Raw genomic sequence first — 922,746 nt, 5'->3', positions numbered from 1 at the left:
AACACCAGAGGAAGAAGGCTTTACTGCATCAGGAGCCTTACGTATTGGGGTTTCTGAGATGGTGAGATTTGGTTTTGATAAAAAAGAGTTTGAGCAGTTAGCTGAAATTATAGCGGATATTGTTTTGAGAAATAAAGATGCTAAGGAAGATGTAAAAAAATTAAGAAGTGGTTTTACCAGTATGAAGTATTGCTTTACAGATGAGGAGATCGGTACCAGCTTGAACAAGCTAGTTAAAGGTATTCATCTGTAAGATAATTTACTACAAACCTGCTTTTGCAGCCCCTTTGTTTTAGGGGGTTAGCGATTGAATACAGCAGTAGTGTGGATTTCCAGAGATATATAAAGGGTGTAATTTTGATCTCTATAGGGATGATAAGTAATGAACATGTGTGCTGGTTGCGGCAAAAGCATATAAGTCTGACAGATTGATACTATTTGTTTTATAGGTCCACAAAGACTAGTGAAATAGAAGTCTTTGTGGGCTTTTGTTTTCTATAAACTTGTAGCTTTTTACGGTTCTTGTTTTTTAACAGCTTTTAATAATGTTGCCCTGTTAATCTTAGACATGCCATACCTATTTCTCAGATTATCCATAGTTTTTTCAAGATTCTCTTCTTTATTAGAAAAACTATTTATATCAAGTGAATCAAACAGTGAAATTTGATTTGATCTACAATCTTTATCAAAACCACTAAGACTAATACCAAGCAATCGTACAGGAGCGGAAGGCTTCCAGTTCTGTTTAAGAAGTTGAATACCAATAGATGTAATTTCTTTCGTTAAATAAGTAGGTGGTATAGTCATTTGACGTGTTATGGTTTGAAAGTCTGAATACTTAATAGTAATTTGTACAGTACATCCCTTTTTATTATACTGACGAGCAGTCATTCCTACCTCCTCAGCAAGCTGCATCAATACCACTTTGGCAGTTTCTATATCATAGAGATCCTCTGAAAGTGTCGTAGACTTACCGATGGATTTTACTTCATCTTTAGCATGAGATATTACAGATGAAGGATCTATTCCATTAGCTTTTTTATGAAGCTCACCACCTAGTTTCCCAAATTTTTTCACAAGAAACCCTGGATTTAAAAGAGCTAAATCCCCTATCGTTTCAATACCTATATTTGAAAGTTTTTCAGCAGTTTGCTTTCCAATACCATGCATAGACTTAGCAGGAAGAGGCCACAGTTTATCTTTAATATCTTTTTGCCAAAGCTCTGTAATACCTAAAGGTTTTTTCATATCAGAAGCCATTTTGGCAAGAAACTTATTTTCTGATATCCCTATAGAGCACCATAACCCTAGTGCACTATGTATATGATCCATAATTTTTTGTGCCGATACTATAGGTTCTCCAAAAAGTCTCTCGCAGCCTGTCATATCCAGCCATGCTTCATCGATGCTGTTCTGTTCAATAAGAGGGGTGTAAGAAGATAGAAGATCCATAACTTCCCTTGATTTTTCAGCATAGAAATGATGGTCAGGTGGAACCAGTTTTATATCAGGGCAAAGCTTTAAAGCCTCGTGAAGTACCATAGCGGTTTTCACCCCGAAACTTCTTGCCTCATAGTTGGCAGCCAAAATAATCCCTGTGCGTTTTTGAGGATCTCCTGCTACTGCTGCAGGGATACCAATAAGCTCAGGGTTTCTAGTCATCTCACAGGATATAAAAAATGCGTTCATATCAACAAGAAATATTACTTTCTTCATAGCGATGAGTCCTTTCGTAGAAGTTTGTTACTTTATTGAAAAACTACTATACTTTTACAATGAAATTATATCATTTCATAGAGTTTGTTTACAAATAGGTTTGTTAATAAGTCTAGCATAGTATGCACAAGGAGGTGTGTAGCAAATTATAAAGATTTGTTAAAATTTAATGAAGGAGGATAGAAGTTAGGCTGTAATAGTATAAACAAGAGTCGGTTGAGATGATAAGCATCATCTTGACAGGCTCTTTTAAGTTGAAAAAGAAATTTAAAAAGTATGGTAAAAAAAAGAAAAATATGATAATATTATAACAAATTAATGATTATGATAATCATTAACAAAAAAGAAGTTAAATCAATAAAAAGGTTCGCTAGAATGAATGTGTGCAAATATCTGTGTATGGGGGAAGGTTTTTATGGGAAATCACAAAAAACAATTTGTTTGGCTTAATCCAGTAGTAGAAAGCATAGTGGGTAGTGACTACTATAAGTTACTAAAACACATTGAAGATCAAGGATATACTGTTGTTACCTGCAGCAATCAAGCAGATAGGATAAGAAATGCATACAAAGCATATATACAAGGTACAAAACATAAGCCAGTAATAGATGCTAGATGTCCTGCTATTATTCAATATATTAAAGAAAAATATCCTGAAGCACTGGATAAAATAGCACCCATTGATCCAATTCTTATTGCCTGTGCTCATGAATTGTATGAAAAACATATAAAAAAAGACTCAAAAACCGCAACTTTGACCATCGTAACGCCATGCACTCAGTTGGTAGATTTTGGAGAAGCTGTTTTTTGTGAGGGGATGGAATTTCTAACTTGGAAACAATTTAAAAAGAATATTGATTACAAAATGATAGATGAAAAATTATCTGCTTCTCCTATTCCCCTTGGTTTTTTTGACAGTTTAGCAATGAAGGTGGAAAAAGCTAGTGGGGAAGAGGAGATAGAGCATGTGATTAAAAATATTATCTCTAATGATATTTGTAGAGAGATTGAGTTGTGCGAGTTATTATTATGTCAAGATGGCTGTCATAATGGAGATGGTCTTTAAAAAATAATGGGGTGAGACTATTGAAAAAAATCAAAGGATGGTTTATTCCAATCATGATCATACTTATATGGACGATAGGGTCAGCATTAGAGCTATGGAATGCATACATTATTCCATCACCTATGCGAACTTTACAGTCAACAATAAGACTTTTGGAGAATGGAACACTATTTAAGCATATAGTTGCAAGTTTGAATAGAGTACTTATAGGTTTTATAGTGGCTTTCTTTTTAGCCTTTCCATTGGGAATTATGCTAGGAATGAAAACTAAGCTGATTCATTACTTTAACCCTATACTAGAATTTGTTCGGCATGTTCCTCCTCTAGCCACTGTACCGATGCTGATACTGTGGTTTGGTATTGGAGAGATGTCTAAAATAGTAATTATTATACTGGCCTCGTTTTTTCCTATTTTTTTAAATACTTTAAATGGGGTTCTTCATTGTGATAAAAAGTTGTTGGAGGTAGGAGAATCCTTTGGACTAAGTAGTTATGAAAAATTCTATAAAATTATCCTACCAGCTACACTACCATACATCTTCGTTGGAATGAGATTAGGGCTTGGTTACAGTTGGAGGGCTCTTATCGGAGCAGAGTTGGTGGCAGCCTCTTCTGGTATAGGATACATGATATTAGATGCTCAACAACTTTCTCGTACCGATGTAGTTATAGTTGGTATTTTAACCATTGGAATATTAGGCTCAGCTATTGATTATTTGTTTTTTAAGTTAACACAATACTTTACAATCTTAAAGGAAGGTGATCAACAACATGGCTGGAGTTAGGATATCCAACTTAAGAAAACAGTACAAAATAGGTGCACAAACGATTCATGCATTAAAAGACACCAATTTACTTATTCCTGAGGGTAGTTTTACTACAATTGTTGGAAAAAGTGGTTGTGGAAAAACAACTCTTTTAAGATTGTTATGTGGATTAGAAGAACCGTCGGGAGGGGAAATAGAGTTTACTTTTATGAATACTGGTAATAGGATAGGGAAAAAGCCAGTTGGTATAGTTTTTCAAGAATCGCGATTAATGCCTTGGTTAACGGTCAAGGAGAATATGGCATTTCCACTATTTAAAATGAAAAACAAAAGAGAAATAGATGAGATTGTAGAAAAGTATTTACATATCATGGGATTGGAAAAATTTAAAAATGCATATCCTTCACAAATTTCTGGAGGAATGGCTCAAAGGACTGCTGTTGGTCGTACTTTATGCTATAATCCAGAAATCATATTAATGGATGAACCATTTGCGGCATTAGATTATTTTACTAGAAAAAACCTCCAAGAGGAAATGGTCAAATTATTTCTTTCGCAAGGAAAGACAATTATTTTTGTTACACATAATGTGGAAGAGGCTGTTTATCTGGGGGAAAAAATTATTGTATTTAGTGAAGGGCAGGTGATCATGGAACATTGTGTACCTTTATCTTATCCAAGGCAGAGTAACAATTTAGATTTTGTAAACATCAAGGAAGAAATACTTGATGTCATTACAGGAAGTCAAACAAAAAAATTACACACATAATTACTGGGGGGCGAACAAATGAAAGTTTTAAGAAAAAATCAGCGAGTAATCAGTATTATTATGATGAGTTTCATGGCATTATTTTTCTTAAGCGGATGCAGCAGTAAAGAACCAGCAGGGGTCAATACAGAAGTAGAAGTAGTGGATAAAATTAATATTACTTATGTAAAAGCACCTCTTAATGTACCATCTATTGTACAAAAACACCAAGGATTGTTTGAGGAGGAATTTGGTGAAGATAATATTGAAGTAAATCTATTGGAAATTACATCTGGGCCTGAACAAACTCAAGCATTGGCAGCAGGAGAATTAGATTTCTTAAATGCTGTTGGAGGAACTTCGGCTATCTTAGCAGCAGCCAATGGTGTAGATCTTAAGATTATAAGTGTTTATAGTCGGGCTCCGAAAGCCTTTATGATTTTAACAAACTCTGATGAAATAAAAACTGCCGCAGATTTGGAAGGTAAAAAGGTAGGGGGGCCAAAGGGAACTGTATTGCATCAATTACTAATAACTGCCTTAGATACCAATGATTTAAGTGAAGATGACATTGAATATATTGCTATGGATATTCCTAGTGCCTTATCTGCATTAACGAATGGTAGTATAGATGCTGCCCTTTTAGCAGGTCCAGCTGCTTTACAAGCTATCAAAAGCGGTGCTGAAATTGTTACTACAGGTGAGGGTTTAGTAGAAGGAACGATTGTTGTAGCTGTAAGAGGAGAATTCTTACGTAAGTATCCTGACTTAGTAAAGAGATTTGCTAAGGTTCATCAAGAAAGTTTAGCGTTTATACAAAACAATATAGAAGAAGCCTATAGAATAACAGCAGAAGAAACAGGACTTACTATAGAGGATGCAAAGATGATGTATGAATGGTATGACTTTGATCCTGCTATCAAAGCTTCAGATATTGAGGAGCTAAAAGTTACACAAGAGTTTTTAAAGGAAAATGGTATGTTGGACAAAACTATTAGTATTGAAGGCTTAATCACAGTGATAGAATAGTTGCTATAAAAAAATAATAAACATCAAATAACTAAGACCCCAAAGGCTGCTATAGCAGTATTTGGGGTCTTTTAGTTTGGTTAATAGGGAAATTCATTCCGCCCATTAAGCACTAAAATACCATTCTTGCTTTTTAACAGCTTTTAATAAAGTGTAAGGAAAGTATCATTAGCATTAACTTAAGCCATAATTTGTCATCCTGAGGGGAACAAAGCGGAGCAGAAGGATATTTGTATTAGCAAAAATCTTCGTTATTCCACGATCCTTCCCTAACCCTCAGGATGACAATCCCAGAGGATTTTGAAAATAGTTGTGTCAAATTAACGCTATGGAATATAAATAAAATTCATAAAAAGTATTGATATATTATTTATATCTGTTATATTATATATATATCAGATATAAATAATATTATAAAATACTATCGAAACTAAATTGATACAGTAGAATTGATATTAAAAACTTTAGTATGAAAAAAATGAATGAAAGAGGTGAGAAGCATGTTGATTTTAAAAAATGTATCAAAAACCTACGACAAAAAAAAGAAGGCAGTAGATGATATTTCGTTGGAAATTAAAAAAGGGGAAATCATAGGCTTTATTGGGCCTAATGGTGCAGGAAAAACAACTACGATAAAAATGATTACAGGAATGATTGCACCAACAGAGGGTAGTATAGAGATTAATGGCTTGGACATTTCAAAGACCCCTGTTGAGGCGAAGAAGAACTTTACTTTTGTACCAGACCATCCAACAATATTTGATGCAATAAAGGGGATTGACTATTTGAACTTTATGGCAGACATTTATGAAGTTTCCATCAAGGATAGAAAAGATAGAATTGAGAAGTTTACTAAAGCATTTCAGATCTATGATGCACTTACTCAAACTGTTAATTCTTATTCCCATGGTATGAGACAAAAGCTATTAATATCTGGTGCTTTGTTGCCAAACCCGAACTTATTTATTTTAGATGAACCTTTAGTAGGTTTAGATCCCTATTCTGCTAGAATTTTAAAGGATTTAATGAAGGAACACTGCAAAAAGGGAGGTACAATATTTTTTTCTTCCCATGGTTTGGAAGTGGTGGAAAATTTATGCCATAGAGTGGTAATGATTCATAAGGGAAAACTTATAGCTTGTGATGTGCTGGAGAATATTAAAAAGAGCAAGGATGCTACACTGGAAGAAGTGTTCTTGGAGATGACGAAGGATGAATAAATTTATAGCACTAACCAAAATTCAAGTAAAGGATTTTCTAAGTAAATATGTCCAGCACTTAAATGTAAAAAATAAGTGGTTTAAAATAATTATTTTAATATTACCAGCCCTTTTGATTTTTCCAGCACTACAACTAGTAAATAGAATGTATGATATCTTTTATAGTATTGGTTTTTCGGAACTCACCATTACTTATATGTATATAGGTAATGTGATGATGATGTTCTTTGCAGGTATTCCCTTAATTATTTCAACATTTTTTTATGCAAAGGATTTAAGGTTTTTAGCTACTTTACCTGTAAGGAGCGATATTATTGTATTTTCCAAACTTACAACTGTTTACCTCTACCTTTTAGCAATTGGATGTTTTTTCTTTGGAACCTCAGTAATCGTTTATAGTACAAAAGGGGGACTTCAGTTAGTCAGCTTGGTGACAGGGTTGATAGCCTTACTTCTATCACCACTGCTGCCGATGATATTATCTGCATTAATCGTTATTCCTTTGATGTCCCTCATAGGAGGTGGTAACAAAAGAAATATGATGGTTATGGTTGGAAATCTTTTGTTGCTGGCAGCCATCATATATCTACAAATGGCCTTAACAAGAATTGAAATGGATCCTGAAGCTTTGTCTAGTCTTTTGCTTCAAGAAGATGGTCTACTGCGATTGTTAGGACGAAGTTTTCCTCCAAGTATTTGGTTAACAAAAATGGTTCAAGGTTCATTAGCCAATGGAGGATTTTTCATTCTTGTTAATTTGGTTTTCATCTTTATTCTTAAACTAGTTTCTAGCTTATTGTATACTAAAGGCTTAATGGCCTTTAATCAAGAGGGAGGGGGATTAGTAGAAAAGGGCAAAATTTATTATAAAGTTAGAAGTAAGAGAGTACAAATGATTAAGCGGCATATAGGGGTTATATTCAGCAACCCTGTCTTTTTTCTAAATACAGTACTGACCATGTTTATACCCGTTTTAATGTTTGTGATTATGTCCTTTACTGGAGAAGTCACATCAGAGTTATTTAACTCTCCTATGTTGGCCCCTTATCTAATCTACATTTATACAGCAGTAATAACGGCTCCAGCTATTGTTGGAAGTCTCTCAGCCACGGTAATTAGTCGGGAGGGAAAAGCCTTTTGGGAAACGAAGGTTTTACCGATTAGTACGGGAGATAATATAAAATATAGGATTTATGCAATGCTAATATTATCGTTGGTAGGTTCAATAACCCTTGCTATAATAGGGGCTATTTATTTACCAGTAACATATACTATGCTACTTATAGCGGCAGCATTTTGTATTTCTGCAACCTTATTTTTTTCCACTATTGATATCATAATAAATATACAGAGACCTATGCTGAATTGGACCAGCCCAACTGCAGCAGTGAAGAATAATTTTAATGTAATATTTTCCCTTTTAATAAAGATTGTGGTAGGAGGAGTACTGTATCTTCTGTATCTAATCATACCTGACTTAGGAGCAAGTGTAATGATATTAGGCAGCAGCGTATTATTTCTTATTCTTTATGTTGTTGCAAGCTACTTTTTGTTTGGAAGATATAAAGAAAGGTTTGATAGCATAGAATTATAACGATAGAAAATTAAATCACTGGAAAAGTTTCATACTTTAAGGACGTTGAGTTAGGATATGCTCATCGTCCTTTCTTTATTTTTTCTCAGCGAATAAAAAGATAAATAGATTCTAGTTTTCTTAGGAGATATATTATGTCATGTTTATTTCTTTCCGTAAGAAATATAGTTAAATTTTTAAATCATTAGTGTTAACTTAAGCCAATGACTTTTAAATAGGGATTGTAATTTTTATAGTGAGAGAATATACTATTAGTATCCCCCTATGGGGGATATTAATAGTATAGGGGGATTCATAAGTATGGGAGGAAAAATTGCTTCTTTAAAGGTGCTCAAAACAGATAAAAGCATTAAAATGATAATGGCACTGGCTATTCCAGCGATGCTGGAAAATACTTTGCAGGTGTTCATTGGCGTAGTAGACACCTATTTTATTGGGAAGATTGGCACAGAAGCTATAGCTGGTGCTGGAATCACGAATCTAACAATGAATATGTATATCGCTTTTTTTCTTGCATTAGGGGTAGGAACAACTGCTATTGTATCCAGAAACATAGGGGCTGCTAATTATGAAGAGGCAAATAATGCAGTGAAGCAATCATTAATTATGGGGGTATTCATCAGCTTAATTTTTGGAACGCTTAACCTCGTATTTTCAAAAAATATATTGATGCTTTTAGGGGCTGAAGAAAAAGTAATTCAATATGCATTGCCATATTTTTTATCTGTAGCTGTGCCTTCTGTGTTTTTGTGCATCATGATGATTTTATCTAGTGCTTTAAGAGGAACTGGAGATACCAAAACACCAATGAAAGTCGTTCTTATAGCCAATATTGTCAATGCAGTACTTGACTATGTATTGATCTTTGGATTTGGATTTGGGATTTTAGGGGCAGGGTTAGCTACTACTCTTGCTAGAATCGTAGGAGTCGTTCTATTACTGAAAAAAATTAAAAGCAAAGAAACAAAAATATATCTTTCTCTTTCAAATCCATGGAAAATCAACAAAAATATGTTAAAATCAATTATAAAGATTAGTTTACCGGCAGCAGTAGAAAGGTTAATCATGAGGTCTGGACAGCTTATATATGGGGGAATGATTATTAAGATTAGTACAGAAGCCTATGTGGCCCACAATATAGCTGGTACGATAGAAGCCTTCTCCTACTTGCCGGGAATGGGGTTTGGTGTAGCAGCAGCTACTTTAGTTGGTCAAAGCCTAGGTGCAAGAAAAGATGATGAAGCTAAAAAGTTTGGGTGGATGGCTTATTTTTTAGCTACAGGGTTTATGATGGTGGTAGGGATGATTTTCTACATATTTGCTCCTTTTCTTGCACAGTTATTTACCAAAGATGATACAGTGATTCATCTAGTGGTTAAGGTCCTAAGAATTATTGCACTGTTTCAACCTTTACTATGTGCAACACTTGTTATAACCTCATCCCTACAGGGAGCGGGCGATACAAAGTTTCCTATGTACGTAACGCTTATAGGTATATGGGGAGTAAGGATTTTAGGGGTATATATTTTAGGCATGAAGTTAGAATTGGGGCTAGTGGGTGTCTGGCTTGCCTATGCTATCGATGTAACTATTAGAGGCGTTATCTTGATGATACGATTTTTAAAGGGTAATTGGAGAAAAATCAGCATAGGATAATCTTTTTATGAAAGGAGATTACAGATATGAAAGAACATCATCATCCTCAGCAAAAAAAAATTATCAATAGAATGTCAAGGGTAATTGGTCATGCAGAAGCCATAAAGAGAATGTATGCAGAGGGAAAAGAGTGTAGTGAAATATTAATACAAATCGCAGCGGTTAAATCAGCACTCAATAATATAGGTAAGTTAATATTGGAAGACCATATCAACCATTGTATTATAGAAGCTGTAGAAAACAAAGATCATCAAGTGCTAGAGAAATTAAACGATGCAATAGACAAGTTTATAAAATAAGGTAGATACTAGGACTATTGTTGGATTATCATTATAATGTTATTAAAAAGCATGCTGTATTGGTGGAAATACCAGGTATAGTGTGCTTTTTTATTTACCTTTTTAAAAAATAATTATTGACATATGTCATAAACTGGATATAATAAAGATATAAATGACATATGTCATAAACTCCAAGGAGGTGATCCTATATTAAGGAAAGTCGGAGCTAGTCAAAGGAAAAAGGCAGCGGCTAAAAAAACACTGGAAACATTAAACAATATCAATATGAAGGAGTTAGTAAAATGAGTGAAATTTGTGAACAAAGTTGTAACACCTGTAGTAGTGACTGTAGCGAAGATAAGGAAGAGATAGTTGACTTTTCTGCTAATCCCCATGAGTTGAGCAGCATTAAAAAAGTCATTGGCATTGTTAGTGGTAAAGGAGGTGTAGGCAAGTCTTTGGTTACTTCCTTGCTTGCAGTAATGATGAAACGGAGGGGTTATAAAACTGCTATTCTTGATGCTGATGTAACAGGACCATCTATACCTAAAGCGTTTGGCATTACGGAAAAAGCAATAACAACTGAAATAGGGTTATTGCCTGCCAAAAGTAAGACAGGTATTGATATTATGTCAATTAATTTGCTTTTAGAAAATGATACAGACCCTGTAGTTTGGAGGGGGCCTATTATTGCTGGAGCAGTTAAGCAATTTTGGACAGATGTAATATGGCACGATGTTGACTTTATGTTTATTGATATGCCCCCTGGAACAGGTGATGTGCCTTTAACTGTGTTTCAATCGTTAGCTGTAGATGGTATCGTCATTGTAACTTCACCACAAGAACTGGTTTCAATGATCGTGTCCAAGGCAGTTAAGATGGCAAAGATGATGAACATACCTATTATAGGATTAGTAGAAAATATGGCATACTTCAAATGCCCAGACTGTGATAAGGAGTACCAAATATTTGGAGAGAGCCATATTGAAGAAATTGCAGAAAAGCATGATATTGCTATGCTTGCTAAGCTGCCAATTGATCCTAAAATATCAGCAGCTTGTGATAAAGGCATGATAGAGCTTTTCGATGGAAGTTGGTTGGATCAAATTATAGAATTCTTAGGAAAAGAAATGGAGGAAAGAAAATGAAAATTGCAGTAGCCAGTGAGAATGGAATGGTCACAGAGCATTTTGGCCATTGTGAAAGTTTCTATATTTTTGATGTGGAAAATAATCAAATCGTCAATAGTAAGTCTATACCTAATCCTGGGCATAGACCTGGGTTTCTGCCTAATTACTTAAATGATATGGGGGTTAATGTAATTATCTCAGGTGGTATGGGAAGTGGTGCAATTGATATTTTTAATGAAAAAGGCATAGAAGTAATCTTAGGAGCCAGTGGAAATGCAAAGGCTGTAGTAGAAAAATATTTACAAGGCAATCTTAAGTCTGTAGGTTCTGCGTGTCATCAGCATCAGCACCAACATGAATGTGGTCATTAAAAGAATTTTGTTTTTAAAACTCCCTTTTGTGTTATTTATTGGATAATGTGGGAATATATAAAGTAATAGTGCGGAAGCAATAAAAACAAAGGGGGATATGTAATGGGAAAGAAAGCTGTAGAAATTGCTAAGTTAGATGTGGAAAAGTTAATCCAAATGTTAAATGAAGCACTTGCTGAAGAGTGGTTGGCTTACTACCAATACTGGATTGGTGCAAGAGTTATGGAGGGACCAATGAGAAGTGAAGTAGAACCTGAATTAATACTACATGCTACACAAGAGTTAGCGCATGCTGAACTGGTAGTAAATCGTATTATTCAGCTAGGTGGCACACCAATCCTTAATCCAAATGACTGGAAAAAGTTTGCAAAATGCGATTATGAAGAACCTACAGACCCATATATTGAAGCGATTTTAGAGCAAAATCTTAGGGGCGAAAGATGTGCTATCAAGAGATATGAGGAAATTGCTGCATATACAGATGGAAAAGATTATTCTACATATCAAATGGCAGTTACAATATTAGATGAAGAATTAGAGCATGAACATGATATTGAAGATTGGTTAACAGATATAGCAAGATTAAAAGATGATATAAGAAAGATAAGATTGTAGTCGATTTCTCTACAACATAACAAACTAATCTTTTAAAAAGGGTAAGGCTTGAAATATAAAAAATTCAAGTCTTACCCTTTTATTATGTTCCTTAAGGGCAACCTGATTTTTACTTAACACAAACATAACATCCAATTAATATGGCATTAACGTCTACCCTGTAGAATGTGGTTAAGTAAACAATCAATAATCTGCAGAAGAAGAAGAGATGCAAAAATATTGAGGATTGCCTATCAATGCAAGGAGGTAGTATAAGTTGGCAAATATTACGCTAGAAAATATTACTAAGAAATATGAAAGCACTACCGTGATTGAAGGATTGAACTTACAAATAAAAGACGGATCATTTACTGTATTGGTTGGACCATCTGGGTGCGGTAAGTCAACAACCTTAAGAATGATAGCAGGACTTGAGGAGGTAAATGAGGGAAAAATTATGATCGGTGATGAGGACATAACAGATGTAGCTCCAGGGGAGAGGGGGATTGCTATGGTCTTCCAAAATTATGCACTGTATCCAACCATGACGGTAAGAGAAAATATAGAATTTGGTCTCATCAACAACAAAGTAGAAAAAAAGGAAAGAACAAAGATAATTGGTGAGATTTGCGATATTGTAGGACTTACAGGGTATTTGGAGCGTAAACCGTCTAAGCTTTCTGGTGGACAGAGGCAAAGAGTAGCATTAGCAAGGGCAATGGTAAAAAGACCTAGGGTATTCTTAATGGATGAACCGCTCTCTAACTTAGATGCCAAGTTAAGAAATCAAATGAGGACAGAACTGATTCAGCTTCACAAGAAACTAGGGACGACGTTTGTATATGTAACCCATGATCAAGTAGAGGCGATGTCTATGGGAGATAAAATCGTAGTCATGGATGGTGGTGTTATTCAACAGGCTGAATCTCCAGCTACCCTATATAATGAGCCTGATAACATCTTTACAGCACAGTTTATAGGGGCACCCCCTATGAATATTCTTTCAGGACAAAAACTATTTGAGCATGTTCCTTATATAGGTTTTAGACCTGAGAAAGTGAAACTATCCTCTGCTAGTGGGAGCAACTGTATATCAATACCAGGAAAAATTCTGACAAGAGAAATTCTAGGTTCTGAGACAATTTATCTTGCCGCTACGGAATTAGGAGAGGTAAAAATAAAGGCCTATGAGCCTAAGTTCCAAGAGGATGAAAACTTAATGCTAAATATAGAGCATAACAATCTATATTTTTTCAATACTGATGGCAAGAGAGTCAAAAATAAATTTTAATAATGGAGGACTTTACGAATGGTTTTATGGGATAAACTAAAACCTTATTTCATGGTAGGGCCAGCAATAGGATTGTTTTTGACATTTTTTATGTATCCTATAGGATACTTGTTTTTTCTAAGCTTTACATCATGGAATCTTATCAGTCCTAAAAAGGAATTTGTGGGGTTTGAAAACTACTATGAATTATTACAGGCTCAGCAGTTTCATACAATCTTAAGAAATACAACAGTATATACCTTTTTAATGGTGACAATATCCATAAGCTTAGCGCTAGTATTGGCATTATGGTTAAATAAAAAGGGTTTTTTCTACAACTTTGCTCAAGGAGCTATTTTTACACCTCATATCATATCTTTAGTGTCAGTATCTTTAGTTTGGCTTTGGATTATGGACCCTGATTACGGTTTGCTTAACTGGGTACTGGGGTTGGTTGGCTTACCACCATCTAAATGGATTGCGTCTCCTGATACCGCTCTAAGCTCCTTAGTACTGGTGGGGGTATGGAAAACCTTGGGATATAATACTTTGGTTCTACTGGCAGGATTGCAAAGTATTCCTAAAGATATCTATGAAGCAGCGACACTAGACCGTGCCAGCAGGTGGGCAACACTTTGTAAAATAACACTGCCTATGCTATCTCCAACTTTATTCTTTCTGTTAGTAATAACAACGATAGCCTCCTTCAAAGTATTTGACACCATAAACATTATGACACAAGGAGGACCTATTGACGCTACCAATATGATTGTATTTTTTATCTATCAAAATGCTTTTGACTTTTTCAGGATAGGTTATGCTTCAGCAGCTGGGATGCTATTGGTAATTTTAATAGGGACATTAACCTTCTTGCACTTTAGGTTATTGGCTAGACGTGTACATTATAAATAAAAGGGGGAGTAATTAATGGAAATCAGACAGAAAGCATTAGGAACAGCAAAAACCAGAAAAACCACAAGAAATCCAACAAAAACACAGCTTCAAAAAATCTTTCGGTTTACGTTGAGGGTACTGGAAAGAAGCATTTTAGCAATAATGATTTTGGCTTTTATTTTTCCTTTTTTATGGATGGCTTCCACCTCCATAAAGGCATTTTCAGAAACCTTAATTTTTCCACCTAAGTGGATTCCAGAAAGAATTATACTAGAGAACTATGCAAGAGTATTATCCTCAGGACCATTTCTTCGATACTTCTTCAATAGTGTTTTCGTAACAGTTTCTATACTGATGTTACAGCTGTTGATTATGATTCCTGCTGCCTATGCTTTTGCTAGATATGAGTTCAAATTCAAAAAAATATTATTTGGAATTACCTTATTATCTCTTATGGTCCCAGAACAAATAACCTTTATACCTATTTATTTACAAATGAGCTCTTGGAATCTACTAAAAACCCATGCACCATTAATCCTGCCCTTTGCTGCCAGTGCCTTTGGTATATTCCTATTAAGACAAGCTTTTATGCAAATCCCGGATGAAATTATTGAAGCAGCTAAATTAGACAACGCTTCGGAGTGGCGAATCATGTGGAAGATTATGGTGCCTATGACTAAGACAGTGTTAGTTACTTTTTCGCTTTTTAGCATTATTTATCACTGGAATGCATACTTTTGGCCTCTTGTTATGACAAACACACCGGATTTTAGAACATTACCTATTGCTATAGCAATGTTAAAGAATTCTGAAGGACTAACCCAATGGAATGTTGTAATGGCAGGAAACATGATTTTAGTTATGCCCATATTAGCCATATATTTCTTTGCACAAAAGCAGATTGTTAAGGCTTTTGTTTACTCTGGAATTAAGTAGTAACTTTGATTCTAGAAAACTCATTATCAAAACATCAGCTTAAAAATTTAAGGAGGAAGAAAAAATGTTTAAGAAAAAAAGTAAGATGGTGCTATTAGCAGCTCTAATGATGTTTAACTTAATAGGATGTGGTACTGCTGCAACAGGAGTTTCTCCAGATGAAAGTGCTGTACAGAAAGTAGAAATTGACTTTTGGTATTCCCTAGGTGGCGAAGCCGGTGAACTAATTGAAGCTATGACCCAGGAGTTTAACAAATCTCAAGATAAAATTTATGTAAATCCTACCTATCAAGGAGATTATTATACCAATCATGCTAAAGTAATGGCGGGAATAGCTTCAAATACCCAACCTGATGTAACAATGGTAGAGATTGCGTCTATTGCTGCTTTTGCTGATGCTGGTGCACTAGAAGGATTAAGTTCTTATGTAGCAAAAGAAGAAGCTGGTTTCATAGACGATTATGTAAAGGGATTAATGGGCAACTCCTATTGGAAAAATGAATTATATGCTATCTCTTTCAATAGAAGTACACCTCTACTGTATGTAAATGCAGATATGCTAGAAGCTAATGGACTAGATCCAGCAGGTCCTAAAACTTGGGAGGAACTTGTGACATATTCTCGTAAACTAAGTGGAAATGGAAGATATGGTTTTTCAACACCCATCGACATATGGTTTTATGAAGCACTAACCTTCCAAAGTGGTGGAAACATACTATCAGAAGATGGTACAAAGGCTATATTCAACTCAAAAGAAGGAGTTGCACCGGTGGAATTTTGGGAAAGTATGCTGGCTGAAGGAATTATGAAAATGCCTCCAGGTGAACGTTACAATGCATGGGATGTTGCTAGGCAAGATTTTATCAATGAAAATGTTGGGATGATTTTCACAACGACAGGTCATTTAAAAGGATTATTAGAACAGTGTGAATTTGAAGTAGCAACAGCATTTTTACCAGCCAACAAGGACTTTGGTGTTCCTACAGGGGGAGCTAATCTAGTGATATTAGCTCAATCATCTGATGAAAAGAAAAAAGCAGCTTGGGAATTTATCAAGTATATGACCAGCACAGAAAACAGTGTATTTCTAAGTAAATTAACAGGATATATGCCTGTAAGAACATCAGCCATTGAAGATCCAGGTATGGAGGAGTTTTATAGTCAATATCCACAGTTTACAGTAGCTATTGAGCAATTACAGTATGCAAAACCTAGACCAATGGCACCGGGATACAGAGAATTACAAGAAATTATCATGAGGGAGCTTCAAAGAGCAATATTAGATAGCAATGTATCTCCTCAAGAAGCTCTAGATGCTGCAGCTGCTGAAGCACAAAGACTTTTAAGATAGTGGAGGACTTTTAGTGGATAATTCGATAATAGCCCATAGAGGATGGTCAAGTAGAGGACCTGAAAATACATTATATGCTATAGAACTTGCTTTGAAAGAGAAAAAAATCGATAAGATAGAAATAGATGTACAAATGACGAAGGACGGAATTATTGTGTTACATCATGACTTCGAGTTAGGGAGAACCTCTAATGGTAAGGGTTTAATATCAGAATACAGTTATGAGGAACTGTTGAAGCTAGACTTTGGTGGGTGGTTTTCTGCTGACTTTACAGGTGAAAGAATATTAACCCTAAAGGAAGTGTTGGATTTAATAGGGAATACGAAAGATCTCATTATAGAGATAAAAAAGGGCGGGTCTATGTATCCTCATATAGCAACTGAGTTATGTCATGTGTTAAAGCCATATTCTCTAAAGAATATATATGTAAAGTCCTTTAATCACGAAGTAGTAAAGGAAGTAGCCGATATAAATCATAAAATTAAAACAGGAATTCTAATATATGGAAAGCCTGTACTTTTAAAGGAACAAATGAAATATGCAAAGGCTTCTTTTGTATCAATAGCTTATCCCTACATAACTAAGGAGTTACTAGATCACCTATACCAAGATAAGATTGAAGTGATGGTATGGACGGTGGATAATAAAAAACACATGGAAGATATTAAAAAGCTAGATAAAGGTATTGGTATTATTACTAACTATCCAGAACTAGGATTTAAATAAATTTACTCCCCTTCAAATTTATTTGAACAGCCCCCTTTAGTAGTGAAGGCTACTATGAGGGGGCATTTTCTTGCTTCACAACATTTATTTGCAGCTCAAAATTAGGTGCTTGAAGGTGTTTAGTAAAGTTAGCAAAATTATTTATTTTAATGACACTTTAAGGAAAAAAATTACAAAATTTTCTAAAGAAATGCTTGTTCTAATTAAATAAGCTATGATATACTACTGAAAAGGAGTCGTGTATAGTGAGTAATTATAAACTTAAAATATACTCAACGACTGAGGTCAATGATTTATTTGGCAAACGTTTGCAAGTTTGTCTATAACGACCTTTTAGCGTTAGCTAAAAACAATAGAAGTCTTTGTTTTATACCCAATATGCTAATATAATGCCACTTCTGAAAAAGACAATCCTTTTTTTATTCTTAAAGAGGTAGAGTCTTCCTTACAGCAAATCCTTAAAGGATTCAACTAATATTTTTTCTCGCTTATTTAAAAGAATTTAGCTAAATATTCTAATCTCAAAAACAAAAAAAGACCCTATATAAAACTGCTATTGTCAAATATTTAACAAAAATGAACAACTTTTATACCCTGTTATCATACACTTATACATACAGTATATCAGTGGGCTAAAGTGTATGTTTTGTTATAGACTTTGTACATTCTGCTGATCTATACATAAATTAAGGCATCATAGGCGGTAACTTAACGCAATTATTACCAAAATTCTTTTGAACTGTGATTTTGCTAATACTAAGATCCTTCGACTCCGCTTTGTTTCTCTCAGATGACAAACTATGGTTTAAGTTAACGCTAATGATCAAGGCAGTAAAGATTAAAAGGATTAGGAAGTGAAACATGAAAAAAGCGTTGCATTATTTCATTGTTATTATCTTATGTTCGATTATATGGGTAGTTTTAAATGAGGAGGTATCTGTGAAGAATGTTTTATTAGGTTGTCTATTAGGATTTTGTTCAATAACCTGTACAGAACAGTTTCTTATACATAAAGAATACAAGGCTAATTGGAAATTAAATCCGATGGTATTGTTTAGGTACTTATTTCATTTAATTATTCAAATGTATATTTCAGGGTTTATTACTATTGGCAAAATTATTTCAGGAAAGATCAACCCAGACATTGTAGAAATAAGTACGGAATTAGATGATGACTTATTAATTTGCATCCTTGCTAATTCCATCACTTTAACTCCTGGAACTATAACCGTTGACAAGGAAGGACAGAAGCTTAAAGTACTATGGTTGGATTGTATCTCAAAGGACAGTAATGAAGCAGGTGACATGATAAAGGGAAGTTTTGAAAAGATATTAAAAAACAGTTAAGAACCCCTCTATCAACGAAGTAAGATATAAGAAGGAGCTGAAATGTTAAATGTTTATCAAATATACAATGCTTATCTTAACTATACTAGGACTTGCCAGTGCACTTAGAGCTATTTTAGGTCCAACCATATGGGATCGACTAATAGGACTTAGTCTCGTTTCTTCCAAAATCACTATGCTTATTATTCTTTATGCAATATTGACGGAACAGTCTTACATTATCGACACTGCTATGGTATATGTTCTGTTGGGGTTTATAAGTATGATCTATACAGCAAGATTTATTCAGGAGAAAGGAAGGGTATAGGGTATGCAAATGCTGGGTTATATTGTGATGGGATTAGGGATTATTTTTATTACCTTTGGTGTGTACGGGGTATTTCGATTTAAGGACTTCTATTCAAGGATATTAATCGCATCCAAAGTAGATACTGCTGGGTTTGTTACTCTATTGATAGGTGTGATGATAGCAAATGGAAGACTTTTTTTCTCTTTAAAGATACTCTTTATTTTATTAATCACCATTATAGCAAATCCTCTAGTTTCTCATTCAATTGCCCGCTCGGCTTTTTTGAGTGGGTATAAAGTAAAGGAGGATAAAGATGATTAGACTTTTATATATTTTAGCAGTAGCTTTTGCCATATTAGCTGTTCAGACAGATAATATGCGGCGAGCAGTGATCTATGTAGGGATTTTTTCACTGGTTATCTCTCTTTGCTATATATTTTACAGTGCTCCTGATGTAGCTATTGCACAAGCTGTTATTGCCAGTACCCTTGGAACAATACTATATTTGGTAGCACTCCAGAAGAAGAAGGTAGTGATGATATATTATACCAATGAAGACCAAGAAATGATGCACGATGGTTATACATTAAAAGGAAGCACAAGTATACTGAAGGATATTGAAGGATATTATCATCAGAATGGATTAGATTGTGAAGTAGTGTATACTACCAATGACTTAGAATATATCAAGCAACATCAAAATTATGATTTAATTGTTAGACAGAAGGGATCAAAAGTATCTATATATGAACATAAGAAGAATCATCTCCTAGATCAATCTAAGAACTTCATTGAAGGAAATAAGGCCTTCGATATAACTATCTGTAATTCGGTGAAGGGTGGTGTAGAGTGAGGAAAACGTTTATATTTGTATATATGCTTTGTATATTCATTTTAATTTTATGGATGCACCTCCAGTATAATGAAGCGCTGTATGATGGAGCAATGAAAAGTTATATAAGTAATTTTTACGAAGATACAAGAGCTAAAAATGCTGTAGCGGCAATCTATCTGAATTATAGGGTATATGATACCCTTTTTGAAGCCCTGACTCTTTTAATCAGTGTGGTAGGCGTAATCCACTTTTACCATTATGAAGAAGATGAAGAATAGAGTAAGATAAATAGTTTTATATGGGTACAAAGGCTTTTTAAAACTATTTCTTGCTGAAGCGTAAAAAAAGGAGGGGTTGTCCTTATGAGGGAAGATTCTCAGATTGTATCTAGAATGATAGGCTTAATGCATCCATTTATCCTGTTACTTGGATTTTATATTATTCTTAACGGGCATAAAACACCGGGAGGGGGATTTCAAGGTGGCGCTATATTATCTGCTGTATTTATGAGTCGATATCTCGGACTATCTATCCAAGATATCAGGCTTAACATCTTGCAGGTACTGGAAAAAGCACTCTTTACTATTATAATAATTCTTCCTGTACTGTTTGTTTTGTGGGAATTTAAAACTAGATTATCTTTTATGAATGAATTGTATCTCATTACAATGAATGTACTGATTGGAATAAAAGTAGGTTGTGGACTAAGTATTATATTTTTTAGATTTGTTTTTTATGAAAGCAGGTGATGGCTTATTCAATTGTTAAATGGTGAGAGTGTAAGTATGCTATTATTTTTTGTAGGTCTTTATGGCATATGTGCAAGGCGAAATATCATTAAAACAATTATATCTATCGAGATTATGCAGAGTGCTGTAATTTTGTTTTTTATTACGATTAATTTTACCAAGGGAGCAAAGCCTCCTATTGGGGTGGGTCCTCATACCCATGTTGCCGATCCACTGCCTCAAGCCTTAATGCTCACTGCAATCGTTATAGGGGTAGCTGTTACTGCTGTAAGCTTAACTATGTATATAGCGATATATCACAAGTATGGGACGACAAATTGGCAACGGGCAATGGAAAAAAGGAGAGAATAATAATTATGATGAAACTTCATTTATTTGTATTGGTCCCTATATTTGTTGGTATATTAATGTATTTGTTTCCAAGTAAACGTATTAGCAAGATTGCAATCTTTATCCAGGGAATTTTTTTAATAGGAGCAATTTTAAATTTTATATATATAAGACAGTATGGGACAATAATTGAAAATCTAGGAGGCTGGAAAGATTATATTGGGATTACATTGAAATGTGATATTTTTTCTGCGGTGCTTGTTATGTTAACGGCTTTTTTATTTTTATCTATGAAGATATTTAGTTACAGCAGTGCATACTCTAATAAACTTTTTCTTTTCTTATTTATGATTTTACAAGGGCTATTAAACGGAATTTTTCTATCAAACGATTTATTCAACATTTATGTTTTAGTGGAGGTTGCAACAATAATAGTAAGTATACTTATAATGTTTAAAAGAGATAGCCGTGCTATATATGACGGTATGGTATATCTACTAGTAAATATTGTTGCCATGACCATGTTTGTTTTTGGAATTGGATTTATCTATAAGACCTTTGGTGTATTGGATTTTCAAGGCATCAAAGAGCAAATGGAACTAATTTCACACCCCCAATCCCTTATCATAGGATATGCATTGATTATTACCGCAGTAGGTTTAAAGTCAGCTTTAATTCCAGTATTTAGTTGGCTTCCCAAAGCCCATGGTACACCAAGTGCACCCTCCATTGTATCTGCAATACTATCGGGGCTTTATGTTAAAAGTGGTGTTTATTTATTTGTTAGGATTCAACAAGTATTTGAAGGTACCCTTGATACATCAAAGTATTTCTTGATATTGGGTTTTTTAACAGGAGTCATAGGTTTTATTCTTGCATTGTCTCAAAGCGATTTAAAATTAATACTTGCTTATCACACTGTATCCCAAATAGGTCTTATTATGATGGGACTAAATTATCCTAGTAGCTATGCTTATTGGGGTGGAAAATATCATATTATAAATCATGCATTTTTTAAGTCTACATTGTTCTTGACGGCAGGAATGATCATTGACGAATATAAGACAAGAAACATATGGGAAATTAAAGGGGTTTTTAGAAGAATGCCTATAGTGGCTACAGCTACAACTATGGCAATACTGGGAATTACAGGAGCCCCCCTTTTTAATGGGAGCATCTCAAAATATCTTATTCAAAGTGCAGCTGCTGGAAATATAGCAGAGTATGGGATTCTTTTAGTTAACTTAGGAACAATCATATCTTTTATGAAGTACGCCTCCATGTTATATGGTCCATGGGAGGCTAAATCCTCTAGCACAGACATATATCAGGGCACGGTGGTTATTTTGCTGGGGTTTATTTGCCTTGTTGGAGGTATTTATGGTGAGGAATTTATTTATTTATTGTTTCAACAAAAAGTAGATATAGATTCTACAGCTTATTTGGAAAAAGCTTTCTTTTACTTTATATCATTAGGCGTAGGGGCAATGATATACAAGAAAGTTATTCTAAAGACTAAATTACTATATCGTGTTAAGGAATTGGAGTTAAGTTTCAACAATATATGTATTTCTATAACAGCGTTTTTTAGTATGACGGTTTTGTATATGACAGCTAAATATCTTATGGGGATAAGTATTTGATAAGAAGTATTTTGTAAATTAACAAACAAAAATTACAACTTACATATAAACATACCTACTATTACAAACTTTTTTAATGAAACTACTAAAAAAGATTTGGATATCACGAAAAATGATGTATAATAAATATTACTAAATGAAAAAAATAAAACTATGCAAAAAGGAGCTAATGGGTATGAAGCTAATTTATACAGGTAAAACAAAAAATGTATATGCATTAGAAGATGGAAATTATCTACTTAAGTTTAAGGATGATGTGACTGGAGAAGACGGTAAATTTGACCCAGGTGCTAATACGGTTGGTTTGACTTTAGAAGGTGCAGGTAAAGCGGGTCTTAGGCTAACTAAGTTCTTTTTTGAGGCACTAAAGGAAAAGGGCATACCTACCCACTATGTTGATGCAGATATTGAAGAAGCAACTATGAAGGTAAAGGCAGCTACTGTATTCGGTGAGGGACTTGAGGTGATCTGCCGTTACAGGGCAGTAGGAAGTTTTCTTCGTCGTTATGGCAAATATGCTGAAGAAGGACAACCTTTAGAAGCCTTTGTAGAGGTTACATTGAAAGACGATGCACGTCAAGATCCTCCTATTTCAGAGGATGCCCTAGATATGCTGGGAATCTTATCTAAAGAAGAGTATACAATATTAAAAGAACTTACTAAGAAGATAGGAAATGTTGTAAAAGAAGAATTAGGTAAAAAAGGAATAGAACTATACGATATAAAGTTTGAGTTTGGTAGAGCAGGGGAAACTAGAGAAATTATTCTAATAGATGAGATTTCAGGTGGGAATATGAGAGCCTATAAAGATGGAAAATACATAGAACCGTTGGAGTTGGAAAAACTGGTTTTAGGGGAATAAATAAGCTTGGACATAATAAAGGTATTAGAGGTGATCAAGATGACAAAACCAAAAGTATATGTGACACGACCTGTACCGTCAGAAGCACTTAATTTACTTAAAGAACGATGTGATGTAGAGATGAATTCTGAGACCCGGAATTTAGAAAAAGAAGAATTACTAGAGAAAGTTAAGGGGTATGATGCTTTATTGGTAACCGGTACTAGGATTGATGAAGAGATTTGTGAGGGGATTAAATCTCATTGTAAAATACTGGCTAATTATGGAGTAGGATACGACAATATCAATGTAGAGGCTGCTACCAAACATGGTATTTATGTCACCAACACCCCTGGGATAGTTACTGATGCAACAGCAGATTTGGCTTGGACATTATTGTTAGCTACGGCTAGAAGAATTGTTGAGTGTGATAGATATGTAAGAAGCGGCGGAAAAGATTGGGGTCCCACAAAACTAATGGGCACTCAAGTAAGTGGTAAAACCATTGGGATCATTGGTGCTGGACGTATTGGTACTGCTATGGGTCAACGGGCCAAAGGATTTAACATGAAGATTCTTTACACGGGCAATAGCGTAAAACCTGATTTTGAAAAAACAACAGGTGGGCAATATGTGGATCGAGAAACTCTTTTAAGAGAATCAGATTTTATATCTATTCATGTGCCATCGATGCCCTCCACCCGTCATCTTATCAGTACCAATGAATTAAAACAGATGAAAAACTCAGCAATATTAGTAAACACATCTCGTGGAGCACTTATTGATGAAAAAGCTTTGGTGCTGGCATTAAGAGATAAAGAAATTGCAGGAGCAGGACTGGATGTTTTTGAAAGAGAACCTTTGTTGGAGCCTGGTTTAACCGATTTTGAAAATGTTGTCCTAACACCTCATATAGGCACATCCACATTAGACGTAAGAATTATGATGGGAGAAGGTTGTGCACAAAATATTTTTGCAGCTTTAGAGGGTAAACTGCCTCCAAACTGTGTAAATCCTGAAGTAAGTGCAAGACTTATGAAGGATTAACTTCATCTTTGTAGATGATTTTAGTCACTATCAATCAGGGCTTCTAAAAGAAGCCCTGATTGTGTAAGTATCAAGATATAATATTTGTTTTTGTTTATAACCCAAGCTCTTTAAGTTTTTCTACTGTAGGCACACCATTTACATCCCATCCCCTAACTTTATAGTATTCAGGAAGCAGTTCATCTAATTTATGTATCCATCCTTTTGAAGGTCCATCCGGAATAGGCTCTTTCAGTAATCTTTGGGGCAGGGTATCCTGAGAAGAATCTATGCCAGCTTTTAAATTATAAAGTTTTTCAAATGTCCAAACTCTATCGCCAGCGGCTAAAAAATCAGAGCCAGTTAAGTTTGTTCCACAGACTGCACTGTATAAATCTGCAAAGTCGTCAGCATCTAATGCAAATGAAGTGAAAACACATAATCCCAGTGAATCAATGGCTGCAAACATGTCTTGGAATGTCTTTACCCAGACAGGCTTTCCCTCTAGTGAGAATCGGTCAAGTTTTTCAGGCAGTCCTGCAATCTCAGGGGCAATCATATAGCCTCTAACATGACAGCCACCACGGTTGCAAGTAGCATATTGTAATCCATGTCCTTGGATCCCTCTTGGGTCGTAAGCTGGTAGTTCCATTTTCTTTACAGTCATTGAAATTTCAGGTACACCATAACTTTCACACAATCGATAAGAGCCTTGAGCCAGCTTTGCACCTAATCCAAGACTAAGCCCCGTCCTCTTTGTCCATTCTACAACGGCTTCAGCATTTCCAAACTGAAGTTCAGGACCTCCAGCAAACTCTTCTTTCTTGATGTATCCTTTTTGATATAATTCCATGGCTGCAGCTAATGTTGCCCCAGCAGAGATTGTATCTAATCCCATTTCGTTGCACCAATAATTAGCTTTAATTATATCTGGCATGCTGGAGACACCGCAGTCAGCACCGAAAGCCCAAATTGTTTCATACTCAGGTCCACCGCCCTTGATGTCGTCTACCTCACAGTATCTTCCACAAGCAATGGGACATCTGAAGCAAGCTTCTTTTTTAGTTAAATATTTTTCTGTTAGGGTCTCACCACTTATTTCTTCAGATTTATCGAAGGTTGACAATTGAAAATTATTTGTAGGAAACACACCATTCTCATTGATTACATTCACCAGTATTGCAGTACCGTAGGTTGGAAGCCCTTGACCGGTGAGTCCGTTTTCTTTAATTTTCTTTATACACCTAGAGAATACTTCTTTAAGTTTATTTTTATCTCTAACGCCTACTGTGCCGTTGCCTTTAACTGTGATAGCTTTGAGGTTTTTCGAACCCATTACAGCACCAACACCAGAACGCCCTGCAGCTCTATCACGATCATTCATGATAGCAGCCATGAGAGAAAGATTTTCGCCAGCAGGTCCAATAGTGGCTACTTTGACTTTTTCTCCATGTTCTTTTTGAAGAACTTCAGTAGTTTCAGAAACGACTTTTCCCCAAAGATGAACAGCATCTTTAATTTCTACCTTGTCGTCTACAATGTTGATATATACTGGAGATTCAGCCTTGCCCTCGATGATGATCCCATCGTAGCCGGCAAATTTCATTTCTGCACCCCAATAACCACCAGAATTTGAATTAGCAACTGCTCCTGTTAGGGGTGACTTTGTTACAACCATGTATCTACCACCTGTAGGTGTGTTTGTGCCTGTCAGTGGACCTGTCATAAAAATAAGCTTATTTTTAGGACTTAAAGGATCGACATTAGGATCAACTTCATCCATTAGTATTTTTGTTGCTAGGCCCCTCCCTCCAATAAATTTTTCTGCAGTTTTGTGATCCAAATTTTCTGTAGTTACTGTTTTATTACTTAAATCTACTCTTAAAATTTTACCTGCGTAGCCATTCATATAAATTTCCTCCTTTTAAAAAATAGAATTGTTGGCGTAAACACATAAATATTAAAATGCAAAATTAATGCCAACATAACAAAAAAAAATAGAATTTTTTTATTTCTATAAGTTTATATGAAGAACAACACAATACATGAAATTTAAATAAGTGTTTAGGTTGTAGTATTTTTCTGATAAAATAGTAATAAAGCAATCCATTTTTTTACTTTTAAATAAATATATACTAATTTATACAAAATTAGTAAGTGCACATAACTTAATAGGTATACAGGATAAAAGAATAGTTATCAAAATCAAAAGATGTGTCATAACTGATACACTTGTAGCATAATTAAAGAAAGTGTTTCATTCATTGTTTAGTATAGAAATCTCATAAGAGCTCTGATTAGATTTATAAGATCATGTTTTAACTTTAAATTATTTCATAGGGGGAAGAACGATGAGTTTTCTAAGAGACATAGTAGAAAATGAAGGTATGGGAATCTCAAAAAATGAGTTACAAGAACTGCTGCAACTAGAAGAGGATGAAATTTTGCAAAGAATAGGGAAAAATGTTTTACCTTATATTTACCAACTCTTAAAAAGCAAAGAGTATATCCTGATATGCAGTGATGAAGAGGGTTATATTTTAGATATTATGGGGGAACCTACTTTTTTACATAAAGATTATAAACATAATTTATCTTCCGATCACAAAGCTACATCATTGATTTTAGGTTTTGAACATTACGCAAGACCTATGAGTTTTACAAGCTATTGGAATTATTCAATATTTAAGGAGCATTATGCAAAGCCTGGTGCCTTTTTAAGTTGCTGGGCTTGTCCAATACTTAATCTAGACAAAAGTGTTGCAGGTGTATTGTATATCGTAAAAGAGGTAGGCTATCAATCTATAAAAATATTTAGTCATTCTATAGAGATATTTAATGTTGTTCAAAAAGGAGCAAAAATGATTGAACAGATTTTAAATATTATTGAATTAGAACGAGAATTTTGTGCTAATCGAGTAAAAATTCAAACATTAACGCAAAAGTTAGAGGGCTCTACAAATTCTATTGACAATCCTCCCAAGAAAAACACTTTGTATGGGGATAAATATATCGCTAAAATTAAAAATGAAGCTATATATAAGGATGAAGATGTACAACTAACAGACTTTCTTCTTTGGAATAAAAATTGGCTTATGTTTGATAAGTTTGACTCAATATTAGAGCAAGAAAAAATGGACAATAATGAAAATAATCAATGGCGTGGAAGAAGTGAAAAAATTAATGAAGTATTTAAAACAGCTTCAAAAGCTGCAATGATAAACTCTAATGTACTCATTGAAGGTGAAAGTGGTACTGGTAAAGAAGTGGTGGCAAGATTTATTCATGATCATAGTTTTTGTTCAAACGGACCCTTTATCCCACTGAACTGCGCTGCTATACCAGATACTCTAATTGAAAGTGAACTCTTTGGCTATTCATCAGGGGCTTTTACGGGGGCAAAACGAGGAGGGCAGTTGGGGAAGTTTGAAGAAGCAAACAATGGAACTATATTTTTAGATGAAATCGGTGATATGCCTCATCATGCTCAAGCTGCACTTCTTAGAGTCATTCAAAGCAAAGAAATCTATCGCATCGGAGAAAGTAGAAGTCGAAAAATAAATGTAAGGATTATTGCAGCTACAAATAGCGATTTAGAAAAACTTGTAGAAGAAAAAGTATTCAGGCTTGATTTATATTATAGATTGAAGGTAATTATGATCAATGTTCCTCCTTTAAGAGAAAGATTAGAAGACTTATGGGATTTAGTACCATTTTTTATTAAAAAATATCGTAAATTGCTTAATAAACCATCTATAAATATCAGTCAACAAGTATACAAATACTTTCTATCTTTTCCTTGGCCAGGAAATATTAGGCAACTAGAAAACTGTATTGAAAGTATGATAGCTCTCTCAGATGGAAAATTGCTTACAAAAGATGATTTACCTAATGAGTTTAAAAGATTCTTTCTAGAGACGAAAAAAAACCATCCTAGACTGATGAATCTTCAGCAGGAGGACTTAGAACGTAATGCAATCATAGAGGCATTGACACAAACAAAGGGAAATGTTTCAAAAGCATCGGAGATATTAGGCATAAGCAGATCAACCATGTATAGAAAAATGAAACAGCATCATTTGACCAACTAACTATTTAAGCTGTGTTTTTCTTCGCTTTAGCTGGAGGAGTTCACTAGCCATGTCTACAGTTTATAAAATCTTAAAATAAAGGACGTGAAATTTCACGTCCTTTTATCTGTTTAGAAGATACTTTACTAACCTACTATTCTTCTTTTAATTCATCACTTTTCCACTTTAATTGTTTGACTTCTTCTTTAAATTCTTTCTTCGTTATTTCTCCATTTTTCAGTTTAGTTTTCAGTTCATCTAATTTTGCCTTATCTTCATCAGAAAGCTTCATCTTGTTATCGCAACACTTTTTCTTGTGTTTGCAGTGATGGTTTTCTGGCATAAGTTTTTTCATCTCTTGATGAAACTGATCTTTAGTAATTTCCCCATTTTTAAACTTATTCTTTAGTTCTTGGAACTTTGCCTTTGCTTCTGGTGATAATTGTGGTTTTGGATTTTGAAGATTTTCTTCTGTTGATGCGTTGGTGGTAATAGGAACTTTTCCCTCCTGTACCAGGTGTATAGGATTACTAGCAAGGGAAACTGATGGCATTAATAAAGTTAGTGAAAGTGCAGTAGATATAATACCTTTTCTAAAGTCCATGAAATCTACTCCTTTCATATTTTAGTAGGAATTTTAAATAACCACCTTCTATAGATGTACGCTTTAAAATTTATGGGCGTATATCTATAATTATTAGTATGGTATAAAAGTTACGATACAACTATAATAAATTTTTGGTAAAAAAACTTAAATTCTCTTCTTACTATAGAATTTATTAGCCTTAACTTAAAGCATAACTTGTCATGCTGGGGGAGGATAGAAATTTTTTTTCAAAAAGAAAGAAGCAGGAAAAACTACAAAAAAAGAGAAGTTTTCATAAATAAATTACAATAAATCACATGATAAGGAGGTAATAGAATGAAATATTTATTTTTACTGTATCCCAAATGTAGCACTTGTCAAAAAGCAAAGAAATGGTTGGAGGAAAAGGGGATTGAATATGAGGAGAGACATATTGTAGAAGAAAATCCAACATCAGAAGAATTAAAAAATTGGATACCAAGTAGTGGGCTGCCTATAAAGAAGTTTTTTAATACAAGTGGTATCTTGTATAAAGAAATGAAATTAAAAGATAAATTGCCTACAATGACAGATGAAGAAAAGATAGAACTCCTCTCCACCAATGGCATGTTAGTAAAACGTCCGTTGGTTATTGGAAACGATATTGTTTTAGTAGGATTTAAGGTTGAAGAATGGGAGAAACTTATTTAGAAGGTAAAAATATCACTTTGAAAGTTGGTGTAACCATGAAACAACAAGGTTATCAGCATTTTAAGCAGCCTATTATGGAGGTAGTTTCAAGTAGATATTCAGTAAGAACCTATCGCCCTGACAAGTTATCAGAGGAGATCAAGGGAGATTTAAGAAAATATGCTGACAGTATTAAAGGACCTTTTGGTCCTAAAGTACGACTGGAATTGATTGATAGCGTTGAAATTCTAGAGAAAAATGGTGGAAAGATTGGTACTTACGGTGTAATTAAAGGAGCTCAAGACTATATTGCAGCAATTGTAGAAAATACAGAGAAGGATCTTGAAGAATTAGGATATATTTTAGAAAAATTTATTTTATATGCAGCCTCCATAGAACTTGGAACTTGCTGGCTGGGTGGAACTTTTAAAAGAAGTGAATTTGCAAAACTAGTAAGGCTAAAGGAAAATGAAAAGATGCCTATAGTTACACCTGTAGGCTATCCACGAGATAAAAAAAGTGTAGTAGAGTCATTGATGCGTTTTGCTGTAGGAGCTAATAAGAGAAAACCGTGGAATCAGTTGTTTTTTAACGAAAATTTCAGCAAACCATTGGAGAAAAAAGATACGAAGAAATACTCGGAAGCTTTAGAAGCTGTGAGACTAGCACCTTCCGCTTCCAATAAGCAGCCATGGAGAATACTGAAAAGTGGAAGCTCATATCATTTTTATTTAAAAGGAGATAAGGGATATGGGGAAAAACTAGGCTTCAATATTCAGAGGATTGATATGGGTATTGCTATGTGTCATTTTGAAATGACTTTACAGGAAGAAGGGATAAAGGGAAGTTGGAGGATAGAAGCTCCTCAAGTAGATCATGCTGGAATAGAAAATTTGAGCTATGTAGTGAGTTGGATAGAAATATAAAGCAGGTGATAACGAAGAGTCTTAGTGTTAATTCATAGGCGCTAACTTAATACAATTATTACCAAAATCCTCTTAAACTGTTATTTTACTAACACTAAGATCCTTCGACTCCCCTTTGCTCCCCTCAGGATGACAAATTATGGCTTAAATAGCTTATGCTGATGGTGCAGTAACCTGCAACTGGCGAAATGTTACCCCTTTACCAAAGGAAGACAATTGGTTTGAAACAGTATGGAATGAATTTAGAAATAATAGAATTACTCAGTAACTCTCCCATATCAGGGACGTCCAAAAGGCGTCTCTGAAGCTGTTGCTATAAGAAAAAATTATAAAAATATATATCTACGAGAACATGGTCAACCAATGAATATTATTTGAGGATTTTAAAAAAAACAGGGTATTCTATTAGTACAAAACTAAAAGGCTCTTGCAATAAAGGCATTGATACTATTATGATGAAAAATGTCTTTAGTATGAGAGTCTGTATCTTATGGAGGTAAGTAAAATGCAAAACAATGAAATCGCTGTTATTTATGGAAAAGATCCAAAGAAGATGGTACTAGAATTATTGACACAAATAAATCTAGGAAGTGAATGGGATAAAGAGGCTACAATTGGTTTAAAGCCAAATCTAGTGGTATCAAAGAAAGCCTCCAGTGGTGCTACTACATCACCAGAGATTGTGGAGGGCGTGATAGAATACTTACAACAGCAGGGATTTAGAAATATTACAATTATGGAAAGTTCCTGGATTGGTGATAGTACTGTAAAAGCCTTTAAAGTATGTGGCTATGAAGAAATTTCAAAAAAGTATCAGGTACCGCTATTGGATTTAAAAAAAGATAAAACAAAGATTGTAAAAGTAAAGGATTTAGATTTAAAAGTATGCACATCTGCCTATGATGTGGATTTTTTAATTAATCTTCCAGTTTTAAAGGGTCACTGTCAAACAAAAATGACTTGTGCTTTGAAAAATATCAAGGGATGTATTCCAGATGACGAGAAGAGAAGATATCATACCCTAGGCTTGCATAAACCCATTGCCTACTTAAATAAGGCATTAAAACAGGATGTGGTGATTGTAGATGGCATGATGGGGGATCTAACCTTTGAAGAAGGTGGTACGCCAGTAGAAATGGATCGCATCATTATAGGAAAAGATCCTGTGTTGATTGATAGTTATGTGGCAGAATTAATGGGTTATGATGTCGAAGAGATTGAGTATATTTCCATAGCTGCTGCTTTAGGAGTAGGAAGTACTAACTTAAGTGATGCTGTTATTACTGAAGATGGTGTTCATAATAAAGGCACCACGACTATAAAACCATCCTCCAAAGTTGCAAGATTAGGAGAATGTGTAGTAGAAAAAGAAGCTTGTTCTGCTTGCTATGGTACTTTGATTCATGCGCTGCAAAGGTTACAGGATAAAGGACAACTAAAGGCTTTAAAGGAAAAAATTTATATAGGACAAGGGTATAAAGGCGAAACTTTAGAAGGCTTAGGCATTGGTTTATGTACCAGTAGTTTTTCCAGAAACCTTGAAGGATGTCCGCCAAAGGCAAAGGACATTGTAAAGTTTTTAGAGGAAGAGTGTTAGAGATATAGATAATCAAGTTCAAACTTTAATTTTGATATACACGGTCTGCGGTTTCGCCCCAAAACCGTGGGCTGCAAATGTAGCCCTTAGTATATGAAAATTAAGTCCTGATGTTGTTTATCTATAATTAATTTTGAAAAATGCTGTTGAAGGAGAAATGATTCATGGAATATGCTAAAAAAGTTCTAGTAACTGGTGGGTCAAAAGGAATTGGAGAAGCTATTGGCAGGGCGTATCAGGCAGAAGGATATTATGTGATGATAGCTGACATTGTAAAGTCTACTTATGCAGATTACTTTTATGAGGTTAACTTTGCAGAGGTCAAGGAAGTGGAACTGCTAATGAAGAAGGTTTTTGAAAAATTTCAGGATATCGACATATTGATCAATAATGTAGGCGTAGGACATAATAGCAGTTTATTAGAAACAAAAACAGAAGACTTCTTGAGGGTGTTAAATACCAATCTCACCAGTGTTTTTATCACATCAAGAGAGTTTGCAAAAAATAGACAAAAGAGCAAAGAAAGATATGGGCGAATCCTCAATATAGCCTCTACAAGATACCTTATGAGTGAGAAAAATACTGAAAGTTATACTGCTTCAAAGGGTGGTATTGTTTCTATTACCCATGCTTTAGCCGTAAGTCTTTCAGACTACAATATTACTGTGAATTGTATCAGTCCCGGTTGGATAGAAAACAATCATTATGAGGATCTAACTGAAGAAGACCATCGTCAGCACCCATCTAAAAGGGTAGGTGAGCCCCAGGACATAGCTAGAACTTGTTTGTTTCTAAGTAATGAGGAAAATGATTTTATCAATGGTCAAAATATTATAATAGATGGAGGCATGACCAAAAAAATGATTTATGTGTAAAATGGTAAACCCCTCAAGGAAGAGACTTGAGGGGTGGATTTCAACATTATACCTGTCCTATAACCATCTGTACTAAAAAAGAAACAACAACAACTAAGGTAGAAATGATAAAGCCATGAAACATTGGCGTAAAACCTGATTTAGCAAGCTTGCTGAAGTTTGTCTTCAAACCTATTGCACCTAAGGACATTATCATGAAGAACTTACTTACAGTAGAAATAAAATCACTTATTCTATCAGGGATCATTCCAGTACTTTTAATAATAACCATCACAAGAAACATTAGAATAAACCAAGGAAAGATTTTTCCAATACTAACTTTTTTGCTTTGATGGAGACTAACTGTATCAGTAGTACTGAAGTTTTTTGCATCAGTTTTTCTTACAAGATTATCATTAAGGTATGAAAATATAAGAACAACAGGGATGATGGATAATGTGCGTGTAAGCTTTACGATGACGGCAAAGTTTCCTGCAATATCAGAAAAAGCATATCCTGCTGCAACTACAGAGGATGTATCATTGACTGCAGTTCCAGTCCAAAGTCCATAGCCTAAGTCCGTCATGGAAAAGTAGCTTCCCATGATGGGAAAAAGGATGACCATGAGAACGTCAAAGATAAAGGTTGCGGAGATGGCATAGGCAATCTGACTATCCTCTGCATCAATCACAGGGGCAACAGCAGCAATGGCAGAACCGCCGCAGATACCAGTGCCGGCGGAAATCAATCCTGATAGCCTCCAGTCCATCTTAAAAAGTTTTCCAACTAAATAACCACCACCAAAGGCAGTGATGAGGGTAAATAGCATAACGATTAAAGAAAACTTACCTACTTGAAGCACCTGAGAGAAATTAAGGGAAATTCCCATCAGGATAATGGCAAGACGCAGAATCTTTTTAGAAGTAAAACCAAAGCCTTTTTCTAGAGAACTATATTTTGAAGTCATAGGATTCAGCAACATTCCCATAAGCAGTGCTAAAACCCCGGGACCTATAAAATGATATGGAATGATTTTAGTAATAAATAGGGATAAAAAAGCTAAAACCGTGGAAACCAATATTCCACCGCCATATTTCTTGAAAAATATCATAAAACCAACTCCTCAAATTAAGTTTCCTTCTAATTCTACCATCTATTAATGAAAAAATCCAATTATAAATAATGGAGATTTAAACTTACTGCATAAAAAAACCTGCAACCATTTGGTTACAGATTTTAAATGCTCAAGACAGGCATTGTTGCTATATTCTACTTACAAAAATTCCTCCTGCTAATCCTAGTAGACTCAAGGGATCTAGCGGAACTGTACCAAATAAGCCATTTAAAATCGGCAAGTACAATATTCCAGCAAGCAATACTGCTGATAGTCCTGTCATAATATGCATATAGTTGTTGGTAGTACCAGATTTATTGCTTCTACTATCATAAAGGTTGGCAATTTGACAGCAGATAAAGTTGGTAAAAGCTAAGGTTTGTGCTTTAGCTAGACTAGCTCCCAGCAGCAGAGAACCTTTAAATAGGACAAAGGTGCTGATGCCTATAGCTAAACCTCTCCTAACAATACTATTTCTTAAAGGTCGATCAATTAATGAGGCAGGTTTATTGCTTGCAGGTTCTAACATTACTTCTTCAGAGGGTGATTCTACTGCCAATGTAGAGCCAAGCAAGGTTTCAGAAACAAGATTAATCCATATCATTTGTATTGCCAAGAAGGGTATGGGGGATCCAGAAACAAAGGACAGAAGAATCGATAGCATTTCCCCAATGGCCCCAGCAAATAAGTACTTCATTACACTTCTTAGATTTTTGACAACCCCTCTGCCCTCCTCAATAGCAGCTACAATTGTAGAAAAATCATCATCCACTAAGGTAATACAGGCAGCATCTCTTGCAACATCACTACCCTTCATTCCCATGGCAATACCTATATGGGCCTCCTTAATAGCAGGTGCATCATTGACACCATCTCCTGTCATAGCAACAATATGCCCTTGACGCTTCAATGCCTTAACAATTCGATATTTTTGTTCTGGGGTTGTTCTAGCAAAAACTTGCACCTTGCTAATAATATCCTCCAGTTCTCTGTCATTCATTTTATCCAAGTCACTGCCGCATACTACTAAACCCTCGGTTAATAGACCTAATTGCTTGCCTATAGCACTGGCGGTTTTCATATGGTCTCCTGTAATCATAACCACCCTAACGCCTGCTTTTAAACACTTCTTTATAGACTCCTTAACCCCTTCTCTAGGAGGATCTTCCATGCCAACAAACCCTAAAAATACAAATCCTTTTTCAAGCTCCTCCTGCTGATGCTGTAACTTCTTGTAGGCAAATGCCAAGGTTCGTAGAGCTTCCTCTGCCATTTCATTACAACGAAGTTGTATGTTTTCTATATCTGCCTTGGTAAGCAGTCGTTCTGCACCATTTTCATAGATATAGTTACATTTTTGTAAAACCGTATCTAATGCTCCTTTACAATAAGCATAGGTTTCCTTTTCCTTGGTTTCCAGGATAGATAGCATATATCGCCTTTGGCTGTCAAAGGGAACTTCTTTAAGACATGTATGATCAGTTTTAAATGCATCTATATCAAGATTTATTTTGCCAGCCGCCGCAATAAGGGCACCCTCTGTGGGATCTCCCTGGACCTCCCATTTGTTTTTTTCCTGTATTAAAGAAGCTTTATTACAAAGAATTCCTGCCTTTAGCAGTTCTTTAAGGGAAGCAGCTTTTGTTGGATCTCCTTCAGCAAGGGTTATTTTGCCAAATGGACTATAGCCTATCCCTGATACTTCATAGGAGCATCCATCTGCATAGATTTTGCGGACTGTCATCTCATTTAGTGTTAGTGTACCGGTTTTATCACAGCATACCACATCTACGGATCCTAGATGCTCTACAGCCTTTAGATGACGAACGACAGCATTTTTCTTAGCCATTCTGCGAACACTTAATACCATGCAAGTGGTGACGGTTACAGGAAGGCCCTCGGGAATGGCACCTAAGAAGAAGGTTACTCCCATCATCAGCACTTGGACAAAATTCATACCAGCCAAAAGAGCAATACTGCCTATCACTGAAAAAGCTGCAAGATAGATTTTAATTAACCTACCAATAAATCCTTCGGCTTTATTTTCCAATGGGGTTGTTTCTTCTGCAATTTCCTCCAGCATGGTGGCTATTTTACCGATCTCAGTATTTTTACCAGTACAGACAACTACTGCTTTTGCTACTCCTGATAATACATTGGTACCCATATAAAGCATATTGTGTCTATTGCCCATCTCTGTATGAAGAGGACACATCTTAGCAGACTTTAAGACACCAATAGACTCTCCTGTTAAGGAGGATTCATTAACTTTTAAATCCTCACAGGAGATGATCCTTGCATCTGCAGGCACCTTGTCACCAGCTTCTAGTAAAATAAGATCTCCGGGGACCAGCTGCTTTGAATCAATTTCTGCTTTTTCTCCGTCTCTTATGACCTTGGCTTTTTGTATCAACATATTTTGTAAAGCATTTAAAGAAGTCTCGGATTTGGACTTCTCTACAGCTCCAAGACCCACTTGAAATAATACAATACCCCCTAAAGCAATTGCCTCTACAAACTGACCTAAAAAGAAAGATACAACACTAGAGCCTAATAATACCTTGACACAGATATCATTTAATCCTTCTAGAAGATTAGAAAAAAAGTTTTTTTTACGGTTTTCTGATAAGACGTTGGCTCCCAACCTTTGTAATCGTTCATGAGAAGATTTATTGGATAAGCCGTTTTTTAAATCTGTTTTTAATGTTTTCATGATATGCTCTGTGCTTAGGACATGGTAAGGAAGTTGTCCATTGCTCTTATGTATATTTTTAGAGGTAGAGGAGGGCGTATTAGTAAAGTTATCAATTTCTTCTTTAATAATATCTTCATTAATGATATTTTCGTCAAACACAACAAGAATTCTTCCAGTAATAGGATTGGCCTGGGCCTGTTGAACACCATGAAGGGACATAAGATAACGAGATAAATTGATAGAAAAAATTTCGTTCCTATAAACATTATCAACTGAGATTCGAATTCGTTTATATAAGATGATGTCCTTGTCTTGTTGTGGTGTATGCTTTGAAGCTTCAATCATTCGTATTTCACCCATCCTAATATTTTTTTCGTAACATTTTAATAGTTATTTGCTGCTAATAGTGATATTATTCAAATTTCATATGATAAATTGGTGATAAATTTACAATGAATTAACAAAAATTTAATTTCACTTTTATTTTATCTATGATATAATATAGTTAATAATGAGAATTATTATTAACTATAAAGGGGGCAGCTTATAGGATGGAAGGGTATCTATATAACAAAAACTATGTTAATGATTTAGAAAAGCGATGTATCACCATGATCGAGGAAGATCTGGAGGTGTTTTTTTCCGCCTATACAAAGGCTGCTTATACATATTCCTTTATGATTTCAAAGGATCTTAAAAGTTTTAATTCTGCTACCTTTGAAAAAATGGTTTTTTCTAATGAAGAGATGGAAGGGCTTATTCATCGTGTCATTGCCAAAATCCACAAAGAAATGGAAAACTATCTAGGATACTATATAAAAATGGATCAAGCCTGTTGTTATGATTTATCAAGTGCTGATACATATAAGGTTTTACAGGAGACACTGGAAGGATTTAGAACTACACAAAAAATAACTAAGAACTGCGAAAAATTATTAAAAACAGTTTGTTCAAAAGCCTTTAAAAGCATATGTCCATATTTTCCCCCGCAATATGTGGCTAAAAAAATAAATGTTGGCGAAAAAATCTTAAGTGAAAAAAGTTCCAAAAAACAGATAGAAAAACATCAAGAGGTGATATTTCAACAAATTCAGGGAATATTACTTAATATAAAAATTAGTATAAGAAATCACTTAGTTGAAAACAGTATTAAAAATATACAGGCTACTACTAAAAATATAGTAAAAGTAAGCAATTACTCTATAGCTTAAAAGTCTCCATCAGCTGTTGCTATAATTATCTAGTCAAAAACACCTGTATTGTTTAACAGAGCCAGTCTTTTAAAATAAATACTATGAATTTTTTTGCAAACAAGGAAGTTAAGTTCGGACTTAATCCTTGTTTTTTTATTTGCATAGATTTATTGAACTTTGAAGATAATAAGCTGAATATAAAAGTATATAAAATATCAAAATTCATTGCATATATTTTTTGAGCTTTGTCAAATATAAATTTATCGAGGTATAGAGTATTAGCAAAAAGGGAGCGATGAAAATGACTAATCCGCAGGATCAAAATACAAATTCAAATACAAGTATTGATCAACAAAATCTTGAGAAAGAACTAAGAGAAATAAAAAATCAATACACATTATTGGTGCAGGAACTTGAAAGTCTTAAAAAAAATGATAAAAAAATAAATAGTTTACAGGAAAGTATACAATCTATGCAGGAAGAATTTGAAGACATTAATGAAACACTACAAGAAATTTCTCAGATGAGCACAACGATGCAGGATATAACCGATAAGCTCAACAACCTTTCAGAAAGGCAACATAAAAAAATGGGTATGGGCATGAAAATGATGCCTAGAAATGCTGTTAGAAAAGGTATAGTAAAAACATTGAGTTCAGCTTTAACCGTTGTGGATATGACGGTAGAAAAGCTATCTATGGCTAGAGAAGGTATTGAGGATATTGTAGCGGAGGCACAGTATGAAAACAAGAGAAAAAGAGTGAATAATCCTATGTCACAAATGTCTCCTATGTCAGAAATGCATAATGAATAAAAATCATGAAACTATATAATAAAAAAATAGAGATTATTTCTTCAATACCTGGGAGGATAAGACTAAATATTGAGGGGCTATCTAAAGAAGAAAAGCTAGGATATCAAGTAGTTTGTTTATTTCAAGAATTAAGAGGGACAAAGAATGTCTCCTTCAGCAGAATTACAGGGAATATCCTAGTTTTGTATAATGAAGATTGTTTAAATGAAGGAAAAATTATTGAGCATATTAAAAATTTTGATTTTACTAAATGCTTAGAGGTGCTTCCTTGGACTACAGGGGAGTCTATTGGAAAAATTATTTCTAAGTCATTAAACCCTTTCCATCTGATTGGAAAAAAGTATTCGGAAAAAATTTACAAAACTGAGTATATTTTGTCCAAAAGGTTAATAAAGGTGGGTTTCCTCTTAGGCCTTGCTTTATTTATATTTACATCCTATTCCATGAATATACTGTCGATAGGTATACTGGCTTATCCAGGGATTCTATTTGCAATAGCTTCAGCAACTTATTATTATACAGCTGAGATATTTAAGTATCATAGTATTTTTATAAAGAAAAGTGAAACTCTTGGCTTGATGGGAAGGACAACGGATATTTTTATTCAGGATCAGGTTTTATTAAAGGAAGAAAAAGGGAATAGTATTCTCTTAGAGAAGGACTTCTCCAAAGCTGAGTTACAAAGGTGCATTGTTTTGGGAAAAATAAACAAACCTGTAACGACTGAGGGAGAAACAATCATACAAGAACTTAGGAAATATGGAATTTTAAATATTACCCTATATACTAGGAAGAAAGATGTTTTGACGGAGTATTTGGCTTATTATCTTGGTATAGAAGATATCCATCACTTGAGTGATGAAGAAGGTCCTATGGCAAAAGAGAGTAGCAATGGGGTTAAGTTGTTGGTGATCCAGGAAGATTTAATAGAAGATACAAGAAAAACTCCAAGAGATGTTACTATTATTATTCCTAAGAAACTATCCAAGAAAATCAGATCACAGGAAGTTGTATTGCTGCAAAAGGAGTTTATAAGGTTCCCACAGATTTTGCAATTAAGCGGCAGTATAGATGAACTCATTACTCGCTCTCAAGTAACAGCAGTTACAATAAATGTGATTGCTCTATTCTTAACCATCATGCGACAAATACATCCTTTTACAGCCTTAAGTATATATGGTATGAATATGTTTGCTCAACTGATCATCTTACAAAACAATACCCAACGGGAAAAAGGAGTATTATATAATGCATACGAATAACAATAATTCTTCCCTAGAAGAAGTGAAAAATAGCCTTGATCAAGCAAGTGAAATATTAAAGGAAGCGGTGAAATTAAGTGTAGCATCAGCAACAGAAAACCCACAGATAGAAAAACAGTTAATGGAACTATGGTCAAGTCATACCAAGAGTATCAAAGATTCCTTTTTTATAGAGATTGAAAAAAGTGGGAATGATGAATTAGGCAAGAATTTAATGAAATACGTTATGTTCAAGAAATTCTAATAGCCCCTTACTGGGGGCTAAATTTATTGTTGGAGATAAAATATTTATATATAAAGGGAGATGGATATGTACCATGAGAAAAAAGATTATTTATGGCCTAAGCTTAGGTATAGTCGGTTATTTTGTATATTCAACCCTAAAGGAAAGTCACGGCAGGGAAGATAAACCTATTAAGAATACAGATACTGGCTTTGAAAAAGAGTTTAGAGGGATAAACAACGGAGGAAACTTTGATGGATTCGAAGGTAACAAGAAAATTCAAGAGGAAGTTTTAGTATTGCAGAAGAGGATGCAGGAAATGAAAAGAAAAATTAATGAATGTAAGGAAAATCTAACCCCACTGTAAAAAGAAGATAGAGGTGTTGGCTGTGGAGGAAGTTCATGTTCTGCCAGGGAGGATGCGATTAAAAAGTCCCCAACTGTATGACAAAAAAATAGCAGAAACTATGCATATTGCTATAGAAAAATTGATAGGAGTAAAATACAGTAGGGTAAATTATTATACATCTTCTGTGCTAATCGTTTATGATATAGAAAAAACAGATCAAGTATCTATTCAAGAAGAAATAAAAGACATCTTAAAAAATATAAAGGAAGGAAAAAGTCTTGTTTTAACGCAGAACAAGACTTATCTAAGTGCCATACAAAATCAAAAAAAAGCTAGAAATAGATTTTTATTTTACGGCTCTCTTTATGTATTGTTTAAAGTAAAAAATGCTTTGTTTGGAGTATTTCCTATCAGTAGACACATAAGATTATTAATCACTGCTTCCGTCATTACCACTGTTGAAGGCTATCCAGCACTCAAGCGGTTTTTTAAACATATCTCAAATAAAGCCCCTAGATTGTCGGATGTTTTGTTAAGGATTACAGCCATCTCTCTGATTTTTCTTAGGGAGGATGGCATGGGGTGTTTACTGCTAAGCTTTAGATATATAAATGATTACTTAAGATATGCTACAGAAGTGGAGTATCTGAGAATTCTTCATCAAAGTATAGTAGAAAATATGGACCTAGTAACAATAGAAACTTTGCAAGGTGAGAAAATGTTAATGCCTATTGCAGATTTAAGGGTGGGAGAAAAAATTCATCTACAAAAAGGAGATATTCTTCCTACAGATGGTGTAATTATAGAAGGCAAAGCTCTTATTGATGGAATATATGGCACTGGGCAGTTAAGTATATTAGAAATGATGCCGCAGGATCAAGTTCACGAGGGAATGAGAGTTTTAGACGGGGATATTATCATAGAAGTTACAAATCTGCCTCATAAAATGGAAAGAGCTTATCATGCTGTAGAGGAAATGCGTATCTATCAAAAGGTAACTAACTATCAGGAAGGAATAGGCAGTTTTTCAATTGTACTAGCCTTTATTAATTATCTAGTTACGGGAAATTTATTAAATGCTTTAGGAATCGTACTTTTGCTTTGTCCTACTGCTTCTGAATTGGCTGTTCATACAGGAATGAATAGCTATCTCCATTTATTAGGAAAACATAAAATTTTTCTTAAACGTCCTGCCGCAATAGAAAAAGCAGCCTACATCAATCATGTAGCCTTTGATAAGACTGGGACGTTGAGTCAGGGGAAAGCAGAGGCCACTATGGACACTGAGTTTTACCCTAATGATGTACCTAAGGATCTAATACGAGAAGATGCTTATGCTTTAATAAACGCTTTAAAAAAACAAGGTATTACAAGATTATCTTTACTTACGGGGGATACTGCTTCTAAGGCTAATTATGCAGGGGAAGTCTTGGGGATTGATAATATATATAGTGAATGCAGTAGAGAAGAAAAAGGAAAAATAATTGGGGAGCTAAAAACGACAGATGAGATTATGATGGTAGGAGATGGGGTTAATGACCTAGAAGCTATGCGTTACGCAGATATAAGCGTTGGTTTAGTAAGCTCTTCCTGTGATAAAGTCAAACTTTATTCAGATTGTATCATATTTGAAGATGATCTATATAAGGTGGCAGATTTTATTCAACTATCTCAAAGATCCTATAGAGCAATAGAACAACATACTAATTTTTCTAAGATGTATAATATCACATTAGGGATTCTAGCGGTATTTATCCCATTTAATCCCTATACAGCAAAATCTTTGAATACGATCAATTCATTGTTGGTGTTGCTGCTGAGTAAAAGAATAGAGTATTTTAATCCAAAGAGAGAATATAAACTTCTTCATGAGGGTGAAGTGTTGGGATAAAACCGTTATCATATTTTGATAACGGTTTTATATATAGGATTAATTATTAGAAGAAAAAAGTTGTAAATAAAGGTTGATTAAAGTAAAATAATGGGTATAGTATGAAATAAAGTTAAGAAGACGGACTATTTTTAAGTAAATATCACGGAGAAGAGGTGAGAGATTGTGATAAAAACGATGGAAAAAAAGCTATGTATGCCGAATTTTCCAGGCGTTATTGAGACAAAAAGTTTCTTGAAGGGAAGGGTGCGTTTTTATGTCCCTCTAATTGTGGGAAATCCGCAAAACGCCGATATAATCAATACTCAGATGGTTAAGTTAAAAGGTATCATCGCAGTGGAAACAAACACAATCAGCGGCAGTGTTCTTATAAATTATAATGAAGAAGAAATTCCTCCAACGATTGTTTTTGGTGTTGTAATCAAACTGCTGGGTTTGGAGGAGGAACTAGAGCGTATTCCTCAGCCTATTCTTACAAAGGAAATTAATAATATCGCCAGTGCTTTGAACCATGCAATATATGACTATTCTAAAGGATTGGTTGACTTATGGTCAGGAGTGCCAATGCTTTTAGGAATCTTGGGTATACGACAAGTTTTACGTTCACAAGCAACCTTACCGGGGGGGATCACTTTACTGTGGTGGAGTTATTCTCATTTGATGAGTAGGAGGGAAAAACAGCATGTTTGATTTTATTACAAAGGTTTTTCTTTATTTTGATAAAGTAGAAGTAGTACATAGCTTACCGGGAAGATTGCGTATTTATGCGCCTGTGGCTAAGATGATTCCTGAAAACCTTAAAGTAGATAATGATTGGATGAATCGACTTTTTTCTCTAATCCCTGGTGTGAATACTGTTTCCTTTAGCCCCGTAACAAGCAGCCTCTTGATTCATTATGATCCTGGTAAAACTACTGAAGAAAGAGTTCTAGCTTACATTGATAATATGATTCAAATTATAAAGATACACAACAAAGAGTTACAGGGAGTTAATGAAAATAATCTACAGGAAACACTAAACAAATTCTATCATCTCGTTAAAAACAATCTACATACCATTAGCAGTAAGTTTACGAAATAAAAAAACATAAAATAGGGGGAGATTATATATGGTATGGAAGATGAAAGAAAGTCCTCTTTTATATTGTCAAGTCATTCATAGTCTACCAGGACGTATTCGCCTTGGGTCCCGTGCTTTTCGATATTTGGGGAAATATACAAAAGAAATTATGGAATACTTAGGAAATGCAGGCTGTATCACCTATAGTGAAATTAGTATTATTACTGAAAATGTATTGATTTATTATGACAAGGACAAAGCTTCACCAGAAGATATTAAAAAAATTATAGAATCTGTGATTTCTTCTTATTCACTTGTATCCTTCCAAGCAGAGCGTAAAATGAAAAGTTTAACTTCTGTAGATGAAAGAAGCCTTCAAGAAGAACCCATCAGCAAAATTTTAGCACGGATTACTATTACTGGGGCAGTTTTAGCTTCCTCCTTTTTTCTGAAGGGTCCCGCTGTTGTTTCTGCAAACCTATGGAAGAGGTTTTTGACCTTTCCTGCTGTCAGCAGCATGATAATGTCAATCCCTGTATTTAAAAGCGGTGTAGCATCTTTTAAAAGTAGTATGCGTCCTAATGCGGATACCTTGACTTCTGTAGCGGTGCTATCTTCGATTGTAGCAGGACAGGATATATCTGCCCTCACTACGATTCTATTGGCGGACATTGCTGAGTTGCTTACAGCATATACCATGGATCGTACTCGTAATGCTATTAGAGACATGCTTTCAGTGGGAGAAGATTTTGCATGGCGTATGAAGAAGGATGGAGAAAGAGAAAGAATTAGAGTTCAAGAAGTAAGACCTAATGACAGCATTCTGATTTATACGGGAGAAAAAATTAGCATCGATGGGGTGGTGGAGGAAGGAGAGGCAGTGATCGACCAGTCTTCTATCACAGGAGAATATATGCCGGCTGTAAAAACTATAGGAGATCAGGTTTTCGCTGGTTCTGTTCTGAAAAATGGCTTCCTGAGGGTGAAGGCAGAAAAAGTAGGGGATCAAACAGCTGTAGCTAGAATTCTGCATTTGGTTGAAGAGGCCTCCTATCAAAAATCAGATATTCAATTGTTTGCAGATAGATTCTCTGCTCAATTTATTCCCTTTAACTTTGGACTAGCACTGATGGTATATCTTTTCACCAAGAATTCTACCCGTGCTTTAAATATGCTGGTGGTGGACTATTCTTGTGGTGTGCGATTGTCTACAGCTACTGCGTTTTCTGCATCTATTTATACAGCTGCCCGCAATGGTGTATTAATCAAAGGTGGCAACTATATTGAAAAATTAGCAGAAAGTCGTACCTTGATTCTTGATAAAACAGGAACCATTACAGAAGGCAAACCACAGGTGGCAAGTATGCTACCAGCACATCCATGGATTGAGACCCGTGAAATGATGGAGCTGGCAGCAGCAGCTGAAGAAACCTCTAGTCATCCATTGGCTTTGGCTATCTTGGATAAGGTGAAGGGCAGTGGATGGAATATTCCTCAGCATGAAGAGATTGAAGTCTTTGTAGCAAGAGGGGTGCAAACTATTGTAGAAGGTCATGTGATTCGGGTAGGAAATATGCGTTTTATGGAGGAAAACCATATTGATACTTCCTCTATACAGGAAAAAATATTTACATTGATGCAGCGACAAGAGATTATTGTGTATGTTGCAAAGGACGAAAAAATCATAGGGATCATAGGTATTCAAGATAAACTCAGAGAGAATATGAAAAAATCCATCAACAGATTGCGGTTACTGGGCATGGATGATATGATTCTACTGACAGGGGATTTAGAGCATCAAGCAGATTTCATATCCCATAGAATGGCTATGGACGACTTTGAATCAGAAATGCTTCCTGAAGATAAAGCTAGGAAAATACTGCAACTTCAATCCAGAGGGGCTAAGGTTACGATGGTAGGAGATGGGATAAATGATGCACCGGCATTAGCCTATGCAGATGTGGGAATCGCTATGGGGGGAAGTAAAACAGATATTGCAATGGAATCTGCGGACATTACCATTGCCAGTGATAATCCTCTACTGATTCCAGAAACTGTTTACCTATCGAAAAAGACCATGAGTATAGTGAAGCAAAACTTTGCATCTGCTATCGGAATTAATACTTTAGGACTTGTACTGGGCTCCATGGGTGTGATTCCTGTACTTTGGGCGGCAGTTCTACACAATTCAAGCACCATCGCTGTAGTCCTAAACTCTGCAAGGTTGCTATTTTACGATATCAGTAAAGAGGTGTAATCATGGAAAATTTAGGTGTTGTGGTACTACACAGTATTCCTGGCCGGATCAGAGTAAGGATATTGCCTGATGTAAATGGAATTCAGGAAAGTATTGAAAAATTAACGGAAAATACTGATATACTGATGACAAAATATACATCGATTACAAGGACACTATTGATAAGGTATAAAAGTTATCAATTGAAGCAGGAACAAGTATTAATTCAACTAGGTTTTGTGCTTTCTTTACAAAATAATTTAAAAACTATTAAAATCATACCCAAATGCTGTTCCTTAAAAATTTCTCCACTGGCTGTATACTCGGGTATATCGTTACTGGGGGCTTTTGCCACAACAGCCTTACATATGCCTACACAAGTACAAAGCAGCTTTAAAGGAATTGCTGCTTTAGGTACAGCAGGTGCAGTAGTAGAGCATGGTATTATGGAGATCAAGGAAAAAGGAGTATACGATTTTGAAGTAATTTCACTGGTCTACTTAATCAATGGAATTTTACAAAATAACTATTTAAAAGTAGCTGCCATTACATGGGGCTTAACCTTTGGAAGACATTTCGCAGATGTTCCTTTGAAAAATGTCTATATAAAAGCCTATAAGGTGATAGAGGGTTCAACAGATGCAGAAGATTATGATGCGATTATTTCTTATGATGCCAGTGCTTTCAATATCATTTCATTAATAAAGTTTTTTAAAACCACGATAAACAAGTTAAACTTTAGAGAAAATCCATTGAACATGGAAACGGCTAACAATAATTACTGCAGAGGACTTCAAAAGGCTAGTGGTTTTGTTTACAAATGTGCTTACGCAAGAAGGTAAAAAGCTTTTAAATAAACTATGAAAAGGAGAGGATATTATATGGTAAATATGAATATTACAAGAGATCATGTTACTGGTTTCATGGTGGGGGTAGGGGTTTGTGCAGCAGGCTACTATGTCTACAAAAAAAACCAAGCGAAGGTAGACGATTTTTTAAGACAGCAAGGAATTGAAATGAATCCCTCAAAAACACTATCTTATCATGATATGACTTTAGAAGAATTGGTTTTTGAGAAGGAGCGCATAGAAGATCTGATTGCAGAAAAAGAAATAGGTCAAAATAATCAGATAGCACAATCTACAAACCAAGCTGTGCAATCTGCATAAAAAATTTAAAAGTAAGGGCATGAATGGTGAGAAAATCATCATTCATGCCCTTTTTTTAATGTTAAGGAAATTATATTTTAAATCTATTTCTTGTGGAGGAGAAGATTAGTCAAGGAGGATTTCCTTTAACCTCTGGAAATCCTTTATTTGGATCACTCTTTTATCAATAGATATCAGTCCATCTATTTCAAGTTTCTTTAATTCCCTTAAAAGTGAAGGTCTTGAAACATTCATATGCTCTGCCCAGGCCTTTTTTGAAAAAGGCAGCAGGATTGTACTGTTATCATCATCGTAATGGTCATATAGCAAAAAGTACGCTATTTTTTCTGCGATAGAAGTCAAAGAAAGAACTTCAATTTTCCTATTTAATGCTAATACACGGTTTGATACAGACTCTAAAAAACATGACATGATACCTTCATCTATTAAAAATAACTTCAAAAGTTCATCTTTATGTATAAATAAGATCTGGCAGGTTGTACATGCAGAAATCGTAGATGGATAATATTTTGTTTTAGAAAACAATGAAGCTTCAGCAATGAGATCTGAAGCTGTTCTTCGATTGAGGATAACAACTTTTCCGCATGGAAAAAGTTTTTGAACATCTACAGCACCAGACAAAATGATGCCCATCTTATCTGCAATTTGGTAAGGGGAAAATACAACTTCATTTTCTTTAAAAGTGTCAACGCTATAGTGGATATGGGATAGGAGGGAGTCAATTTCCTCTAAAGACTTAAGTTTAAACAAGTTGCAGTCTTGCAGGGATAATAGTATAGGATTCATGCCAAGGCTCCTTTCTAAAATAAATTATCAAAGTGTTGCAGGAGATACTTTTTGATTAGTTATATTGTAGTATAATACAATCATAACATTGATGACAATGATAATCAATAACAATTACATGGTGAATTTTCACTAAAGTAAGCTGAATAGTTTCTTCGGAAATCACTTTTACTCCAGTTTACTATTACTAGTAGTGACTTTGACTATTTTAAAAATCTTCTTGAATAGTAGAGGCAAAGGCTTTGGCTAAGTGTGTATAATTTAGTAATTGCAATAGATACCAGTTTTGGAGGAAAAGATTGAACATTAGGAGGTGGTTGATTGTACAGCTTAGGGATCGATATAGGATACGCTTCAATAAAACTTGTATTGATCAACAATAATAATGAAATAAAACATACAGTATATTTGCTGCACAAAGGAAGAATTCAAGAAGTTTTAAAAGAAACTATATATAACTTACTGTCAAGGTATGCACTAGAGGATGTAAAATTTGCAGCCATAACAGGGAATGGAAGTAAGTTTTTAGCTGAGGAGCAAGAAATTCAACATATAAATGAAGTAACGGCAATCGTAGAAGGCAGTAGGATCACAGAGGAAAAAATTGGTTCAATTATAGAAATTGGGGGGCAAAGTGCAAAATATATTACAGAATTTAACAAAAATCATAAATCACAAATAAAAATAGGGATTAATGCTGATTGTTCTGCCGGTACAGGTTCCTTTTTAGAGGAACAAATATCTAGATTGGATTTAAAACTAGAAGACTATTCTATTTTCACAGAGAAGGCACAATCTATTCCAAGAATCGCAGGCAGATGTAGTGTGTTTGCTAAAACAGATTTGATTCATCATCAACAGGAAGGGGTTTGTGTAGAAGATTTATTACTAGGGCTGGCTTACGCTTTGGTTAAAAACTATAAAGCAGCAGTCATAAAAAAATTACCTATTAGAAAGCCAATACTATTTATTGGTGGTGTTGCATATAACTTAGGAATTATTAGGGCACTAAAAGATGTCTTGAGTTTAGATGAAGGAGAATTAATTGTACCGCAGCAATGTGGTAATGTTGGTGCATTGGGGGCAGCTGTAATAGCAAATAAAGATAAGCTAAAAATAGACTTACAAAAACTCCTAGATCATTTAGAAAATAGAAAAGACAGTCATGAAGCAAAGGATGATAAGACCCAGTTTCCTAAATTAAAAGCTTTTGGAGAAAATGACAGCGAAAATAAACACCTTTGTAAAACCATAGGAGAAACCGACTTAGAATGTTATCTAGGTATTGACATAGGGTCTACAAGTACTAATTTGGTTCTTATGAATAAAGAAAGTGAAATCATTGCCTATAGATATCTAAAAACTCTAGGAAACCCTATTGAAGCTGTGAGGAAGGGTCTGAAGGATTTAAAATATGAGTTTGGAGATAGGATAAAGATGATGGGGGTGGGCACCACAGGTTCTGGCAGATATATGATTGGTGAGCTTATTGGTGCAGATATCATTAAGGATGAAATTACTGCTCAGGCAAAGGCAGCAGTGACAATAGACGACAGCGTGGACACCATCTTTGAAATAGGGGGGCAGGACTCTAAATATATCAGACTTGAAAATGGTGTTGTAACAGACTTTGAAATGAATAAAATCTGTGCGGCAGGAACCGGTTCTTTTATTGAAGAACAGGCTAAAAAGCTGAATATACCCGTAAATGATTTTGGAGAAATTGCTCTAAACAGTCATTATCCAGTGAACTTAGGAGAAAGATGTACAGTATTTATTGAAGCAAACATAGCAGCTAGTTTATCAAAGGGTGTTAAGATAGATCAGCTTGCTTCAGGACTTTGTTATGCTATTGCAAAAAATTATCTTAACAAGGTGGTGGGACAGAAGAAAATAGGAAATAAAATATTTTTCCAAGGAGGGGTAGCATATAATCAAGGAGTTATCAATGCCTTCAGAGCACTTCTAGGAGATAAATTGTTTGTTCCTCCTTTTTTCAGTGTAACAGGTGCCTATGGTGTTGCAATTTTGGCAAAAGAAGAAATGCTGGAGGAAAAGAGTAAATTCAAGGGATTAAATTTTGATACAAAAATACAATTTGATGAGAAACAAAAGCATTATCAGCCTAAGACAGAGGGTGAGGGAAAAATTTATAATGAAATTGAGAAGCTATATTTAAAAGGATATGATGCTTCCATTGATCCCCAAAAAGAAACAGTAGGTATACCAAGGGTTTTATTTCTGCATAAACTATTCCCTATGTTTCATGTGTTTTTTAAGGAGTTAGGTTTCAATGTACTTTTATCGAATTCAACAGATGAAGAAACCATTAAGTTAAGTCAAGAGTATTCTCTGGACGAAACCTGCTATCCTGTAAAGTTAATTCATGGTCATGTGGCGGAATTGATGAATAAAAAGGTAAACTATTTATTTCTACCTGCCCTATATACCATGACCCATCCTATATCAAAGAGCAGACAGGACTATGGCTGTGTGTATATGCAGGCGGCACCTGCTATGATTAACCAGGCGATGGAATTAGAAAAAAAAGGAATAAAACTGTTATCACCAGTTCTATCATTTAAATTTGGGAAAAAATATATGATGAGCACTCTACTAGAATTAGGAAAAAGCCTTGGAAAAAGTACAATTCAAACTATGCTTGCTCTACAAAAAGGTATGCAGTCTTTAAAAATCTTTGAGAAAAAGGTTGAGATGATAGGACAGGAAGCCGTCAAAAAACTAAAGCCAGGTGAAAAAGCCTTTGTGATTATTACAAGGGCCTATGGGGTGAGTGATCCAGTACTTAACATGGGTATACCTAAAAAACTGATGGCTATGGGATATAAAGTCTTGACACTCTCCAATCTACCAGCCCATACCCATGATACCTCTAAAGAATATCCTAATATGTATTGGCCCTTTGGACAACATATTTTATCTGGAGCACAGATTGTAAAACAGCATCCTAATTTATATGCCATTTACATTACCAATCATGGCTGCGGTCCAGATACAATATTAGCCCACTACTTTCGAGAGGAAATGAAGGGAAAGCCTTATTTAAGCATTGAAGTAGATGAACATTCCTCCAGTGTTGGGGTACTAACCAGGGTGGAGGCTTTTGTAAACAGCTTAAAAACAAAGGAAGTAGAGATGAGAAAAGCTGAGGATTTAAAGACCTACTCTAATAGGGTTGCACATAAGGAGGTGAATATAAAAAATAGTTTTCATGAATTAAAAGATAAAGGGGTAGTGTATTTACCCTACTTATATCCTTATTCAACCCTGTTGAAGGAGCTGTTGCTTAAAAAGGGAATAAAGGCGGATGTTTTGCCCATGACAAATAGCACTTCTGTTGATATAGGAAGAAAATTTACCATCACAAAAGAATATTTTTCTTTGACAGCAATATTGGGAGATGTTTTCAAGAAACTTTATGCATCTAAAAAAGATGAAGAAAACATGGCCTTCTTTATACCTAAGTCAGAGGGTACAGAAGCCAATGGACAATATGATCGTCTGTTGAGGATGAAGCTGAACGAAGAAGGTTTTCATCATGTAGAGATCATTGCCCCCTTCATAGAAGATGTATTACATGAAGATGAAGATGCTGAAGGGATTTACTTAAGCTTATTGGCAGGAGATCTTATTAGAATGGCACCTAAAGGTGATAGAGATAAGTACTTGTGTGAAATTCTTGCAGGAATTAAAAATAGTAATTTTAAAATAAATCATCTAAAGGAAATAGCAAAAAAAATATATACTGAGTTAAAACTCAAAAAAAGCAAGAAAAGGATTTTTGTGATAGGGGAACCTATGGTTCTTTTTAATGATTTTATGAATAACTTTACCTTCAATCATATTGAGGAGGAGGAAAATAGAGTCATCTATAGTCCTTTAAGTGAGTATATGTGGTTTATATGGGGGGACTTTTTAACGAAAAAACTAGACAAAAAATCCCCAATATTACGCCAGAGATTAAATAGGTTTGAGTATTATATCCATGCTATATCTGAGTGTTTAGCAGATGAGAGTCCCTTTGCAAAGGATTTAAGTCATCTAATTGCTGCGGCAGATGAAAGAATGAAGTATTATTCCGGCGGAAATGGAAGATACCGTCAAGCAAAAATAGTGTCTAGTTTCAACAATATTGACGGCATAATCACTGCAGCATCAATGTATGAAAATACAAATATCATATTAAATCTATTATATAAAGGAGTTGATGAAAAACTTTTAAAGCCTGTACTTCATTTAACCTTTGATGGAAATAAAAATGAAAACGACGAGACAAAGATCAAATCTTTTATGTACTATATCTAAATAAATAGGAGGAATCATTTATGGAAAAAGAAAAGTTTATAAAAAACATACCCTTTGCAGAGGCATTAAATATGAAGGAGCTTACAACTTACCAAGAAGGAAAAGTCATAAGCAGAACCTTAGCACAGAGGGAGGGATTGAGTATCACCTTATTTGCCTTTGATCAAGGGGAAGGAATAAGTACCCATTCAGCACCTGGTGATGCCATGGTATATATTTTAGACGGTAGTGTAGAAATTACCATTGGAGAGAAGAAATTAATCTTATCAGAAGGAGAAACTACAGTGATGCCTGCAAATATACCCCATGACTTGAAGGCAGTTGAGAAATTTAAGATGTTATTGATTGTTGTAAAACCAGCAAAGTAAGAGATTAGAAGTAAAATAAGTACAGATAGAGAATGATAATGAAAATTATTTTTAATTAAACCATGCTGTTCATAAAGGTGGGTGAATCATGATATTACAATTAAAAAAAATCCATAAAAAGTATAAGGATATACAGGTTTTTAATAATCTTTCCCTTGAGATAAAGGAAAGTGAAATCCTTTGTATCATAGGACCTTCAGGTTGTGGAAAGTCTACGATTTTAAATCTCATATCAGGTTTAATCAAACCTGATGAAGGGGAACTAATGAACAAAAGTAATAAAATAGCCTATGTATTTCAAGAAGATAGACTGCTGCCGTGGAGAACGGTATATAAAAATATAAAATTAGTAGATCAGTACAGTAGTAAAGAAGAAGTTGATGAATTAATAGCAGATATGGGTTTGAAGGGTTTTGAAAACAAGTTTCCACATGAACTTAGTGGAGGCATGAGGCAAAGATGTTCAATAGCCAGGGCCTTTAACTACCAATCAGAACTACTTCTTATGGATGAACCTTTTAAATCTTTAGACTATGATTTAAGAAAAAATATGCTAAATCACTTGATTAAGCTTTGGAAAAAAACGAAGAATGCTATTGTATTTGTAACACATGAAATAGACGAGGCTTTACTTTTAGGAAATAGAATCATTGTTTTGTCTGATAGACCCACAAACATATTAAAAATTTTTCAAATAGATTGCCCTCAGGATGAAAGAAAATTGCAGGATAAAAAATTTATTGAAATTCGCAGCGAGATTATAGACTTATTAGCTAAAAAAAAGAAAAAAGGTGCATAGGCAAAGTCATGGGAATGGTTCCAATGGTGCTCAAACATAGTGAAGGACCACAGGAAAAGCATGGAACTGTTCCTGTGATGCATCGTGTAAGATAAATAAGGGGAGTGAATAAAAATGAAAAGAATGATGGGTTTGCTTTTAACCTTAGTGCTGATCAGCGTTCTAGCTGTAGGTTGTTCAAATAGCTCAAAACGTCAGCCTGGGAGTACACAGGCAGAAAATGATGTAGAAGCTGCTGCTGAAGTCAAACAAGAGGAAAAAATTCATATTAAGGTTGCAGCACCTTCAGGTGCACCGACTCTTAGTATGATAAAGATGTTTAAAGAAAATCCTTCTTTAGGAAAAAACGTAGAAGTAAGCTATGAGTCTGTTAAATCGCCGGATTTAATGGCTTCAAGACTAATGTCAAGTGAAGTAGATATTGCAGTAGTTCCAACCAATCTTGCAGCAAATATTTATAATAAAGGAATACCTTATCAATTAGCAGCTTCTAATGTATGGGGGGTACTGTATTTAGTAAGCAGTGAAGATATAAATGATTGGCATGATTTAAAAGGAAAAGAAATTCATACCATTGGCAGAGGTTTAACCCCTGATATTGTATTAAGATACTTATTAAGCAATAATGGCATAGATCCTGAAAAGGATGTAACTTTAAACTACCTTGGAGAAGCAACTGAACTGGCATCTGCTTTTATAGCAGGAAAAAGTAAAATTTCTGTTATACCTGAACCAGTACTTTCAAATGTACTTATGAAGAAGGAAGGTACAAAAATAGTCTTAAATCTCCAAGAAGAATGGGCAAAGACAACAAACATGGACTCCAGTTATCCACAAGCTTCTTTAATTATAAAAAAAGATATCATAGAAAAATACCCAGAGCTTGTAGAAGCCTTTGTGAAGGAGTTTGAAGACAGTATAAACTGGGCAAATGATTATCCAACTGAAGCAGGAATTTACAGCGAAGAATTACAAACTGGATTAAATCCACAAGTGGTGGAAAAAGGTATGGAAAGGTCAAATATTAAATTTGTCAATGTCACAGAGGCTAAAAGTGCTATTGAAACCTATTTAAAAATATTACATGATTATTCACCGGATATAGTGGGAGGTAAACTACCGGATGATGATTTCTACTTCAAAAAATAAAGAGTACAAAGAGATAATCTATACGATTATTTCTGTAGTAGTATTAATTCTATTGTGGAAAATTTTAGCTATATGGGTGGGAAAAGAAATTATTCTACCTTCACCGGAAGCTACCTTCAGTAAGTTAATCATGATTATCAGAGCAGAAAATTTCTTGCAGTCTATATTAAGTACACTAATTAGGTCTATGCTGGGATTTTCTATAGCCTTTCTGCTGGCCCTTATTTTAGGTATGCTTGCTGGCTTTTTTAAACCTGTATATTATTTACTGAAACCTGTAATAGTCATCAACAAAGCGATTCCAACCATGGCAGTAATTCTTTTAGCCCTTATATGGCTGGAGTCAGAGAAGGCCCCTATTCTAGTAGGTTTCTTAGTGATCTTTCCACTTTTATACTATAATGTTGTTGAAGGAATCAGAAGTGTAGATGAGAAACTGATAGAAATGGTAAAATTATATCAAGTAAACAAAGTTAAAGTGATAAAAGAACTATATATTCCTTCTATAAAATCTTATTTAATTGCAGGTGCTTCAACTGCATTAGGTTTAAACCTAAAAATCGTTATAGCAGCAGAAGTGCTAAGTCAACCAAAAATTTCTATGGGAACAAACTTTCAAATAGAAAAAGCTAATCTTAACACAGCAGGGGTATTTGCTTGGGCAATTATTGCCATTGTAATGGCTGCGGTTTTGGATGGCATAGTAAAATTGATGCAAAGAAACTAGCTAGATAAAAATTTAAAATAAAAGAGCATTAATTATGGCTTGTTAATAATTAATGTTCTTTTTTATTTATTTTTCATGACTATACTAAATGGTAAGAAAAATCAATACACACGATTTGTATATTATTGACAAATATAGTTAATCAGAATATAATTTAATTAAGTAAATGCTTAATTAAATTATATTTCATAATCTATTACTATGTAAAAATTTCAGATTAAATATTGTTAATGAAAGGAGGTGAAGATGATGAGTGAAAACAACAAAGATACGTGTACACATCCTGAGTTAAAGCCTAAAGATGGTAAGTGCAGTGAGAAGCAGATTAAAGAATGCCATGGACACGAAAAATAACATCCTTGCGATAACGAAAAAAAATAATACCATATTTGGAAGGATGAGCAAGCATATTTTACCTAAATAGCATAGATAGTTGCTCATCTTCCTAGGTTTCAAAAAAGGAGGGTTAGCTTGAATATATTAGAGGTGAATAATCTGACTAAAAATTACGGAGATTTTATGGCAGTTAAAGGGATAGACTTCTCTATTAAGAAGGGCGAAATTTTTGGTTTTCTAGGACCCAACGGTGCAGGAAAAACCACTACTATAAATATGCTTACGGGACTAGTAAGACCTACAGGCGGTTCAATTATGCTGTCAGAAATAGATTGTGTGAAGAATATAAAGAAGGCACAGCATGCAATTGGCATCGTGCCCGACGAAAGCAACCTTTATGATGAAATGAACGGATTTGATAACCTTGCTTTTTGTGGATCTCTTTACGGAATTGAAAAAGTTAAAAGAGAAAAAAAGGCAAAGATCTTATTGGAGGAATTTGGGCTTTCTGATACAGGAAAAAAACTTTTTAAAGCCTATTCAAAAGGGATGAAGAGAAAACTGACTATTGCTGCAGGCATAATACACGAATAATTATGCATGTAGATGTAGATAACAAGAGGATAGGTTGCCTCTATTAACTAAATCCATTATATAACAAGAAAGATTTTATTAATATCATCTAAGTTTAAAATTGTAATAGCGTGTTTATGGAAGGTATTGACAAAACTATTTAAGTATAATAAAATACATTTAAGTAATTACTTATTTAGTATGAGATGTGTATGAAGATGATTATGATAAAAAAGCCTTAAATATATTTATTGTATAAGCAGAGGAAGGTATTTATTTTTTTTGATTATTCAATGATAATAATAATCATTATAATTTATTTATAAATTATCGGTTGAGCAGTGAAAGTAACTAAAGTACCTAATATGTGTAAGGAAACAAATATTTTTTTTAAAACATAAATGATAATGAAAATCATGTTCTATGACTTGGCGATGATATTTCAAAGAAAAAGTATTTTAAGATCAGTATAAATGAAGGGGGATAAAAATATGCTGGAAACGAAAAATCTTAACTTTAGTTATGGGAAAGAAATGATATTGAAGGATATAAATTTTAATGCTGACCACGGGGAAGTTATTTCTTTAATAGGACCAAATGGTTCTGGAAAGTCTACTTTACTCCGATGCTTGTCTAAACTCTTGGTGACAAAAAAGAATGAAATATATTTATTAGACAAACCATTAAGAGACTATAGTCGCAGACAAATTGCACAAAAAATAGCCTTTTTGCCTCAAATGCAGGAATCCCTTAAACAAATAAGCATATGGGAACTGGTGGCGATGGGAAGAAGTCCTTATCATGATATGGGGTGGTCCTTTAATAAAGAAGACAGAGAAAAGATTAGTTGGGCTATTGACTATATGAAGTTAAGTCATTTACAGCATCGTTTTTTGGAGGCGCTTTCTGGGGGTGAACGGCAGCGAGCTTGGATCGCTATGGTTCTAGCACAGGATACCCCCATTGTCTTATTGGATGAGCCGGTTACTTATATGGATTTAAAACATCAATGGGATTTACTTAATACAATTATAAATTTAAAACATGAGTTTGGAAAAACTGTTATTTCAGTTTTTCATGATATTAATCATGCCTTAGAAGTCTCTGATTATATTTATCTATTGAAGAATGGTGAGATTTATGGGGCGGGCACATCTAAGGAGGTGATTACAGAGAAAGCATTACGAGAGGTTTACGGCATCTGTGCACACGTCTGCCAAATAAAGCACTGCTGTCGACCCATTGTAGTACCAATAGGTGTGCAAAACAAAAAGCATCATCAAGTGAAGAAAAAAATATGTAAAGGGGTGCAAATAGGATGAAAAAAATATGGCGTAGGGATAAAATTATCATATTTTTTTTGATAGTACTTGTGTTGTCTATTTTCATGAGTGGCTGCCAAAAAGGTGAAGAACAAAGTAGTATTGAGGAGAATGTTGATGAAGGCATAGAAGTAGATATGGAAGAGAACTTAGGAGTAGTCATAGAAGATCATCTGGGTAGGGAAGTGTTTCTTCCAGAAAACCCCACAAGGATATTAGCTTTAACCCGTGCTTATATGGAAGAGTTGTTTGAACTTGGCATCACGCCTATAGGAAAAGTAGAGGAGTACAAAAACCGTCCAGAGGGCGTAGCATTGCCTAGCGTTTCTAATCAGGAAACCCCTGATCTTGAAGCAATCTATCAGCTGGAACCAGACTTTATTATTGCCAATACCAGACAGCACTCAAATGTGCTGGAGAACCTTGAGGCTACAGGAGCAACAGTTTTTTTCGTAGATCCTAACCGTATAGAGGAAGACCCTCTGACAGATCGTATTTTGCTTTTTGGAAGTCTTTTTGGTAAACAACAGGTGGCTGAAGACTATGTACAGCAATTAGATGAATTATCTGTGCAGCTACAGGATAAAGTGAAAGAATATGGTTATGAAACAGCACTGATTTTGCAGGGTGGAGTTGAAAGCATACAAGCAGCACAGCCTACTGGGCTTTATGGAGCCCTGTTGATGAGGTTGGGAATGAAAAATATTGTTCCAGAAGGTTTACCAGGATCAGATAAGTCTACGTGGGTAAATTTTGATATCGAAACTATTCTACTAGAAGATCCTGATGTCATCCTTATTAGAGCGGCAGGAAGTAAGGAACAAGAACCAGAAAACCTCCTAGACTATTATAAAGAGGAGGCACAATGGCAGCAATTAAAGGCTGTGAAGGAAGGAAAGTTATTTATTTTGCCTGCAAAAGTAAATCCGGGGAATATTTCTAATGAAGAAGCACTAAAAACAACTGCAAAGGCTATTTGTCCTGATTAATAAGGAGGTTTCAACTTGCAAAGTAGTGAGGCAATACTTAGAAAAATTCAGCATAGGCGTGTCATCATTATATGTATAGCTATTGCATGTGGGGTAATAACTTTTAGTGTAAGTATCATGGTTGGTACTATAAATCTCCAGTTAGGGGAAATTTGGCGGGCATTGTGGAAAACCAGTGATAATTCACTGGGAAATCAAATTATCTATAATGTTCGTTTGCCTAGAATACTGACTGGTTTTCTTGTAGGTATGAATTTAGCAGTAGCAGGTGGATTATTACAAGGAATATTGAGAAACCCTTTGGCAGCACCACATGTAATCGGGGTGAATGCAGGTGCTGGATTACTTGCAGTAATTGTGATGCTTTTTGCTCCCGGGCAGATGCATCTGATTCCTATAGGAGCTTTTGTTGGTGCTCTTACCGCTGCATTGTTAGTATATGGACTTTCTGTACATACAGGCACCTCATCAACAGCTCAAATTGTTTTAGCAGGAGTGGCAGTATCAGCTTTTTTGAGTGCTGTCACTTCTGGCTTGATGCTTCTACATGCCGACGAACTGGCGATCACTTATTCATGGCTTTTAGGAAGTTTATCAGGAAGAAACTGGAGATATTTTAGCATGCTATGGCCCTATAGCCTTTTTGGGTTGATGACGGCTGTTTTGATTAGTCCTAAGATCAACCTGTTTCATCTAGGGGAAGAAATTGGAAGCAGCTTGGGTTTGTCAGTTAAAGTATATAGAACCCTAGTTATTATAATTGCTGCTGTTTTGGCAGGAAGTGCAGTGAGCGTAGCAGGCACCATTGGTTTTATAGGACTGATTGCACCTCATTTGGCTAGGCTATTGGTAGGAAATGATTACAGATATTCTATTATCCTGAGTGCAGTCTTAGGAGGGACATTGCTAGTGATATCGGATACTATTGCAAGAAGTATATTTCAACCTGTTGAGTTATCCGTGGGAATTGTTACAGCAATTTTAGGGGCACCTTTTTTCCTGTTTCTTTTATATAGAAAGCGAAGTTTAAGTTAAATAAAAATAATTTATAGTAGGTGATTTTGGATGATGAATGTTAACTTTTTAGGATTGCTGCCATGTGCTTTAAAAGTTCCTTTTGAAGCTTGCTTAGGTAGCCATGTGAAGAAATTCGAAAACAATAAAAATCTTTTCAAGTATTCGGTAGTAAGCAATGCCAATAATGAATTGTCTTTTTTTACGAAGTTAAACGAAATGAAGGAATTTAGCTGGTTGCCTGATATGGTGATGGCGCCAGGATTTAATGGTTTTTTCTATAAAAGCTTTATGGAAAAATATAAAAGCAGTCATTTTGAAGCAGTGATACCGTCAAAAATAAATCCATTATGGAAGCAATTGTGTTTATCAGATCCAGAGGAAAATTATACCATATTTGGCTTTAATCCCACCGTTTTTTTAGTAGATCGTACAGTTCACAAAGAAGTACCAGTTCCTAAAAGATGGAGAGATTTATTGGAGCCTGAATACATAAACAAAGTAGCCATTAGAGGACACAATCGTAGCGGTCAGGAGATTCCTATGGAATTTTGTGAAGGAATCCTGTTAAATATGTATAAAGAAGAGGGGGAGGAAGGGATAAAAAAACTAGGAAGGGCAGTAAAATGGAGCTTGCATCCTTCGCAGATGATAAAAATGGCAGGAAGCAAGAAAAGTGATGTACCTGCTGTAAGTGCAGTTCCTTATTCTTTTGCCAAACTTGTTAAAGAAAGTGAAGATATTTCTATTGTTTGGCCTGAGGACGGGGCTATTGTAAATCCTATCACCTTATTAGTCAAAAACTCCAACCAGGAGAAAAACAATGAGATGTTGGAGTTTTTGCTAAATGAATTTGTAGGTGGAATGTTTGCAGAAGTAGGATTTGTTTCAATGCATCCGGAAACAAAAGATCATTTCCCAGAAAATATTTCTTACAAATGGCTGGGTTGGGACTTTATTCACGGATATGATTTAGAAGAAATGAAAACTTATCTAAATAAAGTATTTTGGCAGACCTTTGGGGGTAGGGATCTATGAAGTTGATCACGGTCTCAGGACCTCCTTCCACAGGGAAAACTGCTGTTATTCTAAAAACTGTAAAAGCATTGATGCAAAAACAGCTTCGTATAGGTGTAGTAAAATTTGACTGTTTAACCACTGAGGATGATAAATTATATCGAACTCAGGGAATACCTGTAAAGGTGGGGTTATCAGGAAATTTGTGTCCAGATCATTACTTTGTCAGCAATATTGAAGAATGTATTGCGTGGGGATTAGAAAGTCAGTTTGATTTATTAATTAGTGAAAGTGCAGGTTTATGCAATCGCTGTTCCCCCCATATAAAAGAAGTAACAGCGGTCTGTGTGATTGACAACCTTATGGGTATCAATACACCAAAGAAGATTGGTCCCATGTTGAAAATGGCTGACATTGTTGTAGTTACAAAAGGTGATATTGTATCTCAGGCGGAAAGAGAGGTATTTACATTTAAAATAAGACAGGCGAATCCTAGAAGTACCATCATGCATGTCAATGGGATTACAGGGCAGGGAACAAATGAGCTAGCATCTCTACTGATAAACACGAAAGACTTACTTACACTTCAAGAGAAAAAACTCAGATTTTCAATGCCTGCTGCACTGTGTTCTTATTGTTTAGGAGAAACGCAAATAGGCAAAGACTTTCAAATGGGTAACATACGAAAAATGTCTTTAAACTGATAAATCTTATTAAAAATGCTTATTAAAAATGATAGATTGTATTAATATATAGAAGGAAGCGATGAAAATGCAAAACATCGATATGCTTAAAGTGATGAAAATAAATCATATTCTCCATCAGTATCCCTATGCAAAGGATTTTTTCTATACCATGGGACTTCCGGTTGAGAATAAACAATATACCATAGGACAGTATATTGAAAATATAGATCCTATTTTAATCGAGGATATAGGTGTGGATAGAAAAGAATTAGAACAGCAGTTTTATATTTTTATGAATCATATGCAGAAGATAAAACAAGGAATGCAACTTGATATTCAGTCTATCACGATTCTAGGAGGAAAAGACAAAGCTGCAAATACAGAGGAATTAGCTTTGCAGATGAAGCCTGGTGAGATCATCTGTATCGTAGGACCTACTGGGTCTGGAAAAAGCAGGCTTTTAGCAGATATTGAGTGGATGGCACAAAGGGATACACCTACCCAAAGACAAGTATTGATTAATGGGCAAGTGCCCCCCACAGAATGGCGGTTTTCTGCAGAACATAAGCTAGTAGCACAATTATCCCAGAACATGAATTTTGTAATGGACTTAAATGTATATGATTTTATAAAATTGCATGCGGAAAGCAGAATGGTAGATAATATAGAAGAAAAAGTTTCAGATATTATCTGCCATGCAAATAGATTAGCGGGAGAATCCTTTCATAAGGACACATCGATCACCTCTTTAAGTGGAGGGCAATCCAGAGCATTAATGATAGCAGATACTGCATTTTTAAGTATTTCTCCCATTGTATTGATAGATGAAATTGAAAATGCAGGTATTGATCGAAAAAAAGCTTTGAATCTTTTAGTAAAAAAAGATAAAATTATTCTGATGGCTACCCATGATCCCATATTAGCATTGATGGGGGATCGGAGAATTGTCATTAAGAATGGTGGTATTCAAAAAGTAATTGAAACCAGTGAAGTAGAGAAAAGTAATCTAAAAAAATTAGAAGAAATAGATAAAACTTTATTAAATTATCGAGAAATGCTTCGCAAGGGGTATATTTTAAATATGAGCATATAATAAATAAAACCTGAGATAAATGAGGTGTACACAATGGATGAATTTATGGGAAAACTAAAAGCATTAGCAGATGAAACAAGATTCAAGGTAATTCAACTTCTTTTAACGCACGACTATTGTGTAGGTGCTTTGGCAAAGCAGCTGAATATTTCTGAAGCTGCTGTATCACAACACCTACAAATATTGAGAAAAGCGGGGGTTGTTAAAGGGGAGAAAAGAGGATATTTTACTCATTATGTGGTAGACAGAGAAATCCTCAAAAAAGTCGCAGAAGATATCATAAAAGAAGCATCCAGAATGCCTCAAGAAAAAAATAAGTGTCAGAAGCATAAGGTTGGCAAAAAACAATGTTGTAAAATGTTGTAAAAAGGAGGGAAAAAGTGATGGGTGAATGCAAGTGCCAGAATCCTGAACTAAAGCCTGAAAAGGAAAAGTGCAGCGAGAAGCAAATCAAACAATGTCATGGAGAGGAAGAAAAAGAACATCCTTGTGACTGTGAAAAAAAATAATAGAAAAGTAGTATGAAACTTGCAGCAGATATCCTGAGAAATATTTAAGGATATCTGCTGTGAATTTTTAAACTACCAATAATTCAGTTTATGGAGCTAACTTATTGGTAGTGGAGTATATCAGTACTACCTTCAATTTTTACATCCACATCAATTTCCAGATTGGTAGCTTGTAAAATATTAGGTATGAGAATTCGTGGATACTTTACTTCATAAAAACATTGAACATTAAATAAATCAATATTCATTTTTTTATAAAAGTTAAATAACTCCTTTGCTTCATTTTCGATTTTTAAAGCAGCCTCCTGCTGAAGTTTTTCGACAGTATTCGAATCTAAGATAATACCTTCTTGGGTTTCTCCAAAGGTAGTTCGAATATTGATGGACTTTTTGAAAATAAGTTGATTATTTTCTAAATGAATAGAGGTTTTAGTATTACTCTTCAATATCTCCAGTACTGCCTTTTTATCTGGATCAACAGGATGAGGAATCGTGATCAAACCTGCATCTAAGGTGTTCATTAAAAAGTGGTAGATTCTTGTTTCCTCACTACTTAAAGTGCCAACTAATTTATCATTTTCCATAACAGCAGCACCAGATATCTTAATCTTGTCTTCCCCTATGTTTTTGTCTGTCTCACAGGCAAAAATAGTGAGTATGTCTACGCCTCTTCCCTTTAAACGATTGTTAAGATACGCATTAAACCGCTGAATCCCTCTTAATGGAGCAGCGGCAGGGTTTTCTTGCATTTCATATAAGTATAGACCTAAATACTCATTTTCCTTCAATTTTGCGTGGATCAAAGTATTTGGATCATCACCTGTATAAATAAGAACGAAGGTTCTTATTAAGAACTCCTGATCCCGCTGTAGGAAGTCAAGGAATTCTTTTAAACCGTATTTCGCTGCCCTTTCGGTAAAAATGATGGCCCTATTTTGTGTGTAGTTAAGCTTATAACTGGAGTAAGTATTAAGTTTACGTAGAGCCTCAAAAATAGTGTCTCCTGTGGCTTCATAAAAAACCCGATTTCCTCTTTCTGTATTGGTTTCATTGCTGCGGAAGGAGTGAAAGGCTTCTGCGATGACAGTAGGACGCCCCTCCTCGTCTACGTCAATAATGAAGGCAGTAACAAAAATCACTCGATTGATATCTATATAGTTAAAGCAACTGGTTAAAAAAATACTGCATAACAAGATTAAAGCAATAATTTTTATCTTCATTATTTCTCATCCCTATAGAAAATGTTTTTAGAAATATCTTTTAAGTCATCTCTTAAAATAAAATCTTGAAAATTAAAATTTTTAAAGGTTCCCATTGGATATAAGTAGGGATAACCGCAGGTGGTTAAATCTGATACATGGGACCAAAACAAGATAAAGCCTGTATAAAATCCCGGCAGCCCTAAAAATGCCGCCATCAATAAAATAAAATTGGACCATAGAACAACAGATCCATACATCTTTGGAACTAAGAACAATGAAATCGATGATAGAGCAATAATAAGCACTGTAATTTCAGAGGCTAGACCAGCTCCAATGGCAGCGTCCCCTAGAATCAATGCTCCTACGATACTAAGGGCAGAACCGATGGGTTGAGGCAATCGAATACCAGCCTCCCGCAATATCTGAAAAAAGAACATCATTACTATAATCTCTACAATGACAGGGAAAGGCACCCCAGATCTGGTAATGGCCATCCGAAAAGCAAAGATATAAGGTATGAGCTTAAAATGATAAGTAATTAAGGAGATATATAGCCCCGGTAGTAATAGAGCGACAAAGAAGGCTACCCATCGAACAACTTTAAAGAAATTTTGAGTGTATTTGTTTAAATAGTAATCATCACCTACATCAAAATATTCAACAAAGAAGTGAGGAGCGGTTACAACAAAGGGAGTATTATTTTGAAAAATGGCTACCCTGCCTTCTGCCAGTTTTGAAGCAACGATATCTGGTTTTTCTGTATAGCCTAAGGTATCAAAGACGGTTCGTTTTTCCTGTAGAGATTCGTCTAAAGCCTTAGATTCCAGTAAAAATTTTATGCTTATCTTTTTTAGACGCTTTCTAACAAAATCCACTACTTGTGCAGGGGCTTGGTCTTCTATATAAGCTAAAACCACAGAAGTATTACTTTGCTCTCCTAGGATCAGTTTTTCAAATTTAAGCTTAGGGTTACAGACACGACGCCTGATCAGAGAAATATTATCAGAAAGGTTTTCATTAAAACCCTCTCGAGGACCTTTAATAACTGTCTCTGTGGGGGGTTCTTCGATAGATCTAGAACTATATTCCTCCACTGTACAGTAGATGATTTCATCGATAAAACTAAATAACACCACAGCATTACCAGATAAAATCAATTGGATTGCCTCGTTAATATTACAGACTAAGCCAGTATCATCTGCAACAATAAAGTCATTTCGTATTCTCTCTACATCCTCTGGGATATCCTCATAGGTTATTAGGGGATTTATAATGAAATTACTGATGAAATTTTTATCGCAAATGTTGCTGATATAGATAATAGTAATAGGACCTTTTTCTGTATTTATTTTTCGATAATTGACATCATAACTATTTTTCAATTCTTCTTTGATGGTTTCGAGATTTTCCTCATATTTTTTAAAAAATATTCTTTTTTTACTCACTCAACTCATCCTTATCCGTATATATTGAATAATGTTACACTAACTGGAAATACTCATTAAATATTTACCAACCATTTACTTCAAAGAGAAAGGTTGTTTTTATGAATAAATTTAATACAAAACACTTTGCTTTTCTTATACTTGCGGTTACGATTGTATCACAAAAAACATATCCAAAGGTTTTTACCATCAATGGGGGTCGAGAAAGCTGGATTGCAGTGATTATTTCTTCCATAATGATATTGCTGTACCTTATGTTTTTTTTGAAGGTTTGTGAAAAGAGCAATAACTATGATTTTATTAGCATATACCGTCAAGCCCTTGGTCACAAGGCAGGAAATCTACTTCTATTTTTATTTGCTGTTACACTTTTTATCACCCTAGTAGAATCAGCAGCTGTAGAAGCCAGTTCCATGCATACTAATATGTTGTTGGAAACTCCGGTGTGGTTTTTTATTTTATTCTTTGTTATTCCAGCAGCCTATAGTGCTTCACGAGACATCGTATCCATTGTAACCATTACACTGATAGGTATCACATTGATTAACCTTGCTGGAATTAATCTAGGGATGTTAACCTCCGAATACAAAGATTCCAGATTATTATTTCCTATTTTTCGTGAGGGGATTACAACAGGTTTTCTTTTATCCATTCTACAGACATTAGGGCTTTATGGAAGTTTAACAATAATATTCCCCTATTTAACAGAAATTAAAGATAAAAGAAAATTATTTTTACATGCAACATTGGGGATGCTTTTTGTGATACAGATGTTGATTGTATCTATTACAGGCACCTTAATGACCTTTGAAATTACTCGAGTGAATTCAATTCCTTATCCAAAATTATTGCAGACACAAATGATAAGCAAACTCAGGTTTATAGAGGCGGGAGAACTTTATGTCATGCTTCAAATCGTAGGAGGGTGGTATATTCGCTATATCGTCACTTTTTATGCCTTGATAAAAGTCTTATCAGCCCTTAAACTGAGACATAAATATATGATTATAATGATCAGTGGAGCTGTAGGGATTGGTGCTTATCTTGCAGGAAACAATCTATTTGTATTGTTTAGATTTTTAAATTACTATACCTATATCGCTCTAATAAACTTCATTATTATACCTTTTGTTATTTTCATTATCTATAGTTTTAAAAAGCAAACTGTGGATAGCAAGGGTTGATACTATCTTTATTTTACACAACAATAGAAAAGTGAACCCTTGTATTTATCACGCCATTATGATAAATTATTAGTGGACAGTTCGAAAGCCTCCTGTCCCTAAACAAAACTAAGGCACAAAACTAAAGAATTACTTCTTTTTTTGTACCGGTTATTTTTTGTATATGTTTATTGAGGCTGCCTATTTTAGGTGGCCTTTTTCCATTTGTTTAAATATTTTGTCTATTGTTAATATATATTTATGAATTTAAGTAGACTAAGAATTATATTTACATTCTCAATTGCCTAATGAAGAGTCAAATTGTACATTTAGGTTATTAAAATTCCAGAATAAAGGCTTATGTGAGATAGTTTTTGCTGAAAGGGAGATTAAGATGAAAAGGGTAGGATTGACGACAACAGTGCCGGTAGAAATACTGCTGGCAGCAGGGGTAAGACCTGTAGACTTAAATAATATTTTCGTTACCAGTGGTAAGGCATTGGACCTAATAGAAGCCGCAGAAATAGATGGTTTTCCTAGAAATATTTGTGCATGGATTAAGGGGCTATATGCTACTGCTATAGCTGAAGAGATAGACACTATTATTGGTGTAACTGAAGGGGATTGTTCTAATACAAAATCCCTCATTGAAGTATGGCAATCAAAAGGCATTGATGTAATTTCTTTTGGTTTCCCACAAAAACGTCAATATGAAGAAATGCTGCAGGCAGTTGATGGTTTAATGAGGCATTTTCAGGTTAATATAGAAGCAGTAGAGGAGATTAAAAGAAAGCTATATCCCATACGTCAACGAGTAAAATATTTAGATGAATTAACCTGGAAATATAATAAAGCAACGGGTTTTGAAAATCATTTATGGCAGGTTTCCTGTAGTGATTTTAATGGTGACCCACAGCAGTTTTTAGTAGACCTTGAGAAGGTGATTGGCAGTATAGAAAAAAGAACTCCCTTTGAGGATAAAGAGGTTAGACTAGGTTATATTGGCGTTCCTCCAATTGTGGAGGATCTCTATACACTGATAGAAAACAACCAAGGCAGGGTTGTCTATAATGAAGTGCAAAAAGCCTTTACTATGGCGGAGAATAATGTAGATGTGGATATCCATCAGATGTATTTAAACTTTACCTATCCTTATGATTTACAAACTCGTTTAAGAGATATAAAGACAGCCATCATAGAAAGAAAATTGGATGGAATGATTCACTATACCCAAAGCTTTTGTCATCGAGGTATTGAAGATATTGTTATAAAAAAGGAGCTGGATCTTCCTATATTAACGATTGAAGGGGATTTGCCAGGAAAGGCAGATGCCCGTACAAAATTAAGGATAGAATCCTTTCTTGATATGCTAAAGGATTTAAAGGAGTGAAATAATGAGGATATTAGGCATAGATATAGGAAGTCGTTCAGTGAAAATGGTGCTTTTTGAGGATGAAAAAATACTGAAAAGTGAGATTATCAGTACAATGAAATTTTATAGAGATCATTGCATGACGATAGATGGAAAAGTAGAGATTGATCTTGCCTCCGTAGGTTTTCATCAGCCAGATAAAATCATCAGCACTGGTTATGGTAGAAACAATATTCAAGTAGCAGATGCTTTAGTTATCAATGAATTAAAGGCCCATGTCTATGGCAGCATCTATCAGACGGGCTTGAAGGATTTTACCTTATTAGATATTGGTGGTCAGGATTTTAAAGTGATAAAAGTAGAAAATGGCATTATGGTGGATATGATTTTAAACGATAAGTGTGCTGCTTCTAGTGGAAGATACTTAGAAAACATGGCAACACTTATAGAAATATCTTTGGAAGAGCTGAAAAAACATTATAAAAATCCAGTACATTTAAACACCACCTGTGCTGTTTTTGGGGAATCGGAATTGATCGGACAGATTGCAATTGGTCATGGTATATCAGAGCTTGCAGCAGGGATTAATTACTCTCTTTATCAGAGAATAAAACCTCAAATGAAAAAATTAAGGAGCAAGACCCTTGTGTTAACCGGCGGGGTAGCACAGAATGATGCCATGATACATTATTTGAAGGAGGATTTTGGTGAAGTCCTTCTTCCTCAGTATCCCCAGCTAAATGGAGCAATAGGGTGTGGCTATTTAGGCATGATAAAAGAAAGGAAGGAAAGACATGTATAATAAACTGATCGACGTAACCAAAACTTTTACCTTTGACAGTGCTCACCACTTAGAAAACTATGATGGTGACTGTAAATACTTGCATGGACATACCTATAAGTTGGAGATTACAGTTCGGGGAAAGACCGATGATTGTGGGATGGTGATAGATTTTAGTGAGTTAAAAGCAATCGTAAAAAAAGAAGTCATCAAACCTTTAGATCATCGTTATTTAAATGAAGTTTTAGATTTCAATCCCACCTGTGAAAACATGATCGTATGGATCTTTAATAAATTAGAAGGTTTGCTAAAAAAAGAGCGTTACTGGCTTCAAAAAATAGTTTTATGGGAAACGCCAACAAGTTTTGCTACCTTAGAAAAGGAGCAATATGATGTTGAAAGTTAATGAGATATTTTTAAGTATACAAGGAGAGGGGATTTCTACAGGTTATCCTACTGTATTTCTTAGATTATCCGGCTGCAATCTGCGATGTCTTTATTGCGATACCAGCTATTCTTATGAAGACGGGGAAGAAATGACGATGGAGGAAGTCCTTGAAAAAGTAACCTCTTATGGTTATAAAAGAGTTTGTTTGACGGGGGGAGAACCTCTGTTGCAGCAGGAAATAAAGACACTTTTAACAGCCTTGAAGGAGTACGAAATAAATATTGAGACAAATGGGTCAGTGGATATTCGTCTATTTCCTCTTGGAGAGAAGCACCGATTCACCATGGATATAAAAACCCCTTCCTCTGGTGAGGCAGAAAACAATTGTTTAAGTAACTTTAAATATCTTCGTGAAAATGATGAAATAAAAATCGTCATAGGAGATCATCAAGATTACTTGTGGGCAAAGGATCTTTTAAGACAACATTATGAACAAGGGATCATTACTTTTTCGCCTATTTATAATAGGGTTGATCCTAAAAAAATAGTTCAGTGGATGCTGGAGGACGGTATAGATGCACGTTTTCAATTACAGCTTCACAAAATACTATGGGACCCAGAAGAAAGAGGGGTTTAAGATAATAATCATGAAAGTGTGAACTTTGAGGTTAATGATTAAATAGGCTAAACTAGGGGAGGAAACTTTATGAAAAAAGCAGTAGTACTATTGTCAGGAGGCTTAGATAGCACAACCTGTATGGCGGTTGCCAAAAATGAAGGCTATGAGCTATATCCAATTTCCTTTGATTACAACCAAAGGCATAAAAGAGAACTAGCACTAGCTAAAAAAATTGCTGACTACTATGGAGCAGAAGGACATAAAATTATTTCTATGGAGAATGTAGGAGGTAGTGCCCTGACGGATATGTCAATCGATGTGCCAGCCTATAAAGGAGATCACCAGATCCCTATTACCTATGTACCAGCCAGGAATATTTTGTTTTTAAGTTATGCATTAGGTTATGCAGAAGTCATAGGAGCAGAGGCGATTGTGATAGGTGTCAGTGCAGTAGACTATAGTGGCTACCCTGATTGTAGACCAGAATTTATTGAAGCCTTTCAAAAAGTAGTGGATGTTGGAACAGCAGCAGGTGTTGAAGGAAAATCTATAAAAATTATAACACCCCTGATTCATCTAAGCAAAGCAGAAACCATTGAACTGGGTCATCAGCTGGGTGCTCCCTATCATTTAACCACCAGTTGTTATAACGGAGAAGAAGAAGCTTGTAGGGTGTGCGATAGCTGTGTGTTAAGGTTAAAGGGTTTTGAAGAGGCAAAATTAGAAGATCCTATTGTGTATAAATAACAGAACAAAAAAAGGTTAGACCAATACAAAGAGGCCGAGAATATTCTTGGCTTCTGGAATATAGTTATACAGAATAACGTTTCCTGCTAAGACATTACTTGAGATAAAATGAGGGTATACATTTAATTTCCAGTTATTAGAGTAAAAGAGTCGTCACTCGAGTGGCAACTCTCTTTTTTGCAAAAAAACGATGCTAACAGGAGCATGCTTAATTTTATTATTGCAAAATGGTTAAAAATGGTATATACTTTGCTTAACATGATAGTGATAATCAATATCATGTTGTTAGGAGGCTCTTGTTGATGATAGAAAATGCATCTGAAAAACATAAAGTTTTTAATACAAAAAACAAAAACTGTCCTGTATGTGCCATGCTGAACAGTATCTACACAACTGATTCCTTTCAAAAAGAAATGCAAATGCCTGAAGAAATGGGAAAAGGCTATTATCGTAGAATTATTGTCAAACCTTCAATGGAAGTAAAAATATCCGATATGACTTTTTACAAAGGTATTACCATGGGAGAAAGACAAGGTGACCCTGCTTATTATCTTGCATTTTGTTTAGGGGAAGCCCTTCAGTGGAGAATAGAAGAGGACAAAAAAGAGTATGAGCTAAAGTGCGGCGAAAGCTATATTTTCAATGGAAACCAGGGAAACAGTATATGCAGCTATAATCCAGGACAGCGGTTTTGTGGTCTTGGTATACAGTTGGAGCCTGAAATGATAACAAGTATTGTTCATCATATGGGAAAAAAACACCTTGAAGGATACTATAGAAACTATTCCTTTTATAAGAGAAAATTTTCAGCTAACATTAAGCTGATCCTAAATGAGATGATTCATTGTCCTTATCGAGATCAGGTAAAAAAAATATATCTTGAAGGGAAAATATTAGAATTGATTGCTGTTTATATGAATGAATCTATCTTTGAAAACGGAGATCTATATCCTTCATCCAACCTCTCTTCATCTGATATAAAGTCACTTCATCAAGCCAAAAGGATTCTTGATGAAAGCATCACAGCACCACCAACCATAGGAAAGCTGGCAAGATTGGTATATCTTAATGAATATAAGCTTAAAACAGGATTCAAGGAATTGTTTGGTATGCCTGTTCATGCCTATGTTATTGATAAAAGATTAGAACGAGCACGTTTTTTAATGGAGGATAAAAAGCTGAGTGTTATGGATACAGCGCTTTCAGTGGGGTATAGTGATGCCAGCCATTTTGCAGAAAAATTTAGAAAAAAATATGGTATGAACCCATCGGAATACAGTAAAAGTTTATAAAAATATCTGTCTTAGGAACAGTGAAGAAATAGCTTCTCTGTTCCTTAATTCCTTTTTGGCATAAAATTTTTTCTTTTTGGCGTAGAGGGGGAGAGGAAAATAAGATATGATTTTCTTATCACAGAAATATGATAATGAATATCAATATCTATGCGAGGTGAAGGTAATGAATAATACTATTGTAACAAAGAAAAAAACAGGTATTTCTCGTTTGTTAGAAATTGCAGGGGAGAAACGAGGTCTGCTGGTGCTTTCGGGTATATTGTCAATCATAAGCACTTTCCTGATGTTTGTTCCTTTTGTAGCTACTTATTTTATTGTGGCAGAGCTTTTAAACAATGCAGCGAATCCAGCTTTGAGCAATGTTTTTCTCATTCGTCAATGGGGCTTACGGGCACTATTGTCTCTTTTAGGTGCTCTTTTGTTTTTATATGGAGGTTTGATGGCCTCTCACATCGCTGCCTTTCGTATCCTTTATAATCTTAGAATTCGTTTAGCAGAACATTTGGCGAAGCTGCCCATGGGGTATCATACACGCCAGTCTTCAGGAGCTATAAAGAAAACACTGGAGATGAGCGTAGAGAAAATAGAAGGTTTTATTGCCCATCAGCTTCCCGACTTCGTAGGGGCGGTAGCATTACCTTTTATTATGCTATTTGGCATGTTTCTTCTTGAGTGGCGTATGGCCCTGACCTGCGCTGTGCCAATTGTGACTGCCTATCTATTGCAATCAATTGTGTTTTATGGTAAAGAAGGAAACCTTGCTATCAAGCATTATCATGATGCGCTAGAGCAAATGAATGCCGCAGGTGTCCAGTATGTGAGGGGAATGTCTGCCATCAAAGTGTTTGGTCTTACAGTAGATACCTTCTTGAGTTTTCACAACGCCATTAACGGCTATCGAGATTGGGCAGTAAAATACACTAAGTTTTGCAAACGACCCTACATCATCTTTATGACGATTCTTGCATCGCTTTTTTCCTTCATTCTTCCAGTAGGGATCCTGCTGCTTAGTGGTCAGCCGGATCATCAAGCCTTTGCATTGACATTAATGCTCTTTCTTGTATTGGCACCAGGCTTATCTGTGCCAATGATGAAGCTTATGTATTTAGGTGGAAATATGCGGCTTATCTCAGAGGGTGTGGAGAGAATTGATGAAATTTTTGCGCAAAAACCCATCACAGAACCGTTAATTTTGAAAACCCCTAAGGATCATAATATAGAATTTGACAATGTAAGTTTCACCTATGACAATAAAGATGCTGCAACCCGTACAGAAGCACTGACCTGTGTATCTTTTATTGCAAAAGAGAAGGAAATAACCGCTTTAGTGGGACCCTCTGGCAGTGGAAAATCCACCATCGCCAATTTAATCCCTCGATTTTGGGATGTCACCTCTGGCAGTATTCGTATCGGTGGTGTTGATATAAAGGATATAGGTACGAAGAAATTGATGGAGATTGTCTCCTTCGTATTTCAGGATGTACATCTTTTCTATGATACGATTGAAGAAAATATTCGTATGGGCAAGACAAATGCTACCCATGCTGAGCTTATTCAAGCAGCAAAGGCAGCCTGCTGCCACGAATTTATTCAAGCGTTGCCACAAGGCTATCAGACCAAAATCGGAGAGGGAGGCACTTATCTTTCAGGTGGAGAAGCACAGAGGATTGCGATTGCCCGAGCAATTTTAAAAAATGCTCCCATCTTAGTACTGGACGAAGCCACTGCCTTTACCGATGCGGAAAACGAAACAAAAATACAAGAGGGATTAAGTGCCCTTATCAAAGGGAAAACAGTCATCATCATCGCCCATAGATTATCTACAATCCGTGAGGCTCAACAGATTCTTGTGGTGGATGGTGGGCAGATTATGGCTTCCGGCAGACATGATGAATTAATCCAACAAAAAGGACTCTACCTCCGTATGTGGGAGGCCCATATAGATGCAGGAGCATGGGAATTTTCTAAAAAAAATAAATCAAAGGCGGTGAATATATAATGAAAAATTTTTTTTATAATATATCCAGTGGCAATCCTAAAGCACTTGTCATGCCTTGCTTTGCTTCTTTTTTAGAGGGGATTTGTAAAATAGTACCGGCGGCTCTTATTTTTGATGTAATTAACACCCTATATTTCTCCTTTGTAAATCCTGAAATACCGCTAAATATTGAAAGATTATGGAGAGTATGCGGCATGTTGATAGGATGGACGGTGGTACAGTATTTGATTTCTGGCTTTGCCTACAGTAAAACATTTACTGCGGCATACGATGCCTCCGCCAATGGTCGAGCTGCCCTTGCAGAACATCTCCGTAAACTATCTCTAGGTTTTTTGGGCAGTCGAGACCCAGGGGATCTTACTACCATGATGCTGGGAGATTATGCAACTGTGGAAACCACCATTTCTCACTATGTGCCACAGTTAGTCAGTGCTACAGCCTTTCCTATCATAGCTTTTATTGCATTGCTATTTATCAACTGGCAAATGGCCATTGCTATGTTTATCGCTTTACCCTTCTCTATTTTGATTGTATGGCTTTCAACGGGACTTCAATTGAGGCTTGGCAAAAATCATGTGAAAGCCAAGGTGGACAGTGCCAGTCGATTGCAGGAATACCTGCTTGGTATGAGGGAGGTTAAATCTCATAACCTTAGCGGTGAGGGGTTCCAGCGGCTTCAGGAAGCTTTTGCACGTTTAATGAGGGAGTCGATCCGGCTGGAGGGCATCATTGGTCCTGTGATGATGGTGGCAATAGCATTGATGCGGGCAGGTCTTACCCTGATGATTTTTACGGGGACGTTTCTTCTTGTAGGGGGTCAGCTTACCTTACCTATATTTCTTGTGTTTTTACTATTGGGTACCCGTGTATTCGAACCTTTGACGATGGTGTTTATCAACTATGCTGAAATACGTTATTCGGTTTTAAGCGCAGAGCGTATCATGCAGATTCGTCATGAAAAACCTCTGTCAGGAGAAAAAAATCCTCCTGAGGGAAATTCTATTGAATTCCAGGATGTTACTTTTGCTTATGACAACACTGATGTCCTTAAAAATGTATCCTTTTCTATTCCTCCCAAGAGTATTACAGCTTTAGTGGGACCTTCCGGAAGTGGAAAGAGCACAATAACCCGTCTTATTGCAAGATTTTGGGACGTACAGGAGGGCAGGGTGTTGATTAATGGAGAGGATATCAAAGAGGTCGACCCTGAAAAGCTGCTGACACGGATTTCCATGGTATTTCAGGATGTGTATCTTTTCAAGGATACCATTCGCAATAACATCAGCGTTGGAAAAAACAATGCCTCCCAGCAGGAAATTGAATGGGCGGCAAAACAGGCCTGCTGCCATGACTTTATCATGAAGCTGCCTCAAGGTTATGATACACCCGTGGGAGAAGGGGGATGCACCCTTTCAGGGGGAGAAAAACAGCGGATATCTATTGCCAGAGCCCTTTTAAAGGATGCTCCTATTGTACTCCTTGACGAAGCCACTGCATCCCTTGATCCAGAAAACGAAACACAGGTTCAAGGAGCCATTAATGCTTTGGTGAAGAATAAGACGGTGATTATCATTGCCCATCGACTGAAAACCATAAAAGCAGCAGATAAAATCATTGTATTAGAGAAGGGAAAGATTCTGGAGGAAGGAACACATGAAGCGTTATTGGAAAAACAAGGATTGTACCATCATCTGTGGCGTATTCAGCAGCAAGCCTCAGGCTGGAGGGTGCAGGTATCATAAATACAGAGGTGAAGGTTGAAGATCGAGAAGTCTTAAACCAGTAAAGTATTTAATTAAGGAGTGATGCTAATTGGAAACAAAATTACATGAAAAGGATAAACAGAAACAAATGATTCTTTCAGATAATTTATGGAAGGTAATGTATAGCGTTTCATGGCCGGCAGTGATTGCAATGGTATTATATGGACTGAATTCAGTATTTGATGCCATATTTGTAGGAAGATTTGTAGGAGAAACAGCATTAGCAGGAGTTTCCATAGCCTATCCATTGTCTCAAATCACCCTTGGATTAGGCTCTCTAATAGGTGTTGGTGCAGGATCAGCCCTTAGCATCGCCTTAGGAGCAAAGGACAAAGAGACTCAGAAAAAGATACTAGGTAATGTAAACTATCTATCCATTGTTATAACAGTGATCTACGTAATCCTTGCATTGTTATTGACAACACCTCTGGTTAAAGTAATGGGGGGTGTAGGTGATACATTAGAGATAGGTAGAACTTATTTTCAAATCACTGTCATAGGGGCATTATTCTGGGTGTATGGTTTAGCAGGAAATATGATTGTTCGTGCCGAGGGAAAAATGAAAACAGCAGCGGTAATTATGGCACTAGGGCTTGTGGTGAATATTATAGCCAATTATATTTTGATCGTAGTGATGGACATGGGGGTTGCAGGAGCAGCTTGGGGGACAAACCTGGGTATGTTTGTATATACAGCTGCGGGTTTTATCTATTTTGCAAAAGGCAAAGCATCCTTTGAAGCCCATCCTTTTAAATTTTTTAGAGATAAAAAGATGATCAAGGATATTTTTTCCATGGGAATGCCATCTTTAATTATGAGTGTTATGAGTCTTGTGCAGGCTGTAGTGGTTTTTAATGCTTTATCCAGATATGGCAGTACTTATGATTTAGCTCTTTATGGTGCTATATATAGAATATTTACTTTATTGCTGACACCAATCTTTGGATTGATGCGGGCATTGCAGCCTGTTATCGGCATTAATTATGGTGCAAAAAATAATCTTCGTGTCATCAGCAGCTTTAAAATATTTGCAGTAGCCAGTACCTTGATGATGTTGCCCTTTTGGTTAATTTTTATGATCATACCGGAAATTCCATTAGGCTTAATGTTTCCAAATAGAATATTTGATGCCGTCAGTTTATTTTACTTTAGAATTTTTATGGCACTCTTGCCTATATTACCTGTTATATTTATGATGATGACATTCTATCCTGCTATCAATAAAGGGAAGCCAGCCGCAATGATAGGGATTGCAAGACAAGTGATTTTCTATATACCTGTGATGCTGATCCTTCCAAAACAGTTTGGTATTCAATGGGTGTATTATGGTGCTTTTTTCATCGATGTAGTTATAACTATTTGGGTGCTTGTATTGGTAAAAAAAGAATTTCATCTTCTTAGAAAAGGACAACAAAAAGCAGAAATCTGTCATGAATATGATCAAATTAATTTACCAAGGGAATAGACTTACTCTAATACACTTCTACTGTATTTTAGGTCTTATGCAGATTTTTATGGCATTTCATAGTTTTTGCACAAAGAAGTAAAAGTCTTGAAGCATAAAGAAAAGAAAAAACCAGCTATATATTGATGTAGCTGGTTTTTTGATTGTATGTAAATTGCTTTTAGTCATTAATATTATCCACATGATGATATTTATGTTATTTATTTTCTTTGCAGCCACAGCCTTCTGGTTGATGACAAAGGCAGTCGGAACAATCACAAGTGTTGACATTTTTTTTCTTGAAGTATGAAACAATACCTAGGAAAAAATTTAAAAATACTTTCATAATTGAAGTCACTCCCTTCTCTACAAATTGATAATAATTATCGTTATCATTAAAGATACAATATCATAAAGTTTCGTTGTTGTCTATACTTTTCTATGGTATTGTACTTTTTAAATAGTAATCATAGGTGTTAACTTAATACAATTATTACCAAAATTCTCTCGAACTGTCATTTTACTAACATTAAGATCCTTCGACTCCGCTTCGCTTCACACAGGATGACAAATTATGGCTTAAGTTAACGCTAATGAATAGTTAGTAAAAACTGAAGTAATAATCTGCAAAATAAATGAGGAATAGATGTACACAATGACCCTAAACAAAGGAGTGATGTTAGTGTATATTTATATAGCTAATTACCAACTTACACGGCTTAGCAAATACAGCCCTAGGAAGATTAATATTCCTCCGCTGAAATAGTGAACATATTGTGTATAATATTGTACTATAGGCAGCTTTTTTAACAGAGCAGTAAAGGTGCCTGCTATAATCAAAGGAAGTCCATGGCCTAGTCCGTAAACAAAAAGTAAAAAACTACCATAAGCTAATTCTCTTTGCAGGGCTACATAAGTTATGACTACTGCAAGTACGGGAGTAGCACAGGGAGAGGCTACCAGACCAAAAAAAAGTCCCATTAGATAAGCCCCTGAGTAACCATTGAGTTTAAGGGGCATCTTTTTTAGACCGGGCATTTTAAAGCTAATCACACCAAACAGGTTTAAACCCATAATAATTGCTATTGCAGACAGTATATAATACCAGATTGCACCAATCTGACCGAATACAAGACCCAAAGAGGCTGCAGCCAGTCCTAAAATGGCAAAAGTCGTTGCTAGACCCAGAACAAAGACAAAAGACAAGCTAAAGCCTCTAGTTCTGGTGGCATGATCATCATAACCACCTATGTAACCCACCATAACCGGCAGCATGGACAGGAGGCAGGGGCTGATACTGGTTACGAACCCACCTCCAAAAACCATCAATATTGTTAATATTGATTTACCAGCTATTATTTGCGATATTGTTTCTGTAAAAAAAATATCCAAATATAACGCCTCCCTTGACACTTACTTTTTCTTACCAAGCAAATCCTTCAAAATTCTTTCTTCCATATGTTTAAAAGATTTGCTGCCAATATCATTACCTACGATGTTGCCTTTTGGGTCAATATAGAAGAAAACAGGAATAGAACTGACATTAAAGGCTTCTATGAGTTTTTCGCTTTGGGGATGATCTACATCGACGATAATAAAAGCTACTTCATCATCATACTTCTCCTCTAGAGCCAAAATCACGGGCTCCATTGACACACAGGCAGGTCACCAGACAGCATAAAACTCTAGAAAAACAGGTTTTCCAGCGGACAATGCCTCTTGATAGGTCTGATATGGTTGTTCAGTTACATGAAAGGTTTTTTTTGTAGTAAAGAGATAAGGTTTAGCCAAAACTCCAATTACTAAAGCTAATACAATCATTAATACAAATGTTTTTTCTTTACGTCCCAACAGTACTCCCCCCTTAGCTTCATTATTAATTGATACTTATTATCATTATATCACGCTGAAAAAAATAGTAAATAAAAAGTTCATGAACCCCTCAAAAAAATTTAACCGACAAGACTGCAAGGAGCAGTTTTGCCGGCTTTTTTGTTGTATAAATGATTTATAAACTTTCTTTAAGATATCTTGAAATACAGTACAATTCAATGAGTCTTAGCTCTGATACGATTGTTCATATTGTCCTATTGAGCTAAAAACTGAATGTAATATACCATAAAATTATTCAATACAATTAATGTGTAGACTAAAGAACCGTATTTCAATAGTCTGGTTGTTTTTTCACAGTCTGTCAGACTTCTTTTTGCAATTTTGTAAAGGAATACAGCCAATAATACAAAGCCTACTACTTTGAAATGAAAAAGAGAATCTTTTTGTATAAAATAGTTTGCAAAAGAATTTATTTCTACAGCCCCCATGCTTATACCCATCATTGTAGATATATAATCTAGTAGATTTAACAGACCAAAAATTTTTATCCATCTCCAAAAAATATTCATAGGATTCTCTCCTCTAAGGACATTTATCGAGAAATTTATGTGAATACTGAACTTACAATTTTGCAACACAACTTATTATATTTATTCCCACCAAAATCCTATAATAATCATTAGCAAATAAAGAAATCCCAATAATTATTATTGAAAATAAAAAATTAAGAAAAAATTAAGAAAATATTGACATAAATAGGAAAGCGTGCTAATATGTTTATGAGAATGAAATTCATAATCAAATCAACTAGGTGTTTTTATCAATTCAATCAGAAACCAGTACACTTTTATGAGGAGGGGGTATGTTGGATAAAAATCAATTGGTTTTAGAAAAAGTGCGACAGCTGTATGAGTCTCTATTCTATCACGAAGGCTACGGGGAATTGAAAATTGAGATGAGAATTCTAAAAAAGGGACAAAAAGAAGTTATTATCCATTGCGGAAAGCAGTATCGTTACGTAGTAGACTGGATTCCGGAAAGCCTGAATAAGAAGGCTGTTCTTTAAGTTGTTGTAAAACCAGCTTACTTTCTTTGTCAGATTAAAGCATCTGAAAAGAAAAATATTATCCAACTTTAAAATGGTTCTGTGGATGGACGATTTAATCTAATAAGGGGGGTGATGTGGACGAGGTATAAGAGGGAAAACTGTCGGGTCTGGTACCTGAAGTTATAATGAAGAAGGTATTTTAAGTCAATTATTAATCAGTCATGAGGAAAAAATTTTAAAATTGAAGGCGGTTCTGCGGGTGAACCCTTCTGAGAAAACTAATTCTTAGAAAGGGGTTTTTTTGTATCTATGAAAAAGAAATTAAGAAAGTTATTAATGGGTTTAAAGGGTAACGGAGGTTTTACATTACTTGAATTAATCATCGTAATTGCTATCATGGGCTTTTTAGCAGCTATGATTGCTCCTCGTCTAGCGGGAGCTGGTGCAGGAGCGGCAGATACTATTTGTGACAACAACCAGACAAGATTACGGCAGGTGACGGCGGCTTTTGTTGAGAGGACAGGTCAACTTCCTAACGACTTGATTAACTTAATTGCAGAAACTGCTGATGGAGTTTATGAGGTACAATATGACGATTCAGATGCAACAAACGGAAAAGAAGACTTATCTCATGAGATTGAAGATTCTCTTCAAGCAAAAATTCACTACTTAAGTGACGAAGAGGCAGCTGAAATCAGAGCTATGGGTATCAGCCATGTACGCAACCTTAACCTTTCTAAAACGGTTGATGGGGATCATCGTAGAGATGATACTCATGGAACACATATGGAAAGAGCAGAAGTTGCAGAAGATCTTGCCGTACTTATGGTGGCAGCAGGATTTGATGGTACTGCTTGGGATTTTGATAGTTTAGTGTCTGGTGCAGAATATCGTAACCCAGACTTAGCATACCGTATTATTTTAGGGGTTGGTCCTGATAGTGAACTGGTAACAAGCGGTCAAATTGAAATTGCTGGTCTTTGCCCTAATGCCATCAGAAGAGAAAATCATTTTGCTTTTGGCAACTATAGCATCGTTCTACCTAGATTAGCGGCTACTGTAGATAGTTTAACTGATCCTGTTTCAGGAGATCCAATAACTGATGCATTAGATGAAATTACTGTAATATCTGAAACTGGACAAGAGAAAGATATCAATATATTTGAAGTACAGGAAGCTTTTCAGTTCTCTACCTTCTGCCCAGAGGGTGATGTAGTAGGAACAGTACCAACTGTTTGGACGATTCAATAATCTGCTTTCATAACAGGGGTGTGGGTGCGGCACCCATCCCCCTGTTTTATTTATAAAAAAACAAGCATGGAGGTGGTGGGCTTTGACTGTAATTTTAAAGACTTTGTGGAGTAGATACCGGCAAATGGGTTCTGGTTTTCTTCTTCTTTTATTCATGGGGGTGATGTATCCTCTGATGGTGGTTCCCCTACAAATTAAATTACCATTTTTACCGGATTATCCTCTGGATTATTATTATGCACCCCGATATATGACCTTAGCTGTGATGTCCATATTTGCCTTAGCTATCTTGCTGAAAGAAAAAACTGGTATCAGACACCGGGCTTTCATTCCTATAGGAGTCTTTCTCTTTTTTGCTCTAATAGCTTCTTCACTGGGGGCATATCCTCTAACGGCATGGATGGGAGCGCCTTTTTTCTATACAGGCTTTTTTTCTTATATTTTTTGCATTATTTTATTTCTTTTGGCTTGCCGAGAAGACTGGGGCATTAGACTGATCCCCCCTATGGTGGCTGTGGCAGCCTTTGTTTCCTTGTTGACGATGCTTCAGGTTTTAGGGGTGAATCTGGTGCCTCAGGATGCTTTTCACAAGGGGATGACAGCTTACGGCACAATGGGTAACCCAGATTATTACGGTACTTATGCAGCCTTTATGTTGCCGGCAGCCTTTTATCTGTATATTACTTCTGAAGAACGTTTTTTGTGGCTGGCAGCAGCTGCTGTAATCTATGGAGGCCTTTTGGTGAGTTTTACCTGGGGGGCTTGGTTAGGAGGTGCTGTGGGAGGGTTATTTATTGCAGTGCAGTATTTCTCCCGTGGGCAAAAAAAGCATTGGTTTATTTTAGGGGGAACTTTATCGGCAATTACATTGATTTTTGCAGTTGGTAATATATATTTAGATTTGCAAAGCAAGGTAGGTATAAAAGCTCCTCTTGCTCAGATAAAGCTGTGGAAAAAGACGCTGGAATTCTTCACCAACAGTTGGTCTTTTGGCATAGGTCCTGACCACCTTTATCATGTAAGAAGGATGTTGTCCTCATCTTTTATGGAAAAATCTCCCAGTATGTATTTGGAAATAGCTGTTACTTTAGGCATTTTTGCTTTGGCAACTTACGTGTTTTTTATAGGATATGTTTTAGTAAGGGGAAGTGGGGATGAATTAGCAGCAATGATTATTGTTTATCTTGTACAAGGACTGTTTCATTATGAAGGAATTCATCTGATGCCTTTGTTCTGGATTGTACTGGGACTGTCTCTTGCCAGAAGCAGTGTCGGTAAAAAAACCTTGGAAACTTCCATGATCAGAGAAATGGATCTGGAAAACTTTAATGCGGTCTCTTAAAAAGGGGAGGGGAAATGTCCATGTTGTTAAAGGGGATGACAGAAAAAACACAAAAAAATTACATGAAAGGCGGTTTTACACTATTGGAGATAATTGTTGTCCTCAGCATCATGAGCTTTCTAGCGGCAATGATAGTGCCTTTTATCGGACATATGAATAACACCCAAAAAACTAAAGACACTCATGAAATTCTGAGAAATATCCGTACCGCCATTATCGGGACTCCAAATGTTTTTGACAGTGAAGGAATCCGGATCATTGGCGGCTATGTGAAAGATATGGATGCATTCCCCAAACTATATGAAGCTGAATGGGATAATACTAACAAAGTCTGGAAATGGAAGGATGATGATGAAGAAGTAGTCAACGGTAGAGGACAGCCTCGAGGCCTCTGGGAAGAAGGACGGTCTTTGGGAAGCACTGATTTGACAGAGGATGCTCCTGACTACAGCAGTTGGAAGGGACCTTATCTTTACTACCCGAAGGATCCCTATCCCGAAAACACAAAAGAACTGGAAAAACAACTTAAAGGAGTAGATGAACTGGATGATTTAGATCCGGATGATAAGGGAAGGTTTGAACAGCGGTATGTTGAAGGTAAGCTGAGTGATGCCTGGGGAAGAGTCCTGTATTTTATTAAGCAGGATACGGCAGAAGGTCCCAGTCTTTTGATGATCAGTGCTGGTCCTAGTGGTAAAATAGTTTTACCTGATCCCGGAGAAAAATATAATCAGAATGCTGATAAGGAAAATGAAGATAACATTGTTTTAGAAATCAAGCATAGGGAATGGTATAACTTAGCTCAGCGAACGGAGGCTACCTATGAGATTCTGGAGAACATTCGCACTGCTATTATCGGGCCTCAAAATGTTTATGACAGAGAGGGAATACGGGTAATTGGAGGGTATGTAAGGGATATGAATACACTTCCCAAACTCTACGAACCTATTTGGAATAAAGAAGGCCTACGTTGGGACTGGGACGAGGATAAAGAAGAAGTAGAAATAGGCAAAGGACAGCCCAGAGGTCTCTGGGAAGCAGGATTATCTCTAGGAGATCCTGATTTGGCGGAGGATGTTCCTGATTATAGCAGATGGTTGGGTCCTTATATTGATTATCCCAGGGAAGATCCTTTTCCCGATGATACAAAAAATCTATTGGAGGAGTTAAAAAAGTCTGCACTGGATAGGTTGGATGGATTAGATGAAGAGGATAAGAAAAGATTTCAGCAGAGGCATGTTGGAGGCAAGCTGAGTGATGCATGGGGGGAAGCTCTTTACTTTATTAAGGAAGGCAGTGGCAATGAAACCAGTCTGTTGATGATCAGCGCCGGAGCAGATGGTGAGATAATTTTGCCTGACCCTAGCATTGGGGACACTCATTATGATAAAGATGCTGTAAATCCTGAGGGAAAAGGGAATAAAGATAACATTGTGATTAAAATTACACCTAACGAATGGTACGAACCAAGAAACATAGGCAAGGAAGAAGAGACCATGGAAATACTTCAAGAGTTAAGGAGAGCTATTATAGGAAGAGTAGATGCAATAGATGCCATGGGGAGAAAAAATGTAGGAGGATATATAGGAGATATAGGAGATTGGCCCAAACTGTATTATTGGGATGATGATTTTGATGATCCCAGCTGGATAGAGTTCCTTGAAAATGACTATGAGGAATTATACGGCCAGCCAATTTATTTGTGGAAGAAGAAAACTGATCCTCTCTGGAAAGGTCCTTATATAACCGAACCATGGGGAATAGGAGGAAATCAACTTATTAGAGACGCTTGGAATAATGAAATATATTTCGAAATAGATAGAAATTCAGATGGTAACGAATATTTGAGAATAACCAGTCCCGGTATTGATGGCAATATTGATACAGAAGATGACCTGTATATAGATATTTTTGATTATGAATGGAAGAGCGGCGATATTGCAATGATGGATAAAAAGAAGATCGAGGATACTATAAAAATCCTTGAAAGAGTACGAGAAGCTTTTTTGGGAGCAGATGCCTTTGATGCTTCAGGAAGAAGAATTGTAGGAGGGTATCTAGGCGATATGGGGGATTGGCCTACTTTTACAAATATATCTAGTTCTGATGGTATCACAGAATACCAACAACCTCAGGACTTATGGAAAATAAAAGAAGGAGCAGGACAAGGATTTGAATGGAGGGGACCTTATATACAAAAACCCATAGATGTTTTAAGGGATGCATGGGGTAAACCTATACACTTTGAATTAAATGAAAATGAAAACAGACTTATCATTATAAGCGGTGGTGCTGATGGTAAAGTAGATTTAGATGCAGATGATAATGATGACATAGCAAGATATATAGATAAAAGTGAATGGAAGGTTGGCACAATAACTGTAAGAGGGAATATATATAATGAATCCTATGATCCAAAAGAAATTACTGTGAAATTGCATCATAAACCTAAGGGTAGTAAAGAAAAAGTAATCACTGTTCCTGGCCGTAGTGAAACAGGCCCAGGATATCATGGTATTAACTTACAGGTGGAAGATGTCGTCTGCGGAAAGAGAAATTTTGAAATAATAATAGAAGGAGAAAAAAGAGAAATAGACATTTTTATTGGTATTGGTGGGACGCAGTCTCCAACAAAGGAGAGATTAAACTTTTATATCAAAAGACCACCAGATGAGGTAGATCCACCAGAAGAAGATGAATAGCAGAGACAACAGTAAACACATATTTTGCAAAAAAAGGGGGGACGGCATTGCTCTCTGTATTAGTGGTAGAAATTGATGAACAAGTATTACGGGCAGCGGTTGTAAAAAGAAGAGTCCGCGGTTTTAGTATCAGTGAGTATCTCACTGTTGAACGGACAGAAATAGGAGATTATTTATCTGCTGCAGAATTATCAGCAATTATTACAAGGATCGGGAAATGTCCGAAGGACGTAGTATTGATAAGTCCTGCCACCAATATGGTGGAAATATCGATGGATAAGAAAAGATTAAAAAAATTAAGGCCTTATCAACTAAAAGAAGCTATACGGTGGGAAGCAGAACCTTATGTAACAATTCCTGTAGTAGAAAGTCTGATAGGTTATGAACCCGGAGTTGAAACAGATGAGTCACAAAGGCAAGTATGGGTATCTATGCTGGGTGCTGAAGATTATCAGGCTTATAAAGAAGTTTGTAAAGAGTGTGACCTGAAACTGAAAAAAGTTTATCCTGTAGATGCTTGTTTTCCTGCAGGGGTAATGTATGCTGAAAGGGAAAAAGAATTTACTTTTTTGAATATAAATAAAGATGCCATAAAAATTGCTCATGTAAATAAAGGGCAAATCAGTAATATTGTTACCTTTCCTGTAGATTTAGCTATTTCACAGGATTCTAAAGGTTATTCCGAAATTATGGAAATAGAACTATCTATTGATGAGTTTATAGAAGACTTAAAGTTTTCTGAACAAAGATTTATCATCAGCTGCTCTAAGGAATTGGATCCAAGAAGTATTCAACACTTTGAGAATAAGTTCAAGGGCAGAGCTGAAGTATTTCAAATGCAGGCTGAAAGCGGAGAAAATATTCCAGAGTTTGTAGCTATTGTCGGTGCTGCGCTAAGGGAACTACATATTAAGCGAAGAACCATAGGCGTTGACGATAGAATAGACCTATACAAACTATTCAAGGATAGGATTCACATTTTTCCTATTGCAGTGATGCTGGTCTTTATCGCTTTTTTTCTAATCCACTACTTGTTTATAGGCTACCAAACGAAACAAGCAGTGGCTCGGAGAGAGACTTTAAACTTAGAAAGGGATAACATTAAGAGTTCAATAGACCGATATGCTGGTCTTAGAAAGGAAACAGAAGACTTAAGGAAGTCAAAGGAAGAAATTAGCAATAAAATAAATTTTTTAACTAATGATTCAAGAGAAAGAAAACAGGAACTGGAATACTTTTTTACTGCATTACACAGTTATTCTCCTTTAGACCTAAAACTGTTAGAAATTAATCCTCTTCAGATAGAGGGAGCATGGGAAATCAAAGGAGCCAGTTTCGATCCTACTGCTGTGTATACTTTGCTGTTAAAGCTACAAGGGGAGAGTTGGTGCAATTATGTTAAGGTATTAGGTATTCTTCGAGAGGAAAAAAAAGAAGAGAATACTAAAAAGACGATTATCCCCAAAAACAATACTCCTAAAACTGATTGGGAAGAACTTTTCTTTTTTGAAGAGGATTTCTTGGAAGAAGATAATTTTCAAGAAGTTGTTGAAATTAGAGATGTATATTTTTTTCAACTGGTATTTATGTTTGAAAGTATGGAGGAAGGGACTGAAGAGCCTTGAAACGTAAACTTACAAAAGCAGAAAAGTTTTTACTCATAGCTATTGCATTGGCAGGAAGCTTATATGTATATTTTTCTAAAATATACGATCCTAAAATGAATGATTATAAAAATATACAAACAGAGATAGTAAGCCTTGAAGAGGAAATTTTAGGCTTAGGAGAACCGCCTAACACAAAAAGAATTTCTGATACATTAAATGAAGAAAGACATAATTTACAAGAGATTTCAAATCAGTACTCAGAAGTTTTAAACAGTAGAAAAGCTATCACAGAGTCAATTGGCAGTGAGGTGTTGAATGAAATTACCAGTCATTCATTAGCCAGCGGACTAAAGATAAAAGAGCAGGTTTTTCAACCTCCAAAGGTTGAAACTGCTAAGCCGGCTAAAAACACTAGGTCTAATAGAAACACTAAAGAAGATGAAAATAATACACCAGAGGAAGAAAGCGGAAAGAAGCATTTTAGCTGGCAAGAATATAAAATGGTTTTAGAAGGAAATCATCTTAGTTTAATCAGGTTTATTAAGGAACTGAAAGAGATGCACTGGAGTACAGTGATTGAACATATTGAAATAAAAGCAATTGAAGAAACAGATAACTTTGAAATTACTATGAAAATTTTAATATAAGAAAGGGTGGTAAAATGCTCCGCATTGAAGATTTGTTGCATCAAACAAAAAAACTAAACGGTTCTGACCTTCATCTGACAACCAATGCGCATCCTATGCTAAGAGTAAATGGGAAGCTGGAAGCTATGGACTTTGCTGGGCTTTTATGCCCGGAGTCCAGTAAGAACCTTCTGTATCAAGTCCTTACACCTCAGCAAGTTCATACTTTAGAAAGCAGTCTTTCTGTAGATCTAGCCATAGCCTTTGATTCAATCGGCCGCTTCAGGATTAATGCCTATTATCAAAGGGGTGCTATTACCAGTGTTTTCCGTAGCCTGGCAGACAATATACCTTTACTTGAAAAGTCTAGGGTTACCCCAATCGGTTTTTAACCTGCCGGATCTCAGAAATGGTTTAGTATTGGTTACCGGAACTACAGGAAGTGGTAAGTCTACTACTTTGGCAGCTATAATTGATAGGATTAATAAACAGTACAAGCACAATATTATTACAGTTGAAGACCCTATTGAATATATTCATCAAAACATACAGAGTATTGTTAATCAGCGGGAATTGCACGCAGATGTAGATTCTTTTGCCGATGCTCTGAGGTCGGCCCTTAGAGCGGATCCCGATGTAATTTTGGTGGGGGAGATGAGGGACTTAGAAACAATACGGACTGTAATCAGAGCTGCTGAGACAGGACATCTAGTATTTTCTACCCTTCACTCCCGTGATGCTGCTTCTTCTATAAACAGAATCATCGGGGTGTTTCCACCTGATGAACAATCTCAGATAAGACAACAATTATCTTCCTGTTTAAAAGCAGTAATTTCTCAACAGCTGTTGCCTAAAGTAGATGGGACGGGAAGAGTTCTGGCTTCAGAAGTAATGATGGTAACTCCTGCTATAGGTAATCTTATTCGGCTGGGAAAACCGGAGAGCATTTGTCAGACTATTGAAACAAGTACTAAGCTGGGGATGCAAACAATGGACCAATGTCTAGAAAAACTGGTAAAAAACAAAGTAATCGATGCAGAAATAGCTATGAAGGCAGCTGTAAATCATTCTTCTCTGGAAGAAAAAATTGGACAATACATAAGGAGTAAATAAAATGGTAAGACAAAAAATTGGCAACTTTCTTGTTAGTAAGGGTGTTCTAAGTCTTAAGGAAGTTGCTACTGCTTTGAAAGAACAACAAAAAACTGGAAAAAAATTAGGCGAAGTACTGGTGGATATGGGTTTTGTCAAAGAAGAACAAATGCTTATGCTACTGGGTGAGTTTTTCGGCATGAAGCTTTTTCCTATAAATGAAGTTGATATGAATCCTGAACTCACTGACATGATCCCTTCTCTAATGGCTTCAAAACACAACATAGTCCCTGTCGCCTTAAGAGAAAACACTCTATTGGTAGCATGTAACGAACCGATTAAGAATATCATTTTAGAAAACCTCAAGCGTATTACAAATAAGAAGATTCAGCCTGTACTGATGAAATCATCAGAGATTACAGAAATTATCCAACAAAACTATCAATTAGATACGACACCGATTGTAGTGGAGGAACAAACCACAGCAGAGGAACCAGATTATGCAGTAAAATTAGTAGAAAGTATGATTATAAGATCTATTATGGAGCGTGCCTCTGACCTCCATCTGGAGCCAGACGACGAAGGTCTGCGGGTTCGTATGAGGGTTGACGGACATCTGAAAACTGTGGAGGTTTATCCAAGTAACGTAGCTGCTCAGGTTATTTCACGGCTTAAAATATTGGGCAATATGAATATAGCAGAAAAACGCAGTCCTCAAGACGGTGGTTTTATGTTTAGTCAGGAAAATGGCGCTTCAGCAAGTATTCGTATATCCATTTTACCCAGTGCCAAAGGAGAGAAAGCTGTTCTAAGAATTTTTTCCCTGAAAAATAAGCAATTGAAGCTTGAAGATATTGGTATGGAAAAAGAAATCATGGCGTCTTTTCGGGAAATTTTACAACTGCCTCACGGCCTGATTCTTGTTACAGGGCCTACAGGCAGCGGAAAAACCTTCACTCTATATTCTGCCCTTAAATTTTTAATAAATGACAAGGTAAATATCATCACTATTGAAGATCCAGTAGAACTGCAAATGAACCGTATTACTCAGGTGCAAGTGGATGAAAATTCTAGAAAATTAACCTTTAGCAGTACTTTAAGGGCGGTTTTGAGACAGGATCCTGACGTTGTAATGGTAGGAGAAATAAGAGATACAGAAACTGCCCGCCTAGCCCTGCAAGCTGCTCTTACTGGTCATCTGGTGCTTTCTACTCTTCATACCAATGATGCGGTAAGTGCTATTGACAGGCTTATCGATATGGGTTGTGAGCGTTTTTTGGTTAGTTCGGCTTTAAGGGGAGTTGTGGCTCAGCGACTTATTAGAATCGTTTGTCCTAATTGTAGAGAGAAATATATTCCTACTTCAGCTGAATTGGAAACATTGGGAATAGAACCAGATAGTGAAGAAGCTTTTTATTCCAGCAAAGGCTGTGTCTACTGCAATGGTACAGGATACAAAGGAAGATCAGGAATTTTTGAGCTATTAGTAATTAATCGGGAATTACAAAAGATGATTGCAGCAGGTATTGATACAGCAGATATTAAAGAATACTTAAAAGACCATATGCATACCCTTCGGGAAGACGGTATAATGAAAATCCGTAATGGCATAGCTACATTTACAGATATACTTAAAGCTACTATGGATTTATAATAAAATTTACAGGTAGGTGAGAACATAATGCCTAGCTACAATTACGAAGCTATTGATTATAAAGGTAAAACTGTAAAAGGACTTGTATCTGGAGCCAGCTCTACAGAAGCAGCAAGTAATCTGCGTAAAAACGGTTTAATTATAACAAAAATATTTGAAGAGAACCTGCATATCATGGATAAGCCGACAGCTGAATCTTTGAATTTTGATAATTTATTGATTAAGATCAGTATTGTAAAAGCAGCTGATGTTGTGCTGTTTTTAATTCAGTTGGGAGCCTTAATCAATGCAGGCGTTTCTATTATTTCTTCTCTTTCTATTCTGGAGAAGCAGACAAGCAATAAGAAATTTAAGCATGCCCTTTTAGAAATCCGTAAAGATGTAGAGCTTGGTAATCCTCTAAGTGAAGCAATGAGTAAGTTTCCAAGAATCTTTCCGCTTATGGTGACAAATGTATTAAAAACGGGAGAAACCAGCGGGTTAATTGAGGTGGCAATAAATCGTATTACTTCTTACTGGGATGAAAAGCTGACCCTTAGAAACCAGATTATTACAAGTCTTTCTTATCCAGCCATCATTTTAATAGTAGCTATTGGTGCAATTACTTATATGTTGGGTAAAGTAATTCCTGAGATTGCAGCGTTTTTGGATACCATGGGAGGGGAGCTGCCATGGATTACTCAGCTTCTTATAACTATTTCAGATAAGGTTTCCAGTAATCTGATTAACATAGGAGTTGGTTTAGGTATATTCATTGTTACCCTGGTTAGTGCTCATTTTATAGCCTTTACTAGATTAAAAATTGATAAATATAAGATTTATCTTCCTATATTGGGAGGAGTTTTTCATTACTCGGATATTGTTTTTTTTGCTAAAACCCTTGCTATGTTGATTGGCAGTGGTATTCCTGTCATTGCAGCACTTAAAGCTACCAGGGATACCATGAGTAATAGGGCTGTAAAACTTATTATTGATGGTATGGTAGAAAGTATAAGTTATGGTGATAGTATTTCTGACCCTATGTTTAAAGCAGGAAAATTTTTTCCATTAATGATGGCTAATATGATTAAGGTAGGAGAAGAAACAGGAGGTTTAGATTCTTGTTTTGAGATGGTTGGTGATATTTACTCAAGACTTCTTGATATGAAAATAAAGCGGATGATTGGTGTCATAGAACCTATCATGTTGATTTTTCTGGGAGGATTTGTGGCTTTTATTGCAGCAGCAATGATCATGGCAATTATATCCGCCTATTCTTAAGAAGGAGTCAGAGAACTATTTTTGATTCATCAATTAAAGCTGGAGAGATAGAATGAGAAGGTTTCAAAAAACATCTACTATGATTGCTACAAATAAATATAAAACGGAAGGAGGGTCGTTATGGTTTTAACGCTTATTACAATCTTAGGAGTTTTCATTGGTTCCTTTTTAAATGTATGTATTCATAGGATACCTCTAGGAAAATCAGTAGTGTATAATTCATCTCACTGTCCTCAATGTCGAACTTCGTTAAAATTTTATGACTTGATTCCTGTGGTAAGCTATTTGGTTTTAGGAGGAAAGTGCAGATATTGTCATGGAAACATCAAACTTCGGTACCCTATGATAGAGCTTTTTACGGGAGTGGTGTATTTAGTCCTAGGTTATAAGTTTTATACGGATATACAGTTACTTAAATATTTATTTTTATTTTCTGTTCTTATTGTGATATTTTTCATTGATTTACAACATAAAATCATTCCTGACGGCTTAGTAATCATTATTATGATGTGGGGAATAATTTGGCAGTTTTTTACTCCAGAGATCAGCTGGGTTAACGCTATAGGAGGAGCATTACTGGGAGGAGGAACACTTTTAGTACTGGCACTGATAACCGAAGGGGGGTTCGGCGGCGGTGATATTAAGCTAATGTTTGCGATAGGGATGTACTTCGGGGTGTTACATACTCTCCTGACCCTTTTTCTTGCCTTTATCACTGGGGGATTGTTTGGCATAGTGCTTATATTGATGAAGGGTTATACCAGAAAGGATTTCATAGCATTTGCACCCTTTTTAATACTAGGCATAGTGATGTCTATCCTTTGTGGTGATTTTATAATCCGATTATATAGGTCTCTCTGGTAAGAGCCAATAGGTGAGGAAGTTTAATAATAGTCACTTTTTTAACAGTTTCATAAGTACTTATTATTTAGTAAAGGAGGTTTTTTAGTAATGAATAAGAATTCTATAAAAACCGCTGTAAAGGATTTTTTTATTAGTTATCTTATAGCTTGTATTATTGGAATGTTTTACTTGTTGCAATATACTAGTCAGGGGACGGTTCTTTGAATCATTGCATAAAACTGGGGGTGATAGGATGAAAAGGAAAGTTCCATATTTTTTTATAAAACATAGCACTATTAAGTTCATAATAATATGTATTTTGCTTAATTTGGGTATGCCGTCTTATGCTGAATCCAGTGAAAATATCATTGAGGTTTTTATGTTTAAAATAAACGCAAAAACCTATTATTCAAAAGGTATAATGAAAACATTGGATACTGCACCTATTATTGAAAATGGTTTAACCATGATTCCATTCAGGACAATATTTGAAGAACTTGGCTATTCTATTCAATGGTTTGAAGAAACATCTACTATGATGGCTACAAATAAATATAATACAATTCAGTTGAAATTGAATGATAAAAGGGCTATCGTTAACGGAAAAGAAAAACTAATGGATGCTGCACCAAAATTTAAAAACTCAATTATGATGGTTCCCCTTAATTTTATTGCAGAAAATATCGATGTAACTGTTGAATGGAGAGAGAAAACACAAATCATTATTATTAGTAGAATGAGACAGTTTAATTTGGGAAAGGTTATGATCTATGAAAAGACCAATAAGAAAAATGATGTCCTTACATATGATGGCAATATAATTACAATATTTCCTTTTGAGAATAAAGAAATCAGAAATTGGTACGCATATAAGGGAAAAATACTGTTAACTGTATTTGATAAGACTCATAATAACAATAATTTTATAATTTTTAAAGACAATAAATTTGAAATTTTGATAAATAATTTCGATATCAAAGATGCCTTTGAATATAATAATAACTTGATCTTACATGGTTATGACCGGGATCAAAAAGAAAATAATCTTTATCGATTTGACGGAAATAACCTTATATTGATACAAAAAGATTTTTATATGGGAAAATATTATATTTTTAAAGACAAACTTATAATAAACAAGTACGATAGTGAAAGAGACTACCTTCTTTTAGCCTTTGACAAAAACTCGTGGAAACCTGGGATTATTGAACATGGTTTTATTATTCAGGACATGAGAGAAGATGAAAATTACTTGTATATGGCAGGTGTTGAGCAGTCGGGCAAAAAGAGGCCTTTAGCTGCATATACAGGAAAAACAACGGATTTTCACAGCTTTATATTATTACATCCCAATCCAAATACTAAAGTTAATTTACATGATATTACAATATATAAAGACAAATTATACTTTGTTAAAGGTGGTAAGTTAATCACATATGAAGATGAACAAGAAAAAGAAATAATATTTAATCATACTGGAGACGTATATAAAAGATATAATATATCTTCAATCGTTAACTATAATGATACATTATATCTGGCTGTTTCAGGAGGAGCTTATGTTGATAAAGATGGGAAAAGTATGAAATTTGAGGGTGATAAAATAAAACCAGGAGTAGTAAATTTTTCCTTACTCAATCTGGATGTAATTTTAGAGGATTTTAAGTTCAGTAAATTTATAGATTTGAAAAACAGACTGATGATTTTAGGTATAGATAATAGGGAAGGAAAAGATGATAATGTGCTGTATGTAACCACTGATGGCAGTAGATTTTCTCTGGCTCTTGATGTATCTGCTGTTAATGATACAATTACCCTGGGAAACAATACATTTATTGCTGTAAAGGATAAGGATAGGATCACAAACAAAGCCAGGGACACAATGCTCTTATATAATAATAATCAAATAACCAATTTAATTCTAGGGATGTCTACCAGAAAATGGTCTATTGTTAATAATAACTTCATTTTTCAAGGATATGAAGCTGATATCAAGAAAAATAAAGTATATACATACGGTAGAATATTTAAAGAATTGATGGATAATTTTGAAGCAAAATACTGGGAAGTTGTAGGAGATAATCTTTTTATTAATGGTACTCATCCGGATGACAAGCTTCAAAGACTATATAAATTTGACGGAAAAGAATTGGTTGAATTAAGAGAAAATATTGAAATTATTAACATTATTAAAATGAGGAGTCAGTATTATCTTATTTATGCCAGAGATAAAACCCCTAAGTCTCCTACATCAGGGAAAAAAATATTATATGTATTTGACAACTTCAATAATGAGTTTATAGAAATGAAAGTAGATATTGAAGTATCCGATATGATATTTATTGAGTAAAGGTTTTATGATTTTAGTTTTGAAAGAGGTGTTTTTATGAAAAGATTATCTTTTTTATTTATTATGATGTTTATAATAAGCACTATTTTTACCATATTCGTATTAGACAGCCAAGTTTTTGCTGAGATTATATCTAACCCCCCACCGATTTTAAATGCTTCAACTATTTCCAGTACCGGGATTAAATTAAACTGGACTTATAAAAGCAGTAACGAAACAGGATTTAAAATCGAAAGGAAAGTATCTGGAGGAAACTATAGTCAAATTGACAGGGTAGATGCAAATACAAAGTCTTACACTGATACAGGACTAACTGCCGACACAACTTATATTTACAGGATAAGAGCATATAATGATACAGAAGATTCCGTATACAGCAACGAAGTTACTGAAACGACTGAGGGGAGACCTGCTGCACCAACCAATCTTACTATAACATCCTCCACTAATACCAGTGTTAATCTAGCCTGGACAGATAAATCAAACAACGAAACAGGATTTAAGATTGAAAGGAAAGTATCTGGTGGAAGCTATGTTCAGATTGATATGGTGGGAGCAAATAAGACTACCTATAAGGATACGGACATAGATTCGGGAGAAAGATATGCCTATAGAATAAGAGCTTACAACTCAGCAGGGAATTCTGACTATAGTAATGAAGCTACCGTAACGACAGAGGGGAAACCTGCTGCCCCCACCAATCTTACTGTAATATCCTCCACTGGTAATAGTGTTACTTTATCTTGGAAAGATCAATCAAGAAACGAAACAGGGTTTAAGATTGAAAGGAAAGTATCCGGCGAAAACTATAAAGAAATCAATTCAGTACGTACAAATACTACTACTTATGAGGATAAAACCATAAGTTCCGGCAATAAATATACTTATAGGGTAAGAGCGTATAATGCTGTAGGGGAGTCTGATTACAGTAATGAAGTAGTGGTTATTCCCGGCAGTACTCCCGGTCCTCCTACAGACCTTCAAGTGATATCTTTCTCTGGTAACAGTGTTACTTTATCCTGGAGGGATCAATCAAGAAGCGAAACAGGATTTAAGATTGAAAGGAAAGTACCTGGTGGAAGCTATACTCAAATTAATACGGTTGATGCAAATGTAACTACTTATAAGGATACGGGTCTTGTTTCCGGTAAAACTTATATTTATCGAGTAAGAGCCTACAACTCCGCAGGAAATTCCTATTTTACTAATGAAGTTACAGTGATATCAGGAAATATTCCTGATGCTCCAACTAACCTGACAGTAACAATTGCTTCAGCAACTGAAGTGAACTTAACATGGATGGATAAGTCAGACAACGAAACAGGATTTGTTATTGAGAGAAAAACACTGGGGGATAGTTTCAATGAAATTGCCACTGTAGGAACGAATGTGACAAATTATAAAAATTCTGGTCTTGCTGCAAATACAACCTATATATATCGTATTAAAGCCTATGGTTCAGGTGGGAGTTCGTCCTATTCAAATGAAGTCAGCATAACACTTTCTGATGAAATGGTTGCTAAATCATTAAGTAAAACCCAAGGAATAGAGATGAATTTTTTAGTTGGACAAACTGTTTATTATAGTAATAATCAGCTAAAAATTATGGATACAGCACCAATCGTTATAGAATCCAGAACGTTGCTGCCAATTAAATATATTGTTGAAGCCATGGATGCTACAGTAGCATGGAATGATAAAGAAAAAAAAGCAACGATATACTTCAAAGAAAAAACAATTGAACTCTGGATGAATAACAATACTGCTAAAGTCAATGGTGTAAGCACACTCATCGACCCAAGCAATACTAATGTGAAACCAATTACTCTACCACCAGGTAGAATCATGCTTCCATTAAGATTTGTGACGGAAAATATGGGGGCACTGGTAAATTGGAATCCTAAATCACAAGAAATAATAATAATTTATCCCGCTGAGTAATGACTGTGGCGATCTTTTTTACAATACTCCAAAATTTTGATTACTTATATTTCTAATCTGATTATCATAAATTGGTAGTGGACAGTTGGAACAGCAGCTGTGCAAGGAAAGTCTATAAAATTTATAACGGAGAAGAAACAACCTGTGGGGTGTGGGATAGCTGTGTGTTAAGGCTAAAGGGTTTTGAAGAGGCAAAGTTAGAAGATCCTATTATGTATAAATAATAGAACAAAAAAGGTTTGACCAATACAAAGAGGCCGAGAATATTCTTGGCCTCTTTGTATTGGTTGTATTAAATAAAACATCCTGTTATTTACTAAAATAAGAAGGGTATATATATAATATATAGAAATAAATTAAGATGTATATGATGTATATAAAGTAAATTATGCATATCACACTATTATAAGAGCTTTAAATTCAGGTTGTAAAGTGAATGTTATTGACGAAGCAAGAAATCTATTGAAGACAAGGGAGAAGTAAAACAGAATGGGTCTAAAAGAGAAAGTCACTATTGCTGTGCTCTGTGGGATACTAGGGCTTATTATATCTTTACAATTTAATGTTGTTAAAAAAGAAACCAAAGGGGGACACTTATCAACAGAAAGACTTCAACAGCTAACCATGGAATTAAGTAATCTCAAAACAGAAAAAGAGAAGTTGAATGAAGAATTAGCGTACTTGGACGAACGTTTAAAGGCATATGAAATGTCTGAAACCGATGAAAATTCAATAATAAAAAATTTGAAAAAAGATTTAGAAAGACATCAATTACTAGCAGGTTATAAAGAAGGAAAGGGACCGGGAATCGTTATTACTATTGATGATCCTCCTAAGGATTTTTCGATGCTAGGAGAAGAAAGCACAGTGATGTATTACTATGATTTTTTGATAGCTCTAATAAATCAGCTTAATGCTGCAGGAGCAGAGGGGATTTCTATTAACGATCAAAGGTATATAGCAACGACTGAAATTCATCCTGCATCTAATACAATGTTTATTAATGCTGTACCTACTAGACCGCCTATCACCATTAAAGCCATCGGTAACCCTGAAAGCTTAGAGGCTGCAATGAATATGAAATTTGGTGTTATATGGACAATGAGGGAAAAAAATTTACAGGTAAATGTGAAGAAAGAAGATTCTATTACATTGCCAAGATATAATAAGGTAATTCAATATCAGTATGCAAAACCAGTGGAATATAGTTATACAGAATAAAGTTTCTTCACTAAGACATTCCAATTTAGCATGGATAAGTATACAAAGAGCAATCTGTTGTATGAAAAAGTACCCAAGTTAGAACTGTGAAATACTTCGTTTAAAAGCAGAAATCGTGTAAAATAGTTTATTTAATACAGGATTTCTTTTTTTTGAATAAAAAATTTTAAAATGAATAGCAAAAGTTACAAGTGAAAACAAAAAGGACTGGGTAAACTATTTATTACATAAAGTAATATAAAATTAGTTGCATGGCAGGAGGCAGAAAATTATGAACACAATGAGACAAGATGCTTTAACCATCATAGATGAATCTATAAAAGCTGTTTTACCAGAAGCGGCGGTGATAAAAGCATTAGAAAAAAAGAAATTTACAGGTAATATCGTTGTTGTGGCTATTGGAAAGGCTGCTTGGAATATGGCTAAAGCCACGAAAGATACTCTAGGAGATAAGGTTTCAAAGGGTGTGGTGGTAACAAAGTATCATCATTCAAAGGGTCCTATAGAAGGATTTGAAATTATTGAGGCAGGACATCCAATACCAGATGAAAACTCTATTAAGGGGGCAGATAAGGCTTTAGAACTAGTTGGAAATTTAACAGAAAAAGACCATGTAATCTTCTTAATATCTGGAGGTGGATCAGCATTATTTGAGAAACCAATGGAGGGAGTAAGTCTTGAGGATATTATGGATATTACAAATCAGTTGTTGGCTTCTGGTGCAGATATTGTTGAAATCAACGCAATAAGAAAGCATCTTTCAGCTGTAAAGGGAGGGAGATTTGCCTCTCAATGTGGAAAAGCTAATATTTATGCTATTGTTTTATCGGATGTGGTGGGGGATCGATTAGACTCTATTGCTTCCGGACCAGCCTATCCCGATAGCTCCACATCCGAAGAAGCCTTAAGGATCATAGAAAAGTATAAGCTGCAGGTGGCAGAGCACCTAAGAAAAGTACTAAATGTTGAGACCCCTAAAAAGGTAGAAAATTGCGAAACTGTTATTACAGGGAGTGTCACTGCCTTATGTGAAGCTGCCGCTATGGCTGCAGAAAAGCTTGGCTACAAGCCGATAGTTATTGCTTCTACATTAGACTGTGAAGCAAAAGAAGCAGGGAAGTTTATGGTTTCCATTGCTAAGGAAATTAAAAATAGCAATAACAGTAGACCACTGCTACAGCCCCCTTGTGCAGTTATTGCTGGAGGAGAGACGGTAGTGCGGTTAACAGGAAAGGGCAAGGGCGGAAGAAATCAAGAAATGGCACTATCGGCGGCCATAGGGATTGAAGGTATGGAGGATGTTGTGTTATTTTCTATAGGTTCAGATGGAACAGATGGACCAACGGATGCAGCTGGAGGCATGGTAGATGGAAAAACCACTCAAAGAATGAAGGAAGCAAGTATACAGCCAGAAGCTTACTTAGAAAATAATGACGCCTATCATGCATTAAAAGCAAGTGGGGATTTGATTATAACAGGAGCCACAGGAACAAATGTAAATGATGTGGTGGTTGTGCTGTGTAAATAAAAAAATAGATAAAAAGACGAAAGAGTCGAACCACTTAGTTTTATTTACTAAGTGGTTCGACTCTAATTGTCGTAAAAAATTTTCCAAAGTTGATAGTTAAGTTGTTTTTTATAAAGATGCAAGCGGAGTCATGGGGACGGTTCATCTGGCACGTATGTTTTTATGTGCCTGAGGAACTGTCCCCGTGGCGTAGCTGAAAATATATTCCATATCCTACAGATGCTTAATAACCAGAGAAAGAAGATAGTATTGCTTGCTGCAGAAGACTGGAAGAAGGGTATTGAATGTTAAAAAAAACACAAATTATCGTTGACAAAATTAGATACCAGATGATATCATGAAGCTAATGAAAATTCAATAAAACTAGATTTAAGGTGCCCTTAAAAAAGGGAGAATAGGGAAGCTGGTTAAAATCCAGCACGGGCCCACCACTGTAATCGGGGACAAATCTTCAAAAATCCACTGGGTATGAAACCTGGGAAGGGGAAGAGGCGCATGAACCGTGAGTCAGGAGACCTGCCTTAAATTGACGATGTTCAGATAGAAAGGGGATGAATTTCTACTGTAAATAAATTCGGTGACTTTAGATGGGGAAGTCTCTTGGTATTTAATGCTAAGAGACTTTTTTTATTTTGTCATCCTGAGTACAGCAAAGGATCTTAAAATAGCGAAGAACTTTCTTATAAAGTCAGGAAAGATATTAGAACAAGAGATTCAAATTCAAAATAGAACGAAATGGTGAATGAATATGATAAAAAATAATCTACTAAAAAAAATATTGCAGTTAATGAGTGTTATGATTTTAGCATCCTTTATTACCTTTAGTCTTACCTATATCAGCCCCAGCGATCCTGCTGAGATGCTGTTGACAGCTCATGATATTGTTCCTACGCAAGAGCTACTGGAAAAGACAAGGGAGGAGATGGGTTTAAATGATCCCTTTATAATGCAGTATGGAAATTGGCTTAAGGGTTTATTCAGGGGGGACTTTGGTTATTCTTATTCCACAAGGGGACTAGTGGCAGATATCTTGCCTCAAAGGATTTTTATGACGGTGAGGCTGGCTGTTGCTGCATTATTGTTTTTAATATTTTTTTCTTTTGTCCTTGGCATCTTATCGGCTGTTAAAAAAAATACAGTGTTAGATTATATAGTAAGGGGACTTTCTCTTATGGGAATATCTATTCCTGCTTTTTGGCTGGGGCTTATGTTGATGTATGTATTTGTGGTGGAACTTCGTTGGTTTAAAATAACCGAGCAAACATCCTTTAAAAGTGTTATTCTGCCAGCTATGACTTTAGCTATACCATTGATGGGAAGATATATAAGACAAATAAGGGAGGCGATATTAGAACAGTATTCTCAGGATTATGTTATAGGAGCCAGAGCTAGAGGCATAAAGGAAAGCAAAATAATAATCAAGCACATCTTACCTAATGCTCTTTTAGGAATCATTACACTTTTAGGGTTATCTATAGCGTTACTTTTAGGAGGAACTGTAATTGTAGAAAATATTTTTTCTTGGCCAGGACTGGGATCTATGGCTTTAGAGGCTATAACCTATAGGGATTATCCTTTACTACAGTCCTATGTAGTTTTTATGACTTTGATTTATGTCACCATCAATTTTATTGTGGATATCATAACACAAACTCTCGACCCCAGAATTAGTTTGAAGGGAGGGGGAAAAGTAAGTGAAAAATAGAAAAAACAAAGAAATTATTTTTGTGGTAATGCTATTGCTAGCTATTTCCATGGTTATATTAGCTATGATAGCTCCCATACTTGCACCTAATGATCCTTTAGACACTAATTTTTCTCAAATTTTACAGAAGCCCAGCAGTGAATACCTCTTTGGTACCGATCAAGTGGGTAGATGTATATATTCTAGAGTGCTTTACGGTGCTAGGGTTTCTCTTGGAATCACCTTTTTACTTTTAAGTATTATTTTCATTCTAGGATTGATGCTGGGTACTGTTGCTGGTATGGCAGGAGGTACTATAGATACCATCATTATGAGAATAGCAGATACAGTACTTTCTTTTCCTGATATCGTCTTTGCCATTGCTATCGTAGGAATTTTAGGTCCTGGCATGAGAAATACCATATTAGCGCTATCTGTCATTTGGTGGACAAAGTATGCTAGGTTGACAAGGGTTTTGGTTATGACGGTTAAAAACAAAGAATACATACATGCAGCAACAATGGCTGGGGCAGGAAAGGTAAAACTTATCACTCATTATATTTTTCCAAATATCATATCGCCTTTGGTAGTACAACTGGCCTTAGATGTTGGGGGGATGATGCTGGCTATTGCAGGTCTATCCTTTTTAGGCTTAGGAGTACAACCTCCCATACCTGAGTGGGGAAATATGCTAAATGAAGGTAGGTTCTATCTGCAAACGGCTCCTTGGTTACTGATCTATCCTGGAGCAGCGATATTTATTGTAGTAGCGGTATTTAATATATTGGGAGATAGTGTAAGAGATTTACTTGACCCCAAACATCTATAAACTAAATCATACGAGGAGTGTAGAAATGAAAAAAATTCTAACGAAGGTATTTATGCTATTTCTATGTTTTATGTTAATTGCTTGCAGTAAACAGGATGAATCTCTTAAAGTGGGGAGTGGTAATGGAGAGGAAACTGAAGAAATTAAAACCTTAAATATGGCTTTGTTTTGGCTAGATAGTAATATAGAGCCTACAGAAGGATGGCATGGTTGGACATTGACCCGTTGTGGTATAGGAGAAAATCTTGTGCAATTTGATGAGAATATGAATTTGAAGCCTGTGATTGCAGAGTCTTACCAATGGATTGATGATAGAACCATGGTTTTTGATATAAGGGAAGGGGTGAAGTTTCATAATGGTAACCCTGTAGATGCTGAGGCTGTTAAAGCTTCTTTAGAAAGGGCCCTTAAGATATCCGATAGAGATGATGTGAAATTCTCTGTGGAATCTATTACAGCAGAAGGTCAAAAGCTAACCATAAAAACAGAAGCTCCTTTTCCTATGTTGCTTAATAATCTAGCAGATCCTGTATATGTCATCATTGATGCATCCGTAGCTGATGATGAAAATTTTAAATATAAGCCTATTGCTACCGGCGCTTTTAAAGTAGTTGAGTTTCATTCAGATCTTGGTTTAACTCTTGAGAAACATGAAGAACACTGGAGTGGAGATGTTGGAGTAGATAGAGTTAATGTAAAGTATATATCTGATGGTGCTACTCGTACTATGGCATTACAATCAGGTGAGATTGATTTGGCTACGCAAATACAGAGCAGGGACTTAAGTTTATTTCAGGATAATGATGAGTTTATCGTGCAGCAGGGACCTAATCTAAGAGTATTTTTATTAAGAATAAATATGGATAAACCCTATATGCAAAGTTTAGAATTTAGACAAGCTCTTGCCCATGGTATAGATAAAGAGACCTACGCTACACAAATAGTTAATGGTGTGGCTGCTAAAGGACCCTTTAATGACATGCTTTCCTTTGGTTATACAGAGGATGATCTTTATCCTTATGATCCCGATAAGGCAAATAGGCTGTTGGATAAAGCAGGATTTATTGATACCAATGGAGACGGTATTAGAGAAATAGATGGTGAAAATATTGTACTGAGATTTGTTTCCAGAACCAACCATGGAAATGATGCCAACAATATAGGCATAGCTATGCAGGCCCAATACAAAGAGATAGGAATAGGCCTTGAAGTTATTCAGGTAGAAAACTATGCCAATATGGCAGCGGCAGGAGATTTTGATTTACTATGGGAAAGATGGACTTCTGCACCAACGGCAGATCCTCAATATTTCCTCGAAGCCAGCTATAAAACAGGCAGTGCAGGAAATGATGGAAATTACAGTAATCCAGAGCTTGATAGGATTTGTGATGCGTTAGGTGATGCCTTTGATAAAGAGGAAAGAGATAGATTAGGAATAAAAGGATCAGAAGTTCTTATGGAGGATGTGGCTTCTTTATTCTTATACTATCAAGAGGGTACAGTAGTAACTAGAAAAAATGTAGAAGGTGTACACAGGTTTATATCAGAAATATATTATATCGATGATAGAGTTAAAATCAAGTAATGATGTTGTAGAAAAGGTTTTAGAAGTCTATGATGGAATGGAGCTCAAAGATCAATGAATAAATTATTGGAAGTTAAAGATCTTACTGTCCAATATGACGGTGGAGACTATGCCATAAAGAACATAAATATAGATGTAAATGATCAAGAGATTATTGGTATTGTAGGGGAAAGTGGAAGTGGAAAAACAACACTAGTAAGAGCCATCATCAATCTACTTTCCTCCAATGCTAAGATCGTTTCTGGGGAAGTGATATTTTGTGGCGAAAATATAGAAAAATACAATAAAGAGCAATGGAGGAAACTTCGTGGTAACGAAATAGCCATGATTTTTCAAAATCCTGGTTCTTATCTAAACCCGATTATGAAAATAGGAAAGCAATTTATAGAAAGTATTAGAAGCCATAGGGATATTTCTAAGGCGCAGGCAATAAAAAAAGCTAAAGATACCTTAGAAAAAATGGGTCTTGATGATGGGGATAGGATGATGAATTCTTATCCCTATCAATTAAGTGGTGGTATGAAGCAAAGAGTTGCTATTGCTATGGCCATGGCGATGGAGCCAAAGCTTATTTTAGCTGATGAGCCAACCAGTGCCCTTGATGTAATAACACAGGCCCAGATAGCTAATGAACTTTTGGATCTTAGGGATAAATTCGAAACTAGCATTGTAATGATTACACATAACATAGGTTTTGCTGCATACATAGCAGATAGAATTGTAGTTATGTATGATGGAAAAGTAGTAGAGTGTGACAATAAGTCGCAGATTATTTTAGAACCTAAAGCCCAATATACCAGGACATTGTTACAAACTATACCTGAATTGAAAGGATCTTAGTGATGAAGAGAGAGATAATACTTCAGTTAGAGAATATTCATAAAGCTTTTAGCGATAACAATGATAAAATCATTAAGGCTGTGAATAATGTAAATATTGCCTTAGGAAAAGGAGAATGCATAGGTATCGTTGGAGAAAGTGGTTGTGGCAAGAGTACACTTGCTAGAATAATCGCTCAGCTAACGGCTCCCTCAGAAGGTAAGATCATTTACAGAGGAGAAGATATAACAGCTCTTCCTAAAAAATCTACTAAAATGTACTATAAAAATGTACAGATGATATTTCAAGATCCTCTAGGCACATTTAGTCCAAGAATGAAAATAGGGGGTTATTTAATTGAGCCTTTTGTTAATTTTAAAATAATGAGCAAAAACAAGGCACATCAATATGCTGAGGGGTTGTTAGAGAAGGTTGGCCTTAGTAAAGATTACATGAAAAAATATCCAAATGAATTAAGTGGTGGAGAACTTCAAAGAGTAGTTATAGCCAGGGCTATTGGCCTTGAACCAGATATAATTCTATGTGATGAGTGTACATCTGCCCTTGATGTATCCATACAAAAACAAATTATAGCGCTTCTCATAGCTTTAAAGAAAAAGACAAGTTTTTCATCTATATTTATTACACATGATTTAGCCCTAGCAGAAAGCATATGTGATAAGATCTATGTTATGTATTTAGGAGAGATTGTTGAGGTGTTGGAAGGGCAAAATCTTGTTAGAGAGGCAAGGCATCCATATACCCGTATGCTCTTAGATTCAGTATTTTCCATTAAAAACTTTGATAAAAGAATTGAAGTGAATAGAAAGATCGGTAAGGCACTTAACGGTACAGAGGGATGTGTGTTTGCGGAAGGGTGCCTAAATAGATCAAGAAGATGTTTAGAAGAAAAACCCCATTTGGTAAAGGTGGATCAATATGTTAGCGTTGCCTGTAGAAAGTATGAAGAAATTAGAAGGATCCCTTCAGTGGTATAGAGAAGGGATCATCTTTATATATATGAAAAATGTTGTGTAGATAGATGGAATGATTTACATATTTGTATAAATGGTGTATACTTATAAAGTAAATGAAATTCATTATCAATATATCTGCTTAAGTAGATATATTGATAATGAAATAGTATCTTAGCTTTTTAACGGGATACCTGTGAGGAAATTTCAAAGTTAAGTGTAAGTAGCACCTTAAGAATGATGTTTTCTCATATGCCATGAATACTATCGCTGATTTATGGTGATAGCTAGCATGGTTTAACAGCTTTGCAAAAAACGTCTTGGGGGGAAAAGTATTGGAGGATTTTGTGCAGATTGGTGATGGTATAAATCTATGGTGAGTAAAGTGAAACCTTTTTTAAAGATTAACTATTTGGCAAGAAATGAAGGTATACAAGGGACATTGCCATCTAACAAATTTGCTTATCGACTATATACATCCCTTGCTTGGCCTGCTGCTTTAGAAGGTATGTTGATTTATTTGATTTCTTCAATAGATTTAATGATGGTAGGCTCTCTGGGGGCGGATGCCATTGCTGCTACCGGTATTATGACTCAGCCTCGGCTAATTTTTTTGTCAATAAGTCGCTCTCTTGGGGTCTCTGTAACTGCTTTAGTAGCTCGAAGAAAAGGAGAAGGGAGTACCGTTGATTTGAATAAATGCTTGAAGCAATCACTATTGCTGATTTGCATACTTTCAACTGTGTCTTTGTTTTTTTCTTTAAAATATATCGAGGACATTCTTTACTTTTCAGGAGCACAGGCAGGGTATATGGGTATGGCTGTAGCTTATGGAAAAACTGTTATTATAGCTGGATTTTTTACCTCTATTGCAGTAGTCGTAAATTCTGCTCATATCGGTGTAGGTAATACAAAAATTGTTTTATGGTCCAACATAGCAGGAAACCTAGTAAACATGATTTTAAACTTTTTCTTAATTTATGGCATTGGATTTTTTCCTCGACTAGGAATCGTTGGGGCTGGTATTGCAACGCTGGTTGGCAGCATTACAACCTTTTTTATAACAATATTATCTGTATGCTATAGAGAAAGGGAATTATTTATTCTGGGAAAAGAAAGCTGGATTTTTGAAAAAAAGACAATACAGTCTTTGATTAAAGTGGGAAGCAACGTGTTTGCAGAGAATAGTTTTGAACGAGTGGGGATGTTTTTATATTCACGAATGGTGGCACAGCTGGGGACGGTTGCCTTTGCTACCCACCATATTTGTATGAATTTATGTGATATTTTTTACTGCTTTGGCCAAGGCATGAGCAAAGCCAGTTCAGCTTTAGCAGGACAAAAGCTTGGAGAGAAACGAAAAGATCTAGCGGTCATCTATGGAAAAATAGGACAAAGATTAGGGCTGATGGCGGCATTTATTGCATTTATCATCTTTTTTGTGGGAAGAAGATGGCTGATGATGCTGTATTCCAGGGATTTAGAGGTAATTGCATTGGGTGCTGATATTCTCATCATTGTAGCAATTTGTTGCTTTACTCAGACTCAGGCGTTAATCTATTCAGGCGTATTAAGGGGAGCTGGAGATACTCGCTATATAGCCCTATACTCATTAGCGATTATAGCGGTGTTTCGACCTGTTTTAACATGGATGCTATGTTTTCCTTTAGGATTTGGTCTATATGGAGCATGGATGGCATTAATGTTAGATCAAGCCCTGCGAATGTTTTTTGCTTCAAAGCGATTTTATAGTAAAAAGTGGATGGCTGTAGAGTTATAAGCTCCATTGCTATGCTTAGGATAATTAGATGCCTTTGTATTTATGATACATATTTACTAAAATACATAAAGGAGCTGAAGGATATGTCATTACTAAAAGTAGGAAGTTTAAGTGCTGAAAAAGGAACAAAAACACAAGGTTTTGTTACCGTCATGGATACGGATACAGTCATTCCTGTAACATTGGTCAATGGTTGCGAAGAAGGAAAAACTGTGCTGATCACTGGTGGTGTGCATAGTTGTGAATATGCGGGAATTCAAACAGCGATAGAATTAGCTAAGGAAATCCAACCAGAGGATATAAAAGGTCGTTTAATTATCTGCCACCCTTTAAATAAAAATGGCTTTGAAGCCAGAAGACCTAGCATTGTTCCAGAAGACGGAAAAAATTTAAATCGAGTATTTCCAGGAAACAAAAATGGTACATTAGCCGATAAAATTGCTTATATGCAGGTGAATGAATTCCAAAATCAAGCGGATTTTTATATTGATATGCATGGTGGAGAAGCTCATGAGCAGTTAACACCTTATGTATATTATGTAGGAAATTCTACAGAGGAAGCGGTTGAAATCGCTAGAAACGCGGCGAGTGTGATGGATTGTAAATATATGGTTCGCTCTGGGGCTACTACAGGTGCTTACAATTATTGTGGACTGCAGGGAACACCTAGTATATTGATGGAACGTGGTTGTATGGGCATATGGGATCGAGAAATAGTAGACTTATACAAAAAAGATGTCCATAATATTTTGATACATCTTGGACTAATGAAGGGTCCTATGCTACAGACACAGCATAAAGCAAAGGATTTAGTGGATTTGATTTATTTGAATTCTGATGTTGCAGGATGCTGGTACCCCAGTGTCGATGCAGGAGATGAAGTGAAAGAAGGACAAAAACTAGGAGAAATCAGAGACTATTTTAGCAATCTCCTGGCTATCTATTATGCAGAATATGATGGGGTTGTTTTATACCGAGCCTCTGCCTTGTGGGTAGACAAAGACAGCAATATTTTCTGCTATGGGAAACCAGAATAGCAGGAAAATATGTTAAAAAATATACAAGTTATTATTGACAAAATTATACATAAAGTGCTACTATGAACATAATAAAAATTTAATAAAACTAGATTTAAGGTGCCCTTTTGAAAAAGGGAGAATAGGAAAGCTGGTTGAAATCCAGCACGGACCCACCACTGTAATCGGGGACAAGTCTTCAAAAAGCCACTGGGTATGAAACCTGGGAAGGCGAAGAGGCGTATGAACCGTGAGTCAGGAGACCTGCCTTAAATTAATGATGTTCAGATAGAAAGGGGATCAATTTCTGCTGTAAATAAATTCGGTGACTTAGATGGGGAAGTCTCTTGGTATTTAATACCAAGAGACTTTTTTATGTTTTTAGGTCATTAAATTGCTAAAATCAGATGTATTCTTCGTGGCTTTTAAATACTTATTTAATGCTGAAGGCTGCGAAGGAAACAATATAATCTATTAAGGACAAGGAGAGGATTTATTATGTATTCATTTTATCATCAGAAAAAACGGATCATGGCAGTATTTTTATTGATTTTAATCTTATCAGTGAGCTTTTTATCAGGCTGTAGTAAAGGTACTAATGAAGAGCCAGCGACAAACACAGAAGGTGCAGATTTGGAAGAAGCTAATAAAAAAGTTACTTTAATTTTCAACTTTAAGAGCAGTAGTTTGGACCCTCACAATGGCAATACAGCTATACGGGCAGGAATCACAGAAACACTAGTACGCATTGATGAAAACCTTGAAGTAAAGCCATGGCTTGCTACAGGGTGGGAAACAAAGGATGAGTTGACATGGATATTTACTATCCGTGAAGGGGTAACCTTCCAAGATGGAGCTACAATGGATGCAGCGGCAGTACAAGCATCTCTTGAAAGAGCTCTGGAGGTAAATAAAGGTTTAGAGGGTGCTCTAAAGATTGCATCTATGGAGGCTAATGGACAAGAACTTACTATCGTTACTACTGAGGCCCATCCAGCACTGCCATCAGAGCTAATCAATCCTTCTGCCGCTGTAGTCAGCATAGAGGCAGAAAACACAATGGGAAGAGAAGCCTTTAACAAAGCTCCAGTAGGGACAGGACCTTTCATGGTAAAGGCCTTTACACCGGATGTTGAGATTCTCCTAGAACGTTATGATGATTATTGGGATGGTAAGGCAAAATTAAATGAGGTTGCTTTTAAGTTTAATGAAGACGGGAATGTAAGGGCATTAGCACTGCAATCTAAAGAAGCAGATATTGTGTATCAAATTCCCGCAGAAACTGTTGAGGTGGTAAAAAGAGATAGTGAATTGAAGGTAGAATCTATAGCCAGCCTTAGAGTTCATTTTATCTTATTTAACCAACAAAAAAGCGCCCTTCAGGATGTGAAGGTGAGAAAAGCTATAGATCTATTATTAGATCGAGAAAGTATTGCTAAGGACATTATGATGGGGAATGCTACACCTGCTAATGGACCTTTTAATACTAGACTTCCTTTTGGAAATAAGGAGACAGTCCAAGCTCAGAATCTTGAGGAGGCAAGAAAGCTGTTGGAGGAAGCTGGTTTTACAGAAGAAAATCCTTTAACCTTAGAACTTCTAACCTATCAAGGACGACCAGAACTACCTCTTATGGCACAGCTATTACAATCTGATGCAGGAAAGATTGGCATGACCATCAATATAAAAAATGTTGAAAGCGTAGATACTTATTTGCGTGAAAATAAAGACTGGGATATGGTAACTTATAGCAATTTAACAGCCCCAAGAGGTGATGGAGGTTTCTTCCTGAACTCTGCTTTTATCCCTGGAGGTTCCCTAAATGTGGCAGAGATTAGCAGTGACAGGCTAACAGAAGTCATCGGAAGATTGAATGCTGCATCAGATATAGAGAAACGAATTGAATTAACTCAAGAGGCAGCAACTGTCATCAATGAAGAAGTACCTCATGCCTATGCAGTTTATCCGAATATTATCGTAGGTGTTAATGAAAGGATTATTGACTGGAAGCCAGGTGCAGAAGAATATTATATTATTACCAATAAAATGGATGTGAGATAATATGCTCAAGCTAGTGAAGGCACGCTTAATGCAGCTTGTTGTTCTGTTGTTTGTCTTATCCTTAGTCACCTTCACATTGATGAAATTAGCACCAGGAGACCCAGTACTGCTTATTTTGCAAGCGGATGAAGTAGCAGTGACGCAAGCAGAGGAAGCGGCACTACGGGAGGAGTTAGGGTTTGATCAACCTGTGCTTCTTCAGTACGGACAGTGGATGTTTAAGCTGCTGCAGCTAGACTTAGGAGAGTCCCATATTAAAGGAAAGCCGGTGGCAAAGGAATTGATGGATCGTCTGCCGGATACCCTTCAATTGACTGCTGGAGGAATCTTGGTGATGGTGATGATTTCAGCCCCACTAGGTATACTGGCGGCCAAATACGCTGGCAGATGGCCGGATCACTTGAGTCGTTTGTTGGCACTGTTGGGGGCTTCTATTCCTGCCTTTTGGCTGGGGTTAATACTGATTTATATCTTCGCTTACAAACTCCAATGGTTTCCCACAATGGGAAAAGGAGGTTTACAGCATATGGTTTTGCCTTCTTTTGCTTTGGGATTTGCCATGGCATCAGTATATGCTAGATTACTTCGTTCTGGACTATTAGAAAGTTTATCTCAAGAATATATTCGTGCAGCACGAGGCAGGGGTATAGCAGAGTGGCGTGTTTTATTGATTCATGGGCTAAGGGCTGCACTTTTACCCATCGTTACGGTTTTTGGTATGAGTTTGGGGAGTATACTTGGGGGCACCGTTGTTATTGAAACCTTATTTTCCTGGCCAGGACTAGGCAGTATGGTGGTGACTGCTATTTTTCAAAGGGATTATCCTATTATTCAAGGATATATTCTACTGGTAGGTGTATGCGTTGTTGTGGTGAATCTATTGGTTGATTTGAGTTATGGTTTACTTGATCCTCGGATTCGATATGGAAAGGGGGAGTCACGGTGAAGGAAGACTCTTGCAGCTTTTTAAGAAATGTACTACAGAGCCCCATGACAATGACAGGAATCATAATGCTGTTGGTGATTATATTCCTGACCCTCTTTGGCCCCAGCCTAGTGACTAATGATGCTTTGACGGTACAGATGTCAGAACGTCTTTTGGGAAGCAGTTGGCAGTATCCCTTGGGGACGGATCATATGGGACGATGTATATTTGTTAGACTGGTATCTGGTGCACGGGTTACTTTAGGCATTGCTGCCCTTGTAATTATTACTGTCATGATCATCGGTATTCCTTTAGGTTTGATATGTGGATATGTTGGTGGCAAGATAGATACCTTGGTTATGAGAATCGTAGATGGAGCAAGTGCACTGCCTGAGTTTTTGCTGGCGATTGCCATTGCAGGATTTCTTGGACCCAGTTTAAACAATGTTATGCTATCGATTGTATTTTTTAAGTGGATAGGCTACACTCGAGTGGTGCGAAGTATTGTACTATCTGAGCGTGAGAAGGAGTATGTGCTAGCTGCCCGTGTGGCGGGTTCAAGTACAAGGACAATAATATGGCGGCATTTGCTGCCACAGGTTATTTCCCCTGTTATGGTACTGGCAGCTATGGATGTAGGTAAGGTAATTTTAACCATATCTTCTTTATCCTATTTAGGTTTAGGGGCACAGCCCCCTACACCTGAATGGGGGGCCATGCTCAATGATGGACGCCCTTACTTCCAAACAGTGCCTCAGCTAATGATTTATCCAGGATTGGCCATAATACTTGTGGTGGTTTCCTGTAATCTAATCAGTGATGGACTTCGAGATCTGCTGGATGTTCATACTCAAAAAAATCCAGTTTAGGAGGAAGTGTTATATGTCGATAGAATTACAAAAAAACCTACAAAAACCATTGACCCACAGTAGAAATGGAACTTTACCTTCTATACCGATACCTGTTTTGCAACTAGAGCAGTTAGAAATCTATGTTCAACAGGGGCAGAAAAAAAACACATTGGTAGAGGAGGTTTCCTTTAAGATAGGTGCTGGAGAAACCCTTGGTCTTGTAGGAGAAAGCGGAAGTGGGAAGAGCGTCACCGCCAGTGCTATCTTAGGGCTTTTACCAAACACTTTGCATATTGGTGGAGGAAAAATTTTATTTCAAGGTGAAGAGATGCTATCGGATAAAATGCAAGCAGGATTAAGGGGAAAAGGTATTGGCCTTGTGTTTCAAGATTATCAGGGAAGTTTTACACCTTTCTTAAAAATAGGAAAGCAATTGGTAGAAGTACTTCGAACCCATCAGCAATTATCTTATCAAGAGGCTAAGGGTATAGCAATGGAATGGCTTCAAAAGGTGAACTTGCCTCAGGATCGTGTCTTCAATAGCTACCCCTTTCAACTGAGTGGTGGTCAACTGCAAAGGGCTGCACTGGCGGCGGCCATGATGTTAAGACCAGCACTATTGATTGCTGATGAACCCACTACAGCATTGGATGTACTTACGGGAGAGCGGGTACTGGATTTGATGAAGGATTTGCAGCGACAGACCCAGTGTGCTATATTATTGATCTCCCATGACTTAAGACATGTTTTAAAGCGGGCAGATACTGTTGCTGTCATGAAGGATGGAAAAATTGTAGAAATGAAATCAGCACAAACCATAAGATATGGAGCCACCCACCCCTATACTCAGATGCTGTTAAAAACAAGGCCCTTTCTTTCAGATATTTATGAGAAAAATGCTGAAAACAAAGAATCTACAAAAATGTCAAAAACCACTGCCTGTTCTAAGGGGGGTGTAGCATGAAGGATCTCCTAGTGGCTCATCGACTTTTTAAAAGCTATAATCAATCTGGTAATAGCGTTCAAGCAGTAAAAGATGTGTCCTTCAAAATCCAAAAAGGCCAGTGCTTAGGGGTAGTTGGAGAAAGTGGCAGCGGCAAGAGTACTTTGGGACGTTTATTGTTGGCATTGGAACAACCTGATAGTGGAGAAGTTTGGTTAAAGGATAAAGAAATCTTTCAATTAAAGGAAAGAGAGCTGAGAGAGGCAAGAAGAGATTTTCAAGTGGTATTTCAAAATCCAACAGCCTCTTTAAACCAACGTTTGCCTGTATGGCGTTCTGTTATGGAACCTTTGAATAACTTTCCAGAGGTATGTCCGCCTTTTCTTTCAGATGTAAGACACTCTCCTAGAGATACAGCAGCAAAATTGCTGGAAATGGTAGGGCTGAAGGCAGCCCATATGGACCGTTGTCCCCATCAGTTAAGCGGAGGGCAGCGACAGAGGGTAGCCATTGCTCGAGGCATCAGTCTGCTGCCAGAACTGCTGGTTTGTGACGAGCCTACCTCTAGTCTAGATGTTTCAGTGCAGGCACAAATCCTAGACTTGCTAAAGCGTTTGCAGACAGAGCTGGGAATGTCTTATCTCTTTATCTCTCATGATATTGCAGCAGTAGGGATGATGAGTGATCGGATTCTTGTGATGAAGGAAGGACAAATCGTAGATGAATTTATGAGTAATCAAATCATGAGCAAAGATCGACATGAATATACAAGACAGCTGGTGGCGGTGGTTAGTTAAGGAAGGTGAAAAATGAAAAGCTATATTTTAAAAAGAATTAGCTATATGTTCTTGGTTTTAATAGGTGTTTCAATATTAACTTTTTTAATGACCTACATTACGCCGGGAGATCCAGCAGAGCTAGTATTAATATCAAGAGGCATTGAACCAGAAAAAAGAATCATTGAAGAAACACGTAGGGACCTAGGTCTAGACTTGCCCTTTATTACCCAGTACAAGGATTGGGTGAAGCAAGTTTTAAGGGGAGATCTAGGTATTTCCTACAGAACAGGTCGACCAGTATTGGAGGAATTATTAAACAAACTGCCTGCTACAATTGAGCTTACAATAGCTGGATTTTTGGTGATGCTTTTCATCTCCATACCTGTGGGAATTATTTCTTGTTTTTACAAAAATACTGTATTTGATCATATTATAAGACTTTTTTCTTTATTAGGTTCATCCATACCCTCCTTTTGGCTGGGTATTGTACTGATTTACTTTTTTTCAGTGAGATTTTCTATCTTTCCGGTAAGGGGCAGGGGGGCACTTATTCATCTTATTCTACCCTCTATTACATTAGGATTAGGGATGTCAGCACAATATGCACGGCTGCTAAGGGCAAGTATGCTGGAAGTGTTAGGTCAGGATTTTGTTTTAGCTGCAAGAGCCCGAGGATTAAAAGAGTCGATGATTATTATTTTCACCGTTTTTAAGAATTCTTTACTGCCTGTAATAACTTCACTGGGAATAAGTTTAGGCCACTTACTAGGAGGGACAACCATCGTAGAAACCATCTTTAGTTGGCCGGGACTAGGAAAACTAATCGTGGAATCAATTTTTAGCAGAGATTATCCTATGATTCAAGGATATGCATTGTTCATGGCGGTGGTTTTTTCGGGTGTTAATCTGCTAATTGATCTTACCTATAAACTTATTGATCCAAGAATAAACATTGAAGGGAGTGATGATTGATAGAAAGACTGAAACTTTTTTTTCAATATAAAGTTGCCTTAGTAGGATCCATCATCATTATCTTGATAACTTTTATTGGTCTTTTTGCTCCTTATCTAGTGTTGCAGGATCCTATGCAGATTGATTTGAGTAATGCTTTACAAAGTGCATCAAGATATTATCCCTTTGGCACCGACCATCTCGGCAGATGTGTATACTCTAGAATTATTTATGGAACAAGAATTTCCTTAAGTGTTTCTTTTACAATCGTTTTTACAGTGATGACAATTGGAACAACCGTAGGTTTGATGTCTGGCTACATAGGAAAAAGATTTGACAGAATTGTCGTAAGCATTGTGGATATCATTTTGGCTTTTCCTAGTTTGATTCTTGCAATCGTTATAACAGGTATTCTGGGACCTGGTCTGGTGAATGTTATGATTGCCATTATAGCTGTTCATTGGGTTGGATATGCAAGGGTTGTTCGGAGTATGGTGATTTCAATAAAAGAAAGGGAATACGTTATAGCCGCCCGTACCTCAGGAACCAATCATTTCCACATTATTATAAGACATATATTACCTAACATCTTATCGACGATAATTGTATTAGCATCTTTAGATATGGGAGGAATCATTTTATCGATTTCGGGATTGTCATTTTTAGGTTTAGGGGCACAACCTCCTGCACCAGAATGGGGGGCTATGCTAAATGATGGAAAAGCCTATTTTTTATTGAAACCAGATCTTATGATATATCCTGGATTGGCGATTTTGTTAACAGTATTCTCCTTCAATATTACGGGAGATGGTTTGAGGGACTTCTTTGATCCTAAAAGTCACACCGAAAAAGAGAGGAGTGATTGATTGAGATTAGAAACGAATCCCTTTCTTAAAATTGAAAATCTTGAAGTGGTTTTCACGAATAAGGGCAAAAAAAATACAGTGCTCAATAGGGTGAACTTTGAAATACCAAAAGGAAAAGTTTTAGGGTTAGTTGGAGAAAGTGGTTGTGGCAAAAGTATGACAGCCCTTTCTATTATGAAATTGCTTCCTCCTGAAATCAGTGCCCCCAGCGGGAAAATTTTTTTTAATGATATGAATCTTATGGAATTAAGCAGCAGAGATATGAGACAAATAAGAGGTAAGCGTATAGCAATGATCTTTCAAGACCCACATTCAGTTTTTAATCCTGTAAGAAGCATAGGCAGACAATTTATTGAAACACTTCAACATAGGATGTCATTATCTAAAAAAGAAGCTTTGGAGGTAGCAAATCAATCTTTATTGGAAATGGGACTTGGTGATTCTCAGAAGATATTGTCTTGTTATCCTTTTCAGCTTAGTGGAGGAATGAAACAAAGAGTAATGATTGCTATGGCATTAGCAATGAAGCCAGATTTCCTTATTGCTGATGAGCCTACAACTGCTTTAGATGTAACAATACAAGCCCAGATATTAATAGAAATTGAGAAGTTGAAAGAGAAATATAATACGGGAGTCTTACTAATATCTCATAATTTTGGTGTTATAGCTCAATTGTCCGACTGGGTTTGTGTGATGTATGCTGGTGAAATTATTGAATATGGTTTAGTAAAGGAAATTTTTTATAAAGCATCACATCCATATACAAAGGGATTATTGTGTTCTATTCCTGATTTTGCTAACAATATAAATTCTCTGCAACAGATTTTAGGACAACCACCGGAGATATATGAAGAAAGAAAAGGCTGTTCATTTTACCCTAGATGTCCATATAGAAAAGATTTTTGTCAAAACAATCATCCCTTGATGGAGAAAATTAATTCTAACCATTTTGTTTCTTGCTTTTTTCCAATCCAATATTAGAAAGGTACATACCTATGAATTGTAAAGAGGAGATCCTATTTGAAAACAAAATACCGATATTAGAAACGATAAATCTGAAAAAAAGTTATTTTACGAAAAACAATTATTTTTCTTTTAAAAATAATGTTTTAAATGCAGTCGAGGGGGTTTCTATAACCCTCTATGAAAATGAAATTTTAGGATTAGTAGGAGAAAGCGGTTGTGGGAAGAGTACGTTGACAAGATTACTATTAAGACTAGAAAAAGCCACAGCGGGAAAAATTTTATTTAAAGGAGAAGACATAACAAGTTTAAGTGGAGAGAAGCTTAGAAAGCTAAGAAAAGATTTTCAGATAATTTTTCAGAATGCATATGCTTCTCTGAATCCAAGGATGAAAATTGAAGAAATAATTAAAGAACCTATAGTCAACTTTGAAGTACTTAGTAAACAAGACCAGAGGGAAAAGATTAAATACCTTATTGAACTTGTAGGATTAAAAGAGGAACACTTATCAAGATATCCACATGAGTTCAGTGGGGGGCAAAGACAAAGGATTGCAATAGCAAGAGCATTGGCAATAAATCCAAAAATAATCATTTGTGACGAACCAATTGCAAGCTTAGATGTATCAATACAGGTGCAAATTTTGAAATTACTATATGATCTTCATTGTAAATATAAACTTTCGTATATATTTATTTCTCATGATTTAGCATCTGTAAAGCTATTAAGCCACCGCATTGTTATTATGTATCTTGGAAAAATTGTTGAGATAATTAAAAGTCAGGATTTGTTAGAGCATGCAGCTCATCCATACACTATCTCTTTAATTGAGGCTATTCCTAGCGTTAATCCTGATAATAGATTAAGTAAAGAACAATTGCTTTGTGGCGAAGCATTAGACCCTGTAAGCTTTACAAAATGCTGTAAATTTTATCCTCGTTGTAGAAAAGCCTTAAACACATGTAGCTATTCAGAACCGGATCTAAGAGAAATAAGTCCAATGCATTATGTTGCTTGTCATAGATATTGAAAAAGCAGACAAAATGAATTTTAAGAAAATTTGTGGTTTTTATATGGTATTCAAACAAATATTTTTAACCTAGGAGGATGATGAAATGAAAAAAGTACTGAAATTTAAACAGGGAGTAGGGCTTTTAATTATACTGGCTATTGTGTTTTTAGCTGTTGGTTGTAGCAGCAACAGTAATAATGATGTTGATACCAGCAGTGAAGTAATAACCAGTGAGCAAGTATTAACGATAGGTATGGATAAAAACACCGCAACTCTAGATGTGTTGAAGGCACCAGATCCACTGGTATGGTTTCCAGGACATCACATTAATGAGACATTGGTGTATCCAGGTCATGACATGAAGCCCAAAGCCCTATTGGCAGAAAGCTGGGAAAGAATCGATGAAGTGGCTTGGCGCTTTAAACTAAGACAAGGGGTATCTTTTCACGATGGAACAGCTTTTAATGCAGAAGCAGTGAAATTTTCCCTCGAAAGACAGCAAGAAGAAGGTCCTGCATGGACAACGCCACCTATAAAAGAAATCATTGTTGAGGATGATTATAGGATTCAAATCATAACAGAAGAATCTTTTTCTCCTTTGTTAGAGTGGTTAATGAATCCTGTTGCCTCTATTGTCAGCCCAACTGCAGTACAACAGCAGGGTGATGGATATGAGATGAATCCTTGTGGTACGGGACCTTTTAAAGTAGAAGCTTTTGTTCCTGAACAAGAGGTTGTTTTGGTTAGAAATGATGAATATTGGGGTGAAAAGCCTGTCTTAGAAAAAGTAATTTACAAGATTATCACAGATTCAAGTGCCCGTACAATGGCTTTAAGAGCTGGAGAAGTGGATATCATAAGGGATTTAAATGCCCCAGAGATTGAAGCATTTAAGAACAGTGAGTACCAGATTCTCAGTGTTCCAGGTGTAAGAACACATTATTTTGGATTTAATGCAAATAAAGATGTATTTAAAGATGTAAGGGTTAGAAAGGCTATCAACCATGCCATCGATAGAAATGCTATTGTTGAAAAAGTTTTACTGGGATATGGTCATAATATTACAGGGATTGTATCTCCTGCTATACCTGGACATTTAGGACAAGCATGGTATCCTTATGAGCCAGAGATTGCAATGGCCTTATTTGAAGAAGCTGGATATAACCTGAATAGTAACAACATTATGGAACATAATGGTACACCTTTAGAATTTGATATCATTATCCAACCGTGGAGTTCTTATTGGAAACCAGCAGCAGAAGTGATACAAGCACAGCTTCAGCAAATTGGCATCAAGGTCAATGTACAGGTTATGGAGAGAGGAGCATTTAATGAATTGAGAGATGCTGGAAAGTATGATATTTTTGCCAGCACAACACCAGGTGTTCATGGTGGGGCGGATTATCAGCTTATGAGCAGATTTCATTCTGAACTATTTGGTGCTTCTACCCATGCTTCCCCTGGCTATGTAAATAAGGAAATAGAAACACTGTTGGAAGAAGCAAGAAAAGAGCTTAAGGAAGAAAAAAGAGAAGAAATGTATAGAAAAGTACAAGAAATCATTTATGAAGACGCAGCATTGATTCCATATGTGCATGATGAAGAGGTAGTTATTGTAAATAGTAGAGTCAAAGGTTTTCAACCCCACTCTTCTGTATGGGCAATAGATTTAAAAGGTGTTTATGTAGAATAAGAATTATCTATATAGGTGAATGTGTAACTGAATTTTAGTACCTATGGTCTACGGTTTCATCTTAGCTGGAAGATCTAGTCAAGATTTGTAACTGTAGCCCTTAGTGCATTAAAATTCATGTTGATACATAGGAATAAAAATGTTTTTTTGATAAGTTTAAATTTCAAATACCGAAAGGAGCATCATTGATGACGAATAATTCTTTATACAATGTTTGGTGGAAGGACCAAGCAGAAACAGAACAAGCTATGGAGGAGACCCATTATAGATTTTGGCAGAAAGTATTGAGTTATATAAAGGAGGAGGATTTATCCAATCTTTCTGTTTTCGATTTTGGTTGTAATCAAGGTGGTTTTTTAAGATTTTTATATGATAAAAAACCCTTTAAAAATGCTTTGGGAATAGATCTAGCTCGTCAATCAGTTGAAGTAGCCAATAGCAGAAAAGGAAATCTGCCAATTCAATATGAAGCTACAGATACTCCCGAAAAATATGAAAATCAGTTTGATTTGGCTTTTAGTATATCGGTGATTTATTTAATCGGTGACTTAAAAGAACATGCATCTAAGATAAAAAAGATCCTTAAATCTAAAGGAGTCTATTATGCTACCTATACAGACTACAATGGCAACCCTAGTTTACCCTATATGAAGAAAAAGATAGATGAGAATGCTTCTGTACCAATGCTTTTGCATGATCTTGAAGATATCTCTAATGCATTTCTTGAGGAAGGATTTAATGTTGGTATTCGAAAAATGATACCAGATGATTATATAGAAATAAACAGTAATGATCGACTCTTTAGAAGTCTAAATGATCGAATACAATATGAATATGATCAGGCATATATTTTCCGTTTTTCTTTAAAAGACTGAAGATAGAGGATATGTTTATAGAGAATGTATAAAGTGATGTATGCTCATAACACCATAAATTGGCAGGGGAAAAAGTATTTTAGGAAAAATTATTCTGAATCTTTATAAAAAAGAAGCTACAGTCTAATTATCTTAAAAAGTTTATTGACAAAAAAATATCAAAAAGTTATACTTTAAGTAGATTGATGTAACATAATGCAAAATTAAGTAGAATAATGTAGCAGAAGGTATATATATGAAATATATACATATCGGGAAATTTCTTTTTAAGGGAGATGTTTCTGAAAAACGCTAGATTATTCTTGTGGGATCATAACATGAAGTTAGATCAGATGCTAAGAAGGCACTTTTTGAGTGCCTTCTTTTTTGTGTTATTGGGGGTGGAAAATCAAAACCTGTATTTTGAGAAGAATTGGCTATGTATTTTTAGTGTTATAAGAAAGTAGGTGTCTTACAAATGAAATATATTGAGACAATTAAAGATTATTGAACAACCCAAGCTAATGGTTTTTCTAAAATTAATCTTGATGAGCTGAATACAGAGATATATCAAGTATGGTTTGTGCCATCAAAGAGTGAAGAAGGAGATAAAAACTTATTCTATGCTAGGGAAGTTTTCATAACTTATAATTTTTTTTCTTTAGGTGTAAGGGCAGTTAGAAAAGATTTTTACTATTAAATACAAGTTTTTACTATTAAATACAAGAAGGGAAGGATGAAAAAGTGCAAATTCAAAAACGTATTGAAGGGTACTGGCAAAATGAAAACGAGAGGTACAATGAAGTAATTCAAAGTGAATTAAATGGTGTCAAAAAAGAGGTGTGGGTGCAACTGATTGAAGAAAACCGCCCTACAGGAGAAAAATTAGAGGTATTAGATATTGGTACAGGTCCTGGATTTTTTCCGCTGCTGCTTTCTGAGATGGGACATCATGTTACCGGTATCGACTGTACAGAAAGTATGTTGGAGACTGCAAAAGAGAATGTAAGAATGGCTGGTTTTGATGCATCCTTTCATTTGATGGATGCCCATAAGCTTACATTTGAGGATAATTCCTTTGATATGATTCTTATAAGAAATGTAACCTGGCTAATGTATGATCCAGTTACAGCCTACAAGGAATGGTATCGGGTTTTAAAACCAGGAGGAAGGCTTTTGATTTTTGATGGCAACTGGTATTTGTGGATGTACAATGACGAATGGAAGGAAGCCTTTGAAAGAGATCAAGAGGAAGCAGTAAAGCTAGGATTCAAGAAGTTCTCAAAGGAATCCAAAGAAGAAGGAAATAAAATCGCTGACGAACTTTATTTCAGCAAAATTCGTCGTCCCCAGTGGGATATACCTCAGCTATTGAACATTGGTTTTGGTAAGATTATGGTGGATGCAGATGTCAGTGAAAAAATTCATAACGAAGTCAGCAAGGCCCGTTATCGTACCATTCCGCCTTTTATGATCCGTGCTGAAAAAACAGATAAGAAATATTTATACGGACAGTTATAAGTCTATCATCTTTAGATATGAGGAGGAAATAAAATGAAAATCAAAAAATCAAAATCCCTTATACTTCTTTGCTTAATAATCTTAATAAGCTCCTTTGCCTATACCGGCTGTACAAAAAAAGAACCCATTACTTCAGGAGAAGTAATGGAAGTACCTCAAATATTGACGATTGCCAGAGTAGGTGATGTTGGCAGTATGAATCCTCACCTCTATGACAGCGATATGGGGGCACAAACTTTAGTCTATGAACCTTTAGTAAACTTAGATCAGCAGGGAAATATCATCCCTTGGTTGGCAGTTTCTTGGGAAATAGAAAATGACGGACGAAGCTTAGTATTTCAGCTTCGAGAAGATGTGAAGTTTTCAGATGGGGAAGCCTTTAATGCGGAAGTGGTGAAACAAAACTTTGATGCTGTTTTGTCCAATGCTACTCGACATAACTGGCTGCCTTTGATTGATAATTTAGAAACAGTAGAAGTTGTAGCACCCTATACAGTGGCATTGCACATGAAGGAAGCATATCCTTTTAGCCTTCTTGAACTAACAATGGTTCGTCCCATACGTTTTCTTAGTCCAGGAGGCTTTGGTGCTGACGGCATAGCCTTTGACAAGCCATTGGGAACAGGTGCTTATATATTGGCAGAATATGTACAGGATGAAAGAGCCGTTTTCGTAAGGAATGAAAATTATTGGGGCGAAAAGCCTAATCTTGAAAAAATCGTTATACGCCCTGTACCTGACTCTAATGTCCGTTTAAATGCATTAATGGCGGGAGAAGTAGATTTGATTATAGGCAGTGGTGTAACTGCGGTATCTTATATGGATTTTAAAAGTCTTGAAAATAATCCTAATGTAGAAGGCAAGATAGCAATGGGAGATGTAGCACAGTTTCTTGCACTAAACCCTAGTACAGAACTGCTAAAGGACAAGAGTGTACGTCAGGCCATAGCTTTAGCAATAGATCCTGAAGAAATCAACCTTGTAGCTTATGAAGGTATGGAAAGTCTGTCAGAAACCATGTTTTCCACCAAGATACCAGAAGTTTTAGGAAAAGCTAAAAGAAGTAAACGGAATTTAGAAAAAGCCAAAGAACTTCTTGTAGAAGCTGGTTGGACAGACCTTAATGGAGATGGATATGTAGAAAAAAATGGAGAAAACTTAGAGATACTATATAATATACGTTCTGATGTAACCACACAAAGAACTGTAGCAGAAGTTGTACAAGCACAGCTTGCAGAAATAGGCATTAAAGTTAACATCAGCCCTGTAGAATCTACTGTATATTTTGACCGTAGAAGTACTGGTGACTTCGGTATAATGCCGGATGTTTCATGGGGAATCCAGTATGATCCTCAGAGTATTTATAAGTCATTACGAGATGCAAGACCTTATTTTGCTCCAGCCTTTCAAGGTGAAGCAGCTGCTTTGTTTCAGCAGGCACTTAAGACATTAGATGACAATCAACGAAGGGAAAAGTTTGATCGTATAGCAGATATTTTCATGAATGAGGAGTTCGTGATCATACCTATGACCATTACACCTAATATAGCAGTGTATAATAAATCTGTTGAAGGCTTCGAGTTTTCTGCCAATGTTTGGGAACTAGGGAAGGGACTGACCAATGTAAGAATCGTTGAATAAAGTTGCTGGGAAAGGAGAAAAAAGTGCTTAGATATATTTGCAAGAGAATGGTCTTTTTACTTTTGGTGATGCTAGGGGTGTCCTTCTTGGCGTTTAGTATGAGTCATCTTACACCAGGAGATCCAGCAGAAGTGATTTTACGAATGGATAGTATTGATCCTACCCCAGAGGCTGTGGCGCTTATGCGTGAAAGGATGGGACTAAATGATCCAGTACTTGTTCAATATGGCAAATGGTTATTAAAAGCGGTGCAAGGAGATCTCGGAGTTTCTTTCCGTACCAGACGTTCGGTACTGGAGGAACTGCTGCAGCGTTTACCTGCCACGGTGGAACTCACCTTGGCGGGCACTGTAGTACTACTCTTGGTTTCTATTCCCTTAGGCTTGCTTTCAGCCTTTTATAAGAATACTAAGATTGATCATTTCAGCCGTTTTTTTGCCTTAATAGGGGCTTCCCTTCCTTCTTTTTGGTTGGGACTTATCTTTATTTACTTTTTTGCTGTAAAATATTCCTTGTTTCCTGTGATGGGTCGAGGAAGTATGCTTCATTTGGTTTTGCCTGGGCTGACCCTAGGGCTGGGAATGTCCGCTACCTATGCTCGCTTACTGCGAGCCAGTATGCTGGAGGTTTTAGGACAGGATTTTATTCAGGTAGCCCGTGCACGAGGACTAAAAGAAAAAACAATTCTTATAGGTCATGCACTGAAGAATGCTCTATTGCCTTTAGTGACTATTTTTGGCATGAGTCTAGGACATTTGCTGGGGGGTACGGTAATTGTGGAAACCATATTTGCCTGGCCGGGTATAGGGAAATATTTGGTGGACTCTATATTCACCCGGGACTATCCCGTTGTTCAGGGATATGTACTACTGATGGCGCTTATTTTTGTTACAGTAAATTTGATGGTAGATATATCTTATACCTTTATAGATCCTAGGATGCGGCTGTCAGGGAAGGGGGAAAGCAAATGAGGTTAAAGGGACTGATCAAAGACCCCATGGCGTTTATTGGATTGATTTTGATTTTACTGATTTTAGGTGTTGCACTACTGGCTCCCTGGATTGCACCTAAGGATCCAATACAGATGGATGCAAATTATAGATTGGAAAAACCCTCTCTGAGTTATCCTTTAGGAACAGATCATTTAGGAAGATGTATTTTATCCCGTATTATGCATGGGGCAAGGGCTTCTCTTAGCATATCTTTTTTGGTTTTAGTGATCACCATGTCTATTGGCGTGCTGGTTGGCAGTATTGCAGGCTATGTAGGTGGAAGAATCGATGATATTATCGTCAGCATCATAGATATGCTACTGGCTTTTCCAGGATTGCTACTGGCTTTGGTTATTGCAGGTATGCTGGGTCCCAGCATTAGAAATGTAATGATTGCTATGGCTTCTGTTCAATGGGTACGTTATGCACGAATCCTTCGAGGAATGATTGCCTCTGTCAAAGAAAAAGATTATGTATTGGCGGCTCGAACAGGGGGGTGCAAGCATCTTCCCTTGATTTTCCGCCATATCTTACCGAATGTCTTATCACCAGTCATTGTACTGGCTACCTTAGATATGGGTTCGACCATTTTAGCCATCTCGGGATTATCCTTTTTAGGATTAGGGGCTCAGCCCCCTAATCCTGAATGGGGTGCCATGCTGAACGATGGTCGACCTTATATGTATATAGCTCCTTGGATCATGATTTTTCCTGGGTTAGCTATTCTTATTACAGTAAATTCGCCTGAAAGCCCACGGTTTCAATCGTGGGATGAAAGGCGTTTCTTTTAATCTTCTTGTTGCAGTTTCAGTTTAAAACTGATACTATAAATATATGGGACAAGATTATAGAAGAACACAAACAACAGTATCTTTAATAAACTATCATTTTGTTTTCTGTCCAAGGTACAGACGTAAAGTTCTAGTTGGAGAAGTTGAAATAAAATTTAAACAGCTTCTCAATGAGATTTGTAAAGACATTGAAATAGAAATTTTGGCAATAGAATGTGATAAAGACCACTGCCATCTTTTTGTCAATGCACTTCCTCATTTAAGTCCAGCAGACATAATGGCAAAAGTGAAAGGAGTGACTTCTCGATTATTAAGGCAGGAATTTAAACATCTGCGACATTTGCCAAGTCTTTGGACAAGAAGCTATTTTGTATCTACCGCAGGAAATGTATCAAGTGAAACTATAAAACGATATGTTGAAGAACAAAAAACAAGGGGGTGAAACAATGCAGATAACAGTAAAATTTAATATTATTTTGACAAAAGAACAAGTACAACTAATAGAATCTATATCAAAAGAATATATCCATACTGTTAATAGCCTTGTTTCATCTACGCTCCAATCAGAAGAAAGAGTAAAGCTATCATCTAAAGATGTTTTTGCAAATATGCCAAGTGCAGTGAAAAATCAATCTATTAGAGATGCCAAAAGTATCTGTACTAAGTACAAGAAAGCTATCAAGGCTAATTCCAAACTGCCTACTGATAAACAAAAAGTAATCAATGTAGCTACCCTTAAAAAACCTGTCTGTATATGGAATAATCAAAATTATTCACTTAAAGACGGTATTCTTAGTTTTCCCGTTATTATAGATGGGAAATCGCAGCGTATTCAAACTAGAACTATCATGACAGACTATCAGCTAAAACAACTAGAAGGTCATTTGGGAGCATTGCGTATAACTAAGAAAAGCAATAAATATATCGCTCAAATAAGTGTTGAAAAAGTATCTCATATAGTTAAAGGTGATGTTGTAATGGGTGTTGACTTAGGCCTAAAAGTTCCTGCTGTAGCTGTAACCGATTCAGGAAAAACGTTTTTTTTTGGAAACGGTAGGCAAAATAAATACGTCAAACGTAAATATAAAGCGAAACGTAAAAAACTTGGAAAAGCCAAGAAGCTTAAAGTCATTAAAAAGCTTGATGATAAAGAACAACGTTGGATGACAGACCAAGACCACAAAGTAAGTAGAGAAATAATTAATTTTGCAGTAAATAATAATGTTTCTGATATTCGGCTTGAAAAATTAACGAATATCAGAAACACGGCAAGAACAAGCCGTAAAAACGAAAAAAATCTACATACATGGTCATTCTATCGTCTAGCTCAATTCATAGAGTATAAGGCACTATTGAAGGGGATAAAGGTTGAATATGTTGATCCTAAATACACTTCTCAAATATGCCCTGAATGTAAGAAACTAAATAAAGCAAGAGATAGAAAATATAAATGCTCCTGTGGTTTTAAAACACATAGGGATAGAGTAGGTGCTATAAATATAATTAATGCACCTGTAGTAGATGGTAAAAGTCTACTAGCCTAGGGTACTATATGTACTGCTCTAGGAGGGGTAATGGCATACCCTAAGCTTGAGGTCATACTCCGATAGCAGAAATGTACTTCGGTTTAATCACTCAAGAATCCCACTGCTTTAGCTGTGGGAGTGTCAAAGTATTGGCTTTTAATTTAATAGGAGATGGCCTGCGAGATATTTTAGATCCTCGGGAAACACAGAAAAGTTAATGATAAAATCTGAAAATCGTTAAAATTTCTACAAATTTTCCTATAAATATTGAAAATTAAATAGAAATATAGTACAATAAGATAGAGAAAAGTATGAAAATTAAAACCAATAAATCAAGGATATGATTTTCTTGAAGACCGCCATGAAGGCTAGACACTTGTTATAAACAAGTCTATTCCTCATGGTTTTTTTATGTTTATTTATTACTAAAAACTGTCTTATATTATAGATATGGAGGAGATAAAATGAGTATTCAAGCTAAAATTGAAAACTATTGGGAAGATCGGGCAACGGATTATAGTACATCCATATGGAGAGAGATGGAAAGCTTTAAAAAGGATGCATGGATGAAGATGATTGCTGAATACCGTCCAGAGGGACAATCTTTAAAAGTACTAGACATAGGCACAGGCCCTGGTTTTTTTGCCATGATATTGTCTGTGATGGGGCATCAGGTAACTGCTATTGATTGCACTGAAAATATGCTTCAGGAGGCTAGACATAATACAGAACGTATAGGAGTAAAAGTGGACTTTTATAAAATGGATTCACATCAATTGGATTTCCCCGACGAGAGTTTTGATCTGATCTTATGCAGAAATTTGACATGGACCTTAAGGGAACCTATGGAGGCCTATAAAGAGTGGCATAGGGTACTAAAGTCTAAAGGCAGACTGCTGGTTTTTGATGCAAATTGGGGGCTAAGGCTTCATGACCCTGAAATGCAAAAGCAGTATGAAGAAGATAAGAAAAGAGCAGCAGAGATGGGGATTGTTGATACTCATGATAAGGCAGATATGAAGGAAAGTGATGCTATTGCAAAACAGTTATTCTTAAGTAATAAGAAAAGACCTCAATGGGATACAGCAGCTTTAGTAGACTGCGGTTATGCTAAGGTTTTTGTGGAAACCGATATTTCCCATAGGGTTCATAGTGAAGAAGATAGGATATTATTTCGTTCTACACCTATGTTTATGGTGGGGGCTGAAAAGAAATAGATGGGGGGATGAAGTTTGAACTTGTACTTTAGGTTATTTACATTTCTCAAAGGAGCAAGAGTACAACTGGCACTGAAAATTTCGTTGGGACTACTGATCATGGGTACCTATGTAGGACAAGCCTTTGCAACTGCAGCCACAATGAAGACATTATTTGCAGGAGGAAGTTTTCATGAAATTTCTCCTCTTATTATAATCATTGCAGTTTTGATTGTGATAAGAGCTGTTATTGTTAAGGTCGATGAAATCTATGGAAAAAAGATAGCCTACTTTATTAAGAATGAACTTCGAGAGCGACTCTTGATGCGGTTGATGGATTTAGGACCAGGTTACCAAGAAAACTATAGAAGTGGAAACCTACAATCGGTACTAATCGACGGTGTCGAATCTCTAGAACCTTTCTTGACAGGATATGTTCCCCAGCTGCTGGTATCTTTACTAGGATCTGGAGTTGTTGTTATTTATATTTGGACATTAGATCCTGTGGTGGGATGGATTACTGCAGCAGGACTTTTGATTGCGGTAGGATCACCGCAGCTAGGCAGTAACTTTTTTAAAAGAATTATTTTAGAATACTGGCAGTCCTATGCTAAATTAAATGCCCAATATATTGATGCTATGCAAGGAATGACTACCTTAAAGGTTTTCCAAGCCAGCAAACACAAAGGACAAGAGCTAGAAGAGGAAGCAAAAGGGGTGTATAACCGCTCTATGAAAAGCTTAGGGGTATCCCTATTGGATTCCGCTATTGTAAAGTGGGGTACTGCAGCAGGAGCCGCCTTTGCTACAGGAGTGGGAGCGCTAAGGGTAACCACCGGTGAGTTGCCTGTACAAAGCCTCTTTGTCATTCTTTTTTTAGTGGTAGAGTGTTTCCGTCCTTTAAATGACTTAAATCGATTATGGCATCAAAGTTTTTTAGGTTTTGCAGCTGCTAGAGGTATTTTTAACCTATTGGATGAACCACTGATTGTAGAGGAAAAAAGTCAGTCTTTACAGCAAGCTGTTGAAAGACCTTTACCAGAATTAACCTTTAAAGAAGTGACCTTTGCTTATTCTGGCGGCAAACGTCCAGCAGTAAAAAATATCTCCCTACATATAAAGGCGGGGGAAAAGGTGGCCTTCGTAGGAAAATCAGGTTCCGGAAAATCTACCTTGGTACAATTAATTATGAGATTCTTTGATCCCCAGTCTGGTAGTATTTTGATGAATGGGCTGGATATTCGTGAAAATTCCCTTGAGGATTTACGAAATCAAATTGCTGTTGTTTTTCAGGATACTTATCTTTTTTACGGTACTGTTTCAGAGAACCTAAGAGTGGCTAATCCTAATGCTACATTAGAAGAACTTGAAAAAGCCGCAAAACTTGCTGGTGCACATGAGTTTATTATGGAATTACCTCAGGGTTATGATACAGTCATTGGTGAAAGAGGTATGCGACTTTCAGGAGGACAAAAACAGAGACTTTCTATTGCCAGAGCCTTCTTAAAAGATGCCCCGCTATTGATTTTGGATGAGGCTACCTCCAATGTAGATGCCCTTAGTGAAGAAAAAATTCAGCATGCACTAGAGCATCTGATGAAAAATAAAACCACGATACTGATTGCCCACCGGCTATCAACTATCCAAAATGCAGATAGAATTTTTGTCATGGATGATCAAGAGTTGAAAGAAGAAGGAAATCATAGGGAATTACTTTTCGAAAAAGGGTTTTATGCCCAATTGATTGAGGCCCAGCATGAGTAAAGGGGGAAGAGGAATGGAAGAAAAAGAGAATAAAGTTTTTAAAAAGCTGAAATTAGATGGCTTTGATGAGCTGTTGAAATACTTGGCACCCTATTGGAGGGGGATGACTTTTTCTATTGTCAGTGGTATTCTTCATCATCTTCTAGGGATTTTGGGACCTGCCTTAGGTGCTTACTTAGTGGGAATAGCTGTGACTGGAGGAACGAGGTCAGAAATTCGTCCCTATTTACCTGTCCTAGGACTTTTAGTTTTGGGCAGGGTACTGATGTACTATTCAGATATGTGGTTTGCTCATGAGGTGGCTTTTCGAATTTTAGTAGATTTTCGTGTAAAGCTTTATCATGCCATCGAAAGAATTGCACCTGCTTATTTATTAAAGAAGCGTTCGGGGGAACTGGCAGCTACCTTGATGGCAGATGTGGAGGTGTTGGAGTGGTTTTTTGCCCATACCGCAGGGGCTTTTTTAGTGGCTGTTGCAGTGCCAGCCATCATTTTAGGGATACTTTTTCAAATCCACTGGATGTTATCTTTAGTCCTTTTGCCTTTTATCTTTCTTCTCTTCAGTATTCCTTTTTGGTTTAAGAAGGAGGCAGATCAGCAGGGGTCTGAAACACGAAGCCGGCTAGCAGCAGTTCATGGTGAGGCTATAGACGGGATACAGGGTTTGCGTGAAATCATTTCCTTTAACTTTAAAGCGGGCTATCGTAATCGTCTTAGAAAGTTTTCTGATGATCTCTACGAAAGTCAGTTATCCTACGGAAAAAGGATGGGGGTAGAGGGAGCTTATCTTAATGCCGTCAGTTCCTTAGGAATGGTTTGTATTTTAGGTGTTTCTGCAGTTTTAATTCTACAAGGGCAAATGGATCGTCAATGGTTTCCTGTGGTGATCATTATGGCAGCCAATATATTTAGTCCTATTTTAGAAGTAGCTTCTATGGGAAGAAACTTTAGCATTATACTGGCTGCAGGCCAAAGAGTAGGCAGTATACTAGAAGAAAAGGCAATTGTGGAGGATATAGGTAAAAAAGAAATTGATAAGACTGAGGAAGTGAAAGTTGCTTTCCATAACGTCTCTTTTTCCTATGAAAAGGATCTTCCTGAAGTTTTGAAAAAGGCTTCCTTCCAAGTCAGTCCCGGGGAAACCATCGCTTTGGTAGGAGAATCAGGGGTTGGAAAAACTACCTCTATTAATCTCCTACAGCGGTTTTGGGATGTTAATGAAGGGCAAATTACCATCAATGGTGTGGATGTACGAGATTTATCCATGGATGCCCTGCGTTCTTTAATCACTGTTGTACCTCAGGAAATTTATTTATTTAATATGTCCATCAGAGACAATATTCGCTTAAGCAATCCTACTGCTACTGACAAAGAGGTAGAGGAGGCTGCTAAAGCAGCGTATATTCATGATTTTATTATGAGCCTCCCAGAAGGCTACGATACCAATGCTGGGGAAAGAGGCTTGAAGATGTCAGGAGGGCAAAGACAGCGCTTGGCTATTGCCAGAGCCTTCTTAAAAAATTCTCCTATTCTTATTTTAGATGAAGCTCTATCCAGCTTAGATACGGAAAATGAACGACTGGTACAGCAATCCCTCAATAATCTAAGAAAAGGCAGAACTACTCTGATTGTAGCTCATCGCCTTTCCACCTTTAAAGAAGCGGATGGCTTAGTAGTACTCCAGGAGGGAAAAATCGTAGAAGTTGGAAATCATTCTTCCTTAGTGCAGAAAAAAGGATATTATTATCAATTGGTTACAGGACAGCTGTCCTCTATTGCTGTGTAGAAATATGATTAAAAATATAGTCATATGAATAACCCCATAATTCTATGAATCAAAAAACCCTTTGAAGATTTTATCTTTAAGAAGGGTTTTTTGATTTTTATAAATATGAAGAAAATGGTAAACTAGTATTAAAGTCATAGGCGTTAACTTAATACAATTATTATCAAAATTTTCTCGAATTGTCATCCTGAGCGTAGCGAAGGATCTTAGAGTGATGACAAATTATGGTTTAAGTTAAAGCTAATAATATTAAAGTAGAAATTTTATAGGTAAAGAATGAGAGGAGTAAAAAAATATGGCTCATAAGGATGTATATGGATTAATAAGGGTTGGCGTAGCTGTGCCAAAGCTTAAGGTGGGAAATCCATCCTTTAATGTAAAGGAAATTGAAACAATCGCCAAAACAGCTTCATTGAAACATCAAATAAAGGTTCTAGTGTTTCCTGAATTAAGCATTTCAGCATATACTTGTTCAGATCTATTCCATCAAAGGCTATTACTGGAAGCCTGTGAAGATACATTAAAAATCCTTTTAGATCACACCAAAACATTAGATATGGTGATAGCGGTGGGTATGCCGATTAGGGCAGATAGTCAATTGTTTAATTGTGGCGTTGTACTACATAAGGGTAAAATTTTAGGCGTAGTTCCTAAAACCTTTGTTCCTAATTACAATGAGTTTTATGAGAAAAGGTGGTTTGCTTCTTCAAAGGATAGAATCAGCAATTCTATTGATTTATGTGGTCAAAGGACAGCCTTTGGAGAAAACCTTTTATTTCAAGATACCCTTTCAGATTTATGTATTGCAGCAGAAATTTGTGAGGATTTATGGACACCTATACCCCCCAGCAGTAGACATGCTATGCAGGGGGCAAATTTAATCATAAACCTGTCTGCCAGTAATGAGATTGTAGGTAAATACGAATATAGAAGAGAATTAGTAAAACAACAATCTGCCAGATGCATTGCAAGCTATTTATACGCCTCTGCAGGACAAAATGAATCTACTACAGATGTTGTATTTAGTGGACATGGTATTATTGCAGAAAATGGTACGATAGTAGAAGAAGAAAGATTTGTTGATGAAGGCAGTCTTCTATTTTATGACATTGATATTGAAAAGCTTATGAATGATAGATACAAAAACAATAGTTTTATGGGGAAAATTCAAGAAGGAATTTCCTATGAAAAGATATTATTTTCCTTTACGGAGGTAAACGTAGATAAAATCAAGAGAGCAGTTGATCCTTATCCCTTTGTGCCTGCTGCTAAAGAAAAGAGAACAGAAAGGTGTAAGGAAATTTTCACGATACAATCTATCGGATTGGCAGAAAGATTATCAAAAACAGGAATTAAAAAAGCTGTTATTGGAATCTCAGGGGGGTTAGATTCTACTCTTGCACTGCTGGTCTGTATTGAAGCCTTTGATCGGTTAAAAATTATGAGAAAAAATATTATCGGTATAACCATGCCGGGATTTGGGACAACAGGAAGAACCTATCATAATGCATTGTTATTAATGAAGGCATTGGGAATTACAGTAAAAGAAATATCAATAAAGGAGGCTTGTATTCAACACTTCAAGGATATTGGACATGACATAGAGATTCACGACGTAACCTATGAAAATGTTCAGGCGAGAGAACGAACACAAATTCTTATGGACATGGCAAACAAAGAAAATGGCTTAGTTGTTGGGACAGGAGACTTATCAGAGTTAGCCTTAGGCTGGTGTACCTATAATGGGGATCATATGAGTATGTACGGTGTTAATGTCAGTATTCCTAAAACATTGGTACGTTATTTGGTACAGTGGTATGCTGATATGGAGGAAAATACATCTATCGCGGCAACATTGAGAGACATCTCTGACACCCCTGTAAGTCCTGAATTATTGCCCCCAGATCAGGAGGGGAAAATAGAACAAAAGACAGAAGAAATTATCGGCTGTTATGATCTGCATGATTTTTTTCTTTTCAATATGTTGCGTCATGGATTTTCCCCTTCAAAAATTTTCTTTTTGGCTGTGATAGCTTTTAAGGGAAAATGGAAGGAAGAAGAAATCTTACATTGGTTAAAAGTATTTTATAAAAGATTTTTCACCCAACAGTTTAAACGAAGCTGCTTGCCTGACGGACCTAAAGTAGGATCTATTTGTCTATCTCCTAGAGGAGATTGGAGAATGCCCAGTGATGCTTCCTATGAAATCTGGTTAAATGATTTGAATAGTATTAGTGGTTAAAACTCTTAATCACACATCTCTAAATGAGACTGACCTATAAGTATTCGTCTCATTTAGAGAAATAAAGTAATAAACTGTAGAGAAATTGGCGATTTTTCTAAAGGGATGTCTTCTGTCTTCAGCAAGAGAAGACCTTTTTCAACTACATAATTCATAGGTGGTTGTAAAACACCATTGATGAAAAGATTTTGATAAGAAATCTGCCGAGGGTCAAGGATGCCTTGGTTGCCATACATCCTTAGCTCATCTATATTTGTGTAGATTTTTTTTCCACTGCCAAAGGCTGTATATTGATAAGTTGCTACTTCCAAAAGTTGATGATGTATATCCTCAATGATGATAGATTCAAGAGTAATGGGTACGCCTTTGGGGGGAACATCTATTGTTATCAACAGCAAAAGTCCTTTTTTAACGATATAGTTAGTTTGGGGTTGTAATACACTATTAATAAAAAGATTAAAATAAGAGACTTCATTTGGGTCTAAGATACCTTCATCACCATACATTTTCAATTCATCATCATTCGTAAATACTCTTTTTATACCATCTGAAATAGTATTATATTGATAGGTTTTGGTACTGATAGGCTTCTTATTTTTACTGTTAAAGAAACCAGTGAATTCTGCTATAAGTACAACTGTAGCAGCAGAATTTAAAGTTCCAATATCCCAAAGAATTTTGTCTTTTTCTTGAGATACGTTACCTTGGCTAAGGCTGAGAACATTTATTTGGGTCAGATGATCTAGAAATAAAGTATCTATCATCATAACCTGACTCACCGGACCATATCCATCATTGCTTATACGAATCTCCATCCTCCAGGTGTTAAAGGCTGAGGTCGTAACCTCTAAAGGTCCTGCAGTAATATACTTTTCAATAGTTAAATTACCAAATATCAAAGGACACTGCTTTGTTTTATTAGTTCTTGCTGCTTTCCTATGAAAGTTTAATGCGCTTTGTCCTGGAAAAAAATCAGGAAAATTCCTGGATTGAAAAATATCACAAATTAGGTTTTTATTAAATTCTTGACAGCAGGGAGGTTGTGGAGAGAATTCAAAGGTAGGTAGGAGTAATTGAACTCTTCCTACTACTTTCATTACAATAGATGCACCTGCTGTAAAAGTTAATTGATTATTTAGTCTTGCAGCCTCTTTCAAAAGTTTCGTACTAGTCTCCACAAGAATATTAAAAGGAAACTCATTTCTTGCCTCTGGTATAAATAAGATGATATCTTCCGATAGATCTGGCAGATAACCTTTAATTCTATTTCCACTCTCAGTAATTATCTCAAAAGGAATTCTTATGAGAAACTGGAGACGTTTAAAACCTGGCCTATCTATCATATTTGTTACTACCAAGGTATCTTTTACAATAAAGCCTTGTTTAAATAAAATGTTTTTAAAATTACTGTTATCTATGCTTATAGTAATATCTTCGAAACAGTTTTGTTGCCGACATTGACCATAAACTTTATCAGCTAGGATATAGCTGCTTTTTAAATTATGAATAAAATCTAGAACTTTGATGGGTGGGCTAGAAACCATATGGGACATTGTACAAGTCGCTGAATTCCCATTGAAACCAGAGGCAACTCCTCGACTAAGAGAACGTATACCCCTAGCATTAAAAAAACCATTGACCTCAAAAACAGCTGTTAAGGTTTCACCGGGAGAAAGCTCTTCAACATTCCATAGAATAGTGTTGTGGGCTATGAGAATATCTCCTGAAGATACGAAAAGCGTATGAATATCATTAAATTCCTCCAATAGAATATAGTCTGTAACAAGAAGGTTTTCTAAAACATCCTTTGTTAAGTTGATCACTTTTAGAGCAAAACACCATTTTCTGGGTTTGCCTAAAAAAGCAACCAATGGTTCAGTTGTGATAAATTTTTGCAATAGAAGTTGGTCTTCTGGTAGCTTTTCATTTGGAGAAACAACAATTCTTATGTCTTTTGAAGGTCCAGTAAATATTTCACCAGATGCTATGATCCCTACCACCATGACACTATCTAAATTTCTGTAACCCTCTATAGTAAAGGCACCAATGATATCTACTACTAAAACAGCAGTTCTAAACCCTTCTAATACATCAATTTTCCAAAGGATTTTGTTATCTGCAATAGTAGCACTTCCTTGAGAGAGACTAACAATTTCAATGCTTTTAATACTTTCAATCAATAAAGTATCTGTTGCAAGGATATTCGATATGCTGGCATCACTAAGATTGACTATTTTTATTTCTACTCTCCACTTATTATTTTTTTTCATAACTACGTTTAGAGACCCTGAGGTGATAGCTTCTGTAATACTTAGGCCTTTGACGACTTGGATTGCTTTTCCAGAAGCAATAGAAGATTTGATGGTTCCCAGTGAAGTATCTCCAACTGCAAAGGCGCGATCGATAAAACGAACACCGTCAGCTTTAAAAAACCCCTCCAACTTAAAGGTCGCAATAGCAGACTCCCCTACATCTAATATGCCTACATTCCAAGTAATGATAGAATGATTTATCCCCACATTACCTTGAGACAAGGAAAGATTTGTAGTGTTTAAAGTAGTATCTAGAAGAGTCCTAGCTGTCACTACAATATTACTAATAGGCATGTTTACCGTATTGGTTACTATTAATGTAAATTCCCAAGCAGCGATGTGACCTGTAGGAATAAATGCAGGGCCAGAGGTAATAACTTTTTCTAGTTTTAAATAGAGTGCAGTAGACTGTACAGTTTCCTCAAGGATAATATCCACATCTGTTACTGGTCCATGGAAAATAGATCCAGAAGGCACACTACCTTCTGCTATGGCTGTATTTAGCTTAAGAATTTCTTTATCTATAAAGCTAACAAAAGTAATAATAATAGGAGATCCTTTTAGTGGAAGATCCTTGGTCTTTAAAAAAAGTAGTCCTTTTTCAATAATATAGTTGGTCTTTGGCTGTAATACTCCATTGATGAATAAGCTATAGTAAGAAACCTTATGGGGATCAAGAATCCCTTTATTACCATACTGTAGTAATTCATCTTGATTGGTGTACATTCTTTTTTTACCATCAGATAAAGCATTATATTGGTAAACCTTGGATTTAAGGGGGGTAGCTTTACACATAACCATCACTCCGAAAAAAATCTATATCATTGTTCCTGGCATTATTTTATGTATGTAGTAAAGGATATGTTCGTCAAAGGAAAAAAGACCAGATAAGCGTGGCTATTGATGAATAACCAAGTAAGATTGGGGGGGTATTTCTAGGTGCAAAATTGCTGATCTATCAATAAAAAGATGTGCTAAATTGCAGCACATCTTTTAGCTTGCTGCAAGAAGTTCACTGCTCTACTTAAGTTGTTACTGTAGTTGTAGAAGTAGAAGTTGGTGCAAAGTTGTTTACAACTAAAGTAATTGGGGCACCTACTGGGATAGTAGATGCTTGTGTGATGACAACTTCAGAACCGTCAGTACTAACTGTGAATAAACTAGATTGCTGTAAAGCACCATTGACAAATAGTAAATAGTAGCCGTTGTCATCTGCTAAAGTTACAAGGTTTGAGGTTACTGGGTCACCGGCATCATCAAAAAATGAGGTAGCTGGAATGGTTAAGGTGTCCACATCTAGATCAGCTTCATCAAAATTGTAGAAGTACTTTTCAACTTCAGGATTGGTATAGGTTTCTGTTTCTGTAACAGCATCCATAACAAGTTTAAATAATGTTGTAGCCATATATTTTCCTCCTTTCTTATTTTTATACTGTAGTATATTAGTCAAGTGTTAAATGTGATACTAGTAGTTAAGGAGACAAGTTTCTGTATGAAACCTCTCCTTTTTTAGAGTACAAGACGCTTGATTTAATAACTTGACCACTATTTAGCTAGAAGGAAGAAGTTCATTTTGAAATTATAGATACAATTCTTTGAAAACAAAATTTCGTAGATACAATTGCAAAATTGTGCTTTAAGTGTATTGCAAAAATTACAAAATTGGTGTAATCTTTATTAAAGATACTAATCAATAGGGGGACTTAAGTGAATGAAAAAACAATTGGCAGTTATTTTAATCATTGTGTTGGCTACTATGTTAATTGGATGCAGAGGCGAAAAGGAAGAGATTATAAGAATGGGTTTTGTACCTATGCGGGATGGAGATAAACTGATAGAATCTGTTGAACCATTGGCTGCAATGCTGTCAGAAGAAATAGGCATAAAGGTTGAAGCTTTTACCGCAACAAATTATGTTGGTGTAGTAGAAGGACTAGGATCAGGTCAGGTGGATTTTGGATTCATACCTCCGTTTGCCTATGTTTTGGCAAATAGCGAAAGTAACGCTCAGGTTGCTTTAACAGCGTTAAATAATAATGGAGAAAGCAGCTATCGTTCACAATTTTTAGTGAGAAGAGATGGTGAGATCAGTAGTTTTGAAGAAATTAAGAGTAAGAAGGTAGCTTTTGTAGATCCTTCATCCACATCAGGCTATTTATTTCCAGGAGCCCATCTTGTAGGAGAAGGTATCGACATAGAAAAGGACATTGAATATTTTTATAGCGGCGGACATGATAAAGCTTTACAGCTTCTTTTAAATGGTGATGTTGATGTGGCCACTACTTTTGTAGATGCAAGACAAAGATATGAAAAAGATTTTCCAGATGCTATGGAGAAAACAGAAGTACTAGGCTACACAAAGGATATACCTAACATAAGTGTTACCTTAAGAGGAAACATGGATGCTGCTATGCAAGAAAAGATCAAGAGGGCTTTATTAAACATAGCAGAAACTGAGGAAGGGGCGGAACTATTAAAAGAATTATTTAATATTCATGGATTTGCTGAAGCAAAGGATGAAGACTACGATATTATTAGAGAAACAGCAAGAGCAATGAATGTTGACTTAAAAGAGAGCAATTAGGAGTTGGAAAAATGATTAAGCTGGAAAATGTGTCTGTTTTATATAACAAAAAAATTTTGGCGGTAGATAATATCAGCCTAAATATTGGAAAAGGAGAGTTTGTAGGTATAATAGGTCTAAGCGGCAGCGGGAAATCCAGCTTGCTAAAAACCATCAACTTTCTTGTTAAACCCTCCAACGGAAATATATATATCGATGACACAGACATAGCCCCTTTGAGGGATAGAGAGCTGAGGCGTATAAGAAGAGAAATCGGCTTTATCTTTCAAGATTATAATCTAGTGGAGAGATCATCTGTGTTAGAAAATGTTTTAGTAGGAAGACTTGGTTACAAGTCTTCCTTAAAATCCTTCTTTGGGTTATTTGATGATGAAGATTATAAGGTGGCTATAGACGCATTGAAACAGGTTGGATTAGAGGAAAAAATATTTGTTAGGGCGGATCAATTAAGTGGGGGACAAAAGCAAAGAGTGGCTATTGCTAAGACCTTGTGTCAAAGACCTAAGATCGTTTTGGCAGATGAACCAGTGTCTAGTCTTGATTTGTCATCTGCCCAGACTGTAATGGATTACTTTAAGGTAATTAATGAAAAAAGGAAAATAACTATCATGATCAATCTGCATGATGTAAGCTTAGCGAAAAAATATTGTTCAAGAATTGTTGCTCTAAAAAGCGGCAAAATTTTTTTTGATAGAGAAGCAGGTGACCTCGATGATCAACAACTACAAAAGTTATATCAGTAAAAATCATAAAAAAAGTTATCTTATTTTAGCTGCTTTGTTGGCGAACCTGATTTTTTTAGGAATGATGATTGACTTTAGTTTTATCAGGATCTATCAAGGTATACCAAGTATGTATAATTTATTACAAAGAATGATGACTCCTAATTTATCTTATACACAGGAAGTTTTTTCTAAACTTTTAGAAACAATAGAAATTGCAATGATCTCCTCTTTAATAGGAGTTATATTAGCTATTCCCTTTGCATTATTAACTGCTAGGAATATAACCCCCAGTAAATATTTATCCATCCTATTAAATTTCTTTTTTTCTTTCTTGCGAACTGTGCCAAACCTTATTTGGGCAGCTCTTTTAGTAAGTATTTTTAGTATAGGACAGTTTTCAGGGATTTTAGCCCTTACAATAACAGCCCTATTGATCTCACTAAAACTTTTTAGAGAAAATATAGAAACCATCAATGAAAATCTTCTAAACGCAACAAGATCAGTAGGTGCAAATCAAATCCAAGTTCTTAGGTATTCCGTGTTGCCTACCATTTTAGAACTTTCAGTATCGGTTTTCTTTATGGTACTAGAGATCAATATAAGAAGTGCTACTGTGCTTGGTCTTGTGGGAGCAGGTGGTATAGGACAGATCATGTGGAGGGACTTAAATCATTTAAGATATGATAATTTGGCTACCCTAGTGTTAATACTATTTTTTACAATTATTTCAATTGATGGTTTAAGCTTTATAGTAAGAAAATCCATAAAAAAATCTTTCATAAACTTTCAATCTGTTAAATCACATAAAAGCTTTTGTAAAAAAAGAGTTTTTATTTTGGTATCGATGACGGTTGTAGCAGTGATTTTAGTAATAAGTTCTATAGATATTCATTATGAAAGGTTTAAAATGGGGTTAGAACAAGGAGGTGTAATCATCAGCAGAATGATGAAGGTGGAATTAGCCTATCTACCTAAACTGTTTGAAGGAATTGGCGAAAGCTTCTTTATTGCTATTTTTGCCACCATCACAGGGGCTATAGGAAGCATCTTTTTATCTTTTTTTACTGCATACAATACATCCCCTTCTAAATCTAGTTGTTGGATTTTTAAAGGTATTACAAATATTCTAAGGACATTTCCACCGATCATAACCGCCATTATACTTTTCCGTGGCGTTGGTCCTGGGCCTTTGGCAGGAGGTGTAGCTCTTAGTATTTATACTACAGGGGTTCTTACAAAGTTATATAGCGAAGTGATTGAAAATACTCATGAAAATATCAAAAACAGTATACTGGTTACTGGATGCAGCAACCTTGATAGCTTTAGACATGGGATTTTACCACAAACCCTTCCCACTTTCATAAGTCTAGTACTCTATAGACTAGAATCAAATATTAGGACCTCAACGATCTTAGGGATTATAGGGGCAGGCGGCGTAGGGACAATTTTAACGATGAATATAACTTGGAGAAACTGGGAGAGAGTTGGGCTGCTTATTTTAGGAATTTCTATGATGATTATATCTATAGATACCTTGAGCTATTATCTCAGGAAAAAAATTTCGTAATGAAACTGAGAAGTCCAGTTTGATTCACTAACAGATCCTGCTATAAAAGGAATTAGCAATAAGATAGAAAGTTTTATAATTCCCCAGCAATAGTTAAATAAAACCAGCATCTTGGCGTGCTGGTTTTCTTATATTAGTAAATAGAGCTTTAAAAAAAATTTCTTATACACTATAATTAAGCCAAAACCTGACAGGAGAAAGAGATTATCATATCGAATATAACTTTAAGAATAAAGAAACTCCACTGATACAATTTCTCCAATGACTAGAAAGCTGTAGGTTATATCATGACTTTGAGTTTGTGACATCATTCCATCAGGAGGTGAGGTTATTGTGTGGTCTTAAAAAACATATACAAACATATATTTTGATTGTTTTATTTTTTGCTTATGTTGTTTCTCTATTATTTAATAGTAATTTATGGGGAAACATTTTATCTCCCACTGTAGCTTTTGTGGCAGCTGCTATCATATGGCTAGAGTCAAAAAAAGTTAACACTTATCAATGGAGCTGGAGAGTATTGTTTTTAGTTGCTTTAAGCTGGGGAATCACAGATTTTGCTTGGTTGTTCACTGAGCATATCCTTTTAATAGATCCCCACACAATTTCCATATTTATACATTTGTATTTGGTATCTAACATAATGATTGCTATTTTTTGTGGACTATATTTTTATTATAATATTAAGAAGTGGAATACAGTACAATTGCTTTTGGATGTAATTGCTATCGGTACAATTATTATTGTTTCTATATGGATGATTATGTTTTCTAAAATGGAGATTAATTCTTTGTTTAATGAAGGCTTCATAGCTACTTTTTTATATTTATTTTTTGATTTTATATCCATAAGCATTATTCTCATAGTATATACTTCTTCTCACGTGAAAAATGTTAGCAGAGCCATGCATTTAATAATAGCAAGCATTATTATTTTTGTCCTGTGTGATCTTTACTTTATTTATCTGAACTTTGCAGATAAGTATGTTGCAAACACATTAATTGATGGTTTTTACATGCTTACTATAGTATTTATAGCTTTTGCTGCTATGGAGGAGGCAGAGAATCCCAGTAAGATTGTTAAAGTGTGCAAGTTAGAGCTCCCAGAAAACTATGGTAGACCTAAGGTTGTGAAGTGGCTATTTTCTTTACCCTTTATTCTATATATTTTGGGGATAATGAGCCGTATCACTTTTATCCACATTGTAGGGGTAATAATAGCCTATTGGTTAATTAGAGGATATGTGCAAACGGCTATAAAAAACGAGCATCTCTTAAAAACAGAAAAACAGCTTAATGATATACTAGACCAGACGGTCCAAGAGCGTACAAAGGAGCTTATCAAAGTAAATGAAACTTTGAACAATTTATCTAAAACCGATGCTTTAACTGGACTCTACAATCGTAGATATTTTATCGAATATGTTGATTCTCTAATAGATTCTCCATTGGAAAAATCTTTTGCTATTTTTTATATGGATTTGGATAGGTTTAAAGCTGTTAATGATGCTCATGGTCATGAAATGGGGGATAACATTTTAAGAAAAATTGCTGCCAGACTGGAAATTTGGTGTCCACCTGATGCAACTCTCTTCAGGGTCGGAGGAGATGAGTTTGCTATGATCGTTGAGGGAGATACCTCAGAAAAACTTCTTAACTGGTATGCTAAAGAAATCGTAAAACTATGTGAAAAAACAATATTAATTCCACCTTATAGTTTTCAATTGGGGGTGAGTGTTGGTATATCCAGATTTCCAACAGATGCTGATGAAAGAAATTTACTGATAAAATACGCTGATATTGCCATGTATCAATGCAAGAAAAATTATCTCGGTAAACGCTTTGCTTTTTTTGATAGTTGGCTTAGTAAGGAAATTCAACGAAAACATGAGATTGAACTTTTGCTTCGTCATGCTGATTTTAAGGAAGAATTTAAACTCTACTATCAACCGCAATACAGGTCTTCTGATAATACTCTAGTAGGTATGGAAGCCCTAATTCGATGGAATAGCCCTAGTAAGGGGTTTATATTTCCAGGGGAATTTATTCCCATAGCAGAAGAGACTTCTATGATTATAAGAGTAGGGGAATGGGTTCTTGATGAAGCTTTAAGACAGATCAAAAACTGGAATGAAAAATATAGTCAAGATCTTAAAATCGGTATTAATATATCTCCTAAGCAAATTGATCAGGAGGATTTTATTAATTGGTTAAAACAAAAGATCCGTAAAAGTGGTGTTAAGCCTGAATGGATTGACTTAGAGATAACTGAAAATAGTGCCATGAGCTCAGAGACGTCTATGGAGGAATTATTTACATCTCTCGCAGAAATTGATATCAATATATCCATAGATGATTTCGGTACTGGATATTCATCACTAAGCTATATAAAGAGATTTGATATAGATAGACTTAAGATAGCAAAGGAACTCATAGACAATATAGCCAGTGATAAGAATACCTTGCTGATTGTCAAGGCAATCATAATGATGGCCAATGGATTAGGGCTTAAAACCATAGCTGAAGGGGTGGAGGAGGAAGAACAATTAAAAATACTAAAAGAGCTTAGCTGTGATGAGATTCAAGGATATATCTATGGGCACCCTGTGCCAGCAGATGTATTTGAAAGAGAATATCTAGTGAAAAGTGTGATTCTTGAAGGTTAAAGAAGTGCAGCAAGCGACGAATATAAGTATGACGAAAACAACATTTGGTTAGAACGGAGTTGGACTTTATTGAAAAGAAATAATCAGTTAACAGAGGGGAGTATTTCACAAGCTTTGATAAAATTAGCTTTACCTATTATGGGAACGTCTTTTGTGCAAATGGCCTATAATATGACAGATATGATTTGGATTGGCAGGGTAGGCAGCAGTGCTGTGGCAGCTGTAGGTACTGCTGGTTTCTTTACTTGGTTGGCCTTTGCTTTTATTCTTATTCCCAAAATAGGGGCAGAGGTAGGGGTAGCACAATCAACTGGAAGAAAAGATATTAAAGAAGCGAAACGATATATTCGACATACTCTTCAGTTGGTAGTTTTTTTAGCCCTTTTGTATGGCAGTGGGCTTATATTATTTAGAAAATCCCTCATTGATTTTTTTAATCTAGGCAATCCTCAAATACATGAGATGGCTACATCGTATTTAGTTATTGTATCTTTTGGAATGGTTTTTTACTTTATCAATCCAGTATTTACGGGGATTCTAAATGGCTATGGCAACAGTAGAACACCATTTATGCTGAACGTGGTTGGTTTGTTGACCAACATGTTTTTAGATCCTATGCTGATATTAGGAATAGGTCCCTTTCCGGCTTTAGGGGTGAAGGGTGCTGCTATAGCAACGGTGATAGCACAGTTTATAGTAACCTGCTGTTTTGTATATAATATTATAAAAGTTAAAGGAGAATTATTTGATAAAATAAATCTCCTTGAAAGACCAGATCTAGAGCATATGAAAAGCATTGTGAGACTAGGGATACCAGCGGCTTTACAAAGTGGTTTATTTACTATTTTTGCCATGGTACTTGCTAGGATCATTGCCCAATGGGGGCCAGTACCTATTGCAGTTCAAAAAATCGGCTCTCAAATAGAGGCAATTTCTTGGATGACAGCAAGTGGATTTTCAACAGCTATTAGTGCCTTTGTAGGCCAAAACTATGGAGCTGGAAAGTGGCAGCGAATTCAAAAGGGATATTATGTGTCCTTACAAATTGTTGGTGTAATTGGTTTGATTGCAACATCATTATTGATTTTTGCTGCTAGACCTATTTTCACTATTTTTCTTCCAGAGGCAGATGCTATAGCCTATGGTGTGGTTTATTTAAGGATTCTAGGTTTGTCTCAGCTTTTTATGTGTATAGAAATTGCTACAGCTGGTGCCTTCAATGGATTAGGAAAAACAGTACCTCCTTCGATCATTGGAATTTCCTTCAACGCTTTAAGAATACCTTTAGCATTAATACTTTCCTCAGGCAGTCTCTTAGGTTTGAATGGTGTATGGTGGAGTATTAGTATGACCAGCGTACTGAAGGGGGTCTTACTGACAACTTGGTTTATAGCTTTGCTACGAAAAGAATCCTATAAATCATTGGATAAGGATGTACAGCTTACCTAAGATAGGACTTAATGCTTTTCCTCTCTAAACATATAAAAGGTACTATGGAAAAGCCATAGTACCTTTTGTAATGTATAAGAAATCTAAGATTTTTTTTTGACCTCTTCATTATTGCGATATTTTTGTTTAATGAACTCAATATAGTCTTCAATTTGTTTAATGGCTTCGTCGGGCAAATCCTTGTCCTCCAAACCATAACGAGCTTTTGTTTCAGTAATACAATCCTTGGCAGAATATAAATGAGGTATGTCAGAGTGTCCAAGAAGATAGTCTGTAGATACATCAAAAAATTCCGCTATTTTTTTTAGGGTATCATAATCTGGTTCTTTTCTCTCTGTTTCATATCCAGCGACAGTAGAGCGAGTTTTATTGAGTTGATTTGCTAGGTCTTCTTGTGTTATTTTTTTTTCTTTTCTAAGTTGCTTTAATCTATGAGAAAAATTCATAAAAGCACCCCCCTACTTGATATATTTTACTTTATAATGTCTTTGAAATAAATAACTTAGGAATTCCTGTCCCAAAAAGCAAATAAAATATCAAAAAAATATCGACAATGTTTCTTATTGGGACTATAATTTAACTAATATTGGTTTTGAAAAGTCTCAAGAACATGGAGGGAAAGAGAAAATGGATAAGATAAGTAGATTAAAGGAATCTTTAAATGATTTATTGAAGGAAAAAAGCAACGCCACAAAAGAGGAAATTATCAGGCTAAGCAGAGAATTGGATGAACATATTGTAGAGGAACAAAAAAATCGTCTAAGACTACTAATATCCGACGGAAGTGATTTGGACAAAAGAGCTAGATAAGAGGAAAATAAAGGTGTTTTATTGGGTATAATGCTAAAGTATGGTAATATAAAAGTAAGCAAAGAAACAAAATACATAAAGCAGTAAACTAAATGTAGGTGATGGAACAAGCAGACAAAGTATCGATTGTTATGTGGCATACAGAGGAACAGTGGCCAAGTAGACTGAATCTAAACCTATAAAAAGATGAAATATAGTAGTCATAAGGAGGATGTTCAATGCGATTACCAGAATTAGCAAAGGAACTACAAGTTGATTTAGAAGAAGGTGTTTTGAATTTTATTATTTATCAGGTGGGAAGACAGTGGAAGTATGAAAAGTATGATAGCTGTAGTGAGAATGTAAACGAAGAGGAAGAGAAAAAGTATTTAAATATCAGAAATAAAGTAGATGATCAAGCGGTGATCATCAATGGAAAAAGGGATTTTAGTTCCTATGATTTAAAGGATATACAACAGCAAATTAAAAAGTTGCATGGATAAAGGGAGCATTTGCTCCCTTTATCTAATAGACCTTTGTAACGTTATAACCTAAGGTTTTGAATTTTGCTATGATTTCCTCGATATGTTTGTGGCCATTGGTTTCAACCGTTACTTGAAGCTGTACATCCATCAGACGATCAAAGGTTTGAAACTGATTGTGGTCTAGCTTTACGACATTTGCATTTAAGTCTGTCAGGATACTGGAAACCCTTAATAGCTCTCCAGGCACATCAGGTAGGTTTACTGAAAAACAGAAGATCCGACCCCTTGAAACAAGTCCACGATTAATCATAGAGGAGATAGATACCACATCGATGTTACCTCCACTTACTACACACACTACTTTTTTATTTTTTTCTTCGATTTTTTTCAGTCCTGCTAGAGATAACACCCCAGCATTTTCTCCAGTAAGTTTATGTTTCTCTAAAAGCAGTAAAAAGGCCTCCATGATTTCAAAGTCAGAAACTGTAACAATTTCATCTACATAATCTCTTATAATGGAAAAAGTAAGTTCTCCTGGCTTTTTTACTGCTGCACCATCAGCAATGGTACAGACGGTATCAAGATAGGTGATTTTATTGGTTTCAACAGAGATTTTCATAGCATTAGCACCCTCAGGTTCTACGCCAATGATTTTGATATCCGGTTTCATCATTTTTGCCGCCAAGGCGATACCACTGGCAATACCTCCACCGCCTATAGGTACCAATAAACAATCTACATCCTGCAACTCCTCTATAATTTCTAAGCTGATGGTTCCCTGACCTTCAATGACATCTAAATCATCAAAGGGATGGATAAAGATAGCTCCTGACTTTTTTTGTAATCTAAGGGCTTCTTTATAAGCTTCGTCATAACAATTACCAAAAAGTCTTACATCTGCCCCATAACTTTTTGTTGCTTCTACCTTGATCAATGGGGTTGTTTTCGGCATAACGATGGTGGCATTTACTCCAAGCATTTCAGCCGCATAGGCAACACCTTGAGCGTGATTTCCTGCTGAAGAGGCAATAAGGCCTTTTTTTCTTTCCTCTAAGGATAATTTAGCGATTTTATTATAAGCGCCACGTATTTTAAAAGAACCAGTGGTTTGTAGGTTTTCTGGTTTGATGTAAACTTGGTTTCCTGATTCCTTACTAAAAATAGAACTATGGATTAATTCTGTTTTTTGTAAAATATCCTTTAGACGGTCTCTAGACTTTTCAAAAGATAAATCATCTAAATAAAGCTCACGATTCACAGATGTTTGCATAGCTAAAGTTGACATGGGTAATATCCTCCTTTGGGTCTTATCTATTTAAATAGTATAAATATATAGCAATTCACGGTCATTAACGTAATCATTAGCGTTAACTTAAACCATAATTTATGGAAAAATCAAAAAATCCGTCCTTAAAAGAAATTTCTTTTAAGGACGGATATCATCCGCGGTACCACCTTAATTGTATCTACGTATAAAAATAGATACCTCTTCTTCAGTTCCAACAAACCTAAGCCTTTAACGGGGCTAATCGATATCCTCTACTAACTTACAAGAAGTTTTCAAAGATATAACTCAAGAGTGATCTATATCTATGGACAGTATCGGCTTTCAGCAAGCACCGACTCTCTAAGACTGTTTAACATAAATATATGTCTCTATCTTCGTTTTCATCAATTATAAGAATTTATTAATTAATAGAATAATATGATTTTATCTTATTGTCAATAGAAAATTTAAAAAATTTCTAAAACACAAATTTTTATTGTCAATTATGGGATAAAGGATTACAATAAAATTATACTTAAAACGTATAAAAGTACAAAAGTATTGTTACTTACTAAAACAGGAGGAAGAAAATGACAACCCAAAGTGAAATCAAATACAACAGACTTATGGAAAAAGCAGAAGAACTATTTATGAAGCTAGGATATAAAGCGGTTTCTATGGACGAGATTGCCGAAGCTGCAGGCATCAGTAAAATGACGATTTATAAGCACTTTTCTTCAAAAGAAGCTCTTTTCGTGGAGGTGGTGCTAAACATGATGCAAAAGGGTGTAGTCTTGATAGAAGAAAAGATAAAAAAAATATCAGGAACCTTAGAGAAGATAGATTTTTTAATGGGATATAATATGGAAGCCTCTAAGAATTATTCATTGGCCTTCTATAAGGATGTAATGTCAATTCCTTATGTCACAGAAAAGCTGCTGGCAGAAAAGTACCGAATCAGTAGAATCATATTTGAAAGAATTATCCAAGAGGGTGTAGAAAAGGGGGAGATTAGAGAGGTCAATGTGTCTTTTATAGTAGATATGCTGATTATGATGATAGAAACCTTTGGAGAAAAATATTTTAATAAAATCAATACGAAGGAGGAGATAGAAGGAATCACATCAGCTTTTTATGACTTTCTAAAGTACGGACTTTTAGGGGGGAAGTAATTATGGAAAATGGTGTTTTAATGAAGGTAGAAAATATAAGTAAGCTTTATCAAATGGGTGAGGTAACGGTGGCGGCTACAAAAGAAGTATCTCTTGAACTATACGAGGGAGAATTTGTTGTTATATTAGGTGCCAGTGGTTCCGGTAAAAGTACCCTCTTAAATATTCTAGGGGGGATGGATGTACCCACTGAGGGTAAGGTTTTTATGGGGGGAGAAGAAATCACCAAATATAATGATAAAAAGTTAACTGCTTATCGTAGAGAAAAAATAGGTTTTGTTTTTCAATTTTATAATCTCATGGCGAATTTAACTGCTAGGGAAAATGTAGAATTAGCTACAGAAATTTGTAAAAATGCCCTAAATGTCGATGAGGTACTGGAGGCGGTAGGTTTAGGGGATCGAAGAGGACACTTTCCAGCCCAAATGAGTGGTGGTGAACAACAACGAGTGGCTATAGCCAGAGCAGTAGCCAAAAATCCTGCTTTATTACTATGTGATGAGCCGACAGGTGCCCTTGACTTCCAAACAGGAATAAAAATTTTAACCCTATTGAGAGAGATTAATCAAAAGTATAATAAGACAATCGTTATTATTACCCATAATGTACCTATTGGAGAAATGGCAGACCGTGTTATTAGAATGCGGAGTGGAGAAATCATAGAAACAAAAATAAATGAGAATCCAATCCATCCTGAAGGGATTGAGTGGTGATGAAAAAGCTAGATGTAAGGCTATTTAGATTAATCAAAAATTCTAAGGGACAATTTATTTCCACTGCACTTATGATCATTTTAGCACTAACGATTTATGTTTCCTTTAGTATGGTGGCAGATAACTTATATAATACAATCTATCATTATTATGATATCACAAACTTTGGGGATGTTTTTATAGAAGTAGTAAGGGTACCAAAATCTGCAATAGATCAGCTCCATACGATAGAAGGGGTAGAGATGGCACAAGGGAGGATCAGCAGTGATGTGCCTTTAAGAGTGGAGAATCCAGAAGAAAAAGTAAGGGTAAGGATTGTTTCACTTCCACAGGAATCCCAGCCTATTAACGGTTTATATACCATAGAGGGAAGGGATTTACAAGGAGAGTCTAAGGCTGCTGTGATGCTGCAACAATTTTCTGATGCTAGAGGAATTATGCTTGAAGATAGAATCGTACCTTATATTGCAGGAAGAGAGTATCCACTGGATGTAGTAGGGATTGTAGGAAGCCCCGAATACATTTACCTGATGGAAAATGAGCAGACATTAATGCCGGCAGCAGAAAAATTTGGGGTGATTTATGTAACAGAGGATTTTGCCCAATCAGTTTTAGGTTATCAAGGAAGCTATAATGAGGTAATGATTAAAATAGATCAGCAGTATATTCACCGTATAGATAGTATCGTTGATGAAATAGAGGATCAACTAGATCGTTATGGGGTGAGGCGTACCATCAAAAGAGAGGATCAGCTAAGTCATCGTATGATGATGGAGGAGGTAGATCAGTTAGAAACCATGGCTACTGCTATTACGCTATTATTTTTAATTGTAGCAGCTGTAATCATCAATATTATCCTCTCAAGAACTGTAAAAAATGATAGGATGTCTATTGGGGTAATGAAGGCTTTGGGTTATAGCAACTTTAGTATATTGGGACACTATACCAAATTTTCTTTACTCATGGGTTTAGTAGGTTCTGTTATTGGAATACTCCTAAGTCTGCCCCTTTCTCAAGCCTTTACCAACTTATATATCATGTATATGAACATTCCCATGTTTCAAATGGAGGTTTATTATATTTATTTTTTCTATGGTATTCTTTTGACCAGTGGCTTTTGTGTAGTGTCTGGATTGATGGGAGCCAGAAGTGTTTTAAAAATTTTACCAGCGGATTCAATGCGGCCGGAAGCTCCTAAAACAGGGGGCAGAATTTGGTTAGAAAAAGTAAAATTTATTTGGAACAATATCTCCTTTAGTTGGAAAATGGTGATAAGAAACATATTAAGAAATAAAAGGAGAGCAGCTTTTTTGGTGGTGGGGATTGCTTTAACTTATGCGATCACCATGGTACCAATTTTTATGTCCTCTGTATGGACAAATATCTTTACATTGCAATATGGAAAATTTCAAACAATGGATTACAACATCGATTTTGCACACCCCATGAGCAGCCATGTATTGAGGGAGCTATCTCAAGTTATTGAAATAGACCACATAGAACCTAAAACAGAGATTCCTTTTGAATTAAGAAATGGCTGGAGAAAAAAGGCTGTCAGCATCGTGGGTCTTCCGAGAGATACAAGGTTTTATCATTTTGAAAGTCCAGGAGGATATCCAGTAGTCTTACCTAGCAATGGTATAATTCTAGCAGAGAGGTTAGCTGAGGCTTTAGATGTTACCGTAGGAGATGAAATATTCATTAAAAATTTTATGCCTGATCAAGAAGATAAGTTTGTTGAAGTAAAGGGAATTGTTGAACAATACTTAGGCACCAATGCCTATATGGATATTGAAGCAGTCAACAACTTGTTGGGGGAAAAAGGTGTGGTAACGGGAGCATTATTAGATTCAAAGGATGAAGTAGTGTTGAAGCTACAGAATGTAAAAAATATTCGACAGGTACAGTCAGTAGAGGATATGAAAAACAGTTTTCTAGAATTTATGGATATGATCATTTATTCTGTGGGGGTACTGATGTTATTTGGAGGAATTTTGGGATTTGCTATCGTCTACAATATAACCATTATCAGCATTAATGAAAGACTTATGGAGTTTTCTTCCCTAAGAGTGATGGGATTTGATAAAAAAGAAATTTACAAAATGATCAGTAGGGAAAATACCTTGATGACCTTTATAGGTATCCTTGTAGGTATACCTGTGGGCTATGGTATGTGCGCTGGCATTGTCTCTGCTCTCTCAACAGACTTATTTAGTATTCCTTTAATTATCAATCCAAGCAGTTATTTTTTTACAGCTATGGCGACTATTGTTTTTGTTGTCATTGCACAGCTAGCTACGATGCGAAAAATTTATCGTTTAAATTTCATGGAGGCTTTAAAAAATAGAATTTCTTAGCCTATATCTTGCATAAGGGATGTGAATAAAATGAAAAAGAAAATCATAGGAATCATAGGTATTTTAGTGGTGGTAGCTGCATTTGGACTTTTTATGATCAATAGAAATAAAGCAATAGAAGTGACAGTAGCATTAGTAGAAAGAGGAGAAATAAAGGAATATGTGGAAGAATTAGCAACTTTAACGATGGAAAATCAAGAAAGTGTTTATGCCCCTACGGCTGGTAGAGTGATATCAGTACATGTAAAGGTAGGGGATCAAGTAGAAAAAGGAGATGTATTAGTAAAAATAGACCCTCAACAGCTTTCAGAGCAAAAAAAGTTGTTGGAAGCACAAAAAACCGCAGTTATGGCTCAACTTAATGAGGCTGTAAAGCCCATCAATGAAAAAGAGGTAGAAAGATTAGAACTTCTATTGACAGCACAGGAAAGAAATGTAGGAGAGGCTCAAAGGAAGTTGGATAACAGTAAAAGACTTTATGAAGCAGGTGCCATCAGCAGTGAGGAACATCAAAGTGCTGTACTGCTTTTAGATACAGAAGTAAACAGCCTTGAGAGAATAAAGTTGGATTTAGAGCTCATAAAAGAGCCTATATCTCCTAATATAGCACCTCAATATGAAGCACAGTTGCGGCAGCTTGACCTTCAAATACAGGAACTTACAAGACAGGCAAAAGATTTTGTTGTTTATGCTCCCATGAGGGGAACTGTCATGATGAGGCAAGTGGATGTGGGAAGTTATCTTCAGCCAGGAATTCAGATCATAGAGCTAGGGGATAAAGGTAAGCTATATTTAGAAAGTGATATATTGGTAGGAGATATGGGAAAAATAGAAATAGGAGCACCTGTGGAGATATTCAATAAAGACTTAGGCATAGAAGGGATAAAGGGAAGTGTAAAAAAAATCCATCCTCAAGCCTTTAGTAAAATATCTGATCTAGGGATTGAACAAAAAAGGGTGAAAATAGAGATCACGGTGGAGGACAGCATAGAGAACCTCAGACCCGGTTACGATTTGGATATAAGAGTCATTACTGATAGTAAAGAAAACGTCCTGCTGATACCGGAAAATGCCATATTCCAAATGGATAGAAAATATTATGTTTTTGTCAATGAAAACAACACAGCGGTTTTAAGAGAGATTCAAAAGGGGATGGAGAGCCAAAGGCTTGTAGAAGTGATTAGGGGATTGCAAGAGGGAGAAGAAGTGGTTATTTCTCCAGATGAAAAGTTAAAAGAGGGGATAGCTATTGAAGTATTGGAATTTTAGATAAAAGAATATCTCTTGGATCACTTATAGAAACACCTGTACTAAGATTTTTCCTTGGCACAGGTGTTTCTAATTTTTTGAGGGAGATATAGTCACTGCTCTTTAAAAAACTGTTGCACTCCTTTTTTAACTGTTATATTATGTATATAACAGTTAAAAAAGGAGTGTACTAATGTTATTAAAAATTGACTTTGAATCCGAAGTTCCTATATATCAACAAATAAAAAATCAAATCATCAAAGGAATTGCTACAGGAGAGTTGACTAGTGGAGAGAGTTTACCCTCTGTTAGGCAGCTGGCAGCTGATATAGGTATAAACTTTCATACAGTAAACAAAGTATATACACAATTAAAACAGGAGGGATGGGTAATTATCCATCGGAAAAGTGGTGTGATAGTACAGCCACAGCTTAAGGGAGAATTGACTGAAGAATACTTAGAGAGTCTAGAGGAAAACCTTGAAATGATAGCTGCTGAAGCTTATCTGAGAGGGATTTCTAGAGAAACCTTTGTTGAGATCATTAATAAAAAGTTTGATAACTTTATGAGAAAAGGAGAAAAATAGTATGTTTTTATTTACTTTACTATTAAACTTTTTTACGATTTATCTGCCGCTGTTGCTTATTGGCTTATTCATACCAAGTTATACAAAAAAATCTTTGTTCTTCGGCATAGCTGTTCCCGAAGATTTTGCAGAAAGTGATCAATTTAAAAAACTAAAGCGAGAATATTTGCGGAATCATAGCATTTCCTTAACAGTAGCCATGGGCATAATCATAGCTATAGGATTCAATTATCAAAGCATTAGGGTAATTAACGCAGGGATTTTTATTTTAATGACTGTATTTACTGCAAATTATCTCTATACACATCTTAAGATAAAAAAGTTGAAAGAAGCAGAGGGATGGTTGGTAAGGAAAAAACAAGTGGTAATGGTGAGCACCAATAGTGGGTCTAGTAAAAGAAAAATTGCTATGAAGTATCATTGCATATCAGCTGTTATAGTCATCTTTACATGGATACTTACTGCGACAATATACCGATCCCTGCCGGATAGAATACCTATGAGATTTGACTTTCAAGGGGAAGTTGTTGGATATGGGCATAAGAGCTTTTTGACTGTTTTTGGTATTCCTTTAACGCAGTTAGGTATGTTCACTCTATTTTTTTATCTTACCATTGTAATCGGTAAAAGTAAGCTAATGATTAACCCAGCAAAACCTAAGACTTCTGAAAAACAAAATATCATTGCAAATAGGAGATGGGGAATATTTATGGTTTTTACTTCTATCCTTCTTAATGGATACTTCCTATATCTTCAATTAACGATACTACAAGTACTAAATCTTACAGCGACTACTCATATAGCTGTAAATATTCTTTCTATCGCTTTACCAATAATGGCAGTTATAGTGGTTGCTTTAAAAACAGGGCAAAGTGGCAGCAGAATAACAATAGACAGTGATGAAGAAGAAAATAAAAAATTGATTTATAGAGATGAAGATAAATATTGGAAGTGGGGTATGTTTTATTATAATAAGCAGGACCCTAGCCTCTGGATTGAAAAGCGTTTTGGCATAGGATGGACGATAAATATGGGGCATCCAGTAGGGATGGCTATAGGTTTCATTACATTGGTTGTTCTTCTTTATTCTATTATTATCACAATCTATAGATAGAATAAATCATTCCAAACTTTTTTCTTGAAAAAGCTTTATATACTATAAGAGCAGTAAAAAAATAAGATGGTAAATAGATTATTTTTTATTGAACACAACACCCATAGGAAGAAAATTTTCCTATGGGTATTAATTTTTTTGACTTTAAAATTGATGCTACCTTAGTGGTAATATTATTAAGAATTGGAATATTATGTACTTTTATCTCGGAAAATGATATTATTGTTGTAATATTATTCGAAAAAGCAAGTTTTTTCTAGATATGAAAATAATGGGAATGTTATGGGGATAAGTAGTTTATAAAGGGGGAAAAGCCAATGAAAAATATTAAGTTTGATGATTTACATCATGGAGACGTACTTTTATGTAGGGGAGAGGGATGGTTATCTGATTTGATTGTTCTTTTTGATGGAGGTATCTATAGTCATGCAGCATTATATGCAGGAAAAGAAGATAACATTCATTATGTTATTCATGCAACTAAAAAAGGAATGTTAAAAATGGAACTAGCATTATTAAGTTCAGAAACCTTTACAGATGTCTTCAGATTTAATAAAAATAGTCATAAATTAGGCGATGAGGGTTATCCTTATGAACCAGTAATTAGTATAGGACAGCATTATGTAGACGAAAAAACAAAGTATGCCTTTGATCATCTCATTCTGCTTGCTCTTTTAGGAATTACCAGAAAAATTCCACTAGATGTTACCAGTAAAAAAATTATGAGAAGTATTTTAGATAATGCAACAGCCTATATTTTTGAGATGTTAGACAAGGGTACTACACCTATGGTGTGTTCTGAACTGGTATATAGATGTTTTGATGAAGCTGATCTAGAGAAAAAATATCAGCTAGGCATTGAAACTTTAACGATAGAGGACTTGAAAGATACTTTAAAAAAAGAAGTGTTGAAAATAAAAGATTCTGACGAGATAGCACAAGAACTAGATAAAGAACTGATGGAAGCAAAAGAAAAGTTTGTAGAGGCATGGAGCAAAGTGAAGCAAGGAGAAAATACGATACATGGATTACCTTTGGACCCAGCTTCAGCCTGTGTAACGCCAAAGGATCTTGAAAAATCTCCTGATTTACAAAAAATAGGGAGATTACAATTTTAATTCTTCAACTTAGAAGGTGAGGATATTGAAAACACTAAAACGATGGGATCAATTTTATGACTTTTATGGAAAACATATAGCTTACTTGGTGTTGATTAGTTGCTTTGTTGGTCTCTTTGTGATGTTTACAAAAATGCAACATATTAACAGTGATGCTAATATGTCTCCTGCTCAAAAGGGGATGCTTGATATAAGCAATTGGAACTACGAGAAGGAAGATTTTATTAAGTTAAAAGGTGAGTGGGAGCTATACCGTAATCAGCTATTGGATGATGAGGACTTGGTACAAAAAAGTGATAGTTTTGGAACTGCTGAATATATTAACCTTCCAGGTCAAATAATTAGGGGAGAAGGTTACAGTACTTATAGATTGAGGATTAAGTCAAAAAATATTCAACACATTGATCTAGGCATTTTTCTTCCCTATACATTAACCTCATATAGACTCATTATCAATAAAAAAGTTGTTAGTCAAACAGCTGACTTCAATTTGAAAAATGAAGAATTTCAAGAGGTAAAAAATAAAATCTTATATATTGGCCCTATGCCTGAGGAGTTCGAGATTATTTTAAATGTTCCTAATGCTGAAAATCATCTAATGAGCTATCCTATCTATTTAGGAGACTATTATCGTGTGTTAGCCAGTAATAATGATAACCTTTTGCGAGATATGTTTCTTTTTAGTGCACTGATTATTTTAGGGTTGTATCATATTGTACTCTATCTATTTTTACCACAGAAAAAGTATGCGCTGTTCTTTGGAATTTTATGTATTGCGATGGCAATAAGAACAGTTTTTGTAAATTCTATAGTGATTAGCAACTTTATGAGGATAAGCTTTAGGTTATTTCAATATGTTAACTATATGGGTACAATTCCAGCTATAATATATATGTGTAACTTTACACACTCTCTTTTTCCAGGTGAATTTTCAAAGAAAGTTTTAAAAATTATCAAAAGTTACTGTTTAATAAAATTTATGATTTTCATCGTTATTCCTTATTATGAATTTTATCACTTTAAAAATCCAACGAACCTTTTAATTCTACTGGCTTGCACTTACTGTGCATTTGTACTAATGCGAGCTGCAAGGAGAAAAAAAGAAGGTGCATTGATCATGTTGATAGGGATGCTATTTTCAATTATAGCACTAGCGAATGATATATTATATGTGAACAATAGACGATCCTTTATGGCATTTTATGGTTTAAGTACGTTTGCTGCCGTATCTTTGGCCTTTATTTTAGCTTTAATATTATCAAAACTATTTGCTGATGCTTTTGTATCTGTAGATGATCTTTCTAAGAAGCTTTTATCTCTTAATGAACTGAAGGATGAGTTTTTGGCAAATACTTCTCATGAGTTGAGAACACCCTTGAATGGAGTAATAGGCATTACAGAATCGCTTATCGAAGGGGCGGCAGGAGAGGTAACAGACATCGTTAAGAAAAATCTTTTCATTATTTCTGCCAGTGCCAAGAGACTAAGTAATCTTGTGAATGATATACTAGATTATTCAAAGTTAAAACATAGCGATATCAAGTTATCTTTTAGGACAATCAATTTATATGAGCTTGTGGATAGTATATTAACAGTTTTTAAAATGACAAAAAAGGAAAATGCAGTTTTAATAAAAAATGAAATTCCAAAGAATATATCAAGAGTCTATGCGGATGAAGATCGCCTGCAGCAGATCATTTACAATTTAGTAGGTAACGCTATAAAGTTTACAAAAAAAGGAGAAGTCTCTGTAAAAGCAGAGGTGCAAGGGGACTTCATACAAGTAGTGGTAGAGGATACTGGTATTGGTATCCCTGCTGATAAGATAGAAAAAATCTTTGAGTCCTTTGAACAAGTAGATACTTCTACATCAAGACAACATAGTGGAACAGGATTGGGTTTAAGTATCACCAAAAAGCTTGTTGATCTTCATGGTGGGAATATTCGATGTGAATCGATTGAAGGTCAGGGATCAAAATTTATTTTTACTTTACCGATAACTTCTTGTGCTTTAGAAAAAGAGAAGGAAATAACACCAATATTGAAGCGGCAGTTTCTATTGGAACAAACGGCGATTAGTTTAGAAAAGCAAGAGGATAGAGCTGAAGCAGAAGCTAAAATCCTCGTTGTAGATGATGAGTCCATCAATATACAGGTGCTGGTGAATCAATTGGCTTTAAATAATTACTATGTAGCAACAGCGTCAAATGGAGAAGAGGCACTAAACCTTATTGAAAAAGTAAATTTAGATTTAGTGATTCTTGATGTAATGATGCCAGGAATGTCAGGTTATGAGGTATGTAAAAAAATTAGAGAGAAATATTCTCTGGTAGAACTGCCTGTTTTAATGCTTACTGCCAACAGTCAGCTAAGCAAAGTATGCATGGGTTTTGAATGTGGTGCCAATGACTATATCATAAAGCCCTTTGAAAAACAGGAGCTTTTAGCAAGGATAAAAACATTGGTTATGATGAAAAATGCAATCAAACAATCCGAGATAGATCCACTAACAGGTATTTCTAATAGAAGGCATATGACTGAGTTAGCTGAGGTGATCTTTAATCAGCATCGAGAAGAAAATAAAGCTTTTTCTATCGTTATGATGGATATTGATAATTTTAAAAAAATCAATGATACTTATGGTCATGTTGCAGGAGATCATGTATTGATTGAGTTGGTTTCAAGATGCAAAGAGGTGCTAAGATCAACGGATATTTTTGCAAGATATGGTGGAGAAGAATTCTCGTTAATACTGCCCAATACATCTTTAGAAAACGCAGTAAAGGTTGCTGAAAAGATAAGAGTAAACATAAATAAGGAACCGATGAAAATTGCAGAAAACAAAGAAATCTACTTTACTATTAGTTCAGGTGTTGCACAGATTACCAAAAACACTGAATCAGTGGAGGAGGTATATAATATGGCAGACAAGGCTTTATATAAAGCTAAAGAAGGCGGGAAAAATAAGGTAGAAGTCATGGCTTAAATAGAATCCTTAGCATAGCAAAACTTATGAAGGCATATATATATCATAAAGAAATAAAAAAAGTTAAACTTGGAAAGTAAAATTATCTAAAAAACATTGTATTTTTAATGAATTTATTTTATAATTGTCTAAGAAATTTAAATATAAAAAGCCTATAGCGCGCTCTGCAAAAGCCCAAAACTAATGCAACGAAGTAGGGGCTTTTTTTTCTTGATACGAAACAAGGAAAGGCTGGTGTTGACAAATGTACAAATATGACCAAACAAAAACTCCATTATTTGATGCCCTATTGGATTATGTAAATAATGACACTATACCCTTCCATGTGCCAGGACATAAAAAGGGGCAAGGAATGGTAAACAGATTTAAAGATTTTATTGGAACAAATGTAATGGCCATCGATGTTACTGTATTTAAACAGGTAGATAGCCTTCATAAACCAACTGGAGCGATAAAAGAAGCTCAAGAGCTTGCTGCTGATGCAAATAATGCAGATGATACGTTTTTTTGTGTTCATGGTACTTCTGGAGCAATTCAGGCGATGATTATGAGTGTTGTAGGAGAAGGAGATAAAATTCTTGTTCCTAGAAATGTTCATAAGTCAGTTACGGCTGGTATCATACTGAGTGGTGCCATGCCAGTGTATATGCAACCAGAGATTGACAGTAATGTAGGAGTTGCGTTGAATGTTACTCCTGAAACTGTTCAAACAACACTAGAGCAAAACAGAGATGCCAAGGCAGTTTTAATCATCAATCCAACTTATTATGGTGTTTCAACTGATATTGAAAAAATTGCTGGTATCGTTCATAGCTATGATATTCCTTTGATTGTTGACGAAGCTCATGGACCACATTTACATTTTAGCGATAAATTGCCTATATCCGCTATGGATGCTGGTGCTGATATGTGTGCACAAAGCACCCATAAGATTATTGGCTCACTTACACAAAGCTCCATGCTTCAGGTAAGAAGAGGATTGGTGGATGTAAATAGAGTAAAAACTGTCATGAGCCTTCTTCAAACCACAAGCCCATCTTATATTCTTCTAGCTTCTTTAGATGTTGCAAGAATGCAGATGGTAACTGAAGGAAAAGAGCTTTTAGATAAAACTATTGAGCTAGCTAAGTATGCTAGAGCTGAAATTAATAACATAGAAGGCTTGTTCTGTTTTGGTGAAGAAGTAGTGGGCTTAGATGGTGCTTATGACTTTGATCCAACAAAAATAACGATTACTTGTAAAAATCTTGGCATTTCAGGTCATGAACTTGAAAGAATTCTCGCTGAGAAATATTTTATTCAACCCGAAATGTCTGACTTGTATAATATTCTTTGCGTATTTTCTATAGGGGATACTCAAGAAAAGGTAGATGCCTTGCTAATAGCTTTAAGGGAAATAAGTAAAACCTGTAGCAATAGTGGAAAAAACAAAATAGAGATTATGAGTATCCCAAAGATTCCTCTGCGTATGCTTTCCCCTAGGGATGCTTTTAATGGCAATACCATCTCCATAGAGCTAGAAGACAGTGTTGGAGAGATTAGTGCAGAATTTTTACTAACTTATCCTCCAGGAATTCCGGTGCTTTGTCCTGGAGAGATCATCACTGATGAAATTGTAGAATATGTAAAGGCTCTTAAAGATGCTGGATTGTATGTTCAAGGGACAGATGATCCAGAGGTTAATTTTATTAAAGTAGTGAATGAGCATAAAAGATTAAATGTAATAACCTCTGCATAAAACTTAAAATCATTTTTAAAAAGGTCATCCATTGGGATGACCTTTTTTTAGTATAGCTAATGTACAGCAGGTTAAATTATCTTACAGAATTACTAACATGAATTAAATTTTACTTTGAGTGTACTTAACTAATAATTTGTCCAAAAATTTGCTTAACTTTACCACTTCAGGATGAAGCAAATTACCCTTTTTTGCCTCTATCAGTTTAATTAACTGATATCTAACCTTTTCAATTTCCCCTGTTAGTTTCTTGTTATCATCCAGCAAAGACGCCACCTCCTTTCCATAAAAAATAAATTTTTATCCATCAGTAAAACTAAAAATTTAACCTGCTGCATAATTAAGACTCAATAGTTTTATCAAACTAAAACTATTAAGCCCACAGATAATCATACAAAAAATAGGGAAATGATGGAACCCAATATAAAAATAGTTCTTATGTAGGAAATAATGTTTTATTTGATTAATATAAGAGGAGTTTTATTCTATCATGTCAAAATATATAAAGAGATTGTATAGATTTTGAGTTAACTAATAAAGGAGGAGCCAGTTTGTTCATTAAAGGCTTAACACATAAAGAAGTTGTCCAGAAAATAGCTAACTTAAAAGTGGAAGAAAATGAAATAATAATTATTTTTATTGGAGAAAAATATTTGATTGATATTACTGAACTGATTAAAAAACTAAATAAGTACAACATAAAATTTTGTGGAGCTGTTTTACCCGCAGTAATTTATGAAGAAAAAAAGTATGAAGATGGAATCCTTATAAAAATTCTTCCTATATTAGTGAGTCCATTACTAATTACAAATCCAAGAGATTGTGTGCTAAATGAAGAAATTGTTAAGGAACTAAAAAAATATTCTTATAAACCCACAGCTATTGTACTAGTAGATGGTTTGCTTCCTAATATTTCTCTATTTTTATCAGAACTTTTTTGTATATTGGGTAACGCTGTTAACTATATAGGTGGAGGTGCAGGATCCATTACTTTTCAACAGCGAAAGTGTATCTTCAACAACGAAGGTTATTTTGAGGGAGCAGCTCTTATGGTTTTTGTAGATAAAAAGAGTAACCTAGGGGTGCGTCATGGTTGGGAAAGAATAATGGGACCAGTGGTAGCTTCGAGGGTTAATAATAATACGATTCAAGAGTTAAATTGGGACAATGCTTTAGATGTTTACCAGGAAGTTGTAGAAAAGGATGTAAACAGTGAAATATCTATACAAAATTTCTTTGCCATTGCAAAAAAGTATCCATTTGGAATATATAAGGAGGACAGTGAGGACATCGTTAGAGACCCTATTTTAGTCAATGATAAAGGAGAGATCACATGTGTTGGAGAAGTACCAAATAATGCTTTGTTATACTTTCTTAAAGGAATACCAGAGAGGCTTATACAAGCTGCCTGTCAAGCGGTAGATGATTGTATGATAGAAGCAGATTTTCAACATAAGGAAGTACTAATGATTGACTGTATTTCCAGGGCTTTATTTTTAGAAGATGATTTTGAAAAGGAACTACAAAGTACAAAAAATAAGTTAGCGTCCATTGACAAAACCCTTACGCTAGAAGGGGTATTAACGATAGGAGAAATCTCTTCCTATGGAAAAGGGCCACTGGAATTTTTGAATAAAACCGTCGTCATAGGGGTGCTATATGAATAATTTTTGTGATATTATTAAGGAAGTAGCCCTCTTGTACGAACTTTCCTTAGGTATAGGAAAGTCATTAGATATGGAGGAAGAGTGTCAGTCTTTTCTACAGATACTTTTAAGCAGAAAAAATTTAGATTTTGCATCCATATGGTTAAAGGATGAAGAAGAGCCTGAATATAGGTTGGTTTATGGTAAACCAAAGTTTAGAATAAATATAGAGCGTATTGGTGTAGACAATATACTTTTCAAGCTGCTGGAGGCAAAGGATTATTATTCTGTGGCTAGTGGTAGTAAAGTATTTCAGCAATTGATCCTAGAAAAGGATGTTACTGAAGGGGTCTACATTATTTACAAGTTAGATGATATAGGTATACTGAAATTATATGGAAGCGAAAGAAAAGAGCCATTTAGCGAGAGAGAACTAAAACAGCTAAGGGATGTGGTGAAAAAGTTTGCTACTTCTCTAAAAGCATGTATAGTACATAAGAAGCTTATAAAAGAGATAGATGCTAGAAAAAACACAGAAAAGGATTTGAAAAATGCAAAGGAAGCAGCAGAAACTGCCAACAAAACAAAAAGCCAGTTTTTAGCTAATATGAGTCATGAAATAAGAACCCCCATGAATGGTATCATAGGCATGACGGAAATGTTATTGACCTCTAGCCTTGACAAAGAGCAAAAAAACTATGTAGAAATTATAAAAACTTCTTCTGAAGCTCTTCTTACGATTATAAACGATGTACTAGATTTTTCTAAGGTTGAGGCGGGAAAACTAGAATTAATCAAAACAAGATTTGACCTTATTGACACTGTGGAAAAAGTGGTGGATTTTTTATCTATTAAGGCTTACAAAAAAGGTTTGGAGATTAACTTAAGTATTGCAAGAGAGGTACCCTATGCCGTTATAGGAGATCCCGTAAGATTAAGACAAGTACTTATTAATCTGATATCAAATGCCATTAAGTTTACAGAAAAGGGCAAAGTTCAGGTGAATACAAAATTAGAAATGCTAAAGGATCATACAGCTTCTATAAAGTTTTCTATTATGGATACTGGTATAGGCATTCCTAAGGAAAAAACCAGCCAGATTTTTGAAAGTTTTAGCCAAATTGATGGATCAGCAGCTAGAAGGTTTGAAGGAACAGGTCTAGGGCTAGCCATATCAAAACAGCTTGTAGAACTTATGGAGGGGACAATAGATGTCAAAAGTTCTATAGGAAAAGGCAGTGAATTTTCCTTTACTATAAAACTACAACTTCAGGAAAATGCACTAGAACTAAGAGATTATAAATTTTCATACATTCATAAGATGGATATTTTAGTAATTTCTGAAAATCATGATGTTTGCAAAGTCCTAGATAATTTACTAGGCAATTGGCAGCCGAAGTCAAAATTAATATATAGAATAAATCCCACAAGTGAAGGGATAAGTCCTTTATTAAAGCGTAACTTTGATGTGGTGCTTGTAACGATAGACGCTTTATATCTCTATGAAAAATTATTCTATGGGGGACGTTTCTTTGATACTTCTGTTGTTATTATTACTAATTCTCTAGCAGAAGAGAAAAAAATAGTAAGAATTTTAGAAAGTAGGAGGGCTGACTACATAACAAAACCCATTAAGCCCTCGCAGTTACTAAATAAAATTATTGGTCTTTGTAGAAGTAATGATAATACTTTAGAAAATTATGGTGGTTTACCTAAAGTTTTTTTAGAGAAAGGTGAAAATATACCTCACATAGTAAAAAATCACCATTATAAAAAAGCTACAATACTATTGGTAGAAGATAATGAAATTAATAAGAAGTTAGTAAATTTGATTTTAAAAAATTTAGGATATGAGGTAATCAATGCTCATAATGGCAAAGAAGCACTAGAAATATTAAAAAAGAAAAAACAAAGGATACATTTAATTCTAATGGATGTACAAATGCCAGAGATGAATGGATATGAGACGACAGCGCATATTAGAAATACAGAAAAAACTACAGGGGAACACATCTATATAATAGCCCTTACTGCCAATGCAATGGAGGGGGAAGGAGAAAAGTGTATAAAATCAGGTATGGATGATTATATGGCAAAGCCTATAAGAAAACAACAGTTGCAGGAGATCATAAAAAAATATATAGAATAAAATCAATAGATATAAATAAAAAAAGTTAGATAGCTACTCTCCATTTTCATTTATGAAAATTAGCTATCTAATTTAATGAAGGAGTGAGACTTAGCTTTGCTCAAGCTGCATAAGTAGAGAAATCTTGTGTAATAAAAGGAGGGAGAATCCAGAGTGCTCTTTTATGATAAATAAAGAAAAATTTTTAAATGCTAAAGTATTAATTGTGGATGATATGCGTACGAATATTATGTTGATGGAAAAAATTTTAAGAAAAGAAGGCTATAAAAATATTTATACAACTACAGATCCCAAAGAGGCAGTAGTAATGTATCCTGTTCTTGAGCCGGATATCGTATTACTAGATTTAAATATGCCCTTTATGGATGGTTTTAAAGTGATGGAAAAATTAAAAAGAATTGACAGAAGAAGCTATTTACCTATACTTGTTCTTACTGCCAGTGATGATATGGAAAATAGAAATAGGGCCTTAGAGGAGGGTGCAAGGGATTTTTTAGGAAAGCCTTTTAATAAAAGAGAGGTGCTAAATAGAATACACAATATCATAGAAGTAAAACTGCTGTACAACAAAGTAGAACTACAAAACCAAAACCTTGAAAGAAAAATAGCAGAAAGAACAAGAGAGTTAAAAAGGTCTGAGTTAGAAATAGCTAGACGGCTTGCTATTGCCGGGGAATTTAGAGACAATGATACAGGAAATCACATAGTAAGAGTTGGAAAATACGCTGAAATATTGGCAAGAGTTCTAGGTATGGAGGCATCCTATAGCCATATATTGCTTCATGCCGCCCCCTTACATGATATAGGAAAAATAGGGATACCTGATAATATATTGCTAAAACCAGGAAAACTAACGGAAGAGGAGTGGGAGATCATGAAAACCCATTCTGATATAGGGGGGGAAATTCTTTCAGGGGGAAGATCTCAGCTCATGAAGATGGCGGAAGTAATAGCTTATACCCATCATGAAAAGTATGATGGCAGTGGTTATCCTAAGGGATTAAAGGGAGAAGAAATTCCTATAGAAGGTAGGATTGTAGCCATATGTGACTTTTTTGATGCTGTAACTACGCCAAGACCTTATAAACATGCTTGGCATATTGATGCTGCTGTTGATGAGATGTTGAGATTGCGAGGGAGTCACTTTGAACCGAGGCTGCTAGAGGTATTTATGAAGATCTTACCACAGATCATAAAGATAAAAGAAGCCTATGAATAATATCCGGTGCAAGTTTTATCCATAAGGAGGAAAAACATGGAGGATTTTCATATAGAAAAAGTAGTAGAAGAAATAGGTATAGAAATTGAAGATATCATCATCCTGTACGAAGAATATTTTAAAGAGATGGAGGAAAATATTCTACTTATGAAGGAACTTGTAAAAACTAAAAATTATCAAGCACTTCAACATGTAGTACACAATATAAAAGGTATGTCGATCAACCTATCTGTTAAGGGGGTATATGATAAAGCTCATGAATTAGATCTACTGCTGAAAAAAAATCTTGTTAAAGAAAGCAGTATATATATAAATGAGATCATAAATTTATATTGTATAGCTAGAAAAATGATAAAAAAAAGTTGTTTTGAAAATTCATTAATAAAGTAAATATAATTTTTCCATAGCTATTACTTGCTGCAACCTACCCCATACTCAGTGCAAAGTGTAATATATTGCAGTATAAAGAATTTTCAGAATTGTAAATATAATAAAGTTGTGCTATAATGATTTATCCTATCATTTTGTTGCAAGAATAAAATAAACTTAAATAGAAATATGCATAAAGATGTGCAGCGAAGATTTTTCGCTGTGCTTTTTTGTTAAATTTAAAACTTAAAAGGGGGAAAGAATATGAGTAAAGAAATAGCTTGTTTTTTAAATGACAATAATCACACCTCTGTACTTTTGGAAACTGGATGTATTAGGGTTTATAAAAAGGTTGAAGGGCAGTGGGAGATTGTCAAAGAATTTCCTTTTGGTATAGACTATACAAAAGGTATGATAGGTGTAAGACAAAGTCTTACAGAGATGATGAAGTCTTTGGGTGATAGTTGCAAAATTTTTGCGGCAAGAGAAATTACTGGGTTGATATACACAGTATTAGATGCTGAAGGATTTACTTTATGGGAACTAGAAGGTCATCCCGAGATCTTTTTAGATGTAATTTTGGAAAAAGAAGAAGAAGTCAATGATAGTGAAGAAGAGGAAGCTCCCATGCCTATAGAAGGAGAAAAAAAGGGATATTATTTCATGAACCTCAAAAAATTGCAGCAAAGCAGCACAGGGGTTACATCTAAGCAGGTACTGCTGCCTTTTCTTAGAAAGAACAGCTTTTATGAACTAAAGGTGATTTGTGCACATATTCCTAAATGGTTTGAAGGAGAGTTTCAAAAACTTAACTTAAAAGCAGATGTAAATCAAGAGGAAGATGGAAACTATCACGTCACTGTGTATAAAAAGACATGTATGGATTAATCAATTGCTAAACTTTTGATTTGGTCATGTATAAGCTAAGAAGGTCCCGCCTATGCTAATGTGTAGAGCAGGGACTTTCTTGCTGTACGCCTTTCTTATAACTAGCAATTATAAATTACAGATATAGATAAGTAAGTTCAAACTTTGATTTTGTTTATCTATAAACAAAATCTTAAATATTTATCATTGGCGTTAACTTAAACCATAACTTGTCATCCTTCGTTATTTCAAGATCCTTCGCTACCCTCAGGATGACAGTTCAAGAGAATTTTGGTAATAATTGTACTAAGTTAACGCCTCTGAAATATTTATAAAATTATTGCTATGAACTCTCTCTTTAGAAAAATTTAAGAAATACTTTATAGACAATTTATAATCATTGTATATAATTAAACTATCAAAAAAGTTGTATATAGAACATACGCTTTAAAAACTAAGTTTTCATATATACGGTCTACGGTTTCGCCCCGAAACCGTGGGCTGAAAATGTAGCCCTTAGTATATTAAAATTTAGGATCAGATGTCTATATATAGAAAGCTAAGGAGAAGACTATGTCCATTAAATTTAGATTATTATTATCGTATATAGCATTGCTTTTAGTACCTATATTTTTAACAATCATAGTAGGTATATTTGCAGGGCTTTATTATATTGGAGATTTTTATAAATCTTATCCTGGAGTAGGTAAAGTCCATACGCTTAAACAAGCAGTAGCAGACCGGGAGATGTTTTTTTCCAGTATTAAAGAAGTTTCTTTGAAAACACCAGAAAATTTTCAGGATGAAAATTACTTTAAGGAATTAGAAAAGCAACTAATACTTTTTAATTCTGGAATCATCGTAAGAAAAAATAATGTTATTATTTATAATAGTCCACGATTTCAGTATATGATAAAAGAAGAAGATCTGCCGCAATTTGGTAAATATGTCTACGATATGCCTATTGCTTCGGAGGAGACTATAGAGGCTGAACTGAGATTAAGCCAACAAGATTTTTATTTTTCGGATAAAGGGCAAGGTACAATATTTTTCATAACGAATATGGAACCTATCAAGAGGACTTTTCAGGAATTGGTCACTACCCTTATGATCGCCATTGTAGTAATCCTTGTTATAACCAATGGCACTTTGACGTATCTTGTGGCGGGCAGCATCGTTAAACCGCTAGGTAAGTTAAAGGATTCTGCCAATAGAATCAAAGAGGGAGACTTAGACTTTGAATTAATCAGCAACGATAAGGATGAGATAGGAGAATTATCCCGAGCATTTGAGGAAATGCGACAAAGACTAAAACATTCTTTAGACAAGCAGCTTCAATATGAAGAAAACAGAAAAGAACTTTTTTCAAACATATCTCACGATCTAAAAACCCCTATTACAACGATTAAGGGATATGTTGAGGGGATTAGAGATGGTATTGCAGATACGCCGGAAAAAATGGAAAAATATATTCATCGTATTTATACAAAGACAGTAGATGTAGATACATTAATTGATGATTTATTTTTATTTTCTAAACTAGACTTAAATAAGTTACCACTACATTTAAATAGAATTGATATAGGAAAATATTTTTTAGATTTAGTAGAGGAATTACAGTTTGATTTAGAGAAAGAAAAAGTAACGATACAATATCATTGTAAAATTCATACGCCTGCTTTTGTGAGAGTAGATGTAATACAGATGAAAAGAGTGGTTGTAAATATTATTGAAAATGCAGTAAAGTACACAAATAAAACAGAAGGGATAATAGATATTATACTTGAAGAAAATAAAAAACAAGTGCAAATAGAAATTAAAGATACTGGACAGGGGATTCCAAGAGAAGCTCTCCCTTTTATATTTGATAGGTTCTATAGAGCTGATCCTTCTAGAAATGCCCTAACTGGTGGAAGTGGTTTAGGTCTTGCCATAGCAAAGAAAATTATAGAAGAACATGGTGGTACAATGTGGGCTGAAAGTAAGGAAGGAATAGGTACTAGCATATTCTTTACTTTAAAGAGATCATAAGGTGGGATAATAGAAAATGAAAAAGATTTTAATTATTGAAGACGATATAAGTATTGCTGAACTGGAGAGGGATTATTTAGAAATAAATGGTTTTCAAGTAGAGATTGAAAACAATGGTGATCAAGGGGTATTTAAGGCAAAAAATCAAAACTATGATCTAATTCTATTAGACCTAATGCTTCCAAAAATAGATGGTTTTGAAATATGCAGACAAGTTAGGCGTGAGAAAAACACGCCGATTCTTATGGTTTCAGCTAAAAAAGAGGATATAGACAAAATAAGAGGATTAGGTTTAGGGGCGGACGATTATATGACAAAACCCTTTAGTCCAGGGGAATTAGTGGCAAGAGTAAAAGCGCATATTTCGAGATATGAAAGACTAACAGGGGATAACCGAATGACTAGAGATGAGATTGACATAAGGGGACTTACAATTGATAAAGCATCTAGAAGAGTACATGTTCATGGTAAAGAAATTATTTTAACAACCAAGGAATTTGATTTATTGATGTTTTTAGCTTCTAATCCAAATAGGGTATTTAAAAAAGAAGAACTATTTGAAAAGCTATGGGGTCTTGATTCCCAAGGGGACATCTCCACAGTTACTGTCCATATTAGAAAAATAAGAGAAAAAATAGAAGTAGATCCCTCAAATCCCCAATATATCGAAACAATTTGGGGTGTAGGGTACAGATTTGAAGTATGAAAGTACAATGATGAACACTTAAACTGATAGGAGATCAGATAAATAATGATTAAGCTATTAAAATATTTGAAACCATTTGGGACTGCCATCGTTGGAATTTTTGTCCTCGTTTTTATTCAGTCTATTGCTGATTTATATTTACCAACATTGATGGCTGATATTGTAAACAAAGGTATGATTCCTGGAAATACCCATTATATATGGAGGCTGGGAGGAATCATGCTAGTGATAGCTGGTGGAGGTGCTGTTGCCGCTATTACAAGCAGCTTTTTATCTTCAAAAGTTGCTATGGCTTACAGTAGAAATCTACGCAGTAAAGTTTTTTCTAGGGTGCAAAGCTACTCTTTAAATGAATTTGATAAGATAGGAACAGCCTCTCTTATCACTAGAACCACCAATGATATTAATCAGGTTCAAACAGTATTAATTATGGTGCTTAGAATGATGGTGAGTGCTCCTATGATGGGGATTGGTGGAATAATCATGGCCATATCTATGAATAGGAGACTGACCATGATCCTTGCTATTGCATTATTAATTTTAGTTGTTTTTATTGCAATTGTTGGACAAAGAGTGATGCCTTTGTTTAAATTTATTCAAAGTAAACTAGATAAGTTGAACTTAGTTTCTCGGGAAAATCTTACGGGCATTAGGGTTATACGGGCTTTTAATCGCATTGACGATGAAAAGAGACGCTTTGATGAAGCGAATCTTGATTTAACCAACACTACAATCAAAGCTAATAAGATTATGGCAGGTATGTTGCCTATTGTTACGTTAATTATGAATCTAACTGGCGTAGCAATCATTTGGTTTGGAAGTAGATATATCGACTTAGGTGACTTACAGATAGGAGATATGATGGCATTTCTTCAATATGCAATACAAATCATGATGGCACTCTTGATGCTTTCAATGATGTTTGTATTCATCCCAAGAGGAGAAGCCTCAGCTGTTAGAATTAATGAAGTATTGGATATGGCACCTGAAATAAACGATCCAGTTAACCCCAAGAAGCTAGGAGATCGAAAAGGCTATATAGAGTTTAGGGATGTTAGTTTTAGTTATCCAGGTGCAGAAAAGCCTGCGATTCATAATATCACCTTTAGCGCAACCCCCGGGGAGGTAACAGCGATTATTGGAGGTACTGGTTCAGGTAAATCAACACTGATTAATCTTATACCACGGTTTTATGATGTTGATAAGGGTGCGGTACTTATAAATGGTGTTGATGTAAGAGAAATTCCTCAAGAGATTTTAAGGAAAAAGATCGGATTTGTTCCACAAAAAGCATTGCTTTTTACAGGCAGTATCATAGAAAATATAAAGTTTGGTAAAGAAGATGCAACCGAAGAAGAGGTGAAGCAGGCGGCTGAGATAGCACAGGCATCTGAATTTATTTCCGGCATGGAAGATGGATTTGATTCAGAAATTGCACAGGGGGGTGCCAATGTTTCGGGAGGACAAAAACAGCGGCTTTCTATAGCTAGGGCGTTGATCAGGAGAGCAGAAGTATATATTTTTGATGATAGCTTCTCTGCACTTGATTTTAAAACCGATGCCAAGCTAAGAACAGCCCTTAAAAAAGAAATAAAAAATGCTACAGTGATTATGGTTGCCCAAAGGGTAAGTACGGTGATGGAGGCTGATAGAATTATTGTTCTAGATCAAGGAGAAATTGCCGGGATAGGTAACCATAAAGAATTGTTAAGCACCTGTAATGTCTATCGGGAAATTGTAGCTTCCCAGCTTACTGAGGAGGAGTTAGCATGAAGGGAGAAGGAAAATCCAATAATTATGGTCCGGGAGGAGGACGTGGTCCAGGGAGCGGATTTGCTATGGGAAGGCCAGTTGAGAAGGCTACAGATTTTAAAAACTCATTGAAAAGACTTATGGGTTATCTAAAGCCCCATAGAGCAAAACTGATGATGGTATTTTTTCTAGCAATTTTAAGTACAGTGTTTAATATCCTCAGCCCCAAATTTATGGGTGCTGCCACCAATAAAATAGCTGAAGGATTAATGAACAGAATGAGCTATTTCACCAACATAGAAGCTGCAATTGAAAGAGGGGCAGACATTGAATTCATAGATCAACTAAGAGCACAGCCTGTTCCAGGCATAGACTTTAACTATATTTGGCAAATTGTATTAGTGCTTATTGCTCTGTACGTCATAAGTTCACTTTTCAACTTCGCTACTGGATATATGATGGCAGGGGTGGCGCAGAAAACTGTTTATAAAATGAGAAAAGATGCAAATGCTAAGTTGGCTCGCTTGCCTTTGAAGTATTTTGATTCTCATACCCATGGTGAGATACTAAGTCGTATTACCAATGATTTAGACAATGTAGGGAGTACACTTCAGCAGAGTTTAACTCAGTTAATTACTGCTATTGTCACCTTAGTAGGTGTTACGATTATGATGTTAAGCATAAGTCCAGTCTTGACTTTGATTGCTATCATCACTTTGCCTCTTTCAGCAGCTGTAACAGTAGCAGTAGCTAAGAAATCACAAAGACTATTTGCAGCAAGGCAGGCGGTTTTAGGAGAACTTAATGGTCATGCAGAGGAAATGTATACTGGTCATAAGGAAGTGAAGGTTTTTGGACATGAAAAAAGGTCGATTGATGAGTTTGATGAGATTAATGAAAGACTTTATGATGCAGGATGGAAAGCAGAATTTATCTCTGGAATCATCATGCCTTTGCTGAACTTTGTAAATAATATAGGTTATGTATTGATTTGTGTAGTTGGAGGTATTTTTGTTGCAATACAGAGAATTCAAATAGGCGATATTCAGGCCTTTATTCAATATGCAAGGCAGTTTACCCATCCAATTGTACAGACAGCAAATATAACAAATATTATTCAGTCTACTGTTGCATCAGCAGAAAGAGTTTTTAATCTTCTAGATGAAGTGGAGGAAATTCCAGATAAAGAAGATGCTAAAATTATCGAATTTCCAAGGGGAGAAGTAAGCTTTCAACATGTTCAGTTTGGGTATAAAGAAGATAACATCTTAATAAAGGATATGAATATAGAGGTGAAAAAAGGTCAAACCATAGCCATTGTAGGACCAACTGGGGCGGGTAAAACCACGCTGGTCAACTTACTCATGCGTTTTTATGAAATAAAGGGTGGCAACATTACTATAGATGGCACTGATATTAGAGATTTAAGACGTGGGAATCTTCGAAACATGTTTGGTATGGTACTGCAGGATACCTGGTTATTTAGTGGCACTATTAGAGAAAATATAGCCTATGGAAGACAGAGTGCCAGTGAAGAAGAAATTGTGGCAGCTTCTAAAGCAGCCCATGCGGATTATTTTATAAGAAGATTACCAGAAGGATATGATACTGTGCTGGACGAGGAGGCTTCCAACATATCCCAAGGACAAAAACAGCTTTTAACGATTGCCAGGGCAATACTTGCTAATCCAGCAATATTGATTCTTGATGAAGCTACCAGTAGTGTCGATACAAGAACAGAAGTTCTGATACAGAAGGCTATGGCTAGGTTGATGGAGGGAAGAACTAACTTTGTTATTGCCCATAGATTATCAACGATAAGGGGAGCGGACTTAATCCTTGTTATTGACCATGGGGAGATGATCGAACAAGGCACCCACCAGCAGCTTCTAGAAAAAAATGGGTTTTATGCAGATCTATACAATAGCCAATTTACCAGTAGTTTTAGGAGATTGGAAGGATTATAAAAAACTGTTTCTGATAAGTGGGTTTAAGGACTTGTCGGAAGCAGTTTTTAAATTTAAATACTTATTTTATAGGCGTTAACTTAACACAATTATTACCAAAATTTTCTCTAACTGTCATTCTAAGGGTAGCGAAGGATCTTAGAATCACGAAGGATGACAAACTATGGTTTAAGTTAACGCTAATGATACCTATTTTGGATAAAAGAGGGTATTTTTAACTGCTTTGTAATAAACTTTAAGAAACATTTAATAATTTTTTTAGCAACTATTTATAATTAATTGTTATAATGAATGGATAGATTGATGAAGGACCGATAGTTTATGACGGCCTATGTCGACCGACTAGTCAGTCTCATGTAAAATAATAGGTCTAATAAAACTTAGAATGCAGGAGGAAGTAAAATGAGAAAAAAGTCAGTTTTTACCCTATTGCTTATTTTAGTGATGGTTGCTACTTTTATTACAGGATGCAGGAGGGGTGCGCCGCAAGAGGTCTTTGCTACGCAGGAGGAAAATTACGTACCAGTAGAAATTCAGACGATACAAAAGGAAACGATAGAGAATAAAGTTTCTTTAAATGGTAAGGTGCAGGCCAATGAAGAAGTGATGGTGGTACCACAAATGCCTGGAAGAATAACTAGTTTGAACATAAAGCTGGGAGATTATGTTGCCAAGGATCAGGTTTTATTGACAATAGACCAAAAGGATATTCAAAGAAGTATTGAACAAGCAGAACATGGTATAGAATTAGCCAAGCGAGGTGTAGAGCAGGCAGAAAATGGTATAAGGTTAGCCACAATTCAGTATGAATCAACTAAGGAAAGACTGGAGGATGCTTTAAATACCTTAGAACGAATGAAAACCCTCTATGAAGCAGGGGCTATCCCTAAAACCCAGTTGGAGCAGGCAGAGCTAGCAGCTTCTACAAAGCCACTAGAGACAGCAGAAGCACAAATGTATCAGGCAGAAATAGGTTATCAGCAAGCCTTGAACCAATTAAGTCAAGCAGAAAGTGCTGGGGAGCAAGCAAGGAGCAACCTTGATAACACATTAGTAAAAGCTCCAATTAGTGGTATGATCAACAGCTTAACTGCTGTGGAGGGGCAATTAGCTAGTAATGCACAGGCAGTAGCAACAATTGTAGACATAAATAGGGTTTACTTACAAGTAGATGTAGCGGAAAATATGGTAAATAGACTAAATAAGGGACGGGAAGTAGCTATAACAATAGCTGCAGCATTAGATGAAGAGATGACAGGAAAAATTGATTATATCAGTCCTACCGCAGATGCTAGAACACAACTGTATACTGTGAAGGTATATATAAATAACAGCGAAGGAAAAATAAGACCTGGTATGAGTGGGGCGATACACTTAAATTTTGAGCAGCGACAAGATGTACTAGCAGTAAGAAGCAGGGCTGTACTTGATAAAGATAAAGAGAAAGTGGTTTATCTAGTGAGAAATGAAGAGGCAGTTGAACAAAAGGTAACTTTAGGTCTAGATACAGGCTTATATATTGAAGTGACAGAAGGCTTGGAAGAAGGAGATGTGGTTATTACCAAAGGTCAGCACTATGTAACAGATGGGCAGCGGGTGAAAGTAGTAAGGGGTGAGTAGTTATGAATTTATCAAAATTAGCAGTAAAAAGACCTGTAATGATTGCAATGATTATGCTTGTTATTATACTATTGGGAACCATCTCCTTAACTAGATTACCGATAGATCTCTACCCAGCTATGGAAATACCAGTAGCTATTGTCAGCACCTCTTATTCAGGGGTAGGGCCCCATGAAATAGAAAACTTAATTACAAGACCCATCGAAGGGGTTATTGCTACTGCAAGCAATATAGAAAGCGTTACTTCTAGGTCTTCACAAGGTAGTTCCATCGTTATTGCTCAGTTTAACTTTGGGACAGATATGAACTTTGCTACCTTAGATATGCGGGAGAAGGTTGATCTCATCAAAGGTGTTTTGCCAGAGGGTGCATCTGATCCAATGGTTTTAACCATAGACCCCAATTCCTTCCCTATTATTCAACTATCTTTGGTAGATGGAGAAGACTTAGCTTCACTGCAAATATTAGCGGAAGAAACAATAAAGCCTAGGTTGGAGAGAATTGAAGGGGTAGCTTCCGTAGATGTAACTGGTGGCTATACCAATGAAATACACATTAGGACAAACCAGCAGCGTTTAGATAGCTATGGTATTACTTTAAGTCAGCTGTCTCAAACAATAGGAGCCTCCAATATGAACCTGCCAGGAGGCACAGTGAAAAATGGTGAGAAGGAACTTGCCATCAGAACGATGGGGGAATTTAAAAGCCTAGAAGAAATTGAAGAAATTCCTGTAATATTGCCTAGTGGAAGTATCATTTTACTAAAGGATATCGCAGAGGTGGAGTTAACCCATCGTGATATAGCAACGATATCTAGAACCAATGGTAAAAGTAGTATTAATATTTCAATCCAGAAACAGTCAGACAGCAATACTGTACAGGTAGCGTCTTTGGTTCATGCAGAAATAGAAAGATTACAACAAGAACATCATCCTATAGAACTCACCATTGTATCTGATGAATCTACTTATATTACGGATGCAATTAACAATGTACTTCAGAGTGTTGTATTGGGAGCAGTTTTTGCTATTATGGTGCTTTATCTATTTTTAAGGAACCTTCGATCTACTTTAATCATTGGAACCTCTATTCCTATAGCTGTTATTGGAACCTTTGCACTACTGTACTTTGGTAATATTACTTTAAACCTCATGACACTAGGAGGCTTGGCCCTAGGAGTAGGTATGCTGGTGGATAATGCCATTGTTGTATTGGAAAATATCTATCGATTCAGAACAGAAGGATATTCTAAAAAAGAAGCAGCCAGCTTAGGGGCCTCTGAGGTAGCTATGTCGGTTACTGCTTCTACGCTTACAACAATAGCGGTATTTTTACCGATTGTTTTTGTTGAGGGAATGATTTCCAGTCTCTTCACAGAACTAGCATTAGCAGTGACCTTCTCTCTTGTAGCTTCCCTAATAGTATCTTTGACATTAATACCTATGTTGTCTTCTAAATTCTTGAGGGTAACTGATGAAGATAACATGAAAACAAAGAGTACAAGAAAAAGATTTGGGGCTGTTTACGATGCCTTTGATAAAATTTTTAATGGTATAGAAAATCGCTATAGAAAGATACTGACTTGGAGCTTAGGCCACAGAAAAATTACGATTCTCATGGCTATGATCATCTTTTTAGGAAGTTTATCCTCCGTATTTTTTATAGGGGTAGAACTTTTCCCTGCTACAGATGAAGGTCAAGTAAATATCAATGTATCTTTACCTGTAGGCTCTGAGCTGCATGAAGTAAATGAAGTGCTTTTTGAAATTGAAGAAAGCCTTGCTGCTATAGAAGAAATAGATACTGTGTTTTCTTCTGTCGGCGGAGGTGGTCAAATGGGCTTTGGCGGAGGCAGCAGCAACCGAGGTAGTGTTACTATTAGGCTGTCTAAAATGAAGGAGAGAGATAGAAATTCTAAAGAAGTAGCTGATGAAGTAAGAGGACTTCTTAAGGATATTCCTGGAACAGAAATCAGTGTTTCGGAATCCGCCAATGCTATGGGAGGAATGGCAGGTGACCCTATTAGTATTAGCTTAAAGGGAGATGAATTAGAAACTTTAAAAGAAATTTCAGAAGATTTCAAGGGGATGATTGAATCCGTAGAAGATACAAGAGAAATAACCACTAGTTTTAGTGAAGGTATACCAGAGGTTCAAATTTCTATCGATAAATATCGTGCTGCAACCTACGGGTTAACAACCGCACAAATTGCCAATAGTGTAAGAAACACCACATCTGGGTTAACGGCTACAAGGTATAAGCTAGATGGAGATGAAATTGATGTTATTGTTAAGGGGGAAAACTCTGCAACAGAGAGCTTGGCTAATTTAGAACAAATGGGGATTCAAACTGCTGCTGGCGGAAGTATTCCTTTAAACCAAGTGGCTAGTGTATCTGTTGAACAGGGTCCTGTACAAATCAATCGAGAAGACCAACAAAGAGTAGTAACCATTAGTGGTCAGATCGGTAACAGAGACTTGAGGAGTGTTACACAGGATATTGATGAGGCATTAAGGAATTATGATTTACCTCAGGGATATAGTTATGATATGGGGGGGCAAAATCAACAAATGAATGATGCCTTTGCTGATTTGCTTTTAGCATTAATACTGGCAGTAATATTGATTTACATGGTGATGGCGGCTCAATTTGAGTCATTGATACATCCATTTACTATTATGTTGTCAGTGCCTGTAGCGTTGGCGGGAGCCTTATTAGGACTGCTGATCACAGGAAAAGCACTAGGGATAACAGCCTTAATCGGTATCATTATGCTAGCAGGGATTGTTGTTAATAATGGGATTGTGCTGGTGGATTATATCAACACCTTGAGGGAAGCAGGTAAAGAGCGAAATGAAGCGATTATTGCAGCTGGTCCTGTAAGGCTAAGACCTATTTTAATGACAACCTTAACGACTGTATTGGGCTTATTGCCTTTAGCCATAGGCATCGGAGAAGGTTCAGAGATGCAGGCGCCAATGGGCATTGTAGTTATTGCAGGATTATTATTATCTACGGTCTTAACCTTGGTATTAATTCCCACAGTGTATACCATCATAGATGATATTTCAGTAAGTATTAAAAGAAAACTAAAAGGAAAAAAGCAAGAAACTGCTAAAAATTAATGATAAATACACCACTATTCCAAAAGAATAAAGTGGTGTATTTATTTTTAAAGAGGAAATTGTTGTGTTATGTCGAATAAGTCATTTGATGATAGTAAGGTTGTAGGTCTGTAGATGAATTCATAAGCTTTGCTATAGATAAACAACATCAGGACTTAATTTTGAACTTGTTTATCTATACAAGAAAATAAGTAAATGGAATCAAGGGATTTGGGAAATAAATATACTATATGCTTATTTATGCTTATTTTCACATCATTAGCGTTAACTTAAACTATAATTTGTCATCCTTCGTTATCCCAAAATCCTTTACTACCCTCAGGATGACATTTGGAGAGAATTTTGGTAATAACGCTTTAGGTTAACGCCTATGATTTTCACATGAAATTACTGCAGAGGAGTGTACATATGATTAAAAGAATAAAAGTAAAACTAGATGCTATTGAGGGAATGCTTTACTATTGGCAAAGTACAAATGAAAGGGAGAAGGTAGGGGAGAAATATATCGTAACTATGGCTGAAGTGCCAGAAATGAATTATATTTATGATGATGAGTTTAACAAAGAATCTGTAAGAAAAGTTCTTAGTGCCATATCTAATAGAGAAATCCTTAATAGCGAGAGCAAAAAGGAAAGGAAGTTTTGGAACAATAATATGTGGATGTTGGAGGATTTAGCTTACACAGATATGATGATAAAACCACTTAAAACCTTAAACCTAGATAATGTCATTGATAAGCTAAACCAAAAAATTGAGACGCCAAGATATGAAGAACTAGAAGTCATATTTCTTCCGGGACATCAGGATGAATATTTAATCGCAGACAACAAACTATTCATTAACTTTTTTAGGGTTAAACCAGATTTATATGAAGAAAATAAAGTTACTATTGGGGATACTTTATTGTTGGACTACATAGAGGAAAAGCTTACTACGTTAGTCAGTAGCTAGTGCTGGGTAAGTACTACATATTTATAAAAAAGTATGCTGCAATCATAGTCGTTAACTTATTGTCATCCTGAGCATAGGGAAGGATCTTGAAATAACGAAGAATGACAAACTATGGCTTAAGTTAACGTTAATGATACTGTAATAAAATTTTAGTACTACAGATAGAGGAGGGTGGAGCATGATAGAATTAGGTGAGGTTCAAAAACTAGAAGTAGTTAAATCCAGTGAGTATGGCGTATATTTAAGTTCTAAAAAGGATAAGAACAACAGCATTCTACTGCCGAAGAAACAAGTTCCTGAAGGTGTGGAAATAGGAGATGAGATAGAAGTATTTGTTTATAAGGATTCTGAAGACCGTCTTATTGCTACAACAAAAAAGCCTAAGATAAAACTTGGGGAATTAGCTGCTTTAAGGGTGGTAGAAGTGACAAAAATAGGTGCCTTCTTAGATTGGGGTTTAGAAAAAGATTTGTTGCTGCCTTTTAAAGAGCAAAAAGGTGAAGTTCAAGAGGGTAGTGAGTATTTGGTTGGTTTATATATAGATAAAAGTGATAGACTATGTGCAACCATGGAGGTTCATAAGTTACTAAGTAGTGAATCACCCTATAAGAAAGACGATAGAGTCCGAGGAAGGATTTATGGTATCAATGAAGATATAGGTGCTTTTGTAGCTATTGATAATAAGTATCAGGGTTTGATACCTAAGAATGAGTTATATGGAGAATATGCATACGGGGATGAGGTAGAAGCAAGAGTAACCAAAGTAAAGGAAGACGGGAAATTAGATTTAAGTTTAAGAGAAAAAGCCTATAAGCAGATGGATGAAGATGTAAAACTTATTCTTGAAAAATTAAAACTCAAAGGTGGAATATTATTGTTGAAGGACGATAGTGATCCAGAAAAAATCAAAAAAGAATTAAATATAAGTAAAAGAGCTTTTAAAAGAGCTGTTGGAAGACTGCTAAAAGAAGGACAAATTCATCTTGATGAAAAAGGTATCAAATTAATTGAAAGATAAATACTTAATAAAGATCAATTCCTTTTAAATTGCTTAACTATACATATCTTCCATATTTTGTTGATTTTATACAAATTTGTTAGTATAATGGAAATAACTATAGGGCTATAAGACAATCTTTATCCATGTTCTTATTATTTTTATTGGAATACTGACAGCTTTCCTACAAAAGTAAAACAATATAAAGTGGGATAAGGATCAACATAATCAGGATGCATCAAGATTTTTCTACGATGTCAGTAAAAAAAGGAGTTACATTAAAAAATTTTTAGGTGTTAGGGGGACAAGCATGAAGAGTTTAAAAATGAGAACCATTGGTCTGTTATTATCTTTTAATTTATTTTTAATGATCATTACATCGGTACTTTCCTATGCTTTTGCAAAAGATATTATCATTAATAAAAGCACAGTACTTTTTGTCATTGTTGCCATGTTACTAGCTACGGTCTTTCTTGTTAGTCTTTTAGCGACACGTGTTTTGAAACCAGTTACCTTAGCGGTAAACCATGTAAAGAAAATCGCAGATCTAGACATTACTGAGGATATTCCTGAAGAATTTCTTCAACGTCAAGATGAAGTTGGCGATTTGTCAAGATCCTTCCAGCAGATTATAGATAGTCTTAGAAAGTTCATAAAAAGTATTGACACCATTTCTGAACAGACAGCCACTTCCTCACAACAACTAACTGACACTAGCCAACAGGCTGCTAATTCAGCAGAAGAAGTGGCAAATACTATCGAAGAAATGGCAAAGGGAGCGGCAGATCAAGCTAAGGATACAGAGCAGGGAGCTGTTAAGGTAAGTGAGCTAGGGGAGCTGATCGAAGATAATGAAAGATACCTAAAAACATTAAACTCCACCACCAACGCTGTTATAAAACTAAAGGACGAAGGTCTGGAAACCTTAAAGGACCTCAACCAAAAAACAAGTGAAGTGAATGAGGTAACAGAAAAAATAGGTACAGTGATTGTACATGCAAATGAAAGTGCAAAAAAAATAGAAGGTGCAAGCTCTATGATCTCTAAAATTGCAGAACAAGTAAACCTGTTGGCATTAAATGCAGCTATTGAAGCAGCAAGAGCAGGAGAAGCCGGTAAAGGTTTTGCTGTAGTAGCTGAGGAGGTTCGCAAACTTGCAGAGCAAACAGATGAGTTTACGCTGGAGATAAGAACGATTATACAAGAGTTGATTACAGAAACAGCAGAGGCAGTTATTGCTATTCAAGAAATAGCCAATATCGTAAAAGAACAAACCATCAGTGTAGATACAACCAATAAGAAGTTTGATAGTATTTCTTTGACTACTAATAAATCTAAGAAATTTTTAGAAACGGTAAATGAATCTCAACAAGCTATGAGCAAAAAGAAGGATGAACTTATCGATATTGTACAAAACCTCTCAGCGATTGCAGAAGAAAATGCAGCTGGAGCTCAAGAAGTTTCAGCATCATCGGAAGAGCAAGCAGCTTCTATACAAGAGATTGCTAGTGTTACTGAAACATTGTCAAAAATGGCTGAGGAAATGCGGGAAAATCTTTCAAAGTTTAAATACTAAAAAAGCGAAGTTCATTTGAACTTCGCTTTTTAAAATTTACTTTTAAAATTGTTGTTAAATATAGATAACCAATTTTATACCTTAACAAAATACGCCTTCCTGCGGTTTCAGAAATGAACAATGTTAGCAATTCACTCCAGTGAAAAATCCTAAAATTTGCAAACTCGCTACCGCTCAAACATGCAAATTTCTTTACGGATTTTCCACTTACATGAATTGAACATTGTAGTCATTTCTTGCAAATGCATCCAGTCTGCATTTTGTTAAGCTTTGTAGTTGGTTATCTATATAAAGATTTTAATTTATGTTCATAGGCCTTAACTTAAGCTAATTATTTCCAAAAAATCCGCTTGATTTGTCATCCTGAGCATAGCGAAGGATCTTGAAATAACGATGGAAAATTATGACTTAAGTTAACGTTACTGAATCTATGTTTAAACTATGTAGCCTTTTCAGTAGAAAACATAGGGGTAATTTCCTGTTGCTCTGTTTGAGATAAGATGTTAGGCACATCTAGAATAATGATCATTTGATCTTCAGTTTTTCCAATATGGCTTATAAATCTGCTATCTATCCCTAAAAAGAGATTTGTAGCGGGTTCAGCATCCTTCTCCTCCAGACTTATGATATCAAAGACCTCATCTACAATAAGTCCTACCATAATATCCTTCATACGTACCACAAGGATTTCATTATCTTTAGAAAGAAAATCCTCATTGAAAAATCGTTTTCTTAAATTATATAAAGGAAGAATTTTTCCTCTTAGATTGATCAAGCCTTCAACAAAATTTGGAGCGTTAGGAACCTTCATGATATTAAAATCTTTTACTTTATTGATACCATTGACATAATCAATTTCCACAGCATAATACTGATCTCCAAGTTGAAACACAACTAGTTGCATATTGGGCATATTTTTCACTCCTATTTGCAGATTTCATTGGTAAATACCTTTTGTTACTTTTCCATAGCCAAATCATTCAACTGTTCAGCTAAACCAGTAATTTCCTCAATGCTAGCAGTAACCTCCTCAACCGCTGCTGCCTGTTGTTCTGTAACTATATTGGTGGCATTTCCCATTCTAACTGTGTTTTTTACGGATTCCTGTATGTGATCAATAAAGTCTTTGATTTTAGACACTGTTTGCTTAGAATCGCTGGACAACTTTCTAATTTCTTGTGCCACTACACCGAAACCTAGTCCTGCCTCTCCAGCTCTGGCTGCTTCTATAGCAGCATTTAAGCCTAGTAACCTTGTTTCATCGGCAATTTCCTTTATAAAATCTAATACTTCACTAATCTGCTCTGACATTTTGCTTACATTTCCAATTTCTTGATTTAATTGAGATTGATTGCTGCTGACTTCTACAGCAGAAGCCGCCATCTCCTCCATTGTAGCAGATATTTGTGTAAGACTATCATTAAGGATAGTAGCTGCAGTTTTCAACTTGTACTGATGATACCAAGTTTTAGACATGTTATTAGCTACGATATATAATACATTTGCAGCAGCTTGAATTTCTTCTTTTGATAAGGTGGTGACTTCTTTTACAGCATCTACATAACCTTCAGAGTCTACACCAATTTCCCCAGCGATTTTTCTATACTTATCTTCTTCGGGAGAAGCGGTTAAGACTTGACCACCTAAAATCGTTCCGATGAGTCTTCCCTCCAGCATAATGGGGGCTGCAAAATCTATCAAACCTGCATGACACTCATAAACCACAGGCTGACCAGTTTTTGCGGCTTCTTCTCCTCCCTTTTTATGAGACTCTGCACATCGACGATCGCCGGTTTCTGTTGAATGGGTAAAGTCCATGCAAAATCTAGTATATCTACTAGGGTTGGTAATTGGATTTCCCTTCTCATCAACGGTAACACTGGCCAAACCTATAGCTGTTGCAAAATCATCTTGAAATTTTTGAAGAAAATCAATGTCAATAATATCCCTCAGATCGATGTTTTCAAGGTGAATGTCTTCCTTTTCATGCGTCATTTTCATAAGATAGTCCCCCTTTTTCATTAGGCAATGTTTAATTTTAAAATGCAAAGCTGATGACAGCTATTGTGACCTCGTAAAGCGTCTTGATATAAATCATCAGTGGTAAATGCATAAATTTATAAAAAATATAAATTTATGTGATGTTCTACAAAAATAAAATAATGTCGATTTATGTAAGATTCTACAAAAATAGTAAAACTCCTCTAAAACTTTAGTAGAAGAATAAATATTTTTTGATAATCATTCAAATTTAAAATAGCAGAAAATTCGTATAGGTAGAAGCCCTTAAATCCCTCAGAGCTTGAGGTTTTAGATAACAAAAAAGTTTTAAAAATAAAAGTAGTTACATACATATTAATTATACACGCTCTATCATTGTATGGAATATAGTAAAAAAGATTTAAAAATATAATCACCGAAATTTTGAAGAGATTTTGAAGTTTGAAAAAAAAGGAGGTTTCAAAAAAACATGACACAATTTGAAGATTTGATAAAAAAGGATAGAAGTGAAAATAAGAAGCATCACTTTCAAGGAACATTTTTAGACTATCTCAACATATTAAAGGAAAATCCAGTTTTATGTGAGCTAGCTCATCACAGGATGTACCAAATGATTGTAGAAAAAGGTGTAGAAGTAATCAATACAGAGGAAAACCCAAGATTAAGAAGGATCTATGGTAATGATGTTATCAAAAAATATAATTTCTTCAAGGATGATTTTTTTGGCATTGACAAAACATTGATGAAAATTGTAAATTATTTAAGAGCAGCAGCCATGAGGGGAGAAGAATCCCGACAGGTTCTCTATTTAGTAGGGCCAGTAGGAGCAGGTAAATCCTCTCTTATGGAAACCTTAAAAAAGGCTTTAGAGATAAGCCCTCCTATCTACGCTATTAAGGGTTGTCCTATGCGAGAAGAACCCCTACATCTTGTTCCTAAACACCTTAGGGAAGAGTTTGAAGAGTTATTGGGGGTAAAAATTGAAGGAGACTTATGTCCTGTTTGTCGTTATAGATTAGTGGAGGAATACAATGGAGAGTTTGAGAAATTTCCAGTAGAAACAGTGGACTTCAGTATTCGGTCTAGAAAAGGTGTGGGCGTGGTGCCACCGGTTGATCCAAATAATCAGGATACTTCTGTACTCATCGGCTCAGTAGATATCTCTAAACTAGACTTATATTCTGAAGATGACCCAAGGGTTTTATCTTTAAATGGAGCTTTCAACGTAGGAAACCGTGGGATTGTTGAGTTTATAGAGGTATTTAAAAATGAAGTAGAGTATCTGCATACCATGATTACTGCTACGCAAGAGAAGAGCATTCCCTCCCCTGGTAAGGGTTCTATGATTTACTTTGATGGAATTATTTTAGCTCATTCTAATGAAGCTGAATGGAATAAATTTAAGGCAGATCATACCAACGAAGCTATTTTGGATAGAATTGTAAAAATCGAAGTGCCTTATTGCTTAGAGTTAAGAGAGGAAATAAAAATATATCAAAAGATATTGAAAAATAGTAAGTTTGATGCTCATATTGCCCCACATACAATGGAACTAGCATCTATGTTTGCAATATTAACGAGATTAGCTCCTTCTTCAAAGGTAGACACTATCACGAAGCTAAAGATATACAATGGAGAAGAAATTATCGAAAAGGGTAGTGCGAAGAAAGTAGATATCTTAGAACTTAGAGAAGAAGCACAGCGGGAAGGTATGACAGGGATATCCACTAGATTTATTATAAAGGTCCTTGATACAGCTATTGCACAATCGGAGTATGATTGTATCAATCCTATCACTATTTTAGAAACCCTTATTAAGGCAGTGAAGGAACTGACTTTAGGAGAGGATGAAAAGAAGAGATATTTAGGCTTTTTACAAGATAGTATCAAAAAAGAATATCACAAAATTCTAGAAAAAGAAGTAACCAAGGCTTTTATTCATGGATACAAAGAACAGGCTGAAGACTTATTTAATAACTATTTAGACCATGCTGAGGCCTATGTGAATAATACAAAAATAAAAGATAGAAATACAGGAGAAGAGCTGGAGGCAGACGAAAGGTTTCTGCGATCTATTGAAGAGCAGATTGATATCACCCAAAGTGCAGCCAAGGGATTCCGTCAAGATGTTACTGCCTACATGTTTTATGTGATAAGAAAAGGAGGAAAAATTGATTATAGTAGTTACGAGCCTTTAAGAGAAGCCATAGAGAAAAAATTAACTTCCTCTGTAAGAGAATTAAGCAGGGTTGTTACTCGTACAAAGGTTAGGGATAAGGAACAGAAGGAAAAATATAATGCTATGGTGGAAGAAATGAAGCGTAACGGTTACTGTGATCACTGCTGTAATGTAATTCTCAAGTATGCTGCCAACAATCTTTGGAAGGATTAGAAGATGATTGTAACGGTGATGGGGGTGAGGCTATGACAGTATTTAGAGAATTTGACAGTAGAGGCAGAGATCGTTCAGCAGAGGATCGGAGAAGGCACAGGCAACTGGTAGAGGAGTCCATCAAAAAAAATATAGCAGATATTATTGCCGAGGAAAGCATTATTGGCAAAAGTAAAGATAAGAAGATAAAAATTCCAATAAGAGGTATCAAAGAGTATCAATTTATTTATGGTAAAAACAAGCCAGGGGCTGGCTCTGGTGATGGAAGTGAAAAAAGAGGAGATAAAATAGGTAGTGAAGAAATGGAGAAGGGTAAAGGACAGGAGGGTGAAGCTGGGAATCAAGAGGGAGAAGACATTTATGAAACAGAGATTACTATCGAAGAACTAATGAATTATTTATTTGAAGATTTGAATCTACCTTTTCTTGATAAAAAGAAGTTTAATGAGTTGGAAAGCAAAAAGAACTTTAAACGCTTAGGCTATCAAAGAAAAGGAATTCCTCCACGTTTGGCTAAGAAAAGATCGATGATTGAAAGAATTAAAAGGGAGAAGGCTTATCAAAGAGGAAGAAGAGAAAACCCAGAAATTCTTCAGCAGGAAGAGAAGGAAAGGTTTCCTTTTAAAGAAGATGATTTAAGATATTTTCGACTGAGGGAGGATGTAAAGCGAGAAAGTAATGCAGTTGTTATATGTATCATGGATACCTCAGGATCTATGTATATAGCAAAAAAGTATTTGGCTAGAAGTTTTTACTTTCTTTTATATCAGTTTGTTAAGTTAAAGTATATTAACATTGATATTGTATTTATAGCTCATTCTACCACCGCAAAGGAAGTGAATGAAGATGAGTTCTTTCATAAGGTAGAAACTGGAGGAACCTATATCAGTAGTGGCTATGAAAAGGCTTTAGAGATTATTGAAGAAAGATACAATCCTGCTGTATGGAATGTGTATGCTTTTCATTGTAGCGATGGAGATAACTGGTCCAACGACAATGAAAAAGCTATTAAATTAGCGGGAGAACTATGTGAAGTATGTAATCTTTTTGGTTACGGAGAGATTTTACAGGGATATTACAACCGAAATAGTAAAATTTTCAATGAATTTTCTAAGCTTAAGCATAAGAATTTTTCAGCAGTAACAATCTCTAGAAAGGAGGATATCATTCCAGCCCTTAAGAATCTTCTAGATAAGGAAAGGGAAGTTGTAGAGTGATTATTTTGAGATGAGAGATTATACAATAAAAGAATTAGAAGAATGGAATAAAAAAATAGAAGAGATAGCAGCAAGGGAAGGGCTAGACTACTATCCTCAAGAGTTTGAAATTTGTAGTTATGACGATATGCTTTGTTATGAAGCTTATGTGGGTATGCCAGCCCATTATCCCCATTGGAGCTATGGGAAGGCTTATGAAAAAAGTAAAACCCTTTATTCTTACAACTTAAAAGGTTTGCCCTATGAAATGGTAATTAATTCGAATCCTTGTATTGCCTACCTCATGAGGGACAATACTTTGCTTTTACAAATTCTTACGATTGCTCATGTATATGGTCATAATGACTTTTTTAAAAATAATCGTTTGTTTGTAGAGGGAACCAGAGCAGAAGACGTAGTGCAAATGTTTAAAAAACATGCGGATAGGGTAAGAAGCTATATCCACGATCCTAGTATTGGTTATGAAAAGGTTGAGCGGATTTTAGACGCAGCCCACGGCATCAAACTTCAAACCTCACGGGTAACGGGAGATAAAAAGATAACTGATCAAGAAAAGAAGGAAAAATTGCTTACTAAGTATTATGAGGAAATAAAGACCACCAGTCTACTGGAAGGAAAGAAGGAAGTAGCTTATCCTAATCTAAATAAAATCCCTCTTGAGCCTACAGAGGATATTATGGATTTCATTATCACCTATGGTAGATTAGAAGAGTGGGAAAAAGATATTATCAGAATTGTTCTAGAAGAAACAAAGTATTTCATACCACAAATTGAAACAAAAATTATGAATGAAGGGTGGGCTAGTTACTGGCACTATAAGATCTTAAATCAGTTAGAACTTCCTCAAAGTCTTCATATGGAGTTCTTGAGCAGACACAATCAAGTAATTAGACCGTTTTTAGGAGGGATTAATCCCTACTATATGGGATTCAAAATCTTTACAGAAATTGAAAAAAAATATGGAAAGGAAAAGATTTTTGAAGTGCGAAAAATTGAAAGAGATCAATCTTTTATTCGAAGATATTTGACAGAAGAGTTGTGTAAAGAAATGCATCTTTTTCAGTATAACAAGAAGGAAAAAGATTATATTATTGAAGAAGTTGCTGATGAACCAGGATGGAAAAAGATTAGAAATACCATTGCCAATACAGTGGGAATGGAGTCAATTCCTTGTATAAAAGTAGTGGAGATATCTCAAAAAGATCATGTACTAGTATTAAAGCATGAGTTTGATGGCAGAGAGCTGGAACTATCTTACGCCTATGAAACTCTGAAATATATTACGAGTTTATGGGGTGGTAAAGTTCAGTTAATGACCATCATTGGCAAAACACCTAAAGTTATCTCATGTGATGAAAATAAGAGGGTCAGTATAGGTTCTATCACAAACTGAAAAATGAAAAAAGGCACCTACCAAACAATGAGGTTTTGGGTTAAATAGGTAGGTGCTTTTTTGCTGATACAAACTTTTTCATCACTAAATATTAAAATTAATAGATGCATCTATCATAAGCGTTAACTCAATACAACTATTTGCAAAATTCTGTCCAACTGTCATCCTGAGGGTAGCGAAGGATCTTGGAATAACTAGGAACGATGACAAATTATGGTTTAGGTTAACGCTGATGATGCATCTATATAAAATAAACTAATAAGTAGTTGGAAAAATACAAAAGATAAATAGAGTTATTGGAGAGGAAAGGGAAAATGTTATGAAAGATAATCAATATATGTTAGATAACTATATCATTATAGGAAATAAATTTAAAGAAGAAAATCAACTCCAAAAAGCCCTGCACTTCTATAATAAAGCTTATAAATGCAGAGGTGGCAGCGAAGATATAGACCTATTATTAGAGATGGGGCTTATTTATGATGAACTAGAGGATTATGATGCAGCAAAGGAAAAGTATAAAGAAGTCCTCAGCATAGATCCTAAAGAAGCTAGAGGTTACTATAGTTTAGCGATTGCTTACGACAATGAAAAAAACTACATAAAAGCAATTAAGTTTTATAAACTAGCAATAGAATTAGATCCTTATTATGATAGAGCCTATTTTTTTCTTGCAAATGCCTATGATGAAATTGGACAAAAAGAGAAGGCAATTCAGTATTATAAAAAAGTGATTGAGATGGATGATGAGGATTTCTGGGCACATGTTAACTTAGGTTCGATTTATGAAGAGGTGAATGAAGATAACCTGGCACTGGAGATGATGGAGAAGGCCTTAGAACTTGACGGGGAAAACTACAAAGCACTGTTTAATATGGGGGTGATTTTGAAAAAACTAGGAAATATTCAGGAGGCTGCTGATTATTATATTCTTTCTATACAACAAAACCTAGAGTTTCCCTATAGTTATTTTAACCTAGCAATCATTTATAAGGAACAAAAAAAGTATAATGAAGGAATAGAAGTTTTAAGTAAAGCAATTTACTACAATAAAGAGGTGGCAGTACTATACTATAACAGAGCCTGTTTGTATGTTCTTACGAAGCAATTAGAAAAAGCTATGCGGGATCTTATTCAGGCAACAAAGCTGGATACTGATTTGATCCAGTATATGAAAGAGGATAAAGAACTAGAGGGGTTAAGGGATTTAGAAGCATACAAAATTATGTTTTCAGAAGATAGGTCGTAAATACATAAAAAAAAACTGCCCATAGATTAGGTAACTTCTTGATATACGGTGATTACTGTGAAAAAGTTGGTGTTTTAAGGTTAACATAACATTCACAGGAATGGAGAAGCATTGTATGAAAATACAATCATCACCCTATATATTTTAAGAAGTAAGTCGCTGTTAATCCAGAGCAGGTTGTTTATAAGTTGTATCAACAAGATTTAAATTTATTATAACATCTTGATTTAAGGAAACAATAAATAAAATCGAAAGAAGTTTAAAGAAAATATAAAGATTTTGTAAAGAAGGTGATAGAGGCTTGATACAAAGATTTAACAGGAGTTCATTAAGAACTGAAAATAATAAGAAAAGAATAACATAAAATAAAATATAGAGTAAAATAACAGTAGAAAGACAGAAATAACCTGGAGGTGTTCCTATGAAAAGTATTACTTATGGAGAGATAAGCTTTGATAAGGTTTGTGAAAAGATTAAGGAATATACAGGGGATAAGGCAGAGTACGTTATTTCTGTAGGAACGGATTCTCAAAATGTAGACGGTTATACAAAGATGGTTTCTGTTATTGCTTTAGTTCGTAAAAGAAAAGGTGGTATCTTTTTTTATGATATAAAAAAAATAAAAAAAATTAAAAACTTGAGGCAGAAAATTTTTAAAGAAACACAGTTTAGTATCGAGCTGGCTTCAAAGGTAATGGAGTTTATTAATCAAAACCACATTAAGGCTTCTTTAGAGATTCATGTAGATATTGGGAGCCAAGGAGATACAAAGTATCTTATAAAAGAGATTGTAGGATGGGTTATGGGCTCAGGATTTAAATGCTGTATGAAACCAGATTCCTATGCATCTACGGGGGTAGCTGATAAAATATCTAAAAAAGGCAGTAAGGTCTGCTAAAAATTATTGAAGAAATAAGTAAAAGAAATTATATTTTAAAGCAGGAGAATGAAAAACTGGCAATTCTGGTGATACTATAGTAATATGGATAAAGAGGTAAATATCACCATATAAATAATCTACAAAGGAGAGGAAGTTACCTATGAACAATCCAATTGTTACATTTATAATGGAAGATGGTAGTGAGATGAAGGCGGAGCTTTATCCTGAAATTGCTCCCAACACTGTAAACAATTTTATTTCTTTAGTTAAAAAAGGTTTCTATAATGGGGTGATTTTTCATCGTGTTATTCCAGGATTCATGATACAAGGAGGAGATCCTCAAGGCATGGGTACTGGTGGACCAGGATACTCTATTAAAGGAGAATTTTCAAGTAATGGTTTTAAAAATGATTTAAAACATACAAAGGGTGTACTCTCTATGGCTAGAGCTATGGATCCTAATTCAGCTGGTTCTCAGTTCTTTGTTATGGTAGAAAATTCACCTCATTTAGATGGACAATACGCTGCTTTTGGCAAGGTGATCGAAGGAATAGAAACTGCTGATAAAATTGTAGCTGTAAAAAGAAATCATAGTGATAAGCCCCTTGAAGATCAGAGAATGAAGGAAGTTACTGTTGAGACCTTTGGAGAAGATTATCCAGAACCAGATACACTAGCATAAATATCTACTGAGAAAATCACCCTAGATACTAGCTATCTACTATGAGGGTGATTTTTGAGATTTACATAAATTTTTTAAAAAATATGAACTCTAACTTGTGATTCTAATATATACATGATAATATGATAATAATTAAAGTATAACTTAAAAAATTTTATTAGACGCTGTATCACTAGAGGAGGGAACAATTGTTTTGTTAGGTTATAGGATTAGAGAAATAAGGCATAAAAAGGGTATGACACTGAACGAACTGGCTTCAGAGATAGATGTTACTGCCAGCTATATTTCCCAAGTTGAAAGAGATATTATAGAACCATCCTTATCATCTTTAAGGAAGATAGCGATTGCTCTAGGTGTACCGTTATTTACATTTTTACATGATGACACTGTAGACCCTATTGTGGTAAGGGCTTCAGAAAGGAAAAAGCTGGCACTGCCAGAAAGTAGCATCATTTATGAATTTGTTACACCTATGGTGGCTGACCAAAGGGTACAGCCCAAGATGGAGATTATCCACTTCCAATTAGCCCCTAAATCTTGGACAAGTGATGAAAATATTACCCATGAGGCAGACGAATGTATATTTGTGATTGATGGAGAATTAGAAATTTATTTAGAAGAAAAAAAATACCACCTACAGGCGGGAGATAGTATATATATAAAAGAAAATATAGGACATCGATTTTATAATCCTACAAATCGCACTGTTAAAGGATTAACCAATATTGCACCAGCTATTTATTAGATACTATGAAAAAGTTTCGACCCTTGTTGTTAATACGCAGGGGAATTTTTTTTCTGGAGAAGCCTTATTTTAGCAGGTGTAAAATGATTGTCATCGAATATATATAATTAAGTTGTAATAAAATTTTTAAACTTAGTGTGAGATAAGGAATGTAGTATAAGTTAAAGGGAAGGGGAAATAAAAATGGATTATGAAGTGTCAGGTTTGAAGAAATTAGTTATCTATTATTCTTTTGAAGGCAATACCAAACTAATTGCAGAGACCATAGCAGATACACTGCAAGCAGATGTATTACAGCTCATACCTAAAAAAGAAATACAGTCAAAGGGGTTTATGAAATATTTTTGGGGAGGCAAGCAGGTTATGATGAAAAAGAAGCCAGAGTTATATCCCTTAGATAAAGCTCCTCAGGATTATGATGTAATATTTATCGGCACACCAGTTTGGGCATGGACATTTGCACCCCCGATTTACACATTGTTTGAAACGACAGAAATTGCTGACAAAAAGGTGGCGTTATTTAGCTGTAACCGTGGGCAAAATGGAAAAACTTTTGAAAATATGAAAAAAGAATTATATAAAAGTGATATAATAGGTCAGATAGAATTTTTTGATCCTTTAACGAACAACAAGGAAGAAAATATACAAAAGGCAGCAGCGTGGGCTGAGAGCATCATAAAAGCTATATAAATTTAATCAAAGGATGTGCATCGATTGGACCAAGAAAATCAGTACTTACCTATAGCAGCAGGCATCTTTGTAGCAATCATCTTTGGCTTTTCTTTTTTATTTACGAAGGCAGCCTTAGATCTCCTTAGTCCTTTCCACTTACTAGGTTTTAGGTTTGCATTTGCTACCATTACTTTATTATTGTTACAGGTCTTGAAGATTATTAAGATCAATCTTTTAGGAAAAGGAACACAAATGTTGTTATTTCTAGCGTTGTTTCAGCCTCTCTTATACTTTATATGTGAAACATTAGGAGTTAGTAGGACATCAGCTTCAGAGGCTGGGATGATGATTGCACTCATACCGATTGTTGTTACGATATTAGCCGCCATATTTTTAGGGGAAAAGCCTACTAAACTGCAGCTGGTTTTCATCTGCTTATCAGTAGTGGGTGTGATTTTTATTATTGCCATGACAGGCAATATTCGTGTAGGAGAGAACTTTGTTGGGATGTTTATTTTATTGGGAGCAGTTTTTTCTGCTGGCGTATTTAATGTAATGTCTCGTAAATCTTCCTTGCATTTTAAGCCAGTAGAAATTACTTACGTGATGATGTGGGTAGGGGTAATTGTTTTTAACACCATAGCTGTCCTTCAGCATATCAATCAAGGAAATTTAATGAATTATTTTGAACCCTTAAAAAATATGAAGGTGTTTGTCTCCATTGCATATTTAGGCGTTTTATCTTCCGTTGGTGCTTTCTTTATGCTAAACTTTATGTTAGCCAAAGTGGAGGCCTCTAAGGCAGCAGTTTTTACTAACCTCATCACAGTGATTTCTATTATAGGTGGGGTAGTTTTTAGAAATGAACATTTCTATTGGTTTCACGGTGTTGGTGCCTTTATGATTTTATTAGGGGTGTGGGGAACCAACTACTTTGAAAAACAAAAGACTCTTTATGAGATTAGATTTGATACTATAAGAAGATAGCATAGAATAGTATAGAAACAAGTGAAGTATTTTTGTAGATGTAGTCCTTCGTATATAAAAATTTAAGAGCCTACATCTATAGTAATAGCGATATGATTGTAACTTAATTTATTAAAAGCTGGTGACTGTTGTGAATATTTTAAAGCATAGAAGTATTAAACAAAAATTTTTTAGTATGATCATCACAGGTATTATTCTTCTAGCCTTTATATTTATATCTTTTTATAGTTTGTTTACAAAAAGTGTAGTGGTTAATATGCTGCATGAAAACAACCTAAATAGTACTGAAGCCTATGCAAATATTGTTGGATACTGGTTACAGGAACGTACCAATGAAATAGAGCTATACGCTGAGAATACAGTAGTGAAAACAATGGATTTAGAAAAAGTTCAGCCCTATTTACAAAGAGAAATGGAAAGAAAATCCCATATATATGATGCGCTATTTATAGCAGAAGCAGATGGTACTTATCATACACAGACGGTTACTTATGCAGGAAATTTAGCACAGAGGTATTATTTTCCAAAAGTAATGATGGGTGAAAAAGTTTTCTCAGATCCATTGATATCCCTAGCTACCAATGAATATATATCTGTTATTGCAGTTCCTATTAGAAATCAAGAGGGAGAAATAATTGGGTTGATGGGGGGAGGCTTAAATTTAGCAAAGCTATATTATCTCATTGAAGTATTAAAAATAGAGAATAGAGAAAAGACAGAAAGCTACTCTTATATTGTAGATAAGTTAGGGCGAATTATTACACATCCCAACGAGACGTATATTTTTCAGGAAAACATAAGGGTACCTTCTAGTGTAGTAGGACTAGAAGTTGTAGAGGTGGCTGAAAAAATTCTCGCCCAGAAAAAAGGTCAAACCATCTATACCCACAATCAAATAGAAAGTGATGTATATTTTCATGAGATTCCAAATACCGATGGTTGGAAGATTGTTTCAAAGGTTCCCACCTATAACGCAGCCAATTCTATGCTGATGTTCCATACACTTTTAATCACCACAGGGATATTGGTGGTGGTTTTGGGGATCATCGGAGGCTCTTTATTGGTAAATAAAAATACAAAGCCTATTATCGATCTAAAGGAGGCTTTTGATAAAGCATCAAAGGGCGATCTAACGGTTCGAGCTGAAACAAAATATTCAGATGAGTTGGGAGAAGCGGGAAAAAGTTTTAACCTTATGATGGAAAAAATCAGTGCCCTTACTTATTATGATGCTGTTACAGGGCTGCCTAATAGGAATTATATGATAGAAGAACTAGCGATGAAATTTGGCCATAAAAAATCTGGCAAAAAAAAGCTCAGTATTGTACTGTTTACCCTAAGCAAGTTTAAAACAATTAATGATATGTATGGTTTCGAGATCGGAGATGAGGTATTAAGAGAAGTAGCCAATAGAATTAAGGAAAAGGTGGGTTTGAATAATAAAGTAATCCGTATGACTGGAGACGACTTTATTGTATTATTTTATGAGATGGGTACAAAAAGTAAAGTGATAAGGAAGACGGAGGATTTATTGGAATATATGAGTCAACCTTTTATGATAAAATCCCACAGTCTACATATTCATGCCAGTGCCGGCATTGTATTTTGTCCTGAAGATGGTGATGACGTAGATACTTTACTAAAAAACGTAAGTGCAGCCAAAATTCGGGCTAAAGCCAAAGGACGAAGTCAGTATCAAATATATAGTAAAACTATAAGTAAACAGCTATCAGAAGAAATGGTAATAGAAAAGTATCTTTATGAAGCTGCAGAAAACCAAGATTTTATGTTATACTACCAGCCCTTTATAGATATGGAAGCAGGAAAAGTTGTTGGGACAGAGGCATTAATTCGATGGTATCATCCTAAAAAAGGTTTTATACCACCGGATAAGTTTATACCTTTAGCTGAAAAAACAGGACTCATTGTTCCGATTGGAAACTGGGTTTTACAGGAGGCATGCAGACAAAATAAAGCTTGGCAGGATCAAGGCTATAAACCTATCACTATGTCAATAAACATATCTGCTCTACAATTTGCTAGGGATGATTTTATAGAAGTAGTAAAATGCACCTTAAAAGAAGTGGGTTTAGCACCTGAATATATAGCTTTGGAAATAACTGAAGGTATAGCTGTGGAAAACATAGAAGAAAATATTCTAAAGCTTCGTCAATTAAAGGAATTGGGTGTAAAAATTTCAATTGATGATTTTGGTACAGGATTTTCATCTCTAAGTTATTTTACAAAGTTTCCAATAGATAGTCTTAAAATTGATCGTTCCTTTATACAAAACATTACAAATTGCCCACAGTCTAGAGCAATTGTATCCACCATTATTTCAATGGGAAGAGCCTTAGGTATAGAAAATATTGCAGAGGGCATTGAAACAAAAAATCAGTTGGATTTCATTAAAAAAGAAAATTGTAACAAAGCACAGGGCTATCTTTTTAGTAAACCTATTACACCAAAGGACTTTGAAAAATTACTGATTGATAACAAAAAATATTCATAAAAATCAACAACCCAACACCCTTACGTATTTATGTATACGCTGTGGCTGCTGGGTTTTGATTTTATCCGATATTTTTATTATAATAATGCATGAAATACTTGTAAAATAATACGGTTCAGTATATATTAAGTATATATTTTTTATCATATGATGAAACTTTAATAAAAGTAGATGAAGGGAAGTATGGTATAATAAGACAGTAAAAATGTCTAAAATACACTTACTTTAGAAAAGGTGGTAATAAAATGGACTTTAATGAAAAAAGCTTAATCCTACACGAAGAAAAAGTTGGAAAAATTCAGGTAGCCTCTAAGGTAACAATTCAAAACAGAGAAGACTTGAGCTTAGCCTATACCCCTGGCGTAGCAGAACCTTGCAGACAAATTCATAAAAATAAAGAGGATGTATATAAATACACCGCTAAAGGAAACTTAGTTGCAGTCGTTACGGATGGAACGGCGGTTTTAGGTCTGGGGGATATAGGTCCAGAAGCTGCTATGCCTGTTATGGAGGGAAAAGCTATCTTATTTAAAGAGTTTGCGAATGTAGATGCTTTTCCTATCTGTTTAGATACGAAGGATGTAGATGAAATTGTAAAAACTGTAAAAATGATTGCTCCAACCTTCGGTGGAATAAATCTAGAGGATATTAGTGCTCCAAGATGTTTTCAGATTGAAGAAAGACTGAAGGCGGACTTAGATATCCCGATATTTCATGATGATCAACACGGCACGGCTATTGTTACTATAGCTGGTATTATTAATGCCTTAAAATTAACCAATAAAACAATAGAAGATGTTTCTATTGTTATTAATGGTTCTGGAGCTGCAGGAGTGGCTATTGCTAAAATGCTAAAAAACATGAATCCAAAGGATATGTTGTTATGTGATAGTAAAGGAATTGTATATGCTGGGAACCCTGGCAACAACGAGTACAAAGAAGAAGTGGCTCAAATTACTAATAAATACAACAAAAAAGGCACACTGAAGGATGCTATGGTAGATTCGGATATATTTATTGGTGTATCTGCTCCAGAAGTTGTTACAGAGGAGATGGTAAAGAGCATGAAGGAGGATGCTATTATTTTTGCTATGGCAAATCCTATACCAGAGATCATGCCGGATTTAGCTTTGAAGGCAGGGGCAAAGGTGGTTGGTTCCGGCCGTTCAGACTTCCCCAACCAGATCAACAATCTTCTTGCTTTCCCAGGTATTTTTAGAGGAGCATTAGATGTAAGAGCGAGGGAAATTAATGAAGAAATGAAACTAGCAGCAGCTTACGCTATAGCCGATATTATAGATGAAAGCCAACTGAAGGCAGACTACGTCATCCCAGAAGTTTTTGATGTAAGGGTAGTGGATAAGGTGGCGGCAGCAGTATCAAAGGCTGCTAAAGATACAGGGGTAGCCAGCATACAACTATAATAATTGACAGAAGACAGACAAAAAAGCTAAAATCAGTTGTATTGTTAGAATAAAATATATGGAAAGAGGAAAAAAGATGCAGGAGCAGTTTTTACAGCAAGTAAGAAGAAGAAGGACGTTTGCCATTATATCTCACCCGGATGCTGGTAAGACGACTTTAACAGAAAAGTTATTATTATATGGGGGTGCCATACGTCTAGCAGGTTCTGTTAAATCTAGAAGAGCACAAAAACATGCTGTATCAGATTGGATGGAAATTGAAAAGCAAAGAGGAATTTCTGTTACCTCCAGTGTGCTGCAATTTGATTATGATGGATATTGTATTAACATATTAGATACCCCTGGTCACCAAGACTTCAGTGAGGATACCTATAGAACCCTTATGGCAGCAGATAGTGCTGTTATGGTGATTGACTGTGCAAAGGGTGTAGAGGCACAGACAAAAAAGTTATTTGAGGTTTGTAAGATGAGGGGGATTCCAATCTTTACATTTGTGAACAAATTAGACAGAGCTGGTAAAGATCCCTTTGAACTAATGGAGGAGATAGAAAGTGTTCTGGGAATACAGTCTTATCCTATGAACTGGCCTATTGGTACGGATGGTAACTTCAAAGGTGTATATAACCGAACAAAATCACAGATAGAAGTTTTCAATGAAGGTAAGCATGGACAGACCGTTGTTGAATCTGTTGTTGGGGATGTTACAGATGAGGTTTTCAAAGACTTGTTAGGGCAGGGTCTTCATCAACAACTGATGGAGGAAATCGAATTATTAGATGTTGCAGGGGATAATTTTGATTTAAACAAAGTCTTAAAAGGAGAACTGACACCAGTATTCTTTGGTAGTGCTATGACAAACTTTGGTGTTCGTCCTTTCTTGGAAGGCTTTTTAGAGATGACTACTCCGCCAGTAGCTAGAATCAGTAATCAAGGAGAGATAGATCCAGAAACCGATAATTTTACTGGATTTGTCTTTAAAATCCAAGCAAACATGAACCCAGCCCATAGGGATCGAATTGCCTTTATTCGTATTTGCTCTGGAAGGTTTCAAAAAGGGATGACAGTAAATCACGTACGTGCTAAAAAGCCTATCAAATTGGCACAGCCGCAACAGTTTTTAGCACAAGACCGTGTAGTAGTAGAGGAAGCCTATCCTGGAGATATTATAGGTGTACATGATCCAGGAATATTTAATATAGGAGATACACTATGCCAAAGCAATACTAAAGTAGAGTATGAAGGTATCCCTGTATTTGCTCCAGAGCATTTTGCCAGAGTATATGCAAAGGACTCTATGAAAAGAAAACAATTCGTCAAAGGTATCGAACAGATATCAGAAGAAGGAGCTATCCAGGTATTTAAAAGGCCTCATGTAGGTGTCGAGGAACTACTTATAGGGGTGGTAGGAGTTCTCCAATTTGAAGTTCTAGAATATAGACTAGAAAAGGAATATGGCGTAGAAATAAAAATGCAGTCTTTACCCTATAGATTTATCCGCTGGATTCAACAAGAAAATTTTGATTACGATAGATTTAGCCTTACGATGGATAGCGTACTTGCAGAAGATCGAGAAGGAAAGCCTGTTGTTTTATTAGAAAATGAATGGTCTATTCAAAAAGTGGAAGAAAGAAATAAAGGTGTGGTATTGAAGAGTATTTCCACCAAAAATTAAATAAGCTTGTTTTAATATAATAGTGTCTATTAATAAAAGAACACTTCTGTTTGTGACAGAGGTGTTCTTTGTTTTTCTAATAATTTAGAATATTTAAAAATTTTTAATAAAATACCAAATTTTATTATAGTATGATATAATAATCTTACTAATGAATGAAAATTTTAAAAAAAATCAAATTTTATTATTTTCCAATATAAAGGAAATCTATTTTGTAAAAAACCGTGGACCTACGTATTTGGAAATAAGTATGAAAAGGTTTCTATTTACACTATTTGGAAGGAGGAATTGTAAGTTTTCGATCAAAGGCTAAAATTACTTTAATAGGAGGGAAAATTTATGTTAGTAAATCCTGTAGTATTGTCAGTCTTAGTTATGATTGTACTGTGCCTTTTGAAACTTAATGTTATTTTATCTTTAATTATTGCAGCACTGGTTGGTGGGGTGCTGGCAGGTATTCCTATCGGAGAAGTGATGGGTGTGTTAATTGGAGGAATGGGAGGAAACTCTAGTACAGCTTTAAGCTATATTTTATTAGGGGCTTTAGCCGCTGCTGTGCATAAAACAGGTGTTGCAGAAGTACTTGCAAAGAAGATTGTACAGTGGGTAAGAGGAAAAGGAATTATTTTGGTTGTAATTATTGCTGTAGTAAGTTGTTTTTCTCAGAATTTGATTCCCGTGCACATTGCATTTATTCCTATTATGATTCCACCGCTAGTAGCTGTAATGAATCAATTAAAAATTGATAGAAGAGCAGTTGCTACTGCCTTAACTTTTGGTTTAAAGGCACCTTATGTTGCATTACCAGTAGGATATGGATGGATTTTTCATGGAATCATTAGTGCTCAAATGACGGATAATGGTATGGCAGTAGCTCAAGGTGATATATGGAAGGTAATGTGGATTCCAGGAATTTCTATGGTAATAGGATTGTTTATCGCTATTTTTATTACCTACAGAAAAACTAGAGAGTATGAAGTTTTAGATGAAGCTCATGCGGAGGCTGCAGCAGCAGTTGAAGAGAAGGTTAGCATGACAGGAAAGCATTGGGCAGCTTTATTTGGAGCCGTTTCAGCCTTAGTGGTGCAACTAAGCCCATTAGGTTCATTACATCTTGGTGCTATCGTTGGGATTGCTATCATGGTTGTAAGCGGTGCTATTAAGTGGAAAGATATAGACGAGATGATTCATAGTGGTATAGGTATGATGGGCTTTATCGCCTTCGTCATGTTGGTAGCATCAGGCTATGGTGCTGTTATTAGAGAAACTGGCGGAGTAGAAGCATTGGTAACAGCTATTTCTGGCATGATGGGAGGAAGTAAGTTTATCGCAGCTACAGCTATGATATTACTAGGTCTTGTCATAACAATGGGTATTGGTACTTCCTTTGGAACAATACCAATCATTGCAGCAATTTATGTACCTCTAGCAGCTACTATGGGCTTTAGTCCAATGGCTACTGTATTATTAATAGGTACTGCCGCTGCTTTAGGAGACGCAGGTTCTCCAGCTTCTGATAGTACATTAGGACCAACAGCAGGCTTAAATATTGATGGGCAACATGATCATATATGGGATACCTGCGTACCTACATTTATGCACTACAATATACCATTAGTTATATTTGGAATTATTGGTGCAATGATTTTATAGGTAAATCCACTTGGATTTAAATTTTATATGCAAGGTCCACGGTTTAGCCCTCGACTGATTTTTAAGTCGAGGGCTGTAAATATGGCTTATAATATAACAAATCTATCATAGATATTAACTTAATACAAATATTTGTAAAATTTTCTCGAGCTGTCATCCTGAGGGTAGCGAAGGATCTTGAAATAATGAGGAAGGATGACAAATTTATAAAGATATATTTATGCTAAACAGCATTAAGGGGGGGATTAAGATTAGATTAAACTTTGTTAAGGTGAATCCTACAGAAAATATGACGATTTTTATTACAGATCCGCTTCCAAGACATCTATATAAACAGATTGCAAAGAATGTCATGAAGTACGGCAACCTTTGTGCAGAGCAGGTGGGTTTTATAGAAAAACCTTCTTTAGAAAATGGTGAAGGGTGCATGAAGCTACATATGATGGGGGATGAGTTTTGTGCAAATGCCACTAGAGCACTGGCAGCCCTTTTGGTGTATAGACAATATCCTGCAATCAAGCAATTGGAGGGAAAGTACATTGTGCCTTTAGAGGTATCAGGTAGTCAAGATATCATCAAATGTGAAGTAGAAATTACCGAGGAAATAAATCGGTTTATCTCCACAGCCTCCATCCCTTTGCACAAAGGACTATATGATTTTTCTATTGAATTTAAAGGGAAGCTTTTAGAAGGAACTTTAGTAGAGTTTCCAGGAATTCTTCATCTAGTCATCAAGGATCAAGAAATAGACGATAAAGAAGAATTTTTTAGAGAAGTAAAAAACAAATTGTACCACCTAGAATGGGAGGCCCTAGGGGTGATGTTTTATGATGAAGCTGCCTCCTATATGGAGCCGCTGGTGTATGTAAAGGCTACAGACAGCCTGTTTTGGGAACGAGGCTGTGGTTCTGGTACAGCAGCTATTGGTGTAGCGCTTTCACATCAAAAGCAAGGCTCCATAGACATGATGGTTAACCAGCCGGGAGGAAGCTTGCAGATAACTATAAACTTCTTTGAAAATAAAGTGACAAATATCCTTCTCAAAGGATCGGTAGAGATTGTGGCGGAAGGCGTAGTATATACATAAACGTAGATTTTTTTAATAACTCTAAAACCAACAGCTTACATATGTAAATTGTTGGTTTTTTTGTAGGACATATAAAATTATATGGTGCTAATACTTCTAGTTCTAGGTAAGGTATAATTTTTTCAGGCAGCAGATATTTTACCAATTAATATAAATTATCAAAGTGCTGGAGGATTTTCATTTCTTTTAAACCCTCTATATTCTCCACATGGTGATTTCTTACCAAATATAGAACTTGCTCATCTAGCCCTAAATGCAAAAGCAACTGATAGCCTATTTCAGCATGATTATTTTTGTAGTGTAGGGCCTTTTTAAGAAAAGGGGGCAAAATGTTTTCCTTAAGACTGAGTTTTTGAAGGATAACAACAAAGGATTTATTGATTAAGGTTAAATTACTGCCTATCTTACCGATATCATGTAAGAGGGCGGCTTTGATAAGGTTCAGGTGATTTGGTTCCTCTTGATGGCAGCCATAGGCAACATTTAAGCAGTGTCTTTGTTCACCTTTTCGAAGTTGAAAAAACAAGTTCTTTTCTTCAGTACTCAAATATTTGTTTATAAAATTTATATCTTCATCGTAGATTTTAGCGGTTGCACCTTGAAAAAATTGCTTTATTCTATAGATCATCTTCTTTTCTCCTTAGGATTTTTCTATGCTCTACAATATTTTACGATAAAAAGAGAGAAATTAAAATAATAAACTTTTATAATGTAGTATAGACTTAAGTAGTGAGAAGTTTTATAGTATAGTTAGGTAATAGGGACAGAGAAATTAGAAAGAGGTGGTGATAAAATGAAGGTGTTATTTACCTATGATTATGGAAAAGAAAAAATGGACGCTATAGAAAAGCTAGGTTACGATATAATATTACAAAGTGAAAAAGGAATTGTGTATACTGAAGCAATGCAGGATGTAGAGGCGTTGATATGCTATAGTCCTTTTCATACGCTGGATATTGCTAAAATGAAGAAGTTGAAATGGATACAGCTCTCTAGTATCGGCATAGACCAAGTGCCTAAGGACATTGCTAGGAAAAATAAAATTATTGTTACCAATAATAAAGGAGGATATAGCATCCCTATAGGAGAATGGGTAGTACTAAAGATCCTAGAAATCTATAAAAAATCTTCAAAGCTATATCGGCAGCAGCAGCAAAAGCGATGGGAAATGGATACCAGTCTTTTAGAACTCTATAGGAAGCGGATTGGTTTTATTGGTACTGGCAGTATAGCTATAGAGTCTGCTAAACGACTTCAAGGCTTTGAAGCACACATACTAGGTGTAAACACCAAGGGAAGGAAAGTGGAGTATTTCGATAAATGCTATCCTATACATCAGCTAGAGGAAGTGTTAAAGACCTGTGATGTAGTGGTTGTTACTGTCCCTTACACGGAAGAAACCCACCATTTAATAAATAAAGTAAAGTTAGAGATGATGAAGAAGGAAGCTGTTCTTATCAATGTATCTAGAGGCAGCATCATAGATGAAAAAGCTCTTATTCAACATTTGCAAAAGGGAAATCTTCTAGGTGTAGCTCTTGATGTTTTTGAAGAAGAGCCGTTATCTCAGGAAAACCCTTTATGGGAAATGGAGCGTGTACTTGTTACCCCCCATAATTGCTGGATTTCTGAGATGAGAAATGAGAGAAGATTTAGGATTATTTATGAAAATATGAAAAAATTTAAAGAAGAGCTGCCTTTAATCAATCAAGTGGACATCAACAAAGGGTATTAAGTTTTTCCTATTACAAAATCATAGGCGTTAACTTAATACGATTATTACCAAAATTCTCTCGAACTGTTATCCTGAGCGTAGCGAAGAATTTTACTAACACTAAGATCCTTCGATTCCGCTTTGCTCCACTCAGGATGATAAATTATGGCTTAAGTTAATGCTAATGATTACAAAATAAGGTGAAGTGATGAGTAAGAAGATAAAAAAACAGCGATAAACGCTGTTTTTTGTGTGTTTTCTATGCTTTTTTAAATTAACTGAGGTAAGGTATTTGCTCCATAAGGCATTAGATAGGTTTTAAGATTTTCCCCGTGCTTTTTATAAGCGATAGCTAATGCTTCTTCTACAGTTTTAACAACTTTAATATTAGCCCTTTTTACCAAGGCTTCATCCATGTTGGAGACCAAAATCAAAGTAAAGTTTGCTGCTACTTCGCTGACAAAATATCCGATGTACTTAGCAATGGAGAAGTTTTCTCTTAAGGCTTTTTCCCTTTCTAACATTGTATCGTAGTTTTGAATAACCTCTTGTACATCATCATTACCAAATCCCTCTGAACACTCACTTAAAACAATGATAGCACCGCCTTCTCTTGCAGCTTCTTTAGCGTTGATAATAGTCTTGACGGTCTGATATAGGTTAATATCTTTAGGGAATCCACCAGCAGTTGCTATAACTAGATCAGCTTTCTCTTTGATAGAAACACCATCCAACTCTTCTACGATTCGACAACCAGCTTCATGAGCTTCAATGAAATCCCCAGCTACAGCAGCAGCAATCTTGCCATCTGAATTCATAATTACATTAAATAAGAAGGAAGGCTTAACTAAAGATGCCGCCTCTAGCATGTCCTTGTAAAGAGGATTGTTTGCAATATTTCCGCTTCGAACAAAGGGATTGCTGCCTTCTCCTAAAACTGGACTTAAAGATAATGCATGATTTTTCATAATGGTTTCATAGCTGCAGATGCCAGGAAGAACTGATTTTTTTCCTCCACCCCATCCAGCTAGAAGGTGGAATACAATGGCTCCAGTTAAAAAGATATGATCACAATCAAAGGCCATCTTATTGACATGAACAGGTGTACCGAAACTAGTGGTGCCGACATAAGTTAAATTATCTTTATCCCAACAGTCGTGATCGATTACTTCAAATCGGTCTGCCAACTTTTCTCCTAACAATAATCTATGTTCTTCTTTTGTATGTTTTCTATGGGAACCAACAGAGCAAATAAAAAGAATGTCTTTATCTTCAATACCAACTTCTGTTAATGCATCTACCACGTAAGGAAGATAAGTACTCATTTTTTGCCAGGCTCGAGTAATGTCAGAAATAACAATACATACTTTTTCACCAGGTTTTATCATTTCTTTTAAAGGCTCTGTGCCTATAGGATTGTTTAAAGCATCTAAAATAACCTCTTCCTCAGTTTTTGAAAAATCTTTTTCATTATTTTTTATCACATCAAGTAAGTTTCTTTCTGGTATACAAACATCTACTATGCCTTTACCATATTTAATACTAAAAGTATGCATAATTATTCCTCCCCCTAATATAAAAAACAGAATATTTATATACATAATATGTTAGTGCTTTCAGGGAGTTCTGTCAATGATTTTCTCAAGAAAACTCTTTAACATTTCATTTTAAATTAATTTTTTGTAAATATATTCAAAATATAAAAAGCAAGAAGTGTTTTAAAATTTGAAAAAAAACGTTAATAAATACAAGGAAAGTATAACAAAAAAAACTTGGTGACATATAATGATATAGAAAATTGAAAGGAGGAAAAGCATGTATCCTAATTATGGAACACCTAACTATATAGCTCCTATGATGAATATGCAGGTGCCGGGGCCTCCCGCATGTCCCGGAGGAACTGTGTATACTATTCAGCCCGGTGATACAATGTTTCGTATCGCAAATCGCTATGGTATAGACCTGCAGGCATTAATTAGAGCCAACCCACAAATACCTAACCCCAATGTAATTTATGTAGGACAAAGAATATGTATTCCTGCTATTGTAACACCACCGCCTCCACCAGGGGTATTCTGTCCAGATGGAACGATTTATATTGTACAGCGTGGAGACACTATGTTTAATATTGCCAGAAGGTTCGGCGTAACTTTGCAAAAACTAATCGAGGCAAATCCACAAGTTCCTGATCCAAATATTTTAGAAGTTGGCCAAAGAATTTGCATTCCCGTATCAGATGCACCACTTCCAGAGGGTATACGCAGGGTATTATTAAGACCAGAACGTACTGGTATTCTAGGAGCTACTGCTTTTGTGAGTCTGCCTGATGCTACTATTTGGATTAGCACCTTTGGGTTACCAGCCCCATCTACAATCGATCCTAAACTAAAGTGCTATTATGCTTGGGTTGTAAATAGAGGTGCTGATCGCTACTATAGAGTAACGCTAAAGGACAGCGGTGCACAAGATATTATGGTAGGCTATGGAGATACTACTGGAAGCTTTGTAGGTTATGACGAAGTTATTGTTACAGCAGAAGCTACTACATCTGTAGATAAACCAACTGGTCCAGTTGTATTAAGAGGAAACATTACCCCATAAGAGTTAGAGAAAAATCCTGTAATCGATAAATTGGTTACAGGATTTTAAAATTTATTAGCAATCTAAATTCATTTTGAAAAGCATATATAGTATAATAGAGTAGAGAGAAAATAATTCTAAGTTATGAGTAATGAGAAAGATAAAGTTACCAACATAATAGAAAGGGGTACATACCGGATGGAAAAAGAAAATACTATGATCTGTGTAACCCAACAAAAAACCTGCGAAAGATTGATAAAAGCTGGTGTGCAAATAAAAGAAAAGTACGGAGGAGGAATTTTTGTCGTTCATGTAGCACCTATAGGGTGGAATATACTAGGGAATTCTAAAGAAGGAGAAGCTTTAGACTATCTATTTGATATTTCCAAAGAAGTAGGGGCGGATATGACAGTGTTGCGTTCTGCAGAAGTGGTGAAAACGATTATTGATTTTTGTCAAAAACATAATATAAAGACGATTGTTTTGGGGGAATCGAAGGAAAAATCTACTGAAAATAATATTATTACGAAACTAAGCAAGAAGATATCTAACGAGGTGGACTTAAAAATAATATCTACTGATTGATAAAGTGAAATAGAGGTTTCTCATAGAAATCTCTATTTCACTTTAGAGATCTATGGTGAGAAGTGTATAACTTTGTTTTGCATGGTAAATAAAAAGATAGTAAATTGGTTTTACTAATAAACTGAAATAGATAGCAAGATAAATCAAAAGCAAAAAAGGAAGGATAGAAATGGAGAAAGATATTTTTATATATAGAACTTATTCCGATTATCTCAAAGAAAAATATGGAGAAAAAGTATATAAATTACCCGTGAATTTACCTTTGACCTGTCCTAATAGAGATGGAAGGTTAGGGAGAGGAGGTTGCAGTTTTTGTGCAGAAGTAGGTACTGGTTTTGAGAACCTTCCTAACTATTATACAGTATCACAACAGTTGGAGAGTAACAAAAAAGTCATTGAGAAGAAATATAAAGCCAAAAAATTTATTGCATACTTTCAAAACTTCACCAATACTTATCTTCCTTTAGAGGACTTTAAGAACTACATTCAACAGGCAATATTAGAGGATATTGTAGAAATAGCCATCTCTACAAGACCCGATTGTATTGATGAAGAATACTTGATATTTTTAAAAGAAATCAAGGACCGACATGGTATAGAAATTTCTATAGAGTTAGGTCTTCAAACCGTCAATTACCATAGTTTAAATCGAATCAACAGAGGGCATACCTTAGCTGAGTTTATTGATGCTGTTTTTTACATACGAAAGTATGGGTTTGAAATATGTACCCACTTAATATTGAATTTACCGTGGGACCAAGAAGAAGACGTTATAGAAAATGCAAAAATTATTTCAGCCTTGAGAATACAACAGGTAAAGTTACATGCTTTATATTTAGTAGAAGGAACAATCATGGGTGATATGTATAAAAGAGGAGAATTTAAGATTATTTCTGTAGAGGAATATCAAGAAAGAGTGATGACCTTCTTAGAATATCTAAGTCCGAATATTATTGTGCAGCGATTAATAGGCAGAGCCCCAGAAGAAAATAGTGTTTTCGTAAACTGGAATAGGAGTTGGTGGAAGATCAGAGATGAGATTCATGAAATGATGGCAAAGGACAATCGCTATCAAGGTAAAAGAGCAAACTATTTAGGGGGAAAAGCCTTAAGCCATAATTAACTAGAAACTTCCAAAGAAAAAAGTTTAAAATGATGCAGGAAAATGTCAGAATTGATAGAATATTTAATGGTGAAAGAAAAATTTTGGCTGGAGGAAGGCAAGGAGGTTTCAAGGGTGATAAAATTAATTTTAGGCAGTAAAGGTAATGGTAAAACTAGAACATTAATTCAAGATGCAAACGATTCTGTAAAAAAGACGAAGGGACATATTGTTTTTATTGATACAGATAATAGTCATATGTTTCAAATAGATTATAAGATAAGATTTATGCCACTAAAAGATTACAAAGTTAGGAATGAAGAGACCTTTTATGGTTTTCTTTGCGGAATTATAGCTTCAAACTATGATGTTGAAAGTATATATATAGATGACTTACCCAAAATTACGGGGAAAACATTAGAAGAGATGGAGGACTTTTTTACGAATCTCAGTATATTAGAATTGAAGTATAATGTGAGTTTTATTTTTACTATTACTGCTACAGAGGAAAACCTACCTGATTTTTTGAAAAAGTATATTATTCAAAATATCTAATAAAATCATAGGGCAGCTTAACTGCTCTATAATTTTGCCTTTAATGCCCCAAGAAGGAGTATAAAGTGTATAAAGATTAGGTATAAGGAAAAAAATACAGTATTACTATAATAGAAAAGCTTTTTGGATGTATAAATAAATTAAAAAAACCATCAAATAATGATATAATAGATAAGATGTATGTGATTTCAACTGTGGAAAAGTTTTGGCATAGTGGGGTGTGATGGATTATGGATATGGAAAATATAGAATGGAAGAAGTTTTTAATTCCCTATGAACACGCAGTAGAGGAACTGAAGGTAAAGTTTAAAAGTATCAGAAACGAACTTCGTACTATTGGTGAATATTCGCCGATAGAGTTTGTGACTGGTAGAGTTAAAAAGGTATCTAGTATTTTAGAAAAAGCCAAAAAGTTAAATGTAAATTCTGAAGAAATTTCCGAACAAATAGAGGACATTGCCGGCATCAGAATTATGTGTCAGTTTGTTGAAGATATTTATACTGTTGTAGATTATATAAGAGATCGCGATGGAGAAGATTTAGAAATTGTTTTAGAAAAGGATTATATAACACATTTTAAAGATAGTGGTTATCGAAGTTATCATGTGGTGATTAAATATCCTATACATACGGCATTAGGACCTAAAAATATATTAGCAGAAATACAAATTAGAACTTTGGCAATGAACTTTTGGGCAATTATTGAACATTCTTTAAAATACAAGTATAAACAACAAATTCCTAATCATATTGAAGATAGATTGAAAAAAGCTTCAGATGCCGCTTTTAAACTAGATCAAGAAATGTCTGAAATACGTCATGAGATTAGACAGGCTCAAAAGTTTTTTGAGGTTCGATCCAATATCGTTTCTAGTATCTTACAAAGTGTTCAAACGCTATATCTTTCAGGCAGAATCAAAGAAGCTAATGAATTCCAAGAAAGGTTTAATAGGCTTTGGGAAAAGGGAGATACTATGGAATTAAAGATACTACACAAAGAAATCAACAAACTAACACAGAAATATGAGCCTTGCGAGTAAGAATTTAAAGAATTTGAAGATAGGTGATAAGATGGCTTTATATGCAATAGGAGACCTGCATTTGAGTAGCAAAGTTGATAAACCAATGGATATTTTTGGACCTCAATGGACCATGCACCATGAAAAGATTAGAGAGGATTGGTGTAAGAAGGTAAAAAGTGAAGATACAGTACTGATTCCCGGAGATATTTCTTGGGGGATGAATATGGAAGAGGCGATGGAGGATTTAAATTGGATTGAGACTTTGCCAGGAGAAAAAATTTTATTAAAAGGAAATCATGATTATTGGTGGGGTTCTATAAAGAAACTCAATAATACTTTTAAGACGTTGAAATTTTTGCAAAATAATTTTTTTGCCTATGAAGATTATGCTATATGTGGAACGAGGGGGTGGAGTTCACCCAATAGTAATAAGTTTACTCAACAAGACGAAAAAATTTATCATAGAGAAGTTCATCGTTTAAAACTTTCTTTAGAGGGTGCTAAGAAGTCTGGATATACAAAAATCATTTGTATGTTACATTACCCTCCTACAAATGAGCAGCATGAGCCCTCTTTATTTACAGAAATATGTGAGGAATACAACGTACATATGGTAATCTACGGTCATTTACATGGAGAAGAATTCTATGATACAGGGATTAAAGGATTGTATAATGGAATACACTATCATTTAGTATCCTGTGATTATTTAAAATTTCAGTTATATAAAATTTTTTAAAGATAAAATAGCAGCCTTTAAAAGGCCGCCATTTTATCTTTTTTTAAAATACTTATATTTTTATATACAGCTTAGTTCTTTCACCTAAAGCTATCTTTTAGGTATGCTAAAAGCCATAATTTTTATAGAAAGTTATTGCAACCAAGGACGTTGGCAATTTTATGACGAACCATTTCTTTAATAGCCGATCTACCCCCTTCTAGATATTTACGGGGATCAAAGTTATTAGGGTTTTCTGTAAGACTTTTACGTATAGCTGCTGTCATAGCTAGACGTAAATCAGTATCAATATTGATTTTGCAAACACCCATGGAGGCTGCTTTGCGAAGCATTTCTTCTGGAACTCCTTGAGCTCCTGGTATGTCGCCTCCATACTTATTACATAGCTCTACAAACTCTGGCAATACTGTAGAAGCACCATGAAGTACTAATGGGAAACCAGGCAATAACCCTGCAATTGTTTGTAGTCTTTCAAAATCTAGGTTTGGCTCACCTTTAAATTTATAAGCACCGTGGCTGGTACCAATGGCAATAGCCAGAGAATCTACTCCTGTCTTTTCAACAAATTCTGCCGCCTGCTGAGGATCAGTGAAGGCAGCGTCTGCAGCACTAACATTGACAGCATCTTCAATACCAGCCAATCGGCCTAATTCTGCTTCTACTACTACTCCTCTATCATGGGCATATTCTACCACTTGTTTTGTAATAGCGATATTTTCTTCAAAGGGATGATGAGATGCATCAATCATAACAGAAGTAAAACCGTCATCAATACATTGTTTGCATATTTCGAAACTTTCACCATGATCTAAGTGTAAAACGATAGGTAGGCCTGAATCCTCTATAGCTGCTTGAACCAAATGCTTTAAATATATTGGATTAGCATACTTTCTAGCACCAGCGGATACCTGTAGAATAAGAGGGGCTTTTTCTTCCTTAGCAGCATCAACGATACCCTGGATGATTTCCATATTGTTTACATTGAAGGCACCGATGGCAAATTTACCATCATAGGCCTTAGAAAATAATTCTTTACTAGTAACTAATGGCATATTTAATTCCTCCTAAATATTAATTTATTTATAGTGTTAATGACTAGTTATAGATAAGTAAACTCCTTTTAGTATGCTTAAATATAGGGAATGTTAAATAAGGAGATTTATCTAAGTTATGTAAAATTTTCTAATGATCAACTAGATTGTATCACAAGGTTTTTAATATCGTCAATCCTAAGAAAAAACTGACAGATAATTATATTTATATAATCCTTAAATTAATCAAATAATACTACTTATATACATATACTTATAAAACAAATATAATACAAAACTTTTTCATTTACAGTTATTTTTACACAAGTTATAATAAGATATGTAGAAGCATGATCTATAGTCATAAGTTTTTTGTGATTTGCACTAGGAATTTTAGGTAAAATGCAGTAAAATATTATTAAGAGTCGAATATAATCAGCTTAAAAGGGTTTTATTTAGTTCTTAAAATCCAGAGGAATAGAGGTGGAAGAAGGGTGAAGGTAAAGGCACATATACCCAATATGTTTACTTTTTTTAACTTAACTCTAGGGATCCTAGCAATTGTTAGTATAATAAATGAATCCTATACTGTTTCAGCATTATTAATTTTAGTAGCAGCATTTACAGATCGCTTAGATGGACAGTTAGCAAGAAAGTTAGATGTTGAGAGTGAATTAGGAAAAGAACTAGACTCCTTATGTGATTTAATTTCCTTTGGGGTTGCACCAGCAGTGTTAATATGGAGTTTTCATTTAGCAAAGTTTGGTATTATAGGGATACTAATCATGGTAATTTTTGCTATATCAGGGGCTTATAGATTAGCACGTTATAATATCATGGAGTTTGAAGGTGTTTATATGGGAATCCCTATCACTATGTGTGGAGGGATATTGGCCCTCGTCACTTTATATTCTATTAATTATCCGACGAGCGTATACTTTATAGGAATGATGACGTTATTTTTATCATATTCTATGATAAGTAAGAAAATTAAATTAAAGAAAAGATAAAGGCTCCTTTACTAGGAGCCTTTTCGTTACAGTACTTACATTATGTTCAGTAGAGGGTGTTCAGCGTGAAGTATGTGGAAGGTGAAAATATATTTGAAAAGTTTTTTCAGCAAAGACAAAGTTTAATAGACCAGTTTAGAAAAGGTGATATAAACAAGAGGGAATATATAGAAGAGGGTTATGCTTATATAAAACAGATGAATATCCAACCCTTTAAACGGGTAGATAACTTTAATAAGGCGATTTACAACTATCAATACTATAATAGCATGGCCAAGTATTGTTATTTGAAGGCGAAGGAAATAAAAAAGTACGACAAGCATCCTGAAATGCACAAGGATTACTTGGACAAAGTAAACTATTATTATCATAAAAAGGATCAAAGTACTTTAAAGGCAGTAGAGTTATTAGATTTTTATGATGTTGAGGCTTATTATATTAAGGTAACTTCTTCACATTTAAAAGAAAACTTGTTTGAAGTAGTTTTTAAAGATTATGAGCATATTATATTACATTCAAGAAATCCAGGTCTTTTAAATAGATTGCAGGAGGAGGGGGTATTTAAAGAAGGCATTAGAACTTCCCTAATAGAAAGCTATATTAATGCAAAATATTAAAAGGATATAGAAAATAAGGAGGGATATCATGTATAAAATTGTTACTGCTGACAAATTTCTTTGGGAGGGAATTAATCTAGAAGGAAAGACTATTTTAGAAGGAGGGACTAGCTGGGGAAATACTACTAGGCTCATTGCTAAAAAGGTGTCTGAAAACAAATGGAACACTGAATTGATTTCCGTTGATATTGATGACCGTCACTTTAATGAAATTGAAGAGGATATTCAACCTATTTTTAAAAAGTTAACCTTAAGAAGAGGAGATTTAAGTGACTTGTATTTTGTCCCTTCCAATTCCATTGATGTAGTTATCTGTAATTATACACTTTCTTCCGTAGAACAGTTTCCTCTGCGGGTCATGAAAACCTTAAAAGAACTTTATAGGGTTTTAAAGACAGGAGGTCAATTGCTGATCACAGAAGAAATGCCTATCTGGTCGGTGGATAGCAAGGAGTATACCTATTGGTCTCAAAGACTTAGGATCATAAAAAGTATTAGCATATTGAAGGCAATGGCTGCTTTTAATGAAATACATCCCAGTGATTTAGAAGAGGGATTAAGCATTGTAGGATTTAAAGATATTCATTGGAGGGAATTCAATGAAAAAATTAATGCTGAAATGGCAGTAAAGTTTTTAGATAAGAAAAAACAAACTCTAATCAAAGGTTCTAATGATTTGGAAAATGAAAACTTGACAAAGGGTTTTGTGGAATTGACGGAACAGTTGGTAAAGAAGTTTGAAGAAACAAAGGAATTTTTAGCCCCTGCCTATATATTAAAGGCAAATAAATGATAAATTTTTGATTATATTCCAAACTTAGGCTATAATATAGTGACGGTTAGTTGTACCGATCACTATATTTTTTGTTTTGATGACATAAACTAAGGATATGGATTAAAACTTCAATGAAAAGTAATGGGAGTGAAAAGATGCTAAAGAGAAAAGAAATTGTAGAATTTAAAATAGAAGATAGTGAGTTTGGCGGCAAAGGTTATGGTTATGTAGGGGATGTAAAAGTTACTGTAAAACATGGTATACCAGGTCAATTGGTAAGAGCTGCTATCAAGAAAATAAAAAAGAAGCAGGCAGAAGCTCAGGTTTTAGAAATACTAGAGAACTCTCCATTAGAGGATCAATCTCCTTGCCAGCATTTTGGAAACTGCGGTGGATGTTTTCAACAGACAGTAGCCTATGAGGAACAACTACTATTGAAAGAAAAGCAAGTAAAAAGACTTTTTGAAGAGTTTGCTATCAAAAATTATACGTGGTTAGGTATAGAAGGCAGTCCTACAGCTTTTGATTATAGGAATAAAATGGAGTTTTCCTTTGGGGATGAGGAAAAGGGGGGACCTTTGACTCTAGGGATGCACAAAAGAGGGAGACATTACGACATTGTCACAGTAGATGCCTGTCTGATTATGGATGAGGATTTTAGAAAGTTATTAACAACAATCCTAGATTATTTTAAAGAAAAGGGTTTGTCCTATTATAATACTCGAAGACATGAAGGGTATTTGAGACATTTGGTGATAAGAAAAGCTCATTTTACAGGGGAAATCCTAATAAACTTGGTAACGACGACACAGAGTCAAATAAATATACAGGACTTGGTGGAAAAATTATTGGCATTAGAATTACGTGGAGGTATTGTAGGCTTTTTACATACCTTCAATGATAACCTTGCTGACATTGTTCAAAGTGATAAAACCGATATCTTATATGGTAGGGACTATGTAGTAGAAGAACTTTTAGGATTGAAATTTAAAATATCTGCCTTTTCCTTCTTTCAAACCAATTCTCAAGGAGCAGAAAAACTCTATTCTATCGTAAGAGACTTTGTGGGAGAAGCCAAAGGTCAAGTTGTATTTGATCTTTATTGTGGTACGGGTACCATAGGACAAATCGTAGCTCCTAATGCAGAAAAAGTAGTAGGGATTGAAATCATAGAAGAAGCTGTAGAGGCAGCTAGGGAAAATGCTAATTCAAACAACTTAAACAATTGTAGTTTTATCGCAGGAGATGTAAAAGAAGAAGTAAAAAAATTAAAAGAAAAACCAGACATCATCATCATAGACCCACCAAGAGCAGGAATCCATCCCCAGGCACTGAAGGATATTATCAGTTTTGATGCAGAAAAAATCGTCTATGTATCTTGCAATCCTAAAACATTAGTTAGGGATTTAGTAGAACTAGAAGCCAGCGGTTATCAGGTAGATAAGGCGCAGTTGATGGATATGTTTCCGCATACACCGCATGTTGAGACGGTTGTTCTTTTGTCCAGAAAAAATCCAGACGATAGAATTGAGATTGACATAGATCTTGATGAGCTTGATATTACTAGTGCTGAAAGCAAAGCTACCTATGAAGAAATAAAGGATTATGTTTTAAAAAATCATAGTATGAAAGTATCCAGTCTATATATTTCACAAGTAAAAAGGAAATTAGGTATAGAGATGGGCATAAACTATAATCTTCCAAAATCAAAAGATGTACGTGTGCCACAATGTCCACCAGAAAAGGGAAGGTTCATAACTGAAGCATTAAATCATTTTAGGATGGTATGAACACAAGATAATAGGGTTAATTCACATTATATAAGATGGAGCTACAGAAATGTGGCTCATTTATTTTGCTAAAAACTATAATAAATGGAAGTCACTAAAGTCATGTTATGCACTTTATGATTGAAAGGTTATAGGTTTATTGGTATAATTTTGATATAAATACTTAACATTGCAAATACTTGTTGATTAATAAATTGTCATTGAAAAATAACAGGTATTGTATGGAATCATTTAAAGAAAAAACTACATTGAGATGTAGAACTAAAATATCGGAGGATTAAAAATATGAGGCTTTATAAATACTTGTTGATTTCAAATGATCTCATTGAGAATATTGATAATGAAATTAATACTATTGCAGAATTAAAAAACATAAATGAAAGCAAATATACAGTCCTATATCCTTATTATAGACAAGAACTCAATGCAGAAGAGCAAGAGGAAGAAGAAAGATTTAGAAAGAATAGACGTAGTATTACTGAATCTAGCTTATTTAATGTAAAAGAAGAAAAGATAAAAGAAATTGAAAAGAAAGCTTATTATTATTGGTATGAAAAACTTACTGAAAAATCAAAAGGCTGGGCAGTATTAGTGAAAGATGTTGAAGATTTTACTAAATATGCCGTTGAATATTATTTAGAAGTAGTTAGTAAGTCTAAGTTTATTATGAAGGTATTCAATGTTGATAAAAACGAAGATGCAGATAATTACATGAATAACAAAAAAGTAAAGCTAGAGGAGCCATTTGATTATAATTATGAGTTTATAGGAGATAAAGAATTACATAGAGTAAATAATCCAATATATAGATTAAAATCATTCTTTAACAGTGAAGAGATATGGTTTATGGGATTTAATTATCCTAATTTTAGTGATATGGATATTGATAAAGATAAATATACAGCAGTAGTGGTATTAGACGAGGAAGGTGTAAAAGCAGCTAGAAATTTAGCTCTTAATACAGGTGGAAGTAGTTGGAGCGTAACAAGTAAAAGTGGTTACGTTAAAGATGAAAGTATAGTTGACCAATTATTTGAAGAAGATGCATTAGAGCTAAAGGCAAAAGCAGCTATATATGAGAATTGGGACGAGAAAATAAGGATACACCCAAGTGGGAACCTATCATTATATTATAAGAATAATAACAAGGGCAGTTATATAAAGCTTGGTGATTTATTAACAGGAAACACAGGAATAGCTAAAGAATCAGTTAATAAAGGGCACACGTTTGATTATAGAAAAATTGCATTGGACTTATATACTGATGTAGATAAAAAAGCAAGGAAAAGTTTAGAAAAAACAATTGGAATAATTAGAGGGCAAAACTTTGAGTACGGTTTAATGGGGGCATCAACTAATGTTAAGGATATTTTAAACAATACAAATAATAGCCCTAAATCAATGAATGCAGTAATTGTAATAGAAACACCATCAGAATTGAAAGAATTATATGACCATCTAACATCAGACATTTATAAAGCAGTATTATAGTGTGTGATATTAATAATTAAACATATTAGAATTGAGTCTAACTTTTGTTAGGCTCTTTTTTATACCCAACAGTCATGAACATCCTGTGTGTATTCGTGGTGTAAGTTAAAAAACTTAAGAAAGTTGATTTTATACCCAACAGATGAAAAGTACATGTAGCTATCAACTTTATAAGTTAAATAACTTAACACAAATTTAAGGAGGATACGTACATGAAAGGTTTAAAGGAATTTACGGAAAAAGCATTAACGGAGGTAATGGAGAGCAATGGATATATAACAGAGAGCAGTAATACTGGAAACGGAGAGACAGGTAATATTAATCAAACACCTGAAGACATTATGAATGGAAGTTTAAAATTTGACTTCTATTTTAAAGAAGGTTCAGAAGATGGAGCAGTATACTTTGATGTAAGCTTCAAGAGAGGTAGAAAAATAATCAGAAAAAAAGATTATAATATGCAAACAGCCTCAAAGCTACTTAGGGAACTTAACGCAGCAGGTTATTTACTTGGACAAGCGAACTGTGAGAAATTTAAAAACTGGATTAATGTTCAAATAAGACAGGAACATAAATTCATTAAAAAACATTGTAACATTGGATGGGATAGTATAGAAACGGATGACGGTAAAATTGAGCAAGAGATAAGATTACAAGATATATATACAAAGGATGGATCGCTTGGATCAGAATATTGTGGGGAATTAAAAGATAAGATTGCTAAGAAAGGTACATTAGAAAGCTATGTAGAAGGTATTAGAGAGCTTGTAGTAGACAATCCAAAATTAGAGACAGCATTGATAACAGGATTTACTGGGTTTATAACTCAAGCATTGGAAATTGAAAAGATAAAAGAATGTAATATAGTTTTAAATTATACAGGCAAGACATCTAAGGGTAAAACGACTACAAGTAAATTAGCTTTAACACCTTTTGGTAATCCTCAAGATTTAATAAGGAACTTTAATGAGACAAAGGCAAGTTCAGAACTATCTATGGTAAGCTACGGAATAATTCCTTATATTATGGATGATAAGATAGCAGGATATGATGTTAATCAGAAGTCAGATAAGAATAAACTTATAGATGAAATTATGGCTTTATCACATAGAGATGTTAAACATAGATGTCATGATAAGGAAGATAAGAAATACTGTTGTCCTATAGTAATGAGCACAGAAGAAAGCATTGCAGATGCCATTTCAGATACTACTAAGAAAGGTGCTTACTATAGGTTTATAGAGATAGAGTGTAATAATGATCTTACTGACAGTGGTGAACATGCAGAACAATTAGATGAATTCATGGATACCAATTATGGAGAAGCTGGAGAAGAGTTTGCTAAATATATAATAGGTAGATATAATACCAAGACATTAGTAGATGAATACTTAGCTACTGTAAGAGTTATACGCAATAAAAAGGGTATTAATCATCGTGCAGCAAAGAGAATGGCAGTAATTATATTTACAGCACAGCTAGTAAATGAGTGTTTTGATTTAAACATAGATATTGATAAACTACTTGAGATGTTAAATCAACAAATAAATAAGGCATTTGAGAAGTCAAATAAAGTGCTTGTAGAGTTAAAGAGATTACATGAATATATAAATGGTAATCAAAGGTACTTTAAGACTCTGAAAGAGTTTAAAAGGGCAGAGTGCCTTGGCATATATGATTATGAGTCTACTAATAAATCAAAGCAGTTAATAATTGAGACAGCAGCATTTAATCATATTATAAATGACGGTACACCAGATAGATATTTCGACTTTATTAATAGAATGAATGATGCTGAAGGTAGTGCAGGGGATATCGGCATTGGAAGTAATAAAGGAACAAAACTTATTAAGGCATGGAAAGCTGAAGGATATATATTATCTGGTGGAAGTCATGGAATTACAAGCAAGAATACATCAGGAATAAAATTAGATGGTAAGCAAAGACAAGTGTATATAATTGATTTCAAGGCTTTAGAGGACATTTAAGTAGTAAATGAATAGACTTGAGTTTTACGCTCGAGTCTATTCATTTCAATTAATATTTAAGTAATAACGTGTTTATATGGAGAAACATGTAAGATAAAATAACCCAACAGTTTAGAAAGATTATTAAATGATTCTGAAAGTATGAAGGGATGAAAGGAGAAAGAAAAAGACATGATAACTGGAATTGAAGCATTCAAAGGAATAAATATTAGTGGAATAGGAAATTTTAGAGGCATTACTATAAATAATGGGGGACATTCATCTGGAGGACATAGAGTTTCAATTATTAAAAAGCACGGCGGTAAATATAAACAAGTACCTTATATCAATGAATATATTAAGGAAATAGCAGAAGAAAATAGATGTCATACATTTATTGAATTAACAGGTGGTGGAGGAAGAAATATACTTAATCTACCTATGTTTGAGATGGACGGTGACATTTATGAGTTTGGTAGAAAGATATACAATGAGTATGATAGAGGACTATGTAACTTGTTTAATTGTGTAAAAGATCCAATCAAGGTACAACAGTTGAGAACACTATTATTAAAATTAGGTAGAGATGAAGAACTTTATAGATATGCTATAGACAATAAGAGTAAGGAAGATATACCAGAGCTACTTTCAGCAGCATTTACATACATGGCAGCGATGTTAAGTTGGTCGGGCAATTGTCAAAAAGAAAGTTATTTGAGAGGAAAGACAGATGAGGATTCTAAAAAAATTGAAAAAGAGTACTTTAGAAAAATAAAAAAGCTAACAAAAAATAGTTCGTCACTTAGAGATATAGAAATAATAAACGGAGATTATAAACCACTACTAAAGAAATATGGGGCAGATCCAAAGGTAGTGAAATATATAGACCCTCCTTATCACCCAATAACGAGAAACCAAGCAGCACTTGATATTTATGACCTTGAGTGGAAAAGGGAAGACCATCAAAAATTAGTGAGGGAACTTTTAGAGTGTAGGTCATGGATTTTAAGTGGATATGATCCCCTAGTATGGAGCTGTGAAGACTACTTACCATTAGAGAAGGCTGGTGCAAAGAAAATAAATCTAGGGGTATTTATGAGTGGCACTAATTCAACTAAAACAAGAAAATTTGATAAAGAAGAGTACTTATGGATTATGAAATAAGTCACTAAAGTCACATAAAAGGTATCATGAGGTTTATTAGAACTTCATGATACCTTTTGTTTTATACAAAACAGGTAGAAATTAAACCTAAAAAGGACTATGTAAATTAAATATAAACTTATATGAATAAAAAGTATAGCGTTATTGAAACAAGGTTCTACATATAAAGAAGCATATAAAAGAGATATAAATATAAATTATTAAATGTTAAGGAGACTTTTAATAGTTTAAATTCAAAATCAAATGGAGGAAGAATACTATGAGAAAAAAACAAATAACTCAAACAATGAAGGATTGCTACCTTATAATTAATAATGAGGTAATGAGAGAAGTAGCTGACATGGGAGCTTTAGAGGATTTAGGAGAAAACAGGATTGGAACCAATAAATACTTTGGTATTAATGGTACTAACACTTGTATTGTAAGAGTAGCACAGAACTTAGATTACGGAGCTTATTGTATAATCAATAAATATATTCAAAGAACAGATGGAAAAGAAATAGACCTTATAAAAAGACTAAGGCAATTCAGTTTTCATATGGATGACAGTTGTACAGGTAGTGGAAGAATAAGAACTAGAACAGGGACAAATGAACTAGTAAAAAAATTAGGTTATAACACTAAAAGTGGCACTAATATTGAATCGATAATACACACCTTAAGAACAGGGAAAATTATAAATCAGAAAACAGGGTTACAGGTACATCACGAAATAAGTGTATTTGATCATAGGGTAGAAGTTTGTTTATTACTTCCAGAAGAGATGCATAAGGAAATACACAAAAGAGTTGGACAATACTCACGTAGAGATAAAAATCAATCAGTCATAGAAAATGTTATAGAGTTTAAATGTTTATACCATGAATTAAAGTCAAGTGAATTATATAACCAAGTAATATAAAAACAGTAGTTAGGAGGGAGGATATGGGTAAGATATTTGATGTTCTTAAGGCTCACCAGATTAGCCTAGGAGAATTTGAGGATATGGGTAAGATATTTGATGTTCTTAAGACTCACCAGATAAGTCTAGGAGAGTTTAAAGGGAAAGTGGATGAAGAACAAGGGACAGTTAATAAAACTGTCCCAAAGGTTAATGGGGTACGTATAGAGACTAAGGTAAAGCTAGATGAAACTAAAGAACTATATGAAGTACTAGGAATTGATTCAAGAATGTTAGAAAACCTTGGTAAAAAAGAAAAGACAATCTATGCAATTGGAATTTATATAATGCAGAGTTTAGGAAAATTCGTTTTTGATAGTACAGATGCTTACAGAAGAATGAGTAATAACAGGTTAGATATCCAAGGATCAGAATATGAAGTGTTAAACAAGATTGAAAATGGAATAACATCTGATGATGTGCTGGCTTTCAGATATATTTCAATAGTACTTCAAATGGTTTGTAGGAAAGATGAAAACATAAAGATTGATTATACACCATTAGGACTAGTGGCAACAATAAGTGATCCTGAAAGTAAGGGAATACCTATATTATTAAGATTCACATGCAAAGAAGATGGAAATCAAACATTAGAAAAGGCAAACAAACTACAGGTAAGTAAAGCAGGTGGAAGTGATTTTAATAAATAGCGGACGTTAAAAAGGGTGTACTTTTGAAAACAGGAAGTATGCCCTTTATTATTATCATTAACATTTAATGAAAATAGAAACACAGAATATGAAAAAGTAGTATTCATACTCGATAACATACAAATCAATTAAAGAAAAATAATTTAGGGAGGTAATGGAGATGAAGGATAAAAGAGTGATAAGTTTACTTGCTGTTGTAATACTTGTTGTTCAAGTGGTAATAACGTTATATATAAACTGGATAACAAATATTAAGGGATTCGGGTTAATAAATGTTGTAGAACTTCAAAGTATAATGGATATATTCTATGGAATTCATAATTCAACAGTAGAGATAGTATTTGAAAGTTCAATAGTTTTAATAGGAGCAATATTATTAAGATATTCTACACTTTTGATTATTGGTTGGATGTCAGATAGATTATTTGAGACTGAAATACTAAATAAATTATCATTTGGATATTTGAAGGTAGAAAAGGAAGAATTAAAAGAATTACACTGTAAATCGGATAAACTACAACCTGTTACAATAAAAAGATTAGTTTTCAAATCATTAGTCATGTGTATATTAGGTACGACTTGTGTAATGATTCCATACATGGACATGGGATATTGGATAATTGAGACATTTGGTGGCATTGCAAAACTAGTATCTTATTTCATGGAAACATACCTAGTTTAGCTGGAGGTGAGAAAAGTGAGGATAAGAGATATATTCAAGAGGACATTAGCAGCTGGTTTAGTTGTTATAGCTATTTTGCAAACATGCGTAACAGCGTTTGCTTATAATAATTATTCGAGCCAGCTAGGAACGAATAAGGCTTTAGGTTCACCTATATTAAATAGTAACTTTGTAGCGGATGATTGGAATAAATGGGAAATGATAGCTTGGGGAGTATTTCTAAGTAACTTTGCAACACCTCTTATAGACGATTATAATTCAGCATTTAACGCTAATAGTAATTCTGGCAGTAAGGGGTCTGGATACAAAGCACTTCAATTCGGTAGTGGATCTGACCCTGCAAATGCTAAAGTATTACAATCATTATTAGATTCAGCTATAACACAACAGAAAATGGGTCAAATCAAACAAGTATATGTAAAACACACAGAAGTAAGTGGTATTAATGGAATTCAAAATGCTGGAGGACAAGAAAATCCATTAGCAAGCTTAGATGATGAAGATACTGCAACATCTGAAGTAGATGGTAACGTAATATCAGATGGAGTATACAGACAAGCTACACTAGCTGACTTTATATTTCAGACAAAAGAAGATGATGGAGATACATATATAAAAGTATCTAACTTAGATGGTTCAATTAATTTATTAGCTAAAACATGGAATACGATGTCAGGTTATAAAACAATTTATACATTTGATAAAGGTAAATTACCTACCTTTGCAGTTAAGAGATTAGATAACAAATATGAAACAGTGTTTGATTACACTAATAGCTGGGATGTTCAATTATTAAATGCATGGTTTGGTAAAATATTATGTGGTGACCTATCTGATGATTTTGCGGATGAGTTAAACACTATGTGGAAACAAGCTAGTAGTTTACCAGTTTATATGGATTGTTTCGGTAACTTGGTAGTAAAATATAAAGATTCAAATAGAATGTTAATACCAGCGTCAGCTAATCAATATATAACAGATACCCCAAAGATAAATCTTATAAATTCACTAATATTCAATGGGTATTTAGGTTCTGTTAACTCTAAAAACTTACAACTACTTGGTCAACAAATAACATGGAGTACATGGGGATACTTAAATCCATTTAGCTCTAGTACTGGAACTGATAGTGGTAAACCTGATAAAAGTGGAGTACCTGCATTTGGCTCAAGGATAAATGGTATCAAATCTGGAACAGTCAATCTATATTTTGACTTAGATACAATAATACTGCAAGATATAATAGCTAGTGAAAAAGGAACAGTTTTTCTAGGGGCAGGATCAGCTGAAATAAATTATGGTGCTATGGTTAAAAAGCTATTTGATTTAGATATACAAAATCTAACAGGAGATTACGCACTAAAAATTGAGGTTTCAAACCTTTCAGATTCTAAGATTGATAAATTAGATTCAGAAATACAGAAGGCAATAGAGCAAACGGCGTTGGCAAGTACTATGATATCTAATGTAGTTTTAGATAATCCTAAAGCTCAAATTTTAAGTAAGGTAATGACAGACAATAAAGAAATATCATTACTAAATGATGCAGTTATAATTCCAGTTCAAGCAGATAAAGGATTGGATGGTAACAAGATAAATACAGCTGGAGCAGCTAGATTATTTCCGACATTCATGTACAATGTTTATAAAGGCAGTATACCTACAACTGCTGGTACACTAGATAGGAAAATGGTAGAAGATATACTGAATAGCAGTAAAAGTGTAAGCGAACTTAGGGATAATTCATTACGAAGTGTAAATGGAAATATATCGCATTTAGCCTCGGGCTTTATTGTGAATAATTCGGATTTGTTCTCTGTAAATTTACCGTCTCCAAGTAATTTAATGAGAACAAGTGCTCCTTCTTCTAGTGACTTTTTTAAAAAGATAGGAGATGTAAAGTATAGTGGAGTGAATGCTGTAACTGTTAAGTATTCATCTGATAAGAGTGAGGATTCAGTATTCCAGAGATGGGTAAAGGCATATCCAGTTAGTGATACTATGATAAATATAAGTAATGTACTTGGTACTAGAGATGGTACGGACTTTGCTCAATGGTCATCATTTATTTATATGACTTATTTAGATTGGTATGGTGTAACACTTAAAAAAGAATTGGGAAAAGACCCAATCATGACAAGTGAATTTAACCCTAGAATATTTGATGGTAATTCTGATGTGTTGAATATAGATATTATGTCAATTGCAGGTGTTAGAACCGAAGAGGACAAGAAAAAAGATGTATTAAACTATACTTATTTAATGCTACATCCAACTGAAGGTAGAGAATACAGAACAGATTTAATGATGTCAGGCATGACGGACTGGGTATACAGAAATTATAGCAACATAGTTTATGGGAATGCTTCGTCATATTATTCTTCAATAAATTCCAACTTAGCTACAAGAAATGCAACTGGATTCCTGAATATAGATTCATATTCGGACAATATATTTACCAGTTGGTTCATAGAGATATATCCAACTATAGCTATAATAATTATTGCAGCAGTAATGATAATAGTATTAATTATGGGTTTATTGAGAAGTAGGAAGATATCTTGGTTTTTAATAACAACGGTAGTAGTTATAAATTCAATATTAATAATACCTGCGACAGGAGAGGTAGTACCATACGTAGCTAACAAGTACGTTCAACAGATGTTTAACGGCAAGATGAATTATTGGAGTGTATCTGAAGCAATAAATAACGCTAATATGGAGAAAGATTTGTTAGACAGTACTGATAATGGTAATCTAACAGAAGAGGAATCCGCACAAGTAAAAGGTATGGTCAAAACATTAAATGTAGTACATCTTGATAGATCGATAATGTTAAGAACTGATATTTCTAGAAAGATAACAGAAACTGCTTCTGGAAACTACGCAGCATTGCAGACATTAAGATCTGCTAGATGGATGTTACCAATGTTAATGAGACAATTCAGTGCTAATGACGGATCAGCGGATTATGTGTATATTCCAGCAGGAGATTTATTTGATGATATGTCAAATATGTACTGGTTCTATAAAGAAGAGGATGCAGCTGGTACTCCAACAGTTAACGCTAGAATGAGTGTAGGCTCATATACTGCTACTAATACACTAATATCAAACATAAGAGGTCATTTTCCAGACTATCAATATCCAGAAGATTATGCAAACGAAAAATGGTCAAGTATGTCATACTATACAGAAGATACTACAAATGGAAATTTAATTAAAAAAGATAGAAAAGATATAGTGCATACTTATGGATATCTACTTGAAGGAAATTCAAATATACTATCAAGAAGTGCTGGATTCAGCGGAGCGTACTCTGGTAAAGAATCTTTTGATAAATATGTTGAAAATTCGTTGCATCAAATACAATCAAGTACATTTACTGGATTAAGTAGTGAATTGGAGAGAATTGCGGGTCAATATATAAGATCAGATAGAAGTACAATTAATCAGAAGTATGGATATTTATGGACTACTGAAAATCCAGCTCATTACTTCTACCAAAATGTTAAAGATACATTTCAATCAAGTGATACACTTGGAAAAATAGTTGGAGACTTACAAGGAACATATGTAATTAATGGAGATAATAGAGAAGTCAGAAAATCATTCATGCACAGCTATGATAGTGGTAATATACGAGATATATCAGACTTAGAAGGTTTATTTAGGAATACAATACCATATTTATATCAGATGATGTTGACTACTGGTGGAACGGACGGAGAAAGTGGATTACTTGGAGATTCAAAAATATCTGGTTACGATTTATATAAAGACAATAATAAGTCTTGGATGTACAGAAGTAATTGGGTCGTAAAGATAATGGAAAATTCTATGTATACAGAACCAACTACTGTTAGAGATTCGAGTGGAAACAGTTATAAAGTATTAAACCCTGCAATGCCAGACACATATCCTGCAAGTAGACCAATGGTATTTAGTGAGGCACAGAGAGTAGAATCTGGACTATCAGAGGCAGATTTAACACTTGTTGAATTGAAGTGTATAAACATTAATAAGAATGTATCAAGAAGTTGGACATTACTTCTAAATTATGCTAATACACATGGAATGAATAAAGAAGTTATATTAAGACAGATGGCACTCAATACATTAATGGAGTTTAACAAAGAGTTTAGTCCGACTGGACTATTAAGTGGAGCAAAGGCAATGTACCCAAATAGTATAGACCTTAGAGCAATTTCATTCGACAGTGTAATGAAAATGTTAATGATTAATATAACTAAGGATGTAACTTATATACAAGGGGATACAATGAAAAGTGTTGTAGAGGACAGTGATATATTCACAGCTATACTGCTACTAGCATCAGCATTCTTATGTTGTTACATTATACCACTATTCAGAAATGTAGTACTAGCAGCTATATTCTATCTTGGATTGTTCTCTATCATAAGGGCAATAATATCTGGACACAAAACTAAGGCGAGGATTTCTCTTGGATACGCGGTGAGTAACTTACTATTCTTGGTAATGACACTTGTGTATTATGGGGTATTCAGTGGATTGATGGCAATAACAACTACTGATGAAGTATTAACAGTTCAATCAGTACAAGTAAGTGTAGGAAATCCAGTATGGTGCTTTATAATCATAATTGTAGTTAGTATTGTATACATTATAGGAATGTATAAAATGCTTAACCATTGTTTCAAGAACTTTAGGGATATGGGATTTGAAGTTTATGCGGAGATTGCACAACTTGCAACATCTAACATAGCGGACAAATTCGATTCTGTAGGTTCTAAGATTGCGAACTGGGGAGCAGGTAAGGATGACGGAGGTTCAAGTACTCAAAGTATTAAGGGTAGTGGGTCTAAAGGTCAGAATACAACTACTGTTACTGTGGAAAGCGGAAGTTTAGAGGCTGAGGTTACAGGTGATAGTCATCCTAAAAACGTTAATGCTAGGACACAGACAGAATACGATTCTACAACATACAGCTATAATGTAGATGTAGACATAGAGAACTCTGGGGCTAGTGAGATAGATGCTGAAATAGAAAGAGGAAAGAACATGGAAAAAGAAGATATGAACGATATGAATATGTAAACGGAGGAATGTTAAATGATCTGTCTATTCAAAAAAGAGTAGGCAGATTTTTATTTATGTCAGCAGGTAGATAAAATAATAGGTCAAATCAAATAGAAGAGTACTTTTAGATGAATTAAAACAAACAAATGATTAAAAGTAATGTTCCTACTATATATCTTAAAGTCGAATTAAAAGAAATTAAATTGATTTAATAAAAGAAGGAGGTATGGCATTATGAAAAAGATTTTGTCATTGTTAGTAGTTGTAATTCTTCTATGTTCAACTATGGTAGCTTTTGGAGAACCCTCATTAGATGAGTTAATAAATACTACAGAAAGCCAAGTACAAACACAAGAAGATGAGAGTAGAATAGACATAAATGAGCAAGAGACTGTAAGTAAACCAGATATATACAATGAAAATAAAGGGTTTATAGATGGTTTACAGGGGTCAGCAAATGTATCAGCAGAGGTTGAAGGTGTATCAAACATAACATCTGGAGCTAAAACTGTTGTTGCATTTATAGTTCAGGTATTATCTTATCTAATTACAATATTACTTGCATTGAGAATAGTGATGGACTTAGCATTTATTGCACTTCCATTTACAAGAACATTTTTAGGTAATGGTTATATGGGAAATGCACAAGCAGGAGCAGGTGGATTACCAAACAGCTTAGGAATGACAGGTGGAGGCTTGGGAATGAATAGAGCTGGTATGAATCGAATGGGTGGCATTGGAGGAATGCAAAGTAATATGAGTTTAGCTAGTCCTCAACAACAGCCTAATGCATCTGGAAGAGTACAGTTAGTATCTAATGCAGCTCTTAACGCAGTAGCAGGTGAGAATACCGTTGGAGTTGATGGCAAGGCTGTAAGTCCTTTTAAACTATACATTAAAGATATGACAGTTGTATTAGTAATAGTTCCGATATTAATTACACTTGCTGTAACTGGAGCATTAACAAACCTAGGTTTTACGTTAGCTCAATTTTTAGTAGATGGAATATCAAGAATAAGTCAAATGATTTAATGGAGAGGAGGATTTCAAATGAAACATACATTAAAAACGTCATTAGTACTTATGGTAACAATGATTTTGGTGTTAGGCATGTCTACAGTTGCATTTGCAGCTCAAGTAAATAGCAATTTAACGCAGGAGCAGCAAGAATGGCTAAAATCAAACATTACTGTAGATGGAGATAATATTGAATCAACTGATATGAATGTTAAAGGAAAACTATCTACAACAGCACCATCTGGTGATTATTGTATGCTAGTATTAAACGATGGAGCAATAGTTTATTGGAGTAGTACAAATGATTCAAGTTTAGGGGCTTCAATAAATAGGGCTTCAAACAATACTCAAGTAACTCAAAAGATGGAGGGACTAGTAAATAATTTAGAGATAACAGCAGATACAGAAAGTGCAGGGGTAATATTAAGTGATTTGGCTCCTCTAATCAATATAGCACTTGGTATTATAGCGACATTCATTATGTTCGGGATGGCTATCAGTTCATCATTAGATATATGCTACATAGCCTTCCCAATATTCAGAAATAAATGCGAGGACATGAAAGCAAGTGGAAACTCAGTAATGACCAAAAAGGGTGCAAACGGAGATATAAGCTTACGTTGGGTAACAGATGATGCACAATACGCAGTAAACTCAACTGTAACTGAAGGAAATGGCAAGTCACCTTGGGCTGTATACTTTAAGAAAAGGGTAGCAGCTTATATCTTCCTAACAATTATCATGTTTATTTTGTTAACTGGAAATATTACGTTAATAACAGATATAGCCTTGAAAATAGTATCAGGCATACTAAACGTGTTACAAGGATTGGCATAATTCATGAAATAAATCTATCAGCTCTATATATTGTAGGGCTGATTTTTTATTTATAAATACATAAAAGCAATGATAAAAGGACTGTTGATTTTTCAGGTAACAATGACTGATTTAAAATATATCATCTATATAAAAGTAGATATCTTAGGATGATACTAGAAGTTGAATAATTAGAAATTAAGTGAAATAAAGGAGGTAATGGATATGGCAATTAATTTAAGCTCTATGCTTATAAAACATGTAAATAAACCGTGTATTAAAGATAGTAACATAGTGTTATATACACATATAGCAGGTTACCAAGGAGAATTACTAGGAAGTGATGTAGAAATATCAAAAAATGCTAAATTAATGGAGATTGGACAGAGAAATTATTCATCACCAACTAATATTAGAAGAGTTTTTATTACATCAAACAAAGTATCAGTTCAAACATATAAACCAATAATTAAATCTGGTAAGCCAGATGTAAATGGATGTTGGAACGTATCATCTTTAGAAAAAGAAAACATAAAAGATATATTCGTAAACAATGAAAAGGAAAGGTTTACTGGTAATATACTTAAAGTATTCTCTAAACCTTGGGTAATAAGTAATATAGAAGAAATATACATTGATTGGACTCTGTTATTATCGGATGATATTCAAAATAGATTTCCAGAAGCAGCACAACTGTTACAGTCAATCATTAATAATTCTGGCGGTCGTTTAATTAAAAGTGATTTACCTCAAAGAATATTTGAGGATGCTAATGGTGGGAATATTAAATCAATTAGAGAAAGATATCCAAGGTTAAAATGTATATCAATGATTTCAAATCTTGAACAGGTTATAAACAGTCAATATGATAAGGGTAAATCAAATGGAAGTACTGAAGACTTTACAGCCCTATGGATAGAGAATGAAATTAATAAAAGGTTAATCGAGCAATCAAACAGTGTAATTATTTTAAATACATTGTTTGATGACATTGAAAGAGTAAATAGGAACTTTGCAATTAGAGATGGAGTTTATAAGTTTGATTTAGAGATATTAAAACCTTACTTTAAAAATATACAGGAAGTGATGTTAGAAGAGGCTAGAAAGAAAAGAGATAGTAAGATAGAGCATAAAAATACTGAAAAAGTATTTAATACAAATGTTACAGATAAGGTAAAGAAAGAAATAAATAATATAATCAATGAATCTGGATTTAATAATGCTCAAATGATATTTCATGTTGCTTTATCAACGCTTACTAAATCTCAAGCTGAAGGCATAATTGGTGGAAAATCAGATGATAGTGTAGATAATAGATTTATAGCAAAGATGAGAGAACTACAAAAAATAATTGGGAACGAAGAAATTAAAAGAGCAATATTAGAGAAGTATGAAATACTTTCTGAAATATTAAGCACTAAAGATTTATATCAGTTTATTAGTGATCATGCTGAATCATACAAGGTATTACTTGCTTCAAACATTGTAAACTGGTTAAGGATGGAATTGTCAGCTGGTAGTGAATTTATACGTAGAAGTGCAATGGAACATTTGAATTTATCAAAATTAATAACAGATAAAGGTTTAATTGATGCACTTTGTAATAAGTGTGGTATTACAAGAAATGATTATAGTAGCATAGATAATATTAATAAAGCACTATCAGAGTTCAACAATAAAAAGGATTCGTTAGAAATAGAAATCGAAGGGGACTTTGATGACTACTTAGATAATGATGACGAATCAGAATTTGATATTGACGGCTTTGATGATTATTTAGATGAAGACGAGATAGAACATGAAATACCTGTAAGTAGACGAGAAAGAGATGTAGAGAATACACAAGTAAATAGTGAACCAACAGATATTGAAATTGATGATTTTGATAATTACTTAGGTGAAGATGAAGAAGATAATGAAAAACCTTTGAATAATAAAGAAGTCAATGTTGAACAGACACCAGCTGATGAGAGTGAGGCAGAGGAAGTAAAAAGTAGAACTATAGATGAAAAATATTATCCTAAAATTCATGATTCATACAAGAATAAAATTTCATCATGGCTATTAGATGTATGGAAAGACTTGTATGGTAACTATGTGAACGGTATAGAAATAGTAAATGGATTAATTGTTCCTGGGGAAACTATTTTAAGTGATGGGGAAACACGGAAGTATTGTGGTGTACTAAGACTTAGTAATAGGACTACAGTAAATCATGAAATTATAGCAAATGGAATATACGAAGAATTTCTAAGTGCATGTAAAGAGAGTGGAATACCAATAGTAGCTAAAGTAAGTGATGATTCAAAGAACATTAGGAAATACACATATCACCCATTGTTTCAAAGAAGAATTGTAAGTGGTAGTATTTCTCCGGATGCATTTAAAAATGGTTGGTCTGCTTATAGTTCAGAGCTCATTAAAAAGATGGAAAATGAAATTAAGGAAATAGCAATAGAGCTAGAAGAAACAGGTTCAGACACTGCTATGTATGAACGTTTAAGTGGTTATATAACTTCTATCATGGTTATGAATTATAAAAACGGTCTTGGTATGCAGCTTAGAATTTGTTGTGGGGATACAAGTAAAACTAATAAAGTAGCAACATTATTTTATAATAATCTAATTAAAAGAGAAAAAACACATCAAGCATTAGCAAATGGAAAATTAGTAGTAGGAGAACCAATCATATCAGATAATGGATATTCATTTACAATGTCAATATATACAAACATGGCAGGTTATCAGGCGGTACCTCAATTTATGGGTGAATTGCTATGTAACATGCAAGAGGGAACATTTAAACCCTCGGTAGACAATATGATTATAGGAACAGACCTAAATAATGAAATAGTAACAGCACCTTTTGTAAACTGGCTTTTACCTATTATTGCTTGGTCAAGGTCAGGAAAAGGTGTACTGACACTTAATATGTTACTTAATATTATAGGAACTGGTACACCATTATTCTACTTGGATGGTAAACCTGATATGGCTTCATTACTGTGGAATTTGAATAAAAAACATGGAATTGAAAATGCAGTAGTAATTGATGGAATACAATATAAAGGTGTGACAGACGTAGATAAAAAACCATTTAGAGCTCCTTATGCAGCAATTGCAGAAATGAAAATGCGTGAGAAAGATGCTAACAGCATATTAACAAGTAATATAGGTATAATGATATATTTAAAGACTATGATGACTATATTAATGGCTGTAGAGTATTATAAAACAGAAATGGGAAGACCATACGGTAACTTATTTGTAGTGTTTGACGAAGTATATAAGATAATTGTACAACAAGGGACTACACTTGGAACTAGATTAAACATGGAAGAAAGTAAAGCAAAGAATTTAAGTAAAGAAGAAAAGCAAGAAAAGGGAAATGAAATACTAGCTATAAGGAATTTTGTAAATGGTGTACTACAATCTTATATAGGTAACGACATTGGAGTGTTTGGAAGTGGTATCAAAGCAGTCGCATTAACACAGCATACCAATGTAGACAAATACAAGGTTGAAGGTTTAAATGCAGCTACGCAGTTTGCAAAGGGATTCTTACTTCAAAGAGGACCGAAATTATTTGGTAGACAAGGAAGTTACAATGGATTATATGGAATGAAAAAAGGTAAGAGTGAAACCACATATGATTTATATGATAAGTACTTCCATTTTGGTATTGGAGATTCAACTGATACGGATACTGATTCAGCTAAGACATTTAAACCATTGTTAGTACTTAATGAAAGTGACCCTAAAGAAGTAACTGGTGGAAATGAAGACGGAGCATTTGTTAAAGATATGATGAGCCGTGTAAGAAAAGTAGCAAATGAAGAAGAATTTAGGGACAAGTATTTTAGGGGAGATCCAGCACTAACAAGAGCAATAGGATTTGAGGGAGCATTGGATCAAATAGGTAGGCTTACAGGAAGTAACTGGATTGATAACTATAGACTTTCAATGGAGAGAGCTTATGATATTACAGATAAGGCACTTAGATATTATGGAGTAATTGGAACTGAAGGTATAAACAGTGTGTATGACTATATATGTTCATGTAGAGTAGAACATTTATGGTCATGGGATGATATAGTTGAGGCAAAAAGAAAAGATATATCTTTAGGACAAAAAGGAATTACATCAAATAGTGAAGGATCAACAATATTTGATTTTGATGATGAAAGTTTAAATGGTATAGAGGAGCTGGACTTCGATAGTATTGGCACTGAAAATATAGAAGATGGTGAGGAAGAATACATTGATTTAGTTTCAGGCATAGAAAAACAAGAAAAAGTTAAGCAAAAAATACATGAAGACATAAGAAAATTCAAACCAGCAGAAGAGCCAGCAGTAAAAAATGTAGATTCATCATATCAAGAGGTAAGGAATAAACAGCCAGCAGGAAGAGTTATTGGAAAGAGTTTTAATGGTAAAAAACCAATGTACAATAGTATAAATAATATAAACAAATTAGATAAATCAAACAGTATAAAAGCAAGTATGAGTCATAAAGTTGATAAGAAGTACGAGAATTTCGTTTTCAGAACAATGGCTGGTTCAAGATATGAGTTTAAAAGGAGATGGGAATCTATCATTGAATCAATATGTAATAGCATTAAAGCTAACATGGTAACTAGAATAACTATAACTAGCGATTATATTGAAGTAAACGATAGAATGGTTATAATGGATGGTATATTAGGTGGAGATGCTGACGTAAGAATAGAAGACATAGTAGATTTTAAAACATTACTAAAAAGATTTAGAAATGTTCGAGAGTTTACTGTAGATGCAATAATATTTCAAAGAGCAGTGGAACTGTATAATGATCCATTATTAACATTTTTTGAATACTCAAGGTCATTGAAAACCATCAATTTAATTGGTAATGGTAGTGTAAGAGTTGATAGAAGTATTTACATGGATTACCGTATAAATCAAGAACAGAAAAAGAAAATGCAGGAGGCAAGGTATAAATCACAGCTAGATGTGATGTCAGCATCAAGAAATAAAAACTTCAATAAATTAAGTCCTGGCTATAAATCTAGGATATGGGATGCTACTAAACGATATCAAGGGACAGCATGGGGTACAATAGGAAGAGAGTTAATGAAAGATGATACTAAATACTTTAGACTTGGAGTGATAGCACTTAGCTCATTAGCTGTATTAACTATTGGTGGAACGATAAGTGCATTTCAAGGAATGTTCAGGATGTTTAAATAATTGACAAGATCTGTCTACTCAATAGGTAGGCAGATTTTTCATTTACATACACATGATAGGAATGAGAATAAGACTATTAAAATAAGACCACTACGATAATTAATAAATAGATAACAAAGAGTATAAAAATTATATACTTACAAGTAAACTTAAAATGTATATATACTCACACACTGAAAGAGATGTAAGTTCAGATTTCAATATAAAATTAAAAAAGAAATACCTTGCAATACAAAATGATGATGCTATATAATACCAACCCAATATTATAAAGGAAGGAGAGTTGTGAAATATGGACAATAGAAAGCCAGTAGCTCCTTTAATAGGTGCGAATGGAAATATCTTTAATCTTTTGAGTATAGCAAGGAATAGTTTAATAGCAAGCAATAAACCAAATGATGCACTTGAGATGTGGGATAGGGTAACCAATAGTAAAAGTTATAATGATGCTTTAAGAATTATAGAGGACTATGTAGAATTTGGTGAATCAGATGGACAGGATGTATCAGACCACACATGGACATATGAACTAGAGGAACAAAGGCAGAAGGGAACAGTTGGAACAGCAGAAACAGGAACAGAGGGAATTGAGGATAGAATGGTTGGAAAAGTTGGAAGTATTGTAACAGCTGAAAAGGAACATTGTAGGCAAGTAGAGTTTAATGGTTCTATAGATAATAACAATGAAGTAACAAAAGTAAACTTCACTCAAGAGTTACACATAACCAACAGTAACATAGATGGAATAATGGAATCAGCCTTAGAAGAAGGAGTACTCAACTGGTATGAGTCAATAAGCAGTTCACCAACAAGTATAGAGAAAGTAGAAACTAACTTAATATCAAATGGTGGCACAATATTTTTCAGGATACAAGGAGAAGAGTACAGCAGAACCTTTGATAAGCATGATTTAATTTATGGTTTATTAAGAGAGCTACCAGATTGTTTGCATATAATCAACGGAGACCAGATAAACACAGCCTACCTTGATAATGAACACATAGACCATATAATTCAATACGGTTTATTTGGAGAGATAGAATATTAGGGACGAAGGGAGCAAGGATGAGCAAAGGGTAGGGACAAGTTGCAGAGGAAGGACAGCTGGTACCAGAAGATATGGTGGATATGCTAAATGTGCTGGTAATGAAGGTTAGCGATATAGAAGGCATGGATAAGTTTAATAGTGTTTACAATGTACGAAAGCAACGAACTATAGAGCCTAACAAACCATAGAGCCTTAGTTTGTTCCATACCAAGTAACCTTAGTTGTTTCCCATATAAGCAGGTGACTATTAATTTAGTCACCTATATTTTTAAAATAAAGGAAGTGAAAAACAATGGAACAGAGTAATCCATTTAGTCCAACAATCTCAACTGGATTAATGCCAATCATAAAGACAAATATTAAGTTTAATGAGGAAGGCATAGATGCTAAGTTTAATCTATTAGATGCTACACCCATAGAAAGAAAAAACCTCAATAAACTAAGGCAGATACTATCTATATTTCATAACTTTACATTAATGAATATAGACAATCCAAGAATAAAGAAAAGTTTAACTGAGATTTCAAGGGTAAAGCAGTTAACAGAAGGAATAAATAGCAACGAATGGATACAAGACCAACTAATGAATACAAGCCAATCATACCAATCATTTGAAGATATCAATTTAGGCTCAAAGCATACAAGGCTTGGAAGGATGGTATCAATACCTTATAACTTCACCAGTCAACAAAGCCAAATAGTACCTTATATCATCTTTAGATATTTAACTACACAAATAAGTAATGATAGTTTAGCTGTTTATTATGAATTAAACGCAGACGAACCAGAAGATACTAGCCAACAAAGCAAAGTCACAAAAGTCACTAAACGAAGGCAATTAAAAGCTACTCAAGTAATAATAAAAATCATAACGAGTAGATATGTATTCATCATAATAGCTAACGAAATACCAGACCCTAACGATACCAAGTATTCAACTACAGCAGGCATGGTAGATATAATCGAGGTAAGAGGTAACAGGGAGACAATATGTGGTTTTTTAACTCATCCCTTAGAAATAATAAAAACAGCAGCCATTAGAACAAACAATTGGAGCATGGAGTTAGAAAGAAAAAATAATCAAAATATTAACAGAGAAGAAGAATGCAGGGAATTTGATAAATGGTTTAACAGTTTATCAAGGGGTAAAACAGTAGACCTTATGACATTATGCAATGAGAGTGATGAAGGTAACAGAGAAGGTATAAGGATAAGCATTAATAGTTATGGGCATAGAGCAATAAGAGTTCTAAAAGCACTTTATGAATATAACATTAATAACCCTTGCAGTTTCAAGACGACAAATAATTGTATAGGGTTTAGATGGGAAATAGAGCAACTGGAAAAAGATGAAACAAAGGAAGTAAGAGATAAAGACAATGACCAAGTAAAGATAAAAACCTACAATATCATAATAGACAGGGATTTCAATTATATTTATGTTTATAGGCAAGAGCATTGGTAATAAGTAGCTATAAAACAATGTGTTTGAAAAGGTATAGAGCATAGATAAAAATTCAAACTATTATGATTAAAAGGCATAGAACATAACTGAAAAAATTGAACAATATAATTGAAAAGAAAGAGACTATAAGACAATACAAAGGATTGAAAGTACCTATAACAGTAAGAGTTGTAGGTACTTTTATTTTGAAAATAAACAATAAATATTTTACACTATATAACAATTGTAAAAAAAATATAAACAATATATGATTAAAAGCAAGAGCATATGAAGTAAAATTAGTATTTAGGTTTATATAGTATATTAAACAGGATAAAAGGAATATAACAACCTTGAAAAGATAGAACAATGGTCAAGAAGAATTACAATGGTTAAAAACCTGAAAACATTGGTAGTAAAACTAAAACAATCTAGGTTAGAGAGATAACAATGGTAGTGTAAAACATATACAATATCAATAAATCAAACTACAATGAATAAAATGAAGGTAGCTAAAATGTGAAGTAGAAGGAGCTATAGTGTAAAATTAGAATTGCAGTTATTTTTACAAATCGACATTGTTATTTTTACACTAATGAACAGGTAGCTATAAGTATAAGCTTTGGGGAAATTAAGTTTATATAGTACTACAATAGATGAAAAGTGAGTATCAGGAGAAGAAGGGAGAACGATGATAGGGGTTATAATTCATTCATTTGGATAGATGGCATATTACAAATATATAAATCTGGACAAAGGAAGGTATTACCAATTATAATATATAGTAATAATCAAGCAAATTAAACATTTAACAAGAAATGACGATATAATACATATAAGGGCTTGAGAATTAAACTTAGGAGGGGAACATAGATATGAAAAAACTGCTTTCAATTATTTTAGCCTTAACATTTGTACTATCAACTGCTACTGTGACTTTTGCAGCAACGGAACCAATTAAAGCTACTAAGACATCATCAGCAGTAATGGTGAACGGTAAAGAAGTTAAGTTTGAGGCTTATAACATTAATGATAACAATTACTTCAAATTAAGAGATATAGCAAAGGCATTAAACGGAAGTGAAAAGCAATTTGAAGTTACTTGGGACGGAGCAAAAAATGCAATTAATCTAGTTACTGGTAAGGCATATACAGTAGTTGGTGGAGAACTTGAAGTTGGAAAAAGTAATAAACTGAATGTAAGAAATACTGACTCAAGAATTTATGTAGATGGCATCGAAGTAAGCATGAAGGCTTATAACATTAATGATAATAACTACTTTAAATTAAGAGATTTAGGAGAGTTTATTGGTTTTGGCGTGGACTGGGATGGAGCAAACAATAAGATATTAATTGATACGAAAACAGTTGTAGCTAAAGCACCTTATACTTTTAGTAAAACAAAGTTAGATTATCCATATAACATTTATGTAGAAGATAAAGGATATATTAACTTCGGAAAAGATAAGCCATTCATGGAAAATGGAAAGTTATATTTACCAATTAAACATTTAGCACACTTTGGTGGAATGGAGTATTCATTTGAAGAATCAACAGGAACAATCCTAATTGGAGAATATTACACTGAGGAAAATTCGCCATACAAAAACAGTAACTGGGGAACTTATGAAGATGCAATCTATTACAATTCTGCATTAGAACATGAACTTAAAGTAAACAGTAATAAAGTAGTAAGTTCAGATAAATTTGAGCTTACTAAATGGGGAATTAAATTCATTGAAAATGGTGGGAGATACGTAGACGCACAGAGTGGAATTTTCTACGACTATAGTAATGGAGTACCCTCAAATGTATCAACAATAGAATTAGATAGTAAAGTAATCATTAGGAATGGAGAAGTTTACTGGGAAAGAACTTTATTAACACCAATGGTAGGAACTCCAATGCTAACGGATGAAGATGGTAAAACACTCTATTTTGGTTCAGACGAGTATATTGCTGAGAAACTACAAGAAATGGAAAAGACAATCAAAATTGATGAACAATTCAATGATAATGGTTCATATATGGATATGATGGAAGACTTATTCAAAGATGTTGAAGAATATAAACCAGTAAATTAATATAAATAATCATTATAATAGCATGGCTTAAATAAAGTCATGCTATTATTTTTGCATTTATATATCAGAAGAGATAAAGAATTGTAATATTTAAACTTCATAAATGATAGAATATGCCGATATATTATATGTAAAAATCTTTTATAGGGGGATAACTTGGTAAATGAAAAATAGAAGACTAATAGTAGTATTTCTAATTATTATAATAATTGCATTAGTTATATTTATTTATACAAGACAAAAAGACCAAGGACAACAGCAACAGGTAGAATCATATGAGGAAGACGTAGTAACTAAAACAAGTTCATCTGAAGAAGTTATTGATACTGATATTAGTATTGGGGATGACTTAATAGCTGATGTTGTGGACATATTAGATGATGGAAGTGGAAGTGGGTACTATGGAGAACCAGCAGCTAAGTTAGATCCAGCATATGAAACAGCAATGGAAAACTCAGACTTAGCACCCTTTGAGAAAGAACTAATACGTTTAATTGTCGAAAAAGAGGGTAAATCGTTTGAGGAGGCACTTCAAAGTGTAAGACCAGGCGCTAGAGTAGTTGAGCAAGGTGAAACAGAAACATCAAGTGGCAATCAAAACACTGAAAAGCCAAGTAACAATAACAATGGAAATAATAGCAAGCCTACAACTCCAACGAAACCACCTAAGCAAGATAATACAACACCTAAGACAAATGAAGGCGATTCTGGTGGGGCAGACTTCAACAATCCAGATACTAGAACACCTGAACAAAAAGAGGCGGATGCAAACGACCCATTTAGTGGAGGATCTGGATATCAGGGAGGACCTGGGGGGGACGTATCACATGAACCAGACTTCTAAACTGAATGCTATAAAATAGCATATAAAGATAAAATATCTAGTGCATTAGTACTAGATATTTTTATGCTAAAACTAGTTAAAATACTTAAATTAAAATTAAAAGTAAATTTTAAAACATAAGTAATTAACCGAAAGGAGGATAACATTAAAGTAATACTATTGCTATTTTCAATAGGGTATCAAATCTATTAGAAATATTTCAAAAATAGAAAGATACCCTAATGACATAATTTATATAAAAGGGATTAAGATAAAACTGTTTCAAAAATAAAGTGTTTCATACTTCAATAGGGTAGACCCTAAAGAAATAAAATAAACTAAATAAAATAAATGGTAAAATAATCTTCTGTGTGATAAAATAACTTCAACTATAACATAAGGTTGGAGGTTATATACATATGGAAACAAGTAAAACACTTGAACAAACATTAAAAGTACTTGAATTATTAAAAAATAGTATTATTGAAGACTTATTAGAAGGAAAAGAAGTCAGTACTGAAGATGCTGAAGGCAGAGTAAAAAATATAGTTAGAGACGTTGCACGTAGTTTTAATGTAAGCGATTCTACTATATTAGATAAATGTACAAGGCAATTAGATATTAGTGCAACTGAATTTTATAATTTAGCAGTAAGATATATAACTAAACAGGATAATGAGTTAGAAGAAATAGTAGCAAGTAACAGAAGAGAAACAATAGACAGTGAAGCTCAAACTAGGGTACTATTACAAAAAATAAGAGATAATTAATTTGATGGGTTGGAAACTTATAGTTTTGAAGTATCTACATACTACGACATAGTTGATATATTATGAGAAATAAAATTGTGCCTAAAGGGGGATATAATGATTATTTGGGTAAATGGTGCATTTGGTTCTGGAAAAACAACATGTGCCTTTGAATTACATAGAAGACTTCCTAATTCGTTTGTTTATGACCCTGAAAATATCGGATATTTTATTCGTAATAATACACCAAAAGAGATTCACAAGTCTGATTTTCAAGACCATGGACAATGGCGATTATTTAATTATGAAATGTTAAAATATATTTCCATGGAATATATGGGTACAATTATTGTACCCATGACCATCAATAATCATCAATATTATGAGGAGATAATCCAGAGACTTATAGATGACGGCATAATTCTAAAGCATTATATTTTGTATGCTAATAAAGAAACCATATTAAAACGATTGAATAAACGACTTGAACGAGGTGAAACTTGGGCTAAATCTCAAATTGATCGTTGTATTGAAGTTTTTGATACTGAAATTACTGAAGAAAAAATCATAACAGATAATAGAAATATTGACTATGTCGTTGAAGAAATTGCAAAAAGAAGTGGAGTAACTCTTTTACCAGACAAAAGAACATTTTTGAAAAAAGGTATTGATAGGGCAATAACTTTAATAAAGCATATACGTTAATAAAGAGATTTAATCAAATTACGACTTATAATTTATAATAAATATACCTACAAATATAATAAAAAATGGTGACTTTATTAAGGAGTTTGAGTAATCAGGCTTCTTTTTATTATGAACATTTGAATGTACATTGACAAATCAACATTATTTAAAAATTTAATTCTAATTTGATTAAATGGAGGAAAGAAGAAATATATAAATCAACATAAGAAAAATTAAGGCTACAGTTCAAGTTTTTCAATGGGTACACAAGTAGTTTTTTCAATATACAGCAAGTAGAAAATGACTTGAAAAGTAAAATTGAAAATTAGTTTAGTTGGTATAAACGTTTCAAAAATAAAGTTCAATAATTTTGAAATAGTACTGGAATTTCAATAATAGTGATGATATAATCAGCCTCCAAATTATTGATTGGAGGAATGTTTAAATGGTAGGATATGAGGAATATTTCTACGGACGTGTAAGTACTACGGATCAACATGCGGAGCGGCAAATAACGGCAGCTAAAAAGTATAGACCAACATTAAAGGACGAAAATATTTTTATAGATAAAGTAACAGGAAAGACATATGACAGGCCTGAATGGAATGTACTTAAAAGGGTGCTTCGTAAAGGTGATGAATTAATAGTAAGTGAGCTGGATAGGCTTGGTAGAACTAAGCAAGGAATAAAAGAAACACTTGAATTTCTTAAGAACAAAGAAGTAAGAATTAGGTGCTTAGATATACCCACAACTTTACATGATATTGAAGGACAAGACTGGGTTTTAGAATTAATAAACAATATACTTATTGAGGTATACAGCTCAATAGCTCAACAGGAGCTAGAGAGAAAAGAATACAGACAAAAGGCAGGAATAGAAGAGGCTAAGAAAAAAGGTGTATACAAGGGCAGAAAGCCAATAGTATACGATGAAGAATTATTAGCAAATCTATACCCTAGATGGAAAGCAAAGCAGCTGAAGGCTAAGGAATGTATGAGTTTACTGGGTTTAAAACCCAATACATTCTATAGAGCAATAGAAAAATATGAAGAAGAAATAGGATCAAAGGCAATCTAAATAAGAGTTTAATGGTGCAGTTGGTAATGAATAAATTACTAGTTGCACTTTTTTTATACAAAATGACAACTGTACTACGATAAGTCAGCTAGTGAGTTTTAAAGAAATCATTTAGATAAAGCATATAATCAATACATTCAAATGTAGCTATCATACGTTTAGACCTCAAATTCAAAAACAAATAAAAATCTGTTTTTAATAAGCAGGTTAATGAAAGGTGGTTTAGACTATGGAAAAAGAGATTTCAAACGGCGGTGCGACACGTTCCTAATTGAAAAGATTAGGCACTTAAAGTGAACTGACTACTGGAGAATCAGAATGATAACGTAACGGTTTGAAGTGATTCCTCTAAAACTACGACATGCAGAAATGTATGGAGCTCGTTAAAGTCGCCATAAACAAAAAGTAATGTGGCGGGAGTCTACAAAATACATATGGTGAGTATGCTATGATAGCTGACAAACCTGTGAATTAAAGAGTAAAATATATGTGGTAGAGTAATAGAGCCGTTGTGAAATACCATATAAGCTTACAGGGCTTATCAAGTATAATTTACTCAGAGCAGGCACCTAAGTGTATATGTATAGATACAGTAGTCGGAACGTGGAAAACTATCTAACAATAATTTATATTGGTGGTGGCGAAGAATAATAAGCACCTTTAATGATAGCGAGAGCGGTGGCACGACCAGAGAAGCTCCTGTAATGGGAATGGAGGAACAGCCACCAGTCAGTTAAACGTAACAGCTGAATGTTTAATTGATGGAACGCCGTGTGCTATGAAAGTAGCATGCACGGTGTGGGGCAGGGGAAAATCAAGAGATAACATCAAATGATTACCTATTGCCATCGATGCTTGGTATCGTACTTATTGCATTAGCGGCAATCATCGGATTAGGTTTCGGTGTGTTTAGTATTGCAAAGGGCGTGGCTAACAGTGGAGTGACAGGAGTTCAAGAGAACTTAGACGTAGTAAATAGTTCTGCATTTACTGACTACGACCAAAAGATTGTAACAGGTACACAGGTAGTTAGTGCAATACAGGGTTTTGAAGGTAAGAATGTATCTGTATTAATTGCAACATCAGCAATGAAGAATGCTTCTGTGGAAAACAAAGTAAGTGATGGTGCAGGAGTTGGTCAGGCATACAGTACAAAAGGTAGTAAAGTACCAGGGGTTTATGCTTTATCGTCTAAAGATTCAACATCAGGATACTCAATGAGTACATCTGGAGATACTGATTTAGATGGTTCTAAAAACACAGCCTTTATTAACTATAATGCTCTTTTAATGGGTACAGTAGCTGGAGGAGGTGAAGGAGGAACTGGTAAAGGTGATTATGTAGAAAATGGTGGTTCTATTTATTTTGATAATAACTGTTTTAGAACTACTAAAGGATTTGAAACCGATAGTGGAAAAGTTTTATTTAATAACATAACAGGAAATTTATCGAAATCAGGAATGATGGAATATGTATCAACAAGTGCAAGATTTCAATCATTTTTAATCAAAGATGATTCTGGAACTATAATGGGAGTAGCATTTGAGCAAATTAATTCTGGCAAGTAATTGAAAGATAAACAATATTTAAGATAAGAGCTACAATATAGAGAAAACAAAAGACATTCAAAACAACTTATAATTTATTATAGTTAAATAATTAAATTTGATTGGGAAAATCAATTTAATTGTTCTGACATATATTCTTTTTCCAAGGTACATAGATAATACTATGTATCAATTATCTCCTTTATATGAGACAGACTCCTTCCATGGTCTGTCTCTTTTTATACTTAAAAACAGAAGGAAAAGATAAGTGGGACAAAGGACAATAAAGAGGTCAAATCAAATGATAAGTTTATCAGATAAGGGTAGAAAATCAGCCTTAAGCATTGATAAATATACATTACTAACATTTCAAAAATATTTGCAAAAATAGTGATTTAGGGGTTGATGTTTGAAGTAAAATTCGGTAGAATTGCCACCCACAATTTTATAAAAAGAAAGGATGTTGAAAATGAAAGAAGTTGAAAGGTATATTTCTTTAGGAATCAGTAAAAAAGTTAGTGCACTCATCTACAATGAATTATTTGAACTACTTAATAATGAAGAAGATAGTTCAGATCTTCAAAAGTTTAAATTAACCGTAGCGAGTAATGGAGTGCAGCTCATAGAGCAATCAGAGGAAGGCAATAGTAAAAGAAAAGTACATCTATTGTTAACATTAGAAGCGACTAAAGAAAAGATAGTTGTATTAAGAGATGGCTTGGATATAACAATGATGCTAGAAAGTGAGGCAAATAAGCTAGTTAAAAGGAAAAAAGCAAACTCTAAGCAAGCAGTTAGTAATGTTAAAAGCTAATGATAGAGACATACGAAGTTATGGAATAACAATCTATAGAATATTTGGTAAGAAGAAAGATTTAGAGAGGCTAGATAAGCAATTAGAGAATCAGACAATACAAATTGATTATAGTGAGCAGAACCATAAAAGCTTTATAAGTTTTCAGAGCATAGAGAGTATTGATACAGGTATTTTAACTGAAGTCTGGAGCCATAAAGATTTTGCAGATATTAAACATTACTATGATGGAATTCAAGCAGGGTATAATTTAATTACATTAAAAAGAGGAGACATAGTAGAGTTTATAGGTGCTCATAGAATATTAACTTATTTTAAATTAATGGCTGGAGGACTTAAGAGAATAACAATAGACCAGTCAATGATAAAGAAAAACTAAATATAAGAATTGAGAAATAACACCATACATTAATCTTTGTATGGTGTTATTTTGATTTAAAAGTAAAGCACTAAGAGATGGAGTAATAGCAGCCTTGACATATAAGATAATCATATAAAACTACTTATGATTAATTAATAAGTATAAATTGAAATTTAATATGGAGGTGTAGTGGAATGGCAAGTAAGAAAAAAAAGAAAAGCAATAATAACATGAAAAGCATAACAAGTAATCAGAATACAGGGGGAATTATTAATATTAGAAAGTCATGGAAGATAGCAAATGAAACACTATACCATGAGTGGTGGAATACAGAAAGAGGATATACAAACATTAAAATTTATGGGAGAGAACTAACAAAAGATAATAGAAATAAACCACTAGATAAGTCTACTGATGAAGTAATACTTTATTTGTGTGGACATAGAGAAGGTTATGATAAAACGAAATATGGATGCATGTTAAAAAGTGAAACATTTGTAGTATTTATATTTAACTTCATTAATAATTGCAAGGTAAAAATTGCAACTGCTATCATTCAGGGTTCTGAAAAAGAATCAATCGTAATTGAATTAGAAGAGGCAGAGTTATTGCTAATATCAAGCTTTTTAAATTCATTAAAAGAAAGTGATTTAGTTGGTAAGGTAGAAAATAAGGCAGAAGTATTAAAGAAGTGGACAGAGGAACTAGAGAGAATACTTATAAAACACGGTGATGAGATAGCGGTATTCTTAGAGCTATACGAATAGACTAAAAAACTAAAAGTGGTTTATTTGATAATCTTACACAAATAAAAATTCAACCAATTAAATAGCATATAAGTTATTTAAAGATAAATTAAAGAAGGAGGGGTGTCTAATGTGGTTTCCAAGAGGAATATTGAAACGTAAGGTAAATGAGAATGGAAAGGAAATAGGTCCGATTAAATACCTGCTAATTAACGCATCAACAAATGAAGAAAAAGTAATGACTTTTACGGAGATTCAGAATAGTGCTGAAGATATAAGAGGATTCAATAATAAGGGTTTAAACTCGTATTACTCAAAAAAACTACCTTATTTTGGAGTAGAGCAAGATGTTGGTGGTGAAGGTATAGAGTATTACACCTTAATTAAGAAGAATTATTATCTTAATAAGATTATGTATACAGCAGTAGGTATTAACAGAAAACATCACATATTTGATAGGAGTCAATTAAAAGAATTAGCATTAAAGGGACACAAAATAGCAGGAGCAAAGATTATGGGAGAGACACTTAATATATCAAAGGAGCTAATGGAAAATCCTATAGGAACAATAATGAAATAGTTTACTTAGAATAATCAGTTTAAGTTAAGAAAGTTCAGTAGTTATAAAGTAAAAATCAAATATTAAAAAGTTATCAACCAGCAAAACAGCATTAATTTCAATTAATAATGTAATTAGTAATGAGTTAGAAAAGCTTGTTATTAAAATAAAAAAAATTAAACGGAGGTAATAAACATGTTAAGAAAGTTACAGAACAGACAAAAGAAAGGTTTTACACTTGTGGAGCTTTTAATAGTAATAGTAATCATTGGACTTCTAGCAGCTGTACTAATTCCAAAGATTGCTGGTCACGCTGATAAAGCTAGAGAAACTGGTGTAATTACTGATTTCAGATCTATCCAAACATCAGTACAAGGTGTAGGAATACTTAACGGTGGCTTTGGAACAAATGCTTTTGCAGATGAAGATGCAGTAGTAAGTGCTATCAATAAAGATATTGACGTTAGATTAAACTTTACAGAGGCAACTGAGGCTGGTACAACAAATGGTATTGTAATAGGTGATTTGGTTTCTAGACAAAATGACCCATGGTCTAATCCTTATATGATGGTTGTAGATCAAACAAATAATTGTGTATTAGTAGTTTCAGCAGGTGCAGATGGTGAGTTTGGTACAGTTGAAGTCAGTGAGACAGGTATTGTACTTCCAAGCGATGCAACTGGAGCACTCGAAAATAAGGGTGCAGATAAAGCAGCTGATAACTTAATTTTATTCGTTGGACAAGTTGAAGGTGATACAGTTATTAAAACAGCTGGATTATCAAAGAATATTCAATAAGAAAATAGGACAATCATAGTAAGAAAAAATTTAAGAGCATTATAAGGATAAGGTCATTCAGTGTTGAGTGGCCTTATTTTTATTCAATAACATAAGAGATATAAACATAATCAAATTAGAAATAAGATTTACTAGTGAGCAAGAGATTAAGAACAAATATTTAAAATATACAATCCGTATAAATATCATTTCAAATAATAATAAATAAATATTAAAATCAAAGGAGGTAAAATAAATGGACATTAGAAGAAAGAGAGGATTTACATTTGTAGAAGTTCTTTTCGTCATTGTAATAATAGGGATACTTGCAGCAATACTTATTCCAAAAATAACTACAGAATCAGATAGAGCAAGAGAGGCTGGTGTAGATGTAGACTTTAGAAGTTTTTACTTATCTTCAAAAACAGTGTTTACTTTGCATGATTCAGATGAATATGACACTATAGCTAAATTTGAAGAACTATTTAATAAAAACTCATCAGCACAGATTCAATTTAGTAACGGTGAAGGTAACTTAAAAGACCCCTGGAATAATTACTATCAATTACATGCTAGTAAATTAGAAGATAATAATACTTATGTAGTATTTACCTCGAAAGGTACAGAGGCACGTGAGGGGTGGATATTTGAACCAGAGACTTTAACAAACAAGGTTCGTTGGACACCTGAAACACCAATATGTGATTGTCATAAATACTTTCTTGTTTTAGGAAGAACCCCTACAGGTCAAGTAATAACAGATATAGAACCAGAAACAGTTTATAAGGTGGTACATGAGGGAGAAGATCCAACAGGTGGAGATACAGGTAATTCAGAAGAGCAAGATCAATGGGCAATGTTAGGGTTCGAAGTTGAAACTGAAGGAATAAAAGTAGAAGTACCTGAAGACGGTGGAGATGTTTATTATCAATCATATCCATTAGGAGCAGCAGGAGGCTATCCACCTACTGAAGGTGGTTCAGGTGGAACAGGAGATACTGGAGGTTCGGGTGGTAGCGGATATAAGACACCAAGATTTCCAAGCCCATCTGATTATAGTCAAACTACAGGAGGACAGTTGTTAACTAGTGGAACTCCAATGTTACCAGCGTATTATTTAATGGCATGGGATAAGACATATGGAGGCACAGGAAGTGGCAGTGGTAATTTTCAAGTTTACACAGAAGTACCTTTTAACTTCACTGACTCAATAAATACAGGAACAATAATAAGTGATGGTGAAAGTGGAGGAGAAGGAGACAAAGTTGAATTAGAGGTATCAGTAGGAAATGGGAATAGAATCGTTTTAAGTTATGATATAGCAGATGCAGACCCAGATACTAAAATGTTTAAAGTTGGCAGCTCAGTAACAATGAAAGCATTACCATCTTCACCTGACTACATTTTCAGTTATTGGAGAGTTGATGGGGTTAAAGATGAGATAAATGATATAAAAACAATAACAGTCCAATCTGATACAAAGTTCACAGCAGTATTTAGATTGAACTTAGATGTAAATGGAGGAAAGCTATATACAAAGAGTGGACAAGGCTTCACTGAATATTATGAGAACAATATAGTAGGTACGGATATAGTAACAGATACATGGCAAGTAGGAGATAACGTAACAGCAACATTAAGTGAATCAGGAGTTTTAAGTTTAACTGGTAGTGGTGATATTACTGGATATAATTCAGTTTCAAATTATAGTTGGTATAGTAAAAAAGATTTAATAAACGAGATAATAATTGATAATGGAATAAATATAAGTAGACATGCGTTCTACAATTATAATGTAGATTCAGTAGTATTAAAAGGAAATAACAGAGTTAATTATTATTACACCTTTAACGGTTTAACAGCTACTAACGTAATTATTGGAGATGGTTCATATTTAGAATCAGGTTCATCAGTAGGTTCATTCCATAACAGTAATATAACTAATCTAACTATTGGTAAAAATGTAATATTAGAGTCATATGAGAGTAGTAATTCAGCTTTTGGTTCAAGTAGCTTATCAGCAGCTAAAATAGAGAATCTAACTATAGACTCAAATATACCACACTCTGGGTTTCAAAACTCAGGAATAAAAACACTTAACTTAGGATCAAATGCTACAAGTATAGGGTATAGAGCATTCTACAAGTGTCAAATTGCGAATACACCTAATCTAAGTAGTATTGATTTAATAGGAAGTGATGCTTTTAGAATGGCATTAACGAATGCAGATAAAATTATAATAAAACAAGGAACTACAATTGGAAATAGTGCTTTCTACAGATGTAATATTAACAATCTAATATTACAAGGAGAAAACGATGTTGATTTAGAAGCATTCGTAGAACTAAAAGCAAATAGTGTAACTATTGGTGATGGAAGTAATTTAAGACGAGGCTCATTTAATAAGGGTATTATAACAAATCTAGATATTGGAAAAGATGTAATATTAGAATCATATGAGAGCAGTTATTCAGTATTTGGTAATTCTACTGTAAATACAGCAGCTAAAATAGAGAATCTAACTATAGACTCAAATATACCTATATCTGGATTCTTAAACTCAGAAATAAAAACACTAAACATAGGGTCAAATGCAACAAGTATAGGAATAAACGCATTCAAAGGATGTTCAATTATAAACACACCTAATATTAGTAACATGGACTCAATAGGAACCAGTGCATTTGATTCAGCACTACTTAGTGCAGACTCAATAACCATAAAACAAGGGGTTGAAATAGGAAGGTACACGTTTAGAAACTGTAATATAAGAGATTTGACGTTAGAAGGTAATAATATAGTTGACAGTGATTACAGTTTTGACAGTTTAACAGCGACCAATGTAACCATTGGTGATGGATCAGTAATAGAGGCGAGTTATAATAATGGTGCATTTTATAGTAGTACTATTGAAAATTTAACTATTGGTAAAAATGTCACTTTGGAAACTTATAGTAATAGTGATTCAGCATTTGGATCTAAATACAGTACATCAGCAGCTAAAATAGAAAATCTAACTATAGATTCAAACATACCATTGATTGGATTCCAGTACTCAGATATAAAAACACTTAATATAGGGTCTAATGTCACTAGTATAGGAGGAACAGCTTTTAGATATAACAATAATCTTTCGGAGGCATTGATAGACAATGTTAGTGGAGCAGTTACTATCCAATCAAATTCATTCCCAGATACAACAGTGATAACATACCTAAAATAAATTGAAAACCACTTAAATATGGGAGGAGACTTCAAACAGTCTCTTCCTTTTTTATTTCAACTATAAATAAGAAAATCAAATTCATAGTAAAGAGAATATGAAATTTTAATACATCTATTAAAACGCATAGATAATATTGGAGAACCATAAAAACTGCATTGAATTAATTAATAAGAGATTAATAAATTAAGTGAATTGGAGGTTGAGGAAATGAGTGAGAACATTGAGTATTTGCTAAACTTTGCTATAGAGAATGGAGCTTCTGACGTTCATATCAAAACGAACAGAGAGAGCATATTAAGAATTAAGAAAAAGCTTACAAAGACCAATATAACTATAGATGAAAAAGAGTTAAATGATTTTATAAATGTATACGTTGAGAATTTGCAAAAGAAAGTAGAATTTAAACAGAATAGAAGAAATAGTCTAGATGCAGCTTTATCATTTAACGGTAGGAGATTCAGACTTCATATGTACAGGAGCAATAATGGTTTAAATGCCACTTTAAGACTGTTATCTGAAGATATACCAGAACTAGTAAAATTGAATTTACCTCCTGATATAAAGAGATTAACAAAGGCTGAAAAAGGATTAGTACTAGTTTGTGGGGCAACTGGATCTGGTAAGACTACAACAATCGCTTCAATTATAAATGAGATAAACAAGACGAGAGCAAAGATAATCATTACTATAGAAGACCCTATTGAGTACGTTTACAAAGAAGAAATGTCTGTAATAGAGCAGAGAGAGGTAGGGGTTGATACCGAATCATTTACTCAAGAAGGCATAGATGCTATGAGAGAAGACACAGATGTTTTAGTAGTCGGTGAGTTAAGGGATCTAGATACAATAAAAAATGCAATTACATTAGCTGAAACAGGACATTTAGTATTTGGGACATTACATAGTAAGTCAGTCATAGATACTATTGACCGTTTAATTGATGTATTTCCACCAGAGCAACAGCAGCAAATTAGAAATCAATTATCATCGGTATTATTTAGCATCATACATCAACAAATGGTAGGCACTGAAAAAGGAGTTGTAGTAATTGCAGAGATGCTTATGATGAATTCAGTCTTAGCTAATCAGCTGAAATCAACCGAGACAAAATCTAATGCTATTAAAGACTATATGAGAACAAAGAAAGATATAGGATGCCAGCACATTACAGATAACATACTTTGGCATATAGAGAACAGAAGATTAGAACTAACAGATGTGAAATTCATACTAGACAGTGATGACTATAGACTACTGGAGATGAGGCTGAACTATTAAATCAAAAGGAGGTTTAATTGTATGTACACAGATATATTTAACTGGGCAGAAAAAGAATTAAAATTTGACAAAGGAAAGATAAAAAACATGAAAGATATAATGTTAAATCAAAAATATAGCGAGTATAAAGCACTTGAGAAAATGGGTTGTACTCAAGAACAGATAGTACAAGCATATAAAGATGTTGGTATGTTAGATGTGTTTAATGGTTCCACATCATCTCTAAATTTATTAAAGCGTATACCAATGAATGTAATGGTCGAAAAGAAAATAATTGTACATGTTAAATCAAAAGGAAAAGCTGAAGTTTTATTAGTTAACCCAAAACTTAAATTAGAAATAGAGGATATGATTACTGAAGAATATAGAATAACTGATAAATTAAGTTTCCTAGCAATTCTTGAAAAAGATTTTGAGAGTTGGGTGAAAGATAATATTAGCTATATTAAAAGTGATCAGATGAATAATTTGGTAGAGACATTAAAAGAAGAAAGTGCAGAAGATGAAATTATTGAAGAAGAGGAAGAGGCTGATGAAAACACAGTAATAGGTTTAACAGAAAACATAATTAAAAATGGTGTAAATCTTAAAGCCTCTGATATTCATATACAACCAGAAGAAAACACAGTGAGAATAAGATATAGGATAGATGGTGCATTAAAATATCACGGAGAAATAAACGAAAAGTCAGTTTATAAGAAGATAGTTAATAGAATTAAAGTCATGGCTAAAATGGATAGTAACAATACAAGGACACCTCAATCTGGGAAGATAAGATTAAAGTCTAAGGATGAAGTAATTGATATACGTGTATCAATATCACCTAAAGTAAATGGTGAAAACGTAGTAATGAGAATTCTAACTAGTGAAAATAGCCAGATAAGGACATTAGAGGAGCTGGGAATGACACCTGACTTAATTGAAAAGCTTAGAAGAATGGCAGATAAAACAAGTGGAATTATTATTGTAAGTGGACCAACAGGAAGTGGTAAATCAAGTACACTTGCAGCTTTAACATCAGAAATAAATACACCTGAAAAGAAAATATCTACGATTGAAAATCCTGTTGAGTACAGAATTGATGGAGTAGTGCAAGCAGAGATAAATGAGGCTCAAGGACTTACATTTGCTAATACATTGAGAGAAGAATTAAGGCAAGACCCTGATGTTATATTAATCGGAGAAATTAGAGATAAAGAAACAGCACAAATAGCAATGGAGGCTTCGGATACTGGGCATTTAATACTTACTACATTGCATACAGGAGATGCTGTAAGTTCATTAGATAGATTAGTAAGACTTGGTATAGATAGATATCTTGTAGCTGACAACATTATAGGAGTTATAGGACAAAACTTAATTAGGAAGTTGTGTCCTCTTTGTAAAAAGGAACATCTAGTAACCAATAAAGATATCATAACTTTCAGAATGGATGAGAACATGTTAGGAAGTAAGGTTTACAAGCCAGTAGGATGTGATCATTGTAATAAAATAGGATATTTAGGTAGGACTATAGTACTTGAGATATTAGAGATGACACCTGATATGAAGGAAGCAGTTCATAGAGAAGTTTCAAAAGCTGAAATTGAAGAAATGGCAATTAAAAATGGCATGGTTAAAAAGATAAATTTTGCTGTAGACCTTGTTAAACAAGGAATAACTTCTGTAGAAGAGGTTTACAAATTATATGGAGGTGTAACAGATGAAAAGAGTAACGATTAGTTTTGGGGTTGAGGTTACATCAGCAGTAGTGACAGAGACCAAAGGAAAAGTCATAAAAGTCATTAAGAAAGTTATTGTAAACAACTCAGAGTACTATGAAAACAATGGAACTTTAAATTATCAAGAAATTATAAAAGAGCTTAAACTAAAGATAGGTAAAGAGCTTAAGAGTTTAAATGTACACGTAGTAACTCCAGATTACTTAACAGATATTAGTTACGGAGACAGTGCAAATTTTGATGGTAAGAAAGAAAAAGAACTACCTAATCATAAGGATAGAACACTAAAAAATAAAAGAATATCATATATTGGGGATTCAATAGATAAATCAATTTCGCAAATCATTTACTATGGTGAAAAAGAAAACAAAGCATTTCTTAAAGAACTATATAAGGAAAAAATTAATGTAGTAGAGCTGATTAGTCACTATACAGCATTACACAACAGCATAGCAGCATTTAATGATAGGACAAGCTACAGTGGGAATAAAACAAGAATAATGATTGACCTAGGAGTAAGAAGAACAGGACTAATAATACTCATCAATAACTTACCAGTATATATTAAAAACTCAGGAAACAATTTAATAAGCTGTTATGAGAGATTGCGAAAAGTATATGAAAACTTAGAGTTTAAGGAGTTTATAAGGATAGCTAAAAGCATTTCATTAGATGAGAAGACAGAGATAAATAGAGTATATATCAATGATTCAGATGAAGAAAGACTTCAAAGAGAAAATGAAGAGTTTGATAAGATTTCATTCAGTGATGACATGTATGAAGAAGAGGACATTAAAGAGTATGAGGAAGACGAAAACGAAGAATACACAGTCGAAACTCAATTAGTAAGAGACGTTAAGAGTGAAGTCTTAGATATGTTAAAAATGTTAGGTACAGAAATCATAGAAGTTAAAAACTATGTTGATGAAAAATACAATGCAGAAAACATTGAAATTGTTGGAAGTAGTCATTTAACTAGAAAATATATTACTAAGAAATTCAATTTACTAAGTATTAATAATTACAAACTGTTAGTAAATATAAACACTGGAAGAAATGAGTTGGATATCAGTGAAATTGAAGATGTAACAATTGACTTGCTGTTGTGCATTGGGTCAATAGTGGAATCGATGAAGAAAGGGGCTGATTACTATGAATAAAAGAAGGAAGGTAAATACAAATCTTATACCTCATGACATGATGATAAAGTACACGTATCAAAAATGTGTATTACCAGCTTTAATTATTGTAATAATCAGCTTAATGTATTTAGGAGTTGCTTCATTTGGAAGTGAGTGGTTAAGTAATAAACTACTGAACAAAGCAGTGGAACTGAAAGTTAATTCTGTTTATGGAGAAAACTTAATATTGGAAAAGGAAATAACAGAGCTTCAAACTAAGGTCAATGAAAGAGAAAAGATGATCGAGTCATTAAAGAGGCAAAATGAGAGTTCAGCATATCCAATATATGAAGACAGATACAAGATAGAAAGTTTAATAAGTTACATAAATGATATTAAGCCTAAGAATGTAACTATTATACTCATTGAAGATAGCAATACATCACATATGGATAATAGAGATGAGAATGAATATTCTTTAAAATATAGGACAGATATAGGTAACTCAATTATACAAATAAGAGGGTTTTCTACAAATAAAGAAAGTCTAGCTTCATTCTTACAGTCGCTTGGAGCTTATGAAGAAATGGGAAATTACAAGGTAAATGCTATAGAGACAGTAAAGGTGTTAGATGATGACTTGGATGTATTTGACATAGTCATAATGCCTAGATAGAGGAGGTCAGTTGAAATGAAAAGTAAAAGAATATTATGTGTACTGTTAACATTAACAGTAGCAGTTATAGGGGTAAGTAGTCTTGCAGATTCTAATAGTAGTAAACAAGGTATGTTATATGATGCCTATGTAGAATACGACTTAGCAAAACAATATAATGATGAAATCTATGTAGAAAAGCAAAAACAATACAAAGAGCAAATAGTAGCATTAGAAAATAAACTATTGGAACTAGAGGATACAGAGAAAGAAGAAATAAACAAGCAAAAAGAAATAATAGATGCTGTTGAAGTAACTACTGAATATGAAACGATAACAGCTGAGGGATTATATGATATAGCTGTTAAGTCAGCTAAAGATAGTGGTACAAGTGTTGAAAGATTTTATACTTTCAATGAAGATAATATCTACACTATCCAAATAAAGGGTTTATTTAGGGATTTGAATACGACTATTAATGACTTTCAAAAAACAGTTGAAAACAATAATGTAAGTATAGGAAATATGTCAATCAGGCAAGATTATGATGCTTATAACCTTGAAAGAGAGTTTGATGACAAGTCAATGTTAAATTGGTATAACAATGAAATTGTAAATGTTATGGGAGATGTAATAGATCTTTCAGACTTAGTAATTGAGAATCAATCAGATGGTGATGTTGATTATACATTGATGACCTTAGATGATGTGAAATTAGATACTGAATCAATCAATAGAGAAGTTGCAGCATCTAATAAAAGAATAGATGAAGAAATTGCACAGCTAGTTTTAGATTATGGAAAGCAGATAGATATAATAGTTAAATCTGATTATGACATTGAAGTAAAAGCTGAGCTAAGAGCAAATATAGATACACAGCATGAGGAGGCAAAAGAAAAACTCATAGAGCTTAAGGATATTAGAAAGGCAGAGATAGAAACTAAATACCAAAAGATTTATGAAAAGGACAGGGCTAAAGTTGCAGATGCAATATTTCATTACAATAAAAAATTAGTAGAGCTTAAAGCTACATTAGCTGATAGTAGTCAACTTGAATATACAATGACGTTTACTGTGAGAGTTGAATAAGGAGGGTAAACGATGAAGAAGAAAAAGTCAGGGTTTACCCTTATAGAATGCGTAGTAAGTATAGTTATTATCAGTATAATTTCAGTTGTAATGTTTAAGTTCTCTACAAACTTTAGTGAAAGAATGCATGATATGTCAGTTAGATCAGAGGCAATAAAAATTGAGTATCAGGACGTTTTAAAAGTAAGGACATCTTATAGTAATGAAAGTCCTAATGTTATAAAGGACAAGCTTAATTTTAGCTCGAAATTCTATATAGTACCAGAGATGACTACAGCGGAAAGGGAGGTATGGAAGTATGAAGGTCAATACATGGAAACTTATAAGATGTTCGAGTAAGCGGGGATATACACTAGTTGAACTTATGGTTGTAATTGTAATAATGGGAATGATTGCAGCATTTGGAGCTAATTCGTTTAGTGGTCTTATTTCTGGTTATGAGAATACACGTATAAAGACAGAGCAATCAGTAAGTGATTTAAAGACTATAGCATATATAGACAGACTTTTACAAGGATGTGATTCTGTACAAGTATTAAATAGTAAGACGTTAGAAATAGTAAAAAACGGTAGTAAAGAAGTATTCAAAGCAGGTAAGTTTGGAAAAGAAGAAGATATAGATTTCATAGATAATGGAGATCAAATAATAGTAGTCATAGGAGGTGAAGAGTGTTGCTTGCCAATATTGTTAAAAGAACAAAGCGAGGAAATATGAGCTTCATAATTATTCTGATGATACTGATACCAGTAATACTACTTCCTATGGTTAAATTAATCGGTAATTCATATGAAGTACAGAATAATTTGTTAAATATATCAAAGGAATCAAATGTAACAAATTCAGTATTTGAGATTGCATTATTTGAAAGCCTTAATTATATAGATGGAATGACATTAAGTGATTTCAATAGTACAGAGCTGAAAAACAAAATAAACAGTGTACTTACAACAAATTTAAAGGATTTGGATGTAACCATATTAGTTGATGATAATTTGGAAAATGGAAAAATACAGTTGAATTTAGGTATAGACGATAAAACAACATTAATTCTAAAAATTGATAACATTCAGTTGGAAATTGTAGAGTCATTTGATGGTGGAGAAGTTGAAGGAATTACTGAGGGTGAAGAATACATTGAAGAACCAGAATATCTAATAGATATTTCAAATTACGTGGAGAGTAGGTGGGTAAAATGAGCAGTTTAAATGTATATATTGTAGCATTATATATACTTGCATTCATATTAGGAGCTTCAATGGGAAGTTTCTTACTAGTGATAGTAAGGAGAGGGCTTAAAGGTGAAAGCTGGGTTAAAGGAAGGTCAGTCTGTGAAAGTTGTGGAAAAGAGCTAGAATGGTGGGAATTGATACCCACCATTAGTTATTTAGTCCTTAGAGGTAAGTGTTCAAAGTGTAAGGTTAAAATAGATGAATCACATTTTATTTGTGAGACATACCTTGGTTTGGTTTATATGATAGGAGCTTATTTAATGATAGCTGAAAGTTTAACAGTATCAAATCTAATTATGTTTCTTTTAATACATACAATACTTTGGATAACAGCTATTAGTGATTGGATTGATCAGGCTATTAAAGTATTACCAGTGTATGTATTAAGTGCTGTAGCAGCTATAAGTACATTAAATATTTACTTCATACTCACAATTTTAGCTTTGATACTGATGTCTGAATTTTTAATAACGGATAATATGAGATGGCTAGGGGCAGGAGATATAGATATACTTATTGCAATATATGCAATAACTCAAAGTACACTAATAACATTTGAAGCACTTGTAAACGCTTCAATTTTTGGAATTATATTATATAGTATCGACTTACTTAAAAAAGAAAAACAGTCGGCTATTCCATTTGTACCATTACTTTATTTTGGGTACATATTTGCTTCATTAGGAATTGGCTTACTGCAATGGAGGTTATAATATGGGACTATATTATTATAAAGGAAAAAGAACAGACAGAAAAAAGGTAAGCGGTTTATTGGCAGCTGATTCAGAGAAGGATCTAAATAAAAAATTAGCAAAACAATGTGTTAAACCAAGTAATATAAGATACTTAGTAGACCTTAAAGGACTAGAGTATTATATATTTAAACCTAAAGAGATTAAAAAACTAACTAAAAAGCAAATCGCAGACTTCTTTGAGCAGATGTATTTTACATTAGATGCTGGATTGTCATTAGGAGAGACTGTTGAAGCTTTAGGTGAATCTAGTGACAATACTATTGCAATGTTAGGAACGATGTTAGAGCCTTTAATAGTGTCAGGAATATCATTAACAGATGCATTGAAAAAAACTGGGCTATTTCCCAAAGATATAATCATAAAAGTAGATGCAGGGACTGAAAGTGCAAAAATAAGTAATGCAATAAAAGACATAGTAGATAAGTTAAGGCAGGAGATTGAATTAACTGAAAAAATCAAGAGTGCAATGTCATATCCAATAATGCTTGTTTTTCTTACAATTGGCGTAGCAATATTTTTACTGACCTACATTATACCAATGCTAGCAGACGTACTAAATCAATTCAATAGTGAGCTACCTGTAATAACGCAGATGATAATAAGTTTATCTAGGGGAATACAAAAGTACTGGTGGTTGATAATTGCTCAAATCATTATATTGATTAATATACACATTTATTTATATAGAAGTAAAGACAGTTATAGGTTAAAGATAGATAGTTGGACTTATAAAATACCTGTAATAGGAGAAATAGTCTTCCTAAATCATTTATACACATTTAACAGTACATTTCATCAGTTAGTAAATAGTGGTGTTAATCAAGATAGGGCATTAATTATAGTTAAAGATATAGTAAGTAATGTAGTAATGCAGCAGGCAATAGAAGAAATAACAGATGACATAATTAGAGAAGGTTCTAATATATATGAGGCTATGAAAAAGCAAGAGATAATACCATCTGATTATTTGAAGTTCATATCAATAGGAGTAAAAACAGGTAAATTAAATGAGATACTTGGAAACATATCTAAAAAATATAAAATGGACATAGAAAATAAGCTTATAAAAGCAACCAAACTAATCGAACCTATTGCAATTGTATTAATAGGGATCATGATAGGGGTCTTTGTAATAAGCATGTGGATGCCATTGTTTGCAATAACAGAATCAATCTAAAACAAAAACACACTGTATTTTAAATATGGTGTGTTTTTAATTATATTTTTATTGAAAATAATATAATTAGCTATTGCATTACTAGTTTGAAAGCGTTACAATCCTCCCAATTTTATTGAGAAGGAGGAAGTTGAAAGTATGAAAACTGTAATTTGTAGATTAGATTTAGGCTATACACGTATAGCAGGGTACACCTTGTATGATGATGTAACAGAAGAATTTCATGAGACTACACCAAGAGAGGTTAAAGAGCTTATTAAAAAGGATCAAGTCAATGGATTAAAGCTAGTGAATGATGAAATTGTACTTGATACAGAAGGATTTAATCAAAGAAATTTAATGATTAAATCTGCTGTAGGAAAGTATAGACCTTTACATGAGACAGATAGCTTGGTAACAAGAATGTATGCAGTCTTAGATGTAATAGATAATGGTAAAGAATTAATGTATGAGGTCATTACCAATTACTGTGGAAGAAAATTAATGACTGAAGAATTTGTAAGGACATTAAATAGCATAGGATATGTAGCTGGTGCAATAATAACGGATGAAAAGATAAAGCTACTTAATAAGAAATTCTCAAACCAATTTATTGAAGAAAAACATGAAAAGGAAGATGAATACAGAGATATAGACGAAATATCAGATGCAGGTGATGTTTTATCAATTGAAGAAGAAGTTATACTTGGGAAAATAGCTTTAGAAGATAAAGAAGATGCAGAGATAGCAGTTGAACCAGAGGAAAAAGTCACAGAAGTCACTAATATTAAGGAAGATACTACAGATAAAGCTGATATAGAGCCAGAGAAATTAGAGTTTACTAGTTCAGAAGTTAAGATGGCCGAGGTAAAAAAAGAGGGCGATGTAAAACAGACAGTAGAAAATGAAAATAAAACAAAGGATGATGGTGTGCAGGCTTCTGATGATCAAGATAAGACAGAAGAAAAGAAACCTGTAACACCTAAGAAAAAGGGGAAAGCTAAGAAGTAAATTTTATCAACAGAATATAAGTAAATGAGAGGCTACTGATTATAGGTAGTCTCTTTTTATGTTCCCAGATATGCAGTAGATTAAAAAGTTATTAACTATAGAAACAACAATGTATGTACTAATACTCAACCACTGTAGGAGTTATAGATACAGAAATAACTAAGGATTGATTAAATAATACCAGAATAATAGATTGGATAGTCAATATTAACTCAATCATAACAGATGATATGAATAAGGATACAAACCATATAAAGGATATATTCCTGCCTGATATCATAAGTTTCAATTTAGGTAAATATTAAAAAGAAATTAAGGAGGAAAACACATGGAAAAGAATATATCAAATCAAGAAAGAAATGAAAGAGTGAGGGGGGGTAAAGGTGTATACTTCCAGAGGATCAGAAGAATCACGGGTTTTCTCACTCAAGACATAAGTACGTGGGGAACTGCTAAACGGGCTGAACTAAAAGACAGAGTAACTCATACCTAAACATCATTATAGGGAAAGGAAGGTGAAGTTTATGGGTTTACCAAGTTATTTTGATTATATGTCAAGAGAAAAGAAGAAATCAAGAATTGCAGAGTATTTAGATTACACACCTACAGAAGATTTTTTAAATACAGATGACTTAGAGTTATATATGAAGGCATACAAAGCGAGGTATGAGGAAAACGAAAGGCTATCAAAACTAACACCTTTAGAATCACTTGAATACTACAAAAGAATGAATGAAGACATGGATAATTTGATTAATCCAAAGGAAACAAAAGAGTTTATTAAGAGTGAGCAAGTAAACAATGAGCCAATTCATTTAATACTAGAAAATAGATTAGGATTTAAGTTACCAATAAAAGTAGATTTAATAGAAGATTATCTAATACCTATTAAAGATACAACACAGAACAAGTGTGATTACTTCATACTAATAATGAAATTTAAAGACATAGAGCAGCTTGAAGTTGGTGCAATGGAGTTTCTAAAGAAGGCTCAAATATTTAATGTATATTCAATTTACAAAGATGGTAGACAAGAAAAAGCAACAGTCCCTTGGAGAGATGATTACATGGATATGGTAAACAGCTTACAAGTAGTAACAGTAGGACAAGATGAAATAATTATAGAGATAGGAGTTTAATAGGAGGGGAGGCAAGTGTTAAATGACTAAAGCTAGAAAGAAACCAACAATAACATTAGAGCTAACTAAGGAAATATTCACTGGAGACAATGTACATCTGTTTATACAGGATAAAGTAATAGATATAAACGGCATAATTCCAGACCATATACTTAATCAAACAATAGGTGGAAGAAAAGATACAATGTTCATAATAAAACAAGTTAACGATGAACAAATAGCTAATTTAAAAGAGCAACTAAATAAAATAGTAAGTCTCAAAGGTATAAAAGAATTAGAGAAAATACAGCATTCAAGCGTAGAAAGTAAAATAGAATATCAAAGGTTAAAAGCAATAATAGTTTATAAGAATTCAATCTTTAGAATTAAAAGACTATCAATCCTTAAAAAAGAAGATGGAAGTCATAGCGTAATATTTGGAATAGCATAATAAAAGAACCCAACAATTCAAAATAACTTGTTTATATAGTAAGCATAAAATCAAAGGAGGACACAAGTAATGAAAATAACAGTAACTTGCATAGAAAGAATAAGAGGCAATGGAAATAAAATTACAGGATACCTGCTGATGGATGATTGGTCAGAGATAAGACAAATAGATTCAGAGGACTTAAAGAATTATATAAGGTCAGGACAACTTGTTGTAAGAAACTTAACATTAACATCAGATAACAGGCTAGTACCAAAAAGTATTCAAAGTTCGCCAGAAGATATAAAAACACTAGATATAAAGGGCGACAGATTTGATAATGATATATCAACCTTAGGTAAATTTGAAGATATATACTTTGATGATAATGTAAATGACGATGTTTACAGGGAATTAGTAGATAAATACTTCGGTGGATCAGTGAGTCCATTTGAGAAAAATAAAATAGGTTTAATGGTTGAAAGTTTAACTGATGAATATAGTAAGACACTGTCAGATGCAGGGTATACAGCTAAAGATGTAATGAAAGCACTTGTGATATATGAAATAGAAAATAAAGAGGATACAGCTTATACAGTTTACATGGAAAGGTTTTATCCATTGTTAAGAAGTTTGAAAGTAGAAAATGATGTGCTAAGATTCTTTATAATACTACAGCTTAGAGAGTTATTCTGTATTAAGGAGTCATACGACCAAAGGAAAAGTAGTAACTCAATTGATGATTTATTAGACCATCAATTAGTTGCAAGAGCATTCAACGCTGATAGAAAACTATTAATAAGATATATAGACCCAATGAATAAAGATAAACAAGGAAAAGTAAAGATAGATATTCAAAAATTAAGGAATGGACTAGCCTATGTAAGAGATAAAATCAACGAGACCTACTTCGGTAACATAGAAATTAATTAAATGTAAATATTTAAAAGCCTAATGAGATGAGCGAACAGCAAATTTCATTAGGCTTTTTATTTCAAAATATACCCAACAATGAGCAATAGCCTACCTATATAAATAATACAAAGCAAGAAAAACAATAAAATTAGGAGGAAACGAGAATGAAAAGTACAGAAAACGTAAAAGTAGGTAGAAAAACAATTAAAGAGTTAGGGGAGGAGCTAGTAAGGCAAATAATCGAAACGACAAAATTAGACATAGACGTAGAGAAATGTTTATTAGTAATGGAAGAAAGTCAAACCAGAATCAACTTAAATAAAACAGTAGAACTCAAAACAGAGACAATAGTAAATAGAAACGGAAAGAATGAAGAAATCTTCTTAAGATGTTTAGCGGAGATATTTAAAGGATTTACATGTAGTTTAGGTGATGATGGTATATGGTGGTTAGATGAAAACAAAATTGATAGCCACATAGAATATGAATATAAAAATCGTGTAATAAAAGCGACCATGAGTAGTCAAAAAATTACGAGAAAGGTAATAGAAATAGAGGAATCAATGGAAGAGTGGGAGGCTAAGATGGAGGCAGAACATACTTTATAAGTACTAATAAATATAACAAGAGAGCTGGGAAGGAAAACTTTCCAGCTTAAACTAAAATTATAAGGTTTATTTGTATATAACAAATCATTATTCATACTTACACACTTTTAAAAGATTTATTTTCTTAAAATAAATTCTTTACCAGAAAATCTAGCAATCTATAGTGAGTAATAAGATAACCTATAAAACTACATAAGACTAAATATAATATAGATTTAAAAATTAAAGAGTTAACTCAACTGGAGGTAATATACATGAAAAGACAAACAGCAATCAAAACCATAATAATTGTGATAGCAGGAGTGTTAGTAGCAATACCATTAACAGATGTAGCGATAGGAAATACTGATACAAACTTATTTAATAATAAAAGTGCAATTGTATATAATGTTAAGTCACATAAAGAGATTAAAAACGGTAGTTTAACTGTGACTATGGAAGATGAAAGTGAAAACTACTTAGAAACAGGACATATCAAGATAAAATCAAAAAAATCAGGGGTAGTATGGATGGATGCTAAGGATATAAATAGTACCTCTGAAGGAAAGGTGTTATGTCAATATGTAGTAAGATGGCATACTTATAACTCAAAACAAGGTAAGCAAGATAAAAATAGAAGAATACCAGATCTTGGAATGAAAGTAATAACTGACACTGAAAATGAATTTATAATACCAATTCCAGAAAATATGAACGTTGATAATAATGATTTAGGAGTTATAGTTTATTTAGCACTACAAGAAATTGATGGAAATGGTTATAAATCATATGATGAGATAAACATTGAGCCAGAGCAATTAAGCAAGCCTGCCTCATTACAAACAGATGGAAAGATTTACGGAGACGATGGAAGTGGATATATTAGCATTGAAGATTATATTAAATATGCAAAACAAATAGAGCATTTAACACCTGAAGAACAAGATTATAGGGATTATGAAATCAAGAAGTATACAAATTCCAACAGTTTGATAGATTTAGAGACAAATGAAGTTGTAATATCAAAAGCAGCAGAATTAAGAGAAGCATCTGAATCAGATGAAGAATTCATTGGTAAGGTTTATAAGTTAATAAGTTCTATGGAATACGACTATGAATTATTCAATGAAAACAAAGATGGAAGATTTTATCTACCTGAAATAGACAGTAAGTTTATTGAGGGAAAAGGGATATGTACAAATAAATCATGGATAATAGCAACAATGCTTAGAAGTCAAGGAATACCTACAAAGATAGTAGATGGGTATCAAGAATTATTAGGGAATCATAGCTGGAACGAAGTGTTAATCATTGGACAATGGGTTCACATAGATGCTACAAATGGACAAGGTTTCTACGGAAACATAGTTGGATATGAGCCATTGAGAGTAAGTTAGATAAAGTAAAGAAAAAACATAGTACTCCTATATAACAATAGAGCACCCAAACTAACAGCTTGAGCAACTGGAGGTTTGGGTGTTTCATTTATAAAGAAAAGAAAGCTATAGATGTTGAGAAAAGGCTAGTTAATAAACATTTCACCATTTAGAGATAAGCAACCTTACTTTATAAAGAGCAAGAAATGTATTAATAAATAAAAGTGAAGGAGGCTAAGAGAAATGAGAAGACTTAAAGGATATACATTTATATTAATTTTTAGCTTGATAAGTTTACTAGCTATGAATATTGAGATATCAGAGTGTGGAGCTATAAACATTGCAGTTTCAGAGAGTGTGTCAGAATTTATAATGGAAGACAATTCAGATACACGGGGTAAACAAGACGAGGAGTCACAAGGTCATCTAATAAACATATCAGAGCATTTAGAGGTAACTACCTTTGAAGATAAAGGATATATCAATGTAAAAATCAATGAAAGCTTTATAGAATTAAAGGAGAAACAATCAGATGAAATAATACTAGTATTAAGAGCAGGAATAAGAAATCAAGAAGACGAGTTCAGTAAATCAAAAGCTATAATCATAAAACCAGAGATGGTAGGCATAGATTTAAAAATATCAGTACCTGAAGATATAAATATAGATACAGAGAATGAGTTTAGTATTTTAAAAATAGAATTAGGGATACATGATACAGAGAAGGATACAGAAAAGATTTTAGTTTCTTCTATATTATATGCACCTAGTACTAAGGAATTTGAAGATTCAAGGTATTTGAGTTCTACAGAGTTCATTAAGTTTGATGATAACTACTTAAGTACAAGAATGGCTAAGTTGATAAGAGATGATAGCGTATCAGACGAACAATTTATCATGAGAGTGTTTATGTTGGTATCAGATATAGAGTATGATAATGAGTTTATTGGGCAGGGATTAAATTCACCATTTTATATACCAAACGCAGATAAAACAATAGTAACCAATAAAGGGATATGTTCGGATCAAGCAGTGTTATTAGCAGTCATGTTAAGAAGTCAAGGAATACCAACGAGATATATTAGTGGCTATTTACACTTGGAGGGACACGCATGGAATGAAATACTTATAAACGGAGAATGGATACCAGTGGATGCAACATCAGGACGGTTTTCAATAGATAGTAACTACATTCCAAGGATTAGATACTAAAGAGAAAATGAGTTTAGTGGTTTAGAGCCAAAGGAACCAGCGAATGGTTATATAGTAATGAACACTTAGCAAACATTATATATTTTCAAGATAATCATTTATTTATCAACATATTTTAAGAATTTCAAATTAGTATGATTAAATGGAGGATAGAAAAAATAACTTGGTAAGCTATTAAAAATTTAAGGTTACATTTAAGGATAAATTAGGTAAGCAGTAGACGAAAAAACTTAGGACAGTGATATAAAAAAGACTTAAAAATTAAAAGTAAAAATTGCTGAAGGATAGTAAACATTAGTATTAGAAATAGCAATATATAAAGAAATTTAAACACAGATAATAGAAGTAACAAGGAGCTTAGAAATTAAAGCACCTTGTTATTTTTATTTATCGAATTAGTTTATATAGCTACAATTAGTGTTTTAGATATAAGCAACTATTTAAAAAAGACAATCTAAGCTAATAACATAAAAGATAATAAAATTAAAATTAATAAAAAAGAAAGGATGATGAAAAATGAGAAGATATGCTATCGGTTGTGTAAGGAGAGTTCATAATATAAGTGGGAAGAAACTAGGTGCTATTGAGGCTTACCTAATATATGATTTACATTCTGATAAAGAAGATAAAACAGAAATACTAAGCATAAAGCAGATAAAAGAGATATTTCAAGATGGGGGTACAGTAATTGGTTTAAAGTTTCAGAACAATAGAGTTATTCCAAACAATTATTGCATGTATAACGCAAGACGTCTGGATGAATTAAATGGAGCAGGTGAACCTATAACACCACCAGATGAAAGAAAAGAAGTCCTTTTAGGATATAAGGGATATGGAGAAAAGACAACTTACAGGGTTGTAAAGTCTACTAGAGTAACAAGAGATCTTACTTATGATGAAATATGCAGTTTAGCTAAAGAAGGTAAAGTCATTGGAACAGGGGTTGGAACAGATGAGAATGGTGAAGAAAAGTTGAAGATATTCAGAGATTGTGATGTAAGAATCTATAATAAGGAGGAGGCTTGAGAGATATGATACAAAAATATGTAAGTTCATTAGAAATCAAAAAGTTAGAGGAACAGGCACATAAATTTGTACACGAATCAATGATGGAGTTTATTCGTCAACAATCTGTATTAGGAAACGTAAGGCAAAAGAAATACTCAATAAATGAATTAAAGTATTTATTAAATGGACAAAGGGAATTAGAGATACCTAACATGTTAGTAAATTATGTTACATTAAAAGATTTCATTAAAGACGCTAAAATTCATATTTTAGAAGAACCTTTGATGAAAGATGAACATTTAGAAATTAGAAGATATACAACTACCAACCTACCGATTACAATTATATTTGAAGTCAAAAGAGTAGCTTGGGATTTATATCCTCATATTAGATTTGCAGACTGTAATATAAAGATAATCAACAAGCCATACGAACAAGTAAAACTAGAAGAGATATTACAGAGGTTAATAGAAACGAAAAAAGCAGAGCTTGGAAGATTAATAAATACAGGGGAAATATACTATGAGATGCTTCAAGGAGACATAGAAATAGATGATATAGAAGTAGAGGACGAATTCATAATTAACTTAGATAGACTAAATGATGCAATAAAAAATAAAGATAGGTATTCAAAACCAGAATTAGATAAATCTATGAAGTTTGTGGTAGAAGTTTATTTGAAAAGCAGTCAACATAAAGTAAAAGAAAGAACTTCAATAAGCAATGAAGTAATACAGATATTAGATTTAGTAAAATCAATTGAAGAAAGTTCTGATATAATAACACTTCTAAAAGTAAGTAATAAGTAAGAAGGGAGAGATACCAAATGTTAAACAAGAAGAAAATAGCAATAGCAGCTACTGGAATAGTAATCATGATATGTGGAGTTCTAGTTTACGTGAACTTCATTAACAAAGAACCAGCTTACGATTATACATCAGTACCAGAAACAACGATAACAGAGCAACATCAGGAATATTCACAAGATAAAGACGTATATTTTGAACCAGACAGCGAGCCAGTTTTTATAGCAGAACCAGTAATAGATTGGGAAGAGCCACCAGTAGTTACAGTCTACAATCCAGATGCAGACCTAAATGATGATGGACACGTAGACAAAGGAGAATGGGAGCAATGGATAGCAGAGAACCCAGCAGACCTAAATCAAGACTTATATATAACAGCTGAAGAGCAAGCAGAGTTTAATGGTATAAAGGAACCAGTAACGAACGAGAAACCAGCTGAAGTTAAAGAGGATACTATTGTAGGTAATACCAAACCCCCTGTAGATAATACACCACCTACAAATAATAACAATAATCAAGGAAATACAAAACCAGCAGATAAGCCAACACCGCCTGCAACGAATAATAACGGAATGACACAGAAAGAAATAGATAATTCTAAACAGATGTCAGAAGATGCTATCAATGACATTTTAAACTGGGATTCAGGTACAGGTGGTAACGGATCTTTAGAAGAATATCAAAAACCATTTGATCCAGTAAATTAAACATATGGACATTAGTTACTAAACATAGTAGCTAATGTCCTTACATTTTATAGGAAAGGAGATGTAATAATGGTTAAGAATAAAGCACGGTTAATATCAATATTACTATTGGTTGTAATGATAATCTCAATAATTCCACAAACAGCATATGCCTCAAGTGGATTTACACCAGTAAATGGTATATCGTCAGCAGGAGGAAGTGGAAAAACACCAGGAAGTCCTACACCTGGAGGTAATAGCGGTGTATGGAGCAGTAGATTTCAAGGATTCCGTATAACAATACTTGGATATGATGCAGCACCAGCGTTTACGTTTATGGGCAAGGATTATTTAGACCTTGTATTTAGTTACGATAATATTGATTCTATGGATTATTTTGGAGATAACCATAAATTAGGAGTACTTCGTAACATATATGAAAGTAAAAATGAATTAAACACTAAAATATTATCTATATCTGATATTAATACATTGTTAAACAAAGGAAATTTAATAACATCAGTTCCTAAGGGTGCAGATTTAAGTAACGCAATAAATAATTTTAAATCATCTAAAATACCATACCCACTTGATTTAGTGGGGGGAAATTGGATAAGCTACGGAAATGAAATAAAAAATGTATTCTATGGATCGTCAGATAAATTAGATATAAACGCATTATTATATGTAATATTAAACTTAGCAACAGTAAATGCTGAAAATAATACAGTGGACAGTTTATGGCAACCAAAATCAGATGCATTCTTATATAGTGACACATTCACAACTGAAGAATTAGCACAGTTGAGAAAGGGAGCAATCAAACCGATAGAGCTAATGGCATCTAAAGGATTAGGAATATCGATTGAACCAATTATATGGAACAAGTTAAGGATAAGTAAAGAACAATACTCATATGGAGTTTATGGGACACAAACATCTATAGGATGGATAGTAGATTGGTTAGAAACACCTGATAGCAATGGTAAGGTTTGGTTCAATCCAACAGCTGGTAAAGGAACTGGAGGATATGACACATCTTTATTTGGTAGAATGGGTAGACGTTCAATGGTTGCAAAAGGTTTATCCTTTACTTTTTACGCATATAGAGATGGGGCAGGAAAAGTAATAACTGACTATGAATGGACTATATCACCTCCAAACGACACAGGGCAAAGCATTACAAACAAAGTAGTTTCTGATATACAGCCCGGTTGGTCATTACATTTATATAGATTAAAAGCTGGAGATGAAAGTTCGACACAAACATTCGATACTCCAGAGGGTAACAATCCTCACCCAGCACCTGATCCAAGTAGCATACCATTAGCCAACAACGAAAAACCAGAGCAACGAAATATAAACATAATAAAGACATATGAAGAAGATGGAAATCATGTAGGGACATACAGTAGAAATAATAACCCACAAAGAATAATAATTCAAAATGAAATTGAATATAAAGTTGATGAATGGTTTATCTCGAGAGACTATGTAAATGTTAATGAATCAACTACATGGACTCAAATAAAAAGTAATACCTCAAGTAGTAGTTCAGGAAAATCAACAACTACAGTTAAAGTAGAAGAACCAAACACAACTTTATATGTAAAACTAATAAAGAAGACAGAGGTAGTAGGAGATGCTGACTTGGTAATTAGAGAAAGTCAGATAACAAAAGCAATAGATACGATGAACCCTAACATACCAAATTGGGGAGCTAAGACAATGAACTTCAATTATCAGAGTTTATCTGGTACCTGTGATTATATTGAATATTGTGGAGGCTGTAGAGGAAATTCTGAGGATGGATATTGGTGTCCTGGACATAGATGTGGTAAGTCATTTGTATTAAGAGATACAGACTATGATTATCATTTTAAGAACATAGCACCAATTAAAGAAAAACTACTTGCAAATGTAGGAGTCTTCAAAGCTTTAAATACTACTGGTGATGATGCATCAGGTAACAGGTCAAGTTTAAGTGCTGGAACAGATGGAGTATCAAGCTTCAATTATCAGATGGTACTATGGAGAGGTAAAGATGTGCCAACATTAGCAAGTTATAAAGAGAACTCAAGTCATGTACTAAATACACTTCTTTCAAGATATGGCAAACAACCAGTAGGAAGTAGAACAAATGAAAGAGTTTATTTTGAAAGATTAGATACAGAGCTAGATATGGATAATTCTATAGGTGATTATTTTACAGATAGTAAATGTCCAGAGCATAGTAGTTATGGGTTAAGTTCAACAGCTAAAAATTCAAATAAACTACAATATAATGGGGATGTAACGATTCAATCTTACACTGGTGTTCAACATAAAATTGGAAATGCAGTAACTACAAACAGTACAAATATATTTGCAGCATTAATAGGAAAACCAGTTAGTGTAAAGTTTAGTGGTGGGACTATAGTCACAAGTTCAAAAGCAGTTAAATTCTATCCATACATTAGAATGACATATCAATTACCAGCTAAGTCAGACAATGATAGAATCAATGTAAACGTATTATCTCAATGGATCAGTGAGTTGTATCCACATAGTTTTGCAGAGGCGGCATGGGGCAGTACAAAAGATATAAATATGAATTTAACAAGTGTTCAATGGAGTACTCATCAGAAAGCAATACAAGGAACTGATGGATGGCAAGGAACTAATAAAGTATTGCCTGGTGGGTCTATTTATAACTTAGATACTAAAAATCAAAATACCTATGTTAGTGTAATAACATGGCAACCATACATTGAAGATGAAATAGCTAATAAGGTATTAACTGAAGGTGGAGCAAGTTACAAATTAACTGATACAATTGCACCTCATGATGAACTAGCTAAAACAGCTGAAAAAGCATTGGATAATTGGAGAGTAGTACAATATATAGAAAAGAATACAAAAGCGAGTAATGCTTTCAATGGATTAAAGGTAACTGGAGGAAATGTAAGTTTAAATAGTTTAGGATTACCAAACAAGAGTAGTACAGAAGACAAGTATTATATGAAACCAGCAGATGTTGGTGGAATAGCAAGTCAAGGTGATGTAGATATAATAAATAAAACAGTTATAGAAATTCATTATAAGATAGTAGCTGACGTTGAAGGAAACATAACAGTTTACAGGAAACGAGACGGTTCAGGCTGGGTTGAGATTGACAGATTAAATAAGACACAAGGAATAGATGCATTAAGTCCTGAAAGTAAAGCATTGAACGATAGAACTCAAATCATAACAAACTTGATTACTGTATTAACAAGGAATGAAGGAAATGACAAGACTGCAAGTTGGGCGACTTCTGATGGAAAATGGTACAATGAAGCCTTTGACGGTATAAACTATGTAAGAAGAGAAACCTGCTTTGAAATAGGATTTGTAGATTCACCAATTAGAAGTGCAGCACTTGACCCTAATTTAACGCCAGTAAACAAAGGACAAAGTGATTTATTTAGCACAGCATTTATAAGTCAATTCAGAATGAATGATAAATCAGATGCATACAGTTCAGAAGTATCAGGCTATGTAGGAAAGTTTAAAGGACAAAATGTGATATTAAATGGAGCAGAGAATATGTTCAAAACAAGAGTATTCTCAATACCAAACGTCAACGTTCAAGACATCAAAGGAAATTAAAATAAATACATTTAATAAAATAGGAGTGCAAATCCAACATTGGGTTTGCACTATTTATTTAAAAACAAATCATAATAAACGACGTTTAATGGAATATAAGTATAATTAAAAATTAGTATTAATAGAGGTTTACGAATCCTACCAAAATCGGTCTAATAGAGGTTTACGGATCCTACCAAAATCGGCTTAATAGAGGTTACGAATCCTGCCAAAATCGTTTTAATAGAGGTTACGAATCCTATCAAAATCGTTTTAATAGTAATTATAGGAGGTGATGCTGATGTTATTTTCAACAGAACGTAAGCAAATATTATGTAATTGGCTTTTAGAGAATAACCGTGATACATTTATGAGTTCACCTTTAAAGGTTCAGAAATTTATATTCATGTATGAATGCATGTCAAAAGTCGGTGGCTATGAGTATGAATTAAATGAAGAACTAGCTAAACGAATTAATTTTATTATCAGTTCACTAACAGAAAATGAATTATCTGATATTACACACCTATTCAATATATGGAAGTCTAAAGAACAAGAAATAGTAGATGGAAAAAAACATGTAGACTTACATGAATACGACTTTAATGAATGTGATGAGGAATTAATTAAAGATATACTGTCGATATATCCTATGAAGTTGGTGGATTATTATAAAATTATAGATAAGAACCCAAAATACTTTTTAATACATGTAAATGACTACGATAAACTAAGTGAAGAATTACATGGGGTAATAGATGTATTAGCAACTAAGGATGACTTAATAAATCCAGTATATCTAACTATATCAGAAACGGGAGGGCTATTAGTTGATTGAAGTTAAAGATGTTGTAACAAAGAAAATAACATATCCTGATGAAAGGAGCTGAACATAAATGATTACAAATCAACAGGATAGATTTAATAAATACGTTGAAAGCAAACTAGAAAGAGAGTTGATTATATTATCTAAAAATCAGCTGACAAAAGAAAGTGCAAACGAAAAGGCAAAGGATATAGCATCTAAAATAGATTGGAACAACAGTGCGCTTATGCACAAAGGATTCACTTGGATGGCTAAGAATTATCTGTTAAAGACAAGCACATGCTAATAAAGGTTTAATGGACACCCTACGGACTATAAATTGTGGGGTGTCTTCTTTATTTAATTTTTATTAAATTATAAAAACAGTATATTAAAAATAAATCAGGGATAGTATACAGCTCAATAGTATATCCTGATAGTATGTCTTATAAGGATATACTATTGGTATAATTAGATAATCGTACAAATGTGATAATCAAAGGTATTGATTTTAGTGGATTCTATGTGAGTTATTATAGAGAGCGAAATATAATATGAATAATGTAAGATAAGTTTAAATGGACACCTCACAAACTATATATTGTGGGGTGTTTTCATTTTTATTTCCCAGCGTAACAAATTAGTCATTAGATATACATACAACAAAAAAGACAACATCATATAAAGAAACATGAGATATATAAAAGAATACCAAATCGAACAGGTGTAAGTGGGTTCAAATAATGCTAAATGAATATGAAATATACTCTATTTAGAGTTTAGAAAACAAACTTACTTAAGATGAGGGACAAGGGGTGGTATGTATGATTTGAAAGAGAATTCAAATATAACAAGGGATTATGAAGGACACTTTGAATAGTTAAAACGGATATTAAAATAGGAGGAACAGGCAAATGAGATTAAAAGAAATAACGGAGAAAGACCTTATAAACAAGATAAAAGGAGAGGCAACTTTAGTAAGAAATAATGTACGAGGCTTAGAAAAAATGAACTTCCAGCAGAGAGAGAAAATATATGAAGGTGTAGTGAAGGCAGGAATAGAGTTAGTAAAAAGACAAATAGAAAATCATGGTTTAAATCATTCAAGCATAGAAGATTTCAAATGTAATTGTGATCTAAAGGAAATATACAGTGAAAAGGGAGTGGACGTGGTAGTTGCTAATGTTGAATATTCAATACAGATAAACAAGAAAGGATTTACTAGTATAAAAGATTCAGTAGATACAGGTATGGTACTAATAGAAATATAACAAAGCAAAGCAAATTGAGGTTTATTGAGGTTTAATAGGGCACTTCGTGCCCTCCACTTCACCTAATATTGTAGCCCTGTAACATTAGTTGTTTTCCATTAATACAAGGAAGGCTGGAACAGCAGGAACAATAAGTATGGAGTCAAATTAGGTTATTAGATATGAAAATTAGGAGGAACAAGTGATGAAATTAACAGAAATGAGCTTAGAAGAGATGAGCGTTGAAGAAATAAAAGAAAGAATGTTAATTTATGAAAGATTCAAATGGAAGGTGATTCCAAACGGAGAGATATTTAGGGTAATCAATGGTATTAGGGACAAATTCAAATATGAACATACAATATATGTTAATAAAAAATGTATTTAAAAGAAGAATAGAAAAAATGGCATTAGATTATCTAAAAGAACTTCAAATAGAGGAATTAGAATCAGTAGAAGTAACAGGAATTATAGATGAAATAGACTTATATTATGAAGATGATACAAAAGAGTTTATGAGTGAAAAGAATATAGAGCAGGGTGATATAACTAATCATAATATAAAGATAGAAGACCTTTGGAGGTTTAGTTCAATAGTACCAATTTATTTAGTAGAATCCACTGCTAAAACAATAAACAGTAATATAATATTTAAGGTTGAATTCTCGCTATGTATAGCCAAAGTGAGTGAAGATAAGTACAGTATTCTAGGTAGAAAAGACGTAACAGAAACATTTACATTTGAAAAAAGCAGTGATGCTAAGGATTATTTTAGAGTTTAACGGATAAATAGGGCACGAAGTGCCTCCACTCCACGTAACCAAGTAGCCTCGTAACCTTAGTTGTTTCCCATTAATACAAGGAAGGCAGGAACAGCAGGAGTAGTAGGAACAGTAGGAATGAATGGCTGGAGGCTTTGAAAGTAACAAACAGGAAAAGTTGGAACACAGAAGTCACAAAAGTCACCAAGCCAGCAGATATGAGTGAGCATTTGTAAAGGTGAATTTCAATTCAAGCAATCAAAGGATAAGTACAGTGTACACATCTGATTCATATCAAGGACGAAGGCTTGAAAGGTACTATAGAATGAGTACAGTGTACACAATGTATCTATTTGAACAAACAGAGGATAAGGACATTAATTTTAATTATAGTTTATTGAGCAGCTTACAAGAGGACAGTTAAAGATAGGAGATGAGCAAACAGCAGCAGATAGAGAGCGATCAAATGGAGGGATAGGACAGATGAAGGAGTGAAAAGGGAACAAGGGTCGAAAGGAACAAGCTAACAAGGTGATAATGGTGGACTAAGCCTAGGAAATGTAGTCATAACAGGTTTACTTAGATAGGAAGAACGAAGGCAGTGAAAGTTTACTTAGTAACTACAGAACCAAGCAATGGGTACAGTGTACACATTGTTTCCAATGAATACTACCATAGAAAGCAACGAACCATAGTTTTGTTCCCATGAAGGCAACCATAGAGCCAAGTAACCCTAGTTATTTCCCATACAAAGGTAAAGCCAAATATAAATCATTAGCACCAATACATTCAAATCAAATTATAAACGTTTAATAGTGAAAATTTTTAGTAAAATTCCAAGTAGAGAAATTTTGGGTATTTTTGAAGTTAGGATACATTATAGCTTTTCAAGTAAATACAGAGGGTGAAAAAACTGATTACAGTCAGAAATTTCACCCTCATTTTTTTCGTGGTAGATAAGTTGATTTCAAGAAAAATTTTAAAAATAAGCAGATGATAAAAAGCTAAACAATGAGCCAACAGTATAAGTTTATATGAAGGAAGAAAACAATAAACAAATGGAAATAGAAGTATGCTTAGTTTGGAAGGCATTTAAGGAAAAGAAGGGGAATCAAAAGTTACAGAACAATTAAAAAGAGAGTAAGCAACTGCGAAGGCAAGATTACAATGTCAGCTGGAAATAAAGCAATGGTCATAAGAGATATAGCAACTGGATTGAAAAGGAAAGCAACTAAACCTAATATTAATGCAATGGTATTAAAGAATAAAACTACTGGTCTATATGTATTACATAAGTGTTGGGAAGAATAAAACATAGCTAAAAGAGATGGACAAAGTCGATTTAGAGACCTAACAATGGTCAGGAGAAATGAACAATTATTGATTGAATAAAATTACATAGCTAGAAATCAGCAAGCAATAGATAAATTTTTAGAGTTTATCTGTAGATGCATTAGAAACCTATAAATAGCAATGGAAGTGTAAAATCAATACAACCTATGTATTTTAATATACAAATATCATTTTCAAGTATAGCAATGTAGGAAAAATAGTAATTACATTAAATGTAATGCTGACAGTTATTTTTACATTTCTACGTTGTTATTTTTACACTACAAACATTCAGAGTAACATTAGAGGTAAAAATTGAATACATAACGGTGGAAGAAAATAAAAGTGTAAAACGGGAAAGACAAGATAAGTTTACATACTATAACATAAGTAGTCAGGATAAACAAATAAAGTAGTTTATTCTGGCTTTTTTATTTTAAAATTGCAATGTGTAAAAAGATGGGCAACAGTTATTTTTACAAAAACGACATGTAAACATACAGTTAATTTATTATAGATATAATTTAAAAAAGCTGGAGGGAAAGGATATGTTACTAGATAAAATTGGTAGAGCAAGTAAAATAGATGAATATAGCTTAGGAATCGAAGAGGCTACGATAATGGAGGTTAACCAATACAAAGGCACAGTAACTGTGAACATTGAGTACCTAAGACAGCTTGAGGAATTAGCTATATCAAACTTTATAGTAATTAAAGATTTAAAAAGTAAAGAGGAAGGCGTAGACTCATTGATTTATCAACTAGAAGAGAAAAATAAGAAATTAAAGAATGAGTTGGAGGATATAAAAGATAGAACAAACTACATTGATTTGGATTATGAGGCTTTAAAGGTAGTGGCTATTGAAAAAGGTTTACTAGCTAAGAAATTAGAATCAGAGCTAGATTGTATAAAAGGTAATACAGAGAAAGTTGAATACACAAAAGAGTATGTGGAGAATGAGTTTAATGAGTACATTTTAAAGGCGAAGAAAATGTTAAAGGACGCATCAACTGAAAAATATATAGGCACATTACAAAAGATAGGCTTATTGGAAAAGGAAATCAGACGTTTAGAAATGGACAACAAGATTCTTGTAGAGAAAACTGGTAAGGAAGTTAAACATAGCGAAAGAATTAAAAATGGCTATGATAATGTAAGTAAACCTGAAGTAACTAAAGAGGTAATAGAAGAATTACTTGGTCAGGGGCTTAGTAAGGTAGCAATAGCAAAGCAATTAAAAGTAGAAAGACAAACTATATATAATGTATTAAAGCGTGAAAAGGCAACACCAAAGGCAACGGCAATAAAATAAACGGAGGTGGATGGTAATGAATCAAGGGATAGGAAGGGTACAACTTTATGACAATAGATTATATAACTATGGAGCAATGACAAATCATTATAAAGATATTTATATAGATATAGAGATAAATGGAGAGATACTAAGTGATATAAAAATTGAGCAATTAATTACTGATAACTACTTAGGGCTTACAGAAAGGGAAATGAGGATTATTGTAAATGCATCTAAGAAATTAGTAAAAGATAGAGATTACAATTCATATATACTTGACTTCACAAAAGAAAAAATAAGTAAACATACTATTGATTATTAGAAAGCAATTGCAGGTAAAAAGACAGCAGCTTTAAGAGTTGTTGTCTTTTAATTTGAAAGTTTATATGGAGAAAAACACCTAACAATTAACAAGAGCATATGAGTATAGATTACATAACAAGAAGAGAGTGGGGTGATTACTGTTGGAAAAATACAGAGCAAGCCAATAAAACTAAAATAGCAATAATGAAAAATATATAATCCATAAAGATGACTTATTAAGTATTATTAATAAAAATAAAAAAGAATTTAAGGAGGAAAAAGACATGGCTGTTAAAAAATTGTTACTAAAAGATGTAAATGAAAAATTTAGAGAAAGAAGGTTACCTCATATAGTAAAAACTAGGCAGGATCCAATGTATGGAAGAGTATATACTCTGTATGAGTATCACGAGGATGGAATGTTTCCAATAACTGAATCAACAGATCTTACAGATTTAATGATTAAGACAGGGCTAGGAGATTTATTCGGTTTAAGTTATTAAAGAAATGAAACTTTGGAGCAGTTAAAGGTTTAGCTGCTCCAATAAAGGAGGACAAGGATATGTTAAGAGAAATTAAAACAGTAAGTTTATATAGTACTAGCAAATATGGAAGAGTACCTGACGCAGGATATGTACATGTAAACTTTCAAGGTAAAAACATAAACGATGGTTGCTATGTAAATGAGCTTAGATATAACTATGGAAGTAGCTTCAACTTGACAAGTGCTGAAATCGAAAGTCTGGAAGACTTAGCTAGAAATCTTTACTACAATGAGCCAAATTATAATTGTTATGAGATAGACTTAGTAACTAAGAAACTAAGTAAGTATACAGTGGAGATGAGTTAAGAACTTTAAATAATAACATATAGAATTTATATGAAATTCAAAAAAGAGGATGAGAACACCCATTACCATATAGCTAGAAGAGCTTAAGGTAATGGGTGTTTTACATATCAAAGATATAAGGGAACATAAGGAAACCCAAAATAAAAATCAGAATATCGTGATATTTTCTTGAGTTTATATGAATGAGATTGGGGAGAAAATTTATTAAATCTATTGTAATTCAATAGAAACTCTGGTAATCTTACTTACTAAGTTTAATAAAACTAAGCAAGAATGAGAGTCATGATATAAAAAGATAATAAAATGCTTTATAAATCTTAAAATTTAAGATATAATCTAATGATGTGGAGGGATAAAACAAATGGCTGTATTGAGAAATATTGATGAACAATTAACAGAAGAATTCAAAAAACTACCAATAGATTATTGGGATTTTGAAGGTGAAGATACAAAAGAATTAACGCATGGACTTCACAATTACCCTGCTGTTATGGTATATCCTATATATAGAAATATAATAGATATTGTCAAAAGGCATGGTGAGGTAGAAACTTTTTTAGATCCTTTCATGGGTTCTGGTACAGGACTTGTAGAGGGAAAATTGGCAGGCTTTAATAAAGTTTATGGGACAGATTTAAACCCTTTAGCGGTCTTATTAAGTAAGGTTAAAACAACTGTATTAAAAGAAGATTCTGTAGATATTCAAGATAAATTACTTAGAGAGAATATTGAACAAGCATTTGTTAGCAGCAAACAATTACTTGATAATATTGATAATTACATTGCAGAAAAAGGTTTAGATGTATCTGCTAAAGATGGATGGGGTTCAGATGCACATGTTATTCTGAGAGAATACTTAGATACATATAACTCAGGTTTAAAAATTCCAGACTTCAAAAATATGGGGTACTGGTTTAAACCACGTGTGATATTAGAGCTTCAACTTATTAAGGATATAATACTACAAATAGAAAACGAAGATTTTAGAAATTTCTTCTTAGTATGTTTTAGTGAAACTGCAAGATATGTTAGTAATACAAGAAATGGTGAGTTTAAACTATTTAGAATTAAAAAGGAAAAAGTAGCAGATTTCAATCCTGATGTTAAAATCGAGTTCTATAAGTATTTAGATAGAAACATCGAAAAAATAAAAGACTTTGATAAAAGATGTAATAACGACTGCGAAGTTAGTGTTGCATTTGAGGATACTAGGATTTTAGATAGTGTACCTGACAATAGCATAGATTTAATGATAACTAGTCCACCATATGGTGATTCTAAAACTACTGTAGCATATGGACAGTTCAGTAGACCCTCTTTATGGTGGTTAGATCTAGAGCTTATGGACATAGAAGAATTAAATCAAGTAGATAACAACCTACTAGGCGGTAAGAAAGTTGACAAGGATTTTGAATGTGAATTATCAAGTAGAACTTTAGAAAAAGCAATAAAAGAGATTAAGGAAAAAGACCTTGATAGAGCAAGAGATGTTTATAGTTTCTATGAGGACTTAGATAAAGCAATGGAATCAATAACTAAGAAAATGAGACATAATAGTTATCAATTCTGGGTTGTTGGGAACAGAACAGTAAAAGAAGTTAAGCTATTAACTAATGAAATTATTTCAGAATTAGGTGAAAAGTACGGTTTAGTGGAAGTATATGATATACCTAGAAATATACCAAATAAAGTTATGCCAAGCAGGAATTCACCAACTAATGAAACAGGAAAAACTGTAAGTACAATGACAAATGAACATATAGTAGTATTAAGAAAAGATAGGGAATAACACACCTATCTTTTTTGTTTTATAATAATCTTATTTTATTTTCAAATAAGTCATCTATTCTGTCATTCATAATTCTAAAAGCTGTACCATGGTCATGGGTTCGTCCATCTGGATATTGTCCTATACGAATGTCGATTTTTATAATTCCTTGTTCTAGTAAATCTTCAAATTGTTCAAAACTAAAGCCTTCAAGATGATAGGCTTCTACAAAATGAAATTCTTCATTTCTTCCAGCACCTCGTGAATTTGCTTTAACAAATATTAGACGTGGAAGTTTACTTTCAAAAGCATAACGTAAATCTTCTCTTTCCCAATAAGCATTAACTTGCGTAGGGAAATTAGAAAGTAAATATAACCTACTTCCTCTAACTTCGACTTTGAATCCATAAGGGGTTCCGTTTACAGTATTGTAGTTAACACCATTTAAAGTTGTGTGAAGTATTTTTCGTCCGCCTCTTGTAGGGTCAACATAGCCATAGGATTCTAGAAGTGCAGTGTTTACTCGTGGAGGGCTAGGACTTTTTGTAAACAATGTAACCATGCTAATTTGCCCGTTTCTACATGATTTTAACTCGCCAAGATGGTCAAGATCTGCTCCAGCAATATTATTCTCTGCAATTCCTAATAAATCTTCAAGAGTTTTACCTATTCCAGTAGGACCACTCCTGTGAGTTCTAACATATCCCATTTGATTTATTTCTCTTAACCTAATTTTTAATCTCTCTAGGGTATACATTTTTAACCTCCTTTAATCGTATAGATTGTTTATAGAATCAACTATATTTTCAAAACACTCAATATTAGGGCATGAGAATTCATTGTTAGGTCTTGTTATGTATGCATTGTCGAAAAAGTTAAACATGCCGCTGATTTGAGGTTGATTCACCTCGTTATATAAATCTGCTGTAACAAAATTCATAACAACTCTCCTAGAGCTATCATATTGTAGATTATAAATATTTTTTGGACAATCGTTTGATTCTGATATATGAGGGCAAGTACAACTAGCGATATCAACTAATAATTTCCATTTGTAAGTTTGTCCAGCACGTTCTCTTAAGGATGTCTTACATGAGAAATTGATAATAGGTGAAGTAGGATCATCTTTATAGATAAGTACATCAGAATCTGGTTTCTGACTGTCTTCAGAATCACCAACAGAGATTGTAGCAAATTGTTCTAGTAATGGATGCTTGTTATACCCAACATTAACAATTACTTCTTTAGTTATGTTACCTATAAGAATATTTCTTATGATAGCGTATGCAACTAATCTCTGAAAATTATTACCTGCTACTGATTTCCTTGCTTGTGAGGCATCTGATATTTCACCTGAACTAACTCTATTTTGTATAATTTCTTCAATTCTAGGTTGAGATTCTCTCATAATGTTTTTAAGGTAATTTAGTATTTGTCGAGTAGCATCTCTATCAGACATACCATTGTTTGTTAGTTGTTCTAAGGTTTCATTGTATACTTCAATAGTAGGTATGAAGTATCTCTCATTACTAAGTCTACGTATAACCTTATTATTTTCTTCTATATATCCCATAAATACACCTTCTTAAAATTTGATAGAACATTATAAATAATATAATAACATGAATAGGAAAATATGACCAGTTAAACTAATGTAATACATGAAATATGTAGAAATGTGCTGAAAATAATAAACTAAGTTATAGGATAATATGTTGTATAAATGGATAGAAAGTGTTGTTTAATTCCAAAGTGTCCAAAATTAGTTTTATGGTGTTTTAGGTATTAAGTGGTGAAGTGTAGGGGTAGGGTGGTAAAGTTGTCCAAAAACAAAACCAGCAAGCCACAGAGGGTTTTAAGGTTGTAGGTTAGTTAAGTTAAAAGGGTTGAAATGGAGTAATTGGAATGGGTGTAGATATTCCAAGGCTTTCAATAGCAAGTTATAAAAAAGTAAACAAGTAAAATAAAAATAATAAAATAATGATATTGCATATCTATAAAAATTCTGATAACCTCAATCGCTCTAGTTAAGAAAAATAAGAACGATGGAGGTAAATTGGAATGAGAATAGTGTACATTGAAGCTGGAAAGAAACCTGAAGTAAGGAATATTGGACATTCACTTAAAGAGATGCAGAAGTTAGTTGGTGGGTATATTGAAACAATACACCCATTCAATGATACGGCTGTAATAGTATGTAATGAGGAAGGTAAAATAAACGGACTGCCATTGAATCGAGGGTTAATGCACCCTGAAACAGGAGAACTTTATGAGATAATAGCAGGTAACTTCTTTATATGTGATGCACCTGTTGATAGTGATGAGTTTGCAAGTTTATCAAATCAGCAAGTGGAAACATACATGGAACAATTCAAATATCCTGAATCATTTATAATGGAAGATGGTAGAATCGTAATAATAAAGTGTATAAACATTTAGAATTATAAGAAATCAAAAGGTAAAGAGCTACAGACTAATTACAAGTTTGTAGCTCTTTATTTTATTTACATAAGGCGATAAGTGAAAAGTTGTAATCATAAAAATCTACGTATAAGGTATTAGTTTATAAATATTAAAAATTAAAAAATAGTAGGAGGAGAGGAAAGGAGGATCCCTATGATAGCTATTATGACATGGAAGAAAGAATTAAAAGAAGAATTAAAAATAAGGTTAGACGGTAGCAGGGTAATAGATTCAGTTGAAGAGTTAGAAGACAATATAGATTACCTAGATAAAGTAATAATAAGTAGACATTTAGATTGGTCATTGGAAGAATTGAGGACAGTATTAAAGAATTTAATAGAATCAGATATAGAAATATTCTACATTAAAGATAATGATGAACCTGAAGAATTAAGATTACTACTTTCATTGGGTGTAAAAAACATATTATTTGATCCAATAAGCGTAGAAGAGATAATCAATAAAGTTGAAAACATAGTGTTGTTTGATGATGAAGACTATTTGAATGGAGCTGTATTCGTACAGGAGATAGAAGAGACTGAAGATATAGAGGAAAAGAAAGAAAGTAAAGAAGAAAAAGACATTATAAAAATTGAAAATACAGTTGATGTAGAAAAATTAGTGAAAGAGACAGTTGAAAAGGTACAACCAGTAGTAACTGTAAAGCAAGAGAGTACATTCAGATTTTTACTGAATTACATTCAAAAATTATTGAGTTTACTTGTAATTCTAATAAGTATAATTATTGAGTATTTTATGCAGATTGCAATAACAATTATTGTACTATTCATAGTTAATTATTATATAAGTGAGCAAGGAATCAATAGTTTCCCAGCATTAATAGATGAAATCATGAAGTTATTAGGTAAGATAAAAGCCAATTAATTAAAAACAAACATTATAAAGGAGGAAAATGAAATGAAGAAATCAAAGAAAGCAGTCAGAATAGTAAGTGGATTACTAGTATTAATGTTCATATTAACAAGTTTATCAGTAGCATACGCAGATAATGGAGTGGTAACATTTGAGGACAAGAACTTGGAAAGTGCAATTAAGGAGTTTTTAAAAGAAGGTAATTACGATTACTATATTGAAACTGGTATACTGACCAAAGAGGTTATGGAGCAGATTGATACAATAGTAATACAAGAAGATAAAGGAATCACAAGTTTAGTAGGATTAGAGCAAGCAAAGAGTTTAGAAGTTCTCTGGATTCAAAATAATAACATACAAGATTTAAGTCCATTGAAAGGATTAACAAAACTAAATTCTCTAACATTAAGCAATAACAGTATAGAGAGTATAAATGCATTAAAGGATTTAAATGAATTACAGACTTTATATATAGACAATAATAACATAACAGATATTGGGGCATTAAAAGAGTTAAATAAACTGGAGACATTAGTAATTTCAAACAATAATATAAGTGATATCAGAGTATTAGAGGGAAAGACAGAATTAAAGAGTTTTGAGTCTTATGGTAACAGTGGGATTGAAGATATAAGTTCATTAAAGGATTCATTGAAACTTGAGTTTCTTATTATAGTAGACAGTAAGATTAAGGATATCAGTGTTTTAGAAGATAAAACTAATTTAAAACATTTGGCATTAATAGAAGGAGATATAGAAAATATTAAATCATTAGAAAACTTGAGAAACTTGGAAGTACTATTATTGACAGATAATAATATAAAGGATATTAGTCCATTACTACCTTTTGATATATTTGATACTATCAATATAGATGGGAATCCACTCTGGAAAAATGATGGTACTAACTCAATGTTAGGGGAAGTAACAGGTGAAAAGGTTAGTAAACCAATTTATGAGGTATGGAGTGAGCCACAAGTAAGTGCAGTAGTGGAGCAAGATCCAATGCAAGAAACTGATATAGAAAGGAATTCAGCATTACCTATTATAGTAACTACAGTTGGTGGATTATTTATTATATTATTTATAGTTGTTAATAACAAGAATCTAAAGATATTTGCAGTTGAAAATAGTGATGATACATGGGCTGTAAGGATATTAGGTAAAAGAAATATTAAAGTACACTCAGATGAGATTTCAATAGACATTAGTAAAGAGCTATCAGAAATTGAAGATGATAAATTGAAAGTAGTGTTTAGCGGGAATTTACCTTTAAAGCTTCTAGATAAAAAGATTATATTCATAAAAGATAAGGACAGCTTTGGTGAAATTACATTAACTGAATTAACTAATGTAATTGAAGTAACAAAAGACGGTGTAATAACAATAAGTAAAAAATAAGGAAAACTAAAGGATATATCTACATATTAAAAGTAGGTATATCCTTTAATTTTAAGGAGGATATAACATGGATATAAATACATTATCAAAAGAATATAGAGACATTTATGGAGAATTTATAATGCCAGTTGATACTAATATCAAGCTTGAATCTGTAATTTTGAGCGATGAAAATAAAGAGAAAATATCAGCGTTTATAAGGGAAACACAATATAGAGATAAATTATTAGCTTATGGATTGCAACCAATGAACAGAATATTAATGTATGGAGCTTCTGGTACTGGTAAGACATTCTTAAGTAAGGCATTGAGTAATCATTTAGGTTATACAATGTTATATGTAGATATAGCAAAGGCACTTAGTGAGGCTACTGTTGCTATGAATATATCTAAGATATTTAAACTTGCAAACCATTTAGGACATTGTTTACTGATGTTTGACGAGTGTGATGCAATAGCTTGGCAAAGGGATACTGGTGGAGCAGATACTGGAACAATTAGACGTGCTACCAATAGTATATTCCAATATTTAGACCAAATGAACAAGACGAATATATTTGTAAGTGCGACTAATATGTTGCATAGACTTGACCCTGCATTTGAAAGACGTTTTAATCTTAAGATGGAGTTCAGACGACCAGAGATAGATATTAAAGATGCTATAAAACACTTTATATATCCAAAGTTTAAGATAATTGATGACGTAGACCAAACAACTGTGGACATAATCAGCAGGAGAGCAAGTCAGTATGCTAAATTAAGTTACTATGAAATCCAAGGTTTAGTGGAGAGGGCAATGAAGAGGGCTGTTATGAATGACACTAATGAAGTAAGTACAGCAGACATATACAAAGACCTAGCAGTTGCTATGAGAGTTAAAATCAAGTTCCAAACAGCAGATGACCCTGAAGAAATATTTGAAAACAAACTACATTACTAATTACAATATAAGTTTATTTGATATATAGAGGTAGTACTTTCCACTTGAAGGAGAGTACTATTTTTATGTAAAGAATTCAGTGAAGTAGAAAAATGAAGGACTGTAGGTAACGGGTTATCTACATTATGTGTTGATTGATATCCAAAGAAAATATTTAACTAGAGTAATAAATAGAGTAGAAGGCATTGAAATAGAAAAATGATAACATTAGGATAAAATTCAGAGGAAAGTAAGTTCAAATAGAACATCAAACAGATGAAAGTAAGTTTAAAAATGGTTTGAAATTTTAGTGTTGGGAGAATGTAAGTTCAAGTAGAACAGTAAAAGGGAGAAAGTAAGTTTAAGTTAAATCTAAAAAAGGAGAGCATAGATATTCAAACATTTATTTAAGGTAGTAAAATAAAATTTAATATACACTGTAAGGATATTTCAATTTATATGAATAATTGAAAATAAAATATACATTCATAGAACTAGTTAATAATTGGTGATTATTGATTAGTTCTATTTTTATATTCAATTTTAGGGACAAACAAGGGACTAGTTAATAAGTGATATACATGGCATTGGTATTTATAAAAGAAAAAGTGGAGCATTAAATTTACTACTTAATGTGGACTAGTGAAGATGATGAGTAGGCATATAAAATTAGGGATTTAATAAAAACAAGAATAATTTTAATTCTTTAAATTGGCTAGTTATAAATTAAAATATTCTAATCTTTTTCTTGTAAGCCAATAAATGTTCCGATATAATCACATTCCATTTTTGGAAAAGTGGATAAATCAAATAATATTTAAGGAGGAACAAAGATATGAGATATAAGAAAGAAGACATTGAGAGCTTTATGACTAGCATTATGACGAAAGAAGATACTTTCAAATTTGGATGTAAAATGTGTGGAGATTGCTGTAGGAAAAGGCAAGAGCCTATAATGTTAACTGGTTATGATGTGTTTAGGGTATCAAGAGCATTAAATATTAAACCTTTTGAATTTATCGAGGAGTACACAGAATGGTACGTTGGAGATAGTTCATATCTTCCAGTGGTTATATTAAAAGCAAGGTATGATGGTAGTTGTCCATTATTAAGAAAAGGAAAGTGCACAGTTCAAGAGGACAAACCTATTGTATGTGCAATATACCCACTAGGTAGGATATTCATAGCAGGAGAAGAAGAAAGCTTTGGATATTTTGAACAGCCATATAGCTGTGGAAATGGAACAGGTGAAGAACATACATTAAAAGAATGGCTTGATAAGTTTAAGGTTTCTGAGTGGGACGAGGCGAGTATATTATGGGCGAAAACAATTGCAAGATGTGCAATGGCAATGAGAAATATAAAACAAGACACTAAGTTGTTTACAGGAGTAATAACAGTGTTACTTAATGTATTTTATGTAGCTTATGATATAGAGAAAGATTACTTAGAGCAATTCAAGTCTAACATTGAAAAAATGGAAATTATCTTTAAAGAGTTTAAAATCCAATTGTAAACAAGCATTGAAGGTGTAGTTGCATATAAATTACCTCTGCATATTTTGAAAACATTGGAGTTTTATAAATGTAGACCCTATTTTTATTAAAATATTCTTTATAAAAAACATCTTTATGAAAAATTTATAGATTTTATAAAATTAAAGGTTCTATGAAGAAGTTAAAAGTAGAATTCATGGGGTAAAAGGCTATGTTTCCAGAAAAAGAAAAATTAGAGGAAAATAGGAATAAAGGAAATATAGAAAAATTTTATAAAAATCAAATGAAAATTCAAAATTGAGCGGAGGTAATTTATATGGCAAACATGATTAGGGATTTAAAGGGATTATATGGTTGTATCATGGATAGTAATGGTAACTTCTTAACTAAAATGACTGGAGTTTATAGGAATGTTAAACTATCAGAAAGACGGTATGAATTTCTAAAAGGGCTTATTAATTTAGTGATGACTACAAGAATTACAAGTGAAAATACAAAGAATTACATTAAGAGTAACGGTAGTTCAGTAAGAGATTTTGTAAATAGTTACAATTTGACAGTGAAGGAAGAAGAACAATTAAAAGCATCTTCTGTAAGTCAAAATGTAGACTACGATAGAAAGAAATTACTTAATTTCTTTCCTAATGATACAGTAATTAAAGTTATATTCTCATATGAATTGAATATAACTGAATATGAAAAAATGTTAAACATGGCATATACTAAATATGGTGGAAATAGAAAGATGCTTAATAACTTGGCATTAACAATTCCTAAAACAGCAGTTAATGATAATTTAACTGAAGAAGAATTTGAAGAATTGCTTCGTGTAATTGCTCCATATACAAAGGCACAAAGGAAGTATATAAGTGAAAATATCCCTGATGAGCAAGTAGGATACTTGAATTATTTAGTATCGGCTCATAAATTAGAAGGTGAGGACTTAAAGAGATATAAAATCCTTAAAGTCTTATTAGAGGGAGAAAGATTTATTGAGCTGGAGGAAACAGATTCAACAGAGCAGAAAGATGATATAGATCCAGATGAAAAAGAAATTACAATAGAAGATATGGAACAAACAAAAGGTGGAGTAATTGTGACTGAAGTAATTAAAAAGGGTGAGCTAAAGAGTAAGAGAATACAATATGATCCGAATATACTATCAAGTAAAGATGAAGTTGATATTGATTTAGAGAATATAAACTTTGAAGATTTAACCGATGCAGATGTAGAATAGATAAGGATTCAGGAATTCAAATGAAATAAATAGGCAACTAGTGTACTAGTTGTAATGGTAAGAAGGCATTTATCAATTAATGATAAGTGTCTTCTTTTTCATTTTTGTTATTAGATTTTATTCAATCAAATAGCTAGTTGAAAAGATACCCAACAATATCAAATAACATATAGAGATAACCTCCATCAAACAAAATAGGAGGATATCAATATGTTGAAAAATATAAAAGCAGAACAATGTGTAACGGACATTAAAGAGGACTCAAAGTTTATAAGGGATGCAAATTTTGAGCGTTGTATAGATTTTATGGTAAGAGTGATAGAAAAATATAGTCACGAAATAGAAATAAAATAGCACAATAAATTTAGAAAGAACTCATTTAGGGTTCTTTTTATTTTTATATATACATTCCAAATAGAATCCGATATAATTGTTGGGACAGTGAATTACTGTGTGCGTGGAAAGGAGTTGATGCAGATGAAAAAAAGGTGTTACATTTATACAAGGGTTTCAACAGCCTCACAGGTTGATGGCTATAGTCTTGATGCACAGAGGGAAAAACTTGAAGAATATGCTAAGCTTACTGACATGGTAATAGTTAAAGAGTATTCAGATGAAGGAAAATCAGGTAAGAATGTTGAAGACAGAGACGATTTTAAACAGATGATGAAAGACATCGAAGATCAAAAAGATAATATTGATTTTGTTTTGGTTTTTAAACTTTCTCGTTTTGGTAGAAATACAGCAGATATACTAGCATCTGTACAGAAAATGCAAGATTATGGTGTAAATCTATTTAGCTGGGATGAAAAAATAGATAGCAGTATTGATAGTGGAAAACTTATGATATCTGTACTTTCTGCTGTTTCAGAGATAGAGAGGGATAACATTCTATTACAAACTATGGCAGGACGTAAGCAAAAGGCAAGGGAAGGTAAATGGAATGGCGGTTTTGCACCATATGGTTATCTATTGAAAGAAGGGGAACTACTAATAGCGGAAGATGAGGTAGAAGTTATAAAAGTTATTTATGAGCAATTTACTACTACAAATAAAGGTATAAATGCAGTAGCTTCTTATCTCAATAACAACGGGTATAAAAAGAAAAAACGTCAAAATGGTACACTTGATGCCTTTTCTGCATCTTTTGTAAAGGCTGTTTTAGATAACCCTGTTTATTGTGGTAAAATAGCGTATGGTAGGAGAAGAAACGAGAAAATTCAAGGTAAACGAAATCAGTTCCATATTGTAAAGCAGAAAGAGTTTCCCGTTTATGATGGAATTCATGAGGCTATAGTATCAGAAGAAATATGGCAAGCAGCACAAGAAAAGCGTAAAACAACTGGTTTTAAACATGAGAAGAAGTACAGTTTAGAACACGCACATATTTTATCTGGTATACTAAAATGTCCCAATTGTGGTGCGCCCATGTATGGTAATGTGAATAGGAAAAAGAAGAAGGACGGCACTTATTATAGAGATTACTTCTACTATGCTTGTAAACATAGGAGGAGTGTAAGTGGTCATAAATGCAATTACAGTAAGCAGTGGAGTCAAGACTTAGTAGATGATGCTGTTGCTGAGATTATTACTAAGTTAGTTCATAATGAAAAGTTTGAGAATGCTATAAAAGATAAAATTAATTCTAAAATTGATACTGCTCAACTGGAAGAGAATTTAGAAACTCTAAAAAAATCATATCGCCAAGAAAATACGGCAAAAAATAAATTAGCACAACAAATTGATGGGCTAGATGTTATGGACTCTTCGTATGAAAGAAAATATAAGGACATGCAGGAACGTCTAAATAAATTCTATGAAAGGATAGACTCTATTGAAATAGAGATGGAAGAGGTTAAAACAAGAATACAGAATGTTAAGTTAGATAGACTTAATTCTGATGGCATTTACAACATTTTAAAAATGTTCGACCAGTTTTATGATGAATTTACAGACTTTGAAAAACAGGAGTTTATAAAGAGTTTTGTTGAGAAAATTGAAATTTATCCAGAAGAATTAGAAGATGGTCGTATCTTAAAGAATATAAAGTTTAGATTTCCAGTATTCTTTAATGGTAGTGAAGTGAGTGAAATAAGTTGGGACAAAGAGAGTACAGTCGAGTGTGTGGTAAGGATATATAAGGAAGAGAAATAGAAAGGGTGTAAATATGAATATGATAACCTCAGAATCATTAGATAGGTGTCTAGAATACTGTGATATTAAACAATTAGCTTCCACTAATTATGGAACATTCATAAGAGCCTTGGTGTATACTATGAAAACAGAATTGCCTGTTGAGGTCATTGATAATGAAAATAATATTATGGTTAAAGCTCAGCCTAAATTCTTCTCAATAGCATATAGGGAAGGGCAAGAAGGAATCTCTGATAGCTTAAATATACAGTATGTAGTGGTAGGGGAAGATGAGCTAAAAACCTTAAAGTTTGAAAAAATAGGGAGATTAGATGTAATTCAGGATAAGAAAAATAGTACCCGTACCTTCTATCGATATTACATAAAACAAAATAAAAATGCTAGCTACAGATTTACCTTCAACAGAAGAATTTCTAAAAACTAAATAATTTTTTAAAAGAGGATAACAATATGGATGGAACTATACGAGAAAATATTAAGCAGGGTACAAAAGTAAGAGTTGTACAAAAGCAGGATCAACGCTCTGGGGAGTTAACAGAAGGTGTAGTTTTAAAAATCCTTACAAGTTCTCATACGCATCCTCATGGCATTAAAGTGATGCTGGAGGGTGGAGTTGTTGGTAGGGTTAAGGACGTATTGGGTTGAAGATTTAGGTATAGTAAAGGGCATCTATCAGTGAATGGTAGGTGCTTTTTATTATGTTTGAATTGTCGAGTATTGAGGTCGGTTTATTGGTAAGTGCAAAAGAGTCGCTTACCATCAATTGATAAAGATGAGTCAATATTAAGATACTGTTTAGTGTCTTGTATAGATAAATTTTCAATAATTCATTTATGTCGAAATAAAGCGAACAAAACTGGAAGGAGTTTGAAATAATACAAAGAAATACATAAAAAGGATTTAATACTATGAGTATCCTTATACATACAATGACTTGATAAATGAGCAATAGTGGGACGATGAACCTGTCCCCTTAGTCCTTAAATAATTATCGAGTTTTGTAATAATAAAATAATTAATATACTGTATATGTATAATTGTGTAAAAATGTGAAAATTTAAGCTATAATAAATTTATTAAGTTATTATGAGGTGGTAAAAATGAATACTAGGGGTTCAGAGTGGAGAAAATGGGATTTACATGTACATACAGCATCATCATATGACCATAAATATAAATCAGCTGACAGCGATGATTTATTAGTAAAAGCATGGAGAGACAATGAAATAGCTGCTGTCGCTATTACAGACCATTTTCTAATAGATGCAGATAGAATTACTAAGTTAAAACAACTTGCACCAGAGATGACTATTTTACCAGGTATAGAACTTAGATGTGATAAAGGAACTTCAAATTTACATGTAATAATAATTTTTCCTGAGCAAGATTTACATAAGCTTGCAAATAAGTTTAATGTTCTTATGAGAGATACAAAGGCAAAAAATAAAGAAGATGATAATATAATTTACTGGGATTATAATGAGATAATTACATTTGCTAAAGATTGTAAGGGTATAATTACCGTACATGCTGGTAAAAAAGACAAAGGAATTGATGATGGTATCACAAATCATCTAGAAGTTAACATGGCTATAAAAGCTGAAATTGCTGAAAATACTGATATGTTTGAAATGGGTAAAATAAATGATTTAAGTACATATAATGAACATGTATTCAAGAAAATAAAAAGAAAACCTATGATTGTTTGTTCTGACAATCATGACCCAAGAAATTATATAATTAGAGAGAATCTATGGATAAAAGCTGACACAACATTTCAAGGTTTATTGCAAGCAATAAAGGAGCCAAGCTTAAGATTCTTCGTTGGAGAGATGCCACCTAAGAAAAAAATTATTAATGATAATGGAGATAAGTTTATAGACAGTATAAGCATAAAAGGAAGTAATTCATCAGACACATGGTTTGATGATGAAATATTATTAAGTAGTGATTTGGTTACTATAATAGGGAATAAAGGGAATGGTAAAAGTGCTTTAGCTGATATAATAGGTCACTCTGGAAACACACATAATACTAAAAGATTTTCTTTTTTAAGCACAGATAGATTTAATCAAAAACCGGAGTACCTAGGTAAGGATTATAATGTAACACTAAGGTGGAAAAACGGAGTGGAAGAGAAGAAAGCGTTATTTCCTATAGACAATAATGCCCAATTAGAAAAGGTAAAATACTTACCTCAGCAATATATTGAATATGTGTGCAATGATTTAAAGGATGGATTTAAAGAAGAGATTGAAAGGCTTATTTTTGACTACTTGCCAAGGGAAGAAAAGTTGGGAATGAGTACGTTAACTGACTTAATAAAGTATTTAACAAGTAATCTACTTATGGAAATAGATTCCAATAAGGGCACGTTAAAGCAGATTAATGAAGAAATAATTAATAAGGAAATTAAGATTACCGATAGTGAAAAACAAATCTTAAAAATGTCTATTGAAGATTTACAAAAACAGTTGGAACAGGAAAATACAAATAAACCTAAGGATGTAATAAAGCCTAATATAGACCCGAACGTAGAGAAAAAGTTAAATGCATTGAATAACACTATTGAAAACCTTAAAAGTCAAATACAAATTAAAGAAGATGCTTTAGAGAATTTAAGTAAAAAGCTGCATGTAATTGAAACTACGATACAACAAATAGTGCAAACTAGAAATAACTTTGAAGAATGGCTTAAGAAGGTAAATGATAATTTGCAAAGCAATGGTATAGAGGAAATAATTACAGTAAGCTTGGTAGTTAATTATGATAAATTAAGGTTATTAAAGGGGAACATAGAAAAGCAGATTACTAGTATAAAGACTGAGGTAAGTACTATAGAAAATGACCAAAAGGATGGACTGTTAATTTTGAAACTTAAAGAAGCACAGCTTGAAGTTGCAAAGATAACAGGTAGTTTATCTCAAGCAGAGTTGAATTATCAAAATTACCTTCAGGATTTAACAAAATGGAGAGAGAAGATTGCAAAAATATCAGAACAAATAAATAAGCTAAGAGAAGAAACAAAGATTTTAGAAGAAGATATCCCAAATAGATTAGAAGAACTGTATGCATTGAGAAAGCAAGTTTTAGAGAAAATATATCTACTCAAAAAAGAAATAGTTGAAAAATACGCTCAAAAATACTCGTATATTAATAAGGCTATAAATGAACTTGAAATGAAAAAATCTGAAAAACCTAGCATTGAGATTAGTTTTTATTTGGAAAGAGATTCAATGGAAAGAGCAATCTTAAACTATATTAATCAAAACATAAAGAGTATTTTTAGAGGGAAGGAACAGGCAACAGAAAATTTATCTGCATTACTTGAGACGATTGATATTAATAATTTTGATAGCATTTTTGCTTCTTTAGAAAATATAGAAAATGAGTTGAAGAAGTCTGCTTCGGATTACAACAAAGTGTTTATAGACAAGCTAGAATTCTTTAATAATCTTTATGGTCTAGATTATATAAAAATAAACTATGAATTAAAATTGGGGGATAAACATCTTAATAAGTTATCACCTGGAGAAAGAGGATTACTCTTATTAATATTTTATTTAATATTAGATAAAGAAAATTCTCCATTAATAATAGATCAGCCTGAAGATAATCTAGACAATCAATCTGTTTATGATAAATTGGTACCATATATAATCAAGGCAAAAGATAAAAGACAAATAATAATAGTCACTCATAATCCCAATATTGCAGTAGCATGTGATTCAGAGCAAGTTATTTACAGCGGAATGGATAAAGAAAATCTACAAATAAAGTATCATTATGGCAGCATGGAGTCAGAGAAAATTAGTAATTATGTAGTCGATGTCTTAGAAGGGACAATGCCAGCTTTTGAAAAAAGAAGTGATGCTTATACCAGATAGGGATTATAAAAATTATTGGAGTTTTGCATTTTTTATTAAAAGTGTTGGTTTTAAGATATTTATCTTGAACGCTAAAATTTACTAGTTTGAATAGCTTGGTGAAAAAGTGCAAAACTAGAGTAAATTAATAATAATTTTCTATAAATTTCCATATAATATATAAAATTAAGTAGGAGTGTTTTTTATGGAAGATATAGAAACTGGTAAAAGTGAAGTTTTAAAAAGCATCTTGTTATTAAAAAAAGATATAAAAAAAGAATTTGAAAAAACTAATTCAAATACTATTGATGAAAAAATATATTACTATAATAACCTTAAATGTATTAATGTGTTTCAAGAGCTATTCATTATTGCTTATAACACTAAGGAAGAAAATCTACATAACTCATTCGTGAAAATAACTAAAAATCTAATCGAAAGTTGCAAAGTGCATAAACATCTAGAGAAATCGAGTTGGGATGTATATATGGAAACTTACAAAAACATTGATAAGATTATTAGGAAAGCATTTTGTTATGAAACCTAATAACTTTTAAAGCAGGTGTAGTATATAAAAGACTTTAGGTGTTATTAATTCTAGCAACCTAAGTAATATCTAAAGTCTATTTAATGCTTGCCTGGTTTTTGCATTGCAGGAAGTTTTAAATGTAACTGTCAAAGAAATTCTGCCTAGCACCATAAAACAAGCTGAGTTAAAATAACAGACAATAAAACTTCTAAGGGGTGATCTGTTTAGCTGGTAAAGCACCAATTGTAAAATGGGAAAGTATTTTAAAAGATTTTCTTCATTTTAAACAGGGTATGTTCTTTTTATAGTATTGAAAAGTGAGGAATATAATGTTTAGGTATGGTGAAGGGCATCTATCTGAGGGTAGGTGCTTTTTATATAATGACCAGAGTTTGAATATACAAACAAAGTTTGGTCTATAAAAAGGAAAAATAAGATGAATGTAGAAAATAAACAGAAGATTTATTGTAGGAAATGTAAATATATAGAAAGATAAAAAAAGAACAGAAAGGATGCTAATATAATGGTAATATCTTTTTTAGATTTATTAGGGTTTAGCTGGCTTGTGGAATATGATCTTGAAGCAGCCTACGATAATCTTGATCTCTTCAACAGAATTATTAAGACAAAGATAATCGATGACAAATGTCATCCAAAAGATAGTTATCCAGCTGATATGCACGAATTCGCAGAAAATACATCAGTTACTTCTTTTAGTAATATGATTAGTATAAGCGACTCGCTGATAATTGGCTCGGAAAATGCCAACATTTTTATGAAACAATTATGCAACTTTGTCTCGTCAGCATTTATTGAATCCAATAGATATTTTAGGAAACCTTTTAATAATATCAAAGAGGTGAAGGATAAATATGAATTCATAGGCGACACTTCTAGGGAAAGAAAGTCATGTGCATTTCCATTACTATTTAGAGGTGGTATCTCTATAGGTAAGTTAGGCGAGATCATATTTAGTCCAGAATTACAGATTATAAATAATGTAGCTAAGGAAAATGGGCTCAATGTTTGTGGAATCCCATATCTAGAAGCAATAAGACTGGAGAAGAGTGGTAAGGGGCCAAGATTGTTCTGTTCTCAGACATTTGTGCAAGCTTTGGATACAGAAAATAAAAAAGCAATAAAGTATGTTGAGATAATCAAGGGTAAAAAAGTTTATGAAATAGTGTGGACATACTATGCATTTGAAGCAATGGAGAATAGTAGTAATAAAATGTGCAATATCCGGAGGTGTCTAGATCAAACAATACTACCTCCCGCAATTAACCTTTATAATTATTTCAAGAATGATGAAATTAACAATTTGCATTATATTGAGTTGGTTAAACTTATTTTTATTGGAGCTATTATGTATTATAATGATAATATTAGTAGTGATTTTCAGATAATTGAAATTCTAAATACTAAGATATGCGATTATAAGCTATGTGAAAAAATATTTGATATTAGTAGTTTGGTGGAACAATTAAAGAATGAATGATGCATCACATGCAAAACACAAAAGAAACCTTCGAAGAGGGGCTGGGTAAGCCAGCCCTTACTCTATATAAAGGGTAAATATAAGAGGTAGTGGTTGCAATGGGTGTAGGGGAGTAGGAGAAGATAGAATCAATTAAGTATCAAATTTAATAAGGTTATGTGAAATGTATAATAAATAAGCATCTATCTAAAGGGAGGTGCTTTTATTGTACATTTTTGTCGAAAAAAAGCGAACGAAAGTTTTTGTAGAAAAATGATAGCTAAAATATACTGGAATGGAAATGCGATATTATTTAAAGGGGGAGCTATTATGAATGCTAATAGTAGAAGAGGAGATAAAAATTGGGATGTGTATACTGAAGAAGAAGTTGTAGGAGGTTGTAAATGTGGTAAGGGTAAAGTAATTGATTGCTACACTGTTGCCTCCCATGAAAAGGTACCAAGAGTTGAAAGGGACTTTGATGAAAGAATTATTCGTTGTAACAATCCTCTGTGTCCATCAAAATCCTAACTTAGTTATGTTGTGGAGAATAAATACATATAGATGTTGACCATGAGAAAGATATTAGCTTTGGTACAGCAAGGGCATCTATCTATAAATGGCATGTACTTTTTAGTATAGATAAAAATGTCGAAAACGAAGATAAAAATTTTAAGAAAATTTAAGTTTTATTGTTAAAATTATATATTGAGTGTATGGTATTACTATATCGGATACAAGTAGAAATGGCGTACTACTATTGAAGAAAATACAAAATTTGAGGGGATGAATTTATGAAGTCTTACCTGGATCAATTTACAGCAATGACTAATATTCATGCAAAATGGCAGATCTGTCAACAGTATCATGGGGAACAATGGAAGATACGGAAAACAGGAATTGGCGCGAGTTGTGAATCGGATGGAGGACATTTTTGGGTAACTGATATGCCACTACAAGGGTATGGTACAATTTCCATTGCATCAGAAAATATACCAAATTCGAATGTATTAGGATTTACCGATATATGTGTTGAACCTCCTAGATCTTTAGAAGATCTTATAGATTGTGGTTGTCCACTATTTTGTTACGAAGAATAGTTTAGTTATAATAGACAGCATCTGCTTAGGTAGGTGCTTTTGTTATGAATAAATATGGAAGATTGTGTGTAAAAAACAATTGGGGTATAATGGATATAGTACTAACATTGGGGGTGGGGTAGTTATGGAAGCAAGACAAATTGGGCTTTTAGGATTACTTTCAGGGGAAGATAGGAGATTCATAATACCAGTATTTCAAAGAAACTACGATTGGAAAGCTGAACAGTGTATTCAGCTGTTTAAGGACATAGAAAGCGTAGAGATTGATGAGGAAAGGAAAAGTCATTTCCTTGGAACAATTGTGTATATTTCTAATAGTGAAGTAGATATGATTGACTTTCATGAATATGTACTAATAGATGGACAGCAAAGAATTACTACCACAATACTCTTACTTAAAGCGTTACATGACACTTTACAGGAAAAAGAGGACAAGGAGTGCATAAATCTAAGAAATAGAATTTATGATTTTTACTTGACTAATAGGTATGCTGATGAGGTACATAAATTTCGATTAAAACCTATGATAGATGATGATGTTGTATTTCAAAGGTTGATGAATAATGATTTTGATTTCATAGATAAAACCTCTAGGATTTATAAAAATTACATCTTGTTTATTGAATTAATAAATAATTCGCAAATGTCTGTTATGGAAATATTTGAAGGAATTAAGAAATTAATAGTGGTCTACATAGGATTAAAAAGGGGAGAGGATGATCCTCAATTAATTTTTGAAAGCTTAAACTCTACTGGACTTAGTCTATCAGAAGCTGATTTAATAAGAAACTATATTTTAATGGAGAGAGAGCCATCGGAACAAGAAGAACTATATAAAAAATATTGGTATAAGATAGAAAAAATATTGGGTAATGAAAATATATCTGATTTTATTAGAGATTATTTAACAATGAAGCAAAATGATATACCAAATAAAAATAATATTTATGTTGAATTTAAAAAGTATGTAAGAAAAAATAGTTACCAAAATATAGAATTAATTTTAGAAGATATATTATACTATTCTAAAATATATGTAAGGTTTTTAAATGATATAGAAGTAGATAAGGATATTAAAGAAGTGATAAAAGACATTAGAGATTTAAAGGTAACAGTATCTTATCCTTTTTTAATGGAAGTATACTCAGATTATGAACAAGGAATTATTAGCAAGGAGGTACTGATTAACACATATAAACTAATAGAAACTTATGTTTTTAGAAGACTTATATGTGATAGTCCTACAAATTCCTTAAATAAAGTATTTAAGAATCTAGCTAAAGAATTAAAAGAAAATAAAGACTATGAAAATAGATACTATGATTATCTAGTATCAATTTTATTAAATAAAAAATATAGTGCTGCGTTTCCACTGGACAGTGAATTTAAACATGAATTCCTAACAAGAAACATGTATAAATTTAAACATTCAAGATACCTACTAGAGCATCTGGAAAATGAGAATAATAAGGAAAAAGTAGATGTTAACACCTTAAGTATTGAGCATATAATGCCACAAAAATTAGATGCTAAATGGACTTTGAAGCTAGGAAACAATGCTCAATCAATCCATGGGAAATATTTACACAACATAGGGAATTTAACATTAACTGGGTATAACTCAAACCTATCTAACAAATCTTTCGAGGATAAGAAAATTATATTAGAAAAAAGTAGACTTAAATTAAATGAAAACCTGTATTCCAGTGAATCTTGGAATGAAGAAGAAATAGAAAAAAGAGCAAATGAACTTTTTAAAACTGCTATTAAGTGTTGGAAGATGCCAAAAGTAGATGAAAAACTGATACATAGTGTTGAATTTATTGAAAAAGAATTCTTTGACTTATCTGATGAGATAGATGTTACTGGAAGAAAGCCAATAGCTTTTGAGATTCTAGGACAAAAGCATACTGTGAATAGTTGGAAAAGCTTTATGTATGAAGCTTCAAAGATTTTATATAATTTAGAGGAAAAGATATTTAAAACCTTTGTCTATGATAATGATTTTTCAGGAAGAAAGAGTAGAATAATTTCTTCAAGAAAAGATATGAGGGAGCCTGTCCAAATAACCGATGGAATTTTTATCGAAACGAACTTAAATGCTAACTCAGTTCTAAACTACGTTAAATTGATGATGGAAAAATATGAAATGTCTGATGAAGATATGAGGTTTTGGATTAAGTAGAAGAATAAAATGTAACTGGTAAAATAAAATGGAGAAATTTTGGCAAACAAAAATGGTCAATAATATAAAATAGATTTAATAAGAAACTAAGATTAATCAACTGACACGGAAGAGAGCCAAAGTATGACATAAGGGATTGGGCTTTTGAGAATGAAAAGATGGGTAAGGGAGTAACTTTATAGATCGAGTAGCTGAAGAAGCTTAGGAATATATTGAATGGGATGGAGTTGTAAAAAACCATAGTGGGGTGAATCATTATGCCGTTTATTAAAGAAAGAAGAACTTTAGGAAAATATTATGGATGTGAGGTAAAGATTATTTGTGAATTTCAAAAAAATACAAATATTGTAAAGTATAATGAATATAACCCAAATAATCTGATTTCACATAATCCTATGACAGGATATGTCCATCCCATAACTATCTCTGACAATAATATCCCAACAAAACCTATTAAATTTATTGACAAAGCTTCGGTAGTTATAAAAGTAAAAGGTGTTAATGGTTTTGAAGATATAAATGAAGATCACTTAATTATTCAGAAAAGCTTCAATAATATTAAAAAAGGGGAACGATTATTTATTGTAGGTCAGGTACAAGCATATACTCACGATAAAAAGCAACGTGGCTTCGATTATTGTTTAAATGTTAGATATTATGAAATAATATCGACTTAGCTATTAAGCTTCTGAGCATGAAAAGATGGGTAAAGGGGTTACTTTGACAGTAGAGGAATTAAAGAAGCTTAGAGATATTTTGAATAGGATGGAGTTGTAACTAATGCGATTTAATGAACTAGAGTTAAACAAATTAATAAAAAAGGGTTATGATAAATTTACCATTGAAGATGAAATAACTTTCAATATTCTAAATTTCATTCACTGTATCCATCTAAATAAACAGGACTTTTATGCAGAGGCTTTTGAATCTAAGTTATTTGGTGATATTGAAATGGAATTTAAGAAAGCTAGCAAATGTCTTATTGGGTATTGTAAGGTATATATCAAGGATCGAGATAAGGTCTTACAGTATCTTTTTACTGAGAATGGATATGAGTTACTAGATGATGTGTTAAGAATGAAGGACTGACCTTAGGATCGGTTTTTTTTTGTTGGAAGATGTCGAATGTTGCGATGAAAAACTGGGGATTCATGGAGGAATTGGTATAGGGAGGATGGAATTATACGCTTAGAGGGAGTTGATAAAATGGGATTTAGATATGATATTCGACATTTATCATCACAAGCTCAACATACAATTAATAGTAGAGAGACAAATTCTAAGCTATTAAAGCAGTCAAGTAAAAAAGAAATAGAGCACGATATGAAAAAAATACACAATATAGCTATATTTGCAAAGCTTGGGCTGGATGCAACAGCAACTTATAATGGATTAGAGACATTGAAAATTTATGAGGAATTTTGTATTAAAAATAAAGCAGTATGGTTTTCAACAAACTCTCTTTCAACTGGGATGTCCCAAAAGAAAAGACAAGAATTTATAAAAACAATCAAAGAAGATAGTATAGTTGAAATTTACTTTGCAGTTGGAAAGGGAAGCGATGGGAAAAATGATATAGTATATAGGGGTGAAGTTTTAGATATTCAAACGGATGCTCAAGGAATAAGTTCACCTGATAAAAACTTAACTCCAGAAGTATGGCAACAGCTAATAAACAAAATATGGATAAAATTAGAAAGTGTTAAGCCTTCTAATGGTGTGACTTCTAACGATTTTATTGTTGAAAGCACAGGCAATTCTCTATCTGATATTATCTCAAGATCTCAATATCAGTTTGGCTATATTAAAAACAAATAATGATGTAATGTTGATACTGGCTATATTTCTAGAGAGATCTTCACAAATCAATTTCTTTATAAATCATAAGTAATTAAAAAAACTGAGAGATGTGCAAAAATATGAAAAAAAGGAGCAATTAATATGCTAAAGGTAGGAGATAAGGCACCTAATTTTACATTAAAGAATGAGGAAGGACACGATATATCTCTAAATGATTTTAAAGGTAAAAAGGTGGTTCTTTATTTTTATCCTAAGGATAATACACCTGGTTGCACAAAACAAGCATGCAGCTTTAGAGATGTATACGATGAGATATTGGATGCTGGAGCTGTTGTTATTGGTATTAGTAAAGATAGTGCTACTTCACATCAAAAATTTAAGGACAAACATCAATTACCTTTTTATTTATTAAGTGATCCTGAGCGTAGTGTACTTGAATCTTATGGAGCATGGCAAGAAAAAAAGATGTTTGGAAAAGTGGCAATGGGAATTGTACGGATGACATTTATTATAGATGAAAATGGTACTATAATTAAAATATTTCCAAAAGTTAAGCCGGATATGCATGGTGAGGAAGTGTTAAAAGCATTAGAGAAATTCTAATTGAAAATAAGAATCAGAAAAATTTAAAGAGGGGAGTGATGACTAAATGAATAAATCTCAACTTCTTCACAATGGCAGTATTATAAAGATGCTAATAAGTATAGCAATTGCTCAAGGTGTAGGAATTGCAAGTTCCCTACTTACCCAAAATACAAGAGAACAGTATCAAAATTTAATACAGCCTTCATTTGCCCCTCCAGGCTGGGTATTTCCTGTTGTTTGGACTATATTATTTATACTAATGGGAATTGCAGCATACAGAATATATAGCCTTGCCTTTAAAGATCCACAGGTAAAAAGCGCATTATTATTTTACGTAGCACAGCTTTTTGTGAATTTTTTCTGGACTATAATCTTTTTCAGGTTTGAACAAAGAGGATTTGCCCTAGTATGGTTGATATTATTGTGGGTATTGATTATTATTACTACTGTTAAATTTTATAGACTAGATAAAGTGGCAGGATATTTAATGATTCCATATATACTATGGGCAAGTTTTGCAGGATTATTGAATTACTCTGTATGGCAGTTAAATAAATGATTTTACAAGTCAAAATGATGTATTTACGGAGCTATCTTAGAGGAGGGCTCTTTTGTATGCTCATAGAAAAAACACTAAAGATATTTTATAAATCTCACTTACACTCACAGGAAAAATTTAATAATATATGTTGACTTTTCCATTTAACTGGTTTATAATAATTTTGTTGATAAATAATTATCATAATATATATAGATTTTATACATATATTTTTTATAGCTTGATCTTGATGCTTAATTAACTCAAGCTTCAGGCTATCGTTTATCGCAAAGACGATAAAACGAGAATATACATAAAAATTTTACATCTTTAAGTAAAGAAAATATGAAACCAGCAGTGGTATTTTGATTATTAAATCAAGATACTGGGTTGGTGTATTTTTCTGTTACTGGATTAAGATTTTTTATGTGTGTATTCTGGTTTTATCGTCTTTTTTTATTTGCTTAATAAAGTGTTATTTAAAGCGAGCTGGCAAAAAAGCTTCTCTATGGGATTCAATATAGCAAATAAAAATTCAAAATTCATAATAGTAAAAACGATTGAAGAAAGGTAGGTTGCAGATGAAATTACTTTGTACTGAATGTCTTAATATCTTTGAATCAGATTTTAGAACAAAAAGAAGCCAATATAGGGGTAGTAGTGAATGTCCCAGTACAAAATGCAGTGGAATTTTGTTAGAAGTAGATGAATTATATCTTGTTAGTATTAAGGCATTAATTGCTAAAGGTTATCCTGTAGCAGATTGTTGCTCGGGTCATATATGGCAAAAAGAAAGCCACAGCTATATTAGGTTTTACATTGATGAGGGTTTTAATGATTTATTCATAATGCCTGAAGGATATGTGAAACAGTTGGACATGCATAAAGGTGTTACTTACTTAAGGATTTCAAAAAAGTATCATAAGAATTTAAAGGAAATGGAACTGCAAAAACAATTATTTGAAAATGCTCTAAGTGTCCAAGACTGGGCAAAAAATCTTAAAGCACTAGACAGTTAAAGTATCATATACCAGTAGCGTTTATTTTAAGCTTTGAGCGTAGAATTAAAATTTTAAAAAAGAAAGGATATCAAGTGCCTATGAAAACCAAAAGAAAACAATATTTAATTAACCAGTTTCAATTGAGGGATATCAAAAAATGTGAAGATAAAAATGAATATAGCATCAAAGTAAAAAAAGAACATAAGCCTGTGCAGCAAAGTGAAAACTTTTTATTTTACATGACCTACAAGATTACAGGCAGAGTACCTGCAGCAGATCAGTCAAACCCATTAAATGAAATTATCAGCATCACTACAGGAAGAGGTGCAAATGCCGATGATAAGGCATTGCTTGGAAAAATATTAAATAAAGGCTTCTTCTTCAAGGATAAAAAATATGTATTCTTGGATGTTTCCTTAAGTGGAAGCCAACATAAAACCTGTAAGCAATATTATGTTAGTGAAGGTATTTATAAAAAATTAAAGGAAAGAATCACCCTCGGTAAAGAGCCCAACATTACAGTTCCTAGTAAATATCTTACTGCAGTAGCTCTCATGACGACATCCTGTAATCTATTCGATATAAAAGATTATATAGATCAGTTAGATATTTGTGTAATTGATGACCTAGAGTATGAATTAGAAAATCAGCATATTGTCTATAATGCCCCCTACAAAAGAACCGATGAAGAAGAAATATTATATCAATCCTATATGGAGGCATTGGAGGCGATAAAAGGGTATGAAAAAGCCTTAGCGGAAGGCAAGAAACTAGCTAAAAATAAAGAAATACCTAAGCGAAAGAAATCCAATAAAGAAACTGAAAAAACCATAAATCAATGGAAAGAAGAAGGATTGAGACCAAAATTGGAGGAAGCAGCAAAACCCATTAGTATGGTTTTTGCCAAAGGGATTTATAAATGGATACCCTGCTATACAAAGCAGCAGTGTGAGAGGATTCCAGAAGAAAGATTTGTTTTTCCAGTAGACAAAATCACCACTGAAGTTGAATTTAAAGAAGAGATCAAAAATGTTCCTATTAATTTTGCTGATGGTACTGCCTTAATGGATATCAACTTTGCTGAAAAACTTGGGATGAAATTAGAAGATCAGGGTGGACAACTTCGCTTTCCCTATTGCAAAGCATTTTTTAACATCCTTGAGTTAAGAGAATGGTTAAAGGAAGAGGGGGTAGAATCTATCACAGATTTATTCGGAAATCCCCATCCTGTAGATGGCATTGATATTCTTATGACAAAAAGTTGTTTTAAAGCCTTCTTAGAAAAAGGAGAAACTGATTATAAAGATGGCTGCTTGTTTAAAGATATGGATGAATACAAGGATTTGATTAAAAACTATGATTTTGACACCTTCGGCATAGCCAATTATGTACATCCTCCAAAATCAAAATATACAAAAATAACTTACCAGATGCTTCTAGCATTAAAACTTAAAGATGTTTATATGCCAATGTTTGCACAGGATGAGTGTGACATGATCAATAAAGTAATTAAAATTTACTCTGATACAGGGGATGTAAATTGGGATGATGTAAAGTATATTTTAGCTTTTTTAAATATGTTGAAGGATGAAAAGGAAGAAATTTCTTTTAACGAAGATGATGAGGACAATGAAGACCATGAAATAGAGGCTAATCCTATCTTAGATGATGAAGCTGAAGAAATAGATACAAACGAAAACTGGGAGGAACCTATCATTCAAGCCATTAAAATTAACAAAAACATGGTCTTTGATCCATACGTCAGGAAAAAGATCCTCCAGAGGATAGAACACATGATTAATGAGATGCGGCTAGGTAAGATGTATATGCCCTGCAACTATTACTTTGCAACATGCCATATTCCCACCCTAATTCATTGGGCAATCAATAGAGATACAGAAATCATAAAAGAAATGGTTCCTCAAAATAAAGTGTTTATGGGAAAAACAAAAGGAATGTATGTTGCTATGAGAAATCCTGTCACCAGCTATTCAGAAGTGGCAAAGTTGGAGTTTATACCAGACACTTGTAAATGGACAGAACATCTAAACCACATTATTCAATTTGGGGAAGGTTTGTACATGCACCGTATGAATTTAGACTATGATGGGGACAAGATTTGCTTATTTAGTATAGATAGGAACTATAAAGAAATGGAAATGACTTGGTTAGCTTGGTGTAAGACAATAAAAGTTGAAGATAGTAATGCCTATATCTATACCCACTCAAAAAAGGAAAAAGATCTTAATAAAATAAATAACCAAGGTACAGTAACCCTTTTAGATTTTCTACAAGAAGCCCTACCCCAGGTCAACTATGCAGATAAGGACACCGTAGAACCAGTAGCATTTACCAAAGAAGCAGTGGTTAGTTTCATTCTTCATGCTGATGATAAAACCGGACAAATCACCGATAAAGCCACTCAAGTTGAAAATAGAATGATGGCTGAAAGAAAAACAAAGAAATATCAAGATGCTATTAGGTATGGAAAGTATTTACAAGGACTTCAGATTGATGCCAGCAAAAGTGGTCTTCCAGTGGAAATATGTAAATCCTTTCAGTATAACTTTCGAAAGAAGCCAACCTTTCTTTACTATAAAAGTGGAGGAAGCAAATGGAAATATGACAATCAATACGAAAGCCCCCTAGATTGGTTTGCAGAAAAGTTGCTTTCTAAATATGAAAAGTGGATTGGTGAACAGATAAATAAAAACACCAGAAAAAGAAAAGATGGAGAAATACTGAAAAATACTCTAGCCTTACTGGAGAATCCTAATTTAGATTATGCTGTAATCAAAGAATATGAAGCAAAGTTAGAACCAGAGTTTTTACGCTATAAGGACAAGTTCAAAAAGATCAATGAAAGATATAAAACCATTGATAAATATTCTAAGGCTGATGAAAATAAAGAACAGCGCAAATTAAAGCGAAGAGAATATTCAGATCTTAATAAAAAAACCAGGGAGCGGATTTATAAACTGTGTCCCAACCCTTCTGTGGTAGCTCAGGTAGCAGTAAACTATGCCTATAAATATTCAAAGGAGAACAGCAAAGATAAAAAAGATTTAAGATGGCAAGATAATTGGAACTTTGCATGGATGTTTCCAGAGGGAATATTATATCATTTATGGCTAAACCAAGATGAAGATAAAATAGATGTGCTTGGATCAGATGAACGATGCCATTATGATTTTAATCTCTTAGATCATTATTATATAGTAAAGGATGACATGAAAATCTATAAGCAAGAGGAAATAGAAGAAATTTCAGATATAGAAGTGCTGGAAGAATATCTGGCTAAAGAGCCAGCCAATGATTTAGAACTAACTAACGTTTTATGTATGGGATTAGATAAAGGATTAACAACCGATGATATTGCTAATCGAGTCTATGATGGAGCAGTATTACAATTAAAAATAAATGATGGATATCCCCAGCTATGGGATGCTACAGGAAAAATTATTGGCATTAAGCATGATATATTGAAGCAATATGAAGGTAGTAGGATAGTCATAAAAAAAGTATATGAAGATGCTAAGTCTACCAGGACAATTACAGTGGATTGCAGTATTAAGGCTATCGCATAAATGACTTTAATAAATAAGCATCCTCTTCGGCTAGCGCCTTGAGGATGTGGAGGGTGTAGGGTGCCAACTTTACATCTTCCATAATCTTATAAAAGGAGGTCAATAGATATGAAAAATGAAACAATTGTAATAACGCAGGAAAGAATGGCTGGTTGGCTTATGTTCAATAGATTTCACAAAATTAATGAAAAAGCAGATTTAAAAGATTCAAGTAGAAAGATCTATATTTTCAAAGATACACCTGAAATTAGAAGTATAATGGGGAAATATAATCAATTTAAAGATATTGTAAGTTAATTGCAAAGTAGGTGATCGGTATATATGGCGGTTAAACATTTAAAAGATATAATAAAGCCTAAAGCAGGATATAAAGAAAATGTCAAGGCTATAATAGAGGGCTTCAAATCAACTATCAGAAGAGATATCCCAAGGAGACAAGAAGAAAACTTAAAGAAACTTGCAAGCTTATTCTTAAATCCAGTTAAAGTCGAAGAGCCTATTGTTGTAAATTTAGATATAGGTCAAGGAAAATCCACTTTATTAATAGAGTTTGTAAAATATATGTATACGGTAAATAAAGAATTTTCCTCAGTGATAGTAAAAAGAACCCTTAATGAAGGAAGAGAATTCTGCATGGATGTAGGAGTAAAGTTTGAACCTTTAAAACAACAATTAAAACTTTGGTGTGATGAAACTACTTATAAACAAAGTATAGAAGAGCTATATTATGGAGATTTGGAAGATTACAAGGAGTATGGATATTTACGAGGCCAAGAAAAGCCACATGAAGATTATTTTATAGCTAGATTAATAAGAGGATTTAATTACAAAGACTGTTTAGTGTGGAAAGACCCCAAAAAAATTAAAAATTATTTCGGAAGCCTACCAAGTGAATATGTAGAGTATTCTCCTATTTTATGTAAAGATTGCCAAAGAAATTGTGGTGTTAAATTAAGTAGATGGAGCATAGAGAAACACCCATCATTAGTAATAACACATCAAAGGTTATTTTTAAGTAATGATCTTGAGGAGGTTATGGAAAAAATCTCAGGCAGGGAAGTATTAATCATTGATGAAAAATTAGAAACAAAGGATATTGATAATATTCTCTTAGAGGAATGGGAAGCTATATTAACAAAAATGAAAGGGGTTAATTTAGCAGAGGAAATAAAAGCAGAAATTGATAGTGTAGAAAAATATATTGGATCATTAGAATATCCTAATACTTCAGGATCAGGTATCAAGCGTGTAAATCAAGTCTATAACTCCAAGTTTCGATTTAATCATGCTATTTATGGTGTACTATCAGAAAAGTACGAAGATGTAGTAACCTTAAATAAGGTAGAAAAATTTTTAAATTATGGAGGTTCAACAAGTAGAAGCTGGCACAAAAATGATAAAAAACAGTTCAGCTATATAAGATATATAGATTTGAAGAACTACAGTAAGTATTTTAATAAAACCATAATTTTAGATGCAACCAGCAGGATAGATAATGATTATAAAAAAAGTAATGTTATATTTTTAGATGAGTTACATGAAACGCCTAAAGGTAAATTGAACTTATTTTATAGTCCACAAAAAACAGCGAAGAGTTCCTTAATATACAGCAATAATAGCAAAAATAACCACAATAAGGGATATAGAAATTTTAAAGGCAATAAAGAATTTTACCTGACTAATATAAATTTACTAGCACAGGAAGTTGAAGAAATTATAAAGTCTACTGCTAAAGATACTTTGGTAATATGTTACAAAGAAATCGTGGACAAGTTAGGAAATGTATTCTCCTTTGAAGAAGATATTAAAAACGCTATTCAATCATTGGATATAAAGGATATTAAATGTACTATTAGACATTTTGGAGCAGCTACAACAGGAGTAAATGATTTTAAAGATTATGGGAATATAGTATTTTTAGGAATGCTAAATAAAGGAGAGTTGTATTATACAAATAAAACCATTTCTATAGGAAATGAAGAAGGATATACTGAAACCAGATTAAATGAATATGTCATTGATTGTATTCAACAAATAGGAAGAATATCAGTTAGACAAGGCTTAGAAGGCAATGTATATATGTTATTTTACGATGATTTAAGTTTGATAGACAAATTGAAAAAGCATTTTACTATAAAAAATGTAGAATGGCATCCTAAATATTTTAACGGTATAAATAACGCAACTGATTTTAAAAAAACTACATGTTGGTATGCCATTGTGGAAGAGTTAAAGAACTTAAAGGAAGAAAAATTATCATTAAAAGACCTACAAAGTAAATTACCACAATTTAAACCAGATACAGTATATAGAAGTGTAAATAATCCATATGTTGGTGAGTATATGAAATTAAATGATATCCATTACAATAAAAAGGAAAAATTATTCATCAAAAAATTTACCAAGAACGATAAGTAATGGAATCCGTAAAAGTGGCTAAAATACTTGATTTCAATGATATTAAACGGATAAAGTGTATATAATATAATACGTCTTGTCCGATTTATTTAATAAAACATAGTTAAATAAATACTTTCATCGATATTATGCCATTTTAGTTTTGGTAAATTTTTATAAATCCATTAGCCCGTTTTCTTTTGCTTCTTTTCTTTTTCGGGCAGGTCGATTACTTTGTGGAACGTAGCGTAGCGGAGTGAAACAAAGCAATCGAGTTGGTGGAAAAAAAGAAAAGAAAGGTTTTGACTTTAAGGTTTTTATGCAATCAATAGCAAAGTTTAAAATTTTAAGATTTTGAATATACAGTTAGCTAGTTAAATCATTTGGTCATAAATAGAAAAATTTAAAATTTAAAGGGGGAATTTTGATAGATGAATTTTACAAGAGAAGATTGGACTTTATTTAGAAATATGGATACTTTACCTCAAAAATCAGGGGTAGCTAAACATGGGATTCCTAAATTAGTGGCTAAGGAATTAACGGATAATGCTTTAGATATATCTGATAAGGTTGAGATTGAAGGTAACTATAGAAACTTTACTGTATGGAATGATGGAGATGGTATTGATCCAGAAAAGTTAGGTGAATTGTTCTCCATTAATAGACCAATGGTTTCATCAAAATTATTAAGACTTCCTACTCGTGGTGCATTAGGTAATGGATTAAGAGTAGTAGCAGGTGCTGTTATTGCAACTGGTGGTAAACTGTATGTTTCAACTCATGGTCATAAATATGAAATACTTCCTCAAGATAATGGAACATCAGATGCTATAGTTGTGGATGAATACGATAGAACAGGAACCAAGATAGAAGTTTCACTTGGAGATGAATATATTGATTTTAAATGGGCTGAAGATGCTGTGAAATTTAATAAAGGGACAAAATATAAAGGTAAAACTTCTGCTTATTGGTATAACTCAGAAACCTTCTTTGAATTGTTACAGGCAACAGATAGTACTGTAAGAGAAGTAGTGGAACAATTTGATGGCTGCTCCAGTACAAAAGCAGGAAAGATTGCCAGAGAATATGGCAGAAATAGAAAATCTAATGAATTATCCTTTGATGAAAGTGAACAACTACTTAATAGTATTCGTCAAGAATCAAGACCAGTGAAGGCTGCTAGATTGGGTGAGATTGGTGAATTAGAAGGATATAGTTCATATAATAAACAATCAGGTACATTTGCATTAGAAAGTACAAAAGGTAATTATAATGCTAAAATTCCATTTACTGTTGAAGTGTTTACCAAAGAAGCTGACAAATCATCATGCCAAGCTTTGATTAATAAGAGTCCAAGTATTAAAGGAATTCATGCCAGTGAGAGCAATAAAAAACTAAATATTTGGGGTAGTGGATTTGATATTTATTTGAAATGTACAGGTGTTGAAATTGTTATTAATATCAATACACCCTATATGCCCATAACCAATGATGGTAAAGAACCAAATTATAGATTGATGGCAGAGGTAATTGAGATAGCAACAACTAAGGCTGTCAACAGCTATAAACGAAATAGTGGCTCAAAGCCAACTGATGGTTCTAAAAGACTTACTCAAAAAGATGTTATGCTAAATAATCTAAATGAAGCTGTTAAAAAAGCCAGTGGTGATGGAACATATAGATTTAGTCAGCGACAGTTATTCTATGGCGTTAGACCCTATGTTATGGAACAACTGGGAATTGAACCAACCTATGAAAACTTTAATAAAGTCATAACAGATTACGAAGCTGAACATGGCGATATTGAAGGAATATATAGAGATTCACGAGGGAGTCTATATACCCCACATTCAGGAACAACTATTCCGATAGGCACACTTTCAGTAGAAAACTATCAAAGACCTGAATGGACTTTCAACAAAGTGTTATATATTGAAAAGGAGGGGTTCTTTGAAATTCTAAAAGATGTTAAATTTCCAGAACGGTATGACTGTGCATTGCTAACTGGAAAGGGTTATGCTAGTCGAGCAGTAAAGGACTTAATTGATTATCTAGGGGAAAGCCAAGAAGAGTTAACGGTATTTTGCATCCATGACTGTGATAAGGCTGGAACTGTAATCTATGAAACTCTACAGCAAAAAACCAAATCAAGAGGAGAAAGGAAAGTTAACATTATTGATTTGGGATTGAATCCAAAAGAAGCAATAGAAATGGGGCTAGATGTGGAGAAGCCCGATAAAAAGAAAAAGATGAAAGCAGCAGATTATTTGACACCAGAAGAAAAAGCATGGTTAGAAACAAATCGTGTGGAATTAAATGCCATGACTACGCCACAATTTATTGATTGGTTGGAAAGAAAAATGCATGAGTATGATAATGGAAAGGTAGTGCCTGTAGATGAGGTGTTAAAGGATGAATTATTAAATAAAGTTAGGTATTTTACAAAATCTAAAGTAAGAGAAAGAATTCTACAAGAAAACAATTATGAGAAGCAGTATCAACAAGAAGTGATTTCTTTACAGAGTAAAATCGAAGAAAAAGAACTAAGGCTAAAAGAGATGGTAATTGAGTCCCTAGCGGCTAGTCCAGAACAAATTTGGAAACAACCGATAGAATCCATTGCTAAAGAAATCGTGTAAGTTTAAAATTTGAAAATTCGGTGTAACCAGTTAGCTAGTTGAAAGGAACATATAAAATATTAAAAATTTAAAATTGGCAAATGGTAAGGATAATATCAAGTATAGTACGACCATTATATAGCCATCCCATAATTAAAGTGAAACTGTCTACCTAAAAAATAGGCAGTTTTTTTATATCCAAAATAATACATTTTAAGGAGGTCTGTATGAACAGTAAGAAAAAATTATCTGAAATTAAAAGTTTTGCAAGAGGAAAGGTGTATGAATTTATTGATGTAGCTGGAGCTGAAATATTAAATCAACTGGTATTATCAAATTTTACACTACACTTAGACAATTACAGCTATGGAGACTATGGTGGAAATTTAATCTCCATCAAATTAAAAAGCACAGTGGAAATTGAGTTTGAAAAATTGGAGCGGGATATTCAAAATTTATGTTATGAAAAGAAATTAGGACTCTATCCAACTGTAGATGAAGAAGCTATGGAATTACAATTCTTCAACAAGGCTCTTAATAGCCATATAAAAACGTACCAGTTAATGAAAAAAGATGAAAGAGATAGAATATCAGCTATTATTAATACAATTAAAGAAAAGGATAGATTTTTTATTTCAGATTGCATTCATGAGTTGAAACAACTAGTAACTTTGAGCAGCTGTATACACGTAAGTCTGGCTAATAACCTTATTGATGATGAAGATGGAAGCGTATTGGATGATATAAGAATTGAGGGCATTATTCAAAAAGTAAAAGGTGATTTAATTACATTAGATAATGCATACTTTGCAAGGGTGATATATCAAATAAACATAGATGAGGATTGGCAAATCAAAAGTATTGGAAATTGGGGAAGTGATAATTTAAGAGACATTAGAGTAGAAATAATTTTTTAGGGAGGAAAATGATAATGAAATCAATTAGAAGAATGGATTATGATGAGATGTTAGCCTTTATGAACAATAACAGGTTAAAAGAGATTACCAATAACGATGGTATTAAGATTAGTAGAAATAAAAATGGTGGTCTTAATATATCCGTGGATGATGGAAAAGAAATGGATTTAAAATTCTATATAAGTTTATTTCAAGGATTGGCACAGTCTTAGGATTGTGCCTTTTTCTTTTAGGAAGGAGGATGAAGGATGGACTTATTAAAAGTTTTAGCAGTAGAAATAGCAAGAGTAACTATAGGATTATATGGATTGTGTTTCAATATTACTTAATGAGGTGAAGCTTTGTATGGCATAAGCAGATGGCTTTTTTAAATTGTAAAAAAATAGGAGGAATTGGAATGAAGGAAATTATTAGATTTATATTGACTGAGGCATCTGGCTTCGGTATTGGGCTACTAGCCTTTTGTATTTACATTTTATTTATAGAGTTAATTAGAAAAGTAATTGAAAGGCTGGTGAAATGGATTGGAATTCAGAAAAATAAACTTATCAAATCTAAAACATGCTGAATATAATCCCAGAGTTGACTTGAAATCTGGGGATAAGGAATTTGAGAAAATAAAGAACAGTATTACTGAATTTGGATATTGTGAGCCGATTATTGTGAATAGTGATATGACGATTATTGGTGGTCACCAGAGAACTAAAGTTCTGAGAGAATTAGGATATACCGAAATTGACTGTGTTGTTGTTGATGTTGATAAAACTAAAGAGAAGGCTCTGAATATCGCTTTAAATAAAATTACAGGAGAATGGGATCTGTCAGCACTGGCTCATTTGTTGGATGAATTGAAAGAAGAAGATTATAATATTGAACTTACAGGTGTTGATTTTTCAGAAGCAGAGAAACTTTGGGATGAATATATGCCCAAGGATGAACAGGAAGAGGAAGAAGAAATACCTGAAGTTCCAGAAGAGCCAATCATTAAGTCAGGTGATATTATCCTACTTGGTAAGCATAGGTTGATATGCGGTGATGCTACAAAAACAGAAGATTTATCAAAACTTATGGATGGTAAGAAGGCAAAGCTTACAGTAACAGACCCACCATATGGCATTTCATATGTAGGAAAAACAGAAGATGCTCTTACAATTCAAAATGACAACTTGAATGACGAAGAGTTCTATAATTTTCTGCTTGAAGCTTTCAAGAGAATTTATGAAATATCTGATGATGGAGCAAGTATATATGTATTTCATGCCGATGCAAAAGGATTAATTTTTAGAAGAGCATTTGTTGACTCAGGCTTTAAACATTCTCAATGTTGTGTTTGGGTAAAGAATACCTTTGTTATGGGAAGACAACCGTACCAGTGGCAACATGAACCTGCCTTATTTGGATGGAAACCAACGGGAAGCCACTATTGGAATGGTGATCGGAAGCAATCTACAATCTGGAACTTTGACAAACCTAGAGTAAATGATGTACATCCAACAATGAAGCCAGTACCACTTATAGAATATATTATTAAAAACTCCAGCAAATATGGAGATATTGTGGTAGATACATTTCTAGGAAGTGGAACTACATTGCTTGCTGCCGATAAAGCTGATAGGGTTTGCTATGGTTCAGAACTCGATCCGAAATACTGTCAGGTTATTGTTGAACGCTGGATTAATTACAAGGATGGTATTAATGGTGAGAATGCAATTATTGAAAGGGATGGTGGAGAATATAAATATTCTGATCTAGTACATGAGCAAGTTGCTATATAATTGTGCTATTTGCTCACTGTGTTCCTAAATTGAACCTAGAGCAAATCTATGAAAATATAAGTTTGCCCTATTATACTCTTAGAAGTTATACAATGTAAACTAATTGCAAGGCTTATAATCGCATTAGGAAGTGTAAAAAAGATGGTGTATGATGATTAAGAGAAAAGATTAGGGAGGAAAGCATTATGTCTGAAGTACCAGTATATCGAGAGCCTAAGGTAACATATGAGATAAAGTCAAATCAAAGCAAAACTAGAAAGTATAAAGTATGTTTCGGAGAAGTAGATTGGGGAAGAAATGGTGAGACTGAGTATGCAGTTTATACTAGAGTACAACTTTTTAAAAACGGGGGATGGCAATATATGAATTATCCAGTTCATATCCTAGTTATTCCTGGAAAAGATGGTAAAAGTGATTTTGATAATGTTATGGAGAAAATGGATTTGATAAGAAAAAATTTTTTAGCTTGATTTGGTGTGTATATCGAGGTAATGTACTACCTAACCAAATATGGAAAGGTGGAGATTTCAATGACTAAGTTAAAACTGAATATTATGATGGAAGGGCTTATTGCCACAGCAGTAGAAAAAATATACGTACTGGGGTGGGAAGATGCTCAAGAGGATGTTAAAAAGATTATTGATATGGTAAATGATTTAGAGATGTTTTGGGATGAGGATGAGAAACTTACTGGAGTAGATTGGGGTATGAAGATAGCTGAAGCAGTAGAAAAGGCTAGGAATTAAGTAGGGAAAGGGCTGAGGAATCGGCTCTTTTCCTTTTGATATACTATCTATGATATAATTATCTAAAATATAAGCATATGAGGTGATGGTGTGGAAGCTACTCAATGTCCCAAATGTGGATGTAAAGAAATTGGCAAAGGCAAATTGACTGGACATGCAGTGATAAGACCAGTTGATAAGTTTTTTTCTTTGGGATCTGATATTATAGCAGATATTTGTACAGGATGTGGTTACATATTAGAGATGAAAGTTTCACAACCAGAAAAGTTTAAGGATAAACGATGAGTGGAATGAACATGGAAATTATAAACCTGTTAAAGCAAAATGCTTTTTATCCTTTGATAAATAAGGAAATTGATTTACCAGATAAGCAAGGATTGTATTTAATTTGCATCAATAAAATAGAAGTATTACCTGAAGCTATGGAGAATTTAACCTATATATATTTTGAAGGTAAAGCAGTTATTTATCTTGGCATTTCGGGTAGTAGAGGATTGCGGAAAAGGCATTATAACAATCATTTCCATGGAACAGCGAGAGTATCTACATTGAGAAAAAGCCTAGGTGTTCTATTTGGCTATGAAAAGGTTCAAAGCTTAAAAGATCAAGGAACTTCAAATTTAAAGTTTATTACAGAACATGAAAAGGCATTAACTGAATGGATGCTTAATAATTTAATCATGTATTATTATGCTACGGATGAAGATGTAGAAAATATTGAAACAGAGCTAATCAGTTATTTTAATCCACCATTGAATTTAAGTAAGAATAAAAGTGAGGTTAATAAAGAGTTTAGAAGGAAATTATCGAAATTGAGGTGTGCTTTATAGTGAATGGTAATCAGCTCTTTTTACATTGTCCATTTCCTTTTACTGGTATATAATTATTGGTGAAAGGGGATGAGGGTAATGAGTATATGGAAGAATGAAAGATTGGAAGATAAAATAATCAAGATTTTAAAAGATGTTAATTTTAAACCAAATCAGAATCACCATTTTGGAAAGCCTTTTCTAACTCCATATCAATTAGCTTTTGAATTAAAAAAGAGATATCCTGAGACTGTAGAAAACCTCAATTCTTGTAAGGACATTGGTGGTGAAGGAAGTGGTAATTATAATTCTCTACCACAATATTTAGCAGGACAAATATCTCAACATTATCAATCAATGAAAGCTAGGGGAGTGGAAGGAGCCTTTCTGTCAGGGAATGATCTTAAAGAATTAATATTTGATAGGGACATAAAATCTTCTGTAAGAGATGTATCATTATTTAGATATAATAGAGACTTTGATGAGAGCCAATAATAAGGCTCTTTTTTAGTTATGAGGAGGTGAGGTGATAGTTGAGCAGAAAAGGTGTACCAAATAAAATGACTAAATGGGAAACTCATATTTTACCCCATCTATCTGATATTAAAGACTGGTTATTAGAAGGAGCCACTGATAAAGAAATATGTGACCGCTTAGATATAAGCCATGATACATGGTATAGATATATGAAGGAACATGAAATACTATCTGAACTCGTTTCTATGGGGAAGTCTGTTATGGATTCTCAGGTAGAAAAAGCACTTTTCAAATTAGCTATTGGGTATGAATATGAAGAAATTAGAACAATAGTAGAGGAAGATAAAAATGGTAAAAAAAGAACGAGGATAGAGAAGATAAAACGTCATCAACCAGCAAATGCTACAGCTTTATCCTTTTGGTTAAGGAATCGGCAACCTGAAAAGTGGAATGAAAGAAAAGAAATTATATTGGATACTAAAGATAACGAGCAGGCAAGAAAAAAACTATTCCTAGAGATGATCCAAGATGATATTGTTGAAGTTGATTATTCGGAGGTTGATGAGGGCAGTGAAAATAATAATACCTTAGATGCTCCCCAAGGAGATGAATATACAGATCAGTAGAAACATTATGTATCCAGTTTTTAGGGAGATAAATGCCCTTTTTATTGCAAATATTAGCCTAAATTAGCCAAAACTGACGACATAATGACGGTTATGGATTGAGATTTATCTTTACTTACAGCACCTTCAGAGGTATCATGTACACACTAAATACTAATGGAGGTGCTGAACATGGCTTATATCAAGGTTTTTGAAGAATATCTAAAGGGACAAGATAAAAGTAACAATACGGTTTCTTGCTATATTAGGGATACCAAAGTCTTTATCGGTTGGTACAATAACCGAACTGATTATGGCTTGGATAAACTAATAGAACTGGACTTGGTGGAATATAAAAAGCATATGCAAAACGGTACTGATTCAATCATAACAATAAATCGTAAGATTGCAAGCGTTAATGCCTTCTTAGGTTGGCTACACAGGGAAGGGATAATTGAAAGGGAACTAAGTATCAAGCCTGTAAAAGTTAAGGAAACACGCCAATATAGGGGGCTTGATGACAGGGAACTAAGGAAACTTAGGGCAGAGATTCATAGGACAGGAGATAAGATGCATATAGCAATCATTGAGATATTGTTGGGAACTGGCATAAGAGTAAGCGAACTGGTGGATTTAAAGCTTGACGACATAGAGATGACCGATAGGAAGGGCAAAATAGCTGTTCTTGGTAAAGGAAATGCACTAAGAGGTGTTCCTTTGAATAAGGATGTAAGAAAAGCTATTGCTGAATACTTAGAAGTTAGAAGTGAATCAGCTGATGAATGCCTATTGATAGGGCAAAGAGGCAAAATGAATCGAAATGCCATCAATGTAATATTGAAGAAGTATGGGGATCGAGTAGGCATAGTAGTAACTCCCCATAAAATTAGGCATACCTTGGGATATAAGCTTGTAAAGGAAGGGAAACCCATCACCACCATTCAAGAAATCCTTGGGCATGATAATATACAGACCACAAATATCTACACATTGACTACTGAAAGGGATAAAATAGAAGCATTAGAAGGATTGGAGTGGTAGAAATACCGCTCTTTCTTCTGTTTATACAGGTGGGAGGGGTACTTCTATTTCAAACAGATGTTCTGACAGCAAAGGATGCAGAAATTTTTTTGACATTTTTTATAGCAAACTTTAATCGGGATTGATAATTTAAAAAACAGACTTACTGCGTGTAAAATCAATGGGTGTAGGGTTTATAATGGGGTACAGTCATATGCCTTTAGAGGAAAATAGAAGGAAATGTAGAATTACATAATAAAACATACCAATTTGTATAATGAGAGGAAAGTGCCTATGAAGACAATAGGGGATATTAATGATATAGATGTAAAAATTCTTGCTAATGAATTTATTGTAACAGTGGATATACAGTCTAAAGATGAAGTTCCAATGAAATTATTAAAATTTTTAAGGGATGGAGAAATAAAAATTGAAGATGCAGTTATATTTCATGAAATATGTACAATTATAGAGAATAAGTTGCTTGGGTAGATGTCTAGGAGGTATTGCATGGCACTAATTTGTTTGCAATGTTGAGAATTTATTATATAATTTTATCATAGAAAAAGTGAAAGAATGGAGTGATATTATGCCTAAAACTTACATTATTAATACCAATAAGTCTAACTGTCCTACCGATGAAAGCGATATGCTACATAACAAAAAGTGTGCAGCCTACTTTTCTCCTTGGAAGTACTATATTGATGAAATTGAGGCTAATGACATTATTTTTTTATATAGTAGTGGAAGAGGAATTATTGCAAGAGGTATTGCTACAGGAATTCCTGAAACAAAAGATTATCGAGGTGAAATTGATGAAGAACACTATATGGAACTTGATAGATTTCAGATATTAAGTACACCTTTAGAAGCTTCAGAGATTACAAAAATTGTTCAGCATAGGCTTCAATATAATCAAACAGTTATTTCCTTAGCACATAAGTTCGGGATACAAGTGTGGCAGTTCATAACTAAAAATTGCATATAGGTAAATGACACCTTGCTTTAGAGAGGTGTTTTGTTTTAAATTTGCAAGGGAGTGATGCTATTGACTAATTGTAAAAGTAAAGAATCAGAACGTCAGGATTATTTGCTAAAACAATACCTAAACAAATATTTCTCCCCTAACAAGATATAAAAACTGGTAGGGGAGTTTTTATTTTCACAGCCTTGAAAGCCAGATCGTATTAAATATTTATTTGAATTATTTTTATGTCAGGAAATTTTTTATGATAATAGTCTAAACTTCCAAAACTTTCTTTACAATAAAAGAAGACATATTTTAAAAGAGCTGTTTCATTGGCAATCAATTTTTTACAGTCCTTGTTTATTTTATCATTGCTTGTCGGAGAGGTAGCAGAAAAGACTTCAGCAATAATATTACCATTATTGGATAGTATGTCATAACCACTTTGTGTTCCAAGGTTCATGGTGTATGGAGCATGTTCAGGATGTAACTTTAGAAGATATTTCGTTGCTTCTATTGACACTAAATAAGTAAAAGTCTGATTTAGCTGTTCAATAAAATTTAAGCTAGTGTCTTTAATAGGGTCTTTTCCGATTTGAGTGAATTTAATGGTATGAAAAAAATCTATTCCTTCAGAGTCCTGGATAAATGACTTTATTCTATTTGTTGTAGAGTTACAGGACATTACAATAATATCTTTAATCTTTTCAGCTTCCTGAATGGTATTTATTGTAAGTATCTTGCTCATTGTAATAACCTCCAATCAGATTTATATTATATCATAATAGAAGGGTGTGAGATATGTATTTAGAACAAAATCAAGAAAAACAAAGACAGAACCACTTGCTAAAACAATATCTAAACAAATATTTCTCCTCGAACAAGATAGAAAAACTTGTCAGGGAGTTTTCATTTTCAGAACTCAGAAAGCTGCTAGGTGAGATGGATATAGAATTTTTTGCTTTATGTTATTTTCCTAAATACTTTGACAGGAGATTTGGGCAGTTTCACAAAGAGCTATTTGAAGAATTAAAATATATGCTAAACAATAAAGGGTTGATTGAAGCTTTTGGACTCCCAAGGGAGCATGGAAAAAGTACAATTAACTCTTTTTTATTTCCCCTGTATTCAACACTATATAATAAATCACAATTCACATTGATTATATCAGCAACAGAACAAATTGCTCTTCCATTCTTAGATATGATAAAGGACGAATTAGAAAACAATCAAATGTTGATTGAGGATTTTGGCATTGAAAAAGGCAGTCGCTGGAACAATAATGAGATATGGATTAAAAGTAGAGGTGGGATTGATAGCTGTATCATGATAAGAGGAATTGATGGATCACTTAGGGGAATCCACTATAAGCAACACCGTCCTACACTGGTACTCCTTGATGATCTATTGAAAGATGATACAGCAAAGTCAGAATCCAAAAGAGAACAAGTAAAAAGCACCTTTAGAGATGTAGTAATACCAATAGGCACAAGGGATACCAACATATTAGTAGTCGGGACAATTCTCCATGAAGAAGATTTGATGTCTGATCTGCTTAAAGGAAGAATACCTGGTGTTAGGAGCATAAAGAAATCTGCCATTATAACATGGGCTGAACGAGATGACCTCTGGAGCCAATGGGAAACTAAATATAATAACCTTCAGGACTTGGATAGAATTGAAACTGCCAAGTCCTTTTTTTATGACCATGAAGAAGAAATGCTAGAAGGTACAGAAATACTATGGTCGGAGTATTTAGATTATTATTATCTTATGTGTAAAAAGCAAGCTATGGGTGATAAGAGTTTTTATAAGGAAATGCAAAATGATCCAAGAAGTACAGATGACTATATATTTCAAGATATTGGTTATTGGGAAAGGCTACCTGACTTTGAGGAGATAGAGATAGTCATGTATATTGATCCTGCAATTAAAGCTGGGAAAAGAAATGATTATTCAGCTATTACAATTTTGGGAAAGCATACCAAAACTAATCAGATGTATGTTCTTGATGGAAGTATATATAAGTTACTGCCAGATGATCTATTTAAAATGGCAATCGATAAACTTAAGCTATATCCTGTTGAGAAGATTGGCTTTGAAGGAACACAGGCACAAAGTTATATGAAGCAGAAATTTGAAGAAGAACTATGGAATAATAGAATTTATGTGCCTGTTGAGGAAATAGTTACTAGGGGACAAAAGCATGAAAGAATTATAAGTTTAGAGCCAGATGTTAAGAAGAGACATATACTTTTTAATAGAGATAATCTCGGCTACAATAATCAGGTGAAGGACTATAACAAGTTTGCTAAGAATGATGATGCTCCTGATAGTTTATATGGAGCTGTTCAATTGGTGCAAGGTGTACAGAGGATTAAGTTTTATGATAGAAAATTACTATTCTGAAAAGGATATATATAGAATATGAGTGATATAAAAGTATTACTATCTGGATAAGGCAAGTTGATCACATCAAATATAAGGGTTGAAAAGTGTGCAAAGTGTGTAAATCTTAAAGTTCATCAGTGTTAATTATACAATCATTTGTCATTGCTGCCAAAATATTAACGTTTATTGTGTGATCGTTGACTTGTTCGATAGATATTGTTAGGTTATCATTATCTTTGTTTATTGTTATATCATCATTAATACTTTCTAATATATTTCTAGTATGGATCATAACTATATCAGCCATTGTTTATTATCTAGGTATGTTTCTCTATCTGAATTTAAAACATTTACAGTAATACTCTTATTATTAATCTTGAATGAATAATTTGAAATTTTTTCATGGTGATTCCTCCTAAAATTTAATTTAATAATTTTATTTGTTGTTTAATAAGAAACTCACATAATAAATATGAGTTTATAAATCATCAAAATTATAAAAATCATCGGCATCGATTATACAGTCATTTGTCATTGCTGCTAAAATATTAACGTTTATAGTATTTTCGTTGATTTGCTCGATAGAAACAACTAAATTATCATTATCTTTGTTTATTGTAGTATCATCGTTAATATTGGCTAATATACTTCGAGTATTTTCTATTATTATGTTAAACATAGTTTTTTTATCTAAATATGTTTCTCTATCAGAATTAAATACATATATGTCAATATCCTTGTTATCTGTAGTTATATTATATTTTCCTATTCTTTTCATAAAATCCCTCCTAAAATTTGGTTGCTATTTAATTATACTATAGTTTTGCACTTTGGAATGAAAACATTGAAAAAACTAGACTTTTTTTGTAGCAAATAGCTTTAAATTAATGCCTTTTAAAAAAAGTGTACAAGGCTTAAATTTTATTAACGCATATTATGTTGTCTCTTGTCATTGCCGCAAGGATGTTGACGTCTATGCCATTATCTATATTTTTAGATATTGACACCACTATAGTGTTATTATTTTTTGATAGCATTATGTCATCAGCTATGTTATTTATAATGGTTTTTGTGTGCAAATCAATTATTTCTAACATTTCAGTTTCATCAAAGTCAATCAAAGCATCTTTAAATAAAGAATCATATACATTGAATAAAATTTTATCCTCTACTATATATTTTTTTATAAGCTTCAAAATAACTCCTCCTTAAAGTTTCGTTTAGTTATAATACATAACAAATGCTAAAATCAAGCAAGGACAAATTTGCTTAATCTAATTAATTTAAAATGATGGGATAAATCATAGGAAGTATTTAGTGTCAGGTATTGAAGATGAAAAAGGTTTATTACTATCTGGATTAGATAAGTTGATATACATCAAATATAAGATTGAAAAATGCAAAAGCAGAGGAATCTTAAAGTTCATCGGTATCAAAAATACAGTCGTTTGTCATAGCTGCTAAAATATTAACGTTTATAGTATTTTCGTTGACTTGTTCGATAGATATTGTTAAGTTGTCATTATCTTTGTTTATTGTTATATCATCATTAATATTTTCTAATATATTTCTAGTATGGATCATAACTATATCAGCCATTGTTTTATTATCTAGGTATGTTTCTCTATCTGAATTTAAAACATTTACAGTAATACTCTTATTATTAATCTTGAATGAATAATTTGCAATTTTTTTCATGGTGATTCCTCCTAAAATTTGGTTATTATTTAATAATAAACTAGATATAGATTTAAATCAAGCAAGGATGAATTAAGTTAATTCTAATAATAATCAATTTAAAACGGTGGAATGGGTTGATAGAAAATATTTAGCATTAGTTAATAGATAAGAATGGAAAAAAATATAATCTTCAAAATGTAAGAATATTTATAATCGCTAACACGCAACAAGCCTATAAAATTTAAAAGCTTAATCTGAATTAAACCTCTATTTTAGTTTATTTTTAGAAAGGACGTGATAATTTGCAAATAACAGAAAACTTAATAATACAATGCTTAAACGAACTAGAGAAAAATACTACAGATAAAAAAGTCTACAAAGACTACTACGAAGGAAACCACAGCATAATAAAGAACTATGCCATGCAGGACAGCAGAAGCAACATGAAGCTAGTATTTAACTTTCCTAGAAAATTCGTTGACAATGAAACCGGCTATCTATTGGGTAAGCCTGTTAATTTTGTCTCCAAAACCGATGATGATGAAATCATAGATGCCATTGATAAAAATATCAGCCACTGGGACAAAGAGCACAATATTCATCTTAGAAAATCCAGTGAAATTTATGGAGAGAGCTATGAGTTAAACTATATCAATCAAGATGGGGAGTTTTGTGCTACAATACTGAATCCACTTAATTGTTTTGTGCTTGAAGATGGAACTGCAGAAAGAAATGGTATATTAGCATTACATAAATTCAATAGGAGTTTCGATGAAAATACCTATCTTGATGTATATACAGATCATGAAATACTTCACTATATTATAGATGATGGACTAAAGCTACAAGGTAAACATACTCATATCTTTGATAGAGTACCCATAATCGTCAGTCCAGCCAATAGCGAAAGAAAGAGTGGCTTTCATGATGTCATTAGTCTGGTGGATGCATATAACGCCATCAATTCAGATTTAGTTAACGAGATTTCAGATCATAGAAATGCCTATCTCGTGATAGAAAATGCCAAAATTGAAGAAGAAGATTTACTAAGGATGAAATCCATGGGAATTATCCAAGTCCCGAAAGGTGGTTCAGTAAAGTGGCTCACAAAAGACATCAATGATTCCTTCGTAAAAAATGAACTGGATAATATAGAAAGAAAAATATTTGATATGATGGATCAAGTAAATTTTAATGAAAACTGGGCAGCCAATACATCCTCCTTGGCAATTAGGAATAAGCTTTTAAATCTTGAAAATAGAGTAGCTATCCGTGAAGCTATGATGGAACAGGTAATAAAGAAGAGACTAAAAAATCTCTTTATTTTTTTGTCTAAAAAAGAGGGTAGATATTTTGACTATAAGGACATAGCCATTAAATTCACACGAAACCTTCCAACGGATCTTGTTGGTCTTGCCGATGTCATCACCAAGCTTCAAAATGTATGCTCTCAAGAATCTCTGCTGACATTACTTCCCTTCATCGAAAGCCCTAAGGTGGAAATCAGTAAATTTAAGTCTGAACAGAAACAAATAGAATTACATAATTGGGATGGTTTAGATGAGTAGGCAGGATGAAATTATTGGTATAAAACAGGAGATGATTACGAGGGCAGAGGAAAAAGAGAAGAAAATTAAAAGGGAGCATAGAAAGCTATTAAGACTATTACTGCTGATGCTATTAGAATTTTATCATCATTATTCTGTGGATGGGAAACTAATCCTTAATAGATATCAGAGAGAAAGCTTTATGGTACAGGTGGAGAAATTGTTAATGGAAAAAGTCGGTGCTATGGCAGCACTTGAAAAAGAGATGCTAGAAAAGTTATTAAAGGAAATCTATGAAGATGCCTATATCAAGCATGGTGTGTTACTGGAGGGTAGGTTACTACTCTCTTTGAATCCTGACTTGATAGACGAGCATGTATATCAAAAGTTTAAGGAAGATACCTTTGGCAATAGAATCCATAGGAATAAACAAGAGTTGGTTACAAAGCTATATCATCTAATCAGCACTGGCATAAAGGAGGGAAGGGATTATCAAAGCTTAACTAATGAAATAGATAGAGTATTTCAATATAGTGAGTATCAGAGCAAACGGTTAATGATGACGGAAGAGTCCCGCATATTTAACCTAGCCCAACTTACAGCTTTTAAAGTCATGGACTATAAAGGTAAAATTACGTGGTGTTCAGTATTATGCCACACTACCTGCGATTATTGTGAAAGTATGCATGGAGAAATATTTTATATAGAAGATAATCTACCAGATATACCAGCTCATGCAAACTGTCAATGCTTTTGGGTGCCAGTGTAGGCTAGAAATATTAAATAATGAAAGGTGGGTTTATAATTGTAGATAAAAAACTAAAAAAGGAAATCACCAGTTTAATCAAGAGAGAATGTGCCAACTATGATTCCCAATTTTGTGGTATTAATCATTATTGTTGTATGGTTGATACCACTTGTATATTTTCTAGGGAGAATGAAGAAGTAGGTAGATGTAAGTATTTTGAAAAAGGGGTCTTGCCTTTAGACCGTGATTTAGAAAGTGGATATTATATTTATCATTCAAAGGATCAAGGAAGTACAACTTCTTCAAAGAAAGCAAAGCCTAAAATCAAATGTGAGGGGTGTGGTGTTTATGTAGAAGCTAATTCAAACAGACAGCGATATTGTGATAGCTGTAAGAAATATAATGATAAGAAAAAGGCTAGGCTAAGGAAACAAAAAAGTAGGGGTAAAGGGTATGATGTCACGCTTTAGACATAGCTACAACCTAGTAAAATCAATGGGTATAAAATGAGAAATTAAAGGATTGGATATAATATACCACTTAGTTAATTTTAGCATTTCTAAATAGTGACAAGTGAAGTTATATGAGGACTTTTATGCATAACATTTAAGATAGATAATGGGATGGATAGAATTACTCATTCAAATAAAATAAAAATATTGGAGGTAATCATTATGGAAGAAAACAAAAATGTAAAGACTGAGGGGACACAGGAAGTGGAAACTCAATCAAAGGAAACACAGGAGTTTGATATTAAATCTGTGCTAGAGAATGATGAATTTAAAAAGTTCATGGAATCCTACGCAGATAAAAGAGTAAGTGAAGCTGTTAAAACAACTAAAAAGAAATTACAACAGGAGTATGAGGAAGAAAAGAAAAAATCAGAAATGACTCAGGAGGAAATATTACAGCAAAAAGAAAGAGAACTATATGATAGAGAACTGAAACTAGAAAAAATCCAGTATTTCAAGGAGAAAAACTATGACCTTGATTTACTGGATTTTGTTATTGGTGGAGATATAGATATGATTCAGGAGAAGGCTGATTCTCTTATTACTACCATTAATAAAGTGGTAGAAAAACAGGTGGCTGAAAGATTAAAGCAAGGATATGTTCCACCAGCTAATGGATCTAAAACCACAGCTACAGAGAGCATTGGACTAAAACTTGCCAAACAAATAAAAGAAAGTCAACAGTATTCACAAGAAGCACAGCAACAATATTTTAAATAATATTAAGTAAACTAAAAAAATTTATAGGAGGAATTGATTATGTCAAAGTTTATTGAAAGCACTTATACAAGCACTAAGGAGATATTAAAGTTTCCAGACCACTATGTAGCGATAGCAGTTACCGTAAGTGATGAAGGTATTATACCTAATGAAAATGGTAAAAAGATTATACCAGCAGGAACCATTGTAGGAGGAAAATCAAAGCCAGTTTTATTAAATGAAGATGAAGTAATTGTTAAGAAAAACACTCAAGGCACTGATGCTAACGAAGCCGAGGGTGTTTTATTTTATGATGTGGATGTGACCTATGGTGCAAAAGAAGCTGCTATGATTATCCATGGATTTATTGCACTAGATAAACTTCCAGAAGCACCAGCTGTAGATGCAGTAACAGCATTAAAACAAATTAGCTTTATAAAATAAAAAACAAGAAAAGGAGAAGTGATCTTATGAAAAATATATTTGATTTAGTAAATGCAGAGGAGATAGCAACCTATTATACCAATAACCCTAGTAACAATATTCCTTATCTAGGAGGAACGTTATTTCCACCAAAGAAACAATTAGGATTAGATTTATCTTGGATTAAAGGACATAATGGATTGCCAGTAGCCCTTATGCCTAGTGCTTTCGATGCCAAGGCGACATTAAGGGATAGAATTGGGATTAGTAAAATTCAAACAGAAATGCCTTTCTTTAGAGAAGCCATGAGAATTGGTGAAAAGGAACGGCAGGAGTTAAATAAAGCAGCAGGTTCAATGAATAGTGCCTATGTCATGCCTATTATCCAAAGAATTTATGATGATGTAAATAATCTTGTAGAAGGGGCAGAGGTCAATAACGAAAGAATGAGGATGCAGTTACTTTCTACAGGAAAAATATCTATAACAGCCAATCGAGTAAATTATGATTATGACTATAAGTTTAGTCCTGAGCATAAAGAAACTCTGCTGACAGGAGCTAGATGGAGTAACGTAGAATCCTCAACACCTATCCAAGATATTCAAAGATGGGTTAACAAGATTGAAGAAAATACAGGAGACAAACCAACTAGAGCAATCTGTACATTAAAGACTTGGAATTATTTACTTGCAAATAAGTCAGTAAGACTTGACATGAATCCAATAGGAGCAGATAATATCATTCTAACGGATAATATGCTAAAGCAGTATTTATCAGCAAAACTAGGACTTACTGTAGCAGTATATAACAAAAAGTATGCCCTAACAGATGGCAGTACCCATCAATTTTTTCCAGATGATGTGTTTACCCTTATTCCAGAGGGTAACCTAGGAAACACCTACTTTGGAACAACTCCTGAAGAATCTGATTTAATGAGTGGAAATACTGATGCAAAGGTACAAATTGTAAATACAGGAGTTGCCATTACTACCATTAAAGAACCACATCCAGTGAATGTACAGACCATAGTTTCAGAAATTGCCCTACCTTCATTTGAGAAAATAGACAGCATATTTATTGCCAAGGTGAATGAAGAATTATAGGCTCTATGAATAAAATATAAATAAGGGATAGCTCTTAGTAGTTATCCCTTTCTAATATCTAGAATATATAAGCTTTATGGCTGTTTTAAAATAGTTAGTATTTTGAAAGGTTTTTAAGCTTTTATATAGAAAATTACAATATGGTAAATATCTTTTGTGCTACAGTATATAGGATGGATGATGTTCCATATGTTATAAAAACAATAGGTAACATAAAAAATATAAACACTTAAGGAATGATAAAAAGTGAAAGATAAAAATAAGTATCAAATGGGAGTTTCTTTTTCTATAATTATTGGCTCCGTCTTATATTTAGTATCTAATAATTGGATTTTTTCGGCAGGAGGATTGGTTTGCTCAATCTACTTTTTCATTAAAATGCTTAAAAGTTGATGAGGGTTAATATGTAGCTTTTTTCTAAGGCATAGTATGGGTTGGTTAAACGAAAGGAGTGTATTTATTGTGGATCTTGGCATTATAGAGTTTAGTTGGACTCTGCTTTTCAACTTTTTAATACTTTAGTATTGATTGGAGTTATTTATTTGATTTTTTATCTAGTTATTAAATTACCTAAATGCATTAAAAGGCATGAAGAAAAAATCAAAAGAATAGAGAACATCTTGGAAGAAATAAATAAGAGATTAGATGAATAATTGGCACATGACCTTTTTAATGTGTATTAGATGAATTAGGCGAAACTAAACATTGTTTATATAATAAAGGGAATGGTTAAATATGAAAAAGAATAAGTGGATGATTACATTATATCTAAATGCTGTTAAGTGGAGGTTGATATCGTATATAATTGCTTTTTTGGTAATTTTTATTCCTATATTTATAGTGGCAGTTACCGATAATGGATTCAGTTCGTTTTATGGCAAAACTTTTATTGCTTTAGCATTTATTTTTATTATAATTGGGAAAGTACTAACTACATTAAAAAAAACTATAGATGATGGTGCTATGCACTGGACTGGCATTGGCAGTATTATTGGGCTTTTAATTGTACTACTATGGGATGTGCTAAGATAACTAATCTAAAGACACATTGATTTTTCTTAGATGTCATAAACTTGTTTGAAATAATCAATAAAAAGGTTAAAGGAATGGAAATATCTGCTTGAAAGAGTAGCATTATATCCATTCCTTGTTTTATGTAGAATTACACATAGCTTTACCAAAACTTAAATAAAAATGAAAGGATGAATATGATGATCGAAGAAAATAAAACAAAATCAAAAAACATGACGCTAATCAAATTACTAGAGAACATAAAGTTCGGAACAGAAGTTAAAGAAATAGGAGATACCATGGAAGTATCCCCAATACATGCCAATATTCTAGTGAAAAAAGGCATAGCAAAAAAGGTGTAACCTATGGAGGAGATATACATGCTAGAATTAATGAAAACACTTCTATCTATAAGAATAGATGAGACTTCTAAAGATACCCTTCTTGAACACTTCCTATCTAAAGCCCAAATTATCATCAAGGGCTACTGTAATATTTCCAATATCCCAGAAAAGTATAACCACGTAATCGTAGACTATGCAATATACCTATATAAAAATAAAGACAGTGAGGGCTACAAAGAAAAAAGCGAAGGGGAAAGAAAAGTCAAATATGATGGAGCTATCCCAGAATCTATAAGATTTGCTTTACCCTTGCCTAAAATCAAGGTAGGTGGCTATTAATGTTTTATGATACAGAAGTAAAAATTCTAAAGGATAGCACTAGAGACAGTGTAGAAAAAACAATCTATGCAGATGTTCAGCCATACTTAAGACATTATTCCTTTGAAGATGGCTATGACATCTATATTACCAAGAGAATGTTTTGTGAAAAAGAAGAGAGTATAACCATGGATACCTACCTATTAATAGAAGATAAAAAATACAAAGTGATGGAAATAAAGAAGTGGCAGGATTACTTAGAAGTGTGGCTATATGAAAGTAGAAGGGATTAACTAATATTATGCAGGCTTTCGGGTGTGCTTTTTATTTTTTGAAAGAAGGTGGAGTATGGCAAGGGATATAGAAACCATGCTGGATTTTTTTATAGATGAAAAGGGTGAAAAAATAAAGTTAAATGGAATAGAGGATATTGCTCTTATTAGGGATGCGATGGACAAAATAAACTACTATGATGATAAGATCATTAGAACAAAAATAAAGCTTGAAACAGGCAATGTAGTAGAATACCAAGACGACTTATACATAGTTATTAGCGAAATAGATCAAAATCAAAAGTCCTATCGAGGGAGGATTAGAAGGATAAATTATCCTATTAAAATAGTAGTAGATGAAGAGATATGTGAGTTTAACACAATTATTGAAGGAATCAGCTTTGGAATAGATGAAGGAAAATTTATGAATTTACAGGATGGAAAAATCCAAGTAACCCTTCCAGCGGATATTATTTCAAATAGAATAGGCGTGGATATGCGTTTTATTAAAATGGGTACAGCATGGAAGGTAGTAGGGGTAGATAAAAGCAAACTAGGACTCATTACACTGTACTGTGAAAAGGACTCATTCGGAGTAAATGATGATAAGGAAAATGAAATTGCTGATAAGGATAAAATTGTAGATCCAGTAGAAATCCATGGAAATTACAACATCACAATCAATGGAAGTGATATGATCTATTACGGTAGGGAAAGAGAATTTACTGCAACTGTCACCATTGTTGATACTGGAGAAGTTGTTGAGGATAAAGAGGTTATATGGAGTTTAGATGCACCAAATAACAATGCAGCCATTATTAGCCAAGAGGATGGTAAATGTGTGGTGCTAGGTGGAAACACATATGGCAAAGTCAATTTAAAATGTGAGTTGGTGGATGATGGTGAAATTTATAGTATAAAGGAAATAACCATTAGAAGTATATTATAGGAAAAATTCACAGCTATTATGGGTATTTAATTTTTATCAAAGACTAGGGGGTAGTTATATAGAATGGAATGGGGAAACAAAAGCGTAGGTTATCTATTAAGTGTACATATTTTAAAACAGTTACAGGATAGAAATCTTATTACAGAAGAAGAGTTTAGAGAGATTGACACAGAGAATAAAAAGTCCTTTCAAATGGCTAAAAATCAAGGAATTCACTTGATTAGTTGACGGATGAATTATATCATTGACACACCCAAAAGAATATATTTGAAGGGATGGATTTTATGGCAAAAGCAGTTATATTAAAACCTACAGAGTATAAGCAGTTTAATGGAAGGTCAAAGAATGAAATAAAAAGAGTAGCAGCCTATTGTCGGGTAAGTACCAATCACGAAGAACAACTTAATAGCTATCAAGCACAAGTATCCCATTATACAGCTCTCATTCAGAATAACCCTGAGTGGGAGCTTGTTGATGTTTTTGCCGATGAAGGGATATCAGGAACCAATTCAAAAAAACGACCTGAGTTTCAAAGAATGATAGCGGAGGCTAAAGCAGGAAAGATTGATTTAATTCTTACAAAATCTATTTCAAGATTTGCTAGGAATACAGAGGATGTTTTAAAATATGCAAGGATGTTAAAGGGAATAGGGGTGGCAATAGAGTTTGAGAGAGAAAGAATAAATACCCTAGAAGCTTCAGGGGAGGTCATGATGACCATCTTTAGTTCTTTGGCACAGGAAGAATCAAGAAGTATTTCAGAAAACTCCAGATGGGGCATTGTAAAAGGCTTTAAAGATGGTAAGGTATTTTGCAACACAACTAGGTTCCTTGGATATGATAAAGATGAGAATGGTAATCTAGTTATCAATAAAGAGGAAGCAGAAATAGTAAAAAGAATCTATCAGGAATATTTGGAAGGAAAAAGCTATCAGGCTATCGCAAATGGCTTAGAAAAAGATAAAATACCTACAGTGACAGGTAATAAAAAATGGTGGGACAGCACAATAACTACTATACTAACCAATGAAAAATATTATGGAGCATTACTTCAACAAAAGACTGTGACGGTAGATTTTTTAACCCATAAGCGTGTAAAGAATCAAGGCTTTGCTGACCAGTATTTTATAGAGGATAACCATGAAGCCATTATTCCCAAGGAAATGTGGGACAAGGTTCAAGAGGAAAAAGAAAGAAGAGCCTTACTCAAAAACAATGTAAAAGGGGATAGAGGAAAATATTCCAGCAAATATCCCTTTAGTGGCAGAGTTATTTGTGGCGATTGTGGGAATACCTTTAGAAGAAGGACTTGGAACAGTAATAATCAAAGCAAGAAAATTGTATGGCAATGTAAGACATATATTCAACAGGGAAAAGATGCCTGTGATATGAAGGCGGTAGATGAACAGGTACTAAAGGATGCTTTTGTGAAGATATTTAATCAGATGCAGGAAAATAAAGAGGGTTTCACAAAGACGCTATTGGAGAATATAGAGAAGGTGTTTAAGAAGAGAGCAAAAGGCGATGAGATAGAAAAGATAGGTGAAAAGATAGAAGATATAAAGAATGAACTAAAGGCACTGGTGAAACTACAAACCAGTGGGCAAATGGATGGAGAAGTTTATAATGAGGAATACATAAGGATATCCCAAGAATTAGAAGATTTAAGAAAAGAGAAGGCTAAATTTGAAAGGGCAAATGAGGCTGAGGAGGAATATAGGGATAGAGTAAGAGAAATTATTGAAATATTAGATAGTATGGACGGATTACTAGAAGAATTTAATGATGAAATATTTAATGCCTTGGTTGAGAAGATTGAGATTCTTAAGCCAAGGCATTTTGTTTTTGTTTTGAAGAGTGGGGTTAGGGTGGAGGAAAATATTTTGTAGAAATTAGAGGGTATTTGGTAAATTGTGGCGAAGTAACAAATGGTATTCGGTTGAGATTATATGATCTTTAGTTTTTTTGATTGGAGGGATTAATATATGGATAGACCAAATAAAACTGCTAATGCAGGGGTACATGGTTCAACAGGTTTTGAATTTCAAAAATATTGTGCTTTATACATTTTATTTGATAAATATAAAGAAATTAAAAATAGAAAGTACTTTATATGTTTAGAGCATCATGACGATTTTTTATTTTGTTATCAGTCGAATGATGAGTTTATTGAATCTATTGATGTTTATCAAGCAAAAAAATCTTCTTCAGAGTGGAATCAAGGAAAGGAACTGTATGAAATACTAAAAAAGATGTTGGATGTCGGGGCGGCTTTACATAATGATAATATTCCTAAATGGGATAACTATTATCACAATCTAGAGTTTACTACAAATAACTCTATTAAGTTAAATAATGGTATAAACAGAAATGGCGAAAGAATAACTGCTACTATTAACGAATCTAATAATAGATTGAAATTTATAGACTTAAATGAAGAGATAGCAAGCAAAATAGAAACAGAAGTTAAAAAGCTATTAGGAAAAAATTTAGTTGGTTTAGAGGAATTGGATAATGTTTCAATGGCATATATTGATTTACCCAAAAAGGATAAGCAACAAAAGGACTCTTTGGTAGGATTTTTTAATAGTTTGTTTGGAAAGAAGGTTAGCGATCACAGAGCAGCAGTAGACACATTGCTGCTACTATTTAGAGAAGTTGAGAATACACTGAATAATGGGAATATCGTAAAGCTTATGGATAAGTCGAAACGTGTTAGTAGTGATATGGTGAATGAAGCTTTAAATATTATAACTACTAAAAATATGGCATTAGAACTGTGGCGTGCTGAAAAGAAACAAGCTTGTGAAAAATTAGGAATTGTTATTTCCGAGAGGAAGAAATTTGAAGAAGATTTTTGCAATTCTATTGATAGATTTAAAGACAAACAACAAGTAGAACATCAAAAGATTTTTTCTTTTGTTTATAAAAACAAAAATTATTTAGATAATTTTATAGAAGAGATTGATTGCATTCAAGCTTTTTATGAGGATTTTAAGAATAATGTGAATTCACTACTAGCACCAATAACTATTAAAGCTGCTATATATGCGGCTTACATAGAAGTGAGGGATGAACTTTGGGAACAAAACTAATTATAAACAAACTTGTTGCATACGCAGAAAGTAATAATAAGTATTTTCATTCGGAATTTGATAATGGTGTTAATGTTATTTATGGAAAAAATACATCTGGTAAAAGTACAGTTTTTCAGTTGATACTATATACTTTTGGTATCAATGATAATAATGACTATTTAAAAGAAATTATTGACGAAGAAGTAATAATAAGAGTGGACTGCCAATTATTAAAAAATAATAATACAGAACAAGTGATTTTTATAAGAGAAGATGAAACTCTTTATATAAAGCGAGGGAAATTTCCAACAATTAAATTCAATGGTATAAAAGCAAATAATTCTGCAGAACATATTAAATTAAAAGAATATATGCATGAACTATTTGATTTTTCTTTAAGATTAGAAAATAAGGATGGATATAATGTAGCTCCCATAGAAGCAATGTTTTTACCCTATTATATACCGCAGTCAGTTGGGTGGGTTTACCTCAGAAAAGCTTTTAGTGGATTTGAATTTTATAAAAACTTTAAAAATGATTATTTGGACTATTACTTAGGGATAGAATCTTTTGTTGATAGAGAAAAGAAACAGAAACTTGAACTACAACTAAAAAGCAAAGAGGATGAAATGAAATTTTTTATTAATTTAGAACAAAATAATGAAGAATTTTTAGTTACTAAATTAGTAGATGAACAGTTTACTGAATTGTCTAAAGAGTATATCGGTTCACATAGTGAAAACCAACAGATCTTAATTGAAAAAGAAGAGAAATTTATTTCTAAATGCAATGAACTTAGTTATTATTTAGAAAGAAAGTCATTACTTAGGATGATATCAAAAAATCACAAAAAGCAAAATCCAATTAGTGGAAAGTGTCCTAGCTGTAATCAAGAGCTTCCCTTTAGTATTGGTGAATCCTATAAGTATCTTCAAGAACAAAATGATACAAAAAAAGAAGTTGAGCATTGTAAACATAAGATAAAAAGTTTGCAATCTGAAATAAATTCTTTAAGAAAAGAAATAGATAAGCGTAAAAATCGTAAAATGAAGGAATATGAAATACTAAAGAAATATAAAAAATACAATGTTTCCTTTGATAATTGGTTGAGGGATAAAGTAAACATACAATTGATTGACAACATAAAACATAAACTAGGTGAATTAACATCTGAAAAGGAAAAAATATCAAATGATCTAAAAGCTTTTAAAACAGAAGAAGATGTTGAAAGTTCCAGATTAGTTAAGAGTAAAGAATTTGCAAAGATTTTTCAGTCCTACCTTGATGAATTAGGTGTAAAACCACTAAAAGAAGATCGTTATAAATCACTATATCAAATCTCAGCTTTTCCATCTCAGGGTGTCGAACTTCATAAAACAGTACTTGCATATAACTTTGCATTTAACAAAGTAATAGAAAAAACAGACCCAATTCATAGATTTCCCTTTATGCTTGATGCAATTTTTAAAGAAGATATAGATCCAGCAAATAAAAATAAAATTATAGAATTTATTGGTACGAATAAACCAGACGATACCCAAGTAATACTATCAATTGCAGAAACAAAAGAATATGAAAACAATATATATAGATTTAATAATGATTATTTTAATGGAGAAGCGAAACTGATATGTATAGGCGAGTTAATTAAAGAACGTGCATTTTTAAGTAACTATGATGGTAGTATAGATGATTATTTAGAGGAAACATTTGAAATTATTAATTGATTATAATAAATTGAATTATATATTTAGGGATTGAAATAATATATCCCTTTCACCGACTCAACACATGTTGAGAGTGTTGTGTTGATAGAGAAAAAATAGGTTGGAGTCAGTGGTTCAGAGTGTTTCAGATTAATCGAATAAAGGATATATGTTCCCCTAGACGAGTGTTTAGGGGATTTGTCTTTGAAAGGGTGAAGAAATTTTGCAGAAAGAAAACCTGTAGAAACCACTGTTTTATTACTGTGATAGTAATTTAGTTTTTTATTCTTGCTTTATCTTAAATTACCATAAAGAATTTCTTAGGTTAATTTAAGAAGGAATTATTTATAATATAACGAATTAAGAATATTAACAAATATCTACAAATATCGACTGAGTTTTTAATTATTAGTGGAATAAGTGTAGGAGGAAAATTAATAAAGAAAGTGAGGGTATTTCTTTTTTAGTGGTCAAAAATGCTACACAGGAGCTTAGAAATATACTACAAGAACAGGGGTGAATAATATGATATTAAAAAAAAATAATATCTTTATTATTAGTAATTTGCATGGTAATACCTATAGCAATTAATGATTCATCTGTTTATGCTATTGATTCTATCCCAGGAGACTATAGTATTAGATGGCGATTTGAGGAGAGTCATTTAGATGATACGGGACATTTGATGTCGAGTTACATCTATTCAGAGGGTGGATCTTTGCAGTACGATACTCAAAATCCAAAGGAGGGGAGCTTTTCCGCTTTCTTCGATGGCAAAACTATGATTTATACTCAAGATTATTATGCTGATGGAAAATACCTTCTAACCAGATTAGGGGGGAATAGTCAGATCTCTGTTTCTACTCTAGTAAAAGTTACAGAAGCTCGAGATCAAGGTATTTGGGAGTTTTTGCCTGATTTTCAAGGTGATTTATATATTAGGTATACCAGTGATAATAAAGTGACTATGGGATTTAATTATGTAGAAATTGAGTCAGCCCAAATAGTACCATTGAATGAATGGCATTTAATTACTTATGTTTGGGATGGTACTGAAATGAAACTATATATTAATGGAAGTCTCTCGGCTAGTGAAATTCATCCCGATGCAGGGACAATTGATTTTAGCGAAGGGCATTGGTTTGCTGATTGGTATATCGGATCGGGTTTCGGTATCAATGGTTCACCTAATTTTTTTGATGGATATATGGATGATTTTATTGTTTATGGAAGAGCATTAGCAGCAGTAGAAATTCAAGATATGTATGATTTTTATTTTCTTCCACAAATTCCTCAGTATACTGTCAGCTTTAATGTAGACGGAGGAACCACTGTTCCAAGTCAAGATATTCCTGAGGATGGAAAAGCCGTAAGACCAGCTCCAAACCCAACAAAAGTAGGTCACACCTTTGATAATTGGTATACCAATAGTAGTTTCACAACAGAATTCGACTTTGAAAATACACCAATCACCCAAGATACAACTGTCTTTGGAAAATGGGACATCATTCAATATACTGTAGAGTTTGATAGTCAAGGAGGAAGTGCAGTAGATAATGAAGTAGTGGATTACAATACTATATTACCAACCCCAATAGCCCCAACTAGAGCAGGCTATAGCTTTAGTGGTTGGTACAGGGAAGCAGGGTTAATCAACCAATGGGATTTTGCAACAGATGTAGTAACAACACATACAACTTTATATGCAAGGTGGAGTATCAATCAATATAGCGTAAGTTTTGATGTAGATGGAGGCACTGCAGTTGCTAGTCAGACGATAGAGCATAATGGAAAAGTTGTAGAGCCAGTACCTCCAACAAAGACAGGCCATACCTTTGATGGATGGTATACCAATGGTAGTTTTGGTACAGAGTTTGATTTCGACAATACAGAAATTACAGGAAATACAGTAATCTATGCTAAGTGGAACATTAATCAATATACAGTAACTTTTGATTCTCAGGGAGGAAGTTCAGTAGGTAGTGAAACGGTAGATTACGACAGCCTATTATCGACTCCAGTAGCCCCAACTAGAGCAGGCTATAGCTTTAGTGGTTGGTACAGGGAAGCAGGGTTAATCAACCAATGGGATTTTGCAACAGATGCAGTAACAACACATACAACTTTATATGCAAGGTGGAGTATCAATCAATATAGCGTAAGTTTTGATGTAGATGGAGGCACTGCAGTTGCTAGTCAGACGATAGAGCATAATGGAAAAGTTGTAGAGCCAGCTCCTCCAACAAAGACAGGATATACCTTTGATGGATGGTATACCGACAGTAGTTTCACAACGAGCTTCGACTTTGAAAATACACCCATCACCCAAGATACAGATGTCTATGGGAAATGGGATATCATTCAATACACTGTAGAGTTTGATAGTCAAGGTGGAAGCCCAGTAGCAAGTCAAACAGTAGACTACAACAGCCTATTGTCAACCCCAACAGCTCCAACAAGAACAGGCTTTAACTTTGGAGGGTGGTACAAAGATCCAGGGCTAATCAACCAATGGAACTTTGGAGTAGATATAGTTACAGAAAATAGAACCCTTTATGCAAAGTGGTTAACACCTCAAGATAGTATTACAATGATAGCTAGTCCAAACAATGTAGAGTTTACAGAAGATTTTAATCAGATATTTACTTTAAATATATCTAATGATACAGTAATAGGCTCTGTATATAAATCAGATATAAATTTAGGTGGAGTTTTCAGCAACCTAAATATAGGACAAGTAATTAATAGTGAAACAATAGTAACAGCAGAGGTATATGGTAATCTCAGCAGTGCTGGAGTGGGAACCATTACACTAAATGAAAACAAACTTAATAATAGAACAAGCCCATTATCGGCAAATATAACAGTAGCTTCAAAGCCAACCTACACAGTATACTTTAATGTAAATGGAGGAAGTTCAGTAGGAAATCAAACAGTAGCGTATAACCAAAAAGCAACAAGACCTTTAGATCCAACCAAAGCTGGATACACCTTTGATGGATGGTATACCGATAATAGCTTTACAACAGAATTTAATTTTGAAGAAACGATAACTACAGATATGCATATTTATGCCAGATGGGTATCATATAATGCAAATTTAAACAGTTTAATATTAAGCCAAGGTACTCTTTCGCCTGAATTTCACTATGGTACAACAAGCTATGTGGCAAACGTGGCCAATAACGTGACAAATATAAAAATAACGCCGATAGTAGCTGATGCTGGAGCAACAGTAATAGTAGACGGATATGTAGTGGGAAGTGGGCAGCCATCACAGGCAATCAATCTAAACGCAGGCGAAAATACTGTAAAAGTAGAGGTGACAGCACAGGATGGCAGCATAAAGACATACACAGTAACAGTAACCCGTGCTGAATCAGTAGCACCACCAAGAAATTCATCAGGTGGTGGAGGTGGGGGTGATTCAACACCACTATCAAATAACAAAGAAGTTATTATAACCACTCAAGACCAAGTTCAGAAACTTGCCACAGAAACCATAACAGAAATAGACGGTAATAGAGAAATAAAGTTAGTAGTAGATTCCCAGCAGATAAATAGCCTAATAGAAGAATATGCAAAAGAAAATCAAACGAACAAAGAGGTTTCTTTTTCTATAACAACCCCAGGGGATATTACTAGAGTCTTACTGACGGGAGATATTGTTAAAAATCTGGAAGACAACGACTTTAGAGTTTCGATAATAGAAGAACAAGTTCAATACCACTTAGATGCACAAAACTTCGCAATTGAAAAAATCGCAGAATTAATGGGGGTACCTTCAGATAGCTTACACACTATTGACATTGAATTAAATATTGATAAAACATCATCCATAGAAAGTGAAATGCTCAAAGAACAAGCAAAAGCATTAGGTCATGAGATCGTAGTTGAACCTGTAAAATTTGAAATTATAGCAAGGACATCGACTGATTACGGCACCTTTAAGGAGGTTAAAATTAATAGATTTAATACTTATGCTCAGCGCATAATTGAAATTCCTAATGGTGTAGATAAAAACAAGATTACAACAGGCATTGTATCTAATGCAAATAGTTCCTATAGCCATATACCAACAGAAATATTCCAAAAGGATGGTAAGACATATTCAAGACTAAACTCACTTACAAACTCTTCCTATTCAATCATTTGGAGTCCAGTCTTCATAGATGAAGTTAAAGGACATTGGTCAGAAGCAATTGTAAATGATATGGCTTCAAGGCTTGTATTAGTAGATTATCAAAATTTTAAAGCAGACAAAGCAGTTACAAGAGCAGAATTTGCAGAGTATATAGTAAGAGCATTGGGTCTATATAGAGAAGGACATACTTTAGAGAATAGGTTTACAGATCTTGCCAAGAATAAGCATTTGACAAGTGTACTAATAGCAAATGATTGGGGTATCATTAAAGGTTATCCTGATGGAACCTTCAAGCCAGGTGCAACCATCACCAGAGAAGAGGCCATGACAATGTATGCAAAAGCCATGGACATCGTTAAAATTCTTGATAATAGTGAAGATAAACTATCTTTATTTGTAGACAGTAATGAAGTATCCGATTGGGCAACAGCCTATGTAAGAAGAACTGTAGATGCTGGAATCTTCAGTGGTAAAGGCAATGGAATTTTAGACCCTAAAGGTACACTAACACATGCAGAATCATTAGCAGCAATAAGAAGTCTATTAATAAAAGCAGAGTTAATTAATAATTAATCATTCCTGATTCAAGGTTGAAACCATTAAATACATCCCCCCTTAGTAGCCTAAGGGGGGATGTATATATTCTACCGAATATTATCATCATCCTATAAAAACCCATGTTGAGACGGTAGTACTTCTTTCCCACAAAAAAGCAGACACACATATCAACGTAAATGTGGAGTTTGGTGAAGGTGACGGGAAAATTCCAGTGGGCAAGATTGTTGAAAAAGCTGAGGATTATAGACCAAGCGAAAAAGTTACCTATAAGATGATATAAGAGTATATAGAAAGCAAGTATGGTTTCAAAGTGCATACGGCTTATATCGCAGAAGTAAAAAGAGATTTAGGATTACCGATGCATGATGTCCCGAATGTAGTGGAGGAATTGAAAAATTCAAGAAAACACCCAACGCCTGAAAAGGTGGAAGCAATCAAAGATGCGTTGAAGAATTTTGGTATAGTATAATTGATTGGATCAAATCACAGAAATAATGAGTTTTAATAAAATATCATATTATTAGAGGCTAAGTCTGAGTCAATAAAATGGCACGTAAACTTAGTCTCTGTTTTGCATAATACTGGGAATATTTTGATGAAACGTGTATAATAAAAGAAAAGTGCGCAAGGAGTATGAATATGAACTCTGAAATTATAATGTACCAGACTGAAGATGGATTGACAAAAATAGAAACTACTTTTGACAATGATACCGTTTGGCTATCCATTGACCAAATGGCTGAATTATTTCAGCGAGATAGAAGTGTAATTGGTAAACATATAAGAAATATTTTTAAAGAAGGTGAACTTGAAAAAAGTTCAGTGTGGGCAAAATTTGCCTACACTGCTTCTGACGGAAAAGATTATCAAGTTGACCATTATAATTTAGATGTAATTATTTCTGTGGGCTATCGTGTAAAATCCTTGCGAGGTACACAGTTTAGAATTTGGGCAAGTAATGTTTTAAAAGAATATATGAAAAAAGGATTCGCCATGAATGATGACCTTCTAAAAAATAATGGCGGAGGAATTTATTTTGATGAACTGTTGGAGCGAATTCGTGATATTCGTTCATCGGAAAAAGTATTCTGGAGGAAAGTTCTTGATATCTACGCGACAAGCGTTGATTATGATCCAAGAATGGAATCTTCAATGTTGTTTTTTAAAACAGTGCAAAACAAAATGCATTGGGCTGCACATGGTCAAACTGCTGCAGAAAAGATTTATTACGCAGCAAATGCAGATAAACCTCATATGGGTATGCTTAGTTTCAAGGGAGAACAGCCTACACAAGCAGATGCACTGGTAGCAAAAAATTATTGCACAGAAGATGAGTTAGCTGCTTTGAACAGTGTTGTGTCTGCTTATCTTGAATTTGCTGAAATGCAGGCGAGAAGAAGAATCCCGATGTATATGTCAGATTGGATTGAAACATTAGATGGATTTCTGAAATTGTCCAAGCATGAAATTCTAACTCATGCGGGAAAGATTAGTGCTAAGACAGCTGAACTTAAAGCAAAGGAAGAGTATAAGAAATATAAGGCTTTGCATTTAAATGATATTTCTCAAGTTGAAAAAGATTATATAGATGCTCTAGAAGATATGGAAATGAAATTGCTGGGTAAAGGATATAAAAAGTAAGTGCGTATTACAGTAATAATGGGAATATCTGTAAAACGAAGAAGAAGTATAATGCTGATCCGGGAATTGCAGCCCTATACTGGTTTGAATGTGATTAGAAAGATTTCTTGACTTTGATAAAGAGAAAGACCCTTGCGAAGATAGAATTCGAATAAAAGAAGAGTATTAGTAACACTATATACGTCTTTGTTGGTTGCTGAATCTGCTACGTTGCCGGTAGAGATGCTAAATTCTAAAATTTGTTAAAATGAATTTTGTGAGGAGTGCGCTATGATTATACCTGAGCAAAAAATACAAATATTTATAAGTTCTGCATGTGGCGATGAGCCTGAAAAACAAAAATATAATTTCGTGCGTGAAGCACTTAAAACATTAATTGAATCAACAGGTTTTGCAAAAGTTTATGTCTTTGAATCTGAAGGGGCTGCTACTACTTCTGCGGGACAGCACTATACATTTGCACTGGAAGATTGTGATGTGTGCATATTCCTGATTGATAATAGTGATGGTGTTCCATTAGGTGTTCAAAAGGAAATTGATACTGCAAAAAAGCATGGCATCAAATCACTTTTCTATTTTTGCGACCAATCCTCGAAAGAAGAAACGCCGCTACAAAAAAGCTTGAAAGGTGCACAATACGCAAAAAGTGAAACTATACATGACTTTAAAGACCTTATTAAAAGCGGCGCAATTGATTTAATTAACGATTTAGTAATGATATATAAGCACTACTGCAAAGGGCGTTTAACATGGCATGAAGAGTCATTGACAGAGCAATCCGCTGATATTTCAAATGTTGAATTATCCATTTATTCAGACAGTATTGCACAAAAAGATGTACTTACCAATATTGACGCTTGTATTGAATATTTTACAAAGCTGATTCTTGAGCTTTCATATGACGAAGTGAAAAAAACAGGAAACATAGACCAATTATGTGCAGATTTTCTCCCTGTGCTATTTGAAGGGGCTACCATCAATGAAGATAGCTTGGGTTTATTATTGCTTGAAATTGAGAAACACCAAACTACTCAGCATTTTACTGTAACAAAGAAGCGATATGAAGCTATCAGGGCATATTATTCCGGAGATCAAAAAGCTTGTATAAATAAACTAGATGAAGCCTTGCAAATAGCAAAGCAAAATTGCTTATCTGAATGGCTTATAAAAGATATACTCATTGATTTACGGAATCAAGATTTGTTCTTGCAGGAAAGCCGAAATACTTATTCGCTAAATCAGAAATATCAAAAAGAACTGGATAACAGTCAATCTTTACTTTATTATCCGTTATTGGATAGGCTAGACAGTAATTATTATGAGGGTATAATAAAACAAGCTATTAAATATAAAACTGAAACTCCCGGAACAGTTACTTTTGGTCACGGGCTAGGTGTACATATCAAATCGCTTACAGGCATTTATGTATTAGCGATGTATAATGGATCACTTACCCATTTACAGTTACTGTACAAACGCATAAAACTAATTGCCTTTTATTGTGCAACGAGATATTCAGATTGGAACATAAAAAAAATTCTTTTAAAAACGACAATTATAGATGGAAAACAGAAGGAAGTTGATGGAATAATCCGATGCTTTGGTGATTTGCTAAGTAAGATGAATGAAAACGATGCATATGAAATTTATTCTTTTTCGAACAACAGACCAATTGCTCATAAACGGTTTATTAGCAAGCTAAATGCGTTTAGAATTACTTGCTATTATATGGATGATGAAAGATTCAGTTTTGTATGGTCTGAGTTATATGAGCTTATTTCCAAATGGATTGAAGATAAAAATTCCGTAACCGTAATCGGTTACGAGATATTCCCTACCCTTGAAGGGAGTTATTTGCGTATCTCTCAGAACCAACTAATTGACATCATATGCAACTGTATTCATAATAATAAACGTCGGTTTTACGACGAAATATTTAAACTGATTCGGAAATGCGTAAGTCTTGATGAAGCATCTCCAGAAAATGTAGCCAATCTATTGGAAGTCATTATAAATATCGTGCGAAATCCAGATGAAAGGATACATATTCATAGTCTAGAGGCAGCGTTGTTTACACTCAGGAAAAAGCATAGAGAGCTAACAGAAGAACTTGATAAAATAATTGCTGATGAAATGCCAGATTTTTATAACAGCACTTACCGTTTGGAGACAACTGCAGAAGAGAAAACGGATATGCCAGACTTTCTGAAGTCATATATAACTCAAGTGCAGAAAGACAACGAAGAACAAGGAAAAAATGGGACATTTTTTGGTCGAGGGAATCAGCCACATATTACTATCAAAAATATCTTACAACAAAGTACGGCAAAGTTTTCTAATGAATTAATTGATTCTGCGTTTGAAGTCTCGAGTGAAACATTATTAAGAAAAAACCAGACGATTGAAGTAAAAATAGATGCTATAGAACTGCTGGTTTACTTGCTAAAATCTCAATCTAGCGTACAAGAGCGTAACAAAAATAAGATAATAGAATTGTTGTCGAGCAAACCGCAGGTGGAAAAGGCGCAGGCTATCATAACGAATTTAAATGAAACAAATCTAAAGTTTTCTGCACTTCTTTTATATAATTGCTTAGGCGAAGATATAACAGTAGGGTTGCTTAATACATTAGTAGATATTGGCGATGATACTTTATCAAACAGAAAAGCTAGTGTAGCATTTTTGAATTATCTAGAAGCTAACAACTCCCCTGTGCCTGACATTCAGTTAGAACATATAATATTGCAACAGGCAATAGAATGGTGTGTGGAATCCGACTTGAATATTCGTTGGAATGCGGTTCAAATCCTGTTTTTATTATTGCGAAACATAGAGAATAAGAATGTTGTATGCAATCAATTAGTTAAGCTAATGGACAAAGATAATGTCTACATAAAAAATAAAATACTGAGAAATATTCACCTATTAAAAGATATTGATTTTGAAACATTCAAATACATTGTTCAAAAAGCATCTGTAGATACAAACTATGTAGTGCGTAAAGTTGTTAATGAGATACAGGTGGAGCTTGGATTACTTGAATAAATAATTATATTTATATGCAATTAATGCCCAGCACGTTTTAAGTACAAAAGCTTTGGCAAAAGTAAAATAGAAACATCAAATCACAAATTAATAATAAAGCATCAGAAATCAAAACAAAAATACTTATGCTGAGCTGTTCATTGAGCTTTATGATTGAGTGAACTTCACCTAATGTTTATTAGTGAAAGGTTTTTAATTCTTCCATAAAACTATCATCTACTTTAATAAGATTTCATGATGATAGTTTGTGGGGATATGTTTTCAAATTTTAATACCGACGAGACGGTAGTATTAATGTCAAGGGTGAAAGTTAATACGATGTTTTGGGGATAAAAAAGTTTATAAATAAAGGGTTTCCGTGATTTGAGATCTGGTTTCAAACCGGCAGGATGATTACGGATTTTTATTTTGTGGGAACTTATCCAAGATAGGCAGGTTAGATGATCAAGAAGATGATATGGATATTGACGTGGTGAGTTGACAAGATGACTAACGAAATCAGCATAGGTGTCGTTGGTGGATAATTATGTTTAAGGGAAGTAATATTATGGAGGGAATTTTGAAAAAACCAAATGTAGTGGAATTAGAAACAGAAACTATTAATAAGATACTATTTAGATGCTGTAGTAGATAGCAAAGTTGAATATATTGGGAAACCAAATGCTTGGATAATGCAGTCGCAATATATATATGGCAGATGGAAGGAGACTCCCTATCTCTAAGTGCATTCCATTATTCTTTTTCTGGCATTCCTTTCTAGCTTCACTAATACTCCTTTTCTCATTTATAAATCTTAGATACTCTTTAGGTTCTTGCTCAAAAGAGGCTTCGTTAAAATGGGGAATTTCTGAGCGACGGATTCAAAAGCTGTGTGTGGAAAGGCGTATACCTGGTGTTGTGCGGTTCGTGCGTGTATGGGCTATTCCAAAGGAAGCAGAGAAGCCTGCAGATGGCCGATATCGAAAACACAGACAGAATAAAATTTAGTTATCAGATAATATGCCGATGCTTGCAATATAAATAATGGATCAAAAATTGAGGTACAGTTGATTTGAGAATAATAAAATGGAATAGGTAATTGAGAGAGTAGAATTGGGAGGTGAACTTGTGTTCAATATTTTAGTAGTTGAAGATGATATCAATACACTAAAACTGATCTGCGCTGTCCTAAAGCGGGGAGGCTATACTACGTTTGCTGCAAAAGACGGTCTCGATGCTTTAGACATGATGGAAAAGCACCATTTTGACTTGATTGTCTTGGATTTAATGATGTCGAGGATGGACGGCTATCAACTTTGCAAAGAATTGCGCGATGTGGGAGAAACCATCCCTATATTGATGCTTACAGCACAACAGGAAATTCAGGAAAAGCATAGAGGCTTCCTCGTTGGGACAGACGACTACATGACAAAGCCGTTTGATGAGAAGGAGATGCTATTTCGCATAAAAGCTTTATTACGTCGGGCACAAATCGTGAATCAACAGAAAATAACAATTGGGAGCACCACCTTGGATTATAGTAGGCTTACCGTAACGCAAGCAGAAAACACGATTGCCCTTCCCAAAAAAGAATTTTATTTGCTTTTCAAGCTGATGAGCTATCCGAATGTAATTTTTACACGCGCGCAATTGATGGATGAAATTTGGGGACCGGATATAGAATCGGATGAACATACATTGAATGTCCATATGGGCAGACTACGGGAAAAATTAAAAGATAATCCTGATTTTGAACTCGTAACTGTGCGTGGATTGGGATATAAAGCGGTGAAGAAATCATGAAAAAAAGAATGGGTCTTGCTGCTGTACTGGTGAGTTTTGTGTTTTTTGTAATGTTCTCATCTCTTTTAATAATCGGATTATCTATGCGTTTGATGGAAGTTATGGGTATTATCGACCGAAATGACATATCAATTTCTTTTTTATCTTATGTGTTAATGCTTGTAGGCGTAGCGATAGGAACTGCCATTACAGCTTTATTAAGCAGGTGGATGCTTAAGCCCGTGCGCAACCTGATTGAAGCCGTGGATAATGTGGCTAAGGGCGACTTTACGGTTAGAGTAAATGGCAGCAACATTCCAGAGCTTGAAACCCTTGCTGTGAGTTTTAATAAAATGGCACGGAAACTGGAGGGGATTGAGCTCTTGCGCACAGACTTTGTCAACAATTTTTCACACGAGTTTAAAACGCCAATCGTTTCAATTAAGGGATTTGTACGAATCTTGCAAGACGAAACTCTAACCGCTGAAGAAAGGCGCGAGTACCTAGATATTATTATACAGGAATCGGAGCGGCTGGCTGAATTATCTACGAATGTCTTGAATTTATCAAAAATTGAAACCGTAGAAATCATTAACGAAAAAAAGATTTACGCGCTGGATGAGCAAATCCGCCTTGCCATACTGATGTTGGAACCTAAATGGAGCGCAAAAAATCTTACGATGGAGGTAGATTTAGAGAGCATCAATATTTATAACAATGCACACTTGCTCCAACATATATGGGTAAACCTTTTGGATAATGCGATCAAATTCACAGATAGTGGCGAAATAATACAAGTCAGCTTAACTCGTGTAGGTTTATCGATACGGTTTTGTATACGGGATAATGGGCAAGGAATGGATGAAGAAACAATGCAACGCATTTTTGATAAGTTCTATCAAGGCGACGCATCTCGCTCTATGACCGGAAACGGGCTTGGATTGACCTTGGTTAAAAAAATTATTGACCTTACAGGAGGTAGCATTGAAGTTGACAGCAGTTCGGGAAAAGGCAGCGTCTTTACTATTCTTTTGCCTTCGGGAATGTCGGAAGAATAAGTGAGAGATTAAGACTATCTTCTGTAAAAGCATCTGTTTATGGGAAATACCATTTACAGGTGCTTTTTCTTTTCAGTATCCGATGCAATCCTTGCTTTATCATTTTTTCCGGAGTGGCCAATAATTTAGATTCAGTTGATATTAACCTATTAGAATAAAAGCACTATATGAAAGGAGTTGCATGAAATGCAGATATTCTCAAGACAAAAAAACAGCGATCGAGCAGCTATACAAATTGAAGGGCTGCACAAAAATTTTGGTAACTTTAGTGCCTTGAACAATCTATCATTGGAGGTGAAACGAGGAGAAATATATGGATTTCTCGGGTTGAATGGTGCTGGAAAGACAACAACTATAAAGACGCTTTTAGCGATGCTCAGGCCATCCTCCGGTAAGCTGCACATATTGGGCGAGAGGGTCTATGCCGGAAACTATAAATTATGGGATAAAATTGGATATTTGGAGGAAACCACTTTTTATCCAGAATTAACCGTAATTGAAAATATGGATATAGCACGACGTATGCAAAGAGTATCAGATAAAGCGTCTGTTAATCAGGCTATTTGCAAAATGGGGCTTGAGCCATATAAAAACAAAAAAGCGAGGAATCTTTCTATGGGGAACAAGCAACGTCTGGGGCTTGCCAAAGCCATAATACACAACCCGCAAGTTTTGATACTGGATGAACCAATTAACGCTCTTGATCCGGCTGGAGTTGTTGAAGTTCGTAATATGCTTAACGATTTAGCGAATTCCGGTGTAACCGTATTTATATCCAGCCATTTGATAGAGGAACTCTCAAAAGTAGCTACGCGCATTGGGATTATTCATAACGGCCATTTGGTTCAAGAAATCGAAATGGATAGGCTGGAGCAAGTACTACAGAAAAATCTGGCGCTAGATGGTAGAGATAGAAACGCCATAAAGCGTGTACTGAAAGAGCAGGGCTATACATTTGAGGAGATGATGGACGGACATTTCAAATTAACCGATAGCCACGCAGTAGATGCTCCGGAGCGACTAGTGGAATTGCTCGTTGGAGTCAACCAGCCACCGACTCTGCTTCGAATAATGACAGAAACTCTGGAAGGATACTTTCTTCGTACCATTGAAATAACAGGAGGGAATCAATAATGAGTATTTTATCGGTTTTGTATTGCGAGATTCGAAAAGTCATTCGTTCAAATGTGTTTTGGTTGACGTTTCTGGTCTTTCTGATTGGACCGCTCATGATGGGAATAGGTATTATTTCAGCAGCTAGTGTTGACGAGATCAATTGGCAGGTATATTTGACACAATTGCCTAATACCCTTGCCGCTCTAGGATTAATTGGATATACATTTATATCCGCATGGGTATTTGGTCGGGAGTTTACGGACAAAACGATTAAGGATTTGCTGGCAAAACCTGTGTCAAGAGAGCGTATCGTAATATCTAAGTTTTTGGTGATTTTAGCTTGGGATGTTTTACTTGCACTTTTCATGTTTGCTGTTGGTTTTGCTGTAGGAGCTGTCTCTGGTCTGCCTGGTTGGTCGGCAGCTTTTGTGGGAGATACTTTCTTAAGATTCTTTATAACATCACTATTGTTTATCTTTATTACAACGCCTGGAGCTCTTCTTGCAAATGTGAGCAAAGGATACTTGGCACCATTAGGTCTTGTCTTACTAATCGTTATTCTTTCAACAGTATTGTCAGATATGGGATTTGCTTCCTATTTTCCATGGACTATTCCTGCGCTATTCCAAATTGCCGGTACCCTTAATATGAGCAGCATAATAATTCTGGCTTTGACAGGTATAGCAGGAACAGCAGGAACATTTGCTTGGTGGAGATTTGCCGAGCAGCAATAGAGGCACAGATTTCTTTCAAAGCATCACTCTTTGAAAATAATGCAAATAAACCATTAGCGTTAAATTTAGTTGACGGCGGCTTTGAGGGAAAATCAAAGCCGCCGTCATTTTCATTTTAAGATACGGAGGACAGCAAAAAAATTTATATTTTTTTTCAAAAACCTTTCCGATCTGAGGTGTAATTGTATAATATAGTTGTAACACCTAGTACGAATATTATATAATAAAATCTAATTAGGAGGATTGCAAAATGAAGTAAACAATATGATGTAGAATTTAAAAAGGATGTAATGGTCTTGGGATATCGAAAATATTGATAAAACACTCTCGGAATACATAAGCAATCGTTATAAAAAATTCGGAGTGCGATTCAATGTATTATTTGATATAGCTCTATTTACTAAATTGACAAATAAATACATACATCTTGGAGACTATAAGCGAGCAAAAACATGGTTTGAAACAGCTTATTTTGATTGTTCAATAAATGCAAAAATGCAGAGTATATTACTTGAACATTTAGATGAAATAAAAAAGTTTGATATTAGGTTGTTATTTAACTGCAAGAAACAAGATGAAAGAAATGATACCACATTAGAGACTCCATTAGAAAATGATAATGATTAATAGTGGGTTATGGATATGTTCCCCCCATACGACCATTTTTCTAAAAGCACCAAAAATCTAATTGACATGTTCCCGCATACGTCGGGGTCAAAATTCGCCTTTTGACATCAATTCAATCAACTCGACCCATGTTGAGTGTTGTGTTTTGATAGAGAAGAAATAAGTTGGAATCAGTGGTTAGAAGGTTTTTGATAAAATTTAATGATGTATATATGTTCCCTCAGACTAAGTTTGAGGGATTTTTCTTTAGAGGGAGGGAAGAAATTTCGCAGAATTAAGGTGTTTTGCGAAATTGTAAAAGTATTGAATTACTGAAATATATTGAGAAAAATCTTATGTAGGAAAATTAGTCTATAATTCTTGAATCAAGCATTTAGGGGAAAAATCTAAAAGACAAAGAACCAATACAAGAAGGTCTGGTAATGCTAAGAAAGATATAAAGTTCAAGGTGTACAAGGTTGAATCAACAGACACATCAATAAAGCGATACTTATAGATTCCTGTATATTCTCTCGGAACGTATTACTTGACAATCGTGAAGAGCTAAAGAGGAAATGGGAAGCTCTCGCAGAGTTTACCAATATGGCATAAGGAGCAAAATACACTAAAGATATCGATACAGACTTTATTTTAAGAACTTTAGACCACCTCAAGGTTTATGAAACGGGGAGGATTATCATAATGTTTATGGATGGAACGGAGAAGGAGTGTAATGAGGAATAATAAGGGATTATCTGGCTGACTTGGATGGATGATCTGAGTCGGTTTTTATAATTTAGGGTTAAAGCTTAATGTAAAACATGTTTGACATTAACTAGACTTAATATTATTATTATAAATGTAAAACAACTTTTACATTTTTCAACTTAAGACTTAATGGAAGGATGATTGTAATGAGAAAAATGGATGAAATGGAAATGAGCATATCTTTGAAGTCTGTAAGATGGGCATGGTTTTATACGGTTATGTTTCTGTTTATTTGGGTGATGTTTGACTGGATACAAAATGGAAATAGGGGTTTGTCATTTTTTCTTTTAATTACCCAAAACCTTGTTTTGCTTGGGACTCAAAGTTTTCTAAAATGGAAGATGAGCAAAAATGAAAAATAACATAAAAAAACTAAGAAAAGACGTTGGACTGCGGCAAGAAGATATGGCGAAGTCTCTTGGAGTAACAAGACAAACGATTAATGCCATTGAAAACGAAAAATATAGTCCTTCATTGGAATTAGCCTTTGCTATAGCAGAGCTTTTTGAATTAAAAATTGAAGAAATATTCTATTTAAATAATAAAGGAGGTAAAGGAAATGAAGAAAAATAACTTGTATATAGGACTGCTTTATATTTTATTCGGAGCTACGTGTTTGTGGTTTGCATTAAGTGCTGAAAATGCGATTGGTAGTTTACTATTTGGCTTTTCTGGAGCGGGTCTAGTTGGAGGTCTAAGTTTGATTTGGAAATACTTTTACTGGTCATCACCAAAACGCAAGGAAATTTATGAGACTAAGCTGGAAAAAGAGAAAATAAATCTGAGAGATGAGCTTAAGGAAAATTTAAGAAATCGCTCTGGAAGAATTGCATATATTATTACTTTTTTAGTTGTTGCTATTTCGATTATTATTTTTTCAATCATTGGTTCATTAGGATTTCTAGAGACAAAATTTTTGGTTCTATATCTTGGTATTCTTTGGATTTTCATGTATGTTACTGGCATTGTTGTATTCCGAATTCTTTTAAAAAAATATCAATAATCATATTACAAGTCTAAGATACAAGGTTTATAGTTGAAATATTTATTAGAATGAAAATGATTAATATTCGTTAAAACTCTTGACTATCACCTTAGGTGTTAGCTTATGGTTTAAGAGAGGTGATAAAAATGTTGATTAATGAAATAAGTAAAATTACAGAACTTACAAAAAAAGCAATTGAATATTATGTAGAAAAGGAATTAATCTCTCCATCTATCTTAGAAAAGGGTGACAAGGGGACGAGGTTATTAAGGTGACAAGAGGACGGGGTTATTAACACGTGACCGTTCATGTAATATAAAAGTCATAGAGGTGATTTTTATGCCAAGAATGCCAAGGAAAAAAGCAAAAGCGGAATATATCATATTGCTATGAGAGGAATCAATCGTAAAACTGTGTTTAAAGAAGAGGAAGACAGCAATAAGTTTATAGAAACCTTACAAAAATACAGGGAGATTAGCAAGTACAAATTATACCCTATTGTCTAATGGGCAACCATCTTCATCTGTTACTAATGGAAGATAAGGAGCCGTTAGATACTGTTATGCGAAGGATATGTGGCAGCTACGTTTTATGGTACAATAAGAAGTATGGAAGAGTAGGAAATTTATTTCAGGATCGATTTAAAAGTGAGCCTGTAGAGGAGGATGAATACTTCCTAACAGTGCTAAGATATATCTTTCGGAATCCTGTAAAAGCTGGTATAGCAGCTAAAATTGAAGACTATCTATGGACAAATTATACAGATTATATTGGAGAAAAAAATCAGACTGATAGGGACTATGCCCTTGATATTTTAAATGGAGATAGAGAAAAAGCTGTAAGGAAATTTATTGAGTATATTAATCAAGATAACGATGATAAATGTTTAGAAATAAAAGAAAGCCGGCAGATAACGGATCATGATGCTATAAATATAATCAAGGATCATTGTAAAGTTGGGCAGGGGTCAGATCTACAAATGATTGATGTCGATAGAAAAAATAGATATTTAAAAGAGCTAAAAGAGCATTTTTAGCGAAGCAGCTTTTAAGAAGGATTGGAAATACTAAATCAATATAAGGAGGATGAGAACGAGTGAAAAAGAGAATAAGCTTATTGCTGATACATACCATGTTGATAAGTTTACTCATCATGCTGATGAGTTTATTCCCCATCAGTGTGCCAGTATTAGCAGCTGAAAGACACATACCGCTTGGGGTTGTAGAATCTGTATATGGCAGAAATACTACAAGTCAATTCATTTATTTTGGTAAGAATAAGGGGACTGACCCTATAAAGTGGCGGGTAATGGCAGTGGGGGATGATAAGGCTACCTTGATGAGTGAGTATATCTTGGAATATAGTAACTACGGAATTTCTGCCAATAGAAACTGGTCAGATGCAGAGATTTGTAGGTATCTTAACAGCCAACATTCATTTGCAAGTGGGGGCTTTTTAACTACAGCTTTTAGTAGTGTTGAACAAGCGAAAATATTAATCTATAGTAATACGGAAGAAAGTAGATACAATAGCCCTGGTACCTTTACCCCTAATCAGAAAATAGTTTTGCCATCTTTAGATGAAGTGAAGGATGGTGGCACTTTTGGCATGAATGAAAGTGATAGAGCTGCACTAGAAGCTGAAGGATTTAGAGGGACACCAAATGATGTAATGTATAAAAAAAGCTGGTGGCTGAGGACGCCGGGAGAGCTGTATGACGCAGCGTTGTCTGTCAGATCTAGTGGTAGTATCGATTACCATGGCAACTATGTAGGCGATAGATTGGGGGTTCGTCCTGCTTTCAAACTCAACTTGTTTGATGTGCTCTTTACATCTGATGCAGCTGGAAATGGGGTGAAAACAGGAACACCAAATAGCATGTTAAATCGTGTAGTTCATACAAATAATGAGATAAAGTTAACACTTATAGATAGTAATCAAGGTTTAGTTAGTGCAGCTACAACCAGCAAATACATACAAAGAGAAGATACTGAAATAGAAATTAACTATCAAGGAGCAATAACTGGTACGAATCAATACCTTTCGGCTATGATAACAGATAATAGCGATGCACTAAAATACTACGGTACTATCAAGTCGTTAGCAAATAGTGAAGATGGAAGTGGTACAGCAGAGGTTACTATTCCTCGAGATTTTGAAGATGGTTGGAAACTTAAAATTTTTACCGAACAGCTTAATGGGGATTACCAAACAGACTACGCAAGCGTACCAGTAGAAGTAACACTTACAGCTAAATCGAAACAGAATAGTCCCGGTGGTGGAAGTAGTTCAAGTGGTCGGAGTAGTTCAGAAGGTGGAACTAGCACTTTGAGTCTCAATGCAGAGCAAGTGATTAATAGGCTAAGTAAAGATGGTAAAGTAGCTATCATCAATCTGTTTAAAGAATATATGCCATATACATTTTTTAGTACAGATTTGACACTAGAGCAACTTAAAGTTTTTACTAATAATAAGTTTACAGATAAACAGCTGCAAGAGATACTAGGCAACCCACAACTTCTTCAAAAGTTAGGAATAGATGACTCTATGATCAGCAGAACAGTTTTCTTAAAGCCAATCCACAATCCAAGCTTTACAGATGTGAAGCTAGATCATTGGGCTTATGGAAGCATAATTGAGGCTGCATCACTGGGGCTAGTAGCAGGTATGCCAGACGGCAGCTTTGCACCAGATAATCCTTTGAAAGTAGCAGATACCTTTGTTTTTTTAGATAAGGTATTACTCCTAAACAACATAACAGAACCAAAGCTTCCAAGAAGTACAGTAGAACTATACATAAATGACAAAAACCACTGGGCCTTTAATCATATGGCTTCTATTGGATCAAAACTAAGTGAAGAAACCCTAATGACAATCAGTCAGCTAGGAGATGCACCTATCTCAAGAGAACTTTTAGCCCAAGTGCTTTATGAAATCACAAAAGACAGACTGGAAGCCACTCGAGAAGTTCGGTATTTTACAGATATACAAAGCTCATCTTATAAAGAAGCAATAGACTATTGCGTAAGCACAAGGCTTTTAAGCGGCACAAGTTCAACTACGATGTCACCTCAAAAAGCATTAACACGAGGGGAGTTAATGTCAGTACTTATCAAATTGGAGAGTATGCTAAAATAATTAAATCATAAGTTTATAAAAAACAGAGTATTTAAAGGAGAGGGTAGGAATAGAGGCCACTGAAAAAGTGGCCTGTTTCAGGAGTATAATTAAAAAAAGGGTATGGAAAGAATTCTTCCATGCTCTTTCATTTTTTTGGACGTTTCTTCACATTCTTAATACTCATATGACCAGCAGGACATACATACATTTCTGTATCTTTGTTGAATAGAAAATTCCCGCTATTTTTCTTATTCTCTTGGGTAACTATTTTACTCAGTTTAGCATATATAGGGTTGGAGGGAAAATGCAATAAACTTATCTCAAAGGTATATGGATGAGGGCCTTCATGATAGGGCTATAACAAGAGATTTAGAATGGGGTATATAAGGGCTTCACGATAAAGAAAAACAAAGGGAAAGGGGGGCAGGACTGAATTATTTACTTATAAAAGCGAATGATTTGGGTATCATTAAAGGTTATCCTGATGGAGCATTTAAGCCATGTGCAACCATAACTAGAGGAGAGGCCATGACAATGTATGCAAAAGCAATGGATATAGTTAAAATTGTTGATAATAGTGAAGATAAACTACATTACTTGTGGATAGTAATGAAGTATTCGATTGGGCAATAGTCTATGTAAGAAGAACTGTAGATGCTGGAATCTTCAGTGACAAAGGTAATGAGATATTAGACCCTAAAGGCACATTAACACATACAGAATCATTAGCAGCAATAAGAAGACCACTAATAAAAGCAGAGTTGATTAATAATTAATCATTCCTGACTTAAGTTTGAAACCCTTATATATCACCCCCCTTAGGTCACTAAGGAGGGAATGTATTTATTCCCGAAATATTATCATCTTTCTATGAAAACCAATGTGGAGGCAATTGTGTTGATAACGAAAAAGCAAAGATGGGAAAGCCTTGAAAATACTGAGTTTTATAAATGAAAGTAAATCTGCCCACTCAACTCTAACCCCCGATATGTGTTCATAGGAACATATCGGGGGTGTTTTTTTAGTCAAAAATTGGGTCAGGTTGAGGAACCCGATTAGATAAATTCGTAGGGTTGAGGAGATAAATCGGATATCTACAACGGCCTTTTTTGATAAACTAACGTTGAGTTAAATTCAGGACTTGAACTAGACATAAAATATAACCTTTATATTAATCAAAACTTAATTTTCTTGATTTTGACATACATCCATGTTAGTATAAAAACAAATGAATATTTTGTTTTTATGTTTTTGAATGGAGGTATTTTATACTGTGGCTAAATTTACAGAGTTAGAAAAAGAAAAAATTCGAGAAGAATTGCTTAATGTTGCATATCGGTTTTTTATAGATAAAGGCTTTAAGCGTTCTTCTCTTGAGGATATCACTTCATCAGTTGGCATTGCAAAGAGTTCTTTTTATATATTTTTTGAATCAAAAGAAATGCTATATATGGAATTGTTAGCACATGAAGGAGAGCAAATTGAAAAGCAGGTTTGGCCAAAGGTTATTGCTGCTAAGGATATACGTTCAGCGATAAAAATATACTTAAATGAAATGGCTTCGGAATTGGAAACTAAGATTCTAACTCAAAGGTTGGTTTACGACCTAGATGAGTACAAACTTGTATCTAGAAAGCTAAGTCCAGAGTATGTTGGCTCAGAGAATCTAAGAAGCATCGTCCCTCTTATGGAGTTTATCAGGTCGCGTCAAGAATCTAATGAGATTATTGATGATGATCCAGGTGTTATAGCCGGAGTTTTAAGGTCAGCTTGGTTAATAGGTGCTCAAAAGAAAGATTTACAGCAATACAATTATGAAAGGATTAAAGAGTTATTATTCGAAGCTGTTGCTAATAGGATTGCTCTGCCTTGATTTGGCCTGGGTTTTGATATTATCAAATGAAAGTAGAAAAGTGGTGATAATTCATCGAAGAAAATATAATTTATTTTAACGGCGTTCATCTCTGTACTGAGAGTTTTGGAGATGTTAATAAGCCAACTATCTTGTTAATTATGGGAGCTACATCATCAATGATTTGGTGGGAAGAAGATTTTTGTAAGAAGCTAAGCAATCAGGGGTTTCATGTTATACGTTATGATAATAGAGATACAGGTAAATCAATTACGTACAAGTATGGTCATCCAGAGTATACCTTTGAGGATTTGGCTGATGATGCAGTTCAGGTATTGGATGCGTATAAGGTTTTAAAGGCTCACATAGTCGGTATGTCTATGGGTGGAGTCATTACGCAGATAGTAGCTCTTAAATACCCATACAGGTTACTCACTGCTTCACTAATTATGACATCGAATTATGATCCTGATCTTCCTAAAAAGGATAGCAAAGTAGCAGAAGTCTTTGCCAGAATTAACATCAACAATTGGGAAGATAAAGAAAAAGTTATAGGGTATGTTGTAGATAGGAGTAAAGTTCTTGCTGGGCCTAAGCATCCATTTAATGAAGAGAAAATAAGAAATTTGGCTAGAAAGGACTTTGATAGAGCTACTCATTTGCAGAGTATGGAGAATCATGGATTTATTAAAGGATGGGGTTCATATTTGTCAAAAACTAATGAAATCAATGTTCTTACATTGGTAATTCACGGAACAGAAGACCCTATTATTCCCTACGAGCATGGAATTCATCTTTCTGAAATTATACCAAATGCAGTATTGGTTACCTTAGAGGGTACAGGGCATGAGTTTCACCATAATGATTGGGATGAAATTATTAATGCTGTATCAAAGCATGCAGCAAATTTATGAATAAAAATTTTAGATAGGAGTGATTTGAATGAGTAAAGATATGAAACAAGTAATAGAAATAGCTAAAAAACATAATATTATTCTAAAGGAAGAAACAATGCAGTTTAATGAATCTGGACTTGATTTTCAAGTTGTATTTGCACAAGATGAAAGTGGAACTGATTGGGTTTTAAGATTGCCTAGGCGTGAAGATGTTATGCCTAGAACAAGGGTAGAAAAACAAGCATTAGATTTGGTTAATCAGTATGTTAAATCTTTTCAGGCACCAAACTGGATTATTTACACAGATGAGCTAATAGCATACAAGAAGTTAGATGGTGTGCCAGCAGGAACTATTGATCATAATATAGGAAACTATGATTGGGAGATAGATATTAACAATGTTCCAGAATCATTTCACAAGTCTCTTGGCAGAGTGTTAGTAGAACTTCATAGCATACCTAGTGATAAAGCTGCTGAACTTGGTCTGGTAGTGCAAACACCAGAAGAAGCAAGAATGTCAATGAAACACCGTATGGATGTTGTAAAAGCAAAGTTTGGTGTGGGTGAGAATCTATGGAACAGATGGCAGGCATGGATTGATGATGATGAAATGTGGCCAAAGAAAACGGGACTAATTCATGGAGATGTACACGCCGGACATACCATGATTGATAAAGATGGTAATGTGACTGGATTAATTGACTGGACTGAAGCTAAGGTTACAGATATTTCAAATGACTTTGTTTTTAACTATAAGGCTTTTGGAGAAGGAGGGCTGGAAGCTCTGATTCTTGCTTATAAAGAAGCTGGTGGATATTACTGGCCTAAAATGAAAGAGCATATTATCGAACTTGACGCTGCATATCCGGTTTCGATTGCTGAGTTTGCATTGGTATCTGGTATGGGGGAGTATGATCAGATGGCAAAGGAAGCGTTGGGAATGATAAGTTCGTAATTAGTGTGATGCAGTTATTGATATGTTCTTGTCTACCTATATTGTCAAAAACCCAGTGGATATGTTACCGAGACCGGACATACTCAAATGACATTCATTCTATCTTCTCGAGCCATGTGGAGTGTGTAGTATTGATGTCAAGAGTGGAGAAGTAGAAAAACTGAAAATGTTTATAAATAAAGGGTTTCCAAGTATTGAGTATTTATCTAGGCTATTTTCTAGAGGTACCAATGTCGAGAAACCCTTATTTTTATTGTTTGCGGGAACATATCAACTGACCTAAAGGTGATATGGTTGAGTTGACAGATTAGATATCACCTATTTTTACAGGGGTTGAGGAGACAGGATAGATGTGAAAAACAATCAATTATCTTCACTATTTTCTATCTCTTTCAATGATCTCCCATCTTTCGTTTTCCATTCTGTAAGTCCATTTACATGACCACCAATGACAAAAGTTGCAGCATATGATGGGTTACGGAGTAAAATATCTTCTACTGCGGACAGTGTGGAGATATTTATAGGAGAGTCCACTGGAATAATAGAGGATGTAGATCCATAGGATGGCGATGTGTTAGTCGCTTGGAGGAAAAAGGGTTTGACTGCACCTCCCCAACCATAAACGAAGAAACATTGCATACAGCAGTTATCAAAGCTATTAATGAACTACTAGCTAACAAAGAACCTTTGCTTCAGGTGTTGCAGAAAAACATAGCTACTGTTCTTAATGAAGGAAATGATAATACCATCACAGATATTGATGGCAAACTGGAAGAATTACAGAAGCAGCTACTTGAACAAGCGAAGTCCAAGAATGATTATAACAAAGTGACTGATGAGATATACTGCCTGAGGAAACTAAAACAAAATGTGCTGATAGAAAATGCAGAACGTGAAGGAAGAAGGCAGCGGATTGTCGGGTTTAGGTTAGATGCTAAAATTGATATATAAATAGAGTAGCTGTACAAAAACAAGCTATTCTATATTTATTAATAAATCCTTATAAATTCCTTATAATTATCTTTTATACTTTAATTATCGATTAAATACAAGATGAAAATAGGAGGTAATTAAGATGTCAGATTATATTTTAGAGGTAAAGGGCTTAACCAAAAAATTCAAGAATGAAATAGCTGTAAATAGTGTTTCGTTATCTATTAGGAAGAATTCTATCTATGGTTTACTTGGACCAAACGGTGCAGGAAAATCAACTATATTAAAAATGGTTACAGGGATTATGAAACCATCCTCAGGAGAAATATTATTCAAAAATCATTTGTGGACAAGGAAAGATTTAAACGATATAGGAGCATTAATAGAAAATCCTGCAATATACCCAAATTTAACAGCAATGGAAAATTTAAAAGTTGCATGTACACTTCATGGACTTCCTAAGATAAGAGCTGAAGAAACGCTAAATATTATAGATCTTGAGAAATCAGGTAAAAAGAAAGTAAAGAATTTTTCTATGGGAATGAAACAGAGACTGGGGCTTGGCATTGCAATTATCAATAATCCAAAGCTACTTATTCTTGATGAACCTACTAATGGTCTAGACCCAATCGGTATTGAGGAATTAAGAGAATTAATTAAATCTTTTCCTTCTAAAGGTATTACAGTTATTCTTTCCAGTCATATTTTATCAGAAGTAGCACAAGTAGCTGATGAAATAGGCATTATATCGAATGGAATCATCGGCTACAATGGTAAAATAAATCATGCGGATAATCTTGAAAAACTATTTATGGATATCGTAGAAAGAAATAGAGGTGTTAACTCATGATAGATATAATTAAAGCAGAGTTTCAAAAGAGTAAAAGAACAACTATAAATAAATTTGTAATGATAACACCATTGATTACACTTTTATTATGTGTTTTATGGGGTGGGGGTCAAAATGGAGCATATAACTGGTGGTATACTATGTTTCTTCCAGGAATGCTAGCTATTATTTCTGCTCAAGTAATTACAAGAGAGAAAAGCTTTTCCTATAAAGGAGTATTTTTATATTCTAAAGACAAAGGTCTTATATGGTTGGGAAAGATATTATATATTAGCATTTTACTTATATTTTCTTGTTTAATTTTTATGATAGGGATTGAAGTCATTGGTTTCCTTTTTGGCTCTACTATTCCTCTAAAGGCAAATATATTTGCAACTGCTATATTGATATTCACATTTTTATTTACCATTCCTATTAGTTTGTTTTTAACTGTACAGTTCAATATGTTTGTTGTTGTTCTTTTTAATATAGGTATGACAATCATTGGTGTAGTAAGCATTGGTACAAATTCAATTTTAAAATTCTCACCTTATGGAACATCATCTGCATTAATGGCACCGATTCTTCAGATTTTACCAAATGGTCTTCCAGTACCAGATAATAGTCCACTATTAAATGGTGATTTGATAGTAAATGATACTGTTATCAATATCATTGTTTTTATTATGCTAACTATTCTGACTACTATATGGTTTAAGAAAAGAGAGGTGAATTAAATGTTACAATTAATAAAGCTAATAAAAGCTGATATAATGAAATTAAAGTCTACCCAAATGATATGGATGCACCTATACATTCCATTACTAGGATTGATTATATTTTTAGGATATTATTCTGTTACACCGTGGAGTAGTTTTGGTAAGATATCAGTTTATTTACAAGTTTTATGCATAGTTTTCCCTGTATTAATTGCAATAATTACTTCAATGGTGGCAGATCAAGAATATACAGCAGGAGGATTTCAGAATATTTTAATTAGTTCAGAACCAAAGTATTTAACTTTTACTAGTAAACTAATTTTATTTTTACTACTGGGGACTTTAAGTACTATATTAGCGGTTATGGGCTTTTATATAGGTTATTCTTTTATAGAAAATAATATTTACCCTATTAATATAAATTTAGCTGTTGTCGGAATATTAATAGGGAGCAATGTGTTTCTATATATTATACATTTCTTCTTAAGTTTTAGATTTTCAAAGGGAGTTTCAATTGGAGTAGGAATTGCAGAATCTCTTGCATCGGCATTATTTTTAACAGGTATGGGAGATGGTAGATGGCCATTCATCCCAAGTTCTTGGAGTATTAGATTTGTTGAATCTTTACTAATGAAATATCAAAATGTTGGCAGTATATTTATAGATCCAGACTTATATTTAGGAGTTATTATAGCTATTGTTGCAACTATTTTATCCTTTGTAACCATGTCAGTGTGGTTTACAAGATGGGAAGGGAATAAGCTAGAAGAATAGGAGGTTGTTATGGCAAATATTTTAGTTGTAGATGATGATAAAGCAATTCTAGATTTGATTGAGAATATACTAAGTAAAAGTGGCCATTTTGTTAAGAAAATAGAGAATTCAGAAAAAGTTTTGTTTGAAGATTTTGACTATTACAACCTAATTATTTTAGATATAATGATGCCTGGCATTGATGGGTTTCAATTATGTTCTAAAATAAGGGCGCAAGTAGATTCTCCTATTTTATTTCTTACAGCAAAAACAGATGAAGCAGATATTATAAAGGGATTAGGATTAGGAGCAGATGATTATTTAACAAAACCTTTTGGAGTTCAAGAACTTCGTGCAAGAGTAGATGCTCATCTTAGAAGAGATCAAAGAGAAAAGATGCATGCATTTAATATAGGCAATGTTAGATTTTCCATATCCAGTAAAGAGTGTTTCGTATTGGACAATAAGATTCCTCTTACTAAGAGTGAATATGAAATAAGTGAGTACTTAGCCCTTCATCATGGCCAAATCTTTTCAAAGGAACAAATATTCGAATCAGTTTTTGGGTTTGAAAATGAAAGCAATTTAAGTACAATAGTTGAGCATATAAAAAACATTCGAGCTAAATTCATACGATTTAGTGAAGAACCAATTAAAACAGTTTGGGGAGTAGGCTACAAATGGGATTGAAGAAAAGTAAAAAACTTCGTACAATTTTTATTGAATATGTTGTATCTCTTGGGGCTTTAATTATGACTTTATTGTTAGTTAATTATTCCTTGTTTGCTTCAGCTTCAATGGTGTATCCAGCAAATTATTCTGAAAAAGTAATTCAAAAGAACTATGAGGAACTAAGGGATTCACCTAAGGTGACAATGGATTTATTAACACCAATGAGTAGTTTTGGGGTTTATTCAGAAGATGGACATTTTTTATATGGGAATTTTTCTTTAGATAATAAAGAAAAAAATTGGGATAGTTATAGTAAAGGAGATAAGTCAATAGGTTTATCAAATTATATTATTAGTATTGCAAGAGAAAAGGATATATTGATTATTAACTATCCATTGACTATGCAGTTTAGAAGTGAAAGATTGAGAAAAGTTTTACCAAATGCAGAAGTGGCTATTGTTTTTTTAGTTTTCCTTCAACTTATTACAATAATTGTCTTATGGTCTAATAGATTTGCTAAAAGGGTTAATAGTGAATTAAAAGCCCTTCTAATAACAACGGAAAAAATACAAGAACAGAACTTGGATTTTAACGTAGACAATAGTAATATAGAAGAGATAGATATGGTCCTTAAAGGGATTGATAAGATGAAAAACTCTTTAAAGATTGCGTTAGAGGAACAATGGTTATTAGAGAAGCAAAAGAGGGAACAGGTTTCAGCTTTGGCTCATGATATAAAAACCCCTCTTACTATAGTTAAAGGTAATACCGAATTACTTAAGGAAACAGAATTGACGAAGGAGCAAAAAAACTACTGCAATTATATAAAGGAAAGCAGTGAACAAATGGATGAATATATTCAACAATTATTGACTTTTACAAAAAAGGAAATTGATAAAGGACATCCAAATGAAAAGGTCAAGGTTATAAAAGTGCTAAATTCTTTGAAAAATCAAAGCGAAGCTTTAAGTAAAATAAAAAATATTAACATAGTTTGGGAAATAGATGTTGAAGAAAATCTATACATAAAAGGAAATGAAAATGAATTAGAACGTGCAATGATGAATATTATTATAAATGCTTTTGACTTTTCTCCAAACGGCTCAACTATTGCCATATATGGTGTCGCGGATAATTATGAACTAACTATCCAAGTAATAGATCAGGGCAACGGCTTTTCTAAGAAGATGTTAAGGTATGGAAAAGAGCAATTTTTTATGGAAAAAGAAAGTAGAACAAAAACTGGACATCATGGATTAGGTTTATATATTGCAAACACCATTATTACTAAATATAATGGTGAACTTGCATTATCAAATGATGAAAATGGCGGTGGGGCAGTTACAGTTAAAATTTCGATATTTCAAAAGGATGACTAATCAAAGCTAGTCATCCTTTTGAAATATCAGGAAAAAAGGGAGACCAAGGGAGACCAAGGGGACGTTTTGATTGCCATGGGATTGGAGACCAAGGGTGAGACCAAGGGGACGTTTTGATTGCCATGGGATTATAGATATGATACGATAAAAATGGGTGATAAATATGGCCAGAACAGCAAGAGAAAAAAGTCAAACAGGAATATATCATATTATGTTGAGAGGGATAGATAAAAGAAATATATTTATAAATGATTTAGACTATGAAAAATTTATTGAGTATACTAAGAAAGCAAAAGAAAAGTCAGATTTCACAATATATGGATATTGTTTAATGACGAATCATGTACATATGTTGCTTAAAACAGAATCAGAGGAGATTGGAGATGTCGTTAGAAGAATAACTGTGGGTTATGCACAATACCATAATATTAAAAATGGAAGAACAGGACATCTTTTTCAAAATCGATTTAAAAGTGAACCAGTAAATACAGATGATTATTTTCTCATAGTATTACGATACATTCAGCAAAACCCAATAAAAGCGGGGATGGTTGAAAGAATAGAAGATTATAAGTGGAGCAGTTATAATTCATATATCAAAAAAGACACATTGATTAATTCTACATTTGCATTAGATTATTTCAAGGATATACAAGGTTTTATAGAGTATATGACAGAAGAGAGGGAGGATAAGTGCCTAGAGTACAACCCTAAAAAGAGATATACTGATGAAGAATTAGAAGAAACAATATCTTTATTAGTAGATATATCCATATTACATAATTTAGATATAGAGGCTAGAGATAACATGATTAAAGGAATAAAAGAGACAACTGGAGCAAGTAACAGACAATTATCAAGGATACTAAAAATAGGAAGAGGTATACTAGATAAAATTAAGTAACACTTGGGGCAAACAAAACGTCCCCATGGCCACCCATGGCCAGTCCCCATGGCCAGTCCCATGGCCATATTAATGGAAATGCATAAGGCTGGTATACCAACTGTAGTTTGGTTAACGCCTATATTACCATTCATAAATGACAATGAAGAAAATATTTTAGGAATTATAGATTACTGTAGAAAAGCAAAAGTAACAGGAGTACTGACTTTTGGGATAGGAATGATCTATTTTCCTGAATTAAAGAAGGGATATATGAAAAAATATGCTTTATCTTATGGGATCAAAAGCCCAAACATATTAATATGGAAGATATTTTAACCGTCCCGGAATGGATGCCTTGGAGACTGTTTTACAGTTAATAGAAGAAGACCTCTAAAGCCTGACAGTAAAATTTCTGTTGATAGTGAAGAAGTAGGTTAAAACCAGTGTTATAGAAGGTTTAAGATAAAAATGGAAAGTAATATATGTTTCCCCTAGACGATAGTCTGGGGGATTTTGCTTTTTATTTTTTAGAATCTTGTAATCAAAGTGCTGAAAAATTTTTTAGTCTAATTACTTGACTCTTACCTAAGGGGAGGCATTAATATTAATTTAGAGATAATATCGAAATATTATAAACCTTAAAAAGTAATGATATTAGTGGCAATTTATACATTAAGAAATACCAGCCGAAAGATTACAGTTTCAATATCAACAATTTAAAGGAGGTAATCAAATGTTATTAAAGAACGAAAACAATAACGCCATCGAAGTCAATAATTTAGTAAAGAACTATAGAGGTAGCATAAAAGCATTAGATGGACTAACCTTTAGTATTAGATCTGGAACTATTTATGGGCTTCTTGGTCCTAATGGAGCAGGAAAATCGACAACAGTAAAAATTTTGACTACATTATCAAGGCCTGATAGTGGTGAAGCTAATGTATTAGGAATTGATGTTTTATTGCAGCCTAATAAGGTTCGTCGTGTCATTGGGTGTGTCTCTCAAAAATCAGGAGTTTGTTATGACTCAACAGGTAGAGAAAACTTAATTTTACAGGGACAACTGTACGAGATGGGAGGCAAGTATCTTCATGATAGGGTAGATGAATTATTAAATATTTTTAAATTAGAGGAGGCTGCCAATAGGTCTACCTTGACTTATTCCGGTGGGATGCTGCGGAAATTGGATATTGCTATGGGAATCATCCACAATCCTCAGATTTTATTTTTAGATGAACCAACTACTGGTCTCGATCCAGAGGCAAGGTCTATTCTTTGGGAAATAATTTCTAATCTCTCAAAAAAGGAGAAGGTTACTATTTTACTGACTTCTCACTATTTAGATGAAATTGATCGTCTTGCAGATCGAGTGGCGATTATTGATCAAGGCAAGGTTATTGTTGAAGGGTCTCCTAGAGAATTAAAGGAAGAATTGGCAGGGGATATAATTAAGATAGAATTACGAAAAAATTATTCTAATAGTATTTTTCACGTTGAAGATGTTTTAAAAAAGCAAGAAGGTATTATAGAGGTAAAAAACAAAAGTAAAGAGCTACAACTACAAGTCAGCAGAGGTTCAAGCATATTACCTAATATACTACAGGTATTACAATCATTATCAATAGATGTAGTTTCAGTCGAGATTATTCCCCCTTCCCTTGATGTAGTATATCTAAAATACACAGGTAAGAGGATTGAATCTTAATATCGTGGATTAATATAATGACTAAGGAGCGATAGATATGAAAAAATTAATAAAGGATACTTGGAATTTGGCGTTTCGTCGTATTAGACCTACATTTCGGAGACCAATGACTATTTTTATGTCAATGGCACAGCCCATCATATGGTTATTATTGTTTGGTAATCTATTCAAAGGAATCATTCAGGTTCCAGGTTTTTTCACTGATTCCTATGTTGAGTATATTCTGCCGGGTATGATAGTAATGAATACATTGTTTATCGGTATCTATACAGGGATGGGCACATTAACAGATTTAAATTACGGAGCATTGGAACGTTTCTTAGTAACTCCTATAAATAAAATTGTAATAATCTTAAGTGAATTAGTGCAGCTAATTGTTCTTTTGCTAGTTCAGTTTATTATGATAATGCTACTGGCTTTAACTATGGGGGCAAGATTTACCTTAAATATTTCTAGTATAATAATATTTTTAACTATCCCTATATTGTTGGGGCTAGGGGTTAGTGCTCTATCCATTAGTTTAGCACTTATAACACGTAAGCATGAAGCTATGATAACTGCCCTGCAATTTTTTACCTTGCCCCTTATGTTTTTATCATCAGCATTTATGCCAAGACATCTTATGCCGTCTTGGATTCGTATAATAAGCACTGTGAATCCTATTGATTGGGCAATATTAGGGGCTCGTGAGGTGCTAAGCTCACAAGTTAATTGGTCAGAGGTTATTACTAATGGAGCTATGGTGCTCCTATTTGGAGTAATATGCGTTTTGATTTCACTACAGTCATTTAAGAAATTTCAAAACTCAATATAATAATATTAATATTTAGTTTTCAACTAAGGCGGTTAAATAAGCTATTGATTCTAACTTAGGATAAAACATGAAAGGGGTTAAGTATTTATGGAGTATACAGTTAAAGAGGTTGCCCGATTAACAGGGACTACTGTGAAGACGTTGCATCATTATCAAAAGGTAGGTCTGTTGCAACCACTTAAAGTAACAGAGGGTGGGTATAGAATTTATGGAATAAAAGAATTAGAAAGATTACAGCAAATATTGTTTTATAGAGAATTAGATTTTTCATTGAAGGACATAAAAACGGCAATGGATAATGAATCAAATAGAATTGAGACCTTAAAACGGCAATACAAGCTTCTAAGTGAACGGAGTGAAAGAATGGATGGGATATTAAAGACAATTGAAGAATCAATCATTTGTGCTGAGAAGGGAGAAAATATGGAGCAATCAAAAATGTTTAAAGGACTGAATAAAGAGGAATGGAAAGAGGTAATTGCTGAGCAAAAAGAATATTTAAGTGAAGCGTATGAATTTGAGATGGATACAGATTCAATTGATGTAAATGAACTAAATGAAATGGCAATAGAATCCGAAAGGTTTATGAGCTTTCTAGCTAATGCTTTGAAAAATGGATGGAGACCAAATGACGAGAGACTAAAAAAAGAACTAGAAAGACATATAGAGTTCTTGAATTCTCATGATATGCCTACTGATGTTAAAGAACTTGTTGAGACAGCCCGGTTTTTTATTGAGGATGACTTTCACAGAGATATGCTAGAAAGTCAACAAACCGGACTTAGCTACTACTTCTATACAGTAGCAGAAATGAATGCACTAAAGCAACATAAGTAAACGCAAATGAGAATTTTGATTAACTTTAAGATTATTAAAGAGAGATTAGGATGCAGTACTAAGAGTTAAAAAGGAGAGTTATAGGGGGAAGACTCCTCTTGTTCTGCGAAATATTATCATCCTACTACCAAAAACCATGTTGAATGTTGTGTCTTGATAGAGCGCCAATAGCTTGAAATCAAAGGCTTAGAGAAATTTCGATAAAATTGAAGTGTATTTTATGTTCCCTCAGACTACGGTTTTGAGGGAATTTTGCTTAGGGGGGGTCTAACTTTTACGCGTATCTAAGGATTTGTACTAAACTGCTGTCTTAGTGGCTTCTCAATTCAAATTTCTGCTCCTAATCTGAAATTATTGATTGCCACAGATTAAGAAGCTCTATTCTTATACTCCTATGCTAAAATATATCAATGCAAAAGCAAATATATTTTACGGGAGATGTTAAAATGAGCTATGAAAACACAAAAGAAATTCTAAGAATGGATATGGAAAAAAGGGATTATGAGTAAATACTCAAAACAAATTTATTCATGCACTTGTTAGCCTTTGTAAGTATTGCGGCAAATTGGATGATGACCATACAGATGTCCGGAATTTTCTTTCCTACTTAAAAGATAGCCAGCAATTTGGAGCTTCTACAATAAATAATTAAAAATGATATTAAAACTAAATCCTCAAACAATTAATGTACATCGTACTGCAGTAAAATTTCTATTTGTAGCAGTTCTGAATAAAGACTGGGATGAAAACAGAGCACCTCATCTTAAAGTAACTTCATGTGCTAGTAAATCTACAGTAAGATAAATTTACCAATTTATTTTTACAAAAAAAATTTCTCTTATGAACAAACATTGGATATATTATCCAAATATTAGTTCTTTAATGTGTCCTAGGTTAATGTCCTTGCCTAACAGCATATTGATATAATAACAGAGATTATGGGATAAGATCTTTGTTCTAAGCCTTGTCATAAGTCCCCATGGAGATTTTGCTAAGACTTTATTGATATTTAGCTGTTCCGTCAATTGTGAAAAGGTAGTCTCAATTCGCCTTCTAAGTTTAAAAATATGTTGACGAAGCCATTTAGGATAGGGATATTTACAGTTATTCCTTTTCATAAATATTAGTTGAATTCCCTTTTCTGATTGTAGTTGCGAGGGCAGATGCTTACTGGTGTAAGGATAAAGTTAGTGATAAATCCTTCTATCGTAGTGATAGCATGTAGTTTAAATCCATAGTAGGTTTCTTTTTTAGAAGCACAATACCCATAAGCTGAGTCAACTTTAAAAGATTTATGAAAGCGTGCTCTACCAAACTTACACACGGGAATAGGAATGCTATCTACGATCCTAAAGGATTTATCCCGAAATCCTAACATGGAAGTTAGTTCCTTACGAATTGCATCAATTACCGAATGTAGTGCTCTACGGGTTCTATTAAAGCGAGTTCTATGGCTAAACCTTGGAAATAAATCCTTTAGGTTCTTCTTACAGAATCCTAACCATGCTTTTTCTGAGTCAATAGTGAGTAGTTCCCCAACAATACTGAGGGTAATTATTTGACTATCACTTAGGATAGACTCGTTGATATTTCTGCGTTTTTTAATATGTGTTGGAGTAATTTCTTTGTAAATATTGTCAATTAAGACATAGGTGACAGTAATGAAGTCTTTTAAATCAGCAATTTTTTTGATAGAATATTTCTTAGTAAGCTCCAGCATATGTTATCCTCCTATCTTGATTTCGTGGTTGTTATCAAAGATAAGTTAACATAATTCATTGAAGTTTTTCTATTTGTAACTTTTACTAGCACAACAGGTTAAAATACTAATTTACTGAAATAAGGTAATTGTTTATTAAGATGAAAGTGTAGGTGATTATGTTATTGAAGATATTATTAATTGAAGACGATACTACTCTATTTAAAGAGATAAAAGATCGCTTTATAGACTGGGGATATGAAGTGCATGGGGTTGAAAACTTTCAACGTGTCATGGAGAGCTTTGCTGAAATCCAACCAGATTTAGTGATTATCGATATCCAACTTCCTAAATATGATGGTTTTCATTGGTGCCGCATGATCCGTGAGTATTCCAATGTTCCGATCGTCTTCTTATCTTCACGGGATCACCCTACAGATATGGTGATGTCGATGAATTTAGGTGCAGATGATTTCATTCAAAAGCCCTTTCACTTTGAAGTGCTAATTGCAAAAATACAAGCCATTTTGCGTCGTGTATATAACTACAGTACCACCACTTCAGACCTGAAGGTATGGATGGGTGCAACGGTTGACCTGGAGAGAAATCGTGTATCAAATGAAAAGGGAATGATAGAGCTTACTAAAACTGAAATATTTATCTTGAAGATACTCATTGAATGTAAAAATAAGGTTGTCAGCCGAGAATATTTAATGAACCTGCTGTGGGATGATCAGCGATTTATAAGTGATAATACCTTAACAGTGAATGTAAATAGGCTGCGTAAAAAATTAGCTGAAATTGGACTAGAAAATGGAATAGAAACAAAGGTGGGACAAGGATACATTGCTATAGAGCAGGTGGAAAAATGATTAAGAAATTCTTGCTGGAGAGAATCAGCTGGATTATCTTGATTGTACTTTTACCGCTACTTGCTTTAATACTCGCATACCTAGATCCCGCTCTTTCCATTAACTCTATTTTCTATTATGTATTTCTATCCTTGGTTATTTCTTTTCTGTTTGTCGTTATTCGTTATTTCAAAGAGACATCATTTTATAAAGAGTTGAGCTTAAGAGATTCAACCACTGATATTACAAGTCTTCCTGAACCAAGCAGTTCATTTGAATCGTTCATTCATAAGCAGATTACCTCTTCAATAGAACAGTTAGAAAAAGATGCCTCTACCAGTCGGCTTCTCCTTGAACAAGAGAAGGACGATCTACTTTCTTGGATTCATGAAGTGAAAACACCATTAACAGCACTGAAATTAATCATTGATCGTTCGGAAGATCATCAATTGAAATCTGATCTCATGCATGAATGGTTAAGAATCCACTATTTGCTTGATCAACAGCTGCATCAAAAGCGTATACCTTTCATTGAAAATGATTTGTTCATTGAAAAGGTAGAGCTAGAGTCACTTCTTTATAGTGAGATTCATATGTTACGGTCTTGGTGTTTAAAAAAGAAAATTGGTTTTGATGTAGAATTAGTCTCAACACATGTCCTCACTGATGCAAAATGGCTGTCTTTTATCCTTCGGCAGCTTTTAACAAATGCCGTAAAATATAGCGAAGAAGGTTCTGAAATTACGATACAATCGGCTAATCAAATGGGACAAACGATCCTAACCCTAGAAGATAACGGCCGCGGAATAGACCCCCGTGATGTGCCAAGAGTCTTCGATAAAGGATTTACGTCTACAAGCAAGCATCAGGACCAACATGCTACAGGCATGGGATTATACTTAGCAAAAAAGGCTGCCATCCCACTTGGTATTCGCATTTCCATTCAGTCAACTCTTGGAAGAGGGACAACCGTGACCCTCACCTTCTCAAAAGAGAATCGATTTCTTCAGATTCAAGGCGTGTGACAAAAATGTCACTCGCTTTGCTTTTTTGTTAGTATAATGAAAGGACTTCATAGACAAGAATAGATATAATAAGGATATATCAATAAAGGGAGGAACTTCTCTATGAATATACTTGAAGCTAAAAAAATCCATAAAAGCTATGGAAATAAATTCACGAGACAAGAGGTCTTAAAAGGGATTGATATTAGTATTGAAAAGGGGGAATTTGTTACGATCATGGGTGCGTCAGGATCGGGGAAAACAACTCTTCTAAATGTGTTATCAACGATTGACCGACTAAGCCATGGTTCCTTAAAGATCCAAGGTGAGGAACTAACTAAAAGCAAAGAAAAGAAGCTGGCGGAGTTTAGAAAGCATCATTTAGGATTTATCTTTCAAGACTATAATTTACTTGATACGTTAACAGTAAAAGAAAACACCTTATTACCCCTCTCTATCACAAATACTGCCAAAAAAGAAGCATTAGAGAAATTTCAAATGGTGGCAGCAGATCTTGGAATTGAAGAGATAGCAGATAAATATCCCAATGAAATATCAGGTGGTCAAAAACAAAGGACATCTGCGGCGAGAGCTTTCATTCACGAGCCAAGTATCATATTTGCTGATGAGCCAACGGGTGCTCTTGATTCAAAAGCAGCGTCTGATTTATTGGGTAAATTAACCAATTTAAATGAAAAGCGTAAAGCAACCATAGTGATGGTTACTCACGACCCTGTTGCAGCAAGCTACAGCAGTCGTGTTATTTTTCTTAAAGATGGTCAAATCTATACCCAATTGAACAAAGGCGAAGAAAGCCGCAACACATTTCTAAAGGATATTATGAAGACACAAGGGGTACTGGGAGGGGTGCACTATGAGCATTAATCAGCTTATTATCCGTAGTCTTCAAAAGAACTTAAAGAGCTATTATTTATATGTGTTTGCACTTATTTTTAGTACTGCCCTCTACTTTTCCTTCGTGACCTTGCAATATAATCCTTCAATGGATCAAGCAGCTGGATCAATTAGAGGCTTAGCAGCAATCAGATCTATATCTGTAGTCCTTATTATGATTGTGTCAGTATTTCTGTTATATGCAAATAATTTATTTATCAAAAGACGCAGTAAAGAGATTGGTTTATTTCAGCTGATAGGAATGACTAAAAACCGTATTTTCATGATCCTAAGTGCTGAAAATCTACTACTTTATTTTGGCTCACTATTAATCGGAACCTTTATTGGTTTTGCTGTTTCAAAATTAGTAGCCATGGTATTATTCAAAGTAACGGACATGGATGCCATTGCCTCTCTGTATTTTTCTGGCCAAGCTTTCATCCAAACATTGCAGGTATTCGGTGGTATCTATTTTTTGATTATGCTGATGAATTATGTATTTATTAAACACCAAAGCATTTTGTCTCTATTTCATCTGCAGAGTAAAACAGAAAGTAGAGTGAAAAAGATTTCTATCGTAGAAATCTTGATAGGGATTCTTGGACTGGTATTAATTTCCACTGGTTATTATGTATCGGCGAGGCTTTTTGATGGGGATTTTGTTCCGATGAACAACCTATTCTCTGTCATGATCTTTATTTTAACGTCAGTAATTATTGGGACTTATTTTTTCTACAAAGGTTCTGTACGCTTTATTGCCAACATGATTAGAAAAAATAAAGATGGATATTTAAACATTAATGAAGTGATGTCACTATCCTCCATAATGTTCCGCATGAAATCAAATGCCATGTTGCTTACAATTATCACCACCGTATCAGCACTTGCAATTGGTCTGCTATCCTTAAACTATATCTCCTACTATTCAGTTGAAAAAAATGCTAAGAGTATTGCACCAACTGATTTTGCATTTGTAACAACAAAGAATGCCGAGGCCTTCGGTGAAGTGTTAAGGAAAAATGGGATTGCCTACAATGAACAAAAGATTGATGTGCTTCAAGTGGAAGTTGATATCCAAGAGATTATGGGCAGTAATATAGAAAACTTGCAGATTGACGGAGGCAAAATGAGAATGTCAGTGATTAGTGACCGTCATGTTGAAGACATTGATGTAAGTGAAGACGAGACGGTATTCTCTGGATTTAATGATGCGATGCAGACACTACTAAACTTGCAAGGGTCAGGAACAATCACCCTTCACGGATTAACGACAGCCTTTAGTAAAGAGTATTTAGGATTATTAAAAGATAATGTGCTACCTCTATATTTTACTGGAGGATTGCCTACAGCTATTGTGGATGAAACCACATTTGCAACCCTCTCTAATGACATGAACCCAGAAATTCAACTAGAGTCATCTATTTATATTGGCTATACATTAGATGATAGAGGAACAGTGAAAGCAGCTGATAAACTTTTTAACAATATGCCATTCAGTCAAGATCTCGGTAATAGCTCTCAATACTCAGTGGATCGGGAGCAAAAAATCGATATGGGCTTTACCATGTTCAGTGTTGGCTTCCTTGGTCTCGCCTTCTTGATCACATCAGGCTGTATCCTTTATTTTAAACAAGTGGAAGAAGGGGACGAAGAACAACTAAATTACAAGATACTGCGAAAGCTAGGTTTCACTCAAAAAGATCTTCTGCAAGGAATACTAAGAAAGCAGCTATTCAATTTCGGTATCCCTCTTATACTTGGCCTTTTGCACAGCTACTTTGCCGTCAAATCAGGCTGGTTCTTTTTCGGTACCGAGCTATGGACGCCGATGATCATTGTCATGGGATTGTATGCAGCACTGTACTCAGTTTTTTGCATTCTATCTGTGGTTTATTATAAGAGAGTTATTAAAATGTCTCTGTGATAAACAAAGTTTTAAGAAATTGGTTTTACTCAGCATCAAATAAATAATTAAAGACAAGAAAGTGATGGGGCTTGAATTATTTACAATACGTGGAGTTGTTGATTTAATGGATTTTATCAATTTATTATAGAGGAGGAGAATAAGTTTGAAAAAGACATTTGTTATTTTAGCTATATTAATGTTGGTAGGAGTATTTACTGCTTGTGATATTAATAGGATTGGAAAAAATAATGTATATATAGAAGTTATAGAACCTACAGAAATTATGGAAGATAGGTTGACTAGTGAGGAAGTAATAACTAGATATATATACAAGCAAAAAGCCTTTGATAAAAAAGGAAAACCAATAGATGTAGAATTCTCTGCAGGTAAAGAATTACGACAAGGTGCATATTTAATGCTCTATGTTAAGAATGAAAACGAAGTAACATCTTATGATGAAGTAAAGTGGGATGAAATCCCAAATGATGCACAAATAGAACTGGAAAATTATTATAGTGAAAATTAAATTTAAAAGAGAAGAAGCAAATAGTAATTTAATTCTTCTTTGAGAAAGAAAATATCAACACAATGGATTCCAAGGGAGAAATTATACTTACCATCATGGCTTCCCTTGCCCAACAAGAGAGTCAGTCCTTAAGCCAAAATGTGAAACTGGGCATTCAATATCGCTACCAACAGGGCGAAGTACAAGTCAACCACAACAGGTTTTTAGGGTACACTAAGGATGAAGATAAGCGACTGGTGATTGACCCTGAGGGTGCAGAGATTGTAAAACGAATTTATAGGGAATACCTCGAGGGAGCCAGCCTTTTGCATATAGCAAGAGGGTTAGAGGCAGATGGGACTCTAACCGCGGCGGGAAAAGAAAAATGGAGACCTGAAACACTGAAAAAGATACTGCAGAATGAGAAGTACATCGGAGATGCACTCCTGCAAAAGACCTATACAGTAGATTTCCTTTCTAAAAAGCGAGTCAAGAATAACGGCATCGTTCCCCAGTATTATGTGGAAAATAGTCATGAACCTATTATCTCACGGGACCTCTTTATGCAGATTCAGGAAGGACTGGTGAGGAGGACAAACATTCGAAATGGCAAAAATGGTAAAAGGAGAGTTTGTAGTAGCAAGTATGTTTTACCAAGTATTGTATACTGCAGACAGCAGTTATAAAAACTATAAACGAACTACTAGCTAACAAAGAAACTTTTCTCCATAACCATTTCTTCAGTTATCTGTTTCTTTTTTTTCTGTCTCCTTTAGCATAGCTTAATTCTACATCAAGCTCTACTTCTAACACTTCCTGCAGGGCATCTTTAAAAAGATCCTACAGGAAAGAATGCAGATCATCTACTGTCTTTAAATTTCCTTCTGCTATCATTTCCCTTAAGACTTCTTTTGGTAATACACCCATAAAAATACTCCTTTCTGATTTGGAATTATATACTAATTCTTGCCAGAAAGGAGTTGTTATTTTCACTTAAGCACAGATTATTTACACTACCAAATTGCTATAAAGAAACTATTGGACTGTCTTAATATTTATTACATCTGCTATCCTAGGTCAAGTTTGCCGCACTCGCTTCCACAAACCTGCTCAACATCGGAACTGTAAGCATCGCTTATAACATTTGGAAAAGGACTATAACTGATTGATATGTTCCCTTATACCGATAGTGCCTAAATGCCATGAATATGTTTCCACCTACGGACACATTGAATGAAATTCATTCTATCAGCTCAACCCATGTTGAATGCGTGGTAAGGCTATGCGCGTCCAGTTGAAAACTTTTAATTGCTTACTGGTGAAAGTCCAGTCAAGATAGTGGTCAAGCAGTCTTGTAGCCAGCAACCAGCGTAAGTAGTAATATGAGCGTTGAAGCGTTGTGTAGGCAAGTCAGCTGGATTTATTGTATCAGCTATGAAGTTGGATTTCTATACGTCAATTTCTTGGCATTTACTAATTTCCATGTGCCGGTATTCTTTCTTAATATTAAATATATAGTTTAGACTGTGAAGTTCATATTCAGTTCATATTAGGTCACTATAATAGGTCTATCATGAATTCAGTAGAATGAAAAGCTATTGATGAACTACATCTATTGATATGGATGAGATGATTTTACGTGTAGCTGCTTTATTACGTCGATCTCAAATCATTAATGAGTCTAGGTTAGTAGTTGGTAAAATAGAGCTTGATTATAATACTTTAACTGTGAATAGTAAAGATAGTACAATGATTTTGCCTAAAAAAGAGTTTTATCTTTTATTTAAGTTTCTTAGCTATCCTAAGCAAATATTCACAAGACAACACTAATGGACGAAATATGGGGGATGGAGGCAGAAACTGACGAGCGTACAGTAGATGTTCATATCAAGCGACTGAGGGAAAAGTTTTCTGATTGCAGTGAGTTTGAGATTGTTACAGTTAGAAGACTAGGGTATAAAGCGGAGATAAAAGCATGAAAAAATTACTTTTAACAGGTGATCTTAACAACTAATTTTAGTAAGAAGTGAAGCAAGTGTAGATTGTCAAGAATTGGGTGTATTTTAGTATACTACAAAAATATAAATTGAGTTCATAATGAGTTCATATTCACTCATTATACTAGGTGGGAGCATAGAAGGTATTTAAAGGTTAATAAGAAATCTTATCTGATGTTACCCATCAATAATTCTATTTAATATTGCTTTTACTATAAAAATTAGAGAGATGAGGAAAATGAAATTTGTTAAAAAATTTGTGTTGCACAGAATTACTCTCTTAGTTATTGCAGTACTGTTACAGTTAGGAGTTTTGATAAGCGTAATCTCAAAATTTAATGATTATTTTATATTTTTTTATGGGGGAAGCATACTGATTAGTATAGCTGTAGTATTAGGTATTATAAATAATCATACTAATCCTTCTTATAAAATAGCTTGGATCATAGCTATATTGTTATTTCCTATTTTTGGAGGACTGTTTTATATTTTTTGGGGAAGAAACAAGCTAAGCAAACGAGCAAAGCATAAGATGAAATCTATAGCAGATAGGACGAAAAAGGCATTGCCCCCTCAAGAATCAATTATAAGAGAGCTGGAGGAAGAAAATGAAATTGCTGCTAATCAGTCCCGATATATTCAAAACTATGGATATTATCCACCCTACCACAATACAGTGTCCGAATACCTTCCCATAGGAGAAATAAAATTTGAAAAACTAAAGGAAGAGCTAAGAAAAGCAGAACATTACATCTTTGTAGAGTACTTCATTATTGAGGAAGGTATTATGTGGGATAGCATACTTGATATTTTAGTAGAAAAGGCATCAAAGGGTGTAGATGTTCGTGTTATATACGATGACGCAGGCTGCTTGTTCACGCTACCCTATAGGTATAATAAAAAACTTGAAAAGATGGGAATTAAGTGCTGTGTGTTCAACCCTTTAGTTCCACTATTATCCCCCATGCTCAATAATAGGGATCATCGTAAAATTACAATCATTGATGGACATACGGGTTTTACAGGAGGGATTAACTTAGCAGATGAATATATAAACAAGTTTCAAAAGCACGGTCATTGGAAGGATTCTGCCATTATGCTCAAGGGTGAAGCTGTATGGAGTATGACGGTAATGTTTCTATCAATGTGGGATTATATTAGAGGGATAGCAGAAGATTTCCAGCAATTTAAGCCTATCACCTTACCACAGGTAAAATTAAGAAATGGACTTGGATATATTCAACCATTTTCAGATAGTCCATTAGATGAGGAAACCGTTGGAGAAATAGTTTATCTGAACTTAATTAATAAGGCAAGGAAATACGTATATATTACAACTCCCTATTTGATTATCGATAATGAAATGGTTACAGCTCTAACATCAGCGGCTAAGGGGGGCGTTGATATTCGCATAATTACTCCCCATTGTGCAGATAAATGGTATGTTCATGCAGTTACTAGATCTTATTATAGGGTTCTCATTGAAAGCGGAGTAAAAATCTATGAATACACCCCAGGATTCATCCATTCCAAAACCTATATATCAGATGATGAGTACGGTGTCGTTGGTACAATCAATATGGATTATAGGAGCCTATACCTACACTTTGAATGTGGTGTTTGGATGTATAATTGTAGTGGTGTTATGGAGATGAAAAAAGATTTTCTAGATACTTTGAAATTGTGCAGGAAAATTACTTTGGAGGATTTACAGAATGTTAAGTGGCATAAGGCTGTAGGGTCTTCTATTTTGAGGGTTTTTGCCCCATTAATGTAAAAAAGATGTAAGGAAATAACAAATTATAGGAGGTTTTCATTTGAACGTTATCGTACAACCCTTAGGTGCACTTTTAAGAATAATATTTCAGCTAACCGGTAGCTATGGTGTAGCTATCATAGTATTTACAGTTATCGTAAAGCTAGCAATGGTGCCTTTAACGATGAAACAAACAAAATCTATGAAAAGAATGCAGGAGCTTCAACCAAAGATTAAAGAAGTACAAGAAAAATATAAAAATAATCAAGAACAGATGAATATAAAAGTAATGGAACTGTATAAGGAATACAATGTTAGCCCTTTTGGAGGGTGTTTGCCTCTACTAATTCAGTTTCCTATTATTATTGGCTTATTTACCGTATTAAGAAACCCTGTAGATTTTGGATTTTCCCAGGAAGTAGTAGAGGCGGGTTTTTTATGGATACCAAATCTATCCCAAGAAGATCCTTGGTTACTACCCCTATTTGCAGGGCTAACCACCTACCTATCCAGTGCGACGATGTCAACTTCAGGAGGAAAACAAGATGTAACTCAAGCTATGATGAAATATTTCATGCCTGTTATGATTTTTTGGTGGGGAAGAAGCTTCCCTGCTGGTTTGACCCTATACTGGGGCATAAGCAATCTATTTCAAATAGCTCAACAGTTAGTTATCAATAGACCTTCCTTAAAACTAAGAGGAGATGTAAAACAGCATAGTTCATAATGCACATATTTATCCGATGACTTGCAATTCCAAGATTTCCATTTGTGTAAGCGGGAGATGGGAAATGCAAAGTCCTTGAGTAACAGGATTTTGCATTTGGATGGAGTTTTAAAGCTTATCCAAATGGAGTCTTAATTAAATTACTTTAATTAAAGGTTGAAGACAATTTTGGCATTATTAGGGGGGATTACTATGGGTTTTTTTATTGAAAGGAACAAAAAGACAACTTTACGGAAGCAGTGGACAAAAAACATTATGATGCTAATCATTGTTTTGTTTTTAGGGTTTGGATTCTTTATTTATACCGCAGTAAATACAGTAGGGCAACAGATGCTGACACTGTCTTTAAACACTATGGGGAGAATTGCTTCTAGGGAATTAGCCCAACATAACCTAGAAGAATTGATCAAAGAAAAGAATCCAGAGGATTCCAACTATAGAAATATTGAAGCTATTTTAGAGGAAATTTCTAGCTTAACTGAAGATATAGTACCTCATATCTATATTTTTGCAAAAGACCAAAGGGATGAATGGATCTATGTTGTAGATGCATCTAGAGAAGAAAAATTGCAGATTGGCATGCCTTTTCCTTACGACAATAAAGAGAAGGAATTGGTCTATGAGACGGCTACTCCCCACGCTACGAGTATAGAGCAAGACTTTTTCACCCAAGAAGCCTATGTGGCAGCCTACATACCTATTATACAAAATGATGAAGTAACTGCTATTTTAGGAATGGATATCAATATAAATGTATTATTAAAGTTACAGATGATATTACTGGGTATTTTGGTAGGGATTATGGCAATTAGTTTGTTGATTATATGGGGCATTGTCCGCTTTATAACCATGAGACAAAGTCGTTCTATCGAGGGGCTATTAACCAAAATGAAGGAAATAGCAGAGCTTAAGGGAGACTTCACAAAGCGAGTTAATATTGAAGAAAACAATGAAATTGGTGAATTAGCTAAGTGTACCAATCAAATTTTGGATACAATACAAGATCTCTTATTAAAGGTAAATGAAAATGCCGATTATTTAGTAGATACCAGTAAACATTTTTCAAAGTCTTTTGAGGAGGTAAATATAACTTTTGCAGAAATGAACACTACCGTTGAAAATGTAACAGATAGAATGATAGCACAATCGGAGGAAGCATCAAAGATGACTAAATCTACTGAAGGAATCCATCAAGCTATCCAGGCAATTGCAGAGTACTCTCAAAAGGTAACAGCAGAAGTAATAGACACTGAAATCAATTCCCAAAAAGGAAACGAGGCTGTAGAAAAAATGAAATGGCAGCTTGAAAAGGTAGGGACAGTTGTAAATGAAACGACGGAATTTATGCTTAGATTAGGTCAATATTCAACAAAAATTAACAATATAGTTGACGTTATTACGGCCATCTCCAAACAAACAAATCTACTAGCCGTGAATGCTTCAATAGAGGCAGCTAGGGCAGGGGAGCATGGTAAGGGATTTGCCGTAGTTGCGGAGGAAGTAAAAATATTAGCAGAAGAATCTTCAAAATCAGCTAGTGAAATAGGTAAGCTTTTAGGAGATATACAAAAGGGAATTAGTAATGCCTCTAAATCCATGGAGGAACTTACCCAGCAAAAATCAGCAAGTGATCTAGAGATGGAAGAAGTGATCACAAGATTCAATCATATTACCACTTCAATACATAAGGTTTCAAGAATGATAGGGGAAGTATCGGCATCAAGTCAGGAAATTAATGCTAGCATAGCTATTCTCTCTGATAGCATGGAAAACCTAGAGAAGATTACACAGGAAAATACCCAATCGACAAAGGAAGTGGCTATAAGTATAGATGGGGAGGCAAAAACAATTCAAAATCTGTTGGATGGTGTCAGTCATATGGAGACAAAATCCCATGAATTAAATCAAAGGCTAAGTAAACTAAAGCTAAAATAAATAAAAAGGAAGTGGTGTAATGAAAAGTCATCCGAAAAAAGTTAAAAGGATGGCTTTATATCATTGAAACTAATTTGATCAACAGTGCATATTTAGTTCATAGTGTTCGGTAAAAAACGTGACAATGGAGGTTTAGGAGGCAATGATGAGCGGGAGCAAACCTTAAATCAACTACTAACCCAGATGGGTGGTTTCAGTGGAGAATAAGGAGTTGTTATTACTGAAATATATTGAGAAAAATCTTATGTAGGAAAATTAGTCTATGACTCTTGAATCAACAGACACATCAATAAAGCCATACTTATAGATTCCTTTATACTCTCTGGGAACGCATTACTTGACAATCGTGAAGAGTTAAAGAGGAAATGGGAAGCTCTCGCAGCGTTTACCAATATAACAGAAGGAGCTAAACACATCAAAGAAATCGATACGGATTTCATCTTAAGAACCTTGGACCATATCAAAGTCTTTGAAACGTGAAAGATTGTTATCCAGTTTATGGATGGAACAGAGATGGAGTGTGATGGGTAATAATAAGGGACTATCTGGCTGACTTGGATCGATGATCTGAGTCGGCTTTTTTAAGTTACCCCGAGTTTACATTGATAAATATTTGGAAATATCTTATAATTTTAAGTAGGACAATATGCAAATATTCAAGCAACCTCGAGTGCATATTCGAGGGTTTTGTTTTTATTTTAGAATACATATAGCAGAGGTGGAGAATTTGCCATTAAGCAATAACGAATTATTGATTGAAGATTTAAGAGAAAGGTTCAGATAATATCTAGAGGTTGAATACTCTCACCTGCAAAATAAAAATATTGTACTTAGTGATGCATTTTACCTCCATAGACATGATATTGGGATTGGCTTTTGGGAAGCACTAAGAAATGAAAAAACTATTGTAGGTAGTGTTTATGCTGGGGGTGGGAAAGGCGTATCAAAATTGAGTCTTTTATCAAGGACAAGGAATATTCACTTGCGTGGGAATATTTACAGAACTTTTGGTGGTTGAGGCTTGGACTTCATGAATATGCTTTTGATGTATACTTTAAATCTGATGTACTGCCTGAAGATGATGTAAGAGATCATGTTTTGGTTTCCATGTACAATAAAATTGATTTATCAATTGATCCGCCCACAATCTTTAAAGATGAACAAATCTTAAATTCCTTGAGATATAAGGTTTCATGGAATCGATATGGTGTATGCAGTTATGACTGCGGACCATTAGCAATTGGGAGGGAAGGGTTTGTTCCATTGGGATTTTATGTGTATGATGACTTTAAGAGCAACAAAGAAGCTTTAAGAACCAGTTCTCATAAGCATCCTCATGGCATTAAAGTGATGCTAGAGAGTGGAGTTGTTGGAAACAATATTAAAAGAGCATATTTACCCTGTTGTGAAATATAATGTAGTAATCTTATAACGAGGAAGTGGTGTAAATGCGAAAATTACATTCTCTTAACAAAGGAAGTATTGTAGGTTTTATTATTGCTATAGCAATACCTCTAGCTGTAGGTTCATTAAGCTCGTTTTTTACTAGAGATACAATGCAGCAATATCAAAATTTAATCCAACCTTCATTTGCTCCCCCTGGATGGGTATTTCCTGTTGTTTGGACTATATTATATGTACTTATGGGAATTGCATCATATAGAATATATAGTCTTGGCTTCAAAGATCCACAAGTAAAAAGCGCGTTATTATTCTATGCAGCACAGCTTTTCGTGAACTTTTTCTGGACTATAATATTTTTCAGGTTTGAACAAAGAGGATTTGCTTTAGTATGGTTGATATTATTGTGGGTATTGATCGTTATTACTACTGCTAAATTTTATAGACTGGATAAAATTGCAGGGTATTTAATGGTTCCATACATACTTTGGGTAAGTTTTGCTGGACTATTGAATTATTCTGTATGGCAGTTAAATAGATGATTAGAAGTGAAAAGATATATATTAGCTGAGTTAGGGGAAAGCTTATGATCTGTTCTGGAGGCCATGGTAGAATGAGGGAACAATTATAAAAAACTTAATAAGCGTTTTTTATGTGTATACCGAAAATATGATTGCATATACGAAAAATAAAACATTACTGATTCTTTTATTGAATGAATTAACATCTGCTCTAGATGCATTAACAGAGAAGGTACTATTAAAGCCATTTGACAAGTCAGCTCAAATCGCACAATTATTACAATAAGTCATAGGATTTCTGCAATCATTGATGCCGATACTGTACACATAATGGATGCTGGTAGAGTTGTAGAGAGTGGAACACCAGAAGAACTTTCTGAAAAAGATGGTTGGTTTGCTATCTATAAACGTCTTGAAGAGCATGGCTGGAAAGTCGGATAAAACTAAGTAAATAAGGAGAAAAGAAAATGGAAACTATTAAATGGAGTACATTTCTTAAAGATGTATTCATTTGTTCTTTGGGGGCTTACGGAGGTCCTGAAGCCCATTACGGTGTTTTTACAGAGCAACTGGTTATGAAGAAAAAGTATTTAACTGAAGAAGAACTGGTTGAACTGATCGCTTTAACAGGAATTTTACCTGGTCCAAGTAGTACACAAACCATTGTTGCCATTGGGCATAAAATGGGAGGGCCATTGTTAGCTTTTCTAACTATATTGGTATGGGCTTTACCGGTACTTACATTGATGATGTTACTTTCATTTTTAAGCCAATTTTTTAGCAGCATGAATATATCGCAGGATGTGCTGCGCTATATCGGTCCCATAGCCGTAGGATTTATTGTCGTAGCTGCATATCGCATAGGGCGCAAGGTAGTAAAAGACAAGATCACTTTGCTGTTATTGATAATGGGAGGGGTAATCACTTACTTTATTCGGGCACCTTGGATCTTTCCGTTGGTATTGATTATTGGTGGCGTGGTAAGTATTATTACTTCAGAAGAGAAGGATCTTTGGAACCGTGTTAAATTAACCCCTCCTTGGAAGTACCTTATTGCCTTTGGAATCTTTGCATTAGGAAGCCTTCTTCTTACTTTTGTATGGGATAACAGAATTCTCCGTTTGTTTGAAAGTTTTTACCGCTATGGTTACCTAGTTATCGGAGGCGGACAGGTAGTAGTACCGCTAATGTATAGTGAGTTAGTAGAAGTGAATCAGTATATGACAAATCAGGAGTTTTTAACTGGCTTTGGACTGGTACAAGGACTACCAGGGCCGATGTTTAGCTTTAGCGCCTATGCAGGCGGGATGGCAGCCCGTGGAGGAAGTGTATTAACCCAAGTTCTGGGTGCTATTGCAGGAGGGATAGGAATATTTTTGCCAGGTCTACTTTTAATTTACTTCGTATATCCAATATGGGAAAACTTAAAGAAGATTAAAGGAATTAAAGTATCTTTGAAAGGTATTACTGCTGTTGCTGGTGGACTTATTACCGTGGCTGCAATAATCCTGATGCAAAAGAGTGGATTTGCAATCGATAATACTCTTGTTATGCTTAGTACCGTTGTACTTCTAGTTACAAAAAAAATTCCAGCACCATTGATCGTATTAGCTGCTTTAGCCGCAGGATTCATTTTGTAATCACTCAAATAATTATTAATCAATGTCATTAAATTTATCATAACCTTATTTTTAAAGTCTTATAAAGCCAATTTTAAGAAAAGCAACCAAAAATCTATTGATATGTTCCCGCAAACGTACGGGGCAAAAATCACCCTCTGACATCAATGCCATCAGCTCGATCCATGTTGAGTGTGTGGTATTCATAGAGAAGGAATAGGTTGAAATCGGAAGTTTAGAAGATTTTATATAAAAATTCATAATGTGTATATGTTCCCCTAGACGAGTTAAAATGTACCCTATAGAGTAGACAGTATTAAAAGTCCACTTTATAGGGATTTTTATTTGATATAATAAAGAAAATTAATTTTGGGGGACAACTATCTCAGTAGAAAATACTTGCTATAAACTTCAAGTTATGTGACTATATTTACTCAAAATTATTTAATTGGTAGATAATCAAGTTGAGTTAGGTATAATAATTAAGAAGGGTGTGAAACGTATGATTAATATGAATCTAAAAAACTTACGTAAGTTTTACAGATATACTCAGGAGGAGATTGCTGATAAAATAGGGGTTTCTAGACAAGCTGTTGCAAAATGGGAAAATAGAGAAACAATATCTGATATAAGTAATTGCATTAGCAGAGTTATATGGGGTGACATTGGATGATTTAGTAAATTACAAGGAAGAAAAAGGTGTAAATGGACCTCAACCCAAGGGAAAACATATATTTGGATTAGTAAAGGTTGGAGAATGTGGACAAATTGTTATTCCTAAAAAGGCTAGGGAAATATGCAAAATCGCAGCAGGTGATAGCCTACTAGTTTTGGGAGATGAGGCACAGGGTGGTTTGGCAATTATGTAAAATGATGTTTTTCTTCATTTTGCGCAAGAAATAGTAAAGGCACAGGAAATTAAGGAAGAAGAGGAATGTGATTGAAAGCATCCAAATAACAATTAAGAGGCAAAAGTAATAATAAGATGTAATATCCATAAAGGCGTGAATCAAAAGAGAAAAGGGGAGAGGTGATTTAGTATGTTGAAGATATTTTTTATATGTATAGCCGTCATTGTTGCGATTACCATAATTGCTATTAGTATTTATGCATATACCAATATGAACTATGATAAAAAGCCACTGCTAAAAACTTATGAGGCAGGCTTTGAGGAGAAGCAGATCAAGTTAGATGATGGAACAGTTTTAAATTATGTAGAAGGGCCAGATAATGGACCTCCTCTTTTCTTGATACACGGCCAGTCGATGAAGTGGGAGGATTACGCTAGGGTTTTACCTGACCTTGCTAAATATTATCACGTGTACGCAATTGATTGTCATGGACATGGAAAATCCAGTCATGATTCCACAAAGTACACAGGGGTAGCCATGGGGAAGGATTTTATATGGTTTATTGAAAATGTCATTGGAGAAGCAGTTGTGATATCGGGTCATTCTTCCGGTGGTATCTTAGCAGCCTGGGTTGCAGCAAATGCATCAGAACTTGTGTTGGGACTTGTTTTAGAGGATCCGCCATTTTTTAGCGTTGAGCCAGAGGAAATGCAAAATACCTTCGTATGGTATGAAAATATGGAGGTTGCCCATGGTTTTTTAAATCAATCAGAAGTAGATGACTTTGTAGTATACTATCTGGAAAACAGTTATATGTGGGGATTATTCGGAGATTTAAGGATACTGCTTGCAAACAGTGCTAGAAAATATAGAGAAAAGAATCCAGGTGAACCACTAAAGCTACGGTATGTGCCATATAAGTGGATTCATGGAACTCTATATCTGGATGAATTTGATTTGGAATTTACAGAGACCTTTTATACAGGTGAGTGGTTTGAGGGCCTTGATCAAGAAGAAACATTATCAAGAATTGATGTCCCCACCATGTATATTAAGGCAGAGACTATGTATGGAAAGGATGGAGTGCTATACGCTGCCAATAGTGATGAGGATGCAGAACGGGTTCGAAATCTTATTAAAGGTAGTAAGATGATAACAATAAAATCTGGTCATGATATTCATTTTGAAAAGCCTAAAGAATTTGTTCAAATAATGGTGGATTTTCTAAATGAAGTAATTATGAAATAATGGAATATTAGAAACTAAATAGATTTAATTAGCCGAGCAATTCTTTCAATCTATGGATTTGAAAGAGTAGTAATTATAGATGTTACGTATATAATTTGGAAGAAGCTAGTACTCCGTCTTTGGGGAACTACCCTGGGGGGGAACTCATTATTTTCATACGAAATTTTATCATCATCCTATCAAAACCCATGTTGAGACGGGTGTACTTCGTTCCTACAAAAAAGCAGACACATATACCAACGTAAATGTGGAGTTTAGCGAGTGTGAAGGGAAAATTCCTGTGGGCAAAATTGTTGAACAAACAGAATTTTAAAGAGTACGCGAAAGAGTTACCGAGAAGATGATACAAGAGTATATAGAAAGCAAGTATGGCTTCAAGGTGCATACGGCTTATATTGCAGAAGTAAAAAGAAATTTGGGGTTACCCAGGCATGAGGTACCTAATGCAGTAGATGAGTTGAAAAATTCGAAAAAACAACCAATACTTGAAAAGGTGGAAGCAATCAAAGATGCATTGAAGCATTTTGGTATAATATAACTGATTGTATCAAATCACATAAATAATGGGTTTAAATGAAGTATTATATTATTAGAGGCTAAGTCTGGGTCGATAAAATGGCACGTAAACTTAGCCTATTTTTGTATAATACTGGGAGTGTTTTGATGAAAGGTGTATAATAAAAGAAAGGTGTGCAAATTATAATGTACCAGACCGAGGATGGATTGACAAAAATAGAAACTACTTTTGATAATGATACCGTTTGGCTATCCATTGATAAAGCATATAAAAAATAGGGAAAAGTAGGGGTTCCATGAAATTAGAGGCCTATATAAGAAAATTTGAGAGAAGAGTAAAAAAGCATCCTGATGATTGGCAGATGCATAGGAAAATAGGAAAGAGGTTGGTTTATAAGCTTAAGAAAAAGGTAAAAAGAAATCCTAAAGACACAAAGCTAATCAACTGGTGTGGTATTATAGCATTAGAAATTAACGATATAGATCTGGCCCTACAGATGTTTCAAAGAGCTGTAGCCATCAACCCTAATGTTCAGACATTAAATAATCTTGCATATTTCTATCAAATTGAGTACGATGACCATCAAAGAGCTGTAGAATTATTGGGAAAGGCTATAAAGCTGAATCCCAGCTCAAAATTTCCCTATGGACTGTTGGGGGAAGCCTATTTAGATTTGGAGCTTTACCAAAAGGCGGAAGAGACTTTTAAAAAGGCTATTGGTATTGAAGAAAGTTCTTCACTTTTAAATAATTTAGGGGTTGCTTTGTATAAGCAAGAGAAAATCAAAGAAGCAGCAGTTTGTTTTCAAAAAGCATGGGAATTTGAAAATAGGATGAAGGATGATTATCTAGATTCAATCCTTAACTATGACGTTTGGGATGAATATCTTAATTCTGTCCTTAGCTACGGTGTTTCCTTGGCTCAGCTAGGAAATATAAAAGAGGCTGAAGAAGTAGCAGAGAAATTAAAGTTATACGTAAAGCGTTATTTAGAAGCAGGAAAAAATCCAATTCATTTAGATATTGGTTTTCTAGAAATAGCTGAAATCTACTATGAAGTCCATAGCTACGCTAAGGCAAATGAGATGTTTCATGCTGCACAGGGGCCTAAGATGTTCTATGGAATTTCCCCTAGATGGATTAGCCAATATCAGTATTCTTTATTACAGTGTGGAAATTTGCAGGAGGCAGAAGCATTGCTTAAAAAGGTAATCTTGGATACCCAGAAGTTAATGGAGGAAATCCTGAAAGATGATTATTATACCCATGAGGAGCAGCTAGAGCACATAAAAGATTATGTCCAGGATATAGAACAATATAAGGCTTTATTCCAGAAGGTTAGAGAAGGTCATCGTCCTTTGATAGACTTCCATCCTCAAGTAATGGGAAGCTGTTATATGTTTGGTTGTATACGGCACGGAACGGCAGAGTATGAGGAGTAATATTTTAAATAGTGGGGTGAGCTAATTGAGTAACATTAACAAAGAAGAACAGAAATAGATGAAGCAAAAACCTACTTTATCTAATTGTGCCTTTATGCGTCGGATGTCGTAGGTGGATACGAATAAGTATTATTCTTACTTTATTCGACAAAAATAAAAGAAATCCTTTTTGAATTTAGGATTTCTTTTATTTACATTTGCATTCTAACTTGTCAGGAGTAAGATATATCCAAAAGAATATATCTTATTAGATAAAAGAGTTATAATTTATGTGTTTTAATAAAATCATTTAATACTTCTGTAAGGTTTGTGCTGCCCACTTCATCTAAATCGTAATGTACTCTTGTAGTAGGTTTATTAATGTTAATTATTCTTGTTAAATCAATCGGCGTCCCTATTATTACAGAATCACAATCCGTATTATTTATTGTCTCTTCTAGGTCTTTTAATTGTTGTTCACCATAGCCCATTGCAGGTAAAAGAGCACCAATATCTTTATAGATTTTAAATGTATCAGTTAATTTACCTACTGTGTAAGGGCGGGGATCGACAAGTTCTGCTGCCCCTAGACGTTGGGCTGCAACTACACCAGCACCTATTTTCATTTCTCCATGGGTTAAAGTAGGACCATCCTCTACAACTAAAACTCTCTTTCCTTTTATAATATCTGGATTATCCACGGTAATTTTTGATTCAGCCTTTATAATTAAGGCATTTGGGTTAACTTTTTTAATGTTTGACTCAACTTTTTCTACTGCTTCCTTACTAGCACTATCTATTTTATTAATGATTGCTACATCCGCAGCTCTTAGATTAACTTCTCCAGGATAGTAACTCAATTCATGGCCAGGCCGATGAGGGTCTAGGACTGTTATGGCAAGATCTGGCTTGTAGAAAGAAAAGTCATTGTTCCCACCATCCCATAAAATTACATCGCAACCATCGAGATCTAGCTCAGCTTGTTTTAAAATGGCTTCATAATCTACACCAGCATATATAATGTTTCCTCGAGTAATATGCGGTTCATATTCTTCCATTTCCTCGACAGTACACTTATGTTTCTTTAAATCTTCTAACGAAGCAAACCTTTGAACTTTTTGTTCTGAAAGATCGCCATATGGCATAGGATGTCTAACTGCAACAACCTTTAGGTTTTGGGCCATAAGTAGCTCTATAACCTTTCTAGATGTCTGACTTTTCCCTGATCCAGTTCTAACTGCACATACAGAAATTACAGGTTTATTGCTTTTTATCATAGTATTATTTGGTCCTAAAAGTTTGAAATCTGCACCAGCTGCATTAACGATTGCACTTATACCCATTACAGTCGAATAATTTACATCACTGTACGCAAAAACGCACTCATCTACATTTAAATCCTTTATTATTTCTGATAATTTTTCTTCAGGATATATAGGAATTCCTTCTGGGTATAAATTACCAGCTAACTCTGCTGGATATTTACGATTATCTATATCTGGTATTTGGGCTGCAGTAAATGCCACTACTCTATAATTGTCATTATTTCTATAATATGTATTGAAATTATGAAAATCTCTTCCTGCTGCCCCTATAATTACTACATTCTTTTTATCCATTTGCCATTCATCTCCTCTTGGAATAGTTAGATATTATCACTATTTTACATTATAAACAGAAACATATAAAGACTATGTTTAATAATTCAAAAAATTTATTTACCAGTAAGATCAATAATTATAATAATTTGCAGTTATTCTTTTAGACTAATTATCCTTAACAGAGACGATATATTAAATGTTATGTATTGTTGAATATAAATTGTTAAATACGGTGTAAGACGGTTAATAGGTTCAAGGTTTGGGTTTTAGGTTATATGGATTTTATGATATGACTATTTGCGTTAAATAAAGTTGTTAGAAAATTTTGTGATTTATGGCAGGAAATGAACCTCTATGTTTAGTTTTGCAACATGAGATAGATGAAGCCTGTCAAAAGAAATCAGGAAAAAATAAAGAGCATGGTAGGGGTTATGTAATTAGAGCTATAGAGCTATTTAAAAAATTCAATACCGTTTTCAGGTTGGGTCCGCTTATTGACTTGTTTCCGAGAACGGATGAAAACTATAATAGTACCGTGGATATATTACCACCAACGGAAAATATCTCAAAAATAACTGTGGACATACTCCCTATGACGGATATATAAGAAAATTCACTCAAGACATCGAGATGAACCTACCGGCCATGTTAAGTGTGTTGCGTTAATAGAGAAGATTTAATTAGAATTTTAAAAGGACTTCTTAATTGGAGAAGTCCTTTTATCACTATATTGTGACATAGAATCGTCCCCTGTCACTCGGACATATAATTAACAACTCTCGGATCTTTCAAATCAGCCTTCATTTGTCTGTAAAATTGCAGGTTGCATAGAAATAGGAGTGTGCTAATAATTAATTCTGTGAGTATATCTTACTTCATTGATAAAATGATATAATAAATGTGAAGAAGATGTTATGAGGATTGTTGGTATCCTCTTCAGTTATCTAAATACATAAGTTAAGGGGGTATAAATGCTTATATGGGAAAAATTAAACCGAGTAAAATTAAATATGTATCTTACATAATGCTTCAAAGTGTGGTCTATGGTGTTGGAAATCCCTTGACAAAGGTAGCCTATGAAAGTATCACACCATTTTGGTTGCTTACCTTTAGATTTTCCATAGCACTATTTATCTTCTTTGTTTTTTTTGGAAAAAGTGTAATCGCCCAACTGAAAACAGCTAAGTTCTCACAATATTTTCCAGCAAGCTTATGTATGGCTCTTGCCTATATAACCTGTAATTTGGCATTGAATTGGACATCTGCTACCAACGTTGGGTTTCTAATGTCTTTACCGGTCATTTTTACACCGCTGCTTGGCATCGTTATTCTTCGCCAGAAATATGACTTCAGATATTTGCCTCTACAAATAATTGTAATAATCGGATTGTATTTACTTTGCAGTAATGAAGGAGGATTCACGTTAAATAAAGGCGATGTTTTTGCTCTAATTACAGCTCTAGCACTATCGGGCTCATTGGTATTTGGCAAAAAATCGTTGGAATCGCTTGATGCTATTACTATTTCAGCTACGCAGGCAGGTGTTACAGCATTTATGAGCATTATTTGTGCATTGGTGTTTGATGATTTTAATATAGTGCCAAATATCTCACCAGCGGCCTGGGGAGTAATTGTTTATTTAGCGTTGACATGCACTTGTCTTGCATATGTATTACAAAATTCGGCATTAGTATACCTCTCCTCCAATACGGTTTCAATGCTTCAATGTACACAACCGATTTTAACTGCAATATGCTCATTCATTGTTCTTAGAGAAACAATGAGCTTTCGAGGAATATTAGGAGGGTTAATAATCATTGGTTCCATCTTGGTCGCCAACTTATTAGAAACAAATGGAAAATCGCATCAAGCTACAAAAACTGGTGATAAAGATTACATTGGTGATGGAATTACTGCTACTCCCAAGTAAGGGAAGAACATTATTATCTTGCCACTCAAAAAGGGTAATAGCGAAATTTAAAAGCACTAAAATAATAGTATTATGTAAGAAAAATCATAATTTGCAAAAAAATCTTGAGCTTGATTATATCCATGTTTTACAAGTGCCTCGTGGAGATTGGTATTGAAAAAGGTAGGCGATAGAAAATCTATGACACTAAGTGACACTAAGGGACGGTTCTGTTGTGTTCTCTTGTGTTGATAGCACCTCTGGTCTGTGTTAAACTTAACTAGAGGTGATTGCCTATGCCAAGAAGAGCAAGGGAAAAAAGTAGTATAGGAATATATCATGTGATGCTTAGAGGAATAAACGGACAAACAATATTTGAAGATAATGAAGACTATCAAAAATTCATTGAAACAATTAAGAAATATAAAGAAATATGTGGATATGATATATACGCTTATTGTCTTATGAGTAATCACATACATCTATTGATTAGAGAAGGGATAGAGGATTTAGGAATAGTATTTAAGAGAATAGGCGTAAGGTATGTACACTGGTATAACTGGAAGCACAAAAGAAGTGGTCATTTATTTCAAGATAGATATAAAAGTGAGGCAGTTGAAAATGATAAATACTTTTTGACAGTACTTAGGTATATACATCAGAATCCAATTAAAGCAGGTATTGAAAATGATATAAGAAAATATCCATGGAGCAGTTATAATGAGTATTTAACTAAGAATGTCATATGTGATACAAAGTTTATATTAAGTATTTTTGGAAAGGATGAGAAAAAAGCTATAGAATTATTTAAAAAATTCAATATGGAAGAGAATAACGATAAATGCTTTGAGTATGAAGAACGAGTTAAAATAGATGATACAGAAGCAACAAAAATTATAATAGAAGTAGCTAGAGTAGAAAACACAATACAAGTTCAAAGTATTGAAAAAGAAATGAGAGATAAAGTAATCAAAGAATTAAAGAGCAGGGGACTATCAATAAGACAAATAGAAAGATTAACTGGAGTTAGTTTTGGTGTAATAAGAAAGTTATAGCACGCTAGAACCGTCCCTTTGTGTTGTGTTGGAAGGAGTCGTAGATATGGAACAACAATCTGAAATTAATTGTTATTATTTAGGAAAGTCTTATCCTTTATATACAAAAGTGGATTCGTCAATAAAAAAGCTGACTATACAATGGGATGGCAAAGTTTTTATATGTATTAGTCCACAAGAAGGAGAAATTAATATTACCAATGCACTTGAGAGCTTTTATATAAAAGCTTGCAAAAAATTAATTGAAGAAAGATTAAAATTATATCAACCACATTTTAAAGTAAAATACAAATCCTTCTCCATAGAAAATCATCAAACTAAATGGGGAAGTTGTAGCTCAAATAGGCACTTGACTTTCCATTGGAAACTGATTCTATTTCCTCTCAATGTCATTGACTATGTTGTTATACATGAACTTTGTCACCTAATACACATGAATCATGACCGCTCCTTTTGGAGATTGGTGGGCAAGATTCATCCCAAATACAAAGAAGCAATGGCTATTTTAGGAACGACAAAAACTAGAGAGATTTGACACTCCCACAGCTAAAGCAGTGGGATTCTTGAGTGATTAAACCGAAGTACATTTCTGCTATCGGAGTATGACCTCAAGCTTAGGGTATGCCATTACCCCTCCTAGAGCAGTACATATAGTACCCTAGGCTAGTAGACTTTTACCATCTACTACAGGTGCATTAATTATATTTATAGCACCTACTCTATCCCTATGTGTTTTAAAACCACAGGAGCATTTATATTTTCTATCTCTTGCTTTATTTAGTTTCTTACATTCAGGGCATATTTGAGAAGTGTATTTAGGATCAACATATTCAACCTTTATCCCCTTCAATAGTGCCTTATACTCTATGAATTGAGCTAGACGATAGAATGACCATGTATGTAGATTTTTTTCGTTTTTACGGCTTGTTCTTGCCGTGTTTCTGATATTCGTTAATTTTTCAAGCCGAATATCAGAAACATTATTATTTACTGCAAAATTAATTATTTCTCTACTTACTTTGTGGTCTTGGTCTGTCATCCAACGTTGTTCTTTATCATCAAGCTTTTTAATGACTTTAAGCTTCTTGGCTTTTCCAAGTTTTTTACGTTTCGCTTTATATTTACGTTTGACGTATTTATTTTGCCTACCGTTTCCAAAAAAAAACGTTTTTCCTGAATCGGTTACAGCTACAGCAGGAACTTTTAGGCCTAAGTCAACACCCATTACAACATCACCTTTAACTATATGAGATACTTTTTCAACACTTATTTGAGCGATATATTTATTGCTTTTCTTAGTTATACGCAATGCTCCCAAATGACCTTCTAGTTGTTTTAGCTGATAGTCTGTCATGATAGTTCTAGTTTGAATACGCTGCGATTTCCCATCTATAATAACGGGAAAACTAAGAATACCGTCTTTAAGTGAATAATTTTGATTATTCCATATACAGACAGGTTTTTTAAGGGTAGCTACATTGATTACTTTTTGTTTATCAGTAGGCAGTTTGGAATTAGCCTTGATAGCTTTCTTGTACTTAGTACAGATACTTTTGGCATCTCTAATAGATTGATTTTTCACTGCACTTGGCATATTTGCAAAAACATCTTTAGATGATAGCTTTACTCTTTCTTCTGATTGGAGCGTAGATGAAACAAGGCTATTAACAGTATGGATATATTCTTTTGATATAGATTCTATTAGTTGTACTTGTTCTTTTGTCAAAATAATATTAAATTTTACTGTTATCTGCATTGTTTCACCCCCTTGTTTTTTGTTCTTCAACATATCGTTTTATAGTTTCACTTGATACATTTCCTGCGGTAGATACAAAATAGCTTCTTGTCCAAAGACTTGGCAAATGTCGCAGATGTTTAAATTCCTGCCTTAATAATCGAGAAGTCACTCCTTTCACTTTTGCCATTATGTCTGCTGGACTTAAATGAGGAAGTGCATTGACAAAAAGATGGCAGTGGTCTTTATCACATTCTATTGCCAAAATTTCTATTTCAATGTCTTTACAAATCTCATTGAGAAGCTGTTTAAATTTTATTTCAACTTCTCCAACTAGAACTTTACGTCTGTACCTTGGACAGAAAACAAAATGATAGTTTATTAAAGATACTGTTGTTTGTGTTCTTCTATAATCTTGTCCCATATATTTATAGTATCAGTTTTAAACTGAAACTGCAACAAGAAGATTAAAAGAAACGCCTTTCATCCCACGATTGAAACCGTGGGCTTTCAGGCGAATTTACTGTAAGTAAAAACTGGAGTGTAGAAATGATACAATCAACAGTAGAAATGGTTAAAGGCTGAACTGGAAACTGAGATATACTAACAAAGAGAAAATAATGTAGTTATATAATGGATAATATAAAAATAAAACCCTCATAAGAAAGAGTTGATCAGATGACGAAATCAAGTTTTAGTAATTATAAATTAAGTAGTGAGTTGCTAAAGGCTATTAGTATGTTAGGTTTTAAGAAACCTACTAGAGTCCAAGAAGAAGTTATACCAGTTTTATTAGAGAACAAAGATATAATCGTGAAATCCCAAACGGGAAGTGGAAAGACTGCATCTTTTGCCATACCAATTTGTGAATTGCTAGATTGGGATGAAAATAAACCTCAAGCATTAGTGATTGTGCCAACACGAGAGCTTGCAGTTCAAGTTAAAGAAGATGTTTTTAATATAGGTAGGTTTAAAAGGGTAAAAGTACCTGCGATTTACGGGAAGTCTCCTTTTCACCTTCAACAAAAGGAACTTAAACAAAAAAGTCATGTGGTGGTTGGCACCCCTGGTCGTATTATAGATCACATCGAAAGAAAAACCTTTGATACATCAAAAATTAAATACCTTGTAATAGATGAAGCTGATGAAATGCTTAATATGGGGTTTATAGAGGACTTAGAAACGATAATTAGCAATATACCAAGAGATCGTGTGACAATGTTGCTATCTGCTACCATGCCAAAGGATATAGAAGATCTATGCAAAAAATATATCAAAAATCCTATCCATGTTGAAATAGAAGAAAGCTCAACGATAGATAGAATCTGCCAAGTAAGATATAACATAGAAGAAGAAGAGAAGATAAACCTTCTAGAAGAGATAACAATAGTAGAAAACCCTGATAGTTGTATCATATTTTGTAATACAAAGCAAAAAGTAGATGATGTTTATGACAAACTATCAAATCTACGGTATACTTGCAAGAAGATTCATGGTGGAATGGAACAACAGGATAGATTAAGGGTGATGAAGGATTTCAAGCAAGGTTATTTTAGGTATCTGGTAGCAACAGATGTTGCTGCTAGGGGAATAGACATAGATAATATTACTCTTGTAATTAATTATGATATACCTCAAGACAGAGAAAGCTATGTTCATAGGGTAGGTAGAACTGGACGTATAGATCGAGAAGGCAAAGCAATTACTTTTGTAACAAAATATGAAAATAAATTTTTAGAAGATATACAGCGATATATTGGGCAAGAAATTCCTCTTGAAAAAAGACCGGGGAAAGAAACTATAGATAGCTATAAACAGGAATTTCATAAAAAAATCAATACTAGACCAGAAGTGAAAAAGGAAAAAGGTGAACTTCTAAGTAAAGAAATTATGAAATTACATATAAATGCAGGTAAGAAAACGAAGATGCGACCAGTAGATATTGTTGGCACTCTTTGCAGCATCAATGGTATGACAGCAGAAGATATAGGGATCATTGATATTCTTGATGTATCTACCTTTGTTGAAATATTAAATAATAAAGGGGAATTAGTTTTTCAAGAATTACAAAATATGAATATCAAAGGGAGGCCCCGCAGAGTTAGCAAAGTAGAGATGTGAATCTTTATAGAGATTTGAAAGGACGAAAAAATGGAGGGGACTAAAAGAAATAATATTAAAATAGGAATTGCTGTTATGGTTGTACAAAGCAAGATTAAAGTAAAGGGAAATTAAACAAGAGGGGATGGCGGAAAAACGTTTAATGAAATGCTTCATTTCCTTTTTTATTTTAAAAATAAACTTGCTATCAAAACGCATGTGGAAAAAAGATCATGTTAATAGTTGCATGGATATGTTCCCACATATGGAGGGTACAAAAATCACCCTATGACATCAATGCCATCAACTCGAGATATGTGAAGATAGAGCAAATTTAGAAGGATTTATGTGTTCCCTCGGACTAATATGTTTGGGGGAAATTTTATTTTAAGGAGCGTGCTTTTACGCATAACTAGAAGTATTTGGTGATTAATTATTTTGATTGACAGGATAATAAGATCTTGCCAATATAAAAACAAAGTCGATAGCAAAGAGTAGTTTTTATGTTTTTTTGAATCAAAAGAGACACATTATATGGAACTATTAGCCCATGAAAGGCAAGAAATTGAAAAAAAGGTTTGGAGGCCAAAGATGAAAGAGCATATCATAGAATTGGTTGCTGCATACCCAGTTGATATTGCAGAATTTGCTATCACATCTGGCTTGGAAGAATATGAACAGATGGCGAAACAAACGCTAGAGGTAAGTGAAAACTAAAAAAGAATTTGTAGCTGTGCGTCTAACAAAAGCAAATATTTAAGTTAAAACATTCCACTATAACACCAGACTTTTATTGAATGGTATAATTACAAGATATTAGGAGGTGACATGGATAGATGAAAACATATAAAACTTCAGATATTGCACAAATAATAGGAATACATCCTAATACAGTTAGACTTTATGAAGCATATGAGCTTATACCAAAAACAGAACGCAAAAAAAATGGGTATAGAGTTTTTACAGATTTTCATATAGAGCAATTCAAACTGGCACGAATCGCTTTCGAAGTAGAGGTGTTACAGAATGGCCTACGTAAAAAGGCAGTAGAAATTATTAAATTATCAGCGAAAAAGAAATTTGATGAAGCTATTTGCCTTGCTGAAGATTATTTGCAGCAAGTCAGAAAGGAGCAGATAAATGCTGAAGAAGCCATTGAAATTGTAAAGGAAATGTTGTCAGACACAGTTATTGGAGATGAAACAGCCAATTTATGTCTAACAAGAAAGGAAGCAGCTGACTATCTACAGATTACAATAGATACTTTAAGAAACTGGGAATTAAATGGTCTTTTGAGAATTAAGCGTAAGAAAAATGGATACCGGATATATACAGAGAAAGATGCCAAACGACTGAAAATTATACGTTCGCTTCGTTGTGCTAACTATTCTCTTACGGCAATTTTGCGTATGTTAAGTGCACTATCTAGGGATCCTAAAACAAATTTAAAAATGGTGATAGATACACCTCAAGATGATGAAGATATTGTTTCTGCCTGTGACAATCTATTAACGTCATTGAGAATTGCTGAAAAAAACATGAAAACTATATTAGCACAACTTTATATCTTTAAAAAAGATTTTAGATAACCCTACACTTTAACACCAGACTTGTTTCTGGTGTTAATATTTTGGAGTAGGATAAAAAAAGGAGGAGTGATGGACATGGAAGTAACTATTAAGGTGGAAAATTTAACAAAATCTTATCATGATGTTAAAGCAGTAGAAAAGATAAATATTACTGTTTATCGTGGTGAGGTTTTCGGATTGTTAGGTGCAAACGGAGCAGGAAAAAGTACAACGATTGAATGTATCTTAGGTACGAAGAAGTATGACAGTGGAGCTGTATCTGTTTTAGGGATGGAACCTCAAAGGCATCGTAAAAAGCTATTTGAGAAAGTAGGTGTTCAATTTCAAGAAGCAAACTATCAAGATAAGATAACTGTAGAAGAACTTTGTAAAGTTACTCAATCACTTTATAAGACTACTTCAGAGTATATGGATTTATTAGGTAAATTTGGACTTTTAGATAAAGTCAAAAGTCAAGTTAGTGAGCTTTCAGGTGGCCAAAAGCAACGATTATTTATTGTACTTGCCCTACTTCCTGCCCCTGAAGTAGTGTTTTTAGATGAGCTTACAACGGGCCTAGATGCAAGAGCAAGGCGTGATGTATGGAAAGGACTTTCTGATTTGAAAGCTAAAGGCTTAACTATATTTTTAACCTCTCATTTTATGGATGAGATAGAGACCTTGTGTGACAAAATATGTATTTTGAAAAAAGGAAAAATTATTTTTATGGGAACAGCAAAGGAAGCAATTGAATCGAGTCCTTATGAGAAGTTTGAGGATGCATATCTTTGGTATACTGATGAGGAGGATTTAGAAAATGAAAGCATTTAAAACGATGTTTAAGACAGAATTAAAGTTATCTGTACGTGGAATGGATATGATTATTTTTGCTATTTGTATGCCAGTAGTAATAATGGTTATTCTGGGTATCATTTACGGAGATAGACCTGCATTTGATGGAGCCCAGTACACATTTTTAGAACAGTCTTTTGGTGCCGTGTCAACAATTGCCATTGCAGCTGGTGGGGTTATGGGACTACCATTAGTAATAGCGGATTATAGGCATAAAAAAATACTGAAAAGATTTAAAGTAACCCCAACTAGTCCAACACTTATACTTGCTGTACAAGTACTGGTATATACAATCTATTCAATGGTTTCATTGGCCTTAATTTATGGGTCTGCATCGATATTCTTTGGTTACCAAATGGAAGGGTCATGGATCAAATTTTTTAGCGCTTACATTTTGGTATTGATATCTATGTTTAGCATTGGCGTTTTAGTGGGAGGTGTAGCTTCGAATATTAAGACAGCAAGTGTTTTAGCAAGCGTTTTATACTTTCCTATGCTTGTTTTTTCCGGAGCAACTCTACCCTATGAGATTATGCCGGTTCCACTTCAAAGAGTAGCTGATTTTATGCCTCTAACTCAAGGGATCAAACTTTTGAAATCTACATCGTTAGGAATTCCGGTTGCAAATACATGGTTTCCTATACTTGTGATGAGTTTACTTGCAACAGTATGCATATTCTTTTCAATACGATTCTTCAAGTGGGAGTAGTTCGTTGAATAATTTGTTATACAAGAAACTGCTTTATTATTGTTTTTAACCTGATTATAGAGAGATGAGATATTCATCTCTCTATCAACCCCAGGTACTGCGAGGTCTTGGTGAAGATTGAGAGAATGAAAGGCTGATGAATATAAAGCTTCTGAGGAAATTCGAAAAAACTACAATCAGATTTACGAGCTGTGCAAGCAGTCGGAAGAACCAGTATATTTGACCCAAAACCTCAATGAGATTTTGTAGATGGAGACTTGATATTATCATATGTATGCTGCTACGTGAGGGTAGCAATTAGATAATGATCAGCATTCATCAGGAAGCAAATGAGACTGAGTGCAACAATTAGATTACATATACTACCCAACCTTCAGTATGAAAAGGAAACTTGTTATATTAAAAGTTGGGTATATGATTAAGATATATTCAAAAGGTTTCTTTTAGAAAAACGATTTAAAATAAAAGTATTTTCTGCATTGAGTATGGCGGCTGATTTATGGTCAAATATATCCATACTGCTTTCTTTTCTTTAGAATAAACCCAAGTGTAATAAAAAAGGCAATCCCATCTGCCAGCACAACAGTCAGCCAAACCCCATTAATTCCTATAATTAATGGCAAGGTAAGGATAATCACCGTAGGCAGTAAAAGTGTTCTTAGAAAAGATAAGGTTGCAGAAACTGCTCCGTTGCATAGAGCAGTAAAAAAAGCTGACCCGAATATACCAACGCCAGTAAAGAAAAATGATAGTGAATATAGCCGGAAACCTTTATTCGTAAAAGCGGCAAGTGCAGTGTCACCTCCGGAAAAGGAGGATGCGATGAAACTTGAAAATAACTGTGCTAGAATCACCATGACGAATGATACAACGGAAACAATAACAATGCTTTTTTGAAGCAGATTTTTCAACTCCTCCTTATTGCCAGCACCATAATGGAAACTGATAATCGGTGCTGTACCAATGGAAAATCCTATAAAAATTGCTACAAAAACAAAACTTACATACATAATAGCAGAATACGCCGCTACGCCAGATTCTCCGATAAGCTTCATCATTTGCAGGTTGTAAAGTACCGTAACAAAGGACATGGATATGTTTGTTACCATCTCTGAAGAACCATTCAAGCAGCTTTTAAGAAGCATTCTAGGATATAGTTTGGTTTTGGTAAAATACAGTATACGATTTTTATGTACAAAAAAATAAGCAATAGGAGTCACACCCCCGATAATATAGCCGCTAACTGTTGCCCAGGCTGCGCCTGCAATTCCCCACTTGAATACATATATAAATAAAAAATCCAAGAAAATATTAGTAATACCTGAAACCACAGTCAATAAAAGACCGAGTTTAGGTTTTTCTGCTACAATAAAAAAGGTTTGAAAAGAAGTTTGAAGCATAAAGAAAACGCTGCCCAATATTAGAATGGAACCATAGGTCACACAATCTTCAATTAATAAATCGCTTGCACCAAGTAAATACGAAATTGGGCGAATCAGTACAACGCATATCGCTGATAAAACGATACCGCAAGCAATAATGGCAAGAACCAAGGTGGTAAAATACTGCTTTGCTTCATCTATTTTTCCTTCACCTAGAGACGTTGAAATAACGGCACTGCCTCCGGTACCAAGCATAAAACCAAAAGCACCGATGGACATAACCAGGGGCATAATGATATTGATAGAGGATAGTGCGTTACTGCCTACAACATTGGATACAAATAATCCATCTACTACGCTGTAAATGGAAGTGAAGATCATCATTACAATGGAAGGTATTGTGAATCTTAATAAGTGTCGATAGTTAAAATGATCTGATAATTGAATTTTCATAAGTCCCCCTTTGTTTCTTCGGATTGTTGTTTTTGTAAAATGTCTGCTAAATTTTTTTGTAACCCATTGAGGTAATCTTTGGAACCTTGAATCAAAGCAGTCCGTGACGATTCGCTCAGTTCCATAAAGGTTTTTTCCTCTGCTGCAAAGATAACATCCAAATGTTTTTTTGCAAAAGCTTCTCCTTCTGGTGTTAAGTGAATCTGTTTACTACGTCTGTCTTTCTCGGAAGGATGTAAAGTAATCATTCCTTTTTTATTCAGCACTTTTAGTGCTGAATTAACGGTTTGCTTACTCATAGACCATTGTTTACAGATACTTTTTTGTGTGCATCCATTTTGGGATTGACGGATAAAATATAAAGTCCAATGTGCACTTACGGAAAGTCCGCTTTGTATTGCCAGTTGAGTGAAAAAAGCATCTATCTCATTGGAGATAGCATAGAACTCCATTAATTGTTTGTGAAAATTCATAAAAACAACCCCTCCTAATAGTCTGATATCAGACTATATAGTAAACTAACATTGAAATTTTGTCAAGTGCAATATTCTGCTAAAATATTGCACTTGACAAAATTTCAATGTAATAGTAAAATGTTTTCCCTTACACTACAATTTGAAGGATTTTTTTAGAGTTATATATAGATAAACAACATCAGGACTTAATTTTGATATACTAAGGGCTACATTTGCAGCCCACAGTTTTGGGGCGAAACCGTAGACCGTGTATATCAAAATTAAAGTTTGAACTTGCGTATCTATATTATAGTACAAAAATATTTTTATTCTAATTAATTTGACTCTTACCGAAGGTTTACCGTAGGGAAAAATATACAATTTAAGGAAGGGAAGTATTTATGGAGTATACAGTGAAAGAAGTTGCTGGATTAACAGGAACTACGGTGAAAACATTACATCACTATCATAAAGTAGGTCTGTTAAAACCATGTAAAGTTACAGAGGCTGAATATAGAATTTATGGCATAAAAGAATTAGAAAGATTACAGCAAATAGAAATATATGCATTAAAGAAACATAAGTAACATCAATGAGAATTATGACTAGCATGAAGGTTATTAATGAGAGATTAAGATGTAGTACTAGGATTTAAAAAGGAGAGTGAATAGGGGAGGATTCCTTTTGTTCAAGGGGGGAGAGCAATATAGGTTTTATTGTAAAAAAGCTATCGTTTCTCAGTTTAAAAAGATTTGCCTAAAAACTTAATGAACTAGGTGGTGAGCTCCTGTGTTTATAAATTGTATAACTATAAAATTATAATGGCATCATATAACTACAGGATTAATCATTACTGAAGGAGGTATGCATGCAATGCAACAAAATCAACAGGCTCAACAAGCAGCTGAAATGGCACAGCAAACAATTCAGCTGGCATTAAACTCAATTCAACAAGCAACGCAAGTAGCTAACCCTTATGCTGTTCAACTGGCACAACAACAACTACAACAAGCTACGCAACAGCTAGAACAAGCTCAAAATAGTGCTCAACCAGCTCAAAAACAACAATTTCAATTGGTTCACCAACAGCTGCAACAGGCTCTTCAACAACTAGAGCAAGCACTACAACTACAAAACCAATCATAATCCAAAAGGCACCTAAGGTATTCCCAATAGGTGCCGCTAGTAATATCTCTTTCCCAAAGAAGTATTAAGGGATAAAGTCTTTACTCTATGGATTCGTTAGACAGTACTGATTTTACAGCATCTTCAATTTCCTTATAACCAGTACAACGGCAAATATTAGATTCTAAGCAATCTTTGATTTGGGCATCATCTGCATTTGGATATTTTTTAATTAATGAGTGAGAATTCATAATAAATCCAGGGGTACAATAACCACATTGGAAGGCAAATTTTTTAATAAATGCCGTTTTAATAGGTACATTTTGAAGCCCTTCCACTGTAGTGATCTTTTTCCCAACAGCTTCTATAGCAAGCATTAAGCATGACTTCATCGCTTCACCATCTACTTCAATAGTACAGGCACCACAATCACCATTTAAACAACCAGGCTTCGCTCCAGTTAAACCTAATTGTTCCCGGAGAACATACAATAATGTATCAGCGTGGCGTATATAGACTGAACGCTCTTCACCGTTTATATTTAAAGTGATTTCTGATTTATACATTTTCCATTCCCCCTATAGTATCCAGAATATCTAGTAATGTATTCTTCAATACAAACATTCTATAACCTTCGGACCCTTGAACATCATTCAAAACAGGCGCTGGTATATATTGCATTGCTTCTGCAATTTTCACTTCATTAGATAATTCTTGATTATTTAGGCTTTGTTCCATATTCTGATTACGAAAGGGATAGGAACATAAGCCGCTGAAGGCGAATTTGATATGTTCATTTTTTTTCAGGGCAGCAACCGTTATTAGGGGATAACCAACATCCCAGTGTTTTCGTTTTTTGATACATAGAGAAGGTAATTCAATCTCTTTCTCATCTGTGATGACTTGAACCAGTAGTTCGCCTCTTTGTAATTTTAGAGTTTGATCAAATATCTGATTTATTGGTACTTGTTTTAAACCAGTTGGGCTGGCGATTACCATTTGGCTATCTGTTAGCAAAAGTGGTAAAATTGTTTCTCTATATATAATGTTTGCACATATATTTCCCCCTAGGGTTATTTTATTTCTAGCTGTATGGTCAGCAATTTCTACTATTGCCTTACTTAAGAAGGGAAAATATTGTTTTTCCCGAACCTTAGTTAGTGTTTGTGCTGCACCAAAAGTAATTTTACCTGCCTCTTTAGTTAGCACAAGACATTCGGGAATCCCTTTAATATCAATGACAGCGCCAGTCTCGATTCTATTGGATCTTCCTAAAGTAATGATTTCTGTACCCCCAGAAAAAAAGACTGGCTCCTTGCCTTGTTCATCTAAAGACTGAAATAATGATGTTGCTTCGTCTATTGACGAAGGCTTATAATACTCGAAATCATATGTAATCAATTTTTATTCACTCCTATCTTCTGCATCCAAATCGATTCAGGTGTAAGAGGGAGTTTATTTAACTCTACTCCTGAAGCTATTGACAAGGCATTTGCTAGCGCTGCTGGCATACCTATTAATCCATGCTCTCCAAGACCACGGGCTCCATAGGCACTATCAACATGAGGTGTTTCAACAAAATTAACAATATATTCTGGATGATCACCATACCTGAAAGGAGTATAGGTACGAAGACGAGGATTAAGCACTTTTCCACTTTCATTAAATATGAAGGTTTCACTGCTTCCCAAATTTAAACCCATTTCCATAGCACCCATCACTTGTCCCTCTGCTAATTTCATATTTAGTACCTTACCTGCATCAATAACAGAGTAGGCTTTAAGTATTTTATAAGTATAATCTCTTGTATCAAACTCTATTTCAACCCCTTGAGCACCGACTGTATACTCAGGACCAGGGCGTCCTATACCAGTCTCGCGATCAAGATGTGTTAAATGTCTTAACATATATTGGCCTCGTCCAATTACCTGACCACCAATTGCATATCCATGTGGATACTTATATCCATAACAAATATCTTTTATTTTTATAAAAATATCAGGTTCATCTTTCGCATATACCATTTCATTTCCTACCTCAAGGTCATCAGGTGAACACATTAGCACCCGTGAAGCAATATCCTTTAGTTGTACAATTACGTCATCGGCTGCCTTCAATAGTGCCCTACCGGCCATCAGAGTACTTCTACTAGCCACGGTTTTCCAATGCTCGGGTATTATTTGTGTATTTACTTCCATCTTGACATGTATTTTATTGATATCCATTTTTAGCTTTTCTGCTAATAATTGAGCAAGTACCGTTTTAGTACCCATCCCTATCTCGACAACTCCAGATTCGATATTTACGCTGCCATCCCTATTAAACATTAAAACAATTCCAGAACTCGCTTCGCTATCAATTGTTGAAGTCTTCCAAATACAACTAATTCCTTTCGCACGGACCTTTCGATCATTTATTTGAATTATTTGACCTTCGTTCCATTGCATTAACTGCTTCAAGGTTTCAATGCAATTAGGCAAATTACCAACTGTACTTTCATTAAGATGAATTTGTGTTGGAGTAGTATGCCCTGGTAAAATTGCATTTTTCATTCGAAGTTCTATGGGATCCATTTTAAGTTTTTTAGCCAGCATGTCCAGGGCTCTTTCAAAAACAAATAAGAGCTCTGAATGTCCAAATCCTCTATAGGCAGTTACATATGGGTGATTTGTATAAACACATAAAGAATCGCATTTTAGGTTATCAATGCGGTAAGGACCCGTAGAAGTGACTGCTGCAGCTCTGCTTATTGTTGCACCTTTGTCGGAATATGCGCCTGTATCAAAGGTATATAAAATTTCTGCTGCAGCTAATTGTCCATCCTTTGTTGCTCCCAGTTTAATATGGGCATCCAGACCGATATGTACTGGTGATGTAATCATGTCTTCTTCTCGTGTGTTCAATAACTTCACTGGTCTGCCTCCAACAGCAGCTGATGCCATATATGCAATCAATTCTAGCTGAACGGGAACTTTTCCACCGTATGCTCCGCCAACTAAAGGGGTGTTGACTATGACTTTTCCTTCTTCAAGCTGAAAGTAATCTTTCATTAATTTTTTTATCATATATGGAGACTGAGTAGCAGATGTAAAGACAACATAACCATCTGGACGAATTTCTGCTATAACACATCTTGTTTCCATAGCTATATGATCAGATTGAGAAAAGGAGAAATCAGCCTCTACAGTTACATCGCTAAATTTCCAACCTTCTTCCACACACCCCTTCCGAATTTTGGTGCGATCTGCAATATTCGTATTGGCCTCAGGATAAACATGCTCTATTTTTTCGTATATTGCTAAATTTTCATGGACTAATGTAGCATTTGGAAGGAGGGCATCCTTTGGAGAATTCACAACTGGCAATTGTTCATATATAACTTCCACTAGTTCGGCGGCTCGTTTTGCCTGGAGGGTAGTATCTGCTACTACAGCAGCTACCGGCTCCCCATGATACCGTACCTTATCATAGGCAATTGGAGGTCGATCTTGAATTTCTTCTCCTGTGAGTGGAAAGGGCTGGCCAACAATAATTCCTCGTATACCTGATACTTCCAGTGCCTTGGTGGAGTCGATGCTTATTACTTTGGCATGTGCATAGGGACTTACTACTAGCTTGATATGCAACATATCTTTACTTGAATAATCATCTGTATATTTAGCTGCACCCGTTACTTTTTCAAGAGATTCTTTCCGAAAAACACTTTTCCCAATGCTCAAACTCATGAAATTCATCCGCCTTTAGTAAAATATTGTATATCTTGAAATACACTCCTTATTATTACTTTTGAAAACTTAATTTATTCCTTGCAATGCTCAAAATCACCATATCATTGTAAGGTATAACTCTTTGCATAAAAATTTTTTATTTAACTAATTATATTAATGTAGTCTCTAAGATTAGAATTATGATAGTTTCATGCACTATCTTTTCCAAAAATTTTTGAATGATCGCTATGACGAAATTAACTAGTTAGGAGTTTTAAAAATGCCAAACAACAATGACGTTATTTCAGCTGAAATGTTAACTCTTATTATAACAGCCACGCTTATTGGAGCATTAACTCGGATAGCATCAATTAAATTGGACCACAGGCAGTACCCAAACTATCCAAATGGCTATTTAATTCATATAGTAACAGGAGGACTTGCGGCTGCAATAGGGGCATTTATCGTACCAGCATTAGTTGCAAAGGAATTCACAGCTGTTACCTTTCTAGCCTTAGGAATCCAACATTTTCGAGATGTTCGAAAAATAGAAAGAGAGAGTCTTTTAGATCTTGAAGGTGAGGAGTATGCAAAGCGTGGCGAAGCCTATATTGATGGAATTTCAAAAATATTTGAAGCACGTAACTATATAGCATTGTTGGTTGCCTTTACTACAGGACTAACGATCCAGCTACTTCAAAGCTTCGGGGATGTTTCATGGTGGATAGAAGTTATATGTGGCTCTTTGACAGGACTTATCTTATATTACATACTTAAATCATTTACGAGACGACAAACTATAAAAGATATTGCTACTGTAACTAAAGGCAAAATTGAAATTAAGGGCTCAGATTTATATGTTGATGATATGTTTGTGTCCCATGTAATGGGTAGAGAGGAAGCAAAAAAGTGGTTTTTAGAGGATGGACTTGCCGCTATCATCCATCCGAAACATGATCACTACCAAATTCCTCTTCTAAACAAAGGACAACGACAAGCTGTACTATTTGAAGTAACGCGTAGGATGGGACAGAGAAAAATATATAGTGTTCAAGATATAAATAGCGGTAAACTTATTATTGTATTAGTTCCCGTTATCAAAAATTTTGATCTATTAGAAGAAACAATTGTACTAACACCTTTATTAGAAACGGTGAAAAAGAATCCTCAATTATTAAACATAGAAAAGGAGGGGAAAGCTAATGGGCAAAAATGAAGGACAAATTAAAGGTATTTTAGCTTATGTGACAACTGATAAAAGTCGATATTTAGGTGGCGATCCCTTGGCATTATTAGTTAAAGATAAAGAAGAATTAGTTAAAATATCTGATACAATTGCAGAAACATTTTTGGCTGATATTGTAGAACTCAGCAGTGGAGATTATTTAATCATAAAAAAATAGTAAATTGTCTTATTAAGGTATTAAATACATAGTAAATACATGATAGTACCGTATCTGGAAATGAGTATACTGTTGAAAAAATAGAAGTTCAAACTAGGGATGGAAATAGTAGAAAACAAACCAACTGTGTTGCATTTTTTCGAGATAACTTACCTTTAACCCAAAGACCTGCTAATGAAAATTAGCAGGTTTTCCTTAATGAGTTAGGAGGGGGGAGAACTTATGAATAAAAGTTTGCTGTTGGACTGGGCAGTGAGAATTAGAAGTGAAAGTATAAACCTGAAAGAAGGGACGGAGTTATTGCTTTTCCTGATATAAATGAAGTCTATTGGCGACTTGTATTGCATCAGGAATCACCTTGCGTACGATTATCAAACATCCTACTAAGTCTATTATGGATTTAAAAAGGCTGTATAACAAGCTATATCCTTTTATCCGCAATTGGATCTTTTTATTTTTCTAAGATAAAGGACAACGGCAGAAACTAGTATATTCAACTAGAAAAATATGTATAGTTAAGAATTTTAAAATAGTTGTCTTAACAAAGGGACCGCTATAAGGATTTATAATCCCATTTTTCACAGTTAAGGAAATAAAAAGCCTAGAATTCCTTGTAAAATAAGAAACCTTATACTTTTATAATTCATCAAAAATTGAGTAATGGCTTCACTTTAGAGTTGTCTTTGTTTTTACCGAAAAATGTCGGAAATCGTTGGCAGTTCATTGGTATAATTATATATTATGTATACAATACTAGACAGTCAAAAGTTATCTAAAATAACTCTTTCAAGCAGATCTATGTATCCTTAAGTTCTGACAAATAAGGAAAATAAACCTTTTGAAAGAGTTACTAAAATAGATTAGTATACTCTTTCAACTGAGACTAATGATATGATTAAATTACTTTATAAAATTTAAAAGAACAATAGAAATTGCTTGCCAGACAAACTTCTTTTAATTGGTTGTTATTATCATAAAGAAAAGAAGTAAGTCATAGATGGATTTAGCTATGAATTTTGGTGAACTTGTATTACCAACTTAATCTAACTTAACACGTATTGTATTCAGTACAAAAATTATTACTAGTTTATTAAGGCTATAAAATTTTTGCAATAAATTAACATTTTATAGGATATATACATAAATGAAGCTTAAGAGAGGGATGGCTTAATATACAGAGCTTACTGTGGATTTTATTTAGTATTTTAAAGGATTCTTAAATTTTTATGCAGAAACATACTTATAGTAAAGGATGTTTCTTGTAGTGTTTTATATCAAACGAAAAATGTGACATATAATTAGAGATGGTATTATTAAAAGTTTAAATTACATGATTAAACTATGAAATACAAATTTGAGGAGACTATGGTATGAAGGTACATGAAAAAAACAAAGAAAGATTAGAGCAATTTAAAGTAGATTGCTCAAAATGCAGTGGTTTATGTTGTACAGCATTATTTTTTTCAAAAATAGATGGTTTTCCAGAGAATAAAAAAGCAGGTAAACCTTGCACAAAACTACAAAGTGATTATCGTTGTAAGATTCATCATGAATTGGAGAAGCGTAATATGAAAGGTTGCATAGGATATGACTGCTTTGGGGCAGGACAGCATGTAACACAATATATTTATAAAGGTGAGACATGGCAAACCTCACAAGAGCAATCAGAAGAAATATTTGATGTTTTTGTGATTATTTTTCAACTATATCAAATGCGTTATTTCTTAGAAGAATCAAAAATAATAATTCCAGCAAAAGAATTATGGAGTGATATTCAAAATTTGATTAATGAAAATGAAGCCCTATGTAATTCTACTCCACAAAGTATCCGTGATATTGATATTGAGAGTTATAGAAACAAAGTTAATATCATCTTAAAGCAAGTCTGTAATTATATTATAAAGTTTTTTAAAGATAGTGATAATAAGGATATAACAGAGTTCTTAGGAAGAAATTTTAAAAAAAGAGATATGAGTGGATTAGACCTAGGCATGAAATTATTAATTGCAAGTAATTTTGATAGTTGCATATTTGACGGAACAGTTTTTTTAGGCGCTGATACAAGAGATACGAATTTTAGTAATTCTGATTTAAGAGAGGCTGTTTTCTTAACACAAAGACAAATCAATTCTGCTAAAGGAAATAGAAAAACAAAACTACCAGGGCATTTAGATTATCCAGTAACATGGAAGTAATAAATAAAGTAAATTCCAATTTGTAGAGTCAATAATAACAGGAAAAGTTTAGTATAATTAAGATAAGAAATATACAGACAATCATAGGGAAATTTTATGTAGTAATTATAGAAGGGAGAATTGACTTGAATAAATATACTTCGATTGTTGACTATATAAGAAATTTAGCACAGGAAAAGAAAATAAAAACAGGACAGAAACTACCTTCTATAAGATCACTTGCAGATAAATTTCAATGTAGTAAGTTAACTGTAATTAGAGCCTATAAAGAATTAGAGCAGGATCACTTTATCTATTCTGTCCCTAAAAGTGGATATTACTTGGTATCAAAACATAAAGAAGAAGACTTAAGTAAATCAAACATATATTTTTCTACAGTACTTCCTGACATGAATATACTTCCCTACGATGAATTTCATCATTGCTTAGATCAAGCTATGGAAAAATATAAAATGCACCTGTTTTCTTATGGAGAAACGCGGGGCTTGCCTTCGTTAATCGAAACCCTTAGAAAACATCTCCAGAATTATCAAGTTTTTTGTAAACCTACTCAAATCGTCGTTACATCAGGCTCACAGCAAGCAGTAAGCATACTAACGAATTTGCAGTTTCCCAATGGTAAAAACACGATTTTAGTAGAAAACCCTACCTACGATAGAATGATTAAAAGCTTACAGCTGCATTCAGTTAGAACGATTGGAATAGATAGAAACTTTCATGGAATTGATCTAAATAGATTGGAGAGAATTTTTCAAGAAGAAGATATTAAGTTTTTCTATATAGTACCTAGATTTCATAATCCCATTGGAAGTAGTTATTCAATGGATGAGAAAAAAGAAATTTTAAGATTAGCTCAAAAATATGATGTATATATTCTAGAAGATGATTATCTTTCAGATTTAGATACAGATTCCCGCAATGATCCTATATATTCACTAGATACCAGTGATAGAGTTATTTATCTAAAAACATTTTCTAAAATCTTATTGCCTGGATTAAGAATTGCAGCAGTAGTTTTACCAGAAATACTAGCACCTCAGTTTTTAACATATAAACAGTGGACTGACATTCATACTTCGATTCTTCCACAAGGTGCCTTAGATATATATATCAATAATGGAATGTTCAAAAGATCCGTAACACGATTAAGACGTATATACGAGAATCGTATGGATTACTTAAAAAGTATTTGCAATAATTTTAATCGTGAAGTTTTAGATGCCAATATTCCGCATACCGGATTTTTTCTTTCTATGAAATCACCTAAACCTATACAATATGATGTGATATTACCTGAACTTGCTAGAAAAGGTATTATCCTTAAAGATATTCGAGAAAGTTATTTGGAAAAAAATCGTGAAATGAACTTAATAAAAATTAGTATTTCCAAGACAGATAATCAACAAATTAAGGATGGTATGCTTAGTATCTATAATTATTTTCTAAATCAATGAAAAAGCAAGTTCAGCATTACTTAATGCTAACTTGCTTTTTTACTAAATACTTTACTGGATGAAGATCTTCAAGTTCTATAAAAGAATTTGGAATCAGGTGGAGGGGGGGAGAGGGCATTTCCACCTGATTCCTTGATATTAGCCTTAACTAGAGGAGTTTATCGATTTATGCTTCTGCTGCTAACCCTAAAGTTTCTCGTTTTTCTTCAATTCTTTCAATCATCTGCTGTGCTGCTTTGTGAGGGTCAGGTTCTACATGAAATTTTGCTCCTACTATATCTTTTGCCTTGTTCGTTAATATATCAACAACTAGATCACTACCTGTTACTGGAGGAACCACCCCAAGCCAAGTATCAATACCTGAAGTAACTACATAGGTTCCTATGGCAATAGCTTTTTCTGACATCCATTCTGGTGCTGCACCAACTACCGGCAAATCACTTATATCTACTTTTAATAGCTTAGCGAGCTCAGACACTAGCACAAGTATGCGGCTTATATCAACACAGGAACCCATATGGAGTACTGGCGGTATATCTACTAGTTCACATACTTTTGCAAGACCTTTTCCGGCAAGTTTTCTTGCTTCTTTACTCATCAATCCAGCTTTTGCTGCTGCTTGTGCTGCACATCCCGTAGTTACAACAATAACATCGTTTTTGATTAATTCTTTCATAAGTTCCACATGGCCATAGTCATGCTTCACTTTTGGATTATTGCACCCAACAACCCCCGCTGCTCCTCGTATAACACCAGAAGTTATACAGTCAGCAAGAGGTTTTAATGTTCCGCCCTCATCTATTTGTGAATTTACAACTTTATCTAATTGTTTTTTTATAGCTTCAACACTATATCCAACTACTGCGGGAGATTTCGCTTTGGGTATAAATACTTTTTTTGCATCCCTATTTTTAAAATTCAAAATAGCTTCTCTCACAATCTCCTTGGCAGACTGCAGTGCCTTTCCTTCTTCAAACTCCATATGTGTTGCACCTGTAATTTTAGCTTTTGGAGAGGTAGTAATAAACTTCGTATGATAACATTTTGTCAGTGGAGCAAGGGCTGGAAATATACACTGCACATCTACGATAATAGCTTCTACTGCTCCTGTAAACACAGCAAGTTCTTGTTGATTTAAATTTCCTGCTATTTTCACCCCATGTCTCATAGCAACTTCATTGGATGTACAGCACATACCAGATAAATTTATACCTTTTGCTCCAACTTCCTCTACAAGCTGTAATAATTCTGGGTCTTCTGCTGCCAGAACCATCATTTCAGATAAAGAAGGCTCATGTCCATGTACGATAATATTTACCTGATCTTCTTCTAAGACACCTAAGTTTGCCTCTGTTTCTCTTGGAACAGGCATGCCAAACAAGATATCACTAAATTCTGTACCAATCATAGAACCTCCCCAACCGTCAGCAAGTGAGGTTCTCATTCCCTTGTGGATTAAATCCTTCGCGTCAGCAGCACATCCGATATGTGTAGAATGCATAATCGTTGCTATTTCCTTATCTATAGCACCAGTTCTTATATCATTCTTTTCCCATACGCTCTTTCTCTGCTCAGGCGCTCTTTCTAAGAACCGTAAAGTTCCAAAAGGTTTTCCAAATTCTTTTAATGCAATTTCAGCTACTTCGTGGGCGATATCATAGATGTCTCTATTTTCTATTTCTACTTCCCATTCTTTGGCTAAGTTTAAAAGTTTTTTCTCATCGGTTATTTTATAGTTCCCATCTCTCTTTGCCATATGTAAGACATGTGCTATATCTCTTCCGTGATCAGAGTGAGTAGCTGTTCCACCTGCAATCATTCTAGCTAAATTTCTAGCAATAATAACATCTGCTGTTGCTCCACAAATTCCCTTTTGTGCACCTTTATCTTTTGTGGGACTTATTCTACAGGGTCCCATGGCACATATCCTACAACAAAGGCCTTGCTCTCCAAAACCACAAGGTGTTTTCATGGCTTTTTTTCTGTCCCATAAAGTTTCGATTCCTTCGTTTGCAGCTTTTCTGGCAAGTTCTTCTGTTGCAGGATCAATCGAATAAATTTTTTCTTCCATACACGTATCCCCCTTCAGCATTTTTTAACTTCATAATCTTTTCCTTGATTTTCTTTAGTTCTCTAAATCTTCATTCCATACTTTTTGCTTAGATGTACGTTATGAACTTTAACATATTAGAGTGAAATTATAGGCTGTATATATTGAAATTCAGGTTTTAAATCATGCATATGTATTCAGCAGGAATGGTACTTTCAGTATAATGATAAGTTGACCTTATAAGCAAGGCAGGAAAAACACTTGTGTACCAGTACAGATAAACCATACTAATCAAGGTATACCTTAGTTAATATGCTATACTAAGGGAGAGTTACGACTTTTAAAAAAGCTTCAAAAAAATCTTTACATACCATTGGGAGGTATGGTATATTAAGTTTAAAGAAAATACAGTACATGGGTATAGTATTTTAAATTTAAGAGGAGAGGATATCTTATGAAAAAGAAAAAGGTTATAGCGCAATTGTTGAAATCTAAAGAAAACATTATGAATAAATTAAATAAGACGTTGGGCTTTCTTATAGAAGAGAAAAAACCTACAAGACTATCATTGGAAGACAAAGAAGCTATTATAGATTGTTTAAATAAGATAAAAAGGCAAAGTAATGATATTAAGTCCATGGTTGAAAATGATGATGACTACTACAATATAATTAAGCAAATTGAATATTATCGGAGAGGTTTAAATGTTGCAGAAGTACTATTGTCAAAAAGTCATTCTGTGCCATTACAGTAAGGAAAAGTCTTGCAGAGATTAAAGATATAGAAGACTAAACTAATTCTGGGCATGGTTCTATAATGTTTAGTTAAATAAATGATAAAAATTGAAAAGGTGATTATGAAATGACAAAGAAAGTACTAGTTGATGGTATGGAGTGTGAATATTGTGCTTCACAGGTTATGAAAGCTTTACTGGGAATTGATGGAATTAATTCGGTAGATGTCATTTTTTCAGAGAAAAATGTTATAGTTGAACTGTTATACGAAGTAAGTAATGATAAACTTGAAATAGCAGTAGAAGAAGCCGAATGTAAGGTAGTAGAAATTAAAGATTTATAAGGAGTAAGGGACAAGCAAAGGGACAAAAGTTAAATGTGAAATTGAATAGATCGTTATGCCGGTTAGGGTAAATCTGATATTGCCTTAACCGGTTTATTTTTGTTATAAGGTTATAACTGAGAAAGTTGACTCAAGAAAAACTTCATAGTATCTTCATACTTTTAATTTAGAATAAAGAGAAATTAGATATTAAATGAGCTAGCAAATAATTAGACATTTGATAATAATCATGTGATAAGAAATATGGTGGCGTTAAAGAGAAAGATAGGTTCTTTTTAATAAAAATATATTACCAAGTTAAAATTTTATAGTTTGGCATTAACCTTGCATATATAAACTATAATGAATTTTACAATTGACAGCGTAGGGAAAGGAGAATAAAAATGGTGCAGTTATTTAGCATAGACGGATTAAATATTCATTTATTTGGTATTCCTATGTCAAAGGCATGGTTTTGGGAGTTGAAGTAGAGGGAAGATCACTGCATTCAGCTCAAACTTATGAAGCAATTATAAACTATATCTAATTCCTCGTACTATGGAATAAGCGTAAAAATACTAGGTATGATGGACAGAAATTTATGATGTATCTCATTGCTTTTTCTATTAATGGCTGCATTGCTGAGTTCATTAAAGTGAATCCAATGGTTGCAGGACCCATATCCATTACACATGTCTATAGCGTTCTAATTATTGGTACAACATTGTTAGTTATGAATTGGTTAAAAAAGAAGCAACAAAAGGCACAACCAACTGTAGCAAAACCTACACCGCATGGTGGAAAAATAAATTAAAAATCAATGTTAGTAGGGGGAGATACTATGGAGGATAAATTAAGCAAGTGTCCTAACTGTCATGAAACTACCATAGGCAAAATATCCAGAACTACTTATTTTTGTAGAAATTGTTATGTAGAAATTGTCTATAAAAAAGGTCGGATCTGTGTATGTAAGCATAATGAAGATGGGCGAATGATTGACAATATAAGATTTAAAAAGTTTGTTTATTGAAATTTCAATATACTAAATCTATTTATCAACTGGGGTGAAAAAATGGGAAACGGACGGATATTTGAAATAGATTTATTACGGACCATTGCAATTACTCTAATGATAATTTTTCATATTGTATATGATTTAAATGAGTTCGCAGGTATAGACATAAATTACCAAAGTGGATTTTGGTATTGGGAAGGTAGAATAGCAGCATTAATCTTTATATTTATTTCGGGAATAAGTAGTGGATTTAGCAGAGATTCCTTTAAAAGAGGGGTGAAGGTCTTAGGTTTAGGGATGGGAATCACAATAGTTACCTATATAGTAATAAGAGAACAATATATTAGATTTGGTATACTTCATTTATTAGGCACTGGCATGATCCTGTTTCCTTTGCTAAAAAGAATAAATAATTATATTTTACTTTTACTATCAGGGATTTTTATATTAATTTCAGCTATGTTTAATGATATTTTAGTAAATACAAGCTTGTTACTTCCTTTAGGGATTATGCATAGTGAATTTAATACAGTAGATTATTATCCCATTATTCCATATCTTTCAGCATTTATAATGGGGGTTATTGTTTATAAAATTTTTTATAGAAATAAACAAAGTTTCTTTAAGATTAACTATGAAAATCGGTTAGTAACAAAGATAAGTAAGAACTCTCTTTCTATTTATTTAATGCATCAGCCGGCTATTATTGGGACAATACTTTTATTTAGATTTTTGGGAGGAGAATAGGGCTTACAAGGATTCACATAGAAACACAAACTAAAATATTTAAATGGACAAGGGAGGAGGAATATAAAAATGGATGAAAGCAGAAGGTCTTCTACCATAGAAATAGAGGAATTGAGGAAAAAACTAAACGAAGAATTAATTAGGAAGGAATTCATAGATGATGAGATCTTACACATAAGTCAAGCGTTGGATATACTGATTTCACAGTATGTAAAAGAGAAAGTTTTGTTGAAATGAAACCATATAAAACTAGTTTGATTTGCTATTGCATTTCCGTAAAATATTTGAGTATAAAGATAGTTTGATAATGCTAGCTGTTTTAGAGTGCACATAACAGAGAAAGGCTATATTAGCAGAAAAAATTATTATTCAATTAATTTGGCATGATAATTGCATTGTTATTAGATAAGCTAATTAATAAGTAACAACTAACTTCATTAATATTAGGAGGGGTAGCGTGAAGAAATGGTTTGAGAAATTGCTTAAATCCATAGAAGATGCTAATAAGAAGAATTTTGGCGAAGGAAAGATGGACTGCTGTGATTTAAATCAAAAAGAAAAGCAAAAGATGAAAGGAAAAAAATAGAATGGGGGAAATTAGATGAATCATAAAGGTAAAAATCATGGATTGTTAATGTTGCTGTGTTGTTTAATTCCGTTGGCAGTGATTTTGCTATTGCCGAGGTTAGGGTTAGAAGTAGGGCCTATAGGAAGATTAGCACCCTATGCAATTTTTCTAATCTGTCCATTAATGCACATTGGAATGATGGTGTTTATGTTCAAAGGAAAAAAGAATGATGATTGTCATGGGGAACAAAATCCTAGGGGACAAAATCAATAATTATAGGAGGGTCTCACGACTCTCCTATAATTATTTAGCATCAAATGGGGTTTAGTGGCAGGATAATACTTATCTTGATAGAGGTTAATAAAGTTATGAAAAATATATGAAAATACTTCAGAAAGGAGACAAAAATATATGAAGAATAAAAGGAACATAGCGATTATTAGTATAGCTATTGTTGGGGTAATAGTTGTAGGACTCGGTACTTTTACAAGACTGTCACAAAACACAGTAGACAATAGTCAGCTTGTGGATGAAAGCAAGGAAGTTAATAACACCAATGCATACCAAGATAATACAAAAGATGAAGTAGCATATGAAGAGGACTATGAAGTAGTGGATGCTTTTAACGAGGATCTATATAAGGTAGATATGCAGGGCAGTGTATCGGTAGGAGTTACTTTTCTAAACCCTATAGAGGAAGACGATGATTATTTTAACTTTGACGTAGCCTTAAACACACACTCAGTTGATTTAGATGACTATGATTTGAGCCAGATGACACTTCTATACGTTGGAGATAAAGTGAAAATTACAGAAGATATCCAATGGACAATGGTGGAAGGCGGAGGACACCATGTGTCGGGCATGGTTAAGGTTCCTAGGGAACAACAAGGAAGAAAGCTTGATTATAAAGATAAAGAGTACATTCGTATTGAGATAACAAATTTGGATGGGATAGCCTCTAGGGAGTTTGAATGGAAACAAGACTTATTTTAACATCAATAAAATAATGTATGTTTCCAACTTAGAATCAACAGATATTGCTGTGGTAGACATGAATACTTATGAAGTGATTAAAAAATAGAAGTTGGAAGCAAGCCCCACGAAATTGGGTCCTAGTAAAATAACGGTATATAACATAAGGAAAATCAGACAAAGAATTAGTAGGTGTTTTATAAAGTATTTCAGGAGGAGGATATATATGGGTGATTTAATTGTTGTTGCATTGGTGGCCGGCTTAATGTTTTTTATGATGAGAAGAGGTGGTTGCTGTGGGGGACATAGTCATGAAACCCATCATCAAGGTAAAAAAAGTCAAAGCTGTTGTCGTGTAGATGATAAAAATGTAAAAGATCAAAAATAAAGCGGCAGAGAGTTTAAATGACATAATCTCAATATATTGGAGATGGTATTGAGAATTCACAATATGAGTTTAGATTTAGGTCATACTTAATAATAATAGGTGTTGCAAATACTACAGTTTTGTAGTATTTGCCTTATAAGATTTGCTAGAGAAACGATACTGTGCAAAGGGGGACATCATGGGTCTAATATACTTTTTAATTGCCTTTATTCAACCAATATTACTATTTACACCGGAAATGGTTACTATCACGGGTGGCAGTTTAACATTAGGGCCTTTAAAAGGTTTTATAATAGGTTATCTTGGTATATTAAGTGGTATTATAACTATGTATTTTTTGGGAAGATATGCTCAACAAAAAATAGTAAAGAGATTAGGTAAAGAAGAATTATTTGATAAATATACTACACTGGTTGAGAAAAATGGAGAGGTTATTATTGGATTATTATTCATTTTACCAGTACTACCAGACAATATCATATGTGCTGGAGCAGGAGCTAGTAAGGTATCATTTAAAAGTTTTGTATTTATAGCAGCTGTGGCCAAACTAATAACTACATTTGTATATGCCTACTCCTTAGAGTTAGCTAACATTCTCCCTGTAACAGAGATACAGCTATTTGTAGGAAAGTTGGTGATAATAATTACTGTAGTTTTGATAAACCACTTAGTTAAGAAGAGAAGGCTAAAAGGAGTTAATAGACTATTGATTAAGTCTACGTAATTTGGTTTCAATATAGATAGCAAGAAATAAAGCTCTTTTAAAGAAGTTTTAACTAAATGTTTAAAATGCTACAATCTCTGTAGTATTTATTATACATTAAATTTCTATAGTAGAGAACAAGTGAAAGGGGGGAATCTAGATGGGATGCTGTGGAGGTGGACATAATCATAGACCACATAATGATATAAATCATCAAAATCACGAAAATGAACATTCAACTGGTGGTTCAAATATGATGCTCATTTTTACTCTTGTAGCAATTGGTGCAGTAGTAATTTATTTCTTAGTTAAATAAAAATCCTAGCGTATATATGTGCCACTAATTCCTTTATTATGTTATTTTCATAGCTTTGTAATTAAAAAAATAGAAAAACAAACCTAATATCTTCATAATTTCTTCAAAATCCTCCTCTATAATATAGACAAGAAGAAAAATTGTATAAAAAGTTTTATAATTTATAGAGGAGGGAAAGATTATGAAAAAAAGAGTAGTAGTTATAGTAAGTGCAGGGATTATCGCAGCAGTATCCATAGGAGGCTATGCCTTCGCCCAAGGGGCAAATGAAAAAAGAATAAATGATGTACAAGAAAGGGTTAGGATTGAAGGAACAACCTATAGAGGAAATAATAATCACTGTGGAAATAGTGAAGAAATGATTGAAATTATGAAGGAAAATGGTTTTGAGGATATGGCTCAATGGATGGAAAATGGCGATTTTAAATCTATGGACGAATTTATGAATAATCTATCAGATGAAGACTATGAAAAAATGATTACATTGACGAGAGACAATGGCTATGGAAATATGTCAAGGATGATGGAATCCATCGGAAGAGAAGGAATGATCAATATGCATAACTCAATGATGGATAGTGATGGTTCAAGACTGAATATGATGAAACGCTTTCAATGATAAAATATAGTAAATAATTATAGTGTCCAGTATTGAAGAATGCTGGACTTTATAATTGGCATGAATATTGCATTGTATATAGAAGGTATATAGATTATGACTAGCTATCCATTTAATAGTTGAGCTACTAGTCATGAAAGGAGATCAAACAATGAAACTATTATTTAATATTGGAGGATTTTCAGTCCATCTATTTGGGCTTACCATTGCGTTGGGAATTTTAGTAGGTTTTTTAATCATCTTATCAGAGGCTAAGAGAAAAGGCTTAGATAAGGATAAGTTGATGGATTTAGCTTTATATACAGTTATATTTGGGGTTATAGGTGCTCGATTAAATTATATATTGGCTTTTAATCCAACTTATTATATACAAAACCCTAAGGAAATATTTATGCTACAACAGGGTGGGCTATCAATTCAAGGTTCTTTAATTGTAGGTACAGCATTTGCACTTTGGTATATGAAGAAGAAAAGTATTCCCATGTGGAAAACTGCTGATGCATTTGCACCTGCCATTATTATCGGGCAGGCAATTGGCAGGGTAGGTTGTGATGTGTTTGGAGTGCCTATGAATAGAAGTTGGTTTTGGGGAGTAGAGGTTGGAGGACAATTATTGCATCCTGCTCAAATCTATGAAGCAATCCTAAATTATGTTCTATTCCTTATTCTATGGAACAAAAGAAAAAATACTAAATATGACGGACAAATATTCTTTATTTACATCATCGGATTTTCAGTCAACCGATTCATTGTTGAATTCTTTAGAACAAATCCTATGATTTTTGGACCTATATCTATTGCACATCTATTTAGTTTAGGAATCATTTTAATTGCAATTATAGCAATGCTATGGTTGAAGAAGAAGTACCATAATCCACAATCAAGTGTGGGAAGTGACACAATAACTATCAGCCAACTGGATTGGAAGAGTATAGTTATCATCGGAGGTGCAATGATTGTATCTATAGCTTTCTACTATTTTATCCATAGCATTTAATCTATAAAGTTCATCGAAGCATATAAGGAGTTGGTACTTTGAAAAAACGTTATATAAGTATATTAGTTGTCATAGGATTACTGCTACTAGGCAGGAAAGATTGACTTAAACAATCACTTGACTTTTAACAGCGAATCGATTAGACTAATATATAGAAAATAATACTATTTATAAAAGCTAGACAACAAAATAAGAATATAGGTGCCTCTTTTACAGGGGATAAAAGGGAAGTACGGTTAAAATCCGTCGCAGCCCCCGCTACTGTATGCATGGACGAAACCTCAGTATCCACCATTTATTTGGGAAGGTGAGGAAGTAGGTTGATATGCGAGCCAGGAAACCTGCCTATATTCACAGAACAACAATAAACTTTCGGAGGGAAAGGTTTTATTATGGAATGTAAGCGCCTAAAATAAAATCTAACCTTCAAGGTTAGATTTTTTTATTTGAATACTTGTTGATAAAAAGAAAAAATACTATTTAAAACATTTCAATGGATATGCAATATCCATATTGATGGATTAAAAATAAAAACTTCATATAAGCTTCATGGTGTTGTTCATCTGTTTGATGAGCAACTTAAAAGGGAAGTTGGGTGAAAATCCCACGCGGTCCCGCCGCTGTAAAAGAAGAGTTCTTTCAGAAAAACCACTGAGTAATCGGGAAGGTTGAAGGGATGATGAGACTTGAGCCAGAAAACCTGCCTGTAGCTTTGTGACATGTGCTCTACGAGGAAATGGAGGCCGTCTATTTGATTTATCAAAATGATTGACTATGCTCCCAGTCTCTAAGTACCTAATAAAGGTATATGCTAGGAGTTTTTTTATTGAAAAGTTTATTTGTGAAATTTTACGGTAATATGTCAATGGGATAAAGCAAATAAATTGGAAGTTTTCTAGATCTATAAGTCAAAAAAGGTAGAACTAAGCAAATCCAGAGAATATATAAACAGTGCAGTATACTGTCCTGCTTTAATAATGCTCTGTAGTAGCAAGGGATGGAGTGAAAAAAATGAAAACTAAGTTTGAAAGATGCCGAATCCAGCCTGAAAACATGATGGTTAGTCTTTTTATTCTTCTATTTTATATATCTTTTATAGAAAGCTACAGGTTATTGCTGATAACTGCTGGTGTTGCTATCGTATATTCTATTGTTACCTGTGAGAATAAATTTTTTATTAGGCTGATAAAACCAGTAGTACCTTTTGTAATTTTGATGCTGCTACCCATTATAATAAGGTACATACTAAGAGGAACCTTGGAAGACATAGATTTCACAATGATGATTATTGGTAAAATCTTGATTTCCTCTATTATACTGGGAACCATTGTCGCTAAATATTCAGCCCTTTATCTAGTGGATGGAATACTAAATATTGGGTTGCCTCAAATATTTAATAGGATATTGGCACTTACCTTTAGGTACTTTCATATGATCAATGAGGACGTACAGATAGGTAGAAAAGCATTAAGCAGTAGAGGAATCGGTGAAAGGAAGGGACTATCATCCCTTAGTATTTTTGGTGAATGGATTGGGGGATTTTTTCTTAAAAGTATTCATCACAGTGACATGGTCTTTAATGCAATGAAGTCCAGAGGTTTTCAAGGGGAGGCAAGAAATGGAAAATTTAAAAATAAGGTTTTAATCATTGAAGCTTGTATATTCATCCTATTTTTAACCGTGGTGTTAATAATTGATGGGAAGGTGTAAGATGGTAATCAAAATTAGAGACTTAAGTTTTACGTATCCAAATAATCGCAGAGGATTAATCAATCTGAGTTTAGATATTGAAAGCGGCAAAAAAACTGCCATACTGGGAGTCAATGGCAGTGGCAAGTCGACGCTACTGTATCATTTAAATGGCATGACCTTATCCCAAACAGGCTCGGTAGAAGTACTGAATATGGAGGTAAAGGAAAAAAATCTTAGGAGAATCAGACAAGAAGTAGGATTTTTGTTTGATTACCCTGATCATCAATTGTTTTCTACAACTGTTTATCGGGACATTAAGTTCGGATTAGATAACTATAAATATCCTGAAAAGAAAAAGGACGAGCGTATCAGAAAAGCTGCCAGGGACTTGCGAATTGAAGAGTTATTGGACTATCCCCCCTATCAGCTGAGTTTAGGACAAAAAAAGAAAGTGGCAATAGCTGGACTAATGGTTTTGGAGCCAAGTATTATTATTTGTGATGAGCCGTTTTCAGGATTGGACGGGCATACACTGCTTTATTTTAAAGAACTGTTAAATAATTGGGTAAAGGAAGGAAAAACAATTGTGTTTTCAACCCATGATGTGGATTTAACCTATGAATGGGCGGATAACGTGGTTATTTTGAGGGAAGGCAAGATACTAAAAAGTGGTGTTGCATCGGAGGTCTTAACCAAGGATGAAACCTATTTAGAGGCAGGACTTGTAAAGCCTATGCTGTATGATTTATTCCAAGATAGTGAGTACAAACCTAAAAATATAAAGGAAGCCAAAGAGTATCTAAGTAAAAAATTTGTCTATTAAAGTCTAGTGCTTTAATATATATATTTTACAAGGGGGAAAAAGAAATGAAAAAAAAGATTTCAATGATTATGGTTCTAATTTTGCTATTGACGGTGGGTCTAGCAGGATGTAGTACAGGAAATGAAAGTGATGCAGGGGTAGGGGAAGTGCAACAGGAAGAGCAGAACCTAGTACAAGAGCACGATGCAGGTGATCATGACGAGGAGGAACACGGTGAAGAAGGACATGACCATGGAGATTACGAATGGATTGGAGAGTTTGAGTTCAAGGCAGGAAGTTACTTATTTCATTTTGGTGCAAGTGAAGATGAAACTATGGATGTTGGTTTTATAAAGATGGGAAGTAATATTGTCGATTTAGATCATCATGCATCTCACTTAATGTTGACTGAAAAGGAAGTAATCAAACAGGACAGCACTTTTGAAGCAAGGCCGGATTACGCTTATACCTTTGAAATGGGTGAAGATCATGGACATATTCACTTCACTATAAAGGAAGAGGGCACCTACGCCATTGTAACGGAGCATTTTCCACAAGAAAGCAATATGCAAATCTTTGATGAAAATAAAGTAGAGATTTTGCCAATAAGAGAGCATGAAGCAGAAGGACACAGTCATTAATAAATATTTAGGAGGTGCTATCTATGCATTTAGCCGATGGAGTCTTAAGTACCCCGGTGATTGTAGCATCATATGGGGTATCGATAGCCAGTATGGCGGTTGCAGCTAAGGGAATCAAGGATGAAGAGATTCCTAAAATAAGTTTGATGGCAGGAACATTTTTTGCAGTATCACTAATTTCTATTCCAGTTCCGCCTACCTCGGTACATCCGCTGTTATGTGGGCTAATTGGTATAATCCTTGGGAAAAAAGCACCTCTTGCCTTTTTTCCTGCACTATTGCTACAGGCCCTGCTATTTAGACATGGAGGGATAACCTCACTGGGGGCAAATACCGTCATGCTGTCACTACCGGCATATTTATCCTATGTATTATATAAAAAAATGCCTATCAAGAAACCTGCTGCTAGGGGAGGTATAATAGGTGCTATATCGGTTGTAATGACTGTGATTATACTGATTTTTTTACTGGCACTGACGGATGCAAGATTTGCAGCGGGAGATTTTTCAGTTGTAAAAATTGCAATGGTAGGGCATGCACCGCTTATGATAGTAGAAGGTATTGTTACTGCTTTTGCAGTACAATTTATCGACAAAAACAAAAAAGATTGGATAGAAGAGAGGGTGCTTGTATGAAAACAATAGTAAAGCGAAGTAGTGTATTTTTTTTAATCTGCCTCATTCTTTTGATGCCTATCTCCTCCTTTGCGCATGGAATGATTTTAAAGCTGGAGGAGCCAGGAGTATTAAAGGTGGAATATGATGGTGGGGGTTTTTCACCAAGAACAGAAATCACCATCTATGATGAAGAAGGAAATGAGTTGGGAAAGGGACCAGTAGATGAAGAGGGTAAATTTCATTTTGATCCAGGCATGAAGGTTCACAGCGCTATAGCCGATGATGGCATGGGTCACAGAGCGGAATATAAAGAAGGTGTTGAAGAAAAGAACATACCAAAGGTACCGGTAGTAATTGGTGTATTTGCAGTAATAGCGGTTATCTTTGTGCTATTTAATAAAAAAGCAAAAGCTCGACAACAGTAATAGGTTTTGTTAGTATCTGTCAAATACAGTCTACATATGAAAGAAGCCCTATCTATGAGATAATTATCATAAATAGGGCTTAATCTATGGCTTTTTACAATAATGTTTTTTGAAAGGGACGAAAGGGACGGAGTTCTTTCTTCCCACTACTCCCTCTACTACAGCGTCTATTCTAGAGCATTAAAAAGCTATATCTATTGTTGATTAACAGAAAGTGCAATTATAAACCAAACTTGAGGTAATGATAATGCTAAGGAAGATAAGAAACGAGTACTAGAAACCTTATTAAGGTATAAAGAAAAGTGTAAATATCAAATATATGCCTATTACTTAATGGACAATCATTTACATCTATTACTTACGGAAAAGGAAGAACCTTTAGAACACTACCTTTTTAGCAGGAGGCTTTGAAGAAAAGTAGGTTTTAAAGTTCTATAAGTTTTTATAATGATTTTGTAAAATAGAAATCTTATCTTGCAATAACTTTTTAAGCTTTTGTGGTTTGATAGAAATAATATTGTCTGTGTAGTTGAGAAAATAGTTTGCAATGAAGTTCTCCTCTCCTTTGTTATAAAATCCCCGAATAATATACTGATGTCCCTCAATGTGAAGTTGCATTGATGGGTAATGTTCCTTATAGAATAAATCGATTCCTTTAGATAGTATACTAACTTCAAAATCGATGGCTCCCTTGCGTTTAAAAGGATTAGCTGAAAAGTTTGTTAACTCCTTTATTGGCTTTGAGGAATAGATAGTGCTTTCGTCCAGCGTAATAATTTTATCACAACGAAATACTTGAACTTTATTTGTATCAAAGTTAAATGCGGTTACATACCACTGACCGTAGCTAGCAGAAATATTAAAGAATTGCACAAAGAATTGTGTTACTGTGTCTCTTTTGTTGTAAGTAATTTTGCAAACTGTTTCTTCTACTGCCATCCTTAAAATATTTTTTAAAAGAGGACTACTATTATGGTGCTTTGAAACTTCAAAACTTAATATTTGTTCCATTTTACGAATTGCATTTATGTGTTCATTAGAAATACAAGTTTCAAATTTATTTTTTAAGGTTGATAAACTTAAATGAAATGGTGTTGATTCATAGGCTTTCAATGTAATCATTGCAAAATATAGAGCATACATTTCATCAATTGTAAAAACGATAGGTGATAATAACCTATTTCTTAAGATGCCATATCTTCCATTTCTCCCGGCTTCAGAAAATATGGGCATACCAATTTTTTCAAGAGATTGTATATCCCTTAAGGCAGTACTTTTTGAAATATTATATCTTTCCATAATATCTTTTAGATTAAAGTAGTTTTTGTTATTTAAATAGATCATCATGTCGCTTATTCTTTCCGCTTTTCCCATACTTGATTTCCCTTCACAATAATTAAAAGGTATCAAGTAATGACACCTTTTAACAGTATACTATAAATAACAAATAAAACAAAGGAGATATCAATATGAATACTAAGAGTGAATTTGAAAGAATTATGGCTACCCAAACGGAAATTGCTTTAGCCACAAGTGTTAATGATATGTGTAATGTTAGGATCGTTAATTTCATTTACGATGAGACTTCTCAAACTTTGTTTTTTGCAACCTTTGGAGATAATGATAAGGTTAAAGAATTTGAGCAAAATAGAAATGTAGCTTTTACAACAGTTCCTCATAAAGGGAATGAACACGTTAAAGCAAAAGCACAGGTTAATAAAAGTAACCTCAGCATTCTTGATGTAAAAGATAGTTTTATATCAAAAATCCCAGGCTATGAAGAGACGATTAATCAAGCAGGGCAATTTCTTGTACTTTTTGAAGTCAAATTTAATACTGCTATAGTTACGTTGGACTTTGAAAATATTGATATAATATCTTTAGCATAGCTTAATAACAAAAAGTAAAGGTATTGTTTTGTGTCTTGCGTGTTAGTAAGCGTTGTTCAAAAACAGGATCAGCACTTTGGAAAACTAACAGAAGGTGTGGTTTTAAAAATTCTTATAAACTCCTAGACTTATCCTCATGGTATCAAAGTGATGCCGGAGGCTGAGGGTGTTGGTAGAGTTAAGTAAATATTGTGTTGAAGATTTAAGGCTTATAAAGGGTATCTGCTGCTTAGGTAGGTACTTTTTATCATGGTTAAATTGTAGAATGATGACAAGTGAAAGTTTAGAGTGTTTGATTTTCATGCAGGTAAAATAGAGACTAGCATCGAAATAAAAAAATAAGAGATTTTAATACACTTATGGGATAAGCAGTTCATAGCAAATAGAGAAGATATTTCTGCAAAAATTCATAGGTTAAAGTGAAATTAAAGGTAAAATTAATTTAACGTGTAGTTTAGACTATAACAAGTTTCCTATAGGTAAGATCATGTCTTTGACTTATTTTTGTGGTGAAAAATACTTGTACTGGCAGGGTAGACTTATTCTTAACTGTTTTGGGGTGAAATTGGTATGGAAACATTATGAAATTAATAGTATTTTATTTGTACAAAATTTAGATACATAAGGTAGGGTTAAAACTTAAACTTTGAAAATTATGTTTTAATAATTAGATGTAATACAATATAGAGAATGAAGCTTAAGCCGTATATATAATCTATTTTTAAAAAATAAGATTTTAAGAAAAAGTAATTTATATGAAAAATTAAAATTATAGAGAGAAGGAATAAGATGCGAAGAGAAATTATTGAATGGGCTAAGGCTATTGTTATATCATTAATTAGTGCTTTAATAATCACTACATTTGTAAAACCCACTGTTGTGCAACAAGATTCAATGCAAAATACTCTGGAAAACAATGATTTTTTGATATTAAGTCGTCTGCTTTACAAACTAAACAAACCTGAAGGAGGAGACATTATTGTATTTAAGTTAAATCAAAAATCCAGTAAAGACAAAAGTAAACTTCTTATAAAGAGAGTTATTGCAATACCTGGAGATGAAATTACTATCAGTGATGGAAAAGTTATAAAGAATGGTGAGATTTTAAATGAAGCTTATATAAAGACCGATTATACAGAAGGAAATATAAATTTAATTATTCCAGGAGGAAAGATATTTGTACTAGGTGATAATAGGGGCAATAGTGCGGACAGTAGGGATCCAGACATAGGTTTGATAGATATGAAGGATATAGTAGGAAAGGCATTTGTAAGACTTTATCCTTTTAATCGTCTTGGGTTGCTTTATTAAATGAAATTAGATTAAATGTGTATAGATACAGGTAAAAGAAAAAAAGACAAGACAGTTTTTACGTGGTTTATGTAACTTTGACTTATCACATGTAATAAAATATGATAGAACAACACAAAAGAACTGTAATAAGAATAAGTAATGAATCTATTTATCGACAGGGAAGAAACTTTTCTTTCCTGTCGATAAATTTTTAGAAAAATCCCAATTATTTTAGAGGAAAATTAAGGATAATGTAGAAATTAATTACAAACTGTATTTAGCATCTAATTGAGACATCTCTAAAGGTGCTGATTTTTAGCAGTAACGAAGAAGATGCAGTTTTTTCAGTAGTCTTATACATTTATGTATGTGCCATTAATAATAAAAGAGAAAGTGAGAGTTGATATTCTACAATGGATAATGTTGAAAAACCTTTAACCAAGATTACCCAGATATTACTGCAACCAGAAGATCAATATAATGAATTGACAGAAGCTATAGATGACTTATATCGACTTTTTGTTTCTGTATCAGAAATTGATTTAGATACACAGGAGAATAGGAATGATATCTTCGTTTCAAATGGTAAGGCCATAGGAGCCACGTGGGCTGCAATATGTGTGAAGGAGATATTAAGAACTAAGCGTTTCATAAGGGGTGTTTACGAAGGTATAAAGACTGCTCTAGAGAGGTTTGATATAAGACCATTACATATTGTGTATGCTGGGACAGGTCCTTTTGCTGCTCTGGCGATACCATTAACCTCAGTTTTTTCCAGCGAAGAGATAAGTTTTACATTACTAGAAATAAATCCCACCAGCATCAAAGCTCTTAAAAAGGTTATCAAGGCCTTTCAGGTTGAAGACTATATCATAAAAATCGTAGAATGTGATGCAGCGAAATACCAACTGGATAAGAGTAGGTCAGTACATATGATTATTACCGAAACAATGCAAAATGCACTACAAAAAGAGCCTCAGGTTGCCATTACCATGAACCTTGTTCCTCAAATGGAGCAAAGGGGAATTTTGATACCTCAGAATATAACAATAGATGCTGTCCTTATGAGTCCCGAGAAAAATAAGGACAGGATGATAGGTTTAACCAGGACTGGGGAGGATTATTACCGTTTTTTAGGTAGAGTGTTTGAACTAGACAAGGAAACAGCATTTAAGTACTCAGCTATGAATTGGAAAAAGGATGAATCTCTTTGTTTTCCAAGGGTTTCAATTGAAATTCCTCAAGATATTATGCAGGAATACTGGCAGCTTTGTCTTTTTACAGAAATAAATGTCTTTGAAGACGTAAGGTTGACCAATTGGCAATGCTCCTTGAATCTGCCCAAAAAGATAATGGATATGAGACAGAGTACTGCTGAAAAAATATCATTTTATTATGCAATGAATGACAATCCAGGGTTGGTATATAAAATGTTTTAAGAGTCTAATGGTACTTACTACGTATTTTTAGATAAAATAAAGAAGTTAAAATACGGTGGAAATGGAACTATGGTCTTTTGCCTGCCAAATCTACAAGGTTGTATCACTATAGGAATGTGGTGAAAGAATGTCCCTATAAATTTTTAAAAAAACCAGTTAAAGAAGCTATAGAAATGGGTAATATCACTTTAACTGTACGACACTGCTAAATATCTGAAAATAATTATGTTTCTTATTTATATGTGAGCAGTTGTACATATTTATAAACTCTTAGACTGTAGTGTTTTCTCTAATCAATATACTACAGTCTTTGACATAGACTTTTATTATAAGAAATAGTGTGTAAACTTACACTAATAAAATAAAGAAAGGGGTTAAAGTATGGATTGTTTTATAGGTCAAATCGAATTATTCCCTTACAATTTTGTGCCACAAGATTGGATAGCATGTGAGGGACAGCTTTTGCAAATCAATGCAAATCAAGCACTATACTCACTATTAGGGGCAAGGTATGGCGGAAATGGAAGTACAACATTTGGCATACCTAATTTAAGAGGTGCTGAGCCGGTTCCAGGTATGATATACTGTATGGCTCTTGTGGGACTGTATCCTATGAGGAGTTAAGCGGTCTATAATTTAAGGTTTCAAGGAAAGGATGTGTTGCAATGAAGGATCAGTTAGAAGCCCAGACGAATGTGGCATTATACAAGCCAGCACAAGCAAGTAGTTTTATAAAACCTTATATACCCGCCCGCGCAGTAGACGGCTCTTTGAATCCTGTAAATAGATGGCTTGCCCATACTGTTCCAAATTCATTAGATGTTGATTTACAAACACCTTACTGGATTGATAGGTGGGTTGTGAAACATATGGGTGATATGGGGTGGTCTTCGCCTCCATATAATATGTCGGATTATGAATTTCATGTTAGTTTAGATAGGTTTAATTGGATTAAAGTTGATTCTGTGATTGGAAATACGCTTAAAGCAACTGACAGGAAATTTGAGCCGGTAAGTGCCAGATATGTGAGAGTAGTAGTTAGAAAAGGACTTAACTGCAATCCTCAACTTGCTTCCATAGGTCAGCTTGAAGTGTATCAGGCACAGCCGACAAGTGCTTACTTGAATAAACTTGGATTAAGCAGCGGCATCCTTAAGCCGGCATTTTCACCTGCAAACTCCACCTATACTGCTGATGTAGGCTATACTACCGAAAGTATTACAGTAATCCCTACTGCAGAAGACCCTAATGCTACTATAAAGGTGAACGGTACAGTTGTACAGAGTGGAACAGCATCACAGCCAATTAACTTAAATGTGGGAAGCAACACTATAACCGTAGAGGTAACTTCAAAAGTTGGTGGGGTTGTACAGAATTATAGTGTGAATGTGACAAGGGCTAGTAGTGCGTATTTGAATAACATAACAATATCACCTCCAATGGTACAACTTAATCCTGCATTTCACAAAAGTATATTTGTCTATACAGCGAATGCTATGCCTGCAATAGGTAGTGTTACTATTACACCTAAAGCAGAAGACGATAATGCAGCTATTACTGTTGACGGAAAAAGCACTACAAGTGGTAGTGGAATATCTGTTAATTTAAATAGCGGACAAAATGTTATTCCGATAATAGTTTCATCTAAAATAGGCAGTGATACAAAAACATATACTATAACAATCTCAAAACCTTAATGCAAGTTAATTAAACCAGAGTATGAAAAGATATTCTGGTTTTTTTAAAAATTAATTATGGGTCAGAAAGTAAAATTTGATGAAAAAGTTTTATAAACAACTAATGCTATTCTAAATTAGGGGGTAGATCGAATGGGTAACAAGAAAAATATCGTATTGGTTATTTTGTTTTCAGTAATGCTCAGTATGTTTGTGCCAATAGAAACATATGCAAGTTCAAATTCTATTACATTTGATTTTGATAGTGGAACAATAAATGGAAGTGAGACTTCGTCAGTTAGGCAGGAAATTGACGGTGTTACTTTGGTTATTGAAGCCAATAGAGTGAGTGATGTGTTAATTGTTGCACCGGAAGATTGGTTCGATAGTATGAATAATTCTTCTGGAGATATGATTTTGCTCCACGATGGTGGTTGGGGACCGCCACACTTCTCTGTTAATGTGCGTCTTTTAGACAATAGTCCTTTCAACCTTACTCAATTTACTTATAAAGGGCTAAATGCTTCTGATGAAACAATTACTATTAATCCTGGAGGTGGCAATTTAGAAGAGCATCATGTTATAGGTGACATGGTAAATATTTATAATAATGGGCATATTATCGCTCCTCATAACTCAGCGAATTTTCAAAATATAACTAGCTTTACTATTACAGGTACAGGAACAAATCAGTATTTAATATTTGATAACTTTGTAATTGATTTTACTTCTAATACAGAGCCAACGGTGACCACTGGAAGTTTATCGTCTGTAACATCCACATCAGCAACGGTAAGCGGCAATGTAACCTTTGATGGTGGAGATACAATAACTGAGAGGGGAATAGAGTATAGAGTAAATGGCAGTGGAGAACCCTATACAGCAGTAACGGCTTCAACAGTAGGGACAGGAGAATATAGCGTAGACCTTACAGGGCTGGCTCCCAATACAACTTATGATGTAAGGGCATATGCAACCAACTCACAGGGAACATCTTACGGAAGTGTAAATAGTTTTACAACTTTGTCAAACAATGCAGACTTATCGGCTCTAAGCTTAAGCAGTGGAACCCTAGACACTGTATTTGATAGCGGTACTACAGAATATACAGCCAGTGTAGGAAATGAAGTAAGCAGCATAACAGTGACGCCAACAGTGGCGGATGCCACTGCAACGGTAACAGTAAACGGAGCTGCGGTGGTAAGTGGTGCAGCATCAGGAGCAATAAACCTTGCTGTAGGAGCGAATACGATAACAGTAGTGGTAACAGCCCAGGATGGAAGCACAAAGCCTTATACAGTAGTAGTAACTCGAGGGGCATCAAGTAATGCCGACTTGAGCAATCTTACACTAAGTGAAGGTACACTATCACCAGTATTTGATAGCGGTACTACAGAATATACAGCCAGTGTAGGAAATGAAGTAAGCAGTATGACAGTAACGCCAACAGTAGCGGATGCTACTGCAACGGTAACAGTAAACGGAGCTGCCGTGGTAAGTGGTGCAGCATCAGGAGCAATAAACCTTGCTGTAGGAGAAAATACGATAACAGTGGTGGTAACAGCCCAGGATGGAAGCACAAAGCCCTATACAGTAGTAGTAACTCGAGGGGCATCAAGTAATGCCGACTTAAGCAATCTTACACTAAGTGAAGGTACACTATCACCAGTATTTGCAAGTGGAACAACAGACTATACAACAAGCGTGGCAAATGCAGTTACAAGTATAACAGTGACGCCAACAGTGGCGGATGCTACTGCAACGGTAACAGTAAACGGAGCTGAAGTGGTAAGTGGTGCAGCATCAGGAGCAATAAACCTTGCTGTAGGAGAAAATACGATAACAGTGGTGGTAACAGCCCAGGATGGAAGCACAAAGTCCTATACAGTAGTAGTAACTCGAGGGGCATCAAATAATGCCGACTTGAGCAATCTTACACTAAGTGAAGGTACACTATCACCAGTATTTGCAAGTGGAACAACAGACTACACAGCAAGCGTGGCAAATGCAGTTACAAGTATAACAGTGACGCCAACAGTGGTGGATGCAACAGCAATGGTCACAGTAAACGGAGCTGCGGTGGTAAGTGGTGCAGCATCAGGAGCAATAAACCTTGATGTAGGAGCGAATACGATAACAGTGGTGATAACAGCCCAGGATGCAAGCATGAAGACATATACGCTGGTAGTAACAAGGGAAGCAGCGGCTTTATCAGATAATGCTAACCTGTCAGGACTAAGCCTTAGCAGTGGAACACTTAACCCAGTATTTGTAAGTGAAACAACAGACTACACAGCAAGCGTGGCAAATGCAGTTACAAGTATAACAGTGACACCAACAGTGACAGACCCTTCTGCAACAGTTACAGTAAATGGAACCCCTGTGGTAAGCGGTGGGGCATCAGGTGCAATAGGTCTTAACCTAGGAGCAAATACAATAACAGTAGTAGTCACAGCAGAGGATGGAACTACTATAAAAACATATACAGTAACTGTAACCAGAGCTGAGAATCTAACATATACTGTAGCCTATGAAGGAAATGGAAGCACTGATGGGTCAGTACCATTAGACAGCAAGGCATACGAAGAAGGAGAAAGCATAACTGTTTTAGGAAACACTGGAAATCTGGAAAGAACAGGATATATTTTTACAGGATGGAATACCCAAGCTGATGGACATGGGACAAACTATTCGGCAGGTGCCACCTTTACAATGGGAACTAAAAATGTAACGTTGTATGCAAATTGGATTGACTCAACCAGCATCAGAATGACAGCAAATCCAGATAATGTTAAGGGAAATACTAATTTTAATCAAATCTTTATATTAAACTTATATAATGACACAGTAACAGGCTCTGTATATGCAGATGACATAAATTTAGGAAACATATTTAGTACATTAAACATAAGTTCAGTAAGTAATAGCAACAATAAAATAACTTTAGAAGTTTATGGCTCACTAAATACTCAGGGCATAGGAACTATAGCATTAAACCAAAGCAAGTTAAATAATAGCACCACTCCACTAATAGCAGAAGTACTTGTTACCTTAAACACTGTAACTTACTACGGTAATGGAAATACAGGAGGAAGTGTACCAACAGACAGCAACAGATACGCAGAAGGGTCAAGTGTAACTGTCCTAGAAAATACAGGAAACCTAGTGCGAAGTGGCTATACATTTGTGGGTTGGAATACCCAAGTAGATGGAAGTGGTATAGATTATATACCGGGTTCGCAGGTCATAATGGGCATATCAAATGTAACGTTATATGCTAAGTGGGAAGCGGTACAAGTTCCTAGATATACTGTGACATACCATGGCAATGGAAACACAGGAGGAAGTGTACCGACAGATAGCAATGCATATGAAGAGGGAGCATCTGTTACAGTACGGGGTAATACAGGAAACCTGGTAAAAACAGGTTATACATTTGCCGGCTGGAATACACAAGCCAACGGACAAGGAAGTAGCTATACACAAGGATCAACTTTAATTATGGCAACAACCAACATCAACCTTTATGCAAAGTGGACAAAAACCTCAAGTGGTGGAGGTTCATCAGGCGGCGGTAACGCAGACAATACAATACCAGCACTTACACCAGGGCCAGCCACAGAGATAGAAGTAGAGGCAATAGTAGACGGAGAAAAAATCGTAGAACTGCGGACCGATAGCAGCGTATTAAGCCAAAAAATAGACGAAATAATCGCCCTAAATCAAGCAGAAGGCAAACAAGGTCCAAAGGTGTTAGAAATATCAGTAGCAGCTCAAGGAGCCAACCAAATTCGTAGTATATTGACCGGAGATATTGTGAAAAAAATGGAAGATAATCAGTTTACTCTAGTCATAAATACAGAAAAGGTAGATTACGTCATCCCAGCTAAAGAAATAGCTATCGAAAAAGTGGCAGCTATGTTGAATGTGGACGTCACATCCCTACAGCAAATAGAAATAGAGGTGCGGATAAACTATAGCAGCGAAATAAAAGTCAACGAAATAGTCCAACGAGGAAGAGACCAAGGCATGGAAGTAATAACACAGCCAGTAGAGTTTCAAATAGTGGCTAGGACCATCAGCACCGCAGGAGAGGTGCAGGAGACAATAGTAAGCCAGTTTACCAGTTACGTATCTCGAGTGATGGAAATACCACAAGATGTTGACCCAAGCAAAATAACAACAGGAATAATATATAATGCAGATGGAACCTTCTCCCATATACCAACAACGGTATACATGGAAAATGGGAAATGGTATGCAAAGCTAAACTCTTTAACAAACTCCAGTTACTTAGTAGTATGGAACCCAATAACAGTAGCATCAGTAGAAAACCACTGGTCAAAAGCAGCGGTAAATGACATGGCATCAAGATTAGTGATAAAGAACCCCGAAACCTTTAACCCCGAAGGGTATATAACAAGGGGAGAATTTGCAAAGTATATAACAAAGGCCCTTGGAATATATAGAACTGGAGTCGCAAAAGTTAGCAAATTCACAGATGTAGAAGTAACTAATAAATTAGCAGATGCTATTGAAACAGCAACAGAATATGGCATCATAAAGGGATATCCAGATGGAAGCTTTAGACCAGATGCAAAGATAAGTAGAGAAGAAGCCATGGTAATGTATTCAAAGGCGATGGATATAGTAGGATTAAAAGAAATAGATAATAGCAGAATAGAAAACTACAAAGATAAAGAAGAGATAGCAGCCTGGGCCTATGAGTTTGTCAAAAAGACCGTCAGTATAGGCGTGTTTAGTGGTCGAACTGGTGAAACCATTAATCCAAAAGACACCTTCACCTATGCTGAGGCAGCAACGGCTATTCGCAGTCTATTGGTTAGAGCAGGTTTAATCAATGATTGATAAGTACCAGAAGTTATACCCCCTTACAGTTTAAAGGGGTATAACTTTTTACACAAAACCAACATGAAAACCTATGTGGTGTGTATGGATTTGCATGAATTTTACTGCAAGGTTTTTTATAAAAAAGGTATTAGCTGTCAAGCGTAGGATATAGATCTAGTATTATACTATTGATAAGGAGGTGCTTATGATGCACGCATGGGAAGGAATACAAAAAACTATAGATTATATCGAGGGAAATATGTCTGAAGAGATTAAGATTGAAGAACTGGCAGAAATGGCGGCACTCTCGCAATTTTATTTTCAGCGCTTATTCAAACGGTTGGTAAAGAAGCCGGGGAATGAATATATAAAGCTGCGTATGGGATAACGCCAAAAGAATTTCGGGCTAATCCCCTCCGTCTTAATCAGATCTTGAAGCCAGAGTTACTGCTAAATTACGTGATGATTGATGAAGATGTACCGTTGATTACTGACAGCATAGTTCTAGAAATCACCCGCAGGAAACTGGATACCACTGAAAACTATGTTGGTCTTTCTGCTCAAGTCTCTATATCTCAGGCGCCTGTTGGTGAGGTGACTGGCATCCGAGTATGTGGTATGCTGTTTTGAAGCAGAGAGCTTTGAGGAGCTTACTACTTCTGCGCTGGGCAAAGCCATGAACTACCTCTTTGGAACTTGGTTGGCAAATCAAAAATTGACAACACGACCTTTTTTAGCGGAAAAATATTATAAGGGTATGTCGGATGTCGCTTATATGGAGATATGGGTTATTCCCGTTCCAATGGAGGAAGATGAATTTTGACCATCCCCAAGAAGGCAAAAGTAGATTGAAAAGAAGATAATGGAACTTACAAAGGAATATTTTATAAGATATAAGCAGGAATTATAGGACTCTTGCCGAATAGGTATTAAAACTAATCGCAGGAGGAATTCAAATGAAAATGAAAAAAACATGTTTTTTAATGACTTTACTTTTTTTCTTCAACTTATCTAGCTTCTATTCTGTAGCCAGTTCAGAGAGTGTTACTTACAGCAGCATGAAGGTTCAAGGTAAAAATATTCATGTTGTAACCGTTAATTTTAACAATCCCAATCTTAGTTTTGACGTTATAAATGCAAATGATAGTCGAGTAGGTTGGGAGGATTTTACTAGTATGATAAACAGAAGTACACCGGTTGCTGCTATTAACGGAAATTATTTTAATGCATATGCACAAAATGAAGCAGATATCATTCCTTGGGGATATATTTATAAGAATGGGAAACAAATTAACAGTGGCGCTACTATAAATCGTGGTTCATTCGCTGTCACAAAAAATAGAGAAATTATTATTAACAATGGAGAAGAATTTGCCAAAGATAATATTGAAACAATGGTAGAGGCAGGTCCCTTACTTATTTTAGATGGGAAAATAGTATATGATCCAGCAAACAGTGAATTTACTGAGGACAAAATTAACCAGAATCCTGCTCAAAGGTCTGCTATTGGAATCACAGCCGATGGGAAGGTGCTGATGGTTACTGGATCAAGCATTAGAATGACAGAATTGGCCAGTATTATGAAGGAAATTGGATGTATTGCGGCTACCAATCTTGATGGAGGAGCATCTTCTGCACTTTATGCAAATACTAGATATATTACAAGACCAGGCAGGAAGTTAAATACAGTATTGGCGGTTTATGACAATGAAAAGTCAGCTAATAGCAACATGAATGAGTCAAGTCAACCTACCTCTTCTAATACTGAAGAAGCAATACAAATTATCGTAAATAATCAAAAACTTCAGCTACCATCACCTGCAATGATTTTAAATGCAAGGACGATGGTTCCAATATCTGCTGTAGCAGAAGCTTTAGATGCTGAAGTTAAATGGCATGCTTTAGAAAGACAAGTTGTTATAAGTAAAGATACAGTTAATTTAATACTTACAATAGATTCAGTTAATGCCTTAGTTAATGACGAGGTTGTCTTGCTAGATGCACCACCTATTATAGCAAATTCAAGAACTTATGTACCCATTTCCTTTATATCCAACGCCTTCGGTGTAAAAACAACCTGGGATTCTTCAACAAGAAGTGTTAATATTGTATCGGAGTAGTTTTTTAAATAGAGGACTTCTGTGTAATCCCTTTAGAAGACCTTTACAGTAAAAATATATTAATTTGCCACCCAATTTTACAGCTGGGTGGCAAAACTGTTTTAGGTGTGTCATTCTCTTTATTTTAGTTTCTATAGGATACGGTGCAAGAATATCAACTAATGCTGAATTGGTTGTAGATCAAGGAAAGATGTAAAAAAATAGGACAAATTAAAGGAATATTATGGATTATGTAGAAATTCATTAAATAATATATACGACCTATTAAGTGGATAACTATATTGCTACCCCGATGTAGAAGTTATGCAAACTGACATAGTAAAATAAGGAGGACTTTAAATGGATGAATTGATATTGCCAAGTGATAATGATATGAAAACCCTTGTACAAAAGCTTGATTGGAGCAGCACATCGTTAGGTACAATGGAAGAATGGGACGCAAGCTTATGTAGTATAACTGCTATGCTTCTTGAAAATCGATTTCCTATGGCACTGTGGTGGGGGGATGATTTAACAAACATATATAACGATGCTTACATATCTTCACTGGGCAATAAGCATCCAGAAGCTCTAGGGAAACCAGCCATTGAGGTGTGGCAGGAAATTTGGCATATTATAGGACCGAAAGTAGATGCAGTCCTAACCGGTCAAGGTGCCACTTGGGATGAACATTTATTATTGCCTATGAACCGAAGAGGTTTTTTAGAAGAAACCTATTATACTTTTTCCTATGGTCCAATTCGGGATGATGCTGGGAACATCAGAGGCATACTTGTAACTTGTCAGGATACAACAACTCAAGTTCAGTTTGAACGCCAGCTTCGATTGTTACGTGATTTAGGGGCACATGTGGCCATGACGTCTGCAGAAGAAGCATGTCTAACATCTGCGGAGATATTAACAAAGTATCATATTGATATTCCCTTCACCCTTCTCTACCTAGTGAGTGAGGATGGAGGGAAAGCCAATTTGATAGCAACAACTGGACTTAGTGAATATGAAGGTTCTATAAAAAATCCATGTATTGATTTACAAATTGGAGCAGAAGGTTGGCCTTTAAGTAAAACTAATAAATCGGATAATATGTTGGTTGTAGATAATCTAGAATCACGGTTCGGGACCCTCACTAATAAAGGCTGGGGGACTGTACTAAATTCTGCGGTAATTCTCAGCCTAACAGGAGCAGGAAAAACAAACCCCTATGGTTTTCTGATAGCTGGAGTAAATCCTTTACGAGTGCTGGATGAACAATACAAGGAAATGTATAGACTCACAGCAAATCAAATTGTAGCTGGTATTGCCAAGGCTCATGCATATGAGGAAGAGAGAAAACGTGCTGAAGCCCTTGCTGAAATCGATAGAGCTAAAACCAACTTTTTCTGTAACATCAGTCATGAGTTCCGTACACCTTTAACGCTAATTCTAGGTCCTCTAGAGGAGCTGCTGCAAGGACCATTAATGGAGGAGACCCGTGGAGAACTTGAGACTATCCACCGTAATGCATTAAGGATGTTAAAGCTAGTTAACTCACTTTTGGACTTTTCTAGTATTGAAGCGGGACGGGTTCAGGCGGTTTATAGAGCAACTGATTTGTCTACTTATACAGCAGAATTAGCAAGTGCTTTTAGATCCATGATTGAAAGGGTTGGGATGAAGCTGGTTATAGATTGCCCGCCACTACCGGAACCAGTATATGTTGATCAAGGAATGTGGGAGAAAATAATTCTTAATCTCTTAATAAATGCGTTTAAATTTACCTTTGATGGACAGATTACTGTAGCGATAAGGTGGCAAGGGGATTATGTGAAGTTAACTGTGGAGGATACAGGTATAGGAATCCCTAAACATGAACAGTCTAAGCTTTTTGACAGATTTCATCGAGTGGAGAATGTAAAATCACGGACCCATGAAGGTAGTGGTATAGGTCTATCTTTAATTAAAGAACTTGTAAAACTTCATGGAGGATTCATTGGAGTGGAAAGTGAAGTAAACTGTGGTAGTAAATTTTTTATAAAAATACCTAAAGGTTCAGACCATTTACCTCAGGATCAAATAGACCATAGCCATATAGAAACTTCCATTGAAACAGGAGCAGCTTCCTATGTAGATGAAATCTCTAGTTGGGTACCAAAAGTATTTACTAAAGAAGTAGATTCTAAGATATCATCAACGCTGCTTGCTGCTACTGGATTATCTTCCGATCGAATTCTTATTGTTGAGGATAACAAGGATATGCAGGAGTACTTGTACCGTCTCCTAGGACAAAAATGGGATGTTGAGGTGGTATCTGATGGGCTAACAGCTTTGGAAGTTGCGTTATTAAATCCTCCCAGCTTAATATTAACTGATGTGATGATGCCAGGGTTGGGGGGCATAGAACTTTTACGTAAGCTTCGCTCAAATCCTCATACAAGAGAAATACCTATTATTCTTCTGTCAGCACGAGCAGGAGAAGAAGCCAGAATAGAAGGATTAGAGGAAGGGGCGGATGATTATTTAGTTAAACCCTTTAAAGCTCGTGAGCTTATTGCGAAAATTGACGCTCAAATCAAGCTGATCAAAATTAGACGTGATGCATTAGAAAGAGAAAATAAACTATTGCAAGAATCTAAAAAACTTAATGAGATTATTATTAAAATGAAAAGTGAAAAAGTCAGGGCTCTTGAGGATGCTATGAAGATAAAGGATGAATTTTTAGTAATTATGTCCCATGAGTTTAAGACACCACTAAATGTAATCAATGCTGCATTACAAGCCATAAATGATTTATATAGTCACCTATTACCTGAAAAGGTAAAAAAGCATCTTAAAAGAATTAAAACTAATTGTTTTAGACAAATCAGGCTTGTAAATAATCTTCTTGATATTACCAGGTATAACGCAGGTCATATGAAGTTACATAAGCGGAACCTAGATATAGTATTTTTATCTCGGTCTATAACAGAGTCCGTGCTGATCTTTGCTAATCAAAAGGGCGTCGGTATATACTTTTCTAGCAGTATTGAGGATTTAGAAATGGCTATAGATGAGGAAAAATATGAAAGAATATTATTAAATCTTTTATCTAATGCTATTAAATTTACACCTAAGGGTAACTCAATCTACGTTCATGTATTCTGTGAAGGAAGTAAGGTTTTAATTTCAGTTAAGGATGAAGGTGTGGGAATACCACAGGACAAGCAAGAACATGTATTTGAACGTTTTGGTCAGGTGGACAATACACTTACACGACAAGCAGAAGGAACGGGAATAGGATTATCTCTGGTAAAGACACTGGTATCAGCTTTTGATGGTACTATTGAATTAGAAAGTAAAGTTGGTTGTGGCAGTACATTTACTGTAATACTCCCTATCACTAAACAGAAGGATGACCTCCCTACACCAGAGAAGTTTCAACTACCAGACAATAGGATTATGCAAGCTGTAGAAATAGAATTTTCAGATATATATGTAAGTTAGTTTTAGATGAATTAATACTATAGATAAATTCAGTAACATATTTAGGTTGTACATTGACTGATATAATAAAACTGAGAGGATTTTAAGTACAAACATATTGAAGACAAAGTGAACTCGTTTTAGCTTGCTGAAACGAGTTCACTTTTTTAGTTATCACTTGTCTGTAGGTTTCGACATGAGTATAAAAAGAAATCCAATAGAAGATCAAATAAATAAGTTGACTGATAATAATTATCGCTGTATAATGATAATCATTACAGTGTTGATCAATACATATTTTAGCTTAACGCAATATCATCCATTATTTTATGTAACAAAGAGAGGAAGAGAATATTATGAAATTCAAAAAACTACAGTCTATCTTTGTAATGGCAATCCTACTTATTCTTGTACTAACAGGTTGTGCAAACTCACCAGCAATATCATCTGATGCAGATCAAACTAACACTTACAGCAATGGACCTGGTTCCTCTACCGTATATCCAATCACCATCCAACATGTATTTGGAGAAACAGTTATTGAAACTGAACCAAAAAGAGTTGCTGCCATCTCTTGGGGGAACCAAGATGTGCCATTGGCCTTAGGTGTAGTTCCTGTAGGGGTCTCCGAAGCAAACTATGGAGTAACAGATGGTAGTGGTCTTTTGCCCTGGACATTAGCTAAATTTAAAGAATTAGGAATTGATAATCCTATTCTTTTTAGAGACACCGATGGACTGGACTACGAAGCCATTAGTGATGTTCAGCCAGATGTTATCTTGGCAGCTTATTCAGGTATCACTCAAGAAGAATATGATCTATTGAGCAAAATTGCACCTGTTGTGGCATATACAACCCATCCATGGCAGACCTTCTGGCGAGATCAGATTGTTTTGAATGCAGCTGGGCTAGGAATGAAATCAGAAGGCCAAGAGTTAATAAGTGAACTGGAGAATCTTATAGCAGAAAAAATTAGTGAATATCCAGAAAACATAGGAAAAACAGCAGCTTTCTTTTATTTTAATCCATCAGACCTAGGAAAGTTTTACATATATCTTCCTAACGATCCTCGTGCAGCATATCTTACAGATTTGGGTATGATGCTTCCAGAGAGTATTGCAAAATTGGCTAAAGAATCCGATAGTTTTGCTTTAGAGCTGAGTGCAGAAAATGTGGATTTGATTGAAGACATTGATATTATCATCACCTACGGGAGTGATGCACTAATAGAAGCATTACAGGCAAATCCTCTTCTTGGAATGATTCCAGCAGTAAAGAGAGGTTCTATAGCAGTAATTGAAGATGGTACGCCTTTAGCAGCATCGGGAACACCTAGTGCTCTGTCCATTCCAGCCACCATCGATGAATATCTAAGCATAATTGGAGAGGCAGCTGAAAAAGTAGAATGAAACCTTCTAGAATAATCCTATTACTATTTGTCAGTTTACTCAGTTTAGCATTATGTATTTTCGCCTCCTTGGCATTTGGGGCACGTTTTATAAGCCTGAATGAAGTACTGGATACTTTGATACATTCTAGAATGACAACGATTAATGAAATTGTTGTCCATGAAAGGATTCCAAGAACGGTTTTCGGCATCATGGCGGGAGCAGCTCTTGGGATATCTGGTGCTCTTATGCAGGCTATTACTAGAAACCCAATTGCAGATCCCAGTATTTTAGGTGTCAATACGGGTGCCTCGTTGTTCGTCGTGGGGGGTATTGCTTTTTTTCACATTAATTCTGCTGAAGAGTATATTCTATTTGCTTTGATAGGTGCAGCAATTACAGCAGTGTTTGTTTATGGAATAGGCTCCATGGGACAGGGAGGAACGACGCCAATCAAGCTTGCCTTGGCGGGGGCAGCCACCAGTGCTGCTCTATCTTCGTTAGTCAGCGCAATTATTCTGCCTCGTACAGACGTTATGAATGCTGTTCGCTTCTGGCAAGTGGGAAGCATCAGCGGAGCCACTTGGGAAGGTATATCCTCCGTACTTCCATTTCTCATTGTTGGATTGGTCTTAGGTGTGTTGTCGGCTCCTGCATTGGATGCACTTGCATTGGGAGATGACATTGCAACAGGTCTAGGGGTTCGTACAGGCGTTGTAAGACTGGTAGGAGCATTGGCAGGGGTTCTACTTTGTGGTGCAACTACAGCACTGGCAGGACCCATCGGCTTTGTAGGTCTTATGGTTCCTCATACGATGCGTCTTATCTGTGGTCCTAATTTGCGATTGATCATACCTATGTCAGCTATTGGTGGAGCTGTGCTTTTATTGCTTTCAGATGTTCTAGGAAGACTGATTGGTAGTCCAAGTGAACTAGAAGCAGGGATTGTGACGGCATTTATCGGAGCTCCAATACTTGTTATTATTGCCATGAGAGCGAAGGTGCGAGCCTTATGATGGGAGATAAACTTAATATCATTAGATTGGGATACCGCAAGAGACAGATCCGTTGGATAGTAGTGACTTTAATTCTAGCCACAATAACTTTATCCCTCTGTGTTACTCTACTTTTGCTTGGAAATAGTAAGTACTCCCTTGAAGTTGTCATTAGAGTGCTTCTGGGAGAAGAGATTCAGGGTGCTTCTTTTGCCATTAGCACCTTACGATTACCAAGAATGCTAGCGGGTCTTCTAGTGGGCATAGGATTTGGGATGGCAGGCAGTACTTTTCAGACAATACTACGAAACCCCTTAGCCAGTCCAGATATCATAGGAGTAACAGCTGGATCCAGCGTAGGGGCTATGTTTTGTATACTAGTATTAAAAATGAGTGGAACTATTGTTTCAGTAGTCTCTGTAATTTCAGGACTTCTGGTGGCAGTGTTGATTTACTTGTTCTCCAAGGTAGGGGGCTTTTCAGGAGGGAAGTTAATACTTATCGGAATAGGAATACAAGCAATGCTTAATGCCGTTGTATCCTTTCTATTACTAAAGGCACCACAATATGATGTGCCTGCCGCATATAGGTGGCTTAGCGGTAGCTTAAACGGCATTCAAATGACCAATATCCCGAGCCTTTTTATTGTTTTAGTTATTTTTGGATCTGTAATCATATTGCTAGGAAGACATCTTAAAATTTTAGAGTTAGGAGAGCAATCCGCCACTACCCTTGGTGTAAGAGCTGACCTTGTACGATTCTTATTAGTTCTCAGTGCTGTATTTTTAATAGCCTTTGCTACTGCAGTTACAGGACCTATCAGCTTTGTGGCTTTTCTGGCTGGACCGATTGCAACTAGAGTTGTAGGTAGTGGAGCCCCAAATGAATTTCCAGCAGGGCTTGTGGGAGCCATTTTAGTACTTGGGGCTGATCTTATTGGTCAGTTTGCCTTTGGAACCAGATTCCCAGTAGGGGTGATTACGGGTATTCTAGGGGCACCTTATCTAATAATATTACTTATTCGCATGAATCGAACAGGAGGGTCAGCATGAAGACATCACAATCATTAAAAGGTAATCATATTCATTCTGGGTATGATAAAAAAATTATTATTGACGGTATTGATATCGTTATTCCAAACAATAAAATCAGTGTTATTATTGGTGCCAATGCCTGTGGTAAGTCTACTTTGCTTAAGACACTTGCTAGGTTGATCCAACCTACCTCTGGAGAAATCATCCTTGACCAAAAGAGAATCAGTGAAATTCCACCAAAACAATTAGCTAAGGTTTTGGGACTTCTGCCACAATCTCCAGTTGTACCAGAAGGCATAACTGTAGCAGATTTGGTGGGAAGAGGAAGATTTCCCTATCAATCTTTTTTTAAGGGATTAGGCAAAAAAGATTATGAGGCTATAGAAGAGGCTTTAGAAATTATGGGAATCACGGATCTAGCAAATCGTTGTGTGGAGGAACTCTCCGGAGGCCAGCGGCAACGTGTATGGATCGCTATGGCACTTGCCCAACAGACAGATATCCTTCTGTTGGATGAGCCTACGACATATCTTGATATTACTTATCAGGTTGAAATCCTTGATTTGTTGACAGACCTAAATAGAAAGCGAGCTACAACCATCGTCATGGTTCTCCATGATATCAATTTATCTGCTCGCTATGCAGATTATATCTTTGCACTTCATAAGGGAAATCTTATTGCTGAGGGATCTCCCTCTGAAATCATAACAGAAGCACTAATTAAACAAGTTTTTGATCTTGATTGCTCCGTTATAAAGGATCCAGTTTCTGGATCTCCCTTTATCGTACCAAAGGGAAGATATCATGTGAATTTGCAAACGTCAGCTACTTATACTAGTTGATAAGAAACCTACATATGAATCCTTGATACAAAAAGGATTATAAAACTAATTTTTATAATATAAAATTATTAGTGTTAACTGAAACCATAATTTGTCATCCTGAGAGGAGCAAAGCGGATTCGAAAGATCTTAGAATTAGCAAAAATCTTCATTGTTCGAAGATCCTTCGCTGCACTCAGGATGACAGCTCGAGAGAAATTTGCAAATAATTATGTTGAGTTAACGCTTATGAATATAAAATAATAATACTGATAATAAAAGACGATTTAGAATAGATACTTAAAGGAGAGCAATTTTATGGAGCTAATAAATTTTTCTCGCAATAGCGTTTCTACAAAGGAAGAACTTAGAGAGTTAATTGGGGAACCTCATGAGTTGGTCATAAAAAAGAGCGTTTCAATTTTAGATGACCAATGTAAAAGATTTATATCGATGTCACCGCTATTGTTCCTCTCTACATCTGATGCAGAAGGAAAATGCGATGTATCACCACGAGGCGATCAAGCAGGATCAGTAATAATTTTAAACAAACATCAATTAGTTATTCCTGATCGCCCTGGTAACAAACGGCAAGATTCTAACCTCAATATTTTATCTAATCCACATGTTGGTCTGATATTCATTATTCCAGGATTAGAAGAGGTACTGCGCATCAATGGACGTGCAATGTTGATTAAGGATAAAGAAATATTAAATAAAATGGCTTTAAAAGGTAATATTCCACTACTGGGAATAGGAGTAGATGTAGAAGAATGCTTTGTCCATTGTTCTAGACCATTAAAAGAATCAAATATTTGGAAACCAGAGACCTGGCAAACTCCAGAGACTCTACCCTCAGCATCGGAAATATTTCACGCTCATTTAAAGATAAATGGTGTTGAATTAAAAAAAGAATCGTGAAGAATCAATGAAAAAGTCTAATTTCTACTGAACTGATTGTATCACCCCTTAAACTTGATTTCTATACATCAGGCTTGGTGTTTGCAACCTCACAAGACAGATAAAATCAACAAACCTGATTATAAAATCCCACCTACGCTAACGTTTAAAGGTGGGATTTTAACTCTAGAGATATAGTTTAGATAAATATTCGTGAGTAGTATACGTATAATACTTAATTATTTTTTTCCCTCCAAATTACCAACGACCTCTCTTAGCATATCTCGAATTGGAAGATCATAGGGACACTTTGGCTCACATGCTCCACAATCTAGACAATCTGATGCCTTCGCTGGTAAGGTGCCATATCTATCAAGGGCCCAGTCTTGAAGGTCATAGCGGGTATAGTATCCACTTAGTAAAAACTGAGTTGGAATATCAATTTTTTGAGGACAGGGTAAGCAGTAGCCACATCTTCTACAAAATGTTAGTCCTAACTTATCTGCTATCTCTGTTAATGTTTTTCTTTCGTCATCGGAGAGAGGTTTATAGGCAATACCTACTTCACTATTTTCATAAACTTGTTGGGCATTATCTATCCCTGGAATAACTACACTTACACTCTTATTTTCTAGTATGAACCTTAGAGCTAAATTCCCATTGTTTAAAGCCCCTCCTGATAAGGGCTTCATTACAATAACACCAATATCCCTTTCTGCAGCCCTTTTAAAAACAGCTTCAGCTTGACGTTCCACTGCACTGTAGGGAAATTGTATAGTGGCAAAATCATCGGTTTCTACAACTTTTTCAATTATTTCAAGGCTATGGCTAGAGATACCTATCTCCTTTACTTTACCTTCCATTTTAGCCTCTACTAGAGCTTTGTATGCACCATTTTCTGACATAACATTCTCATAGTCCTCTATAGTCTTCACATTATGAAGTTGATAAAGATCTATCGTTTTGACTTGAAAATTATTAAGACTGACTTCAACTTCTTTTTTCATTGACTCATAGTCCCTAGCCATGGTTTTTGTTGCTAGTATCCAATGCTCTCGGTTTCCCTTAATTCCTTTACCTATTAATTCTTCGCTTCTGCCATAGGCCCTGGCGGAGTCAATAAAATTAATGCCCCGTTCAGCTGCTAACTCAATAAGCTTGATTGCTTCCTCATCCTCTAGTCTTTGTAAGGGGATTCCTCCAAAGCCTATAACACTAATGTTGAGATTTGTTTTCCCCAAACGTCTTTTTTCCACAGTAATGCCTCCTTAATATATTACTTATAGATGTGCTGTTTCTAAATTAAGGTTCTAATATACACGGTCTATGGTTTTCTCCCAAAGCCGTGGATGTAAATGTAACCTCTAGTGTATAAAAATTTGCTGGTACACATCTATACTTTCTAATAGTTCCTATGCATATATTTTACAACATATGCCTTAAATTCACCAGTGCAAGTTCTTGATTTCGTGATAAATTCCTTAATAGGTATAGCAACAAAATCTTCTCTTTATTATTTCATTGTCTTTTTAAAAATACTATTATATTTGGAAAATTACCTTCAATTACTTTATTAAAATAACTTTCACTTTTACCTCAAAGGCCTGTTTCTCCAAGCGGAATGACTGTCCTAGGTTTAGGGGTATTTTATTTTAGGGGTAGAATTAAATTTTTTAAGCAATATTCTGAGTTGAATTAAATTGGTAGCTATGATAAAATTACCATAGAATATCTAGGTAGGTGTTGAAGATGAGTTTTGATCGTGAACTAATGAAGGGAAGCACTTCACTGATTATCCTAAACATATTAAAGGAATATGATATGTATGGGTATCAAATAGCAAAAGAAATGACTAGGCGTTCGGAGGAACAACTAGATGTAAAAGAAGGGACTTTGTATCCAGCTCTACATAAACTAGAGAAAAAGGGTTATGTAACATCCTATTTAAAGGAACAAGACAAAGGTCCAGCAAGAAAATATTATCGACTAACGCAAGAAGGCTTAATAATACTAAAACAGAAGAAGAAAGAGTGGAACATTTTTTCTAAAATGATTGATGGGATGCTGGAGGGTGAGTAATCATAATGAATAAGAAAGCTCAGTATCTCCAAAGTCTTCGTAGTTCTTTGTTGGAGAAGAATATAGCTGAAACAGATAATATACTTTTAGAATATGAGAGCCATATTCAGGACAAGGTTTATCAGCTAATGATATGTGGTATAGATGAGAAACTGGCATTAGAACAGACTATAGATGAAATGCCTCCGACTCAGGAGGTTGCTGTTTTATACAGCCAAGAACAGTATAGCATCAGTATCCCCAGCTTTATTTTACTCCTAGTAAATGTGTGCATTGTTATTGTCGGGATATTCATTACAATTTCTCATATAAGTAATTTCCATAATATTCATTATCTGTGGAAATTTATGGAGGAAAGTAAATGGGTTTTGCTGATAAGCTATTCATTAATATGGTTAGTTATAGGTTATCTATATGGATATAGGAATGGTTTTTATCAAAAATCAAGATTCTACCAGTATACATGCCTAGCTGTGTTGCCTAATTATATTTTTATGGTTTTTATTTTGATTGGCTTTCAATATGGCTGGACACTTCGATGGTTTGATTTTCTTGATGATTCTATAAATTTTTTAGTATTGTGTGTGATCTTAACATTAGGATACTATCCAATGACTCAGTTAGGTCATCGAATAGGTGTATTAAGGGGAATCTGACCCTTTTTTTAAGTGAATACATAGAATAACTAGGTATATGTTGTTAAAATATATTGATAAGTCTATGTTAGGGGAGATGAATGTAGGGTGAAAAAAACTATTTTATTAATCACACCAGAAAATAGGGAAATTAATCGCTTTAGAAGGAAGCAGTTTAATAACTTTATACAAATAACAATGCCATATTTAGCAGCTTTTATCGATGAATCAAAATATGAAATCACTTTAGTAGATGAGTATAATCAAAGGATTCCCTATGATAGGGATTTTAGCCTAGTAGCCTTAACAGTTAATACATCAAATGCTACCCATTGCTATGAAATTGCTAAGATATTTAAGGAAAAGGGTTCAAAGATTGTAATGGGAGGACCGCATGTGACATTACTACCTGATGAGACTGAGGAGCATTGTGACTATATTATTATAGGAGAGGCGGAAGAAACATGGCCAATATTTCTAAATGATTTTTACCATAGTACTCCCTCAGATCGTTATTCTTGCAGTAATATTCCATCTCTAAATAAGCTACCTATCCCCAGAAGGGACTTAATTGGGAAGAGATATTTCACGAAGGGAGCAGTCTTCGCCACAAGAGGATGTCCTTATAAATGCAGCTACTGCAACTTGAAACAGATTTACTGTGATGAATTTAGAGTGCGACCTGTAGAAGATGTTATAGAAGATATAAGAAGTATTAAAAGTAAGTATTTTGTATTTTGGGATGATAACTTTTTTGGAGATATAAATTATGTAAAGAGTCTTATGAAGGAACTAAAAAAACTGAAAAAAAAGTGGGCTGCACAGGTTACCTTGGAGCGATGTAAAGATGAAGAATTGCTTCAGCTGGCAAAGGAGTCAGGGTGTATGTATTTATTTATTGGGCTGGAATCCTTTTCTGAGGAAAATCTTCAGGAGGTAAATAAAGGAATCAATGATGTAATGAAATACAAAAAAATAATTAACGCAATACATACTTATGGCATATCAGTACAGGCAGGTATTATCTTTGGATTTGATCATGATAGAAAAGACACCTTCGAAGCAACACTGAAAGCTTGTAATAACTTAGGGATAGACGGTACCACTGTAAGCATATTAACACCTCTGCCTCAAACACCTCTATATCAACAATTAAAAAAAGAGGAAAGGCTGTTGTCTAAGGATTGGAGGCATTACAATGGAAAAACATCCGTAGTTTATAAACCTAAAAACATGACGAAGGAGGAACTATATGAAGGCTATATGTGGTTTAGAAGGGAATTCTACTCATTTAAATCTATACTAAAAAGAATGATCATATCTAAAACCAATATAATGCATAATCTAATTGTTAATCTAGGCTATAAACTTAGCATTAGGGAAAATGGTTTTAAAAAAGCCAATAAAGATATTGAAACAAAACATAATTAAAATACAAGAATACCAAAGAATGTCAAAGTGTCAAAGGGACGCTTTGATTGGCATATTAACGAAATGAGCTGTATTTGTAAACCCTTGATAACTAAGCAAATATTATATATAATGTGTGGTAGCACATTTTTAGACTTGACACGATTATATAGTTCTGCTGAAACTTTGAATGTAAGAGAGGTTACTTTATGAATAAAAGAAGAAAAATAGCTATTGGTGCATCGGCTATATTAGTAATACTAGTTTTTTTAATTGGTGGATATAAATTAATGAATTCTAGAACATACCAATTGTTCGGTGGTTTAACTTATCGTGTAGATACACAGGAGAAAGTAGTTGCTTTGACATTTGATGATGGACCAACATCAAATGTAGAAGAAATACTACTCTTGTTGGATCAATACGATGCTAAGGCGACGTTTTTCCTTATTGGAAGTGAGTTAGAAAACAATATGTATTTAGGAAAAGATATAGCAAAAGCAGGACATCAAATTGGAAATCATACTTACTCTCATGAGAGAATGATTTTTAAAAGCCCTTCTTTTATTAAGAAAGAAATTGAAATGACCAATAATTTAATACGGGAAACTGGTTACAAAGGGGAGATAGATTTTCGTGCCCCTAATGGAAAAAAACTTGTTATTTTGCCTTATTATTTAAAAAAGCAAGGCATAGAAACAATTATGTGGGATATTGAACCAGAGAGCTATTATTTTTCTGTTTCTGATAAAGTAGATTATGTGAGTAATAATATTAAACCAGGTTCTATTATTTTGCTGCATCCAATGTATGATAATACTGAAAATGGGTTGAGAACTATTGAAGGTATATTAGAATCTTTATCCCAAAAAGGTTATAAATTTATTACTATTGATGCGTTGAAAAATATGTAGTTTGGTTTCTAGAAGATTTTTCATATAGTATTTTAAGGATCTTAATCAAGCTGATACTTTTATAAATATTTCATAAGGGTCAACTCAAACCATAATTTGTCATCCTTCGTTATCCCAAGATCCTTCGCTACACTCAGGATGACAGTTCGAGAGAATTTTGCTAATAACTGTGTTAGGTTAACGCCTATGATAAATATGTATAAAAGTATTGACAAACTTTTAGGTATAGGTTATACTCTTACTAAAGAGATGTTAAAAAAATAACGATAAATTGTCATGAAGACAATAAAGAAGATACAAAGCCATGAAGGTTGCAAAATAACCTTCATGGCTTTTTATTTTAAACAAATTCATAGTTTTTACTCCCCAGTTCACTAAGTTGGTTACCCTCCAGCTTAGTGAACACCCTATTTAGGTAAAAAAATTACTAAGGTTTCAAATTTTCAATTGCTTCTTTCTCATGAAACTCTTCTTTTTTATAACTAAAAAGGTTTTTATATGTTTGATCTAATGTTTCGTGTTTGATTTCTGTTGCATCAAACTTAAGCAACTTAAAGGTTGTCTGAACACAAAATCCTATCAAAAAGGCAGATAGAATTGTTCCAATACCAATCATGCCTCCAAGTCTCCAACCAACAAACACGGCTAAAAGCTCAATTGTTCCACGGCAGACACCTACGGGTAATCCCGTTTTTCGAGTAAGTGCAAACATTAAACTATCTCTTGGACCGGCTCCGAATGATGAACCAATGTAAAAGTATGAGGCTAAAGCGATTATAAACAGCCCTGTAATAAGCATGATGATTCCAAATATAGAGTTATTTGCTATAGGGATGATATGAAATCCAAGAAGGATATCGATAAATACCCCAATAAGCACCATGTTTAAAATAGTACCTAGCCCGAGTTTTTCCCCAAGCAATACCGTTATTATTCCAATAATTATTCCAGCTATAATTGAAACGGTTCCTATACTTATGCCTACTGTTTTTGCAAATCCAACATGGAAAGCATCCCATGGAGCATACCCCATATGGGCATTCATTGTAACGACAATCCCAAGGGCATATAGGACAAGTCCCCATAGTAAACGCAGCAGACGAGCATAAATTTGTTTCATAATAAAATCTCCTTGTATAAGTTATTTAGGTTAATAAAAGAAACCTATAATCTTTTTGAGTTGAAAAGTTATATAGCTATATGTATAATTAGATGATTAGAGTAGATGACAGTGTGCTTTCTTGTGATAATACATTTATCTCTATTATAAATGTATCAACAATGAAGTCAATAGAAATTAAATCTTACAGCAAATCCGCTTTTTATTCTACGGTTTCAATCGTAGGATGAAAGGCGTTTTTTTAAATCATGATAATTGATGGGGTAGGATAGAAACTATTTTAAGTGTATTATTAAACTAGTACGAATCTTAAAGCATTCGTTAGTTGGGGACGGAAAAATCATAAAGGAGAGATGAAAAGTTGAAACAAGAAAATTTAGTGTTAGTGAGACAGTTGCGGCATGAACTACACCGTATTCCTGAAATTTCAAACCATGAAGTGAAGACAAAACAAAGTCTAATGGACTTCTTAAAAAAGCATACAAACTTAGAAATTGTGGACAGAGGCCTTTGGTTTTATGCCATATATCATGCTGGTAATGATAAAAAAAATATTGCTTTTCGTGCAGATTTTGATGCAGTTCCTATGGATGAAAATATGAATATCCCTCATGGATCTCAAAATCCAGGTGTTTCTCATAAATGCGGTCATGATGGACATGCTGCTTCCCTTGCAGGTTTTGCTCTTGAAATTGATCAGTATGGTATAGATAAAAACATTTTTTTTCTTTTCCAACATGCAGAGGAAACTGGAGATGGAGCTGCCCAGTGTGTAGCTCTTATTAGAGAGCATAACATCGAGGAGATATTTGCCTATCACAATATGAGTGGAATGCCTTTAAATTCTGTCAATGTAATAGATGGGACCGTCAATTTTGCTTCTAGAGGAATGGCAATACACATGGAAGGTATCCCTACCCATGCTAGTCAGCCAGAACTTGGTACAAATCCTGCCTATGCGATTGCTAAGATGATTAATGCTATTCCACAGTATACATACGAAGTAAACAACAAGGGAATTATACTATGTACAATTATACAGGTGGATATTGGAGAAAGAGCCTTTGGTATAGCTGCTAGTAAAGGGAGTTTACTATTGACGATTCGTGCAGAGTTTGAAGAGGAATTAGATGAACTTCAAAAAAACCTTGAGAACCTTGCATTAAAAGAGGGAGAAGCATATGACCTCGAAGTAAATTTTTCCTATCATGATGTTTTCCCTGTAACATCAAACCATGGGGAAAGTTCTGATAAAATTAGGCAAGTTTGCAAGCAAACAGGCATTGAATTAATTGAAATGGAGGTAGGGTTTAGGACTTCTGAAGATTTTGGTCACTACTTGAAGGAGACGAAGGGTGCTATTTGCTACGTTGGAAATGGCGTAAATCATCCTCATATTCATACCAGTGGATATGACTTCCCAGATGAAATTATAGAAACCTCTGTAGAATTATTTAAAGGATTAGCTAAATTATAAATAAAAAATTCAGCCAAAAGTTCATACTCAGTTCATATTAACTTTATATAGTAGGATTAAGAAGAACCAAACTGAAGTTACTGTTTATAAAGTAAGATATAGAAAAGAGGTGAGATAAATGGTGAATATTCTAGTGGTGGAGGATGACAAAAATCTTCAAAAACTCATGATGGCTATCTTAAAACAACAGGGCTATCATGTTTTAAATGCCAAAGATGGATTAGAAGCCTTAGGAATATTGGATACTACTCATATAGATTTAATCATTAGTGATATTATGATGCCTAATATGGATGGATATACCCTGACAGATGCCCTTAGAAAATCAAATTATAATCTACCGATTTTAATGATCACTGCTAAAGAAACGCTTGAGGATAAAAAGAAGGGTTTTCTTGTGGGAACTGATGATTATATGGTAAAGCCTATCGATATGGATGAAATGGTTTTACGAGTAGCAGCCTTATTACGCCGATCTCGCATTGTTAATGAATCTAGGTTAATCATTGGTGAAATAGAATTTGATTACAATACATTGACTGTCAATAGAAAAGGAAATAGGAGGGTATTACCGAAAAAAGAATTTTATCTTTTATACAAACTTCTTAGTTATCCCAAACAAATATTTACAAGGCAACAACTCATGGACGAAATATGGGGCATGGAGGCGGAAACCGATGAGCGTACAGTGGATGTTCATATTAAGCGCTTAAGGGAAAAGTTTGTTGATTGTAGTGAATTTGAAATTGTTACGGTTAGGGGACTAGGATATAAGGCGGAGACAAAAACATGAAAAAGGTTACCTTAAAATTGGCTTTATTTTTTATTGTTCTTATCTGTACTTCATCTACTTTGTCCTTTGTTGTATCTACTCTTTACACGAAAAATATTGAAAATGAAATACAGTTAAGTCAAAAGGAAATCGCTATTTCTATACTAGAATTACAAAAAAAGACAGATTTAACGATAGAGGAAATTCTCAATATTATGCCTGCTTCAATGTATGAAATCAGTAGAATTGAGAATATTGAGGAGATGGAAATAACTGAGGGAAAATTAAAAAAGCTTGAAAACAATAAAACTATTTTTGTAACTGAAGGTAGATTTCATGACCCGGTAACAATACTGATGGTAGACGAGGCTTATATTCAAATAAGCCTATATCCCCACAATACTGTTTTTAAGATTGTTGCATCTCGTATATGGCTTTCGCTACTTTTGTATGTTACTATAGGGGCTTTGCTGGTTACATTATTAGCTAAAAGAGCAGTTAAACCGATACTAAAACTAACCGCTGCTACTCAAGAAGTGGCAAAGGGTAATTTCGATATACAGGTTGTAAACAAAAGCTGCGATGAGATTGGGCAGTTAACACAGCATTTTAACAAAATGACCAGAGAACTAAGAAATATAGAGCATCTCCGAAAAGATTTTATTACTAATGTATCCCACGAATTCAAAACGCCTATCGCGTCTATTCAAGGTTTTGCTAAGCTTTTGCAAAAAGGTAATTTATCTGAAATGGAAAGAGAAGAATATACAAATATTATTGTTGAAGAAACAACGAGATTGTCTAACCTTTCATCGAATATACTAAAGCTTTCAAAGCTTGAAAATCAAGAGATTTTAGAGAAAAAAGCAGTATTTTCCTTAGATGAACAAATTAGAAAAAGTGTTTTGCTGCTTGAGTATCAATGGAGTAAAAAGAATATTGAATTTGATATCCATCTTGATAAAGTTTCCTATCAAGGAGATGAGGAGTTACTTCAACAAGTTTGGATCAACCTAATAGACAATGCCATCAAGTTTTCCCATAGCAATAGTACCATCAATATTCAATTGAAGCAAATAGATGAGATTATAAAAGTCAAAATTATAGACCAGGGTATTGGGATGAAGAAAGAAACTATGGATCGAGTTTTTGAGAAATTTTATCAAGGAGACAAGTCCCATTCTCATGAAGGGAACGGATTAGGCTTACCGCTTGTAAAGCGTATCCTTGATTTATATGGTGGTAATATTTGTGTAGAAAGTAAACCTGATCAAGGAGCTGTTTTTATAGTGGAGCTGCCACTATAGGTTTTTAAAAATATAGCTATCTAGAATCTAAGAAGTTTAAACATGCTGTATTGATTAGTCATCAAATGCAGCATGTTTTTTGTGCCTAAAATAATAGTTCATATTTAGTTCATATTAGAAGTATACAATAGCTTTATATTATAGATGCGTGTTTTTAAGTTACGGTTTCGCCCCAAAACCGTGGAGCCCTTAGCATATTAAAATTTAGGGGTATACATCTATCATAGGCGTTAACTTAATACAATTATTACGAAAATTCTCTTGAACTGTCATCCTGAGCGCAGCGAAGGATCTTGGAGTAGCGAAGAATTTTACTAACACTAAGATCCTTCGACTCCGCTTTGCTCCACTCAGGATGGCAAATTATGGCTTAAGTTAACGCTAATGATACATCTATAAGAAAATGATCATAAAGGAGGTTGTGACATGAAAAAAGAAAAGTATCCTAAAAAACCAATGATTTATTATTATATAACAGCAATGATGGTTGTCATGCTATTAAACGCTTTTGTTTTTCCTTTAATAGTACAAAGAAACATTACTCAAGTAGACTATGGCACATTTTTAGGGAAAATTGAAGATGGTACCATACAAACTGTAGAAATCCAAGAAAATCAAATTGCCTTTACAGCATTGGATTATGAAGGAGAAGAAAAGATATTCGTAACAGGTCGTATGGATGATCCAGAACTAGTGAATCGCCTTTATGATGCTGAGGTTAGGTTTTCTAGAGTTATTCCAAAAGAAAATTCACCTTTAGTAAGCTTGATGTTAAGCTGGATTTTTCCCATTGTGATTTTTATCGCTCTTGGTCAAATGCTAACAAAATCTATCAATAAAAATATGGGGGGAGGGATGATGGGTTTTGGTAAGAGTAATGCCAAGGTTTATGTTGAAAAAGAAACAGGAAAAACTTTTTCTGATGTTGCAGGACAAAACGAAGCTAAGGAGGCTTTAACGGAAATTGTAGATTTTCTTAATAATCCAATAAAATATAAAGAAATAGGTGCCATTATGCCTAAGGGAGCTTTGCTGGTGGGACCACCTGGTACAGGAAAAACTCTTCTTGCAAAGGCTGTAGCGGGAGAGGCAAAAGTACCCTTCTTTTCAATTTCTGGTTCAGAGTTTGTTGAGATGTTTGTAGGTATGGGAGCTGCAAGAGTAAGGGATCTATTTAAACAGGCACAAGCTAAGGCGCCATGTATTATCTTTATCGATGAGATCGACACAATAGGTAAAAAACGGGACAATGGAGGCTTAGGAGGAAATGATGAGCGAGAGCAAACATTAAACCAGCTATTAACAGAGATGGATGGTTTTAGCGGAGAACAGGGGGTTGTTATTCTTGCGGCAACCAACAGACCTGAATCTCTTGACAAGGCATTACTTCGTCCAGGAAGATTCGACCGCCGTGTGCCGGTGGAGCTGCCAGACCTTTCAGGTAGAGAAGCTATACTCAAAGTTCATGCTAAGAAAATAAAAGTAGATAGCCAGATTGACTTCAACGCAATAGCTAGAGCAACCTCAGGGGCATCAGGAGCAGAACTTGCTAACATTATTAATGAAGGTGCCCTAAGGGCAGTAAAATGTGGCCGCAATTATGTAGTACAAAATGATTTAGAAGAAGCAGTAGAAGTTGTCATTGCAGGGTATCAGCGAAAAGGAGCTGTTATTTCACCAAAAGAAAAGCAGATTATTGCCTATCACGAAATTGGCCATGCCATTGTTGCTGCAAAGCAGATGGAATCCGCTCCTGTCCACAAAATTACCATCGTCCCCCGAACCTCTGGAGCTCTTGGTTACACGATGCAGGTGGCACAGGAGGAAAATGTACTGATGACGAAAGAAGAAGCCTTGAATAAAATTGCAACTTATACTGGTGGCCGTGCTGCAGAGGAATTAGTTTTTGGTACCTATACCTCAGGTGCTTCAAATGATATTGAACAGGCTACGAAAATAGCAAGGATGATGGTGACACGATTGGGAATGAGCAAAAACTTTGACATGATGGGATTAGAAACTGTTTCTAATCAGTACCTTGGAGGAGATGCATCTTTGACCTGTTCACCAGAAACTGCATCTAAAGTTGATGAAGAAGTGCTTGATATCATTAAAAAAGCTCATGAAAAGGCCATCAATATATTAAAGGAAAATATAGATAAGCTCCATGAACTATCTCGCTACCTTATTGAAAGAGAAACCATAACAGGAGAGGAATTTATGAGGATTTTATTAAACTAAAAAGGTGAATAAGGCTTGTAATGTAAGTAATGCTAATTAGAAATCATAGGCATTAACTTAACACAATTATTTCTAAAATCCTCTCCAATTGTCATCCTGAGGGTAGCAAAGGATCTTGGAATAATGATGACAAATTATAGTTTAGGTTCATGCTTATGAATTAGAAATAAAAGAAAGATAAAACAAAAATACGGATAAGGAAATATTTATAGAATTTGCTATAGTTGAAAAATAGGGAGGAAACTCCCTATTTTTATGTGCAATAATAGCATCTGCTAAGATATCAACAGATGTTTAACATGTTTTTAGATCATGAAGAAATTGATATGAAGATGCTTAGAGATGATAAATCATAACAAACCTGTAAAAAGCAAGTGTTGATTGGATAGGAGTAGGATGTAGGATATAATATAAGGATAACCGTATAAATAACATGGTAAGGATAGTTATTATAGATAACCAATTTTATACCTTAACAAAATACGCCTTCCTGCGGTTTCAGAAATGAACAATGTTAGCAATTCACTCCAGTGAAAAATCCTAAAATTTGCAAACTCGCTACCGCTCAAACATGCAAATTTCTTTACGGATTTTCCACTTACATGAATTGAACATTGTAGTCATTTCTTGCAAATGCATCCAGTCTGCATTTTGTTAAGCTTTGTAGCTGGTTATCTATATAGATGTGCGCTTCTAAAGTTAAATTTTAATATACACGGTCTACGGTTTCGCCCCAAAACCGTGGGTTGCAAATGTAGCCCTTAGTATATCAAAATTAAGTCCTGATGTTGTTTACCTATATTATAGATGCATGTTTCTAAAGTTAAGTTTAATACACTAAGGGGGGATGGCGGTGAATAAGGCTTTAATTACAAATATACAAAAATATTCTCTTCACGATGGTCCAGGTATAAGAACAACCGTATTTTTAAAGGGTTGTCCTTTAAAATGCATATGGTGTCACAATCCAGAAAATCAATCCTATCATAAGCAGATGATGTATAATAAAGAAAAATGCAATTTATGCGGAGGCTGTCAAAGGAAGTGTAGTATTGGTGCTATCCATATAAAAACAGAAAATATTGATGTGGACTCTGAAAAGTGCAATTTTTGTGAAAACTGTACAGAATTTTGTATAAATAATGCACGTGAAATAGTGGGACAAGAATATACAACTAGTGAACTTATGAAGGAAATTGAAAAGGACAAAATTTTTTATGAACAGTCAGGGGGCGGTGTAACATTTTCAGGGGGGGAAGCTATGCACCAAATAGATTTTCTCCATGAAATTGCAAGAAAGTGTAAGACCAAAGGAATTTCTGTTGCCATTGATACATGTGGACAAGTAAGTTTTCAGCACTTTGAAAAACTATTAGAGGATGTAGATATATTTTTATATGATTTAAAGTTAATGAATTCACAAGAACATAAAAAATACACAGGAGTGCCTAATGAGGTGATTCTTGACAATTTAAAAGAACTTTCTAAAAAAGGTGCAAAGATTTATTTAAGACTCCCATTAATAGAAGGTATAAATACAGACAATGAAAATATAAACGCCATAGTAAAGTTTATTAAAAATCTTAATATAGTACATATAAATTTATTGCCATATCATGAAATTGGCAGTGACAAATATAAAAGGCTAAATATGAAATATGAATATGCTTTAATGAAAAAGCCTAGTGATGAAAGGCTTCAGGAAATAAAAACATTATTTGAGAAAAATAACTTCAAAGTTAAGATAGGGGGATAGCTTTATGGAAAGAGGTATGAATGAAAGAATAAGAAGACTTAGAAAAAACAGTTTAAGTACCCAGCCACATATTTCTATTGAAAGAGCTGTGTTGATCAGTGAAGCTTACGAAAAATATGAGGGAAGTGTTGAAATACCCATACTTAGAGCCCTTGCTTTTAAACACTTTATGGAAAATAGAACTTTATGTATTAATGAAGATGAATTAATCGTTGGAGAAAAAGGGGAAAATCCTCAAGGTGCGCCTACTTATCCAGAAATTTGTTGTCATAGGCTAGAAGACTTTAAAATAATGGATGCTAGGGAAAAAATATCCTTTAAGGTAAGCGATGAAGTTAAGGAGATTCAGGCTAACAAAATAATTCCCTATTGGGAAAAAAGGTCTATTAGGAAAAAGATTTTTGATCATATGACACCTGAGTGGAGAGATTGTTATGAAAATGGTATTTTTACAGAGTTTATGGAACAACGAGGTCCTGGACATACGGTTGCTGATGGAAAAATCTATAAAAAAGGATTTTTAGGTTTTAAAGAAGACATAAAAAGAGCATTAGAAAAACTAGATTTCCACAGTGATACAAGGGCATTTGATAAAAAAGTCCAGCTTGAGGCTATGGCTATATGTTGTGATGCGATAATGATTTATGGAAGAAGATATGCTGAATATGCAAGAAAGCTTTCAGAAATTGAAAAGGATGAAAAAAGACAAAAAGAGCTTTTACTCATAGCTGAAAATTGTGATACTGTTCCAGCCAGTGCTCCTAGGACTTTTTATCAGGCACTTCAAATGTATTGGTTTGTTCACGTAGGGGTTACCACGGAGATGAATACATGGGATGCCTATAGCCCAGGAAGGCTTGACCAGCATCTTTATCCCTTCTATAAAAAAGAAGTTGAAGAAGGAAATCTAAATGAAGAAAAAGCAAAGGAGCTTTTGGAATGTTTTTGGATTAAATTCAACAATCAGCCGGCTCCTCCTAAAGTTGGAATAACCCTAAAGGAAAGTGGCACTTATACTGATTTTGCTAATATAAATACTGGTGGTGTGACGGAAGATGGAGCAGATGGTGTGAATGATATAAGCTACTTAATTTTAGAGGTGATGGATGAACTGAAAATTTTGCAGCCAAGTTCAAATGTTCAAATCAGCAAAAAAACACCTCAGCATTTTTTGAAAAAAGCTTGCGAAGTTTCAAGAAAAGGATGGGGGCAGCCTGCATTTTATAATACTGATGCAATCATTCAGGAACTTCTTGGGGCAGGAAAAACCATCGAAGATGCAAGACAAGGAGGTGCTAGTGGCTGCGTTGAAACCGGAGCCTTTGGAAAAGAAGCCTATATATTAACCGGGTATCTCAATATTCCCAAAATACTGGAGCTAACACTATATAATGGCTTTGATAGGCTATCTGGAAAACAACTGGGACTTACTACTGGAGAAGCGGCGGAGTTTACTACCTATGAAGTACTATTTGAAGCATTCAAAAAGCAATTAAAATATTTTATTGATATAAAAGTACAAGGAAACAATATTATTGAAAATATATATGCAAAACACATGCCGGCTCCCTTTTTATCCGTCATCACCGATGATTGTATCCTCAAGGGAATGGATTATCATGCTGGAGGGGCAAGATACAATACAAACTATATTCAAGGGGTTGGAATAGCTACCATAACTGATAGTTTATCCTCTATAAAATATAATGTCTTTGATAAGAAAAGGTTTACTATGGAGGAACTTATAAAAGCTATGAATGATAATTTCCAAGGACATGCAGCTATTCATAACATTGTATTAAATAAAACCCCTAAGTACGGAAACGACGATGATTATGCTGATGGCATCATGTTGGATGTATTTAATGCTTTTTATCATGAAGTAACTGGCAGAGACAATATGAAGGGTGGGAAATATAGAATAGATATGCTTCCTACAACATGCCATGTTTATTTTGGTGAAGTAATGGAAGCTAGTCCAAACGGAAGACTTCGAGGAAAACCCCTTTCTGAAGGGATTTCTCCTGAAAAAGCAGCAGATCAATATGGTCCTACAGCAGTGATAAAATCAGCAACAAAGATGGATCATTTAAGAACAGGCGGAACCCTTTTAAATCAGAAATTCACGCCATCTGTCGTTGCAGGGGATGAAGGAATAGAAAATATGGCGTCACTCATTAGGTCGTATTTTAGTATGGATGGTCACCATATTCAATTTAATGTAATAGATAGACAAACCTTAATAAAAGCACAAAACAATCCAAAGGAATATAAAGATCTTATTGTAAGGGTTGCTGGATATAGTGATCACTTCCATAATTTAAGTAAGGTACTTCAAGACGAGATCATCGATAGAACAGAACAGGGATTTTAGCTTTAAAAACGCAAATTTATAGAATAGGAAGAATAGAAGTCTTTTAAAAAGTGTCGATAAAGCATCTTTAGAACCAAAATCAAAAGAGAAAAAAAGAGTAAGTATCTGGATGCTAAACAAGGCCTCCCCACGAGGTCTTGTTTGGCATCTTATACTTTCTTGCGTATTTTTCCTACTGCAAAAATTAAAAATGGCAAAATGATGAAAAGCACTACATTAACAGGTGTAAAAACCTTTGCTGAAAATTGTTCCAGCTCAAATCTGCTATTACATATATATAAAGAAAAAATATATATAAAAATAAGAAAAATATTGATAAGGGGCTTGGTATCCGAAAGGTTAAACAAGGACTTTATCATTTGCAATACAATATATGTGAAAACAACAATAATCACAAAATCCGAAGATATCCACATGACTACCACAACTGGCTCAAGCTTTTGTAATATATCAAATAATGATATTTGCTTCACCACAATTAAAAACGGTAGTGGTATACGTTGCGTAATGGAGTAGCCTAATGATCCTACTGTGGAAACTATGAGAATAGTGTTTGTTATTGTAAGAAAAATAATCGTTTGTATTCCCACTTTCTTTATGTTTTCTTTACTACTGATCTTATCACTAATAAAAAATACTATAAAAAAATAGGACAAAATAGCATTGATAGACATACTGGCCTTAGCTATGGGCCATATGCTATCAGAGCTTACAGGCATTAAGTTTTTTACATCAATACTTGGAAAAGTAAAAAGTATCAAGGCAAAAAATATAAAAACAATTATTGGCAAAATAATCTCATTCATCCTAGCAATCACGGTGATACCAGTACGCAGTACAAGGGCCACCAGCAAAATCATTACAATAATAAAAATACTCATATTCACATTGGGAAATATTGATGATACAATCCGTTCACTATAATACCTTGTATATAGTGCTATAATAGCTGTTGTCCACAACATATATATCACTAGTACAATTTTACCCATAATCCTCCCTAAAATATGATTCATCACTTCCATATAGGAAATATCCTTATAATTTTTATATACCGATTGCATCATTAAGACAACCGGTATAAATATCATCAGAGAAACCAACGGTGAGAGCCAGGAAGCTTCTTTTGCTACTTGTGAGGTATAAGTAGCAATCAACCTAATTGCTGGTGAAAATGTGATTGTTAAAAAAAGGAACATTGCCTGTCTAATGGATATCTGTTCTCTGCCTGCCAGCATATAACCTCTCCTTTTATACTTCAAATCCTAATAATTTCAATACCATTACCGAAAAGCTTGGAGCATATGGATTGGATATATAAAACCACCCGAATGTGATCGTGATAAATACTAGTACCATATAGACGATCATTTCTTTTTTTTGTTTTTTACGCCACATGCCCTTTACTTCAAATATGCTAAGTCCAATAACGATAATACTTAAAAGAATCATCACTACTTATCACCACTTTTTCTGGTAATAGGTGTCCTTATATTATAGGTTCTGTTTATTTTGGATTCTACTACAATATTGATTTTAAGCTTTGGAAAAATCTCTTGCCACTCTCCTTGGACACTCTTCCATTTTATTGGATACCTGTGGTAAATAGCAGTTGAAAGACCAAATATATCTACATTATTTTTTTGTCCATACATTAAAACATTTTCTATCTCTGATTTCACAATGTTTTCTTGTTGATGTTGCAGATAACTAATCGTATCTATATTAAAAACATCCTCGGAAGATTGTATCTCCCCTACATTGCTGGACAGACCGATTTTTATTAAAACTTCCGGCATATCCTTATTAAAGGATGGAATAATTTTTGAACGGCTGTCTATGATTTCAAGAGATACCTTGCCGCCCCGCTTATCTGTTACCACAATAATACCAGTTTGTATTTTGTTAATAATCCAATTAAGACCTCTTGATTGTTCTTCACTTAAATAACCTAAGAGTCTCCCCCCTTGAAATACAGCAAATCGATCCAAAAGAAGATCTTTTTTTTCTTCTTCACCTTTTTCTCTATCAATCAAGTTGCTCAGTCTGATACTTGGTAAATAAGCAGATGCAAATTCATTATCAAACATTTGTAACAGCTTTACCAGTTCCACTTCAGCAGAAAGTGAGTTTGCTCCTATGGCATCCATTAGAATGTTTAGTCTTTCGGATATAAAATGCTCACTTGTGTTTCCTGTATCAATTACTTCCTTTGCAGTTCCATCCCTGACAACAATAACTTTTGCATTAAGTCTTAACTCATGGTCGCGAACAAAAAAATCAAGATATTTTAGGACATCTTCCTTTGCGGCATCTTCACCTATCAAAATGAATTCAACATGACCAAAGAATAAATTTTTATCCGTAAATGTGGAAAACTTTCTGATTGCCTCAAATACTGTCTCACCTTCGACACTCATGGTATTAGCCACTTCTGGTTCACCACCTCCAGCTTCACGTGTTCCTGTTTCAGCTTTTTTTGAAGTAATGGTGATCCTTACGCCAGTATGCTCTCCTTGTGTCCTATCTATGGCAACTACCCTTATAAACTCAACCTTATCAATCTCGGCTTTGCCATAAATTGATGGATCACACCCAGAAGCAAATACTGCTATAAGGACTAAGAAAACAATAGCTATAATAGTTCTTTGCATTTCTAAACCTCCATCATTCCTGCCTTTTTTTGTTAGTAGTTTTTAGATTAATAGGACGTTTCGTGAAAAATTGGACTGGAAGCCTAAATAAAGTATCCTGCACTTGTTTTTGGTCAGTTCCTGAAAAGGGTGAAAGATAGGGAATTCCATAGGTTTCTAATGTACTTAAGTGAAATAACAGCAGCAGCATGGCCATGCTCAAACCAAAAAGCCCCATAATACTGCTAAAGATAACTAAAATAAACCTCCATAGCCGTAAGGCATTTGAAAAATCTTGATTAGGCATGGTAAATGTAGCAATAGCTGTAATCGCTATTACAACAACAACTGCCGGGGAGACTAACTTTGCTTCTACCGCTGACTGTCCTACCACTAAAGCACCAACAATAGAAACTGCCTGCCCTATTGTTTTGGGCAGTCTCAATCCTGCTTCTACCAGTATTTCAAAGGCAATGAGCATTAGTATTACTTCAACAAATGTTGGAAAAGGCACCCCTTCTTTGGACCCTACGATGGAAAGTGCCAACTCCGTGGGGATCATTTCATGATGAAATGTTGTAACTGAGATATAAAAAGAGGGTAATACCAGTGTCACCAATACAAGAACATAGCGAAGCAATCTTATAATGGAACTGATCAAATAATTCTGGGCATAATCCTCTGGTGCCTGAAGAAACTGGACAAATGTAGCGGGTATGATATAGACCGCAGGTAGTCCATCAATGATTAAGCCCACTCTTCCCTGTAACACATTAGAGCAAAATTTATCTGGTCTTTCGGTTGTTAACACTTGGGGAAATACGGAGTAATGATTATCGATAATATTTTCTTCAACATATGTTGTTGTTATGATTCCATCGATATCAATACGATCAAGTCTTTTCTTTACTTCATCTACTATTGTTTTATTTGTAAGCTCACTTATATATACGATTGCAATGTCGGTCATGGACTGCCGCCCGACAATCGTTTCTTCAATAACAAGTTTTTCAGATTTTATTTTTCTCCTGATGGTAGCGGTATTGGTTCTCAATGTTTCAACAAAGGCATCTTTTGATCCTTTAATGACATTCTCTCCTGTAGGTTCCTCAATCCCTCTTTTTTCAAATCCCTGTGTATAGTAAGTAATGGCTATCTTTTCTTCATCAAAGACGATTGCTGTACTGCCATTTAATATATCTTGTACAACATCTTCAATTTTCAATCTTCTTTCCTTCATGGGAAAGTATATGATTTCATCTTCAATAAGTTGTACGGTATCCTTTAAATTGCTTATGAGACCTAGCCTAGGGTCCAGTATGAGAGGCTTAAAAATATAGTTACTCATCTGATCTAAGTCTACTAAGCCATCAACAAATACTACTGTAACGGGAAGCGTATGATTTCCATTGATATAGATATCTCTAAAAATAACATCTTTATTTCTACCAAGAATTTTATGTAAATTTTTAACGGTTAGTTCAGTCTCGGTGCTTTCAGTATTTTCAGTATCACTTAATGTCGGATAAGATTGTTTGCTTTTACTTTTTCTTCTAGGAGACATGATTCCATCACCACACTTTTTTTAGTATTATCTACAGACATTACTAAAAATAATCATACTTTTCCATCTTAGCAAACAAGAGAATGAGGGCTTGTTTAACAATGTAAAGAATTTAGAGCAGGGGGGGCGTTAGTGTTTTGGCTTTTTATACCAGGAGATGTGCCTTCAAAAAAAGGGAACGAAAATGAAGTTATCTCCGTCTAATAAGTGAAGAAAAGAAAGGAGGAAGGTTTGGTAAAATAAATCGAATAGGAAATCTATTGCAGTTATAAAGCCATTTAAATACAAAGTAAAACCAAAATAAGGAGGAATTATTTTATGATTAAATCAAAATTTACAAAAACCCTGGTCGTAGGTATATGCTTTGCGGCATTATCATCTAGCATGGCTTTTGCTAGTGGAGATGGGAGTCAACCATCATTAGTATCAGACCAGATGCCGGTTGAGCAGGTTGAAGTGGATGAAAGACAGGTTGAGAATTTGCTTGAGATGCCAGTAGATTCTTCTGATGCTTCAATTTCATATCTAGCTTTAGAGCCTAGAGAAATCACCGAGGAAATAGTAGAAAAACAAAAGGAAGTTGATCAGTACTTATTTGAAGAGAACAATGGAGAAATTAGCCAGAAAGGCTTCAAAGCCACACACACAGCGCCATTCGATGATTATGTTGAAATAGGTATTACACCCTATAGTGAAGAAAATGCCGAATACCTCTATGAAATATTCGGCAGAGATATGATTCAAATTGTTGAGGGGCAAGAAGCTGAACTGTACAGTACAACGGTAGTTTCTGGTGGAATTGAAGCTGATGTTGTTATGACTAGAAGTGAAGGAACACCTAAATCTAGGGCATCGAATACTCCCCTCTATCTTATAGGTGGAAGTGTACTAATCGGTGCAGGGATTATAAGTAAACGCAAAATAAAGTTACAAAAATAATGAAATAACCAAATCATAGGCGTTAACTTAATACAGTTATTACCAAAATTCTCTCCTAATGTCACCCTGAGGGTAGCGAAGGATCTTGGAGTAACGAAGGATAAGAAGTTATGGTTTGAGTTAACGCTAATGATAACCAAATACCACTATTGATAATCTGTCAATAGTGGTATTTCATTAAATAACACTTCTTATGAAATGAATGTGTAGTAAAATTAAAATGATTTTAAAACAGTACCAGTGTTTTAAAAAAATAATTTCTCATGATAAGATAGACAGTAATTAACTTATCTACTAAATTTTTCACGGTTTGTTAATTTATAAGGTCTATAAATGGATGGAAAATTTTGATATAATTACCGATAGTTATAACCTGTTTATGACAACGCTTTTTAGAGGTTATTAACTTAGTAAATCGATAATTAAAAAGGGGGACTTAACGTTGATTAAAGGTAACTTAAATAAGCTTATCAGTATTTGTATTGTTATTATGCTGATGGTGGCTGCTCTGCCTATCCATGGTTTTGCAGCATCAAACCCATGGGATCCATACAACCGATACTTACCAAATCAAACACCGACTGCCAAAAGACACCTCAGAGGAACTTGGGTTTCTACTGTTGTAAATCTGGACTGGCCATCAGTGGAAACTAGAAACATAGGAAACGATAACCAACGCATCCAAAAAAGTAAGGAAGAGTTTATTGCTATCTTGGACAAAGCAGTTGAGATGAATATGAACGCTGTTTTCTTTCAAGTGAGTGCTGAGGGAGATGCTTTTTACAAATCTAATATTGTACCTTGGTCCCGTTATCTTACAGGAACCTTTGGTAAGGACCCTGGCTTTGACCCCTTAGCTTTTGCTATAGAGGAGGCCCATAAACGAAACCTTGAACTTCATGCATGGTTTAATCCCTACAGAATATCAATGAATACAAGTGATTCTACGATAGCCTCCCTTAACATAAATAAAAGTGTTTACAAGGAACATCCAGAATGGATTAGGACCTCCATGTCTAGATTTGTTGTAGACCCAGGTATTCCTGAAGCAAGGGAGTGGGTAATGAAAAGAGTTATGGAGGTAGTAAATAATTACGATATCGATGGTGTGCACTTTGACGATTATTTCTATTACGAAAGTTACTTAGGGGAATTACAAGATCAAGATACCTTTAGCAAATATAACTTAGGTCAGTTTTCAAATCTAGGAGATTGGAGAAGAAACAATACTTATTTGTTGGTAAAGGAGCTTTCAAATAAAATAACAACAACAAAGCCTTGGGTAAAGTTTGGTATAAGCCCTGCGGCGGTCTGGGCCAATAAAAGGGACGGACATTCTAGTGGTTCCAATACCAGTGCTGGTCTCCCTAACTATGATAGAAGCTTTGCAGACACGAAAAAATGGGTACAAGAGGAGCTGATCGATTATATCGCTCCACAGATCTATTTTACCTTTGCTAACCCCAGTGCTCCCTATGGGGAAGTTGCTGAATGGTGGTCCAACGTTATAAAAGGAAGAAATGTACATCTGTATATAGGACAGGCGCTTTATAAGGTAAATGACAATGCCGATCAATATTTTCTGGGAAATGATGCTGTTGAAGAATTTATCCGACAACATAAATATAATGTTGTCAAGCCTGAAGTAATGGGCAGCATCATGTTTAGATTTCAAAATTTTAATGATCCCAATAAGCAGCAGGTAGTAAATATGATCAAGGAGGATTTATGGTCAACAAGATCCTTGGTTCCTGTTATGCCTTGGAAGGGAGGGAAGGCTCCTCAAAGTCCTACTCAGGGCAGGATAGAGGCTCTTTCAAATGGAATAAGGCTTTCATGGGTTGATAAAGATCCCAATACAGCTTACTATGCAATTTATCGAATAGATAAAAATAGTAAAATAGACGTTGAATCTGATGAAAGTGCTGCAAAGCTAGTAACAACTGTAAGAAAAAGCAATAAGGATATTCAGGAATTTGTAGATAGAGGGAATAATGATCCTAGTAAGGTAGCCTATGTAGTTACTGCCCTTGACAGACTTCATAATGAAAGTAAAGAGCTTATCATTAGTATAGATCAGTCCACCTATTTTTCCGATGTGAAGGATCAATACGCTTGGGCGATTAAGGCTATTGATGGTCTCTATGAAAGAGGTATAGTAAGTGGCATGGGGGATGGAAGATTTGCTCCACAAAACAACGTGACCCGTGCTGATTTCCTAATTATGGTGATGAAATCCTATGGTATAGAGCTGGACGCTCAGATCACTGATAATTTCCTTGATGCCGGAAATAAGTATTATACCAGCTACCTTGGAACAGCAAAAAGACTTGGACTTGTATCAGGGGTAGGGGATAATCTCTATCTACCTGAAGCAACAATAACACGTCAGGATATGTTTGTTATCCTCTACAAAGTATTAGACAAGTTGGAACAACTTCCAGAGGAGATGCGCAGCGGTAGATCTCTTGATAACTTCAATGATACAGGAGAGATTGCGAACTATGCAGTAGAAGCGATGAAATGCTTTGTAGAAACTGGAATGATTCAAGGGGATGGTGTACACCTAAGGCCTAGGGCCACTTCTACAAGGGCAGAAGCAGTACAGGTACTGTATAATCTGCTTTTTAAGTAAAAAAGGAATAAGAAAAACTCTTGAAACACTTAGCTACTACATGATGTAGTAGCTAAGTGTTTTTTGTTAAATATCTGTTTTTCAGATAAATATTGGGGAACAAATAATATATAAGTTACGTCTAATAATTAAAGGATTGCAGAAAGGAGGAGTAGAGTCTTTAGCTAAGAATGTATTGTTAAGATAAAAAAACGAAAATTATCATACAAATGTAATCATATAGTAGCAAATAAATGAGGAGGGAAAGTTTATGATTAAATCAAATTTTAAAAAGGCTGCTGTAATTGGGATGTGTTGCACAATGATTTCGTCGGGTGCTGTTTCAGCTATGCCAAGGGATATTGCATCAAATAGAATCCTGCCAAGTATAGAAATAGGAATAGAAAGTCATCTGTTAGAAAAACAGAAGGAGATTGATCAATATGTTTTTGTTACCCATGTTGAAGAAATCGCTGAGGCAGGCTTTACTGTAACCCATACAGGACCTAGGGAAAACTATGTTGAGGTAGGGATTTTACCTTATGATGAAACCAATGCCAATTATCTTTATCAGCTATTTGGAAAAGAACAAGTAAGCGTTGTTGAAGGGATACAAGCGGTCACATTACCGATAGACCAATTACCCTATCAAAGTAATGTGGTAATAGAGGATAGAGGTGTGGAGATTCAAGTAAACGGTCGAAAAATACAAACAAGTGTAAAGCCATTTATTCAAGAGAATCGAACATTAATACCTTTACGAGGAGTTATGGAGGAGTTGGGAGCAAAGGTCGAGTGGCATCCAGAGGAAAGGATTGTCAAAGTACTTACAGAGGATGTAAATATCGAATTAGCTGTAGGTGAAAATACTGCAAAGATAGTAAAAAATATTAATGGAACATACAAGGAAGAAACCTTAAAATTAGAAGTTCCAGCAAAAATTGTGGAGGGGCGTACCTTTATTCCTGGCAGGTTTGTTACCGAAAGCTTAGGAGCAAAGGTGGAATGGGATAGTGTGTTGCGTATAATGAAAATTAAAACTAATGCTAATATGGATATACCTTCTGTTGAAAAGATAATAGACTTCGAGATAGTAGCATCTGAAATCATTGAGGAAAATAAGCTTGTATCAAAATGGTATCAAGATAACCTAGCTACAGAGGGGATTTATTCTCTGACAGATGGAGAGTGGAAGTATATCCTAGTGGCAGCTGGAGAGAAACCAACTGGAGGTTATAATCTGCAAATAGATAGTATTACTGAGGTAATACCAAAAACAGCCTATGTTTACGCTACATTAAGATATCCAGACAAAGGAGACTTTGTCACCCAGGCATTGACCTATCCACATGCTGTAGTCAGATTTCATAAGGGTGATATAGAGAAAGTCCAAGGGGACTTGGTAGAGCTGCAACAGGATGGTGATGACATAATTCAAGATGAAATTGGTGAGTCATTAGAAGAAATGGGAAAAATGATACCTATTGATTCTATTCAAGAAATGAAACTATATAGTTTGATGCAAGAAGAAATAAAGACCTTTACCGCAGAAGAGATAGATGAAATAGTTAATCAATTAAATACAAGCCCAACCTATAATGGAGCATATATTCTTATGCTGGCGGGGAATAACATAAGAATAACTTTAGAGGGGGGAGATAGTATCCAACTGACTAGCTACGGTTTTAAAGATCACGTTATCATGGCAGGAGAAGTAGATGGTAAGCATATATCCTATTGCATTGTAAGTCCAGAAGTTGGTAGTATTCTTTTAAGTAACATAGATTTATAAAAAACATTTAAGAAATAACGTGTTACCATCATACAGCTATGATGATAGCACGTTATTTCATTTCTGCAAAATCTTGCACCTTCTCTGTCTTACTACATATTATGTAAAAAGTGAGACTTTTTAAGGAGGAGGATTATATGATAGAACTTACTTTAGTGCATTGGATATATGTAATTATGGTACTGGTGATATTGGGTATTTTATTAATGCGAAAGGATATTGCTATTCCATGTATACTAGGCGTGTTTTTTATAGGCTTAGCTTCTCAACAAGGTATTGCTGGATCAACGGCTTCTATCTTCCGTGCCTTAATTGTTTCGGCTACGGAGCTTCTCAACATTATTATGATCATATCCCTTATTGTCGCAATGTCTAAACTTTTGGATAAGCTGCATGCTACTGAACTCATGGTGAGTCCTTTCACAAAGTTAGTAAAAACCCCTGATCAAGCTTTTTGGTTTATTGGCATCACAATGCTGCTGGTTTCTTGGTTTTTCTGGCCATCCCCCGCTACCCCTCTGATTGGTGCAGTTTTATTACCTATAGCCTACAAAGTAGGTTTACCTGCCATCGGTGCGGCTGTAGCGATTAATTTATTTGGCCATGGTGTTGCTCTATCAACCGATTTTGTTATTCAAGGGGCACCTGCATTAACTGCAAATTCAGCAGGTGTAGATATAACAGAGGTGATGCTTAAGGGTGGTCCGTTATTTTTAGTTATGTCGGTTGTTACAGTTGTTTCAGCATATATTCTATTGAAAAGGGATATAAAAAATGGCACCATAAAACCTATAGAAAAATCTTTTGTGGAAAAAAGTAAAAAGCAGCCAATAAAAACTTCTACTAAAATTGCTGCTATTTTAGTGCCATTGGCGTTTTTGTTCAATATTATAGCTATGTTTTCGTTAGGACTTAGGGGTGGAGGTGCTACTGCTCTTATTGGAGGGACAGCAGCTCTTGTTCTAGTAGTTTTATGTATTATTGAATACAAGCAACGGGCTTTAAGTCATATCACAGAATTTATCCGAGAAGGATTTGTTTTCGGTATGAAAATTTTTGGTCCCATTATTCCTATTGCTGCTTTTTTTTTCATGGGTGATTTAGACTCTTTCGCCAGTGTGATGGGCAGTAATGTGTTACCTGAAGCTTCTCAAGGAATTTTAGCTGATTTAGGTGCTTATATGGCTTCTGTTGTATCGATGAATAGACCCATAACCGCCATTATGGAGATGATTATTGGAGGAATAACAGGATTGGATGGTTCTGGTTTTTCAGGCATTGCTCTATCGGGTTCTTTAGCTAGAGTCTTTGGTATCGCTGTAAATGGCAGTATAGCAGTACTAGGAGCATTGGGTCAAATTAGTGCTGTATGGATTGGCGGAGGAACAATTATACCTTGGTCAGGTCTTATTGCAGTAGCTGCTATCTGTGAAGTATCACCTATGGAGCTAGCTAGAAGAAATCTAGTTCCTGTTGCAATAGGTTTAACTGTTACAACAATATTAGCAATGTTTTTAATATAATCAGGCTAGGAGCAAGGACTTATCTGATAAAATAGAATTAGTATTGTTTAACAATGGGAAAAAGACTTATTTTTAAAAACTGAATTTGGATATAGTAAAATTATGTTTTTATTTAAAATACTTAATGAAGAAGGAAATAATTGAAAAAACATTGAGAGTATAGGGTGTCCTACATTCTCAATGTTTTTTTAGCAAAGGTAAGAACAAAGGATTATCTAGCAAAACGGGAAGTATAGCAAACCAAAGGAGATGGGATAGATTAATTAGAGCATATACTGCTATGGCTCCACTGATAAGAAGATTAGACTTTTTTAGTTGTTCTGCTGTTGCTTTCTGGATTCTGAAATATATCATTATAAGAAGAACAGCAGGCAATATAATCTTCAGTAGAAGACTAGCGATAGGACTTTCTACGACGCTAGCCATAAAAGCATTAATTTCTATGTACAAGCCAGTCCGCAAAAGCAAAAGAGTAAAGATGATATCTGTTACATTCAGCAGATAAAGTATTAAAAGTTTGCTTTTTATACTTTCAAGAGAACAGTTCTTTATAAAAGTCATTATTGGAAACACCTCCAGTAGAGAAGTGTTTCCATCTATTATTATTCTAATCTTAAGAATAGAAGCTTATTTAAAGAGTAGCAGAATTAATCGTGAAAATATATTTCAAAGTGAAGAAGAAAGTAGAATCATAAAAGCTTTTAAGATGACAATAGACACGTAGAGAATTTTTAAATTATCTAAGTTGCTAAATCAATCTGCTGTATGATACCAACAGTAGCATTTTCCTTAACATAAATGCTAGAGCGACTAACTTGTCCATGCAGTTGATTTTGTCCGTCCTTGATATCAAACGGTGTTTGTATACCACCTAAATAAATGGCTCCTATACCCAGTTCCCCCAAGGCAAATAATTGATCAGAACCATTTTCATCTTTTGTCCAGATCATCAATTTGTCATAAATAGAATCATTCTCGTCAATCCACCCGTTTCCGTCTTCATCATACTGAGCAAGTTCTTGAAAGCCGTTTCCTGTGCTAGGACCAAACAACTCACTTCCATCATTAATTTTCCCATCACCATTCAAATCTATGGCTAAAAAACCACTTCCTGGTTTTAAGTAGGATATTTGTTCCATTTTACCATCCATGGTCAAATCAAAGCTGAATTTTTGTTCTGATAACCCTACGCCCTTACCATTAAAATTGATAACAAGGGGATCTACGACTACAGCATCGCCGGCACGAAAATGAATACTATGATGTTCAGCAAAGGAACGACTCATAGTTAAATTTACTGAAAAATTGATTTCTCGACCGTCAGCGGTTCGTATGATACCCGATGAAGTGAACTCCATTCTTTCTGTTTCAATATAACTTTCTCGATAATCATAAACTATTCCCCAGCCGGAAGATTGTTGTTGATTAGGAATATCAGGAAACTGAAAACCTTCTGTTTTTATCTTTCCAAAATCAGGTATAAAGAACTGCAATCTTTTTTTAAGTAAAGCCTCCAGTAATGTTTGAAGTAACAGCATTTTTTGTTTATGAATATCAGGAATCTCTAATGCATCTTCTTGAAAAGCCTGTTTTTTTACTGCTAATGTTTCCTGATACATGGATAGTGCCTCCTCAGATACAGTTAGTGTATCTGAGGAAAATAAGTTACCTTGACTATCGCCAGCAGGGCTATTTCCAATCCATGCTGTCATACTCTCGCTTTTTTCGTACCTTTCTTGACGCTTGTGTTGAGAATGCATAAGGATATTTGAACTTTCTATAATCATATAAACGCTCCTTCCATAAATTGTATCTATTACTTTATTTATCGGAAATCAAATGTCAAAGGTATATAGTTTTATTTAAATAAATTGAAATAAGTTCCATTTATTTTAAAGAATGTAATTTCAAAAAAATGGAACTTGTGTTGAAAATCCTTGCAATAACTAGTACAATAAAATAGTATATAATTAAACAATTATATGAAATTTTATAGCAAAAAAAGTGATGAAAAATGGAGTTGAAAATGACCTATGATAAAAGTAATGAATATCAAAAAAAAATTTTATGATAAAAAACATGGAGACTTCTATGCAGTAGATGACGTTAGTTTCCAGATAGAAAAGGGAGAGATATTTGGGTTGTTAGGTCCTAATGGAGCAGGTAAAACTACTCTCCTTAGAATTATGGCTACCATTATGCAGCAATCTACAGGGCAAATTATTGTCAATGGTTATGATACAAAAGAACAGCCGGAGGAAGTAAAAAAGTCCATTGGTTTCTTGTCGGGTAATACGAAGCTCTATAAAAAGTTAACACCAGTTGAAACCATGAAGTTTTTTGGAAAATTCTATGATATACCTAAAAAGGTCATGGAAAAAAGAATAGAGGAGATTATATATAGTCTGCAAATGCAGGATTTTAAAGACAGAATAATAGAAAAGTTATCCACCGGTCAGGTGCAAAAAACATCTATAGCAAGGTGCATGATTCATGATCCAAATATATATATACTGGACGAACCTACCTTAGGACTGGACATTCTTACCAGCAGAACCATCATAGACTTTATTAAAAAGAAAAAGGAAGAAGGGAAGACGATTATTTTTTCAACTCACTATATGGAGGAAGCAGATTCCTTATGTGATAGGATTGCTTTGATCCATAAAGGGAAAATAATAGAAACAGGAAGGATAGAAGACCTTAAAGAAAAAACAAGACAAACAAATATAAGAGATATATTTTTAACGTATATAGACAGGAGAGATGGGGTATATGAGCTTCCAGAAAATTAACTTAATATGGAGCAAAGAAATGAAATCTCTATTTAGGGATAAAAAAGCTCTGCTCACTATATTCTTACCGATTCTTATTTATCCAGTCATCATGATATTTTTTATAGGCTTTTCTACGATAGTGCAGTCAAATTTAGATGAAAATATGAGTATTATCGCTATAGAAGGTACAGTAAACGAGGCTTTTGTAAAAGTACTAAGAGAAGATGAAAAGATAAAGATTGTCAGTTTATCTTCAGAGGAGGATATGGATCAGATCAATGAAGGAAATTTACACGCGATAATTACTATGACACTAAATGATAATATAGAGAGCTATACAGTAAACTATAATTCAACAATAGAAGCAAGCGAAAGAGCTGCCAATAGAGTTAGAGGAAGCTATAGATCTTATGAAGAAAAAGTAAAAGAAGATAAGTTTAATCATAGGAATATAGACAAAAAAATAAAAGATATTGTTTCTATCGAAATGATAGAAATGTCAGAAACCGGAGACGCTTCAGCTAGAATCTTGTCCATGCTGCTAGGCACACTGGTACCATTTATATTAATCATCTACTCTATCATTGGTACCTACACTATAGCTTCAGATTTAAGTGCAGGAGAAAAAGAGAGAGAAACACTAGAAACAATATTTTCCGTCCCAGCAAAAAGGTTTGAAATCATCATGGGAAAACTCTTTGCCTGTGTCACAGTGGGAATGATCAGTGGACTTGTGAATATTGTAGCCATGTTTCCACTCTTATATGTATTGTTAAAGAGTATTGCAGATCTAAATGTTTCTTTATCTGTGTACTTAGTTTTGTTTCTGTTTATGATGCTTTTGCCTATAATGATTATGGCTAGTGCTTTTTTAATAGGCATAGGTCTATTTGCAAAGACTTATCAAGAAGCCCAGAACTATGGCTCAGTATTTTTGATTTTATTTATGTTCCCTTGCTATCTTGCCCTTATTCCAGACATTGAGATCACAACCCTCACTCTATTTATACCTATAACAAATGCTATATTGGTGATGAGGGAGGCGTTTTTGGGGGATTACAACTTAGTCAATATAGGTATCACACTGTTGATGAATTTGGCAATATCGGCGATAGCTATTGTAACCATGAAGGGACTTTTTAAATCAGATTGGGTGATTTTCAGAGGGGAAAAAGGATAGAGAAAACAACCATAATGTCGCAATATAGGAGATGGCGTATGAACTTTTTCGTAGTAAAAAATTTATTTAAAAAAGAAATTCTTGCACTTTCAAGAAATAAAAGAGTATTGCTAGGATTGATTCTTCCCGTCTTATTGGTGCCAATATTATTTCACGGTTATAATCAAGTGAAAGATATTACCACAAGAGGCTCTGAAGAAGCGTTAAGCAGAATCTATTTTGTAGGAGATATGCCTAGTGAAGTAAAAGATTTTATAAAAGAGGATGCTAGACTTGAGACAATAACGAATATAGATGATTATGAGAAGGAAATTAGAAATCAAAATTTAGATTTGGCTTTGGAATATATTTATTCGGACGATACCCATAAGTTTCAACTCAAATATGATTCTGGAAGAAGCGGCGGAAGAAGAGCCAGTGAAAGAATTGAAAACTATTTACTAGATTTCAAGGAGTCGGAACAATTAAGACTATTAAGTCTTGCCAATGAAGATGCATCAATACTAAATCCAATAAACCTAGAAATGAAGGATATTGCAAAGCAAGAAGAGCTTTTAAAGCATTCTTTAAGTAATATCATTCCGCTTTTATTAACTTTGTATGCCTTACTATCCGTAGTTAACTTTGCTATTGAATTAACCACAGCAGAAAAGGAATCAGGAACATTAGAGACATTATTTTCTGTTCCTATAAAAAGGAAAGAACTGGTGGTGGCCAAATTAATGGCCTGTGTATTATTTGGTATAGCGGCTATGGTTTTAAGCTTATTGGTACTCCTCATACTTATGCCAAGGATGGTAGACACAGGTATACTACATTTAGCAGCAGAACCTTCTACTATAATTACATTGTTATTTACTTTGCTTCCTCTTGTAGTAATGGGGGCGGGGGTAAGTATAGGAGTGGGCATGTTTGCAAATAGCTATAAAGAGTCAGGAGCTTATATAACACCTCTGGTTTTTATTTTTATGATACCAGCCTATATAGGCAGTACTCCAGGTTTAGAGCTAAATTCTTTTTATGCTGTCCTTCCTATTCTAAATTCTACCCTCCTTATAAAATCGGTGTTTGTAGGAGGGGTAAGTATAAACTTGTTAGCTATTACCCTTGTTACAAACACTTTGTTTTCAGTATTGAGTCTTACATTTATGTTTAAAGTGTTTGGAACAGAAAAATTATTATTTGGAATGGGTAAAGGAACCTCCTTTAAGCTAAAAAGAAAAGAATTAAAAGCAAGAGATTTGATAGAGGTAGAAGACATATTTATAAGTCTAGCTATAATTGTAATACTAAGTATATATATGAGTATTGCATTAGCAGAGCCCTTGGGAATAGTAGAAAATACGTTGTTTATTCAGTATGTTATATTTGCTGCTATACCTATAGGAATCATATGGTATCTTAAAGCATCACAAAAGAAAAGCTTAGGACTTAAAAAACCTTCTGCAGAAAAGATATTGGGTGGTGTTTTTCTTTGGGTAGCAGCCTTTAGCTTAATACTGATATATCAAATAATTATAACACCCTATATACCACAAGCCCCTACTTTAGTAGAGTTAGAAGCTCAGCTTAATGCTCTAAGCCCCTTAAGTAGATTCTTTTTTATAGCAGTTACTCCTGGGATATGTGAAGAGATATTGTTTAGAGGATTTGCATTTAGACCTTTAGAAAAAAACTTTGGTCCCAAATGGGCAATTCTTATAACATCTGTGATCTTTGCAGTGGTGCATTTAGATTTTGTTAGGTTACTGCCTACGTTTTTACTGGGTTTGGTTTTTGGATATTTAGCCTATAAAACAGGATCTCTTTATCCATCCATATTTCTGCATATACTCAACAATGGGTTTGCGATATTCACTCCTATTGACATGCCGGTAAGCATATTAAATTTATCCATTTTATTCATTATATCTTTTATGATAGGATATAAAATACTAGAAAAAAAAGAAAACTATCTTACATGATAAAAAGACATCAATTGATGTCTTTTTATCATGTTTTTGCTTTATAGCAATATGAAAAAATCATTTTCAGCTACACCACAGAGGGTAAAAGAAATTCATTCTTGACAATTATAACCAAAAATGTTAGTATTCAAATTGTTAGAATTCAAACTAAAACATATTAGGAGAGAAGAGTATGTCTACTGCTGAAGAAAAAATTGCTGAATTAGCAGGTCTACTACCGATGTTTATCGGAACTTTATTAGAAGGAAGTGAAGTAAATACATTAGTAAAATTAAATATTAGCGAAGAAAGAACCCTCATGTCTCTTCTTAGAGAAGAAGGTAGTCCCATGACAGAATATAGTAAAAAAGTAGGGCTTACAAAGGGATCCTTTACTACAGTAGCAGATCGTTTAGAGGGAAAAGGACTGATTAAAAGAACATCCGTATGTGATGACAGGAGAAAAAACGCTTTATTCCTTACTGAAGAAGGAAAAAAAGTGGCAAAAGAAATAGATGCTTACTTTAAACAACATATTTCAAAAAAAGTAGCACAGTTAGAAAAGGAAGATATTCATCACCTTAAAAATGCTTTGGAAACCATGGAAGCTATTATGAAAAAATTAAAAGAAAGAAAGGAATGATTTCATTTGAAGGAAGCAAAAACAATGACTGCGAAGGAAGATAGAACAATGATTTTAGAGTCTATGCCTGTAAAGAAAGCCATATGGGCCTTAGCACTTCCCACCATGGTGGCTATGTTGATTCAAGTGATTTATAACATGACAGATACTTTTTTTATCGGGAAATTAAATGATCCCAATATGGTAGCTGCCATCTCTATATCCATGCCTATTTTCATGATTATACAGGCATTTGGTAATATATTTGCCATAGGAGGAGCCTCCTTAATATCTAGGTTACTAGGAAAAGGAGAAAAAGAAAATGCTAGTCAAGCAGGAGCAATTTCCTTTTGGTCTGCTTTGGCAGTTTGTACTATGGTATCTATCATAGGCCTTTTGTTTATTGAGCCTATATTAATGTTTTGTGGGGCCAGTGAAAATACCATAGGTTATGGCAAAAGCTATTTGATGATCATGATGCTGGGAAGCCCCTTTATTGGTATGCAGATGGCAATGGGAGGATTATTGCGATCAGAAGGTGCTACAAAGGAATCCATGATTGGTATGATGGCAGGTTCTATGTTAAATATCCTGCTAGATCCAATTTTTATTTTAGTATTAAATATGGGGGTTGCGGGAGCAGCTGTAGCAACCACCATCGGTAATATTGTTGGATTCACATACTATATTATTTTTTACTTAAAGAAAAAAGGTATTATATCTATTTCCTATAAACATTTTACCTTTGATAGGCATATATTTGCAGAAATATTTAAGATTGGTATTCCCGCTTCTATTGGAATGATTCTAATGAGCATCGGTATGGCAGTAGCAAACATTTTTGCAGCTGGTTTTAGTGATGATGTTGTAGCGGCCAATGGGGTGGTTATGCGGATTGCTAGTACAGCAGTAATGCTATGTATAGGGCTAGCTCAGGGATGTCAACCTCTCATGGGTTATAGTTATGGTGCTAAGAAATATGACCGTCTGCTGGAGACGATAAAAAGGGCTATTATCGTCGGGACGATTATGTGTACTGGTTTTGCTGGGATATTTGTAGCATTTTCTGAGACTTGGATTAAAATATTTATCAATGATGCTGTAGTGATAGAACTGGGGGTAAAAATCTTAAGAGTCCTAGTAGTGTCTATGCCTTTACTGGGGGTGCAAATGGTACTTATGATTATGTTTCAATCCCTTGGCAGAACAGTAGAATCCTTAATCATATCTCTTGGGAGACAGGGGTTATTTTACATTCCTGCATTAGTTATTTTTAGTTCACTATGGGGGTTTAATGGTTTTATTTTTGCTTTGCCGGCAGCAGACTTTGCTACTACATTTCTTTCTTTAACACTGTTTTTTATGATGAGAAAAAAGATGCAGATACCTTCTAAAGAAATGATGAGGGAGGCAAAATCCGCATAAGAGAGAAAGGAATCCACAGAAGGTTATATAGATATAGGAGACTTTCAAATCCAGTAATTTGTGTATTAAGTCAAATGATTATTTCTAAAAGAAAGTGGTATATATAGTATAGGAAATTTTCAAATAGAAAACAGATGCTAAGTTAGGGGGGATCATATGGCATTAGTGGCAAAGCATATAATGATAAAGGATATTATTTGTATAAGTGAGGATAGTAGTACTTATGAGGCAATAGAAATATTAGTGTCTAGTGAAGCAAATTGTATACATGTTCTTAATAGCGAAGGCCTTTTGGTAGGAATCGTAACGGAGACAGATCTGGTGTATGTAGATAAAAAATTAAATGCATCAGTACACTATGCCTACACAGAATTAGACGTTCAAATTGATACAAGAGCTCTAAATACAGATTTAGATAGGTTTAAAAGTATTAAAATAAAGGATGTTATGACAACGAAACTAGTGACAGTAAAAGAAGATACACCTCTAGAAAAAATAATAGATATTATTATTAATAAAGGAATTAAAACCATTCCTGTGGTAAGAGATTCGAAGGTGATTGGTATGATCAGCAGAAAAAATATTCTTAAATATTATTTAAGATAAGTTTTTTCAGTGAATTTTCTTTATTGAAGAATAAGGATAGCATTTATCAGAAACAACGGGTTCCCTAGCTGAAAAAGATAAGGGACTCGTTGTTTTCTTAGCTTAAAGATTCAACCTCGTTAAAAGGCTTTGTTGATTTGTTCTTGACAATCAAAACCTGTCCATGTAAGGTATAAGTAAATACTTACATATTATGGAGATATATGGAGACCATTAGCGTTAACTTAACCTATAATTTGTCATCCTGAGGGGAGCAAAGCGGAGTCGAAGGATCTTATAATCTAAAAAGTTGTTGGGTACTTCAAGATCCTTCGCTATGCTCAGGATGATAAATTAAGCGGAATTTTGGAAGTAATTAGCTTAAGTTAACGCCCATGATATGGAGATAAAACGAATAAGAGAAGGGGGATCACTATGTATCAAGTTAAAAAAATAACTGTTTTAATTTTAATATCAGCCATGCTATTATCTAGTTTAGCCTTTGCAAATGAAGGTACAACAGAAATTTTTAGGGACGTTCCTGAAAATCATTGGGCAAGTAAGGCGATACATGATCTAAGATTAATGAAGATTACCAATGGAATTGGTGAGAATCAGTTTGGTATGGGACTTACAATTAGCAGAGGGGAGTTTATTACTTTTTTAGCCAAGCTAATGGAATGGGATTTAATTAAGCCTGAAGAAGGCAGTTTTATTGATAATAGGGACACAACCAAGTGGTATTATGGACCTATAGAAACAGCATTACAGCGAGGTGTGGTTTTAAAGGATACTGACAAGTTTAGGGCAGAGGAAGCTATTACCCGTGAGGAAATGGCAGTTATGATTGTACGAGCCCTAGGTTATGACAGTCTTGCTAAGCAGTTAACCTATCTTGGAAGCCCCTTTGATGATGTTTCAGAAAATGTAGGATACATAACTATTGCAAGAGATTTTCAAATCATCAATGGCGTAGGGAACAACTTATTTAAGCCCTACGACACAGCAAGAAGAGAAGAAGCAGCAGTAATGATGATGAAAATGTATGAAAGATTGAAGCAACCAATCAATGAATTACATGCTTTTTACGCTGTACGTTCTGCCAATCAGATAGACATGTTTCAGGCCCTTAATTCTGTAGGGTTTGGATGGAGTCGTTTGGAGTATGATCCTGAGAATAATCAAGTTCTGCTCAATACCACAAGAGACAATAATAACGAGTTTGGGATTCCTGCTGGATTTTCACAACCTTTAACTTTAGCTAAGGAGAATAATGTTTCTACACAGCTAATGGTCTTTGCAGAAAATCACACTATATTTAATACCGACACTAAGACAAATATTCCTTTGATTGAGTATATAGTAACAAAGCCAGAAGTCCGCAAACCAGTAATTGATGCTATTGTTGGACAAGTTAATGCTACAACAGTAGATGATCTTACGGTTTCTTTTGATGGGGTTGTTATTGATTTCGAAAGCATGAGGGGTGAAATAGTAAAGGAATCTTTTAATATTTTCCTGACAGAATTAAAACAAGAGCTAAATAAAAGCAATAAATTACTGTATGTGGCAGTGCATCCTGCAAGACCAGCAGGTCAAGCCTATTATGACGGATATGATTTTAAAACCATTGGAGATATCGCAGATAAAGTAATCCTAATGGCACATGATTATTATGCAAAGCAATTGACGGATGCTGAAATGCAGAGGGGGTATACCCTTACGCCATTATCTCCTATCGGTGAAATATACTATGCTTTGAAGTCCATCACGGATAAAGATACAGGAGTACAGGATGTAAGTAAAATATGGCTACAGTTTTCACTGGATACAGTGCAGTGGAAGCTTAAAGAAGGGCAAGTGATCAATAAATACCCTTACCATCCAAGCTATGAAGCTGTACAGCAAAGACTTGCTATGGATGGGGTAGCAATAAACTATTCCCAGCAAAATCAAAATCCCTACGCCACTTTTTTTGACAGTAGAGATGAAACTGATAATGTTTTATGGTATGAGGATGCTCGAAGTATACAAGCAAAAATAGATTTAGGGAAAATGTTTGGTGTGCAAGGTATTTCTCTGTGGAGATTAGGGAATATACCTAATTATGAAGAATATGGATCAAAAAAGGTTTATCTGGATATTTGGCAACAAATTTTAAAGAATACTGAGAAGTAAGAAAAAATAGAGGTAAAGTTATGGAGATAAATATATTAGTTGTAGATGATGAAAAAGAAATTGCTGATTTGGTGGAATTATATCTTAAAAATGAGGGATACAATGTTTGTAAATTTTACACAGGAAAAAAAGCCATAGAGTGTATCGACACTATGAAATTGGACTTAGCTATCCTAGATGTGATGCTCCCCGATATAGATGGATTTTCTATTTGTCAAAAAATCAGGGAAAAGCATCATTATCCTGTCATTATGTTGACTGCCAAAGTAGAAAATATTGATAAAATTACAGGGCTTACCATTGGAGCAGATGACTATATAACAAAGCCCTTTAATCCACTAGAAATGGTGGCAAGGGTGAAGGCTCAGTTAAGAAGGTATACACGTTATAATACTTTGGATGTTAATGAAACAAAAACTGTTGAAAATATGAATGAATTTGATTTTTCAGGGTTGATCATTAACAAAGATACCCATAAGTGCAGTCTTTATGGAGAGCCTCTATCTTTAACCCCTATTGAATTTTCAATTTTATGGTACTTATGTGAAAACAGAGGTAAAGTAGTTTCTTCTGAGGAGCTTTTTGAAGCAGTATGGGGGGACAAATACTTAGACAATAACAATACTGTTATGGCTCATATTGGGAGAATAAGGGAGAAAATGAAGGAGCCTCCAAGAAAACCAAAGTTCATTAAAACCGTATGGGGGGTAGGTTACCAAATTGAAAAAGACTGAAACAACAGGAGTTAAAACTAAGCTAACCCTTCAGCTACTAGGACAATTTTTCCTTACAGTAGTTTTGTTTACCGTTGGGCTGGCATTGTTATTTTTTATAGGCATTTATGTGGGACATCGAGTGATTGTGTGGTATTCCCCTTGGGGTTTTTGGTACCGTTTCTTCCAAATTGTGGATCGTCTTAGCTTTTACTTATTTTTATTGGTTTGGGGCATAGGGTTTTTATTGATTACCTTATATTTTTGGAACAAAACCATAGGATATGTACATAAAATGACAAAAGCCATCGATGACTTATTTGAAAATGATACGGATTTGATTCAATTACCTAACGGATTAAAGGATGTTGAAGAGAGGTTAAATCAAATTAAGTATAATATAGTGAGAAATCAGCAATTGGCAAAAGAGGCGGAACAAAGAAAAAATGATCTGGTTGTTTACTTAGCCCATGATTTAAAAACCCCTCTTACCTCCATCATCGGTTATTTGACCTTATTGCGGGATGAAGGACAAATCTCTCAGGCATTAAGAGAAAAGTACTTGTCCATTTCTTTAGAAAAATCCCAGAGGTTGGAGGCTCTTATCAACGAGTTTTTTGAAATCACTAGATTTAATTTGAAGGACTTAACTTTAGAGTCTACTAAATTTAATTTAACCAGGATGTTAGAACAAATTGCCTATGAATTTGAGCCTTTGTTGAAGCCAAAAGCTTTAAACTGTTCCCTGCGGGTAGAAAAGGATATTTTTCTTCGAGGTGATGTAAAAAAACTAGAAAGAGTCTTCGATAACTTGATTCGAAATGCCATCAGCTATAGCTATCCAAACACCGAAATTCAAATAACAGCAGTTCAAAGAGATCAAGAAATTATCTTAAGTTTCTGCAATCAGGGAGATACTATTCCTGCACATAAGCTAAATCACATATTTGAACAATTCTATCGGTTAGACGCTGCTAGAACCACTGAAAATGGCGGATCAGGTTTAGGGCTGGCCATAGCCAAGGAGATTATTGAACTCCATGGAGGAAAAATTACAGCCTCCAGTGAGAATGAAAGGATCCTCTTTGAGATTTCCCTCCCTAATCCTTCGTAAGAAAATCGTAAGAAATTCATTAGAAAATCTAAAGACTTTTATAAGTAAAAACAGATAAAGAGCATCATTTATTTCGATAAAATAGGATTATCGAGATAGATGGTGTTTTTTTATTTCAAACAAGCTATAAAGTAGCTAGAAAATACTTATTAAATAAGGGGAGGAAATACAATGAAGAAAAAAGTAGCAATTTTATTTGGAGGATGTTCTACAGAATATTCAGTATCTCTACAATCGGCTTATGCATTGATTAGTCACTTAAATAAAGAGAAATACGAAGGGGTTTTGATTGGAATTACCAGAGAAGGGACATGGCTTCGTTATAGAGGGAGCTTAGATAAAATCAAAAATGATACATGGTTTACTGATGAAAGTTGCGTTTCAGCTATGATTTCTCCAAGTAGAGAAGTACAAGGCATTATAGAGTTCTACGGTGATAAGGTAAAACAGGAGCATGTGGATGTAGTGTTTCCTATAATACATGGAAAAAATGGTGAAGACGGTACTCTGCAAGGATTACTAGAGTTAGCAGGTATCCCTTTTGTAGGATGCAACACCCTTTCTTCTGCTCTTTGTATGGACAAAGACCTTGCCCATTTAGTGGCACAGGGGGCTGGGGTGAAGGTAGCTCCCTTTGTTATCGTTAGAAAATATGACGACTTTCAGCAGAAGCTAAAGGAAACAGAGACGCTGAAATATCCTCTTTTTGTAAAACCTTCAAAGGCAGGATCTTCTTTTGGTATTACAAAAATTGACAACAAAAATCAGTTAATAGATGCCCTTCAGCTGGCCTTTATTCATGATGATAAGGTAGTTATTGAGGAGGCGGTGGAAGGTTTTGAAGTGGGATGTGCTGTCTTAGGAAATGAAGAGTTAATTATGGGGGCATTAGATGAAATTGAACTTCAAAAAGGGTTTTTTGATCATAAAGAAAAATACACTTTAGAAACCTCAAAAATTCATATACCTGCAAGAATTACTTCTGAAAAAGCAAAGGAAATGAAGGAGACGGCAGCAATCCTATATCGTGCTCTAGAATGTAGGGGACTTGCCAGGGTGGACATGTTCTTAACCCCTAAGGGGGAAATCTTTTTTAATGAAATCAACACAATTCCTGGATTTACCTCCCATAGTAGGTATCCCAGCATGCTTTCTCACACAGGACTTGCCTTCGAAGAAACAATAGATCAATTGATAGGATTGGTGACAGAAGATGAAAAAAATAGAACTTACTAGAAAAAATATATATAAAGGACATCTTATCCTTGTAAATCAACAATATCCTATTTATCAGAAGGAGATCATCAAGAATCATCGATTTGTCCCTGTAGATGAAGTCTGCGAAGATATTTTTTTAGAAGTACGCTCTGCTGTCATGTTATCTCAATTAATTAAGGCCTGCAAAGCTGAAGACAGTATTGTTCCCATCAGCGGCTATCGTTCTTTACAGGAGCAGCAAGAAATCTTTCAAAATTCCATGAGGGAAAATGGTGAAGCATTTACCCTCAAGTATGTAGCATTACCTAATTGCAGTGAGCATCAGACAGGATTTGCTATAGATGTAGCAGAAAAAAAACAGGATATTGACTTCATTTGTCCTGATTTTCCTTACCACGGAATCTGCCAGAAATTTAGAGAGAGGGCAGCAGACTTTGGTTTTATTGAGCGATATCAAAAAGGAAAAGAAAGGATTACAGGTATTGGACAAGAACCATGGCATTTTCGATATGTGGGTTATCCTCATTCTAAAATCATAGAGAACTTGAAGCTTACTTTGGAGGAATATATAGACCTTCTTAGAAATCATATTTATAACAAAAATCCATTATTATTTCAGGAAAAAGGACGAGAAATTCAGGTATCTTATGTAAATCTTATAGAGGGAAATTCTGTTGCGATTCAAGAGCCTAATGGTATGTGGCAGATATCCGGTAATAACGTAGATGGTGGAATTATTACTGTATGGGGTGAAAATTATGAAAGACAAAGCGTATAAAGGAATTGATTATTTTCGTTTTATTGCAGCTATTTTAGTAATTGCTATTCATACCTTTCCTTTATTATCTGTAAACACAGGGGCGGATTTGATTTTAACAAGGATAATAGGGCGGGTTGCTGTTCCTTTTTTCTTTATGACAACAGGATTCTTTGTTTTTTCCTCTTATGATGAAGGAAGTTTTTCCTATAAAAACTTCTCGCTAAAAATAGCCAAGCTTTACAGTGTGTCAATTTTATTATATCTACCTTTGAATCTTTATGCAGGACACTTTAGCGGAAAATATGTAGGGGCTTCTATTTTGAGGAATATTTTTTTTAACGGAACTTTTTATCATCTGTGGTATTTTCCTGCTATTATCATAGGGGCGGGGGTGTTTCTTCTTTTATTAAAGCACTGTAAAATACACACTGCAATAATTGTAGCACTGTTACTTTACTTGATAGGTGTGTTTGGTGACAGTTACTATGGCATAGCTAATGAAATTCCTCTTTTAAGAAGTTTCTATGACATTTTGTTTTTTTTCTTTGACTATACAAGGAATGGTTTGTTTTTTTCTCCTATTTATTTGTTTTTAGGAGCATTATTCTCCAAAACTCCTCAGAGACATTCCTTTAAAACCAGTATGGTGGGGCTTTTGCTGTCTTTATCAGTTTTAATCGTAGAAGGCTTATTGTTACACCACTTTTCAGCCCCTAGACATGATAGTATGTATATAGCTTTGCTGCCCTCTATGTATTTTCTTTTTCAAATGCTTCTTCTGTGGAAAGGTAGAAGCCAGAAGTCACTGCGTAGGATTGCTATGTTAATTTATGTGATCCACCCATGGTGTATTGTTTTGATTAGAGGCTTCGCTAGGTTAACAAAAACAGAGGCTTTTTTCGTAGAGAACAGTATATTACACTTTATAGGGGTTGCATTTTTGTCGGTTTTTATTTCTATAATCGTCAACTTTATATGGAATAAAGAGAAAAAAAGTTCGGATCAAAAGGGAAGAGCTTGGTTAGAAATTGATTTATCAAATTTAAAGCATAATTTTTTACAGTTAAAAGAGTTGCTGCCTAAAGGATGTCAAGTCATGGCGGTGGTTAAAGCCGATGCTTATGGGCATGGAGATCTTCAAATTGCTTACGAATTACAGAAGATGGGGGCCAATGCCTTTGCAGTGGCATCATTGGAGGAAGGAATTCGTCTTAGAAAAAGTGGTATAAAGGGATGTATTTTGATTTTAGGTTATACTTATCCAGAAGAAGTTGGCAGGGTGGTAAAGTATGATCTAACTCAAACGGTTGTAGACTATCATTATGCTACTGTTTTGAATCAGTATGGAAAAAAAGTACGGGTTCATATTAAGATTGATACTGGTATGAATCGTTTAGGTGAAAACTTTCGTCATATAGATGAAATCACAAAAATATTTCAACTGCGGAACCTGGCTATTGAAGGAGCATATACGCATTTATGTGTAGCTGATAGCCAAATGAAGAAGGATGCAGTTTTTACTAGACAGCAGGTTGAAAACTTTTATAAGGTAGTAGACCACTTAAAGGGATTAGGCTATTCTTCACTTAAACTTCATATCCAAAGCAGCTATGGGGTATTAAACTATCCAGAGATCTCCTGTGATTATGCACGACTGGGTATTGCCCTGTATGGTCTGTTGAGTAATGAGAGGGATGAAACAAAAGCAAAGGTTAAACTTCGACCAGTACTTTCTATTAAAGCTAGAATCTCTATCATAAAAACCCTTGAAGCTTCTGAAACTATAGGCTATGGAAGACAATTTGTAGTCAATGCTCCAATGAAAATTGCCACCGTCACCCTTGGTTATGCAGATGGTATTCCTAGAAATCTTACTTGTGGTCATGTTCTCCTAAGGGGTATAAAGGTACCAATCATAGGTAGAATCTGTATGGATCAGTTGACCATTGATGTTACCAACATTCCAAATGTAGAACAAGGTGATATAATTACAATAATAGGGGAAGAAGGCAAAGAAAAAATCACCGCAGAAGAAGTAGCTGGACAAGCTGTAACCATTACCAATGAACTGGTCAGTAGACTAGGCAGTCGGCTTGAAAAAATTTATGTAGAAAAAACTTCCTCTAACAAGCTAGAACATCGGAGAATTGAGGAAAAAAAGCCATCTATTCTACACTTGGAGAGCTACACTTAGAGACGAGGGGCTAATGCCTTTTAAAAAAACAAGGATAAAAAGAATAAAAACACCCCCTATTGGAGCATATCATAAGTGCAATAAGGGAGTGTTTTTATGATGGTAAGAAAATTATATTTAAAATCTTTTCTTACTTAAGCCAGCAACATTCGATCATTCACCAGCTGTTTTTTTCTTTCTTTAGAATAGTAGACTAACAGTTCCTCCACCGTCATTTTTCTTCGTTCTTCCCCTTTAATATCTAGAATAATCTCACCAGCATCCATCATAATGGTACGATTACCAAGGGAAAGGGCCGCTTGTATATCGTGGGTAATCATCATGGTGGTTATTTTTGATTCAGCAACAATATCTGTAGTGATTTTAAGAATCTTTTGAGCTGTCAGCGGGTCAAGGGCGGCGGTATGTTCATCTAAAAGCAAAAGTTTAGGTGAAGAAATGGTACACATCAGAAGGGTAACCGCTTGTCTTTGACCTCCTGATAAATGACCTACCTTTGTTTTCATACGGTCCTCTAAACCTAAATCTAGGCTGGCTAACAATTCTCTGAAATAAGAAGAATCTTTTTTATTTAGAGCAAAGAAGCTTTTTTTAGCCTTTCTTGTGTAGGCAAGGGCTAGGTTTTCTTCGATAGTCATAGAAGGGGCAGTGCCCTTCATTGGGTCCTGCATAAGTCTTCCGATATCATATGCCCGTTTATAGTCGGCAAGTCCTGTGATGTTTTTATTGTCAAGAGTGATGGAGCCATGATCTATATAATAAGCCCCAGCAATGGTATTAAATAATGTAGATTTTCCAGCGCCATTGGAACCAATGATGGTAACAAAATCACCTGAATCCAAATGAAGATCTAATGCGTTCAAAGCTTTCTTTTCGTTTGCTGTTCCAGGATAAAAAGTTTTGCTAACATTCCTTAAGTTTAACATAATTGTTCCAAACCATTTCTTAACTTAAACGGTTTGTAGCCTCCCTTCTCTTTTTACTTTGTTCTATACTAGCCTTTATAGAAGGTACGGAAAGAGCAACCGCTACAATAACTGCAGAAACTAACTTTAAAGCATAGGAAGGGAAAAGATCGATTTTTAGAGCGAAGGCAATGATGATTCTGTAGATAATAGACCCTACTGCTGAAGAAATCAGACCAAAGGTCACAGAGCGTCTGCCAAACAAGGTTTCTCCAATAATTACTGAAGCTAGACCAATGACCACCATACCGCTTCCAGAGCCTACATCAGAAAACATTTGATACTGACAGATCAAAGCGCCAGATAAAGCAACACAGGCATTACCCATAGCCAATCCAACACACTTTGAAGTATTTGCATTGATAGAGGAGGAGCGAACCATTTCCTCATTGTCTCCAGTGGCTCGGATGGTCAGCCCAAATCTTGTTTTAAAGACAATAGACAGAATCCCTATGATGACGATACATGCCAACAAAGCCAAAAACGTTCTTCCCAAACCATTTTGAGAAACGATGATAGACTCTGCCTTCATAAACAAGGTCTCACTACCAACAACAGATAGGTTTGCTCTTCCTCCCATAATCCCTAAGTTTACTGTATATAATCCTGTCATAACCAAAATACCAGATAAAATAGGGTGTATACTTAACTTGGTTTGCAAAAGCCCGGTGCTAAACCCAGCCAATGCACCAGCAATCATGGCAACCAGTAGGGCAAGGAAGGGATAGCCGGCTACAGTAATCACCGCAGCACAGGCCATACCAAGGGAAAAGCTACCATCAACAGTTAAGTCCGGTACATTTAAAATACGAAAGGTTATATAAATTCCCAATGCCATTATGGCATATAATAGTCCGAGTTGTATGGAGCCAATTAATAGTGTCATATTTTTCTTCCTCTCTAAGAATCAAGAATTAAGTATTATTCACCGATAATAACAAATTCCTTCATTAATTCATCGGGGATGGTGATATCTAAGTTCTCGGCTGTATTGATATTAATCATTTTAGCATATTCAGCAATCTGCTCAACATGGTTTTCTTCAATGGTTTCACCCTGAAGAATACGTGAAATCATGAGAACCGTCTGCTTTCCCAGTAAAGTATAATCGATACCTACTGTTGCTAAAGCTCCATCAGCAACCATAGAGTCAGCTCCCACATAAGTAGGAAGATTTGCATCCATTGCAACCTGAAGATAAGTCGGCATTGCAGAAGCAACCGTGTTATCATTTGGTGTGAAGAAGGCATCCACTGACCCCACTAAGGAGGCTGCAGCCTGTTGTAGATCAGCAGTACCTGTGATGGTAGCTTCTTTATACGCTATACCATGTTCATCACAATAAGCCTTTGCTCTATTGATGCCGGTTGCAGAGTTTATTTCGCTGCTATTATAGATAAAACCAAACACTTTTACATCTGGGGTGAGCTCACTTGCTAGCTGAAAGATATCTTCAATAGCAATTGCGTTTGAAACACCAGTAATATTTTCTGTTGTTGCTTCAAAGGAAGTAACAAGACCAGCTTCTATGGGACTGCTAACTGCAGAAAATACAATAGGAACAGTGGTGGCAGAGGCCTTAGCAGCTTGAGCAGTACTGGTACCAATTGGAACAAGCATGTCAACACCGCTACCTAACATATTTTGTATAATAGAAGGCAATAAACTTATATCTCCATTGGCATTTTTAAAATCAATTTCAATTTTAATTCCATCATTTGAGGAAAGTGCCTCTAATTCTGAAATAATGGTCTCTCGGATTTGATTTAAGGAAGGATGATCCATAGGTTGGATAACACCGATTTTGAAGGTCTTTGTTGCAGCAGCATCTTCTGTTCCAGAAGAATCTGTGCTGTTTGAACAAGCAGTTAATACACCTAACATCATAATCATAGCAAGTAAAAATGATAAAATCTTTTTCATAACTTTTTCTCTCCTTTTTTAATAGAATTATAAAAAATATAGTGCCAGTGAGAGATGTGTTGTGTTGAAAAAGTTCTTGCAAAACAAAAAATCTGCCCTTAACTTAAGGACAGATACTATCTGCAATGCCACCTTAATTGAATTATTATACAATAAGTACAATAATCTTATCTCATGAAAATGCCAACACATTCTCTGTTGTTAACGCCAACCTACGTCTTAGCTACTAGACTTTGTAAAGATATACCTTACAATGAGTCTTTCACCTTGCCCTCAGTGGTCCATTTGCCGCACAGCGTCTCCGCAGGTTTCCACCATCCCCTGCTCTCTGTAGGTGCTTATTACGACGTTATCTCCACATCATTGGTTTAATAGAGTAATTATAATTCATAATGTTGAAAAATGTCAAGTGATTTTATTTTATATTTTCACAATTTTTAGTTTTGTAGAAGGATATAGATGCCTGCATCTATAGGAAAAGTTTTCTACATGTATGTGATTAGCATTTTTATCATAGGTGTGTTATCATGGAACATAGAAATTAGAATAAAGGAGTGGCGATATGCGAGAAATTATTTTAATTCTATTACTACAGTTGGTTTATGTGCCAATCTTTACCCTTAGAACGATATTTCTTGTAAAAAATATGACCTTAATAGCATCTTTTCTTGGCTTTATGGAATCATTAGTGTATGTCTTTGGCTTGTCCCTCGTCTTTAGTGGCCAACAGGGTCCAGCGGCGTTGGTTGTGTATGCTCTTGGATTTGGTGTTGGAATACTGATTGGAGGGGCCATCGAGAATAAACTTGCAATCGGGTACAATAGTCTTGTGGTAAACCTGATGGAAAAAAACATGGAACTGATTAATCACTTAAGAGCTGAAGGTTTTGGCGTGACTGTATATGAAGGGGAAGGTCGGGATAGCAAGCGATATCGTCTAGATATTCTTACAAAGAGGAGTAGAGAAGAGGAACTACTACAGCGAATAGAAGAGTACGAACCGAGAGCATTTATTATTTCCTATGAAGCAAGAAGATTTAAAGGTGGATTTTTGGTAAATGCTATGAAAAAGATTAAGAGCACGGAGTAAAGTAAAAAAAAGCATCTGCCAAAAAGGAAGATGCTTTTTTGTTAAAGAAATCAAACTTATATAAGACCCTATGATCATATAAGACTTAAATTATTGAATTTTGCTGGAATATATAAGAGATGCGGTTAGGAGGAAATCCAATGAATACCAACAATCATATCCCAGATGGGTTAAAACAACAACTGGATGAATTATGGAAGGAAATGTCTAAGGTTATTGTTGGAAGAAAGAAAGAGTTAAAACTGATATTAACTGGATTATTAAGCCAAGGACATGTTTTATTAGAGGACTTGCCCGGAACTGGAAAAACCACCATGGTTAAAGGATTTTCAAAGGGATTAGACTGCCAGTTTTCGCGGATTCAGTGTACCCCTGATTTGCTTCCTTCAGATATTTTAGGAGGTTCTATATTTAATCCTAAAACCAACGAATTCTACTTAAGAAAGGGGCCTGTTTTTACAAATATATTACTGGTGGATGAAATCAATCGAGCGTTGCCTCGGACTCAATCAAGTTTACTAGAGTGTATGGAGGAAAGACAAGTTTCTATTGAGGGAAAAACCCATATTTTGTCTAGTCCCTTTATGGTACTAGCCACACAAAACCCAATAGAAATGGAAGGAACATTTGCTCTTCCAGAAGCTCAGTTGGATAGATTTTTAATGAAATTAAAGCTAGGATATCCAACCCAAAAGGAAGAAGAGCAAATGCTTGAATGGGTGGGGGATGAGATTCCTTATGAAGAAATAAATAGTAGGTTTAATCCCCAGAGTATTCAAGAGCTGCAAAAGCAATGTAAAGAAATCTATACCCATGCTTCTATACGAGAATATATTGCAGCGCTAGCCAATACAACTCGAACTCATCCTCTTATTTCCATCGGAGTAAGCCCCAGAGCCAGTAAAGCTCTATATAAAACAGTGAAAGCGTGGGCATTATTGAATGGCCGCAACTATGTTATTCCAGAAGATGTAAAAGAAATGCTGAAACCTGTGTGGAATCACCGCTTGATTTTAAAAACAGAAGCACATATGAATGATATTCAATCGGAGGATATTCTAGAGGAGATTATGGAAAAAGTTAGCTTAGTGGAGGAAAAGGTAGTACGTCTATGAGCAAAGAAGAGCAACCTAAAACCTTAGAAACCAGCACATTGTTTGAGCCCTATTTAATGTGGATACTGGTAGTCCTTTTGTTAATAGCTATAGGGTACAGGTTTATTCCACTAGTTATTGTCAGCACTTTTTTGCTACTTTTATCTAGCATCATTACTATATGGAAGAAAATGTCACTGATGCATATAAAGCCTACTTTGCAGCTTTCAAAAACTAGGTTGTTTGTTGATGAAGAATTTTTAATACATGCCTCTATTTACAATGATAAATGGTTGCCTTTAATATGGCTGGAATGGAGCTTTCCTAAAGATGAAGGGATTCGTTTAGGTGATAAGGAAGATGATACACATACCATCCGGTTTTTGTGGTTACTATGGTTTCAACAAGTGAAATGCACGCTGAAGGGTAGAGGGCTTAAAAGAGGTGTTTATAACATTGGAGAAGTTATATTGCGCTCAGGTGATGGATTTCGTTTTGCTGAAACAGAAGAATTATTTTCGTTAGATAATAGGCTATATGTATATCCCAAACGAGTAGCTGTCCATGTACCCAATTTTTCTGCCTCTATACAATGGGGGGTAAAAGGAAAACAGGGGGGATTTATTGAAGATCCGCTTTTGGTCATGGGTATTAGGGAATATCAAGCTGGAGATGAACTGAGAAGACTTAATTGGAGGGCTAGTTCAAGAACTGGAAAACTTCAAGCCAATGTTTATCAGCCAGTTGTTATGGAACAACTGATGATGTATATTGATGTTCAAGGTTTTGTTATTAATGAGAGTGCATACGAAAATCCTACTGAGTTGAAAACTTATGTATCCAACAAAAGGGAAGCCTTTGAAGAATTTCTCTCTATTATAGCTTCTATCGCTGTAAAGTATAGGGAACAAGGAATCAGTATTGGTTTTGTTAGCAATGCCCTTAATAATGATAGAGAAAAGATGCCTAGCATCCTACCCAGCACAAATTTAACCCCTCATTTAGATCAGTTAGCTGAAATTACCCAGACAGTAGGTGTTGAGAAGATGAGGGCATTAGACGAAATGCTGCATAGAGGACAGCTATATGCACCTTTATATATTTTTTGCAACCATATTACTGAAGGGCATTATATGTGGTATCAACAACACAAAAATAAGCTGACGGAAGTATGTTTTTATTATAGAAATGAAACGGAATATGCTAAAAAATTAGCCACAGTAGCAAAGTCCATAAACAGATTTCTTTCATCCTAGGCTTATCAAGAAGGGAGTGCTGATATGCATCATCTTAAAAACATGTGTAAATCCTTCATCATGATGTTTAGTGAAATTATATGGATCTATTATGCAATTGTGCTATTTACCAGTGTTGAATGGAGACAAGCTGCCTTTTTTGATTTGAGATGGTTTATAGTGGCTGGCATAACGGGATATGTTTTTAATAGGTTAGTGGCAAAGAGCAGAAATCATGTGTTTTTATTTTTAGGGAACATTCTGGCTATAGGGTTTATGATTGTACAAAACTGGAAAACCGTAGTTCCAGAGGGTTCATGGGGATTTGGACTAGCGGTCAGCATAGGGCTTACCCTTATTTTTGCTCGGAGTGCCAGATTGACTCAAAAACAACCTACACGTTTAGAAATGCTGCGGCGTTTTGAAGGAAATATCATTTATTATATTGTTTTTGCCCTGGTATTTACTGGAAACAATTGGCGTGATAATACCTTTCATCTTTTTTTTATAGTGGCAATCGGGGGAAGCCTAATAGGGATGATTTTAACATTACAAAGCCTTGAAGATGGTGAAGGTAGTGGAAAAGTTAAAGTAATGAAGGTAGGAGAATCAGGATGGTTTGCAGGTGTGGTGGGATTTTTGTTAATCTGTATTCCACTTTTTTCATTGATCTTATTATTACCTTCAGTAAACAGAGGTCTATATACTTTGGCAGCAGGTGTGTGGGAAAGAGGAAAATGGATAGCCTTAAAGATTAGCAGTTTTTTAAACTGGTTCTTTAGTCTTTTCCCTGATTCAGAAACGGAAACAATACCTACTCCACCCCCCCAACAAACTATAATACCATCGGAGGTTATAGAAGAGCCGCTGGTGTCTTTACCATATATGTGGATGATAGGAGGGGCCATCCTTCTATTAGCGGTAGCTGCTATTTGGTTTTTTACAAGGGCACTTATCAATCGACAACTTCCAAAAGCCATGAAGCCAAGACAGATGATGATTATCAAAGAATCATGGTGGATAAACTTTAAGAGAAACATAAAAGCGTATTTAAAGCACTTGAAATTAAAATGGTGTATGTACTTTCCTTACTTTTACCATCACCCTATCTATTGGCGATATCATCAAGTGCTAAGATGGGGAGAAAAAAATGGTCTTTCTAAGGCTAAGTCAGAAACCTCTCAGGAGTATATGAAAAAAGTATCAAAGGCTATCCCTGAAAAAGAAAAAAACTTTTGTCATGAGGGGAAGAGTTATGACTTATCTGAACTATTCACACAGTTAAATAGAGATTATCAAGCTATTTATTATGGTATGAATGTAGAAATACCCGATAAAATAGAATATAAGTTTTTGATACACCATTTACAGCGTATTTCTCTTAAGAGGAGGAAGCTATAGAAAAAGACTTGATTCTTTGGAATATATCAGAAAAAAATATGTACTTAAGCAAAGAAACAAACGCCTCTCTGATTTAGAATTAACAAATCATTCTAAATCAGAGAGGCATATTTTTATGAGGATAGCACCAAGACAAGTGAGTTTTTAAGAGCCGATTTCTAAAGCTTCTTTACGACAAACAGTCACACACAGGCCACAGCCTTTGCAGCGGCTCTCATTTACTTTAACTTTTTTATCTTCTTTGGTATAGACAAATACATTTGGTTCGGGGCAGGCAAATATGCATAGCTTGCACCCAGTGCATTTTTCCTTATCTACCTTAGCTGAAACATACATGATTATCTTCCCCTTCTCCATCTAGACTGTTTTTAAAGGCGTATTTCTTAACAGCAGCAGCGGCGCTTTCCATTACCTTCATGTTTTTTTCTACTAATTGAGCGGTTTTTGTGTATTTACTCTTCAATACGTCATCAAGTGCTGCGGTAGTTCCAGAAGCTACAAAGTTACTACCTCCAAATCTCTCTTGAATAGCTATGCTAAGGGATTCATAAGTAACCAAGTCAACAATACCCATTAATCCTCCTAACATGGCCATATTGGTAGACAGCTCAGTTCCGCCTATGTCAGTAGCGATTTGCGTGGCAGAAACAAAAAAGATGTTAGCATTTAATTGTGTCAGTTTTTCCTGTTCCTCCTGACTAAACCTCAAAGGAGTATCTGAATTAATCAACACAGTTCCCCCCGGCTGGAGACCATCAAAGAAGGGCATGGTATAAGATTTACCCATGGTGATTACATGGGGATGAAAAATCATGATGATATTTGGTGAAAGAATTTCTCCCCGCTCATTAATTTGCTCTGAGGATATTCGCACATAACTTTCAGCTGGAGCCAATCTTTTTTCAGCACCAAAAAACGGGTTAACTGTACTGTTTTTGCCATCTTGGGTGGCGGCTGAACCAAGGATATGGGCAGCAGTAACTACCCCTTGACCCCCTAAACCAGACATTCTGATAGAAATTTTATTACTCATGACTCTGTTCCTCCTCCAGCCGTTTTAACAGTTCCTCTACCTCAGGCGATAAATATTCACTGGTGACATAAGTTCCATCTTTTTCTCTAGCTTTGATTGTTTCTAAAACATCGTGAGATTTAAGTTTATAATTAGTAGGGCAGGGGCAGAAGATTTGCATATAACTAGGCCCTGTTTCTCTAGCTGCTAGGATGGCTCGCCGCACCATTTTTTCAAATAGTTTAGGTTTGGCAGGGGAGCAAGTGGCTACATATGCACAGCCAGATTTTTGTGCAATCTCCGTTAAAGCTATTTTAGGAAAAACTTTCCCTTTAGGAGCCATGTTCAGAACTGCACCTTCCACAGACATACCACTCTCCTGTCCCCCTGTGTTGGCATAGGCTTCGTTGTCCAGCATAATTGTCGTTATGTTTTCTTTACGGAACCAAGAGTGCATTACCATGTCTAAGCCGATATCAGCTGTTGCTCCATCGCCGGCTATGACCACTACATCCTTTACTTTATCAGGAAATCTAAGTTTTAATGCTCGCTTTAAGCCAGAAGCCACGGCATTTTGATTACCAAATAGTGAATGGATATTGTGTACTGCTACCTGTGAAAATGCTAATGCACTGCACCCAGTGGAGCCTACTATAATAGTGTCCTCAGGATTAGGCAGTGAGGCTAGAATCAGTCGCAGAGAAAGTGCTAGTCCACACCCTGCACAAAGTGGATGTTCTTCTATCAATTCTTTGAAAGCCCCCAAATCAGAAACACCAACACCTTGACCAAAGGGACCTTCTTCAACCAGCTCCTTATATTCTTGAGGCATAATATCTTCAAAACAGGGAGAAATCTTTATTAAATCTTTATTCATGCTGAATACCTCCTAATTTCTTCGAGAATTAGTTCGATAGGCATAGTCATTCCACCGAATACTCTAGGAGCACCGTATACTTTAGCAGAATCAGCCACCACTGATTTGATTTCTCTAGATAGCCATCCAACTCGATTAAATTCGGGAATGATAATAGCCTTTGCATTTTGTGTTAATTGTTTTATTTCTTCAGCAGGGAAGGGACGGATGCTTTTTATTTTTATTAAACCAACATCTAGACCTTCTTCACGGGCGGCAGCGATAGCTTCCCGACTCTGGGAGACAGCAGTTCCAGAAGTAACAATGAGGATATCAGCTTCTTCATTTTCAGCTTCTATCAGTCCACCTAAATAGCTGTGAATATATCTTCGAGATCTTTCCATTGCTGCCATTGTTTCCTGTTGCCAAGAAGCATGAGCGGCATAGCTGATAAAATTACTTTTCATTACAAAGGGATCACGCATTTGTCTTACTGGAACATTTTCCATATCCATCACTGGGACTGGCGCACTATAGGCATCATAAGGAGGAAGTTGAATATCCTCAGGTGCTATTTCTACACTGTCTCTTGTATGGGTTACAAAGAAACCATCAGCAAAAACCCCTACTGGAATATGTACATCAGTTTTTTCTGCAATAATAAAGGCTTTTAGAATCATATCATAAAGATCCTGTGCTGTTTCAGCGTGCAACATGATTATTCCTGTATCCAAAAGGAAGGACATTTCAATAGTATCCGGCTGGATAGTAAGGGGAGAATTCACACCTCTGGTAAGAAAAGCACAGACCACAGGAAGTCTAGCACCAGCCCATGTTGGAAATATCTCGAAGGCTCGAAGTGTACCTGGTCCCCCTGTAGCAGTGAAAACCCGTACGCCTCCCATAGCGGCACCTGCCACTGATGACATTACAGCAAACTCGTTTTCACCACGGAAATAATCTTTAAGGTATCCCTCAGCATAAATATCTCCTACTAAGTGCATGCTTTCTGATTGGGGGGTGATGGGATAAGAAACAGCCATATCCACATTAGCCCTCTTGATAGCTTCCTTTACAGCCTCACTACCAGTAATAAATTTTTTCTCTCTATCTGCATTGAAAAATAGGTATTCAGGTTCGACAATTCTCTGGCTTTTCACTTAAGTCCCCCCTTAGCTACTTTGATCATTTCAGTAAGTTTTTTTATTGTTGAGATGTTTACATCTCTCAAAGAGATCATAGCATCCTCGTGGCCCATTTCCCCACATAAAGCAACTGTATAGCAATCAGTTCCTCCTCTTATGATCTTTAAAGCTAAATTAGCATAATGACAATGAACTCCCACAAAAACACAGAGATCTATTTTATTGTGCCAAATAGTTAAGTTCGGATGATTAGGATTGATTTCTACTTCAGGATCTATCATAGGGTATTTAGGGCGGTAGTCAGGCATAGGAATAATTCTGGCTCCTGCCGTCTCTGCTAATTCCTTCACTGCTTCGGCTTTTTCAATTACCCCTTCCTTCCAGGCCCACAGAATAAGAGGTCCGGGGAAAAAAACAGGATTTTTAGCTGCTAAAATTTTTTCTGCTATTTTTTCCATTGCCTCCTCTTCAAAAACTACAGTACCTTCTACTAAGGCCTCTCCTTTTTCTGGTAGTTCTACCCCCATACAGGCGGCTGCCGGTGGAAGATATCCTTCTGGCCCCGCCTGAACCCGGTATAAATTAATAGACATATATAACTCCCCCTATTGTTTTGTACAGATCAATTAAATAAAGCGATATTAAACAAAAATTTTCTCTCCTTTTGGAACCCCCTTTCAATTTCATCCTAGTTTGTAACAGCTATCTGCACTCTAGGAATACTGATTCTATCAAAACAAACAACCTACAAGGTGCTTGATGTGATTATTACTGTACATGACTGATATCACCCCCACTTTTAACCATTAGCTTAGGTGAGATTCTCAATCAAATGGAATAGACTCTCCACCTGATTTCCCGATCTTCAGCTCTAGCTGAAGGCGTGAACTTCATAAGTTTCTTTACTTGTCTACTGCTTGACTTCTGTAGTGGGATAAAGCAAATTTTTGTGATGAAAGTATACCTACAACACATAAAAGGATTACAAAATAAAAGATAGAATGATAACTCTGAAGTACATCCTTCAATAATCCTGAACCAAACACTCCAGTAATGGCTCCTATGCCATAGGCGGTAAAAACAACCCCATAGTTTTGACTGTAGTGTTTCGTTCCGTAGAGAGAAAGGGTTGAAGCAGGAGCAATAGCTAGCCAGCCCCCAAGATTAAACCAAAATATTGAAAAAGCAATAGTATATAAGACCAAGCTGCCTTTATTAGCCATTAACATGAGTGATGCAGCAATCATGATCAGTACATAAGAAAGCAACATGGCCTTTTTATGAGACAACTTATCAGTAAGCCACCCAAATATAGGTCTGCCTATTCCGTTGAAAACTGCAAATAGTGCCATTAGTAAAGCCATGGTATTAGGGGATAACCCTACTAGTTCAATTCCTACATTGCCGGTCATTCCTATCAACATGAGCCCAATCATTGTGCCTATAATAAAGTTAAAATATAAACTCCTAAAGCTTTCAGCCTTCATCATTTCTGCGGTATTTATGTTATTTACATCTACTACAGCAGTAGATGTTGCTTTTACTGGCTGATCCTCAGAAGCTAAAGGATATTTAAATGGATAGGAAAGCAATGAGATGATGACACCAAAGGATATCCCTAGCATTTTAAAAGAGGGCATAAGCCCATAATTCTCTATTAAATAACTTGCGGCCGGGGCTGTGACAAATGGTGATAAACCAAACCCTGCCAGCACAAAACCTACAATAAGACCTTTTTTTTCTGGGAACCATTTAGCTACTACCGTCATGGGAGCACCATAAATGATTCCCACCCCTGCACCAATGATAACGCCATAGGTTATGGTTAAAACATAGATATTTTCAGCATATCCCGATAAAAGCCAACCTAGTCCTACAAGAAGTCCACCTATGAAAATTACCAATCTAGGGCTATATCTATCTAAATATTTACCTGTGATGAACATAAAAAAGGCATAGAATACTAAAGAAACCGCATAGGGAAGACCGCTTTGGGTAGACCCTATATTAAAAAATTCTTCGATTGGAATTCTAAAAACACTCCAAGAATAGACAGTACCTAAGCACATCATGACTATAATTCCTAAAAATACATAAAGCCATCTTTGTTTTGATGGATGGTTACTTTGCTTAACTAAATTTTCCATGATCCTCATCTCAACTTTCCTTATAATTTATTTTTTAAATCAAATGACACAAAAAAATCCAATAATTATCACCTTATAAAAAGTTAATAATTATTGGATTACACTACGTCTGGTTTTTTTAAAACCCTTCGCTTGGTCTTCCTCATTTATGTACTTCATACCCTTAAAATCTTTTTTCCAAATTATCTTCCAACGTTATTACTATGATCTTTTCACCAGTTTTGGTGCTAACATCAGAGTGCACACTTATAATATTTATGTCTATAACTTTTCTAATGAGGGTCTCTAAATAGCACCTTCCACTTTCAAAAAGAGTTGTTCTCATCTTTTTTATCAACTCAACTCCTTGACTGCTCTCTGCCAATTTGTGTTCAGATTGACTTAGGAAGCCCTGGAGTCTAATGATAATTAAATCTTGAATAATGAGGGTCTTTATTTGCTTTGGTCCTCTCCCCATAAATTCTATTTCGAACCTACTGATAGCCTCGCTTATTTTAGCCTCAGCTTGGCCTTTGGTCATGACACCACCTCTTTTCTTGCTTGTGAAAGATTATACCATGGAAAAATATAAAATTCAATGGCTTTTTTTCAAATTATTCAATCAAATTATTTCGAAACAAATGTAAAAAAATAACAGATAACGACAAAATAGAGAAAGAAAAATTCTCTTTTATTTGGTATAATAAGGTTTATAGGAAACCAATACGCAAAAGAGGATTTTTTTTGTTTTAATCTAGGTTTGGTATTCCATTAACTGATCATAACTAGACGGATCGTTGGAGGACATAAAATGCTCTCACTTATGCAGCAAAAGCTAAATGAAAAAATAATTAAAGAAAAGCGTACCACTGTATATGAATTGTTTATAAAAAAATCACCCAATATAAACAGTGGCAGGATTAAGGAAATAGCAAATACCGATTTAGAACTATTATTCAATCTCTATGATAGCATTTTTTTAGAAGGTGAGCTGGAAAAAACTTTTCAAGGTGCATTTATATTTTCTTTATCCAAACGAATGACTAAAAGTGCAGGTCGTATTCTTTATTTTAGGAACGTACATAAGATGAAGCAGGAAGAAGAAAAAATTGAAATTCGCATTGGTGTTGATTTCTTTTTGCAATATGATCTTCTAGAAGGTAACAAAAAAGTTTGTGGTATAAATACTAGAAATAGTCTAGAAGCTTTGCAACTGGTTTTTGAGCATGAAATTTGTCATGCTATAGAATATATCTACTTTAAGAAATCAAGCTGCAAAGGACAACAGTTCAAAGTAATCGCTAATAACTTATTTGGACATACTGAGAGTTATCATCAGCTAGCAACTTATAAAGAAATAGCAAGCAAAAAACTAGGTTTGAACGTTGGAGATAAGGCATCCTTTATGCTTCAAGGGAAAAAGGTAAAAGGTATTATTTATGGGATCAACAAGCGGGCTACAGTAATGGTTAAGGATAAAGCGGGAGGGTTTATAGATAAAAAAGGGCATCGATATGCTAAATATTATGTTCCACTAACTTTACTAGAATCAGACTAGATGAGATTATTTTGCCACTCTCCCACCTAGCACTTAGCTAGGTGTTTTTAGTATAAAATTTCTTCTCCAATACCTACTTTTACTTTATGCATAATACTGATATCCTTTGAGAAAAATATATAATGAATATCAAATAAAGTATTAGATAGGGGATGCTTATGTATAAAAAAATTATGCTAATATTAATGGTAGTGATTATGGCTACGGCATCAAGTTGTACTTATCGGAGAAGTGTACCTCCCAACGAAACACCCACTCCACAGCAACAGCAACAGCAGCAACAACCAGCACCCTCATCTGAAGCACCTAGAGAAGACAAGCTAGCCAAAACTGACCGAGAAAACATAGAGGAGAATATAAATGGTTTTGATCTTGAAGATGATTTAAGAATTACTGAAAACACACATGATGGAGAAGAAAGCGGGATATCTAGTCTTAGTCAAGAACAGAAGGAACAGGTGCTAGAAAATATAGGAGAAAAGAGTACCAATACTGTACTTCATCAATATGATACCTTCTTACCAGAAACAATCACTGATGCGGTTCAGTATCTTGCGTATAATCTCTCTTTTGACTATTTTCTCATAACAACAGAGGATGGAGCCGAAGTCAGAGAAAGTCCTCTACCTGAAGCGGCAGTCATTGCTCAGGTAGAGAGTCTAGATAAGGTGTCACTGCTTCAGCGGGCTGAAGGAGAAGAGATAGAGGGCTCAAACATATGGTACAGGGTGGCATTAGAAAATGATAATCAAGTAGCTGAGGGCTACCTTCACTCAACAACTGGTACCCCTAGGACCTTCCAATTTGATAAAATGGAGGAGGCTGTAAACCAGCTAAGACAGCAAATCGCTGAAGGAGAACTACACTTTATCAGTAATTATAAGAATGAGAATGGCACACCTCCTCAAGAGGGGGATGCTGCAGTAGATGAGCATGGGTATAGAGTTTATCACAGTGCCCCTGCATATGAAGAGGCAAATGTGGAGGCTGAATTTCGATATATCCCAGATGGAATGTTGGTACGAATTCTAGATGAAACAGAGGATTTCTATCATATTCATGCTCCTACTTTTGATGGAAATTACTATGTTCCTAAACAATATATCGATCCAGATGTCACACTAAGTCAGTTGAATCATGTGATTGTGGTAGATAGAGATCAGCAAAATCAAGCTTCTTTTGAAGTTGATGAAAACGGTCTAAACCTTATTTCATATACTTTAGCTACTACGGGAATTCCAGGAGATTTCTCTTTTGAGACTACCCTCGGCAGCTATAAGGCTATTGCAAAAAGGGAACGATTTGAGTATTTGCAAAGTGGTACACAGGAAATTGCGGGTTATGCCCCCTTTGCTATAAGGTTTACTGGTGGAGCTTATATTCATGGTGTTCCAGTGGCATATGAGGAAGAAGATGGTGAGAAGATAGACCCGGGGCTTATAGAATATCTTCATACCATAGGTACATCCCCACGCTCCAATATGTGTGTCCGTAACTTCACCAGCCATGCGGAATTCCTCTATAATTGGATGGATAACGAAAATGGTGCTGTTATAGTAATAGAATAATATCAACAGAAATAAAAAAATTATTATGCTTTTATGTAAGTTGTAATAAATATGTTACATCCGCTATCTCACACTGAGTTGTAAAAGTTTTATTGCAACTTAAATATATATTAAAATAATTATTAAGAAAAGATTATAAGTAAAAGAGATTATGGGTAAAAAATCACATAGTCTCTTTTACTATATAAGCGATTTTTTACATATAGTCTCTAAAGTGTAGTTCTCATTAAAATATTTTAAATGACATGTATTTTGAAAAATTACTATACATTTAGTAAATCTATGAGAAAATTATTCTAAGGAATGTTTGAGGGAATTTATAGATATATATAAATATGAATTTTAACCTATGTAAAACGTGAGGGAGAAGTTGAATGGGATATACGATTATTGATGTACTGGATAAATTGATTAAAGTAGAAGAAAATGGTCATAATATGTACGCAGCCATAGGGGCTAAAGACAGTATAGATGTAAAGACAAAACTAGTTTTAAGGGTTTTTGAAAAAGAACAAAATAAACATATAGTAATTTATAAGAAGTTAAGAGAGCAGGCAGCAAAAAAAAATCTAGAGGAAATAGATTTCGATATTTATGATAAAGTGTCAAATCTAATTTCTAAATTTATCTATTCATACCCTGAAAATATTGTGGATGTAAAAGATTTGCTAAGATTCTTTTTCAATCTTGAAAAAGAAAAACTTGCTTTGACTATTAGCATACAAGGGCTGCTGGTGCGGAGGTTGAAAGACATGGACTCACATGCCTATAATGCATTAACAGAGATTATAAAAGAAAAAGAAAAGTATGTTGGTGATATTCAGATATTTTTAAAATGAGAGTTGGAGATAAGTGATGGGAAAAAGGCAGTTAAATAAAAAGATTCTTCTTCTATTTGCTGTAGTAGTAATAGGCCTAATAGTGTGGATGCTATGGAAATACAAAATATGGGAAGTCATATCCATCGAATATTTTAGAAGATTTACAGGTAGAATCCGGCGCTTAGGTTTTTTAGGTGTACTTCTTTATCTCTTAACTTTTACTTTGGGAACGATGTTGCTCTTACCCAGTCTACCCTTTGCACTTTTAGGGGGAATTACCTATGGGACTGTTCCAGGGATTATATATGCTTCTGTAGGGGATTTACTAGGTGCCTCTATAGCATTTATGGTGGCAAGGTACATAGGGAGAGAGAGGCTTGAAAGACGATTAAAAAAAAGTAAGGCTTTCCATGAAATTGATGAGGGTGTCAAACAGGAGGGATGGCGTATTTTGGTTTTGACCCGTATGATACCAATCATACCTCATTGGCTGCAAAACTATGCTTATGGGCTGACAGCAATTTCTTTTACAACTTATGCTATTGTATCTCTACTTTGTATTATCCCTGGAACAGCAGCATGGATCATTGCTGTCAACACAGTAGGCAAGGGGCAGGGAGATGCGAAGAAAACTGCAATTTATATGGGGGTTGCTGCTGTGGTACTTGTCATAATTTCTTATTTACCAAAATGGATCTATAAGAAGAAAAAACTGAGAAAAAAATAAAGTGTCAGCGTAGGCGGGACTTTTAAGTAAGGTGTAGTAGACTCTGATTCACCGATGTTTCAGCTTGTTGAAACGAGTTCATTTTGTTTTTGGTTCACATGTCTATATACTTGTCTATTGGGTAAATATGTTATATACTCTAAACTAAAAGAGGGAAGAAGCTATAGGAGGGAAAAAAATGAAGGTAGTAGCTTTTAATGGAAGTCCTAATAAGGAAGGAAATACTTACCATGCTATAAAAATAGTAACGGATGAACTAGAAAAAGAAGGCATAGAAGTAGAAATAATTCATGTTGGCGGTAAGGAAATAAGAGGATGTATGGCCTGTAATCAATGTATGAGGAACAGAGACGAAAAATGTGTTCTTCCAGGGGATGAGGTGAATACATGGATTCAAAAGATGAAGGAGGCAGAAGGTATCATTTTAGGTTCACCTGTTCACTATTCATCATTAGCAGCAACCATGAAGTCTTTTTTAGACAGGGCTTTTTATGTTACAAGTGGTAATAAAGGAATGCTAAGACATAAGGTGGGAGCATCTGTTGTTGCTGTAAGACGTTCTGGTGGTCTCCCAACCTTTGATCAACTAAACAACTATATCAATTATTCAGAAATGTTGATCCCCACTTCAAACTATTGGAATGTTATTCACGGTACTAGACCAGGAGAGGCATTACAGGATGAAGAAGGGGTACAAATTATGAGAATCCTAGGGAAAAATATGGCGTGGCTTTTAAAGTTAGTTGAACATGGAAAGGAATCTATTCAAGCGCCAGAAATAGAAAAAAAATCTTTTATGAACTTTATTCGTTAAAAAAGATAAAAAAACATCTTTTATTGCAATGTTACAATAGAAGATGTTTTTTTATCTTATATATTTATCATAGGCGGTAACCTAATACAGTTATTACCAAAATTCTCTCCAAATGTTATTTTGCTAATGCTAAGATCCTTCGACCCCTCTTTGCTTCCCTCAGTATGGGAAATTATAGTTTAACTTAACGCTAAGGGTATATTTACTAAAAGTGGCATTTGCTGTCTTCAGCAAAGGAAAAGCACTTGTGATTTTTTATGATAGGGTTATAATAGTGTATAGAAAAATTTTTGATGATTTCTAGTCTTTCGACTTGTCGAAATGAATACACTCATGGGAGTGAATAGAGAAAGGATGATACCATGGCAATATTAGTGTGTGGAGGAGCTGGATATATAGGAAGCCATACAGTGGCTGCTCTTTTGGAAAAAAATGAAGAAGTTGTTATTATAGATCATTTAGAAAAAGGTCACAAAGAAGCTGTACTAGGAGGAAAGTTATATATAGGAGATTTAAGAGATACTGAGTTTTTAGACAAAGTGTTTGCAGAAAATAAAATAGAAGCAGTAATCCATTTTGCAGCATTTTCTCTAGTGGGGGAGAGTATGGAGGAACCCTTTAAGTATTATGATAATAACGTATATGGAACCCTAAGACTTCTAGAGGCTATGAATAAATATCATGTGAAAAAAATAGTATTTTCCTCTACAGCTGCAACCTATGGGGAACCCAAAAGAGTGCCAATAAAAGAGGAAGAAGAGACAATTCCCACCAATCCTTACGGAGAGACAAAATTAGCTGTTGAAAAAATCTTAAAATGGGGGGAAGTGGCTTATGGTATTAACTATATAGTCCTAAGATATTTTAATGTTGCAGGAGCCCATAAAAGTGGTAAGATTGGAGAAGATCATAGCCCAGAAACCCATTTGATTCCTATTATATTGCAGGTAGCATTGGGTAAGAGGGAAAAGATTATGATTTATGGAGAAGATTATCCAACAAAGGATGGTAGTTGTATCAGAGATTATATACATGTTATGGATTTAGCAGATGCCCATATTCTAGCTGTAGATAAACTGCGAAAGGGAGATAGGAGCGCTACTTATAACCTTGGAAATGGGGAAGGCTTTAGCGTAAAAGGAGTGATAGAAGTTGCAAGGAAGGTTACAGGACACGCAATCCCAGCAGAAGTGGCAGGTCGCCGTCCAGGAGATCCGGCAATTTTGATTGCATCTTCAGAAAAGATTATAACAGAGCTTGGATGGAACCCTAAACATGCTTCTCTAGAAGAAATTATAGCTAGTGCATGGAAATGGCATCAAGGACACCCAGATGGTTATGGGAAGTAGAGAAAAATTTGGAGGTAGCGAAGGATCTTATAATCAGTGCTATTAACCAAGATCCTTCAGTTCCTTCAGGATGACAAAGCCTACATCGGCTGTTACTGTAATTATCTAACCAAAAATCAACAGTAGCATTTAACATAGTCAAGTTTTAAAACAGTTGAACCTAGCACTTAAGTGATAGGTTCTTGGTGTACTAAACATTGAACTGTCCTTGTTCTGCCATAACCAAGTCTTTTCTACGATATACCCCCAACAATACCCCTATTAAAGCCATATTTGCAACAAAATTAGTGCCACCGTAGGAGATAAAGGGTAAAGAGAAACCTAATATAGGAGCCATTCCTACATTCATTAATATATTTCCCAATGCCTGTAATGTAAATACAGATATGATGGAGCAGGCTAAGTATTTACCATATTGATGCCTAATTTTTCTTGTTGCTAAAAACATACGGATTACAGCTAATACTATAACGATAATCGTGCTGATACCTACTACCCAGCCAAAGGCACCTACAATATAGGCAAAGATAAAATCTGTGTTTGCTTCTGGTAATGCTATTCTATTTATTCCTTCAATAGTTAAGTAAAGATTATCACTCTTGCCAAAGAACTTAGCCCCAGATAACACCTCATTTAAAAGCAAATTAATATACCCGTTTCCATGGGGGTCCAGACTAGGGTTTAAAAATACTAACAATCTGTTTGCAATATAACTGCCTTGCCTTAATATACGGAACAATAAAGAGAACATTACCAAAGCTGCACCTCCATAAATGGAGATTAAAATTCTCTTTCTATTTCCAACAAACTCTTTGTTCATAACTGCTATTGTAATAATAATGATTAGTCCGCTGCTAAGCAAGACGGCACTTGAAAAAGAGGGTTGTGCTAGTAATGTAAGTACAGCTAAAGATGCTAATCCTAATATTTTTAACATCCCTTTGATACTTCCGGTAGCCCATCTACTTACAAGTCCTGCAAAGGATAGAAGCCAAAGCGGCAGTGCTATGGATACAGGATTAAAGGTTAATCCCCCTATTCGTGCATAGGATACTTCATTCACTTGGTGTCCAAGTTTTTGAATCGTAAATAAAAAAACAATAGTGCCTATGAAAATCGGCAGTGAATATTTTTCAAGTCTAGTATAATCAAAGAAATAGCAAACAGTACATATACCAATGCCTATGAGTGTATAAACTAAGTAGGATCTCACATAGTGACTAAGATGCATGAATGAAGCCTGATCACTAGCAATGGAAAACAAAGCGATTCCCCCAATTAAAACCATAAGACTAAGTAATGATATGATTGACCATTCAGTTTTAGGCCTATAGGTTTTATCGAGCTTTTTCCCTATTTCAACAGGGTCACCCATTTGATTTACTGATTTTTGTACTGCCTCATCCTCACTCATTCCCCTCTCTATATAGCCCTCTGCTAGTTCGTAAATATGAGATTTTAATTCTTCTGAAATATTTCCTAAGACATTTTTATATTTTATCTGTCCACAAACCTTATCCAAAAAATCAATAATACATTTATTCAAAGCAAACACCACCCATCACCTTATTAACGGTCTTACTATAAAGCTCCCATTCCTTTTTCTTTTCCTTTAGCAACTTCTTGCCCTTACTGGTAATATGGTAATACTTTCGTTTGCGTTCTGAAGTACCTTCATTCCAATAGGCCTCAACCATACCTTCACTTTCTAATGAATGAAGAATTGGATACATAGTACCCTCCTTTAAAGTAAAAGTATTATCAGAGTGTTTTTCTAATTCCTTTACCATCTGATAACCATACATGTCACTATTACTTAGCAAATTAAGTATTAGCATTGTTGTACTACCCTTCATAAGATCTTTATCAATTTTCATCTCAATACCTCCTTCAACTATGCATCGACGATCTATGTATAGTTTATATTTGTTTGATCAAATTGTCAAGATATAAAAATTCTTTAATGTCTCTGTTGAATCAGTCTCCTTCAGTCCCTCAAAAGAAGTTGATTTCACAGGATCTTCTTCTCTAAGTGATATAAAACATTTAAGATGGGTATATTAAAACTAAAAAAGAGGGTGATAGTAGATGAAAAAATTAGCTATCTTATTGTTTGTTTTAATTTTTCTTGCAGCGTGTCGGACTCAAACTCCACCGGAAGCTCCTCCGATAGATGATAATGGTGAACTGGAAAAAACGATTGAAGATTTTTATCCTTTTTTGGCCAACACTTATTTCACTTATGAAGGAATTGGGATGGAGTTTGCAGAAAGGGAGACTTACTTTGACTTTATAGGTAATGAGAGAGCGCAAATTCGTACGCATACCACTGGGACAACCGTGGTGCAGATACTAGAGTATCGTGAGGGAGCTTTAGAACTGGTTTTAAGTCGTGAAGAAGCCTATTATCTAGCAGATTATACGGATGCAAATATTACTGAGGAGAGAGAAATTCTTTTGATGGAGCCTATTCAGGTGGGGACAAATTGGACATTGCCAGATGGGCGCACAAGGGAAATAACAGGAATGAATGTTGCTATTGAAACTCCCTCCGGCAACTATGAAGCATTAGAAGTGACGACAGAAGGATCTGAAAACACACAGACAAAAACCTATTATGTTGAGGGGATAGGTATGGTGCTATCGGTTTTTGAAACCGAGGATCATGAGGTAGTTACAGCCCTTGCAACCATTGAAAAGGAAACCGACACTACTTATTTACTTCGTTGTTATTATCCTGACTTTGAAAGTGAGCAAGTGATTTATAGGGACTTTGACATCTTTTTTCATACCAATGATGAAATTGAACCCATATATACGGAGTATCTGCAACGTTCCCATAGTGAGTTTATATCTCCAGTATTGAGTGAAAATGTTACACTGCAATCTTTTTCATATAATGCTGAGGAAGAGCTGGTTATAGTAGATTTATCAAGTAACTTTGTCAATGAAATGAATCTGGGGGCTGGATATGAATCATTGGTGATCCAAAGCATTGTAAATACAGTAGGATTTAATTTTGGTGTTGAAAAAGTGGTGCTTACCCTGGATGGAGCGCTTTATGAGTCTGGGCACCTTCAGCTGCAAGAAGGGGATTATTTTGAAGTGAATTATGGAAATGAAGCTCTCTAATATGCTATACCTTGCATACATACAAAGGCTGTAGATGAATGTTGTTCATTTGCAGCCTTTAAACTTATGTATTACATTCATTACATTTGTCACTACTCAGTATGAAACCTACTTGATAAGATAATGATATAAAATAATCTTATTTAGGGAGGTACTTTTATGGCTATCGCATATATGAAAAATATAGTGAAACGATATGGTACACATTTAGCGCTAGATCATGTTGATCTTGATATTGCTGATGGAGAAATCTTAGGGTTATTAGGGCCCAATGGGGCAGGAAAAACTACTTTGATTCATTCTTTAGCAGGTTTAGTTTCCGTCGATTCTGGAGAAATCCATGTATTTGATAAATCACAAAAAAACCATATGCTTGAAATCAAGCATCAAATTGGACTAGTTACTCAGGAGATCACTGTTTTTGGGGACTTAACCGCCAGAGAAAATCTGCAATTTTTTGGTGGTATTTATGGTTTAAAGGGAAATAAGTTAAAGGAACGTGTAGATGAAACACTAGAATTTGTTGGTCTCGCAGAGCATAGTAAGAAGCTGCCTGCTAAATTTTCAGGAGGTATGCAAAGGAGATTGAACATCGCCTGTGCCCTTGTCCATAGACCAAAGTTTTTAATTATGGATGAACCTACTGTAGGGATTGATCCTCAATCCCGTAACCATATTCTCGAAACTGTGGGGGAGCTAAATCGTCAAGGTACAACCATTCTTTATACCACGCATTATATGGAGGAGGTTCAAGCCATTGCCTCTAGAGTAGTGATTATGGATCAAGGGCATGTCATCGCTCAGGGAACTATAGATGAATTGGTGGAAAAAATTCAGCATGAAGAAAAGATCAAGCTGGAGGTGGCAGAGCCCACAGAAGAGCTTTTAGAAAGACTTCGTAAACTTGATGGGGTGAAACAGGTAACACAAATGGGTAAGAAAATACAAATTATCTCCCATGTAGGGTCTGGCAATCTTGATAGAGTGCTTTCTATTGCTAGGGAAGCTGGGGGTGTGCTTTCTATTAGTGCAGAAAAACCCACTCTGGAGGATGTATTTTTAACCCTTACTGGTAAACAATTAAGAGATAAGGGGGAGGAGTAAGATGATTTTAAGGACTAGTTACTTTATGTTTCGCAGAATGCTTAGAGGATACCTTGGGATGATCATATTGTTGATAACCCCTTTGGCTTTGATCACTGTACTGGGGATGATAGCAGGTAATGCAGTAGATGCACTTGGCGTGCCTGTCATGAATGGCGTTGCACTAACTATGGTTCTAGGCTTTCAGCTTTATGGGGGATTTTATACAATGGAATATGTTAGAGATGATTTAATTTCTTCTAAAAAATGGCGAATGTACTCTCTGCCATATCAGGCACATCAACATGCTTTTTCCATCCTTTTCACCTGCACCGTATTTAGTGCATTACAGGGAACAGTTATGGTTTTCTTTACCCGATGGGTATATGGTGTTGATTGGGGTAATATGGTATTAGTATTAATAGTATTACTGACGCTCTCCATGCTAAGCCAGCTGGTATTCTTAGTCTTAGTGCTTGGAGTAAAAAACTATAAGTCTGCAGAGAGACTAGGTACAGCATACGGCCTAGTGTCAATGGCTTTAGCGGGAGTTTGGTTTCCTATGCCGGACACTGGAGTTTTGGGCTTTTTATCTTCCTATGGAAACCCACTTTCTCTAGGGCAGAATGCGGTTTATGCCCTTATGGTTGGAGAAAGTATGGATAAAGTAGTGATAAATCTAGGTATTCTAATAGCAGCTTCAGTGGCAATGGTAATGGTGGCTACCTATATTGGAAGGAGGAAATTGGCATGACCATATTTACCTTTGTTTTTAAGCGTTTTTTCCGTAAACCCTCCAATGTCGTGTTTTTGTTGATTCTACCAATAGCTTCTGTATTTCTACCGGTTGGGGAGTGGCTTCCGATACCTCTAGGTTTTCAATATTATGGATTATTACTATTGTTTATCGCTGCTAGGCTAGCAAGCGTTATTATGGAAGATCGAATGAATAAGACATTGCTACGAATTGGGGTAGCACCAGTAACGCATTTCCAATATTTATGGCAAAACCTTCTAGCCTATTCCATTATACTAATAGCAGTAAACCTTGTGGTGGTAATAGTTGGTGTAGCTGTACATGGTGGAAAATTAATTTCTCCAGTGCTGCTATTTATCATTTACTCCTTCTTTTCTATGACAGCCATTGGACTTTCTTTGGCTTGGTATTCTTTATTTCGTAACAAAGAGGCAGCCACTAGCGTATTCGGTGGTGTAGTCATGTTGATAGGTATGCTGGGGGGCGTGATGTGGCCTGTTGAAATTATGCCGGAACTCTTGCAACGTATAGCTATGCTATTACCTACCTACTGGTTAACTGAAGGGATCATACTTGTTATAAGTGGTGCCTCAATAATTGATTTAGGACTTCCTTTGGCTATGATGATGATGTTTAGTATAGCATTTTTATTATTGGGTAGTAGAAGAAAGTTGGCGTGAATACCTTTCATTGTATTTGTTCAACCTAAGGATAAATGTCATACTGCTTTTATATAGATGAAGGTGAATCTTGCAAAAAGGTGTGTAAAAATATGACGAAGGAATGGGAAATATGGACTCCACAAGCTAGTATTGTTCTTTGGCGGATACTAGGACTATTTCTGCTGTGCATGTTATGGCTAAGGGACCATGATAGTGAAATAGGGGTAGTCCTTTTGCTATTTTTAATGATGATGGCAGTAGCTCGTTGGCGCTTTAGCTTATCTGGATGGATGGTAATCATTGACCAGGCCGCTTGTTTAGTCACGATACCATTTTGGTCCTATGCCGCCTTCGGGCTAGCTATGCCATTGTTTGAAGGAATGCTTATAGGAAAGCTGTGGTTTTTAGTACCTGGACTTATTTGGATGTTTATTTATTTTCAGATGTCTATACCTTTAATTGCTGTCCTTGCTGTAGCAGTGCTTTCAGGATGGACTATTCGCAGCTGGTCTTTAGAAACCAATATATATCGACAAGAAGCAGACCAACAGCGTCGGGATCGATATGAACTGGAAAGCTTGAAAGGTGAATTATTGTTAGCCAATGTTCAAACAGCTAGAATGGCAGAACTAGCTGAACGGAATCGGATTGCTCAGGAATTGCATGATGATGTGGGGCATGAACTTACTGCTGCTGTATTGGCACTGCAAGCCTTTGAACAGCTATGGAAGGAAGAAAACCCTTTGGCCAGGGATATGTTTGTTCAGGCACAACAACGCCTCTCCAATAGTGCTCTTTATTTAAGGGAGAGAGTACATAATATGAAACCAGTAATGATGATAGGGCTTGAGGGACTTAAGGCAATATGCAACGGATTTACTATGTGCCCCATCCATTTTCAAAGCTATGGAGATACTTCTAGCGTACCTGCTTATTTGTGGAGTATACTTGAACCCTGTTTAAAGGAAGCTTTAACAAATGCAGCACGTCATGCGAAAGCCACAAAAGTAAACATATCTTTAGATGTTAACCCTCACATTGTACGATTATCTATACATGATGATGGTATAGGTGGTAGTGGGGATAGCGATGGTATAGGAATTAGAAACCTTCGACAGCGGGCTAAGGCTGTAGGTGGCAGTATATCCATTGATACAGACGAGGGATTTCAATTGATATGTGTTCTACCAATGGAAAAAAGATCACTGAAAGCTTGAAGGCTAAAGGAGGAGGGTAATATGAAAATCTTAATCGTAGATGATGATTTATTGGTATGTCAAAGTCTTCAGATACTTCTTTCTCGTGAAGAGGATATGGAGGTGATGGCTACAGCCAGCAATGGAGCTGAAGCCATTGCCTGTTGCCAGTCCGCATTGCCGGATGTGGTATTAATGGATATAAGGATGCCTGTTATGGATGGGATACAAGCCACACGACAGATTAAGAAGGATTGGCCTCAGGTTCGGGTGATGATGCTGACCACCTTTCAGGATGAACAAAATATCCGTCTTGCCATCTTAGCAGGGGCCGAGGGCTATTTAATTAAATCCACAGAAGTTTCTAGTATGGCACAGCAATTACGCACTTTGTTTTCAGGTACATCAGTATTAGATGCGGATGTGCTCAAGTCCTTAATGCAGCCTGAAAGAGAAGGATTTGAAGAATTGACTCCTCGAGAGAAGGATATACTAGAGTTGGTGGTACAGGGACTTTCTAATCGTGAAATAGCGGAGCATTTATTCCTTACTGAAGGAACGGTACGCAATACCTTATCAATTATATTAGAAAAATTACAGGTAAGAGATCGGACACAACTGGCAATTTATTATTGGCGAAGGGCTTAGAGCTATAGTGCATACTAAAAACAACTAAAAATAACCAAAAAAAACTTGCCTTGTATAATTAGTTATGTTATACTATATAAGAACTTAAATGAATAGTAAATAATGGAACACCAATATATTTCAATTAGTGCTTAATAAATGTTTTAAGTATACTTATATCGAGATTTTATTAGTGGATTATTACGATGAATTTAAGAATAAAATTTCGGAGGTATATATTATATGAATGGTACAGTAAAATGGTTTAACGCAGAAAAAGGATTTGGATTTATTACAGGAGAAGATGGAAAAGATGTTTTTGCACACTTTTCTCAAATAAATTCAAGCGGTTATAGATCACTTGAAGAAGGTCAAAAAGTTTCTTACGACGTAGTTCAAGGACCAAAAGGACCTCAAGCAGAAAATATTACTGTTATTTAATTAAGTGAACCAGTAAATATTAAACCCCTTAAATAGACACTATTTAAGGGGTTTTTTGTGTACTCTTAGAAGTCAAGGAAGTACTAAGGAACTTCCTGCCTAACTTTCCTGAGTTAGTTTAAAGTAATCTGTTAGCTTCACATCAATCTTTTTATAGGTATCGTATGAAACATGAACGATATCATCAATCTGATCCTCTTTTAATTTCATAAAACGATACATGTTGCGTATTTTATATTCACATAGTTCATTTAGTGTCATGTTAAAATAATTTTCCACATACTTACTAACTAATCCCGTGGTAAGTGATGCATTTGCAACACGAATTAACTTCACTTCATTTGGCGTAATGTTTAAGTTATAGGTGTTGACATGTAACTTATAAAAAAACTCCACAATTTTTGTATTTTCATCTACTAAAAAGTTTTCTTTACATATTTCATAGTAGAATCTTCTATAGCGCTCGTCACCTAAAAGTAAATTAAGAAAAATCCAATTTTCAACAGCTGTTGCATACTTTAATTCATAATTGTTGAACTCCTCACTCATTATTCGCTTTACGAATTCCTTCACTTCAATAAGAAAATAACCATAGATCGTGGAAGCGATATTTTTTTTGCTTTTATAGTGATAGTGAATAAGGCCTAAGTTTACATCAGCTTCTTCACAAATTTTTTTACAGGAGGTATCGGTGTAACCATTTTCTACAAACAACTTTTTTGAAACAAATAGAATTTTATGTTTTGTGTCCATGCCTTTTTTATATTGTGCCATAAAAAAACTCCTTTCCTTAAAGAAGTATAACATATTTTTGATACTCGTTGACAAAAAAATATTGCAATATTGAAAAAAATGTAATATTATATAGATATAAAATTATACGCGTATAATATCTTAATTTTTAAAAAAAATTTATTAAAATGAAAACGTTGTATTTTATGTAAAACTTTACAATCATAAAAAGGGGGAAAATACATGACGGATATCAAACAACTCCAAAAGGATAGACAACAACTATTTACGGATCTGTACGAAGGAAGGATTCCTAAACGAGTACCTATTATGTACAATATCGGTTGGGAAGCAGCTATACAACTGGCAGGTTACGATTTAAAACAAGCACAATGGGACAATAGTATTGTTTATGATGTGTATGATAAAGCTTGTTCAAGACTTTACGGGGACTTAATACCTGTAGCAATGACTCTGCGAAATCCTATGCATTATCAAATGTTAGGATCTAAAGCTATCATTATGTCTAGTTCGGGACAAATGCAGCATCCTGAGATTGCATGTTTAGAACCATCGGAATATGATGAATTTATTCAAGATCCTTATAAAATGATGGTGGATAAATTATTACCAAGATTATACAAGGCATTAGACGTATCCCCAGGACAAAGAGCACTTGCTTTAGGGAAAGCATTTAAAGCATATAATGATGAAGCTGGCTTCTATGTTGGCACAATAGGGAAAATTGTTGAAAAGTACGGTTATGCTGCAATACCTACCCATGGTTTTGGAGAGGCACCTTTTGATTTCTTAGCTGACTTTTTACGTTCCTTCTCAGGTGTTAGCATGGACGTAAGAAGAATGCCAGAAAAGGTTATAGAAGCTTGTGAAGCTATTACGCCACACATGATTAAGTTATTGGTACATATGAATCCCAATCCATCTGTTTTGAAGAAGGCCTTTATACCATTACATATGGCACCTTACTTAAATCAAAAGCAGTTTGACAAGTTCTATTGGCCAACCTTTAAAAAGGTGATTGACGCTATGGTTGAAGCGGGTCAAGGGGTAGACCTATTTGTAGAACATGATTGGATGAGATATATTGATTATCTTGCAGATCTTCCTGGTAGAGTCCGAATGAGATTTGAGTATGGTGATCCTAAAATCATTAAGGAAAAGCTTGGAGGAAAGCATATTATATCTGGGTTATATCCACTAACACTGCTTAAAACTGCTACGAAGGAAGAGTGTATTGACAAAGCTAAGGAGTTAATAGATATTTTAGCACCTGGCGGTGGGTATATGTTTGAGTTTGATAAGTCCGCTTTAAGTATGGATGATGTCAATATAGATAACTTAATTGCAGTAACCGAGTATGTTAGAGATCACGCAATCTATTAAGAAGGGAGGTAAAAAGATGCAAATAAAGTCAGAATATTATCAAACCTGGGAAGAGTATAAGGCAGAGAATCCTATCGTCAGCGACGAAGGTTTAAAGGCTGACAAAATACAGAATTACGAAGAGCTTATGTATAAGTTTATATTTTCCCTCTTTCTGTAGGAAGTATTTCTCAGTAAAAATGCACAGATGCTTTATTCAATAGCCAAACGTTGCTAAGACCTGCCTTTATCGGCTACTGATAAGCAGCACTAAGCTATTGAATAAAGCTTGTGCAAAATAGTAGGTCCAGACTTCTTTAATAAAACGTCTATGATTTCCAGTAATTATTTATAATTTCTAACATAATAGTTTAATTATTTGTACAAAACTTATGTATTTAATGATAAACTTTATTATATATAGATATTATAAAAAAGGAGGAGATCATAGATATGGCTAAGTGGGATCAGTTGACAAAAGCAATAGGTGACTTAGAAGAAAAAAAAGTAATGAAAATACTTAATAAATTTGTAGCTACGAATCCATCAGATAAGGAAGTCCAAGAAGTCATTGATGCATGTCATAAAGGAATGGCTAGAGTAGGAGATAGTTTTGAAAGAGGAGATTACTTTGTGGGAGATTTAATTTTCTCTGGAGAAGTACTTTCCGAAGCACTTGATTTATTAAAGCCAATTTTGAAAAACGATACTTCTGCCAAAACAGGAAAAATTCTTTTAGGAACTGTTCACGGGGATTTACATGATATTGGTAAAAACATCTTTAAGAGTATGGCAAGTGCTGCCGGTTTTGAAGTGTATGATATAGGAATAGACCAATCAGTAGGTGCCTTTGTGAATAAGGTAAGAGAAGTACAACCAGATATTGTTGGTATGAGTGGTGTTTTAACAGTGGCTTTAGAGGCTATGAAGCATACTGTTGATGGTTTGAAGGAAGCGGGCTTGAGAAATGATATAAAAATTATTTTAGGTGGTAATCCTGTCACAAAAGAAGCTTGTCAATATATCGGAGGGGATGCATATACCACCAATGCAGCTGAAGGAGTTAGAATATGTCGAGGCTGGATTAAATAATATTACTAAAAATTAATTTTAGATTATTGTTACAATTCAAAATTAAATTGTAACGCTGCATCATAAATAAACAATTAAAGGGGGATATTATGGAAAATGTAAGTAAGTCTTCAAGTACATCTTTAAAAAAGTCTATTATTAATCTCTATGGGTTACCATCCTTTGGTTTTCAGTTGTTTGTAAGTATGGAAGTGTTTTACTTTGCAGCATTTTTAACGGATTTTGCAATGCTCCCTGTAGCTTTAGTTGGAACAATCTTAATGGTTACAAGTATATTTGATATTCTTTGGGTACCTACTGCGGGTGTTATACTAGAAAAAAGCAATTTAAAATTTGGTGGTAAGTATCGATCATGGTTATTGGTGGGCCCACCTTTGGCGGCATTGTTTTTCATTTTTCAGTTTGTAAAAATGGGCACACCAAATGTTAATGCTATTATCATCTGTATAGGTTTTATTGTCAGTCATTTGATTTGGAATATTTACTATGGTGCGCATATTGCCATGAACAATTCTTTGACTACGGTAAGAGAAGAAAGAATATCTATGGCATCAAATCGAGGTATGTTTAACTCATTAGGTGCTATCGGATTCTCACTGATTGGTTTTAAACTGGCTACTGCTATAGGTGCACGTATGGGTAATCCGTCTATTGGCTTTACACTTACAGTAGTAATTACAGGAACTATTATGGTTCTTAGTAACTGGATTTTGTATTCTATGACAAAAGATTATGCACATTCTGGAACGACTACACAAACAGCTAAACAAGAAGATAAAATGTCTACTGGTGAAATGTTAAAGCAAATTGTTGTCAACCCACCATTGATCGGACTTATGTTAGCTGAGTTGGGAAGATACTTAGGAAGATTCGTAATCTTTGGTTTAGCGTTTTATTACTTTAAATATGTTGTTGACAATGTAGCAATGATCACTATATTTATGACAGGATTAAATGTAGTTTGTTTCTTTGGAGCTATGCTTACAGCACCTCTTGCTAAAAAATTCGGCGAAAAAAATACGTACATTTTATCTCTAGCTTTGTTTATCATCGGACTAATGGCTGTTTGGATATTACCAATGAATTATTTATCCTTCATGATCGTTATGTTTGTAGCTTATTTAGGTTATGGTATGCCTGATGCTTTAGGTGTGGCAATGTATTCTGCTACTGTAGATTATGGCGAATGGAAGACTGGAAAAAATGCTCGTGGGTTTATCATGTCTCTAATCAGTTTCCCTATAAAAGTAGCGATTTTCGTAAGAAGTATTGTTATAACAGCTGTGTTAGCTTCTGCTGGCTATGTTGCAGATATGGCAGCAACACCTGAACTAATAAGAGGAATCAAAAATGGTATTGCATTAGTTCCTTCTATATTTATCGGTGTAGGTTTAATCATCATATTAGTACTATATAAAATTACACCAGAAAATTTAAAGGATATGCAAGAAGAGATTGCTGCTCGTAATGCCGCTAAATAACTAAAACTTGTATACTAAAACAATGTAGAAGGCGCAAAAAATACAATATGTATATATGCGCCTTCTATTATATCAACGGAGGTAGTTATATGAAAAAAATACAAGTGCTTGGTTTATTGTCAGCAATTACCATTTTAATTGGTATGAACTTTATTCCAACTAGTGATATATTAACGGTAGCAGGGAGAAATACCTTAGGAATTCTTATTGCTGTGTTGATACTATTAATAACAGAGCCCATACCTATAGGGGTAACCTGCATACTTGGTATTGCATTATTGGCACTCTTTAAGGCAGTACCTGGTATTCCTGGAGCCCTAAGTGGTTATACAAATCCTATTGTTTTCTTCGTCTTAGTATCCTTTGGTATTTCTGCAGCCATAACAAAAGTTCCATTATCCAAACGTCTGTTGGTGAAAATCATGTCTTCTTTTGGCAAAGATGTCAAAAGGATTTTGTTATCCATTATGATCTGTGCGGCCTTGATATCATCTATTGTTTCTAATGTAGCTACTACGGCGGTGTTTATTACCATTACGCTACAGTTTTTGAATATTTATACCAATGAATCAGAAAGAAAGGCTACTGGAAAAGCATTTATGATTGGATTACCAGTAGCAAGTATGATTGGTGGAATGATTACCCCTGCTGGATCATCATTAAATTTAATGAGTATAAATTTATTGGAGCAATTAACTGGTATAAGGATTACTTTTGTACAGTGGATGGTTTGTGGGATACCGATAGTCCTTATTATGCTTCCTTTAGCTTGGCGTATCATTATCAAGATATATCCTCCAGTAGAATTATCTCAGGAAGATATCCGTCAATACATAGAAACACTGCATGTACCAGCTAAGCTAAGTTTCAGTGAAAGATATGTATTGTCTTTAGTGAGCATTATGTTTGTACTATGGGTGTTAAGTTCTTGGATACCAGCCTTTAATATAACATTAGTAGCAATCGTCGGTTTCTCTTTTCTTTTTTTACCTAAGATCTCTATATTAACATGGCAGGAGTTTTTAGATAGTGTTAGCTGGCCAGCTTTCTTTTTAGTGGGTACTATCATATCAGTTGGAAATGCTCTGGTTGCTAATGGAGTGAGCAATTGGATCACAGCTACAGTACTACCCGAGGCTATTTATCTTCCTGTATATGGGTTGGTTTTTATTGTAGCTGTAGTAGTATTTTCTATGCTAGTATTTGTTCCTGTAGCACCTGCACTAATAACTATGTTGGTAGCTCCCCTAGTTGAATTAGCAGGAATAGCTAACATTAGTCCAGTTTTGATGATTATGACACTGGGCTTATGTGTAGCCAACTGTTATTTACTTCCACTGGATACTGTGCCTCTTCTAACCTACATGACAGGGTATTACAAGATAGGTGAAATGTCCAAGTCTACAGGGTTAATTCAAGTATGTATGATTATGGTAGTAACCATCTGGCTTCCCATAGCTTTATCTGTATTGGGTATATTATAAGAATAGCTGTAATAGTGAAGGAGCTATATCTATTATGAAATAGATATAGCTCCTTTTGACTTTATATCTTTGTTATAGGATTTAAAGTTTCCTATAGAACAACACCAGATATCTCTGATATTGTCAGAACTAATGATGCATATGCTTTGGACAAATTAAAATATAATGTGAGCTACTAATACAATAATTGGCAATGTGATCAGTGTACGTTCAATAAAGATAATGACTAATTCTTTAAAGCTTACGGGAATTTTGGAACCTAATAAAAGTCCACCTACCTCGGACATATAGATTAATTGTGTAACTGAGACACATGCAACGACAAATCGAGTTAATTCACTTTCTATTCTACTGCCTATAACGGCAGGAAGGAACATGTCTGCAAATCCTACGACTAACGTCTGAGAAGCAAAAGCAGCTTCTGGAACCTGTAGCAGCTCTAAAATTGGAACAAAAGGCAAGCCTAACCATTGAAAAACAGGGGTGAACTCAGCAATAATCAGAGCTAGAGTCCCCATAGCCATAACAATAGGGGTAACACCTAACCACATATCTAATACATTTTCAACACCACTTCTAAAGAATTGTGAAGGAGATGTATTTTTGCCAGCTTTTGATACAGCTTGTTCTAAGCCCCACTGAAAGGGTGTATAGTTACCTGGAATTTCTTCAATATTGTTATAATCATTGGTCTTAAAATAACTATTATGTTTATTCGATAGAGGCGGAATTCTAGGAATGATGATACCAGCTACAATTCCAGCAAGTGTTACTGTTAGATAAAACGGAACAAAAAGATGTCCAAGATTAACCTGTGATATTACCACAAGGCTGAAGGTGATGGAAACAGCAGAAAACGTAGTTCCTATCACAGCAGCTTCCCGTTTTGTATAATATCCCTCTTCATACTGTCTGCTTGTTAAGAGGACACCGATGGTGCCATCCCCCAGCCAAGAAGCAATGCAGTCAATTGAGGAACGTCCAGGTAATGTAAAGATAGGACGCATAACTTTACTTAATAAAGTACCTACAAACTCTAGTAAGCCAAAGTCCAATAATAATGGTAAAAACATACCTGCAAATAAAAATACAGAAAATAAAATAGGCAACAAATCATATAGTAGTAATCCACCAGTATCTTCAGACCATATCCATTCAGGACCTAATTGAAAAAGAGAAGAAATGGCAAAAATCAAGCCTAAAATTCTTAGTCCAATCCATAGAGGAGAAACATTAAATAGATTTTTAGCGAATGTTTGGGTACTGATAAACGCGGGTTTCCAAATCATATTGACCACAGTCCCAAGAACACAAATACCCATCAAGGCTGTGACTATGAAAGGAAACAAGTCTGCAAAAGTATCAAGCAATAAGTTGGATAAAATTGCAATAGGGATGGTAATTTCTCCGTGATAGGAGATAGGTGTCATGAATAAAAGTATTCCAAGAAATGATGGAATTAAAAAAAGAAATAAAGATCTGCTGCTGTCACGACGATTAGTTGATATCATATTTAAGCTCCTTTTTTATGATTATAATTATGCAACAGAATATATATTAACACAGACAGAATAAACATACAATAGTTATTTATAATATTCATTTAATATATTACAACGCTTTCATAGGGTAGACAAATGTAGATTATTGGAGAACATCCAAAAAAGTTTTTAGGAAGAAAACTCAAATCATTTTTGCATGAATATTGATGGCTAGGTTATTTTCTGCAAAGTAAGTGGGAGATAACAGTAAGAATTTGGCATTCACTGTTTTATCAAATAAATCTAGGGTAAAGTATAATTACAGGTCATTAGCGTTAACTTAAAACATAATTTGTCATCCTTCATTATCCCAAGATCCTTCGCTACCCTCAGGATGACATTTGGAGAGAATTTTGGTAGTAAATGTGTTAGGTTAACGCCTATGATTACCAAATAATACACAGGGGGTGAGTGATCCAGTGTCTACTGCAATCATCAAACCAGGGGTGTGTGGACTAGAAACAAAAATAACTGTTTCAAAAAAAGATAGAAGGACTGTTGATGTGGCTATAGAGTCTGCCTGTCCCCATGTAAAGAAAATGGAGGAAGAACTTCAAGGAATCAACGGAGCCAATGAATGTTTTATGAAATTCACTGACTCAAAGGTGTATGAATCAGCCAATAAGCATTGTAAGCATTTAGCCTGTCCTGTACCTACAGGAATTATTAAGGCGATAGAAGTGGAGTGTGGTCTAGCATTACCTCGGGATGTAGAAATGAAAATCACAAAGGAATAGACTTAGAATTGTGAAAACAGTACTACAAAGTATACTTAATGTATAGTAATTAATAGTGTAAAAAAACAAACTAATTGGTAAGGAGGAGAAAAAAATGAAGAGATTATTTGCTGTATTAATAGCTGTGATGTTGGTATTTACAATTGCTGGGTGTAGTAACACTGAAACTTCCCAAGGATCTGGGGAATCTAATGGAGAAGCAGGATCTTCTCTAGCAGGGAGATACGTGGGTTATTCATGGCAGGGAGAAGTTAATGGCGTGGAACTAAAAGACGCTGATCAATATATTGAGACCCTACTTGAGTTAGACGATGATGGTACTATTCTTGATGCAGAAATGAGATTTTTTGTAAAAATGGATGGATATTGGACGATGAGACAAAGTGGTAATGCTTATGTGGATGTTGATTTTTCAGTAGATCCAACACCAGCTGTTCCAGGGGAAAATTATCAGCCGGGTAACTCTATGTTTACAATCTATACAGCAGATATGATGTCCTTCTATGCCGTTGCAGTTGATGAAGATCAAACAGTGGCTGCTGTATTGGTGGACCCTATTGCTAGATATCAGTTTGAAATGAAGTTTGCTCAAGACTTTGATTTTAGTACGCCGGTTGGGGAATTGACAATAGGAAATGGGTTAAGTGTTCCTACTGTTAGAACATCTAGTACCGGCTTACTAAAACCAGATGATTGGGAGGCTTTAGCAGATAATAACTTTTTAAATATTAGTCCATGGTCTCATGTTATAAATGATCGTGGCGTATTAGAAAATATTACTGAAGCTTCTAGCGTAAAGGAATTCTTAGAAGCTTTAGGTGTTGAATTTGAGGCAGATGCTCCTCAGCCTTTAGCTGTCAAATATGCATACTATGGTAATGGTGGATGGGATGGTAACTATCGCGCTATAGAGAGCTACCTTATAGGAAAAGATGCAAAAGAACTCACATCATTAGTTGATTGGTCGAATCCACGATATGCAGCTGCAATAAATGATAACAACCAATTTGGTGTTGATACTGCCTCCGGTGCAACCCGTACAGTACAAAACTCTATGGATACCATTTCTGGTGCAACAGTTCGTATTTCAAGAGAAGCTACATCCTTCCAGCGTGCATTGGTGCAAGCAGGAATATTGGATGAATCAGATGTTATTGTTGGACGTTTTTAATGAATATTTACATCAAAATCTAAAAAAATTTTTATTTTAAAAACCTGTTGAAGAGGGAAATGCCCTTGATACAGGTTTTTATCTATTTTATAAAAGGCTATTTTAAATATAGATAAACAACATCGCTTTGCTTTATTTTCTATTTTTCCTTGTATGGGGGATTTTTTTATGTACATAATAAAGAATATTGACTAATTATGTTGAGGTGATCATGTTGCAATCTCTTTTGATAAAAAACGCTTTATTGATAAGCACAGAAGACAATAGCATTACCAAAAAAGACCTACTCATTCGCCAAGGAAAGATAAATCAAGTCTCAGAAAAAATAGAGGGTGATACCAGCACTACAGAAGTAATTGATGTAGAGGAAAAGTATATTATGCCGGGTCTAATTGACTGTCATACCCATGTAGGTATTATTGAAGAAGCAACAGGAAAAATTGGTGTTGATAATAATGAAACCTCCGACCCTGTAACACCTCATATGAGGGGGATAGATGCTATTCATCCCTTTGACCTTGCTTTTCTGGACGCGGTAAAATCAGGGATCACTACTGTGATGACAGGTCCCGGCAGTAATAATGCAGTAGGGGGGCTGAGTGCCGCCATCAAAACCCATGGAAAGATTATCGATGAAATGATCATCAGAAACCCAGTAGGATTAAAAATTGCTCTAGGGGAAAATCCAATGAGCACCTACGGAAAAATGAACAAAGCTCCTGTCACTCGAATGGCTACTGCTGCCTTAATTAGAGAGTTGTTTATGCGAACACAGGATTATATGGTACAGAAGGAAAATAATAAAATAAAAGAGCGGGATCTTCAACTTGAGTCAGTAATTCCCCTGCTGAAGGGAGAGATTTCCTTAAGGGCTCATGCCCATAGGGCAGATGATATTGTGACAGCCTGCCGGATTGCAGAAGAGTTTGGTATTAGTAAGTTGGTAATTGAACATGGTACGGAAGCCAATTTGGTAAAGGAGTACTTAAAAGAAAGAGAAGTTCCTGTGGCCTTTGGTCCTATGCTGACACCGAGGTTGAAAATTGAACTAAAGAAGAGGGATTATACCTGTGCATTAGATTTAATCGATGTAGGGGTCAAGGTAGCTTTGATAACAGATCACCCTTACAATCTGATTGACCAATTAAGAATTGTTGCGGCATTAGCCATTTCGGAGGGATTAAGTGAGGCAGATGCTATGAAATGCGTCACAACCTATCCGGCTGAAATACTGGAATGTCATCAAAGAATAGGAAAGCTTCAAGAAGGATATGATGCTGATTTAGTAGTTTTTGATGGTATGCCCTTTGATATTAACTCAAAAGTTCTTTTAACGATAATTAATGGGAAAGTAGTTTATCGTCGTTAATTTATAAAAACCATTGGCAAAAGCTGGTGGTTTTTATAGGTCTAATTATTGTCTTTATAGGGGTTTCAACCAGTAAAAAATACTCATGTAATCCGAAGGGAATTAAGGTGATTGATGTTGACACAAAGTATGTAAAGACTTAAAATGATAGAATAATAATAATTCTACACCACTTTCCACAGAAAGAAGTGTGTAATGTTTTTAAGGAGAGAAGCCATGTCAGTAAATCAAAAAGGGGATCATAGGAAAGAAGTAGTATGTGGGATCGAGCATCATGCCACACTTTTTGCACTTCTAGCAAAATATGCTATCTTATCTGCTGGTGAAGAAGGAGAAAAGGTTATGGTAGATGCCATAACTCAGTATGGCAGGGAACGTGGACAGCGTATGGCAAAAAATGCCCTTGCCAATGGAGATGAATTGAACTTAGTAAATAGTCAGGCTTATGGGGAATGGCGTCCAAAGGAGGGGGAAATGGAAAATAGCATACTAAGGAGTGAGGATTCCTTAGTAACCCTTGCCACAAAATGTGCTTGGAAGGATGCATGGGAAAAACATAATTTGTTAGAATATGGAAAGTATTATTGCGTAACGATTGATGAAGCGGTCTTCAACGGCTTCCGAGATGACTTTCATGTAGATGTAATTAAAAATATCAGCTGGGGTGCTGACTGTTGTGAATTTGACTGGAAGATACCAATGACTCAAGAAGAAATCAAACAAGTCCAAGAAAAAAAAGCTCAATTAGGTAATAGCTGTGTAAAAGACTTTAATTTTCATACTGCGCATCTTCTACATACTGTAGGCAATACAATGAAGGCAAGACTAGGTCAAGAAGGGGTAAAAGCAATAGAAGCTGCTATTGAGGACTATGTGAAATTATTTGGTAAGGAATATTTAGATGCAATTCAAAACAGATATCCAGAAAAATAATAATTAAGGAAGGTAGCGAATTTATATGAGTAAAAAGAAACTAGGATTTATTGGCTGTGGTAATATGTCAGGGGCTATATTAGATGGTATTGTTGACAGTGGCGTATTAGAAGCTTCTGCTATGATTGTCTTTGACATCAATGAAAAAGCAAAGAATCATGCTAGAGAGAAGGGTGTAGAGATTGCTGCTGATTTAGCAGAAGTTTGTAGTACATCTGAAATGATACTTCTTGGTGTAAAACCCAATATTACAAAGGCTGTTTTAAATGAAATAGGGCAATACCTTGATGGAAAGCCATTGATCTCAATTGTTGCAGGTATCAGTGGTGATACTTTATCCCAGTGGGCAAATGCAAATATTCGTGTGTTACGGACTATGCCTAATGCACCAGCTATGGTGGGAGCGGGGGCTACTGTGTTTTGTTCTGATACTACTTTTACTGAAGAGGAAAAGAGAGAAGCAGAAAAAATATTTGAATCTGTAGGAATCGTAGAATGGGTTCCTGAAAAATTAATTGATGCAGTAACTGGACTTAGCGGAGGAGGACCGGCATATGCTGCTATGTTCATTGAAGCACTGACGGATGGTGCTGTGCTTGAGGGACTGCCAAGAGTGACAGCTTACCGTTTAGCAGCTCAAACTGTGTTAGGAGCAGCTAAAATGATCTTGGATACAGAAATACATCCAGGAGCATTAAAGGATATGGTGTGTTCACCTGGAGGCACAACCATCGAAGGTGTTAAGGCTCTAGAAGATGGGGGAATGCGTTCAGCAGTTATACAGTCTATTTTAAGTAGTAGTAACAAATCCCGCAATCTTGGAAAGCTTATAGAGAAGTAGTGGGAGAAAATCAAAATAGTTACAGGATTTGCTTATGAAAACCTCTGGCGTATTGAGTTATTTCACTTGATACAGTAGAGGTTTTTTTATGTCCTTTGGAGATAAAAACTTTTTCCATAAATTTGAAACTTTTATTTGGCCATGAGCGTCTATTGAAATAGGATGCTTTTATATAATACAACTAGAGGTGAAAAAGATAGAATAATATGGAAAAGGAGTGATGAGATTTGAAAAGAAAAATGAATTTATTTACATTGTTATTATTGGCTGGAATTTTTGTACTAGTTGCCTGTGGGTCTACTCAGCCCACTGGCAAAGAGGGTGTTTTAAGTGATCCAGTTAAAGTAAACTTTACTCAGGAAAGTTTTCCTAAAATTGACGGTTCAACCGCTACCATACCCTTATCAGAGGGAATCGTAATGGGGTTACTTGAAATGACGGAAGATGAAGCAAAAAGTTTTGTAGTACACAATAAAACCCATCCTGCCTATGTAAACTTGATAGAAGGTGATGCAGACATTATTTTCGTGACAGAACCTTCTGATGAAGAGCTTCGACTGGCTAGGGAGAAGGGAATTGAGCTTGAGGTTATTCCTGTAGTAAAGGACGCTTTTGTATTTCTAGTCAATACACAAAATCCCATAAGCTCCCTAAAACTACAAGAAATTAAAGATATCTATCAAGGCAAGATCACCAACTGGAAAGAGGTTGGGGGAGAAGATATAGAGATCATACCTTATCAACGTCCTAAAAATTCCGGGAGTCAGACCATCATGGAAAATCTGGTGATGAAGAACTTAGAGATAATGGATGCTCCAACAGAGTTTAAACCCGAAGGCATGGGAGAGCTGATTGAGCGGGTAGCAGGTTATGACAATTCCCAAAAGGCATTAGGTTATTCAGTATATTATTATGCCAATACAATGTATACCAGAGATACCATAAAGCTTATTGGAGTGGATGGTGTAAAACCTGATAAAGAAACCATCAAGAGCAATAGGTATCCCCTCAGCAGTGCCTACTATGCAGTTTTGAGAAAAGATGAAGCAGCGGATTCTTCCGCAAGGCTTCTGCTTAAATGGCTTTTAAGTCAGGAGGGACAAAAGGTAGCAGAGGAAAGTGGATATATTTCAGTGAAATGAGGTGATGGATATGATTAAAACTAAATTACTTGCAATACTAATCATCTCATCTTTTATCTTTACTTCATGTTATTCAGAACCTGTAGTAAGGACAGAGAACGCTGCTAGTGAAGGTATAGTTTCATTTCAACCTGTTGAACCAAGGAAATACCTTTATTTAAATGCTATTGAAGTTGAGTCAAGGGAGTATACAAAAGAGTCACCTAGCTGTAATATATCGGTGAGCTGTCCTGAGATAAAAGGGCTCCTGGACAAAAGTATTGAAGATAAAATCAATAAGGAGTTGTGGAAAGAGGCTCAAAACTATATTGATAACGCTCTCTTTATGCTAAACAAAGAATCTGCTGAATTGAATACGCCAATACAAAAGATTGAAAAATGGTGGGGTTTTTCTATACCTGCCAACTACAACAATATCTTATCAATCACTATTCATTATAATGAAATCCTTAGTGATGGCGAGTATGAATATAAAGTCCAGACCTATTTGTATGATTTAACAACAGGTGATAAGCTTAGTATAAAAGATCTGTTTGTAGAAGGTGCTGATGGAACTCAAATGGTCAATGAAGGGGTGGTTCAGTATATATTAAAGAACCATCTTGAGGAGGAAATTCTTAGTAGACCCTTCCAAGGCATTGACGAGAATCAGCCATTCTATATATCGGATAGTATGTTGACGATTATATTTGATGAAAGAAACAGTGAATTTATTGATACTAGACAATACATCACTCTTCCCTTTAGAGCCTTTCATGGTGCTATTGCTGTTTATGATAAATACCTTAGTGATGCAAATGATGTTTATGAGAAAGAAATGCTGCATAAAAAACTACTGCCCAACCCCATTGATATTAGCAATAGTTTTATTCGTGAAGAAAAACCTCAATATAGGATCATGGTTCAGACAATAGCTTTTGAAGGTCTAGAAAATGAGATACTAGAAAGGAAGTTAAACGCTTTATTTGGAGAATTGGATATGGAGGATTTCAAAGAAGAGGCCATAAAAATATATAATGGTTCTTCAGATAGAGAAGTACCTGCTGAGAGAAGCAGGTATCTGGATATTACCGCCAACGTAGGCGGCCTGTTGTGTATTATGAGTTATGATGTGACGTTTTTCGGTGGACATATGTCACAGGAAGAAAGAAAAAACCATTGTTTTGATATAGAGACAGGGCAAGAACTGGGTTTGAAAGACTTATTTAAGGAAGAAGTTGACTATAAGCAAATAATAAAAGATAATATTTTCTCTCAGGCAGATGATATAAAGCTGTTTAAATCAGAAATGCAAGATCTAGATAAAGCAATTGATCATGCTGATTTTTTCCTTGACGAACATAGTTTGTATATCCTTTTAAGATCAAGGGAAATGAATCCTGATCATCAAAATGTGTGGCAATTTTATATACCCTTTGAGGTATTTGGAGAAGATAGTATCATTTGGTAGATGACCTTCTAGGGCGTGCTAATATTGTGGAAATTTGATATAATACTTTTATAAAGACATGATTGTAGATAAGCAAGTTCAAACTTTAATTTTATATACACGGTCTAGGGTTTCGCCCCAAAACCATGGGCTGCAAATGTAGCCCTTAGTATATCAAAATTAAGTCCTGGTGTTGTTTATCTATAACGTTATTTTAAACTATAATTTGTCATCCTTTGTTATTCCAAGACCCTTTGCTACCCTCAGGATGACAGTTGGGCAGAATTTCGGAAATAACTGTATTGAGTTAAGGCTTATGACAAAGACATAAGAAATGGTGGCAGTATAGAGGAGGCAAAGTAATGAAAAAGTGGCAAAAATATTTTGTGATTTTTATATGTTTCATACTGTTTACGGCATCAACGTATGGCATTAATCTTTACCGGCAATATAAGGCTACACTTCAAGCAATTTCAATAGCCGAAAATAGTGATGGGGATAAGGATGATAGCAATGATGGAAATATTGAACTTGAATCATTAGGAAAAGAGCCCTTTGCTATGCTTTTATATGGAATTAGTGCACGAAAGCAGCTTAATGATGGGGGGCGTTCTGATACGATGATGCTGGCTTTAATCGACGCTCAACAGAAAAAAGTATCCCTTATATCTATTCCGAGAGATTCCTACGTGCAAATACCAGGTTATCGAATGAACAAAATAAATGCTGCCTACCCTCTGGGGGGTTCGAAGCTGATGATGGAGACAGTGGAGAGTTGGTTAGATATTGAGCTACAGGGTTTTGTATCAGTAGATTTTGAAGGATTTATTGAACTGGTAGACTTAATGGGTGGCATAGAGGTTGAAGTAACCAGGAAAATGGAATATGATGATCCAATTGATGGGACAAGTATTCGATTGACGCCGGGAAAACAAGTGCTTGATGGAAAGAATGCTCTAGATTTTGTACGCTTTCGCCAAAGCAATGATGGAAGGCATGCAAGTGACTATAATCGTATGGAACGACAGCAACAAGCTTTAGCAGCTTTAGCAGAAAAGGTAACACCATTTAGGGTAGTAACTAGACTTACCGATATGATGACGATATTAAGTGACAACGTAAAAACATCCCTTACACCAAAAGAACTAGAAACGCTTATTAGAGTATTTGCTTCATTTAATCCTGCAAATCTAGAAACCACTTCATTACAAGGAGAAGGGTATTATCATAATGGGGCTTGGTATGAAAAAATTCCTCAAGGAGAAATAGAGAGAGTCCAAACAATCATTAAAGACTTTTTTGATCATCCTTCTGTATCAGATCCAGTATCTCAGTGATGGATTTGATGAGTTTTTAGAGAAAATCTGAGGTTATGGTTCATTAAGTTGCAGACATAAAATAAGAATAAATACTGAATAAATAAAGATCTTAATTAAGATCTTTATTTATTTACATATCATTAGCGTTAACCTAAACCATTATTTGTCATCCTTTGTTATTCCAAGATCCTTCGCTATGCTCAGGATAACAGTTTGAGAGAATCTTAGAGATAATTGTATTAAGTTAGCGCCTATGATTTACATATAAAAATAAATACAAAAAATGGAAAGTTAAAGAGGATTATTAGTATTTATGACGAAATAATAAGTATTATGGAACTTAAGAGAACTTACTAAAATAAAGGTGGAAAATACATGCTAACACTAAAAAATAAAAGCATCAATATAGATAAAAATTATGTATTCTTATTTTTACTTTGGTTAGGATTGTTGATTATATTTCAGCTAGTGGGAATATACGGAGAAAAATGGTACGTTGTTTTTGAAACGCAATCTTTTCTATACTATCATACTTTTTTAGAATTTTTCACCATCGTGATCTACTTTTCTATTTTTATCATTACCTACTATACTTACTTTAAAAATAAAAGAGCTAGGCTGATTGTGTTTTTTTGCACCTTTTTCATCGTAGGGTTTGTAGACTTTTTCCATACCATGACCTATAGTGGTATGCCTGGTTTTTTTGTAGATGCTTCTGTCCCTATAGCTACCACCTATTGGATGATAGGACGGCTGATCTTTGCAATAGGCATGTTAGGTTCTGCTTTAGTACCTGTTAATAAACTGGTGATTCATAATAGATTTTATTATGTACTGGCAAGTTTGGGGATAATCTTTAGTATCTTTTATTTAGTTAGCTATCATATCAACCTATTTCCTGCTATGTTTATTGAAGGGCAGGGATTAACTACATTCAAAATAGCATTAGAATATATTGTCATGCTTCTTCTAGGAATAGCTATGCTGGTATTTTTAAGGGATTATAGAGATACCAAAAATGTTGTTTTCATACAAATAGCAGTTGGTTTATCTTTTGGAATTTTTTGCGAAGTCTCCTTTACTTTATATTCTAATGTACACGATAGTTACAATATGGTGGGACATATATACAAAGTGATTAGTTCCTACTTGATCTTTAGAGCTATATTTATTAATAATCTGGATTCTCCTTATATAAAACTTAGCTGTGCTACAGATAAAATCAAGAAATATGCGGAAAACTTAGAGGATTTAGTGCAGGAGAGGACAAAGGCTCTTGAAGATGCCAATGAAAAAATTATAAAGGATTTACAGTATGCTAGAAGAATCCAGCAATCATTGCTGCCGCCTAAAACATTAAAACTAGGTAATGTGACCTTCGTTTCTGAATTTATTCCTTGTCAAAATGTTAGTGGAGATTTTTACGACATCTATGAGATTGATGACGAGAATATAGGCATCTATATTGCAGATGTTGCTGGGCATGGTCCATCAGCTGCTATGATGACCATCTTTACAGAACGGGTCGTTGCTTATAAAAATAATACTTTTATTAAAAGTGAAATGCTAGGCTGCCAAGAGACTTTACATCATCTTTATACTGAATTTAACAAATCAAACTTTCCTATTGAAATGCATATAGCTATTTTAAATGGCATCTATAATAAAGTTACAGGCGTATTTTCTTATTGTTCTGCTGGAATGAATACAGCACCGATTTTGCTTCGTAATTCAGGGGAAGTAGAGATGTTGGATAAAAGCCAAGGTTTTCCTATATGCAAGCTAGGGGGTGTATTTACACCAGAGTACTTAGAAGCACAAGTACAATTATATGCAGGAGATCGCATTGTTTTCTACACAGATGGTCTGATAGGAAACTTTAACCACAATACCTTTTTGCAAGAGGAAACTTTACAAAAAATATTATACGGAAATAAAAACAGCACTGCTGCGGTACTGAGGAAGGATATTAATCAAGAAATTCGCTCTACAGCCAAAACCAAGTCAATTGAGGATGATATTACTTTTTTAATTATGGATATTACTGCTGATAGTTAAAGTAAACTTTGGGCTAGGCTGCAAATGTAGCTCTTAGCATACTAAAATTTAGCGATACACATCTATAAGATTCCAGTAGGAATCATTCGTGTTGACCTAAACCATAACTTGTCATCCTGAGGGCAGCAAAGTTCCTCGTTACTCCAAGATCCTTCGTTACCCTCAGAATGATAGGTTAACAGAATTTTGGAAATAAAGTAACTGTATTAAGTTAATGCTCATGAAATAGAAATAAGAAAATTAGTACAAGTTATTAAAAGTGAAATGTAATCTCGAAAAAAGATGGATAAAAATCCCCTGTATATTCGTTACTTGAGTAATGAAACAGGGGTTTTTTGAGAAAAGATATAGTTTTAACAAATTGGCAACAAATATGTTATATAATTGTGGCATATAAGGGGGGGAAGTATGAACAATATATTAATCATTGAGGATGACGAGTCAATAAGAGAAATATTATCTTTTGCATTAAGAAAGGAAAACTTTATGGTCTACGAAGCTTCAACAGGACAGGTGGGTTATGAGACAATAAAAAACAATGCTATTGATTTGATATTACTAGATTTAATGCTGCCGGATATAAATGGATTTGATATTTGCAGAAAAATATCCACAGAGTATAAAACACCAATCATCATGTTAACAGCAAAGGATGATATGATGGATAAGTTGTTAGGACTGGAGATTGGGGCGGATGATTATATTACAAAACCCTTTGATGTTCGAGAGGTCATCACTAGAATAAAAGTTTGTTTAAGAAGGATTGAACAGGTAAAAAGTACAGAAGAAGGAAAAGAAAATATAATAAGTCTTAGAGATGATGTAAAGATTTTTAAGGATCGGCATGAGGTATTTATAGGGGAAAAAAGGATACACTTGAAGCCCAAAGAATACGAGCTGCTGATTATGCTGGCAGATAATAAAGGAAAAGTGTTTTCTAGAGATAAACTTTTGGAGGCAATATGGGGCTATGATTTTCAAGGAGGTAGCAGAACTGTTGATGTGCACATTCAGAGGTTAAGAAAGAAGTTAGCCTGTGATAAAGAACATTCTTTTATTCAGACTGTATTTGGGTTTGGTTATAAAATTCAATAGGAAAGGTTTGGATTTATGAAAATATCCATTAGATATAAATTGATGATTGGATTTTTATTTATTTTTTGTATTGGTTATGCTGTAATGAGCTTCTATTTAAATAAGGCAGTGGTAGATACCAACAATAGTATGATTAAACGTAGTCTATTATCCTTTCAAAAAGAACTATTCTTACATGTAGAGCAGTATTTTGAGTTGGAAGATATAAGTATGGATGATACCAGTTTTGAGAATCATGCAAATGATTTTGCTGAGAAGCTATCCTCAAAAATTGAAGCAAGGGTTATTGCTTATTCTAGGAAAGGTGATTTTTTAGCAGATACTGCTAATGCTAATGGCATTATTTTAAATTATGAGGATTTAGACAATGAAAATAAGGATATAGGGTATGAGGATTTAAGAATGGCTACTGAAGATATATCTTCTTTTGTAGTAGTTCCTGTAAAGGACAAATATTTGGTGGTTTATACTTCCCCAATATTGGGGATTGGAGAAAGGATTGGGATAGTAAGGTGTATATTAGATTACTCAGAGGTCTTTAGCTCCAGCAAGGATTTGCTAAATATGATTAACACCTTGGTGCTTATCATATTTGGAACGATCCTTTTGTTTATGATACTACTTTCCAAAAAAATTTCTAGCCCTATTGAAAAATTGACAAAGGCAACGAAAAAGATAGGTGAAGGGGAATTTGATGTAAAAATTGATGTGGATTCTAATGATGAAGTAGGGGAACTTGCAAAGAGTTTTGTTAAGATGAATAAGCAGATAAAGCAACAAATAGATATTATAGCCTTCGATAGAGATAACTTGAGAAAAATTGAGGGTTTTAGAAAAGCCTTTTTTGATAACATCACCCATGAGATGAAAACACCTCTAACGATTATTTCAGGCTACTGCCAAATATTAATTGACCAAAACTTTGAAGATCCTCAGTTTTTACAGAAAAGTGTCAGGAAAATTAAAAGAGAAAGCGAAAATATGCATAAAATGGTATTGCAGTTACTGGAGGCATCCAAAGAAAAATCAAGTACGACTATCAGAGATACTGAGAAAATTAATTTATCTCAGGTTGTTGATAGTGCTTGTAAGGATATGAAAATAAAGGCAGATAAATACCAAATATTTATCAAAAGAGAGATTGAAGAGAATATTGTTACTATAGGCAATTCGGCTGAGTTAAGAAGGGTAGTCATAAATCTTTTGGACAATTCAATAAAATACGGAGATGTACACTCCAACATTACAGTCAAACTGTTTACAGAAGGTGAGGATTGCCATATTACGATTGAAGATAAAGGTAAAGGTATACCTACAGATAAATTACATAAAATTTTCAAACGATTTTATCGTATTAATCAGTCAGATTTTGTTGAAACGGAGGGGTATGGCTTAGGTTTAGACATTGTCAAAGAAATCATTGATAAGCATCATGGTGAGATTAAGATTAGCAGTACAGAGCAGATGGGAACCACTGTCTGGATTAAAATTCCTCAAAATGTTTACAAAACAGAAACATCTGTTTAAAATACGGCAACTATTTTTAAGTATACTATGGATAGAATAAAACATAGGGGGAATTTTAATGGGAATAAAAACAGAGAAGTGGTTAACAAAGGTAGTGATCGTAGGATTATTAGGACTCGTATCAATCATTGCATACCAATCCTTCACAAAAGAGATTATCGAAACACAGGAACCTATCATTGTAGCTACAGATATGAAGAATTTAGAGGATCATGATGAAGACAAACCCTTGCAAATAATAGCAAGAGAAGAAGTGAACAGTATAAAAGGAATAAATGAATTTATAGGAGCAGTAGGAAACAGTGAAGTAATTGCTAGAATCGGTTTGAGCAGAAGTGATACTGAAGAATTATATGGTAGATATCGTAAGCCTCTTGGAAATAGAGAAGAAGTTGAATTTATTAATACGGTTAAGGGACCTTTGTTCAAAATCAATCTTAATACGCTTGAAGTAACACCTGTGAAGACAAACGAAGTTTCTTTTGACCCTTCAGAAATGTCACCTATTCTGTCACCTGATGGTAGAAAGTTGATGCATATTCCTTACATGATGGATAAATCTTTGGAAATCTCTAAGCCTGCCATCGTATATGATCTGCACAATCAATCTATCATAAATATTGATGCAAATATTGATCCAGACATGAAGCCAGAAAATGTGTTTTATAGAGGTTGGTCTGAAGATAGCAGATATATAGTAGGATTGGGTATAGAGGATGGAGGACAGAGTATAATCACCCTTGAGGTAGAAAACAATCAATTCCATAAAGTTAAAATAAACAGTGATATATTTAGAGTAAATACCCTAGGTCATATTTTTACGGAGGATGGAAAAGAGATATTTTTTGTTGGATGGAAAAATGAAGTATCAGGTATATATAAGTTAGAAGTAGATAGCGAAAATATAGAACTTGTGATGGCACTGCCAGATGAAGGGGATGGAAACTTTGTAAGAAATTACCCCTATAGAGTAATCGATGGAGGAAATAGAATTGTGTTTTTAGGAAATATACGGGGAGAAAATGGACTGTATATTTATCATGATGATGGTAAAACATTTACTAAAATTGCTGATGGGGAAGGCTCCTTGATTTCATTTTGGGTTTCACCAGATAATAAAAAAATAGTTTATGCTACTTATTTTAGAGATGAAAAAAGCAGAAGATTTTGGAAGATATATGCAGCAAAAATTGTTGAGGATAGGTTAGAGGACAGAATACTAGTGTCTGAGGATGTAGCAGAGTACCCCGGAATGCCTATCATTTCTTGGAGCGGTGATAGCAGAAGTATAGTGATGTATGAACCTCAAATATTTACACTGGATAGTAGAGTTTTTGTGGAAAACGGGATTATTCGCAGGATTCGATTTAGATAGTTTTATAAGAACATTGTGATGGAGAAGTTGCATTGAATTTTCAAAGGATTTTTATGTCTCTATGTAGAACATTATAACAGTGGAGTAATCCGATGAAGATCATAGAACTACTTTAGAGATAAGATTCTGGCGTAAAGACGACGAAAAGAAAGGGGCAGGGAAAATGCAAACTTTAATGAAGATCAGTATTGTTCTTCTAGTCTTCTCTTTCATCATGGCTATTGTTTTAAACGGCAAGAAAGAAAAGTGGAAGGATGACGAAGCAAAAATTCGTAGATTTACCATCTTTTTTATTAATATACCTATAGGATTAACAATGACTTTACTTATGTATGATGCTACAGAACACCTACGTGATTTTATCTATGTTATTTTTATTATGGCCTTGGCGATAGCCATAGGAGATTTCATCGAAAAAAGATATAAGAAAAATGAATATTTTATTATTTTTAAACATCTTATCTTTTGCACCCTATTATTTCTTATAGTGAAGCATATTAATAAACATTTGTTAAGGCCAATCCCTTATTTTGCTATGCTAGGACCTTTTATAGGTGTGAGCCTTAGAGAGGTGTATGAGATGGGGAAAAGGGGAAGTAAGAAGACCTTAGCAGCTTTCTTGGCTATCTGTAGTGGCATTGCTGTTTTTATAATAACAATGAACTATTTAGGAGAACCGATGGAAGGGATATCAAAGCAAGAACGGGTGGTGGAGGCTTACCTTAAGATAGAGGAAGGTTATGATGAAGAGATACAGGAAATAAGAAGAATATATAATACACCAGAGGATGAGGGCTGGAGGGTTTTTGTTTCATTAAAGAATCCAAATCGTCAAGGATATATTTATTATTATAGGGACAATGCTGTTAAAAAAGTAGAAAAATTACCTTAAGAACCTAAGGTTAAAACCTTAAAAGGGGCGCATAATCTCATTTTTTATCTCGAAATGGATCTATGTGCCCCAATAGATTTCTATAACACGCTTTACTGAGGAATAGGCTTAGAATAATCACTATCCTTGAAAAAGTAAGGGCAAAGGAGAAGATCCTAAGCCCTGTATAAATTGCCTATGATAATCCTATATCTTTGAGACCCTTCTAAGACTTTCATAAAAATTTGCTTGCGAGGCTTTCATATAAGGGATCAGCCATAGAAACCCAATGCCGAACGTGAGTATCGCTAAGAATGCCCAGCCAATAAAGCTGAAATGAAGGCAAAATAACTTCCATTTATAACCTATCATCATTCTTTTGCTGGCATCAAGAGCAGCTTTAGCACTCATCTGAGGATGATCACTTAAAATATAGAATGCCATGGCATATCTATAGCAGGCAATAATCCCTGGTACTATAAGCAGCAATGACCAAAGAAAGGTAAATAAACCAATAAGAAATTGTAAAATTAGTGCTGAAAAAAAATTTTTAAAACCATCAAATAAATTTTCAAACTGAAAAGTTCCATTTCTTACAAGCTTTATGAAACAGGAAACAAGACCTAATGTCAAAGCACCAGAGATTAAAAAACTAACGATGGAACCTAAGTTGTCAATCGCCATAGGTAAACCACTTAAAGCAGAATAAATCAAACACAGTAATACCACAGAACCCCAATTGCCCTTTAGCTGTCTCCTTGCCGCTTGCCTTAACAAGAAATTTTCCTCAATAAAGATATTATTTCCTTCCATAAACCAACCTCCTCATTAATTTTCTATGATAGCTACACTAGAAAAATTTAAAAGTTATTATAGATAAACAACATCAGGACTTAATTTTGATATACTAAGGGCTACATTTGCAGCCCACGGTTTTGGGGCGAAACCGTAGACCGTGTATATCAAAATTAAAGTTTTAACTTATTTATCTATATATTAAAAGAAATTTATCTACTTCCTTCGTGGAAATATATTACATTATATCGTAATAATGGAAAGATTGATAGATTGCTACTTTGTTCTATGGGTGTCTTAAGGAAGACAATGATGTTAGGGGATGAATTATTGACTATATATGTATATTCCATTAAATAAAAAAAGATGATTTTAAGAAAGAAGGAGCGTGATAATTTTAAAAAGATTTAAAATAAATATTTAAAATTTCATTATATTATGATATAAATTATTATAGTACACATAAATTTTTCACAAAGGGATGATTGACATGATAGTATTTTCATTGGGGATTTCATTAGCAGTTATATTGTTTTTAGTAAACAAAAAGGTAAATATGGGTTATTCTATGATGGCGGCAGCCATCTTATTAGCTTTATTGAACGGTAAGGATATGTCCTATATTTTAAAGACATTTTTTATGACCGTCAAAAGTGCAACCACGATTACCTTGGTTGCAACTGTAGGTTTGATTACGATTTTAGCATATTTAATGGATAAGTATTTGATTCTAGATCGAATGGTAGTTGCACTAGAAGCTATGTTGAGAAGTGCAAAACTTACCATATTGCTTGCGCCTTCTATTATGGGAACACTTTCAGTCTATGGTGGGGCATTAATGTCTTGTCCCGTGGTAGAAAGATTAGGGGATAGGTTATCTATGTCGAAAGACGAAAAAGCCACCATCAACTTAGTGTTTCGTCATACACTTTATCTTATTTTTCCCTTGTCCGCTGCCATGATTCTAGCCATGGAATTAGGTGAAATTGCTATCTGGGACCTTATAAAAATTCAGTTTCCCATAAGCTTGTTTATGTATATATTAGGATACATACTTTTTATTAGAAAGTATAAGGATCCAGAGATAAAGAAAATAAATAAAAGAGAATACTTACAAGTAGTTATACAATTTTTATTATATGCTTTACCAATTTTAATTAGTTTGTTAGGGGCCCTTGCTTTTTCGATGCCTTTTTATATATCAATATTATTAGGTATAGGAGTGAGTGTGGCTATAAATTTCCATGATAAAAAACATGACACTAAATACGATATAGGAGAAAATCCACTGATCACTATGTATAAAGGATTAAAGCTACCTTTGATTATGACTATATTCGGAATCCTATTTTATAGAAATATTGTCACAGGTATGGAGGAAATATATGTTTTTTTTGGTGATTTTTTAGATAAGGGAATGCCTTTAGAATTGTTAATATTCATAGTATGTGGTGTTATTTGTTTAGCACTGGCTTCACCCCAGCCAGGGATTGCCATATTGTTTCCAATTGTTTTGCCATTGGCACCTAATTATGATACAAGACTTTTATATGCTATGTTCATTTTTACTACTTCTTTTTTATTTTATTATATTTCTCCCTTGCATCTATGCCAGGTTTTGACTTTAGAATATTTTCAAGTAGGTTTAAAAAAGCTGTATAGAAATTATCTGTATCTTGTACCCCTGACCTTTCTTTGTATGGTTGCTATATATATGGTAAATATCTTTTAATGAAAAGTCATTGGCGTTAGCTTAAACCATAATTTGTCGTCCTACGTTACTCCAAGATCCTTCGCTACCCTCAGGATGACAGTTCAAGAGAATTGTGTAAATAATTGTGTTAAGTTAACGCCTATGAATAAAAAGTATAAAATAAGTATGTGTTAGAAAGTGATGAGGGGAATTTATCTCAGTAATTTAATTTCCGCCTATAGGAATAAATAAGCTCTCGGTATAAAGTGCAAAACGATAACAAGATGCTGCAAGTAAGCATTAAAAAAGGCTCCTAGGAGCCTTTTTTAATGCTTACTTGCAAACTTTTCTTCTCCCTTTTTAAGTTGATTTAGAACACCTAAGAAGTAATCTACATTTTGTTTGGCAGTATATCCAATCATTGAGGCTTTACCATTGAACTCTGGAGAAATATCCAGGAGTTCTATTGACTGCATTGTAGAGTCAATAGTTCTATATTCCTTTAAAATTTCAATAACTAATTTATTTGCTTTATCAAAACCATATATGCTTAGGGCTTCGTAGATATATAAAGTATGATAAGGTAGGTCATCTAGATATTTATGAGCTGCTTTAAAGCATGAAATAGCACGCATAATTTCATTCACAGAAACTATTTTTCCTGGCATCTTATTACCCCTTTCTTTGCAGGATAGATAGTACTAACTTTCTATAGCCAAAATAGGTAATTATAAACATGAAAAGATATATTCGTAAGTTATAATTTCCAATGTTGGTCTTAATAAAGTCAACTAATGAATCCTTTAAAAAGAAGACTTTTATATAACCAGACTATATATAGAAATATGGATTCTTAACCTTAATTAGATTTCTATAACTACAAAATCTTATAATTAGTATGCACCACTTTAGATAGATGAACACATGAAAAAGAGGAAAAGAACTTATTTGGACTGCTTAAGTTCCTCCTTAAATACATGTCTGTACCACTTCAGGTAAATGTAAGAGAATATAGATATTTTTAAGGATTTTTTAAACAAGTAGGAGACTAGTAGATTTCGTTGACCGACTTTTACGAATGATATATAATTACATAGTACTTGTTAGAATTAAAAATAAAATACCATGTGAGGTAAATTATGTATAAAAATCAGATAAAAATGTGAAAGAATATAAAGTTTAGGTGTTATTAATTACATGTAGCTTATTTTGAATAGATAAGGATGATAACACTGCTATCCTTAGGATGATAAATTCAAAAGGATTGAAAATAGTTGAATTAAGTTAATGTCCATGATTTTAATATGAGATATAAGAGTAGCGTGCAAAAGGATAAAATGGTTAAGTGAGGGATAAACATTGGCTAATTTAAAGACAAACGCTATGCGAATTCTAGAAAAAGCAGGAATTTTGTATGAAACATACACTTATAATAACAGGGATGGCTTAGTAGATGGGGTGTCTGTTGCTGCTAAACTAGGACAACCTGTTGAAAAGGTTTATAAAACTCTTGTTACACAAGCAGTTAGTAAAGAATATTATGTTTTTATCATTCCCGTTGTTGCGGAGCTTGATTTAAAAGCAGCCGCAAGAGCAGTAGGGGAGAAAGCTGTTGAAATGATCAAGGTTACTGACATCAATAAGGTTACAGGTTATATTCGCGGAGGGTGTTCACCTATAGGAATGAAAAAACCGTATAAGACTGTCCTGGATGGCTCTTGTGAAGTGTTAGATACAATAATTGTAAGTGCAGGGAAGATAGGTTATCAAATTGAGATAGCACCGAAGGATTTGATTACTCTTCTTCAGTGTAGTATAGACAGCATTACCATCCATCAAAATAAATAATGGGGTAGTAGCTTATTGCTACTTGCTATTATCCAATACTTTTATAAGTAAAGTTGCTATGAAAAACAATAAATTTTATGCTTCAATATAATATATTGAAAGTCAGCGACTATACTTTAATCTTGAGAGGACACTATGGTGAAATTCATGATAAAAAGACCGTATCTTATACGGTTTTTTTTTCGTTTGTTTTGAAGATTTGTTCTATATAGGAAGATAGAAGGGCTGATGCTTACTACAAAACTTTCACTAAAAGTCTTACATATTTAGTAACATGCTCAGGAAGATCATATTGTCCATCATGCAGACTCCAATCATAAACAATCCCCCGTACAGAAATAAATAAAAATCTTACAGCTTCTTCTGGTGCCATATTAGTAGAGAGTTCTCCTTTCTTTTGTCCCTCTTCAATAATAGTTTGTAGTACAGCTTGTATATGTCTACCCTTTGTTGTAAAAAGATTACTTTTAAAAGTATATAGCTGCTTTACGAAGTCAACACCTCGCTCTACGTTATAATTAGCATAGTAGAGAAAAAATTCATTTATCTTATCTCTCGTATTTACCCCCTTAATGTTTGCAGCTACAACGTTTAGGAAGTAGTCATCTGCTAATTTGAAGATCCTATCTAATATTTCGTTTTTTGACTTGAAATAGTTATAAAAAGAGCCTACTGATACATTTGATGTTTTACAGATTTCTTCCACTGTAATATTCTCAAAACCTTTTTTTTCTATTAATTCAACAGCAGTTCGATATATTTTTTCTTGAGTGTTGAGAGCTTGAATTTGTCTATTCGTTAACTTAGTTTTTGTCATAATATTCCCTCCTGTCCTTCACTGCATTAATAAAAAAATTATAACAAATAAACTTCTTAAAGTAAATTAACTTCTCTTTTGAATATATTCTATATAAGCTTCATAAAACCCTTATGCCTCTTTAAGAGTACTATCCTGATTTTAGTGGTGGTGGAAGAAAAAAAGGAAAGCACTAAAGCATGATAGCACATTCCTTTTTCTTCTAAAGTATAATATTATATTATATTTTGAACTGATTGATATTCCTCTGCATTTCCTCTGCAATTTTTGCTAAACCTTCGCTGGCATTAGCAATTTCCTCCATGGAGGCTGTTTGCTCCTCCACCGCAGCGGAAGCTTCCTCCGTCCCAGCGGCGTTTTCCTCTGAAATAGCTGAGAGATTTTCTATGATGCCAACAATTTCATTCTTTTTCCCTGCCATGGTTTTGCTGGACTGGTTAATTATATCAATAGCTTTTTTGATTTTTTCAATAGCAGTGGCAATTCCTTCGAATTTTCTATTGGTCATTTCCACACTTTCCCCCTGGGAGGCTACAATTTTTTCTACCTCCTGCATGGTTGTCACCGCATGGGTAGTCTTGCTGGTTAACTCCTCAATGATACTGGCTATTTCTGTAGTAAACTGATTAGATTGCTCTGCCAGCTTTCGTATCTCCTCTGCCACTACTGCAAAACCTCTACCAGCTTCTCCAGCTCGGGCTGCCTCTATGGCTGCATTCAAAGCTAACAGGTTGGTTTGTTCCGCAATGCTACGAATCATCTGGCTGGCGATCTCAATCTTCTCTGCACTATCATTGGTATTAACAATGATAGCATAGATCTCCTTAGTAGACTCATTATTCACCTTTGTTTTTGCCACTAAATCCTTTAGAATTTCAAATCCTTGATTTTTTAGATTATCCACCTCTTCTGTGGATAGGTTTAATTGTTGAATATATTGTTGGTCCTTTTCGATCAATCCACCTAATTCATTGATATGTAACACCCCTATTTCAGTATCCTTGGCTTGATCAGTAGCACCTCTTGCGATTTCCTCTATGGTCCTTGCCACCTCTTCCGCTGCTGTAGCTGACTGTTGACTGGTGGCCGTCAGCTGCTGAGAAGAAGCTGCCACCAGTTGCGAGGTATCTGCCAGCTGTCGGACAAACTCTCTTAAGTTATCTGTGATGTTCTGGAAGCCAGCGGCTAAGGTTCCAATCTCATCTCTTCGTCTTAAAAATACCTCTGGAACATCTTCAGTAATATCTAGGGCTGCAATCTTCTCACCATGCTTGACTGTGGCAATGACAGGTTTTGTAATAGAGGAGCCGATAAGATAACAGACTATAATACTGATAATTAAGATGATGAAAACCATGAGAGCAATATTTCTTTGGAGTCTTGGTAGTGCATCCATCACTTCCTCTTCATTAGCAGTGATTACCATGATCCAATCGGTACCCTGCACCCCTGCATAACCAGCATAAATATCGTTACCCTCAAAGGAATAACTGTTTACCCCTCTTTTTTCTTCAAGCATCTGCTGGAATTGATGCGCCAGAGAGGTTAGTTCCCTATTACTTTCCACCTCCAGGATTGGGTTGAACTGGTTTACTACCCGATCTCTGTTAGGATGGGCAATCACTATACCATTGCCATCAATGATATAGGCATAGCCTTGATCTCCAAAACCCATATCATCAGAAAGAATATTAAGGAAATTGGCATCTGCTACAGCCACTAGTACTCCTACGATGCTGTTTTCATAGGTCACAGGGACTGAATATACCACAATCAGTGCACCATGATCATCAACATTTACACTAATAGCAGGGGGAAGTAGGCCTCGTTTTCCACTCAAGGAATCATGATAGTATTCTCTCTCTGATACATCAACAATGCTTCCCCTAATGCCATAGGAATCCGATAAATATAGATTCCCCTTTAAATCTGAAATGCCAATTCTTAAAAAATTCTCTGTCTTTTCCACTTCCTCCAGCAAAATAGCTATTTTTGTTTCCAAGTCACTCTCAGGATTGCTTATGCGCTCTCTACTGGCAAGCCCTTCTAGATATGTATAGTGCACCTCCATCCTAGTAGCAGTTAAGCGACTTCCCTCCTCTGCCAACAATACCAATGCCTCTTCCACCTCTGAGGTAACTGCCTGCCTGACGGTGCGTAACGAAATGTAGCCTAAAACAACTGATATGGATAGTATTAAAATAGAAAAATAAATAATTAGCTTTGTCTTCATACTTTTCATCGTATCTTCCTCTCTATGTCTTATATGTGTATGTGTTTAACAAACTATAGAATCCACAGCTCAGCTCCTCTTCTCCTTTATTTTTTCAACTTAATTATTTTTTTTATCTGGCTCACCTTCATTTGCTCTCACAAAAGATGATAGGCAAAGGGATTTTTCGCAATGCTTAATAACCCCGAGGTATTCTTTTTGACGCTCTCTATCAGCATCTTCCTACCTATTTTTCTTCTTTCTAGCAACCTTCATTATATATTTGTAAAAGAAAAGTATCAAGCTTCATAAAAACTAATTTAGCTGCTTAAATTTGGTATAAACAAACGACTAACAATTGGATAAATATTCTTCGGTAAATGATCCAAATCAGTTATATATTAAGCACAGATACTCCCTTTCATTCAATGATGATATTCTTGTGAACCTGACTAATTTGGCTTAACAGCCAGTGCAAAAACCTACGAATTTGCTGAGGGGTTGGACTTTTGCTTAGATCCAGGCAATATGTATTGCCAAAATCGTTTGGATAGTTTGATTTCTTCTGTTTTTATAAAACTTAAGTAGGGAAAAAGTTTGTTTTTCTACGAGAGAGTAATAAAGATAGTAAAAAATATATTGACTAACAATTAACAATCACATATAATGAATATATTCACAGAATACATTCAGTGAATATATTCATTGAATGTATTCTGTGAATATAACGATTTCATGGTGGTTAGTAGCTGAATCCTTGTGAAATTGTTAAAAAGTAAGGCGTACTTGTACTATCTTTTAAAATTATAGGTAGTAAATGGGCAAGTACTAAAGAGTAAATAATTTAAAAAGAAGACAGAGGAGGAATTAAAGCATGATGAAATTTTTAAAATCTAAAAGAATGGTTTCTGTTTTATTATGTATAGTTTTGGTTCTAGCTGTAGTAGGTTGTCAGTCTAAGACTACAGAATCACCAGAGTCAGCGATGTTCAAAGCTGGTACTTATGTTGCATCTGCAGCTGGCCACAATGGAGATATAGAAGTAGAGGTTACAGTTGATGAAAATCTAATTAAATCTGTTAACATTTTAGATCATAAGGAAAGTCCTGGTATAACAGATCCAGCAATAGAAAGAATACCTAAAGCAATTGTAGAAAACCAAACCTTAGCTGTCGATGCTATATCTGGTGCAACAATTACAAGTAATGCAATTATTGCTGCTGTAACAGAAGCGATTAAATTAGCAGATGGAGACATTGATGCTTTAAGCGTAAAAAGAGATAGTGCAGAAGCTACAGGTGAAGCTGTAGAATACACAACAGATGTTGTTGTAATTGGTGGGGGTGGTGCAGGTCTTGCAGCGGCAGTATCTGCTCATCAAAATGGAGCAGAGGTTATCGTCATCGAAAAAATGCCTAGACTTGGTGGAAATACCATTCTTTCTGGAGGAGCCCTTAATGCTGCTGGTTCTCCAAGACAGACTGCTCAAGGGATTGAAGATGCTCCTGAGAAACACTATACGCAAACCTATGAAGGTGGCGATAAGGTTGGAAATCCTTCTTTAATAAAAGTATTAACAGATAATGCATATCCTGCTGTTGAATGGCTTGAAAGCATGGGTATGAAGTTTAACGATGAAGTATTTACTGTTTTAGGCGGTTTGTGGCCAAGAGCTCATAAGCCTTCTTCACCACTAGGAACTGGTTTTATAGATACGTATGAGAACTACATTAACCAAAATGATGGTATTGAAGTTTTATTAGATACTGAAGCAGTTGAATTGATAGTAGAAAACGAAAAAGTTGTAGGGGTTAAGGCAAAAGGCTTAAAAGGAGAAGTAATTCTTAATGCAAATAATGGTGTAGTACTTGCATCAGGTGGTTTTGGTGCTAACATTGAACTGAGAGACAAGTACAACGAAAATTGGCCTACTCTTACTGAAATTAAAACTACTAATCATCCAGGTGCAACAGGAGATGGATTACTACTAGCTGAAGCTGTTGATGCTAACTTTGTAGGGCTAGAGCATATTCAATTACTTCCAATGGGGGACCCTGTAACAGGAAGCCTTAGTGGAAATATAGAGCAAGGCGTTGAAAACCGTATTTTTGTTAACAAAGATGGTAATCGTTTTGTAGATGAGGGTGCTAGAAGAGATGTTATGACAAAGGCATTAATGGAGCAGCAAGATGCTTACATGTGGGTAATCGTTGATAAACACTCTTATCCAACAGGAGATAAGAAAAATAACTTCAACGAGTCAATTGATGAGCTTATTGCACAAGGTAGAGCTTTTAAAGGGGACACTCTTGAGGAGCTTGCAGAAAAGATTGGTGTAGATCCTGCTAACCTTGTTAACGCAGTAAATGAATTTAATAAGATAGTAGAAAAAGGTGGCCCAGATGCCTTTGGAAGAACATTATTTGCAGATAAACTAGATACTGCGCCATTTTATGCAGGTGCACGTGTTCCTACAGTTCACCATACTATGGGTGGTGTTGAAATCAACGAAAGTGCACAGGTTCTAGGTACAAATGGAAATGTAATACCAGGATTATATGCAGCTGGTGAAGTTACAGGTGGAATTCACGGTACCAACCGTTTAGGCGGAAATGCATTAGCAGACATAGCAGTATTCGGAAGAATTGCAGGGGAAAGTGCTGCAGCAAAAAAATAGTAGTTTTTCTGCTTTAGATTGATGCTAAAAAGGAACAATCATCTTAAGATTAGGAATGAATAGATAATAGGATAGGACATTATAAAGCCCATCATATGCTAAAAGCCGCATTTTATGCGGCTTTTTTCTATTATATAAAGAGCTCGTTGTTAAAAGATCCATATCATTCGTTAAATTTGGCGTCAAACTTATCTAATAGTGCAAGCATCTTTTTAAAACTAAGCTATTTATTATGGCGTTTTCAAGGCAGATGAGTAGAAAAAAGAGTAGTACAAAAATGCCATATGTGTGGGGATAGGGAAATACCAAGACAAATAAATGAGAAGAAGAATATAGGGGGTTTTTAGGGGCTGCTTACTCTTGTTGACAGTCACAGTAGGTGATAGTAGAATGAGTCTGAGGTGATTTTTATTAAGTATGAGAAAAAAGTCATTTATTTCAGATAGGCATAAAAGTGAAGTAGCAGAAAGTGACAAGTATTTCTATATAGTAATTAGATATATACATCAGAATCCAGTGAAGGTGAGAATACTAGATTTAGGAGATTATAAATGGAGTAGCTATAGCAGCTATAGATAAACAAGGAATAATTTCTTATTGTCCTACCTATTGTTGCTAGAAAAGAGGAGTCTTCCATGAGAAAAAAGCAATTTAAACTTCAGACCCAAATAACCATATTTACTATAATCATCGCTATTATTTCTATTTATACGACTACCTACTTTACTGCAAGATGGATTATATCAAGTATGCAGCAGGAGATCAATATGAACATAATGAATATTGCCAAGGTAATAGCAAATAGTCCAAATGTAGTAGAAGGAATGAAAAGTGGCGATTATTATCAAAATCCTATACAGCCATTTGTACAGAAAATACTAGAGGATACCAATCAGGTTGAGATCATTGTAGTGGCAGACATGGAGGGCTTTAGATATGCTCATCCCAATCCTCAAAGATTAGGAGAAAAATTTGTTGGGGGAGATGAACTTCGGGTAGTAAAGACAGGAGAGAACTATATATCTGAAGCTACAGGCACTATGGGAACAGCTGTAAGAGCTTTTGCCTCAATTTATGACGAGGAAAATCAGCAGCAGCTTGGATTTGTTATGGTAGGAACACTTACCCAAACTATAGCAGAAATAAAGAAACAAAGGATTATCACAGCCATTTTAACTTCTTTGGTAGGATTATTTTTTGGAATAATAGGAGCAATTTTTTTGGCAAACAAAATTAAAAATAAACTGTTTGGATTAGAACCAGATGAAATTGCAAAACTATATGTTGAAAAGCAGGGAATGTTAGAGGCTATTCATGAAGGGGTTATTGCGATTGATACTGATGAAAAAATAACTTTGATCAATGATTCTGCAAGAAAGTTACTTCATATTTCAGAAAAAGATATCATTGGAGAAAAAATCACTAAATTACTTCCAAATACTAGATTGCCTCAGGTATTAAAAACAGGTGTTGCTGAATATGATAGAGAACAGCTGCTAAAGGAGACTGTCATTATAAGTAATAGAGTTCCTATAAAAAGTGGAGAGAAGATTGTAGGAGCTATTGCAACCTTTAGAGATAAGACAATGATTACTCGTTTAGCAGAAGAAGTTACAGGCGTAAAACAAATTGTACAGGCCTTAAGGGCCAATAGCCATGAATTTATGAATAAATTACATGTTATCTTGGGATTAATAGAGATTGAGGAATTTGAAGAGGTAAAAAGATATATTATTGATACAAACAAAAACCAGCAACAAATCATGACGTTAGTGATAGGAAAAATAAAAGACACTACCATCGCTGGACTGCTATTAGGAAAAATTAGTAGAGCCAAGGAATTAGGGATTGTTATGGATATATCAAAAGAGAGTTATCTTGAAAAACAAAAAGGAAAAATTACCAGCAGTGTTTTGGTGACAATTTTAGGGAACCTTATAGAAAATTCTATGGAGGCTATTAGTTTAAATGAGAAGGAAGAAAAGGTTATTAAAGTTAGTTTGATAGAATCTAAAGAAGAGATCACCATCACAGTGAAGGATACTGGCATAGGTATTCCAGAGAAAAATATATCATGTATTTTTGAAAGAGGTTTTTCAACAAAGGCACTGAGCAGCGGAATTGGTTTATCTTTAATAAAAAATACAGTGGAAAACTTAGGAGGAGATATAAAGGTTACCACTGAGCTGTATGAAGGAACGACCTTTATGATTACCTTGCCAAAGGAGGGGAAAATATGATAAATGTTTTAATCGTGGAAGATGATCCGATGGTGGCACAATTAAATGAAAAATATGTTGAGCGTGTTAAAGGATTTAAAGTGGTATGTGTGACTGGAAATGGACAAGAAGCGCTAAATTTTTTAAAGACCCATTCTGTAGATTTAGTAATTTTAGACATATATATGCCTAAATTAGACGGAATCAGTTTTTTAAGAGAAGTTAGAAGGAGATCCATAAAAACAGATGTGATTTTGGTAACTGCCGCAAAAGAAACAGAAAGCATTGATGAGGCATTAAAACTAGGGGCAGTAGACTATCTTATTAAACCCTTTGAGTACCAACGTCTGAAAAGTACTTTGGATAATTATATTGAACGGTACCACGTACTGAAGCATAGGAACACTGTTTTCCAAGAGGATATTGATAAAATTATGAAACAAAATACTGACTTGCTGGAAAAAGATTTTCAAAAGGGTATCCATAAAAAAACCCTTGAGAGGATACGAAAATTTATGAAGTATCATGAAGAAAAATACTTTACCAGTGAAGAAGTAGCAGAGGAAATGAAGGTTTCAAGGGTAACTGTAAGGAGATATTTGGAATATCTAGCTTCATTAGAAGAGTTAATATTAGAGATTGAATATGGCTCTATAGGTAGACCCAGACATTTATATAAGTATCATAGGCGTTAGTTTAATAGAATTATTACCAAAATTCTCTCGAACTGTCATCCTGAGGGTAGTGAAGGATCTTGGAGTAATGAAGAATTTTGCTAACACTAAGATCCTTCGATTCCGCTTTGCTCCGCTCAGGATGACAAATTATGGATTAAGTTAACGCTAATGATATAAGTATAAAAAAGTGTAGTAAAGGTAAAGTATTGTTAAAAAAAAATCATTGTTTTTTTAATTTACTAAACATTTAGAAAAGGTTCTAAATGTTTTCTTTTTTTGAAATTTTTTATAACATGGAGATAACAAAAAGAATTTAAAGGGAGAGTGATTATTTATGGATTTAGGGAAAGAAAGTTTAAAGCTGCATGAAGCATCTAAAGGCAAGATTTATACGGCATCAAAGGTGGCGGTAAAAAATCGTGAAGATCTAAGCTTAGCCTACACGCCAGGCGTAGCTGAACCCTGTAGGAAAATTCATGAAGAGAAGACAAATGTTTACAAATATACTTCTAAGGGAAATTTGGTGGCGGTGGTTACTGATGGTACTGCAGTTCTAGGATTAGGGGATATAGGACCGGAAGCAGCAATGCCAGTCATGGAGGGAAAAGCAATTTTATTTAAGGAGTTTGCAAACGTAGATGCCTTTCCTATTTGTCTTGATACAAAGGATGCAGATGAAATCGTAAGAACTGTAAAACTTTTAGCGCCAACCTTTGGAGGCATCAACCTTGAAGACATAGCAGCACCTAGATGCTTTGAGATTGAAAGAAGACTGAAAGAAGAATTGGATATTCCTGTATTCCATGATGATCAACATGGTACAGCTATTGTAGTAATAGCAGGACTGATTAATGCTCTTAAACTAGTGAATAAAAAAATTGAAGATACCACCATTGTTGTTAATGGTGCTGGTTCTGCCGGGGTGGCAATTGCAAAGATGTTACTAAATATGAATCCAAAGGAGATTTTACTATGTGGCAAAAAAGGGATTCTTTATGCTGGAAACCCTGAAAACGATAGCAGTAAAGAGGCAATAACGCAGCTAACAAATAAAGAACAAAAGAAAGGCAGTCTTATGGATGCAATGACAGGTGCAGATGTATTTATTGGGGTATCTGCAGCCAATGTTGTTACGGAAGAAATGGTAAAGGTTATGAATCAAGAGGCTATTATATTTGCTATGGCCAATCCAGTGCCAGAGATTATGCCGGATTTAGCATTTAAGGCAGGAGCGAAAGTAGTAGGTTCTGGACGCTCTGACTTCCCAAATCAGGTAAACAATGTTTTAGCTTTCCCAGGAATTTTTAGAGGAGCATTAGATGTTAGAGCTAGCGATATTAATGAAGAAATGAAGCTGGCAGCAGCCTATGCAATTGCAAGTATTATTCATGAAAAAGAACTGAAACCTGATTACGTTATACCAGATGCTTTTGATAAAAGAGTTGTAGAGAAGGTAGCGGAAGCAGTTGCAGAAGCTGCTAGGGAAACTGGCGTTGCAAAAAAATAAAAAGATAAGGGGGAAAAAGAAATGTCAACTGTAACATTACAGGAAAAGAAGAGTTATAGGATTATGGGTATTTCTTTACCACTTTTTGGGCTGATCACAGTAGGGGTTTTAACAGCAACCTATATGGAGGTACTACCCAAGGGAATGATTGGTGCTTTTGCTTTAATGATGGTATTAGGACTGATTCTTAATGAAGTAGGAAACCATTTACCCATTGTAAAGGACTATTTGGGTGGAGGATCCATTGTAATTATTTTTGGTTCAGCGGCACTAGTAACATATAATGTACTACCAGAAAGTGCTGTGGAGATTATGTCCAATTTTATGAGGGGAGAAGGATTCTTAGACTTTTATATTGCTGCATTAATTACTGGTAGTATTTTAGGAATGAATAGAGAACTTTTAATCAAAGCCTCTGTCAGATATTTACCAGCTATTCTAGGTGGTGTTGCTGTAGCATTAGGGCTAGTAGGATTAGTGGGAGCCATCATCGGTTATGGGGCAAAAGAAGCTATTTTATATATTGGTGTGCCAATTATGGGTGGTGGTATGGGAGCAGGTGCAGTACCACTGGCACAGATATTTGGTTCTAGTTTAGGGGTAGATTCTGGGGAAATGCTTTCTGTTATGGTACCAGCAGTAGCACTAGGAAATGCTGTTGCCATAGTCGTAGCAGGTTTATTAGACAGACTTGGAAAAACCAAACCAAACTTAACTGGTAATGGTGAACTTATGGAACTTGAAAATAAGAAAGCTGAAGCAAAGGAAGAAGTAGAGGAAAAAGAAGAGAAAACTGCAATTAATTTTCCAATGATGGGAAGAGGATTATTGTTGGCAGTATCCTTCTTTACACTAGGAAGTATTATTGGGAAGTTTTTACCGCAGGTACATTCTTATGCATGGATGATTATTTCAGTTGCAGTAGTAAAAGCCTTGAACATTTTGCCTAGAGAGTATGAAACAGGAGCTTTTCAGTGGTTTCAGTTTGTTATGACTAATTTAACCGGTGTATTATTAATCGGTATAGGTGTGGCCTTTACAAACCTCCAACAAGTGATTGATGCCTTTACAATTCAATATGTATTGTTAGTAGCTGTAACAATAATTGGTTGTGTAATAGGCTCTGGTATTATAGGTAAATTTGTAGGTTTTTACCCTATCGAATCTTCCATTACAGCGGGATTATGTATGGCGAACATGGGGGGTACTGGAGATGTAGCTGTATTATCAGCCTCTGACCGTATGAAGCTGATGCCTTTTGCTCAAATATCTTCTCGTATTGGAGGAGCTTTTATGTTGATATTGGCAAGTACACTCTTGAGATTTTTTATATAAATAGATGAATTATGCATTAAGTATAGAATGATAAAATCACTTATATACAGTTAGACATCCTGCTTAGGGAGGAAAAAAGAATTTGTTAAGGGAATAGTATAAATCAAAGACAGACTGTAGTGAACTGGTTTCAGCAAGCTGAAACATTGGAGAATCAGGTGGAGAGTCTTAATCCTAAAAGAAAAGATTCAGATAAAGCAAAAAAAGATTTGTTATTGAAATGATAATGGATCAAATTTATAAAAAAGGCTAGTGCTGCAAGTAGAGCACTAGCCTCTTTTATGGAATCATAACATAGTTTTACTTATCTGTAGAGAGTTTTGGAAATAATCCGGTTAAGTTAACATCTATGATTTGGATTTTGATCTATAGATGAATTCTTGCATATTTAAGTTTCATATGTTATTTTAAAAGGAATTGAAAAATAATACATAAGAACATAGAAAGGAAATTTTATGAATCCATTATTTGTTGTTATATTAAGCATGATACTTTTCATCTATGGGGAGATTACCTACTATATTGGATTGAGGGGATGGCAATTTGTTGTTGCCACTGGGCTAAAACTTTCTGCTATAGGCTATTGGGTATTAATAGGGCTTGTAGCCTTTTCATTTTTTATCGCCCGTATTGGCGACCGATGGTTGCCAAGCTGGTTAAATCATTTTTTTGAGGTTGTAGGTGCCTATTGGTTGGGTATTATGACTTATTTAACAATGATTTTGCTTATAGTAGAGTTTGTGGGACTTTTAAATAGAAGACTACACTTTATACCAACAGCTTTGATAAGTCAGCCTAAATTCACTGTGGTGATAGGTATGGCAGTAATAAGCTTAGTATTTATCATTGTGTCATATGGATGGTGGAGTGCTCGGAGTCCTGTAGTTGTGCCGTACGAAGTTCAGTTGAATAAAGAATTGGGAGAATTTCAAGAATTAAATATTGTTATGATTTCGGATATGCATTTGGGGAGATTGGTTAATCGCAAGCAGCTAGAAAGGATTGCCCAGGAAATCAAGAAGCTAAAGGCTGACTTAATCCTTATACCTGGAGATATTATAGACGATAGGGTGGATGCTTTTGTGGATCAGAATATGATGGAGGTTTTTCATGAACTTGCTCCCCCATTAGGAATTTATGCCTCGATGGGAAACCATGAATATATTGGTGGGCAGGTGGAAAAGGCAGAAAAATATTTTCAGGAGGCAGGTATCCAAGTACTAAGAGATGAATATATTGAAGTAGCTGATTCATTCTATCTAGTTGGAAGAGAGGACAAGTCTTATGAAAGATTCCAAGGAAAACCTCGGAAAACTTTGAAAGAAATATTGGTAGATGTTGACAAAAATTTACCTATAATTATGTTGGATCATCAACCGGTCGGTGTTGATGAAGCTGAGAAAGAGGGTATAGATATCCAAGTTTCGGGCCACACCCATCGAGGGCAATTATTTCCTTTTAGAATATTCACTAGAAAAATATTTGAGGTAGACTGGGGCTATGAGAAGATAGGAAATCTTCATGTAATAGTTACCTCTGGAGCAGGAACATGGGGACCACCGATGAGGGTAGGGCATCGGTCTGAAATTGTACATATAAGGCTACAGCCTCAATAATGCTATTAGAGGTTTTGACCCCATTTTTAAAAATTAATATAACTAAGGATAAAAAGTATCAAAAATTTAGATGAAAAAATGACTTCTAGTAGAATTATTTTATATTTTCTGAAAAAGACGGCTTAGGTCGTCTTTTTTATATATCATTTCATCTAAATAAGGAGAAAGGGTTTTTCTGATAAAGTAATTATTTATATAGATATCCAACCTAATCGTTTAAGTTATACATGTAATTTGACTTGTGCAATTTCTCAAGCTATATCGAGGGAAAATTAAATATATTAAGCGAAAGTATTTGAAAGTATTGTAACAACGCTTAGTGACTAGAAATGAAAAATCCGTTAAGAAATTTGTATGTTTGAGCGGTAGCGAGTTTGCAAATTTTAGGATTTTCATTGGAAGGAGCTTTAGCGTTGTCAATACTTGAAATTAAGTGAGCGTATATATTTAATTTTCACTACTACATTAAATAATTGCACAACTCAAACTACAATTTGTCATCCTTCGGTATTTCAAGATCCTTTGCTACCCTCAGGATGACAATTCTAAAGAAATTTGGAAATAATTGTGTTAAGGTAACGTGTAGGATTATTTTATTTTAATGAACTTTTTTGCTAGGAAGATACTCTTATATAGGGGAGGTGACATGGTGGAGATAGAAATACTAATAAGAATAGCCAAACAAGGAGATAAAGATGCACTTGTTAAGTTGATTATGCTTCAAAAACAGGATTACTATAAGTTAGCCTATACTTTTATGAAAAATAAAGAAGATGCTATGGACGCCATAGAAGATATGATTGTCATTATTTATGAAAATATTCATCAACTAAAGAAAGAAGAAGCCTTCTATAGCTGGAGTAAAACAATTTTAGTAAACTGCTGTAAGAAGCTTTTAAAAAGCAAAAAAAATATAATTCCTTTAGAGGATATAAAGGAAGAAGCTCATGAGGGGAATCTTCAGCAAAAAGAGGATCGACTTTTATTAGAAGAATATTTATCTCAATTAAATGAAAAGCATCAAGAGGCAATCAGGCTCCGTTACTTTTTAGATTTAGATTACAAAACTATAGCACATCTATTAAAAGTGCCATTAGGTACAGTGAAATCTCGAATTTCAATAGGACTCAATAAACTGAAGGAAAGTTTTGGAGGTGAGGAAAAGTGAAAAAAGTTGAAAGACTATTATATGAAAAGAAAGCAGAGCTGGATCAAATAGAAGTACCAGAAGAACTAGAAGAAAGACTAAATAATGCATTGAAGGATAAGAACTTTGTGACAAAAAGAAAAAACAATTGGATGGGAAAAATAGCTGTAATTTGTCTTATTACTTTACTAATAGGCTATAACTTTGACACATTGGCTTTTTATGGAAAGCGGCTTGTTGGCTATGATCAGATCATGAATAATACATTGAGACAACTTAACCAGCTAGGAGAAGGTCAAGTTATTGGAAAAAGTTATACTTTCCAGAATGGAATTACTATGACGCTAGATGGCATTATGCTTGATGAAAATCAGCTTTTGGCTTTTTATTCTTTAAAGGATCCTAGCGGCGAAACAGATCTTCTTCAAATTTCCCCACATATGTATATGGAGGGCTGGCGTAAAAAATATATGAAGGAAAGTGGACGGGGAGAACTTGACGAGGACAAAAAAGAAATAAGATGGATTACGAGCTTTGAACCTCCTCGCTTCTATGAAAGAAATTTAAGCCTGAAAATTCATTTAACCCATAGGGATATAGCAGAGGAGGGAGAAATAAAATTTAAGCTTGATAGAGGTAAGGCGATGGGATCTACCTTGAAAAAGGGTATTCATGAAACCTTTAAATCAGGAAAAACTAGCGTACGCTTAGCGTCTATGGTTGCTTCCCCCACCCGTACCGTGATAAATGGATCAATACAAAATATTTTTCAGCTGGCAAGAGATCAAATAAGCGGAAATCGACTCAGACCTAACGAAGTAACAATAAAGCTAGTGGCTAATGGTAAAGAAGTACCTTCACAAGGCAGTGGTATGCGTACAGATTTTAAGGGAATAACATTTCACCAAGAGTTTGATGCACTGCCAGAAGACTTGCAATCCCTTGAACTTCATCTAGAAAGCTTGTCAGTAGATCGTAACGTGACCGAGGAGGTCCACCTGCCTAAAGATCTTAAGAACAAAAGCATCAGTATCCTAGGGCAAAATGTACAAATCAATAAAATTTACCAATCAAATGATGCTACCTTTGTTACCCTTACCACCAAAGAAGATACGATTCTTACAAGAGTATATCTTCTAGTAGATGGCAACAAAATATCACTTCAAGAAACAACCACAGACCAGTTGGTGAAGCAAGAAAATGGTGAAACACTGCATACTAGGACCTTGCACTTTCCTGCAACAGGAGAGGAATATGAATTCATCATCGAAAGAATAACCTATACAGAGGTTTATAATAGGATGATTAATATACTTGGCAAGTAACTACTTTGTGAAATTTTTTCAATAATTTTCGCCACTGTATGAAAAACAAGAGTGTGTACAACTAAAGCAAACTAAAAAATAAAGCAAACTAAAAAACTGAGACAGAGGAAAATTCTTTGTCCCAGTTTTTTATTAAGATATTACAGCTCAGCAGATACATCTACATAATCATATCGGTAATGTCTTTAACTAAATTTCCCGCCACATCACAAATTTTTACTTTGATTTCATCATCATAAGTAAAATATAGGATTAATTCCATTCTTTCATCATCAAGGGTTTTGCTAGCTATCCTAACAGGACCAAATATATTTTCATCCTCTAGGATTACTCTAGGATCTTCATTGTAACGACTAACCTTCAATTTTCCATGATGGTTTTCGTCATAATAAGTGTATGCTAAAGTGTAGTTTTCATTAAAGGTAGTTGAATCTATAGAAGGAATTGCTCCAAACCTATCGGTGTGAAATGGAATCTTATCTAGTGTCTGTACATCTCTAGTATGTTTGATAGACTTTCTAACCATAAAAATATTTAATAATTGTTCTTCATTTGAAGCATTCATTCCAATAAAGCCATAGTTATCTTCGATGGCTTTAGCGGTAATAATATTTTTGATAAAAGGTAAATTAAATCTCGTTACTGGTGCACCGTCAAAGCCCATAGCATATAAATCTATACTATTTTTATTGATAGAAGTATAGGTCAATACGCTGTCAATAAAGTTGGCATTAACAATAGAATAGGGATTTCTGTAAAAGGTTGTATAACTAGGTGAGGAGTTAGCCTGAAACATATTAAAAAAAGATCCTCTATTAAATTGTTTTGCATGAATAAGCTGATCATCGGACTTTGAAAAGAAAAGCTGACCTTTATAATCCATGCTATCGGCAGTTTCAAAACCTTCTATAGGGATCATGTCATTACTAACCATCAAGTCCTCATCCTCAAAGTTGTTACGCTGAAGGGTTGTTCTTACAATACCGTCTTTGTAAGCAGTAATAATACTACTGCTGGAAAAAGTATTGTCAAATAGAATGACAGCATCTAAATTTTTATGGGATGGAGACTCGGATAATAACATGGATTCTTCATTATCAATATTTAAGTAAAATAGAGAAGAATAATCAACACCTTCTTTTTCCTGCGTTGCTAAAATAAGAAGTGCTGGATCTCTACTTACAAAGCTGTCTACCCAAAGGATTTCTTTGATTTCTCCAAATTTTGAAGAATTTATATCAATATTAGGGAGTATTATTGTGGGTATTTCAGTAGAATATTGATCATACATATAGCTTATTGAGGTCAGTAAAATCATTATAATTGTAATAACTAGCATGGTATGTTTTTTCATAGGATGCCTCCAATCTAAAATATGTTATAATTAAATTATAATATAAAGACTTATAGTATGGAAGGAGTATAGCATGAAATTAGATGGAAAGTTTCAGGGCGGATTCAACTATATCAATAAAAATCTATGGATTATTTTGATACCTATTATTTTAGATGTTGTTACATTACTAACTTATCAGCAGATTTATCGTATGGAATACATTCCTATAAGGCAGATATTTACTTTTAAAATTGGTATTATATCTGCCCCTCCCAGTGTACAGTTTATACTGGAAGACTTTCCCTCACTAATACTTCAATACAACCACAGTGGATTTAGAGGGATTATCAATGAATTGACCCTGTTTAATGTTTTATTAGCAGGTACACTACTGTTGTTAATAAGTTTTATACAAGGTGGCTATTTAGGTATCCTTAGCGGTATCAGCGCTAAAGATGTGAGGGTAAAAGATTTTTTTGTACTGGGCAATCGACTATGGTTAAAATTTTTCCTGCTTCAAACACTGTTAATGTATCCAATTTTTCTTATGTTAGTAAGCAGAGGTTTTATTTATTTAACTATCATTAATGTGATTTTTTTCTATGTAAAATATGTTATTGTTGTTGATGAAGGCACCCTCTTAGAAAACTTTCGTACTGGAGTAGCTTTCTTCTGGGATCATATAGGACTAAGTATAAAGATGGCTTTTTACTTTGGATTCATTTTTTCTTTATTAAGTATTGTAATTTATCCAGCAGCAGCAGGGGGATTAGTTGGTATGGTCTTTGCTATTACTCTCACCGCTTACTTTGGAGCTATTGTGAATAAAGCTGTCTTGGAAGTCTATCGAGAAGCTAGGGACAACAATGAAAATGGATAGGAATGAGTACAGGAGGGGATGAAGTTGTCAGGAATTCCTGAAAATTTGGTTGAAAAAATTAATAGCATACCAGCCAAACCAGGTATATATCAAATGAAAGATATCTATGGAAACATTATGTATATTGGTAAAAGCAAAACATTAAAATCAAGAGTAAGGTCCTATTTCAGTACGCAAGAAAAATCCAATAAGATTGAAAGAATGGTGTTTCATATCCATGATATAGATTATATTGTTACAGACACACATCTAGAAGCACAGATGCTGGAGTGTGCCCTCATAAAGAAGCTAAAGCCCATATACAATGCGCAGTTCAAAAATGACCAAAACTATAGATATCTGAAAGTAGAAAACTATAATAAACTCAAACCTGTAAAAATCCTTAATGAAAGAGAAGATACAAATTGTTTCGGACCATATAGAAATAAAAAGATTCTTTTAAATTTAGAAAAACTTTTTCAAAATATATATCCTCTATCAAAAGGCAGAGATACTTATAAATTTACCTATAAAATACTACCTGAAGCCATAGAGAAGGATACATTTGAGGAGAATAAATGTTGTTTAATAGAGATCTTGTTAGACCAAGCGTGTATGGTAAAGTTTTTATCAGAGATTGAAAATAAGATGAGAGTAGCTGCTTCAGAATTTCAATTCGAAACTGCTGCAATTTATAAAGACTTATTATTGCACATAAAGTATTTGCATGATGCCACTATTAAAAAGGACAGAAGACTTAAATTCCAAAAAATTTTAATGGGGGAAAAGATAGAAGTCGGTTATAAGCTTTTTTATATCTTCAATGAAAAAATTATATTAAAGAAGAAATATCAAGAGATTACAAAAGAAATTGTTAATGGGTTTTTGATACAGGCTAAAGGGCTTGAAGGAAAGATACCTGGGCTAAAAAATGAAAAAAGCAATTTAGATTTTCAGCATATTCTTCATGCGGAGATGCAAGACAAAGCCTCCAAGTCAATCTTGCACCTTCATGAAGATTATGATTTGCAGGAATTTATCAATGAGCTTGTGAATGTTTAGGAGTTTTATAAAGAGCCCTCTAGTTTTGTAAAATTAGAGGGCTCTTATTATCCTTCTATATCTCGATTGTTATATCCAATAAACCCAGTCACCATCAAGACCACTGCTATAGCCGTAATGATGAAAAAATTGGTAAAATTTAAATCTTCAACAGGCACTTGGGGAATATTACCAAAGGGGGATAATTTACTTAACCAATTAGGAAATTGAAGTAGTCCTCCCAAATACACTACAAAAAATGAATAACCTAAATATAGCCAGGTTAAGCTGGTTGCAGATGGAAGAAAACCAATAAAGAATATCGCCACCCCAATCATTACCCACATGGCAGGTAAATAAACCATTGCAGCAGAAAAGATAGTACCAAAAGAAATAGGATGATCCATTACGCCTGTCGAGGCAGACCATAGACCTATGATGGCCAGCAACAGAAGGAAGAATCCGACTGTAACAGAAATAAACAAATAACTTCCCATAATACGTGTGCGGGATACTGCTCTTGATAATAAGTGCTCCATACGATTCTTTTTCTCTTCTCCTTTAAGTCTTAAAGTCATGATAAGAGCTGGAATAGTACACATAATGGAGATGACTGTCATCAACATCGTTAAGTATTGTTCTGTTAAAGAAAACCCTTCCATCGGTGTAAGCAACTCCCTCATCATTTCATTACCTTCAAAAAAAGCTTCTAAATCACCTAATACAGATCCATAAGAAATGCCTAAAAGGAACATGCCGATTGCCCAAGCAATGATTCCTGTACGCTGGAGTCTTAATGCAAGGCCAAGAGGGCTTTGCAAAAATGCAGAAGCATTTTTTCTACCGGGTTTTGCTGGTATAAGTCCAGCTTCTAAATCGCGGATTGAATTCAAATAAAAAGCAAGTGTCAAGATCATCAGTGCTGTACCTATGGTTAAAAAAATAGGCCACCAGTAATTATTTACATATACTTCAGAGCGTAAAACCCAACCGAGGGGTGAAAGCCAAGAAAGCACTTCATTGCCGATATCACCAATAGCTCGAAGAAGATATGCAATTCCTAGAACCGTGAAGGAAAAGCCAATGGTACCTCGAGAATTTTCTGAAAGCTGTGCAAACAATGCTGTAATGGATGTAAAAAAAATACCGGTGGCACCTAATACGACTCCATATAGCAGTGAGCCCTCCAAATTCATACTTTCAATTCCAAGAATATATAGTGCAATACCTACTAAAAAGGCCAAGAGTACATTTGTTCCAAAAGCAACATAGGTAGTAGCAGTCAAGCTAGACAAACGCCCAACGGGGAGGGAACGGATCATTTCAACACGCCCCGTCTCCTCATCCACCCGAGTATGCCGTGTAATCATTAGAATATTCATAATCCCCACTGCTATAGCGGTGAAAAGTAACATTTGATGTGCCATCATTGCACCGACTGTATAGTTAGCTAATCCAAATCCAGGACCTAACATGGCAGTCATAGCTGGGTTCCCCATAGTTTCAGCGATGATCTGTCTTTCTGCCTCCGTCGCATATAGCCCAAGAAAAGAGGAAGCGGTGAGTATTGTGATAAGAGATATGGAGATTAGCCAAATGAAGATACGAATACGATCTCGACGTACTATTAGGCGGATAAGTCTTCCTGTGTTTTGATACAATTCCTTAGACATTATGATCTATCTCCTCCTTCATAATGACGCATAAATAAATCTTCCAATGTAGGTGGTGTGCTTTCAAATTTTATAATTTCAAACCCAGATAAATACTTGATGACATTGCCTAATTCTTCTGTATCAACTTGAAATACAAGGCTTTGCTCCTTCTTTTGAATGTCATGAACCCCTTTGATTTCACCTAAGGATGTAACTGGCTGTTTTGTCTCAACAAGCAGATTTATTCTTGTTAAGTGACGTAATTCAGCTAATGTCCCAGTCTCAATCATTTTACCTTGGCGAATGATACCTATTTTATCGCATAACTTTTCCACTTCAGATAAAATATGGCTAGAGAGTAAAACACTTTTTCCTGCCATTTTTGCATTCATTACAGATTCTTGGAAAATTTTTTCCATCAAGGGGTCAAGACCTGATGTTGGTTCATCTAAAATATAAAGATCTGCATCGGATGAAAAAGCCGCAATCAGTGCTACTTTTTGCCTGTTGCCTTTTGAATAGGTTCTGCACTTTTTTGATGGGTCCAGATCAAACTTTTCAATCAACTCTTCACGATAAGTTTTATTATCGGAACCACGTAGTTTCATAAATAAATCAATAACTTCGCCGCCAGTGAGATTGGGCCATAGGTTTACATCACCAGGGACATATGCAATTTTTTTGTGAATGTCAACGGCATCCCTCCAAGCATCCTTACCAAAAATCTTTGCTTCACCGCTGCTGGCCTTTAGGATACCTAATAATATCCGAATTGTGGTAGACTTGCCGGCTCCATTTGGACCTATGAAACCATATACTTCTCCTTCATGCACTTCAATATTTACGCCATCTAAAGCAGTAAATTTGCCAAACTTTTTTGTGATATTATTTGTTTGTAGAACTGTCATCGTATAAACTCCTTTATATAAACTTTTGTAAATTATAGATATAGATAAACAACAACAGGACTTAATTTTGATATACTAAGGGCTACATTTGCAGCCCACGGTTTTGGGGCGAAACCGTAGACAGTATATATCAAAATTAAAGTTTGAACCTGCTTATCTATAGAACACATTTATTTTTGCGGTTAATTAGGAAATTTATTCCCATAAAGTTATAATCATAGTTTTAGCAATAACATAAAGAATACTATTTGGTGACTGAGATTTATTGAAGTTTATATCTTTCAACATGAAAATACTTTGCAAAAGAAATTTTTACTAGATATAGACGCCAACAAAAATATGATATAATGATATAAAAAAACTCTAATAGGACATACCTGCCAGATGAACCCTCCGTACACTCTCTACGGCTTTGCTTGCTGTAAAGAGAACTCTTTAATGCTTATATATTGTAAACTATGATTTTATATTAAATATTTGGAGGCGAGAGCATGAAAAAAAGTATTATTGTCACTATGCTATTTATGTCGTTGATCAGTGCTTTTTTAATTTACCTTCTTAATCCTTCCTCCAAGATAGAAGAAAAAGTTGTATATTCTTCTTCTCAAGAAACAGATGAGGAAAATGGTCAGCTAGTAGTCGCTCCCTTTTATGAGATGTCTTCTATTTTTCCAAATATCAAGGCACCGATAGACTTTGATTGGCGGCAGTTTGAAGGAATGACTTTGAATTTTTTAGTGGAAAACAATATCAACGCCAATGTGCTTAGTAAAGAAAGTCAGCTTTTTACAGAAATAACTGGTATCAATATAAATATTCGCCCTATGGACTTTAGTACCCTTATTCAAAAAATAAATATAGATTTTATTTCTAAAACGGGAAAATATCAGCTGGTTTATGTAGACCCTTATCAAACACTAAACAGATTTGCTGAGACAAATTTAGAGGATCTTAATCGGTATAATAATGATCCAAACTTACCACATATTCCAGGTGGAATAGAAGATTTTTTTGAAAAACAAATTTTGGTTGATTCTTATTTTATTGATCAAGAAACTCTGTATACAGTACCCTTCGATACGACAACCATGATTATGTATTATAGAAAAGATATTTTTGAAAAATACAAAGAAGCATTTATGGAAGAGAAGGGATATGATTGGACTCCTGGACAACCTGATTTTACTTGGGAAAGATACGTTGAGATTGCAGCGTGGATTGAAAAAAATGTCGACGAAGTGAAGTATGGCAGTGGTCACATGGCTCAAAAACACAACTCGATTTTTTGCGACTTTTCAAATGTGTTGGCAGCCTATGGAGGAGATTACTTTAGCGATAAAAATATTGGTGGTTTGGGACTAAGGGCTCCTAGACATATTAGGATATTGGAGCCTAATTTTATAGATGCCCTAAATATGTATAAAAAAATAGTCAATACATCATCTCCTGAAAGTTTATACTGGGACTGGTATGATACTGCCGAAGCCTTTAAAAATGGTGAGATAGCCATGATGCCAAATTGGGATGAAAATGCTTCGGCAATCGAAAACCCTGCTACATCCAAAGTTGCAGGTAAAGTGGGCTATAGTATATTACCCAACGGACTGAAACGCAGTGCCAATATATTTGGTGGTTCAGGCATCGGTATCAATCAACATGCTAATGAGAGAGAAAAGCAAGCTGCTTGGTTATTTATAGTTTGGGCGACATCTCCTCAAACACAACTTTTTGTGTTGCAGCATCCTGAAGGAGGTGGAATCCCTCCAAGGAAATCTGTTTATGCAGATGAAACAATAGAACAGGTGCTTGAGGGGTATGCAGAAGAAAATAGTGAGAAATACAGGACAATGCTTCAACTTCCTACAGTACTTCAAGCCTGGGAGGAGGAAAATGTTTATTATCGTCCTAAGATAGGGAATTTCTATCATATAGAACAAATCATTATTAAGAACCTACATGAAATGATTCGTGATAATTTAAGTGCTGAAGATACCGCAAGATTAATGTATGATGAAATACGAGCCTTAGGGAATTAGCAAATTCAGTGAGTAAACTCAAGCTTAAAGGAGCAGATACATGGACGGAATAAAATTTATCAATAGTTTGAGGTTTAAGTTAATATCTATCACCATTGTTTTAATTCTATTTCCGATTATGCTTTTTTCTATCGTATATTCAAGCCTTGTAAAAGATATTATTAGTAAGAAATATACTGAATCAGCAGTACAATCTGTATATGAGGCTGCAGATAATATTGACTTTATTTTAAATGATATTCGAGAATTTTCAAATGCTCTATTAGCAAATACAGATATGATCAGGGCATTAAATGATAAGAACAACATGGATGCAGTGGCATTTCGTAGTTTGCTTCGTAGTTTCTTTACATCAAGAGAAGATATTGATGGCATCTATGTCTATGCAGGGAGAAGAGTTTATTCTGTAGGGGTAAACAAAGTGGCTGAAATGGAGGATTATATGCCTATCGGCAAATTATCCGAAACCGATGGGGAAATCATTTGGATTAATACAAGACAAGAAAAAATAAAAATTTTAGCTGGAGAGTTTGATAAATACTACTTTTCTTTAGGAAGGAAGTTAATTGATTTTAATACCTTAGAAGAGCTTGGATTGCTTACTGTTGATATTGATGAGATTATCCTTGAAAATTCTTATAAAAACCTTGTAAGCGGAGATATTGAGCAGATTTTTATTGCTAATAAGTATGGAGAAATCGTAAGTCATCCTGACAAAAGCAAGATAGGAGAAAGTATAGAAAACGAAGTATATGCACAAGAAATTCTTATGGCGGAGAAGAAAAGCGGCCATATTTCTTTTAAAGATCATAGAGAAAAGAAAATTGCCATATATGCAACCTGTGATGTAAATGATTGGAAAATTGTTAAAATTGTACCTTACTGGTACTTATACAAAGAAATAGATGAGGTTCAGTGGAAACTAATAAGAGTAGGTGTAATTTATGTAATTATTACGTCTTTCTTAATGTTGTTTTTCTCAATAAAGACTACAGAACCTATTATTAAAATGATGAAGTTGATGAAGAAAACAGAAAATGGAGACTTAGATGTACAGATAGATACAGAAGGAAAGGACGAAATTGGACAGCTTGGGGTAAGCTTTAATAATATGATCGCTAAAATGCGTTGTTTAATTAATAGATTAGTTGAAGAGGAACGCCATAAAAAGGAATTAGAACTAGAAGTACTTCATGCACAGATTAACCCGCATTTTTTATATAATACCCTGAATACGATTCGTTGGATGGCTAAGCTACAAGGTGCCAAAAGTGCCAGCAATGCTTTGACGGCTTTGATAAAGCTTCTAATGATCAGCATAAACTTTGGTAAAGACATGATTTCTTTAGAAGAGGAGATCGAATATGTAAAAAATTATATTTTAATTCAAAGATTAAGGTTTAATGAGAGGTTTACGATTCATTATAGCATAGATGAGGAATGTCTTTCCTGCTGTATACCAAAGCTTATACTTCAACCAATTGTTGAAAATTCAATAATATATGGACTACAAGAAGAGGACTCTGAGCCGCTAAATATAGAAATAAAGGCTTATACTAGTCAGGAGATGTTAGTTGTTGAGGTCAGTGACAATGGTCCTGGAATTAAATCAGAGGTATTAAAAAACATTTTAAAGTCAGAAAAGGATGCCAATAAGTTTAGTACTGTCGGCTTAAATAACATCAATCAAAGAATAAAGTTATCTTTTGGAGAGGCTTATGGTATTAAGATTTTGACAAAAGAAAATCAGGGTACAAATATTATCGTTGAATTGCCATGCAAAGGAGAAGCCCTTAATAGATTAGACTAATCTGCAGCAGTCTGTTTTCTAAGACGTAAAATGGTGAAATGTAATTTTATGAGGACATGTGGTGCAGAATGGGAGGAATTTTAATGTATAAGGTCTTAATTGTAGATGATGAAGTGCTGGTAAGAGTAGGGCTTAAATCCACAATAGATTGGGAAGATCTGGGTTTTACAGTGGTAGCAGAGGCTTCAAATGGAGAACAGGCTTATGAAGCCTATCTAATTCATAAACCTGATGTGATTCTTACGGATATCGTTATGCCTAAGCAGGATGGCTTTTGGCTTACAAGAAAAATAAGAGAGAAAAATCAAAAGGCAAAAATATTGATTTTGAGCTGTCATAACGATTTTGAACATGTAAGAGAAGCACTAAAGAGTGGAGCAGATGACTATATATTAAAATTTGAAGCTGAGGATGAAGAACTTATAAAAACCATGACCGGCATCAAAGAAAGTTTAGATGCTGAAGGCAATGGAGAAGAAGATCATAACTATCTAAAAAGGGAAACTAGCACAGATGTTACATCTCTTAAAGTGAAATTGCTTGAAGATTTATTAGATGGCAGCATGAGGGTAGATGCACAGTTACTTGATAGATCTTCTGATTTAGGCTTTCTTCTAGAGGGATCTACATTTGCTTTAATATCTCTTTTTAGAGATGATGGGGAGAGGAAAGCAGATTGCAAGGATCAAGACTGGCAACATATGAATAATGCTATCATTAATCTAGCATCTGGCATTATAGAACAAAAAAAAATGTTTTGTCTTGCTCAAGAAAACAATAATCGATTTTTATTTCTTCTATCAAAAACACAGATCAAGAAAGTAGAGGTGCAAGAGGTTATTGAATTGATACGCAGTTCAGTGGCACAATATTTTGATATTCCTATAAGTGCTGTAATAAGTCGAAGCTTTAATGATATAAAAGAAGTTTCAGATGTTTATAGGGACGTGGCGTTGAAGGCGGAACAGCTTTTTTATATTGATGAAAGTTGTATGATCAATGCTGCTGAGCAGACTCTTCAAAATATCAATATTTTTAGCGTGAAAAAAAGTTATGAGCAATCTTTAATTAATAGTATTAATGAAGAAAGCCAGCAGAAAGCTCTTGAAGTAATAGAACAGACTGAAGCTTTTTTTAGAAAAAATACTGTAAAAGATGTAGAAGTAAAGCTCTTTTACTCTAATATGATCAGCAATGTCTTTGAACGCTATTATCATTGTTTTGTGGAGGAAGATAAAGCAAAAGATTATACCTATTATCATAATAGGCTTATGGCGGCTACAAAAATCAAAAGTGTTGTAGCCTTAATGAAGGAAATTATCATCACAATAATAAACAATGTTAAAACCTATAGGAATAATAATTCTAATGATATTATTAAAGAAGCCATCGATTATATAGAAAGAAACTATCAGAAAAAAATATCTTTACAATCTTTAGCGGAATATCTGAACTTATCAAAGCACTATGTATGTTATCTATTTAAAAAGGAGACAGGAGAAAATATATCCCTTTATGTAAACAAGCTCAGGATAGAAAAAGCAAAACAGTTGGTGGTAGATTCTGATTGTAAAATAAAAGAAATCTACGATGATTTAGGTTTTTCTGATCAACAGTATTTTTCTAAAACCTTTAAAAAAATTACAGGGATGACCATTATGCAGTATAAAGATAGTGTATTGAACAATAGTGAAACCAATAGGTAAAATTATAAAATACAATTATGGTAAAACATGATTGTATTTTTTTATGTCTAAAGTAATATAGATGAATATAGACAATTTATTTGTATAAACTATGCAAATTTTCAGATTAGATGAAAAGTTACAGTAAAAAAATACACAAAAATAATAATATAGTACAAAAAATAAGCTTTTATTACAATTTTGTTTTTTTCATTAATATTGTACACATGAAAACTAATCTAGTCCATTTTGTTATGAGCAGATTTCGTTTATTATAAGATTAAGGAAGTAAAGAAAACGTATTCAATGCTATAATACATGAAAGGAGAAAAAAATGGGTCAAGATGTTAGATTAAAAGTTTCTAATATTGAGAAATCGTTTCCAGGAGTAAAGGCATTAGATAAAATAAATTTTTCTGTAAGAAAAGGCACGGTTCATGTATTATGTGGAGAAAATGGTGCTGGTAAATCAACACTGATGAAAATTATCAATGGAATTTACAAAGCTGATGCAGGAGAAATATTAATCAACGGTAAGGTTGTAGAGGCACAGAATCCTATCCAGGCCAGAAGTCTTGGCATAGCAATGATTTTTCAAGAACTAAATTATATACCAGAAATGACCATAGAGGAGAGCTTATTCGTTGGTAACTGGCCTACGAATAAATACGGAAATGTAGATTGGGCTGAAATAAGAAAACGTACCATTGAACTGTTAAAAAAGGAAAACCTAAACTACTCTCCTGAGACAAAACTTAAAGATTTAACGGTTTCGGATATACAAATGCTGGAGATTCTTAAGGCCATTTCTTATAACTCTGATATTATTATTATGGATGAGCCTACATCGGCAATCACGCAAAAAGAAGTTGAAGTCTTATTTGAAAAGATCAATGAATTAAGGGATCGAGGGGCAAGTATTATTTATATATCCCATAAGATGGATGAAATTTTTAGAATCGCTGATGATATAACTGTATTTAGAGACGGATGTGTTGTAGATTCAAGATCAAAAGACGACTATGATATGGAAACAGTCATTGCACAAATGGTTGGAAGAAAACTAGAAAATAACTTTCCAAAAGAGGAAATAGAAATTGGCGAAAAGATTCTCGAGGTGAAAGACTTATCGGATGGTGTTAAATTTCACGATATAAACTTCCATCTTCATGAAGGCGAAATTATTGGGTTTGCAGGCCTTATGGGGGCAGGAAGAACCGAGGTCATGAGGGCATTATTTGGATTAGATCCTTATCAATCTGGAGAAATCATTATTAAAGGTGAAAAAATAAAGATTAAAAATGTGAAAAGTAGTATAGATAAAAAGATGGTAATGCTTTCAGAAGATCGAAGAAGGTTTGGGATCATACCTGTCAGAAGTGTAAAGGAAAACGTTTCATTAGCAGCCCTAAAGAAATTTATTTATGGTGGGAAACTTCATGCAAAAGAAGAAGAGAAGACAATTCAGGAGTATTGTACAAAAATGAAGGTAAAAACACCAACCATGGAAACTTCCATTGAAGCACTAAGTGGAGGGAATCAACAAAAAGTTATCTTGGCTAAGTGGATGATTACAAATCCTGATATTTTAATTTTGGATGAGCCAACACGGGGAATTGACGTTGGTGCAAAGTACGAAATCTATAAACTCATGTCAGAGTTAGCAAAGCAAAAAAAGGGAATCATCATGGTTTCTTCAGAACTTCCAGAGCTTATAGGAATGTGTGACAGAATATATACTATGGCAAAAGGTAGCATCATGGGAGAATTGAAGAGGAATGATTTCTCACAGGAAAACATTATGCGACTTGCTACCGAAACAACAAGTTAAATCGAGGTGAATAATATGAAAACCAATAATGTAAAAAAAATATGGACAGATATTAAAAGTAAATATAGTATATTTTTAGTGCTGGCTGTACTATTTGTTGTGTGTTGGCTTGCTAATGAGAACTTTGTTTCAGTAAACAATTTATCTAATATTTCAATACAAATTGCAGTAGTAACCATACTTGCCTTTGGGCAAACAATTCTTATTATAGCTGGGATGCTGGACTTATCCTCTGCTTCAGTGCTAGCATTGGCAGGTGTGCTTTCGGTATCAACTTATGTAAGTACAGAATCACTTTTGCTTTCTTTTGTTGTAGCTATTTTAGCCAGTGTTGCATGTAATATCATCAATGGTTTGATGATTACTAAGTTTAAAGCACCACCCTTCATAGCAACTCTTGCAATGATGACGATGGCTAGAGGAGCAGCGTTGATGTATACCAATGGACAAAATATCTATCAGATTGGAAATTATTCGACCTTCGGACAGGGGAAAAACTTTGGTATTCCTACACCAATATTGTTCATGATAGCTACCCTATTGGTGACCTGGTATATATTAAAGCATACAGTGTTTGGCAGATCTATATATGCCGTAGGAGGAAATCAAGAAGCCGCAAACGCCTCTGGTATAAACGTAGATAGAGTAAAAATGAAGGCCTTTATCATCAACGGTATATTTGTAGGTATAGCAGGGGTAATTTTTATGTCCCGTGTAAACGGTGGGATGCCTAATGGTGCGGTTGGCTATGAATTTAAGGCACTTACAGCAGCAGTTATTGGAGGAACAAGTTTTACAGGAGGAATTGGTACTTCTCTAGGAACATTGGCAGGTTCTTTCATCGTTGGATTTTTAGACAATATCATGGTTTTAACAGGGGTTAACTCTTATTTACAACAAATTATCCGTGGTGCTATCATAGCGCTGGCTGTAATCTATGATATATGGGCAAAAACAAAGAGAACGAAAAAGAAATTAGGAAGCATTGAAGCAAAAGTAAAGTAAATTTAATGAGTTTTTAATAGAGAATCTCTATTAAAATAAAATCTAGGGGGGAAATAAAATGAAAAAATGGTTAGCAATCTTATTAGTGGTGACATTAATGTTGTCTATCTTAGCAGGATGTTCAAAGCCTGCTACAACACCAGCAGGTGATGAAGGGGAAGCTGGCGATAAGCCTTTTAGAGTTGCTTATATAGCAAGAGCACAAGCAGACTCCTTCGCAGCATGGCTTGCAAACGCAGTAAATGAAGAAGCTGATAAATATGACAACATCGTTATTGATATTCTTGACGGTCAAGCTTCTGACTCTACACAAAATGCATTAATTGAAAATGCAATCACAAACAAGTATGATGCAATTATTATTCAGCCAAACAATGGTGAAGCACAAAGACCATATGCTGAAAAAGCTGTTGCAGCAGGTATCATCACGATTACTACCAACGCTAGAATTGATGGAATTCAAGGAGCATCTTCTGTAGATGCTGATCCATATGAACAAGCAAAAGTAAATGCTACTGTTGCACTTGAGCAAATCCCTCAAGGTGCAAATGTAGTTGTATTGAAGGGACCTCCAGGAAACTTCCATGCTGATGCAAGACGTGAAAGCTGGCAAAAAGAATTCTTTGAAAAACGTCCTGACGTGACAATTGTTGGAGAAGAAATTGCTAACTGGAACAAAGATGAGGCTATGAATTATATGGAAACATGGGTGCAAGCAAACAGCAAAATCGATGCGATTATCGCTATGAATGATAACATGGCTGCTGGTGCATTAGAAGTTGTGAAGGATGATTCAAGATTTGATGGAATCTTATCTTATGGTGTTGATGGAACTGCTGAAGCTGTTTTATTAATCCAAGAAGGTATCATGACTTCTACAAGCTTACAAAGTGCTTATGATTTAGCCGCAGCGCTTTTAGACACTGCTAATAAACTTTTAACTGGTGTTGAAACACAAATCGATATTGATATCGACTGTCCTTTAATTAATAGTGACAATGTTGAACAGTACATTGAAATGCACAAAAGGGCAGGAGCAATAAGATAGTACGTATGAAGTAAAACCTTTGGTGCGCGGCTAGCAATAGTACGCGTACCAATTTTAATATAAGATTAAAAAAAACTATGGAGGCTGAGAAAATGAACAATAAAGCTGTTTTTATGCAGGGTACAAATCATATGATTACAAAAGAAGTTCCAATGCCTGAAGTAAAAGATCATGAGGTTCTGATTAAGGTAGATGCAGTTGGCATATGTGGATCTGATGTTCATTATTATCAACATGGAAGAATAGGTGACTTTGTGGTTGAAGGTGATTTTATTCTAGGACACGAATGTGCTGGAGAAGTTATTGAAGTAGGTAAGGATGTAAAAAGCCTTGTAGTTGGTGATAGAGTTGCACTTGAACCAGGTAAGACCTGTGGAAAATGCGAATTTTGTAAAGGCGGTAAATACAATCTTTGTCCAGAAGTAGAATTTTTTGCTACACCTCCTTATCATGGTGTATTTACTAACTATGTTGCCCATCCTGAAGATATGTGCTTTAAATTGCCAGAAAATGTATCCAATGTAGAAGGGGCTTTAGTAGAACCATTGGCAGTTGGGTTACATGCATCTAACCAAGGTGGTGTAAAATTAGGAGATACTGTTGTTATCTTTGGGACAGGATGTATCGGACTTGTCAGCGTGCTTTCCTGTAAAGCAAAAGGAGCTTCAAAAATTATTGTTGTAGATATACTAGAAAATAGACTTGAAGTTGCAAAAAAAATCGGTGCAACAGATATCATCAATGCAAGAGAGGTTGATGTTTTAAAGAAAATAGAGGAGTTAACAGGTGGCAAAGGTGCGGATGTTGTGATTGAGACTGCTGGTGCTGAGGCTACTGTAAAGTATACAGTAGATGTACTAAAAACTGGTGGAACCATCGTTTTAGTAGGTATGACACCTAAAGATGAAACAGCCTTTAACTTTATGAAGCTCATGGGCAAAGAAGGAGAGCTAAAGACGGTTTTCCGTTACAGAAACCTATATCCTGTTGCCATTAATGCTATCGCAAGTGGTGCTATTGACGTAAAAGGTATTGTGAGTCATGAATTTAATTTTGATCAGACGAAGGAAGCTTTTGATTTTGTTGTGGGTAATGCAAGTGATGTTGTAAAAGCTGTGATTAAAATTAAGTAAATGTGATAAACAGAAAGAAGGGGAAAAATAATGTATTTTATAGGTATAGACATTGGTACAACATCGGTAAAAATCATTGCAACCGATGAAAATGGAAATATTGTTAGATCCATTAGTAAAGAATATCCATTATCTTTTCCTAAACCTCTTTGGTCTCAACAAAATCCAGAGGATTGGTGGAGGCAGTCTATAAGCGGATTTAAGGAGCTTTTAGATGGCTTAGATAAAAGTGAAGTGAAGGCAGTTAGTTTTAGCGGTCAAATGCATGGCATGGTTACTTTAGATGAAAATGATCAAGTGGTACGACCTGCAATTCTTTGGAATGACCAAAGAACAGAGAAGGAATGTGAGTATCTTAATAACGAAATTGGTCGGAATAAAATATCTCAGTGGACAGGGAATGTAGCTCTTACAGGATTTACTGCCCCAAAAGTCCTATGGTTAAAGGGAAACGAACCAGAAAATTTTGCTGTCGCCAAAAAAATTATGCTTCCTAAGGATTATATCGCCTACAAGATGTCAGGTGTATTTGCCACAGACATGTCAGACGCATCAGGCACCTTATATTTAGATGTAAAAAACAGAAAATGGTCAGCAGAAATGTTGGAGCTTTTGGGGATTTCTGAGGAACAATTACCAAGACTATATGAATCCTATGAAGTGATTGGAAACATAAAACCTGATCTGGCAGAAGAATTGGGCTTAAATAAAGATGTAAAAATTGTTATTGGTGGGGGAGATCAAGCGGTTGCTGCTGTTGGTGGTGGTGTGGTTGGTGCTGGATCCTGTTCACTATCCCTTGGAACTTCTGGGGTTGTTTTTACATCAAATGAAGAATTTTTTGTAGATGAAAATAATGGTCTGCATTCTTTTTGCCATGCAAATGGCAAGTATCACCTTATGGGTGTGACACTTGCTGCAGCTGCATCTTTGAAGTGGTGGGTTGAAGAAGTCAATAAGTCGGAGGACTTTGATGGCTTATTAAATGAAGCAAAAGAAGCACAAATCGATGATAGTTTATTTTATCTTCCTTACTTAATGGGAGAAAGAACACCTCATAATGATCCTAATTGTAGAGGAACCTTTATCGGTATAAATATGACCCATGAAAGAAAGCACATGACCCGAGCTGTACTAGAGGGAGTTGCATTTTCCCTGAGGGATACCTTTGAAATTATGAAAGAAATGGGCATTGAAATCACTGATATCAGTATTAGTGGTGGCGGTGCAAAGAGTAAACTTTGGTGTGAGATCATAGCTGATGTATTGAATGTAAGAGTAAACAAGCTCAATACCAATGAAGGTCCTGCATATGGTGCTGCAATATTGGCTTCCGTAGGATTTGGATTATTTGATAGGGTTGAAGATGCTTGTTGTAAGTTTATTAAAGTAACAGAAAGCATTCATCCTGATAAGGAAAATAGCCAGCTTTATAATAAAAAATATGAAAAGTTTAGAAAAATTTACCCTACAGTAAAAGACTTATTTAAGCAGCTTATTTAGATCAAGTGAGTGAATAAAAATATTTGAGGGAATATTTTTCAAATTTACAACTTAAAATAAACAAGTCGCATTTTATGGTTTGAACCTTTTATGCGCCTTGTTTGTTTTTGAAAAATTTACTTTTCAAATAAATAAGTTGCAATAAAACTTTTACAGCTTAGTGTAAGATAGCAGAGTCATGGGGATCGCAGACTGCGTAAAAATTGTCACCCTGAGGGTAGCGAATGTAACATATTTACTATGACTTATAACTTATATAGATATTTTAAACTTCAGTTCCTTTAATGGAATAGATATCTGAAAGTTCAACGTTTATCTTTTCTACAATACTACTATAATCATTTAAACGACATTCAACTTCTGTTTTGTTAGGACTTTCAGGGAGTACTTTACATGGCAATTCAACAATAAATTCACTTCCTAATCCATATTCACTTTTCACAGATATTTTACCACCCAGCATTTCTACAAAGGACTTTGTCAGTGAAAGTCCTATGCCACTACCTTCTTGCTTTCTTGTAAGCAATTGATCTGCCTGTTTATAACGTTCAAATATTGTCTTTTGTTTATCTTTAGGTATACCAATCCCATTATCTTTAACAGAAATGGAGATATATTCTTCTCCATCCAACAAATTTACTTCTATAGTTCCATTTGAATCTGTAAATTTAATTGCATTAGAGAGAAGATTAAGCATAATCCTTTCAACGATATCAATATCACAAGCAATAATCTTGGTATCAATATTTGAATCGTAACTAAGTCTAATTTTTCTATTTTTTACATGATCCGTTATAGACAGGGTTATTACTTCGATAATGTTTACGATGTTATGGTTTTTTAAATTGAACTCATAAAAGTTTGTATCAATTTTAGTCATATCAATAAGGTTGTTTACTAACCGAAGCAATCTAAAGCAGTTTTGTTTCATTGATTTTAAATGATGAAAATGCTTAGTTGTTGTATTCGCTGGATTGGATTTTAGATATAGATCAAATAATTGTATTGCACTCAAAATAACATTAATAGGGGTTCTTAGCTCATGGGACATGTTGGCAATATACTCACTTTTTGCATCATTGGCGAGTTCAGCTTCTTCTTTGGCTTGCTTAAGGTTTTCGGACATTTTCTTGTATTCAGTAATATCACGACACACACCTAATATTCTATAAATTTTTCCTTGATCATCCTTAATAGGCATAAGTGTTGTATAAAGATATATGCTACCTGCCGGTGTAGGAAGTTGTTCTTCAAAGCTGAAGACAGTTCCTAATGCTATACATTTTTTATAATTAGCAGTAAAAAATTCTGCACAATCTTGAGGGAAAACTTCATGGATATATTTACCACAAACCTCTGAACTCCATAGCCCTGCTAACTTTTCTAAAGAAGGGTTAAAAGCTACAAACCTAAAAACCTCATGGGAAACAACATCAGTAAGAAAAATACCATCAGAAGTATTTTCAAAGACCTGTCGGTAGCGTTGTTCACTTTGGCGTAATGCCTCTTCGGTTTTTTTACGTTCAGCCACCTCGGCTTGCAGTTCTGCAGTACGCTCCATCACATTCTTTTCCAGTAGATCATTTGTCTTACGAAGTTTGTCTTCTGCTTTTTTTCGCTTAGTTACATCGACTAGGCTAAGAATAACACCAGTAACACTGCCATGAGAGTTTTTTACAGGAATCAAATCCCAGTCCCAATAGGTAACCCCTAGCTTAGGAAACTCTTGATACTCAAAGGGTTTTGCATGAAAAGAAATAGGTTGGCCTGTTTCAACTACCCGCCGAAAGATCATTTCATTATCAGTATAGGGATACAGGGCAAAATGATTTTTTCCTATGTAAAATTCAGGAGGATGATTGCCAGCAGCAGCATATTGTTTATTTACACGAATAAAATTAAAATCCTTATCAAGATAGGCAATCATGGCACTTGTTGTATCGAAGATGCTCTCCAAAACTCTTTTAGCATCGTATAATTCCTCTTCAGCACTTTTCATTCTAGAGATATCCTGAACAATACCTATATATTGATAAATTTCAGTACCAAAATCAAGAATAGGTGATACAACAAAGCTTAACCATAGAATAGAGCGATCTTTCCTTACTACCTTTTTTTCAAGAAAATGATGTTTTTTTTCTTGAGTAAACAATGTATGATGATTTTGCGATGCTTGATCTATAGTTTCAGGGAGATAAAGATCTGTTAAGGTCATGTTCACAAGTTCTTTTTCTGCATACCCAAGGATGTCGCAGAACTTTCTGTTTAGTTTAAGAAACTTACCAGATGATGTAGAAATATAAACACCAACCTCGGGATGATCAAAAATAGATTTTAAAGTAGGATCTTTGATAGAATAGTCAGTCTTTTTAACATCAAATATTGTTTTCATGCAGATAAGCCCCCCGAATAAATTATCAGTTACTTTTATACTACTATCATCCTTCCACTCCGCTTTGCTCCACTCAGGATGACAAATTATGGCTTAAGTCAACGCTAATAATGTCACTATTTAGCTGGGTTAAAATATAATCTACTATATATTAACAAAAATTTCCATACTATTCAAGAAAAACTGAGGCAGGGTTAATGTTTTTTATTTTCCAAAAGTATTGACATGTAATCTATAATATATTATTATAACTAAAACCAATTAAATACACAGGTTTACTATAGAATTAAAATGTGGCGTGGAAGGATCTTAGAATTAAAGAAACGACAGTTGATGGAGGAATTCTGGAAATAATGCGTTAAGATAACGCTTATGCAAAACATATATAAATAATAAACTCTTATTTAGAGTGGTGGAGGGACTGGCCCGATGAAACCCGGCAACCGGCACAGTATGTGCAGTGGTGCTAAATCCTGCAGCAAAGCTGAGAGATAAGAGGAAGCCTTAATACTAAGACCTTCCTGTTATTGACAGGGAGGTCTTAATATTTCACTACTCACCAAAGTGGGAGACTTCTCGGTAATTTAGGTTAAAATATTACTATTAAAACATAGAAAGGACATGATTTTTATGAAAAAAGAGTGTTTGCACATGGAAACAAAATTGGTACATGGCAGCAGGGGAGGGGATGTCCATACAGGAGCAATTAGTTTCCCTATTTATCAAAGTGCTACCTTTAAACATCCAGCGGTTAATGAATCTACAGGATATGATTATTCAAGAGTTCAAAATCCTACTAGGGAGGAGCTTGAAAACACCATTGCTGCTCTTGAAGGGGGGACAGCAGGTTTTGCTTTTTCTACCGGCATGGCTGCTATAGCTACGCTATTTCATCTCTTTTCAACGGGGGATCATATCATCGTTTCCGATGATCTATACGGGGGAACCTATAGATTATTTGAAGAGATATGCAAAAAGAATGGCATGGAATTTTCCTACATTGATACCAGAAGCATAGATAACATTCGTAAAAGTATAAAGGCAAATACCAGGGGAATTTTTATTGAAACACCTTCTAATCCCATGATGAAGGTGACGGATATTGAGGCCTTAAATAAGTTTACAAAGGACAATAGTATCATACTTATGGTGGACAATACCTTTTTAACACCATATTTTCAACGTCCTTTAGCCTTAGGGGCGGACATTGTTGTTCATAGCGGAACAAAATATCTTGGAGGCCATAATGATACCCTAGCAGGATTTGTGGTGGTAAAAGAGGAGGAAATGAGGGAAAAAATCGAACTTTTACATAAAACAGTTGGTGCAGTTTTAGCTCCCTTTGACTGCTGGTTAATGTTGAGGGGTATAAAAACCCTTGGTATTAGAATGAAAAAGCAACAGGAAAATGCTATAGAGATTGCCAACTGGCTGAAGAAAAAAGAAGAAGTAGAGAAGGTTTACTATGTTGGTCTTGAAGATCATGAAGGATATACCCTATCAAGAAAGCAAGCTACAGGCTTTGGGGCAATGATTTCTTTTGTAGTAAAAAATACTGCATTGGCGGAGAAAATTTTGAAAAATGTAAAGGTAATTTCCTTTGCAGAAAGTCTTGGGGGTGTAGAAAGCCTCATCACTTATCCCATCACCCAGACCCATGCTTCAATTCCTGAAGAAATTCGTAAAAGACTTGGTATTGATGAAAGATTATTAAGATTATCAGTAGGGATAGAAGATGTCAATGACTTAATCAGTGATCTTGAAGAAGCCATAGAAGGGGAGGAATAGAATATGAAAATAGGAACAAAACTTATCCATAATGGAAATGAAATTGATAAACATACAGGGGCTTTGAGTATTCCAATTTATCAAGTATCAACTTTTCATCAGTCCGATATAGACAATCCAGGGGAATTCAATTATTCTAGATCAGAAAATCCTACCCGTAAAGCTTTAGAAGAAACCATTGCAAAGCTAGAAGGAGGATATAGAGGTTTTGCCTTTTCTTCTGGAATGGCAGCTACTTCATCTGTACTTTCTATTTTTGCATCAGGAGATCATATTATCGTATGTGAAGATGTTTATGGGGGAACCCATCGGATTACCAGCAAGTTTTTTAGTCGTTTTGCTGTGGAGGTAACTTTTGTTAATGCTGGTGATTTAGAGAATATAAGAAAAAATATTAAAGGAAATACGAAGGCTATTTTTTTAGAAAGCCCCTCTAATCCTTTGTTAAAAATCACAGATATAAGAAGTGCTGTGAAAATTGCAAAAGAGTACGACTTGTTGACAATGATAGATAATACTTTTATGTCACCTTATCTCCAAAGGCCAGTTGAACTAGGGATAGATATCGTCATTCACAGTGCTACTAAATTCCTAGGGGGACATAGTGATGTAGTGGGAGGATTAGTGGTTGTAAAAAATAAAGATATAGCTGAGAAGGTCTATTTTGTGCAGAATGGCTTTGGTGCGATTTTAGGGCCTCAGGATTCTTGGCTATTACTAAGAGGTATAAAAACACTGAAGGTAAGAATGGATTATCAACAGCAAAATGCCTTGAAGCTTGCACAATGGCTTGAAGAACAAAAAGGGGTAGAGGAAGTATTTTACCCTGGACTAGAAAATCATCCAGGCAAGAAACTTCACTTCTCACAGGCTGATGGGGCAGGTGCCGTGCTATCCTTCAAAACAACAGATCTTCAAACTGCTAAAAATTTTATGAAAAAAGTCAGTATAGTAGCGGTGGCGGTTAGCTTGGGAGGGGTTGAGACCATTGTATCTTATCCAGTACAGATGTCCCATGCAGCAATTCCAAGACACGAAAGAGAAAGGCTTGGAATTACAGACACTTTAATCAGAGTTTCACTTGGCTTGGAAGAAATAGAAGATCTTATCGAAGATTTTGGAAAAGCTTTAGCATAGTCTTTTTTAATGATCATTCCCTTAGTCTAGGATACTGGACTAAGGGTTTTTTAGTATAAAGATGATGAAAAGGAATAGACATTTTCTATTAACATATTTACATTTTTACACATATAGTGTAAAATTACACTATATGCAATGTGGAGGTGAAGAAGTGAATAGAGATGAGTTCATTAAAAAGGTAGATGCAAAGTTAAAGTTGATTAGAAATGAAAAAAACTTTACTCAGGATAAAATGGCTGAGGTGATAGGTATGTCGAAAAAAACCCTAGTGCAGATAGAAAAAGAACGATCTACTTTGGGATGGACGGGGGCAGTAGCTGTATGTTCTATATTTAAGCATAGTGAGGTCCTTCAAATGACCTTCGGAGGGGACCCTCAAGATATTATTCTATCTCTAGCCTTCTCAAACCATGAACATAGCTATGAGACTACCTTGGGAGGGAAAGTATGGTGGAGAGATGTTGAGAAAACTGATAAATATAGGGTACAACAAAATATCATAAGCAAGCACTATAGAATACTGGATAGGCAGGATAGAAGGATATGTTCTTCTTTTGAAATTGAATACATAAAGAAAAGATTAGAGGAATTATAAATTTGTGACATTACACAACAGGGGGAAGATGATGGTTACTAGTTTTTTACGGAGAACATTATTAGGAAAAAAAGAAAAGTTTTCATTTAGAGGATATCAGGAGGGGGAAATAGACTTTAATGCTATGGGGAAGGAGATAGGGATTTATATACATATCCCCTTTTGCAAAAGCATGTGTCACTATTGCCCGTATAATAAGGTTCTTTATGAAGAAAACATAGCTTTAGCATACAAGGAAGCACTTATGAAGGAACTAGTTTTATATAAAGAAAAGTTTAAAAACAAGAAAGTTACTTCCATCTATATAGGAGGGGGTACGCCGACGCTTCTTGCAGAAGAGCTGAAGGAAATCCTTGCATGGATAAAAGTTCATTACCATTTCCAAGGAGATATAGGTATAGAAGTTCATCCTACAGAAGTGAACAGAAAGCTATTAAAAACATTGAAGGAGATGGAAGTCAATTTAATTAGTGTAGGTGTACAGACCTTTAATGATGAAATGCTGCAATTTCTAGGAAGAGGCTATACCTCTCATGAAATAGATCAGGCTTTATCTCTCATAAAGGATTTTGATTTTCAATGTGTTGATATTGATATCATGACAAATCTGCCTGGACAAAAAATTGAGGATATTCAATACGACCTAGAAAAGACCTATGCCTACGGTATAGACCAGCTTTCTGTATATCCTTTGATTCTTTTCCCCATGACAACAATGAGCAAAGTCCTAAAGGAAAAAAAGCTAAGTAGATTTGGAGAGTTGGAGGAGAGAAAAATTCTCCAGATGATTGATGAGGTTTCTAAAAGATGGGGATATCACAGAAGTTCCGTATGGACCTATGGGAAGTCTTCTGATAATAGATATACCTCTGTAACAAGGGAAAGTTTTGTGGGCTTTGGGGCAGGAGCCAGCTCTCACTTTGGAGATTATTTTTATTTAAATACTTTTGACGTAAAAGCCTATATAGGAGCTTTAAAGGAAGAAGCACTGCCTATTAATATTGTAAACCTTATGACAGAAAAGGAAAAAATGATTTTTTGGATTTTCTGGAGATGCTACGACGGCATGATAGATGGAGAGAGGTTTAGAGAATTATTTCATAAAGATATGAAAAAGGGATTTAAACTGTTGTTTGATTTATTGAAGTATCTTAAAATGGCAGAGGAAGAAGGCGATAAAGTGATTTTAACAGAATGGGGGCGGTATGCCTATCATTTTGTGGAAAAGCAGTATTCTATTCACTATTTAAACTACCTATGGAAAAAATCTATGGAGGAGCCGTGGATAGAAGAAATAAGTATATAACAGGGGGGCAAAATGAAGATAAGAGATTTTTTATCCTTGAGTTACTTTGGTGTAAAAACTATTCTTTTTAAACAGAAAAAGCCTATTCTAGGGACGATTATATTAACAGATTATTGTAATTTAAGCTGTAAACATTGTTCCGTAAATAATATAAATAAAAAGATGTACGCTTATGTCAATATTAAAAAAGAAATGGAGGCCTTCTATAGAGAAGGGATCAGGATTCTATTTTTTTGCGGTGGGGAAACTTTGCTTTGGAAGGATGGGGAAAGAGATATTAGAGATTTAGTTAAAGAAGCAAAGAAAATTGGTTTCTATATCGTCAATATCGTTACCAATGGCACAGAGGACCTTCATATTCCTGAAGCAGATATCATCTTCTTAAGTCTTGACGGAACAAAGAAAACCCATGACCTTATCAGAGGAGATACTTACGATCTTATCATGAAAAGGTTAGAGGATACTGAAGACTGTAATATATGTATTTATATGGCAATAAATAAGCTGAATTACAGAGAGGTGGAGGAAGTGGCGGCGTTAGCAAAGGAGCATCCTAAAATCAATAGTATCTCCTTCAATTTCCATACCCCCTATGAAGGAACAGAAGACCTTAGTCTGGATAGGGAAGAAAAGAAGGAGGTTGTGGCTAAGATAAAAGCTATGATAAAAAAGCAGCTGCCAATTTTTAATTTATATAGCTCTCTGGAGGCATATTTAAAGAATCAATGGGACAGACCTTGCTTTCAATGTATTGTATCAGAGGATAATAAAAGATATACATGTGGCAGATGTGTAGAGATTGAAGGTTTATGTAGTGAATGTGGTTACCTGTTTGCAGTGGAATTTTCCCTTTTGTTTAAAGGAAGTATTAAAATTATCTATGAAATGTTGAAAACTTATCTGAGATATGTGTGATTGTGAAGGGTTAAAAAGTATAGCTAAAGTTGATGCCTACTGTAGAAACAGTAGGTTTTTCTATGTTTACAGAGAAAAGCTAGTTCCCATAGCATTTGAAAATTTACATGCTGTTAACCTTTTACTAATATGCAATTAACATCTCCATAGTAAACTTAAGATGCAACAACAATTAAAAGAATATTCAACATTGAACTATTTCTTAAAGGTTGGAGAAAATGGAGTAACCTGTAGGAAGAGTTGTACATTCAAATGAACTAGAAATAATTCATTTTACTTAGTATACTCTTTTGAATATGGTTACTTTTTTATTGGAGGAGGCAAAATGAAGGACTACAGTACTTATATTTTTGATATTGATGGTACATTGGTTAAACAAAACAAAGTTTTAGAAGGTGCTATTGATTATTTAAAGCATTTAAGAGAAGGCAAGAAGCAAATACTGTTTGCTACAAACACTCCCTTATACACACAAGCTATGCTAACTAAAAAGCTAAATCGTTTGGGGGTTTATGTAGAAGAAAAAGAGATTATCACGCCTATTGATGCTGCAAATATCTATTTTAAACAAGAAAAAAAACCTATAACTGTATTGGGAATTATCCATCCTAAAGTGGTGACAAAGCTGATTGATCTGGGGTGGGACATCACACATAGCAAAGATTTTAATAAAACACGAAATTATACCCATGTACTCTTGGGAATGTACACAAAACTAACTTACTTGGAGTTAGTAGCAGGATTACAGAGTTTGGATAGAGGGGCGAAATTACTTGTGATGAATCCCGATCTTTTTTGTCCTATTAAGACAGGTAGAATCATTGACAGCGGTTCTCTAGGGGGGATTTATGAAAAGTGCACAGGAGAGGAGGCTACTGTGATAGGAAAACCAACCTATTGGATGCAAAAAGCCATAGAGGATAAATTAAGATATCCCTTAAGCCAGTGTTTATTTATTGGAGATTCTCCCTTCACCGATATGAGAATGGGTAGGGAAATGGGTATGGATACTTTGTTTTTAAAGTCTGGTATTAATGAGTTTTTAAGTCCATCAATACAAATTGATGCAACCTATTCGTTTCCAACCATTAAATATATACCTTATGCTAATAACAGTAGGTAGTAAAGGAGGAACCAGGATGTTTCAGCAGGAAGAAGTGATTGCATCTGTTCATAATGACGAGATTCTTAAAACAGCATTAAATATCTCTAGTATTAAAACAATTTTTTTGATGCAAGGAGATATCTTAACACTAAAGAATAGCATTAAAGAAATACAATTAGTAGATAAAAAGGTCTTTTTACACGTTGATTTTATACAGGGTTTAGCAACAGACAGTAAGGGATTACAGTATGTAGCAGAAGTACTAAAACCTGAAGGAATCATTAGTACCCGTGGACAAGTGATACAGCATGCTAAAAAACACAGTTTATTAACAATACAGCGTTTATTCATTATTGATAGCAATGCTTTATTATCAGGGATTAAAAATGTAAAGAGCAGTAAACCAGATGCAATAGAGGCAATGCCTGGACTTATGCCCAGAATTATAAAAGAATTAAAGAAGTCCACTGATTTACCGATTGTTGCTGGAGGATTAATAAAAAGCAGGGATGAAATAAAAGAAGCATTTATTTCTGGTGCAGTGGCGGTTTCTTTAAGTGCATTTGAAACATGGTTTGTTGAAAAGAAAGTCCTAAAAAAGAAAGGGGAATAAAAATGAAAAAGACATGGAAAAAAGCAGTTTTGCTATTGGTAGCGATGGCGCTGTTAGTAGGTTGTGCATCAAGTGAAGGCGGGAATCCAACCAACACCAAGGAAGGAGATCCTGTAGAGATTACCTTTTATTATCCAATTGCTGTAGGCGGGGCTCTTACAAGTGTTATTGAAAAAATGGCAGAAGACTTTATGACAGAAAATCCTGATATTAAGGTGAGTCCTGTCTACACAGGAAGCTACGCAGAGACAATGGTGAAGGCTCAAACAGCCATTCAAGGTAACAATGCTCCAGAACTAGCGGTATTATCAGCAACAGAACTATATACTTTATTGGATATGGATGCAATCATTTCTTTAGATGAATTAATTGCTCAGGATGGTGGCAGGGAATATATTGAGGACTTTTATCCTGCTTTTTTAGAAAACTCTCAAACTGGAGGAAAAACCTGGAGTATCCCCTTTCAGAGAAGTACCATTGTTCTTTACTATAATAAAGAAGCCTTTAGAGAAGCAGGTCTAGACCCTGAAGCACCACCTAAAAATTGGGAGGAATTAATAGCTTATGCTAAGAAGTTGACAGTAAAGGGAAACAATGGTGAAGCAGCAAGATGGGGGCTTGAAATTCCTAGCTCTGGTTTTCCTTATTGGTTATTTCAAGGCTTCGCTTTACAAAATGGCAAAAACTTAATGAGTGATGATGGCAAAGAGGTTTTCTTTGATACACCAGAAAATATAGAAGCACTTCAGTTATGGATAGATTTAGCCCATAAACATGGTGTAATGCCTAAAGATATTATAGAGTGGGCTACTGTACCCTCCAACTTTATTGAAGAAAAAAGTGCTATGATGTATCATACAACAGGAAATCTAACCAATGTTAAAAATAATGCAGGTTTTGAATTTGGTGTAGCCTATATGCCAGCAGGTAAACAATATGGTAGTCCTACTGGAGGTGGAAACTTCTACATCTTTAAAGATGTACCTCAAGAAAAACAAGAGGCGGCGTGGAAGTTTATAAAATGGGTAACAGAACCAGAAAGAGCAGCACAATGGAGTATTGATACAGGATATGTAGCAGCAAGAGCCTCTTCCTATGAGACAGCTATTATGAAGGATTACGTAGCTAACTTTCCTCAGGCTGCAGTAGCCAGAGACCAGCTAGAATATGCTTCTGCTGAATTATCTACCCATAATAATGGACGTGTATATAAAGCAATTAACGACCATCTCCAAGCCGCTATTGTAGGAGATTTAACAGCTGCTGCCGCATTAGAAAGAGCACAAAAAGAAGCAGAGGGAATTTTGGCTCCCTTTAAATAATAGTTGGAAAGGTGATTGAGATGAGAAAAATATGGCAAAACGATGGCTTTCAAAGGAACTTTTATGCTTGGGTACTACTTTTTCCATCTCTTATCTTCATCACCCTCTTTACCTTTTACCCTATTACTAAAACCCTGCATTTAAGCTTCTTTCGATTGGACTTAGGAACACCTCAGGGGATTTATATGGGATTAGGAAATTTTAGGGGGATGTTGGAGGATGAAGTGTTTTGGAAGGTACTGAAAAATAACATATGGTTTGCTGCTGGTACTATTCCCATTAGCATGGGAATGGGTATGTTGATGGCTTTAGCACTGAATAAAGCGATGGTCGGTCGCAGCTGGCTAAGAACCTTTTTCTTCTATCCTACTGTTATTCCTATGATTGCTATTGCAAATATATGGCTCTTTATTTATACACCTGAGTATGGATTATTGAACCATATTCTTTCTTGGGTAGGTGTGGGAAGAGTCAATTGGTTAGGAAATCCCAATATCGTTATGTGGGCTATGATCATCATGGTGATATGGAAGGAATCGGGTTTTTTTATGATTTTTTATCTAGCAGGATTGCAAAATATCTCCAGAGAACTATATGAAGCAGCTGAGATAGATGGGGCGTCTTCTATAACAGTATTTACAAAAATTACCTTTCCCCTATTGATGCCAACAACTTTATTTATTTTTATCATTGCCTTAACCAATTCCTTTAAGCTTGTAGATCATCTTGTGATTATGACACAAGGAGGACCCAATAATGCCAGCAATCTTTTGCTTTATTATATCTACGAAACAGCCTTTAAGTTTTGGGACCAAGGGGTGGCATCAGCGCTAACAGTAATTATGCTAGTAATTATGGTGATCATTGCTTCTATTCAATTCTTTGGGCTAGATAAAAAAATATATTACAGTTAGGGTGAGGACATTGCGTAGAATGATGAATTTTGCTATATATTTTTTAGCTTTGGTATGGGTGATACCACTGTTGTGGATGGTTGTCACTGCCTTTCAACCAAAGCACTTAGCTACTACTTTGGACTTTCACATAGCTTTTACATTAGACAACTTTATCGGTGCGTGGGGGGCGGCTCCTTTCCTTCAGTATTATGTGAATACCTTTATCATCGTATTTGGAATTTTAGGGATACAGATAGTGACGGCTACCTTAGCGGCCTATGCCTTTGCTAGACTAGAATTTATAGGTAAAGATATTGTATTTATGTTGGTTTTGATTCAGCTAATGATTCCTACAGATATATTAATTTTTCCAAACTATCGAGTGTTAGCAGGACTTTCTTTGTTGGATACGAAGCTAGGGATTATGCTTCCTTACTTTGCAACAGCCTTCGGTATTTTTCTACTGAGACAAACCTTTAAAAGTATACCTTATGAATTAGAAGAAGCAGCAAAACTAGATGGATGCAACCTATTACAAAGGATTTGGCACATTTACGTGCCCTTAGCAAAACCGACTTATATTGCTTTTGGATTAGTCTCCGTCAGCCATCACTGGAATAATTTTTTATGGCCTCTTATCGTAACCAATTCTGTAGAAAACAGGCCATTAACTGTAGGTTTAGCTATCTTTGCTCAATCTTTTGAAACCGGTGCACAATGGGCGGAGGTAACCGCCGCTACCTTCTTGGTAATTTTTCCACTACTTTTAGCCTTCTTTGTTTTCCAGAGACAGTTTATTAGTAGCTTTATGCAGTCAGGAATTAAATAATAAAGGTCAGTATAATATTTAGAAGAGTTGCATGTAATGAATTTTTAGAGAATAGATAGGAGGAAGTCACATTGTCTGCTATTAAACTAGAAAATATTTATAAGCGTTACAGCAATGATGTAATTGCTGTTGATAATTTTAATCTACAGATCTCTGAAAAAGAATTCATCGTTTTGGTAGGCCCCTCTGGTTGTGGTAAGTCCACAACTTTGAGAATGATTGCTGGCTTAGAAAGTATCTCTGAAGGAAGTTTATATATAGGGGATCAAAAAGTAAATGACCAGCCTCCTAAGGAGAGGGATATCGCTATGGTATTTCAAAATTATGCCCTATATCCTCACATGAATGTATATGATAATATGGCCTTTGGTCTGAAGCTTAAAAAATATAACAAAGAAGAGATAAAGAGAAGGGTTAAACAAGCTGCTGTTATTTTAGATATAGAAAACTATCTTCATAGAAAACCTAAAGAATTATCAGGGGGACAGAGACAACGGGTGGCACTGGGGCGTGCTATAGTTAGGGAACCAAGGGTGTTTTTGATGGATGAACCTCTTTCTAATTTGGATGCTAAATTAAGGGTACAAATGCGTACTGAAATCAGTAAACTTCACAAAAAATTAGAAACAACATTTGTCTATGTTACCCATGATCAGGTGGAGGCTATGACAATGGCAGATAGAATTGTCATTATGAAGGAGGGGGTTGTACAGCAGATCGGTAAACCAAGTGAAGTATATGATTATCCAGCAAATATGTTTGTCGGAGGATTTATTGGTTCTCCTCCTATGAACTTTATAGAAGGAAAATTAGAAAAGAATCACTTGATACTTGGAAAACAGCAACTAGCTATTAGTCCAGTCCATCTAGAAAAACTAAAGACCTATAATGATAAAAAAATTATCTTGGGCATTAGACCGGAAGATATTCACCTTATGGTAAATTCCAGTGAGAGTAAATTTTATGAAAGTGTAGAGGCATTAATTGAGGTGAAGGAATTTTTAGGTTCTCAGCTCCATCTTCACTGCAGCATTAATGCTATCCCTATCATAGCAGCAATTGACGTGAAAAATAGCTTTTCTGCTGGAGAAAACGAAAAAGTTCAACTGAAGTTTGATATGGAAAAGGTTCACTTTTTTGATATAGATACCCACAAGAGGATAAGAGGATAAAGGACTATAACATTTTCATATGCTCCCTAAAAGTGTTAATATAGAATTATGATATTTTGACAATATTAAATATACTTTAGGGAGTGATGGCGATGGAAGGGATACAGTCAAAGGTAGATGGCTTTTTTCCTAAGAATAAGGAAATACCAGTAGAATCAATACAAATCAAAGAAGAGTTGAGAAAACTATGTGAAAAAAACCAATGTGGGTACTACAATAAAAACTGGACCTGTCCTCCGGCAGTAGGTTCTTTGGAGGAAGGAGAGAAACGGGTTAAAAAATATACCAAATTTATTCTTGTCTATGATGTCTATGAATTAAAAAGTAGTTTTGACTTGAAGGGTATGATGGCTGGTGCAAAAGACTTTAGTGATAGATTGTTAAAGCTTAAGAAGGAGATTGGCAATAGTACTAACTTTATGATGTTAGGGGCGGGAGGATGTAGACTCTGTGAGAAGTGTGCTTATATAGATGGGGAAGAGTGCAAAAGGCCAGAGGATGCTATCATTTCCTGTGAGGCCCATGGGATAGATGTCATGTCTCTGATGAAGCAACATGGACTGAAATATAATAATGGTGTAAATACTGTAACCTATATAGGGGGAGTACTTCACTCATAGGAAAAGATCTGAAGTGTCTAGATTCCGCTTATACATAAATGCTTCTAACCAAAGCAAATATAGGGAATCAGGTGAAGTGCTGATCCACCTGATTCCCTGATGCATCATCTTGCTAAAGGTAAGCTCACTTAGGCTTGAAGTCATCGTGATTTTATAGTAAGATCTTGCTATCTCAGAAGGCACAAAACTATGAAGCAGGAATCTCCCACTTCTATAAGTGGTGAGAGCGTTCAAAAATTAACCTAAGGCCTCACAATTCCGGGAAAAGGTCAGTTGTTCTATAGCAAAATTAGCATTTGCAAGGATTTCTGGCCAAATTTTAACGATTTGATATAGTTTCATTTTCTTTTCTTCAGGCAGTACATCCCATGATACAAGGGCTGGTTCTGTTTTTTTCTTATGATCCTTCACTGCACCATATTTCCAACCTGCTTCCTTTCTGTGTAAACTCCAGCGGGTATGTTCGTAGGCGGCTAAAATTTTCAATTCACTATCTGTAAATTCTTTTACAGGAGGTTTTTCTTTGACAGAAACAACATCGTAATTTATTTTCAATAAAGCGTCAGGAATATGTTTTGCTTGATCACGGCTACAGTCTTTGAGATACTCACTTAAATATTGCCATGGTTGAACAAAACAAGGATCAATTTCTTGATTGTCAGCATAAAGGGAAATATATTTTTCATGGGCTGCTATTGCAAGATTTTCTATTCTTTCACTATAAAACGAATCGTGCATCATGTGTCGTATAAATTGTTCTTCATCTACATGAAGTTTTAACTGTTCTCTGGAGGGTAAATGAGACTGCTCCCATTTCTTGGCTTCTGTTAACATACTCATCTCCAAGATCGCCTCCATAGATCTTGATTCATGTTTATATCTGGGAACCTTAAGTAATGCTCGTAACACACCGTTATCAATCTGAGCTTCTCCTTTATCATTGATAAGATGAGGAACTTTACGCTGTAAAAATGATCGTAACAGCATCGCTCTTCTAATAATGAATAATTGATCTGGTGCGTCATTTGTTTGATTAACACCTAGTATATTTACATATCCTCTAAGGCGGCTTACAAAATCAGGTCCTTTAGCATTTTTGAATTCCAATAAAAATTGTTTTTGCTGGTTCTCATCAGGAATATTTTTCCCCCAAAACTCCTTAAAGGTACTGGCTGTCCCACCAGCAAACACAAGGATGGCCTTCCCAATAGGATGAGTGGCTTCTCCTTCTCTGAAAACCCCATCCTGCATAGGTGCTAAAAAATATTTTAACCATCCCAGTTTTCCTTCAAAACTAGAATCAAACTCATCAAAAAACACTAGAGGAATCCGACCTTGCAGTGAATAATCTCTTACACGATGAAAAGCATTTATTAAGTCTGATGGAGAACGAAATTGAGACAAGTTAAAGTCCAGTTTCTTTATTAACTTTGGTGCAATGCTAGCTGCTATTTCAGTTACGCCAAAGGATTTTCCCGAACCAGGTGTTCCAAATATAGCAATAGAAAGGGGACGAACAGTATTTTTACTGGAGATATACTCCCACATAAGATTCTTGATGGATCGATAGCTTTCAATTTCCATTCTATCTACAGTTTTTAAGTTTCCAAACTGTGCTATAGGAATAAACTTAGCTACTCTTCCCTCCCCATTTTTAACAATATCATAAGCAATTTCTGCTAAATTAGCAGAACTTTTATCCTTAAGGATATACCAACAGGAGGAACAATTGATGCTGGAGGAACAGGGTATTTTCACATCCTGTACATGTTCTTTGTAAATAAAATGATTTTCGTTTTCTATAAAAATTGAAGCATGAGGGAAGGGGGACTCTTCAAGATTTTCACCAAAGCCTTTAATAAAATACTTGTGAGCGGCAACAATACCTTGACGTATACCATCATTAATAGATACAGATAGAGATGCCTTATTCACATTGTCAGCAACAATGCTTTGTGCTAATCCAGCAACAAAGCAAGAAGTAAGTCCATACATCTTGCCCTGATTTTCTTTAACAAAGCCTCCTTCAAACTCATCCGGCAGGAAGTATAAACGAGATTCTTTTACCCCGTCATTTCTATAATAGATAGCACCTTCAAGGCCAAAGGGCACAATAAGATGGTGACAGTTTGCAAGAAAGGCAAGGTTGGGACTATTATTAATTTGCCACAAAAAGTTTTGAGCGGTTTTTTCCCATGAAAGGCTTTTGCTGATATTAACCCCCTTTGAACGTAAATCATCGCTGTTGATTACTACGATTGTATTTTCAATATGATTTGTTTCTAAATGTCTCCAAAGTTTACTAGAACCGCTAGTATTATTGGTTTTATACAAAATAATCGGTGATTTTTCAGGAGATTGTATGGCTGAAGGCCAAAACTCAGCATTTAGATTAAAGCCATTATTTTCATCATCTATGATAACCATAGCAGCATTTTCATCATCATTGACGATAGGAAGAAATTTTGGGACACCAGACGAGGGACCTGTAAAGCCAAGAAAATGCTTCACACGATATACCTTTTCTTTATGTCTTCCATCACCATACTTTGGAAAAAGACTAAGCTCTGCTGTAGAACGCAGAAACTCTCCTGAAACATTTAATTCCATATCCTGAATTTTAGGTGCAAGAATACAAGCATCAGTAGATAACCCCACAAGTTCTGAAAGAAGCAAAGATTCTCCAGGCTTTAAAATATTGTGCACATTTAAATGGGTCTGCCAATTAAAGCCTTCATTATTTTGAGGATCGGTGATCCATTGAAGAGAATTGATACAAATATCACCGGTTACAACGATTTTTATATTTTTATTTTTCATATGTACACCACCTATGCTATTGATTAAACTTATATAATAATGTATACAGTATTTAATGTCAATATATTTTGAATTTTTTTTAAAATAAATTATATCTATGTTAATGCTTAGAGTCAGAGATCTTGTACCTTAATAGAAAGTTTGAGATAAATGCATAGATAAGACTAAATATAGGAAATTTAATATTTAGAATATTATTAAAGGTAGTAAGTGGCTTTAAAATTAAGCGAGGTAGTGATAAAATAATATGCATCAAAATACCTAAGCTTTGGAGGAAAAGTAGATGAACAATAATTTGAGGATATTAAATAAAGTTACAGTAAATTCGCCTGAAAGCCCACGGTTTCAATCGTGGGATGAAAGGCGTTTCTTTTAATCTTCTTGTTGCAGTTTCAGTTTAAAACTGATACTATAAATATATGGGACAAGATTATAGAAGAACACAAACAACAGTATCTTTAATAAACTATCATTTTGTTTTCTGTCCAAGGTACAGACGTAAAGTTCTAGTTGGAGAAGTTGAAATAAAATTTAAACAGCTTCTCAATGAGATTTGTAAAGACATTGAAATAGAAATTTTGGCAATAGAATGTGATAAAGACCACTGCCATCTTTTTGTCAATGCACTTCCTCATTTAAGTCCAGCAGACATAATGGCAAAAGTGAAAGGAGTGACTTCTCGATTATTAAGGCAGGAATTTAAACATCTGCGACATTTGCCAAGTCTTTGGACAAGAAGCTATTTTGTATCTACCGCAGGAAATGTATCAAGTGAAACTATAAAACGATATGTTGAAGAACAAAAAACAAGGGGGTGAAACAATGCAGATAACAGTAAAATTTAATATTATTTTGACAAAAGAACAAGTACAACTAATAGAATCTATATCAAAAGAATATATCCATACTGTTAATAGCCTTGTTTCATCTACGCTCCAATCAGAAGAAAGAGTAAAGCTATCATCTAAAGATGTTTTTGCAAATATGCCAAGTGCAGTGAAAAATCAATCTATTAGAGATGCCAAAAGTATCTGTACTAAGTACAAGAAAGCTATCAAGGCTAATTCCAAACTGCCTACTGATAAACAAAAAGTAATCAATGTAGCTACCCTTAAAAAACCTGTCTGTATATGGAATAATCAAAATTATTCACTTAAAGACGGTATTCTTAGTTTTCCCGTTATTATAGATGGGAAATCGCAGCGTATTCAAACTAGAACTATCATGACAGACTATCAGCTAAAACAACTAGAAGGTCATTTGGGAGCATTGCGTATAACTAAGAAAAGCAATAAATATATCGCTCAAATAAGTGTTGAAAAAGTATCTCATATAGTTAAAGGTGATGTTGTAATGGGTGTTGACTTAGGCCTAAAAGTTCCTGCTGTAGCTGTAACCGATTCAGGAAAAACGTTTTTTTTTGGAAACGGTAGGCAAAATAAATACGTCAAACGTAAATATAAAGCGAAACGTAAAAAACTTGGAAAAGCCAAGAAGCTTAAAGTCATTAAAAAGCTTGATGATAAAGAACAACGTTGGATGACAGACCAAGACCACAAAGTAAGTAGAGAAATAATTAATTTTGCAGTAAATAATAATGTTTCTGATATTCGGCTTGAAAAATTAACGAATATCAGAAACACGGCAAGAACAAGCCGTAAAAACGAAAAAAATCTACATACATGGTCATTCTATCGTCTAGCTCAATTCATAGAGTATAAGGCACTATTGAAGGGGATAAAGGTTGAATATGTTGATCCTAAATACACTTCTCAAATATGCCCTGAATGTAAGAAACTAAATAAAGCAAGAGATAGAAAATATAAATGCTCCTGTGGTTTTAAAACACATAGGGATAGAGTAGGTGCTATAAATATAATTAATGCACCTGTAGTAGATGGTAAAAGTCTACTAGCCTAGGGTACTATATGTACTGCTCTAGGAGGGGTAATGGCATACCCTAAGCTTGAGGTCATACTCCGATAGCAGAAATGTACTTCGGTTTAATCACTCAAGAATCCCACTGCTTTAGCTGTGGGAGTGTCAATGATTTGCCAACGCCAAACTATTTTCTTGAATCAAGAAATAGAGCATTTAATAAAGCCTTAGATTTAGCTTCCAGAGCAGCAGATAGCAATTCTTCTATTTTGCTTCTTGGAGAATCTGGGGTTGGTAAAGAAGTTTTTGCAAACTATATCCACCATCTTAGTTCAAGAAAAGATAATGCTTTTGTGGCAGTAAATTGTCATGCTTTTTCTGAATACTTACTGCAATCAGAACTATATGGACATGAAAAGGGTGCCTTTACTGGAGCTTATGAGAAAAGAATTGGAAGAATCGAAGAAGCCCACGGGGGAACGCTGTTTTTAGACGAAATTGGTGATACAACATTAGATGTACAATTAAACCTTTTAAGAGTATTAGACAATAAAAAGATTGCAAGAATTGGTTCTAATGTATTAATGGATATAGATTTTAGGTTAATTTGTGCTACCAATAGAGATATTAAGCAGCGTATTGAAGAGAAAAAGTTTCGAGAAGACTTTTATTATAGAATTAGTACTATTGTTATCAACATTCCTTCCTTAAGAGAGAGAAAAGAGGATCTTAGAAGATTGATAGATTACTTTATTTTTAAGTATGCTGTGGAGCTTAAAAAGGATATCTTCAATATAGAGGTTGAGGCCTTAAGTGCTTTGATGAATTACAATTATCCTGGAAATATTAGAGAATTAAAAAATATCATAGAACGTCTGGTAGTTCTTTCAAGAGATGGCATGATTAGTATAAAAGATATATCAGAGGAAATATATATTAATCCATCAAGTCCTCTGCTTCTTAAAGATGTTAGAGCAGCTGCCGAGAAGAAACACATAGAAAAGATGTTATCCCTCAATGATTTTAATATGACCAGTACAGCGGAACAACTAGGAATTAGCAGAAGACAGTTGTTTAATAAAATTAATGAATATAGCATTTATAAACATTAATCATAGGCGTTAACTTAATACGATTATTACTAAAATCCTCTTACACTGTCATCCTGAGCGTAGCGAAGGATCTTGGAGTAGCCAAGGATTTTACCAACACTAAGATCCTTCGATTCCGCTTTGCTCCACTCAGGATGACAAATTATGGCTTAAGTTAAGGCTATGAAACATTAATATATTCTATAAAAAACAGCCTGGTGGCATATGTAACTTATGGCACCAGGCTGTTTTTTTATATGCAGCATATCACAAGCATTAACTTAATACAGCTATTTCCAAAATTCTGTGGAACAGTCATTTTGTCAATTCTAAGATCCTTCGACTCCGCTTTGCTCCTCTCAGGATGACAAATTATGTTATGGTTTAGGTTAACACTAATGTGTAGCATATACAAACATAAGATACAGAAATAATAAATGAGAAAAAAATTTCTCGTCATAGGAAATAAAATTCCCGCTATTTGTGATAATTTTTTATCAATTCCTAAAATTTTAGCATTAATATATTTGGCATGGAACTTGCAATACATAATTGAGCTATCATATAAACATTATATTACAACTAGGGAGGAGAATTAAAACATGGAAGCAATTTTAAATGCGTTAAATGACATTATCTGGTCCCAATGGTTAGTATGGCTTTGTCTAGGTGCGGGGGTATATTTTTCAGTGCTTATGAAGTTTCCGCAAGTACGTCTTTTCAAGGACATGGTAGGGCAATTATTTAGTGGAGAAAGTTCGGATTCGGGGGTATCTTCTTTCCAGAGTTTCGCTATGGCTTTAGGAGGACGTGTTGGTACTGGTAATATTGCTGGGGTTGCCTCTGCTATAGGTTTTGGGGGTCCTGGTGCGGTATTTTGGATGTGGGCAATTGCCTTCCTAGGTGCAGGTTCTGCTTATGTTGAGGCAGCATTAGCTCAGGTTTGGAAGGAAGAAATGAATGGGGAATATCGTGGAGGTCCTTCTTATTTTATTGAAAAAGGATTAGGACAAAAATGGTATGCCATGATCTTTGCAGTAGCTGCAGTGATATCCATGGGCTTCTTCTTACCAGGAATTCAAGCCAACAGTATTGCAAACTCTATGGACAATGCATTTGGTGTTAGTCCTGTGATCACAGGTTTAATCGTATCAGCTTTATTAGGTCTTATCATTTTCGGAGGGGTAAAACGTATCGGTAAAGCAGCGGAGCTGATTGTACCCTTTATGGCGATTGCATATATTATTGTTGCATTAATTATTATCGTAATGAACATTGCACAAATTCCTAGCATCCTTGCTCTTATCTTCTCATCAGCATTTAGTACAAAAGCTGCCTTTGGTGCTATTATAGGTCAAGCGATTATGTGGGGAGTTCGAAGAGGAATTTATTCAAATGAAGCTGGTCAAGGAACAGGTCCTATGGCTGCTGCAGCAGCAGAAGTAAGCCATCCTGCAAAACAAGGTTTAGTACAAGCATTCTCAGTTTATGTTGACACATTATTTGTATGTTCAGCAACTGCCTTTATGATCTTAATTACTGGTTCTTATAATGTAGCTGATGGTGCAGGTGGTTTCCTAGCGGAAAACCTTCCAGGAGTAAACCCAGGTCCAGCTTTTACTCAGGCAGCAGTGGGAACCTTAATGCCAAGGTTTGGTGGGGCATTCGTAGCGATTGCACTATTCTTCTTTGCCTTTACAACCCTAATGGCGTATTACTACTATGCTGAGGTAAATGTTGCTTATGTAACAAGGAACTTCAAAAATCATAAATTGATCTTCAATATTACCCGTGTAACGTTGTTGGTGATGACATTTATTGGTGCTATTAATTCAGCAGGTACTGTTTGGGCCTTAGGTGATGTAGGGGTAGGGGTAATGGCGTGGTTAAATATTATCGCGATTATTCTTCTTACAAAACCAGGGATAGCAACTCTTAAAGATTACGAAGAACAAAAAGCTAAAGGTATAGACCCTGTGTTTGATCCTAAGAAATTAGGTATTAAAAATGCAGATCTATGGAATAAAATAAACGGTAAAGTAAAAGCATAAAAAAGCAATTAAATTAGTATAATTACTATTAAAGTAAAGTAATCTTTGTATAATATTGGCATTTATTTAATTTATAAAATCCCAAGATTCCTCATTGTATAATAGGAGTTTTGGGATTTTGTATTTTAAATGAAGTATAGACTATCACTAGAAACGATGAAGAAAAGGTAGCTCCCTCAATATGTTAATCAAAGGGAGAAGTCCAAAAAATATTGAAAAATACAAACACTATGGGTATAATGAGTATATAAGTAAAATAATATAATACGCTAATAAATGTATATATCAAATGTATAGTAGGTACTTTCAATGGAGCAAGATATTAAGACAGAGGAGGATTCCCTGTTATATTTGTTAGACCGAAAAGGTGGTGAAAGGGCGTTTTGTGCCCCCAGTATGAGTCAAGCAGAATTTGCTCATCTTGCACTAAATACAATTAGTGCAGAGGCCAAAGACATTTTTGAAGATATTTTTACTCTGCCCAAAGAGAGAAGAGGTTTTGCAGCAAACCATAGGTTGATGGTAACACCTATCTATTTTTATCGTATTATCGGTGTAGAAGACAGGCAGAGTTATAAAGAAAAGCTTTTATTGCTTAACGAGAAATTATTGCAGCAGCACAAGCTATATTTAAAGGTAGATGATCACTTTGACAAGTCGATAGATCCTAAAATGGTCCAAAAAATAGTGCCTCATTGGATATGTAGTGAAAAATTAGGTCTGCAAAATGGAAAAAAAGTTGTAGAAGGTACTTTGAAAAAAGGGATACTTTCTGATATTGGCGAAACAAAACAGCAGTTGATTAAAGATAAGCTAGCAATTCTGCTGGATATATTTATGAAAAATCAGAGAAATATGAATATTATTAAAAACTTCTACATCAAAATCCTTTACTGGATAGAAAAATATGCTTTATCCCTTATACAGGCATATGAGTATGGAAAAGTAAATCCGAAAGTATTGTTTTATGGGGATATTCAAAGGGACGAAGTCTATTTTCTTATTTTTCTTTCTCTAATAGGCTGTGATATTCTCTATTTCAATCCTCAAGATGCAAGCAAGTTTGATGAGGTGCAGGAAAGCAACATCTACTCAAAACTTTTGGAGTATGATGAAAAAATGGATCTGATTCCTTTTCCACAGTTACCAAAGGGGCATCGACAAGAAACTGTTGCCCGTAGGGCTTCTGTAGAAATTGATAGAATATTGCACACAGAGGAGGGGGGCCTTTATCGTCCTTGGCAGTTTGAAGATTATAAATTATTTTCTACTCCACTACAAACCACCTACGAAGAGCTTTTTATATTATGGAAAGAACAGGCTCGTTTTCGGCAAGGCTTCAAGGTAGAAACCGGCAGCGTTTATATTCCTAATATTTTTGCTAAAATTAGTGGGACGGCTACAGACATCAACGAGTATTTAGTAAATCTTAACAAACTAAAGGACAATGGAGATATGGGTATCCTCATCGATAAAATCCCCATATATCCGTCACGAGGCTATGCCCTCAGCTCAGGGATTTTTGATAAAGAAGGTAAGCTCAATAGGGAGAGAATAAAGTGTCTACCAGAATATCGCTTTGGCTATTTGCGTAGTGCAGTACAGGATTTGATCTTAGATAAAATCGATGAGTTAGTAAGCCAAGAAGACTTTTTTGTGTTTCCTATGACGCCTCAATTAAAGGCAAAGTGTTTGTATACAATCCTTACTTTGGAGAAGAAATATTTGGATTTGCTGCAAAAGTTTGATTATCCTCACCAATTGCCTAAGCTGGTAATCTTTGATGGGGATGAAGGTACTTTTACACAGGAGGACCTAATTGTAATAGGATTTTTGCATTTTTCGGGCTTTGATATCGTAATTGTAACTCCTACGGGTTATAATAATATTGAAAATGGTATAAACTGTTATTATTATGATATTCATAAACTAGAAAATTTTACTTTTGACTTAGACTTTCATGGACAAGCAGAAAACAAAAAAAACAATGGTTTTAAGAAAATCTTATCAAGATTTTTTTAAAACTGGGATGGCTAGGGGGAAAAGTTGATGAATGAATTATTAGAAGTACAAGAAGTAGATTTAGATAAAAAAGCAGGTGAAGTGGCATTAAAACTAAAGAAATCACCAGAGGTTCAAAAAATAGCTAATGAGCTGGATGTTCGCAATGCTCAAGCAATTATGTCCTTTGGGCAGGAAACAGCTGTAGAAATTTCAAAGTTTAGTGACCGCATTTTATCTTCCATCAGTAACTCTTCTGTAGAGGATAGTGGAAAAATGCTTCAGCAACTGAATGCAATTATGGGAAAATTTGATCCCAAGGATTTTTCAGAAGGAAAGCAAGGCTTTATCAGTAAAATCTTTAATAAAGTTAAAAATGATATTAGCCGTTTGCTAGAAAAATATCAAACCATGGATAAGGAAATATCTAAGATTTATGTAGAGATTAAAAAGTATGAAAGTGAAATTAATCAAACCAATTTAATGTTAGAAGAGATGTTCGAACAAAATATCATGTACTATGAAAACCTAGAAAAATATATAAAGGCTGGGGAAATTGTTATTCATAAGATGAAAAATTACATTATCCCAGAACTTGAGAAACAGGCAGCATCTGGAGAACAAATGGATGCCATCAATCTTCAAAATGGACATCAAGCCCTAGAAATGGTGGAACAACGGGTACATGATTTGGAAATGGCAAAAATGGTTGCTTTGCAAACTGCTCCACAGATTAAATTAATCCAAAAAGGAAATTATAATCTTCTTAGAAAAATTGGCAGTGCCTTTGTTATCACGATTCCTGTTTTTAAATCTGGATTAATTCAAGCCATTGCCATTAAAAGACAAAAAATACAAGCGGATGCTATGCGGGCATTAGATGAAAAAACCAATGAAATGTTATTGAAAAATGCTCAAAATATTGCTGGACAATCTGCAGAAATTGCCCAGTTGACATCAGGCTCTAGCATTAAGATAGAAACCCTTGAACAAACCTTTGAAACTATCATGAAGGGAATTGACGATACAAGACAAATTCAAGAGGAAAATAGACAAAATAGAGAATCCTCAAAACAAAGACTATTGGAATTACAAAAACAATTAGAGAGTAAAAATTACTAGGGAAGGAAGAGATTATTATGGCAATTAGTTTAAAAAAAGGGGAAAAAGTAGATCTTACGAAGGGAAATCCCGGTCTATCAAAGGTAGTTGTGGGACTTGGATGGGATATCAATAAATATGATGGCGGATTTAATTTTGATTTAGATGCTGCGGCCTTTCTGCTTGGAGATTCGGGGAAAGTAAGAAGTGATGCAGACTTTATCTTTTACAATAATTTAAAGGATGCATCAGGAGCCATTGTCCACCAGGGGGACAATCTTACAGGAGAAGGCGATGGAGATGATGAACAGGTTTCTATAGATCTTAGCAATGTTCCATCAGATATCCAAAAAATTGCTTTTACAGTAACGATTCATGATGCAGAAAATCGAGCACAAAATTTTGGACAGGTATCCAATGCTTTTATTCGTGTATTTAAACAAGAAAATGAAGAAGAACTTATCCGCTATGATCTTTCAGAAGACTTTAGTATTGAAACTGCTGTTGTGGTAGGAGAACTTTATCGCCATGGGGCAGAGTGGAAGTTCAATGCCATAGGCAGTGGTTTTTATGGAGGTCTTGCTGCTCTTTGTAGAAATTTTGGTGTAAATGTAGGCTAATACAAGAAAAAAATGACAAAAATTTGCATTTTCAAGATAATTGCACTAAAATAGAAGAGGAAGAAACAAATCATCTAGAATTCCCAGATTTTATTCTAGGAAGGAGGAAACAATTTGTCAATTAACTTGCAAAAAGGCCAACGTGTCGACTTAACCAAGGGAAACAAAGGACTATCAAAAATTATGGTTGGATTAGGCTGGGATCCAGTGGAACAGCCAAGAGGGGGAGGCTTACTGAACGCTCTATTTGGAGGGGGAAAGGCCCCTGAAATAGACTGCGATGCCTCTGTATTGATGCTAAATGAACAGGGTAGACTAGTGTCAAACAAAAACTTAATTTACTTTGGCAACTTAAAGAGTGGGTGTGGAAGTGTAAAACATGCAGGAGATAACTTAACTGGCGGTGGCGATGGAGATGATGAGGAAATTTTTGTTGAACTAAACAAAGTGCCATCAGATATCCATAAATTATTTTTTGTGGTAAACATTTATGATTGTATTCGCCGTAAACAAGACTTTGGCATGATTAATAATGCATTTATACGCTTAGTAAACTTAGATAACAAACAAGAACTCATCCGTTATAACCTAACAAACAGCTATAGTGGAAAGACTGCCTTAATGGTAGGAGAGATCTATCGTGATGGAGCAGAGTGGAAATTTGTGGCTGTTGGTGAAGGTACCAATGACGCTTCTCTAGGAGAAATTGTTAAACGATTTTAATCAAAAAATACTAGAATATTTTTAGAAAGGGGAAGAATATGAGTATTAATTTATCAAAGGGACAAAAAATTGACTTAACAAAGGGAAACCCAGGACTAAAAAAAGTGATGGTAGGCTTAGGTTGGGATACTAATAAATACTCAGGAGGCTACGATTTTGACTTGGATGCTTCTGCGTTTTTATTAGGTAGCAATGATAAGGCACAAAATGACAAGGATTTTATCTTTTACAATAATTTAGAAGGACCAAACCAATGTGTTGTCCATACTGGTGATGACTTAACAGGGGGTAGCGGCGGAGATGATGAGCAGATCCTTATAGAGTTCTCTAAAATCCCTAACCACATTGAAAAAATTGCTATTACAGTTACGATTCATGATGCGGAACAAAGAGCACAAAATTTTGGACAAGTATCCAATGCCTTTGTACGTTTAGTGGATGAAGAAACAGGTAAAGAGATCCTTCGATATGATTTAGCAGAAGAATTCTCTATTGAAACTGCTTTGGTCTTCTGCGAACTATACAAAAGCGGTAATGACTGGAAGTTTAGTGCAGTAGGAAGCGGATTTTTTGGTGGTTTAGCAGCTCTTTGCAAAAACTATGGACTACAGGTAGGCTAGACACAAAATATAAAAGTATTTCTAATGGAGTAGCAGCTTGTATCATACAAGTTGCTCTCTTGATGTTTAAGGAACTTTACACCATAATCTACTACACATGGGGAATATAGGTGTGTTTTCCTAATAGTTTGTATCTGATGAAGGGTTAAACTAGTTAATCGAATGAGGAGATGAAAAAATGAAATACCAAATGAATGGATTGGATGCAGAAGCTGTCAAGAAATCTAGAGAAAAACACGGCAGCAATCAGCTAACTCCTGTAGAAGCAGAAAGTTTTTGGGATAAGCTAAAGGGGAATTTTGAGGACCCAATTATAAAAATCCTCATCGTAGCCCTAGGAATTAACTTGCTGTTTTTCTTTTTGGGTCATACTGAGTGGTACGAATCCTTAGGGATTGCTATTGCAGTATTGTTAGCCACTTGTGTTGCTACCTGGTCTGAATATACCAATGAAGAATCCTTTCAAAAGCTACAGGAAGATGCTTCTAAGATCAAATGCAAAGTTTTTAGAGAAGGTTTGATTCACGAGGTTTTTATCGATGAGATTGTTGTAGGGGATTTGGTTTTACTACAATGTGGTGATAAAATTCCTGCCGATGGAAAGCTTCTAGAAGGAAATGTAAAGGTAGATCAAGCTTCTTTAACAGGGGAAGCAAAGGAAATAAATAAACAAGCTGTGCCTAAAAATTTTAAGGAAGATAAAAGAGACACAGATTTAAGTAATCCCTATGATGTCTATCGTGGAACAGTAGTAGTATCAGGAGAAGGTATTTTAAAGGTAGAAGTAGTAGGAGACAAAACCTTCTATGGTAATTTAGCACAAGAAATGCAGGTAGATGATAGAGAGTCCCCATTGAAGGTGAAATTAGGTGCTTTGGCAGAAGGAATCAGTAAGTTTGGTTATATTGGCGGGGTATTTATCGCTATATCCTTTATGTTTAAGAAGATTGTGATAGATAATGGATTCGATATGGGAGAGATCAGCCTATATCTGTCTAACTGGCAAAACCCTGTAAATGATCTAGTAACTGCTGTGATTTTAGCGATTGTTATTATTGTTGTGGCGGTGCCAGAGGGACTACCAATGATGATTGCTATGGTATTATCTTTGAACATGAGAAAACTACTAAAGGATAATATTCTTGTAAGAAAGTTGATCGGTATTGAAACGGCTGGAAGTCTTAACATTCTTTTTTCTGATAAAACAGGAACCATTACAAAGGGACAACTTGAGGTAGTCACCTTTATTGCAGGAGAAAACCAGGAGTACAGTACCTTTGATGAAATTCCTAAGAACTTAGCTAACTTATTAAATCTTTCCTTAAGAAAAAATACCAATGCCCTTATTAAAGAAGCTGAAAAAGGATGCGATCTTCAGGTGATTGGTGGTAATATTACTGAAAGGGCCTTACTACACTTTGTTTCTTGCAGCGATCGAAAAGAAACAGAGATAGAAGTACTAAAAACCATTCCCTTCAGTAGTGAAAATAAGTATTCTGCTACAGAAATTAAAGGGGAAAAGAATTTAACCTTGATTAAGGGAGCAGCTGAGAAAATTTTAGACAAATGTTTATACTATTATGATGAAAATGGCAACAAAGAAAAACTACAGCATAGAAATGCCTTAGAAGAAAAGATTGATGCATTGGCTCAAAAATCTATAAGAATTGTTGCTATCGCCATCACAGAGGAAGCCTTAAATGAGGATGCTGATTTTAAGGAAATGACTTTGGTTGGAGTTATAGGTATAAGAGATGATTTAAGATTAGAGTCTGCCAGTGCTATTAAAGAAGCTATGGATGCCGGTATACAGGTAGTAATGATTACAGGAGATAGAAAAGAAACTGCCATGGCTATTGCAAAGGATGCAGGACTTTTAAGGAAAGAAGAGGACCTGATATTTACCTCTCAAGAGATTCAGCAGTTGACAGATGAGGATTTAAAAGCATTACTTCCTAATATTAGGGTAATTGCTAGAGCATTGCCAACAGATAAGTCAAGGTTGGTGAAAATTGCACAGGAACTAGATCTTGTTGTAGGAATGACGGGAGATGGTGTGAATGATGCACCAGCTTTAAAACGTGCAGATGTAGGCTTTGCTATGGGTAGTGGAACAGAAGTAGCCAAGGAAGCAGGAGATATCGTTGTATTAGATGATAATTTTTTATCTATCACAAAATCTGTGCTATATGGAAGAACAATTTTTCATAGTATTCGTAGATTTGTCGTATATCAGTTAACGGTAAATGTAGCGGCTATATTAATTGCCTTTTTAGGACCATTTATTGGTGTAGACTTACCATTATCCATGACACAGATGCTTTGGGTAAACCTAGTGATGGATACATTGGCGGCACTAGCCTTTGGTGGGGAAGCTGCTTTAAAGAAGTATATGAAGGAAGCACCTAAGAGAAGAAGTGAGTCTATTATCAACAAGGATATGTGGAGTTCTATTCTGATCAATGGTGGTTTTATTGCTGCGATGGGTATTTGGTTTTTAAAATCCAGTACAATCAAGTCTCTTTTTAGAGTAGGTCCTACTGGTAATGAGGAGATTTACTTTTTAACAGGCTTCTTTGCCTTCTTTATCTTCTTAAATGCTTTTAATACCTTTAATGCTAGAACCACGGAAATAAATCTCTTCAAAAATATTACAAAAAACCGTGACTTCTTAAGGGTTGTAGCCTTGATTTTTGGCGTTCAAATTCTATTCACCTACTTTGGAGGAGAAGTATTAAGAACTGCAGGATTAAACCTACAGGAATGGATATATGTTACGATGATGGCTGTACTCGTTATTCCTTTAGACCTGATGAGAAAACTTCTTCGTGACTATGTAATAAAACCAGAAGATGCTGGCAAAAACCCAGGAGGAACACAGGAGTTAGTACAAGAAGTACTAGGGTCAGATCAAGAGAAAAATGTAGGATAAAAACCAATAAAAAAGACTCAAGCACTGCTGAGGACAGCATGCTTGGGTCTTTCTGTTTATAAAAATATTCTAAATCTTTAAAAATAAAACTTGCAAAAATTGTAGAAGCTTGTTATTATTATAACAAAGGATAACATGAAGTTATCAAGTACATGGTTAGCTAGCATTTTAAGAAGTTTTTAAAAAAGATACAACTAAAAAAATATTGTTTTGAAACTAAAACCACGAAGGTTTTATTCTTCCTAAGAAGAGGGGGATAAAATTTGGCGTGGTTTTTTATTTTCATTCTTAAGTATTTTTTAGGGGGTGATCTGAGATATTTAGAGTGTTGTATGAAGTAGGATAAAAAAATGATTGAATAATAAGTGGGGGGATTGGAACAAATGATATTCAACAAAAAAACTAGAAATTTGGCAATACTGTTAATTTTTATGATGGTAATAGGGGTATTGGCAGGATGCACCGAGACAAAACCAACGGAGACAGAGGCGGATAACCAAGAAGTAGATGCAAGTAATGAGGCGGTTAGCCAAACCTTAGTATTAGGAGCCCAAAATGACTTTAAGAGTGCTTCAGAAGCTGCCAGCTTGGTTTTTGATTTCATGACGGCTTTTGAAGAAAATATGGATATCTCTTCAGAACTTTCTTCAGCACTAGTGAAAAGCTGGGAAATCAAGAATGATGGAGCAACCTATATTCTTCACCTTCAAGAAGGTGTAAAATTCCACAACGGTGAAGATTTTAACGCAGAAGTAGCCAAATTTTCTATCGAATACTGGGGACCTTATGCAAATGCAAATTATCCTAAATATTTAAAAGAGATCAAGGTTGTAGATGATACTACTTTAGAGGTAAACTTTCACAAAACATTTTCTCCATTTTTAATGGAACTAGGTGGAATTAGAGCAACACTACCAGATACAGTAGATGATAAGGGTATTGTTGTAGACTGGCAGGGAACAGGTCCTTTTGTTCTAAAGGATTATACAAAAGATCAAAAGGCGGTTTTAGAACTAAATACGGACTATTGGAATAAGGAAAAGATGCCTACCCTTCAAGAAGTTGTGTGGCAAGCCATTCCAAATGAAAACTCTAGAGTTATGGCCCTAAAAAGTGGACAAGTAGATGCCATTGGTTTAACAGAACACCACATCAGTATGCCTTATGCAGTAGTAGGTGAATTAGAAAACACTTCTGGAATTAAGGTTTTAAAACCTACAGAAGAATATCTTAGTACCACAGAGACTTATGTCTTCAACTACAAAAAAGGACTTTTGGTGGACTTGAATTTAAGAAAAGCTATTGTACATGCTATTGATCGAGAAACCTTAACAGCAAAACTATTACATAATGTTCCTACCCCTACAGGTCATTTTGTCCTTCCAGCATATATCGATGGGCCTAAAAATGTTGAAGAGTACAGCTATAATACAACGGTGGCAAAAGCAGCATTAGAAGCTGCCGGTTATAAGACCACCAATGCAAGTGGTATCGTAGAAAAAGATGGAAAACCTCTACAGCTTACTTTACTAGCTAGAAATGACCAGACTGCAAGAGACGTAGCGGTGTATCTACAATCCAACTTAAAGGAAGTTGGCATTGACGTAGTAATCGATTCAGTTGATAGAAGCATTTTTGATGAGAAGGCAAAAAGCGGAGAATTTGATATTGCATTTACCCATGCATGGACGGTACCTCCAGTACGTTATATGCAGTGGAGAGGACTGAGTGATAGCTACGATGTCAATGGTATAGGTTTTAAGGTTGACCCTAAAATCGATGGCTTAGTAGAAACTGTTATAACTGCTACAGATAAAAAAGATCATGATCAAGCTTGGGAAGAAATATGGGAAACAATCTATAACTTTTATCCAGGAACATCTCTTTTCGTAAGAGCCAGGGTACTTGCCCATAAAGACAATATCAGCGGCCTTTATTTCCACCCTAGATCACAGACTATTGATTTAAGCAATGTTGTAATTAACTAAGAAAGTATAGATGTTCCCAGTATCCGTCGGTTACTGGACAGGTACTGGGAACCTTCTACCTTTTATACTGTACAAAGAGGAGGTAGCCATGAAATATTTGTTACTAAAAAGATTGATTATGCTTGTCCCCACAGCTATTTTTGTAGCCCTCATTTCCTTCTCCATTATTTATTTTTCTCCTGGAGATACAGCTCAGTTGATTTTAAGAGATAAAAACCCTATAGGACTGCCGGATGATGCGTTGGTTGAAGAATATGAGAGGATCTTAGGTTTAGATAAACCCTTTCCACAATTATTTTCTCAGTGGCTAAAAGGTGCGGCGGTTGGCGACTTTGGGAATTCCTTCAAGACAGGCCTTCCAGTAACCCAAGAGTTTAGACATCGCTTTCTTTATACAGTGAAACTAGTTTTTCTAGCAACTTGTGTTTATATTTTCCTAGGATTACTGCTGGGAACTCTTTCAGCGATTTATAAGGATAGTATCATTGATCAATTTGTGCGGGGATTTGCTGCCTTCAATCTATCGGTTCCAAGTTTTTGGCTGGCACTATTCTTTCTTTGGCTTTTTTCTATGAAGCTTAAAATTTTTCCTGCCTATGGTTATCAGGGTTTTATTAGTCTAATTCTTCCAGGTTTTGTGATGGGATTAGGTAGATCCAGTACTTTAGCAAGATTGACAAGAACCTGTATTTTAGAGGCCCTAGATAGCCCCTATGTAGCTACAGCCAGGGGAATAGGTTTATCAGAGACGGCTATTCTAATAAAGCATGTATTGAAAAATATTTTACTGCCTATTGTCACCTTGATTGGAATGAACAGTATCAGCTTACTGGGTGGGAGTGTTATTATTGAAAACATTTTTGGCTTACCAGGGGTAGGCAGTTACCTAGTACAAGCCATCAATCTTAAGGACTTTCCAATCATATCTGGTTTTATCTTTATTTTTGGTATCATTATTGTTTTAATAAATTTATTAGTGGATTTCTCTTATGTTATTATTGATCCACGAGTGAGGTATGATGAAAATGCTTACAAATAAAAAGTCTGATATGGTCATAGAAGGAAAAGGATTATGGGCTAAGCCCTTAAAATTTCCCATAAGTATTAAAATCAGTAAGATCTGGATTTTATCTGTACTGTTAGGGGTTATCTTGCTAGTCACAATATTATCCCCCCTCCTATTTACTGAGTGGAATGACATAGACTTTTCAAGACAACTGCAATCCCCCAGCCTACAGCATCCCTTTGGTACAGATAACTTTGGTAGGGATTTGCTACAGCGGGTCTTTCATGGTCTTAGGATATCCTTAACCCTAGCAGTGGCAATTGAAGTACTATCTTTACTGATAGGTCTTACCATAGGCATGGTTTTAGGATACTACGGAGGCATTGTAGATGAATTGTTTGTCCATGTGATGAACGTATTGATGGCTTTTCCTCAGATGCTGATGGCATTATGTTTTATGGCGATTATTGGTCCTAGCATGATGACCTTAGTGATTGTCATTACCTTTTTAGGATGGGTTTCCTATGCAAGAATTGTTCGAAGTGAAGTTTTAGCTCTAAAACAAAGAGATTTTATCTTATCTACCAAGGCTATTGGGGCCAGTGATTTTTATATCCTACGAAAACATATTCTACCCAATGTGCTGATTCCTGTCATTCCCTTAATGACCTTAATGATTGGTCATGCAGTCTTAATTATTGCTGGTTTGAGCTTTCTTGGTTTTGGTGTGCAGCCTCCTTACCCAGAGATTGGCTTGATGTTAAATGAAGCCATGACCTTTATGGATAGTGGACCTTGGCTAATGCTTTTTCCTGGACTAACCTTAGCAGTCTGTGTTTTTCTATTCAATTCTTTGGGAGACCTTCTTAGAGATTACTTAGCACCAAAGGCAGAGGGTAGTATAGATTAAATAAAACAACCACTTAAAGGAAGATGATGATGAATACCATACTAGAAATTAAAAACTTAAATGTTTCTTTCCAAAGAAAAGATGGCGGGGTGAAGGCGGTTTCCAATGCTAATTTAAAGGTTAAGAAGGGCAGTATTTTTGGATTGATTGGTGAGACTGGTTGTGGCAAATCAGTGCTGGCTCATTCTCTACTACGGTTACTACCTGAAAATGCTAAAACCACAGGAGAAGTTATTTATAAAGATCAAACTATTTCTTCTTTACCAGTAGAAGCAATAAGAAAACTTAGGGGTAAAGAGATTGGTTTAATCGCCCAAAGCCCTGGAGAAGCCTTGAACCCTTTACTTAAAAATGGGGCACAGGTGATTGCCCCTATGCGGTTACATAGGAATCTTTCTAAAAAAGAAAGTTGGAGGACTGCGGTTGAGCTGTTAGAAGCCCTAGACTTACCTGATCCACATCAAAAAATGCAAGAATATCCCCATCAATTAAGCGGAGGTATGAAACAAAGGGTTTTAACTGCTTTAGGTATTGGAGGAGATCCTTCTTTACTGATTGCAGACGAACCTACAAAAGGCTTGGATGTCTTGATTAGAGGACAGGTGGTGGAGGTTTTACAACGGCTAAAGGAAATAAAGGAGACAACCATCCTGCTGATCACCCATGATTTACAGGTGGCAGCTCACCTATGTGATGAACTGGCGGTAATGTATGCTGGAGAAATTATTGAAGAGGGGCCTAGCCAAGAACTTTTTAAAAATCCTCTACACCCCTATTTTAAAGGACTGATTGACTCTCTTCCCAGTAACGGACTAAAACCTATTCCCGGCTACAGTCCTAGCTTGGTGAACTTACCTAATGGATGTAGATTTTTTGATCGCTGCCCTAAGGCTGAAGCAACCTGTGGTAAAATTCCGCCGGAGATAAAAGAAGTGACTACAGGACACAAAGTGAGGTGTAGATTCATTGATTAAAGTAGAGAACTTGAAAAAGTCCTTCACTACAGGAACCTTTAGAAAAAAACAAGTTGAAGTACTAAAGGGAGTATCCTTTGAAATAGAAGCAGGAGAAACCCTAGGGTTGGTAGGGGAAAGCGGATGTGGAAAATCCACCTTAGCAAAAATTATATTAAGGTTGCTTCCCCTATCCTCGGGAAAAATATTCTTCGAAGGAAAAGAAATCACCTCTTTAAAAACCAATGAAATGCAAAAAATACGTTCTAAAATGCAACTGATCCTTCAACATCCTGAAGCTGCACTAAATCCTAGAATGAAGATCTATGACTGTATTGTTGAACCCTTAAGAATTCATGGTTTAGTTAAAAAGAATAGTAAAGAAGAAAGAGCTGTGGTTGAAGAATTAATTGAAGTGGTGGGACTACAACCAGAGCACCTTACAAGGTATCCAAGCGAAATCAGTGGAGGACAAGCCCAGAGGGCGGTTTTAGCAAGGATTTTGTCCCTAGAACCTAGATTGATTGTAGCGGATGAACCTACCTCTATGTTAGATGTTTCTGTACAGGCTCAGATTCTTAACCTCTTAAAAGATGTTCAAAAAAAGTTCAATATGGCCTACTTATTTGTTTCTCATGACCTAGAGGTGGTTAGATGGATGAGTGATCGGATTGCGGTAATGTATAGGGGAGATATTGTTGAAATGGGAAGACCTGAAAAGGTGCTGGAAAATCCTCTACACCCTTATACAAAAAGTCTTGTTGAAAACATAGACAATCCATTAAAGCAAATGAAGAAAAGAGCTAGACGAGAAAAAGCTCCTACATCTGCCCTTGGTGGGAAGGAAGCTGTACATTGCAATTATTGTACTTGTTGTCCTAATCTTCATCATGGTAGTGCCTCTAAACCACAACTTCAAGAGGTAGAAACAGGACATTATGTAGCCTGTTGGTCGATATAAACAATAACTATACTCGACTTGTGCAAATTTTCAGTTGTTTCGAAAGAAAATTAAATATATTAAGCGAAAGCATTTGAAAGTATTGTAACAACGCTTAGTGACTGGAAATGAATAATCCGTTAAGAAATTTGCATGTTTGAGTGTTAGCGAGTTTGCAAATTTTAGGATTTTCATTGGAAGGAGCTTTAGCGTTGTCAATACTTGAGATTAAGTGAGCGTATATATTTAATTTTCACTACTACAATTAGATCATTGCACAGCTCAAGTAACTATATAAAAGGAGGAACGATAAAAATGATGCTTCATTATCGTTTGTTTGAACTAACAAAAGGAATAAGGAACCGTGTTATTTTAAAAGCTGTCATAGGTATCAGTATAACAGCTAGTTATGCTGCACAAGCTGTTCTTACAGCAAGGGCCACGGAAGGGATTTATGCTAGACGGGAATGGGCAGATATTGTCACTATTATTTTAGGAATTATTACGATTATTGGCGTAAGAGCACTACTTTTATGGGGCAATGAAGCCTATGCAAAAAGGGCCTCCATCATCGTGAAAAATACATTAAGACAAAGGCTTTATGGTCATTTACTAAAACTTGGACCAGGATACCTAGAAAAAAATCGTACAGGAAAACTTCAATCTACAGTGGTATCGGGGATCGAGTTTTTAGAGGCTTATTTAGTTTACTACGTCCCTCATGTCTTAGTAACGATTATAGGGGCAGGGGTGATTTTAGGTTATATCTTTACCCTTAGCATAAGTATAGGTCTTATTATTTTATCAGCATTTTTAATTGCCCTCTTTGGTCCAAGACTATGGAATAAGCTAATGGCAAAGTACGGTTGGAGCCATTGGCAGGCCTTTGCTGTACTGAATGCTCAATTTTTAGACAGTATGCAGGGAATTACAACATTAAAAGCCTTTAATGCCAGTAAAAGAAGAGGTAATGAACTGGAAAGGGATTCCAGGGATCTTTTTCAGCAGACGATGAACCATTTAAAAATTTCTCTACTAAAAACAGGGGTAGTAGGTCTAGCCACCACCAGCGGAGCTGTTTTTGCCATCGGTTTAGGTGCTCTTTTTGTAGCTAGAGGAGAACTGGCATTATCCCAGTTATTTGTTTTGCTGTTTTTATGTAGAGAAGCTTTTCGCCCCATCGATGAACTAAACCGTTATTATCATCAGGGCTTTATGGGAATTACCGCTTCCAATACCATCTTTGCCTTACTGGACGAAATACCGGAAATTGCAGAAAGCACTAGACCTGTTACAGTAAAATCTAAAGAAGCGTTACCAGAAATTGTGTTTAACGATGTAGAATTCGCTTACGATAAGGGACTAAGACCAGCTCTTGGTGGGGTGTCCTTTAAGATTAACCCCGGTGAAACTGTAGCTTTAGTAGGGGAATCAGGTTCTGGTAAGTCCACTGCTGTAAATCTACTACTGCGATTTTTTGATCCTATCAAAGGAGAAATTATCATAGGCGATCACAATATAAAGGACTACACCCTAGAGGACTTAAGAAGTTTAATGGCGGTGGTATCCCAGGAGACCTACCTATTTCATGGTACGGTAGAAGATAATCTAAGAATGGCAAAGCCTGAAGCCACAAAAGAAGAAATAGAAAAAGCCGCAAGAACCGCCAATATCCATGACTTCATTATGACATTACCGGAAGGTTACAATACCATTGTTGGCGAAAGGGGGGTAAGATTTTCTGGTGGGGAAAGACAGCGTATGGCCATTGCAAGGGCTGTTCTAAAGGATGCTCCTATTCTTTTATTAGACGAAGCCACCTCCAGCGTAGATACCGCCAATGAAAAGATGATCCAAAGAGGATTAGAGAAGCTGATGGTGAACCGAACTACTTTAGTGATTGCCCATCGTTTGTCCACCATACAAAATGCCGATCGAATTCTGGTACTAAAGGAAGGAAAAGTCGTTGAAGTAGGATCTCATTTTGAACTGATGAAACTAACAGGGACTTATGCTAAGCTTATACAAGCACAGCAAGAGGAAAGGTGTGTTCAGTATGCATAAAGTAGAAAAAATCAATACAACCACAACTACATTTGAAGGAAGAATCAACCTAGAAAAAATAAAAACCCTCATCCCCTACATCAAACCCTATAACAAGAAAATGGCCTTGGGGATTTTCAGCGGTACTTTAAACCAAATTTTTAGTATCACCAGTTCTGCTCTAGCAGCTTACTTAGTAGGCCTAGCCGCTACTGGAGGATCAGCAGAAAAAATCCTCTCCCTTTTTTGGCTGTTAGCAGCCTTAGCTGTCGGCAGGGCAAGTATGGTTTATGCTGAAATGTATTTAGTACATGATGTTGCCTACAGTATTTTGGTGGATTACAGAAACATCATGTATAGGGCTATAGAAAGAATCGCACCTGCTTATATGCTGAAGAAACGCTCCGGGGATGTTGCCTCATCAGTGATGGCGGATGTGGAGGCATTAGAAGTCTTTTATGCCCATACGGTAGGGGCTTACATTATAGCTATCATAGCTCCCCTAACCTTCTTAGTAATACTAGCCTATATTCATTGGTTGCTGCCCTTAGTAATCTTCCCCTTTTTATTATTGGTAGCCACCATACCCTTTTGGTTTAGTAAAAAAGCCAGGCAACAGGGAAAAGAAATACGATCAAAACTAGGTACTGTCAATGCAGAAGTGGTGGATGGTGTACAGGGAATGCGGGAAATCGTAGCCTTTGGTCGCGGAAAATCCTACTTAAAGAAGCTAGAAAACGGCACCTATGATCTTGGTAGGAGTCAAATTGCAGAAGGAAAAAGACTAGGACTAGAAGGAGGTCTCATCAATGCTGCCATGTCATTAGGGATGGTAAGTATCTTAGCTGTATCCAGCTTTTTGGTGCTGGAGGGCAGCATAGATTCCGCATTGATTCCTACCATTATTATGTTATCGGTGTATGTTTTTTCTCCTATTGTAGATGTCTCCGGAACTGCAAGAAACCTTGGTTCTATTGGGGCATCAGCAGAAAGGGTTTTTTCCATATTAAACACCCCTACCCCTGTAGAAGATAAGGCAGAAGCCCCATTAGAAGGGCCTATTGTTCCTCATATTCAATACAATAAAGTAAAGTTTTCCTATGCCAATTTGCTACTAAGATTTTGGGATGTTAGAGGGGGAAGTATTAAGATAGGAAATTATGATCTTCGTGATTTAACGCAAGAAAAGCTTAGAGATATGGTGGCGGTGGTATCTCAGGATGTCTATCTTTTTAACATGAGTATTCGGGAAAATATTCGTCTAGGAAGACCAGAGGCCACTGATGAAGAAGTAGAAGCAGCATCAAAACTAGCCTTAGCCCATGACTTTTTAGTAAAACTCCCTCAAGGTTATGATACCAATGTAGGGGAAAGAGGGGTACAATTATCAGGAGGACAGCGACAGCGAATAGCCATTGCAAGAGCCTTGATTAAAAATTCTCCTATCCTATTGATGGATGAAGCTGTATCCAACTTAGATGCAGAAAATGAAAGGGCAGTACAAAAAGCCATCTCAGAACTACAGAAGGGACGAACCACTTTAGTGATTGCTCACCGTCTGTCTACTATTATGGCAGCAGATAAAATTGTAGTTTTAGACAAAGGCAAGGTTGCAGAGATCGGCAGTCATGATGCCTTGGTAAAGAAAAACGGAGTATATAGTCGTTTGATTGCTTCTCAAAGCATAGAGGTTTTAGAATAGTTTTTTACAAAAATATTTCATGGGAATACCTGTAATAAGGTATTCCCATATTTTATGGTTTAGCTTTATTTTGGATCCATTAGCATTAACTTAAATCATAATTTGTCATCCTTCCTTATTCAAAGATCCTTCGGTACCCTCAGGATGACATTTTAAGAAAAATTTGGTAATAATTGTGTTAAGTTAACGCCTATGATTTTCGATCTGCTTGATAGAGTAAAGACTCTCCAGTGGATTCTTAGATGTTTTAGTTTCTCTGACATTAATGAGAAAATAGAAAGTCTTTCATATAGGCAAAAACTTCTCGGACATAATATCTCACAATCAAAGCGGGATTTGGGTAGGACTTGGCAGAACTACTGCTAACATCCATGCCTAATCGATTGCCAATCATTAAAGCCCTATGTACATGAAAGGCGTTTGTAACAATGATGGCACTTTCTAGTGCCTGCTTGTCCATGATTTCTTTGCTGTAATAAAGGTTTTGGAAGGTACTAAAGGAGTTTTCCTCCTTGAATATTGCTTCAGAACCAACACCCTTATCCATAAGATAGCTCTTCATAGCGGCGGCTTCTGTGATCCATTCGTCCTCACCTTGAGCACCGCTGACGATGATCGTGGAGGCATAGCCTTCCTCATAGAGTTCTAAAGCTTTATTTAAGCGATAAATCAACATGGGACTAGGTTGATCCCCCCAAAGTCTACAGCCCAGTACAACAATGGCGTCAGATTTTTTGGGGACTTGCTTGAAACCACTCCAGATGATATTTACTTGAAGGGTAAATAAAACTATAGCAATAAGTATAAAAAGTCCTAATAATTTTTTTTTCATATTTCCCTCCTGAATTATATGGAATGATGCAGGCCGATGAAAGCTAGTATCATTATAACATAAAAAAGACCCTAGGATTTCTTTTTCTCAACGAAAAATCATCTTCTACTGGTTTACTTTCCTCTAAAACTATGAGATAATATAGAGTCGTAAAAGGGAGAATATTATTGGTGCTTACTCCTGCAATATGCTGAAGATAAGGTAAAATATAGACATAGGCTTGTGGATTTTAATATCCGAAGGGTTATATTCTCAGTCTTTGTTTACGTTTTTCAGCCAAAGTGAAACCATAGACCGTAGATATTAGAATTCAAGTTTAAAGACGTATACCTATATTGAACAATGAAAGTAAATAATAAACGAATCACACAATGACTTCATAAAGCGAGGAATAGAGGATGAAAATAGGATTTGATCATAAGAAATATTTAGAAGAACAGTCAAAGTACATTTTAGAAAGAGTAAATCATTATGATAAGCTGTATCTAGAGTTTGGCGGGAAACTCCTGTTTGACCTTCATGCCAAAAGGGTTTTGCCTGGATTTGACGAAAATGCAAAAATCAAGTTGTTGCACAAGTTAAAAGAAAAAGTTGAAGTGATTATTTGTGTATATGCAGGAGATATTGAAAGAAATAAAATAAGAGGAGACTTTGGTATCACCTATGATATGGATGTTTTGAGAATCATAGATGATTTAAGAGGGTATGAGCTGGATGTAAATAGTGTTGTAATCACAAGATACGATGGACAACCAGCCACAACGGTATTTATTAATAAGCTTGAACGCAGAGGAATAAAGGTTTATACCCATAGAGCCACTAAAGGATATCCAACAGATGTGGATACCATCGTAAGTGACGAAGGCTATGGTAAGAATCCATACATTGAAACAACAAAACCGATTGTTGTTGTGACAGCACCAGGACCAGGAAGTGGCAAGCTAGCTACTTGTTTCAGTCAACTTTACCATGAGTATAAAAGAGGTAAGGTAGCAGGGTACTCAAAATTTGAAACCTTCCCTGTGTGGAATGTTCCGTTAAAACATCCTTTAAACATAGCTTATGAAGCTGCAACGGTAGACCTTAGGGATGTAAATATGATTGATTCCTTCCACTTTGATGCTTATAATAAAATCGCTGTAAACTATAATCGTGATATCGAAACCTTTCCTGTACTTAAAAGAATTATAGAAAAGATTACGGGGGAAGAGTCTATGTATAAATCTCCAACAGATATGGGTGTAAATAGAGTAGGTTTTGGTATTATTGATGATGAGGTCATCAAAGAAGCTTCTAAGCAAGAGATTATTAGAAGATATTTTAAAACAGAATGTGAGTACAAAAAAGGTTATGTAGATAAAGAAACCTTTGAAAGGGTCAAGTTGATTATGGAAGAGCTAGAGCTAAAAGAAGAGGATAGAAAAGTGGTTATTCCGGCAAGAAGTCGCTCAGCTAAGCTAAAAGAATTGTCTAATAAAAACGAAATATGTCCTGCTGTAGCGATAGAGTTGCAGGATGGTACCATATTGACTGGCAAGAGTTCAAATCTAATGGATGCCACCGCTGCGGTAATTTTAAATGCTGTGAAATATTTTGCAAATATTTTTGATGAAATTCACCTTATTTCACCAGTGATTTTAGAACCTATCATAAGCTTAAAGGTAAAAACATTAGGCAGCAGAACACCGGCTTTAGACTGCGAGGAAATTTTAATTGCCTTGAGTATATGTGCTGCTACAAATCCAACAGCTCAAGTTGCTATGGAGAAGCTATCCATGCTTAAAGGATGTCAGGCCCATTCTACTACCATCTTAAGTAGAAATGATGAACAGATTTTTAGAGAGCTTGGTATAGACATCACTTGCGATCCAGAATATCCTTCGGAGAGTCTTTATTACAATAATTAGTATAAGTAAATAAGATAAAGAAGCTATATAAGTTGCAATAAAACTTTTACAGCTTAGTGTAAGGTAGCGAATGTAACTATTTACTACAACTTATATATAGATAACCAATTTTATACCTTAACAAAATACGACCTGCTGCGGTTTCAGAAATGAACAATGTTAACAATTCGTTCCAGTGAAAAATCCTAAAATTTGCAACCTGGCTAACGCTCAAACATGCAAATTTCTTTACGGATTTTCCACTTCCATGAATTGAACATTGTAGTCATTTCCTGCAAATGCATCCAAGTCTGCATTTTGTTAAGCTTTGTAGTTGGTTATCTATAGTTAGAAATAGACCGCTAAATATAGAATCACGTTTTGGGTGATCTGTAAATATAGCGGTCTGTTTTTTTATCTTAAGTTTGTTTTTAGGATAAAGTCCCCTGCTTCTAGGTGTTTTTCATTTCTAGAAAATATTCATTAACGCCTATCTTTTCAAACTCCATAGACCATGATTCGCAGGGAGCAAGAATATGCTCTCTTAAAATCTCTTCGATCTCTTGATAGGAAGCTTTTTCTGTTATTGCAGTTAAAATTTTTCGGTGCTGTATTATGATGCTTTTTTGCGCTGTATTATGATTATGATCATATAAGAGTCTAGCCCTAGCGTAGTGGGTGCTTAAATTTATAATAGATTCCCATACTCTAGTTTTTTTACTAATTGCAAATAGTTTTTCATGAAACTTCGTATCATACTTATGAAAATCAATAATCATAGATTTGTTCATATAAAATTCCTGTAATGATAATAGATTTTCCAATTCATTCACTTCTTCAGTAGTTATTGTATCCTGAAGAAGTTTTATTATTTCTTTTTCTAAAACAAACCTCATAAACAACACTTCATCTATCAGAGCCCTATCAATATAGGTGACCATAGTGCCTGTTTGGGGCATGATTTCTATTAAATGTTCATTATTCAAACGTCTTAAGACTTCTCGTATAGGCGTGCGGGAAACATTTAATATTTTTGAAAGTTCATTTTCGGAAAGAATGGTTCCCGGTTTCAATTCTAACTCCATGATATTATCTTTTAATAGTCTATAAATATATTCTTTTGGATTTTCATCTTTCTTTTTTTCGTATATTTTCATAGTCTTTCTCCATCTTTATTGGTCTTATTTGATATAGATAAACAACGTCAGGGCTTAATTTTGATATACTAAGGGCTACATTTGCAGCCCACGGTTTTGGGGCGAGACCGTAGACCGTGTATATCAAAATTAAAGTTTGAACTTGCTTATCTATATAATTATTTTATTTTTTTTACGATAAGAATCTAACATTTGTTTACATGTATGTCTGCACTTTTGACACTAACTATGTTTAATATACTACTTTTCTTTAAAACAAACAAGTTTTAAGTAATAAATATATTTTCCCCATGATTAAAACGTAATCAGAGAAATCGTGCTAAAAAGACAACATTTACTTCAAAATTATAACAAAAATTTATTGACAAATCAAAAGAAGGTGTTAAATAACTAGTCGATTAAGCTGAATAGATATTTTAAAAAATTCAAACAAATTTTAATGAAGCTTAAATTTGCACTTGACAAAGAAAAACAACTTAGAATATAATACTTGTATACAAGTACACAATGCTAAAACTGAAGGACATATTTTAAACCTTTGGTACTAAAACAATTAGTTGCATAATACAAGGAACAAAACAATGCTAGAGAGGAGTGTGTAAAAATAATTATTGTATGAAAAGCTACAATAGAATTTAAAACAACTAGGGGGGAGTAGCATGGAGATGGCTTTTAGGTGGTATGGAATGACTGACTCTATATCACTAGAATTTATTGGTCAAATACCCGGAATGAAGGGAATCGTTACAGCGATTTATGATATACCTGTGGGTGAGGTTTGGCCGCTAGATAAAATACTAGAGTTAAAATCAAGTGTTGAGAAAAGTGGACTACATATTTCTGTTATTGAGAGTGTTCCGGTGCACGAGGATATAAAGCTTGGGCGACCTACAAAAGATAAATATATAGAAAACTATAAGGAAACTATAAAAAATTTAGGTGAGACCGGAATAAAAGTTGTCTGTTATAATTTTATGCCTGTTTTTGATTGGACTAGATCTGACTTAGCTTATCAACTTGCTGATGGATCAACAACACTTATTTATAATCAAGATACAGTCAATAAAATGGATCCTTTATCAGGAGATTTAGCGCTTCCTGGTTGGGACGCATCCTATACTAAAAATCAAATGGAAACCCTTATTAAAGAATATAAAGAATTAGGTGAAGAGAAGCTTTGGGAAAATCTTGAGTATTTTATAAAAAATATCATACCGGTAGCGGAAACTTCTGGTGTTAAAATGGCTATTCATCCAGATGATCCACCTTGGTCAATCTTCGGGCTCCCAAGAATTATAACTTGCAAAGAAAATCTTAAAAGGTTTCTTGCGCTTTATGATAGCAGCTACCATGGGATTACTTTTTGCACAGGATCATTAGGTTGTACGGAAACAAATGATTTGGTAGACATGATAAAATACTTTTCAGGAGAAAAGAAAAGAATACATTTTGCACATTTGAGAAATGTAAAATGGCATGGAAATAGAAGTTTTTATGAATCTGCTCATCCATCTGAATACGGATCATTAGATATGTATAAAATTTTAAAAGCCTTACTAGATGCAGGTTTTGATGGGTCATATCGTTCTGATCATGGTAGAATGATTTGGAAGGAAACGGGAAAGCCAGGTTACGGTTTATATGATAGGGCACTAGGAGCAGTTTATATTCATGGACTTATTGAGGCTATAACCAAGTCAAAATAATATACGAATTGTATCAATAATCCATCCCTATAAACAAAAAGTATTAAAAACTTAAATTATTATTGTTATGGGGATGGGTAAAAAAGTAGAGAATTGAGGACATGAAATTTTTTTATACAAAGCAAACGATAGCAAAGCGAATCAAGGAGGATAAGACTATGGAGATCTCGTTAGAAGCAGATATGACTGACAAAGTGATTGTTATCACAGGAGGCACAGGGGTACTGTGTGCTGCAATTGTTGAAATGTTAGCAGTAAAGGGTGGTAAAATAGGGGTTATAGATATTAATGAAGAGGCACTGAATAAGATGCAAGAAGCGTATAAAAATAGAGGTTTAAAGGTTCTTGGTGTTCATGCCAGTGTTCTTGATAAAAATTCATTGGAAAAGGCCAAAGATATTATTCATGAAAAATTAGGAAACGTAGATATTTTAATCAATGGTGCTGGAGGAAATCATTCCAAAGGAACCACATCTAGTGAATACTTATATATAAAAGATATAGATACAGAAGATATAGTAACTTTTTACGATCTTGATAAAGAAGGGATAGAATTTGTTTTTAATCTTAACTTTCTCGGTACATTACTACCTTCTCAAGTCTTTACAAAAGATATGCTGAGGAAAGAAGGATGCTGTGTGATTAATATTTCATCTATGAATGCTTTTACACCTTTAACGAAAATTCCTGCATATAGTGCTGCAAAATCAGCAGTTTCTAATTTAACACAATGGATGGCAGTGCATTTTTCAAAAGTAGGTATTAGGGTGAATGCAATTGCTCCTGGATTTTTTCTTACAGCACAAAATCATAAACTTCTAATCAATGAAGACGGAAGTTTTACTGAAAGAGCTGAAAAAATTATTTCAAATACACCTATGGAAAGATTTGGTAAGACCGAAGAGCTTTTAGGTAGCATTCAATTTCTTATCAATGAAAAGGCATCAGGATTTATAACTGGTGTAGTATTGCCTATTGATGGAGGATTTAGTGCGTATTCAGGAGTATAGTTGATATATTGGGAGAAAAAGGAAAAACCATTTTTAAATTTTTTAAAAAGGATATTTATTATTATAATTAAGATAATAGAGAGGGGTAACGATTATGGTGACAGGTCCTATGTTAATAGTAATATTTTTATTATCGATAGCCATTCTTTTGGTGTCCATCATTAAATTTAAGTTAAATGCTTTTCTATCACTTTTACTCACAGCACTCATCACTGGTTTTTTAGTTAGAATGCCTTTGGAAAAAATTGGTGGACATATATCTGGAGGGTTTGGCGGCACACTGGGAGGCATTGGTATTGTAACAGGTCTCGGTGTTATGTTAGGTAAGTTTCTTTATGAGTCTGGCGGCATAGAAGTTATGGCAAATGCTATGATCAGGCAGTTTGGTGAAAAAAATTCTCCCCTTGCCATTACGATGTCAGGTTTTGTAACAGGTATACCTGTATTTGGAGATGTTGTTTATGTTATGTTTGCACCGATGATTCGTGCACTATCAAAAAAAACCGGCATATCTCAATTAATTTATGTTGGAGGAATCGCTGTAGCCACCAGTGCTGCCTTTTCAGTAGTAATTCCTACGCCAGCACCTCTAGCAGTGGCAGAAATATATGGGCTTGATATTGGAATCTTCTTCATTTATGCCCTTATCGTTGGTTTGGTAGGATCATTAGCTGGACTTGCTTGGGCGTATTTTGTAGTGAGACGTGATGAGAAAAAAGGCAGAGTATTTGTAATGGAGGAAGTAGAAGGCGAAGAATATGATGAAAGTACAGAAAATACCATGGTTTCAGCAGGAGAGCTTCATGCTACAGATACTACCGCTGTAAGCCTTAGTAATGGAAAAGTAAATGCACCTTCTCCTGCTGCAGCTTTCTCAGTCTTAATTCTACCAATAGCATTAATTCTTATTGGTAGTTTTGGCGGTATGTGGTTGGCTCAAGGAACTACTTTGCAAAAGTTTATAGCATTTATCGGAGATAAAAATATTGCCTTGTTACTTGGTGTGTTTTATGCAATGATATCACTTAGAAGATATATCGAAAAACCTATTAGCGATTGTTTGATGGAGGCAGCTGATCAAGTTGGTTTGATACTATTGATTACAGGTGCAGGTGGAGCTTTTGGCAGAATTATAAGTGAAACGGGTATTGGTTATTATTTAGCTGAAACTTTGTCCAGTTTCAATATTTCTATCATTTTACTTGCTTTTATACTTTCTCAAATTATTAGAGCAGCACAAGGCTCTGGAACTGTTGCTATGCTTACAACAGCTGCAATTGTTGTAGAAATGATTGCAAAAACCAATGTTGCACCTGCTTTAGTAGCTTTAGCAACCTGCGCTGGAGCAGTAGGATTATCATTACCTAATGATTCTGGATTCTGGGCGGTATCAAGGTTTAATAGGATTTCTGAACAAGATACTTTAAAACTTTGGTCATTTGGAGGGTTATTTGCCGGATTAGCTATGCTGCTGACAATATTTATACTATCTTTAGGTCAGGGGTTTTTACCTGGGATGTAGTTAACAAATTATCAGTAAATGATTTTTATGATGATTACAAATATATGGAGATCTACTATCTAGATTCTTATAATACATAATAAGTTTACACGAGGGGGATTGTAATAATGCGAGCAATAAAAGTGATAGAGCCTTTTAAGGTTGAAATATGTGAGGTTGAAAAACCAAAAATTGAAAACCAAGATGAAGTTATTATAAAGATAACCTCAGGAGGTATATGTGGTTCTGATATTGGTATTTATAATGGTACCAATTCACTTGCTACATATCCAAGAATTATAGGCCATGAGTTTGGTGGCATCGTAGAAGAGATAGGCAGCAATGTTACTGAACTGAAAATAGGCGATAAGGTTGCTATTGATCCTGTAGTAAGCTGTGGTGAATGCTACGCTTGCAGAACTGGCAGACACAATGTATGTTCTACATTAGAAGTGATGGGCGTTCATAGAGATGGTGGTTTTAAAGAATTTATAAAGGTTCACAAAAACAATGTACATAAGTTTACTAAAGATTTTGATGACTCCTTATTAGGACTTGTAGAGCCCTACACAATTGGCATGCAAATAAACGCTAGAGGTGAAATATCAAAAGGAGATAAGGTTCTGATTATGGGATGTGGACCAATAGGACTTTGCACGTTACAGGTAGCTAAAAAATCTGGTGCAGAAGTAATGATTACAGATATAGTAGCAGAAAGGCTGGAAATCGCTAAAAAAATGGGGGCGGATAAAACGATTTTAGTCTCTAAAGAAGATCTTGAAGGTGCAGTAAATGGCTTCACAAACAATGAAGGGATGCCTGTGATTGTGGACACTGTATGTAGTGCTTCTACCTTTGAGAACGCTGTAAAACTAGCATCACCTGCAGGTCGTATTGTCGTCATTGGTCTTACAAATGCGCCATCACAAATTACTCAAGTTGATATCACTAAAAAAGAACTTACCATTGTTGGCTCTAGACTTAATTGTAATAAATTCGATGAAGTGATCTCAGGATTTGAATCTGGAGAGCTAAGTCCTGAAATTTTAAAAACTCATTCCTTTCATTTTACGAAAATTCAAGATGCTGTGCAATTAATAAAAGACGAACCTGAAAAGGTGATCAAAGTGGTTTTGAACTTTAATTAAAGGAAGAAGTGTATAGAGTAAAGTACTAGATGCATATAGGGTTTCACTTACTTTGTAGGTTTGTATAACACTTTTCAAAGTAAGGTGAAATCCTTTTTAAAAGCAATAGAGTCATATAAAAGGGGGACTAACAAGTGAAGGAGTTCTATTTAAGCAATGAAGATGTATCAATTAGCTTAGCTGAAGTTGAAAAAAATATTGATAAAATTTTTTTAAACTATGATCTAAATGTAATAAGAAAGGTACTTATCATTCCTCCTGATTTTACACGCTACTACTCTATGGCAGGAGAAATTACAAAAATAATTTATAGAAAATATAGCGATAAGTTTGACATAGATATCATCCCTGCCCTTGGGACACATATGCCCTTAAGTGAGGAAGAACGATTAAAAATGTTTGGCAGCGAAATACCTCAAGAATGTTTTATGAATCATGATTGGCGTAAAGATACAGTTTCGATAGGCAGTATTCCTGAAGAAGTTGTAAATGAAATTTCTGAAGGGTTATTTGTTACAGACATTGAAGTGGAAGTGAACAAAAAGTTAGTCAGCGGAGAATATGATTTAATTTTGTCTATAGGGCAGGTGGTACCACATGAAGTAGTGGGTATGGCAAACTATAGTAAAAATATTTTTGTAGGTGTGGGAGGAAGGCAGATGATTAATAAAACCCATATGCTAAGTGCTGTATGTGGCATGGAAAAAGCTATGGGAAAAGATAAAACCCCTGCCAGAAGAGTATTTGATTACGCACAAGAGAACTTTTTAAATGAAATTCCTCTTATCTATTTCCTTACAGTAACTACAGAAAAAAGTAATGAAGTATGTCTAAATGGCTTATATATTGGGAGATCAAGAAGAATTTTTGAAGAAGCCGTAAAACTATCACAGAAATTAAACATTACTTATTTAGAAAAACCTGTAAAAAAGGTTGTGGCTTATCTTGATGAACATGAACTTAAAACAACTTGGGTTGGAAATAAAGGTATCTATCGTACAAGAAAAGCAATTGCAGATGGCGGGGAATTAATTCTTCTTGCTCCAGGCGTAAAGCATTTTGGAGAAAACGATGAAGTCGATGTTCAAATTAGAAAGTATGGATATAAAGGAAGAGATTATGTATTAGATTTATTTAATAAAGATGCCTTTGGGAATAGTATGATGGTGGCTGCACATTTGATCCAAGGCTCTACGGATGGACGATTTTCTGTTACTTATGCAACCAATACTGATTATATCACAAAAGAAGAAATAGAGTCTGTAGGGTATAGACACATAAATATTGAAGAAGCCTATAAGTTATATGATCCTAAAAAATTGAAGGATGGATTCAATACCCTTGAAAATGGAGAAGAGATTTATTTTGTAAAAGCACCGGCATTGGGCTTATGGATAGCAAAAGATAAGATGAATTCTCCGGATGCTTTTAAGCCTACTATAATATAAAAACACACTTAACTGCTCCTTTTAATCATGGTATAGTTATCTTAAAAGAACTGAAAAAAGTCTCTACAGAAGATATGAAGGTTGGTGATGTAATTTATTCAAGGGGTGGTTCCGGACATCGGCTGCTTTTTCAGTCTTTATTGTAAATAAAGTGTCTTGTTGCCCTAAAAATTAATGAAATATTTTTAGTTATAGATTGACAAAACTTTATCAAATATGCTATATTTATATTAAAGACGACAACAATCATATTGCTGATGAAAATATAAAATTATGAAAATATATGCATTGGTTTGAAAACTAATGAAAAAAGTTATGAAGGCTTGCTTTCTTTTATGCAAAATAAAAGAGACAAGCCTTTTATTTTTGAGGAGTGGGGCTGTTTTGATAGACTATATATTAAAAAGGTTATTTTATTTGGTCTTTGTTATGATAGGTGTATCCATCCTTACTTTTGCCTTAAGTCAAATTATACCAGGAGATCCTGCAGAATTAATTCTTAAGGAAATGGGCATGGAGGCCACGAGAGAAGAGATTGAGATTTTAAGGGATAGATTAGGGTTAAATGATCCGTTGATCGTACAATATGGAAGGTGGACAAAAAATGTTTTGAAAGGAGACTTAGGTCGCTCCTTTAGGACGGGTACTGCTGTAACAGAAGAGATTATTACACGAATACCAGCCACTATAGAGTTGACGCTGGGGGGACTTATTATCATGATCTTTTTAGCTTTGCCGATAGGGGTATTGTCTGCTGTCTTTAAAAACAGGTGGATAGATCATTGTAGTCGTTTATTTGCTTTCTTTGGAGCTTCTATACCTTCCTTTTGTTTAGGGCTTATGTTGATTTATTTTTTTTCTGTAAAACTTTCAATTTTTCCTGTGATGGGAAGAGGCACCTTGTTACATTTGTTTTTGCCCTCCTTTACCTTAGGTGTAGGTATGGCAACTACTTATGCTAGATTGATTCGAGCCAGCATGTTAGAGATATTAGGACAAGATTTTATTTTGGCAGCTCGATCCAGAGGACTTAAAGAGAACCTTGTTATTATAAACAATGCTTTAAGGAATGCCTTAATACCAGTGACAACAGCTTTTGGTATGAATTTTGGACATTTGCTGGGAGGTACTGTTATTATAGAAAATATTTTTGCTTGGCCTGGGGTTGGAAAATTTCTAGTAGAGTCTATTTTCAATAGAGACTATCCAGTGATTCAAGGCTATGTTTTATGGATGGCTATGATTTTTGTTTTAGCGAATCTAGTGGTAGATATATCTTATAGATTGTTGGATCCACGGATTTCTATAGGAGGCAAGATGTAGATGCAACAAGAAATCCTTCTACAAAAACAACAAGTTAAAAAAACAGCAAAAAAAAATAAACTTTTTAAAGATAAACTGGCATTGCTGGGTTGTGTAATTTTAGTGACTTTTGCAGTAGTTTCTATAATAACTCCGTGGCTAGCTGCAAATGATCCTATAAAGGTAGACTTGACCCAAAGATTAAACCCTCCAAGTCATATTTATCCTATGGGAACAGATCATCTAGGAAGATGTGTTTTTGCTAGAGTTCTTTATGGAGGAAGAATTTCTATTAGTGTGGCAATGATTGTGTTAACAATTGTCTTAACAATGGGGATTTTAGTGGGAATTGTGTCAGGATATGTGGGAGGATTTGTAGATAACTTTATCATGCGAATCATTGATATATTGCTGGCTTTTCCAGGACTTATTTTAGCTTTAGCCATAGCTGGAGTTTTAGGACCCAGTCTCATCAATACAATGATTGCTGTGGCAGCTGTACAATGGGTGGGTTATGCAAGAATTGTAAGAGGAATGGTATTATCTATTAAAGAAAAGGACTATGTTAGAGCTGCAAGAGCCTGCGGGACATCCCATTTTTTCATCATTTTACGACACATCTTACCCAATATGATTTCTCCTATCATTGTCTTGGCAACCTTAGATATAGGAGGCATTATCTTGAGGATTGCGGGACTATCCTTTTTAGGTTTAGGAGCACAACCTCCTACACCAGAATGGGGAGTCATGATTAATGATGGAAGGGCCTATATGCAAACAGCTCCCTGGGTGCTATTTTCTCCGGCGGGGGCAATCTTATTGATGGTAATGGCTTGTAATTTACTGGGAGATGGTCTAAGGGATATATATGATCCTAAGAATGTATAAATTTATGACAAATTATGGGTTAAGTTAACGTTAGACCGTGTATATGAAAATTAAAGTTTGAACTTGTTTATCTATAATGAAAATTCGCTATAATAAAAACCTTCAATATTAAAGGAGCTTGAATAAAGATGGAATCTATATTAGATATTAGAAATTTATCGATCGCCTTTTCTAACAAAAATATTGATAATACAGTTGTAGATGGAGCAAGTCTACAGCTGAGGGCTGGAGAAGTTTTAGGTATTGTAGGAGAAAGTGGATGTGGTAAAACCACCCTTTCCCGCAGCATTTTAGGATTATTGCCGCCAACAGGAAAGATCATGGAAGGGGAACTGATTTTTGAAGGAAAAAATCTACTTCATTTATCTAAAGAGGAGAAGAGAAAAATAAGAGGCAGAGAAATAGGAATGATTTTTCAAGATTCTATGACTTCTCTAAACCCAGTTAGAAAAATAGGAAGGCAGTTTATAGAAACTCTTTCCTCGAGGCTTAAAATAGATAAAGAAAATGCTAGAAAACTGGCAGAAGAAATGTTAGTAAAAGTAAATTTATCTAGACCAGAAAAAATTATGAATCAATATTCCTTCCAATTAAGTGGAGGAATGAGACAAAGAGTGATGATTGCTATGGCTCTTGCATTAAGACCAAAGGTATTGATTGCAGATGAACCAACCACAGCCTTGGATGTAACAGTGCAAGCACAAATTTTAAAAGAAATACAAGACTTAAAGGAAAGCTATGGCACAAGTATTATACTGGTATCTCACAACCTAGGGGTTGTATATCAAATAGCAGATACAATTGCGGTGATGTATGCAGGTTCTGTTGTAGAATATGGTGAAGCTTCTACCGTATTTAGAAATCCTGTACATCCCTACACCAAGGCTTTGTTAGGGTCTATACCTAATTTAAGTCATCAGCAAGATAAATTAGTATCTATTGAGGGTTCTCCCCCCCTTTCACATAGATTGCCTTCAGGCTGTGTTTTTCACCCCCGATGTCAGTTTTCTAATGAAGTTTGCAGGTTGAAAAAGCCTCGACCTACAGAAACGGCAGAAGGGGTGAGGGTAGCCTGTCACAGGCAAAACAATACAAGGTACATAGAAGGAGAAGAGGATATTGCATAATCATCAAATTCAAACAAACACCATCAATACCAAAAACAAGATTTTGTTACAAGCCACTGGCTTAAAAAAACAATACATACTTGAAAAAGATTTTTTCTTTGGAAAAGGAGAAAAGTTGTTGGCAGTAGATGATGTGTCTCTTTGCCTTGAAAAAGGAAAAACTTTAGGTTTGGTAGGAGAAAGTGGATGTGGAAAAAGTACCCTGGGCAAGCTGATTTTGAAAATAGAGGAAGCCACAGAAGGTAAGATTGTATTTGATGGTACAGATATCACAAATCTAAAGGGAAACAGTCTAAGAAACATAAGAAAAAATATGCAGGGAATTTTTCAAGATGCTCATGCCTCCTTAAATCCTAGAATGAAGATCGAAGATATTATTAAGGAGCCTTTGAAAAATTTTCATATAGGCAGCAAAGAGGAGCAAAAGTATAAGGTGGGGGAATTATTATATACAGTGGGGTTAGGAGAAGAAGCATTAGATCGATACCCCCATGAATTTAGTGGTGGACAGAAACAAAGAATTACTATTGCAAGAGCACTGGCTTTAAAACCAAAGTTAATTTTATGTGATGAGGCTACAGCTAGTTTAGATGTCTCTATTCAGGCACAGATATTAAATCTCTTGATGAAATTAAAACAGAACTTTGGTTTATCCTATTTATTTATTTCTCATGATATAGCAGCAGTAAAATATATTAGTGATGACATTGCTGTTATGTACTTAGGAAAAATTGTTGAAGTAATAGAAAGCAGAGTCTTGATAGAAAAAGCTCTTCATCCTTACACAAAAGCTCTACTAAGGGCAGTACCTATAGCAGGCGGAGAAAAGACTTTATTAAAAAAACATCAACTCAAAGGAGAACCTCCTAGTCCTATAGGAACTCAAAAAGGATGTAGTTTTTTTTCAAGATGTGACTGTCGGCAGGAAGTTTGCAGTAAGGAAGAACCACAGTTGAAACAAGTGATAGAGGGACATAAGGTGGCATGTCACCTTATAAAGTAAAGTAAGCTTTATGTTAGACCAAGTAGTACTTAAATCTAGTCTATAATCTTCAGTCATATATAAACAAGGATCATGACTGAAGATTATATATTTTACTAAGAAAAAATATTAGAGGGGGAGAAAAAAATGGAAAAAAAGTCTTTCAAGAAGTGCTTTAGCTTTGTGGTAATTTTCCTACTGGTAGCAGGTTTGTTTTTAACTGGATGTCAACAAAAAGTTGAAACCAATAGTCCAGAGGAGAAAGCAGCAGTACCGCAACACTTAGTAATAGGAGAACAGTCTGACTTAAAAGGATATGATCCAGGAAGCTCTATGTCGGACTTTGTTCGTGCCCTTATTTACAACAATCTAGTAGAACTGGATATGAACTTCAAAAAGTCTCCAGGTCTAGCAGAGTCTTGGAAAATGAGTGATGATGGAAAAACATGGACATTTGAATTAAGAAAAAATGTTGTTTTTCATGATGGTACACCTTGGGATGCAGAAGCGGCAAAGATCAACCTGGATATAAGAAGAGAAGGTACAGGAAAAGGTTGGCTGAGTGCAGTGGAAGAGGTTGAAGTAGTGGCACCCCATACTTTAGCAGTGCATCTAAAGGAGCCAGTATATACCTTTGCTTCTGATCTAACGCCTCCCTTTTTGGCTATGGTGAGTCCAAAGGCCTTTGATGCAGAGGGAAATGTTACAGAGGCTATTGGTACAGGTCCCTTTAAACTAACCAGTTGGACAACCGATAGTGAATTTGTTATGGAGAGAAACGAAGAGTATTTTGCTGGAGCGCCTACTTTAGAAAAACTCACTTTTAAAGTAATTCCTGATGCAGAAACAAGGGCACTTGCACTACAGGCAGGAGAAATTGATATGATGAGTGGTAGAGAAGCCTTGACAGCAGTACAGAGGCTAAAAGGGCTTCCTGATGTGAAGATTGTGAAGGAGATGAGTCAAACCTCAGAGGTTTTGTTTTTCAATGTTTATGAAGAGCCATTTAACGATATCAAGGTAAGACAAGCAGTGGCACATGCCATTAACTTTCAAGAAATGGTACCTCAACTTTTAGAAGACCTTGCAGAAGCACCTAGAAACTTTTTTTCTCAAGCCTATAGTGAGTACATGAACAACAGCTTATCTTTACCTCAGTATAATATCAATGAGGCAAAAGTATTATTAGCAGAAGCAGGATGGGAAGATAAGAATGGAAATGGTATTTTAGAAAAAAATGGACGACTATTAAAAGCTAGACTTGTTTTAGGAGCTAAAAATGAAGAGGATAAAATATTAAGTGCTGTTATTCAAGACAAGTTAAAGGATATTGGTATGGAGATTGAGCTAGTGCATCTAGAGGCAGGTGCTCTTAGGGAAGCCTTGACAGAGAAAAACTATGATATGATTATGATTGGTCAATGGTCAGTTCCTCATGATGACCCCACCAGCCACTATTTAAATGGTTACTGGCACAGTAATTCAAACTATACCATCTACACCTCACCAGAGTTAGATGCTAAGATTGAGAAACTACATCTTTCTTTAGATGTAGCAGAAAGATTAAGTCTGCATCAAGAGATTCAAGCTAAAATTTTAGAAAAAACACCGGTACTGGTGGTATTCCATAGAAATAATGTTATGGTTATGAATGAAAAAGTAGAAACCTTTGAAATATCTACGGGAACATGGCAGATTTTTAGGGGGTTAACAAAAACTACTGTGCAATAAGTAGAAGGGAGAGTTTAAGTAAATGAAAAAGATAATTTATTTTATTATTTTTGTAATGATGCTATCTTTTTTAACAGCTTGTGGAACTCGACAAACTACAGGGGAAGACACAGATATACCAGTTGAGCAAGTAGAACAGAAACTAATGATCGGCGTAGGAAGAGATTTTTATGATGGACCCGCCAGCCCGACCTATCTACATGGCAGCACCAATGCATGGGAATCTTTAACTTATTTAAATGATCAGTTGGAGCCTGTGCCTCAGCTAGCAGAATCCTGGATTGTATCAGAAGATGGAAAAACATGGAGATTTAATCTACGACAAGATGTGCTTTTTCACGATGGAAACCCCTTCAATGCAGAAGTAGCCGCCTACAACTTAGAGCGTCTCATCAACCATCCTAGAAAAGGAAATACAAGACTTACCTACGGAGACATAACTGATATCAAAGCAGCGGATGAGTATATACTAGAGATTACGCATGCAGTGCCTATGCCAGAATTCCCTAGGATGTTGGCTTATCATGAAAGTGCTATGTTTAGTTTAGAAGCCTTTGATGAAAATAATGATATTGTAGCCCCCATAGGAACAGGACCTTTTGTTTTTAATGAATACATTAAAGATTTATCCATCATCTTAGTTAAGAATGAAAGTTATTGGGGGGATGCACCAATATTAGATGAAGTTACTTTTACATTTATAAGTGATCCTAACACAAGGCTAGCAGCTTTACAAAGTGGAGAAGTAGACGTTTTATCGGATGTAGGTGCGGTTATGCCGGAGCAAGCAAGTATTATAGAGGGAGATGACGATTTAATTCTAAAGACAAAATTGGTGGGTACTACCCATTATATGTTTTTCAACAAGAATAATTTATTTAAAGACAATAACTTATCCTTAGCTGTAAGTTATGCTTTAAATCGCCAACTGTTGGTAGATAGTTTACTAGAGGGATATGGTATTCCAGGTAAAAGTGTTATTACACCAGTAGCTACACAGTGGCTAAACAAAAATGCAGCACCTGTTTATGATATGGATAAGGCAAAAAAACTAGCTGATGAAGCTCTTCAAGGAGAAACAGCTGAAATAAAACTGTTGCTGCAAGCCAGTATTTCCAGCAGATGGCCATATAAGGCTATTGCCGAGATTATGCAACATCAGTTAAGTGAATTGAACCTTATAGCAGATATTGAAATGGTGGACGCAGGAGAGTGGACAAAAAGATTGCAGGAGGGAAATTATGATATTACTATTGCTCCCTTCACCCTGATGACAGGGGAACCTAATGTTTTCTTTAGTAGTCATATGTTTTCCGAAGGAAATCTAAATAAGAGTAGAAGCTATGGTTACAATAATCCTGAGGTTGACCAACTAATTGCAAAGGCTGCAGTAGAAAGAAATGATGAAAGAAGACGTGAGATGTACCTAGAGCTACAAGAAATTGCCGCTGAAGAAGGTCCTGTTGTGCCAATTTATCATGATGTTACTTTATACGCAGTAAATAAAAAGGTAAGAAATTTTGAGTTAGATGTAAACTTTAAGCCTCACTTGGCGGTGGTGGAAATAAAATGATGAGAGGTACGGGAAAAAGAAGTAGAGGAAGCGATAGCCTCCTTATGTGACTCCTTCTGGCTCTATACGGATATTACACCTACAGTGAAAAAAACAATTATTGATTTTGTACATGGCAAAACAAAACAAGGATTATTTAGACATCAAACTAAGATGAGACTTGGAATCGTTTATTGGTCGGTTAAAAGAAATTAATGTACTAAGCTTATAGTTATTAGAAGTAATAATAATTAATGAAACAATATTATGTAAAAAAGTAAGGGTTCAGTAATACGTATCCTTGCTTTTTTTATCTTAGGTGTTCTGTGTCACCCTATTAATGGAAGGGCGAAGGAGGATAGTCCTGTTATTTGACAAGAAAACAGCACTATCGTACAATAATTATGTTGGGAGGCTTAAGCTAGCAAAGTACCTACCAGTATGGTTAACCCAAATAGTTTATGATTGCAGTTAATAGGAAAAGGAGAAAGCGTATGAACGTGGAAAAGGCAGAAAACAATGATAAAATATCTTTACTCTTGACTGGTTTAGTATGGGCGTCAGGAGGGCTTGCGGTTTTCTTATTTATGGTAAATAGCTTTGGTTATGGTATTTGGATTGCTGCAAGTATTGCTTGCATAATAGGATTTTTATTAAAACCCCTTATGGTGACGATACGGGAAAGCAGAGATCGACTAATATCTTTTAGAGAAAAGATGCTTTTGGGACTGAAGGTTTTTTTGGTATTCTCTTGGATACAATCTACCTACCTGGTTTTTGTTTCTCCTTTATATGACTTATATTGGAGCTATTGGGTCCTGTTAGGGTCTTTCTTGCTATTAGCTGGCATAGCAGGGAGGGAAAATAGAAAAAATCAGAAAGATTTAAAGGAAGAAGAAAAAGAGGAGAAAAAAGGATTTAAAGAACTAAAAAAAGTAGGAGCTATCTTGTTGTCGGCTACATTAACGACGATTAATTTTTATCAACTCTATGTTCCCTACAAGGCAATTACGCTTCAGGACTTAGTTATACCTGATAGTATTTCCATACAAAAAATAGATGAAACAGATGCTGGTTACTGGGGGGACTTTTCACTATACCTACAGCGAGAAACGATCTTAGTAAATGAAGAAGAAACTTTACATAAACTGATAAAATCATTGGAAGGGACGGAAGTGCAAAATCTTCGACATATCGGAGATTTGAATTATCTTAAAATGCAGCGAGTGGAAAATTTTCATTACTCAGGCTATGTAGATTATGAAGGAGTGAATGTTTATCGGGAAATTTCAAGTGATACAACCAAGTACATCTATGGCATAGAAATTTACCCAAATGGTAGAGTATACTTGCTTTTAATTACAGAGGGAAGAAGAAGAATACAAAACTTTTCAGTGGATTTAGAATATAAGATGATTGAAGAACTATTAAAAGGTGAAATGACTTTACAATAAAATAAAAAAAACAAAAAAAAGAAGAGGAGACCTCTTCTTTTTTTTGTTAGTTTTCCAACGCTTCTGTTGCTGCTATGTTAGCTACAGGATTTTTGTCAAACATCGGTATAATTAAAAATGTTATTAAGCATACAATCCATTCTAAGTAAATAACATGTGGAACTACTCTTATAGCTGGTACAAACTGCCATAGAACTAATACAATAATTCCTACTAGAATCGTATAGAAAGCTGAGTTCTTTCTACAAAGTCCTGGAGCAAATACAGTAAATAAAATAATGATAGTGAAGGCAGTAGTCAAACTTAATGCAACCAATAGGGTTTGAACAATTGTGACGATTGTTAAGGCTGCCACATAGGAGAATACGCCTAGGATAGCTACACAAACCTTTGTAACAACGTAGAAATTTTTCTCGCTTACATTAGGATTGATAAATCTTTTATAAATATCTTGTGAAAATAAGGTAGCGGAACCCAATAATAAATTACAACCTGTAGAAATTCCTGCCGCCCATAGAGCAGCTAGAGTAACTCCTGCGATAATGGGATTTAGAGACATAATAACCTGTGGCAAAGCTAGTGTGGCACTGATATCTGGGAAAATCGTTCTTGCCACAATACCCATCAAAGCAGACAAGAATCCGATAGGAATCATTAATAGGCCTCCAAGAATAAATCCGTTTCGGGCAGTTTTTGCATCCTTTGCACTGCAGGAAATCTGTACAGTAGCCTGCAGGGACATTACTTGTGTAACCATAACAGCAAACCATCCCATAATGACTACCCAACCTAAACCATTAGTTAAATGGAAGTAAGGTACTTCGGGAGGTAATTGAGCGGCAACGTTAGCAAGACCTCCTTGTGAAAAAATGGAGATTAGCGTAGCTGCTATAATTCCAACATAAATCAAAGCAATGTTTAGAAGGTTAGTAAATCCTGCTCCCATCATACCTCCTATAAATGTAATGCCTACAAAAAGAATGGTGCTGGTAAGCATACCGCTTTGGAAGGTAAAGATTTGAGGTAGTAGGGAAGCTAAAATAGCTCCACCAGATACACATTGCAGGGCTGTGATTACCAACTGAATCGTAATTTGTCCAACTACACAGATAATACGTCCTTTAGTATCATAATACTTTTCAAATAACTCTGGTACAGTAGTAACATTTAAATTTCTGTATTTAGCTGCTGCCACTAAACCCATAATAATAGCTCCTGCTCCCCAGGCCACATTGTACCAACCTGCAGCTAAGCCAACATTGTAAGCTTGCTCAGCAACACCAATAGTAGAAGCTCCACCTATGGCTAAGCCAGTAATAGTAACCGCTACCAGCGGAGTAGTAAGCTTTCTACCAGCTAATAGAAAATCTTCGCTGCCTTTAGCAGCTAGTTTACGGGCATGCATACTCAATGCAAATAAGGCCAAAATGTATACCAACACAATAATCAAAGGAATATTCATTTGATACATACCTCCTAATTTTTAGTTTTTATAAAATTTTAAAGATAATTACTTTTGTGAAACTTTTTTTGTAGAAATTTATTGATGTTTTTACAATTTAATATATCCGGATATAAAAATAACTTAATTTTATATATAAAAAAAATATATAAAAAAAACACATCTGTCCATGATATACAGGGACGAATGTGTAATACGCGGTACCACCCTACTTAATTATGTAGATATGATAATTGTCCATATCTATATAACTCTCTTGAATTTCTGTAACGTAGAAAATACGGATCAGCCTACTTAAACAATAGATTTGTTCAGCCTACAGCTCGAGAATGTATTTCGCTGTATAGATCAACTAGTTTTCACCAACCACTAGCTCTCTACATGACTTCTACAGTTACTTCTTTCCTTCATCGCTTTATCAGTTTAAAGTTATCATATAAAATATAACTTACTTAAAAGCAATTATATAAACTTTTGTAAATTAGTACAAATATGAAAACTAGTGATATAATGCCAAAAAATAGAAAATATCCGATTGTATCTATAAATACCTTGTATTTCCTTAATATTTGTTATGTTTTTAACCATATAATATAAATTCCTTACCATTAGGAGCTAGGCTGATTTAGAAAAACAAAATCTCTAAGGAATTTTACTATGGAAAAAATTGAAAAATTGTATAAAATTATGAAAAATAATGATATAATGTAGAAATGTAGGCCCCAAGCACTACATCAAAAAGGCGGCAGTCAGTATTTAAAAGCTTTTATAAAAACTGCTCATTAAAGGTGGTAGAGGTCAATGGATGAAACTATATATCAGAAACATATGAAAATAATTATTCAGTTAGTTGGGGATTTAGGGGTGGATGGTGCAGATGATTATCTACGTCAAGAACTTATGGATATCTCTAAAAAAGTAGCTATTTTTAGAGAAAAAATTGCTGATCTTAAAGATCACCTACAGCAAACAACAAATACGGATGAAATATTTCATTTAGAATGGGACATTAAAAGTGCTAAGGAACTTTTAGACAAACTATTAATAGAGTTAAAAATAATAGATGAAAGATATATTTGTTTTAGAAAGTATATAACAGAAAAAGAAAATATAAGCTAATAGAATCAAAAATTAGAGTCAAAGCAAAGCTAAGGAAAAAACTTCTCAATTAAACTTGCTAAAATATTTTGTATAAAAATATGTAAAAAAGTATTGACTTAAATCTTTAAAAATATTAGAATAGTTTTACAATATCATGTATTTTAAAAAACAATATAAAGGCTTTGATGAGGAGGAGTACATATATTCCCAAAGTATAGAGAGGAAATGGTGGTGGAAAATTTCCCTGAAGGATATATGGAAGGTAGCCTCTGAGCTGTGAACCGAAATTGTAAAAGAGTAGACTTCAACGGATTCCCACCGTTATAGGGGAAGTAGCATCGGAAATTTCCTGTGCTATATTTAAGCAGTGTACTTTTTGTACAAAATTAGGTGGTACCGCGGAGAACAACCTTCGTCCTATTTATTGATAGGATGAGGGTTTTTTTATTTTTTAAATTTCTTTATTAAGAGGGGAGAATGGTAATGAAGTATAACGGTGCTGAAATTATTATTAAACTGCTGGAGGAACAGGGGATAGATAAAATTAGTGGTATCCCAGGAGGAACAAATCTTCCTATCTATCATGCCCTCAACAAAAGCTATAAAATACAACATATTCTTGCAAGGCATGAACAAGGAGCAGGTTTTATAGCTCAAGGTATTGCTAGAACTACTGGTAAGGCTGCAGTTTGTTTTGCCACTTCTGGACCTGGAGTAACAAACCTACTGACAGCCATTGCAGATGCAAAACTTGATTCTGTTCCTATGGTTGCTATTACAGGGCAAGTACCAGCTGCACTTTTAGGTACTGATGCTTTCCAAGAGGTAGATACCTGTGGCTTAGCTATTCCTATCACGAAACACAACTTTATTGTACGTTCGGCTAAGGAACTGTTTCATGTTATTCCTGAAGCCTTTAAGTTGGCAGAAACAGGAAGACCTGGTCCTGTGGTAATTGATGTTCCTAAAAATGTGCAGTTAGAGGAAATAGAACTTCAAGAATGGCCTAAGAAACAAGAAGAGATTATCAACAAAAATATGGTAAGTCTACAGGATATAGAGAAGATCGCTAACATGATTAATAGGGCCGAGCGACCTTTATTGTATATCGGAGGAGGAATATTGCAATCTAACGCTCATGACTTCTTGTATCAACTTGCCAAGAAAAATAATATTCCTGTAGCCTCTACCCTAATGGGCTTAGGATGCTTTCCTGCAGATGATAACCTGTATTTGGGTATGCTGGGGATGCATGGAGCACCCTATACCAATTTAATCCTAAATGAAACTGATTTGTTAATAGCTTTTGGCGTACGCTTTGACGATCGAGCCACAGGGAGGATCGCAGCCTTTTGCCCCAATGCCGCTGTTTTGCATGTAGATATTGATCCGGCAGAATTGGATAAGAATAAGCTAACAAATTTTTCAATAGCTGCAGATATTCAGATGGTATTAAAGGAATTGCTTCCCTTTCTTCAAGAAAACCATAGACAACAATGGATTTCAAGGATAGAAGAAATCAAAGAAAGACATCCATTTTGCATGCCAGAGGCCAATGCGTCATGTCATCCTCTAAACATTATTAAAAGAATAAGTGATTTGGTAGATGATGATACAATTATTACTACGGATGTTGGTCAACATCAAATGTGGGTGGCACAGGCCTATCCCTTTAAGAAGCCTCGAAGATTACTAACTTCTGGGGGCTTAGGAACAATGGGTTTTGGATTACCTACTGCAATAGGAGCAGCTTTAGCAAACCCTGATAAAAAAGTAATTTGTATTAGCGGAGATGGTTCCTTCTTGATGAACATTCAGGAGCTGGCAACGTTAGCAGATTTAAATCTAAACATAAAGGTGATTATACTAAATAATGGTGGTTTAGGCATGGTAAGGCAACAGCAGGAATTGTTTTTTCAAGGAAATTATATAGCTTCAAGTTTTATTACCAATCCCGATTTTACGGGTATTGCTACACACTTTGGGATAAAGGGTTATGCTTTAAGCCACTTAGATGGAGGAGAAGGGTTTCTAGAGGAATTTTTATTAGCAGAGGGCCCTTGTGTAATCAATATACCGATAGCTTGTAGTGAAAATGTTATGCCTATTGTTCCGCCGGGGGCAGCAAATGATCAAATGATGATAGGAGGAGAGCAACTTGCATAATACATCAAATGTTATTATCCAGCTTACAGTAAACAATCATCCAGGGGTAATGTCTCATATTACAGGACTTTTCTCAAGAAGAGCCTTTAACTTAGAAGGAATTCTATGTGGGAGATTAGAGAACGGAAAGGTAAGTAGAATGTACTTGTTAGTGAAGAGGGATGAGAGAATGGAACAAATTATCAAGCAACTAGAAAAGCTTTATGATGTGATGGAGGTTTGCGTATGTGTAAACTATAATGCTGCATTATTTGATGATATACATGAATTGATTCAGGAAAATAAATAGCTTAGAGCATGCAACGTTTTGATGTAACAATGAAAACAACTAAAATCATTAGCATTAACTTAAACCATAATTTGTCATCCTTCGTTATTCCAAGATCCTTCGTTACACTCAGGATGACAGTTCCAGAGGATTTTGGAGATAATTGTGTTAAGTTAACACCTAAGAAACTAAAATATAGAGGAAAACATTTTCATAAAATGTTTCGAAAAAACAATAAAAAAAATATTCAAAAAACTATTGACAACAAAGTATAAAAAAAATATAATTAACAACAATAAATATAGAAACCACTTTATATGAAAAAGACGATGATAGGAAGAGTACATATGTGAGGTAGTTCAAGCGAGTTGGTGATGGTGAGAGACCAATACGATACACATATCGAAGAACCTCCTTGAGTTTCTAACCGAAATCCTTTGGTGAAAGTAGGCTTAGACGGATTCAACCCGTTAACCGTTGAAAAGCATCGAATAGATGAACTATTCTGTGCTTATTGAGCTGAACTAATTTATTTAGTTAATCAGGGTGGTACCGCGAAGTAACCTTTCGTCCCTTTTATTAGGAGATGAAGGGTTTTTTTATTTTCAACTTTCATGCATGAAGTTGATAGATTTTGGAAGTTTATATTGAAGGACCGGTCATTCATCAATAAAAAATTGTTTAAATGGAGTGATCAAAATGAAGAGAAGCTTTATTACAGAAATAAAAGGGGAAGAGGAAGCCGTTTTATTGAAAGGCTGGATTTTTAAAGTCAAAAAATTCAAAACATTCGGATTTGTTTCCTTGAGAGATAAAACAGGAATTTTACAACTGGTTTTGGAGGACTTAGATGTTTTAGAAAGTCTTAAAACAGAGATGGCAGTAGAGGTAATAGGTACACCTGTTAAGAATGAAAAGGTGGAGGGAGGTATAGAAATACACATAAAAGACTTAACTATTATTGGTAATGCTTATTATGATCTTCTGCCCTTTAGCATCAATCAGAAAAACGTCAATACTTCTTTAGAAATGGAGCTGGATCACAGATATATAAGTCTTAGACGTCCTGACAGAAGAGCTATATTTAAGGTTCAAGAAGAAATCGTAACTGCCTTTAGAGATTATTTCAAAGATCAAGGTTTTTCAGAGATTCACACCCCTAAAATCATTGCCTCTGGTACAGAGGGAGGTTCGGAGGTATTTACTGTAAATTATTTTGACAGAAGAGCATTTTTAGCTCAAAGTCCTCAATTTTATAAGCAGATGATGGTAGGAGCGGGTTTTGAATCGGTATTTGAAATCGGCCACGCTTATAGAGCGGAGCTGCATAATACTTGGAGGCACTTAAATGAATATGTAAGCTTAGACGTTGAAACCGGCTTTATCAAAGATGAAGAAGATTTAATGAATATACAACAGCAGTTTATTCAGCATTTATTTCAACATCTTACAAGTGCCTGTGAAAAGGAGCTGAAGATCCATAATATTACATTGCCGGAGATCAAGGATATTCCTCGAATTCCTTTGTTTGAAGCTCAGAAGATACTGTTAGAGGTTTATGATAAAAAATCTCCAGTAGGAAACCTAGATGCTGAGGGAGAAATAGTGTTCTCAAAATATGTAAAGGAAAAGTATGATAGTGACTTTGTATTTCTAACAAAATATCCTGCTATAAAACGTCCAATGTACACCATGCCAGATGAAGATTACGAGGGAATGACAAAAAGCTTTGACTTGATTTACAAGGGTTTAGAGATCACAACTGGAGGACAGCGGATTCATGATTATGAAATGTTGAAGGAAAACATCATCAAGTTTGGATCAAACCCAGAGGACTTTGGTTTTTATGTAGAAAGTTTTAAATATGGTATGCCCCCACATGGAGGATTTGCTATGGGCCTTGAGCGGCTTACCATGAAGATTTTAGACTTACAAAACATTAGAGAATCTACTTTGTTACCTAGAGATATGGGAAGAATCACACCTTAGGAGGGATAGAATGAAGTTGACGATAGAAGAGGTAAAGTATATAGCTAAGCTTGCAAAATTACAGTTTACAGAGGAGGAGGCACAGAGCTTTGCAAAGGATTTTGAGGGGATTTTATCTCATTTTGATAACTTAAACAAAGAAGATTTAACGAAAATAGATCTTAACAACTTCCATGGAAAAACAGCTGTTTTAAGAAAAGATGAAATACAAAAACTTCATAACAAAGAGGAATTGTACCAAAACGCTAAAAAATTGCGAGAAGGATTTATTGAAATTCCCAAGGTTATAGAATAGAGGTGACGTTATGAAAATTCATGAAATGACGATTGAAGAAATTAAAGAAGGTTATAGTAAAAAAGCCTTTACCGTTAAAGAGGTAGTAAAAGCCTATTATGAGAGAATCGCCGATAAAGAGGAAAAGGTAAATGCCTTGATTACCCTTTGTGAAGAAGAGGCCCTCAGAACAGCAGAAGAAATGGATCAAAAACTAGAAAAGGGTGAAGCCTTGGGGCTCTTGGGGGGAATTCCAGTGGTGATTAAAGACAACATATGCACCAAGGGGATTGCAACCACCTGTGCTTCCAAAATGCTGCAGGATTTTATCCCCCCCTATGACGCCACAATCGTTGAAAAATTAAAAGAAGCAGGGGCGATCATTATAGGAAAAGCTAATATGGATGAATTTGCAATGGGATCTTCTACAGAAAATTCCGCTTTTAAGACCACGAGAAACCCTTGGCATCTTCAAAAAGTACCAGGTGGTTCTTCGGGAGGCTCTGCTGCAGCGTTGGCAGCAGGATTTGCTCCATTGACGATTGGCTCAGATACAGGAGGTTCCATAAGACAACCGGCAGCTTTTTGTGGTGTAGTAGGTTTAAAACCTACCTATGGTTTGATATCAAGATATGGATTAATCGCCTTTGCATCTTCTTTGGATCAAATAGGACCCTTTGGCAAAACCGTCAAGGACTGTAGTTTAGCATTGCAAGTCATGCAGGGAAAAGATCCAATGGATGCCACCAGTTATCAAGGAGGCTACACTGAAGACTATATGGTGGATTTAGAGAAGAAAGTCACAGGACTGAAGATAGGCTTACCGAAAGAATTTTTCCAAGAGGGATTAGATGAGGAGATTCATCATAGTATAAAAGAAGCTATAAAGCTATTGGAAGAAATGGGAGCGGTAGTAGAAGAGTTTTCTTTACCGATTGTGGATACGGGACTATCTGCTTACTACATCTTATCTTCTGCAGAAGCTAGCTCTAATCTTGCTAGATATGATGGGGTTCGGTATGGATATAGACCTGAGGCATTTGAAGGAATTCAAGAATTGATGATGAAGAGCAGGACAAAGGCCTTTGGCAAGGAAGTCAAAAGGAGAATTATGTTAGGAACTTATGTTCTTTCCTCTGGTTACTACGATGCCTACTATAAAAAAGCTATGATGATGAAGGAGAAAATCAGAGCCACTTTCAAAGAAGCCTTTGCTAAATATGATGTAATTTTAAGTCCTACCTCACCAGTGTTACCCTTCGGTGTGGGAGAAAAGACAGAAGATCCTCTTGAAATGTATCTATCAGATATTTATACAGTCAACATTAACATAGCTGGGCTGCCGGCGATTACGATACCTTGTGGTTTTAGTAAATCTAAACTGCCTATAGGATTGCAGTTAATAGGAGACCACTATGCTGAGAAAAAATTATTGACAGTAGCCCATCAATTAGAGCAAGCAATAGGGATTCATAAAGAAGCAGCTGATTTTAAGGAGGTGTAGACATGATTTTTGAAACCATCATAGGACTAGAGATACATGTTGAATTACTTACTAAGTCAAAGATATTTTGTTCCTGTTCTACAGAATTTGGTGCAGATCCCAATGAAAACACTTGTCCAGTCTGTACTGGACTTCCAGGCACTTTGCCTGTACTGAATGAAGAGGCTGTTGATTTGGCCATTAGAGCTGGTAAGGCATTGAACTGTGACATTAACGTAATCAATAAGTTTGATAGAAAAAATTATTTTTACCCTGATCTTCCAAAGGCCTATCAAATTTCACAGTTTGACCTGCCAATCTGCGAAAAGGGTTATGTGGATATTGAAGTAGAGGGACAAAAGAAAACAATTCATATTACACGGATTCATATGGAAGAAGACGCAGGAAAACTGATGCATCTTGAAGAGGAAGCTACTACTTTGGTAGATTATAATAGAACCGGGGTACCTTTAATAGAAATTGTAACAGAGCCAGATTTAAGATCCCCAGAGGAAGCAGTGGAATTCTTAAAAAATTTAAAGGAAATTCTAGAATATACAGATATCTCCGACTGTAGAATGGAGCAGGGGTCTTTGAGATGTGACGCCAATATTTCTTTACGCCAAGCCGGCACAGAAAAATTAAATACGAGGGTGGAGATTAAAAACCTTAACTCCTTCAAAGAAATTTTAAAGGCATTAAAGAAGGAAGAAAAGCGACAGCAGGAGTTATATCTTTATGGCGAAGGTCATAAAATTCAGCAGGAGACGAGGAAATGGGATGCAGCTAAAGGAAAGACTGTTGCTATGAGAAGCAAAGAAGAATCCCATGATTATAGATATTTTCCGGAGCCAGACTTGCCTCCAGTGATTATTGACCAGCATAAAATAGAAGAGATTGGAGCAACGCTTCCAGAGTTGCCGGCAGAAAAAAGAGCCCGTTTTATAGAAAAATACGGCGTGCAGAAGATGCAGGTAGATATTTTAGTAGCAAAAAAAGAGCTGGCAGATTATTTTGAAAAAGTAGTGGCGTTGGGAGCTATACCTATAGAGGCTGCCAACTGGATTACTGTAGATATGTTGAGACTCCTCAAAGATGAGGAAGAGACACAGGAAGTGCCATTAAAGCCAGAATATATCGTACAATTATTAAAGCTAATCGACGAGGGAAAAGTCAGTCGTACTGCAGCAAAAGAAGTACTGGAAGAACTATGGGGAACCGACAAAACTCCTGATCAAGTGGTGCAGGAAAAAGGTTTAAATCAAATTAGCGGTACAGAAGAACTAGAAAAGATCGTAATAGACATTATTAGTAAATATCCACAGGCAGTGGAGGATTACAAAAACGGTAAGGCACAAGCGGTGGGTTACTTAATGGGGCAGATCATGAAGGCTACCTCAGGTAAAGCAAATCCCCAAATGGTGAAAGAAATCATCGTTAATAAACTGAATGATTTTAAAATTTAAAATAATAAAAAAATTAAAAAAATACTTGCAATTCTTTACTGTATACTGTATAATATATTATATAAACAAATAAGTTACTCAAGGGCAAAGGCGTCCGCTACAGAGGAAGTAAAGAAATCATTCCTTTTGTTGTGGACGTTTTTTATATTTAACCAACAACAATATTAACAAGGGGGTTATATTGATGAAAACCAATTATAACAAGGAAGAAATTTTACAAAAAGCAAAGGAACTTGAGCTTGAATTCATTCATTTACAGTTCACAGACATTATGGGGGTAATGAAAAATATTTCTATTACCATTGAGCAATTAGAGAAGGCCTTAGACAATGAAATTATGTTTGATGGATCTTCTATAGATGGCTTTGTTAGAATTGAAGAATCGGATATGTATTTAAGACCAGACCTTTCTACTTTTGTAGTATTTCCTTGGACAAATGGATCTAGAGAAGCAAGAATGATCTGTGATGTTTACAGACCAGATGGAACACCTTTTGATGGTTGTCCTAGAAACACATTAAAAAGAGTATTGAAGGAAGCAGAGGAAATGGGTTATATCATGAATGTTGGTCCAGAGTGTGAGTTCTTCTTATTCCACACAAATGAAAGAGGGGAACCAACCTTAGATACCCATGATAATGCAGGATATTTTGATTTAGCACCTGTAGATTTAGGTGGAGACGCTAGAAAAGATATGACAGTGACGCTAAAACAAATGGGTTTTGAAATAGAGGCTTCTCATCACGAAGTAGCTCAAGGACAACATGAGATAGACTTCTTATATGCAGATGCTCTAGCAACTGCTGATAATATCATGACCTTTAAAATGGCGGTAAGAATCATTGCCCAAAGACATGGTCTTCATGCTACCTTTATGCCTAAACCTAAATTCGGTATCAATGGATCAGGAATGCACATCAACATGTCCTTAGCAACCTTAGATGGTAAAAATGCTTTCTATGATGAAAATGATCCTTTGAAGCTTTCACAAGTGGCATACCAATACTTAGGTGGAATCGTAAAGCATGCTAAAGCTTTTGCTGCTGTTACAAACCCTACAATTAACTCTTATAAAAGATTAGTTCCAGGTTATGAAGCACCGGTATTGATTGCTTGGTCTTCTAGTAATAGAAGTCCATTAATCAGAATACCTGCAAAAAGAGGTAACTCAACTAGAATCGAATTAAGAAACCCAGATCCATCTGCTAACCCATACTTAGCACTAGCAGCTATTTTAAAAGCAGGTTTAGATGGTATTAAAAATAAAATAGAGCCACCAGCACCTGTTTGCAGTAATGTATATCATATGAGTGGTGAAGAGATGAAGGAAAAAGGTATAGAAGGTCTTCCTACCAATTTATATGAAGCAATTCAAGAATTATCTAAAGACGAAGTATTAAAAGAAGCTCTAGGTCCACATATATTTGAAAAGTTCTCTGATGCAGCATTATTAGAATGGAGTGAGTATTCAAGATATGTAAGTCAATGGGAGCTAGACAGATACCTAAGAAAGTTTTAATAAAAAAAAGGGTGCCTTGAGGGGTAGCCCTTTTCCTCCATTGAATATGTGTAATCTATAAATATAGGCTTTATGATAGAAGATCAATATTTAGATGTATAATTTTATTCTTGGTATATTAAAGTTCATAGGGGCATATCTATAAAACTATATTTGCAGTTTGGGGTGAGTGGTGTGAGGGGACACAGTATTTTAATAGCAGATAGCGGAGAAACATCCAGAAAATGGATTTATGCTGCACTGATGAAGAAGGGATACAAAGTATATGAGGCTTCTGATGCTGCTGGTACTTTAAGAACTTGTAGAAGTATTTTCCCTAAACTGGTGTTATTGGATACGGGCATATGGGGCATGAATCCTCATAAACTAGCTCAAATTATTGAGGGAGATGGACTTTCGACAGTTCTTTTTATCACAAACAAACCTGATGATTTTTTTCATGAACAGCTTAAAAAAATGAAGGTGTGTGTTTATGTATCTAAGCCCATTAATGCATCTCAGCTTCATCAAATGATAGAGTTTATTTTAACAAGTGTTGAAAAAATTAATTGTTTAGAAAAACAAGTAGAAAAACTAGAAAGTTCCTTAGCAGGAAGAAAGAAAATTGATCGGGCCAAAGGAATACTTATGGAGAAGCTACAGATCAATGAAAATGATGCTTATAAGTTACTGAGAAAGAAAAGCATGGATGCCTGTACACCTATAGAAAAAATGGCAGAAACGATAATATCTGAATATTCTTAAAAATAAAAACCAGTCATAATGTGAACTGCACCCTGTCAAGTAGACAGTGGAAAAAATAAAAAATCATAGAAGCACCAATCGAAAATGGTTGGTGCTTTTTTATGCAGAGATATCAGTGAGATAATTACGGTATTCGATTGGAGTCATGCAATTTAAACGTTTCTGGTATCGCTTGGTATTATAATAACCTATGTATTCCCCAATTGCTTTCCTCAAACTCTCATAATCATTAAACTTACGCAAGTAATACATCTCAGATTTTAAAATTCCCCAAAAGCCCTCCATAGGACCATTGTCTATGCATCTAGCTACCCTGGACATGCTCTGTGTCATTCCTGCCTTATCAAGTTTTAACTTAAATGTTTTGTTTGTATACTGAAAACCAGATCGCTATGAAATATGGGTTTTGCGTTAGGATAAGCTGTAGCTGCTAAGTCAAAAGTCTCAAATACAAGAGCATTGTTATTTGAATGACCAATGACGTAAGACACTATGCTTCTATCACCAAGATCAAAGATTGCACTTAAGTATGCTTTTTTCCCATCGCCATATTTGAACTCTGTTACATCCGTAAGCCATTTCTCACAGGTGCGTTGTGCTTTAAAGTCCCGGTTCAGCACATTTTCAGCTGTAACTTCAGGGGTTGACTTCATGTAGTTGTATTTCTTTTTCCTGCATACTGATTTTAGACCAGCTAATTTCATCAGCCGGTAGATTCGTTTATGGTTTACGTTTATATTGTGTTCACGTCGAATCTTGATTGTCATCTGCCTATAACCCAGTATACCGTTTCTTTCTTCATAAGCTTGGTTAATGAGAACAAGTAGTTTTTCACTCTGAAGTTCCTTCTGACTTTTTTCTCTATGAAGCCATTTATAATAAGCGGATCTGCTAATATTAGCAATCTGACACAAAACTGAAACAGGATAATGTTTTTGATCTGAAAGTAGCTTAATGACTATATATACTTTCTCATGTTTAGCAAGGCTTAGAAATGCCCCCTTTCCATCTCTTCGAGTTTTTTTAGCAGTTCATTCTCCATCTCTAATCTTTTGTACCTAGCCTCCAAAAGCTTGTTTTGAGCTTTTAATCTATCAAACTCTGTAAGTTCATCCTCAGACTTGTGTTTGCCCCTACGGTCAACTAGGGCATCTACGCCAGATTGCTCATACTTAACAGTCCAGCTGCGGACCTGCTGATAAGAAACCTTATATGCTTCAGCAGTTTCATTGTAATTTCTATTATGTTCAATGCAATATTTAACTATTTCAATACGTTCTTCAAATGTTGTAGTACGTCCCTTGATCATGATTGATATTCCCCCTGTACCTGAAGATTTTATCTTTTCATAATCATTATACTGCAAAATCCATTTCCGTAGTTGAGTACGGTTACGAATTCCATACTTTTCACACACTTCATATTGCGAAAAATTACCTGAAAGATAATCTATAACAGCTTCTTTTTTTAATTGCTCTGAATATCCAGCGTTTTTAGATGTAGTAGTTACCCCTAATGTCCCTAGTGTCTTGTATGATGAAATCCAACCTTGGATTGTACTTATATGAATATTTAAATCTTTTGCTATTTGATTTTGAGACCTTGTTCCACTTAAATAATTTTTTACTGCATCAATCTTAATCTCAGCTGTAAATTTAGTTTTTCTTCCCATAAAAATATGCTCCTCTCTATAATAAACAGTTTTTATTATTTTAACTGTCTACTATAAGGGGAGCATATCAATGTTATGGCTGGTTTTTTACTGTTTTTTAATATTTTAGAAGATTAGTCGGTAAAGTTACGGGTAATATAGAAAGTATATCATAATAGGTATTTCATAATCATTAACATTAACTTAAACCATAATTTGTCATCCTGAGGGAAGCGAGGGGGAGTCGAAGGATCTTAGCATTAGTAAAATGCATTTGGAGAGAATTTTGGTAATAACTGTGCTAGGTTAACGCCTAAGATTTTATAATAAAAGTAGTGGATATTCTATAGGGGGTGCAGCGATGATAATAAGAAAAAATTTACTAAATCGGCAGTCAGGAATTGTAAAACAAGCATTGAAAATTTCTAAAGAAATGGCTAGTATTTCGGAAGAAATTCTGAGGGTAACGGCATTAGAGCAAGGGGGCAATGAAAAGCTTTATGAAGTTTTTAAGGAAAAGTTAGAAGATGTGGAGTATATCACTGTATTAAATATGGAGGGTACCAGCTTAGTACATACTAACCCTTTCAGGGAAGGAATAGTTTTTTCGGATGATGTTGCCCGTAAAGGGATACAATCCACCCAGCCAATTGTACAAATATATCATCGTGATACAGGAGAAGTAGTAATAGACGCTGCCAGTCCCATCAAAATAAATGGAGAACGTCTTTATACTTTAAGAGTAGGAATGATAAAAGTGGAAAACCATTTAATGGCAAAAAATTTTACAACAACGCTTATTCCAATTTTTTTGGCTATGCTGGTTATTTATACAGGGGGAATGTCCAAAGCTTCATTTTGGATGGGGGGAGCTATAGGGATTGTTACTGCTTTTATTGCCACATATTATTTTGTGAAAAGTCAGGAAAAAGTTATGCATGCTGTTCAAAAAGGGATGAAAAAAGTTGTAAACGGAGATCTGACGCTTCAAGAAAAAAATCAACGCAGGGATGCGGTAGGTCAACTGTTATTTGAAACCAACAAACTGTCAAAAGGCTTGAATACATTGGTAGAGAAGCTTTTAGATATTGGATCTCAAGTGACCAAAAGTTCTTCAGAACAAGAAATAGCTACTGATGAGGTTCAAAGAGGTACGGAAAGCATAGCTGCAAGCATAGAAGAAGTCAGTGCAGGAGCTCAACAGCAGGTAGCGGCAATGGAGGAAGTCTCAGAATTTATACAAAGGGTTTCTAATAATATGCAGCAATTGGCTGAAAGTATGAAAGCAGCAATTGTGTCAGGGGAAGAAGGCATGTTAAAAGGGCAAAAAGGAAATAACTCTATAGTATCTTCTATTCAACAAATGGAGGCTATTCAAACGTCTTTTGAAGTATCTGCACAAGTCTTAAGGGATCTGGAAGAAAAGTCTCAAAAAATAGGCAATATCATTCATGCTATTACCAGTATTGCAGAACAAACCAATTTGTTGGCACTGAACGCAGCTATCGAGGCGGCTAGAGCAGGGGAACACGGTAGGGGTTTTGCAGTGGTGGCAGAAGAGGTAAGAAAATTGGCTGAGGATTCTAGTCACTCGGCTCAGGAAATTATGAAAATTATTAGTGAAACTCAGGAAAAGACAAAAGAAGCAGTATCAACTATGGAAGTAGGTAGCCAAGAGGTGAAAAAAGGTAGCATTGTGATCCGAGAAACAGGAGAAAGTATCGGAGAAATTATAGATGCATTAGAAGGGATAACAGAACAAATGAAACAAAATGGACAACTTACTCTGGCGTTAAAGGAAGCCAGCTCTGAACTAGAAGAGAAAACTATAGCAGTCAACGAAGCCACTCAAAATACTTCCGAAGCAATGCAGGATATTGCAGCAACGATTGAGGAACAAAGCGCTATGTCAGAAGAAATTGCTCATAATGCTAATCTTCTAGCAGAAGCATCAAAAAGTCTTCAGGGGATATTGAAGCGTTTTAGAATTAAATAGTTGAACTATACGTCTAAGGTTCACAATCAGATTTATGCTATAATAGCAACATTAGCGTTAAATTAAACCAGAACTTGTCATCCTGAGGGGAGCAAAGCAGAGTGGGAGGATGACAGTTCCAGAGGATTTTGGCAATAATTGTATTAAGTTAACGTCTATGAGTAAGTAATAATTGATAGGAGGAAGACTATGTTAGACCTGTTAAAGAAAAGAAGAAGTATTAGGAAGTTTAAAAAAACTAAAGTAGAAAAAGAAAAAATTGATGCATTGGTGAAGGCAGCTTTATTATCACCATCTTCTAGAAGTATCCGTCCTTGGGAGTTTATCGTTGTAACAGAAGAAATGTTGATAGGTGATTTGTCTAAGTCAAAAGAACATGGTTCTTCTTTTTTAAAAGATGCTCCTTTGGCTATTGTGGTTTTAGGGGATGAGAGCAAAAGTGATGTATGGGTGGAAGACACTTCTATAGCATCTGTTTTGATTCAAATGATGGCAGAATCTATGGACTTAGGTTCTTGTTGGATTCAAATAAGAGGTAGAAAGCATAATGCAGAAACTACAGCAGAAGCCTATATTAAAAAAGTACTGGATATTCCCGAGGAAATAAAGATAGAGTCGATTATAGCTATAGGTTATCCTGATGAAGAAAAGCCTTCTTATGTTGAAGAAGACTTACCCTATGAAAAAGTTTTTTTCAATATATATAAAGAGAGTTAATTTATAAAAAAACCCAAATCTATATAGATTTGGGTTTTTTTTATGAAACTTTTTCCTAGGAAGTCCGTCTAATAAATAGCTAGTACTAGGCATTTTTTTCCATAAACTTTAATTATAGAAGGAGGGATGGATATCACATATGCAATAGAAATTAAAAACGCTAGAAAAGTATTTAGAATAGGAGAGGAAAAAATTATAGCATTAGACGATATCTCTATGAATATCAAAACTGGAGAAATATGTTGCTTACTGGGAACCTCTGGTTCTGGAAAATCTACCCTTTTAAATCTTATGGCGGGTTTAGAAAAGCCAACCAAGGGAAGTATTATAATTCATGGAAAGCATATTGAAAAGATGAGCGAAAAACAACTAACAAATTTTAGACAAAAAAATATAGGTTTCATATTTCAATCCTATAATTTAATGCCCACATTAAATGCACTGGAAAATGTTAGTTTGCCACTAACCTTTAGAGGGGTTAGTAAGAAGGCTAGAGAAAAAGCGGCCTTCACTATGCTAAAAGCTGTTGGGCTGGAAAAATATATTAAACATAAACCTACTCAAATGAGTGGGGGACAACAGCAGCGAGTAGGAATTGCAAGAGCTTTTGTTAGCAAAGCACCTATTGTTTTTGCTGATGAACCGACAGGAAATCTAGATTCAAAAACTACACAGGAAGTATTGCAGCTTATGTTAAGTTTAGCTAAAAAAAATCGCCAGACCTTAATTATCGTAACTCACGATAAAAGCATTGCAACATTTGCAGATAGAATTTTTTATATTTTAGATGGTAATATTGAAAAAGTTGAAGTGAATCATGAAGAAAGTAGGGGGACAAGTGATGAAGCATAAATTTTTTTTGTTGCTTCTTATTAGTACAATCGTAGCAAATACTTTATACGCTATGCCTTTGTGCGCAGAAGCAAGTACTGAAACATATCAAACGCAAGGAGACATAATACGTGATAGCCCAAATATAGTTATCGGAAGAAGTTATAAAATGCCTGTATTTAAAGCTGGAACAGAAGCAAGGTTAGCCATTCCAATTGAAAATACGACTAATGGGGAAGCTGTAAATATATTTATTTCTCCTGTTATTGACGATCCGAAAAACTTTCCTTTTGAAATCAATAATTTAGTAACAAAACAAAAAATTTCTGCAATTTATGGACGTAGAGTGGAGAATGTATCATTTTACTTTAATATTCCTAAAAATGTGGAGGCAAAAACTTATCCTTTAACATTAAATGTAGAATACTCTTCACCTAGCGGTGGGAATTTTAGTTCAACTGAAACTATCTACATAAAAATTGAAAACGACTATGAAGTCCCAGAATTAAAACTAATGGATACAACAATTGATGGTGATAAGTTAGTAAGTGGCACTACAAAAACTGTAGGTTTCCGTATACAAAACAGTGGAGACTTAATTGCTAAGGATATAAAAGCTCGGTTGGGAGGACTTTCAAGTAGTGAGCTAATATTGGACTCCACCCTTGACACAATCAATATTCAATCACTGGACAGCGGGGAAACAAGAACGATTTATTACAATGTTTCTGCAAATTCTCAACTTGAAGAGGATACTTATAGTCTAACACTTTTTTTAACCTACAAGGATGAATATGATGCATCTTATGAAACAGAAGTGAAGGTATATCTTCCGTTAGAGGGAAAAACCTCTAAAGAAACCAATGTGACCTTCCATAACTTCCGTTATCCTGAAAAAGCAGTGGAACCTTTTGAAGATTTCACTATTTTCTTTAACTTAAAAAATACAGGAAGTGAAGATGTAGATAACGTCAAAGTAAGTATTGATGCGGGAGAAGAAATCTTACCTAAATCTATGTCTATTAAAAATATAGGAAGCTTAGCAGTTGGAAAAGAGGTGCCTATTGAATTCACTTTGTTTGCAAAAAATGATATAGAGTCAAAGAATTATCCCATTAAATTACATGTAGAGTATGAGGTGAAAGATGGAAGAAAGAAAGAACTACAATCAGCAAGCCAATATATAGGAATTTTTGTAGACAGTAATGATCAAGAAACTGGAACCCCAAAAGTCATCGTTGATTATTATGACTATGGTGGAGATTTTATAGAGGCTGGTAAAGCATTTCCTTTAAATATATCTTTTTATAACACCCATAAGAATAGTGATGTTAAAAATATACGAGTCAGTATAAGTTCTGACGGGGATGTGTTTTCCCCTGTAGGAAGTAGTAATTCTTTTTATATCGAAGGGATTGCTGCTAATAGCAGGGTGGAACGTACTATAAGCTTGCGACCAAAAATAAATGCAGAGTATAAAACCCACAATATTTTTGCAGATATTGAATATGAAGATACAAAAGGCAAAGCTTATAATATAAAAGAATTAATAGGAATCCCAGTTATTCAAGAAACCAGTTTGATCATAGGAGATATCATTACTCCTACTGAGAACTACTTAGGAAACCCTATAGGCATATCGCTAGAATTTTATAATGCAGGACGAGGCTTAATGAGAAATATGATGATCAGTATAGAGGGTGATTTTGATACTCATGAAGGAAGTTTGTATATTGGAAATCTTGAGGCTGGTAAAAATAATTACTATGATGCCACCATCATCCCCACAAGTGCAGGTGCCTTAACAGGAAAAATTATTTTTAGCTATGATGATGAAATCAATCAACACTTTTCCATTGAAAAGGAACTTTCATTAGAAATTTTAGAGCCGATGCAGGAGTTCATGCCAGAAGAATTTCAACAACCAGAGACCATGGAAGGAGCTTTTGATAAAAGAAAACTGCCTGTAGTCATTGGTGTAATCATCGTTGGAGGGATTGCAGCAGTATTTTTTTATAAAAGACGCAAAAAGAAACTAGAGGAAGTGGATATGTATGAGTAGCTTGGATTTACTGAAAATGTCTTTGGAAAGTTTGTGGAGAAGAAAGACCAGAACTTTTCTTACTATACTTGGCGTGATTATAGGTACAAGCTCTATTGTGATTATGCTTTCTCTAGGTATTGCAATGGACAGGAGCTTCAAAGAACAACTATCTCAAATGGGGAATTTAAATATTATTGAGGTGCATAATTATGGAAATTATGATCAATCCATGTCTTCCCAGCAACAAAAACAGGTTAGCCTAGATGATCAAGCAGTCCACTATTTTAAGCAGATACCAGGAGTAGAGGCTGTTATGCCCATTAAAAACGCCTATTATAAAATGGCAATAGGGAGAATGGTGGGTTATGTGTCTGTGGTTGGGATAGATCCTGAAGTCATGGAGGCTTTTGATTTTAAAGTAGAGACTGGAAGACTCTTATTATCTTCAGATAAAGAAGCCATGGTATTTGGAAAAAATGTAGCAATGTACTTTTATAATCCACGTTTGAATAATCGTTATCAATACGGATCAAGTAACAATGTTGATTTGATAAGCAATAATTTAATTTTAACCTCTGATATGAATTATGGCGAAGTGAGAAATAGCAGGGAGCAGTCTGAAACAAATTCAACACCACCAAAAACCCATAATGTAAGAGGTGTAGGCATATTGGCTGAAAGCTTCAGTGAAAAAGATTATTATGCTTATATGAATATCACAACACTAGAAAAAATTATTGAAGAAGATCGTCGAACAAATCGACAAGAGGCATCTCAAAGAAATCGAAATCAAGACAATAATAAATACGAAAAAATAAGTGTAAAGGCTAAGGAAATAAATGATGTAGAAAGAATCCAAGAAGAAATCAAAGCTAAGGGCTTTCAAACCTTTAGCTTGACGGATATCCTCAAATCTATGAAGGAAACTTCTGCTAAGATTCAAGCTATACTAGGAGGAATTGGTGCAGTAAGTTTGTTCGTAGCGGCTATAGGGATTACCAACACAATGATCATGAGTATCTACGAAAGAACAAGAGAGATTGGAGTAATGAAGGTGTTGGGAGCAAATTTATCTGATATTAAAAAGTTATTTCTTATCGAAGCAGGGATTATAGGTTTTTGTGGAGGTATAGCAGGGCTGATCTTTAGCTATAGTATTTCTTTTGGTCTAAATAAAATAGGCGGAGGCTTTTTAGGACCAGTAGGGGGAAGTACAGGTATGTCTGTTATTCCTCTTGAACTAGCAGCAGCAGCAGTTGCCTTTGCAACCTTTATTGGAATTGTATCAGGCTACTCTCCTGCCAGAAGAGCTATGAACCTTAGTGCTTTAGAAGCTATAAAAACCGAGTAAGATTTCTAAATAATAAAAAGACAATTGACTTAAAGTCAATTGTCTTTTTTAAAACTATTTTAAGCCTTGAAAGAATACGACTAAAATAGCTATAGGTGCTACCCATTTAATCAAGAAGGACCAGAAACCAGCCAGTTTAAAGGAAATTTTTCCTTTGTTGGTGGCTTCTTTAAGTGCTTCATCAATACCCCATATCCATCCAATAAAGATACATAGTAAAAATCCGCTAAGGGGCAACATAATGTTACTTGCAACGAAATCAATAGAATCCAAAATATCTAACTCTCTAAAAGGTTCTATGTGACTCCAAACCCCCTGTGCTAAAGAGGAAGGAATACCTAATAAGAATACGGCTAAACCTAAAAGAAGAGCTGTCTTTTTACGATTCCAGTTAAACTCATCTACAATATAAGAAACAGAAGCTTCTAGTAAAGAAATAGAAGATGTTAATGCTGCAAACAATACTAATAAGAAAAAGATAACACCAAAGAATGTACCTAAAGGCATATTAGCAAATACTGCCGGCAATATGATGAAAAGTAGTGCAGGACCTTGGTCAGGACTAAATCCTAAAGCAAATACTGCTGGTAAGATTGCCAAACCTGCTAATAAAGCCACACCTGTATCCACCAGTGGAATAATCATAGCACTTTGAGGAATATTTTCATCTTTACTTAAATAGCTGCCATAAGTGATGATAACACCCATACCTAAACTTAAGGAAAAAAATACTTGTCCTAGAGCGGCCAACATCACTTCCCCAGTAATTTTAGAAAAATCTGGCATTAAAAAGAATCTAATTCCTTCAGAAGCACCGGGTAAAGTAACTGAGCGTAGCATAATGACGATCATCATAACGAATAAACCTGGCATCAAAATCTTACTGTATTTTTCAATACCACCACTAATTCCTCCCATAACAATAGCTAAGGTAAGAAAAGCAAAAATACCATGATAGATAATTGGTTGACCTGGATTTGTGATAAAGGAAACAAATAAGTCAGCCATGTCCGTACCGGGAACAGTAAAGGCCCCTGTAGCAGCTTTAAATAAATAGTTAATTACCCATCCACCAATAACACTATAAAAGGATAGAATCAGAAAGGAGGCTAATACACCTATACCACCTACCCAACCCCAGTTTTTACGAATTTTTCTATAAGCTCCCACAGCATTTAGCTGTGTATGTCTACCAATAAGCAACTCAGCTAACATCAATGTAAATCCAACCAGTAATAAAATCCCAAAGTATACTAATACAAAAGCTCCACCGCCGTTTTGTCCGGCTGTGTAAGGAAATCGCCATAGATTCCCTAAACCTACAGCAGAACCAGCAGCGGCTAAAACAAATCCTAATTTAGAGCTCCATTGATCTCTGTTGTTTTCTTTTAAATTTGCCATACAATCCCTCCTATTAAGTAGTCTAGTCATTAAATTTGTCAAGCATTGGCAAATACTTACAACAATTTCTTTGTGTAAAACTTTTCAGTAAAAACTAAAATGTTTTAATAGTGCAATAATATTAAAAAGTATACACCAGAGTATACCTCTATTATAATTATTACATTTTTTCTGCAAACTATAGCTTTATTGATCAATAAATATAATTTTTAGACAACTTCTAACCACAAGTAATAATTATAAAGGATAAAATAAAAACATGCAAGTGTTTCTTTTTTAATAATAGAAAATACAATGAATTTATTGTAAATTTCAATAATTTTAGAGAAATTCAACTAGCTATTGGAACTTTATTGTAAAGAGATAAGCACAAAAATTTTAAAAATGGATAATATAATAATATGGTAGATGACGATAGAAGGAGGGGAAGTATGGAAAATAAGGGAAGGATTAAAAGTTTGTTGCCGGGAGGAAATACCTCTCTAGGGTTTTTTTCATATTTTCAGTATGTCATTGATTTAAAAAAAGCCAATAAAGTATATTATTTAAAAGGTGGTCCCGGGACTGGAAAGTCCAGCATGATGAAAAAAATAGGTGATACTTTGATAAACAAAGGCTATGATATTGAGTTTCATCACTGTTCCGCTGATCCAGATTCTATAGATGCATTAGTAGTGCCAAAGTTAAAAATAGCTATGTTAGACGGAACAGCACCTCATGTATTAGACCCTAAATATCCAGGTGCAGTTGATACCACTATTCACTTAGGTGATTATTGGCAGGAAGAAAATCTCCGCAACAATAGAGAAAGCATTATTGACGCTATTGATGAAAACGGTAAGATCTATAAAAGAGTATATAAGTTTTTAGGAGCAGCAAAATTAATTCATGATGATATTGAATGGACTTATAATCAGGCTATGGATTTTTTAAAGATCAATGAGGCAACAAGCAAAATAATAGAAAAGTTTTTCGGCAGCTTAGTACTCCAAAAAGCCCTGGCTTATGAAAGGCACCTATTTGGCAGTGCCTATACCCACAAAGGGCATATAGACTTTGCAGAAACCTATTTTGCTGTTATAAGAAATATCTACTACATCAAAGGTGCACCAGGTACAGGAAAATCAACACTATTGGAAAACATAGCTAAAACAGCTACAGAAAAGGGATACGATATAGAAGTTTACCATGAACCTTTGGTGCCAGATAAAGTAGAATCTGTTATTATACCTCAACTTGATATGGCCTTTACTACCAATAGTAAATACCAAGACCATGAGATTATTAATTTAAATAAATTCATACAAGAGGAAAAACGCAATAAATATAAACAAGAACTAGAGTACAGTGAAAAACTATTTCAACAATTAATTGATGATGTTACCTATAACCTACAACGAACCAAGAAAAACCATGACTATATTGAAGATTATTATGTACCTAATATACAGTTTGAAAAAATAGATGCTTTGAGGGAGAAGTTGCTAGAAGAAATTCTGACCTTTGGTGAGTAAAAATAGTTTAATATAAAAATCTCTATATCTGAAAATAAAATAGATATAGAGATTTTTTTCTTGCTTAAAGATAACTTAAAGACAATAAATTTAAACTTTAGCCAAAACTATATATTGTTTTAGCTGTTGTCATCTTGAACATAAAGCAAGGGGACAATCTGGATGCGAAAGATATTAAACCAATTTATTTTCATCTAATTTTGCTCTGATTTCTGCTGAAGAGGTTTGCGTATCGTCATAATCCACGGTGATGGTATTGTCCACAACATCTGTCATTACTGTGTATACTCCATTTAAGGCACTGAGTATGGTTTCGATATTTTCTGGTGGAAGCTTTGTATTATTTAAACTTTTAAAACGGAACTTTTCAGATTGCATCCTTTCACCTCCTGATGGTAGTATATGTAATTTATTTTCTAGATATTTAAATTGCAATAAAACTTTTACAACTTATACATAATTTTTGTTGATGGTTACTTTTTTTGGATACACTAAGAATAAATAGAAGATGAAGGGGTAACTATGAAACCAACAAAAAAACCTAAAAAGATAATGGATCATGATGCTACAGTTTTTCAGGCTAAGATAGAAGATAAAAAGTTAAGGAAAACTTATATAGGTACCAGCTTGGAAGAAAATCGTCAAGATATTCAAGAACTCTTAAAGGATAGTGACGATGTTGTATACAGGGAATTGGAAATAGGTGGGGTTTCTATGACTCTCCTCTATATAGAGAATATGATTAATCAAGACCTTCTTAACGATCAAATCTTAGAGCCGCTTATGAGGGAGAAAAGGTTTTTAGAGGATGTGCCTATAACTACAAGTATGCTGATAGAGAAAGTACTGCCAGCAGTAGGAATAAACAAAAATAATAACTTTCATGAATTATTGATAGCACTCTTAAGTGGAAAAAGCTTACTATTGATAGATACTATTCCAGAGGCTTTAATTATTGAAAGCCGAGGGGCGGTAGAACGAGGTGTAGAAGAACCCAGTACAGAACAAATCCTTAGAGGTTCTAGAGAAAGCTTTGTAGAGAACATAAAAAACAATATTGCTTTAATAAGAAAAAGAATCTATAATCCCAGTTTATCGGTCGAGTACTTTTTGGCAGGAAAAAAGACAGAAACCGATATAGCGATAGTTTACTTAAAGGATATGGCACAACCCAAGGTAGTAGAAGAAATTAGGAAAAAACTTAAAAATATAAACGAAGAAAAAATCATTACAAGTTCCCATGTGGAACAAATCATTGAGGAACATAAATGGAGCATATTTCCACAGATGCTAGCAACAGAACGACCTGATAAAGTAGTGGGAAGTATATTAGAAGGAAGAATTGCTATTATTACCAATGGCACACCCTTTGTTTTACTGGTGCCTGTAACGATAGGAATGTTTTTTAATGCTTTCGATGATTATTCTGAGAGGGTAATTATTACTTCAGCTCTTCGTATTATGCGGTATATAAGCTATCTTATAGCTACCACTTTACCAGCACTATATATGGCACTGACGGCTTACCACCCAGGAATGTTACCAACATCTTTGGTATTGTACATAACAGGAACTAGGGTAGGACTACCTTTTCCGTTTTTAGCAGAAATATTATTTATGGAGTTTACTTTAGAAGCTTTATTAGAGGCATCTGTAAGATTGCCTAAGCCAGTAGGGCAAACCATAGGTATTGTAGGGGGTTTGGTAATTGGGCAGGCGGTGGTACAGGCAGGATTAGTAAGTCCTATTGTGGTAATTATCGTGGCTTTGACTGCCATCACTTCCTTTACATTACCTAATTATACTTTTTCCTTGAGTAATAGAATTTTGAGGATTTATTTCATTGTTGCATCAGCGATTTGGGGATTGTATGGGATTGTTGTCTTCTGGCTAATCCTCCTTATTCATCTAGCTTCTATTGAAAGCTTTGGCATTAGATATTTATCTGACTTTTCTCCTTATCGATTAGACAAACTAAAGGATACTTTGATAAAAGCACCAACAGATCTAATCAATGAAACACCTCCAACATTAGAAACTAATGGAGAAAACAATGAAGTTAATTAAAGTTTAAAAATCACAAGTCTATGTTTAGAGGGAGAGTTGAACTCATTTCAATAAGAAAAAACTTGAGATCAAAACAAAAAGGAGCAGTGAAATGAAGGATCAACTAGAAGATGTAAATATGTTATCTTTTGTTGTTCATACCATGGTGGGGGTAAGATTACTGACGTTGCCCAAAGACATCGTGGAGCATGCCCAAAATGATGGGTGGGCCTCTATTGCTTTGGCAACCTTGGTATCTTTTGTTATAGGATTTGCTTTTTACTGGATGGGGAAAAAGTATTCTAGGTTAAACATTTCTCAAATTGCTGAAGTAGTTTTAGGGCGGTTTTTGGGAAAAATTATTATGATAGCTATAGCTGTTTACCTAATATTTTCTATAGGTCTTTCACTAAGAGCATTTGCAGATAGTGTAAAATTATTTTTGTTAGATATGACTCCCCTATACATCATTATTTTAGTCATGTTGGGTACTTGTGTATATTGTGTAAAACAAGGAATCAAAACCATCAGTATTGTCTTTGATTTGTTGCTTCCCATCATCGTCATAGCCATAACGGTTTTGATGCTTTTTTCTGCAACCAATATAGACCATAAAAATCTATTACCAGTATTTCATGGGGGTGCAAAACCAATTTTTCAGGGTTTTTTAGAAACGACGCATCCTTTCCTGGGCATTGGAATTATTGGCTATATTATGCCTTGTTTTAAGGAACAAAAAAAAGTAAAAAAGTGGATAGCTATTGGAATTTTATTGGTGTCAGCCATCTACTTTTCTATTGTCATTATGAGCATTATGGTTTTTGGCAGCAGAGAAATTCAACATATCCTTCATCCAACCATCGCTTTATCTAGGGCTCTTCAGCTGGATATAGAGATGTTTGAGAGATTAGAAGTAATGTTTATGGCAGTATGGATTCCTATGACCTTTACAACCTTAGCAGCTTATTACTTTGCTTCTGTTATAAACTTAAAAGTTATGTTTCGCAGTGAAAAAGAGCAGCTAATGCTTTACGGGCAAATACCTATTATTTTTCTCATTGCTCTTTTACCCAATAATGTTGTGGAGGTTCATGCCCTATTAAGTATCAACAATAAGCTGGCACAAGTACACAGTTTTATCATTATACCTGTGATTTTTATAGGTGTTTTAGTGAAGCAAAGGGGAGGAAAAAGTGTATGAAAATTTATAGATTCAAGTGTTTTTTGGGGGTAGTATTTGTCTTTTTTATGTTTTTTTTAGTGGGATGTTGGGACTATATGGAGGTAGAAAACAGAGGGTATGTGCTTGGTATGGCTATAGATAAATATCCACCTTTACCACAGGGTCAAGAGGATTTAGAAGACTATTTGAGTGAAAGAGAATTAGAAAAAATGCCACTGCATCAAGGAGGTCCTAAGTATGCCTATACCATTCAAATTCCAGTGATACCAGAAGCAATCGCTACCCCAGAGGTAGCTGGTGGTGGTGGAGAAGCGGGGGCACTGGAAAGAACATGGGACTTAACAATAGCCGGCAATAATTTTTTTGAAGTAAATAGGCAGTTCTCCACTAGGATCAGCTATCCTCCTTTCTATGAACATCTTAAAGTTATTATTATCAGCGAAGAGGTGGCAAGGGAAGGTATTAAAGAACTATTGGATATGCACTTTAGGGACCATGAAATGCGAAGAAGAACCAGAGTGTTTATTACCCCATCAGAAGCTAAAAAAGTATTGGATATAGCACCTAGGATTGATGACTATTCTAGTTTATACCTAGAGAGACTTCCTTTAAATGCCAATAAAAATTCAAGAATTCCTCATAAGACGGATTTAGGCGAGGTATCAAAAAGTATCCATGGGGAACTAGATTTTGTTTTACCTAGGGTGATTGCTACTAGAGATGAAGCCAAGTATGCTGGGGCTGCTGTATTTAAAGGAGATAAAATGGTGGGATGGTTAGGAGAACTTGATACCAACTATACAAAGTGGGCGAGGGATGCAGTGGTAGGAGGTATAGAAGTGGTAGAATCCCCACACCCTGCGGCAGAATTAGTGGTATTAGAAATTACCAAAGCAAAAACCAATGTAAAGCCAGTAATCAAAAGTAATAATATTAAGATGCATATGGATATAGCCGCCACCTTTAACTTATCAGAGGAGTTTAGATCTCAGTTTGAAAACGCTTTTGATAGAGAGTTTATTAGCGAAGTAGAAAGCAGAGTAGAGGAAAAATTAAAAAGAGAAATCAAAGATACCATTACCTATGTGCAATCGGAATATGGTGCAGATATTTTTCACTTTAATGTTGCTATGCAGCGTTACGAACCAAAGGTATGGGATGAGATTCAGGAGGATTGGAGAGATATTTTTCCACAAGTAGAAGTAGAAGTGGTAGTTGATGCAAAGATAAGATTGATAGGATTAATGAAATAAATGATTATAAATATTATAAAAAAAGTATGTATATTGTTTTACCATTGATAAAAAAATAATAAAAAAAAGATAATAACAACAATTATTTATTTACATAAACAGGCAAAAGAGATATAATATTGCAGTGAAAACTAAAATTAGGAGAGATAAGATGAAGAATATTGAATTCCAAGATTTAAACATTGAGAAAAACATTTTAAAAGCTATTGAAGAGATGGGCTTTGAAGCACCTACCCCCATCCAATCCCAAGCCTTACCCAAACTATATGAAGGAAAAGACATCATAGGTCAAGCACAAACAGGAACAGGAAAAACTGCAGCCTTTGGCATACCTATGATTGAAAAGGTAAATCAAAAGGATAAATCCGTTCAAATATTGATACTAACTCCTACTAGAGAGCTGTCTATGCAGGTAGCTGATGAACTTAGAAAGTTTGCCAAGTATTTACCAGAGACAAGATCTTTAGCTATCTATGGAGGTCAGCCTATAGAGAGACAAATTAAGGCATTAAAACAAGGAGTACAAATTGTTGTAGGTACCCCTGGAAGAATAATCGACCATATCCGAAGAAAGACACTAAAATTAGACAAGGTAATTGGTGTTGTTTTAGATGAGGCAGATCAAATGCTAGATATGGGCTTTTTAGAAGATATAGAAACCATATTAGATACAACACCTAAGGATCGTCAGACAGCTATGTTTTCTGCTACGATGCCTAGAGAAATAGAAAACATAGGTAAAAAGTACTTGAAAAGTCCTGAAAAAATAAAAGTAGTACACAAGGAATTAACTGTTCCTAAGATTGGTCAATATTATTTTGAAGTAAAGAATCATGAAAAACTTGATGCCTTATGTAGGGTTTTGGATATGGAAGAAAGTGAACTAGGAATGATTTTCTGTAGAACGAAAAAAGGTGTAGATGAATTGGTGGAAAGTCTACAAAGTAGAGGTCACTCTGTAGAAGGACTTCACGGAGATCTAAAACAAAGTCAAAGAGATCGAGTCATGAAAAAGTTTAGAGATGGTATTATTGACTTCTTAGTAGCTACAGATGTGGCAGCTAGAGGTATTGACGTAGATGATGTAGAGTTAGTTATTAACTATGATATTCCTGAAGATTTTGAGTATTATGTTCACAGGATAGGTAGAACAGGAAGAGCAGGAAGAACAGGACTTGCCTATACTTTTGTTGCTGGAAGACAGCTTAGAACTTTAAAAGCTTTAGAAACCTATGCAAAGACAAAAATTAAAAGAAAAAATATACCTACCATAAACGACATTGCCGAAAAGCAAAGAGAAACCATCGCTAAAAATATTGTTGCTACCATTGAAAAAGGTGGTATTGCAGAATATACTAACTTTGTGGAAAAATTATCAGAAGATCATAGCTCTATTGACATAGCAGCAGCTTTATTGAAATTGATGATCAATAAGAATGAAGAAGAGTCCATAGAAGCAGCGGAAGATGTGGCCTCTAAAGATACAGGAGCAGAGCCAGGAATGGTTAGAATGTTCCTGAATATAGGTAAGAAGCATGGAGCTACTCCTGGAAATATTTTAGGTGCCATCACTGGTGAATCAGGAATAGAAGGAAATATGGTAGGGGTAATAGATATATTTGATAAATTTACTTTTGTTGAAGTGCCTGAGAAACATGCAAATAAAGTTTTAACGGCTATGAATAAAAACCGTATCAAAGGTAGAAAAATCAATATGGAACCTGCTAACAAACGATAGTAGATAAGTTTTTAGTTTTATCAAAGTTTTAATAAAAAATACCCACTTTATAATAAATATAAAGTGGGTATTTTTTTATTCCTCATCTTGGGAGTTCTCCATAGAATGTGCTATCCTAGAACAAGCAGCAGCAATAATACCAGAAACCAAATCGTCTAGAAATGTATTTACTTGCCCTCCCTCATGCTCATTTATTTTTCCAATAATACCAGGCTTTAACTTATCTAAATAACCGAAATTAGTAAAGCCTATAGACCCATAAATATTAGTAATACTCAAGGCCATAATTTCATCTATACCATATAAAGAATCATCACGTTTCACAATGGATAAAAGAGGTTCTTCAATTAAATCACGCTCCGCTAATTTATCTATCTGTATACCAGTAAGAATAGCGTTTTGCACTTCTCTTTTTCCTAAAACTTTGTGGATATTTTCAACCGCTACTTCCATAGTTAAAGGAAGGTAGTCTTTCTGAAGATCTAGTACTAAATTAGCCATATCTTCAATGGTAACGCCTCGTTCTTGTAACATATTGATAACGATATTTTTCATTATGATTCGCTCCTTTAAAGATTACTTTATGTATTCCATAATGATTTTTTGCTCTGCGGCTTTAAGCAAGCTTTCCAGATTATAAGCTTCATCGCCTCCTCCTTGAGCACTGGTGGCATTACCACCACCTTTTCCATTGATAAGGGGAATTACTTCTTTAAATAGTTGATTCATATTTATAGGGACTTCCTTTGAACAAGAAAAAACCACCTGAGCTTTATCAATTTTTGTGCCTAGTAAGGCAACTGTATTAGGATATAGACTTAAGGCAGAAGCTATTGTTTTAATATCTTTAAAATCTTCCCCTTCAAATTCCTTTACTACTAGGAAGTAGCCGCCTGCTTCTCTAGCACTAAGATGCAACTCTTTTACCCTATAGTCTAATAAGCTTTTTTTCAAACTTTTTAAAGTCTTATTTAGTTCTCTATGTTCCTGATATAATCTTGTAACAGCATCTTGTGTTTCTATATCTTTTACAGACAACAAATTAGATACTTCGTTGATTTGGATATTTTTCCAGTAAAAGTCCTCTAATGCCCTTGAGCCACATATAAACTCTATGCGAAGATTACTTTTATTTTTTTCCCATTTACGAATTTTTATGATACCCACAGAACCAGTATTTTTAGGATGAGTCCCAGCACAAGGAGAATAATCAATTTCATCAATTTTAACAATACGGATGCCATCTTCTACAGTAGGCTGTTTTCTCAAAGGAAGCTGAAGTACTTCATCCTTTGTTGGAAATAGAGATACTACTTCTAAGTTATCATAGATGACCTTATTTGCTTTTTCCTCTACAAGTTGTATTTCCTCAAAACTAAGGGAGGGCTTATTGATGTCAATAGTGACAAAGTCGTTACCTAAGTGAAAGCCTACTGTATTAGCGTCATACAGTTCTTCAAAAACCCTTGAAAGTATATGCTGACCCAAATGTTGTTGCATAAAGTCAAAACGTCTTCCCCAATCAATGGAACAGAAGATATTTTCCTTTTCTATAAGAGCTTGATCCACTACATGATAAATGATTTCTTCTTCTTCATATACATAAGAGACATTGCTATTGCCAATTTTGCCTTCGTCCCAAGGTTGCCCCCCTCCTTCGGGATAAAAAGCTGTTTTATCTAATACGATAAAAGACTTTGTAGGATCTTTTTCATAAACCCCAGTAGATAGAATATTTGCTGTGAATTCTTTCAAGTAAGTATTTTGCCAAAAAAGTTTTTCTGTTTTCATTTGTACATTACACCTCATTTATTATAGTTTTTAGTACCAAATTTTATTCTTCAAGCGGTATTTTAAGAGTATAGTTGCCTTATTTCAACCTGTGGAAACCATTGACTATTTAATTGTATCACTTTTCAAGAAAACTTTGGAACATTGACTGAAATTTACTTTTGGGTAGATAAAGAACTTCTCCCTTAGAATTGACTACTTTATAATTTTTATTGCTAATATTAAATAAAGATTCTCTACTGTTTTCCATATCCTCTAGAAGAGCGACATTAGATAGAAAAACTTCCTTTGATACTTCTCCTAAAATAAAGGTATTAAATGCATCCTTCCAATAATAGGAATTTTTATAGCTGTCCCTATGAACTAATGCAAACTTTTCAGTGCTGGGGTAAGCTGATGAATAAGTAGTGTGTTTTTCCATAGTAGTAAATGTATTGATTTTTAGGGGATGATCTTGTATAAAATCAATCACTGTTTCTTCTATGACTTTATTCCATAAATCTTCTCTTGCACTAGGGTCTATCCAAACTTCTTTATAGATTTCCTCATAATAAAGAGGTTTTTTCCAAGTACTTATAAACTCGTCCTTATCATACAAATAAATTTCTAAAAATTCCTCGAAAAAAGAACCACCAATCCTCTCATCCAAGGTTTGGTAAATCGCCATCATCTTATAATCATAAGAAGGATTAGATAGAAACTCTATTTTATTCACTGGAACAAGACCTTCTATTTTGCTATGGAAGATATATTCATTACCAACAGCATCAAATACTACAATTACTGCTAAGTCTTTGGATAAATCTAATGCTACAATCAATTGTTCAGAGGCTGAAGGCAGCACTTCTTCTGTATAAATACTTATATCTATATAATCAATAAATTCCTGCCATTTTTCATAGCCTAGGACTGTTAAAGTAGTGCGTATAAGATTTTTCTCAGCTTCTTTTCTTACAGAGGCATCATCACTTTTAGAAAGTTCAATTAAGCTTTTATCAATTTTATGGGAGGGAGAACTATAGGACTGAAAAGTGGCAACTGTTTTAGGAGACTGAAAGAAGTTATAACTGCAAAAGGATAGTAAGGTTACAAAAATAAAAATAATACACTTTGCTAATTTGCTTTTCATGGAATCACCTCTATAAATTATATGTTGCTTTATTAAAAATAATTTGTTTTATCTTAACTGTATTTTAATGAAAAATTTCTTTATAGAACAACTTTTTTGTTTTAAAAAAGAGGAATTTGTATTATTTTGTAGAACCTATTTAATACACACATCGCAACACAATTTTAAAGCTACCATAAAAGCTCGTGCTTGTGGTAGCTAAGTAAGGTGGCATCCGTTTCCACCTTTTTCTTTTTTTTGATTTTTAGTAATAAAGTTCTCTTAAAGAGAAGCTCTAATAGGATATAGGAAGTCTAGCGTTAACTTAAACGATAATTTGTCATCCTGAGGAAGCAAGAATAGCTAATAGTTATAGGGCTGTTGATGGGACCAAATTTTATGACCATCACTTTTTACAATAATGCTACCCTGCAGATCAGTTCTATAAATAGCAGTGTTACGCTTTTGTAATCTCTCTATAACCTCCATATGGGGGTGACCATAGGCATTATCCCTGCCACAGGATATAACAGCTACCTTTGCTTCAATCGCTTGCAAAAAGTCTTCAGTGGAGGAGGTATTGCTGCCATGATGCCCCACCTTTAAAAATTGTGATTTTAAAAAATCCTTTTTATAGGTAGCTAGTAAGTCATCTTCCCCTAAAGCCTCAAGATCTCCTGTGAATAAAAAGGATTTTTCTTTATAATCCATTTTTACGATAACGCTCCATAGATTCAGATGATCTCCATAATCCCTAAGAGGACCTAAAAAATGCAATGTGATATCGTCATCGAAGGTTATAGAAATGTCACTGGTTGCTGCTGAAATTTTTAGACCTTTAGCTTGAGCCTTTTCTAGAAGTTCTTGAAAGGTATTACTGGTGTGTTCTTTTTTTGGTAGATAAAATCTGTCTATCTGGAAATGATCTAACACATTGATAAGTCCTCCGATATGGTCGCTATGAGGATGTGTACCAATTAATACATCTATTTTCTTTACTTTGTTTTTCTTTAAATAAGCGACAACAGCTTTTCCATAAGAAGGTTCTCCCCCGTCGATCAACATCGTTCTTCCATTGGGTGTTTTTATTAAAATGCTATCTCCTTGTCCTACATCGATGGTATGAATGGATAAATAATCATCTTTACTTTTCACAGTGCAGGCGATGAGTAAGACTAATAAAAGTATGAATAATAGCAATAATGGAAATTTTCTCCTAATAAAAAACATAAACCCCCCCCTTTTATGTAGCCTTATTATATTACAATTCTTGCATAAAAGGAAAAGAATTAATTTTAATTTTTTATTGTTAATATTTTTTTTATGGTATAGTATTATATATAAGAAACAGCAATTTGCTCCTAAAGGAGGGCTTGAAATGCTATTAAATATTTTTTTTCCTAATAAAAACGAAAGAATACAGTTTGTTTATAAACATTTTCAAATAGATGATATGCCGATAGAAAAAAACACTGTTATTTCTTCTGATATTATTGGTGTGAAAAGTATAAAACTGAGAAGTAGATATAGAAACATTCCAGGTTTTTGGTTAGAAATTCACTTCAATAAAGATGTTAAAGGAAAAAAACTCTACAGTGAATTGATGGCTACTGTAGATTTAAAACAAATAAATAGCCATGTGTTTTATCCAAAAGAAAACTTGCCATTGAAGGAAATGGAAACGAAGTGGCTAAATAAATACAATCTGTTAGGCAAAGAAAGTGACGATGAAGCTTGGAAGTTATTTTTCCAAGAAATTAAAAGTCATATGCGGTATGATCGAATTGATATTGCTTATAAAGGATTGATCTTGTTTTTAAAATACAATCCATTCTTTCTTAAAAAGTATAAGCGATATTATATATTGGAGGAACTAGCCTACTTATATGAAAATGTAGGAAATGTAGGAAAGGCGATAAAAACCTTGAAAATACAGGCTACACTACAACCAAACTCCATTGAGCCTTATTTGAATATGAGTAGTTTTTATATTATTAATAACATGGAGGAAGAGGCTTTTCATATCTGTAAAGAGGCACTGAAAAAGAGTCCAGAAAATCAGTATCTTATCAGCAATATGGTGATCTCTCTGATTAATATCGGCAGTTACGAGTATGCTATTGACTTTCTAAGAAAGGTATTAGACAGACACCCAAATAATCCGTATTTTTGGAAGCTGATGGGAGATATATTTTATGAAATTGAAAATAATAAAAGTGCTATAGACTGTTATCAAAGGGCCTTGAAAATAGGAAAAACTCCTACGATCGATGATTTTAAGCTAGATATCCATACTGGTATCGGGGATTGTTATTATGAGGAAGAAAATTATAAAGAAGCTATACATTATTATAGAAAAGCACTAACCTATAATCCTAAGGATGCCTATCTACTACTAAGCATTGGTCAAATCTACTTCTTTAAATTAAAGGATATGAAGCTAGCTTTTAAATATACAAAGCTTTTAGTAGATAGCATGCCAGAAAATGGATATGGGCAATATCAACTGGGTCTAATCTATTCAAAAACAGATCATATAGAAAAGGCTACATGGCATCTATATAAAGCAAGAAGTATTATGCCTTATTATAAGCCCATTCACGATGCAATAAAAATGTTAAAAAAATCGAACAAAAAATCTCAAGCATACTAAGATTTATAACAAAAGCTAATACTAAAAATAGAATAACAAAAGTTAGGAGGAATTTTTTTGAAACTAACTGTATTAGGTTGTTATGGACCTTATCCAAAGGCTGGAGGTTCCTGTTCAGGATATTTATTGGAGTCAGAAGAAACAAAAATTCTTATTGATTGTGGTAATGGTGTGTTGTCTAAGCTGTTAAACTATTGCAATGACTTAAATAAGTTAGATGCCATATTTATCAGTCATATGCATCCGGACCATATGAGTGACCTAATGGTGATGCGATATGCCATCAATATCAAGCAAATGTTTGGGAAGCTAAAGCAGCCGATTCCTATATATCTACCAGCAAGCCCTCAAGAAGAGTATGATAGAATCCAGTACCAAGGTGCATTTGTTCGCAACATCATACACGAGGGTACTGAGATCAGCATAAATAATATGAAAGTTACCTTTAAAAAAACAGACCATCCTTTAGAATGTTACGCCATGGCTTTTGAAAAAGATAATAAAAAATTCGTTTATTCCGGTGATACAAAGTACTTTGATGGTTTTATAGATTTTGTTAAGGGAAGTAACCTACTGTTGTGTGAAGCAAATATTTTGCACAAATATATGAATGAAAATGTCCCCCACTTATCTGGGCGACAGGTGGGGGAAATTGCTGTAAAGGCTGATCTGCAGAGGGTAATACTAACTCACTTTTTGCCAGAAATTTCAGTGGCGGAGTTGCTGGAAGAGACAAAAGAAGTATTTCCACATATGCTGCAGATTGCAGAAGAAGGAAAATGCTATTTTATATAATTTTCATATCTTCTTTAAAAAAGGGGAAAATATAGATATGCTGCTATGAACTTTAATGGATTAAGAAGTAATAGATGTGTTTCTTAATTGTTAAAATTCAAGTGCAAAGAGATTTATCTATGAATTCACCAGTATATGCAATAATTTTAAAGAGGAAGGTGTGGATATTATGCTAGAAAGTGTATTAGATCGAAGGGTGAAACATGAAGGCGGATACGACCTTTATTTGGAGATACCAGAGAAAGAATATCTACAGATTTATGAGGATGTAAACAATGAGGCAGCAGAGAATATTTTAAAACAATTTCTTCAGCTACACCAAGACGATGGAAGACCAGACCATATAGAAATTAAGTATGATAGAAACAATCATACGATTAACATTAAAGCCTTACTAAAATATGAAGGTAATGATCATACGAAGGCAGATACTTTGCCTAATTATTTAAATTATGAATAGATAAAAGGAAGTATTAGACGGTATTGTCTCAAAGGATGCCGTCTTTTATTATGAACTTTTCAAGAAATGAAGGCGAAGAGCACCCAAAATACTAGATAAAAAAATCTAATATTTGAAGGTGCTTTTTAAGTGTGTGATTAGCTAGTTTTACACACTTCGTCGAGGATTTTAACCTTTTATCGATTTTTTATTTAAAAAGTTATTATATTATGCTAGTGTTTTAATAAGATTTTGCATTACTAAGAGTATCATAATACTTATCAATCAAAATATAGAGTAGGGGAGTTACAATGAACATTCTTGTAGTTGAAGATAATCATGTTGAAAGAAATAATTTAGTCAGAATTCTTGAGTCTTTAAATAAAGACATAAAAGTATTTGAAGTTGCCACTGGTGGACAGGCGATAAAAACCTTAGAACAAGAAATAATCCAGCTATTCTTTTTAGATATTGAACTTTCTGATATGTCAGGATTGAAAGTAGCAGAGAAGATTCGTTCTATACCCCAGTATGAACTAACCTATATTGTATTTATTACTACTCATGTTTATTATCAGCTTGAAGCCTTTAAAAAGTATCACTGTTATGATTTTATTGAAAAACCCTATACGCAAGAAGATATACTTAAAATTTCCCAGCGACTAATAAAAGGAGTTATAAAAGAATCTATTAAAGAGCAGGTCATTCGATTCGAAGTTAAGAACTGTATTTTAAAAATTTTTCTTAAGGATATTTTCTTTATTGAGGCTCAAGGAAAAAATTGTATGGTGTATACGAAAAATAATCAATATACCATTCCTAATACTTCGATGAAAGGAATACTAGAAAAAGTAAGCTCTTCGAGTTTTATGCAAACTCATAAGTCTTATATAGTTAATATTGCAAATATTTTCCTAGTAGAGAGATATGGAAAAAACGCTTGGACAGTGTACTTTAAGGAGTACGCTGTAAATGCTTATGTAAGTAACAAATATAAACGAGAGTTTTTAAACAAGTTTTTCTCTGGAGTGTAAGAAGGTGAGGAGCAGTATGCAATGGTATGAAATATTCATCCTTTCAATATTAGAGATGATAGCTATATTGCTAATATGGAGTAAGTTGAATAATCAATTGAATATTTATGACATAAGAAGTTTTTCTATTATTATTACTTTATCCATAACGGCAGTGATCCTTAATATGTATAGCGTTGGGATTGAATTTTTAGTTAATTTTGTAGTATTATGTGTGATGATTATAACCCTGTTTAAAGTATCAGTTAAAGATACAATCTTTCAATTTATCATTGTATTGATAATGATTTTCAGTATTCAGTTGATATGTACTTATGTTCTGTCACAGATTATGAGCCTTAGAACTTACTCATTTCTTAGTGGACTTATTGTTAATATAATTATGCTGATAGTGAGTATTTTTATCCATAAGTCTACTATAATAAACAAGATAAATAAGTATTATGCTAAATATGGCAAGTATACAAGAACGATCATCGTCAATATTGGTGGAATTGTTTTATTGATTATGTATATTTGGCAAATAGATAAAGACTTTATATGGGATCATGTAACATACCTGTTGTTAGTAATGGTTGCTTGGGAAGGATTAAATATATTTTTTTTATATCAATCTATACTTATTAAAGAACAGCAAAAAATTATACATACTCATGAAAAATATATGCCTTTTTTAGAGAATATGGTACATGAAATAAGACAAAGCCAGCATGACTTCAAAAACCATCTCAGTGCTCTTTATGGATTAGTTCAACTTGAAGATGATCAACAGGCAAAGCAAGAAATGAAACAATACTTAGAGACGGTAATTAAAGTAATGAAGTCTACAGACAAACTACTAAGTATAAAAGAACCTATCTTAAGTGCAATCATTTATAGTAAAAAATCCTTAGCAGAAGAAAAAGGCATTGCTTTTTATATTGAATTTTTAAATGAAATACCACAATACCCTTTAGAAAAATATGAACTTGTTGAATTATTAGGAAATTTACTGGACAATGCTATTGAGGCAAATAAAAATAACAACAATGACAATTCAAATAGAATCGTTTTATTACTTGGTATAGAAGAAGAATATAAAGTAATAGAAATAAAAAATACAGGTGAAACGATCCAGTCAAGAGATATTAATCATATTTTTGAAAGAGGTTTTTCTACCAAAGAAGGAAAGTATCGAGGTTATGGTTTATATAATGTAAAGCGAATTGTCGATTGCTATCAGGGAAGCATTGAACTTTCTTTTGATGAAAAATATACGATTTTTAAAATATTATTTTAATAAATTTTTGGGGCATTTTGGCTCTCCCCAGAGAACAATTGATCCTGAGAAAGCAATTAACTCTGAAGCAAGTACAAACATAGATGCGATGGAAAATAAAGCGATCTTTAATATTGAAGAGTTGTTTTTCATTGTTTTTCCTCCTTTCCTATAGATAGTTGGGATGCTTGTAAAAATATGCTCCATATGCCACATGCAAAAAAAGTTTTATTATATATTAGGAGAAATTTAAATAAAACAAAAATCCAAAGCAGCGTAGAGAAAAGGGATAAATATTTTAGTATCCTTTTTCTTTTTTTATTTAATATAGGTCGAAAACTAGAGGGCCTGGGGGAACGGTAAGAGATAATTATTATACTAACTAGTGTGAGTATAAGCGCTGTATGGATTGTCATCGTAAATAAATGAGGCAGAATAAAAACTGTCAAGGAAAAAAATCCAAAACTTGTTATAAAGCATGGCAAGTTATTTTCAAAGTGCAATCCTCCAGAAAATGAACGAATAGACAATAGTACAGCGAAAGAAAACAAGAACAAAGGCACCTTATTCAAAACAACAAAAAATAACAAAAATATGATAAACTTTTCTAATTCACTCCAAATAACCTTCATAGCGTACTTCATTTTACGAATATCGCTATTAGATAAGAGTTTTTCTTTATAGATTTTATAAGCAAAAATATCAATAAGATTATGCATTGTTAACTCATCCCCTACCTTTTAATTAAACTGAATAATATCATAGTTAGAAATCACATACAACTAAGAAGGAATGAAATGGGAGTAAAAGGGAACAAAAAAGTTTGATATGCCATTTCATTGCTCTTTAGTCCCATTTTGTTCTAAATCTGTTTTAAGATGGAAATTTTATGATATATTGAAAATGTGCTTAAGTATAACATAGATTTTGATGGAAGGAGGAGAAGGTTGAAAAAGAAAACTAGAGATTGGCGCATTCCATAAAGGCATAACAAACAAGCCATCTTGCGGTGGCTTCGAAAAAATTGAATATGTAGACAAAATTAAGGTTATCCTGCTGACTTAATTCTATAACCCTGGAATTTTGCTAATTGCAGAGCTTGTTCCACAGTAATATCACGATTGACAGGAATAATGTCGGAGTTTCTGTAAAGTTCGGCATTATATGGTTTATTTTTCTTCAACCTGTTGTATAATGCTGTTAAAAGCATTCTTGCTATTGCAATGATTGCCTTCTTGTGACCGCGACATTTTCTTGATCGAAGATAGCGGTTGGGGATTTCAGGATGTTTTTTACTTTTAACCACGGAATTAGCACATTGGACGAAGTTAATTTATTATAGCTTAATTCGATTCTCAAAAAAGTCAATGGCAGTTTTATCTGTTTTATCGCAGTCTGCCGTCCCTAATGTTAAGTTGGTTATTTTGTTGAAAGTTCTAAAATATTTATAAAAGGAGATAACAGTTATGATAAAATTAAAGCGATTAGCATCAATGTTAACAGTATTTTGCATGCTATTTTCTTTGGTAACCTATGCAGATGAAGTTAAGAAAGAAGAAGAGGCCTACTACAGACAAGAAAAGACTATTAAATTGAAAGATAGTGATATAAAGTTAAATTTAGATGGAACTATAGAAGTGAAGAACAAAGAGGTTAAAAAGATTTTAGAGAATAACAAAAATATTAAAGAAAAAGTTATTAAGGAGTTAGAAGAAGGACATACACTGACAGATTACAAATCAGTTGAAGTTTATGTTACAGAGACATTAGCTTATGTGGATGAGGAACTACAAATCATAGATAGTAGGTTCATGACTAATGATGAGGTTGAAGAATATTTGGATCAAATAGATAATAAAAATCTGAATGTAGAGGACATCTCAGTCAGTTTATCATATTCTGATAGTCAAAAGAAAGGTAAGCTTACGATTTATATATTTCGTTTTGATACAGGAAGTTACAAATATAAGATAGCAACTGAAGCTGAGTGGTCTGGATACGGTTCAAGTGGTTCTGATAATCCTGCTACTGGAGATGATTTTGTTGGGATTACTTGGGGGGGAGATGGTGAACTAAAAGCTACATCCTATAGTATTACTGGTTTTTACAAACATAGCGGTAATTCTGTTAAGTACAATCGAACAGAATCCAATTATCAAAAAGGCTATATATGGTCATTTCCTGAGTATATTCAACACGAATTTATAGGAGACTACGCATACTACACAAGAGCTGAAGTGGAGTTAGCCAAAACATATACTCCTGTTAAAAATAAGAAAACAGGCGCTAGATTTTCATATATACATACTTATACAACTTCCGGCGTAAATGTTGGACTTAATCCAGCAGGACTAGGGTTGACCACTAGTGGAAATTCTAACCATTGGAAAATAGAGGTAGAAATTACTGAGCTGCTCTACTAGAATTTAGAAATAAAATAAACATATCCTTTGCTACCAAGAGGATATGTTTATTTTAAATTCAATTTAATATTAGGAAAACTTATTAAAATAACATTGCTATAAAGTTAAATAAATTAAGAATTTAAAATATATTTTTGAAAGGATGAGTGAAATATGATAATAAATCCGTTGAAAACTATAAAGTCTAATAAACTAAGATTAATTCTTCTTAGTATAGCAATCACTATTTGTCTAACATTATCATACTGGATAATGTTTTCGTTTGAAGATGAAATACTGGAAGAAATCACTAAAGATGTCGAAAGTATGCATGGAATTCACACGAAATTTCAGATACAAAAAATACTAAGCACTGATCAAGAAATAATATATATTTATTCTCTAGACAAAGAAGGAGAAAAAATAGTTGGAGATTATATCTATGCTAAAACTTTTTTTCCATATAAATACAAAAAACTTCAAAATGGAAGTGGTAATTATTTTTATAGAATTTCAATAGTAGGGTTAGAAAATGATCTTTTAATATTAGTATATGGAAAGATATTTAGTGAAGAAATAAAAAAAATAGAAGCAAGAGTAGGTCAGTCAACACAAGTGTTAGAGGTAAAAAATGAAAGTTTTTTTGTTTTCACATATAGACTTGAAGGAACGAAAGACACACCGCTGATAGAGGTTAATATATTTGATAAAGATAATATAAGAGTGAATCAGAAGTTAGAAAAAGAGTATATGATATTCAAGGAAGAAAATTATTCATATATTTTTAGTAAGTGCTTTAAACCCCAGTACTTGGTTGACCTATAAAAACAGCTTTATGAGGATAACTTATTTTTACCGCTTGTTTTTTGCAAGTGAAAATTCCTCATTTTTACAAACTTCTTTCCCCAGGCACCAGTGGGAAATTTTTAGAAGTCAAAGAAATTCAAAGAAATTGAAAGGTGAGTTTTATTTGACATGCAAAATTGCTAATAATTATGATAATCATCAGTGATAAAACTGTGACAAAATGCTAAAGAAAAAAGTGATAAAGAAATAATAACAATGTAATGATAAGAAGAAAAGGAGAAAGAAGTATTCGATTCATACCGAACAAAACGTCCCCACGACTTTTGCATTGTTAACTCGTCCCCTACCTTTTAATTAAACTGAATAATATCATAGTTAGAAATCACATACAACTAAGAAGGAATGAAATGGGAGTAAAAGGGAACAAAAAAGTTTGATATGCCATTTCATTCCTCTTTACTGCCATTTTGTTCTAAATCTGTTTTAAGATGGAAATTTTATGATATATTGAAAATATGCTTAAGTACAACATAGATTTTGATGGATGGAGGAGAAAGATGAAAATAGAGTGTAAGAGGTTAGATTTTATGGACAGGATTTCTCTGAATTTCTCCAAAAAAACAGTGCATGAAAAGATATGTGCAACAGCTCTGGAAAAGTTAGACAGATGGCTATAACTTTGAATGTAAATTTCACTCGTACTAAACTTATGTAAGCTAACAAATGAAGTCTGTTACAAAAGAGAAATTTAAGTAAAAAAATATACATGGGAGGTTATTATGAAAAAACTATTTGTTTTTCTTCTTGTTGTATTATTTTCTTTTTCAACAATAGTATCCTTTGCAAACACTATGACAACAGCTGAGAAAGCATTAGATCCAGATATTTCAGTTGATGCGGAAGCAACAGTAATAGAGGTTGCTCCACTAAGGGAGTTCAATATTTTTGAACGATTTTTAGCTTTCTTTAGTTCAAGTACGTCAACGTATTCGAAAGCTAAATCAAGTGTACAATTAATTAAACTGTCTGGCAATCAGTGGGCTGTAAATGCAAAATCTATGGCCCGAGATCAAAATGGACTGCCGTTCGAAATTGATTCAATTCATGTTAAAGGGTCTCTCTATTACAAAGATGACAAAGGTGACTACATATATAAAGTAGGAAATAGTAAGACTGAATCAAATTCTGCAGACGTTATGGTTGAGAAGGTATCAGGTATTGATAATAGGATATCGATGGCAAAAGGCTATCACAGATTTGAGCATAGTGGCTATAAGACTATTACTCAAGAAAATTATGATTATAAATAAGCTCTAAAACAGAGTACTACTACCTATTTTTAGGTAGTAGTTCTTCATTGGAGAGAAAGGAGCTCAAAATATGCTTTATTTCTTTAAAAAGAAAAGATATGTTCTAAAGTTTGCATTAGGCATTATTATAATGTTTTTTATAAGTGGATGTCAAAATTTTATTCCTTATCTACACAATCAAAAAACTAAGCTAGAAACGATAAATAATGGTATTTATAATGATAGCATGTTTGAACTAGAGATGTTGAATCATCGAGGAGAGCTTTTACCTTCAAGACACATTGTATACGACAGCAGTGAAGAGTATACATTAGTGATTAGAGATACTAATACAGAAATTATAGGGTATAAGCTTATGCTACTCATAGATGGATTACAGTATGATTTATCAGAAGATGATATGGAATCAAAGGCATTTTTACTTTCGGCAGAAAATGGTGAAGCTTCCACGCATATTGATTTTTCCAGAATAAATACTGGGTATCATTTTGGTATGTTTATTATTGAAAAAATTTATGAATCACCACGGAAATTTTTAACTCCTGAGCAGGATATACGCTTTACAATTTATAAATCAGAGGGGGAATCAAGTTCAAATATTGTTCAACCTCAATTAAAGGTTTCAAATGTTGATAGTACAACATTGTTAGCATCTATTAATCGATCTATCGAGTTCGTTGCTTTTCCTGCACAAATGCAACCACCGTTTGAAATACGACAGAATAACGAAGTATCTCAAGATTCATTATCTACTTATAATCTTTACCTTTACAACTCTTTTCCATTTAAGACAGATTACTGGATTGGTGTAATCTCAGAAGGTGAAGTAATAACAAATGCATATAATTCTGATTACATCTTATCGCTAGCTCCTTATGCAGAAACTGTAGTTCAGGTGACACTTTCCAACATAAATATTACACAAGATAACCCCTTCTATTTTGTTGCTATACCAAACCCTCAACAAGAATGTGATTCTGAATCATTGCAGCTAGCTTGGAGAGAAGGTAAAAGTATGTTCACTCTTTTTTCTCAAAAATTTATAATTACCGATTCTACAACAAAAGATTAGAAGAAGTCGAAGGGACGTCAGACCTCGCAAAAATGGATCATTATTCCATAGCACTTTTTATGCTTTTCATAATTAAAACAACTAATGTTTTCAAGGAATAGAGTATACTTATAAAATCGGAGGCTATAAAGTACTTTTTTACCTGTTAGCCTCCTGACTATTTCCTTTATTCCTAATATATTTATTGCTCGTTTCATATTATATAGACTAAAAAAGCAAAAGAAATCTCCGCTTTTACTGACTGGATACCTTTTGTCAGAAAACACGTCATACCTAGCCCCCTCTTTATCGTTCTAAAGGGATGTTCTACTATCATTTGCCTTTGCCTAGAGAAGGAAAGGGGTCAGGCTTGGGGTCAAGGAAAGGGGTCAGGGGTCAAGGAAAGGGGTCAGGCTTGAAATATTCACTTATTAATATTATGATTACATAGGGTGATTAAAATGCCAAGAAAACCACGTATACACTATAAAGGAGCTCTATATCATGTAATGGTAAGAGGTAATAACAGAGAAAAAGTATTACAAGAGGAGATTCAAAAGAAAAAGTATTTAGACACAGTTTTATTATACAAAAATAAACTAGGCTTTAAATTGTATGCTTATTGTATGATGGATAACCATGCTCATCTCCTAGTAGAAGTAGAAGAAGTAGCATTATCACAAATCATGCAGAGAATACAGCAAGTTTATACCAAATGGTTTAATCGTGAATACAATAGAACTGGGCATGTTTTTCAGCAAAGATATAAAGCCTTACCCTTACTACGTTCAAAAAACACATACTTATTACAGCTTATAAAATACATACATAATAATCCAATAAAGGCTCACATAGACAAAGGATTAGATTATCAATGGAGTAGCCATCCCATATATTTAGGGGAAAAAAATGGATATGTAGTTGATACCAACTTTGTACTCAGCATATTTTCATCTAACAAAAACAAAGCAATAAGTCAGTATCTTCAATTTATGAATCAGGATCAAGAAGAAATAATATACGAAGATATGGCAGAAACTCAGAAGGAAGCAGCATCATATTTTCCAGATAAAGATAGAGAAAAATTTAATAAAGGCATAGATGAAGTCATTAAAAAAATATGTAAATTAGAGGATATAACATTAGAAGAACTCACTAAAAAGACGAAGATACAAAGGATTTCTGATATTAAAAAAGCAATAGTGCTAGTAAATGAGAAATGGTGCAGTATGCCTAAAAAAGTAGTAGCAGAAAAATTAAACCTACCGCCATCAATGGTATCTAAAATAGTTTCAGGTGAAAGTAAAGGAACACCTTATGTGATTGAAGTAATAAAAAGATGGGAAGAAGTAAGTGAATAATTCAAGCCTGACCCCTGATGCCCCTTAATTGCTAATCGTTAGGAAGCAAATAGTGAAGAGAATATCTCATATTGAAGGAGAGTGAAGGTTGGATGGATTTTAAACTAAAAGTAATAAAGATAGAAGAGCTTTATTTAATAAAAGAATTGTGGGAAAAGCTGAATCGACTACATATGAAGGATTCTAAATTCTTTAAGGAGCATTATGCAACCTTTACCTTCGAAAAAAGATGTGAAAAATTTAGAACAATGACTGATAAAGATATTCGAGTTGTGGTAATAGAGAAGGATGATTTGGAAATAATAGGTTATTGTATCTTAACAGTTCATAAGGAAGTAGGAGAAATTGAATCACTTTTTATAGAAGAAGCTTACAGACAGCAAGGATTAGGTAATCTAATCGTTAATCAAGCTATTGATTGGCTAAAAGGGGAAAGTTGTAAAAAGATTTTCGTAGCGGTTGCAGATGGGCATGAATCCGTACTTGATTTTTATATGAAGCAAGGATTTTATCCTAGATTAACATATCTGGAGTTAAAGTAATGATTTCATTTAATCTTTTCTTCTGTTTCATGAAATGGATGGTATAAAAAATAAAGAATGGAAGGTGTTTATCTATCTCAAGAATATGGAAGATAACAAAGTTTATCAAATACTTTCTATGATGCATCTTCCAATATACGTAGTAATGCTATTTGTTTGGTTAAATATGTTCTGACTTTAGTATACTAATATAAAATGAATTCTTTTCGGAAGCTTTGGTTAATAATTTGCTATGTTCAAAATTTGTGAAGTAATTACTTTGAATATAAATAAATAAAGAAAAACATTAGGCGGCACTATCTCAAAAGGATGCCGTCTTTTTTATGGGGTTTTCAAATTTTTCTTTTTTAAATAATGGACAAGGTTTTCCCACAAATACCCATTTTATTCCCACAAACTCCCATTTTGTTCCAACAGTACCGAAAAATGTAAAATTTGTGATATACTAAAAATGTACTTAAGTACAAGGAAAATTTTCTAATCGAAAAAGGTGGAAGGTTTAAAATAAGATGTAGGAGGTGGTACATTATGGACAAGATTTCACGAGATTCTCCAAAAAAAAGTGACTGAAAAGATATCTACGATAGCCATGAGGAAGCTTAAACAAATAGTTATCTTAACAGGCACTATAAAATTATTTTATCACAAGAAACAAATGAAAGGTAGTCTTTTTTAAGAAGAGGTAAACTATGTCAGATGTATAAGTGCATTCTACGGGTTAAAACAAACTGCAAGTGATGCGGACTTATCAACAAGATGCAACCGTAAGAACTGTCCCCACTGTTATTCACTGTTATCTGATAGTAATTGTGAAGAATTGATTGCTAAACTAAAAAGTCATAGTGTTTTTTATAATGCTGGGCGATACTGCCTATGACAGGCGTTAAGTTGTTCAAACTATGTGATGAACTCTCAATTCACCTAGTTACTGATACGAACCTTACAAAATCTAAAACAATCGACAATATTAAAAATGCGTATAGAAAAAGAAATTTTTACTTTATTGATTGATTCTCCTAAGGGAGAAAAAAAGTTATAAGCAAAGAATCACAATAGAAAGACTGTTTTCTATACTAAAGCTGTGCTATGGTCTTAAAAATCCAAGATTTTATGGATTTAACAAATCTAAGCGTCATGTAATGTAGATCTTGCTTTTATAGCTTATAAAAAAAAGCAATCGGTAATGATCAAGAGATTACATGTAATCAATTTCCTTGGAATAAATAAGGAATTAGCTTTATGTGGAAGTAATTGAAAAATTACGAGCTATTTACTCAACAGCGGATAATTATGTAAAATAATAAAATTACAAAAGGAGAAGATATTGTGATTAAAAAGAGAAATAGGATAGTTAAAAAAATTTGTTCCTTTGCAATGATAGGTGCTATCGTTACAAGTATGGCTATACCTAGTTTAGCTGCACCTCGTGAGATTTCAAAAACTTATTCTGGCAGTTTTACCAGTGATTGGCAAAAAACTTATGAGGACACTATGTATTATACTAAATTGACATATGGATACAATACTAGTTGGATAAATGAAGATTATGCATGGGCTCAAGGTTCTTTTATGACTAAAGATTATAATCATAATGCATATGTAAGAAATGATAATGGAGCACATTATGGTAACTCTGTAGACTATAGATTCGTATCAAAAATAGAAGTTCGGCATAAAGGTAGTACCATAACATATAAAAATCAATTTAACGCAAAATAATTCAATGGCATAAAAAGCATAAGAGTTGTCATCCATGTGATTGCAACTTCTTATGTTTTTTCATTACAATCAATAATATAATTGAAAGTATTCCTGGTATAGTTAAAAAAGCAGTTTGCAAAAAAGAATACGTTCTGTTTGCTATACACATTTTTCTATGAATTTAGCACTAATGTAAAGTTAGATGTCTATTCTATCCAGATATCTATTTTGAAGAATACTCAAAAACCCTGAATACAAAAGTATTTGAGAGATAATTTAGGAATATACAGAGAGGTAATTAAAATGAAAATAGCAAAATATATTACAAGTATACTATTAACTATTATTGTATTAGTTTTTATTGGAGAAACCTATGTATGGAACATAAATGGGTTTGAAACAGAATATCCCTATGTAACATATTATTTGCAAAAAAATATCACCCAAGGTGAAATGATTTCTGATATTTATAGTTCAGCAAATAAGCATAATATACAAACTTTTGTAGTAGATCGTAAAATTGAAAACGCTCTTTTAGAAAACATATCCATATATGGTACTGATGGCATAAAACCATATTTAAGTAAAAATTCAGATATTGTTCCTGGTACTTTCGATAGTATTTTCTTAGGTAAATCTTCTATACAGATTTATCCTTTTGAAGATATTCCCGATATTTCTAAAATTAATACATATCGGGTTATAGGAAAAAAAGAAGATATTATAAAGTTCAAACAGGATCTTGTAGATAAGTATGGAGGAGCTTATCCAAGAGAAGGTTATATTTCCCTTAACAGTAGTCTTAATATTTTATTGGTATGGGTTATTGTTCTTTCATTGTTTTTATTGCTGACACTCTATAATATAGCTTTAGAAAAAAAAGAAGTAATAATAAGATTAGTATCAGGAGAACGATTGACTGATTTTGTTTTTAGAAAGATGATTATTGATATAGTTTTCTATAGTTTACTCTTTGTTATAATTGTATCTACCATGAATATATTTATAAACGCTACCTATCATTTAAACATTTCAATAATTTGTATGGTTATTTTTATTATTATTAATTCTCTTTCGTATACATTGTTTTTTATTACTGATTACAAAAAAGATATGGCTACAAAAAACAGCGAAAAGAGAGTGTTACGTATAAGTTATATTTATAAGATATTCACCATTTTTATTACAATCATAATCATGGTAGGGTGTGTTAATTTGATATATGAAGGAATAAAATTTTATAAGCAAAAAGATTTCTTTTTAAAATATAAAGATTATTCATATGTTATGCTAGCTTCCTTAAGTGATGATAGTGATGAATTATCTGGCCGATTACTTAATATATTATACAAAAAATATTTATCGGAAGGCAAAGCACTTTCATTAGTGTATTTAGGCAACGATTATTATAATGATGATAACTATATCTTTGCTGACAGAGGAGCTGTAGATTACTTAAAGGATATAATACCGGAAGTAAAAAATAAAAAACTTGAAAACAAAGTATATTTTATAAAACCTAAGGATTACAGCAAAAGTGGTAATGAGCATGATTTGGCCAAAGATTTTTTTACAAGGTATTATAAAGGGAATTTTGAATATGAAGAAATCTATTATGAAAACAATGCAGAAGTAATAGCTTTGATAGGTGTAGATGGGGTGGATAGCACGCTTAAAAAAAATCCAGTAATATTGTTAAATAACATTATTGCCGAAAAGCTTGAAAACATTTACTACAGATATATTTGGCAGGCAACCATGTTTAGAATTTCTGATAAAGAATGGCATACATTCATCACAGAAAATAATTTTCAGAATGAAATAGCATACAAAACAAATGCTTATAAAAACTACATTCACTATTGGCAAATATTAAAACGAGGCATGATAATTGGTATTGCTTTGCTGGGCATAATATTGTTACTAGAAGGAATAATTATTAACAATATATTGAGTTGTGAATATAGTGTGAATGCAGTCGAATTATCAATTAAAAAAGTTGTTGGATACGGCTTGCTAGGTAAGCATAAAAAAATTCTAATCACCACAATACTTTTTGGATTTATTGGGTTAACATTAGCAGTAGTTGTAAGCTACTTTTTAGGGATAACGTCATATTATTTTATGATAGCTGGAGGATTGATAGTCATTTTACTAGAATTAGTAATCGTAGTAAGATATGTATATAAACTCGAAAACATAAATGTTCAGAAGATACTTAAGGGAGGTTCGTTATGATCGAAATTAAGAATTTGTATAAAGCCTTTGATCAAAAAGTACTGTTCGATAATTTTAACATGAATATTGAAAGTGGTGACTTTGTAATTTTTTCAGGAGTAAGTGGTTGTGGTAAAACTACTCTTCTTAATATGATAGGTGCATTGGAAAAAGTTGATAGTGGTACAATTAAAATAGATGGAATAGATATTAGTAAACGCAAGAATCAACTGAAATACTTCAGTGAGAAAGTAGGTTTTTTATTTCAAAATTTTGCGCTTATGGAAGATAGAACAGTAAATTATAATTTAAATATAATCAAAAAGAAAAATCGTTCGGAGATTGAAATAAGAGAGGCTTTACATAGAGTAGGACTAGAGGATAAATTGAACAGTAAAATATATACCCTCTCAGGAGGAGAACAACAGCGGATTGCATTGGCTAGATTAATGGTTAAAAAATGTGATTTAATTCTTGCGGATGAGCCAACGGGTTCTTTGGATAAAGATAATGCTAACAAAGTAATGGCAATTATGAAAGAGCTTAATGACGAAGGAAAGACAGTTATAGTTGTAAGCCATGATGAAAATATTAAGAAAAACGGCAAAAGGGTGATAAACTTATGAATAGTAAAAAAGGCAATAAAAGAAAAAGAATCATCGTTGGTACCATTATTTTTTTCATGTTATTTGGTGCCTATAATTTAATTTGGTATCAAATTACATACAGCAAGTATGATAAGTTTTCAAAAGATATGGAACCAGTATTTAAAGGTATGTTGGCACAAGTATATTATAGTACTTCCTATCATTGTCGTGAGGACGGTTATCAGTATAGTGTAAAATATCCAGATTATTTATTTTATACTGGAAATCTTGCTATATCCAATGATGACGATACATGCTCTATAATAATATGGCCTTCATTCTTTGGGAATACAAAGTATGGTGTTATGATACAAGATGAACAAGACGGTTATCAAATTATGGTTGATGAAAATATGGAACCGATTGACAAGTACTTTGCGCCAATCATAGACAAACATAAGGAAGTAGTGAAACCATTATTTGATAAAGCAAACGAGAGATGGGATACTCTGTGACTTCTGTTTATTGGGATTGAAAAAAAATCTATAAAAACAGCTTTCTATGCTAATTAGAAACGGTTCATTGATTAAAGACCAAAGTAATCAATTAAGCTGCAAACAAAAAAGTTTTTATGCTATTTTATTACATCTAAATACTATTTTGTTACAATTGTGTTTAAATATAGAAAATCATATGATATATTAAAAAAACCATATAAATAAAACCCAGAAGGGTTGAATTATTAGTCTTTCAGGTTTAAATCTGATCTTAATTGCTAATCGATAGGAAGCAAATAGTGAAGAGAATATCTCATATTGAAGGAGAGTGAAGGTTGGATGGATTTTAAACTAAAAGTAATAAAGATAGAAGAGCTTTATTTAATAAAAGAATTGTGGGAAAAGCTGAATCGACTACATATGAAGGATTCTAAATTCTTTAAGGAGCATTATGCAACCTTTACCTTCTATTGATTGGCTAAAAGGGGAAAGTTGTAAAAAGATTTTCGTAGCGGTTGCAGATGGGCATGAATCCCTATTTGATTTTTATATGAAGCAAGGATTTTATCCTAGATTAACATATCTGGAGTTAAAGTAATGATTTCATTTAATCTTTTCTTCTGTTTCATGAAATGGATGGTATAAGAAATAAAGAATAGAAGGTGTTTATCTATCTCAAGAATATGGAAGATAACAAAGTTTATCAAATACTTTCTATGATGCATCTTCCAATATACGTAGTAATGCTATTTGTTTGATTAAATATGTTCTGACTTTAGTATACTAATATAAAATGAATTCTTTTCGGAAGCTTTGGTTAATAATTTGCTATGTTCAAAATTTGTGAAGTAATTACTTTGAATATGAATAAATAAAGAAAAACATTAGGCGGCACTATCTCAAAAGGATGCCGTCTTTTTTATGGGGTTTTCAAAATTTTTCTTTTTTAAATAATGGATAATGTTTTCCCACAAATACCGTAAGCGTACAATAATCTCATGGATTTAATAGTTGTAGATTGTCAAGTAAATTTGACCACTTTTTACGGATAAATTGGACCATAGAATGCAATTTTTTATTTTGTGTTTGCTAGGTGGTCCCTTTTGTTTTTACGCTTAAAACTGACCACCTAGGGTAACTTTTACATCTAAAATTGACCACTATTAATCTAGAATATTGCCATGTGATATCCATCTGCTAGGAGAGTTGTTTTATCTATATGAATTGTGTTTGTAGTGCGATCTAACTTTACATACTTGGTTAATTCTATAAGCTTTTCTTGCATTAATTCTTTATATAAAGATTCAAGGGTACTGTCTAATTGGTAATATACCTTTTGTGTTGGATCAGGTGTGACTTCTCTGATTGCTGGATTTGTGCATAGTTCATCAATTCCCATAAAAAGTGACTCTTCTTTAGTTGCTATATTTATCTTATTATTTATTTCATCATAGATAAATCCTGGAGCTTTCTTAATTCTTAATAACACTCCTTTGGGGGATTTGATACCAAAATTTTGTGAGATGTATTCTATTGCAGCCTCATTTCCAGATTCGTTATATATCTTTACTATCTTTTTATAATCTTCTTTACAGACTTTAGCCATACGTTAATCCTCCTTAGTATCTAGCTTTCTTGACTTTTCTGTTTTATTAAGTTCTGACATGTACTTCTGACCTTTGACACGAAAACTGTCTCCTGTTATACTAAGAACATGACAATGATGAACTAATCTATCTAGTATTGCAGTAGCTGCTAATTGCCCTGTAAATACTTCATCCCATCTACTTAGGGGAAGATTAGTTGTTATGATAAGGGAGCTTTTTTCATATCTTTGCCGGATAACCTGAAAAAATATGCTCTCTTTTTCTTTGTCCATTTTTAGGTACGATAACTCGTCTATGATAAGTAAATCAACCTTATTTAAAGCCTTTAAAAGCTGTTTTAAAGTATCTTTTCTAACAGCATCTGACAACTTATCCATAAGCTCCTTTGCATTTACAAACATAACTGTTTTTCCTGCTTTACATGCATTTATACCTATGCCTGTGGCAATCATACTTTTACCTACACCGGGAGGACCTATGATAATGATGTTTTCCTTTCTTCCCATAAATGAAAGGGTTCCAAGTTCTTTGACTTTCTGATAGCTTATACTTTCATTAAAGTCATATTCTATGTCATCTAGTGTTTTGATAAAATCAAAGCCTGCTTTGAATATGAGACGCTGTGATAGTCGTTTTCCTTTTCCTTCTTCTTCAGTTTGAATCAATTTAATTAAGAAATCTTTGTATCCAAGTTTGTCTCTTATGGCTTCATCTATGATTTCTTGGTATTTTTCTCGTATATCTACTAGCTTGAAGTCCTTTAATTTTGCTCTAATGTAGTTATCATCGCAGATGATCTTTTCTTTAATCATAAGGAGGTTACCTCCTGGCTATCGTAGTAGTCACAGCTTCTTGTGATTCCTTCAATATCTGTTATTTGGGTAATGGATGTAATTTCTGTCTTATCTGATACTATTTTGAAGAAATCATTCCTTATTAGTTCCTTTATTGATTTGATATCAAGCTTGTCTTTATCTATGGCATAGGCTAGTATTTTATCAAGAACCTCCGGCTCATAAAGATCTAGTAATTCCAGTATTTTTCTGGCATGATAGCTAGGTTGTTGAAATAGTCCATCTACTGCTTTTAAATATGCTTCTCCATATTTAAATGTATTGATAAAATCTCGTTTTATCTGTGGAATTGACTTATTAGCCTTTACTGATATGGCATCATAATGGGTAGGATCTTTAAAGGTGCCGAATTTACCTTCTCTAAGCTCAAGGGACATAATATACTCAGATTCCATATCGTAAATTTCTATTCTAAACCCATAAATTATCCTATATTGAAGTTTTTTTGTTGCATATTTTACTGGCACACTATATTTATTTGTACCTATGTGTATAAAGCTATCATTGCTAATTACTCTTCTTTCAAGCTGTTTCATCTTAAACCTAGTGGTTGGTAAGGGTAGAAGATATTTGATTTCTTCGTTTTCAAAGAATTCATTAGGAATTCGCCTTGTAGTTGTATGAATCTTACTATTCCAGGCCTTTATGAATTCCTTTCCCTGTATATTTAGATCCTCCATTGAAGTAAATCTATTTCCCTTAATGAACTGTTCTTCTATGTATTGAAATGGCTTTTCAACCTTGCCTTTAGTACGGGGCCAGTAGCAATTACAAGCATTAAGCTCTGTGCCAAGATGTCTAGCAAGAAGTAAAGAGTACTCATTATACTTTATTTCACCTTCATTTTTAGGATTATTATCTACTACCAATGCCTTAGGGTTATCAATCAGAAGCTCCAATGTAATACCACCTAAATCATTGAATAACTCCTGAATTGCTTCATAAATTGCTTCTGCATCAATGCAAAGAGAGAAACACATAGCTTTCTTTCTGCTGGCAGATAAGATCATGGCAAAGCAATATACTGTCTGAACTTTGTTGTTTACATACATTTTATATTCTGACCAATCAAACTGAGCTTGATCACCAGGTGGAGTTTCTACCCTTACAGTTGCATTTTTCGATATTTCAACCCTATCCCTATCAATCTTTTTAAGTGCTCTGTAAATAGGGTTAATTGTTCCCTCATATCCTTTTTTCTTTAACTCCTCAAATATTCTTGTACCATTAAAATCATACTCAGGAGAAGTTCTCCACATAATTATTTCAGCTAAATATTTATCTACCTTTGAAGGATACTTAGCTCTTGTGTACTTAGGCTTTTCTTTAAGTTTAATTAGCCTTTTAACAGTATTACGAGACATCCCAAGTTGCTTCGAAATCTGTAATATTGGGACCTTCCTTATGTACAGTTCCTGTACTGCTGCCCATTCTTGCAAGTTTTTCACGTCCTTTTGCCCACCTTTCGTAAATGCTACAAAAGAATGGTACATTATTTATTTAAGGTGGTCAATTTTAAACGTAAAAAAGCATACTTGTATAGATTTACAATTAATTTTAAGGTAGAATTTTCCTATACCTTAGTGGTCTATTTTCAGTGTAAATCAATAATAGTGTCTTGCAACATGAGACAATATCCCTACAAAGTACTTTTAATGTTAACAAAATACTTTGGCAACATTAGAACAGTAGGGAGATGATAGTTTGACTACTATGAAAGTATCAAAACATGAAATACTTAAGGCTCAGTGGCAAAAAATCCTTAAAGATCAAAGTGGAAGTGGACTATCAATTCAAAGATACAATTGAATCCCAGAATAAAACCATTGAAGGCCTTAGAGAAGAGTTGAAGAAGGCTAATGAGAACATGGAGTTTCTCATTAAAAAGCTTTATGGAAGAAAGACCGAGAAAACTTCTGTAATAGATGGACAACTAGTAATTAATGATATTTCACTAGGTTTATTCAATGAAGCAGAAAAAGAAGCAGATCTATCAGTTCTAGAACCAGTTCCATTTGATGAACCAGTTAAAAAAACAAGAAAAGGCTACAAGAGAAAAAATCTCTTCAAAGACCTTCCACAGCAAGATCATGTCTACAAACTGGATGAATCCCAAAGAGTATGCCCAATTGATGGCGATAGTCTTTCTGTAGTAGGGAAGAACTTCTTAAGATCAGAAATCAAATATATACCAGCTGAAATTAGCGTAGTTAACATATATCAAGAAACTTATGAATGCAGAACATGTAAGAAAGATAACAGGCCAAGGGTATTTAACCCATATACTCCAGAACCTGTACTTCAACATTCCTATGCCACAGCTTCCAGTGTAGCATGGACAATGTATCAAAAATTTGTACAATCAGTTCCTCTATATCGCCAAGAGAAGGGTTGGAAGCAGATGGGCTTTCCAATAAGCCGAGCCACCCTTTCTAATTGGATTATAAAAACTTCAGAAGAATGGCTAATCCCTGTAATTGAAAAACTGCATGAGGATTCTTTTAACAAGGTTACCAGGATCTAATTATAAGGCTAACTCAAACTCACTGGATCTAATGATGCCTTGGGATGAATTAATTCAAACAACGTGTAAAGCAGATTAAATACCTACAGGGATATCATACCGATATCCCTATTATTATTCCATGCATCTTTTATTGTACGCTTACCTATCATTCTTTTTTTGGTTGAAGAATAAAAAGTATTCTTACTCTTATCATAATCAACCATATTGTAGGTTGTCAACACACGTTACTAGGAGTTTGTGGAGTGAAATGCTATTATAAACTATTCTGTTATATTTGGATTATATAAAATTCATTTATATACAATAACAAGAAATTAACCAGTCAAAGTTTTCAAATTAAGGAAAAATATAATGTTAAAGTTAAGTCATTACTGAAGGAATTAAGGATAAAAGAAAACAGAGGCTATGAAAAAAGTGAGGATTAACTTCCCTGTTGTTTTACAAAATATTGACTAATATGGTTTTTTATTCTAATATATAATTATAATTGAAAAAAAGTAAAAAAATGGATTAAATTGTAAAAATCACTAAAAGGTGATTTTAGTGCAGTATAGCCAGAATTTCATGTTTTTGCGATTTTCAAATAACACACGAGGGGGATGATTCATTTACATTCTAACTGCCGATTGTTATTCTTTAACGATGAATCAATTAATTTGCTTAAAGGAGAGATTTGTATGAAGAAATTTTTGCTTTTGTTTTTGTGTGCAGTAATGATTAGCAGCATAGTGTTTACTGGAATAGGAATTAATAGTTCGGTGATGGCAAATTCTTTAGAAGAAGAAACGGATATACCCGTAGTTTTGCCTCCAACTCCTCCTGTGTCACCATCGGAAGTTAATGCTACTACTGTATCTAGCTCAGAAATAAGGGTAGTTTGGACTAGTAGCTCTGACGACACAACAGAGTTCATTATTGAGAGAAAACAAGAAGAAGGAAGCTATAGTCAAATAACAACAGTTTCATCCAGTACTAGACAGTATAATGACTCAGGACTTACTCCAAACACTAGATATTATTATAAAATTAAGGCTGCAAATAAGGTGGCGGTTTCAGGCTATTCTAGTGAAGCTACTGCTATTACTTCTCCAGCGCCAGTTACTCCTCCTTTTAAGCCCACAGGTCTTACTGCTACAGCAAACTCCACTTCGGAAGTTCGATTAACCTGGGCTAAAGCCTCAGGCATTGTTGATAGATATGAAATTGAGAGGAAAACGTCAGGGGGCAACTATCAATTGATTAATACTATTAGCAATGGCAATGCCACCTCCTATAATGATACAGGAGCTTCTCCTAGTACCACCTATTATTATAGAATTATAGCATTTAATAGTGGGGGAGCGTCCCCCTATTCTGATGAAGTAAATGCTACAACACAAGGGGTTATTGTTAATCCCCCTGCTAAACCTACAAAATTAACCACTATAGGGATCTTTAGTGATAAGATTAATCTGTCTTGGGTAGATAATGCTGATAGTGAAGCTGGATATAAGGTTGAAAGAAAAACAGGAAATGGAAATTTTATGGAAATCATTGTGCTTGGACCCAATCGTACTACTTATTCAGATACAGGCATTTCCCCAAACACAGTCTATACCTATAGGGTTAGAGCTTATAATACTGGTGGAAACTCAGATTATTCTAATGAAATCAATGGTAGTACTATAAATTTTCCAGCTGCACCTACAAATTTAATTGTAAGTTCTACCTCCACTGACCGAATCAGTATCTCATGGCAGGATAATGCCAGCAACGAAAATGGTTTTAGAATAGAGAGAAAAGTAGATAATGGAAACTGGAATGAGCTGACCACTGTAAAGGCTAATGCAACCAGTTATACCGACACAGGCTTAAGCAATAACAGAACCTATAGTTATCGTGTGAGGGCCTATAACGATGCAGGGAATTCAAGTTATTCTAATGAAGTGAGTACCAAAACAGGTGGTGTACCAGAAAAGCCAACGAATGTAAAAATTACAAATGTATCCACTGACCGAATCAGTATCTCATGGCAGGATAATGCCAGCAACGAAAATGGTTTTAGAATAGAAAGAAAAGTAGATAATGGAAACTGGAATGAGCTGACCACTGTAAAGGCTAATGCAACCAGTTATACCGACACAGGCTTAAGCAATAACAGAACCTATAGTTATCGTGTGAGGGCCTATAACGATGCAGGGAATTCAGGTTATTCTAATGAAGTGAGTACGAAAACAGGTGGTGTACCAGAAAAGCCAACGAATGTAAAAATTACAAATGTATCCACTGACCGAATCAGTATCTCATGGCAGGATAATGCCAGCAATGAAAATGGTTTTAGAATAGAAAGAAAAGTAGATAATGGAAACTGGAGAGAGTTTGATATCGTAGGAACTAATATAACCAGCTACACCGATACAGATTTAAGTAAAAACAGGAGTTACAGCTACCGAATAAGGGCATATAATGATATAGGCAACTCTGAATATTCCAACGAAGTTAGTGGCAAGACAATTAATAAAAATAAAAGGAAAAAAGCAACTACCCGGTTGTATATAGGAAGAACTCTTTATTATGTTAATGATCAAGTGAAGGAAATGGATACAGCTGCCATCATCATGGAGGGGAGAACACTTCTGCCTATAAAATATATAGCCGAACCTATGGGTGCTTCAGTAGATTGGAATAGCAAAGAAGGAAAGATTACAATCGAGCTAGAAGATAATTATATAGAAATTTGGCTTGATAAGAATGTTGCCAGAGTAAATGGAGAAAGAAAACCAATTGACGATAATAATATTAATGTAAAACCAGTTATTATTCCTCCTGGAAGAACAATGCTGCCACTGAAATTCATTGCTGAAAACCTAGGGTGTCAGGTGGAGTGGAATAGTAAGATACAGGAGGTAAGAGTAATCTCTTCAGAGGAATAATTTTAAATTGTGAAGAATGACTTTATCTTGATGATAGCCAAAGTCAATACTTTTCATCAATAGATTGTCTTGAAGATTAGTGAAAGCTTTACCTTCCACTGTTGGGTCAGATTCTAGTTCTTCATCAATCAAATAAAATATTTATTCTGCCGCAGTAGAAGAAAATTGCAATTCATTAAGGATATTTACCAGAGGAAAAAATTCGACATACAACTTAAAACGTATCACGATAATGCAATTTTGAATCAGAATAAAGAGTGTAGTATTTACACTCTTTATTTTACTTTTTTGTCAATTTACTTGTAACACATACAGCATCGATTTCTTAAAACTAAAACATACAAAAACTTCTATCTATCTTGAAGAGGCACGGTCCTTAGGGGTAAAGAAGTGAAAGTCAAAGAAAGTCAAAGGAACGTTTTGTTTGACATACAAAACTGCTAATAGTTATGACAATCATCAGTGATAAAATTGCCACGAAGTGCTAGAGAAAAAAGTGACAAAGAAATATAACCAAACGTCCCCACGACGCCCCCCTAGGATGTTCTTTTTTGTGATCGTAAAGTGATATACATCATCTTTTACCGACCATTTTAACACTTTATCGATTTTTTATTCAAAATAACAGTATATTATGCTAGTATTTTATTATTCATTAAGCAGTTGCTGAAGATTTATTAATATTTGTTAAACATAGAGTGTGAAATGATTCATGAGGATTACGCCAAACAACCTTAAAGCCAACAATACTCTTGCATATGAAAATTTTATAACATGCGTTAGTACTGTTAAAGATAATTTTATACCTGCTGCTCCACACATTAAAGAAAATAGATATATTTCCGAAGATACTAATAAGGTATTGAATATATTTTGAAGCAGGTAAAAAAACGGAGGATCTTATGTTTAGAAGAATAATACTTGCATTGTTTTTAGTCGTATCAGTGATAATACTAGCAACAAGATTTTTATCTCCTGTAGACCAAGGAACTACGGTTATTATAAAAAACTTGACGAATCAGTGTTTAGAAAACTTGTTCTTTGGTTCAAATGCTAATGGACAAGTATTTAGTGTTTATAAAATAGAGCCCCATAGCAGTGTCTCATTTCAGTATGACATAGGTGGTTTTAATGAAAATGCAATTTACTTGAAATGTGTATCTGAGTTGGGAGATATTAGAAACTACAACTTGATAGGTTATGTTCACGAGCTTTATTCCTATATATATATTGATATTGTTTCTGTTGACCCAGAGGGAAATTTGAATATAAAAGTAGAGACAATAAAGTAAGACAGTAACATGCTGTATAGGTGCTCAAGACCATGAAATAGGTTAAGACATAAAACAGCAAGATGGTTTTTGTTTTAATAGGAATACACTAAGGGGGAAAAGAGGGATGAGAAGGCCCTTTGTTATTTTATGTATAACTCTTGCTGTAGGAATTTTGTGGGGATATGTATTTGAAGCAGTGTTTAAGGGGTTTTTATTGATAGGTTTTTTGGCCATCCTTCTCTTGTGTATGCTATTTTTTGAGAAGTATCTAATAGCATTTGTTAGTATTTCTTTTATAATTTTAGGAAATTTTATGATGAATTATCATATGCAGGATACTACCCTGTTAAGAGGTTATTCAGAAAAACCTATGATCCTGAAGGGGCAGGTGGAAGCCTTAAAAACAGAGGGAAGAGGATATACTGAATATGATATTCTAGTGCTGAATTTAGTGATGAAGAAAGAAGAAATAAGTATAAAAGAGCAAGCTAAGCTCCGGGTGAAAAGCGAGGGTGTTTTTTATATAAATTTGCAACCGGGAGATATTTTTTTATTTAAAAATGTTGTTTTACTAGAGGATTTTCATAATAAAAACATTGATGACTATCAAAAATATCTAAGAGAAAGAGGATTTAAGAGTGTTCTTTTGGTGGACTCTCAAGACTTAGAGAAGATAAAAACACCACTATTTTTCTCTTTATTGAGCAGTAGCTATAAAATTAAAAGATACATTGAAGACCTACTAGATACTTCTCTTGAATTTGACAATAGTAACCTACTAAAAAGTATTATGTTTGGAAATCAAGGTTACTTAGAAAGAGAAACCCTAGAACTTTTTTCCAAAAGCGGCACAGCCCATATCATTGCTGTATCGGGATTGCATATAGGTATTATTGTTCTATTTACCCACAAGTTGTTACACTTCCTGAAGATACATAAAAAGAAAATATTATTGATTACAATGACTGTTTTATTCTTTTATAGCTATATGGTAAGCTTTCCAGTATCTATTGTAAGGGCCAGTAGTATGTATTATTTATACGTTTTTGCCTTTCTTTTACAGAGAAGGTATGACCCTATCAACAGTTTAATGATGGTGGCTTTTATATTATTGCTCTATCATCCCTTCAATCTTTTTTCTGTTTCTTTTCAGTTATCCTTTATGGCTACCTTGAGCATTTTATTATTTTATCCATTAATAAAGGATAGGGCGAAGCTGCTACCACCATTTTTTCAATCCTTAGTAGCTATTACTCTTTGTGCACAAATTGGAACGATACCTATTATAGCTTATCATTTTCAAGAAGTATCTTTGGTAGCTTTGTTTGCCAATATTTTTATTGTACCGATGCTGGTACCATTATTGTGCACTGCTTTTTTTAGTATTTTTCTTAGTTTAATTTCAGTAGATTTGACCTATACCATAAGTTTTTTTACAAACTGGATGCTGACATATATATACTGGATTGTTGAAAAAACCAGTGGTTGGTATATAAGTAGTATAAAAATAGAAAGTATAAATATTTTTTACATTGGAATCTATTATATAGTGGTTTTTGGTATATACTTGACATTATGGTACAATAAACAAAATAAGCTTATGATAGAAAAGGAATGAAGAAGTATGAATTATAGTGAAGCAATCAAGAAATTAAAGGCCAATGAAATAGAGAAGATTTATCTATTATATGGGGAGGAAACTTATTTAGTAGAAGAATTTATAAAAGTCATTAAGGAAAAAGTTGTTGGTAAAGGATTTGAGGATTTAAACTTCTTTATTATAGAGGGCAAAGAATTTACATTAGAAAAACTCATCGATGCTTGCGAAACCCTGCCTTTTATGGCAGAAAGAAAGCTGGTATTGGTGAATGATTTAGAAATTTTTCAGGGGAAAAAGAAGTCCATCTCAGAAGAGGAAGAAAAAAGACTAGTAGCGTATATAGCCAATATACCAGAAACTACTTCTTTGGTTTTTAATGGATCTACTAGCATTGACTCAAGAAAAAAAGTCGTAAAAGAGATACAAAAACAAGGTATAGTTTTGCACTGTGAAAGACTAAATGCAAAGGAATTAAAACACTGGGTTCAAAAATCTATAAGAAAGTATGATAAAACTATGGACCTAAAAGAAATAGAGTATTTTATCGAAAATATAGATTACTTAGGAAAAACCGCTGCTCAGAGTCTATTAGATGTAGAAAATGAGATAAAAAAAATAGTTGCCTTTATGGGGGAAAGAAGTACTGTAACATTATCGGATTTAGAAAGTATTTTTACCTCTAGCTTCCAAAATGATATTTTTAAGCTGCTAGATGCTATTGAGAAAAAACGTATGGGGGAGGCGATCAAACGATTTAATGCAATGATTCATAAGGGTGAGCCTATTGTGAAAATAGCTGCAACGCTAGGAAATCAAGTAAGAAATCTATTGAAAACCAAATTATTGTTGGAGGAAGGTTATTCCTCTAAGATGATTGCAGGGAAAATAGGTATACACCCCTTTGTTGCTACAAAATGTGCCAATCAATGTAAAGGATTTACTATAGAGAGATTAGAAGGGTTATTAAGTCAATTTTTACAGGTAGATCTTGCTATAAAGTCCGGCAAAATGAAGGACCATATTGCTTTAGAGTTATTTATTATAGAAATGTGCAAGTGAAGATCTTAGAAGAAAAAAATGTGGACAAACCTTTCCGACCTAAAAGAAAATTTTGGATAAATATACAAAAATAAAAAAGCGTACATTAGTACGCTTTAATTTATTTAGGAACTTAAGACACGGTTTTTTTTACATCATCATTAAACAGCTTTGTTTAACTTTGTAGCAAGTCTAGATACTTTTCTAGATGCTTTAGATTTGTGAATAACATTTTTTGCAGCAGCTTGCATAAGTTTTTTCTCAACGAACTTTAACTTAGCTTTAGCATCTTCAAAATTACCAACTGTTAGAGCTTCTTCGAATTTCTTGATAGCTGTCTTAAGTTGAGATTTAACCATTCTGTTTCTAGCTGTTTTCTTTTTAATGACTTTGATTCTTTTCATTGCTGATTTAATATTTGCCAATAGATTCACCCCCTTGTGTGGTCATTAACACAGTAATTTTACCAAAAATCAGTATAAAAAGCAATAAAAATAAATAATATATTTTATTTATTGACTTAAAATATTATTCTTATACAGAAAAATACTAAGATAGAAGATAGATAATTTTAATGAAAGTATCAAATAATAAGGATAGAATTGATGAGAATCTACTTAATTCAATGGATTTTAATACTAAGGTTGAGAGGTGAATATATGTTTCAAGTAAGAACAGACTTAGCACTAGAAGTTAGAGAATTGTACCAAGAGGAAAAACAACAAGAAATTCCAGGAGTAGCAGTGGACCAAGAAAGTCTAGAAAATGTTACTATAACAAGAGTAGAGGTTTTTAATGATGAGGGAGAAAAGTTGATGGGGAAGGCTAAGGGGAAATATATCACACTGGAGTGTGTGGCTCTTAGAAGACCTGATGCTGACCTCAAGGATGAAGTAAGCCAGATATTAGCAAAAGAACTTAGAAATGTCATTGATATAGATAAACCTTTGAAGGTTTTGGTGGTTGGACTAGGGAATGTTCATGTTACACCAGATGCACTGGGTCCAGAGGTTGTTTCAAAATTATTTGTAACTAGACATCTGTTCAAGCTTTATAACAAAGAAAGTGATGAAGCGTTGGCAGAGTTAAGTGCCATTGCGCCAGGGGTGATGGGAACAACAGGAATAGAGACTGGAGAAATCATTAAAGGAATAGTAGAAAATGTAAAACCAGATGTAGTAGTGGCAGTAGACGCTCTGGCATCAAGAAAAATGGAGCGAGTAAATACTACGATACAATTATCTACCACTGGGATTCATCCAGGTTCAGGGGTTGGAAATAAAAGACAGGCTTTAGATGAAAAAACATTAGGTATACCAGTCATCGCCATAGGGGTTCCTACAGTAGTGGATGCTGCTACCCTTACAAATGACACAATACAATTGGTGATTGGAGCCTTTTCAAAACAAGCAAAGACTGGTTCTCAATTTTATAATATGCTGCAAGAATTAAAGGAAGAAGAAAAATACCATATGATTAAAGAAGTGTTAGAACCCTACAGTGCAAATGTAATGGTTACGCCTAAAGAAGTAGACGAGATTATATTAAACTTGTCTCATATTATAGCTAATGCAATTAATATAGCACTGCATCCTGGTATAGATTTAAAAGATGTCAATAGATATCTACATTAAGCTGCTGTGTAAATTTATTGGTGTCATAAATAGCACCCACCTTTCATATTAATCAATATAGTCTACTGATAAAAGGCGGGTGCTTAATATGATGAAGAAAAAAACAGGTATTTTAAGAAACTATCAAAATATGATTATATTGATACTGATTTTAGCGATTTTATTTTTCTTTGGAAAAATGATTTTAAATAAAAATTCTTTTGCTGAAATATCAATGACCATGAGGGAAGAACCAAGAACAGAGCAGGAAAAAGATTCATCTTCACAAAATAAACTTTTAGTACATGCTATACACCAAGTATTTCCCATAAGTAATTCTCAAGAGAAAATAAGTCTTAGTAGTTATATAGACAATTTGTATTCCTCCTTTGTACATAATATATTTTTTGTTGATTTTAGAAATCCAATTACCTTTGTACAAGCCCAGTTTCCTGCTAGTCTTACCCAAGATATAGAGGTAGCAAAAGAAGAACCTAAAACTCCTGAAGATCCAACAAGAGATATATTTTTTGTAGAAGATACGGAGGATGCTATAGCGGCAGGGACACTGCCTGAAGATAGTACTGAAAATCACGATAAAGATGATCTAGGGGAGTTATGGGAAGGTATCTATTTAGTTGGCGAAGAGGATATTGTAGATAGTTTAAATACCAGCAACTTATCTATCGATGCAGAAAAGCCTAAGCAAATAAAATTTGAAGAGGGGAAACCCCACATTTTAATTTATCATACCCATGGTACAGAATCCTATAAGCCAGCTTCAGAGGGGAATTACCATACCCTCAGAAAGGAATATTCTGTTATTACTATAGGAGAGATTCTTACAAAGGAATTAGAACGAAGGGGATTCAACGTTATTCATGATACTACTTATCATGACTATCCTTCCTATAGTGGCTCCTACAGCAGGTCATTGCAAACTGCTGAAAGAATACTAAAAGAAAATCCATCCATCAAGGTAGTTTTTGATATTCACAGAGATGGATATGATCATATCGAAACAAACCCAAATAGGGAGGCACTTATTGCAAATAACAGAACTACTATCAATAATGAAACAACCACTAGGTTTCAATTTGTTATCGGACCAGAAACTCCTAATCGCAGACAGGTAGAAACCTTTGCTACTTATATAAAGGCGGTTAGTGATAGTAAGTATCCTGGTTTTAGTAAACATATTTTAGTAAAACCCTATGGTAGATTTAATCAATTTTTAACAGATTATACAGCTTTAATTGAGGTAGGAAGTAATGCAAATACCATTGAAGAAGCCAAAAGAACAGCGGTTTATTTAGGAGAAGTATTGGCAGAGGCATTAGAACATATGAAAGAATAGGTTTATAAAATAATAAAAGTGTCTACAATACCAATGGTGATGTAGATGAGTAGAGTAGAGGAAAAATTAAAGTATAAAAAGAAAAAGAAACAACTACTACTAATCTTAATATTGATTCTAGTTTTTTTAGTGACAGGGATTTTAGCAGTAGACTATGCGCTGAGGGAAATGATGGCTTTAGATGAAACAAAGGTGTTAGGTTACGAGGTGCAGGAGCAATACACTGTGCTTTATATTGTGGGAGAATCTATTTATATCAAAAATGAATCTATAGACAGGGTTACTGTGTTTGTAGAAGAAGGATATTATAGAATATTACAACAGCTACATAGGTTTGTGGAAAAAATAGGAAATGTCGGGGTATACCGACATTTTTTTTCAAATACAACCTAGAATAGCTACCAACCATAAACATAGTATGATATAATTTATAAAGTTATGGATTTGTGAAGTTAAAGGAGGAATACATAAATGCCAAGCGATAGACAAAAAAAGATTCGAAATTTCTCCATTATTGCCCATATAGATCATGGAAAATCTACCTTGGCTGATAGACTGATCGAAAGTACTGGTCTAATAAGCGAGAGAGAAATGCAGGAACAAGTATTGGACAACATGGAACTAGAAAGAGAACGTGGTATTACCATCAAGCTCCAAAGTATTCGATTAGTGTATAAAGCCTTGGATGGAGAAGAATATTATTTAAACTTGATTGATACACCTGGGCATGTAGACTTTACTTATGAGGTTTCTAGAAGTTTAGCTGCTTGCGAGGGGGCAATCTTAGTAGTAGATGCTGCTCAAGGAACTGAAGCACAGACTTTAGCAAATGTATATTTAGCCTTAGAACAAAATTTAGAAATTGTACCGGTGATCAATAAAATTGATTTACCTAGTGCCAGACCCGATGAAATCAAAAAGGAAATAGAGGATGTTATTGGTCTAGAGGCCCATGATGCACCATTGATCTCTGCAAAAGAGGGTATCAACATTATAGATGTGCTAGAGGCTATTGTAGCCAAGGTGCCAGCACCTACAGGATCAGCAGAAGCACCTCTAAAGGCATTGATTTTTGATTCTTATTATGATAATTATAAGGGTGTTGTTGCCTATATTCGTGTGGTGGAAGGTACTCTTAAAAAAGGTATGAAAATTAAGATGATGGCTACAGGTAAAAGCTTTGAAGTAACAGAAGTAGGTGTATATTCACCAGGACCTGTTCAACTGGGAGAATTAAAGGCTGGAGATGTCGGCTATGTAGCAGCTAGCATCAAAGAAGTGAGGAATTGTCGTGTAGGGGATACCATTACAGACGCTGCAAATCCTACAGAAAATCCCCTGCCAGGATATAGGAAAGTTACCCCTATGGTTTACTGTGGTATTTATCCTGCAGAAGGAGAAAAATATGAAGATGTAAGAGATGCCCTAGAAAAACTACAGGTAAATGATGCTGCTTTAGTTTACGAACCGGAAACTTCAGCTGCTTTAGGTTTTGGATTTAGATGTGGATTTTTAGGTTTACTGCATATGGAGATCATACAGGAAAGACTAGAAAGAGAGTTTAATCTGGACCTAGTGACAACCGCTCCAAGTGTTATTTATAGAATTACCAAAACCGACGGAGAAGTAGTGATGATACAAAATCCTGCAAATCTTCCAAAACCTCAAGAAATCTCAAAAATGGAGGAACCTATAGTCAAAGCCAATATTATGGTACCCAACACCTATGTAGGGACTGTAATGGAACTATGTCAGGAGCGTCGTGGAGAAATGAAAAATATGGAATATATTGAGGAAACAAGGGTGATTCTTCACTATGAGCTTCCATTAAATGAAGTGATTTATGACTTTTTTGATGCCCTCAAATCTAAGACCAAGGGTTATGGTTCTTTAGATTATGAATTTATCGGATATAGAGAGGCTAAACTTGTAAAATTAGATATTTTGATTAATGCAGAACAGGTGGATGCCTTGTCTTTTATTGTTCATGAAAGTAAAGCCTATCCTAGAGGAAAAGCAATGTGTGAAAAATTAAAGGATGAAATTCCAAGACATCAGTTCCCTGTACCTATACAAGCTTCTATAGGACAAAAAATTATTGCTAGAGAGACCATAAGGGCCCTTAGAAAAGATGTATTAGCCAAGTGCTATGGTGGAGATATTACTAGAAAGAAAAAGTTGTTGGAGAAACAAAAAGAAGGTAAGAAGAGAATGCGTCAAGTGGGTAGTGTAGAGGTGCCACAAAAAGCTTTTATGTCGGTATTGAAATTGGATAGCTAAACTTGATTCATAAAACAAACTAGTAATCTCCAGTATCGGGGCTTACTAGTTTTGTTTATAGGCTGCTATATAGATGTGCGCCCCTAAATTTTAATATACTAAGGGCTACATTTGCAGCCCGCGGTTTTGAGGCGAAACCGTAGACCGTGTATATTAAAATTTAACTTTAGAAGCGCACATCTATAATAAGGAGGCTTGCGTATTGAAACCCTTAAGTATATATATTCACATACCCTTTTGTCAGAAAAAGTGTTATTATTGCGATTTTCCATCTTATGCTGACAAAGAAAATTTAATAGAAGTCTACGTAAAGGCGTTAAAAAAAGAAATAGAGCTATATGCTGATCAAGCAGCTGCTTACGAAATACAGACAGTTTTTATAGGAGGAGGGACGCCGTCAGTTCTACAGGGACAACAGTTAGAGGAAATTACGTCAACCCTATATAAGTATTATAGCCTATCGAAGGAAGTGGAAGTTTCTATAGAAGCAAATCCCGGTTTGCTGAATATAGAGAAACTGAAAAGTTACTATCACAGCGGTATAAATAGATTAAGTATGGGGTTGCAGGCATGTCAGGATCATCTTCTGAGAAACTTGGGAAGAATCCATCGCTACCAAGACTTTGAAAAAAACCTTGATGAGGCTAGAAAAGTGGGATTTAACAATATCAATGTAGATCTAATGTTCGGACTGCCTAATCAAACCATGGGGGAGTGGCATGCTTCCTTAAAGAAAGTAGTAGACTTGCAGGTGCCGCATATTTCTGCCTATAGTCTGATCATTGAAGAGGATACTCCTTTTGAAGCATGGATGGAGGAGGGAAAAATACATAAACTCCAAGAAGAGGTGGAGCTCCAAATGTATCATGATGTCATCAGTTACTTAAAACATCAAGGATACCTTCATTATGAGATCTCCAACTTTGCAAAACCCAATCATTTATGCAAGCATAACATTACCTACTGGAAAAATCAACAATACTTAGGTTTTGGGGCAGCGGCACATTCTTACTTCCATGAAAAAAGATTTTATAATTGCAAAGAAGTTGAAGTGTATATAAGGAAGGTAACAGAAAATACAAAGCCAGTGGAAAACAGCACCTTATTATCTGTTAGAGATGAAATCAGTGAAACCATGTTCTTGGGTCTTAGGATGATGGAGGGAATAGCAATAGGGGACTTTAAGAAACGTTTCGGAGAATCGCCCTTTGAAGTATATGGCAAGACTTTAGAAAAATTAAAAAAACAGCAGTTAATTATCTATAATGATGATCATATCAAACTGACTACAAAAGGAATAGATCTAGCAAATATGGTTTTTCAGGAGATGCTATTAGATTAACAAAAATTTCTGTAAAGGTCTTGACAAATATAAAATGAAATGATATTTTAAAAACAGAATCATTAGCACTCAATGTGATAGAGTGCTAATAATTTGAGGTGATATGATGGATTTAAACAATAGAAAAATAAAAATATTACAGGCCATCATTCATGATTATATTCAAACAGCAGAGCCTGTGGGTTCTAGGACCTTGTCCAAAAAGTATAGTCTGGGTGTTAGCCCTGCCACCATCAGAAATGAAATGTCAGATTTAGAAGAACTGGGTTATTTAATGCAGCCCCATACATCTGCAGGTCGTATTCCTTCTGATAAAGGCTATCGTCTATATGTGGATAATTTAATGGAAATAAAAATGGTTGCAGATCTTCAGAGGAAAAATATTCAAAACAACCTGTTAAAGAAGTTTGGGGAAGTAGAGCAACTACTACAGTATAGTTCAAAGATTATTTCACAGCTTACAAACTATACATCGGCAGTTTTAACACCGCAAATCAAAGAAAACAAAATAAAGCATGTTCAACTGGTACCAATAGACCAACAAAATATTATCGCTGTTATGGTAACAGACACAGGCATTATCAAAAACCCTTTGGTAAGTGTTAAAGAAGGTATTCAGCATGATCAGCTAGAAAAAGTGTCAAATTTATTAAATCAGAAGCTTCAAGGTATGACCATCAATGATATAGAAAATCAGATGTTAGAACTTTTAAGAACAGAGCTTTCTGAATTCAATAGTATTATTGAGTCTGTTGTACCAAAGATTTTTAGCGCTCTAGACAGGATTGAGGATGCAGAGTTGTTTTTAAGCGGTACTACGAATATTTTCAACTTTCCAGAGTTTAATGATGTCTTTAAGGCAAAATCCTTTTTGACGATGCTAGAAGAAAAACAGACCATCAGTAATATTATCTCTGCTTCAAGAGAAGACGGCATCAATATATCTATTGGCAGTGAAAATATTTATCAAGAGGCTAAAGAATGCAGCTTAGTAACTGCTACCTATAAAATTGATGGTGTGATTGTTGGAAGACTCAGTGTCATTGGACCTACTAGGATGGATTATTCCAATGTGGTTGGGGTGATGAATCAAATTAGTCAGTATATAAATGAATTGTTAAGAACAAGATATAGATAAAAATACCAGTGCGAAGTGCTATAGCATTTTGCACTCTATCTTTGTTTTTTATATAGAAAGGGTTAAAAGATGAACTAAAAGGGTAGGTGAAGAACTTTGGCAGAGGACAAAGTGAAGGTAAATTCAGAAGAAGTTGTGGAAAATACAGAAAATCAGCAGGAAGAAATCTATGAAGAAATACATAGCGATTTAGAAGCGGTACAAGATGAAATGGAAACACAAAGGACAGGTGATGAGATAGCCATGTGGAAAAAGAAGCTTGAAGAAAAAGAAGAGGAAAGCAAAGATCATTATGACAGAATGTTAAGACTTCAAGCGGAATTTACAAACTATAAAAAGAGAGTTGAAAAAGAAAAAAGTGATATCTATCTTTATGCTAATGAAAAATTGGCATTGGAGCTTTTAAGCAGCATTGATAATTTAGAGAGAGCTTTAGATTCCCAAACCGAAGATAGCAAGGGAAACCCTGTTTATGAAGGTATAGAGCTAGTACTAAAGCAAATGAAGGATACCTTGAAAAACCACGGTATAGAGGAAATTGAGGCCCTCCATAAACCTTTTGATATGAACCTGCACCATGCAGTGATGAGGGAAGAGGCTGAGGCTGAATCTGATGAAGTGATAGAAGTATTCCAAAAAGGCTACACAATCCACGGTAAGGTTTTAAGACCTGCTATGGTGAAGGTAGCTCAGTAAAGCGTGTTATCAATAATTATATATAATGATAAATTTAGAAGGAGGAAACAAAAATGAGTAAAGTAATAGGTATAGACTTAGGTACAACTAACTCATGCGTATCAGTATTAGAAGGAGGAGAACCAGTTGTTATACCAAATTCTGAAGGAAACCGTACAACACCCTCCATTGTTGCATTTGGTAAAGATGGCGAAAGAATTGTAGGAGAGCCTGCAAAAAGACAGGCTATTACGAATCCAGATAAAACAATTTTATCGATTAAAAGACATATGGGAACAGATCACAAAGTAGATATTGATGGAAAGGCCTATACACCACAGGATATATCTGCTATGATTCTGCAAAAGCTAAAGGCAGATGCTGAAAGCTACTTAGGACAAACGGTAACAGATGCTGTTATAACCGTACCAGCATATTTTACAGATAGTCAAAGACAAGCGACAAAGGATGCTGGGAAAATTGCAGGCTTAAATGTACAAAGAATTATCAATGAGCCTACAGCAGCTTCTCTAGCCTATGGATTGGATAAGACAGATCAACAACAAAAGATATTAGTATATGACTTAGGTGGAGGTACTTTTGACGTATCTATTCTAGAACTAGGGGATGGGGTTTTTGAGGTATTAGCAACCCATGGAAACAATCATCTAGGTGGGGACGACTTTGACCAAGTGGTTATGGACTATATTGCAGAAGAATTTAAAAAGCAAGAAGGTATCGATTTAAGACAAGATAAAATGTCTTTACAACGTCTGAAGGAAGCAGCTGAAAAGGCAAAAAAAGAACTTTCCAGCACTATGAGCACTAATATAAATCTACCTTTTATTACTGCCACCAATACTGGACCAAAGCATTTAAACATGGACTTAACAAGATCAAAATTTGAAGAAATATCTGCTCATTTAGTAGAAAAAACACTAGAGCCTATGAGAAAGTCTTTAGATGATGCAGGGCTTTCACCACAAGAATTAGATAAAGTAATTTTAGTTGGAGGTTCTACTAGAATTCCAGCAGTCCAAGAGGCAGTAAAGAAGATTACAGGTAAAGATCCTCATAAAGGTATTAATCCTGATGAATGTGTGGCTATCGGTGCTGCTATTCAAGCTGGGGTATTGACAGGAGAAGTAAAGGATGTTCTATTACTAGACGTAACACCATTATCCTTAGGTATTGAAACTTTAGGTGGTGTATTTACAAAACTTATTGAAAGAAATACAACCATACCTACGAAGAAGAGCCAAACCTTCTCCACTGCAGCTGATAATCAGCCAGCGGTAGATATACATGTGCTTCAAGGGGAAAGACAGATGGCTGCTGACAATATCACTATGGGAAGATTTGAGTTGTCTGGTATTCCACCAGCCCCAAGAGGTGTTCCTCAAATCGAAGTAACTTTTGATATAGATGCCAATGGTATTGTAAATGTTTCTGCTAAGGACTTAGGTACTGGTAAAGAACAAAAGATTACTATTACAGCTTCTACCAATCTTTCAGATACAGATATTGAAGCAAAGGTGAAAGAAGCTGAACAATTTGCAGAAGAAGATAAAAAGCGTAAGGAAAAAGTAGAGGTTCGCAATCAAGCAGACACATTAATTTATCAAACCGAGAAAACCTTAAAAGAGATGGAAGGCAAAATCAATAAAGAAGATGAAGATAAGGTAAAAGCAGAGATAGAGAAGCTTAAAAAAGCCTTAGAATCTGATGATGTTGAAGAAATGAAGAAGACTATTGAGGACTTAAACAATGCTTTCCATGCCATTTCTCAGCAGATGTATCAACAAGCACAAGAAGCTCAGCAAGGCGAAGGCACTGGTGCTGGTGAGCAAAAGGATGAAAATGTAGTAGATGCAGAGTATGAAGAAGTTAAGGATGATGAAAACAAATAGATCTAATGAGGACACCTTGAGGTGTCCTCATACTTAATAACTTGATAAAATCAGTTGATTAAATCTGTAAACTGCAATATAATATGATTTATGGTTAAAAGCCTATCATCCTATAATAAATATAGTGAAAGGCGGTGGTAAGGTGAGTAAAAGAGATTACTATGAAGTGCTGGGCGTAGATAAAAATACCAGTCCTGAAGAGATAAAAAGGTCCTACCGAAAATTAGCTATGAAGTATCATCCCGATAAAAATCCCGGAGATAAAGTAGCGGAAGAAAAGTTCAAGGAATTGAATGAAGCTTATGAGGTATTGAGTTCTCCTGAGAAAAAACAACGTTATGATCAATTTGGGCATGCTGGTATGAATGGTGCTGGTGGCGGTTTTGATGGTCATGCTGGTTTCGGTGGCTTTGAAGATATTTTTGGTGATATCTTTGACATGTTTGGAGGGGGTTTTTCTTCAAGGCGACGAAGTGGTCCTCAGAAGGGTGCCGATATAAAGTATGAGCAAAGTATCAGCTTTGAAGAAGCTGCCTTTGGTACAGAAAAGACAGTGGAATTTCATAAATATGAAAATTGTCAGACCTGTAATGGTAGTGGTGCTAAACCAGGAACTTCTAAAAAGACATGTCCTCATTGTAAAGGAACAGGTGAGGTACGCTATGTACAAAGAACACCTTTAGGGCAAATTGTTAATGTAAAGGCCTGTGACCAGTGTGGAGGAGATGGGCAGATTATCGAAACTCCTTGTTCCACATGTAATGGGAAGGGTAAGGAAAGAAAACGTAAAAAGATCAAAGTTAAAATCCCAGCCGGTGTTGATAATGGATCTATTATACCTCTGCGTGGCGAGGGGGAACCTGGGCTAAAGGGTGGACCTTATGGCGATTTATATGTAATTTTAAGAGTATTGCCCCATAAGATTTTTGAAAGGGATGGCTACAATGTTTTATGTGAAATACCTATTACTTTTGTGCAGGCGGCTTTAGGCGAAGAGTTAGAGGTGCCTACGCTAGAAGGAAAAGTAAAATACAAGATCCCTGAGGGTACGCAAAGTGGTACTATTTTCCGTTTGCGAGGAAAGGGTATTCAAAATCCTAAAGGCTATGGTAAAGGGGATCAATATGTAAAGGTTGTTGTAGAAACCCCTAAAAACTTAACAGAAAAACAAAAAGACATGTTAAAGCAATTTGCAGCTGAAAGTGGAGAAGAAATACATCAAAATAGAAAGTCATTTTTTGACAAGGTAAAAGATGTATTTGGTGTGCAGTAATAACATATTGTAATAAAATCACTCTATTTTAGAGTGATTTTATTATAACTGAATCATTAGCGTTAACTTAAATCATAATTTGTCATTGTTATTCCAAGATCCTTCACTACCCTCAGGAAGACAGTTCGACAGAACTTTGGAAATAATTGTATTAAGTTAACGCTTATGATAACTGAATAGGAAATGATATGCTACATAAGCTCAGCGAAGAAAAAAATTTCTTAATGAAGAACGGTATTTTGAGAAATACTGGGTATAATACCATTAGTATAATGGGATATTATTTAAGGATGTGATAGGATGGAATGGGTTGAGGTTTCAATAAAAACTACGACAGAAGCAGTGGAGGCAGTTTCTAATATCCTGTATGATGCTGGAGTAGCTGGTGTTGTGATAGAAGATCCTAATGATTTTAACTTCCTGGATAAGGATGAAAATTTATGGGATTATGTGGATGAATCTATCTTCCAAAATCATTATGAAGGTGCAATTGTGAAGGGTTACCTGCCAGAAACCCCTGAATTAATAGATAAAATAGAAGAAGTTCGCCAGCTGGTGGCATTGCTGCCAGAGTATGGTTTAGACATTGGTATAGGAGAAGTAACCACCCTAGAGGTGCATGAAGAGGATTGGAGTCATTCTTGGAAAAAGTATTATAAGACGACAAGACTTGGTAAAAATATTGTGATTAAACCAACATGGGAGAACTATGAAAAGCAACAGGGCGAATTGGTCATCGAAATGGACCCAGGAATGGCTTTTGGAACAGGTACCCATGAAACCACCATGATGTGTGTGATGGAGTTAGAAAACCATGTAAAAAACCACACAACTGTTTTTGATATTGGCTGCGGTAGTGGAATTCTAGCTATTACAGCGGCAAAGCTAGGGGCTCAAAAAGTCGTGGCAGTAGATATAGATGAAGTAGCGGTGGATGCAACAGCAAACAACGCGAAACTGAATGAGGTTGAGGATATCGTAAGTATTCGAAGAGGGAACCTTATGGAGGTTGTTAGTGAGAAGGCAGATGTTGTTGTGGCTAACATCATTGCAGAGATCATTATGATTTTAAGTAAAGATATCAAAAGTTTCTTAGTGGAAGAGGGTATATTTATTGCTTCAGGGATTATCTTAGATAGAATTGATGTTGTGAAGGAAAATTTAACTTCTGTGGGCTTAGAGATTTTAAAGGTAGAGACCATGGGAGAGTGGGCAGCTATCGTTTCAAAAGTGCCAGGTGAAAAGCATGAATAGGTTTTTTGTGACTGCTGCTGATGTTCACCTGCCTACGAAAGAAATTACTATTGTAGGAGAAGATGTAAAACATATTTCAAAGGTTTTAAGGTTATCGACAGGAGATTTGCTGGAGGTTTGTGATGGAGAGAAGTATGAGTATATAGGAAAAATAAAAAACATATCCAAACAAGAGGTTCTTTTGTCTATTGAAGACCAAATGCCATTGAAAACCGAAGCACCTATCGAAGTGATCCTTTATCAATCTATACCCAAGGCTACTAAAATGGAGCTAATTATCCAAAAAACAACGGAAATGGGTATTAAATCGATTGTTCCTATTATTACTAATAGAACAGTGGTTCAATTTAAAGATGATAAAGATAAAGAAAAAAAAGTGGATAGATGGCAGAAGATTGCCATTGAAGCCGCTAAGCAAAGTAAGCGGGGGAGAATTCCTCACGTTGAGTCCCCTATTTCTTTAAAAGAAGCTCTGCAACAGGCTCAAGAAAATGACTTAAATATGATTGCCTATGAAAGAGAAGTGGTACAAGGAATCAAAGGATTACTGACCTCTTTGGATACAAAAAATATCAAAAAAATAGGTATATGGATTGGGCCAGAGGGTGGTTTTGAAGAAGGGGAAATAGATTTAGTGAAAGATAAAAATGTCCATTCGGTTACTTTAGGCCCTAGAATCTTAAGGACAGAAACCGCTGGTTTTACAGTGTTAAGCATAATGATGTACGAGTTAGGAGATTTAGGAGGTTAGTTTGTGAAAAAAGTAGCTTTTCATACTTTAGGTTGTAAAGTCAATCAATATGAAACCCAGGCTATGAGTGAGCTGTTTGAAAAGGCAGGCTATGAAATTGTAGCTGATACTCAAGCAGCAGATGTATATGTGATCAATACATGTACTGTAACCAATGTTGGCGATAAAAAATCAAGACAGTTTATTCGCAAGGTAAAAAGGGGCAATCCTGATGCCATTATCGGGGTTGTAGGTTGTTATGCCCAAACTGCTCCAGAGGAAGTTCTGGAGGTGGAGGGGGTAAATATTGTTATTGGCACCAATGATAGAAGTAAAATTGTTGATTTAGTAGAACACTGTGACCCTGATGAAAAAATCAATATGGTTGATGATATTATGAAGGTGAAAGAGTTCGAAGAAATGTCCATCAGGGATGTAAAAGAAAAAACAAGAGCCTTTTTGAAAATACAAGAAGGTTGTAATCAATATTGTGCTTATTGTATTATTCCCTATGCAAGAGGTCCCATTAGAAGTAGAAAAAAAGCAGAAGTGATCGAAGAAATCAAAGAACTGACAGCAAACGGCTTTAAAGAAGTGGTTTTAACAGGTATACATGTAGCCTCCTATGGAAAAGATTTTAAAGACGAAGATGCCTTCATAGATTTATTAAAAGAAGTCAATGCCATAAGTGGATTAGAAAGAATACGACTAAGCTCTCTAGAACCTACCCTCTTTACAGAGGATTTTTTACAACAGCTTTCTAGTTTATCTAAGATTTGTGAGCATTTTCATTTGTCTCTGCAAAGTGGATGTGATAAAATTTTAAAGGGTATGAATAGAAAATATACTACTGGAGAGTATAGAGAGATTGTTAAGAAAATCCGTCAGGTATATCCGCAGGTGGCTTTGACAACAGATATTATCGTAGGTTTTCCAGGAGAAACAGAGGAAGACTTTCAGCAAACCTATGAATTTGTAGAAGAAATGGCCTTCAGTAGCCTTCATGTTTTTAAATACTCCCCCAGAAAAGGTACTCCTGCAGCAGAGTTTAAAGAACAGGTAGAAGGAAAGACAAAACATTTAAGAAGCGAAAAGTTAATTACTCTGGGAAATCAAATGCAGAATAATTATTATCAACAGTTTATTGGTAGAGTTAAGACTGTATTATTTGAAACAGCTTCTAAAGAAATACAAGGTTATATAGAAGGTTTTACTGATAATTATTTAAAGGTACTAGTAAAGAGTGAGGATTGTTTAGAGGGGGAACTAAGAAACGTCTTTTTAGCAACCTTCGAGAAAGAATTTATTATAGGAGAACTTCTATAAATATAAACTTTTTTAAAATTAAAGGAATTTTTTATTTTCTGTTGAATAATAGATTATGAAGGTAATGTGTAAGGAGGTGTATTATGTCAGAGTGCATCTTTTGCAAAATTGTGAAGGGAGAAATACCAGCTGCAATTTTATATGAAGATGATAAAGTTGTGGCTTTTAAAGATATTCAACCGACGGCTCCTAATCATGTATTAGTGATTCCAAAAAAACATATTGTATCTATGGCACATGCTACAGAAGAAGATTTACAAGAAATTCTTCCTCAAATATTTAAAGTGATACAAAAATTATCACAGGAACTAGGTATCAAAGAAGAAGGATTTAGAATAGTAAATAACTGTGGGAAACAAGGAGGTCAGACGGTGGATCATCTTCACTTCCATCTATTAGGTGGAAGACAAATGTTATGGCCACCAGGTTAAAATTTATATTGCATCAACTTTATTTTTAATGTATAATAACAAAGTATTGTATTAATCCCACTTGCAAATATAGCATTTATGCTGCTATACATCAAGCACAGCGGGTGCTCGCGGAGGGAGGGAGAAGTAAAATGTCAGAAGTGAAAATTAGAGATAATGAATCGCTAGATAATGCGCTTCGTAGATTCAAAAAACAATGCGCTAAGTCTGGGGTATTGTCTGAAGTAAGAAAAAGAGAGCATTATGAAAAGCCAAGCGTAAAGCGTAAGAAAAAAGCTGAAGCTGCACGTAGAAAAAACACTAAAAAGTTCTAAGTATTTTATTTTAAGCAGAGGTGAAAAGGATGTCCCTCAAAGAAAGATTAACGAATGATCTTAAAGAAGCCATGAAAAATAAAGATCAACTTCGCAAAAATGTAGTTACATTAATAAGGTCTGAGATAAAACAGGTTGAAGTGGATAAAAGAGTAGAACTCGAAGAGCAGGATGTCATTGAAATTATTTCAAGACAACTGAAACAAAGAAAAGATGCTGTCGAAGAGTTTGAAAAAGGTGGTAGACAAGATCTCGTTGAACAAACACAGGGAGAAATAAGTGTTCTGCTACAGTACTTACCACAACAGCTGTCAGAGGAAGAAGTAACCAAAATTGTGAAGGAAACTATTTCTGAAATAGGTGCTAACTCTGTGAAGGAAATGGGAAAAGTAATGGCTGCCGTGCTACCAAAAGTAAAGGGTAAAGCTGATGGCAAGACAGTTAATCAAATTGTTAAACAGCAATTACAATAAAAAGATAACCCGGATATATTCCGGGTTTATTTATTGTAAACAATACATAAAAATTTTGAAATATTTACAAATCGTTATTTATATAACAATTAAATAAAATATTCTGCCCCTATGCTATAATAGAATTATCAAAATATTATACTTTCAAGAGGGGACAGATACCGTGATCATCAATAAAAAAATACCCATCATTTTTATACTCATCTTATTTTTTTTGTTAGGATTCACCTTAAAAATAAACCCTTCTGCTGACGATGAAATTAAGGGAATAAAGTATTTAAAAGAAGGCGTTGTCTCTCATATAGAAGTTATTACTCCCAAAAATGTCAGAAAAATAGCGTTAGAAGCTGTGAATCATGAAAAAAGGCTTACTCATTTTTTTGTTTTAGAAAATTATCTGTCTAAAGAAACTCCCCTATTAAGAAAAAATATATTTTACATTACCAATAAAGCTGCAGATTTAGAAGAGATTGATGAATTAATTTTTGTTTCCAGTGGTAACATAAGAATACCTGTTGAGATAGAAGAAGTAGAAGAAGAAGTGGAAGAAGAAGAGATTGAGATGGCATCTGAAGTAATGCTGATGGAATATGTGTCAGATGGAGGTAGTGTAAATACATTGAAAATCATGTCTTATAATATTCATCATGGAAGAAATTTATTTGGGAAATATTCCTTAGACGAAATTGCTGAAGTAATTAAAAAAAGTGGTGCTGAAATCATCGGCTTACAGGAGTTAGATAACGGGGTAGTTCGATCAAGATTTGAAGATCAAATAAAATACCTTAGTGAGAAGTTATCTATGGAATATGTGTATGGTTACAATGTTAATTTATTAGGCGGTAAGTATGGCAATGGGATTCTTAGCAAATATCCAATAGAGTCCTATGAAAATTTTCATTTGCCCAGTGGTAGGGAGAGAAGAGGTCTTTTAACTGCTGTTATCGATGTAAAGGGAAAAAAAATAAACTTTCTTGTAACACACTTAGGATTAAACCAACAAGAGCGTCAAAATCAAGTAAATGCCATTGAGAAGTATATGGATACGATTTCAGATGATGTTATTTTAGTTGGAGACTTCAATGCAAAGCCTAAAAGTAAGGAAATTCAACTCATCAGTAAAAGACTAATAGATGCAGCTTATGCAACTGGTAAAGATGAAGAGCCTACTTTTGACCTTCCAGTATTATCTGCTAGGATTGACTATATCTTTACCCATAAAAATCTAAGGCCTCTTAAATATGATGTAATAAAGAGTAGAGCTTCTGATCACTACCCTATTACAGCAACAATAAAGATCCAGTAGCTGCATGTATTAAGATACAAGCAGCTTTTTAAATAGATTTTATCGTTTAGAATGGACAAAGAAGCGTATATATATATTAAGTTGCAATAAATTTTTACAACTCAGTGTGACAATTTTCATGCAGTCTGACGGTTCTTCAGGCACCTATGCCTTTTATGTGCCTGAGGAACTCTCCCTGTGGCGTAGCGGATGTAGCATATTTATTATAGCTTATATATTTAGCTTTATAAACACACATCAACAACAAAAGGGAATAGGATAATCTCTTGATAACTATTATGATAATGAGGTGATTAATGGTATAATGATTTTATAATAGTTTTTTAAAAAAGGTGAGGTGATAAAATGAGAAAAAGATGGCTTGCTTTCTTAATCTTTGTTTTTGTATTTTCAGTCCTACCCTTTTTTTCTATTGGAACCACGGCAGCAAATACTGTTTATGTCATTCCAATAGAAGGAGAAATTGGGCCAGCAGTAGATGAATATGTAAGGGACAATATAAGTGTTGTAAAGGAAGATCCAAATGCAGTAGCAATCATACTTGAAATAGATACCTATGGAGGTAGAATTGACTCTGCAGAAAAAATAAGCAAAGCCATAATGGCGGCTGGTCTTCCAACTATTTCCTTTGTCAATACAAAGGCGGAGTCAGCAGGAGTACTGTTGACGATTTCTGCAGATACTATTGTTATGGCCCCTGGCAGTACCATAGGTTCAGCTGAACCAGTGCCAAATACCGAAAAATCTTTATCCTTCTGGACTAGTTTATTAAGAACAGTAGCAGAAGAAAAGGGAAGGGATCCTAAGCTAGTAGCTTCTATGGCGGATAGTAGCATTGAAATCCCCGATATCATTGAAGAAAACAGGCTACTGAACTTAACCACTCAGCAGGCAAAACAAATAGGATTTGCCGACCATGTAGAAGAAAATTATAAGGATATTCTGCAGTCAGTAGGGATTCAAGGTGCAAACATTGTTGTGATGCCTATACCAGGCAGAGTAAAATTAGCACAGGTTATGACTAGTGCTTATGTAGCACCGATGCTATTGACAATAGGCTTTATAGGCTTATTAATAGAGGTGTTTACCGCTGGATTTGGTGTAGGAGGAACCGTTAGTTTTATAGCTTTTTCCCTGTATTTTGGTGGAGCCATTTTAGCTGGTAATGCAGGATGGGCGGTACTAATGGTATTTTTAGTAGGACTTTTACTATTATTGATCGAAGCCTTTGCACCTGGCTTTGGTGTTCCAGGAATAGGAGGTATTATCTGTATCATTATAAGTATTGTAATGGCCTCCAGCTCACCATTTAGTGCGATAGTTTCTTTACTTATATCTTTTGTCTTGACGATAGCCGCCTTTGTTTTAATCTTAAAGTATGCTCCTAGAAGCAAACATTTTGATAGGATTATACTAGGTACACAAATGAAAAAAGAACAGGGATATAGTGCTACCGGTAGATATAATCAATATGAAGGTATGGAGGGAACTGTAGTTACTTTGTTAAGACCAGCCGGAACAATAGATATCCAAGGGGAGTTGTTGGATGTAGTTTCAGAAGGATCTTTTATTGAAGCAGGAAGCAAAGTAAAGGTAGTGAAGGTTGAAGGTCGAAGAATCATTGTAAAAAAAATTAACTAGGAGGGATTTTGTATGCCAGCATTTGTTCCATTGCTTATTTTACTAGCAGTTGCTTTTATCTTGCTGTCAATTCTGCTAAGTTTTATACCAGTAGGATTATGGATTACAGCGTATTTTTCAGGAGTAAAAATAGGAATCTTCACACTGGTGGGGATGCGTTTTAGAAGAGTGCAGCCGATACGAATTGTAAATCCTTTGATCAAAGCTAATAAGGCAGGCTTGGATTTGAATATTGATAAACTAGAGGCCCACTATTTAGCAGGGGGAGACGTAAATAAGGTAGCAGATGCTTTAATCGCTGCTCAAAGAGCAGACATCAATCTAGAGTTTGAAAGAGCAGCAGCTATTGATTTAGCTGGTAGAGATGTGTTACAGGCGGTACAGGTGAGTGTTAATCCTAAGGTAATTGAGACCCCTAAGATTGCTGCTGTTGCAAAAGATGGTATAGAGGTAATGGCTAAAGCTAGAGTTACTGTAAGAGCCAATATCGAAAGACTTGTCGGTGGGGCTGGAGAAGAAACCATCATAGCTAGGGTAGGGGAAGGTATTGTAACTACCGTAGGTTCAGCTGGTACCCATAAGGATGTTTTGGAAAATCCAGATTTGATCTCTAGAACTGTTTTGCATAAAGGTCTAGATGCAGGAACTGCTTATGAAATTTTATCTATTGATATTGCTGATATAGATATTGGAAGAAATATAGGTGCACAGCTTCAGACAGACCAAGCAGAGGCTGACAAGCGTATTGCTCAAGCTAAGGCAGAGGAAAGAAGAGCTATGGCGGTGGCAAAGGAACAAGAAATGAAGGCGGCAGTGGAGGAAATGAGAGCGAAGGTTGTAGAAGCAGAAGCAGAAGTTCCAAGGGCGATGGCCTCAGCTTTAAAAGACGGCAAACTAGGTGTTATGGATTACTATAACATGAAGAACGTTTTAGCTGATACCAATATGAGAGAAGCTATATCAAAGGTCAATCGACCAGCTGATGATACTGAGAAGAAGGACTTAAAAAAATAGCATAGACGCAACAGGAATAAGGCTGATACCACAGCCGATATTAAAAAGGAAGTGATGCAGCTGTGGAAAGTATTATTATATTTGTTATTTTTGCTGTTATAACCTCTATTTTTGGCAACAATAAAAAGGCAAATAAGTCCTCAACCCCTCAAAAAAATGACACAACCCGACAACACAATAGAGGGAGATTAGGGGAGCTTTTGCAGGAGCTTAAAGGAGATTTTGATCAAGTATTTAAGGAACAGCCTTCTACACCTGAAGAGGATATCCCTTATGAATATGTAGACTATGATCAGCAGCATATAGAGGATAGTGTTTTGGAAACAAAGTACACATTAGAAGAAAGCAAACCTAATAAAGAATATAGAAATAAGCCAAAACAAAAAAACATCTACGAAGATGAGATTCAAGAAAGCCCTTTAAATCATGAAATTTCCTTTGACGAAGAGACTTTGTTGCAAGGGATTATTATGTCAGAGATATTAGGAAAACCTAAAGCTTTAAGAAGATAGAAGATGATACTACATCTTCTATCTTTTTTTTGGTCTACATAAAAGCAATAAAGCATAAAAATTGAATATATGGGGAGGTGTGCCGAATGAAAAAAAATGAAGAGATCAAGAAAAGTTTAGCGGAAATTTTAGAGCTGCCTAAAGATATTATTTTGGATATACCTAAAATTACTATGGTAGGCAATCTCCAAATCTATATAGAAAATCATAAAGGTATCATTGAATATAGCAGTAATCGAATAAGAATCAATACAAAAAGTGGCGTGTTGAGGATCATTGGAAAAAACTTGCTCATAAAAAATATTATTCTAGAGGAGATCATCATAATAGGAGAGATTCAGCAGGTGGAATTTACAGATTAAGGGGTGATATAGTTGTTGATACTGAAACTATGGAATTATTTAAGAGGCTATGTTATTATAAAAATAGAAGGATTAGCTTTAGAAAAATTTATTAACATGTGTATTGCAAAAGAAGTTTATTTGTGGGATATTAAAAGAATCAATTATACAACCCTAGAGGCAAAAATAGGCATCAGGGGATTTAAAACACTACGTAAACTTGCTAGAAGGGCAGGCTGTAAAGTATATATATCAGAAAAAAATGGCTATCCATTTTGGTTTAGTAAAGTAAAGAAAAGAAAAATGCTTATATTGGGGGCATTTTTTTCTTTAATTCTATTGCTAGTAGTATCAAGTTTTGTTTTAGTGATAGACGTGACTGGCAATGAGAGGGTATCTAGCTTAGAAATATTAACGGTTTTGGAGGAAATTGGCTTTAAACCAGGAGTAAATAGGTATGCTATTGATCTAAGGGAAATTGAAAATAACACATTGTTGAGTATCCATGATTTAGCCTGGATTGGAATAGAAATCAATGGTATACATGCTAAGATAGAAGTTGTTGAAAAAACACCTCCACCTCCCAAAATTGATAAGGATACTCCTTGTGATGTAGTAGCTAGAAAAAGTGGTGTGATTGAAAGAGTCATTGCTAGAAATGGTGATGCAGTGATTGACAAGGGAGATATCGTAGCAGAAGGAGATCTTCTTATTACAGGACTGATACAAAGAGAAGGAATGGAGGCTGCTATCTATTTGCATGCTTATGGAGAGGTGTATGCAAGAACCTATTATGAGATAGAAAAGACCACGCCATTGGTGAAGGTAAATAAAGAAAAAACAGGAGAAAAGTATACAAGAAGAGTCATCAAGTTGGGAGAATTAGAGCTTGCTCTAAGTAAAGGCGACCATCCCTATGAAACATATGTCATTGAAAAAACTTCAAAAAAGCCTATTCAATGGAGGAATAAAGGCCTCCCCGTCGAAATTATAACGGAAGAGATTTATGAGGCAATAGAAGTTACAGAGAAGGTGGATATAGAAGTAGCAAAAAATACTTTGCACGAAGTTTTGATAGAGGAGTTGGTGGAACAAATCCCTAAGGATCTTAGGATACTTGGCAGTAATACAGAATTTACTGTTGAAAACAATACATTACATGGCAACTTAATTATTGAGGTTTTAGAAGAAATTGGTGAACAAAAGAAATTACAAATCCAAGAAATTGAAGAATTTGAACAAGTTGAGGAGGACTAGTCTTTGGAAAATCAACAACAAAGAAGAATGGTTGTACAGGATATGCACTTTATTAAAGAGCTTTTTGGGAATTTTGATGAGAATATCAAATTGATAAAAAAACATATAAATATTGATATTATATCAAGAGAGGGAGAACTTATCCTCATTGGAGAAGAAAAAAATCTTCGATTGGCAGAAAAACTAATTGTTGAGTTGAAAAATGTCGTTAAAAAGGGTGAGAGCCTGACAATTCAAAATGTGACTTATATCATTAATATGATGTTGGAGGGTAATCAGGATAAGATTAAGGATCTTGTAGGAGATGCCCTTTTAATCACAGCTAAAGGAAAGCCTATAAAACCTAAAACATTAGGGCAAAAACAATATTTAGAAGAAATTCAGCATAAGGATTTAAGTTTTGGTGTGGGACCAGCTGGAACAGGAAAAACCTATTTGGCGGTTGCTATGGCAGTAAAAGCTTTTAGAAACGAAGAAGTGAATAAAATTATTTTAACACGACCAGCAGTTGAGGCAGGAGAAAGTTTAGGATTTTTACCAGGGGATTTGAAGGATAAAGTAGACCCTTATCTTAGACCCTTGTATGACAGCTTATTTGATATATTAGGAGGAGATAAATTTCAAAAATATATGGAAAGAGGTTTAATAGAGGTAGCTCCATTGGCTTATATGAGGGGAAGGACATTAGATAACTCTTTTATCATACTAGATGAGGCACAGAATACCACAAAAGAACAAATGAAGATGTTTTTAACACGACTAGGTTTTGGGTCTAAAGCAGTAGTAACAGGAGATATTACACAGATAGACTTACCTAGAGGTAAGTTTTCAGGATTAAAGCATGCTATCACAATACTAAAGGATATAAAAGAAGTAGGCTTTTGTTATTTAACCGATAAAGATGTTGTTCGACACCCTCTAGTACAAAAGATTATTCAAGCCTATGATCTAGCTGATAAAATGAAAACAGATTCATAGGAGATGTAGGAGGTGTCCACATAGGAGGAGAAAGCATGAAATTTTTAAAGGACTGGAGAGACAAGCTTTCAAAGAACCTGATTGGAAGGTATCTGAAAACCAAAAGGTTACAGCATATACTTCTTGCTATGATTTTTTTTGTAAGTATCTTTTCTTTGCTAACATTAAGCTTAAGACCAGAAAAATTTGACCTATCCTTAGGTCACAAGGCTCCAGCAGATATTTATTCCCCTAAGGATATAGAAGATCGGTGGACAACACAAAAACTAAAGGAACAGGCATCGGAGTCTGTAGAGTTAATTTATTACTTTGATAATGGAGTTCATATTGAAGTGAAAAAAGATATTGAAAGTTTTTTTCAATTGGTTTATGGAGTAAGAGAGAATGAAGAATTAGATCAAGAAGAAAAACAAAGTATTATAGAAGAGCAAAATCACTTGAATTTAAATAAAGAAAATCTTCAAACTGCTTTAACGGCTCCTTTAGACCGACTTAATTATCTGGAAACCTATATTTATGAAATTATTGCACAAAATATGAATACAGGAATTAAGGTGGAAAACCTACAGCTGGAAAAAGGCAATATAAAGGATTATATAATAGGACTAGAAGATTTCAATGAAGCACTAAAAGAATTAGCTATTACAGTGATTCATGCTAGTATTCGACCAAATATGTTTTTCGATATAGAGGCTACGGAAAGACTTCGCCGTGAAGCTGTAGAAAGTGTTGAAAGAATTATGATAAAAAAGGGTGACCTTATACTAAGAGAAGGAGATCTTGTCACTTATGATCGCCTAGAATTACTGAGGGAATTAGCTATCTTAACAGATGATAGCAGAATAGATGTAATGCTATATCTAGGCATAGCCTTCATCGTGTTGGTGCTGGAAATTTTAATCATTGCCTATATCTATGTATTTAACAGAGAAATTTTGCAAAAAACCGATAAACTTTTAATGGCACTGATGATTATTTTAGGTACCCTTTTAATTGCAAAAGGTGTAGCTGGTATCTCTATTTATATCATACCAGTAGCAGTTGCGGCTATGCTGGTGGCGATTCTCCTTGAAGCAAGATTGGCACTCTTGGTAAATATATGTTTGACCATTTTAGTAAGCATCATAATCGGCAATGATATGATCTTCGTTGCTATGGCTATTCTAGGAGGTACAGCCGGGGTTTTTAGTGTCATTAATACACAACAAAGAGCAAATATATTTCTTTCTGGAATGATCGTTAGTATTGTCAATATTGCTACCATTATTGGTATTGGATTTATCAATAGTAACGAAGTGACGAAGGTATTAACCTATGGATTTTATGGGGTTTTAAATGGGTTATTTTGTTCCATACTAACAGTAGGGACATTACCCCTATGGGAATCTCTCTTTGAAGTGGTTACGCCACTAAAATTAGTGGAACTCTTCAATCCCAATCAACCTCTTTTGAAGAAGTTATTAATAGAGGCGCCTGGAACCTATCATCATAGTATCATTGTAGGCAACTTGAGTGAAGCAGCGGCGGATGCAGTAGGAGGCAATGCATTATTGGCAAGAGTTGGGGCTTTTTATCATGACATTGGTAAAATAAAAAGACCTTATTTTTTCAAAGAAAATCAGTTAACTTCTGAGAATCCTCATGATAAGTTAACCCCCTCCTTAAGCAGTTTAATTATTACAGGACATGTAAAGGATGGGGTAGACCTAGCCAAGAAATATAAGCTTCCATCAGAGGTAAGGGATTTTATAGAGCAACATCACGGAGATACATTGGTGGCATATTTTTATCATAAGGCAAAAAATGGAGAAAATGGCGAAAACATTGATGAACAGAGCTTTAGATATGGCGGTCCTAAGCCTCAAACAAAAGAGGTTGCTATTGTGATGCTGGCGGACTCTGTTGAAGCTGCTGTAAGAAGTATGTCCAGTCCTTCAAAGGAGAAGATAGAAAATCTTACCCATAAAATCATCCAGGACAAGCTGGAGGACGGACAGCTAGAGGAAAGTAACCTGACTTTAAAGGAAGTAGATATTATTAAAAAGACCTTTGTTAAGGTGATGTTAGGTATTTTTCATGAAAGAATTGAATATCCTGATACAGATATCAAAGAATTGAAGGGAAGAAAAACCTATGGAGCTGGAAATTGATAATAGACAAGAGATCATAGAAGTAGAAGAAACATTAGTGAAAACTTTAGAAAAACTAGTGAAGGCATCTTTAGATTATGAAGGATGGGAAACCGACTACGAAGTGAGCTTATCCTTTGTGGATAATGAAGAAATTCATGAACTGAATAAAACCTATAGAGAAAAAGATTGTCCCACAGATGTATTATCTTTTCCTATGGTAGATGATGATAGTCCTGTTCTTGAAGAAAAAATACTAGGAGATATCGTGATATCTGTAGAAAAAGCCATAGAACAAGCAAAAGAGTACGGACATTCCTTTGAGAGGGAAATGGCTTTTTTAACAGTCCACAGTATGTTTCACCTTATGGGCTATGACCATATGGAGGAAGAGGATGCAAAAGAAATGAGAGCCAAAGAGGAGGCTGTATTGCAGCAGTTGGGAATAAAACGTGAGTAAATGGGGTTGTGCAGTGATGAAGGTAAGAAAACTTATTGAAAGCTTTAATTATGCTTTTGAGGGCATTATTTATGCCCTCAAAACTCAAAGAAATATGAAGATTCACTTTTTTGCTGCTATTGTTGTTTTAGTATTAAGTTTATTTTTTGATTTAGCAAGAACAGAAATTTTGATTTTATTTCTCACAATATCTGTAGTAATTATTGCAGAAATGATCAATACTTCTATTGAGGCTGCCATTGACTTAATCACTGACAAGTATCATTTGTTTGCTAAGATTGCAAAAAATGTGGCGGCAGGAGCGGTACTTATAGCTGCGATTAACTCTATTCTTGTAGCCTACTTAATCTTTTTTCATAGAATAAATCCTTATACACATATTTTGTTGACACGAGTACGACAATCACCAATACATATTACTTTTATCGTATTAATTATTGTTATTTTTAGCACTATTGCTTTAAAGGCTTATTTTGGTAGAGGAACACCTCTACAAGGGGGAATGCCCAGCGGCCATGCAGCAGTTGCTTTCTCATTAGCTACTGCAATGACTTTTATTTCAGAAAATATGTTTATAGCAACCCTCTCTGCTTTGATGGCATTACTGGTTTGTCAAAGTCGGATAGAAGGTAAAATTCATAGTTTCTTGGAGGTTTTAGTAGGAGGCGTTTTAGGAATTGTTATAACAATTATTTTTTTTCAGATAGCGGGGTAAACATATACAAAGGGGAGATTATAAATGAAATACAATAAAATAATGATAGCTATACTTATTATGAGTTTTATGATAACCATTACAGCCTGTGGCAAGAAAACAGAAACTGATGACCCACAGGATCAACCTACGATAGAAATAGAAGTGGAGAAGATAGAAGAGGCGGTTTCCTACGAAGGTTTAGCCATCAATCCCTTAACCGGTCTATGGATTGATGAGGAGGCTGCCGAGAGGCGACCTGTAGCAGTGATGATCAATAATATAAAAGTAGCTTTGCCGCAAAGTGGTATTTCTGAAGCAGATATCATGTATGAAACCTTAGCAGAAGGAAATATTACTAGATTAGTAGCAGTTTTTCAAGATTTTGATACAAAGAAGATAGGTCCTGTAAGAAGTACAAGACACTATTATCTAAATCTTGCCTTCGATCATGATGCCATTTTCGTGCACCACGGTGGAAGTCCGCAGGCTTTTGAAGCTATAAAAAACTTAAAACCAGCTAACTTAAATAGTTTATCTGGCTTAGAGACCATCATGGCATGGCGTGATCCTGTAAGGTCAAAACAAAGAGGAATGTACGAACACAGTCTATATACCAGTGCTGAGGGCATTATGAAGGCATGGAACAATGTAGGTTATAGAGAAGAAAAAAGAGAAGACTTACAACCAAAATTCAATTTTTCTGAGGAAGAGTGGGTGCCTCAAGGAGAAAAAGCAGAAGTTGTAACAGTACCATTTTCAAATGATTATATTTCAGAGTTTCAATATGATGCTGCTACACAACAATACAAGAGATATCAATTTGGTAAGCCTCATATTGATGAAAATAATAATCAACAGCTGGAAACGAAGAATGTTATCATCCAGTTTGCTGATATTAGAGTGATTGCTGGAGATGCTGAAGGAAGAAGAGATATACAATTAATCGGTAGTGGAAAGGGTCTTTATATCTCTAATGGTATGGCTACTCCTATTACTTGGAGTAAAGGTGCTTACAATACTGCTACACAGTTTAAGGATGCAAGTGGTAATCCACTAAAAATAAATAAAGGAAAAACCTGGGTTTGTATTTTCCCAAATAATAGAGAAATTGAATTGAAGTAGTAAGAAGGAGGCAAATACTGTGGAATACAAGATATTAGTCAAGGAGGCCCTGGAGGCGCAAAAATATGCTTATGCCCCCTACTCACACTTTCCAGTAGGAGCAGCAGTGCTAACAAAATCAGGAAGAATTTATAGAGGATGCAATATTGAATGTGCTTCCTATGGAGGAACCAACTGTGCTGAAAGAACTGCCATATTTAAAGCTGTATCTGAAGGTGAGCGTGATATAGAAGCCATTGCTGTAGTAGGTGCCGCCGATGAATATACTTTTCCTTGTGGTATATGCAGACAAGTTATTGTAGAATACGGTAAAGATATTAAACTAATTATAGGAAAAACAGAAGAGGATTATAAAGTATTTACCATAGAAGAGTTATTACCGAATTCCTTTTCTCCAGAAGACCTAGAAAGATAAAGAGGAGTTGTTGCAATGAAGTTTAAATCAGGTTTTGTAACTATTGTTGGTAGACCTAATGTAGGCAAGTCTACCTTAATGAATCAAATCATCGGTGAAAAAATTGCTATCATGTCAGATAAGCCTCAGACGACTAGAAACAAAATACAGAGTGTATATACGGAAAATGACTTTCAAATTGTGTTTATCGATACACCTGGTATACATAAACCGAAACATAAGCTAGGAGAGTATATGGTAAGGGCAGCGAAGGATACCTTAGGGGAGGTAGATGCTATTTTATTTGTAGTAGATGAGAGCCCTAGCATAGGTCCTGGCGATGAGTTTATTATGGAGGTTTTAAAGGATGTTCGCACGCCTATTATTCTCGTAATGAATAAAATTGATAAAATAGATCAAGAAAAGTTTAATGCTCTTTATAGCCTCTACAAAGATAAAGAATTGTTTTCTGATATTGTAGGAATTTCTGCATTGGAAGGAGCAAACCTACAGGTGTTAATTGATAAAATTATAGATTTTCTTCCTGTTGGGCCACAGTATTTTCCGGGAGATATGATTACAGATCAACCAGAGCGATTGATTGTGGCAGAGATTATCAGAGAAAAAATACTGCACTATATCCATGAAGAGGTTCCTCATGGCGTAGCTGTGGAGACAGCCATGATGAAAAAACGAGAAGGAAAAAACATTGTAGATATTCACGCCACTATCTATTGTGAGAAAAAGTCTCATAAGGGGATTATCATAGGAAAACAAGGTAGAAAATTAAAGGGTATTGGTAAAAGTGCTCGGGAGGATATGGAAAAGCTTTTAGGTTCGAAGGTATACTTAGAACTATGGGTAAAGGTAAAGGAAGACTGGAGAAATAGTCAAAATACTTTGAGAACACTAGGATACGAATAAAAAAAACAATTACAAAATTTTCAATGCATATAAGTTCCCTTAAATCTAAAAAATATAATTAAGGAAGAATTTAATAACGTAACTTCCAAAAAAGATGAAAGGGGACTTTTCATGTTAAATAAAAAAATGTGGAACATATTTAAAAAAACCGGTAACATTGAAGCATACTTATATTGTAAAGCGTATAAGGATTATATACAATCGAAGGAAGAGGATACTGTTATACCAGAAGTGCAGTTACTAGAATCCATACAAACAAACTCTTTGTGTTAAGGATTTAAATATTTGGGAGATTAATAGAATGATTGTAAAAACAGAAGGTTTTGTTTTAAAAAGTAGAAAATATGGGGAATCTGATAGTATGTTAGTCATCTTTTCCAGGAAGCTAGGAAAAATCAATGCTATAGCAAAGGGAGCACAAAAACCTAAAAGTGCTTTAATAGCAGGGGTACAGCCTTTTTGCTATAGCGATTTTCTACTATATAGAGGAAAAAATTTATACACGGTTACCCAGTGTGAGCCTAAGGAGATTTTTTATAAATTAAGGGAAGATGTAAAAAGACTTTCCTATGCCTCTTATTTGGTAGAGTTGATAGAAGCTGTTACGATTGAAGGACAAACCAACAATAGAATGTTTAATCTATTAGGAAAAACACTGTATCTTATGACAAAATCAGATATAGAAATCAATACCATTGTTAGAAGCTTTGAAATGAATTTTCTCAATTATTGTGGTTTTAAACCAGAGTTTCACTGCTGTGTTTCTTGTAATAAAACAACCTCAGCTTCTTGGAAATTTAGTTCTCAGGAGGGAGGCCTTTTGTGTGAGAATTGTTTTTCTGTGGACCCTTATGCTATGAAAATTTCTGAAATAACCCTAAGGCTAGCGAAATACTTACAAACCAAAGAGATTACGGAAATACACAAGTTGAAAATAAGTGACTTCTTAAATGAGGCATTAAAAAAATTGTTAAAACAGTATATATTAGTACATATTAATAAATATGATTTTAAAAGCCTTGAGCTTGCTGAAAAACTATAGAGAGGAGAAAAAATCTATGGATATTAATCTTGAAAACATTGACGTTATAAGAGAGAGGACCGGAGTATCTTATAAGAAGGCAAAAGAAGCTTTAGAAAACGCAGGTGGAGATGTGGTAGAAGCCCTTATTTCTTTAGAAGAAGAAAGTACTAGTAAGTGGACAAAAAATATGGGGGCCACTGGAAATGAAATTATTGAAAAATTAAAGCGAGTGATTGAAAAAGGAAATGTTACAAGAGTCATTTTAAAAAAAGACGACGAAGTGATGCTAAACATTCCCATAACCGCCGGTGCTATAGGTGTTGTTTTGGCACCGCTAGCTTCATTACTTGGCATTTCTGCTGCATTGGTGACAAAGACCAAGATTGAGATTGTGCAAAACGATGGGAAGGTGCTGGACTTAAACGAAATTGCGGAAGAAAAAGTCGGGGACTTTAAAAATATGATGAAGGGTGATCCAACAAAAGAAGATATAGATGATATTTTAGATGATTTGGATCAAAGCGGAGCAGATTTTTAAAAAATTCTATTGACAATATTAAGTTTATTTGATAAATTTTATATTAAAAATATATAGATATATCTTTAGATAGCTATCTATAACATAACAGCAATGAGAAAGAGGAGTAGTTGAAAAGAACACTTAAGCGAGCTGGGGAAAGTGAAAGCCCAGTGTGGTTCATCAATGAAGGGCACTTTTGAGCTAAATTACACAAAGTGGATACAATATGTATCAACTAGGGTGGAACCGCGGAAGAAAAGTCTTTCGTCCCTAATTTTAGGGATGGAGGGCTTTATTTTTTTAAAAAAAATTCAATAGGAGGCGTTATTATGACAAAGGAAAAGACAATGGAAAAAATCGTATCTTTAGCAAAATCTAGAGGGTTTATCTTTCCTGGTTCTGAGATATATGGAGGTTTGGCAAATACATGGGATTATGGTCCACTAGGAGTAGAGTTAAAAAATAATGTAAAAAAAGCATGGTGGAAAAAGTTTATTCAACAAAGTCCCTATAATGTTGGATTAGATGCAGCTATACTGATGAATTCTCAAACATGGGTGGCATCTGGTCATGTAGGGGGATTCAGTGATCCTTTAATGGACTGCAAGAAATGTAAAGCTAGATTTAGAGCAGATAAATTGATAGAGGATTATTTATTTACGAAGGGAGAAGACCAAGGAGAAGAGGCAGTTGACGGTTGGAGCAATGAGAAAATGAAGGCATTTATCACGGAAAAAGAAATTCATTGTCCAGAGTGTGGCGCCGATGAATACACAGATATCCGTCAATTTAATCTTATGTTTAAAACTTTTCAAGGGGTAACAGAGGATAGTAGCACACAGATTTACTTGAGACCAGAAACAGCTCAAGGAATTTTTGTGAACTTTAAAAATGTCTTAAGAACTTCTAGAAAGAAGGTTCCTTTTGGTATTGGACAAATCGGTAAATCCTTTAGAAATGAAATTACACCAGGAAATTTCACCTTTAGAACAAGAGAATTTGAACAAATGGAATTAGAATTCTTCTGTAAGCCAGGGGAAGATTTACAGTGGTTTGATTACTGGCTAAAATATTGTAAAAACTGGTTGCTTGATTTAAACATGAGGGAAGAAAATATCAAGTTAAGGGAACACTCTCAAGAAGAACTTTCCCACTACAGTAACGCTACTGTAGATATTGAATTTAAATTTCCTTTTGGCTGGGGAGAGTTATGGGGTATAGCCGACAGAACAGATTTTGACCTTAAGCAGCACAGTCAACATTCAGGTGTAGATTTCACTTATCAAGACCCAGTAACCAATGAAAAGTATGTACCTTATTGTATTGAGCCTTCTTTAGGCGCAGATAGAGTAACACTGGCATTTTTAGTAGATGCCTATGAGGAAGAAGTCATCGATGAAAATGATACAAGGGTTGTTCTAAAACTGCACCCTGCACTAGCTCCTTTTAAAGTAGCGGTGTTTCCGTTAACAAAGAAACTAAAGGAAGAAACATTAAAGTTGTTTGAGAAATTATCAGAAAAATATATGGTGGACTATGATGAAGCAGGAAGTATTGGTAAAAGATATCGCCGCCATGACGAAATAGGTACACCTTATTGTATAACTTTTGATTATGATTCATTAGAGGACAATTGTGTAACGATCAGAGATCGAGATACAATGCAGCAGGAAAGAATCTCTATAGATCAATTGGAAAATTATTTAGAAGAAAAACTAAAATATTAATTGAAATAAAGCAAAAATCAGTTGGCATGCTAATCTCAACTGATTTTTGTATATAACAGAAAATTTTTTTATGTATAACACAAAATTACTATAGCAAAACTAATTTAAATGTGGTAAATTATTTATATAGTATAACATATATATTAAATAGAGTAACACATACGAGGTGATACCTATAGAGTTTACAACAAGACAAAAAAAATTATAAAGATCGTACAGGAAAGTGAGCCTATAACAAGTCAAGAGATTGCGGAGTTACTAAAGGTCACAAGAGCAACCCTCCGCCCGGATTTAGCCATATTAACCATGTCGGGCACTTTGGATGCAAGACCGAAGGTGGGTTACTTTTATAGTGGAAAACCAGATATAAATCTTATATCTCAGGAAATTAAGGGGATCAAAGTAAAAGATATCATGTCAATACCAGTGGTGGTTACAGAGGATATGTCGGTCTACAATGCTATTGTAACCATGTTTTTAGAGGATACTAGTTCTATCTATGTAGTTTCAGATGGTTCTTTAGTAGGTGTGATATCTCGGAAAGATTTTTTAAAAAATGCAATAGGGACCATTGACATAAATAAAGTACCAGTAGCTATGATTATGACCCGTATGCCGAATATAGCTACAACTTCACCAGAAGAAGATGTGCTGGTGGCGGCAAGTAAAATCGTAGAACATGAAGTGGATAGTCTACCAGTTGTAGAAAAAGTCATGAGGCATGAGAAACAAAAGTTGAAGGTAGTAGGAAAAATTTCTAAAAGCAATATGACAAAATTACTTGTAGAACTTTGCAAAGAGTAGGAGGAGTTTTATGAATCAAGAGAATTTACTGATATATCTTGTATCAGACTCTATAGGAGAAACTGCTGAACAAGTGGCAAAGGCTGCTATTAGTCAATTTGTATTTCAGGACTATGAAATAAGGAGATTTCCTTTTATAAATGAAAAACAGCAGATTATGGAAATGCTGGAAGAGGCCAAACAAGGAAGATCAGTTGTAGTATTTACCATGGTGGTACAGGAGTTAAAGGATTATTTAATAGAAGAAACCGCTAGATTGAATATCCCTAGTATTGATATTATGTCACCTGTTATAGCGGGATTCGGCGGTGTACTTGGTGCAGTCCCTAAAAGAGAACCAGGACTTATAAGAAAATTGGATGAAAAGTACTTCAAGAAGGTAGAGGCTATTGAATTTGCAGTAAAGTATGATGATGGTAAAGATCCTAGAGGATTAAAAAAAGCTGATATCGTTCTAATAGGAATTTCTAGAACTTCTAAAACACCATTAAGTATGTACTTAGCTCATAAAAACCTAAAGGTTGCTAATGTACCTTTGGTGCCAGAGGTAACACCGCCTAAAGAATTATATGATGTGCCTTCTAAAAAAATCATAGGCTTAACTACGAATCCTATGAAACTTATTGAAATTCGGCAAGAAAGATTAAAGGCACTGGGACTAAAAAGTGAAGCCAATTATGCCAGCATAGAAAGAATTTTAGAAGAGTTAGAATATGCTGACAATATTATGAAAAGACTAGGATGTCCAGTCATCGATGTTTCCACAAAAGCGGTAGAAGAAAGTGCCAGCATTATTCTAGAAATACTTAGGGAGATTGGCTATAAACTAACCAATGGAAAATAAAAAGTCTTGTTAAGAAATCATAGTATAAACTTAAATTGATGATTTAAAAGCTTCTTTTCAGTATGATAAGTGATAAATTAGATTGATGTTAGTAATTTCATGATAATATTAAAAAATAATTACATAAAGCGGGGGTGTAGTTCATGAAAAAGTTTGTATACGGTTTCCATGAGGGAACCGCTGGGATGAAATCATTACTAGGTGGAAAAGGTGCTAATTTGGCAGAAATGACCAGAATTGGCTTACCTGTTCCCAGTGGCTTTACTGTAACAACAGAAGCGTGTAATCAGTACTACGAAGAAGGCGCTAAGTTGTGGAATGGCTTGAAGGAAGAGACCTTACAACATTTAGCAGAATTAGAAGAAAAAATGGGAAAAAAATTGGGAGCTGTTAAAAATCCTTTATTGGTATCCGTTCGTTCTGGTAGTGCTATATCTATGCCTGGAATGATGGACACCATATTAAACCTAGGTCTAAATGATGCTTCCGTTGAAGGGCTAGCAGAAGGTACTGCAAATCCAAGGTTTGCCTATGACAGCTATAGACGTTTTATACAGATGTTTTCGGATGTTGTATTAGAGATTCCTAAATATAAATTTGATGCTATTTTAGATAACAAGAAAGTTGAAAAAAATGTAGAAGAAGATACAGATCTAACTGCAGAAGACTTGAAGGACATTATAGAAAAATATAAAGCAATAGTAAAAAAAGAGTGTCGCGCTGATTTTCCTCAAGATGTGAAGGATCAGTTATTTATGGCAATTGAGGCTGTATTTAAGTCTTGGAACAATCCAAGAGCCAATGTCTATAGAAAACTCAATGATATTCCTCATAGTTTGGGAACTGCTGTAAATATTCAATCTATGGTATTTGGAAATATGGGAGAAACTTCAGGGACAGGTGTAGCCTTCACGAGGGATCCTTCCACTGGGGAGAAAAAACTGTTTGGAGAGTTTTTGATGAATGCTCAAGGAGAGGACGTAGTAGCAGGAATTAGAACACCAAAGCCTATTCTTGAATTGCAAAATACTATGCCACAAGCTTACGATAAATTTCTTGAAGTTGCCAACCTTTTAGAAGAGCATTACACAGATATGCAGGATATTGAATTTACTATAGAAAATCAAGAATTATATATACTACAGACCCGTAACGGTAAAAGAACAGCTTTAGCTGCAGTAAATATAGCAGTAGATATGGTGAAGGAAGGTAGATTAACTAAAGAAGAAGCCATTTTAAGAGTGGACCCGCTACAAGTAGAACAGTTGCTGCATCCAGCCTTTGATGAAAAAGAGTTAGAAAAGGGCAAAATTATTACAAAAGGGTTACCGGCTTCTTCAGGAGCTGCTACCGGTAAAATCTATTTTACTCCAGAGGATGTAGTGGAGGCAAACAATAGGGGAGAGAGAGCGATCCTGGTGAGGGCTGAAACCTCACCAGAAGATATAGAAGGTATGGTGGCATCACAGGGTATTTTGACGGCAAGAGGAGGAATGACTTCTCATGCAGCGGTAGTAGCAAGAGGTATGGGTAAATGTTGTATCGCAGGAGCAGGAGAAATGAAGATTCAAGAAGCCAATAAAATCTTTATGGTAGGTGAAACAGTATACCATGAAGGAGAATATATTTCGCTAGATGGTAATGAAGGTATTGTATACGAGGGAGAAATAGCTACAAAAGAATCTCAGCTAACAGATAACTTTTTAGAGTTAATGACATGGGCGGATGCTATAAGAACCTTAAAAATTAGAACCAATGCTGATACACCAAGAGATACGAAGCAAGCCATTGAATTTGGTGCCGAGGGTATTGGACTATGTAGAACAGAGCATATGTTCTTTGAGGAATCTAGGATTTTTGTGATGCGTAAGATGATTTTATCAAGAACAGAAGAGGAAAGAAGAAAAGCCTTAGCAGAGCTATTACCAATGCAGCGGGAAGACTTTGTAGAAATCTTCAAGGCAATGGGAAATAGACCTGTTACTGTTAGATTACTGGACCCACCATTACACGAGTTTTTACCTCATGAGGAGGAAGATATTCAACAATTGGCACAAAAAATGCAAGTTTCCTTTACTCAGCTTCAAGGAGTAGTAAATGACCTAAAGGAAATGAATCCTATGCTGGGACATAGAGGATGTCGTTTGGCGGTTACTTATCCAGAAATTTATGAAATGCAGGTAAGAGCTATCATAGAAGCGGCAGTGATAGTAAAGGAAGAAGAAGGTATAGATGTTGTACCGGAAATTATGATTCCATTAGTGGGTGAGTTGAAAGAGCTTCAGTACAATAAGGAAATCGTGTTGAAAATTGCTAAAGAAGTATTAAGTGAAAAGGAAATCCCGCTTCAATATTTAGTAGGAACCATGATAGAAGTTCCTAGAGCTGCTGTTACAGCAGATGAAATAGCTACAGAGGCAGAATTTTTCTCCTTTGGCACCAATGACTTAACACAGATGACCTTTGGATATTCTAGAGATGATGCAGGGAAGTTTATTAAGGAGTATAGAGAAAAAAATATACTAGAAAAAGATCCTTTCCAAAGGATTGATAGAAAAGGTGTAGGTAAACTGATGGAGCTTGCCTCTAAGCTAGGTAAAGAAACCAGACCTAATATCAAGCTTGGGATTTGTGGAGAGCACGGAGGAGATCCTGACTCTATAGAATTCTGCCATATACTAGGGCTAGATTACGTTTCCTGTTCACCTTACCGTGTGCCGGTTGCTAGATTGGCTGCTGCGAGGGCGGCGATTATCAACAAGGAACAAGCGAAGTAAGGATTTAAAAAGGATGTTTAAATCTTTGGAATCCTTATAAATAAAGGGTTTAGAGGAATTAGTATACAAACAGGTAAGGGTATTATTTCTTAGTGATTTAAGAGATAATGCCCTGTTTGTAGTTAAGTGATTATAGGCAGATGAACAGTGAAGGTTGTACCGAATCCTAGTTGACTATCAACGCTAATGCTTCCTTGGTGTTGTTGTATAATTTCTTGTGCAATGGAAAGTCCTAAGCCGGTTGATTGGTGCTTTTCTTTACTACTTATACGATAATATCTGTCAAATATTTTATCGATATCCTGTGGAGATATTCCAATACCTGTATCTGTAAAGGATATAATGGCTGTATTTCTTTCCTTTTTTAAAGATATATATACCTTACCATTTGGTTTTGTATAGTATATAGCATTTAGAAGTAGATTTTGAAATGCCTGTTTAAGACGATACTCGTCTCCCCAAGTAATACAATCACATTTCAACTTTGTTCCTATATAAATGTTTTTACTTTCTCCTTCTATACTACACGCACTTACAACATTTTTAATTAGGTCTGCAATAGGAACCCGATCTGTCTCGAGAATTACTTGCTTATCCTCAAGTTTGGCCATTAAAAATAAATCTTCAACTAGATGTTTTGTAAAATCTAACCTTTCCCTTATTATAGGTAATTCGGTATCGAGTAGCTCTGGTTGTTCAGTAATTTTTTCAGTACAGCCTTGCATAACAAATAATGGCGTACGTAAATCATGAAAGATATTCATCATAAGACTATGTCGACGGGTCATCTGTTCTTGCAAAGCCTGCTTGACTTCCATAACCTTTTTATCCAGATTATGGTTTATTTGCTCTAATTCTTTAGTAAGGATTTCAGCTTCAGTAAATTTTTCAGCGAAAATATGATTTATTAATAACATACAGCAAAAAGCAAATGGAATATTAAAAAACTTTGAAAACTGTAAGGCACGCAAAGGGTAGCTTACACTTGATGATGAAAGAGAAGATAAGGGTATAACCATACGTAATCCTAGACTTAATGCATGGCCTGAAATCAATAGCCATGCTCCCTTTTGTCTATTAGCACAGGCATATATGAGAACTCCAATAGAAAATAAGAACAAGCTATAAACATAAATTTCACTGTGCAACTTAGGGAAAATAGTTTCCATAATTGACCATAACACTAAAACAGAAATAACACCCCTTATACTCAAAAGTATATTAAAACCTCCAGGAAGCTTAATATCAAACATTTTAAAGCATATGACAATATCTAGAATTACGCACCAGGCAAAAACATAGTGTCTCAAGAAATTTATCCCTGTACCAACAAATAGTGGAAGAACACTCCATAAAGTCAGTGCAGCGGTATAAATAGCAAACCATAATAGATATTTTTCTGTTTTTTTACGGCGATAAAGGGAGAGTCCATATATAGACATTAAAAATGTTATTCCAAGGCTAAAAGCAAATATCATATTAAAGGTTGAAAGTGCAGTTTCGGCACTAGATGTTGTGGTTATATATATAGGAGTATTATTGGGATTTATACTTGTGTTAAAAACCACACTGATTTTGTTATCGATAAACCAATCGGAGCTAAGTAATAGTCTTGAAAAGAATGAAGATTCCTCTAAAACAGTATCATTTACTAAAACTTCTGATGGCAATTTTCCATAGATAAGTACCAATTGTTGATTTTCATTCTTTCTAACTAAGTCAAAGTAGTAAGTATTAGTTTTTGAATCCCAGTGATAATTTGTAAGAGAATATATATTGTTCTCTCCCTGATCAGAAAAAGTGTCACCGCTTTTTAAAATACCAAAGCTGTTATTTATCCTTATACCTATAAAGAAAGTTAGACTGGATACTATTACAAATACAAGTATTGCTATAAAATAATTTCTTTTCATACGTATTCCTCTCTTTAATTTACTTAATCAAAATTATATTTCCATTACGTTAGTCGAGATATTCTGAACATCTGTTTACGGTACAATTTAAAATGTGGAGAGTTGCTGCCTTAATTGTTGGAATTGCCAAGAACCAACGAGGGTATGAAAGGAATGTTGAAAACACCTCGACAAAAGTATATCAAATATTTAAAAGCATATCAAATATTTACAGAGTAAGAAGCTATACTATGTATTTTTCACTTACAAAACATATGAATATCCTTGTCTAAATAGTAACAATTAAGGTAATATTGATTTAGGAGGTGAAATTATATGATAAAGGTTCTTTTAGTTGAAGATGATGAATTAGTAGCAAAGATAATCCTCTACTACCTTGAACAGGCTGAGACATATGAAGTGATTTGGGCCAAAACCGGTAGCGAAGCCTATGCAAATGCAAGGGATAAATTTGATGTTATACTCCTTGATATCTTGTTGCCAGATGTTAATGGTGTTGACCTTTGTTCTAGATTGACAGAGTGGCATGATTGTCCTATTATTTTCATTTCCTGCCTTGACTGCAGTGATACAATTGTTCAAGCTTTAGAACGGGGAGGAGACGATTTTATAGTAAAACCTTTTGATAACAAAATTCTAGAGGCAAGAATAAAAGCAAATCTGCGAAGGGCCAATAAATTACCCAATAAAACTAAGAATATTTTAGAATGTGCAGGTTTTAAATTAGATGCAAACCGTCATATTGTCGTTAAGGAAGAAGGTGAATTAAAATTATCTTCCACTGAATTTAAGATATTGTCATTCTTAATGATAAATCCAGGAAAATATTATACCCCTAAAGAATTATATTATAAAATCTGGGGAGCAAAAAGCTACGGGGATGCACGAACTGTAATCGTTCATATACACAATATTAGAAATAAAATTGAAGAAGATGTGAACAGTCCTAGATTTTTAAAAATGGAATGGGGACAGGGATACTATTTTGACCCCAAAGGAAAAGTTAATTAGGTTTAAAGACGAAATAGCATACTTCTCTTTAGAGGGTTAGAAGAGATAATTCTAGAGGAAACTACCAATTAAAAATATGTTAATTTAAATAGAATAAATGTTAAGATTTCTTAATCCCTAAAAATGTTTATTGGGCATTTTTAGGGATTTTTCTTATGAAGCAGGTGATATAATTGCTTATCAATGGGGATATTTTCCCTTTAGAATCAAAAAAACACTATAAAATCTTAATAACTGTTTAATCAATATATTGCTCCAAGTATGTTAATATTTAATCGAAGTCGAGAAAAAAGAAAGGAAGTGTTTTTGGTGGGAAGGTCGGAAAAATTTAGGTGAAGCAAAAATGCTGAACCTTTAAACGAGGATAAATTAAGATCCTCGAAGTTTTCTAGAGACTACTAATTTTAAGATCGGGGGAGAAAAAATGAAGAAAATTATAACTATGCTATTATGTATTTGCATGATAGTCACACTTGTTGGATGTACTCAGGAAACCGTTGCACTTATTAATGGTACTTTTGAAGGTACAGCAGCGGGTATGCAAGGACCCATAACCGTAAGTATCACTGTTGAAGACAGCAAAATTACAGACATTGAGTTCGTAGAAAATTCTGAGACTGAAACGGTTGTAGCAGTAGCGGTTGAACGTATACCAGCGCAGGTAATCGAAAATCAAAGTCTATCAGTGGATATTGTAACAGGAGCAACGATATCAAGCTATGCTATCATCAATGCTATAACAAAAGCTGCTGAAGCTGCTGGCTTAGATATTGATGCCCTAAAGGCAAATAAAGTAGTTGCTACACCTAAGGATCCTCAAACATGGGATACAGATGTTCTTGTAATGGGAGGAGGAGGAGCTGGCTTGGCGGCAGCAATTAATGCTGCTGAAGAAGGAGCTAAGGTTATCCTTATTGAAAAAGGCTCTGTATTAGGTGGAAATACAATGATGGCAGGTGCAGCATATAACGCTGTGGATCCAGAGGCACAGAAGAGTGCAATGATACTGTCCAAATCTCAAAAGGATGCATTGGATGGATACCTTGCCCTTGACCCTGCTGATCCAAAGTTGAGATTTGATATCCATCCTGAGTGGGAAGAAGTGTTGGCAGAGCTTAAAGAGGATATCAATGAGTTTTATGCAGAAAACCGTGGAAAAACGGCAGGAGTTGATATGCCTGGTTTTGACTCTGTAGCATTACATATGTGGCATGTCTACACAGGAGGACTTCGTGAATTAGCAGATGGAGATTGGATTGCTCCAAGAATTGAACTGGCAAGAAAGTTTGCTGCTGATGCGCTTGATGCCTTTGTGTGGATGGGTGAAGTTGGACTTGAGGCATCTTATGGTGCGGATGCTCAATACGGTGGACATCCTGGAACAGGTACAGTTCTTGGGGCGATGTGGCCAAGAACCCACGGCTTCATGTCAGGTGCTGAACGTATCCCTCAACTTGAAAAAGTTGCAAGAGAAAATGGTGTTGAGATATACACAGAAACCAGAGGTACAGAGCTATTGGTAGATGCTTCGGGCAGGGTAGTAGGTGCAAAAGCTGAACAGGTAGATGGGACACAAATTACCGTGAACACAACCAAGGGTGTTGTTCTTGCTACAGGTGGTTATAGTGCAAACGCGGCTATGGTTAAGAGCTATGACAAATATTGGGGTGATGATCTTTCAGATAGAACACTATCAACCAATATGGGTACAAATAAGGGTGATGGAATTATAATGGCACAGGAAATCGGTGCTGATATAACTGGTATGGAAGTTGCTCAGATGATGCCTTCTTCATCTCCAGTTAAGGGAACCATGACGGATGGTATCTGGGCTGATGCAGGAGAGCAGCTTTGGATCGATGGTAACGGCAAGCGTTTCGTAAATGAATATGCAGAACGTGATGTTCTTGCTAAAGCTTCATTGGCTCTTGAAAATGGTATTTTCTATATCATCTATGCAGGCAGAGGAGATGTTGGAAAGCCTGAAGAACTGTTAAAAGGAACCGACTATAATCCACGTGTTGCAGGTATGGTTGAAGGTGGTCATGTATGGTATGGTAAAACTCTTGCTGAACTAGCAGAGGCTACAAAGACTCCTGCTGCAGGTGTTGCTCCTGGATTTAGTGAAGAACAGTTACGTGCTACTATTGAGAAATATAACAGCTATGTAGCAGCTCAAAGAGATGATGACTTTGGCAAGGATGTTATAGCCGGAGCTATTGATCTTGATTATATAGACGCAAATGATGATGTTGGAATTGTTATAAGTCCAAGAAAAGCTTCACTACATCATACAATGGGTGGTGTAGCTATTGATACTGAAGCTCGTGTTATAAATAAAGATGGCAATGTTATTCCTGGTCTATGGGCAGCTGGGGAAGTTACAGGTGGAATTCATGCCGGTAACAGACTAGGTGGGAATGCTATTACTGACATATTTGTTTTCGGACGTATCGCAGGAATAAATGCAGCAACTGGAAAATAAATAAAAATTTAATTCTTCTCATGGCAGATTAGCCAAAGGAGCATGTTGTATCAAGCCGTCCCTTAGTTTAAGGGACGGCTATATTGTGCAACGAAAACCCTCGGTTCTAGATGAGTCTATTATGATAATAGTGATTTAAATAGGTTCCTTAAGGCTGTGAAAATCTTATGTATCAAGGAATTTAGAGACTCATTGACATCCTAGTTAAAAATTTTTGACTTCTTCAATACATTGTTTTAGCCAATCTACATAGGTGCGTTCCCTCATGATAGCACCTTTTAATACAATGTAGTCTCCATACTCTGAAGAAAAAATATCAGAAATTACTTTGACATAGGGATGCTGAGCCATTGTGGTTTCTAGCTTCTCTAATTTTTCTTTTCGTTGATCAAGCTGATAATAAAACTGCTTCAGCATCTCTTCCTTAGTCATGGACTCAATGAAGTAAGATTTCAATCTAAAAATATCCTTTGGTGTCGGTTCCAGTAAATCCTGTGTCCTTAGCCAGTTTAGAAAATCATTCTTTCCAACTTCAGTAATAGAATAGAATTTTTTTTCTAGTTTTTTACCTTGTAATACTGTTTCACAAGTGATTAGACCTTCAGCGGTTAAATTTTTTAGCTCAGGATAAATTTGGCTGTGTTTTGCATACCAAAAATTTACCAGATCCAAGTTAAACTCCTTCATCAAGTCATAGCCGGTCATGGCTCTCCTATTGATTAAGCCTAAAATTGCATATTTTAATGTACGCATTTTCTCGGTCACTACCTTTCTGTGTTCAATACTTCGATATGTTCTTCTATTGTATATTATTTTATGGCATTTTACACTAGTTTGCAAACTCTTAATATTATACTATATTTATGAAAAAACAAACATGTAAATATTGACATGTTTATAGTTAGTTATTATAATAACAATATAAAGCAAAAAAATATATGAGGAGGTTTAAAAACATGAAAAGAAAATTTCCCCATCTTTCCAGTCCCTTAAAACTTAGAGGAATAACATTGAAAAACAGGATGATTGCGGCACCAATGGCTTTTCCTTGGATGCCTATACCGGGGCATGCGTCTCAGGAAACAGCAGCCTTTTTTGAACTACGAGCTCAAGGTGGAGCTGGAGCTGTTACTGTAAGTGAGGCGATTGTACATAGTAGTACCGGTAAGAGTAAGTCTTATGCCGAACATATTCTTCTGGATTCTCCGGGGGTATTACCTGGTTTAACAACCACTGCCAGAGCTATTAAACGTCATGGTGCAATAGCTACGTTGGAATTATCCCATGGTGGAAAATTTGCTGGCGAATATGGTCCTTGTAATGAAGTGCTTTCCAATGGAACAGAGGTAAAGGAAATGCCAAAGGAGATCATCAAAGAGGTTGTTACGGCTTTTGGCAAGGGAGCAGCTTTGGCTAAACAAGCAGATTACGATATGGTATTGGTTCATGCAGGTCATGGATGGCTGTTGCAGCAGTTCCTATCTCCATCTAATACAAGAACAGATGAATATGGTGGAAGTCTGGAGAACCGTGCACGATTTACAATAGAGGTACTGGATAGTGTAAGAGAAGCTGTTGGATATAATTTCCCCATTGAGCTTCGCATCAGTGCGGATGAATATTCTGAGACGGGTTATGGTATAGAGGAAGCCATAGAGTTCGCTAAGTTAGTTGAAGATAAGGTTGACTTACTTCAAGTTTCTACAGGAAGTCATTCCGGGGGCTCCTTTGATAAAACCCATCCTTCTATGTTTATGGATCGTGGATGTAATGTAAAGTATGCAGCTGAGATTAAAAAGCATGTTAAGGTGCCGGTAGCAACCATAGGAGCATTAAATGATCCTGCTATGATGGAAGAAATTATTGCTACTGGTCAAGCAGATGTGGTAGAGATGGGCCGTGCTTTATTGGCGGATCCCTACCTTCCTAAGAAGGTATATTTAGGAAAAGATGAAGAAATTCTCCATTGTGCACGCTGCTTTGTCTGTATGTCAGAGCGTCTGGTTTCTGGTTTAAGAATTTGTGCTCTTAATCCAATCATCGGTAGGGAGTATGAAAATAAGTTTGCACTTCCAGCAAGTGCACCCAAGAAGGTACTTGTAGCTGGTGGTGGGCCAGGAGGAATGGAGGCTGCTATTACAGCAGCCAAACGTGGTCATGAGGTTATTCTTTGTGAAAAGACGGATTCTTTGGGTGGCGCTTTAAAGGCTGAAAGAGGTGTTTCCTTCAAAAAGGACTTATATCGTTTAATAAGCACTAAGGCTCTACATATGGAACGGAACGGCGTTGAGGTGCGTTTGAATACTGAGGTTACTAAAGAGCTAGTTGAAAAAGAAACTCCCGATGTTTTAGTTGTAGCTGTTGGAGCTGAGTCGATTGTACCAGCAATACCAGGAATAGATCATCCCAAGGTTGTTATTGCAAGTAATTTATCCGATGAAAGCATAGAGATTGGTCAAAAGGTTTTAATTCTTGGGGGAGGATTAGTTGGTTGTGAAGCAGGGCTGCATTTGACCCAGGAGGGTAAAGATGTTACTATAGTAGAAATGCAGAAAGATGTAGCTGTTGACGCTAATGGTCGTCATAGACCACTTCTTTTGGCTCGTTTAAAAGATCTTGTGAAGATTGAAACAGGTCAAAAGGGGATAAAAGTAACCAATGAAGGTTTGATCTGTGCAGATGAAAATGGAAAAGAAACCTTGTTCCCTGCAGACACAATCATATGTTCAGTAGGTCAGCTTCCACTTCGTAATGTCGTAGAAGAATTATTAGATTCAGCACCCGAAGTCTTTCAAGTAGGTGATTGTGTGAAGCCTGCACAGGTTACGCAAGCAGTTTTCAGTGGATATTATGCAGCATTAGATATATAATAATAAATTTAAAAAGTTGTCTAAAATAAATGCTCCTGTCTAACCAAGAATTAGTAAATGATTCTTGGTTAAACAGGAGCTGTTTCTATACAACTTAAATGAAATCATCTAAGCCATTAACTGTAGTTTGTTCATCCTCATTAATAGGAATAACTATGCATTTTTGACCATCAATTATTTGAGATTTTATTTGAGGCATCTTTTCAGGTTTTACTTGAAGCATAATATCATAGTGACGAGCCACTTCATTAGCTTCCAAAACCTCATCAGCATCATTAGCTACTGTAGACATGGAAGTTTCATTGGCTACAGCAGTTTCTTGCTTCACTTCTTCAAGTTTAGTTTGAAGTATTTCTACTTGTTTCTTAAGGGTTTCTTCCTTTTTTTGTTGGGCATGTGCCTTAAGTACCTTTGGGTCAATTAAATATTCTGCTAAAGGGAGATCATCTCCAAAGTTTTCCACATAGGTCTTTTCAATCTTAGCAGTAATTTCTTCAGGAATTCCACTTTCTATTAGAAGGTTTTGTATATCCTTTTCTGTGAGGGTTATGGGTTCATAATCTGTATCTTGGTATGTGGCATTGTATTCTTCTACCATAACATTTAGGTTTTCTTGTACTTCCATAAAAATTCTATCAGCTTTTTCTTCATCAATACTATAGGAATCTTTGATAATTAACTGGAATGTTTCTTTTTGTATGGCGGCAGTTTGTTTTGAAGAACAACCTAAAGCATTTTCCATTAATTCAGGATGGGTATCCTTTGGATTTTTTGTGTAATACATAATAGCGTTAACATCTGAACTACGATCAATAAAAGCAGGAAACACAAATCCATTGCTTGGGGCATCAAGCACCCAATCTCTAATACGTGCTTTTATTTTATTTTCTTCTTCGAAGTATCTAAGACCAGGATCTGAAAGTGAAACAGGACATAGTGCACATAACAGGTATTCATATACTTCTTCCGATTCATCTAATTTTGCATTATCAGTGGTTTTAGTAATAACATCATAAACGTCATGAAAAATAAGTATTATAAAATTACCAGTATAATTATAATTATCTATAATCGATTGGTAAAAACCATCAAGGAGAGAATCATCCTTTAAACGGCTGTTTTTAAGCTGTATAAGAGAAGTTTGCATTTCATTTGTAAGATCTTCCTTCAGCGGAAAGTTTAGCTCTAAAATATTATTTCCCATAGTTCCTGACAGGACTTTTTTAGCAATTTCTAAGTACTTAAAGTATTCCTCCTCATCTAAATTTAGAAAGCTTTCTCTAAATTTTAAAATAATATGTTTTTCGCTATTAACATAGCAACCACACATTTTTGTAAAAGTACAATGATCTTTTTTAAAACGTCTCTTCAATTCAAGTATATCTTTTTTCCTCATACGTAAACCCCTCATTCTAGTCTTTTTGTTTTTAGGTATCAACGAACATATTGACACTATTAAGTATAATGGTTTTTTTGAATTAATTAAAGGTTTTATCTAACAATCTATTTTGTATTAGGTTGATAAAATATAAAGGCAAGTTTTTTATTGGAATTTATTTTTTCATTTAGTCTTACATTGTCGGAAGTATTTTGCAAGATGGGAAGGATATAAAAGAATGTATCAGCGATATCTGTATAAAAGTATGGCATTCAGTTGAGAGTTACTCCCCGGAAAAGGGAAAATTTACTATATAAATGTTGGGTTATTGAAAAATCACAAGGATTTAACCTATGTTGACAGTAAAGCAAATAATCTATATAATAAAATTGAATATTTTAAGTTCTACTATTAAGAAAGGGCAAGGTATTTATAGAGATGAAAATATAATTCACTTTAACTATTTATGTAAAATGATGATCGTAATAAAGCCTTAAGTAAAGGTTTTATTGTTATGCATTTTATGAAAATTTGTGAGTGGATAGTGTTTTCTAGCTGTAGATAGCTTGTTTCAAAATATATTTTAATCTTAATTAAGGACTTGAATTTTCACATGTGTATATAAGTTTTTTTACACATTGCTTTTAATTTTATCCTTATAAAAATAAATTAGATTGGACTATGACTTTAAGAGAAAAAGTTCTCCTTCAATCAAGTTTGATTTAATTTCTGATGCATTAAGATTATAATATTGTTAAGATACTATCCTCTCCGATGACAGGGAGGATTTTTTATGTTATTAATTGAGTGCAATAAAATAAAGAAATATTTTGGGGATAGGTTGTTATTAGATATAGATAATTTAAAAATCTATTCTGAAGATAGAATAGGCATTGTTGGTGCCAATGGTGTAGGTAAAACCACCTTGATGAATATATTGAGTCGAAGGCTGGAGTCTGATGAAGGATCGGTTAAGTTATATGGGAATTATAGCTATATAACACAGCTGGAGGAACCAGAGGCTAAGAGCATAAGTGATGAAGCAGCTTCAAAATTAGGTATTGAAGCTGTTTGGAGAGAAAGTATGAGTGGAGGAGAAAAAACTAGATTTAAGTTGGCGGAGGCTTTAGGGGGGAATCCTACAGTAATATTAGCTGACGAGCCTACCTGCAATGTAGACATAGAGGGAATTCAGTTAATGGAAGAGAGATTTCAAGAATACAAAGGCGGGCTGATTGTGATATCCCATGATAGACGTTTTTTAGATAAGCTATGCAATAAGATATTAAAGATAGAAAATGGTAAGATAAAAATCTATCAGGGTAACTATAGTCACTATAAGGATCAAAAAATTAAAGAAAGAGAGAGAGCTGAATTTGAATACGAGGCCTATATAAAAGAAAAGAAACACCTGGAAGAAGTAATTAATGATACAAAACAAAAGGCAAAAAACGTGAGGAAGACTCCAAAAAGGATGGGGAACTCTGAAGCTAGGCTGCATAAAATGGGAAACCAAAAGGCAAAGGCTAATCTCGAAAGGGTAGCTAAAAGTGTTAAAAAAAGAATAGAACATCTGGAAGCTAAAGATAAACCTAAGAAAGAAGAAATAATTCAATTAGACATTATAGATGCTGATAGACTTCATAGTAAAATAATCATAGAGGGAAAAAATATCAACAAAACATTTGGAAATAAAATAATATTTAACGATGCAGGATTCAATATTTATAACGGTGCCAAGATAGGTTTAATTGGCCCCAATGGCTGTGGTAAAAGTACTTTGATTAAAATGATCATGGAAAATGATGAAGGAATAAAGATTACCCAAGGTGCAAAGATAGGGTACTTTAGTCAGGATATGGGCATTTTAGATGAAAAGGTAAGTATCATAGAAAATGTAATGGAAAGCAGCGTATACCCTGAAAGCTTTGCAAGACTATTGTTGGCTAGGTTGTTATTCAAAAGAGAAGCTGTTTATAAAAAAATCGCTGTATTAAGTGGAGGAGAAAGGGTAAAAGTCTCCTTTGCTAAGATATTGTTACAAGATATAAATTTATTAATACTAGATGAACCTACTAACTTTATAGATATCAATGCCCTGGAAGTAATAGAGGAAGCTCTGCAAAATTATGATAGAACCTTATTATTTGTCTCCCACGACAGAAGTTTTGTAGAAACTGTTGCAAATCATATCATGACAATAGAAAACCACAAAATAAAAATATTTCCAGGAAACTATAGTGAATATTTGTCCAGTAAAAGTAAACCCGTGGATCATGATGAGGCAGAACTTGAAAAAAGGGTGTTTATATTGCAAAATCGACTATCAGAAGTCATAGGAAGATTATCAATGCCATCAAAAAAAGATGATGTAACAGCACTGGATAAGGAATATCACGAGATATTGGGAGAATTAGAAAAATTGAAGAATGACACTATATAAAGCTTCAAGCAATACCCCCGTATTGTGTAAGTAGTTTGTAAAGATATAATGTTATTGTATAGGAGTGTCTCATAATATAGATGTGCGCTTCTAAAGTTAAATTTTAATATACACGGTCTACGGTTTCGCCTCAAAACCGCGGGCTGCAAATGTAGCCCTTAGTATATTAAAATTTAGGGGCGCACATCTATAGTAAAAAGTGAAGATTGGTTTATTTTGTTAGCAGCTGCCCAGGCATCAACACGTCATTCAAACTAATTGACAACGTCCTCCGATTTAATTGGAGACGTATACACATGAATCTAGATGTATAGCCAAAAATAATTGCTCTCTATAGCGTTGGTATAAAATAACAGGGTGTGTTGTAATTCAGGCGGCCATTAATAACAAGGCTAATCAAAATAAAGATTAGAAACAGTTAGTTGAAATCCCAAAGACTTTACATATCAAGGGTTTGATGAATTTAGCATAAAATAAAGTAAGGGTGTTATTTCTTAGGAATCTTAAGAAACAACACCCTATTTTTATGGTAAAAGTTGATAAATTGTGAGAAGTATTTAAGAACCTTGTTGAATAAGATATTGATTTGAATTTAGTAGGTACCTGCTACGTCTAAACAATACTGTATATCTCTATGGGTTCCAAATATAAGACGGCATAGATTTGTCGAATTGCGCGATGAAAATAATGTAGAAACAGAAGGAATTGCCCGTGAAATGTGGAAATTATAAGAAAAATAGTTGATAAAATTTAAAAATTCCTCAGATATAGGAGATTGTGGGGTGTAATAATGAATAAAATAACTAATTTTGTTGTAGAAGGTAGACTAACACAATTGCTAGGTGAAAACTATATATCAGTCGAGCATGCTTTAAAAGAATTGGTGGATAATGCATGGGATGCAGATGCAACAAACGTATTTATAACATTACCTCAATCTATTAATAAAAGGAAACAGATAATTTCGGTTGAAGATGATGGAAATGGTATGAGTGAATCCGCTGTTATTAATGAATACATGAGGATCGCTCGTGACAGAGTATCTATTAAAGGTGAGCGCACAGATGTAAAAAAACGTTTAGTAAAGGGTAGAAAAGGAATTGGAAAATTTGCAGGACTTTTAGTTGCTGATAAAATGAGTATCATTACTGTTCAAAATAGTGTACAAATACAATTTGAAATTATTAAAAATGAATTTTTGAATCAACATGAAAACATGACAACTAAAGAAATAGTTATGATGATAACTAAAGATACTTTATTACCAAATGGCACAAAGATATTACTTAATGATTTGGATATGTTATCGTTAACTCCAAGTGATGAAAAATTGCGTCAATTGTTGGTTTTGGAATACGGACGAGAAAGTGATTTTAACATTTTTATAAACGGGATACCATTAACAGTTGAGGATATTGGCGGAAAAAACTATAAATTTACAGATAAGCAAGGACTCATCAACTTAAACTTTAATATTGCTAATAAGGAAGTCAAAAATAAGCGATCTGGAATAGTTTTAAGAGTTGCAGGAAAAATCATAGGTAAACCACATTATTGGGGAATTGAGGACTTAAACTATATTCATGATAAGCTATTGAAAAAGGTATATGGTGAAGTAAATGCAGATTTTCTAGCGGCGTATACCTCTAACAGTTGGGGCATCCTAGAAAGTTCGTTGGACTATCAGAGAGTGAATGAATTTGTCAAAGAAAAACTCTTGTTTGCTCTTAATGACAGTTTTGAGTTTTATATAAAAACTACCAAGAAACAATTAGAAAGAGAGATAAAAAAACAGTTAGAAAAATTACCCGAATATAAGCGGCAGAAGGCATTAAAGTTGATTGATAGAGTTTTAACTGGTTTATCAGATGGCAGGCATAGCAAACAACAAATTAAGAACATAATTGATGTTACAATATCTGCATTGGAAAATAATGATTACTATGAAATTGTTGAAAAATTAGCAGAATCAAGTGATACAAATATTGAAATGTTTGCGGATATACTCAAAGAGTTTGGATTACTTGACATTACAATGATCGTTAGTCAGGCATCGGCCCGATTAAGCTTCTTAGAAAAGTTGCAGATGCTTACAGATAATCAAGATGCATTGGAAAAGGATATCCATAAAGCATTAGAAAAAAATATGTGGGTATTTGGAGCCTCCTATTCGATGATGTCTTCAAATCAGACGACTAATCATATTATAGAAAAATATTTAGGTGAAAAATTTTCTGGAGATCGAGCAAACAAAAGGCCAGATCTACTTTTAAATTGTGATCATAGTAATAAATTTCTATTAATCGAGTTTAAGCGTCCTTCAATTGTACTTGATAGAACTCATGAAGCGCAAGCCGTTGCATATAGAGATGATCTATTAACTAAATTTCCAAATAAATTTATTGAAATAATAGTTGTTGGAAAAAACATCACTCCTACTATTTCACCACTGAATACACAAAATAATTTAAGGCTAATGAGCTATGATGAAATTATTTTAAACGCACGTAATGAATTAGAATGGTTGATATATAATCTTACCGCAGATAGTTGATGTTATTAATATAAGAACGTTGTATGTAGGAGGTGGTAATTATTATTACAAGGACTATTCAATGTGTTTATAAACTTCTTTTGACTTTCAATGCTACTTCACTAATATTAGTCGTATTCTCTATAAAAGAAAGGTACTATTTTAATTGTTTAGATAGGTTCCCTAGATGGGTTTCATACATAGGGTTTATTTTGGTTCCTGTAGCAACTACAGGGATTAGTATAATTTTGAAAAAATTTTTAAGTTATGACAGTATAGAAAAACCACCACTAAATATTGAACAAGCAAATAATTCATTTTTGCCTAGTTATTTAGGATACTTTTTTGTTTCATTGAGCGTCCCGACAACTGAAACACTTTGGTTTATATACGGTATACTATTTATTTTTACATTTTGTTCTCAAGCAATGTATTTTAACCCAATTTTTTTGGTTTTTAGGTATCAGTTTTATAATATAACCACAGCCGATAATATGAAAATTTTTTTAATTAGCAGAAAGGAAATAAAAACAACAAAGGAACTGGTTTTTCCTATGCTAAGAAGAATAAATAATTTTACTTTTATAGATGTTGAAAGAGCTAAGGAGGATAATGATGAATCATGTAATAGCTAAATTACGATTAAGAAAAGGCAGTGAGAGTTCCAAGCTTAAAAAAGTATTGTCAAATGTAACTTTATATACTTTACCAAATGACTTGGCTAATAATATAGTATATGATCCTGGAACTATTCTTGATGAAGGAGAGTGGTTTTCAATTAGTGAGTTTTCTCAGAAACCATTCTTTTTACAGTTTTTAGCTGACTATACAGATTCAGTTGCTTATGAACAGCTAGAAGTAAATCAAATATCAAATATTGACTATATTTGTACTTGTGAGAATGCCAATGTGTTTTACTTTCAACGGATTACAAAGACACAATTACTTGAAAAAAAGGTAATTACTATTGGGGATCAATTTAGATACAATGCAAACAGCAAAAATATTGTAGTTAATGACACAGCAGATGCAATATATGTAAAAGAAGATGATACTTTATATTTTAAGAAGCTGTCTGCCATAACTGGGATATTTAAAGGTATAGACCAACTTTTTAGAGAGGCAACTACAGCAGAAACGGAGACTTTTTTAGCTAAGGATTTTATTAGGTTAGAAAATAACTTTTCTGCTAATGATGTAAAACAAGCTAATCGTAAGAGAATTGCATTAGCAATGGCAACCTTGAATAACTTTGATGATGAACAGAAAAATACGGTGTTCGATACTGTTAAGGAGTATTGTCCTCAGCTGGTTGCAGATGATAATACTTTTAAAATAGAAACTGAAAATGATTTAACACTTCTGCTTTATGGAATAGATCAAAGGTTTTATACGACACCGGATGGTAAAGAAAAAAGAATAGCTAACTCTGTTATACGTTTAGGCGCAGCTGTGTGATAATGTAGATTTAATTAAGTATTATTCTCAGATTCGATAGAATTAATAAATAGAGTGATTTATTTGATAACAGAGGCACATGCATTGATAAATAAACTAGAGTCAACTAAGCAAAGACAGAATAAAGCAAGTCGAACACTAGATACCTTATACGCCATAGATTTCATAGTTTGAGTGTAAAAATAAAGAAAGGGTATTGTCCTCGATAATTTTGGGACAGTACCTTATTTTATTATTTAAAACCATAAATTTATGGTAAATGCAGGATTTTAGACAAAAATATAGAATTTATTACATAGATTTAAAGCAGTACCCGTACCCTATGATCATTTTAGTATACTAATGTCGTCATGAAAAATTAATCTTTTATCATATCAGAAGAAAACAATATGGGTTAATATGGAAAAAGAAAGCTTATTTTATTTGTAAAGGTAGGATAGTTATAATGGATATGAATGCATTAGAAGCAGCGATTTATATGAAAATGTCTCCTAAATTGCTCGAATGGTTTGCAAACTATGCGCCTAAGTATAATGATAATAGAAAGTTAAGAATATCTAAGACTGAAGATGGTATATTATTTTATACTAGAGGTGAGTTAGATGAATTTAATGATTTTTTGTCACAAGCTTGGCCAAGTAAAGAAGGAGTAAGGCCAGCAATTCCTGCTGGGATACAAAGAGAAATTAAAGGTGAGAGTAGAGGCGTATGTGCAATTTGTGGTTCTGATTTGGGAGAATTTGCACATATTGACCCAGTTCATAATAGTAAAAATAATCATCCACATAACTTAATATATTTATGTCCAAATTGTCATACCAAGTATGATAATAAGCACTTTTACACTTTAAAAGAAATAAGAGAAATAAAAGATGCAATATTAAAAAATAGAGTAATTATTTGGAAAGCAGAATCAGATTTAATAAATAGTATAATTGCGTTGACTATAGAATTAAAAAGAATCAAGGAGAACAAGAAATGTTCATCAGCTCATATATATAATGAGTTAAATGACAATATACTTAAAGAAATTAGAGAAGCTGTCAACATTGATTCAAGTGAAATGAATAATAACCTACCCAAATATAGAGATGTAAAAAAATATAATAATCTAAAAGATAGAATTAAAAAGGTATTGAAAGAGCATGAAAATTTAGAAGAGGAAATTATTCAAGAAACAGAAGAGTATCTCATTGAATCAAATGAAACGCTATGTCCATTATGTAAAGGAAGTGGAACGCATAATAGTTGGGAATGTCCAATCTGCAGAGGAGTAGGAACTGTAGATCGTGGAGCACTAGAAGATATAGACTTATCAGATTATAAGCAAGAAGAATGCCCATTATGTAAGGGCAAAGGAACACATAATAATTGGGAATGTCCAATCTGTATAGGGGTAGGAACTGTAGATCATGGAGCACTAGAAGATATAGACTTATCAGATTATAGGCAAGAAGAATGCCTATTATGTAAGGGCAAAGGAACACATAATAATTGGGAATGTCCAATCTGTATAGGGGTAGGAACTGTAGATCATGGAGCACTAGAAGATATAGACTTATCAGATTATAAGCAAGAAGAATGCCCATTATGTAAGGGTAAAGGAACACATAATAATTGGGAATGTCCAATCTGCAGAGGAGTAGGAACTGTAGATCGTGGAGCATTAGAAGATATAGACTTATCAGATTATAAGCAAGAAGAATGCCCATTATGTAAGGGTAAAGGAATACATAATAATTGGGAATGTCCAATCTGCAGAGGAGTAGGAACTGTAGATCGTGGAGCATTAGAAGATATAGATTTATCAGATTATAAGTAAGAAATATGCCCATTATGTAGAGGCAAAGGAACACATAATAATTGGGAATGGCCAACCTGCAGAGGAGTCAGAACTGTTGATTGTGGAGCATTACAAGATACTTAATAGATATAGGGTGTGCCGTAATTAAGGGGACGAGGTTAAGATGCAGATGCTAACATTTAAGAAAATATTAAGGCGCTTATATGATTACTATTAATAGCGAAAAACTGAACTGGAATAAATTTAGTACTTCTTATGAAGTAATATTATGGGGCATTTTTTATGATAGCGATGACATCGGTGGCTATTAAGTCACAATAACTAATGTAGGAACAGAAGGAATTAATGTAAAATTAGAAATAAAAAAGATAGATTAATGGAATAAACAAAATTATAAATTAGATTTTATAACACTACTGTATTTAGTATTGAGGCTAAATAGTATATACAATATTAGATTTTATATACCTACTATATATAGTTGGGGGAAAAAGTATGGGAAGAAAGTTAAGAAAAGCGTTGTTTAACAAAAAAGAAATTAAAATAGAAGAGGCCTCTGAAGATATGAGAGGTAATCTAACATGTCATATATGTAATGTGGAGTTAACATATGTAAAAGGATACATGAAAGAAATTAATGAGAAGACTTACTATATTGATCCTTATTTTAGATTAAAAAGTAAGGATAATGATCATTCATTAGAATGTAAGTATAATACAGCAGGTTATTTGACAATAATGGCAAAAGACTCTAGCGATAAAATATTAGAGAATTTAAAATCAGGTAAATTTAATTGTAGACTTCATTTGATCTTGGACAGTTTACGACAAATTGAAAAAGTAGGAATTAAAAAAGACGGCCTAAAAGAAGATAATCCTAATTCAAAAACAAAAGAAAAAGAATATGTGAAAAACGAAGACAAGCTAGATTCTTATTTAGCAACTATGAAAAGATAATGGAATTAAGGAATGCTTTAGAAGAAAATGAGGATATTAGTTCCAAAGTAACTCTAGAATTTTATAATAGCACTCTAAAGAAAAAACAAAAAATTACTTGGAATAATTTTCATTATGAAATTGACGAATACGGGGATTGCTACTCATATGTAAAAAATAAAAGCCCTCAACATCCAATCTGCATAGCTGGAAAAATAAGAAGTATAACGGAACCAAAACCTGAATATGACTTTTATTCTATAAAACTTGAACCTCCGAAACCTATGAATGAAAAAGGGGCTTATAAAATACCGGTAATAGAAATAAAAGTGCAAAATAAAAAAATGGATAACATGATTAGGAATCAAGTAGGAAAAAATATTTTAATTTACTGTAAATTCTGGGCATTAGAACCACAGTCTTGGAAAGAAGATAAGTATCATTTTTTAAATATCAAAGGAAACTTAGTTCATAAAAATCAGGCCCTAATATTTGATGAAAAAGATTATGATTAGAGATTGATAGCACTGATAAATGTAGAAACTTTTTCTGCATCATATGGAATTGGTATTTGAATTTTGATTCTTTGGGATATGTGTTTACGATAATAAAAGTGTTCCATAATAGTGAAAAGTGGTGATTAGTCTATTATGATAGCCACCGCCCAGGCAGCGATTAACAACAAGGACCGATCGAAATAAAGATTAGAATTATATATATAAAGCCCTGAAAGTTTTATACACAGAGTATGATAGATTCAGCATAAATAAAATAGAGGTATGATTTCTTATTGATTTAAGAAATCATACCCTGTTTTAAATATCTTTCTATCGCAAGCTAAAATGATTTTTAAATGTTTTAGATAATACAAGTAAATATATGGTTCCTGTTAAGAATAAGGCGGAAATGGATGCAAAAAACCATGTTGAAGATCCTTCTCCTAGAAAAATATGATATAGAGACATAAAAGCCCAATAATTAGGCAGGGGATAAAGAAGCAATTGCCATGATTTTGGAATAAATAAAGAGACTAAAGGAAGTGCAATGAAAACAGGCATAATAACTTTAATAGTTGCAATGGAACTAATTTGATTGTTAGCAATCCGACCAATTAGCAGTGCAATGATTACTGTCATAGAGCTAGATGCCAAAAGCATTAGAAGGATTTTATAGTAGTTTACTGTTACTCCTGCCAAAATTAAGGAGCTTAGTAATCCAATTATTATGCTTATTAAAATAGCAACAACCCCTCTTGCTGCAACAAATCCACTCATTTTCAATGGTGATACTGACATAGAGCGAATGGTCTTTGTATCTTTCTCCGCTACAATGTTAAATCCAGATACAGTTCCACCAAAGAAAATAGCTAACATCACAATAACCATCGACATAATCCCGTATAGTATAGGTTGTTTATCTCCAATTTGTCTGCTTGTCATTTGAAATTTAGGATTTTCATTTAAAATAGTTTCTAGTATAGGTTCATAACTATACAATATAGATGGAGGTTCATTTCCCTCGAAAATTACTATAGGATTATTATGCTTTAAAATGATTGAATATTATGATGAATTAGAGCCATCAGTGTACTTTTTTAGAGCCACCCTGTGCATCAAATAGAGCCACTATGTTCATGAGAGAGCCACCATCTTTTGATAATGATGGCTCCCCTAGGTTTATTTACTATTTGTCCTGCTGTAATCCATTGCGTTCTCTCATAGAGACCTTTCCATCAATGTGGATGGTATAGGAATCATGGACGATCCTATCTAGGATAGCATCTGCAAGAGTATCTTCTCCTATCTTTTCATGCCAACCACCAGGAGCAAATTGTGAACAAAAGATAGTTGAGCCGTTTTGATGCCTTGCTTCAATGATTTCTAATAGATCACGGGCTTCTACTCCTTTTAGAGGTACTAATAGCCATTCATCAAGGATTAGAAGACTTACGCTTTTATACTGTTTCATGACCTTTTTAAATATCCCTTCTCCCCTAGCAATAGTTAATTCATCAAGTAAATCTGGGAGACGAACATATTTAACAGTGTAGTAGTTACGACAGGCAGCTACCCCTAAAGCACAACCAATGTAGGATTTTCCATTACCCGATGCACCCAGGATAATGATGTTATGTTTTTCTTGTATGTAATTACAGGTAGCCAAACGAGCGATTTGGCCCTTATCAAGCTTTCTGTCACTGTGATACTCGATATCTTCAACACAAGCGTTGCTGTACCTAAAATCTGCCTTTTTGATAAGTTTTATTAATTTATTGCTTTTTCTTCTTGACCACTCTATGTCCACCATAAGACCAAAACGTTCTTCAAAGTTTAGTTCTTGGAAAGAACTACTTTGTAGTTGTTCCCTGAAGGAGTCAGCCATAGCCGTTAAACGCATTTCATGTAGTTTAGATATTGTTGTTTCATTCACCATTATTCATTACCTCCATAGTAACCTGCACCTCTGGTAAATCCAAAGTTCGCAGTGTTTTCTTTAGTAGTTGGTGCAGGATCTGCTTCTTTGAAAAGTTTATCTTGACCAGTTTTCAGTATGGTTTGAATGCTTTTATAGCTAGGCTGGGGTGTATAGGAAAGGGCTTTCTTGCAGGCTTCTTCCAAGCGAAGGACTGAATATTTATCTACTAGCTTTAAAAGCCCCATGCAGGATTTATAGCCCTGTTGTTGTATTTTATGGGCTGATAATATGGATTTAATGGCTATAGCTGTATTAGGACCGATACCAGTAGCCCAAGAAATGAACCTTTCGGCGTTCCAAGTAGTATAGCTTTTATGGTCTTCAGGCATGTGTTCTACTATGGTACTATATTGTCCTACTCTACCATGCTTCCTTATATGGGAGGCAATGCGATGGTTATTAAAAAAGACTTCTATTACAGTTCTAGTCATACGGACATCTACTTTATGCTTGATATATTCATAGGGAACGGAGTAGTGCATTTTTTCTACTGATATGTGATAATTGAATTGTACGGTGGCTGTTTTCCAAAGGGCTAGCTCGTATGGGGTGGCAGGCAGTGGCATGAGGGCGTGTTTCTCTTCTTCAAGAAACACGCTAAGTCTGCTACCTGGTTTTTTCTGAAAGGGTTTCCTATTAAATTCTGAAAGCTTCTCATGGATTGCTGTATTTAGCTCCCTTAAGGAAAAAAACTGCTGTTTTCTTATGGCAGCAATGATCCATGTAGATATGATACCTACTGCCCCTTCAACATTGGGTTTGTCTTTAGGTTTACGAACACGGGCAGGGATAACAGCAGTACCGTAATGCTCTGCCATTTCATGATAGGTTTTGTTAATGGTTGGTGTGTACCAAGATATTCTGTCTACCCCTGTTTTTAGATTGTCAGGGACAAGGATTCTTGTTATTCCACCAAAAAATTTATAGGCATTTACATGGGCTGCTATCCAATTTTCTTGATTCTGGGATAGAAATGCCTCTACATAAGCATATTGGCTGCAGGATAAGACTGCTACGAAGACATATGCGACCAGCACATCTCCTGTATTACGGTCAACGATCTCAGCTGTTTGTCCAGCCCAATCTACCTCCATTTGTTCCCCAGGCTTACGATGGATATACATAGTAGCTTTCTTGGTATTGGCATACCTATGATAATACCTACAGAATTGACTATACATCAGTGGAATTTCGCCAATCAGCCTACATTCTTCACAGTACTCATTCCATAAAAGACTTAAGGTGACACCACTCTTAGCCATTTCTTTGTGGATGTACTCACAATCTGGTATTTTTCTTGATGTAGGCAAGGCTTTTTCAGGAAACATCAATTCCTGGAGCTGGCCATCAGACATATCTTTCTGAAAGGGCCATGATATACCGCATTCATCTGCACGTTTGATGACGGCAGATACGGTATTGCGAGAACATTGGCAGCTTGCTGCAATGCCTCGTTGACTGATACCTTGGCTATGAAGCCGAAGGATTTCACGGTACTTGGTCATAATATGACCTCCCTTGAATTTATTTACACTGTAAAACAGTGCATAAATTCATTATACAGAGATATTTTACCAAGTGGCTCACAGAGTACCAGGGTGGCCCTATTTTATGAACATAGTGGCTCTCAAAAATCGGAATGGTGGCTCTATCGTATCAAATTATTCAATGATTCCTGGAATAGCATCGGTTTGGCCTACTCTTTCTTTGACCGCCTCAGCATGGGGAAGCACCTCTACATCCCCGTATTGTTGTAATGTTTCTAGATAAAAGGCAGCTGCATTTTCTTCAATAACAAAATTTAATTTGATTTCCTCTACTGATGGCAAAAACATGCGAAGGGCCAGAGCTAGTAAAAGTGGTGCCACCATAATGTAGACAACAATATTATCCCTAAGTGATAGAATAAAATCTTTTTTAATAATACTAATAATTTTCTTCACTATCTGACCTCCTTCATTAGCTTTTTCTCCACTAAGAAATAACATAAGATATAAGCCACAAGGTTTTGTATGAAAAGAAGGGTATACAAAGAGCTAAGATTTTTATCTGTGGAGAACAGGATCTCATGGTAACCAAAAATGATATGATAGGATGGAATCCATGCCATGAAGCCGGGTGTAAAGCTAGGAAATTGGTGAGAAAGTGCAGGAGCCATGTTTAAGGTAAGAACAACTATTCCTATTACAAACCAGCCGGAGATATCTTCAAAAAATACTGCCACAATTAAACCAAGTAATGTATATAGCACAAATCCTAAAAGGGTGAGTAATACAAAATCTAATAAGCTAAAGTTCATTCCAAAAGTAAATACTACAATAGCAAAAGCATAGATAAAGCCCAGGATGAGAAAAGCAGTTACCTTAGAGAGTATATATAAATGGGTTCCTCCAGGAGTAATGCGGTAAGCTCTAATAACGTTATCACTTTTTTCTTGAAATAGAAATACTGCTACTAGTAAAAATCCCAGAACAAGGACTTCAAATACCAATAAAACAGGAACTGCGGTTAAATTTCTAGGAACAGGAGAAGACTGAGGCCTTAAAAAATCAAGATTGTAATTAGTCTCCCAGGTTCCATTGATTGTACCTACTAATTTATTAACATTAGCCTGAATGATATGCAATTGCTCTGTGTTAATGGGGAAACTATGCAATATTTCAATTACAGGATTTTCTATTTCACCTTGAAATACGATTCCTACCGCATTGCGTTTTTCCTGAACCAAATCTTCCAACGTTTCTAGGCTGGATGCGAAGGCAGAGGAGGGAATACCTATTTCTTGTAAGCTCCTTTCTATAGTTTGTCTTTCAGTAAGGTCAAGATAATAGTTTTCTCCTGTTGTGCCATAATTTTCAGGAATTAAAAAATTTACGAAGAGTATAATGATTATCATCGTAATTAAAATAACCCATACGAGAGAATTACGCAGACTAAGAATGAGATTTTGCCTTACTAGTGTAGATATTTTATTGCCCATCATTCTAATCCCCTTCCCGTGAGTTTTATAAATATTTGTTCTAGTGTAGCTTCTTGTGTGTGTATGGTCTCTACATTTTGACTACTAACAATTTCATTAAATGCTTTTAGTTCATCTTTATTATTAAGGAAAAAAAGTTTTGATTTTATTTCTTTATTGTCTCGGTATTCCACCTGAACAGCTTTCTTTCCATATTGTAACTTTAACGCTCTAGGAGAATCCATTGCTACGATTTTACCATTATATAGAAAAGCTATTCGATCACAGAGTTCATCAGCTGCCATCATATTGTGTGTGGTCAGAAAAATAGTACACCCTTCTTTTTTCTTTTGATAGATAATTCCCTTTATTTTATTAGCTGTTGTAGGATCAAGGCCTGAAGTAGGTTCATCAAGAAAAAGAATCTTAGGATTATTTAATAATGCCCTTGCAAAGACCAATCGTTGTTTCATCCCTTTAGAGAAGTTAATGGCTTTTTTCCTAGCTGACTCTCTTAAACCCACCATGTCCAATAGTTTAATAGGGTCTTCGGTAGGCGTATCAAATAAACCAGAAAAAAACACTAGATTTTCCTGGGCGGTGAGTTTGCTATAAAGATTAGGATGTTCAAAGGATACCCCAATCTGATTGTAGAAGTCTGGAGAAACCTCTTTTAATGATTGTCCTTCGTATAGGACATCTCCCTTTTGTAGTGGGAGAAGACCCGTCATAATATTTTGAACGGTACTCTTTCCTGCTCCGCTTGGTCCTAAAAATCCAAAAATCTCTCCTTTAGCTGTTTTTGGTAGAATAGAAACCAAGCACAGCGGAAGTTAAAAATCCCTGCAAAAAATGGAAGAACTCCATTGCAAGCACCCCTAAAAAATACTATCCTTTTTAGTGACCAAACTGAAAAGGGGAATAAGGAGATGCTAACAATGGAGCAAATATATCGTATCAAATATTTGAAGAAATTTGAAGGGAAAAGTTTAAGAAAAATAGCAAATATTACAGGACATGACTTTGAAACCGTAAAAAAGTACGTTGAGCAGGATAACTTCAACATAGAAATTCGGCCTAAACAAATCAGATCTGGCAAACTTTCGCCATATAGGGACTTAGTAATTAAGTGGTTAACCGATGACATAAGGGCACCTCATAAGCAGCGCCATACTGCTAAAAGGGTATACGACAGACTCCTTGAGATCTATCCCGATGAATTTGATGCATCGGAAAGGTCAGTAAGAAGTTTTGTAGCAAAGCTTAAGGCGGAATTGAAATTTGATAAAAATGCCTCACTCCCACTAGATCATCCTCCAGGAGAAGCTCAGGTGGACTTTGGAGAAGCAAGGTTTATTGAAAATGGAACTACCTATGACGGGCACTACCTAAACATATCCTACCCCTATAGCAATGGGGGCCATACACAACTATTCAAAAGTGAGAACCAAGAATGCCTACTAGAGGGGCTAAAAGCGATATTTGAACATATAGGCGGTGTTCCTACTGCCATATGGTTTGACAATATGTCTACAGCTGTTAAGAAAATCAAAGATTATGGTGAGCGAGACCTAACCAAAGGTTTCCTAAGGTTCATGCTGCACTATGGCTTTAAAAGTAACTTTTGCAATCCTAACAGTGGGAATGAGAAGGGTTCAGTAGAAAACAAGGTAGGCTACCATCGTCGGAATCTCTTTGTACCACTTCCGGAATTTAAGGACTTAAGAGAGTACAACAAACAACTTCTTAATCGTTGTGACCAAGATATGCAAAGGCAGCACTACAAGGGTATCGGTTTAATTAGGGATCTGTTTGAGGAAGATAAAAAAGAATTTCTAAAACTTCAGGAAATCCCCTTTGAAGTATATTTGCATGAATTCGTAAAGGCAGATAACTACGGCAAAGTTAGATTTGATACGAGAATATATTCATCTTCTCCCAGTGTTGCTGGTAGGCAAGTGATGATCAAGGCAGGAGCCCATGATGTTGAGGTTTTGGATAGTGACTGCAGCCTGATTGTCAAACACAAGAGACTATATGGACAGGAGAAAGAATCAATGATCTGGCTTCCTTACCTTGAACTCATGGCCAAGAGACCTACAGCATTAAAGTACACCGGCCTTTTTCAACAGCTTCCCCTGACATTGAAGCAATTCCTAGAAGACTGTGATTATGAATGCAAAAAACAAACCCTAAAGATATTTGCTCGTATGACGGCAGATACTGATATGGCTACGGCAGTAGCAGCTATTGAAGAAGGCATCAGATGTGGTGCTAGAGATGCAGATAGCCTATGGGTTACCTATTGCCGGATAAATTCCGGAAGTTTACCGGTAATGGATGTACCTCTTCCGGATACAGTTCCGGAACTTAACAGATTTACTCCAGATATTAACGTCTATGATGAATTGATAGTTTCGGGAGGTTTTAAGTCATGAGCTCAGATGCATTGATCAAGCAATACTGTAAAGAGCTTCGATTCGGAAAAAACCTCTATGACAACTACAAAAAGATTCAAGCTGCTGATTATGCAGACTTTCTAGCACAACTATTAAAACTTGAGTTGGAGAATCGAGAGCTGACACGAAAGAACAGGAATCTGAGGGCTGCTGGTTTTGACGTGATAAAGACCTTTGAAGGGTATAGTTTCAGTCAAGTTCAAATACCACCAGCACTTGACATTGAGCAGTTAAAAACAGCAAGTTTTATTGATAAGAAAGAGAATCTGATTCTTTATGGACCTGTGGGCACAGGTAAGTCGCATCTTGCAACTGCAATTGGTGTAGCAGCCTGCAGCAGTGGCAAGAGAGTGAAGTTCTTCCGCACCGCATCGCTGGTGAACCAACTTAGTGAAGCAAAGGCAAAGGGTGAACTGAAACGTTTTTTGAGGGTAATTGAAAAAACGGATTTATTGATATGCGATGAATGGGGTTATATCCCCTTCGAGAAGGAGGGCTCACAACTTCTGTTCCAAGTCATATCGGAATGCTATGAAAGAAGAAGCGTCATCATAACAACCAATCTGGAATTTAGTAAGTGGAATGGCATTTTTTATGATGAAAAACTAACCAGTGCTATTATTGATAGGCTGGTTCACCACAGTCATTTGCTGGTTTATACAGGTCCAAGTCACAGACTAACACACTCAACCATGAAATCCCAATAATGGAAATGGGGTGCTGGGAAAATTAAGTTCCGAAGTGCAAGAAAAGGTACTTGCCAAAAACACCTTTAGCAATTTCGAAATTAATGTCTTTTACTGCATAGTTATGGTCATCGGTATAAGAATGATATAGATTTTGAACTTTTATCATAGAAAAGCCTCCCTAATTCTATTCTTCATCTTCGTATCGAGAATTGTTTTTATTTATAATTTTCTTTAAAACCTTTAGTTTAATAGGTATCATAATCGCTGCAACGATCATAAATAAAGTCACCCATCCCCATACTGGCATAGTCATCACCCCTTATGTCTTGATGTTACAAATCCGTTTTTAAGAATAAACAATAAATCATCTACTTTTTTAAAATAAGTCTCTTGTTTTATAAAAATTTCCTCATAGGCCATTGAACTTAAAAGAGAGTCTACAAGAGCATTATTAAAATGATAAATCATAAATGCTCCCATTTCCGAGTCTACCCCAGAATGAACTTCTCCTTTTGCTTTTGCTTTTTCAATAAGTTCAATAAAAAATTGATTGCTCTTTGCAGTAATGTCTCTTAAAATTTCATCCCTTATAACAGGGTCCTGTTCATTAATGAAGTTATTACCTATCTTTGCTAGCTTTGGATAAGCAAAGGCAAATTCAAGACCTTTCCTATATAACATCCGGACGGTTTCAATAAACTCCATTTCAGCATGCTTGGCTATCCATTCATTTAAATAACTAAGCTTTTTGATTCCAATTTGATCTAGAATGTACTTATAAAGATCTTTTTTATTATGAAAATATTGGTACATACTACCTTTAGCAACTCCAGATCCTTCAGCAATCTTTGTAATACTGGCATTAATATACATATTGCTAGCAAATTCATCTATAGCTACTTCTAAAATCATTTCACGCTTCTCTTCAGGAAGATTAAAAAAAGTTTTCTTTGGCACAGGTAAACACCTCTTTTCTTTTATGACCGACCCGTCATATTAAGTTTATTATATGACGGGTCGGTCATGTTGTCAATACATAGCATTAACAATTAACAATATTTAATTCATTCAGTTCACAAAGGAAATTTATAATGATGTATATTCAGTTGTAGGGTATGTATTAAAAGTAGCTATAGGTTATATTATACAAAACTCATGGATCGTGATAAGATTAAAGTATATATAATAAAAAAAGGAAACTTTAAATTGTGTTGAATTACACTAATTGACAATGCCCTCCGATTTAATTGAAGACGTATACACATGAACTTATATGTGTAACCCAAAATGGTAGCTCTCTATAGGAAATTAATAGTGAAGATAAAAAAGATATGTTCAAACATACATATAAAGTAATAAACAGAGAAGTGCGCTTCTTTATTTTTGATAATTATGTAAATTTCTGTTGAAATTGAAATATAGATAGAAATGCATAAGATGAAAAAGGAGACATGCTTTCTTATACTTGGAAGGGAGTGGATAAAATGAGATTTATAAAACAGATTTTTAGCGTATTAGTAATCGTAGTTATTTTAGCAGGCTGCTCTTCGAATACTGAAGAAAAAATTGTTATTTCAGAGCAGTTAATCTATGGCGAATCTAGTGAAATGGACTTAGTTCAAATAGATTATAAACTAGAAGGTTCAAAGCAATGGAAAGATAGTTTAATAATAAACCAATTAATGGAAAAACTACAGGGAATAGAGTTGAGACAGTTACCCGTAGATGAAGAAATAGAAGTGTTTAAGGGTAAGGAGATTCTTTATAGCATAAGCTTAATCTCTCTACAAAATCCAAGTCATGGTAAGGAAGCAAAAGGTGGAACAGTTTTAATATTTTCAACAGGTGAAATAGTGTTTCCCGATATAAAAACAATGGGTGACGGGAGAACTATATCATATATTAATGTTAACGAAGAGATTATCAAAAGAGAAGCTATCATATCTTTTATTGAAAGCTTGTAAAAAATAGTCAATTTGCAATAAGTGCGTATCATCTACTTTATCTGTCTTTAAAGCATTATATTAAAAACGGTTTAGTGGGAATAGAAAACATGCTACTAACAGGCCAGCACATAACAAAACATTTGCGTAAAGGTATAATCCATCATTAAAACTGGCTTTTGATATAGCCAAAGTATTTAATACAACAGTAGAGGAACTATTTGAATTTATAGAGGAATAGGTAAGTAGGAGTCTTAACATATCTTAAAAAAACTCAAGGCAATTCTAATGATAATGGAGGTGAAAGTTGTGTGGAAATAGTTAGTGCTGCATTTTTGGTAATATTTTTCTTCTTCTTTTTTGATTTACAATCTAAAGTAAAAAAGTTAGAAAAGCGAGTTCAATACTTAGAAAGTAAATCAGATAAATAATAATATTACAAATACTGTCTAAAAAATAACTCCTAGCTTTCAATTTTTAAAAACTAGGAGTTATTTAAAATATAGAAACTAGCAGAGTAGTTCAAGCCTATTCGATAGGAAGTACTATCTTTTCATTTTCATATATCTCAAAGATATATGAATCTTCCAAAATGATTACATATTCCTTATCTTCTAGAAACTTGGGATATAAAAGCGTAGCTTCTATACGGGAGCCAATTTTTCTATTAGCAATAGAAGATTTTGGCTCAATGATGCTGCCAGTTTCATCATAGATTACAAATATTGGTGCATTATCGGGTGAAACCAAATCAAATATGAAGGATATCAAGGAGCCTTCTTCAGAATGTTCAATTTTATTAATGGATATAGTGGTTCCAGAATCTCGGGTTAAGATAATAGGTAGCTTGTTAAGGTTTACCTTTGCAGAAATTTCTTTGTCAGAACCACTAAAGATTCGCTTGTATGGTATTAATGTTAAGGACGAGGGAGTGGTATTTACTGGATCACATTCAATAGAAGCCACATAATTTCCGTTACTGTCGATATTGTAATCTATACCTATGAAAGGTATTTCTTGACCGTCCTGATTGTAAACTATAAAACCGTCCCTCAAAGGATCATCTGGAAACTTAGGAGCAGGTAGGTCAGCTGAACCTAATAGGGAAATTCTTGTGCTAATAGGTGTAAAGGCTACCTTGTTAATTACTACTTTACCCTTTTGAAAATCTATTATTTCATTTAAATCAACAATCTTACTAGCACTGTTTATAAATTCTTTGTTTAAATCTAAATGAAAAGTCCAATTACCATTAATATCATTAATCGTTTTAATTACATATTTCAAACCAAACTTAGTAGGAAGATTTTTAGTATTTATCATATGTTGTATAGACAAATTATAGGTATGTTGATCTATAAATTCCCCATAACCAGACCCAGAGCTAAAAACTAACGTATCATCCACAAATCCTTCTATAACTCCAACTGCAAGATCATTATATGAATCAGATTTTTCAAAGGCTGTATCATTTTTTACAGTCATATTTAATATAAGATTATTTTCATCCAAGATAGATTCATTTATAGTTACCGTAATACCTTCAGATTGTACAGAGGTATTATTAATAACAACATACTTTGAGAGATCCTTGTCTGAGTGGTAGAAGCCAAATAAGTGGTATATATCCTGTAGCCTATAACCATTTGCATAGGCTCCAGCAATAGATACAATGGTGAACACCAGTAGTAAAGATGCCACAGTCATGAATTTCTTCAAATAAAAAACTTTTTTATCGGGTAGCTTATTAACAAAATCATCTAATTTTTTAGAGGTGTTGTCCGGCATAATAAAATCTTCTTTTACTATCTTTTCTCTTAATTTATCAGTCATTTTAAATATCCTCCTTAATATTCAAAATATCATAAAGACTATTCCTTGCACGGTAAAGTCTTGATTTCACTGTTCCCTCAGGGATATTAAGAAGTTTTGATATAGACTTTATCGATAAATCTTCATAGTAATAAAGGACTGTGACAAGTCTTAGGTCATCATCTAGATTTAAAATTGCATTCTTTATATCTATATCATTACAAATCTCATTAGGAATAGATGTGCAATTTATTAAAGTATCTAGGGGAAGGTGTGTCTTTCTTTTAAGGACATTGTAGCTTTCATTGATAACAATACGTATAAACCAAGGCTTAAATAGATCTGCATCTTTTAATTTGATAATGTTTTTGTAGGCTTTAATAGCAGCTTCTTGCAGGGCATCCTCAATATCGCTATCATTTTTGAGAATAGAGCGTGATATACGATAAGAAGTATTATAGTACTCTTTAAACAAAATAGAAAAGGCTGATTTATTACCTTGTATAGCTTTCATAACAGTACGGTTTGTAGCTGGACCTAATTGACATTGTTCTGTGAACTCCAAAATTTAACCTCCTTTTTTGCTAATACTTACATTATAAACTAGTTTATAGTTTCCATGGAATTATTCTTTTGTGCTATATATAAGACAGTTTCATATATGAGATTGGTTCACGATTATTTAAAAAATATCATCAAGGATAATGCAGATAAATGTTTTTGGATAGAAAGAGTAATTGAAGAAACTGAAGATGCTTTGGAATTTAAAGAGAGAATAGTATATCAAGTCAAGAGGAACAGTTCCTTTTGACTCTTTTATTTAAAAAAAACGCAGTTAAAGTGGTACGGTGAATCGTATTACAAATTGATGGCGGTTTTTTGGTGAAAGCATTGTAAATACTTAGAGGTATTAAGCTTATATAATTGCATTTTAATCATCATTTCATATGAAGTAAGGAAAATAGGTTATATGCTGGGGTGTGGTTATTTGGGTTATAGTACGGGTTCAAAATTCAATGAGGGCAATAGCAAAAGAAGTACTTTAAGACTTTCAGAATGAATTAAAAGCTATTAGAGAGTAGCTAAAAGGTTGAACTATACATTGTTACAATAAAAGTTGAGAACTAAACTCTCGGTTTTTTTCTTACCTAGATTTTAATACAAAATTTGTTATTATTTGTAAAAAAATCAAAGGATTTATATAGGCTTTATAGAATTATATGAAGTAGACTAAATTTATCTTTAAAGAAATCTTTTGGGAAAGAGAAGAGTATATCGGATAAGAATTAAAAGAATGGGAAGAAATTGAAGCTCCTTTTAATTGATAAGTAAAATAATATAGAAATATTGAACTTCGCATAAGAAGCTATTCCTACAAGGGTGCAAGAAACATCGTTTGCATTGTACAAAACTGCCAAGTAAAAATTATTCAAATAGAAATATGTAAAAGGAGGCATCTAACAGTTAAAAATATGTTATAAAAAGTTATAAAATTTGTTTTATTTTTATAATATTGCATGGTGTTATTTTCTTAGAGGTGGTGTAATTGAAATATTATACTATACATGAATTTTCAAAATTAATTGGAAGAACAACGCAAACATTGAGAAATTGGGACAAGCGTGGAAAATTAAAACCTGACCATACTGCCTCGAATGGATACAGATATTATTCAAATGAACAATTAAAACAAGTCTTAAATATTAGTGATGATAAAAACAGAGCAACAAGAACTTGTTGAAGATTTAGTTCAAATAATAACTGTATTTAGTTGTAGGCTACAAGGAAAAAGAGCTAATAAAGCGAGAAAAATGGTGAAGGAGTTAATTGAAGAAGATGATTAAAGGAATTAAGGTAATGCTTATCCCAAACAATAAACAAAATACTAAGTTGTTTCAGTATGCAGGTGCTAGTAGGTTTGCTTATAATTGGGGGTTGGCTAAACAACAAGAAAACTATAAAAACAGTGGCAAATTTATAAATGATGGCGAATTAAGAAAAGAGTTTACGCAATTAAAGAAACAGGAAGGTTATGAATGGCTAAACAACATAAGTAACAACGTGACAAAACAAGCTATAAAAGATGCTTGTAATGCTTATAAAAGATTTTTTAAAGGAGAAAGTAAATTTCCTAGATTTAAAAGCAGGAAGAAATCAGCTCCCAAATTTTATCAAGATGTTGAGAAGATACAATTCAATGGTACTCATGTAAAATTTGAGGGTTTTAGTACTAGTAAGAAGAAAAATAAACAAAAGTTAAATTGGGTTAGATTAGCTGAATACAATAGGATTCCTTTTGGCGAAAATGAGAAATACATTAATCCTAGAGTATCCTTTGATGGTTTAAATTGGTGGGTTAGCGTAGGTATTGAGCATGAAGATGAAGTTAAACAACCAACAAACGAAGGAATAGGTATCGACCTTGGAATAAAGGATTTGGCAATATGTTCAGACATAGATAAACCATACAAAAATATAAATAAGACATCAAAAGTAAAGAAAATCAAAAAGAAATTGCGTAGATTGCAACGTAAAATATCGAAAAAATATGAAATGAATAAGGAGGGTAGTCGTTATAAGAAAACTTGCAATATTATAAAATTAGAAAATAAACTCAAAAAAGTGCATCATCAATTAAAAAGTATTCGTCATAATTATATACATCAAACAACTTGTGAAATAGTAAACAGAGAACCAATGTTTATTGTTTTAGAAGATTTAGCAGTAAGTAATATGATGAAGAATAAACACTTAGCGAAAGCAATTGGGGAACAATGCTTTTATGAATTTTACAGACAGATAGAATATAAAGCGTTATGGAATAATGTAAAATTTATCATAGCAGATAGATTTTATCCATCATCTAAAATGTGTTCAGTATGTGGGGCTATAGATAAAGATTTAAAACTATCTGATAGAACTTATATATGTGAATGTGGCAATAAGATAGATAGGGATAAAAATGCTAGTGTCAATCTTAAAAATTTTGGTGAATTAGCAATTTAATCACTTAAAAGATATTGCTAATATGTACTCATACGTTAATGAGGAATTTATGCCTTTGGAGTGTTATATCAAACGAAAGTAGCATAGGCAAAATCGGACACGATGAACAAGGAAAGAAACACAAAAGTTTATTTTATAACTTTTTATAAGTTTTCTGTAACGGCTTAAGAGTGAAGAACCAAATCAAAGAATCTATATTGAACCTTGGTGCGGATGTGTGTGGTGTCGCTAACATTGACCGCTTTTCTGATGCACCAGCAGGCTTTCACCCAAGAGATATATTTTCCTACTGCAAATCGGTTATTGTGTTCGGCATAGCTCTTCCAAAAGGGCTGACTATGATAGAACCAAGACTGATATACGGTCATTTCAATTATGGCACATGTCCAGAGGTTGATTGGGTCGCATTAAAAGCTGCAAAAGAGATTGAAAGGATCTATAGTGGCTATGCTGTACCGCTTCCCTCAGATGGTCCTTATGAATACTGGGATGCAGAAAAATTGGAAGGACGTGGTCTGATATCCATGAAACATGCCGCTGTACTCGCAGGACTAGGAACACTAGGAAAAAACACATTACTACTAAACGAAAAGCATGGTAATTTGTTGACTTTAGGAATAGTTCTTACAGAGCTTGATCTTGTCTCCGACTCACTTGCGGAGAGTATCTGTATAGATGGTTGCAATCTGTGTATCGAAAACTGCCCGTCTCAAGCATTGGACGGGCGAAACGCAAATCAGGCAAAATGCAGACAGAATACATATGGAACCAATGATAGAGGCTTTAATACTGTTAACTGTAATAAATGCAGAGTAATTTGTCCAATGAGACTAGGAAAGAAAAATGATTAGCGTAATGTGTGATTAAATTAGTTCACTTTTTTATTTAACATCCTCACCAAGAATTCTCCTATCAGTATTCTTACTAAATTATCATTTAGGATTTGGTAGTAAAGTATCGGAGAAAAGTAATTGATAATGTTATTTCTAATAGACTTAAAGAAATACTTGAATACATTCAAGACAATTATAATATAACATCATTAGAATGGAATTATGATAAAGACCATATACATATTCTTTTCAAGGCACATCCCAATTCACATGAGGGAGTGTTATTCTGAATTAGAAAGAAGTAATATCTTATCAAATACCTACCTATAAGCTTGGCAGTGATAAGGACAGAAATTATATAGCTTTTGGTGTGGGAAAAAAGCATTTTTCATTACATTCAATGGACTTAGCGTGAAAAGGAACAAAAAATTAGTCTTAAGTAAATTATCGGAGGGTTTGTAAATGAACAAAATGATTAAGATTAGAAGTGAAGAAGAAACAGATTATAAGAAAGTGGAAGAAATCACAAGGAAAGCTTTTTGGAATCTATACATCCCGGGGTGCGTTGAACATTACTTGGTTCATGTTATGCGATGCCACAAAGATTTTCTGCCGGAGCTGGATTTTGTGATTGAAGTTGATAATCAAATCATCGGGAATATCATGTATACTAGAGCAAAACTAATTGATGAATCTGGGAAAGAAAAAGACATCCTTACTTTCGGTCCAGTTTGCATTTTACCGGAATATCAGAGAAAGGGGTATGGAAAAAAGCTAATGGAGCATTCCTTTGAACAGGCGGTGGCACTTGGGTATGATGTGATTGTAATATTTGGAAACCCTGGCAACTATGTAAACCATGGTTTTAAGAGCTGTAAGAAGTACAATGTCTGTCTTGAAAATGGGACATATCCGGCGGCAATGATGGTGAAAGAACTCAAACCCGATGTCTTGAACGGAAGGAAATGGGTTTACTATCAAAGTCCTGTACTTGAGATAGACGAAAAAGAAGCTGAGCGCTTTGACGAGGGTTTGGAAGGCTTGGAGAAAAAATACCGACCAAGCCAAGAAGAATTTTATATTCACAGCCATTCTATTATACAGTGAGTTTCCTTTAATGGCATAGGGATAAATTCCAATTTATCTTTGAGATATGCATAATTCGTATTTGAAGTTAGGGTACATGATTCGTGAACTACCACCACCTACAGAGGTGGATGGTTTCCTGTTTCCACGACTTCGCAACCTCATTTTATTGAAGTCCAAAACGGGAAAGTTATTAGCATTGAAGAAAAATTTGAATATACAATTTAATCGACATACTACACAATATGAATATGTTGTTCTTTGTTGCCAAATGAAAAGTTTAAGGATGCGACGTCCTGTCACCCTCTGAGTCAAGGGCGTATGATATCCGAGAACAATACATTTGCATAAAGGTGCTGCCAGCATGTATTGAGGGAAAGATCAGCGCACCATACTTTCTCACTGGGTGCAAGCACCTCCCCTTTAGGTCAAGTTCAAAGGCACCTCAAATGCCAGACATTAGGCTGTATTAAATACAAAAAAATAACTAGGAGGGATCAGCTCATCATGAGAAAAGTACCTATGATAGTATTTGCTCTAATCATTATGATAATTCCTGGATGTTCAAAATCTATTAATAATGTTGAAGTAAAGATGGAAGATAGGTTACCTATTAAGGCTGAAGAAAAGATATCTGATTTAGAGAGTGCTGCAAAAGCACAAAACTTAGAAGCGAAAGATGTTTTGATTAATAAAGACTTTTATGGTGGGAATGTTGGGGAAATTGAATTTCATGGTGGCAAAGTATTACTTTGGAGAGTTGCGCCAAATCGACTTAGAGTAAGATGCAGCTTGAATATGGGTAATGGTATTTGGCGTAGTGCAAATGTTACATCAGACCTCGCAACAAATAATGAGTCCCCTTTTATAGCAAATAGGGCTATGGTTAATGATGCTGATGTGAATGAACGGAAGGTACCGTTATGGGCTTTTTATGGGATTGTTAATGATATTAACATTCAACGAATTAGAGTTAACTTTATAGGTTTCCCAAGTATTGAAACAGACGTGGAGAATGGTATTTGGATGGTGATATATCAAGGTGCTATTGATGAATTTAATAGTATTGAATATGAAGCAATAGATTCTTCTTATCAAGTTTTATATACGGATGAACATAATTTGTATTAATCGGGTAGCTTGAACACGGAGACGTTCTATGACGTATCGTGCAAAGGTCGCGCCGTCCTGTCGCCGAGGAAAAAACTTAAGTTCTAAATAAAAGATCGAGAAAGTGGGATAAAATGAATGCTGTTTTGACAGTGATACCAATTATACTTATTAGATATGGGCTTTTAAAAGTGATAAACAAAGAAGCACTTAAACGTGCAAGCTTTTTTGCTCCATTACTCTTGCGTTATTAATAAGTTTTCAAATATCAGTGCACTGGATTATTCTTTCAGAAGAAAGATGGTGTATTAGGAAATTCGGAGAAGAGTATATAAAATATATGAGTAAAGTTAGACGTTACATTTGACAAATGGAGTTTGATTTAAGTTAAGTAATGAATTTAGAGATATTAATGTATTTTTGGATAAGGAGGTTTTAACGATGAGCAATGAATTTATAAATTTAACCACAGACAATATTACAAGTGAACACCTGTGTTGTGCTATTGCCGATAAAAAACATCAACATGGTGTTGCTGTTAAAAGAACATGGCTTACCGACAGGGTCGCAGATGGTCATGTATTTAGAAAACTAAATGAAAAAGGTAAGGTTTTTATTGAATATACATCACTTGAGAAAGCATGGGTGCCAGTTGTTGGCGATAATTATATTTATATTTACTGTCTTTGGGTTTCAGGGAGTTTTAAAGGAAAAGGGTATGGCAAAAAATTACTGGATTATTGTATAACAGATGCAAGGAAACAAGATAAGGCAGGTGTTTGCATAATCAGCTCAAAAAAGAAAAAACCTTTTCTTTCAGACAAAAAGTTTATGCAGAAATTTGGGTTTGAAACGGTGGATATGATTGATGGTGAGTATGAACTTATGGCATTATCTTTTGATGGCTCAAAGCCGGGGTTTGCAACCAATGCAAAAAAGCAAAACATAGATAGTGAAGAGCTAACTATTTATTATGGTTTGCAATGCCCATATATTCCAAACTGTATAGAACAAATTGAAACCTTTTGCAATGCAAATGATGTTACCGTTAAACTAATAAAAGTTGATACATTAGAAAAAGCGAAAGAACTTCCCTGTGTGTTTAATAACTGGGCTGTTTTTTATAGAGGTAAGTTTGAAACAGTACATTTGCTCAATGAAGGTTATTTAAAGAAAATGCTTGATAGATGAAGATATTAGCATAGTCCGCATATAAAGTAATGTAGCTTTGTCTTCGATAAGTATATAGACTTGAGTAGGGTTTAAGGTCTTACGTCTGTGTGGCTCTGGCTTTGTGGGTCATGGGACAGCATCTAACAATGCATTGGTAGCTCTTGCTACGCTTCCACCCAAACCTTTTCGCTGGGAGACAAGCTCCTTCAAGAAGTATTTCTTTGGAGTCCAGTTCGAAGGCGTTGCAAAAGCCATCTTATGTGACATCTCTAAAAAATTAGTACATAGGATAACAGAAAGGAAATTACTTATATGAATAGAGAATCTATCTTTTCAATTTTAAAAAACATAGCTGAAGCATCAGCTATACTTCAAATAGTGCTGATAGTAATAGAGAGAACAATTAATCCACCACAAGATCTAGTAAACATAACAAGGATACTGCTTATAACAGGATTTATCTTTGCTTCGCTAACTCTTCCATGGGCGAAAAATGCTAGTATATTGTTTAAATTGTTGGGGCTAATAGGAATAGTCCTATATATTTTAGGGCTATTCTTACCTAAATATTTCTTTTTGTTAGCAATAGCAATTTTAATAGGGGTTTTTATGATTTTAATAAGCAATTCCTTTGAGAATACTCAAGACGTAAACAGTAAGAAAGATTCTTTTTTACTACCAGGACCTGCTGAAAGGGCAGGTAAGATTAAAACCATTATTAAATATTCTAGCTCATCTATATTGTCTTTATTTAATCCATTTCAGCTTTTTCAAATGCTTTACCAGGTGATAGGTATGATACGTTTATCAGAACGTAAAGATTTTCAGCAAAAGGGTAAATATACATTGCCGTTTACAGGAGAATGGATAATTGTTAGCGGCGGCATTGAAAAAAAAGATTCTCATTCATGGGATGTCATAAATCAACGATATGCATATGATTTTGTTATAGCTGACTGGGAAAATAAACGACATATAAATAATGGAGATAATCTTAAAGATTATTATTGCTATGGTAAAAATATTTTATCCCCTGGAGATGGAAAAGTAATAAAAGTTAGAGATGGTATTAGAGACTATCCACGTCCGGGCACTATGACACTAGACTTTTTGGCCAGAGATTTTAGAGGAAACTTTGTAATAATAGAACATGAAAACAAAGAGTACTGTTTTATGGCTCACTTTATACCTAGTAGTTTTGAAGTAAAGGAAGGGGACTTTGTTAAAAGGGGACAAATAATAGGTAAATGTGGCAATTCAGGACATTCAACCGAACCACATCTTCACTTTCACTTTCAAGATCATCCTAACTTTTATTTAGGTAGAGGAATTCCTATTAAATTTAGCAACTTGAAAATTAACGGGGAAGAAAAAATAGATTCCTATATAAAAAAAGGGGATAGTGTTGCATCATTACATACCTTAGAATTATAGAATGATTTTAGGAATAAAGAAAATTAAGATGTATTAATTAAGTCAGTATAAAGATACGTAAGACTTTTTTAAAGCACATTTGATTTAAGATGCAAAGGATTTAAACCAATGTTTTGTATCGAACTGTTTTGGAAGATGTTACCTGCGTCAGCTTCAATTTTAATATTATATCTACTATGTATTTGAATGGAGGGATAATGGTATGGGTGAATTATCTACACTTCCTAATATTGGTAAAATAGTGGAACAACAATTAAATAAAGTTGGAATAGAAACCTATAAACAATTAATTGAAATTGGAAGTAAACAAGCTTGGTTGAGTATAAAAAGTATTGACGACTCTGCTTGTATAAATAGGTTATATGCTTTAGAAGGTGCAATTCAGGGAATTCGATGGCATAATCTTTCAGAAGAAGCAAAAGAGGAGTTAAAAGAATTTTATAATGCCTTTAAATGATTTTAGGGTTTAGGAAAAAAAGATATTGGAGCTGTGACGTGGTAAATGTTGTAACAATGCATTTGCATAAAGGTGCTGGCACGTGGCAAGGGCAGGTTCAGCACCATCAAGGTGGCATTCCTTTAGGTTTTAGTTCAAAGGTGTTGAAAGTGCCAGGATCGATAGAAGAAAGTTCAATATTGGAGTTAAGATTAAAAGTCTTAATTTTGAGTCGTTTGATGGTTTGAGAGGTGAAAAAGTGTTTAAATATGTCGTTGAGAATGATATAGAACTTAGGTTGCTTCAAAATGGAGATGCGGAAGAGTTGTACAAACTGATTGATTGTAATAGAGCTTATTTGAGGAAATGGCTTCCATGGGTAGATAGTTCAAAAACATGTGAAGATACGAAGTCATTTATTGAATCTACAATGAATCAATTTGCATCAAATAATGGTTTTCAAGCAGGGATATGGTATAAAGGCGAAATTACAGGAATTATAGGCTATCATAATATTGATTGGATGAATAAATACACAAGCATAGGATATTGGCTTAGTGAAAAACATGTGGGGAAAGGTATTATGACGAAAGCATGTAAAGCTATTATTGACTATGCATTTATTAATATAAACTTGAACAGAGTAGAAATTAGATGTGCAGAGTACAATCATAAAAGTAGAGCTATTCCAGAAAGACTAGGTTTTACAAAAGAAGGGATGATTAAGGAGGCAGAGTGGTTGTATGACCATTATGTTAATCATATTGTTTATGGAATTTTAGCAAAAGAGTGGGAACAAAGTAGTAATGTTTGATTACACCTTCTCACTGGAAGTGAAGCACTGTCAAGTAGTATTCTTTTGGGGGTTAGCTCAAAGACTTCGGCAATGCGAGGCGTTTATATGGCAATCCTAAGAAAAAGTTGTTGTTGTAATTAGGGATATTTCACTTGGAGCAATTATTGGTGCATATGTGATAACAAATAAGAAAAGCGCTAGAAAGTGAGATCAATTATCTTGTATAGTATTTTTTTATGAAATATAAAAAAACAGTAAGCTTAACGAAAGGAAAAAGTTTGAAGCTAAAGTGGCATTAGCAAAGGGGAAAAGGAAATGGGATTAATTTATTCTTTATTTAAATGGGTTTTAGGTTTTAATATGCTTATTATATTTTTGGTCATTTGCGAATTACAGAAGATGATAAAAAGCTATATTAAGCAGAAAAAATATGGCGGAAATAAGATAGAGGCATTTTACCATAAATCTAAGATGAAAACATTAGTAGCAATACTTTTTGCGATAGGAACTATGTTTAATTTTTGGATGCTAGAGTCGGCAGCCATTGGAGATGCAGTTCTTTTTCAGTTATATTTATTAATAATCGTCATAGAAGGATGGAAGAAAATTATAGTTTATGAAAAAGGAATTTATCATATGGGGAGGTTTGTTAAATGGGAAGAGATAAAATCCATTAAAACTCATGAAAATTCTATACGAATCGAAATCAAAGGCAGTTTGCTTGGAATGCTAATGATGAATAAGGTTAGCAGAGCAAGAGAATTGATACAACTGATTGAAGAAAATATATAGTAATTAGGAAATGGCAAGAGGTTTATCGTAAATCCAACGCAAAACTACCTCGCGTCCTGCGGGGGGAAAAACAATAAGGAGAATGAAAATGATTAAAGGAAGGCAAATAACTTTAGAACCATCAAAATCAGGAGATAAAAGAAAAGCATATGAATGGTTATGTTTATCAGAAACTGCTAAAAATCATATGGGACCACCTAATTTTGAAGACCATCCGATACCGAGCTGGGATGAGTATTGCGAGGATTTTGAAAATTACTATTTTGATGGCTCAAAGCCACAGAAGGGTCAATTGTGGATTATAAAGCATGAGGGTGAAGAAATAGGAGCTATATGCTATTCATCATTTCATCTAAAAGGTAGAAGTGCTGAACTTGATATATGGATGCCAATAGAAAAGAATTGTGGAAAGGGTTTTGGATCAGAGGCTATAAGGTTATTTTGTGATTACTTAAAAGAAAAGTTATATATAGATAGGTTTATAATTAGACCATCAAAAAGAAATGAACGTGCTGTAAGAGCATATGAAAAGGCAGGATTTATAAAAATAAAAGATGCAGACAAACAAAAAATAGTTCAAGAATACTTACTTGAAGAATATTGGAATATATATGGACAAGGAGATTACGGAACAGGAGATGATATTGTATTAATAAAAACTTAAGGATTCGTCCTCCATGACGAATTCTGAATGATGGGGTGTTCGACGTCCGATAACACGAGGATTTCGGTGGATAAATCTTTGGATTTTTTATTACTGTCATATATATTGAAATGTATTGCAATTAATTATATATTATGGAGGCGTAGGAAAATGAATATTCGTAAAGCAACCTTTGACGATATCGACATCCTTATTAAACTTCGAATTGATTACCTGTTAGCTGACAGAGGCAATTTAACAGAAGATGAAGAGAGTACAATACGTTCACAATTGACAGCATATTATGTAAAACATATTAATCATGATTTTATAGCTATATTAGCTGAAATAGAAAACAAAGTAGTGTCAACAGCATTTCTTGTAATATCAGAAAAGCCTGCAAATCCAACATTCATTACAGGTAAAACAGGTACTTTGCTCAATGTACTTACATATCCTGAGTATCGCAGAATGGGGGTTGCCGGAAAAGTGATATATAGAATAATTGATGAAGCAAAACAATTAGGCTTGTCTTCAATTGACCTTTCTGCTACACAGGATGGAAAGGGATTATATGAAAAACTTGGCTTTACTGAAGGAAAATCAAAATATACTTCAATGAAGTTACAGCTTGTTTGATTAGATATTAGCTATTCAAATGAATACATTTTTTTATATATAAAGTGTGATTATTTAGAAAGGCTTCCAGTGATTTATCAGGAGGTCACCTATATTTGAAATTCTTGTTGGATTTTTAACATCGTTAGTAACCGAAGTAACTTAAGTTAGTAGAAATAATTACTGTTAGACATTTTACGTGTTTCAATGCATAATTCCAAGTATAGAAACATTCAGGAGGAGTAAGCAAATGATATCCACTACAACGGCAAAACTTATAAATATTTTGCCTGATAAACTTGTTACATATATATCTAAAAAAGTTGTTGATAAATACCTAAAAAAATATGCCGATATAACTATCGAGGGAAGTGAAAACTTAAAGGGAATAAAAACACCAACTATTTTTATATGTAATCATTTAAGCAATTCTGATGGATTAGTTCTAGACAAGGCTTTAAAAGAGATTAATCCAACTTTTATAGCAGGTGTCAAGCTGTCAAATAATGCTCTTACAAGTATAGGGGTTAATGTAATAAAGACTACAAACATAAAACCTAATACTGCTGATAAAGAGGGTCTTAAGAAAATTATTAATCTTGTGAAGCAAGGGGAAAGTTTACTGATTTTCCCAGAAGGAACTAGAAGTAGAACTGGTAGTTTGATTGAAGCAAAGAAAGGAATCTTTCTTATAGCAAAAATGACAGGTGCTCCTATTGTACCTATTGGTTTATATGGGACAGAAAAATTGTTACCTATAAATAAAGAAGGAGACATGAGCGCAGAAACCTTTAATTATGCAGATGTTCATATCAACATTGGAAAACAATTTGAATTTCCCCAAAGAGCAAAAGAGGAAGATAAAAAAGAATATGAAGATTTTGCCACAAAATATATAATGAAGAAAATAGCAGAATTATTACCTGAAAATTATAGAGGAATTTATAATCAAGTAGACTGAAAACGGTCTACTTGATTAAGTTTCTAACGTCGTAAGCAATCAAAATCACCTAAATTGATATCAAAGAAGCAACATAAACTATAATTCATAAATTTGGATAATAGAAAAGGTTGTTAGGGTGGGTTGTTGGAGCTGAATAGGCGACTATATATACCATTGTGTTTACATGAGGTGCGGATTGCACGTATTGAGGGAATGGTCAGAGCACCGCCTCTCTTCACCGGAAGAGATGTTATCTGATTTTAAGTGAGGAGGAAGTTATGGAGGATAATTATACTATTAGAGTTGCTACAAATAAGGATTTAAAAGATATTATGAAAATTGAGTTTTCATGTTTCAAATTAGAAATTTGCGAGAAAGAAGAGGTTTTTTTAGAAAGAATTGAAATTTTTAATGATGGATTTTATGTCGTAGAGAAGAACGATACTGTTGTTGGATATATAAGTACTGAGATCTGGGAGTATGAAGAAAAAATTGATAGCAAGTGGTTTGATTTGGGGCACTCAATAAGCCAGTTGCATAATCCAAATGGTACGGAACTTTATATATCGTCAATGGGACTATTACCAAACTATAGAGGAAAAGGTCTTGGGAAAGAAATATTCTTAAAGTCTACCGATTTAATTGTTAATAAGTATAACAACATAAAATCCCAAATATTAATAGTTTCTGAAAAATGGGATAGTGCAAGAAAAATATATAAACAAAATAATTATATTGAACTTATGAAGATAGAAAATTTCTTTAAGTATAAAAATAATTATAAAGAAAATGGTATTGTAATGAGAAAACATTGTATATAGTATTTATTAATCAAATAATTAAGAAGTGGTTATTTTCGTAAATTACTGCGTATAACAGAGTGTTTCCAAAATCCATCAGCATTTTTGGCCTGTCTTTGTAAGGGTTGATGAAGGTCGTGAACACGGGAGATAAAATACGACTATTATGTAGGAGGAAAATATGAGCTTATTCCAATTTTTAGCAAGTGATATATTATTAAAAGAAGTTAAGAATCCATATATAGAATTTATATCTATTAATGAGGCGCTAAAACGGGATATAAAACTTAGCGATTTCATAATCAATGACACAAAACTCGATAGAGATAAAAAAAGCATCCTAATTTGTGATAAAGAAGAACACTTGGATGAAATGGAGATTAATCATGATATGTATTACTCTTCTGAATATGCAAAGGAATATTCAAGCAAACAATATTTTTCAGAGTTAAAATGGCGGTATACAGAACTAAGGGCAAAAAAACTTATAGATTATTTGAAAGAACAGTTACAAATCTCAGATGAGATTGAAATATGGAGCATCTGGTTAGGTGAACATAAATCAGCAAATGTTGAATCTATTAATATAAATGAATTAAATATAGCAGACTTAGAATTTTTACATGATCATGAGACTCCGAAATGTCTTGTCATTAAGAAGTAGGTAAGCCTTGTTGAGGTTATTTTGTTTCGTCTTTTCTTTCTTACATGTCATAAGAAAGCGAGATGAGCTGATAAATCAATTATTAATACCTATTCCCACTAAAATTTTATTAGAAACCGTCAAGTAGCAGGGCAGACCACATCAGCTATCAGGGTAGAGTTTTAAGGAACGATATTGGCTTCGTTAGGTTTTACTAGATCGATAGAGGTATAAATATGGAATAACTAAGGGTTATAGCTAGCGAAATGCTTAGAAGCTGCTTTGTTATAGTTCTGAAGTTGAGTACGTAAAGATCCTTATATATTAAGGACGCTATAGATTCAACATAAAATAAAACAGGGTATTATTTCTTAGGAATTTTAAGAAACAATACTCTGTTTTTGGTTGTTGAATTTTGAATGTTAAGTGAAATTATTTAATTTTACAAATTATTTAAATAGGTTTTGTTTAGATTGATCAAACTAAGGTATACATTTATAAAAGAAGATAATACAATATTGGCTTTGTAAAATAGGTAGTTCCATATGTTAAGGACAATTGCCAATAGTCTTGAGATGTACAGAGTGCTTTATTCTTAGTAAAGATATCTTGAAATATTTCGGCAGTGTATTAGGATATCTATTGAATTTATCAAAAGAAAGGCTAAAATTTCCATAATTTGAAAGGAGAGAGAGATCATATGAGTAAGGTAAAATTAGCAGTAGTTTATTACAGCATGGGTGGTACAAACTATCAATTAGCTAGATGGGCTGAAGAAGGGGCAAAAGAAGCAGGGGCTGAAGTAAAAGTATTAAAGGTACCTGAGCTCGCACCACAATCTTCTATTGAAAAAAATCCGATCTGGAAAGCCCATGTTGAAGCAACAAAAGATGTTCCAGAGGCGACACCAGATGACTTAGAATGGGCGGATGCGATTATCTTCAGTACTCCAACCAGATTCGGTGTTATGGCATCACAGATGAAACAGTTCATCGATTTAACTGGTGGTCTTTGGGCAGAAGGTAAGACAGTAAATAAAGTGGTAAGTGCAATGTCATCTGCACAAAACTCTCATGGTGGTCAAGAGGCAACAATTTTATCCCTCTATACAGCTATGTGCCATTGGGGAGCAATTATAGCACCTCCCGGCTATACAGATCCAGTTATTTTTGGAGCTGGAGGAAATCCTTATGGAACAACTGTAACTGTTGGTCAAGATGGTAAAATGATTGAAGATGTTCAGGCCGCTGTTAAACATCAGGCAAAACGAACTGTTACTGTGGCACAATGGGTAAAAAACGGCAACCAGTAGCATTCGAAAAGATCGAAGAGGTAGTTGATGATAATTGTTCTAAAAGATGAGTTTAGTCGTAATGGATAGATTAAAGACATTCTTATAAAAACAAACACCAATCAAAATAGGACTTAAAGTAAGAAGGTCAAAGTTCTGAAATTCTTATAAATAAAAAGTTAAAGAGTTTGAACTATCTGAACCATAAAGAGTATAGGGTATTGCAACTTATAGTTAGTGACTTAAGTGCAATACCCTATTTTATTCAAATATGGGTGATGAGGACGGTCCTTGTTTGCTCTATTATTTTAAATGATTCAGTGTTGATTGAAATAAGATTTGGAGGATAAGTAATGACGGTTTTTTCTTACATCAAGTTTAATCCAATAGTTTATGAAAAATTTCATAAAGGTAAGGTTTTGCTAGGTAGCACAGGGAGTCGCTTCTTCATATAGTATAGGAATAAAAACTATGTAGTAATGGGGGAGTGATTATGAAGAAAACACCATATGTATTTTCAAGTGAAATGGTAGAGTATATAAGGTTTAATAATAAAAACATACATCATACAAAGACAAATGAGTGTAACAAAAGAAAACAACCTAAAAAAGGTGAAAAAAAATGGTCCCAATTACCTTATGCAGGGGAGAAAGAACTCCCTAGGGGTATTGATCCAACTGCTGGTTCATGGCCATTATATTTTATAAAGAGGAATAGAGATGGGAGATTTACTACACTAGATGGAAAAATTATTAGATTTACTATAAAGCATCCAGACAATATAAATTTTTGCAAAGAATTATCGGTTGTTGAAGAAACACTAAACAATATCACTTGTCACCAAAGGGAAATTGCAGAATACTGGGGAGACGGTCCAGCTACAAAACAATGGACTCCCATTATAGATCGATTGCTAGATACCTATAACCTCAGTCCAGTGCAAGCAGCACGTGTGCTTGCGACAGTTCAGGCAGGAATTAACGATGCATTTGTTATTACTTGGTACTACAAGTACCTTTGGGATGTTCCTCGTCCAAATCAATTGGCTCAAAACCTTATTACAGCAATTTGCACGCCGAAATTTCCTGCATATCCCTCAGGACATTCTGTTATATCAGGAACAGCCGAGGTGATCTTAAGCTATTTCTTTCCTCCTGAAGCTGAAGCCTTGAAAAAATTAGCCACGGAAAATTCTACTTCACGGTTATATGGAGGGGTGCATTTTCCATCAGACTTAAGTGAGGGGCTACAGCTCGGACGACAGATTGGAAGACTGATTGTAGATATATTAAGGAGTCAGAAGGATAGTAATAAAAATCCTATAGATATACCGGTAACACAAGATTTACATGCTAATTTTAATCCCCCTCCATATAAACAAGTTATCCCTTATCCTGCTAGAGTTAGGAATTGTGATTTGCCGATTTTACCAGAGTATTAGTTAAAACAGGAGTCAAAACTTATTGACTCCTATTTATGTGCAAAAATCACAGTTACAACGTTATAAAGTAAAGCATAGGGGTATTCCTTTCAGGATCGATTCACAAGCGAATTAATTATAGAGGATAAACATTTAAAAACTATCACCATATAAAAATGTGAAAAAGAGGGAAAAGGAAGAAAAAACAGAATATTAAGTATAAAATTATTTTCAGCTACTTAAAGAGAGGGATATGTATGGGGGTTACAGTAAGGGAAGTAATGGCATCAAAGTTTTTTAAGAAGTGTGACTTGATAGCAGGAGCTGGGGGACTAGATAGAGAAATCCAGGCAGTGGCCTTGTTTGATGCTCCTGATGGTTATCTGTGGTTTAAAGGTAAAGAATTTGTCCTTACTACAGGATACTTATTTCAGCAGCATGAAGGGTTATTTAGAGATGTCGTCCTATTTTTAAGCGAAAAGAATAGTGCAGGAATAGCTATTAAAGTTGATCGCTTCTTAAAGGAAATACCACAGGATATCATCAATCTATGTAATGAAATAAATTTTCCGTTGATTAGTTTACCCTATGAAACAGCATGGATCGATGCTATCAATGCTGTTAATTCTCTGGCTATGAATAAATACATCATAAGAATCAATGAACATCAATATAAAAGGAAAAAAAATACTAGTACCTACTCTTTAGCGAAAAAGGCTAATGAAGTGTTAGAGATATTGCACCATGAACTTGGAAAACACATCCTTTTATTTGACATACTGGAGGACAAGGCATATAGCTTTCCAAACATTCCACGATATAAGGAACTTCATTATCAAGATTTGATAGATCCTGTCTTTAGTTATCAAAAAGAAATTATATGTGAACATTTAAAAATATATCGTATCAAAAATTTAGAAGATAAACAGGAAGAAACATGGGTAACAATGCCCATCGTGGTGGGAGACATAGAAGCGGGATATTTACTAGTTAAAGAGGATGATAAAAAAATAGATTATTATAATATTTTTTCATTACGTCTTGCTTTTACCTTGTTAGTGTATATTTACGAGCAGGTATATTATATGAATTCTATTGATGGAAAGTTTCAAGATGAATTTTTACAGGAAATTATATATGGAGAATATAAGAGTAATGAAAAAATATATAAGAGGGCCAATAGTTTAAAACTGAATATAGCAAAAAGTTATTTAGCCATCTGCATTCAACAGGATGATGAAAGTATTCAACTAGATAAGTATAGAGAAAAAATTGCTCATAGAATTTATCAAGTTTTTTCAAAAGATAAGGTTTTGTTTGGTTTGTTAGAAGAGAATCGTATGGTCATTTTATACGCTGCCCATCAACGAATATTAAAAAATAATGCAGATATAAAACAGATATGTCAGGAATTTATATTAAATCTACAAAAAGATATCTTAAATAGTCGTTTTAGGTGCGGTATAGGACAATCCATTGAGTCTATCGTAAATATTAAAAAAAGCTATATGGAGAGTATCAAAGCAATAGAAATTGGTACATACATATATCCTGAAAAAAATCTTATTACTTATAAGGAATTAGGTCCCTTTAGACTTATCAGAAGGGAATCCTTTCAAGGAGAAGACTTTAAAGAAATGACTGAGGACATTGCACCTCTACTAGAGCAAGATGATGGAGAGGATCTACTACTTACTTTAAAAACCTACTTGGAAAGTGAATCTAATTATAATTTAGCAGCTAGAAGATTATTTATCCATAGTAATACAGTACGTTATCGAATTGAAAAAATCCAACAATTATGTGATCTAAACCTTAATGATGCTACAGAGCGCTTAAAGCTAGAAATAACATTAAAGTTTATGAAATTTATGAAACACACCTAACTTAGGTGTGTTTTTTTGGAAAATGTATAAATATTACAAAAAACAATTGTTTTTTGTAATATTATCACAAGGATTTAAAATATTTAGAATTTTTCTACAAACAACATAAATGGTTTTACAGATATTTGCAGAATTTAAAAATAAGTATATAAAAAGTATATAAAAACAACACGCCTAAAGTCAGTCAACTAAGGAATATTAAGGAATATCTAGGGGAGGTGAAAAGTAGAGAGAGGAGTAATATGGACTTTTATAAATCATAACAATTATTAATGGAGGTGTTAGGTCGTGCAACAAGAAATTTTAAAAATTGCAAATGAGTTTGGAGTATGGGTAATCGCAGCTATTTTGGTTACAATTGTAGCTATTCAGTCTTATTTATATCTAAGACTTGCCTATTCGACAGCTGATAAGTTAGGTATGAAGAAGGAAGTATGTACTAAGGCTTTTAGAACAGGTCTGGTTACAGCTATTGGTCCTGTCGTTGCAGTATTTATTATTATGGTAGGCATGATGTCGGTAATTGGTGGACCTATGAGTTGGATGCGATTATCTATCATTGGTGCCGCTCCAACAGAACTAACAGCGGCTCGAGTAGGGGCAGAGGCTGTAGGGGTAGAATTTGGTTCAGCTGATTACGACATTCAAGCATTAGCTACTTCATGGTGGACCATGGCGATAAATGGAGCAGGATGGTTAGTATTCGTAGGATTATTTAGCCATAAGTTAGAGTTATTAAGGGACAAAATTGGTGGGGGAGATCCTAAGTGGCTAGCTGTATTAAGTGGTGCTGCAATGCTAGGGGTTTTCGGTTATCTTAACTCTGGTGACGTAGTAGCTGGAGGAGGAAGGCTAATTGCAGTAATTGTTGGTGGTGTGGCTATGGTTGTAATGACTAAATTAACAGAGAAATTCCCAAAGGCAAAGGAATACTCATTAGGAATTGCCATGTTGGTAGGTATGTTTGCAGCAGTTATGTTAGGTTAATAACAATGGAGGTGAATAATTAATGAATAATCAAGATTTTGATAAAATATGGAAAGGCCCCGTTATTAAAATTGGAATGTATACGTTATTATCAGCGGCAGTATTGAGCTTTTTACCAGTAGTTTATCTTTACATAGTTCATGGAGTAATTCCTCCACTATCCTTAGCCCTTAAGTCTTGGGGGATGATTGCAGCATTATTTGGAGCATTTTATATTGTTGAACCTGTATCCTACTACGCTATTTTAGGTCTAGCAGGAACATATATGTCCTTCTTATCAGGAAACATCTCCAACTTGAGACTCCCCTGTGCAGCTATGGCTTTAGAGGCAACCGAAACGCCATCAGGAACAAAGGAAGCAGAAGTTGTTTCTACATTAGGTATCGTAGGATCGATCATTACAAATCTTATAGGAGTAACGTTGGCGGCTTTTGTAGGAACAGCGCTGATTAGTATTTTTCCACCTGCTATAGCTGATGCCTTTAGAACCTATACGGTACCAGCAATCTTTGGCGCAGTATTTGGACAGTTTGCTATTAAGTTCCCTAAATTAGGTGTAGTAGGTTTTGGAATTCCTGTAATATTAAGATTAACTACATCCTTGCCAGCTTGGGCACTTATTATTGCATCAGTATTTGGTACCATTATCATTGCAAAGATACTTAATGATAAAGGGAAGAAAGATGCCAAAGCCAGCAATTAAAGTAAAATATCATCGTTCCATCCAGTACGAAGAAGGAAGCAATACGGACTAAATAGGAGGGATTGGAAATGAACGTAGTAAATTTAAGCAAAGACATACAAGAAAAAATTGTTCAGTGGCGTAGAGCACTGCATCAAATACCAGAAATAGGGCTTGAAACACCTAAAACTGCAGCCTACGTTGCCCAGCAATTAGAGGCACTACAAATCCCCTACCAAACAGGAGTCGGAGGATTTGGTGTGGTGGGGCTCATTAAAGGAAATGATCCTGGAAAGACCATTGCTCTAAGAGCAGACATGGATGGTTTAGCTATTAAAGAAGAAACTGGGCTGCCTTTTGCAGCAACAAATGGTAATATGCATGCCTGTGGTCATGATGCTCATACGGCGATGTTATTAGGGGCTGCTGAAATTTTGCAGGCTAATCGTCATCTAATCAAGGGTAATGTAAAATTAATTTTTCAACCTGGTGAAGAGGGACCGGGGGGAGCTAAACCAATGATCGATGATGGCGTATTAGAGAATCCTAAGGTGGATTCAGTTCTTGGTCTTCATATCGGGGTCCTATTTAAGGAGATGAAACCAGGAGAAGTTTGGGTAAGTTATGGCAACTTGATGGCTTGTTTAGATAGTTTTTATGTTAAGATTAAAGGGAAGGGTTGTCATGGAGCTATGCCAGACACAGGCGTTGATCCTATAGCTATTACAGGGCAAGTTATCTCCTCCTTACAAACAATTATTAGTAGAGAGTTAAAACCTACAAATCCAGGTGTTTTAACTATTGGTAAACTTCATGGAGGTAGGGCATACAATATTATTCCGGAGTTTGTTGAGATAGAAGGGACTGTTAGAGCTACAGATCAAGGAGAGCGGGAAAAGATTGCAAAACGTATTGAAGAGATAGTGGCCAGTATTACTAAGGGAATGCGTGGAGATTACGAGTATGAGTACACCTTTGGGTATCCTCCTTTAGTTAATGATCCACAGTTTACTCAAGAATTTGTAGAAACTGCAAAAAAAATAGTTTCTATAGATGAAATCAAAACTGCCAGTGCTCCTACAATGGGGGGAGAAGATATGGCTTACTTCTTGGAACGAGTACCAGGGACCTTCTTCTTCTTCGGTGGTGGAAACGAAGAGAAAGGAATCATTTATCCTCATCATAATCCAAAGTTTGATGTGGATGAGGAGGTGTTTTATAGGGGTACAGCTTTACTGGTACAAGGTGCAATTGATTGGCTAGAAAAGCATCAATAAAATTTATTGACATAAGGAGGGATTAGTGTTGGGCATTATTGCACAGCATGTTAATAAGGAGCGATTAGAAGCACAGTTACAAGAACTATCTATGATTGGGTATGATCCAGATAAGGGAAGAACCCGCCTACCCTACACTAAGCCAGAGAGAGAAGCAGTAGAATTAGTAAAGGGATATATGGAAAGTGCAGGACTATTGGTTTCTTTTGATCAATTTGGAAACTTATTTGGAAGATTACCTGGGAATAGTCAAAGTTTACCGGTAGTCATGTCTGGGTCCCACGTAGATACGGTTATTAATGGTGGTGCTTTTGATGGTACTATTGGAACCTTATCAGCTATAGAGGCCTTGAGGGTAATTAAAGAAAATAATATTCCTCACAACCACGACTTAGTAGTGGGAGTGTTTGTATCGGAGGAAGCAGCCCGTTTTGGTGCAGGTACTCTAGGCAGTAAAGCCTTTGTGGGGGATTATACAAGGGCAGACTTGGATCGTCTCAAAGATCGAGACGGAGTAACTCTAGCAAAAGCTTTGCAAGAGTGGGGATTTGACCCAGATTTACTTCATACAGTTAAAGGAAATGGAAGTGAAATTAAATGTTTTGTAGAGCTTCATATAGAACAAAGCATTAATCTTGAGGTTAATAAGATAGCTATTGGAGTAGTAGATCAAATTGCTGCTCCTACAAATCTAAGAATGACGATTAAAGGAAAGGCGGGCCATGCTGGAGCCACACCAATGAACTTAAGAACGGATGCTTTTATGGCAGCAGCAGAGATAGCTTTAGCTATAGAAACCATTGCCAACACTATTGGGAAAGAGACAGTAGGTACTGTAGGAGAAGTTTTTGTAAATCCTAATGCAATTAATGTTATTCCAGGTGAAGTGGTATTAGGTATTGATATAAGGGATGTTACAACAGAAAGAAAAGACTTAGCTATTGAACAACTATATAATACTGTAGAAGAAGTGTCTGCTAAAAGGGGTGTAACCATTGAAACAGAAGAAATTGCAAGACAAGAGCCAGTGAAGACTGCTTCTCTTATAGTAAACACTATTCGAGAGACCTGTGAGGATCTTGGGTTCTCCTATATGAATGTCACCAGTGGTGCTTACCACGATGCCTTAAATATGGCTAAAATTACTGATATCGGAATGATCTTTGTTCCCAGTGTAGATGGTGTAAGCCATGCACCAGAAGAATTCACGCATATAGAGGATATTCATCGGGGAGCTCAAGTACTAGCTGAAACACTAGTGAAGTTAGCAAAGTAATATAGAACCATGTTGAAGATTCTTATAAAAAGTATAGGGTATTGAAACTTAATTTCATTAGCGAATTTAAGTACAATACCCTGGTGTTATTGGAGTATTCACTTTACTTAACTGTTTATGGACACGCAATAATTCTTCTAGCCCAAAGACATTCTGCACAAGAAGGACTATTCCCCCAGCAATCCATTTCATTGCTATCTGTATAACTACAACCCTCTACGGACCTACAATCAGTACAGGAGGGGAAATGATTCTCATTGACAGTTCGTCTAAAGTTTACATACCCAGAATCCATCCATATGTCTTGAAGCTTTTTCTCGTTAACATTGCCTAAATAAAAAGCATACATATCTTTTTTTCTTCCGTATATATAGCAGTTATAGGTATGCATCAAAGCATAACAAGGACTTACATTACCTTGATAGTTGATACACAAGGATTTATCCTTTACAAACTTGCAGATACGTTCTGTTCTCAGTTTCATATTAGACATTTGTGCCTTAGTCGTAGCAAACTGAGCATCCTTTTCAAACATACGGACAGTGTCATCCATATCATAAACAATTTCATCCTTCATGGATTCATGATAAGGGAGTAGATTACTTACGATAATCTGACTGGCACCGAGGTTATAGGCCATACGGATTAACTTAGGCAGTTGATCATAATTCTTTTTCATGGCTACAAACTCAATTCCCAGCTGGGGCTTTCTAGTTTTTTTCTCTTCTTTCATAGCCTGTAAATTCTTAATGTTATGATAAACACTCTGAAAATCAGCCCCTTGTCGAATTTCATTATAATCTTCTTCTTCTGGACTATCTAGGGAAGTGAAAAGAATATCTAACTCCAAGTCGATTAGTTGCTGAATATTTTCTTTTTGAAGATAAGAACCATTGGTGATCATTTCTACCTTTAATCCTAGTTGTTTTACCGCCCTCAACATATCAAAGATTCTTGGATGCATCATAGGTTCTCCAAAGCCGCCAAAATGAACAGACTCTAAGTTGGGCAACTCTTTGAGGTTTTCCAATATATTTTCAAAGGTTTCCCATTCCATATGTAGCAAACAATCCTGCCAAGAGCTACGAATACAGGTTATACAGTCAAAGTTACATTTCGTAGTAACTTCAATATATATCCTTTTTATATCCGGCACTAAAGGAATTAGTCGATAACCTTCCTCTGTTTGAATAAACATAACTTCTTGTTTTCCCTCTAAAGGAAGTTTTACACACCCATCTTCACCAATCTGTAATTTTTTTCCCGTTGCAAAAAGTTCACTTCCTAAGGCTTTAAATTGTTTTTTCATACTTTTTCCCCCTATATTACTAAATTTTATTAATTGCATAGATTATACTCAAAGTCGTTTCTGTGAATAAACTTCAATGATGTTTTTTGATAATTCTTGCAGGTTAGCTACTAGGGCCAATAGAAACATAGATAGACTTATAGTTTTTGCTCTTCTAACTTTAGTACTGATTACTATACAATCTTTTTAATTCTATTATTTAGTAACTTAAATACCTTTATTTTTATAAAATTTTTATAAAAACTTAAAGTGCTTTCTTTAACATTACTATATAACATATTGCTACTGGTATATATGACTTTAATCACATTTACAGAATAATTTGAAATATAATATCACTCACTAATACATATAATACAAAGGAAGGAAAATTTTTAAGTGGACACTTCTACAGGCAAGCTTTCTTACAAATATCAAATATTTATAATGAACTTTGGGTATAAAGCTATATAAATCGATAATATAATGTAATGTATAAAAAATAAACAAATGTCAAAATTATCTAATAGTGATAAATACCTAGAATAGTAGAGAATTATTAAGATTTAAAGAGGATTTAAAGAATAAATGTAGTATATATAGATATACACTTTAAAGCTTCAATTCTAATAGACGGCTTCTACTATATTAAAGCTTATAGGCATATCTATATATAATATTGGTGAAAGAGGAGAAAGAAAGGTAGAAAAAACTATGGGGGAAAAATTGAGGGAATATACAGAAGATTTTGAAGAAACTTATTTATCATCCTTTGCTCAACTAAGTAAAAACACAAGAGGTAGAAATTTGAAGGAAGAAGAATGTGATGTTCGCTCTCCTTATCAGAGAGATCGGGATCGTATTATTCACTGTGAGTCCTTTAGAAAACTAAAAGGCAAAACCCAGGTCTTCATTGTGCAAAATGATAACTTTAGGACAAGACTAACCCATACCTTAGAGGTCAGTCAAATAGCAAGAACTATTGCAAGAGCACTAAAACTCAACGAAGATTTGGTAGAAGCTATAGCTTTAGGTCACGATTTAGGACATACCTGCTTTGGACATAGTGGGGAGGAAGTGCTGAATAGAATTGCTGGATCTTTTAAGCATAATGAGCAGAGTTTAAGAATCGTAGAAAAGCTAGAAAGAGATGGTAAAGGGTTGAATCTTACCTTTGAAGTAAGAGATGGTATATTACACCACACCGGAGAAGGTATTCCTGTAACAATGGAGGGAAAACTAGTAAAGCTGGTGGATCGTATTACTTACTTGTGCCATGATATTCAAGACAGTATTGGTGCAGGTATATTAAAAAAAGAAGATATTCCCCATAGTATAGTAAATGTACTAGGACATGCTCATAGTGGACGTGTAAACACTTTTGTAAAAGATATCATAGAAGAAACCACAAGACAAATATCGGCAGGAAGTCCTCCTAATATTTATCAAACAGAAACGCTTGAAAAAACTATGCTGCAGTTACGGTCTTTTATGTTTGAGACTGTTTATAACGGAGAATTATGTCTTAGGGAAAAAGAAAAAGCTACTTATATTGTGGAGTTTTTATTCCATTATTTTATGGAAAAGCCAGAGAAGGTAGTTGCTATCTATGATAAAACAATTACTCAAGAAGACTTAAGACAAAATATAGTAGACTATATAGCTAGCTGTACTGATTATGATGCCATTAAACTATTTCAAACAATGGTTATTCCTTCTCCAAAGTACTTTTAAGAACAATATATTGCGAAATATTCAGAATTCATTTTTTTTAATAGACTAGAAGGAATTATGAAGATTAATGTCGAACTTTCCTCGACAGCCTTTAAAAAAATAGAGGTATTTAATTTTTTATAAGGAATATTTTTAAGAGAAGGAAATTAAAAATAAAAAAAGAATTATATATATAAAAGTCATAAAGCTGTTAGGTGGTATAGATGGAAAACTATTTTCCTGAAGAACTAATTATAGAGGTAAAAGAAAAAAATGATATTGTAGAAGTAATTTCTCAATATGTACAATTAAGATCCACAGGAAATTCGCACAAAGCATTGTGTCCTTTTCATAACGAGAAAACCCCTTCCTTTCATATAAACAAAGAAAAGCAATGGTTTAAATGCTTTGGTTGTGGGGAAGGTGGAGATGTCATTGGTTTTATCATGAAAATTGAAAATCTAGACTTTATCGAAGCTGTAAAAATATTAGCACAAAGAGCTAATATTTATATAGATGAACTCACTCATCCTAATGAAATCAAAGAAAGACAAAAAAACGACAGAATTTATTACGACATTAATAGACAAGCAGGGAGATATTTTTACGATAACTTAGTACAAGGGAGGAATTTAGCTCAAGACTATTTAATTAAAAGAGGTCTAACCGTTAAAGCTATTAAGTCCTTTGGACTAGGTTATGCTTTAGATGGTTGGGATTATTTGCTAAATTATTTAATAAAGAAGGGTTACACTAAGGAGGATATAGAAAAAAGTGGTTTAATTGTTAAAAGCAAACAAAAGGATAGCTACTATGACCGATTTAGAAAGCGCATAATGTTTCCTATCTTTGATGTCCGAGGTAATGTCATTGCTTTTGGGGGGAGGGTATTAGACGATGCATTACCTAAATACTTGAACTCGCCGGAAACAAAATACTTTAATAAAAGTGAAATATTATATGGTCTTCATATAGCTAGAAAAAATGCTATCAATGGACAGGGGATTTTAGTAGAAGGATATATGGACGTTATTGCATTGCACCAGCAGGGACTTAAAAATACTGTAGCGACATTGGGTACATCTTTAACACAGGGGCATGCTGTAACTTTGAAAAAGTACTTTAATGAGATTGTTATTTGCTTTGATGGTGATAGTGCTGGTATAAAAGCTACCTTAAGAAGTATAGAAATACTACAAAATGTACATATAGATATTAAAGTGTTAACCTTACCTAATAATATGGATCCTGATGATTTTATTAAAAAAAAGGGAAAAGATGCTTTTGAAAAAAAGATAAAGGAGGCTTTAAATTTTATTGACTATAAAATTTATATAGCTCAACAAAAGTATTCTTCAAAAAGCTTAGAGGATCAAATAAAATTAGGGAAAGCTGTAGCAAATATTTTAAAAGACATCAAAAGTCCAATCGAACAAGAGACATATCTAAAAAACATCGAGGAAAAAATTGGAATATCCAAGGATGCTATTATTGCAGAAATGTACGGCAGAAAGGTTTCCATGAATATAACTAATAATACTAAGTATAGTTCCAATCACAAAAGAAATAATAAGTATATAGAATCTTTACCACTGGTTGAACAAAAAGGATATATTATAGCTGAAAAACAATTATTAAAGTATATACTTACAAATCCTGAACTGATTTCTAGTATATTAAAAAATTTTAATTTAGATGATTTCATATTAGAAGATCATCGTGGTATATTTCAATACATTATAGATAATTTCCATAGCATAGAAGACGTAAATAACATAAAAGAAAAACTTCCTAATTTACAAGAAGAAATAGAGAGCATTCTTGACATAGATATTCAGCAGGTGGATATAAATAAGTCCATAGAAAAATACAAGACAATGATCAAAAGATCTAGGTTGTTGTACGAACGTAATAAGCTAAAGGAACAGCAAAATATTATTATGTCACAGGAAAATTCAAACAAGGAAGAGGTTGAAAAACAATTGTTAAAGCTAGGTGTAGAAATGATGAAGATTAATATAGAACTACAAAAGCTGCAGTCGGAGGAAAGGAGGGAACAACATTGAATAATCCCAAAGAGTTAAAAGATAAGAAAGAGTCTGTAAAGAAGTTAGTAGAAAAAGGTAAGAAAAGAGGAATGATTACTTATACAGAAATCATGGATGCTCTTGAAGATATTGATATAGATAAGGATCAAATAGATGAAATTTATGAACACTTGGCTACAATGGGAATTGACATAGTAGGAGACAAGGAGGAAGACTTAGACGGTTTAGAGGTAGACGATATTGATTTAGAAAATGATATTGTCATTGAAGAAAGTATTGAAGATGATTCCGCCTTGCTAAAAGGTATTAATATAGATGATCCTGTTAGAATGTACTTAAAGGAAATCGGAAAAGTTCCTTTATTATCCGCCGACGAAGAGATTGCACTAGCACAAAGAATGGAAAACGGAGATGAGGAAGCAAAAAAGCGCTTAGTAGAAGCTAACTTAAGGCTAGTTGTAAGTATTGCAAAGCGTTATGTAGGTCGTGGTATGTTGTTTTTAGACTTAATACAAGAAGGTAATCTGGGCTTAATTAAGGCAGTAGAAAAGTTTGATTATACAAAAGGCTATAAATTTAGTACTTATGCCACTTGGTGGATTCGCCAAGCCATTACAAGAGCTATAGCAGACCAAGCTCGTACCATAAGAATTCCTGTACATATGGTAGAGACCATTAATAAGTTGATTAGAGTCTCAAGACAATTGTTACAGGAATTAGGCAGAGAACCGAAACCAGAAGAGATTGCAGAAGAAATGGATCTATCAGAAGATAAAGTACGAGAAATATTAAAAATTGCTCAAGAACCAGTATCTTTAGAAACACCGATAGGAGAGGAAGAAGATAGTCATTTAGGAGATTTTATTCCAGATGATGATGCGCCAGCACCAGCTGAAGCCGCCGCCTTTTCTTTACTGAAAGAACAACTGATCGAGGTATTAGATACCCTTACTCCTAGAGAACAAAAAGTATTGAGACTTAGATTTGGATTAGATGATGGTAGAGCTAGAACGTTAGAAGAAGTAGGTAAAAAGTTTGAAGTAACTAGAGAGCGTATCCGCCAGATTGAAGCAAAGGCTCTGAGAAAGTTAAGACACCCTAGTCGCAGTAAGAAATTAAAGGATTATCTAGAATAAATAGACATAATACAATAGATTCGCAATCTGCGAATCTATTGTATTATAGGGAGGAAGCCTACCAATATTGTTTTTGTTTTCCATACTCTATCTTTTTCTTTATCTCTTCTTGAGTCTCTTGGTTATCTACCTGATCCTGCAAAGTGTGCATGATTTGGTCAGCCTCTTCCTCCCACTCTTGTGTTCTTCCTCCCCAACTGAAATGAACCATTTCACTGGGAGGTGTGATAACTTTTTTCTTTTTGTCTTTGTGTGGCATAAACATACCTCCTTTTGATTAGTTTCGGAAGAAGCCTTTGAAAATATGATGGAATCTTTGATAAAAATATTGTTAAATAAAGGAGTCCTAAGAAAATGCAAGTGAAGTTAACACCAAGATTAAAGAAAATAGCTGACTTGGTGCCAATAAACAGTAAAGTATCGGATATTGGTACAGATCATGGTTACTTACCCATTTATCTTTTGCAAAATAACATCGCTTCCCATGTGATCGCCAGTGATGTAAACAAAGGACCTCTAGAAACTGCCGAAAAAAATATTTACCTTCATGGATATGTAGATAAGATTGAAATGAGACTGGGTAGCGGTTTAGAGGTTTTAAAAGCAGGTGAGGTGGATACGATAATTATAGCAGGAATGGGTGGTATACTGATATCGGAGTTATTAGACAAAGCACCCAATATTGTTAATAAAATACATACTTTTATTTTGCAACCTATGCAGGCACAGGAGGATTTAAGAAGATATCTCGTGGCCAATAATTTTAAAATCACCAAAGACTTATTAGTGAAGGAAGACCACAGAATCTATGAAATCATTGTGGCTCAGCAAGGCTCACAAGCGATAGAAGAAGAGATTTATTATGAAACGGGCCTTTTTCTTGAGTCAAATCCAAAGGACTTAGTAGAAGAATTTATAGAAGGAAAAATAAAGACGCAAAAAGAAATTATACTTCAAGTAAAAGAACAAAATTCTCCTACTGCTATGAAAAAACATACAGAATGCGAGAAAAAACTGATAAAATTACAGGAGGTATTAGCATGGCTGAAACAGTAAAGCGGATTATAAGCATCATGGAAAAATTAGCGCCAAAGCAGGATGCAATGAAATGGGACAATGTAGGATTACAGGTAGGTAGTGAGCATAGCCAAGTGAATAGGGTGATGGTTTGTTTAGATGTAACAAAAGAGGTGTTACAGGAGGCAATAGAAAAAAAGGTTGATTTAATTATTGCCCATCATCCCATGATTTTTTCCCCTCTAAAATCTATCACCAGAGAAGACCATAAGGGATACTTAATCCATGAAGCTATAAAAAATGATATTACTATCTATGCTGCTCATACCAATATGGATATTGCTACAGAAGGACTAAATAGCTTTGTAGCTAAGAAGATTGGCATAGAAGACACAGATATCTTAGACATTACCCTAAGAGAAAAGTTATACAAGATTGCTGTATCTGTACCAGAAGGACATGACGAAAAGGTGGCACAAGCCTTAGCAGCAGCTGGTGCTGGTCATATCGGCAATTATAGTGACTGTAGCTTTAGAAGCAAAGGTACAGGAACTTTTAAGCCGTTGGCAGGAACCAATCCCTTTATAGGAAAACAAGGCGAGTTGGAAAAAGTTCTAGAAATAAAGATTGAAACGATTGTTTCTCAAGCTCAGTTAGCTGAAGCTATCAACAACATGATACAGGCTCATCCTTATGAAGAAGTACCCTACGATATTTACCCCCTTGAGAATTTAGGCAAGAAAAAAGGTCTTGGAAAAATAGGAAAACTACAGAATCCTAAACCTTTATCCGCTTTTGGGGAAGAATTAAAGTCGTTGCTTCAACTAAAACAAGTAAAGTATGTGGGTGACTCTGATAAGACCCTTGAGACTATAGGTATTGTTTGTGGAAGTGGGGCGGACTATATAGAGTTGGCAGCAATGAAGGGTTGTGACTGTCTGATCACAGGAGATGTTAAATATCATCAGGCACAAACAGCTTTAGAACTAGGCATAACAGTGATTGATGCCGGGCATTTTGAAACAGAGATATTTTTTGTGGATTTAGTTTTTGCTTATTTGAAGCAACAATTTTCTATGGAGAATATGGAGGTAGAAATTGTTGCCCCTAGCACAGAAATTAATCCTTTTAATATACTATAGAGAGGTAGTGGAGATAAAGTGGAGGTTGTAATTTATACAGACGGTGGTTCAAGGGGAAACCCAGGAGAAGCAGGAATAGGGATTGTCATTCAAGATATAGACGGAAACATGCTAAAGGAAATTAGTCAATACATAGGAAATCAAACCAACAACGTTGCAGAGTACAAGGCTTTAAGCCGTGGATTAGAAGCGGCCTTAGATATGGGTGCAACTGGTGTGAAGTGTTATTTGGACAGTGAGTTGGTAACAAAACAAATCAAAGGTGAATATAAAGTAAAGAATGAGGGTATGATTACTATGTACAACATGGTGATGCCCTTAGTAAAGAAGTTTGCTAGTTTTCATATAGAGCATGTCAGAAGAGAACATAATAAGAAGGCAGATGCTTTAGCAAACAAAGCAATGGATGAAAAATAAATTCCATAAATTTACTTTTGACATATAAAAGAATTCATGGTATGATTATATTCCTGAAAGAGAAAAATAAATATAGCGAGTAAGTCAGATAATCGCGGTCACAGGAAACTGTGGACGAGGAAAGTCCGAGCTCCATAGGGCAGGGTGCTGGGTAATACCCAGTGGAGGTGACTCCAAGGAAAGTGCAACAGAGAGATACCGCTAGACCCCTTGTTCGGTAGTAATACTGATACTTGTGGTGAGAACAGCTTTTGAGCTGTCTAGTAAGGGTGGAAAGGTGAGGTAAGAGCTCACCAGCAACTAGGTGACTAGTTGGCTATGTAAACCCCATCTGGAGCAAGACCAAGTAGGGACAAAAAAAGCGGCTGCCCGTCGCGTCCCGTGGTAGGTCGCTTGAGCCAATTGGCAACAATTGGCCTAGATAGATGATTATCCAATACAGAACTCGGCTTATAGATTTGCTCGCTTTTATACCATGAAGACTCAAGGGTTACAGCCCTCGAGTCTTCTGTTTTTTTACGGCAAGTGAGTAAAATTTATCATTTACGTATTTGTACGTATTTGTAAGATACTGTATAATGAAAGTTGTAGGATAAGTATATGTTTATGATCGTTCTTCTTAAAAGAGGAAAAATGCAACAGGCAACAAACAACTGACGACCTGTGGCCGCCAGAATATAAGAAATGACACACTATCTTTCAAAAAAGTAACAAGTGGAGAATATACAATGATAGGAGGGAAAGTTTATGGCAGCATTCAATATTATTAATATATTTTTACTTCCAATAGTTTTCATTATCCCAGCAGTTATACTATATTTTATTATTAAATTGGCTGTAAAAAATGCAATAAAAGAACTGAAAGAAGATAAAACTCTCTAAAATAATGAGCCACATCATCTTTATAAAGAGTACTTGATATAAAAAACCACAGACTAAGGTATTTCTGTGCTTCTGTTGATATGCAGTATAGAACGATTACCTTTGGGCAAAGGGTAGAAAGTTTTAATTTTGGGGGGATACGGTATGAAATATTTGATTGTTGGAGCAGGGGGTACAGGGGGCTGTATTGGAGCTTATATGTCGGCGGCAGGGAAAGATGTAACACTTATTGCTAGAGGGGATCATCTTTTAGAGATGCAAAAACATGGCTTGAAAATGGAAACAATACATAAAGGAAACTATATAGTACATCCTATAAAAGCCTTTGATATGGATCATTATGATGGTAGCCCAGATGTTATTTTTGTGTGCGTAAAGGGATATTCTATAGATGACACAATACTTTTTATCAAAAAAGTTGCCAATAAGAACACAGTTGTTATTCCCATCTTAAATATATATGGAACTGGTAATAAAATACAAAAACAATTACCAGAGCTAACGGTAACAGATGGTTGCATCTATGTATCAGCAAATATAAAAGAACCAGGTGTAATAAAAATGCACGGAGATATTTTTAAAATCGTTTATGGGGTTAGAAATCCCAGTGAATATCCATCAGTTTTGGAAGAAATAGCAAATGATTTAAAAGAGTCAGGAATAACAGGCATTATATCAGACAATATTGAAAGAGATTGTCTACAAAAATTTTCATATGTGTCCCCAATGGCAGCCTGTGGACTATACTATGGCTGCACTGCTGAAGCAATGCAAAAACAAGGGGAGATAAGAGATTGCTTTGTGTCATTAATTAGAGAGATAGAATTATTGGCAAATGCAATGGGTATTTTCTTCACAGTAGATATTATTCCAACAAATTTAGATATTCTTGATGCCTTAAGCCCAACGGCTTCTACATCTATGCAGAGGGACCTTAGTATAGGGAAACAATCTGAAATTGATGGTCTTATATTTGAAGTAGTTCGTATTGGAAAAAAAGTTGGGGTACCTCTTTTAAATTATGAAAAAATAGCAAGGAAATTTGGTTTTAATTGAGCCGTTATGAAGTCATAATACAGAGATGTTTTTGTGGTCAACAAGCCGTTATTCTACAGCAAAATTTATCGAACTAATGGGATAATTGTAATAAAATAGCAAATAGTAGGAAACTTGCTTGACAAAGAATCTCCTTAGGCATAATATATGAGTATAATTAAATATAATCATAAAGGGGGAGATACCATGAAAAAGCAGTTTAAAGCCTTAGGAACGGAACTTTTTGCAGCAGGAAAAAAGATTCAAATTGCTAAGGATGGAAGTCTAAAGCTACCTGTAGCTTTAGAAGGGGAGCAAGAAGCCATATTTGTTGAGACGGAGGGAGGCTATCGATTAATTCCTTTAGTGCCGGATATAAAAAGGATATATATTGAAGTTACTACGAAATGTAACTTTGACTGTATCACCTGTATTCGCAGTTCTTGGCAGGATTGTTTATTACATATGGAGTGGGAAACCTTTGAAAATATATTAAAAAACCTTAAAGAATTACCAGATTTGACGTCTGTTCATTTTGGTGGTTTTGGTGAACCTATGATGCATCCAAGGATTTTTGATATGATAAAAGCAGTAAAGGAACTGGGATTAAAGGTAGAAATGATTACCAATGGTTCTTATTTATTGGAAGAAAATATTAAACAACTAATTGATTTGGAGTTAGACACTCTTTTTACTTCCTTAGATAGTCCTGAAGAAGAAGCATACAACGAAATACGACTAGGGGCTGACTTTCAGAGGGTTTCTAACAATATCAAAAACCTGCAGACTATGAAGCAGGAAAGAAAAACTAAAAAGCCGGAACTAGGAATTGAGTTTGTAGCTATGAAAAAGAATTATGACCAACTGCCGCAGTTAATCCACATGGCATATGAGCTCAAAGCCAATCAGATTATCGTAAGCAATTTAATACCTTATCACGAATCTATGAAGGATGAAATTGTCTATGATATAGATGACACTGGTCGTATGTTTGGTAGTAAATCTCTATTAACCACCATCAAGGCACAGATGTCCAATATGAAACTAAGAACAGAGCGAAGCTGTAAATTTGTAAAGGATAAATCCTTATGCATCAATTATCTAGGTAATGTCAGCCCTTGTTATGCTTTGATGCATACCTATCATTGTTATATCTACGGAAGAAAAAAAGATATGTATGCCTGTCATCTGGGAAATGTCAATGAAAAAAAGCTTCAAGAAATTTGGATGGATTCAGGGTATGTGAACTTTAGAAGAGCTGTAAACGAAAATCATTTCCCTTCTTGTACTGACTGTAGATCTTTAGATGGTTGCAACTATACGGAGAGTAATGAGATGGATTGCTGGGGAAACAGCCCTTCTTGTGCTGAGTGTCTTTGGGCTAGACAGATTATTGCTTGTCCGTAAGCAATAAATAAGGAAAAGAGACTGTGAGTTTAAGGGTAGAACAAAACTTTTAAGTCTAACAGATTTAATATAATCAAGAAATTTAGATCTTAGGTGGTGAAAAAATGGATGGGTTGTTCAAGATACTTGGCGATGAAAATAGATTACGGATATTAAACTTACTGAGAAAAGGTGAATTATGTGTATGTGAGATTGAGTTAGTACTAGAGACAACGCAGTCTAATGTGTCAAGGCACTTAGGGAAGCTAAGAAACGAAAAAATCATTTCCTTTGAAAAGAAAGCTCAGTGGATATATTATCGAATAAACCCAGATTTTATTGAAAATAATAAACTGCTTTATGATTTTATGAATGAAAAAATGGATCAAGATGTTAAACTTCTACAGGATCTTGAAAAATTAAGAAAGCACAAAGAAAGTGGTTTTACTTGTAAAAGTTTATAAAGAAGTGGGAAATACTATACATGCGTACAATTTAATATATTCATACAATTATAACATGAAAGGATGCGTGTCAATGAAAATAGAAATTTATGATCCACCAATGTGTTGTCCTACAGGAATTTGCGGTCCCAGTGTAGATGAAACACTAGTAAAGACAAAGGAAAATCTAGAGTTATTAAAGAAAAAGTATCCTGAAGCGATTGTCGAAAGATATATGATTAGCCAACAACCCTCAAAGTTTAAAGAAAATGAAGCTGTTTTTCAACTAATTAAAGAAAAAGGAAGAGATGTATTACCTATTACAACGGTTAATGGAATCATTATTAAATCTAGCCAATATCCGACGCTAGAAGAAATTGAAAGCCATTTATAGGAGATGAATAGGATGCAAACAAAGTTTATACTTTTTTCTGGAAAAGGTGGGGTAGGCAAGACATCTATGGCTTCAACTACAGCAGTACATTATGCAGAAAAAGGTAAGCCAACCCTAATCGTTACAACAGATCCTGCCGCCAACCTATCGGATGTATTTGAACAGGAGATTGGTCATAAAATTACTGAAATTTATGGCGTGAAGAATCTTTATGCCATGGAAATAGACCCTGATAAGGCGACAGAGGAGTACAAAGAAAGATCCCTTGCGCCTATGCGAGAATTATTTGATGAGGATTTGGTCAAAGTGGCAGAGGAACAATTAAGTGGACCCTGTACAGAAGAAATGGCTGTTTTTGATAAGTTTATAGACTTTATGGACACCGAGGAATATGAAGTGGTTGTTTTTGATACTGCTCCTACGGGTCATACCATTCGTCTACTGGAATTACCAGTGGATTGGAGTAAACATATTGAAGAAAGTGCTAAGGGTAGCGGTCAAACCTGCATGGGACCAGTGGCACTTATTCAAGATAGTAAGAAGAAATATGATGATGCTATTGCTAAATTAAGAGACTCTCATCAAACAGACTTTGTTTTTGTCATGCAGCCAGAGGAGACTTCCTTAGCAGAAACCATGAGGTCTTCTCATGATTTGGAGGAACTAGGGATTAAAACCACCAAAGTTATTATCAATGGTTTAATTCCAGCAGAGGAGGTAGTGGTGCCCTTCTTTAAAAAGAAATTTGATAAACAACAAGCAACCCTAGAAAAGACAAAGGAAATTTTTAAGCACATCAAGACACAAACTATGGAGCTTTTTGATACGGAGCTAAAGGGAGTAGATATGTTTAGAAGAAGTGCAGAAAAACTCTTTCAAGGAAGTGATGTAATTGAGTAGATTAGATACAGTCTTATATCCAGCAAAAGGAGAAAGAAAGAATATCTTCTTTTCAGGAAAAGGAGGTGTTGGTAAAACCTCCATGGCTTGCATTACTGCACTTCAGACTGCAAGAAAGGGCTATAAAACTCTATTGCTAACCACTGATCCAGCAGCGCACATCGGAAATGTTTTAGATAGGCCTGTATCTGATACAATTACTCCAATCGAAAGTGTAGATAACCTATATGCAGCTAAGATTGATCAAAAAAAGGCTACTGAGGAATATAAGAAAAATGTATTAGAGGACGCTGAGGCTAAATTTGATACTCATACAATCATGGCTATGCGGGAGGAACTAGATTCACCCTGTACAGAGGAAATGGCAGCTTTTCAAAAATTCATAGAATTTGCAAGCTTGGAAGAATTCCAAGTCATCGTCTTTGACACTGCACCGACAGGGCATACCTTAAGGATGCTGGAGTTACCAATGGATTGGAGCAAACAAATTCAGTTGAAGGCAGGAATCTCCACAGGAATAAGTGAAGCAGATAAAAAACAAAAAGAAGTATTTGACAAGGTTATTGATAGGATGAAGGATGAAAAATCAACCACCTTTGCCTTTGTCATGTACCCTGAAAAAACACCGATTGTAGAGGCCTATCGTGCATCCCAGGAGCTGATGACATTAGATATCAAAACCCAATTGGTGGTTGCTAATCTAATTATTCCAGAGGAGCAAGCTGTAACCCCCTTCTACCAAAAAAGAAGAAATATGCAGTTAGGTTATATTGAAGAAATTAAGGAAACCTTTAAGGATGCAGAATTACTTAAAATTTCTATGTTTGAGGATGAAATTAAAGGCATAGCTATGCTAAAAAATATAGGTACTGAAATATTTGATATAAAGGAAGAATAGATAGTAGATAAAATGGTAAAATTTTATATTTGATTCAATCTAAAGGGTTTTAGTGTACTTATGTAGAAGTGTAGAGTATATTAAAACCCTTTATTTATATAACAAAGCAGTTCATAAGGTGGTGTACTTTATATTTGTATTGTTAGAATGCTTAGAAGTAGGGAAATATAAAATTTTCAACTGTGTTAGAGAATGAATCGTGGGTAGATATATTAAATCTAATAAAAAAATAATGATATAAATTGGTAAGCTACTATGTATAGAAATGGATGATATAAACATGGAGAAAAAATCAATCTCAGCAGTGGTATTAGCTGGAGGAAATAGCAGAAGAATGGGGCAAAACAAGGCACTGCTAAAATTAGGCTCAAAGACAATGATTGAAATAGTTATTGACAAGCTACAAACTGTATTTCAAGAGGTTATTGTAGTAACAAATACTCCGAGAGAGTATCCGATGCTTAAGAGTGTGCACTTTGCTAAAGATAGATTAGAGGTGGAAGAAAAAAGTTCCTTAGTTGGACTCTACACGGGAATCATTGAAGCTAGTAATGAATATGTTTTTGCTGTAGCTTGTGACATGCCACTGTTAAACATTCCTTTAATTCAGTATATGAAGGCAAATTTAGGGGATGAAGATGTCTTCATTCCCCATCTAGAGGGACACTATCAACCCCTACATGCAATTTATGGGAAGGGTTGTATTGAACCCATGGCAAAACTACTACAAAAGGAAGACTATAAAATTATAAATTTTTTTCATGAAGTAAAAGTACAAACACTTCAACAAGAAACTATAAAACAGTTTGATCCATACCTACAAAGTTTTATCAATGTCAACAATTACGAAGAATATATGAAACTAAAGACCCTATATTTTTAAAAGCCAGTAAAGGGACTTATTTTACTGCCCAGGGTTTTTGCAGGAAAAATTATTGGAGGAAGGGGTAAAATGGCTTATACTAAAACGGTGAAGATAAAAAAGATCGATGATCAAGTAATTGAATCCATAGAAGACGCAGTAGTTGTAGAATATCCATTCACTATATTTCTAAATGGTGAAGAGTTTATTACGCTACTGTGCTCTCCTAGTGGACTAGAATATCTAGTAGTAGGTTTTTTAGTTTCTGAGGGAATTATTAAGTCTAAGAAAGATATTGAAAAAATAACGATAGATGAGGAGAAGGGTCACGCCCATGTCAGCTTAGCCAATAATACAAACTTTGTTGAAAAACTATTTGGAAAAAGAACAGTAACTACAGGCTGTGGAAAAGGGACGGTATTCTACAATGTATTAGACTCTCTAGGCACCCACCCCATCGAAAGTTCCCTAAAAGTCAAAGCCCAGTCCATTTTAAGTTTATCTAACAAGTTAAATAAAAGCTCGGTGTTGTTTAAAGAAACTGGAGGTGTTCATAGCTGTGGTCTCTGTAACCAAGAGGAAATAATCATATTTCATGAAGATGTAGGTCGGCATAATGCCCTAGACAAAATTGTAGGGGAAGCATTCTTAAAAGAAATCAACCTAGAGGATAAAATCCTTATCACCAGTGGTCGAATTTCTTCAGAGATGATTATTAAAACTGCAAAACAGAAAATACCCATCCTCGTATCCCGTTCAGCACCAACTGATCTTTCTGTAGGTATTGCAAAAGAATTGGGTATAACACTCATTGGCTTTGCTAGAGGTAAAAGAATGAATATCTATCAGGGTGAGGAGAGGATTATCGCTCCGATCAGGATGACAAACTATGGTTTAAGTTAATGCTAATAATATTAAAGTAAGTAGATACAAGTAGTTGCCTTAGCTGGCAATTCCTTGTGTCTTTTATTTTACAAGTTAAACTAAAAAACACATCTTTTTTCGACAAGAATCGACAATAATAAAATAAGTTTTGTAGTATGCTAATAATGTTAAATTATATCAATTATTATTAATCATCTATGGAGAGGAAGAAGAGCGTGGGAGAGAACAAGAGAGTAATATTATTTATAGTAGCGGTTTTAATACTGGGGTTGTTGGTGGGATGTAGTAGATCAAAGGAAGTAAGCTCTCAGCAATCGTATGCAAGATATAATGAAGAAACAGAGTTGTGGGAGCTAACTGAAAAAGCATTTAAAGATGCTAAGTTGCTTGATAAAGACAAGATAGATCATGATACTGCTGATGAACTATATATTGCTATGTTTGGATTTGAAAAATATAGAAGTGTAACTTACGGTATGTCAAAGCAAAACACTGATGATCCAAGGAAAAATATTACCTTCGTTGATGGTGATGGTAATAAATATTACATATTTGATACGAATGGGAAGATTGCTATAAGACAACAACCTGCATTAAATGATATTTATGATCAAGAAATTCAGCAATTCGGTGAAGAGAAATTCTATCTATGGGAAGAATTTGTTTCTTACTACATAGAAGTTTATGAAGGAATAACTGATGAAAATTATACAATTAGTGAATATAAGATAAGAAAAAATAGGTTTGGTGAGGAATCACTATTTATCCTGTTTGAAGAAGGTATATGTTTTGAGTTTAATATGAATGAATTTTCTTTTAGATATTATTCTGACGATTATTTTTGGAACTTAGCTGAAACAACTAATAATGATGAGAGCATAGATACTTCAGTACATAAAAGCAACTATACTAAAGCAGACTTGGATAAGCTTCCCTTATTCCCTCAAGTTTCAAATGATGCTTCTAATAACTTAAGTCTTTACTATCCTCAACTAGATAAAAAATATGTTGTATTGTTAGATAAAGATTCAAAAGATAATTTCAAATACTATTTAGATAAGTTTGGGATTCATCAAACACATGACTTTAGTTACGTCCAAGTAAAAGAAGAGGCAGATAAAGTTATTGTTACCTTCTATCTAGAATTTTGGCCAGTAGGAAACTGGGATTTAGTAGGGTTTGAACATGAATATAAGTGGCAAAATGGCGAATGGATTCTTATCAATGAAGATCTTGAACTCTATGATCTTGCTGGGAACTTAAAACTAGAAACAGGAAATAAAGCACAAACAAAATTGGATATTCTTTCATTGTTAGAAAATAAAATTTGGATCTATCCAGTAGATAATTTTTTAGGTGCTACCATCGAATTTGTAGGCAACGAAATGCACCAAGGTTATTATATGTCAGAGCGAGAAGTAACAGATAAATATAAGGTACAGCAAGTAAAGGATAATGTAGTGGAAATGCTGATTAATAATAAAGATAAAATGACTATTAAAGTAATAAATCAAGGAGAGAAGCTAGAGGTCAATTATAAAAATGATATCCATGAATTTATTACGGAAAGTGAATGGCTTAGAATAAAGAGTCATTAAAATGTTTGAAATATTAAGCGTATAAATTTTAAACTATTTGCAAAGCAACCAAACAATATTATGGTTGCTTTGTTTTACTATAAAGTATTTTATGTTTCTAATAGAGTCTAGAGTTAAAATTCACACAAGCCTTTAGAATTTCTAAATTTCACAGAGAAGTAAAGCTTATGGTATTTAGCGTTCACGACATTTTTCAGCATCCTCTTTAGTTTTATGAACTGTGCCATGGGGATGCTCGGGTGGTGCGTAAATAGAGTATAGTTTAAGGGGTTTACAACCTGTATTGATTAGATTATGCCATTTGCCGGCAGGTATAAATATTGCGTAGTCATCATAGACTTTTGCTTGAAAATCCAACTGATCTTTTTTGTCTCCCATTTTAACAATGCCTTGCCCTTCCTCAATACGTATGAATTGATCATGGTCGTGATGAACTTCTAAACCTATGTCATCACCAACATCAATGCTCATTAAGGTGAGTTGCAAATATTTACCTGTCCACAAAGCGATACGATAATAATCGTTTTGCTTAGTAGCCTCCTCGATATTAACTACATAGGGTTGTGGTCCATAATCCTTTAAGTCAATAAAGTGTTTTGGGGGTTCTGAAGGATACATTGGTGGTGTACCCCAATAGGGATAGGGATTATACGTGGGGGGTGTAGTCCAGTAGGGGGACCAATATGGATTATAAGGGTTATACATGTTGTTTTCTCTCCTTTCTTAGGCTTTGTTAATAGCATATGCTATAACTTTAGGAAGGTGCTAGTAGAAAGCCTATAAGTATAGCGTACATTGTTTGCGGTGTGATGTTATATTAGGGGATGCTGATAATTTTACACATCTAGCAAATTGAAGGATTTTTATATTTTCCTACAGAATGTTATAATTACGGTAATTAGAAATTAATTCATATAAAGCAAAGGAGAAGGAAAATGGCTATAGAAAAAGTTAGGGAATATTTTATGCAGTGGAATATGGAGGATAAGATCCTTGAGTTTGAAGTGTCCAGTGCCACAGTGGAATTAGCAGCTCAGGCAGCGAATTGTGAACCAAAAAGAATTGCAAAAACATTATCCTTTATGGTGAAGGACAAATGTATTTTGATTGTTACAGCAGGAGATGCAAAAATCGATAATGCAAAATATAAAGCACACTTTGGGACAAAGGCAAAGATGTTAACTTCTGACGAGGTAGTTAAGCTTGTAGGACATGCAGTAGGTGGCGTTTGTCCCTTTGGAGTGAAGGATGGCGTAATTACCTATCTCGATACATCCCTCAAAAGATTTACAACAGTTTTTCCAGCCTGTGGCAGCAGCAATAGTGCTATTGAACTTACTATTGATGAACTTGAAAAATATTCTAATGCAAATTCCTGGGTAGATGTATGTAAGGCTTGGCAGGAATAACATGTAAATAAAGCCTGCTTTTCTAATTTACCTCAAAGGAAAAGTCCTAATAGAAGCTGATATGATATGCTCCTCTAGGACTTTTTTATTGTATAAAAGTAAAAAAAGAAGGAAAAACAGCAATAAGGAAGAATAAGGTAATATAGTAATATAGTACCATATTCTCAAAATGTAGTGATTTAGATTATCATAGTTAAGCTATAAAGTTAAAACACAGTCACTAGCGTCAACTTAAGCCAGCATTTGACATTAAGAAAATTCTTCTTTATTTCAAGATCCTTCCCTATGTTAAGAGTGACAAATTGAGAGGGTTCTTGGAAATAATTAGCTTAAGTTAGCACCTATGAAAACAGAACTGAACTATAATCCTAGGGGGATATCTATGAAAAAAGTTTATGTTGGTTTTTATACACTGATGATACTTTTAAACCTCGTGCCCTTTATACCTATGTCTATCAAGGGGATTTTAGGACTGTTGTTTATAAGTATAAGTTCTGTACGACTGAGTTATAAAGCTGGGTTGATTACAGCAACATTATGGATTATGCTTGGAGTAAGGAATTTTATCTTAAATATTAACTTAGACTATGCAAATGGACTTTTGACTATGATTTTGGGATCTATACTGTACTATTCTATTGCGTATTACTTAGGAAGAACAACAGAAGCTTTGAGGGAAAAAAATCTTCAACTGGAAAATGAAGTTCAAAAAAGAAAACTTACCGAGGAACAATTAAAGAAAAAGATTATTCTTCTACAGAGTTTAATGGATGCTATACCGAATCCCATTTTTTTTATGAATTTAGAGTACAGATATACTGGTTGTAATTTGGCACTTCAAGAGGCTACAGGCTTGAAGGAAAAGGAGGTTATCGGAAAAACTGTATATGATTTATATGACTTGAAACTAGCAAATATATACCATGAGATGGATATAGAGCTTCTAAAAACCACAGGGAAACAGGTTTACGAAACAGTAATGAGGATTGTTGACGGTAGCTTAAGAAATGTTGTTGTTAATAAGGCTCTGTTTACAGATGGGATGGGGAACCCTAGTGGAATAGTAGGCGTGATAACAGATATTAGCGACAAAAAAGAAAGATACATGTTGGAGGAGCGGGTAGTAGAAAAAAGACGAATCATAGATGAGATATTAGAACAAGACAAGATGAAAACAGAATTTTTTTCAAATATTTCTCATGAGTTGAGAACCCCGTTAAATGTTATTTTGGGGTCAGTGCAGTTGATTGAAACCTATTCAAGAGATCGTGTATACTGCGAAAATCAAGGAAAAGTAATAAAAAATGTCACCATCATGAAACAAAACTGTTATAGATTACTTAGACTTGTAAATAACCTAATAGATATCACTAAGATAGATGCTTTAGCATTTGAAGTACATTTAAAGAACTGCGATGTAGTAAGGATTGTAGAGGAAATTACACTATCTGTATCTAATTACATAGAAAATAAAGGTATTCATCTTATTTTTGATACAGATATAGAAGAAAAAATAATTGCCTGTGATGATGAAAAAATAGAAAGAATTATGTTAAACCTTCTCTCTAATGCTGTGAAATTTACGCCACAGAGGGGAACAATACTGGTTAGTATTCATCATGACGATGATCATTTATACATTGAGGTAAAGGATAGTGGAAAGGGCATCCCTCCAGAAAAATTGCAAGAAGTATTCGAAAGATTTTGCCAAGTAACAGACTTGTTTTCCAGACACCATGAAGGAAGTGGTATAGGGTTGAGTCTTGTCAAAGCTCTCGTAGAAATGCACGGTGGTAAAATTAGTGCAGAAAGTGAATTAGACAAAGGTTCCACTTTTAATATACAACTACCTACAAGAGTAGTTGAGGAGGATTGGCAGTTAAGTCCACCTGCAAAGCAAGATCATGTGGAAAGAATAAATGTTGAGTTTTCAGATATTTATTCTGCTGGCTAATGCTAAGCTATTTTAGAGTATACTTTGAAATAAAACAGGCTTTGATGAAAGCATAAAAAGTAATATAGTAGATAAGGTATTGAGGCAACTAACAATTGGTCCTTGATGATGATTATAGCGTTTAAAAAAATATTGTCTATAGATGTGCACCTCTAAATTTTAGAAGCGCACATCTATATTTTGTTTATCTAAGTCACTAATTACCTGCTGGTTCTATGCTGACAATATGAGCACAGCAGATAACAATAAATTCATCTCCCCCCTGATCCAACACGATGGTATTTTCCCTAATTTCACTTATTTCGCCACGCTCTAAAGCGTTTGAAACAGTACGTATCTGAACATCTTCACCTAACTCAAAGTCCTCTGTTAACTCCAAACAAGTGCAGCCACAACCTCTTACACCCACTCTTCCTCACCACCTTTCTCATTTATTTTATGAACTATGTTTGGAAAGTGTACTACTATAACCTCGTAGTTTAAGAGGGTTTTTTGGAAGTGAATCACACCAATAAAATCGAAAGTGAATATGATGTACTAAGGAAGGGGTGTGATCATGAAAGAAAAGGTGCTAATAGGTTTACTCTGTAATAATTTAAAACCGGTATCCTTTTACAAGATAGATAAAGATTCTCCCATCAATCTTTTAAAATTCACAGTTAAAGGAATTAGCTGGACAGATCAAAAGATTAGAGGGATTATATTAAAAAATGGTGAATGGCAACAAATAACAACCGGGTTTCCTGATGTCGTTTATCATAGATGCTACACCAGCTCAACAGAAGTAACTAGCCGTTTAGAAACGGTGATAGGAAAGGGCAAGGTCTTTAACAGCTTTACTCGGTTTAATAAATATCAGATTTATTCTATTTTAAAGGAAACAAAACTGAAGGATTTGTTGATACCAACTTATCTATATAATCAAAAATTTATGCTAGTCATGTTGAAAGAAGAAGGGGCTATAATAATAAAGCCTCAAAATTCTTCATTAGGAAGCAACATCTATAAGTTTAGCCTCGAAAACAAGGAATATAAAGTGTATATGCGAAGTCCCTATCCCATGAAAATATTTAAAACTACCGAAACATTCATTGATTATGTGGAAAAATATCTGCATCTGGACAACTACATCATGCAACCCTTCATTTTTTTTAAAACTACAAACGGACGTATATTTGATATACGTATGTTAGTACAAAAAAATCATGAGGGTCTTTGGGATATAACCGAAGATATGAGCAGAATCAGCTACAAAAAACATTTTATAACCAATATAACTTATGCTATTCGCCCTGTTGAGAAGGTTCTAGAGGACATAGTAGTGAAAAAAGATATTACACATGAACTTAGGAAAGTCAGTATTCAGGTAGCAAAGACTTTAGAAAAAGAATTGTGCGTCTTAGGAGAAATCAGTGTGGATTTGGGTATTGGATTAGACAACAAACTATGGATTATCGAAGTCAATGGTAAGCCAGAGAAAACGATCTTTCAAGAAATTAGTGAGGAGGCAGTAGAAAGAGCTTTTCTTACACCACTAAGTTACGCTGCTTACTTAGCAAAAACCTAATGATAGATACAGGAGTCTCAGTAGTAGTATTTTCAGTATAAGAACTAGAGATCCAGTTAGCAATATAGCGTTTTATTTCATGAAAGATATTAAAAACACCCGCTAGGCTTCCCAAAATTAGCTGAACGGGTATTATTTTCTTTAGTAATCCTATTTTTTTTTGCCAATGTAATGTTGAAGAGCCTTTTGGTAGACGGAATAAGTTTGTTCTACCATTTTTTTTATATCAAAATTTTCTTCAGCTATTTTTCTTGCTAAGCTTCTCGCTCGTGTAAGTTGGTTACGATGTTTGTGAAAATGTAATATATCATTAGCTATTGTAGAAATACTGAGCTCTGAGTATCCGTGCTTTAGTGAACCACTGAGCTGGGGCTGTCTGCCCTTTTCAAACCAACTTTCCTGAACCATTCCTCCATAACCTTGAGCAATTAAAAAACCTACATTTCCACAAGCCATCGCCTCTCTAAGGGCTCGCCCTCGACCGAATACAATATGACTCCACTGTAGATAAGGTAAGGGGTCATGGACCCAACCACAGACATTCAGCCTACTAGTATCTGCACCTACAGCATAACCAATAATCTTGGTCTCTATAGGAATGCCTCTTTGTTGGAGGATATGGATTGCTTTGGCTAAACAACTGACTCCACTTGCGGCTGCACCACTAGTTCTACCCATCCATATGATACGTAAGGGTCCACCTACCGTTTTATTGCTGTAAGGCTTGTAGTAGTCTACATCAATACCATTAAATATTGTATAAAGTTTTTCTTGGAAATCTTTACCTACAGACTTTCCTGCTTCTGGGCCAACGGCAATTATGTACTCTGCCTGTGCGATTGTATTAGGGTAAAGCTTATTCCAATCCAATACACTATGAAGTGTTACTATGAAAGGGATATTAAGCTTCTTAGAAACCTGTACCGTAGTGGGAAAAACCAGAGGTGAATGAGCATGTATCAAATCTATGTGTTTGCAGCTGATTTGTTGTAATAAATGCTCATCAGATTCATAAAAGAAATGATTGATACCATTTAGAGATTCTTCCATATTTTGCAGGTCTTCTTTCGTTGATTTAAACATGCGTATGGTTTTTGAATTATGGATGAATCCTACAGTGACTTGAACACCATGTTTTTGCATAGATAAAGCTAATTCTCGGACATGGGTGAATACACCACACTTTGCAATGATGGATAGAAGCAAAACTTCCATAAACAAACACCTCCCTATACTTTACAACCTTTACTATTTATAATATGGAGAAATATATTGATGGTGTATAGATATTTATTAAAGATTTAAAGGCAGTACTGCAATGATAAATATAGAAATGATTTTAAACTCAGCTGAGCTTCATAGAAAATATCTATACACACATATATCATAATAGAAAACATCGATTAGATATTAGACATGTTAAGTGTTAGAATTATAGAGAATTGACAAAATATGAGCTTTTTAAAGTTAAAGGTGTTGAAATGAGCAGTCGTGGGATTAGAAAAATAAACCCTTTTATTACAAAGGAGGTCTACATTGAGTACAAAAATTAGTATTATCTCTGGCTTTTTAGGAGCTGGGAAGACTACATTTTTAAGAAAAGTTATTCCCAACATGGAGGGTAAGACAGTTTTAATCGAAAATGAATTTGGTAATGTTGGAATTGACGGAGATTTGATGGAAGGTCAGCTTCCTATTAAAGAAATCTATGCTGGGTGCATCTGTTGCAGCGTCGTACAGGATTTTAAGAAAGCTATAGAAGAACTGACCTTAGAATATAGACCGGACCATATATTGATAGAACCCTCAGGTGTGGGAAGTCTCTCGGATATTGTAAAGGTTTGTAGCAAACTTTCTGAGAAGCCTAGTATGGGTATCAGCGTCCATCAATTAATTACGATTGTAGATGTAAGTGCATTTGACGATTATTTAGAAAGCTTTGGTGCATTTTATTTAGATCAAATAAGAAATGCACATATCATTTTTCTAAGCCATTTTGATAAATTGGATCATGAAGAAGTAGAAAAAGTCATTTCTCAAATAAGATTAAACAATCCCACAGCCTTTATTTTAAAGGAAGATTGGTATGGTTATGATGGAGAAAAAATCATTGAGATATTAAATACTGTTGAAAATTGCAGTGTTGATCCCAAGGAGAAGTCCCTATTAAGTCCTGCCAGTAGGATGTTTGGTACTTTCTCCATAGTGAGTCCAAGAGTTTTTTCTGAAGAAGAGTTGAATAACCTACTAATTGCTTTAAAAAATAAGGAATACGGTGGTATTTTGAGAGCAAAAGGAATCTTAGAACTTGATTCTAAGAGATTTGTTCACTTTGATTTTACACCACACCATCATTACTGGAAATATTTAGAAAATACTAAACAAACAAAAGTAGCTGTTATTGGCAGCAATTTAAATAAAGAAAAAATAGCCGAAGAGTTTCAACAATAGTTTGGAGGCGTTGGCATGAGTAAAATGATTGATTTTGAATGTACCTATGATAACTCTGTAGGTATGAGCAAAGAGATCGCAGAAAAAACTAGTTTGAAGTTTCCCCAAGCCTATAAAAGCTGGGATAGCATGGCTCAGCTGGCCATTGCTGTAAAAGAGCGGGATCATGCAAGTTTTTGTGAACTGCCCTTTTGCCATACCCTTGAGGGGGAAGCCTTGGGTGGAAATATTAACTATGGAGATGAAAACATAGGACCAAGAGCAAAGGACTATATTTGCACTACTGCTGAGGAGATATTAAATTTACCTGAAATTGATTATACAATAGGCCGTATAGCAGAAGTTTTAAAAGCCTGCAAGTATTTAAGAGAAGAAGGGGAAAATGTAGTCCTATATATTTCAGGTCCTTTTACCATCATGAATGTTTTAATTGATCCACGCCATATCTTTAAAATATTTAAAAAAAATCCTGAAGCCATGAAGGCCATTTTAGATAAATTTCGAAGTGAAATACTACGCTTTGTAAAAGAAGCTGAAAAATCAGGGGTCAATATGATTAGTTATGGGGATTCAACCGGGGGGTTAAACATTTTAGGTCCTAAGCTTGCAGAAAAAGTGGTAGAAATCTTTACTTATCCACTGTTTAAAAGTATAGAAGAAAGCCTTAGGGATGAAACCATTGTACTACTTTGTCCCAAAACTACTTTTGCACTTCTAGGAACAGATAAAGCACAATGGGAGGACATAAACTTAGGTACTCCAATGAAGTATCCTGAAGCCTGTGTAAAAATTATTGGTCAGACAAAATTTGTTGGACAAATGTGTATTAAAAACAAAGAATTTACGCTAAAAAATGGGATAATAAAAACCGTTAAATTGGCTTAAGTGTTTTATCATTAGTGGAACCTATAGAGGAGGATATTACAATGCATAAAGATGATCAAATGACACCAAATGAGCGTTTAGGAGCATTTATGACTGGAAAGCCTATGGACAGGATACTAGCCATGCCGGTCCTATGCTCGATGTCCGGACTAGGTTTAGGAATCACCCATAAAGAAAAAAGAATGAGTGCTGTAAACGAATCTAAGGCACAGGTGGCCTGCTATGAAAGGTTTGGGAATGATTTAACCATCATTGAGTATGGATTACATGGGGTTGGTGGGGCTTTAGGCAGTCAGATGAGTGACCCTGAAGATTCAATACCAGCTATTATGAAATATGCCTTAGAGAATCTAAATGATGTAGATCAGCTGGATATGTCAAAACTAGAGCTGAAAAACGATAAAAAGCTACAATTGCATATAGAAGCTACCAAAATTTTAATTGATCAAGTAGGAAAAGAGGTTCCAACAGGGGTTTTAATATCTGGCCCTTTTACTGCCGCCGCAAGTATCTATCAAACAGAAAATTTGCTAAGGGCAACGAAAAAAAACCCTGAAAAATTGCATCAATTAATCAATTTCTGTAATGAAGGATTAAAAATGATTTATAGAGAGTTTATAAAAGAAGGAGCTGTGATCCTACTATGTGATCCCATTGCATCCGGGACTATTCTTCATCGAAAACAATATTTAGAATTTGTGTTGCCTTATACCATAGATTTAATGAAGGATATTCACGATGCCAAGGGCATGGTTTGTTATCATATCTGTGGAGATACAACTTCCATCGTAGGAGATATGGTGACATCAGGCTGTGATATGCTCAGTATCGACAACAGAGTAGACTTAGCCTATACAAAGCAGGTGGCAGGAAGTAAAGTGCCTATCCTTGGAAACGTAGACCCAGTAGAGGTGTTGTATCTAGGAAACACCAATGATGTAGACCTAGCGGTGAAGGATTGTATTCAAAAAGCCTATGATAGTCCTTGTGGATATATTTTGGCATCAGGATGTGACCTTTCGGGGGATGTTCCTCTAGAAAATATTGACCAATTTATGGCTTCTGCTAGAAAGTATGGAAAGTGGCCGTTAGACCCAAAAAATTTCATCTAAAAATCAACTAATAATAAATTGGAGGGAAAAAAGATGCCAGCATCAAAGGAAGAATTACTAAAAAGATTATCAGAAGGTGTAGTGAATATGGAGGAAGAAGATGTCATTGAGGCATGTAATGAATATATAGCAGCAGGATATACAATATTTGACGGGATCATGGAGGGGCTTGTGGATGGTATGAACCGTGCAAGCCAACTGTTTGAAGAAGAAGAATACTTTGTTACGGATGTATTGCTATGTTCCGATGCTATGTATGAAGGGTTAGCAGTTTTAAGACCGCATCTTCCTGCAGAGGAGGCAGAAAAGGAAAAGATAAAAGGTGTGATTGGGGTAGTAGAAGGAGATACCCATGATATTGGAAAGAATCTAGTGAAAATCATGTTAGAGACAGCTGGATTTGAGATGCTTGACTTGGGAAGAGATGTTCCACTACAGCATTTTGTTGATAAGGCCAAAGAAGTGAATGCTTCCTTTGTATGTATGTCAACATTGATGACCACAACAATGGGTGGTATGGGCAAGGTGATAGAACTGCTGAAGGAAGCAGACTTAAAAGAACAAGTAAAAGTGCTAATAGGTGGGGGACCAATTTCAAAAAAGTATGCTGATACCATCGGTGCAGATGGTTACGCTTCTAATGCAGTTGAAGCAGTGAAAACGGTAAAAAACCTGCTGGATATAGCATAGAAAGAGGTGAAAACTATGTTATCGCCAAAGGAACGGTTAAATAGGGTCCTCAACAGAGAAGGTGTTGATCGACCACCATGTATTTGTCCTGGAGGCATGATGAATATGGTGACAACAGAGTTAATAGAAGAGGTTGAAATAACCTTTCCACAGGCCCATATGAATGCAGAGATGATGGCGGATTTGGCAACGGCAGTATATGAGAAGGGCTGCTTTGAAAACTATGGTGTGCCCTTCTGCATGACCATCGAAGCAGAAGACTTTGGAGCAAAGGTAGATATGGGGACAAACATTTATGAGCCTCATGTAGTTGAATATATGATGAGTTCTGTGAAGGAATGGAAAAAAGTTTCTAAAATTAATTTTCAGCAGGGAAGAGCAAAAGTAGTGCTTGATGCCATTAAATTGTTGAAGTCAAAGGATAGGGGTGTACCCATCATAGGCAATCTAACTGGCCCTATTAGCGTAGCAAGCTCCATCATGGAACCGGTTGTTTTTTATAAAGAATTAAGAAAGAAAAATGATGAGGCACATGAATTTATTGATTTTGTTACAGATCAACTGATTTTATTTGCAAAAAAGCAGATAGAAGCAGGAGCAGATATTATTGGGATTTCCGATCCAAGCGGCACCGGTGAAATTTTAGGGCCAAAGCTGTTTCAAGAATTTGCTGTGAAATATATCAATAAAATTGTTGAAGTTGTACAAAAAGAAAATATAGGAACTATTGTGCATATATGCGGGCGAATGAAGAATGTCTATGGGGAAGTAAACGAAATAAAAAGTGATGTTCTAAGCTTTGATTCCATCGTCAGTATGAAGGAAGCAAAAGAGAATCTACCGGAGAGATTGCTAATGGGGAACGTCAGTACTTATACCATTGAATTCGGCGAACCTAGGAAGGTCACTGAGTTAACACAAAAATGTGTAAAAGACGGAGCAAATATCCTATCCCCTGCATGTGGTCTTGGGATGAAGTCTCCATTAAAGAATGTAAGATCAATGTTAGCATCCTTAAAAAAAGGAGATGCCATCATCGATGCCTAAGATTTTTATTAAGAATAAAAACAAAACCATTGAATATGTGCCGAATAAAGATTTATTACAGCTATTACTAGAAAATGAAGTTTTTGTGGATAACCCCTGTAATGGAAAAGGTTCCTGCGGAAAATGTAAAATCAGGCTTTTAGAAGGAAAACTACCTGCTATCTCGGAGACAGAAGAGAAGTTTCTGAAACAAGAAGAAATCCATACTGGTATAAGACTATCCTGTCTTGTAGTACCACAAGAAGACATTACAATAGAAGTCTTACAAAGAGAAAGAAAGCATGAGATTCTTACCAAGGGGTATCTACCTAAATTCAGCTTTCATCCTGCGATCCATAAAAAAGTTTTCCAAATAGAAAAACCAACTTTAGAGAAGCAAGATTCCTTTGAGGATGCCCTATGTGCTACACTAGGCATCCAAAAACTTGATTGGCGATTATTGCAACATGAAATTGCCTACGGAAAAGTCACTGGGGTTTTTCACCATGATGACCTCATTGGTATCGAGTCTGGTGATACTACCCATTCTCTTTATGGCATTGCCATTGATATTGGAACCACCACCCTTGTAGCGGCATTAATTGATATAAAGACAGGTGAGGAAGTGGCTACAGCCTCCATGATTAATCCTCAAAAACAGTTTGGTCTTGATGTTCTTACTAGGATTACTTATGAGTTGGAGAATCCAAAGGATGCAAAAACAAAGTTGCAGCATGCAATTGTTAAGGGAATCAATGAAATGATTGAAGACCTATGCAATCAATCTGAAATAAATAAAAGCAACATTTATGAGATTGCTGTGGCAGCAAACTGTACAATGATGCATTTTCTTTTAGGAATCGATGCCACATCCATCGGAAGGTCTCCCTACGCTCCAGTTTTTGTAAAATCAAAAAATATATTAGCCCAAGATGTTGGTTTAAGGGCAGCACAGGGGACAAGACTTTATTGCCTTCCATCGGTTTCATCCTATATCGGGGCAGATATTGTAGCAGGCGCTTATGTATGTGAACTTCATAAGGCAAAGGAAAACATTCTATTTATAGATATTGGAACAAATGGAGAGATCGTTTTATCCAATCATGGAAAATTATTATCCTGTTCCTGTGCTGCAGGTCCTGCCTTAGAGGGGATGAATATTACTTCTGGTATGAGGGCCGCAGAGGGTGCAATTGAAGAGGTAAACATCACTGAAGCTGGAATTGAACTTAAAGTTATAGGCAATGCAGAACCCGTAGGAATATGTGGCAGTGGCATATTATCTGTTATCAAGGAATTGATCCGTGTAGGACTTGTAAAAAAAGACGGGGCATTTATAAAGAAAGAAAAACTAGAAGAGTCAGATTATCGCTATGAGATGATTCAAGTAGATGGGAAAAAGCGAGCCTTCCTTTTAAAGGATGGTGCTGAAGAACTGTTAATTACCCAAGGGGATGTCCGTCAGGTGCAATTAGCAAAGGGTGCTATCCTCTCAGGTTTTTATGCTCTACTAAAACAGGCAAATATAGCTATGCATCAACTTGATAAGGTGATGATCGCAGGGCAGTTTGGAGCACATCTACCAGCAGAGAGTTTAGTAGGAACAGGAATTTTGCCAGAAGAAGTCAAGGAGAAAATAACCTATGTAGGAAATGCTTCTAAAACAGGGGCCTATATGGCATTAATGTCTGCAGAAGCAAGAAAAGAAATTGAAGAATTAGCAAATAAAATGGATTATATGGAACTGGGAGCATCAGAAGGATATGAGCGATTGTTTACTCAGTGTCTCTTATTTTCCATTTAAAGTTTATATTTTTAACTATAAAGACCTAAAACCTCTATATTACTAGTATGGAGGTTTTAGGTCTATTTATCTGGATTTTTCTTGCAGGGTTAAGCCTTTACCTCTGAGCATCTGTTTCCCCGATGTTTCAGCTTGCTGGACTTACTGCCAAACCCCTATTTGTCTAAGTTTTTTGTACCTAGTATCCAGTAATTCTACAGTATTCATTTTTCTAAGGGTTTTTAATTCTTTGGAGATATATTGCTTGATATTATTTGCTGTATAATCTATGTCTTTATGAGCACCGCCCAAAGGTTCTTTAACGATAGCATCTATAACATTTAAAGAGAGTAAGTTTTGAGCGGTTAATTTCATAATATCAGCTGCTTTTTCTGCAAGGGTGGCATCTTTCCAGAGGATACTAGAAAGACCTTCAGGGGATATTACAGAGTATATAGCGTGTTCCAACATGCAAACTCGATCTGCAACACCAAGTGCCAAAGCACCGCCGCTGCCACCTTCCCCTATGACGACGGAGAGGGTAGGGGTTTTTAACCTGCTCATTTCCAACAAGTTCATAGCGATAGCTTCCCCCTGACCCCTTTCCTCAGCAGCTAAGCCACAATAAGCACCTGGTGTGTCAATAAAGGTTATAACAGGTCTTTTAAACTTTTCTGCCTGCTTCATTAGTCTTAAGGCTTTTCTGTATCCCTCTGGATGGGGCATACCAAAGTTTCTTTTAACATTTTCATTTGTATCTTTACCTTTTTGATGACCTATTACTGTTACAGGCAGTCCTTCAAAGATTCCGATTCCTGCTACGATGGATTTGTCGTCTCCATAAAATCGATCTCCATGAAACTCTGTAAAGTCAGTAATGAGTCTTTCAATATAATCTAAAGATTTTGGCCTTTCCTGAAGTCGTGCTAATTTTACTTTTTGCCATGCACTTAGATTTTCATAAACTTCCTTTCTCATCACTTCTAGCTTTTTTGTCAGCACCTCAAGCTCATGAGATAGATTGATATTATTTTTGTCTGCAAAACTTTTTAATTCATTAATTTTTCCTTCAAGCTCATGAATGGGTTTTTCAAACTCCAAAATATTAAGCATCTATTTGTTCACCGCCTACTGCGTGGATTTTTAAAATTTTAGATAGAACACTTCGCATATCTTTTCTATCTACGATTTTATCAACAAAGCCCTTTGCTTTTAAAAACTCAGCCTTTTGAAATCCTTCGGGAAGTTTCTGTCTAATGGTCTGTTCAATCACTCTAGGACCTGCAAACCCAATAAGAGCTCCAGGCTCAGCAAGAATAATATCTCCTAACATAGCAAAACTAGCAGTAACGCCGCCTGTGGTTGGATCAGTTAGGACAGAAATATACAATAATCCTTCTTCCGATAACCTAGCTAAAGCCGCTGATGTTTTAGCCATCTGCATTAAGGACAAAATTCCCTCCTGCATCCTAGCACCACCAGAGGCACAAAAAATAATAACAGGGAGTTTATTTTCAATAGCCTTTTCAATAGCTCTTGTGATTTTTTCTCCTACTACAGAACCCATACTGCCCATAATGAAGTTAGGGTCCATTACACAGAGGATACAGGATCGTCCTTGAATTTTTCCTTCACCTGTAATTACCACTTCGTTTTCATTGGTATTGGTCATGGCTGCTGTAACCTTGTTGGCATAATCGGGAAAATTTAAGGGATCTGCTGATTTTAATTCTATATCATATTCAACAAATGTACCCTCGTCTATTAATTCCTTGATTCTATCTCTAGCCCCTATCCCTTTAAGTTTTTCAACCTTTTGTGAGCTTACTGGAGCTGGCTTTGTAGTATTAGTAGATGTGGACTTTTTTTTCTGTTGCTGGTCGGAGACAACAATAGGTGCATATTTTTTTTTGCTGAAGAGGTCCTTTAACATTCTATTACCTCCATTCCCGTAGGCTTATTATTAGAAAATTCTTTATCTATAAAGGAAGTATCTAATTTATTTTCTTGGAAATTTTTATTGTTTATTATTTGCTTTTGAAATTCAATATTTGTACTAATACCAGTAATTGCAATTTCATCTAAAGCTCTTCGCATTCTATCTATAGCTTCATTTCTATCTTTTCCCCACACGATAAGTTTACCGATCATGGAATCATAGGTAGGGGGGATTCTATAACCACTGTAGATATGGCTATCCATTCTAACACCATAACCACCGGGAGGAAAATATCCCTCTATCTCACCGGGAGAAGGTCTAAAGTCCTCGTTAGGATCTTCTGCATTTATTCTACATTCAATAGCGTGGCCATTGATGAGGATTTCCTTCTGTGTCACACTTAATTTTTCACCATAGCTTATTCTGATTTGTTCTTTTATTAAGTCTATACCAGTTACCATCTCAGTTACAGGGTGTTCCACCTGTATTCTTGTATTCATCTCTATGAAATAAAAATTGTTATATTTATCCAACAAAAATTCTATTGTTCCAGCGTTTGTATAATTAACGGATTTAGCTGCTCTAAGAGCCATTTCCCCCATTTTACTTCTCAAATTTTCATCTATGACGGCAGAAGGAGCTTCTTCTAAAACCTTTTGATTTCTTCTTTGTATACTACAGTCTCTTTCTCCAAGATGAATTACATTACCGTGATGGTCTGCTAATATCTGAAACTCTACATGTCTAGGTTCTTCTATAAACTTTTCCACATACATAGCATCATCGTTAAAGGCTGTAGCAGATTCTGTCTTTGCCATGTTGAATTTTTCAATAAATTCTTTTTCCAAATGTACGATTCTCATTCCTCTGCCACCACCACCGCTAACAGCTTTTATGATAACAGGAAATCCGATAGCTTTGGCCACTTCGAAGGCCTCCTCAGCTTTATTTGTAGAACCTTCAGAACCAGGGACAACGGGTACACCAGCTTCTATCATTGTTTTTTTAGCTTCAGACTTGTTTCCCATTTTCTCCATATGTTCTTTAGAGGGGCCAATAAACTTGATGTCATTTAGCTGACATGCCTCTACTAATTTAGAGTTCTCTGAGAGGAATCCGTAACCTGGATGTATGGCTTCACATTTTGTAATAAGGGCTGCACTTATTATGTTATCGATATTTAAATAACTTTTTTTGGATGTGGCAGGCCCTATACAAATTGCCTTATCTGCCATATGCACATGGGCAGAATCTCCGTCGATTTCTGAGTAAACAGCTACAGTTTCTATTCCCATATCTTTGCAGGCCCGGATGATTCTAAGCGCTATTTCCCCTCTATTAGCAATAAGTATTCTTTTAAACATCCTAGTACCTCCTGATTTTCATTAAAGGTTGGCCGTATTCAACGATATCCTCGTTTTCTACCAATATTTCTATAATTTCACCTTCTGATTCGCATTGTATTTCATTCATCATTTTCATAGCCTCAATAATGCATAAGGTCTGACCTTTTTCTACTTTATCCCCTGGTTTTACAAAAGATGGAGCATCGGGGCTAGGTTTTTCATAGAAAGTACCTACCATAGAGGATTTTACTGTATAAATATTTTCATCCTCATTTAAAGGCTTATTATATTCTATATTATTTTCTTCAATTTCTACATCTGTAGGTACTACCTGTACTTTGTTTGTTTCTGTAACAATGGCTGAAGAGGCATTCTTATCTGTAGACCTTTTATCAATCTTTATCTTAATATCACTTTTTTCTATTTCTACTGTCTGTATGCTGGTTTTGTCTATTGTCAAAATTAATTCCTTAATTTCTTTCATATCCATAGTTTATAAAACCTCCTTAAGTTTATGTTATCATATGTAAGAGACTTAATTTTTATTAATACATTATCACCTGGTACTAATACTTGATATTATACCATAAACATAGGGGGAAGTGCAAGTTTAAAGCATTGGGAGGTTTATAAGATAAATTCTTCTAAGCCCTAAAAAAGCATTTAGAATTTGGTGTACTTATTAGCTTGCCATAAAAAGCAAAAAATAAAAATAGGAATTCCTGTTGATATATGCAGGTTGATTCCTATTTTTATTTTATAAACATTCTATTGTATACTGTCTCCGCTGCTTAATAATCATTAAGATGCTTTGGCAGTAATTTCTTCATAACTCCATTCCATTGTTGGTTTTCTTAATATGCCAAAGTTACCATTTATTAAACCTTCTTGAAATCTCTCAAGAGCAGCGCTGCTTTCTTTACCTGGAATGCTACTTTTCACAAAAGCATCTCTATATTCTTTTTGTAATTCAGTTAATTCTTCAACTTTCTCTACAACTTTTCTTATTACGCCAAAGTTACTGCTTTTTAAAGCTTCTTGAAATCTCTCAAGAGCAACACCATTTTCTTTACCTGGGATACTGTTTTTTGTAAAAATAGAAGCATATTCTTGAAGCAATGTATCCTTTACTATATAATCTTTGTTTTGTTTTTCACACATATTGACGAGTCCTCCTTTAGATGTTTGGGTGAATTTTTAGTAATAGCTTATGACTAGAAGTCTTTTTTGGCTATTTTTATTTATGCTTTAAAGCAATTATAAGCTGAAATTCAGCTAATTTAAGAAAATTTTGAGAAAACAATTTTTTCTCTGTTCTTTCCACAGAACTATCATAATATATTGTTATAAAAATATCAAACTCGACAAAACTCGACAAAAGCTACTTATGAAAGATTATCTCTGTATACATAATACAATCTACGAAATGCTCATCCGCAGAGAAATTTTATCTAATATTTTAAAAGGCGCCTAATCAAAGGTTTAGAAAAACTAGAGACTTATTTCCTGCGTTTTTAAGAAGGAAATAACAAATGAAATTTTTCCTTTTTTAGAAGATAAGAAGATTTACTATATTTATAAATTTGGTAATTATTGAAAAAATTAATGAGCTATAGTTATATAATCAATATTATCAATTAGCAAGTTGGTTATAACTGTGATAACTTTAAATGGTCCCTCATAAAAATTATCATGTAGAAGCAGCAGAAAAGGGAGGAATTTTATGCTGGATGTATCAGTGAAGCACTTAAGCTTTTCTTATGATAAGGATGTAATATTAGATGATATTAATATGAAAGTGAAATCGGGAGCATTTATATGTCTACTAGGTCAGTCTGGGTGTGGAAAAAGCACATTTTTGCGTTTGCTTGCAGGCTTGGAGAAACCAAGTACTGGAGAAATTCTTGTAAACAATGAGCCCGTTAAAAAAGCAGGATTGCAAAGAGGTGTGGTATTCCAAGACTATGGGCTTTTTCCTTGGATGACGGCGGGAGAAAATATTATGATTGCTCTTAAACAGAAGTTTAAGAAGATGAACGCTAAACAACGTAAAGATGAAGCCATAAAAAGAATCAAAGATGTAGAGTTAGATGAGGCAGTTTTTGACAAACTTCCTAAGGAACTTTCTGGTGGTATGAAACAACGTTGTGCAATTGCCCGTGCCTTTAGCATTGATCCTCCTATTCTTTTGATGGATGAGCCCTTTGGTGCATTGGATGCGGTAACAAGAGCTAAGTTACAAGATTTGGTTTTGGAATTATGGAAGAAGGAAACAGAGAATCGCAAGACGATTTTTTTTGTTACTCATGATGTGGATGAGGCACTGCTTTTGGCAACAGATATTTTTGTTTTTGGTCAATCTCCCAGTAAGATTATTTATAGCTATTCATTTAAGAAGGAAAAAAACTTAGATAGGAAAACAATGCATGATGATTTACAGGTGATGGAGTTACGGAATCAACTTATAAAGATTATACACAATGAGGTTCAAATGAAGGTAAATATATAGACTATGCTAAAGACCTATATTGATTTATCATAACAAATTATCAGTAGTGCTGGTCATTATTTATCATTCATAGTGCTATGCTTTGATATAAGGTCAATAATAGCTTTACCATAGTCTTTGTATAAACAAAAATCAGTAAAGGAGTATGAAAATGAAAAAAACTAAAAAACTTATAGTACTTTTAATGGCATTACTAATGCTATTGGTTGGATGTTCTACAACTACTTCTAAAACAGCAGATGCTAGTGAGAAGACAAAAATTAGATTAGCTGCACAGGCAACCTCTGGTCAGGTATTCCAATTTCTTGCTGAGGACAAGGGGTATCTAGAAGAAGAAGGTGTTGATGTTGAACTTGTTTACATTAACAATGGATCAGATGCCTTTTCTGCACTAAGTTCAGGCCAAGTAGATGTAATTTCTACCTATGGTACTGGAGGTCCATTAATCCAGATTGCTAATGGACAAGAATTTACTATTTTTGGCGGTTATATGATTATCGGTGCAACACCTGTTTTTGCTATGCCAGACACAGTATACAATAGTGTAGAAGATTTTAGAGGTAAAAAAATTGCTATCATGAGAGGTGGTACCCCTGATATTGTACTAAAGGGTATTTTGCATGATGCAGGCTTTGACCTAGAAAAAGATGTTACCTTTGTTGAAATGAAAAGAAATCCAGATGTTATGGAAGCTGTGCGTAATGGTGAAGTAGATTTTGGTGCGGTATCCACAGGTTTCGAGCTTCAAATAGCTGAAGCTGGAATGAAGATTGTATTATGGCCAGATGAGTTGTGGCCCAACCATTCCTGCTGTCGTATGATTGCAAAAACAAGCTGGCTTGAGGAAAATCCTGAGGCAGCGCAAAAACTGTTGCGAGCATATTTGAGGGCAGAAGAAGCTATGCAGGAAGATATGGGTCGAGTTGTTGAGTTAACAGTTGAAAATTTAGATATGAGTGTAGAAACAGCAGAAAGCTTCTTACTCAGTCCCCACATGATTTATGAAACAGATCCATATAAAAACAGCGTAATAACTATGTGGAAGAAGATGCAGTCCTTTGGTTATATTATTGACCCTACTATTGATATAGAAGACCATATAAACACCTCTAATTACAAGGCAGCCTTGGATTCTTTGATGAGAGACTATCCAAATAGTTCGTTTTTAAAGGAAAAGTTAATGATGTTTGAGAATAATAACCTGTAGTCTCAATTACATAACATTAGCGTTAACTTAAACCATAATTTGTCATCCTGAGCGGAGCAAAGCGGAGTCGAAGGATCTTAGTATTAGCAAAATTCTTCGTTATTCCAAGATCCTTCGCTACCCTCAGGATGACAGTGCAAGAGAATTTTGGTAATAATTGTGTTAAGTTAGCGCCTATGAATTACATAATCAAACTTAGGTAGACTTGATATACAGATATATCAAGTCTACCTTTTGTAAAAAAGATTGAAGTTTAAATACAATATTCATATTTTGAAGGAGTGATTGTATGAAAAAACATACAACAAATAAATTAGGTCCAACCTACCTTTTACAAGAAACCTTAAAGCCTCAATATAATGTCTTACATTTCTTAAAAAATATTGATATAAAAGAATATGTAACCAATAGGTTAGGGATGGTTGTAATTTTTATTGGAATAATAACTTCATACTATCTTGCAACCAGTACTTTTGGCATACTGGATTCCTTTCTATTTCCAGAACTCAACAAAATCGTACCAGCCTTTTTTTCTTATTTTGGTCAGTTAATGCAAGGACTAAAAAGCTCTTTAAAATTGCTTATTCCAGCATACGTTATGGCATTAAGTCTAGGGATAAGTCTCGGTGTAGTTATCGGCTTAAAAAGAGTGTTGAGAGAAAATATTACCCCCTATATCAACGCTTTCAGTGCTGTTCCTGCCACTCTTTTGACACCCTTTGCTATTTATATTTTTCCATCTTTTCGAAGTGCTTCTATATTCATTATATTCATTGGGGCATTTTGGCCGATATTAGGTACAACTGTTAATGGTGTAATGACCATTGATAAGAAACATTTAGAAAGTGCAGCTACATTAGAGATAACAGGAGCCGAAAAATTGTTTAGGATAATACTGCCAGCAGCTTCTCCCACCATACTCTCAGGATGTGCTGTTGCACTTAAATTTTCCTTTGTATTGCTTACAGTTGCAGAAATGTTTGGAGCCACTTCCGGGATGGGTTACTTTGTCCAGTATTACGCTGACTTTGCACGATTTGACCTTGTAATTGTTGGATTTATCTTTATGGGGGTTGTATTGGTCAGTATTATGTACTTATTTGATTTGATAAAATCTAGAATTTTACGTTGGACTATTAATAATTAAGAGATAAAAGTCATTGTTGATATTTTTTACAAGGATCTTAATATAATTACAATCCTTGCAAAGGCGTTGAAAAACCATTAGTTGAATGTAAATAAATCTGAGATGAGGGATGATTTATGCTGAATACAACAGATACCATGACCCCAGCCCAAAGAGCAGAAGCAATTGCCAATGGAAGGGAAGTCGATAGGCTGCCTTGTAATCCTAATATTGCAAATGGAGCTGCCAGAGTCTATGGTTGTAGAATTTCTGAGTTCAATTACAATCCTAAAGCGATTGCTGAGGCACAAATGGCAGTTTATCGTAAGTTTGGCTGCGATAGTATGCGTATCTTTACGGATTTGTTCACATGGGCAGAGGCCATGGGAGCAACTGTCACTTTTCCTGATGATGCTACAGCTGACTTAGCAAAACCTGCAATTTCTCGTATAGAGGATATTGATACACTGTGTCCTGCTGATCCCTACAAGGATGGGAGATTACCGATACATGTAGATGCAATGAAATATCTTCGGGATTTAGCAAAGGATGAGATAAAATGTTCTGCTGGTATTGTTGGACCTTTTACTAATGCATTTTTTCTGTTTGGTGTTGATAAAACGTTGAAATTGATTCACAAGAATCCAGAAGCACTTCATAAGCTTTGTCGTATTTCTCTAGAAACTTGTAAAGCATATGCCAAAGCGGCGTTGGAGATAGGGCTAAACCCTACTATATCTGAACCAATGTCCTCCTGTACAGTTGTCAGCCCAAAGGTTTTTCGAGAATTCTCACTGCCTTATCTTAAGGAACTGATTGACTTTATTGATAGTTATAATGCTACAAAAGTGGTGATGCATATCTGTGGACAAACGGATAAGATCTGGAGGGATCTTGCAGACATGGGGATTGGGGGTATGAGTATTGATAATGTTGCCAGTTTGAAAGACTGTAAGAGGGTCATCGGTAATGATGTTAAGCTATTAGGAAATGTAGATCCTAGTGGAATCATGCACTCAGGAACGCCCCTAGAGGTTCGTATAAAAACACTGGAGTGTATTTTAGATGCTTATGATTCTCCTAAAGGTTATGTGGTGATGTCTGGATGCAGCCTTCCTGTGGATACCCCTTTTGACAACATACAGATGATGATGGATACCGTCAAAGAGGTGGGATACCCTGTAGATGTTGAAAGGGTAATAAAGATGCTAGAAGATTGTAGAAAATAACATGATCAATGAAACAAGGAGGGACTGGATGTCAATGAGGAGTAAGGAAGAGTTTTTTAAAGAACTGTCAAAATGTGTAGTGGGAATGGAAGATGAAAAAGTCATTTCAATCGCTGAAGAATACATAAAATCTGGTTATCCCGCTATGGATGGAATTTTGTATGGGTTAGTAGATGGGATGAATAAGGCAGCAAATTTATATGAAGAGGAAGAATACTTTATTCCTGAGCTAATGATTTGTTCAGATGCTATGTATAACGGTCTTGATGTTTTACGCCCCCATTTAGAAGAAGCTAGTTCTCAGCAAAAATGCAGGATAGTAATTGGCGTGGTGGAGGGAGATACCCATGACATTGGCAAAAACCTGGTAAAGATCATGCTAGAAGCAGCTGGATATGAACTAATAGACTTAGGACGTGATGTTCCTGCTACTCGTTTTATTGAAACAGTAAAGGAGAAGAAAGCAAGTGTGGTTGCACTTTCTACTTTGATGTCTACTTCTACAGGAAATATAAAAAGGGTTGTAGAGCTTTTGGAGGAAGAGGGTTTGCGCAGTGATGTTAAAGTGGTTGTAGGTGGAGGGCCTATTTCCCCTGCATTTGCAAAAAAGATAGGAGCAGATGGTTATGGAAAAAACGCGGTGGAGGCAGTGAAAGTGGTAAATAGCTTGATGACTATATGACTATAACTATGTATTACTTTGAACTGTTTTTGAAAATACAATAATTTTGATAACAGTTCCCTGTGCACCGTTGTTTTAATTATGATAGGGTTCACAAACTTGCTGAGAGAAGATCTTTTTTTAAAAGTATAAGGGGACTTTTTTATATGACAGAGAAAGCACTTAAACAGCGGATGTCTATTATATTGAAATCGTATAAAACAGCTTTAATTAAATTATTAATAATAAAGTAAAAAAATAGGAATTCCTGTTGATGTCTGTGCAGGTTAATTCCTATTTTTATTTCATAAACGTTATACTGCGTATTGTTTTCGCTGATGAATAGATAAGATATTTTGATACTAAGCGGGGATGTTTTTCACTTAAAAAGGAATAAAGTTGGCCTAAAAAAAGAGAGATAGAAGGAAATTCAAATAAATTGTCGAAATTTAACAATATGCCAAGCAGAAATGAAGGAATGATAGAGGCTTATTCAAAATGCAAGAGGACTATTAAAGAGAAAGGAGCCGTAAATATGATTCCCTTTAAAGACAAGAAAGAAATTGTTACAGAGGAAATCCTTAAAAAGACCATTGTGAAGGGTTTCAAAATTAATGAAAAGGATAGCTGCAAAGTTGTAATTAAGGATGCTTTGTTTGCTAATGTAGAAGGCAAGGAAGTATTGTTAGACGAGCCTATCGTTAATAACATGTTAAAAGAGATTTATAAGGCACTAAGAAATAATGTTACTAAATACAATCAGTTTCCAAAAACTCTAGTTATTTCTAGAGAAGATGAAGAGGTTTTGCCACAGGAAAAAAACAAGGAAAATTCCAAGGAAGAAAGTATTCTCTCCTTCACCCCACGATGGGGTATGGAGGATGTATACGTTAATGAAGAGGAAAAACTACAAATTCAATCAGCTCTAGCTATGGTATTTCATAGAGAGAAGCTTTTTGATAAGTGGGGTCTAAAAAAAATAATGCCAAACGGTAGAGCTTCTGTATTTAATTTTTATGGTCCCCCAGGTACTGGAAAAAGTATGATGGCAGAAGCTATTGCACATAAATTAGGAAAAAAGTTGTTTTTAGTGAACTATGCTGAGCTAGAGTCAAAGTATGTAGGAGAAACGCCTAAAAATATTAGAAATCTATTTAAAAAGGCGATTGAAGAGGATGGTGTCTTGGTTTTTGATGAAGCGGATTCTTTTTTGGGGAAAAGACTCACTAGTGTCAGTCAATCAGCGGATTATGGTGTAAATATTACTAGAAGTGTAATGTTACTAGAAATTGAAAGGTTTGATGGGGTGATCATCTTCACCACAAATCTATTAAGCAATTATGATGAAGCCTTTAAAAGAAGAATTTTAGCCAGTGTTGAATTTCGACTGCCTAACGAAGAAGGAAGAAAAAAGATATGGGAAACCCATCTACCCCAGGAACTTCCTTTGTCAGCAGAAGTTACTAAAGCTCTATTAGCAAAGAAGTATGAAGATATCTCAGGAGCAGATATCAAGGATATGATTCTGTATGCAGCTGTTATTTCTTTAGAAAATCGACGAGAAACTGTAGAAATAGCAGACTTTGACCAAGCCTATCAATACATAAAAAAGAGATATACAGGTATGGAAAACTTTAAGATAAACCATGAGGTTATTACTCAGGAAGAGTACGAAAAGGAGATAGCAAAGCTACAATAAAAAGGAGAATTCACCGTGGAGCATAATGATCGAGGAGTAATTAAGGGAATAATTAAAGGCTATAACGACGCTAAGCTGAAGTTTGTGAAAAAGTTCTCAGTGGATAACTTTGATCTTTGGGATGAAACATCTTTTCTTGACGATGGAAAGATTCATACAAGGATCAATAAACTGAAAAAGGAATATGACTTTGCTTGTAAGGAAGTAGATATCTTGCTTGAAAGCCATGATACACAGGATCAATATATAAAAGAAAAGCTAGGGCAACTGATGGCAAGACAGCAGGAAATTAATCTTGAATTAGTTTTTCTAGCTTCTAATAATATGAAGAACATTGATATGTGCTTAAATTTGCTGAAGGACAAAAAACAAGATTTTATAGTTTGTTTATATGGATTAAAGGAGTATGAAAAGGGCAACAAGGTAGACGCTTTTAACTATTTCTACAGTTATTTTAAAGATAAGAACTGTTTATTAGAACATTATCTTATCAATAAGGTATATGGCTATCTTTTGTATGAATTTCAGCAATTTGATAAAGCGGTAGTATTTCTTCAAAAAGCTTGTGAAAAGAAGCCTGAAGATATTGAAGTGCACAGGAAATTAAAGGAAGTATATAAAATAAACAAGCAGCAGGTAGAAGAAAAAATTCAAGAAAAAATAATAACGCTTTTGGAGGGATAACTAGGATGAAAACCGTTTACTTTAAGAAAAAAAATGGAGGTATTAGTTCCATAAGAACTGGCAATCAATTTATGAATATGACTACCTATCTAGATGGTCCCGCCGGTGGAATTACCTTTAAAGGACCCCATATGACTACAAGATTTAGTAAAGGTCAGTGCATCTCTGTGGGCCTAAAAAGTGGGAAAAAAGTCACTTATTTCGGTAAAAATGGCAATGTTTCTAACCGAATTAATTCCTTTAAGTAGGTGATAACATGATAGAAAAAGACTTATTTATCCATCCACTAGAGGAAATTTTATTACAGGAAATGATACATACAGTAGTATTTGATGAAGATGTGATGTACCATTACAAAAACTATACAGAGAAAATGAGAAAACCTGATTTATTGGGGAAGACGGTGAAGGTCACAAAACATCAGTTTCCAGAATTATACCATATTGCTGAGAGGATTTCTGATTTACTGGGAATGGCAGCACCTTGTATGTATGTTTATGAGGATTTTTATTATGGGGTAGAGAGTAAAGGAGTAAATGAACCTTGGATCGAAATTTCTGCTAAAACTGTTACAGACTTTACTAAGGCAGAGATGACCTTTCTACTTGGTAGGGAACTCTGTGATATCTATCTAAAGCATAATTACTATAATACTATGATTAATGAGCTATTGGAGGTTTTAGAAAATAGTAGTTTACTGCCTATGTCACAACAGTTGGCCACCCATTGGAAAATGATTATGTATAAGTGGAGTAGGGTAGCCTACTATACTTCAGATTGTTTTGGATATTTGATTTGCAACAGTATGGAGGCTTCCATCAATGCTATCAAAAAGTCTATTTTAAACAACTGTTTTTTAGCTGAAAATATGAACCTACAGGAATATATAAAACAGGGGGAAGAAATTCATCTATTAGATGATGATGTCCTAAACTTCACGAAGTTAGATGAAATCGTGCCCTATGGCCCCTTTAGGATAAAAAATCTATTATCCTATGCAGCCTCGTCACGAGGCGTAAGGGCTCTGATAGAAATGCATTATGAGGAGGGAAAGTAAATGATTATAGGTTGGGTAATTGCAGGAGCAATAGCGGCATTCGTGTTGACTAGCTTTTGGGATGATATAAAGAACTGGCTGAACAATGTAGCCGCAGATGCAGTGGAGAAAAGACTTGGATACAATGCAAGGAATAGAATGCATAGAGCTGTTTCTAAAATAGATAGAGTGATGGATAGAGTGAGAAATAGGACGGTGATTATGAGTAAAAGAAACGAATTAGATAATATGTACGATAAGGTTACCTTAAGTGCTGAAGCTTCTGTTCATGAAATCGACCCAAAGGTGCTAGATAAGATTAATGCCGAAAGGGAACTCATTCAAGAATTTCAGTATAGGGGATAGGGAATATGACTTTTGCAAGTGCATTTGGGAATTTAAAAATAGAAAGTGTTGAACAGGTTGAGGATACGAATCCTAATCTGTATGTACAAAGGGCTGAACAGGCACTAATAAGAGAGAGTATTGAGGAAGCCTTGAGGGAAGTGGATAAGGCTATTCAATTTAGCAACGATAATGGAAACTATATTTTTGAAAAGGTAAAAATTCTGTTTACTAGCGGTAGATACCAGGAGTGCAAAAAACTTATAGAACAAAAACAGCAGGTGATGAAGACGGATCTATTAGATTATAAGTATCAGCAATGTCTTGATTACCAAGTAAAGCTAAAGGCTAAAGTAGAGGGTAAACTTCCCACAACAAACCCCGTAATCCATGTTACAGGCATAAGTCTTAATCGCGTCAACCTTGTATTGAAGATAGGAGAAAGCGATAAGCTTACCGCTAATATTCTTCCTGTTAATGCTACCAATAAGCATTTTGAGTGGAGATCTAAAAATACTACTATTGTTAGTGTAGATAAGCAGGGAAATGTAAAAGCCCGAGGGATAGGTAAAACCATGATAATGGCAGTTACCCAAGATGGAAATTATAGTACCTACTGCAATATCGAAGTGAAACCTATCCCAGTAGAGAGAATCACCTTCGATAAAAGTGAAATTGTGCTAAAAAAAGGCCAAGAAGAAAACCTAGCTGTCACAGTTTTTCCCTGGAACGCCACCAATAAAGCATATCACTTCACCAGCAGTAAGCCATCGGTAATACAAATCGATGAAAATGGATTAATCAAAGGATTGAAGGGTGGGAAAACCACTATAACAGTAGCTACTGAAGATGGAAATTTTATGAGTGAATGTACGGTTATTGTAAAATCAAGTTTTATGGTCTGGATGATACTCGTAAGCTTTTGTGCCGTCATAGCTTTTAAAACCCCTTTGATTCCAATAGTGCAGGAGTTTTTTCAAAATAACGAAATGCTAGAAAAACAGTACTTGGCTGTCACTGTGAAGAATGCAAACATAAGGATGGGTCCTAGTATTGATTATGAGGTGTTAGAGGTGGTTTCCTATAATACATACTTAGAATTTTTAGAAGAATACTGGGAAATAGATGAGGAAGAAAACTGGTATAGGATAAGTTTTGGAGAAGGTCAAGAAGGTTGGATTCATAGCAGTATTGTAGTCTGGAGGAGTCAAGGAGACTTTCAACAACACATGAACAGCCTAGGACAGTATATTACTGTAGATGCAGAATATGCTAATATTAGAACAGGTCCTGGGAGGCATTATGAAGTACTACAGGTAGTGCCCTACAGCACTTTTCTAGAGTTTTTAGGGGAAGATATAGAAGAATCTACAGGAGAGACATGGTATAGCGTTAGAACACAAGAAGGGGAAGAAGGTTGGATTCATAACAACATTGTGTCATGGTAAGTGAAAATCTAGGAAGAGAAACATAATGAGGAACAAAGTTATTCATCTTTGTTCCTCATTACGCTTTTTGCAAAAGCCATTGCTATAAGTTTGTATTAGACCTATGAAACATAGGACAACACTAAGCACAAATGTTATAATGAACCTATAAAAATGCTTTAATCTTTATTCATAGAATACAAGTATTAGATGATTATATACTGGATAGAATTTCAAATGATTTATATAGAGGAAAAGGGAGAGAAAATAATGCAGCTTAGAGAAATCTTTTATAAAGATATACAAAGAGATATTAAAGGCGTCATTAAGATCGGTCAAGAGGATGATAGTGTTGTTTATCAAGAACTTCAAGAATACGTAGTAACAAGGGAGTTGGTTAAACATTTTAGCGAGTTTCTTGAAGCCTATAAAGAAGGCGTCAACAACTATACTGATAAAATGGGTGTATGGATTTCTGGTTTTTTTGGAAGTGGCAAGTCCCATTTTTTAAAAATATTATCTTACCTTATAGAAAATAAAGAGATTAAAGGCAAGAAGGTTACTGGTTATTTTGATGATAAGATAGAAGATGCTGTGATATTAGCGGATCTAAAAATCGCAGGAGATACAAGTGCAGATGTGATTTTATTTAATATAGATTCGAAGTCAGACTTCAATTCAAAATCTAGTAAAGACGCTATTGTAAAGGTGTTTATGAAGGTATTTGATGAAATGCAGGGTTTTTGCGGGGCACTACCTTGGGTTGCAGAACTAGAAAGACAGATGACGAAGGACGGCACTTATGAAGCTTTTCAATCTAAATTCCAAGAAGCCTCTGGCAGTAAGTGGAAGGAATCAAGAGAGAACTTTTATTTTGAGAAAGACAACATCATAAAAGCCTTGGTACAAGCTACTAAAATCACCGAAGATGCAGCTAGGGATTGGTATAATAAGGCTGAGAATGCTTATTTTTTGAGCGTAGAGAAGTTTGCAAGTCGGGTAAAAGAATACATAGAATCTAAAGGCAACAATCACCATGTAGTATTTTTAGCAGATGAAATTGGTCAGTATATTGGTGATGATGTAGGGTTGATGTTAAATCTACAAACTGTTGTGGAGGACTTAGGTAGCTATTGTGGGGGTAGGGCTTGGGTAATTGTTACTTCTCAGCAGGACATAGATTCCATTACAAAAGCAAAAGGCAGTGACTTCTCTAAAATTCAAGGGAGATTTAGTACTAGGCTGAATTTATCCTCTGCTAATGTAGATGAAGTAATCAGAAAAAGAATTTTACGTAAACAAGATGCTGTAAAAGATACATTAAGATTACTTTATCAGGACAAAAAAGCAATTCTGAAAAACTTGATTACTTTTTCAGCAGATACATCAGAGATGAAGGCTTACAAATCAGAGGAAGATTTTTTAGAGGTATATCCATTTGTACCCTATCAGTTTAATTTACTGCAGTCTGTATTTACAGGGATTCGACTTCATGGAGTCAGTGGAAAGTATTTATCGGAAGGAGAAAGATCTTTACTAAGTGCATTTCAAGAGTCCGCTATTATGTATGCCAATCAAGAGATAGGTACCCTAATACCTTTTTCAGCCTTCTATAAGACAGTGGAAGCATTTTTGGATGTAAACGTTAGAACCGCAATCATAGAAGCAGAGGATCATGAAAACTTAACAAAAGAGGACGTAGAAGTACTAAAAATATTATTTTTGATCAAACATGTAAAGGAAATGCCTTCAAACATTGAAAATATAGCAATCCTAATGATAAAGCATATAGATGATGATAAAATAGAACTCAAAAAACAAGTGGAAGGATCTTTAAGAAGGCTTATGAAAGAAGCTCTTATCCATAAAAATGGCAATGAATATATATTTTTGACTCAAGAAGAACAAAATGTAAAGAAAGAGATTCAAAATATTCCTATTGATATGAGTGAAATTCTATTAAAGATAGGGGAAGAAATATTTGAGGGAATTTACAACGAAAAGAAATATAAATATAGTTCTACATATTCCTTTGACTTCAATAAAATCATAGATGATAAATTTCTCTCCTCACAAAAAAGTGAAATCGGACTTAAGGTTATAACTCCTTATTTTGATGCTACAACAAGTCAAGAACTAAAAATGATGGCAGCGAGGGAAAATAATTTGATTCTCAAACTTCCTATGGATACAACTTTCTTAGAAGAAATGGAGGAGGTGTTGAAGATACAAACCTACCTTCTGCGAAAGGGTGGATCAGCTTCTACTTCTGAGATGGAAGAGATAAAGATTGCAAAGTCCAGAGAAGTAGCAGAGAGAAAAGAGCGGATAAGGACTCTGTTAATTGAAGCTTTAAGGACAGCAGATATCTATGCTAATGCACAGAAACTAGCTGTTAAAGTTAAGAATCCTGTAGAAAGAATCAACGAAGGTTTTAAACTATTAATAGAGAGCATGTATAGCAAGTTAAATTACATCACTACCTTTGCAGAAACCAGCAAAGACCTTGATGATATACTCTTGGATAGCGATATGCAAGAGAGGCTTGTAGGGGATGTATCCAACAAGTTAGCGGTGGATGAAATGAATAGATATATTGAAAGAAATACAGAACGAAACATCACCATGACAATGAAATCTACTATTACATTATATACAAAGGCACCTTATGGATGGAGGGACTTGGATATTATAGCGGTTCTACTGACACTATTTAAAGCTGGAGAAGTGAAATTGCAGCTTGAAAATGAATATTTGAGTACCTCCCATAAAAATCTCATGAGCTATTTAATGAAAAGAGATGATCAGGAGAGGCTGCTAATAGAAAAAAGGATTAAGACACCTGTTAAGTATATGAATAATGTTAAAAGCTTAGCCAAAGAAATATTTGGCTTTGCTGCAATGCCAAGTGATGAAGAGGGGCTAATGGATCAATTCAAAAAACTATGTCAGCAAGAGTTAAGCAGCAAAGCTATAAGTGCAAATGATTACGGAATCTACTTCTTATTAGAGGAATACACAAAAAACAACGTCTATCCTGGCAAAGAGGTTTTGGAAAGAGGAAAAAATCTGTTTGAAAAAATCATAAGAACCAAAAACACTGGAGAATTTTACGAAAAAGCATACCAACTACAGGACCAGCTCTTAGATTATGAAGAAGATGTTTTCAATATAAAAAAATTCTTTAAAAACCAGAAAGAACAGTTCGATAAGGCCCTACAGAATTTGGAAATTTATGAGAGAAATAAAACCTATGTGGTAGATGTAGATATAATTAAAGTTGTGGGAGAAATTCAAAAGATAGTAAAATCGAAAGAGCCCTACTCTGAAATTCATAAGTTGGCAAAATTTATTGAAATATTTACTGATAAGTTTCAGCAGCTTCTTGAAGAGGAACGTAAGCCCATTAGAAGCATTATCAAAAATGATGCTAAAAGAGTATTAGATGATTCAACATTGCAAAACTTTCCAGAAAAGCTGAAAAGTAAATTGAAAACAGAGTTTGATAATCTTCTAGAGCGATTAGGTAAGGCAGACAATTTTTATGAGGTAATTGCCATGAAGGAAGAATCTAATCGACTAAAAACCCGTTGTTTTGAAGAAATAGAAAAAGCTCTAGATCTCTTCAGTGGGAAGCCTCTAAAGGAATATGAGGACAAAACAGTGAAGAATATTAGCATGGCCAATATTTTTCATGGAACAAAAATCATTGAAACAGAAGAAGATATCGAGGAGATATTGAAGGAAATCCGAGAAAGATTACAGGAAGAACTAAAAATAGACAAGAAGTTAAAACTAATATAAAATCAGTAGATCAATGATCCTAAATCAGGACCACCGCTTATAGGTGGTCCTGATGGTTTATAATCTATAGGAAGACTCTGGTTTGTTTGATAGGATAAAAGTCTGTTTATGAATATAATGACAGGAGAATAAATATAATAATCAAAGCAACTGTAAGTTTATAAAAGACAGGAGTGATATATGATGGAAATAGGAATAATAGGTTTGGGAAAAATGGGATATAATCTTGCACTTAACATAAAAGATCATCAGCATAGGGTTGTAGCCTACAATAGGTCCTCTGAGAAGATCAAGGAGGGGGAAGTAGAAGGATTAGTAGGAGCATATAGCATTGAAGAGCTAGTTAACAAATTAAGTACTCCTAGAATCATTTGGCTGATGGTGCCAGCTGGTGATCCAGTGGATGAGATGATAGAAGCTTTGATTCCTCTACTAAATAACGAAGATATTATCATAGATGGAGGAAACTCCAATTATAAGGATACCTTAAGAAGATATGAAATGCTGAAGAAAAAGAATCTTCATTTTGTTGACGTTGGAACAAGTGGAGGGGTAGAAGGAGCAAGAAATGGGGCATGTATGATGATAGGGGCTGAGGAGGAAATATTTAAAAGGATCGAGCCTATCATTAAAGATGTATGTTTAGAAAAAGGATATTTGCATACCGGCAAAAATGGTTCAGGGCATTTTGTAAAGATGATTCATAATGGTATTGAGTATGGTATGCTGCAGGCCATGGGGGAAGGCTTTGAGATTCTGGAAAAAAGTCAATTTGATCTTGATTACAAAGAGGTGGCTAGAGTATGGAACCATGGGTCTGTTATCCGTGGATGGCTTATGGAACTAATGGAAAGAGCCTTTGAAAAAGACCCACAGTTGGAAACCATTAAGGGAATAATTCATTCTTCAGGAGAAGGATTGTGGACAGTACAGGAGGCCTTAGAACTCCAGGTGCCAGCCCCTGTTATTACAGATTCATTGTTTGTAAGATATAGATCTCAACAGCAAGATACCTTTACAGGCAAGGTAATAGCTGCTTTAAGAAATGAGTTCGGAGGACATCATGTAGAAAAGAAGTAACACATTAGGAAGTAGGTGAAGGAAATGGATACTAACTTGGATTTATCCTGTACTCTAGTCATATTTGGCGCTACTGGCGACCTAACTCATAGAAAACTACTGCCTGCCATCTACAATTTGCAGTACCAAAAGCTTCTGCCAGAGAGTTTTATTATCATGGCCATTGGCAGAAAAAATAAAACCAGCGAAACTTACAGGGAAGAGGCCTATAAAGCAATAAAAAGCTTTTCAAGATTTCCTATGGAGAAAGAAATATGGGATGACATGAGTCATAAAATTTATTATAAGAGTATGGATTTTCTGGAAAATGAAAAGTATGTTGAACTTGAGAGCAGCTTGAAAAGCATAGATGACAAACATAACACCAAGGGAAATAGAATTTATTATATGGCGGTGGCACCAGAAAATTTTGAACCCATCATTGATAAACTACATAGTTACGTGATAAAGAGAGAAGGGAAAACTTGGCATAGAGTGGTGATAGAAAAACCCTTCGGTAAGGATTTAGAATCGGCACAGTATTTAAATAGTAAAATTGTAGAGGTTTTTCAGGAGAAAAACACCTACAGAATTGATCATTATCTAGGAAAAGAGATGTTGCAAAATATTATGGTGCTACGCTTTGCAAATATGTTCTTTGAACCCCTATGGAATAGCAAATACATTGACAGTATACAAATATCCTCTAGTGAAAAGGTAGGGGTAGAAGATCGTGGGGGCTACTATGAGAAGGCTGGAGCAATGCGGGATATGGTGCAGAGTCATATGCTTCAGCTGGTAAGTCTTATCGGTATGGAGCCTCCAAATGATTTAGATACGGAATCTATTCGAAATGAAAAGGTAAAGGTGCTAAAGGCACTTAAAAAAATAACACAAGAAAATATAGAAGAAAATACTGTCCGTGGACAATATGGAGCTAGTCAATCGGATAAGGAAAGTTTTTTAGGCTATAGAGAAGAAAATCGGGTTTCTGCTATTTCTGACACAGAAACTTATGTTGCATTGAAGGTATTTATAGAGAATTTTAGATGGGCAGGGGTCCCTTTTTATATAAGAACAGGAAAAAGAATGCCAGAAAAGTCTACTGAAATTATCATACAGTTTAAATCGATAGAGAATATATTATATTTTAAGGAGAAAGCATTACAGCCAAACTTATTGGTAATAAGGATTCAACCTAAAGAAGGTGTATTTTTCCAATTTAATGCAAAGGAGCCGGGTACGCAGCAAAAAATAATTCCAGTGCAAATGGATTTTTGTCAAAACTGTCGAATGGGTATAAACTCTCCAGAGGCCTATGAAAGATTAATCTATGATGTGATGAGGGGAGATTCTACTCTTTTTGCTAGATGGGATGAAGTAGAATATTCATGGAGATTTGTTGATAATATTTTGGAGGCATGGAGAAATCAGAAGCCAGATTTTCCAAACTATGGAGCAGGTACTTGGGGACCAAAGGAGGCAGACATATTGTTAAATAAAGACAAACGAAGCTGGATCAATATATAGGAGAGGATAAGGATGAAAATTTACGATGTTTCAATGGAAATTTACGAAGATATGATGGTATATAAAAATAGGGAAGAAAACAAACCTAAAATTACTGTAAAAGCAGACCATAGTAACAGTAGAACCTATGAATCTGCCATAACTATAGGGATGCATACGGGAACCCATATTGATGCTCCTTTACATATGCTGAAGGATGGGGAGACGATGGAGAGCTATAATGTAGAACATCTCGTAAAAAAATGCAAAGTGCTAGATTTAACCTATGTAGAAGATAAAATCACAAGAGATGTATTAGAGGAAAAAGATATTGATAAGGGAGATTTTATCCTATTCAAAACAAAAAATTCTTTTACGGAAGAATTTGACTTTCAATTTATATACCTAGAAAAGAGCGGAGCGGAATATCTAAGGGATATAGGTATTGTAGGAGTAGGAACTGATTCCCTAGGAATCGAGAGGGATCAACCCCAGTACGAAACCCATAGAACCCTATTAGGTAAAAATATTATGATTATAGAAGGACTAAGATTAAAAGAGATAGTGGAAGGTGAATATACCTTAGTTGTTTTGCCACTAAAAATAAGAAATGTTGAAGCATCACCAGCAAGGGTGATATTGATTAAGGAATAGTAAACTACCCACCACTTCTAACGCTTTGTGTAAGTGGTGGGTAGTTTCATTTTAAGCTTTTTCTCATTGAAAATTTTCTATCGAATAAGTTTTAACAAATTTCGTATGATGATGAAAAAAGTAAATGCTACTTTTCAGAAAGAGAAAAACGTTGATAATCGAAGGAATAAAAAGCTCTTAAAGTGTAGAAATTAGAAACTATTTACATATATAGGAGGAAAATGGTATTAAGAACAAGAATATTATTATAACAAAATAGTTTATGAAAGTTACTTTTATGTTAAAAGGAGGGTGAAGGTGTCTAAAATATCAAATGCGTTAAATATGTACTTTTTGCTTCAAGTAAAAGATATGATGAAGATTGAAAAAATAGCAGAAAAACTAGAAGTAAGTCCTAGAATGGTAAAAAAGTATAAGCAGGATTTGGAAATGGCAGGGATATACATAGGTTCTAGGTTAGGAAGAGATGGGGGTTATTACTTAGAGAATAAAAGAAGTTTAGAAGGAATACATCTTGCTATGGAAGAGTTGAGTACATTAAAAATGGCAACAGAAGCCATAAAAAGTGGTAAATATCATTATAGTTCAAAATTTGAGATTCTGGCTAATAAAATACTAAATGCTCATAAACCTACAGACAATGTATATTATTATAACAAAGTTATGGGTGAATCCGATGAAACTTTAGAAAAAGAAAAGACAGCATGGATAGATATTAACTTGGCTATTAATCAAAATAAAAAAGTAAAAATAACTTATAAGTCTTTAAAAAAGAATGGATTAGAGGTAAAAGAAAGGTTAGTAAGTCCTTACGGTATCTTTGATTATAAGGGAGCTACTTATTTTTACGGTTACTGCGGAATTGCAAAGGATATAAGGTTTTTTAAATTATCTAGAATAATAACATATGAAATACTAGAAGAGAAGTTTAATGAAAAGATCCCCTTTAACTTTGAGGAAGTGTTAGAAAAATCCTTTGGAATATACAATGATGAGCTCATAGAACTTAAGTTGAAAATATACTATCCTATGAGTGAAATCGTAAAAGAAAAGCAAATTGCTAAAAATCAAAGAATAACGATAATAGATGATAACACCATATATTTTCAAGCAGAAATCAAAGGCTATACTGAAATAAAAACTTGGATTATGAGCATGGGCAGCAGCGTAGAGGTGCTAGAACCAGTGAAGCTTAAAAAGGATATATTTGAAGAAATTAATAAAATCATAAATCTATATAAATAATCTCTTAGAGATTAATTTTTTTAAGCCTTTAAACCAAATTTTACAAATAGTACATTATATTTCCTATTTATAAATTATAATAGAACTCAGGGAGGTGACAGTATGCGATTTGGTGTAGAAATTTTACTAGAAAATGAAATGATACCTAAAGATAAAAATAGGGTTATTTTATCGCTGCTCAAAAGTTGCTTTAGTTCATACAGTGAAAATTATTACAAAGCTCTATATGTGGAGGAACAGAATAAAAAGAAAGACTTTACTTTCTCTTTATACTTAGGTAATTGTAAATTTTTAAGAGAAGAAATTATGGTTCCAAGTAAGAAGATTTTATTAAATTTTTCATCTTATAACGATGAAGATGGCATAATGTTTTTCAATTCTATCCTACAAAATAAAGGAAAAAGCTACCCTATCATCAATAATACTATGACATTGCAAAAAATTAGTCTTATTAGAGAGAAGTTGGTACATAACTACGAGGTTACTTATAAGCCACTAAGTCCTATAGTAGTCAGAGAACATAACGGCAACAACAAAAAAACATGGTATCATTCCTTGAGTAATCAAGAAGGACAAGCTATTTTTATAGAAAACCTAAAGTATCAAGTAAAAGATGCATTGGGAAAACGAGGACTGTTGGATTTTCAAGATATAAAGATAGAAATAGCACAGAACAACAAAGAAGTTAAAGTGAAAAACTATGGTATCGAAGTGCTTTCTAATATAACCAACATAAAAATGAAAGGACAGCCGTACATTTTAGATTATCTATATAAAGCCGGTATTGGCAGTAAAAGAAGCAGTGGGTTCGGTATGGTGGATATTGTGTAAAAGGGGGTGAGGAGATGGGGGAGAAGATAAGGTTAGAGATGAATGACTGGTTGTATAATGCTGGTTTAGTAGGGCTATACAATGTGTTAAAACATTCAGGAGATAAGGTGGATTATGCAGAACAGTATGTGGAGCTTGACGTATCTTTATTAGAAAACTTTGAAGAGAAGTATTTTAGGTATTTTATCGATAAGTATCAAGCATACTTATCCTACTTTAAAATAATATCCTATGAAAGGACAATCAAGTATCATGAAGACAATGATTTTGAAACTTTTGAAGAAGAAGACTTGGAATCACTAAATAATTACATTAAAAATGTGGTGAAATATTATTTAAGTAGTAATAGCTATAGAGCAGCATACGAAATTATCAATGATGAAGTAGATATGTTAGAGTTGGCAAAGGAACTACAAGTAATAAAAATAAAGAAGAAAGAATCAATAAAAGATAAGGTCGGGGAAATAAAAAATATATTCCAACAGTTGAAAGTAATGATTAATTGCTGTAAAAAAGATAATTATAGGAAATACTTAGCAGCAAAAAACGTTATTTACACTATAATAAAGCATTCATGGGATGGAGTTAGCTTCTTGAACCCACAAACTAAGGAAAAAGATATTTATTTAGATTATCAAAACTATTTTATTGAGCCCGTTAACAAATATATGACTAAAAAAGCCACTAGTGAAAAATTCAATTGCTTTACTTGTGGTAGAAGTATAAAAGACTTAAAAAATGATCTGAGTTTTCTAAATAATATAGGGTTTGATGTGAGTAGGAAATCCTCACATACTTGGAATTTTAGTAATGATGTTGCTGTGTGCCCTATATGCAAGTTGGTTCTTTCCTGTACCCCTGCGGGAATCACTTATGTATACGATAAAGGTATATACATAAATGACAACAATAGCTTTCAAGATGCAGTAAATATAAATAACAAAGTAAAAAGTGAAATTCTGAAAGAATTTAGAACTGACAAGTTGCTTACTTACAGAGCGTTGGTGAATTCCATTCAAGAACAATTTCAAGACAAAATGAAGTATGAGCTAGCAGATATTCAAGTCGTCAGATACGAAGAAGGACAATATAAATTCAATATCCTATCTAAACAAGCACTATATATAATAAGAAAATCTCAAGGCGATTTAAATAATATAATCCATAGTGGATTTAAAGAAATAAATACTTATTTTAATATTTATGAGCTTGTAATCAACAGAATTTTAAATAATCATAATCTATTTACACTTATACAAAAGCTTTTAGTATATAAGCTATCTAATCCTAAAGACTGTAGATTTAATGCTTTACAGTTAATCAGTATATTGAATATAAATTTTAGATGTTTGGAGGGAATGGGTTATATGAAAAGTTCAGATAAAGATATTATAAAAAATGCCAATATCTCAGGGTATTATTTACGGGAGCAATATAAAGAGAAAGGGGCACAGGACAAATTAAACGGAATTTCCTATAGACTCCTTAATGCTTTGAAGACTAACAACAAAGATATGTTTATGGATACTTTATTAAATTGTTATTTATATTCACAAAAGACTGTACCTAGTATATTTTTAGAAGCTTTAAAAGACGATGAGAAATATAAAACTATTGGCTATGCTTTTGTTACAGGGTTAATAGAAGGGAAAGAGAGTATGAAAAAGAATGGGGGAGATGAATAATGAAAAATGGTATGCAACCAAAAGGATTAACATTATCTATGGTTTTTGAAGCAGAAAGTGCAAATTATGGAGAATCTGTGGGGAATGTAGCTTCATTGAAAAAAGTAGCTAGGGGAAAAGGTGAGCAGTATACTTATATATCAAGACAAGCCATTAGATATAATATCGTCGAACAACTTGGAGAAGCTTGTGCAGAAGTAAGAGCAGAGGGAAGCGGAGATAAAAAAGTAATACAGTTTCACCCAGATGCGACTATAAAAGACTATCCAGAAGTAGATTTTTTCGGTTATCTTAAAACCATGAAGGGGACAGGAGGAAAGAAGAGATCAGCTAAGGTAAGACTTTCAAATGCAATATCTTTAGAAACATTTAAAGGAGATTTAGATTTTCTAACCAATAAAGGACTAGCAGATAGAATAAAGGAAAATATGAATATAGCACAAGCTGAGATACATAAATCTTACTATCGATATACTATAACTGCTGATTTAGAGCAAATAGGCATCGATGAAGAATATGATATAGAAATAGATAATACCGAGAAAGCAAGAAGAGTGCACAAACTATTAGACACAATTGCATTATTGTATAGAGATATAAGAGGAAGGAGAGAAGATTTAAAACCTCTATTTGCTATAGGTGGAGTATATGATATTAAAAATCCAATATTTCAAAACGTTTTGGATGTAAGAGATCAGCGGTTAATTGTTGAACAGATAGAAGGTGTATTATTTGAAAATATAAAAAAAGATACTTACTGTGGGTTAATTGAAGGCAAATTTGAAAATGACAAAGAAATCAAAGAAAGGTTAAATCCTCTATCAATGCCAAAACTTTTTGAGACTCTAAAAGGAAAGGTAAAGGATTACTATGAAGGCCATTAGATTAAAACTATATCAGGAAATGACTAACTATAAAAAACCTACAAGTTTTCAGTTAAAAGAAACCTACCCTTTACCACCATATTCTACTATTATAGGAATGGTGCATGCTTTGTGTGATTATAACGAATATAAAGAGATGGATGTCAGTGTCCAAGGTAAATACTTCTCTAAAGTTAATGATTTATTCACAAGGTATGAGTTTAAGAGTGGAATGACATTTGATGGTGCTAGACACCAAATAAAGGTTGAAGAATTTGGCATAAGCAGAGGTGTTGCTACAACAGAGCTTTTGGTTGATGTAGAGCTTTTAATTCATATCATGCCACATGATCAAAGATTAATTACTGAGCTAGAAAATGCGTTATTGTATCCTAGAGAATACCCTTCACTAGGAAGAAGAGAAGATTTAGTTGTTATCCAAGAAGTAAAAGTAGTGGATATTTTAGAAAAAGAACTTGAAGAGGATATTGAGCTAGAAGAAAATTATACAGCTTATATACCATTAAAATTAATTGATAGTGGAGCTGTCATATTAAGCGGACCAGATGCTGGTATTAGGAGTAGAGGTACAAAATACAAATTAAATAAAAACTATGAATTAGTAAACTATGGAACTAAAAAAGCACCTAGAGTTTTTAGAAAATGGAACAAAATAGATGTGTTATATACCTCTAATATTATTGCCAGTGAATATGAAACTATATTAATCGATGAAGATGAGAATATTGTTTTTGCTTCTTGAATAATCTCAAAGGAGGAAAAAAGTGAATAGATACTTAGCTAAGTCAAATCCACAGGAAACCATTCAACAACATACGGACCACTTACTAAAGAATTATAATGTTTTAAAGTCAATATATCCCAATTTACAAATAAATTGGGATATATTGTACCTAGCATGTTTATATCATGATCTTGGAAAGATGAATACTAAGTTTCAACAAAAGATAGAGTCTCAAGAAAAAATAGAAGATGAAATACCCCATGGAATTTTAAGTTTGGCTTTTATAGATGTAAAAGTATTAAAAGATAGAGGGTTTAATGATGATGAAATAAAAATTTTAGCACATGCTGTAGCCTACCATCATGAAAGAGAATTTAACTTTGACAATCATCAACTAAAAGAAGAAATAAAGCTTATTGAAAAAGAAGCAAAAAACTTCATATATGAAAAGCTTAAAGATATTGAAGTTAAAAAACTAGGAGCTAAATACTTTGCTAAGGATAGGATATACCAAAAAGATAATGAACAAAAATTCTTCAATTATATTCTAGTAAAGGGTTTACTAAACAGAATTGATTACGCTGCTAGTGGCTATATAGATGTTGAAAAACCAAATGATTTTCTGATGAAGAGCTTAAGAAATCTAATGGAGGAATGGCAAGAAAAAGATAATCATGCAAACTGGAATGAATTGCAAAAATATATGCTATCTCATAAACAAGACAATGTAATTGCCATAGCAGAAACTGGTATGGGAAAAACAGAAGCAGGGCTCCTATGGATAGGAGATCATAAAGGTTTTTTTACGCTTCCACTAAAAACAGCTATAAATGCCATGTATAATAGGATAGCAGGAAAAATCATTAAAGAAAGTTATGAAAATAAAGTAGGTTTACTACATTCTGATACCTATAGTGAATATTTAAGTAAGGGCTTAGAAGAAATAGATATTGATGAATACTACAATAAAACGAAACAATTATCTCTTCCTCTGACAATTTGCACTTTAGATCAAGTATTTGACTTTGTGTATAGGTATAGAGGATTTGAATCAAAACTTGCCACTTTAGCTTATTCAAAAACCGTAATCGATGAGGTTCAAATGTATTCTTCTGATTTATTGGCATACTTAATCATTGGCTTATCCTATATTACCAAGATTGGTGGAAAGTTTGCCATATTAACAGCTACATTACCCAACTTAGTAATTGATTTGTTAAAGGAAGAGGGAATAGATTTTGTTCCTCCTAAAACCTTCACAAATAGTGATAGGACAAGGCATAGTGTAAAAATTATAAGGGAGCAGATGAATACAGACTATATTATAAATTTATATAATAAAAATAAAGTATTAGTTATCTGTAATACTGTAAAAGAAGCACAGCAGGTATATAAAAACCTAAAAATTCAACACAAAATCGAATATATAAATTTATTCCATAGTAATTTTATAAAAAAAGACCGTAAAGAAAAAGAACATAACATACTCAGTATAGGAAACAAAGACTCAAGTGAATATGGTATATGGGTAACTACTCAAGTGGTGGAAGCATCGCTAGATATTGACTTTGATATACTAATTACAGAGTTGTCAGACCTAAATGGGCTTTTTCAGAGGATGGGAAGATGCTATAGAAGTAGACAATTTAATGAAAGTGGATATAATTGTTATGTTTTTGATGGAGGGGACAAGGAGTGTAGTGGTGTTGGCTATGTTATAGATAAAGATATTTTTCAGCTATCGAAAGAAGCTTTAAGAAATATAGATGGTCAACTAAAAGAAGAAGACAAGATGAAGCTAGTAAGCAAGCTCTACACTACTGAAAACTTAAAGAATACTAAATATTACAAACTAATAAAAGCGAATATCGATTATGTAAAAAGTATAGAGGATCATGAAAAGTGTAAAAATGAAGTGAAAAAAATATTTAGAAATATTAATTCTACGACAGTTATTCCGGAAGAAGTATATAATAAAAATCGCCAAGAAATTAGTAATTATACTAATATTTTATCGAAAGAATATGATAAAGCTATGAGTAACGAGGAAAGAGGAGCGCTAAAAAGTAAAAAAATCATAGTCCGAAGTAAATTGATGGATTTTACTTTAAGTGTGCCGTATTATAAAACTAAAGGAAACCTTATAGAAAGTATAAAACTCAACAGATATGAAACCATTCCTATACTAAACTGTAAGTACTCAAGTAGAATTGGAGTGGAGTATGTTGAAAAGGAGAGCCTTAAAGAAGACTCTATAGATTACTTTATATAGAAATTTTTCTATCAGGCAGGGCGGTAAATATGGAAAAAGTAACTGGTGTTATGATTTATTACTACTTTGTTTGTCATAGAAAGTTATGGTTTTTTATGAATGATCTTAATATGGAACAAGGTAGTGACTTAGTAAGTATGGGAAAATTGATAGATGAAACATCCTACAAAAGAGAAAAGAAAAATATTCTAATTGATGAAAACATCAATATAGATTTTCTCAAAGACTGGAAAGTTATACATGAGGTTAAGAAATCAAGGAAAATAGAGGATGCATCTAAATGGCAATTAAAATACTACATATGGCTATTGAAACAAAAAGGTGTTGATATAGAAAAAGGTATACTAGATTATCCTCTTTTAAGAAAAAGAGAAGATGTATTTTTAGACAAGCAAGATGAAAAAGAACTGCAAAAAATTCTAGAGGAGATAGAAAAAATAAGGTCATCAAAGTTACCACCAGCAATCAGCAAAAAAGCTATATGTAAAAAATGTGCTTACTATGAACTTTGCTACATATAGGAGGAGGATATGGGAGAGACTTTTTATATTTTTAAAGATGGCGACTTAAAAAGAAAAGATAATAACATTATTATAACAACCTTAGAAGGAGAAAAGAAAAATCTAAAGGCTGAAGTCACAGATGAGATTTATCTATTTGGAGAAGTCCAGATGAATACTAAGCTATTAAATTTTTTATCTCAACAGAAGATAACAATGCATATATTTAACTACTATGGCTTTTATAGCGGCAGCTTTTATCCTAGAGAAAGCAATGTGAGTGGCTATTTGCTAGTAAATCAAGTGAAAAAATATGACGATCAACAGGAACGAGTAAGAATTGCCAAAGAGATATTGAAATCGGCTTCATACAATATCTACAGAAATTTGAGATACTATAACCGTAGAGGTATTGACTTGGACAATCCTGTGAAAGAAATAGAAAGTTTAATGAATAAGCTAGATTTTGGAACAAATATACACCAACTTATGGGAATAGAGGGCAATATAAGAAAAACATACTATGCCACATGGAACAGCATTATAAAACAAGATATAGCTTTCGAAAAAAGAGTGAAAAGACCACCTGATAACATGATAAATTCCCTGATTTCATTTGTAAATAGTCTTATATACACAACTGTTCTTTCTGAAATATACAAAACTCAGTTAAATCCTACAATAAGTTTCTTACATGAACCAGGAAGCAAGAGATTTTCGCTATCGTTAGATATATCAGAAATATTTAAACCCTTAATTGGAGAAAGAATGATATTTTCATTGCTTAATAAAAATCAAATTACTGAAGAGGACTTTGAAAAAGAATCTAACTTCCTATACTTAAAAGAAAGTGGGAAAAAAAAGATACTCTTAGAGTATGATCGGCGACTTAAGCAAACTATTAACCACAGGGATCTAGGAAGAGAGGTATCCTATAGATATCTTATCAGGCTTGAGTGCTATAAGCTTATAAAGGATATAATTGAAGAAAAAAGGTATAATGGATTTAAAATTTGGTGGTGATGGTATGTACGTAGTTTTAATGTATGATATAATGATGGATAAAGATGGTGCTAAAGTGCAGAGAAATACCTTTAAAATATGTAAGCGATATTTAACTCATATACAAAAATCTGTATTTGAGGGAAATTTAACAGAATTAAATTTAATGAAGTTAAAAAAAGAACTAGGTCAGTATATACGGGATCATAAAGATTCTCTTGTAATATTTGAGAGTAGGGATGAAAAATGGTTAACTAAGGAGTTTTTAGGATTAAAAGATGATAAGACATCTAATTTTTTTTAAATGATAATCTGTCGACCTGTAGTAATGTATAAATAGATGGATATCGACAAAGTTTACTACGCCCTATACGGAAAGGATTTTTTAGAGAAAAAGCATGTTTTATATGATTCAGAGGGACTTTTAAATCATATATAGACAGAAAGTAAGACTACAAACTAGTAGTACAAGTGCTTTGAAATGAACGCCCTTTAATAGAACTACAGTAGAATGTAAATCATCCTTAAGTTTTACCTTATGCTCTTCAGTGGTGTGCCTTTAATAGAACTACAGTAGAATGTAAATATGGTAGAGGTAATTCTAGAAACTATAGAATAATACCCTTTAATAGAACTACAGTAGAATGTAAATTTATTAACATAATCATTCACTGCATTTACGATCGTATGCCTTTAATAGAACTACAGTAGAATGTAAATATAAGTAAGGACTTAATTATCCAGGACAACATGAACGCCTTTAATAGAACTACAGTAGAATGTAAATCTTGTAACGAGAACAGCATATAAAGGTGGATTATCCCCTTTAATAGAACTACAGTAGAATGTAAATCCTACTAGATTAGCTAGGTATTGTTGCGAAAAATTAACCTTTAATAGAACTACAGTAGAATGTAAATGCTATTATACCTGCTATAACACCTATAGCTTTAATTACCTTTAATAGAACTACAGTAGAATGTAAATGAATATAGCAGAGTATTTTTTAGTATCATTAGATTACCTTTAATAGAACTACAGTAGAATGTAAATAAATCTATATTCCCCCATGCTTGAGCTATGGCTTCACCTTTAATAGAACTACAGTAGAATGTAAATTTGTTCAATAGATGTGTTGCAAAAGTATGGCGTATCCCTTTAATAGAACTACAGTAGAATGTAAATAACTATAACAGGACTCATGACTGGGGACTGGGACATGCCTTTAATAGAACTACAGTAGAATGTAAATCCTTTCGACCGTTATACGCTAATACAGGACGTTTACCCTTTAATAGAACTACAGTAGAATGTAAATTTTAACATCCCTCCTAACTTAACGCTTCTACTAAAGCCTTTAATAGAACTACAGTAGAATGTAAATCTTTTTAATTCCTGAGAGAATGCCGGCATAGGTGGCCTTTAATAGAACTACAGTAGAATGTAAATAGATAAAGAAAAAGCATGGAAAATTTTTGAATATTTCCTTTAATAGAACTACAGTAGAATGTAAATAGGTTAAAAGCTTGCCCAAACCGGGGTAAAAAATATCCTTTAATAGAACTACAGTAGAATGTAAATGTAGGGAATATACATGTAAAAGCAAAAGATAATGATGCCTTTAATAGAACTACAGTAGAATGTAAATGCAGGAGGCTCTACAGCTGCCGCAGGGACTACAGTACCTTTAATAGAACTACAGTAGAATGTAAATATAAAAAGCGGGTTAATACTGCCGTAGTAGTTTTACCCCTTTAATAGAACTACAGTAGAATGTAAATTCTGCTCTCCACAGTCCATGCATGTGTAATGCTGACCTTTAATAGAACTACAGTAGAATGTAAATATACATCAAAGGTGTAATCATATGGCCTGTAGATGCACCTTTAATAGAACTACAGTAGAATGTAAATACTAGAATTGTTAGATATTGTTGTTCCGAATTAAAAGACCTTTAATAGAACTACAGTAGAATGTAAATCCGCTAAAGGCTAAATAATAACCTTCTGGTGGTTCCCTTTAATAGAACTACAGTAGAATGTAAATAAAGGAAAGTTTAAACTCTCCTACGGGCATTTCAATGCCTTTAATAGAACTACAGTAGAATGTAAATAGGTTCTTTTCTAACTCTCTTTTTTAGGACTTCTGTACACCTTTAATAGAACTACAGTAGAATGTAAATGCGTTAATGGGTTTGTTGTTGCAAGTTAGAAAAGAACCTTTAATAGAACTACAGTAGAATGTAAATAATTTTTACTAGAAAACCAATTAATTCTTGTTCAACCTTTAATAGAACTACAGTAGAATGTAAATTTGCGTATTATCATCGGCAAGCCATATTTGTTGTGCCTTTAATAGAACTACAGTAGAATGTAAATGGAATAACAGGCCTGGGGGATGGTAAGGCACCCTGTCCTTTAATAGAACTACAGTAGAATGTAAATCAGTATCGACCAAATGGGCGCAGCTGCTAACGCCCTCCTTTAATAGAACTACAGTAGAATGTAAATCTTGGCACTGTAAAACTTTGTGCTTCTCCTGTGTAGCCTTTAATAGAACTACAGTAGAATGTAAATGTAGATGAAATTGATTTTGAAAGAAGTAAACTCCTTGCCTTTAATAGAACTACAGTAGAATGTAAATTGTGGTAGAGCGGATATATGAAGTATTGCCTTGGATACCTTTAATAGAACTACAGTAGAATGTAAATTTCTCTGATCCTAGACTTTGATATTTCTATTTTGGCCCTTTAATAGAACTACAGTAGAATGTAAATGCGTCACTATTGGAGTTTCTTCTTTAGGTTTTTCTGCCTTTAATAGAACTACAGTAGAATGTAAATTAATTTCGGCTCGCATTAAAGCCATTTTTGTTTTAGCCCTTTAATAGAACTACAGTAGAATGTAAATAGAGAAGAAATATGTAGGAGTAAAAATTGAGATGTACCTTTAATAGAACTACAGTAGAATGTAAATTTGGCTGTTTGGTTGGAAAAAGATATATGGGATTATCCTTTAATAGAACTACAGTAGAATGTAAATTAAAATCACCCCTTCGCATAATTAAAAAACTATGTACCTTTAATAGAACTACAGTAGAATGTAAATGAAAATGAACACAAGCTAGCCTATGATGAATTGTTAACCTTTAATAGAACTACAGTAGAATGTAAATGCTGCAGCGGTAACAACACTAAAATTTACTCTTTCAACCTTTAATAGAACTACAGTAGAATGTAAATTTCTTTTTTCTACGTCTTTTTCATCTTTTTTGGTTACCTTTAATAGAACTACAGTAGAATGTAAATGTGTAATTTGCAGATCTACTTTCTGCTAAATGAAATCCCTTTAATAGAACTACAGTAGAATGTAAATAAGATTTACCTTATGAGTTTCGCGCCTACGGTTACCCCTTTAATAGAACTACAGTAGAATGTAAATGGTGTAAAATCTAAAACACAATCATTATTAGCAATAACCTTTAATAGAACTACAGTAGAATGTAAATCAGGCTTTTGCAATTGCTAAAAATGCAGAAACTGTACCTTTAATAGAACTACAGTAGAATGTAAATTTCTTTACGAACTCTTTTTTTTAGTATTTGAGTACATCCTTTAATAGAACTACAGTAGAATGTAAATACAGTTAGAGCAGTAGCACCACAGGCTTTAGCAATACCTTTAATAGAACTACAGTAGAATGTAAATAGTACAAGTAAGTTCGGTATTTCATCCGGTATTCTACCTTTAATAGAACTACAGTAGAATGTAAATTGTTTTATCTAGTTCCTGGTAATGGCTGCGCTTTTCCCTTTAATAGAACTACAGTAGAATGTAAATGCAGATACTAGCCGAACAGCTGCGCCAGGGAAGTATCCTTTAATAGAACTACAGTAGAATGTAAATTTTTTTTAATAGCGTTTTGTACTTCCCCAGCTTCACCCTTTAATAGAACTACAGTAGAATGTAAATGGCCATAGGGGTACAGCCCCGGGACGATCTACACAAACCTTTAATAGAACTACAGTAGAATGTAAATGCGTATAAGGGAAGTAGCTGGCGAAGGCCTCTACAACCTTTAATAGAACTACAGTAGAATGTAAATAAAGATTGTTAAGCAAAGCTTTGATATCAGAAAGTTACCTTTAATAGAACTACAGTAGAATGTAAATTAAAAATAACACCTGTTTCAAGGTGCTTGTTGCACACCTTTAATAGAACTACAGTAGAATGTAAATTGAAGTATGGGACATGGCTAATGCTGAACTTGATCATCCTTTAATAGAACTACAGTAGAATGTAAATACCATCACGTGGACTAGTCCAGAGCAAATATCTTTTCCCTTTAATAGAACTACAGTAGAATGTAAATGAGTTTATGGAACTTCAGCGAATGAAAAAGTTAGATACCTTTAATAGAACTACAGTAGAATGTAAATTAGGCAAACATAAGGGGATTGTGTCAGGGAAAGATTGCCTTTAATAGAACTACAGTAGAATGTAAATACTAATGACCTTAATAAACTCCATTGCCGGTGAAGACCTTTAATAGAACTACAGTAGAATGTAAATGATTCTACAGGTTGACCTTCATAATCACCAGAATGTCCTTTAATAGAACTACAGTAGAATGTAAATGTAGTCCAGGGGGGACCAGGCAAGTATTAGCGAAGGCCTTTAATAGAACTACAGTAGAATGTAAATGTTTGGAGGGCAATATTCACCCCTCTCATAGCTTGCTCCTTTAATAGAACTACAGTAGAATGTAAATATTTGTATTTCGTAAGGCGCGGCCTGGTTAAAGTTCCCCTTTAATAGAACTACAGTAGAATGTAAATTAACTTTCCCATTGGCTGTTGTAGCGTCAGGGTAGGCCTTTAATAGAACTACAGTAGAATGTAAATAGAAATAAAAACGCTAATAGAGAGCAGCAAGTAGCACCTTTAATAGAACTACAGTAGAATGTAAATGTTGACATTGATCAATTAACGACCACAGGAAGGACTACCTTTAATAGAACTACAGTAGAATGTAAATTCATTAAGATTAGTGCGTACTTTAAAAGCGAACAATCCTTTAATAGAACTATAGTAGAATGTAAATTGAGTTGTATAGTTACTAGCTACATTAGTTGCAGGCCTTTAATAGAACTACAGTAGAATGTAAATAATAATCCCAAGATATACGTTTTACAGATGTATTGCCTTTAATAGAACTACAGTAGAATGTAAATAACTATATAACCAAAAGCTACCGACTTTTCCAACCATCCTTTAATAGAACTACAGTAGAATGTAAATATTAAGACGGAGAAGAGAATAAGAAAAGCTTTAACCCTTTAATAGAACTACAGTAGAATGTAAATATTTTTAAAGAATTCTATCATCTTTGTTACCTCTCTTCCTTTAATAGAACTACAGTAGAATGTAAATATCATTTGAAATAACATCATAAACATCTGACCTTTTACCTTTAATAGAACTACAGTAGAATGTAAATTGCTAGATCTCTGATTTCATCCTGCGCCCTGCTACACCTTTAATAGAACTACAGTAGAATGTAAATTTGAAACCAATGGGATCATTGAACAAGGATTACTGGCCTTTAATAGAACTACAGTAGAATGTAAATTCGGTAGTAAAACTACTTCGGTAGCTAGGAGGCGTTACCTTTAATAGAACTACAGTAGAATGTAAATCTAATTGAAATTGATGAAAGAGAAAAAGAAATTGATTCCTTTAATAGAACTACAGTAGAATGTAAATTTAAAAATTAAATAACAGTAGTAAAAAATCAAGAGACTTCCTGAGTAAGCTGGTGAAATTATGCTTTTTAGAGTTGGGGGATATGAAATTATAAAACAATGACTAATATAAAATGATATAATGAACCTATAAATGAAAGCAGGATGAATAAGACATCACGACAAAGACAATGAAAATGAATCTGAAGATCAAGAGGAGTAAGGATATATGAACAAAACTGCTATTAGAAACTTTGCTGTTAGGGCAAGGAAGAAGTTGATTGAGAATATCATCCAAAAAGCTTATGAGCTAGGGATTGCTGAGAATGGAATCAAGGGTATTGAGGCCTTTGAAGGTGGTTTTAGAATCAAGGGTCTAGAAAATAGTAAAGTTTATAAAAAATATGAAGAAAAACAAAGGGAAAAATTAATAGCTAAGATCAAGGAAAAAGGATTCCAACAGGTTATGGAGGAGGTAGCTTATACATGGTTTAATCGTTTTATTGCTCTTCGTTTTATGGAGATCAATGGGTACTTAGATGTAAGGGTTTTGTCCTCTTCGGAGGGAAGAGGGGAGCCAGATATTCTAAAGGAAGCTCTAAACACAGAGTTGGATCTTGATCAAGAGCTGGTTTATAAACTCATGGATGCAAATGATGCAGAGGACTTATACAAATACCTTCTTATTAAACAGTGCAATCAGCTGGGTGAGATTATGCCCATGGTATTTGAAAAAATAGCTGATGATACAGAACTTCTCTTGCCGGACTACTTATTGACAAAAGGTTCTGTAGTTAGAGATTTAGTAGAATCTATTGATGAAGAAGATTATAAAGACCAAGTAGAGATCATCGGGTGGTTGTATCAATACTATATTTCGGAGAAGAAGGATGAAGTATTTGCAGATTTAAAGAAGAATAAGAAAATTACAAAGGAGAATATCCCAGCTGCTACCCAATTATTTACACCAAAGTGGATTGTAAAATACATGGTAGAAAACTCTTTAGGAAAGCTTTGGCTAGAATCTCATCCAGATGAAGCATTAGAATCCCAGTGGAAATTTTACTTAAAAGAGGCTTCCCAGGACCCAGAGGTACAAAAAAAGTTAGATGTACTTAAAAATCCTAATTTGAACCCAGAGGAAATAAAAGTATTGGACCCTGCTATGGGCAGTGGACATATCTTAGTTTATGCCTTTGATGTATTATACGATATCTATTTAAAGGCTAATTATTCCGAAAGAGACATTCCTCAATTGATTTTAGAGAAAAATTTATATGGACTAGATATAGACGATCGGGCAGGACAGTTGGCCGCCTTTGCATTGTTGATGAAGGCTAGAAGTAAGAATAGAAGGATTTTTAGAAAAAAGATTGATTTAAATATCTGTTCTATTCAAGAAAGTAATGATATTCCTAAGGAAGTCATAGAATATTTTGATAGGAGTGACTTGCATTTACAACAAACAGAAGACAAGCAACAATACAAGAAGGATGCTGAATATTTGTTAAAAACCTTTCAGGATGCAAAAGACTATGGTTCTATATTAGACGTGAAGACAATAGATTTTCATGCCATTGAAAATATACTAGAAGAGATGAAAAAAGGCGAAATCATAGATCTGTTTTATATGCAGTATAGAGGAATCATTCTAGAAAAATTTCCAAGACTTATTAAACAGGCTAAGATCATGAGTGAAAAGTATGATGTAGTGGTGGCAAATCCTCCCTATAGCGGACTAAGGAGGCTAAATGATAAACTTAAAAAGTATATAGAAGATCATTTTCAAGCATATAAGTATGATCTTTTTTCAGTTTTTATTGTTAAAAATATAGATTATACAAAAGCATCAGGTTTTATGGGTTTAATGACACCAAATGTATGGCAATACATTTCATCCTATAAAAATTTAAGGGAACTGATTATAAATAATTATCAATTAACCAGTTTAATACAGCTGCCAGATGATGGGTTTAAGGATGCATCTGTGGCTATTAGTACTTTTGTTATAAGGAAAGATGATAATAAGTATAACACAAGCTTCTTAAAATTAGATAAGGATTTTGATGCATTCCAAAAGGAAGAAAAGACAGAAAGGATAAAGAAAAGTTTTTCCAAGAATCTTCATGTGCTGAATACTGATTTGTTTAAAAGCATACCAGATAATAAGATAGCTTTTTGGGCTAGCGAAAAAACAATAAAAACATTTTTGAAAGGAAGGAAATTAGAAGAAATCGCAAAACCTCGCCAAGGTATGGCAACATCTGATAACAATAGATTTCTTAGGTTATGGTATGAAGTCAGTGTTTGTAAGATACAATTTCCTTCAATGCTTTTAGAAGATTTTCCCCTGAAGTGGGTACCTTATAATAAGGGTGGGGGCTACAGAAAGTGGTACGGAAATAATGAGTTTGTAATTAATTGGGCAAATCATGGAGAAGAAGTAAAAGAATATGCAAAAAAATTATATGGTAGTTATTCCAGAACGATAAAAAATGAAAAATTTTATTTTAAACAAGGAATTACTTATACATTTATCGGAAAAGATTTAGGGCCTAGATTTACACCAAATGGATTTATTTTTGATGTTGCTGGATCAATGATCTTTATTGAAGGAGAAAAGTTATTTTATATTTTAGGTTTGATGGCTTCTAAGTTATCAAAGCATTACATAGATATTTTAAATCCCACCATCAATATACAAGTAGGAGATATAAAAAATATTCCTGTAATCTTAGAAAAGGAAAAAATTCAATCTATCAAAGTATTGGTTTCTAAATGTATTGAAATCGCCCAAAAAGACTGGGATTTCTATGAGACCTCATGGGACTTTAACCACCATCCCTTATTAAGTTATGCAGCAATAAAAAGTAATCAGCAAGCAAATAAGATAGAAAATGCTTTTGAGGAATGGATAGAGGATACAAATAGACGATTTGATGAATTAAAATCATATGAAGAAGAATTAAATAGAATATTTATTGAAGCTTATGACTTGAAAGATGAATTTTCACCAGAAGTGAAGGCTCAGGATATTACCATAAGAAGGGCAGATAGAGAAGAGGATATGAAATCTTTTATTTCCTATGCAGTAGGCTGTATGTTTGGTCGCTATTCCTTAGATGAAGAGGGTTTGATTTACGCAGGAGGAGAATTTAATGATAAATTTAAGGTAGAAGAGAGAGAAGTAAAAATTCATACCAGTCAAGGCTGGAGAAGGTCATCGATAGATGTAACTAAGGACAACATTATTTTAGTAGCAGATGAGGATTATTTTGAAGATGACCTATTAAACAGATTTGTAGCGTTTATAAAAGTAAGCTTTGGGGAAGAAGCATTAGAAGAAAACCTGAACTACCTGGCTGAAACCTTAGGTAAGAAACCTAATGAGACATCAAGACAAGTTATAAGAAGATACTTCTTAAAAGATTTTTACAACGATCATATAAAAACCTACAATAAGCGTCCTATTTACTGGTTATTTGATAGTGGAAAAGAAAATGGTTTTAAGGCACTTATTTATATGCATCGGTATGACATTTCAACGGTAGCAAGGGTAAGAACAGATTATCTTCATAAATTGCAAAAAAAATATGAAGCGGAGGTAAAGCGATTAGACCTCCTTCTTGCATCTGAGCTATCAATAAAAGAAAAGGCTGCTACCCTTAAAAGAAAAGACAATATAAATAAACAAATAATGCAGTGTTGTATGTATGATCAAGTAATGGCTCATGTAGCGAATCAGAAAATACAGATTGATCTAGATGAGGGAGTACAAGCAAATTACAGTAAATTTCAAGGAATAAAGATTCCTCAAGAAGAAGGAAAAAAATCACCTACAGCTGACCTTTTGGCTAGGATATAAATTTTTTGTACAATAAGCTGTAAAATGAGATGATGATAATCTATAAATTAAGGAAGAAGCTGATTAACAAGTTAGATGATTTGTTAAGAAGCTTCTTTATCTATAATATCCAATAATATCTAATATCCAGTGATTGGTTGTAGAAAATAAAGTTATCCTATATATTTTATTGTAGTAAAAGCATTTAATAGACATGCAATAGGAACAATGCCTTTATACTCTTCACCTTCTGTTACAATAATATAATCGTAGACCTTGCTTTCCTCTCTAGACATGGCTATAGTTGAAGCATCCTTAATGTTTAGAGAATGATCAAGCACTAAGGGGGAATGATCCATGACAGTACTAAGAGGGCGTGATAGGAAATTGTTTCGATTAGCTTCTTTTTGCATTTGGTAATAAAACTTATGACGCATAATGAGACCCACGGGATGCTTTTCTTTTACTACTACAATCCCCTGTAAATTATAGGATTCACTGAAGATGTCGTTGGCTTGATGACAAGTATTATTATATTGTAAAGGAAAATCACGACGCTTCAACACTCCGATGGTCAAGATAGTGGGATGTCGTTGGATTTTTTTGTTTTGGTGGTTCAGCTGTCCAATTTCTTCTTTTAACTTAGAAGGAATAGCAACGAAATCCTCAGAGGGACGTTGAATGTAGTAGCCTTGGCCATAAGGAATACCAATTTCAATCAAGGTTTTAAGCTCTTCATAGGTTTCAATGCCTTCAGCAATTACTTGAATATTTGTTATTCGTGAAAATTGATGGAAACTTTTTAGCAACTCCCTCTTTATCATATCTTTATCGATATCCCGAATAAGGGACATATCGATTTTTATGAAGTGAGGTCGAATTTCTGTCATAAGCCGCAGGCCAGAGTAGCCATCTCCTGCATCATCTATAGCAATTCGATAGCCTTGATGACGATAGTTTTCAAGAACTTGATTAAATACCTTATAATCAACTACTGCAGTATGCTCAGTAAGCTCAAAGATCACATGGTCAGAATCAATATTATGATCTTTGAGAAATTCTTTTGTAAATCCCTTTTTAAACTTGGAATCTTTGATAATATCAGAATCAATATTAATAAATAGCAGCTTATCACCGACAATGCTCTTTGCTTTTTCGATGGCTCTTAAGCGACAGAGTAGGTCTAATTCCCATACTTTATTAACTTTTTTAGCATAATGGAACAATTCATCGGGATAATAAAAGTGGCTGTTTATTGGTCCGCGACTTAAAGCCTCATAACCTAAAATGGCACCATCTTTTAAGGAAATAATTGGTTGAAAAGAAGTCGTGATTTCTCCATTTTTAAGTATGTTAAGATATTCTTGTTTTAAATTATTTTTAACAACTGCCATTGCCATAGATAGATTACTCCTTTGATAGTATTTATCTGAATAACTGTACCTTTATTGTATTTTTATTATATAAAAAAGATGGCAGACTTTCTTTAAGAATAGATTAAATTTCAGTAAATTATTAGTTTTGACAAAAGATGACTTATATATTATTATAATAGTATATAAATGAAAAACATTATCAAACAAATTTCTACAAAATAGAAGATATACAGTAAAAAATATATGACAAGCAATGAAGGTGCTGAATTTGAACAATACTATCAAGATCTTTAAAGCAATTTTATTAATTTTAATTTTCTCACTTTGTTTATATATCAATCGATTGTTACCAGTACAAAGCAAAGATGATCTAATAAATTTTTTCAATGAACTTACTAATTATAAAAATATAGATGGTATATTTGTTGGTGTAACTGTAGTGATCAGTATTTTATGTATACCCATCTCTTGGATGAAGGCATTGGGAGGAATTTATTTTGGTGTAGGCAGGGGATTTATGTATGGTCTTTTAGCTGCAACAATCAGTTGTGGTATTTCCTTTCTTATTGCTAGGTTTTTGGGTAGAGAAGTAGTAAATCATCTATATAATAGATTCTTTAAGCATAAATTAAGTCCCAAAATAAGGAATTGTTTAGAAGGAAGAAAAGACCTTAGTTTTACTTATATTTTCTTGCTGAGAAACATGTACTTTATTCCCTTCGCTTTGACGAATTACCTACTAGGGGTGACGTATATATCCTTCAAGAAATATATGTTGGCTAGCTTTTTAGGTATGATTCCTGGTACCTTCATGTATAGTTATTTCTTTGCTAAATCTCTAAGGATTCAGGAGAATCCAACGGAATTAATTTTACCTATTTTCTTCGTTGGCTGTTATTATGTTTTAGTATACATATTAAAAAAAGTCTTAACGCAAAAAAGTAAAGTAGTATGCTTTGAAAAAGAATAAGAAAAGTAAGGGACTGTCCTATGGCAGTCTCTTTAAACTTTCTATGGGGTGAAATGCATTGACATAAATTTCACCAATAAATACCAGTATAGAATAAGGTGGAGCAATCAAAACTAATGGTGTAAAAATTAACCAAAATTGTTACCGTATAGTAAAGGTATCAATAAACAATATAGTACTTAAGATATCTTGAAACTCGGTTTGAAAGGGAGGAAAAAAATGGACAAAAACCAACAATTGGAACCCTATCGCAAAAGTCATGGTGAAGAACTTCTTACTACAAATCAAGGGGTACGTGTTTCCAACACCGACGACTCTCTAAAGGCAGGTAATCGAGGACCGACACTGATGGAGGATTTCCACTTTAGAGAAAAACTCACACATTTCGACCATGAACGGATTCCAGAGCGTGTAGTTCATGCTCGAGGCTTCGGCGTGCATGGCTACTTTCAAGTCTATGAATCTATGGCAGAGTTTACTAAGGCGAAATTTCTACAGGACCCATCTGTGAAAACCCCAGTTTTCGTACGTTTTTCTACTGTGGTAGGTTCCCGTGGTTCAGCTGATACTGTGCGGGATGTACGGGGGTTTGCTACGAAATTTTATACTGAAGAAGGCAACTACGATCTTGTAGGAAACAATATTCCTGTGTTTTTTATTCAGGATGCCATTAAGTTTCCTGATGTGGTACATGCTATTAAGCCAGAGCCTCACAACGAAATTCCCCAGGCATCTGCTGCCCATGACACCTTTTGGGATTTTGTTGTCAATACCCCAGAGACTGCCCACATGATTATGTGGCTGTTATCAGATAGGGCCATTCCAAGAAGTTATCGAATGATGGAGGGATTTGGGGTCAATACCTTTAGATTCGTTAACCAGCAAGGAAAGGCACGTTTTGTTAAGTTTCACTGGAAGCCTTTATTGGGGGTACATTCTTTGGTTTGGGATGAGGCCCAAAAGTTAGCGGGTAAAGACCCAGATTATCACAGACGTGACCTATGGGATGCCATCAACATGGGCTCCTACCCTGAATACGAGTTAGGGGTACAGATGATAGAGGAGGAGGAAGAGTTTAATTTTGATTTTGATATTCTAGACCCTACTAAAATTTGGCCAGAAGAAATGATCCCTGTCAAACGAATCGGTAAGATGACGCTAGATGGTAATGTAGATAATTTCTTTGCTGAAACAGAGCAGGTGGCATTTCATCCTGGGCATGTGGTACCAGGGATAGATTTTAGTAACGATCCTCTGTTGCAGGGAAGGTTGTTTTCTTACTTGGATACACAACTTATCCGCTTAGGAGGACCTAATTTCCATGAGATACCTATTAATCGACCTGTAGCTCCAATACATAATAATCAAAGAGATGGTTATCATCGTATGACAATTGACCGTAGCTCTGTTAGTTATTCTCCAAACTCCCTTCAGGGAAATGCACCAACGCCTGCTACGGAAGCAGAGGGGGGATATGTTCATTATGAAGAGAAGGTAGAGGGTAAAAAGGTTCGTCAACGTAGTGAAAGTTTTCAGGATCATTTTAGTCAGGCTACTCTTTTCTGGAACAGTATGTCTACTGCAGAAAAACAACATATCATAGAAGCTTTTCACTTTGAGGTAGGAAGTGTTATGGATCAGCAAATTAAGCAGTGGGTGGTAGACATGTTTAATAATGTAGATGGACAACTAGCTGTTCAGATTGCTGCTGGCGTAGGTGCTACACCGCCGGCAAATCCTAAAAGCAGTGGGAGTGCAGCTTCATCTCCAACAGTAAGTCAAGAGAATACCATTAAAACTGCTGGAACCAGGAAAGTTGCTATACTGTTGGAAAATGGATACAATCACCAGGAAGTAAGCCAAGTGATGGAAGCACTAACGGCTGCCGGTGTACATTCAGAAATCATTAGTAAAAATCTAGGTATGCTTACAAGTGTTGACGGACAACAGCTGGAGGTTGGAAAAAACTATGTGACCACTGGATCTATTAAGTATGATGCGCTTTATATACCTGGAGGTCAACAAAGTATAAATACTTTAGTGATGCAGGGTGAAGCACTGCACTTTATCAACGAAACTTTCAAACATGCAAAGACAATCGGAGCTACTAATGAGGGCATAGATCTCTTGATGACTTCTGCCATACAAGGGGTGGCTATGGCTGGTGCAGATACACAAGCACAGGTAATCACTGAGATGGGTGTGGTAACAATAAGAAATGCTACGGATATGAAGGACTTTGCTAAGGAATTTATCCATGCTATTGCACAACATCGTCATTGGATTCGTCAGAATAAAAAACAAATGATTCCTGCTTAGTCTTTAAAGTACCCATAACAGTATGCGTTATGGGTACTTGCTTCTTAATTCTTCTAAGCATAACTGTGTATACTAGGTAATAGTGTATTGACACCTATATAAGTAAATAACACACAAGCAAAGCCTATTACACTAAATAAAGCAGCCTTTTTTCCTCTCCATCCCTTTGTTAATCTTAGGTGAAGATAAACTGAGTAGATAATCCAAGTGATAAAGGACCAAGTTTCCTTAGGGTCCCATGCCCAATACCTTCCCCAAGCCTGTTCTGCCCAAATAGCACCAGTGACAATAACTAAAGTAAGAAATAAAAATCCTAAGGCAGTTGCCCTATAACTGATGGCATCCAGCTTTTCTAAAGTAGGCATATGTTTACTGATAAATTCATCTTTTTTAAACTTATCCTTTAATAGGTACATACAGGAAACACCGCAGGCTACACCAAAGGCTCCGTAACTAATAACTGCTGTAGCTACATGAAGTGCAAGCCAATAACTCTGCAAAGCCGGCATTAAAGGACGGACGTCTTTTGATTGCATTGCCGCATAACCTATGATAAGAAAAATGATTGGGGTAACAAAGGTTCCCATGGCTCTGAAATGATATCTATGTTCAAAAATTATAAAGCATAGGGCAATCCCCCAAGCAAAGCTTGTTGCAAATTCATACTGATTTGTTAAAGGTACCCGCTCCGCTCCAACACCTCGGGCTGCAATGGCTAAGGTATGTAAGACAAAGGCTACCTTAATTAAGAAAGTAGCGTATATTCCGATCTTCTCATTCTTCATAACAAAAAACAAAAAGTATAATACCATTGTGATAATATAAGTAGATATAGCAATATTAAAAAAGCTATTTTCAAGCTGCAGTAGATTTTGTGTTTCCATGATTGATCCTCCATTCATTATATAGTTTGTAGAAGCTGCTGAATTTGTTCCTTATAGTTTTCCTGATCCTTGTTTGTATCTGCCCACAACACAACTTGCCCATCCTCTCTTTTTAAAGCTTTTAGCTGTCTTGGTTGAAAGTAAAAGGCAAAGAGTATGCCTAGAAGCAGTAAAAAGCCACCTACCTTAGCACCAAGGATACCAGGGTCCTTTGTTATCTGTAGGAGAGTAAACTGTCTCGGATTTCCTATGGTGAAGGTATATTCTTCCCATTCAATGGTTTCCCCCATAGCAACTACACCCATATCCGCTCGTACGCCCTCATAAAAAACAGTGTAAAGTAACTGAGGGTTATTAGGATAGGGGCTAATTGTAAAGGGTCTACCCATGGAGCTGTGATAATCAGGATAAAAATTTACAAATTGAAGAGCAATTCTTTGATGATCATCTACATGGATTTCGCTTTGATACAGAATACGCTCTGCTATTACCTGATCCTCTCGTTTTAAAACCATGTCTACAGCCCAACCGGTACCATTTTGATAAATACTAAAATCCTTCATTCTAAAAGGATGATTCACTGAAAGTTCCCCTGATTTCAGTTGCTTGCCGGTGACAGCATCAAGCACAGTGATTTCACTGATATATTGGTTAACGCTATGATCTTCTCGAAATTGTATTTCAAAGTTATCTATCTGTATTTCGTATGGCGTATTTTCTACCTTTTCTTTCATACCAGGTACGCCATAAACATAGGTTTCAAATCCAGCAATTTGCCCAAACATATAGGATACAATAATGATCAATAATCCCACATGTGTTAACCAAGATCCTAAAACACCAAATCTATTTTTATAGCTCCAATAGTACATGCCGTCCTTTGTTTGAAGCTTTTTTATTCTAGAGAACCTTGCCTGTTTGAAAAATTTTTCAACATCTATATCTTGATCTAATTCCTTTTTAATCAGATAATTTTTTCTTTTCAGCTCCCATTGCAATTCAGGTGATTGGGTCATCTGCTTTATAAGCATTGGTAAACGGATAATGCTACATAAAGTTAGATTGGCAGAAAGTACAACCATCATTGTAATAAACCACCATGAGGCATAGACATCATGTAGGCTTAAAGTAGTAATCAGGGTATAGATCAGGGAACTATACTGTCTTTCGTAGAATGGTAATGGATTATTTTGAGGAATCATTGTTCCTGCAATAGAAGATATACCAATGAGAAGCAATAGAATAATTCCAAACTTCATGGAATGAAGAGCCTTCCAAAATTCTTTTAAAACACTGTTCTGTTTCATCGCCTTGTGCTCCTTTCATGTCATATAAAGGGGGCTATTAAAATAGCCCCCAGACTGTTGAAAATCCTCCGTATTTCTCACTACTTCAAAAGCTCAGCATCTTTGCTAAGTTTTTTTGTAGCTTGAAGCGGAAGCAATTTAAACAGTTTGGAAATGGTTAATATTTTTTAATCTGTTAGGTGATGGAATCCTCTTGACACTTATAGTTCTTGTCGGAACAATTCTAATCCTTTTTCAGCATACATACGGGCTTCGGCTAAGGTGTCACGAGCGAATTGAGGATTGTGGAAACCTGTAGCATTTTCTACAAAAACAAAGTCCCATCTCCATTGAGCTTTACGATGGTAGTCTCTTGCTAAGTCTAAAAATTCCTCAGTGTGTTCTCCACTTTCAACAGCTTTAGTAATTTCATCAATTAATTCAACAATCAAATCGCTGACTTGGTTTGTAGTAGATTCAATCTCAGCTTGAATCGTTTCAACCCGTGTTACTAATGCATCAGGGGTTCCTGTATGACAACCCATACAAGATTCTTGAATACTTTTTAGTGGACTGGTCCAATGATGAGAACTAAATAAATCACCATCATCGTTACTCATATCTGGCATATGGCAATCGATACAACTTAAGCCCATACTGCTATGAAGGCTTCCTTGGTAAGTCTCAAACTCAGGATGCTGCACCTTCAGAAGGGGAGTTCCTGTAGTAGGATGAATCCAATCATAGTAGCCTATGTCATCAAAGGTTTTTTCCATACCAGCTACAGTGATACCGTTATCCCAAGGAAGAATAACTTCCTTTGTTTCAGGATGTAGATAATACTCAACGTGGCATTGTGCACAGGTAAGGTCACCCATTTTGAAGTCCATTTCTACTTTTTCTAATGCTACTGTTAGATGATCCCGTGTAATTACAGGTTCTCCAGGGGTATTTTTATGACAGTCATAACAACTAATGGGACTAATAGCTTGTGCTGCAATTTCTTCAAAATTCATTGCATGTACTTCACTGCCCAGCTCATTGATCATAGCTACATAATCAGGGGTTTTACAGCTTAAACAACTAGCGCCTGGTTTTGGTCTTGCTGTATGTATAACATCTTCTAAAGCGTATACATGCCCCCTAGCCCTTAAATATTCTTTGCTAAAGCCCACACCATCGTATAATACTAAAAGGTTCGGGTACTTTTCCAGGTAATCATAGGGTTCAGAGCCTCCAAAAGTTGTTTTCTCCATTTCTGCATTTTTTAAATAGCTCTGATATTGGAGTGGATATTGTTGTGCCCAATCTTCTGCATAAACAATTCCCTCCGGCGGTTTATCTATGGCTATTTCAAAAACTAAAACAGCTACCAGAGAAAGAGCAACCATTGCTATGATAGCAAACCATGGATTTTTTTTTGGTTGAATCTTCATGTTTTCTTTTCACCTCCTTTCTAGGATACTTATTGAGAATAGATATAGATGTACACCCTAAATTTTAATATACTAAGCGTTGCATTTGCAGACGACTATCTTGGGGCGAAATGTATATTAAAATTGAACTTTAAAGGCGTACATCTATAAATCAATAATATACATACCCTGTTTTTACCATTATAATAAAAAATTATAAAAAATTATAGGAATTTTCTATTTCTCAATATAAATTATATAAATTACTGAGGTTTTTAAAATTTTTAAATCTAATGACTTCAAGATTATGTAGTTCTTAAAGTACTTGAGAGATTTTAAAAAAGTAGAGCAAAATATTTTTGGCATGAATATTGCATTAAAAATAGAAGTGTTTATAAGTTGGTATAAGAAGTTTCATCTGTAGGTTATTTGTATACAAATAGTTATGATAAGCTTTAAAAGGGTATCAGCCTTCATAGTAACTGTAAAATTCTAAAGAAAAAGTGTTATAAGATACAATTAGGTGTAGGAAAAACCACAGTTGTTGGAAAGAGTTGTAAAAGTTTTATTGCAACTATATGTAAAGTTTTAGTATAAAACAGCTTGTAGATGACAAAACATACAAAAAAGCAGTCTGGAGGTGAAAAGTACGATAGTAGGTGTAGTATTAAAATAATACAGTGACCTCACTTCAGTAAACTGAAGTATAGGGAAACCGGAGGAGCAGCGTATATTTAAAAAGTAGGAATCTAATAAGACTATGAGGAGGAATTAAGCATGTCAAAGAAATTACCTAGTAAAAAAGAACAATTTACACAGGCTCCAAAAAGTAAATTACCATGGATTCTAGCAGTGTCTAGTGTTGTCATAGCAGCAGTAATATTATTTGTAGCTTTTGGGCCCAATGGGCAGGACGAGGGAGAGTATTTTGGTGATGCAGTGGCAGCTTCTCGATCTTATATAGGAGAATTTATCTCCATGACTGCTGTAGAACCTGTTATTGAAGATGGACAGATTAAAATATCTTTAGATGATGTGGATAAAAACAACATCGTTTTCTTTGAAGTAGAAAATGATCAACAGGAACTGGTTCCTTTAATGGCATATATCACACCTTCAGGTCGTGTGTTTGCTGGTAGTAGTATGTGTGAACCTTGCCGAGGTAGGACATTCTCCCTTGCAGGCGATACCCTTGTATGTGACACATGCCGTACTACCTATGATATTGAGAATCATAAATTTATTTCTGGCTCCTCTGCATGTGGCTCATATCCTCCTGTAAATATGAATCCATTAGTACAGGATGAAACAATCATGATTGACCTAGAGGAAGTTTTAAGCTGGAGAGTACGTACGTAGTATTCCTTAAGAAGGGGGCTGAAGTAATGGATAGCAATAAGCAGGATGGGAAACAAGGTTTTGATATATGGAAGTATGGTCAGCTGATTATAGTTGCACTAATAATCTTTGTAGGCATGAAGTTTGTATTTCCAGGGGGTAACAGCATATTTGGGCCCAATGAAGGGACCCTTAGTGCAGCAGCTTTAGAATATTATGTTGAAAATTATGGGGAGATAGAGGATTCAGAGGAAGTAAAGGCAGTTGTAAGGAATTTTGGCTGCCATAGAGAGGTGCATATTTATAAAGATGGGGAACTGATTATGAAGATGATCTATGCCAACGGTCAGATGCAAGAAATTTCATAGAATTACCCATATTAGTGATTGGATGGGAGTGAAGAAATGAATATTTTTCAAATTGCTTTAAATAATTTAAAACGCCGAAGAGTGAAAATGTTGTTTCTAATGTTTGGTTTAGTTGTAGGGGTGGCTACTGTAGTGGGAGTTTTAAACATTATTGATGCTATGCACTTGGATTTAGGAGATAGAATTGATGAATTCGGTGCAAATGCTATCCTTCTTCCCCGATCTGAGGAGCTTCATTATGATAATACCATTACCTCGGATCTGACCTTTGATGTACAGGAACTTACTATGGAGGATATACCTAAAATTTATACATCTTCAGTGGCAGAATATATTAATATTGTGTCTCCAAAATTAGTAAGTGCTGTAGAGATTGAGGATCAAAAGGCACTTATGGTGGGTGTAGAAACAAGACAGGAATTTACACAAAAACCCTGGTTTTCTTTGCAACAACAAGAGGGATTAGCTTCAGGAGAAAAAGTAGGGGATTTAGCTCTTCTTGATGTACCAGAAGATGGTTTGATTTTGGGTAGTTCTGCTGCTGTAACTTTAGACCTACAAGCTGGAGATCAGTTAACTATTAAAGGTCAAAGCTTCAAAGTATTTGGTGTTTTAAATGAATTGGGTAGTGAAGAAGATGGATTGATTTATGCTAATTTAACAGTGGTTCAAAATCTGCTTAATAAGCCGCAAGCTTTGTCTATGATAGAAATTTCAGCCTATTGTAATAGTTGTCCTATAGAAGAAATAGCCATGGGTTTGGAAGAAGCTTTACCAAATGCCCGTGCAATCCCTATGCGGCAAGCAGCTCTTTTCCGTGAAGAAACAATTGAACAGTTTTCAGTTTTTGGCTTTGCTTTGTCAGGTATGGTTTTATTGGTTGCAGCCTTAGTGGTGTTAATTACTATGCTATCTTCTGTAAATGAGAGGACTAGAGAAATAGGGATTTTTAGAGCTATTGGTTTTCGTCGAAGACATATTATGCAGGTTATTTTCTTAGAAGCGGGAATGGTTAGCATTTTAGCAGGTTTATTAGGGTATATTTTAGGCAGCCTTATTGCTATTTATGCTGGTCCATATTTAGCACAAATCCAAGGAGATATTTCTCTACAACCTCAACTAATGTTACCTGCTGTAGCCCTTTCTACAGGATTAGCCATTTGCAGTAGTATTTATCCAGCCTTGAAGGCTGCAGCACTTGACCCAGTGGAGGCGCTGCGTTTCATTTAATAGGCTAAGTATAAAAGCGAAAGATATACAAGGATTCAAAGTATAGACAACATAGTAAAGGAGGACAATTATGTCTGAAATAATGATCTCGTTGAGAGATATTAAAAAAGTATATAAGTCTATGGGTGAGGAAGTTCAAGCGCTACATTCTATAACATTAGACATTAAAAAAGGAGAATCTGTCAGTGTAATGGGACATTCTGGTTCTGGTAAAAGTACACTTTTATCTATTATAGGAGCGTTGAATCCCCCCACTTCTGGCATTATTGAAATAGATGGCATCGATATTTATAAGCTATCACAGGAGAGGCGAGCTGATTTTAGACGGGAGTATCTGGGATTTGTTTTTCAGCAGTTTCAATTAATTCCCTACTTGACAGCCCATGAGAATGTCATGCTTCCTTTGACAACCACCAAACGATCAAAAAAGGAAAAATGGGAAATGGCAGAAGACGCCCTTCAAAGGGTAGGATTAGCCAATAAAATGAAACGGCTGCCTAATCAACTTTCGGGAGGAGAACAGGAAAGGGTAGCCATTGCCAGAGCAATTGTAAACGCTCCGCCTCTTTTATTAGCAGATGAACCTACTGGTAGTCTAGATACAAAAACCGGTGACGAAATTATGGAACTCTTTCAGAAATTAAGGGAAGATGGATTGACAATTCTTATGGTTACCCATAACCCTGATAATACTCGTTATATGGGTCGCACCATCATGGTGAAGGATGGAAGGATATTGTCAGATCAAGAAGGCGTCCTTCAAATGGTTTCTAATAAGAAAAACTAATGGAGGGATAAAATGCAACTTTATCATATAACATTAAATAACCTCCGCCGCAGAAAAGCAAAAATGCTCTTTGTTCTTTTGGGGCTGGCTATTGGTATTGCCACCATAGTATCTGTCTATGGTGTGGTAGATGCCATGAAAATGGAAATGACCCGTCAGGCGGCGGAGTTTGGGGTAAATATTGTCATTACACCAGAAGCTGGTGGATTGACTTTTTCCTATGGTGGTATAACTCTTCCAGAAATTATGTATGATGTAGAGCAGCTAACGATAAGTGATGTAGAGGCAATTGAGGGGCTTGCTTCAAGGAATATGGTTAGAGTAATAGCTCCAAAACTTTTAGGTTTAGGTAGTTTAGATCATGAGCAGAAGGTTATTGTAGTAGGTGCCAACTTACAAGAAGAGTTTTTATTAAAGCCTTGGCTTAGGCTGAAGGATAAAAGTCAATTGCCAAAGATGGAAGAGGAGATGCAAAAGGCACAAGCAGTTGAAGATGATAAAAAAATGGACTTTGAAGCCATTGATCTTGCCCGACAAGATTTAGAAGGATTTAATCCTTCTGATGAACAGATCGTCCTTGGTTCCGCTGTAGCAAAATCTTTAGGATTGATGGAGGGAGACCTTCTAACTCTTTCAGGTAAAGAGCTAGAAGTTTACGGAATTTTGATGGAAAGTGGTTCTACAGAAGATCAGCAGATTTTCATGAACCTTGCGGCAGCTCAGAAGTTTTTAAATCGTCCTGATGAAATAACAGCAATCGAAATGGCGGTTGATTACCTAGCAGGGTCTGAAGAGTCCTTACTTGCAGAGATCAATGAAACTCTTCCTCATGCCCATATCACCAGCCTTCGTCAGGAAACCTTAAGGCGGGATGAGATGCTGATGCGATTGGTACGTTTTGGGACAGCGATATCATTATTGGTACTTCTTGTAGGAATGTTGGTAGTAGGTTTGACCATGGCTGCTTCTGTACGGGAACGAACACGAGAAATTGGTGTGTTTCGAGCTTTAGGTTTTCGTAAATCCCACATTACCAAGATGATTTTATTGGAAGGCGTCCTAATTAGTATCATGGGAGGTTTTATAGGATTTTTAGGTGGGACATTGATAGCCCGCTATGGAGGGCCTTTTTTTGCAAATATGAATATTACGATACCGTGGAGAGTAGATCTTTTGGTGATTTCTATAGGAGTAGCGGTGTTGGTTGGACTGCTTTCCAGTCTTTATCCAGCTTATCAAGCAGCAAGACAGGATCCAGTAGAAGCACTACGCTTCATCTAAGAAAAAGAGTCTTTTTATGCTTCATGGGTATTATCTCAGGAAAATATGAGAGACCATAAAAATATTATGTAACTATATTACTATATCATAGGCGTTAACTTAACATAATTATTACCAAAATTCTCTTGAACTGTCATTTTACTAATACTAAGATCCTTCGACTCCGCTTTGCTCCCCTCAGGATGACAAATTAGGGTTTAAGTTAACGCTAATGATTACTATATAAGTTGCAATAAGTATGTTACATCCGCTACCTTACACTGACTTGCAAAGATTTAAGATAGCGTTTTTTCTGGGTTTTCTAAATAATGAAGTTATTAGAAAATATATTGGTTTTTAGAACAGCAAAAAAGTTTACAAGTGCATATAATATAGTAAAAAATACCTTAGGAGGTGATTCGGCTTGAAGGATGATAAAGAAAAAATGGTTATCGGTTATAGCTACGAAGGTAAACCTATAATAAAAACTTCATCGGAGATTGCCAGCTGTTGTTGTATCATGTGCAGTGAATGTGGAAAGTTGCTTGATAGTCAAGGAGGACCAAAAGAAATACTCTGCGAAGACTGTGCAAGTAGAAAAAAAGTCATTCAAAAGGAAGATGTGTTGATTTAAATTAGAAAGGGGTTTTGAGGGACACTGGAGAAAATATATTCTAGCGGTGTCCATATTCTTCTAGAAGGAAGTGAGGAAAATGTGCAAAATAGGTAAAAAGTATAGGCACTTTAAAGGAAAAGAATACTTGGTGTTACATATAGCAAAACATTCTGAAACAATGGAGGAACTTGTTGTATATCAGGCTTTGTATGGGGAACAAGGTATATGGGTGAGACCTCTTGCTATGTTTCTAGAGCAGGTGGAGGTTGATGGAAAATTAGTGAACAGATTTCAAGTGTGTGATTAATAGATTTTTATTCTTTCCTCATTAAATAATATAAAAAATTTTGATCATACTAACTATTGGAGGTGATTAGTATGTTTAATCATGATAAAAAAATGATGCGGGAAGTAAAAATCGAAGCTCCTAACCCTCAGTATGCTGCTTTATTACAGGAGCAATTGGGGGGACCTAATGGAGAACTTAAGGCTGCTATGCAATATCTTTCCCAGAGCTTTCGTGTAAAGGATCCTGATATCAAAGATTTATTTCTAGATATTGGAGCGGAAGAGCTAAGTCATATGGAGATGGTGGCACAAACCATTACCTTATTAAATGGACATGACTTGAAGGTAGAGCAAGTTACATCGGGGGTTGTTCAGAATCAAGTGTTAGGTGGACTAGCACCTATGCTAACCAATGCTTCTGGAGAGCCTTGGACAGCCAATTATGTCAATGTAACGGGAGATCTAGCGGCAGATTTGTTATCAAATATAGCGGCAGAACAAAGAGCTAAAGTAGTTTATGAGTACTTATATCGACAAATTAAGGACAAGTATGTAAGAGAAACAATAGATTTTCTATTGAATAGGGAAGAAGCCCATAATGCTATGTTTAGGGAAGCACTAAATAGAATACAGGATACTGCTTCCAACAGAGATTTTGGAGTGACGCCAGATTCTAAACTTTACTTTAATCTATCAAATCCTTCTCCTAGAAGCAATGGATTTGAAGCACCTAACCCTACACCACCAAGTTTTCAAGACCCAGGACAACAGCCTCATTAAGATGGGTTTTAGTAGAGATTGAACTTCAAGACTTAGTGTAGAGGGTAACTTTTAAGTGTGTTTAGTAAAACGATTACAACTGAATACTAAAAAAATGGACTCAAAGTGACGTAGCGATGAGGCCATTTTTTATGTTGTTTTTAATCGGTATCAATAGAAGGATATAGATGATGAAAATGATGTAAAGGTCCATCTCCTTTGCCGATTTCCAGTCCGCAATCAATAGCCTTTGTTACATAATCCTTGGATTTTCTAATAGAAGTTAACAAATCAAATTCTAGGGCAAGATGTGTGGCAATCGCTGAAGAAAGGGTACACCCAGTACCATGGGTATTGGTTTTATGAATTCTTGGGGAAGTGAATTTTGTGATTGTTGTGCCGTCAAAAAATACATCAACAGCATCCCCTAGCAAATGACCTCCCTTTACCAAGACACCCTTAGGTCCTAAATTATAGATGGCTTTAGCTGCTTCTTCCATATCTTCAATATCATCAATTTTTCTATCTAATATCACCTCTGCTTCAGGAATATTAGGGGTAATTATTGTTGCAATAGGGAATAAATCTTCTATCAAAGTAGTTTTTGCCTCTGGTTTTAATAGGTGATGACCGCTTGTGGAAACCATCACAGGGTCCACTACAACAAAAGGAGGAAGCCATTCCAATAGAGATTTGCTGATCTGAGCAATAATTTCTCTATTAGAAACCATACCCACCTTAACTGCATGCACAGCAATATCCTTAAAAATAGCATCAATTTGTGCTTTTACCATAGTGTTATCAATCTCTACAATAGCATCTACCCCTTGCGTATTTTGAGCGGTAATAGCTGTAATAACACTCATCCCATAGGTGCCTAGAGCTGAAAAGGTTTTTAAATCTGCTTGGATACCAGCTCCGCCACTACAATCAGAGCCAGCAATTGTTAACAAATGCTTCATTTTTGTTCCTCCTCCAGATATTGCATTTGATTTAATATATCATTAAAGTTGTCAAAACCATAAACCTGTCTTCCTAAAGTTAAACAATGATCTAAAAGCTTTTTTTTGGCAAATACGTAATCGGCTTTTTCTACAGGACAAAAGTCAGAAGAACCGTCACCGATATAAATACTTTTCTCTGAGCTTTTTTTTAGTTGCTCCATCAAATTGGTTTTACATACGCCGCATAAATTACAGTGCTTTGAGCTATAAGGAGCAGTTACTTCGATGGAGGTAGAAAAAGTTAGTTGGTTAGCATAATAGGGCAAGGTGAAACCCTCTTTATTCAGTATATATTCAATATAATAATCATAGCCGTCACTTAAAATATACACAGGATAGCCTTTTGCTTGACAATAGGTTACGAAATCTTTAAACCCTTCCTCAATCTCTATAGTATCTGCAATTTCTCTAAAGGCTTCTGGATCTTTCCTTGTAAATAACTTAAAGGTTTCTTTAGCACATTCTAATGTAGATAATTCTTTGGTTTCCCATTTTTTATTAATTTCTTCCCAGCCACTATCTGCCAGCTGCATGATGATAGCTTCACATACATCTCGTTTTGTAATGGTACCATCAAAGTCTACAAAGAAAGCATAATTTACTTTTTCCATAGAGCGATTAACTCCTTAGCAGCTTGATAGGTATCTTCCTGTGAGAGGATAGCAGATATAAGAGCAATACCACTGGCACCGGTAGACTTTACCGATGCTGCATTTTTAACAGAAACGCCACCGATACCTATAACAGGAATTTCAACACTTTCTACAACCTCTTGGAGTTTTGTTAAGCCAATAGCAGCCCCTGCATCTTTTTTACTATCTGTAGGAAACACGGCCCCTGTACCTAAGTAATTGGCCCCCATTTTTTCAGCATAAAGTGCTTCCTCTACAGTAGAGGCAGAACAACCTAAAATTTTATTTTTTCCTAATAATCTTCTTGCTACTTCAATGGGTAAGTCATCTTCCCCTATATGTAAGCCATCAGCATCTATTGCTAAAGCAATATCCAGTCGATCATTAACAATGAGAGGTACATTAAATTCTCTAGTAATTTCCTTAAGTTTTAAACCAATATCATAAAATTCTTTGGAGCTAATGTTTTTTTCCCTTACCTGTAGCAGTGTGACGCCACCCTGCAAAGCCTTAGCAACTGCATCGAAAAAATCTTTGCTTCCTACTAAATAACGATCTGTGATCAAATACAAACTGTAATCTATAGTCACTTAAATTTTCCTCCTTTATAGTTTCCTCTTCATTAGTTAAATCAAAAGCACCACCCAACTTTAATGGGAGGTGCAAAAAAAATCCTTTTTCATCCTCTAGAGGGTATATCTCAAATTTACGTAATGATGAAATATTTACTAAGTTAGATTCTTTCACTTGTATCAAAAAGTCTTGAATCTAAGAGTTTGGCATGAAAACTTCCAAAATCCCACTTGAGGAAATTACTTGATCTTAGTATAGCACTAACCCTTGTAAACTGTCAACTTGAAGGGTGTTTCTTAAAGAATCTCATTACAACATTTTGCTACTGCATTAGCTGCCATCATACCAGTCTGCAATGAACCTTGAATCCATGCTCTGGAGACAGAAACATGCTCACCAGCAAAAAAGACTCTATTGTTATATTCTGGTGTTATAGCTACTTGGGAAAACAGTCTATGCTCGCTAGGAGAATAGAAGGAGTAAGCTCCCCAGAACCAAGGCTCTGTGTTCCAATGCACAGTTTTATGATCGATTAATAAAGGATCTAGACTTCCGGGATACAGACCATGTACCTCTTCTACCTGTCTTTTTATATAATAAATTCGGAAGGGCTCAGGAATACTTCCTAATCTTTCAGCATCTTGGCCCCAGTTATAAGAAGCTAGTAAGACCCCAGGGATTTTAGAGGAATCAGAGGAAGTACCCCATTGATAACAATAGTCATCATGATAACTTTTCTTAGAAGTATTTCTAAATTCTTCCTGCAGCCTATGAGCGTCATTAGAGGGATACCAAATACTGTTGATAGGTAAATCTGTTGAGGAACTACCACCGATGATTTGTTTAGGTTCCATTTCCCAGAAACGATTTTTTAAGAAACAAGCAGTTTTTTGAGCATCTATATAGCTTAAGATTCTAATGGCTTGCATTTTGTTACTGCTAAACAAAGGTTCTAATTTCACTTGTCTTAAACTAGAGAAGGGAAGGGTGCAAATAACAAAATCAAAATCCTCCTGTTGGATAGAGGGGCTATTCTTTACTTGATATTGAACAGTTACAGATCCATCTGGTTTACATTGACTAAGGGCCATAATTTTGTGTCCAAGCTTAAAATCAACTCTTCCTAGGTCATCAGGAGAAATATTAGAATAGTGATCCTCAGGACAGTCCTCAAGGAGAGAAGATTGAAAGGCTTCAGAAAACTTTGCCATACCGCCAGGAATTTCATACATAAAGGAAAAGTTAACCCCGTAGATTTCCATCAATATCTCAAAAAAACTTTTATAAAGAAATCCACCAGTAGATGGGTTGACATTGCTTAGCATTGCTATAGCACCATCACTTAACCCAGCCTTTTCCATGCTTTGGCGAATATTAAAAAAATCTGCAATGTTTATTTGTGGACTATAAAAAGGCTTTATTTGCAAAATTTCTTTTCTGATTTCTGGAGGAATGGCTAGCAAAGGTTCTTCAAAGGCGATGCCCTCTAGCTGCTGCCATGATAGCTGTCTTTCTTGCTGTGTCATATCAAACTTTGGATAGATACATCTTTGTACACCTCTGCCGTCAGGATCATTTCTAACCCGTACACCTCTTACATAAATAAAGGCATTTTCATTGGTTTGTATAAAGGGACGACTATCTAGCTTAAAAAGATTCATATAATGCCACATGACATTGTGACTAGCAGGGAAGCGCATAGCTCCAAGCTCGCCATAAAACTGTTTTTCTTTGTCAAAATAATAAGTATAGATTCTACCACCGATTCGATCTTCTTGTGCCTCAAATATGGTGGTATGTACTCCGAGTTTTCTAAGTTCAAAAGCTGCCGATAAACCTGCGGCACCTCCTCCCAAAACAGCTACTTTTATGGGTTTGCAAGAACCAGGGGGACGAATAGTAGTGATATCGGGGGGAGGATTCAGTAGAGAAATAACATTTCCAAAATCTTCAGGACGGTTTTCCATTTCCAATGCAAAGCGTACCATTGCATAGCGTTCCTCGGTAGTAGGGTTGTGGGGTTGAAGTGGGAGCATTACCATTTATTGTCCTCCTTTATTTACTAAATAAGTAATGTTAATATATATGACTTATTTATCACAAATATTTATAAAAAAACCATTGATATTGCTTTACATCTCGATACACTCTTCTTAAAGCAAAGAAGGCACAAATCGCAAGATATAGAATTTCAATAAAATAGTAGTAAGAATCCTTCTAGGCGATAGTTAAAACTTTGGTAGAAATTTTATGAATAATTGGATTGGGATGCAATTAAATTAAAAAATTTGCAAAAGTTATTATAGAATTTCCTCATTTGACAAATAATAAGCTATAAGTTGAAGATTATAGGAAGGGAGAAAAGAGAATGAAGAGATATATCAACATACTGTTGATTTGTGTAATGGTGTTGACGATGGTAGTTAGCAACATAGGTTGTGCAAGGCAGCAGGAGGAAGAACCGCCAGGTGAAGCTCCTACTGAAGAACCTCGTGATCCTCAAGTACCATTGGGGGAAGTACCGGCTCCAGAAGATATGATTATAGAGGCGGCTCACTGGCAAGAAGAATACCCTATGATTTATGAATCTTTTTTAAGAACCTCTAGAATGGGAGATAATACAGTAGAGGATAGTACTTTAGGAGGACTACATCCTGTGGATTATTTAGAAAAGTATCCTAATATAAAGATACTTTATGATGGCATAGGATTTTCAAAAGAATATTTTGTAGCTAGGGGGCACTATTATGCTTTAGAGGATGTAATTAATACTGCTAGACCTAAACCAGGAGCTTCTTGTTTAGCTTGTAAAACAGGTGAATATGAAAAATTATTTGTAGAGCATGGACAAGATTTATTTACAATGGATTTCCATGAAACAGTGCAGGGAGTAGACAACGCTATTAGTTGCTATAGCTGTCATAGAAATGAGCCAGGAGAAAATATACAAGTGACTGCTCCACATCTTGCAGTGGGTTTAACAAAGTTGGAACAGGAACCGCCAGCAGGAACGATGGCTTGTGCACAATGTCATGTGGAATATTACTTTGATCCAGAAACCAGAGAAGTAGTTTTACCTTGGGACAATGGTTTGGGGGTAGAGGAGATTGAAGCTTATTTTGATGAAAGAGGCTTTTATGACTGGAAACATCCAAGAACAGGGACACCTCTTATTAAGGTACAACATCCAGAGTTTGAAATGTATACAGGTAGTGTTCATGACAGGCTAGGGATCAGTTGTGCAGATTGCCACATGCCAACTGTAGAAGAAGAAGGAGAAACCTATAAATCTCACTGGGCAAAAAGTCCGCTAAAAACCGTTGAAGAATCCTGTGGAAGATGTCATGCAGATGGAGAAGCTATTATAGCTGAAACAGAAGAGATACAAAAAGAAATAGATGCCATGCAGGTGGAAGTCAGCGATATGATTGTAAAGCTTATAGAGGATTTTGCAGCAGCATTGGAAGAGCGGGATTTAGATGAGGAGACTGTGCAACAACTTTGGGACTTACATAGAAAAGCACAGTATCGTTGGGATTTTGTGATGGTGGAAAACTCTACCGGTTTCCATCATGCATCAAAGGCTAGAGAAGCTTTAGAACAGGCTAAAGAATTTGCCCAAGAGGCTTTAGATATTTTAGCTGAACAGCAGTAGATAACAAGTCATCATTATCTACCACTATCAAAATCCTTTTTTAGATAGTGGTAGTTTTATATTAGTATAGATGGTTAATTTCATAAAATTATGAGGACGTGATGAGATGAAAAGAGAAAAAAAAGCTAGAGGAACCATAGATCTTTTAAGATCTATGAAGTTTGGTTTAGTATTACTAGGGATTTTAGGGGTTTTTTCTGTACTAGGCTCTCTAGTACCCCAGGGCAGAGACGTGGGTTTTTATGAGCATAACTATTCTCAAACAATTGCAAAGGGAATTTTAATGTTTAAGATAGACGACTTATACCATTCACCGTATTTTATTATATTATTCGGTGCTTTGTGTTTAAATCTACTTTTATGTAGTGTTTCTAGATTTAGCAGTATCATACAAAAAGCTAAGGCAATCCCCAATCCCAAGACAATGGATAGGATAGCTTCAAATGAAATACAAAATGAAATCGATGAGAAGAAAATATTTAAGGAAATTTTTAAAAGCTATGGATTTAGTAGGTTTAAGCCAGTAAAAAAAGACAATAATAAAACAATATACTATAGTAAGAAAAGCCAAATAGGACATTTAGGTTCATGGTTTATTCATTTGGGTGTGTTGCTCACCATCGTATTTTATGCTTATGGTCAATTTACTTATTTTACCAGCTATGTTTATGGTGTACCTGGAGAAACCAAGGCGGTACAAGGAACAAACTACTATGTAGCTATCCACGACTTTAATATAGATTATAGGGAAGATGGTTCAGTAAGGCAATATATCTCCCATGTAGACTTGAAAAACCCCGAGGGAAATCCACTTAAATCATCAGATATTTATGTAAATCGTCCTATGAGGCATGATGGATATGCTTTTTACCAATCAGCAACTGGGTGGGCCACCAATATAAAAATATATAGAGAAGATGAATTGATTAAGGAGGATGTGCTTTACGAAACAACGGGTATAGCAGATGAAGGAGGCATGTTGGCAATTGAGTTTCGAAAATTTTATCCTGATTTTCGATCCACAGAAAATGGTATACTAAGTGTCTCAAATCAGCCGAATAATCCTAAGGTACTCTACTCCCTTTTCTTTATGGGACAAAGGGTTGCTATGAATGTAGCCGCTATAGGAGAGCCCATTCATTGGCAGGATGTTACCTTTGTATTCGAAGAGCCTCAAATGTATACCTACCTTCAAGTGAACAGGATGAAGGGTAAGATAGGGGCAGCCATAGGTTCTCTATTGATCATGCTTGGGCTAATTTTATGCTTCTACAGAAAACCCAAGGAATTGATTGTAATCCAGGGGGAAAAAGAGCTTCAGATTTTTGGTAAGAATATCAGTGTATAGAGAAATTTTGATAAGAATTAAAAAATATTGACCGTATACTTAGAAAAATCAAAAAAGTAATTAATTAAGAAATGAAATTACTTGGTTCTAATCATATACTAAGGAGGAGAATTCTATGTTGAGTGAAGATTATAGCTTTATTACTACACTAGTATTGTACAGTTTAGCTGTGTTCGCCTATTTTATTTTTTTTATGTTTCGCAGCGAAAAATTTTCTAATTATGGAAGTTTATTGGTGAAGGCAGGTGTGATTTTTCATACAATTGCTTTGACTTCTAGAAGTATAGAAGCCAGTAGACTGCCTTTGTCTAATCAATATGAATTTGCTACAACCTTTGCATGGGGAATTGCTGTGAGTTTTGTAGGGTTTGAATGGAAGTATAAATTTAAAGCATTAGGCACTTTTGTTACGCCATTGATTGTACTAGTAGCTTTTTATGCAGCATTACAATCTAGAGAGATTAGACCTTTGATGCCGGCATTACAAAGCAACTGGATAACCATCCATGTTAGTACAGCTATTTTTAGCTATGGGGCTTTTGCTATTGGCTGTGGGGTATCTATCATGTATCTAATACGTGATAGATTAAAAGAAGATCCTTTCATTGAAAAATATATGCCATCTTTTGAAATGTTGGATAAGGTAAGTTATCGAGCGATTGCACTGGGTTTTGTTATGTTGACAGTAGTCATCATCAGTGGTGCTATATGGGCGGAAAAAGCATGGGGTAGATATTGGCAATGGGATCCAAAGGAAACTTGGTCCTTTATCACCTGGGTTATTTATGCTATCTATCTTCATGTTAGATTATCTAAGGGATGGAAAAACAAAAAAGCAGCTTGGTTTGCAATCGTGGGTTTTTTAGCCATATTATTCACCTATATTGGTGTAAATACGGTCTTAATCGGTTATCATTCTTATGCATAATCATATAAATCTATGATATAATAAAAGAAATGATGGGGAAGGGGAGATAGAAGAAGATGAAGAAATACAGGATGCTGATACTTATAATGATGATACTTTCTCTAATTGGCTGTTCAACCCATCAGCCGAAGGATCCAGATGCTTATGGGGATTTAATAGATAATGATGAAGATATTTATTATAGAGCAATAGAAGCAAATCATTTTACAGAAAGCCAACAACTAAAGGAAAGACTATTAGAGTCAGTAGCGATAGAACTGAAGGATGTGGAAAATCATACAATAGGAATGTTGAGGGAAGAAGAAAAAATAGCAAGCTTTGTTGAAAATTTGTTTACATACAAAGTAGAGGAGGATTATGCTAGCAACAAACAAGGGCAAGTGGTAGGACCTATTAACTTTTACTTTGGCGACAATGAAGATATTTTCGGTTTGATGAACAATGAATACATCTATATAGAAGGATATTACTTCTTTATTACCAACACAAAATCCCAGGAGTTGCAAACTTTCTTCAAAACAAATACAGCACCAGCACCTGTTGCAGGAGAGTAACAGGTGCTGGTGTATTTATGCTCTAATTATTTCTAAAAAATGGTAGAGTATTTTTGCAGTAATTCCCCAAATCACATAGTGTTGGTATTGGTAAAAATATACATAGTAATCGCTAACTCTCCAATGATACTTTGTACCTTGTTGTACTAGATGAAAAGGAAAGTTTTCGTCTGGTGAAGTGTTCATTTTTACTTTATGAACCAATGGTTTTTGTTGTAATAGCTCCTTTAGAGGTACTGTAAAAATAGATGCCACTTCTTTTGTGTTGTAGGAAATATCTTCTAAATTTATATCGTGTATAATTCCACAATAAGGATAAATAATCATATCAAATAGTGTAATAACAGGATCAAGCTTTCCTACTACTTGTATGTTATTTATAGAAATATTTAGTTCTTCAACAGTTTCTCGTAAGGCAGACTCTTGTAGGGTCTCATTATTTTCTACTTTTCCTCCTGGAAAACAAATTTCTCCAGGTTGACTCTTTAATTGATGAGAACGAACCTCAAATAAGACATGAAGTTCATCCTTGACAGAGATGATAGGTACCAGAACCGCTGATTTTAGTAGACTAGAAGGCTGATTTTTTTTCTTAAGCTCAAAGGCTTTTATAATTTTTTCATAATTCATCGTTATATCCACCTCTATTATAAGTTGTTCTTAAAATTTAAGTTTATTGTTACCACAGGAGGGCATATTTTGGGGTGTAAATTGGCTATCTATAAGAGTATCATATTTATAAAATATATACAAAATATAAGTAGCTTATCCATAGAAATAATAAATTATAAATTCTACTAAAAAATTACAAAGGAAAAAGATGTATCATGTCGAAATTATAAAATCAGACTTAGAAAGGAGGGAAAAAAGCATGAAAGTGTATACTAAAACTGGCGATCATGGAGAGACCAGTTTATATGATGGAAAAAGGGTTAAAAAAGATGATATAAGGGTAGAAAGCTATGGTACGATTGATGAACTAAGTACTGTGTTAGGTTTTGCAAGAAATTACATAGAAGATGAAAAAATTATTGAAATTATATATAGAGTTCAAAGAGAACTATTTGATGTAGCAGGGCAACTGGCTACATCAAATGATAGTAAGTTTCCACAGAAAATTCAAGATCATCATATAAGTTTTTTGGAAAGCATAATAGATGACTACTCAGCAAAAATAGAGAATATAAATGCCTTTATTATCCCTGGGACGGGTAAAGCCTCTGCCAGCTTGCACATGGCTCGTACTGTGTGTAGAAGGGCTGAAAGGAGAATTCTAACACTAAGTACGCAAGCAGCAGTTGATCCTCTTTTAATCAAGTATATAAATCGTTTATCTGATGTTATTTATATCATTGCAAGATATCTAGAGAAAGAACTAAAATATGTAGAATTTAAAAAGTAGCAGATTTTAAGGAGTTGAAAAAATTATGATGGAAAAGGATATTCAAGAGGTTTTATTTACAAAAGAAGTTATTCATGACAAAGTAAAGGAATTGGGTAAAAAAATTACTGAAGAATATAATAACAAGGAAGTTGTTGTTATTGGTGTATTAAAGGGAGCAAATATATTTTTGGGGGACTTAGTAAGAGAAATTAATCTTCCTGTAGCCATTGATTTTATGGCAGTATCTAGTTACGGTTTTTCTACCGAAAGCTCTGGCGTGGTAAGGATCTTAAAGGATTTAGATTTAGAAATTGAAGATAAACATGTATTGATTATTGAGGATATTATAGATACGGGATTAACTTTAAAGTATTTGACAGAAAACTTAAAGTCCAGAAAGGTTGCTAGTCTTAAAATCTGTACTTTGTTGGATAAACCATTAAGAAGAAAATGTGATTTAGAGATTGACTATATTGGTTTTGAAATTCCAGATGAGTTTATCGTAGGATACGGTATTGATTATGCAGAAAAATATAGAAACCTCCCCTTTATTGCTACATTAAAAAGAGAGGTCTATGAATAATATAAAAAACTTGTATAGTTACATAAAGTATTTCTCATACTATAGTTAAATCTTATAGTAGGGAGGATTTTTAATAATGAATGCAGGGACAGGCTTCCAAGAAGTAAAACAACGTTTTATTCAAGCTGATATAGACGAGAAAATTACAATCTATACGACGACACAAGGATTAACAGTAGAAGAGTTTAAAGAATTGTTAAAACATTTTCCGTTGCAACATCTTGACAAACTAGAAAGAGCAATGGCCTAGGGAATAAAAAAGATAAAAAAACCTTCTTACTCTTTTGTTAAGAAGGTTTTTGCGATATATATACCTTGTATATTATGGTTTTTTTTGGTAATCCTTTTAAAAAAGGAGGGTTTAAGATGAAGGTAATTGAAACAGTACTAGAAGATATGAAGGAAAAGTATTTGAAGTACAAAGAAAACAGGTCCAATAGTAGACGCTTTAAAGCTTTCTATAATAGCAGCAAGGAGGATAAAAGAGGTAGTCTAGCAAAGGTTATAGATTATTTATTGGTAAGAATCTTTATCTTTTTTGCTATATTTGTTGTGGCCTATTATAGAACTAACTATATTCATACTGCAACAATAATAGCTATTTTTTTCTTAACAATTTATCATATTTTTTCTATAAATCTTCGTAAAGAAAAACTAGCTTATCTTAAGAAGGAAAAAAGAAAAGTGATAGCCTGTGAAAAAACTTATAAAGAAATATTGAATAAAACTGTAGAAGAGATGAAGGAGTATACGGTAGAAATATTTCAAAAAAGAGGATTTGGAGAAATCCAATGTTTAGAACATAACCATAATTCTATATTATTGGAGGCTTTGTATCAGGATAAAAAAGTAATGATTTTATGTTGTATGTATAAAAATAATTTTGATGTAGACTTAAAAGACTTAAGAGAGTTTCTATGTCAGCTAATAAATAAAAATATAAAAAGTGGTATTTTTATTACTACTTCCGACTTTACGCAAGACTGTTATAGTTTTTTAGATCAGCTAAGTGAAAAATATAAAATGCTTTTAATAAACAAGGATAAATTCCTAGATATAATAGAGGCAAGTGAAATGTTTCCTTCTGAAGAGGAAATTGATGAAGTGATTGAAAATAAGATTAGCAAGACAAAGAAAAATTGGGAAAAATATAAATCAGCAGCTTTTTGCAATACAAAAACCAAGGGTTATCTTTTACTGAGTGTATATCTTGCTATTACTGCGGTGTACATACCTTATACGAAATACTATATGATTGTGGCTAGTATTTTGCTGTTTTTAACTTTGGTAACATTGCTTGGATACTTTAGAAACAAAAATAAAGTGGAAGAGGATTGGAAGAGTATAGATAAATTGTTTCAAAATCTATAACATATTGAAAAAAATTGATTTTTTTTTATAAAAATCGTATAATATGATTGAATAGGAAAATAATCAAAAAATTAACAAACTTTGTGAGGAGGAGTTATCAATGAGTGAAAAAATGTTACCAATTGCTTTATCAAATCGCCACCTTCATTTAAGTCAAGAAGATATTGAAACATTATTTGGAAAAGGTTATGAACTAAATAAATTTAAAGATCTGTCTCAACCAGGACAATATGCTGCTGCTGAGAAGGTGGATTTAGTAGGATCTAAAGGTACTATAAAAGGTGTGCGAGTTTTAGGTCCAGCTAGACCAAGCACACAAATTGAAGTATCTTTAGCAGATGGATTTTCTTTAGGAATCACACCACCAGTAAGAGATTCTGGAGATGTTGCAGGAAGTCCTGGAGTTAAAATTGTAGGCCCTCAGGGAGAAGTAGATTTGAAAGAGGGTGTAATTGCTGCTGCTAGACATATACATATGCATACTGATGATGCAGCAAAGTTTGGTGTAGTGGACAAGCAAAGAGTAAAGGTAAAAACCAGTGGAGAAAGAGCAGTAGTTTTTGAAAATGTATTAGTAAGAGCACATCAAACATTTGCATTAGAAATGCATGTTGATGTTGATGAAGGAAATGCTGCTGGTGTTAAAAATGGAGAAATGGTAGAGTTAATCCTTGAATAAAAAGTGAACTGGTCTAACTAAAGTTGAAGATGAGGAAGTCAGGTTTACTTCCTTTGATTTAAACGTCACTTATAAAAGTGGAGTCTCATAAATGTTTATATTACAAAAAAGATCCTATATTCTAGTCTAGAATATAGGATCTTTTTTGTTGATGGAGTTTTTTTCATCCTAAAGGAGCTGAAGGATCTTAGTTTATAATGTAGATTTTTGTAAAAAAAATATTGTTAAAGTATGTGAATAGATGAAAAAAGTAGTTTAATAAAAAACTTAACTGGTGAGAAAATATATGATAGGAGGTGATAATTTGAAAAAGAAAAAATTATTATTAATTATTTGTATCATTGTTATTGCAGCAATGGCGTTTACTGGTTGTAGGCCTGCTAGAAGACCTATGCCAGAAGAACAAACAACGCCGCAGGAAGGTGTACCAGGTCCAGGAACAGGAACTCCAGGGGCACCAGCAGTACCTGGTGAAGAAGGTATTGCACCAACTCCAGGTGGTGGTGTACCAGGACCTGGACAAAGAGTGCCAGGAGAGCAGGCTGATGATGGTACAGTCAGGGATGCTAGAACTCCTGAAGATGCCAGAACTGCCCCTAGAAATATGCAGCCGGCGGAAATGGAACAGGATCTAATGACTAGGGCTGACAGGATTGTAAACGAAGTTGCTAGAATGGAAGAAGTACGTAGTGCTACAGTAGTGATTTTTGAAAATACAGCTTTAGTAGGTGTTACATTGACTGAGGATACTGATGGAGAAATAAACAGAGGAATTGAAAGAAGAATTGAAGAAACAGCTAGAGAAGCTGACAGAAGTGTAGAAAGGGTAGCTGTAACAGCAGATCCTAACATGTTTAGAAGAATTCAAGAAATCTCCAGAGAAGCTGGAGAAGGTAGACCATTAAGTGGTTTTGGTCGAGAAATAGAAGAAATGTTTAGAAGAATTGTACCAGGAGCATAAAATGAATGAAGGTGGAGATTGACTCCATCTTTATTCATTTTATTGGGAAAAGCATCATATGTATTAAAAATAAAGGATTAGAGGAATAGATCTAAAGGGGAAAAATAAAATGAATATTTTGATAAAATCTTTTTTATTAACATTTATTTTCACTTTTGCATTAATTACAAAGGGTATGGTGGAAAGAATACTCCTCAGTATTTGTTTTGTTTCACTGGGAATATATTTTATCAAGAATAAAAATAATGTGTACAAGGATAAAACCAATTGTAAAAGTCTTTTAAAAGGAATAATTTTTAGTTATTTAATCGTGATTATTTTATTACTATACTTTCAATATTCTCCTAAGGAAGGCTATATAGTTACAAATTATGTCTCCAATACGAAAACTGCTGTTATCTTAGTTTTTCAAGGGGAACCTACAACCTATAATATACCTTTGGCAACAAAAAATTTTATGCAAAAACATAGTTGGTGGAAAACACCAATTTTGCCTTTTGCATTATTTAAAGAAAAATTAAGTTACGAGAAAGTAGATGTGGCGGCTAGTGTTCATTATAACAATGAAAGATTGATTTATCAACTTAAAGAAGAATTAGGAGGAGACTATAATGTGTATGCTGGATATTCTGCTAATACACCATATCTCATAGAAAGCATCAACCAGGCATTGGAAGAGGGAAATCAATATATTATTATAAGTCCTGTTTTATTAACAGAATGTAAAGATTTTACAGCTATAACAAATCAAGTAAAACAGTTGAATCTTCAACAGTATAGGGTAGAGCCTCAAATGATTGAAGCTTTATGGAATAGCGAGGCCATTGCTAAGTCCTTTGTAAAGCAAATTAATGATTTTACTACAAATGTACATAGACAAAATACGGGTATTGTTTTAATAGGGAGCGAAATGGAAGAAAGTCTTCCCCACATAAAACAAGATGTGCTTTTTAGAGAAAGGGTAAAGGATTATTTGATTAAAGAGGGATATAATAACAATAAGATTGAATTGACTTTTTTGCATAAAAAAAGTATTGTTGATGCAATAGAGGGATTAATGGTATATGGTGTAGGAGAAATTATTTTACTTTCTACGACAACAGAAGCATATCAAATGCATAATTATTTAACGGTAGAAAAAGTGCTTGAGGGATTAGAGCCACCTTACGGAGTAAAGATCCATAGGGTAAACCCCTGGAAATTCAATGATGCCATTGTAAAAGAGTTATCTCGTAGAATTTTGCTAAAAAATCTATAAATTTGACATTTCTGTAAAAGTTCACTATAATTTATTGCAGACTACCATATTGATAAAAATTTAAAGTAAAGGATGATTAACAATGAATCCAATCGCCTTTAGAGTATTTGGCGTGCCAGTAGCCTGGTATGGTATTATTATCTCCGTTGGAATTTTTTTAGGTATTTTTGTTGCTATTATCAGGGCAAAGAGAGAAGGTTTATATGAAGATGTTGTTTTAGATCTGTGCCTTATTGCAATACCTGTGGCAATAATAGGGGCTAGATTGTACTATGTTATTTTTAAGTGGGACTACTATGGACAAAACCTCATGCATATTATTCGGATACGTGAAGGGGGACTGGCTATTCATGGAGCTATTATTGCTGGTGTATTAGCAGGTTATCTGTTCTGCAGATATAAAGGCCTTAGATTTTGGCAGATGGCAGATGTTTGTGCTCCTAGTATTATATTAGGTCAAGCCATAGGAAGATGGGGCAACTATTTTAACCAAGAAGCTTATGGTACACCTACAAATCTACCATGGGCTATTGAAATAGACGGTGTTATGGTACATCCTACATTTTTATATGAATCCTTATGGAATTTTGGTGTATTTTTCTTCTTATTATACTATACTAGGAGAAAAAAGATGGATGGACAAATATTTTTGCTTTATTTAATACTTTATTCTATTGGAAGGTTTTTCATCGAAGGGCTTCGGATTGATAGCCTAATGATTGGCCCTTTGAGAACTGCACAGGTGATTAGTATTGTTACGATTGTAGGGGCTTTGATTGTCATGGGAATCTTGAAAAGAAGGAGAAATAGAGTGTTTTTGTAGGAAAAGACAATCTGTAATATAAAGACAATCTACAATATATTGTGCTGAATAATTATTATTTTAGGATAAATAACAATATATTGATAAAAATATGGAACATTAATAAAATAGGAAGGATTTTAAAGAAAAATCCAGGAAATATTTGATAAAATGTAAAAAAATGCCTGTGTGATACTTTGACAAATTATACTATTTTCATTTAAATTAATATAAAAGAATAAAAAAAAAGACAAAAAAATTACAAAAGAAGTATTTGAGGTGAAAGAGATGATAAGAGAAGAGGTCAAAGATTTTCAGGAGATCCTAAAAGGTTTTCAAGTAATTGAAGAACCAGAAGCAATAGAAAAAACTTTAAAACTAAGCAAAGAGCTTGATGAATTTATTTTCTTATATGAAAAAGTCAAAAATATATAAAGATAAACTAGTGAAAAATAAAAACTGCTGTCATATGATAGCAGTTTTTATTTTTTTGTCAAAAAAGCTCTATAAAACTTTGGACTCATAAAAAATAAATTTAACATATTTAGAAGGATTTTATAAAATCCTATAGAAATAGTATACAAAGTGGTGCAGAGTGGCACAAAGTGGGAAATTGTCCCTAAGGTGGTAAGAGAAAATGTTTATTGGTGAATATAATCATTCCATAGATTCAAAAGGTAGATTAAGTATTCCTTCAAGATTTAGAGAAGAATTAGGAGAACACTTTATTATTACAAAGGGATTAGATAACTGTTTATTTCTTTATCCTCTTGAAGAATGGAAGGTCGTTGAAGATAAATTAAAAAAGCTGCCTATGACCAATAAAGATGCTAGAGCTTTTGTGAGATTTTTCTTCGCGGGGGCAGCAGAATGTGAATTGGATCATCAGGGTAGAATAAGAGTACCCAATAACTTAAGACAACATGCACTACTGGAGAAAGAGGCCGTTATTATTGGTGTTGCCACCCGTGTGGAGATTTGGAGTATTCAACAATGGCAGCAATATAATGATGATGCTAACCTAAGTTATGACGAAATTGCTGTAAAAATGCAGGAACTAGGAATCTAAATATGAAGGTGATGAAATGGACTTCCAACATGTATCAGTATTGTTAAAAGAATGTATAGATAACCTAAATATAAAAAGTCATGGTATTTATGTAGATGGCACATTAGGCGGAGCTGGACATTCAAAAGAAATAGTAAAAAAATTAAGTAAAGAAGGATTACTAATAGGCATTGATCAAGATACCAATGCTCTCCATGCTGCTGGTGAGAGACTAAAAAGCAGTGAATGTCAAGTAAAACTCGCACATAATAATTTTAGAAATCTAGACCTTGTTTTAAAGGAACTAGAGGTGGATAAAATTGATGGAATCTTACTTGATCTGGGTGTGTCTTCTCATCAACTGGATGAAGCCGAACGAGGATTTTCTTATATGCATAACGCTGAGTTAGATATGAGAATGGATGTTAGAAACCCCTTGACGGCTAGGGAAGTGGTAAATAAATACAGCCAAGAAGATTTAACAAAAATTATTTGGCAATATGGAGAAGAAAAGTGGGCAAAAAGAATTGCTGAATTTGTTGTAGAACATAGAAAAATAAAAGAGATTGATACTACTTATGAGCTGGTGGAAATTATAAAAAAAGCTATACCTGCAGGAGCAAGAAGAGAAGGATCTCACCCTGCTAAGAGAACTTTTCAAGCTATTAGAATAGAAGTAAATGAAGAACTAGAGATCATTGAAGAAACAATAAAGACAGCTAACAACTATCTCAGGGTGGGGGGACGAATATGTATCATTACCTTTCACTCCCTAGAAGACAGGATTGTGAAAAATACCTTTAAAGAATTAAGTGATCCTTGTGTATGTCCGCCAAAGTTTCCAATATGTCAGTGTAATCAAAAGAAACAAATACATATTGTTACCCGCAAGCCGATTGTACCAACCAAGGAAGAGCTGGAAGTTAACCCTAGATCCAGAAGTGCTAAATTAAGGGTGGCTGAAAAAGTGTAAGAATCCATTTGTTCTAAAGGGAAAGGGGGTTGAATAAATTTGATAGTAGCAAGAAAAAACTATAATAATGCTATTGAAAACCATCAACAGTATGAGGAAAAAAAGGTAAAAAAGAAAAAGGTAAAGAGGAGTTACAGATTTGAGAAAATAGTATTGGGCATCGGAGTTATTACCGTGCTATCTTTAAGTTTAATGTTGCTGACGAGATTTGCTGCTGTTACAGAGGTAAGACATAGAGTGAATCATCTAAATAAACAGTTGGAGCAGTTAGAAACACAAAAGGAGCATTTGAGGATTGAAGTGGAAAGGGTATCAAAGTCTCGATGGATTGAAAAAGAAGCAATTGAAAGGCTGAGTATGCAATATCCTTTGCCAGAACAGGTTTTATATATTCATGTTGACCCTACCGAGATTGCTAAGCTTTCCCATCAGCTCCAAAGTAATCAGGAACAGCTTGATTTTAAGAACAGTTCTAATAATATATTTGGTGAAACATTGAACAGATTCCTTGGTTTTTTTAGAATTTAAAGGGGGAAAGATATAGTGTCGCAGCCTAGTATTTCTAGTAAGAAACGACTTATATTTATTTTCACTACTGTATGTTTTGCTATGTTTGGTCTGATTATAAGGCTAGGATGGATACAAATTGTACAGGGAGAAAGGTATAAAGAATTAGCAAATGCACAGCAAACAAGAGATATTCCAATTCCCGCAAAGCGGGGAACCATTTATGATCGTAATGGTAAAGAATTAGCTATTAGTGCCAGTACCAATACAGTCTGGGCAAGACCTAGAGAAATTCAAAATCCTGAAGCAGCAGGAGAAATGCTAGCAAGTATTTTAGACTTAGAGGTAGAGGATACTGTAAAAAAGCTAAGTAATACTACGCAGGGGCTTGTGAGGATTGCACGATGGATTAAGGATGACTTGGCAGATGAAATACGTTCAAAGAGAATACAAGGAGTTTGGATTGCAGAAGACAACAAACGGTATTATCCTTATGGAAATTTTGCAGCTTATATTCTAGGACATACTACTGATGATAATGCAGGGATGGCGGGAATAGAACTGGAATATGAAAAATATTTAAGCGGACTACCGGGAAGATGGATTAAAAATACTGATGGGGCAGGAAGACAGCTGGCCTTTAGTATAGAGAGATACTATCCTCCAGAGGACGGTCTGAGCATCGTGTTGACCATTGATGAAGTGATACAACATTTTGCAGAAAAAGCTGTTGAAAATGCTCTACAGGTAAATAAAGCAAAGAGGGTAATAGCCATTGTCATGGATATAAAAACAGGAGACATTTTGGCTATGGCTGCTAAGCCAGATTATGATCCAAATGAACCTAGAGTCCCTTTAGATGATGCTTTAAAACAACAATTAGAGGGAATGAATAATGAAGAGAAGCTAGAGGCCTGGTTTAGTATGTGGAGAAATCCAGTGATCAACGATACCTATGAGCCTGGTTCTACTTTTAAGCTGATTACTACAGCAGCAGCTATTGAAGAGGCTGTAGCCACCCCTACCAGTGAATTTTACTCTAGTGGAACAATAAAAGTAGCAGGGCAAACCATCAGATGTTGGAGATACTATAATCCTCATGGGCATCAGACCTTGACACAGGCTGTACAGAACTCCTGCAACCCTATTTTTGTGGAGTTGGGACAAAAAATGGGAACTGAAACTTTCTATCATTACGTAGATGGTTTTGGTTTTTCAGATGTTACAGGAATTGATTTGCCAGGAGAGAGAAGGTCTATTATGTATAATATAAATAATGTAGGACCTGTAGAATTAGCTACTATGACCTTCGGTCAAAGTATTTCTGTTACACCTATTCAGTTAATTAATGCTGTATCTGCTATTGCCAATGATGGTAAGTTGATGAAACCTAGAATTGTAAAAGAACTTATTGACTCTGAAGGTAAAATTGTTCATCGGTTTGAAGAAACCATGGTAAGACAGGTAGTTTCCCAAAAAACTTCACAGGAGTTAAGGAGCATAATGGAATCTGTTGTATCAGAGGGATCAGGAAAAGGTGCCTATATTCCAGGATATAGGGTAGGAGGAAAGACAGGGACAGCTCAAAAAGTTGTAGATGGAAGGTATGCACAAGGTGTATATGTATCTTCCTTCGTAGCGGTTGCACCTAGCGATGACCCTAGGTTAGCAGTCTTGACTATTGTAGATGAACCTGGAGGATATAGTCACTTTGGTAGTGTAATAGGTACACCTATTGCAAAAGAGATATTAGAAGAGAGTTTAAGGTATTTAGATATTAAACCTAAGTATACAGAAGAAGAAGCAAAAACACTGATTCAGGAAGAGGTAATTGTACCAGAGGTAAGGGGCTTGACGATAAAAGAAGCATCAAAGATCCTGTTAGATAACAAATTGGAGTATGCTACTTCTCCTGAGTTTTTGACTGTAGATCCAAATAGCATTGTTGTAGATATGTTTCCAAAGCCAAGTGCAAGGGTACCAGAAAAATCGATGATTATGTTGTATACTAAGGTGAACGATCATCTTCCTTCTTCTGTGATTGTTCCCGACCTCAAGGGAAAGACTATAAGAGAGGTTAATACCATATTAAATGCAGTAGATTTAAAACTCAAAATTGCAGGAAGTGGTTTAGCCTATAGTCAAATGCCAGAAGCTGGAAGTGAAGTAGAACTTGGAACAATAGTAAGTGTTGATTTTAGGCCCGATTAAAAAATAGCGTTTTAACCCGCTAGATACTTTTCATACTCTTCAACAATGAAAAGGGCAACTGTGAAGTTAAAGATTTTAAACTTTAATTTCAAGTTGCCTTTTAAAAAGTCTCGTAAATGGAAATACAACATAGATAGAAGGCAAAAATTTATAAAAGAGAATATTATGAGGCAGGAGGATATTCATGGTACTGAAGAAACTGTTAAAAGAAATGGTAGTTGAAGAAATTATAGGAAATGATAAAATAAATATTGATGCGATAGAATATGATTCCCGTAAGGTCAAAGAAAACAGCCTGTTTTTGTGCATTAAGGGTTTTAAAACAGACGGACATTTGTACATAAAGGATGCTATTCAAAGGGGAGCTTCTGCTGTTATGGTGGAAAAAGCTGTAGAAGCAGATATTGAAGGAACAACTGTTATAAGAGTAAAAGATACGAGAAAGGCTATGGCAGTCGTAGCAAAACACTTCTATGGTGACCCCAGCAGCTCCCTTGATTTAATAGGTGTTACTGGAACCAATGGAAAAACTTCTACAACCTATATGATTAAAAAAATATTAGAGGTAAGCAGAAAAAAAACTGGTTTAATTGGGACGATTTCCAATTGGATTGGTGAGGAAAAACTAGATGCTGATCGAACTACCCCAGAGGCTTTAGACCTGCAGAGATTGTTTAGAAATATGCTGGAGGTAAAGGTCGATAGCTGCGTGATGGAGGTTTCCTCCCATTCTTTAGAATTACAGCGGGTAGAGGAATGTGAATTTAAAGTAGGAGTTTTTACAAATCTAACCCCAGAACACTTAGATTTTCATGAAACTTTAGAGGATTATAGAAATGCTAAAAAGAAGCTGTTTTATAAAACATCTCTATGCAATGTAGTGAATATAGACGATGAAGATGGTAGAAAAATTGCCGAGGAAATTAAGTCTTTACCAACCCCTCTATTAACCTATGGGATTAAGGGAGAAGGGGAGATTACAGCTGAAAATATTATAATGACCATGACATCTGTTTCTTTTGATTTAGTTACCCCAAAGTATACAGAAAAAATAGAAATAAATATTCCGGGTATGTTTACTGTTTACAACGGACTTGCTGCTATTGCCGCTTGTTATAGTATGGGTATTGATAGAAAAGATATAAAAGAAGGGTTGAGCGTCCTTAAAGGGGTGGCAGGAAGACTAGATGCTGTGGAGGGATTTTCTAAATTTGCTGTAATTGTTGATTATGCTCATACGCCTGATGCTTTAGAAAATGTATTAAAGTCAGTAAAGGATTTTACCAAAAATAAACTTATCACTGTATTTGGTTGTGGTGGAGATAGGGATCAAACCAAAAGACCAGTTATGGGAGAAATTGCTGGCAAGTATAGTGATCTAACCATCGTTACTTCTGATAATCCTAGGACAGAGGACCCAATAAAGATTTTGAACATGATCGAGGAAGGGATAAAAAATACTACTGGAGAATATCATATCATAGAAGATAGAAGAGAAGCCATTCGTTTTGCCTTGAAAAATGCAACATCAGGAGATATTCTTCTTATTGCTGGAAAAGGTCATGAAACCTATCAAATTATTGGTGATAAAGTATTTGAATTTGATGATAAAAAAGTAGCTTTAGAAGTAGCTAGAGAGGATGGATTGGTATGATCAAGCAGTGTATTGAAGATATTGTCAAGGCATGCAATGGAAAAGTGGTACAAAAAGGCACAAAAGACTATATCGAAGGAATATCCACAGACTCTCGGAACATAGAAAAAAGCAGTCTTTTTATTCCTCTGATAGGTGAAAGGTTTGACGGACATGATTTTATTGAAGTAGCTGTAAAAAATGGGGCATCTGCTGTCCTTTATAAAGAAGGAAAAAAAATAGATAGTGAAGCTTTAAAAGACATTTATATCGTTGAAGTACAAAATACGTTAGAGGCTTTGCAGGCAATTAGTAAATATTATAGAGATTTATTTGACATTCCTTTTATTGCTATCACAGGAAGCACTGGTAAAACATCTACAAAGGACATGGTTAGCGGTGTACTGTCTTGTAAATATAATGTGTTGAAAAATATAGGTAATCTAAACAATCATATTGGTCTGCCTTTAACTTTATTCAACTTAGCTCCTCATCATCAAATGGCGGTTTTAGAAATGGGGATGTCTGGATTTGGAGAGATATTAAATCTAACAGAAATTGCTAGACCCAGCATTGCTGTAATCACCAACATAGGCTTAGCCCATATCGAACATCTAGGCAGCAGAGAAAATATTATGAAGGCCAAAATGGAGATTGCCAATTACTTAAGTGATGAAGATTACTTGATTTTAAATGGAGATAATGACCTTCTGAAGACGCTGAAGAGACAAAAAACCAGCTATAAAAAAGTATTTTTTGGCCTAGATACCTCCAATGATTTTTATCCTAAAAACTTGATAGATTTAGGAGAAGAAGGTTTTAGTTTTGACATGGAAATAAAGGGAAAAGACTATAATTTTGTAATAAAGCAACCTGGAATACATAATGTTTATAATGCATTGGCGGCTATATGGATAGGACTTCAGAGTAAAATGGAGGTTGAAGCCATTGCCGAGGGTTTAATGAACTATACTCCTTCTAAAATGAGGATGGAAGTGATACAACATCATGATATAAAAATAATTAATGATGCTTATAATGCCAGCCCGGATTCTATGGAGGCGGCTTTATCCGTACTAGCCAATATGAAGGGGAATAGAAAGATAGCTGTTTTAGGAGATATGTTTGAGATGGGGGACTTTTCAGAAAAAGGACATAGAGCAGTTGGAGCCTGTACAGTTGACAAAACGGATGTCCTGATTGCTGTTGGGCAAGAGGCTAAGTGGATTGCTGAAGAAGCAATGAGTCAAGGATTGAAAAACCAGGTTTATGTTGCCTCTACAAATAAAGAAGCAGTTGAAATATTAAATAATATAATAAAGAGCAATGATGTTATTTTAGTGAAGGGCTCAAGAGGAATGGCAATGGAGGAAATTGTCCATCGTTTACAAGAGAGGAGTTAATTAGATGTTACAACAAAACCAACTGATTTATACAATCATTATCGGTTTTTTCATTACACTAATATTGGGACCATTAATTATTCCCTTTTTAAAAAGGCTGAAGGTAGGTCAAACCATTAGAGAAGAAGGCCCCCAAAGCCATATGTCCAAAAGCGGAACACCTACAATTGGTGGCGTGATTATTATTGTATCTATTTTGCTTACATCCCTTACTTCAGGGATCATGAATACAGATTTGCTAGTGGCATTGAGTGCTACGATAGCTTTTGGTTTTATAGGATTTATTGATGATTTTATTAAAGTGGTGTTAAAAAGGAACCTTGGGCTGAGGGCATATCAAAAGCTATTGTTACAAGTTTTTGTGGCAATACTATTGGCTATATATCAGTCCAACACATCAGTGGTACAAACAAAAATTATCATTCCTTTTATTGAAGGGAATCTTCAGATAGGTAATATTCTTATACCTCAATATTTAGATTTAGGGATTTTTTACATTCCTTTTATTGTGTTTGTGGTAGTAGCAACGGTAAATAGTGCAAATTTAACAGACGGCTTAGATGGTTTAGCTGCAGGTGTTACTTTAATTATTACTGGCTTTTTTAGTCTATTAGCTATGAGCTGGGGTTATACCAGTCTGGCGATTTTTGCAAGTGCTGTGACAGGAGCTTGTTTAGGATTTTTAAGATATAATACCCATCCTGCGCAGGTGTTTATGGGGGATACAGGCTCTTTGGCATTAGGTGGGGCGGTGGCTACAATGGCCATATTGATGAATGTTCCTTTAATTATACCAATTGTAGGAGGTATCTATTTTGCAGAATCTTTATCAGTGATTTTACAGGTGATTTCTTTTAAAACCACTGGAAAGCGAATTTTCAAAATGAGTCCTTTGCATCATCATTTTGAGCTGAGTGGATGGGCAGAAACAAAGGTTGTTACGGTCTTTTGGATTGTGACAGTCATTTTATGTTTAATAGGTATTTTAGCTTTACATTAGATAAGGAAGGTGTAGTATGAATTTAAAAAACAAAAAGGTTTTAGTCATAGGATTAGCTGTAACAGGCGTACCATTAGTAAAGACATTATTAAATTTAGGAGCTACAGTCATCGTCAATGACTTAAAGTCAGAAGAAATATTGCAGGAGAATTTAAAGGAGTTAGAAGGACTGAAGTTTCAGGCTATTTTAGGTAGACATCCTGAAGATCTAGGGGAATTGGGTAAGTTAGACTTAGTAGTGGTTTCTCCAGGAATACCTCTAGATATCCCCTTTATTAACAAGTTAAAAGAAACCAACACAGAAATCATTGGAGAAATAGAACTAGCCTATCGATTCAATAAAGCCCCTATTGTTGCTATTACTGGTACAAATGGAAAAACCACAACCACAGCTTTGACAGGGGAAATATTTAAAAGAGGAAGAAAAAATACCTTTGTTGTAGGAAACATTGGGGTAGCTGCTATATCCAAGGCTCTGGAGACTACAGAGGAAGATGTTATGGTAATGGAGGTCAGTAGTTTTCAGTTAGAAAGCATCGAAGAGTTTCGTCCAAGAGTAGCTGCTATCTTAAATCTCACACCAGATCATCTAAATCGTCATAAAACCATGGAAAACTATCGACATGCTAAGTTTAATATATTTAAAAATCAGCGTACTACTGATTATGCTGTTATTAATTATGACGATGAGATCTGCAGAAAAGCTAGTGAAGATCTTTCAAGCAAGAAGTTGTATTTTAGTAGAAAGGTACAGCTGCCGGAGGGGGTATTCGTAGAAAATAGCCATATCACTATTTCATACAATGGGATAAAACAAAGCGTTATAAATATAGAAGATATAAAAATTCCTGGATTGCATAATTTGGAAAATGCATTGGCAGCTACGGCTATGGCTTTTCTGATGGGAATAGATGTTGATGTGATTCAAGATACATTAAGGGATTTTAAAGGAGTAACCCACCGTATCGAATATGTAGATACTATTAAGGGCATTCGTTTTATCAATGATTCAAAGGCTACAAATACAGATGCAGCGATTAAGGCTATAGAGGCTGTAAATCCTCCCATTATTTTATTAGCAGGAGGTTTAGATAAAGCCAGTGAGTTTGAAGACTTTATTCAGACCTTTGATGAAAAAGTAAAACATGTATTTGCTTATGGAGAAACGGCAGAGAAGATTTATAATACAGCAAAAAATTTATCTTTTCATCATGTAACGATTGTAAAAGATTTAGAAAAAGCAGCAGTTGGTGCATATAATATAGCAAAAGAAGGGGATTCTATACTGCTTTCTCCTGCTTGTGCTAGTTGGGATATGTATAAGAATTTTGAAGAAAGAGGAGAGCATTTTAAAAAAATAGTAGCAGATTTAAGGAGGTCTTAAAAAATGGGAAAAAAAAATCCCTATGACTTCACGATTATTGTCACTGTAGCACTTTTGGTGACCACCGGTATTGTTATGGTGTTTAGTTCCAGTTTTTCTTATGCTATGGTGGTGATGGGAGATGGGTATTACTTTCTGAAAAGAATACTAATTTGGGCAGCAATAGGAACTTTTGCTATGAACTTTTGTGCTAGAGTAAAATATTGGAAATGGTCGAAGTACGCTAATGTCATTTTGTTGGGTAGTGTGATTTTACTGATCCTAGTATTAACCCCTTTAGGCAAAGAAGTAAATGGTGCTAAAAGGTGGATTGGTGTAGGCTCTATTACCGTCATGCCCTCCGAAATTGCAAAGTTTGCTGCTATCATTTTTATATCCACCAGTGTGACAAGAAAAAAAGAAGGTATGCAAACTTTTCTTTATGGGGTAATACCTTATCTACTTATTGCAGGAATGTTTTTTGGGTTGATTTATAAACAGCCAGACTTTAGTACAGCCTTTGTGGTAGTGGTTGTAATTATTTCTATGATATTTGTTGGAGGGATGAAACTCTCTCACTTTATTGGATTAGCCGCCAGTGGGTTTGCAGCACTAGCCTCCATGATTGGGTACATTTTCATCAGTGGTGCTGGTTATAAGGCCAAGAGAATCACTGCCTTTATAGACCCTTGGGCAGATCCCAGTGATAGTGGTTTTCAGGCAGTACAATCTCTATTGGCACTAGGATCTGGGGGTCTTTTCGGTAGAGGGTTAGGAAGAAGTGTACAAAAACACTTTTATCTGCCGGAGCCTCAAAATGATTTTATCTTTGCCATTATAGGAGAAGAATTGGGCTTTATAGGTGGTGTAGCTATTATGCTGCTCTTTATGATTTTGATTTGGCGTGGTATTCGTATCGCTCTTAATGCACCAGACCTTTTGAGCTGTTTGATGGCAACAGGAATTACTACAATGCTCATTGTTCAAGTGGTAATTAATATTGCAGTAGCAACATCCTCTATGCCAGTTACAGGAATGCCTTTACCCTTCATCAGTTTTGGAGGAAATGCCCTAGTGATATTTATGGCATGTATGGGGATTTTACTGAACATCTCGAAATATACAAATATGAACAGGAGCTGAAAACATGAAAGTCATTATAAGCGGCGGTGGAACAGGGGGACATATTTATCCTGCTATTGCTATTGCTAGTAAAATAAAGGAAAAGCATCCAACCTGCGATATTTTATTTATAGGTACGTCATCAGGGCTGGAAAGCGACCTTGTTCCTAAGGCAGGTTATGAGATAAAAACTATAACTGTTAGTTACTTAAGGCGAAAGATATCTCTTCACAACTTAAAAAGTGCAGGAATGTTGTTAAAGGGACTATGGGAAGCAAGGAAAATTATCAAGGATTTTCAACCAGATATTGTGATAGGCACTGGAGGGTTTGTATGCGGGCCAGTTGTTTATATGGCATCAAAACTAGGAATAAAAACCCTCATTCATGAGCAAAATGTTTTTCCTGGCATTACCAATAAGATATTAGGTAACTATGTCGATAGAATTGCCATAAGTTTTGAAGAGGCACAGAAATATTTTAAACAAAAGAACAAGTTAGTTGTCACAGGAAATCCTATAAGAGAAGAATTTTTTAAGATTACGTCTGAGGAAGCAAGTTTGCGATACAAGGTAAATAGACCCTTGGTATTAATCGTAGGGGGAAGCGGCGGGTCTGCCAGCATAAATAAAGCAGTAATAGATATGCTGGTAGAACATCCTAGAAATCAGTTTGAAGTGTTGTTGGTTACAGGAAAAAGACATTACAAAGAACTCATGGAAAAGCTTTCACAACATAAAGAGGTGTTACAGTATAATCGTATTATTGAGTATATGGACGATATGCCTTATGCCTTGAAGGCTTGTGACTTAATCATTTGTAGTGCAGGTGCAATTACTATTACAGAAATTAATGCAGTAGGAAAACCAGCTATCTTGATCCCCAAGGCTTATACAGCGGAAAATCATCAAGAATATAACGCTACAGCCCTAGAGGCTAGGGGGGCTGCTTTAGTTATTAAAGAAAAGGATTTGAAGAGTGATTACTTACTAAGTAAAATAGAAGAAATCTTAAATAATAAAGAAAAACTACAATCTATGGAAAGAGCTAGCTTAGATGCCTCTAAAAAGCTGGTTGCTGAAAAAATATATCAAGAAATAATAAAACTCTTAAAACATTAAATAGACAAATTATTGGAACACCTTTAGAACTTTTGCATAATATGGTTATATATTTGTTTAATAACGTATATTCTGCCAAGTAATTATTCTTAAAACGTCAATTTCTATATAAATATACTTATTAAGTTCTGGAGGTGGCCTAAGGTGAGTAAGCTAATGATTCGTGGTGGACATAAAATCGAAGGTGAATTAAGGGTCGGTGGTGCTAAAAATTCTGTATTACCGATACTAGCTGCAACTGTATTAAATGGAAAAGTAAATATAGTTCATGATATTCCAAAATTATCTGATGTAGAGGTTATGATCAAAATTTTAAAGGCTGTGGGTTGTGGGGTAAAGCGAGAAGGCAATACGATGATTGTCGATTCCAGCAAGCTAAATAATCATAAAATTCCAGAGGAATTGGTGAGGGAGATGCGGTCTTCTATTGTATTTTTAGGGGCTATGTTGGCTAGGTGTGGAGAGACTATCATGAGCTATCCTGGAGGATGTGAAATTGGGCCTCGACCTATTGACCTTCACTTAAAGTCTTTAAGAGAGATGGGAGCAGTCATTGAAGAGAAACATGGGTTTTTAATATGTAAGAGTAAAGGCCTAAAGGCTTGCGAAATTCAATTAGATTTTCCTAGTGTGGGAGCAACTGAGAATATTATGTTGGCAGCTGTTTTTGCCCAAGGGACTACTACCATTAGAAATGCCGCAAGGGAGCCAGAAATTACAGACTTGCAAAATTTTATTAATGCTATGGGGGGAAAAGTTTCTGGAGCAGGAAGTGCTACGATCCAGATTGAAGGGGTAAAGGAACTTCACGATGTTGAACATACCATTATTCCTGATCGTATTGTTGCAGGAACCTACTTAATAGCTGCAGCTATGACAAAAGGTGAAATCATATTAAAAAATGTTATACCAGAGCATATACAATCTACTATTTATAAACTAAAAGAGTCTGGTTGCAGGATTTTATATACTCAAGATAGCATAAAACTGGTAGCTCCTGAAAAACTTCATGCAATAGAGTCTACGAAAACTTTGCCTTATCCAGGATTTCCAACGGATATGCAATCTCAAATAATGGCATTAATGACAATGAGCGAAGGTATTAGTATTATCACTGAAAATATATTTGAAAACAGATATAAGCATGCCTATGAGTTAGTTCGAATGGGAGCGAATATTAAAATAGATGGTAGGGTAGCTATTATAAAGGGTGTGCCTAAGTTAACAGGGGCTACTGTAGCCGCCAATGACTTACGGGGAGGGGCAGCACTGATTTTAGCAGGATTAGCTGCAGAAGGTGCTACCATTATAGAAAATGCAAAGCATATAGAAAGAGGCTATGATCATATTGAGGAGGTTTTAAAAATAGTAGGAGCAGAAATCTATAAATTGTAGTTTTTGTATATTTTGGCTAGACAAATTTTGTTTTCTATGGGCGGATTTATGCTATGATACATTTATAAGTAAGAAACTCAGGGTGTGTTTCTATTTTAAGCAGCAGCTTTTTAGCTGCCCTTAAAATTTCGTCTAAGAGTACAAGCCATAAAGGTGGGGATGAAAATGGAGTATATAAAAAATAAAAGAGAGAAGCAAAGGTTGAAGAACATAAGGAAAAGAAAAATAAGAAAATTTTTGACTGCTTTTTTCTTCATTATTGTTTTTTTCTTGTGGGGAGTATACTTTTTATTACAGTCGGACTTATTAAATTTAAAAAAAGTTGAAATTAGGGGAAATAACATTTTGACGGTAGAAGAGATCACTAGTGCTGGTCAATTATCTATAAATAGAAATATCTTTCAATATAAATTAGCGGATATAGAAAAAAATATTCAGTCCCATCCTTTAATCAAGGAAGTAACACTGCAAAGAAAACTACCAAGTAGTATTGTAATAGAGTTAAAAGAACGTGATAAGTATGCTATAATACCATATATGGGGTCTTATATTTATATAGATCAAGATAAGGTAGTGTTACAAGTTTCAGAAAGTTATTTAGCAGAAGACTTGATATTAATTACGGGTGTTGAGTTTCAAAGTTTTAACTTAGGAGATCAAGTAGATATCAGTAAAGAACATCTATTGGATGTAGCTATGGAACTCGTAGAAGCTTCTAAAGTAGTAGGTATAGGAGAAATCATTTCTGAAATTAATATAGAACCAGAGGACTATATAAAGTTGGTTACCTTCGATGGGATAGAGGTTTTGATAGGCAATAAAACAGACCTAGCGTATACTGTATTGTCCTTGAAGGAAGTATTAACCAACTTATATACACGGAACTTAAAAAATGTTATAGTTGATATGCGATATAAAGGACAAATATCTATAAGAAATAGAGAAAATTGGGAGGAAAATGAATGAATTTTAAGGGTAAACTTGCCATTGCATTACTTTGTGGTATATTGGGCCTTACCATATCTATACAATTTAATACCGTCAAAAGCGGACCTGGGGGAGGTGTTTTATCCACACAAAAAGCTCAGCAATTGGCAATGGAGTTAAGAAACTTAAGATCGGAAAAGGAAAGGCTGAATGAAGAACTTACGAACTTAGAAAAACGGCTGAAGGAATATGAAATTTCTGAAGCAGATGAAAATCTTATGATTAAAAACCTGAAAAGAGATTTGGAGCGTTATCAGTTGATGGCGGGGTATAAGGAAGGTGAGGGACCAGGAGTTGTTGTAACGGTGGATGATCCTCCTAACGATTATTTCTTAGGCGGAGAAGGAAGTTTTGTTATGTATAATTACGATGTGCTGTTAGAGGTAATTAATCAATTAAATGCCGCGGGGGCAGAAGCCATTGTTGTCAATGACCAAAGATATATTGCTACTACAGAAATATATTATACATCAAATACAGTAATGATTAATTCTGTACCTACGAGACCGCCCTTTGTTATCAAAGCTATAGGAAATCCAGAAACATTGGAGGCAGCATTAAATATGAGGTATGGGGTTGTTTGGGGTATGAGACAGGTGTATAACTTGCAAGTCAGTGTAAGGAAAGAAAATTCTATTCAGGTACCAAGATATAACAAGGTAATGCAGTTCGATTACGCGAGACCTGTTGAATCACCTCAGTAGGAATGGAGAGGAAAGTTATGAAATCCTTATATACAAAAATAATTATTGCATTTATGTTTTTTATATTAGGCTTTACTATTGTTTTGCAGTTTAGAAACGATTTAGAGGATTATGGTTTTGTCAGCTTGAAAACATTAAGTGATTTACAGGGAGCTATTGATACTGAAAAGGAAGAAATAAACAATAAGAGACAGTTGATTGTTGCTAAGGAAGAAAAGCTAAATGAGTATCAGAGAGCTTTAGAAGAGGATGGAAGTATTAAGGAAGTATTAATTAACGAAATCAATGCAATGAGATTGACTAGCGGATTCTTAGACGTAGAAGGTCCGGGAATTGTTATAAGACTAAGTGATAGTGAACGAGAATTATACGAAGGAGAAGATCCTAATAATCTTGTTGTCCATGACGGAGATGTGCTAACTATATTAAATGACCTAAAGATTGCGGGAGCAGAGGTTATTTCTATTAATGGTCAAAGGCTGCTAAGTACATCAGAAATAAAGTGTACGGGACCTACCATTACGATTAATAATTATACTTATGGACAACCCTTTACCATAAGAGCGATAGGTGATCCTCAAACACTAGATGCTGCTATAAAGGCCCCTGGTTCTTATGCTTGGGATCTAAGAGAGGTGTATGGTTTGATTGTAGAATCCTATACAAGTGACCGAGTGAGAATAGCAAGACATCAAGGTGATATCTCTTTAAAATATATTTCAATGATGGAAGGTGATTAAAATGTTATTTGCAATTATTGGTTTAGCACTGGGGATCTTTTTAGGACTATACTTACCCATTACTTACCCTGCCACTTATTCTCTCTATATTTCTGTTGCGATTTTAGCAGCAATGGACTCTGTTTTTGGGGCACTTAGAGCTAGTGTAGAGAATAAGTTTAACACAGAAATTTTTGTATCAGGTTTTTTTGGTAATGCAATATTAGCAGGATTTTTAGCTTATATAGGAGATCGTTTAGGTGTTCCTTTATACTATGCAGCGATATTTGCATTTGGTGCAAGATTATTCCAAAACTTTGCCATTCTAAGAAGACATTTATTGGGAAAAATACGCTTTTAATAGAAGGTTTATTAAATTTTTCCAAAATTTTTATGTTATAAATTGAAATTGAAAAAAGGAAAAATTAAATTTGTGTTGAATTTATAATAATATGTATGAGTCTATTTATAACCATAAAAACTATGGATCTCTATATTCACAATATTTCAAATATAAAAATTGTAGTATAGAGGCTACATAAATTTTATCATAATCATAGTCCTATGTCCTATAGATGACCAGATAGAATTATGATAATGTAAAGAAAATCGTAGACTTTTAAAAACTTAAAATCAAAACAGGGTATTCATATAATTAAGGGGGTAATAATGTGTTAGAATTTGATGTAGATATGGATCAGTTTGCTCAGATCAAAGTAATCGGTGTGGGCGGAGGTGGAAATAACGCTGTAAACCGTATGATTGAATCGGAATTAAAAGGTGTGGAGTTTATTGCCGTTAACACAGATAAACAAGCTTTATTTACTTCTAAGGCTGAGCATAAAATACAAATAGGAGAAAAATTAACAAGAGGGTTGGGTGCTGGTGCAAACCCCGAAATTGGCAGGAAGGCTGCTGAAGAAAGCAGAGAAGATATCTATAAGTTACTGCAGGGGGCTGATATGGTATTTATTACTGCTGGCATGGGAGGCGGTACTGGTACAGGAGCAGCTCCGATTGTAGCGGAAGTAGCAAAAGAACTAGGTATTTTGACTGTTGGTGTTGTAACAAAACCCTTTACATTTGAAGGTAAAAGAAGAATGTTACATGCTGAGCAAGGTGTTCAAGAATTAAAGAGTAGAGTAGATACCTTAGTAACGATTCCAAATGATCGTTTGCTTCAAGTCATAGAAAAGAAAACCACCATGCTGGATGCTTTTAGAATGGCTGATGATGTACTAAAACAAGGTGTTCAAGGGATATCTGATTTAATCGCAGTACCGGGTTTAGTGAATCTAGACTTTGCTGATGTTAAGACAATTATGGTAGAACAAGGTTTAGCCCACATGGGTATAGGACGAGCCAGTGGAGAAAATCGTGCTGCAGAGGCAGCAAAACAAGCGATTCAAAGTCCATTGTTAGAAACATCTATTCAAGGAGCCAAAGGTGTATTGCTAAATATTACTGGAGGATCTAGTTTAGGACTATTTGAAGTAAATGAGGCGGCAGAACTAGTTACTGAGGCAGCAGACCAAGATGCTAACATTATTTTTGGTGCTGTAATCAATGAAGAGTTAAAGGATGAAATTAGAATTACAGTAATAGCTACGGGTTTCGAACATGATTTGGCGAAGGTTGTAGAGTCTCAAAAAAAGGTAAATACAACAGCTGCTGTTCATAAAGAAGTGGCAGCAGCAGCTACAGAAGATCAAGTAAAACAAGTAGATGAATTAGATATACCTATCTTTTTAAGAAGAAAAAAATAAATAAGTTTTGGATTTTAAACAAGTATCATTAGCGTTAATCTAAACCATAATTTGTCATAGTTCCTCGTTATTTTAAGATCCTTCGCTACCCTCAGGATGACAGTTCTACAGAATTTTGGAAATAATTGTATTAAGTTAACGCTCATGAAACAAGTATATAAATCTTTATAGAATCTTAAATTTTAGACTTGCTAACTTGCTAATAGCAAGTCTTTTCCTATTCTTCATTTTTTGTATTGATGATAGGCTTTAGAATATTGCTGATCATGCTGAGAAAGTTGATGTTGCTGTAATCTAGCAAGGTCTTTCCAATGTATCCATCTAAACTCTTAACGATTAGATCAAACTTTTTATTATCTAAATCTTCCATAGCTCTTCTCAATACCAGTGCATTTTTATAACTTATATCTAACTGTTTATTAAGGATAGGGTATTCTCCTTTGCCACATAAATCATAGGCTGCATGAATACCTGTCATGATAGCAGGAAATTGTCCAAATCCTAAAAAAGGCATAACTGCTCCATAACAGTTCCCAACAAAAAAAGTATTTCCAATTCTAGCATTATCGCATTTTCCTATGATATATTTTGTGATTTCAAATCCATCAGTAATATTTAATGGTTGTTTTAAATCTTTTTGGACTCTTGAAAGAAAACTATCCCATAATAAGTTTCCATCTAATCTATTGTTTTCCGGATAATCAGGATAAGCAATGACGATATTAGCTTTTGTATTAGATAATGGAATGAGATAACTATAACCTTTGGGTGCAAAATTGTTATCTAACCAAGCCATTGTTGTGTACCTATCAAATTTCCCTTCAATAATAGCTCCTTTCAAAGATGCTGTAAAATGCCTTTGGTAGTTTCCCATTTTTTCACTATAGGCTCCATCTCCTGTTGCTAAAACAATATGTGTATAGTCTTTAAGCAGATCTTCGTAGGTATACTGGGAGTCGTAAGTGACTTTTGTATCTAATTGTTTTAGTAGCTGTCTACATAATGAATTTTCATTTCGACCTCTTAACGTATTAAAACCTAGGCTACCAGTAACAGTTGCCTGTTGATTTTCTGAATAAATGACTAATTTTTTTACATGTCCAACTGGTTGAAGATAGAGACCAAATTCATTGGAAAGATATGAAAGAGTATCTTTGATAGGAGCGTTTAATGCATCTAAAAATACTTCTGCATTGGGAAACCTATCATCTACTTCTTTTCTATTTTCAAAAATATGTGGCTTTATTCCGTGTTTTTCTAAAGTTATGGCACATGACAATCCAGCTAATCCAGCGCCCATAATAGCTATTCTCATATTTTTTCTCCTATATTTCTTTCATTAGTGTTAACTCAAACCACAACTTGTCATCTTGAGCAGAGCAAAGTGTAGCGAAGGGTCTTAGTATTAGCAAAATAACAGCTCGAGAGAAATTTGCAAATAATTGTGTTAGGTTAACGCCTATGATATATTTGTTTAAATTTATTTCAATGTATTTGGTAAATAAGACATAGTAACTATGGAAGGATCAAGACCCATCCCTACGTCTTTTAATAAAGCACATTACACAGTACTAATAGTATGGTTACTTTATTAGTAATTCATGCTTAAAATTTTTTGTTATCTACAACATTCCTTAAAATGAGAAAAACAAACTAGTCTTTCGACTTCAGAAAATGACAAAAAAGCTATGCCTAATTCTATATAATATACATAAAACGTCTTTCAAATGAATATTTGTATAATAATAGATATGTCCCTTAGGGGGGAGTGTAGATGGTAGTTTATGCTGAGTATGTTTTTCTAGAAAACTTTATTATGAATTTTGTTATCTTATCGTTAACTGCTAAATTTGGAAAAAAAGCCACAGGAAAGGGGAAATTATTAGCAGCTTCCTCGATTAGTGCGTTATATGCTTTTATTATTTTCTTTCCGTCACTGCATTTTTTGTTTTCTATTGTTATGAAGATAGCTTGTTCTATGATTATTATTATTTTAGCTTTTACCCCTTATAGATTTAAAGACTTCTTTAGGCTTTTAGGGATATTTTACTTAATAACTTTGGTCTTTGGAGGAGCAGGATTTGCTATATTTTACTTTACAAATTTTAATGGTATCATAAGTAACGGTATCTTCTATATCACGGATATTTCGGTAAAAAATATTTTTATCGCCGGAGGCGTAGGTTATATACTCATTAATTTTTGTTGGGGCTATTTACAAAAGCAGTTGTCTAAGGAAAAGATTCTGATGAAAATAAAAATAGAGATAGATGGTACCACTGCTGAAGTGACAGGGATGGTGGATACTGGAAATTCTCTGGTAGATCCAATTAGTAAATATCCAGTCATCATCGTAGAGTATGAGGCTATTATTCACCTGCTGCCTCAAGAGGTACAAAGATTATTTGGCCGTTCGGGAAAACCAAACTTTGCTCAAGTGGCTTTACTATTAGACGGTAGCAGTTGGTTAACACGTTTTAGAATGATTCCCTATAATGCATTAGGAACAGAAAATGGTATGTTGATTGGCTTTAAGCCTGATTTTGTCTCTATAGAAAAAGAAGAAGATAGTAAGAGCATTAAGGAAATTATTATTGCTATTTATGACAGAAAGCTATCAAAGGCAGGAGAATATAAAGCCCTTTTACATCCAGATTTAGTATAAAGAATATACGTTTTTTAACGAAACTTAGGAGGTAGAGAAATGAGACAATCACTATTAAAAATGAAGTTATTATACCGCTATTATTATATTAGGCTGTTGAAATACTTTAAGCTGCATCAAGAGGAAAGCATCTACTATATTGGGGGTAGTGAAACTTTGCCGCCCCCCTTATCTAATGATGAAGAAAGTTTTCTCATAGAGAAACTGAAGGATGATCAAAGTACAGTTAGAACGATTTTAATTGAAAGAAACCTGCGTTTGGTAGTATATATTGCAAGAAAGTTTGAAAATACAGGTATAGGTGTGGAGGATTTAATATCTATAGGGACCATTGGGCTAATTAAAGCAGTAAATACTTTTAACCCAGAAAAAAACATCAAGTTAGCTACCTATGCTTCACGATGCATAGAGAATGAAATTTTGATGTATTTAAGGAGAAATAGCAAGATAAAAATGGAGGTTTCCTTTGATGAACCATTGAATATCGATTGGGATGGCAACGAATTATTATTGTCGGATATTTTAGGAACTGATAACGATATTATTTATCGTTTCTTAGAAGAAGAAGTAGACAAGGAGCTTTTAAAGGTAGCACTAGATAAACTTTCAAAAAGAGAAAAAAAGATTATGGAATTAAGGTTTGGTCTAAATAGTGGAAAAGAAAGAACCCAGAAGGAAGTAGCGGATATTTTGGGGATATCTCAATCCTATATATCAAGATTAGAAAAAAGAATTGTATCAAGGCTTAAAAAAGAAATAAATAGAATGATTTAAGCGACATTTGTCACAGTGACATGTGGCGCTTTTTTCTTTTTGCTATAGAACTACTGCATAAAAATAATCATTCAGTCAATAATCTAAATATTAAAGGGGTAATTCAAAGTGAAAGGACTGAGATCTTACAATGCATATCAATAAAGTAGAAATTTGCGGAGTAAATACATCGGAATTACCAGTGTTAAAAAATGATGAAATGTATAAGCTATTTGGTCGCATTAAAAAGGGAGATCATACTGCCAGAGAGCAGTTTATACGGGGAAATTTAAGATTAGTGCTGAGTGTCATTCAAAGATTTAATAATAGGGGAGAACATGTTGATGATTTATTTCAAGTGGGTTGTATTGGATTAATTAAGGCGATTGATAATTTTGATTTAAGTCATAACGTAAAGTTTTCTACTTATGCTGTTCCTATGATTATTGGTGAGATCAGAAGATATTTAAGAGACAATAACTCTATTAGGGTAAGTAGGTCTTTGAGAGATACTGCCTATAAAGCATTACAAGTAAGAGACCAATTGATTAATAAAAATTCTAAAGAACCAGTAATATCAGAAATTGCTGAACAATTAAATTTACCCCGAGCAGAGGTGGTTTTTGCCCTCGATGCGATTCAAGATCCTGTATCTTTATTTGAACCGATTTATCATGATAGTGGGGATGCTATATTCGTCATGGATCAAGTAAGTGATGAAAAAAGTGAGGATGAAACATGGATTGATGGTATCGCTATAAGAGAAGCTATGAGAAAACTGAATGATCGGGAAAAGCTGATTTTAACCCTGAGATTTTTTGAAGGAAGGACACAAATGGAGGTGGCAGAAGAAATAGGTATTTCCCAGGCACAAGTTTCTAGATTGGAAAAAACAGCAGTAAAGCATATGAAGAAATATATATAAAAGTGATCTGCTTTGGGGCACTCCAAACATTAGATACAACCCTAATGTTTGGAGTGCATTTTTATTTTTTAGGCATAAAGTCAAGAGCAAGTCCATAAACATGTTGTATAGTACTGCTACATTTTATGGAGGTGAAAAGATGATTCGAGCATCGGATTTAACAGAAAAAGAAGTGATTAATATAACTGACGGTAGAAGGTTAGGATTGATCTCTGATATTGATGTAAACTTGGAAAAGGGTAAGATCAATGCCATTATTGTCCCAAACAGCGAAAAATTCCTAGGTTTATTTGGGAAAGAGTTGGAGAGTGAAGTGACGTGGGCGGAAATTAAGAAAATAGGCATTGATGTGATTTTAGTAGAAGTGAAAAGTAATATTGAACCTCATCTAAATTATTATGATGAAGAAGATGATTTTTACTCAAAAGAAGTAAAAAATAAAAAATAGCTGGGATTTCATTAGACATACTGGAACCTGTATATTATAATGAACTTAAAAAGTAATCACTTAGGAGGTGAACATAAGATGAACTGTCCTTTTTGTGGTGATGGTGAATCAAAGGTTGTGGATTCAAGACCTACGGATGAAGGTCAATCAATCCGCCGAAGAAGAGAATGTATTGCTTGTAGCAGAAGATTTACAACCTATGAAAAAATAGAAGAGTTGCCTTTAATTGTAATTAAAAAAACTGGAAATAGAGAATCTTTTAATCGTAATAAAATTTTAAAGGGCATGATTAAGGCCTGTGAAAAAAGACCTGTAGCACTATGTGATATAGAAAATATCGTTAATGAAATAGAAAAACAACTCTATAATTCTATGGAGAAAGAAATCAAAACAGAATTTATTGGAGAACTGGTAATGGAGCATATAAAGAAGCTAGATGAAGTGGCGTATGTTCGATTTGCTTCTGTCTATAGAGAGTTTAAAGATATTAATACTTTTATGGGAGAATTAAGAAAACTATTGAAAGAAAAAACCAATTAAGCCATTGATGTTGTTACAAAGTCCCAGCACATATATATATATATGTTTTATAGGCTGGGTTTTTTTATGTCTTTAGACATTGATAATATAAAATATGAATGGAAATAATGAAGGTATGAAATCGTAAATTCATTAAAGGAGTGAGGAAATTGGCTTTTAAAATTATAGAGAAAAAAGGGGTAAAGGTTGTTGTTTCGGAGGGACTACAGCAGCTAGGTATAGTAAAGCATGGATTCAGCACAAGGATAGGTGGAGTAAGTAAAGATCATAATAGTACACTGAACTTAAGCTTTAAAACCAATGATGATAAAAATCATGTAATGGCCAACCTACAAGGTTTCTGTGAAGCCATAGATGTAAAACTTGAAAACCTGGTGTTGTCAGATCAAGTACATAGTGATGGTATAAAAATTGTTACCATAGAAGATAGAGGAAAGGGAGTTCTTTATGATAAAGACTTTAGTCAAGTGGAT

The 922,746-nt window shown here is 34.5% G+C and carries 833 protein-coding genes, 1 other RNA gene, 8 pseudogenes, 1 CRISPR repeat array, 5 riboswitches and 5 other annotated features (2 of these 853 cut by a window edge); of the genes and pseudogenes, 717 read left to right on the top strand and 125 right to left on the bottom strand.

Annotated elements, in window-relative coordinates:
- Nucleotides 1–253, top strand: the 3' end of a protein-coding gene (gene gcvT, locus CACET_RS14590) for a glycine cleavage system aminomethyltransferase GcvT (RefSeq protein ID WP_044824525.1). 2,396 nt of this gene lie to the left of the window's left edge; the window shows 253 of its 2,649 coding nt (coding positions 2,397–2,649); its start codon lies beyond the left edge, outside the window; the stop codon is at nucleotides 251–253.
- Nucleotides 254–513: 260 nt separating this feature from the next.
- On the opposite strand, the gene dinB is transcribed toward gcvT, so the two are convergent.
- Entirely contained in the window at nucleotides 514–1,716 is a 1,203-nt protein-coding gene (dinB, locus tag CACET_RS14585; RefSeq protein WP_044824526.1) for a DNA polymerase IV, read from the bottom strand.
- Between the two features lie 415 nt (nucleotides 1,717–2,131).
- Between dinB and CACET_RS14580 the strand changes: the two genes are divergently transcribed.
- From CACET_RS14580 to CACET_RS14455, 26 genes are all read left to right on the top strand, one after another.
- Entirely contained in the window at nucleotides 2,132–2,782 is a 651-nt protein-coding gene (locus tag CACET_RS14580) for a [Fe-Fe] hydrogenase large subunit C-terminal domain-containing protein (protein WP_044824527.1), read from the top strand.
- An 11-nt stretch (nucleotides 2,783–2,793) separates the two neighbouring features.
- Nucleotides 2,794–3,567: an ABC transporter permease gene (locus CACET_RS14575; RefSeq protein WP_341410502.1), complete on the top strand. Its 774-nt coding sequence runs from the start codon at nucleotides 2,794–2,796 to the stop codon at nucleotides 3,565–3,567.
- Nucleotides 3,554–4,318, top strand: coding sequence for an ABC transporter ATP-binding protein (locus tag CACET_RS14570; protein WP_044824529.1), 765 nt, complete (start codon nucleotides 3,554–3,556; stop codon nucleotides 4,316–4,318). Before CACET_RS14575 ends, CACET_RS14570 begins: the two co-directional genes overlap by 14 nt.
- A gap of 18 nt (nucleotides 4,319–4,336) precedes the next feature.
- Nucleotides 4,337–5,326 (top strand): ABC transporter substrate-binding protein, encoded by a 990-nt coding sequence (locus CACET_RS14565; protein WP_044824530.1) that lies wholly within the window; start codon nucleotides 4,337–4,339, stop codon nucleotides 5,324–5,326.
- 500 nt (nucleotides 5,327–5,826) lie between these two features.
- The gene (locus CACET_RS14560) at nucleotides 5,827–6,546 is read left to right on the top strand and encodes an ABC transporter ATP-binding protein (RefSeq protein ID WP_044824531.1); all 720 of its coding nucleotides are present in this window, start codon (nucleotides 5,827–5,829) and stop codon (nucleotides 6,544–6,546) included.
- The gene (locus CACET_RS14555; RefSeq protein ID WP_044824532.1) at nucleotides 6,539–8,140 is read left to right on the top strand and encodes a hypothetical protein; all 1,602 of its coding nucleotides are present in this window, start codon (nucleotides 6,539–6,541) and stop codon (nucleotides 8,138–8,140) included. The genes CACET_RS14560 and CACET_RS14555 overlap by 8 nt, the downstream gene beginning before the upstream one ends.
- Before the next feature lie 300 nt (nucleotides 8,141–8,440).
- Nucleotides 8,441–9,796: an MATE family efflux transporter gene (locus CACET_RS14550; RefSeq protein ID WP_044824533.1), complete on the top strand. Its 1,356-nt coding sequence runs from the start codon at nucleotides 8,441–8,443 to the stop codon at nucleotides 9,794–9,796.
- A gap of 26 nt (nucleotides 9,797–9,822) precedes the next feature.
- Nucleotides 9,823–10,095 carry a metal-sensing transcriptional repressor gene (locus tag CACET_RS14545; protein WP_044824534.1) on the top strand — a complete coding sequence of 91 codons (273 nt, stop codon included), beginning with the start codon at nucleotides 9,823–9,825 and terminating at the stop codon, nucleotides 10,093–10,095.
- 284 nt (nucleotides 10,096–10,379) lie between these two features.
- Nucleotides 10,380–11,225, top strand: coding sequence for an Mrp/NBP35 family ATP-binding protein (locus CACET_RS14540; RefSeq protein WP_044824535.1), 846 nt, complete (start codon nucleotides 10,380–10,382; stop codon nucleotides 11,223–11,225).
- The gene (locus CACET_RS14535) at nucleotides 11,222–11,578 is read left to right on the top strand and encodes a NifB/NifX family molybdenum-iron cluster-binding protein (RefSeq protein WP_044824536.1); all 357 of its coding nucleotides are present in this window, start codon (nucleotides 11,222–11,224) and stop codon (nucleotides 11,576–11,578) included. The genes CACET_RS14540 and CACET_RS14535 overlap by 4 nt, the downstream gene beginning before the upstream one ends.
- A gap of 102 nt (nucleotides 11,579–11,680) precedes the next feature.
- Nucleotides 11,681–12,193: a ferritin-like domain-containing protein gene (locus CACET_RS14530; protein ID WP_044824537.1), complete on the top strand. Its 513-nt coding sequence runs from the start codon at nucleotides 11,681–11,683 to the stop codon at nucleotides 12,191–12,193.
- Nucleotides 12,194–12,449: 256 nt separating this feature from the next.
- Nucleotides 12,450–13,463, top strand: a complete 1,014-nt coding sequence (locus tag CACET_RS14525; RefSeq protein WP_044824538.1) for an ABC transporter ATP-binding protein — start codon at nucleotides 12,450–12,452, stop codon at nucleotides 13,461–13,463.
- An 18-nt stretch (nucleotides 13,464–13,481) separates the two neighbouring features.
- Nucleotides 13,482–14,354 carry a carbohydrate ABC transporter permease gene (locus CACET_RS14520; RefSeq protein ID WP_044824539.1) on the top strand — a complete coding sequence of 291 codons (873 nt, stop codon included), beginning with the start codon at nucleotides 13,482–13,484 and terminating at the stop codon, nucleotides 14,352–14,354.
- A 15-nt stretch (nucleotides 14,355–14,369) separates the two neighbouring features.
- Complete coding sequence (locus CACET_RS14515; RefSeq protein ID WP_082058175.1) at nucleotides 14,370–15,272, top strand: carbohydrate ABC transporter permease; 903 nt, start codon at nucleotides 14,370–14,372, stop codon at nucleotides 15,270–15,272.
- A 64-nt stretch (nucleotides 15,273–15,336) separates the two neighbouring features.
- A complete protein-coding gene (locus tag CACET_RS14510; RefSeq protein WP_044824540.1) occupies nucleotides 15,337–16,623 on the top strand; it encodes an ABC transporter substrate-binding protein in 1,287 nt (428 codons plus the stop codon).
- Nucleotides 16,624–16,636: 13 nt separating this feature from the next.
- A complete protein-coding gene (locus tag CACET_RS14505) occupies nucleotides 16,637–17,350 on the top strand; it encodes a glycerophosphodiester phosphodiesterase (RefSeq protein ID WP_082058176.1) in 714 nt (237 codons plus the stop codon).
- Nucleotides 17,351–18,211: 861 nt separating this feature from the next.
- Complete coding sequence (locus CACET_RS19610) at nucleotides 18,212–18,697, top strand: Na+/H+ antiporter subunit E (protein ID WP_052661356.1); 486 nt, start codon at nucleotides 18,212–18,214, stop codon at nucleotides 18,695–18,697.
- 49 nt (nucleotides 18,698–18,746) lie between these two features.
- Nucleotides 18,747–19,004, top strand: coding sequence for an MrpF/PhaF family protein (locus CACET_RS14495; protein ID WP_044824541.1), 258 nt, complete (start codon nucleotides 18,747–18,749; stop codon nucleotides 19,002–19,004).
- Between the two features lie 3 nt (nucleotides 19,005–19,007).
- Nucleotides 19,008–19,307 carry a monovalent cation/H(+) antiporter subunit G gene (gene mnhG / locus CACET_RS14490; RefSeq protein ID WP_044824542.1) on the top strand — a complete coding sequence of 100 codons (300 nt, stop codon included), beginning with the start codon at nucleotides 19,008–19,010 and terminating at the stop codon, nucleotides 19,305–19,307.
- Entirely contained in the window at nucleotides 19,300–19,839 is a 540-nt protein-coding gene (locus CACET_RS19605; RefSeq protein ID WP_052661357.1) for a DUF4040 domain-containing protein, read from the top strand. Before mnhG ends, CACET_RS19605 begins: the two co-directional genes overlap by 8 nt.
- A 23-nt stretch (nucleotides 19,840–19,862) precedes the next feature.
- Entirely contained in the window at nucleotides 19,863–20,099 is a 237-nt protein-coding gene (locus tag CACET_RS14480) for a Na(+)/H(+) antiporter subunit B (RefSeq protein ID WP_158386083.1), read from the top strand.
- 84 nt (nucleotides 20,100–20,183) lie between these two features.
- Entirely contained in the window at nucleotides 20,184–20,570 is a 387-nt protein-coding gene (locus CACET_RS14475) for an MnhB domain-containing protein (RefSeq protein WP_044824938.1), read from the top strand.
- 36 nt (nucleotides 20,571–20,606) lie between these two features.
- Nucleotides 20,607–20,921 (top strand): sodium:proton antiporter, encoded by a 315-nt coding sequence (locus CACET_RS14470; protein WP_044824958.1) that lies wholly within the window; start codon nucleotides 20,607–20,609, stop codon nucleotides 20,919–20,921.
- A gap of 5 nt (nucleotides 20,922–20,926) precedes the next feature.
- Nucleotides 20,927–22,543 carry a complex I subunit 5 family protein gene (locus tag CACET_RS14465; protein ID WP_044824937.1) on the top strand — a complete coding sequence of 539 codons (1,617 nt, stop codon included), beginning with the start codon at nucleotides 20,927–20,929 and terminating at the stop codon, nucleotides 22,541–22,543.
- A gap of 175 nt (nucleotides 22,544–22,718) precedes the next feature.
- The gene (locus tag CACET_RS14460) at nucleotides 22,719–23,405 is read left to right on the top strand and encodes a phosphoribosylaminoimidazolesuccinocarboxamide synthase (RefSeq protein ID WP_044824936.1); all 687 of its coding nucleotides are present in this window, start codon (nucleotides 22,719–22,721) and stop codon (nucleotides 23,403–23,405) included.
- Nucleotides 23,406–23,411: 6 nt separating this feature from the next.
- The gene (locus tag CACET_RS14455; RefSeq protein WP_242846931.1) at nucleotides 23,412–24,431 is read left to right on the top strand and encodes a 2-hydroxyacid dehydrogenase; all 1,020 of its coding nucleotides are present in this window, start codon (nucleotides 23,412–23,414) and stop codon (nucleotides 24,429–24,431) included.
- Nucleotides 24,432–24,525: 94 nt separating this feature from the next.
- Here the strand turns inward: CACET_RS14455 and CACET_RS14450 are convergent, their stop codons facing one another.
- On the bottom strand, nucleotides 24,526–26,319 hold the full coding sequence (locus tag CACET_RS14450) for an aldehyde ferredoxin oxidoreductase family protein (RefSeq protein ID WP_044824935.1): 1,794 nt from the start codon (nucleotides 26,317–26,319) through the stop codon (nucleotides 24,526–24,528).
- A gap of 442 nt (nucleotides 26,320–26,761) precedes the next feature.
- Here CACET_RS14450 and CACET_RS14445 point away from each other — a divergent pair, with 442 nt between their 5' ends.
- Nucleotides 26,762–28,501, top strand: a complete 1,740-nt coding sequence (locus tag CACET_RS14445; RefSeq protein ID WP_052661435.1) for a sigma-54 interaction domain-containing protein — start codon at nucleotides 26,762–26,764, stop codon at nucleotides 28,499–28,501.
- Between the two features lie 133 nt (nucleotides 28,502–28,634).
- On the opposite strand, the gene CACET_RS14440 is transcribed toward CACET_RS14445, so the two are convergent.
- Entirely contained in the window at nucleotides 28,635–29,084 is a 450-nt protein-coding gene (locus tag CACET_RS14440; RefSeq protein WP_044824933.1) for an SHOCT domain-containing protein, read from the bottom strand.
- 318 nt (nucleotides 29,085–29,402) lie between these two features.
- Between CACET_RS14440 and CACET_RS14435 the strand changes: the two genes are divergently transcribed.
- From CACET_RS14435 to CACET_RS14420, 4 genes are all read left to right on the top strand, one after another.
- Nucleotides 29,403–29,756, top strand: a complete 354-nt coding sequence (locus CACET_RS14435; RefSeq protein WP_044824932.1) for an arsenate reductase family protein — start codon at nucleotides 29,403–29,405, stop codon at nucleotides 29,754–29,756.
- Entirely contained in the window at nucleotides 29,738–30,661 is a 924-nt protein-coding gene (locus tag CACET_RS14430) for a nitroreductase family protein (protein WP_242846930.1), read from the top strand. Before CACET_RS14435 ends, CACET_RS14430 begins: the two co-directional genes overlap by 19 nt.
- Nucleotides 30,662–31,166: 505 nt before the next feature.
- Entirely contained in the window at nucleotides 31,167–32,258 is a 1,092-nt protein-coding gene (locus tag CACET_RS14425) for a DUF362 domain-containing protein (RefSeq protein ID WP_044824931.1), read from the top strand.
- 164 nt (nucleotides 32,259–32,422) lie between these two features.
- Nucleotides 32,423–33,133, top strand: a complete 711-nt coding sequence (locus CACET_RS14420; RefSeq protein ID WP_044824930.1) for an SDR family NAD(P)-dependent oxidoreductase — start codon at nucleotides 32,423–32,425, stop codon at nucleotides 33,131–33,133.
- Nucleotides 33,134–33,179: 46 nt separating this feature from the next.
- Here the strand turns inward: CACET_RS14420 and CACET_RS14415 are convergent, their stop codons facing one another.
- A complete protein-coding gene (locus CACET_RS14415; protein WP_044824929.1) occupies nucleotides 33,180–34,223 on the bottom strand; it encodes a YeiH family protein in 1,044 nt (347 codons plus the stop codon).
- A 151-nt stretch (nucleotides 34,224–34,374) separates the two neighbouring features.
- Nucleotides 34,375–37,266 carry a cation-translocating P-type ATPase gene (locus tag CACET_RS14410; protein WP_052661434.1) on the bottom strand — a complete coding sequence of 964 codons (2,892 nt, stop codon included), beginning with the start codon at nucleotides 37,264–37,266 and terminating at the stop codon, nucleotides 34,375–34,377.
- A 206-nt stretch (nucleotides 37,267–37,472) separates the two neighbouring features.
- On the opposite strand from CACET_RS14410, the gene CACET_RS14405 reads away from it, so the two are divergent.
- The 11 genes from CACET_RS14405 to CACET_RS14355 all read left to right on the top strand — a co-directional run bounded on the left by CACET_RS14405 (nucleotide 37,473) and on the right by CACET_RS14355 (nucleotide 47,118).
- Nucleotides 37,473–38,132, top strand: a complete 660-nt coding sequence (locus tag CACET_RS14405; protein ID WP_044824928.1) for a hypothetical protein — start codon at nucleotides 37,473–37,475, stop codon at nucleotides 38,130–38,132.
- A gap of 283 nt (nucleotides 38,133–38,415) precedes the next feature.
- A complete protein-coding gene (locus CACET_RS19600) occupies nucleotides 38,416–38,928 on the top strand; it encodes a DUF3450 domain-containing protein (protein ID WP_052661433.1) in 513 nt (170 codons plus the stop codon).
- A 5-nt stretch (nucleotides 38,929–38,933) separates the two neighbouring features.
- Nucleotides 38,934–40,190: an HMA2 domain-containing protein gene (locus CACET_RS14395; protein ID WP_044824927.1), complete on the top strand. Its 1,257-nt coding sequence runs from the start codon at nucleotides 38,934–38,936 to the stop codon at nucleotides 40,188–40,190.
- Complete coding sequence (locus CACET_RS14390; RefSeq protein ID WP_044824926.1) at nucleotides 40,177–40,434, top strand: hypothetical protein; 258 nt, start codon at nucleotides 40,177–40,179, stop codon at nucleotides 40,432–40,434. The genes CACET_RS14395 and CACET_RS14390 overlap by 14 nt, the downstream gene beginning before the upstream one ends.
- A gap of 73 nt (nucleotides 40,435–40,507) precedes the next feature.
- A complete protein-coding gene (locus tag CACET_RS14385) occupies nucleotides 40,508–40,780 on the top strand; it encodes a hypothetical protein (protein WP_044824925.1) in 273 nt (90 codons plus the stop codon).
- 13 nt (nucleotides 40,781–40,793) lie between these two features.
- Nucleotides 40,794–42,653: an HAD-IC family P-type ATPase gene (locus tag CACET_RS14380; RefSeq protein WP_341410468.1), complete on the top strand. Its 1,860-nt coding sequence runs from the start codon at nucleotides 40,794–40,796 to the stop codon at nucleotides 42,651–42,653.
- 165 nt (nucleotides 42,654–42,818) lie between these two features.
- On the top strand, nucleotides 42,819–43,343 hold the full coding sequence (locus CACET_RS14375; RefSeq protein ID WP_044824923.1) for an HMA2 domain-containing protein: 525 nt from the start codon (nucleotides 42,819–42,821) through the stop codon (nucleotides 43,341–43,343).
- On the top strand, nucleotides 43,336–43,734 hold the full coding sequence (locus tag CACET_RS14370) for an HMA2 domain-containing protein (protein ID WP_044824922.1): 399 nt from the start codon (nucleotides 43,336–43,338) through the stop codon (nucleotides 43,732–43,734). Before CACET_RS14375 ends, CACET_RS14370 begins: the two co-directional genes overlap by 8 nt.
- A 28-nt stretch (nucleotides 43,735–43,762) precedes the next feature.
- Entirely contained in the window at nucleotides 43,763–45,970 is a 2,208-nt protein-coding gene (locus tag CACET_RS14365) for a heavy metal translocating P-type ATPase (RefSeq protein ID WP_044824921.1), read from the top strand.
- A gap of 2 nt (nucleotides 45,971–45,972) precedes the next feature.
- Nucleotides 45,973–46,791 carry a hypothetical protein gene (locus CACET_RS14360; RefSeq protein ID WP_044824920.1) on the top strand — a complete coding sequence of 273 codons (819 nt, stop codon included), beginning with the start codon at nucleotides 45,973–45,975 and terminating at the stop codon, nucleotides 46,789–46,791.
- Nucleotides 46,792–46,830: 39 nt separating this feature from the next.
- Nucleotides 46,831–47,118: a hypothetical protein gene (locus CACET_RS14355; protein ID WP_044824919.1), complete on the top strand. Its 288-nt coding sequence runs from the start codon at nucleotides 46,831–46,833 to the stop codon at nucleotides 47,116–47,118.
- Between the two features lie 105 nt (nucleotides 47,119–47,223).
- On the opposite strand, the gene CACET_RS14350 is transcribed toward CACET_RS14355, so the two are convergent.
- Nucleotides 47,224–47,904: a Crp/Fnr family transcriptional regulator gene (locus CACET_RS14350; protein WP_044824918.1), complete on the bottom strand. Its 681-nt coding sequence runs from the start codon at nucleotides 47,902–47,904 to the stop codon at nucleotides 47,224–47,226.
- Nucleotides 47,905–48,225: 321 nt separating this feature from the next.
- Between CACET_RS14350 and CACET_RS14345 the strand changes: the two genes are divergently transcribed.
- From CACET_RS14345 to CACET_RS21160, 14 genes are all read left to right on the top strand, one after another.
- Nucleotides 48,226–52,230, top strand: coding sequence for an acyl-CoA dehydratase activase (locus CACET_RS14345; RefSeq protein WP_044824917.1), 4,005 nt, complete (start codon nucleotides 48,226–48,228; stop codon nucleotides 52,228–52,230).
- 20 nt (nucleotides 52,231–52,250) lie between these two features.
- Nucleotides 52,251–52,598: a cupin domain-containing protein gene (locus tag CACET_RS14340; protein ID WP_044824916.1), complete on the top strand. Its 348-nt coding sequence runs from the start codon at nucleotides 52,251–52,253 to the stop codon at nucleotides 52,596–52,598.
- Nucleotides 52,599–52,686: 88 nt separating this feature from the next.
- On the top strand, nucleotides 52,687–53,397 hold the full coding sequence (locus tag CACET_RS14335) for an ABC transporter ATP-binding protein (protein WP_144414783.1): 711 nt from the start codon (nucleotides 52,687–52,689) through the stop codon (nucleotides 53,395–53,397).
- Nucleotides 53,398–53,511: 114 nt separating this feature from the next.
- Entirely contained in the window at nucleotides 53,512–54,546 is a 1,035-nt protein-coding gene (locus CACET_RS14330; protein ID WP_044824915.1) for an ABC transporter substrate-binding protein, read from the top strand.
- Entirely contained in the window at nucleotides 54,521–55,273 is a 753-nt protein-coding gene (locus CACET_RS14325; protein ID WP_044824914.1) for an ABC transporter permease, read from the top strand. The genes CACET_RS14330 and CACET_RS14325 overlap by 26 nt, the downstream gene beginning before the upstream one ends.
- A gap of 471 nt (nucleotides 55,274–55,744) precedes the next feature.
- Nucleotides 55,745–56,203 (top strand): ABC transporter ATP-binding protein, encoded by a 459-nt coding sequence (locus tag CACET_RS14320; RefSeq protein ID WP_044824952.1) that lies wholly within the window; start codon nucleotides 55,745–55,747, stop codon nucleotides 56,201–56,203.
- 470 nt (nucleotides 56,204–56,673) lie between these two features.
- Nucleotides 56,674–57,504, top strand: a complete 831-nt coding sequence (locus tag CACET_RS14315) for an ABC transporter ATP-binding protein (protein WP_052661431.1) — start codon at nucleotides 56,674–56,676, stop codon at nucleotides 57,502–57,504.
- Nucleotides 57,501–58,493 (top strand): ABC transporter substrate-binding protein, encoded by a 993-nt coding sequence (locus CACET_RS14310; RefSeq protein ID WP_044824913.1) that lies wholly within the window; start codon nucleotides 57,501–57,503, stop codon nucleotides 58,491–58,493. Before CACET_RS14315 ends, CACET_RS14310 begins: the two co-directional genes overlap by 4 nt.
- 15 nt (nucleotides 58,494–58,508) lie before the next feature.
- Nucleotides 58,509–59,528, top strand: coding sequence for a FecCD family ABC transporter permease (locus CACET_RS14305; protein WP_044824912.1), 1,020 nt, complete (start codon nucleotides 58,509–58,511; stop codon nucleotides 59,526–59,528).
- Nucleotides 59,529–59,561: 33 nt separating this feature from the next.
- A complete protein-coding gene (locus tag CACET_RS14300; RefSeq protein WP_158386079.1) occupies nucleotides 59,562–60,545 on the top strand; it encodes an ABC transporter substrate-binding protein in 984 nt (327 codons plus the stop codon).
- The gene (locus CACET_RS14295; RefSeq protein ID WP_044824910.1) at nucleotides 60,542–61,228 is read left to right on the top strand and encodes a GTP-binding protein; all 687 of its coding nucleotides are present in this window, start codon (nucleotides 60,542–60,544) and stop codon (nucleotides 61,226–61,228) included. Before CACET_RS14300 ends, CACET_RS14295 begins: the two co-directional genes overlap by 4 nt.
- 67 nt (nucleotides 61,229–61,295) lie before the next feature.
- On the top strand, nucleotides 61,296–62,303 hold the full coding sequence (locus tag CACET_RS14290; protein ID WP_044824909.1) for an ATP-binding cassette domain-containing protein: 1,008 nt from the start codon (nucleotides 61,296–61,298) through the stop codon (nucleotides 62,301–62,303).
- A gap of 33 nt (nucleotides 62,304–62,336) precedes the next feature.
- Nucleotides 62,337–62,669: an ArsR/SmtB family transcription factor gene (locus tag CACET_RS14285; RefSeq protein WP_044824908.1), complete on the top strand. Its 333-nt coding sequence runs from the start codon at nucleotides 62,337–62,339 to the stop codon at nucleotides 62,667–62,669.
- 17 nt (nucleotides 62,670–62,686) lie between these two features.
- Nucleotides 62,687–62,812, top strand: a complete 126-nt coding sequence (locus tag CACET_RS21160) for a hypothetical protein (RefSeq protein WP_278287081.1) — start codon at nucleotides 62,687–62,689, stop codon at nucleotides 62,810–62,812.
- A gap of 101 nt (nucleotides 62,813–62,913) precedes the next feature.
- Here CACET_RS21160 and CACET_RS14280 read toward each other — a convergent pair whose 3' ends face one another.
- Nucleotides 62,914–64,032, bottom strand: coding sequence for a Ger(x)C family spore germination protein (locus CACET_RS14280; RefSeq protein WP_044824907.1), 1,119 nt, complete (start codon nucleotides 64,030–64,032; stop codon nucleotides 62,914–62,916).
- Nucleotides 64,032–65,459, bottom strand: a complete 1,428-nt coding sequence (locus tag CACET_RS14275; RefSeq protein WP_242846929.1) for a spore germination protein — start codon at nucleotides 65,457–65,459, stop codon at nucleotides 64,032–64,034. Before CACET_RS14275 ends, CACET_RS14280 begins: the two co-directional genes overlap by 1 nt.
- Before the next feature lie 101 nt (nucleotides 65,460–65,560).
- Between CACET_RS14275 and CACET_RS14270 the strand changes: the two genes are divergently transcribed.
- From CACET_RS14270 to CACET_RS14225, 10 genes are all read left to right on the top strand, one after another.
- Nucleotides 65,561–66,643, top strand: a complete 1,083-nt coding sequence (locus CACET_RS14270; protein WP_044824906.1) for an endospore germination permease — start codon at nucleotides 65,561–65,563, stop codon at nucleotides 66,641–66,643.
- Between the two features lie 373 nt (nucleotides 66,644–67,016).
- Nucleotides 67,017–68,012 (top strand): 2-hydroxyacyl-CoA dehydratase family protein, encoded by a 996-nt coding sequence (locus CACET_RS14265; RefSeq protein ID WP_044824905.1) that lies wholly within the window; start codon nucleotides 67,017–67,019, stop codon nucleotides 68,010–68,012.
- A gap of 4 nt (nucleotides 68,013–68,016) precedes the next feature.
- Complete coding sequence (locus CACET_RS14260) at nucleotides 68,017–68,796, top strand: acyl-CoA dehydratase activase (protein ID WP_044824904.1); 780 nt, start codon at nucleotides 68,017–68,019, stop codon at nucleotides 68,794–68,796.
- The gene (gene queD / locus CACET_RS14255; RefSeq protein WP_242846928.1) at nucleotides 68,789–69,181 is read left to right on the top strand and encodes a 6-carboxytetrahydropterin synthase QueD; all 393 of its coding nucleotides are present in this window, start codon (nucleotides 68,789–68,791) and stop codon (nucleotides 69,179–69,181) included. The genes CACET_RS14260 and queD overlap by 8 nt, the downstream gene beginning before the upstream one ends.
- Nucleotides 69,168–69,800, top strand: coding sequence for a 7-carboxy-7-deazaguanine synthase QueE (locus CACET_RS14250; protein WP_048407545.1), 633 nt, complete (start codon nucleotides 69,168–69,170; stop codon nucleotides 69,798–69,800). The genes queD and CACET_RS14250 overlap by 14 nt, the downstream gene beginning before the upstream one ends.
- 69 nt (nucleotides 69,801–69,869) lie before the next feature.
- Nucleotides 69,870–70,529, top strand: coding sequence for a 7-cyano-7-deazaguanine synthase QueC (gene queC, locus CACET_RS14245; RefSeq protein WP_044824902.1), 660 nt, complete (start codon nucleotides 69,870–69,872; stop codon nucleotides 70,527–70,529).
- 302 nt (nucleotides 70,530–70,831) lie between these two features.
- Nucleotides 70,832–71,821 carry a helix-turn-helix transcriptional regulator gene (locus CACET_RS14240; protein WP_044824901.1) on the top strand — a complete coding sequence of 330 codons (990 nt, stop codon included), beginning with the start codon at nucleotides 70,832–70,834 and terminating at the stop codon, nucleotides 71,819–71,821.
- A gap of 106 nt (nucleotides 71,822–71,927) precedes the next feature.
- On the top strand, nucleotides 71,928–73,823 hold the full coding sequence (locus tag CACET_RS14235; protein WP_479722633.1) for an ABC transporter ATP-binding protein: 1,896 nt from the start codon (nucleotides 71,928–71,930) through the stop codon (nucleotides 73,821–73,823).
- Nucleotides 73,823–75,565, top strand: coding sequence for an ABC transporter ATP-binding protein (locus CACET_RS14230; protein WP_044824900.1), 1,743 nt, complete (start codon nucleotides 73,823–73,825; stop codon nucleotides 75,563–75,565). The genes CACET_RS14235 and CACET_RS14230 overlap by 1 nt, the downstream gene beginning before the upstream one ends.
- A gap of 70 nt (nucleotides 75,566–75,635) precedes the next feature.
- The gene (locus CACET_RS14225) at nucleotides 75,636–77,051 is read left to right on the top strand and encodes an MATE family efflux transporter (RefSeq protein ID WP_201774943.1); all 1,416 of its coding nucleotides are present in this window, start codon (nucleotides 75,636–75,638) and stop codon (nucleotides 77,049–77,051) included.
- A 681-nt stretch (nucleotides 77,052–77,732) separates the two neighbouring features.
- On the opposite strand, the gene CACET_RS14220 is transcribed toward CACET_RS14225, so the two are convergent.
- From CACET_RS14220 to CACET_RS14205, 4 genes are all read right to left on the bottom strand, one after another.
- Nucleotides 77,733–78,422 (bottom strand): cytochrome c biogenesis CcdA family protein, encoded by a 690-nt coding sequence (locus tag CACET_RS14220; protein ID WP_242846927.1) that lies wholly within the window; start codon nucleotides 78,420–78,422, stop codon nucleotides 77,733–77,735.
- Nucleotides 78,423–78,443: 21 nt separating this feature from the next.
- Nucleotides 78,444–78,680: a thioredoxin domain-containing protein gene (locus tag CACET_RS20975; RefSeq protein ID WP_242846932.1), complete on the bottom strand. Its 237-nt coding sequence runs from the start codon at nucleotides 78,678–78,680 to the stop codon at nucleotides 78,444–78,446.
- 15 nt (nucleotides 78,681–78,695) lie between these two features.
- Nucleotides 78,696–78,881, bottom strand: coding sequence for a hypothetical protein (locus CACET_RS14210; protein WP_044824898.1), 186 nt, complete (start codon nucleotides 78,879–78,881; stop codon nucleotides 78,696–78,698).
- Between the two features lie 236 nt (nucleotides 78,882–79,117).
- Complete coding sequence (locus CACET_RS14205) at nucleotides 79,118–79,432, bottom strand: DUF5658 family protein (protein WP_044824897.1); 315 nt, start codon at nucleotides 79,430–79,432, stop codon at nucleotides 79,118–79,120.
- A 296-nt stretch (nucleotides 79,433–79,728) separates the two neighbouring features.
- On the opposite strand from CACET_RS14205, the gene CACET_RS14200 reads away from it, so the two are divergent.
- From CACET_RS14200 to CACET_RS13995, 44 genes are all read left to right on the top strand, one after another.
- The gene (locus CACET_RS14200; RefSeq protein WP_479722632.1) at nucleotides 79,729–79,929 is read left to right on the top strand and encodes a hypothetical protein; all 201 of its coding nucleotides are present in this window, start codon (nucleotides 79,729–79,731) and stop codon (nucleotides 79,927–79,929) included.
- A 291-nt stretch (nucleotides 79,930–80,220) separates the two neighbouring features.
- Entirely contained in the window at nucleotides 80,221–81,162 is a 942-nt protein-coding gene (locus tag CACET_RS14195; protein ID WP_044824895.1) for a type II secretion system protein, read from the top strand.
- Between the two features lie 82 nt (nucleotides 81,163–81,244).
- Nucleotides 81,245–82,504 carry an O-antigen ligase family protein gene (locus tag CACET_RS14190; RefSeq protein WP_048407544.1) on the top strand — a complete coding sequence of 420 codons (1,260 nt, stop codon included), beginning with the start codon at nucleotides 81,245–81,247 and terminating at the stop codon, nucleotides 82,502–82,504.
- A 14-nt stretch (nucleotides 82,505–82,518) separates the two neighbouring features.
- On the top strand, nucleotides 82,519–85,206 hold the full coding sequence (locus tag CACET_RS14185; protein ID WP_082058197.1) for a prepilin-type N-terminal cleavage/methylation domain-containing protein: 2,688 nt from the start codon (nucleotides 82,519–82,521) through the stop codon (nucleotides 85,204–85,206).
- Between the two features lie 47 nt (nucleotides 85,207–85,253).
- The gene (locus CACET_RS14180) at nucleotides 85,254–86,831 is read left to right on the top strand and encodes a type IV pilus biogenesis protein PilM (RefSeq protein WP_044824892.1); all 1,578 of its coding nucleotides are present in this window, start codon (nucleotides 85,254–85,256) and stop codon (nucleotides 86,829–86,831) included.
- Nucleotides 86,828–87,460: a hypothetical protein gene (locus CACET_RS14175; protein WP_044824891.1), complete on the top strand. Its 633-nt coding sequence runs from the start codon at nucleotides 86,828–86,830 to the stop codon at nucleotides 87,458–87,460. The genes CACET_RS14180 and CACET_RS14175 overlap by 4 nt, the downstream gene beginning before the upstream one ends.
- A 14-nt stretch (nucleotides 87,461–87,474) precedes the next feature.
- The gene (locus tag CACET_RS20970; RefSeq protein WP_242849913.1) at nucleotides 87,475–87,831 is read left to right on the top strand and encodes a hypothetical protein; all 357 of its coding nucleotides are present in this window, start codon (nucleotides 87,475–87,477) and stop codon (nucleotides 87,829–87,831) included.
- Nucleotides 87,761–88,552, top strand: coding sequence for a type IV pilus twitching motility protein PilT (locus CACET_RS14170; RefSeq protein WP_242849912.1), 792 nt, complete (start codon nucleotides 87,761–87,763; stop codon nucleotides 88,550–88,552). The genes CACET_RS20970 and CACET_RS14170 overlap by 71 nt, the downstream gene beginning before the upstream one ends.
- Nucleotide 88,553: 1 nt before the next feature.
- On the top strand, nucleotides 88,554–90,185 hold the full coding sequence (locus CACET_RS14165; RefSeq protein ID WP_044824889.1) for a GspE/PulE family protein: 1,632 nt from the start codon (nucleotides 88,554–88,556) through the stop codon (nucleotides 90,183–90,185).
- A 27-nt stretch (nucleotides 90,186–90,212) separates the two neighbouring features.
- Nucleotides 90,213–91,445: a type II secretion system F family protein gene (locus CACET_RS14160; protein WP_044824888.1), complete on the top strand. Its 1,233-nt coding sequence runs from the start codon at nucleotides 90,213–90,215 to the stop codon at nucleotides 91,443–91,445.
- Between the two features lie 120 nt (nucleotides 91,446–91,565).
- Nucleotides 91,566–92,309 (top strand): prepilin peptidase, encoded by a 744-nt coding sequence (locus CACET_RS14155; protein WP_044824887.1) that lies wholly within the window; start codon nucleotides 91,566–91,568, stop codon nucleotides 92,307–92,309.
- A gap of 232 nt (nucleotides 92,310–92,541) precedes the next feature.
- A complete protein-coding gene (locus tag CACET_RS19595) occupies nucleotides 92,542–94,638 on the top strand; it encodes a copper amine oxidase N-terminal domain-containing protein (protein ID WP_052661429.1) in 2,097 nt (698 codons plus the stop codon).
- Nucleotides 94,639–94,674: 36 nt separating this feature from the next.
- Nucleotides 94,675–96,579, top strand: a complete 1,905-nt coding sequence (locus tag CACET_RS14145) for a fibronectin type III domain-containing protein (RefSeq protein ID WP_044824886.1) — start codon at nucleotides 94,675–94,677, stop codon at nucleotides 96,577–96,579.
- A gap of 71 nt (nucleotides 96,580–96,650) precedes the next feature.
- Nucleotides 96,651–96,803 carry a hypothetical protein gene (locus CACET_RS20235; protein ID WP_423229894.1) on the top strand — a complete coding sequence of 51 codons (153 nt, stop codon included), beginning with the start codon at nucleotides 96,651–96,653 and terminating at the stop codon, nucleotides 96,801–96,803.
- Nucleotides 96,804–97,068: 265 nt separating this feature from the next.
- A complete protein-coding gene (locus tag CACET_RS14140) occupies nucleotides 97,069–97,800 on the top strand; it encodes a DUF881 domain-containing protein (RefSeq protein WP_044824885.1) in 732 nt (243 codons plus the stop codon).
- 271 nt (nucleotides 97,801–98,071) lie between these two features.
- Entirely contained in the window at nucleotides 98,072–99,328 is a 1,257-nt protein-coding gene (locus CACET_RS14135; protein WP_044824884.1) for a glycerate kinase type-2 family protein, read from the top strand.
- A gap of 355 nt (nucleotides 99,329–99,683) precedes the next feature.
- Nucleotides 99,684–99,866, top strand: a riboswitch (cobalamin riboswitch).
- Nucleotides 99,867–100,076: 210 nt separating this feature from the next.
- The gene (nikB, locus tag CACET_RS14130; protein WP_144414844.1) at nucleotides 100,077–101,033 is read left to right on the top strand and encodes a nickel ABC transporter permease; all 957 of its coding nucleotides are present in this window, start codon (nucleotides 100,077–100,079) and stop codon (nucleotides 101,031–101,033) included.
- Complete coding sequence (gene nikC, locus CACET_RS14125) at nucleotides 101,023–101,841, top strand: nickel transporter permease (protein WP_242846926.1); 819 nt, start codon at nucleotides 101,023–101,025, stop codon at nucleotides 101,839–101,841. The genes nikB (CACET_RS14130) and nikC (CACET_RS14125) overlap by 11 nt, the downstream gene beginning before the upstream one ends.
- Nucleotides 101,842–101,866: 25 nt before the next feature.
- Nucleotides 101,867–103,426, top strand: a complete 1,560-nt coding sequence (locus tag CACET_RS14120) for an ABC transporter substrate-binding protein (protein ID WP_052661428.1) — start codon at nucleotides 101,867–101,869, stop codon at nucleotides 103,424–103,426.
- A 54-nt stretch (nucleotides 103,427–103,480) separates the two neighbouring features.
- Nucleotides 103,481–104,266, top strand: coding sequence for an ABC transporter ATP-binding protein (locus CACET_RS14115; RefSeq protein WP_044824883.1), 786 nt, complete (start codon nucleotides 103,481–103,483; stop codon nucleotides 104,264–104,266).
- Nucleotides 104,267–104,268: 2 nt separating this feature from the next.
- Entirely contained in the window at nucleotides 104,269–105,243 is a 975-nt protein-coding gene (locus CACET_RS14110; RefSeq protein WP_044824882.1) for an ABC transporter ATP-binding protein, read from the top strand.
- Nucleotides 105,244–105,592: 349 nt separating this feature from the next.
- A complete protein-coding gene (locus tag CACET_RS14105; protein ID WP_044824881.1) occupies nucleotides 105,593–106,999 on the top strand; it encodes an MATE family efflux transporter in 1,407 nt (468 codons plus the stop codon).
- Nucleotides 107,000–107,082: 83 nt separating this feature from the next.
- Entirely contained in the window at nucleotides 107,083–108,036 is a 954-nt protein-coding gene (locus CACET_RS14100) for a M14 family metallopeptidase (protein WP_044824880.1), read from the top strand.
- 80 nt (nucleotides 108,037–108,116) lie between these two features.
- A riboswitch (cobalamin riboswitch) is annotated at nucleotides 108,117–108,301 on the top strand.
- A gap of 212 nt (nucleotides 108,302–108,513) precedes the next feature.
- Entirely contained in the window at nucleotides 108,514–110,076 is a 1,563-nt protein-coding gene (gene nikA, locus CACET_RS14095; protein ID WP_044824879.1) for a nickel ABC transporter substrate-binding protein, read from the top strand.
- Between the two features lies 1 nt (nucleotide 110,077).
- Complete coding sequence (gene nikB / locus CACET_RS14090; RefSeq protein ID WP_044824878.1) at nucleotides 110,078–111,022, top strand: nickel ABC transporter permease; 945 nt, start codon at nucleotides 110,078–110,080, stop codon at nucleotides 111,020–111,022.
- On the top strand, nucleotides 111,019–111,870 hold the full coding sequence (nikC, locus tag CACET_RS14085) for a nickel transporter permease (RefSeq protein ID WP_242846925.1): 852 nt from the start codon (nucleotides 111,019–111,021) through the stop codon (nucleotides 111,868–111,870). The genes nikB (CACET_RS14090) and nikC (CACET_RS14085) overlap by 4 nt, the downstream gene beginning before the upstream one ends.
- A 13-nt stretch (nucleotides 111,871–111,883) precedes the next feature.
- Entirely contained in the window at nucleotides 111,884–112,816 is a 933-nt protein-coding gene (locus tag CACET_RS14080) for an ATP-binding cassette domain-containing protein (RefSeq protein WP_052661426.1), read from the top strand.
- Nucleotides 112,813–113,592, top strand: coding sequence for an ABC transporter ATP-binding protein (locus tag CACET_RS14075; RefSeq protein WP_044824876.1), 780 nt, complete (start codon nucleotides 112,813–112,815; stop codon nucleotides 113,590–113,592). Before CACET_RS14080 ends, CACET_RS14075 begins: the two co-directional genes overlap by 4 nt.
- A gap of 12 nt (nucleotides 113,593–113,604) precedes the next feature.
- Nucleotides 113,605–114,546, top strand: coding sequence for a nickel ABC transporter permease (gene nikB / locus CACET_RS14070; RefSeq protein ID WP_044824875.1), 942 nt, complete (start codon nucleotides 113,605–113,607; stop codon nucleotides 114,544–114,546).
- A complete protein-coding gene (gene nikC, locus CACET_RS14065) occupies nucleotides 114,543–115,391 on the top strand; it encodes a nickel transporter permease (protein ID WP_044824874.1) in 849 nt (282 codons plus the stop codon). The genes nikB (CACET_RS14070) and nikC (CACET_RS14065) overlap by 4 nt, the downstream gene beginning before the upstream one ends.
- Entirely contained in the window at nucleotides 115,392–116,372 is a 981-nt protein-coding gene (locus tag CACET_RS14060) for an ABC transporter ATP-binding protein (protein WP_044824873.1), read from the top strand.
- Nucleotides 116,373–116,386: 14 nt separating this feature from the next.
- A complete protein-coding gene (locus CACET_RS14055) occupies nucleotides 116,387–117,385 on the top strand; it encodes an ABC transporter ATP-binding protein (RefSeq protein WP_044824940.1) in 999 nt (332 codons plus the stop codon).
- 85 nt (nucleotides 117,386–117,470) lie between these two features.
- The gene (locus CACET_RS14050) at nucleotides 117,471–119,060 is read left to right on the top strand and encodes an ABC transporter substrate-binding protein (RefSeq protein ID WP_044824872.1); all 1,590 of its coding nucleotides are present in this window, start codon (nucleotides 117,471–117,473) and stop codon (nucleotides 119,058–119,060) included.
- 188 nt (nucleotides 119,061–119,248) lie between these two features.
- On the top strand, nucleotides 119,249–119,935 hold the full coding sequence (locus CACET_RS14045; RefSeq protein WP_044824871.1) for a class I SAM-dependent methyltransferase: 687 nt from the start codon (nucleotides 119,249–119,251) through the stop codon (nucleotides 119,933–119,935).
- A gap of 723 nt (nucleotides 119,936–120,658) precedes the next feature.
- Nucleotides 120,659–121,435, top strand: a complete 777-nt coding sequence (locus CACET_RS14040; protein ID WP_044824870.1) for a class I SAM-dependent methyltransferase — start codon at nucleotides 120,659–120,661, stop codon at nucleotides 121,433–121,435.
- A gap of 33 nt (nucleotides 121,436–121,468) precedes the next feature.
- The gene (nikA, locus tag CACET_RS14035; protein ID WP_044824869.1) at nucleotides 121,469–123,076 is read left to right on the top strand and encodes a nickel ABC transporter substrate-binding protein; all 1,608 of its coding nucleotides are present in this window, start codon (nucleotides 121,469–121,471) and stop codon (nucleotides 123,074–123,076) included.
- Between the two features lie 23 nt (nucleotides 123,077–123,099).
- The gene (gene nikB, locus CACET_RS14030; RefSeq protein WP_052661425.1) at nucleotides 123,100–124,047 is read left to right on the top strand and encodes a nickel ABC transporter permease; all 948 of its coding nucleotides are present in this window, start codon (nucleotides 123,100–123,102) and stop codon (nucleotides 124,045–124,047) included.
- Complete coding sequence (gene nikC / locus CACET_RS14025; protein WP_048407543.1) at nucleotides 124,044–124,859, top strand: nickel transporter permease; 816 nt, start codon at nucleotides 124,044–124,046, stop codon at nucleotides 124,857–124,859. Before nikB (CACET_RS14030) ends, nikC (CACET_RS14025) begins: the two co-directional genes overlap by 4 nt.
- A 43-nt stretch (nucleotides 124,860–124,902) precedes the next feature.
- On the top strand, nucleotides 124,903–125,301 hold the full coding sequence (gene tnpA, locus CACET_RS14020; protein WP_044826404.1) for an IS200/IS605 family transposase: 399 nt from the start codon (nucleotides 124,903–124,905) through the stop codon (nucleotides 125,299–125,301).
- Between the two features lie 4 nt (nucleotides 125,302–125,305).
- Nucleotides 125,306–126,403, top strand: coding sequence for an RNA-guided endonuclease InsQ/TnpB family protein (locus CACET_RS14015; RefSeq protein ID WP_201774978.1), 1,098 nt, complete (start codon nucleotides 125,306–125,308; stop codon nucleotides 126,401–126,403).
- 446 nt (nucleotides 126,404–126,849) lie between these two features.
- Nucleotides 126,850–127,602 (top strand): class I SAM-dependent methyltransferase, encoded by a 753-nt coding sequence (locus tag CACET_RS14010; RefSeq protein ID WP_044824867.1) that lies wholly within the window; start codon nucleotides 126,850–126,852, stop codon nucleotides 127,600–127,602.
- A gap of 15 nt (nucleotides 127,603–127,617) precedes the next feature.
- The gene (locus CACET_RS14005; RefSeq protein ID WP_044824866.1) at nucleotides 127,618–129,345 is read left to right on the top strand and encodes an ABC transporter ATP-binding protein/permease; all 1,728 of its coding nucleotides are present in this window, start codon (nucleotides 127,618–127,620) and stop codon (nucleotides 129,343–129,345) included.
- 13 nt (nucleotides 129,346–129,358) lie between these two features.
- A complete protein-coding gene (locus CACET_RS14000) occupies nucleotides 129,359–131,131 on the top strand; it encodes an ABC transporter ATP-binding protein (protein WP_044824865.1) in 1,773 nt (590 codons plus the stop codon).
- Between the two features lie 295 nt (nucleotides 131,132–131,426).
- Nucleotides 131,427–133,373 carry an NAD(+) synthase gene (locus CACET_RS13995; RefSeq protein WP_044824864.1) on the top strand — a complete coding sequence of 649 codons (1,947 nt, stop codon included), beginning with the start codon at nucleotides 131,427–131,429 and terminating at the stop codon, nucleotides 133,371–133,373.
- Between the two features lie 53 nt (nucleotides 133,374–133,426).
- On the opposite strand, the gene CACET_RS20835 is transcribed toward CACET_RS13995, so the two are convergent.
- Both CACET_RS20835 and CACET_RS13985 read right to left on the bottom strand, forming a co-directional pair.
- Nucleotides 133,427–136,480 (bottom strand): DUF4183 domain-containing protein, encoded by a 3,054-nt coding sequence (locus tag CACET_RS20835; RefSeq protein WP_052661424.1) that lies wholly within the window; start codon nucleotides 136,478–136,480, stop codon nucleotides 133,427–133,429.
- A gap of 229 nt (nucleotides 136,481–136,709) precedes the next feature.
- Nucleotides 136,710–137,090, bottom strand: a complete 381-nt coding sequence (locus CACET_RS13985) for a DUF4183 domain-containing protein (RefSeq protein WP_044824862.1) — start codon at nucleotides 137,088–137,090, stop codon at nucleotides 136,710–136,712.
- Nucleotides 137,091–137,396: 306 nt separating this feature from the next.
- Here CACET_RS13985 and CACET_RS13980 point away from each other — a divergent pair, with 306 nt between their 5' ends.
- The 5 genes from CACET_RS13980 (at nucleotide 137,397) to CACET_RS13960 (ending at nucleotide 144,675) form a co-directional block, all read left to right on the top strand.
- On the top strand, nucleotides 137,397–138,269 hold the full coding sequence (locus CACET_RS13980) for a phosphate/phosphite/phosphonate ABC transporter substrate-binding protein (protein WP_044824861.1): 873 nt from the start codon (nucleotides 137,397–137,399) through the stop codon (nucleotides 138,267–138,269).
- An 11-nt stretch (nucleotides 138,270–138,280) separates the two neighbouring features.
- On the top strand, nucleotides 138,281–139,012 hold the full coding sequence (gene phnC / locus CACET_RS13975; RefSeq protein WP_044824860.1) for a phosphonate ABC transporter ATP-binding protein: 732 nt from the start codon (nucleotides 138,281–138,283) through the stop codon (nucleotides 139,010–139,012).
- Complete coding sequence (gene phnE, locus CACET_RS13970; RefSeq protein ID WP_044824859.1) at nucleotides 138,981–140,561, top strand: phosphonate ABC transporter, permease protein PhnE; 1,581 nt, start codon at nucleotides 138,981–138,983, stop codon at nucleotides 140,559–140,561. Before phnC ends, phnE begins: the two co-directional genes overlap by 32 nt.
- A gap of 331 nt (nucleotides 140,562–140,892) precedes the next feature.
- Entirely contained in the window at nucleotides 140,893–143,226 is a 2,334-nt protein-coding gene (locus CACET_RS13965; protein WP_044824858.1) for a putative bifunctional diguanylate cyclase/phosphodiesterase, read from the top strand.
- Nucleotides 143,227–143,295: 69 nt separating this feature from the next.
- Nucleotides 143,296–144,675 (top strand): MATE family efflux transporter, encoded by a 1,380-nt coding sequence (locus CACET_RS13960; RefSeq protein WP_044824857.1) that lies wholly within the window; start codon nucleotides 143,296–143,298, stop codon nucleotides 144,673–144,675.
- 83 nt (nucleotides 144,676–144,758) lie between these two features.
- On the opposite strand, the gene CACET_RS13955 is transcribed toward CACET_RS13960, so the two are convergent.
- Nucleotides 144,759–145,121: a helix-turn-helix transcriptional regulator gene (locus CACET_RS13955; protein ID WP_044824856.1), complete on the bottom strand. Its 363-nt coding sequence runs from the start codon at nucleotides 145,119–145,121 to the stop codon at nucleotides 144,759–144,761.
- Nucleotides 145,122–145,302: 181 nt separating this feature from the next.
- Between CACET_RS13955 and CACET_RS13950 the strand changes: the two genes are divergently transcribed.
- A complete protein-coding gene (locus CACET_RS13950; protein ID WP_044824855.1) occupies nucleotides 145,303–145,485 on the top strand; it encodes a Spo0E family sporulation regulatory protein-aspartic acid phosphatase in 183 nt (60 codons plus the stop codon).
- Nucleotides 145,486–145,703: 218 nt separating this feature from the next.
- The gene (locus CACET_RS13945) at nucleotides 145,704–145,967 is read left to right on the top strand and encodes a hypothetical protein (RefSeq protein WP_044824854.1); all 264 of its coding nucleotides are present in this window, start codon (nucleotides 145,704–145,706) and stop codon (nucleotides 145,965–145,967) included.
- Nucleotides 145,968–145,989: 22 nt separating this feature from the next.
- On the opposite strand, the gene ilvA is transcribed toward CACET_RS13945, so the two are convergent.
- Entirely contained in the window at nucleotides 145,990–147,234 is a 1,245-nt protein-coding gene (gene ilvA / locus CACET_RS13940) for a threonine ammonia-lyase (protein ID WP_044824853.1), read from the bottom strand.
- A gap of 140 nt (nucleotides 147,235–147,374) precedes the next feature.
- Nucleotides 147,375–147,621 (bottom strand) — a binding site (T-box leader).
- Nucleotides 147,622–147,806: 185 nt separating this feature from the next.
- On the opposite strand from ilvA, the gene CACET_RS13935 reads away from it, so the two are divergent.
- The 9 genes from CACET_RS13935 to CACET_RS13895 all read left to right on the top strand — a co-directional run bounded on the left by CACET_RS13935 (nucleotide 147,807) and on the right by CACET_RS13895 (nucleotide 160,248).
- On the top strand, nucleotides 147,807–148,388 hold the full coding sequence (locus tag CACET_RS13935; protein WP_044824852.1) for a TetR/AcrR family transcriptional regulator: 582 nt from the start codon (nucleotides 147,807–147,809) through the stop codon (nucleotides 148,386–148,388).
- Nucleotides 148,389–148,390: 2 nt separating this feature from the next.
- Nucleotides 148,391–149,101, top strand: a complete 711-nt coding sequence (locus CACET_RS13930; RefSeq protein ID WP_044824851.1) for an ABC transporter ATP-binding protein — start codon at nucleotides 148,391–148,393, stop codon at nucleotides 149,099–149,101.
- On the top strand, nucleotides 149,101–151,458 hold the full coding sequence (locus CACET_RS13925; protein WP_044824850.1) for an ABC transporter permease: 2,358 nt from the start codon (nucleotides 149,101–149,103) through the stop codon (nucleotides 151,456–151,458). Before CACET_RS13930 ends, CACET_RS13925 begins: the two co-directional genes overlap by 1 nt.
- A 30-nt stretch (nucleotides 151,459–151,488) precedes the next feature.
- Nucleotides 151,489–152,727 carry an efflux RND transporter periplasmic adaptor subunit gene (locus CACET_RS13920; RefSeq protein WP_044824849.1) on the top strand — a complete coding sequence of 413 codons (1,239 nt, stop codon included), beginning with the start codon at nucleotides 151,489–151,491 and terminating at the stop codon, nucleotides 152,725–152,727.
- Nucleotides 152,728–152,899: 172 nt separating this feature from the next.
- Nucleotides 152,900–153,292, top strand: a complete 393-nt coding sequence (locus CACET_RS13915; RefSeq protein ID WP_044824848.1) for a GntR family transcriptional regulator — start codon at nucleotides 152,900–152,902, stop codon at nucleotides 153,290–153,292.
- 1 nt (nucleotide 153,293) lies between these two features.
- Nucleotides 153,294–154,406 (top strand): DUF1648 domain-containing protein, encoded by a 1,113-nt coding sequence (locus CACET_RS13910; protein WP_044824847.1) that lies wholly within the window; start codon nucleotides 153,294–153,296, stop codon nucleotides 154,404–154,406.
- A gap of 317 nt (nucleotides 154,407–154,723) precedes the next feature.
- Nucleotides 154,724–155,524 carry a C40 family peptidase gene (locus tag CACET_RS13905; protein WP_044824846.1) on the top strand — a complete coding sequence of 267 codons (801 nt, stop codon included), beginning with the start codon at nucleotides 154,724–154,726 and terminating at the stop codon, nucleotides 155,522–155,524.
- 25 nt (nucleotides 155,525–155,549) lie between these two features.
- Nucleotides 155,550–158,510, top strand: a complete 2,961-nt coding sequence (locus tag CACET_RS13900) for a diguanylate cyclase (protein ID WP_048407542.1) — start codon at nucleotides 155,550–155,552, stop codon at nucleotides 158,508–158,510.
- A gap of 244 nt (nucleotides 158,511–158,754) precedes the next feature.
- Nucleotides 158,755–160,248, top strand: a complete 1,494-nt coding sequence (locus tag CACET_RS13895) for an aminotransferase class I/II-fold pyridoxal phosphate-dependent enzyme (RefSeq protein WP_044825303.1) — start codon at nucleotides 158,755–158,757, stop codon at nucleotides 160,246–160,248.
- A gap of 102 nt (nucleotides 160,249–160,350) precedes the next feature.
- On the opposite strand, the gene CACET_RS19930 is transcribed toward CACET_RS13895, so the two are convergent.
- Nucleotides 160,351–160,515, bottom strand: a complete 165-nt coding sequence (locus CACET_RS19930; protein ID WP_158386077.1) for an aspartyl-phosphate phosphatase Spo0E family protein — start codon at nucleotides 160,513–160,515, stop codon at nucleotides 160,351–160,353.
- 284 nt (nucleotides 160,516–160,799) lie between these two features.
- On the opposite strand from CACET_RS19930, the gene CACET_RS13890 reads away from it, so the two are divergent.
- The 14 genes from CACET_RS13890 (at nucleotide 160,800) to CACET_RS13825 (ending at nucleotide 181,223) form a co-directional block, all read left to right on the top strand.
- Nucleotides 160,800–161,915 carry an FIST signal transduction protein gene (locus tag CACET_RS13890; protein ID WP_052661483.1) on the top strand — a complete coding sequence of 372 codons (1,116 nt, stop codon included), beginning with the start codon at nucleotides 160,800–160,802 and terminating at the stop codon, nucleotides 161,913–161,915.
- The gene (locus CACET_RS13885) at nucleotides 161,908–164,043 is read left to right on the top strand and encodes a response regulator (protein WP_052661482.1); all 2,136 of its coding nucleotides are present in this window, start codon (nucleotides 161,908–161,910) and stop codon (nucleotides 164,041–164,043) included. Before CACET_RS13890 ends, CACET_RS13885 begins: the two co-directional genes overlap by 8 nt.
- A gap of 163 nt (nucleotides 164,044–164,206) precedes the next feature.
- Entirely contained in the window at nucleotides 164,207–165,262 is a 1,056-nt protein-coding gene (locus CACET_RS13880) for an HD domain-containing phosphohydrolase (RefSeq protein ID WP_044825302.1), read from the top strand.
- A 36-nt stretch (nucleotides 165,263–165,298) separates the two neighbouring features.
- On the top strand, nucleotides 165,299–165,652 hold the full coding sequence (locus CACET_RS13875; RefSeq protein ID WP_044825301.1) for an Hpt domain-containing protein: 354 nt from the start codon (nucleotides 165,299–165,301) through the stop codon (nucleotides 165,650–165,652).
- 243 nt (nucleotides 165,653–165,895) lie between these two features.
- A complete protein-coding gene (gene anfO / locus CACET_RS13870) occupies nucleotides 165,896–166,519 on the top strand; it encodes a Fe-only nitrogenase accessory protein AnfO (RefSeq protein ID WP_044825300.1) in 624 nt (207 codons plus the stop codon).
- 552 nt (nucleotides 166,520–167,071) lie between these two features.
- Nucleotides 167,072–168,529, top strand: a complete 1,458-nt coding sequence (locus CACET_RS13865) for a sensor histidine kinase (protein WP_044825299.1) — start codon at nucleotides 167,072–167,074, stop codon at nucleotides 168,527–168,529.
- Nucleotides 168,530–168,545: 16 nt separating this feature from the next.
- Nucleotides 168,546–169,235 carry a response regulator transcription factor gene (locus CACET_RS13860; RefSeq protein WP_044825298.1) on the top strand — a complete coding sequence of 230 codons (690 nt, stop codon included), beginning with the start codon at nucleotides 168,546–168,548 and terminating at the stop codon, nucleotides 169,233–169,235.
- Between the two features lie 45 nt (nucleotides 169,236–169,280).
- Nucleotides 169,281–171,008 carry an ABC transporter ATP-binding protein gene (locus tag CACET_RS13855; RefSeq protein ID WP_044825297.1) on the top strand — a complete coding sequence of 576 codons (1,728 nt, stop codon included), beginning with the start codon at nucleotides 169,281–169,283 and terminating at the stop codon, nucleotides 171,006–171,008.
- Nucleotides 171,005–172,954 carry an ABC transporter ATP-binding protein gene (locus tag CACET_RS13850; protein WP_044825296.1) on the top strand — a complete coding sequence of 650 codons (1,950 nt, stop codon included), beginning with the start codon at nucleotides 171,005–171,007 and terminating at the stop codon, nucleotides 172,952–172,954. The genes CACET_RS13855 and CACET_RS13850 overlap by 4 nt, the downstream gene beginning before the upstream one ends.
- 402 nt (nucleotides 172,955–173,356) lie before the next feature.
- A complete protein-coding gene (locus CACET_RS13845; protein ID WP_044825295.1) occupies nucleotides 173,357–174,574 on the top strand; it encodes an efflux RND transporter periplasmic adaptor subunit in 1,218 nt (405 codons plus the stop codon).
- 2 nt (nucleotides 174,575–174,576) lie between these two features.
- Nucleotides 174,577–177,699, top strand: a complete 3,123-nt coding sequence (locus CACET_RS13840; RefSeq protein WP_044825294.1) for an efflux RND transporter permease subunit — start codon at nucleotides 174,577–174,579, stop codon at nucleotides 177,697–177,699.
- 408 nt (nucleotides 177,700–178,107) lie between these two features.
- Nucleotides 178,108–178,650 (top strand): TDE2712 family protein, encoded by a 543-nt coding sequence (locus tag CACET_RS13835; protein ID WP_044825293.1) that lies wholly within the window; start codon nucleotides 178,108–178,110, stop codon nucleotides 178,648–178,650.
- A gap of 178 nt (nucleotides 178,651–178,828) precedes the next feature.
- A complete protein-coding gene (locus tag CACET_RS13830; protein ID WP_044825292.1) occupies nucleotides 178,829–179,668 on the top strand; it encodes a CvfB family protein in 840 nt (279 codons plus the stop codon).
- 289 nt (nucleotides 179,669–179,957) lie between these two features.
- Complete coding sequence (locus CACET_RS13825; protein ID WP_052661481.1) at nucleotides 179,958–181,223, top strand: methyl-accepting chemotaxis protein; 1,266 nt, start codon at nucleotides 179,958–179,960, stop codon at nucleotides 181,221–181,223.
- A 439-nt stretch (nucleotides 181,224–181,662) separates the two neighbouring features.
- Here CACET_RS13825 and CACET_RS13820 read toward each other — a convergent pair whose 3' ends face one another.
- On the bottom strand, nucleotides 181,663–182,136 hold the full coding sequence (locus CACET_RS13820) for a chemotaxis protein CheW (protein ID WP_044825291.1): 474 nt from the start codon (nucleotides 182,134–182,136) through the stop codon (nucleotides 181,663–181,665).
- A 44-nt stretch (nucleotides 182,137–182,180) separates the two neighbouring features.
- Nucleotides 182,181–183,224 carry a PocR ligand-binding domain-containing protein gene (locus CACET_RS13815; protein WP_044825290.1) on the bottom strand — a complete coding sequence of 348 codons (1,044 nt, stop codon included), beginning with the start codon at nucleotides 183,222–183,224 and terminating at the stop codon, nucleotides 182,181–182,183.
- Between the two features lie 469 nt (nucleotides 183,225–183,693).
- On the opposite strand from CACET_RS13815, the gene CACET_RS13810 reads away from it, so the two are divergent.
- From CACET_RS13810 to CACET_RS13745, 14 genes are all read left to right on the top strand, one after another.
- Nucleotides 183,694–185,616 (top strand): PrkA family serine protein kinase, encoded by a 1,923-nt coding sequence (locus CACET_RS13810; RefSeq protein ID WP_044825289.1) that lies wholly within the window; start codon nucleotides 183,694–183,696, stop codon nucleotides 185,614–185,616.
- A 32-nt stretch (nucleotides 185,617–185,648) separates the two neighbouring features.
- Nucleotides 185,649–186,833: a sporulation protein YhbH gene (yhbH, locus tag CACET_RS13805; protein WP_044825288.1), complete on the top strand. Its 1,185-nt coding sequence runs from the start codon at nucleotides 185,649–185,651 to the stop codon at nucleotides 186,831–186,833.
- Between the two features lie 10 nt (nucleotides 186,834–186,843).
- A complete protein-coding gene (locus CACET_RS13800; RefSeq protein ID WP_044825287.1) occupies nucleotides 186,844–188,226 on the top strand; it encodes a SpoVR family protein in 1,383 nt (460 codons plus the stop codon).
- A 319-nt stretch (nucleotides 188,227–188,545) separates the two neighbouring features.
- Nucleotides 188,546–189,475 (top strand): tetratricopeptide repeat protein, encoded by a 930-nt coding sequence (locus CACET_RS13795; RefSeq protein ID WP_044825286.1) that lies wholly within the window; start codon nucleotides 188,546–188,548, stop codon nucleotides 189,473–189,475.
- A gap of 421 nt (nucleotides 189,476–189,896) precedes the next feature.
- On the top strand, nucleotides 189,897–190,373 hold the full coding sequence (locus tag CACET_RS13790; RefSeq protein ID WP_044825285.1) for a ribonuclease H-like YkuK family protein: 477 nt from the start codon (nucleotides 189,897–189,899) through the stop codon (nucleotides 190,371–190,373).
- 142 nt (nucleotides 190,374–190,515) lie between these two features.
- Nucleotides 190,516–191,037, top strand: a complete 522-nt coding sequence (locus CACET_RS13785) for a peptidylprolyl isomerase (protein WP_044825284.1) — start codon at nucleotides 190,516–190,518, stop codon at nucleotides 191,035–191,037.
- Nucleotides 191,038–191,230: 193 nt separating this feature from the next.
- Nucleotides 191,231–191,782, top strand: a complete 552-nt coding sequence (locus CACET_RS13780; RefSeq protein WP_052661480.1) for a helix-turn-helix domain-containing protein — start codon at nucleotides 191,231–191,233, stop codon at nucleotides 191,780–191,782.
- Nucleotides 191,783–191,965: 183 nt separating this feature from the next.
- Nucleotides 191,966–192,472, top strand: coding sequence for a flavodoxin family protein (locus CACET_RS13775; RefSeq protein WP_242846940.1), 507 nt, complete (start codon nucleotides 191,966–191,968; stop codon nucleotides 192,470–192,472).
- 24 nt (nucleotides 192,473–192,496) lie between these two features.
- The gene (locus CACET_RS13770; RefSeq protein ID WP_044825283.1) at nucleotides 192,497–193,441 is read left to right on the top strand and encodes a DMT family transporter; all 945 of its coding nucleotides are present in this window, start codon (nucleotides 192,497–192,499) and stop codon (nucleotides 193,439–193,441) included.
- A 130-nt stretch (nucleotides 193,442–193,571) separates the two neighbouring features.
- Nucleotides 193,572–195,953 carry a bifunctional diguanylate cyclase/phosphodiesterase gene (locus CACET_RS19590; RefSeq protein ID WP_052661479.1) on the top strand — a complete coding sequence of 794 codons (2,382 nt, stop codon included), beginning with the start codon at nucleotides 193,572–193,574 and terminating at the stop codon, nucleotides 195,951–195,953.
- Nucleotides 195,954–196,198: 245 nt separating this feature from the next.
- The gene (locus tag CACET_RS13760) at nucleotides 196,199–197,377 is read left to right on the top strand and encodes an NAD(P)-dependent malic enzyme (protein ID WP_044825282.1); all 1,179 of its coding nucleotides are present in this window, start codon (nucleotides 196,199–196,201) and stop codon (nucleotides 197,375–197,377) included.
- A gap of 58 nt (nucleotides 197,378–197,435) precedes the next feature.
- Nucleotides 197,436–199,049: a peptide chain release factor 3 gene (locus CACET_RS13755; protein ID WP_242849911.1), complete on the top strand. Its 1,614-nt coding sequence runs from the start codon at nucleotides 197,436–197,438 to the stop codon at nucleotides 199,047–199,049.
- Nucleotides 199,050–199,388: 339 nt separating this feature from the next.
- Nucleotides 199,389–200,702 (top strand): Na+/H+ antiporter family protein, encoded by a 1,314-nt coding sequence (locus CACET_RS13750; protein WP_044825280.1) that lies wholly within the window; start codon nucleotides 199,389–199,391, stop codon nucleotides 200,700–200,702.
- A gap of 220 nt (nucleotides 200,703–200,922) precedes the next feature.
- Nucleotides 200,923–201,789 carry a histidine racemase CntK family protein gene (locus tag CACET_RS13745; RefSeq protein WP_052661478.1) on the top strand — a complete coding sequence of 289 codons (867 nt, stop codon included), beginning with the start codon at nucleotides 200,923–200,925 and terminating at the stop codon, nucleotides 201,787–201,789.
- Between the two features lie 145 nt (nucleotides 201,790–201,934).
- Here the strand turns inward: CACET_RS13745 and CACET_RS13740 are convergent, their stop codons facing one another.
- On the bottom strand, nucleotides 201,935–202,417 hold the full coding sequence (locus CACET_RS13740; RefSeq protein ID WP_044825279.1) for an HD domain-containing protein: 483 nt from the start codon (nucleotides 202,415–202,417) through the stop codon (nucleotides 201,935–201,937).
- A gap of 165 nt (nucleotides 202,418–202,582) precedes the next feature.
- Here CACET_RS13740 and CACET_RS13735 point away from each other — a divergent pair, with 165 nt between their 5' ends.
- Nucleotides 202,583–203,524 (top strand): phosphoglycerate dehydrogenase, encoded by a 942-nt coding sequence (locus CACET_RS13735; protein ID WP_044825278.1) that lies wholly within the window; start codon nucleotides 202,583–202,585, stop codon nucleotides 203,522–203,524.
- Nucleotides 203,525–203,772: 248 nt separating this feature from the next.
- Here CACET_RS13735 and CACET_RS13730 read toward each other — a convergent pair whose 3' ends face one another.
- Complete coding sequence (locus CACET_RS13730; protein WP_044825277.1) at nucleotides 203,773–205,059, bottom strand: lactate racemase domain-containing protein; 1,287 nt, start codon at nucleotides 205,057–205,059, stop codon at nucleotides 203,773–203,775.
- Between the two features lie 259 nt (nucleotides 205,060–205,318).
- On the opposite strand from CACET_RS13730, the gene safA reads away from it, so the two are divergent.
- The 6 genes from safA (at nucleotide 205,319) to CACET_RS13700 (ending at nucleotide 210,086) form a co-directional block, all read left to right on the top strand.
- The gene (gene safA, locus CACET_RS19925) at nucleotides 205,319–206,104 is read left to right on the top strand and encodes a SafA/ExsA family spore coat assembly protein (RefSeq protein WP_201774951.1); all 786 of its coding nucleotides are present in this window, start codon (nucleotides 205,319–205,321) and stop codon (nucleotides 206,102–206,104) included.
- A gap of 177 nt (nucleotides 206,105–206,281) precedes the next feature.
- The gene (locus CACET_RS13720; protein WP_044825276.1) at nucleotides 206,282–206,668 is read left to right on the top strand and encodes an adenine nucleotide alpha hydrolase family protein; all 387 of its coding nucleotides are present in this window, start codon (nucleotides 206,282–206,284) and stop codon (nucleotides 206,666–206,668) included.
- Between the two features lie 169 nt (nucleotides 206,669–206,837).
- Entirely contained in the window at nucleotides 206,838–207,791 is a 954-nt protein-coding gene (mnmL, locus tag CACET_RS13715) for a tRNA modification radical SAM protein MnmL/YtqA (protein ID WP_044825275.1), read from the top strand.
- Between the two features lie 114 nt (nucleotides 207,792–207,905).
- Nucleotides 207,906–208,325, top strand: a complete 420-nt coding sequence (locus CACET_RS13710) for a hypothetical protein (protein ID WP_044825318.1) — start codon at nucleotides 207,906–207,908, stop codon at nucleotides 208,323–208,325.
- Between the two features lie 236 nt (nucleotides 208,326–208,561).
- Nucleotides 208,562–209,365 (top strand): GTP diphosphokinase, encoded by an 804-nt coding sequence (yjbM, locus tag CACET_RS13705; RefSeq protein ID WP_044825317.1) that lies wholly within the window; start codon nucleotides 208,562–208,564, stop codon nucleotides 209,363–209,365.
- A gap of 31 nt (nucleotides 209,366–209,396) precedes the next feature.
- Nucleotides 209,397–210,086: a metallophosphoesterase gene (locus CACET_RS13700; RefSeq protein ID WP_044825274.1), complete on the top strand. Its 690-nt coding sequence runs from the start codon at nucleotides 209,397–209,399 to the stop codon at nucleotides 210,084–210,086.
- A 122-nt stretch (nucleotides 210,087–210,208) separates the two neighbouring features.
- Here the strand turns inward: CACET_RS13700 and fba are convergent, their stop codons facing one another.
- A complete protein-coding gene (fba, locus tag CACET_RS13695; RefSeq protein ID WP_044825273.1) occupies nucleotides 210,209–211,138 on the bottom strand; it encodes a class II fructose-1,6-bisphosphate aldolase in 930 nt (309 codons plus the stop codon).
- A gap of 473 nt (nucleotides 211,139–211,611) precedes the next feature.
- On the opposite strand from fba, the gene pssA reads away from it, so the two are divergent.
- The 60 genes from pssA (at nucleotide 211,612) to CACET_RS13400 (ending at nucleotide 280,417) form a co-directional block, all read left to right on the top strand.
- Nucleotides 211,612–212,127 (top strand): CDP-diacylglycerol--serine O-phosphatidyltransferase, encoded by a 516-nt coding sequence (gene pssA, locus CACET_RS13690; RefSeq protein ID WP_242846939.1) that lies wholly within the window; start codon nucleotides 211,612–211,614, stop codon nucleotides 212,125–212,127.
- A gap of 65 nt (nucleotides 212,128–212,192) precedes the next feature.
- Nucleotides 212,193–212,744, top strand: coding sequence for a DUF6648 family protein (locus CACET_RS13685; RefSeq protein ID WP_052661476.1), 552 nt, complete (start codon nucleotides 212,193–212,195; stop codon nucleotides 212,742–212,744).
- Between the two features lie 28 nt (nucleotides 212,745–212,772).
- The gene (locus CACET_RS13680; RefSeq protein WP_044825271.1) at nucleotides 212,773–213,537 is read left to right on the top strand and encodes a class I SAM-dependent methyltransferase; all 765 of its coding nucleotides are present in this window, start codon (nucleotides 212,773–212,775) and stop codon (nucleotides 213,535–213,537) included.
- A gap of 113 nt (nucleotides 213,538–213,650) precedes the next feature.
- Nucleotides 213,651–215,309 carry a 23S rRNA (uracil(1939)-C(5))-methyltransferase RlmD gene (gene rlmD / locus CACET_RS13675; RefSeq protein WP_242849910.1) on the top strand — a complete coding sequence of 553 codons (1,659 nt, stop codon included), beginning with the start codon at nucleotides 213,651–213,653 and terminating at the stop codon, nucleotides 215,307–215,309.
- 285 nt (nucleotides 215,310–215,594) lie between these two features.
- Entirely contained in the window at nucleotides 215,595–216,800 is a 1,206-nt protein-coding gene (locus CACET_RS13670; RefSeq protein ID WP_044825269.1) for a hypothetical protein, read from the top strand.
- 212 nt (nucleotides 216,801–217,012) lie between these two features.
- Entirely contained in the window at nucleotides 217,013–218,788 is a 1,776-nt protein-coding gene (locus CACET_RS13665; RefSeq protein ID WP_044825268.1) for a DUF927 domain-containing protein, read from the top strand.
- A gap of 171 nt (nucleotides 218,789–218,959) precedes the next feature.
- A complete protein-coding gene (locus tag CACET_RS13660) occupies nucleotides 218,960–219,931 on the top strand; it encodes a DNA adenine methylase (RefSeq protein ID WP_044825267.1) in 972 nt (323 codons plus the stop codon).
- A 259-nt stretch (nucleotides 219,932–220,190) separates the two neighbouring features.
- Entirely contained in the window at nucleotides 220,191–220,832 is a 642-nt protein-coding gene (locus CACET_RS13655; RefSeq protein WP_044825266.1) for a hypothetical protein, read from the top strand.
- Nucleotides 220,833–220,855: 23 nt separating this feature from the next.
- The gene (locus tag CACET_RS13650) at nucleotides 220,856–221,521 is read left to right on the top strand and encodes a hypothetical protein (protein WP_044825265.1); all 666 of its coding nucleotides are present in this window, start codon (nucleotides 220,856–220,858) and stop codon (nucleotides 221,519–221,521) included.
- Between the two features lie 160 nt (nucleotides 221,522–221,681).
- A complete protein-coding gene (locus tag CACET_RS13645) occupies nucleotides 221,682–222,203 on the top strand; it encodes a hypothetical protein (protein WP_044825264.1) in 522 nt (173 codons plus the stop codon).
- Nucleotides 222,204–222,218: 15 nt separating this feature from the next.
- A complete protein-coding gene (locus tag CACET_RS13640; RefSeq protein ID WP_044825263.1) occupies nucleotides 222,219–227,282 on the top strand; it encodes a hypothetical protein in 5,064 nt (1,687 codons plus the stop codon).
- Nucleotides 227,283–227,498: 216 nt separating this feature from the next.
- On the top strand, nucleotides 227,499–228,296 hold the full coding sequence (locus tag CACET_RS13635; protein WP_044825262.1) for a hypothetical protein: 798 nt from the start codon (nucleotides 227,499–227,501) through the stop codon (nucleotides 228,294–228,296).
- A gap of 18 nt (nucleotides 228,297–228,314) precedes the next feature.
- The gene (locus tag CACET_RS13630; protein ID WP_044825261.1) at nucleotides 228,315–229,118 is read left to right on the top strand and encodes a hypothetical protein; all 804 of its coding nucleotides are present in this window, start codon (nucleotides 228,315–228,317) and stop codon (nucleotides 229,116–229,118) included.
- A 204-nt stretch (nucleotides 229,119–229,322) separates the two neighbouring features.
- Nucleotides 229,323–234,326 carry a hypothetical protein gene (locus CACET_RS13625; RefSeq protein ID WP_044825260.1) on the top strand — a complete coding sequence of 1,668 codons (5,004 nt, stop codon included), beginning with the start codon at nucleotides 229,323–229,325 and terminating at the stop codon, nucleotides 234,324–234,326.
- Between the two features lie 292 nt (nucleotides 234,327–234,618).
- On the top strand, nucleotides 234,619–235,374 hold the full coding sequence (locus CACET_RS20830) for a hypothetical protein (protein ID WP_201774950.1): 756 nt from the start codon (nucleotides 234,619–234,621) through the stop codon (nucleotides 235,372–235,374).
- A gap of 292 nt (nucleotides 235,375–235,666) precedes the next feature.
- Entirely contained in the window at nucleotides 235,667–236,839 is a 1,173-nt protein-coding gene (locus CACET_RS13615; protein ID WP_044825259.1) for a hypothetical protein, read from the top strand.
- Nucleotides 236,840–237,693: 854 nt separating this feature from the next.
- On the top strand, nucleotides 237,694–238,902 hold the full coding sequence (locus tag CACET_RS19585; protein ID WP_052661475.1) for a stalk domain-containing protein: 1,209 nt from the start codon (nucleotides 237,694–237,696) through the stop codon (nucleotides 238,900–238,902).
- A gap of 163 nt (nucleotides 238,903–239,065) precedes the next feature.
- Nucleotides 239,066–239,746 (top strand): hypothetical protein, encoded by a 681-nt coding sequence (locus CACET_RS13605; RefSeq protein WP_044825258.1) that lies wholly within the window; start codon nucleotides 239,066–239,068, stop codon nucleotides 239,744–239,746.
- 398 nt (nucleotides 239,747–240,144) lie between these two features.
- Nucleotides 240,145–240,495: a hypothetical protein gene (locus CACET_RS13600; protein WP_044825257.1), complete on the top strand. Its 351-nt coding sequence runs from the start codon at nucleotides 240,145–240,147 to the stop codon at nucleotides 240,493–240,495.
- 96 nt (nucleotides 240,496–240,591) lie between these two features.
- On the top strand, nucleotides 240,592–241,179 hold the full coding sequence (locus tag CACET_RS13595) for a DEAD/DEAH box helicase family protein (RefSeq protein WP_044825256.1): 588 nt from the start codon (nucleotides 240,592–240,594) through the stop codon (nucleotides 241,177–241,179).
- Between the two features lie 427 nt (nucleotides 241,180–241,606).
- Complete coding sequence (locus CACET_RS13590; RefSeq protein WP_044825255.1) at nucleotides 241,607–242,239, top strand: recombinase family protein; 633 nt, start codon at nucleotides 241,607–241,609, stop codon at nucleotides 242,237–242,239.
- Between the two features lie 851 nt (nucleotides 242,240–243,090).
- Nucleotides 243,091–243,807, top strand: coding sequence for a hypothetical protein (locus CACET_RS13585; protein WP_158386073.1), 717 nt, complete (start codon nucleotides 243,091–243,093; stop codon nucleotides 243,805–243,807).
- Between the two features lie 448 nt (nucleotides 243,808–244,255).
- Entirely contained in the window at nucleotides 244,256–244,600 is a 345-nt protein-coding gene (locus tag CACET_RS13580; protein ID WP_044825253.1) for a DUF960 family protein, read from the top strand.
- Nucleotides 244,587–244,979, top strand: coding sequence for a hypothetical protein (locus CACET_RS13575; protein WP_044825252.1), 393 nt, complete (start codon nucleotides 244,587–244,589; stop codon nucleotides 244,977–244,979). Before CACET_RS13580 ends, CACET_RS13575 begins: the two co-directional genes overlap by 14 nt.
- A 176-nt stretch (nucleotides 244,980–245,155) precedes the next feature.
- On the top strand, nucleotides 245,156–245,728 hold the full coding sequence (locus CACET_RS13570; protein ID WP_044825251.1) for a hypothetical protein: 573 nt from the start codon (nucleotides 245,156–245,158) through the stop codon (nucleotides 245,726–245,728).
- 109 nt (nucleotides 245,729–245,837) lie between these two features.
- A complete protein-coding gene (locus CACET_RS13565) occupies nucleotides 245,838–246,287 on the top strand; it encodes a hypothetical protein (RefSeq protein WP_044825250.1) in 450 nt (149 codons plus the stop codon).
- A 174-nt stretch (nucleotides 246,288–246,461) separates the two neighbouring features.
- The gene (locus CACET_RS19580; RefSeq protein ID WP_052661474.1) at nucleotides 246,462–247,064 is read left to right on the top strand and encodes a prepilin-type N-terminal cleavage/methylation domain-containing protein; all 603 of its coding nucleotides are present in this window, start codon (nucleotides 246,462–246,464) and stop codon (nucleotides 247,062–247,064) included.
- A gap of 235 nt (nucleotides 247,065–247,299) precedes the next feature.
- Complete coding sequence (locus tag CACET_RS20825; RefSeq protein WP_044825249.1) at nucleotides 247,300–250,266, top strand: leucine-rich repeat domain-containing protein; 2,967 nt, start codon at nucleotides 247,300–247,302, stop codon at nucleotides 250,264–250,266.
- Between the two features lie 210 nt (nucleotides 250,267–250,476).
- On the top strand, nucleotides 250,477–251,547 hold the full coding sequence (locus CACET_RS13550) for a type IV pilus twitching motility protein PilT (RefSeq protein WP_044825248.1): 1,071 nt from the start codon (nucleotides 250,477–250,479) through the stop codon (nucleotides 251,545–251,547).
- A gap of 21 nt (nucleotides 251,548–251,568) precedes the next feature.
- Entirely contained in the window at nucleotides 251,569–253,269 is a 1,701-nt protein-coding gene (locus CACET_RS13545) for a GspE/PulE family protein (protein ID WP_052661473.1), read from the top strand.
- Complete coding sequence (locus tag CACET_RS13540) at nucleotides 253,250–254,428, top strand: hypothetical protein (protein WP_044825247.1); 1,179 nt, start codon at nucleotides 253,250–253,252, stop codon at nucleotides 254,426–254,428. Before CACET_RS13545 ends, CACET_RS13540 begins: the two co-directional genes overlap by 20 nt.
- Nucleotides 254,421–255,065, top strand: coding sequence for a hypothetical protein (locus CACET_RS13535; RefSeq protein ID WP_044825246.1), 645 nt, complete (start codon nucleotides 254,421–254,423; stop codon nucleotides 255,063–255,065). The genes CACET_RS13540 and CACET_RS13535 overlap by 8 nt, the downstream gene beginning before the upstream one ends.
- Nucleotides 255,066–255,080: 15 nt before the next feature.
- Entirely contained in the window at nucleotides 255,081–256,133 is a 1,053-nt protein-coding gene (locus tag CACET_RS13530) for a hypothetical protein (protein ID WP_044825245.1), read from the top strand.
- 12 nt (nucleotides 256,134–256,145) lie between these two features.
- The gene (locus CACET_RS13525) at nucleotides 256,146–256,472 is read left to right on the top strand and encodes a prepilin-type N-terminal cleavage/methylation domain-containing protein (protein ID WP_044825244.1); all 327 of its coding nucleotides are present in this window, start codon (nucleotides 256,146–256,148) and stop codon (nucleotides 256,470–256,472) included.
- Nucleotides 256,432–256,848 (top strand): type II secretion system protein, encoded by a 417-nt coding sequence (locus tag CACET_RS13520; RefSeq protein WP_044825243.1) that lies wholly within the window; start codon nucleotides 256,432–256,434, stop codon nucleotides 256,846–256,848. Before CACET_RS13525 ends, CACET_RS13520 begins: the two co-directional genes overlap by 41 nt.
- Nucleotides 256,803–257,330 carry a hypothetical protein gene (locus tag CACET_RS13515; RefSeq protein WP_152640004.1) on the top strand — a complete coding sequence of 176 codons (528 nt, stop codon included), beginning with the start codon at nucleotides 256,803–256,805 and terminating at the stop codon, nucleotides 257,328–257,330. Before CACET_RS13520 ends, CACET_RS13515 begins: the two co-directional genes overlap by 46 nt.
- On the top strand, nucleotides 257,327–258,076 hold the full coding sequence (locus tag CACET_RS13510; RefSeq protein WP_044825241.1) for a prepilin peptidase: 750 nt from the start codon (nucleotides 257,327–257,329) through the stop codon (nucleotides 258,074–258,076). Before CACET_RS13515 ends, CACET_RS13510 begins: the two co-directional genes overlap by 4 nt.
- Nucleotide 258,077: 1 nt before the next feature.
- The gene (locus tag CACET_RS13505) at nucleotides 258,078–259,295 is read left to right on the top strand and encodes a type II secretion system F family protein (RefSeq protein ID WP_044825240.1); all 1,218 of its coding nucleotides are present in this window, start codon (nucleotides 258,078–258,080) and stop codon (nucleotides 259,293–259,295) included.
- Between the two features lie 138 nt (nucleotides 259,296–259,433).
- Nucleotides 259,434–260,285, top strand: coding sequence for a hypothetical protein (locus tag CACET_RS13500; RefSeq protein ID WP_044825239.1), 852 nt, complete (start codon nucleotides 259,434–259,436; stop codon nucleotides 260,283–260,285).
- A 328-nt stretch (nucleotides 260,286–260,613) separates the two neighbouring features.
- Nucleotides 260,614–260,778: an anaerobic ribonucleoside-triphosphate reductase gene (locus CACET_RS20225; RefSeq protein WP_144414781.1), complete on the top strand. Its 165-nt coding sequence runs from the start codon at nucleotides 260,614–260,616 to the stop codon at nucleotides 260,776–260,778.
- Between the two features lie 31 nt (nucleotides 260,779–260,809).
- Complete coding sequence (locus CACET_RS13495; protein WP_044825238.1) at nucleotides 260,810–261,424, top strand: hypothetical protein; 615 nt, start codon at nucleotides 260,810–260,812, stop codon at nucleotides 261,422–261,424.
- A gap of 22 nt (nucleotides 261,425–261,446) precedes the next feature.
- Nucleotides 261,447–261,854, top strand: a complete 408-nt coding sequence (locus tag CACET_RS13490) for a hypothetical protein (protein ID WP_044825237.1) — start codon at nucleotides 261,447–261,449, stop codon at nucleotides 261,852–261,854.
- A 69-nt stretch (nucleotides 261,855–261,923) separates the two neighbouring features.
- On the top strand, nucleotides 261,924–262,766 hold the full coding sequence (locus CACET_RS13485; RefSeq protein WP_044825236.1) for a hypothetical protein: 843 nt from the start codon (nucleotides 261,924–261,926) through the stop codon (nucleotides 262,764–262,766).
- Between the two features lie 146 nt (nucleotides 262,767–262,912).
- On the top strand, nucleotides 262,913–263,356 hold the full coding sequence (locus tag CACET_RS13480; RefSeq protein WP_044825235.1) for a hypothetical protein: 444 nt from the start codon (nucleotides 262,913–262,915) through the stop codon (nucleotides 263,354–263,356).
- Between the two features lie 254 nt (nucleotides 263,357–263,610).
- Nucleotides 263,611–264,732: a transglutaminase-like domain-containing protein gene (locus CACET_RS19575; RefSeq protein ID WP_052661472.1), complete on the top strand. Its 1,122-nt coding sequence runs from the start codon at nucleotides 263,611–263,613 to the stop codon at nucleotides 264,730–264,732.
- A gap of 222 nt (nucleotides 264,733–264,954) precedes the next feature.
- Complete coding sequence (locus CACET_RS20965) at nucleotides 264,955–265,923, top strand: transglutaminase-like domain-containing protein (RefSeq protein WP_052661471.1); 969 nt, start codon at nucleotides 264,955–264,957, stop codon at nucleotides 265,921–265,923.
- A gap of 516 nt (nucleotides 265,924–266,439) precedes the next feature.
- On the top strand, nucleotides 266,440–266,949 hold the full coding sequence (locus tag CACET_RS13465) for a hypothetical protein (protein ID WP_044825234.1): 510 nt from the start codon (nucleotides 266,440–266,442) through the stop codon (nucleotides 266,947–266,949).
- A 5-nt stretch (nucleotides 266,950–266,954) separates the two neighbouring features.
- On the top strand, nucleotides 266,955–267,740 hold the full coding sequence (locus tag CACET_RS13460; RefSeq protein WP_144414780.1) for a hypothetical protein: 786 nt from the start codon (nucleotides 266,955–266,957) through the stop codon (nucleotides 267,738–267,740).
- A 17-nt stretch (nucleotides 267,741–267,757) separates the two neighbouring features.
- Entirely contained in the window at nucleotides 267,758–268,444 is a 687-nt protein-coding gene (locus CACET_RS13455; protein ID WP_044825232.1) for a hypothetical protein, read from the top strand.
- A 69-nt stretch (nucleotides 268,445–268,513) separates the two neighbouring features.
- A complete protein-coding gene (locus CACET_RS13450) occupies nucleotides 268,514–272,053 on the top strand; it encodes a hypothetical protein (protein ID WP_044825231.1) in 3,540 nt (1,179 codons plus the stop codon).
- 397 nt (nucleotides 272,054–272,450) lie between these two features.
- The gene (locus tag CACET_RS13445; RefSeq protein WP_144414779.1) at nucleotides 272,451–272,870 is read left to right on the top strand and encodes a hypothetical protein; all 420 of its coding nucleotides are present in this window, start codon (nucleotides 272,451–272,453) and stop codon (nucleotides 272,868–272,870) included.
- A 58-nt stretch (nucleotides 272,871–272,928) separates the two neighbouring features.
- Entirely contained in the window at nucleotides 272,929–273,144 is a 216-nt protein-coding gene (locus CACET_RS13440) for a hypothetical protein (protein ID WP_044825230.1), read from the top strand.
- A gap of 607 nt (nucleotides 273,145–273,751) precedes the next feature.
- Entirely contained in the window at nucleotides 273,752–274,108 is a 357-nt protein-coding gene (locus CACET_RS13435; protein ID WP_044825229.1) for a hypothetical protein, read from the top strand.
- 184 nt (nucleotides 274,109–274,292) lie between these two features.
- Nucleotides 274,293–274,475, top strand: a complete 183-nt coding sequence (locus CACET_RS13430; RefSeq protein WP_044825228.1) for a hypothetical protein — start codon at nucleotides 274,293–274,295, stop codon at nucleotides 274,473–274,475.
- The gene (locus tag CACET_RS13425; protein WP_044825227.1) at nucleotides 274,438–274,869 is read left to right on the top strand and encodes a hypothetical protein; all 432 of its coding nucleotides are present in this window, start codon (nucleotides 274,438–274,440) and stop codon (nucleotides 274,867–274,869) included. The genes CACET_RS13430 and CACET_RS13425 overlap by 38 nt, the downstream gene beginning before the upstream one ends.
- Before the next feature lie 1,859 nt (nucleotides 274,870–276,728).
- Nucleotides 276,729–277,493 carry a helix-turn-helix domain-containing protein gene (locus tag CACET_RS13420; RefSeq protein ID WP_044825226.1) on the top strand — a complete coding sequence of 255 codons (765 nt, stop codon included), beginning with the start codon at nucleotides 276,729–276,731 and terminating at the stop codon, nucleotides 277,491–277,493.
- 16 nt (nucleotides 277,494–277,509) lie between these two features.
- Nucleotides 277,510–277,797 (top strand): hypothetical protein, encoded by a 288-nt coding sequence (locus CACET_RS13415; protein WP_044825225.1) that lies wholly within the window; start codon nucleotides 277,510–277,512, stop codon nucleotides 277,795–277,797.
- A 265-nt stretch (nucleotides 277,798–278,062) separates the two neighbouring features.
- Nucleotides 278,063–278,281 carry a hypothetical protein gene (locus tag CACET_RS13410; protein ID WP_044825224.1) on the top strand — a complete coding sequence of 73 codons (219 nt, stop codon included), beginning with the start codon at nucleotides 278,063–278,065 and terminating at the stop codon, nucleotides 278,279–278,281.
- A 59-nt stretch (nucleotides 278,282–278,340) separates the two neighbouring features.
- Entirely contained in the window at nucleotides 278,341–278,628 is a 288-nt protein-coding gene (locus CACET_RS13405) for a hypothetical protein (RefSeq protein WP_044825223.1), read from the top strand.
- 361 nt (nucleotides 278,629–278,989) lie between these two features.
- Nucleotides 278,990–280,417 (top strand): TRM11 family methyltransferase, encoded by a 1,428-nt coding sequence (locus CACET_RS13400; RefSeq protein ID WP_201774949.1) that lies wholly within the window; start codon nucleotides 278,990–278,992, stop codon nucleotides 280,415–280,417.
- A gap of 19 nt (nucleotides 280,418–280,436) precedes the next feature.
- Here the strand turns inward: CACET_RS13400 and CACET_RS13395 are convergent, their stop codons facing one another.
- Both CACET_RS13395 and CACET_RS13390 read right to left on the bottom strand, forming a co-directional pair.
- The gene (locus CACET_RS13395; protein WP_044825221.1) at nucleotides 280,437–281,153 is read right to left on the bottom strand and encodes an MvaI/BcnI family restriction endonuclease; all 717 of its coding nucleotides are present in this window, start codon (nucleotides 281,151–281,153) and stop codon (nucleotides 280,437–280,439) included.
- A gap of 12 nt (nucleotides 281,154–281,165) precedes the next feature.
- Complete coding sequence (locus tag CACET_RS13390; protein WP_052661469.1) at nucleotides 281,166–281,969, bottom strand: BsaWI family type II restriction enzyme; 804 nt, start codon at nucleotides 281,967–281,969, stop codon at nucleotides 281,166–281,168.
- Nucleotides 281,970–282,457: 488 nt separating this feature from the next.
- Here CACET_RS13390 and CACET_RS13385 point away from each other — a divergent pair, with 488 nt between their 5' ends.
- From CACET_RS13385 to CACET_RS13205, 39 genes are all read left to right on the top strand, one after another.
- Nucleotides 282,458–282,835 (top strand): DUF3846 domain-containing protein, encoded by a 378-nt coding sequence (locus CACET_RS13385; RefSeq protein WP_044825220.1) that lies wholly within the window; start codon nucleotides 282,458–282,460, stop codon nucleotides 282,833–282,835.
- A gap of 177 nt (nucleotides 282,836–283,012) precedes the next feature.
- Nucleotides 283,013–283,744 carry a hypothetical protein gene (locus CACET_RS13380; protein ID WP_044825219.1) on the top strand — a complete coding sequence of 244 codons (732 nt, stop codon included), beginning with the start codon at nucleotides 283,013–283,015 and terminating at the stop codon, nucleotides 283,742–283,744.
- 33 nt (nucleotides 283,745–283,777) lie between these two features.
- On the top strand, nucleotides 283,778–285,133 hold the full coding sequence (locus CACET_RS19565; RefSeq protein ID WP_052661468.1) for a leucine-rich repeat domain-containing protein: 1,356 nt from the start codon (nucleotides 283,778–283,780) through the stop codon (nucleotides 285,131–285,133).
- A 67-nt stretch (nucleotides 285,134–285,200) separates the two neighbouring features.
- A complete protein-coding gene (locus tag CACET_RS13370) occupies nucleotides 285,201–286,073 on the top strand; it encodes an AAA family ATPase (RefSeq protein ID WP_044825218.1) in 873 nt (290 codons plus the stop codon).
- Nucleotides 286,074–286,887: 814 nt separating this feature from the next.
- A complete protein-coding gene (locus CACET_RS19560) occupies nucleotides 286,888–287,568 on the top strand; it encodes a YkgJ family cysteine cluster protein (protein ID WP_052661467.1) in 681 nt (226 codons plus the stop codon).
- Between the two features lie 296 nt (nucleotides 287,569–287,864).
- Entirely contained in the window at nucleotides 287,865–288,785 is a 921-nt protein-coding gene (locus tag CACET_RS13360) for a hypothetical protein (RefSeq protein ID WP_044825217.1), read from the top strand.
- 210 nt (nucleotides 288,786–288,995) lie between these two features.
- Nucleotides 288,996–289,139: a hypothetical protein gene (locus CACET_RS20550; RefSeq protein ID WP_158386071.1), complete on the top strand. Its 144-nt coding sequence runs from the start codon at nucleotides 288,996–288,998 to the stop codon at nucleotides 289,137–289,139.
- 123 nt (nucleotides 289,140–289,262) lie between these two features.
- The gene (locus CACET_RS13355) at nucleotides 289,263–290,939 is read left to right on the top strand and encodes a recombinase family protein (RefSeq protein ID WP_341410340.1); all 1,677 of its coding nucleotides are present in this window, start codon (nucleotides 289,263–289,265) and stop codon (nucleotides 290,937–290,939) included.
- Between the two features lie 13 nt (nucleotides 290,940–290,952).
- Nucleotides 290,953–291,363, top strand: coding sequence for a hypothetical protein (locus CACET_RS13350; RefSeq protein ID WP_044825215.1), 411 nt, complete (start codon nucleotides 290,953–290,955; stop codon nucleotides 291,361–291,363).
- 26 nt (nucleotides 291,364–291,389) lie between these two features.
- Nucleotides 291,390–291,584 (top strand): YwbE family protein, encoded by a 195-nt coding sequence (locus tag CACET_RS13345; protein ID WP_044825214.1) that lies wholly within the window; start codon nucleotides 291,390–291,392, stop codon nucleotides 291,582–291,584.
- 455 nt (nucleotides 291,585–292,039) lie between these two features.
- On the top strand, nucleotides 292,040–294,826 hold the full coding sequence (locus CACET_RS13340) for a TrlF family AAA-like ATPase (RefSeq protein WP_044825213.1): 2,787 nt from the start codon (nucleotides 292,040–292,042) through the stop codon (nucleotides 294,824–294,826).
- A 184-nt stretch (nucleotides 294,827–295,010) separates the two neighbouring features.
- The gene (locus tag CACET_RS13335; RefSeq protein WP_044825212.1) at nucleotides 295,011–295,352 is read left to right on the top strand and encodes a hypothetical protein; all 342 of its coding nucleotides are present in this window, start codon (nucleotides 295,011–295,013) and stop codon (nucleotides 295,350–295,352) included.
- A gap of 505 nt (nucleotides 295,353–295,857) precedes the next feature.
- The gene (locus tag CACET_RS13330; protein WP_044825211.1) at nucleotides 295,858–296,832 is read left to right on the top strand and encodes a hypothetical protein; all 975 of its coding nucleotides are present in this window, start codon (nucleotides 295,858–295,860) and stop codon (nucleotides 296,830–296,832) included.
- Between the two features lie 309 nt (nucleotides 296,833–297,141).
- The gene (locus CACET_RS13325) at nucleotides 297,142–297,342 is read left to right on the top strand and encodes a hypothetical protein (RefSeq protein WP_044825210.1); all 201 of its coding nucleotides are present in this window, start codon (nucleotides 297,142–297,144) and stop codon (nucleotides 297,340–297,342) included.
- Between the two features lie 263 nt (nucleotides 297,343–297,605).
- On the top strand, nucleotides 297,606–297,911 hold the full coding sequence (locus tag CACET_RS13320; RefSeq protein ID WP_044825209.1) for a hypothetical protein: 306 nt from the start codon (nucleotides 297,606–297,608) through the stop codon (nucleotides 297,909–297,911).
- Nucleotides 297,912–298,035: 124 nt separating this feature from the next.
- Nucleotides 298,036–300,096 (top strand): DUF262 domain-containing protein, encoded by a 2,061-nt coding sequence (locus tag CACET_RS13315; RefSeq protein WP_044825208.1) that lies wholly within the window; start codon nucleotides 298,036–298,038, stop codon nucleotides 300,094–300,096.
- A gap of 257 nt (nucleotides 300,097–300,353) precedes the next feature.
- Nucleotides 300,354–300,773, top strand: coding sequence for a hypothetical protein (locus CACET_RS13310; RefSeq protein WP_044825207.1), 420 nt, complete (start codon nucleotides 300,354–300,356; stop codon nucleotides 300,771–300,773).
- A 103-nt stretch (nucleotides 300,774–300,876) separates the two neighbouring features.
- Complete coding sequence (locus CACET_RS13305; protein ID WP_044825206.1) at nucleotides 300,877–301,185, top strand: hypothetical protein; 309 nt, start codon at nucleotides 300,877–300,879, stop codon at nucleotides 301,183–301,185.
- Nucleotides 301,186–301,302: 117 nt separating this feature from the next.
- Nucleotides 301,303–301,914, top strand: coding sequence for a hypothetical protein (locus tag CACET_RS13300; protein ID WP_044825205.1), 612 nt, complete (start codon nucleotides 301,303–301,305; stop codon nucleotides 301,912–301,914).
- A 123-nt stretch (nucleotides 301,915–302,037) separates the two neighbouring features.
- The gene (bcp, locus tag CACET_RS13295; protein WP_044825204.1) at nucleotides 302,038–302,499 is read left to right on the top strand and encodes a thioredoxin-dependent thiol peroxidase; all 462 of its coding nucleotides are present in this window, start codon (nucleotides 302,038–302,040) and stop codon (nucleotides 302,497–302,499) included.
- Between the two features lie 46 nt (nucleotides 302,500–302,545).
- Nucleotides 302,546–303,040, top strand: coding sequence for a TspO/MBR family protein (locus CACET_RS13290; RefSeq protein WP_044825203.1), 495 nt, complete (start codon nucleotides 302,546–302,548; stop codon nucleotides 303,038–303,040).
- Nucleotides 303,041–303,600: 560 nt separating this feature from the next.
- Entirely contained in the window at nucleotides 303,601–304,038 is a 438-nt protein-coding gene (locus tag CACET_RS13285; protein ID WP_044825202.1) for a hypothetical protein, read from the top strand.
- Between the two features lie 80 nt (nucleotides 304,039–304,118).
- Complete coding sequence (locus CACET_RS13280; protein WP_044825201.1) at nucleotides 304,119–307,607, top strand: hypothetical protein; 3,489 nt, start codon at nucleotides 304,119–304,121, stop codon at nucleotides 307,605–307,607.
- 108 nt (nucleotides 307,608–307,715) lie between these two features.
- Nucleotides 307,716–307,904: a DUF5659 domain-containing protein gene (locus CACET_RS13275; RefSeq protein WP_044825200.1), complete on the top strand. Its 189-nt coding sequence runs from the start codon at nucleotides 307,716–307,718 to the stop codon at nucleotides 307,902–307,904.
- A gap of 24 nt (nucleotides 307,905–307,928) precedes the next feature.
- Nucleotides 307,929–310,025, top strand: a complete 2,097-nt coding sequence (locus tag CACET_RS13270) for a hypothetical protein (protein ID WP_044825199.1) — start codon at nucleotides 307,929–307,931, stop codon at nucleotides 310,023–310,025.
- A gap of 410 nt (nucleotides 310,026–310,435) precedes the next feature.
- The gene (locus CACET_RS13265) at nucleotides 310,436–312,643 is read left to right on the top strand and encodes an ATP-binding protein (protein WP_044825198.1); all 2,208 of its coding nucleotides are present in this window, start codon (nucleotides 310,436–310,438) and stop codon (nucleotides 312,641–312,643) included.
- A gap of 206 nt (nucleotides 312,644–312,849) precedes the next feature.
- Entirely contained in the window at nucleotides 312,850–313,539 is a 690-nt protein-coding gene (locus CACET_RS13260; protein WP_044825197.1) for a hypothetical protein, read from the top strand.
- A gap of 14 nt (nucleotides 313,540–313,553) precedes the next feature.
- Nucleotides 313,554–313,751 (top strand): hypothetical protein, encoded by a 198-nt coding sequence (locus tag CACET_RS13255; RefSeq protein WP_044825196.1) that lies wholly within the window; start codon nucleotides 313,554–313,556, stop codon nucleotides 313,749–313,751.
- Nucleotides 313,752–313,936: 185 nt separating this feature from the next.
- Nucleotides 313,937–314,107, top strand: a complete 171-nt coding sequence (locus CACET_RS20540; protein ID WP_158386069.1) for a hypothetical protein — start codon at nucleotides 313,937–313,939, stop codon at nucleotides 314,105–314,107.
- Nucleotides 314,064–315,314, top strand: coding sequence for a site-specific DNA-methyltransferase (locus CACET_RS13250; RefSeq protein ID WP_044825195.1), 1,251 nt, complete (start codon nucleotides 314,064–314,066; stop codon nucleotides 315,312–315,314). Before CACET_RS20540 ends, CACET_RS13250 begins: the two co-directional genes overlap by 44 nt.
- A 185-nt stretch (nucleotides 315,315–315,499) precedes the next feature.
- A complete protein-coding gene (locus CACET_RS13245) occupies nucleotides 315,500–315,784 on the top strand; it encodes a hypothetical protein (protein ID WP_044825194.1) in 285 nt (94 codons plus the stop codon).
- Between the two features lie 60 nt (nucleotides 315,785–315,844).
- Nucleotides 315,845–316,060, top strand: coding sequence for a hypothetical protein (locus CACET_RS13240; protein ID WP_044825193.1), 216 nt, complete (start codon nucleotides 315,845–315,847; stop codon nucleotides 316,058–316,060).
- Nucleotides 316,061–316,150: 90 nt separating this feature from the next.
- Nucleotides 316,151–316,345 (top strand): transcription initiation factor TFIIIB, encoded by a 195-nt coding sequence (locus CACET_RS13235; RefSeq protein WP_044825192.1) that lies wholly within the window; start codon nucleotides 316,151–316,153, stop codon nucleotides 316,343–316,345.
- An 11-nt stretch (nucleotides 316,346–316,356) separates the two neighbouring features.
- Nucleotides 316,357–316,890 (top strand): GIY-YIG nuclease family protein, encoded by a 534-nt coding sequence (locus CACET_RS13230; RefSeq protein WP_144414777.1) that lies wholly within the window; start codon nucleotides 316,357–316,359, stop codon nucleotides 316,888–316,890.
- Nucleotides 316,891–316,968: 78 nt separating this feature from the next.
- Nucleotides 316,969–317,364: a hypothetical protein gene (locus CACET_RS13225; RefSeq protein WP_044825190.1), complete on the top strand. Its 396-nt coding sequence runs from the start codon at nucleotides 316,969–316,971 to the stop codon at nucleotides 317,362–317,364.
- A gap of 38 nt (nucleotides 317,365–317,402) precedes the next feature.
- Nucleotides 317,403–317,972 carry a hypothetical protein gene (locus tag CACET_RS13220; protein WP_052661466.1) on the top strand — a complete coding sequence of 190 codons (570 nt, stop codon included), beginning with the start codon at nucleotides 317,403–317,405 and terminating at the stop codon, nucleotides 317,970–317,972.
- A gap of 171 nt (nucleotides 317,973–318,143) precedes the next feature.
- Nucleotides 318,144–318,992, top strand: coding sequence for a tyrosine-type recombinase/integrase (locus CACET_RS13215; protein ID WP_044825189.1), 849 nt, complete (start codon nucleotides 318,144–318,146; stop codon nucleotides 318,990–318,992).
- A 273-nt stretch (nucleotides 318,993–319,265) separates the two neighbouring features.
- Nucleotides 319,266–319,463: a hypothetical protein gene (locus tag CACET_RS13210; RefSeq protein WP_044825188.1), complete on the top strand. Its 198-nt coding sequence runs from the start codon at nucleotides 319,266–319,268 to the stop codon at nucleotides 319,461–319,463.
- A 76-nt stretch (nucleotides 319,464–319,539) separates the two neighbouring features.
- The gene (locus CACET_RS13205) at nucleotides 319,540–319,959 is read left to right on the top strand and encodes a hypothetical protein (protein WP_201777343.1); all 420 of its coding nucleotides are present in this window, start codon (nucleotides 319,540–319,542) and stop codon (nucleotides 319,957–319,959) included.
- 199 nt (nucleotides 319,960–320,158) lie between these two features.
- Here CACET_RS13205 and CACET_RS13200 read toward each other — a convergent pair whose 3' ends face one another.
- On the bottom strand, nucleotides 320,159–320,686 hold the full coding sequence (locus tag CACET_RS13200; protein WP_044825186.1) for a hypothetical protein: 528 nt from the start codon (nucleotides 320,684–320,686) through the stop codon (nucleotides 320,159–320,161).
- Nucleotides 320,687–320,739: 53 nt separating this feature from the next.
- Between CACET_RS13200 and CACET_RS13195 the strand changes: the two genes are divergently transcribed.
- On the top strand, nucleotides 320,740–322,347 hold the full coding sequence (locus CACET_RS13195; RefSeq protein ID WP_044825185.1) for a hypothetical protein: 1,608 nt from the start codon (nucleotides 320,740–320,742) through the stop codon (nucleotides 322,345–322,347).
- Nucleotides 322,348–322,807: 460 nt separating this feature from the next.
- On the opposite strand, the gene CACET_RS13190 is transcribed toward CACET_RS13195, so the two are convergent.
- The 3 genes from CACET_RS13190 to CACET_RS13180 all read right to left on the bottom strand — a co-directional run bounded on the left by CACET_RS13190 (nucleotide 322,808) and on the right by CACET_RS13180 (nucleotide 324,027).
- Nucleotides 322,808–323,107 (bottom strand): hypothetical protein, encoded by a 300-nt coding sequence (locus CACET_RS13190; RefSeq protein WP_044825184.1) that lies wholly within the window; start codon nucleotides 323,105–323,107, stop codon nucleotides 322,808–322,810.
- A gap of 136 nt (nucleotides 323,108–323,243) precedes the next feature.
- Nucleotides 323,244–323,525, bottom strand: coding sequence for a hypothetical protein (locus CACET_RS13185; protein WP_044825183.1), 282 nt, complete (start codon nucleotides 323,523–323,525; stop codon nucleotides 323,244–323,246).
- 220 nt (nucleotides 323,526–323,745) lie between these two features.
- Entirely contained in the window at nucleotides 323,746–324,027 is a 282-nt protein-coding gene (locus CACET_RS13180) for a hypothetical protein (RefSeq protein ID WP_044825182.1), read from the bottom strand.
- Between the two features lie 284 nt (nucleotides 324,028–324,311).
- Here CACET_RS13180 and CACET_RS13175 point away from each other — a divergent pair, with 284 nt between their 5' ends.
- The 36 genes and pseudogenes from CACET_RS13175 to CACET_RS13040 all read left to right on the top strand — a co-directional run bounded on the left by CACET_RS13175 (nucleotide 324,312) and on the right by CACET_RS13040 (nucleotide 359,957).
- Nucleotides 324,312–325,577: a phage portal protein gene (locus tag CACET_RS13175; RefSeq protein ID WP_044825181.1), complete on the top strand. Its 1,266-nt coding sequence runs from the start codon at nucleotides 324,312–324,314 to the stop codon at nucleotides 325,575–325,577.
- Nucleotides 325,570–326,325 carry a minor capsid protein gene (locus CACET_RS13170; protein ID WP_044825180.1) on the top strand — a complete coding sequence of 252 codons (756 nt, stop codon included), beginning with the start codon at nucleotides 325,570–325,572 and terminating at the stop codon, nucleotides 326,323–326,325. Before CACET_RS13175 ends, CACET_RS13170 begins: the two co-directional genes overlap by 8 nt.
- Before the next feature lie 17 nt (nucleotides 326,326–326,342).
- On the top strand, nucleotides 326,343–326,774 hold the full coding sequence (locus tag CACET_RS13165) for a cysteine-rich VLP protein (RefSeq protein WP_044825179.1): 432 nt from the start codon (nucleotides 326,343–326,345) through the stop codon (nucleotides 326,772–326,774).
- Nucleotides 326,775–326,978: 204 nt separating this feature from the next.
- Nucleotides 326,979–327,536, top strand: coding sequence for a capsid assembly scaffolding protein Gp46 family protein (locus CACET_RS13160; RefSeq protein ID WP_044825178.1), 558 nt, complete (start codon nucleotides 326,979–326,981; stop codon nucleotides 327,534–327,536).
- A gap of 39 nt (nucleotides 327,537–327,575) precedes the next feature.
- Nucleotides 327,576–327,959: a hypothetical protein gene (locus CACET_RS13155; protein WP_044825177.1), complete on the top strand. Its 384-nt coding sequence runs from the start codon at nucleotides 327,576–327,578 to the stop codon at nucleotides 327,957–327,959.
- 26 nt (nucleotides 327,960–327,985) lie between these two features.
- Nucleotides 327,986–329,041 (top strand): major capsid protein, encoded by a 1,056-nt coding sequence (locus CACET_RS13150; RefSeq protein WP_044825176.1) that lies wholly within the window; start codon nucleotides 327,986–327,988, stop codon nucleotides 329,039–329,041.
- 735 nt (nucleotides 329,042–329,776) lie between these two features.
- Nucleotides 329,777–330,073 (top strand): hypothetical protein, encoded by a 297-nt coding sequence (locus tag CACET_RS13145; protein WP_044825175.1) that lies wholly within the window; start codon nucleotides 329,777–329,779, stop codon nucleotides 330,071–330,073.
- A gap of 179 nt (nucleotides 330,074–330,252) precedes the next feature.
- Nucleotides 330,253–330,414, top strand: a complete 162-nt coding sequence (locus tag CACET_RS20535; RefSeq protein ID WP_158386067.1) for a DUF7210 family protein — start codon at nucleotides 330,253–330,255, stop codon at nucleotides 330,412–330,414.
- Nucleotides 330,415–330,432: 18 nt separating this feature from the next.
- Nucleotides 330,433–330,735 (top strand): head-tail connector protein, encoded by a 303-nt coding sequence (locus CACET_RS13140; RefSeq protein WP_201774948.1) that lies wholly within the window; start codon nucleotides 330,433–330,435, stop codon nucleotides 330,733–330,735.
- The gene (locus CACET_RS13135; RefSeq protein WP_044825173.1) at nucleotides 330,735–331,007 is read left to right on the top strand and encodes a hypothetical protein; all 273 of its coding nucleotides are present in this window, start codon (nucleotides 330,735–330,737) and stop codon (nucleotides 331,005–331,007) included. The genes CACET_RS13140 and CACET_RS13135 overlap by 1 nt, the downstream gene beginning before the upstream one ends.
- A 55-nt stretch (nucleotides 331,008–331,062) precedes the next feature.
- Nucleotides 331,063–331,935, top strand: a complete 873-nt coding sequence (locus tag CACET_RS19555; protein ID WP_052661465.1) for a hypothetical protein — start codon at nucleotides 331,063–331,065, stop codon at nucleotides 331,933–331,935.
- 63 nt (nucleotides 331,936–331,998) lie between these two features.
- Nucleotides 331,999–332,163 (top strand): SHOCT domain-containing protein, encoded by a 165-nt coding sequence (locus tag CACET_RS20735; protein WP_169747297.1) that lies wholly within the window; start codon nucleotides 331,999–332,001, stop codon nucleotides 332,161–332,163.
- Nucleotides 332,164–332,219: 56 nt separating this feature from the next.
- The gene (locus CACET_RS13125; RefSeq protein WP_044825172.1) at nucleotides 332,220–333,824 is read left to right on the top strand and encodes a recombinase family protein; all 1,605 of its coding nucleotides are present in this window, start codon (nucleotides 332,220–332,222) and stop codon (nucleotides 333,822–333,824) included.
- 96 nt (nucleotides 333,825–333,920) lie between these two features.
- A complete protein-coding gene (locus tag CACET_RS13120; RefSeq protein ID WP_044825171.1) occupies nucleotides 333,921–335,030 on the top strand; it encodes a dsDNA nuclease domain-containing protein in 1,110 nt (369 codons plus the stop codon).
- Complete coding sequence (locus CACET_RS13115) at nucleotides 335,015–336,739, top strand: P-loop NTPase family protein (RefSeq protein ID WP_044825170.1); 1,725 nt, start codon at nucleotides 335,015–335,017, stop codon at nucleotides 336,737–336,739. The genes CACET_RS13120 and CACET_RS13115 overlap by 16 nt, the downstream gene beginning before the upstream one ends.
- A 547-nt stretch (nucleotides 336,740–337,286) precedes the next feature.
- The gene (locus tag CACET_RS13110; protein WP_082139068.1) at nucleotides 337,287–341,435 is read left to right on the top strand and encodes an InlB B-repeat-containing protein; all 4,149 of its coding nucleotides are present in this window, start codon (nucleotides 337,287–337,289) and stop codon (nucleotides 341,433–341,435) included.
- A 295-nt stretch (nucleotides 341,436–341,730) separates the two neighbouring features.
- The gene (locus tag CACET_RS21245; RefSeq protein ID WP_341410307.1) at nucleotides 341,731–341,889 is read left to right on the top strand and encodes a hypothetical protein; all 159 of its coding nucleotides are present in this window, start codon (nucleotides 341,731–341,733) and stop codon (nucleotides 341,887–341,889) included.
- Nucleotides 341,890–342,059: 170 nt separating this feature from the next.
- Nucleotides 342,060–343,061, top strand: a complete 1,002-nt coding sequence (locus tag CACET_RS13105) for a virulence RhuM family protein (protein ID WP_479722631.1) — start codon at nucleotides 342,060–342,062, stop codon at nucleotides 343,059–343,061.
- Between the two features lie 270 nt (nucleotides 343,062–343,331).
- Nucleotides 343,332–346,106 (top strand): hypothetical protein, encoded by a 2,775-nt coding sequence (locus CACET_RS13100; protein WP_044826407.1) that lies wholly within the window; start codon nucleotides 343,332–343,334, stop codon nucleotides 346,104–346,106.
- Between the two features lie 1,107 nt (nucleotides 346,107–347,213).
- Entirely contained in the window at nucleotides 347,214–347,888 is a 675-nt protein-coding gene (locus CACET_RS13095; protein ID WP_044826408.1) for a response regulator transcription factor, read from the top strand.
- The gene (locus CACET_RS13090) at nucleotides 347,885–348,925 is read left to right on the top strand and encodes a HAMP domain-containing sensor histidine kinase (RefSeq protein ID WP_044826409.1); all 1,041 of its coding nucleotides are present in this window, start codon (nucleotides 347,885–347,887) and stop codon (nucleotides 348,923–348,925) included. The genes CACET_RS13095 and CACET_RS13090 overlap by 4 nt, the downstream gene beginning before the upstream one ends.
- A 186-nt stretch (nucleotides 348,926–349,111) precedes the next feature.
- Nucleotides 349,112–350,059, top strand: coding sequence for an ABC transporter ATP-binding protein (locus CACET_RS13085; protein WP_044826410.1), 948 nt, complete (start codon nucleotides 349,112–349,114; stop codon nucleotides 350,057–350,059).
- The gene (locus tag CACET_RS13080; RefSeq protein WP_044826411.1) at nucleotides 350,059–350,775 is read left to right on the top strand and encodes an ABC transporter permease; all 717 of its coding nucleotides are present in this window, start codon (nucleotides 350,059–350,061) and stop codon (nucleotides 350,773–350,775) included. The genes CACET_RS13085 and CACET_RS13080 overlap by 1 nt, the downstream gene beginning before the upstream one ends.
- Nucleotides 350,776–351,138: 363 nt before the next feature.
- Nucleotides 351,139–351,402 carry a hypothetical protein gene (locus tag CACET_RS20220; RefSeq protein ID WP_144414775.1) on the top strand — a complete coding sequence of 88 codons (264 nt, stop codon included), beginning with the start codon at nucleotides 351,139–351,141 and terminating at the stop codon, nucleotides 351,400–351,402.
- Between the two features lie 893 nt (nucleotides 351,403–352,295).
- A complete protein-coding gene (locus tag CACET_RS13075; protein WP_044826412.1) occupies nucleotides 352,296–352,511 on the top strand; it encodes a hypothetical protein in 216 nt (71 codons plus the stop codon).
- A complete protein-coding gene (locus tag CACET_RS13070) occupies nucleotides 352,501–352,722 on the top strand; it encodes a helix-turn-helix transcriptional regulator (RefSeq protein WP_044826413.1) in 222 nt (73 codons plus the stop codon). Before CACET_RS13075 ends, CACET_RS13070 begins: the two co-directional genes overlap by 11 nt.
- The gene (locus CACET_RS13065; RefSeq protein WP_044826414.1) at nucleotides 352,709–353,152 is read left to right on the top strand and encodes a hypothetical protein; all 444 of its coding nucleotides are present in this window, start codon (nucleotides 352,709–352,711) and stop codon (nucleotides 353,150–353,152) included. Before CACET_RS13070 ends, CACET_RS13065 begins: the two co-directional genes overlap by 14 nt.
- 128 nt (nucleotides 353,153–353,280) lie before the next feature.
- Complete coding sequence (locus CACET_RS20215) at nucleotides 353,281–353,409, top strand: MerR family transcriptional regulator (protein WP_144414774.1); 129 nt, start codon at nucleotides 353,281–353,283, stop codon at nucleotides 353,407–353,409.
- A 212-nt stretch (nucleotides 353,410–353,621) separates the two neighbouring features.
- Nucleotides 353,622–354,170 carry a transposase gene (locus CACET_RS13060; RefSeq protein WP_479722674.1) on the top strand — a complete coding sequence of 183 codons (549 nt, stop codon included), beginning with the start codon at nucleotides 353,622–353,624 and terminating at the stop codon, nucleotides 354,168–354,170.
- Between the two features lie 59 nt (nucleotides 354,171–354,229).
- On the top strand, nucleotides 354,230–356,272 hold the full coding sequence (locus tag CACET_RS13055; RefSeq protein ID WP_044826415.1) for an S-layer homology domain-containing protein: 2,043 nt from the start codon (nucleotides 354,230–354,232) through the stop codon (nucleotides 356,270–356,272).
- A 288-nt stretch (nucleotides 356,273–356,560) separates the two neighbouring features.
- Nucleotides 356,561–356,641 (top strand): annotated as a pseudogene (locus tag CACET_RS20210) (class I tRNA ligase family protein); the annotation flags it as partial.
- A gap of 72 nt (nucleotides 356,642–356,713) precedes the next feature.
- Entirely contained in the window at nucleotides 356,714–356,887 is a 174-nt protein-coding gene (locus CACET_RS21370; protein WP_158386065.1) for an S-layer homology domain-containing protein, read from the top strand.
- The gene (locus tag CACET_RS20530) at nucleotides 356,854–357,030 is read left to right on the top strand and encodes a hypothetical protein (RefSeq protein WP_158386063.1); all 177 of its coding nucleotides are present in this window, start codon (nucleotides 356,854–356,856) and stop codon (nucleotides 357,028–357,030) included. Before CACET_RS21370 ends, CACET_RS20530 begins: the two co-directional genes overlap by 34 nt.
- Before the next feature lie 497 nt (nucleotides 357,031–357,527).
- Nucleotides 357,528–358,127, top strand: a complete 600-nt coding sequence (locus CACET_RS13050; RefSeq protein WP_044826416.1) for a TetR/AcrR family transcriptional regulator — start codon at nucleotides 357,528–357,530, stop codon at nucleotides 358,125–358,127.
- A 131-nt stretch (nucleotides 358,128–358,258) separates the two neighbouring features.
- Nucleotides 358,259–359,020, top strand: a complete 762-nt coding sequence (locus CACET_RS13045; protein ID WP_479722630.1) for an alpha/beta fold hydrolase — start codon at nucleotides 358,259–358,261, stop codon at nucleotides 359,018–359,020.
- Nucleotides 359,021–359,048: 28 nt separating this feature from the next.
- Entirely contained in the window at nucleotides 359,049–359,957 is a 909-nt protein-coding gene (locus CACET_RS13040) for an Mph(B) family macrolide 2'-phosphotransferase (protein ID WP_044826418.1), read from the top strand.
- 363 nt (nucleotides 359,958–360,320) lie between these two features.
- On the opposite strand, the gene CACET_RS19905 is transcribed toward CACET_RS13040, so the two are convergent.
- A complete protein-coding gene (locus CACET_RS19905; RefSeq protein WP_242849935.1) occupies nucleotides 360,321–360,446 on the bottom strand; it encodes a DUF4357 domain-containing protein in 126 nt (41 codons plus the stop codon).
- 27 nt (nucleotides 360,447–360,473) lie between these two features.
- Here CACET_RS19905 and CACET_RS13035 point away from each other — a divergent pair, with 27 nt between their 5' ends.
- The 11 genes from CACET_RS13035 to CACET_RS12985 all read left to right on the top strand — a co-directional run bounded on the left by CACET_RS13035 (nucleotide 360,474) and on the right by CACET_RS12985 (nucleotide 369,484).
- Complete coding sequence (locus CACET_RS13035) at nucleotides 360,474–360,908, top strand: DUF724 domain-containing protein (protein WP_242846973.1); 435 nt, start codon at nucleotides 360,474–360,476, stop codon at nucleotides 360,906–360,908.
- Nucleotides 360,909–361,032: 124 nt separating this feature from the next.
- Nucleotides 361,033–361,740, top strand: a complete 708-nt coding sequence (locus tag CACET_RS13030) for a lantibiotic protection ABC transporter ATP-binding protein (RefSeq protein ID WP_044826420.1) — start codon at nucleotides 361,033–361,035, stop codon at nucleotides 361,738–361,740.
- Nucleotides 361,737–362,456, top strand: a complete 720-nt coding sequence (locus CACET_RS13025; RefSeq protein WP_044826421.1) for a lantibiotic immunity ABC transporter MutE/EpiE family permease subunit — start codon at nucleotides 361,737–361,739, stop codon at nucleotides 362,454–362,456. The genes CACET_RS13030 and CACET_RS13025 overlap by 4 nt, the downstream gene beginning before the upstream one ends.
- The gene (locus tag CACET_RS13020) at nucleotides 362,457–363,212 is read left to right on the top strand and encodes a lantibiotic immunity ABC transporter MutG family permease subunit (protein WP_044826422.1); all 756 of its coding nucleotides are present in this window, start codon (nucleotides 362,457–362,459) and stop codon (nucleotides 363,210–363,212) included. It begins immediately after the preceding gene.
- Between the two features lie 9 nt (nucleotides 363,213–363,221).
- Nucleotides 363,222–363,881, top strand: coding sequence for a response regulator transcription factor (locus CACET_RS13015; protein ID WP_044826423.1), 660 nt, complete (start codon nucleotides 363,222–363,224; stop codon nucleotides 363,879–363,881).
- On the top strand, nucleotides 363,878–365,242 hold the full coding sequence (locus CACET_RS13010) for a sensor histidine kinase (RefSeq protein ID WP_479722629.1): 1,365 nt from the start codon (nucleotides 363,878–363,880) through the stop codon (nucleotides 365,240–365,242). The genes CACET_RS13015 and CACET_RS13010 overlap by 4 nt, the downstream gene beginning before the upstream one ends.
- Nucleotides 365,243–365,405: 163 nt before the next feature.
- Complete coding sequence (locus CACET_RS13005) at nucleotides 365,406–366,146, top strand: transposase (protein WP_044826425.1); 741 nt, start codon at nucleotides 365,406–365,408, stop codon at nucleotides 366,144–366,146.
- A gap of 3 nt (nucleotides 366,147–366,149) precedes the next feature.
- Entirely contained in the window at nucleotides 366,150–366,464 is a 315-nt protein-coding gene (locus tag CACET_RS13000; protein WP_044826426.1) for a radical SAM family protein, read from the top strand.
- A gap of 397 nt (nucleotides 366,465–366,861) precedes the next feature.
- Nucleotides 366,862–367,833, top strand: a complete 972-nt coding sequence (locus tag CACET_RS12995; protein WP_044826427.1) for a daunorubicin resistance protein DrrA family ABC transporter ATP-binding protein — start codon at nucleotides 366,862–366,864, stop codon at nucleotides 367,831–367,833.
- A gap of 37 nt (nucleotides 367,834–367,870) precedes the next feature.
- A complete protein-coding gene (locus CACET_RS12990; protein WP_044826428.1) occupies nucleotides 367,871–368,647 on the top strand; it encodes an ABC transporter permease in 777 nt (258 codons plus the stop codon).
- A gap of 87 nt (nucleotides 368,648–368,734) precedes the next feature.
- Entirely contained in the window at nucleotides 368,735–369,484 is a 750-nt protein-coding gene (locus tag CACET_RS12985; protein WP_044826429.1) for a MerR family transcriptional regulator, read from the top strand.
- A gap of 860 nt (nucleotides 369,485–370,344) precedes the next feature.
- Here the strand turns inward: CACET_RS12985 and CACET_RS12980 are convergent.
- Nucleotides 370,345–371,204, bottom strand: a pseudogene (locus tag CACET_RS12980) (IS982 family transposase).
- Nucleotides 371,205–371,362: 158 nt separating this feature from the next.
- On the opposite strand from CACET_RS12980, the gene CACET_RS12975 reads away from it, so the two are divergent.
- The 6 genes from CACET_RS12975 (at nucleotide 371,363) to CACET_RS12950 (ending at nucleotide 377,029) form a co-directional block, all read left to right on the top strand.
- Complete coding sequence (locus tag CACET_RS12975; protein ID WP_044826430.1) at nucleotides 371,363–372,055, top strand: response regulator transcription factor; 693 nt, start codon at nucleotides 371,363–371,365, stop codon at nucleotides 372,053–372,055.
- Nucleotides 372,052–373,059, top strand: a complete 1,008-nt coding sequence (locus CACET_RS12970; protein WP_044826431.1) for a sensor histidine kinase — start codon at nucleotides 372,052–372,054, stop codon at nucleotides 373,057–373,059. Before CACET_RS12975 ends, CACET_RS12970 begins: the two co-directional genes overlap by 4 nt.
- Before the next feature lie 102 nt (nucleotides 373,060–373,161).
- The gene (locus CACET_RS12965) at nucleotides 373,162–373,923 is read left to right on the top strand and encodes an ABC transporter ATP-binding protein (protein WP_044826432.1); all 762 of its coding nucleotides are present in this window, start codon (nucleotides 373,162–373,164) and stop codon (nucleotides 373,921–373,923) included.
- On the top strand, nucleotides 373,913–375,856 hold the full coding sequence (locus CACET_RS12960) for an FtsX-like permease family protein (protein ID WP_044826433.1): 1,944 nt from the start codon (nucleotides 373,913–373,915) through the stop codon (nucleotides 375,854–375,856). Before CACET_RS12965 ends, CACET_RS12960 begins: the two co-directional genes overlap by 11 nt.
- Nucleotides 375,857–376,001: 145 nt before the next feature.
- Nucleotides 376,002–376,364: a YxeA family protein gene (locus tag CACET_RS12955; RefSeq protein ID WP_044826434.1), complete on the top strand. Its 363-nt coding sequence runs from the start codon at nucleotides 376,002–376,004 to the stop codon at nucleotides 376,362–376,364.
- A 62-nt stretch (nucleotides 376,365–376,426) separates the two neighbouring features.
- Entirely contained in the window at nucleotides 376,427–377,029 is a 603-nt protein-coding gene (locus tag CACET_RS12950; RefSeq protein ID WP_479722628.1) for a recombinase family protein, read from the top strand.
- Nucleotides 377,030–377,093: 64 nt separating this feature from the next.
- On the opposite strand, the pseudogene CACET_RS21435 reads toward CACET_RS12950, so the two are convergent.
- A pseudogene (locus CACET_RS21435) lies at nucleotides 377,094–377,270 on the bottom strand (IS256 family transposase); the annotation flags it as partial.
- Between the two features lie 693 nt (nucleotides 377,271–377,963).
- Here CACET_RS21435 and CACET_RS21430 point away from each other — a divergent pair.
- The 14 genes and pseudogenes from CACET_RS21430 to CACET_RS19550 all read left to right on the top strand — a co-directional run bounded on the left by CACET_RS21430 (nucleotide 377,964) and on the right by CACET_RS19550 (nucleotide 390,356).
- Nucleotides 377,964–378,173 carry a hypothetical protein gene (locus CACET_RS21430; RefSeq protein WP_479722627.1) on the top strand — a complete coding sequence of 70 codons (210 nt, stop codon included), beginning with the start codon at nucleotides 377,964–377,966 and terminating at the stop codon, nucleotides 378,171–378,173.
- The gene (locus CACET_RS21425; protein ID WP_479722626.1) at nucleotides 378,173–378,322 is read left to right on the top strand and encodes a winged helix-turn-helix domain-containing protein; all 150 of its coding nucleotides are present in this window, start codon (nucleotides 378,173–378,175) and stop codon (nucleotides 378,320–378,322) included. The genes CACET_RS21430 and CACET_RS21425 overlap by 1 nt, the downstream gene beginning before the upstream one ends.
- Before the next feature lie 256 nt (nucleotides 378,323–378,578).
- Complete coding sequence (gene cls, locus CACET_RS12940) at nucleotides 378,579–380,117, top strand: cardiolipin synthase (RefSeq protein ID WP_044826435.1); 1,539 nt, start codon at nucleotides 378,579–378,581, stop codon at nucleotides 380,115–380,117.
- Between the two features lie 40 nt (nucleotides 380,118–380,157).
- Nucleotides 380,158–380,823, top strand: a complete 666-nt coding sequence (locus CACET_RS12935; protein WP_044826436.1) for a YidC/Oxa1 family membrane protein insertase — start codon at nucleotides 380,158–380,160, stop codon at nucleotides 380,821–380,823.
- Nucleotides 380,824–381,015: 192 nt separating this feature from the next.
- Nucleotides 381,016–382,758 carry a methyl-accepting chemotaxis protein gene (locus CACET_RS12930; RefSeq protein ID WP_044826437.1) on the top strand — a complete coding sequence of 581 codons (1,743 nt, stop codon included), beginning with the start codon at nucleotides 381,016–381,018 and terminating at the stop codon, nucleotides 382,756–382,758.
- A gap of 1,014 nt (nucleotides 382,759–383,772) precedes the next feature.
- The gene (locus tag CACET_RS12925) at nucleotides 383,773–384,174 is read left to right on the top strand and encodes a DUF2196 domain-containing protein (RefSeq protein WP_044826438.1); all 402 of its coding nucleotides are present in this window, start codon (nucleotides 383,773–383,775) and stop codon (nucleotides 384,172–384,174) included.
- Between the two features lie 32 nt (nucleotides 384,175–384,206).
- On the top strand, nucleotides 384,207–384,701 hold the full coding sequence (locus CACET_RS12920; protein WP_044826439.1) for a TspO/MBR family protein: 495 nt from the start codon (nucleotides 384,207–384,209) through the stop codon (nucleotides 384,699–384,701).
- 127 nt (nucleotides 384,702–384,828) lie between these two features.
- Complete coding sequence (locus tag CACET_RS20525) at nucleotides 384,829–384,966, top strand: hypothetical protein (protein ID WP_158386061.1); 138 nt, start codon at nucleotides 384,829–384,831, stop codon at nucleotides 384,964–384,966.
- Between the two features lie 181 nt (nucleotides 384,967–385,147).
- Nucleotides 385,148–386,320, top strand: coding sequence for a chromate efflux transporter (gene chrA, locus CACET_RS12915; protein ID WP_044826440.1), 1,173 nt, complete (start codon nucleotides 385,148–385,150; stop codon nucleotides 386,318–386,320).
- 481 nt (nucleotides 386,321–386,801) lie between these two features.
- Nucleotides 386,802–386,972: a helix-turn-helix transcriptional regulator gene (locus tag CACET_RS21240; RefSeq protein ID WP_341410282.1), complete on the top strand. Its 171-nt coding sequence runs from the start codon at nucleotides 386,802–386,804 to the stop codon at nucleotides 386,970–386,972.
- Nucleotides 386,965–387,150, top strand: a pseudogene (locus CACET_RS21235) (AbrB/MazE/SpoVT family DNA-binding domain-containing protein); the annotation flags it as partial. The gene CACET_RS21240 and the pseudogene CACET_RS21235, both read left to right, overlap by 8 nt.
- Before the next feature lie 189 nt (nucleotides 387,151–387,339).
- A complete protein-coding gene (locus CACET_RS12905; protein ID WP_044826441.1) occupies nucleotides 387,340–388,398 on the top strand; it encodes an alpha/beta fold hydrolase in 1,059 nt (352 codons plus the stop codon).
- Nucleotides 388,399–388,738: 340 nt separating this feature from the next.
- Nucleotides 388,739–388,936 (top strand): hypothetical protein, encoded by a 198-nt coding sequence (locus tag CACET_RS21230; RefSeq protein WP_044826442.1) that lies wholly within the window; start codon nucleotides 388,739–388,741, stop codon nucleotides 388,934–388,936.
- Nucleotides 388,937–389,210: 274 nt separating this feature from the next.
- Complete coding sequence (locus tag CACET_RS19550) at nucleotides 389,211–390,356, top strand: tetratricopeptide repeat protein (RefSeq protein WP_052661593.1); 1,146 nt, start codon at nucleotides 389,211–389,213, stop codon at nucleotides 390,354–390,356.
- Nucleotides 390,357–390,616: 260 nt separating this feature from the next.
- Here the strand turns inward: CACET_RS19550 and CACET_RS12890 are convergent, their stop codons facing one another.
- Nucleotides 390,617–391,954 (bottom strand): cyclic 2,3-diphosphoglycerate synthase, encoded by a 1,338-nt coding sequence (locus CACET_RS12890; RefSeq protein ID WP_044826443.1) that lies wholly within the window; start codon nucleotides 391,952–391,954, stop codon nucleotides 390,617–390,619.
- Nucleotides 391,955–392,270: 316 nt separating this feature from the next.
- On the opposite strand from CACET_RS12890, the gene CACET_RS12885 reads away from it, so the two are divergent.
- From CACET_RS12885 to CACET_RS12870, 4 genes are all read left to right on the top strand, one after another.
- A complete protein-coding gene (locus tag CACET_RS12885) occupies nucleotides 392,271–392,543 on the top strand; it encodes a hypothetical protein (protein ID WP_044826444.1) in 273 nt (90 codons plus the stop codon).
- Between the two features lie 372 nt (nucleotides 392,544–392,915).
- The gene (locus tag CACET_RS12880) at nucleotides 392,916–393,866 is read left to right on the top strand and encodes a DMT family transporter (protein WP_044826445.1); all 951 of its coding nucleotides are present in this window, start codon (nucleotides 392,916–392,918) and stop codon (nucleotides 393,864–393,866) included.
- A 275-nt stretch (nucleotides 393,867–394,141) separates the two neighbouring features.
- Complete coding sequence (locus tag CACET_RS12875; protein WP_044826446.1) at nucleotides 394,142–394,900, top strand: transposase; 759 nt, start codon at nucleotides 394,142–394,144, stop codon at nucleotides 394,898–394,900.
- A gap of 46 nt (nucleotides 394,901–394,946) precedes the next feature.
- Nucleotides 394,947–395,435, top strand: a complete 489-nt coding sequence (locus CACET_RS12870; protein WP_052661595.1) for a M48 family metallopeptidase — start codon at nucleotides 394,947–394,949, stop codon at nucleotides 395,433–395,435.
- 123 nt (nucleotides 395,436–395,558) lie between these two features.
- On the opposite strand, the gene CACET_RS12865 is transcribed toward CACET_RS12870, so the two are convergent.
- Together CACET_RS12865 and tnpA (CACET_RS12860) are read right to left on the bottom strand one after the other, a co-directional pair.
- Complete coding sequence (locus CACET_RS12865) at nucleotides 395,559–396,656, bottom strand: RNA-guided endonuclease InsQ/TnpB family protein (protein WP_201774978.1); 1,098 nt, start codon at nucleotides 396,654–396,656, stop codon at nucleotides 395,559–395,561.
- Nucleotides 396,657–396,660: 4 nt separating this feature from the next.
- Nucleotides 396,661–397,059, bottom strand: coding sequence for an IS200/IS605 family transposase (gene tnpA, locus CACET_RS12860; RefSeq protein ID WP_044826404.1), 399 nt, complete (start codon nucleotides 397,057–397,059; stop codon nucleotides 396,661–396,663).
- Nucleotides 397,060–397,313: 254 nt separating this feature from the next.
- Between tnpA (CACET_RS12860) and CACET_RS12855 the strand changes: the two genes are divergently transcribed.
- The 5 genes from CACET_RS12855 (at nucleotide 397,314) to CACET_RS12835 (ending at nucleotide 401,864) form a co-directional block, all read left to right on the top strand.
- The gene (locus tag CACET_RS12855) at nucleotides 397,314–398,756 is read left to right on the top strand and encodes a DEAD/DEAH box helicase (protein WP_044824677.1); all 1,443 of its coding nucleotides are present in this window, start codon (nucleotides 397,314–397,316) and stop codon (nucleotides 398,754–398,756) included.
- 513 nt (nucleotides 398,757–399,269) lie between these two features.
- A complete protein-coding gene (locus CACET_RS12850; protein WP_044824678.1) occupies nucleotides 399,270–399,452 on the top strand; it encodes a hypothetical protein in 183 nt (60 codons plus the stop codon).
- Nucleotides 399,453–399,571: 119 nt separating this feature from the next.
- Nucleotides 399,572–400,324 carry a MerR family transcriptional regulator gene (locus tag CACET_RS12845; protein ID WP_044824679.1) on the top strand — a complete coding sequence of 251 codons (753 nt, stop codon included), beginning with the start codon at nucleotides 399,572–399,574 and terminating at the stop codon, nucleotides 400,322–400,324.
- Between the two features lie 75 nt (nucleotides 400,325–400,399).
- Entirely contained in the window at nucleotides 400,400–401,134 is a 735-nt protein-coding gene (locus tag CACET_RS12840) for an ABC transporter ATP-binding protein (RefSeq protein ID WP_044824680.1), read from the top strand.
- On the top strand, nucleotides 401,121–401,864 hold the full coding sequence (locus CACET_RS12835; protein ID WP_044824681.1) for an ABC transporter permease: 744 nt from the start codon (nucleotides 401,121–401,123) through the stop codon (nucleotides 401,862–401,864). The genes CACET_RS12840 and CACET_RS12835 overlap by 14 nt, the downstream gene beginning before the upstream one ends.
- A gap of 503 nt (nucleotides 401,865–402,367) precedes the next feature.
- On the opposite strand, the gene CACET_RS12830 is transcribed toward CACET_RS12835, so the two are convergent.
- Together CACET_RS12830 and CACET_RS12825 are read right to left on the bottom strand one after the other, a co-directional pair.
- Complete coding sequence (locus CACET_RS12830; RefSeq protein WP_044824682.1) at nucleotides 402,368–403,699, bottom strand: MATE family efflux transporter; 1,332 nt, start codon at nucleotides 403,697–403,699, stop codon at nucleotides 402,368–402,370.
- Nucleotides 403,696–404,172, bottom strand: coding sequence for a MarR family winged helix-turn-helix transcriptional regulator (locus tag CACET_RS12825; RefSeq protein WP_044824683.1), 477 nt, complete (start codon nucleotides 404,170–404,172; stop codon nucleotides 403,696–403,698). Before CACET_RS12825 ends, CACET_RS12830 begins: the two co-directional genes overlap by 4 nt.
- A 383-nt stretch (nucleotides 404,173–404,555) precedes the next feature.
- On the opposite strand from CACET_RS12825, the gene CACET_RS12820 reads away from it, so the two are divergent.
- The gene (locus CACET_RS12820) at nucleotides 404,556–404,741 is read left to right on the top strand and encodes a MerR family transcriptional regulator (RefSeq protein WP_044824684.1); all 186 of its coding nucleotides are present in this window, start codon (nucleotides 404,556–404,558) and stop codon (nucleotides 404,739–404,741) included.
- Between the two features lie 277 nt (nucleotides 404,742–405,018).
- Entirely contained in the window at nucleotides 405,019–405,300 is a 282-nt protein-coding gene (locus tag CACET_RS12815) for a hypothetical protein (RefSeq protein ID WP_242846921.1), read from the top strand.
- An 80-nt stretch (nucleotides 405,301–405,380) separates the two neighbouring features.
- On the opposite strand, the gene CACET_RS12810 is transcribed toward CACET_RS12815, so the two are convergent.
- From CACET_RS12810 to CACET_RS12800, 3 genes are read right to left on the bottom strand one after another with little or no spacing between them, the layout of a single operon-like run.
- Complete coding sequence (locus CACET_RS12810) at nucleotides 405,381–405,845, bottom strand: (2Fe-2S)-binding protein (RefSeq protein WP_044824686.1); 465 nt, start codon at nucleotides 405,843–405,845, stop codon at nucleotides 405,381–405,383.
- Complete coding sequence (locus tag CACET_RS12805; RefSeq protein WP_044824687.1) at nucleotides 405,838–406,680, bottom strand: FAD binding domain-containing protein; 843 nt, start codon at nucleotides 406,678–406,680, stop codon at nucleotides 405,838–405,840. Before CACET_RS12805 ends, CACET_RS12810 begins: the two co-directional genes overlap by 8 nt.
- Nucleotides 406,677–409,004 (bottom strand): xanthine dehydrogenase family protein molybdopterin-binding subunit, encoded by a 2,328-nt coding sequence (locus CACET_RS12800; protein WP_201774938.1) that lies wholly within the window; start codon nucleotides 409,002–409,004, stop codon nucleotides 406,677–406,679. The genes CACET_RS12805 and CACET_RS12800 overlap by 4 nt, the downstream gene beginning before the upstream one ends.
- Nucleotides 409,005–409,266: 262 nt before the next feature.
- On the opposite strand from CACET_RS12800, the gene CACET_RS12795 reads away from it, so the two are divergent.
- The 4 genes from CACET_RS12795 to CACET_RS12780 all read left to right on the top strand — a co-directional run bounded on the left by CACET_RS12795 (nucleotide 409,267) and on the right by CACET_RS12780 (nucleotide 414,038).
- A complete protein-coding gene (locus CACET_RS12795; RefSeq protein ID WP_044824688.1) occupies nucleotides 409,267–410,202 on the top strand; it encodes a YIEGIA family protein in 936 nt (311 codons plus the stop codon).
- Complete coding sequence (locus tag CACET_RS12790; RefSeq protein ID WP_044824689.1) at nucleotides 410,189–410,389, top strand: capping complex subunit for YIEGIA; 201 nt, start codon at nucleotides 410,189–410,191, stop codon at nucleotides 410,387–410,389. The genes CACET_RS12795 and CACET_RS12790 overlap by 14 nt, the downstream gene beginning before the upstream one ends.
- A 1,370-nt stretch (nucleotides 410,390–411,759) precedes the next feature.
- Entirely contained in the window at nucleotides 411,760–412,584 is an 825-nt protein-coding gene (locus CACET_RS12785) for a pentapeptide repeat-containing protein (protein ID WP_044824690.1), read from the top strand.
- Nucleotides 412,585–412,709: 125 nt separating this feature from the next.
- The gene (locus CACET_RS12780) at nucleotides 412,710–414,038 is read left to right on the top strand and encodes an aminotransferase-like domain-containing protein (protein WP_044824691.1); all 1,329 of its coding nucleotides are present in this window, start codon (nucleotides 412,710–412,712) and stop codon (nucleotides 414,036–414,038) included.
- A gap of 166 nt (nucleotides 414,039–414,204) precedes the next feature.
- On the opposite strand, the gene cooS is transcribed toward CACET_RS12780, so the two are convergent.
- The gene (gene cooS / locus CACET_RS12775) at nucleotides 414,205–416,109 is read right to left on the bottom strand and encodes an anaerobic carbon-monoxide dehydrogenase catalytic subunit (protein ID WP_044824692.1); all 1,905 of its coding nucleotides are present in this window, start codon (nucleotides 416,107–416,109) and stop codon (nucleotides 414,205–414,207) included.
- A 433-nt stretch (nucleotides 416,110–416,542) separates the two neighbouring features.
- Here cooS and CACET_RS12770 point away from each other — a divergent pair, with 433 nt between their 5' ends.
- From CACET_RS12770 to CACET_RS12700, 19 genes are all read left to right on the top strand, one after another.
- Entirely contained in the window at nucleotides 416,543–416,842 is a 300-nt protein-coding gene (locus CACET_RS12770; RefSeq protein WP_052661387.1) for a metal-sensing transcriptional repressor, read from the top strand.
- Nucleotides 416,843–416,949: 107 nt separating this feature from the next.
- Nucleotides 416,950–417,165, top strand: coding sequence for a heavy-metal-associated domain-containing protein (locus tag CACET_RS12765; protein ID WP_044824693.1), 216 nt, complete (start codon nucleotides 416,950–416,952; stop codon nucleotides 417,163–417,165).
- Nucleotides 417,166–417,745: 580 nt separating this feature from the next.
- Nucleotides 417,746–417,958, top strand: a complete 213-nt coding sequence (locus CACET_RS20815; RefSeq protein ID WP_052661388.1) for a hypothetical protein — start codon at nucleotides 417,746–417,748, stop codon at nucleotides 417,956–417,958.
- A gap of 27 nt (nucleotides 417,959–417,985) precedes the next feature.
- Nucleotides 417,986–418,174, top strand: a complete 189-nt coding sequence (locus CACET_RS12755) for a hypothetical protein (RefSeq protein WP_044824694.1) — start codon at nucleotides 417,986–417,988, stop codon at nucleotides 418,172–418,174.
- A 42-nt stretch (nucleotides 418,175–418,216) separates the two neighbouring features.
- Nucleotides 418,217–418,906, top strand: a complete 690-nt coding sequence (locus CACET_RS12750; RefSeq protein WP_044824695.1) for a heparan-alpha-glucosaminide N-acetyltransferase — start codon at nucleotides 418,217–418,219, stop codon at nucleotides 418,904–418,906.
- Nucleotides 418,907–418,975: 69 nt separating this feature from the next.
- Nucleotides 418,976–419,143, top strand: a complete 168-nt coding sequence (locus CACET_RS19890; protein ID WP_082058186.1) for an aspartyl-phosphate phosphatase Spo0E family protein — start codon at nucleotides 418,976–418,978, stop codon at nucleotides 419,141–419,143.
- A 220-nt stretch (nucleotides 419,144–419,363) separates the two neighbouring features.
- On the top strand, nucleotides 419,364–419,492 hold the full coding sequence (locus CACET_RS21155; protein ID WP_278287080.1) for an LDCC motif putative metal-binding protein: 129 nt from the start codon (nucleotides 419,364–419,366) through the stop codon (nucleotides 419,490–419,492).
- A gap of 15 nt (nucleotides 419,493–419,507) precedes the next feature.
- A complete protein-coding gene (locus CACET_RS12745) occupies nucleotides 419,508–419,747 on the top strand; it encodes a DUF2933 domain-containing protein (RefSeq protein ID WP_044824696.1) in 240 nt (79 codons plus the stop codon).
- A gap of 138 nt (nucleotides 419,748–419,885) precedes the next feature.
- Nucleotides 419,886–420,470, top strand: a complete 585-nt coding sequence (locus tag CACET_RS12740) for a hypothetical protein (protein WP_044824697.1) — start codon at nucleotides 419,886–419,888, stop codon at nucleotides 420,468–420,470.
- 205 nt (nucleotides 420,471–420,675) lie between these two features.
- The gene (locus tag CACET_RS20725) at nucleotides 420,676–420,837 is read left to right on the top strand and encodes a hypothetical protein (protein WP_169747294.1); all 162 of its coding nucleotides are present in this window, start codon (nucleotides 420,676–420,678) and stop codon (nucleotides 420,835–420,837) included.
- Between the two features lie 178 nt (nucleotides 420,838–421,015).
- The gene (locus tag CACET_RS12735; protein WP_052661389.1) at nucleotides 421,016–421,561 is read left to right on the top strand and encodes a TVP38/TMEM64 family protein; all 546 of its coding nucleotides are present in this window, start codon (nucleotides 421,016–421,018) and stop codon (nucleotides 421,559–421,561) included.
- A gap of 139 nt (nucleotides 421,562–421,700) precedes the next feature.
- The gene (locus CACET_RS20520) at nucleotides 421,701–421,856 is read left to right on the top strand and encodes a hypothetical protein (RefSeq protein WP_158386059.1); all 156 of its coding nucleotides are present in this window, start codon (nucleotides 421,701–421,703) and stop codon (nucleotides 421,854–421,856) included.
- Between the two features lie 181 nt (nucleotides 421,857–422,037).
- Nucleotides 422,038–422,475 (top strand): hypothetical protein, encoded by a 438-nt coding sequence (locus CACET_RS12730; RefSeq protein ID WP_044824698.1) that lies wholly within the window; start codon nucleotides 422,038–422,040, stop codon nucleotides 422,473–422,475.
- Nucleotides 422,476–422,626: 151 nt separating this feature from the next.
- On the top strand, nucleotides 422,627–423,472 hold the full coding sequence (gene lgt / locus CACET_RS12725; protein WP_044824699.1) for a prolipoprotein diacylglyceryl transferase: 846 nt from the start codon (nucleotides 422,627–422,629) through the stop codon (nucleotides 423,470–423,472).
- A gap of 182 nt (nucleotides 423,473–423,654) precedes the next feature.
- Nucleotides 423,655–423,835, top strand: a riboswitch (cobalamin riboswitch).
- 170 nt (nucleotides 423,836–424,005) lie between these two features.
- Nucleotides 424,006–424,194: riboswitch (cobalamin riboswitch) on the top strand.
- A 289-nt stretch (nucleotides 424,195–424,483) separates the two neighbouring features.
- On the top strand, nucleotides 424,484–425,182 hold the full coding sequence (locus CACET_RS12720; protein ID WP_044824700.1) for an energy-coupling factor transporter transmembrane component T family protein: 699 nt from the start codon (nucleotides 424,484–424,486) through the stop codon (nucleotides 425,180–425,182).
- Nucleotide 425,183: 1 nt separating this feature from the next.
- Complete coding sequence (locus CACET_RS12715) at nucleotides 425,184–425,987, top strand: energy-coupling factor ABC transporter ATP-binding protein (RefSeq protein WP_044824701.1); 804 nt, start codon at nucleotides 425,184–425,186, stop codon at nucleotides 425,985–425,987.
- Nucleotides 425,988–426,031: 44 nt separating this feature from the next.
- Entirely contained in the window at nucleotides 426,032–426,607 is a 576-nt protein-coding gene (locus CACET_RS12710; RefSeq protein ID WP_044824702.1) for a hypothetical protein, read from the top strand.
- 23 nt (nucleotides 426,608–426,630) lie between these two features.
- On the top strand, nucleotides 426,631–427,242 hold the full coding sequence (locus CACET_RS12705; RefSeq protein WP_044824703.1) for a CbiM family transporter: 612 nt from the start codon (nucleotides 426,631–426,633) through the stop codon (nucleotides 427,240–427,242).
- Nucleotides 427,239–427,649, top strand: coding sequence for an Ig-like domain-containing protein (locus tag CACET_RS12700; protein ID WP_052661391.1), 411 nt, complete (start codon nucleotides 427,239–427,241; stop codon nucleotides 427,647–427,649). The genes CACET_RS12705 and CACET_RS12700 overlap by 4 nt, the downstream gene beginning before the upstream one ends.
- A gap of 432 nt (nucleotides 427,650–428,081) precedes the next feature.
- Here the strand turns inward: CACET_RS12700 and CACET_RS12695 are convergent, their stop codons facing one another.
- The gene (locus CACET_RS12695) at nucleotides 428,082–429,023 is read right to left on the bottom strand and encodes a helix-turn-helix transcriptional regulator (protein WP_044824704.1); all 942 of its coding nucleotides are present in this window, start codon (nucleotides 429,021–429,023) and stop codon (nucleotides 428,082–428,084) included.
- 95 nt (nucleotides 429,024–429,118) lie between these two features.
- Between CACET_RS12695 and CACET_RS12690 the strand changes: the two genes are divergently transcribed.
- The 17 genes from CACET_RS12690 to CACET_RS12625 all read left to right on the top strand — a co-directional run bounded on the left by CACET_RS12690 (nucleotide 429,119) and on the right by CACET_RS12625 (nucleotide 449,514).
- Nucleotides 429,119–429,538, top strand: a complete 420-nt coding sequence (locus tag CACET_RS12690) for a pyridoxamine 5'-phosphate oxidase family protein (protein ID WP_044824705.1) — start codon at nucleotides 429,119–429,121, stop codon at nucleotides 429,536–429,538.
- Between the two features lie 30 nt (nucleotides 429,539–429,568).
- A complete protein-coding gene (locus CACET_RS21365) occupies nucleotides 429,569–429,664 on the top strand; it encodes a DUF2196 domain-containing protein (protein WP_423229893.1) in 96 nt (31 codons plus the stop codon).
- Nucleotides 429,665–430,327: 663 nt separating this feature from the next.
- Nucleotides 430,328–430,849 (top strand): signal peptidase I, encoded by a 522-nt coding sequence (gene lepB, locus CACET_RS12685; protein WP_044824706.1) that lies wholly within the window; start codon nucleotides 430,328–430,330, stop codon nucleotides 430,847–430,849.
- A gap of 395 nt (nucleotides 430,850–431,244) precedes the next feature.
- Nucleotides 431,245–432,270 (top strand): SAM-dependent methyltransferase, encoded by a 1,026-nt coding sequence (locus tag CACET_RS12680; RefSeq protein WP_044824707.1) that lies wholly within the window; start codon nucleotides 431,245–431,247, stop codon nucleotides 432,268–432,270.
- Nucleotides 432,271–432,651: 381 nt separating this feature from the next.
- Entirely contained in the window at nucleotides 432,652–432,894 is a 243-nt protein-coding gene (locus CACET_RS12675) for a phage tail protein (RefSeq protein ID WP_044824708.1), read from the top strand.
- Between the two features lie 41 nt (nucleotides 432,895–432,935).
- The gene (locus tag CACET_RS12670; protein ID WP_044824709.1) at nucleotides 432,936–433,967 is read left to right on the top strand and encodes a cadherin-like beta sandwich domain-containing protein; all 1,032 of its coding nucleotides are present in this window, start codon (nucleotides 432,936–432,938) and stop codon (nucleotides 433,965–433,967) included.
- A 132-nt stretch (nucleotides 433,968–434,099) separates the two neighbouring features.
- Nucleotides 434,100–438,815: a cadherin-like beta sandwich domain-containing protein gene (locus tag CACET_RS19540; protein WP_052661393.1), complete on the top strand. Its 4,716-nt coding sequence runs from the start codon at nucleotides 434,100–434,102 to the stop codon at nucleotides 438,813–438,815.
- Nucleotides 438,816–439,005: 190 nt separating this feature from the next.
- Complete coding sequence (locus tag CACET_RS21360; RefSeq protein WP_052661395.1) at nucleotides 439,006–439,185, top strand: AraC family transcriptional regulator; 180 nt, start codon at nucleotides 439,006–439,008, stop codon at nucleotides 439,183–439,185.
- Between the two features lie 95 nt (nucleotides 439,186–439,280).
- Complete coding sequence (locus CACET_RS21355) at nucleotides 439,281–439,427, top strand: hypothetical protein (RefSeq protein ID WP_423229892.1); 147 nt, start codon at nucleotides 439,281–439,283, stop codon at nucleotides 439,425–439,427.
- Nucleotides 439,411–439,620, top strand: coding sequence for a hypothetical protein (locus tag CACET_RS21350; RefSeq protein ID WP_052661397.1), 210 nt, complete (start codon nucleotides 439,411–439,413; stop codon nucleotides 439,618–439,620). Before CACET_RS21355 ends, CACET_RS21350 begins: the two co-directional genes overlap by 17 nt.
- Before the next feature lie 133 nt (nucleotides 439,621–439,753).
- Nucleotides 439,754–440,917, top strand: coding sequence for a phosphodiester glycosidase family protein (locus CACET_RS12655; RefSeq protein ID WP_044824710.1), 1,164 nt, complete (start codon nucleotides 439,754–439,756; stop codon nucleotides 440,915–440,917).
- Between the two features lie 339 nt (nucleotides 440,918–441,256).
- Nucleotides 441,257–444,376 (top strand): ATP-binding protein, encoded by a 3,120-nt coding sequence (locus CACET_RS12650; RefSeq protein ID WP_052661399.1) that lies wholly within the window; start codon nucleotides 441,257–441,259, stop codon nucleotides 444,374–444,376.
- Nucleotides 444,377–444,711: 335 nt separating this feature from the next.
- Nucleotides 444,712–445,764, top strand: a complete 1,053-nt coding sequence (locus CACET_RS12645) for an iron-siderophore ABC transporter substrate-binding protein (protein ID WP_044824711.1) — start codon at nucleotides 444,712–444,714, stop codon at nucleotides 445,762–445,764.
- On the top strand, nucleotides 445,761–446,759 hold the full coding sequence (locus CACET_RS12640) for a FecCD family ABC transporter permease (protein ID WP_044824712.1): 999 nt from the start codon (nucleotides 445,761–445,763) through the stop codon (nucleotides 446,757–446,759). The genes CACET_RS12645 and CACET_RS12640 overlap by 4 nt, the downstream gene beginning before the upstream one ends.
- Nucleotides 446,756–447,790 carry a FecCD family ABC transporter permease gene (locus CACET_RS12635; RefSeq protein ID WP_044824713.1) on the top strand — a complete coding sequence of 345 codons (1,035 nt, stop codon included), beginning with the start codon at nucleotides 446,756–446,758 and terminating at the stop codon, nucleotides 447,788–447,790. Before CACET_RS12640 ends, CACET_RS12635 begins: the two co-directional genes overlap by 4 nt.
- Complete coding sequence (locus CACET_RS12630) at nucleotides 447,787–448,614, top strand: ABC transporter ATP-binding protein (RefSeq protein WP_044824714.1); 828 nt, start codon at nucleotides 447,787–447,789, stop codon at nucleotides 448,612–448,614. Before CACET_RS12635 ends, CACET_RS12630 begins: the two co-directional genes overlap by 4 nt.
- A gap of 297 nt (nucleotides 448,615–448,911) precedes the next feature.
- The gene (locus tag CACET_RS12625; RefSeq protein WP_044824715.1) at nucleotides 448,912–449,514 is read left to right on the top strand and encodes an MSMEG_1061 family FMN-dependent PPOX-type flavoprotein; all 603 of its coding nucleotides are present in this window, start codon (nucleotides 448,912–448,914) and stop codon (nucleotides 449,512–449,514) included.
- 218 nt (nucleotides 449,515–449,732) lie between these two features.
- On the opposite strand, the gene CACET_RS12620 is transcribed toward CACET_RS12625, so the two are convergent.
- Nucleotides 449,733–450,749, bottom strand: a complete 1,017-nt coding sequence (locus CACET_RS12620; RefSeq protein WP_044824716.1) for an aldo/keto reductase — start codon at nucleotides 450,747–450,749, stop codon at nucleotides 449,733–449,735.
- Nucleotides 450,750–451,242: 493 nt separating this feature from the next.
- On the opposite strand from CACET_RS12620, the gene CACET_RS12615 reads away from it, so the two are divergent.
- From CACET_RS12615 to CACET_RS12600, 4 genes are all read left to right on the top strand, one after another.
- Nucleotides 451,243–451,572 carry a PadR family transcriptional regulator gene (locus CACET_RS12615; protein ID WP_044824717.1) on the top strand — a complete coding sequence of 110 codons (330 nt, stop codon included), beginning with the start codon at nucleotides 451,243–451,245 and terminating at the stop codon, nucleotides 451,570–451,572.
- Nucleotides 451,573–451,577: 5 nt separating this feature from the next.
- Nucleotides 451,578–452,228 carry a hypothetical protein gene (locus tag CACET_RS12610; RefSeq protein WP_044824718.1) on the top strand — a complete coding sequence of 217 codons (651 nt, stop codon included), beginning with the start codon at nucleotides 451,578–451,580 and terminating at the stop codon, nucleotides 452,226–452,228.
- A gap of 87 nt (nucleotides 452,229–452,315) precedes the next feature.
- Nucleotides 452,316–453,638 (top strand): B12-binding domain-containing radical SAM protein, encoded by a 1,323-nt coding sequence (locus CACET_RS12605; RefSeq protein ID WP_044824719.1) that lies wholly within the window; start codon nucleotides 452,316–452,318, stop codon nucleotides 453,636–453,638.
- Nucleotides 453,639–453,826: 188 nt separating this feature from the next.
- Nucleotides 453,827–454,531 (top strand): polysaccharide deacetylase family protein, encoded by a 705-nt coding sequence (locus CACET_RS12600; RefSeq protein ID WP_044824720.1) that lies wholly within the window; start codon nucleotides 453,827–453,829, stop codon nucleotides 454,529–454,531.
- 427 nt (nucleotides 454,532–454,958) lie between these two features.
- Here the strand turns inward: CACET_RS12600 and CACET_RS12595 are convergent, their stop codons facing one another.
- Nucleotides 454,959–455,651: a YczE/YyaS/YitT family protein gene (locus CACET_RS12595; protein ID WP_044824721.1), complete on the bottom strand. Its 693-nt coding sequence runs from the start codon at nucleotides 455,649–455,651 to the stop codon at nucleotides 454,959–454,961.
- A 361-nt stretch (nucleotides 455,652–456,012) separates the two neighbouring features.
- Here CACET_RS12595 and CACET_RS12590 point away from each other — a divergent pair, with 361 nt between their 5' ends.
- The 6 genes from CACET_RS12590 (at nucleotide 456,013) to hypD (ending at nucleotide 465,578) form a co-directional block, all read left to right on the top strand.
- A complete protein-coding gene (locus CACET_RS12590; protein ID WP_044824722.1) occupies nucleotides 456,013–457,128 on the top strand; it encodes an amidohydrolase in 1,116 nt (371 codons plus the stop codon).
- 118 nt (nucleotides 457,129–457,246) lie between these two features.
- Nucleotides 457,247–457,921: a response regulator transcription factor gene (locus CACET_RS12585; protein ID WP_044824723.1), complete on the top strand. Its 675-nt coding sequence runs from the start codon at nucleotides 457,247–457,249 to the stop codon at nucleotides 457,919–457,921.
- On the top strand, nucleotides 457,918–459,207 hold the full coding sequence (locus CACET_RS12580) for a HAMP domain-containing sensor histidine kinase (RefSeq protein ID WP_052661401.1): 1,290 nt from the start codon (nucleotides 457,918–457,920) through the stop codon (nucleotides 459,205–459,207). The genes CACET_RS12585 and CACET_RS12580 overlap by 4 nt, the downstream gene beginning before the upstream one ends.
- 426 nt (nucleotides 459,208–459,633) lie before the next feature.
- On the top strand, nucleotides 459,634–461,448 hold the full coding sequence (gene ftsH, locus CACET_RS12575; RefSeq protein ID WP_044824724.1) for an ATP-dependent zinc metalloprotease FtsH: 1,815 nt from the start codon (nucleotides 459,634–459,636) through the stop codon (nucleotides 461,446–461,448).
- An 847-nt stretch (nucleotides 461,449–462,295) separates the two neighbouring features.
- Nucleotides 462,296–463,204 carry a trans-4-hydroxy-L-proline dehydratase activase gene (locus CACET_RS12570; protein ID WP_479722625.1) on the top strand — a complete coding sequence of 303 codons (909 nt, stop codon included), beginning with the start codon at nucleotides 462,296–462,298 and terminating at the stop codon, nucleotides 463,202–463,204.
- A 4-nt stretch (nucleotides 463,205–463,208) separates the two neighbouring features.
- Nucleotides 463,209–465,578, top strand: coding sequence for a trans-4-hydroxy-L-proline dehydratase (hypD, locus tag CACET_RS12565; RefSeq protein ID WP_044824726.1), 2,370 nt, complete (start codon nucleotides 463,209–463,211; stop codon nucleotides 465,576–465,578).
- Between the two features lie 149 nt (nucleotides 465,579–465,727).
- On the opposite strand, the gene CACET_RS12560 is transcribed toward hypD, so the two are convergent.
- From CACET_RS12560 to CACET_RS12545, 4 genes are read right to left on the bottom strand one after another with little or no spacing between them, the layout of a single operon-like run.
- The gene (locus CACET_RS12560; RefSeq protein ID WP_044824727.1) at nucleotides 465,728–466,816 is read right to left on the bottom strand and encodes a GerAB/ArcD/ProY family transporter; all 1,089 of its coding nucleotides are present in this window, start codon (nucleotides 466,814–466,816) and stop codon (nucleotides 465,728–465,730) included.
- Between the two features lie 13 nt (nucleotides 466,817–466,829).
- A complete protein-coding gene (locus CACET_RS12555) occupies nucleotides 466,830–467,033 on the bottom strand; it encodes a hypothetical protein (protein WP_144414772.1) in 204 nt (67 codons plus the stop codon).
- Nucleotides 467,033–468,232 (bottom strand): Ger(x)C family spore germination protein, encoded by a 1,200-nt coding sequence (locus CACET_RS12550; RefSeq protein WP_044824729.1) that lies wholly within the window; start codon nucleotides 468,230–468,232, stop codon nucleotides 467,033–467,035. The genes CACET_RS12555 and CACET_RS12550 overlap by 1 nt, the downstream gene beginning before the upstream one ends.
- A gap of 13 nt (nucleotides 468,233–468,245) precedes the next feature.
- Complete coding sequence (locus CACET_RS12545; RefSeq protein ID WP_044824730.1) at nucleotides 468,246–469,775, bottom strand: spore germination protein; 1,530 nt, start codon at nucleotides 469,773–469,775, stop codon at nucleotides 468,246–468,248.
- Nucleotides 469,776–470,093: 318 nt separating this feature from the next.
- Between CACET_RS12545 and CACET_RS12540 the strand changes: the two genes are divergently transcribed.
- From CACET_RS12540 to CACET_RS12525, 4 genes are all read left to right on the top strand, one after another.
- Complete coding sequence (locus CACET_RS12540) at nucleotides 470,094–470,714, top strand: hypothetical protein (RefSeq protein ID WP_052661404.1); 621 nt, start codon at nucleotides 470,094–470,096, stop codon at nucleotides 470,712–470,714.
- A gap of 442 nt (nucleotides 470,715–471,156) precedes the next feature.
- Entirely contained in the window at nucleotides 471,157–473,349 is a 2,193-nt protein-coding gene (locus tag CACET_RS12535) for a family 10 glycosylhydrolase (protein WP_341410218.1), read from the top strand.
- Between the two features lie 250 nt (nucleotides 473,350–473,599).
- Nucleotides 473,600–475,120 (top strand): stalk domain-containing protein, encoded by a 1,521-nt coding sequence (locus tag CACET_RS19525; protein WP_052661406.1) that lies wholly within the window; start codon nucleotides 473,600–473,602, stop codon nucleotides 475,118–475,120.
- 137 nt (nucleotides 475,121–475,257) lie between these two features.
- A complete protein-coding gene (locus tag CACET_RS12525) occupies nucleotides 475,258–476,643 on the top strand; it encodes a hypothetical protein (RefSeq protein ID WP_044824731.1) in 1,386 nt (461 codons plus the stop codon).
- Between the two features lie 177 nt (nucleotides 476,644–476,820).
- On the opposite strand, the gene CACET_RS12520 is transcribed toward CACET_RS12525, so the two are convergent.
- Nucleotides 476,821–477,204: a DUF5658 family protein gene (locus CACET_RS12520; protein WP_242846922.1), complete on the bottom strand. Its 384-nt coding sequence runs from the start codon at nucleotides 477,202–477,204 to the stop codon at nucleotides 476,821–476,823.
- 179 nt (nucleotides 477,205–477,383) lie between these two features.
- Nucleotides 477,384–478,430, bottom strand: coding sequence for a hypothetical protein (locus CACET_RS12515; protein ID WP_044824732.1), 1,047 nt, complete (start codon nucleotides 478,428–478,430; stop codon nucleotides 477,384–477,386).
- Between the two features lie 246 nt (nucleotides 478,431–478,676).
- Between CACET_RS12515 and CACET_RS12510 the strand changes: the two genes are divergently transcribed.
- From CACET_RS12510 to vanT, 12 genes are all read left to right on the top strand, one after another.
- Entirely contained in the window at nucleotides 478,677–479,438 is a 762-nt protein-coding gene (locus CACET_RS12510; protein WP_044824733.1) for an ABC transporter ATP-binding protein, read from the top strand.
- A complete protein-coding gene (locus CACET_RS12505) occupies nucleotides 479,410–480,600 on the top strand; it encodes an ABC transporter permease (protein WP_082058187.1) in 1,191 nt (396 codons plus the stop codon). The genes CACET_RS12510 and CACET_RS12505 overlap by 29 nt, the downstream gene beginning before the upstream one ends.
- A gap of 38 nt (nucleotides 480,601–480,638) precedes the next feature.
- Nucleotides 480,639–482,564: an ABC transporter permease subunit/CPBP intramembrane protease gene (locus CACET_RS12500; RefSeq protein ID WP_044824735.1), complete on the top strand. Its 1,926-nt coding sequence runs from the start codon at nucleotides 480,639–480,641 to the stop codon at nucleotides 482,562–482,564.
- Between the two features lie 175 nt (nucleotides 482,565–482,739).
- On the top strand, nucleotides 482,740–483,189 hold the full coding sequence (locus CACET_RS19520) for a MarR family winged helix-turn-helix transcriptional regulator (protein ID WP_052661408.1): 450 nt from the start codon (nucleotides 482,740–482,742) through the stop codon (nucleotides 483,187–483,189).
- A 6-nt stretch (nucleotides 483,190–483,195) separates the two neighbouring features.
- Nucleotides 483,196–484,593: an MATE family efflux transporter gene (locus CACET_RS12490; protein WP_144414771.1), complete on the top strand. Its 1,398-nt coding sequence runs from the start codon at nucleotides 483,196–483,198 to the stop codon at nucleotides 484,591–484,593.
- Between the two features lie 156 nt (nucleotides 484,594–484,749).
- Entirely contained in the window at nucleotides 484,750–485,199 is a 450-nt protein-coding gene (locus CACET_RS12485) for a CBS domain-containing protein (RefSeq protein ID WP_044824737.1), read from the top strand.
- 414 nt (nucleotides 485,200–485,613) lie between these two features.
- Nucleotides 485,614–487,356 (top strand): glycosyl hydrolase family 18 protein, encoded by a 1,743-nt coding sequence (locus CACET_RS12480; protein ID WP_044824738.1) that lies wholly within the window; start codon nucleotides 485,614–485,616, stop codon nucleotides 487,354–487,356.
- A gap of 20 nt (nucleotides 487,357–487,376) precedes the next feature.
- The gene (gene vanR / locus CACET_RS12475) at nucleotides 487,377–488,090 is read left to right on the top strand and encodes a VanR-ABDEGLN family response regulator transcription factor (protein WP_044824739.1); all 714 of its coding nucleotides are present in this window, start codon (nucleotides 487,377–487,379) and stop codon (nucleotides 488,088–488,090) included.
- Nucleotides 488,077–489,183, top strand: a complete 1,107-nt coding sequence (vanS, locus tag CACET_RS12470; RefSeq protein WP_044824740.1) for a vancomycin resistance histidine kinase VanS — start codon at nucleotides 488,077–488,079, stop codon at nucleotides 489,181–489,183. The genes vanR and vanS overlap by 14 nt, the downstream gene beginning before the upstream one ends.
- A gap of 171 nt (nucleotides 489,184–489,354) precedes the next feature.
- Nucleotides 489,355–490,419 (top strand): D-alanine--D-serine ligase VanG, encoded by a 1,065-nt coding sequence (vanG, locus tag CACET_RS12465; protein WP_044824741.1) that lies wholly within the window; start codon nucleotides 489,355–489,357, stop codon nucleotides 490,417–490,419.
- Nucleotides 490,397–491,179, top strand: a complete 783-nt coding sequence (locus CACET_RS12460; protein ID WP_044824742.1) for a M15 family metallopeptidase — start codon at nucleotides 490,397–490,399, stop codon at nucleotides 491,177–491,179. Before vanG ends, CACET_RS12460 begins: the two co-directional genes overlap by 23 nt.
- Nucleotides 491,127–493,355 carry a serine racemase VanT catalytic subunit gene (vanT, locus tag CACET_RS12455; protein ID WP_082058189.1) on the top strand — a complete coding sequence of 743 codons (2,229 nt, stop codon included), beginning with the start codon at nucleotides 491,127–491,129 and terminating at the stop codon, nucleotides 493,353–493,355. The genes CACET_RS12460 and vanT overlap by 53 nt, the downstream gene beginning before the upstream one ends.
- 134 nt (nucleotides 493,356–493,489) lie before the next feature.
- Here the strand turns inward: vanT and CACET_RS12450 are convergent, their stop codons facing one another.
- The 3 genes from CACET_RS12450 to CACET_RS12440 are packed head-to-tail and all read right to left on the bottom strand — an operon-like array spanning nucleotide 493,490 to nucleotide 496,243.
- Complete coding sequence (locus CACET_RS12450; protein WP_044824743.1) at nucleotides 493,490–494,281, bottom strand: ABC transporter ATP-binding protein; 792 nt, start codon at nucleotides 494,279–494,281, stop codon at nucleotides 493,490–493,492.
- A 19-nt stretch (nucleotides 494,282–494,300) separates the two neighbouring features.
- On the bottom strand, nucleotides 494,301–495,206 hold the full coding sequence (locus tag CACET_RS12445) for an ABC transporter permease (RefSeq protein WP_044824744.1): 906 nt from the start codon (nucleotides 495,204–495,206) through the stop codon (nucleotides 494,301–494,303).
- 35 nt (nucleotides 495,207–495,241) lie between these two features.
- The gene (locus CACET_RS12440) at nucleotides 495,242–496,243 is read right to left on the bottom strand and encodes an ABC transporter substrate-binding protein (RefSeq protein ID WP_044824745.1); all 1,002 of its coding nucleotides are present in this window, start codon (nucleotides 496,241–496,243) and stop codon (nucleotides 495,242–495,244) included.
- A gap of 562 nt (nucleotides 496,244–496,805) precedes the next feature.
- Here CACET_RS12440 and CACET_RS12435 point away from each other — a divergent pair.
- The 4 genes from CACET_RS12435 (at nucleotide 496,806) to CACET_RS12420 (ending at nucleotide 501,063) form a co-directional block, all read left to right on the top strand.
- The gene (locus CACET_RS12435; RefSeq protein WP_044824746.1) at nucleotides 496,806–497,333 is read left to right on the top strand and encodes a DUF2179 domain-containing protein; all 528 of its coding nucleotides are present in this window, start codon (nucleotides 496,806–496,808) and stop codon (nucleotides 497,331–497,333) included.
- 140 nt (nucleotides 497,334–497,473) lie between these two features.
- On the top strand, nucleotides 497,474–498,448 hold the full coding sequence (locus CACET_RS12430) for an AAA family ATPase (RefSeq protein WP_044824747.1): 975 nt from the start codon (nucleotides 497,474–497,476) through the stop codon (nucleotides 498,446–498,448).
- Nucleotides 498,445–499,683, top strand: a complete 1,239-nt coding sequence (locus tag CACET_RS12425) for a DUF58 domain-containing protein (RefSeq protein WP_044824748.1) — start codon at nucleotides 498,445–498,447, stop codon at nucleotides 499,681–499,683. The genes CACET_RS12430 and CACET_RS12425 overlap by 4 nt, the downstream gene beginning before the upstream one ends.
- Before the next feature lie 24 nt (nucleotides 499,684–499,707).
- Entirely contained in the window at nucleotides 499,708–501,063 is a 1,356-nt protein-coding gene (locus CACET_RS12420) for a hypothetical protein (protein ID WP_044824749.1), read from the top strand.
- A gap of 144 nt (nucleotides 501,064–501,207) precedes the next feature.
- On the opposite strand, the gene CACET_RS12415 is transcribed toward CACET_RS12420, so the two are convergent.
- The 7 genes from CACET_RS12415 to CACET_RS12385 all read right to left on the bottom strand — a co-directional run bounded on the left by CACET_RS12415 (nucleotide 501,208) and on the right by CACET_RS12385 (nucleotide 506,743).
- Nucleotides 501,208–501,399, bottom strand: coding sequence for a 4Fe-4S binding protein (locus CACET_RS12415; RefSeq protein WP_044824750.1), 192 nt, complete (start codon nucleotides 501,397–501,399; stop codon nucleotides 501,208–501,210).
- Entirely contained in the window at nucleotides 501,383–502,096 is a 714-nt protein-coding gene (locus tag CACET_RS12410; RefSeq protein ID WP_044824751.1) for a 2-oxoacid:acceptor oxidoreductase family protein, read from the bottom strand. The genes CACET_RS12415 and CACET_RS12410 overlap by 17 nt, the downstream gene beginning before the upstream one ends.
- Nucleotides 502,089–502,952 carry a thiamine pyrophosphate-dependent enzyme gene (locus CACET_RS12405; RefSeq protein ID WP_044824752.1) on the bottom strand — a complete coding sequence of 288 codons (864 nt, stop codon included), beginning with the start codon at nucleotides 502,950–502,952 and terminating at the stop codon, nucleotides 502,089–502,091. Before CACET_RS12405 ends, CACET_RS12410 begins: the two co-directional genes overlap by 8 nt.
- Nucleotides 502,949–504,091 carry a transketolase C-terminal domain-containing protein gene (locus CACET_RS12400; RefSeq protein ID WP_044824753.1) on the bottom strand — a complete coding sequence of 381 codons (1,143 nt, stop codon included), beginning with the start codon at nucleotides 504,089–504,091 and terminating at the stop codon, nucleotides 502,949–502,951. The genes CACET_RS12405 and CACET_RS12400 overlap by 4 nt, the downstream gene beginning before the upstream one ends.
- The gene (locus CACET_RS12395; protein WP_044824754.1) at nucleotides 504,088–504,669 is read right to left on the bottom strand and encodes a carbon monoxide dehydrogenase beta subunit family protein; all 582 of its coding nucleotides are present in this window, start codon (nucleotides 504,667–504,669) and stop codon (nucleotides 504,088–504,090) included. Before CACET_RS12395 ends, CACET_RS12400 begins: the two co-directional genes overlap by 4 nt.
- 309 nt (nucleotides 504,670–504,978) lie before the next feature.
- The gene (locus tag CACET_RS12390; RefSeq protein WP_044824836.1) at nucleotides 504,979–506,223 is read right to left on the bottom strand and encodes an L-lactate MFS transporter; all 1,245 of its coding nucleotides are present in this window, start codon (nucleotides 506,221–506,223) and stop codon (nucleotides 504,979–504,981) included.
- Nucleotides 506,224–506,386: 163 nt separating this feature from the next.
- A complete protein-coding gene (locus CACET_RS12385; RefSeq protein WP_044824755.1) occupies nucleotides 506,387–506,743 on the bottom strand; it encodes a Na-translocating system protein MpsC family protein in 357 nt (118 codons plus the stop codon).
- Nucleotides 506,744–507,013: 270 nt separating this feature from the next.
- Between CACET_RS12385 and CACET_RS12380 the strand changes: the two genes are divergently transcribed.
- From CACET_RS12380 to galE, 6 genes are all read left to right on the top strand, one after another.
- The gene (locus CACET_RS12380; RefSeq protein ID WP_044824756.1) at nucleotides 507,014–507,760 is read left to right on the top strand and encodes a SprT-like domain-containing protein; all 747 of its coding nucleotides are present in this window, start codon (nucleotides 507,014–507,016) and stop codon (nucleotides 507,758–507,760) included.
- Nucleotides 507,761–507,918: 158 nt separating this feature from the next.
- On the top strand, nucleotides 507,919–509,328 hold the full coding sequence (locus CACET_RS12375; RefSeq protein ID WP_044824757.1) for a L,D-transpeptidase: 1,410 nt from the start codon (nucleotides 507,919–507,921) through the stop codon (nucleotides 509,326–509,328).
- Between the two features lie 374 nt (nucleotides 509,329–509,702).
- The gene (locus tag CACET_RS12370) at nucleotides 509,703–510,167 is read left to right on the top strand and encodes a hypothetical protein (protein WP_044824758.1); all 465 of its coding nucleotides are present in this window, start codon (nucleotides 509,703–509,705) and stop codon (nucleotides 510,165–510,167) included.
- Between the two features lie 16 nt (nucleotides 510,168–510,183).
- Nucleotides 510,184–510,876 carry a TVP38/TMEM64 family protein gene (locus CACET_RS12365; protein WP_044824759.1) on the top strand — a complete coding sequence of 231 codons (693 nt, stop codon included), beginning with the start codon at nucleotides 510,184–510,186 and terminating at the stop codon, nucleotides 510,874–510,876.
- Nucleotides 510,877–511,054: 178 nt separating this feature from the next.
- On the top strand, nucleotides 511,055–511,690 hold the full coding sequence (locus tag CACET_RS12360) for a flavodoxin family protein (RefSeq protein WP_044824760.1): 636 nt from the start codon (nucleotides 511,055–511,057) through the stop codon (nucleotides 511,688–511,690).
- A gap of 362 nt (nucleotides 511,691–512,052) precedes the next feature.
- Nucleotides 512,053–513,039 (top strand): UDP-glucose 4-epimerase GalE, encoded by a 987-nt coding sequence (gene galE, locus CACET_RS12355; RefSeq protein WP_044824761.1) that lies wholly within the window; start codon nucleotides 512,053–512,055, stop codon nucleotides 513,037–513,039.
- A 190-nt stretch (nucleotides 513,040–513,229) separates the two neighbouring features.
- Here the strand turns inward: galE and CACET_RS12350 are convergent, their stop codons facing one another.
- Together CACET_RS12350 and CACET_RS12345 are read right to left on the bottom strand one after the other, a co-directional pair.
- Complete coding sequence (locus CACET_RS12350) at nucleotides 513,230–514,594, bottom strand: FtsW/RodA/SpoVE family cell cycle protein (protein WP_044824762.1); 1,365 nt, start codon at nucleotides 514,592–514,594, stop codon at nucleotides 513,230–513,232.
- Entirely contained in the window at nucleotides 514,578–514,916 is a 339-nt protein-coding gene (locus CACET_RS12345) for a PadR family transcriptional regulator (protein WP_044824763.1), read from the bottom strand. The genes CACET_RS12350 and CACET_RS12345 overlap by 17 nt, the downstream gene beginning before the upstream one ends.
- 211 nt (nucleotides 514,917–515,127) lie before the next feature.
- Here CACET_RS12345 and CACET_RS12340 point away from each other — a divergent pair, with 211 nt between their 5' ends.
- The 7 genes from CACET_RS12340 to CACET_RS12310 all read left to right on the top strand — a co-directional run bounded on the left by CACET_RS12340 (nucleotide 515,128) and on the right by CACET_RS12310 (nucleotide 520,937).
- The gene (locus CACET_RS12340) at nucleotides 515,128–516,171 is read left to right on the top strand and encodes a GerMN domain-containing protein (RefSeq protein WP_052661411.1); all 1,044 of its coding nucleotides are present in this window, start codon (nucleotides 515,128–515,130) and stop codon (nucleotides 516,169–516,171) included.
- A 159-nt stretch (nucleotides 516,172–516,330) separates the two neighbouring features.
- Nucleotides 516,331–517,275, top strand: coding sequence for an ABC transporter ATP-binding protein (locus CACET_RS12335; RefSeq protein ID WP_044824764.1), 945 nt, complete (start codon nucleotides 516,331–516,333; stop codon nucleotides 517,273–517,275).
- A gap of 1 nt (nucleotide 517,276) precedes the next feature.
- Nucleotides 517,277–518,008: an ABC transporter permease gene (locus CACET_RS12330; RefSeq protein ID WP_044824765.1), complete on the top strand. Its 732-nt coding sequence runs from the start codon at nucleotides 517,277–517,279 to the stop codon at nucleotides 518,006–518,008.
- Nucleotides 518,005–518,691, top strand: coding sequence for an ABC transporter permease (locus CACET_RS12325; protein ID WP_044824766.1), 687 nt, complete (start codon nucleotides 518,005–518,007; stop codon nucleotides 518,689–518,691). Before CACET_RS12330 ends, CACET_RS12325 begins: the two co-directional genes overlap by 4 nt.
- A 92-nt stretch (nucleotides 518,692–518,783) precedes the next feature.
- Entirely contained in the window at nucleotides 518,784–519,890 is a 1,107-nt protein-coding gene (locus CACET_RS12320) for a sensor histidine kinase (RefSeq protein ID WP_044824767.1), read from the top strand.
- Nucleotides 519,891–519,911: 21 nt separating this feature from the next.
- Nucleotides 519,912–520,517, top strand: coding sequence for a response regulator transcription factor (locus tag CACET_RS12315; protein WP_044824768.1), 606 nt, complete (start codon nucleotides 519,912–519,914; stop codon nucleotides 520,515–520,517).
- Between the two features lie 222 nt (nucleotides 520,518–520,739).
- Complete coding sequence (locus tag CACET_RS12310) at nucleotides 520,740–520,937, top strand: cold-shock protein (RefSeq protein WP_044824769.1); 198 nt, start codon at nucleotides 520,740–520,742, stop codon at nucleotides 520,935–520,937.
- A gap of 99 nt (nucleotides 520,938–521,036) precedes the next feature.
- Here the strand turns inward: CACET_RS12310 and CACET_RS12305 are convergent, their stop codons facing one another.
- The gene (locus CACET_RS12305; protein ID WP_044824770.1) at nucleotides 521,037–521,711 is read right to left on the bottom strand and encodes a TetR/AcrR family transcriptional regulator; all 675 of its coding nucleotides are present in this window, start codon (nucleotides 521,709–521,711) and stop codon (nucleotides 521,037–521,039) included.
- Between the two features lie 201 nt (nucleotides 521,712–521,912).
- Here CACET_RS12305 and CACET_RS12300 point away from each other — a divergent pair, with 201 nt between their 5' ends.
- The 5 genes from CACET_RS12300 to CACET_RS12285 all read left to right on the top strand — a co-directional run bounded on the left by CACET_RS12300 (nucleotide 521,913) and on the right by CACET_RS12285 (nucleotide 527,109).
- A complete protein-coding gene (locus CACET_RS12300) occupies nucleotides 521,913–523,073 on the top strand; it encodes a uroporphyrinogen decarboxylase family protein (protein ID WP_044824771.1) in 1,161 nt (386 codons plus the stop codon).
- A 16-nt stretch (nucleotides 523,074–523,089) separates the two neighbouring features.
- Nucleotides 523,090–523,233 (top strand): hypothetical protein, encoded by a 144-nt coding sequence (locus CACET_RS20515; protein ID WP_156778861.1) that lies wholly within the window; start codon nucleotides 523,090–523,092, stop codon nucleotides 523,231–523,233.
- Nucleotides 523,234–523,505: 272 nt separating this feature from the next.
- On the top strand, nucleotides 523,506–524,144 hold the full coding sequence (locus CACET_RS12295) for a cobalamin B12-binding domain-containing protein (protein WP_044824772.1): 639 nt from the start codon (nucleotides 523,506–523,508) through the stop codon (nucleotides 524,142–524,144).
- Between the two features lie 89 nt (nucleotides 524,145–524,233).
- Entirely contained in the window at nucleotides 524,234–525,625 is a 1,392-nt protein-coding gene (locus CACET_RS12290; protein ID WP_044824773.1) for an MFS transporter, read from the top strand.
- 89 nt (nucleotides 525,626–525,714) lie between these two features.
- A complete protein-coding gene (locus tag CACET_RS12285; RefSeq protein WP_044824774.1) occupies nucleotides 525,715–527,109 on the top strand; it encodes an SLC13 family permease in 1,395 nt (464 codons plus the stop codon).
- Nucleotides 527,110–527,264: 155 nt separating this feature from the next.
- On the opposite strand, the gene CACET_RS12280 is transcribed toward CACET_RS12285, so the two are convergent.
- Nucleotides 527,265–528,620, bottom strand: a complete 1,356-nt coding sequence (locus CACET_RS12280) for a YjiH family protein (protein WP_044824775.1) — start codon at nucleotides 528,618–528,620, stop codon at nucleotides 527,265–527,267.
- 449 nt (nucleotides 528,621–529,069) lie between these two features.
- Here CACET_RS12280 and CACET_RS12275 point away from each other — a divergent pair, with 449 nt between their 5' ends.
- The 13 genes from CACET_RS12275 to CACET_RS12215 all read left to right on the top strand — a co-directional run bounded on the left by CACET_RS12275 (nucleotide 529,070) and on the right by CACET_RS12215 (nucleotide 544,538).
- Nucleotides 529,070–529,387 (top strand): DUF6951 family protein, encoded by a 318-nt coding sequence (locus tag CACET_RS12275; protein ID WP_044824776.1) that lies wholly within the window; start codon nucleotides 529,070–529,072, stop codon nucleotides 529,385–529,387.
- Nucleotides 529,388–529,481: 94 nt separating this feature from the next.
- The gene (locus CACET_RS12270; protein WP_044824777.1) at nucleotides 529,482–530,558 is read left to right on the top strand and encodes a hypothetical protein; all 1,077 of its coding nucleotides are present in this window, start codon (nucleotides 529,482–529,484) and stop codon (nucleotides 530,556–530,558) included.
- Between the two features lie 226 nt (nucleotides 530,559–530,784).
- Nucleotides 530,785–531,927: an amidohydrolase gene (locus CACET_RS12265; protein ID WP_479722624.1), complete on the top strand. Its 1,143-nt coding sequence runs from the start codon at nucleotides 530,785–530,787 to the stop codon at nucleotides 531,925–531,927.
- 216 nt (nucleotides 531,928–532,143) lie between these two features.
- Entirely contained in the window at nucleotides 532,144–532,860 is a 717-nt protein-coding gene (locus tag CACET_RS12260; protein ID WP_044824778.1) for an L-2-amino-thiazoline-4-carboxylic acid hydrolase, read from the top strand.
- Nucleotides 532,861–532,885: 25 nt separating this feature from the next.
- The gene (gene proC / locus CACET_RS12255; protein WP_044824779.1) at nucleotides 532,886–533,701 is read left to right on the top strand and encodes a pyrroline-5-carboxylate reductase; all 816 of its coding nucleotides are present in this window, start codon (nucleotides 532,886–532,888) and stop codon (nucleotides 533,699–533,701) included.
- 227 nt (nucleotides 533,702–533,928) lie between these two features.
- On the top strand, nucleotides 533,929–534,843 hold the full coding sequence (locus CACET_RS12250; protein WP_052661414.1) for a PstS family phosphate ABC transporter substrate-binding protein: 915 nt from the start codon (nucleotides 533,929–533,931) through the stop codon (nucleotides 534,841–534,843).
- A gap of 10 nt (nucleotides 534,844–534,853) precedes the next feature.
- A complete protein-coding gene (locus CACET_RS12245; protein ID WP_044824780.1) occupies nucleotides 534,854–536,293 on the top strand; it encodes a PdaC/SigV domain-containing protein in 1,440 nt (479 codons plus the stop codon).
- 341 nt (nucleotides 536,294–536,634) lie between these two features.
- Nucleotides 536,635–537,609, top strand: a complete 975-nt coding sequence (locus tag CACET_RS12240; protein ID WP_052661415.1) for an LCP family protein — start codon at nucleotides 536,635–536,637, stop codon at nucleotides 537,607–537,609.
- A gap of 357 nt (nucleotides 537,610–537,966) precedes the next feature.
- Nucleotides 537,967–539,649, top strand: a complete 1,683-nt coding sequence (locus CACET_RS12235) for an MASE3 domain-containing protein (protein ID WP_044824781.1) — start codon at nucleotides 537,967–537,969, stop codon at nucleotides 539,647–539,649.
- 408 nt (nucleotides 539,650–540,057) lie between these two features.
- Nucleotides 540,058–540,744 (top strand): response regulator transcription factor, encoded by a 687-nt coding sequence (locus CACET_RS12230; RefSeq protein ID WP_044824782.1) that lies wholly within the window; start codon nucleotides 540,058–540,060, stop codon nucleotides 540,742–540,744.
- 42 nt (nucleotides 540,745–540,786) lie between these two features.
- Complete coding sequence (locus tag CACET_RS12225) at nucleotides 540,787–542,271, top strand: HAMP domain-containing sensor histidine kinase (protein ID WP_158386055.1); 1,485 nt, start codon at nucleotides 540,787–540,789, stop codon at nucleotides 542,269–542,271.
- A 58-nt stretch (nucleotides 542,272–542,329) separates the two neighbouring features.
- Nucleotides 542,330–543,646, top strand: coding sequence for a TolB family protein (locus CACET_RS12220; RefSeq protein ID WP_044824784.1), 1,317 nt, complete (start codon nucleotides 542,330–542,332; stop codon nucleotides 543,644–543,646).
- Nucleotides 543,647–543,809: 163 nt separating this feature from the next.
- Nucleotides 543,810–544,538 carry a hypothetical protein gene (locus CACET_RS12215; protein WP_044824785.1) on the top strand — a complete coding sequence of 243 codons (729 nt, stop codon included), beginning with the start codon at nucleotides 543,810–543,812 and terminating at the stop codon, nucleotides 544,536–544,538.
- A 186-nt stretch (nucleotides 544,539–544,724) separates the two neighbouring features.
- Here the strand turns inward: CACET_RS12215 and CACET_RS12210 are convergent, their stop codons facing one another.
- Nucleotides 544,725–545,330 (bottom strand): DUF975 family protein, encoded by a 606-nt coding sequence (locus tag CACET_RS12210; protein ID WP_044824786.1) that lies wholly within the window; start codon nucleotides 545,328–545,330, stop codon nucleotides 544,725–544,727.
- 472 nt (nucleotides 545,331–545,802) lie between these two features.
- Here CACET_RS12210 and CACET_RS12205 point away from each other — a divergent pair, with 472 nt between their 5' ends.
- The gene (locus tag CACET_RS12205; RefSeq protein WP_044824787.1) at nucleotides 545,803–547,044 is read left to right on the top strand and encodes a DUF401 family protein; all 1,242 of its coding nucleotides are present in this window, start codon (nucleotides 545,803–545,805) and stop codon (nucleotides 547,042–547,044) included.
- 287 nt (nucleotides 547,045–547,331) lie between these two features.
- Here CACET_RS12205 and CACET_RS12200 read toward each other — a convergent pair whose 3' ends face one another.
- Nucleotides 547,332–547,673: a hypothetical protein gene (locus tag CACET_RS12200; RefSeq protein WP_044824788.1), complete on the bottom strand. Its 342-nt coding sequence runs from the start codon at nucleotides 547,671–547,673 to the stop codon at nucleotides 547,332–547,334.
- A gap of 715 nt (nucleotides 547,674–548,388) precedes the next feature.
- On the opposite strand from CACET_RS12200, the gene ybaK reads away from it, so the two are divergent.
- Nucleotides 548,389–548,853, top strand: a complete 465-nt coding sequence (gene ybaK / locus CACET_RS12195; protein WP_479722673.1) for a Cys-tRNA(Pro) deacylase — start codon at nucleotides 548,389–548,391, stop codon at nucleotides 548,851–548,853.
- 235 nt (nucleotides 548,854–549,088) lie between these two features.
- On the opposite strand, the gene CACET_RS12190 is transcribed toward ybaK, so the two are convergent.
- On the bottom strand, nucleotides 549,089–549,670 hold the full coding sequence (locus CACET_RS12190; RefSeq protein WP_044824790.1) for a TetR/AcrR family transcriptional regulator: 582 nt from the start codon (nucleotides 549,668–549,670) through the stop codon (nucleotides 549,089–549,091).
- Nucleotides 549,671–549,890: 220 nt separating this feature from the next.
- On the bottom strand, nucleotides 549,891–551,912 hold the full coding sequence (locus CACET_RS12185) for a methyl-accepting chemotaxis protein (protein WP_044824791.1): 2,022 nt from the start codon (nucleotides 551,910–551,912) through the stop codon (nucleotides 549,891–549,893).
- A gap of 844 nt (nucleotides 551,913–552,756) precedes the next feature.
- Here CACET_RS12185 and CACET_RS12180 point away from each other — a divergent pair.
- From CACET_RS12180 to CACET_RS12145, 9 genes are all read left to right on the top strand, one after another.
- Nucleotides 552,757–554,559, top strand: a complete 1,803-nt coding sequence (locus tag CACET_RS12180) for a flavocytochrome c (protein ID WP_044824792.1) — start codon at nucleotides 552,757–552,759, stop codon at nucleotides 554,557–554,559.
- A 417-nt stretch (nucleotides 554,560–554,976) separates the two neighbouring features.
- A complete protein-coding gene (locus CACET_RS20510; protein WP_158386053.1) occupies nucleotides 554,977–555,138 on the top strand; it encodes a hypothetical protein in 162 nt (53 codons plus the stop codon).
- A gap of 56 nt (nucleotides 555,139–555,194) precedes the next feature.
- On the top strand, nucleotides 555,195–556,799 hold the full coding sequence (dcuS, locus tag CACET_RS12175; RefSeq protein ID WP_044824793.1) for a DcuS/MalK family sensor histidine kinase: 1,605 nt from the start codon (nucleotides 555,195–555,197) through the stop codon (nucleotides 556,797–556,799).
- Entirely contained in the window at nucleotides 556,796–557,473 is a 678-nt protein-coding gene (locus CACET_RS12170; RefSeq protein WP_044824794.1) for a response regulator, read from the top strand. Before dcuS ends, CACET_RS12170 begins: the two co-directional genes overlap by 4 nt.
- Nucleotides 557,474–557,789: 316 nt before the next feature.
- The gene (locus CACET_RS12165; protein ID WP_044824795.1) at nucleotides 557,790–558,962 is read left to right on the top strand and encodes an NAD(P)-dependent malic enzyme; all 1,173 of its coding nucleotides are present in this window, start codon (nucleotides 557,790–557,792) and stop codon (nucleotides 558,960–558,962) included.
- Between the two features lie 21 nt (nucleotides 558,963–558,983).
- The gene (locus CACET_RS12160; RefSeq protein ID WP_044824796.1) at nucleotides 558,984–560,297 is read left to right on the top strand and encodes a 2-hydroxycarboxylate transporter family protein; all 1,314 of its coding nucleotides are present in this window, start codon (nucleotides 558,984–558,986) and stop codon (nucleotides 560,295–560,297) included.
- A gap of 455 nt (nucleotides 560,298–560,752) precedes the next feature.
- The gene (locus CACET_RS12155; protein WP_044824797.1) at nucleotides 560,753–561,913 is read left to right on the top strand and encodes a metallophosphoesterase; all 1,161 of its coding nucleotides are present in this window, start codon (nucleotides 560,753–560,755) and stop codon (nucleotides 561,911–561,913) included.
- A 649-nt stretch (nucleotides 561,914–562,562) separates the two neighbouring features.
- Nucleotides 562,563–563,081, top strand: a complete 519-nt coding sequence (locus CACET_RS12150) for a sigma-70 family RNA polymerase sigma factor (protein WP_044824798.1) — start codon at nucleotides 562,563–562,565, stop codon at nucleotides 563,079–563,081.
- On the top strand, nucleotides 563,078–564,385 hold the full coding sequence (locus CACET_RS12145) for a DUF4179 domain-containing protein (protein ID WP_044824799.1): 1,308 nt from the start codon (nucleotides 563,078–563,080) through the stop codon (nucleotides 564,383–564,385). The genes CACET_RS12150 and CACET_RS12145 overlap by 4 nt, the downstream gene beginning before the upstream one ends.
- A 160-nt stretch (nucleotides 564,386–564,545) precedes the next feature.
- Here the strand turns inward: CACET_RS12145 and CACET_RS12140 are convergent, their stop codons facing one another.
- On the bottom strand, nucleotides 564,546–565,739 hold the full coding sequence (locus tag CACET_RS12140; protein ID WP_044824800.1) for a hypothetical protein: 1,194 nt from the start codon (nucleotides 565,737–565,739) through the stop codon (nucleotides 564,546–564,548).
- Between the two features lie 73 nt (nucleotides 565,740–565,812).
- On the opposite strand from CACET_RS12140, the gene CACET_RS12135 reads away from it, so the two are divergent.
- A complete protein-coding gene (locus CACET_RS12135) occupies nucleotides 565,813–566,601 on the top strand; it encodes a hypothetical protein (RefSeq protein WP_044824801.1) in 789 nt (262 codons plus the stop codon).
- Between the two features lie 24 nt (nucleotides 566,602–566,625).
- Complete coding sequence (locus CACET_RS12130; protein WP_044824802.1) at nucleotides 566,626–567,642, top strand: GIY-YIG nuclease family protein; 1,017 nt, start codon at nucleotides 566,626–566,628, stop codon at nucleotides 567,640–567,642.
- A 47-nt stretch (nucleotides 567,643–567,689) separates the two neighbouring features.
- On the opposite strand, the gene CACET_RS12125 is transcribed toward CACET_RS12130, so the two are convergent.
- Together CACET_RS12125 and CACET_RS12120 are read right to left on the bottom strand one after the other, a co-directional pair.
- Complete coding sequence (locus CACET_RS12125; protein ID WP_242846923.1) at nucleotides 567,690–569,105, bottom strand: ABC transporter permease; 1,416 nt, start codon at nucleotides 569,103–569,105, stop codon at nucleotides 567,690–567,692.
- A gap of 188 nt (nucleotides 569,106–569,293) precedes the next feature.
- Nucleotides 569,294–570,184 (bottom strand): ABC transporter ATP-binding protein, encoded by an 891-nt coding sequence (locus tag CACET_RS12120; RefSeq protein ID WP_044824804.1) that lies wholly within the window; start codon nucleotides 570,182–570,184, stop codon nucleotides 569,294–569,296.
- Between the two features lie 491 nt (nucleotides 570,185–570,675).
- On the opposite strand from CACET_RS12120, the gene CACET_RS12115 reads away from it, so the two are divergent.
- The 8 genes from CACET_RS12115 (at nucleotide 570,676) to xylB (ending at nucleotide 582,235) form a co-directional block, all read left to right on the top strand.
- Nucleotides 570,676–572,220 (top strand): extracellular solute-binding protein, encoded by a 1,545-nt coding sequence (locus tag CACET_RS12115; RefSeq protein ID WP_044824805.1) that lies wholly within the window; start codon nucleotides 570,676–570,678, stop codon nucleotides 572,218–572,220.
- Between the two features lie 40 nt (nucleotides 572,221–572,260).
- Nucleotides 572,261–574,030, top strand: a complete 1,770-nt coding sequence (locus tag CACET_RS12110) for a sensor histidine kinase (RefSeq protein ID WP_044824806.1) — start codon at nucleotides 572,261–572,263, stop codon at nucleotides 574,028–574,030.
- Nucleotides 574,031–574,113: 83 nt separating this feature from the next.
- Nucleotides 574,114–575,736 carry a response regulator transcription factor gene (locus CACET_RS12105; RefSeq protein WP_044824807.1) on the top strand — a complete coding sequence of 541 codons (1,623 nt, stop codon included), beginning with the start codon at nucleotides 574,114–574,116 and terminating at the stop codon, nucleotides 575,734–575,736.
- Nucleotides 575,737–576,049: 313 nt separating this feature from the next.
- Nucleotides 576,050–577,546 carry a sugar ABC transporter ATP-binding protein gene (locus CACET_RS12100; RefSeq protein ID WP_044824808.1) on the top strand — a complete coding sequence of 499 codons (1,497 nt, stop codon included), beginning with the start codon at nucleotides 576,050–576,052 and terminating at the stop codon, nucleotides 577,544–577,546.
- Nucleotides 577,547–577,561: 15 nt separating this feature from the next.
- On the top strand, nucleotides 577,562–578,551 hold the full coding sequence (locus tag CACET_RS12095; RefSeq protein ID WP_044824809.1) for an ABC transporter permease: 990 nt from the start codon (nucleotides 577,562–577,564) through the stop codon (nucleotides 578,549–578,551).
- Nucleotides 578,552–578,609: 58 nt separating this feature from the next.
- The gene (locus CACET_RS12090) at nucleotides 578,610–579,599 is read left to right on the top strand and encodes a sugar ABC transporter substrate-binding protein (protein WP_044824810.1); all 990 of its coding nucleotides are present in this window, start codon (nucleotides 578,610–578,612) and stop codon (nucleotides 579,597–579,599) included.
- A gap of 92 nt (nucleotides 579,600–579,691) precedes the next feature.
- Nucleotides 579,692–580,732, top strand: a complete 1,041-nt coding sequence (locus CACET_RS12085; RefSeq protein ID WP_044824811.1) for an NAD(P)-dependent alcohol dehydrogenase — start codon at nucleotides 579,692–579,694, stop codon at nucleotides 580,730–580,732.
- Between the two features lie 30 nt (nucleotides 580,733–580,762).
- Nucleotides 580,763–582,235 (top strand): xylulokinase, encoded by a 1,473-nt coding sequence (xylB, locus tag CACET_RS12080; protein WP_044824812.1) that lies wholly within the window; start codon nucleotides 580,763–580,765, stop codon nucleotides 582,233–582,235.
- Nucleotides 582,236–582,500: 265 nt separating this feature from the next.
- Here xylB and CACET_RS19515 read toward each other — a convergent pair whose 3' ends face one another.
- Nucleotides 582,501–584,627 carry a sensor histidine kinase gene (locus tag CACET_RS19515; RefSeq protein ID WP_052661417.1) on the bottom strand — a complete coding sequence of 709 codons (2,127 nt, stop codon included), beginning with the start codon at nucleotides 584,625–584,627 and terminating at the stop codon, nucleotides 582,501–582,503.
- A gap of 397 nt (nucleotides 584,628–585,024) precedes the next feature.
- Nucleotides 585,025–585,125, top strand: a riboswitch (SAM riboswitch).
- 153 nt (nucleotides 585,126–585,278) lie between these two features.
- Here CACET_RS19515 and CACET_RS12070 point away from each other — a divergent pair.
- The 12 genes from CACET_RS12070 (at nucleotide 585,279) to CACET_RS12015 (ending at nucleotide 596,928) form a co-directional block, all read left to right on the top strand.
- A complete protein-coding gene (locus CACET_RS12070) occupies nucleotides 585,279–586,415 on the top strand; it encodes a trans-sulfuration enzyme family protein (RefSeq protein WP_242846924.1) in 1,137 nt (378 codons plus the stop codon).
- 3 nt (nucleotides 586,416–586,418) lie between these two features.
- Nucleotides 586,419–587,552 carry a trans-sulfuration enzyme family protein gene (locus tag CACET_RS12065; RefSeq protein WP_044824813.1) on the top strand — a complete coding sequence of 378 codons (1,134 nt, stop codon included), beginning with the start codon at nucleotides 586,419–586,421 and terminating at the stop codon, nucleotides 587,550–587,552.
- Between the two features lie 154 nt (nucleotides 587,553–587,706).
- Nucleotides 587,707–588,150 (top strand): helix-turn-helix transcriptional regulator, encoded by a 444-nt coding sequence (locus tag CACET_RS12060; protein WP_044824814.1) that lies wholly within the window; start codon nucleotides 587,707–587,709, stop codon nucleotides 588,148–588,150.
- A gap of 31 nt (nucleotides 588,151–588,181) precedes the next feature.
- Entirely contained in the window at nucleotides 588,182–589,456 is a 1,275-nt protein-coding gene (locus CACET_RS12055) for a coproporphyrinogen-III oxidase family protein (protein ID WP_044824815.1), read from the top strand.
- A gap of 12 nt (nucleotides 589,457–589,468) precedes the next feature.
- Nucleotides 589,469–590,371: a radical SAM protein gene (locus CACET_RS12050; RefSeq protein ID WP_044824816.1), complete on the top strand. Its 903-nt coding sequence runs from the start codon at nucleotides 589,469–589,471 to the stop codon at nucleotides 590,369–590,371.
- A gap of 325 nt (nucleotides 590,372–590,696) precedes the next feature.
- Nucleotides 590,697–591,494 (top strand): HAD-IIA family hydrolase, encoded by a 798-nt coding sequence (locus tag CACET_RS12045; protein ID WP_044824817.1) that lies wholly within the window; start codon nucleotides 590,697–590,699, stop codon nucleotides 591,492–591,494.
- Nucleotides 591,495–591,510: 16 nt separating this feature from the next.
- On the top strand, nucleotides 591,511–592,089 hold the full coding sequence (locus tag CACET_RS12040) for a glycerol-3-phosphate responsive antiterminator (protein ID WP_052661419.1): 579 nt from the start codon (nucleotides 591,511–591,513) through the stop codon (nucleotides 592,087–592,089).
- A gap of 2 nt (nucleotides 592,090–592,091) precedes the next feature.
- Nucleotides 592,092–593,411, top strand: coding sequence for an ABC transporter substrate-binding protein (locus CACET_RS12035; protein WP_044824819.1), 1,320 nt, complete (start codon nucleotides 592,092–592,094; stop codon nucleotides 593,409–593,411).
- 20 nt (nucleotides 593,412–593,431) lie between these two features.
- Nucleotides 593,432–594,325, top strand: a complete 894-nt coding sequence (locus CACET_RS12030) for a carbohydrate ABC transporter permease (protein WP_044824820.1) — start codon at nucleotides 593,432–593,434, stop codon at nucleotides 594,323–594,325.
- A gap of 22 nt (nucleotides 594,326–594,347) precedes the next feature.
- A complete protein-coding gene (locus CACET_RS12025) occupies nucleotides 594,348–595,136 on the top strand; it encodes a carbohydrate ABC transporter permease (protein ID WP_242849908.1) in 789 nt (262 codons plus the stop codon).
- A 71-nt stretch (nucleotides 595,137–595,207) separates the two neighbouring features.
- Complete coding sequence (locus CACET_RS12020; RefSeq protein WP_044824821.1) at nucleotides 595,208–596,308, top strand: ABC transporter ATP-binding protein; 1,101 nt, start codon at nucleotides 595,208–595,210, stop codon at nucleotides 596,306–596,308.
- 92 nt (nucleotides 596,309–596,400) lie between these two features.
- Complete coding sequence (locus tag CACET_RS12015) at nucleotides 596,401–596,928, top strand: DUF2284 domain-containing protein (protein WP_158386051.1); 528 nt, start codon at nucleotides 596,401–596,403, stop codon at nucleotides 596,926–596,928.
- Between the two features lie 237 nt (nucleotides 596,929–597,165).
- Here the strand turns inward: CACET_RS12015 and CACET_RS12010 are convergent, their stop codons facing one another.
- Entirely contained in the window at nucleotides 597,166–599,748 is a 2,583-nt protein-coding gene (locus CACET_RS12010; protein ID WP_044824822.1) for a RyR domain-containing protein, read from the bottom strand.
- Between the two features lie 419 nt (nucleotides 599,749–600,167).
- Between CACET_RS12010 and tnpA (CACET_RS12005) the strand changes: the two genes are divergently transcribed.
- The 17 genes from tnpA (CACET_RS12005) (at nucleotide 600,168) to CACET_RS11925 (ending at nucleotide 622,307) form a co-directional block, all read left to right on the top strand.
- The gene (gene tnpA / locus CACET_RS12005; RefSeq protein ID WP_044826404.1) at nucleotides 600,168–600,566 is read left to right on the top strand and encodes an IS200/IS605 family transposase; all 399 of its coding nucleotides are present in this window, start codon (nucleotides 600,168–600,170) and stop codon (nucleotides 600,564–600,566) included.
- A gap of 4 nt (nucleotides 600,567–600,570) precedes the next feature.
- Nucleotides 600,571–601,668, top strand: coding sequence for an RNA-guided endonuclease InsQ/TnpB family protein (locus tag CACET_RS12000; protein ID WP_201774978.1), 1,098 nt, complete (start codon nucleotides 600,571–600,573; stop codon nucleotides 601,666–601,668).
- 71 nt (nucleotides 601,669–601,739) lie between these two features.
- The gene (locus tag CACET_RS11995) at nucleotides 601,740–602,738 is read left to right on the top strand and encodes a sigma-54 interaction domain-containing protein (RefSeq protein ID WP_082058228.1); all 999 of its coding nucleotides are present in this window, start codon (nucleotides 601,740–601,742) and stop codon (nucleotides 602,736–602,738) included.
- A 581-nt stretch (nucleotides 602,739–603,319) separates the two neighbouring features.
- Complete coding sequence (locus CACET_RS11990; RefSeq protein ID WP_044825328.1) at nucleotides 603,320–604,768, top strand: alanine/glycine:cation symporter family protein; 1,449 nt, start codon at nucleotides 603,320–603,322, stop codon at nucleotides 604,766–604,768.
- Between the two features lie 309 nt (nucleotides 604,769–605,077).
- Nucleotides 605,078–606,790 carry a YceG family protein gene (locus CACET_RS11985; RefSeq protein ID WP_044825329.1) on the top strand — a complete coding sequence of 571 codons (1,713 nt, stop codon included), beginning with the start codon at nucleotides 605,078–605,080 and terminating at the stop codon, nucleotides 606,788–606,790.
- A 27-nt stretch (nucleotides 606,791–606,817) separates the two neighbouring features.
- Nucleotides 606,818–607,891, top strand: coding sequence for a toxic anion resistance protein (locus CACET_RS11980; protein ID WP_044825330.1), 1,074 nt, complete (start codon nucleotides 606,818–606,820; stop codon nucleotides 607,889–607,891).
- A 17-nt stretch (nucleotides 607,892–607,908) separates the two neighbouring features.
- Complete coding sequence (locus tag CACET_RS11975; protein WP_044825331.1) at nucleotides 607,909–608,490, top strand: TerD family protein; 582 nt, start codon at nucleotides 607,909–607,911, stop codon at nucleotides 608,488–608,490.
- Between the two features lie 114 nt (nucleotides 608,491–608,604).
- Nucleotides 608,605–609,213, top strand: coding sequence for a TerD family protein (locus tag CACET_RS11970; protein WP_044825332.1), 609 nt, complete (start codon nucleotides 608,605–608,607; stop codon nucleotides 609,211–609,213).
- Between the two features lie 38 nt (nucleotides 609,214–609,251).
- Nucleotides 609,252–609,833: a TerD family protein gene (locus CACET_RS11965; RefSeq protein WP_044825333.1), complete on the top strand. Its 582-nt coding sequence runs from the start codon at nucleotides 609,252–609,254 to the stop codon at nucleotides 609,831–609,833.
- A gap of 178 nt (nucleotides 609,834–610,011) precedes the next feature.
- Nucleotides 610,012–612,765: a calcium-translocating P-type ATPase, PMCA-type gene (locus CACET_RS11960; protein WP_082058229.1), complete on the top strand. Its 2,754-nt coding sequence runs from the start codon at nucleotides 610,012–610,014 to the stop codon at nucleotides 612,763–612,765.
- 383 nt (nucleotides 612,766–613,148) lie between these two features.
- Nucleotides 613,149–614,753 carry an ABC transporter substrate-binding protein gene (locus CACET_RS11955; protein ID WP_044825334.1) on the top strand — a complete coding sequence of 535 codons (1,605 nt, stop codon included), beginning with the start codon at nucleotides 613,149–613,151 and terminating at the stop codon, nucleotides 614,751–614,753.
- A gap of 88 nt (nucleotides 614,754–614,841) precedes the next feature.
- Nucleotides 614,842–615,792: an ABC transporter permease gene (locus CACET_RS11950; RefSeq protein WP_044825335.1), complete on the top strand. Its 951-nt coding sequence runs from the start codon at nucleotides 614,842–614,844 to the stop codon at nucleotides 615,790–615,792.
- Nucleotides 615,779–616,669 (top strand): ABC transporter permease, encoded by an 891-nt coding sequence (locus CACET_RS11945; protein ID WP_201777342.1) that lies wholly within the window; start codon nucleotides 615,779–615,781, stop codon nucleotides 616,667–616,669. The genes CACET_RS11950 and CACET_RS11945 overlap by 14 nt, the downstream gene beginning before the upstream one ends.
- Nucleotides 616,670–616,698: 29 nt before the next feature.
- Complete coding sequence (locus CACET_RS11940; protein ID WP_044825336.1) at nucleotides 616,699–617,643, top strand: ABC transporter ATP-binding protein; 945 nt, start codon at nucleotides 616,699–616,701, stop codon at nucleotides 617,641–617,643.
- The gene (locus tag CACET_RS11935; RefSeq protein WP_044825337.1) at nucleotides 617,636–618,583 is read left to right on the top strand and encodes an oligopeptide/dipeptide ABC transporter ATP-binding protein; all 948 of its coding nucleotides are present in this window, start codon (nucleotides 617,636–617,638) and stop codon (nucleotides 618,581–618,583) included. The genes CACET_RS11940 and CACET_RS11935 overlap by 8 nt, the downstream gene beginning before the upstream one ends.
- Nucleotides 618,584–618,877: 294 nt before the next feature.
- The gene (locus tag CACET_RS11930; protein ID WP_044825338.1) at nucleotides 618,878–620,626 is read left to right on the top strand and encodes an ABC transporter ATP-binding protein; all 1,749 of its coding nucleotides are present in this window, start codon (nucleotides 618,878–618,880) and stop codon (nucleotides 620,624–620,626) included.
- A complete protein-coding gene (locus CACET_RS11925) occupies nucleotides 620,619–622,307 on the top strand; it encodes an ABC transporter ATP-binding protein (protein WP_052661486.1) in 1,689 nt (562 codons plus the stop codon). Before CACET_RS11930 ends, CACET_RS11925 begins: the two co-directional genes overlap by 8 nt.
- Nucleotides 622,308–622,569: 262 nt before the next feature.
- Here CACET_RS11925 and CACET_RS11920 read toward each other — a convergent pair whose 3' ends face one another.
- Complete coding sequence (locus CACET_RS11920) at nucleotides 622,570–623,139, bottom strand: YdcF family protein (protein WP_044825339.1); 570 nt, start codon at nucleotides 623,137–623,139, stop codon at nucleotides 622,570–622,572.
- Nucleotides 623,140–623,537: 398 nt separating this feature from the next.
- Here CACET_RS11920 and CACET_RS11915 point away from each other — a divergent pair, with 398 nt between their 5' ends.
- Nucleotides 623,538–625,046, top strand: a complete 1,509-nt coding sequence (locus CACET_RS11915) for a DUF1846 domain-containing protein (RefSeq protein ID WP_044825340.1) — start codon at nucleotides 623,538–623,540, stop codon at nucleotides 625,044–625,046.
- A gap of 431 nt (nucleotides 625,047–625,477) precedes the next feature.
- Here the strand turns inward: CACET_RS11915 and CACET_RS11910 are convergent, their stop codons facing one another.
- Complete coding sequence (locus CACET_RS11910; RefSeq protein WP_044825341.1) at nucleotides 625,478–626,182, bottom strand: GntR family transcriptional regulator; 705 nt, start codon at nucleotides 626,180–626,182, stop codon at nucleotides 625,478–625,480.
- Nucleotides 626,183–626,841: 659 nt separating this feature from the next.
- Between CACET_RS11910 and uxuA the strand changes: the two genes are divergently transcribed.
- The 12 genes from uxuA to CACET_RS11850 all read left to right on the top strand — a co-directional run bounded on the left by uxuA (nucleotide 626,842) and on the right by CACET_RS11850 (nucleotide 642,031).
- Nucleotides 626,842–627,888, top strand: a complete 1,047-nt coding sequence (uxuA, locus tag CACET_RS11905) for a mannonate dehydratase (RefSeq protein ID WP_044825342.1) — start codon at nucleotides 626,842–626,844, stop codon at nucleotides 627,886–627,888.
- Nucleotides 627,889–627,989: 101 nt separating this feature from the next.
- On the top strand, nucleotides 627,990–628,898 hold the full coding sequence (locus tag CACET_RS11900; protein WP_479722623.1) for an SDR family oxidoreductase: 909 nt from the start codon (nucleotides 627,990–627,992) through the stop codon (nucleotides 628,896–628,898).
- Between the two features lie 94 nt (nucleotides 628,899–628,992).
- Complete coding sequence (locus CACET_RS11895) at nucleotides 628,993–630,420, top strand: GntP family permease (protein WP_044825344.1); 1,428 nt, start codon at nucleotides 628,993–628,995, stop codon at nucleotides 630,418–630,420.
- 107 nt (nucleotides 630,421–630,527) lie between these two features.
- Nucleotides 630,528–631,547, top strand: coding sequence for a zinc-binding alcohol dehydrogenase family protein (locus CACET_RS11890; RefSeq protein ID WP_044825345.1), 1,020 nt, complete (start codon nucleotides 630,528–630,530; stop codon nucleotides 631,545–631,547).
- A 134-nt stretch (nucleotides 631,548–631,681) separates the two neighbouring features.
- Nucleotides 631,682–632,995: a nickel-dependent putative hexonate epimerase gene (locus CACET_RS11885; protein ID WP_044825346.1), complete on the top strand. Its 1,314-nt coding sequence runs from the start codon at nucleotides 631,682–631,684 to the stop codon at nucleotides 632,993–632,995.
- 384 nt (nucleotides 632,996–633,379) lie between these two features.
- Nucleotides 633,380–634,318, top strand: a complete 939-nt coding sequence (gene nikB / locus CACET_RS11880) for a nickel ABC transporter permease (protein WP_144414766.1) — start codon at nucleotides 633,380–633,382, stop codon at nucleotides 634,316–634,318.
- Nucleotides 634,319–635,185 carry a nickel transporter permease gene (gene nikC / locus CACET_RS11875; protein ID WP_044825347.1) on the top strand — a complete coding sequence of 289 codons (867 nt, stop codon included), beginning with the start codon at nucleotides 634,319–634,321 and terminating at the stop codon, nucleotides 635,183–635,185.
- A 128-nt stretch (nucleotides 635,186–635,313) separates the two neighbouring features.
- The gene (locus CACET_RS11870) at nucleotides 635,314–636,312 is read left to right on the top strand and encodes an ABC transporter ATP-binding protein (protein WP_044825348.1); all 999 of its coding nucleotides are present in this window, start codon (nucleotides 635,314–635,316) and stop codon (nucleotides 636,310–636,312) included.
- On the top strand, nucleotides 636,305–637,315 hold the full coding sequence (locus tag CACET_RS11865) for an ABC transporter ATP-binding protein (protein ID WP_242846941.1): 1,011 nt from the start codon (nucleotides 636,305–636,307) through the stop codon (nucleotides 637,313–637,315). The genes CACET_RS11870 and CACET_RS11865 overlap by 8 nt, the downstream gene beginning before the upstream one ends.
- Before the next feature lie 126 nt (nucleotides 637,316–637,441).
- Complete coding sequence (locus CACET_RS11860; protein WP_044825350.1) at nucleotides 637,442–639,025, top strand: ABC transporter substrate-binding protein; 1,584 nt, start codon at nucleotides 637,442–637,444, stop codon at nucleotides 639,023–639,025.
- A 22-nt stretch (nucleotides 639,026–639,047) separates the two neighbouring features.
- Nucleotides 639,048–640,598 carry an ABC transporter substrate-binding protein gene (locus CACET_RS11855; RefSeq protein WP_044825351.1) on the top strand — a complete coding sequence of 517 codons (1,551 nt, stop codon included), beginning with the start codon at nucleotides 639,048–639,050 and terminating at the stop codon, nucleotides 640,596–640,598.
- Between the two features lie 473 nt (nucleotides 640,599–641,071).
- Nucleotides 641,072–642,031, top strand: coding sequence for a hypothetical protein (locus CACET_RS11850; protein ID WP_044825352.1), 960 nt, complete (start codon nucleotides 641,072–641,074; stop codon nucleotides 642,029–642,031).
- 46 nt (nucleotides 642,032–642,077) lie between these two features.
- On the opposite strand, the gene CACET_RS11845 is transcribed toward CACET_RS11850, so the two are convergent.
- Nucleotides 642,078–643,493: a sodium:solute symporter family protein gene (locus CACET_RS11845; protein WP_044825353.1), complete on the bottom strand. Its 1,416-nt coding sequence runs from the start codon at nucleotides 643,491–643,493 to the stop codon at nucleotides 642,078–642,080.
- A 175-nt stretch (nucleotides 643,494–643,668) separates the two neighbouring features.
- Nucleotides 643,669–643,913: a binding site (T-box leader), on the bottom strand.
- A gap of 381 nt (nucleotides 643,914–644,294) precedes the next feature.
- Here CACET_RS11845 and CACET_RS11840 point away from each other — a divergent pair.
- The 10 genes from CACET_RS11840 (at nucleotide 644,295) to CACET_RS11795 (ending at nucleotide 654,503) form a co-directional block, all read left to right on the top strand.
- The gene (locus CACET_RS11840; RefSeq protein WP_044825354.1) at nucleotides 644,295–644,612 is read left to right on the top strand and encodes a hypothetical protein; all 318 of its coding nucleotides are present in this window, start codon (nucleotides 644,295–644,297) and stop codon (nucleotides 644,610–644,612) included.
- A gap of 155 nt (nucleotides 644,613–644,767) precedes the next feature.
- Nucleotides 644,768–645,017 (top strand) — a binding site (T-box leader).
- A 60-nt stretch (nucleotides 645,018–645,077) separates the two neighbouring features.
- Nucleotides 645,078–646,760 (top strand): biosynthetic-type acetolactate synthase large subunit, encoded by a 1,683-nt coding sequence (ilvB, locus tag CACET_RS11835; protein WP_044825355.1) that lies wholly within the window; start codon nucleotides 645,078–645,080, stop codon nucleotides 646,758–646,760.
- The gene (gene ilvN, locus CACET_RS11830) at nucleotides 646,753–647,049 is read left to right on the top strand and encodes an acetolactate synthase small subunit (protein ID WP_044825356.1); all 297 of its coding nucleotides are present in this window, start codon (nucleotides 646,753–646,755) and stop codon (nucleotides 647,047–647,049) included. Before ilvB ends, ilvN begins: the two co-directional genes overlap by 8 nt.
- Before the next feature lie 29 nt (nucleotides 647,050–647,078).
- Nucleotides 647,079–647,303 (top strand): hypothetical protein, encoded by a 225-nt coding sequence (locus tag CACET_RS20505; RefSeq protein ID WP_158386049.1) that lies wholly within the window; start codon nucleotides 647,079–647,081, stop codon nucleotides 647,301–647,303.
- Between the two features lie 45 nt (nucleotides 647,304–647,348).
- Nucleotides 647,349–647,606: a binding site (T-box leader), on the top strand.
- A gap of 121 nt (nucleotides 647,607–647,727) precedes the next feature.
- Nucleotides 647,728–649,017 (top strand): aspartate--tRNA(Asn) ligase, encoded by a 1,290-nt coding sequence (aspS, locus tag CACET_RS11820; RefSeq protein ID WP_044825358.1) that lies wholly within the window; start codon nucleotides 647,728–647,730, stop codon nucleotides 649,015–649,017.
- Between the two features lie 10 nt (nucleotides 649,018–649,027).
- Nucleotides 649,028–649,312, top strand: coding sequence for an Asp-tRNA(Asn)/Glu-tRNA(Gln) amidotransferase subunit GatC (gatC, locus tag CACET_RS11815; protein ID WP_044825359.1), 285 nt, complete (start codon nucleotides 649,028–649,030; stop codon nucleotides 649,310–649,312).
- A 10-nt stretch (nucleotides 649,313–649,322) separates the two neighbouring features.
- Entirely contained in the window at nucleotides 649,323–650,795 is a 1,473-nt protein-coding gene (gatA, locus tag CACET_RS11810) for an Asp-tRNA(Asn)/Glu-tRNA(Gln) amidotransferase subunit GatA (RefSeq protein WP_044825360.1), read from the top strand.
- Between the two features lie 2 nt (nucleotides 650,796–650,797).
- Complete coding sequence (gene gatB / locus CACET_RS11805) at nucleotides 650,798–652,240, top strand: Asp-tRNA(Asn)/Glu-tRNA(Gln) amidotransferase subunit GatB (RefSeq protein WP_044825361.1); 1,443 nt, start codon at nucleotides 650,798–650,800, stop codon at nucleotides 652,238–652,240.
- Nucleotides 652,241–652,424: 184 nt separating this feature from the next.
- Complete coding sequence (gene glnA, locus CACET_RS11800; protein WP_044825362.1) at nucleotides 652,425–653,759, top strand: type I glutamate--ammonia ligase; 1,335 nt, start codon at nucleotides 652,425–652,427, stop codon at nucleotides 653,757–653,759.
- A 174-nt stretch (nucleotides 653,760–653,933) separates the two neighbouring features.
- Nucleotides 653,934–654,503, top strand: coding sequence for an ANTAR domain-containing response regulator (locus CACET_RS11795; protein WP_044825363.1), 570 nt, complete (start codon nucleotides 653,934–653,936; stop codon nucleotides 654,501–654,503).
- 99 nt (nucleotides 654,504–654,602) lie between these two features.
- Here the strand turns inward: CACET_RS11795 and CACET_RS21345 are convergent, their stop codons facing one another.
- From CACET_RS21345 to CACET_RS11785, 3 genes and pseudogenes are all read right to left on the bottom strand, one after another.
- Nucleotides 654,603–654,836 carry an IS3 family transposase gene (locus tag CACET_RS21345; RefSeq protein ID WP_144414765.1) on the bottom strand — a complete coding sequence of 78 codons (234 nt, stop codon included), beginning with the start codon at nucleotides 654,834–654,836 and terminating at the stop codon, nucleotides 654,603–654,605.
- 17 nt (nucleotides 654,837–654,853) lie between these two features.
- Nucleotides 654,854–655,480: pseudogene (locus CACET_RS11790) on the bottom strand (IS3 family transposase); the annotation flags it as partial.
- 11 nt (nucleotides 655,481–655,491) lie between these two features.
- Nucleotides 655,492–656,175, bottom strand: a complete 684-nt coding sequence (locus tag CACET_RS11785; RefSeq protein ID WP_044826570.1) for a helix-turn-helix domain-containing protein — start codon at nucleotides 656,173–656,175, stop codon at nucleotides 655,492–655,494.
- Between the two features lie 340 nt (nucleotides 656,176–656,515).
- Between CACET_RS11785 and CACET_RS19510 the strand changes: the two genes are divergently transcribed.
- From CACET_RS19510 to CACET_RS11760, 5 genes are all read left to right on the top strand, one after another.
- Complete coding sequence (locus tag CACET_RS19510) at nucleotides 656,516–658,150, top strand: methyl-accepting chemotaxis protein (RefSeq protein ID WP_052661613.1); 1,635 nt, start codon at nucleotides 656,516–656,518, stop codon at nucleotides 658,148–658,150.
- A gap of 189 nt (nucleotides 658,151–658,339) precedes the next feature.
- A complete protein-coding gene (locus CACET_RS11775) occupies nucleotides 658,340–658,867 on the top strand; it encodes a nitroreductase family protein (RefSeq protein ID WP_044826515.1) in 528 nt (175 codons plus the stop codon).
- Between the two features lie 126 nt (nucleotides 658,868–658,993).
- A complete protein-coding gene (locus CACET_RS11770; RefSeq protein ID WP_044826514.1) occupies nucleotides 658,994–659,719 on the top strand; it encodes an ABC transporter ATP-binding protein in 726 nt (241 codons plus the stop codon).
- A complete protein-coding gene (locus tag CACET_RS11765) occupies nucleotides 659,709–661,760 on the top strand; it encodes a COG1361 S-layer family protein (protein WP_044826513.1) in 2,052 nt (683 codons plus the stop codon). The genes CACET_RS11770 and CACET_RS11765 overlap by 11 nt, the downstream gene beginning before the upstream one ends.
- Nucleotides 661,753–663,093: an ABC transporter permease gene (locus tag CACET_RS11760; protein ID WP_044826512.1), complete on the top strand. Its 1,341-nt coding sequence runs from the start codon at nucleotides 661,753–661,755 to the stop codon at nucleotides 663,091–663,093. The genes CACET_RS11765 and CACET_RS11760 overlap by 8 nt, the downstream gene beginning before the upstream one ends.
- A gap of 54 nt (nucleotides 663,094–663,147) precedes the next feature.
- Here the strand turns inward: CACET_RS11760 and CACET_RS11755 are convergent, their stop codons facing one another.
- Complete coding sequence (locus CACET_RS11755) at nucleotides 663,148–664,494, bottom strand: sodium-dependent transporter (protein WP_044826511.1); 1,347 nt, start codon at nucleotides 664,492–664,494, stop codon at nucleotides 663,148–663,150.
- A gap of 431 nt (nucleotides 664,495–664,925) precedes the next feature.
- Between CACET_RS11755 and CACET_RS11750 the strand changes: the two genes are divergently transcribed.
- Nucleotides 664,926–666,008 carry a PRK06851 family protein gene (locus CACET_RS11750; RefSeq protein WP_044826510.1) on the top strand — a complete coding sequence of 361 codons (1,083 nt, stop codon included), beginning with the start codon at nucleotides 664,926–664,928 and terminating at the stop codon, nucleotides 666,006–666,008.
- A gap of 174 nt (nucleotides 666,009–666,182) precedes the next feature.
- Here CACET_RS11750 and CACET_RS11745 read toward each other — a convergent pair whose 3' ends face one another.
- Nucleotides 666,183–666,386 (bottom strand): heavy-metal-associated domain-containing protein, encoded by a 204-nt coding sequence (locus tag CACET_RS11745; protein ID WP_044826509.1) that lies wholly within the window; start codon nucleotides 666,384–666,386, stop codon nucleotides 666,183–666,185.
- Nucleotides 666,387–666,530: 144 nt separating this feature from the next.
- Between CACET_RS11745 and CACET_RS11740 the strand changes: the two genes are divergently transcribed.
- The 4 genes from CACET_RS11740 (at nucleotide 666,531) to CACET_RS11725 (ending at nucleotide 672,228) form a co-directional block, all read left to right on the top strand.
- Nucleotides 666,531–668,075, top strand: a complete 1,545-nt coding sequence (locus CACET_RS11740; protein ID WP_052661611.1) for a spore germination protein — start codon at nucleotides 666,531–666,533, stop codon at nucleotides 668,073–668,075.
- A gap of 91 nt (nucleotides 668,076–668,166) precedes the next feature.
- Nucleotides 668,167–669,255 carry a GerAB/ArcD/ProY family transporter gene (locus tag CACET_RS11735; protein WP_044826508.1) on the top strand — a complete coding sequence of 363 codons (1,089 nt, stop codon included), beginning with the start codon at nucleotides 668,167–668,169 and terminating at the stop codon, nucleotides 669,253–669,255.
- A complete protein-coding gene (locus CACET_RS11730; protein ID WP_044826507.1) occupies nucleotides 669,252–670,490 on the top strand; it encodes a Ger(x)C family spore germination protein in 1,239 nt (412 codons plus the stop codon). The genes CACET_RS11735 and CACET_RS11730 overlap by 4 nt, the downstream gene beginning before the upstream one ends.
- A 151-nt stretch (nucleotides 670,491–670,641) precedes the next feature.
- Nucleotides 670,642–672,228: a DEAD/DEAH box helicase gene (locus CACET_RS11725; RefSeq protein ID WP_044826506.1), complete on the top strand. Its 1,587-nt coding sequence runs from the start codon at nucleotides 670,642–670,644 to the stop codon at nucleotides 672,226–672,228.
- 75 nt (nucleotides 672,229–672,303) lie between these two features.
- Here the strand turns inward: CACET_RS11725 and CACET_RS11720 are convergent, their stop codons facing one another.
- The 4 genes from CACET_RS11720 to CACET_RS11705 form a co-directional block, all read right to left on the bottom strand.
- On the bottom strand, nucleotides 672,304–672,783 hold the full coding sequence (locus CACET_RS11720) for a phosphatidylglycerophosphatase A family protein (RefSeq protein WP_044826505.1): 480 nt from the start codon (nucleotides 672,781–672,783) through the stop codon (nucleotides 672,304–672,306).
- A 21-nt stretch (nucleotides 672,784–672,804) separates the two neighbouring features.
- The gene (locus CACET_RS11715) at nucleotides 672,805–674,019 is read right to left on the bottom strand and encodes an alanyl-tRNA editing protein (RefSeq protein WP_044826504.1); all 1,215 of its coding nucleotides are present in this window, start codon (nucleotides 674,017–674,019) and stop codon (nucleotides 672,805–672,807) included.
- A 118-nt stretch (nucleotides 674,020–674,137) separates the two neighbouring features.
- Nucleotides 674,138–675,148 (bottom strand): hypothetical protein, encoded by a 1,011-nt coding sequence (locus CACET_RS11710; RefSeq protein WP_044826503.1) that lies wholly within the window; start codon nucleotides 675,146–675,148, stop codon nucleotides 674,138–674,140.
- Between the two features lie 342 nt (nucleotides 675,149–675,490).
- Nucleotides 675,491–676,357 (bottom strand): ComEC/Rec2 family competence protein, encoded by an 867-nt coding sequence (locus tag CACET_RS11705; RefSeq protein WP_044826502.1) that lies wholly within the window; start codon nucleotides 676,355–676,357, stop codon nucleotides 675,491–675,493.
- A gap of 148 nt (nucleotides 676,358–676,505) precedes the next feature.
- Between CACET_RS11705 and CACET_RS11700 the strand changes: the two genes are divergently transcribed.
- The 5 genes from CACET_RS11700 (at nucleotide 676,506) to CACET_RS11680 (ending at nucleotide 681,327) form a co-directional block, all read left to right on the top strand.
- Nucleotides 676,506–677,780 (top strand): tetratricopeptide repeat protein, encoded by a 1,275-nt coding sequence (locus CACET_RS11700; protein WP_044826501.1) that lies wholly within the window; start codon nucleotides 676,506–676,508, stop codon nucleotides 677,778–677,780.
- 57 nt (nucleotides 677,781–677,837) lie between these two features.
- Nucleotides 677,838–678,575 (top strand): MBL fold metallo-hydrolase, encoded by a 738-nt coding sequence (locus CACET_RS11695; protein ID WP_044826500.1) that lies wholly within the window; start codon nucleotides 677,838–677,840, stop codon nucleotides 678,573–678,575.
- 169 nt (nucleotides 678,576–678,744) lie between these two features.
- Complete coding sequence (locus CACET_RS11690) at nucleotides 678,745–679,035, top strand: hypothetical protein (RefSeq protein ID WP_044826521.1); 291 nt, start codon at nucleotides 678,745–678,747, stop codon at nucleotides 679,033–679,035.
- Nucleotides 679,036–679,325: 290 nt separating this feature from the next.
- Nucleotides 679,326–680,048: a LytR/AlgR family response regulator transcription factor gene (locus CACET_RS11685; protein WP_044826499.1), complete on the top strand. Its 723-nt coding sequence runs from the start codon at nucleotides 679,326–679,328 to the stop codon at nucleotides 680,046–680,048.
- A gap of 16 nt (nucleotides 680,049–680,064) precedes the next feature.
- Entirely contained in the window at nucleotides 680,065–681,327 is a 1,263-nt protein-coding gene (locus CACET_RS11680; protein WP_044826498.1) for a sensor histidine kinase, read from the top strand.
- Here the strand turns inward: CACET_RS11680 and CACET_RS20180 are convergent.
- Both CACET_RS20180 and CACET_RS21340 read right to left on the bottom strand, forming a co-directional pair.
- Nucleotides 681,319–681,459, bottom strand: a complete 141-nt coding sequence (locus tag CACET_RS20180; protein WP_144414763.1) for an AgrD family cyclic lactone autoinducer peptide — start codon at nucleotides 681,457–681,459, stop codon at nucleotides 681,319–681,321. The genes CACET_RS11680 and CACET_RS20180 overlap by 9 nt on opposite strands.
- The gene (locus tag CACET_RS21340; RefSeq protein WP_044826497.1) at nucleotides 681,456–682,025 is read right to left on the bottom strand and encodes an accessory gene regulator ArgB-like protein; all 570 of its coding nucleotides are present in this window, start codon (nucleotides 682,023–682,025) and stop codon (nucleotides 681,456–681,458) included. Before CACET_RS21340 ends, CACET_RS20180 begins: the two co-directional genes overlap by 4 nt.
- Before the next feature lie 747 nt (nucleotides 682,026–682,772).
- Here CACET_RS21340 and CACET_RS11670 point away from each other — a divergent pair.
- The 12 genes from CACET_RS11670 (at nucleotide 682,773) to CACET_RS21145 (ending at nucleotide 694,255) form a co-directional block, all read left to right on the top strand.
- Nucleotides 682,773–683,729, top strand: a complete 957-nt coding sequence (locus tag CACET_RS11670; RefSeq protein WP_044826496.1) for a hypothetical protein — start codon at nucleotides 682,773–682,775, stop codon at nucleotides 683,727–683,729.
- Between the two features lie 153 nt (nucleotides 683,730–683,882).
- On the top strand, nucleotides 683,883–684,533 hold the full coding sequence (locus tag CACET_RS11665; RefSeq protein WP_044826495.1) for a hypothetical protein: 651 nt from the start codon (nucleotides 683,883–683,885) through the stop codon (nucleotides 684,531–684,533).
- A 761-nt stretch (nucleotides 684,534–685,294) separates the two neighbouring features.
- The gene (locus tag CACET_RS11660) at nucleotides 685,295–685,825 is read left to right on the top strand and encodes a hypothetical protein (protein ID WP_044826494.1); all 531 of its coding nucleotides are present in this window, start codon (nucleotides 685,295–685,297) and stop codon (nucleotides 685,823–685,825) included.
- 70 nt (nucleotides 685,826–685,895) lie between these two features.
- Nucleotides 685,896–686,897 carry a hypothetical protein gene (locus CACET_RS11655; RefSeq protein ID WP_044826493.1) on the top strand — a complete coding sequence of 334 codons (1,002 nt, stop codon included), beginning with the start codon at nucleotides 685,896–685,898 and terminating at the stop codon, nucleotides 686,895–686,897.
- A 440-nt stretch (nucleotides 686,898–687,337) separates the two neighbouring features.
- Nucleotides 687,338–688,237 carry a transposase gene (locus CACET_RS19505; protein ID WP_052661607.1) on the top strand — a complete coding sequence of 300 codons (900 nt, stop codon included), beginning with the start codon at nucleotides 687,338–687,340 and terminating at the stop codon, nucleotides 688,235–688,237.
- Between the two features lie 92 nt (nucleotides 688,238–688,329).
- A complete protein-coding gene (locus CACET_RS11640; protein WP_044826491.1) occupies nucleotides 688,330–688,779 on the top strand; it encodes a GNAT family N-acetyltransferase in 450 nt (149 codons plus the stop codon).
- Between the two features lie 22 nt (nucleotides 688,780–688,801).
- Entirely contained in the window at nucleotides 688,802–688,954 is a 153-nt protein-coding gene (locus CACET_RS21330) for a DUF6713 family protein (RefSeq protein WP_423229843.1), read from the top strand.
- A 1,151-nt stretch (nucleotides 688,955–690,105) separates the two neighbouring features.
- On the top strand, nucleotides 690,106–690,498 hold the full coding sequence (locus CACET_RS11635; RefSeq protein ID WP_052661605.1) for a mediterrocin family bacteriocin: 393 nt from the start codon (nucleotides 690,106–690,108) through the stop codon (nucleotides 690,496–690,498).
- A gap of 285 nt (nucleotides 690,499–690,783) precedes the next feature.
- On the top strand, nucleotides 690,784–692,718 hold the full coding sequence (locus tag CACET_RS11630; RefSeq protein ID WP_044826490.1) for a hypothetical protein: 1,935 nt from the start codon (nucleotides 690,784–690,786) through the stop codon (nucleotides 692,716–692,718).
- Nucleotides 692,715–693,323, top strand: a complete 609-nt coding sequence (locus tag CACET_RS11625; RefSeq protein WP_044826489.1) for an ATP-binding cassette domain-containing protein — start codon at nucleotides 692,715–692,717, stop codon at nucleotides 693,321–693,323. Before CACET_RS11630 ends, CACET_RS11625 begins: the two co-directional genes overlap by 4 nt.
- Nucleotides 693,320–693,799, top strand: a complete 480-nt coding sequence (locus tag CACET_RS11620) for a hypothetical protein (RefSeq protein ID WP_044826488.1) — start codon at nucleotides 693,320–693,322, stop codon at nucleotides 693,797–693,799. Before CACET_RS11625 ends, CACET_RS11620 begins: the two co-directional genes overlap by 4 nt.
- Nucleotides 693,800–694,120: 321 nt before the next feature.
- Nucleotides 694,121–694,255: a hypothetical protein gene (locus tag CACET_RS21145; protein ID WP_278287079.1), complete on the top strand. Its 135-nt coding sequence runs from the start codon at nucleotides 694,121–694,123 to the stop codon at nucleotides 694,253–694,255.
- Nucleotides 694,256–694,949: 694 nt separating this feature from the next.
- Here the strand turns inward: CACET_RS21145 and CACET_RS11615 are convergent.
- Genes CACET_RS11615 through istA (CACET_RS11605) form a run of 3 tightly spaced genes read right to left on the bottom strand, consistent with a single transcriptional unit; the run spans nucleotide 694,950 to nucleotide 697,690 of the window.
- Nucleotides 694,950–695,387 (bottom strand): hypothetical protein, encoded by a 438-nt coding sequence (locus CACET_RS11615; protein WP_044826487.1) that lies wholly within the window; start codon nucleotides 695,385–695,387, stop codon nucleotides 694,950–694,952.
- 3 nt (nucleotides 695,388–695,390) lie between these two features.
- Entirely contained in the window at nucleotides 695,391–696,200 is an 810-nt protein-coding gene (istB, locus tag CACET_RS11610; RefSeq protein ID WP_144414761.1) for an IS21-like element helper ATPase IstB, read from the bottom strand.
- Nucleotides 696,197–697,690 carry an IS21 family transposase gene (istA, locus tag CACET_RS11605; RefSeq protein WP_044826486.1) on the bottom strand — a complete coding sequence of 498 codons (1,494 nt, stop codon included), beginning with the start codon at nucleotides 697,688–697,690 and terminating at the stop codon, nucleotides 696,197–696,199. The genes istB (CACET_RS11610) and istA (CACET_RS11605) overlap by 4 nt, the downstream gene beginning before the upstream one ends.
- 281 nt (nucleotides 697,691–697,971) lie before the next feature.
- On the opposite strand from istA (CACET_RS11605), the gene CACET_RS11600 reads away from it, so the two are divergent.
- The 5 genes from CACET_RS11600 (at nucleotide 697,972) to holA (ending at nucleotide 705,614) form a co-directional block, all read left to right on the top strand.
- Nucleotides 697,972–698,766 carry an IS66 family transposase gene (locus CACET_RS11600; protein WP_052661603.1) on the top strand — a complete coding sequence of 265 codons (795 nt, stop codon included), beginning with the start codon at nucleotides 697,972–697,974 and terminating at the stop codon, nucleotides 698,764–698,766.
- A gap of 680 nt (nucleotides 698,767–699,446) precedes the next feature.
- The gene (locus tag CACET_RS19500) at nucleotides 699,447–701,681 is read left to right on the top strand and encodes a fibronectin type III domain-containing protein (protein WP_053072943.1); all 2,235 of its coding nucleotides are present in this window, start codon (nucleotides 699,447–699,449) and stop codon (nucleotides 701,679–701,681) included.
- Between the two features lie 902 nt (nucleotides 701,682–702,583).
- Nucleotides 702,584–702,973: a hypothetical protein gene (locus tag CACET_RS11590; RefSeq protein WP_044826246.1), complete on the top strand. Its 390-nt coding sequence runs from the start codon at nucleotides 702,584–702,586 to the stop codon at nucleotides 702,971–702,973.
- Nucleotides 702,974–703,079: 106 nt separating this feature from the next.
- Nucleotides 703,080–704,573, top strand: a complete 1,494-nt coding sequence (locus tag CACET_RS11585; RefSeq protein WP_044826247.1) for a ComEC/Rec2 family competence protein — start codon at nucleotides 703,080–703,082, stop codon at nucleotides 704,571–704,573.
- A 6-nt stretch (nucleotides 704,574–704,579) separates the two neighbouring features.
- Complete coding sequence (holA, locus tag CACET_RS11580; RefSeq protein WP_044826248.1) at nucleotides 704,580–705,614, top strand: DNA polymerase III subunit delta; 1,035 nt, start codon at nucleotides 704,580–704,582, stop codon at nucleotides 705,612–705,614.
- Nucleotides 705,615–705,754: 140 nt separating this feature from the next.
- On the opposite strand, the gene rpsT is transcribed toward holA, so the two are convergent.
- The gene (gene rpsT, locus CACET_RS11575) at nucleotides 705,755–706,027 is read right to left on the bottom strand and encodes a 30S ribosomal protein S20 (protein WP_479722622.1); all 273 of its coding nucleotides are present in this window, start codon (nucleotides 706,025–706,027) and stop codon (nucleotides 705,755–705,757) included.
- A gap of 225 nt (nucleotides 706,028–706,252) precedes the next feature.
- Here rpsT and gpr point away from each other — a divergent pair, with 225 nt between their 5' ends.
- The 35 genes from gpr (at nucleotide 706,253) to ppdK (ending at nucleotide 742,180) form a co-directional block, all read left to right on the top strand.
- Nucleotides 706,253–707,227, top strand: a complete 975-nt coding sequence (gene gpr, locus CACET_RS11570) for a GPR endopeptidase (RefSeq protein WP_044826250.1) — start codon at nucleotides 706,253–706,255, stop codon at nucleotides 707,225–707,227.
- Between the two features lie 88 nt (nucleotides 707,228–707,315).
- Nucleotides 707,316–708,563 (top strand): stage II sporulation protein P, encoded by a 1,248-nt coding sequence (spoIIP, locus tag CACET_RS11565; RefSeq protein ID WP_044826251.1) that lies wholly within the window; start codon nucleotides 707,316–707,318, stop codon nucleotides 708,561–708,563.
- 45 nt (nucleotides 708,564–708,608) lie between these two features.
- Nucleotides 708,609–708,956 carry a hypothetical protein gene (locus tag CACET_RS11560; protein ID WP_044826252.1) on the top strand — a complete coding sequence of 116 codons (348 nt, stop codon included), beginning with the start codon at nucleotides 708,609–708,611 and terminating at the stop codon, nucleotides 708,954–708,956.
- 78 nt (nucleotides 708,957–709,034) lie between these two features.
- A complete protein-coding gene (gene lepA / locus CACET_RS11555; RefSeq protein ID WP_044826253.1) occupies nucleotides 709,035–710,843 on the top strand; it encodes a translation elongation factor 4 in 1,809 nt (602 codons plus the stop codon).
- A 202-nt stretch (nucleotides 710,844–711,045) separates the two neighbouring features.
- A complete protein-coding gene (gene hemW, locus CACET_RS11550; protein WP_044826254.1) occupies nucleotides 711,046–712,185 on the top strand; it encodes a radical SAM family heme chaperone HemW in 1,140 nt (379 codons plus the stop codon).
- 103 nt (nucleotides 712,186–712,288) lie between these two features.
- Nucleotides 712,289–713,323: a heat-inducible transcriptional repressor HrcA gene (gene hrcA, locus CACET_RS11545; RefSeq protein ID WP_242849907.1), complete on the top strand. Its 1,035-nt coding sequence runs from the start codon at nucleotides 712,289–712,291 to the stop codon at nucleotides 713,321–713,323.
- A gap of 96 nt (nucleotides 713,324–713,419) precedes the next feature.
- Nucleotides 713,420–714,019, top strand: a complete 600-nt coding sequence (gene grpE, locus CACET_RS11540; RefSeq protein WP_044826256.1) for a nucleotide exchange factor GrpE — start codon at nucleotides 713,420–713,422, stop codon at nucleotides 714,017–714,019.
- Between the two features lie 53 nt (nucleotides 714,020–714,072).
- Complete coding sequence (gene dnaK, locus CACET_RS11535; RefSeq protein WP_044826257.1) at nucleotides 714,073–715,908, top strand: molecular chaperone DnaK; 1,836 nt, start codon at nucleotides 714,073–714,075, stop codon at nucleotides 715,906–715,908.
- Between the two features lie 142 nt (nucleotides 715,909–716,050).
- On the top strand, nucleotides 716,051–717,181 hold the full coding sequence (gene dnaJ / locus CACET_RS11530; protein ID WP_044826258.1) for a molecular chaperone DnaJ: 1,131 nt from the start codon (nucleotides 716,051–716,053) through the stop codon (nucleotides 717,179–717,181).
- Nucleotides 717,182–717,481: 300 nt separating this feature from the next.
- On the top strand, nucleotides 717,482–718,435 hold the full coding sequence (prmA, locus tag CACET_RS11525) for a 50S ribosomal protein L11 methyltransferase (protein WP_044826259.1): 954 nt from the start codon (nucleotides 717,482–717,484) through the stop codon (nucleotides 718,433–718,435).
- A complete protein-coding gene (locus CACET_RS11520; RefSeq protein WP_044826260.1) occupies nucleotides 718,428–719,186 on the top strand; it encodes a 16S rRNA (uracil(1498)-N(3))-methyltransferase in 759 nt (252 codons plus the stop codon). The genes prmA and CACET_RS11520 overlap by 8 nt, the downstream gene beginning before the upstream one ends.
- 3 nt (nucleotides 719,187–719,189) lie before the next feature.
- Nucleotides 719,190–720,491 carry a tRNA (N(6)-L-threonylcarbamoyladenosine(37)-C(2))-methylthiotransferase MtaB gene (gene mtaB, locus CACET_RS11515; protein ID WP_044826261.1) on the top strand — a complete coding sequence of 434 codons (1,302 nt, stop codon included), beginning with the start codon at nucleotides 719,190–719,192 and terminating at the stop codon, nucleotides 720,489–720,491.
- Between the two features lie 83 nt (nucleotides 720,492–720,574).
- Complete coding sequence (locus CACET_RS11510) at nucleotides 720,575–720,922, top strand: histidine triad nucleotide-binding protein (protein WP_044826262.1); 348 nt, start codon at nucleotides 720,575–720,577, stop codon at nucleotides 720,920–720,922.
- Between the two features lie 131 nt (nucleotides 720,923–721,053).
- Nucleotides 721,054–721,236 carry a 30S ribosomal protein S21 gene (gene rpsU, locus CACET_RS11505; RefSeq protein WP_044826263.1) on the top strand — a complete coding sequence of 61 codons (183 nt, stop codon included), beginning with the start codon at nucleotides 721,054–721,056 and terminating at the stop codon, nucleotides 721,234–721,236.
- Between the two features lie 29 nt (nucleotides 721,237–721,265).
- Nucleotides 721,266–721,709: a GatB/YqeY domain-containing protein gene (locus CACET_RS11500; RefSeq protein ID WP_044826264.1), complete on the top strand. Its 444-nt coding sequence runs from the start codon at nucleotides 721,266–721,268 to the stop codon at nucleotides 721,707–721,709.
- 163 nt (nucleotides 721,710–721,872) lie between these two features.
- Nucleotides 721,873–723,015 (top strand): endonuclease/exonuclease/phosphatase family protein, encoded by a 1,143-nt coding sequence (locus CACET_RS19495; RefSeq protein ID WP_052661567.1) that lies wholly within the window; start codon nucleotides 721,873–721,875, stop codon nucleotides 723,013–723,015.
- 345 nt (nucleotides 723,016–723,360) lie between these two features.
- Nucleotides 723,361–724,656 (top strand): NfeD family protein, encoded by a 1,296-nt coding sequence (locus CACET_RS11490; RefSeq protein ID WP_044826265.1) that lies wholly within the window; start codon nucleotides 723,361–723,363, stop codon nucleotides 724,654–724,656.
- Nucleotides 724,657–724,668: 12 nt separating this feature from the next.
- Nucleotides 724,669–725,670, top strand: a complete 1,002-nt coding sequence (gene floA, locus CACET_RS11485) for a flotillin-like protein FloA (RefSeq protein ID WP_044826266.1) — start codon at nucleotides 724,669–724,671, stop codon at nucleotides 725,668–725,670.
- Nucleotides 725,671–725,732: 62 nt separating this feature from the next.
- A complete protein-coding gene (locus CACET_RS11480) occupies nucleotides 725,733–726,182 on the top strand; it encodes a hypothetical protein (protein ID WP_044826267.1) in 450 nt (149 codons plus the stop codon).
- A gap of 86 nt (nucleotides 726,183–726,268) precedes the next feature.
- Nucleotides 726,269–726,544, top strand: coding sequence for a sporulation protein YqfC (gene yqfC, locus CACET_RS11475; protein WP_044826268.1), 276 nt, complete (start codon nucleotides 726,269–726,271; stop codon nucleotides 726,542–726,544).
- A gap of 12 nt (nucleotides 726,545–726,556) precedes the next feature.
- Nucleotides 726,557–727,780, top strand: coding sequence for a sporulation protein YqfD (gene yqfD, locus CACET_RS11470; RefSeq protein ID WP_044826269.1), 1,224 nt, complete (start codon nucleotides 726,557–726,559; stop codon nucleotides 727,778–727,780).
- Between the two features lie 27 nt (nucleotides 727,781–727,807).
- Complete coding sequence (locus tag CACET_RS11465; protein ID WP_044826296.1) at nucleotides 727,808–728,758, top strand: PhoH family protein; 951 nt, start codon at nucleotides 727,808–727,810, stop codon at nucleotides 728,756–728,758.
- 35 nt (nucleotides 728,759–728,793) lie between these two features.
- On the top strand, nucleotides 728,794–730,908 hold the full coding sequence (locus CACET_RS11460; protein WP_044826270.1) for an HD family phosphohydrolase: 2,115 nt from the start codon (nucleotides 728,794–728,796) through the stop codon (nucleotides 730,906–730,908).
- Nucleotides 730,892–731,347: an rRNA maturation RNase YbeY gene (gene ybeY, locus CACET_RS11455; RefSeq protein WP_044826271.1), complete on the top strand. Its 456-nt coding sequence runs from the start codon at nucleotides 730,892–730,894 to the stop codon at nucleotides 731,345–731,347. Before CACET_RS11460 ends, ybeY begins: the two co-directional genes overlap by 17 nt.
- Before the next feature lie 16 nt (nucleotides 731,348–731,363).
- A complete protein-coding gene (locus CACET_RS11450) occupies nucleotides 731,364–732,062 on the top strand; it encodes a diacylglycerol kinase (protein ID WP_044826297.1) in 699 nt (232 codons plus the stop codon).
- Nucleotides 732,063–732,086: 24 nt separating this feature from the next.
- Nucleotides 732,087–733,166, top strand: a complete 1,080-nt coding sequence (locus tag CACET_RS11445; protein WP_044826272.1) for a DUF3048 domain-containing protein — start codon at nucleotides 732,087–732,089, stop codon at nucleotides 733,164–733,166.
- A 19-nt stretch (nucleotides 733,167–733,185) separates the two neighbouring features.
- Nucleotides 733,186–733,581 (top strand): cytidine deaminase, encoded by a 396-nt coding sequence (locus CACET_RS11440; protein WP_044826273.1) that lies wholly within the window; start codon nucleotides 733,186–733,188, stop codon nucleotides 733,579–733,581.
- A 15-nt stretch (nucleotides 733,582–733,596) separates the two neighbouring features.
- Nucleotides 733,597–734,484: a GTPase Era gene (gene era, locus CACET_RS11435; RefSeq protein WP_044826274.1), complete on the top strand. Its 888-nt coding sequence runs from the start codon at nucleotides 733,597–733,599 to the stop codon at nucleotides 734,482–734,484.
- Nucleotides 734,485–734,595: 111 nt separating this feature from the next.
- Nucleotides 734,596–734,757 carry a YqzL family protein gene (locus CACET_RS20175; RefSeq protein WP_201774975.1) on the top strand — a complete coding sequence of 54 codons (162 nt, stop codon included), beginning with the start codon at nucleotides 734,596–734,598 and terminating at the stop codon, nucleotides 734,755–734,757.
- A gap of 28 nt (nucleotides 734,758–734,785) precedes the next feature.
- Nucleotides 734,786–735,526 (top strand): DNA repair protein RecO, encoded by a 741-nt coding sequence (gene recO, locus CACET_RS11430; RefSeq protein WP_044826275.1) that lies wholly within the window; start codon nucleotides 734,786–734,788, stop codon nucleotides 735,524–735,526.
- A 16-nt stretch (nucleotides 735,527–735,542) separates the two neighbouring features.
- Nucleotides 735,543–736,046, top strand: a complete 504-nt coding sequence (locus tag CACET_RS11425) for a DUF4342 domain-containing protein (protein ID WP_044826276.1) — start codon at nucleotides 735,543–735,545, stop codon at nucleotides 736,044–736,046.
- 84 nt (nucleotides 736,047–736,130) lie between these two features.
- Nucleotides 736,131–736,303, top strand: a binding site (T-box leader).
- A gap of 54 nt (nucleotides 736,304–736,357) precedes the next feature.
- On the top strand, nucleotides 736,358–737,755 hold the full coding sequence (locus tag CACET_RS11420; protein WP_044826277.1) for a glycine--tRNA ligase: 1,398 nt from the start codon (nucleotides 736,358–736,360) through the stop codon (nucleotides 737,753–737,755).
- Nucleotides 737,756–737,914: 159 nt separating this feature from the next.
- Nucleotides 737,915–738,559, top strand: coding sequence for a transcriptional regulator CcpN (gene ccpN, locus CACET_RS11415; protein WP_048407539.1), 645 nt, complete (start codon nucleotides 737,915–737,917; stop codon nucleotides 738,557–738,559).
- Between the two features lie 10 nt (nucleotides 738,560–738,569).
- A complete protein-coding gene (locus CACET_RS11410; RefSeq protein ID WP_044826279.1) occupies nucleotides 738,570–739,403 on the top strand; it encodes a pyruvate, water dikinase regulatory protein in 834 nt (277 codons plus the stop codon).
- A 143-nt stretch (nucleotides 739,404–739,546) separates the two neighbouring features.
- Nucleotides 739,547–742,180, top strand: coding sequence for a pyruvate, phosphate dikinase (gene ppdK, locus CACET_RS11405; protein WP_044826280.1), 2,634 nt, complete (start codon nucleotides 739,547–739,549; stop codon nucleotides 742,178–742,180).
- A gap of 122 nt (nucleotides 742,181–742,302) precedes the next feature.
- Here the strand turns inward: ppdK and CACET_RS11400 are convergent, their stop codons facing one another.
- On the bottom strand, nucleotides 742,303–744,093 hold the full coding sequence (locus CACET_RS11400) for a sensor histidine kinase (protein ID WP_044826281.1): 1,791 nt from the start codon (nucleotides 744,091–744,093) through the stop codon (nucleotides 742,303–742,305).
- A gap of 315 nt (nucleotides 744,094–744,408) precedes the next feature.
- Between CACET_RS11400 and CACET_RS11395 the strand changes: the two genes are divergently transcribed.
- On the top strand, nucleotides 744,409–745,104 hold the full coding sequence (locus tag CACET_RS11395) for a response regulator transcription factor (protein ID WP_044826282.1): 696 nt from the start codon (nucleotides 744,409–744,411) through the stop codon (nucleotides 745,102–745,104).
- Nucleotides 745,105–745,528: 424 nt separating this feature from the next.
- On the top strand, nucleotides 745,529–747,589 hold the full coding sequence (locus CACET_RS11390) for an FAD-dependent oxidoreductase (protein WP_044826283.1): 2,061 nt from the start codon (nucleotides 745,529–745,531) through the stop codon (nucleotides 747,587–747,589).
- 204 nt (nucleotides 747,590–747,793) lie between these two features.
- Here CACET_RS11390 and CACET_RS11385 read toward each other — a convergent pair whose 3' ends face one another.
- Nucleotides 747,794–748,342 (bottom strand): PadR family transcriptional regulator, encoded by a 549-nt coding sequence (locus CACET_RS11385; protein ID WP_044826284.1) that lies wholly within the window; start codon nucleotides 748,340–748,342, stop codon nucleotides 747,794–747,796.
- Nucleotides 748,343–748,545: 203 nt separating this feature from the next.
- On the opposite strand from CACET_RS11385, the gene CACET_RS11380 reads away from it, so the two are divergent.
- Nucleotides 748,546–750,459, top strand: coding sequence for an oxidoreductase (locus CACET_RS11380; protein WP_044826285.1), 1,914 nt, complete (start codon nucleotides 748,546–748,548; stop codon nucleotides 750,457–750,459).
- A gap of 94 nt (nucleotides 750,460–750,553) precedes the next feature.
- On the opposite strand, the gene CACET_RS11375 is transcribed toward CACET_RS11380, so the two are convergent.
- Nucleotides 750,554–751,855, bottom strand: a complete 1,302-nt coding sequence (locus CACET_RS11375; RefSeq protein ID WP_044826286.1) for a DUF4317 domain-containing protein — start codon at nucleotides 751,853–751,855, stop codon at nucleotides 750,554–750,556.
- A gap of 179 nt (nucleotides 751,856–752,034) precedes the next feature.
- On the opposite strand from CACET_RS11375, the gene CACET_RS21325 reads away from it, so the two are divergent.
- The 8 genes from CACET_RS21325 to CACET_RS11340 all read left to right on the top strand — a co-directional run bounded on the left by CACET_RS21325 (nucleotide 752,035) and on the right by CACET_RS11340 (nucleotide 761,526).
- Nucleotides 752,035–752,154 carry a sigma factor gene (locus CACET_RS21325; RefSeq protein ID WP_082058309.1) on the top strand — a complete coding sequence of 40 codons (120 nt, stop codon included), beginning with the start codon at nucleotides 752,035–752,037 and terminating at the stop codon, nucleotides 752,152–752,154.
- Between the two features lie 476 nt (nucleotides 752,155–752,630).
- The gene (gene abc-f / locus CACET_RS11370) at nucleotides 752,631–754,280 is read left to right on the top strand and encodes a ribosomal protection-like ABC-F family protein (RefSeq protein ID WP_044826287.1); all 1,650 of its coding nucleotides are present in this window, start codon (nucleotides 752,631–752,633) and stop codon (nucleotides 754,278–754,280) included.
- Between the two features lie 790 nt (nucleotides 754,281–755,070).
- Nucleotides 755,071–756,834: an ATP-binding protein gene (locus tag CACET_RS11365; RefSeq protein WP_044826288.1), complete on the top strand. Its 1,764-nt coding sequence runs from the start codon at nucleotides 755,071–755,073 to the stop codon at nucleotides 756,832–756,834.
- A gap of 191 nt (nucleotides 756,835–757,025) precedes the next feature.
- Entirely contained in the window at nucleotides 757,026–757,448 is a 423-nt protein-coding gene (locus CACET_RS11360; protein WP_242849906.1) for a hypothetical protein, read from the top strand.
- Complete coding sequence (locus CACET_RS11355) at nucleotides 757,429–758,271, top strand: hypothetical protein (protein WP_044826289.1); 843 nt, start codon at nucleotides 757,429–757,431, stop codon at nucleotides 758,269–758,271. The genes CACET_RS11360 and CACET_RS11355 overlap by 20 nt, the downstream gene beginning before the upstream one ends.
- Nucleotides 758,272–758,716: 445 nt before the next feature.
- A complete protein-coding gene (locus CACET_RS11350; RefSeq protein ID WP_044826290.1) occupies nucleotides 758,717–760,093 on the top strand; it encodes an HNH endonuclease signature motif containing protein in 1,377 nt (458 codons plus the stop codon).
- A gap of 477 nt (nucleotides 760,094–760,570) precedes the next feature.
- Complete coding sequence (locus tag CACET_RS11345; protein ID WP_044826291.1) at nucleotides 760,571–761,032, top strand: hypothetical protein; 462 nt, start codon at nucleotides 760,571–760,573, stop codon at nucleotides 761,030–761,032.
- The gene (locus CACET_RS11340; RefSeq protein ID WP_044826292.1) at nucleotides 761,032–761,526 is read left to right on the top strand and encodes a hypothetical protein; all 495 of its coding nucleotides are present in this window, start codon (nucleotides 761,032–761,034) and stop codon (nucleotides 761,524–761,526) included. The genes CACET_RS11345 and CACET_RS11340 overlap by 1 nt, the downstream gene beginning before the upstream one ends.
- Nucleotides 761,527–761,838: 312 nt before the next feature.
- Here CACET_RS11340 and CACET_RS11335 read toward each other — a convergent pair whose 3' ends face one another.
- The 6 genes from CACET_RS11335 to CACET_RS11310 form a co-directional block, all read right to left on the bottom strand.
- Nucleotides 761,839–762,507 carry an ABC transporter permease gene (locus tag CACET_RS11335; RefSeq protein WP_044826293.1) on the bottom strand — a complete coding sequence of 223 codons (669 nt, stop codon included), beginning with the start codon at nucleotides 762,505–762,507 and terminating at the stop codon, nucleotides 761,839–761,841.
- Nucleotides 762,508–762,694: 187 nt separating this feature from the next.
- A complete protein-coding gene (gene istB / locus CACET_RS11330; protein WP_048407538.1) occupies nucleotides 762,695–763,444 on the bottom strand; it encodes an IS21-like element helper ATPase IstB in 750 nt (249 codons plus the stop codon).
- Complete coding sequence (istA, locus tag CACET_RS11325; RefSeq protein ID WP_044826573.1) at nucleotides 763,444–764,991, bottom strand: IS21 family transposase; 1,548 nt, start codon at nucleotides 764,989–764,991, stop codon at nucleotides 763,444–763,446. The genes istB (CACET_RS11330) and istA (CACET_RS11325) overlap by 1 nt, the downstream gene beginning before the upstream one ends.
- A 156-nt stretch (nucleotides 764,992–765,147) precedes the next feature.
- Nucleotides 765,148–765,429: a hypothetical protein gene (locus CACET_RS11320; RefSeq protein WP_044825733.1), complete on the bottom strand. Its 282-nt coding sequence runs from the start codon at nucleotides 765,427–765,429 to the stop codon at nucleotides 765,148–765,150.
- Complete coding sequence (locus CACET_RS11315) at nucleotides 765,429–766,466, bottom strand: ABC transporter permease (RefSeq protein WP_044825734.1); 1,038 nt, start codon at nucleotides 766,464–766,466, stop codon at nucleotides 765,429–765,431. Before CACET_RS11315 ends, CACET_RS11320 begins: the two co-directional genes overlap by 1 nt.
- Entirely contained in the window at nucleotides 766,466–767,266 is an 801-nt protein-coding gene (locus CACET_RS11310; protein ID WP_052661514.1) for an ABC transporter ATP-binding protein, read from the bottom strand. The genes CACET_RS11315 and CACET_RS11310 overlap by 1 nt, the downstream gene beginning before the upstream one ends.
- A gap of 117 nt (nucleotides 767,267–767,383) precedes the next feature.
- On the opposite strand from CACET_RS11310, the gene istA (CACET_RS11305) reads away from it, so the two are divergent.
- Nucleotides 767,384–768,883: an IS21 family transposase gene (gene istA / locus CACET_RS11305; protein WP_082139075.1), complete on the top strand. Its 1,500-nt coding sequence runs from the start codon at nucleotides 767,384–767,386 to the stop codon at nucleotides 768,881–768,883.
- Nucleotides 768,880–769,611 carry an IS21-like element helper ATPase IstB gene (gene istB / locus CACET_RS11300; protein ID WP_044824960.1) on the top strand — a complete coding sequence of 244 codons (732 nt, stop codon included), beginning with the start codon at nucleotides 768,880–768,882 and terminating at the stop codon, nucleotides 769,609–769,611. The genes istA (CACET_RS11305) and istB (CACET_RS11300) overlap by 4 nt, the downstream gene beginning before the upstream one ends.
- 22 nt (nucleotides 769,612–769,633) lie before the next feature.
- Here istB (CACET_RS11300) and CACET_RS21140 read toward each other — a convergent pair whose 3' ends face one another.
- From CACET_RS21140 to CACET_RS11295, 3 genes are read right to left on the bottom strand one after another with little or no spacing between them, the layout of a single operon-like run.
- Complete coding sequence (locus CACET_RS21140; protein WP_278287078.1) at nucleotides 769,634–769,759, bottom strand: hypothetical protein; 126 nt, start codon at nucleotides 769,757–769,759, stop codon at nucleotides 769,634–769,636.
- 18 nt (nucleotides 769,760–769,777) lie between these two features.
- A complete protein-coding gene (locus CACET_RS21135; RefSeq protein WP_278287077.1) occupies nucleotides 769,778–769,900 on the bottom strand; it encodes a hypothetical protein in 123 nt (40 codons plus the stop codon).
- 5 nt (nucleotides 769,901–769,905) lie between these two features.
- On the bottom strand, nucleotides 769,906–770,550 hold the full coding sequence (locus CACET_RS11295; protein WP_044824961.1) for a TetR/AcrR family transcriptional regulator: 645 nt from the start codon (nucleotides 770,548–770,550) through the stop codon (nucleotides 769,906–769,908).
- 527 nt (nucleotides 770,551–771,077) lie between these two features.
- On the opposite strand from CACET_RS11295, the gene CACET_RS11290 reads away from it, so the two are divergent.
- Both CACET_RS11290 and CACET_RS21320 read left to right on the top strand, forming a co-directional pair.
- Nucleotides 771,078–771,557, top strand: a complete 480-nt coding sequence (locus CACET_RS11290; protein ID WP_044824962.1) for a hypothetical protein — start codon at nucleotides 771,078–771,080, stop codon at nucleotides 771,555–771,557.
- Between the two features lie 130 nt (nucleotides 771,558–771,687).
- Nucleotides 771,688–771,777: pseudogene (locus tag CACET_RS21320) on the top strand (helix-turn-helix transcriptional regulator); the annotation flags it as partial.
- Between the two features lie 287 nt (nucleotides 771,778–772,064).
- Here the strand turns inward: CACET_RS21320 and CACET_RS11285 are convergent.
- Entirely contained in the window at nucleotides 772,065–773,369 is a 1,305-nt protein-coding gene (locus CACET_RS11285; RefSeq protein WP_044824963.1) for a DUF4179 domain-containing protein, read from the bottom strand.
- Between the two features lies 1 nt (nucleotide 773,370).
- A complete protein-coding gene (locus CACET_RS11280; RefSeq protein WP_052661438.1) occupies nucleotides 773,371–773,913 on the bottom strand; it encodes an RNA polymerase sigma factor in 543 nt (180 codons plus the stop codon).
- A 96-nt stretch (nucleotides 773,914–774,009) separates the two neighbouring features.
- Between CACET_RS11280 and CACET_RS20500 the strand changes: the two genes are divergently transcribed.
- The 8 genes and pseudogenes from CACET_RS20500 (at nucleotide 774,010) to CACET_RS11250 (ending at nucleotide 780,574) form a co-directional block, all read left to right on the top strand.
- Nucleotides 774,010–774,159: a hypothetical protein gene (locus CACET_RS20500; RefSeq protein ID WP_158386043.1), complete on the top strand. Its 150-nt coding sequence runs from the start codon at nucleotides 774,010–774,012 to the stop codon at nucleotides 774,157–774,159.
- 735 nt (nucleotides 774,160–774,894) lie between these two features.
- Nucleotides 774,895–775,192, top strand: a pseudogene (locus tag CACET_RS11275) (MerR family transcriptional regulator).
- Nucleotides 775,185–776,354 (top strand): RNA-guided endonuclease InsQ/TnpB family protein, encoded by a 1,170-nt coding sequence (locus CACET_RS11270; RefSeq protein WP_044824965.1) that lies wholly within the window; start codon nucleotides 775,185–775,187, stop codon nucleotides 776,352–776,354. The pseudogene CACET_RS11275 and the gene CACET_RS11270 overlap by 8 nt, the downstream one beginning before the upstream one ends.
- Before the next feature lie 170 nt (nucleotides 776,355–776,524).
- Complete coding sequence (locus CACET_RS11265; protein ID WP_044824966.1) at nucleotides 776,525–777,205, top strand: epoxyqueuosine reductase; 681 nt, start codon at nucleotides 776,525–776,527, stop codon at nucleotides 777,203–777,205.
- Between the two features lie 52 nt (nucleotides 777,206–777,257).
- A pseudogene (gene tnpA, locus CACET_RS19870) lies at nucleotides 777,258–777,456 on the top strand (IS200/IS605 family transposase); the annotation flags it as partial.
- Between the two features lie 193 nt (nucleotides 777,457–777,649).
- Nucleotides 777,650–778,294, top strand: a complete 645-nt coding sequence (locus CACET_RS11260) for a GNAT family N-acetyltransferase (RefSeq protein ID WP_044824967.1) — start codon at nucleotides 777,650–777,652, stop codon at nucleotides 778,292–778,294.
- 486 nt (nucleotides 778,295–778,780) lie between these two features.
- On the top strand, nucleotides 778,781–779,404 hold the full coding sequence (locus CACET_RS11255; RefSeq protein ID WP_044824968.1) for a hypothetical protein: 624 nt from the start codon (nucleotides 778,781–778,783) through the stop codon (nucleotides 779,402–779,404).
- Between the two features lie 420 nt (nucleotides 779,405–779,824).
- Complete coding sequence (locus tag CACET_RS11250; RefSeq protein WP_044824969.1) at nucleotides 779,825–780,574, top strand: GNAT family N-acetyltransferase; 750 nt, start codon at nucleotides 779,825–779,827, stop codon at nucleotides 780,572–780,574.
- A 108-nt stretch (nucleotides 780,575–780,682) separates the two neighbouring features.
- Here CACET_RS11250 and CACET_RS20495 read toward each other — a convergent pair whose 3' ends face one another.
- Nucleotides 780,683–780,823 carry a hypothetical protein gene (locus tag CACET_RS20495; protein WP_158386041.1) on the bottom strand — a complete coding sequence of 47 codons (141 nt, stop codon included), beginning with the start codon at nucleotides 780,821–780,823 and terminating at the stop codon, nucleotides 780,683–780,685.
- 45 nt (nucleotides 780,824–780,868) lie between these two features.
- Between CACET_RS20495 and CACET_RS21130 the strand changes: the two genes are divergently transcribed.
- From CACET_RS21130 to CACET_RS11165, 17 genes are all read left to right on the top strand, one after another.
- Complete coding sequence (locus CACET_RS21130) at nucleotides 780,869–781,990, top strand: M23 family metallopeptidase (RefSeq protein WP_052661439.1); 1,122 nt, start codon at nucleotides 780,869–780,871, stop codon at nucleotides 781,988–781,990.
- Between the two features lie 202 nt (nucleotides 781,991–782,192).
- A complete protein-coding gene (locus tag CACET_RS11240) occupies nucleotides 782,193–782,447 on the top strand; it encodes a TfoX/Sxy family protein (RefSeq protein WP_044824970.1) in 255 nt (84 codons plus the stop codon).
- Nucleotides 782,444–782,674: a hypothetical protein gene (locus tag CACET_RS11235; RefSeq protein ID WP_044824971.1), complete on the top strand. Its 231-nt coding sequence runs from the start codon at nucleotides 782,444–782,446 to the stop codon at nucleotides 782,672–782,674. The genes CACET_RS11240 and CACET_RS11235 overlap by 4 nt, the downstream gene beginning before the upstream one ends.
- A gap of 11 nt (nucleotides 782,675–782,685) precedes the next feature.
- Complete coding sequence (locus tag CACET_RS11230) at nucleotides 782,686–783,240, top strand: GNAT family N-acetyltransferase (RefSeq protein ID WP_044824972.1); 555 nt, start codon at nucleotides 782,686–782,688, stop codon at nucleotides 783,238–783,240.
- Between the two features lie 297 nt (nucleotides 783,241–783,537).
- Complete coding sequence (locus tag CACET_RS11225; protein ID WP_044824973.1) at nucleotides 783,538–784,014, top strand: hypothetical protein; 477 nt, start codon at nucleotides 783,538–783,540, stop codon at nucleotides 784,012–784,014.
- 88 nt (nucleotides 784,015–784,102) lie between these two features.
- On the top strand, nucleotides 784,103–784,678 hold the full coding sequence (locus CACET_RS11220; protein ID WP_044824974.1) for a GNAT family N-acetyltransferase: 576 nt from the start codon (nucleotides 784,103–784,105) through the stop codon (nucleotides 784,676–784,678).
- A gap of 150 nt (nucleotides 784,679–784,828) precedes the next feature.
- Nucleotides 784,829–785,296, top strand: coding sequence for a GNAT family N-acetyltransferase (locus CACET_RS11215; protein ID WP_044824975.1), 468 nt, complete (start codon nucleotides 784,829–784,831; stop codon nucleotides 785,294–785,296).
- A 229-nt stretch (nucleotides 785,297–785,525) separates the two neighbouring features.
- Nucleotides 785,526–786,236, top strand: a complete 711-nt coding sequence (locus CACET_RS11210) for a lysophospholipid acyltransferase family protein (protein ID WP_044824976.1) — start codon at nucleotides 785,526–785,528, stop codon at nucleotides 786,234–786,236.
- 260 nt (nucleotides 786,237–786,496) lie between these two features.
- Entirely contained in the window at nucleotides 786,497–787,039 is a 543-nt protein-coding gene (locus tag CACET_RS11205) for a GNAT family N-acetyltransferase (RefSeq protein ID WP_044824977.1), read from the top strand.
- A gap of 160 nt (nucleotides 787,040–787,199) precedes the next feature.
- Nucleotides 787,200–787,682, top strand: a complete 483-nt coding sequence (locus tag CACET_RS11200) for a hypothetical protein (RefSeq protein WP_044824978.1) — start codon at nucleotides 787,200–787,202, stop codon at nucleotides 787,680–787,682.
- 679 nt (nucleotides 787,683–788,361) lie between these two features.
- On the top strand, nucleotides 788,362–788,973 hold the full coding sequence (gene wrbA / locus CACET_RS11195) for an NAD(P)H:quinone oxidoreductase (protein ID WP_044824979.1): 612 nt from the start codon (nucleotides 788,362–788,364) through the stop codon (nucleotides 788,971–788,973).
- A 472-nt stretch (nucleotides 788,974–789,445) separates the two neighbouring features.
- A complete protein-coding gene (locus tag CACET_RS11190) occupies nucleotides 789,446–790,393 on the top strand; it encodes a vanadium-dependent haloperoxidase (RefSeq protein ID WP_052661440.1) in 948 nt (315 codons plus the stop codon).
- Nucleotides 790,394–790,629: 236 nt separating this feature from the next.
- Complete coding sequence (locus CACET_RS11185; protein ID WP_044824980.1) at nucleotides 790,630–792,258, top strand: PucR family transcriptional regulator; 1,629 nt, start codon at nucleotides 790,630–790,632, stop codon at nucleotides 792,256–792,258.
- Between the two features lie 288 nt (nucleotides 792,259–792,546).
- Nucleotides 792,547–793,245 carry a DUF5058 family protein gene (locus CACET_RS11180; protein ID WP_044824981.1) on the top strand — a complete coding sequence of 233 codons (699 nt, stop codon included), beginning with the start codon at nucleotides 792,547–792,549 and terminating at the stop codon, nucleotides 793,243–793,245.
- 22 nt (nucleotides 793,246–793,267) lie between these two features.
- Entirely contained in the window at nucleotides 793,268–793,948 is a 681-nt protein-coding gene (locus tag CACET_RS11175; protein ID WP_044824982.1) for a hypothetical protein, read from the top strand.
- Between the two features lie 68 nt (nucleotides 793,949–794,016).
- On the top strand, nucleotides 794,017–795,204 hold the full coding sequence (locus tag CACET_RS11170) for a M20 metallopeptidase family protein (protein WP_044824983.1): 1,188 nt from the start codon (nucleotides 794,017–794,019) through the stop codon (nucleotides 795,202–795,204).
- A gap of 28 nt (nucleotides 795,205–795,232) precedes the next feature.
- Nucleotides 795,233–796,480, top strand: coding sequence for a M20 family metallo-hydrolase (locus CACET_RS11165; RefSeq protein ID WP_052661441.1), 1,248 nt, complete (start codon nucleotides 795,233–795,235; stop codon nucleotides 796,478–796,480).
- Between the two features lie 115 nt (nucleotides 796,481–796,595).
- Here the strand turns inward: CACET_RS11165 and CACET_RS11160 are convergent, their stop codons facing one another.
- Nucleotides 796,596–797,789 carry a tungsten cofactor oxidoreductase radical SAM maturase gene (locus CACET_RS11160; RefSeq protein WP_052661442.1) on the bottom strand — a complete coding sequence of 398 codons (1,194 nt, stop codon included), beginning with the start codon at nucleotides 797,787–797,789 and terminating at the stop codon, nucleotides 796,596–796,598.
- Between the two features lie 693 nt (nucleotides 797,790–798,482).
- Here CACET_RS11160 and CACET_RS11155 point away from each other — a divergent pair.
- From CACET_RS11155 to rpoD, 3 genes are all read left to right on the top strand, one after another.
- Complete coding sequence (locus CACET_RS11155) at nucleotides 798,483–799,502, top strand: deoxyguanosinetriphosphate triphosphohydrolase (RefSeq protein ID WP_044824984.1); 1,020 nt, start codon at nucleotides 798,483–798,485, stop codon at nucleotides 799,500–799,502.
- Between the two features lie 203 nt (nucleotides 799,503–799,705).
- A complete protein-coding gene (dnaG, locus tag CACET_RS11150; protein ID WP_044824985.1) occupies nucleotides 799,706–801,547 on the top strand; it encodes a DNA primase in 1,842 nt (613 codons plus the stop codon).
- Nucleotides 801,544–802,665, top strand: coding sequence for an RNA polymerase sigma factor RpoD (rpoD, locus tag CACET_RS11145; RefSeq protein ID WP_044824986.1), 1,122 nt, complete (start codon nucleotides 801,544–801,546; stop codon nucleotides 802,663–802,665). Before dnaG ends, rpoD begins: the two co-directional genes overlap by 4 nt.
- A gap of 58 nt (nucleotides 802,666–802,723) precedes the next feature.
- On the opposite strand, the gene CACET_RS11140 is transcribed toward rpoD, so the two are convergent.
- Nucleotides 802,724–802,924 (bottom strand): hypothetical protein, encoded by a 201-nt coding sequence (locus CACET_RS11140; RefSeq protein ID WP_044824987.1) that lies wholly within the window; start codon nucleotides 802,922–802,924, stop codon nucleotides 802,724–802,726.
- 95 nt (nucleotides 802,925–803,019) lie between these two features.
- On the opposite strand from CACET_RS11140, the gene CACET_RS11135 reads away from it, so the two are divergent.
- The 14 genes from CACET_RS11135 (at nucleotide 803,020) to CACET_RS11080 (ending at nucleotide 814,524) form a co-directional block, all read left to right on the top strand.
- Nucleotides 803,020–803,721 carry a tRNA (adenine(22)-N(1))-methyltransferase gene (locus CACET_RS11135; protein ID WP_052661443.1) on the top strand — a complete coding sequence of 234 codons (702 nt, stop codon included), beginning with the start codon at nucleotides 803,020–803,022 and terminating at the stop codon, nucleotides 803,719–803,721.
- Nucleotides 803,706–804,824 (top strand): Nif3-like dinuclear metal center hexameric protein, encoded by a 1,119-nt coding sequence (locus CACET_RS11130; RefSeq protein WP_044824988.1) that lies wholly within the window; start codon nucleotides 803,706–803,708, stop codon nucleotides 804,822–804,824. Before CACET_RS11135 ends, CACET_RS11130 begins: the two co-directional genes overlap by 16 nt.
- Before the next feature lie 18 nt (nucleotides 804,825–804,842).
- On the top strand, nucleotides 804,843–805,241 hold the full coding sequence (locus CACET_RS11125; protein WP_052661444.1) for a ribonuclease HI family protein: 399 nt from the start codon (nucleotides 804,843–804,845) through the stop codon (nucleotides 805,239–805,241).
- A gap of 76 nt (nucleotides 805,242–805,317) precedes the next feature.
- Nucleotides 805,318–805,710: RNase P RNA component class A (gene rnpB, locus CACET_RS19700), an RNA gene on the top strand.
- 278 nt (nucleotides 805,711–805,988) lie between these two features.
- Complete coding sequence (locus CACET_RS21125; protein ID WP_278287076.1) at nucleotides 805,989–806,123, top strand: hypothetical protein; 135 nt, start codon at nucleotides 805,989–805,991, stop codon at nucleotides 806,121–806,123.
- 144 nt (nucleotides 806,124–806,267) lie between these two features.
- Nucleotides 806,268–807,179, top strand: coding sequence for a ketopantoate reductase family protein (locus CACET_RS11120; protein WP_044824989.1), 912 nt, complete (start codon nucleotides 806,268–806,270; stop codon nucleotides 807,177–807,179).
- Nucleotides 807,180–807,365: 186 nt separating this feature from the next.
- Nucleotides 807,366–808,565 carry a tungsten cofactor oxidoreductase radical SAM maturase gene (locus tag CACET_RS11115; protein ID WP_052661445.1) on the top strand — a complete coding sequence of 400 codons (1,200 nt, stop codon included), beginning with the start codon at nucleotides 807,366–807,368 and terminating at the stop codon, nucleotides 808,563–808,565.
- A gap of 104 nt (nucleotides 808,566–808,669) precedes the next feature.
- Entirely contained in the window at nucleotides 808,670–809,008 is a 339-nt protein-coding gene (locus CACET_RS11110) for an ArsR/SmtB family transcription factor (RefSeq protein WP_044824990.1), read from the top strand.
- Nucleotides 809,009–809,081: 73 nt separating this feature from the next.
- Nucleotides 809,082–809,381 carry an arsenite efflux transporter metallochaperone ArsD gene (gene arsD, locus CACET_RS11105; RefSeq protein ID WP_044824991.1) on the top strand — a complete coding sequence of 100 codons (300 nt, stop codon included), beginning with the start codon at nucleotides 809,082–809,084 and terminating at the stop codon, nucleotides 809,379–809,381.
- Between the two features lie 12 nt (nucleotides 809,382–809,393).
- Nucleotides 809,394–810,281, top strand: a complete 888-nt coding sequence (locus CACET_RS11100; RefSeq protein ID WP_044824992.1) for an ArsA family ATPase — start codon at nucleotides 809,394–809,396, stop codon at nucleotides 810,279–810,281.
- A complete protein-coding gene (locus CACET_RS11095) occupies nucleotides 810,274–811,179 on the top strand; it encodes an ArsA family ATPase (RefSeq protein ID WP_044824993.1) in 906 nt (301 codons plus the stop codon). Before CACET_RS11100 ends, CACET_RS11095 begins: the two co-directional genes overlap by 8 nt.
- 280 nt (nucleotides 811,180–811,459) lie before the next feature.
- Nucleotides 811,460–812,062: a molybdenum cofactor guanylyltransferase gene (locus CACET_RS11090; protein ID WP_044824994.1), complete on the top strand. Its 603-nt coding sequence runs from the start codon at nucleotides 811,460–811,462 to the stop codon at nucleotides 812,060–812,062.
- Nucleotides 812,063–812,131: 69 nt separating this feature from the next.
- A complete protein-coding gene (gene fdhD, locus CACET_RS11085) occupies nucleotides 812,132–812,944 on the top strand; it encodes a formate dehydrogenase accessory sulfurtransferase FdhD (protein WP_044824995.1) in 813 nt (270 codons plus the stop codon).
- Nucleotides 812,945–813,141: 197 nt separating this feature from the next.
- On the top strand, nucleotides 813,142–814,524 hold the full coding sequence (locus tag CACET_RS11080) for a hypothetical protein (RefSeq protein ID WP_044824996.1): 1,383 nt from the start codon (nucleotides 813,142–813,144) through the stop codon (nucleotides 814,522–814,524).
- Between the two features lie 174 nt (nucleotides 814,525–814,698).
- Here the strand turns inward: CACET_RS11080 and CACET_RS11075 are convergent, their stop codons facing one another.
- A complete protein-coding gene (locus CACET_RS11075; protein WP_044824997.1) occupies nucleotides 814,699–815,229 on the bottom strand; it encodes a cupin domain-containing protein in 531 nt (176 codons plus the stop codon).
- Nucleotides 815,230–815,459: 230 nt separating this feature from the next.
- On the opposite strand from CACET_RS11075, the gene CACET_RS11070 reads away from it, so the two are divergent.
- Nucleotides 815,460–815,933, top strand: a complete 474-nt coding sequence (locus tag CACET_RS11070; protein ID WP_044824998.1) for a YbaK/EbsC family protein — start codon at nucleotides 815,460–815,462, stop codon at nucleotides 815,931–815,933.
- A gap of 382 nt (nucleotides 815,934–816,315) precedes the next feature.
- Complete coding sequence (locus CACET_RS11065) at nucleotides 816,316–817,887, top strand: sensor histidine kinase (protein ID WP_052661446.1); 1,572 nt, start codon at nucleotides 816,316–816,318, stop codon at nucleotides 817,885–817,887.
- 196 nt (nucleotides 817,888–818,083) lie between these two features.
- On the opposite strand, the gene CACET_RS11060 is transcribed toward CACET_RS11065, so the two are convergent.
- Nucleotides 818,084–818,296: a hypothetical protein gene (locus CACET_RS11060; RefSeq protein WP_044824999.1), complete on the bottom strand. Its 213-nt coding sequence runs from the start codon at nucleotides 818,294–818,296 to the stop codon at nucleotides 818,084–818,086.
- Nucleotides 818,297–818,443: 147 nt separating this feature from the next.
- On the opposite strand from CACET_RS11060, the gene CACET_RS11055 reads away from it, so the two are divergent.
- Nucleotides 818,444–819,454: a YheC/YheD family protein gene (locus CACET_RS11055; RefSeq protein ID WP_044825000.1), complete on the top strand. Its 1,011-nt coding sequence runs from the start codon at nucleotides 818,444–818,446 to the stop codon at nucleotides 819,452–819,454.
- A gap of 150 nt (nucleotides 819,455–819,604) precedes the next feature.
- Here the strand turns inward: CACET_RS11055 and CACET_RS11050 are convergent, their stop codons facing one another.
- Nucleotides 819,605–820,669, bottom strand: coding sequence for a glycosyltransferase family 4 protein (locus CACET_RS11050; protein ID WP_044825001.1), 1,065 nt, complete (start codon nucleotides 820,667–820,669; stop codon nucleotides 819,605–819,607).
- Nucleotides 820,670–820,990: 321 nt separating this feature from the next.
- On the opposite strand from CACET_RS11050, the gene CACET_RS11045 reads away from it, so the two are divergent.
- From CACET_RS11045 to CACET_RS11020, 6 genes are read left to right on the top strand one after another with little or no spacing between them, the layout of a single operon-like run.
- Nucleotides 820,991–821,905, top strand: coding sequence for a CobW family GTP-binding protein (locus CACET_RS11045; RefSeq protein ID WP_044825002.1), 915 nt, complete (start codon nucleotides 820,991–820,993; stop codon nucleotides 821,903–821,905).
- Nucleotides 821,906–821,920: 15 nt separating this feature from the next.
- Nucleotides 821,921–822,790, top strand: a complete 870-nt coding sequence (locus CACET_RS11040) for a methylcobamide--CoM methyltransferase (RefSeq protein ID WP_044825003.1) — start codon at nucleotides 821,921–821,923, stop codon at nucleotides 822,788–822,790.
- 41 nt (nucleotides 822,791–822,831) lie between these two features.
- On the top strand, nucleotides 822,832–823,902 hold the full coding sequence (locus tag CACET_RS11035) for a uroporphyrinogen decarboxylase family protein (RefSeq protein ID WP_044825004.1): 1,071 nt from the start codon (nucleotides 822,832–822,834) through the stop codon (nucleotides 823,900–823,902).
- A 33-nt stretch (nucleotides 823,903–823,935) separates the two neighbouring features.
- On the top strand, nucleotides 823,936–824,592 hold the full coding sequence (locus CACET_RS11030) for a corrinoid protein (protein WP_044825005.1): 657 nt from the start codon (nucleotides 823,936–823,938) through the stop codon (nucleotides 824,590–824,592).
- 15 nt (nucleotides 824,593–824,607) lie between these two features.
- On the top strand, nucleotides 824,608–825,639 hold the full coding sequence (locus CACET_RS11025; RefSeq protein ID WP_044825006.1) for a methylcobamide:CoM methyltransferase MtbA: 1,032 nt from the start codon (nucleotides 824,608–824,610) through the stop codon (nucleotides 825,637–825,639).
- On the top strand, nucleotides 825,632–827,422 hold the full coding sequence (locus tag CACET_RS11020; RefSeq protein ID WP_044825007.1) for an ASKHA domain-containing protein: 1,791 nt from the start codon (nucleotides 825,632–825,634) through the stop codon (nucleotides 827,420–827,422). Before CACET_RS11025 ends, CACET_RS11020 begins: the two co-directional genes overlap by 8 nt.
- A gap of 141 nt (nucleotides 827,423–827,563) precedes the next feature.
- Here the strand turns inward: CACET_RS11020 and CACET_RS11015 are convergent, their stop codons facing one another.
- The 5 genes from CACET_RS11015 to CACET_RS10995 all read right to left on the bottom strand — a co-directional run bounded on the left by CACET_RS11015 (nucleotide 827,564) and on the right by CACET_RS10995 (nucleotide 831,847).
- Complete coding sequence (locus tag CACET_RS11015) at nucleotides 827,564–828,514, bottom strand: acetyl-CoA carboxylase carboxyltransferase subunit alpha (RefSeq protein ID WP_044825008.1); 951 nt, start codon at nucleotides 828,512–828,514, stop codon at nucleotides 827,564–827,566.
- Complete coding sequence (gene accD, locus CACET_RS11010) at nucleotides 828,507–829,334, bottom strand: acetyl-CoA carboxylase, carboxyltransferase subunit beta (protein ID WP_044825009.1); 828 nt, start codon at nucleotides 829,332–829,334, stop codon at nucleotides 828,507–828,509. The genes CACET_RS11015 and accD overlap by 8 nt, the downstream gene beginning before the upstream one ends.
- On the bottom strand, nucleotides 829,328–830,704 hold the full coding sequence (locus CACET_RS11005) for an acetyl-CoA carboxylase biotin carboxylase subunit (RefSeq protein ID WP_044825010.1): 1,377 nt from the start codon (nucleotides 830,702–830,704) through the stop codon (nucleotides 829,328–829,330). Before CACET_RS11005 ends, accD begins: the two co-directional genes overlap by 7 nt.
- Nucleotide 830,705: 1 nt before the next feature.
- Nucleotides 830,706–831,176 carry an acetyl-CoA carboxylase biotin carboxyl carrier protein gene (gene accB, locus CACET_RS11000; RefSeq protein ID WP_044825011.1) on the bottom strand — a complete coding sequence of 157 codons (471 nt, stop codon included), beginning with the start codon at nucleotides 831,174–831,176 and terminating at the stop codon, nucleotides 830,706–830,708.
- 311 nt (nucleotides 831,177–831,487) lie between these two features.
- Nucleotides 831,488–831,847 carry a hypothetical protein gene (locus tag CACET_RS10995; RefSeq protein WP_044825012.1) on the bottom strand — a complete coding sequence of 120 codons (360 nt, stop codon included), beginning with the start codon at nucleotides 831,845–831,847 and terminating at the stop codon, nucleotides 831,488–831,490.
- Between the two features lie 562 nt (nucleotides 831,848–832,409).
- Here CACET_RS10995 and CACET_RS10990 point away from each other — a divergent pair.
- The 25 genes from CACET_RS10990 (at nucleotide 832,410) to pglX (ending at nucleotide 868,384) form a co-directional block, all read left to right on the top strand.
- Entirely contained in the window at nucleotides 832,410–833,195 is a 786-nt protein-coding gene (locus CACET_RS10990; RefSeq protein WP_044825013.1) for an ABC transporter ATP-binding protein, read from the top strand.
- Nucleotides 833,196–833,346: 151 nt separating this feature from the next.
- Nucleotides 833,347–834,402, top strand: coding sequence for an ABC transporter substrate-binding protein (locus CACET_RS10985; protein ID WP_052661447.1), 1,056 nt, complete (start codon nucleotides 833,347–833,349; stop codon nucleotides 834,400–834,402).
- A 289-nt stretch (nucleotides 834,403–834,691) separates the two neighbouring features.
- Nucleotides 834,692–835,549: an ABC transporter permease gene (locus CACET_RS10980; RefSeq protein WP_169747295.1), complete on the top strand. Its 858-nt coding sequence runs from the start codon at nucleotides 834,692–834,694 to the stop codon at nucleotides 835,547–835,549.
- 116 nt (nucleotides 835,550–835,665) lie between these two features.
- Nucleotides 835,666–836,757, top strand: coding sequence for a uroporphyrinogen decarboxylase family protein (locus CACET_RS10975; RefSeq protein WP_044825014.1), 1,092 nt, complete (start codon nucleotides 835,666–835,668; stop codon nucleotides 836,755–836,757).
- 28 nt (nucleotides 836,758–836,785) lie between these two features.
- Nucleotides 836,786–837,439: a corrinoid protein gene (locus tag CACET_RS10970; protein ID WP_341409941.1), complete on the top strand. Its 654-nt coding sequence runs from the start codon at nucleotides 836,786–836,788 to the stop codon at nucleotides 837,437–837,439.
- A gap of 436 nt (nucleotides 837,440–837,875) precedes the next feature.
- Nucleotides 837,876–839,117, top strand: a complete 1,242-nt coding sequence (locus tag CACET_RS10965) for an ATP-binding protein (RefSeq protein ID WP_242849905.1) — start codon at nucleotides 837,876–837,878, stop codon at nucleotides 839,115–839,117.
- 15 nt (nucleotides 839,118–839,132) lie between these two features.
- Nucleotides 839,133–839,801, top strand: coding sequence for a tetratricopeptide repeat protein (locus CACET_RS10960; RefSeq protein ID WP_044825015.1), 669 nt, complete (start codon nucleotides 839,133–839,135; stop codon nucleotides 839,799–839,801).
- Between the two features lie 5 nt (nucleotides 839,802–839,806).
- Nucleotides 839,807–840,049, top strand: a complete 243-nt coding sequence (locus tag CACET_RS10955) for a hypothetical protein (protein ID WP_044825016.1) — start codon at nucleotides 839,807–839,809, stop codon at nucleotides 840,047–840,049.
- An 8-nt stretch (nucleotides 840,050–840,057) separates the two neighbouring features.
- A complete protein-coding gene (locus CACET_RS10950) occupies nucleotides 840,058–840,858 on the top strand; it encodes a M48 family metallopeptidase (protein ID WP_052661448.1) in 801 nt (266 codons plus the stop codon).
- The gene (locus CACET_RS10945; protein WP_052661449.1) at nucleotides 840,859–841,203 is read left to right on the top strand and encodes a hypothetical protein; all 345 of its coding nucleotides are present in this window, start codon (nucleotides 840,859–840,861) and stop codon (nucleotides 841,201–841,203) included. It abuts the gene before it with no gap.
- Nucleotides 841,204–841,208: 5 nt separating this feature from the next.
- On the top strand, nucleotides 841,209–842,630 hold the full coding sequence (locus CACET_RS19485; protein ID WP_052661450.1) for an Ig-like domain-containing protein: 1,422 nt from the start codon (nucleotides 841,209–841,211) through the stop codon (nucleotides 842,628–842,630).
- A 216-nt stretch (nucleotides 842,631–842,846) separates the two neighbouring features.
- Complete coding sequence (gene brxC, locus CACET_RS10935; protein WP_242849904.1) at nucleotides 842,847–846,413, top strand: BREX system P-loop protein BrxC; 3,567 nt, start codon at nucleotides 842,847–842,849, stop codon at nucleotides 846,411–846,413.
- Between the two features lie 183 nt (nucleotides 846,414–846,596).
- A complete protein-coding gene (gnd, locus tag CACET_RS10930) occupies nucleotides 846,597–847,493 on the top strand; it encodes a phosphogluconate dehydrogenase (NAD(+)-dependent, decarboxylating) (protein ID WP_044825017.1) in 897 nt (298 codons plus the stop codon).
- A gap of 24 nt (nucleotides 847,494–847,517) precedes the next feature.
- Complete coding sequence (gene zwf, locus CACET_RS10925; protein ID WP_044825018.1) at nucleotides 847,518–849,002, top strand: glucose-6-phosphate dehydrogenase; 1,485 nt, start codon at nucleotides 847,518–847,520, stop codon at nucleotides 849,000–849,002.
- A 12-nt stretch (nucleotides 849,003–849,014) separates the two neighbouring features.
- Nucleotides 849,015–849,635: a cyclase family protein gene (locus tag CACET_RS10920; RefSeq protein ID WP_044825019.1), complete on the top strand. Its 621-nt coding sequence runs from the start codon at nucleotides 849,015–849,017 to the stop codon at nucleotides 849,633–849,635.
- 297 nt (nucleotides 849,636–849,932) lie between these two features.
- On the top strand, nucleotides 849,933–850,880 hold the full coding sequence (locus CACET_RS10915; protein WP_044825020.1) for a helix-turn-helix transcriptional regulator: 948 nt from the start codon (nucleotides 849,933–849,935) through the stop codon (nucleotides 850,878–850,880).
- A 102-nt stretch (nucleotides 850,881–850,982) separates the two neighbouring features.
- Nucleotides 850,983–851,711: a CRISPR-associated endoribonuclease Cas6 gene (gene cas6, locus CACET_RS10910; protein WP_044825021.1), complete on the top strand. Its 729-nt coding sequence runs from the start codon at nucleotides 850,983–850,985 to the stop codon at nucleotides 851,709–851,711.
- 107 nt (nucleotides 851,712–851,818) lie between these two features.
- Nucleotides 851,819–853,396, top strand: coding sequence for a type I-B CRISPR-associated protein Cas8b1/Cst1 (gene cas8a1, locus CACET_RS10905; RefSeq protein ID WP_242846934.1), 1,578 nt, complete (start codon nucleotides 851,819–851,821; stop codon nucleotides 853,394–853,396).
- Nucleotides 853,396–854,280 (top strand): type I-B CRISPR-associated protein Cas7/Cst2/DevR, encoded by an 885-nt coding sequence (gene cas7i / locus CACET_RS10900; RefSeq protein ID WP_044825023.1) that lies wholly within the window; start codon nucleotides 853,396–853,398, stop codon nucleotides 854,278–854,280. The genes cas8a1 and cas7i overlap by 1 nt, the downstream gene beginning before the upstream one ends.
- Entirely contained in the window at nucleotides 854,267–855,022 is a 756-nt protein-coding gene (gene cas5b, locus CACET_RS10895; RefSeq protein ID WP_044825024.1) for a type I-B CRISPR-associated protein Cas5b, read from the top strand. Before cas7i ends, cas5b begins: the two co-directional genes overlap by 14 nt.
- A gap of 22 nt (nucleotides 855,023–855,044) precedes the next feature.
- The gene (locus CACET_RS10890; protein ID WP_044825025.1) at nucleotides 855,045–857,276 is read left to right on the top strand and encodes a CRISPR-associated helicase/endonuclease Cas3; all 2,232 of its coding nucleotides are present in this window, start codon (nucleotides 855,045–855,047) and stop codon (nucleotides 857,274–857,276) included.
- 29 nt (nucleotides 857,277–857,305) lie between these two features.
- A complete protein-coding gene (gene cas4 / locus CACET_RS10885) occupies nucleotides 857,306–857,797 on the top strand; it encodes a CRISPR-associated protein Cas4 (RefSeq protein ID WP_044825026.1) in 492 nt (163 codons plus the stop codon).
- A gap of 9 nt (nucleotides 857,798–857,806) precedes the next feature.
- Entirely contained in the window at nucleotides 857,807–858,799 is a 993-nt protein-coding gene (gene cas1b / locus CACET_RS10880) for a type I-B CRISPR-associated endonuclease Cas1b (protein WP_044825027.1), read from the top strand.
- The gene (cas2, locus tag CACET_RS10875) at nucleotides 858,777–859,082 is read left to right on the top strand and encodes a CRISPR-associated endonuclease Cas2 (RefSeq protein WP_341409928.1); all 306 of its coding nucleotides are present in this window, start codon (nucleotides 858,777–858,779) and stop codon (nucleotides 859,080–859,082) included. The genes cas1b and cas2 overlap by 23 nt, the downstream gene beginning before the upstream one ends.
- Nucleotides 859,083–859,267: 185 nt before the next feature.
- Nucleotides 859,268–864,541: a CRISPR direct-repeat array (repeat unit 30 nt; unit sequence CCTTTAATAGAACTACAGTAGAATGTAAAT).
- Nucleotides 864,542–864,748: 207 nt separating this feature from the next.
- Nucleotides 864,749–868,384 carry a BREX-1 system adenine-specific DNA-methyltransferase PglX gene (gene pglX / locus CACET_RS10870; protein ID WP_044825028.1) on the top strand — a complete coding sequence of 1,212 codons (3,636 nt, stop codon included), beginning with the start codon at nucleotides 864,749–864,751 and terminating at the stop codon, nucleotides 868,382–868,384.
- Nucleotides 868,385–868,536: 152 nt separating this feature from the next.
- Here pglX and CACET_RS10865 read toward each other — a convergent pair whose 3' ends face one another.
- Nucleotides 868,537–869,763: an EAL domain-containing protein gene (locus CACET_RS10865; protein WP_052661451.1), complete on the bottom strand. Its 1,227-nt coding sequence runs from the start codon at nucleotides 869,761–869,763 to the stop codon at nucleotides 868,537–868,539.
- Between the two features lie 229 nt (nucleotides 869,764–869,992).
- Here CACET_RS10865 and CACET_RS10860 point away from each other — a divergent pair, with 229 nt between their 5' ends.
- Both CACET_RS10860 and CACET_RS10855 read left to right on the top strand, forming a co-directional pair.
- Nucleotides 869,993–870,709: a TVP38/TMEM64 family protein gene (locus CACET_RS10860; protein ID WP_082058208.1), complete on the top strand. Its 717-nt coding sequence runs from the start codon at nucleotides 869,993–869,995 to the stop codon at nucleotides 870,707–870,709.
- A gap of 219 nt (nucleotides 870,710–870,928) precedes the next feature.
- Nucleotides 870,929–873,028 carry a catalase gene (locus CACET_RS10855; protein WP_044825030.1) on the top strand — a complete coding sequence of 700 codons (2,100 nt, stop codon included), beginning with the start codon at nucleotides 870,929–870,931 and terminating at the stop codon, nucleotides 873,026–873,028.
- A 53-nt stretch (nucleotides 873,029–873,081) separates the two neighbouring features.
- On the opposite strand, the gene ccsB (CACET_RS10850) is transcribed toward CACET_RS10855, so the two are convergent.
- From ccsB (CACET_RS10850) to CACET_RS10840, 3 genes are all read right to left on the bottom strand, one after another.
- Nucleotides 873,082–873,912 carry a c-type cytochrome biogenesis protein CcsB gene (ccsB, locus tag CACET_RS10850; protein ID WP_044825031.1) on the bottom strand — a complete coding sequence of 277 codons (831 nt, stop codon included), beginning with the start codon at nucleotides 873,910–873,912 and terminating at the stop codon, nucleotides 873,082–873,084.
- Between the two features lie 17 nt (nucleotides 873,913–873,929).
- Nucleotides 873,930–875,219 (bottom strand): cytochrome c biogenesis ResB family protein, encoded by a 1,290-nt coding sequence (locus CACET_RS10845; RefSeq protein ID WP_044825032.1) that lies wholly within the window; start codon nucleotides 875,217–875,219, stop codon nucleotides 873,930–873,932.
- A 200-nt stretch (nucleotides 875,220–875,419) separates the two neighbouring features.
- Nucleotides 875,420–876,634, bottom strand: coding sequence for an ammonia-forming cytochrome c nitrite reductase subunit c552 (locus CACET_RS10840; RefSeq protein WP_052661452.1), 1,215 nt, complete (start codon nucleotides 876,632–876,634; stop codon nucleotides 875,420–875,422).
- A gap of 756 nt (nucleotides 876,635–877,390) precedes the next feature.
- Here CACET_RS10840 and CACET_RS10835 point away from each other — a divergent pair.
- From CACET_RS10835 to CACET_RS10795, 8 genes are all read left to right on the top strand, one after another.
- Nucleotides 877,391–877,972 carry a Fe-S-containing protein gene (locus CACET_RS10835; protein ID WP_044825033.1) on the top strand — a complete coding sequence of 194 codons (582 nt, stop codon included), beginning with the start codon at nucleotides 877,391–877,393 and terminating at the stop codon, nucleotides 877,970–877,972.
- Between the two features lie 26 nt (nucleotides 877,973–877,998).
- Entirely contained in the window at nucleotides 877,999–878,319 is a 321-nt protein-coding gene (locus CACET_RS10830) for a hypothetical protein (RefSeq protein ID WP_044825034.1), read from the top strand.
- A gap of 36 nt (nucleotides 878,320–878,355) precedes the next feature.
- The gene (locus CACET_RS10825) at nucleotides 878,356–879,549 is read left to right on the top strand and encodes an ABC transporter permease (protein WP_044825035.1); all 1,194 of its coding nucleotides are present in this window, start codon (nucleotides 878,356–878,358) and stop codon (nucleotides 879,547–879,549) included.
- Nucleotides 879,550–879,619: 70 nt separating this feature from the next.
- Nucleotides 879,620–880,336: an ABC transporter ATP-binding protein gene (locus CACET_RS10820; RefSeq protein ID WP_044825036.1), complete on the top strand. Its 717-nt coding sequence runs from the start codon at nucleotides 879,620–879,622 to the stop codon at nucleotides 880,334–880,336.
- A 12-nt stretch (nucleotides 880,337–880,348) separates the two neighbouring features.
- The gene (locus CACET_RS19480; protein ID WP_044825037.1) at nucleotides 880,349–881,617 is read left to right on the top strand and encodes an ABC transporter permease; all 1,269 of its coding nucleotides are present in this window, start codon (nucleotides 880,349–880,351) and stop codon (nucleotides 881,615–881,617) included.
- A gap of 403 nt (nucleotides 881,618–882,020) precedes the next feature.
- Nucleotides 882,021–882,230 (top strand): hypothetical protein, encoded by a 210-nt coding sequence (locus CACET_RS10805; protein WP_044825038.1) that lies wholly within the window; start codon nucleotides 882,021–882,023, stop codon nucleotides 882,228–882,230.
- A 79-nt stretch (nucleotides 882,231–882,309) separates the two neighbouring features.
- Entirely contained in the window at nucleotides 882,310–882,519 is a 210-nt protein-coding gene (locus tag CACET_RS10800; RefSeq protein WP_044825039.1) for a DUF1653 domain-containing protein, read from the top strand.
- A 71-nt stretch (nucleotides 882,520–882,590) separates the two neighbouring features.
- Nucleotides 882,591–883,280: a manganese catalase family protein gene (locus tag CACET_RS10795; protein ID WP_044825040.1), complete on the top strand. Its 690-nt coding sequence runs from the start codon at nucleotides 882,591–882,593 to the stop codon at nucleotides 883,278–883,280.
- 140 nt (nucleotides 883,281–883,420) lie between these two features.
- Here CACET_RS10795 and thiD read toward each other — a convergent pair whose 3' ends face one another.
- The 4 genes from thiD to CACET_RS10775 all read right to left on the bottom strand — a co-directional run bounded on the left by thiD (nucleotide 883,421) and on the right by CACET_RS10775 (nucleotide 887,510).
- Complete coding sequence (gene thiD, locus CACET_RS10790; protein WP_044825041.1) at nucleotides 883,421–884,221, bottom strand: bifunctional hydroxymethylpyrimidine kinase/phosphomethylpyrimidine kinase; 801 nt, start codon at nucleotides 884,219–884,221, stop codon at nucleotides 883,421–883,423.
- Nucleotides 884,218–884,874 carry an MtnX-like HAD-IB family phosphatase gene (locus CACET_RS10785; protein WP_044825042.1) on the bottom strand — a complete coding sequence of 219 codons (657 nt, stop codon included), beginning with the start codon at nucleotides 884,872–884,874 and terminating at the stop codon, nucleotides 884,218–884,220. The genes thiD and CACET_RS10785 overlap by 4 nt, the downstream gene beginning before the upstream one ends.
- Nucleotides 884,862–885,485, bottom strand: a complete 624-nt coding sequence (thiE, locus tag CACET_RS10780; RefSeq protein WP_044825043.1) for a thiamine phosphate synthase — start codon at nucleotides 885,483–885,485, stop codon at nucleotides 884,862–884,864. Before thiE ends, CACET_RS10785 begins: the two co-directional genes overlap by 13 nt.
- A 279-nt stretch (nucleotides 885,486–885,764) precedes the next feature.
- A complete protein-coding gene (locus CACET_RS10775) occupies nucleotides 885,765–887,510 on the bottom strand; it encodes a flavin monoamine oxidase family protein (RefSeq protein ID WP_044825044.1) in 1,746 nt (581 codons plus the stop codon).
- A gap of 326 nt (nucleotides 887,511–887,836) precedes the next feature.
- Here CACET_RS10775 and CACET_RS10770 point away from each other — a divergent pair, with 326 nt between their 5' ends.
- The 4 genes from CACET_RS10770 (at nucleotide 887,837) to CACET_RS10755 (ending at nucleotide 891,953) form a co-directional block, all read left to right on the top strand.
- Entirely contained in the window at nucleotides 887,837–889,123 is a 1,287-nt protein-coding gene (locus CACET_RS10770; protein ID WP_044825045.1) for an ammonia-forming cytochrome c nitrite reductase subunit c552, read from the top strand.
- A 106-nt stretch (nucleotides 889,124–889,229) separates the two neighbouring features.
- Nucleotides 889,230–890,471: a cytochrome c biogenesis ResB family protein gene (locus tag CACET_RS10765; RefSeq protein ID WP_044825046.1), complete on the top strand. Its 1,242-nt coding sequence runs from the start codon at nucleotides 889,230–889,232 to the stop codon at nucleotides 890,469–890,471.
- 115 nt (nucleotides 890,472–890,586) lie between these two features.
- Nucleotides 890,587–891,399 (top strand): c-type cytochrome biogenesis protein CcsB, encoded by an 813-nt coding sequence (gene ccsB / locus CACET_RS10760; protein ID WP_044825047.1) that lies wholly within the window; start codon nucleotides 890,587–890,589, stop codon nucleotides 891,397–891,399.
- A 56-nt stretch (nucleotides 891,400–891,455) separates the two neighbouring features.
- The gene (locus CACET_RS10755) at nucleotides 891,456–891,953 is read left to right on the top strand and encodes a hypothetical protein (protein ID WP_044825048.1); all 498 of its coding nucleotides are present in this window, start codon (nucleotides 891,456–891,458) and stop codon (nucleotides 891,951–891,953) included.
- A gap of 15 nt (nucleotides 891,954–891,968) precedes the next feature.
- Here CACET_RS10755 and CACET_RS10750 read toward each other — a convergent pair whose 3' ends face one another.
- Complete coding sequence (locus CACET_RS10750) at nucleotides 891,969–892,583, bottom strand: NUDIX hydrolase (protein WP_044825049.1); 615 nt, start codon at nucleotides 892,581–892,583, stop codon at nucleotides 891,969–891,971.
- A 241-nt stretch (nucleotides 892,584–892,824) separates the two neighbouring features.
- Between CACET_RS10750 and CACET_RS10745 the strand changes: the two genes are divergently transcribed.
- The 25 genes from CACET_RS10745 to ftsZ all read left to right on the top strand — a co-directional run bounded on the left by CACET_RS10745 (nucleotide 892,825) and on the right by ftsZ (nucleotide 916,942).
- Complete coding sequence (locus CACET_RS10745; protein ID WP_044825050.1) at nucleotides 892,825–893,355, top strand: cob(I)yrinic acid a,c-diamide adenosyltransferase; 531 nt, start codon at nucleotides 892,825–892,827, stop codon at nucleotides 893,353–893,355.
- 28 nt (nucleotides 893,356–893,383) lie between these two features.
- A complete protein-coding gene (gene hpt, locus CACET_RS10740) occupies nucleotides 893,384–893,920 on the top strand; it encodes a hypoxanthine phosphoribosyltransferase (RefSeq protein ID WP_044825158.1) in 537 nt (178 codons plus the stop codon).
- A gap of 76 nt (nucleotides 893,921–893,996) precedes the next feature.
- A complete protein-coding gene (locus CACET_RS20720) occupies nucleotides 893,997–894,170 on the top strand; it encodes a hypothetical protein (RefSeq protein WP_169747296.1) in 174 nt (57 codons plus the stop codon).
- Nucleotides 894,171–894,286: 116 nt separating this feature from the next.
- Nucleotides 894,287–895,291: a restriction endonuclease gene (locus CACET_RS10735; RefSeq protein ID WP_044825051.1), complete on the top strand. Its 1,005-nt coding sequence runs from the start codon at nucleotides 894,287–894,289 to the stop codon at nucleotides 895,289–895,291.
- Between the two features lie 100 nt (nucleotides 895,292–895,391).
- On the top strand, nucleotides 895,392–895,970 hold the full coding sequence (gene pduL / locus CACET_RS10730; RefSeq protein ID WP_044825052.1) for a phosphate propanoyltransferase: 579 nt from the start codon (nucleotides 895,392–895,394) through the stop codon (nucleotides 895,968–895,970).
- Between the two features lie 304 nt (nucleotides 895,971–896,274).
- On the top strand, nucleotides 896,275–896,931 hold the full coding sequence (locus tag CACET_RS19475; RefSeq protein WP_052661453.1) for a YhcN/YlaJ family sporulation lipoprotein: 657 nt from the start codon (nucleotides 896,275–896,277) through the stop codon (nucleotides 896,929–896,931).
- Nucleotides 896,932–897,040: 109 nt separating this feature from the next.
- Complete coding sequence (locus tag CACET_RS10720; protein ID WP_044825053.1) at nucleotides 897,041–898,189, top strand: hypothetical protein; 1,149 nt, start codon at nucleotides 897,041–897,043, stop codon at nucleotides 898,187–898,189.
- Between the two features lie 82 nt (nucleotides 898,190–898,271).
- Nucleotides 898,272–899,012, top strand: coding sequence for a prolipoprotein diacylglyceryl transferase (gene lgt / locus CACET_RS10715; protein ID WP_044825054.1), 741 nt, complete (start codon nucleotides 898,272–898,274; stop codon nucleotides 899,010–899,012).
- 258 nt (nucleotides 899,013–899,270) lie between these two features.
- Nucleotides 899,271–899,426: a hypothetical protein gene (locus tag CACET_RS20490; protein WP_158386039.1), complete on the top strand. Its 156-nt coding sequence runs from the start codon at nucleotides 899,271–899,273 to the stop codon at nucleotides 899,424–899,426.
- A 202-nt stretch (nucleotides 899,427–899,628) separates the two neighbouring features.
- The gene (gene mraZ, locus CACET_RS10710) at nucleotides 899,629–900,060 is read left to right on the top strand and encodes a division/cell wall cluster transcriptional repressor MraZ (RefSeq protein WP_044825055.1); all 432 of its coding nucleotides are present in this window, start codon (nucleotides 899,629–899,631) and stop codon (nucleotides 900,058–900,060) included.
- 16 nt (nucleotides 900,061–900,076) lie between these two features.
- On the top strand, nucleotides 900,077–901,012 hold the full coding sequence (gene rsmH, locus CACET_RS10705) for a 16S rRNA (cytosine(1402)-N(4))-methyltransferase RsmH (RefSeq protein WP_044825056.1): 936 nt from the start codon (nucleotides 900,077–900,079) through the stop codon (nucleotides 901,010–901,012).
- A 39-nt stretch (nucleotides 901,013–901,051) separates the two neighbouring features.
- Nucleotides 901,052–901,540, top strand: coding sequence for an FtsB/FtsL family cell division protein (locus CACET_RS10700; protein ID WP_044825057.1), 489 nt, complete (start codon nucleotides 901,052–901,054; stop codon nucleotides 901,538–901,540).
- Nucleotides 901,541–901,555: 15 nt separating this feature from the next.
- Nucleotides 901,556–903,730, top strand: a complete 2,175-nt coding sequence (locus tag CACET_RS10695; RefSeq protein WP_044825058.1) for a stage V sporulation protein D — start codon at nucleotides 901,556–901,558, stop codon at nucleotides 903,728–903,730.
- Nucleotides 903,731–903,914: 184 nt separating this feature from the next.
- Nucleotides 903,915–905,384, top strand: coding sequence for a UDP-N-acetylmuramoyl-L-alanyl-D-glutamate--2,6-diaminopimelate ligase (locus CACET_RS10690; protein WP_044825059.1), 1,470 nt, complete (start codon nucleotides 903,915–903,917; stop codon nucleotides 905,382–905,384).
- Nucleotides 905,381–906,766: a UDP-N-acetylmuramoyl-tripeptide--D-alanyl-D-alanine ligase gene (locus tag CACET_RS10685; RefSeq protein ID WP_044825060.1), complete on the top strand. Its 1,386-nt coding sequence runs from the start codon at nucleotides 905,381–905,383 to the stop codon at nucleotides 906,764–906,766. The genes CACET_RS10690 and CACET_RS10685 overlap by 4 nt, the downstream gene beginning before the upstream one ends.
- Before the next feature lie 4 nt (nucleotides 906,767–906,770).
- On the top strand, nucleotides 906,771–907,766 hold the full coding sequence (mraY, locus tag CACET_RS10680) for a phospho-N-acetylmuramoyl-pentapeptide-transferase (protein ID WP_044825061.1): 996 nt from the start codon (nucleotides 906,771–906,773) through the stop codon (nucleotides 907,764–907,766).
- 16 nt (nucleotides 907,767–907,782) lie between these two features.
- Nucleotides 907,783–909,150, top strand: coding sequence for a UDP-N-acetylmuramoyl-L-alanine--D-glutamate ligase (gene murD, locus CACET_RS10675; RefSeq protein ID WP_044825062.1), 1,368 nt, complete (start codon nucleotides 907,783–907,785; stop codon nucleotides 909,148–909,150).
- A 3-nt stretch (nucleotides 909,151–909,153) separates the two neighbouring features.
- A complete protein-coding gene (ftsW, locus tag CACET_RS10670) occupies nucleotides 909,154–910,272 on the top strand; it encodes a putative lipid II flippase FtsW (protein ID WP_044825063.1) in 1,119 nt (372 codons plus the stop codon).
- 4 nt (nucleotides 910,273–910,276) lie between these two features.
- The gene (gene murG, locus CACET_RS10665; RefSeq protein ID WP_044825064.1) at nucleotides 910,277–911,371 is read left to right on the top strand and encodes an undecaprenyldiphospho-muramoylpentapeptide beta-N-acetylglucosaminyltransferase; all 1,095 of its coding nucleotides are present in this window, start codon (nucleotides 910,277–910,279) and stop codon (nucleotides 911,369–911,371) included.
- 144 nt (nucleotides 911,372–911,515) lie between these two features.
- Nucleotides 911,516–912,766: a UDP-N-acetylglucosamine 1-carboxyvinyltransferase gene (gene murA / locus CACET_RS10660; RefSeq protein ID WP_044825065.1), complete on the top strand. Its 1,251-nt coding sequence runs from the start codon at nucleotides 911,516–911,518 to the stop codon at nucleotides 912,764–912,766.
- Between the two features lie 165 nt (nucleotides 912,767–912,931).
- Nucleotides 912,932–913,732 carry a cell division protein FtsQ/DivIB gene (locus CACET_RS10655; protein ID WP_044825066.1) on the top strand — a complete coding sequence of 267 codons (801 nt, stop codon included), beginning with the start codon at nucleotides 912,932–912,934 and terminating at the stop codon, nucleotides 913,730–913,732.
- Nucleotides 913,729–914,457 (top strand): DUF881 domain-containing protein, encoded by a 729-nt coding sequence (locus tag CACET_RS10650; RefSeq protein ID WP_044825067.1) that lies wholly within the window; start codon nucleotides 913,729–913,731, stop codon nucleotides 914,455–914,457. The genes CACET_RS10655 and CACET_RS10650 overlap by 4 nt, the downstream gene beginning before the upstream one ends.
- A 17-nt stretch (nucleotides 914,458–914,474) precedes the next feature.
- Nucleotides 914,475–915,197 (top strand): DUF881 domain-containing protein, encoded by a 723-nt coding sequence (locus CACET_RS10645; RefSeq protein ID WP_044825068.1) that lies wholly within the window; start codon nucleotides 914,475–914,477, stop codon nucleotides 915,195–915,197.
- Between the two features lies 1 nt (nucleotide 915,198).
- Nucleotides 915,199–915,537, top strand: coding sequence for a small basic family protein (locus CACET_RS10640; RefSeq protein ID WP_044825069.1), 339 nt, complete (start codon nucleotides 915,199–915,201; stop codon nucleotides 915,535–915,537).
- A 310-nt stretch (nucleotides 915,538–915,847) separates the two neighbouring features.
- Complete coding sequence (gene ftsZ, locus CACET_RS10635; protein ID WP_044825070.1) at nucleotides 915,848–916,942, top strand: cell division protein FtsZ; 1,095 nt, start codon at nucleotides 915,848–915,850, stop codon at nucleotides 916,940–916,942.
- 217 nt (nucleotides 916,943–917,159) lie between these two features.
- Here ftsZ and CACET_RS10630 read toward each other — a convergent pair whose 3' ends face one another.
- On the bottom strand, nucleotides 917,160–918,257 hold the full coding sequence (locus CACET_RS10630; RefSeq protein WP_044825071.1) for an NAD(P)/FAD-dependent oxidoreductase: 1,098 nt from the start codon (nucleotides 918,255–918,257) through the stop codon (nucleotides 917,160–917,162).
- Nucleotides 918,258–918,716: 459 nt separating this feature from the next.
- Between CACET_RS10630 and spoIIGA the strand changes: the two genes are divergently transcribed.
- The 6 genes from spoIIGA to pgeF form a co-directional block, all read left to right on the top strand.
- Complete coding sequence (gene spoIIGA / locus CACET_RS10625) at nucleotides 918,717–919,607, top strand: sigma-E processing peptidase SpoIIGA (protein WP_044825072.1); 891 nt, start codon at nucleotides 918,717–918,719, stop codon at nucleotides 919,605–919,607.
- 39 nt (nucleotides 919,608–919,646) lie between these two features.
- Nucleotides 919,647–920,381, top strand: a complete 735-nt coding sequence (gene sigE, locus CACET_RS10620; protein ID WP_044825073.1) for an RNA polymerase sporulation sigma factor SigE — start codon at nucleotides 919,647–919,649, stop codon at nucleotides 920,379–920,381.
- 130 nt (nucleotides 920,382–920,511) lie between these two features.
- A complete protein-coding gene (sigG, locus tag CACET_RS10615; RefSeq protein ID WP_044825074.1) occupies nucleotides 920,512–921,285 on the top strand; it encodes an RNA polymerase sporulation sigma factor SigG in 774 nt (257 codons plus the stop codon).
- A 139-nt stretch (nucleotides 921,286–921,424) separates the two neighbouring features.
- On the top strand, nucleotides 921,425–921,733 hold the full coding sequence (locus CACET_RS10610) for a YlmC/YmxH family sporulation protein (protein WP_044825075.1): 309 nt from the start codon (nucleotides 921,425–921,427) through the stop codon (nucleotides 921,731–921,733).
- 78 nt (nucleotides 921,734–921,811) lie between these two features.
- A complete protein-coding gene (gene nrdR / locus CACET_RS10605; RefSeq protein WP_044825076.1) occupies nucleotides 921,812–922,273 on the top strand; it encodes a transcriptional regulator NrdR in 462 nt (153 codons plus the stop codon).
- Nucleotides 922,274–922,422: 149 nt separating this feature from the next.
- Nucleotides 922,423–922,746, top strand: partial view of a peptidoglycan editing factor PgeF gene (gene pgeF / locus CACET_RS10600; RefSeq protein ID WP_052661454.1) — the start only. Its footprint extends 492 nt past the window's final position; only the first 324 of its 816 coding nucleotides appear in the window; it begins with the start codon at nucleotides 922,423–922,425; its stop codon lies off the right edge, out of view.

The sequence above is a fragment of the Clostridium aceticum genome (genome assembly GCF_001042715.1).
Lineage (GTDB): Bacteria > Bacillota > Clostridia > Peptostreptococcales > Natronincolaceae > Andreesenella > Andreesenella acetica.
Note: the sequence above shows the minus strand (reverse complement) of the source record. Positions and strands in the feature narration are given on the sequence as shown.

Excerpts from the sequence above, each read along its gene's own strand:
- dinB (WP_044824526.1), bottom strand. The coding sequence starts at position 1,716 with ATGAAGAAAGTAATATTTCTTGTTGATATGAACGCATTTTTTATATCC.
- CACET_RS14580 (WP_044824527.1), top strand. The coding sequence starts at position 2,132 with ATGGGAAATCACAAAAAACAATTTGTTTGGCTTAATCCAGTAGTAGAA.
- CACET_RS14570 (WP_044824529.1), top strand. The coding sequence starts at position 3,554 with ATGGCTGGAGTTAGGATATCCAACTTAAGAAAACAGTACAAAATAGGT.
- CACET_RS14565 (WP_044824530.1), top strand. The coding sequence starts at position 4,337 with ATGAAAGTTTTAAGAAAAAATCAGCGAGTAATCAGTATTATTATGATG.
- CACET_RS14560 (WP_044824531.1), top strand. The coding sequence starts at position 5,827 with ATGTTGATTTTAAAAAATGTATCAAAAACCTACGACAAAAAAAAGAAG.
- CACET_RS14555 (WP_044824532.1), top strand. The coding sequence starts at position 6,539 with ATGAATAAATTTATAGCACTAACCAAAATTCAAGTAAAGGATTTTCTA.
- CACET_RS14550 (WP_044824533.1), top strand. The coding sequence starts at position 8,441 with ATGGGAGGAAAAATTGCTTCTTTAAAGGTGCTCAAAACAGATAAAAGC.
- CACET_RS14545 (WP_044824534.1), top strand. The coding sequence starts at position 9,823 with ATGAAAGAACATCATCATCCTCAGCAAAAAAAAATTATCAATAGAATG.
- CACET_RS14540 (WP_044824535.1), top strand. The coding sequence starts at position 10,380 with ATGAGTGAAATTTGTGAACAAAGTTGTAACACCTGTAGTAGTGACTGT.
- CACET_RS14535 (WP_044824536.1), top strand. The coding sequence starts at position 11,222 with ATGAAAATTGCAGTAGCCAGTGAGAATGGAATGGTCACAGAGCATTTT.
- CACET_RS14530 (WP_044824537.1), top strand. The coding sequence starts at position 11,681 with ATGGGAAAGAAAGCTGTAGAAATTGCTAAGTTAGATGTGGAAAAGTTA.
- CACET_RS14520 (WP_044824539.1), top strand. The coding sequence starts at position 13,482 with ATGGTTTTATGGGATAAACTAAAACCTTATTTCATGGTAGGGCCAGCA.
- CACET_RS14515 (WP_082058175.1), top strand. The coding sequence starts at position 14,370 with ATGGAAATCAGACAGAAAGCATTAGGAACAGCAAAAACCAGAAAAACC.
- CACET_RS14510 (WP_044824540.1), top strand. The coding sequence starts at position 15,337 with ATGTTTAAGAAAAAAAGTAAGATGGTGCTATTAGCAGCTCTAATGATG.
- CACET_RS19610 (WP_052661356.1), top strand. The coding sequence starts at position 18,212 with ATGAAAAAAGCGTTGCATTATTTCATTGTTATTATCTTATGTTCGATT.
- CACET_RS14495 (WP_044824541.1), top strand. The coding sequence starts at position 18,747 with ATGTTTATCAAATATACAATGCTTATCTTAACTATACTAGGACTTGCC.
- mnhG (WP_044824542.1), top strand. The coding sequence starts at position 19,008 with ATGCAAATGCTGGGTTATATTGTGATGGGATTAGGGATTATTTTTATT.
- CACET_RS19605 (WP_052661357.1), top strand. The coding sequence starts at position 19,300 with ATGATTAGACTTTTATATATTTTAGCAGTAGCTTTTGCCATATTAGCT.
- CACET_RS14480 (WP_158386083.1), top strand. The coding sequence starts at position 19,863 with ATGCTTTGTATATTCATTTTAATTTTATGGATGCACCTCCAGTATAAT.
- CACET_RS14475 (WP_044824938.1), top strand. The coding sequence starts at position 20,184 with ATGAGGGAAGATTCTCAGATTGTATCTAGAATGATAGGCTTAATGCAT.
- CACET_RS14470 (WP_044824958.1), top strand. The coding sequence starts at position 20,607 with ATGCTATTATTTTTTGTAGGTCTTTATGGCATATGTGCAAGGCGAAAT.
- CACET_RS14465 (WP_044824937.1), top strand. The coding sequence starts at position 20,927 with ATGATGAAACTTCATTTATTTGTATTGGTCCCTATATTTGTTGGTATA.
- CACET_RS14460 (WP_044824936.1), top strand. The coding sequence starts at position 22,719 with ATGAAGCTAATTTATACAGGTAAAACAAAAAATGTATATGCATTAGAA.
- CACET_RS14450 (WP_044824935.1), bottom strand. The coding sequence starts at position 26,319 with ATGAATGGCTACGCAGGTAAAATTTTAAGAGTAGATTTAAGTAATAAA.
- CACET_RS14445 (WP_052661435.1), top strand. The coding sequence starts at position 26,762 with ATGAGTTTTCTAAGAGACATAGTAGAAAATGAAGGTATGGGAATCTCA.
- CACET_RS14440 (WP_044824933.1), bottom strand. The coding sequence starts at position 29,084 with ATGGACTTTAGAAAAGGTATTATATCTACTGCACTTTCACTAACTTTA.
- CACET_RS14435 (WP_044824932.1), top strand. The coding sequence starts at position 29,403 with ATGAAATATTTATTTTTACTGTATCCCAAATGTAGCACTTGTCAAAAA.
- CACET_RS14430 (WP_242846930.1), top strand. The coding sequence starts at position 29,738 with ATGGGAGAAACTTATTTAGAAGGTAAAAATATCACTTTGAAAGTTGGT.
- CACET_RS14425 (WP_044824931.1), top strand. The coding sequence starts at position 31,167 with ATGCAAAACAATGAAATCGCTGTTATTTATGGAAAAGATCCAAAGAAG.
- CACET_RS14420 (WP_044824930.1), top strand. The coding sequence starts at position 32,423 with ATGGAATATGCTAAAAAAGTTCTAGTAACTGGTGGGTCAAAAGGAATT.
- CACET_RS14415 (WP_044824929.1), bottom strand. The coding sequence starts at position 34,223 with ATGATATTTTTCAAGAAATATGGCGGTGGAATATTGGTTTCCACGGTT.
- CACET_RS14410 (WP_052661434.1), bottom strand. The coding sequence starts at position 37,266 with ATGATTGAAGCTTCAAAGCATACACCACAACAAGACAAGGACATCATC.
- CACET_RS14405 (WP_044824928.1), top strand. The coding sequence starts at position 37,473 with ATGGAAGGGTATCTATATAACAAAAACTATGTTAATGATTTAGAAAAG.
- CACET_RS19600 (WP_052661433.1), top strand. The coding sequence starts at position 38,416 with ATGACTAATCCGCAGGATCAAAATACAAATTCAAATACAAGTATTGAT.
- CACET_RS14395 (WP_044824927.1), top strand. The coding sequence starts at position 38,934 with ATGAAACTATATAATAAAAAAATAGAGATTATTTCTTCAATACCTGGG.
- CACET_RS14390 (WP_044824926.1), top strand. The coding sequence starts at position 40,177 with ATGCATACGAATAACAATAATTCTTCCCTAGAAGAAGTGAAAAATAGC.
- CACET_RS14385 (WP_044824925.1), top strand. The coding sequence starts at position 40,508 with ATGAGAAAAAAGATTATTTATGGCCTAAGCTTAGGTATAGTCGGTTAT.
- CACET_RS14370 (WP_044824922.1), top strand. The coding sequence starts at position 43,336 with ATGTTTGATTTTATTACAAAGGTTTTTCTTTATTTTGATAAAGTAGAA.
- CACET_RS14365 (WP_044824921.1), top strand. The coding sequence starts at position 43,763 with ATGGTATGGAAGATGAAAGAAAGTCCTCTTTTATATTGTCAAGTCATT.
- CACET_RS14360 (WP_044824920.1), top strand. The coding sequence starts at position 45,973 with ATGGAAAATTTAGGTGTTGTGGTACTACACAGTATTCCTGGCCGGATC.
- CACET_RS14355 (WP_044824919.1), top strand. The coding sequence starts at position 46,831 with ATGGTAAATATGAATATTACAAGAGATCATGTTACTGGTTTCATGGTG.
- CACET_RS14350 (WP_044824918.1), bottom strand. The coding sequence starts at position 47,904 with ATGAATCCTATACTATTATCCCTGCAAGACTGCAACTTGTTTAAACTT.
- CACET_RS14340 (WP_044824916.1), top strand. The coding sequence starts at position 52,251 with ATGGAAAAAGAAAAGTTTATAAAAAACATACCCTTTGCAGAGGCATTA.
- CACET_RS14335 (WP_144414783.1), top strand. The coding sequence starts at position 52,687 with ATGATATTACAATTAAAAAAAATCCATAAAAAGTATAAGGATATACAG.
- CACET_RS14330 (WP_044824915.1), top strand. The coding sequence starts at position 53,512 with ATGAAAAGAATGATGGGTTTGCTTTTAACCTTAGTGCTGATCAGCGTT.
- CACET_RS14325 (WP_044824914.1), top strand. The coding sequence starts at position 54,521 with ATGATGATTTCTACTTCAAAAAATAAAGAGTACAAAGAGATAATCTAT.
- CACET_RS14315 (WP_052661431.1), top strand. The coding sequence starts at position 56,674 with ATGCTGGAAACGAAAAATCTTAACTTTAGTTATGGGAAAGAAATGATA.
- CACET_RS14310 (WP_044824913.1), top strand. The coding sequence starts at position 57,501 with ATGAAAAAAATATGGCGTAGGGATAAAATTATCATATTTTTTTTGATA.
- CACET_RS14300 (WP_158386079.1), top strand. The coding sequence starts at position 59,562 with ATGAATGTTAACTTTTTAGGATTGCTGCCATGTGCTTTAAAAGTTCCT.
- CACET_RS14295 (WP_044824910.1), top strand. The coding sequence starts at position 60,542 with ATGAAGTTGATCACGGTCTCAGGACCTCCTTCCACAGGGAAAACTGCT.
- CACET_RS14290 (WP_044824909.1), top strand. The coding sequence starts at position 61,296 with ATGCAAAACATCGATATGCTTAAAGTGATGAAAATAAATCATATTCTC.
- CACET_RS14285 (WP_044824908.1), top strand. The coding sequence starts at position 62,337 with ATGGATGAATTTATGGGAAAACTAAAAGCATTAGCAGATGAAACAAGA.
- CACET_RS21160 (WP_278287081.1), top strand. The coding sequence starts at position 62,687 with ATGGGTGAATGCAAGTGCCAGAATCCTGAACTAAAGCCTGAAAAGGAA.
- CACET_RS14280 (WP_044824907.1), bottom strand. The coding sequence starts at position 64,032 with ATGAAGATAAAAATTATTGCTTTAATCTTGTTATGCAGTATTTTTTTA.
- CACET_RS14270 (WP_044824906.1), top strand. The coding sequence starts at position 65,561 with ATGAATAAATTTAATACAAAACACTTTGCTTTTCTTATACTTGCGGTT.
- CACET_RS14265 (WP_044824905.1), top strand. The coding sequence starts at position 67,017 with ATGAAAAGGGTAGGATTGACGACAACAGTGCCGGTAGAAATACTGCTG.
- CACET_RS14260 (WP_044824904.1), top strand. The coding sequence starts at position 68,017 with ATGAGGATATTAGGCATAGATATAGGAAGTCGTTCAGTGAAAATGGTG.
- queD (WP_242846928.1), top strand. The coding sequence starts at position 68,789 with ATGTATAATAAACTGATCGACGTAACCAAAACTTTTACCTTTGACAGT.
- CACET_RS14250 (WP_048407545.1), top strand. The coding sequence starts at position 69,168 with ATGTTGAAAGTTAATGAGATATTTTTAAGTATACAAGGAGAGGGGATT.
- queC (WP_044824902.1), top strand. The coding sequence starts at position 69,870 with ATGAAAAAAGCAGTAGTACTATTGTCAGGAGGCTTAGATAGCACAACC.
- CACET_RS14240 (WP_044824901.1), top strand. The coding sequence starts at position 70,832 with ATGATAGAAAATGCATCTGAAAAACATAAAGTTTTTAATACAAAAAAC.
- CACET_RS14235 (WP_479722633.1), top strand. The coding sequence starts at position 71,928 with ATGATTTTCTTATCACAGAAATATGATAATGAATATCAATATCTATGC.
- CACET_RS14230 (WP_044824900.1), top strand. The coding sequence starts at position 73,823 with ATGAAAAATTTTTTTTATAATATATCCAGTGGCAATCCTAAAGCACTT.
- CACET_RS20975 (WP_242846932.1), bottom strand. The coding sequence starts at position 78,680 with ATGGAGCCCGTGATTTTGGCTCTAGAGGAGAAGTATGATGATGAAGTA.
- CACET_RS14205 (WP_044824897.1), bottom strand. The coding sequence starts at position 79,432 with ATGAATATTTTTTGGAGATGGATAAAAATTTTTGGTCTGTTAAATCTA.
- CACET_RS14195 (WP_044824895.1), top strand. The coding sequence starts at position 80,221 with ATGAAAAAGAAATTAAGAAAGTTATTAATGGGTTTAAAGGGTAACGGA.
- CACET_RS14185 (WP_082058197.1), top strand. The coding sequence starts at position 82,519 with ATGTCCATGTTGTTAAAGGGGATGACAGAAAAAACACAAAAAAATTAC.
- CACET_RS20970 (WP_242849913.1), top strand. The coding sequence starts at position 87,475 with ATGCTCCGCATTGAAGATTTGTTGCATCAAACAAAAAAACTAAACGGT.
- CACET_RS14165 (WP_044824889.1), top strand. The coding sequence starts at position 88,554 with ATGGTAAGACAAAAAATTGGCAACTTTCTTGTTAGTAAGGGTGTTCTA.
- CACET_RS14160 (WP_044824888.1), top strand. The coding sequence starts at position 90,213 with ATGCCTAGCTACAATTACGAAGCTATTGATTATAAAGGTAAAACTGTA.
- CACET_RS14155 (WP_044824887.1), top strand. The coding sequence starts at position 91,566 with ATGGTTTTAACGCTTATTACAATCTTAGGAGTTTTCATTGGTTCCTTT.
- CACET_RS19595 (WP_052661429.1), top strand. The coding sequence starts at position 92,542 with ATGAAAAGGAAAGTTCCATATTTTTTTATAAAACATAGCACTATTAAG.
- CACET_RS14145 (WP_044824886.1), top strand. The coding sequence starts at position 94,675 with ATGAAAAGATTATCTTTTTTATTTATTATGATGTTTATAATAAGCACT.
- CACET_RS14140 (WP_044824885.1), top strand. The coding sequence starts at position 97,069 with ATGGGTCTAAAAGAGAAAGTCACTATTGCTGTGCTCTGTGGGATACTA.
- CACET_RS14135 (WP_044824884.1), top strand. The coding sequence starts at position 98,072 with ATGAACACAATGAGACAAGATGCTTTAACCATCATAGATGAATCTATA.
- nikB (WP_144414844.1), top strand. The coding sequence starts at position 100,077 with ATGATAAAAAATAATCTACTAAAAAAAATATTGCAGTTAATGAGTGTT.
- CACET_RS14120 (WP_052661428.1), top strand. The coding sequence starts at position 101,867 with ATGAAAAAAATTCTAACGAAGGTATTTATGCTATTTCTATGTTTTATG.
- CACET_RS14115 (WP_044824883.1), top strand. The coding sequence starts at position 103,481 with ATGAATAAATTATTGGAAGTTAAAGATCTTACTGTCCAATATGACGGT.
- CACET_RS14110 (WP_044824882.1), top strand. The coding sequence starts at position 104,269 with ATGAAGAGAGAGATAATACTTCAGTTAGAGAATATTCATAAAGCTTTT.
- CACET_RS14105 (WP_044824881.1), top strand. The coding sequence starts at position 105,593 with ATGGTGAGTAAAGTGAAACCTTTTTTAAAGATTAACTATTTGGCAAGA.
- CACET_RS14100 (WP_044824880.1), top strand. The coding sequence starts at position 107,083 with ATGTCATTACTAAAAGTAGGAAGTTTAAGTGCTGAAAAAGGAACAAAA.
- nikA (WP_044824879.1), top strand. The coding sequence starts at position 108,514 with ATGTATTCATTTTATCATCAGAAAAAACGGATCATGGCAGTATTTTTA.
- nikB (WP_044824878.1), top strand. The coding sequence starts at position 110,078 with ATGCTCAAGCTAGTGAAGGCACGCTTAATGCAGCTTGTTGTTCTGTTG.
- CACET_RS14080 (WP_052661426.1), top strand. The coding sequence starts at position 111,884 with ATGTCGATAGAATTACAAAAAAACCTACAAAAACCATTGACCCACAGT.
- CACET_RS14075 (WP_044824876.1), top strand. The coding sequence starts at position 112,813 with ATGAAGGATCTCCTAGTGGCTCATCGACTTTTTAAAAGCTATAATCAA.
- nikB (WP_044824875.1), top strand. The coding sequence starts at position 113,605 with ATGAAAAGCTATATTTTAAAAAGAATTAGCTATATGTTCTTGGTTTTA.
- CACET_RS14055 (WP_044824940.1), top strand. The coding sequence starts at position 116,387 with ATGAATTGTAAAGAGGAGATCCTATTTGAAAACAAAATACCGATATTA.
- CACET_RS14050 (WP_044824872.1), top strand. The coding sequence starts at position 117,471 with ATGAAAAAAGTACTGAAATTTAAACAGGGAGTAGGGCTTTTAATTATA.
- CACET_RS14045 (WP_044824871.1), top strand. The coding sequence starts at position 119,249 with ATGACGAATAATTCTTTATACAATGTTTGGTGGAAGGACCAAGCAGAA.
- nikA (WP_044824869.1), top strand. The coding sequence starts at position 121,469 with ATGAAAATCAAAAAATCAAAATCCCTTATACTTCTTTGCTTAATAATC.
- nikC (WP_048407543.1), top strand. The coding sequence starts at position 124,044 with ATGAGGTTAAAGGGACTGATCAAAGACCCCATGGCGTTTATTGGATTG.
- tnpA (WP_044826404.1), top strand. The coding sequence starts at position 124,903 with ATGGGACAAGATTATAGAAGAACACAAACAACAGTATCTTTAATAAAC.
- CACET_RS14015 (WP_201774978.1), top strand. The coding sequence starts at position 125,306 with ATGCAGATAACAGTAAAATTTAATATTATTTTGACAAAAGAACAAGTA.
- CACET_RS14010 (WP_044824867.1), top strand. The coding sequence starts at position 126,850 with ATGAGTATTCAAGCTAAAATTGAAAACTATTGGGAAGATCGGGCAACG.
- CACET_RS14000 (WP_044824865.1), top strand. The coding sequence starts at position 129,359 with ATGGAAGAAAAAGAGAATAAAGTTTTTAAAAAGCTGAAATTAGATGGC.
- CACET_RS13995 (WP_044824864.1), top strand. The coding sequence starts at position 131,427 with ATGGCTCATAAGGATGTATATGGATTAATAAGGGTTGGCGTAGCTGTG.
- CACET_RS20835 (WP_052661424.1), bottom strand. The coding sequence starts at position 136,480 with ATGTGTAAAGCTACCCCCCTTAAATCCAAGGTTTACCAATATAATGCT.
- CACET_RS13985 (WP_044824862.1), bottom strand. The coding sequence starts at position 137,090 with ATGGCTACAACATTATTTAAACTTGTTATGGATGCTGTTACAGAAACA.
- CACET_RS13980 (WP_044824861.1), top strand. The coding sequence starts at position 137,397 with ATGAAAAAACAATTGGCAGTTATTTTAATCATTGTGTTGGCTACTATG.
- phnC (WP_044824860.1), top strand. The coding sequence starts at position 138,281 with ATGATTAAGCTGGAAAATGTGTCTGTTTTATATAACAAAAAAATTTTG.
- phnE (WP_044824859.1), top strand. The coding sequence starts at position 138,981 with ATGATCAACAACTACAAAAGTTATATCAGTAAAAATCATAAAAAAAGT.
- CACET_RS13955 (WP_044824856.1), bottom strand. The coding sequence starts at position 145,121 with ATGAATTTTTCTCATAGATTAAAGCAACTTAGAAAAGAAAAAAAAATA.
- CACET_RS13950 (WP_044824855.1), top strand. The coding sequence starts at position 145,303 with ATGGATAAGATAAGTAGATTAAAGGAATCTTTAAATGATTTATTGAAG.
- CACET_RS13945 (WP_044824854.1), top strand. The coding sequence starts at position 145,704 with ATGCGATTACCAGAATTAGCAAAGGAACTACAAGTTGATTTAGAAGAA.
- ilvA (WP_044824853.1), bottom strand. The coding sequence starts at position 147,234 with ATGTCAACTTTAGCTATGCAAACATCTGTGAATCGTGAGCTTTATTTA.
- CACET_RS13935 (WP_044824852.1), top strand. The coding sequence starts at position 147,807 with ATGACAACCCAAAGTGAAATCAAATACAACAGACTTATGGAAAAAGCA.
- CACET_RS13930 (WP_044824851.1), top strand. The coding sequence starts at position 148,391 with ATGGAAAATGGTGTTTTAATGAAGGTAGAAAATATAAGTAAGCTTTAT.
- CACET_RS13925 (WP_044824850.1), top strand. The coding sequence starts at position 149,101 with ATGAAAAAGCTAGATGTAAGGCTATTTAGATTAATCAAAAATTCTAAG.
- CACET_RS13920 (WP_044824849.1), top strand. The coding sequence starts at position 151,489 with ATGAAAAAGAAAATCATAGGAATCATAGGTATTTTAGTGGTGGTAGCT.
- CACET_RS13915 (WP_044824848.1), top strand. The coding sequence starts at position 152,900 with ATGTTATTAAAAATTGACTTTGAATCCGAAGTTCCTATATATCAACAA.
- CACET_RS13910 (WP_044824847.1), top strand. The coding sequence starts at position 153,294 with ATGTTTTTATTTACTTTACTATTAAACTTTTTTACGATTTATCTGCCG.
- CACET_RS13905 (WP_044824846.1), top strand. The coding sequence starts at position 154,724 with ATGAAAAATATTAAGTTTGATGATTTACATCATGGAGACGTACTTTTA.
- CACET_RS13895 (WP_044825303.1), top strand. The coding sequence starts at position 158,755 with ATGTACAAATATGACCAAACAAAAACTCCATTATTTGATGCCCTATTG.
- CACET_RS13885 (WP_052661482.1), top strand. The coding sequence starts at position 161,908 with ATGAATAATTTTTGTGATATTATTAAGGAAGTAGCCCTCTTGTACGAA.
- CACET_RS13880 (WP_044825302.1), top strand. The coding sequence starts at position 164,207 with ATGATAAATAAAGAAAAATTTTTAAATGCTAAAGTATTAATTGTGGAT.
- CACET_RS13875 (WP_044825301.1), top strand. The coding sequence starts at position 165,299 with ATGGAGGATTTTCATATAGAAAAAGTAGTAGAAGAAATAGGTATAGAA.
- anfO (WP_044825300.1), top strand. The coding sequence starts at position 165,896 with ATGAGTAAAGAAATAGCTTGTTTTTTAAATGACAATAATCACACCTCT.
- CACET_RS13865 (WP_044825299.1), top strand. The coding sequence starts at position 167,072 with ATGTCCATTAAATTTAGATTATTATTATCGTATATAGCATTGCTTTTA.
- CACET_RS13860 (WP_044825298.1), top strand. The coding sequence starts at position 168,546 with ATGAAAAAGATTTTAATTATTGAAGACGATATAAGTATTGCTGAACTG.
- CACET_RS13855 (WP_044825297.1), top strand. The coding sequence starts at position 169,281 with ATGATTAAGCTATTAAAATATTTGAAACCATTTGGGACTGCCATCGTT.
- CACET_RS13850 (WP_044825296.1), top strand. The coding sequence starts at position 171,005 with ATGAAGGGAGAAGGAAAATCCAATAATTATGGTCCGGGAGGAGGACGT.
- CACET_RS13845 (WP_044825295.1), top strand. The coding sequence starts at position 173,357 with ATGAGAAAAAAGTCAGTTTTTACCCTATTGCTTATTTTAGTGATGGTT.
- CACET_RS13840 (WP_044825294.1), top strand. The coding sequence starts at position 174,577 with ATGAATTTATCAAAATTAGCAGTAAAAAGACCTGTAATGATTGCAATG.
- CACET_RS13835 (WP_044825293.1), top strand. The coding sequence starts at position 178,108 with ATGATTAAAAGAATAAAAGTAAAACTAGATGCTATTGAGGGAATGCTT.
- CACET_RS13830 (WP_044825292.1), top strand. The coding sequence starts at position 178,829 with ATGATAGAATTAGGTGAGGTTCAAAAACTAGAAGTAGTTAAATCCAGT.
- CACET_RS13825 (WP_052661481.1), top strand. The coding sequence starts at position 179,958 with ATGAAGAGTTTAAAAATGAGAACCATTGGTCTGTTATTATCTTTTAAT.
- CACET_RS13820 (WP_044825291.1), bottom strand. The coding sequence starts at position 182,136 with ATGCCCAATATGCAACTAGTTGTGTTTCAACTTGGAGATCAGTATTAT.
- CACET_RS13815 (WP_044825290.1), bottom strand. The coding sequence starts at position 183,224 with ATGAAAATGACGCATGAAAAGGAAGACATTCACCTTGAAAACATCGAT.
- CACET_RS13810 (WP_044825289.1), top strand. The coding sequence starts at position 183,694 with ATGACACAATTTGAAGATTTGATAAAAAAGGATAGAAGTGAAAATAAG.
- yhbH (WP_044825288.1), top strand. The coding sequence starts at position 185,649 with ATGACAGTATTTAGAGAATTTGACAGTAGAGGCAGAGATCGTTCAGCA.
- CACET_RS13800 (WP_044825287.1), top strand. The coding sequence starts at position 186,844 with ATGAGAGATTATACAATAAAAGAATTAGAAGAATGGAATAAAAAAATA.
- CACET_RS13795 (WP_044825286.1), top strand. The coding sequence starts at position 188,546 with ATGAAAGATAATCAATATATGTTAGATAACTATATCATTATAGGAAAT.
- CACET_RS13790 (WP_044825285.1), top strand. The coding sequence starts at position 189,897 with ATGAAAAGTATTACTTATGGAGAGATAAGCTTTGATAAGGTTTGTGAA.
- CACET_RS13785 (WP_044825284.1), top strand. The coding sequence starts at position 190,516 with ATGAACAATCCAATTGTTACATTTATAATGGAAGATGGTAGTGAGATG.
- CACET_RS13775 (WP_242846940.1), top strand. The coding sequence starts at position 191,966 with ATGGATTATGAAGTGTCAGGTTTGAAGAAATTAGTTATCTATTATTCT.
- CACET_RS13760 (WP_044825282.1), top strand. The coding sequence starts at position 196,199 with ATGGACTTTAATGAAAAAAGCTTAATCCTACACGAAGAAAAAGTTGGA.
- CACET_RS13755 (WP_242849911.1), top strand. The coding sequence starts at position 197,436 with ATGGAAAGAGGAAAAAAGATGCAGGAGCAGTTTTTACAGCAAGTAAGA.
- CACET_RS13750 (WP_044825280.1), top strand. The coding sequence starts at position 199,389 with ATGTTAGTAAATCCTGTAGTATTGTCAGTCTTAGTTATGATTGTACTG.
- CACET_RS13745 (WP_052661478.1), top strand. The coding sequence starts at position 200,923 with ATGCTAAACAGCATTAAGGGGGGGATTAAGATTAGATTAAACTTTGTT.
- CACET_RS13740 (WP_044825279.1), bottom strand. The coding sequence starts at position 202,417 with ATGATCTATAGAATAAAGCAATTTTTTCAAGGTGCAACCGCTAAAATC.
- CACET_RS13735 (WP_044825278.1), top strand. The coding sequence starts at position 202,583 with ATGAAGGTGTTATTTACCTATGATTATGGAAAAGAAAAAATGGACGCT.
- CACET_RS13730 (WP_044825277.1), bottom strand. The coding sequence starts at position 205,059 with ATGCATACTTTTAGTATTAAATATGGTAAAGGCATAGTAGATGTTTGT.
- safA (WP_201774951.1), top strand. The coding sequence starts at position 205,319 with ATGTATCCTAATTATGGAACACCTAACTATATAGCTCCTATGATGAAT.
- CACET_RS13720 (WP_044825276.1), top strand. The coding sequence starts at position 206,282 with ATGGAAAAAGAAAATACTATGATCTGTGTAACCCAACAAAAAACCTGC.
- mnmL (WP_044825275.1), top strand. The coding sequence starts at position 206,838 with ATGGAGAAAGATATTTTTATATATAGAACTTATTCCGATTATCTCAAA.
- yjbM (WP_044825317.1), top strand. The coding sequence starts at position 208,562 with ATGGAAAATATAGAATGGAAGAAGTTTTTAATTCCCTATGAACACGCA.
- CACET_RS13700 (WP_044825274.1), top strand. The coding sequence starts at position 209,397 with ATGGCTTTATATGCAATAGGAGACCTGCATTTGAGTAGCAAAGTTGAT.
- fba (WP_044825273.1), bottom strand. The coding sequence starts at position 211,138 with ATGCCATTAGTTACTAGTAAAGAATTATTTTCTAAGGCCTATGATGGT.
- CACET_RS13680 (WP_044825271.1), top strand. The coding sequence starts at position 212,773 with ATGTATAAAATTGTTACTGCTGACAAATTTCTTTGGGAGGGAATTAAT.
- rlmD (WP_242849910.1), top strand. The coding sequence starts at position 213,651 with ATGAAAAGTAATGGGAGTGAAAAGATGCTAAAGAGAAAAGAAATTGTA.
- CACET_RS13670 (WP_044825269.1), top strand. The coding sequence starts at position 215,595 with ATGAGGCTTTATAAATACTTGTTGATTTCAAATGATCTCATTGAGAAT.
- CACET_RS13665 (WP_044825268.1), top strand. The coding sequence starts at position 217,013 with ATGAAAGGTTTAAAGGAATTTACGGAAAAAGCATTAACGGAGGTAATG.
- CACET_RS13660 (WP_044825267.1), top strand. The coding sequence starts at position 218,960 with ATGATAACTGGAATTGAAGCATTCAAAGGAATAAATATTAGTGGAATA.
- CACET_RS13655 (WP_044825266.1), top strand. The coding sequence starts at position 220,191 with ATGAGAAAAAAACAAATAACTCAAACAATGAAGGATTGCTACCTTATA.
- CACET_RS13650 (WP_044825265.1), top strand. The coding sequence starts at position 220,856 with ATGGGTAAGATATTTGATGTTCTTAAGGCTCACCAGATTAGCCTAGGA.
- CACET_RS13645 (WP_044825264.1), top strand. The coding sequence starts at position 221,682 with ATGAAGGATAAAAGAGTGATAAGTTTACTTGCTGTTGTAATACTTGTT.
- CACET_RS13635 (WP_044825262.1), top strand. The coding sequence starts at position 227,499 with ATGAAAAAGATTTTGTCATTGTTAGTAGTTGTAATTCTTCTATGTTCA.
- CACET_RS13630 (WP_044825261.1), top strand. The coding sequence starts at position 228,315 with ATGAAACATACATTAAAAACGTCATTAGTACTTATGGTAACAATGATT.
- CACET_RS13625 (WP_044825260.1), top strand. The coding sequence starts at position 229,323 with ATGGCAATTAATTTAAGCTCTATGCTTATAAAACATGTAAATAAACCG.
- CACET_RS20830 (WP_201774950.1), top strand. The coding sequence starts at position 234,619 with ATGGACAATAGAAAGCCAGTAGCTCCTTTAATAGGTGCGAATGGAAAT.
- CACET_RS13615 (WP_044825259.1), top strand. The coding sequence starts at position 235,667 with ATGGAACAGAGTAATCCATTTAGTCCAACAATCTCAACTGGATTAATG.
- CACET_RS19585 (WP_052661475.1), top strand. The coding sequence starts at position 237,694 with ATGAAAAAACTGCTTTCAATTATTTTAGCCTTAACATTTGTACTATCA.
- CACET_RS13605 (WP_044825258.1), top strand. The coding sequence starts at position 239,066 with ATGAAAAATAGAAGACTAATAGTAGTATTTCTAATTATTATAATAATT.
- CACET_RS13600 (WP_044825257.1), top strand. The coding sequence starts at position 240,145 with ATGGAAACAAGTAAAACACTTGAACAAACATTAAAAGTACTTGAATTA.
- CACET_RS13595 (WP_044825256.1), top strand. The coding sequence starts at position 240,592 with ATGATTATTTGGGTAAATGGTGCATTTGGTTCTGGAAAAACAACATGT.
- CACET_RS13590 (WP_044825255.1), top strand. The coding sequence starts at position 241,607 with ATGGTAGGATATGAGGAATATTTCTACGGACGTGTAAGTACTACGGAT.
- CACET_RS13585 (WP_158386073.1), top strand. The coding sequence starts at position 243,091 with ATGCTTGGTATCGTACTTATTGCATTAGCGGCAATCATCGGATTAGGT.
- CACET_RS13580 (WP_044825253.1), top strand. The coding sequence starts at position 244,256 with ATGAAAGAAGTTGAAAGGTATATTTCTTTAGGAATCAGTAAAAAAGTT.
- CACET_RS13575 (WP_044825252.1), top strand. The coding sequence starts at position 244,587 with ATGTTAAAAGCTAATGATAGAGACATACGAAGTTATGGAATAACAATC.
- CACET_RS13570 (WP_044825251.1), top strand. The coding sequence starts at position 245,156 with ATGGCAAGTAAGAAAAAAAAGAAAAGCAATAATAACATGAAAAGCATA.
- CACET_RS13565 (WP_044825250.1), top strand. The coding sequence starts at position 245,838 with ATGTGGTTTCCAAGAGGAATATTGAAACGTAAGGTAAATGAGAATGGA.
- CACET_RS19580 (WP_052661474.1), top strand. The coding sequence starts at position 246,462 with ATGTTAAGAAAGTTACAGAACAGACAAAAGAAAGGTTTTACACTTGTG.
- CACET_RS20825 (WP_044825249.1), top strand. The coding sequence starts at position 247,300 with ATGGACATTAGAAGAAAGAGAGGATTTACATTTGTAGAAGTTCTTTTC.
- CACET_RS13550 (WP_044825248.1), top strand. The coding sequence starts at position 250,477 with ATGAGTGAGAACATTGAGTATTTGCTAAACTTTGCTATAGAGAATGGA.
- CACET_RS13545 (WP_052661473.1), top strand. The coding sequence starts at position 251,569 with ATGTACACAGATATATTTAACTGGGCAGAAAAAGAATTAAAATTTGAC.
- CACET_RS13540 (WP_044825247.1), top strand. The coding sequence starts at position 253,250 with ATGAAAAGAGTAACGATTAGTTTTGGGGTTGAGGTTACATCAGCAGTA.
- CACET_RS13535 (WP_044825246.1), top strand. The coding sequence starts at position 254,421 with ATGAATAAAAGAAGGAAGGTAAATACAAATCTTATACCTCATGACATG.
- CACET_RS13530 (WP_044825245.1), top strand. The coding sequence starts at position 255,081 with ATGAAAAGTAAAAGAATATTATGTGTACTGTTAACATTAACAGTAGCA.
- CACET_RS13525 (WP_044825244.1), top strand. The coding sequence starts at position 256,146 with ATGAAGAAGAAAAAGTCAGGGTTTACCCTTATAGAATGCGTAGTAAGT.
- CACET_RS13520 (WP_044825243.1), top strand. The coding sequence starts at position 256,432 with ATGAAGGTCAATACATGGAAACTTATAAGATGTTCGAGTAAGCGGGGA.
- CACET_RS13510 (WP_044825241.1), top strand. The coding sequence starts at position 257,327 with ATGAGCAGTTTAAATGTATATATTGTAGCATTATATATACTTGCATTC.
- CACET_RS13505 (WP_044825240.1), top strand. The coding sequence starts at position 258,078 with ATGGGACTATATTATTATAAAGGAAAAAGAACAGACAGAAAAAAGGTA.
- CACET_RS13500 (WP_044825239.1), top strand. The coding sequence starts at position 259,434 with ATGAAAACTGTAATTTGTAGATTAGATTTAGGCTATACACGTATAGCA.
- CACET_RS20225 (WP_144414781.1), top strand. The coding sequence starts at position 260,614 with ATGGAAAAGAATATATCAAATCAAGAAAGAAATGAAAGAGTGAGGGGG.
- CACET_RS13495 (WP_044825238.1), top strand. The coding sequence starts at position 260,810 with ATGGGTTTACCAAGTTATTTTGATTATATGTCAAGAGAAAAGAAGAAA.
- CACET_RS13490 (WP_044825237.1), top strand. The coding sequence starts at position 261,447 with ATGACTAAAGCTAGAAAGAAACCAACAATAACATTAGAGCTAACTAAG.
- CACET_RS13485 (WP_044825236.1), top strand. The coding sequence starts at position 261,924 with ATGAAAATAACAGTAACTTGCATAGAAAGAATAAGAGGCAATGGAAAT.
- CACET_RS13480 (WP_044825235.1), top strand. The coding sequence starts at position 262,913 with ATGAAAAGTACAGAAAACGTAAAAGTAGGTAGAAAAACAATTAAAGAG.
- CACET_RS19575 (WP_052661472.1), top strand. The coding sequence starts at position 263,611 with ATGAAAAGACAAACAGCAATCAAAACCATAATAATTGTGATAGCAGGA.
- CACET_RS20965 (WP_052661471.1), top strand. The coding sequence starts at position 264,955 with ATGAGAAGACTTAAAGGATATACATTTATATTAATTTTTAGCTTGATA.
- CACET_RS13465 (WP_044825234.1), top strand. The coding sequence starts at position 266,440 with ATGAGAAGATATGCTATCGGTTGTGTAAGGAGAGTTCATAATATAAGT.
- CACET_RS13460 (WP_144414780.1), top strand. The coding sequence starts at position 266,955 with ATGATACAAAAATATGTAAGTTCATTAGAAATCAAAAAGTTAGAGGAA.
- CACET_RS13455 (WP_044825232.1), top strand. The coding sequence starts at position 267,758 with ATGTTAAACAAGAAGAAAATAGCAATAGCAGCTACTGGAATAGTAATC.
- CACET_RS13450 (WP_044825231.1), top strand. The coding sequence starts at position 268,514 with ATGGTTAAGAATAAAGCACGGTTAATATCAATATTACTATTGGTTGTA.
- CACET_RS13445 (WP_144414779.1), top strand. The coding sequence starts at position 272,451 with ATGTCAAAAGTCGGTGGCTATGAGTATGAATTAAATGAAGAACTAGCT.
- CACET_RS13440 (WP_044825230.1), top strand. The coding sequence starts at position 272,929 with ATGATTACAAATCAACAGGATAGATTTAATAAATACGTTGAAAGCAAA.
- CACET_RS13435 (WP_044825229.1), top strand. The coding sequence starts at position 273,752 with ATGAGATTAAAAGAAATAACGGAGAAAGACCTTATAAACAAGATAAAA.
- CACET_RS13430 (WP_044825228.1), top strand. The coding sequence starts at position 274,293 with ATGAAATTAACAGAAATGAGCTTAGAAGAGATGAGCGTTGAAGAAATA.
- CACET_RS13425 (WP_044825227.1), top strand. The coding sequence starts at position 274,438 with ATGAACATACAATATATGTTAATAAAAAATGTATTTAAAAGAAGAATA.
- CACET_RS13420 (WP_044825226.1), top strand. The coding sequence starts at position 276,729 with ATGTTACTAGATAAAATTGGTAGAGCAAGTAAAATAGATGAATATAGC.
- CACET_RS13415 (WP_044825225.1), top strand. The coding sequence starts at position 277,510 with ATGAATCAAGGGATAGGAAGGGTACAACTTTATGACAATAGATTATAT.
- CACET_RS13410 (WP_044825224.1), top strand. The coding sequence starts at position 278,063 with ATGGCTGTTAAAAAATTGTTACTAAAAGATGTAAATGAAAAATTTAGA.
- CACET_RS13405 (WP_044825223.1), top strand. The coding sequence starts at position 278,341 with ATGTTAAGAGAAATTAAAACAGTAAGTTTATATAGTACTAGCAAATAT.
- CACET_RS13400 (WP_201774949.1), top strand. The coding sequence starts at position 278,990 with ATGGCTGTATTGAGAAATATTGATGAACAATTAACAGAAGAATTCAAA.
- CACET_RS13395 (WP_044825221.1), bottom strand. The coding sequence starts at position 281,153 with ATGTATACCCTAGAGAGATTAAAAATTAGGTTAAGAGAAATAAATCAA.
- CACET_RS13390 (WP_052661469.1), bottom strand. The coding sequence starts at position 281,969 with ATGGGATATATAGAAGAAAATAATAAGGTTATACGTAGACTTAGTAAT.
- CACET_RS13385 (WP_044825220.1), top strand. The coding sequence starts at position 282,458 with ATGAGAATAGTGTACATTGAAGCTGGAAAGAAACCTGAAGTAAGGAAT.
- CACET_RS13380 (WP_044825219.1), top strand. The coding sequence starts at position 283,013 with ATGATAGCTATTATGACATGGAAGAAAGAATTAAAAGAAGAATTAAAA.
- CACET_RS19565 (WP_052661468.1), top strand. The coding sequence starts at position 283,778 with ATGAAGAAATCAAAGAAAGCAGTCAGAATAGTAAGTGGATTACTAGTA.
- CACET_RS13370 (WP_044825218.1), top strand. The coding sequence starts at position 285,201 with ATGGATATAAATACATTATCAAAAGAATATAGAGACATTTATGGAGAA.
- CACET_RS19560 (WP_052661467.1), top strand. The coding sequence starts at position 286,888 with ATGAGATATAAGAAAGAAGACATTGAGAGCTTTATGACTAGCATTATG.
- CACET_RS13360 (WP_044825217.1), top strand. The coding sequence starts at position 287,865 with ATGGCAAACATGATTAGGGATTTAAAGGGATTATATGGTTGTATCATG.
- CACET_RS20550 (WP_158386071.1), top strand. The coding sequence starts at position 288,996 with ATGTTGAAAAATATAAAAGCAGAACAATGTGTAACGGACATTAAAGAG.
- CACET_RS13355 (WP_341410340.1), top strand. The coding sequence starts at position 289,263 with ATGAAAAAAAGGTGTTACATTTATACAAGGGTTTCAACAGCCTCACAG.
- CACET_RS13350 (WP_044825215.1), top strand. The coding sequence starts at position 290,953 with ATGAATATGATAACCTCAGAATCATTAGATAGGTGTCTAGAATACTGT.
- CACET_RS13345 (WP_044825214.1), top strand. The coding sequence starts at position 291,390 with ATGGATGGAACTATACGAGAAAATATTAAGCAGGGTACAAAAGTAAGA.
- CACET_RS13340 (WP_044825213.1), top strand. The coding sequence starts at position 292,040 with ATGAATACTAGGGGTTCAGAGTGGAGAAAATGGGATTTACATGTACAT.
- CACET_RS13335 (WP_044825212.1), top strand. The coding sequence starts at position 295,011 with ATGGAAGATATAGAAACTGGTAAAAGTGAAGTTTTAAAAAGCATCTTG.
- CACET_RS13330 (WP_044825211.1), top strand. The coding sequence starts at position 295,858 with ATGGTAATATCTTTTTTAGATTTATTAGGGTTTAGCTGGCTTGTGGAA.
- CACET_RS13325 (WP_044825210.1), top strand. The coding sequence starts at position 297,142 with ATGAATGCTAATAGTAGAAGAGGAGATAAAAATTGGGATGTGTATACT.
- CACET_RS13320 (WP_044825209.1), top strand. The coding sequence starts at position 297,606 with ATGAAGTCTTACCTGGATCAATTTACAGCAATGACTAATATTCATGCA.
- CACET_RS13315 (WP_044825208.1), top strand. The coding sequence starts at position 298,036 with ATGGAAGCAAGACAAATTGGGCTTTTAGGATTACTTTCAGGGGAAGAT.
- CACET_RS13310 (WP_044825207.1), top strand. The coding sequence starts at position 300,354 with ATGCCGTTTATTAAAGAAAGAAGAACTTTAGGAAAATATTATGGATGT.
- CACET_RS13305 (WP_044825206.1), top strand. The coding sequence starts at position 300,877 with ATGCGATTTAATGAACTAGAGTTAAACAAATTAATAAAAAAGGGTTAT.
- CACET_RS13300 (WP_044825205.1), top strand. The coding sequence starts at position 301,303 with ATGGGATTTAGATATGATATTCGACATTTATCATCACAAGCTCAACAT.
- bcp (WP_044825204.1), top strand. The coding sequence starts at position 302,038 with ATGCTAAAGGTAGGAGATAAGGCACCTAATTTTACATTAAAGAATGAG.
- CACET_RS13290 (WP_044825203.1), top strand. The coding sequence starts at position 302,546 with ATGAATAAATCTCAACTTCTTCACAATGGCAGTATTATAAAGATGCTA.
- CACET_RS13285 (WP_044825202.1), top strand. The coding sequence starts at position 303,601 with ATGAAATTACTTTGTACTGAATGTCTTAATATCTTTGAATCAGATTTT.
- CACET_RS13280 (WP_044825201.1), top strand. The coding sequence starts at position 304,119 with ATGAAAACCAAAAGAAAACAATATTTAATTAACCAGTTTCAATTGAGG.
- CACET_RS13275 (WP_044825200.1), top strand. The coding sequence starts at position 307,716 with ATGAAAAATGAAACAATTGTAATAACGCAGGAAAGAATGGCTGGTTGG.
- CACET_RS13270 (WP_044825199.1), top strand. The coding sequence starts at position 307,929 with ATGGCGGTTAAACATTTAAAAGATATAATAAAGCCTAAAGCAGGATAT.
- CACET_RS13265 (WP_044825198.1), top strand. The coding sequence starts at position 310,436 with ATGAATTTTACAAGAGAAGATTGGACTTTATTTAGAAATATGGATACT.
- CACET_RS13260 (WP_044825197.1), top strand. The coding sequence starts at position 312,850 with ATGAACAGTAAGAAAAAATTATCTGAAATTAAAAGTTTTGCAAGAGGA.
- CACET_RS13255 (WP_044825196.1), top strand. The coding sequence starts at position 313,554 with ATGAAATCAATTAGAAGAATGGATTATGATGAGATGTTAGCCTTTATG.
- CACET_RS20540 (WP_158386069.1), top strand. The coding sequence starts at position 313,937 with ATGAAGGAAATTATTAGATTTATATTGACTGAGGCATCTGGCTTCGGT.
- CACET_RS13245 (WP_044825194.1), top strand. The coding sequence starts at position 315,500 with ATGTCTGAAGTACCAGTATATCGAGAGCCTAAGGTAACATATGAGATA.
- CACET_RS13240 (WP_044825193.1), top strand. The coding sequence starts at position 315,845 with ATGACTAAGTTAAAACTGAATATTATGATGGAAGGGCTTATTGCCACA.
- CACET_RS13230 (WP_144414777.1), top strand. The coding sequence starts at position 316,357 with ATGGAAATTATAAACCTGTTAAAGCAAAATGCTTTTTATCCTTTGATA.
- CACET_RS13225 (WP_044825190.1), top strand. The coding sequence starts at position 316,969 with ATGAGTATATGGAAGAATGAAAGATTGGAAGATAAAATAATCAAGATT.
- CACET_RS13215 (WP_044825189.1), top strand. The coding sequence starts at position 318,144 with ATGGCTTATATCAAGGTTTTTGAAGAATATCTAAAGGGACAAGATAAA.
- CACET_RS13210 (WP_044825188.1), top strand. The coding sequence starts at position 319,266 with ATGAAGACAATAGGGGATATTAATGATATAGATGTAAAAATTCTTGCT.
- CACET_RS13200 (WP_044825186.1), bottom strand. The coding sequence starts at position 320,686 with ATGAGCAAGATACTTACAATAAATACCATTCAGGAAGCTGAAAAGATT.
- CACET_RS13195 (WP_044825185.1), top strand. The coding sequence starts at position 320,740 with ATGTATTTAGAACAAAATCAAGAAAAACAAAGACAGAACCACTTGCTA.
- CACET_RS13190 (WP_044825184.1), bottom strand. The coding sequence starts at position 323,107 with ATGAAAAGAATAGGAAAATATAATATAACTACAGATAACAAGGATATT.
- CACET_RS13180 (WP_044825182.1), bottom strand. The coding sequence starts at position 324,027 with ATGAAAAAAATTGCAAATTATTCATTCAAGATTAATAATAAGAGTATT.
- CACET_RS13170 (WP_044825180.1), top strand. The coding sequence starts at position 325,570 with ATGAGTAGGCAGGATGAAATTATTGGTATAAAACAGGAGATGATTACG.
- CACET_RS13165 (WP_044825179.1), top strand. The coding sequence starts at position 326,343 with ATGAAAGGTGGGTTTATAATTGTAGATAAAAAACTAAAAAAGGAAATC.
- CACET_RS13160 (WP_044825178.1), top strand. The coding sequence starts at position 326,979 with ATGGAAGAAAACAAAAATGTAAAGACTGAGGGGACACAGGAAGTGGAA.
- CACET_RS13155 (WP_044825177.1), top strand. The coding sequence starts at position 327,576 with ATGTCAAAGTTTATTGAAAGCACTTATACAAGCACTAAGGAGATATTA.
- CACET_RS13150 (WP_044825176.1), top strand. The coding sequence starts at position 327,986 with ATGAAAAATATATTTGATTTAGTAAATGCAGAGGAGATAGCAACCTAT.
- CACET_RS13145 (WP_044825175.1), top strand. The coding sequence starts at position 329,777 with ATGAAAAAGAATAAGTGGATGATTACATTATATCTAAATGCTGTTAAG.
- CACET_RS20535 (WP_158386067.1), top strand. The coding sequence starts at position 330,253 with ATGATCGAAGAAAATAAAACAAAATCAAAAAACATGACGCTAATCAAA.
- CACET_RS13140 (WP_201774948.1), top strand. The coding sequence starts at position 330,433 with ATGCTAGAATTAATGAAAACACTTCTATCTATAAGAATAGATGAGACT.
- CACET_RS13135 (WP_044825173.1), top strand. The coding sequence starts at position 330,735 with ATGTTTTATGATACAGAAGTAAAAATTCTAAAGGATAGCACTAGAGAC.
- CACET_RS19555 (WP_052661465.1), top strand. The coding sequence starts at position 331,063 with ATGGCAAGGGATATAGAAACCATGCTGGATTTTTTTATAGATGAAAAG.
- CACET_RS20735 (WP_169747297.1), top strand. The coding sequence starts at position 331,999 with ATGGAATGGGGAAACAAAAGCGTAGGTTATCTATTAAGTGTACATATT.
- CACET_RS13125 (WP_044825172.1), top strand. The coding sequence starts at position 332,220 with ATGGCAAAAGCAGTTATATTAAAACCTACAGAGTATAAGCAGTTTAAT.
- CACET_RS13120 (WP_044825171.1), top strand. The coding sequence starts at position 333,921 with ATGGATAGACCAAATAAAACTGCTAATGCAGGGGTACATGGTTCAACA.
- CACET_RS13110 (WP_082139068.1), top strand. The coding sequence starts at position 337,287 with ATGGTAATACCTATAGCAATTAATGATTCATCTGTTTATGCTATTGAT.
- CACET_RS13105 (WP_479722631.1), top strand. The coding sequence starts at position 342,060 with ATGAACTCTGAAATTATAATGTACCAGACTGAAGATGGATTGACAAAA.
- CACET_RS13100 (WP_044826407.1), top strand. The coding sequence starts at position 343,332 with ATGATTATACCTGAGCAAAAAATACAAATATTTATAAGTTCTGCATGT.
- CACET_RS13090 (WP_044826409.1), top strand. The coding sequence starts at position 347,885 with ATGAAAAAAAGAATGGGTCTTGCTGCTGTACTGGTGAGTTTTGTGTTT.
- CACET_RS13085 (WP_044826410.1), top strand. The coding sequence starts at position 349,112 with ATGCAGATATTCTCAAGACAAAAAAACAGCGATCGAGCAGCTATACAA.
- CACET_RS13080 (WP_044826411.1), top strand. The coding sequence starts at position 350,059 with ATGAGTATTTTATCGGTTTTGTATTGCGAGATTCGAAAAGTCATTCGT.
- CACET_RS13075 (WP_044826412.1), top strand. The coding sequence starts at position 352,296 with ATGAGAAAAATGGATGAAATGGAAATGAGCATATCTTTGAAGTCTGTA.
- CACET_RS13070 (WP_044826413.1), top strand. The coding sequence starts at position 352,501 with ATGAAAAATAACATAAAAAAACTAAGAAAAGACGTTGGACTGCGGCAA.
- CACET_RS13065 (WP_044826414.1), top strand. The coding sequence starts at position 352,709 with ATGAAGAAAAATAACTTGTATATAGGACTGCTTTATATTTTATTCGGA.
- CACET_RS20215 (WP_144414774.1), top strand. The coding sequence starts at position 353,281 with ATGTTGATTAATGAAATAAGTAAAATTACAGAACTTACAAAAAAAGCA.
- CACET_RS13040 (WP_044826418.1), top strand. The coding sequence starts at position 359,049 with ATGAGTAAAGATATGAAACAAGTAATAGAAATAGCTAAAAAACATAAT.
- CACET_RS13030 (WP_044826420.1), top strand. The coding sequence starts at position 361,033 with ATGTCAGATTATATTTTAGAGGTAAAGGGCTTAACCAAAAAATTCAAG.
- CACET_RS13025 (WP_044826421.1), top strand. The coding sequence starts at position 361,737 with ATGATAGATATAATTAAAGCAGAGTTTCAAAAGAGTAAAAGAACAACT.
- CACET_RS13020 (WP_044826422.1), top strand. The coding sequence starts at position 362,457 with ATGTTACAATTAATAAAGCTAATAAAAGCTGATATAATGAAATTAAAG.
- CACET_RS13015 (WP_044826423.1), top strand. The coding sequence starts at position 363,222 with ATGGCAAATATTTTAGTTGTAGATGATGATAAAGCAATTCTAGATTTG.
- CACET_RS13005 (WP_044826425.1), top strand. The coding sequence starts at position 365,406 with ATGGCCAGAACAGCAAGAGAAAAAAGTCAAACAGGAATATATCATATT.
- CACET_RS12995 (WP_044826427.1), top strand. The coding sequence starts at position 366,862 with ATGTTATTAAAGAACGAAAACAATAACGCCATCGAAGTCAATAATTTA.
- CACET_RS12990 (WP_044826428.1), top strand. The coding sequence starts at position 367,871 with ATGAAAAAATTAATAAAGGATACTTGGAATTTGGCGTTTCGTCGTATT.
- CACET_RS12985 (WP_044826429.1), top strand. The coding sequence starts at position 368,735 with ATGGAGTATACAGTTAAAGAGGTTGCCCGATTAACAGGGACTACTGTG.
- CACET_RS12975 (WP_044826430.1), top strand. The coding sequence starts at position 371,363 with ATGTTATTGAAGATATTATTAATTGAAGACGATACTACTCTATTTAAA.
- CACET_RS12970 (WP_044826431.1), top strand. The coding sequence starts at position 372,052 with ATGATTAAGAAATTCTTGCTGGAGAGAATCAGCTGGATTATCTTGATT.
- CACET_RS12965 (WP_044826432.1), top strand. The coding sequence starts at position 373,162 with ATGAATATACTTGAAGCTAAAAAAATCCATAAAAGCTATGGAAATAAA.
- CACET_RS12960 (WP_044826433.1), top strand. The coding sequence starts at position 373,913 with ATGAGCATTAATCAGCTTATTATCCGTAGTCTTCAAAAGAACTTAAAG.
- CACET_RS12950 (WP_479722628.1), top strand. The coding sequence starts at position 376,427 with ATGGATTCCAAGGGAGAAATTATACTTACCATCATGGCTTCCCTTGCC.
- CACET_RS21430 (WP_479722627.1), top strand. The coding sequence starts at position 377,964 with ATGGATGAGATGATTTTACGTGTAGCTGCTTTATTACGTCGATCTCAA.
- CACET_RS21425 (WP_479722626.1), top strand. The coding sequence starts at position 378,173 with ATGGACGAAATATGGGGGATGGAGGCAGAAACTGACGAGCGTACAGTA.
- cls (WP_044826435.1), top strand. The coding sequence starts at position 378,579 with ATGAAATTTGTTAAAAAATTTGTGTTGCACAGAATTACTCTCTTAGTT.
- CACET_RS12930 (WP_044826437.1), top strand. The coding sequence starts at position 381,016 with ATGGGTTTTTTTATTGAAAGGAACAAAAAGACAACTTTACGGAAGCAG.
- CACET_RS12920 (WP_044826439.1), top strand. The coding sequence starts at position 384,207 with ATGCGAAAATTACATTCTCTTAACAAAGGAAGTATTGTAGGTTTTATT.
- CACET_RS20525 (WP_158386061.1), top strand. The coding sequence starts at position 384,829 with ATGATTGCATATACGAAAAATAAAACATTACTGATTCTTTTATTGAAT.
- chrA (WP_044826440.1), top strand. The coding sequence starts at position 385,148 with ATGGAAACTATTAAATGGAGTACATTTCTTAAAGATGTATTCATTTGT.
- CACET_RS21240 (WP_341410282.1), top strand. The coding sequence starts at position 386,802 with ATGATTAATATGAATCTAAAAAACTTACGTAAGTTTTACAGATATACT.
- CACET_RS12905 (WP_044826441.1), top strand. The coding sequence starts at position 387,340 with ATGTTGAAGATATTTTTTATATGTATAGCCGTCATTGTTGCGATTACC.
- CACET_RS21230 (WP_044826442.1), top strand. The coding sequence starts at position 388,739 with ATGATACAAGAGTATATAGAAAGCAAGTATGGCTTCAAGGTGCATACG.
- CACET_RS19550 (WP_052661593.1), top strand. The coding sequence starts at position 389,211 with ATGAAATTAGAGGCCTATATAAGAAAATTTGAGAGAAGAGTAAAAAAG.
- CACET_RS12890 (WP_044826443.1), bottom strand. The coding sequence starts at position 391,954 with ATGGATAAAAAGAATGTAGTAATTATAGGGGCAGCAGGAAGAGATTTT.
- CACET_RS12885 (WP_044826444.1), top strand. The coding sequence starts at position 392,271 with ATGGCAGGAAATGAACCTCTATGTTTAGTTTTGCAACATGAGATAGAT.
- CACET_RS12880 (WP_044826445.1), top strand. The coding sequence starts at position 392,916 with ATGGGAAAAATTAAACCGAGTAAAATTAAATATGTATCTTACATAATG.
- CACET_RS12875 (WP_044826446.1), top strand. The coding sequence starts at position 394,142 with ATGCCAAGAAGAGCAAGGGAAAAAAGTAGTATAGGAATATATCATGTG.
- CACET_RS12870 (WP_052661595.1), top strand. The coding sequence starts at position 394,947 with ATGGAACAACAATCTGAAATTAATTGTTATTATTTAGGAAAGTCTTAT.
- CACET_RS12865 (WP_201774978.1), bottom strand. The coding sequence starts at position 396,656 with ATGCAGATAACAGTAAAATTTAATATTATTTTGACAAAAGAACAAGTA.
- tnpA (WP_044826404.1), bottom strand. The coding sequence starts at position 397,059 with ATGGGACAAGATTATAGAAGAACACAAACAACAGTATCTTTAATAAAC.
- CACET_RS12855 (WP_044824677.1), top strand. The coding sequence starts at position 397,314 with ATGACGAAATCAAGTTTTAGTAATTATAAATTAAGTAGTGAGTTGCTA.
- CACET_RS12850 (WP_044824678.1), top strand. The coding sequence starts at position 399,270 with ATGGAACTATTAGCCCATGAAAGGCAAGAAATTGAAAAAAAGGTTTGG.
- CACET_RS12845 (WP_044824679.1), top strand. The coding sequence starts at position 399,572 with ATGAAAACATATAAAACTTCAGATATTGCACAAATAATAGGAATACAT.
- CACET_RS12840 (WP_044824680.1), top strand. The coding sequence starts at position 400,400 with ATGGAAGTAACTATTAAGGTGGAAAATTTAACAAAATCTTATCATGAT.
- CACET_RS12835 (WP_044824681.1), top strand. The coding sequence starts at position 401,121 with ATGAAAGCATTTAAAACGATGTTTAAGACAGAATTAAAGTTATCTGTA.
- CACET_RS12830 (WP_044824682.1), bottom strand. The coding sequence starts at position 403,699 with ATGAAAATTCAATTATCAGATCATTTTAACTATCGACACTTATTAAGA.
- CACET_RS12825 (WP_044824683.1), bottom strand. The coding sequence starts at position 404,172 with ATGAATTTTCACAAACAATTAATGGAGTTCTATGCTATCTCCAATGAG.
- CACET_RS12820 (WP_044824684.1), top strand. The coding sequence starts at position 404,556 with ATGGAGTATACAGTGAAAGAAGTTGCTGGATTAACAGGAACTACGGTG.
- CACET_RS12815 (WP_242846921.1), top strand. The coding sequence starts at position 405,019 with ATGCATGCAATGCAACAAAATCAACAGGCTCAACAAGCAGCTGAAATG.
- CACET_RS12810 (WP_044824686.1), bottom strand. The coding sequence starts at position 405,845 with ATGTATAAATCAGAAATCACTTTAAATATAAACGGTGAAGAGCGTTCA.
- CACET_RS12800 (WP_201774938.1), bottom strand. The coding sequence starts at position 409,004 with ATGAGTTTGAGCATTGGGAAAAGTGTTTTTCGGAAAGAATCTCTTGAA.
- CACET_RS12795 (WP_044824688.1), top strand. The coding sequence starts at position 409,267 with ATGCCAAACAACAATGACGTTATTTCAGCTGAAATGTTAACTCTTATT.
- CACET_RS12790 (WP_044824689.1), top strand. The coding sequence starts at position 410,189 with ATGGGCAAAAATGAAGGACAAATTAAAGGTATTTTAGCTTATGTGACA.
- CACET_RS12785 (WP_044824690.1), top strand. The coding sequence starts at position 411,760 with ATGAAGGTACATGAAAAAAACAAAGAAAGATTAGAGCAATTTAAAGTA.
- cooS (WP_044824692.1), bottom strand. The coding sequence starts at position 416,109 with ATGGAAGAAAAAATTTATTCGATTGATCCTGCAACAGAAGAACTTGCC.
- CACET_RS12770 (WP_052661387.1), top strand. The coding sequence starts at position 416,543 with ATGAAAAAGAAAAAGGTTATAGCGCAATTGTTGAAATCTAAAGAAAAC.
- CACET_RS12765 (WP_044824693.1), top strand. The coding sequence starts at position 416,950 with ATGACAAAGAAAGTACTAGTTGATGGTATGGAGTGTGAATATTGTGCT.
- CACET_RS20815 (WP_052661388.1), top strand. The coding sequence starts at position 417,746 with ATGATGTATCTCATTGCTTTTTCTATTAATGGCTGCATTGCTGAGTTC.
- CACET_RS12755 (WP_044824694.1), top strand. The coding sequence starts at position 417,986 with ATGGAGGATAAATTAAGCAAGTGTCCTAACTGTCATGAAACTACCATA.
- CACET_RS12750 (WP_044824695.1), top strand. The coding sequence starts at position 418,217 with ATGGGAAACGGACGGATATTTGAAATAGATTTATTACGGACCATTGCA.
- CACET_RS19890 (WP_082058186.1), top strand. The coding sequence starts at position 418,976 with ATGGATGAAAGCAGAAGGTCTTCTACCATAGAAATAGAGGAATTGAGG.
- CACET_RS12745 (WP_044824696.1), top strand. The coding sequence starts at position 419,508 with ATGAATCATAAAGGTAAAAATCATGGATTGTTAATGTTGCTGTGTTGT.
- CACET_RS12740 (WP_044824697.1), top strand. The coding sequence starts at position 419,886 with ATGAAGAATAAAAGGAACATAGCGATTATTAGTATAGCTATTGTTGGG.
- CACET_RS20725 (WP_169747294.1), top strand. The coding sequence starts at position 420,676 with ATGGGTGATTTAATTGTTGTTGCATTGGTGGCCGGCTTAATGTTTTTT.
- CACET_RS12735 (WP_052661389.1), top strand. The coding sequence starts at position 421,016 with ATGGGTCTAATATACTTTTTAATTGCCTTTATTCAACCAATATTACTA.
- CACET_RS20520 (WP_158386059.1), top strand. The coding sequence starts at position 421,701 with ATGGGATGCTGTGGAGGTGGACATAATCATAGACCACATAATGATATA.
- CACET_RS12730 (WP_044824698.1), top strand. The coding sequence starts at position 422,038 with ATGAAAAAAAGAGTAGTAGTTATAGTAAGTGCAGGGATTATCGCAGCA.
- lgt (WP_044824699.1), top strand. The coding sequence starts at position 422,627 with ATGAAACTATTATTTAATATTGGAGGATTTTCAGTCCATCTATTTGGG.
- CACET_RS12720 (WP_044824700.1), top strand. The coding sequence starts at position 424,484 with ATGAAAACTAAGTTTGAAAGATGCCGAATCCAGCCTGAAAACATGATG.
- CACET_RS12715 (WP_044824701.1), top strand. The coding sequence starts at position 425,184 with ATGGTAATCAAAATTAGAGACTTAAGTTTTACGTATCCAAATAATCGC.
- CACET_RS12710 (WP_044824702.1), top strand. The coding sequence starts at position 426,032 with ATGAAAAAAAAGATTTCAATGATTATGGTTCTAATTTTGCTATTGACG.
- CACET_RS12705 (WP_044824703.1), top strand. The coding sequence starts at position 426,631 with ATGCATTTAGCCGATGGAGTCTTAAGTACCCCGGTGATTGTAGCATCA.
- CACET_RS12700 (WP_052661391.1), top strand. The coding sequence starts at position 427,239 with ATGAAAACAATAGTAAAGCGAAGTAGTGTATTTTTTTTAATCTGCCTC.
- CACET_RS12695 (WP_044824704.1), bottom strand. The coding sequence starts at position 429,023 with ATGGGAAAAGCGGAAAGAATAAGCGACATGATGATCTATTTAAATAAC.
- CACET_RS12690 (WP_044824705.1), top strand. The coding sequence starts at position 429,119 with ATGAATACTAAGAGTGAATTTGAAAGAATTATGGCTACCCAAACGGAA.
- lepB (WP_044824706.1), top strand. The coding sequence starts at position 430,328 with ATGCGAAGAGAAATTATTGAATGGGCTAAGGCTATTGTTATATCATTA.
- CACET_RS12680 (WP_044824707.1), top strand. The coding sequence starts at position 431,245 with ATGGATAATGTTGAAAAACCTTTAACCAAGATTACCCAGATATTACTG.
- CACET_RS12675 (WP_044824708.1), top strand. The coding sequence starts at position 432,652 with ATGGATTGTTTTATAGGTCAAATCGAATTATTCCCTTACAATTTTGTG.
- CACET_RS12670 (WP_044824709.1), top strand. The coding sequence starts at position 432,936 with ATGAAGGATCAGTTAGAAGCCCAGACGAATGTGGCATTATACAAGCCA.
- CACET_RS19540 (WP_052661393.1), top strand. The coding sequence starts at position 434,100 with ATGGGTAACAAGAAAAATATCGTATTGGTTATTTTGTTTTCAGTAATG.
- CACET_RS21360 (WP_052661395.1), top strand. The coding sequence starts at position 439,006 with ATGCACGCATGGGAAGGAATACAAAAAACTATAGATTATATCGAGGGA.
- CACET_RS12655 (WP_044824710.1), top strand. The coding sequence starts at position 439,754 with ATGAAAATGAAAAAAACATGTTTTTTAATGACTTTACTTTTTTTCTTC.
- CACET_RS12650 (WP_052661399.1), top strand. The coding sequence starts at position 441,257 with ATGGATGAATTGATATTGCCAAGTGATAATGATATGAAAACCCTTGTA.
- CACET_RS12645 (WP_044824711.1), top strand. The coding sequence starts at position 444,712 with ATGAAATTCAAAAAACTACAGTCTATCTTTGTAATGGCAATCCTACTT.
- CACET_RS12640 (WP_044824712.1), top strand. The coding sequence starts at position 445,761 with ATGAAACCTTCTAGAATAATCCTATTACTATTTGTCAGTTTACTCAGT.
- CACET_RS12635 (WP_044824713.1), top strand. The coding sequence starts at position 446,756 with ATGATGGGAGATAAACTTAATATCATTAGATTGGGATACCGCAAGAGA.
- CACET_RS12630 (WP_044824714.1), top strand. The coding sequence starts at position 447,787 with ATGAAGACATCACAATCATTAAAAGGTAATCATATTCATTCTGGGTAT.
- CACET_RS12625 (WP_044824715.1), top strand. The coding sequence starts at position 448,912 with ATGGAGCTAATAAATTTTTCTCGCAATAGCGTTTCTACAAAGGAAGAA.
- CACET_RS12615 (WP_044824717.1), top strand. The coding sequence starts at position 451,243 with ATGAGTTTTGATCGTGAACTAATGAAGGGAAGCACTTCACTGATTATC.
- CACET_RS12610 (WP_044824718.1), top strand. The coding sequence starts at position 451,578 with ATGAATAAGAAAGCTCAGTATCTCCAAAGTCTTCGTAGTTCTTTGTTG.
- CACET_RS12600 (WP_044824720.1), top strand. The coding sequence starts at position 453,827 with ATGAATAAAAGAAGAAAAATAGCTATTGGTGCATCGGCTATATTAGTA.
- CACET_RS12595 (WP_044824721.1), bottom strand. The coding sequence starts at position 455,651 with ATGAAACAAATTTATGCTCGTCTGCTGCGTTTACTATGGGGACTTGTC.
- CACET_RS12585 (WP_044824723.1), top strand. The coding sequence starts at position 457,247 with ATGGTGAATATTCTAGTGGTGGAGGATGACAAAAATCTTCAAAAACTC.
- CACET_RS12580 (WP_052661401.1), top strand. The coding sequence starts at position 457,918 with ATGAAAAAGGTTACCTTAAAATTGGCTTTATTTTTTATTGTTCTTATC.
- ftsH (WP_044824724.1), top strand. The coding sequence starts at position 459,634 with ATGAAAAAAGAAAAGTATCCTAAAAAACCAATGATTTATTATTATATA.
- CACET_RS12570 (WP_479722625.1), top strand. The coding sequence starts at position 462,296 with ATGGCGGTGAATAAGGCTTTAATTACAAATATACAAAAATATTCTCTT.
- hypD (WP_044824726.1), top strand. The coding sequence starts at position 463,209 with ATGGAAAGAGGTATGAATGAAAGAATAAGAAGACTTAGAAAAAACAGT.
- CACET_RS12560 (WP_044824727.1), bottom strand. The coding sequence starts at position 466,816 with ATGCTGGCAGGCAGAGAACAGATATCCATTAGACAGGCAATGTTCCTT.
- CACET_RS12550 (WP_044824729.1), bottom strand. The coding sequence starts at position 468,232 with ATGCAAAGAACTATTATAGCTATTGTTTTCTTAGTCCTTATAGCAGTA.
- CACET_RS12545 (WP_044824730.1), bottom strand. The coding sequence starts at position 469,775 with ATGTCTCCTAGAAGAAAAAGTAAAAGCAAACAATCTTATCCGACATTA.
- CACET_RS12540 (WP_052661404.1), top strand. The coding sequence starts at position 470,094 with ATGATTAAATCAAAATTTACAAAAACCCTGGTCGTAGGTATATGCTTT.
- CACET_RS19525 (WP_052661406.1), top strand. The coding sequence starts at position 473,600 with ATGATTAAATCAAATTTTAAAAAGGCTGCTGTAATTGGGATGTGTTGC.
- CACET_RS12525 (WP_044824731.1), top strand. The coding sequence starts at position 475,258 with ATGATAGAACTTACTTTAGTGCATTGGATATATGTAATTATGGTACTG.
- CACET_RS12520 (WP_242846922.1), bottom strand. The coding sequence starts at position 477,204 with ATGACTTTTATAAAGAACTGTTCTCTTGAAAGTATAAAAAGCAAACTT.
- CACET_RS12515 (WP_044824732.1), bottom strand. The coding sequence starts at position 478,430 with ATGATTATAGAAAGTTCAAATATCCTTATGCATTCTCAACACAAGCGT.
- CACET_RS12510 (WP_044824733.1), top strand. The coding sequence starts at position 478,677 with ATGATAAAAGTAATGAATATCAAAAAAAAATTTTATGATAAAAAACAT.
- CACET_RS12505 (WP_082058187.1), top strand. The coding sequence starts at position 479,410 with ATGGGGTATATGAGCTTCCAGAAAATTAACTTAATATGGAGCAAAGAA.
- CACET_RS12500 (WP_044824735.1), top strand. The coding sequence starts at position 480,639 with ATGAACTTTTTCGTAGTAAAAAATTTATTTAAAAAAGAAATTCTTGCA.
- CACET_RS19520 (WP_052661408.1), top strand. The coding sequence starts at position 482,740 with ATGTCTACTGCTGAAGAAAAAATTGCTGAATTAGCAGGTCTACTACCG.
- CACET_RS12485 (WP_044824737.1), top strand. The coding sequence starts at position 484,750 with ATGGCATTAGTGGCAAAGCATATAATGATAAAGGATATTATTTGTATA.
- CACET_RS12480 (WP_044824738.1), top strand. The coding sequence starts at position 485,614 with ATGTATCAAGTTAAAAAAATAACTGTTTTAATTTTAATATCAGCCATG.
- vanR (WP_044824739.1), top strand. The coding sequence starts at position 487,377 with ATGGAGATAAATATATTAGTTGTAGATGATGAAAAAGAAATTGCTGAT.
- vanG (WP_044824741.1), top strand. The coding sequence starts at position 489,355 with ATGAAGAAAAAAGTAGCAATTTTATTTGGAGGATGTTCTACAGAATAT.
- CACET_RS12460 (WP_044824742.1), top strand. The coding sequence starts at position 490,397 with ATGAAAAAAATAGAACTTACTAGAAAAAATATATATAAAGGACATCTT.
- vanT (WP_082058189.1), top strand. The coding sequence starts at position 491,127 with ATGGTGGAATTATTACTGTATGGGGTGAAAATTATGAAAGACAAAGCG.
- CACET_RS12450 (WP_044824743.1), bottom strand. The coding sequence starts at position 494,281 with ATGTTAAACTTAAGGAATGTTAGCAAAACTTTTTATCCTGGAACAGCA.
- CACET_RS12445 (WP_044824744.1), bottom strand. The coding sequence starts at position 495,206 with ATGACACTATTAATTGGCTCCATACAACTCGGACTATTATATGCCATA.
- CACET_RS12440 (WP_044824745.1), bottom strand. The coding sequence starts at position 496,243 with ATGAAAAAGATTTTATCATTTTTACTTGCTATGATTATGATGTTAGGT.
- CACET_RS12435 (WP_044824746.1), top strand. The coding sequence starts at position 496,806 with ATGCGAGAAATTATTTTAATTCTATTACTACAGTTGGTTTATGTGCCA.
- CACET_RS12430 (WP_044824747.1), top strand. The coding sequence starts at position 497,474 with ATGAATACCAACAATCATATCCCAGATGGGTTAAAACAACAACTGGAT.
- CACET_RS12425 (WP_044824748.1), top strand. The coding sequence starts at position 498,445 with ATGAGCAAAGAAGAGCAACCTAAAACCTTAGAAACCAGCACATTGTTT.
- CACET_RS12420 (WP_044824749.1), top strand. The coding sequence starts at position 499,708 with ATGCATCATCTTAAAAACATGTGTAAATCCTTCATCATGATGTTTAGT.
- CACET_RS12415 (WP_044824750.1), bottom strand. The coding sequence starts at position 501,399 with ATGTATGTTTCAGCTAAGGTAGATAAGGAAAAATGCACTGGGTGCAAG.
- CACET_RS12410 (WP_044824751.1), bottom strand. The coding sequence starts at position 502,096 with ATGAGTAATAAAATTTCTATCAGAATGTCTGGTTTAGGGGGTCAAGGG.
- CACET_RS12405 (WP_044824752.1), bottom strand. The coding sequence starts at position 502,952 with ATGAATAAAGATTTAATAAAGATTTCTCCCTGTTTTGAAGATATTATG.
- CACET_RS12395 (WP_044824754.1), bottom strand. The coding sequence starts at position 504,669 with ATGTCTATTAATTTATACCGGGTTCAGGCGGGGCCAGAAGGATATCTT.
- CACET_RS12390 (WP_044824836.1), bottom strand. The coding sequence starts at position 506,223 with ATGGAAAATTTAGTTAAGCAAAGTAACCATCCATCAAAACAAAGATGG.
- CACET_RS12385 (WP_044824755.1), bottom strand. The coding sequence starts at position 506,743 with ATGACCAAAGGCCAAGCTGAGGCTAAAATAAGCGAGGCTATCAGTAGG.
- CACET_RS12380 (WP_044824756.1), top strand. The coding sequence starts at position 507,014 with ATGCTCTCACTTATGCAGCAAAAGCTAAATGAAAAAATAATTAAAGAA.
- CACET_RS12375 (WP_044824757.1), top strand. The coding sequence starts at position 507,919 with ATGTATAAAAAAATTATGCTAATATTAATGGTAGTGATTATGGCTACG.
- CACET_RS12370 (WP_044824758.1), top strand. The coding sequence starts at position 509,703 with ATGGGATATACGATTATTGATGTACTGGATAAATTGATTAAAGTAGAA.
- CACET_RS12365 (WP_044824759.1), top strand. The coding sequence starts at position 510,184 with ATGGGAAAAAGGCAGTTAAATAAAAAGATTCTTCTTCTATTTGCTGTA.
- CACET_RS12360 (WP_044824760.1), top strand. The coding sequence starts at position 511,055 with ATGAAGGTAGTAGCTTTTAATGGAAGTCCTAATAAGGAAGGAAATACT.
- galE (WP_044824761.1), top strand. The coding sequence starts at position 512,053 with ATGGCAATATTAGTGTGTGGAGGAGCTGGATATATAGGAAGCCATACA.
- CACET_RS12345 (WP_044824763.1), bottom strand. The coding sequence starts at position 514,916 with ATGAAAATTGATAAAGATCTTATGAAGGGTAGTACAACAATGCTAATA.
- CACET_RS12340 (WP_052661411.1), top strand. The coding sequence starts at position 515,128 with ATGAAAAAATTAGCTATCTTATTGTTTGTTTTAATTTTTCTTGCAGCG.
- CACET_RS12335 (WP_044824764.1), top strand. The coding sequence starts at position 516,331 with ATGGCTATCGCATATATGAAAAATATAGTGAAACGATATGGTACACAT.
- CACET_RS12330 (WP_044824765.1), top strand. The coding sequence starts at position 517,277 with ATGATTTTAAGGACTAGTTACTTTATGTTTCGCAGAATGCTTAGAGGA.
- CACET_RS12325 (WP_044824766.1), top strand. The coding sequence starts at position 518,005 with ATGACCATATTTACCTTTGTTTTTAAGCGTTTTTTCCGTAAACCCTCC.
- CACET_RS12320 (WP_044824767.1), top strand. The coding sequence starts at position 518,784 with ATGACGAAGGAATGGGAAATATGGACTCCACAAGCTAGTATTGTTCTT.
- CACET_RS12315 (WP_044824768.1), top strand. The coding sequence starts at position 519,912 with ATGAAAATCTTAATCGTAGATGATGATTTATTGGTATGTCAAAGTCTT.
- CACET_RS12310 (WP_044824769.1), top strand. The coding sequence starts at position 520,740 with ATGAATGGTACAGTAAAATGGTTTAACGCAGAAAAAGGATTTGGATTT.
- CACET_RS12305 (WP_044824770.1), bottom strand. The coding sequence starts at position 521,711 with ATGGCACAATATAAAAAAGGCATGGACACAAAACATAAAATTCTATTT.
- CACET_RS12300 (WP_044824771.1), top strand. The coding sequence starts at position 521,913 with ATGACGGATATCAAACAACTCCAAAAGGATAGACAACAACTATTTACG.
- CACET_RS20515 (WP_156778861.1), top strand. The coding sequence starts at position 523,090 with ATGCAAATAAAGTCAGAATATTATCAAACCTGGGAAGAGTATAAGGCA.
- CACET_RS12295 (WP_044824772.1), top strand. The coding sequence starts at position 523,506 with ATGGCTAAGTGGGATCAGTTGACAAAAGCAATAGGTGACTTAGAAGAA.
- CACET_RS12290 (WP_044824773.1), top strand. The coding sequence starts at position 524,234 with ATGGAAAATGTAAGTAAGTCTTCAAGTACATCTTTAAAAAAGTCTATT.
- CACET_RS12285 (WP_044824774.1), top strand. The coding sequence starts at position 525,715 with ATGAAAAAAATACAAGTGCTTGGTTTATTGTCAGCAATTACCATTTTA.
- CACET_RS12280 (WP_044824775.1), bottom strand. The coding sequence starts at position 528,620 with ATGATATCAACTAATCGTCGTGACAGCAGCAGATCTTTATTTCTTTTT.
- CACET_RS12270 (WP_044824777.1), top strand. The coding sequence starts at position 529,482 with ATGAAGAGATTATTTGCTGTATTAATAGCTGTGATGTTGGTATTTACA.
- CACET_RS12260 (WP_044824778.1), top strand. The coding sequence starts at position 532,144 with ATGTCAGTAAATCAAAAAGGGGATCATAGGAAAGAAGTAGTATGTGGG.
- proC (WP_044824779.1), top strand. The coding sequence starts at position 532,886 with ATGAGTAAAAAGAAACTAGGATTTATTGGCTGTGGTAATATGTCAGGG.
- CACET_RS12245 (WP_044824780.1), top strand. The coding sequence starts at position 534,854 with ATGATTAAAACTAAATTACTTGCAATACTAATCATCTCATCTTTTATC.
- CACET_RS12240 (WP_052661415.1), top strand. The coding sequence starts at position 536,635 with ATGAAAAAGTGGCAAAAATATTTTGTGATTTTTATATGTTTCATACTG.
- CACET_RS12235 (WP_044824781.1), top strand. The coding sequence starts at position 537,967 with ATGCTAACACTAAAAAATAAAAGCATCAATATAGATAAAAATTATGTA.
- CACET_RS12230 (WP_044824782.1), top strand. The coding sequence starts at position 540,058 with ATGAACAATATATTAATCATTGAGGATGACGAGTCAATAAGAGAAATA.
- CACET_RS12225 (WP_158386055.1), top strand. The coding sequence starts at position 540,787 with ATGATTGGATTTTTATTTATTTTTTGTATTGGTTATGCTGTAATGAGC.
- CACET_RS12220 (WP_044824784.1), top strand. The coding sequence starts at position 542,330 with ATGGGAATAAAAACAGAGAAGTGGTTAACAAAGGTAGTGATCGTAGGA.
- CACET_RS12215 (WP_044824785.1), top strand. The coding sequence starts at position 543,810 with ATGCAAACTTTAATGAAGATCAGTATTGTTCTTCTAGTCTTCTCTTTC.
- CACET_RS12210 (WP_044824786.1), bottom strand. The coding sequence starts at position 545,330 with ATGGAAGGAAATAATATCTTTATTGAGGAAAATTTCTTGTTAAGGCAA.
- CACET_RS12205 (WP_044824787.1), top strand. The coding sequence starts at position 545,803 with ATGATAGTATTTTCATTGGGGATTTCATTAGCAGTTATATTGTTTTTA.
- CACET_RS12200 (WP_044824788.1), bottom strand. The coding sequence starts at position 547,673 with ATGCCAGGAAAAATAGTTTCTGTGAATGAAATTATGCGTGCTATTTCA.
- ybaK (WP_479722673.1), top strand. The coding sequence starts at position 548,389 with ATGCGAATTCTAGAAAAAGCAGGAATTTTGTATGAAACATACACTTAT.
- CACET_RS12190 (WP_044824790.1), bottom strand. The coding sequence starts at position 549,670 with ATGACAAAAACTAAGTTAACGAATAGACAAATTCAAGCTCTCAACACT.
- CACET_RS12185 (WP_044824791.1), bottom strand. The coding sequence starts at position 551,912 with ATGAAAAGTATGAAGACAAAGCTAATTATTTATTTTTCTATTTTAATA.
- CACET_RS12180 (WP_044824792.1), top strand. The coding sequence starts at position 552,757 with ATGATGAAATTTTTAAAATCTAAAAGAATGGTTTCTGTTTTATTATGT.
- CACET_RS20510 (WP_158386053.1), top strand. The coding sequence starts at position 554,977 with ATGAGAAAAAAGTCATTTATTTCAGATAGGCATAAAAGTGAAGTAGCA.
- dcuS (WP_044824793.1), top strand. The coding sequence starts at position 555,195 with ATGAGAAAAAAGCAATTTAAACTTCAGACCCAAATAACCATATTTACT.
- CACET_RS12170 (WP_044824794.1), top strand. The coding sequence starts at position 556,796 with ATGATAAATGTTTTAATCGTGGAAGATGATCCGATGGTGGCACAATTA.
- CACET_RS12165 (WP_044824795.1), top strand. The coding sequence starts at position 557,790 with ATGGATTTAGGGAAAGAAAGTTTAAAGCTGCATGAAGCATCTAAAGGC.
- CACET_RS12160 (WP_044824796.1), top strand. The coding sequence starts at position 558,984 with ATGTCAACTGTAACATTACAGGAAAAGAAGAGTTATAGGATTATGGGT.
- CACET_RS12155 (WP_044824797.1), top strand. The coding sequence starts at position 560,753 with ATGAATCCATTATTTGTTGTTATATTAAGCATGATACTTTTCATCTAT.
- CACET_RS12140 (WP_044824800.1), bottom strand. The coding sequence starts at position 565,739 with ATGAAAAAACATACCATGCTAGTTATTACAATTATAATGATTTTACTG.
- CACET_RS12135 (WP_044824801.1), top strand. The coding sequence starts at position 565,813 with ATGAAATTAGATGGAAAGTTTCAGGGCGGATTCAACTATATCAATAAA.
- CACET_RS12125 (WP_242846923.1), bottom strand. The coding sequence starts at position 569,105 with ATGACTGCCATGTTAGGTCCTGGATTTGGATTAGCTAACTATACAGTC.
- CACET_RS12120 (WP_044824804.1), bottom strand. The coding sequence starts at position 570,184 with ATGACAGTTCTACAAACAAATAATATCACAAAAAAGTTTGGCAAATTT.
- CACET_RS12115 (WP_044824805.1), top strand. The coding sequence starts at position 570,676 with ATGAAAAAAAGTATTATTGTCACTATGCTATTTATGTCGTTGATCAGT.
- CACET_RS12110 (WP_044824806.1), top strand. The coding sequence starts at position 572,261 with ATGGACGGAATAAAATTTATCAATAGTTTGAGGTTTAAGTTAATATCT.
- CACET_RS12105 (WP_044824807.1), top strand. The coding sequence starts at position 574,114 with ATGTATAAGGTCTTAATTGTAGATGATGAAGTGCTGGTAAGAGTAGGG.
- CACET_RS12100 (WP_044824808.1), top strand. The coding sequence starts at position 576,050 with ATGGGTCAAGATGTTAGATTAAAAGTTTCTAATATTGAGAAATCGTTT.
- CACET_RS12095 (WP_044824809.1), top strand. The coding sequence starts at position 577,562 with ATGAAAACCAATAATGTAAAAAAAATATGGACAGATATTAAAAGTAAA.
- CACET_RS12090 (WP_044824810.1), top strand. The coding sequence starts at position 578,610 with ATGAAAAAATGGTTAGCAATCTTATTAGTGGTGACATTAATGTTGTCT.
- CACET_RS12085 (WP_044824811.1), top strand. The coding sequence starts at position 579,692 with ATGAACAATAAAGCTGTTTTTATGCAGGGTACAAATCATATGATTACA.
- xylB (WP_044824812.1), top strand. The coding sequence starts at position 580,763 with ATGTATTTTATAGGTATAGACATTGGTACAACATCGGTAAAAATCATT.
- CACET_RS19515 (WP_052661417.1), bottom strand. The coding sequence starts at position 584,627 with ATGAAAACAATATTTGATGTTAAAAAGACTGACTATTCTATCAAAGAT.
- CACET_RS12070 (WP_242846924.1), top strand. The coding sequence starts at position 585,279 with ATGGAAACAAAATTGGTACATGGCAGCAGGGGAGGGGATGTCCATACA.
- CACET_RS12065 (WP_044824813.1), top strand. The coding sequence starts at position 586,419 with ATGAAAATAGGAACAAAACTTATCCATAATGGAAATGAAATTGATAAA.
- CACET_RS12055 (WP_044824815.1), top strand. The coding sequence starts at position 588,182 with ATGGTTACTAGTTTTTTACGGAGAACATTATTAGGAAAAAAAGAAAAG.
- CACET_RS12050 (WP_044824816.1), top strand. The coding sequence starts at position 589,469 with ATGAAGATAAGAGATTTTTTATCCTTGAGTTACTTTGGTGTAAAAACT.
- CACET_RS12045 (WP_044824817.1), top strand. The coding sequence starts at position 590,697 with ATGAAGGACTACAGTACTTATATTTTTGATATTGATGGTACATTGGTT.
- CACET_RS12040 (WP_052661419.1), top strand. The coding sequence starts at position 591,511 with ATGTTTCAGCAGGAAGAAGTGATTGCATCTGTTCATAATGACGAGATT.
- CACET_RS12035 (WP_044824819.1), top strand. The coding sequence starts at position 592,092 with ATGAAAAAGACATGGAAAAAAGCAGTTTTGCTATTGGTAGCGATGGCG.
- CACET_RS12030 (WP_044824820.1), top strand. The coding sequence starts at position 593,432 with ATGAGAAAAATATGGCAAAACGATGGCTTTCAAAGGAACTTTTATGCT.
- CACET_RS12025 (WP_242849908.1), top strand. The coding sequence starts at position 594,348 with ATGAATTTTGCTATATATTTTTTAGCTTTGGTATGGGTGATACCACTG.
- CACET_RS12015 (WP_158386051.1), top strand. The coding sequence starts at position 596,401 with ATGGAAGGGATACAGTCAAAGGTAGATGGCTTTTTTCCTAAGAATAAG.
- CACET_RS12010 (WP_044824822.1), bottom strand. The coding sequence starts at position 599,748 with ATGAAAAATAAAAATATAAAAATCGTTGTAACCGGTGATATTTGTATC.
- tnpA (WP_044826404.1), top strand. The coding sequence starts at position 600,168 with ATGGGACAAGATTATAGAAGAACACAAACAACAGTATCTTTAATAAAC.
- CACET_RS12000 (WP_201774978.1), top strand. The coding sequence starts at position 600,571 with ATGCAGATAACAGTAAAATTTAATATTATTTTGACAAAAGAACAAGTA.
- CACET_RS11995 (WP_082058228.1), top strand. The coding sequence starts at position 601,740 with ATGTACTTCGGTTTAATCACTCAAGAATCCCACTGCTTTAGCTGTGGG.
- CACET_RS11990 (WP_044825328.1), top strand. The coding sequence starts at position 603,320 with ATGGAAGCAATTTTAAATGCGTTAAATGACATTATCTGGTCCCAATGG.
- CACET_RS11985 (WP_044825329.1), top strand. The coding sequence starts at position 605,078 with ATGGAGCAAGATATTAAGACAGAGGAGGATTCCCTGTTATATTTGTTA.
- CACET_RS11980 (WP_044825330.1), top strand. The coding sequence starts at position 606,818 with ATGAATGAATTATTAGAAGTACAAGAAGTAGATTTAGATAAAAAAGCA.
- CACET_RS11975 (WP_044825331.1), top strand. The coding sequence starts at position 607,909 with ATGGCAATTAGTTTAAAAAAAGGGGAAAAAGTAGATCTTACGAAGGGA.
- CACET_RS11965 (WP_044825333.1), top strand. The coding sequence starts at position 609,252 with ATGAGTATTAATTTATCAAAGGGACAAAAAATTGACTTAACAAAGGGA.
- CACET_RS11960 (WP_082058229.1), top strand. The coding sequence starts at position 610,012 with ATGAAATACCAAATGAATGGATTGGATGCAGAAGCTGTCAAGAAATCT.
- CACET_RS11955 (WP_044825334.1), top strand. The coding sequence starts at position 613,149 with ATGATATTCAACAAAAAAACTAGAAATTTGGCAATACTGTTAATTTTT.
- CACET_RS11950 (WP_044825335.1), top strand. The coding sequence starts at position 614,842 with ATGAAATATTTGTTACTAAAAAGATTGATTATGCTTGTCCCCACAGCT.
- CACET_RS11945 (WP_201777342.1), top strand. The coding sequence starts at position 615,779 with ATGCTTACAAATAAAAAGTCTGATATGGTCATAGAAGGAAAAGGATTA.
- CACET_RS11940 (WP_044825336.1), top strand. The coding sequence starts at position 616,699 with ATGAATACCATACTAGAAATTAAAAACTTAAATGTTTCTTTCCAAAGA.
- CACET_RS11930 (WP_044825338.1), top strand. The coding sequence starts at position 618,878 with ATGATGCTTCATTATCGTTTGTTTGAACTAACAAAAGGAATAAGGAAC.
- CACET_RS11925 (WP_052661486.1), top strand. The coding sequence starts at position 620,619 with ATGCATAAAGTAGAAAAAATCAATACAACCACAACTACATTTGAAGGA.
- CACET_RS11920 (WP_044825339.1), bottom strand. The coding sequence starts at position 623,139 with ATGAAAAAAAAATTATTAGGACTTTTTATACTTATTGCTATAGTTTTA.
- CACET_RS11915 (WP_044825340.1), top strand. The coding sequence starts at position 623,538 with ATGAAAATAGGATTTGATCATAAGAAATATTTAGAAGAACAGTCAAAG.
- CACET_RS11910 (WP_044825341.1), bottom strand. The coding sequence starts at position 626,182 with ATGAAAATATACGAAAAAAAGAAAGATGAAAATCCAAAAGAATATATT.
- uxuA (WP_044825342.1), top strand. The coding sequence starts at position 626,842 with ATGGAGATGGCTTTTAGGTGGTATGGAATGACTGACTCTATATCACTA.
- CACET_RS11900 (WP_479722623.1), top strand. The coding sequence starts at position 627,990 with ATGAAATTTTTTTATACAAAGCAAACGATAGCAAAGCGAATCAAGGAG.
- CACET_RS11895 (WP_044825344.1), top strand. The coding sequence starts at position 628,993 with ATGGTGACAGGTCCTATGTTAATAGTAATATTTTTATTATCGATAGCC.
- CACET_RS11890 (WP_044825345.1), top strand. The coding sequence starts at position 630,528 with ATGCGAGCAATAAAAGTGATAGAGCCTTTTAAGGTTGAAATATGTGAG.
- nikC (WP_044825347.1), top strand. The coding sequence starts at position 634,319 with ATGCAACAAGAAATCCTTCTACAAAAACAACAAGTTAAAAAAACAGCA.
- CACET_RS11870 (WP_044825348.1), top strand. The coding sequence starts at position 635,314 with ATGGAATCTATATTAGATATTAGAAATTTATCGATCGCCTTTTCTAAC.
- CACET_RS11860 (WP_044825350.1), top strand. The coding sequence starts at position 637,442 with ATGGAAAAAAAGTCTTTCAAGAAGTGCTTTAGCTTTGTGGTAATTTTC.
- CACET_RS11855 (WP_044825351.1), top strand. The coding sequence starts at position 639,048 with ATGAAAAAGATAATTTATTTTATTATTTTTGTAATGATGCTATCTTTT.
- CACET_RS11850 (WP_044825352.1), top strand. The coding sequence starts at position 641,072 with ATGAACGTGGAAAAGGCAGAAAACAATGATAAAATATCTTTACTCTTG.
- CACET_RS11845 (WP_044825353.1), bottom strand. The coding sequence starts at position 643,493 with ATGAATATTCCTTTGATTATTGTGTTGGTATACATTTTGGCCTTATTT.
- CACET_RS11840 (WP_044825354.1), top strand. The coding sequence starts at position 644,295 with ATGGATGAAACTATATATCAGAAACATATGAAAATAATTATTCAGTTA.
- ilvB (WP_044825355.1), top strand. The coding sequence starts at position 645,078 with ATGAAGTATAACGGTGCTGAAATTATTATTAAACTGCTGGAGGAACAG.
- CACET_RS20505 (WP_158386049.1), top strand. The coding sequence starts at position 647,079 with ATGAAAACAACTAAAATCATTAGCATTAACTTAAACCATAATTTGTCA.
- aspS (WP_044825358.1), top strand. The coding sequence starts at position 647,728 with ATGAAGAGAAGCTTTATTACAGAAATAAAAGGGGAAGAGGAAGCCGTT.
- gatC (WP_044825359.1), top strand. The coding sequence starts at position 649,028 with ATGAAGTTGACGATAGAAGAGGTAAAGTATATAGCTAAGCTTGCAAAA.
- gatA (WP_044825360.1), top strand. The coding sequence starts at position 649,323 with ATGAAAATTCATGAAATGACGATTGAAGAAATTAAAGAAGGTTATAGT.
- gatB (WP_044825361.1), top strand. The coding sequence starts at position 650,798 with ATGATTTTTGAAACCATCATAGGACTAGAGATACATGTTGAATTACTT.
- glnA (WP_044825362.1), top strand. The coding sequence starts at position 652,425 with ATGAAAACCAATTATAACAAGGAAGAAATTTTACAAAAAGCAAAGGAA.
- CACET_RS21345 (WP_144414765.1), bottom strand. The coding sequence starts at position 654,836 with ATGACACAGAGCATGTCCAGGGTAGCTAGATGCATAGACAATGGTCCT.
- CACET_RS11785 (WP_044826570.1), bottom strand. The coding sequence starts at position 656,175 with ATGGGAAGAAAAACTAAATTTACAGCTGAGATTAAGATTGATGCAGTA.
- CACET_RS19510 (WP_052661613.1), top strand. The coding sequence starts at position 656,516 with ATGATAATAAGAAAAAATTTACTAAATCGGCAGTCAGGAATTGTAAAA.
- CACET_RS11775 (WP_044826515.1), top strand. The coding sequence starts at position 658,340 with ATGTTAGACCTGTTAAAGAAAAGAAGAAGTATTAGGAAGTTTAAAAAA.
- CACET_RS11770 (WP_044826514.1), top strand. The coding sequence starts at position 658,994 with ATGGATATCACATATGCAATAGAAATTAAAAACGCTAGAAAAGTATTT.
- CACET_RS11765 (WP_044826513.1), top strand. The coding sequence starts at position 659,709 with ATGAAGCATAAATTTTTTTTGTTGCTTCTTATTAGTACAATCGTAGCA.
- CACET_RS11760 (WP_044826512.1), top strand. The coding sequence starts at position 661,753 with ATGAGTAGCTTGGATTTACTGAAAATGTCTTTGGAAAGTTTGTGGAGA.
- CACET_RS11755 (WP_044826511.1), bottom strand. The coding sequence starts at position 664,494 with ATGGCAAATTTAAAAGAAAACAACAGAGATCAATGGAGCTCTAAATTA.
- CACET_RS11750 (WP_044826510.1), top strand. The coding sequence starts at position 664,926 with ATGGAAAATAAGGGAAGGATTAAAAGTTTGTTGCCGGGAGGAAATACC.
- CACET_RS11745 (WP_044826509.1), bottom strand. The coding sequence starts at position 666,386 with ATGCAATCTGAAAAGTTCCGTTTTAAAAGTTTAAATAATACAAAGCTT.
- CACET_RS11740 (WP_052661611.1), top strand. The coding sequence starts at position 666,531 with ATGAAACCAACAAAAAAACCTAAAAAGATAATGGATCATGATGCTACA.
- CACET_RS11735 (WP_044826508.1), top strand. The coding sequence starts at position 668,167 with ATGAAGGATCAACTAGAAGATGTAAATATGTTATCTTTTGTTGTTCAT.
- CACET_RS11730 (WP_044826507.1), top strand. The coding sequence starts at position 669,252 with ATGAAAATTTATAGATTCAAGTGTTTTTTGGGGGTAGTATTTGTCTTT.
- CACET_RS11725 (WP_044826506.1), top strand. The coding sequence starts at position 670,642 with ATGAAGAATATTGAATTCCAAGATTTAAACATTGAGAAAAACATTTTA.
- CACET_RS11720 (WP_044826505.1), bottom strand. The coding sequence starts at position 672,783 with ATGAAAAATATCGTTATCAATATGTTACAAGAACGAGGCGTTACCATT.
- CACET_RS11715 (WP_044826504.1), bottom strand. The coding sequence starts at position 674,019 with ATGAAAACAGAAAAACTTTTTTGGCAAAATACTTACTTGAAAGAATTC.
- CACET_RS11710 (WP_044826503.1), bottom strand. The coding sequence starts at position 675,148 with ATGAAAAGCAAATTAGCAAAGTGTATTATTTTTATTTTTGTAACCTTA.
- CACET_RS11705 (WP_044826502.1), bottom strand. The coding sequence starts at position 676,357 with ATGTTTTTTATTAGGAGAAAATTTCCATTATTGCTATTATTCATACTT.
- CACET_RS11700 (WP_044826501.1), top strand. The coding sequence starts at position 676,506 with ATGCTATTAAATATTTTTTTTCCTAATAAAAACGAAAGAATACAGTTT.
- CACET_RS11690 (WP_044826521.1), top strand. The coding sequence starts at position 678,745 with ATGCTAGAAAGTGTATTAGATCGAAGGGTGAAACATGAAGGCGGATAC.
- CACET_RS11685 (WP_044826499.1), top strand. The coding sequence starts at position 679,326 with ATGAACATTCTTGTAGTTGAAGATAATCATGTTGAAAGAAATAATTTA.
- CACET_RS11680 (WP_044826498.1), top strand. The coding sequence starts at position 680,065 with ATGCAATGGTATGAAATATTCATCCTTTCAATATTAGAGATGATAGCT.
- CACET_RS20180 (WP_144414763.1), bottom strand. The coding sequence starts at position 681,459 with ATGAAAAACAACTCTTCAATATTAAAGATCGCTTTATTTTCCATCGCA.
- CACET_RS21340 (WP_044826497.1), bottom strand. The coding sequence starts at position 682,025 with ATGCATAATCTTATTGATATTTTTGCTTATAAAATCTATAAAGAAAAA.
- CACET_RS11670 (WP_044826496.1), top strand. The coding sequence starts at position 682,773 with ATGATAAAATTAAAGCGATTAGCATCAATGTTAACAGTATTTTGCATG.
- CACET_RS11665 (WP_044826495.1), top strand. The coding sequence starts at position 683,883 with ATGATAATAAATCCGTTGAAAACTATAAAGTCTAATAAACTAAGATTA.
- CACET_RS11660 (WP_044826494.1), top strand. The coding sequence starts at position 685,295 with ATGAAAAAACTATTTGTTTTTCTTCTTGTTGTATTATTTTCTTTTTCA.
- CACET_RS11655 (WP_044826493.1), top strand. The coding sequence starts at position 685,896 with ATGCTTTATTTCTTTAAAAAGAAAAGATATGTTCTAAAGTTTGCATTA.
- CACET_RS19505 (WP_052661607.1), top strand. The coding sequence starts at position 687,338 with ATGCCAAGAAAACCACGTATACACTATAAAGGAGCTCTATATCATGTA.
- CACET_RS11640 (WP_044826491.1), top strand. The coding sequence starts at position 688,330 with ATGGATTTTAAACTAAAAGTAATAAAGATAGAAGAGCTTTATTTAATA.
- CACET_RS11630 (WP_044826490.1), top strand. The coding sequence starts at position 690,784 with ATGAAAATAGCAAAATATATTACAAGTATACTATTAACTATTATTGTA.
- CACET_RS11625 (WP_044826489.1), top strand. The coding sequence starts at position 692,715 with ATGATCGAAATTAAGAATTTGTATAAAGCCTTTGATCAAAAAGTACTG.
- CACET_RS11620 (WP_044826488.1), top strand. The coding sequence starts at position 693,320 with ATGAATAGTAAAAAAGGCAATAAAAGAAAAAGAATCATCGTTGGTACC.
- CACET_RS21145 (WP_278287079.1), top strand. The coding sequence starts at position 694,121 with ATGGATTTTAAACTAAAAGTAATAAAGATAGAAGAGCTTTATTTAATA.
- CACET_RS11615 (WP_044826487.1), bottom strand. The coding sequence starts at position 695,387 with ATGGCTAAAGTCTGTAAAGAAGATTATAAAAAGATAGTAAAGATATAT.
- istB (WP_144414761.1), bottom strand. The coding sequence starts at position 696,200 with ATGATTAAAGAAAAGATCATCTGCGATGATAACTACATTAGAGCAAAA.
- CACET_RS11600 (WP_052661603.1), top strand. The coding sequence starts at position 697,972 with ATGAAATACTTAAGGCTCAGTGGCAAAAAATCCTTAAAGATCAAAGTG.
- CACET_RS19500 (WP_053072943.1), top strand. The coding sequence starts at position 699,447 with ATGAAGAAATTTTTGCTTTTGTTTTTGTGTGCAGTAATGATTAGCAGC.
- CACET_RS11590 (WP_044826246.1), top strand. The coding sequence starts at position 702,584 with ATGTTTAGAAGAATAATACTTGCATTGTTTTTAGTCGTATCAGTGATA.
- CACET_RS11585 (WP_044826247.1), top strand. The coding sequence starts at position 703,080 with ATGAGAAGGCCCTTTGTTATTTTATGTATAACTCTTGCTGTAGGAATT.
- holA (WP_044826248.1), top strand. The coding sequence starts at position 704,580 with ATGAATTATAGTGAAGCAATCAAGAAATTAAAGGCCAATGAAATAGAG.
- gpr (WP_044826250.1), top strand. The coding sequence starts at position 706,253 with ATGTTTCAAGTAAGAACAGACTTAGCACTAGAAGTTAGAGAATTGTAC.
- spoIIP (WP_044826251.1), top strand. The coding sequence starts at position 707,316 with ATGATGAAGAAAAAAACAGGTATTTTAAGAAACTATCAAAATATGATT.
- CACET_RS11560 (WP_044826252.1), top strand. The coding sequence starts at position 708,609 with ATGAGTAGAGTAGAGGAAAAATTAAAGTATAAAAAGAAAAAGAAACAA.
- lepA (WP_044826253.1), top strand. The coding sequence starts at position 709,035 with ATGCCAAGCGATAGACAAAAAAAGATTCGAAATTTCTCCATTATTGCC.
- hrcA (WP_242849907.1), top strand. The coding sequence starts at position 712,289 with ATGATGGATTTAAACAATAGAAAAATAAAAATATTACAGGCCATCATT.
- dnaK (WP_044826257.1), top strand. The coding sequence starts at position 714,073 with ATGAGTAAAGTAATAGGTATAGACTTAGGTACAACTAACTCATGCGTA.
- prmA (WP_044826259.1), top strand. The coding sequence starts at position 717,482 with ATGGAATGGGTTGAGGTTTCAATAAAAACTACGACAGAAGCAGTGGAG.
- CACET_RS11520 (WP_044826260.1), top strand. The coding sequence starts at position 718,428 with ATGAATAGGTTTTTTGTGACTGCTGCTGATGTTCACCTGCCTACGAAA.
- CACET_RS11510 (WP_044826262.1), top strand. The coding sequence starts at position 720,575 with ATGTCAGAGTGCATCTTTTGCAAAATTGTGAAGGGAGAAATACCAGCT.
- rpsU (WP_044826263.1), top strand. The coding sequence starts at position 721,054 with ATGTCAGAAGTGAAAATTAGAGATAATGAATCGCTAGATAATGCGCTT.
- CACET_RS11500 (WP_044826264.1), top strand. The coding sequence starts at position 721,266 with ATGTCCCTCAAAGAAAGATTAACGAATGATCTTAAAGAAGCCATGAAA.
- CACET_RS11490 (WP_044826265.1), top strand. The coding sequence starts at position 723,361 with ATGAGAAAAAGATGGCTTGCTTTCTTAATCTTTGTTTTTGTATTTTCA.
- floA (WP_044826266.1), top strand. The coding sequence starts at position 724,669 with ATGCCAGCATTTGTTCCATTGCTTATTTTACTAGCAGTTGCTTTTATC.
- yqfC (WP_044826268.1), top strand. The coding sequence starts at position 726,269 with ATGAAAAAAAATGAAGAGATCAAGAAAAGTTTAGCGGAAATTTTAGAG.
- CACET_RS11465 (WP_044826296.1), top strand. The coding sequence starts at position 727,808 with ATGGTTGTACAGGATATGCACTTTATTAAAGAGCTTTTTGGGAATTTT.
- CACET_RS11460 (WP_044826270.1), top strand. The coding sequence starts at position 728,794 with ATGAAATTTTTAAAGGACTGGAGAGACAAGCTTTCAAAGAACCTGATT.
- ybeY (WP_044826271.1), top strand. The coding sequence starts at position 730,892 with ATGGAGCTGGAAATTGATAATAGACAAGAGATCATAGAAGTAGAAGAA.
- CACET_RS11450 (WP_044826297.1), top strand. The coding sequence starts at position 731,364 with ATGAAGGTAAGAAAACTTATTGAAAGCTTTAATTATGCTTTTGAGGGC.
- CACET_RS11445 (WP_044826272.1), top strand. The coding sequence starts at position 732,087 with ATGAAATACAATAAAATAATGATAGCTATACTTATTATGAGTTTTATG.
- era (WP_044826274.1), top strand. The coding sequence starts at position 733,597 with ATGAAGTTTAAATCAGGTTTTGTAACTATTGTTGGTAGACCTAATGTA.
- CACET_RS20175 (WP_201774975.1), top strand. The coding sequence starts at position 734,596 with ATGTTAAATAAAAAAATGTGGAACATATTTAAAAAAACCGGTAACATT.
- recO (WP_044826275.1), top strand. The coding sequence starts at position 734,786 with ATGATTGTAAAAACAGAAGGTTTTGTTTTAAAAAGTAGAAAATATGGG.
- CACET_RS11425 (WP_044826276.1), top strand. The coding sequence starts at position 735,543 with ATGGATATTAATCTTGAAAACATTGACGTTATAAGAGAGAGGACCGGA.
- CACET_RS11420 (WP_044826277.1), top strand. The coding sequence starts at position 736,358 with ATGACAAAGGAAAAGACAATGGAAAAAATCGTATCTTTAGCAAAATCT.
- CACET_RS11410 (WP_044826279.1), top strand. The coding sequence starts at position 738,570 with ATGAATCAAGAGAATTTACTGATATATCTTGTATCAGACTCTATAGGA.
- ppdK (WP_044826280.1), top strand. The coding sequence starts at position 739,547 with ATGAAAAAGTTTGTATACGGTTTCCATGAGGGAACCGCTGGGATGAAA.
- CACET_RS11400 (WP_044826281.1), bottom strand. The coding sequence starts at position 744,093 with ATGAAAAGAAATTATTTTATAGCAATACTTGTATTTGTAATAGTATCC.
- CACET_RS11395 (WP_044826282.1), top strand. The coding sequence starts at position 744,409 with ATGATAAAGGTTCTTTTAGTTGAAGATGATGAATTAGTAGCAAAGATA.
- CACET_RS11390 (WP_044826283.1), top strand. The coding sequence starts at position 745,529 with ATGAAGAAAATTATAACTATGCTATTATGTATTTGCATGATAGTCACA.
- CACET_RS11385 (WP_044826284.1), bottom strand. The coding sequence starts at position 748,342 with ATGCGTACATTAAAATATGCAATTTTAGGCTTAATCAATAGGAGAGCC.
- CACET_RS11380 (WP_044826285.1), top strand. The coding sequence starts at position 748,546 with ATGAAAAGAAAATTTCCCCATCTTTCCAGTCCCTTAAAACTTAGAGGA.
- CACET_RS11375 (WP_044826286.1), bottom strand. The coding sequence starts at position 751,855 with ATGAGGAAAAAAGATATACTTGAATTGAAGAGACGTTTTAAAAAAGAT.
- abc-f (WP_044826287.1), top strand. The coding sequence starts at position 752,631 with ATGTTATTAATTGAGTGCAATAAAATAAAGAAATATTTTGGGGATAGG.
- CACET_RS11365 (WP_044826288.1), top strand. The coding sequence starts at position 755,071 with ATGAATAAAATAACTAATTTTGTTGTAGAAGGTAGACTAACACAATTG.
- CACET_RS11355 (WP_044826289.1), top strand. The coding sequence starts at position 757,429 with ATGAATCATGTAATAGCTAAATTACGATTAAGAAAAGGCAGTGAGAGT.
- CACET_RS11350 (WP_044826290.1), top strand. The coding sequence starts at position 758,717 with ATGGATATGAATGCATTAGAAGCAGCGATTTATATGAAAATGTCTCCT.
- CACET_RS11345 (WP_044826291.1), top strand. The coding sequence starts at position 760,571 with ATGGGAAGAAAGTTAAGAAAAGCGTTGTTTAACAAAAAAGAAATTAAA.
- CACET_RS11340 (WP_044826292.1), top strand. The coding sequence starts at position 761,032 with ATGGAATTAAGGAATGCTTTAGAAGAAAATGAGGATATTAGTTCCAAA.
- istB (WP_048407538.1), bottom strand. The coding sequence starts at position 763,444 with ATGGTGAATGAAACAACAATATCTAAACTACATGAAATGCGTTTAACG.
- istA (WP_044826573.1), bottom strand. The coding sequence starts at position 764,991 with ATGACCAAGTACCGTGAAATCCTTCGGCTTCATAGCCAAGGTATCAGT.
- CACET_RS11315 (WP_044825734.1), bottom strand. The coding sequence starts at position 766,466 with ATGGGCAATAAAATATCTACACTAGTAAGGCAAAATCTCATTCTTAGT.
- istA (WP_082139075.1), top strand. The coding sequence starts at position 767,384 with ATGGAGCAAATATATCGTATCAAATATTTGAAGAAATTTGAAGGGAAA.
- istB (WP_044824960.1), top strand. The coding sequence starts at position 768,880 with ATGAGCTCAGATGCATTGATCAAGCAATACTGTAAAGAGCTTCGATTC.
- CACET_RS21140 (WP_278287078.1), bottom strand. The coding sequence starts at position 769,759 with ATGATAAAAGTTCAAAATCTATATCATTCTTATACCGATGACCATAAC.
- CACET_RS21135 (WP_278287077.1), bottom strand. The coding sequence starts at position 769,900 with ATGCCAGTATGGGGATGGGTGACTTTATTTATGATCGTTGCAGCGATT.
- CACET_RS11290 (WP_044824962.1), top strand. The coding sequence starts at position 771,078 with ATGAGATTTATAAAACAGATTTTTAGCGTATTAGTAATCGTAGTTATT.
- CACET_RS11285 (WP_044824963.1), bottom strand. The coding sequence starts at position 773,369 with ATGACTGATAAATTAAGAGAAAAGATAGTAAAAGAAGATTTTATTATG.
- CACET_RS20500 (WP_158386043.1), top strand. The coding sequence starts at position 774,010 with ATGAGATTGGTTCACGATTATTTAAAAAATATCATCAAGGATAATGCA.
- CACET_RS11270 (WP_044824965.1), top strand. The coding sequence starts at position 775,185 with ATGATTAAAGGAATTAAGGTAATGCTTATCCCAAACAATAAACAAAAT.
- CACET_RS11260 (WP_044824967.1), top strand. The coding sequence starts at position 777,650 with ATGAACAAAATGATTAAGATTAGAAGTGAAGAAGAAACAGATTATAAG.
- CACET_RS11255 (WP_044824968.1), top strand. The coding sequence starts at position 778,781 with ATGAGAAAAGTACCTATGATAGTATTTGCTCTAATCATTATGATAATT.
- CACET_RS11250 (WP_044824969.1), top strand. The coding sequence starts at position 779,825 with ATGAGCAATGAATTTATAAATTTAACCACAGACAATATTACAAGTGAA.
- CACET_RS20495 (WP_158386041.1), bottom strand. The coding sequence starts at position 780,823 with ATGTCACATAAGATGGCTTTTGCAACGCCTTCGAACTGGACTCCAAAG.
- CACET_RS21130 (WP_052661439.1), top strand. The coding sequence starts at position 780,869 with ATGAATAGAGAATCTATCTTTTCAATTTTAAAAAACATAGCTGAAGCA.
- CACET_RS11240 (WP_044824970.1), top strand. The coding sequence starts at position 782,193 with ATGGGTGAATTATCTACACTTCCTAATATTGGTAAAATAGTGGAACAA.
- CACET_RS11235 (WP_044824971.1), top strand. The coding sequence starts at position 782,444 with ATGATTTTAGGGTTTAGGAAAAAAAGATATTGGAGCTGTGACGTGGTA.
- CACET_RS11225 (WP_044824973.1), top strand. The coding sequence starts at position 783,538 with ATGGGATTAATTTATTCTTTATTTAAATGGGTTTTAGGTTTTAATATG.
- CACET_RS11220 (WP_044824974.1), top strand. The coding sequence starts at position 784,103 with ATGATTAAAGGAAGGCAAATAACTTTAGAACCATCAAAATCAGGAGAT.
- CACET_RS11215 (WP_044824975.1), top strand. The coding sequence starts at position 784,829 with ATGAATATTCGTAAAGCAACCTTTGACGATATCGACATCCTTATTAAA.
- CACET_RS11210 (WP_044824976.1), top strand. The coding sequence starts at position 785,526 with ATGATATCCACTACAACGGCAAAACTTATAAATATTTTGCCTGATAAA.
- CACET_RS11205 (WP_044824977.1), top strand. The coding sequence starts at position 786,497 with ATGGAGGATAATTATACTATTAGAGTTGCTACAAATAAGGATTTAAAA.
- CACET_RS11200 (WP_044824978.1), top strand. The coding sequence starts at position 787,200 with ATGAGCTTATTCCAATTTTTAGCAAGTGATATATTATTAAAAGAAGTT.
- wrbA (WP_044824979.1), top strand. The coding sequence starts at position 788,362 with ATGAGTAAGGTAAAATTAGCAGTAGTTTATTACAGCATGGGTGGTACA.
- CACET_RS11190 (WP_052661440.1), top strand. The coding sequence starts at position 789,446 with ATGAAGAAAACACCATATGTATTTTCAAGTGAAATGGTAGAGTATATA.
- CACET_RS11185 (WP_044824980.1), top strand. The coding sequence starts at position 790,630 with ATGGGGGTTACAGTAAGGGAAGTAATGGCATCAAAGTTTTTTAAGAAG.
- CACET_RS11175 (WP_044824982.1), top strand. The coding sequence starts at position 793,268 with ATGAATAATCAAGATTTTGATAAAATATGGAAAGGCCCCGTTATTAAA.
- CACET_RS11170 (WP_044824983.1), top strand. The coding sequence starts at position 794,017 with ATGAACGTAGTAAATTTAAGCAAAGACATACAAGAAAAAATTGTTCAG.
- CACET_RS11160 (WP_052661442.1), bottom strand. The coding sequence starts at position 797,789 with ATGAAAAAACAATTTAAAGCCTTAGGAAGTGAACTTTTTGCAACGGGA.
- CACET_RS11155 (WP_044824984.1), top strand. The coding sequence starts at position 798,483 with ATGGGGGAAAAATTGAGGGAATATACAGAAGATTTTGAAGAAACTTAT.
- dnaG (WP_044824985.1), top strand. The coding sequence starts at position 799,706 with ATGGAAAACTATTTTCCTGAAGAACTAATTATAGAGGTAAAAGAAAAA.
- CACET_RS11140 (WP_044824987.1), bottom strand. The coding sequence starts at position 802,924 with ATGCCACACAAAGACAAAAAGAAAAAAGTTATCACACCTCCCAGTGAA.
- CACET_RS11135 (WP_052661443.1), top strand. The coding sequence starts at position 803,020 with ATGCAAGTGAAGTTAACACCAAGATTAAAGAAAATAGCTGACTTGGTG.
- CACET_RS11130 (WP_044824988.1), top strand. The coding sequence starts at position 803,706 with ATGGCTGAAACAGTAAAGCGGATTATAAGCATCATGGAAAAATTAGCG.
- CACET_RS21125 (WP_278287076.1), top strand. The coding sequence starts at position 805,989 with ATGGCAGCATTCAATATTATTAATATATTTTTACTTCCAATAGTTTTC.
- CACET_RS11120 (WP_044824989.1), top strand. The coding sequence starts at position 806,268 with ATGAAATATTTGATTGTTGGAGCAGGGGGTACAGGGGGCTGTATTGGA.
- CACET_RS11115 (WP_052661445.1), top strand. The coding sequence starts at position 807,366 with ATGAAAAAGCAGTTTAAAGCCTTAGGAACGGAACTTTTTGCAGCAGGA.
- CACET_RS11110 (WP_044824990.1), top strand. The coding sequence starts at position 808,670 with ATGGATGGGTTGTTCAAGATACTTGGCGATGAAAATAGATTACGGATA.
- arsD (WP_044824991.1), top strand. The coding sequence starts at position 809,082 with ATGAAAATAGAAATTTATGATCCACCAATGTGTTGTCCTACAGGAATT.
- CACET_RS11100 (WP_044824992.1), top strand. The coding sequence starts at position 809,394 with ATGCAAACAAAGTTTATACTTTTTTCTGGAAAAGGTGGGGTAGGCAAG.
- CACET_RS11090 (WP_044824994.1), top strand. The coding sequence starts at position 811,460 with ATGGAGAAAAAATCAATCTCAGCAGTGGTATTAGCTGGAGGAAATAGC.
- fdhD (WP_044824995.1), top strand. The coding sequence starts at position 812,132 with ATGGCTTATACTAAAACGGTGAAGATAAAAAAGATCGATGATCAAGTA.
- CACET_RS11075 (WP_044824997.1), bottom strand. The coding sequence starts at position 815,229 with ATGTATAACCCTTATAATCCATATTGGTCCCCCTACTGGACTACACCC.
- CACET_RS11070 (WP_044824998.1), top strand. The coding sequence starts at position 815,460 with ATGGCTATAGAAAAAGTTAGGGAATATTTTATGCAGTGGAATATGGAG.
- CACET_RS11065 (WP_052661446.1), top strand. The coding sequence starts at position 816,316 with ATGAAAAAAGTTTATGTTGGTTTTTATACACTGATGATACTTTTAAAC.
- CACET_RS11055 (WP_044825000.1), top strand. The coding sequence starts at position 818,444 with ATGAAAGAAAAGGTGCTAATAGGTTTACTCTGTAATAATTTAAAACCG.
- CACET_RS11050 (WP_044825001.1), bottom strand. The coding sequence starts at position 820,669 with ATGGAAGTTTTGCTTCTATCCATCATTGCAAAGTGTGGTGTATTCACC.
- CACET_RS11040 (WP_044825003.1), top strand. The coding sequence starts at position 821,921 with ATGAGTAAAATGATTGATTTTGAATGTACCTATGATAACTCTGTAGGT.
- CACET_RS11035 (WP_044825004.1), top strand. The coding sequence starts at position 822,832 with ATGCATAAAGATGATCAAATGACACCAAATGAGCGTTTAGGAGCATTT.
- CACET_RS11030 (WP_044825005.1), top strand. The coding sequence starts at position 823,936 with ATGCCAGCATCAAAGGAAGAATTACTAAAAAGATTATCAGAAGGTGTA.
- CACET_RS11025 (WP_044825006.1), top strand. The coding sequence starts at position 824,608 with ATGTTATCGCCAAAGGAACGGTTAAATAGGGTCCTCAACAGAGAAGGT.
- CACET_RS11020 (WP_044825007.1), top strand. The coding sequence starts at position 825,632 with ATGCCTAAGATTTTTATTAAGAATAAAAACAAAACCATTGAATATGTG.
- CACET_RS11015 (WP_044825008.1), bottom strand. The coding sequence starts at position 828,514 with ATGCTTAATATTTTGGAGTTTGAAAAACCCATTCATGAGCTTGAAGGA.
- accD (WP_044825009.1), bottom strand. The coding sequence starts at position 829,334 with ATGTTAAAGGACCTCTTCAGCAAAAAAAAATATGCACCTATTGTTGTC.
- CACET_RS11005 (WP_044825010.1), bottom strand. The coding sequence starts at position 830,704 with ATGTTTAAAAGAATACTTATTGCTAATAGAGGGGAAATAGCGCTTAGA.
- accB (WP_044825011.1), bottom strand. The coding sequence starts at position 831,176 with ATGGATATGAAAGAAATTAAGGAATTAATTTTGACAATAGACAAAACC.
- CACET_RS10995 (WP_044825012.1), bottom strand. The coding sequence starts at position 831,847 with ATGTGTGAAAAACAAAACAAAGATTATATAGTAAAGGATACATTGCTT.
- CACET_RS10990 (WP_044825013.1), top strand. The coding sequence starts at position 832,410 with ATGCTGGATGTATCAGTGAAGCACTTAAGCTTTTCTTATGATAAGGAT.
- CACET_RS10985 (WP_052661447.1), top strand. The coding sequence starts at position 833,347 with ATGAAAAAAACTAAAAAACTTATAGTACTTTTAATGGCATTACTAATG.
- CACET_RS10980 (WP_169747295.1), top strand. The coding sequence starts at position 834,692 with ATGAAAAAACATACAACAAATAAATTAGGTCCAACCTACCTTTTACAA.
- CACET_RS10975 (WP_044825014.1), top strand. The coding sequence starts at position 835,666 with ATGCTGAATACAACAGATACCATGACCCCAGCCCAAAGAGCAGAAGCA.
- CACET_RS10970 (WP_341409941.1), top strand. The coding sequence starts at position 836,786 with ATGTCAATGAGGAGTAAGGAAGAGTTTTTTAAAGAACTGTCAAAATGT.
- CACET_RS10965 (WP_242849905.1), top strand. The coding sequence starts at position 837,876 with ATGCCAAGCAGAAATGAAGGAATGATAGAGGCTTATTCAAAATGCAAG.
- CACET_RS10955 (WP_044825016.1), top strand. The coding sequence starts at position 839,807 with ATGAAAACCGTTTACTTTAAGAAAAAAAATGGAGGTATTAGTTCCATA.
- CACET_RS10950 (WP_052661448.1), top strand. The coding sequence starts at position 840,058 with ATGATAGAAAAAGACTTATTTATCCATCCACTAGAGGAAATTTTATTA.
- CACET_RS10945 (WP_052661449.1), top strand. The coding sequence starts at position 840,859 with ATGATTATAGGTTGGGTAATTGCAGGAGCAATAGCGGCATTCGTGTTG.
- CACET_RS19485 (WP_052661450.1), top strand. The coding sequence starts at position 841,209 with ATGACTTTTGCAAGTGCATTTGGGAATTTAAAAATAGAAAGTGTTGAA.
- brxC (WP_242849904.1), top strand. The coding sequence starts at position 842,847 with ATGATTTATATAGAGGAAAAGGGAGAGAAAATAATGCAGCTTAGAGAA.
- gnd (WP_044825017.1), top strand. The coding sequence starts at position 846,597 with ATGGAAATAGGAATAATAGGTTTGGGAAAAATGGGATATAATCTTGCA.
- zwf (WP_044825018.1), top strand. The coding sequence starts at position 847,518 with ATGGATACTAACTTGGATTTATCCTGTACTCTAGTCATATTTGGCGCT.
- CACET_RS10920 (WP_044825019.1), top strand. The coding sequence starts at position 849,015 with ATGAAAATTTACGATGTTTCAATGGAAATTTACGAAGATATGATGGTA.
- cas6 (WP_044825021.1), top strand. The coding sequence starts at position 850,983 with ATGCGATTTGGTGTAGAAATTTTACTAGAAAATGAAATGATACCTAAA.
- cas7i (WP_044825023.1), top strand. The coding sequence starts at position 853,396 with ATGAAAAATGGTATGCAACCAAAAGGATTAACATTATCTATGGTTTTT.
- cas5b (WP_044825024.1), top strand. The coding sequence starts at position 854,267 with ATGAAGGCCATTAGATTAAAACTATATCAGGAAATGACTAACTATAAA.
- cas4 (WP_044825026.1), top strand. The coding sequence starts at position 857,306 with ATGGAAAAAGTAACTGGTGTTATGATTTATTACTACTTTGTTTGTCAT.
- cas1b (WP_044825027.1), top strand. The coding sequence starts at position 857,807 with ATGGGAGAGACTTTTTATATTTTTAAAGATGGCGACTTAAAAAGAAAA.
- cas2 (WP_341409928.1), top strand. The coding sequence starts at position 858,777 with ATGGATTTAAAATTTGGTGGTGATGGTATGTACGTAGTTTTAATGTAT.
- pglX (WP_044825028.1), top strand. The coding sequence starts at position 864,749 with ATGAACAAAACTGCTATTAGAAACTTTGCTGTTAGGGCAAGGAAGAAG.
- CACET_RS10865 (WP_052661451.1), bottom strand. The coding sequence starts at position 869,763 with ATGGCAATGGCAGTTGTTAAAAATAATTTAAAACAAGAATATCTTAAC.
- CACET_RS10860 (WP_082058208.1), top strand. The coding sequence starts at position 869,993 with ATGAAGGTGCTGAATTTGAACAATACTATCAAGATCTTTAAAGCAATT.
- CACET_RS10855 (WP_044825030.1), top strand. The coding sequence starts at position 870,929 with ATGGACAAAAACCAACAATTGGAACCCTATCGCAAAAGTCATGGTGAA.
- ccsB (WP_044825031.1), bottom strand. The coding sequence starts at position 873,912 with ATGGAAACACAAAATCTACTGCAGCTTGAAAATAGCTTTTTTAATATT.
- CACET_RS10845 (WP_044825032.1), bottom strand. The coding sequence starts at position 875,219 with ATGAAACAGAACAGTGTTTTAAAAGAATTTTGGAAGGCTCTTCATTCC.
- CACET_RS10840 (WP_052661452.1), bottom strand. The coding sequence starts at position 876,634 with ATGAAGATTCAACCAAAAAAAAATCCATGGTTTGCTATCATAGCAATG.
- CACET_RS10835 (WP_044825033.1), top strand. The coding sequence starts at position 877,391 with ATGTCAAAGAAATTACCTAGTAAAAAAGAACAATTTACACAGGCTCCA.
- CACET_RS10830 (WP_044825034.1), top strand. The coding sequence starts at position 877,999 with ATGGATAGCAATAAGCAGGATGGGAAACAAGGTTTTGATATATGGAAG.
- CACET_RS10825 (WP_044825035.1), top strand. The coding sequence starts at position 878,356 with ATGAATATTTTTCAAATTGCTTTAAATAATTTAAAACGCCGAAGAGTG.
- CACET_RS10820 (WP_044825036.1), top strand. The coding sequence starts at position 879,620 with ATGTCTGAAATAATGATCTCGTTGAGAGATATTAAAAAAGTATATAAG.
- CACET_RS19480 (WP_044825037.1), top strand. The coding sequence starts at position 880,349 with ATGCAACTTTATCATATAACATTAAATAACCTCCGCCGCAGAAAAGCA.
- CACET_RS10800 (WP_044825039.1), top strand. The coding sequence starts at position 882,310 with ATGTGCAAAATAGGTAAAAAGTATAGGCACTTTAAAGGAAAAGAATAC.
- CACET_RS10795 (WP_044825040.1), top strand. The coding sequence starts at position 882,591 with ATGTTTAATCATGATAAAAAAATGATGCGGGAAGTAAAAATCGAAGCT.
- thiD (WP_044825041.1), bottom strand. The coding sequence starts at position 884,221 with ATGAAGCATTTGTTAACAATTGCTGGCTCTGATTGTAGTGGCGGAGCT.
- CACET_RS10785 (WP_044825042.1), bottom strand. The coding sequence starts at position 884,874 with ATGGAAAAAGTAAATTATGCTTTCTTTGTAGACTTTGATGGTACCATT.
- CACET_RS10775 (WP_044825044.1), bottom strand. The coding sequence starts at position 887,510 with ATGGTAATGCTCCCACTTCAACCCCACAACCCTACTACCGAGGAACGC.
- CACET_RS10770 (WP_044825045.1), top strand. The coding sequence starts at position 887,837 with ATGAAGAGATATATCAACATACTGTTGATTTGTGTAATGGTGTTGACG.
- CACET_RS10765 (WP_044825046.1), top strand. The coding sequence starts at position 889,230 with ATGAAAAGAGAAAAAAAAGCTAGAGGAACCATAGATCTTTTAAGATCT.
- ccsB (WP_044825047.1), top strand. The coding sequence starts at position 890,587 with ATGTTGAGTGAAGATTATAGCTTTATTACTACACTAGTATTGTACAGT.
- CACET_RS10755 (WP_044825048.1), top strand. The coding sequence starts at position 891,456 with ATGAAGAAATACAGGATGCTGATACTTATAATGATGATACTTTCTCTA.
- CACET_RS10750 (WP_044825049.1), bottom strand. The coding sequence starts at position 892,583 with ATGAATTATGAAAAAATTATAAAAGCCTTTGAGCTTAAGAAAAAAAAT.
- CACET_RS10745 (WP_044825050.1), top strand. The coding sequence starts at position 892,825 with ATGAAAGTGTATACTAAAACTGGCGATCATGGAGAGACCAGTTTATAT.
- hpt (WP_044825158.1), top strand. The coding sequence starts at position 893,384 with ATGGAAAAGGATATTCAAGAGGTTTTATTTACAAAAGAAGTTATTCAT.
- CACET_RS20720 (WP_169747296.1), top strand. The coding sequence starts at position 893,997 with ATGAATGCAGGGACAGGCTTCCAAGAAGTAAAACAACGTTTTATTCAA.
- CACET_RS10735 (WP_044825051.1), top strand. The coding sequence starts at position 894,287 with ATGAAGGTAATTGAAACAGTACTAGAAGATATGAAGGAAAAGTATTTG.
- pduL (WP_044825052.1), top strand. The coding sequence starts at position 895,392 with ATGAGTGAAAAAATGTTACCAATTGCTTTATCAAATCGCCACCTTCAT.
- CACET_RS10720 (WP_044825053.1), top strand. The coding sequence starts at position 897,041 with ATGAATATTTTGATAAAATCTTTTTTATTAACATTTATTTTCACTTTT.
- lgt (WP_044825054.1), top strand. The coding sequence starts at position 898,272 with ATGAATCCAATCGCCTTTAGAGTATTTGGCGTGCCAGTAGCCTGGTAT.
- mraZ (WP_044825055.1), top strand. The coding sequence starts at position 899,629 with ATGTTTATTGGTGAATATAATCATTCCATAGATTCAAAAGGTAGATTA.
- rsmH (WP_044825056.1), top strand. The coding sequence starts at position 900,077 with ATGGACTTCCAACATGTATCAGTATTGTTAAAAGAATGTATAGATAAC.
- CACET_RS10690 (WP_044825059.1), top strand. The coding sequence starts at position 903,915 with ATGGTACTGAAGAAACTGTTAAAAGAAATGGTAGTTGAAGAAATTATA.
- CACET_RS10685 (WP_044825060.1), top strand. The coding sequence starts at position 905,381 with ATGATCAAGCAGTGTATTGAAGATATTGTCAAGGCATGCAATGGAAAA.
- mraY (WP_044825061.1), top strand. The coding sequence starts at position 906,771 with ATGTTACAACAAAACCAACTGATTTATACAATCATTATCGGTTTTTTC.
- murD (WP_044825062.1), top strand. The coding sequence starts at position 907,783 with ATGAATTTAAAAAACAAAAAGGTTTTAGTCATAGGATTAGCTGTAACA.
- ftsW (WP_044825063.1), top strand. The coding sequence starts at position 909,154 with ATGGGAAAAAAAAATCCCTATGACTTCACGATTATTGTCACTGTAGCA.
- murG (WP_044825064.1), top strand. The coding sequence starts at position 910,277 with ATGAAAGTCATTATAAGCGGCGGTGGAACAGGGGGACATATTTATCCT.
- CACET_RS10655 (WP_044825066.1), top strand. The coding sequence starts at position 912,932 with ATGGAGTATATAAAAAATAAAAGAGAGAAGCAAAGGTTGAAGAACATA.
- CACET_RS10650 (WP_044825067.1), top strand. The coding sequence starts at position 913,729 with ATGAATTTTAAGGGTAAACTTGCCATTGCATTACTTTGTGGTATATTG.
- CACET_RS10645 (WP_044825068.1), top strand. The coding sequence starts at position 914,475 with ATGAAATCCTTATATACAAAAATAATTATTGCATTTATGTTTTTTATA.
- CACET_RS10640 (WP_044825069.1), top strand. The coding sequence starts at position 915,199 with ATGTTATTTGCAATTATTGGTTTAGCACTGGGGATCTTTTTAGGACTA.
- CACET_RS10630 (WP_044825071.1), bottom strand. The coding sequence starts at position 918,257 with ATGAGAATAGCTATTATGGGCGCTGGATTAGCTGGATTGTCATGTGCC.
- spoIIGA (WP_044825072.1), top strand. The coding sequence starts at position 918,717 with ATGGTAGTTTATGCTGAGTATGTTTTTCTAGAAAACTTTATTATGAAT.
- sigE (WP_044825073.1), top strand. The coding sequence starts at position 919,647 with ATGAGACAATCACTATTAAAAATGAAGTTATTATACCGCTATTATTAT.
- sigG (WP_044825074.1), top strand. The coding sequence starts at position 920,512 with ATGCATATCAATAAAGTAGAAATTTGCGGAGTAAATACATCGGAATTA.
- CACET_RS10610 (WP_044825075.1), top strand. The coding sequence starts at position 921,425 with ATGATTCGAGCATCGGATTTAACAGAAAAAGAAGTGATTAATATAACT.
- nrdR (WP_044825076.1), top strand. The coding sequence starts at position 921,812 with ATGAACTGTCCTTTTTGTGGTGATGGTGAATCAAAGGTTGTGGATTCA.